Source organism: Fictibacillus sp. 23RED33, from assembly GCF_015903925.1.
GTDB classification, from domain to species: Bacteria; Bacillota; Bacilli; order Bacillales; family Fictibacillaceae; genus Fictibacillus; species Fictibacillus phosphorivorans.
Genome location: NZ_JACZDX010000001.1, coordinates 1 through 922746, shown reverse-complemented (window position 1 = coordinate 922746; position 922746 = coordinate 1). Strand labels below are relative to the sequence as shown.

Genomic DNA, 922746 nt, shown 5'->3' with positions numbered 1-922746 from the left:
AACACAAGCAGAAGACTTTTACAAAAAACTAGGGTACCTTACAACATCAAAGGAACCCTTCCTGGATGCTAATATACCGCATGTCGCTATGAAAAAAGCATTGAAATCGTCATGACGATTTCAATGCTTTTTTGTTTATTACGATCTAATCTCGTCAAAACTGTACAATAAAACGTACGTTGAGGAGACTAAGGTTGATGAACATTCATGTTGGACAATTGACAACTGAATTAATCATAGGGTTTATCGCCCTCTTTTTGTTAACAAAAGTATTAGGAAAAACGCAAATTTCACAGATAACACCTTTTGATTTTATCTCGTCTATTTTCTTGGGTGAATTAGTTGGTAATGCTATGTATGATGATGAGACTTCTATATTCGTTATTTTGTATGCCATTGTAATCTGGGGTTCTATGGTCTATATAGTTGAAATTATATCTCAGAAATTTAAAGGAACGCGAAAATTTCTGGAAGGCGCACCCACTATTGTCATTCGTAACGGACTAATCGATCGAGACATGTTAAAAAAGAGCAAGCTCGATATCAACCAACTTCAAAACTTAGTTAGACAAAAAGGATTTTTCGGATTAAGAGAAGTTGAATATGCCATATTAGAATCTAATGGATCTTTAAGCATATTGCCTAAGTATCAATATGGGCCACCAAACAGACAGGATTTGAACTTGCGATCTGAAGAACAGCCTGAACTCCCTGTAACTCTCATACTAGACGGTGAGCTTAACCATGATAACCTTTCAACAGCGGGACTCTCAAAAAGCGAACTTTATGAGTTGCTACAGCAACAAGGCTACTCCAATGTGAAAGGTATTGTTTATGCAGAATTCTCAGAAGGTGAACTGTTAGTCATGCCATGTACGAAGCCGAAAAAATAACAGGCCGTCCGTTTGTAATCTTATATGCTACACTTCCCTCCTCTAGCAATTGAATAATATGTGCAGAGATGGCCGTTCGAAACAATGAATAAGCGCCTAAGTTAGGGGGGGCCACTTCATAATTTGTTAGCATGACAGCAACTAAATTCTCTAATGATATTCCAGATCTGCTTGATTTTTTGATCTCCTCATGTACTTTCACAGTGATGGTTTCGTGTATAAGTAAGTTGTCTTTAATAACTTCCTGGTATCTGGTAACAAAACTTCCATGTCCAGGGACCATACCTTCCACTTCAATTTCTTTAAGTTTTTGTAATGTTTCTATATTCCGACGTGCGTCAACTATAAAAGGAATCTTATGCTTTGCAAGTACATCTATACCTAAAAAAGCATCTGCAGCATATAAAATACCGCGGAATAAGATGCCATGTTGATTATAACTATGACCTGGAAGATGAATAAAGTGAACTTCTGGAAATCGTTCTATATACCCTTCCGCGCAAATTTCATCAACACGTATAGCTGGTGCTTCTAAAAATTTATTTCGCATTTCCTTTAACGGGTAATTTCCATGAGATAAGTAGATTGGTTCTAGTACAGGATTCCTCATAATTGCTTCTTCTAGAGCAGGGGCAATTGTATGTACATCATAGTTTTGTTGTATGTACAAAGCTCCTCCAAAATGATCTGCATGTGCATGACTAATAAATAGATGAGTTAACGGAAGCTTTTCATTTTGAAGTTGCTTTATCACTTTTTTGGCTGCTGATGTTTCCAGACCAGCATCTATTAACATTCCTTTGCTTTTATCATTATTTACAATATACCCTATGTTAACAGCACCCTTGAAGTAATAACAGTCAGTCGAAAGTTCAATAAATTCCACTATAAAACCTCCAATTCATATGTTATGAACAAAAAAAGAAACCATCAGATGGTTTCGTTAATTATATTCCCTTTGCCTTCCATTTCACTTAAAATCTGATCAAAAGAACGCTTTTCTTCAAATGTCAATCTCTTCTTGTGCTGAAATGAACGTACATCATCATTTTGAATTGGAGGAACACTAGCAACAACAGGCAATCCTCTCTCAGCTTTTTCCATCCGACTAGCATATTGCAGCTGCTGAATTGGTAGGTACGGCAAGATATACCCCATCGATATCCTCTCCTTTATCATTACTTCTATATTTCTTACCCTATTCCTTCTAATTCTATGTTTTCTAAGTGTAATACTAAAAAAAAAGAGCACTCTGTTGAGAGTACTCTAAAGAAACATTTGGATTGCTTACACCCAAGGATCATAGTGGCAGCCATTGCTTGAGCTTGAGCTGGAACTTGAGCTTGAGCTAGAAGAAGATTCATGTTTTGAAGAAGATTCATGCTTTGAGCTAGATTCATGTTTATGGCTAGATTCATGTTTATGACTAGATTCATGTTTAGAAGATGACTCATGTTTGTGGCTAGACTCATGTTTATGACTAGACTCCCATTTGCTAGAGCTTGATTCGCACTCTACCTTCTTTTCATGAATAATAACTTTATCTGCTTTAATGATTACTTTATCAGCATAAACCTTCTTATGTTTTTTATGCTTCTTCTTCCTTTTACAATAATAACAATCTTCCATGTTACAACCTCCTCGTATAGTACATCATATGCAAGTCTGACGAGTTGGTTATAGGCTGTCTCACTAAAAATTAATAGCTATATGATTAACTGCTTTTGTTCGATAGTTTTGTTTATGAAAATAAACGAACGCTTCTACCGTAATGTTTTCATCAATACCACTCTTAAATGGAATCTGGAAATCATCCAAAGAGAGTTTGTCACCACTTTTAAATGTGGTTTCACGTAGTGGACAGATCCACATCTCTCCCCGTTCTTTTGCTTTTTCCGCCCACTCATTATCCATATACATCCAAATAGACTGCGTCATCTCTTCCTGTGAGGGTGACGCGATCAACGATATAATTTTTCCTTTTAATGCACAAGCTTCAGCAGGTTGGAATCTGAAACAAATATAAGGATTCTCCAACGTTTCTGTTCCAGTGTTTTCGATAAAAAAAGAACCTCTAATAAAACCCTTCTTATCTTTTGTGAAAATTACCGAATAGTCGAAATAACAAGCACTATTCAAGCCTTCTTTTTTCTGTGGTTCTGATTTACTATTATCTGAATCAAGCTCTTCAAAAACCGGTTCAGAAGTGCGATTAATGTTGATTCGCTTTTCCATACTTTTTATGCGCTGTTGATACAGATCGATCTGTTGGTCTTTATCATTCATTTCATCTTGTATGCTCTTCAACAATTCTTCGTAACTCTGCATCCTTTTTTCCATCTCATGTTCTTCTAGCCGTTTTAATTTCCTTGTGAGTTCTTCGACTTGTTTTCTTAGTCCTTGAAGTTCTTTTTCATTCTCTTCAATTATTTTAAGTGATCGATCATTGTTCGTCTCATTTTCGAGTCGTTCAATGGTTTCTTCAGCAAAGACGAGCTTTTTCTCAAGATCAAGTGCTTTGTCCTTGTAATAGTCCACCCTAGAAACGAGCCGCTCATAACTTAATTTATCCTTCGTCCCCATGCATCTTCCCCCTTGCATAATTAGGCTCTTTCCCTATTGTATGTAAGCTACAATTATTCGTTCACCTTTTTTTCATAAACAGGAAAGACCTGCAGGCAAATCGCCTCAGGTCTTTCTGTTCTTCAGATCCATTAATTATTGGTGTTGAAGGCAGTTTTCTATAGCGATTTCTCCAGAATCTGCTTTTACAACACCTGTAGTAAATACTTTAGTTCCTGCTCTGTCAATAAGTTCTACCTCAAATTGATTTCCATGCTCTGTCTCAACAATAGCCAGGTTAAACTGATACTGTTCTCCTGAAGCGTCCATTATTCCTCTTCCTGAAACAGTCAATCTTAGTCCACCAGCATACTCATCACAGCTAAGTGTTTCTTGTGTGAATTCTGTAGCTGTATATCCTGTATCATTTAGAGATAATTGGAATCTGCTTCCTGACAGGTTGTAATTCGGACAGATTTCAACGGATATCGTTGCCCTGCCAGTTTCTGTTGCTCCATCCTCTTCACACGTTAATCCGCTAGCAGTTCCTCGTGATCTACACAGGCAGCCTGGCCTGGGATATATGTCCGGGCATTGTTGTGGGAACACTACCTCTGGACACATTTCTCCCTCGCTTTCCTCTGCATTTAGGTCATTTTCACGAGGCGAGCAGAACTTCGCCAATACCTCTAGTTTAACTTCTGCTTCAACTTGGATATCAACGCAGAATGTAATGTCTACAACGAATGAAGTTGGTGATGGACTATTCAACAACACAGTCCCTGTTGGGATGCGAGCAAAGATTTTAGTGATTCGGCAGTATAAGTCTGTTCCATCTGGATAACACAAGACGAAAGATTCAAATACTGATGCATTAACCAACTGTTCTACAACGATTACTCCGTTACGGTCTACAACTTGAACTTTGATATCTGTTGTAAAGAGTAGCTCTACAAGCTGTGCTTCAGCAAAACCTCCGTTAAGCGCTACTGTAACATCTCTCTTATCTCCAACTTGCTCGCATAGATATAGTTCAGGGCATGCTGTCGCTTCAGTTGTTTCACCTGTTAGCGGGAATGCTGGAGGAGTTTTAGGTACTTTCGTAACCAATCTTAACGGTCGGCGTGAAGGATCATCCAATGCTTCTTCTATAGCTGCGATTTGTTCAGGAGTAAAAGAAACGGTCTTTCTTACGTTTAGTGTATCAGTCACCCAGTCGTAAACTTTCTGAACGCGGATACACTCATCCTGCAAGTGTTTATGATTATTTCCCATTGTTTCCCTTCCTTTCCTCATCATGATCTGAAGATTCCATACATACTATGGAAATAGAGTGGGTTATGACACAAGAACGAAAGCCTATTTTTATAGATAAGCGTTAAGGAGGAAGCTATCATGAGACCAATCTGGTATCAAGATCAGAAAGTGTGTGAGTTATCATCCATAGAATATGAGGCTTTATGTCTTTTATTACCTTATTGGGGATTGCAGATCTCTGATGACGGAGAAACAATTTCAGGAGCTCTTTCTACATTTATGTTTGGTATCCAAGGGCTACCACAAAAGAAAGTTAAAGAACTAGATCAGCTTTTAAGCCATACAGGAATCAGAGTGACAACAGATGATCATGTGAAATGTGACCATCGTTTTTATGTAGATTTCCATAGTGGTCATCCAATGCCACTTGCTCTGAATACACCTGAGAAACAATTATATTACTTGAACCCTTCTCCCACTTTCAGGTTACCCGTTCAAGCTGGCATTCATAAAGGTATCACATTAAAAAGAAAAGACGGACCTCTCTTCTTAGCCGTGCAGCCTTCTTATGAAGGTAAAGTTGTAGAGTGGATCAGTTATTTAGTCATTCAAACCTTTCTGCGTGTTTCTTTTGAATCTCTTTCTTCCGTTTCAGAATCAACTTTCTTTTCTTGCGCGAATAAAATCTTAAAGCCTATTAATCCTTATTTTGCAGCCGCTCAAATCCCGTTAGTAGACGAAATTGAAGAAAGACCAAATGTAGAAGTTAAGCTAAAGTCCTCCCCTTCTTCTCCTGTACAAAACAAGAGGGAAGATCTTTTTTATGAGGCAAATGAACAGAAGCCTGTTAATAGAAGATTAGATGCACCAAAAGCGACTGTTCCCCAAATTCGACCTTTTTCATCTGCTGGTTCGCTCATCACCAACCAGATTCCAAAACCCTATGAGCAAAGTAAGGTTTTATCAAGAAATGCAAGTCCAATCAGTCCTTTTAAATCAAACAGCCCTACTGAAAAAACGATCCAACCTTTTAATAAGAATACTGCTGAATCAAAGAGAACTTCAGTCATTCGTCCATTTCAACCAAATAAGAACACCCCGTCCTCAGATTGAGAATATAATGGCATTGCGCCAAGATATTCAATTAAGAGGAGAGATTAGAAGTGAATAAAGAGGATTTACAAAAGCTTTATGCTGAGATCAAAACAAAGAAACTGAACAATGCAGGGAAGAACCAATCTCTAATTAACCCCCCTGTAAAAAAAGGCTGCAGTTCTTGCGGCAAAGTAACATGGAAACCTAATAAATCTAACTAAAAAGCTGTCACCTTAGGGTGCAGCTTTTGCCTTTAAAAAATATATTGATTTTCCTCCAAATATTTTATGATTTGTTCGGCACATTCTTTTACTTCCAGGTGATCTGTTTTTACAGTAATTTCAGGAGAAACTGGTGCTTCATACGGATCAGAGATACCCGTAAAATTAGTAATCAATCCTTCTCTTACCTTCTTATATAGCCCTTTTGGATCTCGTTTCTCACATTCTATAAGACTGCAATCTATATAGACTTCAACAAATTCTTCTCTTGACAACAAACTTCTAACAGCATCTCGATCTGCAGCAATAGGAGAAATAGCTGCAACTAAAACAATCGATCCGCCTTCTACAAATAACTTTGTAACTTCTCCGACTCTTCTGATGTTTTCTGTTCTTGCTTCTTTTGAGAAAGTTAGATCTCGATTTAATCCGTGTCTTACATTATCTCCATCAAGCAACATGGTACTGTACTGTCTTTGGTATAACATTTTCTCAACTTCGGAAGCTATCGTTGATTTTCCAGAACCCGATAGACCTGTAAACCAAAGCACAAAGCTCTTATGACCATGAAGTTTCTGTCTCATTTCCTTGGTCACATTATGCTGTTGCCATGTTATATTCTTATCTTCTTGACTCAAATCTTTAGCCTCCATACCTTTTTATTTAGCATAATAATCGCGTAATATTGAAATGACTTCACTCCTGCTAAAATTAGTTGGAATCGGCTCGTTATTTTTTAGCATTTCTCTTACTTTCGTTCCTGATAAAGTAAGTCTGTCCATTTCGTCATGTGGACACGTTTTAATCGTGGCCATAGCTCCACATTTCGTGCAATAAAAACTATTCTCGAAGAAGATAGGTGTTATTCCTATCTCCTCCAGATCAAACTCTGCAAAAATATGCTGCGCATCATAAGGACCATAAAAATTTCCGACACCAGCATGATCTCTTCCTATTATAATGTGGCTGCATCCATAATTCTTTCTTATGATGGAATGAAAGATCGCCTCACGTGGACCCGCATATCTCATCGATCCAGGAAACGCACTCAACAGGACACGATTTTTCGGGTAATAATGTTGGAGAAGCGTTTCATAAGACTCCATCCTAACTTCTGCAGGTATGTCATCCTGTTTTGTCTCCCCTACTAAAGGATGTAATAAGAGCCCGTCCATCTGTTCAAGTGCTGTTTTTTGTAAATATTCGTGTGCACGATGAATGGGATTTCTCGTTTGGAAACCAACGATCTTTTCCCAACCATTCTTATTAAATTGTTCCCTTGTCTCTTTAGGATCTAAATAATAAGATGAACCAACTTTTCGAGGAGGTTTGTTCACCAAAGTAACTCTTCCCCCTACGTACCAGCTTCCTCTATTCATCACATTGCGTACCCCTGGATGCGTTTGATCCTCCGTACCATAGACATGCCTCACTTCTAGAAGTTTGTCAGGTTTGAAGATATCTGTGATTTCTATTTTTCCATATATCGTATTTTCATATTTCAGTAAAGCTTCATGTTGTTTTTTTAATTGTTTAGCTTTGTCTTCAGTAACAGGTAACGTTATTGGAACACTCCAAGGAAGTCCGTTAGTTAGCCTCATAAGACGTACTACAGCTTCGTATTCCGCTTTGTTCATAAAAGAATCAAGAGGACTAAATGCACCGTTAGCAAGACATTCTAAATCAGATAAACTGATTGGATCTAATTCAATTTTAATTAGGTTTTGATTGTAATCGACGTTAGTAAACTGTCGATTGACTAAACTTCCACCATGAGGAAGAAGGAGCATCGATTTCACCTCAACTATTCATTCATTAGCCATTGCTAATCATTACTAGTGTATGAAGGTTAGACAAGTTCTGTGAGTAAAATCATTTACACTACAAATGAAATTTTTCATTACGGACTTAATTTTTGTACTTCCCTGATAAGTTGATTGACGTGTAAGGTGCGAGACTCCTGAAACGGAAAGCAACTACATTCAAAAGCACTTCAGCATGTAGACAGCATTTATTTTAGAAGCAGTCTAAACAGAAAATTTTTTTACCAAAATAACCAGTCCCATACTTGTATAGTTGAATAGAATACTTGTATCGCACTATGACATTATCAATCATAGAGAAATTGAACTTAGGAGGAACTTTAGTGAAAGTAGGCGTAGTACTCCCCGTATATCACCAGGAAAGGGAGTATATTTTTGAATGTATACAATCGATGGAAAGACAAACTTTTCGTGATTATAAACTTGTAATCGTTCTTGATGGACCTAATGATGAAACGGTCACCGCAATAAAAGAAGCTAGTAAACTTTTAACCATTCCATATGAGATCGTTGATCGAAAGGTGAATCTTGGAATTTCTCCTACTTTAAATGAGGGCTTTGAACTTGTTAAAGATTGTCCTTATCTGACATGGATCTCGAGTGATAACAGACATGATCCAAACTTTTTAGAGCGGTTAGTCGATACGATGGATCAAGCCTCAAAGGAAACCGTATTGGTGTATTCATTTTATAGGCGGATTGATCAACATGGTACACCGATCACTTATACAAAAGCTTGGTACGAATATGTTGAGCATTTTATGACGAGGAAACGAGAAGAGATATTCCAGAATTGTTTTATTGGTGCATCTTTCATGTTTACGAGTGAAGCTTTTTCAAAAGCTGGAGGCTATCGGGTAGATTTCCCTAACGTACAAGACCATGATTTTTGGATTCGTTTGCTTCAGCATGGCGATTTTGTACTGCTCCGGGAATATATTATGGAATATCGTTTTAATGGACGATTTGCGCTTACAACAAACATCCCACCCGAACAACTGACGATGGAAAGTATGGCTAGCAGTATCGATATACAAAAAAGTATCGGAAAGCTACCAAAAGTAAGTGTTGTCCTCTATTCACACAATCATGTAAAAACAATCGATCTTGCATTGAACAGCATTCTTCAACAAACGTTGAGCGATTTTCAGATTGTTATTGTGGATGATGGTTCGACCGATTTTACTCCTGATTCAATTCATCGAACACACGACTTTAGAATGATTCCATTGTTGCTAAATCATCGCGGAAAAGCGGAAACCATTGAAATTGCTCTTGATTATTGCATCGGAGAGTATGTTCTTTTTATGACAGGTGAAGACTGGCTTGATCCACAAGCGCTAGAGCAGATGGTGTTAAAAATGGAATCCTTACCGTCAGAAACAGATCTGTTGGTAACGAATCATAAAATTTGGTACGACCGTCGAGGACGTTTGACTTCAGGACCGATTATAAGAGGTACTCGGTATGTTAAATCCTCGTTAAACAAAACCATTCAACCATACGCCGTTTTGTATCGATTAAGATCTCTTCATAAAAGTTTGAGTGGCGTCTCAAACAATCAAGTTGAGACTCACTTTTATAGCCAGCATATTAAGCCTGGAAATACACATTGGATGAATATGGCTCTATACCATAAGCGAATGAAATAAATAGAGCGTCCCCATGAATGAGGGACGCTTTTTTAGTGTATTAACTTGTTACATTACCTGATTGATCTGTAAAATGTAAGAGTTTGCTGTATCGAAATTTCTAATGGGTATTTTTTCTGCCAATGGAGTTCTTGTAAGAGTTTTGAATCCATGACATTGGGACTTTTTTCTGGAGAAGCGGCTGTCTCTAACAAAGTCAGTTTTTCTTTCGTAAACGTTTGAAAGATATCAGCTATCTCTAACAGTGTTGTCATCTTTCCTGACCCTATTTCGTAGGTCTTATTATGATGGCCTTTCTTCAACAGAACTTCATAAGCAGATATCGCATCTCTTACATCTAAGAACTCTCGCTTGTTTCCAAGATGACTGATATTAATAGCACTTACATCACCAGTATTCTCCATGTGGATAATACGCTTTGCTAAAAAAGAAACGAAACCAGGTGATGTGCCTGGTCCGATTAAATTACATGGTTTTGCTATCATAACTTGAAGATCAAACAGATGCGTCCAGTTCATCACTAGGTTTTGTTGAAGCTGTTTACTCACTCCATACGGATGATCCTTTCCCGAAAGTGCTGAGGTAACAATTACTGTTCGGCACGATGGGACTGATGAACGAATAGCTTCAAGTAAATAAAGTGTTCCTAGAACATTTGCTTCAATTGTCGAGATAGGGTCTTCCCATGAATGAGGTACAGAATTCACACCTGCCAAATGAAGGCAGAAGTTAGGTTTATGCTTGTTTAGGATTTCCGAAATACTTGCTTTGTTTAAAAGATCACATGTTTCTGCATGCACCTTCGAAATAGAAAAGGAACTTCTTGAAATGCCTATAACTTCATATCCTTTATCCACAAAGTACTGACAGGCATGAAGCCCTGTAAATCCTGTTGCACCTGTTATTACGATCTTTTTTTTCATTTCGACCAATCTTTTAAATCTTGTACCTGTTTTTCATAAGATGCGACCTTAAATGTTGAATCTGTCCTTGTGTTAAAGAGTGTTCGATCTAATCGTGGCTCGGTATGCGGGATAATATCAACATCATCCTTCTGATAGATATCCTTGATAATCTTTAAAAGTTCATACTTTGAAAGAACTTCTGGAGCGGTTAAATGATAAAGACCTGATATTGGATTAGTCGTGGTATGATCAATAAATTTAGCAAGTTCTAATGTTGTAACACCGTTCCATTTCACATGAGTAAAACCTTTAATGATTCCCTTTTGCTGAATAAACCAATTAAAAAGGCCGATACCATTTTTTAACTCGGGACCAATAATAGATGTTCGAATCGTTAGATGAGGTTCTGTTTTTATTTCTCCAAGCTGTTTAGTTTTAGCATACATCGATAATCCATCTGGTACCGATTCTTCATTGTAATTACCTTGATGTCCACTAAACACGCAATCTGTACTAATGTGGATCAACTTGCCTCCATACCCATTGAGTTGTTTAGCTAATTCGTGTGGAAGTAAGCTGTTTACAAGGATTGCGTCTCTTTGATGGATGGCAGCATATTCGTTTAATAGACCGATGCCATTAATAATAAGATCTGGTTTATAATGCTGAACAACTTCTGCAATCTGCGTTAAATTCGTTGCATCCAGCAGGATATGGCCCTCCGTTCCATCTCTAGAAGTCAGAAGGAGCTCATGTGTTGTCTTTGTTTTGAAATAGGAGGCAATCATATGACCAGCCATCCCATTCGCCCCTAAAATCATGATCTTCAAGACAGAAATCCACCTTCAACGAGCATCTGATGAATCTCTTTTTTCGTCATTAAATCCGTCTCAGAACTATAGCTTTCAAGCTCTACTTTATCGAAAGATGCATAGTGTTCATTCAATCCGTCTATATCAATAGTAGGTAGAATTACAAAGTATTCATTATCAAAAAGGACTGTCGTTGTACTTTCATATTCAGATAATAGGATTTCATGAAGCTTCTCTCCTGGACGTTTTCCAAGTTCGATCATCTTTACCCCTTTTTCTCCTGAAGCATCAATAAGAACTTGTGCTAGATCTGTAATCTTGCACGTAGGCATCTTCATAACAAAGATCTCACCGCCTACACTCTCATAAGTGGCTTTAAATAATAGACTGATCGCTTCTTCTAAAGTTAAGAAGAACCGCGTCATTTCAAAGTCAGTAATGCCCACTTGTCCTTTGTTCTTGATCTGACTTTTAAACACGTGAATAACACTACCATTTGTGCCTAAAACATTACCGCCTCTTACGCACACAAATCGTGTATGCTTACTTAATAGGTTTGCATGAATGATTAACTTTTCACCGATCGCTTTCGTCATTCCGTAAAGATTAGAAGGGTTCGCTGCTTTGTCAGTTGAAATATAGATCACTTTCGTCACCTTATGATGAATGGCTGTTTCGATTACGTTTTGTGTTCCTTGAATATTGCTTTTCAATGCTTCATAAGGTTGGAGCTCACAGATGGGTACATGCTTTAATGCTGCAAGATGATAGATATAATCGATGCCTTCGCTCGCTCTCATTAAGGAATCTTTATCTCTGATATCACCAATCATAAAGGTAAGCTTGGGATTATAATCAAACTGTCTTTGCATAGCTACTTGACTTGCTTCATTACGCGAGAGAACGATTATTTCTTTCGGTTCTTTTGGCAGAAGCTGTTTGACTAGCTCATGACCCCAAGATCCCGTGCCCCCCGTAATTAAAATTCTTTTATTAAACAATACTATTTCCTCCTAAAATAAACTTTACGACTCGATCTGAAACATCTAAATCTCCATAGCCTTCGGGAATGGACCATTGCTTCTTCTGATTTGTCATTACTTTTACTGAAGCTAAAATTTGTGTGGCTGAAACACCTGAAACACAATTGCTGCCACACTCAACGGTTTCTGGCCGCTCGGTACTATTTCTCATCGTTACAGTCGGCACTTGGAATAAACAACATTCCTCTTGAACGGTCCCACTATCTGTTAGTGCACAAAATGCGTGCTTTTCTAACTTTACAAAGTCAAAGAATCCAAATGGTTCATGAAATTGTACGAATGGGTTCATCTGTACCGTGCTGCTTTCTAGAATCCTTGATTTTGTGCGTGGGTGAATAGAGCAGATGATCGGCATTTTAAAATGTTCTGCAACTAAATTTAAACCTGTTAAAATCTCTTTTAAATGAACGTGATTGTCCACGTTCTCAGCACGATGGGCTGTGACTAACATATACTTTCCTTTTGAAACATTTAATTTTTCTAGAATTCTGCTATTATCAATCTGTTCTGCAAATTGAGTTAACACTTCATAGATCGGGTTACCTGAAACCATGATTCGGTTAACAGGAACACCTTCTCTTATTAAGTTCTCTCTGCTGTATTTGGTATATGGCAGATTAAAGGTAGAGATGGCGTCAATTACTTTTCTGTTTTTCTCTTCTGGTACATTTAGGTCAAAACATCTGTTACCCGCTTCCATATGCACAACTGGTATGTTTAACCTTTCTGTAACAATAGAAGAAAGAGCACTGTTCGTATCACCTAGGACCAAAACTTTATCCGGCTTCTCGTGTAGCAATATTTTCTCTAGCTCTGAAAACAGATGTGCAATTTGATTTCCGAAAGAAAATTGTTGTCTCATTAAAATATAGTCTGGCTTTCTAAGTTGAAACTCTTGGAAAAACACGTCATTTAATGAAGGTGTGAAGTTTTGACCTGTGTGAATCAAAACATGTTGATCTGCTAATTGATCTAGTTTTTTGATGATCAAACTCAGCCGTATGATCTCAGGACGTGTTCCAAGAATAGTTACTATTTTCAATGAAACTCTCCTTCCATAATTAAAATTAAAACTTTATATTAAACTATGATTGTATTCCCAATGTGGACTAGACCCCTACCCTGTACAAACAAAAAAAGGCACCCCTTCAGAGTGAGTGTTTAGAACATCTTTTCTATGAATTCATACAATGGCTTATAGAATTTAAAAGGAGCTACCGTATGATCACAGCTAAAATTTTGTTTGTTTTTTATTTACCTAGCGGCGGCATGGAAACATTGAACCGTCAACGCTGTAAAGCCCTTAAGAACCACGGCATCGACTGTCATCTTCTCTACCTTCAGAATGGTACAGGCATGCAAAACATTTCTGAGATTACTACTTATATCACAAATAATGATGAAGAGATTAAAAGAATAATAATGGATGATTTTGATGCCATCTTCGTTTGCTCAGACATTAACTTACTTCACCGTATAAGAAAGCTTGGGTTTACAGGTAAACTTATATATGAGGTGCAAGGGTTAGGTAGTTACCAAAACGCTGAAAAAATTTTGCTTCAGGCAAAGCCGAACGTGGAAACATATTCTAACGGAATCCTTTTTCCTAATACACCTCATCTAATCAACTTGATTCAAGCCTACTATCCTTCCACACCTAAATATTGCTTTCATAATTGTTTTGATAAAGATGAATTTTGTTATGTTTCAATGGAAAAACCGAGCTTTCCGATCGTTGGCTGGGTTGGGAGAATTGAAGAGAATAAAAATTGGAAAGATTATTTAGAGTTTTCCTTTCGCTTCTTAAAGCATAGACCTGACACTCAATTTTGGATGTTCATAGACGATACACTAGGCGATCAAAAGGAGCGGATGAAATTTAATAGACTGGTGACTCAGATGGGGTTAAGCACTTCCTTAAAGCTGCATGCCAACATCCCTCATAAACAGATGGCCAACTACTTTTCCATGATCGGGGATTCTGGAGGATTCTTATTATCGACTTCTAAAGTAGAAGGATTCGGGTACGCAGTCATTGAGGCGATGAGCTGCAGATGCCCTGTTCTCTCTTCTGATTCAGATGGTGTAAAAGCATTCATCGCTCATAATCAAACTGGTAAATTTTACACGAATGCTAGAATTGAAACGGCTGTTCCGGAAGCATTAGAACTGGTTAACAATGTGGTGTTACGTTCTAGTATTATAGATCAAGCATACAATCACTTAGATGTATTTAACCTGGATACGTATGCCCAAGAATTTATGAATATTTTAAAATAAAATACAGATATCCTAAGTTTGTTCACAAAAAAAGCTCCTAAAGAGGGCTTTTTTATGTGCCTTTAATTCGTTTAACGATCTGTTGAGTCATCATTCTTTTATATCTTTTAGAGACAAGCTTAACTTCTTTTCCTATCGACGGTTTACGTACCTGTGAACCCATTTCACTGTGCACGCGATAATGGGTTAACGGCTGATTGTAGTGAAAAAATAGGATGTCCGAACAGATTACTCGTAACCAATAATCATAATCTTGCGTACTCGGAAGCTCTTCATCAAAGTATCCTATTTGCTGAATGAGTTTTTTATCCATCATAACTGTACATCCATTGATCACACAGCTTCTTCTCATAACTTTTAGAAATGCCAAATAATCAGTGTTATCGAAACCGAGTGTTGAACTTGTAAGAACATTATCCTCATTCATAAGTCTGAAGTTCGTACTGCTTATCAGCGCGCCTACTTCATTCATAAAAGCAACCTGACGTTCTACTTTGTTTGGAAGAAACATGTCATCAGAACTTAGCCAGCAAATAAAGTCACCACTTGCAGCTTTAATGCCTGTATTCAATGCACTTGCCGTTCCACCGTTTGGTTTTGAGAGAATCGTAACCTGATCTCTATAAGGTTCTAATTTCTCGTTATGTTGAAACGATCCATCATTCACGACAATAATCTCGATATTTTTGTACGTTTGATTCAACGCACTTTGTATAGCGTGTGTGACATAAGTACAGTTGTAAAATGGGATAATAATAGATACTTTATCCATTCAAAGTTTCCTTTCAATAATTGTTTGTATTTTGTGTATCATTTCAAGAGCTCTTTTGCTCGAGATATGTCTCTCGTGAACCATCTTATATCCTTGTCTAGCGATAACATTCCGTTCTATTTCGTTAGCAAGGTAATAAGTGATCTTTTCTTTATAATTATTGAGATCAATTTGTACGAATGTTTGACCATCAATAAATCCAAGTTCATATAATTCTGGTGAACCTGGAGCTAGCAACAATGTTTTTGAGGCTAATACTTCGAAATACTTCAAAAGTGGATAATGATAGATCGAATCACATGTAATAAATATCTTGGCAGCATTTATTTCTTTTGCATATTCTGCGCCTGAGATAATTTCTTTCTCATGCGCTTTTATATCACGGTATCCAGGATGCTTGAAGGTTTTAAAACCACTAAAAGTTTTCATCTCTTGCATGATCTTGGCTCTAAGAGGATAAAGATGCGGATAGTTTGCACCTACCATTAAAACGTCTGTTTCTTTTGTAATCTGGTAATCTTTGAAAACATTTTCGTTCACATGATGAGGGAACCAATGTACCTTATCTGATAGTGAAGGAAAAGTTTGGATAAAAGCTTCTTTATAATGAGGAAATAAAACTTTAATACAACTTAATTTCATAATCCTCTCACGTAATTTTGGGTTGTAATGCAAATCGTGAACGATCATCCCAGATGGTACGTTCAATGTCTCGAGTCCATTTATAAAAGGACTATAGTTTTTGTGAATATCATTAAATAATATGAAATCAGGTTTCCTTTGAACACGTGAAAGAATATGTTGAATAGAAGCATGTTCGCTCCACACTTCAACATTCACATGTTTTTGAAGTTCTTGGTATAAATAATGACTTGATTTATCAATAAATTGGCTAGTGTCTTTTGTGATAAAGAGTATGTTGATTTTACTCATTGATTAATCCTTTCTAAATAAATTGAAAAGACTTCATGTAAACATGAAGTCTTCGTGTTAGATTAAAGCTCGATACCAAGAATGTGGTCTATGCGGATATAATACGTTGATCCTGCACCAGAACCTGCACCAGAGAATACCACAAAATTTTCTTCAACACTAACAACAGTGACACCAAAAAGATTTGTTTCCTCACAGCTAGTGTATACTTGCGTGATAACTGTATTTTGTCCAAGTAATCCATTGAACAATCTTCTAAAAATCAATCCCATTATTACAACTCCTTTCTTAACAAAATTACAATTAGATGCTAATATCTTGGATTGTGATGATCTTATCGATAGGTACTAAATAGTTAACAGTTCCATCGTTTACAATGATGAAGTCTGCTTGTACCTCAGTAATAGTCACTGCAGTTAGATCTGGAGCTGCTGCTACTTGAGTTGTTGGTACATAAATAACATCAATGTTCGTAGCTAGTCGTGCAGCTTGAATTAATCTCGCTCTTAAGTTTTGTGTTCCAAAAATCGCCATATAAATCTTTCTCCCTTCAGGAATAAAACAAGCTAGCTAAAATTTGTACTAGCTTTATATATAGATATGAAAAATTACAACTTGTGCATAGATGAATCGACTAGTATATGAGCGGAAATTTAAGAAGTTTAGAAGAAAGGGCTAAAACCTATTTATAGAAGATTGGGCATTAACTAGGTACATGTCTCATGCAAATAATAGCCTGCTTTAATATAGTATATTAACCCTGATGAAACGTTCAGGTACATGTATCTAATCTATAAGGAGGCAATTTAATGTCTAGCCTATTTAAAGGATCTTGCTGTGGCGGAAATGGAGAAGCTGCAGGTGGATCACGGTCAAGAAACAAGTCTTGTGTATGTGAGTTGTTAAACAACATCGCAAACACAAACGGTAATTTCTGCAGCATGGCTGCTCAGCAAAGACTTCTAATCGTATTGAAAGGTGCTTCTACACCTCTTTCTCTTGGTGGAGAAACTACACCTACTATCTTTACATTAGTTCGTTTTGACGACGACAGCAGCTGTGCAGTATTCTCTTACTTGGATGCAACGACTGCGTTAAACCAAACGTTTGTAATCGACTGTCGCTGCATTTGTGGTATCGTATGCGTACCACAAACTACAGGAAACGGCGCAGGAGCTCTAGGTTAATAGAGACTGCAATTACCAAACGGCTTACCTTCCCATTGAGAGCAAGGTAAAACGTCAAAAAACCCCTTCGGAGCCCATTGTGAGCCTTCGAAGGGGTTTTTATTATCATTTAATTATCTAGCGATTGTGTTATAACCACTATCCACGTGAAGAATTTCTCCCGTGATTCCACGAGCCAAGTCACTCATCAAGAACAGTGCAGCATCGCCTACTTCTTCTTGTGTATTTGCTTTACGAAGTGGTGATTTTTCTTCGATCTCTTTTAGTACAGAGTTAAAGTCACCGATTCCTTTTGCAGCAAGAGTACGGATTGGACCAGCTGAAATCGCATTAACACGTATACCATCTTTACCTACGTCACTTGCAAGATACTTCACACTTGCATCTAGTGAAGCTTTTGCCACACCCATAACGTTGTAGTTAGAAACTACTCTTTCTCCACCAAGGTATGTTAGCGTCACGATGCTTCCGCCTTCTGTCATTAGTGGACGAGCTTCTTTAACTACAGCAGTGAGTGAATAGGATGAAATATTATGAGCAAGAAGAAAACCTTCACGCGTTGTATTTAAATACTCGCCTTTTAGTTCTTCTGTGTTGGCAAAAGCGATACAATGAGCAAGTCCATGGATCACGCCAACTTCTTCTTTTAATGTAGCGAAAGTCTTTTTAATTTCTTCATCATTCGTAATATCACAAGGAAGGACGATTGAATCATTTCTTCCTAGTGACTCTGCTAGATCTCGAACATTCTTCTCTAATCTTTCGCCTGCATATGTAAATACTAGGCGGGCACCTGCGTTTGAAAGAGATTGTGCAATTCCCCAAGCAATACTTCTCTTATTTGCAACACCCATTACTACAAACGTTTTGTTTTCTAATGATAGCTGATACATATAAAGCTTCCTCCCCATCAATCTGTTCATTTTATTTATTAGTAATTGTTATTAGTACCAAGTCCTAATTAGTATAACAGAAGTAGAGAGGATTTTCACTATTAACCTTTACTAGTCTGAATATCTTTCACTTCAAAACCGCATGAATCACAGCGATAAATCACATTTTGATTCGATTGAGCGATTAAGACCTCTCCATTAAGATCATGTTCTTTTCCGCATTTTGGACAATGAACAACTGGCATCATATCATTTCAACTCCCTATATTTTATCTTTACGCTTAGCATGCTCATTTTTATAGTAATTTAGGACTTATCTTTTTTAGGCAAACAAAAAGCACTGACTTAAAAGCCAGTGCTTTTTGAATTAACCTAATATTTGTCTCATCTGCAGCACTTGTTGCTTACTGCCCGTCACAACCATTTTATCTCCTAATAAAATCTCGGTATCACCGTGCGGAACGATTGACTCTTTTCCTCGGTAGATACGAACGATAATGCTATCCCCAAGAAAAGGAAAGTTTCTTAAAGCTGTTCTGTGGTAAGCACTGTTTTCGACAAGAATTTCATTCAGACTATTATCTGACGTTGTAAGGATATCCACTACCGCAGGATTTTCGATTAACGCTTTTAGTAACACTTGAGAAGAAAAGTAAACAGAATATACTTCAATCCCTTTGTCTTTAAGTGCATCCCTCTTTAGTGGATCCTCAATACGAGCAACAACTCGTTCCACCCCTTCCTCTTTTGCAATCAGAGCAAGGTTTTCATTTGTTTCATCGCTTCCTGTTGCTAATACAATAATATCTGTATCAAAAACATTTGCCTGCATTAATGTTGTTGTTTCGTAATCATCAAGCTCTTGTATTTTAAAGCTATCCAGTTGTTTTTGGTCTTTTTCTTCTTGTTTCGTGTGATATAGTCGATATTCAAAACGAGTTTGATCAAGCTCTGTCGTTAACGGCAGTGTAAATTGATTGGCACCAACAAATACAAGTTGTTCTTTACCCGCTTCCGCTTCCTCTTTTTTCGGAAACAGTTTTTTAAAGAATATAGGTGTAATGATTGCGCTAATAACAGCCGTTAAGATTAATGCTGATGATGTTCGGGCATCAATTACATTGATTCGTTCTCCAATTTTAGCAGCAGCGATCACCAACGACAGTGTAGAAGTTAATAAGAACCCTGCAGCCGTTACCGTTTTCCAGTCATACCACTTTCGAAGGTACAAAATAGGCAAAAACTTAGAAATAAGCAACGCGATCAATAATAACGGTATCAGTGCTAATGCTTTAGGATCAGCAAATATCGAACGAATATCCAGTTCAACCCCTACCATTACAAAAAAGATAGGTATTAGAAATCCATATCCAAAAGAATCGAGTTTATGAACCAGTTGTTTATTGGGTGAAAGGAGAGAAACGAGAACCCCTGCTAAGAAAGCGCCTAATATGTTCTCTGCCCCAACCGATTCAGAAAGTCCGACCAAAACGATGATTAATGTAAAGACAGCCCGTGTATCTAGCTGTATCGTTCCTTTTGACATCGTGTCGAGAAATGATCTATGTCTCATTTGTTTCCCGACAAAATATAATAGAACTCCTGCGGCAAAAAGGATAAGTAACAGCCACATTCTGCTTGGATCTCCTGATTCCATTGAAACAAAAAGAGCAAGTAAAATCATGGTTACAAGATCAGCAATTACCGCAACTAATAAGATGATTTGACCAATGGTTGTCTTTGATAACTTTTCTTCTTTTAATGTTGGGACAACTACGCCTAGTGAGATGGTTGAGATAACAAGCGTCATAAAGAACGCACTTTCTGTAAAGCCACCCCAAACAAAAAGAAGAGATAATCCGTATGACAGGATCAGTATGAAGAGAAAAATGATGCTTGAAACGAATATACGATTCGGTTCTTTCTTCTCTGCTTTCTTTTTCTTAGAATTGGACTCGCCTGCAAAGATACTAAAATCAATTTCTAGGCCACTTAAAAACATTAAGAAAATAAAACCGAGTACGGATAAGATCTCAAGCCATGCGTCAGAATGGACGACATCAAAGCCGCTCTTTCCTAGAATAATACCTACAATGATTTCCGCTACAACAACAGGTATTACTCGCAGCCTAAATTTGTTTAGCAGAATAGGAACGAAAAATGCTGTAAGAATGACTAATACTAATGAAGTAAACGATGCATGTTCTTCCATAAAACCTCCGTCGTTTCTTTATATTATTGGTTTACTATAGTAAAGCAGAAAAAGAAATGTCAAACGATTATACTCAAAATGATTTGCAAACACTTTATTTTTAGGTAAGATAATACATGTTATTGTTTTACTTTAAGGAGTCGATCCACATGCAGAATAACCACAAGTCACCATGGCAGCAACTCGATTACAATCTTTTGTTTCTTTTGTTCTTAATGGTCATCACGAGCTGTGTTGCCATCTATAGCGCGCAGATGATGGATCAATACGGCAGCAACTTCGTCATAAAGCAGCTCGTTTGGTACGTTATCGGTGGAATTGCTGTAGTCGGTGTTATGGTATTAGATTTTGATCAGTTTAGAAAATTATCTTGGTACGTATATGGGTTCGGTATCCTGTTACTGCTTGGTATTCTAGTCGCTCCTGAGAGCATAGTTCCAAATATCAATGGTGCGCAGAGCTGGTACAGATTTGGTCCTTTCGCCTTGCAGCCTTCAGAACTTGTAAAAGTGGCTCTAGTCATAGCCATCGCCAATACAATTGCTACTCACAATGAAAAGTATATTGTTCGCACATTGCATGAAGACCTGTTATTGCTTGGTAAAATTGCGTTAATTGCTGGTTTCCCTACACTGCTTGTCCTTATGCAGCCTGACCTAGGTACGAGTCTTGTATTTATGGCGATCACAGGAAGTCTTTTATTAGTATCCGGAATTAGATGGAGAATTATTGTTATCCTTATTCTTTCCTTTATCTTGTTCATATCAATCCTAGTTTGGATATATTTTACCTTTCCACAATTTTTTGTGGATCATATTCTCGATCAGTATCAGCTTAATCGCTTCTACGCTTGGCTTGAACCGTATGAACATAAAGATGCGGGATATCATACAAGAAACGCACTACTCGCGATCGGCAGCGGAATGCTTTTTGGTAAAGGTTTCACAGAAGGTTCTGTTTATCTGCCAGAAGCACAAACTGATTTTATTTTCTCGATCATCGGTGAAGAATTTGGTTTCTTCGGAACAAGTATCGTTATTTCTCTATTCTTCTTGATGGTTTACAGAATGATCAATACCGCTCTTGAGAGCAATGAAGCTTTTGGAAGTTACTTATGTGCAGGAGTAATTGGTATGCTTACTTTCCAAGTGTTCCAGAACATTGGAATGAACATTCAAGTTATGCCGATCACAGGTATTCCCCTACCTTTCATCAGTTATGGAGGAAGTTCGATACTCGCATACATGATTGCCTTTGGGCTCGTATTAAACGTTCGATCGAGAACGACTAAATATATGTTTGAATAGCACCTGATATTTATCAGGTGTTTTTCTTTTGACTTTGAAGTATCCTAATGTTTATGAGGTGATGGACATGAAATATGATATTATCGGTGACATTCATGGATGTTTTAAGGAATACGAAGAACTTGTAACGAAGCTGGGATATCAATGGAATAACAACCTTCCTGTACATAAAGACAACCGAAAACTCGTATTTTTAGGTGACTTGATGGATCGTGGCCCAGAATCAATAAAAGTAATGGAACATGTATATGAACTTGTACAAAATGATCTAGCCCTATACTCACCAGGCAATCATTGTAACAAGCTGTATCGATACTTTTTAGGACGCAACGTTCAGATTAAACATGGACTCGAAACAACTGTTGCGGAACTTAACGCGCTCAATCCTGTTGAAAGACAAAAAGTCAGAGATCATTTTTGTACCCTTTACGAAAGTGCTCCTCTTTATCTACATCTCGATCACGGTAAGTTAGTCGTTGCTCATGCAGGAATACGAGAAGATTATGTTGGCCAAACTCATGATAGAGTAAAAACATTCGTTCTATATGGAGATATAACAGGGAAGTCAAACCCTGATGGAACCCCCGTGAGAAGAGATTGGGCAAGAAATCACTCTGGAAAAATCACCATCGTTTATGGACATACACCTGTTGAAGAAGTGCGTCATATTCAAAATACGTGGAATATTGATACAGGATGCGTCTTCGGTGGTAAGCTTAGCGCCCTTCGTTATCCTGAAATGGAGACAATTAGCGTACCGTCAGCCATGCCATATGTTCCTGAAAAGTTTCGGTCTTTTCACGATTAAAAAAGAGGAGTGCCGAGCCTATGGGCAACACTCCTCTTTTAACGTTTTAGCGCGTATTTATCATTGATTCCAAAGATTTTTCATGTCTAAAGGTAAATCAGCTTTTAACGTAATGAGCTTCTCTGAAAATGGATGGATAAATGAGGTTTTCTCACTATGTAAAGCCTGTCGTTGAATCAGTTCTAATGAACCACCATATAAGTCATCTCCAAGTAGAGGGTGACCGGTTGAAGACATATGTACTCTGATTTGGTGTGTTCTGCCTGTTTCTAATCGTAATGAGACAACGGTAAAGTTTGTTTCTTCCACATAATCTATTGTTTCATAATGAGTGATTGATCGCTGGCCATCTCCACTTACCATTCTTTCAATAATACTCTCTGGATTTCTTGCGATCGGACGATCCACCGTTCCTCTTACATCCTTTAACTCTCCGTGAACAAATGCAATATATTCCCTCTTTATCACTTTATCTTTTTGCTGTTTAGACATGAGCGAATGGGCGAATCGGTGTTTCGCTATTAATACAATACCTGATGTATCTTTGTCTAAGCGGTTTACCGCATGAAATGTACCTGGGATATCATGTTGCTGATAATAGTATAAAACGGCTGAAGCTAGAGACCCGTTTGGCTGATAAAGCGAAGGAATCGTTGGCATTCCAGCTGGTTTATGAACAGCAATAAAATGTTGATCTTCAAAAATAATGTCTAATGGTATATCTTCCGCTTCCATTGAAGAGCTTTTTGTTTCTGAAGGAAACCTTACTGTGACTTCATCACCACCGTTAAGAGCGGTTCTGACTGTTACTTCTTTTTTGTTAACAAAAAGAGCGCCGCCGTGAAACTTAATATCGGTCAGCGCTGCTTTGGAAATCTGTTTGTTTTTTAAATACTCCCGTAAAAGAATGGGAGCTTCTTCATTTTGCACATACCATGTAATTGTAAATTTATTCATATTAATCTCCGACGAATGATTCTTTAACTCTTTTCCAGAATGGAAAAGGACGAAAACGAGCAAAACGAATTTTCTCTTCAGCTACTCGATATTGTATCGACTTCACTTTTTTCTGAACTAAGAATCGATGGTCAATCGTTATATGAAAATCTACATCGTTTACTGGTTTCAATATACAAGTATGATGCTGCGGAAGAACAAGCGGCGAGCCTATCGTTCGGAATACACGATTGTTGATAGAAGCCATTTCTGATAATTGAATAGATGCAAGAGACGGGTGGATGATCGCTCCACCTAATGCTTTATTGTAAGCCGTACTTCCTGAAGGAGTTGAAATACAAAGACCATCGCCTCTGAACGTTTCAAATTTTTCTCCTTTGATCTCAACATCCATAACGAGGGATCCTTCAACACTTTTCACCGTACATTCGTTAACAGCTAGATATCTTTTTTCATCTAAACCATCAATATATCTTACTGTAACCTCAAGTAATGGATATTCAACAATTTGAAAAGGTGTTTTTGCGATATGTATAACGAGCTTTTCCACCTCTTCAGGCAGCCAGTCTGCAAAAAAGCCAAGGTGACCGGTATGAACACCAACAAAAGCAGTCTTGTCTATGCGATGCACATAATGATGGAATGCATGAAGCAAAGTTCCATCTCCACCTACTGTTATTACAATCTCTGGTTCTTTTTCTTCATAAACCAGTTCAAACTCTTCCAAATATGCCCGGATTTTTCCCGTTAAAATATTTGATTTGTTATCTCCTTTTGATACGATGGCAAATTTCATTCTCTCTCCATCCTTTATGATCCTAAATTAGTTTCATTGGATTTATCATTGCGTTCCAAAAACACAAGCTGAGCTTCTTGAATTTCCCCTTTGATCTGAGACATCTCTTCATCTAGTCTATTTGCAGCTTCTGCAGCCCTTTGCAACCTTTGACGGATATCTTCAGGAATTTGTCCCTGATACTTATAGTTCATAGAGTGTTCGATTGTAGCCCAAAAATTCATAGCCAGTGTGCGGACTTGAACTTCTACAAGAATCTTTTTTTCCCCATCTAGTACTTGAACAGGGTATTCGATAACGATATGATACGACCGATATCCACTTGGCTTCTTATGTGTGATATAGTCTCGTTCTTCAACAATAGTAAAATCATTGCGTTGACGTAACAAGTTAATCACTGTGGTAATATCGTCAGTGAACTGACACATGATCCTAAGTCCCGCTAAATCTTGAATTTCCGTTTCTAGATGTTGATCGGGAATGTTTTTTTGATAAGCTTTGTTCACGATTGACTTAATGGGTTTCACTCTTCCCGTAACGAACTCAATCGGACAATGCTGATTTGACTTTTCAAATTGCTCCCGCATACCTCTAAATTTTATTTTAAGCTCATCAACTGCTTGCTTGTACGGAATTAATAGCGCTTCCCAGTCCATGTTCATTGGGCTTTTTCCCCAGTTCCAAAAATCTTGATCACTTCGTCTTCCATCTCTTGACCATAGTTAGCATTTCCTTGTATATTGTCTGTCAAAAAGTCCATTTCTCCAGAGAAAGCAGTAAGTTCAAGCTCTTCTCTCTTTTCATTTTGAACAACGAAAACCGCATCTTTTTGGAGTGCTCTTTTCACTTCGTTCCAATGATTATTATCAATTGAGATATAAATGAATCCTTCTTCATCCTCAAGAACATAGATGAATGCTAACCCATCAGAATCTACTAGCATTCTTTCACTGTCTTTCCAATCAGAAATTCCTTTGTTTGATTCATTTTGAATAAGCAGAATCAGCTTATTTTCATTCCATGCAGTTGACTGCACATTCAATCGTCGTGGCATCATGTTAACAACCTCCTGTTTCTTCTTGTTTAGTGTAACACAAAATAGGAGTTTAATAAGAAATTGAGATGCAGTAATCGCTATGAGATAATAAGTTAACTTAAGTATAGCTATAGGGGGATAAACCAAGTGTCTCAAGAAATTGAAATTGAGTTTAAGAATTTGCTAACACAGCTTGAATTCTTAAAACTTATCGATGAGTTTGATGTTCAGCAAGAAGATTTTCATAAACAGACCAACTATTATTTTGATACCCAATACTTTGAACTTAAACACCAGAAAAGTGCTTTACGAGTTCGAACAAAAAATAATGAAAACACGCTAACGCTTAAACAAAAATTAGACAAACATATTCTTGAAACCCACCAAAATGTTTCTAAGCATATTTTTGAAGAATTATTAAAAGGAGAACCGCTGCCCTCAGGAGAAGTCTCTGATCAAATTAGTAAAATGAATATCGATGCAAAGAAAATTACATATTTAGGAGAGCTCACTACATTTCGTGTTGAGTTTCCGTATAAAGATGGCCTTCTTGTTTTAGATGAAAATCGTTATTTAGGTAAAATCGACTATGAAATAGAATACGAATCTGCCGATTATACTAGTGGACTAAATACTTTTAATGAATTGCTTTCTATTAAACAGATTCCTGTTAGAGATACAGAAAGCAAAATTGCACGATTCTTTAATGAGAGCCGTAGAAATAAGTAAAACGTTATTCCATTTAGGAGGATATCTCTTGAATATTCAGTCATATAAGGCACTTATGGAAATTCAAGCACTTCAGCAGTTGAATGTAAATGCTTCGTCTTCTTCTTTCTCTAGTATGCAAAATACATCAGCAAGTCCTTTTGCAGCATTGTTGCAAGAAGCCTATTCACATGTTGGAGGCACAAGTGATCTGGAAACTAATGTTAAGCCCAACTTTGGACAAACGCTTCATCCTTTCACTGCGTATACAAGTACACCTTACTCATTACCAGTAACACCAGCATTACCGACTTCAAGTGAAAAGTTAAGCATACCTTCTAAAAACCTAGATGAGCTGATTGAAAACACAGCTAGGAAATTTGAAGTGGATCCTAACCTTATTCGTTCAGTCATTAAACACGAATCTAATTTTAAAACAACTGCAGAAAGCCATGCAGGTGCTCAAGGGCTGATGCAACTGATGCCTGCAACGGCAAGGTCGTTAGGAGTTACTAACCCATTCGACCCTATACAAAACGTGGAAGCCGGAACAAAGTATTTAAAGATGATGCTTGATAAATATGATGGCAATCAGAAACTTGCACTTGCCGCTTATAATGCTGGTCCTGGAAACGTAGCAAAATATAATGGTATTCCCCCTTTTAAAGAAACGATTTCTTACGTTAATAAAATTATGAATACGTATCAATCACTCGTATAACCCTCAAATTCTGAGGGTTTTTTTATTGGGTTCCATACTCCATTTTATAGCGGCATTACGGAGATTTACAAACTTACGAACATCCTTCTCTATTCATATTGTTTGCTTACTATTCATGAACCTTGCTACAATAAAATTACAAATTGACGCAAGGAGCTTTTGGACCATGTTTGACGAATCAAAAACACCATATGATCTGTTAGGAGAAAAGGAAGGTATTGAAAAACTTGTTACTACTTTTTACAATCTAGTCAGTCAAGATTCATTGCTTTCTCCACTTTTTCCTGACGACTTAACAGAGACTGCCTATAAACAAACACAATTTTTAAGCCAGTTTTTTGGCGGGCCGCCACTATATACTGAGGAACATGGACATCCTATGCTTAGAGCGCGTCACATGCCTTTTCCCATAACACATGTGCACGCAAAAGCATGGATAGCCTGTATGGAAAAAGCGATGACGATTCAAAAAATAGAACCTGAATTGCAAAACATACTGTTAAGCCGATTAAAAATGACTGCTTTTCATATGGTTAATACGGAGGATTCAGAAAGGGGCGAGAATGCTGACACTGTATAATTCCAATTCCTTTTATGACGAACAAGAGAACAACAAAAACCATGCCTGTCAAAAGCCATTGGAAATCTATTCTGTCATCGATCCGCTATGCCCAGAATGCTGGTCATTAGAGCCTGTTATTAAAAAATTACAAGTCCAATACGGCCACTATTTCACATTACGCCATTTTGTTAGTGGCAGCCTGGAATCACTCAATACGTACGTACCTCGAAAAAAGGGGATTAATACCGCTGAACAAATTGCTGAGAAGTGGGAAAAAACAGCTTCCCTTTCTGGTATGAGCTGTGATGGAGATGTATGGTTGGAAAACCCCATTTCTGCCCCTCATAAAGCAACGCTAGCTATAAAAGCTGCTGAGTTACAAGGAAAGCAGCAAGGAATGAAGTTCTTAAGAAAGCTCAGAGAAAACTTATTCTTAAACAAACAAAACATTGGAAACGATGACGTATTATTAGATATAGCTCGCTCTGTTAACTTAGACGAAGATGAATTTTTAAGTGATCTTTCATCTGAAGCTACGATTAAAGCTCTTCGCTGTGATTTAAAATTTTCACAAGAAATGGATGTTACTCAAATCCCAACACTCATTGTTTTTAATGACAAAACAGATGATGATGGAATTAAAATATCTGGCTGTTATTCCTATGATGTTTATGTGCAGATCCTTAAAGAAATGACTGAGGTTCCATTGGAGCCTTCACCGCTTCCTGAATTAGAAGACTTTCTTTCTTCTTACTCATTTGTAGCTACAAAAGAGGTTTCAGTTGTATATCAGATTAGTTGTGAAGAAGCAGAAAAGAGATTAAAACGTCTCGTACTGCAGCAAAAAGTTGAACGAGTCCCTGTAAAGTACGGAACATTTTGGAGATACCTCCCCAACCGCTGATTATGTTCAGCGGTTTTTTTATTTGAGTTACTCTTGCTTGTCGAGACTGAACGAGCCACTTCCTCATTTCAGACCGATCGCTCGATCCATATAGGAGTCGGCAACCTTGCGCTTTAATCAACTTGCATAGGAAGAGAAATGAAAAATACCTAGAGGATAGCAACAGTTTGTGGAGATGAGCCTTTAATATTCGGACACGCTTTGCATATCCTTCCCCTACATGAATAAACATGTACAAAGGGAGGGAGAATTTTATGTATTTGATTATGATTTTGGTGAGTTTACTTTCACTTGCAGGGAGTTTTTATTTCTTTGTGCTCTCTCTGTTAAACATGGCACCAAAAATTTTAGCGATTCCGGGACTCTTTATCGCCGTACTTTTAACAACACTGTGTTATAACTACCGATCAAAACTAAGAAGAATAGGCTAGAACAAACATAACAAAATCCTGCCCAGAGTTCTGGACAGGATTTTTTGTGTTTACTTCTCAAAAAGCAGTTCTTCCATCTCATCAAGAATGGATTCAAAAACTTTAAGAGCATTTTCAATTGGTTCTGGAGTAGTCATATCCACACCAGCTTTTTTCAATACTTCGATCGGATAATCAGAGCTTCCTGCTTTTAAGAAATCTAGGTAACGATCAACAGCTGGTTTTCCTTCATCTAGTATCTGTTTAGACAAGGAAGCTGCCGCGCTAAATCCAGTTGCGTATTGATAAACATAGAAATTGTAATAGAAATGAGGAATTCTAGCCCACTCTAGACCAATCTCTTTATCAATCACTAGATCATCACCGAAATATTTAACATTCAGATCGTAATAGATTTTCGTTAATAGTTCTGGCGTTAGCGGCTCACCATTCGCTGCACGAACATGAATCTCTTGTTCGAATTCTGCAAACATCGTCTGACGGAAAACAGTACCTCTAAAGCCTTCTAAATGGTGGTTCAACAAGTACAACTTTTCTTTTTTATCAGATGTTTTCTCTAACATATAATGATTCAACAAAGCTTCATTACAAGTAGACGCAACCTCTGCAACAAAGATTGAGTAATCCGCATAAGGATAAGGTTGATTCTCACGTGTGTAGTAACTATGAACAGAATGTCCGATCTCATGCGTGAGTGTGAACAAGTTGTTTACGTTATCTTGCCAGTTCATTAGGATATATGGCATTGTTCCATAAGCACCAGATGAGTAGGCACCACTTCGTTTACCTGCGTTCTCATGTACATCGATCCAACGCTTCTCATAGCCCTCTTTTACGATCTCTTTATACTCATCGCCCATCGGATCTAAACTGTCTAATACAAGCTGCTGAGCCTCTTTAAAGCTCACTTCCATCTTTGCATCTTTTACAAGTGGCGTATAAAGATCATACATATGAAGTTCATCAAGTCCAAGCGCTTTTTTACGCAAACGAACATAACGATGCAATAATCCAAGGTTATCATTTACTGTCTTTACTAAATTATCATAAACTGCTTCAGGGATGTTATTGTTGTTCAATGCTGCTTCACGAGCTGAACTAAACTTTCTAGTTTTTGCAAAGAAATTATCTCGCTTTACCGTTCCTGCAAGAGTGCTAGCAAATGTATTTTTGTAAGAATCATATGTGCCATATACAGCTTTGAAAGCATCTTCTCTTACTCTACGATCTGAGCTTTCTAAAAAGCGGATATAACGTCCATGTGTTACTTCGATTTCTTCCCCGTTCTCGTCTTTAATAACTGGGAATTTAAGGTCAGCGTTATTCAGCATACCAAATGTATTGCTAGAAGTATTAGCTACTTCTCTTACATCTGCTAAGAGTGCTTCTTCTTCTTTCGAAAGTACGTGAGGACGCTGACGATTAATCTCATCTAACGCTTGTTTATATAACTTTAATGGTTCGTGACTTTGTAAGAATTGAACCAACGCGTCCTCAGATAGAGATAGAATTTCTGGTACTGCAAATGAGACTGTACTGCTTACTTGAGTTGCTAAGTTCGAAGCACGGTCATTCAAACCTTGGTACATGGAGTTCGTTGTATCTTGATCGTATCTCATATGAGCATATGTATAAAGTTTACCAAGCTTTTTCGTTACTTCGTCTTGTTTTTGAAGATATGAAAAAAGTGTTTCCGCCGATTCTCCAAGTTTTCCTTGAAAAGATTTTAGTTCAGGCAACAGGTTTTTCGTTTCATTGAATTCTTTTTCCCATACATCATCTGACGCATATATTGCTTCTAAATCCCACGTATCTGAAACAGGGACTTCATTACGTTTTGGCAATGATTTCGTTTTAGTTTGAGACATACATACACCTCCAAGTAAATTAAAGAGAATAGTAGGAATACTTTCTCCTTATGTATATCTACATATTACCAGAAAATGCTTAAGCAAAGTCAAAAATTACGACTTTTCACTGAAAATTTCGTCTAGTTTAAACGCCTCATCCAAAGTTTTAGGATAATGAACACGCTGCAGCTTTCTAAATGTTCCTTCTGACACTTTTTCTATGAGCAGATGGTCGACTAAAAAATCTAAGTAGCCATGGATTGCATCTTTCCAAGATTCATTAAGATAAGGAAAATCTCTATTTTGCAGAATTCGTTTATGCAGCAATCTTTGAAATTCCAAGTGTATAAAGTTTAAGGAGAATAGTGAAGGCGGCAACTGTTCAATCAAGAACAGCATATACGTTTGCCACAAGTAAGATGATGTTTCGATGTGATAGTAATCTTTTGAAGGGATACCCGCAATAGAGGGAAACAAAGTTAAGGAACGGTGATTAAAATATAAAACTTTTTTAAAATACATAACACCAGGAGAATTATTCTTAAAAGCCGTCATTCTCCATGTCGTTTTTTGTTTATTCCATAAAGCGTTATAATTTAAGTTATCCTGTTTTAAATTCGTAAATGTTTTTGATAAACATTGTATATCCGTGAAATTTTTCGTTGAGAACGCATGTGCATGAGCAGCAGCTTTTGTTTGTGAAAGAGGAATTATATTTCTAAGCAGCAGAAATTGTTCTTTAAGGGGACAATAGTAATTGAGATATAAGTGGCCATTGTCATCCTTTTTTGCTGCGGATAGATCAGAGCTTTGAATATAGAATAAATTTGGTCCTTTTTGCTTTATACGTTTCATACCAAAAATCCAGTCGGATTCCATGTTTAGAGACTCAAATCCTGCTATTCTTTTTCTCAGATCATTGCCTGTGACTGTTGCACATTGAAACTCAATAGCATGCTGATATTTTTCGAGAAGCAAATCTGGACGCTGATGAATATCCCGTAAATAATATTCAAGAATTGGTTCTTCATCTACATTAATAAGCCATTTATATAATCCTTTTTTTCCTAGCAGATGATAATCGGTTTCTCCTTCATGATATCCGTTACATTCTCTAAAAGAATGATGAGCAAAATGCCATGTCTTTTTGGTTCCACATTTCGGTATGACTTTATTCTGACAGACTGGACAGCGTAAATTTCCAGACTTATTTTTTTGATACCATTCTTCCTTCGTCGTTTCTCCAACCATATCAACATACTGATCATTAAAAAGAGCGACTAACAATCCGTCTCACCTCCACAATCATCATGATGAACGAAGATTGTAGAAACTTCACATCTTCATTTTCTCTAATCGGTTATGAATCTCTATCATTTTTGTTCAAAACTTCCTATTAAAAAAACAAAAACCGATTTCAAAATAGCTGAAATCGGTTATCTCTTATAATTTAAAATATTGTTGTACGTGATCTAATGCGTCTTCTGCAACAATCGTCTTTCCATACTCTTGTATGCGGTAAACAGATAGATCAGAGTCGTTACCGTATTCCAATAGTTGGGCTAGTAGGTCGTCTTGTTCTCGATCTGAAGTTTCTACATTAAATGTCACATACAAATAATATTTACCCTCGAAATGAAACAGCGAATTCTCAAAAGACGAAGAATCAATGGTATGACTTAAAGAGATAACATCTTCAAAATCTCCAAAAGAAATGAGGAAGGATAAATAGTCTTCTTCTGTTTCTTCTAATTCATCAAAGTCTTCTTCCGCTTGAAACTGTTGATCCAATATTTGTTCAATATTTTGATCAACCGGTAAATCCAATTTATCATCGCCTATAGGAAGCTCAATTTTTTTACCGTCTTTGGACATTTGAGCACGAGTTACAATAATTTCGAGACCTTTATCCAGAGCCTGAACTTGAATCCACAGTGGACCTTCTAATGGAAACTGCTCTTGCTGATGTGCTTCGTCCATCATTTCCCAAAAGAGTTCTTCTCCTCTTTCGCGATCAGACCATATTTCTTCACGATCGAAACCGCGATCTTCAATATCTCTGTACGTAATGAAAAATTTAATGGTGAACTCATTCACTCTTTCAATTTCCATCCTGCTTCTCTCCCTTCTCTCCGGTTTGTTCGTGAAGGGATAAATACCCCTAGAAAAAAGCAAATCTTATTTCCAAATGTTCTCCGTCGAAAATTACATCAATCACAATTAAACCTCTTGTACCTTATTCTATGACAAAACGGAAAATATGGAAATAAAAAAGGCCTGTATAAACTGCCCTTTTTTGAACCTGTTCACGCGATGAATCTCAAGCTCTCAACTTGACGGAGCAGGTCAAGCTGGACTATAATTCAAAGGTCTTTAAGGTTAACATATTGTACCATAACACAAGTGAAATTTCATTATTTACGGGGGGTTTACGTTTGGAAACAGAATTTCTGATATCACTGTTGCAGATCATCGCAATTGATATCCTTCTCGGCGGAGACAACGCTATAGTAATTGCCCTTGCCAGTAGAAACTTACCAGAAGCTCAAAGAAATAAAGCTATTTTCTTAGGAACTGGACTTGCTATTGTTGTTCGTGTAGTACTAACCATTGTAGCTGTTTATTTATTAAATATTCCTTTCTTATATTTAGCAGGAGGAATTTTACTTCTAATTATTGCTTATAAGCTAATCCTAGAAGAAGATGATGAGCTTGATGTCAAAGCCGGCAAGAACTTATCTGACGCTGTAAAAACCATCGTTTTTGCTGATATTGCAATGGGTCTTGATAATGTACTAGCCGTTGCAGGTGCTGCACATGGGAATATCGTTTTGGTTGTAATCGGTCTGTTAGTATCTGTTCCTATTATTATATGGGGAAGTAAAATAATATTGCACTTTATGGAAAGATTCCCTGTTTTAATTTACATTGGTGCTGGAGTACTTGCCTTTACATCAGCAGGAATGATCGTAGAAGAGCGGATGATTCATTCTTTATTTGAAGGAAATGATATACTGAAATACGGCTTATACGTATTTTTAGTTGTTGGAGTAATTCTTGCAGGAATTCTGACGAATACGTTTAAAAAGAAACGTACAAGATAGGTAAAAAAGAAGTCCTTGCGATAGCGCACGGACTTCCTTTTTTGGAACGTAACAATAAAAAACTTCCACTATAAGATAGTGGAAGTTTTTCTATTATTCATTAACAAGACGCTGTGCTTCCATAAGCTGAAATGTACGTACACGTCTTGGTAAGAAACGACGAATTTCGTCTTCGTTATATCCAACTTGCAAACGTTTTTCATCCAAGATAATAGGTCTGCGTAATAATCCAGGATGATCTGCAATCAATTGGTATAAGTCTTGCAAAGGCATGGATTCGAGATTGATGTTAAGTTCCTGGAACGTTTTAGAACGAGTAGAAATAATCTCGTCAGTACCGTCCTCTGTCATTCTCAAGATTTGTTTAACTTCTTCTATTGATAAAGGTTCTGAAAAGATATTTCTTTCTTGATAAGGAATGTCATTCTCTTTTAACCATGCTTTTGCTTTACGGCATGATGTACAGCTCGGCGAAGTAAATAGTGTGACCATAGTGGAACTCTCCTTCCCCTCTCTCTGATTTAGGTACTTTAAAAAAGTTATTAAATCATCATTAATAGTATACTACACATTTTACATTTTCGGTAGAGGTTATACAGACTTTTGTACATTTTTACGAATTTGTCATACAAATGTAATACATCTACAAATATTCTACACAACTTTTCCGTTTCAACATATATATAGACGTATTACCCAAGAATAAGTTTCATAAAACATAAAAAAATAATAAGTTTTATGAATTAATATTTTGAATGTTTACTTAAGATAAGTTTAATACTAGTCTCAGTAGAAATAGAAATAACTTAATCATTCATATAAAAAAATGAGGGCTGTTAGAAGAAAGTTTACCTTCCTTCTAACAGCCCTACATTATGCGATCGTTTTTTTTACTTGTGAAGCAGGGCCTTTTCTAGAAATGCTTGGTTTGAATCTCTTAAGATTTTTCTTAAGCATTTCTTTCCATAGTTCTCGTTTTGTTTTTTTCTTTTTGTCCTTTTGTTTCATAACGCCTCATCCTCCTTCAAAAAGGAAAATATTATTACTCGGAAGCAGGTTTTCCTGAAGCATCTGATGATTCATCATCAACGATCTCAGGTTTAGGTACTGAATTCTCTGTATCTAAAGTTAGCACTTCACTTGCAGGCTGATAGGACTTACCGTACAATTCACTATCCTTGTACGTGTGTATTTCATTATACGTCTTTTTCATGTTTTCATAAATAGTTTCTTCAGATTCTTCTGTTGGTGTCCAATAAAGGATCTCCATCTCATTTACTTCATTCGTAGCAAGTGAACGTCTTCTATATCCAATGCTAGAGGCATGTTCAAATCCTTCACGCGTGTAGAATCGCAATCTCTTTTCTGTATCCGTATCTTCATAATCGACTGGCTCAACTTCTAAAATGATTGGTTTTCCCTTTTCTTTTAACTTTTCAATAAGCTTATGACCGAGTCCTTGCCCTCTAGCATCTTTTGACACAAATAAATAATCAATAAATACAAAGTCAGCTAATTCAACATACATCAATACGTGATACTGACCTTCATCTTTGTGATAAATGTCACTCTTTTCGTCTAATAATAATTCCATATGCTCTTTAGATTTCATCTCTTCAATCGGAAAATATTGATTTAACTTCTCATACCAGTTCATTTTTTCCCCATCAGCTCCTTAAATTTTTGGTGATATTATATAGTTTTCCCTCTTTCTTCCTTTGTTATCATGAGATACAATAAAGAAAGAAGTACGTGGTGAACTCGTTGCGAAAAGGAGGAGTCCTCATTTGATTTCATTCTTTACCGATTTAACGTTGCTGGCACTTTGTGTAGTTGGAATCACAGCACTCATGGGAAGCATCTCCCAATTCATTGCTGTAAAATTGTTCGGCGGTAAAAAAGTTTTTCATTTTGTGGATAAATCGAAGTCTTTTCAAGAAAACTGGAGACCTGTTAAAAGAAGATAAAATGCGAACAACCCGTGAATTTTGGGTTGTTTTTTACATTTCAAGTCCGAACTACTTTATAATATAAGGGTAGCATACATAATAGAGGTGTTCAAATGCATAAAAACCTTAGAACTTTCATCAACCAGTTAAGAGCTGAAAAAGAAATTGTAGAAATTCATACAGAAGTTGATCCTTATTTAGAAATCCCTGAAATCCATAGACGTGTGATCTCAGAAGAAGGACCAGCTCTTCTGTTTACAAATGTTAAAGGTAAGAATATTCCTGTTGTAACAAATCTTTTTGGAACAATAAAACGAGTAGACATGGCTTTTGGTCCAAAACCAGAGCAGTTAGTAAAAGAACTAGTAGGTTCGATCGATGAGTTAATGCCTCCCTCCCCTTCTGTCTTATGGAAGAAAAAAGGCATGATTAAAGATGTATTATCACTTGGCACGAAAGCAGTGAAAAAAAATAAAGCTCCTTTATTAGAAACTTTTACGACAAATGTTAACATGCAAGACTTGCCTGCATTAACTGGCTGGCATTTAGATAGTAATCCGTTCGTAACTCTGCCACTCGTGTATACGGAACATCCCGATAAACATGAGCATAATCTCGGTATGTACAGAATTGAGATCAAAGAGAAAAACAAAACGGGGATTCACTGGCAGATTCATAAAGGTGGAGGCTTCCACCATTATGCCGCTGAACAAAAAAACGAGGCATTACCTGTTACACTGTTTCTAGGCGGACCTCCTTCATTAATGATTTCAGCCATCGCTCCACTTCCTGAAGCAGTTCCTGAACTTATGTTTTCTTCGATGTTAATGGGAGAGAAGTTAAGTCTTGCGCATGTTGATGGCCATCCTCATCCTTTAATTGCAGAGGCTGAGTTTGCGTTTGGAGGAGTTGTTCCACCACATGTTCGAGAACCTGAAGGACCATTCGGAGATCATTATGGCTACTATTCATGGGCACATGATTTTCCAGTATTCAATGTTGATAAGATGTGGAAGCGAAAAGATGCCATCTATCCTGCAACGGTAGTTGGAAAACCAAAACAAGAAGATTATTTTATCGGAGAATATCTGCAAAGATTGATGAGTCCATTATTCCCTGTTGTTATGAACGGTGTACGAGATCTTTGGACGTATGCAGAAACAGGCTTTCATGCACTTGCAGGAGCTGTCGTGCGCGAATCTTATTATAAAGAAGGTTTAGCTCACGCGTTTCGTATTATGGGTGAAGGACAACTAACACTTACAAAATTCTTGATGGTAACAAATAAGCCTGTAAACCTTCAAAATTTTGCAGAACTTGCAGAAGGGGTACTGGAGAGGTTTCTTCCTGAACGCGATCTCTTAATTATCCATGATACTTCTATGGATACTCTTGATTATACCGGCCGTAAGTTCAATACAGGTTCAAAAGCAATTATGACGGGGCTAGGAGAACCTGTGCGGGAACTAAAACGCACCTATGAAGGTGGAACTATTTCAGGCATCGATGACGTAGGCGTATTTTGTGGTGGCTGTTTAACGGTAAGTGGACCATCGTTTGAAGAAGCACCAGACTTTGCAGAAAAACTACTTGTTAATAGTCACGATTCTTTCAAAGACTGGCCATTAGTTTTCCTTGTAGATGATGCATCCATTGCTGCAACGCAGGCTGAATTCTTATGGACAACCTTTACACGATTTGATCCAGCTTATGATGTTTATGCAAAAAGCACGATAGACAGAAATCGTATTAAATATGAAGGTACAATTATTATTGATGCGCGAATGAAGCCATTCTATCCTGATGTGGTTGAAACTCGTGAAGATATTGATAAATTAGTGACAGATCGTTGGGATGAGTACTTTAAAAAGTAATCCTCTCTATAGCTTAGCAACAAAAGAAGAAGCGATTTCGCTTCTTCTTTTGGTTGTTTTAGTTGATAAATTGTCCAAATGGTGTTATTGTATATAACAATATACATTTTTAGAGAAAGGAGAAATCATATGCGAAATATTAGCTTACTTGATCTATATAATCATCCTCATGTTCAAAAATATGTAAAGCGGTCAGGAATGGTTCATGCCATCTCAACAGCTTATCATGCATACCGTTTGTCTCAAAAATATGGTGTGAATCCTGATTTAGCGACAAAGGCTGCTTTTCTTCATGATATCGGTCACTATACATGGTATAAGAATGGTCATTGGGACTATGACATGTACAAAGAAAATGATATTCATGCGATTAAAGGTGCAGAACGCGCACATCGTATATTAGTATCTTTAGGTGAAGACCGTAAAAATGCAAAGGAAATTGCTCTTGCCATTTTACTGCACACCGATTCTTATCTCCCTGCTGGCTCGCTAAACCTTAATCCGTTGCAAAAAGTTGTTGCTTTAGCTGACGAAGCAGATGAAGAACCAGGCGGAAGCCACCACTATCGTACGATTAGTGATATGAAAGCTATAACCATGATCAAAAAATTAGATGAAATGGTAGATGAATATCATGAAGAAGAAAAAGTAAAACACTCTGTTTCCTAAGAAAGGAAAAGAGTGTTTTTAACATTTCTACCTATTTTTTTAATAAGCTACAAATCCAATGGCTTTTTCACTCGAATACGTTCCGATCGTGCTTCCAAATCGAGTATAGATCACTTTTGGGAAACTAGATAATGAGAATAATTCTTCAAATTCCTTTATCACTTCATCAGTAGAAGGAAAACTATGAATGAGGTAAAGTGTTTTCTCAGGATTTTCTGCTTTCCATTCAGTGATGTATTCTTTCATCTTAGAAAGACCCTTCTTACTTCCTCTAAACTTCCCAATCGTTTCAACAACACCATCAATGATTGATATCATCGGTTTAATATTTAGCATTCCTGCTATAGCACCTTGAACAGCAGATATTCTTCCACCTTTTTTCAAGTTTTCTAACGTTTCAAGCAGTACATACGCTTTAATGCCCGACTTCGTCTTCTCTAAGTTACTCACGATTTCAGTTAAAGCTTTTCCTTCACGTGCTAATTCAATTGCTTCATTTAGTAAAATTTGCACACCACCTGAAGCGATACCGGAATCTAGAATGATCACTTTTTCTTGTTCTTCTTCAGTTAACATGCTCTTACCGATCGTAGCACTTTGAACCGTTCCACTTAAGTTAGATGAGATGCCGATGTATAGTACATCATGGCCTTTATCCACTTCTTTTTGAAAGGCTTCATAAAAAGATTGTGGAGAGGGCTGACTTGTTTTTGGTAATTCTGGTTCCATACTCATACGTTTATAAAATTCATCTTCAGTAATATTCACGCCATCTAAATAATGGTCTTCTCCAAATTGTACATTCAATGGTACAACGGTTAACGAGTAATCCAGTTTCTCAAGATCTATTTTAAGGTCACTTGCGCTATCTACTATAAAACTAAGGTTCATATTGTTCTACCCCATTTCTGCTTCTCGTTCAATTATTAGGGATGTATAAAGCATTGTATACGCTTTACACACTTCTATTAGTTTAACATAAAAACGACCTCCTGTATTATAGGAGATCGTTTTAAATGTGTTAATTCTGTTGCTTTACAGCTTCTTCATCATAAAGGTGACATGCTACCCAATGACCTTCTCTAGCTTCTTGCCATTTAGGTTTAACTGCTGCACACACATCCATTGCATGTGGGCAACGAGTACGGAAACGGCAGCCACTTGGAGGATTGATCGGACTCGGAACATCTCCCTCTAAGATGATACGTTCACGGCTTCTTTCAAGTTCAGGATCCGGAACTGGAATTGCTGATAAAAGAGCTTGTGTATACGGGTGAAGCGGCTCTTCATAAAGCTCATCACTTGTTGTAAGCTCTACGATATTACCTAGGTACATTACACCTACACGATCAGAAATATGTTTAACCATAGATAGATCATGGGCAATAAATAGGTAAGTAAGTCCACGTTCTTTTTGCAGTTCCATCATTAAGTTAACAACTTGCGCTTGAATGGATACATCTAGAGCTGAAATCGGCTCATCGGCAATAATAAAGTCCGGATCTACGGCCAGTGCACGAGCAATTCCGATACGTTGACGCTGTCCACCTGAGAATTCATGCGGGTAGCGGTTTGCGTGTTCTTTGTTTAATCCTACTGTTTCAAGTAGTTCATAAACTCGATTTTCACGGTCTTTCTTTGTTTTCGCCAATCCGTGGATATCGATACCTTCAGCAATAATATCCTTAACCGTCATACGCGGATTGAGAGAAGCGTATGGATCTTGGAAGATCATTTGCATTTTGCGGTTAAATTTCTTTAGTTCAGAACGAGACTTTTTATCATGAACATCATCGCCCTCGTAAAAAACTTCACCATCAGTAGCATCATATAGACGAATAATTGTACGTCCAGTTGTAGATTTACCGCAACCTGACTCACCTACAAGTCCAAGTGTTTCTCCTTTATAAATATCAAAGGAAACATCATCTACAGCTTTTAGTACGCCCTTTTTTCCAGCAGGGAAATACTTTTTAAGATTTTTTACTTCTAATAATTTTTCTCTTTCTACTACTGCCATTATCGAGCACCCCCAACTAATGCCTCTTCCGGCGGTTCAACTTTTGGCGCTCGCTCATCTAATAACCAGCAAGCTGCTTTGTGAGAAGAAGATACATCTGTAGCTACAGGCATATTCTCCAAACAAACTTCCATTGCATATGGACAACGCGCTGCAAACGGACATCCCTTTGGAGGATTCATTAGATCAGGCGGTGTTCCTGGAATCGCTAAAAGTTCTTTTGATTCTGCATTTATCTTCGGCATTGAAGCCAATAATCCCCAAGTGTACGGGTGTTTCGGCTTATAAAAGATTTCATCAACTGTTCCAGTCTCAACGATCATACCACCGTACATTACAGCTACACGTTGAGCTAAGTTAGCTACAACTCCAAGATCATGTGTGATCAAGATAATCGCTGTACCTGTTTTATCTTGTAGATCACGCATTAAGTCAAGAATCTGAGCTTGAATAGTAACATCTAGCGCTGTTGTAGGTTCATCCGCAATTAATACTTTCGGGTTACAAGCTAGAGCTATGGCGATAACTACACGTTGACGCATTCCACCTGAAAATTGGTGTGGATACTCTTCCACACGAAGCTCAGGATTAGGAATACCAACAAGTTTCAAAAGATTAACAGATCTTTCTTTTGCTTCACTCTTGCTCATGTTTTGGTGCTTACGAAGACCTTCCATGATTTGTTTCCCGATTGTCATCGTCGGATTTAGAGATGTCATTGGATCTTGGAAGATCATTGAAATTTCAGCACCACGAATTTTTTCCATCTCACGCTCTGATGCTTTTGCCAGGTCTTTTCCTTGAAACTTAATCGATCCTTGCTTGATCGAACCAATTTTATTTGGTAAAAGTCTCATGATTGATTTCGAAGTTACTGACTTTCCAGAACCAGACTCACCAACGATAGCAAGTGATTCACCTTTATCTAATGTAAAGCTAACGCCACGAACAGCCTTAACTTCTCCCCCATACGTTTGGAAGGAGACATGAACATTATCTAACTCTAATAGTTTTTCCATTTTATAATCCCCTTCCTATTTTCTCATTTTAGGATCAAGTGCGTCACGAAGACCATCACCAAGAAGGTTAAAGCTGATCATCAAGATACACATTACTGATGCAGGAAAAATCGCCAAATGCGGATAGATTCGAATTGATTTAAATCCATCTGATATTAATGATCCAAGCGATGCCGTTGGCGGCTGAATTCCTAAACCGATAAAACTTAAGAATGCTTCAGAGAATATTGCTCCAGGAATAGTAAATGTACTTGCAACAATTATTGCACCTAACGTATTTGGCAACAAGTGTTTAGAGATTAATCGTCCGTTTGCAGAACCTAAAGTCTTAGATGCTAAAACGAATTCACGATTTTTCAATGAAATGACTTGTGCACGGACTATACGTGACATCCCGATCCAACCTGTAATTACGAGTGCAAGTGTTATTGAGAGTATTCCAGGATCAAGAATGATAATGAATAAGATAACGACAACTAGTTGTGGTATACCAATTAGTATTTCAACTATACGTTGCATGATATCATCTGTTCTTCCACCATAAAAAGCAGAAACCCCGCCGTATGTTACACCAACAATCAAATCGATTGCAGCTGCAAGAAATGCGATGTAAAGTGAAATCTGAGTACCTTTCCATACTCGTGTCCATTGGTCACGTCCAAGGCTATCAGTTCCGAACCAAAAGTAATCACCTTTAGGAACATTCTTCATTTCATATTGGTTTACATCACGAATGTCTACTCCGTTTAATCCTAAAAATTCTATTTTTTCAAGTCCAGGAATTTTAGGAGGTAAATTTGACCTCATTAATTCCTGATCGTCAATCCCATACTTACTTAACACGGGAGCAACAAATGAAAAGATTATGATAAACACGATTGCGAATAACCCTAACATTGCGCCCTTATTCTTTTTCAAACGTCTAAACGCATCTTGCCAAAAGCTTAAACTTGGTTTTAATATCTCTTCTGCTTTATTCGAATCAAGATTAGCTGGGCGGAATAAATCAGGTGTTAGTTTACGTTCTGACATACTCATTATGATTTACCTCCTGCTACACGAATACGAGGGTCGATGATTCCGTATAAAATATCTACTACTAATATGATTACAACAATTAAAAAGCTAAAGAATAATGTTGTACCCATAATAACCGGATAGTCATTAACCGTAATTGCTTTTACGAACTGTTCTCCAATTCCAGGGATGGAGAAAATATTTTCAATTACTAGGGAACCTGTTATGAGGGCCATAGCCATAGGGCCTAGTATCGTAATAATTGGAATCAAACTATTTCTTACACAGTGCTTAAAGATTACTGCCTTTCTACTAACTCCCTTAGATCTTGCCATTAAGATATAATCTGTTCCTAGAATTTCAAGCATTTCAGTACGCATAAAACGAGCTACTGTCGCAATAACTCCTACGGATAAAGAGAAAGCTGGTAATATGTGGTACTCAGGTCCGTTCCAAAAGGCTACTGGCAGCCACTGAAGTTTTACTCCCACAAAGTATTGCAATAGTCCTGCAAATACGAATGAGGGAATAGCAATACCTAGAACCGCTATGACCATAGCCCCATAATCAAGAAACGTATTATGTCTCAATGCAGCAATGATACCTAATAGTAGTCCTACAAGAGTACCGAAAACTAGAGCCTCAAAACCGACAGTTGCTGATGGTCCCATACCATTAACGATTAATGAATTAACGGTACGTCCATCGAATTGAAACGTATACCCTAAATCACCCTGTGCCAATTTCCCTAGATAATTTATATATTGAACAGGCACCGGGTCATTTAACCCGTATTTTTCATTTAATGCGTACCTTTGAGTTTCCGTTAACTTGTCTTGGTTGTTAAATGGAGAACCCGGTAACAACTTCATTAAAAAGAATGTAATCGTTGCAATGATCAGCATCGTCAAAAACATGTATAATACTCGCTGTGTAATATAACGCAACATTACAAACACCTCCCCCAAATGTTTCAAGCCTTAATATTTTGAAATCTTTCTGTAATATCTATCTTAAGGGACAAAATATTTTATATCAATAGAAAATATTCTTTTTTCGACATTTTCTGATTTCTTTTTTGATTAATAAAAATTTCCATCTGTCCTTTTCATGGCAAAAAAGAGAGTACATGTCAGGAACACATGTACTCTCCTGAGAAAAACTATTTACTATTTTACAATAGAACTAATTATTGTTGCTTACCTTCGATATACATCCACTTGTAAGAAGTATCTGCACCGAATAAGTGGTGTACAATACCTTTAACGTAAGGTTTACGTAGACCAGTTAGACCTCTTTGGTAAATAGGAGAGATTGCTTGATCTTCAAATAATACTTTCTCAGCTTCAAGCATCATTTCCCAACGCTTGTTAACGTCAGTTTCTTTTTTCGCTCCGTTTACTAACTCATCATACTTAGGATTAGAGTATTCCATTTGGTTATGAGCTCCACCAGTTACGAACATATCGATGAAAGTCATTGGATCTTGATAGTCAGGACCCCAACCAGCATAAGAAATATCATATTCTCCGTTAGACTCTAACTCAAGCTTTTGCTTGAATGGTTGTGCTTTAATAGAAACTTTCAAACCAGGTAGATTTTTTTCTAATTGGTTCTTAATGTATTCTCCATCTTTCTTAGCACCGTCAGAATCGTAGTTTAAGAATTCAATTGAAACTTCTTTCTTACCGATTTCTTCAAGTCCTTTTTCCCAAAGTTTTTTCGCTTCTTTAGGATCGAATTTACCAAAGTCTCCGTTTGTTTTACGGAAATCTTCGTTTCCTTCAGGGCTGAACGTGAACTCACCAGGAACTAGGTAGTATGCTGGCGTAGATCCATTGTTAAGTAACACATCAACTAATGATTTTTTATCGTAAGCCATATCAATCGCCTTACGGATGTTTACGTTTTTAAGTTCTTCTTTCTTTTGGTTGATACGAAGGAAGAATACTGTTGCTTCTCCACGTTTAGTTAAATCTTCGTTGCCTGCGAACTGATCAACAAACTCAGAGTTCAAACCAACAGAGTCCACTTGACCTGTTTCATATAAGTTAACACCAGTAGCTACGTCTTTAACGATTTTCACGTTGATTTCGTCAAGCTTAACCGTGTCTTTGTCCCAATATTCATTGTTTTTCTTGTACTGCCATCCTTCGTTATGCTTCCACTCAGAAAGAACGAAAGGTCCGTTGTAGATCATTGTATTAGCTTCAAGAGAGAACTTATCTCCTTGAGATTTAACATATTCTTCTTTTTGTGGGTAGAACGTTGCAAATCCAGTTAGTCCTAGGAAATACGGAGCTGGAGCTTCTAATGTTACTTCAAGAGTAGTGTCATCAACTGCTTTAACACCTAGCTCTTCAACTTTACCGTATAATGGGTCACCCTCAGTTTGGATTGCGTTAGCATTCTTTACAGGTCCCATGATATAAGCATACTCAGAAAGTGTATCTGGGTGTAATGCTTTTTGCCAAGCGTAAACGAAATCTTTCGCAACTACTTGAGATCCATCGCTCCATTTAGCGTCTGGGTTTAATTTAAACGTGTATACTGTTCCGTCTTCACTAACTTCATGACTTGCAGCTACACCTTCAGTTGGTTGGTTGTCTTTGTCAAGACGGTATAAACCTTCAAATACGTTGTTCATTACTTCGAATGAAACTGCGTCAGTTGCTTGTGAAGAGTCCATTGAAGGAATTTCTCCAGAATCAACTAGATTAAGTACTTGTGGCTCATTTGGCTTTTCAGTTGCTTTCTCGCCTTCGCCGCCTTTAGAATCGCTTGCCTTTTCTTTGTCTCCGCCACTACATGCAGCTAAGAACATGCTTAGTACAAGTACTAATGTAAGAAGCAATGACCATTTTGACTTCTTCATGAGTCGACCTCCCCTTTTTATCCTGTTAAATTGTTAGCAGATAAAAGCATCAAGAATTATCAGACATTTTCATCTACAAGTTCGATTATACAAGTTTTCAAACAATTGTGCATTTATTTTTTTTAAGAGTTTTACAAAAAGCCCATTATATTTACTTTTCCTTAACAAAAAATAGGTATATATACCTATTACCAAACAGGGTTTATTTTCTGATAATTCTACAAATTTTACCAAAATTATGTGTAAACTAGCATGAATATTACATTCTCGATTTTTTGTGAGGATAAGACATGCTTCACTTTGTAAGATAATTCGTCATTTTTATATTTCATTTGTTACAATGGGAGTAAAGTCTGACGGTATAATTTAAAAAATATGGTACATTTCTTTATGTTTATGGTGTAATTCTTACTAGATGGAGGCTTCTACAGATGAACATACTTTTTAAAAGAATCCTGATCATATCAGCGTTCCCTGTCGTGATAGCATTTGGCGTTAGTTTGATATCTTCCGGACCTTTTACCCTAGAAAAATACGTAAATACTTTATTTTATTTTTCATTGTCGATTGCGCTTATTGGCATTGCTTTATACGTAGCAAAAGGTGGATTCTTTGATTTTATAACGTACAGCTTTAAAAAAGTGGCTCGATCATTATCTAGACATCCAGAGATCGATGATGTGGTTTCATTTAAGACAAACTTTCAAGTATCAGAGCGAATAAATGTCTCATATATGAAGTCGTTTTTATACAGTGGACTTCTTTTAACTTTCATCACGATTGCCGTTGCATATCTTCTATAATTTGTGTATACTACAAAAAATAAATGTTATATGCGATGAGAAAGAAGAGTACATGATGTGAAGCTCTCAGAGAGCCTGTGGTTGGTGAGAACAGGTAGTGAATCATGATGGAATGGGCTTTTGAGCATTCTGACCGAACCTTACTAGTAGGCTCAGGCGTGTAGATGTCCGCACGATATAATGGACAGCGTATCGGTACTTTACCTGTACGTGTCAAAGTGATTTTCGGTATGTATGAAAATTATAAGGGTGGCACCGCGGTCCATTCGTCCCTTGCATGAGGCGACGAGTGGGCCTTTTTATATTGATTTTTAAAAACAAAGGAGAGATGAATCATGTCTGTAATCTTCTCAGGCATTCAGCCGAGCGGAAATTTAACGATCGGTAACTACATTGGAGCGATGAGGCATTTTGTTGAACTTCAAAATGAACACGAATGTTATTTCTGCGTGGTTAACCAGCACGCCATTACGGTGGCACAAGATCCTGTTGAATTGAAAAAAAACAGCAGAAATTTAGCTGCTTTGTATTTAGCAGCAGGAATCGATCCTGAAAAATCGACAATTTTCATTCAATCTGAAGTTCCAGCTCATACGAAGATGGGATGGATGATGCAATGTGTTACGTATATTGGTGAATTAGAGCGCATGACACAGTTCAAAGATAAATCAACTGGAAAAGAAGCTGTTTCTGCAGGATTATTAACGTATCCTCCTCTTATGGCAGCAGATATACTTCTTTATAACACGAGTATCGTTCCAGTTGGAGATGATCAAAAGCAGCATCTTGAGTTAACTCGAGATATCGCTGAACGCTTTAATAAGAAGTATCGTGAAGTCTTTGTGGTTCCAGAGCCTCGTATTGCTTCGGAAGGTGCAAGAATCATGTCACTTGTGGATCCTGAGAAAAAGATGAGCAAGTCTGATCCTAATCAAAATTCATTTATCTCTATGCTTGATGACGAATCTGTAATCTTAAAGAAAATTAAGCGTGCTACTACTGACTCAGAAGGTGTAGTTGCTTATGACAAAGAAAATAAGCCAGGCATTTCTAACCTATTAACGATCTATTCACAGTTATCAGGAGAAAGCATCAAATCGCTCGTAGAAAAGTATGAGGGCAAAGGGTATGGTGACTTTAAACAAGGTGTGGCAGAAGCTGTCATTAACGCTCTTAAACCTATCCAAGAACGTTATAAAGAATATTTAGCATCGACTGAATTAGATGACATTCTTGATTCTGGTGCAGAAAAAGCTAATCGTGTGGCGAATAAAACGTTGAACAAAGCGGAGCGAGCAATGGGATTAGCTCGTAAACGTGTTTAATTTTATCGATTTTTCGAACTCTATAAAAAATTGAACACACAAAAAAACCAGCAGAACTGATTTTTTGATCAACTGCTGGTTTTTCTTATTTTAGAAACGATACCTAGTTCACTTGTGTACCGTTCTCAAGCTCCCAGATCTTTTCAAAATACGGTTGTCCTTTTACTAGCCTCTCACACATATCCACATGTTGTTTGGACCATCCGCTTTTTAATTCACAGTATAACGCATCCCATGCTTCGTCAAAATCCATCCGCTGAATTCTTCCATATTGCTCTGGCATCCACTCTGTACACCAATATCTCATCTCAGCGACATTTTTTGTTGAATGAAGCTGATCTAAAGCCATGAATAAGAGTTGCTTCAATTGTCTCTCTTTGCGCGTTAAGCCTCGCATGCTGTCTGGATTCGGAGATAGGATGTGATATTCCTTACTTAACTGCTTTTCACTGAACGTATAGACGTTTGTCTCCGTCTGCTCTGCCATCTCAAATACTAGCTGTTCTTGTCTTGGTATGAGTCTGCTCTTACGGATTGGTATTCTATAACCCATCGTATCTATGATGAGAGATTTCTTTTCATCCGTGATGATAAAGCAATGTTCGAGTTGCACCCGTTGGTTGTTCTTTCTAACGTAAGCTTTCTGGTGCACCTCTTCAAGTAGGGAATCCGGCAGATCATTCAAATCATTCTCGATATAATGAAAGAGTGTGGATTCTATTTTAATAATGGGTACTTGATCCAATAATTCAATATAGTCGTCTTTTCTCCATTCATGAAACTCACAAACGTTATAGCCGTTCTCTTCTCCTTCAAACCAGTTGACCCAAACATCACGTAAATATAACATCTGTACCCCTCACTTCTTTGCCGATTTGTATTTAAAATCAGTATAGTCAGAGGTTGTCCTTTTTATTCTAAATAAAGGTAATTAACTCGAAGTATGCAAAACCCCGCTTTCAAAAGAAAACGGGGTTTGACAACGAATTATTCTTCTATTTTTTTAAAGACTAATGATGCATTATGTCCACCGAAACCTAGTGAGTTACTAAGAACAGCTTTCACTTCTGCCTGTCTTGCCGTATTTGGAACATAATCTAGATCGCACTCTTCATCTGGTGTTTCATAGTTAATTGTTGGAGGAAGAATACTTTCCTGAATCGCTTTTACAGAGAAGATTGCTTCAATTCCACCTGCAGCTCCTAATAAGTGGCCTGTCATTGATTTTGTAGAGCTGACCGGAATCTTATAAGCATGCTCGTTAAACACAGCTTTAATGGCAGCTGTTTCAAACTTATCGTTGTAATCCGTACTTGTACCATGCGCGTTAATGTAAGAGATTTCTTCTGGAGCTAGACCGCTATCTTCAACAGCTTGTCTCATGGCACGTGCTCCGCCTTCACCGCCTGGAGCAGGTTGAGTGATATGATAAGCATCACCTGTAGCTCCGTACCCTACGATTTCTGCGTAAATTTTAGCTCCGCGTTTTTTCGCAAATTCGTATTCTTCTAGAACTAGAATCCCAGCTCCTTCACCGATGATAAATCCAGTTCTGTCTTTATCGAACGGACGGCTAGCTGTTTTTGGATCTGGATTCGTTGATAGTGCTCCTGCTTGGCAGAATCCTGCTAGTGCCATGTCTGTGATCGGTGCTTCTGTTCCACCTGTAACCATTACATCTGCATCTCCGCGCTGGATCACTTTGAATGCATCTCCGATTGAGTTTGCACCTGATGCACAAGCCGTTACGGTACATGAGTTCATACCTTTAGCACCAATTGTAATTGAAACTTGACCAGATGCCATATCCGGAATCATCATCGGTACGAAAAATGGACTAACGCGTCTTACACCTTTTGCTTCAAAAATACGGAATTGTTCTTCATGAGTATCCATTCCACCAATACCAGAACCAATCCATACTCCTACGCGAGGTGCAATTTCTTCCGTGATATCTAAATTCGCATCTTTAACAGCCATAATAGATGCTGCTACCGCAAACTGCGTAAAACGATCCATACGGCGCGCTTCTCTTTTATCCATAAATTCTTCCGGATTAAATTCTGTTGCTTCTGCAGCAACTTTAACCGGAAACTTTTCTTTATCTCTTCTTGTAAGTGGACCTACACCACTTTGACCTTCAACAATCTTTTTCCATGTTTCTTCTACGCTGTTTCCAAGAGGTGTTACGGCTCCTAGACCGGTTACGACTACTCTCTTTTTCATTGTAAAACCAACTCTCCTTTGTACACATTGTTGTAATTGATGATTTATCGTCCCCAACGAAGCGCAACAGCACCCCAGGTAAGTCCTCCACCAAATCCAACAAGTACGATTGTATGATCTTCTTTTATTCTACCATCTTTCAGGGCTTCTTTTAATGCCATTGGTATTGAAGCAGATGATGTATTACCAAACTTGTCAATCGTCATGACCATTTTTTCTTTCGGAAGCTCTAAACGTTCTCGTGAAGCTTCCATGATTCTTATATTCGCTTGATGCGGAATTAAGAAATCAACGTCTTCTTTCGTCAAACCTGCTTTATGAACAACATTTAATGAAGTCTCACCCATCTGACGCACAGCAAATTTAAAAACTTCTCTGCCATTCATATGGATAAATTCGTCTTGGTACAAATGTTTTGCTCCTGTTCCGTCTGAACCAAGCTCAAATGAAAGGATGCCTCTACCTTCACTAACATTTGAAAGGATAGCCGCTCCAGCTCCGTCTCCGAAAAGCACAGCTGTATTACGATCTTTCCAATCTGTTATCTTAGATAGCTTTTCAGCACCAATGACTAGAACATTTTTATATGTTCCCGTTTCAATAAATTGCTTTCCTACCACCAAACCATAAATAAATCCTGCACAAGCTGCACTTACATCCATACCTACGGCGTTCTTCGCACCTAGTGATTCTTGTAATTGGCATGCTACTGATGGGAATGGATTGTCTGGTGTAACGGTTGCGACCACGATAAGATCAATTTCTTCTGCAGAGATGCCAGCATCTTTTATCGCTTCTTCCGCTGCATATCTAGCCATATGAGACGTTTTTACCGATTCGTCTGCAATTCTGCGTTCTACGATCCCTGTTCGAGTTCGAATCCACTCGTCACTTGTATCAACCATCTTTTCCAGGTCGGAGTTCGCTAGAATTTTTTCAGGGATATAACTTCCCATCCCTATGATTCCTGCATTCATAACATTACCCCTTTGGCTTTAGTTTATTTTCAATGAAAATCTTTTCCATCGCTCCTGTTTAGGTGAGCAACTTGCAACTTCAATTTAGTACTTCCTAAAAGGAAATAAGTAATTGTAGAATCTTTATAATCAAATATTATGACCTGGTACTAATTTTATGATATCTCTTATATTTTGTCTAGTTAAAGTTCTTTTCTTTTCACCAATATAAGCCGTAGGGCATATCCTGTATGGAAGAAAAATGTAAGTTTAGTGAAATTGATATTAGGAGTGGTTCAACATGCATAATCCTCAAGCTAGACAGCAACCAATGTATCCTCCGCAGTTTCCTGGACGTTTTCCAATGGGCCAAAACCAGCAGCATATGCAGCAAGGGTTTCCACCACCTCAACATTTTGGCGGCCCTGGATTCAGAGGCATGCCGGCACCACCTTTTCATCAACCGATGCCTCGACCATTTCTACATTCTTTTCGAACGCAGGAAGGTTCTCTAGACTATAATAAAATTTTTGCTGTTATCGACCAATCAGTAAAAGTCGCACAACAGATCTCACCTATCTTTTCTGCGTTTAAGAAGAAGTAAAAAAAGCCAACCCGAGCTGGTTGGCTTTTCTTTGTTTACTTACCCTCTTCTTTTCCGAGTTCGTATGCATCGTTCATTACGTTCATCAAAAGCTGAAGCATCGGCTGCACATCCTCCATGCCAAGCTCAATTCCTTTTTTCTCTAAAAAAGCTTGTGCTTCTGGCAGATGTGACATAGCGATCTGCATAAATTTCATATTGCGTTCTGTATCCATCTTCTTAAGTTCCTCCCTTACATTATGTAAAAGGTTTTTTAACCCATTTTCTATTATAAAGAAAAATGTTCGGTGGATAAAACGTTTTGTGATTAATTTTCAAGCCAACTATGATTTCGATTATACTGGCTAGGGTATCCATACAATTAATTCAAGAAATTTTTGAAATAATCCTAGAAATGTGAAACTTATTACGGCGGGTTTTTGCAATAATCCAGCGAGTTTTTCTCATTTACTTGCTAGGCGACATACCTCGACATTGATAAACTACAAAATAACCTATCCTCCACTACCATTCATTTAGTCCGTAAACTTCCCTAAACATCGAAAAAAAGGTGCTCCCGAAAATCTTCAGGACACCTTTTTTAGCTAAATCTCTTTAGAATTTGGCTTTGATTTTTTATTTCTATTTCTAAAATGCATTATTTGTTTCATGATGCCTTCTTTTATTTTCGTTTTCGCACGAAACCCGAGCTCAGTCTCCGCTTTTTCGCCTTTAATCCGCATCTTTCTTTTTTCTTTAAATGTTAATTGATCTGCTTTTAATTCTGTTAATCCTTCTAGCCATTGGTTCTGGTTGCCACTAGATATGTTATAGATCTCATTTTTCGCGGTTGATTTACCTGCCAAGAATAATGCCTCAGCTGCGTCATCAACGAACAATACGTCTTCTGTAACAGAATCTTTGGAGATCGAATCATTCCTATTCTGGTCTTGGTCCTCTATTGAAATCACCTGTTGGTACGTATGATGTTCGGGCTGTCCGGGTCCATAGACAGTAGGAAGTCTCATGATTACGAACGGAAAATCATGCTGTTCAGCAAGTTGTTTTACGATATTTTCTTCCGTTAGCTTTATTAGACCAAAAAGGGATTCTGGATTTTTTGGTGAAGTCTCCAAAACATCACCCTGTCTTTTACCATATACATCATAGGAAGATACATAAATTAATTTTGTTTCACTATTAGCTAATGAAGCGACTTTTTTAAGAACGGATACGTTTCTTTGCACTTCATCTTCAATATTCGCCCACGGTGCTGTTGGTTTGACTGAGCAAGCTAGGTGGAAAATTACATCGCAGCCGTTTGTATGTGGTTGAAGATCCGTTTCATTAATATCATAAGGAAGATATTGAAATCCGGCATGACGTGCAATAAAATCAATCCGGTCTGGAGATTCTGCCATATCAATGCCGACGACGTCCACTTCTTCATCCAACAAACGGCTGCACAAATGGTAACCGATAAACCCTGCCGCTCCTGTTACAAATGCCTTTTTCATGTAAGAGCCTCCAGTCCATTTTTCTCCTCTTACTATCCTATGGTGATACTCGAGAGAATACGATACTTTTTTTGCACACAAAAACCCCATCACGTACTACCGTAATGGAGTTTCTATAACACTTTTTCATGGTTTTTAAAATATTCTTGAAAGGCCCTTGCCGGATTAAACGTAGCTTCAGGTACATGAATAGATAATGATATAGGCGCATCAATCTCTTGTCTTCTCTTCTCATATGGCCTGCTGTGTTCTTTAAAATTAAATGCAACACCGCGTGCCGCATGCCATATCTGAACAGGAGTTTTCGCTGTAAGTTGTTCTGTTTGAGGTAGTTTATCTATAAATGAATCAATATCTTCTTCCGAGTTGTAAGCAGAAATAATTTCTCTTTTCAGCCGTTTAAAAAATAACCGGTTCTGTCTTTCATGATTAAAATGATGCTGCAGGTCTATACAAGGATTTATAAATAAGGCGGAGCGAATATTTTTTTCCATATCCTCCATAAGCTGCAGTGCAACAAGTGATCCCATACCCTCTGCGATCAAATGAATATTCGGGTTTAATATTTCATGCTTCATAACATAGTGGTATAGTCGCTTTGCAAGAATGACTGCTCTCGGACTGCCCCAATGTCTTCCGTATAAGTTAGAATAAAAGATGGTATATCCTTGATTTTTGAGGGCTTGAATGAGATTTGCACGTTCAGTGTTTTGTTTCCAAAGACTTGTATGCTCATCAACATAATGACTGCAATCGCCAATGATCATGACGCCAAAACCGTTCGGCTGCTTCGGTAGGTGTATAATATTCCATTGATTGTCTATCTGGAAAGTGCGTTTGTCGATACTCACATTTCTCCCCTCGAATTCGCTTTTCTTAACCAATGTATGCAGGGGAAACAAATTAGCTAAAGTTATCTGCCTAAGAATTAAGTTCTTTTTTCAATTGTTCTAACGTTTGTTTTCCTTCAGAAGTCAAATTCTTTTCTTCTTGTTCTTCTAACGCTTTCAATTCATCCAACTTTTCTTCCATCTTTCATCCCTCCGAATATTAATGTCTATTTTATATGTACTTTCTTCTTCGTACTCATTCCTTATCCTGTTAAGCTTGAACAATTTATGAAAATTTCTAACATTTATGGATTATTGATCGATTATTTACACAAAGAATCTTTCCCTTTATCTCAACTTTTGTTACTATACAGAAGGGTAAAGAATTCGTTTACATAAAGAGGTGAATGTGGCATGCGTTATATTTGGACGTTAATATGGTCTTTATTATTAAGTAATATGATTTTTTATGTGCTCGTTTCAATGCAAGGCGGAACATTCGATTTCGTAACAGCTTGTATTTTTGGAGTAGTATTTACAGTCATTATTTCTATTCTTGGTGAGTTATTACCAGCAAAAAGCGAAGAAATATAAAATAAAAACCCGGGTTAGTTACCGGGTTTTTATTTTTGCTATGGCTTTCTTTTATATGTCCAAACTCTGTTATGATTCGTTGTCTCTGGAAATCGGTCACCGGCTGATAAATGGACCTGCTGCGGATCATTTACCATACTTCCTGTTTCACCAATTTCTACATACATCCCGTTATTTGGTGCTTTCTGGCCATGTTTAAAATGTTTATTTTGCCCCATACGTTGATGTACCCTCCTTTCTTCTATAGGTTACCCGCGCTTACACTGATAACTCTTGCTAAAAAAAGAAGGATTCCATCAAAATTTCCCTTAAAACGCTCCGTTTACTCCTGCCACAGCATGAAGCGGAAACATACATCGATAGATCTGATATCCTCTTACATCATATTGCGCTTCTGAGTTGCGATTTTCTTGAGCTTCTTCTACATAAGGGATAGCAAAATAAACGTTTTGTTGGTCGACATATTCAATAAATCCTGTATATGTTGCACCATCCATCAACATTAATTGCACATGCTGATTTCTGTTTTTTAAGCATGTTTTATACATTTTTTTAAATGGGGATCGACCCATTCCCGCCGATTGCCCACCAAAATTTTGTGATCCTCCATACGGATATGGTTGCGGATACATATTACCCCCTCCTTCTACCACATCCTATTCAAAGGAAAAGAAGATGGTACATATATCTATAGACAGATATTCTAAGTTGAAGGGATTGTGAAAAACCTTGGAGAAAGGTACATGTGAGCTTTGTAGAAGAGAACCACTCGAATTAACCGTTCATCACCTAATACCTAAAGAAGAAGGCGGCAGATTCTCTGCCACCGCAAACCTATGTATCCCTTGTCATAAACAGATTCACTTTTTGTATACAAATTCTGAGCTAGCGTTACTTTACAACACGGTTGAAAAGTTAAGAGATGCGCCAGAACTAAAAAAATTCTTAAAATGGCTACGTAAACAGCCCTCATCAGCGTTACCTCGAATGAAAAAATCAAACCGTTTAAAGCGAAGGAGATGAAGGAATGAAGGAACTTGTAGGGAACTGTGCAATCTGCGCCAAAAATTTATATTGTGTGGACGGTTTTTTTCAAGGTCACATCGTAAATAATAAAAATCTCTGTTTATCTTGTTTTGAACAAAACAAAAAGGAACCTACGGAGTAAATAGTCAGGCAGGTTCCTTCATTTTTTTCTATAAGTTTTTTTGCTTTTGCATGTTTCTAGTTCTCTACATACGCAAATTGATTTTCGTCAAAATCAACTACTTTCAAAATAATACTTCTCGGTTTTTAACAATCACTAGTCATTAACCCCCACTAACAGGTGGTATGAAAGCAACCGTGTCCCCATCGTTTACTTGATCCGTTAAATCTACATACTCCTCATTTACAGCAACGAGTGCATTTTCGATTCCAAATAGTTTTCCGACTTGATTTTGAAGCATGTTTCTTACTTCTTCTACAGAAAGAGGAGATTTTACTTCAATAGAAACTCTTTCTGTTTCGGCTTGTTGCGCCAAATTTGCAAACAATAAAATTTTTATCATCATTTCTTCACTCCCTCTGGGTGTCCAGCAGGATAAGTTTTTGTACCTTTTTGGTTGCCTACCCACTCTTCTCCATCTGCATAATGCTCTTTTTTCCAAATGGGCACTATTTCCTTGATACGCTCAATTGCATATCTACTTGCTTCAAATGCATCTTGCCGATGAGGAGTAGATACAGCAATCGTAACCGCGATATCAGATATTTGGAGGGTTCCGATTCGATGTGTTATAGCCGTAATCGCATTCGGCCATTTTTCTTGAATCTCTATACCGATTTTTTCAAGCTGCTTTTCTGCCATCGGTACATATGCTTCATAATGAAGAAACTTCGTTTGTTTTTCTCCAGTCATTTCCCTAACCGTACCGATAAAGACAGAAATGGCACCTGCATTGTGATGGACCACTTGATCAATGACTTCTTGATTGTTTATAGAATTCTCCGTGATATTAAATCTTTTCATGACCCACTCTCCTTGCGATGTTCTTGAATGATGTATGTTATTATACAATCCATCCACTTCTTTTCATCATCCCTTGTAAATCTGGGGCTAGGACTGCCTGTTCTCTGAATTGGTGTTACTAAAGACTTGTTCAAATGGATCGTTGCGATCACGTCACGAGAATGAATCAATAGATCAATATCTTCTGCTTTGTTTCGTAAAAGTACGACTCGCGGAAATTGTATATTCTTATAACCTTCTATTAGAATACAGTCCATTTCAAGGGTTTCGTATATGGCGATTGCTTTATTCAATGGTAATTCTGAATTCATAGTCAATATTGAGTTCTCAGATGAAATCACACATGTTACATGCGCACCGGCGCTTCGATGTTGCTCTGTATCTTTTCCAGAATCATTATGATCTACCCGAACTCCGTGACCATGATGCTTAATCACTCCTGTTTGTAGATGGAGTTCCGCCAACCTTTTGAGCAATTTTTTTATTAGTGTTGTTTTTCCACTGTTTTGATAACCGACGACTTGGAGAATAACGGGTGATCCCACGGCCATTCGCTCCCTTCGCCGTGCCATGTGATTACACCAACCTCGTTTCCTTTTTCCCAACCTCTTGTACCTCCAGGCAAAACAATTAGACAGTTTGCCTCTACTAAAGAGGAAACTGAGCTTGATTTATCAAGGCCAGCAGGCTTTACGATGTTTCCACCGCCTACTTCAGTTAATACAGCTCTAACAAATCGAGTAAACGGATTAGGCTTTGGAAAATCACTCGAAAGCATTGCGTTTGTAACTGTGCAGTGTGGTTTTAACATGTTCATTCCTTTTAAAATTACAGGTCTTACAAAAAGTTCAGCTCCAACAAAGCAAGCTGACGGGTTTCCTGAAAGGCCAAAAAGCCATTTATCTTCATAACGTGCAACGGTAGTAACACTGCCTGGACGCATGGCAATTTTATTAAAAAGAACATCTGCACCAAGCTTTTTGTATACCTCTGGAAGAAAATCATAATCACCAACAGATACACCACCTGTTGTGATCAAAACATCAGTTTCCTGCAGTGCTGCTTTAATACTTTTATATAAAGAATTAAAGTTATCCTCACGATGTTGATAGAGCTTTACTTCTGCTCCCATCGCTCTAACTTGTGCTGCACACATGTATGCATTGCTGTTTCTTATTTTTCCTGGCTGCAGTTCTTCCTTTACGTCGAGAAGTTCTGTTCCTGTTGAAAGAATACCTACGATAGGTCTTTTGTACACAGAAACGGTGTGATAACCAAACGTTGAGAGAATCGCTACTATTCCTGGAGTGATTTTTGTTCCTGCTCTTACTAAGAGTGTTCCATTTTGTGTGTCTTCCCCTTGAAAGGAAATGTTTTCATCCTTTTTAACAGATCGTTTTATGATGATTTGATTTTCGCTATCGTTAACAAGCTCTTTTACTAGTTCCAGCATGATAACTGCATCAGCACCATCCGGGATTTGTGCACCTGTCATAATGCGAACTGCCATCCCGCTCTTCACTTCACGCATAGCAACTTGTCCTGCCCCTATCGTCTCTACAACATTTAATGTAATGGGGTTATCCAGTGATGCATGTTTCGTATCAACAGAACGAATTGCGAAACCATCATATGGTGACCGATTGAAAGGAGGAACATCATGGGTAGCTGTAAGATCCTCTGCCAATATTCGATGATCACACTCCATGATTGAAACTTTTTCAATTTCCCATAGACGGGTGTGTTCCATGATTTTATTTACTGCCTCAGCAATAGGTAGTGGTGTTCTTTTTGTGACTGGCAAAATTCCCACTCCTTTAATTTTCAGAATATATACACTTTTCAGTTTACTTTTATCTTTTTCTTTGTTATTATTTTTTTAAATTATGGAAAGGATGTTGATCGAATGAAGGTTTCTTATGAATATTACCACCGATCCGGCTATAAAGTAACCATAACCGACATCCCAGAAGAATTTAACGAACAGGGAGTTTGGTCCCTTCGCATCATGCATTCTCTACAAAAGCAAATTGACGAAATCGACCATATGTATCAGCCAAAAAGAACATATAGGCTTAAGCTTGAAGAAACGGGGTAATCTTTACACCGTTTCTTTTTTTACTTTCAATTGTTGTGCAATCCACTCTACTGCGTTTAAATAGGCAGCACGTGAAACTTTGTGTCCGGAGGTTTTGTCGTTCATATACACCGATGAACTATTCTTTTCGGTTAAGGTTTGTACGTAAGGTTTTGCAAACTCATATGGTATTACTGCATCAGCTTCACTATGCCAAATGAATAATGGACGGTTATTAAGCTTTTCAAGATTTAATGTAAGATCGAAATCCTTCAATGTAGAAATTGATTCTTCAAGCTCTTCTAGTGTAAGAGGAATATCGTAACCTGCCTTCTGAATTCTTTCGATCTGCCATTTAGCAAACTTTTGATGAGCTGGTGTTCCCATGAGTGCACATCCGGCACTGATCATCGGGTTATTTACGAGTGAACCGTAAGTAATGATAGCTCCCATAGAAGTTCCTCCTACTGCAAATTGATCTTCCAAAACAAATTCGTTTTCTTTTGCCCAATCCATTATATTGTTCACATCTTGAATACCTTGTTGAACGATATTCCAGAAATCATACTCCATCGACTTTGGAGGGTTTGCAACGATTCGTTCACCATGATGAAGTGCATCTGGTAATATGACTCGAAAATCTTTTTCAGCTAGTGAATATGCAAAATGTAAATTATGCTCTTTTGCACTCGTATATCCGTGTATGAAAATAAAAAGCGGCAACGGTTTACCCGCATTTTCTTTTTTTTCCGCAAGTAAGAAAGGAATATCGCCGATCGTTCCTTTTTGTATACATACCATGTGTGTATCTCCTCTTTCTCTTTTTTTCCATCTTATCATGAGACATGTTTCTTTTTCATGAAAGACGCCCTGTATGAATAGACTTTTTGTAAGTAAAATAATACAATTTATATAAGCATCCTAAAAAAGGCAGGTACTTTCGTGACACAACCTTACTTAATTGCATTAGATCTTGACGGAACTTTATTAAACGATGAGAAAAAAATTCCTAGAAAAACAAAAGAACTACTTTTTCAATTGATCGATCATGGTCACCATGTTTGTATTTCTACTGGTCGTCCTTTTCGTTCTTCAAACATGTATTATGAGGAGCTAGAACTCAACACTCCCATTGTGAACTTTAATGGTGCATTTGTTCATCACCCACATGATGCAAGTTTCGGAATTCACCATTCCCCACTTGAACTTGACGTTGCTAAACGTATCATTTCAGCCTGTGAGACGTTTAAAGTTAAGAATATTATGGTCGAGGTTCTTGATGATGTATATTTAAAAAAACCTGATGAAGTGATTGTTAATACTTTCATCATGAATGAAAATCCTCTTCAAATTGGCGACCTTCATAAAACCTTGAAAGATGACCCTACCGCAATTCTTGTTCATCCAGAGGATCATCATATTCCAGAGTTAAGAGCGATGCTTGAAAAGGAGCATGCCGAAGTTGTCGACCAAAGAGTTTGGGCAGCTCCATGGAATATTATAGAGGTTATTCGTTCTGGTATCAGCAAAGCCTCTGGCCTGGAAAAAATCGCTGCATACTACAACATCCCACAAGATCGGATCGTAGCTTTTGGCGATGAAGACAATGACTTTGAAATGATTGAATACGCAGGGCATGGAGTGGCAATGGGAAATGCGATCGATGAACTTAAATCACGAGCGAATTATGTAACCCTTACAAACGAAGAAGAAGGTATTGCTCATTACTTAAAAAATATATTAAAACTTGTTTAATCACGATAAAGATCTTCTGCTGAATGTCAGCTGGAGATCTTTTTTTCCATTTCTTTTTTAAAACGTTTGAAGCCTTTAGCTACATATTGTACTTCTTACGGTAAAAACTAAAGATACGGGAGAAAAGGAGGAATTTAAAATGAGTAAAAAGAGTCGTTCCAAACGAGCAACTAAGCAAGGAGCCGATATGGTAAGTCAGGAAACAACTATGGCTTTCAGTAAAGATGAGCAACAAGATCGCAAACGGGAAAAAGAAGAAAGAAATTCATTAGGAGGCATATAACGATGGCAAACAGATTATTTCAAATCGCGAGAAATGCTGTTCAACAGGCTGTTGGAAAGGTACAACATTCCACACATGATTTAAATCACAAGATATCTAACAGTGAACATGCCCCTCATGCTGAACTTTCTGGTCATGACAAGGAAGTTGCACAGAATGCTCTTTCTTCTGCAATGGCTAATTCGTCTGATGCAGAGCGAGCTCAGTTGGCTGAGTTCCAAAAAGAATTGGATGGCCACGCTGGTGTTTCGTCTTCTGTCAATTCTAAATCTGAACATGCAGAAAACCAACATACAGAGTCAGGTCAGCCTCAATCTTTTACACAAGCCACTGGCTTAAGTTTAGAAGACGCTGAAAGCTTATTGGAAGACAATCCCGATCGCCTAAAATAGAACTAGAAACAGCTTTCTCTTTTCACGGAGAAAGCTGTTTTTTTGGGAATGTAATGGCTGTCAATGTTTTGATTTTTCTTAGCACAAGTTCACTTAATTCTTCATATCCGAATTTATTAAAATGAAGACCATCATCTATCACGTATTTTTGAATGTTCTTTTCCACTAGTGTTTCGAACAAAGGTACATATGATGTTCCCTCGTGTTTCGCTACCTTTTTAACCGTTTGTGCATACTTTTTCATTCTATCATTCGTACGTGCCATTTGCTGTTTCTCAAATACAGGAGCTGGACTGATCAAAATCACTTTTTCTGCCCCAATTTTATTTACCATATAAGTTAGATTCTTTTCGTACTCTTTTAATGGAATAAGTCTATGATCGCTTGAATCATTCGCGCCAAAAAGAATGGTTACAAAATCAGGGTGATGCCTTAGAACGTCATCTTGTAGTCTAACTAGAGCAGCTCTCGTTGTTTCTGCAGGTATTCCAGCATTCATAACTACCCATTCGGTTAGTTCTTGCCTTAAACGGGAAGTTAATCTAAGTGAGCCATCTTTACTCTTTTCTTTTGAAGTGATGCTGTCTCCAAAACAAACAAGAGTCTTCATTTCTTACTCATCTCCTCTTTTAAATCTCTCTATTTAAACTATTCGAAAGAAATTACCATTTATCAAACGTCAAATTCTCATTATTTTTGTTATAATGTGTTATGTGAGCGAGATATCTTATGTTTTAGAGTAATTTTGGGGGCATTGTATGAAAATATATCGTGTAACGAATGAAGCTGAATCTCATATCATTGAAGAAATTGCGCATTTATTCTTACAGCAGCGTACGATGGACGGTGAACCAGAAGAGAAATCCAGAACGTTTGCTGGTATTAAGATGGCACTTGAAAACCCAGAAAAAAGCGGAATTATCATTGCCGAAGAAGAAAATTCCGTGATTGGATTAGCCTTCTTCAACTTGGGAGTAAGTCTTCGTATCGGCGGACCATATCTTTGGTTAAATGAGCTTTATGTACATGAAAAACACCGAAACAGAGGAATTGCCCGTAAAATTTTGCTACACTTGATCTATTGGGCCGAAAGAGATGGCATTAAATCCATTGAACTCGAAACGGGTATCAATAACTCCGTTACGAAGCATCTGTATAATTCATTGGATTTCCATGATATCATCTCTAAAAGATATGCATTTCATTTTTAATACTATACTTTGAAGGAGTGTTTGTAATGGCAGTAGAATTTTCAATACAACCAACACCGAATCCTAACGCAATTAAATTTGATGGTTCAGAGAAATTTTTAGAAGGAAGACTTTCTGCACGCGTAGGTGATGAATCAGATTCAACACTAGCAAAAGCACTATTATCCATTGATGGCGTAGAATCAATTTTTGGTTTTGAAAACTTTATTACAGTAAATAAAACGAACGACAGTGACTGGAACGAATTAATGCCAGAAATTCAAAAAGCATTAGAAGAGAATGCTTAAATGTTCACACCAGCCTATATGATTAGGCTGGTTTTTTTGTTGTTATAAACTTGTAAGCATGACTAACGTCTATTTGAATGATTGAAGCGGCACCGCTAGTGTATCTGATTTTCCCCCATTTTTAGGATTGTAGTTATACAATTCAAGCATGAGGGTGCCGTTTATAGGTAAATCTTCCTCCGGAATGTTAATGTTAAACGAGAATGGAGTCCAAGCTGGTGCACCTTCAGCTGTTTGTTCATGTCTTTCAATAAAAACGTTATGACCATCAGATACTGAATAGCCAAAAGATGCTTCAAATACTCTCGCCTCTCCTGAAACTTTGTAACTACCGTCTTTTCCTGAAAAGTGTATGTTTCGAAAAGAATTATTTCTCAGTTCTCCAGTTCCTCCTTGAAGAGTGAGCGTTTCTTTCACTGTTACATTCTCAGTCTTCAATGAACCAGGTGAGATTTCATTCGGTAGAAAGGTTGCGTTCACTTTATAGATCCCGGCTTTTCTTTTTGCAGCAGAAAGTTTCCACTTTGTTTTCCAAATGTGACTTGCTCCTGCTTTTATCTGTACATCCTCTTGTTTTTTCTCATAGTTTTTCCCTTTAGAATGCCTGAAAACTTCTTTACTTGAAGAATTCACTATAGAAACATCGAACATCTTGGAACTGTTGAATGATAAAGTTACTGTATGATTGCTTTGGTTCTCGAGAACAGCTAGTATATCAATGCCATCGTTTCTTTGTTGGATGGATAGAACGGGACTAAGCTGAGAAGCTACTTCACCTTGTTTTTCTTTAGGCTTCTCCTTTTCCTTGCTGCAAGCTGATATTAGAAAAATAACCGCACAAACGGTTAGAAAGACTATAACGGTCGTTTTATATGGCTTCATGTTAACAAATCACCTCACTTTCATTCTTACCTTTATATGGTGATTTTATTGAAAACATTCGCAAAAAAACACACGGTATGGACCTTGTCCATACCGTGTGTACAAAAGTGAAGTTTTGTAATTGTGTGGGGTCAGACCCCCCTCAGTCGTTTCTGAAGAAGCCGTAGATGCCCGTTGTGTGCACGATATTTGTGAAGGCTTTCGGATCAACTTCTTTAAGAACCTGTTCTAAATCATATAGTTCATATCGTGTGATAACGATGATAAGCATCTCTTTATCTTGCTTAGAGAAAGCTCCTTTTGCTGGTACGATCGTTATTCCTCGAACCATCTTACCGTGGATGGCTTCTTGGATCTCATTCCCCTTCTTAGTAACAATCATCGCCGTAAGCTTTTCGTGACGCGTATGTACCGCGTCAATAACACGAGATGATACATAGAGAGCTACAAGCGTATATAACGCCTTCTCCCATCCAAATAGGAAACCTGCAGCGAGGATGATCAAACCGTTTAGGATAAAGAAATAACCACCGATCGGTTTGTTCTTCATTCTCGATAAGATCATAGCAATGATATCAAGTCCACCTGTTGAAGCTCCATACTTTAAGGTAACACCTACACCTAAAGCTGCTATAACTCCGCCGAACACAGCATTCAGCAAAATATCAGAAGAAACAACGGTTATGGGTATGATCTCTAGAAATGCCGTGATCATGATAACGCTCAAGAAGCTATATACCGTAAAAGACTTTCCTACTTTCAGCCAGCCTAAAATCGTAACAGGAATATTAAACAATAAGTACAAAATACCAGTGCTGATCGGGAAAGCAGTGTTAACGAGTAAGGATGAAATCAACTGGGAAACCCCAGTAAATCCACTAGCATAAACTTTTGCCGGTATTAAGAACATGTTAAGAGATACGGCATTAAGCAGGGCTCCTACAATGATAAAAAAGATTTTTTTTAGTTCAGTTATACCTAAGTCGCTTAAGCGAAAACGTTCTGTCATAAGTGAGAGTCCCTCCTTTTTCATTAATCCAAGATTCATTTTTAACAGATAAAGATACCCCGCGTCAATAGTCATAAGAGCTATTTTTTAAACATGATCATTGCCTTTTCATTCCATCACAAGTTAAACTATAGAAAAAAGCCAAGCAGGTGAACAATAATGACTACGATAATAACTGATACAGGATCTGATCTACCTAAACAGCTTTTGGATGAATACGAGATTATTATGCTTCCTTTAATCGTTCAAGTAAATGAAGAAGAGTATTTAGATCGATCTAATATCGAACCAAAACAGTTATATACATATATGAAGGAAGGCGCTGTTCCTAAAACGGCTCAAGTCCCTCCATCTATTATTAAAGAAACATTAACTTCATTTGCAAGGAATGGCCAACCTGCCATTTATATTACTTTGTCCTCAGGAATCAGCGGAACCTATCAGACAGCTGTTCTTATGAAAAATGAAGTACTTGAAGAATTTCCAAACGCTCAGATTGAAGTCTTTGATAGCCAATCTGCATCATTAGGATATGGATTAATGGTGCATGAAGCTGCTAAAGAAGCGAAGGAGGGAAAATCTTTTGATGAAATCCTTCAAACCCTTCAACATTACCAAAACCATCTTGAACATATTTTTACCGTAGATGACCTTGAATATTTATTGCGCGGCGGCAGAGTGAGTAAAACGGCTGCAGTCATGGGAACACTCTTAAAAATAAAACCTGTACTTCATATGGAAGACGGAAAACTGTTTCCACTCGAAAAACTGCGTGGAAAGAAAAAAGTTTTAGGACGCATGGTAGAAATCATGAAGGAAAGAGCTTCTTCTCTTGATGACATAACGATCGGCATCAGTCATGCAGATGATACTGAAACGGCGAAAGCATTAAAAGATTTAATCATTGAAGAAACAGGAAACAAAAATATTTTAGTTACAATGATCGGCTGTGCGATAGGCGCTCATGCAGGGCCAGGAACAATTGCTTTATTCTTCTTAAATACACCTAAAAATGTATCTTAAAACATGATGAATAATAGAACCCCTTCTGACAGATGTTAGAATCAGGAGGGATATTTATGACACAGCGTAATACGAAAGACAATAATAAACGACCAGCAGATAATCAGGCATTGAATCAATTGAAAAATGAAGCAGAGCTTGAAAGTAAACAAAACGGAAGACAACCTTATTCTAAAAAACCTGATCATCTTTAAAGATAGGAAAAGCCCCCTTTTGAAAGGGAGCTTTTTTTGTTCATTATTCAACATTTATCATCACCGTTTAGATGATTGGAAATTTAATCGTAAAACAAGTATCGTCTTTCGTTGAAGATACTTCAATCGTACCATTATGTTTTTCAACGATCTGTTTACACACAGAAAGCCCAAGCCCTGTTCCAAGTGACTTTGTCGTAACAAAAGGTTCAAACACGTTCTCGAGTAAATAATCAGGAATCGGGTTACCATTATTGCAGATTGATAATTCTGCCATGTTTTCTTCGTTTTCCCTTAGTGATACTTTAATCTTTCTCTCACCGTTCCAACCGCTCAATTCTTCGACTGCATTCACTAAAATATTTAATAACACTTGTTTGATCTGTGAACTGTCTCCTTCGGTATATACGGAATTTTCGACTTGTGAGATGGTTACGATATTCGCTTCAGTAAAACGCGGATACATAAAATTAAGCATTTCTTTCAAGAGGGATGATAAAGAGACTTTTTCAAGCTTATCTTCTAAGCCTCTCATCTTTGATAAATATAAAAATTGCGTTATCTTTTCTTCAAGACTCTGCATCTCATTTTGAATAATTTCAAAGTAATACTCTGATTGATCTGTTTTATTTAATTCCTTTTGTAGAAGGTAGATAAATCCTTTAACTGAAGTCAGCGGATTTCTGAATTCATGAGCAAAGCTGGCAGCGATCTGCCCAAGCATCGTTAATCGATCGTGATGCATCTCTTGAATGAACTGATTTTTCCGATCAATAATTGAATCCTTAAGTGCTGTGTATTCTTTTACACTCAAAAAGACGAGCTGATCAAAATACCGCTGCATCTTTAATACCCCATCACCTTTTAATTGATCATTTAAAAGTGAACACATTAAAAGTTCATAAACGATGCTTCGTCCAACGTTGATGTTATGAACGAAATCGCCTACGTTCGCTTTGGCTTCAATTCTTTCTTTGGCAATCTTGCTTGTTAAAGCTTTCAGCCTTTCGAGTGACCCTGTTTCTAAATAGTTTATTAATTCTATGATTGTTTGATGGCCGTTCTTTTTCACTTCTTCAAAGAAAGGGTCATTTTGAGGCAACAGTACGTTCTCCAGCCATTTTTCAACAATGCTTGTTTTTTGCATCTTCAAGAATTGAGCAAGTTCTGTATTTGTTTGTATGTTTGTACTGCTATCCAATGTTATCACCCTTTTATTGAAAGCGGCTGTTTTCGTTTTCATTGTTGCTTTCGATAGTTGTTGATTTCCGCTCTAAGGTTGCTCGCCTTCCATGGGGCGTGCGGGGAGTCTCCACCTGCCCGCTCGTTCCATAAGAGTCTCGAACCTTATGCTACAAACAACTTGTCAATGATGCGTTATTAATCGAAATCAAAAGCAACAATTATTAGAAAAGAGCCTATTGAAAATCTCTATTCTCATTATGAATGATATTACATGTTTCTACAATGCATTGTCGAAATCTGTATAAACTATGGAAAAATATACATGATGTTGATACGTCTGGAGAAACTATTTGTAAATGAGTTTGGAAGGATGGTCATGATGCACACGATGTGGAAAGGTGCGATTAGCTTTGGTCTTGTGAATATACCGATCAAGCTGTTTGCCGCAACTGAGAATAAAGATATTAAGATGAGATATTTACATGAAAAGTGCCATAGTCCTGTTCAGTATGAAAAAATCTGCCCTGTATGTGAAGAGACTGTGGATTCAAAAGAAATCGTTAAAGGCTATGAGTATGAACCGGGTAAATTCGTAGTTGTAGAGAAAGAAGAACTTGATGAATTAGCAGGTGTATCTGATAAATCGATCGAGATCATTGATTTTATTAAATTAGAAGAGATTGATCCTATCTTTTATAATCGTTCTTATTTCGTTGGACCTGGCGAGAATGGGACAAAATCTTTCGCACTCTTGAAAAAAGCTATGGAAGATACCGGAAAGATCGGACTTGCTAAATTCACACTTCGATCAAAGGAACATCTTGCAGCTGTTCGAGTGTACAAGAACGGTTTAGTTCTAGAAACTATCTTTTATCCGGACGAAGTAAGAAATGTTGACCATGTTCCTGGTTTAACAGATGAAGTGTCATTAAATGAAAAAGAAGTTGAGATGGCTAAACAGCTTATCGAACAATTAACTGCTCCGTTTGAGCCTGAAAAGTATGAAGACGAATATCGTGAAGCGGTTCTCGAATTGATCAACAGCAAGATTTCTGGTGATGAAGTGAAAGTTGCTAAAGAAAAGCCAAAAACAAATGTCGTAGATCTTATGGAAGCACTTCAGGCCTCCATCAATGAGAGTAAAGGAAAAGAATCGACTGATAACAATAAGAAAACAAAGGATACCTCGTCTAAAAACAGTAAAAGTGCGGATGAACCAAAACCTAAGAAGAAAAAAACATCTGCAAAGAAGAAAGCTAGTTCATGATTCAACACTTTTTAAAGCCCATGCTCCCTTCTCTTTCAAACGAATTGCCGGAAGAGCGTCATTGGGTATATGAAGTGAAATACGACGGTTTTAGATGTTTACTTTATTGGGATCACGCGAATGTTATCATGACATCTAGAAATGGTCATCCTCTGCATACCATTTTTCCTGAGGTTGTAGATCACCTTAAAACGATCGAAAATAAAGTTAAAGACTTGTTCCCCATACTTTTAGATGGAGAACTATGTATTCTAGAAAATGAAAATAAAGCAAACTTTGAACAGATTCAAAAAAGAGGCAGACTAAAACAGCTCGATAAAATTGTGATAGCTTCTAAACAATATCCTTCTTCTTTTTGCGCGTTTGATCTACTTGCGATAGAGAATGAATATATGAATACACTACCTTTTTTGGATCGGAAAGAAAAATTGCTGAAACTGCTTCAGACTACAGGTATTTCTAACATTAAAATATCACCCGATCGTCGTCTTAATTTTATCAATTTCACTTCTGAAAAATCTAAAATCATGGAGGATGTGAAAGGAAGTAATAGCGAAGGAATTGTGGCGAAGAAGCTTTATAGTAAATGGTCTTCTGGCATCCGAACGAACGAATGGATCAAAGTTAAAAATCTTAAATTCCATCCACTTATTTTATTAGGTTACGATACAGAGAACGGTTTTTTTCACGTTGGCGTTATTAAAGATCGTTCTGTTCAATTCGTGGGGTTATTCTCTCATGGCATTTCCCCTCAAGAGAAGGAAGCTTTAATACAAATTATAAAGAAAAATATTGCCAGCAAGAACGGGTCTCTTATTTTAATAGAGCCGTCAATCTGCGTAGAACTTTCTTATTTAGAACTATATAAAAATCAATTGAGACAGCCAAGGTTTGTTTCATTCCGTTTTGATACAAATTGGGAGGATTGTACATGGGAAAGTCTACAAAAGAACAAGTAGATCTCAACGTAAACAACGAGATCGTAACATTAACAAGCCCTAACAAACCACTTTGGCCAGATCTCGAAATTGTAAAAGTCGAATATATTAACTATTTAACCCAAATTGCACCTTATATGCTGCCTTTTTTAACAGACCGGGCTTTAACGGTAATCAGATATCCTCATGGAGTTGGTGAGGAGCGCTTTTATCAAAAGAATTGTCCTGATTATGCTCCACACTATGTACATACGAGTATAGAAGAAGATATTAATTATATCGTTTGTAATAACTTACCTACACTACTTTGGCTAGGAAACCAGCTTGCCTTTGAGTTTCATATTCCATACCGAACAGTTAAGAATAGTCATCCATCTGAGATCGTGATGGACTTAGATCCTCCATCTCGAAAGGAATTTCATCTTTCCGTCGAAGCTGCGCTCCTGATAAAAGAAGTGTGTGACAAGTTACATCTCACTACATTTATCAAAACAAGCGGTAATAAAGGCATGCAGATATACATCCCGTTACCTGAACAAGCTGTTACCTTCGAAGACTCACGACTATTCACAGAGTTTCTAGCCCATTATCTAATCGAACGAGAGCCGAAATGGTTTACGATTGAACGTTTAAAAAAGAACAGAGGCAACCGTTGTTACATTGATTATATTCAACACGCAGAAGGCAAAACAATCATTTCTCCCTATTCTGTTAGAGGAAATGATGATGCTTTAGTTGCCACTCCTTTATACTGGGAAGAAGTGAACGCTGCATTAAAGCCTGAGCAATTTCCACTTACCACCATCATCGATCGTATAAACGATGTAGGTGACCCGTTTAAAAAATTTTATTCTTGTAAAAGTAAACAGCCTATCCTACCTGTTATTAATGCTCTTAAAGAAAAAAGCCTCTAAGAAGATTTCAACACATCTTCTTGAGGCTTTTTTTGTATACTTTGTTGCTATCGTTCCGCTCAAGGTAACACGCTTTCCATGGGGATGCGAAGAGCCTCCAGCCGCTACACGCCATAAGGAGTCTCCACCTGACAGCTCGTTCCATAGGCAGATCATTACTTTTCGCTAACTTTACTGCATGTCTGCCTTTCGATCAATTGAAAAGGTACGACTACTCGTTTTGCTTCTTTTTCTGGACATTGAATGCATTCTAGTAGTCCCTTAGCCGCTTCATAACCAAGTTTAAAGATATTGATGTCTACTGATGTTAGTGAAGGGGATGAGAGTTCAGATAGCATAACGTTGTTGAAACTTAGTAATGAGATGTCATCTGGTACGCTCACTCCTAACTCGTTTAATGTGCTCAGCACACCGAAGGACATAACGTCATCAATAACAAGAAGTGCTGACGGAGGCTCATTTAGCGCGAGGAGCTCTTTAACTGCTTCCTGCCCGCCTTCTTTTAAGAACTCCTCATGAACGATGTACTCATCTTTATAAGGCAGACCCGCATTTCGGATCGCTTTTTCATAGCCTAATAACCGGTCGATGGTTACGACTAGATTTAAATTTCCACCTACAAACCCGATTCGTTCATGACCAAGTGATATGAGATATTCAGTCATTTCTTGAGCAGCTTTGAAGTTGTCATTATCTATATGTGTGATTGTTTCAGCGTTCTTAAACGGCTTTCCGATTACCGTGAAAGGAAATTTCTGTTCTTGTAAGTAGCACATGATCCGATCATCTACACGTGAATACAACATAACGATTCCATCCACTCGACGTCCTTGTACCATTCGAACAACACCTTCAAATATTTCATCTTCTGTATTTCCAGTCGACATGTATAGAGCGTATTCTTGCTCATGGGCAATGGTACTGATACCTCTGATTACTTCTGGAAAAAACGGATTCTGGAAGGCTTTGTCAGCAGAACTAGGCATGACAAGTCCGATCGCCTGTGTGCTTCGGTTTGCCAAACTTCTCGCATTAAAGTTTGGATGATAGCCAAGATAGTCCATCGCTTCTTTTACTTTTCGTTTTGTTTTTTCTGATATTCGAGGATTATTCGCGATTACCCTTGAAACGGTTGAGGGTGCAACATCTGCTAATTTTGCTACATCTTTTATAGTAACTGACATGATATAGTCCTCCTTTCAGACTATTTGGCTTAGTGTATACGCTTACTTAATTCCATCAATAATTGTATAGAATTCGTAGGAAAAAAGAAATAATAATTCCTTTCCACTTTTAATGTTTTTCACTATTTTTGTAAATTGAACGGTTTCTTTTAGACTATAAGGCTTAAATCGTTTTATTCCGCTACTAGCTTGTAATTATGAGCGTTGTTTTCTTCTTCTGATTAGATAGAAAGAGCTCAATATTACTACAACAATTACTACAGCAACAATCGAATATAGCTTCCATTGTGAATCTGCTTTTTGAACAGCATATATCTCAGCCGTTTCCCCAGTCATATTCACTTCAACAGAAGTATCATTCACCTTTATCTCTTCGTTTGATAAAAGACTCACAAGCTTTTTATTATGAAGGCTTTTATCTGAAAAAGAAATACCCGACTTCTTCTTATCATTGTTAAACACGATAAATAATGTTTCATCTTTAAATTTTCGTTTAAAGACCGCTTTCCCACCTTTATCAACAATCATTGAATAATCGCCCCGTCTAAGTGCAGGATGTTTTTGTCTAAGTTTTCCCAATTTAGAAGTGAACGTTTCAAACTCCTTATTTTGAGTAAAGTCCATCATGCGACGATTGTCCGGATCTTTGGCGCCGTCCATCATATGCTCTGTTCCTTGATAGAGGATAGGAATACCAGGTGCCGAGTAAAGATAGGTAAGAGCAAGCTTCAGCCTTTTTTCGGGATCTTCTTGCTTCAACAGCACTTCACGTACAAATCGAATGTTATCATGATTATCAATAAAGTTTCCTAACGTATACGGATCTTTATAATAGAACTTATTCCGCTCCCATACAGCGTTCAGCTCTGAAAGTGATTGCCCGCTTTGTCTAAAGATACGAACCATCTCATTAAACAAAGGATAGTCTACAAACGATTGTATTCCTGCTTTATTGTACTCAGAAATATATCTTGGATCATTGTGCCAAACTTCACCGATTAAATAAAAGCCAGGCTTTGCTTTCTTCACTCGTTCAGAAAAATCTATCCAAAAGTCTTTTGGCACATGTTTAACAGTATCTAAACGGTAGCCGTCTATATCTGTTTCTTTAATCCAATATTCAGCCATGTCGAGTAAATACTTACGTGTTTCATTGTTCTCTGTGTTCAGATCGGGCAATCCAGCGAGCCAGCCGTTCTCAACTTCTTGTTGGTTATCCCAGTTCCCGATCTCCTTCTCTGGGTGAAACCAAGCCTTTTTTGACGCCTCATCTAACCAAGGATGTTTATAGCCTGTATGATTTACGACTAGATCTAATATAACTTTTATATCACGATCATGCGCTTTTATAACAAGTTGCTTCAACTCATCCTTTGAACCAAAATGTTCTTCCGTTTCATAGAAATTCTCCGTCCAATAACCGTGATAGCCACCGGGTTCGTTCTTAACCACAGGTGTTAGCCATATCGCCGTAACCCCAAGGTCATCAAGATAATCAATTTTATCCATGATCCCTTTGAAGTCTCCCCCATGGTAAGCTGTGGGGTCATTAAGATCTACATCAAAATCGTTATCTTTATTTCCATTATTAAACCGGTCCACCATAATAAAGTAGATCGTTTCGTCTTTCCATGATCGTTCTTCCTTTTTTTCTGCAAGCGCTTTATTTTGAACAGATAAAAAAAGAAGAAACGACATAGCTAAGAATATCATTCTTTTGCCCATCGCCGTTCCTCCTATAGTAAGGTGCTGTGATTAACCTTTTGTACCACCAGCAGTTAAGCCAGAGATAAAGTAACGCTGCAGTGATAAGAATAATAGACCAATCGGAATCGCTACTAATACAGAACCCGCTGCAAACAATGTAAAACTGTTACCGAATTCGTTCTTAATCATGTTAAACAGACCAACCGCAAGTGTCATCTTCTCATCTGAACTGATCAGAATGGACGCTAAGATAAAATCAGCGAACGGTGAGATGAAACTGAAAAGTGCGATTACCGCTAAGATTGGCTTTGAAAGTGGCAGGATGATCTGCCAAAAGATACGAAAGTGACCAGCGCCATCAATTCGCGCAGATTCGTCTAGTTCTTTTGGAATCGTATCGTAATAGTTCTTTGCCAAGTATGTGTTCATCGGAATCAATCCACCCACATAAACAAGGATTAAGGCAAAGTGTGTATCAAGCAATCCTACTTGGTAAGCTAGGATGTAGATTGCAAGAATCGCTACGAATTGTGGAATCATCTGCAAAATTAGGAAAAGAAGCAATCCGTTCTTACGACCAACAAACTTATATCTTGAGAAAGCATAAGCCGTTAAGCCAATAAAGATTACAGAAAGCACCATTGTTATAAAACAGATTTTTAGCGTGTTCCAGTACCAGATTAGATAATCCGTTTCAGCGAACAGCTCTTTATAGTGAGCTAGAGTTGCATTCTCTGGAATGATCGTCGAACTTGATAAAGTGTTACCTGGGTTGAATGAAGATCCAATTACCCAAAGAATTGGGTAGACCACAATCGCAATCGCTGACAATAGTACTAGATAGGACAGAGTTAATCGTATTCTTCTTGCTGTTTTTATACTCATATTAAATCATTCCTTCGTCCTTAAATGATTTCGTTTTTCTAAACTGCCACAATGCAAGTGACACGATGATCAACGATAACAATACAGTTACAGCTGCTGCCTTACTATATTGAGCTGAAGTCATCGTTAAGTTGTAGATCCAAGAGATCAAGATGTCTGTCCCTCCTGCATTTTGATCAGCCACTGCAGGTCCACCGTTGTTGAATAGATAGATAACGTTAAAGTTATTAAAGTTAAACGTGTATTGTGTGATTAATATTGGTGCTGTTGTAAATAAGACCATCGGAAGTGTGATCTTACGGAATTTATCCCAATTTGATGCCCCATCTACAGTTGCAGCTTCATAAAGTTCACCAGGAATAGACTGAAGTACTCCTGTAGTCATAGCCATGATGAACGGGAAACCAAGCCAAGATTGGATGAAGATCAAAGCGATCTTTGTATAAAAAGGATCAGTCATCCATGGTATGGAATCGATTCCAAGAGGTGCTAAAATAGATTGGTTGATTGCTCCAAACGTATCATTAAATAATCCAGAGAAAATTAAGATTGAAACGAATGCTGGCACTGCCCAAGGTAAGATTAAAAGTGTACGAATAATCCCTTTAAACTTAATTTCTTTTTGATTCAAGACTACCGCCAAGAAGATTCCAATTGCGACTTGAAGGGTTGTTGCAGTAAATGTCCAGATAATCGTCCATGCAAATACAGAGATAAACGTTTCACGCCAAATATCTAAAGAGAAGATTTCGATAAAGTTCTTAAACCCAACCCAATCAACAAGCTTTGCTGGTGGAGAGTTGTACAGATTATAGTTCGTAAATGCTAACAACAACATAAAGATGATCGGAAAAATGACAACGAAGATCAAAAGTAAGAATCCAGGTCCCACCATTAGATAAGGAAATCCTTTGTCTACAACATTATGATATTGCTCTTTTAGTGAGTTAAGTTTCAAGCCGTTATCACGTTTTTTCCCATTTTGGAACGCATCATAGATATTAAAGTAGTAAAACCCTAAACCGATACCTACTACTAGTATGGAAATAACGCCGTTCACTAGTAAGAAGATGGAATGATCTCTAGGCACTTCTGTACCTAGTGTTACGATTCCCCAAAGTCCGATATTCAGAAAATCAAGAAATGCAATAAAGTAACATATCGCTAAAAACAAGAATGCGAAACCTTTAACAAATTGCTTGTTATAGAATTGCCCCATTCCTGGAATGATGGACAGCAAAGCTGCCGTCTTACGGTGTGTCATTACAGGTTTCCCCTTTCTTTTCCCCACTAACTGTTTTGTGTGTAGTTCGAAAGATTTTAGGACCCATACATAAGCGAAATCTTTCCAACACACACAATAGTTAGAGAAAGCAGTACCCGCGACGTCTGGGTACCGCTTTCCACTTATTGCTTATTATTTTTTACCATGGTTCGCTTCAATGTTTTGTCCAATCGTCTTAACTGCGCTTTCTAGAGCAGCTTTTGGCTCAGACTTTCCAGTAGCAGATAATTGAAGTGCGTTTGCAGCTGGAGCCCAAACTTCTGCCATTTCAGGAATGTTAGGCATTGGAACTCCACGTTCTGATTGAACCGCTACAGCTTTAGCTGCTTCGTTGTCTGCAATGATTGGGTCCTCCATTAAAGATACAACTGGAGGAATTTCTGCTGTTTTCTCAAAACGAGTCTTTGCGCTTTCTTCGTTTGTGATGAACTCAACCAGTTTAGCAGCCCATTCTTGGTTAGGAGAGAACTGACTTACGTTGTAACCTTTAACTCCGATGAATGTTTTAACATCTTCACCGTTTGGAAGTTTAGGCATTGGTGCAACACCGATATCGATTCCAGCATCTTTATAGCCTTGGAAAGACCAAGGTCCGTTCATTACAGAAGCAACTTTACCTTCTTGGAAAAGACCATCGATTGTTTGTCCTGCTTTTTCACCGATGATTCCTTTTGGGAACAAGCCATCTTTGTACCAGCTAGTGATATAATCTAGTCCTTCAACTGCACCTTTGTTAGAAAGGCCAAGGTCTTTAGGATCTAATGTTCCGTTGTCATCTTTAAATACATAGCTTCCATATCCAGAAAGCACACCATTTGCAAAGTAGAAATCAGTCCAGTTTGCTAGGAAACCGTATTGCGCTCCACCTTTATCACCTTTAGAGAATGCAAGAACATCTTCTAAAGATTCTGGTGCTTCAGGCATCTGTTTTTTATTGTAGATAAATACTGGTGTTTCTGTTGACTTAGGAAGACCGTAAAGTTCTCCGTCATATGTTAATGCGTTAATTGAAGATTCAGTGTAAAGCTTTGTTACATCATCAGATACTTTAATTGGTGCGATAAGACCTTCGATCGCTAATGGTCCAATACGGTCATGCGGAGTTGTAATAACATCCGGTCCTTTTTTAGCTGGTCCATCTAGACGAAGCTTCTCTTGCTGATCTAGCATTGGAATTTCTTTTAGCTCAACTTTGATGCCGTATTTCTCTTCGAACTTTTTAATGGCATCTTTTGTTCCAGCACCTTTTTCTTGGTCTTCCCACATAACTAATTTTTCAGGCTTGTCTGTGCCAGATTCTTTCTTACCACCTGTAGAAGAACTATCTTCTTGCGGTCCGCAAGCAGCTAACGCACTTGCAGCTAGAGCAAAAGTTAAAGGCAAAGCTAATAACTTTTTCATCAATTGTACCCCCCATTATTGTTAAAAGATCAAAGCATACAAACGTTTGCACAGATTAGCAAAAAAAATGTTTTTCTGTCTTCTTATGAAGTTTTTTGCCGTTTATGAAAACGATTGCATTACCTGCTCAATTTCATTATACCTATGCTTTGAATTTTTACAATACTTTTTTAATTATTTTTGGTTTCGCTTTCATTTATCTTGATTTTATCGCTGAGAGCGGTTTATACTATCAGCATTACAAGTTGAAGGCAATGTACGTTCTTTTAGGGGTACAACCTAGTTTTTATAGGTTGTGCCCCTTTTTTATTGCTGAAACTGAGAGGAGATCATACTATGTTAAAAGAAGCTATCTACCACAGAGCAGGTAACAATTTTGCTTATGCTTATGACGAGACTACCCTCCACATCCGTCTTCGTACCAAAAAAGGTGATGTTGATTCAGTTACGTTAATTCACGGTGATCCTTATGACTGGACGAAGGATGGCTGGCAGACGTCCCGATCACTTATGACTCTATCAGGTACAGATGAATATTTTGATTACTATTTTATTGCTATCTCTCCCCCGTTTCGCCGTTTACGCTATGGATTTGAACTGAAGAACGGTGTTGAGACGTTGGTATATACTGAAAAAGGCTTCTATAATGAAGCTCCGTTCGATGACACAGCTTATTATTTTTGTTTTCCATTCTTAAATGGAATAGATGTATTCCGTGCCCCTTCTTGGGTGAAAGATACGGTTTGGTATCAAATATTCCCTGAACGTTTTGCGAATGGAGATACGAGCAACGATCCTGAAGGTTCTCTTCCGTGGGCTAGTGAAGAGCCGAAGTTTAACAATTTTTTTGGAGGAGATTTTCAAGGTGTGATCGATCATATCGATCATCTCGTTAAACTAGGTGTGACTGGTATTTATTTCACACCGATCTTTAAAGCGAAGTCTAATCACAAGTACGATACGATTGATTATTTAGAGATCGATCCACAATTCGGTGATAAAGAAACGTTCAAGCAACTAGTAAAAATTTGTCATGAGAACGGAATTAAAGTTATGCTCGATGCTGTGTTTAATCACAGCGGATACTATTTTGAACCATTTCAGGACGTACTTCAGAATCAAGAGAATTCTACTTATAAGAATTGGTTCCATTTAAGAGAATTTCCAATCCAGACTGAACCACGCCCTAATTATGATACGTTTGCTTTCGAAAAAGCGATGCCGAAACTGAACACTGAAAACCCAGAGGTTCGCGAATACTTACTCAAGGTCGCTCGCTATTGGGTGGAAGAGTTTGATATTGATGGATGGAGATTAGATGTTGCAAATGAGGTTGATCATTCATTTTGGAGAGAATTCAGAACAGCTGTTAAGTCTGTCAAACCAGATGCATATATCTTAGGTGAGATCTGGCATGATTCCATGAACTGGCTACAAGGAGATCAATTCGACGCCGTTATGAACTATCCATTCACAAATGCGGCTCTTGATTTTGTAGCAAAAGAAACGATTGATGCAAAAGTGTTTGCTGAAAAAATGACGGCTGTACTTCATATGTATCCTGAAAATGTTAACGAAGCTGCGTTTAACCTATTAGGTTCACATGATACAAAACGTGTTCTAACGTTCTGTGATGAGAATAAGGATAAGATGAAGTTATTGTTCTTATTGATGTTAACCTTTAAAGGAACTCCATGTATCTATTATGGAGACGAGATCGGTATGACAGGTGGTAATGATCCAGGTTGCAGAAAATGTATGGAATGGGATGAAAACAAACAAGATTTAGATCTGTTTGAACATATTCAATCTTTGCTAACTCTTCGTCAAGATCATAAAGTTCTAGCCAATGACGGCGAAATGAAGTTTATCAAGGCAAATGAGAAAACATTAGTATATGAGCGTTCATCAAATGAGGAAAATGTATGGATCCTTTTAAATGCGGGTGAAGAAAGCGCTGATCTTTCCATTGATATCCCTGAAGGCTACACACATATTTTGGGGTCATCATTCTCAGGATCTTTGCCTGGATACGGCTTTAGTATATATAGAAGAAAATAAACATGTTCCCCCTCACTGTAAAAAGTGAGGGGATTTTATTTCAGTGACTACTCATACCTGATACAATAGGTAAATGTTAAAACCATACAATATAAACACGATGGAGAGGGATTTACATGAAAGGCAACAAAGCTGCTAAGCTTTCCCTTTTTGCCATAACGTGGCCAATATTTATTGAAATAATGCTTCATATGTTGATGGGGAACGCTGATACTCTTATGCTCAGTCAATATTCTGATCATTCAGTGGCTGCTGTCGGACTCACTAATCAACTGTTATCGATCGTAATCGTTATGTTTGGATTTGTTGCAACAGGAGCGAGTGTGGTTATTGCACAGGCAATAGGTGCTAGACTTGAACGTACAGCTGCTGAAGTAGCTGTCGTTGCCATCTTAGGGAACTTGCTTTTTGGGGTACTCTTAAGTGCTGCATTACTTGTCTTTGGCGATGTATTTTTAACATGGATGAATACGCCACCAGAGTTGATGGCTGAAGCATCGAGCTATTTAATGATCGTAGGAGGATTTTCATTTATCCAATCGGTTATTATGACGATCGGAGCTGCCATTAGAAGCTACGGTTTTACGAAAGATGCCATGTATGTCACGATCGGGATGAACATCTTGAACGTATTTGGAAACTATTTATTTATCTTCGGCGCTTTCGGTTTTCCAGTATTAGGTGTTGAAGGTGTAGCGATTTCAACATCTGTTAGCCGATTTTTAGGTTTACTTGTAATTCTGTATCTGTTGTTTAAGCGCTCTTCTATACCATTACCTTTTTCCAGCTCATTCAAATTATTCCCTCTTCATATAAAGGGTGTATTAAAAATCGGATTGCCATCAGCTGGAGAGCATCTATCTTATAGTGGATCTCAGATGCTGATTACGTTCTTCATCACGCTGCTTGGTACAACGGCACTTACTACAAAGGTATATACCTTTAATATTATGATGTTTATCTTCCTTTTCGCTGTAGCGATCGGCCAAGGTACACAGATATTAATTGGTCACTTAATCGGTGCTAAATCGTACGACTCTGCTTATAAGATGTGTCTCAAAAGTCAGACGTATGCCATGATCATAAGTTTTCTTATGGCAGGTATAGCTTCACTATTTGCAAAGCCACTTCTATCTATTTTCACAGATAATCCTGAGATTATTAAGGAGGGTACTATTCTTTTATACTTAACGCTCCTGCTCGAACCTGGCCGTTCTTTTAATCTTGTTATCATTTCAAGTTTGAGAGCTGCAGGTGATGTTAAGTTTCCGGTCATTATGGGTGTCATCTCTATGTGGGGAGTTAGTGTACCACTCGCATACTTGTTAGGGATTACTTTCGATCTTGGTTTAATAGGGATTTGGCTCGCCTTCACTGCAGATGAATGGCTGCGGGGACTCTTTATGCTGTCGAGGTGGCGAAAAAGAAAATGGCAAAAACAATTAGTCGTCAAGCATGAAGCAACTGCATAAATTAAAAAAACCGGAGAACAGAAATGTTTCCGGTTTTTTCGTTTAATCTACGATATTAATATTATAGTCGGTCAGCCAGCTGTCGATCTGCGCAAGATGAGCCATTAATTGTGGGCCGGTCATAAGTTGACCAAACCAAGGCTCTTTAAACGTCTCACCATTCGTTTGAATAATTTCTTGAACACGGGCTCGGTTTAATACTTCAAATAATGGTGAGTTCTTTTTCGCGACGATGCTTGTTAACCAATCTTTTACGCCGTTCGTATAATCCGGATGGAACGTTTTCGGGTAAGGGCTCTTTTTTCGATACAGTACATCATTCGGAAGTACCCCAGTAAGTGCTTTTCTAAGTATTCCCTTCTCTCTTCCATCCAGCATTTTCATGTCCCAAGGAATGTTCCATGCGTATTCTACAATTCTATGATCTGCAAAAGGTACCCTCACTTCTAATGAAGCTCCCATACTCATTCGGTCTTTACGATCCAACAGTGTCGTCATGAACCAAATCATATTCAAATAGAAGATTTCACGTCTTCTCGCTTCTATTTTAGATTCTCCTTCTAAAACAGGCGTTTCGTTCACTGTTTCTTCGTATCGTTGCTGAACATATGAAGCTAGATTCAACTTGCTAGCCCATGAGTCTTGTAAAAGATTTTGGCGCGCTTCTGTTGAACGCATCCACGGAAACATTGGACGATGCAAGAGTTCCTCTTTATGAAACCATGGATACCCACCAAAGATTTCGTCTGCGCATTCTCCTGAAAGTGCAACTGTTGACTGAGGTTTAATCTGGCGGCAGAACCATAAAAGTGAAGAATCAACATCAGCCATTCCTGGCAAATCCCGAACGGTGACAGCTTCACGCAAATGATTGATTAATAGTTCGTTATCAATCACGCAGCTATGATGAACAGAGCCTGTAGCTTCAACCATCTGATTGATCCAATATGCATCTGAATTCGGCTGATAATCACTCGCTTTAAAATACTTATCATTATCTACATAATCAATGCTGAACGTATGGAGGTCACCTTTGTTTTCTTCTTTAAAATATTTCGCTGCGATTGCGGTGATCGCACTTGAATCGAGACCGCCAGAAAGAAAAGTACTTACTGGTACGTCTGCAATCAGTTGTCGCGTCACTGCATCATTCACGAGATATTTCACTTTTTCAACCGTATCTTGCAAAGAATCTTGATGTGGTTTACTTTCTACGTTCCAATACCGCCAAATTTTCAGCCCGTTTTTTGAATACGTCGCAGCATGTGCTGGACGGAGTTCTTTTATCCCTTTATATACTCCGTTACCTGGGGTACGAGATGGTCCTAGACCGAAAACTTCTTGTAGTCCTTCACGATCTATTTCAGCCCTGACATCTGGATGAGCTAATATGGACTTTATTTCAGACCCAAATAACAGCATACCGCCTTTTTCAGTATAGAAAAATGGCTTTACCCCTAATCGATCACGAGCTACAAACAAGCTTTCCTTTTCTTCATCCCAAATTCCAAATGCAAATATTCCATTAAACCGATCGATACAACTCTCTCCCCACTCCATATAAGAAGTAAGTAAAACTTCCGTATCGGAATGCCCATCAAACGTGTACCCTCTTTGTAAAAGTTCTTTCCGGAGATCTTCTGTGTTGTACAGCTCTCCGTTATAGCAAAGTGTATAATTCGATTTGTTCTTCGTTCTTGTCATCGGCTGAACGCCGCCTTCAATATCTACAACTGCTAACCTTGCGTGACCAAAACCTGCATGTGTGGTACTCCATACATTAAGTGCGTCTGGTCCTCTTTTTGATAATGGTGAGGCCATCTTAATTAATATATTTTTTTCATGTGTGAGGTTACGATTCCAATCTGCCCAACCCGTTATTCCGCACATTGGTTTCATCCTTTCTGTACAAACTCCATTTCTAGTATCTATGCCCATTACTCAGCATATGCTTTTATCCTTGTACGGGTGTTTTTTTAAAATTTGTGTATGTTCTTATAAGTTGTATATAATGAATACATATTTCAGAAGATAAAGGTGATCATTAAATGCCACAGTCGAAATTTTTTCGTATCGGTTACGGATTTCTCCTCATTTTTTTAATCATTCTAGTAGGAACCAAGATTGATTTTATTTTCAGGCCGATCGTCGTTCTTGTTCAAACGTTATTTTTCCCGTTTTTACTTGGCGGTGTTCTTTATTATCTGTTCCGGCCAGTCGTTCAGTTCTTACATAAGCGAAATGTTCCGAAGGTGTTATCCATCCTTCTCATCTATCTGCTTGCGATCGGACTTTTCGTATTGCTATTCTATTCTATTGGTCCCATATTACAAAGACAGGTAAGTAATTTAATTGAGAATACACCTGCTTTAATCGATGCTATTCGTTCTAAGCTAAATGATTTACAGCAAAATGAATGGGTAAGCCGTTTCCAAGAAAGTGACCAATTTGATGTGAAAGAAATCTCTGATAAAGTGACTGCATATTTGTCTACGAGTGTTCAAACAATTGGTACGAACATCGCAAACTTTATTGGAATCATCACAAACATTATTATGATTTTTGTTACCGTTCCTTTCATTCTCTATTACATGCTAAAAGAAGGTGAAAAAGCTCCACAGATGGTGCTTCAAACGCTTCCTGAAAGACAGCGTACGAATGGAACAAAAATCCTAAAAGACATGGACATTGCCCTTAGTTCATACATCCAAGGACAAATCCTGGTCAGTGTCTGTGTGGGAACCATGCTCTATATTGGATACCTTGTAATTGGAATCGAGTATTCACTGATCTTAGCCATCATCGCGATGTTCACAAATGTTATTCCGTTTCTTGGCCCGATAATAGGAGTCGTTCCTGCACTGATCGTAGCGGTCGTTGACTCGCCGGCGATGGTCATCAAAGTACTAGTCGTTATGGTTATAGCTCAGCAGATTGAAGGTAATGTTATCTCTCCTCAAGTTATGGGTAAAAAGCTGGATATCCATCCGCTTACCATTATTTCAATCTTGCTTGTTGCAGGAAGCCTAGGTGGTCTCCTTGGATTGATTCTAGCCGTTCCAGTATATGCGGTTCTTAAGGTTATCGCCCTGCACACCTATCGTTTAATCAATCTAAGAAAATCAAAAGAGCTTTAAAATAATGAGGAATTTGAAAAAGCATCGGTTATTAGAATCCGATGCTTTTTCTTTGCTCGTATTTTCTGTATGGCGCTCGTCCAGCGTGCTTGTCAGCCGCCGGACGAGCGCCTGACCTGCTAACTACTCTCTCATTACAAAAGAAAACACACCATTTCATTCAAATAAAATGGTGTGCCAGGTTTATTATTTTGCTTCTTGTGGCTGTTTATCGTAGATCGGTACCCAGCCTTCTTTTGATTTGAAGATGCGGACCGCTACTACTTTACGATCTTCTTGCAGCGTGAAATAGTGACGGAAATTTTCTGGAACGGAGATTAGATCTCCCGGCTCAAGCTCTACATCAAAAAACCTTCCATTAGGTCCTTCGATCGCAAAGATTCCATGTCCAGAAACGATAAATCGTACTTCATCATCTGTGTGATGATGTTCTGCTAAGAAGTTTTTCAAAAGCTCATCTAAGTTTGGTGTCGCATCAGAAAGGGAGATAACATCTTCTGTTACATACCCTCTGCGCCCAGAGATATCATCGATCTCACTGCGGAAGGTTTGAATCACTTCTTCTTTGTCCTCATCACTTAACGAAAAATTTTCACGAAGGTGTGATGGAAGTTTTTCAATGTCCCACTTTTCGTAAATAACTTCCTGTGAGTTTAAGTACGATTCTACCTCGCTTTGTTTTTCAATTCTTTCGTTGTTATCATGAAATCGTAGTTGTGCCATTTTTAACGCCTCCAAATGATTGATTTTTATTTAAAACGTTTAAAGTTTGTAATTTGATATGGTAAGAGAACAGAAACTCGAAAGCTTCTAGGTGTTTCTTCGCTTCAAAAGCATTTCTGCCCCATACGGTAATACCATGATTGCGGATCAGGACAGCTTTGGTATCCGTATTTATAACAGCACCTACCGCTTCTGACAGCTTCGAAAGGTCACCGTAATTTTCAACGATAGGAACCGTGATACTTCCTTCTTCTTCCCATATTCCAAAAGCTTTTATCAGTTCTTGACCTTGAAACGTAATCTTCCCTACAACACCATATAACTCAGAGATTAAGTTATTATCTACGGTGTGAACGTGTAAACAGCAGCCTGCATCCGTTAATCGATAGACTTCACAATGAATGCCTGTTTCTGCTGAAGCTTTTAAATGCGTTTCTTCTACCGGATCCCCATACTGATCTACTAAAAGAAAGTCTTCAGAGGTACGTTTTGTTTTATCTTTTCCGCTTGCAGAAACGTAAAAAGCGAGCGGTGAGTCACTTACTTTAATCGATACGTTACCACTTGTTCCAGGAAACCAGTTCCGTGAAGCAAGCTCATCCTTTACATCTGCAAGCTCAATCCATCGTTGCTGTTTACTCAACTTTTCACACCTCTTTTCTCTAAGACATGAATGATGTCATGGAACGTTTCAAATGAAGTATATAGTATTTGGTTTTCTTCGCATTTTTCAATCAGATAATCTCTTGCGAAAACAACATCAGCCATCTTAGAAGCTTGAAGATCAGTAATTGAATCACCGATCACAATCTTTTCTGCTCGGGGATATTTCTCTTCAAGTCTTCTAATAACAGACGGTTTGCAACACCCACAATCATTGTCACATTGATCATCACACGCATTCGGCCAAGTGATTTTTATCGTGTCACTGGTAAAGTCACTGGCATTACAAAATACGTATTGTGAATCCAGCTTGTTTTCTAAAACAGGATGAACAAAAAAATCAATGCCGCCACTAACGATGTATAACGGAATTCTCTCGCTTTGAGTAAATTGAATAAATTCCTGAAAGCCATCTCTAATCTTAGAACGTGTTAAAACGAATTCAATAATCTCTTTCTTTTTATTCGAAGGAATTCTGGAAAACATTTTTCCTACACCTTCTCGTATCGAGATCGTTTCATTCAAGATTTCATTTACGATCGGCTGCCATCCCTCAGGTGAAAATTCTTCCATGATGGCGACGATGTTATCTTTTTCGGTAACAGTCCCATCAAAATCACAAAAGATTACCGATCGTTGTTGAGTTGTCATTTTACAGGAACACCACCCCAAAGCTCTAATGCTTTTTGAAGTTCTGCATGTTTTTCAGCAAAACTTTCAAAGTCTTCTTCTTTAACAACGGCATCTATCGCCTGACGGAAAGCACGTGCTCCACCGGCAGCTCCATCTGGGTGACCATGTATGCCTCCACCTGCATTTATAACGCTGTCCAAACCAAAGTCATTGTATAAAACCGGTGTTAGTCCTGGATGGATACCAGCTGAAGGGACTGGAAACGATTTGTTTAATGAGATGTTATCTGTTGTTAAGGCATCCGCAATGCTTAATGTTTCTTGACGATCAAGTGCTACACTTCCATATGGTGATGGGAACAACACAAGATCTGCTCCTGCATAACGAAGCAATTTGCCTAGTAATACTGAGTAACCAATTCCGTAAAGTGATGATGACCCTATAGCTCCGGATAGTGCAGGATGAGCCATAATCGGTAGTTGAATCTCTTTATCTTCGGCCAGTTCTTGCAATACATCTGGTCCGTAAGATAAAACGTTAAATAGTAATGCGTTTGCTCCTAATTCTGCTGCGCGCCTCGCTTTATCTCGAAGTTCACTCGTTCTGCCTGTTAAGTTAACTGCGTAGAGCGTCTTTTCGCCTGTTCGCTCGTGAACAGACTTTAATACTTCTTTAGCGATTTTCACTCTTTCTTCAAAAGGAGTGAGTGGGTTCTCAAAAAGAATTTCATCATCTTTTACAAGATCTACCCCACCTAAAGCCTGCTCATATAATTGCTGCTTGAAGAATGATAGATCTTTTCCGAGTACCCCTTTAAAAATACTCATAACTAGTGGACGGTTATGTACGCCTAAGATATCTCGAATTCCTGTTATTCCAAACTTAGGACCAGGAAATTGTTTTTCTAGCTCTCTATCAAACTCTAAATCTATGAGCTTGATCTCACCATCTAACGAAAGTTTACCGAAAACCGTCGTTAGAATTGCTGGAATATCATTTGAAAAGTTTGCTGATGGATAGGAAATCTTAAGCAAGCCCTTAGTTCTTTTACTTCCTAAAAATTGATCAGCACGTGGATCTTCAGGAAGTTCAATGACCTCTTCCACAATCCCTTTATGTTTTTTTAGCTGCTCTTTCTCAAGTTGAGGAAGATCTGTCCAAGAACCTACTGTAAGTCCTAGTGCAATTCCTTCCGCTTTTTTTTGTAAGTTTTCTTTCTTATCATGTACTAAGTACGTCGCTGTAATTTTACTCATGTTTGTCGTTCTCCTTTCAAAAACACAAAAAACCCCTTCACGAGGAAGGGGTGTCTACATATTGACAGTTCCACTTCCTCTTATCTCTCAGTCAACGTTCGACTGCAAGAATTAGCACCGTTTTCAGCTAATACATAATTAGCTGAATGGTTGCCGGGTTTCATCGGGCTAGTCCCTCCACCTGCTCTTAATAAGAGTGCAAATTGTTAGAATATAATTTTAATTGTGATTATGACAGGGTATGAACGATCTGTCAACCCTATCTTCTTTCTTCAGTGTATTGAAAGTGATTTGATTTCCGTTCCAGATGCTCGCTTTCCGGGGGGCGTGCGGTGAGCCCCTTGCCGCTTTGCGCCCTTAAGGGTCTCACCTGCCACACTCGTCCCCCAGGAGTCTCCCACCTTGCACTGCAATCAAATGTCAGTGGAGGTAAACACTAGTTATCGATTATTAGTTTAGCAATCCGATCAGCAGCCTCTATCAGACGTTCTTCAGACGTTAAAAGACCGGCACGTACATACCGATCGCCTTCGCTTCCGAATCCGATGCCTGGCGCGACTACGACGTGTGCTTTCTCTAGCAAATAGTCTGCGAAAGTTTCAGAAGTATACCCATCAGGTACAGGCAGCCAGCAGAAAAATGAACCTTTTGGCGATTCTACCTTCCAGCCGTTTTCGTTCAAACGTCCGATGAATGCATTTCGGCGACGTTCATATGTATCTACCAGTTCATCCACACATCGCTGTGGTCCGTTCAATGCCTCAGCCGCCGCGTGCTGGACAGCTCCGAACAAGCTTACGTAAAAATGATCTTGAAGTAGGTTAATAGATTCAATAACAGTTTCGTTTCCAACCGCGAATCCAACGCGCCATCCTGCCATGTTATACGTTTTAGAAAGGGTGTAAATCTCTATACCTACGTCCTTTGCTCCTTCTATCTGTAGAAAACTGACCGGCTTTTGTCCATCAAATCCGATTGCTCCATAAGCAAAATCATGGCACACGAGAATATCATGTTTGTTAGCGAGTTCTACTGTTTCTTTAAAAAAGGATTTTGTTGCAACCCCTGCTGTAGGATTGTTCGGATAGTTTAAGAACATAAGCTTTGCTTTGTTCAATACTGTCTCAGGTAATTCATCATACTTCGGGAGAAAGTCATTTTCTTTTCTTAAGGGCATCGTCTCCATAGTAGCACCAGCCATTGCAACACCTGACCAATAATCAGGGTATCCCGGGTCTGGAACGAGTGCAACATCTCCTTGATTTAAATAGCACTGCGATAGCTCTACTAAACCTACTTTCCCGCCAAAGAGTACGGCTACTTCTTTCTCAGGATCGAGTGTTACTCCATATTCTCGTTTATAAAAATCGGCAGCTGCCTGCTTCAAAAATCCATGTCCGCGAAACGGTGAATACTTATGAAAATCAGGTCTATCGGCTCCTTCTTTTAATGCATCAACAATATGCTGTGGAGTTGGTTGATCAGGATTCCCTTGTCCTAGATTAATAACATCAAAGCCTTGCTCTACATAGTAAGATACTTTTTTTACAAGCTTGGCGAAAAATTGCTCTGGCAGTTTCCCCATCACTTCTGCCTGCTCAAAACGTTTCACGACGATCACTTCCAGTCTAATTTGAATGTTCTTGAAATTCTAATCAGTTATGTTATACGCTTAAGGAAATTCTGTAAAGACTTTTTTTACAACCTGGAGGGTACAATCATGAAAATTGCCTGCATACAAGTTGACATTCAATATGGGAAACCTGATGAAAATTATAAACACATCGAAAATAAAATTCGTAAAGCCGTTAAACATCATAATCCTGATACGATCGTACTACCAGAACTGTGGGATACTGGGTATGATCTTACCCGATTAGATGAGATTAGCGATCATGATGGTGAGAAAGCAAAGAAATGGTTAAGCGAGTTATCTAAAGAGCTTGATACTAATATTGTCGGAGGGTCTATCGCATATCGTGAGAGTAACTCAGTTTACAACACGTCACTCACTTACAACCGAAACGGTGAACATGTTGGCACCTACTCAAAGGCTCACCTGATCACACTTATGGAAGAGGAAAAATATATCTCCCCCGGCAGTAATAGCAATCTGTTTACAATCGACGGTAATCTCTCGACCCTTGCTATCTGTTATGACATCCGTTTTCCTGAATGGATCCGAGCTCCTTTCATAAAAGGGGCAAAAATATTGTTCGTTCCTGCCGAATGGCCGATTCAAAGACAATCTCATTGGCGAGCATTGCTTATCGCACGTGCTATAGAGAATCAATGCTACGTTATTGCTTGTAACCGAGTTGGAAGCGACCCTAAAAACACCTTCGCTGGTCAATCACTAATTATTGACCCATGGGGAGATATCATTGCTGAAGGATCTGTGCACGAAGAGGAGATCCTTACAGCAGAGATCTCACCTGAATTAGTAGACGAAATCCGTGTAAAGGTTCCTGTATTTAACGACCGTCGAACAGATCTGTATTAAATCCATTTAAGAATTTAGTGTTGACAGATCTCCACACAACGTTGTAGTATAACGATTATGAATTGCGTGAATATTGTTACGCATTAACAAAACGAATAATTTTGGTCTCTTATCAAGAGCAGGTGGAGGGATATGGCCCGATGAAACCCAGCAACCGACCGTAATACCATTGTAAGATGGGGCGCCCGCATTATACGGGGAGCCGCTGATTAATTCAGCGTATGGCACGGTGCTAATTCCGGCAAAACATTTTTGTTTTGCTAAGATAAGAGGTGCGGGAAATCATCATTCCGAGCCTCTTTTCTTATATACGAAAAGAGGCTCTTTTTATTTGTAAAAAAACTTTCCGGGGGGAACAAAAATGAGCGTACAAGTAAGACCTACATATGAACCGTTAAACGAACTGACAGTGCTTGATGTGGTAAAACCTTTAGCATTTTTTGATGCATCCGAACAAGACCAACTGCATGTTAGAGAGATTGGAGATGGCAACTTAAACCTTGTCTTTCATATAGAAAGCGCACTATCCAAAAAAGCTGTAATCGTTAAACAAGCACTTCCTTATGCAAAAGTGGTTGGAGAAAGCTGGCCGCTCACACTAGATCGTGCACGAATCGAGAGCGATGCGTTATTAAAAGAAGCTGAATCCGTTCCTCACTTAGTTCCGAAGGTTTTATTTTCAGATTCAACACTTGCAGTCACAGTTATGGAAGATCTGTCTGACCATGTCATCCTTCGAAAAGGACTTATTGACGGTCAAATTTATCCACAGCTTGCTGATGACATTGGAACATTTGCTGCTAAAACAGCTTTTTATTCTAGTGATTTCTACCTGCATCCTTTTGAAAAAAAAGAACAAGTTAAACAATTTTCAAACCCTGAACTTTGCAAGATCACGGAAGACTTAGTGTTCACTGATCCATTTTTCAATCATGATACAAATGACTTCCCTTCTGAACTCCAAAGTGAAGTTGATGTAATTTGGAATGACAAAGAGCTTTTACAAGAGGTAGCTCAACTGCGACTATCATTCTTAACTAAAGCAGAAGTTCTTCTTCATGGAGATCTACATTCTGGAAGTATTTTTGTAAAAAGCGATTCTACTAAAGTGATCGATCCTGAGTTTGCGTTCTATGGGCCAGCCGGATTCGATATCGCTCACTTTATAGCTAACCTTGCGCTTAATCATCTTTCTCAGAATGCACATGCAAAAGAGCCATTTCATCGCGAATCTTTACAAACCTACCTGTTACAAACGATCGAAAAGACTTGGGAAACATACAGAGAAACGTTCTCACAACTATGGAACGAGAAAGCAACAGACCCTTTTGCCAAGATTGACGGTGTACTTGATAATTTCTTGGAAAAGACTTTCCAAGAAGCTATCGGTTTTGCTGGTTGTGAGATTATTCGAAGAACGATTGGACTTGCACACGTTGCTGATCTAGACACTATCCCCCAAAAAGAGGTCGAGCTCTTTTATAAAAAAACAGCACTAGCGTTAGGGGCAAAACTTGTTAAAAATCAAAGGAAACTTACAAACATCACAGAACTTACTGACTGGATTAGAGGTGCTTAAATGATGACTGTAGCAGAAAAATGGGTTCCTTCTGTTCGATACAGAGGTGACCATCTTCTTATATTAGATCAACAACAACTTCCCCATCACACGGTTTACTTAAATGTAACCACGATTGAACACGTATGGGACGCAATTTCTAAGCTTAAAGTTCGAGGCGCGCCAGCTATTGGGATCGCTGCTGCATTCGGACTCGCACTATGGAGTAATTCTGAAAAAGAGGTGGATCATTCCTCGTTTTTAACTAAATTGCAAAGACAAAGAGATTACTTAGCGTCTTCCCGCCCTACCGCTGTTAATTTATTTTGGGCATTAGATCGTGTTGTTGCTTCTGCTCAACAATCAAGTTCAGTAGAAGAGGCGAAAAGTAGAATTGAAGCTGAATCACTTTTAATTCAAGAAGAAGACGAGAATACATGCAGAAAGATCGGTGAGTACGCTTTGTCACTTCTCCAAGACGGAGACGCTGTCATGACGATCTGTAATGCAGGTGCCATCGCGACAAGCAAATATGGAACAGCATTAGCTCCTTTTCATCTTGCTAAAGAACAAGGCTGGAACCTTTCTGTTTACGCGAACGAAACTCGTCCTGTTTTACAAGGTTCTCGTTTAACAGCATGGGAGCTGCAAGCAAACGATATTGATGTGACCTTGATCACAGATAATATGGCAGCCCACACGCTAAAAACAAAGAACATTAAAGCGGTGATCGTTGGATGTGACCGAGTGGCAGCGAATGGCGATACAGCTAACAAAATCGGAACTTTTGGTCTTGCGCTACAAGCAAAAGCGCTTGGTATTCCCTTTTATGTCGCTTGTCCTCTTTCTACCTTAGATCTCAGTACAACAAGCGGTGATGATATTCCGATCGAAGAACGTCCGGAAGAAGAAGTCACGCATCTAAACGGTGTTCGCATTGCACCAGAAGGAATAAAAGTGTTCAATCCCGCTTTCGATGTAACTCCCGCTGAATACATCTCAGCGATCATAACTGAAAAAGGAATCGTCAATGGCAATTATAAAGAAGCACTATCCACACTTAAGGAGGAAGAAAAGCATTGAGACCTTTTAGAATCTTGGCAACCGCTTGCCTAACGTCAGCCTTGTTCTTAACAGGATGCACAAATGAGCAAGATGCTCTTTCCAATAAGACAGAAACAAAACCTGCTGCAGCAAATGAGTCACAATCAAATTCTACAGTAACTGCTTCTACGTCAAGCAAAGTTCCAAAACAGCTTCAGAAGCCTTTAAAGATCGCTTCAATTAATCAGTTCTCTATCGGTACTTTTTCTTCTCAATATATTAGTGGCGTAAAAAAGCAAGTGGAAGAGTTTGGCGGTGAGGTGCAAATCTATAACGCTGATAACGATCTTTCAAAAATGGCAGCATATGTTGAAACAGCCGTTAACCAACAAGTTGATGGAATCTTAATCGATCATGGTCGTGCAGATGCGATTGCTCCAAGTGTGAAAAAAGCAGTTGCAGCAGGAATACCAGTTGTCGCTTTTGATAGTGATATCAACATTCCAGGAGTAACAGTCATCGATCAGGATGACTATAGCCTTTCTTGGAATGCTTTACGAAGCATGGCGCAAGACTTAAATGGTAAAGGTGAGATCGTATACGTTTGGGTAGGCGGTTTTACACCGATGGAACGAAGAAACGTTATGTATGAAGCTTTTAAGAAACGTTATCCTTCGATTAAAGAAATCGCTCGATTCGGTACAGCGACACAAAATACTGCGCTTGATACACAGTCACAAATGGAAGCTTTACTACAGAAATATCCGAAAAAAGGTGATATTGACGCTGTATTCGCTCCTTGGGACGAATTTGCTAAAGGCGTAACGCGTGCGATCCAACAAGCTGGACGTGACGAGATTAAAGTATATGGAATCGACTTAAGTGACGAAGATCTACAACTGATGCAAGAAGAAAACAGTCCTTGGGTTTCAACAGCAGCGACAGATCCTGCTGATGTTGGAAAGCTGCAGGTACGCTTTCTCTATCAAAAAGTAGCCGGTGAAGAAACACCTCAGATCTATAGTGTACAGCCTCACCTTGTTGAAAAAGAGGATCTGCCAAAATCTAAGGTATCCATGGATGAAATCGGTAAGTACGTGGAAGGATGGGGCAAATCTGACGCGGGAACATCTCCATGGATGGAAAACTTAAGTAAGGATACCAAACAATGACGATACTCTCCTTAACTTCTATACAAAAGTCATTTGGTGAACAGATTGTATTAAAAGGAGTGGACTTTACCGTAAAAAGCGGTGAGGTCCATGCTCTTTTAGGAGCAAATGGTGCTGGTAAAAGTACCCTTATGAAAATACTGTCTGGTGATTATGAACGTGATGGCGGTGTTATCACACTGGATGAGAAAGAGCTGATACTTAAAACACCAGCTCATGCAAAAGAGGCTGGCATTGAGATGGTCGTTCAAGAAGTAGATACAGCTCTCGTTTCCTCATTAAGTATCGCTGAGAACGTTACAATGAATACGTTTATCTCAGGACCTGCTTTTTTTTCTTGGAAAAAAAGATATAAAGTAGCCCAAGAGCTTTTAAACAGAGTTGGTCGACATCTTGACCCTGCCCTTCCTCTTTCTCATTGCTCTTTAGCTGAAAAACAGTTGGTTCTTATTGCAAAAGCCATTTCTCGGAATATTTCTTTTATTATTCTTGATGAACCTACAGCCGCACTTAGTACGAAAGAAGCTCAGCATCTTTTCTCTGTACTTCGTGAACTTCAAAAGCAAGGTGTTGGCATTATCTATATTTCACACCGTTTACCTGAAGTCATGGAGTTGTCGACTAGAGTAACCGTCTTAAAAGATGGGTATGTGACGCTTCAAAAAGAAACGTCTGACTGCTCTTCTGAAGAAATAGTTCGCGCGATGCTAGGCAATGAATTGGTTGAACTCTTAAACGATGAAGAAGACAGAATACTGGGCGATACACTTTTAGAAGCCAAACATTTCAGTGTTCCTGCTACCAATGAGTCTGTATCTTTTTCCGTTCGAGAAGGTGAAATTGTAGGCGTTGCCGGATTAGTAGGTGCAGGAAAGACCGAAACGGCGAGAGCATTATTTGGTGCAGATCCCTCTAGAGACTCTATTTACATGAAAGGAAAAAAAGTTAGAATCTCTAACCCTCAAAAAGCCATTTCTGCTGGTATCGGTTTTGTTCCAGAAGAACGCCGTAAAGAAGGGATACTCGTGGATTACAATGTGATTGAGAACTTAACACTACCCGTCTTAAAACAGTTTACCAAGTTTGGGTTTATCCAAAGAAAACGCGAAAAAACAGAAGCTGAGAAATGGATCAAACAGCTCGGTATCAAGACACAAAAATCGTCTCTTCTTCTGAACCATTTAAGCGGAGGTAATCAGCAAAAAGCTTCGATCGGTAAATGGCTTCTTACGGACGGGGATGTATTTATTTTCGATGAGCCGACAAAAGGAATAGATGTTGGCGCTAAGCAAGATGTGTTTCAATGCATCAAAAACTTAGCTGCAAACAAAAAAGGAATTCTCTATTTCACGAGTGAGATACAAGAACTACTCGCTTTTTGTGACCGTATCATCATTATGTACGATGGTAAAATTGCTGGAGAATTAAACAAACACGAAGCTACCACTGAAAAAATTATGCACTATGCAACTGGAGGTCATTATGGCACAGTACGTTCATAAAGAACATGTTGAGAACGACATAAACACTACTAAACTCTCACTTCAAGAAAAGGTCTTTCCTTTTCTTTACCGATACGGCACGCTTCTTGTCATATTATTAACCGTAATCGGCTTTAGTCTAGCAAACGACAAGTTCTTAAGCTATCAAAACTTTACGGATATTTTACGCTCTGTTTCCATTATTACATTGCTTGCGATCGGTGTAACCATCTCTTTAATCGTTGGTGGCTTTGACCTTTCTGTCGGATCAACGGCAAGCCTTGCGACCGTTACGAGTGCTGCGGCTCTTGTTCTGTATCGCCAAGAAACGATTATCGCCATTCTCATTCCCATTGCTATTGGTTTATTAGTAGGACTATTAAACTCGTTCTTCGTTGTAAAAGTAAGACTTCCAGATCTGCTCGCAACTCTTGCAGTTATGTATATAATCAATGGATTGCACCTTACCTTCACAAAAGGATTTTCGATCTACAACAACATGCCTTTGTCAGAAGGTGGAACAGCTCCTGGGGTTTTCCTTCCTTCTTTCTTATTTATCGGTCAAGGTGAAATATGGTCGGTTCCAGTTCCCGTCATTATCATGCTGATCGCCGTTATTGTCGTTCATATCATTCTACAGCAGACTAGGTTTGGAAGATTATTGTATATTACAGGTGGAAATGAAGAAGCAGCTCGTCTATCTGGTGTCCCTGTTCAGCGTTACAAGATGTATGCTTATCTTTTATCTGCATTCTTTGCCACTCTTGCTGGTATTCTATTAGCGGCACGAATCGGAACCGGCCAAGTTTCTGCTGGTGCTCCTTTGTTAATGGATGGTGTTGCAGCTGCATTTATTGGCTTTTCTGTTTTTGGTGCAGGGAAACCGAATGTGATCGGTACTTTTGTTGGTGCTGTTTTGATCGGTATACTCCTTAATGGTTTAACGATGTTAAACGTTCCGTACTACGCACAAGATATCGTAAAAGGTTCTATACTGATTGGTGCCCTAGCATTTATGTATTATGAAAAGAAAAAATAGCACGAACAAAAACAGCACTTCCTTTACGGAGTTGTGCTGTTTTTTTCTGCCAGAAACTTCTTTAAGAACTCACTCGCTTCATAAGCAGGCATAGGCTTACTGATTATATAGCCTTGTGCAGTATGACAGCCATATTCTTGAAGTAATTTCATCTGTTCATATGTTTCTACACCTTCTGCCACCGTAGAAAGAGAAAGACCTTCACACATCATGATGATCGCTTTTATGATTGCTGCATCACTCGTATTAAAAAAGTCATCACTAAGATGTCTGATAAAGCTTTGATCAATTTTTAAATAATCGACCGGAAAATCTTTTAAATAACTAAGAGAACTGTAACCTGTACCAAAGTCGTCGATCGATAAACGAACACCTAGCTCTCTTAATTCTTGCATGATGCTTATGCTGTATTGGACGTTTTGTATCATCGTACTCTCTGTTAATTCTAGGTGTAAATATTCAGCGGATATTCCTGCCGTTTCTATCGCTTCTTTTACTTCATATACAAATGACAACCTTTGAAACTGTCTGCCTGAAACATTTACAGAGATAGAAAGATGAGGCGCGCCATCATCATGCCATCTTTTTAGCTGCTTACAAGACTCGAATAGAACAAACCGACCGATCTCATCAATAAGTCCGATCTCTTCAGCTAAAGGTATGAACTGCATCGGAGATACCAAGCCCAAGTCAGGATGATTCCACCTAACAAGCGCCTCAAATCCGAGGACCATTTCCGTTTTCAAACAAAATTGAGGTTGAAAATAAGGTTCTAGCTCGCCCTTTTGAACCGCCTTACGCAAAAAGCCTTCTAGCTTTAGCCTTTCAAGTGTGAATGCGTTCATATCACCGGTAAAGAATTCACGTTTTCCACGGCCCTTTTCTTTTGCTTTATGCAGAGCGGTGTCGGCATTCTTAATGAGAACATCGGCACTCGTGCTATCATTTGGGTAGATGCTGACCCCAATTGACGTACTAACCGTATACTCTTGTCCATCAAGATAGATCGGTAATTGAAGTGCTTCTTCTATCCGATCTGCTGTATCGATCACGTCTGCTGGCTTTTCAATCGTCAAGATTAACGTAAATAAGTCCCCCGCGAACCGGCATAGCAAATCTTGACTATGGATTACTTGTCTAAGCTGATTGCTTACATGCCTTAACACAACGTCTCCGATATGATGACCTAAACTCTCATTTATGATTTTAAAATGATCAATATCCACAAACATCACAGCTAATAAGTGATTTGCAGGATCACTTTCAGAAACGAGTTCTCTCAGCCTTTTTTCAAATAAACTTCTGTTCGGTAAACCGGTTAACGAATCGTGGAACGCTAGCTGTTCGATCTCTTCTTCCGCTTTTTGCTGCCAGGTAATGTTCTTTCCGATCCCATATACACCAACTACTTGATCGTTTACGACGATTGGAATGTTTGTGATGCTGCTTAAAATGTGTCCGCCATCTTTTTTCTTGATACTCGCTATAAAATTTTGCGGTTTATCATGTACGGCGAGCCTGAAGTGTTCAACAACCCGTTTATGATCTTCATCGCACACAAATTGCAGAGCGTGGGTTGAGAGTAACTCTTCTTCTGAATATGCTAAAGACTGAACGAGCGCATGGTTCACACTCGTTATATAACCTTGTAGATCCATAGAATAGATCATATCAGGATTATGATCGAACAACGATTTATAACGTTGTTCAGATTCAATTAGATTATCATTAAGCTCTTCCATCTCTTTCGTATTCATCTTGATTAAATGAGATAGCGCTAAATATTCATCCATCTCTTTCATTCTTACACCTCATCTGTCCAATGAACCAATTTATAAAGTGATACGTGCTATCATTTATATCGGTGTACAGGAGGCATTGTTAACAAAACAAAGATTGGTTATTTTATCCAATAAAAAAAGCCGTCCTGCAAGGGCGGCTTAAAACGCATTAACCAAGTACGGAATAACCGTAAAATAGTACTAACAATAAAGTAATCCAGAAAAACACCCAATTGAGCAGGCGGCTCTCACCACGTTTTCTTTGAACAAGGATGATTTCCATTAAACCAATGAGGACTACTCCTAAAGTTCCTTTAATAATTATCGGCCCTTGATTAACAATTCCTGGATCGGTTAAATAACCAGCCAGCATGTGACCACCTGTTGCCAGAATCGCTAAGTAAAGAACGCGCAGAATCATATGCAAAATTTTTGATTTTTTTCCTGCATTTTTTTTGTATAGCATATACGTTACAAAAAACAAAATTAATGCCAGAAACCACGATGTTACATGAGCATGAATCATAAATATATCCTCCTATGTATAATTCTCCATATTACTATACCATGAACTGCTATGAACTAGGCAATCAAAAGAGTTCCCTCTGTAAAGTAAGCACTTTCATTGCTATAATAGCAATGTGAGAAATCTTGCAGAATAGAGGTGTTTCCTTTGAAACAGACAGAAACGAGAAATACGGAAACTGTAATTTCTAAAACGGAACAATATGGTGCACAAAACTATCATCCGCTTCCTATCGTTATCTCGGTAGCTGAAGGTGTATGGGTAACAGATCCGGAAGGTAACCGCTACATGGACATGCTTAGTGCATATTCTGCGGTAAACCAAGGACACCGCCACCCTAAGATCATCCAAGCACTTAAAGACCAAGCAGACAAAGTTACATTAACATCACGCGCATTTCATAACGATCAGCTTGGTGACTTTTATGAAAAAGTATCAAGTCTAACAAAAAAAGATATGGTGTTACCGATGAACACCGGTGCAGAAGCTGTTGAAACAGCTATTAAGGCTGTACGCCGCTGGGCATATGATGTTAAAGGCGTTGCGGATAATCAAGCAGAGATCATCGTATGTGAAGGAAACTTCCATGGACGCACGATGACTGCCGTTTCGATGTCATCTGATCCTGATTACCAACGTGGATTCGGTCCTATGCTACCAGGAATCAAAGTGATTCCTTACGGTGACTTAGACGCCCTGAAAGCAGCTATTACACCTAATACCGCTGCATTCATTCTAGAGCCAATCCAAGGTGAAGCAGGAATCGTTATTCCACGTGAAGGTTTCTTGAAAGAAGCGCTTGACGTTTGTAAGTCTGAAAATGTACTCTTTGTTGCAGACGAGATTCAATCTGGACTTGGCCGTTCTGGCAAAATGTTTGCTTGTGACTGGGAAGAGATCGAGCCAGACATGTACATCTTAGGAAAAGCACTTGGCGGCGGCGTAATGCCAATCTCTTGTGTAGCAGCAAACCGCGAAGTACTTGGCGTGTTCAATCCTGGATCACACGGATCAACTTTTGGAGGAAACCCGCTTTCTTGTGCGGTATCAGTCGCTTCTGTAGACGTGCTTGTAGAAGAAAACTTAGTTGAGCGTTCGCTTAAATTGGGTGAGTATTTCTTAGGCGAGTTAAAGAAGATTGATAATCCAGTGATCAAAGAAGTTCGCGGTAAAGGCCTGTTCATTGGTGTTGAACTGAACGAACCAGCTCGTCCATATTGTGAGCGCTTAAAAGAGCAAGGCTTGTTATGTAAAGAAACACACGAAAACGTTATTCGTTTCGCACCGCCATTAATCATTTCTGATGAAGATCTAAATTGGGCGATCGAACGCATTAAAAACGTACTTTCTGTTTAATTTGATTTATTGAGAGCTGACTCTTTTTGGAGTCAGCTTTTTTTAGGGCTACAATTGAGCTCAATTTCATATACGGACTAGGGTATTAATCCGATTTTTAATTGATGAATCCACAACTTTTATGGATCAATCCAAAAGTTTTAGCGGTTTATCCAGAAGTTTTAGCTCTCAATCCAAAAGTTTTCACTGTTTATCCACGAGTCTACAAATATCGACATCTGTACTGGAACTGATACCCCTCACTTAACTCAAAAAAAGAAGCAGCCATGAGCTGCTTCTTCCCTTTACAGTGCTTTCACCATACCGCCATCGATCAGCAGTGACTGGCCAGTTATATAAGTGTTTGCGTCAGAGCACAGGAATACGACCATCTTAGCAAATTCCGCAGGTTTACCGTATCGTCCAAGTGGAATTCCGCTTTCCATGGAAGTTCTAACGTCTTCAGCAGAAATTCCTTTTTTCTCAGCCATCATCTGATCTAATTCACCTACTCGATCTGTTCCGATGCGTCCAGGTCCGATGGTATTAATCAGAATGCCATCTTTCCCTAGCTCTTGTGAAAGACTCTTTGATAATCCATTAATCGCTGTTCGAAAAGTGTTTGATAAGATGAGTCCGTCGATTGGTTGTTTAAAAGACGAAGAAGCGATATTTACGATGCGTCCTCCTCCGTTTTTAATCATATTAGGCGTAACGGCTCGAACGGTACGTACAAGGCTCAGTAACGTTAACTCAAATGCTCCCTGCCAATGCTCATCCTCAAAATCATTAAACGTACCAGCAGGAGGACCACCTGCATTGTTCACGAGCACGTCCACACTGCCCAACTTCTCTACGGCAGCTGCAACGAGTTCATCGATCTCATTACGCTGTGTGATGTCACATTTTTTATAATGAACATCCGTACCTGTTTCACGCTTTATCTCTTCTGCAGTCAGAGAAAGCTGATCTTCATCTCGGCTTGTCAACATCACGTTCGCACCTTCACGGGCAAATTCCAATGCACAAGCTTTTCCGAGCCCCTTACTTGAAGCAAGGACGAGTACATTTTTTCCTTTTAATCCTAGATCCATATCACAATCACCTGGTTTCTTAGAGAGATTTTATAATACGAAACTTACGTACTTCGTTTCCAGATAAGCTTCCATACCTTCTACGCCACCTTCACGACCAAGACCGCTCTCTTTCATCCCCCCGAAAGGTGCTTGTGCAGCGGAAGGAACACCATCGTTCCAGCCGATGATTCCATAATCTAGTCCTTCAACAACTTGAGTTCCTTTGGACATGCTCTCAGTATAAACATATGCCGCTAAACCAAACGGACTCGTGTTTGCGAGACGAATACCTTCTTCAACACTGCTGATCTTGTGAATTGGAATGACTGGACCGAACGTTTCTTCATTCATGATCAGCATATCTTGTGAAACATTCTTTAAGACTGTCGGCTCGTAATAATACCCACCGTTATCTGCTCTTCCTTTTCCTCCTGTTACACACTCTGCACCGTTTGAAACAGCATTTTCCACGTGCTCTGAGATTTTTTCATACCCGTCTTTGTTGATGATTGGACCGATATCTGTACCTTCATCCAAACCGTTTCCTACTTTTAATTTCTTAGCTTCAACAGCCACTCGTTCTACAAACTCTTCATAAACACTTTCTTGCACGTATACTCGGTTGATACAAATACACGTTTGACCTGCGTTACGAAACTTAGAAGCTACAATTCCAGCTACTGCTTTTTTTATGTCTGCATCCTCTAGTACAACTGCTGGAGCATGACCTCCAAGTTCCATAGAAACGTTCTTTACAGTTGCGGCACTTTGCTCGATCAATTTCTTACCGATCTCTGTAGAGCCGGTAAAGGTAACTTTTCTAACTTTCTCTGAATCCATAATCGCTTTGCCGATCACAGAAGATGATCCTGTTACGAGATTGATTACGCCTTTTGGAAAGCCTGCTTGATCGGCTAATTCTACTAATTTAATCGCAGTTAATGGTGTTTCTTTTGGTGGCTTTACAATGAACGTACAGCCTGCAGCTAGCGCTGGACCGAGCTTTCTAGTGATCATTGCTGCTGGGAAGTTCCATGGCGTGATGGCCGCAACGACCCCAACAGGCTGACGTAAAACTTGCATTCTCTTGTTTTCTGCACTTGAAGGAATCGTACGGCCGTAGATCCGCTTACCCTCTTCTGCGTACCATTTGATGAAAGATGCAGCATACATCACTTCACCTATTGATTCTTTTAATGGTTTTCCCATCTCAAGCGTCATTAGTTCTGCTAATTCTTCTTTTTGTTCGATCATTAAGTCATGCAGTTTCATAAGATAGTCAGCGCGTTCATAAGCTGTTAACCTAGACCAGCTTGGAAATGCTTCGTGCGCTGCATCAATTGCAGCATCCGTTTCTTCTTTTCCACAAGATGCTACAGTTCCTACCACTTCGCCGTTAGCTGGATTGAACACCTCTATTTTTTCGAGAGAATCTCCTGTCCATGAACCGTTAATATAAAGCAGCTTTTCCATGTGAATTCCTCCTCTATGTAACTAGTTAATTCGACTTCATTCTACTATTTCATTACGAAGTGTCCCGATTCCTTCAATTGTAATCTCAATAGAATCTCCAGGCTTTAAAAAAACAGGCGGCTTCATTCCTTTACCTACTCCAGCAGGTGTACCTGTTGCGATAATATCTCCCGCTTCAAGCGTCATGCCTTTTGAAAGCTCAGTGATCATCGTCGGTATATCAAAGATAAAATCAGATGTGTTTCCGTACTGCCTTACTTCTCCGTTTACTTTTGTAACGATTGATAGGTTTTCCGGGTTTGGTACATCAGAATGATGAACGATCCATGGACCCATCGGGCAAGTTCCATTCAAACTTTTCCCGAGCAAAAATTGCTTATGCTTCTTCTGAAGATCCCGTGCTGTAATATCGTTGATGATGGTATAGCCGAAAATGTGATCCATCGCGTTCTCTTTCTTTATACCTGTACCCGTTTTGCCGATAATTATGGCAAGTTCACCTTCATAGTCAAGCTGATTGGTTATAGACGAGTGATTTGGAATACCATCTCCATGACCGATCACAGATGTAGGAGCTTTTGAAAATACCATGATATCTTCAGGAATGTCTGCTTCGCTTCCCATCTCTATCGCATGATCGCGATAATTTTTCCCGATACAGAATACATTTTTCCTTGGACGCGGGATAGGTGATTTTAACTGGACTTCATTTAACTCATATGTATGGTTCTGTGCAGAATCAGAATGAATCAAAGTCTCGACTTGCTCAAAAACTGATTCTCCAAGTGAAATAGCTTCAATTAATGTTGATGGAAACTTCACATCACTGCTCTTAGCAAGTGCTGTTAAATTGAATACCTTTTCTTCTTTTACGATGCCTATAAACGTCTTTTCATTCCTAACAGCTGTAACCCATTTCACAATAACGAATTCCTCCTTTTTAACAAACGCTTACAAAGTAATTATTACTACTATATAGGTTCTGACTTTGTACCGTAAAGAAATTTGCTGTATGAAAACACAATACTCATTTTTGATTCTTTTTAAAATATGGTAAAATAGTTTGTCATCTAAAACGCCCAATTGAATGGGTAACAGTAATGAGGTTATCAAATTATGAAAACTGTACTAAGTACGTTAAATGCTAAATATATACACACGTGTCTTGCGCTGCGCTATTTAAAGGCCTATAGCGAGCCTGATTTCCCTGTGACGATTCGAGAGTTCACGATCAAGGATCCTTCTCTTAATATCGTGACTGATCTTTACAGCCAAGAGCCTGATGTTCTCGGATTCAGCTGCTATATTTGGAACATTGAAGAGACGATAAAAGTAATTCAGATGTTTAAAAAGATCAAGCCAGAAACGAAAATCGTTTTAGGTGGACCTGAAGTATCTTACGATGTGGCGCATTGGCTCGAGAGCATTCCAGAAGTGGATTTTATCGTTGTTAATGAAGGGGAGGAAACATTTAAGCATTTGTTGACTCAAATTCAGAACGATGCTGGATTTGATTCCGTAGCTGGCCTTGCTTATCGAAAAGACGGAAAGCCAAAGATTAATGGTCCGCGTGAAAAACTGGACTTAAAGGCCGTACCATCACCTTTCCGCTTCGAAGAAGATATCCAGTCACTATCAAAAAGGATCACTTATTTTGAAACAAGCCGCGGCTGTCCCTATTCATGTGCGTTTTGCTTGTCTTCGATTGAAGTTGGTGTTCGATATTTTGACCCTACACTCGTTAAAGATGATTTGATCTTTTTGATGGATAACGGAGCAAAGATCATTAAGTTTGTAGACAGAACGTTTAACATTCGCAGAGATTATGCACTCGATATGTTTTCGTTCTTGATCGAAAACAGAAGACCAGGAGTTGTTTTTCAGTTTGAGATCACAGCTGATATCATGAGGCCAGAAGTCATCGATTACTTGAACGAACATGCACCTAAAGGGCTCTTCCGTTTTGAAATCGGTGTTCAATCTACAAATGACGCGGTTAACGAACTGGTACAACGCCGACAGAATTTCGAAAAGCTGACTCGTACGGTAACAACTGTGCGCGATGGTGGGAAGATCGTTCAGCATCTGGACTTAATCGCTGGTTTACCTGAGGAAGACTACAACTCGTTCAGAAAAACATTTAACGATGTATTCGCTTTTGGCATCGAAGAAGTTCAGTTAGGTTTCTTAAAGATGTTAAGAGGGACAGGTCTACGATTAACAGCTGAAAAACATGACTACGTGTATATGGATCACTCTCCATATGAGATCTTAGGAAACAATGTTCTTACTTTTGATGAGATTATTCGTATCAAACAAGTTGAAGACGTATTAGAAAAATATTGGAACGACCATCGAATGGATCATACCGTTAAATACCTGATACACCATGTATTCCAATCGCCTTTTGATTTCTTCCAAGAATTCGGGACTTATTGGGAAACGCGCGGTTGGTCAAGAATCGGCCATCAATTAGAAGACTTATACACGCGCTTGATCGCATTCTTAACGGAAGCTGCACCACATGCACTTCCTGTTGCTGAAAGCCTGATGAAGCTTGATTATTTAGAAAGACAACAGTTCAAACCTCGTAAACCATGGTGGGAGAACACACAGAACAAAGAAGAAACATCTAGAGTGCTTTCGCTGCTCGCTCAATATCCGGAAATGATCGATGGCTTTCCAGCTCTTTCTGAAAAAGATATGCATAAACACGCTTTTGTCACAGAAACAGCGATTGATCCATTATCAGATCAACTAGTGCCACAAGGGGAGAAAAATTTCTTACTTATTGCGTTGTTTGATCCTAAGCAACAATCAACAAAAGTGTTCACAACATCTAAAAAGTCATTGTTAACAAAAAATTCGTAAATTGTGAAAGCGGGGATCACCGTTACAGGGTACATGCTTTCCGCGGGGCAGGCGGTGAGCCCCCTGCCGCTTCGCGCCTTTAGTGGTCTCACCTGTCCCACTTCTCCCGCAGGAGTCAGTACCCTTCCACTCCAATCCCTAAAAGTTAGCACTAAAAAGATTAAAGACACTAACTAAAAAAAGCTAAGTAAAAAACAAGGGTTTCGCAAGTAATATACTTGCGAAACCCTTTTTCTTCTTATAAAACGTAACACTAGTGTAATCCCACTTGTTTTTTATTGGTAAAAATTTAAGATCTTAATAGCATTACTTCTTTAAGACCGGCTGCCCTGAAACAAAAACAGGAGAAGGATTAAGTACGACAACCTGACCCTTTTTAAGTCCTTTGGTAATCTGAACATTACCCTTTTGCTCAAGACCCGCTGAAACCTTCAGCTTATACAATTTGTTTTTCACAATCGTTAACACATACGTTTTCCCATCATCTTTTAAGATTGCTTGTTTTGGCACAGTAATCGCTTTTTCTGCAAGTTTTTCTGTTACGATGATCTGAGCGGTTTGTCCTTCAACCCAAGCCGCTTCATCCTCTACGAGAACGGTTAACTTAAAATTATTCTGATCAGCTGGTAATACAGTTTGAACAGTACCCTTCATCATCTTTTCACCGTTGGACTTGATTAGAACTGAGTCTCCTGTCTTCACGAGAGAAGCCATTTTCTGATCGATGTCAGCAACAAGTTCAAAGTTTCCTTGCCCTACAATGGATAGAAGTGGTTCATCATCGCCTACACCATTTAATTCTGAAACTACACCATCAGCCGGACTTTTTACACTAAGATCATCAAGCTGTTTTTCTAGATCTGATATTTCATCTGATAAGACGGAACTTTCGTTTTCAGCTAACTCATTTTGTAACTCAGCTTCTGCTAATTTTTCTTGAAGAAGTACTTTAGAATCTTTGCTGTCTTTTTCTTCATCAAAATCCGAGAGTTCACTTTTCCATTCACTTATTTGTCCAGAATAATGGCTGCTTCGAACATCTGCTGCTTCTTGGTCTCGTTTCAAGTTGCGAAGTTCTTTTTCAATCTCTGCATTTTCATATGTAATTAAAGTTTGACCAGATGTAACGGTCTCCCCCTTCGATACCATTATTTCTTTAATCGAGCCTAGGGATGCATTTTCAAAAATCTCAAATGTGTTCTTTGACTGAGCAACACCTGTTGTTTCGTGTTTTTTTGTAAAATCTTTCTGTGTAGATAGACCCATTTCAACTCTAGGTGCTTCAACTGCGGCTGATTCCTTTTTATCGAAAATCACGATGTTCATCACGACAAGGAGGATGACCATAATAGCTGCAGCAACCCATTTTAGTTTATTCATAAGCTTGTCTCCTCCTTAAACCAGCTGTCCACTAGTTAATGCAGCGTATAGTGAAGATAATAAAATGAAAACAACAAAAAATCCTATTGTAACAATCAAGCAGTAATTCTTTTCTTTAAACGATAATTGTCGAAGTGCAAAATACAAAACAACAGAACCCCAGATTGTAAAGATATTGATGGCGTTTAAACATTCTTGCCAAAATCCATGCTTAAAGAATAGTACACCAGCAAAACCGAAACCTAAAGGCTGAACTACTTCTTCAGCACCTGTTACAAACTGGATCGGTAGTTCGAATAGCAGCCCGAGAATAAATAAAAGATATACCGCTGTCATTACATAAAAAAGTGCTTTATATCCGATGTCCCGAAAAAAAACATACAAAAATAATGCTCCTGAATTTATTACTATGAATGGTACGATCAATCCCCAAGCACCACCTACTAAAGCGATAAGGTATCGCAAGAGTTCAAATTCCGCTCCACTTAGTTTAGCTGTTTCTACAAAAGAAATAGTTTTGAACGATGGGAACGCTGCAAAAAAAGAAAGTGCATGCAGCAACCCGCTAGCAACTAATATAGCAAAAAAACGGATCCAAAAACCCTCTTTATCTTTCCATTCATTATAAAACGCAAAATATGTATTCGGCTTAGTTAAAGCAGGAATAAATTGTGCCCTTCCTGTCATGGTGCCGCCCCCTTCTCTCTTTATCTCTGTCTATGTTATCACAATTTTTTACTCATAATGACAATTTCTGACTCATTTTTGAAAAATAGTACCTTATCCGCATAAATAAATTAGGGTAGCAAAAACTAAGGCAAATTATTGCGAATCGGGATGATGTACATCATGACTTTCTTTAAAAAACCAAAAAAATTACTAGAACAAAAAAGTACAGAAAAACACCAAGAGCCTAATCCACCCGCTAGAACAAATTCATCTCAAAATTCACAGTTTGAACAGGAGAAGAGCAACAATCAAAATAAGACAATAAATCAACTGTTAGCTGAAATTGAGGAGAGTTTTTCTTCATCACAAGATTTGCAGACGCATTGGATTGAAATGCCCTCTGATAAGAGTGACGTTGCTTTAATATTTTTAGATTCTATCATCGATAAACAAAAAATTCAGGATTTGATTCTTAATCCTTTGTTTGAATTGGACAAAGATATTGATCTTAGCACATTTGAAAAAGTAATAAATATTGATTTTAGGAAACAAACAGACTTTACAAATATAGAAGAGTTACTTTTACAATCTTATACGATTATATTTACAAAGGATACGACCTGTTATTATTCAGTATTCACACCGATTAAAACAGAACGAGACATTTCCGAACCAGATAACGAGGCTGTTATTCGCGGTTCTCACGAAGGTTTTATAGAGAGTATGTCTACGAACATCGCTCTTATTAGGAAACGGCTGAAGAGTCAAAAGTTGGTTGTTAAATACTTAAAAGTTGGTAAAGAGACACATACGAATGTAGCCATGCTTTATATGTCGGATATCGCCAATCCAGAACTACTTCATGAGATGGAAAGAAGAATCAATTCAATAGAAGCTGACGCTGTTATGACTCCTGGAAATATTGAGGAGAGCATAGAAGATAAAACATTTAGTCTGTTTCCACAAACCTTAAGTACAGAGCGGCCTGACCGTGTTGCAGCAAACCTTATGGAAGGAAGAGTAGCATTATTGTATGACAGTTCACCAACTGTAAACATTGCTCCCGTGAACTTTTTTGTCTTTTATCAAACACCAGATGATTATAATAAACGCTGGATGTTAGGAAGCTTTTATAGACTGATCCGATTGTTTAGCTTTTACATTGCCATAGGACTCCCGGCTTTTTATATCGCCGTCGTTTCCTTCCATTTTGAGGTCATCCCATCTGCGTTAGTATTGTTGATGAAGAGTTCACTAGAGAATATACCTTACCCACCATTATTTGAAGCGTTAGTGATGGAGCTGACGATTGAATTAATCCGTGAAGCAGCAATCCGTCTGCCTACAAGAATTGGTTCTACCATTGCCATTGTTGGTGGTTTAGTTATTGGTGATGCGGTAGTTAAAGCTGGGCTGATCTCGAACCTAATGATTATCGTTGTGGCTACAACAGCAATCGCTGCCTACACCGTACCTTCAAACGAGATGAGCTTAGCTGTTCGTTTACTACGTTTTCCTTTCATGGTAGCTGCTGCAACTTTCGGGTTTCTAGGTATTATTTTTGGTTTAATCATTATGTTCTTTCATCTATGTCGTCTCTATTCTTTTGGAACACCTTATTTCGCACCGCTTGCGCCTTTTAGAATGGGAGACTTAAAGGATACAATCATTCGTTTACCCTTTTTCAAAATGAACTCCCGACCTGAAGATATTAGGCCGTTAAAGAAAGATGAAGATAATCACACTAGAAAGTGGGAAAAACAATGAATAGCAGCCATACAATTACTCATAGACAGCTGTTCTTTGTTCTCATACAATCCCAGATCGGAGTCGGAGTCCTTTCACTACCATACACGTTGTTTGCTAAAGCAAAAACAGATGGATGGATTTCTCTACTGTTAGCAGGTATTTTTATACAGTTTTCCATCCTTGCGATTTGGAAGCTCTGCGAGATGTATCCAAAACAGACAATCTTTGATTTTATGCCTAAGATCTTAGGCACTAAACTCGGTTTACTATTAAATATTCTTTTTATCGTTCATCTGTTCTCAGTATGTATCGTAATTTTAATTCTCTATAATAACATTGTATCAAAATGGATATTTTTTCAGACGCCGCGATTCATAGTCATCATTATCCTAGCTCTTACTTGTGTTTATTGTATTACATGTACAGCAAGAGAAATTGCGAGATTTTTAATGCTCTGTTCACCATTGTTACTCATCTTATTTTTCTTTGTTGGTTACGCGTATACAGATGTACATCTTCTTTACGCTTTTCCAGTAGGGGCAACTGGTATTAAAACCATTATTTCTACTTCGACTGATGCGTTAATCGCCTTACTTGGCTTTGATACCGCTTTAGTCTTTTTAGCTTATACGGAAGGAAAGTCTACTAGTAAGCTAAAAGCGATGTCGTATACCTCACTATGTGTTACACTTTTTTATTGCTTTGTAACATTTACAACTTATATATTCTTTAACCCTGCAGAGATTGTTATCGTACCGGAACCAGTCCTTTATATGTTAAAAGCGTTCTCTTTTAAATTCTTGGAACGTACTGACTTAATCTTTTTAACGATATGGATCGTTTCTGTTACAACGTCTTTGATCAGTTATCTATTCTTTACGGCAAAAGGTGTTCAGACCTTATTTAAGCTTCACCATCACAAATCTGCCGCACCATATGTAGGAATCATATGTGCTTTAATAGCATCAATACCAGGAAGTAAGTTAGATGTCCAAATGTGGTCCAAGACAATCGGAATGACGGCAATGATCTTTTCAGCTCTACTCCCAATATTATTATTGCTGATCGCCATTATCCGGAAAAGAAAAGAAAAAGGAGCTGCTTCAACATGATACTTAAAAAATTACTCCTTTTCTTTTCTTGCCTAGTATTGTTATCAGGTTGCTGGGATCAAGCACAGCTTAACGAATCGAAACTGATCCGAGCTGCAGGTTTTGATTATACGAAGGATGGTAAGATCAAGACAACCGCTGCTGTACCGCAGGCAATGAGTGCTGACACTGGGACCGGGAAAGTATTTAATGAGATATTTTCCGCTAAGGGAAATACGGCAAGACAAAGTCGAATACGTTTAGATAGAAAGGTTTCCGAAAGAGTGGAAGCTTCTAAGAACCTAATTGTCGTGTTCGGAGAAGAGGCAGCAAAGAAGGACATTTATCACATTTTAGATGTCTTCTATCGAGATCCAAAGTCAGCTCTTAATGCTCGGATAGCAGTAGCGAAAGGCAAGGCATCAGATGTGATCAGTGCAAGGTTTGAAGAAACAAAATCCTCCATAGGAATTGGTAAGTATCTGAGTGAATCAATTCGTGCTGCAGAAGGTGCTTCAACAGTGCCAGCGGAAAACATTCAGACCGTATGTCCAGTAATGTTTGATCCTGGTCAGGATTTTGCTTTACCTTATCTTGTTCCCAAAAAGAATGCCGTTTCAGTAAATGGAATCGCAATTTTTCATGGTTATGAGATGGTAGGTAAGATGCATGGCGCTGAGGCGGTACTATTTACGTTGCTTACCGGAAAACAGAAGACGATCTCTATGTCTTTGACAAAAAAGATTTCCGATAAACATAAGGATAAAATTCTGAACTACGCTTCGATAAAAGTGAAGAGAAATAAACGAACCTTCAATGTAAATGTTTCACCTGATGATAAGATATCTGCTCATATTAAACTCAATATGAAAGTGGTTATTACAGAGTACCCTGGAGATAACCTTACTTCAAAAAAGAAAATACAAAATATCGAAAACGCGTTGACCAAATCACTAACAAAAGATGCTAACATCATTATTAAAAAACTACAAGACATGAACAGCGATACATTCGGCGTTGGCAGAAAGCTAATTGCATTTCACAACCCAACATGGAAAAAATTAGATTGGAACAAAGAGTATCCAAACATCGATTATACCGCTTCAGTTAAGGTAAAAGTCATCGGTCATGGAATTATCGAATAATAAAAGGATGCAAGGCTTAAACGCCCTGCATCCTTTTTATAACTGATCTAATTTAACCCGAGTTCCTTTGCCAGAAGGTTCAGCAGGTTCGACGATCAGTCGTTTCGTTAATCTTGCTTTCAACTCAGGAACGTGAGATATTACTCCGATCGAAAAGTTTTCCATCCTAACTTTTTCTAACGCAGTTACAACTGTATCTAGCAGCTCTTGGTCAAGTGTGCCAAATCCTTCGTCTAGGAAGAAGAACTGTAGAGGAAACTTTCCTCTTAATTGAATCTGAGCAGAAAGCGAAAGCGCGAGTGCGAGTGATGTTAAAAAGGTTTCTCCACCAGATAAAGAGGTTACGGGGCGTTTGATTCCTCCGTTAGCATCATCCCGGATAACAAAACCACCCGCTGAATCTACTTCGATCGCATATCGTCCACGAGTAAGTTTCGCGAGTCTGCCAGATGCATCGCGTGTTACAAGATGCAGCTGCTCTTCTGCCATAAATTCAACAAAAGCATTTCCACGGAATACAACTTGAAGCTTACCTAATTGCTCTAATAAGTTAGAAACCTTTTTCTTTTCCTTTTCCAACTCGTTGAAACGTTTATGATTTTTCTCAATCATCATATATCTTTGTCGCGCTTCACCAACAGCCTCATGCGTATGATTCATTTCTTGCTTGAGACTTAATAGTTGGCTTCTCGCAGATTCAACATGTTGATCTGAAAGAATCTCCTCAGGGAGCTTTTCTTTTATCGCTTCTAAAGCCAAAGCATTTGATTTACACCGATCATGGTAATCCGCGACCTGCTTTTCCCATTCGATCTGAACTTGCTCATCTTTCAAACAGTTTTCAAAGTCTTCATACGATTGGAAATCTGACTTTCTTAACTGTTTGTTCCATTCTTGTTTTGCTTTTTCTACTCTTGATACAGCATCATTCATCCGTTGAACAGAAGAATGGTATACTTTATCACTTTCTACATATTGCTTCTTCGCAATGTCATACTCCCGTTCTGAATCAATGTATGCTGTCTTCAGATTCTGCAACTCATTCTGTGTTTCTACAAGAACTTTTTGAACTTTTTCATTGCCTACTCTGTTATATAACTTTTCTTTTAAATTTTGAATTTCTTTTTGAAGCATCTCTTGTTGATTAGAAGAGACCGATAAACTCATCTTCAACTCAGATTTTTGCTCTTTGGCAGATTCCATTTTTTTCGTTTGTGTTTCTAGAAATTCTTCCGCAATGTTCAAGCTTTTTACGATTTCCGCATGACGACTTTCTTTTTGCTGAAAAAGTTCTAGCTGCTCTTTCAGCTCTGTTGATGAAAAAGGTATCTCAGATTGCTTCCATTCCGAATGAATCTGTTCCATTTTTTTTGATATCAAAGAAAGCTGTTGACTTAACTTGTTCGTTGTCTCTTCACTATTTTCAACAGAAATAGAAATCCGTTCATATTGTTTTTGATCTTCTTCTAATTTGGACAATAACTTCTGCATGCGTTCTTCCACTTGAAGCTTATCTTGCTGAATACCTTTTACTCTCGTTACATGATCCTTGAATTGTTCCAAAGAAAACACGCTGATATTTTCTTTCTCCACCAAAGTCATACTCTGATCTGCTGCTGCAATTTCCGCTTCAGCAAGATTTAGCTTTTTCCATAGCGTTTGGGAATCCTTTTCAAGTCCTTCACTAAGATGTTTCAGCACATGATAATGCTCTTTCAGACTTTCATTCGCTTCTTCTAATTCTTGAATACGCTCGTTATCATGTTCAAAAGTCTCATGCATTCGGTTCGGTGAAGGATGGGTTGTTGAACCACATACAGAGCACGGCTCGTTCTCTTTTAATTCTGCAGAAAGCTGTGCAGCTAAATGGTTGATCCTCATTTTTTCTTGTTCGTTTTTCAATTCACGAAGGTTAGCCTTTAAATTTTTTGAGACCATTTCATTTGAACGCAGAGCTTCTGCCACTTCTGCATACATATCTTGAATATGTTTCAGCAGTTTCTTTCCTGCATCGTAACTGTCAGCTATTGTTGAACTGATCTGTTTTTTTGTTTTTTCTGCAGAAATCATTTCAGTTTCTGAAAAGGAGATTTCTTTTTGTATCTTTTTCTCTTCATCGTGAACATCTTCTAATCGTTGATTTAGCAAGATGGCTTGTTGAAATTTAGTCCGGTCTTTTTGTGTTATTTCAATTTGAGACAATTCTTTCTTTAACGCAGATTGTTTATCCTTCCCACGCTTAAGTACTTGCGTGGCATCATACTCAGCTTTTTCGCATTTTTCGTACAATGTCACTAATTGTTTATGCTTTTGGGTTTCGTTTTGCAAAAATTCATTTTTTCTATCAAGATCCTTTTCCCAGTCAACCGCTTCTTTTAAGCCACTTCTTTTTTCGATAAGAACAGGCTCTTCCTGATTGATTGCCTTCTTGGCTGATTCATATTTCTCTTCAAGCTCTTCAAGAATGGTTTTAAGCTTTTCAGTTTGTCTTTTTAGTTCCTCTTGCTCTCCACGGATTTTTTTCTCATCTGTGAGCGAATGCTTCCATTCGTTTGCATAAGGATAAATTTTGTCTGCAGAAACAGCTTTCTTTAGATTCCCTTGAACACGTCCCATAGGGATTTCCAGTTTCTTCAGTTCGTTCCTCTCTTGGATCAGCTTTTCATTTTGAACTTGAGCATCCCAATACACCTCAAGCTTTTTGAGGTTCTCTTCTTTTTCTTTGTACTTTTTGGATATCTGTTCTAACTTTTTTTCATTTTCCTTCAGATAAACCGTTGCCTGCTGAAGAGTTTCTAAGGAAGCTTCACCTAGACCCGTTTGCTCAGCAGTGATTTCATTTAAGCGATTTTTTTGTTCATCAGACCGCTTCTTTAACTTTTGATTCAGTTTATCTCCGTATTTTTCAAGCTGAAACAACCGTTGCAGCATCTGCCTTCTATCCGCACCTTTTAGCGATAAAAATTCAGCAAACTTACCTTGAGGCAACACGACTGCACGCGTGAAATCATCGATTGTTAGACCGATCAGCTCTTGCACAAGACGTGTAACATCCCGTTCTTTGTCTGCATGAACGACAGATTCATGATTCACGGTTTCAATTAATCTGCACGTACTTGTTCGAATGGAATGTTCGCCACTTCTTTTAAACGTACGTTCCACGCTATATTCTTTTTGCTGAGTACCTTCACCTAATTGAAAAGTAAACGAAACAGACAGTTTATCTTCAGCCTGGTTCATAATTCCGTGTGTTCCACCAGCTGCACGCTCAACTTTCCCGTATAAAGCAAGTGTCACCGCGTCAAGAATCGTGGACTTCCCACTGCCGGTCGGTCCAAAGATACCGAAGACTCCGCCAGAACAAAGCTCATGAAAAGGAACGGATTGTGCTTCTCGAAAACTTTGTAAGCCTGAAACGGTTAATGATATAGGTCTCATTCGCGTTCCTCTCCTTCTGTTTCCTCTTCTCCAACAAGATCAAGAAATAAGGAGATCAACTCATTGTCAGGAACCGCTCCACCTGTCTGTCGCTCATAAAACGTTGTAAATAGTTCATCTACAGGTAGTTTTTGAGCGGATACCGCAATTTGTTCTCCGAATCTTTCTTGAAACACAGGTTTAATATGAACAATACCATCATGTGCTTTTCTAAGCCGTTGAATCTCTTCCATCGACAGTGCATCTTGAACATGTACGGATAGATCAATCCAGCAATTATGATACATTCCATCTTGAATTCCTTGAAAAACCTCTGACACACCATTTCTAGCTTCCCATGCTACAAGTGGTTTTCCTGCACGTAAATGAATCTCTTCTACCTCTGCTATACCGTTTGGTTGCACATCAATAATGGATACGGATTTTGCTTGACCGCTTTCTGAGAAACTATAAGAAAGTGGAGAACCTGAATACCTTGCGTCTGTTTTTGCTCGTTTAATTCGCTGTGGACGATGCAGATGGCCTAATGCCACGTATTGTGCGGCACTCGGAAGGCTTTCAGCAGCAACCGTATAAGCACCACCAATATGTACAGGGCGCTCTGAGTCAGTCTCCTTGCTTCCTGCTACATAAAGATGACTCATGGCAACATTCACATTTCCTGGGCTAAATTGAGATGTGATCTTCTTAAAATAAGAGTCTACCCAATCATCGTATTGGGTTCTAACATCTAATTCTTCAGCTGATTCACTCAAAAGCATTTTCAGCCTTGATTCAGAAGGATAAGGTAATGCTGCGATTTCTAGCATTTCTCCCGTTCTCTTTATCGGGACACGTTGAAGGTCTAACGTTGGAAGACCTACTAGCGTTATGCCCAGTTCTCTTAAAAGCGGGAAAGATGCTGCTAGTCTCTCTGGATGATCATGGTTTCCCGCTATCGCGATAAATGGGCATTCTCCTTTTCTATTGATCCGTGACAGCGCATCATAAAACATTTGCTCTGCCGCAGCTGGAGGGTTTACCGTATCAAATACATCTCCCGCCATTAGTACCGCATCTATTTTTTCCCGCTGGACAATCTCAACGAGTTCATCTAGAAAATCTTGTTGTTCCTGAAGTCTGCTTCGTCCTTCTAATGAGCGCCCAAGATGCCAGTCAGCCGTATGAAGTAATCGCATCGTATCCCTCCTTATTTCACTTGAAGAATGTGTCCACCATCAAAAAAGTAAAGATAACTTTCTTTAACAGGCTTTTTTAGTATTCTTTCAATAGCCTTTGCGTACAAATTGAGCTGCAACTCGTAACGGTTGAACAGGATATCTCTTGCTCCTGTAAAGCCATTTGTAAAGCGGTTCGTGATTTTGTCTGTTTTATAATCAATCAGTATATAACCGTCTTCCTCTTCAATGAGACAGTCAATAACACCTTGTACGAGAACATGTTCTTCTTCGCCGGTCCACTCTCTTTGAATCTCTGATATCGGGAGCGCTATACTAAACGGAATTTCTCTTTTTAAATTCTCGTTCTCTTTGATTCTCTCGCCAAGTGGTCCTTCCATAAACTCCTGGATTTGTGGAAGCTGGATGTATTGAGCTTGTTCTCTTGTAAGCAGCTCTTTCGTTTCCATTTCTGCAAGCTGGTTTTGAAGAGAATCTAGTGTAGCTGGTATTCTAAAGTCAACATGCTGCATGACCATATGCATGGCTGTTCCAACTTCAGCAGCGTTCAACTGTTCTTCCTGCATAAATTTTGGCCGCTCATGTATAGCTTGTTGGGCCGCTTTTACTAATTCGGTAGAACTATACTCATCGGCTTGATATTGTTTTTTAATTTCTGTAACAGATTGTTTAGAACGGGTATATGTTGAGTGTTTATGTGTATAATTCCATTCCAGTCGCCGCTTAACTTCATCAAAATCATTCGTAACAAGATTTACCGTTTCATAGTTCTCTAGACGATTCAGCAGTTCTTCTTGTTTTTCTTTCTCTTCAACTTTCAACTCTTCATATTGACTCGCTTGCAGGACGGTAATCTTCCAATCTGTTTCATCCAGATAAACTTCACCTCTACCTCTTTCACCTGTTCCAAGAAGGGATAGGAGAGGGTCTGCATTCTTATGGCGGATGACTGCTCTCCCGATCCAATCGAGATAACTTTTCACACCAGCTCTTTCAAAGTCTGGTAGAATCCAGCTCTCTTCATAAAGAGAATCGCTCCATGCATCCACAGATTTTTCAATATCATTTACTGTGCCGACTAAATACAATTTTTCTTTAGCGCGTGTAAGAGCGACATATAGTACACGCATCTCTTCTGAGATCAATTCCATTTTCTTTCTTCCAGCGATCGCAAGCTTTGGCAATGTGGGATAAGCGATTCGGTACTCGGGATTTATATATTGAGTTCCTAGTCCGAGTTCTTTATGAAGAAGAACTTTTTCGTTCAGATCTCTTGTATTAAACTGTTTGTTAATGCCTCCAACGAAAACGATTGGAAACTCTAGACCTTTACTTTTATGAATCGTCATTACACGAACTACATCTTCTTGCTCACCTAGCGCTCTTGCCGCTCCTAGATCTTTGCCTCGTTCCTGCATTCTTTCAATAAAATGAAGAAAGCGGAAAAGCCCTCTAAATGATGTACTTTCATACATCTTCGCACGATCATATAGTGCTCTTAAGTTTGCTTGACGTTGTTTTCCACCGGTTAATCCGCCTACGTAATCAAAATACCCGGTTTCACGGTAGATGTCCCATATCAGATCAGAAAGAGACCCTTGACGCGCTTGATGACGCCACTTTTCCAGCTGGTCTAAAAACGTAGAGACCTTTCCTTGAAGCTCTGCGTTTTCTCCTTCTGAACGATACAGTTCTACGGCTCCCAAATAATTATCTTGCTTTTGTTTTAATCTGATCACTGCAAGTTCTTCACCTGTTATTCCGACCAGCGGGGAACGAAGAACGGCGGCAAGCGGAATATCTTGCATTGGGTTATCGATCACTTTTAAAAGTGACATCATGACATGAATTTCCGTCGCATCAAAATAGCCAGTTGAAAGTTCAGCATACGCTGGTATTCCTTGCTGTTTAAACTCTTCTAGTATGACTGGTGCCCATACGGAGGTTGCACGAAACAACATGACAATGTCTTTGTATTTTGCAGGACGTAATTTTTTTGTATGTTTATCAAGAACGAAGTGAGGAGAATTACCCGCTGTGCCAACGATCTGTTTTATTTTTTCAGCGATGACTCTTGCCTCTAACTGAACGGTTTCAAGTTCAGACTTCTCTATTTCTCCACTCTCAAGGCCATCTTCATCTGTTACAGGCTGACTTTTATTAATTAGAAGAAGTTCTGGCTCATTGCCCTCTTGCTCCGGATAATAAGTAGCACCAAGCTTTAGTTCAGCATCATCGTTGTACTCAATCTCTCCTACTGTTTCGTTCATGATCTGTCTGAACAAATAGTTTGTTGCTTGAAGTATTCCATTTCGACTTCTAAAGTTTTTGGCAAGGTCAATACGCAAGCCTTTGCCGCCTTCTTTCGTAAACTGCTTGTACTTGCTTAAGAAAAGAAGTGGTTCTGCTAGTCTGAATCGATAGATGGATTGCTTTACATCACCTACCATGAACATGTTTCCTGCTTCCTCATCCTTTGATACTAGGCGTACAATGGATTCTTGAACAAAATTCGTATCTTGATACTCATCGACTAGTACCTCTATAAATCTTTCGCGATATTCTAGAGCCGCTTCTGATGGAACCGGTGCATCCATCGTAGACCCTACACCTTTTAAAACTCCAAGGCAATAATGCTCAAGATCACCAAAATCAACAAGAGACTTTTCCTGCTTTGCTTCCAAATAACGTTCCCCAAACTTTTTCACCAAGGATGAAAGTTCTTTAACTACAGGAGCCATCTCTTCAATATGAACGATATACGAATCTGGATGTCTTTCAAAATATTCTTCTTTTAATGCGCTCGTCCGTTTTTTGATGCTGTCTCTCATCGCTTTTACTTTATTCTTCAGTTCTTCATCTACATCTTTCCCGCGGATGGCTTTTAATTTTGGAGGATCATAAGATTGGAATTCCTCATAAAGCTCATTCCAACTACATTTTGCATGAAGTAATCGTTCGATGAAGACAAGATCTTCCTGTAGTGTTTCTGCATATGCGAGAGGTCCCCCTGAAAGCTGGCTTAGCTCTATCGCTCTGAGCGCCAACGAACGTAGCCCTTCTATTTGAAGCGATATATCGAAAAGAAGCTCCTTTGTCCAAGGTAGGTCTTCTATTGAAGTAGCTTGGACTTGATAAGTTTCCGCCATCTGGTCTAGCCATCCACTCGGATCAGGATGACTTCGAGCGAAATCATAGAGCGATAAGATCAGTTTTTGCAGTTCTATATCATTTCGGTCAGAACTATAAGCATCGACCACTTGGTAGAAAATATGGTCTTCTCCCTTGCTATACTCTTCTTCAAATAAATCTTCTATCACTTCTTGGCGAATAAGTTCTGCTTCTGTTTCTTCTGCTACACGAAAGCCAGGATCGAGATTCGTTTCGTAATAGTGTTTACGAAGCACCTCAATACAAAAAGAATGAAGAGTAGAGATCGATGCTTTGTTTAATAAATTCAGCTGCCTTCTTAAGTGTAGAGATGAAGGATTTAAAGACAGCTCTTTATCGATTGCTTCTCCAATTCTTTTTCTCATTTCAGTAGCAGCAGCGTTTGTGAACGTAACGATAAGCAACCGATCTACATCAGCAATCTTTTCACGTATCATCGTGATGATTCGTTCGACAAGGACGGCCGTTTTTCCTGATCCAGCTGCTGCAGCAACGAGAACGTTTTCTCCTCTGGCTTGAATGGCCTGCCACTGTTCATCCGTCCAAGTGGCACCTTCTGGTTTTGGGATTAAAGTCTTCAATTGACAGTTCCTCCTTCCTGATGCATTTTTTCTAGGATGACGTCATCTTTTTCTGAACGAAGTTGACGGTATTGATTCTCTTCAAGGGTTTGATCAAACTGACAAACAGGCTTATATGAACAGAACGTACATGGTGTTTTTTTCTTCATCTCATATGGAGAGATATCGATCACTCCGTTTGTAATTCCTTCTCCACTCGTTACAGCCATCTTTCGCGCATGATTACGCATCGTGTTAAACTGCTCACTTGAGGCGATCGAGGAATGTGACTTATGAAATCCTTTTTGAGTTAGAGCGACTGGAATGATAGAAGAACGCTTATCCATTGTACTGTCCATAAGTTGAACGGCCTCTTCTTCAGCAAGTACTAAACCTTTCATCTTAAACTTCTTCAACACTTCTTTTTCGATTTCTTCCACACTAAGCAGTTTCTTTTGATTCAATAGTGGGTTGTGTACATGGAAATACAGAACGCCTGCAGGAACGGACTCTTCACCAAGCCAGCTTTCTGAATGTGTGACTGCAACGTCTAGATAAGTCAGCATCTGCAGAGCAATTCCATGATACAGCTCTGCCAAGTTGAGACCAGTTGAGCTTGATTTATAATCAATCACGCGCATAAGAAGTCCTTTTGAACTTTTTGCTGTATCAACACGATCGATACGTCCGATAACTTCCATTGTCGTTCCATTCGGCAATTTATACGTTAATGGCGGCAATGTTGCACCAGAAGCAAATGCTAGTTCAAGACCTGCAGGAGTGAACCCGCTCGCCTTTGCGTGCTGACTTAAAATGTGAGAAGCTTTTCCAACTACTTCTTTTAGCTTTTTCTTGATATAAAGATGTCTATTAGAACTTAACAGAATCTCATGTTGAAGCTGTGGTGCCAAGAGTTCTACAATATCTCCTGCCAAACGATAACAGTCCCCTTTTGAAAGATCACTCCAGGCTACGCTTCTTTGCTGAAGCGAATCATTCATCTGTTTTAACGCAGCATGAAAAAGCTGTCCGATATCTGGAGCTTCAAGTTTGTACATTTGCCGTTCTTTAAGCTTCAGACCATACGACATGAACTGAGAGAATGGACATGATTGGAAAAGCTCCATTCTCGAGATGCTCGTTAAAATCTTATCACCATAAAGATCTCTTGATACGGATGAACTGAGAGGTGCTTCTCTATTAAAATAGAAGAGAGAAGACAGAGCTCGCTTTGCATAGAAATCATAATCCTTGTCTCTGACCACCCAATTGTATACATCCCACCAAACGGAAGAGATCGGATAACCTTTTTTCCATTCTCTGAGCTGCGTACTTAAAAAAGATACACTCTTTATTGGATGCTGCACAAAATCCAAATCGTTTTGTAAAGCTGGTTCATTTTGATATAGTTCTTCCTTTAAATCAGGGAAAAGATCATGCAATCGCTGTATGACCATAGAAGGCTGCATCGTTTTCCCTTCCTCGTCTGCTAGGGCATATGAAACAAACAGATGATCACTAGCATTCGTTAAAGCCAAATAGATCATAAACTGTTCATCAAGCAGCTTTCTGCGTGCCGTCGGTGCTAGCACCACACCGTTTCGATCCAGAGCCTCTCTTTCATCTTCTGAAAGCAATCCATCGTCCTTAGGTTTTAACGGAATGATTCCATCGTTTACGCCAAGAACAAAATTCACTTTTACATCTGTGAAACGAGATCTTTCCATCGTTCCTACTAGTACTTGATCGAGAGAAGGAGGAACAAGTGCAAATTTAAGACTCTCTAGCCCTGTTTCAAGCATTTGCATCCACGTTTCTTTAGAAAGTTCTTCCTCACCAGTCAACTCTACCATCTCATCGAGGAGACCCAGAACCGCATTCCAAACTTGGCCATGTTCAGATGCTGACCGTAATTTACCTGCTGATTCCGCATGAAGTCTCAAGCGTTCAAGTTTCATCGGTACATTTAAATCCTCAAGATACTGATAAAGACTTTTACAATATTGGATGATACTTTTGCTGTTTGATAGGTTTTTAGATAAACGACTCAAAGGAGATACAATCATGTCCCGCATATCGTTGATCAGCTGTTCTTTTTCATCATCACGAGTTGTCTTTCCAAAATCTTCTGCTTCAAATCCTCTAAATCTTTTATACTTCCAAGGTTTAGGATCTGTCCACCTTCTGCCTTGAATACCAAGTGCTAACACATAATTTTCAAGTTCATCCATACAACGTCTCATCTCAGAAGTCGTTTTTCTTATCTCATCAAGCGGATAGAGCATATCTGTTTTAACAGCTCGAAAAACGGCTTCATAGCGCCAATTCTTTAAGACAATATCTAGTGAAGAACGTATAAGCTCAATCAGTGGATGGTGAAGCATAGATTTTTTTTGATCAAGAAAAACAGGTATCTCATAATCTGTAAATACCGTTTCAATCAGTGTTTGATAACTACCAGCATTTCGGACTGTAACTGCGATATCGCGATACCTATATCCGTGGTCACGAACGAGTTCTGCGATTTTCCTTGCCGCTCCTTCAACTTCTGACCGAACATTTACTGCTGCCGCTACTCCAACACCTTCATGTTTGGAAGATGGTATGGCCGGCCTTCGATCATACTGCTCTTCGATATGAGCGATAGCACTTGAATTAAACTTAGGCTTTTCATGAAGATAAATTGGTTCCTCAACGAATACACCAAGTTCTTTGGCCTGTGCTGTTAGCGTCTGAGCCGTCTTTTTTGTCATATAAAACAAATCTAGCTCATGAGGTTCTGACTCCATAGTAAAAGATTCATCGACAGTGAGTGCAATGGTCACTTTTTTGGCGTGTGCCAGTAATCCCGCTATAACTTCAAGTTCTTGTGGAGTAAACGAATGAAATCCATCTATGTAAATTTCACTTTCTTTAATGCTCTCGGATAAAGGAATCTTTGCTTGAAGCAAACGTAAATAATCTTCTGAATCTACATACTTCCCAATCAGTGCCTCATCCAAGGAGCTCGAAATGACACTCAGATCTGATAATTTATCCTGAAGCACTTTTTTATTATTTTCTTTTTGACCGAGAGAAAGCAGTGTTTCAGCATTCCACGAAAGATCTTCTGCACTAACACAATATCGTTTAAGTTCTGTAGTCATCAACTCAAGTAATTCGTAAAAACCACTTTGTTCAGAGGCTTTTCGAAAGATTTTAAGATCTTCTTTTTTATGCTCGACGATTTTCCGAAGCATCATTCTTATTCCAGTAGATGTGATGTGCATTCTTGTCAAACCACCGGTCTCACCAAGAATACGCCAAGCAAGCCTTGAAAAACTAAAGACTTGCGCACGCATCATTCCGGATAATTCTGGCGTTGATGCAAGCTTATACTCCGATTGAAAGGTCATCTGATCTGGTACAAGATAGATGATCGGATTTCCTGAAGGACGTTCTGTAAGTTCTCTTTGGATCTCCTTAAATACAGAGTGGGACTTTCCGCTGCCGGATCGTCCCAAAATAAATTGCAAACTCATTATGTTCATCCCCTGTTCCGCACTTGAATTCTAACTTCATTATCTCATAATCTACTATGACATCAAAGGCTACGACCTTTAAAAAGAAGCACATCCTCCTGGTAGTTATAGGATAGTTACGTAAACGAATAATATTTGTAAAAGGCAGATACCATCATTTCGGGTAGACGAGAGTGCACCAAGGAACGAAAAACATAAAAAAGGAAAACCGCTATATTGATAGCTGATTTTCCTCCATTGTGACCGTATCCAATTTTAACGTATTTCTTCCTGCCGCCTTTGCCTCGTATAGCAGCACATCAGCTCTATGAATCATTTGCGAAGGCTTCTCACCTTCTACATAACTCGCAATGCCATAACTAAGTGTAACAGGTAACTCATTATCACCTGATATATACGGAAAGGTTTCTAAATGCTTATTGATCGTTTCAATCGTATTTTTCACTTCTGTTCTGCATGTAGTATGGAGAATCCAGGCGAACTCTTCTCCACCGTAACGATAAGCTTCTCCTTCTTTTAAAGAAATGAAACGTTTAAACGTTGCACCTACAAGCTTGAGCACCTCATCACCAATTAAATGGCCGTGCTGATCGTTAAACATTTTAAACCGATCAATATCACATAATACAAGTGTAAAAGGTTTATTCTGTTTTGTTTTTTCCAATACGTCCTCTTGAAATTTCCGATGATTCAGCAAACCTGTTAAATAGTCTTGTTCAGATTGAAGCTGATACATATTCTTCTCGAAATAATATTGTCTTTCTTTTGAGGCAATCACACCGCCGTAAAAAGCGATCAACCATAAGAAGATGCTCTTCATTAAAAATTCAAAGGAAGAGAGCGTGTTCATATACCCACTATCTCTTATAAAAAAGTAACAGAGAATGGTAAAACTCACTGTTCCTACTATAAAAGCGCCCTTTAACCTCCAATACAGAGCAGCATGGATAACGATTAGGTAACCAACAGCAACAAACGCACTATCAGCTCCACCAGTAAGCTGCATCAACCATGCATAAGCAAGACAATCAAAAACAATTCCACCTCTTGTAAAAACACGGTAGTACAGTGACGTCTCTGGCAATCGGTGTAATACAATTTGTGTGGATGTCATATATATAATGCCGATTATAAAAAGGATCGGAAAAGTTTCCGTTTCATAATTCAAAACGCTTGATATAGGTTGATAATAAAAAACAGGTATGCAAAGAATTAAAAAGAACCACCGTAACAAAGATGATATGGTTTCAGAACGGTGTTCCGTAATCGTAAATGAATCTTTCATGCATTCAACTTCCTTTACGTTATACGATCTGCGAAAAACATAGCAGAAAGGCCCATTATTTTACATGATCAAATCAGTGATTTATTCTCACTTCTAGCTCTTTTGTTCGTGTACATACGCTCATCAGCAAGCTGCAGGTAATAGTCTATGTTTTCACATGCATCTGCAAGTAATTCTATTGCACCATATGCCAATGAGATGGATTCATTCCAAACGATAAGCTGACTTTCTAGTTTTTCAGTTAAGATGTATGCTTCATCTTCAGTAATTCCTGGTAAGAGAAAAACAAATTCATCTCCACCGAATCTAAATCCAGAGAACAATTTTAGTCGCTTTGAAAGTTCTGCGATCTGCTGAAGTATCTCGTCACCCGCGTGATGCCCTAGCTCGTCATTGATTAATTTAAAGTTATTGATATCAAACATGACAAGTGTAAGAGGAAGCTTAAGTCTATTTGCCTTTTCTAGCTCCTTTTCTAAACAATCATAAAAGTAGCGACGATTATACAGATTTGTTAATGGATCACGAATGCTAATCTCCTTAAGATCTTTAAACTGTTGAGAAGAGAAACCGCTTAGAAATCCTGTAACAGCATGGTGAGAAATCCGGTTCCAGCGATCTAACATAAATAGTTGTATAACTAACGGCTCGTTGGACGTTGCTTTTTTCACTTCAAATAAAACGGATTCACTAATACTCGTTGTAAAACACGCAAGTGCTTGATGAGGAATTCGTTGATGCCTTAAAAAATGAATACCTGATCGAAACGCTTTCTGCTCTCCTTGTTTTAAAAAGGATTTGAATCGTTCTTCTTCTAAAAACACTGCATGTACAATCCCGCGTAAAAATTTCTCTAGTATCTTCTCGTATTGCTCAACAAAACCGTTTAGAAACGTATGAAAGTCTTCATTTTTTCTTAGATGTTCTTTGTGTGTATGTATCATGGCTGGAATAGACTTCATAAATTCTGGTAACAAGTTTTTTTTGAGTGCGCGTAAGTCTAGTTGGAAGTTTTCCATTCTACAACCCCTCAAATCCCTCAAAAATTACATACAAAAAGCCATCACCTAATAAAGGGAATGGCTTCAATTTATGTTTTAGATACTTTTAACCTCTATGAACACATTATTCCTGCAGAGAAACTACAAAATACGAGAATAAAGCTTCATAGAAACGCTTGTGTCTAAACACGAGTCCGTTTCCCTTTGGCAACCGGCTGCCATTGCATGTTCACCATACTTTAGGCCCATAGCTTTGCGTCCCAGCTTTTCAACTGGTTTGCCCTTAATAACAAAGGTTTTTATTGATTTATAGTTATTATATCCTACTAAGGTAATTTGTGCCAATGATTTTAATAGTTCTTTAATCCTATTATTTTAGGCTTTGTTTTTTGGATATTTTTAACTTTCTATAGTACCTATACCCAATCCTTACTCCATTCAAAACAATATAAGGAATCTTTATTGGAAAGTAATACAGCGTTTTCTTGTAAAAAGTAAAATAAGCTTTCCTTAAATCTTTCCATTTCCTGCAAGTTTCGTATCGGCTAAAATCAGATACGTCTACAATAATTCCTCTATTATTGGATATCATGACATTTTTTCCATGTACATCGTTAGGAAACAATCCTTTGTCTTTTGCATGCCTCACTGCTTCATCGATGTCATAAATCACATTTTCAGGAATTTTTACACCTTTATGCACACAGTCGTACAGAGTCATTCCTTCAATACGTTTTAAGATTAAAAAACGTTGTTCGGAATAATAACAAACAGAAAATCCAGGGTGTGTTCCTAGTCGATCATAAACCTTTTTTTCCTCTAATAATCCATGCTCATCCCTGCCGTAAATCTTAACTACATATGCTGGATGTTCAGGATGTGAAAACACCGCTGCATAGTTCCCACAGCCCAGCATCTGCCAAGGGTGTGGTGTATTCACCGGACATACCGGATCAAATGGGCTGCGGCTTTCAATCATTATTTCTCTGTTCAATTGTCTAGCTAGCTGGATAAAGTGTTCCATAAGGTTCCTCAATTCAAATTCTAATCCTATTATCATCATCTTATGTTTCTGCAATACGTTCATTGTATACAGATGTTATCGAAAATGAAACTGGCATGCTTTATCCATTATTCTACGGTCACTTGTAGATAAGAAAGCATAAGTGTTTCTGCTTTGTTTTTTAGATGAATGTTTGGAAACCTCATAATTTCACGATAACCCCTAATAAAGATTTCATATTCTGTAATATCTTCCTCACGGCGTGCATCCATAACTTTAATTCTTCTTTTTCTCAATTCAATTCGTACATCAAATAGATCTTTGCTGATTTGATTCATAATTTGTTCTACTAATGCAACGTATGGCTGTCTCAATTTAAATGGAGAGCCGCAAATAATCTGCAGATCGCGATTAAACACTGTAAGTAAAATCGGATACATCACAAATTTTTCAATAAGCGAACGCTCTTCTTCGCTTCCATATTGCACGACAATCCCCCCAATCTCAAGAAGACAAAAAACGTGAATGTACGGATAATATGTTTCTTATGTGAAAACTTCGAATCTGCTTTTTTGCCGAGCAGTATCCCTTTATTATATGACCGTCGAAAGAGTATGGAATTACAAAACGGTGCGAGATATCACCTTTTTGCGAGAGGTAGATCATTTCTATTCCAACCCGTTCTTGAATGCATCTCATTAATAAGTTAGTCATGAAGCAACCTCCTTTTTTATATTATATGCGAACAAACGTTCTTTTTATACTAGAAAAAAATACCTGCCTTACTTAAGAGGCAAGTATTTTTGTTTTATTTACTATTACCTGGAATGAAAATCAACTACTCTCGAGGCTGTTTTCGCATTGATTGTTTCTAGGAGTAATCAATATGAACAGCAAATCCTGCAGATTTAGCTTTTCGAGAAAGGTTTTCGGCATTCTCTCTAGATGTGAATGCCCCAATCTGCACCTTATAGAGCTTTTCTTCTGCAGTGACAAGTTCTTTAAACTCGTTCTGGTTAACAACAAACTTTTTTAGCTCATACTTAACATCCTCAATGAAAAATGGAAATGTTTTATCATATTGATGAAAACAGTTTAAAGGATCTGTCCTTCTTTTTGGGTCTAGCTGAAAGTGCCCTTTTATGTCCCGCGCAGGGTCCCATTGGTACATCTCACATAAATACGCAAAAAACCATACATAACGGCTGTAAGCTTTGTTAAAATCTATGGAAGGTCCATAGCATAACTCTACTCCAATCGCCCATTCATTAGCATCCGATACGTTAGAGCGAACGTGCCAAGCTTTTTCTTGCAATGGAATGATCATCAATATCTGTTTATCATCTATGAATACGTGTGCAGAAGCCTCTAGTTGTCTGCTGTTGAAATATTCGTAGTTCTGTTGAGCCGTAGAGTTAGGGTTACCAGTATCGTGCGCAACCGCATAGCGTGGTATACGGTTACCTCCTGGACGCTGCTTCCATTCTTTATTAATATGTTTAGTTGTAATCTGATACTTTACTTTCATACCAACACCTCCCATTTATTTAAATTAGAAGTGTTTGTTTATACAAAAAAAGAGCCATTACGGCTCATTTTTTTACATTCCACCTGGTTGTGATTGTGTTGTGATCGCCCAAACCCAGTAAGCTGCTCCGATCAAAAATCCAAAGCCTAAAAGCACAAAAAATAATGTTGAATTTTTCATAATCCGTGTCTCCCCAAACCTTTTGCTTTCTTTCTTATTAAATATAAATTATCATATACTAGTAGAAGAAGAAACAAAAAGCAAGGGTGTTAAAATGGAAAATAGAGAACAAACCCCATTAAGAAATGATTTAGAGCGCGAATTGGAAATGAGTTTACGTAGACTTTTTCGTACGTTAAGAAAAGGTTTGAACGAAGTGTACTCAGATTATATCCCAAGCAATGAGTTTGCTGTTCTTCAGACTTTATTTATTCAAAGTCCTCTGATGGCTTCCGAAATCGCTAACGAATTAAAAGTTTCATCAAGCCATATTACCGCGGTTACGGATCGGCTTGTTGGAAAGAATTATATTCAGCGTGTACGATCAGATTCAGACCGTCGGATCGTCTATTTGGAAATTACTGAAGATGGTAGAGAAATTGCACGAAAAATGGATAACATTAAAAATAACTACCTAGAAAAAAAGTTTGCTGCTTTAACAGATGGAGACATAAAACGAATGATAGAATCTTCAACAAAACTGCTTGATTAATGGAGCAGTTTTCTTTTTAGCAAATAATTCACATTGTGAATTATTTACAACATGAATAGGAGGATGATGCATGGAACATCTTGAAATGCGGCGGAAAGTTATTATCATGCTTTCCATCATGTCTGCTATGCTTTTTGCTGCGTTAAACCAAACAATTGTTGGTACGTCCTTACCAAAAATCATTGCTGATCTTGGAGGAATAGAATACTACAGCTGGGTTTTCACGATTTTCATGCTCACTTCAAGTATCACTGCTATTTTAGTTGGAAAACTATCAGACATTTACGGAAGAAAGCCATTTATCCTTTTAGGGATTGGAGTGTTTACGGCAGGTTCGCTTTTATGCGGCATATCCGGAAGCATCCTTGAGCTCATCTTATACAGAGGTGTTCAAGGCTTTGGAGGCGGTATGATCATGTCAACGGCTTTTACAGCAGTTGGCGATCTATTTCCACCTCGCGAACGCGGCAGATGGCAAGGGATTATGAGCAGTGTTTTCGGTTTAGCTAGCGTATTTGGTCCTACATTAGGCGGATACATCGTTGATCACTTTCATTGGCACTGGGTATTCTGGATCTTTCTTCCCTTTGGCCTCGTCGCTTTTGCTGCTATCTACTTTTTATTTCCTTCTGTACAAAGAAAAGAGAAAGAATCTATTGATTACACAGGTTCTCTGCTACTAACGTTAACAATGGTTCCTCTTCTCCTTTCATTCACCTGGGCAGGAAATGAATACGATTGGGTATCTCCAGAGATCATCGGACTTTTCACTGTAACGATCGTAGCTTTCTTTTTGTTTGTGCTAACAGAAAAGCGTGTATCAAGTCCTGTACTACCACTTGATATGTTCAAAAATAAAGTGTTCACCGTTTCTAATATAATCGGATTCTTTTTAGGAGCAGGCATGTTTGGGTCCATCATGTATATGCCTTTCTTTATACAAGGAGTGATGGGAACATCTGCTACTAAATCCGGGTTTGTAATGATGCCATTAACACTTGCCATGGTTGCAGGAAGCACGATAAGTGGGCAGATTATAACTAAGACAGGCAAGTACAAGAAATTGGCTATGCTTGGATTGTTCATCATGGTCAGTGGTATGACAAGCATGCATTTTATGGATACTCAAACGACTAATACGACAGCAATCATGAATATGATCCTCGTAGGTTCAGGACTTGGAATCGCGTTTCCCATCTTCACCTTAACTGTGCAGAACGCAATTGAACATAAATATTTAGGTGTTGCGACCTCTTCTGTTCAGCTGTTCAGACAGCTTGGTGGTACGATTGGTGTTTCAATCATGGGAAGTGTTATGAATAACTCTCTAGCCGATCACTTTAACAAAGAGTCCCAAAAGTTAGTCGCCTCTTCTCCCAGTGTTACACCTGAGATGAGCGAGCAGATTAAAGAGCTTGCAAATCCTCAAGTGCTGCTGAACCAAGAAGCTGTTTTAGAAAAATTTAATGCTTTACCTCCTGAATCATTAAATATGATTAAACAAGTACTTGGTATTTTGCGTGAGTCTTTAAGTTATGCATTAAACGGTGTTTTCTTAACCGGCGCAATCGTTATTGGCACTGCATTCATATTAACCTTCTTCTTCTTAAGAGAAATACCACTAAGAACTTCAAATGAAGAAAAGAATGCCTCAAGTGAACAAGCCGAAGAACGGAAGCTTGGTTAGTTAACAAAAGAAAGAAAAGGCTGTTTTCGTAAACTTTGTTGCTTTTGGAAGTGTTGATTTCCGTTCCTGGCTGCTCGCTTTCCACGGGGCAGGCGCTGAGCCACATTCGTACGTTTCACTCTTAAGTGTCTCAGCTGTCTAGTTGCAGTGGCTAGCCCCTCGAGGTCAAAAGTTTAACGGTCAAGAAGGCAAAGTGCGCCTTCATGGCCCATTCAACTTTTGCTTGTCGGGGCTGAACGAGCCACTTCCACTTTTCAAACTGCCCGCCTTAAGAAGTTCCTTGCTCCTGCGTCTACAAGTGATGCTTGGTAGTAAGCTTCCTCGTCGCATGCCTTGCATGGAGTATCTCAGGTGGTAGGCACACACCTTCCACTTCAATCAATTATCAAAGGTGACAAAGAGTTTAAAGCAACAATCTTTTAGAAAAGTGCCAAAGAGAAAGACGGCAGAATCGCTAGAGTTGATTCTGCCGTCTTTTTTTTTCGCTATTGGACACATCATTCTTCGGGCTGCCCTCAACGTCCTAGCCGAGAGTTACGCATCTTCACTTCATTCAATTGTCAGAGGAGAAAAAGATTTGAAAGTTATTTCACTACTTCTTGGTTTTTTTGGGTTTCTGTTGTTTGGACTGAATAGTTCATACTCCAAAATCCAATATCTTTAAAGCCTAAACGCTTATATATCGACCCTGCTTTAGGATTATCATAGAAAAGACAAAGCGTTTTCCCTTCAGCTAAAATATCGTAGCATAGCGCTTCCATACAAAGTGAAGCATACCCTTTGTTTCTTTTTTCAGGGTGTGAACACACGCCGACAATCATCGCTGACACTGAATTTTCTGCCGTAGAGGATGCACAAGAAACAACGGTATCCTCTTCTCTAATAAAATAAGTGCGCCCTGTTTTGGTGGATAATGCTTGCTCCAAGCTTTCTTTAGCTGTTTTTCCAATTGAGAATTCGTTGATCAAATATTTTAGTTCCATAAGACTTTCTACATCTTTAACATCTGCTTGTATTATATTTTGTCTAGAGCTGTTGTGGTTTAATGCTTTGGCATCCTTTAATTCAGCAAAATACAGTTCTTTTGTTCGCTCAAAATTTAAATAAGGAATAAACTGCTCGGTAATTTCCTTTTTACCAGAAAGCATTTCATAACTTTTATCTTTATTGATAATTTCCGAAAATGCTTTTGCATTAATTTCCCCTTTTGCATAAGGAAGGTAGTTCCCTTTATAACGGAGAAGGATACCTGTGATAGATTCGTTATCATCAACATCTGCCCAGATGTCCTGAGAATCTGTTTCATAACCAAAATTCTCAATATCAGCAATAATAAATAAGTTTAATGCAGGTTCTTCACTTAAATAGTCCATAACTTGTTTATGCCACGTTTGATCCATCTTAACTATCATCTGTACACTCCTCCTTAAGATGTTTTAATTTTATCCGCAAATTGGAAAAATGCAACATTTTTTTAGAATAAAAAAACCAGTCAAAAGACTGATTTTTTATCAACATCATATTGTTTTTAATATAAGAGATAGCAAGATAGTATCTTTTATTTATAGTAAATATGATAAGAACATGGTCGCTGTACCAAAGTATACTAAGAGTGAAAAAATATCATTCAATGTTGTGATAAGAGGTCCCGATGCTACCGCTGGGTCAATCTTGAATCTGTATAGCAGTAAAGGAATAAGTGTTCCTGCAAGCGTACCAATTATCAAAGTAAAGAATAAAGAACTGCCTACAACAAGCCCCAATACTAAATTACCTTTCCATAAAAAGGCTACGATTGAAATTAAAATTCCGCATGTAATTCCTATAATAAAACCAACACCAAATTCTCGGAGTATTAATTTCATAATGGTCGGCCGATCGATGTCATGCGATACAAGTCCGCGAACAACTACTGCAAGTGATTGTGTGCCTGTATTTCCTGTCATACCTGCAATCATTGGCATAAAGTACGTAAGTGCAACCGCGCGTTCAATCGTGCCTTCAAACGTGCTAATGATACTACCGGATAAGATCCCAATAAAAAGAAGTAAAATAAGCCAAGGCAGTCTTCTATAGGAAGCTACAAGAGCACTTGTCTGAAAATCAATGGATTTACCTGTTGCCGATAACTTCTCGATGTCTTCATTCGCTTCTTCAATTAATACATCAAGTACATCATCGACTGTAACAATCCCTATCAAACGATCATGTTCATCTGTTACAGGGACTGCAATAAAGTCATAGCGCTCAATGGTTCGCGCTACTTCTTCTTGATCTGTCTCTGCGGGTACGGAGATAACCCTGCTGTACATGATCTCTTCAATCTTCTCATCCATTTCTGCTAATAACAGATCACGATAAGAGACAACACCAACAAGCCTTCTATCATCATCAATTACATATAAGTAATAAATATTCTCTGCAAACCCGGCAAATGTCTTTAGCTTTTCAACCGCATCTCTGACTGTATAAACTTGCGGAATCCATACAAACCGGTTAGTCATAATTCCACCAGCGGTATCTGAATCATACTGCATAAGACTTTGAACCGTCTTCGATTCATCTGCTTTCATGGAAGACAGAAAATCTTGGATCTCATTAACATCCAAATTGCCGAGAAGATCGGCCAAATCGTCATTCTCCATTAAGTTCATGATGTGAGATGATCGCTCAATGCCTAGTTTATTCAGGATTTCCATCTGAAGATCACTTTCAAGCTCTTGAATCAAGGATGCAATCTGTCTTGTTGTTAAGAAGGTTACAAACTTATGTCTGTGCTTCTCAGGCAAATTTTTATAAACATTCGCAATATCATACGGGTGAAGTTCATCGATTAAAAGCTGAAACTCCTTTTTTCGCAACTCTTTTAAGTTTTTTATGACATATAATAATATCTGGTTTTCTGACATCTCTTTAAACAAGGAACGTCACCTCCTTATAAAAGTACTTCACCATTATAAGTGATTTTTCAAACTGTGACTATGGTATCGTATTGAATCTTTTCTTCTAATCCTCATTACTTAGGCAAAAGAAAAAACCACTTAGCATAAAGTGGTTTAGTCATTTTCATATTAGTTCAGTATTCAATTCTATTTTAACCAAAGGTGATCCAGAGAATAATCTCCTGCACCTGTTAAAGCGACACCTACCACTACGGCAATTAAAACAAGGTTAAATTCATAACCGTTCGCTGTAACCCAAAACCCATTCTGCAAGTGAACTTTAACTGCGGCCACAAGCATCGTTCCAGCAATCAATATAGCCCCAATTTCGGTGAATAATCCGGCAGCAAACAAAAGTCCTCCGCCAAATTCAGCCAGCCCTGCTAAAAGAGCCATCGTATAGCCTGGTTTAATGCCAATGGATTCCATCCAGCCTCCGGTTCCTTTTAACCCGTAGCCGCCAAACCATCCAAACAACTTTTGTGATCCATGTGCCGCTAACGCTAGACCCACCACTAATCGAATAATAAGTAATCCTAATGATAACATCCCTTAACCCCTTCTTTCTTTCGTTTTTTTACTTACTTTATGTTAGTATATTACAATGAGTAACTTTTATGTGTCAAGTTACTTTAAAAAAATAACCTTATGAACAAAAAAAATTACCGCTCTTCTTATTAAAGAATATGCGGCAATGTTTATTTTAAGCTTGTTCTGTTAAAATAATTGGTCCATCTTTTGTGATAGCAACGGTATGTTCATATTGTGCTGATAGACTTCCATCATAGGTAACGGCCGTCCAGCCATCCTGCTTCAAGCTTATATGGGGTCTACCTTGATTGAGTATGGGTTCGATGGTAATAACCATTCCTTCTTTTAAAGTAATACCCGTATTTCTCTCTCCAACATGATGAACTTGAGGCTCTTCGTGTATATGACGGCCGATTCCATGACCAATAAACTCTCGAACAATAGAATAGCCCTTATCCTCAGCGTAAGATTGTATCGTATGACCGATATCCCCCAAACGATTACCAACTTGCGCTTGTGATATCCCTTTATATAGTGCATTTTTGGTCGTTTCCATTAAGGCTTGCGATTTCTTAGAAACGTTTCCGACTCCATATGACCAAGCAGAATCTGCCAGCCAACCGTTTAAGTTCACGACAAAATCAATCGTTACGATATCTCCTTCTTTTAACGCTCTTTTATTTGGTAGCCCGTGACATACTTCATCATTTACTGAAGCGCAAGTTGCATAAGGATAGCCCATATATCCTTTTTGAGCAGCTTTTGCTCCGTGATCTAATAAATAATTTTCAACAAATTGGTCAAGTTTCAATGTTGTTGTTCCTGGTGTAACAAGTTTATTTAATTCTTTATGACAAGATGCTAGCAATCTTCCCGCTTCTTGCATCTTTTCAATCTGCTTTTGTGACTTGATCTTAATCAATACAAAGTCTCCCTTCCTCTTTTTTAACTATATTCAAGGAAAAAGATCTTCGTGAAAGTAAAAAAGCACCTGGCGCTATCATTACGCCCGATGCTCTGATTCTTTAAGTCTTGATTCGACTATTTTTCCACCTAGCCACAATACGAATATGCCAAAAGCAATCATCCCAAGTTTTAAAGGACTTTTCAACACATCGATAAAATCATACCCGATAAAAGAAACGATCGCGATCATCACCAATTTACCGAGAGCTAATGCAAGCAAAAAGGTTTTAACATTTATCCTCGATAATCCGCCTACAACATTTACTAGAGCGGAAGGAGTAAACGGAAAACAATAAATAAGAAATAGCATACCAAAACCATGCCTCTCTACCCAGCCTAGCATTCGTGTAGTGTTTGTATGCCTGTTTAAGAAATTCAAAAAACGCTTTTGTCCATACCGCCGTACTAGCAAGAATACGATGATAGAACCTACGCAAACCCCAATCCATGAATAGAGAAAACCTAACCAGAATCCGTATGCTGCTGCATTTCCCGCTACAAAGATAAAGAGCGGAAGAATCGGCAGAAATGATTCAAGCATAGGCAGCAATATTCCTGGCAAAAAACCTAGATCTTTGTATTGATCAAGCAGCTCTAATATATTTTTTTCAGTAAAATAGCGTTCCCAGTTTCGCCAGTCCATCCATCGTTCACCCTTTTCTTCCTCATACCCTCATCGTTGCCACAGTTAACTTGTTTAAAACCGACTTTAGGAAAAACAAGGAGTTAATCATTTAATTTTATCACAAAGAGACAAAAGTTCACTATTTGCTTAACGTATTTGAATGTGTTTTATCACTTTTTTGTCCTACAATAAATCCACAGCAGCATACGGAGATAAATGAGAATAATGGAGACAAAATAATTATAACCTGTACTCCATTTGTTTCTGCGTCAACCGGAAATAAAAGACTATACATAACTACTGTCCCGTGAATTAAAATTCCCACAACAGCCAACAGTTTGTTTATCCACCCTATATTAAAGCGGTTTAACGCACATAAAAATGCAGCAATCCCCCACAGCAAAAGAAAATATCCCCAAACGTTCAATCCATCAGTTGTTTCCACAAGATTCGTGATCTGCAAGATGCCTACAAACATTGAGATTAGACCAGATAAGAAAAACAATCTGTATACGATAGGCATGTGATCTCCTCCTTGTTTTTCATGACTTCCTTTCTAAGAACAAATCTATAAATAAACAAAAAACCGCCACAACATAATGTTTTGACGGTTTGTATGATTCTTCTAGTTGTAGAAAGCCACCTTATTTCATTAAAGCGTCATACACTTGTACATCTAACTCTTTCGCTTTCTTTTCATTATACGTCTTTTCATAAACAGGTTCTTGGACGATCTTTGCACCCCAGAACATGCTTTCAAAAACATGATCAATTTCCACTTCAATCTTCGCAAGCTTTAATGGTACACCTTCCATGGTATCTTGAAGTATATTCGCTTTTCCATTAATAGAATATACCGTTTCAAGCCCTACCACCGTAAGGACCACATTTGGATTATCTTTAATGTTTGTTACGATACGTGAATTGTTCGTAACCGTAAATCGAATCTTTTCATTTGACAAGCTCTTTACCCAAGATATTGCGTTAACAGATGGAGCTTTCGTTTCTACGTCAACGGTTCCTAAGAGGACAAGCTGTTCGCCTTGCAGGTGTTCAAACAATTCTGGACTTAATACTGTCGGAATTTCTTGTTTTGCCACATGATCGCCACCTTTTAGAAAAATTATGTATGTTCCCTATTTTACCATATATTTCATAAGTTAAAAGTGAAAAAGGAAGCCTATAATTAGCTCCCTTTACTCTTCAAAAGTTCCCTTGACCAAAGCTTCTCCATTTTGAACCACCACTTGCCCTAACGCAATAACTGAATCGATGCTAAGATCTTCATTAAGCAGAACAAGATCAGCATCAAGTCCTTCTTGTAACCTTCCTTTTTGTTTAAGCTTTAAAACGCGAGCGGGATTAGAAGTGATTGTTTGCAATGCTGTTTGAAATGCAACACCTTCTGTTTTAACTGCGTCACGCACTTCGCTGTACAGCGAGTTCACTTTACCGATACGCAGACCAGTAAATTCTCCAAATTCATTAAATGCAGGCAAACTTCCCTGCGCGTCTGATGTGAAGGTTATTTGTTCGATAGCCACCCCTCTATCAAGCATTTTCTTTAACCCAATGCTGCATTTGACTTCGCCTTCTTCTAAAAACTGCTTTGTCGTACTCGTTGTAAAATCCACGATACCGCCTTTTTTTGCATATTCGATACCTGCTTCAAATAAATAAGAATTTCGGTTAATATGAGTTGGATAAAATTGAGAAATAGGCAGATCAGTCGTCTCTACAACTTCCTCAATTAAAGACAACATGCGTTTACTGTCGCCAAGGTGAATGTTCACTACACCCGCTTTTCCTGAAAGCATACCTCCAACTCTTGCTTGTGACGCAAGCCTCGCGATTTCGTGAGCAACCGGCTGGCTGGATCGATGATCAGCAATAGCAATTTCACCTACACCAATAATCTCATCAATCATCATAATGTCTGTTTCGATATTCCCCGTTAACGTTTTAACAGGTACTTGGTAGGATCCAGTATGAACGAAGCACGATATTCCTTCCTCTTTAAGCGCTTTTGCTTTCGCGATTAAATTAGTCATCGTACGAGCTATTCCGTCTGTTCCGATCACACCAACAATGGTTGTCACACCAGCTTTAGTAACATCTGAAAAATAGATTTCAGGAGTTCTCGTTTTATAACCGCCTTCTCCTCCGCCACCAGTAATATGAACATGTGCATCAATAAATCCTGGTGTCACAATTTTTCCTGTTGCATCAATAATATTAATATCTAGAGCAGATGCCGGCCAATTAATATTTTCTGAGATGCTGGCAATCTTCCCAGCAGCTAGTAAGATATCCTTTTTACCAAGATAATGAGGCGTATATACCTCACCGCCTTTGATAAGAGTAAACATGTAAATCATTCCTTTATTCTTCAAAGATAGTTTATTTAAAACCAATTAGTACAGCAATTACAATTATGATTGAGGCAAAAGTAAACAGCAACGCTTGAAACTTAATTTGGAACTTGAACCATTTTCCCCAATCTAGACGTGCAACTCCTAGTGTTCCCATCAAAGCCGCAGAAGTTGGTACAATCATGTTCGTAAAACCGTCACCAAGTTGGAAAGCTAGAACTGCGACTTGCCTTGTAACTCCCGCAAGATCAGCAAGCGGAGACATTAACGGCATTGTCAGTGCCGCTTGACCTGAACCTGATACAACAAAGAAGTTAAACACAGATTGGAATACATACATAATCCAAGCCGATAGCGCTGTAGGCACATCTTCAACAATTCCACCTGCCGCATGTAGAATCGTGTTTAATACTGATGCTTCAGCAGGATTGTCACCACCAAGGATGATCACAATACCTTTTGCCATACCGACGATAAGTGCTGCTGGAAGAAGATCCTTTGCACCTTCTTTAAAGCCATCAGCAATTCCGTTCACTGTCATGTCGTTCATCTTGAATATAATACCAATTATACCCGCAACTAAACCAATCGTAAAAAATTGAGTCGCAATTTCAGGAATGTAATATGCTCTTTCTACAACTCCCCAAACGATCCAGGCAACTCCCGCTAAAATAGTAAGAAGAATTAAGATATGGCCTGTTCCAAAGTTTGATTTAATATCTGTATGTTTAAAATCTTCACGGAAGTATGCATCTGAATCATACGATAAGGAACGCTTTGGATCTTTTCTAATTCTTGATGCGTATATCCATGTATATACAATTCCTACTAATGTAAAGAAAGCCCACATCCCAATTCGGAATGGTGCACCAGATAGTACTGGAATGCCAGCAACACCTTGTGCAATCGCGACACCGAACGGGTTCATCCATGATGTTGCAAAACCAATCTGTGTTGCAACGTATGTAATCATAATGGCTGTTATGGCATCATAACCGAGAGCTATCACAACGGGGACAAGAATCATCGCAAATGCGATCGCTTCTTCACCCATCCCAAAAACAGCACCGCCTAGTGAGAATAATAAGAACATGAGCGGGATAATGAGTGCTTCTCTACCTTTAGTATGGTCGATCATTTTTAATATACTGTCTTCTATCGCACGCGTTTTCATAATGATACCGAACGCGCCGCCGATGATTAGTATAAAGGCAACAACCCCAACTGCTGACCCCCATTTATCCCCAGAAACTAAACCTTCAAAAATGTAATTTAAAAAACCGGCACCACCGCCTTCTTCAAACAGACTGACCCCTTGAGTAGTTGGCTCTCCGTCCTCCCCTTTTACATACGAAAAGCTATCAGGAACAAGTACTGTTTTAGTCTGCTCTTCGCCACCCTGCATAAAGGTTGTTTCTTTTGTCTCAAATTGACCTGCCGGAATGATATACGTTAGTAAAGCCATTAATGCTACAACAAAAAACACGATAACAAACGTGTCCGGCATCGTAATACCTTTTTTCTTATCCACGTTACTTCCCCCTTTTCTATAATTCACCATTCATTATTTGCAAGAATTATGCCAACATTCCGTCTCCCTTTGTTAAAGGTTTTTAAATATTTTGTTTTATTTAATGGCTGGTTATAAGATAATAGTTTCATAACCAAAAAACGACCTAAAAAAGACCATTAAAAGAAGGTGTATATGATGGAAACTAAAAAACAGATTGTTCTATTAGCAGGTACAAAGGAAACTCGTATTGCTTTATCCTGCCAACTTCAATCCATATTAGGCGACTATTTTCATATTAGAAGCTATTCTTCCGAAGAGATTCTTCCTACACGACTGGAGAATGAAATCGTAATTCTATCTTCTTATCTTATAAAACGTGAGGTAGCTCACTGTTTGAGTGAATCTTGTAGAGTGATTACGGCAAGACGCACCGTCAACTATGAATTTATGGATCAGCTTTTACAACTGCCAGAGGGTACAAATGTTATGTATGTGAACGATTTTCCTCAAACGGTAGAACAGTCAGTACAAACTCTCAAACATCTAGGAATCAATCACTTGAATTACCTTCCCTACTATCCTGGCATTCCTCACTACCAACATGCAGATATCGCTGTGACACCCGGCGAGATGCATCTCGTGCCAAAAGAGGTTAAGAGAATTATTAATATCGGCGTACGTCTGATCGACATTACTACCATAACAGAGATTTTGAGCGTACTTGGTGTCTTAGATGACCGGGCAACAGGCATTTCTGAACGTTTTACAGAAAAAATTATTCAGTTGTCTAAGAAGCTTGCACTTGCTAATCAAAAGGCACTTCAACTTAACGAACACTTGGACAAAGTATTAAATGGAGTGAATGATGGTATTTTATCATTTGATCATACGGGAAAGATTACCGTATTTAACGAAGAATTGAAAAGCATATTTTCAACCGTTTCAAAACAAGCTGTCGGAAAACATATTAAACAAATTATCAAAGATAAAGACCTGCTGAACTTTCTAACAGATACAACAAGTGAACAATCAGATCAATTTTTCACGATCAATGATATAAATGTTATGGTTCACCGGTTCGCATTACCGGCGGAAAACACAATGATTGCAACATTCAAAAACACGAGCACTACAATCTCGATGGAGAAAGCCGCACGACATGAACTAAAGCGAAAAGGTTATATCGGAAAGTATTTTTTCAGTGATATCATCGGGGACTCCGAGGAAATTATTCGAACAAAAAATATTGCGAAGAAACTAGCTGCAACAGATCTCTCCCTCCTCATACAAGGAGAGAGCGGCACGGGTAAAGAGCTCTTCGCAAGTTCCATTCATAACGAGTCCCGCAGAAGAAACGGCCCCTTTCTAGCAGTAAACTGTTCTGCTCTTTCTGAGGATTTATTAGAAAGTGAACTATTCGGATATGAAGAAGGTGCATTTACAGGTGCAAAAAAAGGCGGAAAACAAGGTCTTTTTGAACAAGCAGAAGGTGGTACCATTTTTCTCGATGAAATTGGTGATATTAGCGTCAAACTTCAGACACGCCTCTTACGTGTTCTGCAGGAAAAAGAATTAAGGAGAGTTGGGGGAACTCGTGTACTTCCCATTGACGTAAGGGTTATTTCTGCAACGAACAAGGACCTGGCATCTGACATAAAGCAAGGATTGTTTCGGGAAGATCTGTATCATCGTTTAAATGTTCTTTATTTAAAAATCCCGGCACTTCGTGAGAGAAAAGGCGATATCCCACTTTTACTGAATCATTTTTTAGCGATGCGTACTACGAAAAAAATGAAAGTGGAGAATGAAGTCGTTGGGCATCTTATAAACCGCTCCTGGACGGGGAATATTAGAGAATTAAAGAACGCCATTGATTATATGCTTGCTGTTTGCGACAAAGAGAAGATTACTGTTTGGGATCTGCCTCAGGAAGTGATGAGAATAAGTGGTTTTGAGAGTACTTTTGCAGGAGAGGCGATTAAGGAGATTTCAGTCACCTCGGAGGAACTGCCGCTTATCGCACCAAATGAAGAAGCTGCGATTATGAGCTGCATCTATCGCAATCATCTTTCTGGTAAAGCATCCAGCCGAAAGAGCTTACTGCTGGACTTGGAATTACAAGGCGTTAAGCTCTCGGAAGCCCAAATCAGATTGCGCTTAGACCTCTTGGAAAGGAAAGGGTTTATCGTAAAAGCAAAAGGGCGAAAAGGAACACGGCTGACTGAGAGCGGACTACTTTATATTAAGAATGAATTGTAGAGGTCTTTAATCTTGAGAATCGCTCGTAAATCTTGAGAATCGCTCATAAATCTTGAGAATCGCTCATAAATCTTGAGAATCGCTCATAAATCTTGAGAATCGCTCATAAATCTTGAGAATCGCTCATAAATCTTGAGAATCGCTCGTCCAGCGTGCATAAAATGCCGCTAGACGAGCTTAAATCGTTAAAACCTACAGAATATACTCCAATATACTCCCAAAAAAATAAAAAAAGCCGCCTCCTGCAACAAACAGGAGCCAGCTTCCATCACTGTATAACTTCATCCAAAAATCAAGTCACAAAATCAGGCTTGCGCTGCGCTAGAGTCGGACTTCTCAGCTCTACCGGCTCACCTTTTTCCAAACTCAAAAAAGAGGTTGCTTCGTTAAACCAGCTGTCAGGAGCTTTATGTCCCCAGAACGTCTGGCGCCTCGGGTCGTTAATATCCCACTTGATCGGCTTAAAGTCAGGATCACTCGTCAGATAGTCTCCATTATATAACTCAATGCGATTTCCATCCGGATCACGGACGTATAAAAAGAAGGCGTTCGATAATCCGTGACGTCCTGGCCCACGCTCGATATTGTCAGCATATCCCATGCTCGCCATCACATCACAGCAATGGATGAGACTCATCGGATCAGACAGCCAAAAGCCTACATGATGAAGACGAGGTCCTTCTCCGTTCATAAACGCAACATCATGTACAGTCGGCTTACGATGAAGCCATGCTGCCCATGTGCGATCATCTTCTGTTGCTGTATATTCAGAAATTCTAAATCCGAGTTCATCTGTATAGAATTGAACAGCTGCTTCCACATCTGGAACCATACAGTTTATATGATCAATACGCTGGACACGTGCACCGCGGTAAAGATCATACTTCTGGATACAGCGCTCCACACTTTCCATCTCTGCAAAAAACTCAAGCGGTATGCCTGAAGGGTCTTCTACACATAACGTTTTACCGATTCCAACTGCAGGATCTGCATCTTTCCATAGCACTTTTGCGCCCTTCCCTTTAAAAAAGGTTTCGAGTGCATTTAAGTGACTGTCTTCCCACACCTTGTAGCTCACAACATGAACGCCAGGTTTATCAGCTTTTTTCAACAAAAGGCTGTGATGCGAGTGCTCCTCCAGTCCACGTAATGCCATCCATTCTGATGAAGAGGCTGTTTCAATGAATCCAAGAGCATTTACGTAAAAATCACGGGAAGCATGAAGATCCGTTACGTTCATGACAACACGCGCAATTCGAATAATGTTAAAATCCATGACGGCTCCTCCTATACACTACTGTAATTATGGCTTTTAGAATTCACGCGTTGCAGAAAATCTTTCACCATCGCTTTATAAGGCTCTTTGTTAAATTGATCATAATAGATGTTCGACATACGTGCCGGATCTCCAAAGAAGTAATATTCATAAAGAGCTTGGCGACCACCGAATGTGCTGATTGAAATATCCCATGCTAAACGGAACAATTGAGTGCGTTCGTACCCATCAATGTTAGCCCCTTGTGTATAACGATGAACAAGTTCTCCGATGTCATCAGCGTTAAAATCTGCTTCTGTTGGAATTCCCATCAAACCAGAGGCACCGAGGATCTTCACAATTTCAACAATGCGCTGATACATTTTTGGATACCAGTTACGAGCTGCGTTCAATGGCGCAAAGTCCGGTGTCATGTTTCCATACTTATCAAGAGAAGCGTTGTGCTCTGCACGGTAAAGGTGAGAACGCATCGTTTCCAGGATAAGCATGACTTCAGATGCTTTTTCTTTAACATGTGGAAACACATCAATACCGATTGATTCCATCATATTTAGGATGACGCCGAGCACAAATTCAGTTTTCACCGTATTCTTTGCGATTACTTGATGAGCCATATGAACGATGGCGTTCGTCTCCACATACGTACGGTTACAAATATCAGAACTGCCGCTTACAAACACGCGCTCCCAAGGTACAAGCACATTGTCAAAAACAACAATCGCATCACTCTCTTCAAAGCGAGAGCTTAACGGATGATCCCATTGGCTTCGCCCCGTATCAAACGATTCTCGACATAAGAACTTTAAGCCTTCTGTATTGTTCGGAATAGCAAAAGCCATCGCATACGGATCATCTTCAGACGAAGCTTTGTTCAATGTTGATGGGAACACGACGATCTCATCCGTTACCCCACCGAGTGTAGCTAACAACCTCGCCCCTTTAACTACGATACCGTCTTTATTCTTTTCAACGATGCGAGCGGATAAATATGGATCTTTTTGTTCAGACTGCTTTTTCGAACGATTCGTCTGTGGATGAATCAGAGTATGAGTTAAGCTGATGTCATTTTCCCGGCAATAGTCATAATACTTTCTTGCGTTCTCTGCGAACATTGGATCGTTTTGTGCAAAAAAGTTACCTGACGTACCGAATGCCATAACACTCGTGTTTAAATAATCTGGTGTACGCCCCATCATTCCGCCTGTGTATCCCGCCCATTCAGAAATCATCTCACGTCGGCGAATAAGATCGTCTACAGTTTTAGGAGCAATAAAAGAAAGCCCCACTTTATCTCCTGTCTGTTCAGAGGTATAGAGCATCTTGTCTGCTTTTTCATGCTGGAGGTCATACAGGTTAGCAATGGATCTTACAATGTTTCGAAAAGCTGGATGAGAAGGAACATCTTCCACTTTCTCACCATGAATCCAAACGTTATTCTTAGCCTTTGAAATCCCTTGGATATATTGTTCCCCCGTGCGTGCAGGCAAAGAAATCCCTCCTAATGTTTCGCTTCGGTTTGAAGCGACTGTTTTTTCTTTCCGAACTGCTGAATGTGATGGTCAGCTAGTGCAACATGCACTACTTTCATCTCAGTATAAAACTCAAACGCATAGTGTCCGCCTTCACGACCGATTCCGGAATTCTTAGAGCCTCCGAAAGGAATACGAAGATCACGAACGTTTTGCGAGTTCACCCATAACATCCCAGCTTCAACCGCGTTTGCGACGCGTAGACCTTTTTTCATGTCATTTGTCCACACATAGCCCGCTAGACCATATTTAATATCATTTGCATAATCAATTACTTCTTCTTCATCTTTAAAGGTCATCACAGATAATACTGGACCGAATATTTCTTCTTGGGCTACAGTCATATCATTTTTCACATTTAATAAAAGTGTCGGAGCAACAAAGTTTCCTTTTTTGTGAGTTTCAGAGATAGGCTGACTGTATACTTCTGCACCTTCGTCTTTAGCAATCTGTAAATATCGTTTTACATTTTCATAGTGTTCTTTATGAATGAGTGGCCCGACTTCTGTATCTGGATCTGACGGGTCACCTACGATGATGTTGTCTACCCTTTCTTTCAAACGTGTTACGAACTCGTCTTTAATCGATTCTTGAATGAACAAGCGGGAGTTCGCCGTACACCTTTCTCCATTAAAAGAAAAGATTCCCCATACACAAGCATCGAGAGCACGTTCAAAATCACAATCATCAAATACGATGATCGGCGACTTTCCGCCCAGTTCCATTGAAAAACGCTTTAAAGATGCAGCGCCGTTTCTCATAATCTCTGAACCAGTCTTTGTCTCACCTGTAAACGAGATAAGCTGTACATCTTCATGAGCAACAAGAGATGCTCCAGCTGTCTCTCCAAAACCATGAACGATGTTGAAAACACCTGCAGGAAGTCCTGCTTCATCCACAAGTTCAGCTAGTTTATTAGCAGTTAATGGCGACCATTCAGCTGGTTTCAAAATGACCGTGTTTCCCGTGGCAAGTGCAGGTGCGATCTTCCAAGTCTCAAGCATGAAAGGTGCATTCCATGGCGTGATCAACCCTGCAACCCCGACCGGCTTTTGAATCGTATAGTTCATGAACTCATCATCCACATGATAAGCTTCACCAGACATGCGGTTCTTTACCATTTCTGCATAAAATCTAAAGTTATCTGCAGCACGCCCTACCATCTTTCGGGTTTGAGCAATAGGAAGTCCCGTATCATAGGACTCTAACAACGCAATCTCTTCTACATCCCTATCGATTAAATCAGCAACCTTATAGATGTATTGTAGTCGCTTTTCCTGCTTCATCTTGCCCCACGGCCCTTGCTTGAAGGCCTTTTTTGCAGCAGCTGCAGCTCGATTTATATCTTCAATCGTACCTTCACTAACCGTATTGATCTTTTCATTCGTAAAAGGATTTACGTTTACAAAAAGATCTCCTTTGTGTCCCGTTACAAACTGACCATCTATATAATGGTGAATCAACTCTTTAATTTCCGGTTTCATGATCCTTCCCTCCAGTTGGAACTTTTTCTGTACGACCATCGACGATCGTATTCTCTAAACAGCCTAAGTAATCGATCTCCAGTCTAACCACATCACCTGGGTGAACGTGTGATATTCCTTTTGGTGTACCTGTCCAAATCACATCATTTGGTTCAAGCGTCATGAACGATGAAACAAATTCAATGATCTCAGGGATAGAGTACATAAGATCTTTGGTGTTACCCTGCTGTCTCAATTCACCGTTCACATAGGTGCGTAGTTCTAGGTTCGTAACATCTGGGATATCTGTAGCATCAACATAATAAGGACCCATCGGACCAAACGTGTCATGTCCTTTTGCGCGTACTGGAGGACGGTACCAGTTGTTCACAAAATCACGGACTGTTACATCGTTCGCTATAGTGTAACCGCTTACAAAATCCATCGCGTTTTCAGCTTTAATATTTCTTCCCTCTTTACCAATGACCACAGCTAGTTCATTTTCATAGTGCATGTATGTTGCACCATCTGGATAGAATACTTGCCCTTTATGACCCACTAATGATGAGTTTGGTTTAATAAAAAGGACAGGCTCAGCCGGTTTCTCCAGTCCCAGCTCATCGGCATGATCGGCATAGTTTAGTGCTAACCCGATCATCTTGTTCGGCTTAAATGGAGGAAGCCACGTTTTGATTTCACTAACCTTGGCTGATTTCCCTGATGAAAATGTGATCACATCATCCACTACAGTTCCTTTTTGTTCTCTTCCTTCAAAAATCACACGAGCATGCTTCATTTATACTTCACTCCCTATTTTTTCTACTAACCCGTAATCAGCAAGTACACTTCTTATTTCTTTTTGCAAAGAATTTGCCGGCAAGTCCATTGGCAATCTTAATTTTGGATTGATCTTGCCCATCATGCCTAACGCAGCTTTTAGTGGAGCAGGATTCGTATCTTTAAAAAGAACATCATTTAGAGGCATTAAATCATAGTGAAGCTTAAGTGCTTCTTCTACATTTCCAGACTCCCAGGCGTTGTATACTTCTGCCACTTTAGAAGGTAGCACATTTGCTGTTGCTGATATGTATCCTGCACCACCAATGGCAAGCATCGGATAACAAAGAAGTTCTATGCCTGAAAACAGCAAAAAGTCACTTCCACAGTTTAAGAGCACTCGGTTAATATGCTCAAAGTCTTTATTGGATTCTTTTACTCCGATAATATTCGGACAGTCTTCGTTAAGGCGTGCAAGTGTCTTCACTTCTAAATTTACTGCTGTTCTTCCTGGGATGTTATAAATGATTAGAGGAATGTCTACTGAGTCTGCGATAAGTTTAAAATGTTTGTATAGCGCATGCTGAGAGGGCTTGTTGTAGTATGGGACAATGACCATAGCGGCATCTGCACCCATTTCTTGAGCTAATTTCGTTAAATGTAGTGATTCTTGATGGTTCGTTGATCCAGTTCCTGGTACGATAGGCACTCTTTTATTTACTGCTTTTATCGCTGTTTCCATAACAAGCTCACGTTCTTTTAATGTCAGCGACGATGGTTCTCCTGTCGTCCCGGTGACGGAAATCCCGTGACTTCCAGACTGGATATGCCAGTCAATTAAATTTTTTAGCGTTTCGAGATCCAGCGACTCATCATCATGAAACGGGGTGATGATCGGAGCAATTGATCCTCTTAAAGACTTTTTTACCTCTTCTACTTTCATGCCTTCATCTCCTCAAAATGTATTTTGTTTCGAATCCTCAAGAAAAGCTTTTAGCGTGTTCAACTTATGGTTTCTTGTATAAGATTCTATTACTTTTGGATCTTCTCTTCTTTCTATCATTTCAATTAGTTGATAGTGTTCTGTGACTGAGCGCTTCATACGTACAGGTTTCATTGTTGACCCCTGTTTGCGAACAGTACCCAGCCTTTCCCATGTTGTATGAATCTGTTCTAACAGAAATTGATTGGTGCAATATTTGTAGGTGAGTTTGTGAAATTCTTTGTTGTAGTTGGAGAAAAGAGAATAATCAAGATGTTCAAGTGCATCTTCCATAAGCTTTGTATACTCTCTTAAACCTTCAAGTTTTTCGTGAGGAAAGTGGACGGATGATTCTGCAGTCGCAAAACCTTCTAATACGGCTAGAACGGATAAAGTTTCTAAATATGCTTGTTCATCGAAGGGGGTAACAATCGCTCCTGAGTATGGCTTAAATGAAATCAAGGAGTCCGCTTCAAGCAATCTAATCGCTTCACGAACCGGGATAGCACTCGTTTGAAGCTCTCTTGCCAGTTGGTCAATAACAAGTTTGTGACCAGGCGGATACCTGCCATCTAAGATACGAGAACGGATGACTTGATAAGCATACTGCTGTTTGTTTGTTTTATGTTTAGTCTTCATAATCCTATGTTAATCGCAAATCATATATGATTTCAAGCTAATTATCAGAAAAATCATATATTATTGTTAATTTAGTAATAAAGTATCATATGGTGTTTTATAAAAAAATAATTATAGTTAAATAGTCTCGTTACACACACTAGAAGTTTACATATGTAGTAAGAATAAGCTATTCTATTCATATAGATTGTGTATAAAGGGGTAAAAAGCCCATGAATGTAAAAAACGCCATGGAGATTCTAGTAGAAGAAGCATTAAAAAATTATTGGGGACAACTTCAGCTGCCTTGCAAATGCGAAGTTTGTAAAGCTGATGTCTTTGCGATTACACTTAACAATTTACCACCCCGCTATGTATCAAATGAAGATGGATACGCTTTTGTCAAAGCTCAAAACTTTGATGATCAATCCAGAGTCAACATCTTAAACCAGATTGTAAAAGCTACAGGTATTGTAGCAACTCGACCATCACACGATTTAAAACCATCTCCTGCTAGCGAATAGAAGGCAGATGGTTTTTGTTTACTGTACAATCAATCAAGTTTATTTTGTAAAGTATACCTAAAAACCATAACATTCAGTTGAAATTTACATAAGAACAAATATCCTGACTCTTTATTCCTATTTTTCAGAAAAGTTCCTTGCGAGAGCTTTTTTCTTGTGATATATTTGTGACAACCATTCAGTACTGGATTACATCTTAACTTAAGAGTTTGAAAGTGGTTTGGTAATTACAGAGCACAAAAGTGCAAACGTTCTAGGAGGCATTTACATGCAAACAGGTAAAGTAAAATGGTTTAACGCTGAAAAAGGTTTTGGATTCATCGAAGTTGAAGGTGGAGACGACGTATTCGTACATTTCTCTGCTATCCAATCAGAAGGTTTTAAATCACTTGACGAAGGTCAAGAAGTAGAATTTGAAATTGTTGACGGAGCTCGCGGACCACAAGCAGCTAACGTAACTAAAAAATAAGTTCGGCTTATATATAAAAACCCGGCAGTTACTGCCGGGTTTTTTCTGTATGCAAATATATGTACAAATAAAGAGGCTCCCTACTGAGGCAGCCTAGTCTTTTAAACCAACTTTTAATTTATACTTTTGTATCTTACCTAATATATCTACCTTATCTTCCTGCGAAAAGATTCCAAGTTTGTGTAGAATTATTGTGTACTGCTGTAGTTTAAACAATGAACTCTCTTTATACCACATAACATTCACCTATCTTTCCTTGAGGAAACTTTTTAAACCTTTGTAAATATTATATGCCATCTGCCACTTTTATGATAATGATTTGTTATTTATTTTAATGCTGCTACACATTAAAAAAAGCGCACCAATACGATACGCTTTTTTTCACTATTTGGTTTGAATTGTAGAAAGCATTGCCCAAATGGCTTGCTCCCATTTAGCAGCGTTCTTATGCTCAGGCAAGTTAACCGTATATTTGACTTGATCTCCGTTGCTTAAATCTTGAATCACAATGTATTTTTTGTAAGAATCTTTTGATGCTGTAATAAATAACGCAGTGTTTTCAAATGCAGGCCCAGCGATCTCTTTTCCGTTCACTTCACTTACTTCTCCAACCGCTTTAAGCTCATCATTCGCCCATTCTTTTAGATCATCAATGGACGACTCCTCTGACAACGGCTCTATTCTAACGAATGTTTCAGCAAATTTCGTAGCAAATAGTAAATCTTTTCGTGGTTCCTCTGCTGTAAATTCAAAATCTGGTAGCTTATAAAAGTGGTAATTCAGTTCACTCTCTGTTAAAACGGCGTCCTCTTCAATAGAGGTTCCATCCACTATGTACGTAAGCTTTTTCGATGGAGCAGCTTCTGGCACACTTTTTTCTGTAATCTGCTCAAGCAGCCATTGTCCTTCTTCATTCTTCTTATAAATGATGTTAACTTTGGCTCCTTCCTCCAAACTCTCAACGTCATCCCTTACTTCGTCTGTAAGTCGAAGAACTAATGTTTCACCTGCAGCTTCTACTTCAATAGAATTATTGTCAATCAGACCAATATACGTTCCTTCTTCTTCAATAGAAGTAACTTCTTCGTTAACTGGTTCTTCTTTTACTTCTTCATTCTTTTGAGTTGGTGAAGTTTCGGCTGTTTTCGGAGCTGGTTCTTCTTTTGTATCGGTACTTTTCGGTTCACTGCTACAAGCTGCAAGCATTAGTATGATTGCAAATATCCACGTTTTTTTTATCATTGTTAAACACCTCAAATTAAAAGTTTGATAGTAATGAACTATGTATCCAGACATATAAAACAAATTTTGGTAAACACCTTAAATGCTATGAGAATCCTGACGATATATAAACAGTACTTATACATTTTAAAACGGAGATGACGAAATTTGAATCCATCATTTGCCTCAAATTTACAAACGAATAAACTAGTTACAAAAATGCTGTGGGGTATGTATTTCCTTGGTCTAGCAAGTACTTTCGCTAGTACAAAAACCATAGACAGTGTCATGTTTTATGGTATAGCTGGACTAGTTATACTTCTCTCACTATCGATTTGGACGTACCGAAAATGGGCTCCATTCGCCGTTCAATATTTTGTTGTTATCGGCTTAACGATTCTGACGGTTATCATGGCGGACACGAACCCGAAGATTTCAACTTATCTTATGACCTATGTATGCTTGGCAGTTATCACGTTGTATCATAACTATCTTTCTATCTTACTATCGGGTATTAGTGGATTATTGTTAACTAATTTCTTCTTTTTTCAATATAAAGAAACGATGTTTGCCGGACAAGACCCTAAGATCATTATCTCATTAAACGTTTTCTTAACCGTAATTACTGCAGCTTTAGTAGCACAAGCGAGAATTGGTCAGCGTATGCATGAAAATATTAGAGATGCTGAAAAACAATCGGAAAATGATAGAGTTAAATTGGAACAGTTGTTGACTAAGATTAAGGATGCAACAGAAAATTTGCATCACTTTAGTCAATCGGTAAAGGAAAACGTAACCCGAACAGGTGAAATATCGAGCAACATTACTTTCGCCTTTACTGAAGTAGCAAAAGGTGTGGAATCTCAGGCTGTCAGTGTAGGTGGAATGAGTCAATCTGTCACAAGTACCAACGACGTAGCAAAAGGCCTTTTTCAACACTCCAGCGATATGAAAAAACTTTCAGAGCAAACAGCAACTGTTACAAAAGCAGGAGAAAACCAAGTATTAGAACTCTCTTCTAAGATGAAAGAAGTGAGCGAACTAATGCAGCAAACAAACACTCTTATGCATGAATTAAATCAGCAAAGTGAATCCATAGAAGGAATTTTAACGACAATTGAAGAAATTTCTTCTCAAACGAATCTGCTTGCATTGAATGCCGCAATTGAAGCAGCGCGTGCCGGGGATCAAGGTAGAGGATTTGCAGTTGTTGCAGACGAGGTTCGCCGCCTTGCTGAGGATTCTCAACATTCTACAAAGCAGATTGGAGCAATCTTAGGTGAAATCCGTAATAAAGCCAAACAAGCAGCTCAATTTGTAGATGGTTCGCAAGGTGTCGTCACATCCAGTCTTGAAGCGACTGAGAAGACTGCAAACAATTTTATTCAAATTTTAGTAAACACTGATCAAGTTGCAACACAGTCTTCTGAAGTACAAGAATTGATTAATCAATTGTATGAATCTACCGGATATATTGTAGGAGAAATTCATTCGGTTTCAGGAATCGCAGAAACATCTAGTGGTTCTGTGGAAGAGGTTCTCGCATCGGTAGAAGAGCAACATAGATGTGTAGAAGAAGTGGTAGAAAGTTTCAACAAGTTTGAAGCATTAACTTCAGAACTAAATGCACTCGTAAAGAAATAAAAACGATAAAATACCTTTTCATGTATATTGGAGAGGTATTTTTGTTATGGAAGGGTGTATAAGATGCATACACACAGAGGTATCTATTGTATCTCTTATAACGAAGCTGGAGAACTGCTCGTAATTGAAAAAAACGGAGGACCTTATAAAAATCGATTCGATCTTCCTGGAGGCACACCTATCGTTGGTGAAACTGAATACGACACGGTTATCCGTGAAGTATTAGAAGAGACGGGATTTGGTGTGAAGAAAGGAATTAAGATAGGCGAACGCTGTTACGAACTTCCATGGATCTATAAGCAATGGACCTACTCCCAGCATACAGCTGTATATTTTGAATGTATGCTAGATACTACTTCACAAGCCACTTTAGCAGATATTCCTGATCAAGACTCTAAAGGCACAAGATGGATACACCCTAATAATCTTAGAAGTGATTGGTGCTCTCCTCTTGTTTGGGAAGCAGCTCAATATATACTCACAAAACACATTTCCTCTGATATTAAAATATATGAAACATGGAGTGTTCTGAAAGAACCACTATACCCTTAGAATAAAAAAACAACCGCACAGAGGCGGTTGTTCTTAGTAACAATAAAATGAACTAATTTGGCGTGTATCCATGCCGAAATAGATCCATCTATTGCCGGTCCAACGGAATCCTGCAACCGATCTACGACCTGCAAAGGTAAGCCATGCCCAAAATCCTGGTCCCCATGTAGGCCAGATGTAGACATATTGGTACAAACAAGGTCTAATTGCTCCCGGATCAACTGCATAAACTCCTGGCTGACTTCCACCGCCTCCGCCTCCACCTTGCAAACTAAAACCTTGTGATTGAGATGGTGTAAACGTAGGAGGTGCTGATGTTGGTGCCATTCCACCGCCACCGTCGCCTCCTGGTGGTCCGCCTGGAGGTCCACCTGGTGGGCCAAACCCTTGCCCTCCACCTTGCCCGCCGCCTTGACCTGGAAAAGGTGGAAAACTTCTATTCATACTCAATACATTCAACTCCTATAAAATTGTATTCGGTTCATAATATTCATATCGTACTGAAACGTATAGACAAGTAACCCGTAAAAATTTAAAAGGATTGCTGCATGCTGATTTCGGGTATATTACATGAAACAACTATGATTTTTATAGGAGGATGAAAATGGGACGTATTAAAAAAGGCATTAAAGGAATGGCGGTTGCTTTTTTAATAAAACAAGGTAAGAAAAGGTTATTGCCTATTATTAAACGAAAGCTAAAAAGCAGATAATAACTAAAGAGCTCCTTTCCTAAGGAGTTCTTTTTGTTTAGGCACCCGTTCATTGAACAGATCAATTTCACCGCTTCATGTTCATAAACTCTTCTCTTAAGAAACGTACTTCAAACTCAATGAGTGATTCACCTGTTTCTTTCTCAAACATACGATAAAAATTTTGCTGCTTATTAAGTAATAACGATTTGATTTTAGCTTGATTTCCGTCTTTAACCAATTGGTCGAACGCATAGTAGCTCTGTCTGTATGGACGATGAGTAGATTTTCTTCGATTCTCATAAGCCCATTCATCGACTGAGTGCAGTCTTGTGAAGGGAATGAAGTTTAGAGGTACAAAGATAGGCACCTCTCTCACACTCTGTTTTCCTGCATATTCTGCAATCCCCTCTTCAAACCACCTAGGAAGATGCCGATTATCCAATTTATTTTCAAACAAGTAACTTACAATCCAATGATGTGTATATTCATGTCCCACCAACTCTAGAAATTTATCAGGATTCTTATCCATTTCGTCAGTAACAAGCAGATGAATTGTTTCTTGAGCAGGGACGTACAATGCTTGCAGATTTTCATAAGAATGAAATGGCAAATGTTGCTGAAAGATTAATGGGTTTCGATAGAGGATGAGCGTAACCGGAAGAGCTTGATGAACATCAATCCATTCATTGTGATAAGACTGCATTTTACGGATATGCCGAATTGCAGATCCTGCAAACTTCTCATCTTGCGGTTCATAAAAAACCGTAGCATTTCCCTCATTTACATTTTCTAAAGTTTTTAAGAAGGATACGCGCTCAAATATTCTATCCTTTTCTACTAAAATTGCTTCCAAATAAAATTGATTTTTTACTCTTGATGTTAACGAATTAGGCAAAGAAGTTTCGAGCGCATAGTTGCTTATAGATAAAAATACGGTAGCGAATGCAATAACAATAGTAATAATGAGGTTTGGCTGAATTCGTGCTTTAAGAAAAGTTGCTCTTCTTCCTTTAAGGATTTCTATGAATCGCATGCTGAATAAGAAAAAGCATACTAAAAGAAGAATCACTCCTACAAATAACCCCTCTATATCACTGAGCAGTAAAAACAATCCGTAAATCATCAAAAGTGAAAAGAAGCTAAGAAAAATATTTCTTATAAAAGATATTAGCTTCTTCAATCATTACACTTCCTTTGTCCAAATATTTTGTAGAAGTCGTACTATTATCGATATGCTCTCCATAAAATGATAATGAATCTTAGTTTTTACAGGAGGCGCTATGACCGGATACATTGTTGAAGGCAAAAGTGATCAACTGAGAGTACAAAGTGTTCATCCTCACGCCCATTTTGTCATATTAAATGGAATATCGTTTCGACATAAAGAACGAAGAGCGATTGAAGAAGCATTGATTCTTTGTGATGAAGTTTATGTATTAACTGACCCAGATGAACCCGGTGACAAAATAGCTTCAAAAATTATGGAAACCTATCCTGAGATCAAAAGGATTCATATCGATCCGAAGAAAGCACGGAATGTCAGAGAAAGTCGCTACAAGTATGGTGTTGAATATTGTTCAAACCAGTATTTAAAAGAAACACTGCCAGGTATTTAATTCCCATTCAAAGACTTCTTTACTGCTGTCTCATCACCTTCTACCTCGAAGTACTCTTTACAAAGAAATAAAAAAAGACTGCAATCCATGCAGTCTTCATTTCTATTTGCTCTCAAAAAATTCAAGTGATTCTTCGTCTGGTCCGTAAAAGAAGAAATATTTTCCGTTTGGAAGCTCTGTAATTTCTTTATCTTTCATGACTACGTCTTTTTTCTGCAACAACTCATACTGCTTTTCAATGTCATTGACAGAAAACGCAATGTGATGCACTTTCCCCTCATTCGTAACTGGCCCGGTATATCCAGCGATCAGCTCAACAAGCACTTTTCCGTCTACACCTAAGAATGCTAATTCAACGGGTACACTAGTATGATCAAAACGATCTAATAGATCTAAGCCAAGTACGTCGGTATAAAACTTGATTGAGTTCTCCATGTTAGAAACCATAATTCCCGTATGTTCAATTCCAGTAATCATTGTTGTTTTCCCCTTTCTTATGTTGAAGCAGATTGTTGTTCAAGAAGCGTTTTGCGAATGCCTTCTCCATATTGAAAGAACGGTAAGGAAAGTAAGGAGATAAGTGTAAGAATGCCAAACACATAAAATCCTTGTTCAAATCCAAACGTGCTTAACAGTAAACCACCAATCCAAGGTCCCGCGCTGAAGCCAATCGATCGAAAAGACATCGCCCCAAAATATGTACCTCTCATATGCTCAGGTGCTAAATCATCTAAAAGTACATCACTCATTACGAACACGATTATTTCTCCCACTGTAAGAAATATCATACTAATCACGAGAAAAATCCAATTCGTTGAAAGTCCGAATCCAAGCAAAGCTAGACTAAATGCAAAACTTCCAAATCGAAGTGCATTCATCGGCTGAAATCGTCTTACATAGTTAGTGACCGGAAACTGTAAAAGCAGCACAGTAATTGCATTTGTAACGACTAGGTAGGCAAATAGCTTAACACCATTTTCAAATTGAGGAGCATTCCCTATATATTGCGCTAGCGTAGTATCCATTTGTGACTGTGCCATCATAACAATTGTGTTGCCGATTAGAAAAAAAGCAAGCACTCTATCTCTTGAAAGAACACCAATGGCAGACTTGATGGAAAACTTCCTTTCTTCTCCACCTTTCAACTCAGTTGAGTAGCCTCTCAATGTGAATACAATCAATAATGCATACAATAAATATGCCACAGCCGTAATGTAGAAAGCTTGAGTTGAATTTGATGTACCAAGCTGTGTCCCTACAACCGGACCAATCGCAGCACCGACATTGATCGCAAAGTAACGAGCATTGAAAACATGAAGCCGGTTTTCCTTTGTCGTTACATCCGCAAGCAATGCTCTTGATATCGGTTCAAACCATGAGCGACAAAGCCCGTTTAGCATGTTCAATAAAAAGAAATGCCATACTAGATCGGCTACAGCAAACCCAACAAAGACGGCACTCCATGTAAATATAGCAACTGTCATCACAGGCAGTCTTCCTATACGATCGGATAGATAGCCTCCAAAGAAACCACCGAACGTGCCAGTTAAAGCACTTACTCCTATAATCAATCCAACCATTGCAGGATCGATTCCTTTTTCATTGTACAAATAAATGGCTAAGAATGGCATTGTCATAAAGAATGCCGCTCGTGTAAATAGTGTTCCAGCAACAATTACGATTACTGCTGGATGCCACTTTCTAAGTAAACCCCTCATCTCCATTCCTTCTCTCTTCTAATTCTGTTACCTACTCTATCATTTTTTTATAGTGATAGCGTAGAAAATATACATTTTTTGAAACTTTTCTATTTTTCCTTCGTCATATATAGGTGTACCCCCCTTTCCCGAAAAAAGCCCTCCCCTAATTAAGGGCTTTTTTCATTTTAAATAAATGCCCTTTAGTCCGTCAGCGCGACTTTGTCACAAAGTGATAACGTTTATCAAAAAAATCACATATTCGTCCATAATGAATTTGAGATTGATATATTATAGACATCCCTATCAACAACCCCCTTTTTTCATTGTTAAGAACGAAAGAGAGCGCTAAGAAGGACGACCTTCTAAGCGCTCTTTTTTCATTATTTTCACTTTCATTCACATTCGTCCCCATCACAAAATTCAAATTTCGCATCCCTAATAGCACCTCTTAATGCACGTTCGATATTTGCTTGAGGATGCAGGCCTTTTAATACTCGCTCACCAATAATAATGGTAGGAACAGCAGTGATGTTCAGATCTTCTACAGCTTCTTTTAAATACTTTTTTCTTTCTTGATTAAATTCACGGTTTTCCAAAGCGTATTGAAATGCGTTGCCATCGAGACCCACTTCTTCGGCGATCTTACGAAGTACGGTGATCTTTCCAATATCTTCACCCTTTTGATAAAAAGTTTTAAAAACAAGATGTGCATACTCTCTTTCCTTGTTGTATTCTTTGGCAAACAACAATCCTTCATGTGCGTAGAAAGTATGTGGTTGAGGTGACACATCTGGCAAAATCATATCAACACCCATTTTTTTTGATAAAGGCTGAACGGACTCCTGCCACGAACGCTGTAGATAATCTTCATCAGTTCGTAACGTTTCTTGCGGAAATGGTCTGAGTTCATATGGCATCCACTCAATTTCAACATCTTTACCTTCAGTTGCTTTTAATAGCGGCGTTTCAGCTAAGAAACAATATGGACACACAAAATCAGAATATACTTTTATATGAATGGTCATGTTTATATCCCCTTTAGTTAAACCTCAGTTCTGCTTTTTTATATGTTTTCACTTTTGAAGCTTATGATATTTACATAATGATCATAGTTCAAGCAATAAGTCTTAATCTCCACCGCTCTTTAAAATCTCATATCATCCTTCAGCAGTACGTATTCGTGTTTGATCAGAAAATCCCCCATTAAGTCTTATTTCTTAATGAAACAACCTCTGTTCACCTTTTGTATTACATGATATATTTAGAAAGGCTTTATTACTTACATACCATATATTGATTTTTGAACTTATGAATACATACGTTTTACACTAGTCCCGCATCACTGATTTCAGAGCAGATGATGCACCATTTTAGGAGGATATACCGTGATTTTAATGGCAGGTATGATCGGTACAGGCAAGTCTACATATGCTGAATTTTTGAGCGAGCAGCTTGGGAGTTCTATCTTTTATGAAAGCGTCGTTGACAATCCTATTTTACCCGATTATTACAAAAACCCGAAGCGCTGGGCTTTCCCGCTTCAAATTTATTTTTTGAACACACGTTTTAAGACCATCCGAGAAGCTCGTACAAGTCCAGATAACGTTCTTGATCGTAGCCTTTATGAAGATTTAATTTTTGCCGAACTGAATTTTGATTCCGGAAACATGACACAGCTTGAATTTGACACGTATAAAGATTTACTTGAAACGATGATGAACGAGATCGACAAAACGCCAAAATCACGTCCTGATTTACTCATCTATTTGGATAGTGATATTGAGACTGTTTTAAGTCGTATCCGTCAAAGAGGTCGTTCATACGAACAAGTTGATGAGAACCCAGAACTTTTGGCATATTATCGAACACTTCATGCTAAATACAAAGAATGGATTAAAGCCTACGATAAAACGCCTGTATTGATGATTGAGAGTGATCAGTACAACATTTTTGATACAAATGATCAGGATAAGATTCTTACACTTGTAAAGAATGAACTGGCACGACTGGATTCATTGAAGCAACCTTCTTTTCTTATGCATGAAAGCCTATAAAACCACAAACACTATTAGGACAAACAAGGTTTAAGGAGTGAACACAAATTGTTTACATTGTTCTTTATTTTGTTATCTGTCCTTGTAGCTGCAGTAGGTCTCTGGTGGACGATGAAAATCGCAAAAAAACAAAAAATGTATACGGAAGATGAAGTAAATCCTGCTGTATCAAGACATACTGCATTGTTGAATCCTGTATTTATTGCACTCGCCGGCTTCACACTCGTGATTGGCCTCATCATCTACATTGCCTATTTTGTCTATTAAGAACTTAAAGACCAAAAGACATTTAGTCTTTTGGTCTTTTTTCTAAATCTTGTGGTTTCTCAGGATTCCAAAAACTCATACTTTCAATAAATTGTCTTGTTTCCACTTGACCGAGATCATGAATCATCTGATACGCTTCTCTTAGTTTTTCATCATACCTGTCGTTGTCTGAGTCGTTTGAATAAGGTACGTATGGTAAATGTGACCTCACAAAAGTATCATTTGCCGTACTGTCCAGCTCACTAAACTTTCTTTCAAGATGTCTTACGTCTTCATCAGAAGCAGAAATTTCAAACTGAAAAGTAGAAGCAGTTTTGATTGGAAGGATCTCACCAGTTTCAACATTAATATAATACGGTCTTTTTTCCATTCTTCACGTCCTCCTTTTTTCTTTATTTTCCTCAGCTCATACATTTTTATGTAAAATCACCACCATCTTTTCTTTCTAAAATAGCTCATGATCATGATAGCGAGAGCTAAACAAAGAGTTAACACGTAGAAATAACCATATCGCCATTTAAGTTCAGGTATATATTCAAAATTCATTCCGTAAAGACCAGCAATAAATGTGAGAGGTATGAATACCGCACTAACCAAGGTCAAAGTTTTCATGATTCTATTCATGTGATCGGACTTCAAAGACATTTGGAGATCTAGAATACCTTTTAAATTTTCTTTAAAACTGTCAAAAGCAGCAGTTACCCTTGAAAATGAGGATAGCAAATCCTTAAAGTAAAAACCTGACTCTTCATTTGCATATTCAAAGTCATCATGTCCCATTTTCTGAATGATGCTCTCTTCAGCTTCAACATATTGTCTAAGCTTGTGCAAACGAGTCTTCCAGCGGTAGACATCTCGCCCGATCTCACGTTTCTGCGGATCGATAAACACACTTTTTTCAAGCTCTAAAAACTCATCCGAAAGTTGATCTACTACTTCTAGATAAGAACTTACAATATCCTTCATCAGATAGTACAACATATAACTAACATGCTTCATGTGCTCGGGATTGCTAGTGAAATCATTAACAAGTTGTTCCCTAAAAGATATTTCATGTTCACTCATGACAATTAAATAGTTCTTACCGATTAATAGGTTAAGCCTTATTGGTTCATAATTTTCTGTTCCTAAATAAAACGTTGAAACAACAGCGTGATTTGCATAGACATTCAATTGTGGATGTTCCGAAAAATTCATAAAAGCATGCTTGGCTAACGGATGAAGATCAAGCTGCTCTAATATTTCGTCTTGATTCATTTCTTCAGGAGATTGATAAAACATCCAAATCGTTTCTTCTTCTTTTGGCATTACAAAGTGTTCAATGCGTACCGATTGATTCGTGGTCTCTTTATACATTAACATCTCATGACTCCTGGGCTTTTTCTTCTATCTTTCCCATAAGATGAGATTCACATGACAAAAAAATAACCCTTTATCCAATTAGAGGTTAAAGGGTCACTGTACTAATACTTTTTACTTTTTTCACTACAACTCTATCTCCTTGCGCAGGTGGCTGAGAAGTTAAAAGAAACTCAACAGGCAAACTTGTCTCGTTACGAACTTGATGGGTTGTTCCTGCCGGAATAGCTATTCCTTGATGCGCGGTAAGTGTAATTTCTTCTCCATCTTTTTCGATCAACAATTCTCCGTCTAACACAAAGAAGAATTGATGTGAAAACACATGATAATGTCTCACCTCAGCTGTTTGAGGGGGCATTCTTTCTTGTATGATGCTTAGGTTATCTTGCTTTAGAAGGTGCCAGCCATCACATGCATCTCCCCATTGATAATGTTCAGCATTTAATGTACTTTTCTTTGACATACACCCTCCAATTATTTCTTCAAAACGTCCTCCAGATTTATCTTCATCCTTTGTGCACTAGGCGGACAAGTTAAATTATACTGAAAGACTTTTTGGTTAATGGTCTCTACTGTCTTTTTGATGTTAAATTCTACTGTGTACGTTTTTAGTTCCTCTTTTAGTACGTCTATCTCCTGACCAAGTTTCACCCAATTCGGGAGAATGTTATTATCTTTCATTACTTTATGAAGGCGCTTTTCAGGATTATAAGCAAGATCTTCATCAAGCTGGAGTGGCTTCCCTAATCCATCTAAATTATCGAATGCACCTTCTTTACGTGCACGGTTAACGATGGCTGTGATGTGATCTTCGTAAAACCAAGCATTTGTTTGCTCGTCTTTCATTAAGATCTCACGTTGCTGCAGTTCCTTTTCAAGCGACGTTTTCTTTTCCATCACACAAACCTCCAGGAATAAATTTTGTCTACACTTATACTTTATGTTTTTTATCCCTTTTCCCTTGGAAAACTTATGGCAGATTTATTGCGAATTTGTGTACAAATTAAGAACGCCTTTCGTCCTGGTTATCTTCATCCATGCTCAATTTTTAGGAAAAACTGGAGTTGACTTGAAGAAGAAAAAAGGAAGCGACTGCTCGCTCCCTCTCTATTACACACTTATTTTTTTAAGAAATACTTCTCCAGATCATCTAACATCAAGTTTGCAGCCTTTACTCCACCAGCTGTATTCCAGATTGCATCACTTACTTTGTAAGCTTTATCTGCTTTAACAACATCAAGGTTTTTCCAAAGCGGGTTACCTGTCCATTCTTTTTCTGTATCAGTCGCTTTTCCATCTCCAGCTTCGTACGTAAAGTAGAACAGAATGTCACCATTCATATCAGGAATACGTTCTTGTGTTACTTCTGCCATAAAATCATCCTTGTTCTGATCACCAGGACGTGCAAATCCAACTTGATCAAGAATTACACCAGAGAAAGAATCTTTGTGATAGATACGAGATGTTCCAGGCAAGAAACGAACCACTGAAACTTCTGTTTTTAATTGATCCGCTGCCTTTTTCTTCATATCCTCAATACGCTTGTCGAATGCAGCTAGAACTTCTTTTCCTTTTTCTTCTTTATTTAATGCTTTTGCATATAGTTCGAAGTTGATCTTCCAATCACCACGAAGCTCTTCTGAAAATACAGTTGGTGCAATTTTGTTTAGTTCGTCATATTGTTTCTCTTGACGCTGTTTGTTTCCGATGATTAAGTCAGGCTTTAAAGCTGCGATCTTCTCAACGTTCACAGCACTTTCGTCACCTACTACTTCAACGCCATCCATGTCACTCTTAATATGATCATACCAAGGATCACCTAACCAAGATTTAACAGCTCCAACTGGTTTTACCCCAAGAGCTAGTACTGCTTCAGTACCTTCGTTTGTTAAGACAACCACTCTCTTGTTTTCCTTAACTTCTGTTGTCCCCATTGCATGTTCTACTTTATAGCTCTCAGAAGATCCTTCTGATATTTCTTCTTTTTCTTTATCTTTCCCGCCGCATGCTGCCAATGCAAGCATTAACGTTAACACCGCTGCGAGCGCAAGCCATTTGTATGTAATTTTTTTCATTCTATTTTCTCTCCCCTTTTTATAATGTAAATGATAATGAGAATCAATTACAATTCGTATCATAATATGTTATGAATACGTTGTCAACAACTAAATGATAATGATTTTCAAAGTCATTGACAGAAACCTACTTTACTTTTAAACTGATAAATGAGAATAACTTTCATTAATAAAAGAGGCTCTAATGAACGGAATATTATACGGAAATAAATTGAAGACTGCCGGGCTTATCGTTGGCATACTAATCGCGCTCATTATTATGGTCTTGAGTGTTGTGCTGGGTTATACGAACACTTCACTAAAACAAGCTATTGAAGCGTATACGGCTTTTAACGGTTCGAACGAACATTTAATTATTCAACTATCTCGAGTCCCGCGTTCACTTGTAGGTATGGCTGTTGGAATCTCTTTAGGGATCGCCGGCGTTCTCATGCAAGCGCTCACTCGAAATCCAATTGCATCTCCGGATATATTTGGTGTTAATGCCGGTGCTGGATTCTTTATTGTTTTTGGCGTTACTTTCCTAGGAGTATCATCCATACAACAATTTATGTGGATCGGTTTCTTAGGAGCTGCAGTTGCTGCAGGATTGGCTTATGCATTAGGTTCTTCTGGCCAAGGTGGACTTACACCTGTTAAATTGACACTTGCTGGAGCTGTTATGGCCGCTCTTTTTGCATCACTCACGCAAGGTATGCTCGTTACCAATGAAAAAGCACTAGATGAGGTTCTATTCTGGTTAGCTGGTTCAGTAGAAGGAAGAAAACTTTCTATGCTAGTCGCCGTCTTACCTGCACTTGTTATCGCTTGGGTGATTTCCCTCTTATTATCAAGGCAGTTAAATGCCTTTGCGCTTGGAGAGGACGTAGCCATCAGTTTAGGTCAAAAAACAGTAGTTTTTAAACTAGCAGCCGCTCTCATGGTTATCATACTAGCTGGAGGATCAGTTGCAATTGCTGGCCCTATCAGTTTCATAGGAATTGTTGTTCCTCATTTTGCTAGGTATCTTGTAGGAAATGATCACCGCTGGATTGTGCCATACTCTGCTATTATAGGTGGCATTATGCTCGTCGTTGCAGATATTGGCGCACGTTATATCATCATGCCTGAAGAAGCACCTGTTGGAGTTGTAACAGCCCTGATCGGTACACCCTTCTTCATCTATATTGTTCGAAAAGGAATTTTTCAAAAATGAGAAAGTACTGGGTCTTACAGCGTAAATCATTTTCTTTTTTAATTGATAAAAAAACGACTGTTAGCATAATTGCCTTAACACTAGCAGCAATAGCTGCCATGCTAATAAGTATCGGTGTCGGTGATATGTATATCGCACCGTGGGATGTGTTCAATGCATTAATCGGAACAGGGCTAGATATTAACCAGCTCATCATTACTGAATTTAGGCTGCCGAGGGTATTAGTCGCATTTATTGCAGGAGCCTCACTCGCTCTTTCGGGTGCTATCTTGCAAGGTATTATTCGTAACCCACTAGCCTCTCCCGATATGATCGGAATAACAGGTGGTGCAGGTTTTGCTGCAGTTGCCTTTCTAACGATGTTCAGTGATGATTCAAACAACCTTTTATTAAGTATTAATTATTTACCACTGTTTGCTTTTGGTGGCGCTACTATCGTTGCTTTCTTAATTTATGCATTAGCTTGGAAAGACGGAGTTACACCTATTCGTCTCATATTAATAGGAATCGGGCTCATGGCTTTATTACAGGCTTTAACAACGCTCATGATGCTTATGGGACCAATCTATAGAGCGAGTCAGGCCACAATATGGCTTACTGGAACGGTGTACGGTACTTCCTGGAACGAAGTAAAAGCATTGCTGCCTTGGTTTATTGGATTGATTCCAATCTTAGTACTTCTCGTCCGCCGTTTGAACATTCAAGGATTCGGTGATGACCTTACAAAAGGGGCAGGAATCTCCGTTCATCGTGAACGTTTCTTACTTTTAATGGTCTGTACAGCTCTTGCAGGTTCAGCAGTCGCGTTTGCAGGGGCGATGGGGTTTGTTGGTCTTATCGGACCACATATCGCTAGAAGAATTTCAGGATCATCGTTCGGCGGCTTGTTTCCAGCTTCAGCTTTGATCGGGGGTATCATGGTCGTATTGGCAGACCTTGCCGGACGTACCTTATTCTCACCTTTAGAAGTACCCGCCGGTGTTTTTACAGCGGCGATCGGTGCTCCTTACTTTATCTATCTTTTATTTAAAAACCAATAACAGGAGTGGATGACAGATGGCTGTAATAACAACCTCTAACCTAACATTAGCTTATGGAAAAGAACCGATTATCGACGAGTTGAACCTACAGATTCCTAAAGGTAAGATTACCGTCTTGATCGGAAGCAATGGTTGTGGAAAATCCACTCTGTTACGTTCTATGGCAAGACTCTTAAACCCTAAAGGTGGTCATGTATTGCTAAACGGTAAAGACGTTGCGAAACGTTCTACAAAACAAGTAGCAAAAGAACTAGCAATCTTGCCGCAAGGACCAATTGCTCCTGAAGGATTAACTGTACTGCAGCTCGTTAAACAAGGACGATTTCCTTATCAATCATGGCTGCAGCAATGGTCACGAGAAGATGAAGAAGCCGTAATGAACGCACTTGATGCTACAAACCTTCTTCCTTTTATGGAAACACCAGTCGATTCACTTTCAGGCGGTCAGCGTCAACGAGCGTGGATCGCTATGACATTAGCGCAAGGAACAGAAACCATTCTTTTAGATGAACCTACTACTTACTTAGACATGACACATCAAATTGAGATTCTCGACCTGCTTTTTGAGTTAAATGAAAAAGAAAAGCGAACAATAGTTATGGTGCTTCATGATCTAAATCTTGCTTGCCGGTATGCTCATCATATTGTAGCGATTCAAGATAAAACCGTCTACGCACAGGGTGCACCTGAAGAAATTATGAACGAACAATTAGTAGAAGATGTATTTCAGATGGCGAGTTCTGTGATTCCTGATCCAGTTTTCGGCACACCAATGTGTATTCCATATGGAAAGGGGCGAGTCGTTCGACATGTCAATACTCCTCAGTACGCCTAAGTCAAACGGTTGGACAGCAGAAGAAAAAAAGCATATCAGTTCGAACTATCGCTTCTCTTTTCAAGCGCCGTATGAGAATGAAGTTGTCGTTTCTGCCGAACAACTGTTGAGCTCTGATAATCTGCTTCAATTTTTGGATCAAACAGGACCTCGTATCGGTTCAAACAAACGCCCTGTAACAGCGTCTCTATTCTTTAAACGCTATGCGTATTGCAGTTTAACTTCCTGTTTATATGGGATGACCATCCTGAACAAGTCATTTGATATGAACATAAAAAATGTCTATCTTATCGATCACAACTCTGACAGCATGTGGCTTCCATCATTCACACTGAAAGATGCATCTGCTCGCATTGCTGACGAAAATAGAGCAGATTGGCGATCTTCAGTTATTGAAACACTTTTTAAAGAGAACATGTCAGTCATGTTGAATCATATCGCAAGCACTGCACGCATTTCAAAAGCAACTCTTTGGGAGAACGCGTGGATCTACATACGCTGGGTTTATGAAACGTGGTTAAATGAAGAACATCCAGCAGAAGTTATGAAAAGAATCCAAGAAGATTATGCATTCTTTATGGAAGCTCATGCTTTTCATTTTGGGTTAACGAAAAACCCTTTCCATCGCTTTGCAGCTCCTATTGGCTGCGGACCTACTAAGACCCGTAAGACTTGCTGCCTTTATTACAAAACAGATAACGGGACTTGCTGTTCTACATGTCCAAAGCGATAAAATCGAGACTTTCTGTCCTCGATTTTTTGTTTTTTCTTTATCAATTACGGGTAATTTAGTATAGATAGATTGATTGGAGGCGATTGTATTGATGTGGTTATGGATTTTCTTAGCTATATGCGCAGCTGCAGCTCTATTCATTTTAATTCCAGGAATTAAGGCAATGAAGGAGTCAATGAGTACCGTTCAACAAATGAAGAGCACTGGTGACAGCATTACCGCTCGTATGAACGATGTAAAAACACAGCAGCAACTTCTTCAAGAAAAGAAAGATTACTTAAGATATGACATCTACCAAAAGAAAAATAGTTTTTCAGCAGTTAAAGAAGGATTCACAGATTTAAAAGATACCTTTAAGAAAATAAAAAACTAAAGGAATATGATAACCATGCGGATTACCACTTTTGTAATGGCTGCGATCGAACAGCCTGGTGATGAAACATTGAGTGAATTGTACGAGGAAGAATTGCCCTCTTATGAAATCTCAAAAAAAGGGTTGTACACCCTATATTCCTTGGAGTCTGGTGAACGGTTAATTAAGGACGAAAACGATACGTGGTATGTGTGTGCTTCTTTCGAAAGAAAAACGTTTCACGAGATCAAATATGGCAGACAGCTCTTTCCACCGCCTTACACGGATATTCCCATTGAACAACTACCTTTTGTAGAGTTGCTGCAGCGATATAAATGGACCCCGTTAAACGCGCATTACGATAAAGCGCTATGTCATGTCGTCGCCGTAGTAGATGACATTGATTCCGTGCCTCTAGAATTCCAATCAAGATTGGCACACGCTGATGGTGATGATGATCCACAAGTGGCACACTCTCTTCATTACATAGAATCTAAGCTGAACGGTAAGCGCACACGTTTCATTTCAGGATGGGAGTCCCATTCTTTTGCAACGATAACGGAAAGTCACGAATTTGCTCAAAATATACTTATTCCTACTTCTTCTTGGCTCTATCTTTTGTATTATGAACATTTTCGCCATCATAGAGGTGCGATTCCTTCAGACCAGATGATGCCAAGATTATTAGGTAATCTGTGGGCTTCTACAGGAAATGAAGTTCCTTACAATAAGGCGCTTCTGCAGATTAAAAAGATATAATAAAAGCCTCTAGCTTTTATAGCTAGAGGCTGATTATTTATTTTACAACTAGTTTTGATACCATATCTGCATGACCGTTTCCACAAGGAACGCTGCATCGTAATGTATATTCACCAGGCTTTAAATTTACGACATCAGAAGAACCACCTGTTACGTTCACGTCTTCTCCCTCAATCATGACCGCGTGGTTACCATCAACGTTTTCTAGTTTAAGAGCTACGTCTTTATTTGCTGGTATCTCATACTCTTTTTTATCGAATTTAAAATTAGTAGCTTCAATTGTAATCGTTTCTTCCGCATTCTTAGTGCTTTTTTCTTTGTCTTTTCCTCCACCGCAAGCTGCCAGTATGCCAATAGCAAGAACTGCGATCGCTGCAAGCCAAAAAGATTTTTTAAGCATGGAAAATCCCTCCTAGAGTGTTTCTACTATCATTATAACCCCATTTTATAACAACTAGTATGGAGAAACTGTGACAGATAACGAATCCCGAAAAAAATAGTCCGTTGGTTGCCGGACTATTTCTCTAACTTCTTATATTTTTCATGAATCTGTTTAGAAGTTTGTTCGATCTCTTCTCCCCAATGGTCGTTCACCTCTGTAACGATAACCTTTCCTTCCTTATCGATCAGTGCGTATCCACGTTTAGCTACACTGTCCCCTTTCATATCTAAATGGTCAATGAGCTTAAATTCCGGATCAGATAAAAACGGAAAAGCAGGTTTCATCTCTTTGTGAAGGAAAGACAGATGCTCAACCGTATCAGAGCTTACCGCATAGATATTTACATCCATATCTTTAAATTTACCTATATTTTCATTCAGCTGAACCAGCTGCTTTTGGCAGAGACCTCAGCCAGCTGTAGTAAATAAAAAGATGAGTGATGGTTTGTCAGATGGGAAAACAACTACAGGTTCACTGTTTTGGTTCTCTAGCTTTGCTTCTTTTAATTTTGAATCGTTTCCACATCCCGCTGCAACAAGCATTAAAATAGTTACTACACACATACTGAGATTTCTATATATCTTTTTCAAGTGAATCCCCTTTCTTACGTTTCAAAAGAATGATTTATGGTAATCTATAATCTCTACGACCTATCATTTATTATAATAGTAAATGGTAAAGCATATTCAATCAATTAAATATGAAGGATGTTTATATGTTAAAAAAGAAATTGCTAGTCTCTATTATTAGTATCGTGTTCCTTATGTCTGGCTGTAGTTATTTGACTTCTAACGATGAACAACGAATTCCTGTAAAAGTTGAAAAGGTTGTTGACGGAGATACGATAAAAGTTCGAGTTGATGGTAAGTTAGAAACGGTTCGCTTTCTGCTCGTTGATACACCAGAAAGTGTTCATCCTTCTAAACCCGTACAGCCTTTTAGCAAAGAAGCTAGTAAACACACAGAAAATATGCTAGTAGAAGCTGATGTTCAGTTAGAGCTTGGAATAGGAGAACGAGATAAGTACGGTCGTCTTCTCGCTTATGTCTATGCAGATGGACAAAGCGTTCAAGAAAGCCTGCTAAAGAAAGGATTCGCACGTGTAGCCTATGTGTTCGAGCCGAATACGAAGTATGTAGATCAGTACGAAAGTATTCAAAAGCAAGCCCAGAAAGAAGGTGTTGGTATTTGGAGCTTAGAGAACTATGTTCAAGAAGAAGGTTATGTTTCAGATAATGAAGAAGAGAAACCACAACACAAATCACAAAATGAAGATTGTACGATAAAAGGTAACATCAGCTCTTCTGGAGATAAAATTTATCATCTGGAGAGTGGCCGTTATTATAAAGTGACAAAGCCCGAATTATGGTTTTGCACAGAAAAAGAAGCGATGGATTCGGGATTTAGAAAATCTAAACAATAATAAAAACCGCTGATGACTTTTAAAAAGTCATCAGCGGTTTGATTTGTTAACAACAATCGTCCTGTCCAAGCATCACGAGACCTGATCCATATTTAGAATCTTCAAAGTCTAATTTTAATGCAGAAGTCTGCTCTTTGATCCTTGGATCAAACGCTACACGAATCCCGTTTATCTCTTCGATAATGTCAGAGTTTTCCGGCTCATCCAGAGCCAGGCCAAGCTTAGGACCTCCTCAGCCCATTCCTGAAAAGTAAACTCTTATTCCATTGGCGTTGTTCATTTCAAGCACTTCTTCTATATACTTCTTTGCGCTTAATGTTATATCCATAACCATCACCTCTTACAAGAAGTATAACGCAGAAGTGAGGTCATCGTCTAAGAAAGGGCTTGATCCATTCCACATATAAGGCAAATGCAATGGTGGTATAATGTGTCCACTGTAGATGTACAAAATTAGTGAAAGTGTAATTGTCTAGGGTCTGTCCCCCCCTCGCAGTTGTTTTAGCACTTGTTCAATGTCTCCAGGAGTGAATCCACAGATCTCCATCGCTTCAGTCACTTTCGCAGCGATATTTTCTTTCCCTTGGTGTTCTTTAATGCGCAGAAGCAACTCATTAACTTTAGCTGCATTGTATGTTTCATGATAATTCTTAATAAATGTATCCATCTCAATTCCTCCCCTTTCGTTTTATATTGCGGTAGCCATATATATGTTGTGTACAACTCTCGTTAGAATTTGTCTATACGTTATTTGAAGAATAATAAAAAAGCCCGGTACATAAATACCGGGCCATTACGTGTAGGACAATATGACAGCGATGATTATTTCTTCTTTACTTTATAAAGAATAAACAAAAAGATGACAACAACAGCTATGATCATGATTCCGCGTGTATAAGGAGCTGCAATCGTTTTAATATCCTCCCAGTTAGAACCAAGACGGCTGCCTAATTCAATAAAGAAAATTGACCATGGAATAACAGCTAATGTTGTGAACAACGTAAACTTCGCGAATGACATTTTTGCGATTCCCGCTGGGATGCTGATAGCATGTCTCACAACCGGAATAAATCGTGCAAAAAAGATGACACCTGTTCCATATTTATTGAACCATCTTTCAGACAAGTCGATCTGCTTCTTTGAGATTAGGACATACTTTCCATACTTCTCAAGAAACGGACGGCCACCGTAATATCCCATCCAATACAAAAAGAGCTGTGCAAGCGTTCCTCCGATCGTTCCAGCAATAACACTCAGCGTGAAGTTTAAGTGCCCCTGTGACACCATATACCCTCCATAAGACAAAACCAGCTCACTCGGGATCACTTCGACCATCAAACCAAGTGCGATCCCAAGATGTCCTAAACTCATAATCCATTCTAATAAAGAAATTACTAAATCTTTCATTATATCTCCTTTAATATTTTCATTTTATGCCGATAACAAAGCCTGTCCAAGCTGCTAGTAGTCCTAATATATATGTAAGGAACAAATACGTTAGACCTCTTTTAGCATTACTCTTTAATATAGTAACTGCTTCAAATTGCAAGGTGGAAAAAGTGGTGAGAGCTCCCAAAAAACCAGTAGCATACAGTGAACTCAATAGACCGTCTACTTCATCTGCCACATACCACCCTAACAGAAGCGATCCAGCGACGTTAACAGCCAACGTTCCCCATGGGAAACCTCTATTTATCCGTTGACTAATTAAAAAACGAACAACTGCACCTACGGCCCCACCTGCTGCTACGGCTATTGTTTGTGCGATCATTGTTCTTCACCTGCTTTGCCATAGTAAATAGAACCTAACTTCATTCCCAAGTAGATAGCGATAACACCTGTAACAGCACTTGCTGAAAAATATAACAATGCCATTGTATACAGCTGATCCTCAACCAGTAATAATATTTCTGTGTTGAAAGTAGAGAATGTTGTAAAAGAACCGATTAAACCAGTCTGTAGAGCTACTATTAAATGGTTGTTGTTTATACGTTTCACACCAAAAACAACAAACCAGCCTAGAATAAAACTGCCGATTACGTTAACCAAAAAAGTAGAAAATGGAAAAGACCCCTGTGGGTGGAAAAGAAGCAGACCGCACCAAAAACGCAGCAGTGCTCCAACTATCCCTCCAAGCGCGACTGCAAGTATTTTCACCTAAAATAATCCTCCTATATGTACAAAAAGATTAAGACATTCAGCCTTAATCTTTCGTAACTTCTTTATTCCAGATTAAATTTGCACAATACTTGATAATATCCCGTCTTCTAATAATTCCAATAAAATGGCCGTCATCATCTGTAACGGGTATAAAATTTTGGTCGGTAGACAAAGTAATAAGATCTTCCATGTTAGAGTTGATGGAAACAGAGATATTATTTATCCGCTGAGGTACATTCACTAACTTTGTCTTTAATACGTCATCATACCCTTTGTCAAAGGCTTCTCTAAGTTTCCATAACAGATCGCCTTCCGTTAACGTTCCTATGTAACGACCTTCTTCTGAGACGAGAGGCACAGAGGTGTACTTGTGGTAAGATAACTTTTCAAGTGCCTGTCTCATCGTTGCTTCTGGGTTCAAATACTTCACTTCATCTTTAGGCAACAAATAAAAAGCAATATTCATGTTAGTACGCGCTCTCCTTTTTAAGCCTGATTCACGCTTATTAAAACGCTTAGTTAAAAAACATCTTCTTTATTATACCAAAAACGACTTCTATCTGCTTGTAAAATCACTACCCTTTAGAGTTTTCGTTTTAGACTATATATTTCACATCTAGTAAAAAATCTTCCAATACAAGAAATAATATTTTACAAATCGTAATGATTACGTTTATAATGAGTAAGGATTGTTTGAAAGGAGAGAAAGCTAAAATGCGAACGATAAGCTTATTAAGCGTAACGATAATGTTAATTCTATCAGCTGCATGCGGTAATAATAGCACATCTGATCAAAAAGAGGGTACATTGAAGATCTATACCACCATGTATCCATTAGAATATTTCACTGAAAGAATTGGAGGGAAACATGTAGAAGTATCTTCTATTATACCTCCTGGTGCTGATGCACACACGTATGAACCTTCTACAAAAAAGATGGTCGAAATGACTGAAGGTGATGCTTTCGTTTATAACAAACTTGAGTCTGATGAATTCTCATCTTCCGTTGCAGATACATTGAAAGAAGAAGATATGCCTATCATTGATGGTGCAAAAGGAATATCCTATCACGAATCTGCAGAACATGAAGGCGAAGAGCATGCTCATGAAGAGGAAGAACACGCTCATGAAGAAGAAAATCATGCTCATGAGGAAGAAGGACATCATGAGCATGGTTCTTTAGATCCTCATATTTGGCTTGATCCTGTTCTCGCACAGCGGATTGCAGATAATATTTATAACGGACTCGTAAAATTAAATCCTGATGCAAAAGCTGAATTTAAAAAGAATCATAAAGCACTAGTTGCTGATTTAGAGAAATTGGATTCAACATTTAAAACAAAAGTGGAAGAAGCACCAAAGAATTCGTTCATCGTATCTCATGCTGCATACGGATATTGGGCAGAACGCTACGGCCTTGAACAAATAGCAATCAGCGGTCTCTCACCTTCACATGAACCTAGTCAGCATCAGATCGAAGAAATTATTGAAAACGCAAAAAAAGAAAAGACCAGCTATATTTTATATGAAGAGAACGTAAATAATAAAGTAGCTGCAATGATCAAAAAAGAAGTCGGTGCAGAAACCCTGACTCTTCATAACTTAGAGACATTAACGAAAGACGACATTAAAAAAGAGCGAGATTACCTATCTATCATGAACCAAAACATTGATACACTTTCAAAAGCATTACAATAAACAAAAACGCCTAGGAAAAAAATTTCCCAGGCGTTTTTTTATATCGCATCAAGCATCTTAAACTGAGATACGACAAGGTGATAATAAATGCCTTCTGCATGCATAAGCTCTGCATGACTTCCTTGCTCCATAATCTCACCGTGATCGAGAACGACGATATTATCTGCCTCTCTGATCGTAGAAAGTCGATGTGCAATGATGATCGCTGTTCTTCCCTTTAAAAGCGTCTTTAAGGCTTGTTGTATCTTTTGTTCAGATTCGGTATCGATACTTGCCGTTGCTTCATCCAGAATCAGAATATTAGGATCTGCAAGAAGTGCTCTTGCAAATGAAAGTAGCTGTCTTTCACCAACTGATAAAACATTTCCTCTTTCCTCTACTTCTGTTTCATAGCCATTCGACAGTCTCTCGATAAATGCATGTGCTCCAACTGCTTTTGCAGCATTCTTAACATCTTCATCGGAAGCATCAGGTCTCCCAAAGCGAATATTCTCTTTAATCGTTCCTGAAAAGATAAAAGTATCTTGAAGAACGACACTTACTTTTTCACGAAGACTCGCTAGATTGACGTCTTTCAAATCTTTTCCATCAATCTGTACCGTACCCGATGTCGGATCATAAAATCTGCTGATTAAGTTAGCGATTGTCGTCTTACCTGACCCTGTATGGCCGACCAGTGCGACGGTCTGACCCCCTTGTATCGTTAGATCGATGCCTTTTAATGCTTTTCGATCAGCATTATAGGAGAATTCAACGTCCTTAAACTGAATTTCCCCATTAATTTTTGAAAACGAAAAAGCATTTTCTTTTTCGTGAACATTCGGTTTTTCATCTAAAAATTCAAAGATTCTTTCAGATGAAGCCATTCCTACTAAAAGCTGATTGTAAACTTGCCCAAGTCGAGAGATCGGCTCCCAAAACATACCAAGATAAAAAGCAAACGTAACAAATACCCCAATTTCAAGTGCCTCACCTTGTATCAAGTAGGAACCAAACCACAATAGAATCGCTGTTCCAATCGCATTAGACATTTCAACAAACGGTCTGAACAATGCATTCTGTTGTGTCGCCGTTTTCCAGCTATCATATGTTTCATTGTTAACTCCATTAAAAAAGCTCATGTTCTCTTTTTCTTGAGTGTACGATTTAGTCACTCGTATCCCCTGTATGCTTTCATTCAGGTGTGAATTGAGCTTAGCTTGTTTAATACGTACAACTTGCCAAGAGCGTCTGATCTTCTTTCGTAAACTTGTCGAGATGAAGAACATAAGAGGCAAGATCACCATGATCGCTAGCGTTAGCTCTGGGCTGTAGATGAACATGATGACGATGATACCAAACAGAAGGATGATATCCATCAATACGTTGATAACACCGTTCGTGAACAAATCTTGTAAAGAGTTCACGTCATTAATGATGCGAACAAGAATAGATCCTGCAGAGCGCTGATCAAAAAAGCGATGTGACAGGCGCTGAATATGCTTGAACAGATGCTGACGTATGTCGTAGATCACATATTGCCCAAGATAGTTCATCCATTTTATCCGTAACGTATTCGCACCCCAGGATAAGAGGTAGAGGCCCCCGATCGCAATGATTAATTTCACAAGAAGGTTCGTATCTTTGTTCTTGATCGCATGATCAAATGTTAGAACACCTATAAAAATAGGTACGACAAGTCTTACTGCAGTCGAAACCATCATCGCGATGATCGCTTTTGGCAACAAGTTCTTGCTGTAAGGCTTCATGTATTGAAACAACCGAATAATCTGTCCCCAGTTGAACGGTTTATCGATCACTTGTTCAGAAGAATATTTAAAACGAGGCGAATTCTTCGTTTTTAATTCCTTTGAATGCTGCATCCTCCTTATACCCCCTGCCCGTTCATTTGAAAGACTTTATCTTTATCTTGATACTGAATATCATAAATTCTTCGATAAGCTCCTGATTCTTGCTGTATCAGCTCTTCATGTGTACCTCGTTCGATTACCTTGCCTTTTGATAGGACAAGTATCTCATCAGCATGTTTTAAAGAAGAGATACGATGAGCAATAATGAATGTTGTACGGTCGCTCATCACTTCTTTTAAAGCCTTTTGTATCCTGAATTCTGTCTCCATATCTACAGCACTCGTCGCATCATCAAGTATTAAGATTGTTGGATCGATAAGGATCGCTCTTGCTATTGAGATCCTTTGTTTTTGGCCACCAGATAGTCCTAGTCCTCTTTCTCCTAATATCGTATCGTAACCATCAGGAAGCTCCATTATAAATTCATGTGCTTGAGCTCGTTTTGCTGCATCGATAATATCATCCATGTCTGCATATGGATTACCGTAAGAGATGTTATCTTTTATCGTTGACGAAAACAAAAAGGACTCCTGAAGAACGGTACCAATATTTTTCCTGATCGTTCTTAACGAATAATCTTCGAGTGGTTTACCATCTATTAAGATGGTTCCTGATTCAGGATTGTAAAACCTCGATAGTAGTTGGGTAATGGATGTTTTCCCAGAACCCGTAGCACCGATCAATCCAATCGTCTGACCAGGTTTTGCTGTAAAAGAAATATCTTTGAGTGCTTCTTTTTTCTCGTTTTTATAACGATGTGTAACATTTTCGAACGTCACTTCTCCGTGAAAGCGAACCATTTCAAGTTCGCGATCTTTCCCTTCCATCTCAAGAGGTTCGTCTAACACTTCCAACAAACGCTCTCCTGATGCTTTTGATTGAGAGAAAGTGTTCATGATAAACCCAAGATTCATAATGGGTCCCATGATATACCAAACAAGACTAAAGAACGCCACGAGCTCTCCAGCTGTCAGGTTCCCTTGAATAACAAGATAGCCACCATAAGCAAGCAGTAAAACGACCGACAGATTTCCGATCAATTCCATTACCGGAAAGTACTTAGCCCAAATATGAGACGTGTTTAAGTACTGAGACTTATAATCTTCATTAGACGTATCAAACTTATTAATCTCAAAATCTTCACGTGATAACGATTTAACAGTGTTGATTCCGCTAATATTCTCCTGAACCTTCGTATTGAGATTCGCCATAGATTTCCGAATCCCCCGGAAAGCCGGATGAACTTCTTTATCAAACTTGTAAACAACGAGTGCGAGGAAAGGCATCATGCACAGTGTAATGAGTGCTAATGGAACTGAATAGAAGAACATTACGGAGAGACTAAAACCTATGATTAAAACAAAATTTATTAGCTGTGAGAAGCCAAAAGAAAGAAAAAAACGAAAACCTTCAACATCAGCAGTTAACCTCGACATTAAATCTCCAGTCTTTGCATTATCATAATAATCGAATGGCAGAAACTGCAGCTTTTCGTATAAAGATTCACGAAGTTCATAAACAGAACGAATACCGAACAGATCTCCATAAAACTGATGAGTGTATGTAGCTGCCCCTTTTATTACCATCAGAAGTACAAAGCCTAATGCAACATATGGGACGGTTGAATATTCCCCTTTAATAATGATTTCATCGATGGTAAATTGTAAGACCATCGGATAAACAACTGTAATTCCTGACACTAGAATCAATGTCAAGATCGACCAATAAAAGTACTTTTTATACGGCCAATAAAAATCTTTTAATCTCTTAAATGTATCCACCCTATCACCTACCCCCTTCTGAAAATTAAAAGACAATATACATCATATAACAGAATAGTTAGAAAAAACTATCTATTTGCTCATATTCTTTACTAAAAACAAAATAAATAATTCACTTTGTTATCTTTCCTATAGTACGAAAAAAAGCCCCGATATATTCGAGGCTTTTCCTTTAACGCTTTCTTCTAAATGCAAAGAATGACACGATAGCAATAATGATAATTAAACCAATGGTTAATGGTGCAAAATATGATGGATTATTCGGCTTTTCGTTTTTTTCTTGATCATCCAATGCTTTTTCACTATTGTCTTCTTGTTTCTCTTGAGTCCCTTTATCTGTTGTACCCTCTTCTGGTGTTTCTTCTTGTTCAGGGCGATCTACCGAAAATGAGTAGTTCCCCTCAATCACATGACTGTCAGCGCCAATGATTTTATACGCTACTGTATAGTTTCCATTTTCAAGCGGATTTGTGATCGCTCCTGTCATTTGATCGTCCTCTACACTAATCTGTAAAGGAATCTCTTTCTCACCGTTTTTTAACGTCATCGTACTTAACGACTCAATCTTCGTTGAAAACGTTAAAACAACCGCTTCTAGATCTGTTGTAACCTTCTCACCTTCTGCAGGAGTAGAAGTTTCTAGTTTAGAATGAGCAGACGCCGATAAAGGCAGTTGGAAAACAATCGTAAATAATAATACTAAAGGTAAAAGTAATTTTTTCATAAGCTGACTCCCTGTCACGTATTTTCTTTCTCTTTTCATTAAAACAAAGAATATATGTTCTTCACAAGTATCCAGTCTTTACAAATCGTTGACACTTTTATGGTCAAACATACATTTAACGCCTATTTTGATGGAATCTGGGCTCCTGCCCACTTCAATTATGAAAACAGGCATAGGATATATGGAATTAACAATTGCAAGAATTAAAGGAGGAAAAATCGATGGGTTATTCTTATGGCAATTCTTTTGCATTGGTAGTAGTGTTATTTATTCTATTGATTATTGTTGGGGCAGCTTGCTTCTGCTAATAATGAATAGTGTGAAGGGAGAAAACCGGCTTCGGCCGGTTTTTTTTCTTTTGGTTAAATCTGATTGTTCTTGAAAGTGGTTGATTTCCGCTACAGGTTGCTCGCTTTCCGCGGGGCAGGCGGTGAGCCACATTTGGGTGTTTCACTTTTAAGTGTCTCACCTGCCAGCCTGTCCCGCAGGAGTCTCGCACCTTGCGCTCCAATCAACTTGCAGGTGAAGAAAATTTAATAATGGTGTGAAGCAACAATTCATTAGAAAAGGTCTTAGTAATAAAAATCCCAAGACGAAATAACGTCTTGGGATTTTTATTATTAGTTACTGCTTAACTATTTCTTGTAAATCCAGACCATTCCTGCAGAATTATCCTTAGCTTCACCGATAACTTGGAAATTCAACCCTAACTGAGGTACAAGTCTACCTGCGTCGTCGATAACCCCTCCAGCTAAAGCCCCATTATAATCTGTATTGTCAATATATGCTTTAGAGTCATCGAAACCAGTTACACCTTTAAGTCCTTTGTAGTCAAAGATTCCACGTGATGGTGAGTTGATGTACCAAGATGGTGCTTTGTCAAATGAGAATGCCGCATCTGCTACTTGGTAGCGGGTACTTTGAATAACTGATGGCTGACCATTTAAATTACCTACGATTGCGTTTGGATGCGCATCAACTACTCCCAGGAAACCTTCACCCGGATGAACACCGACCCAGTTATCCGTTTGGCTTTCATCAGCATACCAAACGAGCATTCCTGTGTTGTATTTAACTCCACGTGCATATTCTAATGCCTTATCAGCACCAGCATAATTTCTCCACTCTAAATAGTAGAAGTGATCTTTCATATCATAGCCATTAGAGACTACGGCACCATCTAATGATACTTGTGGTTTTCCTTCAGCATCATCAGTAAACACAACTTTTCCGTCAACTGTTACAGCTAAGTTATCCATAGCGAACCCGTCAAGTGCAAGTCCACCGTCTGTTACGTATTCAAATTCAACTTTTACTTTTTTTCCTGCAAATTGTGATAAATCATATGACTCGTTTACCCATTGTCCTTTAGTAGATTCAGCTCGGGCATCACCATCTGTGTCATCATCGCCATAAACTTTTAAAGGTGTATCTTGCTTTACTCCATCTACAAATGCATTTACATATAAGTAGTCATATTCAAACTCAATGTCGTAATATGCTTTTAAATCTAGTTTAGCGTCAGCAGCTCCAGTTAAATCAATTTCCGGTGTCGTCATAGTAGTGTGGAGATCGTCACCTTTTGTACTGTAATAGTACTTGGTTCCAAATGCAGGCTGAATCCCTTTTACAGCTTTTTTAGGTAGGTTCACTTTAACTATTCCAGGGTTCTTAGACTTTGTAACAGATTGGTCAATATTGGTGAGTACTCCGAATTTACCAATTTCATCATAATTTACTTCTTCGATATTTGCCCAGTTTCCGCCCATGGTCTTTTGAAAGAACTCTTTATTTTGAGGAGAGAAACTTGTTGGAGTTGTACCCGCAATGTTTCCATTCCAGCTTCCTCCACTCATAATGGACCAGGATGCAACAGGCTCCCCATCTCCAGTGTATTGAGTATCATACTCATCTGGCAGACCTAAATCGTGGCCATATTCATGTGCGAATACTCCAACAGCACCATCTTCAGGCTGGATAGTGTAGTCGTAAGCAGCCATTTTACCGCCCCAATAATCTACCTTTGCAGTAGTGTTAGGAACTGCAAAGACTCCGTTTAGAGTCCAACGATGTGACCAAATTGCATTGTCACCTAGTTTTCCTCCACCGGCTTCCTGACCAGTTCCAGCGTGAATGATCATTAAGTGGTCAACTAATCCGTCTGGCTCATTTTGATCACCATCACCATCAAGATCGTATAAGTCAAATTGATCATACTCTGCCAAATCCATACCGGATGCAACTGCAGCTTTTAATGCCTCTTTAACTAAATCCCTTGGTCCAAGCGGAGCTAAGTTATCATGTCCTCCAGCTGGATTATCATCACCATAATCAGCTGCTTTACCTGGTACAGTTAACCACTCAGAAACTGTGCCATCTACCGTATAACTTCCTCCAGACTGCTCTTCATAATATTGTTTAAAAGTCTTTACTTTTTCTCCATTAAACAATTTGAAATCTTTATCACCGAACATTAATTTTTCATAATGCTCTTTACTAAAATCTTGAGCATACATATATCCAGTTTCTTGAACAACATTGTTATGTTTAAAGTCCTCAAATTCAGTTAATAGTACCAGAACCTTATCTTCTCTAACTCCCCCATTGTATTTGGCTGGTTTGGCAGGGTCTACATTAACAATCCCATCAGACTTCCCTTTTTTAAGATTGCCTTTATTAAGCTGTTTCTTTAGCTTGTCTTTTTGCTTTTTCAAAAAGTCTTTAGTCTTTTTATCCATCTCATCTTGGTGCTTTTTATCATGGTTTGCTTTAAGAACTTTGGTATTGTTCTTTTTCTCAATGTATTGCTTTACCGCTTCTTGAACCTCTGCTGTTGATGCATTTTTAGAGATAATCCCTCTTGCTTGAAGCACTTTACCTAAACGATCCTGATCTACTATGTTTAGATCAATTGGAGCCGCTTCTACTGCACTTGCAGAAACTTTTGATTGCTGTCCTGCTGGAGTAGCAAATGCACCAGTAAATAGTGCTGAAGCAAATAACGTTGTTGCTGTAACACTGGAAAATACCCTTAACCCCTTTTTCTTCCCTACCACTTCATTCACCCCTATGTAAACAGATTAGTAGGAATGTTCATTATTACGAACAACCTGAGAGAATCATAACAATTTGTCTAAATTTTGTAAATATTTAATTTGCAACTATTTATTTTCTGATAAAACTAGATGTTTTTCGACATTAAACGAAAAAAACTCAGCATCATTCTGCTGAGTCCTCTTCGCTATCTTTTTCTAAATTACCGGTAACTGTTGCTGCATTCTCACCGTATTCTTCTTTCAAATTCCAATAAGCTTCCAGTGCACGTTGGCCAATGTATTTGTTGATCTTTTGGTTTCCGTTCTGTGGTGTACCTTCTGGAACCACTACGGCAAATGCAATCTCAGGATTCTCAAATGGTGCGTAACCTACAAGCGTAAGATTATGCTTTTCCACAATGTTCCCCGTACGAGGATGTCTTATGATACGTTGAGCAGTCCCTGTTTTTCCTGCTGGGTTGTGGTATTTTGCAGGGTCATCGAAATAGCCTTTAGCAGTACCTCTAGATCCATGCATAACTTGCCAAAATCCATCTTGAACGCGTTCAATGTATTTCTGTTCAACATCAATCTTGTTTAGGATCTCTGGCTCAAAGCGCTTTAAGAGTTTACCATGACTTTCTTCATCTGTGGCTGGTTCTCTAATCTCACGAACGAGATGGGGCTTAACACGATATCCATCGTTCGCAATGGTAGATACATATTGAACAAGTTGCATTGTTGTGTACGTATCAAACTGCCCAATACCTAAGTCATATAGCGTACCTGATTCTCCTTCAGGTGGTTTTCCTTCATATCCGATAGCTTCGTTCGGAAAGTCAATTCCTGTTTTTACACCTAAACCATATTGATTAAAAGAATAACGAGCTTCAGCGTACGTTTGTGTCCAATGTTCAGGGCCAATCATGCGGTCCATAATGTTAAACATATAAACGTTGGACGACATCATTAAAGCCTGTAAGTCTGTTATTGGGCCCATAGTTCTCCAAGAAGACTTGTTCATCTTATTTTTAGTAAAGGGCTTATCTACAATAACTTCTCCCATATGAATCAGTCCCTGTTGAAGACCTGTTAATACGGTAGCTCCCTTTACGGTTGACCCCATTTCATAGGCATCAAACAGTGCCCCATAAGAATCATTCGTGAATTTTCCATCTTTGTACTTTTTCCCTGCGATCCCTTTTATTTCACCAGTTTTAGGGTTCATCATAACAATGTAAGCTGAATCTAAAAGGTCATTTCCTCCTAATGGCTTAGCTCGTAAGATTTCTTCCTCAAGAATTTTTTCTAAATGGAATTGCAGCTCCATATCCAATGTTAATACAATATCTTTTCCACGTTGACCTGGAATCGTTTTAGGTTCACCGATCGTTGCACCTGTTTTTGGATTTGTCAGGTAAACAGATTTTTCTTTTGTGCCTCTTAATACATTTTCGTATTGATCTTCAAGACCACTGATTCCCACTTGATCGCTTCGATCATATCCCATGCTCATAAAGTAATCTGTTTTAGATTTTGGAATCTGTTTAACTTGTCCAAAAATGGTAGAATCACCGTATGGATAGATTCTTTTCGAATCCGCCATAATATCTACCCCTGGCAGGTCACCGAGATTCTCTGAGATCACGGAAACTTCCTCGTTGTTCAAGTTCGTTTTGATTCGTTGTGCCGAATACGCATAACCCGTATCCATTGCACGTTTATAAGCTAGAATTTTAATATCTTTGTCAGTTAGACTTTTGATTTCTTCTTCTGTAATCTTATTGACGAGTGCGATATATTGATCTTTGTCACTTAATTTCTTTTCCTTTTTGCTAAGGCGCTCTTCCATCATCTTCGTCACATCTTGTTTCGCGATAAAATAGTCTTTTTTATCGCGTTCTGTGATCTTTTTAATCTGATCTTCTGTAACCCCAAGGCGATCAGCTAGCCATTCTGCAATTCGCATCGTGTCTTTTGCTTTTGTATCTACTGTTTTCGTATATGTTAAAGAAAAGAAAGGTTCATTCCCTACGACCTCACGGAAGTTGCTGTCTAACAGCTTTCCTCGTGGCGCTTCTTTCCTTGCGATAACTTCTTCAACTGCTTCAGACTCTAGCCGTTTTTCCTCTCCATTTACGATTTGGAGAACACCAAGCCTTAAAATAAGGACTGAGAAAAGAAAAAAGACGACCAAAAACAAGACATTTAAACGAAAGGGCACTTGCGATTTTTTCCTCTTTTTTTCCGGATCCGCTTTCGTTACCATCATTCCGCTCCTTTTGGAAATATTCCCGTTGATTTTACAATTATATTACAAAAGCATCTACCTATAGATTACTAGAAGTTGGTCACTATTCCAAGTCATTCGGTAAAAAAAACCTTATCTTTTTTTGATAAGGTTTTCGTAAATTTATTGAACAACTGCTGCTAATGATTTTGTTGGAACGGGACGGCCAAAATAGTAGCCTTGCGCAAGCTCAACTCCGCATTTAAGTGCGATGTCTGCTTCTTCTTTTCTCTCAATTCCCTCGGCAAGTACGACAGCACCTATTTCTCTTGCAACCTCAACGATTTTTTGTATCATATCTTCCTTAGATGCGTCTTCATCACAAAAAGAAACGATTTTACGGTCAATCTTCACATAGTCTGGTTTCAGCTCTTTTAATACAGAAAGTGTTGAATGTCCTGCACCTAAGTCATCTAGTGCTACTTTCATTCCTTGCTCTTGGTAAGCTTGAAGGATACTTTTTAAATGATCGATGTCTGCGATTTCTTCTGTCTCCACCACTTCAAAGACGAGATCGTTTGGGTCTACTCCTGCGTCAGCTGCTGCTTTAAATGTTGTAGCCAGACAATGCTTTGGGTCGTAAATCGATGACGGAAGGAAATTAATGAATCGTTTCAAGCCTGGTGAAACAGCTCCAGCGCTATTTCGAATAGAAGTCATCCTAGCATTTCCGTCCAACAGCGCCTGAAGACCTGCTCGTTCAGCAAACTGAAAAAGTTCATAAGGTTTGAATTTAAATTCTTCAGTTGATGGACGAAGTAAGAACTCATATCCATAAATCTCTCCACTCTGTAAAAAAACAATAGGCTGCGAGTGTGTAGTGAAGAGCTGCTGTTGAATAATGTCATACAGATCGATATGCTTCATTCTTTCATAAAATTGCTGAAATGAAATCCAAGGTGTGAAGACGCTCATTTCTTCCAATGCAGAAGTAACTGAACAATAAAATGACCGTACAGCCATTTCGTTAAATGTTTTAAGTGACTTTTCCATGAAATCTTGCAGTTCTATAAGATTGCTATATTTTGCTGATGCAACATTTCCAGAATGAATGCCTTCCAAACCGTGCTCTTTAAATAAATTCATCAAACTTTCCACAAGCACGGGATGATCGGTACGGATATGTAAAAATCCACTCTCCGGAAAATCTCCTGTTGGACGACACTGTGAACATGACATAAAAATAACCTCCAAAAAAAGAATTGCAAACTTTTGTAAAATTTGCTATTTTATATTTCTGCGCTAAAAAATGAAAACTTCATAAAGGGGGACTTATGGTTTATTGGATTCTTTTACAAAAGAGCTTTATGCGTAACATGCAATACAAGGTGGCGCATCTGATCAATAATGCAGCGAGTGCAATCTTCGGATTTGTTTTCATTGCCATATGGGTCGGTGTACTTCAAGGAAAAGAGAATGACAGTCCCTACACTGCCCTAGATATGACCTTTTACATTGCGGCTGTCCAATGCATCCTCTGGTTATCCGGTTTCTTAACGGCAGGACTCAATATTCATAACGGGATAAGAAATGGTGCAATCTCTTTAGAACTCGCAAGACCAACAAACTTTTTTCTCTATGTTACCTCTCAAGAAGCTGGAAGATTAGTGTATAACTTGTTCTTTCGATCTCTTCCTATTGGGCTTGTTTTTTCCTTAACGGTAGGCTTTTATATTCCTCAACACATACTGACTTATTTTTTCTTATGTATTTCTATTCTTTTTGCCATGATCATTTCTATTAACCTGTTCTACCTAGTAGGAATCAGTGCATGCTGGACGACTGAGATCGATTGGGCACATTTTGTAAACTTTACATTATTGGTTGGACTTGGAGGACAACTTGTACCTATTGATTTACTTCCAGCTCCCCTATCTTCTATCACACCCTATTTACCTTTTGCAGGAGCCATCTATTACCCTGTCATGATTTTCCTTGAGAAGATTTCAAGTGAAGTTATTCTTATCCAGTTGGTTTGGGTCGTGGTTTTAACATGCTTCAACCTATGGCTAACTGAGAAGGCACGCCATAAGTTAGAAATTCAAGGAGGATAAGTCATGAACCTTTATCTGAAACTATTATCAGGAAGTTTGCGTTCACGTATGCAGTATAAGATGAACTTTCTCGTATCCTCCTTATCATACGGTTTGATCATGGCGGTGGACTTTGTGCTGCTCGCAGCCATTCTGCAGCGTTTTGACGATGTAAAGGGTTGGAATCTTTATGAAGTGGGGCTTCTCTATGGAATCTCATCTGTTGCCATTACTCTGTACAGAGTATTTTGTGTAGAGGTACATAATTTTGAACGTTATATGGTCGAAGGTGAATTCGATAGTCTTCTAATTCGACCTGTCTCTCCGTTATCATTGCTTTTGACTAAAAACATAGACCTATCCCGAATAGGAGGAACGATACAAGGTATTTTAATCCTTGTTATTTCTATTATCGGTTTAAAACTTAATAACGTTGAATTATTTCTTTTGTTAATTTATTTACCTGTAACTATCATTTCTGGAGTACTTATTTGTTTTTCTCTAGGGTTGATCACAGCTACCATTGCCTTTTGGACACAGAGGATCAAAGATTTCCAAACCTTTACTCTATATGCTCCATTTAATGCAGCCAACTATCCGATGAACATCTATCCCGGCTGGCTCAAAATCATTTTTTTCACAGTCATCCCAGTAGGATTCATGAATTATACACCTGTTCTGTTTCTATTAAATAAAGGTGGTGACCTTTGGAACCTAGCATTACCACCACTCGTTTCAATCGTTTTTCTATTCATAGCGTTACGATTCTGGATGTTTGGAATCCGCCATTACCATAGTACAGGAAGTTGAGGAGGGCTATACATGATTCAAGCTCAGCAATTAAATAAACACTTTAAAATCTATGAAACAAAGAAAGGATTTATCGGGTCGTTTAGTTCTCTTCTTTCTACAAAGCATCATGTGGTAAGAGCTGTAGATGATATTTCTTTTTCTATTGAAGAGGGTGAATTCGTAGGCTATATCGGGCCGAACGGTGCTGGAAAATCCACTACGATTAAAATGTTATCAGGTATTCTTCATCCGACTAGCGGTGAAATCACAGTGGGAGGATTGAGCCCGCAGAAAAAAAGAAAAGAAGTAGCCAAAAAGATCGGCATTGTATTCGGACAACGTACACAACTATGGTGGGATCTCCCGTTACGTGATTCTTTTGATATTTTAAAAGAAATGTATAAAGTACCTGATGAAAAATATCGCCAGTTTTTGAGGTTGTATGATGATATGCTTCAGATTGGAAAGTTTATGGACACACCTGTTCGAAAACTATCTCTAGGGCAACGGATGCGCGGGGACCTTGCTGCAGCCATGATTCATAATCCTGACATCCTTTTCTTAGATGAACCTACGATCGGATTAGATGTTAATGCAAAAACAAGTATACGAGCCTTTTTAAAAGAATTGAACGAAAACGAGAAGAAGACCATCCTGTTAACCACACATGATATGGATGATATTGAACGGTTATGCAGCCGCGTGATCGTGATCAATCACGGACAAATGGTTTTAGATGGAACGCTGGAAGATTTACGTAAGAATATTGGATTACCTAGCGTCATGGAGATTCAGTATCGTGTAAAACCAAACACGGCTGACATACAATTAGAAGGAATTGAAAGAATGACATGGGAAGACGAAAAGTTAATTATCGATTATGATCGCTCTCTTCTATCCTCACCTCTATTACTTCAAAAAGTCACACAATGGGGAGAACCGGTCGATATTCAAATGAAAGAACCAGATATTGAACAAGTTATTCAAAAGATATACTAAATGAAAAAAGCTTGCTATAGAGATCTGTTTCATGACTTCTATTGCAAGCTTTTCTATTTTTATGACATGAAATGATACGGGAGAGTGGATTAATTTTAATTGGATAACCAACTTCTTAAGTTATCCAATTGGTTAAGTGCATCTATTCTTCCTTGTTCGTACAGAACTCCAAGTCGTTTAGGATCGCGTTCAATTCTTTTTACTATCATTTTCTCCATGGGACGAAGGACAAATAAGTTTCCACTTTTCTCTTCTTTTTCTATAAAATCAAGCGTCTCATTATATTTGATGTAGCGTCCACGTAAACTTTCGTCGAGACCTGTGTATTCAGGATAGAATTTTTTCGTTACCCACGTCATTTTAGGCTTTTTCTTGCGATAACCCTCGTTCTGAGTGAGGATTACGACTCCTTTTTGCACGCCATCTTTCAAAGCTTTATGAACAGGTATAGGATCCGCAATCCCTCCGTCCATCATCTGACCTCCTGCAAGCTCGACTACTGGTGCGATAAATGGAATGGATGATGATGCACGTAGAACATTTGAGATCTCCATCTCTTCGTAATCTTCTTTATTCAAATAAACGGGTTGGCCTGTTCTTACGTCTGTTACAACGACTACAAATCTTTCTTTCGATTGTTTAAATGCAGCATAATCGAAGGGAACTAGGCGGTTCGGAAGTTCATCAAATATGAAGTCCATACCGAACAACCCCTTCTTCTTAAACAACCAATTCTTATAAGAAATATATTCAGGATGTGAGCTATATTCTAGATTCACCGTGCGATTTCTTCCGTGCTGGCGTGATAAGTATGATACAGCGTTACAAGCACCAGCAGATGCCCCGATCACATACGGAAAGTAAAGGTCGTTTTCCATAAAAACATCGAGTACCCCTGCCGTATAAACACCGCGCATTCCTCCACCTTCAAGAATAAGTCCAGAGTTCTCCAAATTTGGCACCACCTATTGTTAACTACATTTATTATTTATGATTTTAATTATATGAATAAAGTGAACATAAAATCCAGTCAAGCGAATTAAGAATAGGAAAAGATACTTACTGAAACAAAAGAGGCAGTGATTAAAAGTTCACATTTTTAATCACTGCCTCTTCACCTTATTGAAAATATTGAGCCAATCCTGTCGTAATACCCGTTGCTGCTTTTGTTTGAAAAGAATTACTCTTGATTATACTTTCATCAAATGGATTTGACAAAAAACCAAGCTCTACTAATACGGCAGGTTGTTTGTTTTCACGTAGAACGTGAAAGTTTCCATATCTAACATTTCCACCTTTTAATCCCGTATTTGCTCCAATTAATCCGTTGTTTACCGAGTTCGCCAATTTCAGGTCCTTCTGGCCGTAATAGAAGGTTAACAGTCCTGTAGCGGATCTATCTGAAGCTGAGTTGTAATGTAGACTAACAAATGCATCTGCAAAATGATAATGACTAATCTCCACACGTTTATTAAGAGATATATACGTATTATCACTTCGAGTTAAGATGACTTTTGCACCTGCATTACTAAGCTGTGTGGCTAATAATCTCGCACTCATCAACGTCATGGCGGCTTCTTGTGTACCCGATGATTTTCCTGAAGCTCCTGGATCATTTCCACCATGACCAGGATCTATCACAATCCTTTTTCCTTTTAATCCCTTCAAGGATGGTTTAGGAGTTGAAGGATTGTTAGAGGATGATTGTTGAACAACTACAAGCCATCCTGCCACCCAAGCACTTTTACCATTTGGAAGTTTAATTTGTACCCAGTCGTTCTTAGATTGAAGAAATGCGAATTCGTCCCCTTGATTTGCATGACCCACTATTAAGTAGGCAGTAGAAGGACCTTGCCTAATATTTACGCCATCTGACATGATGACAACTTTTTTGGCTATTGAAGAAGGTGGAGCAACTGGAGGTTTCGTTGCAGGCTTAGGGTTTGTAACGATTGGAGACCCTCCCGTTTTTAGTGATATGTACTGGCTAGATACCCAACCTTTCTTTCCATCGGACGTTTGAATGAAAAGCCAGCTTCCTGACTCTGACAAAATCTGAACAGAAGTACCATATTTGAGTGAGCCGATGATCGGTGAAGATAAATTTCCGGATGATCGAAAATTCAAATACGTCGCTGTTACTGTTCCCCACTTTCCATTGTTTACAGGTTTGTTTGTAGGAGGCTTAGGAGGAGTTGTACCTGTTTGATTCAATAGATATGCACTACTTACCCATCCTTTAATTGAACCGTATGTTATATTAGCCCAATTGCCTTCTTCTTTAATTACAGAAACTACCGCTCCATTCTTTAGCGAGCTTACCGTCTTATATTGAGTTCCTGCACCACTCCGCACATTTAGAGAAGTTGCTGTTACTTTTGCTGTTTTAATATTTTTTGCTTCCTTTTGAGATGGTGTTTTGGAACTAGTTGAGTTATTTACCTTTATGTACGCTGAACTAACCCAAGCTTTTCTATCCTGAAAAGATATGTTTGCCCATCCTTTTTCTATCTGGAACACCGTAACTTTCGAGCCTTTTTTTAATGATCCTATCTGTTTTGACGATGAGGAAGGTTCTGTGCGAACATTCAAGCTTGTTGCATTCACTGTAGCCGTTTTTCCTGCTGCCGAGACAGGTCTAAATGGAAAGCTTACGATTAAAAAGACAGCGATTAAAAAGTAACACATCACCTTTACATTCAATCTCACACGTTTCAACTCCTATTTGAAAAGTTCTTTACTTGCTGTACGTGTTATATCGTCATTAAAAGGTTGCTCCTTTACCTTTTTCACTGCAATTTTCAGAACAAAAAAACCCTAGCTGAATTCAACTAGGGTGCTCCATGATTAAATTAATCCAAAATGTTTAAGTCCATGATAGATACCATCTTCATCAACTGATTTTGTAACAAAGTCTGCCGCGTCTTTTGCTTCTTTTAAACCATTGCCCATCGCAATTCCTGTTCCCGCTGCTTTAAGCATTTCGATATCATTTAACGCATCACCAAATGCGTACACATTCTCAGGTTTCATGTTCATCTGGTTCATAAAAGCTTCAATTCCTTTTGCTTTAGAACCACCAGTTGGCAAAATGTCTAATGCATTTTCATGCCAGCGTATAAAATCGAACGTGCCTTTGTATCCATCGCGATAGACATGTTCATGCTGTTCCTGACAGAATAATAAAACTTGATAAACTTCATTTTCCTTATAGAATCCTGGGTGGAAAACGGGATAACTCGGCATGAGATTAAACGTACAGTTCTTAATGATCTCATGATTATCAGCATTGCTTGTTGCTCGTTCATGATCAAGATACACAAGTGGGTGACCCGCCTTTTCTGCTTCTTGTTCTATTTTTAAAATAGCTTCTCTAGATAATGGCGTCTTGTGAATCACTTCGTCTTTAAAAACAACATATGATCCGTTAAAGCTTACAAATGAATCAACCTCTAGTTCCTCACGAATTGGTTCAAACATAAATGGACCCCGCCCAGTAGCAATTGCTACATGCACGCCATTCTTTTTTAACTGTGAAATACTCTCTCGCGTGCTGTCAGGAATTGTTTTCTCTTCGTTTACCAACGTTCCGTCTATATCAAAAAATACTATTTTGTCATTCATATCCGCATCGTCTCCTGTTGAATGTTCTTCCCTACCATAGTGGTACGATTCCGTATAAATGTCAAATCATGCGTTTTGCTTTACTTTTTTATTGATTGACTCACTTGTATTAGTCCCTTTTCTGGCATAGATAGCAAGAATACTGTCAAAATAATGAGCATGCCACCTGCTGTTTGGAAACTCCCAAACGCAGTACCAAGCCATATGACAGATACAAGGGTTGCTACTAAAGGTTCAGCACTTCCAAGTAAGCTCGTTTCTGTCGAGCTTATATACTTTAAGCTGTCTAAGTAGAGATAAAAAGGCAATAGTGTTCCAAATACTACTACAAATGATAGCATTCCAAATAATGAGAAAGACCATTCGATTGCATTCGCCTGCCACGGCTGAGTAAAAATAGAAACAGCAGATCCACCAAGCAACATGGCCCAACCTACGATCGTAGCAGATGCATACTGTTTTAACAGTCTCACTGGATAGACGGTATATATAGCTACTGAAATACCTGAGAGAACTCCCCAGAATATAGCTTTTTCGGAAACCGTTATCTCTTGCAAACTTCCATTGGTTAAGAGCAGGAACGTTCCTGAAAGAGCCATTAGTACTGCGATCCATTCTTTTCGTTTTGGCCATTTTAAGAACTTTAACGCAAAATAGATCGTAATAAACACCGGGCCTAAAAATTGAAGCAGTGTAGCCGTTGGTGCATTACCCGCTTCTATACTCAAAAAGAACGTAAGCTGTGCCCCAAGCATACCCGTTAAAGAAAATACTATTAAATCCATTCGGTCTTTTTTAGTTCTCCAAACTTCAAATATATTGTGATGAAAAGAGACTAGAAATAATAGCAGCGCTCCAGCCATTACCATACGGACTGAAACTAACCATGTTGCGGTCATTGCTGAATGTGAAAAGATCCATTCTGCTGCGTTTCCTGAAAACCCCCAAAGAGAAGCTCCTGCTAAGGCTAGTCCTATACCTTTCCACCGGGAATACTCTTTTTGATTCCCCATCCTACACCCGCTCTCCCAATTACTATTGAATCTATATCCTTCATTCATTATAAAACGAATGCGTTAAAATCAAATATATTTTATTATTCTAATTTCTACATTTTTATCTTTATATGTATCAATCAGCTAGTAATCAATTACCTACCATAGTATCAACAGGCGTCATAAAAACAGAAAGCACTGAGCTTAAAAAACCAGCTCAGCGCTTATCTTGAAAATAAAAATAGGGGGATGATGTATCATACGAAACTTACGGGTTTTGGTGTCGGTTAAAGCAAAAATATGCGAATACCTATCGATCTCTTCTTCCGAAAAGAATTTTTCCATCATGCGCATAAAATTGTTAAATATATACAAACTAGTAATACAAGGAGGTGATACATATGGCACGTAACAATAACTCTAACGAATTAGTAGTAGCTGGAGCACAAGCAGCTTTGGATCAAATGAAGTATGAAATCGCTTCTGAGTTTGGTGTTCAACTAGGACCAGACACAACATCCCGTGCGAATGGATCTGTTGGTGGTGAAATCACTAAACGTCTTGTTCAAATGGCTGAACAACAGCTAGGTGGCGGATACCGACGCTAAACTGCAGTTAACATGAAAAAGTCATCCACAATATGCGGATGACTTTTATTTATTTATCTGACTTTATCTAGTTTTACTTGAATTAACACAGGATCATGGTCACTTGCTCGACCGTGTTCTTCCATAAACTGCGAATTGATATGAACGATATCAACTTTTGTCTTTCTCGCCATATTGTTTGTTACTAAAATATGATCAAGAACTTGAGCGTTCCCTTGGTAAGAATATGTGTAGCGCTCTTTGTAAGGAACTTTCTCGATCATGTTCGTCAACTCTTTGCCTTTAACTTTCTGCAGCGTCTTCGTAAACTCGAAATCATTGAAATCTCCAAGTAGCACGACCTTTGCATCCTTATCTTCACTCTTAACATTTTTAACAAACTGATTTACAATTCCCGCGATTTCTAAACGTTGCGCTTCACTTCCAAGGAAAGGAGGCTGATTTTTCCCAAACAGCGGCTGATCTCCGCCTTTTGAGTTAAAATGATTGGCAACCACAATTACGCTCTCACCTTTAAACATGAACTGTGCTGCGACTGGCTTACGGCTGTTTTCAAATGCTGGGTTTGTCGGATCGATACGCCCAGGATTTACAGTAAGCTTCCCGTCCTTATAGCCTACCGCTTCTGTTGCTGTTCCTTTAGTTCCTTTTGCAAGTGAAACACGTTCAGGATTGTAGATGAATCCTACACGAATGTTACCACCAGGAATTCCGCCGTCTTGTCCATCAACTGGTGCGATATCTGTATACACATATTGTGGACCACCTTGCGCCGTAATCTCAGCGATTAATCGATCTGCACTTTCTTTTGCATCTGTCGTACCATCATTCGTTGGACCGTTTCCATCTTGCATCTCAACAAGCCCTACGATATCTGGTGCGTTCAGGTTACGAACGATCGATTTTGCGATACGCGATACTTTTTCATCGCTCGTACTGTCACGCCCTTCTTCAAGTGCAGAAAAGTTCTCTACGTTAAAGCTCGCGATTGTTAACTCTTTATGTTTTTCATGAATCTTTGTAACTTCCGGTTTTGTTCTTCCTTCAACAAACGTTGGAAGTTCTTCTCGGTCAGCTAACACTTTATAGTTACCAAATCCGTAGCTGACAACTCCAGTAATTGAGCCCAAGAAGAAGTCTCCTGTTTTTGCCACAAACGATTCGTCGTTCATATCGACAAAAATGCGTTCTGGGTTGTAATCAAATTCCTTGATGTTTAGACCACCTGATGAGTTAAATTCTTTTTGCTTCCAAAAATCTGGAACAACAACAAGTTCTCCATATTTTTGAGGTGCAAGAACACCAGGATTTTTTACTTCTACAAGCATACCTTCTAAACTCTCATAAAAATCAATGCCATCTTCTTTTGGATCAAACAACTCAAAGTTATCATTATCAATCACTCTAGTTGGTTGTTGAAGACCAAACAAACCGATGATCGTTGACTTTGGAAGTTTTTGTCCTTCTTGTAGTTTTGTGATGCGACTTCCATTAATCTCTGTAACAGCTAGATCTGTTTTTAATTTATCAGAATATCCTTCAAGTACCCATTCTTTTACTAGCCCATCAACTGAAACAAGATTTCCTTTAGCCTGACCGTGATCTTTTTGGTAGACTAAAATACCTTCAGACGTTCTATAGTCTTTGTCTGGTTTAACGTCCTGCATATAAAAATTATTGTTATCTACAACTTTTGTTACAATTCCTTCGACACCCTCTACTGCTTTATTCGAAACAGGAGATTGATGACTTGCACCTTGAATATCATGGATACGAAGTCCGGATAGAGCAACTTGGTATTTGAACTCTGATATGTTGCTATTCTTTAATCCTTCTTTAACAGCGACAGCTCTAATGGTTACATCTTCATCTACTGAAATAGGAGATGTATAACGTGTGCTATCTGTAGTCGGATCTTGTCCATCTAATGTGTAAAAAATTTCAGCATCTGTTGTTTCAGTAGAGAGTACGACTGAAGTCCCTTTAGAAACAACCTGTCCCTCAACCGAAGACCTTACTTCTTCTACTTGTGGTTCAGAAGGAGCACCATCAACAATTTGATATTTGTTTACATTTTTAAGTCCTGGCACACTAAAATAGGCCTCTAGTGTTCCTTCAAGTTGAACTTTTTTCCCTAAATTCTCAGGGTGATCAACGAGGTTCAATGCAGATCTTGCAGCATTATTGGGTAATTGAACAGTTAGTATTTTCGTTTTGTCTGTTTCGTTCACTGAATCTGCGATGGCCAAGTTGGTATTCGCAGTAAATGGTCCTTCATGTTTGAATGAGATAGAAGACCCACTACCTCCATGAACAGTTCCTACGATATACCCTTCAACCATCTGTGTTGATTTATCCTGCTTAACCAATGCTTCGCTAACCGTTAGAACGTCAGCTGCAGATGCAGTCTGCTGCAGTGGTATAGCCATGCTAAGCACCATTACTAGCATGATACTTATATTTGTAAGCCTTTTCGTCATTTTCATGAACATATCGTTCCACCTGCCTCACTAATAGGATGTAAAACATGTAAATCCATGAAAAATATAACACAATTCTGTCGATTCAATTGTTAGTTTTATATTAAAACAGTCAGAAAGACTTACAAAGAATTTACAATATAGTACTCTTGGATTATTTTTCGTAAAAAAAAAATGACACTTTCACCTGATCAAATACAGATCAAAAGAAACTGTCAGCTAGTTCTATAAACGTTCAAATCCATAGTGACTTGTTCTGCAAATAGTTCTGGGTTGTTGTCTTGGAGAATAGAAAAAAGTTTATCCTTACTTGCTGAGCGATCCAACCAGTTCTCTCCAATGTTTGGCTCTAACATTACCGGCATACGGTGATGATATTTTTCCATAGAGTCATTAGATGCTTTTGTTAAGATGGAACACGTAATTCTTTCTTCTTGCTGTCCTTCGACTTCACCTGTCCATCTGGACCAGATCCCGGCAAATGCGAACGGCTTTTTATCTCTTAGTGTAAACTTATAGGGCTGCTTCTTGCTAACACCTTCTTCAATAACCCATTCGTAGAATCCACTTGCAGGAATCAAGCATCTTTTTTGAACAAAAGAGTTTTTAAAGCTTGGTTTTTCAGAAACTGTCTCACTTCTCGCGTTCATTAATTTGTTTCCTATTTTCGGATCGTTCGCCCAACTTGGCACAAGCCCCCACTTCATATATCCAGCTCTATTTCCTGAGCTCGCTTTAATAATCGAAAGAACTTGCTGACTCGGGGCAATGTTAAAGCGTTTATCATAATCAAATTCGTTTTCTAAGTTAAAAGCATCAATAATCACATCTTTTTCGTAGTAAAGCATATATCTGCCACACAAAACACATCACCTCGGTTCAACTTATGGATAAGGATGTCAATCGTGCAAAAACTAAAAACAGGAGGTGGACGTCATGAAGAATCCTGTTGTTATTTATATCATTTTACTATTCAGTATGTTCTCTTTACTCGTTGTCATTGATTGGTTTCTAGGGATCGCTCCAGCAACGGTTATAAAAAAATCATTTATGTCTTTCTTTCACTATGTGGACAAGGTCGAATATGTTCTAGTGATCACTTTGATGATCTTACCCATCCTAACGTTTATTCTGTCGAAGTGGATGGAGAAGAAGCAAAAGGCTTAAGCTTCTTTCTTCTTATTAAGAATACAATAATGAACAGACTCGGTAAAACAACTTGAAATGGTAAATGAATAAAATGAGGAACGATATTTAAACCTTCTGTAATATGTTCCACATAATTTGCTGCTATGACGATAGATGAAAGAATCAATACAATACCGATTGGGCCTATGAGCTTTTTTTCTTCTTTTACTCCGAAGATGTCTTGGGTTGCTTTAACTGCAACATAAAACAATACAGAGATCTTAAAGAATCCTCCTATAATGAGCGTAAATACCACTAACGCATCCAACCTTTGAATAAATTCTCCTAAGTTAATCTTCGCAACTGCAGCAAGCAATGGGAAGTAGACATGAGTAGCAACATGCCCTCCTAATATCGCAATGTCCATCGCGACCGTTACACTTAAGATAATCCCACTCACCATAATGGCAAATAACCCAACTGTTAGTGCTTTACTTTTCTTTGTTGTTTTCAAATATGGCAACAACATTGTAAAAACCACCATTTCTCCAAAAGGAAAAGTCGGTGTTACTGGGAACGCCGCCTTTAAGACCGGCAAGAACCCCTTGCCTAGAACAGGAAGAAGATAATTGTATTTCATTAAGTCTGCTGATAAAACAAGTACAGCAAGAACGATTCCTAAGAGAACGACTAGAAAAAAAATGATCTCCCCTGTTCTTACTAGAACTTCGAAACCTAATTTTAAAACATAAACAATCGTAGCAATCATTAGCGCATTTACAACAATAATCGGTGTTTGTACAAAAACTGCTGACAGCAGAAGGCTTCCAAAGTCACGCAAAACACGAGCAGCTAAATACATGAAGTACATTAGGTACAAGAAACCAAATAATTTTCCTATATACTTACCGAACAAGATCTGCAAATATTGTGTTAACGATTGCTCTGGAAATTGTTTATAGAGATAATAATAACCTACAAATAGAAACATACCGCATGTCATACCGAGCAGGATAGCGATCCAAGCATCCCTGCCAGCATCCATTCCTAAACCAACAAGGATCGCACTTCCGAGTTCAAATAAGACGATGATAATAAAGTATTGTTGAATATCGATCTTGATGGTCTTCATTTTGGAGCCTCTTTCTTTTCCTCTAATAAAAACGGTGAAGTTCGAACACCTGATCTTCTAATACGAGAATCGACATTCACTTTCACTTCTAACTTCGGAAATATTTCTTTGTAGTTCTTTTTGTAAACATTGCGCCATTTACTCGGATTTTCTCTATACAACAATTCACCAAATCCAAGTACATCGCTATTAAAGTCTTGTGATGCGTTAATCGTTTTTTGAATTTCTTTTTCAATTACAAGGTTTAATTTACGTTCAATTTTAAGGATTTCAGAAGTTTTTTCTAAGTTCACTGCACAGTTTGCTTCTGCAATATTTGCTTCAGGAAACACATCGAGTGTTATCGTCGGTATATCCTGTTTTGTATCTGCCGACAGTTCAGTATTCGAACGAACAATCTCGATAGAATATCCGTTATCGTTACCCATACAAGGTACCGTAATAGCTGAACTAACAAGCTTTCCCTTTATCCACAGAACGCCTCTCGCTTCAGGTCCATCCAACCACCCCTGCAGCTTGCCATCTCTAAATACCCCCATGCCTGATAACTGAACTCTCGCGGGATCGCCCACTTCATAGTTTTGTGCTGTCACTGCCAACTTATGGTCACCCGTAATTTTAATGCCATTGATTATCGGTTCTCCGCCTTCATCGATAATGGATTGAAGGACTTCATTAATATCCTGCTGCATATTTTCTCCCCAATTTTTCTCTGAAATCTTCAAAATTGTAGCCACTTCATCAGAAGTAACTTTATCGATGGCAGTAAACGTTCTTAATAATTTTGATGGCGTCGTATCTCTAGCTACAACAACTTGAATGGTCGAACGAACTTCAGGATCACGAGAAATCATGTCAACCGCTTGATAGATACTCTCTTTTGCAATTTTCTCACTAAAAACAAGCATCCTCGCATGCGCAAAAAACAAGCGTCTTGATGTTTGTTTACTTGCTTTTCTCGTTGCTTCCATCAAGTTTCTTCCTGTTGTCTCATAGACGGTGAAGACGGGCTGTTTCCCTCCTCCCGCTCCGGTAATCCCTGGAGCAACTTCTGTTGGGTTCACCACTTGATAGGTCACAATTAAATTTCCTTTTTTATCAATGTTAATTCCAATTCCCATTACGATTGAAAGCTCATCCAGCTCATTTTGATCCCAGCAGCCTGATAGAAATAGAAGGCAGAGTGAGAGAGGAAGGCAACTTTTTAAAAGTTTCAACGTGTTGTCTCCTCCTCTCGTTTCTTCTTAACCAAATAAGGTTTTGTACGTGTTTGGTTTTTTTTCGATAGCTTTTCTGGTCTTTTGAACAATTTGGTAATCGGAAATCGAAACAGACTATCTTTTAAATCCTGTGTTTGTAACGGAGCAAAAGGACTTAAATATGGATAACCGAAAGATCTTAAGCTTGATAAATGGGCGATGATTACAATCAATGCTAGTGTAAGACCATAGAAGCCGAAAACTGATGAGATCAGCATTAACGGAAATCGTAATAATCGTGCTGATGTGGCGACAGCAAACGATGGGATCGCAAAGCTGGCTACTGCAGTGATTCCCACAACGATAACCATCGCAGGTGAAACAAGTCCTGCTTGAACTGCTGCTTGACCTAATACAAGTGCCCCAACGATTGAAACGGCGACGCCTACCGCCCGTGGCATCCTAATCCCTGCTTCACGTAAGATTTCAAATGTAATCTCCATCACTAACGCTTCTGCTATTGCCGGAAACGGTACTCCTTCACGCTGAGCGGCGATTCCAAACAAAAGAGTCGTTGGAATCATGGCTTGGTGAAAAGTGGTAAGGGCAATATAAATCGATGGAGCGATCAAGGATATAATAAAGACCGAAAATCTCAACAAACGAAGAAATGTACTGATGTCATACCTCATATAATAGTCTTCTGATGACTGAAAGAACTGTATAAATTGTGCTGGGGCGATCAAAACAAACGGTGTTCCATTAATAATGATACCCACACGACCTTCGAGCAGGTTTCCAATAACAACATCTGGTCGTTCAGTATTTAGAAACTGCGGAAAAACAGTGACTGTCTCGTCTTGAATAAACTCTTCAAGTTGACCGGATTCTAGCAAGCCATCTGTCTTCACTTCTTCAATTCTCTCTTTAATCTCTTGGATCAATAATGGATCAGCGATATTCTCTAGATAAACAACCGCCACATCTGTATGTGTGACTTCTCCTATTTTGAACTTTTCAATTCTAATATCTTTTGATCTTACTCTTCGTCTTATTAACGAGATATTCGTCTTGATTGACTCTGTGAATGAATCCTTAGGACCACGAATAACAACTTCTGATGTAGGCTCTTCGATTCCTCGAACTTTTCCGCCGTTCGTTCCTAGTTTTAGACCTTTTGTATTCCCTTCAACTAAAAGAACACTTAAACCAGCAAGAAGGGCTTCAACTAATTCATCTTCCGTTTCAACATCCAATACTCTTCCAAGGGCTAAAGCATTCTGTTTGATGTAATGTAATGCATGGTCTACTGGCACTGGAGAAGATTGCTTGTCTGATGACAGTGACATCAATGGTGAAAGAATGAACTCATTTAACACTTGAGAATCATTCATTTCTTCTAAAAATAATAATGTAGCTGTAACCTTGTGTTCTAGCTCAAATTCAAACTCACGGACGATTAAATCCATCGGGTTACCTAAGAGTGTCTTTACTCTATCAACCACCACATGCAGAACCGGACTAAGTTCTCCAACACGCTTTTCTGTTTCTTTTTTCTGTTGTATTGATGTATCCATAGAAATGGTATTAGATTGAAGAGAAGAATGATCATCATGCTTTTTATCTGCTAACATATCTGTTAACTTTTTATGAGTTCTAATGATTGGACGCTTTCTTCTATTCCGCATAACCATCCGCCTTTTTACCAAACTTTTCTTAGCATTTGCACAACACGACTTGGTTATGTACTAACGATTCGTTTACACACTTTAAACACAAAAAAGCCCCTGATCGATTTCATTGATGAAAACGATCAGGGGCTTTAACAAATTAACAGTATAAATGCCAGGGTTCTGTATCCCTGGCTGGAAAAAGGTAACTTTATTATAGCATCTTCTTTTAAAAATGCGAATCTTATGAACTGCAAAACACTAAAAATATATCTTTATACTCACATTGGATCCCAAGGTTTTTTTACTCCGAACTCTTTGGCCAATTTCTTGCTTTCTTCTCTGCGCTTTTTTCTTGCAATTGCTCGTTCTGGCGCATGTTCATGGAGCCATTTTTCTTCTTCTGTTTCAGGTATAACTTTTGGCACTGGGGTTGGTTTACCCTCTTCATCTAACGCTACAAATGTTAGAAAGGAAACCGCACAAACTTTTCGTTCCCCAGACAATAGATTTTCTGAGATCACTTTTACGAAAACTTCCATTGAAGTTGTTTTCGTCCACGTCACAAATGATTCTAAGCAAACAGAATGTCCTTCTTTTATCGGCTGTAAAAAGTCAACCGAATCCGTTGAAGCTGTAACCACATTTTTTCGTGCATGTCGGATCGCTGATATAGCTGCAACATCATCGATATAAGCCATCAATTTCCCTCCGAATAACGTACCATGATTATTTGTATCCGGTGGAAGTACTACTGAGGATTTTACTGTTCGAGATTCACGAACAAATTTTTCTTCCATGATCAAAACTCCTATTCTTATCTCTTCATCACTAGTATATGTTGAATGTCCAAAAATTAATGAAAGACCTCTGCTTAAACGTATAAGCAATGAGGTCTTTATTAAGGCATTTTATTATTTTTTCACGACTGCATGGCCACCAAATTCGTTACGAAGTGCCGCAACGACTTTACCGTGGAACGTGTCGTCTTCTAATGAACGGAAACGCATGAATTGAGATAGTGCGATAACTGGAGCTGACGCTTGATAATCAAGAGCAGCTTCAACTGTCCAGATCCCTTCACCTGAAGAATTCATCACACCGCGGATGTCTTCAAGTTTTGGCTGTTTGCTGAATGCGTTCTCCATCAGTTCGATCAGCCAGCTACGGATAACTGATCCGTTATTCCATACTCTAGAAACTGCTTCATAGTCATAATCGAAATCACTTTTATCTAAGATCTCAAAACCTTCTCCGATTGCTTGCATCATACCGTACTCGATTCCGTTATGAACCATCTTCAAGAAATGACCAGAACCTGCACGCCCTGTAATCATAAATCCTTTTTCTACACAAATTTTTTCGTATAAAGGAGCAAGGTAGTTAACAGCATCGTCATCTCCACCCATCATGGCACAAAGACCGTAACGCGCTCCATCAGTTCCTCCACTCGTACCAACATCTACTAGATGGATGCCTGATGCTTTTAGTTCCTCATAGCGGCGAAGAGTGTGCTTGTACATGGAGTTACCAGCGTCAACGATAATATCTCCCTCTGTTAAATGTGGCTTCAGTTGTTCGATTACTTGGTCAACGATCTCTCCAGCTGGAACTAAAAGAATAACCGCTTTTCTTCCTGTAAAAGAATTAGCAAGCTCTTCGATCGAGTCAACACCTTTAACACCTTCCGCTGAGATCTCTTTCACTGTATCTTTGTTAACATCTGTAGCGAAAACCGTATTCCCTTTATCATTCATATTCAGTGCCATATTGAAGCCCATTTTCCCAAGGCCGATTAAACCGATTTCCATTGTACATATCACTCCAATTTATGTATTTATAACTGTTTTGTATTATTCCACAAAATAAAGGCGATTAACCTCTACTTGCAACACTGTCTATTAGAGTATCTAAAAATGAACAAAAAAACAATTATTTCAGTTCTTTTTATATGAAATAACAAAGAAAAATTATAAAATCATAAACATTTGATCTGAACCTTTCTCATTTTGTCCACATAATCTATAGCATCATTATTGTTGGAGGACCTTTTATGAAAAAAATTGTAATGCTGGCTTTGATTGGTCTCATGGCTCAACTCATAGATGGCTCTCTAGGCATGGCTTATGGAGTTACTTCTACAACTCTTCTCTTAGTAGTCGGGTTCTCGCCCGCTTTAGCCTCTGCTTCTGTTCACTTATCAGAAGTTGTGACATCTGCTGTCTCAGGCTACTCACACCTCAAATTCGGAAATGTAGATATGAAAACGGTCAAAAAGCTCGTCATCCCAGGCGCTATAGGTGCATTTTTAGGTGCTGCTTTTTTAAGTTACATTCCTTCTGCATTTATCAAACCGTACATCTCGTTATTTTTATTAGGTCTTGGCTTTTATGTTCTGTTCCGCTTTTTACTGATAAAAGTAAAGGTAGATGTAGTGAAAGATTCTTCAGAGAGCAGTGCTAAGCAAATGATGTATCGTCCATTAGGGCTAATCGCTGGGTTTATGGATGCAACAGGTGGCGGAGGATGGGGACCGATAACAACTCCTATTCTGCTTACACAGAAAAACCTTACTCCTAATAAAGCGATCGGCTCAGTAAATTTTAGTGAGTTTGCGGTATCATTATCTGCTTCTATCGGTTTCTTTTTGTTTATCGGTTGGGAAACTTTGCTTTGGCAGGTCGTTGTTGCGATGATGCTAGGTGGGATTATTGCAGCTCCTTTTGCAGCGTGGCTCGTGCAAAAGTTAAAGCCAGCGCTATTAGGCGTATTAGCTGGTGGCTTAATAATCGTAACGAACTTAAGAACGATTATAAACGAATTTTTTTCTATAGATTTGTTTACAGAAATTTCAGCTTTGGTACCCCTACTTCTTCTATGGAGTATGTTTATCGTCTTTGCAATTCGAAAAAAAGCTTAAGAAAAGCAGTGCTGTATAGATCATAATAAAACAGACAAAATGTCCATCATGGATGGACATTTTGCCTGTTTGTAATTGTGTGGGGTCAGACCCCTATTCTTCAAACCAGAGGAGGCCGAGGGTGCCTGCGCCAACGTGGACGCCGATCGCAGGGCTCAGTTGCCCTAGATTGAATGTAATGTGTGGATACTTCTCTCTTAACAGGTGAAGCCAATCCTCCGCCTTTTCTGAGGAGCCGCTGTATACGACACTTACACCATAAGCACCTTTATTTTCTGCCGCTTCTTCAAACAAAGCGAGAACACGAGATTCTGCTTTTTTTAACGTTCTGATCTTTTCAAATGGTACGAGTGAACCATCGTCAAAGGTAAGTATGGGTTTGATCTGAAGAAGATTTCCAACAAGGAAGCTTGCACCAGATAATCGACCACCTTTTCTTAATTGCTCAAGACTCCCGATGCAAACATAGCCTTTTACATGATCTGCTGTTTCACGCAGCATCGCAGCAATTTCCTGAGCTTCCAATCCTTCAGATTCAAGTTTCTTTCCTTTTAACAAAAGTTGTTTCATTGATTCAGATAAAATCTTTGAATCTACAATATGTACTGGAAAATCTGCCATTTCCGCACCAAGTCTAGAACCATTGATCGTGCCGCTGAATTTTTCAGAAACATGTATGGCAATTCCACAATCATAGTTATGTTTCAGAACTTCATAAAAGTCTGAGAACTCTCCAACTGTTGGCTGGCTCGTTTTTGGAAGTTCAGAAACACTTTCAAGTTTTGCATAAAATTCATCCGGGGTAATATCTACACCGTCTTTATAAATTTTATCTTCCATTATGACAGATACAGGAATAATATGAATGCCAAGTTCTTTCGCTTCATCCTGTGTTATGCAGCTTGTACTATCTGTAATCCAAGCAATACGTGCCATCTTGCACATCCCCCTTTATCTCTCTATTTTTTATTAGATAGTAACAAGTGAATTCCTCTTTTATCAGGAAATATATTTTTGTTTCTAAATTAAACCTATATTTCAATAGTTTAAATACTAGCACAGAGATACACATTGAAAACTAGATACTTTATACTACTCTTTAATGGAACTTATCGGAAATTTATATTAAAATAGGAGTAATGTAAGCTAAGGAGGCAGTACTGTGAAAGTGGTGGCAGATAGTAGAAATGTATTAATGGAAGTAGAGCGTATAGAGAAAGCGTTTAATGAGATCATGGACGTGATAAAGCCTGAAATATGGGAAGAAGAAGAGATTACTTCTACTCAATTCCAAATATTAAAGACTTTATCATCTCGTGAAAAATGGACGGTTTCCGAGATTGCTGACGCTATGAAAGTACGTGCAAGTGCTACTACCGTTATCATCGATCGACTCGTTAAAAGAGGATTAGTAGATCGTTATCGCTCTGACCTCGATCGAAGAATTGTATATGTGCAATTAAATGAAACTGGTTTAGTGGCATTTCATGCAATTCAAGAAAAAAGAAACGGTGTACTGATCAAGTACATGTCACAGCTCACTGATAAACAGCTTGCGGATATGGTTCAATGTATTGAACGCCTTTCTTCAATAGTAAAGAACTAATATTAAAAAACTGCTTATAACAATGACCGCAGATTAGTTTTCCTACCTTTCATACTACGAAATCAACACGTTATCCAATGGATTAACGTGTTTTTTAATTTATTCTTACTTTATTTGGATAAACTCTAACATTTCAGCATATTTGTACGATATAACATACAAAGACTAGTACAAAAGTTTTAATATATGAATATTTCAATTAGGGGTCTAACATGTCAAAAATAAAAAGACTGGAACGGTTACTGCTTTCCATAAACTCTAAAAAGCATTTTACCTTAAAGGAATTAGCTGATGAATTTGGAGTATCTACAAGAACCATTCAACGTGATCTATTAAATCTGATCGAGATGGGCCTTCCAATCGTATCTGAATTCGGACCACACGGCGGATATCGCATCGAGAACGATCGTATTCTTCCTCCGATTGGATTTACCGAAATGGAGGCTTCCTCTATTCTATTTAGTTTGCAAGCATACACTGAATCAAGTTTTCCTTTTCAAACCCAAAGTAAATCTATTTTACATAAACTGCATCAGTTCATGCCAGAAGATGCTAAAGAAAATTGGACTCAAATTCAAAAACGACTTTTGGTGCAGCTACCATTACCTCCAAAAAGTCAGGTTGCGCCAGTTATTCTTGAAGCTTCAATCAAACAAAAGATTGTCACGATCCTATATACGATGAAAGAACAAAAAATGTATAGCAACATTCAACTGATTGGGCTTTATAGCGAAAATGGTGAATGGTACTGTCCAGCATATTGTTACTCGCTCATGGATTATCACGTTTTTACACTATCAGATATCAAGCATGCTGTAATAAATTATGAACCAATAGAGGTAAAAGATTTTACCGAGGTAACTATTCATAACTGGGCATCTCAAATCTCACCAAGAAACTATGTTAGACTCGAAGCAGATTTATTACTAGAAGAATTAACTTATTGTGAGTCTCACCCTTTTCTTAAGCAATTTATTACTATTAAACAAGATGGTTTATACAGTCTGACAGGAGATATTTTGGCAACTTATGTTGAAAAAGCTGCCGAGTATTTATGGCCATTGAAAACGAACATTTCAATAAAATCTCCGAGAGAAATTAAAGAGATTCATGCACGCTGGGCAAGGGAAATCTCTGCTCAATATGAACTTATTTTAAATATGTAATCAAATTGATACATATTTTTCCTCTTTTAGGCGTATACTATAAGTAGAACAGAAAAAGGGGGATATCTATGGCTTTTTTTTCAAAACAACCTGCAGAGCCGATTCCAGACGTAGAAACGAAGGTTTGGGCATGTACGAGTGATGGATGCTCATGCTGGATGCGCGCTGACTATTCTTTGCAAAAAGAACCGCAATGCCCCATTTGCAAATCAGCAATGAATGAAGAAATTCGTATGCTTCCAGAATTAAAGAGTTAATGAAATAAATAGAATTCGGCCGGGTGATTGCTGCCCGGCTTTTTCTATATTCAAATTTATAACGTTTTGGAGTTATCATTCTCTATCAACCGTATATAGAGTAAATATATTATTTGCTTTCCATCATGCCATCCTAAACGATAAATTTGTTTCTATTAATATTCATCACGCCTTCATGCTTCATGTTTATCATCAATAGGTTCCGGGTAGGGTTTTATACAGACTAAAAGGAGGATTCAATACTATGCCTAACCATACAAACACAACAACGACTACTGCGGAACCGGTCTTTACACATTCCGATTTCCAAACACGAGATACTGCTGATACTAACGTTAGCAAGAAAAGTAATGCTTCTGGTTTTGCTACAGGTTTAGTAGTGGGAGGTCTTGTAGGGGCTGCTGCAGCATTATTATATGCTCCTAAAAACGGAAATGAGTTTAGAAACGATCTTCGTGATTCGTCTATCAAATTGAAAGAACGCACGCAACAGATGAAAGATGAAACAATGCTAAAAGCAAAACTTGGAACTATGGATGCTAAAGATACGGTTGCATCTATAAAAGAAAAATCCGGAAACCTTTCTCTTTCTGCTCGTCAAAAGCTACAGGAAGCGAAGAATACGGCGACTGAGGTAAAAAGTGAAACACAATCTGCGATAGAAGAAGCAAAACAAGAGGCTGAAAAAGACAACTATCAAACCAACACGCAAACAAAAGCTGTTGTAACGCCTCGTACCCTTTCTTCCACTGATACACAGCAAAAGACAGGAACAGATTCTAGCTATGAAAAAAAACAAAGTGATATAAACAATAATACTTTTTAATTCAGATAAAAAGCCGCGACGTTAAGTCCGGCTTTTTTCTGTGGCTATTTTAATAAGCGGAGCCCATTTAAAATCACTAGTATCGTGCTTCCTTCATGCCCGATCACCCCAAATGGCAACGTGAGGAACTGTAAATAGTTCGCACATAATAAAAATAAAATAACACTGATTGAAAAAATGATATTTTGTTTAATAATTTTTGATAAACGTTCAGATAGTTGCATGGCATAAAGCAGCTTGCTTAGATCATTTTTTACGAGGATTACATCTGCAGTCTCAATGGCGGCGTCGCTTCCCATTCCCATCGCTACACCAACATCTGCTATAGCGAGAGCAGGTGCATCGTTCACACCATCACCGATCATAGCTACCACCGCTTCTTTATCTTTCCATTTTTTCACGGTCTTAACTTTATCTTCAGGCATGCACGAAAAACCTATTTCGTCTACCTTCGCGATTCTTCCGATCATTTCTGCTCCACGTTTAGAGTCACCAGTTAGCATGATCGTTAAAATTTGTTTTTCTTGTAGATCTTTTATCGCTTGAATGGTCTCTTCCCTTACAGTATCTCCTAGTAGAAAATAGGCTGTGAGCTGATCATCAGCCGTTACATAGACAACAGTGTGTCCTGTTTCTTCTCCTTTGTCCTCTATCCTCATCAACAGCTCGCACTCTTGCTTTTCTGTTATATCAGTCCACTCACGATTTCCTATTTTCCATATAATATCTTGGATGTGAGCTTTCACACCCAGTCCTGGCACATCCTCAAACGCATTCAGTTCTATAGGTTTTAATTCTTGATGAATTTTAAGATGTTCATTAATAGCTTTTGCAAGAGGATGTATGCTATTACTTTCAATTCCATGGATGATTGAGATCAACTCTTCTTTTGCCCAAGAAGAATGGAGAAACTCAGCATGTTTCACAGTGGGATGGCCTTTTGTTAAAGTACCTGTTTTGTCAAAAGCAATTACGTTCACTAAACTCAACTTCTCCAAAAATACACCACTTTTAAATAGAATCCCATTCTTCGCTGCGTTAGATAACGAAGCAAGTAATGCTGGCATTGTCGATGCTACAAGTGCACAAGGAGAAGCAACAACTAGTAGAACACAAGCTCGATATAAAGATTCGGAATAACTCCAAATACCAATCGATCCAGGCACTAGAAACGTTAAGGCTGCTGCCAGTAATACGAAAAGAACATATTTTGTTTCAAACTCTTCAATCTTCCTTTGCACTGGCGGAGCATCACTTTGAGCGTTGTTCACTAAATCTATCATTCTTTGAAACACAGAGTCTTTCATGTGTTTCGTCACAGAAATCTCTAACAATCCAGATTGATTCAACGTTCCTGCTAATACTTCCGATGATGCGTAGACCTCTCGAGCAAGGGGCTCACCTGTTAGAGCGGATTCATTAATAAAAGAGTTCCCTTTTACGATGATTCCATCTGCAGGCACCCGTTCTCCTGGCTTAACCTTTATAAGGTTACCAGGTTCTAAGGAGGAAGCTTCCACTCTATATTCCTTATCTTCCAATAAAAGCCATGCTTCTTCCGGCTGCAAACAAATTAATGCTTTGATTTCTTTATCACTTTTTTGTAAATTGTACATCTCTAGCGCACCAGAATAAGCAAAGATCAAGATCAGAACAGCGCCTTCCCCCCAATAGCCGATCGCAGCTGATCCAATTGCGGCAAACATCATAAGAAGTTCAACATTCAATTGTCGCTCTTTAATGCTTTCCTGAATCCCCTCAACTGCTTTTGCATAGCCTCCTACGATGAAAGCTAACAGATAAAAGAGCACATAATAAGGAGACTCTGAATACTTTTCCATCATCCACGCCGTTAATATGAAGATGCCAGACGTCGTTGCCATTAACAGTTGTGTTCGTGCAGAGAGTTCCATTGGACTTCCCCTCCTGCTGTATTGATAATAACTATCATCCTCAAGTACCCTTAAAAAGCAGAAATGCTGCCGTCTTTTACGACAGCAGCCTGAAAACTATCCAATATTCGGTTCCTAGCACTTACATTGTATGTGGAATTTCCATTTTTGTGACTTTGTTTATTAATATTATACACATTAGTCGAACTATTTAGAATATTTATAACGGAAGATTTCTATTCTTAAACACGATCACACTAACCATGAACAATAAAAATGTTGAGATACTTAGAGAACAACCGATCCAGATCGCGTCCGTTTCATTGTTGATCAACTTAACCGGGTCGTACCATTTAAAGATCGAAAAGTTTAACATCCATTCTGTTTTCTCACTGAGTTTACCTGCCATGTTCAACATATAAAACAAAAGCGTGATCCCAGCAGAAATTCCGAGCGCTTTTTTCTCATCATTACTTACCGATGAGATAAAAAAGCAATAACCTGCGATCGTTGAGAAGATAAGAAAGGTCAGTACATTCATTCTAATAAAAGAAGGAATATCCAATTGATACCCTTGAATCAACCATTCACTTGCTGCAATGCCACTAAGCGTTGTAAACCCTACGATCAATGCAAGTCCGGTAAGCAATACTGCTGCCTGTGTGATAGCAACCTTAACTCTTGAATTTGGTGTAGCGAGCATATAGGCCATTGAACCTTGATCGATCAAGCGTGCCATCACCCGAGTTGAAGTCAAGATCACATATACCATCAATATGATCAAAAACAACATACCGTAAAATTCACCCGCTACATAGTCTGATAGCGAATTTATGCCATTCTCCATCCCGATCAGCTTTCGCATGCCTTCTGGCAGAGCTGCGATCATATCGTTAAATCCTTTCATATCAGCAATAGAAGGATATATCCAAATGATCAGGACAATATAAGCTGCAGCACCGTATATGAACCCGGCAATCAGCTTTAAGTGACTTTTCATCATCGCAAGGAATAAAGGCAAGCTCATTTCGCCACTTCCCTTCTGTCGTAATAATGCATAAAAATATCTTCTAAATCCTGTGGCCGTGTATCGATATGTTGAACCTCACAGCCGCTTAACAACTGAAGAAATTCCTGATCATTCCCTTGAACCGTAACATGAACCGTTCTTTCCCCTTTTACTTCTGTATCCAAATTGGAATGAAGAATGGTATTCATATCATTTTCAGACTTAACTTTCACTTCAAATACACGTCGTTGAACCGTACGTAGCCTATGCATATCTTCTAGCGCTACTAATCTTCCGTCTTTTATGATCCCTGCCGAATCACAAGTCCGCTCAATCTCTTGAAAACTATGTGATGACATAAGTATCGTTTTGTTATTTTGTTTTTCTTCCAAGATAAGATCGATAAAAACACGCTGCATGAGTGGATCTAGCCCCGATGTAGGTTCATCTAATATAAGAACTTGAGGCTCATGCATAAACGCTGCTATGATTCCCACTTTTTGTTTCATCCCTTTAGACATCTTCCTTATTGGTGCTTTTACATCTAACTGAAATCTTTCAATTAATTCGTCTCTCCGTTTTGTAGAGGTTTGCTTTCGCATCTTTTGAACGAGTGACAAAAAGCCAAGCCCTGTCATCCCTTCTAAAAAAACAATCTCTCCGGGCAGGTATCCTGTTTGTTCTTGAATGCGTGCAGCGTTGTTCCAACAGTCCATTCCATCGATTGAAGAATGCCCACTATCTGGTTTCATAAAACCCATCAAGTGACGAATGGTTGTTGATTTGCCCGCTCCATTCGGACCAATATATCCAAACACCTCACCTTTTTGCACTTCAAAGTTCAGGTCGAACAAACCTTTTTCTGCAGTAAATCGCTTTGACAGTCCCTTTACGATAATCATCGTCACACCCACCTTTTTGAAATATTAAACTTATTATATTTCAAAATAATCATAACCCTTTTCGTCGCACTTAGCAATACTTTTTGAAATATGTGATTTGTTATTTTTCAAAATATGTTTTATCCTAGTAAAGAGGTGAAGAAATTTGAACGGATACGAACGTCGTAAGGAACAGAAGAAAAAAGATATTAAACAAGCTGCTTTCTCGCTTTTTCAAAAACAAGGCATTAAAGAAATAAAAATAGAAGATCTCGCAAAACATGCTGGGGTATCTCAAGTAACTATCTATAATCATTTTGGCAGCAAGGAAGCTTTGTTTCGTGAAGTGATTAAAGAATTTGTAGAAGAAGAATACAAATTTCATAAGAAGCTATTTCAGAAGGATCTTTCTTTTAAAGAAAAAATGACCGCAAGCATCCATCAAAAGACGAATAACGTACTGAACATTCATCCAGAAGTTATTCAAGAGATGATGCTAAACGATGAGGAGTTAAAAATTTACTTAACTGAATTTCAATCTAAGTATGCAATTCCTTTAATAGTTGACCTGATTAGAAGTGCTCAAAATAATGGTGAGATCAATCCTGATCTTTCTTTAGAATCGATAATGGTATACATCCAACTTTTCAATAACGATATGCTTATCTCGATGATCACAGGAGAGAATGGAAAAAAGCTAGCAACAGATATTTTACAAATGTTCTTCTATGGGCTTTCTGTGCCACTAGATTCTAAATAATACGTTAAGGAATGATGAGTTAGAAGAATATAAAGAAAACATTTCAAATCATTTACATTGTAAATTCTGTGTGTGTAAATTATAAAAAGATAGGTTAACCTTGTTAATCTTTTGTAAATAATTGATTACAATTCATTCTTTTTCGACAAAAACTCTTATTTTTTTGTATAATGTGTTGGGTGGTTAAAAAATAGAAAAAAATAACCACTATAAAAAACGTAAAAGAAAAAGGATAAAAGACATTTCTTTTGGAGGGTACTATGTTTACAAAGAAAAAGGACAAGTTCATGGTCATGCTAACGGATATTGCTAGCAACTTGAAGGACTCTGCTGGTTATTTCCACGAATTTAAGATTAACAACGAAAATGATCTTCGCGAGTTTGCGGACCACTTAAAAGAACTAGAATCTAAAGGTGATTCTTATGTTCATACCGTTATCATGGAACTGAACAAAGTATTTATTACACCCATTGAAAGAGAAGACATCTTATCACTTGCCATGAGCATGGATGATATTTTAGATGGTATCGAGCAATCTTCTGCATTGTTTGATATTTACGCAATTACAAATCCAGATCAATACATGGTTAAATTTGTAGAATACATTAAATTAAGTGCGGAAGAAATTCTGCTTACTGTTAATTTGTTATCAGAGAAAAAACTTCTTGATATGCGTGAACATGCTATCAAAATTAAAGATTACGAATCAAAATGTGACGATCTTTACCGTGAAGCACAGCGTGAGTTGTTCTCAACACAAACAGATCCGATCAAAGTTATTAAGTATAAAGAAATGTACGAAGTGCTTGAAGGCATTGCCGACAGCTGCCAGAACGTTGCAAATACTTTAGAATCTATCATCATGAAAAACGCTTAACGGGTGGCTGGTATGGATACAGTATTACTCATTACCATTCTTGTTGTAATCGGTGCGCTTGCATTTGATTTTATCAATGGATTTCATGATACGGCGAACGCGATTGCAACATCTGTTTCAACAAAAGCGTTGACACCAAGAAGAGCTATTATTTTAGCTGCTGTCATGAACTTTGTCGGAGCCATGACATTCACTGGTGTTGCAAAAACGATCACCAAAGATATTGTTGACCCATTTACACTTCCTAACGGGTCAGTCGTTATCCTTGCTGCTCTTGTTGCGGCAATCGCTTGGAACTTGATTACTTGGTACTATGGAATTCCAAGTTCATCTTCACATGCAATTATCGGTTCTATAGCTGGTGCTGCGATTGCAGCTGCTGGTTTTGAAGCACTTCATTATTCTGGTTTTCTAAAAATTATTTATGGTTTACTTCTATCTCCGATTCTAGCATTTATTGTTGGTTTTATATTTTATAACGTTATTAAGATGATATTTAAAAATACGAACCTAACGAAAACAAATAACGGTTTTCGTAAAGTGCAGGTAGCTACTGCTGCGCTTCAAGCTTATTCCCACGGTACGAATGATGCGCAAAAAGCGATGGGTATCATCACGATGGCACTAATCGCGAACGGCTACACGGAAAGCACTGATATTCAGCTTTGGGTACAGATTTCCTGTGCACTTGCAATGGGTCTTGGTACTTCTGTAGGTGGCTGGAAAATTATTAAGACGGTTGGCGGAAAGATCATGAAGATTCGTCCAGTTAACGGGGTATCTGCTGATTTAACGGGAGCTTCAGTTATCTTTGGAGCATCTTTCTTAGGTATACCAGTAAGTACAACGCACGTTATCACTTCTTCTATCCTAGGAGTTGGTGCGTCTCACCGTTTAAAAGGGGTTAAGTGGGGAACTGCTAAGACAATGATCATCACTTGGTTCATCACACTTCCGATCTCTGCGACATTAGCTGCTCTATCTTATCTCGTATTAAACTTAATCTTTTAGTTACACTTAAGTCTTCCGTTATTAGTTAGCGGAAGGCTTTTTTTATTTTGCTTTTACAGTCAGCCAATGATTGGGATGCGATAACAAAGTAGATACACATTTTTTCCATAAAAAAATCTCTAACTCAACATAAGATGAGTTAGAGATGTAAATAGATTATGCGCCTTTTTGTTCTGTTAACGAACCTGTCTTTTTAATCAGCCAGTTCTTACCTTCAACTAAACGCGCTGTCATCATACTTGCGACATTATCACCTGTAGCGTTCAATAAAGTAGCTGGAGGATCAATAATGGCAGAGATCGCTGCAATTATTGGAAGAGCTTCAGGAGGAAAACCGAACAGAGATAGAATAAGCATCTCCGCTATCAGTCCGCCTTGAGGGATCGCTCCCATTACCATACCGACTAGTAGAGCAACTCCACCAACAAGAAGATAAGTATTGAATCCTGAGAAGTCCATTCCAAATATTCCAAAAAGGAACGTGATCTTTAATACCCCACCGATAACAGATCCGTCTTTATGCAGCGTTGCACCGAGCGGAATCGTCGTTTCACTAATATCGTCAGGTACTCCCATTTTCTTAGTAGCTTCTAAGTTAACAGGAATACTCGCAGCAGAACTACACGTTGCTAAACTCGTTACAGATGGCGAAAGCATGTTTTTCCAAAACACACGGATACCAAGCTTTCCATGAGCCATGAACGCGTATAAGGTAAAGAAACCAAAGAAATAAAGAATAGAGAACGGATAGTAGAATAAGACTGCTTTAAAGTATGAACCGAGCAACGTTGGGCCGAATTCACCAACAAGTGCAGCAAAGTATGCTCCTAAACCAACCGGTGCATAATACATCACATATTTCACCATCTGAAGGGTAACTTCACTTCCCGCTGAAAGGAAGTTCGCGAGCGGCTTTGCTTTTTCTCCTACTTTCGAAGTTGCAAGACCTAACAACACAGAAAAAAGGATTAGTGCTAACATATTGGCACGACTTAATAGATCTACGAAATCTGGCACAGTGACTGTACTAACTAACTGATCACCAATCGATACTTCCTCACCCGTTGTATCAGGCTTCACTAAGTCGATCTTCACACCCTCAGAAGGCGGAAAGATTTTAATTCCAGCCATACTGATGATAGCAGCAACCGTTCCTGTGAATAAAAAGACGATCAGCATAGAGCTGATAATCTTACCAAAACGTTTAGTTCCAGCCATACTCGCTACACTCGATGAGATCGAAAAGAAAACGAGTGGAACGACAATCATGAACATAACGTTTAGAAACAGATCGCCGAACGGTTTAAGGACTGCAGCGTCCTTCCCCATCGTCGAACCGATGATGCTTCCGGCAATAATTGCGAGGAGCAATATAATCGGTGAACGATAGGCTTTCCAAGTGTTTTTCATAACATTCTCCCCTTAAATAGATTCATAATCACTCTATCTATTTTATACGGAAAAAATATTTTTCATAGAGGTGAAGTAAAAATAGTACTATTTTCTAGAATATGTTTCTGCTGAAAGTTGCTTCTTAATATGAAATAGTTCTTTTTGAATAACAAACCCGATTCTCTGGTATAGGTTGATCGCTTGTTTATTTTCATGGTTTACGCATAGATCAATACGTCTCAAGTGCGGATTACTAAGCATCCATTTGACGGCATAGGTTAATAGCTGTACGCCGATTCCTTTTCCTCGATGGTTTTCATCTACAGCGAAAAATTCAATAGAACCTTCTGCAAACTCAGGTTGTATTTCCACATAAATGTAACCTGACACTTCATTTTCAGTCTCATAAACAAACACTTTATGAAACTCGTTAATTCGTTCAATGATCTGTTGTGAATTGTAGTAAGTAGAAGGAAAATGGGTATCATGGAGATTTTTGAAAACATCTTTATCATTTTCTGTCAGTTCTTTTATGTTCTTTACTAAATTTGTGGTTGTTAAGGATTCCTTATTGACCGTAAGTATTGTATGTTTACTTTCTTGATCCATAAAGTCATTATGTAGTAGGAACTCTCTCTGATTTGTATTTTCTGTAGAGATAAAGAAATGAACCGTGTTAATTCTTTGGGGAATGAGCTGAAGTAAAAACTCCAAAAGCTGTTTAGTAATTTGCTGGTGCTCACTATGCCGGATAAAAGGTCCCCATATTTCTGCGTTTCCGTTCTCGAGATCTGCATCAAATCCGATCACTCCTACAAGGAGATCATCCTCATAAGCCAATGCGAAGGATTCATTGTAAGGAACATCTGAAACGTCTTCAATTAGTGAATGGAGAATTTCATGCTCTTCTTCACCACAATAACCGCAATAGTTAGAGGTGATTCTGTTTTCGTTTGCAATGAAGATTGCGATTTCTTTCGCTTTTGAAGAATCTGCTTTTACTATCGTAAACACGTTATTCCTCCTTCGTATTTTTCTACTATTAAACTTTAACATATTGTTCCATTTCAAAAATAAAAAGACTTCTTTTTAGAAGCCTTTTTCTTATCCATTCTTCATCCATTGGTCGATGGCAGCGTTTGATTTATTTGCTTTATTGAAGCCCGTAATAATATCAATGATGGAAAATACAGCCATGAGTGTTGCTATTGTGGATACAAACCAAAATGCTGGAACATCCGGGACGGTGTCATATAGTTTTTGAGTAAATGACTTATTATAAAGAGTTTCATCCGTTAGCATAAAGCAAAGTAATCCTACCGAAATAAAATGATAGATTAAGTTTAAAGAAGCAAGCAGATTCGTCCATCTTCCAATGAAAAATTTATAGATAGCAAGACCCACTTCAATAAGAATAAGCAAAACTATAAAAGGAGCATACGTGAACAAAACTTCTTCATTAAATAGTGGAGCTTTGAGCGTAAGTCCTTCTAATCCTTTTCCACTTTGTTCATACCAACCGATCATTTCAGCCGACTTAAATAGGATTATTGCCCAAATTGCTGTCCAGAATAAACTAAAGAAAACTTCCGCTTTTGGAATCTGTCTTTTCGCAACTACTTTCTTAAGTTGATATAGATCGGATGGAGACCATGTTTTCTTTTTTCTCGTGTAAAGATCACCATTCGAAACTCCTGATCGTTCTAACATGATAAAAACAATCGTTACCCAGAAGAAAACTTGAAACAAAACATTCAAGCTGGATAAGAGCATCTTCAAGCAAAGTTGACCGATAAAAGCCATTACAGTGAATAGAGATTTATCACCCTCAAACGTGATCATACCGTTTACAAAAAGCGTAAGGCTGCTGATTACAACGGAAATGATCGCTGCTACGATCAAGACATTGATATAACTTTCATAAAACATAGGACCTATGAGATAACGAGGCTTATTATTGTATTCGCCTGCGAGTTTTACAGGATCTCCTAGTTTCATTAGAACCACTTCAACATCCTTGTCTGTGTATTGATCTGAAAGCATATCTTCGATAGTAGACCTTAATTCCATCGCGATGTCATCCCTTATTTTTTCGGGAAGTCTTTGTGTCACTTCATTGATATACGTTTCAATCAAATTCATTTGGAATTCCTCCTTATAACATCGAATTTAATTGCATGGACGTTTTTTGCCATTCTTCTTTCAGCTGTCTGAACACTTCTTGACCAAACTCGCTCAGAAGATAATATTTTCTAGGTCTGTTCTCGGTTGTATCCCACTCACTCGTCAGCAGCTCTTGCTTTTCAAGCCTTCGAAGAAGTGGATACAATGTGCTTTGATCAATAGATACGTTGTTCTCTTCTAACCGTTGTGCGAGTGAGTACCCGTATTGCGGTGTTTGGAGCTGGCTTAAAACTGCTAAAGTTAAAGTTCCTCTTCGCAGTTCTGTCTTTAGAGAGAAAATTAATTCGCTCATGCAATCACCTCGATTATAGTATAGTGTATGTCATACAGTAATGTAAAGTTCCTAATATTATGGAATTTATTATATTTAAAAATAAGGAAAGGGGTCAGACCCCTTTCCTTTAATATGCTTTTGCCCAGTACACAAGATGCTTTGCTTCTTCATCACAGCAAACGCACTTTTCTGAGAGCTTTTCTTGTTCAAATGGTATACACCTTGATGTTGCACCTGTTTCATCTTTAATAAAATTCTCACAAGCTTCATCTCCACACCACATCGCTTTAATGAACCCGCCTTTATCAGTTAGTTCATTTTTAAATGCATCAAATGTAGTGACTGTCGTTGTTTGATGTTCTCGGTGAGCCTTTGCCCTTTTAAATAAATTACTCTGAATATCAACTAATGTATTTTGTATGTGTACTTCTAAATCTTGCAGAGTTATTGTTTCTTTTTCTCCTGTATCACGACGAACTAATATGACTTGGTTTTGCTCAATGTCACGCGGCCCAACCTCAAGACGAAGAGGTATTCCTTTCATCTCATATTCATTAAATTTCCACCCTGGCTTTTTATCACTTGCATCAATTCCAGTTCGAATGGTCTGTGAAAGCTTATCTTTTAAATCGTATGCAAAATCGAGAACACCTTCTTTGTGTTGAGCAATCGGTACGATCATGAGTTGAGTTGGTGCTATCTTTGGAGGAACGACTAGCCCCCGGTCATCACCATGAACCATGATCATCGCCCCAATAATACGAGTTGTGAAGCCCCATGATGTCTGCTGAACGGTCTGCAGTTTACCTTCTCTGTTCGTAAATTCGATACCGAACGCTTTGGCAAATCCATCTCCTAAATGATGAGAAGTTCCAGACTGTAACGCCTTCCCATCATGCATTAGGCTTTCAATCGTATAAGTGTATTTCGCTCCAGCAAATTTCTCTTTTTCTGTTTTCTGACCCTTCACGACCGGTATTGCAAGGAATTCCTCACAGAGATCAGCGTATACGTTAAGCATACGAACCGTTTCCTCGTGTGCCTCTTCATCTGTTTCATGGCACGTATGTCCTTCCTGCCAGAGGAATTCAAGTGTACGAAGAAAAGGTCTTGTGGTTTTTTCCCATCTCACAACGTTCGACCACTGGTTATAAAGCTTTGGAAGATCACGATGAGAATGGATAATGTTTTTGAAATGCTCGGCAAAAAGAACTTCAGATGTGGGGCGAACACAAAGTCGTTCTGTCAGCTTTTCTTCTCCACCATGTGTTACCCATGCTACTTCAGGAGCGAATCCTTCAATATGGTCTTTTTCTTTTTGAAGCAGACTTTCTGGTATGAAAAGCGGCATATACACATTCTCATGACCTGTCGCTTTGATCTGCTTATCAAGTTCCTTTTGAATGTTCTCCCATATTGCGTATCCGTAGGGTCTTAAAATCATAGATCCTCGAACACTTGAATAATCGATAAGTTCAGCTTTTGTAACAACATCTGTATACCATTGAGCAAAATCATCTTGCATACTCGTTACATCTTTTACAAATTCTTTTGCCATAGGTTGCACTCCTCACTATTATTAGAAAATAAAAAAAGCTAAACTTTTTCATTAGGGACCAATTTCATGGCGGTACCACCCTAATTCAAAGCTTAGCTTTACACTCTTTCATGATAACGGTATTTAACCGCTGGATATCTTATTATTGGAATAAGATACAGAACTCAGAGGCAGGTTCAATCGTTTGTCAGTAGAAGCTTTGCAGCCAAACAGCTTCCTCTCTAGAAAGACAGAATCGATTTACTAATCCTCTTCTTCGTTTTCTACTTCATATGTTTTTGAAATTATATGTGATATTGGTATGAACTGTCAAATCATTTTTTAACTAATGAGATTCAACATTTAATTCCATAAACACAAAACCCGTATCCCATTAACTGGGATACAGGTTTTCTCAGAGCTTGTGAGACTTGAATGTTAACCCCTAGAGAGTGTTCACTCCACAAATACAAATTTAGTAGATTTGTATTTGTGTGGGGTCAGACCCCTAGACCCACCACATCTCGGCTGGCTGCTCGGCGATGAGGATTGACTGCAGGTTCTTCACCGCGCGGTTGAATCCTTCGTCGATCGACATGATCGGATCTTCATGCTCGATGCTTACTACATAGTCATAACCATACGTACGAAGGGCACTCATCATGTCTGACCAGTCTTGCACAGAGTGACCACAGCCTACTGAACGGAAGCTCCATGCGCGGTTTTGAACAGCGCCATATGGTTGCATGTCCGTTAATCCGTACATGTTGATGTTGTCTTGATCTAAGTATGTGTCTTTTGCATGGAAGTGGTGGATTGCTCCAGCTTTTCCAAGAATTTTGATTGCTGCTACAGGATCGATGCCTTGCCACCAAAGATGGGATGGATCAAGGTTCGCACCGATCGCGTCACAAGTTTCTTCACGCAGCTTCAGTAACGTATGTGGAGTATGCACTAAGAAACCACCGTGAAGCTCTAAGCCAATCTTCACTCCATGTTCTTTTGCAAATTGACCCCACGTGCGCCAATACGGAATCAACTTCTCTTCCCATTGCCACTTCAACACATCGCTGTATTCATTCGGCCAAGGGGAAACGGGCCAGTTTGGATACTTTGCATTCTCAGAGTCACCCGGTACACCAGAGAAACAGTTTACCACTGGTACATTCATCAATTCAGCCAGTTCAACAGTTTTTACAAAAGTATCATGTGATTCTTTTGCAAAAGCCTCGTCTGGAGATAACGGGTTTCCATGACAACTGAACGCCGAAATCGTCAAACCTCGCTTTTCTACTTCATGTAGATAATGTGAACGCTTCTCTTCACTCTGAAGTAGTTCATCAAGCGGACAGTGAGCGTTTCCTGGATAGTTTCCAGTTCCAATCTCTACAGCTTGCACTCCCGCTTCTTTCACATAGTCAAGCATGTCTGTAAATGATTTTTGTGAAAACAAAACCGTAAACACACCTAATTTCATGCTACTTCACTCCTTTTTCATGTCCTAGTTGAATACCTTTTCCCATAAGACTGCTAGCATAGATCGCTTCGATTACGCGTGAAGTATTCATCGCTTCTTCAGCTTTCACAAGTGGTTCTGCTTTACCTAAACAGCTGTCCACAAAATTCTCTGCTTGAGGAAGACCGGGATCATCTTCTCCAAGAATCCAATCTGCTTTAGTTGTCGTCATCATACCATTTACCGCTTTATTTACCGTAAGTGGAAAGACATCTAGCCCGCCTTTATCACCAGAAATACGAAGCAGTTCTGCATCGTCTGGAATATTTGCCGCCCATGATGTTTCAAACAGAATTGTTCCCCCATTTGCAAGACGAATATATGCCGTTACGTGGTCATCAACTTCAAACGTTTCTGCATCAAACGAACCCCATTGGTTCACTTGTTCTGCTTCACGACTCACTGTGTTATACGTTTGTCCAGATACTTCACTCACAATCGGGTTATCTAGGAGCCAAAGCGTTAGATCCAACAGATGGCAGCCATAGTCGATCAAGCTTCCGCCACCTTGAAGTTCTTTATTTGTAAATACGCCCCAACCCGGAACTTTCCTTCTTCTAAGCGCTTGTACACGAACAACAAGAGGATTACCAACCTCTCCTGCTTCCATGATGCGTTTTGCAGCCTGCGACTCTTTCATGTATCGATAGTGATAGGCGATCGATAATACTTTTCCTGATCGTTTTTCTGCTTCTACCATTTCTGCGCATTCTTCAACGGTCATCGCCATCGGTTTCTCACATAAAACATGTTTACCTGCATCTAATGCTGCAACTGTAATCTCTCTATGAAACTTGTTAGGTGTACAGATAACAACAGCATCTACATAAGGCCACATCTCTACATAACTCGTAAAATAGTTCGGTACGTGAAATTTTTCAGCAACACTTTTGGCAACATCCACGTTTACATCACTAATCGCAGTAACTTCTGCTTTTTCTCCTAACTTTTGAAAAGCGGGGATATGACGGCCTTGTGCGATGCCGCCTGCCCCGATGATCCCAACTCTTAGTTTCATGCGTGAACTCCTGTTTTAACTTTTTCGATCGTTTTCTTCTCGTTTGATTCTAAAGCAGCTAGGATAACAGCTAATGAACGCTTACCTTCTTCGCCCGTGATTAGTGGAGCTTTACCAGAGTCGACCGCTTCAATAAAGTGATCTACCACATGTGAGTTAGATTGGTTATCATTCGTTTGAATCGCACCCATCTCGTAGCGTACAACATTTCCGTTCGTATATTGTGCGACTAAAGAATACTGGGGATCGTCTTCTAATCGAAGGATTCCTTTTTCACCATAAATAATTGTAGAGTTATCTTCTTTTGCCGTGTAAGACCAACTAGCGGCCAATGTCCCGATGACCCCGCTCTCTGTTTTCAACACGCAAACAGCTGTATCATCAACGGAAGCAAACTCTTTTGCGCTCGTCTCAACAAAAGCACCAACTTCAGCAATCTCTTCTCCAAGAATGTATCGGATCAAGTCTGTTTTATGAACTCCAAGATCACCCATTGCACCGATAAACGCTTCATCCTTTTTAAAGAACCAGCTGTTCACACCATCTACGCTCCAGCCTTCGGGTCCTGGGTGCCCAAAAGCCGTTCGGAAGCTGTAAATTTTTCCGATATCACCAGACGCAATCAGCTCACGCGCTTTCTGGTGTGCCGGAACAAAGCGCTGATTATGACCAATCATTAGCGTTTTTCCGCTCTTTTCTGCTGCTGCGATCATTTCCTCTGCTTCTTGAAGCGATGTTGCCATCGGTTTTTCACATAAAACGTGCTTTCCAGCATGTAAAGCCGCAATTGAAATCGGTGCGTGAAGAAAGTTAGGCGTACAAACACTTACTGCATCAACTTCTTCAAGTGCAAGAAGATCATTATAATCCGTAAAGATCTTTCCTCCGTATACCGACTGTGTTGATTCAGCACGCTCTTTTATGATGTCACAAACAGCAACGATCTCTACGTCTCCATTAGCCGCATATTCTGGAAGGTGACGATGTTGTGCGATACTACCGCAACCGATAATTCCAACTTTAATTGTCATGAGTATTTCCTCCTTATAGTGGGTGCTTTATATTTTTACTTTGCTTGAGATTGCTTCAAGCGGTTTTGCATTTCCGTATTTTGGAGCTTCACTGCCTGAAGGAGCTAAGAATGATACTGCATTCGTGATCACTTTTTGCACATCTTCGTTGTAATACGTTGGATACGTTTCATGTCCCGGACGGAAATAGAATACTTTTCCTTTGCCACGATTGTAAGCTGCTCCTGATCGGAACACTTCTCCACCTTCAAACCAGCTGACAAATACAAGATCATCTGGAGCAGGAATATCAAAATGCTCCCCATACATCTCTTCTTTTTCAAGCTCGATGTATTCACCAAGTCCGTTTGCTATCGGATGGCTTGGATTAACAATCCAGATGCGTTCTTTTTCATCAGCTTCACGCCACTTAAGGTCACACGATGTTCCCATCAGCTTTTTAAATATTTTTGAGAAGTGACCAGAGTGAAGAACGAGTAGACCCATTCCATCAAGAACGCGTTGATAAACATTATTTACGATTTCATCTTCTACTTCATCATGAGCTAAGTGTCCCCACCAAACTAACACATCCGTGTTGTTTAATACTTCTTCTGTTAGACCATGCTGAGCTTCATCAAGTGTTGCTGTGTTCACATCATGCCCTGCTTTTTCTAGAAATTCTTGAATAGCACCATGAATTCCTTTTGGATATATTTCTTTTACTACTGGATTTTTCTGCTCATGGCGGTTTTCATTCCAAACTGTTACTTTAATCATTTATAACTTCCTCCTATGTGTGTAAGCGTTTTACGTAAACGTTTACGTAAATCCCAAATAAAAATGAAGCTTTGAGTTAACCCGCTTTTTACTTGTCACGAAATTCACTGACTGATTGCCTTTTCACAATGGTAAAAGGCATATAACGGCTTTTTGCTTCTTGTTGTTCACCTTTAATCAAACTGACTAGCATTTCACCTGAGGTTTGTCCCATATCCTTTAACGGCTGAGATACAGTCGTTAGTGGCGGATAACACATCTCAGCAATCTTCAGATTATCATACCCTATGATTGATAGTTCCTCTGGCACCCTTATGCCCAACTGATGCGCAGCGGACATGGCTCCAATGGCCATCTCATCACTTGCTGCGAATAATGCGGTCATATCTGGGAGTTTTTTTAGCAGAAGTGGCAATGACTCTTTTCCGTTTTGAAAACGATAACCCTCGTTTTTTGTAATATGGTTCTTAGTAAACGTAAGTCCATAACTTTCTAGAGCTTTTTGAAACCCTTGCATCCTTGGTACGCCCGCTATTGGATCCTGATCGCTGCCGCCGATCATCCCAATCTCTTTATGCCCTTTTGAGATTAAATACTCTGTAGCTTGAAATGCTCCATCAAAATCATTCACTCGAACAAACGGCAAATCGTATTTGGATGACGCCGTAGACACAAGGACAACAGGTACTTTCATCTCTTGAAAGATTTTATAGTACTCTTCCTTTACATCTTCTGAAGCAAAGATGATACCATCTACTCGTTTTTCTTGAAGCAGCCTCAAATATTTCACGGTTCTCTTCCCACTCGAAGTCGTGTTGCAGACGATTACGCTGAACCCTTCGTCGTGAGCTGCATTCTCTACACCTTCTAATACTTCTGATGAAAGCATTCCGGATACATCCGGAAAAAGAACCCCTATCGTCTGTGTCCGCTTGTTGATGAGCCCGCGTGCGATGGCGTTAGGCTGATAACCGAGTGCTTCGATAGATTGCTGAACTTTTTTCTTTGTTTCCTCCGAATAGCCAGGCAACCCGTTTACAATCCGAGATACTGTAGCGATTGAAACGTTTGCATGCTTGGCCACATCTTTTATTGTCGGATTCAAAACATCTCCCTGCTTTCTTGTTACGTAAACGTTTACATTTACACTTACAATCTATCAGCGCTCTTAGAAAATGTCAATTATTTTATTATCCAAAATAAGATTACGAATTACTAAAAAGGGAAAAGACTACTATTATGAAATGGAGGTCAGATTTAATGTGGTATCAGCACTCATTTTTCAAGTACGCCGCAGGCTCAGTTTTACTATTAATGATCCTTTATTTACTAGGTAAAATTGATTACCTGCTTGACTTCCTTTATCTTGTTATATCTAGCGTTTTCTTTCCTTTGTTTATCGCTGGGTTGCTTTATTATCTGCTTAGACCGGTCATACGTTTTTTAATGGAGAAAAAAGTCCCTAAGTTTGTAGCCATCATGGTAGTGATGGTCGGTTTGATCTTAGCGATATCTAGTGTTGCCACGCTAACCGTCCCCGTTGTAGCCGATCAGCTTTCTAGTATCACTGACGATTTCCCGAAAAAGATTGGTGAAGCTACTGAAAAGACAGGCACGATGATTACTGGAAGCAAAAAATCATTCGTCGACAGCACACATATAACAAAGTTAGCCACACAACGGCTTGAAAAGTTTACAAGTACCGTTTCAAAAGATGTTATTGCTCTTGTAGCCACATTGACAAACATTGCTTTAGTATTGTTAGTGGTCCCTTTTATTCTTTTTTACTTGTTGCTTGACGATAAGAAATTTTTTAACTATTTTTTAAGGTTTACTCCTCATCACATGGAGCATGAAGTCGCAGCGATTGTTAGAGACATAGACTCTACCCTGTCCTCCTACATAAAAGGTCAAGTTCTCGTTGCTTGGTTTGTAGGTATTTTTATGTTTGCGGGGTATCTATTGATCGGATTAAAGTTTGCCTTAGTACTTGCTCTTTTTGCAGTTCTAACAAATGTGATTCCTTTTTTAGGACCGTTTATCGGGGTGTTTCCTGCTCTTTTAGTAGGTTTGATCCAAGACCCGTTTATGGCTGTAAAAGTCGCAATCGTAACGCTCGTTGTACAACAAGTAGAGGGAAATATTTTGTCTCCTCAAATCATGGGAAAACAGCTTCGTATCCATCCGCTCACCATCATCCTAGTCGTACTCATGGCAGGTGCAGCATTTGGGTTTATCGGTCTGCTTTTAGCCATCCCTACTTATGCTGTCTTAAAGACGATCATCAGTAACGTATACCGTATTTACTTGCTCTATAACCCACCTGAGTCTAGAAGTAATTTGCTTTGAAAGGAGAAAAGTACTCATCGTGAAACAGCCTTTTTTAAAGAAACCAACAGTTAAAGATAAAATTAAAAGTCGTTTTGAGTCCTATCGCCCTTGGGTCCACCGTACTGCACGTATCGGTTATCTTTCAAAAGGTATCGTTTACATCATTATCGGCATTCTTGCTTTAATCATGTCTATTGGAAAGCATCCGAGTGAAGCAAGTTCAAACGGAGCACTCTATACGATCGCTCAACAGCCTTTTGGTCCAATATTATTGATTTTGCTTTCCTTAGGCTTGAGTGCGTTTGCTTTTTGGCAGATTGTTAAAGCTCTTTTCGATCCTGAATGTGTGAAGCATGACTGGAAAAGATGGTTTAATAGGTTAGGTTTTTTAATTATTGCAGGCGTTTATATCGCCATGTGTATCAGTTCTTTACGCATATTGTTTCGTGCAAGAGCAAAATCTTCTGATGAAACTTACCAAACGCTTTCTGCACAAATGCTCTCACAGCCTTTTGGTCAACTGTTAGTCGCTATTGGAGGTATTGTTTTTGCCATAACAGGAATCGTATTTATGTACCGAGCCTTTACACACCGATTTAAACGCGACTTAAAGAAGAATGAAATGAATAAAAAAGAATGGCGATGGAGCGGTTATATTGGAACATTTGGAATGGCTGCCCGCGGTATCGTTTTTATGATTATTGCGTTCTTTCTAGTTCGTACGGCTATACTTGCTGATCCAAAAGAGACTCGGGGTTTGGATGGCGCACTCTTGGAGCTTGCGTCACAACCGTTTGGTCCAGTGCTTCTTGCAATCGTATCACTCGGCTTTATCTCATATGGCATATTCATGTTCGCAAGTGCCAGATATAGACGATTGAATAACTAAACAAAGCCCCCTGTCTCTAAAGAGACAGGGGGCTTTGTTTTTGTGAGAAAGACATATTGAAGAGAAATGTCTTTGTTTGGGGTCAGACCCCAGAAGACCATTTCTCAAGAGTCTTATCTGTAGGCAGCATGACCGTTAACAATCCGACTAACGGTAAGAAGCTGATCAAGAACATCGTGTTTGAGATGCTCGTCACGTCAGCGACCTTACCAAGCACTACCGACCCGAGGGCTCCCATACCAAACGCCAGACCAACGATCAAACCTGATACCATACCGATTCTACCAGGTACAAGCTCTTGGGCATATACGACAGTCACCGAAAAACTTGTGTTCAAGATAAAGCCGATCAAGAAAAACAAAGGAATAACAGCCCATAACCCTACGTGGGGTAGAAGTAAAGCGAGTGGTGCTGACCCGACCATCGACCAAAAGATCATGTTTCGTTTTCCTAACCGGTCTGCGATTGGTCCTCCAAAGAAAGTTCCAAGTACACCTGAAGCCATGAAAACAAACAAGTAGATTTGTGCTTGTCTAATAGTAAGTCCATAATCATCGATCAAATAAAATTGATAATAGTTGCCGATTCCAGAGAAGTACCAAGAACGTGCAAAAACTAAAAAGACGAGCAGTGCCATCGCTCCGATAACTTGGTTTTTTCGTTTCTTATCAATTTTCTTTTTCTCACCGGTTTGCTTTTGAACACGCGGGAAATGAACAAGCTGTTTGGCATACCAGCCGGAAACATAAAACAATACGAAGATAGCGATAGCCGCTAGCGAAGTAAACCATACAGCTCCGAACTGTCCGAGCGGTACGAAAACGAGCGCAGTCATCACAGGGGCCAGTGAGCTCCCTGTATTCCCTCCGACTTGATAGATGGATTGTGCTAGTCCTCGACGGTTTCCAGCTGCCATATAAGCGACTCTAGACCCTTCAGGATGAAAGACAGCAGAGCCTAAACCAATACCAATAACTGAAATGATAATCATATAAAAGGAATCCGCAAACGCGATCCCCAGCATACCTACTAAACTCGCCATCATTCCAACTAGGAGTATATAAGGTGAAGTTGTTCTATCCGTATACCAACCAATCACCGGCTGCATGATGGAAGATGTGATGTTTAAAGTAAAAGCAATCCATCCAAGCTGAGTAAAAGTCAGATTCATTGATTTCTCTAAAATTGGAAAGATAGCTGGTATAACAGCCTGCATGGAATCGTTTAATAAATGCACAAAACTTATGGCAAAAAGAATGGAATAGATCGTTTTTTGTTGGTTAGAAGATGAATCTATCGACTTGCCTGTTGGAGCTGACATCCTTCATTCCTTCTTTCGTTTATCTTTAAAAGCTCATACACTTTTAAATTATGTAACTTACATTAGATTACCATATTCAGATGGATCAAAACGAAATCGCACGTATTTTACATTCAAAATGAAGCAAACACCCGCGAAGAAAATCTCAAAACAACACGGGAAATAAATTGTTTGGGGACTGACCCCATACAAGAAGCCAGCCCATGTTTCATGGCTGGCTTCTTACCTTGCTCTTATTCTATTTCTAGATCTTCTCGATCACTTTATCAATGATCCCGTATTTTAATGCTTCCTCTGCAGACATGAAATAATCACGGTCTGTGTCTTTTTCCACCTTTTCAATCGGCTGGCCGGATCGATCAGAAATGATCTTATTCAACAACTCGCGTGTTTGTAAGATGCGTTTCGCGTGAATCGCCATATCTGATGCCTGCCCTTGTGTTCCACCTAACGGCTGGTGTATCATCACTTCTGCGTTCGGAAGCGCATAACGCTTGCCTTTTGCACCAGCTACCATGAGAACAGCTCCCATTGAAGCCGCCATGCCGATGCAGATAGTCGAAACATCGGGTTTAATGAATTGCATCGTGTCATAGATCGCTAGCCCCGCAGTAACAGAACCTCCTGGTGAGTTGATGTAGATGGAGATGTCTTTGTCAGGATCTTCAGCTGCTAGAAAGAGTAATTGAGCAACGATGGAATTTGCTACGTTATCATCGATCGCGCTCCCCAGCATAATGATTCGATCTTTTAACAAGCGTGAGTAAATATCGTAAGACCGCTCTCCGCGATTTGTAGATTCTACTACCATTGGAATTAGATTCATCTGTTTTCCTCCTAGTTAGGCTGCGATTGCCATCGGGTTTGTATTTGTTTTTGGTGTAACATGTATTTTTCCAAATCCTGATGTGATAAAAATAATTTTAGCTGGTTCCTGTACCGTTTCTGTTTCTGTAACCTGTACTTCTGTTTTCATAGGAATGATGTTAGTATCATCACTTGCTGCTTCGCGATTGATTGGGATAACCGTACTTTTATTCTCCTTATTCACGTTGTGCCGCCTCCTTCAGGTTTTGGATACATCGCCATTGAAACGTAGTACATCTTTGCATTCTCTTCGTTCGGTTTGTGGTGTTTTTGAATGAGAGTGGTGAGCATATCTGCATATTCCTGCAAAAAAAGATTGCGGTGTTCAACGTTGGAAAGTGCTAGTTCCATTTCCATCACTGCGCTTGGTATCTCTTCATCTTCCGACTGCTCCATTAAGGAAATGGCATCTCGTTTGATCTTCTCAGTGAGTGATAACACATGAGCAAGAGCCGTTTGATCTTGGAGCTTTTTCATCGTGTCAGCAGAGAGACCTAGTGAATCTGACAATAAAAACGAACGGCCGACACTTACGTATAGAACTTCTACAAGGTTTCTTACATTCCTTGTGCCTGCACGTACTACAAGGCCTACTTTTTCAAGTGCTTTAAGATGATAATTCATTTTTTGAGCGGAATCGTTCATTCTTTTTGATAGCTCTGTCGCAGAACGCGGCTCCTTTAACAAACTTATGAGCTCAGATCTTACAGGATGCAATAGCGCAGCTGCTTGTTCTGGTTCTGTGACAATAAACGTCTCTGGCATACTTTGATTCCTATTCACTCTCATCACCTCACTTCATTATTTGGCCTGACGTAAAAATATAACTTTACGTAAAATTATTTTATTACGTTACACGTCATTTTGTCAAAGATTTGAAAAAAATATACGTTTGCCTATAGAAAGAAACAAAAAAAACAGACTGACTTCTCTTCAGCCTGCTTCTTTTTATACTCCTTATACGAACGGTCCGATTCCAAGGATGAAAAAGACCGTGGCCATTCCTGCGTTCAACCAAAATTCCGTTTTTTGATTAAATATTTTTCGCTCTACTGCCCGAAAAATAAAAATCACCATCAAGATTGAAAATAATACAGTTGGACTTTCCCAAGTCTTACCGTTATAAATAGCCAAAAGTAGCCCTAAGAACATGAGAACCATTTCTGTATACACCCAGCGTTTTGGACGTTTTTTCATCATATCGGCCCCCTATTCACCGGTTGATAGTACATAGTGTACGATGTGGAGGCCTATCTGGTGCATTTCTTCATACAGATTTTTCTTGGTTCGATCTTAGCCAGTTTTTTGCTGCAGCATTTTTATGAAGTACACGGATGACTAACAAACCGATTACTCCACCCACAATTGAACTGACTAAAAAAGGAGTGACAAAAAAGAATGCGCCAGTTTTTGTTCCTAGAAAAACTGTAGCTACTGGCACTGCTATAATAGCTCCGATGATCCCTGTCCCTATCCATTCGCCTATAACGGCAAAGACATACTTTCTTCCCTTTTTATAAAGGTACCCTGCTACAAATGCCCCGATCATTCCTCCTGGGAAAGCAAGCAATGAACCGATTCCAAATAAGTTACGCAACAAGCCGATACTAAAAGCTATAATAACTGCCGGAATGGGTCCAAGTGTCACACCTGCCATCACGTTGATCGCGTGCTGAACGGGAAACGCTTTTGCCACCCCAGCAGGAATCCAAAACAAATGAGAACAGATTGTCCCAATTGCGACCAACATCGCCATTACAGTAATCTTTTGGACAGAAATCTTCACTTACGATTCTCTTTTGCACGATGGATAGAATGAAGCAGATTAACGGAAGCGGATGTAGGATTTATTGCACCACTGATTGCTGAGATAACTGCAACACCGTCAGCACCTGCTTCAATGACCTTACTCGCGTTTTCAAGTGTGATTCCACCGATCCCAACAAGTGGGACGTTTATCTGGTTGCTGCGAAGTTCTCTGATTAAATCAACTCCTACCGGAATCTTCGCATCAGGTTTTGTGGACGTTTGATAGATCGGACCTGCGCCGATATAATCCGCACCATGTTTGATAGCATCCGCTGCCTCAGTTAGAGTATGTGCCGAAACACCTAATAGTTTACCTTCTGTTTCACGGCGTATGATATCCAGCTTTCCATCTGTCTGACCAACATGAAGGCCATCTGCATCAACCGCCTTCATCAAGTCTAGATCGTCATTCACGATAAAAAGAACATCATGTTCTTGACAAACTTCCTTTGCACGTTTTGCCATTTCTAACTGATTTTGACCACTTAAACAGTTCACACCTTTTTCCCGGAACTGAAAGGCAGTAATCCCGCCTTCGATCGCTTGCAAGAGAATACGATAAAAATCTTCTGGTGAACTGCAGTTCATCGTTCCAGCTACAAAATAAAGTGATAGATCTTGTTCTAAACGTGTTTTAGCTTTGGTTCTCATCTATTTGCCCCTTCCTTCAACATGTGATCTTGCCAGTGGATTGTTTCATGAAATATTTCATGGGTAGTCTCTAACTGAAAAAGCTGGTCAAGAAGATTTTGTTGAAAGCTTCCCGGTCCTTGAGCAGTTTTAACAGCTTCTTCTGCCGCTTTAGTAAGCATTAATATAGCTAATGCGGTTCGTTCTAAGACTGGCATGTTTACTGTCTCCTTTGTGACTTCTTTTTTCAGATTGGCTTGATATAGAGCTACCATTGAGGTAGCAAAGCATCCTGTACCTGTGACATAGGAAAGCATCGGATCACCATGAGAAAGCACGATAGCTTTTTCACCATCTGAAATAACATCCTTACTTCCAGTCATGGCGATAAGACAGCCTGTTTGCTTTGCCGCAGCACCCGCAAGCTTGATCAGATCATCTTCAGAGGTCGCCAAATCACCATCCACACCTTTTCCTTCCCAAGCCCCTTCAGCCAGAAACTGCATTTCCGCAGCATTTCCGCAAATTGTCAGAATTGTTCGGGGTCTGACCCCTTTCAATTCTGAATATTCAAATAATAACTTCTTTATGAGCTCTTGCCTGAATGATGATAGACCTACTCCTACTGGATCAAGGACAACTGGAACCTCAGCGCAAAATGCTTTACGAAGTGCGAGTATCATAGATTTTGCTGAAGCTTCATCTATTGTTCCAATGTTCAGGACTAACGCATCGGCAACCCCTACAGCTTCTTCAACTTCACATGCGTCATGCACCATCATTGGACTCCCTCCTGCTGAGAGGACTCCATTGGCCAGAAAGTTCATGGTGACATTATTCGTTATATGATGAATGAGTGGCTTTTCTGCTCTAATCTGTGAAACAAACGTTTTCCATTCTTGTATCCTAGTATTGTTCATGTGCAATCCTCCTATAGGCAAAATGATTGACCGGTCCATGACCTGAACCAACATCGATTCCATGTTCAATTGCGGTCTGTATATATTTCTTAGCATGCACGATCGCACTATCGACCTTTTTCCCGTATGCAAGCTCTGCAGCCAATGCTGCTGAAAACGTACAACCCGTTCCGTGAGTATTTTTCGTTTGAATCCGCTTCTCTACAAGTTCAATCATCTCTATGCCATTAAATACCAGATCCGAAACAAATTCACCGTTTCCAAAGTGTCCGCCTTTTACTACAACATGATCAGCACCCGAATCAAACAAAACTCTTGCCGCTTCTTCTCTAGCCTCGCTGCTGTTTATCGTTATACCTGTTAATGCTTCAGCTTCAGGAATGTTTGGTGTGACGATCTTCGCTAGCGGTAGCATACATGTTTTCATAGCATGTAATGCTTCTTCTCCTAACAATGTAGCCCCACCTTTTGCGATCATAACTGGATCGACCACTACGTTTTCCCATCCGAATTTAGTTATCATATAAGCTGTTCTCTCAATATATTCACCTGAAAAGAGCATTCCAGTCTTTATCGCATCCGGCGTCAAGTCACTGCCTATAGACACTAACTGAGCTTCTAAACCTTCTATAGAAACTGGATATACGCCTTGAACGCCTGTCGTATTCTGTGCAGTGACTGCCGTAAGGACCGACATACCATACACCTCTAACTCTTGAAACGTCTTTAGATCAGCCTGAATACCTGCACCACCGCCACTATCTGATCCTGCAATCGTAAGTGCTTTACTTACCTTTATCAGTTGTCCCATATTCATCTACCTCCTAATTCCTAATGCAAAAAAAGCCACCCGCTGATTGGCGGGTGGCTTAAAATTTCATTTCATAAAGGAAACTGTTATCCACACCGCTTCCCTACGCCAGTATGAACTGGATCAGGTTCAAAGGGTCGAAGGTCACAACCTTCTCTCAGCTTAAAATAAGCACCCCTAGCGAAAATGACATTATTGAGTTAACACAATCCTACTCATACATAAACAACAATGTCAATTATTTTTAGGTTACGTGTTTCAAAAAGTTTAACCATCTTTAAATACGGGGAAATAATAACTAACACACTATTACAACATAAAAAAAATAGAATTTAAACAATTGTAACAAAGAGCAGCGAACAGAAATAAAAATGACAAATCATTAACATTTTTCCCAAAAGGTGGTGAAAACATAGCACTTTAGATACAATGTATAATTTTTTCAGAATTTTCAAATAAAATGGTTGTCATTAGGCATCTTGCTCAGTATACTAGTAGAAACCTAGAAACATAAAAGGTTAATTGGATAGGGAGATAATTTTAAGGAGGGAAACAGGATGAAAGACAAAAACACTTCTTTTAACAAGAACCAAAATGAGATGGTGCAATACAAACAACAAAAAAGAGACCCATTTGCCTTCAGCCTTATTGCCCAAATGGTATTAGATGAGGCCCTTCACAATTATTACAAAGCGTATTATGAGAGAGAAATTGACATTGCCTTGGATACAAAAGATAAAGAACGTTTTATGAAATTAAGCGCAGAATACAAAGCGTTTCTCAGCTAGTGCTTTAAAACGGCACACCACTTAAAAGGTGCCGTAAAAGCCAAAACACCCTTTCAGCAAACGGATCATCCGTGCTGCAGAGGGTGTTTCTGACGTCCCAGTTACTGACAGGTTAACACATATCTCTTAAGACATAGTTGTCGGTGATTCCGGCTTTTTCTTTTGTTCTGTTTTTCGTCTCCGCCACCATACATAAACCACAATAATTACAATCAGCCAAATCGGTGCTAATCCTAAAATACTCACTACAATTAATGAAATCGCAGACATTAAAAAGTTTACCGTATCCATAAAAAGCACCTTCGTTTTTGCCCACGTATTTAACCCTTCTGTTTGAAGTTCTTGCGCTTTTAAATTTTTCACTTCAAATTGTATCGTAACCGTTGAGTAATCACTTTGATTTTTCAAAAAGTTTAAGCGCCCTTCTACCTGTTCTATCTCTTCTTGTACGGCAGCTAGGTCACCAGATATCTTTAATAAGTCTTCTGTCTTCTGTGCGTCCTTCATAAAAGCCTCAAGACGTTCCCTAACTTGTTGCTTTGCTTTCAACCGTGAAGTCAGATCAACATATTCTTCTGTAACGTCTTCTCCAGTAACATTTTCGTGTGGTGTTCCTTTACTTAAACTTCGAACATCATCTAAAAACACACGAAAACTTTTCATCGGCACACGAACAACCATCACACCAGATTCATCATTCTTTTCACCTATACTAGTAGTAGACTCAACCATATATCCGCCTGTCTTCTCTGCCGTTTCTCGAACAGTCTCCATCGAGCTTTGCAATTTATCCACTGCGATCATGAGATCAGCGTTATAAATTACTTTCCTTTGGTTTTTTAGTTGCTGTTCCGCTTTATCATTATCTGATTCACCATTCCTACTTCCCTCTTCTGATGAACTCTCTACCTTGGCTTCTGACTGTTTCCCACCACTATCTTGATCTATAGCTTTATCACTTTTCGAACTGCTCTCACTGCTGCATGCACTCAACAGAAGTACAGCAACAAATACCCACAATTTCCATTTTTTCCACATATCGTGATACCCCCTTTTTCGCTTAGACGCTTTTTAGAAGAAAAAGGTTTCAGTTCCCAAAAAAACCAACCTATTGAATGATTTTTTCTGAGACATTTTTGTGATAAAATAGTGTCTGATGATTTGTAGTTTGAAAAAAAACCGATTTATGCTAGTATGTACAGGATAAGTAAGTGGTTTACTGGAGGAATAGCATGTCAATGATAGGAAGAAATGATCCGTGCTATTGTGGCAGCGGAAAAAAATATAAAAAATGTTGCTTACATAAAGAAGAGCAAACACGTGAAGTATCCTTCCATCAAGAAGGACTCATCAAATATGCCTTGGAGAACTATCAGCAGGATTTAGCTGAACGTACATCCAAGTATGTGAAAAAGTACCCTGTGGCTAAAGAGCAAGAACAAACATACGCAAATATTGCAGTTTGTTGGGAAATTTTCTGCTCAGAGATTAAGGATAATAAAACGCCTGTACAACTTTATGTAGAGAAAGTGAAGAACGCTGTTAAACCAGAAGTCGCGGAAATACTAGCTGGTTGGACAACAGCTTCACCATCCCTTTATAAAGTAATTGAGCAGAAGACAGGATTCATCTTTACCGTACAGGATATTTGGACAGAAGCTGTGTATGATGTAACAATCAATGCTGCTGAAAAGCCAAAAACAGAAAGTGCTCTACTTGGAACACTCGTTTCAAACGGCATCAACCATGAGTTTTATGTTGGATATGTGGAAATGCCTATGACTGAACTTCCACCGTTAAAAGCTGCGATAGAAGATATTCAGCCACAAAGCGATGCGAACGAAATATTTAGAAGCGAGTTCCCTGCTGTACTTCAGCTCTCTTTGATTGATATTAGTGCTGGTGTGCCTCAGTCTCAACCTGAGAACACAGCAACTGGTACAACAACGTCAAGAGTTGAAAAAACGGAAGAAGCAACGGATTTGAAAGATGAAAAATACAACGCTGTAACTGAACTCGTTAAAGCGAACGCTGAGACAGAAGTTGTTGAAGAAGCAGAAAAGCTTTGGAGCGAGTACATTACAGAAAGTAAGCCTGCTATCCGTAAAGAAGAGATCTATGCGGCTGCTCTTGATTACCTCGTCTCAAAAGACATTAGAGGTATCGCTTCAACTCAAGCAGAAACGGCTAAAAAGTATGGCGTATCACCAGCTAGTCTATCTTCACGTTATCGTGAAATGAAAGAATTATTAAGCGTATAAACGATTACTTGAATAACCCGCCTATTGTTTTAGGCGGGTTTTATCATGCAAAAAAACAAGATCTCCTTTATAAGGAGTCTTGTTTTTTATTACGCTCTAGCCAGTAATAAACGGGCAGTCCAGCAACAGTTATAAAGATTGCCGTAAAACTATCAATAGGGTCGTTGAGTATAGTCGCGACAACAATATATAAAGAGCCTAAGATCGCGAAAATAGGAACGACTGGAAATAACGGTACGCTATAGACTCGCTTTTGGTCTTTATTGCGTTTACGCAGTTTAAACACAGCATAAAAAGCAAATATATAAAAGATGTAAACCGCAAATATAGCCATCTCTGATAGATAGTCTGGATCTGTAACAATCATCATCATAATAGCAATTACTACTTGCAAATACGTAGCAGCGATAGGAGTACCATATTTTTCACTGACTGAGCTGAACGTTTTTGCCATCGGAAGCTGATTTCTTTCTGCCATAGCAAAAGGAACACGTGGAATGGTTAAAATCTTACCGTTCAAACAACCAAATATGGATACCGCGATGCCGACTGCTATTAGTTTCCCGCCTAGTGATCCAAAAAGGATCGTTGCTGCTGCTGATGCAGAATTCTCTCCTAGTCTTACGATTTCTGAAGCAGGTAAAATGTGAAACAGTGCAATGTTAACTAACAGATATGCTGCCATAACGACCAAGATTCCACCAATAATAGCTTTAGGTAACGTTTTTCCGGGATCCTTCATCTCACCTGCTACGAATCCAACCATCAACCAGCCATCATAAGCAAAAAGTGTCGCTAAAATCGCTGCACCCATTGATATTTCAACAACTGCCCCACTTGAAGCATTTAAGATCTGTTCATTTCCTTGTGTTAATCCAAAAACAATGATCAGCACGATCGGAACCAGTTTTCCTATCGTAAATATATTTTGGATAAAACCTCCATACTTTGTGCCAAAGTTATTAACGACGGTGAGAAAAAGTACAGTTCCTATTCCAATCCAAGGTCCTAAGTATTCTTTCCATGAGAATAAATGAACCATTAACGAACCGAAATATAATCCTAGAGCACCGATCACCGCCGGCCCATAAATAACAGTTTGAACCCAACCACTCAAGTATCCCCAGAGCTTACCGTAAACTTCTTCCATATAGACATACAAACCACCTGTCTTTGGAATCTGCGTTGCCACTTCAGCGATCGTTAATCCGCCAGCTAACGTGATCAACCCTCCAAGAGCCCAAGCTAATAGTGCAAGGTTGGAATTTCCTGTATACTCAAGCACACTTCCAGGTTTCATAAAAATCCCTGATCCAATAACCGTTCCAATAACGATGGACATGGCTACGGAAAGCCCAATATCTTTTTTCAATGCTGTGTCTTGATTCATGTTGTGTTCACTCCCTAAAAAAAAACCAAAAAACAAAATGTCCATCTGAAAAAGACTAGTGTCACTTTAACACATACAGCATTGAGCTGTCACTACCTCGCTAAAAAGACAGTTAATTCAGTTTTTTGAAAATGTTTTCTATAGAGTCGGAAAAATTCAGAGTTCCTTTCGCCGTAATAACTGTTTTTTGATAAAAGCTTTCTCGATCAAATTATTGAGCTGTCGTTCAAGTTCCTTTTTTTCTTTTACATTCGATTCATGTCTTATTTTCTTCTTCAGTTCACGAATCATGAGCTTTTCTTCTGATGAAAAATGAGAAGAATGCAACAACGTAATCACCTCATTTCAGATTTGATTCACTGAACTTCCTTCTATTTATTAGGATAAGTTAATCTCACATCCATAACCTTTCATGTGTAATAAAATCTAACACTCTATTTCCAGATGTGAATTCCATTGTCACAATTTTTATAAGGTGTTTACTTTTGAAAGCCAAATCTTTTTATAGTCTACTTTTAAATTTTCCAAATTCAGGCTTGAGTTCATAAGATAAAGATGGTAATATTTGTTTTGACAGTACCTTGCAATAAACAGTACTAAGTAAAGTGGTGATGTATTTAGTGAACGTTCAGTTTAAAAAAGGGGTTCTTGAACTATGTGTTTTAGTTCTCACTTCACAAAAAGATCGATATGGCTATGAATTAGTGGAAGAGATATCCAAAAAATTCGAGATCTCAGAAGGTACGATCTATCCACTCGTTAGACGATTAACAAAAGAAGGCCTCTTTTCCACTTATCTTATGGAATCTACAGAAGGACCACCGAGAAAGTACTATAAGATTACAGAAAAAGGAATAGAGATGAAAGAAATTCTTGTGGATGAATGGAAGCAGTTTACAAAAGGGGTAAGCGAAATGTTAGAGGAGGAATAATGTGGACAAAAATCAGTTTTTACAGCAAATAGAAAAAAACATAAAACCACTTGGAGCTAGTGAACAAAGAGAAGTTTTAGATGATTACGAAGAATATTTTGAGATGGGTTATGAGAGTGGAAGAACAGACGAAGATATCATTAAAGGTCTAGGAAGTCCTGCCAAGATCGCCAAGGAAATCCTCGCACAAACAGAAATTACAAAAGCAGAAGAAGATCCTTCTTTAACGAATGTATTTCGTGCAGTAGCTGCAACATTGGGATTAGGCTTATTTAACCTTATTTTTGTCTTAGCACCGTTTATCGTACTATTATTGTGGCCGTTCGTGATGATCGTGATATCAGGTGCATTCCTCATATCACCAATTCTTTTGCTCATTCAAGACGGATTAACGATCAACTTCTTAAAGGATATTTTTCTTATTTTCGGTTTAGTAGGTCTAGGACTCTTATTGCTAGTAGGTTCGATCAAATCATCAAGAATTGTTTACAAGTTAATCTTAAGATACCTTACCTACAACCTGAGAATCATTAGGAGGAGATACTCATGATTCAAAAGATACTACGAACAGCTTACTTCTTAATCGGTATTTCAATAATAGGCAATGCCGTTCTATTTATGATGGGTGAATCTCCATTTAATCTTGCAAAAATAAATGAGCAAAAATCGATTGTTGCCTCCTCCATTAACGAAATTAAGATTGAAAGCAGTGTAGGAGATGTATTTGTTCTACCTCATGATGGTGATCAAATAAGTATATCGATGAAAGGAAAGACAGAAAAGAAATTCTCCGATGACTTTTCACTCTCTGTAAAAAATAATAAAAACAAGTTAACGATTCAAGCTATACAAAAAAAGAATACAAAATTGTTCTCGCTATTCTCTGGTGATTACGAATTACTCATTAAACTTCCCAAAGCTGAGTATAAACGACTTCAAGTAAACTCAGATACATCAGACATCAAGATGCACGCTATTAAAGCTAATAACATCGATCTTCAAACAAATCTAGGAGATATCCTTCTTGAAGATGTAACAGGTGTTGTGTCAGCAAAGTCAGACGTTGGTGATATCAACATAAACCTCCTTCATATAAAGAAAGATATTTTCGCTAAATCCAATCTTGGTGATATTACGATTAAAACAAAAAATGAACCCGATCAATTACGAACCGATCTTCAAAATACGATAGGTGACGAAAAGATAACGTTACCTTCTTCAAAAAATGGATCAATAGGAACAGGTGGACCACTTGTATTCCTTTCGTCAGAAGTAGGAGACCTCGCTTTAATGATGAGTAACGAATAATAAAAAGACCTCCACATTTGGGGGTCTTTTATAAAAAAGAAAATTATTCTGTTTCTGAAGCTGAGTGCTGCTGGCTGAATTCTGATTGAGCAATTACTACACTAACTCCTTGCTGTTCAATGGCTGACAGATGGTCTCTTTGCGCATCATCATCTGTGATTACAACGTCTAAATTGGAAACTGGCCCAACTTTCGCAAACGCGTTAACCCCTATTTTGTAATGTGGAAATACACCGATACTTTTACGGGAGACCATTCCAACTGCATTCATAAAAGCAGCTACTTCAGGCGTCGCCGTACTGATCCCTCTTTCAGAGATCCCTCCACCTGTTGCGAATGAAACATCAAACGAATACTGACCGATCAGATTTGTTACTAGTGCATCCGTCATATTTCCTGATCTCTTCACTTTTCCTCCGACCACATAAAGATCGATGTTATCTTTTTCGCGAAGCATTTCAGCTGTTACAAGAGAGTTCGTCACAACAGTTAATCGGTAGTGTGGAAGATGCTTTACAATCTCATGGTGCATTCCGCCTCCACTTAGGAAAATAGTATCGTTCTCTTTGATGTACTTCACAGCTTCCTTCGCTATTGCTCTCTCATACTTAGATCCTTCTCCAAAACGAACTGCGTTTGATGTAGGTCCTTTTTTTACTTCTGTAACAGGAATTGCGCCACCATGTGTGCGTTTAAGTAGCCCGTTATCCTCTAGAGATGATAAGTCCCGGCGAATAGAATCAATCGAAACTTGGAGGGCATCAGATAATTCTTTTGCAAGCACTCGACCTTCATTCTTAAGCACTTCTAAAATCTTTTCTCTTCTTTCCTCAGAAAACATAATAATTTCCTCCGTTACCTCTTATTTCCACGTGGTACTCTAATCTTATGCTGTTTCATGCTTGTTTGTCAAACTTATTTTGCATGTTTTTTCTTTATTTATAGAAAAACGAGCTAAAACAAGCAGTGCGTTAGCTTGTTTTAGCCCGTATTGATAGGAATATAGATTACGAGTATACAGCGTTGTCAAAGTATGTATTTCTGACAAATACAAATTCTTTAAATTTGTATTTGTCTGGGGTCAGACCCCTTTAGTCTTCTACCTTGATCAGGAAGAGACGCTCGTGAAAACGCCCTTGTTTTTGAGCCTTTTCCTGCCTTATCTCATCCAATTCTCTCAGAGTAAGATCATGTACTTTCGTTAATGCGATCAAGATTTCAAACAGCTCCGCCAGTTCTTCCGCAGCATCTATTTCATTTTTGACTTCTCGATATTCTTTCACACCTTCTGTTAGCGTTTTCTTCAGTTCTGTTTCGAACTCCTGATTTCCAAGAATCCGAAAAGTTCCTTTCTTCCCAGCCTGTTCAAGCAGTTCTGGTATTTTATCTCGCACTAATTTATTGTAATACGCCATCGGCTCTTTTCCCTTCCAACAATTTCACAAAATCTAAAAAAACAATCCTATATAAACGATATGCATCAAGTTAGTTTTTTAGCAGAAACAACACCTAAAAAAATAATTGCGATTATACCAAAGACTGGATACAAATAATGAAGAAGCTCAGAATAGCCTACTTGACTCAACAAGTAACTTCCTGTCATCAAAGCGATTAAGATGACTTGATTGGATAACCTAACATTTCTTTGCAATGCACCTGCAAGTCCGAAAATGTTACCTATTAATGTTGAGAAAATCTCCCCATAGATCACAATTACAAAAATATAATGTACAGCTACGCCAAGACCTCCTACTATTTCCGCGATTGGTATCTCATAACTCAATACACGCGGAACAGAATAGAGAACATAGTGGCTATTTAATAGAATAAAAGTTAATCCTAAGCCACCTAAAAAGCCGCCCCACTTAATAACCGATTCATCATTAGCTTCTCGTGATAAAGGAACAAGGACAGCTTGTGCAAGGGTTAAGTTAAATGCTGCATAAGCAAATGAACTTACAAGCCATCTCCAATCTCCAACAAAGTCACTTTCAACAAACAGCTGCCTACCTTCAGATAGATCAAACATTGATACCGACAAAACGATAGAAAAGAATATCATGATGGGGACAATCAATGAGTTTGTCCAAAGAATCCCCTCTATGCCTTTTTTCATAACTAAATAGGTTACGAGTAGTGTAAAAACAATTCCCAATTGAAACGGAAGATGAAGTTGTTCCCAAAACAATGCTCCTGCACCTGATAACATGACTCCAGTGACTCCAAAGAGCATGATCATCATTAAAACGTTGACGATTCTTGAGGCAATCGCTCCAAACAAGTATTGATTCATCTCATCAAAAGAAGTTGCACCTAGTCGCTTTGCCATAATCATTAGCTTTGTACCAATCATGATAAAAAGAAAACCACTGATCAGAATGCCGGCAAATCCAGCTGAGCCGTATCTAGTAAAAAATTCAACGATTTCTCTTCCAGTAGCAAACCCAGCACCGACAACAGTGCCGATGTAAGTGGCGGCTATCTGCAGTATTTGTTTCATTCGACTACTCATGCCCTCACCTCCATGGCCATATCTTTTACAAACATATGCATGGACAAGGATTTTAGAAGAAAAAGAAAAAACAGCAAGATATCTCTTGCTGCAAATAAGTGACTTATTAAATATGTATAGCTTCACTGTATCCTTCAGTGATGACTCTGTTCTTCCCTTGCCTCTTTGCAACGTACAAGCTATTGTCGGCACCTTCAAAGAATGCCTGTTTATGCATGCCTCTTCTGTACGTTTGCAACCCTGTACTAATTGTTATATGTTCTTCCTTAACTTCAGGGTGTTCAAGCCTTTGTATGACCAATCGTACTTTTTCTAATAAAGTAAAAGCTTCTTCCTCATTTATATCATTTAAGATAACAACAAATTCTTCTCCGCCGTAGCGTGCGACAAAATCATCTGTAGTGACATTATCTTTTATCGCTTTCGCAATTCGTTTTAAGACGACATCTCCAATTCCGTGACCATATGTATCGTTGATCTTCTTAAAATTGTCAATATCCATCACCGCTAAATGGACGGGATAATGGTACGTTTCTGCTTGAAGCAACAACACATCCATATATTCATAAAACGCCATATGATTATACAGACCTGTTAGTGCATCTGTTTTCACTTGCTTCTCCATAATTGTTGACTTAACCATTAAATCTTGATGATCTGCCTGCGCTTTGTTAAGCTCTTTCGCCATCTCATACCCTCTACTCATAATTCCAACACAGATTGCTGTTGATGTTAAGAGAATGCAAATCATAGAGACCTGATCCATGACAGCATTCATATTTCTTAAGACCGGATGGAAATTGGAGATCAGCAGATAGGTAAGTGAGCTAAGAGCAAACGACAGCCACACTTTCTTCTTTTTAAAATAAATGGTCGATATCAGCATAGGGAAAAACAGACTCGTATACATGACATACATTTCATAGTGCACGCTGATTAAAATTGCGGAGAACATACTCGCTGTCCAGATAATGATGTAATCTATGTATTTTGTTTTCTTTATAAAACTCCATTCAGCCAAACTTACCATAAAAATCAAAAGTGCTGTCGGCAGAACAATGTACATCCCAATAAATTCTTGTAATGGTCTAGATGTAAAAAAACTATTAATGACCTCTACACACACTGACACAAAGATTACAACCCAAAATACATTTATGATTTTTCGATTCCAAGCAATGTGATTTAAGTGTGCAGGCAGGTGTTTTTTCCCCAATACATTCACCCCATCTACACGTATCCAAAATCATTATAACATTTTTTTCCTTCTTTCATTTTATTTTCCTGATTATTTCTTTTTCCTTCATAGCTCTTTTTCAATAAGAATATGCACTTATACATGGAAAACGCACAGCAAGATGAACTTGCTGTGCGATTATGTCCTAACATTATTTATTTTATTTTCACACGTTTCTTTTTAGGTAGTTTATCAAGGAGCCAGCCTCTGCCCACTTCACAAAAACGAATCGGCATCTCAAGTGTCGCGAGTATCTTATCCTTTCCATGAATGGTAAGTAATCCTGTCTCATCGTTCACTTGATCAACAACTGCATTTTCAGTACCAGAGAGCGGAAACGCCCATTTGTTGTTACCAGGATCCTTAATCTTAATCATTCTTCCGTCACAAGTTACTTTGTGGCAATGTGGAGGCAAGCCTAACGTAATTTTATTCATTGCATTTCTTTCCTCCCTTTCCGGATTTGTTTCATTGTAACAGATATAGTGCGTGTCTGACTCTATATTTTTTTAATTTTTCGACTATTTAACACATTTGAAATAAAGCTTCAAAAAATTAGGGGACGAGTAGTAGGTAATCGCCAAATCGAATTGGTTTGTACAAACATATACTATACAAATTGGAGTTCAAAGGGGGAACGATCGAGTGGAAAAATGGTCCATGCTATACAACATGACTGTAGTATCATTAGGAGCAGTTGCAAGCTTCTTATTTGGTACACCAAGCATGTTATTTAAGACACTTGTCGTATTTATTGTATTAGACTATCTAACTGGTATGGCTGCTTCAGCCTACGAAGGCAGATTAAACAGCAAAGAGGGCTTTAGAGGAATACTAAAAAAAATGATCATATTTGCGATCGTCGCAGCAGCCCATTCTCTCGACCAATTGCTAGGTGGAAATTACATTCATTCCGCTACTATCTTTTTTTATTTATCCAATGAATTGTTATCAATCATTGAGAATGCAGGAAGAATGAATGTTCCGATTCCTGAGTTCATAAAAAATGCCGTTTCTCTGCTAAGACAGAAAAACGACAATCAAAATAAGTAATGTTTAATTGGAATAAAATTGTGAGATCTTTTTTGCGATCGCTTGCGCATCGATCTGGTATTCACCAGCATCAATGCGTTTTTTAATATCTAATAATTTCTTTTCTCTTATGTTTAATTGAGCATTTTCATGCAGCACTTTTGCCTCGTTAGATATGTATAGTTCGTCTTTAGCAAATGATGGCGGCTTTACAGAAGGCTGCTGATACACTTTATTCACATCATATTTTCGCTGAACGGGTTGTTGTCCATCAATTCTCATGATTTCACCTCTTCTGTGTATTGAAATGTGCCAAGCCATTTCCATTGATCATCATAATCCAAGTTGTCCAACAGTCGGAAGAACAATTCTTGTCCTGATGTATCCCATTTTACTTCGAACTCATTTCCGTTTTCTTTATCCTTACAAAAAGAATGAATCCACTGTGAAGTAAACAAGTAAGGCGTAAACTGTTCAAAGTCTAATAGATGTTTCTCTAACAATTGAATGACATCATCATGTGTAAGTTTATGCATCATTAGAATCGTCCTTTGTTTGTGGTCGTCTTAACCTGTATCTATATAATTCGGCCACTACCATTTTTTTGAGGGTATACAAATAAAATAATTCACAATTTTTTCTAATGTTCGTTATCAATACTTTCTTGCTTTATGGAGTTTTACCCGCTATACCTACATTTATAAACATCTTTCCTTTCTACGAATCCAGTGAAAGGTCTATAATGAATAGTGACGAAATACATAACAGAAGGTGTTTATATGAAATTAACGTTTTCTTCTCTTCAATGGATGGTTTTTATCCTTGCGGGTAGTTTAGTAGCTCCTATCGCTATTGGTGATGCATTTGGAATGACACAAGCAGAGACTGCAGATCTTTTACAACGTTCTTTCTTAATTATTGGAGTGTCTGCAATTCTGCAAGCACTTTTCGGACATAAGCTTCCGATCAATGAAGGACCTGCTGGATTATGGTGGGGTGTTTTTACCGTTTACGCGGGGATTGTAGCTTCAGGGGCATTAACGGTTGCTGACGGGCTGCAGCAACTTACAGCGGGAATGCTGATCAGCGGCGTTCTTTTTCTACTGCTTGGGATGTTTCGCATCATAAGTTCGGTCAGAGCTCTCTTTACTCCTTTAGTTACCGGCACTTACTTAATCCTTCTCGTCTCACAGTTGAGTGGTTCTTTTATTAAAGGTATGCTCGGAATTGGATATCTGCAGGAAGGTGCAGATAGCAAAGTGGCTCTCACATCACTCTTCATCTTAATTTTATCTATCGTTCTAGGAAAGTCTCGTGTGAAATGGTTAAGAAGTTATTCCATCTTGATCTCTTTGTTACTTGGTTGGGGATTGTTCAGAATCTTGAACTTAACAAAAGAAACGATGCATAGCAATACGACTTTTGCTTTTCCAGAGTTACTAGCTTGGGGGATGCCAGAACTATCTTCCGGAACGATAATAACTTCTCTATTCGTAGGCATGCTCTTACTTACGAACATGGTAGCTAGTATTAACGTCGTCGAAAAAGCGTATGAAACAGAGAAAAAAGATTATGAACCTATCAATTATAATCGATCATCAATCATGATGGGTATAAACACGTGGATAGCTGGTCTATTTTCAGCAGTTGCAAGTGTACCTATCTCAGGTTCAGCAGGCTTCATCCTAACTACAAAAATGTTCAGCAAACTAGCATTCATTATAGGAAACGCACTTATTATCTTGATTAGCTTTTTTCCGCCACTTACTTTTTTCTTTGCTGGTATTCCTGCTCCGGTAGGATATGCAACCATATTCCTCCCTTTTTCTAGTATGATTGGTTTAGCTTTCAAAGAATATAGATCCGAGCTAAAGTCGGAAAATAATCTCTTTATTATCAGTACTTCTCTTATGGTTGGAATCGGGAGTCTCTTCATTCCTGCTGCCGCTTTAAAAGAATGGCCAAATATTATCGTAACGCTATTAAGCAACGGCCTGATCATGGGGATGCTAACATGTATGATTCTTGAACAGTTCTATAAACGAAGAAATTCGCATCAGCATGTGCAGAAAGAAGACTAATAAATAGAAAAGGGCTCCCTCATTGTAGGGAGCCCTCTTCTAGCAATCATCTAAAAGATCTCTCTGAAACAGGTATTTCCGAGTGAAACTTTAATATGGCCGCTGCTAGTTCTTTGGCATGATCAAACATCATTAGATGTGTTGAATTAGGGATAATCACAGTCTCACTGTAAGGCAATCCTACCTTTGCCTGACCAATGAACTTTAATGATTGTTGGAAATGTCCTTCTTTTTCTGCGGGTAGAAACAGAACAGGCGATTGAACCTTCTTATACCAAGTTAAGAAATCTATATAATAGATTTCGGATATAATCTTCTGCATCGTTTGGCCTGTAGTAATATTACCTACTTTTCCGTTCTCTTTCATACGTGGTTCATATTCTGCTACATAATTGGCCCGTTCCTTATTCCATGGCAACCATTGTTCTCTATAGACCTGTTGAAATTCTTCTATCGATTCGTAATCGGGATCTAGTTGTCCTTCAAATTTAGCAAGGTGCTCTTCTAACGTCTCATCATTAAGACCATTCTCACCTGTATCGTTAATGATCGCGCCGTCTATGTTTGCGAGTGACAGAACTCTATCCTGACGCATCGCTGTAAAATATAACCCTACCATACACCCGTAAGAGCTTCCTACAAGATGTGCTTTTTCAATCTCAAAATGATTCATTACACTTTCTAAATCCTTCGTGGTATCCTCGAAAGAATATCCATAATCGGGTTGATCAGATTTCCCATGTCCACGAAGATCATAACTTATTATTCTATAATGATCTCTCAAGAATGGAATTACTGGATTCCAGGCTTTCACTGTACCACCAAGATAGTGAATTAAAATCAACGGATCCCCCAAACCGCCATAATCATAACCTGTAAGCATTGTTCCATCATGTGAATGTATCTTATGTTGATCAAACGGAATATCCATCTATTTCACCTCCTCTTTCATCCGCTTCTGTAAATTTGGTTTTGTACGAGTATTGATTTCGTTCAGTTTATTTCTAATATCTTGTTCGATATCTCTTTGGAAAAACGTTGCAAACTTGCAAAGATAAGCAATACTGTCAGCAATTTCTTTCCCAATATCTTCAGCAACTTCTTCCTTTGCGAGTTGAAAAGCCTTCTCCCCTTCAACACCTTCTTCTTTCATCTCATACGCTATATTTAACATTCTTCTTAATTCTTCAGCAATCTCCGCTATCTCTGTCGTTAATAGCATGTGATTTAGCAAAAGGGATTCCGTGCTTTTGCCAGCACCATCTTGACTAATCTCCCATCCTTTTTGCAGTTGAAAATTCTCTAACTCTCTATGCATGCTTTTCATGATTTACAACCCCTCCGTTTCACACCATTCTATCTACATATTTCTCCACAATTTTACATAAACCTTTTTTACAATCAATAAATGTAGGTTATAATATTACCAGAATATGGAGGTTAACAATGGAACATAAAACAGCAGACCGGCCAAATTGGAAAAGAGTCACAGACAAACATTTTGAAGTAACGCATAAAGAAAGTTCTTGCTTTAAAGGGAAAGTTACAGCGATTCATTTGAAGCAAGTTTCTGAACCATTAGTTGTAAACTATAAAGAGAATAAGATATGTATTGCTGACTCTGGCTATACATGGATGCAACATTTTCCTGAGGGAGAAAAATACACGATTACCACGGTATTGGACGAGAACGGCGAGGTTGTACAATTCTATATTGATATGTGTGGGGATCATGGAGTTGATGATAGAGGTATACCTTGGTTTGATGACCTTTATTTAGATATCGTTATTCTTCCTGACAAAGAGCTCTTTCTTTTAGATGATGATGAGTTGATGAAAGCTTTTCAAAAAGGGGATATTAATGAAGAACAAATGAAACTTGCACATGAAACGGCTCAAAAAATCATTTCAATGCATAAAGAAGGCAAGTTTGAACAACTAGAAACATGCATTGAGCATGCTACAGAATGGAAACAAACAAAAAAATTTTTTTAATCAAAAAGAGTATTAAAAAACCAGAGGGCCATATCCCTCTGGTTTCATCTATTTGTTCATATTGTTGTTTTTCTCTAAAAAACGCAAAGCATCCTCTACTTCATCTAACACTTGTGATCCGATGATTCCCTCTTCCTCATCTAAGAAAGTAACTTGGAAATAACCACTTTCTCCTTGTGGAACATAACGCATTCTAACAAGTTCAGGCTGCTGATCTTCTTCTCTCCAAAACTCCAATTCTTGTTCTGGATTGTTCATCAATTTTTCTATTTGATCACTATTCATCTGTAAGACACCTCTAGATTACTCTGATTAATTTAGTATATACATTTTTACCCTAAATAAAATCCTATAAACCATTAGCAGTATACGACATTTCCTGGGGAATATTGTCTATGTCTGTTATTGCATGTAAGGAGAAGTCCTCATCCATCTTGTTAAAGCTTCTTCTGTACTTATTATTTCCGCAAATTCTTGGTGAAGGTGAGCAAGAGCAGACTCATGGACATCTTGAGCTGAGAACACTTTTCCATCATAGGAATGAATTTTAAATGCAGCAGTTGCATCATGGATTAAAGACACTCCAAAACCATAATTTGCTGCCATTCTTGTGGTTGTAGATACACAATGGTTTGTTGTTAAACCTATTATCACAATGTGTTCGATACCCTCTTTATCTAATGCGTCTTTTAGCTCTGTACCAATAAATGCACTATTAACATTCTTAATAAAAAGAAGTTCATCTTCTTTAGGTTCAAATCCTGTTTTCAACTGATAACCTAATTTTGAAGGATGCAATGGAGAGTGTTCGTTTTCTGATTGGTGCTGAACATGAAAGACAGGCAATCCTACCTCTCGAAAGGCACCAAGTAATATAAGCATATTCACTTCAGCATTTGCATTATTTCGTTCTCCCCAGAAATCTGTTTCATCAAATCCTTTTTGAACATCAACAATAAGCAAACCTGCTTTTTTCACATTACAATCTCCTTATATTCAGACTGTGCTTCCTAATACATTACATTTTCGATGTGACTTTAATTTTTCCTTCCGTACTATTTCTGATCTAAATCTCATATTTTGTAAGTACCTTAGACAAGCCACATGAAAAGGGGGGCACCCTTTGAACGAAATCATGATATTAAGTATTCATTTTGTTACGCTTGGTATCAGTTTAGCTATTCCAATCGGCCCTGTTAAACTTGAGATGATTAAGAATGGATTATACGGTGGTTTTTGGCCATCTTGGCTCGTTGGAATCGGGGCTGTTTGTGCAGATATATTGTTTATGTCATTTATCTTCCTAGGACTCTCGCCTTTCCTACATGAGAGATGGATTACAGTCTGCATGTTGATAACCGGTATTATGATGCTTAGTTACTTAGGAATTTCAACCATTAGAAATTCCGTTACATCCTTGCCTTTAATCGAAGAAAATAAAAAAGACATCAAAAAACCTTTTTTGACAGGTTTTGTCATCGCTCTTATGAATCCCTATAATTTTATGTTTTGGTTTGGTGTTTATGGTGGCTCACTTCAAAGCATACCTTCTGCAACAAGTGAATTGTTAAGAATTGGGTTAAGTTTTTGTATAATAGTAGGAATTATTCTATGGAACCTTAACGTGGCCTTTACCGTTCATTTTTTTCGTACGCTGATCAATGAGTTTACAATTAGATGGCTAACAAGATTGGCTGGAATCGGTTTGCTTGCATTCTCTAGCTTCCTTACGTATAAATTATTAAAATTGTTTTTATAAATCATAAGGCGCTGTCTAAAATAGACAGCGCCTTGTATCTTTACTTATCATATTTTTCTCTATCTGACTGCTTCTCCTCTTCCCTGTCCAACTCTTCTTCATATTCCTCATGATTTCTGTTGTGGATAACATTTCTTTCTTTTCCTGTTATATCAGTAGCAACAAAACTTTCATAGTCTTCTACAAAACCGTCATCATCATCAGAGTCTTCATACATCTCGTTATAATCTCTTTTATCAGGATCAGTAAAGTCTGAAGGAGTTTCACTCGTACCATATTTAGCAACGGACTGCCATGCATCTTCTCCATCAAAGTATGTCGCATCTTTATTGTCATTGCTTCTTGTTTTATAATCAGGGCCAATAACCTCTTCTTCAATAGGACGATCATCTGATGAGTTTTGTGCAGGACTATGCTCTTTACAATAAAGCGTAAAAGGGACTACCTCTAAACGTTCTTTCATAATATCCTTGCCACACGTTTTACAAACTCCGTAATCACCTGTCTCAATACTTTTTAAAGCTACATCTATATCTTCAAGTTCTTTTTCATGAAGATCATTTAACGCAATATCTTTTTCTTTTTCAAATAATTCAGTGCCAAGATCACCAGGATGATTATCATAATTTGAAAGTTCACCTGTTGATTCTTTCGGAAATTCTGAATCATTACCAAATGAGTCGTTTCTTTCCCTCATTCCTTTTATCTCTTCTTTTCGTGATAATAAAATTTGCTTAAAATGGTCCATTTCTTGTGTAGATAATGCCATGATTCAATCTCCCTTCCTACTTCCGTATACCATTTCATACCCGTTATTACTAATAATTATCCATCCTGTGTATTTTGCACCACTATCATACATGCTATACTTAGTGCCAAACCTTCTTGTTCTCCAGTCAATCACTATCAATAATTTTCATTTCTTCTGAACCCATAACTCATAAATGAAGCGTATTACCTAGTTATTATCAAAAAATGTTAAAAAGTGTTGAAAAATCGCTTTTTTTCCAACTTTTTGTAAGGTATGCTAATAATATCTTTTAAAAGTCATAGTAAGAAAGGCAGGGGAACATGAAGATATATGAGAATTTTGAAAAACGTTTATTAAAAAATTACGTGATTGGTTCAACCGCTGCCGTATTAGGAGTCGGAGGGGTATTTGTTTTTACCACACTCCGTTTATCAACATTCGAATTTTTAGTTTTGTGTGGTATTCTCCTTATTTCTAGTATGATTATGTTCTCTCTTGAATTTGTTTTTTTCCGTATGCATACAGCCGTTTTTAAAAATTATTTCTCGAAACAACAACCTGCCATACAGCTCGCAGAAAAAGCATATTTTCACGCGCATCATTTCCCGATTAGAACGGTTAAACGAATTCTTGGTCCACATTTATTTGGGTTATCTATACCTGCACTATGTCTAACAGCTATAGCGATCTCTTCAGGTTATTTGTCACTACCCTATTATTACATGTATCTCGCATCACTCGGAGCTATCTTAGTGGCAGGTATGCATGCGATCATTGAATTCTTTTTGACGACGAAAGCGGTTCAACCTGTGCTTCGAAATATTCAGGAAAGAACGCTTAAGGACCATGGGAAGATATTGTCTTTAGCAACCTCTAAACACATATCTATTCAACGAAAAATTCAATGGAGCACCTTATTTATTGGAACATTTCCATTGCTGTTGTTCGCACTCGCGAATCAAGTACGCTTATATCATTTATCCGCACCTGTAAACGGATCGTATTGGAGTTGGGCTTTCTTCATCTTATTGATCGGTATTTCTTTTGCTATCTATGGAGCATACTTATTGTTTAAAGATATTCAACAGCCTATGAACGAACTTCAAACAGGCATGCATGAGGTTCGCACCGGAAATTCTAATGCGAAAGTCAACGATCTGTATTCAGATGAGTTCTCTAAACTTATAAAAGGTTTTAATCATATGGCTCAAGCTATACAATCTCGTGAACATGAAAATAAACAGCTGCTGGAAAGTTTTTTCGCGACAATGGCTGCCACTTTGGATGCACGAGATCCTTACACAGCGGGGCATAGCTTACGAGTTGCCGATTATGCAATGAAGATCGGTCAGATGGCCGGACTGCCGTTTCAACAATTGGTACAACTTCGAAAAGCAGCTCTTTTGCATGATATAGGAAAAATCGGTATACCCGATGTCGTCTTATTGAAAGAATCAAAATTAACTTCAGAAGAATTTGAACAAATAAAAAAGCATCCAGTAATAGGTGCTGACATCCTAGCGCAAGTTCAGCCTTATGACGCGATGCAACCACTGCTTCCTGGTGTTCGTTATCATCATGAACGCTATGATGGCAACGGCTATCCTGAACAGCTAGCTGGAGAAAACATACCTATTTTCGGAAGAATCATTGCTGTAGCCGATGCTTATGATGCAATGACATCTGATAGACCATACCGGAAAGGGATGACCCATGAAAAAGCATTGGCTATCTTAGAGGATGGAAAAGGTACACAATGGGATCCATACTTAACCCAACTATTTATTGAAGAGATGTCGTTAAAATCTATTTCTTAATACAGGAGGTAATTATTGAATACATACGATCATTTTCCAGTCATTGAAACCGATAGACTAAGACTAAGACCCGTTATTCAATCAGATGTAAAGGAAATATACGAAACCTTCTCTGATGGTGACGCACTTCAATTCTATGGAATGGAACCTTTAAAAACAGAGGAAGAAGCTTTTGAGCTTATTCAAGCGTTCGAAAAAGGATTTACAACAGGAAGCTCCATCCGTTGGGGAATCATTCTAAAAGAACAAGATAAACTCATCGGAACATGCGGGTTTCATAATTGGAGCAAATCAGACAGAAGAACAGAACTCGGCTATGAACTAAATCGAGCATATTGGCATAATGGATTTATGAATGAGGCATTACGAGCGATTCTTCATTATGGTTTCAATGGGATCGAATTTAACAGAATTGCTGCTGTGATCAGACCCGAAAACAATTCTTCACGCTCACTTGTAACTAAACTTGGTTTTCAAGAAGAAGCATTACTTCACGAACACCAAAGAGTTGGAGATCATTATTATGATATGTACATTTATTCCTTACTAAAAAAGAACGCTGATCTATATGGACAAGAAGCTAAGAGTATTTAGCTTCTTTTTTCTTTTCTACGTAATAGGTTTCAAAATAGCTTACTAGAGGTATGAAAAGGAAAAAGGAGGTATTCGAGAATGGAACAAAAAGGAACGTTTTATGTAACAGCTAAAGGCGATATGGAGCCCCTTCCTACTGATGATCATGTGCATTATTTTGAAATTCAAGCTTCTTATGATGAAAAGCAACAGCTAGAGCATCTGTTTGCAAAAATGCACGCTAACAATAAACAAGAAGGATTGGATATTTTCTCACCGAAAAGACACTTTTCTGAATCACATGCTGAATACCATCGAGGAAAAGACAGTAAGCTTGTGTACGAATTGTTTAGGAACCTCTACTTATTAGGAACTGAAAAAACGAAGCGAGAAATTGAAGAGATGGAAGTTTTGCCTGAATTATACGAAGCTAGCCATGATACAATCGAAAAAGTAAAATAGCACCGGAAATTTTTCCGGTGCTTTTCTTGTTGAGCAACTCTATTCCCACTCTATCGTTCCATCTTCTTTAATCCAAAATCTTACCATTCCTAAATCATCCAATGCATGTCTGATCGTATTTGCTTTTTCACGATAACTTGGAGTGTCGGGATGAGCAAGTACTAATGTCTTAGCAGGGTTTTTTTCATGACTTTTTAGCAGATTTACAAATTTCAGACAAAATTCATTCTGGTTTTGATAGCCAGTTATTTCAGACATATTCCCTTGAGCTGCGATCAGAAGTGTATGATATTCATTTGTTGCAGTCAAATCTACACCGTCAATCTCATTGCAGGTTTCAGTCTCATAGCCTTCGCGTAATAAATATCCTTCTACTGCTTTAATCACTTCTGCTTTGTTCATAACAAATGCATCACTAATATATGGATGGTCATGTAGAGCCAAACTCATCACTCCTTCTTATCTATAACAGCATTCGCAACACTTTCCTATCAATAGAGGGGTACTTAAATGTCGTATACCCCTATTTTTCAATCAAAAAACCGCCTATAAAGGAATTTTCTTAAAAGAGAAACTTCTTTCCCCTTTTAACGTATTTCCTTTAAGATAGAAATAAGAAACTATAGTTGGAGGATTCATACATGGCTCAAAAAGCTGAAAAACAAAACCAATCCCGTATATGGACCATCATAGCGGGAATAGGTTTGTTTCTGTTAAGTAAATTAAAGTGGGTGTTCACCCTACTAAAATTAGGGAAATTCGCAACACTCATCTCCATGTTTATATCACTTGGTGCATACGCGGCATTTTATGGCTGGAAATTCGCAGTAGCAATCGTATATCTAATTTTTGTGCATGAGATGGGCCATTTAGTCGCTGCTAAACAAAAAGGAATAAAAACATCGCCCGCGATATTTATCCCGTTTATGGGTGCCGCGATCGGTATGAAAGAGATGCCTAAAAATGCTAAAGACGAAGCCTATATCGCTTATGCAGGACCGTTGTTCGGGTTATTATCTTTCTTGCCAGCTGTGTTTCTGTATGAAACGACTGCAGAACCATTCTGGGGCTTGGTCATCTTTTTAGGGGCAATGATCAACCTATTTAACTTGTTCCCCGTCTCACCACTCGATGGTGGTAGAATTGTTGGAGTTCTGTCTACTAAGATCTGGTTTATTGGTTTATTACTTGTCCTGCCTTACTTGTTCATATCACCTGATCCAATCATTTTCTTAATCTTCATTTTCGGTATCCTAACATGGTGGAAACGAGTTCGTGAAGACTTTGAACAAAACAAACTGAAAGAAACACTTACTTTGTTTCAATCAGAACAAGATAAACTCACTGTGATTAATCAGGAGATGAATGAATACAAGGACATGCCGAACTTTGGTTATATCATCAGTACGTATTTTGAAGATGTGCGCGTTGCAAAAGATAGACTAAAGCGAAACATGCCAACCGGGTATTCGTTCCCTGTTCTGCAGGATAAGAAGAAGATTCGTAAGCATCGTACATTAGTGGAAATAGAAATTTTAAACAACCGTGAACGGTTCCTACAAACACTCTTAGAAGAATATGAGAGCAATCAACGTCAGAAAGAATATATTCATAACATGTATAAAGAAGCTGATCCTGAAGAGTTGGCAACTATACCAGAGCTTTCAAACTTTAGTCACAGCAGCTTGTTTGAAGCGTATGAACAAAGCTTGTTAACTGAAAAAGCAAACATCGAGAAACAATTTGAACAAACTAAAAACTATTACGTCTCAAACACCAAAACAAAAGTGATCGTGTTGATCATGTATCTATTGTTAGCAGGAGTCTTGTCTGCTTTTGTTGTTTACGGAAATCAGCTTATGGATGCAAACCGTTTTTTAATAAGCTAGACCTATCAAACACCTCTTAAAGGAGGTGTTTTTTTCATCCCTCTTTTTACCTGCAATCTATCATTTCTAGTACATAAGCTACAGATGATCCAAAACATACATAAGGCTATTCGACTTATCTTTTGCAAGTATAAAAGGAATGCCAAACCAAAAACACGAATGATGTAGAAAAATAGAAAAAGGAGCGAAGGTGCTATGAAAAAAATAGTAAAAATATTATTTTCACTTGCTGTGTTACTTGGTATATTTTCAAACACAGCTTCAGCTGAAAAAGGAGCAACAAACAAAGAGATTGTTGGGAAAGATATGTATGTAAATGTTGCTGCAGCAACCCTTTGGGTAGGACCAGATGCAGCAAGACCTGTTGATGATCCATCGGTTTCTCACCCCGTTGACTTAAGAAGTTGGACAACCAGTATGACGTATGAAGAAAAGCTTTGGTTAGTAGGCGAACTTGAAACACAAGCACTATATGGTCAAAAAGTACATATTTTGGAACAACAAGGAGATTGGGTAAAAGTTGCGGTCTATGGCCAGCCTACCCCTAGAAATGAGCTTGGATATCCAGGGTGGATGCCGTTAGCACAATTAACTTACTCTGATCACTTTAAAAAAGCTGAAGGAAAACAATTTGCATTGATTACAAGTCCAACTGCTTGGCTTACTAAAGGACCATTTGGACATAAAAAAGATCTTGAATTAAGCTACAACACGAAGTTGCCAGTTATTAAGAAACTAGGAAAAACGATTGCCGTTTTAACACCTCAAGGAAAAGTTCGTTGGCTTAATGCGAAAGATGCAAAAGTATATAGAAGTGAAAGTGATATTCCGGTTCCAACAGGCGAAGAACTCGTAGAAGAAGCTAAGAAATTTCTAGGTCTTCCTTATTTATGGGCTGGTGCTTCAGGGTTTGGATTTGATTGTTCTGGATTTACACACACCATCCATAAAGCAAACGGCATAACAATTCCACGAGACTCTGGCCCACAATCTAAGGAAGGGTTGATCGTTGATAAAGATCAACTGCAGCCTGGGGATCTCATGTTCTTTGCTTATGATGAAGGAAAAGGACGCGTTCATCATGTAGCGATGTATGCCGGGAACGGTATGATGATCCACTCTCCGAACACTGCATCTACAGTAAGACTCGATCCGATCTCAACACCTGCTTATGCTGTAGAATTCTCAGGAGCACGAAGATATATTCCACAACCTTAACAAAAGAGCAGAGCACAATGAAATGTGCTCTGCCTTTTTATTATCATCAATTATTCTAAACCTTCTATTGTCATTTCTGTTACAGGTAAAAATGCTTCACCCGTATTTTGATAAGTAACGTTAACTTTATCTTGTTCTTTTAAATAGATAGCTAGAGGACTGTTTTCTGAAGATACGATGTAGCTCTTACGGTTATCCAGCAAGAAGGATACAATCGTATAATCCCCTACTTTTTCTTTATAAACGCGAAGCACGGCACCTGTTATCTGTTTTTCCTCTGCATCCGATGTTCCATCCACTGAACTTCCACCTCGCTGTAAAGCGGTTTTGTATTGCTTTATTGCAGCATTTGGTGTATTTGCATATACAGAGATTTCTGGGTTTGCGGCAGAGACGATAAAATAGTTCTGTAGGAATCCATTCGAATCTAGAACAGGGGTCAGCCAGCTTGCTTCTCCATAGAAGTTATACAATACGGGCATCTCACCATCCCATTTTTTCTCGATAAACTTCTTTTCTATGATCTCTAAAGCTCCTTCAGAATCCATATAAGACTCTTCAAGATTACCAGTAAAATAGGTCGCCTTCCCCGTTCTTGCATCTGTTAATGAATAACCGAGCATAGAGTCGACTCCCTCTTTCGGGCTTGTAAAGTCGGTAAAGTAAAACATATCACCATTCTCATCAAAGATTGGGCTTACATTAGCTTCCGTTCCTTCATCAGATGGAAGCTTCACATCCTTTTTACCGAATTTACTGTTCCAGAATCCATGCACATAGTTACCAAAGTAACTGTTTTGCAGGCTAACTGTTTCTGGAGATACGGCGCCATCAATAAAGGCTGGAATGTCCTTGATGTGATATTTTTTTGTATTTCCATTTGCAGGATCTGTTACAACAATACCTTTTACTTTAAATCCGTTACGCGCAGATATGAATTCTCCATAGGAACGAATATAAAACGGCTTCCCATCATCATCGATCTCTAGTTGTGGATCGCCATAGAAAATGTATTCTGGATAACTTGAGCGCATATGTCGTTCAACGTTTTTATTAAAATAAGAAGATGGTGTATAAGTCATTTCTGATTTAATAAACTTCGGGTTGGCCGAAGAATCGGTAGCACTCAATGTAAAATACCCTGGGGTCACATCGCCATTCCACCACTTAAAAAGTCCAGAGAATTCAACAGGTGCAATATAGACGTATTTTCCGTCCACTTTTTGAATTTGTAGATTTCCTAATTCATAAAAGCTTGTGTTTGGCACTTGCCCGAAAGACTTTCTCATTTTATTTCTTGCAAACTTGGGCGGCACACTTGCCGGAGTTTCTTTTTCATCAAATGACTCAATCTCTGTCTTTTCTGCCATTTTGGATGACTGATACTTTTCACTAGCGTTAAATAATCCAGCAGACAGAAAAAAGATACCAATAATCAAGCTAATAAGGAACAAAGCCAGCTTGATCAATCTTTCTTTGCCTGTCGCAAAAAACGCACCAATGGCTGTAACAATAATCGCAAGTATCCAGATTGACGAAAAATTGCGATCCAGATTCGTTATATAATAGAAAACAAATATTGCAGGAATGGTACAAATAGTAACACTAATCATAGTACCAGTAAGGTTGTTCTTCTTTTCTTTTTTTACAGGCTTTTTGCCGCTAGAGATCGGAAAGATCACTAATGCTGCGGCTAGACCCACAATGATGGAAAATAACAAGATGTTCATAAACTATCCCCTTTTTTAACATTTACTTCTTTACCTTATTAAGCAATACGACTGAATATGTAAAAAGTTCCATAACAAATACAATACGAGAAATTCAACTTCCTAAAAACAATAAGTCTCCAGATTCAACTCTACTTCCATTATAATGGAATAAAAAGGGATGTATTTGCCTCGCTCCTTAGATTGATAGGCTATTCTATACTAATCGTTACTTTGTTCCCTAACCTACTTCTTTTTTGATTAATTATTATCTTCCTAAAAGCATACCAGTTCCTATATCCATTATTCTTTTAAAAGGAGTTGTCACAAAATGAAATACCCCTCAAAAAAAGATTGGTGGCTTGGATTGATTCTCTTTGGCGCCATCGTTTATGGCGCTTATATCAGTACATACGCCTTACTTTCAGAAAAAGCAGATCTGTTAGGAATAATGATTACAATCATCATTAATCTTACCTTGATCTCGTTTATCAGTTGGCTTTGGTTTACAACCTACTACGTTTTAGAAGAAAAAGAACTGATCATTAGATGTGGTCCGATCAACAAAAGAATCCCATATCGTGAAATTTCATCTGCCCATAAAACGTTGAATCCAATTTCCAGCCCAGCTCTATCCTTAAAACGTATCAATATTACGTATCAGTTTGGAATAGCTCTTATCTCCCCTAAGAATAGGGATGAGTTTTTACAAGAACTTAGTAAACGATGTCCGAATGCAACAATCAAATTTGATCAGGAGCTGATATAGATGAATGGAGCTTTTCAAGCTGTTTTTTTAGATCGTGACGGAACGATTGGCGGTTCAGACCAGATAGAATATCCAGGGGATTTTAAACTTTTTCATTTTACTGAAGAAGTGATTCAAACACTCAAATTTCATAATATTTCCGTTTTTCTTTCACTAATCAGCCTGGAATCAGTCGTGGTGATGCATGCGTAGAAGACTTTATCAGTGAATTAAGTGCGTTTGGATTTGATGATGTTTATCTTTGTCCGCATCACCATACAGAGAGCTGTGATTGCAGAAAGCCTGCCATCGGCATGCTGAAGGAGGCGGCAAGTGATCATAATCTTGACCTATCAAAGTGTGTCGTGATTGGTGACCGGTGGACAGATATGCTTGCTGCCAAATCTGCTGGCTGCATAGCAATATTAGTACAAACTGGCTCTGGAAAAGCTTCGTGGAATCAAAATCATACTTCTTCTAGTATTCAACCTGATCATGTCGCTGCAACGTTAAAAGAAGGAGTGAAATGGTTGTTTGAGCAAACAATCATCGACCGACGAAAAAGAAGAAGCGCTCCTTTCTAAAAGATATTTACTCTCACATCCATTTTTGACACGAAAATAACCAAAAGAAAAAACGCCTCGAAAAAAGACGAGGCGTTTTAACATTAAAACATTAAACGATAAAGGATTGTACAGAAACATAAAGGTTTACAGCAAATGCAAAAAAGCAGAGATAACTTATCCATTTTTTCTTTTTTTGCCACTCTTCAAATCCTATAACAAGTAATAATAATGCAACTCCAAGAGAAGTATATGGTGTTAAATCATGATTCCCTGTAGATAACCCATATACAGCAAGCAATAGAACGACTGCAGAGAAAGCAATTTTCAATATACCGAACAAGTTACACTCTCCCTCTATTTTAGTGAATTCCCTTTTTCTTAAACCTTCCGCCTTTTACTTCGGCAATATCAGCAATCGCTAGAAAGGCACTCGTATCAAATTCATCGACAATATCTTTGAGCTTCGCCTCTTCTAGACGAGTGATCACACAGAATACAACACCTTTTTCGTCACCTGTATACGCGCCTTCACCTTTTAGATAGGTAACTCCACGTCCTAAGCGGTGAAGGATGGCGTCCCCGATCTCTTTATGATTATCACTAATGATCCATGCGGACTTCGATTCTTCGAGACCTGTAATCGTTAAGTCAATCGTCTTGAATGCAATAAAGTAAGCGATTAGTGAATACATAGCTCTATCCCAAGTGAAAACAAAACCTGCTGCTCCAAGAATAAAAATATTAAAGAACATGATAATTTCACCAACAGAAAAAGGCAGTTTGTTATTTGAGAGTATAGCTAAGATTTCTGTACCATCTAATGATCCACCACTTCGGATTACCATTCCAATCCCGACACCGATAAATATACCTCCAAAAACAGTCGCTAATAATAAATCGTCTGTAAATGGTGGAACAGGATGCAATAATGTAGTTGCGATTGAAAGAACGATGATTCCATATAATGTTGAGATCGCAAATGTTTTTCCGATCTGCTTATAACCAACAAAAATAAACGGTAAGTTTAATATGAATAGAAAGAGTCCTAATTTTAATCCTGTGATGTGAGATAGCATGATCGAGATACCGGCTATGCCACCATCAATAACATTGTTTGGTACTAAGAATATTTCTAGCCCAACTGCCATCAGTATGGCTCCGAACGTTATGAGGATCGCTCTTGTAGCAAGTTTTCCTTTCGTTAACTTCTTGTGTTGTTTCTTTATCTGGTCCATGGCCTGTGCATTTGTTATCGCTTCTTCTGTCATAAGTACCTCCACACTTTCCCTTATAATCTTACGTCAATCTGCGTTTTAATGGGATCTTCCCTAGAGATCCCAAGATATTTAAGTGTTTCAGAAGGACTTGAATGGTTGAAATGCCTTTGCAATAGAGATATGGCTACTCCTCTTTTATAGGCATGGTAGCCGAATGTTTTACGCAGCGAGTTCGTGCCAATTTTACCTTTGATCCCTGCATGTTCTGCAGCTTGATGAATGACTCGATAAGCTTGCTGTCGAGTAATCGGCAACTTTGTTTTTTTAGATAAAAATAAAAAATCCTCTCGCTTTAGATCTGCACATTCAACATACTGAATAATGATCTTCTTAACCGTTTCGTTTAAGAATACCTCTTTATTCCCCTCTTTATTAGGGATAGAATAAAAATCATGAACGACTAAATCTTCTGATATTAAATCTTTTACTTGTATGCAAAGTAATTCAGTAATTTTTAAACCCGTGTTGATTCCTAAAACAAATAAAACATAATCTCTCACCGAGTTTTTCTTTAAATAACGTTTAATCGCATTGATCTCTTTAATATCTCTTAAAGCTTCAACATATTCCATCTGAATATCCACCTTATATGATGTTACTTAATACTATTATATCAAACGGTTATGTAACATTAAAAATATATGCTCAAAGTTACTCCTTTATTAATCTCTGCTTTTCATAAAGAAAAAAACCTCCTTAGAATAGAAGGTTTTTAACATTTAACATGATTCTATATGTTCTTCGTTTATCCTAACCACTTTTACATTTGGATAATGTTTCTGAATTCGAAAAACTAAGTTCTCTACACCGAAGATTTCAGTATATGTGTGACTTCCAACATATAAGGAAATGCCTGCAAAATTTGCATACTGAACAGAATATAACGTTCGTTCTCCCGTAATAAATGCATCGCAGTTCTGTTTCTTCGCATACTCAATGAGTGCTGTATTATTTCCTGCACCAGTAAGGATACCTACTTTGTTAATCCGACGATCGTGATTTTTCCATGCTTTTACTGGTTCTTCCATTACATGTTCAAGTCGTTCTTTTAGTTCCAAAAAAGTAAGTGGCTCATGAAAAATGCCGATGCCTGGCAACTCTTGATTATCCTTAAATGAGGATAAACTCGTAATCTCATCAATATCTATCCGTTCGAATAAAGCTGTACTCGTCCCAAATTCCACAAAATCAAGTGGATAATGAGTGAAGTAATGCGATATATGATGTTTCTTTAACTCATCCACACACACTTCTTTCATTCCGTAAACAAAATCCCAAGCATCGTGATGAGTGATCAATAGATCTGCTCCGCTGTTATGCGCTTTCTCCACAGTCTCTGGGGTTAAATTTGTCGCATAAGCGATTACTTTAATCTCTTTCTCAACCTTATGCGTAAAGCCGTATTCACCCTCATCTTCAAATTCCTTGATCCACTTTCCAAAAAGCTGTGTCATCAATATCTCGAAATCTCCAGTATTCATAACGGCATCTCCAATTCTTTGTTTCAACCATTATTACATGTTTTTCCATATGATTCTATAAGAAAAGACCAAGTATTTAAACTTGGCCATACCGATTGTATTTATTATGTTTCGTCCTCTAATGAACTTTCAAGGTGCTTCATTAAATCGTAATAGTCATCTGGTCTTTGAAACTGTTCAACAGACCAATGCTGTTTAATCCACTGAGCAACTTCACTAGCACTGTTGAAGACTTCACCTGTCGTATCACTATCCCGTACTGTAAAGACCATATTGTCATAATCAACTGTAACATCACATGGAAACTTTCCGTCCTTTTTATATAGTGAATACTCCACCTTTCTAGCCTCCTTGTAAATTACTTTCTTACAGAAGTAATACCCACTCCCTTCATGTTTTATGACACTTCAAGGAAGAAGTTTTTTAACAAGGTATAAAACATGGCTGTAACGTTCATTCTGTTAAAGATTGCAACTATAGGTCTTTTACGATGGATTTAGCATCATTCGAAAAGGCTGTTTTCGTAAGCTTTGTTGCTTTAGGAAGTGTTGATTTCCGTTCCAGGCTGCTCGCTTTCCACGGGGCAGACGCTTAGCCACATTCGTACGTTTCACTCTTAAGTGTCTCAGCTGTTCGCCTGTCCCGTAGGAGTCTCACACCTTCCACTCCAATCAATTGTCAAAGGTGACAAGGAGTTCAAAGCAACAATCTTTTAGAAAAGAGCGTTCGAAAAACAAAAGAATCCCTATCAATTTAATTAGGACAAGGAGTAAATGAGCATGCAAAGTTTGATGATAAAAATTTTAGGTATTCCACTCGCACTTATATTAGCTAACTTTATATTTAAAAGTGTAGATTTTGAATTTGTCCAACCTTATATTTGGATCACGGTCATATTAGCTCCTCTAGGTGTATTGCTAGAATATATTATGGTTCCTCGCATTTCATACAGCAAGCAGCTTACGGTCGATTTTGCTTCAAGTTTTGTACTTGTCTACCTATTGGGACTTGCTTTACCTGGTGTAAGTATCACTTTGTGGGGCTCGTTTCTTATTGCTATCCTGATAACATGTATGGAGGCGATGGTTCATAAGCATTTAATCTCTGATCATTTGGACCATTCTTATCGCTAAACAATAAAATGATCTGCACTTAACCGTGCTGATCATTTTTTGTCTTTCATTTATTTTTCACATATATATACGAAAGCTGGAGGGAAATTTTTCGCTACAAATGATATTTCAACGGTACGAAAGATGCTTTGAAATATTCTTTTCATCTGAGTAGAATATTGAAATGCTACTAATATTCCCCCGGGCCGTAGCGACCTGTATACTTCCTCGACAATCTCTTTTTGTAATTCGCGTGTGAAATTTGCAAAAGGCAGACCTGAGAAAATCGCATCGAGTGTTTCCTGATCTTTTCCGGTACTAGCTAAGATATGACGAGCATCTTCACATACGGTATTTCTAAAAAACTCTAGTTTGAGTTTTTTTCTCATCTCTTCATCTTTTTCGAATATATAAAGCTCTGAGCCTGGCTTTAGATTGCGTATTATTTCTTTGGTTATTACACCAGTGCCGGCTCCTAATTCAGCAGCGATATCTATATGATCCCAGCATAGAGGAGCCGTCATTTTCTTAGCTAAGCTAATAGAACTTGGAAACAGACTCCCTACTTGTTTTGGTGATTGAAAAAACTTTTGTATAAATAAAGGGGTTCCGCCTTCCACCCTTAACACCTACTTTAATTCCGATTAATACAATCAATTTTATCTAGTATATTCACGAAATTTAGGTTGGTGAAAATACTGGACTCTTGAAATCTTTTTCCATTTATACCGTTTGTTCCGACATACTTCAGGGAATATTTATTTGGAAGAAATAAACGGAGCTCATCAATGTTTATCAGCTAACCTTAAATGCCAAAAGAGAGTGGAAAAAATTATAATTGATAATTATGTAAGGTTTTGTTACATTAAAAAATGGTGTACAGCTGAGATAGACAAAAGAATAAATGAGGTGTATGTATGGATTGGATTAACAATTTAATTGGAAGTGTTAACACATATTTATGGTCTTATATCCTAATTGTCATGCTAATTGGGTTAGGACTTTATTTTACGGTGAGAACAAAATTTGTTCAGTTCCGTATGTTAGGAGAGATGATCCGCCTTTTAGGTGAAGGTGCAAGAGCTGATAAAAAAGGCGTTTCTTCGTTCCAGGCTTTTTGTATCAGTACAGCTTCACGCGTAGGTACTGGTAACTTAGCTGGGGTGGCTCTCGCCATTACGGCAGGTGGACCCGGTGCAGTGTTTTGGATGTGGCTGATCGCATTAATCGGATCTGCGTCTGCATTCGTAGAAAGTACGTTAGCTCAGATCTACAAAGTTAGAGATGGCGTTGCATTCCGCGGTGGACCCGCTTATTACATGGAAAAAGCATTGAATGCTCGCTGGATGGGTGTTATTTTTGCCATTTTAATTTCTATCACATTCGGACTTGCCTTTAATTCTGTTCAATCGAATACGATAGCAAGTGCGTTTGGACAATCTTTTGATATAAAACCTGTTTATGTAAGTATTTTCTTAGCCGTTGTAACAGCAATTATCATTTTTGGTGGCATCAAACGTATTGCGAAAGTATCTGAGATCATCGTTCCAATCATGGCAGGTCTTTATATACTCGTAGCTCTGTTTTTGATGATCACAAATATTACAGAACTTCCTGCTGTTTTTAGCATGATTTTCGAAGGTGCTTTCGGTGTAGAGGAAGTAGCTGGCGGAGCACTAGGTGCAGCGATGATGAACGGTATCAAACGTGGTCTGTTCTCAAACGAAGCGGGTATGGGTAGTGCACCGAACGCAGCAGCTACAGCTGATGTCAGCCACCCTGTCAAGCAAGGCTTAATCCAATCCCTAGGTGTTTTTGTTGATACGCTATTGATCTGTTCTTCTACTGCCTTTATCATTCTATTGTCCGGGATGTATGATTCTAAGGAAGCGGATGGCATTATTTTAACGCAAGAAGCTTTAAACACATTACTTGGATCTTGGGGTGGCCCTTTCCTAGCGATAATCGTTATGTTGTTTGCATTCAGTTCCGTAGTTGGGAACTATTATTACGGTGAGTCTAACATCGAGTTTATCAGTAAGAACAAAGCTTGGTTGTTCATCTACCGAATAGCTGTTGTAGCTATGGTTGGTTACGGTGCAATAGCATCACTTGATTTTGTTTGGAGTTTAGCTGACATGTTCATGGGACTTATGGCGATCATCAACTTAATTGCTATTTCACTGCTTGGAAAAATTGCCTTTAATGCACTTGGTGACTATATGAAGCAAAAGAAAGAAGGAAAAGATCCTATTTTCCGTCCGTCTAGCATCGGACTAAAAAACACAGAGGCATGGGAAGAAGATGTTTCTACAGATAAATAATTGAAATAAAAGAAGACTTCCTGAGTGAAGTCTTCTTTTATTTATGTTAGTTTTAAAATAACTGAAGCTTGAAAAAAATAAAAAACTGGCATAGAAGCCAGTTTTAGTTACCATTTATCACTCAACTTATTTTAAGTGGCTTTTTCTTCTGCAGGCGGGGATAGTAAATCCTTTAATTGTTGTTCAAGATCCTGCAAAGAAAGCTCGTATAAATGACGTCCATCTGCTGTCTTATAAATATTATGTAACAATAGATCAGCAATTAAATTTTCTCTTTTTTGATGGTCCGCTGACACGTTCAATCCCTCCTGTAAATCTCTTCAACATTTTACTTACCCTGAAATGATGGAGAAAAAACTTCCATTAATAGTTTATGTAAAAAAATGACGAAGGTGATGTAATTTTACGACCATTATCTTCCGTCAAGATTACCCGCTTTTGGTTAAAATGTCAATTGTTACAAGACAATAATTGTCGTTGTTACTGTAAAACGATTTGTTGAATACTGGAGGGCTACATAATTGTAAAAAATAAAGGAGAGTTGTTATGTTCGAAGGTGGTCTTAACGTAGATTATTTTATTTTATTACTTGCAATCTTACTGCTGCTAGGTGTGGTGACTACAAAATTTTCTTCTCGTTTTGGAGTACCCGCTCTTGTTCTATTTATTGGATTAGGGATGCTTGTTGGAAGTGACGGGCTTAATTTTATTTATTTTGATGATCCACACTTAAGTCAGCTTGTTGGAGTAATTGCTCTGATTATTATTCTATTTGAAGGTGGGCTACAGACAAAATGGGGAAGCGTAAAACCTATTTTGACCACATCACTTTCACTCGCAACTTTTGGCGTATTCCTTACAACTGCTGTTGTAGCTGTATCTGTTAAGTTGTTATTAGATGTTAATTGGCTTGAAGCTTTTCTATTCGGATCAATCGTTGGTTCAACAGATGCTGCAGCGGTTTTCTCTGTATTAGCCGGAAAAAATGTGAAAGAAAAGCTTTCTTCAACGCTTGAAGCAGAATCTGGTTCCAATGATCCTATGGCAGTATTTTTAACGATTACCTTTATAGAACTGCTCACAAAAGATTCCACTTCAATCCTTGGACTCATTCTTTCATTCTTTTGGCAGATGGGAATGGGAGCTGTATTTGGGTATCTCTTTGGTAAACTTGCGGTTTATGCCATCAACCGTATACGACTTGAATCTAGTGGACTCTATCCAGTTTTCGCTCTCTCATTTGCTATACTGACATATGCCATTACGATGCTCGCAGGTGCAAGCGGATTACTCGCTGTATATGTTGCAGCTGTGTTTATGGGTAACAGCCACCTTACATACAGAAACTCAATTGTACGATTTAATGAGGGTTTCGCATGGATGATGCAAATTTTAATGTTTGCCATATTAGGTCTTCTTGTTTTTCCAAGTGAGCTGTTTCATGTTGATATCATGCTAAAAGGCTTAATGATCTCTTTCGTACTTATTGTTATCGCACGTCCAATAGGTGTTTTTCTAAGTATGCCTACTTCTGCTTTTACAATAAATGAAAAATTATTTATCTCATGGTCCGGCCTTCGTGGCGCTGTTCCTATTGTTCTAGCGACGTTCCCACTCATTGAAGGTGTAGAGAACAGCCAATTACTCTTTAATCTTGTATTCTTCGTTGTTCTTACTTCTGCTCTCATCCAAGGATCTACTATTCCTTGGGTAGCTCAGAAACTAAAATTGACTGAAAAAGAAAAACCTACTTCTCCACATGTATTGGAACTTGTTTCAATGGGTAAAGCAAACGCAGAGATCGTAGAGTTCTTTGTACCAGAACATGCAAAAATCATTGGACAGACACTTGAAGAAATTTCATTACCAAAAGAATCGGCCGTAAGTGCTATGATCCGTGGTGACGAATTGATCACACCAACAGGAAGAACCAAGATTCACGCTCACGATATACTTTATATTATGGCTCATAAGAATAAACTGAAGAGTGTGACCGAATATTTATCAAAACAGAATATCGAAAAGAATTAAAAAAAGCCGGGGAACGTTACCCCGGCTTTTCTTATGCTCCTTTTTCTACATTTACTTGATGAGGATACGGAATCTCGATGCCGTTTGCGTCTAAAGCTTCTTTCAAAGCTTTACGCAACTCTCTCTCGACCGCCCACTGTTCTCCGTTTATCGTCTTAGAAATAATACGTATGACAACGTCGGAGGAGCCTAACATTTGAACACCTAACACGTTCGGTCCTTCGATAATGCTAGGGTTCTTTTCTTTTACTTTGTCGCAAGCATCTTGTAATACAACAAGAGCCTTATCTATATTTTCTTCGTATGCGATCCCAATATCAACGAGTGCTCGCATATTACCGCGTGTATGGTTTGCGATCGTACTGATCTCACGGTTCGGCATATAATTTAATGTACCATCAAATGCACGAATGTGAGTCGTTCGTAAACCCACTTCTTCTACAATTCCATCAACACCGCCAATCGTTACGTAATCTCCGACCTCCATCTGTTTTTCAAGGAGGATGAAGAATCCGGTAACAACATCACTTACAAGTCCCTGTGCTCCAAAACCTATGGCTAATCCGACTACTCCAGCCCCCGCAATAAGAGTACCAATTTCAAGTCCGAACTGCTTGAATAAGATACCAGCAAAAACAAAGATTAATACGTATGAAAATAGGTTGACCACAAGCTTTTGCAACGTAATGATTCTTCCTGAAGACATCTTTCTATGTGTTGCTGCTTTATCAAACATTCGGTTGATCACACGTCTACCGATTGAACGGATAACCAAGAACATGACGATGATCAATAAGAATTTCGCCGCCCATAAACCAGCTGCTAGCATAATCTCAGCCCAGTTTATTTTCCCCATCCAATTTTGCCATTTTTCCAAAAAAACCACTCCCACTATATACAATAGAATACTCCCTATTGTACAAAGCTTCGAGTGGCTTTTCAATCTTTAACAAAAACTATCGCGCCATAACTGGAGTTCGATCTATCAGAAAGCCTAAATCTTCTAACATCTTATGGTCTGCTGTTGACTCTTGCCCTCTCGTCGTCAGATAGTCACCTACGAATATGGAGTTCGCGGCGTATAAACCGAGTGGCTGCAGACTTCTTAAGTTCACCTCACGTCCCCCTGAAATGCGAATCTCCTTTGTAGGGTTGATATAACGAAATAATGCAAGTACCTTTAAACAGTAGCGTGGATCTAACTCGTCTGTCCCTTCTAGCGGTGTTCCATCGATCGCATGCAAGAAATTCACTGGAATAGAATCTGCGTCTAGTACGTTAAGACTTCTTGCCATATCAATAACATCTTGTTTCGTCTCTCGCATACCAACGATAACTCCTGAGCAGGGAGAGATTCCGCTTTCCTTAACGATGTTTACCGTATTCACTCGATCATCATATGTATGAGACGTTGTAATATTTTTATGATTCCGAGCTGAAGTGTTTAAGTTATGATTGTATCGATCGACACCCGCTTCTTTTAGACGCTCTGCTTGTTCAGGTTTTAAGATTCCTAGACAAGCACATACTTTTAAGCCATATGTATCTTTGATTTCTTTGACAGCTTCAACCACTTTATCTACATCTCGATTAGATGGTCCGCGACCACTCGCAACGATGCAATATGTTCCAACGTTCAAGTTATAGGCTGATTCAGCCCCTCTAACCATCTCATCTTTATCCATCATTCGATAAGTCTCAATAGGTGCAGTTGAAACAATAGATTGCGAGCAATATCCACAGTTCTCTGGGCATGCGCCTGACTTTGTATTAATAATCATATTGAGTTTCACAAGATTACCATAATAATGCTTTCTGATTTGATAAGCCCCATGCAGAAGCAAGAGCAAATCCTCATCTGGACAATTCAAAATATCAAGTGCTTCTTCGTTCGTAATCTCTTCCCCACTCAAAACTTTATTCGCAAGAGCATTCCATATCATCTTTACTGCACTCCTTTATGATGCATGTTTTGTTCGTTGAGAAATCGTCTTATTACGTGCAAAGTTAATTCTCGGAGCTAACATACCGGCACAAATGGCTAGAATGATATCTTTAGGTAGTGGAACCATCATCCACGCCCATGCCATAGAATATGTGAAACCTTCTGGTGCATCTGCCCAAATTTTATACGCCAAGAACATTAGGTTTGTCCCTACAATGTAGTTAATCGCTGTTCCTACAAGTGTTGCTACAATATAAGAAGTTTTTCCGCCATACTTTTCAATGATCAGACCCGTAAGATATGCCACTAAAATGTACGATAATAAAAATCCAAAAGTCGGGCTGATCACTGTTGCAAAGCCACCTTTAAATTGAGCGAAGACAGGTGCTCCGACTAATCCGACTAATACGTATACACTCATCGCGATGGACCCTAATCTACTTCCTAACAAGGCTCCTGCCAGAATACAAAAAAAGGTCTGCAGCGTGATCGGCACTCCCCCAACCACCATGAAAGGAAACATGGTCGTGATGTTTGCACCTATTGCCATAAGAGCGACAAACATGCCGACTAACGTAATATCGATCGTTTTCAAGCCATTTCTTTGTGCTGTCATCTTTAATAAACCTCCAAATATAAGTTCTGTATACGATTTAGAATAGCGAAGGTTCACAATTACGTCAACTTAAAATAAAATTAGGTTAACATTTAAGTTATAAGTAAACCATTCGATAGACTGGAGTGGTTTACTCCATTAAGCTTGTCGACTATCGTCGAAGATCGTTTAAATTATTTTATGTGTGAAATTGTGTGCAGTTACCGTGAATAAAATGTTGATTACCGTGAATAAAAAAGAGATTACCGTGAAATTAGTGGTTTTTTAGCAAGAAAACTGGCTATCCGTGTGCTTAGTTCCCACACCTCAAGCCAGTTTCACTTCAATCATTTTATTTGTCTCCCGTAAACTTGATTCCTTTTACAAAATATCGGTTAAAGAAAGCGTATAGGACAATAATCGGTAAAGTAAAGACCATCGATGCGGCCATTATATAGTTCCAAAATGAGATGAACTGACCTTTGAACGAGTTCAGTCCTAGTGGCAGAGTGAACATGTCTTGATCGGACAAAATGATGAGTGGTCTCATAAAGTCGTTCCAGAACGCCATGAACACGAAGATCGTCTGAGCTGCAAGCGCTGGTTTTGCGAGAGGCAACACGATACGGAAAAATGTACCGAAGCGTCCAAGCCCGTCGATCGCAGCAGCTTCTTCGACTTCTTTTGGAAAATTGATAAAGAACTGTCTCATCATAAAGATAAACGTCGCGTTCACCGCCCCTGGAATGATCATTCCTTGATACGAGTTCAGCCATCCAAGTTCTTTAAGTATTAAGAAGTTTGGAATGAGCGTTACTTGGAAAGGAATCATCAATACTGCCAAGATCATTAAGAAAATGCTCTTTTTCCCTGGAAAGCTTAATCTTGCGAGTGCATATCCAGCCATAGAATTGAACAATAAGTTTAATAGGGTTCCGATTGTTGCAATGAACAAACTATTAAACAACCATCTTCCGAATAGTGGCTCCCTCGTAAAGATCTGTTTATAGTTATCAAGTGTAAAGTCTTTTGGAATAAAATTAATCGATCCACTTACGATCTCACCAAGTGTTTTAAAGGAAGAAGACAGTGCCCACAAAAACGGAATAACGGTGATGATTGCGTAAACGACAAGGATTACATACAAAGCTTTTCTTCCAGCCGTACGTTTTTTCATGGTATCTCCTCCTTAGTATAGTGATTCTTCTTTTGAAAATTTGCGCTGTAAAAGGGTTGCAACTAAGATGATGATGGCAAGCATGAAAGCGATAGCTGTAGCATAACCCATCGTTCCTAGTGTCTTAAATGCATATTGATAGATTAAGAGAACGACCGTTAGAGTGGAGTTGTTCGGTCCGCCTGACCCTCCAGAGAAAATATAAGATTGATCGAAAAGCTGGAATGTCCCGATCAGACCCATGATCACTACAAAGGATGTTACCGGCCGTAAGTTTGGAACCGTAATATGCCAAAACTTTTGAATCGGACCTGCTCCGTCGAGTTCAGCAGCTTCATAATGACTATCTGGAATGTCTTGAAGAGCAGCTAAATAAATAACCATGAAAAACGGTGCTGTTGCCCAGATATTCATAATCATGATAGCGATAAGAGCTACGTCTGGATCACCAATCCAGTTATACGTTGGTAGATTTAAGAACTTTAGGACATAGTTAATCAATCCGTTCTGATTATACATCCACATAAAAATAAGTGTTAACACAGCAGATGAAGTTAACGTTGGTAAGAAGTATACGATGCGAAAGAACTTCTGACCTTTGAGCCCTGCATTCAATGAAGCTGCTAATACTAAAGCTAGGAACGTCTGGGTTGGCACTACGATTGCAACATAGATAGCCGTGTTCTTGAGTGCAATAATGGCTCGATCATCAAATGTTACTTTCATAAAGTTATCAAGACCTCTAAACTCGTAGGTTGCTCCGCCAATCAGTTCTACTTTATGAAAGGAAAGAAACACAGCATAAAGGATCGGTGCGATTACAAATACGCCTAACACGAGCAGCGCTGGCAGTAGAAATAGATACCCTTGCCCTGCTTCTCTTCTATCTTTTTTTGATAACATCTTCACATGGTTCACCTCGATTCATAAGTTATTATTCTGTTACTTTTATCTCTCTGTTCGCCTGTTTTTCTGCATCATTTAATGCTTCTTTTAAAGGTCGATCACCCAAGTACGCACTCAGGAATTGATTGTTAAAATTGTTCATCACGATTGGCAATGTTGGCCCATCCTGCCATACAGTTGCATATTCTGCTCCGCTAACAAGCGGACCGCGTAGTTTGTCTTGATCGAATCCTAGTTCAGCGGCTACAGACTTTCTTGTTGGAAGTGCAAAACCTTTGCTCGTCCACTTCTTCATACCTTCTTTACCCGTGAGATACTCAATCAGTTCCCAAGATTCTTTCTTATGCTCTGATTCTGCATTCATAGCGTATCCGACCGTGAAGGACATCGTTCCTTTTTTACCGTTTACAGTCGGCAATTCAGCTGTTCCATAATCGAGCTCTGGAAACGTGTCTTCTAAAAACGGGATATTCCAATTTCCTTCCATTACCATTGCTGCATTGCCGCGACCGAACATCTCACCAGCTGATTGCCCTGCACCCACTTCTGAAGGTGTTGCTGCAGTCTTATCTTTCACGTGCATATCAACAACTGGCTGAATGGCATCTACGACTTTATCGTCAGCAAAAGTGGCTCGACCGTCTGTGATGACCTGTCCACCACGAGATTCTGCCATATAATACATCCGTTCAATCTGTGGAAGCATACCAAGTCCGTATACTTGCTTCTCTTGATCGGTCAACTTTTTAGCCGCTAACTCCATTTCTTCCCACGTTTGTGGAGGTTCTGTAATACCGGCTTCTTTAAACATCTTTTTGTTATAAAAAAGAGCAAGTGTTGAGTAATCCTTTGGTAAACCATAAAGCTCCTCACCTTTTTTAAAGGCGTCAAGCATCGGCTTTTCAAAATCTGCTAGATCAAAGTCTTGAGTCACATATTTGTTGAGCGGTTCAACAGCGCCTGTCTCGATTAAAGCAGGGGCTTCAAAAGCATCAAGATAGAATACATCTGCTGCAGTACCTCCGATCAATCGGGTCTTTAGTACGTCCATGTACTGATCACTGATTGTATTCAATTTCACATCGATGTGAGGATGTTCTTTTTCAAAATCTGAAAGGACTTCATCTAAAAGTTTCTTCTCAGTCGGATTCCCTCCCCATCCACTCAGTACGATCTCTGTTTTTTCTGATTGACTTTCTTCATTTCCACAGCCAGATAATATCGTTGCTAGAAGCAATGAAGATATACTTAACGTAGACAGCCACTTTGTACGCCTCATTTTCTCAAGCTCCCTTCTTTAACTAAACTAAGGTGATGAATCACTCTATTTTTGAATCACTTGATATCCTGTCGTATTCTCTTTAATCTCCACTATCGTTTTTTCTTTCTCACGTCGAATATAAACAGAAAGATATCCTTCGCCAATCTTAATTCCATCTACTCTAAGCTCATTCATGTTCTCCAACAGGTGTGGAGAGAGGTGAACGACTTTATTTAAACTATCTGGAAATAAACCAAGAATGGTTTGGATGAAAACTAATGGTGTTCCTGCAGCCCAAGCTTGAGGTGAACACGCGACCGGATATTTTACTGCTCTTCCTGTTTTAGAACCATATCCACAGAAAAGCTCAGGAAGTCTGTCGTATTCAAAGTGACTAGCAGCTTTAATTAATCCTGATATCACAGTGTTTGCATCCCTTTGGTGGTTAACCTTACTCATTCCAAGCAGGATCATGCTGTTGTCATGTGGCCATATGCTACCATCGTGGTAACTCATCGGGTTGTACCCGGCTTCTTCTTCTGCCATCGTTCGAATACCATAACCAGAGAAAAAACGAGGTGAAACAAGTTTTTCTATCACCTTACTTGCTTTATGATCGTCCAGCATCTCTGCAAAAAGAACATGACCAGGATTGGTCGTTAATGTACCTACCTGTTTTTTATCCTTGTCTAACGCAATCGCATGGAACCCTTGCTCTTCCATCCAGAATTTCTCATCATACAATCTCTTTAGCCTTTCAGCTTCATTACGAAGTCTGTTTGCTTCCTCCACTTTTCCTTGTACTTCGAAAATGGCGGCGATACCGTTTTTAGCTTGATATACATAACCTTGGACCTCTGATAACGCGATCGGTGTTTCAGCGTAATCTCCGTTTCGATGCACGATAGAATCTCCGGAATCCTTCCACCCTTGGTTCGCGATTCCCTTACTCGATTCTTGATGATATTCTACGAATCCATCACCATCACGATCACCATATTCATCGATCCAATTCAGTGCTGTCTCTACATTCGGCTGCAGTTGATCTGCCAAAGTTAAATCTCCTGTCCATTTTGTATACTCAGATAAAAGAACCAAAAACAGAGGTGTTGCATCAATCGTCCCGTAATAAGGTGTAAAAGGAACTTGGTTTGTAGAAGCTAGTTCTCCGTAACGAATTTCATGCATAATCTTTCCAGGCTGCTCATCCCGCCATGGATCCACCTTAGTACCTTGTTGAGATGCCATGGTTAATAAAGTGCCTTTTGCGATTTCAGGATTAAAGGCAAGCATCTGAAGCGCTGCGATCAAACTATCTCTTCCGAAAGGAACACCAAACCAAGGTAACCCCGCGACCGGAAATGCTCCATGCCCAATATCTGTTAGCAATACGCGAAGATCCATAATTCCTCTGTCAACAAGTCGTTGAAGAGGCTGATGATCTGTTTGAACTTTTGTTGTGTCTCTTTCCCAATCTTTGTATGAAGTCTTAAGTAGTTGAAGCGCTTTCTTAGGATCCATAACTGTTCCTGATTTCCCGTTTATTTCTGGAGTTACAGAAAACGTAACCGTCTCGGTCTCACCGTGATTCAAATGAAAATCAAATGCGATAGATCCGTCCCTATCAACTGACTTTGCATCTCGATCCCATTGAACTCTCGTCCCACGTTCAATATCGTCTGCGCCCTTGTAAAAATAATTGATAGAGTTCTCTGTAACTTCTTCGCCCGTCCTTCTTCCAATTTCACCATATTGAAACCCGCGAATAATAAACATGTCAGTAAAATCAGCATCAATATGAACACTAATTTCAAAATCTACCGGCTTTGGATAATAGCTTTTCAGATTAAGTGTTTCGTATAAGACTCCATCATAAATTAAGCGCTTTCTTTCGATTTCTACAGATTCCCTCCATAGAATGAGTTTTCCGTCCTCTTCCATGTGAGGGTTGGTTAGCAGGATTTCAGCTTCATAATTCTCATCCGCAGATGAAGATAGAAGAATGGGATCTTGACCGTTTATTTTGATATCGAACTTGCTAAGAAACCGGGTGTCTTTCGTATACAAACCTAGTCCGTAATCATTCTCTTTCGGGATATTACCTTTGTCATCTGTTAAAAAAAATAGATCGTTTTCTTTGATTACACGGTAGTTCATTTGCTAAATCCTCCTGTTTTTTTAAGAATGGTTGTTTCCAAAACGTTTTCGGTCTTGGTCTAAGTAAAAACCACTATCTGTGGTTTTCGGTTGTTGATTCTCTTTTTATGAATGCAGTCTGAAGAACTTTATTCTTTTCAACTTCCTTTCCTTCTAGCAATTTCGTTAGAAGTGTAGTAGCTTCAAACCCTAATTTATAGCGATCTTGTGCAATCGTAGATAGAGAAGGCGTTGAATAAGCGGATAGGATAATGTTGTCATAGCCAACAACAGATAGATCTTTTGGTAGTATCTTACCCATCTTTTTAGCGGCTCTCATAGCCCCCATCGCCATTAGATCACTGGCACAAAACAGCGCTGTAATCTCAGGGTGTTTACTTAATAGTTTGGTTGTTTCAAGTTCTGCCGATTCCTCTAAAAAAGCACCGTTTACAACATACTCTTCGTTGAAAGGAATTTCTTTATTCTGTAATGCTTCCTGATAGCCTGCTAACCGTTCCCGGCTGACAAAAGCTTGACTGTGCCCATTAATCATCGCAATGTTTTTATGTCCGAGATCAGTGAGATGCTCTACCGCTGTTTGTGCTCCGCCTTTGTTGTCGGTTGTAACATATCCAACAGATTCACTTTCAATCGGTATATCGATTAGAATACAAGGAATATCGCTTTTTAATACCTCATCCAAATAAGGATCGTCTGTTTTAATTCCTTGCAGAATCACCCCTTCTACTTTTCTTTCATTGCACAGCTGGTTATACGTTTTTTCCTGTTGTTTTTTTGAATCTGTACTGATTAATACTAGTTCATATCCAAGCTCTCCAGCACAGTCATTAACGCCGCAGAGTACTTCAAAGGTAAAATTATCTTTACTTCCTTCAATTCGAAGTCCAGATACGAGCAATCCAATGGTTTTCGTCTTTTTCATCACAAGACTTCGAGCTAGCAAACTGGGACTATAATTAAGTTCTTGAGCGATCACCTTAATTTTTTCCCTTGTCTTTTCGTTTACATCAGAGTAGCCGTTCAACGCTCTCGAAACCGTTGTAACAGATACACCTGCTTTTTTTGCAACATCTCTAATTGTAGCCATTCGCATCCTCCAAAACGTTTTGGAATTGATTAGTTGTTATCTTACCGTTTTTTGTGACCGCTTTCAAGTATAAGTTAGTAACATTTTAAAAACCCTGAGAGAAGTCTCTTAAGACTAATCACAGGGTTTTTTAGCATCTACTTGCTTTCTTCTACTTTTTCATGAGGAATTTCTTCTGTTGGAGTTTCAGTTTCAGCAGAATTTTCAATAATACGTTCCTCTTTCCAAGATTCTTTTTCATTATGGATCTGGTGCAACTTTTTCACTTGTCGCTGCAGTTGAATTACTTTAATCAGACCAAATAGTCCGACTGATAGGCCACCGATTACGGCTGATCCTAAAATGACGAGTACTAATGGCCAGTTGGCAGTTCCAAAGAGGTAGTTGATCTCTACATCACCAACGTTTATGACCGCGAATGTTGCTATGATCAGTGCGAAGATAAAACCAAATAATAGATACAATTGCATTTTCATTATTATCACCTCATTGTTATCTATTCCCTCAATGACAGGGAAATTCACCTAAATTTTTTAAAAACTTTTTTTGAAGTTAAGCAGCTATGATTTCGGGTAACCTTGTATTATGAGGAGGTGCTTCATTGACGATTAAAGCCTATGTTTATGACGCATACGGAACGCTTTTCGATGTACATTCAGTTACTGAAAAAGCCGAATTTCTTTTTAGTGGTCATGGTGCTGCCATTAGTGAAGAGTGGCGAAAAAAACAAGTAGAGTATTTCATGCTTCACCAACTAACTGGAACATACATTCCATTTTCCGAAATCACACGCAATGCTCTTTTATATACTTTAAAAAAATTCTCTCTACAATGCAAAGAAGATGCACTTGATTCCTTAATGGAAGCTTATTTAGAGTTGCAAGTCTATGAAGAGGTTCACGACACTCTTCATAAGATACAAAAGAATAATGTAAAACAAGTTATTTTTTCTAACGGAACATATAAGATGCTTAAGCCACTAGTTAAAAAGAGAGAACTGACTGATGTTCTAGATATATTATCCATTGAGGATGTTAAACAATATAAACCTGCACCTGCTGCCTATCAGTATGCTCAAGAGACGTTAGCGGTAAACCGAGATGAAATCTTATTCATGAGTTCTAACTATTGGGACATAACGGGTGCAGCAACATATGGTTTTAAGACTGCATGGATCAATAGAGGAAATCAGCCAATGGATGTATTAGGTGTAACTCCTCATTATATATTTGCCTCCCTCAATGATTTGTTGAAAGAAAAAGAGCTGCACTCATAACGATGCAGCTCTTACCTATCCTTCGTATGACTTCTAGAATTAACTACATAATCCGGAATTAACAAAGTACCGATGAAGAATAAACTACCCCCACCTATGCGAATAAGCCTTTCATGTCCAGTATCTATCATAAAAGAACTTAGCATAATTAGTGCACCTATAATAACGAACGTAATTCCCCAATATCGATATTTCAATATAAGCACTCCTTGTTTTAAAAAGCTAATTCAGCCACCTCATGATAAAAGACTTATTTTCTTCCAATTCTTTTTCTTGTTTTTCAGAAGTAGGAATCTGCTCTCCTTGCACGTTACGAATCTTCTTTTCAGCTTTAGATTCTGAATAGTTCGTATGAGATACAAACCAACCGGAATCCTCTTTCTTTATACGAACCCATACATCTTTTTGACAATCTGCACAGGATTCCATTTTGTAGTAGTGAAGCTTGTAAATATATTCCTTACTATTTATACGATATTCAAACTGATCTAACTCTTTAAATGAGTATGTAGGTTGTTCTTCTTTATTAGTTTCTGAAATTATATCCACGTATTTCATTTTTTCTGAATCGGAGAGTAATGTATATTGCATTGATTCATTATTTATTAACTTGGCCTCTCCCCACTGTCTAGCAATTCCTTGTGTCTCAACACTTTGATCATCTATATCTACAACAAGAACAAACAAAAGACAAACGATCAAGAAAGTAAATATTAAACGAAATGCATAGGTTGATTCCTTATCTTCTTTTAATTCCAATTTAAATTTAATTTTGTCTTCATTCATTTCGTACTCCTGGCTGACTTTTATTAATCTCCACACTCACAACTGTTTGCCATGTTTCAGGTTTATGACATTTCATTGCAGGAGTTAAATAGATTTCTTTATAACTTGATTTCAGTGAAAGACTCTCTTGATCAGCAAAGTTCATGATTTCACTTAAAGTCTCAATTGAGTTTCGATAGTGACCTCTATGTAACTTTTGAACACAAGTGAGCGACTCATTAGAAATGAGTTGTAGTGTAGAAAGCTTCTTTCCTAATCTCTTATCAACGTGAAAACATGCTTCATCAAATAATTCTTCGGTTATACAATCAGGTACTTGCATCATTTGAGTTGTAAGAGATCTGCTGTCATTCTTCTCATGCCATAAAATCTCGTGAGGCATAAGAGTAAATTTATATCTCAACTTATTTTTTGTTAAATGTTTAAGCTGATTTACGACTTTCCAGACGATCCATTGCTCATCAACTGGTTCAGGTCTACCTGCCCAATCCATTTGATATTTCGTGTTCATCTCTTGCGTAACAAACTTCATAGCTGGTATCTCACGAACAGCAACTGGTCCCATCTTCATTTTATAGATCTCAGAATGAATGTTTCGATGGTCATGAGTCATTAAGTTCGTTTTCATCGTAGCACCTCCTTCAATAAGGATTGGAAAATAATGATAATAAAAGAATAGCATAAAATAAACTGAATTTCTTTACAAAGGAGAGATTCAATTGTACATAAGGTGGCTAATAGGATTAGGAATGTTTTTGCTTTCCTTTGGGATCATCTTCATGCTACATGGAATCGTGCATCCTCTTTTTCTCATCAGAAAGCTTTAAAAACGCAAAAAAACACTTATTACCCTAAAGTCACAAGTGTTTTCTCTTTTCTCTATTTACTTCTTACTTCAACTTCACTCAGCCCTCTTGTTAACTGATCAGGATCAAGATCTTCACCAATAAAAACAAGTCTTAGCGGCATCTTCATCAACTCTTTTTCATATGTAGGCAATCCATATGAGTACTGAAAGAGATAAATTTGATCTATAAATTGAATATACCCTTTAATTCTATAGATTGATGAAGGTACATTTCTGAGCCAGTGTTCAAACAACTCTTTATTCACAGGTGCTTCAAACATATACATAAATGTTTTCACTTTTAGTTTTTCTGCTGACACAGATTGATGTTCTGATCGTTTCTTTACCGAAAGTAAAAAAAGTTGAGATAGTTCTACTTTTGCAAAATCTGTTAATACAAAAGGAGTTCCTTCATTCAACCTTGTTGAATCACTCGTCAGTTGCTTCTTCTGTTTCTCCGTCAAAGCGCTTGTTTTGTTCCACACGATGTAATCGGCGTGTTTGATCTGCTCCATCATGAGCATTTTCGCCTGAACATTCATTCCCTCACGATCCAACCATCGAGGCGCGTCCATGACTGAAATAATTCCTGATATCTGTAAATCGTCGATTAGATACGGTGACAAACAGGCATCAAGAACATCTATAGGATGAGCTACACCTGTTGCTTCAATGATCAAAGTATCCAGTTCATTTTCCTTACAAAGTCCCCAAAGCTGTTTTTCAAGCTGATCTGATAAAGAGCAGCATATACAGCCGTTGAGAAGTTCTTTTAGTGGCACATCTTCTGGAACACTATCAGAATCTATTGAAACTTTCCCGATCTCATTCATCAACACAGCCGTTTTATGATTATGTTCTTTTTCATACGCTAGCAGCTGTTTGAGTAACGTTGTTTTTCCACTTCCTAAAAAGCCAGCGAGAATAATAACATTTGCTTTCTTTTTCATCGTACACCTCAAACTTAATTCTTTTATATGGCATCAATTTCTTCATTTTAACACAAAACAAAAAACAGCCTATTTACAGGCTGTTAACATTAAGTTTAGCTAATAATTTTTTTATGATATCAAGGCTTACTTCTTCCCAAAGAGCATGGTCAGTCGTAAACAAACTAGAGATACGATCAGCAAATAGTTTGAATGCTTTTTCATATCGTGGATCTTCTTTAGAAGGTATCTTCTTTTTGCGTTCTTCTACGATCTGCTGCAATTTTGGTGCACGCGGCCCCCACTTTACAACCTCTTTGCCCTTTTCATCAATAAAGATGATGATGGGAATTGATTTTGCTTTTGCAGTTAAGTATCGATCCATTAATTCCGGATGCTGGTCGCGTAAGATAAAGCGGATATCTATAAGTGCTTCATCTGCCATGCGCATAAAAACAGGAAGATTCAACATCGCATCGCCACACCAATCTTCGGTAATAACGATCGCTCTCAACCGGTTTTTTTGGATGCCTTGCAACGCATCTTTCATAGGTTCAGGCAGTACGAATGAATTATATATCGTAAGCAAGTTTTCCTTGTGTGTTTTCATTGAATGGATATATGCATAGCGTGTCATGCCTTTATCGAACCATGTATTGAGGTCAGTCATCATCCTGTGTTCCTCCCTGTTTATCTTGTATTCTTATTTTAACCAAACAAGGGGGAGTTGTGGCAACGAAAACGCCTTAAATTTATTTTTTTGGTTCTTTTAACCTGCTCTCAGCTTTTTCTGGAGTTGGGAAACAGCGAATAAAAGCAGGTATCTCTCATTCGGCGTTAACCGGAGCCAGTCCTTCGCTTTGTACTTCATACTGATTTCCACCTTTCACTAACATTTATCATACGTAACTATCTAATACCTCTTTTCACATAAAAGAAAACTTTTTTTAACACATAAGTTTTCGTCATTTATTGAGGAATTTCGCATTATTGCTCTTATTTTCTTTTTTCTCCTATAATTTTTTCCGAAAGAAGACGGGTTTCTTTTCATAAAAATAAGGGAATGGATACGAAAACAGGGGAGGGGTTATATGGTATGAAAATGCTTAGCGAAGATGTCAAAACTTTATTCTTTACAGACGATGGGAAGATTCCGAATCATCCTTCCTGGCCAGTTTTGCTATACGTAGGTAAATTAAAAGAGCCACAGGATGCATTAGACGTTTTTGAACAAAACGGTTGGACAAATGGTTGGAAGAACGGTGTTTTTGATTATCATCATTATCATAGCAATACACATGAAGTTCTCGGAGTTATGAGCGGCGAGGCTGTCCTTCTTCTTGGAGGAGAGGATGGCGTGTCAGTTACTGTTTCAAAAGGGGATGTCATCGTACTCCCTGCTGGTACTGGACATAAGTGTATCGGTAGCAGCACGGATTTCAAAGTAGCTGGAGCTTACCCAAACGGTATGGAGCACAACTTAAAAAAGGGTGAACCTGCTGATCGACCTGCTGTATTAGATGATATTATGCTCGTACCCTTACCTGATAAAGATCCTCTTTTTGGAAGTGATGGTCCTCTGATGGAATTGTGGAAAAGTTAATGAATACATGCAGAGAGTGCCCTCCAAAGTGAAGAGCACTCTTTTTTATAAATTTGTATTCTCTCTCCACCACTTGGAGCTAGATCGTAACTCTGAGCCAAGAGTTACTGTCTCACCAATCTGAGGTGTACATATTTTAACATTCATTTTTGTTGCAGCATTTACAGCTCTTTCAACAGGGTCTGTCCAATCGTGCAGAGATAGTGTAAAAGCTCCCCAATGGATTGGAATCATGACTGTGCCTCTTACGTCAATGTGCGCTTGTACTGTTTCTTCAGGCATCATATGTATCGCAGCCCACTTCTCATGATATTGTCCACATTCCATTAAAGAGAGATCAAATGGTCCATATTGATCTCCAATCTCTTTAAAGTGTGGCCCATATCCACTGTCTCCACTAAAATAAATGTTAGATTGCTTTCCTTGAATAATCCAAGAACACCATAGAGTTGAGTTACGGTCAGTTATGCTTCTTCCTGAAAAATGGCGTGCTGGCGCACAGATTAATGAAATTTCATCGACTTTTATTTCATCCCACCAATTACATTCCTTTATACGTTCTGGTTCCACTCCCCACCTCTTTAAATGTCCAGCAACACCAAGCGGGACAACAAACTGTTTCACTTTATGTTTGAGTTGTTTGATGGTTCCATAATCCAGATGGTCATAATGATCATGTGACAAAACCACTAGATCCACTTGGGGAAGTTCTTCAATTTTAAAAGGCAGTTCTTTGCTATAACGTTTGTTTCCAAACCAGGGAACCGGGGATGGCGCGGAGCCGAACATTGGATCGATGAGTATGCGTTTTTTTTCCATCTCTATCAATAATGCTGAATGTCCAAACCAAGTTACCCTTGTTTCATGATTTGCTTTTTCAGGTAACTGAAACGAGTGTATAGGAATTGCTTTCTTAGGCTGACGATTCGGGCTTCCACTTAAAAATTCTTTTAATACAGGGAGCATAGAGCGTAGGTCGGAAGTCATCACTGTTTCTATCTGATTGGTAAAAATACCTTTTTGATAGTGTTCAACTGGTTCATAGGTGCTCCTATCATGTTTTGAAGGTTTCTTTCCAAAAACAGGATGAAACATCATAAATAAAAATACAGCAGCTACAATTACAAGTAGAATGCCTAATAAAAGCATAGTTACGTTCCTCTCTATTTTACAGTAGTGCTCATATATTACTCCTTTTCAAATCATAGAAGCAACTTTCCAGTACTTTTTCCCCCAATGAAAAGCGAACAACCTGGAGCAGAAATCAACTGCTTTCAAAGAGCATTAATAAATACGAACACATTTTTCTGAGTACTTAAAAAAACGACAAAAAAGCTAATCCATGTGAAAATACCTCATCTCACTGAATCAGCTTTTATTCCATCTATTCATTTAAGCACTTTCCTTTTCCTTTTTCTTTACTGCTTTCTTTCGCTTTCTTTTCTTTTTCTTTTGAAGCTCTTCTTCTTTTGCCCGATTCTTTGCTCGTCTGCTTATCTCTTCATAGATTCTAATGCATAGTGTCGCAAAGCTGATCAGCAACGCAATAATTTTGTACGCCATCCCCATACACGCCCTTTCTTCCTAAGAAACGGGGCAAACTTTATGAATCTGACTCTTTCGCTGCAGCCGTTTCAATAGGAGTTCTCATCGCTCTTAAATTCTCCTGATCGCAAACTGCTTTTTCTTGTGCATTTAAAACTAGCAATCCATTTCCTTCTGCTTTCTTTGTTAATCCGATACTTAACGTATTTTTTACCAATTGAGCGTAAACCTCCGCTTCTGAAAGTTCACGGCCAAACAATTTTTCTTCTCGTTCAATCAGTAATGCAGCTGCTCCCGATACATGAGGCGTCGCCATAGAAGTTCCAGATAACTTTGCATATTTATTTCCTGGATAGGTTGAAACAACATCAACGCCCGGAGCAACCAGGTCAATCTCATCATTGGTGTTTGAAAACGGAGCAAGTTTCATTTTAGCATCCACTGCACCCACTTGAACGACCTCTTTATACGCGCCAGGATAAGCATGCTCATTCGTATTTTCCTTATTATCCCCTTCGTTACCTGCTGCACATACCACAAGCACATCTTCCAATACTGCTTGCTGAATCGCTTCGTGTAACTCAGGTACATCCGTCGGTCCTCCAAGAGACATCGAGATCACACGTACTCTTTCTCCGTTTTCTCCTCTCCATTTGACTGAGTAATCAATAGCATCGATGATTCCTTGATATGATCCACCGCCATCTTTACCAAGAACTCTACAGATCAAGAGTTTCACATCTGGAGCCACACCAGCTACACCGGCATTGTTTAAAGTAGCTGCAATCGTACCTGCAACATGTGTTCCGTGATAATGGGCATCTTGATAATCTTCTTCATTCCCATCAACAAAATTCCGTCCATCAATGACTCTTTCAGCAAGCTCCGGATGGCTCGTGTCACAACCTGTATCTAGTACGGCAACAACCACACTCTGTCCTTTTTCACCTTCACGCCAAAAAGCTGGTGCATTGATCATCTCGACTCCGTATGGAATCTCTTCTTTTGATTCTTCTATGACTTCTTCTAACACAAACGGAATTAAGCAAACTTCACTCATCATCTTTACCTCCTTTTTATTTAAAAAGAATGTTTTGTAAAGAAAGTGACGCTAGGAAATACAAGGGGAAATTCTGAACCTCCCTTCTTATAGAATGTAATACACGTAAGAAAAAAGATTCTAGTTGAGGATTTATATTACTATTCTACCAAATTGTTAAAAGTTACCACAAGTCCTGTATTTAAAATGAGCTATTAAGTCTACATCGACATTTTACGCAATGCGAACATATGTCCTTATCCTTAAATTCCCACACGATTCGACAAGATTTGCTAGTTCTATTAAACTATGGCAAACAAAAAACTTCCAAGGCTAGAGCAAATCTAGCCTTGGAAGTTTGAAAGCATAAATAAAAGATTAGTAGCGTACTGCGTCTGCTGCGTTTACACGACCTTTAGAGTAGTAAGATCCTGTTCCTGAGATTGGATCTGCAGTGTTCTCGATTGCAGCACGGATATTAGAAGCACTTCTTCCTTGTGAAGCAAGTAAGCCTGCAACACCTGCTACTAGAGGACAAGCCATTGATGTACCAGACATGTAAGCATATCCTCCATTACGTACAGTAGAAGCGATGTCTACACCAGGAGCAGCAACGTCAACCCAAGATCCATAGTTAGAGAAAGAAGCACGAAGGTCATTGCGGTCAGTTGCAGCTACTGCAATGGCACCCGAATAGTATGCTGGGTAGCTAGGTGCTGAAGTGTTTTCGTTACCTGCTGCGGCAACTACAACTACTCCTTTAGAGACCGCATAGTTTACTGCGTTTTGTAATGAAGTTGCAGATCCAGGTCCGCCAAGACTTAGTGAAACTACTTTTGCTCCGTTATCTACAGCATGGTAGATTCCGTTCGCAACATCATCAAGAGATCCGCTTCCGTTCGCATCAAGTACACGTACAGCATAGATAGATACGTTTGGTGCCATACCTGCGATACCTCTAGCGTTATTCGTTGCAGCTGCTGCGATACCAGCAGCATGTGTTCCGTGGTCGTTCTGATCCATTGGATCCCAATCATCACTTACATAGTCATACCCTTTAATGACTTTTCCAGCTAGATCAGGGTGATTGTAATCAACACCTGTATCAATGATTGCTATTTTTGTAGTAGATGAACCGCGTGTGATGTCCCAAGCTGATTGAGCACTTACTTTTTGAGGTGCATATTGTACTCCGTTTGAGAAATACGTGTCATTTGGAGTCCAGCTCGCATGGTATGTATAGTTTGGCTCTGCATACTCTACATCTCCACTCGCTTCATATTCTGCAATGGCTGCATCTACGTTTCCGTCTTTTACTTTGATTACATGAAACTTAGAGCCTTTTTCTTTTACTTCATCTTTTCCTTTTACTGCTAGCGACTTTACTTTTGACTCTGACACGCTGTCTTTAAATTTTACGATAATTTCTTGAGGTGTAACCTTTGCTTTCACCTCTGTGCTTTTTGCAGCTGCCGCTGGTGTTGCAAGTGAAACTACTAATGGTAAAACCGCTGCCATCGTGGCAATCTTCTTAATCATTTACTTCACTCCTCTAATTTGGTGTTGAACTACAATTTCTAATATAGAGCCCAATTTACAGAAAATAAAGAAGAATTTTACTATTCTAACAAAAACAAATATAAACTACTAATTTTTAAAAGTTTTAACTTAAAATAGGAATAAAGTCATTGATTAGACTCTGATTTTATTACTTCTTTCCTCATCTAGACGTAGATATGACCTAGTATGAAGAGTGATTTTTTTAGAATTAAAAAGCTTAAGAGTTTAAAATTTTCTGCAAGAGGAATACCTAAAGAAGAAACTTATTTTGGAGGGATGTTCACATGTTACAAACAGGAGACACTGCACCTGACTTTACTATTAAATCCGAAACCGGAGAATCTTTCTCCTTTTACAATCACCTTGAAAAAGATGATCGTTTTCACTTACTTGTCTTCTTCCGTGGTGAATGGTGCCCGGTATGTAATGATCAATTGAAAGAGCTAGAGCAAAATATTGATACATTCAAAGAATTGAATACTCACATCATCGCGATTTCTACTGATGAAGAACAAAACCTAAAGAAGATGAAGGACAAACATTCCCTTTCTTTTCCTGTTTTCAGTGATACAGAACGTGTGGCGGGAGAAACATATGGGGTTCAATACCATAACGGAAAATTATATGACGATCATGGTGAACATGGAGAACCTGCGTTATTTTTAGTTGATGATCAAAAACGAGTTGTCTATTTTGATATTCAAACAGGACCTTTCGGACGACCAACAGCAGAAGATTTAAGAAAGACAATAAAATATATTAAAAAAACGTTAAGATAATATAAGAAAACGACGAAGCGAGGCAGTACCAACCTCACTTCGTCGTTTGTTGTTTTCAGGTTTGTGAATCCACTTACCCTTCTTCTGTCCCTACAAAATATTCATTCTTCCGATAAGATAGAGCGCTCACATGAGCAACAAGCTCTTTATCGTTCTCCACTCTCACTTCATACCAAGAAGTTCTATGATTACGTTTAATCTCTATAGCTCTTGCTGTAATTTTATCACCACTTTGACATGCAGCGAGATATCCAATATTTACAGAAAGTCCTACTGATGTTTTTCCATAGGAATTACATGCTACAGCAAAGACAAAGTCAGCAATGGCAAATAATGCAGCACCATGTGCTGTACCATGAGCATTGAGCATATTTTCTGAGATTGTCATTTGTGCTACTGCCGTTCCTGGTCCAACCTCTACTAATTCAATACCTAACCACTCTGCAAAAGTATCATTCTTTAGTTTTTCCTCAATCTCCTTCGCATACTGAAAATGCACATCACGATCGTCTCTTTTTATCTTCATTATTCTCACCTCGCTATAAGACATTCTTGTTATAACAAACAATCCCCTTCTTTCATTAATAAGGATTAACACTTCACATTACTGACGAATACATTTACAATAAGATAACTAAACCTATGAGAAAGGTCGGATTTACATGTCCCACTCCTCCATTTCAATTCCAAGACCTTTAGTGCGAACAAATCAGTGGTTCATTTTTTTATCAACGCTAGCAACATGGCTTTCTGGTCAAACTTGGTTTTTGTTACTACCTTTAATCGCTGGACTTCTAGGTATGTTCTTCGATTACAATCCTATAATGAGAGCTGCTAAATTATTCTTGAAAAAGAAACCTTCTGAATACATTCCAGAAGATAAAGATCAGCAACAGTTTAATCAATTGATTGCGATCTCACTCCTTACTGTAGGATTTTTAAGTCATTTAATGGGATGGAGTACTATAGCTTGGACTGCTACTATAATGGTCGCAACAGCTTCGTTCGTAGCCATACTTGGCTTTTGTATCGGGTGCTTTATCAGGTTCAGATGGCAGCAATATCGTTACAAAAAAGCTCAAGACTCTAACTAAAGCATAAAAAAGAACCATTCCCTTTACCTGTGAATGGTTCTTTCCAATTTTATCGCTTCAAATACAAAGCTTTGTCTCGATCCTATCGAGAGAACGACTCCCTTACTCCCTGGAAAAACGAATCTTGAGTGTTCCTATTTTTCTAAATGAATAGCTTTTTCAGTTAACAGAAATTTGATTACAAATTTTTCTACTATAACCTCACATGAAAATGAGTGAGTACTCACTTGACGATTTAAATCCTACCGCATATGATATTTGTAAATGAGTGATTACTCACTTTAATTCTGGAGGTGGTTTCCATATGCAAACCGTAATTCAAGTGAAAAATGTTTCTAAAAATTATCGATCTCATCAAGTGTTACAGAACATTGATTTAACGGTGAACAAAAATGAAATCTATGGATTGCTGGGTCCATCAGGTGCTGGGAAAACAACACTTGTTAAGATGATTGCAGGGATCGAAACCCCAACAACTGGCAGTATATGTGTTCTTGATTCGGATATGCCAAAACTTAACACCATGACACAAATTGGATTTATGGCTCAATCTGATGCTCTTTATGGAGAATTAAGCGGAAAGGAAAATCTTGAATTTTTCTCCTCTATTTATGGTTTAAAGGGACAAAAACAAAAAGAACGGATCGATCAGGCATCAGACCTCGTAAACCTTACAAACTTCCTGCAAAAACCCGTTAATCAATATTCCGGGGGCATGAAACGGAGATTATCTTTAGCTGCTGCACTCTTGCATGACCCTAAGATCCTCATTCTAGATGAACCTACTGTAGGAATCGATCCTGTTCTCAGGCAATCTATATGGGATGAGCTGTATAAGCTAAGCAAGAGTGGTACAACGATCTTAGTCACAACACATGTAATGGATGAAGCAGAAAAATGCAACCAGCTGGGAATGCTTCGTGATGGAAAGCTAATTGCATCTGGTTCACCAAGAGAACTAAAGGATAACACTTCAAGCGCTTCAATCGAAGAAGCATTTCTTTATTATGGAGGTGTTCATCATGCGAATTAAGGCACTTGTGATCCGGATAATCAGACAATTCGTGCGGGACAAACGTACACTCGCGATGATGTTCATTGCACCTCTTCTCATCTTAACGCTTGTGAACCTCGTTTTTTCAAGCAATGACTATGAACCAAAGATAGGCGTTGTCAGTGATCAACAAATGGTGGTAGACAAACTGAAATTATCAGATAAAGCTTTCATAGTTTATCAAAAGCGTTCAGAAGCTCATCAAGACTTATCAGAAGAAAAACTTGATGCCGTACTTGATGTCGAACTTCACTCAACTACTATTACTCTAGAAGGAAGCAATCCGACAGCAAACAAGGCTTCTATTATGATGATTGAAAAGACATTGAAAACAATGCCGGATCAAGACACAGAAAAAACAAAATTAAATCCGGAGATTCATTATTTGCATGGTTCAGCTGATATGGAAACTTTCGACTATATCGGTCCATTCTTAATAGGATTTTTTATTTTCTTTTTCGTTTTTTTAATCTCAGGGGTTTCATTTCTGCGTGAAAGAACGACTGGAACACTTGAACGGCTGCTTGCTACTCCGATGCGTCGATGGGAAATGGTAGTTGGATATGTTTTAGGCTTGGGCATTTTCACGATTCTACAATCAGCCATTATTGTTTCGTTCGCCATCTATGTTCTCGATATTATGATGGTTGGGTCTCTTTGGATAGTAATTTTGATTACACTGATGCTTGCTATAACGGCCCTCTCACTCGGAACATTACTTTCTGCTTTTGCAACGAACGAACTGCAGATGATTCAATTCATCCCGCTCGTCGTGGTACCGCAAGTGTTTTTCTCTGGCTTATTTACCGTTGAAACAATGGCAGATTGGCTTCAGCCCCTGAGCTATATTATGCCTTTAACATACGGAGGAGAAGCGATTAGGGATATAATGATTCAAGGTGACGGTTGGGGAGATATTTACGGAAACGTGCTAGTGCTCCTTGGGTTCTCTCTTTTATTTATGATATTAAACGTGCTCGCTTTGAAAAAACACCGAAGACTATAAGTTAAGCGTTTGTACTGCCTGACTTTAGTGTCTATAATGAAGAAAATGTACGTTTTTAAAAGGAGTAGCTTTAATGTCTAATTTAGACTGGATTAACGACCTAATTAACGATCACGATGTCCCAACGATGAGCGATAAACAGCGAAAAATCTTAGAAGCAGCCATCGATACATTCTCAGAAAAGGGATATGCCGCTTCTTCTACGAGTGAGATTGCCAAAAAAGCTGGAGTTGCTGAAGGTACGATTTTTCGTCATTTTAATACGAAAAAAGAGTTGTTGCTTGCTATTGTTACACCAACAGTAGCAAAATTTGTAGCTCCCTTCTTCATCAAGTCCTTCACTAAAGAGGTATTTGAAAACGAATATGAACATTATGAAGATTTTATAAGAGTGATTGCTAAAAACAGGCTTGAATTCGTTCGGAAGCAATTTCCTGTATTAAAAATTTTTATTCAAGAGATTGCTTTTCACGATGAATTACGCGAGCCTTTTCAAAAGCTTTTCACTGAACATGTTTATCAAAAATTCAAGAAAATCATCGAGCACTTCCAAGAAAAAGGGGAGATTGTTTCCCTTCCTCCGGAAACGATTATGCGCATGACTGCATCAAGTATCATAGGCTATATCCTGCCACGCTTTCTTCTCTTCTCTGATAAAGAATGGGATGATGAAAAAGAAATTGATCAAATCGTGGCGTTTATTATGTATGGTCTTACAGGAAAACGATAACGTAAAAACAGAACCCGCTTTCTAAAGAAACGGGTTCTGTTTTATTCTACTAGTATTTGAGGTTCGGGGGTAAAGTGAGAAAGTTGAACATTAGGATCAGTTGTTGTCGGTGACATTACCTTAGCAGCGGGACTAATAGCAATGAGCAAACAAATGATGACAAATATATTCACTTTCTTCATACACTCACCTCCCACTCTTCACTTTAAATCTTCATTTATCCTCGAGATTCATAATATACATTACCCAATATTCTCACAGTCTCAAGCCTGTTTTTTTGGTGTGATCGGTTTTAGTGTGCTTTTTTCACTTAATAGAATAACGAACAAGCAAACAGCAAGAACTAAAAATATAATGCCAGAACCCATAAAGCCATTTGAATAGGATGGTATATCTACAGTTGGAACCCTCTCATTGATTTCTATTCCTAAAAAGTACACACCAATGCTGTCTCCGTCGACCTGGGTTTCAGCAACCTCCCTTAGATTTAGTCCATAGGTTAACAATAAGATACCTAATATAGAAAAAAGGATACCTATTAACCACCTCATCTTTCAATCTCTGAAACAGTTTCTTTCCGTAAAGTTTTATACTTTGGACTCAGGACACTCCAAACATCAAAACAATTTCCATCTGGATCGAAAAAAACGAAATTCTCACCGTCATGTCCACGATCTTCAATATCTCCTGTTTGTATGCCCTGAGTTCTAAATTCAGCATGCAAGTTATACAGTTCTTCCTTTCCGTCTACTTCAAATGTTAATGAAAATCTTTTATCCCCTTTGTAGTCTGTAAAGTTTGAAGTCTCATCTTTCAATGACCTCACTAGAAAAAAACTTTGGTCTGCTAGATCTAGTATGGCTTTTTCCTCATCACAATAGTTGATCGTTGCACCAAGCTCTTCAGCGTACCACTTAGCTGAATGATCAACATGCAAAACAGGTACATAGGTCGTACCTACACGGATTAGTTTTTTATTCAAGGATATCTCCTCCTCATAAAATAGAATTATTTAATATAAAAAATTCTTCTATTAAAAGAAAAATCCTCCTAGAAAACAAGGGAACTCGTCATGCGTAGCAGAAATAGTCTTATAACAAAATACTTGGAGAGTGATTACTTCATGAATCATTATCAATTTAAAAATACAATCCCTGTCCTTCGAATATTTGATGAAGATAAGGCAAGAGAATTCTACTTTGATTTCCTTGGGTTTTCATTAGATTGGGAACATCGTTACGAAGAAGATTTCCCCATCTATATGCAGGTTTCTCTAGGGGAATGCTCTTTACACCTATCCGAACATCATGGTGATTCGAGCCCTGGAATAAAAGTAAGGATACATGTTGAAGGAATCGAAGCCTACCATCAATTTTTGGCAGAAAAAAAGTATAAGTATGCTAGACCTGGACTCGAAGAGGCACATGGCTTTAAAGAGGTTAGAGTAGGTGATCCATTTGGTAATGAATTTTGTTTTGTAGAACGGATTGAATCACTATAATATGTTTTCAGAAAACGAGCAAAAAGACACCTCGAGTTAAAACTCCAGGTGCCTTTTTTCATTTATCTAACGCTCTTTTGGCTAGCGTACTAATAACCATATCATCCATCGGAGGATTATGAAGCCCCGCTCTAACATCCCGGTAATGTCGTTGTAGGGGGTTTGACATAGCTAGACTTCTTGCTCCAACAATCCTCATAGCGAGATCAACCACCTTTGCGGCCGCATTCGTTACAACGTGCTTCACTGCCATCAATTCTGGACCCATTTGCATTCTGCGATGAGGTTCATTTACCCATCTTAGGGCAACACTGTATAATAGCTCTCTAGCATGAAAAAGCTCAAGCTCCATCTCCCCCACCTTTCGTTGCACTTCTGGTACTTCTCCTATTGGTCCTCTCAGACTATTGGGTTTGTACGTTTTTGCAAAGTGAACGGCTTCATTGCGAGCTGCAACCGCAACACCAATGTAACACGCTGGTATATGAAGCAGCCACGCTTTTGGCAATTCGCTCTTGCCTCGATCTTGTTCGACTAAAGCATTGTTTTCAACTTTTACATCCTTCATGATAAGATCATCACTTCGAGTTCCACGCATCGCTACAGTGTCCCACGTTTCTTCAATTGATACACCTTCAGATTTCATAGAGATCATGAAATTCCCTTTCTTACCCGTATCTCCTACCTGTGCCGAAACAATTGCATAATCAAGGGCTGGGGCCATAGAAGTGAAGGTTTTCCTACCATTGATAATCCACTTATCATCACTTTGAAATGCTGTTGTTTGCGGCATTCCTCCACGAGTAGGACTTCCTGTTGCTGGCTCCGTTGCTGCACGGTTCACTAAAACTCGATCATGCACTACCTTTTCACAAAGCATCTTAAATATTGCATCATCCCAAGTTCGCTCTTCTGCGAGTTCTAAAAAACAGCCAAGGTGCCAACCGAGACACAAAGCAGTAGCTGCATCACCAGTCGCAATTTTTTCTTGTAATAGAACAAACTCGTACAAACTTAATCCTTCCCCACCAAACTCAGTCGGAATGGTTAATGATAGGTACCCCGCTTCTTTTAACTCTTCTACATTTTCAAATGGGAATTCACTTTTTTGGTCATATGTGTCCGCTCTCTTAGCGAATCCACCAGCAAGAGCATCAATCTTATCAAACCATTCTTGCTGTTTCTTTGTTTTTATATATCTTTCATATAAATAATCCACACGGTGACAATCCCTTCTTAACAAATCAGAACACTATGGTTTTTAAAAATAGTTTATGCCCTTTACATAAAAAACGGCAAGGTATTAGTCCTATAATTCCCCTTTGACATCTTACTGACACATTAATCCTTCATGATCACTATATGAAACAGCTTATTTTAGAAGAATATATGAGCTCAATTGAATGTTAATTAGATTTTATAAATTTTTTTATATTTTACTACGCCTGACATGATGCTGACACGTTCAATGGTTACATTATTGGTACAAGGAAAGAAACACAACACTTTAGAAACTTAGTAGGAGGAACATTCAATGAAAAAGAAAGTAATCGGATTTACAATCGCAGGTGCATTACTAGTTGGTGGTTATGCTACAACTTCTCTTGCAGCAGATGATGATCGTTCTAGTTCGAATTCAGTTTCAAAAAAATGGGAGATGAAAGACAAAGGGTTTGGACACAAACATTTCAGAGGTTTACTTAAAGGAAACTCAGAAGAATTAATTAAAAAAGCCAAAGAACTTGGAATTGCTACAAGTGGGAAAGATGCTGAAACGCTCATGAAGGAAATTCGTGACGCAAAAATCAAAAAGGAAGCAAAGGAATTAGGCATTAAGACTTCTGGTAAAGAAATTGATACACTCTTTGAAGAAGTAAAGCTAGCTAAACTAAAAGAAAAAGCTAAAGAACTTGGAATCTCTACCACAAACAAAGATGCCGAAGTTCTACGCGATGAAATTCATATGGTAAAGATTAAGAAGGAAGCAAAAAAACTAGGTATTGCAACTGATGGAAAAGATGAACAAACATTAAGACAAGAAATCAAACAAACCACTCTAACTAAAAAAGCAAAAGAGCTTGGCATCTCTACTGATGGCAAAGACCAAGAAGCGCTTCAACAGGAAGTGTTGACTGCTGCGATAAAAAAAGAAGCTAAATCATTAGGTATTCCTGTGGACGGAAAAGATATTCGTGAAGTTGCTCAAGAAGTTACACGTGCAAAAGTAAAAGCTGATGCAAAAAAACTTAATATAACGATTGATGGAAAAACCATTCCAGAAATCGCTTCAGAAATCAAAAAGAAAAAGATAGAAAAATTAGCAAAAGAACTTGGCATTTCAACAAAAAACCGATCAACGAGAGAACTAATTGAAGCTATTGAAAAGAAAGATGCAAATAAACTAGAAGCATTAAAAGATGAAGACTTCTTCCCTTTGATGGGTAAAGGTTACGGAGGCTTTGGACCAGGTGGTCACCAAATTAAACATCATAAAAAAGGACAGCGTTTCGAAGGTGAAGCACCTCCTTCAAACAATAAGATGCAACCTCAGATGAATGAGCAGTCCGAGTTCGGAAACGATATGTAAAGCCTATGATCCCCAGTCTATAAAACTGGGGATTTTTACAGTATAGTATGGGTAACAGGAGGTATGAACATGAAAAGTATATTGCTAGTAGAAGATGAAGTAACCATATCAAGAGTATTAAGTGTCTATTTAAAACACGAAAACTTTGATGTTGTTCAAGCATTTGACGGTAAGACCGCACTTCAACAGTTCAAAGAAACTACCTTTAACCTAGTGTTGCTTGATGTAATGCTTCCCGATCAGGATGGGTGGTCAATCCTTCAAGAGATTCGTCGAAATAGTTCATGCCCTGTTATCATGCTCACAGCCTTAGGAGACATCGATTATCGCTTGAAAGGATTAAATCAAGGAGCAGATGACTACATAGCAAAACCATTTATCGGCGAAGAAGTTATTGCGAGAGTTCATGCAGTCCTTCGTCGATCTACGAATGTACTAGAAACCGAGAACACAAAACAATATGGAAGTCTGAGCATCAACTTCGACTCTCATTCTGTAAAAATAAATGGTGAGCCTATCATTCTAACACCAAAAGACACCTCCTTATTGCTCTTTTTGGCCAATCATCCAAACCGCACCTACACAAGAGAGATTTTAATTGAACAAATATGGGGCTTAGATTATTATGGCAGCGAACGTGCTGTAGACTTATCGATCAAACGTGTTCGTCAAGCTCTCGCTGCATGGCCAGACACACAAGGAGAAATCCGAACACTTAGAGGACTGGGGTATCAATTCTGTGTATACGAATAAAAAAGACAGAACAACTTTATTAAAGTATTGGACCACCCGATATGTCCTCACCCTCTTTATTGGTCTTCTAATCTTAGGTTTATGTTCTTTGTGGTGGATACGGCATACGGCTTTAGAAAATCGTTTAACACTCATGGAATACATGGCAGCTGATACAGCGGATCGTATTGAATCCGGAGACAGAAAGAATGATTTAGGTCGGTTCAATCGTAAACTAGATGATCGCGCAGAACTATTGCAGATGGAAAAGCCACCTGAACTATATATTACGGATTTGAATGGTAACATTCTTAATCTGAAATCTATAAAAAAGAATCCAGATGCAAATAAACCTACATTAAAATTGAATGCTATCCCGGTTGAAATAGTAGACAGTGAAAAAACAACTAACACATTTAAAGTGAATGGCAAGTCTGCCTATGCAGTCAAAAAACCTTTAATATACGCTGGAATCCAAGCAGGTTGGGTAATTATCATACAATCTGCCTCAAACCTCTCAGATGTGGATCAAGGTTATCGTCTTCCTATCTTCCTATTGATAAGCCTTGGTCTTCTCGGATGGTTGATCATCTATATTCTATTAAAAAAGATTCTAAAACCCATCCAAGATGTGGCACATGCTGCTTCTCAAATTAAAGATGGAAATTACGACATTCAATTAGGTACCGATGCTAAAGAACAAGAAATTTATGATCTTTTAACTTCCTTTGAACAGATGAGTACGAAGTTGAAGCATTTAGAAAAGCTCCGAGCAGAATTACTGGCAGGAGTTACACATGACTTAAAAACACCTGTTACGTCTATTAGTGGTCTCGTGCAAGCTGTTAAAGACGGGATTGTTTTGGGAGATGAAAAAGAAGAATTTCTGCAGATTACAATGAAGGAAATTTATAGATTGCAAAGGATGATTGAAGATTTATTAGATTATAACTCTCTTTCCGCTGGAGCTTTTACGATGCGTAATGAAACATGCAACATGAACGAGCTTGTTCAAGATATCGTTCACCAATGGAGTATGACCAAGAACAAAGAAGTTATGTGTAAGGCTATTGTTCCAGAAAGCTTAATATATAGAGAAGTTGATCCACTTCGTTTACAGCAGGTCATCATTAACCTCTTAAACAATGCTTATCAAGCTTTAGGAGATGAAAAAGTGATCAGCGTTGTCTTGTACGAAAATAGGATTGAAGTGACAGACACTGGGGCAGGGATTCCCGAAAATGAACAGCCTTATATATTCGAACGGTTTTTTCGTGGTGAAAAGAAAAAGTTAAAAGTGCGCGGCCTTGGCCTTGGACTACCATTTAGTAAAATGCTAGCAAAAGCGTTAGGTGCAGATTTAGTTCTCAAAAAAAGTTCCCTTACTGGAAGCACTTTTTTAATAGAATGGAAAAAATAAATATTACACATTTACAAGAACACACGTTCGTGTTATGATTATTTCAGGTTAGGTCATCCAACAGCCTACCTCCCCACCAGTGAGACCGGCCTACCCAGCCGGTCATTTTTTCATAAATCTTATACCTTACTCAAATAATGAATGATGTCCATTCTACGTATGATACCGATAAATACTTCGTTGTCATCCACAACTGGTACGAAGTTTTGAACGGCAACAAGCGACATTAAGTCTTCCATCTCAGCATCAATATGAACAGGCTGATAGTCCCTGTTTACCATTATGTCCTTAATATAATGATGCTCACTATTTTGAAAAGAAAGACCTTCTGTGTTTTTAATTTTCCATAAAAGGTCACCCTCTGTGATCGTTTTTATATAATGTCCCTTTTCATCAATTACAGGTACAGCGGTGTATCTGTGATACTCCATTTTTTCCATAGCCTGGCGAATGGTTGATTCTGCATGTAAACAGATCACTTCTTTCTTTGGAAGAAGAAAGAATGCAATATTCATAACTTGTAAATCCCCTCTTGATTGTAATTTTATTCGTATTAATTATGACTGTTCTTCAGAAACGATGTGTATGTCTATGTTTTTTGAATTTCTCATTATACTGTTAACAATAGAACCCTTTGTAATCTCTTCCCATCTCGTTCTTGCAGATTGGCCTAAAATAATCTGAGTAATATGATGTTCTTTTGCGACATCTGTAATAACTTGTGGTATTTTTCTTTGTCTGGATCTTTCTAGAATAAATTTAGCGTTAAATTCTACAGCAAGTTTTTTCCAGCCTCTGATTCTTTTTCGCTGTTCTTGAGAAATGTTCCCTCTGTGATCGATCAACACATTTAAAACATATAATTCTGCATTTAAACGATTGGCTATTCGCCAGCCTCTTCGGATCAGCTTTTCTGCACTTGGACCATATTGTACACAGACTAAAATTTTTTCTGCCACACCTGTTGGACCACTATCGGTAAAGACGATATCGGATTTTAAGAGCTTTTCATCTACATCATCTGCAATTTCACGGAGAGATAATTCACGCAGTGCACCTAAATTGTTCTTAGTAAAAAAGTTGTTCAATGCCTGGTCTATTTTTTCCTGCGCATAAATTTTACCTTCTATTAAACGTTGCCTCAGCATTTCTGGTGTCACGTCAATTAAGATTACTTCATGTGCAATATCCAGAATCCTGTCAGGTATTCGTTCGCGAACTGCTACTCCTGTAATATGCTGAACAATATCATGAACACTTTCAATATGTTGGATGTTTACTGCTGATACAACATTAATTCCGGCATCAAGTATTTCTTCCACATCCATGTATCGCTTTTTGTTTTTTGAACCTGGAACATTGGTATGGGCCAATTCATCAATTATGACCACATCTGGTCGGCGTTCAATGATCTTTTCTATATTTAACTCTTCTAGTTTTTTATCTTTGTATTCAATGGTTTTTTTAGGTATGATTTCAAGATCTTTAATTCTTTCTGCTGTTTCTTTTCTACCATGGGTTTCAATTAAGCCGATTACGATATCGACTCCTTGTTTTTTTAAATCATGAGCTTCTAAAAGGATTCTATACGATTTACCTACACCTGGTGCTGCTCCAACGAATAGCTTTAACTTTCCCTTTTCATCTTGATAGATTTCCTGCAGAAATTCTTCAGGCGTTTTCCTTTTAAGTTGAGGGTATTTATCATACATTTACGCACCTCGTTATCATCATCATCGACTACAAACCAAGAAGCAAGAGCCTTTACCCTAAGTGTAGAGTAAAGGCTTTGTCTTCTACTATTGTAACAATTTCTCTAAAGCAATATTAAGTGTCAGTACATTCACGCGAGGTTCACCAAACAGACCAAGCTCTCTTCCTTGAGTATTTTCTTTAATCAATTTTTTAAGTTTTTCTTTATTTATTCCTGTTGCTTCTGCAATTCTTGGAACCTGTACATCTGCAGCCTCAGGAGTAATATGCGGATCAAGTCCGGATCCGGAGTTTGTGATTAAATCAATCGGAAGCTCGTTAACAGGTACAGCTGGGTTAGCCTTTTCCCATGCAGCTATGCTTTCTTTCATTCGTTTCATCATATCTTCATTTGAAGGTGCATAGTTTGGACTTCCAGAACCAGCCGCGTCGTACTCGATACTGGAAACACGCCCGCTGAAGTATTCGGGTTTCGTAAACGTTTGACCAATAAGTTCAGAACCTATTACTTCTTTATCTTCATTATAGATTAAGCTTCCATCCGCTTGCTTCGGCATAACGACTTGTGCAATTCCTGTGACAACAACAGGATATACAAGACCGCATATCACCATTAAAGCAAGGGAAAGGCGAAGCATCTTAACGATATTGTTAACGATAAATACTTTTTCATTATGTTGATTTAATGAATGTGATTGCATATCAATCAATTCCTTTCTTTTCTAACGGTTACACGAACAAGTGAACAATCAGATCAATCAATTTTATTCCGATAAAAGGTACGATTACACCACCGAAACCATAGATTAGGAGGTTACGTTTCAATAAAGCATTTGAACTCATCGGTTTGTAAGCTACTCCTCTCATAGCCAGAGGAATGAGCAATGGAATAATAATCGCATTAAAGATTAACGCAGACAGTATGGCCGACATCGGTGAGCCAAGCTTCATGACATTGAGTACTTCCATCTCAGGAATCGCCAGCATGAACATCGCTGGGATGATGGCAAAATACTTCGCAATATCATTCGCGATACTGAATGTTGTTAACGCACCACGAGTCATTAGCAATTGTTTCCCAATGGAAACCACTTCAATAATTTTCGTCGGATCGGAATCCAAGTCTACCATGTTGGCAGCTTCTTTCGCTGCAGTCGTTCCACTGTTCATGGCAAGGCCTACATCCGCTTGTGCAAGTGCTGGTGCATCATTCGTTCCATCACCAGTCATCGCAACCAATTTTCCTTCTGCTTGTTCACGCTTAATTACAGCGATTTTATCTTCTGGTTTACTTTCAGCAATAAAGTCATCCACGCCGGCTTCTCTTGCTATTGTTTTAGCCGTTAATGGGTTGTCACCTGTACACATGATCGTTTTGATTCCCATTTTTCGTAACTGTTCAAAACGTTCTTTCATTCCAGGCTTTACGGTATCTTTTAAATAAATAAGTCCGTATATATGCTGATCCACAGCTACTGCCAGCGGCGTTCCACCTTCAGATGCAATTCGGTTTCCTTTTTCTTCAAGGTCATGTGGCACTTCTCCACCAGTTGCAAGTACCCAGTTTTTAATTGCGTCTACCGCTCCTTTTCGTACTTTTCTTCCATCTTTTAAGTCGATTCCGCTCATTCGCGTTTCGGCTTTAAACTCAATAAATTCTCCATCTTCACCAAGGTATTGATCAAACGATAAGTGTTCTTTTTTCATGAGTTCCAAAACGGATTTACCTTCTGGTGTATCATCTTTTAATGAACTGATGGCAGCCCATTCCCCAACTGATTTTTTCGTATCGAATCCTACTGGTACAAATTCGCTTGCCATACGGTTTCCGAATGTAATCGTCCCCGTTTTATCTAGGATGATCGTATTGATGTCACCTGCAGCTTCAACCGCTTTACCAGACATAGCGATTACATTAAATCTCGTAACACGGTCCATTCCAGCAATACCGATCGCGGATAAAAGTCCACCGATTGTTGTCGGAATCAAACAAACGAGTAATGCGATTAAGACCGGTACTGGTATGTCAAAACCTAGATACTTTGTAAAGAATGGAAGTGTTACAACTACAATCATAAAAACAAGTGTCAAACTCGTTAAAACAGTACTTAACGCAATTTCATTCGGTGTTTTTTGACGCTTCGCTCCTTCTACGAGGGAGATCATGCGATCAAGGAATGATTCTCCTGGATCTGCTGTAATTCGTACTTTAATTTCATCACTTACTACACGTGTTCCTCCTGTTACGGAGTTAAAGTCACCGCCAGCTTCTTTAATTACAGGAGCTGATTCTCCTGTAATCGCCGACTCATCAACAGAGGCAAGACCAGATATGACTTCACCGTCTCCTGGAATCATTTCACCTTGTTTTACAATAACGATGTTTCCTTTACGAAGATCAGCTGATGAAACTCTTTTGTGTTTACCGTTTTCCAACACAAGGTTTGCATAAACTTCTTTTTTCGTTTTCTTTAATGAATCAGCCTGTGCTTTCCCTCTTCCTTCAGCTATTGCTTCAGCGAAATTTGCAAACAGGAGGGTTATAAACAGAATGAAGGTTACAGCAATATTGAAACCAACTTGAGTTTGGTCTCCAAAAAAGGTTAATAATAATGTAATTACAAAACCAATTTCAACAACAAACATGATCGGGTTTTTAATCATTACCCTTGGATCTAGTTTAATAAAAGATTCCTTTATCGCCTGATTCACGATTTCTTTATTCATCATTGTTTTATTCATTTGTACTTCCTCACGATTCTTTTTCATCGGGCCGTTCCCACCTTTATTTGGAGGAACGTACTGAGATAATTCTTTTTTGGTTCTTAAGCCTTGAGCACCCATTATTCATTCACCTCTCTACAGCATCTATAATGTTAAATATTCAGCAATCGGGCCTAATACTAATACCGGGAAAAAAGTTAAAGCCCCAACGATAAATACAGCCCCAATAAATACTCCTGCAAATAGTCCGTTATCTGTTCTAAACGTTCCGATCGTTTCTGGAACGGTTCGTTTGACAGCCAATGATCCTGCAACCGCAAGCATCGTTACAATGGAGAAGAACCTTCCAAGATACATGACAATTCCGGTAGAAATATTCCAGAAGTTTGTCGCATCTCCTAATCCTTCAAAACCAGAGCCGTTATTGGCTGCTGAAGAGGTATATTCATAGATTACTTGTGAAATACCATGAAAACCTGAGTTCGAAATGGCCGCATGTCCGAGTGGTGTAAAGAAAGCTACAGCAGATGCTCCTAAAATAAGGAACGGGTGGATTAACAACGTCGCTGCAATCAGCTTCATTTCTTTACCTTCAATCTTTTTACCTAGAAATTCCGGGGTACGTCCCACCATTAATCCAGATAAGAAAACACCAATAATCGCATACATTAAGACGTTGACAAAGCCTGCCCCTACACCGCCATAAACGGTATTTAACATCATATTGGATAATGTAACTAATCCGCCTAGCGGAGTCAGTGTATCGTGCATCGTATTTACAGCCCCCGTTTCTGAAGCCGTTGTAACAACCGAGTAAAGTGAAGACTGAGCGACACCAAATCGTACTTCCTTTCCTTCCATGCTTCCTTGATCATGTTGCACACCTAGAGCATTGATTGCTTGGTTTCCCTGATATTCGGCACTTAGGGAGATGCCAAGGAACATAATAAACATCATCGTCATGGAAACGAAAAGAATACGTCCCTGCTTTGGATTTCCAACCATCTTTCCGTACGTAAACGGTAATGCCATCGGTAATAGGAGCATCAATAAGATTTGAATAAAGTTGCTCGGCCCGTTCGGGTTTTCAAACGGATGCGCTGAGTTAACTCCGAAAAATCCACCGCCGTTATTTCCTAATTCTTTTATGGATAAAAACGAACCAACTGGGCCAACTGCAATGTTTTGTTTTCCACCTTCAACTGTAGTCGCTGTAACCGTTGGATCTAATGTCTGCGGTACTCCAAGTGCGACGAAAATGAGTCCTGTTACAAAAGCGATCGGTAGTAACACACGAATGATACCCCTAACCATATCCACAAAAAAGTTTCCTAAAGACTTGCCAGATAGCCCACGAATGAATGCGATTGCTACTGCTAATGCTGTAGCTGGTGCAACAAACATCATGAAAAGAATGCCAATCATCTGTGAAAGATAGGATAAACCACTTTCACCACTGTAATGCTGCAGATTCGTATTCGTCATAAAACTTACTGCTGTGTTAAACGCAAGGCTTGGATCCATGTTTGCTATCTTACTCGGATTCAGAGGCAAACTGCCTTGGAAACGGAAGATTAAATAAACTAATAGAATCATAATCGCATTGATCACAATGACTGATGAAGCATAAACTTTCCAAGATTGATTTTTATTTTTCATTCCACTAATGGAATAAATCAGTTTTTCGAAAGGATAAAAGAGTTTGTTCTTATTCGAATAATTGAACGAGTTCGCTAAATAAATTCCTACTGGTTTTGCAAGTAAAAGAGCTATAAGTAGAGTTATAGCTATAGAGAGTAAACTGACTAACAACGGAAAAACCTCCTAAAATTTCTCTGGATTCAATAATACGTAAAGAAGATACACCGTTGTTAAAACGGCTAATCCAAACATGACAGTCATCATTTATTTACACTTCCTTCATCAACAACACTTGATGACCATTTTGCTAGACCCATCATTAAGACAGGCATTCCTACCATCAATAAAACCATCATCACATCTAACATTTTTACACCTTCTTTTTATTAGTTCATTGTTCTAAGTAACCATTCAGCATTAGAGATAAATTTTTGATAGCCTCTTGAGCATCACAACCTTCAATTCTAAGTGTGATCGGTTCGTTTTGATTTCTTGAATAGTGTGACAAAAAGAATAGATTAACGGATAGTAAGCCTTTCGCATTAATCTGTATGCCTTGATAAAAGAAAAGAATCTCACTTTCGAAAGAACCAGCAGCATTGACAAATTCATTGATCTGTCCGATCGACAACCTTTTTGGCAATAAAACAACTGACTCTGTCCCCATGTCTTCACCCTGCCTATCACTGGTTTGGATTTACAGAGGGAACATCTTATCTTTGATGGGTTCCCTCCTGTAATTGCTTAACCTTTACTTCTAAGCGTGTCTTGTATGATCCATTTTGAGAGACTATGTTGAATCACACTTGCATAATAAGCATTCAATTGATCTCTTTTCGCTTTTAACAAAATCTGTTCAATTTCGTTTGGACTTAATCTCATAAATGAATTCCTCCGCTCTTTTTTTTATGAAGAAAGTAAGAATTGAATATTACCGGTTTTGTTATAGATTACGTAATCTGCACCCAACTCCTTATAAACTCTGGAAATATACCGTGTGTCTGATTTGATGACATAAACAGGTATGTTATAAATGCTGCGAATGAGTTCAATCGTTTGGCAACATTCTAAAAATCCAGATTCAACAACAATGATTTTTTGAACAAAAGGACCTACCATCTCGATAACTTTACGCTTGTCAACATAATTCATGACATATACATGTTGAAACCCAACTTGTGAGAGTCTTTCTGCTTCTTCTCGGTTAGGAACACAGAGAACAAGAGATTGATAGTCTTCACACAATCTTAGTTTTGAAATAAAAACATCTGAAACTAGATCAGGAAACATAATGAGCACGTTCCCAGATGATTTCTCCATCGTTCCACCCTCCATCTCTTAAAGAAAACTAGGCTAACTTCTAGCCTCTCATGTCAGCCTTAGCTGCACTTATACTATCGTCTTAAACTTGTTACTACGCCGAAAACCATCGTGCCGACAAGTTATACTTTTGGATAGTGAAAAAAAGGCAACAAAAAAGAAGCCTGCGGAAGAGGAACTCTTCTCGCGGCTTCTACACATACTTGAATAAGCGTGTGAATACACGAAATTTGTTGCCTCTCTCTGTACGCTTACGGAGTTAGCTGACGGATTCGGGCTTGAGAGTAGCCCTACTCGATCTCTCGAGATTCACCCCATGCAGATACGAAGAACTGCGGTTGGTTCCCCCGCTTCCTAAACTTAGGAATTAAGCGATAAAGACGCATGATATTAAAATCATAGTTTGTTAAATTGTCATTACTCTTTTTTAAATTCACCTTCCCTCTCCTACCACGCTTACGAAGTTAGCTGACGGGTTCGGACGGCAGAAGTCGCCCGACTTTATAAGTTTCACCCCAGGCAATGGAAACTGCCGATGGTTCCTCCGTTCCAATAATGGATTCAGCGGTCATGGAAAAATTTTAAAGTTTTACGATAAGAAATATATTACTCCTGGTTTTCACCGTTGTAAATCCATTAAAAACTCTAAAATATTCATATTTCGTATAAAAACGAATTAAATAAACTTATTTAAGAAATAAAAAACAAACAAATCATCTTTTTTCTTTCACTTTCTCAATTTTTCGATACATTTCAAAGAAAATAATAGTTGTAATATTCTAAAAAAACCAAGTTTTGAAACTTAAATTTTTTTTAAAAAATAAAAAAGCTAAGCAAATTTTACTTTGCTTAGCTTGGTTAAAACGATCTAAAATCCAATCTCTGTCTTTTAGTCCAGAGCCATACGCCTGTGAACAGATGAATCGCAAACACTACAAAGACAGCTCCATAACTTTCTGTAATCCAGCTCACAAACCAAATGATCGGTAGAGCTAAAAAAAAGTTAACAAGCAACAACACCCATGAAGTTCTCGCTATTGCTACAAAGAATAGAATAATTGGTAAGATTAAAAAAATCCAGAATAGTACGTTTTGAAAAGTTGCCATGACTTCCCCTCCGCTTTTCATTATAAAAGGGCTTCGCCATAATCTCCAGCTTTAAACTGGTACTTTTTCTAATTCAAACTCATTTTTGTTATCATTTTCTTCAATATCATACCTGGGTAGAGTGAACATGTAGAATAGTCCAACAAGAATCAGACATCCTCCCACAACCCAGAACAGCATTTCTACGGTTAGAATTTTCGGGAAAAACACAGCGATTAAACCGAGTGTCATGGTGTGAGATAGCATATTGATCGGTGTAATCCATCCTTGAACACGTCCCATCATTTTAGGGTCTACGATCTTAGGTAACCAGCCACCGATTCCAATATTGATTAATGGAATGCTAAACCCAGCCAATCCTGTAAAAATAAAGAATGTCAACACATTTGGCGCGATGGCGCATAAACCAAGTGACAATCCACTTACGAATAGACCAAGAACAATCGCATACGAGAGTCTGATCTTTTTAGCGAGCATCGAACAAATAACACTCCCTGTAAGGATAGATACACCAAACACGACACCCATCCACATCATCATTTGCTCGTAATTATCTGGAGCGAGTTTATATTTCATGATAAAAGCCGGCATAACTGACAATCCACCATTTACTATACCAAACAAGAAAAAACCAAAGATTAATGAAAGTAGAAGCTTAGATTGTTTAATGTAATTGAACCCCGCAACAAAATCCTTCCATACCATCTTTACACGAATATCTTTGAACCTGTGTTGTCCGTTCGGCAGACGAACATCTTCATCAACTCTCATACTCATAATTAATAATGCTGATATAACATATGTAACAAGGTCAAATGCAATTGCTCCTTGTATTCCTACACTCCAATAAATAAAAATGGCAATCATGTTCCCGAAAAGCATAAATAAACTACCTACCATTTGATTCAATCCAGCTGCAATTGCATAATCCTCTTTCGAGAGTACACCTTGTACCATCGCTTGATCAGCAGGAAAAAAGAATTTACCTACTGCACTTCTTAAGAATAAGATAGCAAAAATCAAAGGCATCCAGTCTAGCCATATAGCACCCATTAATAAGAGGCACAGCCCTGCACAAATCCAATCACAATAAAGTGCGATTTTTTGACGATCCATTCGATCGGCTAATACCCCTACGATAAAGAAAACAGCTAGTGTTGGCAGAGAATACATCAATTCTGCAAGTGTGGCATAAAACGGTTGTTCACCGAACTTATCTAACAAATAAAACATAAAAGCTGTAACGCCTATAATACTTCCCATCATTGAAGTAAAACCAGCAAAAAACAGCTTGCTGAAGTTTTTATTCTGAAACACTTTCAGAAACTCCTTCACATCATAACCCCCAACTTTAAATAATTTGCATCATTACCATTTTCTACCTAATGCCGTCAATTGTAAATAAATTCTTGTGAAATTTCACAAGAATGATTTAGCATATTCATTCCGTTTTCGGTGTTAAAATCAGCTGAATTTGTAAATGAAAAGAATACTACGATATAAAGGTTGAACTTTATGCTTTATGACGATACTCTAGACAGAGAGCATAATAGAGAGGATACTAACATGATTCATTTATTTTCACACAACGATTTAGACGGAAAATCGTGCGGTTATTTAGCACAACTAGCATTTGGAGACAACTGTAAAATATCGTATTGTTCACATGGAACGATTAATGACCGTGTAGAGATGCTGCTTGATAATCCGAGAGAAAGAAAAACAGAAATTATCATTACAGATATTGCGGTTAACGAAGAATTAATGATGCGACTTGATGAACGATCTAATGCAGGTGGAAAAGTAAAGCTGATCGACCACCATGCAACAGCGCTTCATTTCAATGGTTTTGATTGGGGGCATGTTCAAGTTCGTTATGATGATGAACGTTTAACTTGTGCTACTTCCCTTTTCTATGAATATTTGATCGAGAACGGTAAGCTTAAACCAACAGGTGCGCTCGATGAATATGTAGAACTTGTGCGTTTATATGATACGTGGGAATGGTTTGACCAAAAAGTTGAAGCTAAGCGTCTTAACGACTTATTCTTTATCCTTCCTCCTGATAAATTTGAGGATCAGATCATGGATCGTTTAAAAGGTGATTCTTTTCAGTTTTCAGAAACAGAAACAACGATTCTGGATCTTGAAGAAGAAAATATTGCAGATTATATTAAAAAGAAACAACGTCAGATGGTCGAAATCTGGGATACTTGGTCTTTAGGCGAAGGATCTGAAGAGAAAACGTATAAGGTTGGTATTCTTCATGCCGAACGTTATCACTCTGAGCTTGGGAACGAGATCAATCGTGAGAATCCTCACTTAGACTTGATTGTGATTCTAAATATCGCTAACAAACGGATCGGTCTTCGTACCATTCATGAAGAGGTGGATTGTTCGATCTACGCCAAACAATATGGCGGCGGCGGGCATCCAAAAGCTTCTGGAGGAAACATGACTTCTGAAGCATTTGAAAAGTTTGTTGTTGCTGCATTCCATGAACAACCTAGACGAATCGATGCACCGAAGAACGAGCACAACGTGAAGGAAAATCCTGATGGCAGCTTATATGTGAACAATCATCGTGAAGTATCTAAGATCTATTCAGAAGATAATCAAACATGGCTGATCACACATAAGACACATCCAGTAGATGAAAAATTTGCAAGCTACCAAGACGCTGAAAATTACGTTAAGCGCCACTTTGAAGGCTGGCTGATGCGCGATGATGAAGCAAATAACAATAATTAACCAGAAAGAAAGAAGGACTGCCATAAAAGGCAGTCCTTTTCCTTTATTCTACAACACCGGTGTGTATCACTTCTAAGTCAACATTCACTTTCACTTTTACATCTGGATATTGCTCTTCCCACTTTTTTAAATCAAAGTCACGGTAATGAGCTTCATATTTAGAACCTAGACCGATCGGATCAACCCCATTATTTTGAAGTAATTTGATAATTCTTGCAGCATCTTGTTCAATCTTCCTTGTTATTTGCATCTGAAGTTCTTTTACTTTATTTTGATTAGCTGTAAGTGGTCTATTACCTCGATACTCTTGAACTCTGGCACCCATTTTTATCTGGATATTAAATTCAGGGGTACCTTTGTTTATTTTGACCTTATAGTGTGGTGTTGATTTGATATTGTTGATTACAACAAACTCATTTTCGTTAATCTTATATTGATGTGTACCCATTTTAAAACGTTCTACCAACATTTTTAGTGTGAATACATCCTTAATAGGCAACGTCGTTATTAATTGATCATCCTTAAATAGGCCAACTCCATTTATTTTAATTTTGTCTTTTTCTTTTTTTAGGAGGGGCAAGTATGGATCATTCCCGTCATTATGGTAGTTGTATGAAAAGATAGAAAGATCAGAAGTCGGCAGTTCCCCTATTTTGGCGTTTTGGATAATCATATCAGAAAGATACAAAGCAATGTTTTCTTTCCCATATTTTTTTATCGAGAGTAATTCCGAAGCTTCCCCTTCAATAATAGCGAGCTGTATAGTATTTGCAATTTCGGGTGTGCGGTTTATCGTATCAATAAATGGAAACAAGCCTTTTTCTGCAAGCTTTTGACCAAACAATGCAATACGAAGCTGGCCGGTGACCAAGGGATATTGAACTTCATTTTGAGAACGATCGATGGTTTCTTGAACGGTTTCCCCTTCAGCTTTTAATATTTCTATTGTTGAAGTTTCATCTACCTTATATTCTGGGTACACAATGGTTCCTAATAATTTTTTGTCAGAAGTTAGATCGAAACCTACACCTTGAATAATACTAATTTCATTTGTATTTTGTGTTGGAACGATCTTACAACCAGATAACACAAACATTAAAATGATAGAAATGCGAAGGAATAAACACTTCATCATAATATCCTCTTTTTCTTTTTAACCACTATATAAAAAAGCCACAATAAAGGTATATAAAGATAAAATAACCCTAGTGAAATGCCAGAGATCATATCCAAGAACGAATGAAGAATGTAACGATCATCCAGCAACTGGCATAGGACCAAACTTGAAGCCATTAAGACAAGTAATGGTGCTTTTTGTTTTTTCTTAAAAATTTTTTTAAAGCCTCTGCTCGATGCCCAAAGCATCAGCGTTATGATTGTTACGATTTTAATGAGATACAACGAAGCGAGTATATACTCAATCCTTTGGATAAACGAAAAGGTTGTTAAAGTATTAATATTAATTCTTGCCCAAATCGTAGTCTGTATTTGTTTCTCACTAATAAATAAGAAAGTAGTAAATGCTCCTACCGTATAAAATAAAGTTGTAAATGCTATGCCTAGATGAGCAAATTTTTGGGATGATCTAGCGTTTTTTATAAAGGGAAAGACCATTAAAATGATCTCAAACCCTGCCATAGAATAACTTGTTTCTTTAGCAGACCTTAATAGATCAACGAAGGTATGATCCAATATAGGAAGAACGTTATCTATATGAATATAATTTCTAGGTAAATAAAAATGGTTAAAGAAAAGAAGGAACGTATATATGACAGCTACAAAACATATACCTGCTACTACTCGGAATCCACCAGATATAATGTAGTAACATAATGTAAGAATCAGTAAAGCAAGTACCCATGTTGGTAATGTAGGGAACATCCATACTTGGATAATTTCAATATACTCCCTTAGTACACTAACAGCGGCCAACCAGAAATAAAACATAATGATCCCGCTCAATATGGATCCAAGTGTTTTACCGTATAATTGGTTATGTACATCCACAATATCACCATTTGCAGAAGATAGAAGATGAATCATTACTGCCATGATAAGTTGAATGATTGCCCCAGCGATCAGAACACTGATCCAAGCATCATAGCCAGCATCTTTTGCAATAATTCGATGAAAACCTAGTATTCCTACACCGGTTTGTGCACCTATTATGATGAAGAACAAGAAATAAGGTGATACTTGGTGCCGAATGTTTACTTGCATGATCAATCAACCTCCTTTCCGTTATTCATCAAAATCAGAAGGCGGTCCTGGACTCCTCCTATCGAACACAGCTCTTTGTTTTACTTGTGGTCTTAGATTATCGGGATTTTCTTTTTGCACAGAAAACGGCAAGCGTATCCACAGATCCTTAAACATGTTCATACGAAACGGATAAAATCCAATATACGGCCGTCCCAGTGACGTTAAACGCAATAAATGAGCAAGCAGGAAGTTCAGTCCGATGACAATTCCGATCAAACCAAGAAATTGCGCCAATACGATTATTGGATATTTAACAAGCCTTACCGAGTTATTGAACTTATAAATTGCTGAAGTATAGGAAGCTAACGTACTTAAACCGATTAAAATGATTAAGACACTGCTTGTTAGTTTGGCTTCTACAATTGCCTGTCCAATTACTATCCCCCCAACAATACCGAGAGTCGTGCCTATTTTAGTCGGAAGGCGGAGACTTGATTCTTTTATAAATTCAACACTTATTTCTAATATGAGAACTTCTATAATAGGTGGAAATGGAACTGCTGCTCTGGATGCTACTAATGAGTCAAGTAACTTTGCCGGAATCAATTCATAATGATAGGTTAAAACGGCTATATAAAGAGGTGAAATCACTATCGATACACAAAGGCCAAATAACCTAATTAACCGCAAGTAGTTCGCAATTAACCAAGGGACATAATAATCTTCCATAGCCACTACCGATTCTGCTAATGTGATCGGTGCGATTAAAACGTCTGGAGATCCATCAACAACGATTACGATTTTCCCTTCTGTAAGTGCTGCAATGGTTCTATCCGTTCGTTCTGTTGGAATAATCTGAGGAAAAAGAGAATTCGTATTATCTTCAATCATAGAAGCCAAGTAAGAACTATCTGAGATATATATTGAACATCATTTATTCGTTGTAAAACGGTTTCTACATTGTCTTTGTCCGCAATGGAATCCATATAGATGACAGCAATTTTTGTTGAAGATAATTTTCCTATCTCCATCTCTTTTACATGCAGATCTGAGGATGGTAAATGTTTTCTTATCAAGTTAATGTTTGTATCCATTTCTTCTACATAACCAGCTTGAGGACCAAGAGCCGTACTTTCCATCATAGGAAATGAAATATCTCTGAACTTACTATTCGCAACATTAACGAGTAAACATTCTATATCATTCTCTGCAATTCGAATTGCCGAAAATCCTTGCAGCAACTTTTCTTTTATTAATTTTGTGTCTGATGTTACGACTGTTTGCTGAATGGGGATGTTATTTTTTACTTTTTCTAAGGAATCACTTTCAGATAGGTAAGGCACCACATCTCTATACAAGGTTTCTGACATAACAAGTGTTCTAAAATATGATATCCAAAATGGTTCTGTTTTCTCAAAGGATGTATGATCATTAACAAAGTCATTCGATTCGGAAAGTTCCTCCACCCAATTAGTCTTCTCAGGACTAGTTTTAGGTTGTTCCTCGATGTTTTTCTTTTCCTCAACTTTTTTCTCTCGCCGTTTTTTGAACATGCTCATCCCTCTATGTGAGTTTTTCTTTATTGTTCATTTGTAACTCTTAATGTATTCATGTAAGAACAAGAAAAGCGCTTAGATTCCTTTCTCTAAGCGCTTTTCTTTATTTTGAATTTGAATGGTTCTGTAGCAGGTCCAGCATCGATGTAAGTGTTTTATTTAAAAGGGTCATTTCTTCCTTTTTCATTAAGATGTTTTCAGTAAGCTGACTGGGGATGCACTCCGCTTTTTCTTTTAAACCTTCCCCTTTTTCTGTTAATGAAATAATGACACTTCTTTCATCTTCAGGTGACCGTTTTCTTTCCACCAACCCATTTGCTTCCATTCGTTTAAGCATTGGAGTAAGTGTACCGGAATCCAAAAACAAGCGCTGGCCTAATTCTTTTACAGACAATGAATGTTTTTCCCATAAAAGAAGCAAAACTAAGTATTGTGGATATGTGACGTTGAGTTCTTTTAACAACTCTCGATAAAGCTTTGTAATCTCACGTTCTGCAGTATAGATTTTAAAACATATCTGATTTTCTAATTTTAACGTTTCACTTTTCATGATGTTTCCTTTCTTTTTATAAAGGGTACTTGCATTATAACACAATTTAGTTTTACACAATTAAATTGTTTGACTCTACAAAAAGTATGCGTTATGATGATTACGAGTTATTCAGTTGTACACAATTTAATTTTACACAAAAGGAGTGTTTGGAATGGAAGCATTATACACAGCAAAAGCAACAGCTGAAGGTGGACGAGCAGGTACAGTAAAGAGTGATAACGGTGTTCTAAATCATGAGTTAGCTATGCCTAAAGCACTTGGAGGATCTGGAAGTGAAAACGCAACAAACCCTGAGCAACTATTTGCAGCAGGATATGCCGCTTGCTTTGATTCAGCACTAAACCTTGTTGCGCGTCAAAGCAAAAAACGAATTGAATCGAAAGTTACTGCTGAAGTTTCTATCGGAAAAGATACAGATGGCGGCTTTAAACTAGCAGTAGTTTTAAACGTAGGTGTTAACGGTGTAACACAAGAAGAAGCTGAGGAATTAGTAAAGACAGCTCACGGTGTTTGTCCATATTCTAAAGCAACAAGCGGCAACATTGACGTTGAGTTAAAAACTGAACTTCTATAATAGAGGCAAAAAGGACCATTGTTTTGGTCCTTTTTTTATTTGTATTCTCCCTTATCCCTTCAATCCACCTCTTACCTTTCGTTTTATATAAAAAATATTCTCAGTTTCTATATCCATCCACATTGAACAATCGTATAATTATTCATAAATAAATAATTATTCAGAAATGAATATTTTATTTAACTGATAAAAGGACTGATGAACTTGAGTCAATCAAAAGATTGGAACGAAAATGAACAAATTCTTCATTCTTTAAAAGACGACATCTTAGTTACAAATGTAGAGGGTATAATCCTTAAAGTAAGTGAAGTTACAGGAAAAATCTACGGAGTAGAATCAGATAGTTTAATCGGAAAATCCGTTTATGATTTAGAAGCTCAAGGGTTATTTACACCGATTCTCACTCCAATGGTTGTAAAAGAAAATAAAAAGATTACGTTTGTTCAAACAACGAATAAAGGAAAAAAACTGCTTGTTACAGGAATCCCTGTTTATAACGAACAAGGCGAATTATATAGAATTGTAAGCTACTCACACGACATTACTGAACTGGCTCAATATAAAGAGTTTTTGCTTGCCATGGAAGAAGAAATGCATCGTGTAAAAACGGAGCTTGGACTATTAAGAAACAAACAGCTTCATGATGCTGGAATCATCGCCAAAAGTGAAGATATGAAAAAAGCAGTTTCAACAGCACTTCAGTTATCAGAAGTTGATGTGAATGCATTAATCCTAGGGGAATCTGGTGTTGGAAAATCATTATTAGCTAAATTCATTCACAATAAAAGTCACCGGTCAAAAGGTCCATTCATTGAAGTTAACTGTGGCGCTATTCCAGATTCTTTATTTGAAGCGGAATTATTTGGTTATGAACCTGGCGCTTTTACAGGTGCACATCAAAAAGGCAAAGTCGGTCTTATTGAACTATCGAACGGAGGCACACTCTTCTTAGATGAGATCGGTGAACTTCCCCTACAGCACCAAGTAAAAGTGTTAAAAGTCATTCAAGAAAAACAGTTTTATCGTGTAGGAGGAACGAGACCCATCCGTGTAGATTTCCGTTTGATATCTGCTACGAACAAAGATCTTCAGAAAGCAATAAGTGAGAAGCTTTTTCGTGAAGATCTCTATTTTCGTTTAAATGTTGTACCCGTCACGATTCCACCACTCAGAAAGAGAACAGAAGATATCGTACCTCTCATACATATGCTTTTAGAGCAATTTGAAAAAAAGTACAACAAGAAGAAAAGATTAGATGAAGCTGTCATTCATCATCTTCTGCACTATGATTGGAGGGGAAATGTACGAGAACTAATCAACATCATGGAACGATTAGTCGTACTCTCCCCTACGACTCTTATTACGGATGAACATCTTCCTGATCATGTAAAAAAAGGTACATCTACACCCTCGCCAACTATTCATGCAGAACAAACACTTAAAGAAATGTTAGATGAAACAGAGAAACAAATTTTATTAACAGCAAGAAAGAAATTTAAAACGACCATACGGATGGCAGAAGCACTCGGCACTAGTCAGCCTTCAATCGTAAGAAAAATGAAAAAATATCAGATTATTTAGTTTTTTGGCATGATCCTTGCATGGATATTCTATATAGAAATTATTTATACAACATGAGAATGGAATATCAAGGAGGTAATACACGTGTCAATGAACAACTGGAGCAACCTTGTAACCGAAATGCCTAACCTTTTAGCGCCTAGTATGGCAAAAGATCATCCGAACCTACCCGTCGTAAAAGCAGAAGGCTGCTACTATTATGGATTGGATGGAAAACAATATCTTGATTTCACTTCTGGTATTGCAACGGCAAATACTGGCCATCGTCATCCAAAAGTGGTCCAAGCTATCAAAGATGCAGCAGATCATCTCATGCACGGGCCATCTGGGGTCATCATGTATGAATCAATCCTGAGACTTTCAAAGGAACTAGCTCATGTTCTACCCGGTGATTTGGATTGTTTCTTTTTTGCCAATAGCGGAACTGAAGCAATTGAAGGAGCGCTGAAACTCGCAAAGCATGTCACTAAAAGACCTTACGTTATTTCTTTTACCGGATGCTTTCATGGTCGATCACTAGGTGCGTTGAGCGTGACAACATCCAAAAGCAAATACCGCAAGTTTCTGCAGCCGAACGGTCTTGCCTATCAAGTTCCCTACGCAGATGAAAAGAGCGCACCGAGTGGAGTAGATTCAGAAACGTTTGTTATCGAGAAGCTTGAGAAAGATTTTGAAACACTTTTCAATCATCAAGTAACTCCTGAAGAAGTCGCCTGTATGATTGTGGAACCCGTTCTAGGTGAAGGAGGCTATATTGTCCCACCGAGTGGCTGGCTGAAGAAGATAAGAGAAGTTTGTGACAGACATGGTATTCTGCTGATTTTCGATGAAGTTCAGACCGGTTTTGGAAGAACAGGTGAATGGTTCGCTGCTCAAACATTTGGAGTTACGCCAGACATCATGGCTATCGCAAAAGGGATTGCTTCAGGACTGCCACTAAGTGCAACGGTTGCTTCTAAAGAACTGATGCAACAATGGCCCCTCGGCAGTCATGGTACAACATTTGGTGGAAATCCTATCGCTTGCGAAGCCGCGCTCGCTACTATTGATGTCCTAACAAAAGAAAAGCTCATTGAGAACTCAAAGAACATGGGAAATTATGCATGTACAAAATTGAAAAAGCTTCAGGAACGAACTCCGTTGATCGGCAGCATTCGTGCGGTCGGACTTATGATTGGAATTGAAATCATCGATCCTTTTACAGGTAAACCAGACGGTCAAGCACTAATGAAAATTCTAGACAAGTGTTTAGAGAAAGGCGTTCTTTTTTATCTTTGTGGAAATCATGGTGAAGTAATTAGAATGATCCCTCCTCTTACCATCAATCATGAGCAGATTGATCAAGGTCTTGCTGTCCTTGAAGAGTCACTTGAAGAATATTTGAAAGAGATGCATGCACAACTCTCGGAAAACTATCAAAACGCGTAAATTGCATGGTTAAAGCATTACACTAAAAAGGAGGTTTTTTATTATGCAAACTTTTGATACAGTTATTATTCTTTTGTATTTTGCCGTATTGATCGGTGCAGGAATCATTGGCTCTACTAAAGCAAAGACTTCTGAAGATTTTACTCTTGCAGGACGAAACCTTGGCATGTTTATGTATCTTGGATGTTTGTCTGCCGTTATTTTAGGCGGTGCAGCTACGATTGGAACGACAAAGCTAGGATATCAGTTTGGAATTTCCGGCATTTGGTTTGTATCTATGATCGGTTTAGGCATTATTCTTTTAGGTACTATATTTATAAAAAAGATCGATTCATTAAAAGTTACAGCAATCAGTGAATTATTAGGAAAACGATACAAATCCGAAACACGTCTGTTAAGTGCCATCGTGGCATCCATATATACTTTGATGATTGCAGTTACCCAAGTAATCGGGATGGGAACGATCATTAATGTACTCTTAGGCTGGAGCTTAACGACTTCCATGTTAGTAGGCGGAGGAATCGTTCTCTTCTACACAATCCTTGGCGGTATGTGGAGTGTTACAGTTACGGATATTATTCAATTTATCGTAATGACGGTCGGTGTCTTCTTCATTATGGTTCCTATGAGTCTTTCAAAAGTCGATGGTTTAGGAAATCTATTAACAGAACTTCCTCAGTCTCACTTAGATTTCACAGGTATCGGTTATCAGCAGATCTTCCAATACTTTTTGTTGTTTGCACTTGGTATGGTCGTATCACAAGACATCTGGCAACGAGTATTCACAGCAAAATCTAGTAAGATTGCTAGAAACGGCTCTATCTTTGCCGGAGTTTATAGCTTTGCATACGCGATTGCAGGAAGCATCATCGGAATGTGTGCATTCTTGGTGCTGCCTACCCTAGATAATCCGCAGAACACGTTTGCTGAGATGGCTCTTACCATTCTCCCTACTGGTATTTTAGGACTTGTACTTGCAAGTGTGTGTTCAGCACTTATGTCAACCGCATCTGGTTCGTTACTTGCGTCTTCTACTTTAATAACGAACGACATTCTAAAACAGTATTTCTTAAAATCTCCTACTGACAAACAAATGATTAGAGCATCAAGGATCACAACACTTATTATCGGCTTAATCGCCATTACCTTTTCCATATGGATTCAAGATGTACTCGTTGCACTTGATGTGGCTTATGCAATACTATCTGGAGCAATCTTCATCCCACTTGTTATGACATTCTTTTGGAAACGAGCGACTCCTAATTCAGGATTCTACGCAATCTTAATTTCTACAGTTGTTGTACTAGCAGGATTGTTTATTGAAGGACTTACAGCTACGAATCCCATTCTTTATGGTATGTCTGCCGGATTGGTTAGTATAGTGGGTATTTCCTTATTCACCGCTCCAATTTCAACTGAGTTCGACACACCTTTCGATGAAGATGTAGCACTTGATGATGTAGAAGAAGGAAGAAAACAAGCTTAAAACTAGAAAAAAAGCCTTTCCCATTGGGAAGGCTTTTTCTATAATTCAACAGATCATACATTATCTTAATTTCTTCGATAAACAACCACAGTATCTACTTCTCTAGCGGCAAAAAAATTTTTATTTTCCACCAATCCCGAACGATAATAACAATAGGCCGAATACGGAGATCAGAGCCATGAACAATATAAAAAACAACCCGAAAAATTTCGCTTTTCCAGCTTCTTTTTTGACAATAGCTATAATGCTTAAAATCACACCGATAAAATACAGCATGATTCCACTAAATAGAAAGATAGCAACCTGTTGAGCTACATCATCTCGAACGATGAATGGCCAGCCAGCAAGAACAATTCCCGCAATGCAAAACCATAATGATAAACGACCAAAACGCAGATTCAATTGATGGCACACTCCTGTTTAAATTCTTCTAACGATGTTCAATATCCATTGTTGCCATTTTCACATCAAAAATCAACTATCTACTAAATAAAATAATCTTTGTAATAAACAAAGATGGAGACTAACGAAACAAGCGTATAAATAATAGCTGTATAATAAGGATAACTTGGTTTGAACGTAGCTTTTTCTTCTTCAATCTTAATACCTGTCATCGCTTGAGCCTGCATACGAACCATGTTAGATGAAATTCCGCCCTTTGAAGTGAAGAATCGAATCGTGAGAGCAAAAATCAAACCAACAAATAATGAAAAATCAATAAACGTCACTCCCAAAAGGTTGGCCACCACATAATTAACGACTAGCATTAAGATTACGGTTACGATGCAGCTTATTACGTGTTTCATAACATCTCCTCCTTAACTGGTTATACGCATCATAAGGAAGAAAGTTCCAGATAAATGAAAAACATTGAATGAAAAAACGCCCATGCATATTGCATCGGGCGTGATTCTATTATTCTACTTCTCTTAATATCTTATTATTCTTTCACTCACTCGCTCACTAAGAATATATCTATATTGTGCTGTTCGGAAAAGTTTAGCCTCTAATGCATATTTAGATTGGGGTAAGATTAAATTTGCGGTGTTTTTAAAGTGGACACTGCATGTGTCGGAATCTATAGAATCTATCCGTTGAACATGTGATTGGGATAACCAGATACACGTTTCATTCTTAGGAGATTCTACAGGAAAAAAGAAAATGCCAAGTTCGAGGTTAATCATGATAGGAGATAGACTAACATAGCCCATTGAACGACGCACTGCTTCACGCCTGCCTTCATAGCTAGATCCAAAGAACAAACAGCTCTCGTTAATGATCTTTATTGGACTGAGTGCAACTCTTTCGTTTTTTTCGCTTTCTAATATCTCGGTTTGAACCTCTCCGTATTCGTTATAAAACGGTAAGAGTGCCATCGTGCTCGTGTTAATTTCGTAGGATCGAAGAAGTAATGTTTTTTCCATTTATACATCCTCCCTTTAAATAGTTAAACGAATCATAACTCCTCCCCTTTTAAAAATTAGAAAGTAAAATACTCCCAATAGGTAAATTATACTAATTGTTTTGACAAGAATCTATATAATTTTACAAAAATTTTAACTATTTAAATAAATAGTTAAATAATTCCTCAAATAGGTTTGAATACTAGCGGATCGTGGAATACATAACAGGGCGAAATGGACGATTATTTCGACCTGTTTTTCCTACTACTTAATGAATAAGAGGCTGATGAAAGATGGCAAAAGGTGATCTGCTGATCATTGGTGGCAATGAGGACAAGAGCGAAAAGAAAATAATCTTATCTAGATTCTCTGCACTATGTAAAAATCGTCAGGGACCGATCGGAATCCTGACAACTGCATCCGGCTATCCGGAAGAAGTAGGCAGTGAATACTATCAACTGTTTCAAACATTGCATGGTACGAAGCCACTACTTTTCCATTTAGATTCCCGTGAAAAAGCGGAAGATCCTGAATTACCCGAACAGCTTTCTTCCCTGTCTGGTCTTTTCATGACAGGCGGCGATCAATTACGATTAACAAGCATTTTAGGTGGGACATCTTTTTATAAACACCTCTTTCGAGAATGGAAAGACGGTTTGATTATCGGTGGAACGAGTGCCGGTGCTGCTGTAATGAGCAGATTGATGATAATATCATCAAAACTGTTTGAAAAAGAAGATGTTTCTATACTTGAGTTAGGTTCAGGCTTTGGATTTTTAGAAGACGTAATTATTGATCAGCACTTTTCTCAGCGTGACCGTTTTAGTCGTCTCATGCGAGCTATCGCGTTAAATCCTCAGATCATTGGCATCGGAATTGATGAAAACACGGCAATCTGGGTTCATAACGACGGTAAGCAGTTTGAGGTAATCGGTGAGTACAACGTCAGCATATTTGATGGCAAAACCTCGACTTACGTAGACATCGCTGAGAATAAAGGAAATATGACGATTTCCGATATCCGTTTCCATACACTAGGAACAGGTGCTGTTTTTGACTTATACAAACGAGAATTAATCATCACTTAAGGAGAGAACGTCTTAATGAAAATCAACCGCGTCAATTACTTAACAGGACCGAACCTTTACAGCTTTAAACCTACTATATGGATTGAGCTTGATATAGAAGAATTTGAGGAAAAACCCTCTAACACTCTACCGGGTTTTACAGATACATTGTTAAAAGTCATCCCTTCCCTTCACACACATACATGTTCTAGGGGGTATGCTGGTGGATTTGTAGAACGTCTTCATGAAGGAACTTGGATCGGACATATCTTAGAGCATATTGCACTTGAAATTCAGCACCTTGCTGGTATTTCAGTGAAACGGGGAAAAACGATCACAAGTGAACGAAAAGGAATTTATTTTGTAACCTATGATTATGTAGAACCGAAATCAGGTCTATACGCTTTTGAAGCTGCCCTTGAAATTGTAACCTCTATCTTAGCAGGAGATGAAATCAGCGCTGTCTCGTACATCTCGCACACCTCTGACCTGTACCATCTACATAAATTAGGTCCGAGTACAGAGGCCATTTATGAAGCTGCAAGAAAACGAAAGATTCCAGTAGAGCGTATCGGAACAAATAGCTACTTAAGAATAGGAACGGGTAAAAAGCAAAAATCCGTCCAAGCGACTATCTCCTCCCAAACGTCTTATTTGGCAGTAGAAAATTCTTGTGATAAAGATATGACCAAAACATTAGTAAGAGGTGCTGGGCTCCCAGTTCCGAAAGGTGATGTAGTTTCCAATGAATATGAGTTGCTGCAATCTGCTGAGAAAATTGGTTATCCGCTTGTCATTAAACCGCTTAATGGGAGACAGGGTCAGAACATCATAACAAATATTCAAAATGATACAGATTTAATTGCTGCTTTCCGCTGTGTGTTCAGCGAAGGTACTTCATATATTCTAGAGCGATATTATGCAGGAAATGATTACCGTTTTTTCGTGGTAAATAATGAGTTAGTTGCAGCAAGTCTTCGTCTTCCACCATTTGTGATCGGTGACGGATATAAGACGATTGCTGAACTCATTGATGAAGAAAACTTAAATCCATTACGTGGTGATGGTCATGAAAAGGCAATGAGCAAGATCCCTTTAGATGAACGTACGGTCGTTCATCTTGAGAAGAGTGGCTATTCTCTTCAATCCGTATTAAACAAAGGAGAGTCTCTAGAAGTATTAGGTAACGCAAATCTGTCTACAGGTGGTTCTGCAATCGATGTGACAGAAGACGTTCATCCTGACTACCGTAACATGGCCATTGAAGCTGCTGCTGCAGTAGGTCTTGATATTGCAGGAATCGATATTTTATCGCCCGATGTAACGGTTTCCTTTATTGAAGGTGAAGCTGCCATTCTTGAAGTGAATGCAGCTCCTGGTATCCGTATGCATCTTCATCCATCACAAGGAAAAAGTAGAGATGCTGGTGGAGCCATCGTGGACTATCTGTTTGCTTCTCGTGAGGAAGCTGCGGTTCCCGTTGTGGCTGTAACAGGTACAAATGGAAAAACGACGACCACTCGTCTTGTATCACATCTTTTACAAAAGGAAAACATCACGGTTGGATATACGTGCTCTGATGGAGTTTGGATTGGTGATCAGCAACTAGATGCAGGAGATTGCAGCGGACCAAGAAGTGCTCGTAAAGTTCTAGCTCATCCTTCTGTAGATGTTGCCGTCTTAGAGACCGCTCGTGGTGGAATGCTGCGCGAAGGCCTTGCGTTTCGCTATTGTGATGTTGGAATCGTAACAAACGTTAGTGAAGATCATCTTGGCTTAAATGGGGTAGAAACATTAGAAGACTTGAAGAAATTAAAGCAAACAGTTGCTGAAGTTGTTCTTCCTAAAGGTACATGTGTTTTGAACGCTGACGATTCACGATGTGTGGATATGGCGAATCATACAAATGGCGAAGTAATCTTTTTCTCCCTATCAGTATTGAATCCAGTTATTCAAGATCAGTTAAATCAAGGGTTAAAAGTTTGGTATCTAGAAGATGACTGGGTGGTATTCAACGAGAACGGTAAAGCGGAAAGGTTCCTTCCTGTATCACACATTCCGATTACGATTAATGGCGCTGCCCGACATAATATCGCAAATGTCCTAGGCGCACTCGCAGCCGCTCATTCATTAGGTAGACCTTTGTCTGAATTAAGAAGCAAAGTGATCACTTTTCTTTCATCGGAAAATCAAAACAGAGGACGCTTTAATGTACTAAACATTCATGATCGTACAATTGTAGTAGATTATGCGCATAACCCTGCAGGTTTGAAGGCACTTTTTGAAACGGTAGATCAACTAAAGAGTGGTCGAGTAATAACGGTTGGATCAGCAGCTGGAGACAGACAAGACCAAACGATACAAGAGATGGGCCGAATCTTTGGAGCTCACTCTGATATTTTTATCATCAAAGAAGATGTAAACCTAAGGGGACGGATTCCTGGAGAAACGGTTCATCACCTATATACAGGTGTAAAAGAAGCGGAGGGCATTACATCCGTTTCTGTATATCCTAAAGAAGCTGAGGCCTTGATTCAAGCATGGGAATGCTCAGAGCCAGGTGATACACTTGTTTTCCTCTATGACGAATACACGTCCATTCAAGGTATTCTGCAGAAAATCAGAAATTCAAAAGCTGTCGGTGTCCTGCAGAAGGCAGAATAAGAAAAGCAGTTCCCTTTTAGGGAGCTGCTTTTTACCGTTTATGCTTTAAGTGTTTTAACAACAATCGCTTGTGAAGCACTTTTAATTAAGCACCCTTCCAAATCTCCTTCACTTAACAAGCCGAGCATGATCGCAGACTTTACCTTTTCCTCATCTGGTTTTGGTACATGATGAATGAGATCTGTCATATTCAACTGAGTGAGTCTATTCACTGTCTTTTCTTCGTGAAGCTTCTCTGATTTTCGGATCTGCCGCTGCAATTTGTAGTTGTTTACTGTTACTTCACCTTTCTCATTTTGGCCAACTAAATGATCAAAATAAATATGAAAGACTTTTTTTAGTTCATCTAGTTCTTTTTCTAATTCTTTTTTCTTCTCGTTAAGTTTGTTATATTTTATGATCAAGTCTTCTGATATGGTATAGTTCGTATTTTGTGTAGTCAAAGCTCGTCCCTCCCATTTACCATTGAATAGTTCATCTTATGGTAGATTTGAGTGATTTATTCCAAAATAAAAACCACCTAACTTTAGTAGTCAGATGGCTCATTCACAGCATTGGGCTGTTCTATTTTTGTTAATTGTTTTCTGTTCCACTTTCGTTCTCTGGTTTATTCTTACCTTTACTCACATAAGGTTTTGGACCTTTTTTCTTACTGCTGGTTTTCCAGCGGTTCCATCCCTTTTTCCCTGTTCCTTGACCAACGCCACTCTTCTTGCCTTTTGCTTTACTCATTCTTATCACTCCATGACCGTTCTTGTGCTTATTTCAAGCAGTAATTTGAATTATACTACATTAGCGGCGGCGGGGATAGTTCCGTAGACAGTGCTAGGAGCTCTGGATTATAAAATTATGTGATGTCGGTCATTTTTTATGTGATAATACCCATTTTTTATGTGATGAGTGTTAATTTTTATGTGATTTCCCTAAGAAATTATTTGATTCACACTATTTTAAGGTTCAGTTATTCAGAAACTAGTTTTTTGAAAGCCAAATTATGGAGGCCTATAATGAGTTCATAACCCTAAAGGAGGCTATTTTATAAAAAAACAACCGCACATTCCCTATGTCATACAAAAACTCAGCACAGTTATTGACAGATTAGAAAGCTGTCATCAAAAACGTTCAAAATTGGAAGGAAATCTGGCAAAATATATGGCTGGCCATAACGGTGAAAAATCCCTACAGTATTTTTATCGGTATCTACCAAAACAAGAGGCTGATATTATCCATAATATTCGAATTAAGCACATGGAATTCTTTTTTCAGATTGATACACTTATTATTACTTCTAAATTTCTTATTGTGTTAGAGATAAAAAACTATACAGGAGAACTGTCTTTGATGATAAATATGGACAACTCATTCGGACTTCAAGTAAAGGAAGAGAAATCTTTGAAGACCCTATTCAACAAGTAAAACGACAATCTTTCCATTTAAATCAAGGTGCTTGAACAGCACAAAATCCCTAAGATCCCCATTGAAACATTAGTTGTTATTACTAATTCACGAACTTTTGTTGATAGTTCAGAGACATATAGAAATGCATTAAAGTTAGTAATTAAAAGCCCGATGTTACCTAGTAAGTATGAAGAATTCAATGCTCAATATAAAAAGGATGTGCTCTTGATGAAAGAAAGGAAAAAAATCAAAAGATTATTGATGAAGTTAAACGAACCATATAATCCCGATATCCTAAGCTATTATGGAATTGATAAAAGTGAGTTGATAACAGGGGTGCTTTGCTCAGAATGTAACACTCAAATGAATCGGATAAACGCTAAATGGGAGTGTGCAGCCTGTTTTCATACCTCTAAGACTGCACATATTGGAGCTCTGAGGGATTACGCTCTTATCATTTCGATGGATATAACAAATAAAGAATGTAAAGATTTTTTACATTTATCAACAAGTATGCAAGCTTACTACCTGCTCAACTCACTAAATCTTCCATACACTGGAACATCCCGCAGGACTCGAACCTATCACCTAGACTCCCTCATCACTTGACCGCATCCTTCATCAATCAGCAGGATTGATAATAGCCATTTGTTGATGATCTTCCCACTTTCCATTAATCTTTACATTTTTACGAGCTAGTCCTTCTTTTTCAAAACCAGCTTTTTCTAACACTCGAATAGAACCAACGTTGTGCGGCATCACACCCGCTTCCACTCTATGAAGGTTAATCTCTTCAAATGCGTATTTTACAATCAAACGCACAGCTTCTGTCGTGTACCCTTTTCCATTGTGCTTTTCATCTAAAAAGTATCCGACAAAGGCACTTTGAATGGATCCGCGCATTACAGCAAACAGGTTGACCGTCCCAATCAGTACCTCTTCTCCTACTGTAAAAATACCAAAATAGTAATCTAAATCTTGTTTTGCATTCTCTACTAACATCTGAATTCGTTTCTGCTGATTTTCAAGGGAATAAAAATCATCGCTGCGTTCCATGGCAAACTTACTGAAGAACTCCCGGTTCTCTAATTGAAGATTCACCATATCCTCTGCATCCTCAACGGTCAATAATCTAATATAAATATTGTCTCCTGATAATTTAACATTTGTTTCCACGCTTTGATTCATCAAATTTCTCTCCGTTTCTTATCTAAGAATTCTTTCTTTTGCAAGCCTCACTTTAAAGTTCCTCATCTTGCTTAGTGTTCCTTCATATTCAAAAATCCCTTGTTCAATCATATAAAGAATTCGGTTAAAGATAAACGCGTCACCAACATATTGTTCAATATGTACGATCACATCACCTACAAGACGTGAGCATTCTCTAAATTCTTCTCCATACTTCCACTCCAAACGTCTGGCCGAATTAATGATAAACGAATCCAGATGGTCAACAGAAACACTTGTAATTGCATTATCTTCCCAAAGTCTCAACACTTCTTCTGATACGGTCAATGCTTCCCACTCTCTAATTAGTTGAGTTTTATATTCCCGCGAGATCGGTTCGTAGCTATTCGTTTTCTCTAAAATGACTTTTAGATTTTCTGGAGATATCTCACTACTGTGCAAAGATGAATAGAAGATATCAGGAGGTTTGCAATATTTGTTAAAACTTTCACTAGCATTAATCACATGAATATTGTTTTCCCGACCTTCAAGTAACTTCAACACAAATCTCAAGCCGATTTGTTCCGGAGCATTTTCAGCTTTCCAAATTGTAATTCGTGCATCAGTGGGAATATCACAAATATCCTGAAGCCCTTGCCTAAAAGCTGCTTCATATTCATTTGTATAATAAGCTTCCATGTCCCCTTTTGCCATATTGTCTTTGAACCACTGCACTCGACCTACTAAACCCTTTTCATTTTCAAGTTCATGAATAGGGCCAATAGCAAAAAAATCAGGAAAACCAATTAGGCTGTACTGGCGTTTCACCTTACTAAGCATCCATTTAATTGCGCCAGCCGTAGATTCTCCAAACACTAGATGAACGTTCATCATTACAGCTCCCTAACATACATTCCATAATTGACCATCCAATAACTTCTATACTCTATCTGTAATACCCTCTTCAATTACCAAAATTTATCACTTTAAATAAGAAAAAGAGCTGAGTATGCTCAGCTCCTATAATCCTATTATTCTTTTGTCTCTGTTTCTTCTAATGTAAAGTCGTTGTCTTCCGCAAACTTCTCTAATTCGCTCTCACTCTTTTTCCCAGCTTTTTGTGCTTCTTCAAACTTTGTTTGAGATTTTTTATCTAATTCGGTGTCTTGTTTTTCAAATGCAGATAGACTTAACTTCATCCCTTCTGCATTAGACTGAATCGCTTTCACAAAATGATCTTGAGACGTTTTCAAGTCCTCTAATTTATCGGAGCTTATCCCTTCAGCTTCCTTTACAAGTGCTTCATACTTATCAATCGTTTTTTTCACTTGTTCCTTTGCATTAGGATCTTCAATCATCTTAGCAAAATCGGTTTGTGCTTGTTCAAATAACTTAGTTTCCTTATCAATGAGATTATTACGATCATCCAAATACGCATTAAAATCATCTTCAATCAACATGTTACAACCACCTAAAACCATCACACTTAAAGCTACAATCAAAACGATTAACTTTTTCATCTTTTCTTTTCACCTCATGAATAATTTTGGAGTCTATTTCTTGATACCCTAATCTCACAAGGTACTAAACCAAAGTTTTACATTTTTATAAAACTTTGGTCATGTGTTAATAGTTTGATAACTGACAATAGCTCTATCCAAAAATTCTAAGACTTCATTGCTAATGGGATATAAATTTAGTGAGTGTGATGAACCTTCGGATTTTCGAGCGTTCCAAAACTTTTCCTCTAATTCGGTGTCTCCCTGGAACATTTCATGAGATAAGAGTAAAACATCTGATGCAATTAATAGACCTTCTTCTGACGTTGGTTCACTATTGTTTCTTAAACAGATTTCTATTCTTTTTAAAATGTTCACCCATTTTGCAGTACTTGCATCCTCAAGCTTCGGTAAAGAAGATTGAAGCGTTTTTCTCTCGTTATCTGAAAAGAACTTTTCCCAGTTTTTATCCTTATCAGAAATCTTAACACCTTCATTTGTTTGGACGAGAGATAGGATATGTTCCCAATTCAACTCTCCCTCAATCTCTAGAATATGGAGAAGTGTATTTATCTTTTCAGACGCTGAATGAAATTGATCCAGCTGAGTCTGAACATCTTTCTTTTGTACCGTAAGAATATCTTTTATCGTAACTTCTCCTATTATTTTTTTTATCTCTGTTAAAGGTAGAGACAAAGATTTTAAGAGTGTAATCTTTTCTAATAGTTGCAGATTTTCTTTCGTATACATTCTTCTACCGCTATCACTCTTGATACTTGGTAAAAGCAGTCCAATTTGATCATAGTATCTGAGAGTCCTTACGGAAACGCCATATTGCTTTGAAACATCTCCTGTTGAAAATAAGCTCATTATTATTTCTCCTTTTTCTCTTGCAGGTTACGTTACGTCACCACTTACAATTAACATATTATAACAAGTTAATCAGGAGGAACAATTAGATGAAAGTGACTACAGAGAGAAAATGGAACAATCGCGAACTCATTCTGTTATTAGGTCTTTGTTTGGTTGGCGTACCCATTCTATTGGAGAATGTACTTTATGATCAGTTGCTTCAATGGCTGGATAGCACATTGTACGCGGGAACATTAACTGGTTTCTGCATGGCAATCGTATTTACTTCAGGTGTTTATTGGATCGCGTTAAAACCAAACAAGTTAGGATGGCGTGCAGTGGGTATTGCACCACTCACAAAAAAAATGTGGAAAACAATTGTTCTATGGACAATACTTCTTATACTCATTAGTATCGCAATTGTCGTAGTGATGGATGTCCTCACCATAGGAACAAATAATGCTAAGACAGACAGTTTAAAGGCTGATCTTACACCTTTTACATTCATGATAGGCTTTTTATCAGCAGCGGTTGTCTCCCCAATTTATGAAGAAATCTTTTACCGTGGTTTTTTGTATACATGGTTCAGACGATGGGGTGTTAAAAAGGCGATGATTTTAAGTTCGTTCATTTTCATGATCGTTCACATACCTACTTATAACACATTGCCGGTAAACTTTGCATCAGGTCTTGTCTTTTGCTGGGTATATGAAAAAACGGGTTCCATTATTCCAGCGATCATCATTCATGGAATTGTGAATGGAATCGGAATCTCGTTGTCTGTTTTAGGATAATTCCAAAAAATAAAACAAAAAAAGCGAAGATCCCCTAAGGTCTTCGCTTTCTTCATATTTCATATATAGCGTCTTTTATTTCGGATTCAAAGGCGTTAATTCAAATTCTGGCTTGCGCTTTTCTTGTTCAACTACAGACTGTTCTTTAAGCACGTATCGTGATACTGGCAAATCCAAAGGCTTTATCGTTTGCTGGTTATGATTGGTCATAGTAAGCATAACTTATCCCTCCTTACCAGGTTTTAACTTCTATTTACCCCGTATGTTATAGTAAGAAACCTTTTTCTACAAAAATAGTGCGACAGTCCTCATTATTTGTCTAAATCATGACTATAGGAGTAGAATACATACTATGATAAGCAACAGTACTGCCTACAGCGTGTGAAAGGATGAGTGATCTTGAAATTTGGAGTTATTGGAACGAATTGGATTACAGAGAGCTTTATTGCTGCCGCTAAAGAAGTTAAAGGTTTTACATTGAGCGCCGTTTATTCGCGTACAGAAGAAAAAGCGAAAGAATTTGCTGAGAAGAATGGTGCTGAACATACGTTTACAGATTTAGAAAAGATGGCAGCTAGTGATGTCATTGATGCGGTGTATATTGCTAGCCCGAACTCTTTCCATGCAGAGTATGCCATCACGCTCATGAACCATGGCAAGCATGTAATATGTGAAAAACCTATGGCATCGAATGCATGGGAAGTAGAAAAAATGATCGCTGTCGCAAAAGAGAACAACGTACTGCTGATGGAAGCTATGCGTTCGACCGTTACACCGAACTTTAAGAGCGTTCAAGAGAACCTGCATAAGATCGGTAAGATCCGCCGTTATTTTGCAAACTCCTGCCAGTATTCTTCCCGTTACGATAAATATAAAGAAGGCACAATCCTTAACGCTTTCAAACCTGAGTTCTCAAATGGATCGTTAATGGATATCGGAATTTATTGTTTGTATCCGATGGTCGTCCTTTTCGGAGAACCTGTAGATGTTAAAGCAAACGCCTACCTGCTTGAGTCTGGCGTCGATGGTGAAGGGAGTATACTCTTAAACTATGGCGAGAGTGAAGCCGTTGTGATGTACTCCAAGATCTCAAATTCATACGTACCTTCTGAAATTCAAGGAGAGAACGGAAGTATTTTGATCGATCATATACAAGACATGACAAAGATTGAAATCCGTTATCGTGATGGAAGTACAGAAGACATTACAGTAGAGCAGAATAAACCAAAGATGTATTACGAAGCAAAAGAATTTATCGAGCTGGTTGAACGTGGTGAACTTGAGTCTAAAGTGAACTCACATGCGAATTCACTTGCAGTAATGAAGATTATGGATGAGGCTAGAAGACAGATTGGTCTGGTTTACCCGGCTGACCAAATATAGCTATCGTAATAGAAGCTATAATTTACAATTTAGCTTAAGGGACAAGTAAGAAACTCCCATACTTATACTTTTATTAAAGAGCTCGGTCTAAAAAAACCGAGCTCTATTTTTAATTGTTATTCTCCTGAATTAAACAATTCTTATAATACTTCATAAAACCAATAAATATTAATATAGACCCAAGAATATTCGTCCCAACTCGAATGCTATGAATCAAGACAAACTCTTTAGCCGTTTCTTTTAGGAAAGCAATTGAATGTACTTCTGTTCCTTCAAGAAACATAATTCCGTTACGTGGCCATTCAAAAACAATCGAAATCGCACCTTCAATCACAATCATCAGCATGCTGCAAAAAATCCATACTCGAGCAGACTTCACTTTCCATCCCAAAATTAATGCTAAGATTCCCGTTATGATACTTGCCATACCAATTGGAGGGAAGTACGTGTGTGGGCTGGCTACTTCCATAAATTCCATAGCGGTTTCAAGTGATTTTGGTACATCATAAAATATATTAGGATATAACAAAAACGTATTTACGAGCATACTTCCTAACATGATCCACTGCACCCAAAGATGCGATAATATTGATACAAACGTGATGCTTTTCTTCATGAATGATAACCCCTTTTTGAATAATTTTTGTGTTCAATCCTCTTACTGGAGTCATCATACTGAGTAAAACTAAAGGGTTCCTTAGCTAATTCTTAAGAATTTATTAAATCACGAAAAAAAATGAAGGCTCGTGATTACCTTCATTTCTACATACCATTCTTAAATCTGTACCCGACTCCCCAAACGGTCTCGATATATTGTGGCTTGGCTGGATTTTCTTCTATTTTTTCTCTTAGCTTTCTTATGTGAACCGTTACCGTCGACATATCTCCCATCGATTCCAGTCCCCATATTTGGTCAAATAAGTGTTCTTTACTAAAGACGATATTTGGATTCATCGCTAAAAATTTCAGCAGATCGAATTCTTTCACTGCTAATTTCTTTTCATTCCCATCCACAAAAACCTGTCGGGAATTTAAAAGGATTTCCAGACCTTTAATGACGATGAAGTCCGGTTTCTCTTCAAGTTTGGTAAGGCGCTTGTAACGGGAGATGTGAGCCTTCACCCTCGCAACTAATTCATTGGTGTTAAAGGGCTTAACGATATAGTCATCTGCTCCGCGGTTAAAGCCACGCATTTTATCAATATCCGCTTTTCTTGCGGTTACCATCAAGATCGGAATCTCCAGCTTTTCACGCAACTGGCTGCAGAGTTCGAAACCATCTACACCTGGCAGCATCAAATCAAGCAAGATTAAATCATAAGAGCCTTTAAGAGCCATTCGTAACCCTTCATCTCCTGTTTCAGCTATATCACTCTCGATTCCGTTGAACTTCAGGTAGTCCTGCTCAAGCTTCGCGATGCTTGTTTCGTCTTCAATGATTAATACGTTTGGCATTGCTGTTCCCTACTTTTCGCTTTTTTTAAAGTGAAATAGATAGAAGTGCCTTTTCCTTCTTCACTTTCAACCCAAATCTCTCCACCATGTCCCTCAACGATTTTCTTTACGATCGCCAATCCTAAACCACTTCCACCCGTTGCTTTGTTCCGAGATGGATCTGCGCGGTAAAAGCTTTCAAAAATGCGAGGCAAAGATTCTTTCGGTATTCCTTTCCCATTATCCACAAATTTCACAGTGACCGCATCGGATTTAGATTGAAGGGAAACGGACATCTTTTTCTCTATTTTGTCACTATACTTCAAGCTATTTTGAATAATATTATCGATGATTCGACCTAAACTCAGCCGGTCCGCCATGACCGAATAGTTCTCACTCGGCTCTGATTGAAATGTGAATGCTACATCTTTAAAGGAAGGATCGTATTGAAGCTCCTCCAGATAATCCGCAAAATAGTTTTCCAAATGAACGGGTTCAAACTGGAATGGAAATTGTTCCAAATCTAACTTTGCATACAGAAACAGCTGATTGATCAGGTGATCCATATCATCGGCTTTTTGATAGGCGGTCTGTAAATACATTTGTTTCATCTCTGGATTATCCGCTATTCCATCTAATACCCCATTGATGTAACCTTTAATGGATGTGAGCGGCGTTTTCAAGTCATGTGAGATGCTCGCGACAAATTCTTTTCGATTGTTCTCGTACAGCTCACTTTCCTCTCTTGCTTTTTTTAACTGAATCCTCATGCTCTCGAATGTTTCAGATAGTTTTCCCAATTCATCTTTATTTACGGATACAATCTCATGATCTAAATTTCCATTGCTTATTTCTTCTGCAGCCTTTGTAAGAATAAGAATAGGCTTTAGTATCGTTTTTGAAACCATATAGGTAAGAATTCCGTTTGTAATAATCAGAATAAAAAGAAGTCCCATGAATCTTAGGGTCATAAACCATTGTGAGTCCTTTTTAACAGGTGTACCATTTATCCCCGAAAAAATTAGGGTTGAGATTATAAGTTCAAGCAATAGAAATAACACGATAGGAATAACGATCATAGCAACATTTGAAGCAATAAGACGTTTTTTAATAGACATGACTTCCTCCTGTTGATAAACGAACAGTACAAATAAATTTATATCACTCCTATTATATAACCAAAATATAAGAAATCATGAGTGATTCAATAAGAGATAAGGTTTTTGAAGGAAATATTGTCAATACGGAATCAAACCACGTGTAAAATATACAGTTTCCTTTTATACTATGGTAGAAATAAATCTAATGGAGGGATTATAATGTTGCACATTGAAATGTGGACAGACTTCGCTTGACCATTCTGCTATATTGGCAAAAAGCGTCTGGAGGACGCTATTAAAAAGATAAATCATCCTATTGAAGTAACGTATCGCTGCTTCGAACTGGATCCTACAATGGAACGTGACGTTAACGAAAACATCTATGAAAAATTATCTAAAAAATATGGCATGAGTATTGACGCCGCTAAAGCAAACACGCAAAACGTGATACAAATGGCAAAGGATTCCGGACTAGAGTATCACATGGATACGATGATTCTAACCAATACCTTTGATGCTCACCGTTTGACGATGCTTGCTAAAAAAGAAGGTAAGATGCAGGAGATGACAGAGCGCATTTTATATGCCTTTTTTACAGAATCCAAACATATTGGAGATCATGAAACATTAGCAAATCTTGCAGAAGATGTTGGTTTAAATAGAGAAGCTGTCAGACAGATGCTTTCAAGCGATAAGTTGTCTGATGAGGTTAGAGCTGATGAAGAAACAGCAAAAGCTTATGGAGTAACAGGTGTACCCTTCTATCTCATCGACAAAAAATATGCGCTTACTGGTGCACAGCCTACAGATGTTTTTGTACAAGCGTTGAACAAAATCATAGCTGAAAACAAAATCACGATACTAAACAATGAAGATGGAATGAGCTGCGACGATGATGGCTGTGAAATTCCTAAGAAATAGCAGAGCATTAGTATGGCAAATCGCATATTAGAAAAACGCAGAGGGATTAGTATCCTCTGCGTTTTTTTCACTAAAGCCATAATTCCTTAATTATATAAACCTCTTTAAATATTCACCGAATATTTTGTTCATAACTTTAGGAGTATTTTCTAAATAAACATTAATCTGTTCCTTGTTTGATACGAATTTATCTGAGTTTCTCTCATCTGTTGGAAAATCAGATATGCCTTTGATAATAATACATTCAACGTCATTCTTCTTACAGATATAAGCAATTGCACTCGCTTCTGTATCGGCGATTGTTATTTGATTTTCTTTAAGCTCTAAATAGTCCTTCCACATAACGACTGCTTTATCAGCTGTGCCAATTATTCCAGTGTTAAAATCATTTCCGTATTTCGATAAATCAATATCAACGATGAAGGATTGCTTAATAAAAGGTTCAACTTCTTTTACTGTACAATCATATTGAACGGCTTTATCGGGTACGAAGATATCTAAATTACTAAACGCATCGTCTATGCCTGCACATGTTCCAGCTACGATTACCTTCGTTAAGTTGAATTTTGAAATCATATACTGATTACCACCAACGCCATTTACTTTCCTTACACCTGTACGATAAAAAACAAGTTCGGAATCATTAATTATTCTCATGAAATACTCGCCATAAGGAAAGTCGAAGCGTTCATTCTTTTTTATGTGAAAATATTCTAAGGTCGCATCATATTCCCACTTTGTTGCTATACTTATTCCTATCATCAAACTTATCCCCTAAAACACTTAATATATAAAATTTTCTACATCTGAACCAAAATAAAGATTTATACGCTTCTCTCGACCTTCAATTCAAAATTAGGTTTTGTCACATATTCCTTATAGATTACTTTTCCTACATTGTTTAAATAATCACTATACCGAGTTAGATAGGCTTCTCCGGTTAACATGCCTAATACATCTTCTTTTGGCACCCAACGGCTATCCGTCGTTTCATCAGACACCCCTAGTTCCCCGCCAATCGGTTTACACACAAAATCAAACATCACTTTCGTTGGAACGTTCGTGACTCCGTCATGCCAAGTATATTGTGCCGTGTTCGAGTACACACCCGAGAGATATGAAACGGTAGTATCAATACCGCTCTCTTCCTTTATTTCACGAACCAATGCGTCGATTAAATTTTCTCCTGCTTCTACTTGTCCTCCAGGAAACACCCAGCCATTATGTATCGTTTTTACTAATAATACATTCCCTTTACCATCTTCCACATATCCTGCCACTGCCACAATATGAGTTGGCATTATCATCACTATGACCTCCAATAAATAGATTTCTATTACCCTATTTCATCATAGGTTCAATTAGAAGTTATTCCCATGATTTCGTGATGATAGGTCGATGATAAGACGGCCATATTTAATCATTTTTCAAAATCAACGCTTACATAAATGAATGAAAAAAGAAAAAACAAAGCTTCGATGATATTTGTAGCAAGTTTTATTGTGGGATTAAAAGAAAGATCAAATACGATATGCACTACACAATATAAGCCTGTAACAATGATTAGAACTAGCAGGACAGATTTGTTTATTATCGCCTTTAATTTTATTTTATTCACTTCCTTAGTAAACAACTTATCAATACCTGTACAACGCTTCATTTAAAAAGTCTTTCCGATAGCCGCTTTTCTGATGAATGACTTCTACCCAATGTTCAATTGAATCGGTTTGATCTCCCTTAATCAAGCCTTCACTCGTACTTAAAAAGCTTTCCCAATTGAAGAACTCCCAGTGTGCAGTCTCATCTTTATAAGGTACTCTACATTCAAAGAGAGGCTTTGGATATATGAGATTCTGCGAATATTCAGCTCCCCTTAAGAAGATATCAGTATCAATAGGTGTCAGATCAAATATTTGATTTGAAACTTTGCCATTTGGTCTATGATAAAGGATTTCAATCTGGTTTTGATTTCTAGACTGGACTTGGATTTCAGCCGCAGGAAAGAACCCTTTTAACTTTTCATTTGAAAAGTCTTTACTATTTGTTTCAACGAGGATGGGTTGCAGCCACTGATCACCTAGATCACACAAATAGCGGTTACCATTCTCATCTAATGCCACAACAGCTACATGTGCTTCATCGGAATGAAACTTTGAACCAATTGGATAGGCTTTGATTCTATCTTGTTTACATTCATCTAATAACCATAGTGCTAGATCAAAGCAGTTTCCCGTATTGCCGTATTGAATCCTATGCTCTTTCATCAACGAGACGTCTCTTTGTTTTTTTGCCGTTCCCTTATGGAAGTACCAAGCCTTCGTTAAGGTTTCCATAGGAAAAGAATCGAACTTCTTCCACGTTTCAAGAATATGATGTGTTGGATACACCTAACATCTCCCCTTACACTCATACTATATATTTACAATTAAGTATATCATCATCAATTAGCACCGTTAACATGTTAAGGAGGTTATGAATTGGAAAGCGTTATTTTTGTCAGTGAACTATTTTTATTTACCTCGTTTATACTTATTATCTTTCTAAGAAAACACACCACTAAAAACGTATGTACGACTCTATTCCTTTACCTAATCGGAGCACTCCCCCTTATTATTGCAGGTTTGACTAGTCCTCGGGATAATCTTAGTACACCTTTAGGACTCGGCCTTTCGTTGATTTACACATGGCTTGTCGTAGGGATCGCTATGCTTTACTGCATTGTATTATTGCTGAAAACAAAATAAGTGACCAAATAAAAAGAGCCCCCACATACTCGGAGCTCTTTCCCAGTTATAGCTTTGTAGTTCTGTAGCTTCCCAAAACTCGTACATCATGTCCGAAGGCTTCAAGTATCGTAATTGCTTTGTTCATTTTCTCTTCATGAAAACCATTTTGAGCTTCTACAAAAAAATGATACGTCCCAAGCTGCTTTTTCGTTGGTCTTGATTCAATCCACGTTAAGTTGATAGATAGCGCTGTAAATACGTTCAATATGGATGAAAGGACACCAGAATAATCTGATGTTGGTGAAATCAACAACATCGTTTTTGTGTTCTCGGGGTGAATTTCTTTATTCTCCTTGCTGATCACAACAAAACGCGTATGGTTATTGCTGTTGTCTTGAATCCCACTTTTAATAATCTCTAGATCAAAGACTTCGGCAGCATACTTGGATGCAATGGCGGCAACATCTTTTCTTTCTTGATTGTTAACAGCTTGTGCCGCTGCAGATGTGCTATCATAATGCTTGCTCTTTACTTTTGCTTCTCGAATAAAATCTCTACACTGCGCGAGAGCAGGAACGATTGACCATACTTCACGTATCTCTTCTAAATGAGCTCCTTTTAATGCCAAAAGGTGCAAGGAAACGGGAAAGATGATCTCAGCTTCTACAAAGAGATCATGTCTCAACAATCCGTCTGCCGTAATATTAATCGTGCCTTCAATTGAGTTTTCAATGGGTACGATCCCTTTATCTGCTATACCCTCTTCTACGGCTTCAAGTACATCTACAATAGAATCACATTTATGCCATTCATTCTCTTGATCTGCAAAATAACGAAAGGCAGCTTCTTCCGAGAAACTTCCCTGTGGACCTAAGTATGCAACTTTCATGAATTAGATAACGCCTGCCTTTAGTTTTTCATATCAGTATACAACGATTAAGGACGTACACCAACCTTTTTTCACTAAAAGATTTGCTTATTTAACTTCAACGACGATACAGCTGAATCTTTTTCCTCAATTTTCTTGTTTTTTGTACTGTTGTACAAGCCATTTTCACCCAAGAACCATATATTGAAACAGAGGGGAGGTGATTACTTGGCTAAATTTCTTGATTTAAGAACAAGTCAAAATGCAAGTTACTCTAACTCGATTGCCCAACCGATTACTGTAGCAGGTGCTCCCCAATTATTCGGAAGAATCGGTTTAGGTACGGTTGGAGCTGGCCCTAATATTAGGGTGCTCTTACAAGGTGCCGTTTCGCTGCAGCTGCCATTACTTCCTGCCGTCACTACGATAACGATTCAAGTCGTGCGGGGTACAAGCCCAAACTCTCCTCTAGTTTATTCTGCCAGTGAAAATATGGACTTAAATATTTTAGGACCACAGACTTTTGCATTTAACGCGCTTGATTTTAATCCTCCAGCGGATATTCAACAAACATATTCAGCTTATATTTCAGTAAGTTTAGTTGGCGTTGTCCGAGTAGGACCTGAAAGCTTCTCTGGGGTTGCGGTAAGCGATTAACAATATAGAAACAACCTTCTTTGTGAAGGTTGTTTTTTACAAGAATTATTGAAACAGAGAGGTGAACAAATGAGATTACAGGACATAAAGAAACCATACGATGCCGTAATCAGTCTTGGAAGTGAATGCGGTCCTGGTATACATCTTAGAAGACATTTCTTAAGAAAAGTAGCTTTCCCCTTTGATTGGGTTTGCTCGCATTCTTTAGCTGGAATCAATGAGCTTTTAAGGACCAGATTTAAGAGGTACATGAAGTTTAGAAATATGGAAAAGATTCATACTTACAAACCTGGTTATGTGCTAGATGATCAAGGTGTTACTACAGGTTCTCATTCTCACTTCATTAAGGATCATAAATATAACGTTATATCTGTACATGATTTCCCTATTATTCCAGAACAACATTGGATCTTAAATTATCTAAACTTTAGACGTACCATCAAACAACGAGTGCAGAGAATGTACGAATGGTTTAGAAAGAGCTCTTCTTTATTATTTATTAGATGGTCGGTTATTGATATCGATGAAGAGCAACTGAAAAAAGAAACTGCTGAATTAGAGATGGTATTATCCACATGTGTAAAAGGTGATTTTAACATTCTAATGATTTATCCTACAGACAAGGTAGGACAACTAACAGAAGTAAATTGGGGTATGAAGCATGTGTGTGTCATTTATGTACCTGTAAAAATAGATCCCATTACACATAATGATACTTGGGACCTTTTATTAAATGGCATTTCAATAAAATATTAATTCTACAATATGGGTGTGCAAGTTTATTCTAACGCTATCCAGGTTTTTCTTAATATATTTATAAATTCTAATAAAAAGTTTACAGCAGAAGGTTTCCTAGCTAGTCATCATGTGCTACGCTCTTATTTAGGATAATATAACTAGATTAGGATGTTTTTAAAGATGTGTGATGACCAAATAGCAATAAAGATTATAAAAAAATTAGGTCTATTGTTTGAAGAATATAAATGCTGTAAATGTGAAAAACACAAACAAAAGTTAGTACGCGATATTCAGCTTTTGGGTGAAAAACTAGAAGAAATTTAAGACTGTTCTATGAATGAAGCTTAACATTTATACATGTTGAGCTTCTTGTCTTTTTAAAGCAAAAAAGCCGTCCAAAATCTGGACGGCTTTTTAAGTTACTCGTTTGTTTCACTTTTAGGTTTTTCTTCTTCTTTGATGTTGTAATCATATTTAGAAGGATCAACTGGCTTGAATCCTTTTACTTTATGGAATCGAAGCAAGTCACCGTAAACGGTTCGGTCAGATAGATCCAACTTCGTCTCTGCTTCTTTTTCGATCGCTTTAATTTCTTTTGTTTCCTTAACAGACTCACCGGATTTAGAGTCGTAATATTTGCCATCAATTCCGGTTACAGTAGGTGAAACAAAATCACCATTACGCAACGGAAGGACTTGGTCATGATTCTTAGATAACAGATCCGTACCGAATTGAATATATTCTTTTGTATCCATTCCTAACAAGTGCATAAGCGTTGGACGAATGTCGATCTGTCCTCCGACTTTATCAATAGTCCCACCTTTTAATCCTGGTGCATGAATGAATAATGGCACCTTTTGAAGTTGTGTGTTCTCAAAAGGAGTGATCTCTTTTCCGAGTACTTTTGCCATTGATTTATTACGCGTCTCAGCGATTCCATAATGGTCACCATACATAACGACCATTGTATTATCGTATAGTCCAGCCTCTTTTAAGTCAGTAAAGAACTGTTGAAGAGCTTCGTCCATATATCTTGCCGTTTGGAAATAACGGTCCACCGTTCCATCTCCTGTTGTATGAGGCTCAATCGTTGCTTCCTCTTCTGTGATCGGATAAGGGAAATGGTTTGATAAAGTAATGAATTTAGAATAGAACGGCTGCTTTAACGATTTGAGCATCGGCATAGATTCTTCAAAGAACGGTTTATCTTTAAGACCATAGTTCTCTACATCTTCCTCGTTCATATCGTAATGTTCTGCATCAAAGAACTTTTGATAACCAAAGCGCTTATAGATCACATCGCGATTCCAGAAGGACTTGTAGTTACCATGGAATACGGCTGTCGAATAGCCTTGTTGCTCCATAATGGCTGGTGCCGCTTGATAAGTGTTTTCGCCTTTTGTTGTAAACGCTGTTCCTTGTGGTAATCCATATAACGAGTTCTCAATCATAAACTCAGCATCAGCTGTTTTACCTTGTGATGTTTGATGATAAAAATTGTTAAAATACAACGTGTTTTTATCTTGTGTTAACGAGTTTAAGAAAGGTGTTACTTCTTGTCCGTTCAATTTGTAATTGATCGCAAAATTCTGTAAAGACTCTAAGTGCAGATAGATGACGTTCATGCCTTTTGCTTTTCCGAAATATTCCGGATTAGGTTCAGCATAATTAGCCTTCACATAGTTCTCCACTTCTGTAACATCATCTGTATCAGCAAGTGCACGCTGAGCGGAAGATTTTGAGCTTAGGACCGCGTCATAGAGCGTGTAGTTATACATTCCTAAATATTTCACGATATAGTTTCGGTCAAACGTTCTAGTCAACAACTGCGGGCGATCCATTTCCGCTAACAATAAGTTTGCAGATAATGCAATGACTGCAGCTAGACCAACCGTTAAGATACTTTTACGTTTTACTCTGATTGGTTCTGGATTAATTTTCTTTGTTAAGACTAATACTAATAATACAACGATATCTAGAAAAAACAGGACGTCATACGGATTGAACAGAGCTCCTATACTATTTCCGATTGTTCCTGCATTTTTTGTCTGCGTTAATGTTGGCAGCGTGATAAAGTCAGTGAAAAAGCGGTAATAAAGCATATTTGCAAATAACATTAGAGTCATTGCTGTATTGATGATAATCATCCAAACGTATGATTTTCTTCCCTTTGCAAATAAGGCAAAGCCTACAAATAAGAGTGCCGATCCAATTGGATTGATAAACAAGATGAATTCTTGAAATCCACCTTCAACTCCCAAATTAAATTCCGTTTTATAAGCGGCATAAGATTTTATCCAAACTAAAACAACTGTAAGCAGGAAAAATCCCATATGTTTGTTTAATAATTGTTTTTGGTTAATCATTCTATCACCTCTGAAGTTTCAGTAACCAATCTATCATTCTATTTTATTTTTAGATCTTTATCAATTACTTTCGCGGAAAACAATATAAAAGATAGTACACCTTATTAACTAAAAAGTCAACGAAACATACCTTCCTCTATTTCCATGAGATATTATGGATATAAGAAAAAGCTACTCTACTTGAGCAGCTTTTTATCTATATGTCCGTCATGTATTTTTATGTTATTACGTACCACAAAATGTTCGATAAGGTCCTTCTGTTTCGGGTGGTAATGTAGTGTATTCTTCTTGTTTCTTAGAGTAATCGTACGGTACTGATAAAACATTGTGAAGTTTTTTTAGCACACTGTAATCACCGTTTTCAGCTGCTTGAATAGCCTCTTCCACCCTATGATTTCTTGGAATGACAGCTGGGTTGCTGTTTCGCATCAACTGAATAGATTCTTCTTTCGACTCTGACTGCCTTGCTTTTCTTTCTTCCCATTTATGGACCCATATCTTAAAGTCCTCGGCTTCAAAAAGTGCAGAACACTCCTTTTCACCTAATGTTAAAGAACGGAATGTATTGGTATAGTCAGCTTTATAGGTAGTCATGAGCGAAAGTAATTCTTCTATCAAAGATTGATCTTTTTTCTCTTCATTATATAGTCCAAGCTTTGATCGCATTCCTCTAAAATAGTTTGCATGATACAGATCAGAAAAACCATATAGAACTTCTTGTGCCAATTCAACCGCTTTTTCTTGATCATCATGTAAGAGTGGCAATAAGGTTTCAGCAAATCGAGCGAGATTCCAACCAGCTATTCGAGGCTGGTTAGCGTAAGCATAACGCCCTTCTCTATCAATTGAACTGAAAACAGTTAGTGGATCATATTTGTCCATGAATGCACAAGGGCCATAATCAATCGTTTCTCCGCTGATTGTCATATTGTCGGTGTTCATAACGCCGTGGATAAAACCAACAAGCTGCCACTTCGAAATTAAATACGCCTGCTGTTCAATCACTTTTTTGAGTAAGCTCAAATATGGATTTCCGTCACTCTCCACTTCAGGATAATGACGCTTCAAACTATAATCTGCTAACTTTTTCAATTCATCGAGTGTTCCCCATTTTGATGCAAACTCAAACGTACCCACTCGTAGATGGCTTGACGCTACCCTGGTCATGATTGCTCCTGAAAGAGCCGTTTCACGCATGATTGATTCACCAGTGGTCACAACCGCTAGACTTCGGGTCGTTGGAATGCCTAATGCGTGCATCACTTCACTCACAATATATTCACGAAGCATCGGACCAAGAGCTGCCCGTCCGTCTCCTCCTCTAGAATAGGGAGTCCTTCCTGAACCCTTTAGTTGAATGTCATAACGTTTCCCATCATGAGTGATCTGCTCTCCTACCATTAATGCTCGTCCATCACCTAACATATTAAAATAACCAAACTGATGTCCCGCATAGGCTTGCGCTATAGAAGATCCACCTTCCGGAAGCTCGTTGCCTGCAAATACGTTTACAGCATCTTCATCTCGAAGGAATTCTGCGTTCAATCCAAGAGACATAGCCACCGATTCATTAAGCACGACTAATTTTGGTGAAACAACTGGATTTGGGTCGATGATAGAGAAAAATTTACTTGGAAGTTCAGCATAACTGTTATCTAAATTCCAGCCTTTTACTTTCGTCATGAGAAGAACACCTTCTTTTATATGATTATATCCTTGATTTCTAATTCCACCTTAACATATTAGATCTGACCTTGTTTGTTATCTGTATATTACTCTGATTAGAAAGTAATTGATCATAAGAAAACTCGGAAAAATTTAATCCGAGTTCTGTCTAAACGATATCATTCCTTAAGCACTTAGTTTTTTCATAATAGCTGATGGATTAGAAGTAAACAAAATATAGGTTTGTTTTTTTGTCTCAATAAAAACCCGATCTGTCATTCCATACGGGAAACCGATACGGATAGCTTCCTTATTTTCTCCACCATATGTATCGTCTAATCCTACATTAAGAATTTCATCGGCAGGAATCTCTACCCTTAATAGCTGCCATCGAATAATAAAGTTGTTATCTATCTTTTTTACACTAACCTCAATCATTACTCTCCACCCCTATTTTTTGTCTTATTATTTAATACGTTATAGGTGATGGAAAGTTTCGGTAATCGTTATCTAAAGCTGAATGATTGCATGTTTATTTAAGAATAATTCTAAAATCTTTGTATATATTTCTGGTTGCTCTGAATGCACTAAATGAGATGCATAAGGGATAATCGAAACATGAACATGTTTATTTAACTTTGGATAGATAATTGCCCCTTTTGTTTCATTAACACTACCTTCTCCAACTAAAAATAAAATAGGTAGACTCATCTCTTTCAATCCACTAGTTTCTTTAAAAGGATACCAATCTTCTTTTCTACCCATAAGAATAAACTGCTTCCATCCTTCACCATGGAGATTATTAAAATAATCGATTATTTCTTGATTCTCTAAGATACTCGATTGATTTGCTACGTCTTTTTGATGTAGTTCTAACCAGTTAGAAGGCTTTTCTGGTAAAACACCTGAAATTGTTAATGATTGAACTTTATGGGGATAATTTTGTGAAAGAATCAAACCCACTAATGCACCTAGCGAACAACCAACTATGTGCGCTTTTTTTATTTGTAAATGTTCCATTGTTTCTAGGAGGTCAGTGGCAGAGTCTTGAAAGAAATTAGAACAATCATTTGTATATGACTTTCCATGACCTCTTAAATCAGGTTTAATTACTTTATAGTTGTTTTAAAATATTCACTTTGGTATTCATAATCTGTATTACCTGTTTGTAAACCTGTATGCAGGAAGATTACAGGTTCTCCCATTCCTATAACTTCAGTATGTAAAATCATTTAGTCCCCCATAGTTTGAGAATTCTTGAGATAACTTATTACTCTTTTCTACAAATGTCTCACTTAATTTCCGAATCCACCATTTCGCCACGCTAATCCGACCATCTCCATAAGTAAAAGAGGAACTCCGAGAATGAGTGCTGCTGTAATTGCCAATCCCCGAATACCGATCTTTTTAGGTGACCGAAATGCAAAATACATGGCAGAGAGTACTCCTACCCACAAGATAAACCGCAAATACTCTATAGAAAAGGCATATGTTTGTATAAAAAGAAAGAAAGCGACTGTAGTAGCACTTAAGAGTAACGAAATATAACTGTATTTTCCACTCAAAATAAACACCTCCTAATAGTCCATCGAATTTGCTGATTTCAAAAGATCCTCCATCTTAAATTCAGAACCCATCAACATCATCCCGTAATAAACATCGTCTTTCCTCCAACGAATGGCCATAACTTCAGATGATTCAGCTTCAATAACAACCTCAGTTCCATCTTTTAATTTTGTTGTCTTCTTCTCACCTTCATCATTAAAAGTTGCCTTTTTATTTAGAAACGTGGTTACATGAAGGATAGAACCTTTTTCATTACCATAAATAAATTCAGTATGTAAGATATCCCCTTTTGGATCTCCCGCCGGTTCTGCAGCATATGTTAATTGGACATCTTTTGGCTGAAAAGGAAGTTTTTCTGGAGCTGCCATTTTATTCTGCACCTCTGTCGACATTTGCTCTATCTCTTTCTTTACACTCGGATAATTCATTTTCAGCTTTTCTACGGCTCCTTTTTCACTGCAAGCTGCCAACATGATTAAAAGTAAAAAGCCAAGTATTTTTTTCATACAATCACCTCTAATTCTCTATATTCTCCTTATGGAATTTAATTCCTGTTACTGTAAATCACATTTATTAGAATGAAAAAAAGCTCAGAGTCACCATGACCCTAAGCTTTACCACAAACTTTTATTTAATAATGTTCTATAAGATGAATTCCATTGATATTCTTGTATTTTTATACCCTAATTTCTTATATAACTGATAAGCGGCTTCATTTTCCCCAAAAACACTTAACCCAATAGAGTCTATACCTGACTGTTTTAACATACTTTGAAGCTTTTCTAATGTACCTTTTCCGTATCCTTTTCTTCTATAGAGCTCGTCTATGAAAATATGATACACGTAGGCTTGATTGATTTCTGGTATCAATCCATACCAGAGGATTCCTACTTTTTCATTGGTTTTGGAGTCTTTAATTTTGTATAAATACTGACCTTCAGTAAACAACCCATCTTTCCATAGGTCCTTCATCATCATTTCTGATTCTTCTAATGCTGACTGTAACGATAGGTTAAAGTTCTTAGTGATTTCAAGGGCATAATCTGAAATCATGAATGTTTGATATTCCTTAAATTCTTGCTCAGTTAGTAGGTTTAAATGAATCATGCTATCTCTCCATTCTATTTTTTTATCATTAGAAGGGAGTAAACAGAGACATCATTCATAGAGAATCGGTGAAAATAAACATTAACCCTTCATGAATAAACATCTTTGTCTACTCATGAGACCATGTTACACAATTTGTATGTGACATTCTTATATGCTCCTTTAGCTTTCATATTCCAATAGAGTTAATGTTAACATAAAAATCCAATAAATGACTCAGTCCATTATTGAACCGCACGTTACATTCATAACGGCACCCGTTATTGCGCTTGCTCGGTCAGAAGCAATAAATACTGCTGCATCTGCAACTTCCTTTAATTTTGGAAGACGTGCTAGTGCTGTTCCTTCCTCCATATACGCCTGAATCTCATTATTATCTGGTTTCCATGTTTCTGGAATAGCGTCTGATCTTATAGCTACGACACGAATGCCTTTTGAACCGAGCTCACCGGCTAAGCTCCTTGTAAATCCTTCAATGGCTGAACATGCGGTCGCAAAACCTCCTGTTAAATGATAGGTTCGGTCTCTACCTGACAATGCTGCAGTTGAAGCAGAAAGAGTTAGGATAACCCCTGATTTTTGGTTGATCATATGCTTTGCCGCTGCAGTACTTGTTAGAAAATGAGTCTGGACACCTGTCAGAATAGGAGTCATAAAGTCTTCCTTTGACATTTCAATTAGTGGAGTTCCTTGAAGGTCCCCACGTATTCCTATTGCATTAAAGGAAATATCTATTTGTCCCACATGTTGTACGATTCGATCCAGATGTCCTACTATTTCATTTTGATTCAGTGCATCTACTTTTGTAACTTTTGCTTTGCCTCCAGCATTTGTTATCTCATCTGCTACAATTTGAAGAGAATCCATAGATCTTCCAGCCAGAAATACAGAAGCTCCTTCTTCTGCAAAAGCGCGCGCAACAGCACCGCCAATTGCACCACCAGCACCATAAACGACTGCGATTTTGTTTTTCAACAACATCTTCAGTCCTCCTTTTTTCATTCTTTCAATCAGTATTGCACCTAAACCGAAACTTTCATTCTTGTTATCCTCATTTCATTCAATAAAAAAAGTACATCCTCCTTCTTGGAGAATGTACTGACCGTTATCTATTTTAAAGACTTAACTTTTCTTTCACTTCTTTAATTTGTAGGATATGTCGTTGTTCATGATAGGCCACAAATGGAATCCATTGTTTTAAACTTATGTCACCGAAGATAGGATGAGGATAGCCTTTTGCTTCTAAATCTTTTGCATCAGCAGTCTTCTCGATATCTAGTAAATTTTTATGTGTCGCAGCCAATTTCATTTTTATCTCTTCAATAGATGCATATTCTGAAGTTGGCACTGCAAACTCTGGAGCATCTACCTTAATATCTCTATTGATTGTTGCTTCGATCGGCTTCTTTTCTGCGTTTACCACTTTACCATTTTGGAGTTGATGGTTAATGTTTTTTGCGATTCCACCTTCCATTAAATATAGATGTTCCAAAATTTGCTTAATAGACCATTCATTTTCCGAAGGTTTTTGATTTAGATTTTCGTCATTTATTCCTTCCACTTCTGTGAACAAATCTTGGCGTATCTTATCATTAATTAGCATCTCTTCATCACCTTTAATGTATATGACTTGTCCTCGTAGTGTAGCATAATCAACTGCCATAATTCTCGTTTGAGAACTTTATCTCATCGTTTATCTAATAGATTCCTAATCATTTCAATACTTGTTCCGATATAACAAAGGGTTCTTGATGAAATAAATTTAATTATTATAGGAGTCACGTTTTATGTCTATCAAAATTCAAACGTATCTGTCCGTGAGCATCTCATTGATCATATTAGCCACATCATTATTTCTTAGTATCTTTATCAGTGATAAATCTAGCGAATTATTAGAAAAAGAAATAGGTAATTCTTTAGCTTCTTCAGCTTTTCAACTATCCCACAACCTTGATTCTTTTATGTGGTCCAGATACCAGGAACTACAAGTTTTGAGTGAACAGGAAGTTCTGAAAGACCCAAGAAGAATAAATGAAGCACAATTTCTGATCGATCAGCTTCAAAATAAAATTCCCTCCTTCTCTTGGGTTGGAATAACGAATCAACAAGGAGTCATTCAAGCTTCAACAAAGAAACTTCTCATCAACCAAGATATATCTGCTCGTCCCGTTTTTCAAAAAGCAACTGAACAGCCTTTTATCGGTGATGTTCATGATGCCCTTTTGTTATCCAAACTGATTCCAACCAAGGATGGTTCACCCTTACAATTAGTTGATATCAGTACACCATTAACAGATAAAAATGGTGTTTTCCAAGGTGTGTTAGCCGCCCATCTCAGCTGGGAGTGGTCTAAAGAAGTGGAAGCTGCGATTCTAAAGCCCATTAAAGAGCAGAAAAAAGATGTGGAAGTGTACATAATCAGTAAAGAAGATACAGTATTATTAGGCCATAAAAATGATCTAGGTAAAAAAATAAAGATAAGTGATCTCGATAATAAAGGAAAGAGAAACGAGTGGAATTTTGTACGTTGGCCAGATGGAAAAGAGTATGTGACAGGCTATGCTTTTGGCGACGGATATCAAAATTATCCAGGATTAGGCTGGACGGTTGTCATTCGTCAATCAGAACAAGCGGCTTATGCATCCGTCCAATATCTGCAAACATTCATTTTAGTCTGTGGTATTGTGATTTCTCTACTTATGGCTGTAATAGGATGGTTTATCACTAAGAGAGTTTCTCGTCCTCTTTTTGACTTGGCTATTTCTGCTGACAAGTTGAAAGATGGTGAGATCGTAGAGATTCCTTTGTTGCGAGGAATCAAAGATATAGAAGTTCTAAGTTCTTCTTTTAGAAGCTTAATCTCATCATTAAAACAAACAGAAAAACAGTTAGACAAGATGGAGAACATGGCACATACCGACTATCTGACAAGTATGCCGAATCGGTTAGCTCTTTTAGAGTACATGAATTCAGTTCGCTTTGATTGTTCTAATGGTAGCTATGGGGTGCTTTATTTGGACCTGGACGGTTTTAAATCAATCAATGATTCACATGGACATCATGCAGGAGATCTACTTTTAATAGAAGTTGGTAAGCGTATCATTGATTCATTAATAAAGAAGGAACATTTTGCAGCACGTTTGGGTGGAGATGAATTTGTAGTTGTACTTCCGATTCAGGAGAATTATCTGAATGAAATAACCGAGATCTCACAATTCCTCATAGACACTCTTAACCGACCATTTTTTATTCAGGAACATTCTATAAAAATTGGATGCAGCATGGGATCAGCTGAATGGGTAGCTCAGGACGTTTCACCACAAACCATACTTGAATATGCAGATGAGGCACTATACGTTTCAAAGAACACGGGTAAAAATAAGTTGAGTTTTTACCCATTTCGAAAAACATCATAAAATTGCTTCAAATAAAGAAAGCATCCGAATGAAGACATCCGGATGCTTTTTGTACTTATTTACTTTAATTGGCTAATGAAAGGTCCATAATTTCTTGGATTACGTTGCACAGATAACCATTTTAGAGTAGTGAATTCTTCTAACACCCACTCACCATTAAATCGACCAAGTCCTGAATCTTTTTCTCCACCAAATGGCATGTGAGGTTCATCGTTAACAGATTGGTCATTGATGTGAATCATACCTGTATGAATGTCATGAGCTATGTTTGTTGCATGTTCAATGTTTTTAGAGTGAACGGCTCCGCTCAGTCCGTACGGATAAGCATTTGCCATTTGAACAACGTCTTCATCCTTTTCAAACGGAACAAGAATAGCTACTGGTCCAAAAATTTCATTCTTCGCTAAAGGCATTTCGTTATTCACATCTGTTATTACAGTAGGTTCTAAAACATTTCCGTCGGCATCTCCACCAATACGAATCTTCGCACCCTGTGAAACACTCGCTTCAATATCTTTTAAGATTCGATCAACTTGGTCTCTATTGATTAATGGACCAACGTTCGTATCTTTTTTGGACGGGTCACCAAATTTTAGATTTTTTGCACGTTGAACAAAGGTTTCTGCAAATTCTTCATAAATGTCTTGATGTACAAAGATACGATTGATCGCCATACAGATTTGCCCTTGGTGATAGAACTTTCCAAACAGGGCTGAATCTACGGCTTGATCAATGTCTGCTTCTTTTAACGCGATAAATACGTTATTACCGCCTAATTCAAGAGCAGATTTCTTTAAGTTCTTACCAGCAAGTTCACCGATGTGTCTGCCGACTTCCGTAGAACCTGTAAACGAGATCAGACGCGGGGTTGGATGTGTGACAATCTCATCTCCAATTTCTGAACCACGTCCTACGATAACATTAATCAGACCTTTTGGAAGTCCAGCCGCTTCAAAAATACTCGCAAAGATTAAACCACCAGTTACCGGTGTGTCAGTAGCTGGTTTGATAACAACAGCATTTCCAGTCGCGATGGCAGGTGCGATGGATCGAATAGCCAGATGGAACGGAAAATTCCAAGGACTAATAATTCCAATTACACCTAATGGATTACGGTACACTCTATTTTCCTTCCCTGCTGTTTGTGATGGAAGAATCTTTCCTTCCATACGATAAGGATATGTTGTTGATTCTTTTAAAATATTGATAGATGCCCGAAATTCTGAGATAGCTTTCATATACGTTGAGCCTGATTCTTTGATGATCCAATCAATAATAAGCTCCTCATTCTCTTGCATAACGTCAGCTACTTTTTCTAAGACAGCACGCTTGTTTTGTGGAAGTTCGTTTGCCCATTCAGCTTGAGCAATTCTCGCCGCTTCATAAGCTTCGTCCAAGTCTTCTTTCGTCGCAGCTTGAATCGTAACAAGCTCCTCATCTGTGAACGGATTCGTGTTTTTCATGAAGCTATCACTGCTTCCTTTTCTCCATTCGCCGTTAATATATATATTTGAAAAATCGGTGTTCATTTTATTCATCTTCATTTCCACTCCTTTTACTTACAAAAGATTAGTTAAGACCTTACTCCTATTTTTAGACGATGTAAATCAATCTGCTTATTACTTTACCCAAATACATATAGATACTACACATGATTAGTTGAACTAAAGTGTTTTACGGTACGTGCTTTTATATTTGTTACACGTTCACCGATAAAAGGAGTGTAATCACCTAAGAATTATTTTGAGCACCGGTAAACACTTAACTTTCACTGATAATGTTAACCTATTCACCTGAGATCAAGGCACCTTCACCTGAACATTTACTGTTTTATGTTGCAGGCGTACTCAGCTACTACATTCTGAACCTAATCCTTAAAGAAAAAGAAAAAACCGACACTAAATTGGGTATTAATCGTACCCAAAGTGTCGGTTTTATAAAAATATTTTAAGCTGTAACTGACTTAGTTGATGTTTTGTTACCTTTTTCAATCTTGTTTACTGCTTCAGCACTTGTATCGACGCGTTTGACGAAAAAGGCTAGCACTAAAGCAACAATGTTGATTCCAAATGCAACAAAGAATGAGTATTGGATACCAGACAGAAGCGCCTGCTGTGTTAAAGCAGCTGTTGAAGCCTCTGTGATTGTAGCTGGATCTACTCCACTCATTAAGCTTTCTGCTTCAGTTTTCGTAACAGTGTTCATAATCGTAACAAGGATTGCTGTACCGATTGAACCTGAAACTTGCTGTGCTGTATTATTAACGGCTGTACCGTGCGGATTTAAGCTCGTTGGAAGCTGATTAAGACCATTCGTCATAATCGGCATCATGACCATTGATAATCCAAACATGCGCATGGAATAGATCAGTATGATGTAAGAATAAGCCGAATCAGCTTGTAAGTGAGCGAGCATATAAGTTGAAACCGCAGTGATTGAAAGTCCGACAACCGCTAAAGCACGCGGTCCAAATTTATCAAAAAGTTTACCAGTAATCGGAGACATGATACCCATAATGATTGCTCCAGGAAGCATCATCAACCCTGAATCTAACGGCGATATGCCTCGCACGCTTTGGACGTAAGCTGGTGTTAAAATCATGCCTGAAAACATGGCAACTGCATTAACAATCGCAATTACAGATGCAAGAGCAAACATTGGATACTTATACACTCGAATGTTCAACAATGGTTCATCTAACTTAAGTTGTCGTAGGATGAAAATAATTAACGCTATACCACCAATGATTAGTGTTGATAGAACAACCGTATCTGTCCATCCGTCCGAACTCGCTGTGCTACATCCGTAAAGAATGCCACCAAAACCGATGCTAGACAACACGAGTGAAAGATAATCTAGTGAAACATTTTTGTTTTGCTTCATCACGTTTTCAAGCTTCCACACTGCAAATAGTAAACTCAGGATAGCTAAAGGCAGAATCATTTCAAAAAGCAGACGCCAGTCGTAGTATTCTACAATATACCCCGACAAAGTTGGTCCGATTGCAGGAGCTGTGATCATAACCAAACCAAAGATCCCCATCGCAATGCCTCGTTTTTCGCGTGGAAAACTAACAAGCATTACATTCATTAGGATTGGTCCCATCACAGATGAACCTACAGCTTGCACCATTCGTCCAGTTAATAACAAACCAAAGTTAGGAGCAAAAGCCGATAGCGCTGTACCGATTGTAAAGATGGACATCGCTGTAATAAATAACATTCTATTTGAGAATCGAGTGATTAAAAATGCCGAAGCCGGTATCAAAACACCGCTTACTAGCATGAATCCGGTTACCAACCATTGAACGGTCGAATAGTCTTTAACATTTAAATCCACCATGATGGTAGGCAATGCTACGTTCAGCAATGAATTGTTTAAGAAAGCTACGAACGCTCCAACGAACAAGATCGCAAGCATCAAATAGGGCGGTTTTTTATGTTGTAAAGTGGAATCTGTATTCCCCATGTCATTTCTCCTCTGTATTAAAATAATTACTTAACTTTATTAAGTTTATACCCTCAGTATAAAAATATCAACTCTTTTATACCGTTAGTCTAAAAGCGTTGTGTTTCCATCTCAAGAAATTTATACTAGCTATAAGGGTTGGACTTAGGAGGAACAAATGAATAACAGGAAAAGAAAAGTTGCTGACACCGCTTTAAAGCTTTTTATAGAAAAAGGTATTCAGCAGACTTCTATACAAGAAATCATTGATAAAGCAAATATATCTAAAGGTACGTTCTATAACTATTTCTCATCAAAAAGTGACTGCATCGCAGACATATTAGAATTTTTACGCTATGACGCCAGTCAACAGCGAATAGCCGTTCAGATAGGTAAAGATACAGGCGATCGGGATGTTTTCATTGAACAAATTGTAATCATTATGCGATTAAACCAGGAAAGAAACCTTCAGCCACTTTTTGAAGCGATTCTATCTTCTAATGAAGCTGACCTCAAAAAACTCGTTATGCAGCACCGGTTATACGAGATGGAATGGATATCCGATCGTTTTATTGAGATCTTAGGCGACGAAGTTCGGGAGCATGTTTTTGAAGCTACCATCCTGTTCTTCGGAATGATGCACCATATGTTGTTTACACTAAAAATTACAAATACGACATACTCCTTAGATCATGTCGTTGATACACTTCTTTCTTATATTGAATTGATCGTACCGAAGATGATGACGAACGAATCTGTTCTCATCCCTCTTTCAGCTATTGATTTACTTCGTACAAACGCAAATAAAAAACAAGTTAAAATAGATGACATTCTATCACTCGCTGATCAACTGCAGCAGGATTATACCTTTACAGAAGAACAGCAAGACCTTTTTGATGCAATCATGAGTGAACTTCAACGTGAGCGTATTCGTAAGATTGTTCTTCAGCCATTATTGAAGCCATTTCAAAAGTGCTTTGAAGAATCACCTATTTCTTCTCAAGCTCAAACGTTTACTAATTTGGTATGGTACTTTTTAAGAAATCTGAGTTAAAGAAGAAGGCTGGTCGGTGTATTCCATCCGATCAGCCATTTTATGTTTGCACAGGAGTCATACAACGGACAGCCATGAGTGCAATGAGTTTCAAAATATTTACACTTTAGAAAAATTTTCTTCAAGACGTTCTATACTAAGCAAAAGCCAAGCTACTGCGTATAGCAGCAAGCTTGGCTTTCTATATTACGATTTAAAGTTTCAAAGCTGGAAAATGCGGTATTACTTCTTCACCTAGTTCTTGTATAACTTCCTTCGCTGGTCTTTCACTATCAAAAAGCGCAAAGAACAAGTGATTTACTCCAGATTTTTTATACACTTGCAACAGCTCGATCAACGGATTGCGGCCAATTCTAAATCCTAAACGAATTGGTTTCGGAGCTTCATTAGGATCTTCTGCTAGATCAAGATGCATCGGCTGAGTGAATGGTTTGAACGTATCAGGATGATAACCCTCTACTAATTCTCTCCATCTCTTGATCGTTACTTCTTGATATTTTGGACTGCGAGGATAGTACATCCACCCATCTCCATGCTCTGCAAACCACTCCATTTCCTGTTGTGCATAGCCCGTAATAAATGTTGGAATTCGTTTTGTTGGCTTAGGTACAAGGTTCGATCCTTGCACGATTCCTCGAGATGAACGGATACTAGGATACTCTTTGTATAGCACCTCGTTTAGATATTGAAAAGCCTCCACAAACGCTTCCCCTCTTGTTTCGTGCGATACTCCCAATGCTGAGAAATCAGCACGCCTGTCACCTGAAGATACACCTAGTAATACACGTTCTGGGAACAATTGATCCAATGTTGCAATCTCTTTTGCAACACGCAACGGATGCCTTAACGGTAAGACTGCAGCTGCTGTTCCTAGAGCGATTTCCTTCGTCTGACTTGCTAAATAAGTCATATAGATCATCATATCGTAAATCTGTCCTACCGCTGGATCTCCAAAATTCGGATCTTCCAAAAGAACATCACGAAACCATAAACTTGTAAAACCTAATTGTTCAGCTAACTGCGACATTTCAACTTGTTGTTCCATCGTCGGTGTGGCAAATCTATAATTCTCAAGAGGTATGTGTAGTCCAAGTGTTAATTCACCCTCTTTATACATTCGATTATAAGAACGATGATACTTGAATGGATTCATTGTTTGTCGTGCCCTCCTATAAAAAAATGTCCTTTATGATTGCAATCATACGCTCTTTAACCAAAATTAAAAGTACGCACTTTCAAGTAAGGTAGGCACTTTCAGGTAACATTTGTTTAAATAAACACACTCATAGCAAAAAAAACCGACAGCAAAAAGGTCTGTAAAAACCTTTTCGTGTCAGCTTTCTTAAACATTCTAGTTATTTTGTTTCCATTCTTCAGCCAATAGACCATATATCACATGATCAACATAATGATCATAAAGCCATTCTGCCTGTCGAATCTTGCCCTCTTCCTGAAATCCTAGCTTTTCAGGAATCGCACGGCTTTTTTTATTTTTTTCAGCTACTCGTATTTCAATTCGATTAAGATCGAGTTCATGGAAGCCATATTTTATATAAGCTTTACACGCTCTCATCATAATTCCTTTTCCTTGAAATTCTTGACCGAGCCAATATCCCATAACACCGATCTTATGTAACCTACTAATTTCGTTAAACCCAATAATTCCAGCGATTTTTCCTTTGTAGATGATTGCTGTAGTCTTTGGATAGCCCCCTGTTTCTTTTACTCCGTTTAAGGTTGCTTTTATAAAGGCTAAGGAGTCCTCTTCTTCATTTGTATAATCTAACCAGCCTAACCATTCTTTCAAATATTCTTTAGATTGTATGGTTAGTTGGAAGAACTCTGTTGCATCTTTTTCATTAAACAATCGAAGAGATAGCTCTTCGTCAATTTTATAGACAAACATAACCTCTGACCCCTTTTTTCCTAATTTTAGCACAAATTGCTCGGGTTAGAGATAAAAAGAACTATCTATATAATTCGATACATTCAGAATTATTAATTCTAAATATATTGAATTGTAAATTTCATTGTTTTAGAATAAAACTAGAATTCATTACATTTAGGAGGTCGACATGAAAAATATCCATTCTCCTCATTCTCAGGAAACTGTTAATTTATCTATCGAAAGTTCACCGATATGGGAGCTAGCTTTAGGAATTGCGGGTTATACATATGCGAAGTTGCGTCACACATTTGAGCAAGATGAACAGTGGACGAATCGAAAGTCCTTAATGACTGTATCCTTGGAGAACAATTTAGATAAAATCGAGCAGACAAATTTGTGGTATGGAATGATCATGCTGCAGAACAAGGTTTCAGCTTCTTCAATTGGAGAATTTTCAGTCAAGGTTTCTGAATTACCATCTACCGTTTTCTATGAAACACTTTTACCTTATAAAAATCGTTCATATGAGTCGCACAGAACTGAGACAGCGAAATGTTATGAACAGCCTGATGCTTTCTATCAATATGCGTCACTATTTAAAGGACACGACTATTTAGAGGGATATGTACGAACGCTTAGGAGTATTAGCCGCGATGAACTGCACTCCTTGCTAACTGATACACTTTCGGAATGGTACAACTGGCTCAGCCAAAATACGGATTGGGAAAAATGGATGCAAGCTCTCTCATTTGAAAAAAAACAGCATGGTCTTCTTGATAACCAAAAACCATTAGAAGAAATTGAACGTGTTACAAGAGGCGCAAAATACGTACCAGAACCTTCCGTTTGGAACATAAAACTCATTCCACATGTCTCGTACAGACCATGGATTTTGGAACAGAAAACAACAGATACAAAGCTGATCTTCTATCCATTAACTGATGAAGCATTATTAGAGCCCGGTTCTCCTCCAAACGAGCTTGTACGAGGTCATAAGGCACTAGGTGACGAGCTGCGATTAAAGGTATTGTATCAACTAATGAGAGGGCCACTCTCTCTTCAAGAATTAACCATTCAGTTCAACGTATCAAAAACAACTCTACATCACCAGCTTTCACTTTTAAAAGCTGCTAAATTTGTTAAAGTTGACAAAGGTATTTATTCAGCTAACACACACCATATTCATTCGTTCTCCAACCAACTTCAGCACTATTTAGGAGAAAAGACGAATGAAGAATAAGTCATTATCCAGACCATTTAAAGCTCTCTGGATCGGAGAAATCATATCCGAATTCGGAGGTGCTGCCGGTGGAATCATAAACGGGCTTCTATTGTTTGAGATAACAGGTTCAAAAGAGTGGATGGGAGCACTTTGGCTAGTTTACTTTCTTCCTTCTTTAATTCTGCAAGGAATTAGTGCTCCGTTCTTAAATCACGTTATCAAAGAACGAATGCTTAAAAATATTCAACGGGTCCGCTCATTTGCTTATATCCTTCCTTTGATCGGATACGTAAGTGGTACAGAAATGGGCACGATAGCTGGATTAGTAGTATTGCAATGTGTGTTGGGACTTTTGCAGCCGATATACGCTAGTCTTTCGTTCTCCTTACTACCCGACCTTTGTGAAGAAAAAGAATTAGTCTCAGCTAACAGCATACTCGACGGAACTATGCGCCTCATGAGTTTTATCGCACCAGGCGTTACATCCTTACTTCTTTTAGTCAGTCCTCTATATATCATCTATGGGTTATCCAGTCTTATGTTCTTACTTAGCTCAATATCGCTTTCTCAAATTCCTCAAATAAGCACAAAAAGAGTAGCGACATGGTCAAAAAAGTTCTGGTGGCAAGAAACAAAAGCTGGGTATCAAACTTTCATTCAATTCCCACAGCTATTAAGACTTACTCTATTATCATCTTCTGTTCAATTTGCAGTGGGAGCTACTTTGGTATTAAACGTGCCTTTTATAAGAGGAGAATTATCCGGAGAAGCTTGGGAATATGCCATTTTCGCGGGAATGTTTCCGATCGGATATGCGCTTGGCATGCTACTTCTTACAAAGTTACCTAAGAACAACAAAACCATGTACGTTGGTCTTTTAGGCGGTGGATTGTCTTTCATCGCGTTATACTTTGCACCTACCATTTATATTGCATGGGGATGTGAGCTTTTAGGAGGAATCTTATTCCCTATGTTCAATGCGCAAAGCTCTGCTCTATTTCAACAGAAAGCCCCTAGAGAATGCTTAACACAATTAAGCGCGGTAAGGTTACTTTTTCTCCGTATAACCATGCCACTCGGAATTTTATTTGCTTCTTCCAGTTTCTTAGGAATGAGTACGCGCATGACTTACCTTCTTATTGGAGTGATTATTGCCGTTCCAGGTATATATTACTTAATACGTACCCGTTTGCAGATTGACGATAATGCTATAGAGGATCAAGTAAAAAGAACAAGTTAAATGACAAAGGCTGCCTAAAAATTAAGAACACTTAATTTTGGGCAGCCCATTCTTTACTTTTGGTGTGAACTAGTTTTACTTCCTTTTTCAAGACATATGACCTAAGGAATTAATACAATCTTTCCTAACTTTCCAGCTTTCTTAAAATACGTTTGAGCTTCTCTCGCCTCTTGGAGAGGAAACGTTCGATCTATAACTGGCACAATCTTGCCTTGGGAAATCGCTTGAAGCATTCGAACAAATTCAGTCCTTGTTCCTAAGACAGAACCATAAAGTGTTATGTGTTTTAAATATAAGGTTCTAAAATCAAGTTCTGTTTTCTGTCCACCGGCAGATCCTGAAATACAGAACTTGCCTCCATTTTTTAATGCTTGGAGAGAAATAGAAAACAACGCGCCCCCAACTACATCTAATACAGAGTCAATTGGACCCCCGTTTATTTGTTGAATTTCATTTGCAAGGTCACTCGATTTGTATGACAAGACATGAGTTGCCCCGAGTTCTTTTAGTTTTCCCTCTAACGTTAGGTCACCTACTACCGCAATTACTTTAGCACCAAAAACTTTAGCAGCAATCTGTACATTCAGTGAGCCTACACCACCGTTGGCACCTGTTACAAGGATGGTCTGATTCGGTTGGATTTGTATCTATTCAACCATGTGCCAAGCAGTTAAACCACTCACTGAGAAAACTGCACTTTCTGTGAAACTTTGTAAAGGCATATCAAAACACAGTTCAGCTGGCCACACTACGTATTCAGCATATCCTCCGTCATACTCTGACCCTATAAAAGACATATCATCAGAAATATGTTCGCAGCCGTCTTCTCCAGTTGATGTAAAAGGGAACAGAACAACATCCTTTCCTATCATAGAAGTCGCAACCTGTTTACCTGTTTTCACAACTGTACCTGTAATATCGGATCCCGGAATTCTCGGAAATTGAACGCCTTCTGGACGCCATCCAGATTTGGAATCCTTCCCATATGCTCCTTCTCTCATCCAAATTTCAGTATTATTGATGCCACAAGCCTTTACCTGTACCAATACTTCATTTTCTCCTGGCTCTGGAATGTCTATTTCAACAACTTCTAATTTGTTTACATCCCCATAACCAGTCACTTGAACGGCTTTCAATAAAATCATTCCTTCTATCCTAAAATTTTTGCAGTTAACTTCTCCATCCTTTATAGTAACCTAAAAATTATGGAGTAAAACCTTTGCCAATCAGTATTAAGATTCAGCAAACCTCTTTGATATTACCCCTTAGCTTTTATTCTGTAAAACAGGTAAACTAATAAAAATAGAAATATGAGAGTGGTGATAACTTGGATATGAATATGAAAGTGTTATTGGAACAAAAAAGGAATGTTCATGTGCTTTATTCTTATAATGGAATGAAAGATTACACAGAAAAAATTCTGAATTTCATACAAGATGGTACTTCATTAGGAGAGTATGTTGTAGTTATTGAAAATGAGCGAATCTATCGAATGCTTAAACCAGAATTGGCCAACCGATTAAATTCCAATCAAATGAAGCTTGTTCATCATGTCAATAATTTTGACTTTTATTATTCAAGCGGCAGTTATCATCCGCCTGCAATTGTTGATTACTTCTTCAAAGTCGTTAAACCTTATGTAGAAAACAACAAGCCTTTCCGCTCATGGGCACATGTTGAATGGGGGACCATGGAAGATCCTTTTCATCTAATTGAAGATCTTGAGAAAATCGTAGACGGCGCAGTAAATGAGCTTTCATTCCCACTGATATGTGCGTATGAGGGTGATAAGATGCCAGAACATCTTCAAAAAAGCTTACTGAGAACACATCCTTATATACTTATAGATAAGGAATTCAATGTATCAGAACACTATACACTAAAAGCTAATAATAAATAAAACACTGCGATGTGCAGTGTTTTCAAATTTTAACTGGCCATACTCCCTTTTCCAGTACATACTCTCTATTTGAATTCTTTACAACATAATCAAAGTGCTGATGTTTGGGATGCATGAATACTTCATATTGAATTCTTCGTTCATCGTGTGAACGTAATAAATAATCAATGTTTGTCCCTCGTTCCGAAACATCACGAACCCCTCTCCTGTTTAATTCAGTATCACCATCTGTATATAGATAAATTTTAAGATCAAACAGTGTAGGATCACAAAATGCCACACTCATTCCCTCAACTATTGTTATTTGTTTTTCAGAGGAAACCAAGATACTATCTGTTAAATGAGTCCCAATCGTATATAGATCTAATTTATCTCTTATCATTTTTATGTCTCGCTCTAAAGACCAAATATGATGAGCAAGCGGATGACAGGCAGTCATTTTATAAGAATGGTTGTTATTGTGATACACGTAATCTATTATTGTGCGTTTTCTTAGCTCTGAACGGACGATATAAGGATCTGTGTTGATAGAATTTACTTTTTCTTGCCCAATCGTTTGTATAAGTTTAGTAGCAAATGTTGTTTTTCCTGCAGCACCATGTCCAGAGATTCCTATTATCAATGGATGACCTGCTTTTTTTATACCCGTACTTATTTCTTGTAAAATGTTTTCCATGACTTTTTTGTACTCCTAATTTTTTCTGCAAGAATGCCCTCTAGCAGTATGCAAATCTTTTCTTCATTAAAATAGCTTTCTACAAGTGGATACTTTCATATTTCCTTACTTCCTATCTGTATTTTTAATCCATTTTTTTCACTAATTATGCGTCTTTTCTTTCTTTCGTCGTGTAACATATTGTTCTATGGCAGAAACCACACTTCCGATTATATATAGAGCACCGTTTGCAATAAGGACTATAGCTATAATCGCTCCTGCTATTCCTGCTCCGAACCCGTCGCTACCTTCCCGATGAGCTTCATCTAATAGATAAGATCCTACCCCCATAGCAACCAGTGGTCCTAAAAAGCAAATGAGGATACCTGAAACCCAATAAGGCAGTCTGAACTTTTCTTTCAAAGTATATGGAAAGTAGTTAAACACAAAAAGACTTAGAGTCAATACAATTCCGAACACAGCCCCTGAATTCATAAGCTCCTCCTTGATGGAATATAATGGTACAATAATACATATGTTACTCGTAAAATAAATATATGAATGGGAGTGCTAAGTTGTATGAATAAAACATTGCTCTCACTAATTTTCGGAGCAATCATCGGAAGTGTTCTTTCTTATTTTCTATTAGACTATGAAAACCAAACAATGGAATTACTAAACTATTATGGTGAAGAATCTAAAATCGTTCATGAATTAGATTTTAATTATATTTCTAACACTGCAGCCTTCATTATAGTAGCTTCTCTTACCGTATTCTTAACGATTTCGTTGATTGAAAGAAAAAATAATAGGTGATTATACTCAACATTATGTAAGATAGTCTAAAGGATTTACAACACTAAACGAGTTACTCTCTTTTAAAAATTGAGTAACTAGATGTACATGAGCCGCACCGATAATTAATAAGGTACGATCTGATGTCGATGTAATCTGAGTTAAATTGTAATAAAGAATTAGATTTCGTTGATACCACCATCTGATCCAATCAATGCCAATGTATTCTTCGTTAGAGCCAATTCGTGCTATCGCCATATACATCTCATGCTGTTTCTCTATAAATGACTCATGATTTTGTGATCTGATAATATCATATACACTCTTTTTCCCTATTGACAGCTCATGATTTGAACGATAGTTTTCATTTATATAACGAAAGTACTCAGGTTGATTCTTTTCTGCCCACTCAAAAACCTGACCCAATCCTCTATTCCCTATTGTATCCATCCAATCCACTGCATGAACTTTTTCATGATGAAGATCTGAAGCTATTCGAAACCCAAGCTGGTGAACTTCATCAACCTCTAGTTTCAGTTCACCTTCTCTGTATTGATGAAATTCGTGATTTAATTTGTCCTCTTCACTTTTCACCACCTCTAATGCAACCTTCGATGGCTTGAACTTCTTTAATTTCTTCACCACCTTATGAATTTCTTGTTGTCTGTTATCAGCTAATAAATCATCAAAGTCCATACGTTGAAGGTCTGGTGTGTATCTCATATGAAAAGTACCCACTATCATAATCAAGGGTTTCTCTTGTTACATGCTCATCACATCAGCTCCAAATGATTATTTCTTATTCCTGAGCGTTGGCGAACCCAAGTTTCAGCTTTCTTTATGAAATCATCATCTTTCCAAGCAGTTATCGCATCTCGCTCACCCAGCATTTTGACTTGGTCCTGAAAGAACAGATGCGCTAAGTAATAGCCAAATCTACTGTAACCAAATTTCTTTCCACCATTTATGGAGAACCATTCAGAAAAGATCGTTTGAGAGGGCAATGAATTGTAATCATTTGCAAACGCAAGTAAGATTTCATCTTCATTTTTTTGAGCAAACTCAAGCCACTCACATCCATGATTATCAAAAGAAAAGTATACGGAGGGATGGAGTCCAGGTACAATTATTTGAGAAAAATGGGTTGCAGCGCCTTCTTGATTCAACCAAGTCATTGGACTGCTCCAATTCACTCTCTCCCAATTCATAATTGTTTTATCTGTCAAAATATTTTGTGTGGCATGCCCAAATTCGTGAGCTACGATGGTTTTTAAATGATGGCAGTCTGGAGACAACCTTTCCAACGCAAACGTTATATTAGGTATAATCTGTCTATGCGTGTAAGCATTAGAGCCATAACAACCAACGATTAGATTTACTTCAACAGGAAAATTTACACCATATGCTTCTTCATAAGCTTGAACAACTTCCTGAATAATCGGCTTTATCATCTCGTGGACTCGTAGTATAGACGACCAAGAGTCTTGATACTTTTTAATTGATGAATTATGTCTTTCCTCTGTGTCTTTGCAGTGATAAGAAAAATATTCATGAAAGATATATGGATTCCTCTTATAATATTCTTTTAAAAATGAAATAGACGGTTGATAGTTTTCTAGAAAAAATGGAACAGTATCAATAATTTGCATTGTGATCCCTCTTTTTTATCCTTCTTGCTATCACAATTCAATAAAATCCAAAAAATCCCTTTAAATCAAAAAAACTGCCCTTGTGGACAGCTATTAGTCTATTTTTTTACTTGATCAGCTTCTCCATTCGAATATCCGCCCACATTCGATCTTTATAATACGTGAACGCCTCTACTCTTCCAATTTCTGAGTAACCCAGTTTTTGATAAAGCTTTTGTGCGGGGTAGTTAAATTCAAAGACACCAAGCTCAATGCGTTTTAATCCATTACTTTTAATCTCACCTTCTAAGAACGACAAAGCTTGAAAGCCGATTCCTTTGCCTCTTCCAATTGATTCACCTATTGTAATACCAAGCCATGCCGTTCCTTCTGTTCTATTAAAGAGATGAGGGGGATCGACCATATAGTTCATCTCACCTACTAATTGATCATCTACAAAAATCAAATATATCTGGTGAAACTCTAAACGTTGATACAAGTCTTCTATCGTGATGATTCGTTTACTTTCGAGTTCTACTCTATCTTTATTCGGCCGTGTTAATGGAACCAGCTTCGTGTCGTTCTCCCAGCGGTTTAAAGCTTCTACTACATTTTCTTCAGGTTTAAACATCTTTCTAAAGTGAATGTTCATTTCATTACAGCCTCCATATCTTTATCTATGAACCTGCATGATTGTATATCGAGCGACCATAATCCTGAATTTAAGATAACATCTGAGTGAACAACCTCAAGCCTCTTTCGGAAGATTGGTCCGTCTACAACAAATGTATGATACTCTCCATGTTCACCCATTGAGCAGCTCTTTGTTGCTTCAATATCCTCACAAAAACTTGCATTCAACACGCGACCTGTCCAAGAGGAGTCCAAGATATCTGCTGAAGCTCGACAAACAATTGACTGGAAACCTAATGAAATAAATTCTTCCAATAGTTCAGATGCTTGTTCTTCTAATATCCATACTGGAAAAAGAGCTTCTAGACCTGCTTTTTCCGCAACCTGTTTATTCCATTTGCGATCTTCTTCCATATACAAACTGCCGAATGCAATCGCATCTAACCCATGCTGTTCTTTTATAGAAGTCAAAGACGCAATCAAAGAAGCTTCATACTCGCCAGCTGAATTCACCATAATTAACGGAATGTCAATCGCATCAGCTTGTAGTTGTAAGATATCTAGTGGAATACCATGGGCATGATTCCGTGCATCCACTTCAGAAACCATGGATAGTAAACAAACAACTTCATGTTTTTCTTGAAGCAATCGATATAATGCTAAGCAGCTATCTTTCCCGCCACTCCAGCAAACGGCTACTTTCTTCATGTAACAATCCCCTCTTTCTGATTTCCAACTAGTCTTCAATATATTCGATCAGATCGCCTGGCTGACATTCTAGTACTTTACACAATGCATCAAGTGTTGAAAAACGAATCGCTTTCCCCTTTTCATTTTTAAGTACAGAAAGATTAGCAGGGGTGATATCAACCAGTTCGGATAATCGGTTTAATGACATTTTACGCTGTGCCATCATAACATCTAATTTTATTCTAATCATTGCGCAATCCCTACTCCACCTTTAGATTGTGTGTTTATTTTCTTCCACTGCTTCTACAGCTACCTTTAGCGCAGAGGCTAGGATCATGACGAAAATGCCTGTGAAAAACGTATCAACATAAGCTAATCCTGTATACGTTACATCAGCGTTTGTTACATCAATTTCCTTGAGTGCTTTTGTCATTAAGAGCTCGTCCATAAAGGTGAAAGCTGATCCTAGTACAAGAATGGTGATACCCATCTTGAATAAAATCTTTACGTTCTCCATCATAAATAGGCTTTCCTGATGTAAATGCTGTAACAAATTCCTCATAAGTCGAAGGAAAATTAATATGAACACAAACATAATGATTGAGGCCGCGAGTGAAAGGATGATGAATTCTTCATCCTTATAAAGTAAAGGTTGAGTATCAAAAATTAACGTTAAGTTGCTGTAAACAGGCTCAAATGTACCGAAAGACTTTGCTAAATCTCCTGTTGGGCTCATTAAATAGGACAAGTGATACACCAAATTAAAGATACTAAGACAACCAATCACATAAAACAGAACAGAGCATAATTTTGCTCCATATTTATAAAACATTTCCCACTTCATCTTTCTTCTCCTCATCTCGATTTTTATAAATTAATCATACCATATAAAAAGTACAGAATCTCTTTAATCATTATTTATTTATCGTAAAACAATAAATATTTGTTGAATTATATAAAATACGCTGTTATAGTTATGTCGTCGACACATTTGTTAGGTACTGGTAATTATGTAGATAAAGGGGATTGTGAAAATGTTGGTTAAACAGAGAATTAACATCATCGATGGTATAAGGGGATTTAGCTTATTAGGAATTCTTTTGGCAAATCTACTCATTTTTCAGTTTGGAATCTTTGGGAAGGACGAAATTCAATATTACAAGTTATCAACAGCTGATACATATGCTTATTACTTTACAAAAGTGGTGATTGAAGGCGCATTTCTTCCTATCTTCATGTTCATTTTTGGGTACTCGCTTATTCTTATGCGTAACAAGTTAAAGGAAAGAAACAAACGTGTAAAGTGGCATCTGTTCAGAAGATTTGCTTTACTGATGACTCTTGGGATCTTGCATAGCACGTATTTATGGGAAGGAGATATTCTTTTTGTATATGGGCTTATGGGTCTTCTGCTTTTAGTCATGGTAAATCGCAAACCAAAGACACTATTGATTTGGGCTACTCTACTATTCTCTCTTCTCTTCATTGGTTCCCTGTTTGAGGCAGAAGAAATTAAAATGATCCGTGCTGACAAGATAGATTTATATATGCAACAGACACAGAAAATCTATGGATCAGGAACGTACTCAGAAATAAGAGCACACAGTCTTGATGACAAAATGCTTGATATGAGTGGTGGTGAAGCAGCCTTCATGTTATTTTTAACTCCTTTTGTTCTTAGTCCGATGTTTCTAATTGGTATGTATGCAGCACATAGAAAATGGCTACAAAACACGTCTTCTAAGATCAAACAGTTCACAATCCTAAGTGGTTTATTTATACCAATCGGACTCTTACTAAAAGCTACCCCTCTACTCAGCAAGCAGTGGGATTATCGTTTAGACATGAGTATGATCGGAGGAAGTATGCTTGCGATCGGTTATATCAGTCTGTTCGTTTACATGTACAACCTCCAGAAGTTCAAAGGTTTCTTAAGTGGTTTTGAAAGTATGGGAAAACTATCATTAACAAATTACCTCATGCAATCTATAATTTGTACATTTCTATTTTACGGCTATGGTTTAGGTTGGTTTGGTGATCTTGGTGTAATTCTGGCTACTGTAGTAGGTGTTATTATCTTTGGAACTCAAGCATTCCTTAGTTCCGTTTATTTAAAACATCTGCCCATCGGTCCCGTTGAATATCTTGTACGCTTGGTCGTCTACTTAAAGATACCTAAGTTCAAAAAACATACTTCTTTAGAGGATGATTATAGAAAAGCGATATAAATAAAGATAGCTGTCTACACAGAGACAGCTATCTTTTGTTTCATGATTATTTCTCATCTAGGCGATCCGCTATTCTTTTTAGTGATTGATTCATTCGATACAGCATGACCAATACAAAGGTTCCTACAGCTATTGGAAAAGTAAAAGTAAATAAGCCCATAAACGCTAGCCCAGATGCTCCACCCATACACTCACCACCTCATTCAAGTTTAAAAATTAAATAGGACCTTTTTCAGAATATCTTCTTCCCAATTCTGATCATACGTAATTTCAACAACTTCACATAACTCTTTATGTAACTTTTGAAATTGAGGTAAGATGTTTATTAAGACTCGTAACATGTCCTCTTCGTTTGAATTGTAGCGCCATTCAGATAGAAGCATGCGCTGCCAGTCAGCTAACGGACTCCTCATTCCTTCAACCTTAGACCAATCAGCAAAGTTATTTGGCTGTAGACCTGCCATCATATACCATCCAGACACCATAGAATAGATCCCGTTTTCTAAACATTGTTTTGCGTATGAGAGTTCACCCCGCATGACTCGCCTATAGAACTCATGAACGTATGCGAAGAATTTAGTACGCCAAATCTCTACTTCTTCTATCGTTGGTGAGTAGGATAGCTGAAGTGATTGTTGCTTTATTGAGTTTACATGACCTTCAGGATCGTAAACTATTTTTAAATGCTGCATCCATATAGAAGGCTGAAGATCTTTTTTCTTGTAATAGAAAGTATCCACTTTAATAAAGAAGTCATAATGAGCGATAGAATAGTTTGTCCAAGGAAAATCTTCATAGAAAAGAACTTGCCCCCAATTGGCCGCTCTTTTCTTTTTATTCTCTCGAAACTTCTCAAAAACGGCGTCTCGCACGACAACACGAAGATCAATATCTGAATAGAGATCTGTGCTTTCTTTTCCGATCGACCCGCCATAAAAAACGGCTAAAACATTTTTATCTGCCACTAGGTCTTGTTCTATAGTTCTCATTAATTTTTTCCGCTGTAACGGCAGTTCTCCATCCCTCTTCTGATAAAAATTCCGTAAAGCTTCAAATCCCACTCATCGAAAACCAGCTCCCTATTATCATCTTCATTTCATATTTCTCTTAAAGGAGGATGGTACCTTCTAATTAGATAAAAAAGGTTTTTCAAATAAACATTAGAAATGGTTAATTGTTAAAAAAAATCCAACCTTAATTAAAATGGATCGTCTTTAGTTAAATGACTTTTTTATGAGGGATGCAGATGAAACAAAAACCATTACAGAATCAAATATATGATTACCGTGAAGAAGAATTACAACGCATTATAAAGCAGTATGGCGAAAGCATCTTACGACTTTGTTATTCCTATGTTAAAGATCAAGCAAAGTCTGAGGACATTCTTCAAGATACGATGTTAACGGTTTACTTACAGATGGACGATCTACGTGAGAAACAAGCGATTAAAAGCTGGATCTATCGAATTGCTATAAACAAATGCAAAGATTATTTAAAGAGCTGGCATTACAAACAATTGAAGCTTTCTCATATTCTATCTTTCACAGCCTCTAATGAAAAATCGATAGAGTTGAAGTTAATTATCCAAGATGAATCAGAGCAACTCGTTCAAGAGATTATGAAGCTTAAGCCTAAGTATAGAGAAGTTATCCTCTTATTTTATTATGAAGAACTAACGCTGCAAGAAATTGAACAAGTTCTTAAATTAAAGTCTACAACGGTCAAATCAAGACTCTATCAAGCCCGACAACTTCTTAAAAGTAGATTAGAAAAATGGGGGGAATCTACATTTGGAAGATAAACTACAAAATCTAAAAAAACATATGGATCAGCGCGTATATAGACATATTAAGCTCACCTCGCAAATGGAAAAAAGGATTTTACTAAGTATTAAAGAGAAAAAAAATGTTAAACCCTCGTTCTTTTTTGCTAAATACCTTATGATTACGGCGCTAGTCCTACTTATCATGACAACTACCATACCATTTCTCGTTTCAAAAACAGGAAATAATTCGTCAACAAGTTATTTGTCCATTCCGTTTTTAACAAAAGCGGAAAATTTGGCTAAACAAAAAGGATTTACCGATGAAATTTATAACCTTCAACAAAGTGAAAAGTCCTTCTCCATGGAAGTGATGATTTCAGACCACGGTGAAATAACTGATTACAAGAAGGATGTAGAAGAGGTGTTAACAACATACTCAAGACTCTATCAAGAGCTTTACCCACAACGAAAAAACATATGGGATATAAAAAATGTGACTGTATACCTTTCAATTTATAGAGAAAACCCAGCTGCTTATGATAACGGGAATGCAAATAACTACATACTGATTGCACACAAACCTGCAGGATCAATCGGTATTGAATGGAGCATGCCTGAAGATGAATAAAGTAATTAACTGGGTCAAACATTCATTATCCACATGTATTCAACTATTATTGTCATTAGCAGGGATTATAGCATTAGGTGCTACACCGGCCCTTTTTAATGGACTTTCGTTAAATATCACACAATATTTCCAAGCATTCGGTAACCTAGTTGCAAGTTTACTTGAACCTTCTACTTTAACGTATTCCTATTATAAAGTTGTACGTCCGTTATTTCCTGAAATCTTAATCAGATACAAAGAATCTATAACTATATTTGCTAGCTCATTTATCTTCTCATTAGTACTAGCGGTACTTATCGTTTATTGTCTTACCTGTTTTAATCCTAGAATTGTAAACAAAGTTAAGCAGAGTCTTGTGTACCTTGAAGCTTTACCAGATATTTTAATCATTATGATCTTACAGTTGTCTATCGTTTGGTTGTTTAAAAAAACCGGAATACTCGTTGTGGAAGTTGCAGCGGCTGGCGATCAAAAGATAAGAGCACTTCCAATCATTTGTTTAAGTATTCCTACAACCATAATGTTTACGAAAATTTTACTTTTTCATACAGAAGAAGAGTATGAAAAGCCATATGTATCACTTGCAAGTGGTAAAGGTTTAAGTCATTTCACTGTATTTTTCAAACATGTGTTAAGAAACGTCTTACTCCGCTTCTTCTTTTTTACAAAAACCAACATTTGGTTTATGTTATCCAACCTTTATATTATTGAATATTTTTTTAACTCTATTGGGATATTCATTTTTGTAAAAGACTATAACAGTATCGAAACTTTTACAGTAGCATTATTACTCATCTATGTACCTATTTTTATTTATTTCCAGCTGTTCAGACTATTCAATTCACATCTGCTAAAAGAGGTCATCTAATATGTGGTATTGTTTCATACGCCAAAAAAGAGCTGTAATTGCTCTTCTGTTTTTAATAACTCTTGTAGTATTAAGTATTGGAAATTCAGTTTTCTATGATGGCGAAATCAGGCGTGTATCCTTACTTTTTGATGCAAATGGAACAGTGAGTGCTGCCCCATTTGCACCGTCAGCTGAATTCTTATTAGGAACGGACCGTAAAGGGTATGATTTGCTTCATCTCATCATTGAAGGCGCAAAGTGGACAATAGGGGCTGGGCTACTTATCACTTTCATGCGTATTTTTATTGGCTTATTACTAGCGATAACCCTTGCTAAATTTAACAAACCACTTTTCAGAAGCTTTGAATCTTTTTTTGATAGTTTTTCAGTTATTCCAATGACTATGATTTCCTATTTCCTCTTGCAACACGTCCTAACGTTTAGTAACGGTACTACACCAGAACCCTTTTATCTAAGGGTTGGCTTTCAGATGATGATCTTAATCATATTCGCCGTTCCGACAATTACGTTTTATTTAGGAAATGAAATAAAATTATTACTCGATGAAGAATTTGTTCGTTCTGCAAAAATATTAGGTGGCCGTTATCCTCATCTTTTAAGAAAACATATTGCCCCTCACCTCAATCCCATACTTATCATCTTGTTTCTGCAACAATTCATTCAAGTTCTTGTCATCTTAATACACTTAGGAGTACTACAAATATTTTTTGGTGGAACCATTGTCTTTCATGGGGGAGATATTGATTCTGTTACTCATGAGTGGACGGGTTTACTAGGGATGTATTATCCATCGTTTATGTCGCATCCTTGGATTCCACTTGTCCCCATTCTTTTTTTCACATTAACCATAATCGCATGTACATTTATACTTTCCGGACTAGAGAGGGCTTACCTTTTTTCTAAACAAAAAAGCTTTAGAGATCATACAAAGCCCATTGAGGTAATCCCGGTTGCGTCATCTTTTTCATTTGTTAAAGAGACGAAAAAAGCTCATTTCCCCTAAGGGGTAATGAGCTTACTTGCATTTTAGAATCCGTTGTTATTTGAGAAAGAAAAACTCCTAATTTCTGTTTAGATTCGTACGTTTTTGTGCCTGCCAAACGTGAATCATACTAGGGACCCCAACGCTCATACTCACGATGAAACTCCACATCACGAAGCGCCATTCACCGGAATAAATAGCGATTATTATAAAAAACAACAGCTGTCCTATAAGAGCAAATAACGCAGCAATCCAAGCTAGTGTAAGGTTTTCCTTCATTTCATCTCTCCTAGTGGAAAATGATTTAATACATGAAGTCATGCCATATGTGCCTACACTTTAATTTTAACATAATTATCCAATTAGTTGTTAGTATTACTTTTATTCCTCTTTTACCTTTAATCCTAGCAATGTTGAAAACACGATAGCCTGTTCTCGAGATACTGTGCATCCCTTTAAACTTGTGATGTCCACATTAATGTTATTGAATTTACAAGTACTAATATCAATCCCAGTTAATGCCGTTTCTGTAAAATCGATTCCCTCGATATTACACGTCTCAAATTTCACTTTATTAAGTTTTGTTTCATAAAAGTTAGCATTTTTAAGCGAAGATTGATCGAACAAAACGGGTTTAAGATCTGTTTCTACAAACTCACTCATGTCTAACATGCAGTTCTCAAACGTTACATTTCTAAGATTCGCCTTTTCGAAGTCTACACCCATCAGCTTACATTCTTTAAAATGAACGCGATAAAGGATACCTTCTTTAAAATTTGTGTTGGAAAGATCACAGTTTTCAAATACAACATCGGTCATGTCCACTTTATAAAAACTGGAGTGGATTAGTGTCACATTATTAAATTTCACTTTGGATAGGATGAGTTTGTCGATTTCTTCATTCTCTAAAAAAGCTCCCGTTATCGAGCAGTCGTGAAGATAAGGATCTTCCTCCAAATACAAATCCCGAAATCTTGCTTCTTCTAAATCTCCCTGAATTTTTGGCAGATCCACCTTGAATTTCTTTGTCATTTTCTTCACTCCATTACGTAATCTCATTAAATCAAGCTTACAGAAGTAAAAAAATAAATAGTAGTCTTTTCTTTTCTTTGATTTTCTGTGCAATGAAAAAACCGCTGAACAAAAATAGTCAGCGGTTCTCTTATATATTAATATGCTCCTTGAGAGTAGGTAAGCTCATAACTATGCGTATAGATTTCAAAGATGTTGCCGAATGGATCTTCTACATAGACCATTTTATAAGGCTTTTCGTTCGGATAATATTCACGAATTGGCATGCGCTGTTTGCCGCCATACTCTTTAATTTTAGCTACAATTCCTTCAATATCCGGATCTTGGATGCAGAAATGGAACAAACCTGTTTTCCAATATTCAAAATTATTTTCAGGCTTTTCGTTATGAGGAAACTCAAAAAGCTCTACTCCAATCTTGTCACCTGTTGCTAAATGTGCAATTCGAAATGTTTCCCAGTCATCACCGAAAACATCACGGCACATTTGACCGATTGGTGTATCGTCATTCTCTACATCTGAAGGCTCCATGATAACGTACCATCCGAAAACCTCTGTGTAAAATTTAATCGCTTCTTCTAGATTTGGCACGGACAATCCAATATGAGAAAATGTTCTTGGATAGATTGGCATATTCATCTTCCTCCCTATTTTTGTTGATTACAGGAATCATTATACCCAGACACTCTCCTACTATGTAAGAACGCACTTTAAAGTGACATACTATCCTAGAAGTAAGAAAGGATGTTAGTTTCGTGAAAATATCAACACATGACGATGGCAAGCTAAAATGTTCAATTGAATATACATTACAAAAAATCGGTGGTAAATGGAAAACGGTTATTCTATGGCACTTAGGTATAGATGGTACTTTACGATACAACGAATTAAGAAACCTGTTGTCAGGAGTGACACATAAAGTTCTTTCTCAGCAATTAAAGGAACTTGAAGAAGACGGATTCATTGATCGGAAATCGTACAATACAGTACCTCCGAAGGTAGAATATACATTGACTGCATTCGGTTCGACAATAATGCCCATTTTAAAACAGATGCATGAATGGGGAACAGAGCACGGAGATTTAGCATAACAAAAGGAGGTTCAGTGCTCTAAACCAACGGCCTGCCTCCTTAAGCTTGTTTAAATTTGTGATAAGCTTTTTCGAATTGTATGTTGTAGTGAATTACATAGCGGATCATCACTAATTCCTATGAAGAGGCTTTTTAGCAGGGACTTACAGTTAGCCATAACGAACCAATACTTTTCAGATGACAATTCTTCTTTTTGAGATTTTAAAAGGCCGGGAATTTCTTCAACAAATTGTTTTAATTCTTCAAACCCTACCTTTTTATTCAGCATAGTAAGAACAGCTGTAACAACGCGATCATCTTCTCCATGCAAAAATCCAGTCGGAGTCGTACAATATTTTTTCAAAAGAATTTCAATGATAGGAAAGTTTTCAACTTCGGCAATTTTTTCACTCTTGATCAATTCATCACATGTATCCGCCACATGAGCAATGCTGTGTGCCCAACCTTTTACGGGTACATAACCTCTAACATCTCGTTCCAGCTCTATGTACTTCTTGATTTCATTTTTCACTTCAATGAGGGTGTTTTTTGGAAGAAAATCCACTTCGATATCTTTATTGATGATGACCGCTATCAATATCGTTGTGAAAGCACGGGTGAAGACAGAATCTGTCCCACTTTCGCCGATTCCTTTAAATAAAAGGTGCGTTACACTATAATCTAGAAGTTTCTTTAATGTCTCGTAGTCGAGTAGATCGTGGATAATTGACATATAAAACGATCGATAAACCATCTCTCGTAGATCACTACTAGGTGACCCAATATGTAGAATCATCGCATCTAAAACAACTTCCTGATCTACATCTTCCCATGTCTTTTCCTTGTTATTTATTGAAGTCAAAAGCCTTAATAATTCGCTTTCTTCAACCGTTTTGTCGCTTTGGAACAAAGTAGTCATAATCTTTCTACCCCCATTTAGTATTTCTATATTTTCATTATACAAAAAGATGGTATAATACAGGTTTATTTTTGGAAAAATTTGTTTAACTCGTTACAATTCTGTGGAAAGCTTGTTAGTTGTTATTGGAATTTTGGATACAATGATACAATAAAGAAAATGAATCGAAAGAGTGAATGCACTTGAAAAAATATATAATTGTTGCGATATCTATATTGTTTTTAGCAGGCTGTAGTTTTAACAAACAAGAGACTACAAACAACATCTTTTTAATTCCAGAAGGCTTCGAGGGCTCTATCTTTACGTTCTATAACATGCCAGACGAACCCGCTTTAAAAAAAGAAGATGATTACACAGTAATTCCTGTAAAAGAAAAGACTTTGGATGTACTAAAAGATACTGAGATCAGTCAGTATGGTGTTTCATTCACCTCAACGAAGGACATGATCTATGGAGTTGTGAATGATAAATATTATTATGTTGATAAAAATGGCAAGCGAAAAGAAATCAACGACCAGTGTATCAGTCTTGGATCAAACGGTGGTTTTTCAGGTAGAAACGGTGAAGATATTAAGTATTCCGTTATTCAAGTAACGTCTTCTAGTTGTGGTCCTTCTTTTAAAGAAAATGGAAGAAATGATTTTAATGCGCAAGTGAACCATGTAGGAAAATATTATTTTCAAAAGCTGGCAATAAAGAAATAAGTTGCGGTGAGGGAGAATTTAAAAACCTCCTGCACCCTTTTTTTATTTAGCATTCTTCCCACCCCATGACATGCTAAGATCAGCATGAAATAACTTCAGAAAGTGAATAAATGTTACCGTTTCCATACTACCTTGTGCTGTTTCATTTAAAATTTATGTGTTGACAAGTCTAAGATACAGCCTATATAGTAATCCATATTATTCTGAATAATCATTTTGATAAAAGCAACGAACGGGAGTAGTAAAAGTCATTTTGTAGTCTAGAGAGCTGCGGGTTGGTGGAACGCAGTCTATGAAAGCTTTGAACTCGCCCTGGAGCAGCAAGACAAAAAGAACGCGTTCTCGATGTTTTGACGATTAACCTTCGTTAACAGGTTCTACAAGCAGGATTCTATGACGAATCAACAAGAGTGGTACCGCGGTCAGCCAAAGGCTTATCGTCTCTTTTCTCACAACTGAGATCAGAGATGGTAAGCCTTTTTTTGTTATTTGTTTTATAGATTCTAACATCACTTTAGGAGAGGTTATGAAGATGAAAAAAAGCACAGAGAACTTACAACGAACGATGACTTCTCGTCATATTATGATGATGGCTCTTGGAGGCAGTATCGGAGCCGGCCTTTTTAAAGGCAGCAGTGCGGCTATTGATTCTGCTGGTCCCTCTGTTGTTATAGCCTATTTAATCGGCGGAATCATTTTATTGTTTGTGATGCAAGGTTTAGCAGAGATGGCTGTTCAAAACAGTGGTGCCCGAACGTTTCGTGACCTTGTTCAATCTGTATTAGGCATGTTCCCCGCTTATTTTCTTGATTGGATTTATTGGAAGATGTGGGTGCTAAACATTGCGGCAGAAGCTGTGGTGGCAGCGATATTTCTTCAATACTGGTTCTCGGATACGCCGATTTGGCTGCTAGCCTTTTTGGTTTCAATCGCCGTTACGATCGTAAATCTGTTATCCGTTAAAATATTTGCTGAGACGGAGTACTGGTTAGCCCTTATTAAGATCAGTGTGATCGTCATTTTTATTCTTTCAGGACTTTTGCTGTTATTCGTTTCGTTTGGTGACCATGTTGCACCGAATTTCACGAACTTAACGGATCAAGGTGGATTTTTCCCGAACGGTTCAGCTGGTCTTATGACAGCTATGTTAGTCGTTATCTATTCGTATGGTGGAACGGAGATTATCGGTGTAACCTTAGCTGAAACGAAGAATCCAGAAAAAGTAGTACCACAAGCTGTTCGCAGTACGTTAACTCGTATCATAGCCTTTTACTTGTTTCCGTTCTTTATCATTGTTGGCTTAATTCCTTGGGATCAAGTAAATGGCGGGAATGAAAGTCCTTTTGTCATGGTGTTTCAGATGATTGGAATTCCTGGTGCTGATCATGTGATGAATGGTGTGATTCTGCTTGCGATCATCTCATCCATGAACTCAGGGTTATACGGTTCATCACGTGTGTTGTATACACAAGCCGTTGATGGTCGTGTTCCTAAGATTTTCGCTCGACTTTCATCTAAGAAAGTTCCTTTTATCGCGATTTTGATGTGTACAGCTTCTCTATATGCAGGTGTACTCATTTCTATTTTTGCGGGCAGTAAAACGTTCAACTATCTTATGGGATCACTTGGCTACACCGTATTGTTTATATGGTTAATCATTGCCTTTGCACATTTAAAGTCACGAAATAAGAATGAACAGCTTTCCGGGTATTATGTAAAATGGTTTCCTTATACCACTTGGATTGCTATTCTATCTTTATTTGCAATACTGATCGGCATTGTACTCACCACGTCAATTAAGATCACTAGTGTAACACTAGGCATTTATATATTAATAAGTGCAACGTATGTGTTTAAAAGAAAATCACTTAACTCGAATCAAGAAAAGATGGCGAGTTAACAAAAGAAAACGCTCGTAACCGAGCGTTTTCTCCTTACCTTTTAGCACCTGTATTCATCGCTACTTTATTTAACCTTAGTTTATCAATCTTTGCTTCTAGTGATCGTCTACGTGATAAGAAGATGCATGAAGCAATAATCAACATACCTCCTAGAATCGTTTGACCATCTGGAATCTCTGACCAGAATAAAAAGCCCCAAAAAGCGTTAAAGACGATTCCAATGTAACGGGTAACCTCTACAACAACGACATTTTCATGCGTAAATGCACTTGTTAAGAATAACTGTCCTACTAAAGATACAACACCGATACAGATCAGATAAAACAGCTCTAAAGGTGAAGGTACAACAAATTGGTTCCACATTAAAGGTATACTAACTAACGTTGCTGTAGCGAGAAAATAGAATACGATCTCATAAGCATGATGTCTGCTGCTTAAATACCGAATAGAAGTGGCAGCACAAGCTGCGAAAAAAGCACCTCCTACACCAATTAGCGCATACATGGAATAGGATGAAAACTCCTGTGGTTTAATCAGTAAGAGCGCCCCTGCTAACACGACAGGAAGAATATAGAGAAGCGTCTTCGTTAGTTTTTCTTTCAAAAACAAACCTGCTAATACTACGGCAAAAATGGGAGACAGATGGGCCAGGATACTAGCATCTGCTAATGGAATTTTTGCGATTGTATAAAAATAGGCTAATAGATATAACGCTCCAAAGACTCCCCGAACCATAAGCATTGGTACACCGGTTTTTGAAAAGGCGACCTTTTTCTTTTTCATAATAATAAAGATGATGATGGTTCCTATCAAACTTCTAAAAAATACACTTTCTGAATAAGGGATATTTAAACTAACTGCCTTAACGAGTGCATTCATAATACTGAAAACAAAGGAAGATAGGATGGCGAGCAAAACACCGTTTTTCATGAATAACGCCTCTCTCTTTCCTTCATGATGTCTGTTACTTCTCGCAATGAAGATAGTCTTCTAGCTTCAATCAATGACTCTGTTATTCCTAACATCTTTTCAATCTGTTGACTCTCTAATTCAAAATTCTTTATGAGCATCTTCATCTCAGGCATTGATATCCCTAACTTCTCTGCAAGACCATAGATTAGGATCAATTTTTGGTAGTCTTCAAAGGGGATCCTAGGGTTACTCCACACTCCCTCAATCTCCTCCTGTGCTTTTTTAAAGGGAACTGCTGAGAATTCAAAATATCTTCCTTCATGATCAGGAATTGAAAACGGATCGATTAGAATGGTAGCATAGCGTATATAGAGCAGATACTCCTGTCTGACCTCCTCATATTCTGAAAAGTTATCAATATCTTCTCTTGGTATAGATTCGATTGGAACTGGATAATTATCGTCATTTAAAAACTTTAATAAATTAATGGGATCCGCTCCTAATTCTTTTATTAAAGTTGAGATTTCTTTCCAGAGCCGTACCATTGTTTTTATTCTTTGCTGTGTGATTGGCCCTTCAGGATACAACTTATACATATACTTCTTATCTTTAGGTTGAACATCGAATATTTCATTTAAAGTAAATGTATTTAAAAAGAAGGCTGGATGCACATATGTTGTAATATTTCTGCATTCCGCATCGAGCGGATGATCAACGATCACCCCATCAATATTCAACGATTTTAGAAATTCTTTCAGGACACCTACCATACGGCTTTTGCCTTTTGAAGAACCTAAGTAAATCCGTTTTTTAAATGCTTTCGTATGAGCAGTGACTGCAGAATCAGCATGAAATTTAGTTGCAGCATAATAAGTTGACATACTGATTACTTCAACTGTTTCTTTTGGCATCAAACTTTTTACTAAATCGTTTGAACCAATGTTAGGAGCTAGTAGGATTATGGTTCTTACTCGCTTTAATTCTGCAGTTTGAAGTGACTTCATTACATTTGCATAACTCGTACAGGGAGTTGCTAGAATTATGGTCTCCCATTCATCACGTAAACGGGATACATCATCAAAAAAACAATCAATCTTTGCAGTTGATTCCGCCTCTTTACCTTGAATAGTCAGGCTAACTTCAAAATTATTATGAATCAGTTCTTTTTTTATACGTTGCGCATGTACACCAGGGCGATTATACAGTCCTATCCTTTCACTAAAACCTGAATATAGTTGGACGGCTGTCTGAATAGCAGCTGGCCCAGCGCCTGCAATTAGGGTATTCCCTAAGTCGCTTGGCCTAATATCATTCATGATTTCACTCACTTCCTTCATTACATTCATATATTCATTTTCTCTAAGACCATCGTGTCATAGATACCTTCTGATCTCTTTACACTCTTCAGTTCCCAATCGTTAGTCAACTTCATCTCTAACGGATAGTTAAAGATTGATTTTAAACCGTTTCCATATCGGAGTATAACTTTTGTATGAGGCTGTAATAAATCCTTTATTTCATTCAGTACTTCCCGTTTGTTTCTAACTAGAGAAGCGATTAATACATGAGTCGTTCTTTTAGCAAAAGGCACATCGGTTCGAACGGACTTAGAAAATCTAACAGTTTCTTGAAGTCCTGTAATCTCAGAAACTTTTCTGCCCATCTCAACCGCTTCTTCGTCAATGTCTATACAATGAACTTCTGCATTCTTTTCACTCGCAATGGTAAGAGCGGAGATGGGAAACGCTCCTGAACCTATAAATAACACTTTTGAATTCTCGTTAATATGTAATTCATCTAATTCTTGTTTCACCGTTTGTGAAAGTGTAGTTATGTATTCACTTGCATTCAATTGATGATTACATGTTCGCAAACTCTGATATTTTTCCATCTCACAAAGAGCTTGTACGGAAGCTTCCCGCAGCTTTTCAGATAAAAACACTATGTCCTTATCTTCACCCCACTCTCGCCATCGATGCAGGTTAGTAGGATCTGTCATAAAATGATGAAGACTATCCAGTTTTACTTTTAATAGCTCATAACACTCATCACATTCTTTGGCAAACTTTGAAAGTTCATTGATCTCATACTCAGTGACTTTCAAAGATAGTAATAATTGAAATCTCTCTTTCACTAGAACCTCCATACACTTTATTGTAAATCGTAATTATTACGATTTAATTTTTACATAATATCATCACTTCATCACACGAGTCAATGATAATTATTCTTGAACGTTACAATCACTGCACTTTTACCTAAAACAAAAAAAGCACTGCTAAATGTGCAGTACTTTTAATGAGGTCATTATTTTACCTTAGCAATTGAAGAAGGTTTCGATTCTTTTCCTAAAGTATCAATGGATGTAACATAATAATAGTAACTCTCTGCATTTTCATCTGTGAAATTCTTTCTTTCATGAGCAGAGATGCTTCCAACTTGTTCGAACTTCCCATCTTTTTGTTCACTTCTATAAATTCGATAACCAACGATGTTATCCTTTCGAACAGCATGCCAGGTTACAAAGCTTCCGTTAACCTCCACATTCTCAGGAGCTTCAGGCGGTGTAACGGGTTTTTCAACGTTTTCTTTCTTTAATTCAGCAAATACAACAAGTCGTTCTTCGTGTGTACCTTCTGTTCGATCAAAAACCCCAGAGCAAGTAATTAGATTCAGATTCTGGCCACTAGTAGTTTGAAAGATCTCATTGATAGGGGCTGAGTTTCTCTGATAGCTTTTTTGTTTGTTCACCACAAACGTCAGTGCTGCTCCATTTTTATCGGTAATAATGATCTTATCACCCTGCTTTAATTTCTTGAGATCAAAGAAAATAGCTGGCCCAGTTTTGCTATCAACATGTCCTGCCAAAACTGAGCTTCCTCTTCCACCAGGTTTTGCACCCGGTTCAAACCATCCTACACTATTCGTATCTTCTGGAACACCCATCTGTCCGTTTTCTAAAATACCTACCTGCTCAATAGGTGCTTTAACATTGATTGCGGGAATCTCAATGCGAACAGGAACAATGCCTCTCATTTCCGCAGACTCTTTTGCTTGAGCTTCAGTCAGCTTTTTTACTTCGGACTTTAAAAGTGTGAACTCTTTTGCTAAAGGACTCTTAGTTGTATCAGGTGTTTGTGTTGCATTCTCCAGGTTGGATTCAATACGCTCTCCTTTAGATTTCTCTTGTAGAGAAGAAGCTTGAGATGGAAAGATTCCGTAATTGTAAGCTGCCAGGACAAAACAAAGCAGACTGCTGATGGAAAGAAAGATGATTTTTTTCATGTGATCATTACACCTCTTTTATAAAAAAGAAGAGAGGTTTCCCCCTCTCCATATATGTTTTAATTACTGATTAGTTGACTTTCTTCTGAATAAGAATAGTGCTGACATTGCTAATAGTGAGCCAAGACCAGTCAGAGCAATTGCAGAAGCAGATGTAGATTCACTCGCTCCACCGAATCCTGTCTTCGGCATATCTGAAGGCATTTCACTTTCTGCAAACTTGTCTGGCATTTGAGTTACAATCGCACCACCCAATGCTTGACCTACACCAAACATATATTTGTATCCTTCACGGAATGAAGCGTATGATGCATCATAATCTCCTGCCACGTATTGATCAAATGTTTGTCTTACTAGGTCTTCGTGTGCTTTGATCGCTTTTTCAGCATCAGCAGCTGGCAGATTTTCAGCCGTTGCCGCTCCTAAGAATGCTCCGAAATCCATTGCAAACTGATCAAGTTTTGCTTTTGCTTCCTTGGCTTTTGCCTCATCACCTTCTAGTGTTGCTGCAACGATTTCAGATTGTGCGTTGATATGGTTTCCTTGCCAAACTTTTTCAAACTGTGCTGCTCCTTCTTCACCATAGATAGAAGCGATAGCTGCTTTGAAATCAGCTGTATGAGCATCTTCAGCCCAGCTTACAAAATCATAATCTTCCTTCTGGTCAAATCCTTTTTGCATGCCTGTCGCAGCTAATGCAAAGTGTTCTGCAGCTAAGCTGTTCAGTGCTGAACGTAGGTCTGCTGCTGGTGTGTCAGATTTCGTGTTTTCAAATTTCTCAGGCATTTGTGTAGTGATTGCTCCTGATAAAGCATCACTGATGACGTACATGTGTTTATAACCTTCACGGAACGTTTCGTTCGCTTCTTTATAATCGCCTTCTACATAGTTATCAAACACTTCTAATACTTGAGCTTCGTGCACTTTTACTGCTTCTGTAGCAGCTTCTTTTGGAAGTTTACCTTCTGTTGCTGTACTTAAGAACGTTGAGAACTCTTCAACGAATTCCGCTACTTCTTTTTCAGCATCTGCACGAGCATTTTCATCTTTTTCCTTTGCTGCGTTTACAAGATCATCTGTGTAGTTGTTGTGTTCTCTAAAGATTCTCTCGAATTCAGCTGCACCTTCTTCACCGTATACAGATGCAATTGCAGGCGTCATATCTAGAGCGTTCTGATCTAGAGCTTTGTTGGCTGCTTCAGCATCCTTCGCTCCATCGTACGATTTAGTCATAGCCGTAACAGCTAAGACAAAGTGCTCAGATAATAGATAATCCAAGTCAGCTCTTAACTGAGAAGCTGGTGTGTTCACCGTTGGTTTCTCAGCTGCTTGTACATTTCCAGCAGTAGGAATCAGTAAGGATACGCTTAATGCGGGTACGATTAGTTTTTTCAAGTTCATAATAAGTTCTCTCCCTTGTCTCTAGAAATTTTTGAAGTTAGCTAACTTTCTTATCTAGATAACGGGAGGTTTTTCAGTTTGGATCACTTTTTATAACATTTATTTATTATTTTCGAGTTTTTGTTACGGTGTTAGATAGGGAAAACACTTAAAAACCCCATTACAACGGGATTTTCCAATCAAATAAAAGGTAGTTATTTCACTTCTTCAATTATGGATTCACCAGAGCTTCCCTCAACCCATCTCCATTTTTCATACAATCTAATCCTTCCATCACTCAAGATCTCAGGTTGTGAAACACATGCCCCACCCCTTATTTCATCAGATGTGTTCACATGATTGTATCTGAAGTTCAAGCTGCCATCTTCATTAGATATTCCGATTAACGTGCCTTTTAAGATATCTCCACCTCCGTAGGAAGCAGTCACGATATTCCCCTCTTGTTTGTAGTGAAACGTTGTTTGTGAGGATACTTCACCGTTCGAAGAGTTTTGAACTGACACGAATATTTTTCCGTCGTAATTAATCATCTTTAAACCACCTTTTTAGAATATTCACATAAGTTAACATAGAAGTTCGATTTTTCCCAGTAAATGATATTCATTAGAGTAATGCTAGGCTGGCAGACATATTGTTAGATTTCATCATTGAAGGGAGTTTACTTCATGTATGATCACTTAAAAAAACTGCAAAAAAAACACCTCACAAAAGCAAGTGAAGTCTTAACGAATTCGTTTATTGATAATCCAATGTTTGTGTACTTTTTTCCTATCCCGAATAAAAGGAGAAAAATTTTACGTTCTGTCTTCCCTATGGTCCTTCGTATTCTGCAATCTAACGGCTCACTATATGTAACTTCTGATCATGTAGAGGGACTCTTTTGTGTATCTCAGCACGGAGAGAAAACAAAGCTAGGAAAATCAATACTTGCTGCTCTATCATGCGCATTTCGTCTGCCCGGTGTTTTCATACAACTATCTATAGTAGATTTTTTGAGAAAAGCGAGCCGTTTACAATCATCTAACAGCAAACTTAACTATTATAAGAATAACTATAAAAACTTTCTGTTGGTAGATTCAGTATGCGTAGACCCACTCCACCGACATCAAGGTCACATGACCACTATGATGAGTGCCGCTGTTGCAGAAACCAACGAGAAAAGAACCTTTTGTTTGCTTCAAACAGAAACAGTGCAAAATGTGAGAATCTATAAGCACTTAGGTTTTTCACTCGTTGAAGAGATTACGAGTGATGAGATTCCTTTCTCTACTTTTGTAATGATCTATGATCCATTTGGCTTAACGACAAATAGAGAACTAGATACATAAATACTAGTTCTCCTTGCTTCATTTACATCATTTTCAAATTCAATTAATCATCATCGTCTTTAAGAAGCTCTTTCATCATTTTCTCTCTATTATTAAAAAAGTACTTGGTTACTTGAAAGTGATCTGTAGATTCATAATCTATGGTAGATATCTTTCCATCATCGAAACTTAGTATATCTGCATTCGGATAACCTAATAAAATCGGAGAATGAGTCGCAATTATAAACTGCGTATCACCTTGGGTTGTTAGATCATGAATAATCTTTAAGAAAGTGAGTTGTCTTGAAGGTGAAAGGGCCGCCTCAGGTTCATCTAGTAAATAGATCGCTTTTCCTTTAAAACGATTCAAAAAAAGAGATAGGAAGGATTCACCATGAGATTGTTCATGTAGGGACCGCCCTCCATAATCACGGAATCCTGTATTGTCTACTTCCTCTAGATGAGTAGCAAAGCTGTAGAACGATTCTGCACGTAAAAAGAACCCGTTCGATACTTTCGGCAACCACGAAAGGCGAATATAATCTTCTAGATCTGATTCCGAAGCGTACACGTCGTACATATTGTTGCGACCACCACCTGCTGTATGAAAATCACACTTATCCGCGATCGCTTCTAACAGTGTCGATTTCCCCGTTCCATTCTCTCCTACAAAAAAAGTCACGTTCTTTTCGAGATGTATCTCATCCAGTTTACTGATTGCAGGAATAGAGAACGGAAACTCTTCAAATGATTTAATTTCATCACATAAAAGCTTTATTCTTTTTAAAAACATTAGCATCACCTATTAAAAAGTATAACAAACGAGATCAGCCATTCACTGCTTCAGTCATAATTGTAGCGATTATCATCGTTATCTGTCCAATCAAGATGATAATCTGTCCGATCTAGAGGCTAATCTGTCCAATGTCTGATATTATCTGTCCAATCTAAAGGATAATCTGTCCAATCAAGATGATAATCTGTCCGATCTAAAGAGGAATATGTCCAAACTTGGGAATAATCTGTCCAATTACAGCTCAGTGCCTAATCCATCCCCTTCTTGCAATACTGCAAGATAGCTAATCCCCCAATGACGTGATAAACTAATTTCTTGGTTAGCCTCTTTTTTATTATTCATTTAACAAAGTGAACTACTTATGATTCTGTCATTTTTTTACGAAGGAGGACATATATGAGAAAACAAATTATGACCGCTTTATTGCTAGTAACTGTTCTGGCTGCGATGGAAGGTACGATTGTGAGTACAGCCATTCCACGTATCACGAGCGATCTTTCCGGCATTGAACTGGTGAGCTGGGTTTACGCGGTTTATATGCTGGCTACTGCCGTATCGACTCCGATCTATGGAAAGCTTGCGGATTTATTCGGCCGGAAAAAGGTAATTCTTGCAGGTATTATTCTATTTTTGATAGGCTCTGCTCTTTGCGGAATCGCCATGTCAATGGAACAACTCATCTTCTACCGTGCTATTCAAGGGCTCGGTGCTGGTGCAGTTATGCCGATTACGATGACAATCATTGGAGATTTGTATGCTGAGGCAAAGGAAAGAGCGAAAGCACAAGGCTGGATCTCAGCAGTATGGGGAGTTTCCGGGGTTCTTGGACCCTTAGCTGGTGGTTTTCTTGTTGACACGCTTTCATGGCGCTATATTTTCTTCTTAAATATCCCGTTCGGACTTCTTGCTTTCTTCATACTCGCAACAAATTACAAAGAAAAGCTTACAAAAGGTAAACCTTATATTGATTATTGGGGAGCTGTCACGTTTTCCCTTGCTACGATCGCTTTTCTATATGCGCTTTTAACAGGCAGCCAAACTCAAGAGTGGAGCAATCCTATAATTATGGGACTATTCTTAACTGCGATCCTGCTTTATGTACTGTTTGTATATATAGAAAAAAAATCACCTGAACCACTCATTCCACTTAACCTTTTCACCAATAAGAGTGTGTTGATCGTAAACTCACTCACATTGATTTCTGGTGCTGTCGTTATTTGTATAACGATTTATTTGCCGATATGGAGCCAAGGAGTTATGGGGAAAACGGCTACACAAGCTGGTTTTGTTTTGATGCCACTTCCTGTTATGTGGACTTTAGGTTCACTTGTTGCTGGCAACTTAGTAGGACGGTTAAAGGATAATTGGATTATTACTCTTGGAATAAGCGTAGTAAGTATGGCTTCATTACTTTTCTATCTGTTAGACGCTCATTCTCCAACATACTTAATCTATGTTGCATCTGGTGTTCTAGGGCTCGGTATGGGACTTATCACACCTATATACATGCTTATTATCCAAGCATCTGTACCCTCCAACAAACGCGGGGTAGCTGTAGCATCCAATACGTTTACGAACACATTCAGCCAGACGCTCGGATCTGCTGTTTTCGGAACGATTTTTAACTTGATTACCATCTCTAAAGCTGAAAAAGCGGGACAAGACCTTGATTTGAACGCTTCTTTTGAACACGGTGGTGAACTAAAAGCTAGCCAATTGGGTCAACTTCAAGAAATAATTGCTTCTGGGGTTCATGCTATTTACGGTGTTACGCTTCTTTTAACCGTAATCGGAATTGGAATCTCATTTCTACTACTGAAATATAGAAATGAACAGAACGAACAGATTCATTCTTCTAGCATTCGATAAATTATTTTTTTCTTTTAGTTGTCAATGATGAAGGCTTCGGCAAGCCTTCATCCATTTATTTCAAATTGAACACGTGTATACACTATGTTACAGTAGGCAATAAGTTAATAAAGTTAAAAATATAAGGTTTTAATATATAAAAATCAAGTAAAATGAGACGACACTTAATAAGAAGTGTCGTCTTTTCATTTACTTTAGGAGAATGATTATGAATAACAATAACAACTTTGAGATCTACGAACTGATTAAATTTGTTAAAAATTTTAAAGAATCATTTCTTCATGATGAAAAACTGAATTATCTTCAAATAGAAACGATGATTTATTTGCTTGAGAATCAAAATCAAACAATAACTGCACTTGCTAAAAAAATCGATACAACTCCAGCTTCAACTTCTACTCTTATTGATCGACTTGCTAAAAAAGGAATGGTCGATCGGCAATATACAGAATCTGATCGCAGAAAAGTCTATGTATCATTAACAGAGAATGGTTCACAGGAAATCACTAGGTTGCTGGTTAAAAAAAACGAAATTATTTCTTCATCACTTTCACCATTAACATCTGAAGAAAAGCTTTCTTTTACAAAGTTAAACGAGCTTTTCAAGAAAATTAATGACTAATCTTCTAAACCAACATCATCAGTATCGAAAAACCAGTTAATCCTGCGATAAACGCGACAAAACTGCTTTCCTGATTCTCTGGAAGTTCTTCTTTTAGGACATTTAATATGATACCTCCAGCTAACAAAGCAACTAATATAGATTCGATCAGTACATGAACTACGGTGATAGCTCCGACTGCCCAACCAATTAAAATCGCAACTGTAAGCAACACTCTTCCATACTTGTCATATTTTTGTTTGTGATCCTTTCTCAGGCCATGATCATTAGCGACAAAGTGAATGCTCAATGCCAAAAAGAAGAAAAACATTCCCCATTTCGTCTCGTACTCTTCTCTTATGAGCAAGTAGCCAATAACCGCATTGTAAAGGAAGAACGATGTCACATGTATCCAGAATACACCTGAAGAAACAGCAACTTCTTCAGAGTTTGACTGTGCATCTTTTTTCTTTTTTGAATTCTTGACTAACCGCTCTAGTCCATAAAAAAGTACCAAACCGAGCATCGCAATTAAATAAATATGGTCCTCTACGTAGTGCCCAATCCCTTTTTTAAGCGATTCCCCTACCTTTTGTTGATAGTGGTTCAAATCAGGGAGCAAATGTAGAAAAACATAAGCAACAGCTACGCCGCCTGAAAAAGATAAAAATTTACTTCGTGGAGAGTCTTTTATAAAACTTAAGTACTTAGAGCTTAAATGGACAAGTGCAAACCCGATTACAAATATGAAACTAAGAACTGTTTTTGTCATCTACAAACTCCTCTCCCACTATCAAATAAGTACACTCAACTAGTATGTATCGATCTCCTCTTTTAATAAACCACGACATCCACTTTAAAGAAAAATAGTTAATTCTCTCAGTGTACGCGTCTATACTTGTCCACTGCTTCCTTCATATACTATTAAATCGGATAAGTGAAGGATGTGATTTTGTATGAAAATAACAAAAGAGTTATTTGTGTTCGATGGAGAAATGGCTCTATTCTTGGCAGTGATGTCTTACAAAGCCTATATCGTTCACGAACTTAGCACGATTGAATTACCGAAGCATTACGAGATGAAACGTGCAATCGTCTCAGATTCAGGAGAAACATTTGGATTTATTGCTGAATCTGAGGATTCACTCGTTGTGGCTTTTCGGGGAACAAAGACCATGGATAATGTAAGCTCATACCTAGATGTTTCACAAATCCCATATATCTATGTTACGGATAGCGGGTTAACTCATCGAGGAATCACAAAAATTTATAGTACATTTCGAGATGCTCTCTTAGCGGATATCAACCAGCTATATACAGGTGATAAACAGCTACTCGTGACAGGTCATAGCCTTGGTGGCAGTCTAGCTGCATTATTCACACTAGATGCGGCAGTTAACACAAATTTTATAAACCCTATTCTCTATAGTTTTGCTAGTTTGCCGATCGCTAATGAAGATTTTACTAAAAAATTCTATGAAGAAGTGATAAACAGTATTCGAGTTGTAAATGTGCACGATGCCATCTCAAATTGCATGACTCCTCTCTTTTTTAAGAACAAGCCTCTTTTAAACCTCCCTATTGGACAGGAATATCAACTGAATTTTAAGAACAGAAAATATATCCAAAATCATAGAATCCTCTGTTATATTCATTTTTTAAGCAAGCAATATCCAATTGAATACAAAAAACTTTGCAATAAATATCCGGGCTTCTTTCCTGAATCCACGATTTGTGAGTGATTGACAATATCCGTTTAACAAAATGTTAAATGGGTTTATTTTTATGTAAGGATCGTTTCTTAACCAATCCATTTCTTTACCCGTTAACTCTGCATTGAAACGCTTATATAACGAGTTAGTAGTTTTGTAACATGAATTGTCATATTTCCCTACTTTAGAGGGACATGTACTGCTGCAAAAAAATAGAGAATGCGCTTCATGTCTAAATCATCCTTTATTGATAATATATAGAAATCATGAAGGGAAGGGTGTTTTACAATGAGAAACCTACTAAGTAAGCTGGTACTCTTTTTTGTGGCATTGGCGTTTTTGTTCGTTCCGACTAAAGTTCAAGCGCATGGACTATTAACTGAAGGAAGTCAGGGCTATGAGGTCTCCATCCTACAAGAAAAACTAAAAGCACTTGGTTTATTCTATGGACCTGTTACTGGATATTATGGTCCTATTACTGAACGAGCAGTTGCTAACTTTCAATATGAGACGAATCTTTCATCCGATGGCGTTGCTGGTCCTGCTACCTTTTTAATGCTACAAGATGTAGAACAAATGGCACGTGTTGTTCATGGTGAGGCACGTGGTGAATCCTACATAGGCAAAGTTTCTGTAGCCGCTGTTATATTAAATCGTTTAGAAGATCCTGCATTCCCGAGTCATGTAAGTGATGTTATTCATCAGACAAACGCATTTACAGCCGTTCATGATGGGCAATATCACTTAAAGCCGTCCAGCTATGCATATCGTGCAGTGCTTGACGCAATGAAAGGCTGGGATCCGACTTACGGATCTGTTTATTACTACAACCCTGAACTTGCAACGGATACCTGGATATTTTCAAGAGCTTCGGTTACGAAGATCGGCAATCACCTTTTTGCAAAATAAATTTGTGAGAACCTGTTTGTTGTGGTGATGATGTCGTTTTGTGGAAAGTTGTTAAAATTATTTTATCCCTGAAATTATGCTAGTTATCCGCGAAATTATTGCTGATTACCGTGAATATAATCTGAATTACCGTGAAATTATTTTTCCTGTTTCTTCTGAACGAGCAATCTGTATATATTGTCCTGCCTAGCTTTACACATATACAAAAAGGTATGCCCTTAATCCAAAGGCACACCTTTTTTCTATCATTTATTATTGAAATGTTTTACTTACGTGCATGAATTCACGGTAACCAGAGCGTGTCAGGTGGTATGTTTCATCTAATAATCCATCTCTAATTAAGGAATTTAGCGTTTCTTCAGGAATAACATCAATCACTTGATCCATACGCTGATTTAAGTCTTCAAGAGACGCATTCTTGAGGGTGACTGGATTCATCATGCGAACAATTCCTTCGATCCGTGAATCTCTTTTTTGGAAAAATTGCGGAGTTTTCTTGAACACATTTTGAATACGATCTTTAAACTGATTCAATTCTTGTTTTGTGTTAAAGCTTTCCGTTTCTTTTTCTCTGATTTTCTCGTTAAAGTATGTCATTTCTTCGTTGCTTAACTGTGCACGTGTAAAGAGCTCGTTGTAGATCTGTGTTTTATCCATCTCAATCTTGGCTAGCTCTTCTTCTTTTATTCGCTGTGTTTCCCAGATTTCTTCTTCATCTATTACTTCTTCTTTTCCTTCTTGTTCTTTTTCATCTTCTTCAATTACTTCATCTTTTTCTACTTCAGAAACAGGAGCTTCAATCTTTTCTTCCTTTTCCTCGAACAGCTCTAATTGCTCTTGTTCAGGCTCATCAGCTACTGCAGCAGCTGCCGGAGATGTTTCATAAGTCTGAACAGCCCTCTCTTTGGACGTGAAAGACTCAATCATCTTCTCTAACTTGCTGACCTTGTTAAAATAGATGAGAGAGATCGTTATAGCGAACAACGAACTAAATACGGAAATAAAATCTGAAAAGCGGAATACGAATGGTGCCGTGGCTATTTTATAAAAGATCAATAAAGCAAAAGCACCGATGATAATAATCTTTAACCAGCTTTCACGATTCTTAAATTCTGCTGATTGTTCATTGTTTTTATTAGTTTTATTTGATAAATTCTTTAATCGTTTCATATTCTTACCTCTTTCATAGAGATTGTCGTGCAGCTTTTTATTTTAAACGAAATATGTAAAAGTGGAAAGGAAAAGGAACATTTCATCATGTAACTATCATGTGCGTAACATACATTTTAAAGTTTTAGGACATATGTCCTTCCCAACATATCCTCTCTTATTCTTTAATGGTTATAGAATTTTGTATTGGGAAGTGATGAAATGAAAGGAATAATGTTTGCTTTTTTTGCCGGCGCCTTTATTACTCTGCAAGGTGTAGCGAACGCACGGATCAGCCAGGATATTGGCTCATGGCAGGCAGCCACGATTACTCAATTGACTGGTTTTGTCGCAGCCGTCTTAATTGTTTTGATCGTAAAAGATCAAAAATGGAAAGAATTTAAGAAAGTACGACCCATTTATTTAACGGGAGGATCATTTGCTGCAGTCGTCATCTATGGAAATATTTATGGAATCCACTCTATAGGTGTGACATTAACGATCGCGGTAATCTTGATCTCACAGCTAGCGATCACGTTCTTAATCGATGGCAAAGGCTGGTTTGGTGTATTGAAGAAAGAGATGAAGCTTCCACAATTTATTGGAATCGCGATGATGATCGCGGGAGTTGTCATCTTGAAATTTTAAGGAAGAATGAGATGAGGTGTTTGAAAATTGAGAGAAATTCACGATCCTGAGCTGCTTCAGAATTATTTGCAGACTTTTGAAATCAAACCTATTTTAAATGATGAGCTTCTACCTTATCTAACATTATACCGCTATGATCATGGTGAATTAATCTGTACACAAGGTGATCCTTACAACCACCTTTATTTGTTAGTAAAAGGAAAACTGAAGATTTTCAACACCTCACCTGAAGGAAGAACACTCATTCTTTCATTTAAAACACCTCTAGATGTTGTAGGTGATATTGAGTACGTTCAAGGAACTGATTTTATCAATACGGTTGAAGCCGTTTCTGAAGTGCATATGATCGCTATTCATCACCGCTGGTTGAAAAAATACGGCAGCGATCATACTCCGCTCTTAAAATTTCTGTTGAACGTGATCACCAAGAAGTTTTATGTAAAATCAAGTTCTCTAAGCTTTAATCTTCTGTATCCGGTCGAAGTTCGTTTTGCGAGCTATCTTTTGTCGGTTTGTTTTGACGAATCCGACGCTTTATATAGCGGTAAGTTGAGCACGAGTCATCTTATAGATGCCGCTAACTTGATCGGAACGAGCTATCGCCACTTGAACCGAGTCATTCAACACCTTTCTAAAGATGGCCTTGTGGAACGGCATAAAGGGTTCATTGAAGTGAAGAATCGAGAAGGCTTAAGTGAACTAGCTAATCACCGGAATATATACGAAAAATAAAGGAGCGTGCAACATGCTTATCGGTTTACTCTTTGCAATTCTCGCAGGCATACTTGTTGGTCTGCAAAATATTTTTAATACCCGAGTCAATGACCATGCAGGAACTTGGTCGACTACAGCTCTTGTGTTAGGTTTAGGGTTTCTTGCTTCTATGACACTAGGTGTTGTTTTTGAAGGAAAAGAATTGTTCGTACTGAAGAACATGGAGACATGGTTTTGGTTCAGCGGATTAATTGGTGTCGGGGTTGTTGTTTGTTTAGTACAAGGTACACGACTGCTCGGTCCAACATTTGCGATATCGATCGTCCTGACGTCACAGCTAGGTTCTGCACTCATGTGGGATTCACTCGGTTTGTTCGGTCTCGAAAAAATACCGTTTACCTCTCAGCAGTTATTAGGGGTGCTCGTCATTATCGGTGGCGTTATCGTGTTTAAGTTTGGTGGAAGTCGCGCTGAACAACGTAAAGTCACAAAGGTGGTTAAGCATACGCTAAAACAAAGTGCATCTGTCGAGAGATGATTCACGTTTTCTAACGTGGTCATCTTTTTTTATGCGTCTCTATTACTGTTACGGTACGTGATATTATATTTATTACATGTTCGCCGTTTAAGTGGTGTTTTTCACCTGTAACACATTAATGATCACCTACAAGTGCCCAAGTTCCACCTGCAACAAAGTGATTGACACCTGAGTTTCAATCACTTTCTCCGCTAAAGCTTCTTCACCATAAAAAAAACGCCCACTTGAAGTGGACGTTTTCACATTCTTTTGAAATTTATTCGTAACTTTTTGCTCCGATATAGCTTTCTGACCAATAAGAGCTATTAAGTTCAGAAGTTGTTACGCCTTTTGAAGAAGAAGCATGTACGAACTGGTCGTTCCCGATATATACTCCAGCATGACTCGGCCCGTCACCTTCTAGATCAAAGAATACGATGTCACCTACTGCTGGTGAATCAACCTTTGTTCCTTCTGCATAAATATCATCCACTGTACGAGGTAACTCAACATTTTCTGCTTCATTAAAGATATATTGTAAGTATCCGCTGCAATCAAAACCATCTGGTGACGCTCCACCCCATTGATAAGCTATTCCTTCGTACTTTTTAGCTACATCAACAATTGAAGAATCACTTTCTGAAGTATCGATTCCTAACGCTTTAAATGTTTCATCACCTGCGATGCCATCCACTGTGATACCTTTATCTGCTTGGAATTTTTTTACCGCATCTGTCGTATAGTCACCGTAATAATCCGTTGTTTTGCTATATGAAAAATATCCTTTTTTATCTAACGTTTGTTGGAGGTCTTGTACGTCTGAATGCTGCGTCTCAGGTTTCAGCGTTTGATCTCCAAGAGCGGCTTCACCCACTATCGGATTGAACGCCACGACACCTGCTATTGCTAATCCTGCTGCTGCTTTTTTCAAAGTAACATCCCCTTTTCTTATTTAATCTGACCTGTCTCATACTAACAGGCAGAGATGACAAAGACATTGTGAGGGAGTTACAGCGGTTTAACAATTTTCTGCAGAATGTATGAGAAATTACACATTGTAATATTTGAAAAGGTAATGAAAATATGAGTTAGATATGGAGTAGTACCATACGTAACTAGACTATAAACGGCACAAACATCATCCAAATAAATTTTTGGGGAATGTGGACAAATAGAAGGAAAGATTAGCTGTATTCTGTATAGAGTATATAAAGGGCAAAAAAGGGTAAGGAGGCATCTATTTGGAGTTCCCGTTCATTCTTACTAACTTTTGGGATGCATTGATTGCTATACCCGCCATCATTATCATGATTGAAATCCTCAAGATCTTCTTTCCTTACATCTCTGCTTGGATACCAACGATCGCCTGCATGCTAGGCTTAATCATATCTGTTTTAATTGCACACCCACATAGTCTTTGGACTGGAATCGTAATGGGAATCATCTATGGAGTAGCTGCGGTTGGATCATACTCAGGTTTCGTGTTTGTCATTTACAACTATCGAGATAAGCGGCCAAACAATCCGTATAAATAGTTGATTGCTTAGAAAAGTTCGTTTACGTTTAGTACATAACTTAACGAACTTTTTTATCATGAGGAGATTGAAATGAACAGAAAAACAGCCATTGTTACAGGCACTTCTAGCGGGTTTGGTATGTATTGTGCAATTGAACTTGCAAAGGCCGGTTTTAATGTAGTGAGTACGATGCGAAATGTCGGTCGTGCGGAAGCTTTATTAAAGTTGGCAGACGAAAACAAGGTAAGTGACCAAATTTTTCTTCATGCTCTGGACGTAACATCAACAGATTCTATCCAAACATTTAAAGGCTTTATCAAAGAGCTTCCTAACATTGATGTTTTAGTAAATAATGCGGGGTTTGCACTTGGCGGTTTTTCAGAAGAACTATCAATCAATGAATATCGTCTGCAGTTTGAGACAAATGTATTTGGCGTTATGGCAGTTACCCAATCCGTCCTTCCCTTCATGCGTAAAAACAACCGAGGACGCATCATTAATATGAGCAGCATCTCTGGAAAGTTTGGGTTTCCTGGTCTATCACCTTATACGGCATCTAAGCACGCGTTGGAAGGATACAGCGAAAGTTTGCGTTTGGAACTGCGACCGTTCGGAATAGATGTCGTTCTTATAGAACCTGGATCTTATCAAACAAACATTTGGTCTTCGATCGACAACTTGACTATCGATTCTCAGTCTCCTTATTCCTTTTATATGGATGCACTCCTGAAAAACATGGAAAGCAGCAAGGCAGCTCATGGGAACCCTATTGATGTCGCAAAACTTGTGACTAAACTTGCTATCTCTACAAAAACTCCTAAACTCCGTTATCCAATTGGCAAAGGAGTGAGTTTAACGTTACGGCTAAAAAGCATCCTGCCATGGAAGATACTAGAATGGTTAATTACAATAAGATTAGTAGGAAACAAAAAGAGGTAGTCACCCGAGACTGCCTTTTTATGATGTTCGATCATGATTGCTCTTAAAATGAGCATTAAATTGGCCACGAAGCATCTCTTTAAGCAAACTCTTTTCTGACTGTTTTTCTTTCCCCTTTTTCATCTCAGTTCTAATTTCATGTGTTTGTACTCCGTCTTCTCGTTTATTTGCAATCTCAACCAGCTTCTCAATATCCGAAAACGAATATTTCCGCGTCCCTTTTTCAGTACGTTCTGGGAAGATCAATTTTCTTTCTTCGTAATACCGTATCTGTCTGAATGACAATCCTGTTAACTCACTTACAATACCTATTGAAATAACCTTCTTATCTTTATATGGTGTATTTTCAAAAGACATAGTGTAGCCACTCCTTCGCCCTACCCCCTCTTTTTACTATATCTCAATGAAACTTTCTTTCAACAAAGCTGTTAGATTATCTTACTTACGTTTTCATTTCCTTCAAGCCTTAACAGGTGTGACAAAAATTTTTAAACACTAATTGAAACTAAAAGATTATTAACGCGTAATAACTTGTGCATTCAGTAATCTTAAGGAGCCTTCGATGAAGAAGATACTCGTGCTGATTGAATTAATCATTTTGTTAGCAGGCTGTATGGATGATTCAAAACTGCGCACAGATTTTATTGCACTTCAAGAAGCAGATTCAGAGGTACAGTCTTTCTTCGAGACTGCTAAAAAGCAAAATGGCATCCATCTGTTTCAAGATCAAGACGAAAGAATCTACCTAATGCTAAATGGAGTAAACATCTTACAAGATCAACCCGCGATCACATTCTTTAATCTTAAGGTAAAAGAAGACGGTGCCACACTTAAAGTCTTTTATGAAGAAGAGACGATTGCTGATTATGAAGATAAGAACATAGAAAACCAACTATTGTATGAGGTAGAATTAAACAAAGCCTATGAAACCATTCAATTATACAAAAACGGTAAATCTTCAAACTTTGAAATGGTCTCAGGAAACACAGATTAAACATTATTGGGGGAACAGAACATGAATAACCACGAGATTGATTATAAAATTTACGGCGATGATATGCAGTTCGTCGAAGTAGAGTTAGATCCAAAAGAAACGGTAATCGCTGAAGCTGGTGCATTAATGATGATGGAAGACGGCATCGAAATGGAAACCATCTTTGGGGACGGTTCAGGTTCATCAGGCGGAAGCGGTTTAATGGGTAAACTTTTTAATGCCGGTAAGCGCGTTCTGACAGGCGAGAGTCTGTTTATGACAACATTTACGAATGAAGAGCGCGGAAAGAAACACGTTTCATTCGCTTCACCTTACCCTGGAAAAATCATTCCAATGGACTTAAGTGAGCTTGGTGGTAAAGTGATCTGCCAAAAAGATGCATTTTTAGCGGCTGCGAAAGGTGTAACAGTCGGCATAGAATTTCAACGTAAAATTGGAGCAGGTTTCTTCGGTGGTGAAGGTTTTATCATGCAGAAGCTTGAAGGCGATGGGATGGCTTTCGTCCATGCCGGTGGAACCATTCATAAAAGAGAATTGGCACCTGGAGAAGTGTTGCGTGTAGATACAGGATGCTTGGTTGCGATGACAAGCGGTGTCGATTATAATATCGAGATGGTAAAAGGCGTGAAAACAGCGCTTTTTGGTGGTGAGGGCTTGTTCTTTGCCACATTAAGAGGACCGGGAACGGTTTGGATTCAATCTCTTCCATTCAGCCGCTTAGCAAGTCGTGTCTTTGCTGCAGCTCCTCATAGAGGCGGATCTAGCGATGAAGGCAGCATTGCTAAAGGCGTGTTCGGCATGTTGAATGGAGATTGATTGAGAAGATGAGCGTTAAACAGATGTAATAGTTACAAATAAAGAGCAGAATCATCTTCAGTAGATGGTCTCTGCTCTTTTTATTGTTTGATTCGCTTTGCAAAAACGACCAACCGTTTCTCATGTTCATTGTTTTTCCTGTTATATACACCTGTACATGTTATGAGGTTCAACCTAGGCTGCTGACTAGGTCCAAAAATCACACGTAAAGGTGCTTCGTCTTTTTTATAGGAAACAACCTTTTCCACTTGAAAAGAAACTTTTTCATTTTCTTTTCCATAAACGTGAATGAGATCACCAGCTTTCAAGTTCTTTAAATAAAAAAATACAGCAGGTCCCGTATAATCATCCACATGGCCAGCTATAACCGCATTTCCATTCGCACCCGGCTTAGCACCCAGTTCATACCAACCAACATCTTCCCCGTTATCTGGTACTTCCATCTGTCCGTCTTTGTTTAGTCCCTGTCCGTTTACAGAAGCGCTAACTTTTAAAGCTGGAATCTCTATTTTTGTTGGAACAATACCTATAGATTCAGCCTCATCTGGCCGATCTTTTTTTGTATCCTCGTTATTCATTTTCATCATAGACTCGGTTTGTTGGGCTGCTTTTGTATTTGTTTCCCCTCGTTCTTCTTGTGATGAAACTAGAATCTCGTTCTGCCTATACTCTTGTTTCTCATCACTTTCAGAGTTATATCCTGCTGAGCAACTGCTCAGCAGGAATATGGTTGTAAATAAGATTATTTGTTTCTTCATCATTATTGAGCTGTACGTTTGCGATATAGGACAAACGCTACTGCTCCAAATCCAGCCACTGCTGCGATGATTCCTGCTGTATAGTTTGATGATGACTCATCAGATGCTCCACCCATTCCTGTTTTAGGCATTTCTGATGGCATCACCATTGAGTCTTGTAGAACTAATACTTCAAGTTTATCAGCAGTATTAATTGCGTACACGCTGTATACCATATTTGCTTCAAGCTTTGTTCCTGAGAGGTCAAGCACTTGTGTACCGTCTGAAGTACGGATCTCTAGATCATACGTATTTGGATCTAATTCTTTATAATCTGTGAATGCTTTGAATGAAGCTCCACTAAACAAAGCATCACCACCAATTAAACCAACATCCACTGTTGGCGCATCAGGAGAAAGATGCCCGATACGTACTTTTGCTTTTCCTTCAGTTGCTTGCATGGAGTCTTCTGCTACTACCAACTCAACCATTTCTAACATGTTTGCCGCAGCTACCGTATAAGCTTTACCTGCCTCTACCGTTAAGCTTTGTGAAATGACTGCATTATCTTTTGTTCCTGCTGCAAAGACTTCAACTTTATGTTCGCCAGCTGGCAATGGCATGTAATCAGTTGCTGCCTTGAATTCAGCCCCTTCAACTACTAGTTTTCCATCTACGTAGACATCAACTGCAGGTGCATCAGGCGAAGCATGTACAATACGAACCATCGCATCATTAGACTCAGCGAAAACCCCCGATGCCATCAAAGCAAACATCATGATTGCAGCTAGTGCAGACCCAAAAAACTTTTTCATTTCATCTCTCCTCACAAATGGTATACAAACAAATGCACAATAAATGTAATATGTTTGTATAATCTATGTACCACTTAAACTTTAAACTTAAACCATATTTATTAAATATTTACAATTTATTATTTAAATTATTATTTTAGTCACCAAAAAAAGTTATCTCCTTCACGAAGGAGACAACTTTTAATTTATACTGTATTGAATTTTTATCAGCTTTATTTAATGGTATAAGAGAATGTCATTGACGAAAATGCTGTAAAACCGTTCCTTTGCCACACTCTACCTTAACTTCGGCATAAGCCCCGTTCACAAAAGTAATCTGAGGCGGTACATGTCCACAATCCACATCATAGATGATTGGAATATTCAGCTCCCGAGACGTTTCTTCATATACGTCTTCCACTGTGTAATCATTAACTGGCTCATTTCCAGGACTTCGGCCAAACATAATACCAGAACAATTTTCAAACCAGCCCGCTAGCTTCATTTGAACCAGAGATCTCCTTAGATCAGTAGTGTTCATTTCACAGTTTTCTAAGTACCATAAAATGGGTTCACCATTAATCATCTGTTTATGAAAATGTGCGACATCGCCATAAGGTGTTCCAATTAGATGACGAATCGTATCAATACAGCCGCCAAGCAGACGCCCAGAAATCTTTTCATTCTTACCTGAAACCGTCTTCCACTCTGTATATTCAGTGAGATGAAACACGTATGGTGTTGGTGCGTCGTGTAGCCACTCTTTTTGATATTTATCAGAAGACTTCTGAAGAACACTATCACTTTCTCTTGTTGAGAGTACCTTTTCCCACATCGCTGTGGTTTCATCAAAGTACTCACCTCTTAAATCGACAAAATTTGTGCCATGTGCTGTGGCGATTCCTGTTTTCAAAGTGATGGGAAGGAGAAGCGTACTTGTGTCTGAATAACCTAAAATCCACTTATTCGGCAAATTCGTGAAATCAACATGTTCTAACATTTCGATTAATAGCTCTCCACCCCAAGGAGGGATGATTACATCTATCTTTGGGTCTCTTACCATCTCATTAAATTCAACAGCTCGTGTTTTTGCTGGTGCAGACTTCGCCTTATTTTGCGTCCATACCGTATCACCACAAGTTACTTCATAGCCTCTATTCTCCATTCGCAGACAGGCTTGCTTGAACATGTCATGAAGAGCCGATTGTACACCTGATGAAGGGGCAGTTACTCCGATTGATGCTTTTTCTTTTAATAATGGATATCTAATCATCTGAAATCATCCTACTTTTTGTATTTTTCTGTGTCCACTAAACTTCCACAAAGTAAGTAAGAGTTCCTTCAACCTTTCGCAATTAGAGGTGATTCCACCTTGATGATAACTTTACCTTTCGCTCTCCCTGTTTCCACGTATTCAATTGCTTTCTGTGCATCGTCAAATGAAAAGACTTTATCAATCACAGGTACGATATCTTCTTTTTCTACCAAATGAGCAATCCTTCTTAACTGTTCTCCACTCGGCTTCATAAATAGGAAATGGTAGCGGACGTTGTGTCTCTTTTCAAGCATCGTTAACTTTCTGCTCACGATAGAAAAAATCACTTTTTTGAATAAACCCATGTTGTTTTGTTCTGCAAATTCTTTATTCGGAACGGCAGAAACTGAAACAATCTTTCCACCTGGTCTCAACACTTCGAATGATTTTTCTAAAGAAGGTCCACCTAACGTATCAAAAACAGCGTCATAACCTTTAAGGACTTTCTCAAAAGCTTGTTCTTTGTAATTGATGATCTCGTCAGCTCCCAAAGACTTTACAAGATCGTATCCTTTTTCACTAGCTGTAGTGGCTACGTATGCCCCCATGGCTTTTGCAAGCTGTATCGCAAATGTACCAACCCCACCCGCACCAGCGTGGATTAAAATTTTTTGTCCTTCTTTCAATTGAATTACATCATGAAAGGCTTGCCAAGTGGTCAGGCCAACTAGCGGCAGAGAAGCACTCTCAATCAAAGAAATGTTACTTGGTGCGATTGCTACATCATCTTCGTGTACCGAAATAAATTCGGCGAATGTTCCAATTCGATCTTTTCTTGGCCTTCCATACACTTTGTCTCCCGGTTGAAACGTAGAAACTTTACTCCCTACCTGCTCGACGGTTCCTGAAAAATCATTACCGAGAATTAGTGGCATGTCATAAGATAACAGCATTTTTACTTTTCCATCTCTAATCTTAAAATCAATTGGATTAATACTTGCGGCATGTATTCTGACTAAAAGATCCTGATCACCCATTTCAGGTTTGTGCATTTCTGTTTCTTGTAATGCTACGTCCTTGCCGTAACGATCGATTGTGATTGCTTTCATTCTTTACATTAAACCTCCATCATGCAGCCCATTTCATTCTGATTTTACTATTATGTACAACGAACAAGCTACTCAAAAGGAACAGCTATCATATTCATATATCGAACAAACTGTTTAGTGGAAGGAGGAAACAAACTTATGAATAATAATCCGATGAACAATCACCCATATTATCATCAACATCAGCATTCCATAGATGAATCACACTATTTAGAACGCCAAACGGAAGAAGATGAAGCAGGTCCATTTTCTCCACCGCCACAACAATTTGCCCAAAGCCAAATACCACAACCTTTTTTCACTCAAACATTCCAACCTCCTCAAATTCGTGCCCGGTTGTGCAGCTGTTTAGGAAATTGGGGACTCATAGGGCTTCGTCGCCCAGGTCAGTTTGGTCGTGATTTTTGGTTCTTCCCTGTAGCAATTCGCCAAAACAGCGTTACCGGCTATATTTGGATAGGCGGCCGCAGACAACGTGTACGATACCAATTTTCCCAGATTCGAAACTTCGTATGTTTTGGTTGATCGTGCAAACAAGATATACATTCTGAGTATAAAAGAAAAAGCCGCTCCCTCGGGAACGGCTTTCTTTGTTCACATTTCTTATAATAGATCACCAAGGATATCATCAAGAATTCCTTCGTCATCATTTTCATCGTCTTCCCAGTGGTCGTTGTCATTACGATCCAAAATGTTGTCCAGATCTAAGCTAGCATCTAAGTTTAAATCTAAAGAAGCGCTGTCTTCCTCACTCCAGCCATTCTCTTCTGCCCAAGCTTGAATTTCACTCTCTGTCATTCCTTTTGCTTCTGCCCAAGCTTGAAGATCGGACATCTCCCAATGATTTGCTTCTGCCCAAGCTGTAAATTCAGCTGAAGTTACGGTTTCATTATTTTCAATCGCAGCATTGAGCTTCGCGCTAAGATCTACAGTGGTGTTGTCATCTTGAGCAAAGGATGCAGTACCTCCACCTAATAGCAATCCCAAAGCTAGTCCTGTACTCGCAAATTTCTTCATCATGATTCATCACACTCCTGTAATTTTTTTGTCTTGCACTAAGCTAACGAAGTGGATGTCGAATCAGATCATTTTTTGTATCAATATGAGTCAAAAGACTTATGACCCTTCAAATATTTAGGTGTTAATGCTTTAAAGAGAAGCGAGTGATTAAAATTAGCAGAATTAAATCATTTTACCTGCTTGATCGTTCCGTTTCTTTTGTACAACCATTGAAATTATTCCTATAATCACTGAGATCCCGATACTAACGTATAGCCCTGGCCGGATTGTTTCTTCAAACCAAGTTCCTGTTACGGCTAAAGAAATTAATAGGATAGCAAAAATCGAAATCATCTTCACCCATAAGGATTGCTGCAACATCTTCATCGAAGACATAATGATAAACAACCAGTTGAATAGAAGTAAAATCCCAGCTGCGGTTGTAATGTATTCATAGATCTTCCCTGGGAGAAGTAGGGCTGTGATAATACTTGCTAAAAGTCCTCCTGCTCCTAAACCCATTGCAGGAAGCGGCAGTTTTTTAAATTTTATGGTTTTCGCAAACAATTTTGGAGCATCTCCATCTTCTGCAAGCGTCCTTAATAAGTTGGTCACTCCAAATAGAGCTGCCGCCATCGCTGAAAACCCTGCTACGATGATGGCTCCATTAAATACATGAGGGAAAAAAACTAGATGATACCTTTCCATCGCCGTAACAAACGGACTTTCTTTATGATCAAATGTTTCTATAGCGACAGTAGACACGGCAAGTCCAATCGAAAGGACATAGATAATGGTAAGGCTAAAAAGCATGATCGTTCCCGCTTTTGAAGCATCTTCTGTCTTTTTCAATTGCATCGCCATCATGCCGATCACTTCAATTCCTCCAAATGCATAGAACGCATAGATTAGAGAGGACCAAAATCCTTTTAACCCACCTGTAAAATAACCGTTGTACGTACTTGGTATATCCAGATTATAGCTTTTACCGTCCACAAAACCGATTAATCCTGCGATCGCCAAAATTATAAACATCACGATAGCTGCCACTTTTATGACTGCCAGTAAATTTTCAACTTGATCGAATTTCTTCGTACCTGCTAAAACAACAATAATGGCTAACACCGCGTAGAATGCTGCAAAGATCCAAAGCGGAACATGTGGCCACCAAAATTGAGAAAGGATCGAAAGCGCAGTAAGCTGGCTCCCCATGATCAATATGCTCGAGACCCAATAATTCCAGCCACAACTAAAACCCGCCCATCTTCCATAAGCATGAGTGGCATAGTAACAAAACGAGCCTTTTTGAGGATCCGCTGCTGTCATTTTGGCTAACAACTGAAACACGATGTAAGTTCCTATAGCTGCCAATATAAATGAAAAAACAATTGAAGGGCCGGTAAGTTGGATCCCAATTGTGGATCCCAAAAAATAACCTGTCCCAATTGTACATCCTACTCCAACAAGAGAGAGCTGCCACCAAGCCATATCCTTTGCTTCTGATTGATCAAGATTTGGTTGAACCGGTCCATTACAACTAGATTTCTTCACAATAATACCCTCCTGCTTTACAAGTATTATTGTTTTACTTAAACGTTTGAATATTCATTGGCGTAAGAAAAAAACAGCATTAGAAAAATTCCAAAGCTGCTTGTTTACGATAATAAAAACGATATACCTTTATACCCAAAATAAAATCCAAATCCGATCAGTGATAATCCTGATAATTTTGAAATTCCATGTAAAATGCGATCAGCCAGCATTTTCCGGAAACTGCTGGATACAACAGCCATCGCGAAATCCCATAAGAGAATGCCTGAAAATATGGCCATACTATAGAGAAGTAAACTTTCCAGCGAATACTTCGTTGCAGTTTCTGCGAGTATAGAACCGTATATTCCTAACCAAAATAAGATGGTAAGAGGATTGGTAAGAGACATTAGAAAACCAGCCAGAAAGCTCCTGCTGTTATGTACGGTGTAATCTTGCTGACTGCTCTTTCTTTCCATTGAAGCTTTTTTGAATGTCTCGATTCCAGTGTAAAGGAGAACAAAGCTGCCAAAGAGCCAGAGAAAAGTTTTGATGAACGGAGTATTGATATAGCTAACAAGCCCCATGTACACCATGAGCATATAGAGTGCATCTGCAACGGTTGCACCTAACCCGACCATCCAAGCTTGCCAAAATCCATATTTGATTCCGCGGTCCATCTGTGCAGCGTTTACCGGACCAATGGGAGCCGCCAGAGATAGACCTAGCAGTACATATTTAAAAAATATAATCATTGAAGACCTCCACGTATAAGATGGACAACTCATGCTTGTCTTAAATCTTATTCGGAGGGAATTCTAAACAGACCTAAAATCAAATAGTGAATGGGAGATCATAGAAATGGATCATCAAATAAGTCCAAAAATTCAAGAAGCACTAGATCATGTAAAACGTGCGGATGAAGCTATGATAGAAGCTCAAGCAAACCAAACGCCCTCTTGTTTTCAAACAGCAAAATTAAGGCTCGAAACTGCTCAGCAATCCATACATGACGCAGGTGAAGGAATGTCAGATGAAGAAAAGAAACACATTCATCATGCCAAAGAATATTTGAGACATCTTCATGAAACGCAAGCTGCACTGCAGGAAACAAGGTACGATTAACGTACGAATCCCTCATGAAAAAATCATGAGGGATCTTTATGTCAGGCAAATAAATTTCGAATAAACCCTGCTTGGTTGACCGTTTCTGTTCGAACATCAACATTTAGTTTACGAATGTTATCACAATAAATATGAAGTCGTTTTGCTTTCTCTGCGTTTAGATAAGAGGCGTAGTTGTCCAGCTTATCTACTTCGCGAAGTACATCTTCCTTTGTGTCTGCTTTCTCGATCCTGCTGCAACAAGAGCTGATCTGGTCATAAACAGACATGCTAGCCACCTCCTTTATGTTTTGTTTACTAATTCCCTTCTCCAATTTTTTAAAACTGAGACCTATGAACTGTTAAGTGATTTCACAATAATTTCCATAGTTTCTTTATTAGACTTAGCCTTTAGTATTTTAGAAGGGGGCACAACAATTTGGAAGAATTTCTATGTACAACAAGCGCACAATATCCTAAATCTTCTACTTCACTAGAAGAATGTGTAATCTGTAAAAGAAGAAAAGCAATACATTTATCCTAAGAGTCAAGAGTGGACAACATTAGATGATATGTTTTGCTCTGGTAATTACAGAAATAATATTGTGAGCGAACAACCTAGCCTTTATTTTAATAATAATCGCTTCGCTTAAAGGTGAATGGTTCGTTACATAAAAAAAGGGAGAATCTCTCTCCCCTTTTTAAGTAGTAATCAAGAAATTACTGGTGGCAATGTTCGTCCAGTTTCTAGCATTGTTTTCAAGTTGCTCAAGATCGCTGGCCAGCCGTTGTTAAATCCTACGAACGTATCTTCATCCTCTACAAGATCTGCATCCTTCAAATTCTCATGACGCAGTGTCAATCGCACTGTACCGTTCATCTCCTTTAGCAGAAATGTCGCAATGGTTGGCTCTTGTCGCTCTTCTTCATCCCACTTATTGATCCAAGTAAAGGAAAGCCTCTTTTCTGGCTCACACGTTAAGATTTCTCCCCAATCAGTAACCTTACTGCCCCGTGAATACGTAATCTGTGAACCTTCTTTCCATTCTGAATCCACTCGACTGCCGAAAAAGTATTGTTCTGTTAGATCTCCATTAGTCAGAGCCTCCCACACTTTCTTAGTAGAAGTCTCTATGTAAGTAACATATACAAACTTCAGATTTTCCACATTCTCGCCCCCTTAATGAACACCTTTTTTAGAATCCCAGTTCCCTTTTGATTTTCTGATCTCTATGATCTGCCCGATATGATAGGCATTATGGATGTTTACATTAGCAAGCACAGAATACCAAGGATCGTGACGGTCTTCATGAGCAGAAATCTCAAAAAAACGATCATCTGCTTCTTTTATTACCGAGGCCCAATCCGTTAGTATAGCAAACAATTGATTTTTAGTTGTTTCCCAGTCCTGACTGTTTTCGTTCTCAAACGTCTCATCATTGCTTTCAATCTTTTGCTGAGGCGAATTTCCTTTAAACCTCTGTAAGTAGCGTTCGTTCCAGAAAATCAAGTGGTTGACGATCTCCCATATGGAGTTGCTATCTCCTGTTTTTTCTCTTGCTTGTTCAGCTGTAAGTCCTTCAAGTGCCCGATCAATGGGGACAAACCAGTTTGGTTCATTATGGTTGGCTGCCATTTGATTCAAAAAAATTGTTTTTTGATGCATAAAAAAACCTCCTTGTGCAGAACTGTTTACGAACATACATTCTGCACAAGGAGGTTAATTTCCTTTTTATTAACTTCAAATATTTTGCTTCACTTCTAATTCTGTTAACAGTACCCGACGACCTTCTTTACTCGAAATTGCCGCCGCTTGATTTATGGCGGTTAAATTTACGATGTCATCTCTTGAAATCGTCGATTTTGTACCTTTTTCAATGGCATCAACCCATTGCTCCATATTTGAAGAAATCGGATTCGGCAGCTCTGGGTTTACCCAATCCTCTGTGTTAAGGTGCTTACTTTTAATCCTTACCTCTTGTCCTTCTACCATGATTGTACCTTCCGTGCCATAAAGTTCGAGTTGTTGCGGACTTCCATAAGATAGGAAACCCGTCTCGATCATACCCATAGCACCTGATTCATACTCCACCATAACGACAGCGTTATCATCTACGCCTAATTTGAATAATTCATTCAGTTTACCGATTACTGCTTTTACGTTCCCGCCTAAACGATTCGTTAAATAGATCGGGTGTGCCCCAAGATCGATCAGCGCACCTCCACCACACTCTTCTTTATTATAAAAGTGCGGTGGAAGCCACCCCTTTGGATTTTCTTCCGAAGGTACAGATCCGTTATGTGCAACACGGCATCTGATGTATGTAAGATTCCCAAGGAGTCCTTTGTTTACTGCTTGTTGCGCATAGAGGTAAAAGCTTTCTGTAAGCCTTGGTAGATTGACCATGAGTTGTACGTTATTTCTATCTACGGCCTCTAAAATTTCTTCGCACTCTTTTACTGTAAAAGCGAGGACTTTTTCAGTGAAAATGTGTTTTCCATGGTTCGCAGCAGCAATAATGATCTCTTTATGACGGTTGGTAGCTGTAGTAACAATTACACCGTGGATGTTCGAATCATCTAGCACATTCTGTAGGTCCGCTTCAAACGATACCCCCAATTCTTCCGCCCACTGGGTACCCCGCTCTTTGTTTTCATCCCATACTGTTTTTATTGTGATCGATTCATTCTCCAATGCTTCTCGTGCATAATCGACAGCATGCACGTGCCATTTACTGAGTAGAGCTACATTCATTACCTTCACCACTCCTCAAGCTAGATTTACATTCATTATACATAACGAGAATTAAAAGTTTTATATTTTTGGTTATACGTCAAAGCTAGTAGAATCTTCTTGCAGAATAGGAGCATGTAAAGTGGAAGAGTTTCCGGTCGTCCATACAAATTTTTGGGATGCTATTATCGCGGTTCCAATCATCATTCTAGTGTTAATTATTTTGAAGGTCTTGTTTCCTAAACTCCGTACATGGCTAAATTCTATCGCTAATGTCTTAGGGTTATTCATATCAATAGTTTTTGCTCATCCAGGAAATCTATGGGCAGGGATATTCATGGGTGTGTTTTATGGCAATGCAGCAATCGGGGTTTATTTCTCATACCTTATTTCAATTGAAGCTTTTCGGAATCGAAATCCTGAAAAGCCTTATCGATAGGAACCGCTATACTAATTTAGTTGTTGTGCCGGTAATATCCAGTCGATTTTGAAGTTCATTGACAAACTCGGAAGAATTATCCATATAGAGCAATACCTTATTTGTTTTTTGTTTTTGTCCGAAGTAACCTCGTGCATCTACAGGCTGTTTTAATATAATTTCGTATTTCAATTCGTCACTTATTCCAAATATTATAGTTAGAATTCTAGGAAAAGCGGTAGCATGGAATACTCTCTTTTCGTTGATGATACTTCCACTTTTGTTGTATTTTATTGAGGCAGGCTGTATATAGTCAATCTGGCTTAAATCGAAATATAGAGATCGTCTAGCACCAATTTTCATCACTACTTTATCTTTGGTGATACGAAATGGGGTATTTCTCAATAAGTTATAATCACCCAACATGTAAATTACACTGTAAATATGTAAAACTAGCATAATAAGAGCTATATCAGGCTCTTCTTTTTTTAGGTAAATATGAAACACGATCATCTCAATGATCTGCTCGTGGATTAATGCAAGAAATAGATAAAAATAGTTGGAGTTTTTATGAAAGAGGTAACTATCATTCTGAATCATCATACGTTTTTTGGTTCTCCATTTAAAGAAGGCATGATATAAAATGTTCCACTCCTTTTTGAAGAGTAATAATATTGGGTTCTGATCTATTTTTCCTTTCTTATACAATAGAAATAAGTAAACAAATAAACTCTCAAATAAAATAGTGATTATGACAATTGAGATTAATAGTTGGCGATCCAAACAAACCCCTTCCTTCCTTTACCTATACTTCAATTTAATTGTAAAGGAATGGGGATTTAATAATAGGAAAAATAAGGATTTTCATACTTTCGTAACAATCTTATGGCAAATTCGTTAACTTACCTCGTATTGGGAGGAATTAAGATTGAACTTGCTACTTATAATCACACTTTATGTAACATTAAGAACGAAAAAAATGCCGCACTCGAAGAGCAATATCTTCATCTAGTGACGGCAAAAAGTTATGAGTCAAATCGTTTTATAGTACAAGATGGTTGTGTCTAATCCACCTTTTTCATTCTTAGCGAAAAAAGGTATTCGCCCAGCCTCTTGAAAACCAAACGACTGATATAGTAGATTTGACGGATCCCCTTCCCTTGTATCTAAGACAAGCAGTGACCGTCCAATTTCTTTTGCTCTTTGTTCTGCGTGAAGCAGCAGTTTTCGCCCGATTCCTTTTTGTCTGAACGCTGGGTGTGTCATCAGCTTCGCTACCTCTGCACGATGAGTGCCGTTTGGTTTTTTGCACAAGTGAAGCTGAATAGTGGCTGCGATCGCACCATCTATTTTTGCAACCCAAAACATGATGTCAGGACTCACACAGCTTTTCCAAAAATCATCAGCTTCTTGTTTTTTTAGCGGAGGCAAGAATCCGATGGAAGCTCCTTCTTGTACTACTTTTATTAATAGATCAGAAAGCTCGTCTGTACATTCGTCAACATTCCGTATCTCAACAATTTCCATTCCCTTTGCCCCTTCATCACATTGCTTTTCATTTATTTTAATACTCCTTTTCATGGAAAAGAAGGGGGATTTGTCGAAAATCGGATAAAAAATTTTATACGTGAAATTATGAGAGTTATCCGTGAAATTATTAACGCTATCCGTGAATATATGAGAAGTTACCGTGAAATTAATGGAGGTTGTTTAACTTTAGATTGATTTTACCCAGGCATTCTTGTCATATCCTCTTTTTTCCCAATACCCAACGTGCTCCTTTTGTATTAACTCAATTCGATTCAGCCATTTTACGGATTTGTATGCATACATTTTAGGTACGATTAATCGGACTGGTCCTCCGTTGTTCTGTGAAATCAGTTTACCATCGATCAACACAGCCACCATGATGTCATCCATCATCGCCTGCTCAACCGTAAGCGTATCCGTGTAGACACCATCAGCCGAATAAAACTTCACATACTTTGCTTTCTCCTTCACACCTGCTTCTTGTAACAATTTCTTAAGAGGTATCCCCTCCCATGTAACGTCATATACACTCCACCCTGTCACACAATGAAAATCGCTGACTTGCACATCACGGTGTACGTTCACAAACTGATTCCAATTCCACTTTTGTTTTCTTTCTACAAGTCCATCAATCGCTAAGCTGAAATTATCATTATTGATCTCTGGAATCTCCGTCACGGTGTAATAGCGGAATACCCCTCTTCGTCCACCACCAACAGGAGGGGCAGACTTTGGACTTGGACTCGGCAGCGGATTTAAGTTGTTTCCATCTGGTAAAGCTTGTTCATCACTTCCTGCATTCTCAGGCAAAAATGGTTTGATCCATTTTAAGAATGAAGGCAGAAACGCTACTGCAATAATACTTCCGCTTAAAAGTTTTAAAAATGTCCGTCTTCTATAGATCGGATTCTCTTCACTAATAATCATCGGTTCTTCCTGAGGCAGATCGACAGTCTTGCCTGCAGTTAATCGTTTAAACCACTTGCTTCGCGTTATGCTGTGATACGTGGCGTAAGGAACCCCGAACCATGTTGCAGCATCATGAAAAAATAAAGATACAGAACTTACGACTGGTGGAAATTGGCGATGAAACGTAAGCTGCAGTCCGCTTATGATCAGTACTGTTACAATACTAAGTACAACATACAGGTTCACACGGTGTTCTTTCTTTTTACTTAAAGACTTTAAGTGTTTTCGCATTTTAGGTATATAAAAAAGGAGGGGCAAACAAAAAACGATGCCGATCCAGATATGGATATCTTTTATCCATACTCTGAATGTTGGAAGTGCTGAGCGGAATGAAGATGAAAATAAAACAAAGCCCGTTACACTTAAAACTAAAAAAAGGAGAGCGTTAACATGGTGCAGGCGGATTAATTTCTTACCAAAATTCATGTTCTGCTGAAATAAGCCTTTAATGTTCATTCTACCCTTCTCTCCTTCTTTAGCATGATTTATTAGATAGAATCTAAACTTATGAATGTCGTAAAAGAACCTATAGAAAGAATACGAAAAAAACGAACAAATCGATCATTATATATATATTAATTCACTAATTCATAGCCTTTTCCCTCTTGTTGAATACTTGTAATTCCATTATTTTTGTCACTCCGCAGTTGCCTATGCATATATTATTCTCGAGATTATATTAGGGGGAGGCTCTGATGATGAAGCAATCAAAAAACAGCTTATTCTCACAGCATCATCCGTCACATTTTGAAAAAAAGATTGATTCGAATAACTGTGATAGCTGTATATGTGAAATATTTAGGAGACTAAACGAAGAATGTACAGATGGATGTACGGCAAATAATCAGTTTTTCTACATTCTTCCTAAAGGTCAAAATCAACCAGTCGGCGAAACACCAATTCCTTTTCGATTTCTTAGGTTTGATCCAGAAAGTTGCTGTACATTCTTTGAAATCAGAATTGAACAAAATACTGTTACATTGCAAGTCGCAGTTGACTGTCACGAGATCAGTGGAATCGTACCGCTTCAATAAAGGGGAGGAGCACTTATGCTAAAAAACTGTGGCTGTTCAAACCATTCAAAATGCAGTGGATGTGCATGTTGTGTTTTAAAGGAACTAGCAGAGAAACTTTCCACGAATTGTGATGCCAGTATGAATCCATCTATATTTCTTTTAAATAAAGGAACACGGGACCCTATTCAACTTACAGGAGAATTGCAAGAAGGCTCCACTATATTTCAACTGTTGAAGTTTGATTCGAATTCCTGCTGCGCTTACTTTTCTTATATAGACGATTTAGGAATTACACGCACTTTTATTATTGATTGCAGAAATATTAGCGTCGTCGCCATCGGACCACCAGGAGTCAACGACAATAACAACTCTATTTCATTCTAGAAAAAAAAGGAACGACATAATCCTCGTTCCTTTCTTTATATCTTCTATTGTTTAGCAATACACACTCTATTTCTGCCTGTTCTCTTTGCTTCATATAGTGCTTTGTCTGCGTCTTTAATCACCAAGCTTCCAATCGTTGTTGTTTCAGGAAAGTTAGATAATCCAACTGAAACCGTAATGTTCACTTCTGTGCCACTGTTTAAGAGGAATGCATGCTCTTCCACGGTTGTCCTAATTCTTTCCGCAATTTTTTTTGCTTGATCCAGTGAACAATCTATGAGTAAAACAGTAAATTCTTCTCCGCCGTTCCTGCTGACAATGTCCGTTGGCCGTGCGCATGATCTAAGGATCAACCCTAAATCTTTTAAAACAACATCACCTTCTGAGTGCCCATAAGTATCATTAATTTTTTTAAAGAAATCGATATCAATATACAGTAATGACAGCTTTTTCTTCTTTTCAAGATCTGCCATACAACTGTTAAATACCTCATCAAATTTTCTTACATTGTTTAGCCCAGTCAATGGATCGATCGTAGACTCTGCTTTATACTTATCAAACATCATCTGACTCTTAAATAAAATATGTAGTACTTGAAACGCTACATAACCTGAGAGAAACGACACGAACCAATACCCAGGAATTAAGTAAAGTAGCAACTGCGGGTCTTTAATCAGATAGAAAAATAAGAGGGTAGTTAATAGATTTGCAAAAGTTAGCATCGACCATTTTTTTATCTGATGACTTAAGTTCGTTCTTGCAATTATGATAGCAAACAATGTAATAGCGATCATCAACAAACCTGAAGTATAAGATGAGATGTTTATCCCAATTAAAAAACGCCCCATAATAACCAAAGCCATACCTACTAATGCCGGCACTGCTCCACCAAAATAGGCTAGTAGAATAATGGGAATATGTCGAAGATCAATCAGCGTTGTACCGATCGGAATGCTGTATTGCATGAGGATATTACTGAACAGTCCCCCTGCAACTCCTGTTGTGAGCTTTTTCTTTATAGAAGAATTCATTCTAAGCGGTGGATCTCTCTTAATTTGGGTATACAGAAACAATAGTGCGACTAGGATTGCAAGATTAGCAAAAAGCTGTTTAACAATTATCATTTTTATCACCATCTAGTAAAATACCATATAATACATCCAAAAACTAACATAAATACCAACTCATTTGTTACATTTCTCTTTTTTTACCTTTAAGTAAACAAATCATTCGCACGATTTACATCATCCTTATATGATTAAGTAAAAATACTCATCAACTTAACTGGAGTGTTCATATTGACAAAGCTTTTATTAATCGGTGGTGGACATGCTCACCTTTCCATTCTCCGTAGTCTTTTGCATGAAGAAATTAGTGATTTAGAAGTTACACTTATTACATCGTCAAAATATCAATATTATTCAGGGATGTTTTCAGGATTTACAGAAGGTCTTTATGACAAAGATGAAATCCGTATTGATTTAGAGTCTTTATGCGGTCGAGCCTCAGTCTCGTTTATAGAGGACACCATCATCTCTTTTGATCCCATGCAGAAAGTGTTATTAGGGTTTTCAGGAGGAATCTATTATTTTGATGTGATTTCTTTTGATATTGGTTCTGGTATCTCATCGGACTTAACCCAAACTGTTGGCTTGAACATTAAACCAAACTACCGCTTTATAGAGCAGATTAAAGAATTTCGCTCAAGCGAAAACCCTGTTATTGTCGGAGGTGGTTCTGCTGGAGTAGAGCTTGCCCTATCGACATTCGCTTGGCGACAAAATCAAAGTTTGAAAAACCCGGTAACCTTGATCAGCTCCTCTCCACTTCTTCATTCTTATGGAAACAAAGCGACACAGAAAATTAGAGAAATTGCTAATGACCATAATCTCGTATACTACGAAAATGAAAAGATAGAGAAATTGAAGAACAACATCATCATTACTGATAAGGATACAGAGATAGCGTATTCAGCAATCCTGCCCGTAACCGGACCAAAAGCAAGCTCTCTATTTAAACAAGCATTGCTTTCGACTGACAAAAAAGGGTATTTACTCGTTGATGACACACTACAGAACGCTGATTATCCGTATGTGTTTGGAGCTGGTGATTGTGTCTCTTTGGCTGATTATCCTAATCTTCCGAAGAATGGTGTCTATGCGGTTAGACAAGGACCTGTTTTATGGAAAAATATTAAGCGTTTAATCACAGGCAGACCACTAGTACCGTTCAAACCACAAAAAAAGTTCGTCTCTATCCTTTCGACCGGTGAAAAGCACGGTTTATTTACTTATGGTAATTTTGTCACTTATGGAAAATGGGCATGGAGCTTAAAGAATAGAATTGATCAAAAATTCATGAACAAGCACCTTTAATTCAAGCCGCAATTTATTTATGAAATTCTTTTGATTAAGTCCTCAAAAAAACGAGCAGAACATTTTCTGCTCGTACCACTCTATCTAAACCAACTGATGTACTTTTTTGTTAGTTTTGGTAATGTTCCGCTAAACAACTTACTCCTCCAGTATAAATCAGCGGTTCGTTGAATAGCAGCGGCATGATTAGGGTATGGATAGATCATCTGTGAAAGGTCTCCAATTTTGCTCCCCTTTTTCATTGCAAAGATAACAGCCTGCATCCAATCACCACTACCATTTCCTATCGCATGCCCACCTAGGATCTTACCCTTCTGGTCGGTAATAATTTTTATCAATCCATCCGCTTCTTGATCTGAGATAAACCGATCAACATCTGTTAAAGGAACTTCATAAACCGAAAACTTAATTCCTAACTTTCGCGTTTCTTGTTCCGTCATGCCTATATGAAAAATCTCAGGTTGGGTATAAATATTCCAGGGAATGTGATCATAGCTCATTTTCTTTGGTACACCAAGAATTGCATTCTGAACGACAACTTTTCCTTCTTCCCCAGCTACATGTGTAAAAGCAAATTTGCCGTTAATGTCTCCGATTGCAAAGATATGAGGTACATTCGTCTGCAACTTTTCATTTGTTGGGATGAATCCTCGCTCATCTTGAAACACCCCCGCAACATTCAGATTCAAACGTTCACTATTTGGTTTTCTACCGACAGCCAAAAGAATCTGGTCATATTCCTCTGTATATTGCTCATTACCTTTTTGTATCGTGACTCTTTTTCTTCCGTTTGATGTTATTTCTACTTTTTTGACTTCTGAATTTAACTGAATCGTTAACTCCTTCTCCAATATGGAAAGCGCTGCTTTTTGGATACTTTCATCCTCAGTTGATAGGAGTTTTTTTCCTTTTTCAACTATAGTAACTTTGGAGCCTAATCGTGATAAAGCTTGTGATAGTTCCAGCCCTATGGGACCACCGCCAATCACAACAAGCTTCTCTGGCAATTCTCTTTGCTCAAATAAGTTTTCGTTCGTCCAAACCCCCGCTTCCTGCAAACCTTCGATCGGCGGTACGAGAGGTTGTGAACCGGCAGCAATTACAATCCTTTTCCCGTATATCTCTTGGTCATCAACTCTCACAGTGTTTGCTGAAGTGAATGTTCCCGTTCCCTTATACAGATCGACACCTAGTGACGTAAACCGTTCATCACTATCATGCTTTTGGATCACACGTATGGATTGCTGTACGCGCTCATTTACCTTTCCTAAGTTAACAGATCCAGAAACATCAAGACCAAGTTCCTTCGCTTTGGTTCTAGCAGTAAAAATATCCTTTGAAGCTTGTATAAGAGCTTTTGAAGGTACGCAGCCAACGTGAAGACAGTCACCACCAAGATTCCGTTCTTTTTCTATTAGTGCTACTTTCGCGCCAAGAGAACTAGCTCCAGAAGCTACTGTAAGCCCTCCAGCACCTCCGCCGATAATGACAACATCATACTTCTTCACATCTCTCTCTCCTTGTGTTGCAAGATTTTCTTAGCTTCAAGCAATCTTTGCAATGCTGTATAAAGTTCAATCACAAAAAATAATAATGTTATGAGCGTCAAATAATTTGAGAATAAGATCATTAGACTGAACAAGATAAAGCCTTCTGTCCGTTCAGCTAAACCTGCTTGATAGTAGAATGACTTCATGCCTTGCTTCTCACTCACTGCCCCTACTGTAAGAAAGATTGTCATCGAAACGATAATCGACACGGATAAGAGCAAAAGTGCTAGCTGTGAATCAGGGAACGCAAGCGCTAACCCAATGATCACACTAATCTCTACAATTCGATCAAACGTAATATCTAATACAGTTCCCCAAGGAGATGGTTTTGTAAGTCGTGCCATCGAACCATCAACTGCATCGAGAAACCCTGAAAACCATAGGACACATACAGCTAGGATCGGTCTATCAAAATAGATCCAAACACCTGATGAAGTCCCAATGATAAAAGCGATCCAAGTAACTTGATTCGCACTAAGTCCCGCTTTCAATAATAGCTTTGCCGTACTCAGAATAGTCGGCTGCACATACTTTCTTGCATGAGTATCTAGCATATACTTCTCCTCACTTCTGATCTTCCACCGATAGGTATTGTTTGATCTGTTTTTTATATAGTACGGGAAGAACTGTAATGATTATAAATAAAATTATTGCAATATAAAGGATGGTTGAAGTATCAGCTGCCGTGCTCGCACCTAGAAACGTATAAGCAAAAGTTCCTGGAACAATGCCTATTAATGTCCCGAAAAAGAATTGGATGCTTTTTACTTTAGACATCCCCGCTGCATAACTAATCAGATCAAAATGAAAAATCGGAATAAGCCGAAGTAGGATGATGACTAAAAATCCATTCTTTTCTAGCACGTTCTGTAATTTGTGCAATTTCCTTCCCCATCTAGATTCAATTCGACGAGCCCCTATCTTTCTTGCAGCAAAAAAGGCAAGAAGAGCGCCAATCGTAGCTCCAGTAAGAGTAAGAATGAATCCCCACACCGGCCCAAATGCTAAACCTCCTGTCAAAGAAAGAACAGAAGCAGGAAACAAAACGAAAGGTCTAACGGAATACAATAAAACATATACGAAAGGTGCCACAGCTCCCATTGTTAAGATCCATCTACGAACTGATCGAGGAGTAACGTCTAGAACCGTTTGATTCAAAACAATAAGTGAAACAACCAAAATAACAAAAAATATAATAGAGAAAGTCGTCTTCTTCATCTCTTATTTCTCCAATCTTAACACCACTTATCCTTCGTAAACCTTTACCTGTTCACCAACATTCACCTTTTCTTCAGTTGTTAGTGTAATAACAGCCTCTGAATGTTCGATAGATAAAACACTATGAAACTTTCCGTCTTGATAATAGGTTTCTATCACTTCAGCACTTCTTCCATTTTGATCATCATTTCGTCCCATCTTAAGACAGCTTACGGGGATGAAGCGCTCTTTTGTCCATATGCCCCCCTGAAGAAACGAAGCTACAAATGCATTAACTGGAGATTCATATAAAAAATGTGGACGATCGAGTTGTTGGAGCCTACCTTCATTTAACACGGCTACACGATCTCCAAAAGCCATCGCTTCCTCCAAATCATGCGTGACGAACAAAACGGTTATGTTTTCCGATTTTAATAGATGTTTGATCCATCTCCTCGTCTCTTTTCGAAGTTCCATATCAAGACTGGAGAAAGGTTCGTCCAATAAAAGAACTTTAGGATGTACGATCAGAGACCGTGCCAAAGCTGCCCGTTGTTTCTGACCACCAGAAATCTCGTGAGGAAAACGAGATTCTAAACCTTCTAAGCCCACTCTTTTCATCATTTCTTTACTTTTATCATATCTCTTATTTTTACTGACTTTTGCCATCTTTAGTCCAAAAGCTACATTTTCTAAGATGTTCATATGCGGAAATAGAAGTGATTCTTGGAACATATAGACTACCGGCCTTTTTTGTGGAGGTACGTTTGTTAAATATTCACCATCAATCTTGATCTCTCCAGTGTCTGTCTTCTCTAATCCAGCAATCAGTCGAAGTAAAGTAGATTTCCCAGTACCCGAAGGACCGACTACGGAAATAATCTCTCCCCTTTTTACACTCAATTGGTTCAAATTCAGTACTTCTTTATCTTTGTAAACTTTTCTGATGTCACTTAATTCAATAAAATGAGATTCCATTCTTCACCTCGGTTGTTTTGGAATAAGTAGTCTTAAAGCACCTTCGATTAACAGCCACACAGCTATAGGTATCATGGCAAATAATATCGAAAAACTTGCGATTACTGCATCATTTGTTGTTTGAAAATAAGGAAAGAATAAGATTGCCATCGTGTTAACTTCTCCACCGCCGATAAGTGCGGTTAAAAAATACTGTCCGAGTGAAATCACAGTAACAAGAAAAACAACACTTCGGATACTCGGAATGAGCTGTGGCAAATAAACATTTCGGAATATCCCCCATGCACCAGCACCAAGAGAAACCGCAATTTCTTCCTGTCTTTTGCCGATTCGCTCAAATCCTGCGCGCAACACTTTTATCGTGTAAGGAAGAGTTGGTAATAGGTGGACAATGACTACTCCTGTCCAATGATTAGCAATTCCAAGCTTAATAAAAGTTAGATGTACACCAAGCGCAATTACAATAGAAGGTATTAAGATAGGTGACAATAATAACGTCTCTACTACACTTTTACCTTGGAAGATATGAAACGCCAGACCTTTCGCAGCTGGAAGTCCAATCAATAGATTCAGCAATAATACTAGCAAGCTGATGCCTAACGAAGTATAGATCGCCTCTGTAAATTTTGAACCATGCCATAGCATTTCGTACCAGCCTCGGGTCGTAAATGAGCTTGGAAAAAGCTCGCCATATGCCCACTCTTGGACAAAACTAGTCAAAACTAGTATGAATATAGGCAGAAACGTCATTCCTAACATAGTAAAAAACAGGACTCTCGAATACTTACTATTTTCTGCTTTTAAATTGTGAAATGATCCAGAGCTTTGAGATAAGTGGATCCTTCCTTTCCTAGTGAACACGTATGTTAGAAAGACAATAAGAACGATAAATATTGTCAAAAGAAACATTGCCGCAAAAGCGTACGGCTGTTTTGTCCAATCTGATCCAAAGAACCAGTCATAGCTGATGACAGGAATCATCTTAGGGTAGGTTGCTCCTAGGAGTGCAGGAACTTCATAAGCGGAAACAACAAAAGCAAAGATGATAAAAAACGTCTCTAACAGGACAGGAAAAACGTACGGCCGCTCAACATGCCAGAAGACATCCCATCTTCGCCCTCCAAGTGTATACACTAGCTCTTTTTGAGCGTTCGATAGTTGTTCATATACGGGAAGAAGCATCAGAATGACAAAAGGTACCTCTTTCCACACGTAAGTGATAATGATACCTATTCCAAAAGAATCTTTAAACAGAACAGGAAACTCATTGGGCAGGTCAATTAGCCCCATTCCACTTAATAACGAAGAAATATACCCCGTTTGGGAAAAGAGAAGAAACAGCATATATCCCCAAATGAAATGTGGAAAGACCATTGGCATCCAGGCGATTAACTTCGGAAACTTATCTTTTAGAATCGGATATAGTGCTCTGACAATGATCAGCCCGATTAGAATGGAAAGAATCGTTGATATAAAAGCAATTCGAAGACTGTATAGGATAGATGTGATAAAGATTTCATCACTAAACAGCTCTCGATAAACGCTTAAGGTTGGTTGATTGTAGTACTTAATACTCTCTAGAAACGCCATTACTATTCCATAGCCGAGGAGAAGAATGGTTATTAGAACAGCTGGAGACAAAAGTACATAAGGATTACTTGTTCTGAACCACTTCATTAACCCAATTCTCCTTCAGCCAAGCAACGTACTCTGAATCTATTTCTGGCTGCAAATATTTTTTTAAAGTTTCAGCGGGTAAAACCGATTCTCCACGTTTGATGGTTTGAAGTTTTTTTTGATCTGCCGATGAAAGTCGCGCTGGATCAAGTGACATATTTTCACCCCAAAATTCCGAGTCTAACTTTGTTAACTGAGCCTCAGGAGATAGCATAAAATTAATAGCCGTCATCGCACCTTCTTTGTTGGGACTATTAAAAGGAATCGCTAAAAAGTGAGCATTTCCTAAAGAACCTGATTTCATAACAAACGATCTCGTTGTTGCGGGGAATACACTTTGTTTCATTAATTTCTCTGCTCGCGCCTCGTTATAACCCATCGTCATATATACTTCGCCTTTGCTGTACAAACGATCAAGTTCTGTTAGATTATTCGGATATGTCTTCCCTTCTCTCCATAAATAAGGTTTGATCTCGTTCAAATAATCCCACATCTTCACACTATTTTTCTGGGCAAAATCCTCATCATATCCATTGTCCAAAATGTTTTTTACGTTTCCACTAGATTCATAAAATAATTGACGAACAAAAGCATTACCTGTAAAGTCTGCAGGATCAGGGTATGTAAATTTCCCTGGATTTTCTTTTACCCATTGAGCTAATTCTTCAAATGATTGAGGTGGATTTGGCACCTTTTCTTCATCATATTGATAAACGAACTGCACTTTTCCCCAAGGTGCTTCTAAGCCCTCTGTTTTTGTTCCAAAATCATATTGAATATCTAATGACTTAGCATCCACATATTTTTTGTAGTTAGGCATCTTATCAACAAAGGGACCAAATAACAGCCCATTGTCTTTTGCATTTTTGAAATTCTCGCCATTGATCCAGATGATATCCATGTTTCCTTCATCTTTCTTTGCTCTTATTTCATTTGATAGCTTTTTTAAGAATTCTGGTGCATCCATCGGTATTCGTTTCAATGTAATGTTATATTCTTTCTTTAACCGTGGAGCGACCCAATCATCCATATAACGATTGATCCCTGTGTCTCCACCCCACATGTACATTCTTACTGTCTTGTTCTTAGTGGTCTCTTCAATTTCTCGCCAATCTTTTTTCAAGATGGCTTTAGATTCTTTTGCTGCATCCGTTGATGGGGAACATGCTGACACGAATAAAAACAGCATTATCCAAACCAACAATCTCATTTTTTTCATCGTTTACTCACCCTCCACTAAGCTAACGTTTCTTCTCTTCGTTTGGTTCATTCTTTTTATTGGTAATTTATTGTTTCCCTTTTTTTGTCCAACTCACGTACAAATATTGAAGAAATTTTGTATATTTTTTTATGTATGTATTGAAAGCTATGAATCTCAAGAAAAACGAGAAAAAAAAAGGCTATTTTCAAGTCTTTTTTATTTTCTTCTTTGACATTGATTGTAGTGGAAGGTGCGTGCCTACCACATGAGATACTCCTTGCAAGGCATGCGACGAGGAAGCTTACTACGAAGCATCACTTGTAGACGCAGGAGCAAGGAACTTCTTAAGGCGGGCAGTCAGAAAAGTGGAAGTGGCTCGTCCAGCCCCGACAAGCAAAAGGTGAATGGGCTAGGAAGGCGCATTTTGCCTTATTGACCGTTCACCTTTTGACCTCGAGGGGCTAGCCACTGCAACTAGCCAGGTGAGACACTTAAAAGTGAAACATACGAATGTGGCTCACTGCCTGCCCCGCGGAAAGCGAGCATCTGCAACGGAAATCAAAAACTGTCAAAAGCAACAATGAATACGAAAACAGCCTTTAGAAAAGAGCGTAAAAAAAGAGGCCTTTGACAAAGGACCTCTTTTTCAAAACCTATTAAGCTTTTACCGCATGAGCACCTTGAGTAGCCATAAACTCTTCAATTTCCTCTACTTCACGGAAAATATCTTTGGATAAGTTCTCGAATCCATCCTCCGTTACTAAGATGTCATCCTCAATTCGAATACCGATCGCTTCTTCCTCGATATAAAGCCCAGGCTCAATTGTAATCACCATTCCAGGCTCTAAAATGCGGTCTTTGTAAGAACCCACATCATGTGTATCAAGTCCAAGGAAATGGCTCACACCATGATAATAATACTTAGAGATCTCATCATCATTTTCGATCAATCCGATACGTTTGCACTCTTCTGCTAACACTTTTTTCGTATGAATATTGAGTTCGGCAAAGGCAAGACCTGGCTTAATGATAGCCGTCGTTTCCTTTAGCGCTTTAAGTACGATATTGTAGAGAACCTTTTGACGATTTGTAAACTTACCATCTACTGGAAACGTATAGCTGATATCCGCATTATAATAATCCTTTTGTGCTCCTAGATCGAGAAGAACGAGCTCACTGGGATTCGTTTGCGCGCTGTTATGCTCATAATGAAGGATCGTAGCATTTTTTCCGCTTGCCGTAATCGTCTTAAACGCGAAATCACGCACACCGTTTGATTTTAAAGTAAAGTCAAAATGTGCTTCGAGCTGATTTTCTTTCATTCCAGCTTTCGCGTGTTTCAGCACATTATAGATGCCTTCTTTCGTAATGGAGATCGCTTCTTTAATCTTTTGAATCTCTTCTGTTGTTTTGAACACACGCAATTCAGCAACTTCAGGATATACGTTGTGAATCGTCACATGTGGATAATGCTCTCGAATATGTTTTGCGAATTGTGATGTTTCAGATGGGGCACCCGTCCATCCACGGCGTTCTAGATCTAAACAAACGTGCTGAGCTTGATTTGTAAAGAATTGACTGGCAACAAACGACTCAAAGCTATCCACATATTTAATATCTTTTATGCCAGATTGATGTTCTGCTTCCTCTTTAGACACGGTTTTCCCGACCCACTTTTCCATGACTGGATCAGCTTTTACGATAAAAAGTGTTTCTTCAAATTTTCCACCGCTCTTTTTTAGCACGAGGATCACGTTTTGTTCCGAAATCCCAGTTAGATAGTAAAAATTTCGGTTTGGTGTGAACGGATATTGTTCATCTGCTGATTTTTGCGGAGCTTTTCCTGCAAAAAGAATGGTTAATGATTCATTCGGCACCAATTCTTTTAATCTACTACGATTACGTTCAAAAAAATAAGACTCCATGTGGATCCTCCTTAAAATAATTAAAATCGACTGATTAGTTTATTTATATATATATCTATAGTATAAAGATTTTTCCATAGCATTAACAGCTTTTTTCAGAATTTTATAAATGCGTTACCTATACTTTCTGATAGGTATCTAACAAATGTTCTTCAATAAAAGAATTGATCTGTTTGTGTTTAACATACTCCTTAATATGATTTTGTACTCTCGGATACAAAATGATATGTTCCAAATCCTCTAGAGGAATCCATTTTACGCCAGTTTGGTACGGATCTGGCTTATCCGGTAATCTAGGTTCGGAGTCTCCAACCCTGTTGCATTCAAACATCATTCCTAGTGAATGTATCGTTCCGTATCTATTTTTTGTCAGATGCGGCGCATACTCATAAGTGAACGCGAGTGGACCTACATCTACATCAATGGATGCCTCTTCTCTCGCCTCACGTTTTGCTGCTTCTTTTACAGATTCATTTGCTTCAACACCACCTGACGGTAAATTATAATGAAGTCCATTCTCATCATGAAACTCAATTAAAAGAATCGCATCATTTTCAATAATTAAAGCACCTGCTCTAACACGAATAGGATAGCTCATTTACACAACCTCCCTATTATTTATCACCATTTCAACCACAGGTCTTGAAACATCATCAAAATACATATCATCTTGTAGGTCGATCCAGCGTACATCAAGGATGTCTTCATCGTCCTCGATTGTAAGCGTTCCTGAGATTAGTTCACAAAGAAATGCTTGTTTTTCTTTTCTTTGAATCAGTGGTTTTATTATTTTTACGGTATAGCCCGTTTCTTCCAACACTTCTCGTATACATGCTTGTTCAAAAGTCTCGCCAGGTTCAACTCCCCCACCCGGATAGTTCCATACAATGTCCCCACGTTTTACTTTTTGCTTTACTAATAGAACCTTTCCATCAGAAATAACAACACCTTGCGCTAACATCTTTACTCCCCTTAGTGAAAGATAAAAGCTAACCAAAACAAAGTTGGTTAGCTTTATAGGTTACGCTTCCTGCTCAAACAACTGCACAAGTTCAATAATGACGTTAGTTGCTTTGATCATATTATCGACCGAGATAAATTCGTGACGGCCGTGGTAGTTTTCTCCGCCAGTAAAGATATTTGGAGTCGGCAGACCCATGAATGACAGCTGTGATCCGTCAGTACCACCTCGAATGGGTTTGATGTTTGGTTCTATGTTTAGCTTTTTCATCGCTTGAGAAGCTAGATCAACAATCTCTTTTACAGGTTCAATCTTTTCTTTCATATTATAATACGTGTCGTTCATATCTAATTGAATCTTATCTTGTCCATACTTTTCACGCAGTTCGTCCACGACCTCTTGCATTCTATCTTTTCTCTTTTGAAAAAGTTCCTTGTCATGGTCGCGGATGATATATGAAATATCCGTTTGTTCTACGTCACCTTTTAGACCCGTTAAATGATAGAACCCTTCATAGCCTTCCGTATGCTCGGGCGCCTCTTCAACAGGAAGCTTACCATTCAGTTCCATCGCAATTTTCGCCGCATTAACCATCTTATTCTTTGCAGATCCCGGATGAATGTTCTTTCCTAAAATACGAATTCTAACACTAGCCGCGTTAAAGCTCTCATACTCTAATTCACCTAAAGGGCCGCCATCCATCGTATAGGCATACTTTGCTCCAAACGCTGCCACATCAAATTTATGAGGACCGCGTCCGATCTCTTCATCCGGAGTGAAAGCCACTCTGATCTTTCCATGCTTAATCTCTGGATGTTCGATCAAATACTTCATCGCAGTCATGATTTCAGCGATGCCCGCTTTATTATCTGCACCGAGCAATGTTGTGCCGTCTGTTGTGATCAATGTATGTCCTTTATAATCTATTAAACTAGGAAAGTCATTTGGAGACAATTCGATATGTAAGTCTTCGTTTAAGATAATCGTTTCTCCGTCATAGTCTTCAACGATCTGCGGTTTAACGTTCGTTCCGGTAAAATCAGTAGCTGTATCTACGTGTGCAAGAAACCCGATGACCGGGATTTCCTTATGTGAATTGGATGGTAATGTCGCCATAACATATCCGTTTTTGTCGACTGTTACTTCTTCCATACCAATTTCTTTTAGTTCCTCAACAAGCATGTTTGCCAGAGTCCACTGACCTTCTGTAGATGGAGTCGTATCACTTCTTCCATCAGATTGTGTATCTACTTTTACGTATGTAATAAACCGATCCATTATTTCTTGTTTCAATTTTCAATCAACTCCTAGTGTTTTGCTTTATGATAGCATGTTTTACAAAACATTACATATTGCTGAATTACAAAAAAATGTACGTTTTTACTCCTCTTGACGTCTAATCAACTTGTCCTTTTTCTGCATATGATGTATTACCAGCACCAAACAAAGGTGTTGTGAAAATAATGGGGTGATTTAAATGGGTTGTTGGAAAAAAGACAAATGTGAGTCTTCTTCACACTATATCTATCTAAAATGTAAGCGTTGCAAGAAAAAGAAGAAGAAAAGCTGCGGCTGTCATAAAAAACATTAATTAAAAAAGGAGTCCTATCGGGCTCCTTTTCAAATATCATTCTATTTTGGTCCAAGACCAAAAGCAATTCCTAATGCAATGCCTATACCAATACCTAATCCAACGTTTTTAAGTGCAATGCCGATTGCTACACCAATTGCAATTCCGATTGCCATTCCGCTTTTATTAGGTTTAGTACCTTTCTTCATAATCGGCTCACCTCCTTTACGAATAAGGAACCTGAGAGCACGAACAAATTCTTGACGATCGTTACTCCGTACAGATACCTATTCTTGAGGATACGTTTTTAACAAAAACTCAACAGAATTGTTGATTAGTTTTTTTAACACATCCACATCAACATCAGCTAGTTTATTAATGTATACACAAGCGGCACCCGTTGTATGCTTACCGAAGTGCTGAAGCAGCTCAGCTCGACCTGGGTCCCCTGGGGCAAAATACAGACTAGTCTTTGCTTTTCTTGGCGAGAAGCCAACAAGAGGCGCGTCCCCTTCATGCCCTGTCTTGTATTTGTAATGATAGGAGCCGAATCCAATAATACTCGGTCCCCACATCTTCGCTTCAAATCCAGTTGTTTGTGTAAATATATCAAGCAGCTTGTATGCGTCTTCTCTCTTTTTTGGTTGATCTACACTCTCAATAAACTCCACGACACTCTGATCGGTTTCTTTTGTCTTTTGCTCGTACATAAATTGCTCCTTTTTAATGTGAATTTTGGAGATAAACCTTCTATGTCTAAACCTTCTACATCTTCGGCTAATCCCCTTTCTTTCTAACACTTTCAATTTCCTGATTGTAAAGTTTTAAAACTGATTGTATACTACTAATTGAGAATGATAATCAATATTATGTTCCAAAAAGGGAGCGAACATTATGGATCAACATAACGTTTTCGATGTTACCATTATCGGCGGCGGTCCAGCAGGCCTTTATTCAGCTTTTTACAGTGGTCTTCGTGAAATGAAAACAAAAATTATTGAATTTCAACCGCAGTTAGGCGGAAAAATTCATGTATATCCAGAAAAGATGATTTGGGATGTTGGAGGACATACTCCACTTCCTGGTGCAAAACTTATTGAAAAACTCGTGGAACAAGGACTTACGTTTCATCCTGAAGTAGCACTAAATGAAAAAGTAGAATCTATCTCACGAGATGAGAATGGAATTTTTATTTTGCAAGGTTCTTCCGGTGAGCAGCATTTTTCTAAAACGGTTATCGTTGCGGTTGGAAGCGGTATCTTGAATCCTCAACGACTAGATATCGAAGGTGCTGAAAGGTTTGAAGTGTCAAACTTAAACTATACGGTTAAATCCCTTCAGCATTTTAAAGATAAGACTGTTGTTATATCAGGTGGCGGAAATACTGCAATCGATTGGGCGAATGAATTAGTTCCGATCGCTAAAAAAGTGTATCTAACTTATCGAAAAGGAAATCTAGCTGGACATGAAGCGCAAGTAACACAATTGATGAACAGCTGTGCTGATTGCATTTTTAACACATCGATCTCAAAATTATTTGCGTGTCCCAACCATGAAGTTATTGAACAGATCGAGTTAACGAATCACGAAACAGGTGAGATCTCTTACCTTCCTATAGATGAAGTCATCATTAACCATGGCTATGAACAAGATACATCTCTGTTAGGTAACAGAGGATTGAACATTGAACTAGCGGACAACTTTTATATCGCAGGAAATGCTAATAGTGAATCATCTATCCCAGGATTGTATGCAGCTGGGGATATCCTCAAACATGATGGAAAGCTAAATTTAATCTCTGGTGCTTTTCAAGACGCTGCAAATGCAGTAAATAAAGCAAAGCAGTTCATCCAGCCCGATGCACAAAAAGTTGCGATGGTATCCTCACATAATGAGGTGTTTAAAGAACGTAATCGCGAGCTCGTCAAGCAGATGGTGAGATAATAGATCATTCACATACAAAACACCTTTTTTAACCCGTAATGGTTCTAGTCGGGTGTTAGTATCTATCGTCCATTAAATTTTCAAAAAGCTCAGAGCAGCCTCTGAGCTTTATTTGTTCGTATTTTATTTTTTATTCTGTATTAATCCAAAACCTATACCTGTTGGATCATTAAGGTAAGCCAGATAAAACTCTTCAAATTCCATCTTTTCTCTTACAATAGTCGCTCCGTTAAGAACGGCATGCTCAATCGCATCATCAATAACTTCAACTTCGATTTGAATACGAGTTCCATGTGGAAAATCTTGTTGACCTTTTGCGATTCCACCATTAACATTCTTATCTTCACCTTCAGTAGTTGTAGCTGCCCAATACTCCCATTGAGGTTCTGCAATCTGCCACCCAAATACATTGCGATAGAAAGTTACCGCCTTTTCAGGTTCTTGACTGCTAAGTTCAAAACCTACAACTTTTCCGATATTCTTCTTCATAGCAAAGTCCTCCCTATTAAAACAGCTTTTGCAGCTCATTTATTCCTAAAAAGGCGAACATGAGAAGACACCCAATCAAGACGGCATTAGTTAACCACTTGTTGCGATACTCAACATCAACTTTTTTAGAGTTTAATAAGATAATGAGTGAGATTGCAAGAAACGGCATGAACAATGCACCTAGCACACCATATATTATTATCAGCTGAACAGGCTTTCCTAAAAAGAAGATCAGCATTGGAGGGAATGTCAGCCACGCTAAATAAGCACGATATGACTTATCTTTTTCCGTAACCGGCTTAACCGAATGTAAGTCTTCCTTGTTCGTCTTGATTGTTCTTAAGAAGTCCGCAAACAGATAAGGCACACCGTTCCAAACGCCAAGAAGTGAAGTAAAAGCAGCAGACCAGAACGCGATTAAGAATAACCAACGTAACGGTGTTCCGAATTCTTGACCTAACAGTTCTGCAAGATTAAGAAGACCTTGGTCTCCTTCTAACTTTACATCCGTTCCAAATAAGAACTTAGCTCCGATTACGAGTGCAGCCATAGTGAAGATTCCTGTAATTACATAGGCTGCTTTCGTATCGAGTCTCATAATGGGAACAAATTCTTTTCCTTTCCAATTCTTTTCTCTTAGCCAATATCCATAAGAAGCCATAGTAATCGTACCGCCTACTCCTCCAATCAATCCAAGAGCTAACATGAGCGATCCGTCTGGCATTTTGGGTACAAAACCACCCGCAAATTCACCAATTGAAGGCAAAAAGAGTAATGATGTACCAATAATTGTGATAAACATGACACCGATTAATACCGTCATGATTCTTTCAAAAAGCAAGTAACGGCCTGTCCAAACAAGTGCAAAACCTAATAGGGAATGAACGATTGCCCAAGCCCAGATCGGCATGATCGGAAGCATCGCATGCATACCTAGTCCACAAGTCATCGCTGCGGTGGCACCGTAAATGTAGCCCCAGATAACGGAGTAAACACCGAAATAGCCAGTCGCCCACTTCCCTAATGAATGCCAACCTTGTAGAATAGTTTGACCTGTCGCGAGATACCAGCGGCCAACTCCTTCGTTTAAGAAATACTTTAAAATAGAACCAATTACGATGGCCCATACAAAAGTCATTCCGAATGAGGTACCGATTACAATGGCAGTTACTAAATCTGCTGTACCTACACCAGTTGCTGCTACTACGAAACCCGGACCGATCATTTTTAACTTTTGACCCATCGTTTGAGGTGGTACTGGTTCACTAGCAGCAACAGTATTAAGTTCATTGTTTAATTTCACTTCATTGTTCAATTTCAGCTCCTCCTTCTCCCTTAAATAAAACGCTTTCAATAGAACATCTGCTAATTATGTCATATGTCTGAATATTTTATCAACTCCTTTTGTACCCATTCCTTCTTTAAAACAGCTCTTTAGAAAATGACTTCTTTCATACTTATAAGAAACTAAACAACGGTATAAAATTGTATTCACCAAGAAAAATGTATTGGAATAAAATATATGTAAGAAAACCTAACATCAATATGATATAATATATAACAATATTTAGAATTGTCTGGTTTTGCATTTCTTAGGATAGGAGGCTCAAAATGCCTGTTGATAAATCATCTTATAAAGATAAAAAGGTCATGTCTATCGGTATCATCAGTGAACTTACTGGTTTATCAGAGCGGAAGATCCGTTACTACGAAGAAAGAAAACTGATCTTTCCAGAAAGAACAGGTAAAGGCACGCGTAAATACTCATTTTCGGATGTGGAACGTCTTATGGAAATTGCTGATCAAATTGAAGATGGTGTACAAACATTTGAGATTAAAAAAGAACTTACGAAAAGACAGAAACGTGACGAACGTAATAAAATGATTCGCGGACAGATTAACGCTCAATTTAATATGAGAAATTAAAAACAGCTGGCTCCACATTTCATGGTGCCAGCTGTTTCATCTCGAGAGTCGTTCATATACCTCTCTCAAATTCTTAATTCCTAACTTTTGAACGCGTGCTACATAAACACTCCAAAGCTCAGCCGTCATCTTCGCATCTCCTAAGGCATGGTGTCGATCAATCACAGGCACGTTACAATGCTTACAGCAATCTTCTAAAGTAACAAGATTAACGTTTGGCTCAGCAATTTTTAGTAAAAATGAAGTATCTACTATTCGGTGTTTGAACTGACTTCGAAATAGCTTCCAATTATAATGTTGCAGAAACTTCTTTTCGTGACTTGCATGATGAGCCACGAGGACATGACCTCTTGCAAAATCATAAAAATCTACTAGCACTTTGGATAATTGAGGCGCATTCTCAAGTTCACTCTCTTCAATTCCTGTAAGCTCTTTGATCTCATGAGAAAGCTGACCCTTACAATGCGTGAGAGAATAAAAAGTTTCTTCACGCCTTACTTCTCCACCTTTTACTTTCACAGCACCGATTGATAGAATCTGGTTTCCTTGCTCAGGAAAAAAACCAGTAGTTTCTAGATCAAAAACCACTACATTCAAATCATTGAGGGGTACAGTTAAACTCTCTTCCATTTTCAACTCTTTTTCAAGCTGCCTTAAAAATGCGACATGTTGAGGACTAGATTGCCCTTGTAACGACGCATAAACACTTGAGTTAATTTTCCCCTGTACTTGCTTCATAAATTGAATAAGCGGATTCATCCTCATGTTTCTATCGTTCCTTTAATGACGGATTGAGTATATTCTTGGAGTTTTTGACCGTTTAATAGAATATGTTTCATCTCTTTTTTCTCGTCTTTACTGAGTTCTTTAATGTTTAAGTAGTGTATATCATCATAGTTTTCTGTATTTTTTTTATGATACTGCAGCCTGTAATGAAGCAATTTTTCAAATTCTTTAGCGCACCAACTAAGATTTTGTTTGTATTTAGACATGTTATTAAGCGCTTTTAGTCTTGAAAGAGTTGAAGTAGCTTCTAGACTTTCTTTCATTGCAAGCAAACGCACATTATTAACATACGGAAAGAAACCTGATTGCTTTAGCTCTATACTGCCTGCATGCGCGCCATGTGGTTCTGTTAAAAATTGATGAAAGAACCCGACCGCTTTTTTTACATGCTGTGTATTTTCTAACAAGCGTTCTAGAAAACGCGGATTCTTCTTAATGTAATCATGTACGATTTGTTTAAGTTTCTTGCAATATGCTTCTTCACCAATAAGCACTCGCGCATCGTAGAAGATCAGAAGAAATCGTATACTCTCAAAGCTCTCTTCAGTTAGCCACTTTGACAGCTGCTCTTCCCACTCTATTATTGATTTACTCCAAATAGGATTTGAGCTCATTACATTTCCATCACAATACGGATAACCAACTTCGTTTAACCCATTCGCTAATTCTTTTCCGAATGTAATAAAGTATCGATTCGTTTTTTCGTTTCTTTCCTCATAGATCAGACCATGATCTTGATCTGAGATGATCGCTTGTTCAAATCTACCTGCACTTCCCATTACAAACCACGTATAACGGCAAGGAACTGGACCAAACTCTGAGATATGCCTTTCAAGAGCTGCATCGAATACTTTCATCATCAGTTCATCATGAAAATCATTTAAAGCATGAGATGAATCTTGATGGTCGTTCCATTTATTATCACGCCATTTTTTTATCTGTGAATAAGGCATTTTTACACATCCTATGTGATAAAAGCATTGAGGAATAGACCCCAATGCTTTTATCCACTATTAATTTGCGATTCTATTCTTTTCTTCGTTCGCGATGAACGCCTCTGGATAACCGTAGTTTCCGTGTTCACTAACATCCAGACCGATAATTTCTTCTTCTTCAGAAACTCGAAGACCTTTCATGACTTTTTTCATAGCGTATAAAAGAACGAAGGAAACAACAAATGCGTATAACGCTGACACAGACACACCCATCGCTTGAACGCCAACCTGAGAAAATCCACCGCCGTAGAACAATCCGGGCTTCCCTACTGTAGCAAGTTCTGGCGTAGCGAATAACCCTGTAGATAACGTCCCCCATACTCCAGCTGCTCCGTGAACGCTCAACGCATAGATCGGATCATCTACTTTTAATCTATCGAAAAATTTAACAGAATAGAATACTAAGATTCCTGCAACAAATCCGATCAGAACTGCTGCCCATGTTTCAACGAATGCACAAGAAGCTGTGATCGCAACCAGACCTGCTAACGCACCGTTTAATATTGTCGGAATGTCCGATTTACCAAGGACCATCCATGAAATAATCAGTGCGGCAACCGCACCTGCCCCAGCAGCAAGATTTGTATTTAACGCAACAAATCCAAAGAATCCATCATCAACTACAAAGGTACTTCCTCCATTAAACCCAAACCATCCTACCCAAAGGACGATAACCCCTAAAGCCGTGTACACTTGGTTGTGACCGAAAATGTTATTAGATGTACCGTTCTTATTGAACTTTCCGATACGCGGTTTTAAGAGAATCGTCGCTGCAAAGGCTGCCATCGCACCTGTTAAGTGAACTACCGTAGACCCTGCAAAATCCTGCTTACCATGTTCTGCCAACCAACCTCCGCCCCAAATCCAGTGAGCTACAACCGGATAGACCACTACAGAGAAAAGAATAGCAAACACGAGATAGGCTGATAATTTCGCTCGTTCAGCAAATCCTCCAAACGCAATTGTTAACGAGATTCCTGCAAACGCGAGCTGAAACATGAAGAATGCCGCTGTCGAGTAGGCCATTCCCTCAGCTTGATCACCTGAATAGAAAAAATCAGACAACCCGATAAAAAAGTTTGAGTTACCTCCAAAGATAAATCCATATCCAACTGCCCAAAATACGATTGATGCTAAACCAAACGTAAAGACAGTCTTTCCGGCAATGTGGCCGGCATTTTTCATTCGAGTCGATCCCGCTTCAAGTAAGATAAACCCGCCTTGCATTAAAATGACAAGAAGTGCACCTAGCACAAGCCAAACACTGTTTAATGAAAACATGATATCTTCCATCTGAACGCCCCCTACTGAACTGTTTCTTTCATTCTATACAGTTCTGGCGCAGATTCTACACCCATGTAAGATTATCTAACATGGTTTTTGAAATGAACAATTAATAAAAGAAAAAGCAAACCCCACAATGTATAAAGGTTTGCTTCTCTCACTGTTAAACCACTTTAGATGATGTAGTGTGAGTGCTCGTTTGTACGTCATCACGTTCCGTTCTCTTTCCCCACCATGTTGCAAGCAATGGTCCTGATATGTTGTGCCACACACTAAAAATTGCGCTCGGCACTGCAGACAACGGCGAAAAGTGAGCCACTGCAAGCGCCGCACCTAGACCAGAATTCTGCATTCCGACTTCAATGGAAATGGCCTTTTGATCGGCAAAGTCCAACTTCAAACCTTTCGCGATCAGAAAACCGATTAAAAGTCCTAGCACATTGTGAAGAACCACAATGGATAAGATTAATAATCCTGTCTCAGCAATTTGTTTTGCGTTTGCTGCTACAACAGCTGATGCTACAGCTACGATTCCAACTACTGATACTAGTGGTAGTGCAGCCACGCTTTTTTCCACTTGTTTACGGAATAAGAGTTTTACAACTAGACCTAATACAATTGGTACGATTACAATTTGAACGATTGATAACAGCAAGCTGCCCGCAGATACTGAAAGCCATTTGCTCGCAAACAGCAGCGTTAGAGCTGGTGTTAAGATCGGTGCGAGCAGTGTTGCCACGGATGTCACCGCAACCGATAAAGCGGTGTTACCTTTTGCTAGGAAAGTCATCACGTTTGATGCCGTTCCACCAGGACAGCAACCTACTAAAATCACCCCTACTGCTACTTCTGCTGGTAATTTAAATGCCGTTGCTAGTCCAAACGCAAGAAGCGGCATGATCGTATACTGTGCTGCCACACCAATAAAAACACTCTTTGGAGCTTGAAACACTGCTTTAAAATCATTCAGCGAAAGGGTTAACCCCATCCCGAACATGATAATTCCTAATAAAAGAGGAATATAGGGAGCGATCCATGTGAAGCCTTCTGGAATCAAAAATGCTGCAATGGCAAAAAGTATCACCCAAATCGCAAAGGTGTTGCCCGCTGTCTTACTTACTTTCTCTAAAAATCTCATGGTTGTCACTCTCCTTTTTAAGAGAGTATAAACGAGTTATCTGAAATTTCAATGGTTATTGCTTAAAAATTTAGAATTATGTGATTATATGTGTTTTTTATGTGATGAGGTCTTACTTTTATGTGATGAGGTCTTACTTTTATGTGATCGACTCCATTTTTTATGTGATTCCTTCAAAAATTTATGTGATTATCAATTTTCAGGCTCATCCAACTGAACAAAGCCAGGCGGATACTTCCACCTGACTTTGTTTTACAGAGATATTTTTTGTACGAGCTGCCGCTTTTTACTCATTAATAGTCGTAACTCTTCATCAACCGCTCTGTACTCATCCGTCCCCGTTTTACAAAAACTTATTTTCCCAAGCATTTCTGTAATCTTGTTTTCTACTAAAACTAATTCTTCAGCTAGATGCTGAGCACCTTCATTTGTAGAACGTTTACTTTGTTCTTCGTATTCACCAAGGCCCATCTCTATCCTCTTGATCTGCTGATTCTCAATAACTAGCAGTTTATCACACAGCTTTTCAACGAAAAATCGGTCATGTGAGACGATGATAAGTGTGCCAGAAAACTGTGACAATGTTTCCTCTAACTGCTCCCGGCTCGGCAGATCGAGATGATTCGTCGGTTCATCCAAAACGAGCACATCATATTCCTGCAGAATCATTAGCACCAGTTTTATCCGCGTTCGCTCACCCAAACTTAAGTGCCGGATTGGCTTCGAAAGTTTGCGGTCCTCAATTCCCATGTTGGCAAAGATCGTCCTTGCCTGCGTCACTTGATGCCTCTCCTCTAGATCAAAGTATTCATAAACCGTTTTTTCTTCGGGCAGGTCGTTCACATCTTGAGATAGATAGGCAATTTTCATCGATTCACTTTTCCAAATTTCCCCCTCTGTTACAGACTCCTCCCCAAGTAACATCTTAATAAATGTTGTCTTACCAGATCCGTTTGGTCCTTGTAATGCTATTTTTTCTCCATGTTTGATATAAAAGTGGCTTTCTTTAAAAAGGGTTCGATCTCCGAATTGTTTTGTTAGACCCCGGGTTTCAATAAGTCTTTTTCCCCTCTTTCCTGCACAATCAAATTGAAAGAAAACGTCACTTTCTTCAATGGGTTTGTCGATCCCTGTTTTCGAGAGTTCTAGATTCAAACGCTTCAATTTAGACTTGATCTGATTATCTTTTTTCTTCGCTTTCATCCTTTCATATTCTTTGAGCCCCATCTGTCTGTTCTCGGCTGCCGTTCCTCCCTTACCTGCTTCTCGGTGAGCTTTATCAGACCACGTTTTTAACGTGTTCACTTGCTGTTCGATCATGTGTATTTTTCTTTGTTGCTTCTCATAATCTCTTTGTTGTTGCTCAAAACGGCGTTGTTTCTCTTTTCTATACGCCGAATAGTTTCCTTCGTAAATGGTAAGAACACCGTCTTCTAGTTCAAATATCTTCTCTACTGATTGATCAAGAAAATGTCGGTCATGGGATATGATAATGGCTGCACCTCTATAGTTCTGAACCTCTTCAGTAAGCCAATTTATCCCTTGAAGATCTAAATGATTTGTCGGTTCATCTAAAATCAAGAACTCAGGATGATTCGCCCATATCTTAGCGATGGATACCTTAAGTCGCTCTCCACCACTTAAATGATGTAATTCTTCATTTGTGAGCAGATGTTTCTGAAGTCCTAACTTCTTGCTAGTAGCCATTAATTCTTCACCTGTTTTAAGCAACTCCTGGTCAACATCTAACACATAATCTGTTGATTGTGGCAGATATCCCATGTTCAGATTTGCCGGCCACGTCGTAATCGATCCATCATCGTGGATGATACATTTCATAAGGATGTTAACGAGTGTTGTCTTTCCACTACCGTTCCATCCTACTAGTCCAATTTTTTCACCTTGCCTAATATCAAATGAGATATCTTTTAAAATTTCTTTATCACCAAATTTTTTTTGCAATCGTTTAACTTGTAATACTGTCGTCATGCAGTTCACCTCTTTCATGGTCGTTAAGGAGGCCACAAAAAAACCTCCCTGGATGCCCAGAGAGGTTGGTCGGTTCGCACAATATGGTAAAGACACGTATCCAAATAAACACAAGAACAAAAAAGTCCTTTGTGTGAAAATCATAAGGATATATGGTACGTGTATACGCAAAATGGGCAGACTTATCCTATTCTCCAGGTCTCACTAGTTTAGAGTTAGCCTAAGAAAATAAGAGTTTTCCACATCAGCGTAGTACCGTTCCTTTCCAAAATGACTTCAACTTACAATTGTTAGTATATGGACGTATATTAAAAATGTCAATGCTTCCTTTAATGCAAGTCAATTTAAGAAAGGAAGAAGCTGTTCATGTTCTCTGCCTCTTCCCATTTTAATGGTTACTTAATGAAAAATGTCTTCGTGTTGTACTTCTTATTGTTTCCTGGTTCGTATCGATTCTCTACGTTTTTGCTCGCATCGACTGAGAACCAGTTTAACGTTGTCGTCTTTTCAAACATTAATGTTTCCGGCCCTTCACGTGTACCGCTCAACTGCAATTTCTGAGAATCAAACGTTGGCCGGCTGCCATCTAACGTGTAATAGATCGTAGCGGGCTCACTCGTTTTGAAGCTTACTTTAACTTTATCTTCGTGTCTTCCGCCGTTTGGTGTGATACTTGATTTTGGCGCCTTTTTATCTTTAGAATATTGATACGCCACATCAATAAGTCCTAATAATCCATTTGAAAACTCCATGGCTTCCTCATGCCCTTCTTCAAATGGTGGCTGAAAACCAACCAGTTCCCAACGTTTTGTTTCTTTGTTCCAAAGATCAGCACCTACTTCAAAGTTCCAAGCGTAGATTCCTTTTTCATACCAGAGGTGATCTGCTGAGTTTCCTGCGGCAGAATAAAGAACGTCTGGGATCGGACCTGTTCGACTCGGTAGAATTACCGTTCCACGATGCTTTTTGATCTCTTTTAAAATATGATCAGATGCTTGCCAATAATAAGCTTCTTCACCAGCAGACGGACGAGGCAATGTTTCACGTTCTGGCGTATACGCACCTGGTGACCACATGAAATAACCACCATAGCTATGAATGTTCATAGCAAATCTAATGTTTGGATTCTCATCCGTTAACCAAACAAGATTTCGGCTTTCTGGTTCAGAATGCTCGCTAGGTCCCGCATATGTGCCACTTAAACAATTCGTTGTTGATGCTCCAACATAACCATCAAATGCAGAACCCACATCATGGTTACGATTCAAATCAACGCCCCAAGAATTGCGATAACCATTATCAGACTGATGAGGTGAGCAATGGTTCGTCATGTTTTTACGTTGTGAATTAAAGTCATAGAAACTATAGTGCCCTCCATCAGGATTCATGGACGGAATAATAAAGATATCAAGATTATCAACAAGTTTCTTTGTCTCTTTATCATGCGAATAATTTCGTAATAGTCGTTCAGCGGTTTCAACGGAAACTAGCGGTGTTACCCATTCACGGGCATGTTCTTGTGAGTAACCGAGTACACCAGGCTCAGTACCATCTCGGTGCTTTCCGATCCGAATCGCTTTAACAGTAAAAGGATCACGCGATACGGTGGCAGGTGCTTTTAAGTTATCCGAAAGGTTAGATATAGCAGGTTCAACAATTCCGTTACCTGTATTTCCACGGTAAGTCGTAGCAGAGACAAGATCACTAGCTTCTGCATTCAGAAGATCTACAACTTCTTTTGCGGTACTTTTCGCGTTACCTGCAGCATCTGTTGCTAACGTAACGATGATTTTGTTTCCGCTTGTTCCAACAGAAAGAGGAGCACCTGCAGCAGATGCCTTTTTCAATTCAATGCTGATTGCATTTCCGCCTTCATGTCCCCAGTCTCTAGACGTCACAACAACCGCTGTGTTCTGCAACGTTCCTAGAGTCGCTTGAGCTTGTCTACGATATCCGTTCGTCTTGTTCGGCATCTCCACAATTTCAGCAAGCTCTGGGTATTCTTTTACTAAGTTCTCAATTCTCGCGTTAATTTCAGTTGGATCCATATAATGGTCAACAAAGTTTTTTACATAATGTTTTCCAGGCTTGTCCGGCTTTCCTTCACCTAGCCATTCGGTTACTTTAGATGTGGCTGATCCTCCTAATGAGCTTTCAATTGTTATGTCTTTCGGTATCGCTGTTACTGGCAGCATAAAGGAATGATAGAGGTACTCTCCAGCATCCTGAATCTGTTGCAGTGTTGTGGTTTTCTCTTCTCCATTTTCTGTCCATTTAGCAGTAAGGATTGTGCTCGAAACAGCACCAGATGTGGATTTTGCTTCAACATAAAGGAATGTGTCCGATTGATTCGTGAAGTGGTTTGCTCTCAGGATCGTTACTGTTTCTTCAGCAGCTGTTAGCTTTTGTTCTTGCTTAACTGCCATTCTTCTTTCTGAGGCACGCTGGTTGAGTTGGTTTTCAGTAATGAGAGTTTCTTTTACGTTAATTCCATAGAGCTTCAGCATCGCAACTTCAGATGGTGTTACGACCGCATCTACTTCAATTTGTCCATTATGAACGTGCATCCTGTGTGTCAGATCGATACCAAATTCTTCAATCTTCCTCATCGCTTCTTTTGTGTTTGGAACAGCAAGCTGAACGAGAGAGACTGACTCTGCTGGCTGAATTTTGAGAGATGAAGCTTCAGCAACCGGTGGCGCTATACCTGAATCCATTGTTGAAAAAGTAATCCCTGCAACTGTTGATAATACAAGTGCAGAAGATAGCCATCTCTTATTTCTTTTCATAACAAGCACACCTCCTATGTATGTATAAGGTAAGTGTAACTTTATTATCAGAAAATTCAATCATACTTAAGGATGTACAAAGAGAGTGAAAAAGCCCATCATTATAACTACAAAATTTGTAAAAATAATTAATAAAAGGTAAATTTAGTAATTTGGGAGTGGGTAGAAGATCTTATCTTGATACGTTTATCAAGTTTTAAAGGCTATTTTTCATTTCAAACTCTTCTTTCAAGACAGCGTACATCTTTAGATCTCGATGCTCTCCTTTTGTAAACATCGCTTTTCTTAACGTACCCTCATATTTCATCCATAGCTTTTTCATAACCCCTTCAGATCCACCGTTCTCTATAAAACATCTTGCCTGAATTCGTACTAAATTCATGTTTTTAAAACCGTAATTCAGAAGCTCCTTACCTGCTTCAGTCGTAATGCCCTGACCCCAATAGTTCTTCGCGATCACATAACCGATCTCAGCAGTTTTATGATTGATCTGCCATGAGACAAAGTCGATCGTACCAATCAGTTGGTTGGTTTCTTTTAAAACAATTCCCCAAGGGGCTAAATCAGCACTTTCATATCTCCTTAACACGAAACCGATAAATTCCATCGTATCCTCTATTGTTTTGTGAGCATCCCAAGTAACATAGCGTGAAACCTCTGCATCCGATCCATACTGAAACATATCTTGTGCATCCCCTACTGTTATTTTCCTTAAAAGAAGACGCTCTGGTTCTAATGTTGGTAAGTTCGTAAAAATATCTTTGATTTCCAAGATAAACTCCTCCTAACTTTATTGTATACTTAATTCAAAAAAGGAAAAATATGGACTTTCGTCGAATTTTGGAATAAGGGGGAAATAAAATGAATAAAATAAAGCCTTTTGTTATTCCACTTCTATTCTTCTTGGTTATTTTTATTTCGTTCACTTTAGAAAATTTAAAGACCGAACAAAAACTACCTATTGAAGGTTGGAGCCGTTCACTGCCATTACAAACAGAGAAGATTGGTGAAGTTAAGCCCGTATTTCAAGAACAAAACGGAATGCAGCGTGTATATGTTCCGAAAGAAAATGAAGTTTTGAGTTTTCAAGTTACTGAAAAATTAGAATTGAAAAATAAACAAACCGTTCCTCTTTCTATTCCAAGTCCCCAAGACTTCTGGGTACAAGGTGATCAGTACGTATTCGTAAGGGACAAGAAGCTCATTCACTATGACGGGAAGAATGAAAACGTTCTTGATCAAGACGTTAGAGGTATGGATTCTAATCCAAACAACATCATTTATTTTAAAGAAAACGAAATTTTGGCAGTAGATAAGAGTTCATGGAGTGTTCAATCTTTAAAGAAAGTGCCTGAACAAATTTATTCAGTTGTTCTAAACGACAAATCTGATTCGTTTATTAGTGTTAGAAAATCTTCTAAGGAAACGACTAAACAAGTTAAGGTTACTTTTCACCAACCTGATAATCAGTTTGACTCTGGATTTAAGGAATACATAATTTTAAATATAGATGAACAGATTCATGAAAATCATTTTGGCTTTTACTTTATTGAGAATGGAAATGATGTGACGGTTTATTATTCTCTGTTTAATAATAATTCTGGAGGTAAGTCATATAAGATCTATCAAGGGACCAACCAATTGAATGCAGATACTGATTGGGATTTTTCTATCATGACATTCATAGACAATAAAGGAACGAAGCTTGAAAATCCAAAATTTATTCAATATGGCGTTGATGAGAATGGTCAAGCAAAAGTACTGTTTACTACTCGTGCATTAAAGTCTAACGAAAAAGAAGCTGTTAATGTATATGAAGCAAGAGCAGAAGGAGATGTTTGGAAAACGGAGCTGCGCAGTACAACAAACTATCAGTCCCTTCACCCTTACTGGATTGGTGAAGATTCTGTTATGTGGTTAAACTTAGTGGGTTACAAAGAGTACACGTTTAGCGGAGCTTCAAAGAATCCTAATGTTATTGAAAAGAGTCTTAAAATAACAAAGATAGATATTAAGGAAGCTGTTTCTGCAACGGTATTATCTCTTTTTCAAGGATTAATCTTTGCTATGAGTTCGGTGTATTGGATCACTCCTGCAGTCCTTTTTGCATTAATCATCTACATAGTAAAGATTAAATGGATGGAAGATGAAGATAAGCGCATTTTGTACACCATCTTAGCCCTGTTTCTCGGTGTTCAATTCATCTTTATTCAAAAGTTGTTTAATACGCATTATTACATGTATGCTCCCGATTTCTTGGCGTTTGCAGGGAGTTCCATTGTTATTCCTGTGGTAGTGGCACTACTTAGTGGTGCCGCAGTCTGGTATGGAAGAAAACAAGATTGGGGCAAATTAACGGCTATTTGTTATTTTGCTGTATTAAATACTTTCTTTTTATCGCTTGTTGTTGGGCCGTATATGTTTTAAAGGATGGAAATAAGAAAAATAAGGAAATAAGACTATTTATTGATTATAATGAAGATAGCTTTTGGCATATATATTTTTATCCATATTAAAGAAAATGAAGGAGGTTTACATATGCAACGTCATAGAAGAAGAAACACACCTGCTTTTACCGTTTTAGCTTATTTCACCTTCATCGCTGGAGTGTCCATGTTTTGTATCGGACTCTACAATGCAGACAATTTGCAACTGAACGAAAAAGGTTATTACATCGCCGTAATGATATTGGTAGCCGTTGGTGCGATTCTGACCCAAAAGGTTACTCGTGATAACGCGGAGGATGACGAACTAATTGCTGAGCAAGAGCGAAAGTATACGAAAGCAGAATAGGACCACAAAAAAAGGAAGGCACATTTAATGCGCCTTCCTTTCATCATTATTTTACTTGTTCTCCAGCGTACACTTTTACATCCGTTGGAGCAGCCATAAAGCTTGCTGCTTTTTGACCGAAAGCCACAAAGTGCTCACTTGTGTTATGATTTTGAACCGCTTCTTGGTTCTCCCAAACTTCTACCATCATATACGTTGCTTCTTTTTCTGTATCTTTTTTAAGATCGTATTGAATGTTACCTCTTTCAGCACGCGAAGCCTCTACTAATGTTTTTACCTCGGCTAAGAATGCTTCTTCTTTTTCTTTTTGTACCGTTAAACCTGCGTGAATAATAATCATCTTATCTATTCTCCTTTCTTATCTCCACTCTGTTGTTTCGTCTACTGATAGACGAACAGATTGATATCCAGCATCTGCTGCTTTACCGATTGAAAGCAACATAACAGGGAAATATCGTTCTTTATCTAAACCAAACGCTTCAGCGATCTCAGCTTTTTCATATCCACCGATCGGATTCGTGTCGTATCCATGTGCACGAGCAACAAGCATTAATTGCATGGAAACAAGTCCTGCATCGATCAAGTTCATATCTTTAAATTGCTCTGGAGTCATTTGTTCTAAAAGTCCACGAATAGCTGGCACTTGCTGATTTCTAACTTCTTGTGGCATATGCCCTTCGTCTACGGCTTTGTCGTAGATTTTTTCAAGGTAATCCAAGCTGTTGTTATCTGCAAATACAGCAATTACAGCAGATGATGTTTCTACTTGACGTTGGTTAAACTTAGCTAGAGGTGCTAACGTTTCTTTTCCTTCAGGTGTATCAATTACGACAAAGCGCCAAGGCTGTAAGTTAACAGAAGATGGTGCAAGAGAAGCCTCTGTTAAGATTTCTTTCATCTCTTCTCTAGAGATTTTTACTGATGGGTCGTAGTTGCGAATGGATCGACGTCCAGTGATAATTTCGTTGAAGTTGTTGATTTTAGTTTGTTGCATCATACATTCTCCTTTATGTGTAATAGTCTTAGTTGTGCTTGATTGTGATTACTCAAAATGTTCAATATTGTGCTGAATACGTGTTAACATCTCAAGCAAAGTTTTTCTTTCTTCAGCAGAAAAATCATGTAATACACCAGAAATGAAACGTTCCTTCTCTTCCCGGTAATGAATGATTTTCAAACGACCTTCCTCTGATAGAGAAACATACGTAAATCGTTGATCTTTAGGATCTTTCCTGCGGATCACCATTCCTTTATCTTCGAGTTGTTTCAGATGCCTAGTTACGGCAGCATGATCAATATTCACTTTCTTTTGAAGAGCTCTTTGACTGATCTCTTCCACTTCATATAATTCATGCAAAAGCTCTAAGCGAGTCTGACTGATCCCTGTACAGCTTTCAAACTTAGGAACCGTTCTGCGATGTATCTCATACAATCGGTTAATAATCTTCTCATCATCTATATATGAGTTGGACAAAAGCATCCCCCTCCTTCGGATAATTGATAGCTCAATAATTGATACGTCAACTAATATAAAATACTTTGTTTCAAATGTCAAACAGAAGAGTTTCTTATGTAAAAAATAAAGAGGCTATCTGCGATGAACAGATAGCCAAGCCATGATATTAAATTTAATTAGCGCTTTCCGCCAAGAGCTTGAGCAACTAAACGTTTTGTGATTTCTCCACCTACAGATCCGTTAGCACGAGAAGTTGAATCTGGTCCAAGGTTTACACCGAACTCAGAAGCGATTTCATACTTCATTTGGTCGATAGCTTGTTGTGCACCTGGTACTACTAATTGGTTTTGGTTAGCCATGTTATTTTCACCTCCTTGTTGAATTAAGATTATAATCCCACAATGAATCGTTCTTATGCGCGACAGAAAAAGGTAGTATTTGTTAATAAAAAAATAGGACGATTATTTGAGTATCGTCCTGTGTGAAACAAGTGGCAAACCTGTTCTTTGTATAGTTTTAGATTTTCCTTAAAATGAGTAATTATTCCATTTATCTTATAAAATTTTACAGGTATGAATTTGGAATACAACAATTAAAGATGTGAAACACTATTTGCAAAATATTCATCTTTTATCACACTCATTCGTAACCGATCAACAAACATGCCGCCACGTAAACGGTCTTGTCTTAGAATGCCTTCTTCTACATAACCTGCGTTTTTATAGGAGGAGATGGCTTTATTATTATCGATCTCGACTCTAAGCCAGATTTTATTAAGCGAGAGTTCATTAAAACCATACTTTAGCATCTCATGCATAGCGGCAATACCATAGCCTTTGCCCCAATAACCTTTATCACCAATGGCTATGCCTAATTCGGCATGTTGATTCAATCGATCAATATTTTTCAGATCGACCCATCCAATATGTTCGCCTGTTTCACTAAGTATTGCTTTTTGCTCATAACCGTTGTTCTTAGCGATACACTGCCTTATCCAATTCCTTGTTTCTTCCATACTAAATGGTGGATATTTGTCAGGCATGTTTAGGTGCTTTGTCACTTCTACGTCTAAACACCATGCATAACGGTCTTCAGCATCCTCTATAACGAGATCCCTAAGTTGAACTTTTGGAAGTACCTTTTGCATGTTTTCACCTATTTTCTTTGTTTTTTCTTTTGAAAAGATTGAATGGACTTTGTATAACCTAACTTTTCAAAGAATTGTTCTTTTCCAGGCTGAGCACCTATAAAGAGGGATGTTGGACTTTGTTTCCAAGCTATTTCCATTAGATGTTTGCCTATCTTCCTGCCTTGATAGTCTGGCCTAACAAGAATTTCAGTGATGGTTCCAAAGAAATAGCCATCAGTGAGAATTCGAATACAGCCAACGAGTTTCTCATGATCCCATGCTGTGATGTTCAATGTTTTTTGTATAGCTTCTTTTGTAAACTGTTCATGGTACTCACCTGGCCATACAGCATTCACTAACGAGAGGAATTTTGTAACGCACAAATCCTTGTCTAAAACATATGTGATTCGTTTTTCTCCATCTTTGTACTTCATGGAACACACTCCTTAAAAGGATCTAACGGGTGAAATGAGATGAAGATAACTTGATGTTTGATGTGTAGATTCAATTACGATTGGTCTCATCGAGCTGTTAAATTTTATGTTGATCTCTTCGTCCATAATCGTATGTAAGGCTTCCTTCAAAAAGTGACCATCGATTGAAATCTTAAGATCATCGTCACCTGCTAGGTCCTTAATTTCTTGTAATTCTTCAATGTGACCCATTTCCGAAGAGCCTGAAGAGATGCACAGTTTACGATTTTTAATACTTAACGTAATATTGTTGTTTTTCCATTCACTAGCAAACAAACAGGCGCGATCAATTCCTTTTAAAAGAATCTCTCTATCTAGAGTCAATACTGTTTTTTGTTCATTCGGAATGAGTTTGGACGTATTAGGATACTGCCCGGAAATTAATCTAGAATACAGTGAAATCTCATCTGTTTCAAAAAGGATGTAACCGTCTGCTGAGTACATTTTTACGATACCTGAATAATCACTGATTTGTTTTACAAGTTCATTCAGGCTGGAGCTTGGAACAATAAACGAGGTCTCATTCGATACGTGAACTTCGTTTATTCTAGAAGCTAAACGTTGTGAATTAGTGGCAACTGCCGTTAGCTTATTGTTTGAGAACGTAAAATGAACACCAGTAAGTACTGGCCTCGTTTCATTTTTAGCTGTTGCAAAAACTGTTTGTTTGATAATCTCTTTTAATTCGTTTGCATCCATACCTATTAAGTTTGTTTGATCAATCTCAGGTAACTGTGGATATTCGTCCGCTCTAAACCCATTCAGCTGAGTGAAGATGTCCCCCGATCTAACCTTTAACACTTGAGTATTGCTTACTTCGATATGAACGTCTTCAGGTAGCTTGCGAATGAGCTCTGTAAAATATCGCTCTGAAACGACTGCACTTCCTGCTTGATCAATGCTGATATTTCGGGACGTTATGTCTCTAGAAATAAAACGTTTAATGATAATATCCGAGTTTGTGCCTATGAGCGTTATCCCCTCATCCTCTGCTACCACTTTTATGCCGGAAAGAATGGGAACAAGTGATTTTTGAGAAACAGCTCTTCCCACATCAGAAAGAGCTTTACTGAATAATTTTTGGTCAATCGAAAACTTCATATTTGATGTATCCTTCCTCGTTTATTCGCTTGGATTTTCATTAATATTCAGATTATTATTTTAACACAAAATTCCATTTTCTTAGATTCAAAAAACCCTTTCTGCTCATTGAGCAAAAAGGGCCACACACCATTTATTTCACTTTTTCAGCTTTCTTCACGAGCGGGATGTAAATGTCGATCTGTTTGTTCTCATCTCCATAGCAGCGTTCATCGTAAAGCTCGAATTCTAACTTTCCATTATGCTCATATCCTGAATCAGGAAACCATTTGGAGAAGATTTCAACCCATGTTTGCTGGATCGATTGTACGAAGTTCTCCTCTGAAGCTTTTGGCGTTGTAAAAACAGCATACTCCAACTCTGGAAAACTTCTATAGGACATTCCTTCTGGAGCAGGTGTACCCTTATCCACTTCCATTCCAATCATATAAACAAACTCACCGGTTGTTGTATTGTATTCTGTGCATAATCCCAGTTCTTGGTTTCTGTTTAGAGGATTTGGAATCTTTTCTCCTAATTTCTTTTGAATATAGTTCTCCCAAAACTTTGGAATATCTATATTATTTTGTCCATCTGTGTTTCGTGTGTTTAAGTCATACCCGATGATGTGGAAAGCTGGTTTTTTAATGATTTTCATTTCCATGTTCATTCCTCCTGTATAACGATTTATATTCAGGTAAGTCCTTTGATGAAGTGAGACTGGATGAAGGGATGCATTACGGTACTCTCGCGGCGATCGGCCATACTGTTTTTTAAATGCTCTATTAAACGATTCATGATAGTGAAACCCTAGATCAAAAGCGATATCGATCACTTTATCGTCTGATTGCAACAATCGCTTTGCCGCGTGTGAGAGTCTTCTTTTCCGCACATAATCCATAACAGATTCGCCGACTAGAAACTGAAACACTCTATGATAATGAAAAGGCGAGAAGCAAGCGAGCTCTGCAAGCTCCTCTAATGTGATGCGGTTCTGCAAATTCTCTTCAATATAGTCAAGTGTCCGCTGAATACAAACTTCATAATCCATCTCCATCACCTACCCTACTTCCATCATATACACGAACGTTCATTCGTTCTTAACCTTTTTTGCTAAGTTATCGATTTACTTATTCTATATCGACAGGAGCAGTCCTCCTATGAGGGTTAATTTCATGAGATTGAGCTTTCAATCCATAGGTTTCGGCTCTCAATCCACGAGTTTTAGCTCCCAATCCTCGAGTTTCAGCTCTCAATCCACGAATTTTAGCTCCCAATCCACGAGTTTCGGCTCCCAATCCACAAGTTTCGGCTCCCAATCCACGAGTCGGTAATCGTCAACATTCGATATTTTCCTCAAGTGTCTTCATCAAAAAAGCTAGAACCACCAAACATGGTTCTAGCTATATCAATAATTATTGAATGCCTACTGCATTAAATGCCTGGTTTACCGAAGTAACAGCTTGTGAAGATGCACCATATAGATCTGTTGCAGACTGTACTGCTGCTGCTCTCGCTTGACTGAAATTTGATGATGACGTTAAGTATACCGTGTTCATACGGTAGAAGATCGCACCTAGTTTGTCTCGTCCGATACCAGTAACTGACACGCCATAATGACTGCCACCCTCACTTAATAGATATGCTGCTTTATTGATGATACCACTGTTGATATGAACGCCGCCGTTGTCACCTGTTCCGGTATAACGAACAGAATAGTGGTCTGGATCTTGGTATTTCGCAGGGTCTGACATCGAGCGAAGTGCATCACCCGCTACGGCAGGCGTGTACACATCTTCACCAATCTCAAAATCAGGATTTTTACCATTATAATACTCTACTAGTGTTCCAAAGATATCAGACATCGCTTCGTTCAATGCACCTGACTCGTTTTGGTAGACAAGATCAGAGCTCGTATCTGTTACTGCATGCGTCAATTCATGAGCAACTACATCAATGCCGCCTGAGAAAGCGATAAAGTTCGTTCCATCACCGTCGCCATATACCATTTGTGAACCGTTCCAGAAAGCATTATTGTAATTTTTATTAAAATGAACAGACGACTTAATTTGTGCTCCTCTATTATCATAAGAGTTACGTCCGTGTGTATTTTTATAATAATCGTAGGTTAATCCGGCAAAGTAGTGAGCGTCAACAACTGCTTGATCGTATGAGCTGTCGAACACATTATCTGTCCCACTGTATAACGTTCCCGGCAAGAAGAATTCAGGCAGGAACGTACGGTTTTTCATATCATAAGTGAAGATCCCGTTTCCACGCGTATTGTCTTGCATATAATACTTTCCGCTAGATAATGTGAGTTTAAGTGTTTTTGAATCACCTAGTACACCTTTTCCTGTTCCGGTCGTGTTCGTTCCTGTTACTTCGTGCATGTCGTTATAACGATTTAGGATCTCACCTGACTGTGCATCAATAAAATAGTTCCAGTTTCCAGGTTCAGGTGTTAAGTAGTTTAAGTTTACAAGATAAGCAAAGTGCGCTTTGCCGTCTTTAATTAGAACGATCTTATCCGCTTTTGGCTTCTTCTCATATTCCGGTTTTAGACCAAGTGCAGCAGTAGCAATTCTCACCGCTTTTTTACCACTGATCTGCTTTGCGTTATTTAACTTTGATTGCTTGTCCATTTCTGGAGCAACTTCACCCGATATTACAGTTAGTTCACCGTTTTTATTAATGTGTGCCACTTGGGTATAACCCCAGATTGGAACACCGTTGTATTCTTGCTGAAGTCTTAGTACCGTATTTCCGTTTGCTTCTTTTGTACTCTCTAAAATAGAGAAGGAATCTTCTGCTGTTGTATTTCCTAGTTTGAAGATCGATTTATGACTGTTCACATAATTGAATAGTACCTTTTGTGCAGAAGATTTCGATTTAGAAGATAACTTACCTGCTAAAAAAGCTGGTGTCCCAGAATCACTGCTTACTTTCACCTTTACCTCTTCTGTCGCAGCCATAGCTGAGGGTCCGAACGCACCTGCGATTAATGTTGCCGCAATCCCCATTGCAACCCACTTCTTCTTTGTCATTGTCACGCCTCCAATTTCCTTTTATTTACTTTGTTTGCAACATCATATCACCTCTCGAACTCTATTTATATGAATTTTCAGAAAGTTAATTAGTTGTTACTAGAGTAAAAAATAGGAAATAAAATCACAGTGTCTGAAGGCATATTTTCTCTATAGTTCTTTTTTACCTAAAATTTGTTAATAAAAAATACTAACTCAAATCAAAGAGAGCTCGCACGTTGATTCAAGTGCGAGCTCTCCACATCAATAAAAAGATTAGGCGATTGTACAGGATTTAATATCCTCATGCTCCAGTAGATCCTGTGGTTTTTTCAACTTGGGATAACCTGTAATTCTGTCACTGATCATAGGTGGTAAAAACCAGATTGCTTGAAGTGCTGTCATTCCTGCTTCAGTTGCACCCCGTAATTCGTCAGATCCACCATCACCAATAAAAACAGATTCTTGTGGAGTTACACCAAGTTTCTCACAAGCCATTTGATAGATTTCTTTTTGCGGTTTTGCAACTCGTGCTTCATAGGAGAAAACCACTTCATCGAAGTAGTCAGCTAACTCACACATTTCCCATGCGTGAACCTCCTCAGCCGCCGCATTAGAGATCAAACCAAGCTTTAGCCCTTTAGTCCTTAAAGTACGAAGGAGTCCTAACACGTGAGGGTCCATCTCTTGAAAAGGAATAGTCTTAACTATCAATCTTTCTTCATGAACATGATCGATAGCTTCTAGATTGGGTTTTATCCCTTGCGAACGAAGTATATCGCTTAAAACACTCTGGTGATCCGGAAACGTTCCATTCATTCTTCGCTCTCTTCTAAGGTCCCACTCTATTTTAAATATATTTTTATCTAACCCTAATGATTCGGTAGAATATGCTGCTTTCTTCTTTCCTTCTTCCCACTCCGTGATCAGCGTTTCATACAAATCGAAAAAAACAGCTTTTATCACCATTTCCCCTCCCTTTAAAATACTTTTGCATACACACTTGTATCTCGAAGTTTCGTAGTTGATCCAATCTCCAATGCGTCATTACGCAAAATACCTTCCAATGTAAAACCAAGTCGCTCAGGAATAGCCGCACTTTTATCATTTTGAGTATCACAGCGAATCTCAATTCGACGTGCTTTAAGCTCATTAGCAGCAAACTCGGTAATTCCTTGAACAGCTTCTGTCATATATCCTTTTCCCGCATAACGAGTATCAATCCAATATCCGATCTCGAACTTTGGGATATCCCAATTGATACGGTGTAATCCTGATGAAGCAACCAGGTTTCCGTTTTCTTTTAAAAACACGAGCAACCGCAGATCTTCTCTGCTTAAAAACTTCAGATGCGCCTCTCGAATATTTACTTCTACGTCTTCCTCTGTTTGTTCGAAATGGGCGAACGGAAGCCATGGTTTTAATTCGTCCAGTGAAGCATTTATTGCTTCAAACATCGCTTTACCGTCTCCAGGTTTTGGCATACGGATAAGTAGTCGATCGGTTGTAAATTCAGTTGGGAAATTCATTAGAATAGGCTTCATGTTGCACCTCCAAGAATGTTTTAAGTAAGATGAGTTAGTTTGTCAGGGTTTACTACCCAATAAATAGTCTGAATCAGGTCATTCTTAATCTGTAAAGATAGAACTCCCAATACTTGATGCTCTGCATATAGTATAATTCCTGGTTCGCCGTTAACAATCGTATATTTAAATGAAAAGTCTTCCTTTGCTTTTGCCATGATTCCCATGTAAAAGCGAGAGATTCGCTCTGCTCCCAAGATTGGAACAAGAGCAGCTTTTGTTTTCCCACCGCCATCTGATAGGAGTTTCGCATCCACAGCAAGCAAGCTTAATAGTTTGCCGACATTTCCTGAAACTACAGCTGATACAAACTGTTCAGTTAGTGCCGACGCTTTTGGAGATGACGACTGTCCAATTGCATGACTGCCTATTGCCTTTTTTGCCCGGTGAAAGATTTGTCTGCAGTTCGAACTACTCTTCCCAATCACTTCTGCAATCAACTGATATTCATACTCTAGGACTTCCCGAAGCAAAAATACAGCACGTTCTGTTTCTGATAGCTGCTCTAACAACAGTAAATATGCTGTAGAAAGAGATTCTTTCATCACATAACGTGATGCTGGATCTTCGTTGTCTGTTATTAATGGTTCTGGAAGCCAAGGTCCTACATATGTTTCTTTTTGTTTACGCGCAGATTTAAGCAAGTCAATACAGCGATTCGTTACGATTTTACAAAGGAAAGCTTTTGGGTTCTTGACATGATCAACGGGTTGTTCACTCCAAGTAATGTACGCATCTTGCACGATATCTTCCGCATCTTGCACACTTCCTAGCATTCGAAACGCCAATGAAAACAAGAGTGATTTATATGTTATAAATAACTGCTCTGTATGAACATCGTTCATCCATTAAGCCTCCCTTCGCAAACGGATTAATCCTTCATTTTGTATAATGGCTTTTGCTGCTCTTTTAGCACTGGCAAATGCTGCGTCCACCAACATTTCTCCATGTCCTACTCCGTCTCCAGCAATGTATAGTCCTGGTATTTCAGGTACACAGGGTCCAAAATATTGTTTGTCTTGAACGTTAATCATGTCTTGTACTACAATCATTTTTGGCAGAAACTGCTGAGATACAAGTTCTTTTCTCCATCCTGGCTGCATGAGATCTAAAATACTCTCAAGCTCTTGTTTATGAACTTTTCCACTCTCTTCTTTTTTCGTTCCTAAATATTTGATCATTTGAATAACAATCTCACCATCCTGACTTAATGAACACGCTCTAGAGTGGTTAGAGAACAGAATATGCTGATCGATTCCTATCGCAAAATGATGACGCGATCTTGGTAGTTTTTTTAAAGCTACGTCTAGGCAAGCAGCATATACGGGACGTGCTTGTTGACTCCACTTTTGCAGCAATGTTCCTTCTGAATGCTTCATTAGTTTCATCGATTGCTCAGGTCCTGTTGTGAGAATTACATTTGAAACTTCGATTGTTTCTCCATCTGCACAAAAAAGTTGATGCCTGGTTCCATATTCGATAGATAAGACCATTTTGTTTGTAAGAATCATTACACCAGCAGACAAAGCCTTTGAGCGCAAATTTTCTACGATAGATTGCCAACCGTTGTTAACATATAGAACACCTTTCAGCCCTAATTTGACTTGTTGAATGACAGCACTTGCTAATTGTTGATCGTAATCTATACCATACGTTGATGTTCTGCATAATGCGTAAACAACGTTACGTACCATAGGATTCTTTATTTCCTTTTCAGCCCATTCTCGCAAACTCATATGTGGAATTGATGTGGCATCAATTCTTTGTAGCTTCAACATAACTCTGACAAGTTCCGTCTTGCTCGACCATGTTAAAAGTTTTGATTTCACCATTGCTCCTAATGATCCTGGCAATTTAAATAGTTCTCCATTCCAGATCGCGTATCCTGTTGTATCAGGAACTGATCCATATATTTCCACCTCTAACTCATTCAAAATCTTCTCGGCCGCTCCCCCTCTGTATAATGCATGCCCACCTAAGTTGAAAAGTGCTCCGTTTTTTGAGGTGGTTTGTGCACGTCCGCCAATTTTGCTAGCTTTTTCTAGTACCAAGACAGACTTTCCTGCTTGTGCTAAATATACGGCAGAAGTTAAACCGGCTATTCCGCCACCAACAATCGCCACATCAAATGTATTCATGTGTAATCACCACTTTCTGATTTTACAAACATGACGATTCTGGCTTTTGCTTTGTGACAGAAAATTGTATTTTGTTTACATAAAATATCAAGGGGTAATGATTTTATAAGGTAACATGTTCATTCGAGTTGCCAAATCTGCAAGAAAGGAGATCAACGTGATGTTATATACCAAGATTCTGGTTGCTTTTGATGGCTCTGAAGGAAGTTACACCGCTCTTCACAATGGTAATGAGATTGCACGGCATACAGGAGCTGAGTTAACGTTACTTTATGTGACCAATGAAATGGTTCTGCCTTTGTATGGTGGCGTACATCCAGGCGGAGTAGCGAGTTCAACTGTAGAAGTAAGAAAAGCAGAAATTTTGGAGCAAAGTCATGGTGAAGAAATCCTAAACAGAGCGTTAGGACGTGTTAATCATCAAATAAAGACAACAACAGCCATTTTGCATGGTGACCCGACTACCACCATTTGTGGTTATGCGGATAGCCATAACATCGATCTCATCGTCATTGGTAATCGTGGCCATAGCGGATTTAAAAAACTTTTCTTAGGAAGCGTTAGTCAAAAGGTTGTTTCTAACGCGCACCAACCTGTACTTGTTTCTAAATAACAATTAATTTGTTTGAGGAGCGCCTCTTTAAAAGATGGGCTCCTCTATTTTATTGAATCATTTCAGACACCGTTTTAAACGTATATCCCTTTGCCTTTAAATCCTTGATGATACCTTTAACAGATTTCATGGATTCTGTGCGGCTGTCATACATAACGTGCAACAGAATTATCGAACCAGGCTGAATATTTCGAATCACATGTTTCACTATTTTGGTAGAATCAGATGCAACTTCTGGATATGTTTCTGGCTCTATGTCCCAAAGAATTGTCTTTCGATCGTGTTTATCTAAGTAATAAGGCAGTCCGATTAACTTTTTACCATACGGCGGGCGAAACTGAATATTTCCCTTATATCCTGCTTTGCGGATTAAATCATCCGTTCTTTCAATCTCACTTTTTATATAAGAAGGTGTTTTCAAAACCATTCGTTCATGAGAATAGGAATGATTTCCGAGCTCATGTCCTGCTGCAACTATTTCTTTTGCATCTTCCAAGTTCTCTTCTATCTCTCTGCCAGTTACAAAAAAAGTAGCTTTAACTTCCTCTTCTTTTAAAATCATTAAAATTTCATCAGTGTTATCTGTAGGGCCATCATCAAATGTAAGGGCAACTACTTTTTCAGTAGTATCTGCACTTGTTACTAAACCTCCGAAAAATTGAAAGTCCCTAGAACTGCTTAACTTTAAACCGCTGTATGCCAATCCCATTAATAGAATGATCGCAACGCTTACGTATATGACTATTTTCTTCATTTATTTCTCCTCATTTATGTATAGAGCGATTTGTTAGTCAGAATACCAATAACTCGTTAAATCTGTCGTAACCGAGCTGTAACCATTTTGACGCAGCATAGCTGTAATATTACCTCGATGATAGGCACCATGAGTCGTAATATGCATCACCATCTCAGAGATACTCGTTTCTCTTCTTCTTGCCCAAGGTGTATCTAGTATTAACATTTTGTCCAAATCGACTCCATCGTTAAGAAACTCACTATATTGATTGGTTAATTCCTTGTACATCGTAATGATTTCCTCAATACTCTTTGTATCCGACTCTACTTTTTCGATTTCGAGCGCTTCTGTCATACTCGTGCCTGAGACGATATGAAACCAAAGCTGGTCAACGATGTACATGTGTGAAACCACCTTAGAGATGGATGTAAAAACACTTTGCATTTCCTGGTGATATACCTCATCTCCAAGTTCTAATAAACGATTTAAAATCTCCTTGTTCGCCCATACGTGATATTCGTACATCTTTATTGCGTGATGAGTCATATTGTCCTCTCCCTTTAATTCATTCTTCAGCCTTTTGCCTATTTTCGACAACACGATATGATTCCCTCTATTTGTGAAGTTTCAAGAGGAGTTGGAATTGTTTTGAAGAATTTAATACAGAAGATACAATTACTCTTGTTATAAGGAGAACGTTATGAATTATTTTGAACACGAGATATAAAACTGCTACTTATCAAGAGGACCTCCAACAGAACCTTAAAGACTCATCATAATGAAACATAAAATTTTGGAGGTGCACGTATGAAAAGAGATGTAGATTTTGAAATGTATATTAAGGAAGTTAACAAACCATTTTCAGGATGGGATTTTTCATATATAACTGAGTCTGGTCGAATGGCAAGTGGAATGCTTTCTTGGTCTTATGGAAGTATGGTGACCCCTCTTATCGGCAAAGTTTCATCGATGCTTGACATGGGCACTGGAGGTGGAGAACTTTTGTCCAAGCTTCAACCTTTTCCCGCAGTAGTTTGTGCAACAGAAGGATATCCTCCAAACGTCCCAATAGCAAAAGAACGCCTTGAACCTCTTGGTGTAAATATATTTCAAATTGGTGACGACGATCTTCTTCCATTTGAAGATCATACGTTTGACCTTATCATTAATAAACACGAATCTTATTCTCCTCTTGAAGTAAAACGCGTATTAACTGCGGACGGGATTTTTCTTACACAACAAGTTGGTGGTTCGGACTGTGCTGAAATTAATACAATGCTCGGCTATCCAATTAATGAAGAATTTTCACATTGGAATTTGCGTTTTGCTGAACATGAATTACGTGAGAGTGGATTCGAAATACTGGAAGCAAAAGAAGAATTTCCTGTTCAGCGCTTTTATGATATTGGCGCCCTGCTTTATTACCTAGACGCGATACCTTGGCAGGTGCCAGATTTTAAAATTGAAGATTCTGTGGAGAAGCTACATCACATTCATGAGATGATTCAAAATAATGGATACTTTGAAGTGAAACAGCATCGTTTTCTACTAAAAGCGAGGAAAAAATAAGGAAATTTAAAAAGCTGGTTCGGCGATCGTTCAATTTGAACGCGCTGAGCCAGCTTTTCTTGAGAATGTTCTGGTGGATTGTTAGGAAGATAAAGATTTACTGTCCAGTTTTCTAAATTTACTGTCCACTTTTGATGTTTTACTGTCCACTTATCGCTTTTTACTGTCCACTTTCAACATTTTACTGTCCACTTGTTTTGAGACTACTTCTGAACACTCGTCACCATCCAGCCTTTTTCATCAACCCACTCGAGGTTAACGGTGTATTTTTCGTTCGGCTGTTTATTCGGACTTACTTCTGCGACTGATTTTTGAGGACTGCCACCGTTACCAATCTTCCACACCGTCATGTTTTCATCAAGTCCTGTGGCAAGACGAATCGCTTTCAATTTTTCATTCCAGTCCACGCTGCCTTCATCATAACTAGAAGTATGTGGTCCTGTTTGAGACGTACCGATCGGCTTATTTAGAACAGGTTTGTCACCGGAAGCTTGCTGTTTTTTCTTTTCTGCTTCAGCTTTTTTTGCTTTTTCTGCTTTTTTCTTTTTATCCGTTTCTTTTTCAGGATCTATGCCGATTTCTTCAGAAGGTTCTTGTTTTTTTGCTTTGTCCCCACTATTTGCTTCATTATCTTCATCTTTTTCATAAGCACTTTCGTTATCTGGCTGAAGTTTGACCACTTTATGTTTTGGTTCTTGATTTTTTTCTTCTGTAGCAGGTTCCTCTTCACCGCCCATAAGCAGCGCATCTTTTGGTAAGAATAATAATGCTAAAAGAACAGCTCCTAGTGCACTGAATAATACCACATTTCTCTTTTTTGACTTTTTGCGTTCTGATCTTCTCATCTATTTAATTCACTCCTTCGTATCAAACGTTCCCTTTCGTGATGAAACAAAACAAAAAGAACTCCATTAAACATGGAGTTCAATAATTCTACAAAACTTTTATATACTCAACATTAATTATTCGAAAGCATTTATTAAAAATTTGAGGGTGGCATGAGATTTCAGAAGTATTTACCAACGTAGAACTATGTATTAATTTTCTAGAACAACAGCCATTTCTTTACCAAACCTGTCACCTTTATCTACAAATCCTAAGCTCGCATACAATTGGTGTGCACCCTTATTCTCCGGATGGTATCCCACTACAATTCGTTTAGCATTCAACAATGTCTTCATTTCATCAATCATCAACTGTGTTGCGACCTTTCCAATTCCTTTTTGCTGATAATTTTTATCGATCATAATACGATAGATCCAATACCCATCTAATTCTTCTTCCATTGAGTTGAACATAAGAAAACCAACTGTTTTACCCTCGAAAAAGATAGCGTAAGGCTTTAAGCTTGGTTCAAATTTGGATTGTGCAATGGAAACTGCGTTAGGTTCAATATGACTCACTTGATTGTCTGCAACTTCTAAAAAGCAGCATTCGTACCAATTTTCTGCGTTTAATTCTGCGATTGTAACTTGTTTTTGTGTCATAGTTTCTCCTTTGAATGTAAATTACATCTTCTGCTTACCATATTATAACATATGAATAATGGGCAGATTGCTCTCAAATTCACAATCATTAAAAAAACAGTGCCTTCCCGTTAATAAAGACACTGCATTTCAGTAGATTATGCTACGGATTTTTCTTGTTTCTCAGCTAGTTTTTTCATATCAAAACGGACGAGTATGGACACAATGAGCGCAAGAATAAACAGTCCAGAAAAGAAAGTTAAACTGTTCGCGTAAGATCCCGTTGTATCCTTGATCCATGCCGCGAATAACGGACCTGCAAGACCTGCTGCTGCCCATGCTGTTAAGATGTAGCCATGAATCGCTCCAACTTGTTTTGTTCCGAAAAGGTCACCAATATATGCTGGAATTGATGCAAATCCTCCACCGTAACAAGTATAGATGACTGCGAGCATGACTTGAAAAAGAATCGATGATGAAGTTTGTGGCAGCATGAAGAAAAGAGCGATCTGCAAGACAAAGAATGTTGTATATGTATTAGGTCGCCCGATGTAGTCTGAAATGGATGCCCATCCGATTCGACCAAAACCGTTGAACAATCCTAGTACACCCACAAGTGCTGCAGCTTCTGCAGTAGTTAATCCAATACTTTCTTCAGCAAGAGGTTTAGCGGCAGAAAGAATAGCAATGCCACAAGTCACATTGATAAACAGCATGATCCACAGATAATAGAAGCGTCGTGTTTTTACCGCTTCGTTGGCTGTTAGTTGCGAGAGGTCTTGTTTGATTTTCACTTTACCACTTTCTACATTTTCTTTAAAACCAGCCGGAAGCCATCCTTCTTCTGGTTTTTCTAAATAAAGAGAGGACAAAGTCATAACTGCAAAATACGCAATTCCTAATATAAAGAACGTGTTAGCGATACCTGCCGATTTAATAAGTGCATCCATGATTGGTGAACTGATCGCTGCTGCAAAACCGAATCCCATAATAGCAAGTCCTGTTGCTAAGCCACGACGATCGGGAAACCATTTAATCAGTGTAGATACAGGCGCGATATAACCTACCCCGAGTCCGATTCCACCAAGCACTCCATAAAAGATGTAGAGCAGAGTTAACGAACCTATATTGACTGCAATCCCTGAGCCTGCAATTCCAACACCAAAGAAAATGGCTGCAAGCAGACCCGCTTTCTTGGGACCATGTTTTTCAACAAAATGTCCTAAAAAAGCTGCCGACAGACCTAAGAATAGGATAGCGATACTGAATGTCATCTGTACTTGAGAAGCTGTCCAACCGAATTTTTCAATCAATGGATTTGTAAAGTTGCTCCAAGCATACACGGAGCCGATAGAAATATGAATCCCTACAGCTGATAAAGCAATGAGCCAACGATTTTTAGACTTTTTCATTCTTAATTCCCCCCTAAAAAGTTAATGAAGTTAAACATTCTTGAAACTTACCCTAATGTAAGACAAATAAAAAGACAACATTCAAAAGTACTTATTTTCTCAAATAAGTCTTTGTAGAATGTTGCCTAAAAGCTCTACATACTCGTGCAGAGCGTTCATTCATCATTTAAGTAGAATAGAAAAAGTACAGATCTTGTATTTTCTCCATTACTATTTATATTATTGTAAGCGTTTTTATAATATCAGATCGTCGCATTATGCGCAACATAATTTTTTGACTTTTTAGACAATAACCGAGTAATATGTACCTCCTCGCGATTAACACACTTTAATTTACATAATTTTATTAAATAACTTGAAATATATTTGTCTTTCACTTTGGTGTAATGGTTTGGATTTTCCCATAAGTCACGAAATACTTCGCACAGAATCTGTTCAGCTACTTGCTTATCACCTGTAATTCGGAGGGCAACTTGAAATAGTAGTGCGCTATATGAATCGACCATCTGTTTTAAAGCTTTTGTATCCTTTTGGAGCAATCGGCTTAAACCCTTACTCTCAAGGTCATGTCGTATGTTCATTATAGCAACACCCTCCTGTTTAATTCCTTTGATATTTTTCATTTCCCATAAGTTAAATATGTTAAACATTTAATACACGTTCAGTCAAATAATTATATAGCTTTTGTACAACAAAAAAACAGCGCTGTATTTTTAGCACTGTTATTGTTTACTCTTATTTTTTTAAGTTTTGCTCTAATGAATATTTTATACCTGCGACGGTTCCTATTCCTAAAAGTGCATATTTTAATCCGATCAATGTAGCCTCTGGTGTAGCTCCACCAGCTTCCCAAAAAGCATAAAGAACACCTAATACAACAGCAACAATGGGGATATACTTATTCGAAAACCGATCCGTATGACGAATTGCATATAAAATCACAGCTAAACCAACGTACGGCGCAAAATCGGTCATAAAATCCATGATTTTCACCCCAATCGATAAAATTTGTATAACTTATACAAATCTTATTATATTTCGGATGAAAAAAGACCATTTTCCTTAGCTGTTTAAGGAAAACTTCAATTCAATGAAGCTCTTTGGAGTGCTTTATCACATTGATCAACCAAATTTTCTACCAAATTCCTCGCAGATCTCACTTGCGCTAGACCTGATGCTTGTCCGGCCCACATCGACATCATCTCTTTATTTCCTTGCTTTGCTGCTTCTTTTCTAATATCAGATGTTAATATGTGCTGCAATGGATATGGAGGCAGATCAACTTCTATACGACTCTCCAATTCTACCATCATCTTATTCTTAAAACCTCTCGCACTTTTTCCAGAAAAAGCTTTCGTGATTTTCGTGTCTGTTTCGCTACTAGTTAGAATGGCTTCTTTATGAATATTGTTCGCTCCGCTCTCTTTTACTGTTAAAAATGCTGTACCCAGCTGAACGGCTGAGGCACCTAAAGCTAGTGCTGCCGCCATTCCTCTGCCGTCCATGATGCCTCCCGCTGCTAGAACCGGACAGGAAACAGCATCTACCATTTGTGGAACGAGGGCCATTGTACCAATCATAGATTCATTTTCAACATTTAAGAAAGTCCCTCTATGTCCACCTGCCTCAGCACCTTGTGCAACGATAAGATCTACACCATTGGACTCAAGCTGAACCGCTTCTTTAACAGAAGTTGCTGTTGCGATAACTATGATTTCTGAAGCGTGTAATTTCTCTACTAATCTCTTAGTCGGTGCATCAAATGTAAAACTTACTATTTTCACACCTGCTTCCATCACTGTAGCGAGTTGTTTTTCAAATAGATCCTCCATGTCTGGAATGTTATTAATCTTAGGAATCCCAAGTTTTGTGCGGTAAGTATTCAAGTATTGCTGCATCGCTAGAATGGCATTCTCATCTCTTTCATAAGTCTGGGGAAGGAATAAATTAACCGCAATTGGGGATTGTGTAAGTTGATGAATCTCTCGTAACGCAACTTCAATTTGTTGAGGAGTCATGTATCCTGCACCTAGTGTACCTAATGCTCCCGCTTCACTTACTTCTGCTACTAATTCAGGTGTTGTCGGTCCACCTGCCATGCCTGCTTGTATAATAGGATAATTAATATTGAGCATGCTACAGATCATAAGTTAACTTCCTCCATTTCTTATCTTTTAAATAAGCATATCAAAAAGAAAGAGCATTAGTCTGTTTCGACCAAAGCTCCTTCCAACGTTATACCGCAATTTTTCTATTTTCGTACATCGCCTGAATGGCCTCTTCACTTTTACCTTCATCAAACTCATTTTCACTTTTGGATACAACAATCGTTGCAATTCCGTTTCCGATTAAGTTCACAATGGCACGCGCTTCACTCATGAAGCGGTCAACTCCTAATAGCAGTGCTAGTCCTTCAACAGGAATAACTTGCATAGCTGTTAGCGTTGACGCAAGAACGATGAATCCGCCACCTGTAACGGCTGCTGCACCTTTTGACGTTAGCATAAGTACAGCGATGATCGTTAGCTGCTGCGTGATACTGAGATCGATACCAAAAACTTGAGCTAAAAAGACGACTGCCATCGAGAGGTAGATGGACGTTCCATCTAAATTAAAAGAGTAGCCGGTTGGAATAACAAGACCTACAACAGACTTCGAGCATCCAAACTTCTCCATCTTGTTCATCATTCTTGGTAATACAGATTCTGAAGAGCTCGTTCCAAGTACAATTAAGAGTTCTTCTTTTATAAATTTCAAATACTTCCACAGACTAAATCCATACATCTTGCAGATCAGATTCAATACGATAAAAACGAAGAAGAACATTGTCGTGTAAACCGCAATCATTAACTTGCCGAGCGGTACGAGTGACTCTAGACCATAGTTTCCTATTGTAAACGCCATAGCACCGAACGCACCAAGTGGCGCAGCTTTCATTATATATCCGACAATCTTGAAAAAGACGTTGAGTAACTTTTCGAAGAACTCGATAATGATCTTCCCACTGTTCCCGAGTGCTGTAAGTCCTACACCAAATAGAATGGAAAAGAATAGTACTTGCAGAATATCACCTTTAGCAAATGCATCGACCATGTTGCTTGGAACGATATGTGTAACGAACTCGATCCAATCAATCTTACCGCCTTCTTCAGACGTGTATTGTGAAACATCACCCTTTTCCAGCTTATCAAAGTCTAATCCCGCTCCAGGTTTTAACACGTTAACAACGATCAACCCAATAACGAGTGCGAGAGTCGTAACGATTTCAAAGTAAATGAAAGCTTTACCTCCCACCTTACCTACCTTCTTCATGTCACCCATTTTCGCGATGCCAAGTACGATTGTTAAGAAGATAATTGGCGCGATCACCATCTTGACGGCATTAATAAATGTATCTCCTACAGGTTTCATCTGTTTCCCGAAATCTGGCCAGAAGAGTCCTACTAGTACACCTGCGGCGATAGCCGTTAAAACCTGAAACGTTAAGTTCTTAAATAACTTTTTCATTGTTCTTCTCCTTTCGAGTTTGAAAATGAACTTCTAAGAATTAAATTGTCTGGGGTCTGACCCGGGGTCAGACCCCAGACAATTTCCACACAATTTAAACAAGCCATAGAAAAAAGCGTTATCATTTGTAAAGGTAATGATAACGCTTTCAGTCTTTTGTTAGAATATTAAGAACTTATTGGACGTTTTGGTCTTTTTGGTCTTGAACTATTTTTTAAGAAGATAACGATTCACTGGCCTTCCAACAGTACCGTACTGAATGTCCATTTGAATCGTGCCGCTCTTCACTAAATAATCGAGATATCTTCGTGCTGTCACTCGTGCGATTCCTATTCCTTCAGCTACCTCTTCTGCGGACTTGGCCTCTGTTTGTACTTTTATAAAGCTGCCGATCTGTTTTAGCGTAAGCTCGTTTAATCCTTTAGGAAGTTCCATCGTAGCAGGAACTTCGCGTATTTCAGAAAAGAAGAGGTTATCCAGATCTTTTTGTGTAGCGGTTCCTGATGGAGACATTGTAGAGTGATACGTTCTATATTTACTTAATGCTTTTTCAATGCGCTCAAAATTAAACGGTTTGATAATATAATCGAACGCACCGTTCTGCATCATAGAACGAATCGTCTCTAAGTCATTTGCAGCAGTGATAATCATTACATCTACCTGAATTTTTTCCGCTCGGATCTGTAGAAGTGTCTCGACACCATCCTGCTCTGGCATGTAGATATCAAGCACGACGAGATCTGGCTTATGTTTTTTTATCAGCTTCAGCCCTTCTGTTCCATTTGATGCCGTCTCAATTACCTTAAATGTCTTCACTTTTTCTATAAACGCTTTGTTGATTTCTAAGACCATCGGATCATCTTCAATCAATAGAACCTTTATCTCCCTCATCTTCTTCACCTCTACCATTCATCGGAAATACGATAACAAAACTTGTTCCCTGATTTGCGTGTGATGTTACTTCTATCTCTCCATTACCTTTTTCTACAATCTGACGAATCAGGTACAACCCAATTCCAGACCCGTTGTTTCCTTTTGTCGTATATCCTCTTTCAAACATGTGTTGCTGAACTTCCTGACTCATTCCACAACCGTTGTCTTCAACCAAAATGGCACATATTTCAGAATCCTGCGCGATGGAAACATCAATCCTGCCATCCCGCATTCCTTTTAGAGCATCATACGCGTTCTCTATCAAATTACCAATAATCGTAACAAAATCATGCTGATCAAGCTGATCGGGAAACGTTTTTAGTAAGCTTTCATTATCAATGACCACTTTTATTCCGAGCTCTTTACCACGTCCGACTTTGCTTAACAATAGACCTGCTAGACTCTCATTCTTAATCCTTTGATTTAAAAAACGAGTGAGTGATCCTTTTTCTTCTGATATTTGAAAAACATACTGCATCGCTTTTTTCATATTTCCTAACTGCAGAAGCCCTGCAATCGTATGAAGCTTGTTCATGTGTTCATGGTTCTGAACACGCAGCGCCTCCACAAATGCCTTTACACCTGTCAGTTCTTCCGCCATTTTCGCAACCTCTGTTCTATCTTGAAAAATAGCAACAGCTCCAACAATTTGGTCCTTCACTTTTATCGGCACACGATTACTCATGATGACCTTACCACTTACACGAATCTCTTGATTATAAACAGGACGACTTAGTTCTATAATTTCTGGCAGACGAGTATCTGGAATCACTTCACGAATCTGCCTTCCTACGACGTCTCCACTCACGGAGAATATACTTTTAGCTTTATCATTAAAGATCGTGATGTGTTCCTGATTATCAATGGCAATCACACCTTCATGCATGGAGTGGAACGTTGCTGTTCTTTCTTCAAACATTCGAACGATCTCGTGCGGTTCCAAATAGAACATCTGCTGTTTAAGATGACGAGCTAACAGATAGGATCCGATCACACCAAACAAGAGAACTAAGAGTAGGATGAGGGTCATCTCATCCGTCAGATCGTGAAACACTTCATAATATCCTGGAATCACATGACCGACCACCACAACGCCGATCTGCTCCAACTCATCATTTTTTATAGGAACAAACGCCCTTACGGCTGTACCCATCTCTCCCTTAGCTTTTGAAATAAACGTATGGTCAGCAAACGCTGCACCTTCATCACTTCCTTTAGACACCGTACCAATCATATCTTTAACAGGATGGGAATACCGAATATGATCCATGTCCATGACCACGACATAATCTGCTTCATTAATGACACGAATCTTTTCAACGACTGGTTCTATCTCGTTCCAGCCCTTATTTACTTGAATGTATTTCTTCACTTCAGGAAGCTGCGCTACCGTGCGTGAAGTAATCATTGCCCGCTTACCGAGCTCTTCTTCTTGGATATCGAGGATCTTACCAATTATGACGACTCCGCCGATAAGGATAGCATAGAGCACGATTCCCAACGTAAGTATCATTATTTTTGTTCGAATGGGTAATCGTTTTATCGTCATTTACTAGCATCCTCCTTTTCATTGTTCCTATTGTATCATTCCAACTTCAATATGTTAGACTATTTAAAAAAGTAACGGATTTGGGGTAATTCATGATGAAATCGTTCATTGGGATCGCGCTGATACTAATCGTAGGTTTAGCAGTATCGATCTGGATTGGTTTTCATGCAAAAATGTCAGAAGGAACACTTCCCTTTGACGATGATCAAAAAGGAATAAAGGACCAGGTCGTCATCAAGTTCAGTCACGTGGTTGCAGAGAACACACCGAAAGGCCTCGCTGCACAGCGTTTTGCAAAACGGGTAAACGAGAAATCAGGTGGTCAGATAAAAATAGAAGTAATTCCAAACGGTGGACTCTATTCCGACCAAGAAGAACTCGAAGCTCTGCAGCGTGGTGATGTACAGATGATCGCACCAGCTACTACAAAACTAAGCTCTTTTTCACCAAAATGGCAAGTTCTTGATCTCCCCTATGCCATGCCTACTTCCGAAAGTATTATAAAGGCGTTAAACGGAAACATTGGGAACACGCTGCTTCAGTCACTAGAAGAGAAAAATATGAAAGGCCTAACGTTATGGATCAATGGTTTTAAACAGATTACAACAAACGACGGGCCAGTCGTTCACCCCGATGATCTAAAAGGGCAAAACTTGCGAATCATGCCTAGTACAGTGCTCCAGAATCAATTTGATGAAGTCGGAGCTAAAGCCGTTGGATTGGATTTTAACGATACGTACAGATTATTGGAATCTGGAGAATTGAACGGTGAGGAGAACACGATCTCTAATATTTATTCTAAAAAGTTCTTTGATGTACAAAGCCACCTTACGATAAGCAATCATGGATTTTTAGGTTATGCCGTAATCATGAATGGTGAGTATTGGAAAAACCTTAGTAGCAAGCAACAGAACATTATATCTGAAGCTTTGAACGAATCCACTTCCTGGAACCAGACTCAATCCTTCGCGATGAACGAAGAACAGCTTGCATTGATTGAGAAAAACTCTTCAATTGATATTCATTATCTGACAAAAGAAGAAAAAAGAGAGTGGGCGAATCGTTGGGAGACTGTGTACCGAGATTTCAAAAGTGAGATTGGAGAAGATTTACTTTCCAAGATGTTAAAGTTAAGAGACTCATATAAAGACTTTTAACCTGTAAAAAACCTAGGTGCTGATCACTTATTATCAGCACCCCTTTTTGTTCCAATTCTCCACACAGTTTTCGCAAATACATGTTTCACGATTTGAAGCAGCAAATTCAAGAAGTTGATCTGGAATCTGAACGTTCATACACCAACACGTTTCTGGGTTCTTTCCGTTTGAAATTGCACAGACATTATCTCCCTTACATAACGGGCACTCAGACATGAGCTTTCACCTTTATCTGCATCTCTTTTCCCCATTCTGCCAAAGATTTTAATGATGGTATTAAAGCTTCTCCTGCCTCTGTTAATGAATATTCCACTCTAGGAGGTATTTCCATGAATTGCGTTCGCACGATCAGACCTTGTTTTTCCATCTCTTTTAAAGACTGAGATAAAACCATGTTTGTGATTCCATCTACCTGACGCTTCAGTTCGTTATAACGAATTCTTTTATTTTTCCACAATGCCCATATGATCGGGAGTCTCCATTTACTACCGATTAGTGTTAGAGCAAAGGTTAACGGGCAATCTTCTTTTCTTTTATATCCTTCCTCACTCATTTTCCGGCTCCTTTACTCAGTTTTTACTGACTTAGTAAGAAATTACTGCATACTTGTTTTCCTTTTTCTATGTAATAAAATTATAGCGTAATGAACAACGTAGGGAGTGATTAATATGGAATTAAAATACGAGATTATTCCTGAACATGAGATCGAGGTTTGCCGAGAACTCTGTAACGAGCTCATGAAGTATCAAAAATCAAAAGCCGACATAAGTCCTGAATTATTTGACTCCATGAACTTTGAAACGCGCTTGATTCCATCCATGCGTAAAGCAATGCATAACTATATCGTCGTAGTCAAAGATAAAAATGAACCTGTTGGATATGTATATGTTAACATTTCTCCGAAAGAGGTGTATCGCAACGATTTTGCCACCTTTTTTGATATGAATTCCGTTCAGAAAGAAGCCGTCGGTTGCCTTTCCCAGTTTTATATTAAGGATGAGTACAGACAATATGGAGTGGGTTCTAAATTATTTAACATGTCTATGAACTGGCTTTCTCTTTTTGATGAAGTGGATGATTACTTTATTTACGTTTCCAATGGGAACGATGACGCATTATCCTTTTATCAACGTAAAGGATTTACAGTCAGTCATGAGATATTAGGCGGTTTCATCTCGGTTCTACGCAGTAAGAAAGTAAGAAGTAATTAACTTCTTTTCATTTATTAGGTCCATATAACTGTTTTTCAACGCCTCTTTAGTTCCTCCCTTTGTAGCTAGTTTTCTCGTTTTACAAATCTGTAAAATGAAATTAATAAAAGTATTGTAGAATAAAACCTGTTTCACCAACATTTTGAAATATGTGAAACAACTAGAAATACAAAGTGCAAGGTGTAAAAATTAAATGGGTGGAGGCGTTGATGATGAAAAGGCATGAAAACAAAAAGTTTCTTTCGCTTTTCTCAGTATTAATTGCGTTAGTGGTCAGCACGTTAGCATTTATTCCAGCTCTTCAAGCGGCTGGAGATGGATCGTGGTCAAGTCCTTATTCAGTTTCTCAAAGTATCTCGAATCAGAACAATTCTGCAAAGACTGTTCAAGGTTATGTAGTAGGACAACCTACTGCAACAACAACCGTAGTAACAAGCAATTATCCAAATGATTATGCACTTGCTTTAGCAGACAATCCCACTGAAACAAACACAGCTAATATGGTTTATGTTCAGATTCCAACATCTTACCGATCACAGTTTGGTCTAAAAACAAACCCTACTTTAAAAGGTCAATCCATTAAAGTAACAGGCAGTCTAGCGGCTTACTTCTCGCATGCTGGCCTAAAAGATCCAACAGCTATGGAGAAAGCATCTGGTACAACACCTACAGATCCGCCTACAGATCCTACTGACCCACCAACTTTTGATGAATCGTATTATGATCCTGCTCAAGGAAAAACTGGCGCAGCATTAAAGACGGCTCTTCACAATATTATCGACGATCATACTGAACTCTCTTATGATGCCGTATGGAACGCACTTAAAGTAACCGATCAAGATCCAAACAACAGCAACAATGTCATCCTTCTATACACCGGCCGTTCGCAGAGCAAAACCACTAACGGTGGGAACGTAAACGATTGGAACCGTGAGCACGTTTGGGCAAAATCACATGGAGACTTTGGAACAGCGATGGGTCCAGGTACGGATATCCATCACTTGCGTCCAACTGATGTAAGTGTAAACAGCTCTCGCGGAAACCTTGATTTTGATAATGGCGGCTCGCAGCATTCTGAGGCACTTGGCAACTATTACGACAGCGACTCATGGGAACCACGTGATGCAGTAAAAGGCGACGTTGCCCGCATGTTGTTTTACATGGCTGTTCGTTATGAAGGGGACAGCGGTGAACCACAACTAGAATTGAACAACAACGTTAATAATGGTACGGCTCCTTATCACGGTAAGATGTCTGTGTTGCTGCAATGGCACTTAGAGGATCCGGTTGATAACTGGGAGCGAAACCGAAACAACATCATCTACGAAGATTATCAGCATAATCGTAACCCGTTCATCGATCACCCAGAATGGGCTGAGGAAATTTGGTAGGAATATGTGTTAGAAGGGCTCACTTCGGTGGGCTTTTTTTGTGTTTAGGGAGATCGAGGGTATCCAACTAGTTATTTTTATCGAAAGATGTCGACTCGCTGATATATGTTCAAAATTCGGTGGATTATTGATGAAACTCGTGGGAATAACACCGATATTTCAAGGATTAATCCGATAAGTTCTAGTTAGTGGCGCAGATACCCAACCCTGTATAGAGATAAGTTGCCAAGTTTATACGATATCTACATAAAGATTAAAATTCCGCTCCAAAAACACACAACAGCAAAAAAAAAAGAGAATGACACACCAAATTGTGTCACTCTCTCTACATAAATACCTCATAATACATCAAACAAATGCCACAAGCCGCCCAAGAAACCATCGCAAACACGGTTACGATCATATTTTCTGACCATCCATATTTTATACCGTAGTGATAATGTATGGGTGTGAACCGGAACAACTTCTTTTTTGTTCGTTTAAAATAAGCAACTTGTATGATGACAGAAAGCTGTTCTGCGAGATAGATAATAAACAGGATTGGAATTAAGATCTCTACGTTTTCGATGATGGCAAGAAACGATAAGGTTCCTCCAATGGCGAGTGATCCCGTATCACCCATGAACGCCTTTGCGGGATACAAATTATAGATTAAGAAACCTAGAATTGTAGCGATCATCACTAAGCAAAAGACTTTCACTTCCGTATACTCAGTGATTACAAAGAAAAAGAAGTATGTAGGTATTGCAACCATGCCTAGAAGTCCATCCATACCATCCGTAAAATTGATCGCATTCGCTGTCCCGACAATAAACAGTGTAATTAAAATTAAATAGATGATATACGGAAAAACAATATTAAAAGATTCTGTTACCCGTATGCTTGTATCAATGTTAAAAAGATCGATGCCGACATATAAGAGAAGAATGGTGAATGCGAACTGAAATTTTAGCTTTGTTTTTCCCGATACCCCGCCAGGATCTTGTTTTGAAGCTTTCCAAAAATCATCTAGAAAACCAATAAAACTAAACAGTATAAAGGTTGCCACTAAAAAGAGCATGATTGGACTTGTCGTGGAAAAAAGCGCGACGAAAATCCCTACAAAAAACACACTTCCTAACATTAAGGGTGTTCCCTTCTTTTCCTGATGATCTTGTGGAAGTTCTACTCGAATGGGCTGTGTGAGTTTAAGTTTTTTTAACGTCATAATTAACAGAGGCGCAAATATTACGGTTAACAAAAACGTGATAAAAGCAGGTGTTAGTTGTAACAGCACGATTTTGGTCTCCTCTCTTCTTTCTCCACTGTAACTATTCGAGAAAAGATGAAAAGTTCCTTTAAATTGTAGGGGGTCTGACCCGGGTCTGACCCCCTACAATTTCTATACAATTTAACTAGTACAAAATGCTGTGGGACTTCCGAGTGATAGACACCTTTTCTCCAGATTGCTACTGTAAGTAAGTGTAAGAATATTCAGAATAAGGAGAATGACTTATGAGAGGAAAACGTGTTTTAGTTTGTACCATGCTTAGTACAGCCATGTTGTTATCCAGTTTTACTCCTGCCATTTTTGCAGAGGGCTCCTCCTCCCAACATTATAATCGAACGCACCACGGTGACTGGAACCAGCCCTCTAAATCATCACCTGTTCTACATCCGGGAACACCAGAAAGAGCTTCACTAAAACGAGAACCACTAGAGCAAATCGGTCCGTTTATTGAAAGTGAGATTGAGAAACGAACCATGCCAGGCGCTGTCGTTCTCATCGCCAGAAGTGGAAGTATCGCAAAGCATGATGCATATGGCTATTCCGCTCGCTACATAGACGATCAGTTCACAGAAATGGATCATCCTGTTGAGATGAGAAAAGACACTATTTTCGATATTGCCTCGATCTCCAAACTCTTCACCACAACGGCTGCAATGAAGCTATATGAACAAGGAAAATTCAATCTAGATGACCCTGTCGGAAAATACATTCCAGAGTTCAATGAAAACGCAAAAGAGAGCGTAACCATCCGGCAGATCATGACGCATACTTCAGGGTTTACTGCATGGATTCCTCTATACAGTATGGGAGCAAATCGCGAGGAACGACTGCAGATCGCCTTAAAATACGGCTTAAAGAATGAGCCTGGAACAACGTATACATACAGTGACCTAAATTTAATCACTCTAGGTGTTTTAGTTGAAAGACTGTCAGGTCAACGTCTCGACGACTATGTAAAAAAGAACATCACCGAGCCGCTCGGAATGAAAGATACGATGTACAACCCTTCGGCAGATCTTCGTGACCGAATCGCTGCTACTGAATATCAGCCAGCAATCGGCCGCGGCATGGTCTGGGGAAGTGTGCATGACGAGAACGCGTGGAGTTTAGATGGCGTTGCAGGACATGCCGGCGTCTTTTCCACCGCTAAAGACCTCGCTATTTTCGGCCATATGGTTTTACAGAATGGAAAGTATGGTAAAACACAGATTCTTAAGCCAGAAACGGTTAGCTTATTAACAGAAAACCAGCTGCCACAGTTTCCAACAAACTCACACGGACTAGGCTGGGAATTAAATCAAGGGTGGTACATGGATGCTCTCAGCAATGAAGAAACATTAGGTCACACGGGATATACCGGAACCTCAATGGTTGTCTCACCAAAGAATAAAACGATTGTACTGACTTTAACGAATCGCGTCCACCCATCTCGAGCGACGGTCTCTATGAATCCGATACGACGCAAAGTCGCACAACTAACAGCTGATGCGATCTCAGTGCCGCTTCATCACAGAGATAAAGCTTGGTTTGCCGGATATGGCGATAACCTGAAAAAAGAACTAACATTTGAAGTCGATAAAAATCAGGATACTCTTCATTTTAACCATTGGTTCAGTATTGAAGATGGAAGTGACAAAGGTTCCGTTCAAGTTTCAAGTGACAAAGAAACGTGGACAACACTTCCGAACACATATACTGGAAAAGAAGAAACTTGGGATCGCGAAAAAGTAAAGCTCCCTGAAGGAACAAAGTTTGTACGCTTTCTCTATGAAACCGATGCTTCTGTAAACGGTAGAGGATGGTATGTAGATGATGTATATGGAAGTGATCGTCGAGGAAAGAAGAAGCGATTAACAATCGTTCAAAACGATTGGATAGAGCGCGGTTGGTAAAACAAGAAAGCAGTTTCGCTTTAATCGGCGGAACTGCTTTACCCTGTATTATTATTTGCTCTTGTAACCAATAATCGTAAAGAAGCTCACTAGTAAACTTTTAGTAAATCTCTCAATTCATTTGGAAAAAGGAGCTTACGGTTATTTAAGATATCATCTAAGTCTATCCATTTCGCAAAAGTCTTTTGCTGCCCTTCTGTTACAACAAATGATTTTTGCATGTATAAATCTGAATCTACGAATTCCACTAAGTATATCTGTGAGATTTCATGTCCCATCTTTTTATCGACAACAAAAATATTTTCTACACATGCCAGGTAACGCTTCACCTTAATGGTTGCGCCTATCTCTTCGTAAAATTCGCGAACAATCGCTTGCTCTGACTTTTCTCCAAATTCTATCGTTCCACCAATAGGTCGATAATACGTCCCCTTTCCTTCCGAATGGTTCCCTTCCCGTTCTTCTAACAAAAGCCGGCCATTGTTTAAAAGAATCCCTAGTGTATTAACTCTTAGATTCATACAACAATCCGCTCAGGACGTGTATACACATTCATAGAATCCCCTCTTACAAAACCAACTGTAGTAATTCCTAATTCTTCCGCTGATTGCAGAGCAAATTCTGTGGGAGCTGATTTAGAGAGGACGATTTCACAGCCAATCTTCGCTACTTTTAATAAAATCTCAGAAGAAATCCGACCACTAAACACGAGAATCTTATTCCCTATGAAAATATCATTCTTCAAGCAATATCCATAAATTTTATCGAGGGCATTGTGACGACCTATGTCCATCCGGCTCAGCACGATTCCGTTCACATCACAAAGTGCCGCGTTATGCACACCGCCTGTTTCTTGAAAAATGCCTGCTCCTTTCTGCATCTCTCGCATCAAACGGAAGCAGTCCTTAGGCGTAACTCGCACCCTGACTTCATTCATAGATTTCGCCGTACGAGCATCATTCGCAAAAACAAAGCCTTGCCTGCTCATGCCACAGCATGAAGTTATGTATCTTTTATTCTGCAGATTTTGATAGACCGGATTTAAAGGATCAGTCGTCACATGTACAAAACTTCCGTCTTCCTGCATCCATAGGTCTTTAATATCTTTATAGTTGCGGATGATTCCTTCAGAGGCGAGATAGCCTACGACCATATCCTCAATGTACTCAGGGCTGCATACCATCGTTACAAATTCTTCCCCATTGATCTTAATCGTTACAGGAAGTTCGGTCACAATTGTGTCTTCTACGTTCGCTGCAAGTCCTTTCTTAATCTGCAGAATGCTGCGCTTAGTCACAATCGGTTTCATAAGACAATCACCCTTTCGCTATGCAATCGGTTTATCAAAAACAAAGACAGACACAGCCATGTCTTCATCCACTTTAAAATCTGAGAACAGATGAACGAATTTTGCACCCGTCACATCTTCTAATCCATCTGGTGGAGCTGTTGCATAAACGTCCTGAATCAGGCGAGTCCTTGCAGCATGCACCATCTCCTTGCCTTCTGCCGTTCGGGCGATAAATTTTTCAGTTGGTGTTAAATTTCCGTACATGGTTGAGATCGCCATGTTTTCCACAAAGACCGTATGTATTTTTTCAGGTCCTTTTCCTAATAAGTTCTTACGAAGTTTACGAATAATATCGTTGAAGTCATGCACTTTCTTCGTCATTCGAACATCACCACTATTTCTCCATTTTTTACTAATCATACATGAAGTACTTACTTTTCGCACGTGATTAAAATGAAAAGCTAGAATACAAGTCTTGTTGTTTCTTGATGATGTAAACGCTATAATAAAAGAGAAAAGTTGGTAGAGAAGATCGTTCACACTGTTTTTTCTTCCATCTTGTTAAATTACATAATGATCTATCTTTTAATTAAAATAAAAGAGATCCAATGCTGGATTGGCCTAATGGTATGACCTGCTATTACACTATTCCACCATGAACTCACATTTTCTGTACGTCTATAGAATCTGTGCTTTCGTGGTGGATTTTTTTGTACAATCATACGTTTACGATATTAGAAGTATCAAACGAAAGGAAGATTCTTAATGGATAAGATGATTCAAATTAAAATCGACGGCAACACGTACGAAGCTCCTTCTGGCACATCCATTCTCGATATTATCAATAAAAACGAACTATCTCACCCCCAGATTTGTTATACCCCACAAGTGGATCCGATCGAAACGTGTGATACATGTATCGTGGAGGTAGATGGCAAGCTGATGCGTTCATGCTCAACGATGGCACTCGACGGTATGGCGATCGAGTGCTCTTCTACGAGAGCAAAGGATGCACAGAACGAGGCGATGGACCGCTTGCTCGAGAACCATCTTCTCTATTGCACGGTTTGTGATAACAACAACGGCAACTGTAAGCTGCATAACACAGCTGAGTTGATGGAAATCGAACACCAAGCGGTTCCCTACTCGCCAAAAGAAGAACCAGTGGATATTGACATGTCTCACCCGTTCTACCGATATGATGCCAACCAATGTATCACCTGCGGTCAGTGTGTTGAAGTGTGTCAAAACCTGCAGGTGAACGAAACACTCTCCATAGACTGGGAACGCGAACGCCCGCGCGTAATATGGGATGCTGGATCAAGTATCGACGATTCCTCTTGTGTCAGTTGCGGACAATGTGTTACCGTCTGCCCGTGTAACGCTCTTATGGAAAAATCAATGCTTGGCGAAGCGGGTTTCATGACAGGATTGAAAGAAGATCTACTTGAGCCGATGGTCGAACTTGTTAAAGAAGTTGAGCCTGGATATAGTGGTATTTTTGCGATATCTGAAGTGGAAGCTGCTATGCGTGAAACACGTACGAAAAAGACAAAAACGGTTTGTACGTTCTGTGGAGTTGGCTGTTCGTTCGAAGTTTGGACGAAAGGCAGAAAGATTTTAAAGGTAGAACCAAGTGAAGGTCCTGTGAACGCAATTTCAACTTGTGTCAAAGGAAAGTTCGGCTGGGATTTCGTAAATAGCGAAGAACGCCTCACTACCCCGCTTATTCGAAAAGACGGCGTGTTTGTGGAATCGACCTGGGATGAAGCGTTAAACGTAATCGCTGAAAAAATGACCTCAATAAAAGAAAAGCACGGCAGCAACGCACTTGGCTTTGTTTCTTCTTCTAAAATTACAAACGAAGAAAACTATTTAATGCAAAAGTTTGCCCGCCAAATTATTGGAACAAATAACGTGGATAACTGCTCGCGTTATTGCCAGTCTCCTGCAACCGACGGATTGTTCCGAACGGTTGGTATGGGTGGTGACGCAGGAACGATTCAGGATATTGCGCAAGCTGGTCTTGTCATCGTCGTTGGTGCCAATCCGACAGAAGGACATCCCGTTCTTGCCACTCGCGTGAAACGTGCGCATAAACTGCACGGACAAAAATTAATCGTAGCGGACCTTCGTAAACATGAACTCGCTGAACGCTCAGATATTTTCATGAGTCCTAAGCAAGGTACAGACCAAGTTTGGCTCATGGCGGTGACGAAGTACATGATTGATCAAGGCTGGCACGATCAGAAATTTATTGAAGAGAATGTTCTTTACTTAGAAGACTTTAAAGAAGTTTTGGAAAAATATACGTTAGAATATGCCGAGGAACATACTGGGCTTTCACAAGAAACAATCAAAGACGTGGCGAAAATGATTCGCGACGCTGACGGCACATGCGTCCTTTGGGGAATGGGTGTAACGCAAAACACGGGTGGAAGTGACACTTCTGCTGCCATCTCGAACTTATTGTTAGCAACCGGCAACTATCGTCGTCCAGGTGCTGGTGCTTACCCGCTTCGTGGCCACAACAACGTTCAAGGGGCTTGCGATATGGGTACGTTACCTGCTTGGCTTCCGGGGTATCAGCATATTTCAGATGATCTTGCTCGAGCAAAATTTGAAAAAGCATACGGCGTAACGATTGATAGCAAACCTGGTAAAGACAACATCCAGATGGTCGAGGGAATCGGAACAGGCGAGATTAAGTCGATGTATTTAGTCGGTGAAGACATGGCGCTCGTTGATTCAAACTCCAACCATGTTCATGAGATGCTCAGTCAGCTTGAATTCTTTGTGGTCCAAGACATTTTCTTAACGAAAACTGCACAATACGCGGATGTCGTTCTGCCTGCAGCTCCTTCTTTAGAAAAAGAAGGAACATTTACAAATACGGAACGTCGTGTGCAGCGTTTGTATCAAGCGCTGCCAACAACTGGCGGATCGCGACCTGACTGGGAGATCATCCAAGCGATCGCCATTCGAATGGGTGCAGATTGGAACTACAGTCATCCGAGTGAAATTTTTGAAGAGATGGCGGGACTTGCTCCCCTGTTTGGAGAAGCAAACTATGATGTATTAGAAGGCTGGGGCAGCTTCCTTTGGGGAGACTTTAGTGGTAAAAGCACACCGCTTCTTTACACAGAAGGCTTTAACTTCCCTGATAAAAAAGCACGATTTGCACTATCAGACTGGATGCACCCGGCAGAGTTTCCAGAAGAATTCGACCTTCATATCAACAACGGACGCATGCTTGAACATTTTCATGAAGGCAATCTGACAAACAAATCAAAAGGCATTCAGCATAAAGTTCCTGATGTTTTTGTTGAAGTATCACCTAGTCTTGCAGAAGAACGCGGTGTGATCGATGGATCCGTCGTTCGGTTGATCTCGCCGTTTGGTGCCGTAAAGTTGAATGCACTCGTTACGGACCGTGTGAAAAACAACGAACTGTATCTTCCAATGAACTCTGTGAATAACGAGACTGCTATCAACTTTTTAACCGGTCCAGCTGTTGATCATCGTACACATACACCGGCTTACAAGCAGACGAAAGTACGTATGGAGATAATTAGCCGTGAAGGTGAAGTGAAACTTCCTGGCAACAATCCAAGAAACAAAAAACGCTATCCGCAAAAAGGTGTTGAAGTACAGCGTAAATGGAACCGTCCAGGCTATGTTCACCTGACGGACGAAGTATAAGGGGGCGGATACGATATGGCACAACCAACGACCGTTGTAAAAAAGAGTGTAAAAACCGAAGAGCAGATTCAGCAAGAGAAGCTAACTGAACTGCAAAAAGCATTAGCTGAAAAAGATGCTGCACTTACTAAGGCACTTGATTTTATTGGGGAGCTAGACAAGATCGGCGCATTGGAAGCGGCAAACTCCATGCTACTCGCAAAAGATAAAATTGCAAACATCGCCCTCGGTCAAGCAACGCGGGAACCCGTTACGAACATGATTAACAACTTGATGGGTGCTGCAGGCATCTTGACGAAAATGGATCCTGAAGTTACCGCTAAGTTGCTTGATAGTGTTGTTTCTGGCTTGAAGCAGGGGGAAGATTTTGTGGAGAGCGATAAGAAGGTTGGGGCGTTCGATCTTGTGAAGTCTCTGAAGGACCCTGATATTAATCGAGCGATCGGCTTTGGCCTTCATTTTTTGAAGGGTATGGGTCAGGAATTGAAGAAATAATGATAAGGTGAGGTGACGCTCCGGGTGGGACGTCACCTTTTTTGTATTAATCCACTAAAATAACTTGCCGTTGAGTTTGGACAGATTATTGTGTAGTTTGGACAGATTATAATGGAGATTGGACAGATTACTCAACGAATTGGACAGATTATTGCTTAGAATGGATAGATAGTCCTCAAGATCGGACAGATTATCAAGTCAGACCCTATATTGGATAGTCCAATAAAGCAATTAACCGCTCTCTACCAACAGAATGTATGAGTAATGGTATGCGCGGACCACTATTGCTGCTCAAAACAAGCTGATAAATGATCCCGAATAACCTTTTTTGGTTACTTCTCTTCTTTTTAGGATCATCTTTCACATGACAAACATCGTAAATTCTTTTCATCAACTCGTCATCTTGTAAATCTCTACCACCCTGCAAAACATTTACAAATCCTGTAATCCACTGTTTCTCATGATCAGTAAGTGTCTCAAAAAATTCTTGATTTATCTTGTTGTTAACTTTAAGCACTTTCTCTGAACACCAATTTTTCAACCAATATTCAGCTCTTTCACATACACCTGCTACCTCTTTCAACGTATACTCCTCCCCTGTTCTCTCCAACACTTCTCGAACGAGTGAGACCTCAAAATTAACAAGTGGCAATATACTCGCCACATGGCTGAATTTAGGTACATGTCTTATCCCTGAATGTACTATAGAAAGTTCCAAAGCTACTGAAATCTCTTCTTTCAATATACCTTGCTTTGCTTGGACAAATCTTTCATACTCTGTGGAGTTCCTGATCACGTCATCATCTAACCCAATATGAAAAGGAGCATTCGGCTGATATTTTGCAAACATGAAAAGGATAACCTCTGGTGTATAGATGTTTAACAACTCTCCAGGTGTAATATTGTTACCTGATGAACTCGACATCTTCTCATCAGACCCTTTAATACTAATGAAATCATACGGTTCATATTCTGGTGCTTGAAAGTTAAAGATGTGCGACGCAATTTCCTTTGAAACTCTATAACTCCCCGTCGCAGAAGAATGGTCTCTTCCACCTGGTTCAAACACCACGTCCTCAACCTTCCATCTCATCGGCCAATCCACTTTCCAATTCAATTTAATGTTTGTCGCTTGTGCTACCTCGATAGAGTTTGAGTGACCACATGAACAAGTGTAGCTTAATCTTTCATTTTGAAATTCGTGAATGTGTACTGTATCTTTCCTGCAAATTTCACAATACACATTAATTGGATAAAATCTCTCTCGCTCTTCCATATTGTGTTCACTAGATTTAAAGTTCATTAAGATATCATAAATCTGCTTGCGATTGTGAAGAGCATGAACGATCAGAGTATTATACCTTCCTGACTGATACTCCTTGCTCTGATAAATAAAATCAGGAACGATCCCGAACTCTCTCAATGACTGTTCAAACTCTTTTTCAAAGTGCTCAGCGTAAGAACTGTGGCACCCAAACGGACATGGGATCTCTGAGTATGGCATTCCAATATATTGTTCAAAAGTCGGATCAATATTTTTCGGGACTTTACGAAAACGATCAAAATCATCCCATGAAAAGATAAAACGTGTATTCTTACCTAGGTGTTGCAATGCTCTTACAACAAAGTATGTGGTAATCACTTCTCGAAAATTTCCGATATGAACCGAGCCCGATGGACTGATGCCTGATGCACAAACAAACGTCTCTCGATCTGGGTACTTTCTTATTAGTTCTTCTGCTATACGAAATGCCCAATGCATATTAAATCACTCCTCATTTTTTATGAAAGAAATACAAAAAAGCCCTCACCCCCAAGATTATTCATCTTGAGGACGAGAGCTTATTAGCGTTCGCGGTACCACCTCAGTTTGTTCATATGTCACCATATCAACCTCTTCAGGTACGGCAATGAAAATAATCACTTGCGTATACCCTATCTCTATAACGGGAGATCCCGTTGTAGTATCAGCAAAGATATCTTTGCATCCGTACAAAGCTCAGAGTCTTTTTTCGTTAAGGTATTATTGCTCTTTCACACCAACCAAGAGCTCTCTGAAAATAATGTTACTTAACTACTTTTCTCTTCATAGCCATAAATTGTTAAATTTTTTATTAGTATAATCAGTTTTATGAAAGTTGTCAAAACTTTTTATAACAAACAAGAACCTCCAATCCTGTTGATTGGAGGTTGCCATCTAGCGCATTCTTTAATGGTTCTCAATGAACCTTAAAACATAGTCACATAATTCATAAATGATTATTCCTGCAATTGTATAGAGAAATGCATATCCTAAAAGATAAATTCTTTTTACAAACCAATTATGATGATCAACTCTTTTCCCTGACCAATAAGCGATTCCCATAAACAGAGCTGAGAGTACATTCACCGTTTTAGTAAAAACGGTATCCGCGTTCCTAAACGTTCCCCATTCGTACCAATTAATCATTGTGTTTCCTGCTAAAAATATGGCTAAAAAGTAAGCTCCTTGCGTGCCCAATATTGCCATTAAACCAATTCTTACTAGTTCAGTCATGACAAGTAAACATTCCTCTCGAGGTAAATGAGAACAGAATTTATCAGTTTAAAGGCAATCATTGCAAGGATAATATATAGAAATAAATAACCGCTTAGTAGCACTGGTCTCAAAAACCATTTCCGCTTTTTCACTTTTAAACCTGCCCAATACGCGACACCAAAGACTAGAGCAGTTAGGAAATTAACAGTCTTCTCAAATATATTACTTGGTTTCGGAAACGTACCCCACTCATACCAGTGCATCATAGTCCCATATAGTAAAATAAGTAATATAAAATAAGATCCTTGGCAAGTTAGTATCATTATTAGACCAATTCTGAATAACTCTATCATGATTACTCCTAGCTAAATCAACATTCAACTACTATCTAGTTAACTACTATTTCATTATTATACTCAAACTCTTCCTTCAAAACGCCCATAACAATCGTGTCATAGTATTTACCATTGATATAAGCATCATTCCTGAGCCGTCCTTCAATCACAAAACCGCACTTCTCATAGGCACGGATCGCGCGTTCGTTACCACTCCATGTATCCAATTGCACGCGTTTTAAATTCATCGTATGAAATAGGTAGTGAAGCAAAGCTTTTAATGCATCGGTTCCATATCCTTTGCCCCAAAGCTCTTTCTCACCGATTCCTATTCCTACTACACACCGACGTGAGATTATATCTAGGCTGCGGTATCCGATCGAACCAATGTGACGCGCGTCTCCCCCTTTTGTGTAAATCGAGAATTCTCCTACTTCACGTTTATCAATCGTACGAATATCTTTTTCATAGCTTGCTTCAATCTGTTCAAGCGGCACATGACTGTATCGATAATAACCAGAGCCCGCATCAAATGTAGCCGTCTCTTCATCATTTCGCCAGTGGTAAGTTCGCTTATGATCTTCAAGTGAAACGGGCCGTAACTCTACTTTTTTTCCTGATATCATAGTGGTGATCCCTTCTTTCAGTTCGTAATCTATTAAAATACGCCTTATAAAAACCACAGACACGTACCATTGGCATCACCCCTCTCACCACAAGTATTTGTTTATTTTACAAACGCCTTAATCTTCGGGAAAAGCTTTACCGCTGTGTTGTAAAAGACATCTTCATGATGCTCTTCAGGAATGATTTCTTTTATAAAGTCAATATACGGCTGTACGGGCACAAGTGGCCAGTCTGTTCCGAACAAAAACTTTTCGTAGTTATCCGTGAATGTTAAGGCATGACGCAAGTGATTAAAGAAGCGTGGTGAATCTTTGTATCTTGCAATATCTTCTTTTGTTCCTACAACGAGCCCTGACAGATCGGCATACATATTACGATTCTTGTAAACAACTTCTGCTCCATCTAATGTCCATGGATCGCCGAAATGCGCCATCATAAAATTTACGTCTCTGTGCATAACCGCTACTTCATCTAGCGTTAGGGGATGAGAGTATTTCAACAAACCGCGCTCTGAATAAGTATCACCTGTGTGAAAAACAACTGGCAATCCGTATTTAGCAGCTAGCTTATAAACCGGCTGATACACCTCATCATACGCATAGTACGGGTAATAACCGAGGTAAATTTTGATACCCACAACTTCAGGAAGCTGAACCGTTTCTTCAAGCTGTATCAATTCACTTTCACCTAAATGATACGGATTGATGCCAGCACAATACACGACGTTTTCAGGTATGTGCTTATCCAGATCAATCCCCATTGGAGTTGGAGCTAGAGGATCTGGAAAACCCTCTACCTCTTTTTCTGTTAATCCCATCGCGATGCCGAGCACAACGCCAGATTCTCGGTACTCTTTGATAATTCCTTCATACGAATAGTCAAGTTTAGAAAGGTTTATTGCCGTATGTTTAAAGCTTTCAATGTTTGAAAAATGCATGTGTGCATCGATAATTTTCATGAGTTTGCCCTTTCTAGCTGAATTTTATTTTCTTCAGATCTTCTAAAGCTGTATCTGGAATAACTTTATCATTGAATACATAAAACACAGGGGAAGTGAATTGCTTAGCACCGTGCTCAAGGTTCATCTTTTCTGAGTACCCAAGCTCAATGACTTCTAAATTGATATAAGAATCAACTTGTGTAGCGTTTTGGTCCGCTACAATTTGAAGCAGGTTTTCATGATCATCAGATCCGTAAATTACGCTACGTTCAACAGTCATTTCCTGCTCACCTTTCGCACCAGAAACCATGGTCCAATCCCCATTTTCAGCCTGGAAGCTTCCCCAGCTCTTCGCAGGATCTGTTCCTGGATTTAAAAAACATCCTGTGTAAAAGTTCTTACCATCCAAGTAACTCTTCATGTTCTGGACAATTTCCGTTGTATGGCAGAGCACCGGAACTCCTGGCAGCATCAAGAAGTATTTATGAATCTGAATCCCCTTATACGTCTCGTGTTTTTTGTAGATGGTAGAGACTTTGAGACCTTTCCACACATTCCCTTTGCTATCTTCCTTTTCTACAAAGTCAACAGTGCTTTCCTCTTTTAATAAGGAATGAAGACTCGTGCCTGTCAGAAGGCCTGCGATTCCGCCGAACCAAGGATTCCACCACGATTTAGGTGTCGGCTTTGGAAACGGTGAATCCATCCACTCTTGATCTCTGTATTGAAGAGAGAACAATGATGGTGCGAACTGTGCTGAAGCAGAAATCTTCATTTCTCCATTATCTACGGTATACACTTCGAGACCTTCTTTTATCGACTTTTCCAACTGAACGGGTGTATTCTTCATCACAAAAGCGGCTGATTGCCGTGTAATATGAACAGCACCTAAATTCATTTTGGAAGTTAATACATGTACCCCTCTATCGTCAGGTAATTCAATATCAAACTCAGCCTGTGTTAACTCTTCATCTGAAGCGAATAGGTGACTCTGCAGAATCTCATCGTCTAACTTCATTTCAATAAATCCGTTAAAAAACGAAGACTTATAATCTCTCACAACAGCTTTGAAGTCACCATTATCAACAAAAGGATTTCCCCTGTTAACCGATACGTTCATATGATTGGTCAAACTGGCTGGTTTATCATTCTTTTGCGTCGCAAATTCTCTGAATGATTGCCAATCACGGAAAGCACCAATTGTCATCGTGATTGGTTTTGTCGCAACTGTTTCTTGAGAAGCAATCTTGCCTAACTTATTTTCAAAATACATGAACCAACCGGAAAAATTCACCTTCCCTTCTCTCGGCCATGAGATGCCTCTAGGGTTATCATTTCCACGAAGAAAAAGCCAGTTTTCCGTAATTTTACTAGGATCCCAATAGGATAAACCAGATCCCATTGAATCATTGAGTTCAACGTATCTTCCCTCGTAAGGCAATACACCCTTGTCTAACATCGGACACATAATCGGTGTATTCAGCCATACTTCTGCGGCAGATTCTACATCGCTAATATTTGTTACTTCATCGTATCTTTCTACTAGACCTTCACCGTACAATTTCACAACAGTTGCAAGCTGCAATTCTGGAAACGCTTGTGATTGAAAAGTTGCTCTTAATCCTGAGTAACCATCTTCCTCCAATGGTTCAATTTTTTCTGGACGAAGTCGCGTAATTTCCTCAGAGAAAGGTTTGCCGAGTTGAGGCACCATGAAAGCCAATTTATAATCCACATCACCTTTACAAGGTGCGATCCAGTTATTGAACTTATCTAGTTTTATTGAATATTGCCCGTTGCATACGTGATAAAAATCATCACACTCACCAGCAAATTTAGCTCCAATTCCCTGCAGTGCTACACCTAGCTTTTTCGTAAAAGTAACGATATCTCCATTAATTTTAGTTGCCGAGACTTTAATGTCAGCCGAGTAAAATCCGTGTTTTACTAGCGTGAAAGGAACAGATACCGATTGCTTTCCTTTCGGTGCTAGTGTAACACTCACCTTACGATCTTGAATGGCAGCCAATTCTGATGACGGAAGTTCAAAGCTAAACGTTACTTGTTCATCAAAGTTATTTTCAAAGTTAAAATAAAGATGAGAAGAACTCCCAACAAAACTAAGGTTACCTGACGTGTTACAGCTTAACTTAACGGGATACTTAGGACGAATACCTACTCTAAATTCCGCTTTCTTCCCATTGATTAGTAATTGAGAAGTAACAGCTGGGTGCGTTCTCCATACACTTTGATCTTCAGTAATCGGATTTACCACAAAAGGAATCTCAATCTCTTCTTCCTTTTGAACAGTGATTTTTTTTGAAGTAGCAAACTGAATGTTCTTATCGTCCACACCTTGAATCTCTACGGTTAATGGCTTATCTGTTTTATTCGTCATGTGGTATCGAATCTTGTATTCAGAGCCAAAAACAAGATTAAAGTGTTCAACAGTTGCTGAGATTTTATAGTCATCTGTTTCAATGTAGCGAAGCCCTCTTCCGAAACGCTCGAATTGCATCTTCAAGTTACCCAGAGTCTCGTGATTCCAAGCATACTCATAATAATGAAATTCATTTTCGTTGATACCATCCGGGATGGTTTCAATGGTACGTGTACTGTTTTCATACCATTTTCCATCCGTAAAATAATCCAAAACCGCTTCTGTTTGCATCACAGAAGGCATGAAGTTCATAAGGTGTGTCGTGTCATCCCGATCTTCCCAGAAAAAGCCACATTTTTTATACAACGGCACTGCCTTCGTGTTCCCTGGCCATGTATAGAGATCCAAACGTGGCCACTTCATTTCAACCGCTTTTTGTAGCGCTTTTAGTACAAGCTTTTTGCCGATCTTCTTACCATGATAATCTCCTCTAACATTTAACAACGGAATGTAGAGTGCTCCTTCATCTTCCCGATATTCGCCGAGACTGCAGTAGCCGACGACTTTGTCTCCATCGAGTGCGAGATATAAATGGAGGTTTGATGAGTTCGATTCTTTCTTCAATACTTGATCTTCCGTCATGATTGAGTTTCCGCCGCCCCAGCCATCTTGGCTCTTATTCCACATTTCAGCGACTGCTGCTGCATAGCTCGGATCATATTCTACTATCGTAATCTGATCGGTAATGTGCGTATTCAATACTTCCATTTTTTCTAACCTCCGCTTTTTCAATATTCAATATCGTACCGTTGTTCGTTCTACTTAGCTTCTTCAAAATAAAAAGCCACCCAGAAATAGATGGGTAACTTTTAGGTACAAAAATACATAAAAAGGCCCCAGAATGTATACACATCCTGAGGCTCTGATTCACGTATCAATGGTTAGATCGAGTTCTCAAAAAGAAGGTTGTGTATTGGACAATATAAAGTTGATTGTGTAGTGTCTAAAAAGTTAATCATGTCCAACGCCTCCTTATCTTGAAATTTTTTCCTTACCTCTTGTATTGTAAAATATATGGATGTAAAAGTAAATATAATTTTCCGAATATTTATATTTATTTATTACGCTAAGATATTCGCTAAAGCTAAGCCAATGATTAATAATCCTGCTCCTTTATTAATGGTAGCTAAGTGCGGCTGAATACTTTTTGTTAACAGGCTTACCACTATGCTTAAGAACATCCACCAACAGGTAGCACCGATAAACACACCGCTTATTAAGAACATTCCAATTTGTAATGACATCTGACTCTCACCAAATCCTAGTCCTGCAAACATTGCCGTAAAATTTAATATCGTTACAGGATTTGTAATCATTAAGAAGAACGTAGAGAAAAACATCATCAACTTGCTTTCCCCTGCTAACTGAGCGGCTTGATTTGGTACTTTCTTCAAGAATGTTTTCACCCCTAGGTAGAGTAAAAAGATGGTACCCAATATTTTAAGTAATATTTCGTATTGGATCAATAATGATGACACAGCTGAAAAGCCTAATACTGCAATGCTTGCATAAACAATGTTAGCTGTAACTGCTCCAAATCCAGTTAAAAATCCCGCCGACTTCCCTTGTGAGAGTGTTCTTTGTATACAAAGCAGACCGATTGGCCCAACTGGAGCGGATATAGAAAAACCTAGAATGATACTCTTTAGTAATAACATTAAAAACTCACTATCCAATCATTAAACGTATAAGTGAAACAACACCGAACAAACCTATGATAATTCCTGATATAACATTAATCATAACCATGTGCTTCTGATTCATCCTTTTACTCATTATGCTCACTGTAAATGTTAGGAACAACCACCAGCCAGCAGATCCGCAAAAGAGTCCAACTATCAAAGTTATGGAAGAAATAGAACTTGTGTGAGTGTTAACGATACCTAACCCCGCAAATATGGCAGCAAAAGATAGTATGGTCATGGGATTCGTTAATGTTTGTAGAAAGGTTGTAAAAAAAGCGGAGGAAAGACTACTCTTTCGAAGTGTCCCATTAATAGGTGTTGCTTTAGCACTTAAAATCTTCAGACCTAAATAGAATAGGAACACCCCTCCAATAAGTTGAATCCAGGATTGTTGGCTCATTATGAATTTAGAAACCATCGTAAGACCAAGTCCAGCAATCAAACCGTAAATTAAATCTGCACACGCTGCACCCAATCCCGAAACGATTCCCACCACACGACCTTGCGTTAATGTGCGCTGCATGCATAATACACCGATTGGTCCAACCGGAGCCGCTATTGAAATTCCCATGATTAAGCCTTTTATAAAAAGTTCGGTAAGCACCTTTTATTCACCTGAAAAGACATGCGATTGTAAAGGAACTTCGATCGACTCTTTTGTCGTATCCATAACAATCGTTGTTTTGGTACGAACAACCCCTGTTAGTCCTTTTATTTCATAGCTAATGATCCGATCTAAATCCTTTGTGTTTCGAGATCGAATTTTTAACAAGTAATCATCTTCTCCCGCAATATGATGACATTCCATCACTTCTATTAACTCTTCAATACGTGCTAAGAATGGAGCGCGATGCTCTGGACGTTCCAGTGAAACCGCAACAAAAGCTGTTAGTTCACTTCCCACTTTATCAGCTTCAATTCTTGCACCAAATCCCTTGATCACACCATTTTCCATCAAGCGGTTTACGCGTTCAGAGGTCGCTGGTGCGGATAGACCTACCTGAGTAGCTAAGTCTGCCCATTTCATTCTTCCGTTCTTCTGTAACAGTTCTATTAATTTCTTATCAAACGTATCCATAGCACAAAACCTTCATTTCGTATTATTTTAGTCTATATTACTTTCAAAAATAAATAAAATCAATGATTTTTATTAATAAAAAAAGAACCCCAATGCAGAAGAGGTTCTCTTGCAATCTATCCATTTAAAATGCAGCATGAATAAATCACTCAAATACTTGCCTTAATTCAATCTGACCTTCTCCATTTCCTTGTGGGTCAGGCATTTTCAGCGCCCATTCAACAGCTTCTTCCCTAGATTCCACATCGATCAGAATAAATCCAGCGATCAATTCCTTCGTTTCCGTAAAAGGCCCGTCCGTAACCACTGGTTTTTCTCCTGGGTGCAGATAAGAAATTCGCATACCATTTGAACTTGGATGCAATCCTTTAGCAAGAACTCGAACGCCAGCTTTAACTAATTCTTCATTGTACTTTCGCATCGCTTCATTAAGCTCTTCATTTGGACGGTTACCACCTTCCGAATTTTTTGAAGCTTTAACAATCAGCATGAATAGCATAGCCATTTCCTCCTTGTATGTAGAAGCTATTTTTTCTTCTTTTAAGTATACAACGAACGGAAATCATCAAAATCGACAACCTACTAAAGAAATTTAAAGAGCTGATCTGGTTAAGTCTTTCCTACGATAAACGCTCAGCACAACTCCAATCAATACAGCGTTTAATAGAATGGGAACTAACCCGTAACTAATAAACGGCAGTGACATACTAGTAAGAGGGAAAAATCCGAACGCCATTCCAATATTACTTACCATTTGAAAAAGTAATAAAGATAAGCTGCCTATGATCAGAAGTTTTCCAAAGTAATCTCTTACATGCTGTGTGGCGATAACCACTCTTGTAAGTATTAATAAAAGGATAAGTATAAGAAAAATCGCTGCTATCCAGCCATAACGATACGTGATGCTAACAAATGCAAAATCAGTGTGTGCTTCAGGTATGAACTGTTGAATACTCTTATTTCCTCCAAACCATCCCGCTTTTGACAGTAACTCTTGAATTTGAAGCACCTGATATCCTGCTCCATCAGCTACTTTTCCAGGATTCAGAAAACCTAGCATTCTATCTTTTATGAAATAAGATTGATAGTTCCAAGAGAAAATACCAATTAATAGTAAAGAACCCATCGTAATCCCTGAAACAACACCTTTTTGACGAGTCGAAAATTTGCTCCACCATAACATGGATAGCACCATGGCAAGATACAAGTAAGTGGTTGCAATACTTGGAATCATAAAGAATAATAACAGCGAAACAAAGAATAATAATATAAATTGATAGACTTTGAAAGTATCTCGATTAAAGGAACACGCCCAGGCAATCATAAAGAATGGAAGTGCAGCAATGCTTTCTATTGTTAGCCCTCCGATTAGTAAGAATGGCTTCCCATTAATCGTACCATTAGAAAAGAAGAGCAAAGATAGTAGCAACAAAATACCTACACCATAAAACACCCATCCCCACCTTACTAACTTTCGATAATCAACAAACATGAGGCCTAAAGCCACAATCATACCAAGGACAACCAATATCATCTTTCTCATTAAAAAGTAATGATTGCTATCATTTCCCAAAGAAAGTACAGGTAAAAAACCTAGCAAGAGTACAGAAGTCAATAACGCGAGCAAAATCCAATCAATTCTTGGACGATGAATCTTGTTCAACTGAATACCTAGCGTGATTGGACTTCCCATCTGCTCAATGGCTTTTTGTTCGGCATCCACATCAGAGTATCCTTTATTTACCCATCGCATTTTAGTTTCTTTCATATGGTAATTCAACTCAGCAGAAACTTGTTCTTTTGCTTCCTTTGAACGAATCTGACTTGTCACTTCGTTTAGAAACGACTTTCTGCGATTTTCCATTCCGCTCCTCCTATCAACTGCTGCAGAATGACTGATGATCGTTTTTCCTTATGCTCTGCTTGCTTTAATAATCTTTTACCTTTATGTGTTAACTGATAATACTTGGTTTTCTCTTTCAATAGCCATTCAGATTGAACGACCCCTTTACTCTCTAAAGAGTGCAACAATACATACAGAGATCCTTCATTGTCATCAAATTGTTTTACCCCACGTGCAAGAAGTAAGTTCGCTAACTGATAACCTGTCTTTTCTTCGTTCAACAACTGCAAAATATTTAATACAATCTGTTCCTTATCTTCTTGATTACTCCATTTATTCTGTATGGTTTCGCGATGCTTTTCGGTGAACCTTACTTGTGAAAAGGTTTTTTCGTCCATGATTTTCTTTAAGTTCTTCAAACGGTTCTCCATCCCTAACCCTCCAAACATATTTTCAATAGTTCTTTAGCTCGGCGCATTCTTGTTTTGACTGTATTGTCACTCACTTCAGTGACTAAAGCGATCTCCTTAATAGGAAGCTCTTCATAATAAAAAAGATAGATTACCTCTCTATATTTAATCTCCAGCTGCATAATTGCATGGATTAATTTCTCATCATCTTCTTTTTGTATGACTTCATGCTCAACGACATCCACCTCAGTTCGATGAAAAGAAGACTCCTCATCGGTGGTGATTACTTTATTGTTGTACCAACTTTTCAAAAAGTCCTTACAATGGTTAATGGCAATCCTCCATAGCCATGTTTTAAATTTAGATTTGCCGTTATATGTATGCAGTGCGTTATAGCACTTTACAAAGATATCTTGTGTTAAATCTTCAGCAACGCTTGTATGATTCACATAAGAATAAACGAGCTGCAGCAAGTCTTGTCCGTATTCATTCATGGCTTCGTTTAAAATGTGCTCTTTATCTTCTACAGAACTCACATCAACTAACATGTTTTCCATACCAATTCCCCCCTCTCTTATTATTAGACGACAAACGATGATTGCAAGTTTTTGTTGATCAAAAAAAACAGCGTCATTATAACGCTGTTTCTCTATTACCCTTTGAAAGAATATGCTGGCATTCCTTTAACACCTGGCCTTACTTTAAACAATCCACCCGCTTCTGGAAATCTTTCTAAGTTCTCTGCACTTGTGTTTTTCCTAGCTGTCGTTACATACAACTCGTCCATATTTTCTCCGCCAAACGTGCATGATGTAACATTTAATGATGGAATGGGAATAGAAGATAGCTGTTCACCTGTTTCTGGATTCCAACGGGAAACTTGAGCACCGCCCCAATGGGCAATCCACAGCATGCCCTCTTCATCAATCGTCATTCCGTCTGGAGCACCTACTCCTTCAGGAAAAGAAATCACTTCTGTTCCATTTTGGATATGTCCCGTTTGAAGATCATATTGGAATCTCGTTACTTTTTTCGTTGGTGTATCAATTAGATACATATATGATTGATCAGGCGACCATGCCAAACCATTTGAAATCGTTAAATTTTCTCGCTTCTTTTCCACATGTAGATCGTGACCTAAGCAATAGAGATTGCCTTTTTCAGCTTCTTCACTTAAACTCATCGTTCCTGCCCAAAACCTACCGAACGGATCACACTTACCATCATTAAAACGATTTTCAGGAAGTTCATGTTCAGGGTCTACAATAGGTGTAAGTTCTTCGGTATTAAGATTTAGAAAATGGAATCCATCCTGAAGAGCTACGACTACACCTCCTGACTCCCTTGGCACAACCGTTCCTACCATTTGATCAAGTTGAATCTCTCGATTTTGGTGAGTCCGTGGATCGTAGACGTTTACCTTTTTATCTAATATGCTGACCCAATACAGAACGCCATGTTCTGAGTCCCAGCAAGGTCCTTCACCTAAAGGGGATTTTGCAGAAAGTACTAACTCTGCTTCACTATTTAACATGATTTATTCCTCCCTAATCTATGATGTATGTAATATCTATCCTCATTTAAATAACTTTGAACATTAAGTATATCATGAAGTATTTATCACTTTATTAAAAGAATCCAGTTAAGAGTGTATAAGAAGATTTCTTTTATACCGTATAATTCCAGAAATATCATGAGTTGTCCATATATCTACAAGTCTACTTCTCGACATTAAACCAACTTAAAAAAGTGACGGACCACCCGTCACTTTCCTCATTTATGCTGTTTCTTTTCCTTCACTCACACGCTTATACTGACTTTCCTGAGTTAATTGATGGGACAGGCTCGATAACGTCGCTCCAACAAGATACGCCTGTTTAATCTTTTCATTCTGTTTTACGGAAGTTACAGACATCTCTTCTGAACTTGCTAGAGTTTCTTGAGAAATGCTTGAAAATTGAATAGCTGCCGTTTCAATTTCAGGCAACGTCACTTTTAACTCTTGAAGAGCAACACTCATTTCACCCATTCGTTCATTGTTGTCTACCACTGAATTCATTAAATATTGAATGAATCCAGTCGTATCCTTCACTTTCTGCACATGTGAGAGATTCGCTTCTCCAAGAAGGCGTGACTCCTGAATCGCTTGTAAGGCTGTTTGGTTCATTTGGTTTACTGTCGCAATGATATCTGCCGCTGCTTTACTCGATTGGTCTGCTAATTTTCCTACCTCATCAGCAACTACTGCAAACCCTCTTCCTGCTTCTCCTGCTCGAGCCGCTTCAATTCGAGCGTTTAGTGCTAGCAATTTTGTTTGTTCCGAAATCTCTTTAATCGTAGAGATGACATTTTGAGAGTGGCTCGAGTATGTACCCATCTCATCAATGATCTTGTTTAGTTGGAAGAAACGGTCATGGTTATCATGAATCTCACCAACTAACTTCTCTACTTTTTCTTGACCTGCAACAGCATTATGATTCATAGATAAAAATTCATCCATTACAGTCATCACCGTTTTGTTCAACTCACTCACTTTTTCTTGCATATCTGTGAATAGTCGCACACTGTGCTCTGAACTTATCGCCGTTTCTTTTGCCCCTGTCATCACATTCTCTATCTTTCTTACAAGTTGTTCGTTATATTGGTTGGCCTCGCTGTACGTATGTTCAAGTTTATTGCCTTGAACAGTTAGTTCACCTGATATTTGTTGAATCTGATCATGTATATTTCTAATAAACAACATCATCTGGTTAAAGCTATCAATGAGTCTCTGAATCTCAATATGTCTAGAACGATAATCCACATTATGTTTAAAATCGCCTTTTTGAACACGTTTCATAACTTGGTTGAGCGCCAATAATGGCGAAGTAATGCTTCTGATAACGAAGATAATTACTAATGCAGTTAAAAGAATACTAATGATTACAGCAACAGTTATAAAGTTTCTGAGTTCATAAACGGGTTGCATGTAACTTTCTGTTTCCACAGCTATCACATAGATTCCATTCAGCTCTTGGATCTGTTTCATTGCTAGTGTGTAAGGCTTATCCTGGATATACGTGTGAAGAACACCGTTTTCTAGCTCACTGATTTTCTTCATACCACCTGAGGATAAAGCAACTGGCTTTTTACCGCTCGTCTTATACGGAATCACCGTACCATTTTGTAGTAAGAAAATAGTTGCTTGCATATCATCTTGTTGAAGGCCCACATATTGTGAATTGATACTTTCAGCCACACGCTGATTAAACATTTCTTCATCTCTTATAAAACTAAATTTAAGATTCTTTGCAATGTCATATGTAGTTTCTGTTTCACGTTCTAAACGATTTTCAATAATTGTTTTAGTAGTTTCAGATGCCTTGTTATAACTAAAAAGACCTACGATCGAAATGGTTAAGATAAATAACGATAGCATCATCAATAATAGCTTTGTCTGTAAATGAAGCTTTAATTTCTGTGATGTAATTCGTTTCAGTTGTTCAGAAATCTTTACACTCTTAATCTGTGAACGCATTTGTTGAAAAACCTTCTTCAAACTTGCCACCCCTTTTGTCTATGTATAGAAATTATTACAATATTTACTAAGGAGTGGTGTAAAGGTTTGGTTAAGAGTTTGTAAAAGTCTAAATACCCATACGAAAAATCATTTCTATGCCATATTCCCCATTATAGTTTTCACCTTTATGGATGAATCCCGCTTTTCTGTAAAGAGATATTGCGGCATCGTTCGTTTCATGAACGGTTAATATAATTTCATTCTTATCTTTGTACTGCTGTTTCACAATATTCGGTAGTAATTTCAGAGAATCGAGCCCAAATCCCCTTTTCTGAAATCTGACATCGATTGAAAATGATTTTAATAAAATAGCCTGCTTATTATTCGTATAAATATTACCTGACTGATCTGTGTATAAAGCAAACCAACCTACAAGTTGTTGATTAAAATAAATAACAAAAGGCTGATTGAAGATATCACTTTGAAACGTTTTCAGTACCTCGTCAGGCATAGATGTAAATAATGATTGTTCTGGTGGTAAACAGTACTCCATTGCAGACTGAAAATCCTTACTCTCATACATTCTAATTTTCACGAATCGGCCTCCGTTCTAGAAATGATTGAAACAAGGAATTCACCATTAAATAAAGAATACACTGTTATGTAGTGGATGAGAGGAACGGTGGAGGATGAAAAGGAAGCTGATTTTAGCTGCTGTTTTATTAATAGGATTTGTTTCTGTTTTAACGATCTTCTTTAAAGATTCAGCTCCAACTTCAAGTACCAGGGGACCAACATCCAAAAATGACGCAATCATTTATTCTGGAGAAAATGACTACTGGCGAGCAGGGTTCTCTGTAGATAAAACAAATTCACTTAAGCTCACACATATTGACGATAAAAACAATCTGCCGAAAGAACTAACGTTCACGCTTAGTACAGCTTATAGTCAAGAAAAAAAGCAAACAGAGATTGGAAAATATACCTTTTCAATGAATCAGTTTCCAAACCAAATAGCCGTAACTTTTGATGGGGAATTTAATCGACTAAAAGAAAACAAGAAACTCGTATTAAAGATTACTGGTAAAGATCATTATCAATTTTTTAACCTTTATAAAGAAGAGTAATTTATTTATTCTTTATCTCTTCTAGTAGTGCAATCATTTTTTCATTCTGCAAAATAACGGTTTCATTTTGCTTACGGATTTTTGCAGCGTCGAACAAAAACACGATTAATATTATAAAAATAAAAAACTCCATAAATTTTAGTCACCTCTTTGTATGAAATAACTAAATATTAACATATATATGTATCACTTTTTTAGGAGAGATAAAAATGAAGAACCAGACTTTATTTACAAATCCACCTACTTTAGAAAGTAACGATATTAAGCTAATTCCTTTAGAATTGGAACACTCTTTACCACTATTTCAAATTAATCACTCTGAAAATTGGGCTTATATGTTAACTACAATCGACACTCAACAGGAAATGAAAACATGGGTTAATAATGCGATACAACTTCGTGAAGAAGGTTTAGCTCTACCATTTGCTATTGTGAACAAGAGAAACGAGAAAATTGTAGGTACTACTCGTCTTTACGAAATAAATCCTACTCAACGTTCGTGTGAGTTAGGCTCCACTTGGTACGGAAAAGATTATCAGCGTACATTCGTAAACGCTTCATGTAAGCAACTGCTTCTCACGTTCTGCTTTGAAACTTTAGATTTTATTCGTGTGCAATTTAAAACTGACGAGCGAAATGAGCGCTCACAAAAAGCGATTGAACGATTAGGTGCTGTGAAAGAGGGACTTATTCGGAACGAACGCATTCTCTCAAATGGCTATATTCGCAATGCCGTTTTGTATTCCATTACAAAAGAAGATTGGAAAACAGTAAAACAAGGTTTTATTGAGAGAGAAAATCGATATATTCCTAAATAGTAAAATCAAACTTATTTAACAGGAATCGTTTTCCTTCAAACAAAATGTTAGTAAGTCAGTAAGTGAATCACCTCTTTCTCTATACCATGTAAGGTGGTCATTGAGAAGTTCAGGTTGATTTTCTAAAATCTGTATCGTTCTTTTTACAAAATTCCAATTTAAACAGCCCGATAGCCACAATAATGAAGATAATCTTACTTTTTCAGATCGTAGAATAGCTCTATCTATTTGATACCCTTTCAGAAATGCTGCTGCTACCTCTGAAGACATCTTTCGAGAATGGATGCCATTCGTTCTCGAGTACCACTTAATTAACCATGCTAATCCCTCGATTCGATCGGTATATCCAATAGACTCAAAATCAACAAATCCTTTAATGCTTTCTTCGGCATCCCAAAGCACATTAAGGGGATTTAAATCTGATTGAACAATAAAATCCAATTCTCTAGTGCTTGCGTTCTCCAAATGAAATTTACACATCTCTAAATAGTATTTCATTTGTGGTGAATCGTGTATAGACAATTCAACGTTTAATATTTTTTTATTGAGTTGGTCATAAAATGATGTATAGCCAACGGTATGAGACGTCTTACTAAAAATATCTGATGTGTACTGACTAGCTATCTCGTGAAATTCCCGAGCAGCTCGTCCGAATTTTTCTGCACTTGTACCAACATAACTTGTTATTTGATGACCCTCAATCCATTCAAAAAGGACAAATCGATATATGATATGCTCAATCTCAACAGTCGTGAACAATTCTCCTTCTACTGTTGTTCGCAACTTCATAAATGGTATTTCGTGCTTATTAAGGAATAGACAAAAATTTAATTGTTCTAATAAAACATCATTAGTAAGCTCACCAAATTCCTGGTTGGGTGAACGATCATTCGGAAGAAAACGAGCAGCAAACAACCTGCCATTGATCCTAACTTTGTAATGAAGATCTTTGTGCCAACTCGTTTTGTGCAGTTCTTCTTCTATGGATATTCCATTAATTCCATTAAAATATTTTAGTAAAATCTTTGTTAAAATTGTTTTCAATTAAAATTTTCTCCTTTAATCAATTTTATGACCCTTCAAAATTATTATTTTAAGCGTTTACTTTGTAATTTATAAGATTTACCTCTTTCTTTTTACCTCTCACACCAGTTATTGTAAAGAAAGAGATTATAGCGGAATGAATGAAGTGGAATTCATGATTAACGAAAACATCTGTAGACTTCTTGAAAAAGAACTAGTTGTTGCACTTGGGTGCACAGAACCTGTTGCAATCGCTCTCGCATCAGCTACTGCCAAAAAATATATTAGTGAACCGGTAACATCAATCTCTGTCAAAGCGAGCGGAAATGTTATCAAGAACGCTTTATCTGTAGGGATTCCCGGCATGAATCATACAGGTATCGATTTTACAGCGGCTCTCGGTATGATTGCAGGAGATCCGTCGAAAGGACTTCAAGTACTTGAAGGTGTTACGCGTAATGAGGAAGATAAAGCTATTGATTTAGTCCAGAGAGGCATTGTTTCAGTTGCAACTGCAGACGGTCCTGAAAAATTATATATTAAAGTCGAAGTGAAAACCGCAACAGAGAAAGCGACTGTTGTGATCTCTGGTGACCATACGAACATAAGCTTTATCTCTCAAAACGGAAAAGTGTTAGTAGATGAATCGCGGCCAGGTCCGTCCTCAAGTTCTAAAAAAGCTGATAATCCTGAGTTAACGATCGAAGACCTTTATACGTTCATTACTGAAGTTCCACTTCATCGATTGGATCTTGTTAAACGAAGTGTCGAATTGAATTCTGCAATCTGTAAAGAAGGCCTTTCAAATGACTATGGTTTAAGAGTCGGTAAAACGTTATACGACCAAACAAAAAAGGGCATTCTTTCAGATGACTTAGCTACGTATAGTATGGCGTTATCTGCTGCAGGGTCTGACGCACGAATGGCTGGTTCGACTATGCCGGTAATGGCAAATTCGGGCAGCGGAAATCAAGGGATCGCGGTTACGATGCCTGTTGTTGCGGCTGCAGAAAAACTAGGTGTAACTGAAGAAAAGATGTTACGAGCCGTGACATTGAGCCACCTTCTATCGATTCATATGAAATCGAAATTCGGCCGATTGTCTGCACTCTGCGGTGTGACTGTTGCAGGTGCTAGTGCATCAGCTGCTATTACCTACTTGCTTGATGATAACCTAGAAAAAATGAAGGCTGCGATTCAGAACACATTAGGTAACGTAAGTGGAATGGTTTGTGACGGCGCGAAAGCCGGATGCGCTATGAAGGTTGCTACTTGTTCAAGTGCCGCTGTCCAATCGGCTGTCCTTGCATCAAACGGTTTATGTATCCCTTCCACAAATGGATTTATTGAAGAAGATGTAGAAAAGACGATTGAAAACTTTTGCCGATTAGGTTCTGAAACATCTAGTACAACCGATTCTGTGCTTTTAGATATGATGGTGAATAAACAACGGTAAACACAATTGATTGAAATCAAAATGAAAAGAGCTGATCATGGATCAGCTCTTTATTGTTTATTCTGTAACTGCTTGGTTTGACGACATTTGCTCGCTTTCCTTGTTTGGATCGATCGGTTCTTTCTTGATACGACTGTTCCCTACCGATAAAGCAACAAAAATACCAATTCCGATAAAGATAAGTCCCGTTAAGAATACACTCGAGAAAGAAGTTGACCACACGTCTTTAATCGTTTCAATGACAGGTGTTTTTAAATCAGTCGGAAGTGGCAACAAATCAGGATTGATTAAGATACCAAACATCGCATCTGTCTTCTTCCCGATCTCTTCAAGCGCTTTTCCAAGAATCGGGTTCGAAGCACCGTTTGCTGCTTCACTTATCTTATCTGTGAGTGAATGGTTCATTACTGCATTTAAGATCGTGATGCCGATCGTTCCTCCGATCGAACGGAAGAATGTAGAAGCAGACGTAACCTCCCCGAGCTGTGATTTTGGAAACTCGTTTTGCACCGCAATCATCAAAGTTGGCATAACAAGACCCATTCCAAACCCGAGAATAACCATATAAGCATATGCAGTAAATTCATTAGAATCAACACCCATCGTACTCATTAAAAAGAACCCAACAGCTGTGATCACCATGCCAGATGTTAGTACTGTTCTGAATTTAAGTCTCAATAATAAGCGGCCACCGATTATACTTGCTGTGATTAGCGCAATCATCATAGGAGTCATCGTTGATCCTGCTTTTGTCGGACTTACACCTAATATTCCTTGCATGTACATGGGAACGAACATGATAGCTCCAAACATACCTAAACCAAGCAAAAAGCCTAGAATATTTGTTGTTGCAAACACTCTATTCTTAAAGAGTGACAGATTTAAGATAGGTTCTACAGCACGTTTTTCAATCGTGATAAATAATGCTAATAATACAATGACTCCACCAAACAACAAATAGCTTGTTGTAGACTGCCATTCAAATTTATCTCCGCCAAACGTAAGTCCTAATAAAAGCAATACAACGGCTGGAATCAGTGTAAAAATACCAAAATAATCAATATTTACTTTACCTGTCGCTGCTCTGATCGATTCATTCTTCATTCCGATTACGATCATTGCTGTAGAAATGATTCCAAAAGGTACATTGATCAAGAAAATCCAGTGCCAGCTAATATGATCGACCATAAGTCCACCGATAAAAGGACCGATTACAGAACTCAATCCATAGATCGCACCAAATACACCTTGCCACTTTGCACGCTGTTCAGCTGTAAAGATATCACCGATAATCGTTTGAGATAGAGGCATGATCATTCCTCCACCAATTCCTTGTATCCCACGATAAATGATAAGTTCTTCCATAGAATTTGCTGTTCCACAAAGTGCAGATCCTAGTATAAATATAAAATTCCCTAATAAATATAGCTTTCTTCTTCCGTAAAGATCAGAAAGTTTACCTACGATTGGTACTACAGTAGTTGAAGTGATCAAATAGGCTGTCGTCACCCAAGCAAATATAGAAAACCCGTTTAGATCAGCAATAATCGTTGGCATCGCGGTACCAACAATCGTTTGTTCTAAGGCACTAAAAAACATACCAATAATCAAACCAGCCAATATCAATTTCGTGTTTAATGGCTTTTGCGTTGTCTCCATGTTCATCTTTCTCCTTATAAGCTGAACGTAAGCGTTTATCCCGTCCAAGCTTTTTAAATTCATTTTATATGGTCACTATTTCCTTCATAAACTAAACCCTTCACATGATTAAGTATTGCCCGTAGTTCGACTTCAAAGACTTCTTTGTTAGTCACGAGTTGCACTTTCAATTATATAAATGCTACCGCTGAGTTATAACTACTCATTATACATCTATCATATGACCACTTAGTCACGATTACCATTAGTTAGTATACTTGGGACATGACCAGTCAGTCAAATAAAATATTTGAACTTTTATTCTCGCTAATTGTGTTAAAATTATCCATATAGATAATCAAGAGCAGAGGGGTTTAAACCTACGTGGAGCACAAGCAAATAATAGGCGAGGGTAGTACCGCTCGGGTCATTATCTTTTCTCCTAACGAAGTTGTTAAGCTTTTTCATGGTCACATATCTGATGATTTTATCGAGCATGAGTATAAGGTCAATAAAATGATCAACCAGTTAAGGCTTTCGGTTCCTGAGGTTAGGTGTAGTAAACCGATTTTTGGAAAAAGAGCGCTGATATATAAAAGGGTCGAGGGAACCACGTTAACGAATTTATTGAAGTCTCAATCTAGAAAAGCACTTCATCACTTGAGGAAGATGGCGACTCTTCAAGCAAGTGTTCATGAAAAGGAACTACCTACTCTTCCCACACAATTTGATGTGTTGAAACAAAAGATTTCTTCAGTAAAAGAACTAACTCAAGATCAAAAGAAAAGAATTCTTGAAGAGTTAGAAAAACTCCCTAAAGGCAAATCTCTGTGTCACGGTGATTTTCATCCTGACAATATTTTAATCACAAAGGATAATGCTGTAATCATTGACTGGGTTGATGCTACATGTGGCAACCGTATGGCAGACTTAGCTCGAACCCTCCTTATCTTGCGTTACGGCGGATTGCAAGATCGCACATCTTTTCTAAATTTTAGAACTACTTTATATGTACGAAAACTTTTAGCTATGTATTATAGAAAAAGTTATACTAGACATTACCAGTTCTCCTTAAAAACGTTAGAGAGTTGGATGATTCCGATAGCGGCAGCACGATTAAGTGAAAATCTTCCTGATTTCGAGAAAAAGTTATTGTTATCAATTATTAATAAAGGAATAAAGGTATGAATAAGTAATTAAACGTTATGAAACCTCTGCCTCACTAAAAACGTTGTTAGTAGATAACAAATGAAGTAAAGGAGAATTACATATGATATATGAAATGACAGTTCAAGTTCGTGTATCGAACATGGAAGATGGTCAAAAGTATTATGAAACTCTGTTGAACCGTCAGCCTGATTTCACTCCACATGATGGGTTTGCTGAATGGGAACTGCTTCCTAACTGCTGGCTGCAAGTTGCTGAGGGAACACCCACTGTTGGAAATGGACCTCTTCGTTTAGGTGTTGTTGATCTCCATGCTGAGCGAAAACGATTAATGGATGTTTTACATATTGAAGAGTTTGAAATTTTTGAGCGTGTCGAAGTTCCTGTTAAATGGGCTACGTTTTCCGATCCTTGGGGAAACCGCTTAGGATTATTTGAATATAAAGATTCAGAAGCCTTGAACGAAAAGCTTCGACAGGTAGTTAGGAGATAGTTATGAGAGTCATCATTTCATCAGTAATATCGGTACTTTGTGGAGCACTGTTCTTTTTTGCTATTCCAGGTGGGAATCCATTTAAGCTTGATCTACAAGGTGTGTTATTCGGTCTATTCTTTGGGATTGTTACAGCACTTCCCTTTTTTCTTTTTTGCACATTGCCCATTGCATTTATTATTGAATCTTCTAAAGATAGAATGAGGTTAAAATTTAGGTTTCATCTTCTTTTATATGTAGCACTAAGTATTGTTTTTCTTTTGATATACCGTTTCACTATCTTCTATTGGGCTAAGTTTGAAGGACTGAATACGTTTGCTGTGTTTGGTTATGGAATCACTTGCTCGATTGGTTTTTGTTTAAGTTATGCTTTATTCCGACCAAGAAAAAAACGTGATCCGAAAGAGCCTAAAAAGCCTTCAGGGCCATCTGACGCAAGAAGATACAGAAGTAAAAGTACTGTTTAAGGGAGAGGAACGCGGGGATGAAGAAAAAAAGAATCCGATGGACCTTATTTGGATTTGCCCTCCTACTCTTATTGATTAATTGGGTATTTCCATTCTCACCTCTCAGCCTAAAAAAATCCATTCGTTATGGTGGAGATCAAATACTCGTAGATGATTATAGATTGGAATTAAAAACATTCAAAATGGAGTATGAAACTCGTCTCAAACAACAAAGGAAAGATGAATTCATTAAAGACTTAACCACGAATGATGTTGAATATCTTTTACAAATGTATGAACTTCCTTGGTTGGTCAACAAAGATTCAATAACCATCACCAAGAAAACCTTAACTGATATGGAGTTTGAGGTTAAGGAAGCAAAAGATACACTCATCAATCTCGCGTTTCAAGAGGAATATTCAGAAAATACTAAGGTTTATTTGCACAGTTTATTAACGGAAATATTAAGTCTTGAAAAAGAAATTGATGAACTAAAACACCATTCGAGTCTTCATCCACGAAGTATGATTGATTTGCAACTACGAAATCTGCATGTTCATTTTATCTCAAATTTCCGGATGCTCTCTACTTTCTATCAGGAACATCTAAGGTCAAAAAAAGAAGCTTGAGCACTAGCGCTCAAGCTTTTCTCTATTCGACCACTCTAACTTTGTACCAAACAGCTTCCCAATTCTTTTTCTTCACGCGCTCTATATATTTTTTTCTTCGATCTTCAGTGCTTCTGTAGCTATCCGTTGGTCTTACCTCGATGCATAAAACATCTTCAATTCCACATGGAGCAGCAAGAATTACTTCATCCTGTTCATTTAGCTTAACACCTAGAGCTGTTACCGTTTCAGGAAATTTGGAGATCGCATCTACTGTTGACGTGTACGGTTCGAAATCATCATTGACGAGATGCATTCTCGCTTCATTTTTTACAGACCACGGCAAGTCTGGAATGAGTTCTAAAAGCATTTCCTCATACTTTCTTTCACTCTCTTTTTTGAGGTCTTCAGGATAGAAATAAACAACATCAATATCTGCTATTCTCGTTCTTTCTTGAAAGTCATGAAGTGTATCCCAAACTTTAGATCGAACAAACCCTGCACATATCCACCAATCTGGTAAAGCTAACGTTTTGGCAGCACGTAAAATCTCCATCATCCAATCATCATTTTTTATCATGTCTATTATGTATTGATGTTGGTCCAACTTTCATCCACTCTTTTCCTGTATATATGTTAAAGATACTACAATTAGTTGTGTCTACATTTTTCCAGACATAAAATAATTGACAATTTCCAAGAGAGCATAATATGATAATAGTAACTTCATAACTCCTAAAGGGGAGTAGCTTTTACAGTATAGTCGTCATTTCGGAGCTTCGTGCTCTCGGCTATATTGGCAACCATTTCGTTGTTAGCAAGACCTTTACCGTTCGGTTGGTAAGGGTCTTTTTCTATGTAAGACCTTTGCCTGCTATTGGTAGAGGTCTTTTTTTATTTGTTATCAGGAGGTCGCTTCATGTAAATCATTCTCGCTTCATTCATGCATCTATCATTTTAAAGGAGGAACCACAATGGAACTATCTATCTTGTTAGAATATGGTTGGATCTTGTTAGTGCTAATCGCATTAGAAGGCTTATTAGCGGCAGATAATGCACTGGTCTTAGCCATCATGGTAAAACACTTACCAGAAGAGCAACGAAAAAAAGCATTGTTTTATGGATTAGTCGGGGCTTTCTTCTTCCGTTTCGCATCACTATTTGCTATTTCGTTCTTAGTCAACGTGTGGCAGGTTCAAGCTATAGGAGCTGTGTACCTTCTGTTTATCGCCCTCAACCATATTTTCAGAAAAGTGTTGGTGAAAAAAGCAGATGAATCAACTGAAACGTCTAAAGCAACAAAGAAAAAATCTGGTTTTTGGACGACAGTATTGAAAGTCGAATTAGCTGACATCGCGTTTGCAGTCGATTCAATCCTAGCAGCTGTAGCATTAGCAGTGGCACTTCCCGATTCAGGACTTCCTAACATAGGCGGCCTAGATGGCGGAAAATTCCTAGTAATCTTCGCCGGAGGGTTAATCGGACTCATTATCATGCGATTTGCGGCCAACTTTTTTGTTAAGCTCTTACAATCCAAGCCTGGCCTTGAAATTGCAGCCTTTCTGATCGTAGGATGGGTTGGTGTGAAATTAGCTGTTTATACGCTAGCACACAAAGACCTAGCCATCCTTTCTGAAGGTTTTGCAAAGTCACCAGAGTGGAAAATCACTTTTTATGTTGTATTGGTCTTAATCGCTGTGGGCGGTTGGTTCCTTTCAAAAGAAAAATCACCACAATCACAAGCTGAATAAGCTGAATAACTCAAAAAAAGAGGAGCTGACAATAGCTCCTCTTTTTTCTTTATCGTTTTCGAACAGAATCTCCTTCAATCAGGCTAACGTTGATTCGTTCATGCTCAGGACTTTGCTTTTTTTGGATTAAATTCAGCAGTAGTTCAGAAGCTAATGCTCCCCACTTATGCTTTGAATAATTGATCGTCGCAAGTCTCGGTTGGATATATTGAGACACTTCAATATTATCAAAACCGATAATATGAACATCTTCACCAATGCGTAGATTTGTACGGCTGAAATAATTATACATACCGATCGCCATCTCATCATTCAAACAGAATACACCTACAGGTTCTGTAAAGTCTTGATGAATCTTCTTTCCTGCTTCTTCACCTGAATGCTTGTTAAAATCACCATCGATTTCGATGTACTCGATATGCGAATAGCGTTGTACCGCTTTTTGTACAGCTTCTAACCGCTGCCTCGCATCAAACGAGATATCTGGACCTTTAACAACACAGATCTTTCGATGACCTTTTTCAGCCAGATAATCAATCGCGAGGGTAGCCCCAGCTTTATTATCAAGCAGTACTTGAGAGATGTTCGGATGATCCATTCTGCGATCCATCACGACCAGCTTATGTCCTCGTTCTGCGTGACTTAACAATTCTTTCGTTTCATATGTGGCATCTAGAATGATCGCACCATCAATCATGCGCTCGGGAAGAAAACGATGCGACTCTTTTCCGCTACAGACGATAAGCTCATAGCCGTTCTCGCTTAATGTCTCCATCATTCCCTGCAGAAGCTGTCCATAAAAAGCCCCACTATAGTTCGTTAAATAGATTCCAATGATTTTTGTTTCTCGTTTTTTCAAGGAACGAGCGGCTGCGCTTGGGATATAATTAAGTTCTTTAGCGATCGCTAGAATTCGTGCTGATGTTTCCTTCGTAACTTTCGGACTTCCGTTCAAGGCATAGGAGACCGTGGAAATGGAAACACCTGCTTGTTTTGCAATGTCTTTAATACTTACCAACGAACTTCTCTCCTATCTCTCATGTTGCAAACGTTTCCTTTATTATAACGAAAGGTTATGAATAAATCTCTACGGTATTCACGTCTGCTGACAATTTATTTACAAATTCAGAGCGGTTCACGCTCACTCCACCTTTTCGGTAGATATTTTGATATGTGCTGCTCTCCACTTCTTGACCATTAACGACGAGTCCCTTCGTTTCCCCACCGCGATCTCGGAATACCATTTTGACAGGTTTGCCGTCGATCATATACTGCAATTCTAGACCATTCATTTCTTCGGTTAATATTGGATCAATAATTAGGTTCTCCCCTTGTGGGCGGATACCTAAACAATTTGAGATCAACTGGTTCATGTAAATTCCCGGACCAGAAGAATAGATTCTCCATCCACCTTTAACCTTGGCTTCACCATCTTTTAGTTCACCAAAACGTTCTTGCGCTTCATAGCGAGTTTTAAAATCACCATCAGAGCTTGAGAAATAAGCATTACTCTGACGTCGCTCTGCGTTTGGAACTTTTTCTTGGATCATAACAGGATTGATTTTTTCTAGTCCACTCCACACTTCTTCTTTTTTACCTAGCTTCGCCATGGCTTCAACAAAACGAATATGAGCATGAACATATTGAAGTCCGATCTCACGTCCGAAGTTCGATGCTTGTTCAGCACGTTTGAAATGCGTACTCACACCGCCTTTATAATGAGCAGGTTTGTCCATCAATCTTACGCCATCTGGGCAATAAAACTTTTCCATGATCAGATCAAGGTGCTGTTCAGCCTGTTCAGGTGTTAACAATTCTGCAATCATACTGCGCGTCATTGGTAATAGACGATAGTTGATACCCGTTGTGTTATCACTAGGATGAAGCATCAATTTTGGTGATTTTGGATCCTCCATGTAAACAAATCCAGGGATTACATCGGTTCCTAACATATGCTCTTGATAGTCTGCCTGAATATTTTTAGCGAGCTCGCTTAGTTTAGAAGCCTCTTCTTCGTCAACATGCTGTAACTGTTGGGAGAACTGAGTCATAACTTGATACGTTAAGGCAACCGTCCATGAACTCACCATGAATTTTTTAAGCTGTGGATTTGCAGGTTGAAGCGTATCATCCCAATCACCGTCTCCATACGAGGAAAGGTGCGTATCATGTAAAAAGTTCTCTTTCATGTAGCGGATCTGTTTTTGAATATGCTGTAATAATGTTTCTTTTTTCTCAGTAAAGTTAAAGTCACTGTTAGACGTGTAAGGTACTTCAGCACGTAAAATTTCAAAATCATTCGTAGCTGCAAGGTAATCTGTCACTAACTTCAGTGGCCATACAATGATATCTCCATGTGAATCATCTTGCTGGATTTTGAAATATTGATCAAACATAAACCATTGTGGCCAGTTACCCGTCTCGTCAAACTGATGAGAATATACCGTAAGCAAGATGTCTTTTACTGCACCATAATGCTGAGTTGCTAAGAAGTATTCAGCAGGTCCTTGGCAAACGTCACGCGTTCCCCAAGCTGCACCACCATATTGCTCAAGACCATGTGGTACCGAATAATGAATAAGCATGTTATGGGTATACCAATGAGCTAAGGCATTCATCTTCTGAAGCTCGTGTGTCTCAACTCCATCCTTAGTCAAACGGAATCCGCGGTTCGTGTTTTGAATGAATGTACGATAGCGCTCGATTTCCGTTTCAATCGTCTTATTTGTGAACGGAATCTTGTTCCCGTCGATTAGACCTTGATGAGAGATGCCCCACTCATTTGTTGGTTCAAGATCGCAAACCACGAGAGAAGCAGATCCACGATCCATGTTATCCCCAAAGATTGTCTCGTCTATTACGTTCCACTCGGTACCCGTAATCTTCATTCGATAGCTTAAATTTTCATACGTTTTTGCACTGTCAGAAGCATCATCTGCAAAGAATGAAAGGATCCCATCTTCTTTTTCCATTTTAAATGGCACTTCGTATTCTTGATTATTCATGGATACTTGGTTCGTTACAACGAATCGATATGATCTACCGCTAAGAGCCTTAACATGCAGCTCAACTTCAGGGGTATCGACTGTTGTGTAATTTGTGATAATAAACGTCTCACCTTCCGTTTTATAGAACCAACGCGTATAGTTAAAGCCCATCTCGAACAACGATGGCATCGTTAATAGTTTCAGCTTCCCATCTAACTCAACATAGATTCGTTGACCAGATGTTTTCATAACATTCAACGCATTGCGTGCATTTGTCATCATCTTATGAAACGAAGTGTTTCCTACTACTAATTGAGAATTGAAAATGCCATACATATAAGAAGTAGTCGTGATTGTGTCCTCTTTTAATGACACATTATCTCCTGTAACGAGAATATGTCCATGAGGTCGCTCTACGATTCTTTCTTTTTCTTTTAAAACGATATGTTCATAGGTCGGTGTAAAAAAGGATAGCAGCGTATCTCCTTCATACTCTTCTAAAATACGCTCCGGGAAAAGAGCTTCCACTTCTTCCATTTGAAGATCAACTGTTTTTAATGTTCCGTCAAAATGGTCATTACGATTAACTTTTTCAAGCGCAATCATATCTTCAAGTGGCTGAGCTTGAACTTCATTCCAAGCTAATTCAACCTCATCCTTATATTCAATAGACGTAACAGCATCTTGATGATCCTCTTTAAAACATCCATAAAAATTGATGTGATGTTTACCATCTAGTTCAAATCGCTCTGATTGAAGTGCAATATAAGCGAATTCATATTGATACACTTCACTCGCTAAGTTCTCGTTATAAAGTGCTTGTGGTACATCTGTTTCTTTATATGAAGTACCGAAGAACTGAAAACCATCAGTAATATAACCAACAGATTTCGTTAACGATCCTTGTTGTAGGTAAGGAAAGGCTTTTCCATTCGGCTGATTTTGACGTGAACAGATCACATAACCTAGCTTCTCATCTTCAAACACACCATGGTCTACATACTGAGCGATGAATGCTTCATTTGTTCGAACAGCTCCGATATGAGCAAGTCCCACGTCTTGCCCATAAATAATATCAGCCTTCTCAGCCTTTCCTTCGAGTTCAACATCCCAAAACCATATACCACTTTCTTTTAATGAAAAAGTGACTATATAAGAGATGTCTTGAAACGTACCACTCCAATAAACTTGATTCTCATTATACGAAACGGTGCTGTTAGATTTACTACCCAGAAGCGGAGTTACATGGATACCCTCACTGTTGAACACACGTAAATAAAGATTGTTCAAAGAACCATCGATTGGATTACTCATCCATTGATTGATCATCGTATCATGGTGGGAAGCTTTGTAGATATCACCAGTACTTAAGAACGCAAATGCAAAGTCACCAGCTTTAATAGTGATGTTCCCTTTCGTTAATGTTGTCATTGTCTATCCCTCAATTCTTTTATGATGTCTATTTTGTAATAAGGTAAATTCTGTTGATATAAACATGAAGTTTTCATCTCTTTTAACATTAATGAAAGCATTTTATCGAAACGTTTCAATTAAATTCAAGAGAGTTCCTAGGTTTTTGAGTTTCATACTGTTATCTTCTTCATTTCCTTTTGTAACACGGAAAACAGTATATGAAACCTTATGTTTCCAACAATTTATGGAAGGAAAACTCTTTTTGAAAATTCCATGTTGTAAACGATTACAACTTGAATTATAATGTGCTTATCGAAACGTTTCAACAATAATCTCAAAGAAAATTCGGGAATAATAAAAATTGATTGCTTTCACAGGCAAATTATAGGGGGAACTCACATGAAAAAACGTTGGTTTAAAAAATCAATGGTTACGTCAATGGTTGGTGCACTTGTACTATCCGGCGTCTTAGCTGGCTGCTCTTCAGGTTCAGAAGACGGAAAAACAACAATTACGGTTTGGGGAATGGGTGAAGAAGCAAAGTCACTTCCTAAGATCGCTGAAGAATTTGAAAAAGAAAATCCAAAGATTGACGTTAAAGTACAAGCCCTTCCTTGGGATCAAGCACACGATAAGCTTTTAACAGCCGTTGCTTCTAAAAAAGGACCTGATGTTGTTCAGATGGGTACAACTTGGATTCCTGAGTTTGCATCCGCTGGAGCATTAAAAGATTTAACACCTCATGTTAAAGATTACCCGGAACTAGATCCAAAACATTTCTTTGAAGGTTCTGTTGAAACGACAAAGTTTGAAGACAAAATGGTCGGTGTACCTTGGTACGTAGATACTCGCTTGCTCTACTATCGTACAGACCTGCTCGAGAAAGCTGGATTTAAAGAAGCTCCTAAAACGTGGGACGAGTTGAAGGAAGCCGCTGATAAGCTAGCTGACCGCGGAAAAGGGAAATATGGAATTTCGATCGATGCTAAAGAACAAAGCTTGTCATTCATGTTCGCACGCCAAAACGGCGCTGAACTATTAGGACCTAACAATGAGCCTAAATTCAATGATCCTAAGTTCGTTGAAGCGGTTGAATACTTGAACAGCTTCTATGAAAGTGGAGCAGCTCCAAAAGAAGAACTAGGAATGGACATCGTTCAAGGTTTCCGTGGAGACGGAATTCTGCCAATGTTCATCAGTGGTCCTTGGATGATCAAACTGATCAACGACCAAGCTCCTGAGCTTAAAGGTAAATGGGGTACGGCTGTTCTTCCGGCAAAAGAAAATAACATTTCAGCACTAGGTGGATCTAACCTTTCTGTATTTGAACATACGAAGCACGAAAAAGAAGCGTTAAAATTCGCAGCATATATGAGTAAGCCTGAAACACAATTAAAATGGATGGAGATGACGAATTCCCTTCCGGCAACCCAAAAAGCATGGGAAGACGAATCTCTTACTGGAAATGAATTTTACAAAGCATTCGGTGAACAGATGGAAGCTTCACAACCGATGCCTGTTATTAAGCAATGGGAAGAAATCGCTCAATCTTATTTAAAGAGTTTTGAGAAGATCTACAGAGGCGGAGCAGATGTTCAGAAAGAATTAGATAACTTCGACAAAAAAGCTGAAGAGATCTTAAAGAAATAAAATCCTGTTGATCCGGGGTATAACGAGCAGGTTATCCTGCTCGTTCCCTTTTTATCATCAACACGGGTAACGATGAAGGATGTGAAAACATGAAAAGCTATTCAAAAACGACTCCTTACCTCTTCATTGGACCAGCGCTTGCACTATTGGCTTTATTCTCTCTTTTTCCCATTGTTCTTGCATTGGTGATTAGTTTTACAGATATTGACCTAGCTGGACTTGCAGACTATTCAAATATTAGCTTTATTGGAATCGAAAACTATATCAATATCTTTAAAGATCCTATTTTTCTAAAATCGATCGGCAACACTGTCTTTTATGTCGTATTCGGTGTTCCTCTCGTTATCGCATGTTCACTTGGTATCGCTCTTTTGATCAACTTTGGTACAGCGCGTATCTTCAAGGCTTTTCGTCTTGTTTTTTATATGCCTTCGATCACAAACGTTGTAGCAGTAGCTGTTGTGTGGACGTATCTATACAACCCACAGTTCGGTCTGTTCAACTATCTACTCGGTTTAGTCGGCATTCCTGCTATACCCTGGTTACAAGACCCAACGATTGCCAAAGGATCATTGATCGCATTAGCTGTTTGGCGCGCGATTGGTGTGAACATGATTATTTTCTTAGCAGCTTTACAAGGAATTCCGAAAACGTATTATGAGGCAGCTCAACTAGACGGTGCAAACAACTGGAAACAGCTCACAAAGATTACGATTCCTCTTCTTCGTTACGCTATCTTCTTCGTATCGATCACAACGATGATCGGTTGGATTCAGTTCTTCGAGGAACCATTCGTGATGACGAACGGCGGACCGTTGGATAGCACTACATCTGTTGCCCTCTTCATCTATCGCAACGGGTTCCAGCTAAGCAACTTTGGTTATGCCGCTGCAGGATCTTTTGTACTGTTTGTAACGATCATTATCATCACGATGATTCAGTTCCGATTGCAAAAGAAAGATACCGACATTTAGGACGTGAGGTGAGAACATGAAATCAAAAGTATCTGATGCGAAAAAAGCATACAAAATGCAGCAATGGATCGCAGGAATCGTCTTAACGCTTGGCGGTCTTTTAGTAGCCATCCCTTTTATTTGGATGATCCTTTCTGCATTCAAACCTGAAAGTGAAGTCCTTCAGCTCACACCGACTCTGTGGCCTGAAACCTTTACAACAGAGAACTTCATCTACCTGTTTGAGAACATGAACTTTGGTGTTTATTTACGAAATACGATCGTCGTCGTCCTCTGTTCTTTCGTCGGACTTTTCTTTAATGCGATGGCTGGATACGCATTTGCGAAGTACAAGTTTAAAGGAAGAGAAAAGCTTTTCTACCTTGTACTAGCAACAATGATGATTCCTGGACAAGTAACGATGATCCCTGTTTATTTAATCTTAAACCAGATGGGCTTGACGAACACGATGGCTGGTGTTGTTCTGCCAGGATTGGTTGGTGCATTCAGCATCTTCTTGTTCCGCCAGTTCATGTCTACTATCCCAGACGAATTGCTTGAAGCTGCTCGTCTAGATGGAGCAAGTGAGTTCCGCGTGTTCATGCAACTCGTCCTGCCTATATCTAAACCGATTATGGCCGTTCAAGGTATTCTAACGTTTATCGCGGGCTGGAACAGCTTCTTATGGCCGTTAATCATCGCGAATGACGAAAGTCTGTATACACTCTCTGTCGGATTAAGCCTTTTGAAAGGACAATACGGAGGAAACTTCGCGTTGCAGATGGCAGGATCAACGTTCATGGTTGTTCCAATCGTCATCATTTTCATCATCTTCCAAAAGCACATTATTGAAGGCTATACCATCTCCGGTATGAAATAGAAGTTTGGCGTTGAAGAACCCTCGATTCGAATATGTAATCGGGGGTTCTTTTTGTTTTTATTTGTCTACTTTTTGGAGCTTGCTTTGCTTTCTATAATGAAGATGGATGAGGATTGCAAATATGAACCCTGAAGCATAAACAATATCATTTAGGATGCTGTTGAAATGATACATTTTTGAAAAGATAGAGTACAGAAACAGGATCCCAGTTAATAGTAAAAAAGCGTTTAGTCTTTTCTCCGATGTTTTCTTCATACGTACCTCCACTACCAGTCATGTAGAAATGTAGAATTTTGTCGAACGGCCTATAAACAATTTTGAAGGCCCATAAATCGATTTAAAGGACTATAAATTTTCTTGAAGGACTATAAATCAAATACTACGGACTATAAAGTAAAATTGATTGCTTTCATACTTCAAAATACCGCAATCCAATGTTTACTTCATCCCCAACTCTCAAGCTCTGACAATAAAACTCCTTTTTTCTTTACCAAAAAACTTAGATTACGCTCAAAGCCCCTCTCTGTTGTTATCAACAGATCTGAGAAAGAAAACCTATAGATTCTATTGAAATCTCCTTTAAGAGAAAAATAGATGTTCTCTTCTTCTGGACTAAATATGGTAGATAACTGTGTAGGAAAGTCCCCTTCTCTTTGAGCGGTTTGCTTCAGGATGGATAGTCCTTGTTCAACGGAAAAGTCACCTCTTCTGTTTACCAATCCACCATATACTAGCTGATAACGATCACTTCCTGGTCCTTACAATGTCATATCTTCATGTTCCATGGCATCTCGAACTGAAAAATTTGTAAGAACCATAAAGTTATCCTCTAGCTGATCTGTGTCTATATATTTTCTTCCAGGTTCCACAAGGAACGACTTCTTGTTAGGACCAACTATTAAACTTTGAACACTATAATCAGGAACATTCACGATTTCTTTTTCTTGAAGATAGGTAGGCAGCACTGATGTTTTTACTTTTTCAGACAACACTTCATCAAATAACCTCATCATATGTATACTGTTTTTGTTCCTTTTATATTTGCCTTCTTCATTCGGGTTCACCATATGAAGATTCATAAAGATTCCTTTTTTATTAAAGCCAATGGCTGGTAGGAAACGGCCGCCTTCTTTTTGCAAAATAAGGAGCTGATTATCACCTGATAGAGCCATTTTAATCGGCCGCTCAGACAGATCAAAGTTCATTCCAATATACGTTTGATCTACATGCAAAACAAAACTTGTACACATCTCTTCTTCACTTCCATTTTTAAATTTCCAGCTGAATAAATGATAGGTACAGCTGTCAGTAAAAATAGATTCTACATAAAAATCCTGGACCCTTTTATCCTCGTTTACGGTACGTGTTTTTATTTTTCTTACACGTTCACCACTAAATTGTATCTTTTCACCGATAAGCATCTCGGTTTTACTGATAAACTCATACAGAGCACCTATGAATCACTGCTGATTACCGTCAACCTCTACACTTCCACCTGAAAGCCCACAAAACAATAGCTAACTCCAACAAAAAACACCCTCATCCATTTGGAATTGGGTGCTGCGTACAATTATTGAATAGAGAACTTTTCTTTTCTCAACAGATCCTCAGGTTTCTTACCAATCGGATCTTGGTGGAAGTAATCGCGAATCACACCATCTTTTAGATAGTTAGCGATCGATACCATGATCATTCCTTGGTCGAGCGCGAGATATGCTTTAGCAATTTCGCCTGTTTCCACGTTTACAGAATCATAGAATCCGTACTTGCTATACGTATTGAGCTCTTTTAATGCTTTGATGTTTTTTCGAACAGCTTTTGGATCATAATCTAATGCTAAGAAAGATGCATGAGCCGTTACGGTCGCTCCATCTTTGTATCCAGAAGTTCCTAGTGGTGTTGCTGCAAACTCACTGTAACCATCTGGTGTTGCAGATGGAGAGAAGCCCCATGCTTTATATCCTTTTTCTTCTGCAAAAGCTTGCTGTAACTCAACATGACGCTTGTTGTTCAGCCCAAGCGCATTCTTGCCAAGTTCAACCTCATTTAATACGATTCCAGGCATAAGACTTTCAAACATGCTTCCGCCCCAGCTCGGAACGAATTTTACACCTTTGTATTCATAATGGCCTTCAAATACAGAAACGCCATCATATTCATGAGTTTCACCTTCTGGAATTTGTGCTTGCCAATCCCATTCTTTTGGCATCGTACGATACATCTTCCACCAGTGATCGCTTGGCACATCACCTTTACCAATCGAGATATAACTTGCTACACGTGGTTCTGTGTTGAATAACCCATAGTGATGATCGGTTAATTTTCCTTGTGCTACATCATATCCACCACGGAATTGTCCCACTTCTGGATCATATAGTGTCGTATAATTCATGGCTTCAACGAGCTTACTCGTTTGTGGATTCAGCTCATCATAAGCTTGTCCAACTACTATCAGCCCTGCAGACAGCCAGCCGTTATCCACTTGTGAGATGAACTGTCCCCAATCCTTTTTAACCGAACCATCTTTTGTGTTATACCAGTTGTAGTATAAGCCATTCCATTTTTCTAAATCTTCAAGTGTATTCAACGTGACTTGTATACGTTTTACCGCTTCCTTTTTAGAGATGATACCTAACTCTTGAGCGGAGATCGTACTCATCATATACATCCCAATGTTTGTAGGAGATGTATGTGTTGCGTCTTTCTTACCCTCTGCTGTATATCGAGTCTCATCATAGGTCAAACCTGTTTTTGGATCAGTATGATCTTGATAAAACTTGTATGTCTTCTTAGCAATTGATTTTAACTCCATTTGAAATGCATGGTCTTTTCCTCTGTCAATTGCGGATGCAGATGATGTTACAAAAACATTCGCAAACAAACTGAACATTAATACAAAGCTAATCATTTTACTTGTTTTCATGGATGCATTGCTCCTCTCCATACTTAGAAATCATCAGTCGAAACGTTTCACCAATAGTTTATCACGTTTGAATGAAATAAATAAGAAGATTACAGTCTTTTGCGCCAAAGGTTGTATGCGCTTTCATAATAAACGGTATAAAGGTAGGAGAAAACTGATAATAACAGGAAATCAATCCGATTATTAGGGAAATAAAGGATAATGGTTTTTTTACTAGAAGAAAGTAGTAAATAGTCTTAAAAAGGGGTTTTTGCTATGAACAACAAGGCAGTTTATGAAACACCCGTTGTAAAAGAACGGAAAGAAATAAAGTTAGTTGGATTAAGGGTGCTATGTGAGGGAGATCAATACATTTACGAAATTCCTAAAGCTTCAACTACGCTGCAATCACAATTACCGTCCATTCAGCATGTCGTGGATCCATCAAAACAAATAGGTGCGTTCGTCGTTGATGCACAAACTAAACAAGAAGATGGATACTGGGTTTGTGTTGAAGTAGAAAAATATGAAGATGTTCCGGCTGGCATGGTGAAGTTAACCATACCACCTCAAAAATATGCAGTGACCAAACATATGGGAAGAAACGATGAAATTAAAAACAGCTACGAAATGTTGCACAACTGGATACAAAAGAATGGATATAACAGACTCCTTAAAAACTGGCACATCGAGATATTTCATACCTTTGATGTAAGTAATCAATTAGAAATCGATTTGTACGATACCATTCAATAAAATAAAACTGGAGTACACCCTGAGTTTGGCTCTATAACCCTACACCAATTACTCTCAACCTGGGCCGTTCATGATCTTACACACATTAATCAAATTACTAGAATTCTGGCTAAGCGTTATGCTTGTGACGTCGGTCCATGGAAAACATACTTAAGCATACTCAAATAACGTTCCCCAAGTGGGAGCTTTTTTTATTCTCTTTAGAGGAAAATAATGGATTATGTCGAATGATTATAGTTAACTTTATTAGATAAAAAGAGATAAAGAGATTTAGGGGGAAAATTTTATGTATTTGCTTGTCCTTCGGCGCATTGTTTATTTTTTGATGCCGATCGTAGGTGTTTTTTTCATTGGTGCACTTCCATATCTATTCTTCAGCAATGTTCAAGGTATTGAAGCTGTTGCTCGTTTACTAGATTCTGGTGCACTCGAGAATGCACTCTTTTTAAACCAGGATTTAGGATTATTTTTCGAGCCTTATCTTGATAAGATATGGGATTTGTTCATAAACCTCATAACGTTTTCAAACGTGACTTTTTATGAATATCAACAAGAGAAGTTATTATTCCCAACCATTTTAAAACCTTATCTGTATTCTATAAAACTAGTATTAGGTGCATTCTTTCTAGCCATAGCTTCATCGATCATACTAGCTTTAATCATCAAGATTTTACCTGACCGCATTCAAAAAGGAATTCGTTTCTTGTTTTTTTCACTCGAGTCCTTACCCGATATCTTTATCGTTGTTATCATTCAATATAGCATGATTCTGTATGTTAGAAATACGGGAAATCTCTTGTTCCCAATCGTACATAGCGATCAAAATCCTAGCTATTTCTTACCGATTTTTTGCTTGAGCATCTTGCCAACTCTTTTCTTAATAAGAACGTTGCTGTTTCTACTCGATGATGAAGATTCAAAAACGTATGTAGAATTTGCTCGCGCAAAAGGAATACGATATGCGCTGATCCTTTATATTCACATGCTAAGAAATTCACTTTTAAGTCTGTTCTATTATTCAAAGAACGTGTATTGGTTACTAATCTCTACACTCTTTATGGTAGAAACCATTATGGCGATTCCCGGCATCACTGATTTTATGCTAGATAACGGTCCTACGACACCGGATGTCATTACAGTTAGTGTTTTGCTCATGTTCGTTCCGTTTTATCTATTATTTACACTTTCCTCTTACGTTCTGGAGTATAAGCTAGGGCGTAATGATGAGGAGGTGGCGTAAGATGTCTGTATGGAGAAGTCCATTATTTTTAAGTGGCTTTCTAATTATTGTCACCTTGTTTTTCGGAAGCATTATCTATTCACATTTTGTACCGAATGAAAAACAACCCGTGATGCAAATTCGATTTGACGAACAAAAACAACCTGTTGATTCAGCACCAATCGCTCCTTTTAAAGAAATGCCATTTGGAACAGATCGATTTGGTGTCAGCATGTTGCACAAGGTGATCGACGGCGCAAAGTATACACTAGGATTTGCCTTCTTAGTCGCATTCGCTCGCCTATTTTTCGGAACGATACTAGGATTAATCTTGAGTCAGCTGCCAAAACCTATACTTCGGGCTTCAAGCAAACTCTTTGAATCCTTTTATTATGCTCCTGCAACCATTGTTGCCTATTTACTTATCTATCCTGTTCTCCAAATTTTCACTTGGTCTGTTCCGAAGAATCAACAAACCATATTTTCTTTGCTGATTCTCATATTAATTGCAGTCCCTACCGTGATGGTAACGGTAGCCAACGAAACGTCAAAGTTTTTAGAGAATGAATTTATATCTTCCGTTAAAGTTCTTGGTGGAGGCAGAATTCACAAGCTTCGGAAACACGTATTACCTTATCTAAAACCGCGATTAAGCATTCTATACAGCCAACAGCTAATCGCAACCCTACTACTGGCAGCACATCTTGGCATTTTACAAGTTTTTATCGGTGGAACTGACTTTATCACTCTCGATCCACTAGAAAATAATACGGTGCCTGTTGCTATGATCAATGAATGGTCGAGCATGATCGGTGCTAACTACTATCAAATTCGTGGTGATCGCTGGATCGTATTTGCTCCTCTCGCAGGATTTGCAATTACCATTCTCGCGTTGAACTTTATGGTTGAAGCCATGAAACGTCAATACCTCGCAAAAGGTGCTTACACGAAAAGAACAAGAAGAGTAAGAAAGACAAAAACTCCTGTACAAGTTAAGAAATTGTCTCAAGAGCAGTTTGATAGGATTATGAAAACAGGAACGGACAATTAATGTATAAGAAGGACTCGATGAGGCAAGGATTTACCTTATCGAGTCTTTTATCATTTGTCATGTTTTTCGTTCTTTTTGAATAAAGGAGTATTACACAATAAAAAGGAGTGAACCCTTTGAGTGAAGCAGACCTTAACGTCATTTTTTATACCTTGTTTCTTCTACTAGGTTTACCGATCAGCTATAAATACGCTAAATTCACAGTATCACATACGGGCATGGTGCTTCCCCACTTCTTTGTCAGCCTAATGCTTAACTTATGCATAGGTACAGTAGGCATTGTAGGATGGATTTTCTTTTCTGTAAAAATTTCTAGAGCATTTACGATCGGTGGTATCTATTTAGGGGCATGGATTATTTTAATAAGTCTAATGGCCTTATTGGTTCTCCTCTTAGTGAAACGCAAATCGATGATACAACGTTTTCACTATCATTACGGTATTCCGCGTTCAGGAAGGTGTTTTGCTTCTTTATGACTTGATACTTTCCTTCTGTAGATCAGAGGCAGGTCCAAAGAATTCAAAATGAATGTTTTCTTTTGGTATATTCAACTCTTGCAGAGCTGTATTTATCACTCTCATAAATGGAATCGGGCCACAGAAATAGTATTCTGCATCATCTTTTAAAGGTAAAATCTCCTTCAACCAACCTTGATCGATATAACCCCTCTTTGTGTAGTCTAGATCTTCATCTAACGGACTTTCATACACAAAGTGTGTAGTGATATGATCTGAAGCTTCTGCAATATCTAGTACTTCTTTCTTTAATGCGTGTGTTTGGCCATTGATCGCAGCATGAATAAATGTAACTCCTCGTTCCGGTTGCTCACTTGCTATAGTTTTCAACATACTTACCATAGGAGTAAGTCCCACACCACCACTTATAAGGACAACGTGCTTTTCACAATCTGTATTTAAATAAAAATCACCTGCTGGAGCGCTCAAATGAAGGATGTCTCCTTCTTTAACACTCTCGTGCAAATAAACGGAAACCATTCCATCGACAGTATCTCTACCGATTTCTTTTTTAACAGAGATCCGATAACTGCTTTGTCCTGGAGCGTTAGACAAGCTGTATTGTCTGATATGTGTGTGTTCCTGACCTGGTATATCCATCTTGATACTCACATATTGGCCGGGCTTAAATTTTGCAAGTGGCATGCCATCTTCCGGTTCTAAATAGAAGGACGTGATAACAGAGCTTTCTTCTACTTTACGAGTTATGGCAAAAGGTCTGAAACCTTCCCAACCCGCATCACTATACATGTTACGTTCAATACCGATAAAGACATCCGCGATCACACCATACGCTTCTGCCCAAGCGTTGATAATCTCATCTGTTGCAGCATCTCCAAGAACATCTTTAATTGCAAGTAGCAGGTTTTCACCGACCACAGGATAATGCTCCGGCTTCACGCCTAGACTCCGATGTTTATGGGCAATTCCTTTTACGACTGGAATAATGGTTTCAAGCTTATCAATATTGGCTGCTGCTGCGTATATTGCGTTTGCTAATGCGGCTTGTTGACGTCCTTTTTTCTGGTTTGCGTGGTTAAAGATATTCAAAAGCTCAGGATGCTTCTGAAACAGCATTTCATAAAAACGGGAAGTAATCGCTTCTCCGTGTACTTGCAAAACAGGTACGGTTGACTTAATAATTTCAATGGTTCTTTGCTGTAGCATGTCAATTCCCCCTTGTATTCTTCTTACAACTCTATCGTAAAAGAATGATAAAAGAGAATGTGTGATTTGAATCACTTTTCTTTAGGACGTTTTGTGAACATAAATAGTGCTATTTTCTTAGCCACATTTCTGCTTTTTGCTTCATTTCCTCTTGAAGATCTGCTGAATTTTTCGTGTCTTCTAATGCTTTTCCTGCGTATTTTCTCGGAAAGATTTTATATAATGATCGTTTAAAATCAGCTCCATCCCGCGGTTCCTCATAATGTGCGATCACATACTTGCCGCCTTCACTCCTGAGTTTGATTATGGCAGGAACGGAATGGCCGGACTGCCCCTCAGTCTTCGTTTTTTCGTTAAAGCCCAAAAACAAAGAATATAGATAGACCGATGTTACTCCTCCAGTTTCTTTCGCTCCATAGATCTTATGAACTTCAAACTGTTTATCCGTTTCGGGATATACGCCATCATAATGTTGGATGATATAATCCGAGATCAACTCATTCATTTCAGAAGTCACTTTTACTTCATTAGAGGAGCGGAATGAAGTACACCCCGCTAATAAGAATAGCAGACTCCACGTGATCACCGTTATTCTCTTAAGACACGGTAACATCTAATCCCCCGCTTTCTTTACGTTAGATCTTGCCCCCATAATGATTGTAAGAGAATCATGTATACAATAAGCAGCACGGAAATTATCATAAAGATAACAGAAATGAATCGATAGCTATCCACTTTAGAGAGCGTGATTCCAAATACAATCATCCCTAGTATAGCTGCTGGATAATACACAAAAAACATAGAATAATAATGCAACGGCCCTAAAAACAAACCTAAAACTGCAAACTGAACACAAAACGCTACGATTGAAAGTAAGACCCACTTTTCTTTTTCTTTTGTTTTAACGGCACCGGTTAAAGAAATTAAACCTGCTCCAAGTACAAGCACTATTAACGTCCACTCATATAGAAAGAACAGATTCTCATGATTTACTGCAAAATAATAACCCACCAATAATACAGGAATTATAGCTAGCAGCAGCAACGAAGATCGCTTTACATATTGGCTGCTATTCATTTTAACCATCCTCCTTTATTTAACTTAACACTATCATATTACCATTTAATGGTTCTATATCCTTTAGTTCTTTTCAAACTATTCAAACGATTTTATAATAATATGATACTATTGAAAGATACAAAACTTCACAAAGTGAATGAACGGAAACTTTATTGATTAATATGGAGTTGGCAAAGAGATGAGAAGATCATTAATCACCTATAAAGAAAAAACGATTCACCTTACTGAATGGGGAGAAGCCCAAAACCCTACCATTGTTTGCTTACATGGATTAGGAAGTACGAGTCTTAGCTTTCTAGAAGTTGCCGAGGAGTTACAGAAGAATTTTTATATCATTGCATTCGATGCTCCTGGACACGGGAAGTCTGAGCCCTTTGACACAGCTGTGGATTATGAGATGCCTAGACTTGTTGATTGGCTGCATGGTTTGTTAAAACAATTAAATGTAAGCGATTTCTATCTCTTATCCCACTCATGGGGAAGTTTTCTAGCTCTTCACTATTTGGTTCGTTATCCTGAACACGTTTTGGATACGATTTTAATCGACGGAGGCTATCAAACAAAGCGTATATGGTCTTCGTCTTTAGAAGAAGAAATGGATCATTATGAAAATGATTTTGATGAGTATGTGTTCGATTCTTGGGATGACTTTTTCCAAGCAGAAAAAAAGAACTACTTGATGTGGTCACCGTTAAAAGATATTGCTGTAAAGGATCTAGGTGTCGAAAGAGAAGGTAAGGTTTGCTGGCACGCTAAAGGTGAAACTGCCCGTCATATCATTCGTGGCATGCATCTGAACGAAACAGAAGATATCTATCACCTTCTTCCGCCAGGCATCACTCTACTTGTCGCCACCGTACCTGAGCGATTGTCTGAAATGAGATTGCAGACCGCTGAAACGTTTAGAAAGAACGCGAACGGCGAACTACATATAGTGCCAAATACGACACACTTATTGCACTGGGACAGACCCAGCGTTGTAATCGATGGAGTTTTATCAAAATGGCTAAAAAAATCGGAGGTTAAATGATGGCATACCTACTCGTATATTTTTATAAATTGAAACCTGAAGTGAAAGAGAAGTTCCTTGAAATATCGTCAAGATCGAATAAAAAGTTTCAAGAATACGGAGGTGTAACAGAACAGATATTTAAATTATCCACTTCTCCAAAAAATTATGGGTTCTCCTCTATTTCTGAAAAACTACAAGTTGATGAAGGAGAAGAACTTTGGATCGGCCTTCTGCGCTTCCAATCTGAAGAACATGCACGCATGACTATGGAGGACTTCGATCAAGATCCAGAGATGAAAGAACGTTTAGACGAATTTGTAACTCTTGTAGCACCACTTGAAAAATTAGTTTTTGGTGAGTTTGTTTCTGAAACTGAGGTAGTGAACGTATAATAGAACGACCAGCACTATAATGAAAAAATGCATCTCCTTGCTAGAAGGAGATGCTTACCCAAATTCTTTTTGATGTGCTTTTTTCATTTTTAAATATTCTTCATCCGTCCGTGCTAATTTCCACTTTTCCTCAAAGATTGACGCTGATTTTGCTTTTACAGGATCTATTTTTCGTTTGTTCACCTCACCTTCTTCATTATACTTCCTTCCGCCTTTATAGTTCGTGTACCGTCTTGCGCGTGTGTATCCCATCTGTAAAAACTTCCTTGCCATATCCGCTCCAACAAAGTCATTATTTTTCTTATAGTCTAGAAACTGTTCATAGATTTTCTTAGAAGATTTTTCTGCTTCTTCTGGGGTCTTAAAGCGCCAATGCGGCAAGATCTCACTCTTATAAGGTTCCACTAATAATACCCCTTGCTCACCACGGCCGACACGATACTTTTCAGGATGTTTTCGAAAATCGATAGTATCAAAGTCAAGATCATAATCAAAAGCCATTTCCTTTTCCTCCTTTTTGTTATCGTTACCCTAAAAGAAAGAAATCAAAAATAAAGAGTGTTTTCGTATTCATTGTTGCTTTTGAAAGTAGTTGGTTTCCGCTGCAGATTGCTCGATTTCCACGGGGCGAACGGTGAGCCTCCTGCCACTTCGCGCCATTAGGAGTCTCACCTGACCGCTCGTCCCGTAGGAGTCGGCAACCTTCCGCTACAACCAACTTGCAAAGAAGAAAGGAATGGATCAATAGCAACATATTAAGATAACAACAAAAAGTAACAGGTTTTATGAGAGAAAAAAATCCGCTGCTTCTTAAAGAAACAACGGATCGATTACTTTTTACTGAACAACTTCATACAAATTCTGGGATGCTCCTTCTATAAATGGACATGGTTTCCCTGAGTAAAAAACGGTTAATTCATGCATCGCTCGAGTACAAACCGTGTAAAACAATTTACGTTCTCGTTCAATTTGATAACCAGATGCATCAAAGATCGTTACTGCGTCAAACTCGATTCCTTTGGCTAAATAGGATGGGATGACGATTACTCCTTTTTGAAAAGAAGCATCCTCATCAATCATGAGCCGCACATCTAGACTATCTTTCAGCTTCTCATAAACTGCCTTGCTCTCTTTAGCCGAACGACAGATCACCGCTATCGTTTCATGACCTTTGTTCAACCAATTCCCTACAAGATCCTTCACCTGATCAAGATGATCTTCTTCACGATCTACTGCTGCAATAACGGGTTTTTCACCTGAACGATTAAACGGAATAATCTCGCTTCCGTCTTTCAACAGACTTTTCGTAAACTCTACAATTTCTTTTGTAGAGCGATAACTTCTCTGCAAAGTAATCGTTTCAGGATTCTTCTTGTTTAATAAGTTTTTAAGCATACTGAACGTTTCATCTGACGCATGCGCGTAAATCGATTGGTTCAAGTCACCTAGTATCGTTAAATTTGCTCTTGGGAAAATACGCTGAATGAAAGCAAACTGAAACGGCGAGAAATCTTGTGCTTCATCAATAAAAACATGACGTACTGCTGCATTTGACTGAAAACCTACTAATAGCTCTTTTACATATAATAGTGGAGTGGCATCTTCATTCGCTAAATGGTTTTGTTTCAAGTTAAACAACGTTTGATTGCAGATTTCGTTCCAAACGTTCACGTCCTCAATCAATCGTTTATTCTTCTGAAACAACTTAGCATATAAACTCTTTATATCAATAAACGAAAACTGTTCGATGCTCTCTCTAAGTGATTTAAAGGCGATTCGCGTCACATATGCCGAAAGTACTTTTTGTTCACTTGAAAGATCGTTGAATGAGTCAGCTCCATATTTATTGCGTTCCTCTAGCTTCTCATACAACCTTGTGTATACATTTTTATCAAGAAGCTGTATCTCTTTTTCAACCCATGGTTTCTTGCGTTCTCTTCGTTCTATTTTCTTCAGCTCTTCTAAAATCCATGCCACCGTCTTTTTCATTCGATAAGGAACGGTTTCTTTCTGATCGAGAGAATAGAAGTATTCACTGATCTGTTTAGCCCGAATCACGATACGGTCTCTAAATTTCACATTTGAAAATTGAATGCCCGATGTACTTAACTCCTCAGCATAGCGATGGATCGCTTTTAAAAATTCAACTGATGCTTTAAACTGTATCGCTTCTACACGCTTTGAATCTTCTCGTTCAGATAAGAGCTCCTCCATCTGCTCAAAAGGTGTTTCTATCGAGTAGTCTCCTCCTAAGTGATGGTCCACATAAGCATGAAACGTGGTTTGTTCCATGTTTTCTTCACCAAGTTCAGGCAGGACATTAGCTACATAGCTGTTGAACATATTGTTTGGAGAAAATAATACAACATGGTGCGACTGAATGGTTTCTCGATCTCGGTATAACAGAAATGCTACACGCTGAAGAGCCGCTGATGTCTTCCCACATCCTGCTGCACCTTGAACAACAAGTAAATCACTTGCTGTATTTCGTATGATAGCATTTTGTTCTTTTTGAATTGTCGCCACAATGCTTTTCATTTGTGTATTCGCTTGGTTTCCTAATACGTGCTGTAACAATTCGTCCCCGATCGCTTCTCCCGTATCAAACATTCCTGTTAAATGAGCATTCTTAATCATAAATTGTCTTTTTAGTTCTAACTTTCCTTCAATGGTACCACTCGGTGCACGAAAATCAGCTTCGCCAAGAGAGTGATCATAATACAGACTCGATATCGGCGCACGCCAATCATGAACAAGAAACGTACTTGAAGTTTCATCGTAATAAGATGCTATTCCAATATAAACTTGTTCTGTTTCCTCTTCACCGTCTTCTTTAAAATCAATTCGACCAAAGTAAGGGGAGCTTTTTAATTTTTCATAAGTTTTAAGTCGAGCTTCTGCAGAAGTGTGACTTCTTTCAATCTCAGATAATAACTCTGACTGCTGTTTGATGCTAGCTGCCGTTTCAATCGCATCGTCGGCATCTTCTAGGTTAACTGTCACATCAGACCAAAAATTCTTTCGGATTTGAACAACATCTGCCTTCTTTCCTCCGAGATGATCTTGAAGTTTATCTGTTGCATCAGAAAGTTTATGAATGACTTGATCTACACGCTTTTGTTCATTTCGTTGTTCCTGATCCCATGTTGTCATCCGATTTCCCCCTACAAAAAAATTTATTAGTTAATCGTTGACACACGTTCCTGTTTTATCGTATAATAAAATTAGGAACAATTATAATTAAAATCAATGAGTTGGTGCGTCTTTTCTATAATAGCACATTTCTGTATATAAAGTACATATATAAAAACAGTGAATCCCTAAAAGGTTTTCACTGTTTTTTTGTTCAAAAAAACTATGCTTGTTTAGCTGTTTGATTTTCGATGACTCTTTTTATCGCATGCATTTGTCCGAGGTGATACGTTTCGTGAAAAACAGTGAAATTCACAAGCTCACCAAAAGTAGTAAAATTGAATACTGGTTTCTCTAGCTTTTCAAACAAGCGTTCTTCTGGCATCTCTTTTACACGCACTAACTGTTCTTCTAACTGCTGTTTGAGTTCTTTAAGTGTAGGAACTTCACCTTTCCAATCTGCAGGACTTGTACCTCTATTAAATAGCTCAACATAGTGCGTAGGTAGATTAGCAGAATGTTCCGGGAACCCGAACATAAAGTATTCCGCAGTCGTGAGGACGTGTCCAATGTGCCAGCGGATATTATTATTGAACCCATGGGGTTGGATATCTGCTGCAGACTCATCCATACCATCCAATTGCTTCAGAAAGAAACTTCTCGCTAGTTCAAAGTTTTGAATTGTTAATTGATTCATAATAAACCTCCTTAGAATTTGCTCTTTCACCATTCATCATACGTATACACTCACTTCAAAACAAACGTTTTGCTATTTGTTTTATCGGTAATTATCGTGAATAGGATTGAACAGATCTTCCTCTGTCTTGCGTACAACTGAAAAATGATCGACATTATAGTGGCCATGCAGAACTTTATTGTGATGGCTTACGATCTGCTCTGCTTTTAACACTTCTGAATCTGAAGTAGAGTGACCATCTTCAACAAGGGTGACATCGAAGCCAGAGACAGTTGCGAATCTTACAGCAGTATCGATGCAATGTTCTGTTTTGCAACCCATTAGAACAAGATGGCCGATATTTTCATCTTTTAGATAACTTAATAAAGGTGTGTTGTAAAAGGCATTCGTTGCTTTTTTATCAAAAACTTCAGCATCCTCTGGTATATTAATGACAGAATGAACCTCAAAGCCTGGTCCCCTTCCCTCAGAGACATCTAAGTCTCTAACAAAAACAATCGAAGCTTCGGCTTTCTTCGCTTTTTCAATTACACTATTTATGTTTTGAAGCAATCCCTCTTTGTTATAAACTCCCTGCTCACTCTCATTCCCCTCGATCAGTTCTTGCTGTGCATCAATAACCAATAAAGCATGTTTCAAATGATCCGCTCCTTTTTCCTTTTATCCCATTAATACTTCTTCTAAAACAACTAAAATCCTTGCAACTCAATTATTTATTTCGTTTAATGGTTAATACTAACAAAGAAGGAATTTTTTATAGTTGCGAAAAACAGGATATTATCTAATAATAGTAAGGTTCAACAAGTGAGTTATTTAGGAGGAAAAGAAAAATGAAGTACATCATCTTTCTGGCTGGAGTGGCAGCAGTTTTCTTGTTAGCCTTTCTTGTCAGCAATGATCGCAAAAAGATCAAATACAAGCCGATCTTGGTTATGCTTGGGTTACAGCTTGTCCTTACATACTTTCTATTAAATACAGGCGTTGGCCTTGTCATTATAAAAGGTATCTCAAAACTGTTCGAAAAGTTGTTAAGTTATGCAGGTGCAGGGGTTGAATTCGTGTTCGGCGGCCTTGCAAATGAAGCTGCGATGCCTTTTTTCTTAACTGTTTTATTGCCGATCGTCTTTATTTCTGTATTAATAGGAATCGCACAGCACTTTAGAATTCTTCCATTCATCATCAAATGGATCGGTTTTGCGCTAAGTAAGGTAAACGGCTTAGGAAGACTGGAGTCTTACAACGCTGTGGCTTCTGCTGTTTTTGGACAATCAGAAGTATTTATCTCTGTAAAAAAATTATTAGGTCATCTACCAAAGCATCGCCTATATACGCTTTGTACTTCTGCCATGTCAACTGTATCCGCTTCTATCCTAGGAGCATACATGGCTATGATCGATCCAAAATACGTTGTAACAGCACTCGTACTCAACTTATTTGGCGGATTCATCATCGCAAACATCATCAATCCTTATGAAGTAACTGAAGATGATGACATCATCGAAATTGAAGAAGAAAAGCAAACCTTTTTCGAGATGCTTGGTGAGTACATCATGGACGGCTTTAAAGTAGCTGTAATTGTCGGTGCCATGCTTCTTGGATTTGTAGCATTAATCGCATTAATCAACGATGTGTTTGATATGATTTTCGGGATTACGTTCCAAACGATGCTCGGATATGTATTTGCTCCCGTTGCATTTTTAGTTGGTATCCCTTGGGCAGAAGCTGTTTCTGCAGGTACAATCATGGCAACCAAACTTGTTTCGAATGAATTTGTAGCTATGATCGATCTAGCAAAATACGCGAAAGACATGTCTGATCGAACGGTGGGAATTGTTTCTGTCTTCCTTGTTTCATTCGCCAATTTCTCTTCTATCGGTATCATTACGGGAGCTGTTAAAGGGCTACACGAAGAACAAGGTAATACCGTTGCTCGTTTTGGATTAAAACTTCTATACGGTGCAACATTAGTAAGTATCTTATCTGCTGCAATTGCAGGTCTGTTTCTATAAGGAAATTAAAAAAAAGAAGCCGACGGCTTCTTTTTTTTGTATCAACCAAATATAAAAAACAGCTGTCTCTTTAAGAGACAGCATTATCAACTATTATTGAACTTCTTTAGCAAATTGACCTGGGATCAACTTTAATTTTTCGTGAACTGAATTCAACTTTTCTTCAAAGCCTGTGAATAACTCATCAGCTTCAGTTGCTTTAGCTTCATCTTCTAAGCCAGCTACACGAGCTTCATAAGATTTTTTAAGCTCTTCAAGAGAACCTTTTACAGCTTCTTGGTTTTCTTTTGAAAGATCTGATGGTACTTCAATGGATGGAATCTCTGCAACTGCTTTTTCACCGCTTGCTTTTGCATCTGCTTTTAATTTATCAAGCTCTGCTTGCGGAAGTGCTTCTTCGCCTTCTTTTTCAAGACCTGCAGCGTATGCGTTGAATGGAGCGTGGTATCCACGAAGCTGGTTCATAAGATCACCTTCAAAGTTAAGAAGTGTGATTTTTTCAGCATTTCCATCTTCTTTCTTTTCTGCAGCCGCTGGCTTAGCCTCTTCTTTTGGTTTATCTTCTTCCTTGCTGCAACCTACGCTAAGCGCAAGTACAGCAGCCGCTGTTACCGCTAAAAACTTTTTCATCGAGAAAGCCCCCTATATATTTCTATTTTTTGGAACTTTCTCATTTTAATACTTTTTCTTACTATTGTAAATTAAAATGTATCCGTTTTCTTATAAAGGGTTAAAAATAATCCTGAAGCCTTAATATGATTGAATTATCTAACTATTCTTGTAATTTACGTTCTTATTTCTTTTAATATAAAAGTTATCTTTCTATACTAATCTTGATTCTTTAACCTTTTTCTCATGATGTAATAGCCATTCCTTTCTCCATAAGCCTCCCGCATAACCTGTGAGGCTCCCGCTTGAACCTATTATTCGATGACAAGGAACCACAATACTTAACTTGTTCTTGCCATTGGCATTCCCTACCGCCCGAACAGCTTTTTCTTTTTGAAGCGTGATGGCAATATCTCGATAAGAGGCGGTTTCTGCGAACGGAATACCAATTAGTGAATTCCAGACTGTTTGTTGAAAAGGAGTACCGCTATATTGGAATGGAAACGTAAAAGTTTGCCTTACACCTTGAAAGTATTCTATAAGTTGATTTCTGCAGTCGAGTAGAACTGCAGGAATCTCCTCTTGGTTCTCATGCGCCTTCTCTTTTTCAAAGAAAAGAATGGACTGAACGACGTCTTCGGTTCCTAAAATCTCAATAACGCCTATAGGAGAATCTAACTCAACTTTATTGTGCTTACTCATATAACGACCTCCATAAATAAAAAGTGGCGTATGCTTCCCATCCACTCCAATTTTCCGCTTGTTTCTTTAATTCATTCTTTGTTGGCTTTTGCTGCCATTTCAACTGTTTCATCACGGCATTCTGCAGCCCTACGTCAGCGACTGGAAAAGCATCAGGCTTTAGTAAGCATTTCATCAACACATAATCTGCCGTCCAAGGTCCGATCCCTCTGAGGGAGATAAGTTGTTTAGCTGGATCTTCAGAAGAACTCAGTTTTTCCTTTGACAGACGACCTTCCACTATTTCTTTTGCTATACCAATCACATATTCCGCTTTTCGCGTTGTAAATTGGAGATTTCTTAAATCATCAACCTGGAGATCTGCGATGATTTCAGGAGATGGGTATGCCCAGTATTCATTCTCATGAAGGACTAGCTTTTTCCCAAAGTTCTCAACCAACCTCTTCTTCAAAGTATAGGCAAAAGTTAAGTTGATCTGCTGTCCCATGATTGCCCAAGTCAATGCTTCAAAAAGATCAGGAATTCCAATCATACGTAAACCATAATAGCGTTCTATGAGCGGCTGTAATAGGCTGTCTTCTGAAACAGCTTCATAAAATGATGAAAGATCCTGATTCAAGTCAAACCAATTCCTTATATATTCAACGACCGTATCCATGTTAGGTGGCTCCCTATCTGGGAACTCGATGATAAGAACGTGATCTTTGTAGCTGATCTTGATTAAGATCAGTTCAGCATTCACAATTATTAACTTATAAATATGTTTATCATGTATGTGGTGAAGAACTTCTACTGGTGATCTCTCAAGAAAAACAAGGCATTCGCTATAGGAGAATTCCGGTGGCAACTCTATCTCCAATGTTCCATCTAATTCTTCAGTCCATCTCATGATTCGTAACCTTAGCTTCTCTGGACTTTCGGTAGCCACTTGGTGAGCAATTCTTATACGTGCGAAACGTTTTGTAAAAGTTAGATGGACTCTGAAATCCTGATTCGTAGCATATCTCCAGGCTGGTTTTTGAAGTGTTACTTAACAGATAAGCCGCTTTATCTATTCGAATGTTCTCCACATATTCTCGGGGCGTAACATTCAATTCTTCTTTAAATAATCGTTCGAGATAAAATGGACTCACTCCAGAATGTTCGGCTACATCTTGTAGAAGAATTCTTTTTTGATGATTGTTTACTAAGAAACTTGTAGCTTTTCTAATCAGATTTATTTGTGGACAATGTTCGATCTCTGGCTGACATCTTTTACACGCTCGATAGCCTGCTTCCTCACATTGAGAAATTGAGTCATAAAATACTACGTTTTTCTTTTTAGGTTTTCGCGAACGACAAGATGGACGGCAATAAATCTTTGTTGTTTTTACTGCTGTATAAAAAAGGCCATCATATGACCTGTTACATTCCATAATTTTATCCCACATCTCATCAAAAGACATTTGTATCGTACCCACAGACCACACCTCCATCAATCATCTTTTTATTATTTTAACCATTTTAACTGAGCAAATCGTCCTCAATCTTGCTGTTATGGTCCTATAATTGAAACGCTAAACCCAGAACCAAAGTATTAAAAAAGAGTGACGATTAGCCACTCTCATTCGAACCCGTATTTATTTAATGGCTGCCATTCTATCATTCTTATTTGATCCACTCTTAGTCTTATATTGATAATAGATGACTGTTGCAATGAAGAAAGATGTAATACCAAACCCTATGACCATTTTATGAAATCCAATTGTGTCTAGGAACAAGCCTGTTAGCAGCATCAAAACCTGGAATATAATATTATCAACCATTCCTTTAATAGAGAAAAATCTGCCGTGATAGTCTGATGGGACATCTGTCTGGAAAATGGTAGTAACAACAGGAAACAGCGTTCCAGCAGCAAGACCAAACAATCCGAAAGAAAGAACCGACATGATTGGATGATCTGCTAAAAACAAAGATGTGTGTGCAGCAGCGATAACAAAGGTAATAGCGAACATATAGCTTAACTTCGGATTATCTCTAAAGAATTTCTTTGATAAAAATGTTCCAATGAATACACAAACTCCTTCAGTCGTATAAAGAATTCCTTTAATACCGGCATTATCCTGCAACTCACTGATCTCAATCACCATTAAGTTGAATCCAGATAAAAATAGGTAAGCAGGAATTAATAAAAAGATACCATACACAACTTTACGTTCGTTCTTTATAATGGGATACAATTCCCCAAGCGTTCTGAAGAAATTATCCTTTCTACCTGAGGAATCTGCTTTCTTAGGCTGTTCCTCCACATCTAAAAAGAAAGTAGATATAAGCAGGATTACATATGAAATAAGAGTAACCGTGTACAAAGAAAATAGCGACATGCCAACTAGCATCACTCCGCCAAGTGCAGTACCTACGATCCTTGATGCCGTAAAGATGTTCATGTTGACACCATTGGCATCTAAAAGTTCTTCTTTTTTTACGATTAAGGGCAACATGGTTTGCATAGCAGGCTGAGAAAACGTTCCAGATATACCGATAACAAGCGTATAAACGACCATCCACCAAACATTGTTATAAGCGATTGCCAAATACATAAAGAAAATAGCCGCACATCGAGCAAATCCAGCGTAGATCAGTATCTTTTTCTTATTGCTGCGATCAATGATTCGACCCGCCATCGGTGCAAGAAAGATTCCTACTAGGAACCCAGCCAAGATAATTAGTGCCTGTAGAAAAGATGATTCAACATTCATCTGTAAAAATTCAAGATTCCCAATAATACCTACCCATAGACCTGTGCTAGATACAGCAAGTCCAAACATCAAAATTAAAAAATTCCGGTTTCTCCACATGTTCCCTTTCCCCTCTCAGTTATACCGAAACTGTGTCACTATATTGATTAAAAAATACTTAACAAAGTAAAATAGACTCACTATTCAGTATACAGTATTTAGAAAACATGCAGGAGATATAAATCTTCATTTTTTTCTTATTTTTACACTCTGTTATAATGACTAAAGTAGAAGTTTGAAAGGGGTACACTATGAAACAATTAATCCTTGCTGAAAAGCCGAGTGTGGCACGTGATCTTGCTCGTGTTCTTGGCTGCAAGCAACAGAATAAAAGTTATATTGAGGGACCGAAACACATCGTTACTTGGGCACTTGGTCATTTAGTTGAGTTAAAGATGCCAGAAGACTATGACAAGCAATATAAACAATGGCGCTTGGAAGACCTTCCGATTATTCCAAACCATATGGGACTAAAAGTAATCCGACAAGTTAGTCACCAGTTTCGTGCAGTTGAACAACTTTCTAAACGAAAAGACATTAGTGAGCTTGTAATCGCAACAGATGCTGGGCGTGAAGGCGAACTTGTGGCTCGCTGGATCATGGAAAAAGTGAGATGGCAAAAACCTGTGAAACGATTATGGATTTCATCTCAAACGGATAAAGCGATTCGTGATGGATTTAATCAGCTAAAACCCGCTAAGCAATACGACAACCTTTACCAATCTGCCGTTTGCCGATCTGAGGCAGACTGGCTGATCGGACTAAACGTAACAAGAGCGTTAACAACAAAGTACAACGATCCGCTATCTGCTGGTCGCGTTCAGACGCCGACACTTGCAATGATCCTGGACCGCGAGCAGGAGATTAACGCTTTCCAGCCAAAAGACTTTTGGACGATTGATGCGACGATTGGCATGTTAAAAGCATCATGGGAACATAATGGTGAGAAACGACTGTTTGATGAAAAAAAAACGACAGATATCGTTGCAAGAGTAAAAGGACAACAGGCAACAATAGCATCACTTCAAAAGAAAGAAAAAACAGAAGCGCATCCGATGCCTTATGATCTTACTGAGTTACAACGAGATGCCAATCGTCGTTTCGGTTTCTCTGCTAAGAAGACCTCTTCTGTACTACAAAAACTTTATGAACAATACAAGCTCGTTACGTATCCAAGAACAGATTCCCGCTACTTAACAAAAGATATGGAAAATACGATGTATGATCGTCTTCAAGGGATGTCTTCGGGATATCGTGAAGAAGTGCAGCCATTACTTAAGCACAAAGGAAACGTAGTAGCTAAGAAAGTATTTAACGATTCAAAAGTAACGGATCACCATGCGATTATACCGACAGATGAACCATTGCACTTAGGTGATCTCGATAACGATGAGCGTAAATTATATGACTTGATCGCACGCCGCTTTTTGGCTCTTTTCTATCCAGCTTATCGATCTGAAACGTTGACCGCTACATTAAACGTTGCAGGTGAAACATTTATAGCCCGTGAAACGCTAGTGCTTGATCCAGGATTTAAAGTGCTGTCAGGTAAAGAAGAAGAAAGTCCGCGTGCACTCGCCAATTTAAAAGAAGGGCAAACCCTTTCTGTTAAAGATGTGAATGCGGAGAAAAAGCTCACTGAGCCACCTTCCCGTTTTACTGAGGCCGACCTTTTATCTCGTATGGAAAAATACAGTCTAGGTACACCTGCAACACGAGCTGATATCATTGAAAGACTTCTAGGATCTGAAGTACTTGATCGAAAAAACAATAAGCTTCATCCTACTCCAAAAGGAAAACAGTTGATCGATCTTGTAAATGATGAGCTGAAGTCACCTGAACTGACGGCTAAATGGGAGCAAGAACTTGAAGCCATAGCACGTGGTAAAGGAAATCCAAAAGAGTTTTTAGAGAACATCCGTAAACAAACAAAACAGCTTGTAATGGAAATCAAGACGAGCTCGCAGGAATATCGCGCACATAACCTTACAGGTTCAAAATGTCCTGAATGCGGCAAGTTGTTGAAAGAAGTTAAAGGCCGGGACGGCAAGGTGCTTGTCTGCTCTGATCGTGAGTGTTCATATCGCCGACGTAAAGACCCTAAACTATCGAACCGACGCTGTCCTCAATGTCACAAAAAGATGGAACTGCATAACGGAAAGGCTGGGACTTATTTTCAGTGTAAACCATGTAATGTAGTGGAAAAAGCAGAGGATAAGAAAAAGAAAGTTACAAAGCGAGAAGAACGCCAGCTTCTTAAGAAATATAGTAACAACAAAGAAGATGAAGGCTTTGGAAACAGTCTAGCAGATGCTCTAAAAGCAGCGATGAAAGATAAAAAATAGACGAAAAGCTAACTTCCGAGAACCAAAACTAGCATGATATTGCTGTTTTGACTCGTGAAGTTAGCTTTCTTTCATGTAAGGGGATTTAATTTACACACCATAAAACGTCGATTTGTCCAATTGCATGACGAATCTGTCCGATTCGAGTGTTAATCTGTCCAATTGAACGAGTAATCTGTCCAATTCGAGCATTTATCTGTCCGATTGAACAGTTAATCTGTCCATTCTCAAAGTAGCTCTTCATACTTACCCTTATATGTGGCAGAAGCTTCTAAGTCACAACCTCATCTAACTAAATTTATTGCCCAGCTTCTACACCGATTTTCTTCATCTGCTTCTCATGTGCTTTACCATGAGCTCTGTTTCGATCTTCTTCTACCTCACGAGAAACTTTAACTCCTTCTGCAATCTTCGCTGCCCCGACCTGTTGCAGACCGTTCTGATCTTTTTGATAGACAAAGGAAGCACGCGTTGAGATAGCTGCACCTGGTGAAGTGACAAACGGAACGACTTTATAATCTGTTCGCCATTCTTCTGGTGTAACCGTACATCGTACATACCCACGGTAATCATTGAAGAATTTAATATGAGGATTCAATCCTAGTATTTTATCAGTATCAGAACGTTTATCAGCACCATTTCCACCCGAGGTGATGGATGTACCTACAAATTCAGCTCCAATCACATTAGATGATGAATCATTGTAATCCGCTTTTAAATCGCACGCCCAGCTTGCATGTACATCGCCTGTCAGTACAATAATATTATTTAAATTCTTTGATTGTATAAAATTTGTGATACGTTCACGGGATGCCGTATACCCGTCCCATGCATCCATACTCAGCCTAGGCGCCTCAGCTGTCCCATAGTTTCTTTGTGCAAAGAATACTTGCTGAGCTAGAACATTCCAATGCGCTTTAGAGTTCCCTAAGTTTTGAAGCAACCATCGTTCCTGTTCTATTCCTGTTAACGTTCGATTCGGATCTTGAGATTCAGGAGTAGGCGGCTTACTTCCGTCTCCATTTGCTTGATCATCACGATATTGTCGTGTATCCATAACGTTGAACATTGCCAAGTTTCCATAAGTGAAGTCTCGATAGAGCAGCATGTCAGCTCCGTGTGGTAAAGAAGATCGACGAAGTGGCATGTGCTCGTAATACGCTTGATAACCCGCTGCACGTCGTTTGACAAACGCTTCAACAGACTGTCCTTTTTCGGGAATCATGTTTGCATAGTTGTTCTCTACTTCATGATCATCCCATGTTACGACCCAAGGGAATGCTGCATGAGCTGCCTTCAAATTACCATCTGAACGATACTGCGCATGTCTGTTTCGATAGTCTTCGAGTGTCATGATCTCAGGACCGCTATGTGTTCGAACATTGCCAGACGGTGATACATATTCATTCGGTCCGTACTCGTATATGTAGTCACCTAAGTGAACAACAAAATCTAGCTCTTCTTCTGACATATGCTGATAGGCTGTAAAGAAACCATGTTCATATTGCTGACAAGATGCAAATGCAAAAGTCATACTTTTCACATTCGCACCTTTTCTAGGAAGTGTCTTCGTTCTTCCTACAGGGCTGTACTCATATCCACTTTTGAATCGGTAGTAGTATACGTGGTTTGGCTTAAGCCCATCTACTTCAACGTGGACAGAGTGCGCGAGATTAGGACGCGCTAGCTCCGTTCCCTTTTGCACAACCTTTTTAAATCGTTCATCTTCTGCGATCTCCCATTTTACAGGTACAGCTTGATTTGGCATTCCTCCGCCATTCAATGGATCTGGTGCTAATCTTGTCCATAAAACAACGCCGTCTGCTAACGGGTCACCTGAAGCTACACCTAGCGTAAACGGATAATTTCTAAATTTTGGTGCCGCATTCACTTCGTAGCTGCCTAGCGACTGAGCAATTGTGAGTCCCAGTGAAATTCCTGCAATTTTCCCGGCACCCGATAGAAAAGTTCTGCGATTCAGTTTGTTTTTTTTTAAGCTGTCTTCCGTAAGCTTCTTAATCCATTCATCCATCGGTCTTTCATCCATGCTTGATGCAACCCCTTTTAAATGAATTTAGTACAACGTTCATTATAGAGAGGAAATGTTAAGAAACTATTTTTTTATGTAAACGTATAAAGGACTACACATAGGAACAACTTACTAATCTTAATAATGCAATGAAAGAGACGAACTGTTGCATTAGTTATTAATCACAATTCGCTAAAATACCTTATGCTTCTTATGTCCTGTTCTTCTTTATTAAATCTTTACTTCATAAACATAATCTATGATATTTTATCTTAATTAAAAGGAATTGGTGATGGCAAAATGGCACTCAGACGGAGAAAGAAAAAGAAGTCCAACAATGAAACATACACATGGGTAGACTTAATTGTTGATCTTGTATTAGTAATTCCTGAGCTTATTTTTTGGCTGATTCGACTGCTTGGAAGAAGTGTTTTTAGGCTGTTTGACGGAATTTAAAAAGACTGGACTCTCATTGAGAGTTCAGTCTTTTCCATTCAGAACCTTAAGCTCTAAATTATTCCGTTTTTCGTAAAGTGATAGAAACGGTTGTTCCTTTCCCTGGGTAACTTTCTACTTTTAGATGCCCTTTATGCTCTGTAATAATTTTATTACTAACCGTAAGGCCGAGGCCAATTCCTTTTTCCTTATTGGTGAAGAATGGAACGCCAATGCTCTTTAATCTTTCTTCTTCAATTCCAATCCCATTATCTACAAAGATAAGTTTGATTTTCTGATCCGTCGTTTCTTCAATGGCTATCGTGAGAATTCCGCCATCATTCATAGCTTCGATCGCATTTTTAATCACATTGATAAAAACTTGTTTAATCTGGTTCTTTTCACAAGAGACGAAGAGATCTCTCTCTTTAAATAATAGACGAATTTCTACATTGTACAAATTAGCTTCAGACGTTAGTAACATTACAGTGTCTTGCAGAAGTTGAATTATGTTCACATTCTTCATATATTGAGTAGCGTCTGGTTTTGCTAATGCCATAAACTCATTCACGATAGATTCAATCCGATGAAGTTCCTCACAAATTACTTCATTGTATAAATAGAGTTTGTTTTGATCGATCTCACTATTTTTCATTAAAGAAAACAGTCCTTTAATGGATGTGAGTGGATTTCTGATTTCATGAGCAACACCTGCTGCTAGTTCTCCCAATACGGCAAGTTTTTCACTATTTCGTATATATTCATCTGCTTTTTTCTTTTCCGTAATATCTCTAGAGATAAATACGAGACCTTCTATGTCCCCTTCATCAGACACCATCGGCATGCCCTTCCCCTCTAATAAAACAGGATGACCTGAAGCATGTACCTTGCGATAAACAAGAGGTAGCGGATTTTCCAATGCGGCAACTAATTTAATATATTTCTCTACACTCTCATGATCCTCCAAATGAACACAATTCAATGCGCTCGTACCGAGGAGTGAGCTTGGTTCGATTCCTAGTACATTTTTATAAGATCGTGAGGCATATAAATAGTTTCCATTCATGTCAACTGAGCAGATTAAATCATTGCTATGATCCAAGATAATCTTATGTTTAAATTCATTCTTTCTTAAGGCAGCTTCTGCTTCTTTTCTCTTTGTAATATCTCGAGACGCAACAATCGCAGAGAGGTTGTCTTTATGACTAATAGGGGTCCCTTTAGACTCTAGCCAAATATAACTCCCATCTTTTTTCAAGTATCTATACTCAATCGAAAGAGGTATTTCCTTCATGATCATTCGAGTAAACTCTTGAATCACACGGTCTCTATCTTCAGGATGAACAAGGTTAAATGGAGTGGTACCTATCGCTTCACTTTGAGTGTAACCAGTTACCCAAAAATAGGACGGTGTCAAATAGGTGAAGATCCCCTCATGACTAACAATTCCAATAATATCTATCATGTTTTCAGTTATAAGCTTTAAATGATCAAGCGTTTCTTTCTTTTCGAGATGCTGCTGTGTTAAATTTCGAATAATTATTTGTGTGGCGTGTGATGTAAACATTAGGGGAAATCCGATGACTTCTAATTGAATAGAATTACCTTTTTGGGTGATCCATGTTTGTTCACTTGGCTTAGGGGCAATACCTTTGTCGCATGTTTGAATTCTTTCCTCCACTAAATGATGCAACTCATTTGGGAGGTTATTCCATATCGGCTGACCGATTATTTCTTCTTCCGCTTCTAATATCTTTCTTGCTGCGGGATTTACATATACCCAAGTTCGATCTTTCTGGATAAGAAAAGGTGTTTCAGAATGTTCAAATTGATTGGCGTATGTTTTCATTTGATTAATGAAAAGGCTGTCTCCTAATACTTGACCATCTGAAGTTTCCATACCCACCCTCCATTAAAAACGTTAATCAAAACGTTTCGTTCATGATTACCTAAATTATAAACACATGTCCTTTTACAAATAAAGATATTTTTTTAAAAATATTCTTACTATAAAAATGATTAATTTTTTCTTTTAGTTAATTATAGATAGTTGTTTTTGATCATAGATGAATTTAGTTTCGTAAAAAGTATGGAATGCCTGTTTCAAAGCAGTTTTTCGATCCGGAGCTGTATGAGAGGACATGATAATATGTTCTTGTTTGTAATAGAGCATACTTACCACTACAGTTGTTTTGTTGGTATAGAGAAATAGATCAACATCCATTATTTCATTACCTGTTATCACACGAATAAAGCGATATTGCGGTGTTCTTACCATATCCCTCAGCCCCCTTTTAATCTTTCATCCCCTTTTACTTTTGTCTTAAAAGTTTAGTTATTTAAATAGTAAATAATCACTATAAATTTGTCAATATATTCTGTCAATTTAAGTCGATTTCCTGGGAAATTAGAATGATAAAGAAAAAAAGACGGGAAATCCCGTCTTAATTTCTGTTAGGTGGCTTTTCATTATCAGGCGAAGTTTGTCCACCAGCTCCTGTAGTGTCTTTATCTTTAATCCCGTTAGTCGTATTATGTTTTGAAGATGAGGATAAGGAAACTAATTTAAATCCTGTTCTAGAAAGTGGTTCTTCTAATAATCTTTCTATATTTTGCGATGCTTGGATTGTTGTTTCATCGTATTCTAATTGAATAGTAATAGTTTTCAAAGTAATCTCCTCCTTTACCTTCATTTGTTCCCTGCATCAAAAATAATAAACAAGAAAAGAGACCATCTGTTAACGATGGTCTCTTAAAACTTAAGCTTCTTTTTCAACTAAGTTGTGCTCTAATTCTTTGGATGAAGAAGAGGTTTCGTCATCCTGATTAAGCCTTTTCGTAATTTCGATTTTTTTAACTTGATGTCCATCAATCTCAATCACCTTGAAATCATATTCATCATACGATATGACCTGATTTTCTTGTATTTCTGAGTTCTGTGAAAGGACCCAGCCACCAATCGTATCAAGTTCACTATCATCAATTTCAAATCCATAAATGTCGTTCACTTCTGCGATCAATACTTTACCGTCAAAGTGCTTAACATTTGGACTGACTGCATGAATCATTGGTGATTCATCATCATCAAATTCATCACGTATTTCACCAACAAGCTCTTCCAAAATATCTTCAATGGTAACAATACCTGCTGTTCCACCATATTCATCAACTAAAACTGCCATATGAAAGCCTTTTTTCTGCAGCTTTAATAGTGTTTCTTTAATCGGTGTGTTTTCAAATACGCTCAATGTTGGTCTAATGTAATGTTCAAGAGGGTATTCTTTTCCTTTAATCAAGTCAAAAAATACTTCTTTCGCATTCACCATACCAAGAACATTATCTTTATCTTCCCCTACAACAGGGTAACGTGTATATTTTTCTTCTGCAATTATATTAATATTTTCTGCAACGGTATTATCTTCATAAAGACAAACCATTTCAGTACGAGGGACCATGATCTCTTTTGCAGTTCTGTCGTCAAATTCGAATACCTTTTCTACATAACTGAACTCAGATTTGTTGATTTCACCACTTTTGTAGCTCTCACTTAGAATTAAACGTAGTTCTTCCTCGGTGTGTGCCATATCATGCTCTGACGCTGGTTTTAATCCAAACATTCTTACTAAAAGCTGCGCACTTCCGTTCAAGAACCAAATGAATGGATACATAACTCTGTAGAATCCAATCAATGCAGGTGATAACAATAAGCTGATTGTTTCAGCTTTTTGAATAGCTACTGTTTTTGGTGCAAGCTCACCAAGAACAACGTGTAAAAAAGTAATGGATGCAAAAGCAATTGCAAATGATAATGTATGAACAATCGCCGGGCTTAAATCCATTTTTTCAAATACTGGACCGAGAATTGCTTCTACCGTAGGCTCACCTAACCAACCTAAACCTAATGCTGTAATTGTAATACCTAACTGACAGGCAGAGAGTGATCCATCAAGGTTTGAAATAACCTTTTGTGCTGCAATCGCTCGTTTGTTGCCTTCTTCAGCTAATTGGTCAATTCTTGATTTACGAATCTTAACAATCGCAAATTCTGCTGCTACGAAAAAAGCGGTTAGTAGAATAAGTACGGCTACTGCAAGTAATTTCAATAAGGTCAAACTGTCCAAAAAGACTCCTTATACCCCAAGTTACTGGAATATAAGTTGTCACCTCCTAAGTGTTATAAATTTTTATAATCAAGAAAAAGTATATCATATAATTGAAGAACTTACTTAATAAAACAACTTACTTGTATTTTACATTTACTTTTGTGATCCATAATACCCTTACCCATCATTCTGAAATTTCTACTGTGTCTAAGTCTTCTTCTTTTTTTAACACAAGTTTATTTTCTTTTTCATCATAATAATAAATCTTCATTCCATGCTCCGAACCAGTTTCTTCAAAGTTGGAGTACAGTCCAAAATACCCGTTACCTAATGGAACAAGATTATTCTCTACATTTGTTGTAATAACAGGATAATCTTCATTCTCTTCATTCTCTTCGCTACCACCATTATTGATAGATCCGATTACAAATAATAACAAGATTCCTAATACAATCAATGTCCTACGAATGCTGCGCAATTCAGAAGCTGTATCTGAATACATAAAAATCACTCCGTTTTTTATATTCTTTTCCTGTTAATTATCACATAATAGCAAAGAGAAATGATACTAAATATGGGAGACTTACCCATTTTTAAGTGGTATTCTATAAATGAGAAAACACTGATTTAAAATGCAGCAAAGAAAGGATGAACATCAAATGGATTTTGTACTGGATCATAAATGGGTATTTCTTATTCTGGCAGAGACCGTATTTTGGGTTTCTACATTATCTTTTTTAGTGGTACGTTATTGGTTCAATCTAAAGAAATTAAGCATTGCATTCTTCGTTCTTTTTCTCTTAAATGACCTATGGATTGCTGCGATGGGATATTTCGATTATTTAAGAACAGGAGAATTCTCTACATATCAAATCATAATTCTGGTTGTCATAGCTTATGCCTTTTTGTATGGGAAAAGCGATTTTCAGAAGTTGGATCGCTTTATTCAGCGAAAGGTCGCAAAATGGCGTGGATTGCCTGAACCCGAACTGCTCGATTCAAAACCACTGTATGGGATGCAACACGCGAAGCAAGAAAGACGAAATCTTTATAAGCACATTTTTTTATTCAGCACGGTACAAGGTGTTTTTTGGCTAGTATTTGGACTATCAGATGCCGTATCATCCATACACCTAGACACTTTTTTAAAAGATTGGTATGACACAACAGATACAGATCTGTTCTACAAAAACGATACTGCTAATAATGTCACACGTATTTGGGCTCTGATACTTGCGATTGATGTAGTCGTATCGTTGTCCTATACGGTTGCTCCAAAAAAAGAAAAGAAAGCAACGCGTGCCGCTTAACCTAAAAGAGCTTGGGATATTATCATCCCAAGCTCTTTTATAATATTATTTTGCTTCTTTATGTTGTTTCGATGTCTCTACTCGTTCATTACCCATAAACAATATGACAACAGCCGAAATCGCGATTGGGATTAGTGCATATGTGAATACTGTTGTAATGGAGTCAGACATAGAAGCTGAAATTCCATCAAGTATTTCAGGTGGTATTTTATCACGCTCTCCGGACTGAAACACTTTTTGTGGATCAAGATCTTTAATAGTAGCAGACCCTTGACCTGCAAAGCCTTTTAAATTCTCGCTTATTCTTTCATAAAAAATTCGGTTTTGAAGTGCTCCAAAAATGGTTACACCAAGTGTCATACCTAATGACCGTAAAAAGGCATTTGTAGAGTTGGCTGAACCTCGGTAACGAAACTCCATCTTATTGATAGTTGCTGCAGGTAATAAGGAAAACGAGAACCCCATACCAAAACCTACAGTGACCATAAAGAATGTAAGCATCGTTCTAGAAGTATCTGGTGTCATACCACTTAGCATATACATGCCAGTAAAATAAGAAATTACAGATACAATCATGAGGTTACGGAAGCTAGTTTTCGTTTGAAAAATACCACCGATCATACTTCCAGCAACAGAACCTAACATCATTGGTGTAAGAATTAAACCTGCACTTGTTGCAGAACCTCCATAAACCGCTTGAACGAAAATAGGAATAAAAACGGCTAGTATAATGAATGTTCCACCGTATAGAAAACCTAAAATCTGTGAAGTAGCAAATAGTCTCTTCTTAAACATCCAAAATGAAATAATAGGTTCGGATGCTTTTTGTTCTACAGCAAAGAACACAATGAAAAAGACCGTGAATATCGTAAACAAAGCTACGATCTGCGTTGAATCCCATGCATATGTCTTGCCACCAAGTTCAAGGGCAAACATCAAACTAACAACTGCGATCACAAGTGTGATGGCACCCCACCAGTCAATCTTTTGCTCACGGTGTTCCAGTGTTTCTTTGTAATAACGGAAGATCAAGTAAAACGAAGCTGCACCTATTGGAACGTTAATATAGAACACCCAGTGCCAGCTGATCGCATCTGTAATGAATGCTCCGAGTAAAGGTCCTAGAACACTCGAAGTTCCGAATACCGCCCCAAGAAGTCCTGTCATCTTCCCTCTCTTTTCTGGAGGGAAAATATCAAAAACAATCGTAAAAGCGATCGGCATCAATGCCCCACCGCCGATACCTTGAATCGCTCGAAACGCTATCAGCTGCTCCATACTTTGAGCAAGACCGCAAAGGGCAGAACCGATAAGAAAAACGACAAGTCCAAAAATGAAGAATCGTTTTCTGCCATACATGTCGGATAATTTACCATAAATCGGCATCCCTGCCATTACTGCGACCATATAAGAGCCAGTAACCCAAACGAATTTATCAAAACCACCTAGGTCGGCTACAATCGTCCCCATCGCAGTTGCAACAATGGTATTATCCATTGCAGCCATTAGAATACCTAGCAACAAACCAGCTACGACTAACTTTAGATTTGTTTCTTTATGCACCATAGCGCCATCTCCTAACCTAACACCCTCATGTATACTTAATAAACTTAAGTATACATGAGGGACAGTCCCCCAACAATTTATTTCCTTCGCTATTTCTCTCCATTTAATTAGGGTGTTTTCTACATATCAACCTATAAAAATAGTTGAATTTCGAATTTAATAAATTATCCACACCTCTTATTCCTATTCTTTCACATAGAAAAAGAGACAGCACGTCTGCCGTCTCTTTTTAGCTTACCTATTAAAGTTCTAAGATAGAATCTTCATTATCTTGTCCTTCATACATTGCATCTAGCATTAAACCTGTCCAAAGATCTAGATTCAACCCACGGTCTTCATCATCGCCTTCAAGTCCAAGTTCAAGACCAGCGTCTAATGAAGAGTATAGAGAAGAGCGATCTTCATCTTCATCAAATGAGCTCATTAAGTCTGCCATGATTGAAGTATTTAACTTAAGAGAAGTATTTTCAAGCTCATCTTCAGAAGACAAAGAAAGTGCTGTATCCGTGTTAAGCATTGAGCTTAAAGAAGAACGATCTTCTTCGTCTTCAGACATAATAGCCGCCATCACATCTGTGCCTAGATCTACTTTCGCACTTGACTTCTCGTCTTCTTCAGTTGCTTCTACTCCTGCCCATAGACCAGCGTCAGCCATCAAAGAAGAGTTATTCTCTTCATCTTCAGAAATTACGTTCGCCATCACATCTGTGCCTAGATCTACTTTTGCACTTGACTTCTCGTCTTCTTCCGTTGCTTCTACTCCTGCCCATAGACCAGCATCAGCCATCAAAGAAGAGTTATTCTCTTCGTCTTCAGAAGTTACGTTTGCCATCACATCTGTGCCTAGATCTACTTTCGCACTTGACTTCTCGTCTTCTTCAGTTGCTTCTACTCCTGCCCATAGACCAGTGTCAGCCATCACAGAAGAGTTATTCTCTTCGTCTTCAGAAGTTACTTTCGCCATCACATCTGTCCCTAAATCTACTTTTGCACTTGACGCTTCGTCTTCCTCCGTTGCTTCTACTCCTGCCCATAGACCAGCATCAGCCATTACAGAAGAGTTATTCTCTTCGTCTTCAGAAGTTACGTTTGCCATCACATCTGTGCCTAGATCTACTTTTGCACTTGACGCTTCGTCTTCCTCCGTTGCTTCTACTCCTGCCCATAGACCAGCATCAGCCATCACAGAAGAGTTATTCTCTTCGTCTTCAGAAGTAACGTTCGCCATCACATCTGTGCCTAGATCTACTTTCGCACTTGACTTCTCGTCTTCTTCAGTTGCTTCTACTCCTGCCCATAGACCAGTGTCAGCCATTACAGAAGAGTTATTCTCTTCATCTTCAGAAGTTACGTTCGCCATTACATCTGTGCCTAGATCTACTTTCGCACTTGACTTCTCGTCTTCTTCAGTTGCTTCTACTCCTGCCCATAGACCAGCGTCAGCCATCACAGAAGAGTTATTCTCTTCATCTTCAGAAGTTACGTTCGCCATTACATCTGTGCCTAGATCTACTTTCGCACTTGACTCCTCGTCTTCTTCAGATGCTTCTACTCCTGCCCATAGACCAGCATCAGCTATTACAGAAGAGTTATTCTCTTCGTCTTCAGAAGTAACGTTCGCCATCACATCTGTGCCTAAATCTACTTTTGCACTTGACTTCTCGTCTTCTTCAGTTGCTTCTACTCCTGCAGTTACACCTGCATTCACAGCAGCCTCTGTATTTGATTCTTCCTCATCTTGAGCTTCAACAGCTGCATGAACATCTGCTCCCGCATTTAGAGAACTAGAATCTTTGTTATCTTCTTCATTAGAACGCACTTCCGCTTCAACGTTTGTATCTGCGTTTACAGACGCTTTACTTTCATCATCAGAAGAACTTTTAACTGTAGCATCAGTTCCGACTGCCGCATTAGCTTTAGCACCGTCGTTATGATCTTCAGTTTTTGATTCCGCTTCAACTCCAGCATTTACAGCCGTACCTACTTGAGCTTTTTCATCTTCTTCACCGGAAGCTTCAGCATTCACATCTGCACCAACGTTTGTTTTTACGCTATTGTGGTTCGAATCATCATCTGAGCTCTCTAATTCGATGCCTGTTACGGCACCTAGATCAAGGTTAAGATTAGACTCTTCATCTTTCTCAGAAAGCTGAATGTTACTGATCAACCCTGTTCCGATTTTAAGACTCGATGACCCTTCATCTGCAAATGTTTCACTTCCTCCAAAAAATAACCCAGCCGCAGCAGCACCTGTAATCGCAAATGTTCTAATAAAGTTTGATTTTTTCATTGTCATTTCTCTCCTTCTTCTTCTTAATTTTTTGTTTTACCAAATTTGAATTAGAAGAAGAAAGATTGTGGTGGTTGCCCAGGTGGAGCATTTAGCCATTGATCATAATAGTGTCGAACTCCCTCACCAAGTCGACTTCCTGTTTCAAGCTGAGTATCATTTTGTCCACCATCTAGAATAGCCAAGAACGTAACAGTGCTTGAAGAAGTCATCGGTCCATTGGATGAACCTGAAGGAGATTGTCCACCTTGTGATGATGGAGTTAGCATTTGTATTTGAGTTGCCTTTTGAGTTACCGGATAATCCGTACTTGTTTTTTGCCGTACAGGTTTTTCAGTTTCTTTTTGATCCCTGCTCTTTTTAAGTACTTCCCCACTCGTAATCGTACTAACGGGATTCTCTATGTCTTTTACAAAAATCTCTTTTGTCTTCACAACAACCGGCTTTTTAGTTATTGCACCTTTCGTTTCATTAATCGTTTCACTCGTATTCGGTTTGTTCTCCACAACAGGTTCAGTGACTGGTGTTGGGGTAGGAGCTGGTTCTGGTTTTGCTTTGACCACTTCCTCAACTTCCGGCTTAGTAGTAACAATCTCTGAAACGACTGGAAGCTTCACGTCTACTTGAGGTTTTTCCGGTGTAACAGGGACCGTAACGTTCACCTCCTGATCTAACACATCGACTTTTATCGATGGTTTTTCAGTAAGGTTTACATCTACGATCGGTTTAGAACTTTTTAGCTTTTCTGTCGGAACTGCTTCTTTTACCGAATCGACAGTATTCGTTACCGTTTTGACCGCTTGATCTACTGGCTTTACGGTCTCGGTAACTTTGTTAACCGTTTGATCCACCTTGTCGACAGCACGAGTTGTGTCTTTCACAATATTTGTAACTGTGTTAAGAGTAGGTCTCACAACCTCATCGGTAACCGAATGATTTTTCGTTGAAATGTTCACTTTGTCTGGAACCCTTTCAACAATCTCAGTTGTTTCTTTTGTAAGGTCTGTGACTGGAGAAAGAATTCCTCCGCTATCAGCCGATACGATCGCGGGAATACTCATACCCGCTGCGAATACAACCAATTGTACAAATCGTTTCACCTGGTTATCACCTCCTTCTGTAAGTGTTTTCAAATAGCTAACGAAGACAAATTTGATTTGGATCACTAAAAAAACAAAAAAATTTACATTTTGTACACTTTAAACAGGAAATGTGACGTAAAAGCTCGCTTGCTTTACACTTAAAGAAGTAAAAATTTGAGGTGATTTAAAGTGGCACAACATGTTTTTTATCTGAATGCGCATTGGCCAGGCGGAAGAAATAATATAGGAACGATAGAAACACAGAATTTGAAGACTAAGGTATCGATACCTCCTGAGATGGATGGACCAGGTATTGGAACGAATCCAGATGAGATGTTGCTTGGAGCAGCGGCAACTTGTTATATCATCACACTTGCTGCCATGATAGAACGAAGTAAGATAGATAACATAAATTTAACGATGGAGTCTGAAGGATATGTCGATGTTACAAACGGAGTGATTACGTATCAAAAAATCATCCATCGACCGGTCGTCACGATCAAACATGGCACGTCAAAAAACATTTCGACACTTCTTCAAAAACTCGCCATTAAAGCTGAGCATTCGTGTATGATTTCACGAGCATTGAAAGGTAATGTCGAAATAGAGGCGATTTTGACGATAGAAAATGGATGAATTTAGAAGAACAGTCCTTTCGTTACCTGTACTTAAAAAATTACTTATGTTAGCATAAATGTTAAGGAAGGAAAGTAATTTATTATTTGGGTTCCTAACAAGTTCCCCCATAATAGAAAGGGGACGATGTATCATGAACCAACAAGATGTGAAAACCATACTCTTAAATTTACAAAACAAACAGTATATTGAATCCGATATTACACACACTTTTAGTGAAAACAATTCAGCTGTTTTTTCTGTAAAGTATTTAAAGAACGATCAATCGTTCGAAGTGATTCAGATTGAAACTAACTCCCTGGAGCGGTTCGATGATGTCGATTCTGCCGTTCATTGTATAAACAACTTAATCGCTAAATAGAGATTTACTCTTTTTCATAATAAAAGAGGTCAACCAAAGTAATGGTGACCTCTTTTTTTGTTTATCTCTGGAGATATTTTATCCAATCATTTTCCTCAATTGAAATAAAGTCATTCGCTTTAGTATTCATTACATACATCAGAGCTTCTTTATCTCCAACTGATGTCTTTATTTTAGCAACGATGCGATCATATAAATTATTAGCTCTGTTTTCAACAAAATCTTCAAGTTCGTCTAATCGTTTTAGTTCCTCCTTGGTTACTTCATATAGCTCACCTGTTACCCATTTATCTTTTTCAAGAATTAATGCTGGGTAACCCCAACCTGTATCGTATAGTTGTCCTTCGGCGTAGCATCTATGTTCTATGTATGTTGCATTCTTTAAAAAGTTGGCATTACTTCCCTCTTTTCGAAGCGTCCCGTAAACAAATACTAGTTGTTTTTTCATAAACTCACCTTCTTTTTTACAAGCATTATCCTTTTGAAAAAAAGACAGCCCAGACCAGTAAACTTAAAAATAGAATTCCAGCTATTAAACAGAGGAACATTACTATTAACAACGTCCATCCTAACCCTTTTCGATTTGTTAGAATAAGAAAAATACTTAATGTGTAGGGACCAAACATTAAACCTAATATCGTCCAAAGCCACCGATCTTTATTATACAGCGGAGCTTGAACATATAAATAATAAGCGATAGCAATCTGTGTTATCGCATAGAATATGAATCCCAATCTTTTTCCATCCTCTCTAATCTGAAAGTACTCTTGTCCTACCAAATATAACCCTTTTTTCTCCAACAAAAAACTTTCAACCACTGTTTGGCTGAAAGCTTTCATGAAGAGTTAAGCCTTTAATAACCTTTTCTTACATCAATGATATGCTCGTTCTTCCGTTTTCTGCTCCCTCTAGCAGCGTCAAAAAATAAAACAAGCGCTGTAACGATGTGCATGATCATTCCGATGACTGGCAAGTAGCCGACAATAGAAGTAATAAGACCTAACACACTTCCTGTAAACCTTTCTTTTTGAACGATACAAATGATGAGTGTGATCAAATGAAAAACAAACATGAATTGAAGTGGTCCCCATGCTGAAGCAAGAATGATGGCTCCTCCTAAGAAAGGAATGCCAAGGAAAGCCTCAATACCGCCTGTTACCATCTTCAATAGTCTCGATATATTCATGAGACAGCCTCCTCAATAATTTCTATTATATACTACGTGATTACCATGAAAAAAGTTTCCTTTCAAAACATTACCTCTCCTTATAAACAAAGAAACCTCCTGGTGTGGAGGTTTCAATCTCTATTCCTTCATTTTCTTCGCTTCGTTAATAAACGTAGTAATGATTGCCATCATATTCTCGTTTTCATGTCTCAATTCTTCTGGATGCCACTGTGTTCCAAGCAAGAATGTTTTATCCTGATCTTCAAGTTCTAATGCCTCGATTATACCGTCAGATGCTCTAGCTGCTACTCGTAATCCTTTACCCACTTTTCCGATCGCCTGGTGATGAAAGCTGTTTACAGCAACTTCTTTTTCTCCAACAATTTTGTGCAGTTTACTACCTTCTTCAATGTTAACGGTGTGAGAAGGTTCTGTTCGTGTTGCAGATGATTGAAAGTGATTAATACTATTTGAATACTCGCTTTCCACATCCTGTATGATCGTACCTCCATAACTAACGTTCAGTAAGTGATATCCTCGACACATAGCTAGAATGGCCTTTTCGTTCTCACGTGCCTTTTTCACGAGTTCAATCTCAAAATCATCACGGTGTTTGTTCACCTTTTTTACCTTTGGATGAGGTTCTTCGTTATAAGTGATCGAACTGATGTCTTCTCCACCGGTAAAGATTAATCCATCACATAATTTTGCATAATATTCAGCTTCTTCAGGCTTTCCCATCGGAATAACGATGGGGATACCCCCTGCATCTCTAACAGTTTCTGCAAATTTATTATAAACAACAATCGTATCAACGTTTTCATTTTGAGTTTCAATTGTATTGATTGACATGATCGTACTTGTTAATCCTATTAATGGTTTTTGCGTCATATAAAACTTCCTCTCTAGTAGCTGTTCAATCATGTTTTACCTTAATCACATAATCATAAACACCCATAATTTATCATTCCTATTACTATTAACCATATATTCATACCTATTACATTTTTCTTTCCCACATAATAAAAAAAACAGCTCACTAAACGTGTGAGCTGTTCCTGCTATTTATTTCATATGCTACTGCATTGGTGGTCTCGGCTTTTTTACAGAATAAACGAGCTCAATATCACCGTTCTCCTTCACACGCTTCACCGTGTAAGTTTTCTCAACACCTTGCTCGGTATTGTGAAAGGTGATCTTGTCGCCTTCTTCAAAATCTGATGTGCCTGTGTCCCATAATTTCTCGTCATCGGGTTTTCTCATACCTCTCACCCCTCATATTCCGACTAATCTCCCATAACAATATGCCATTTAACTTTGTTTTCCCCTACTTAGGAAAATGAATCCTAAATCGTATGTTAAAACGTGCATATTTTGCTCTCGTTATTGAGAATCCAGCATACAATCTCCTTTGTTCACTGGGAATAGAGTCCGGCTCAATATCGGAATCGGTATGTCGGCAGTGCAATGAAATACTTTCTCACCAACCGGTTATGACAAGAATTTATGGACACCTCTTTATTATTAATTGATTTAATATTTCTATATAAAGTGCGCCTTTTCTAATAGTTCTACTAAATAGATAGAAACCCTTTATATTGTTTAAATTCTTTAATTATTTATTTCTTTACCTAACTAATGGATAGCAGGTTAAGTTCTTTTGCAACAAACTCCATAAGCTCAGCAATCTTATTGGATGAAAAATCCAACTCAATCCCTGCAGTTTCATAAACTTCCGGAAGTGACTTAGAACTTCCAAGTTTCAATGCTTCTTTATATTTATTGATCGTTCCCTCTCGGTCTTCTTTAAAATTTTTGTACAATTGAATAGCTCCAAGTTGGGAAATCGCGTACTCAACAAAATAAAAAGGAACTTCGTATATATGAAGTGTATAGAACCATCCTTTTATTTTCCATTCTTCATATCCATTCCAATCTACGATCGAAGCATCATAGCGATCTTTCAACTCACCAACCTTCTTTGTGCGTTCTTCCCAAGTATGATTTGGATGTTGGTACAGCCAGTGCTGAAACTGATCAATGACCATAATATACGGAAGACTCATTAAAGCCCCCTTTAGCTGATCTTTCTTCGCTCGGTTAAGTTCCTCCTCTGTCTTGTAAAACTCATTCCAACGATCCATCGTGAAAAGCTCCATACTCATACTCGCTAGTTCGGCCGACTCCATTGGAATTTGTTTATAAGCATATAATTCTTGATCACTCTTCAGTAGATCATGAATCGCATGTCCCATCTCGTGCATAAAAACAACAAGATCACTATCCGTGTTGGACATGTTCATAAAGATAAACGGAAGTCCTGTTTCAGGTAGCGATTCACAGAATCCCCCCTGTGCTTTTCCTTTTCTGCTCGTTAGATCAAAAAGTTTCTTCTCATTCATTTCATGAACAAGTGAACCAAATTCAACATCAAGTTCGCCTAAAACCTTCGCTGATTTATTGATTAACTCCACATCGGAACTTACAGGTTGTAATGGTTTTCGACCGATTGCTTCTGCTTGAACATCCCATGGCTTATAAACATCAACACCTATTTCAGCTTTGTGCTCTTTTTGAAGTTGTATCGTGATCGGAAGAACATGCTCACGTATGGATTCAGCGAGTTCTGTACAATCCTCTGGCGTATAGTCGAATCGATTATATTTTTTAAACATATAATCGTTAAAGCCGCTCAAACCAGCATTCTCTGCTTTCTTCACACGAAGTTGGATCAACTCGTCAAGAATACTTTGAAGTTTCTCTTCTTCTTTTAAGATAGGTTCATACAAGGCTTTCATCGCTTTCTCTCTTGTGTCACGCTTAGAATCTCTAACATGAACAAAAAGCTCACTAATCGTAACTTCTTTTCCTTCCCAATTTGAAGAGAGACTTCCTGTGATCTCAAAATATTGATTTGTAAGAGCATCTTCTTGTTTTTCTATATCTAGGTTAGCTTCTTGAAAAAGAGCAAATTGCGTTCTCAGCTTCTTTTTATATTCTCCAAATTCATCGTCAGGAAGTTCTGCCATAAAGGGTGACTCTAATACTTTCTCGTCCAATATAGATTGGTATTTTTTAAACAATGGTTTTATGTGCTGCTGATCAAATTCATATTGCTGCTTAATTTCGTCATGATTGCTTTGGCATTGAAAAGCAATATAATGTCGAAGCATCTCTTCTTCTACTTTTTCGTAGGTGTGCTTTTGTTGATTTAAAAAATTCTTGAGATCATCTATGGAAGTTATGGTTACGCTTACAAGATTCTCGAACTCTTCTTTAAGTGCATTTATTTTCTGCTCGTTCATACCTATTCCTCCCAATTCATTCTACTATCCACTTTACCACAAATAGGAAAATGCTTGATAGATAGAATGTTCAGTTTATATTCTTTTGCAGAAAAAAACTGACTCCTACTAGTACCAAGGAAGGCTAGTAAGGGCCAGTTACTAAACATTTAATTTTGTTAGCAATTACAAATCATAACTACGTTTCCATCTGGATCTTCTACATTAAACCAAGCCACTTCACCATGCCACTGAATTTCTTTAATGACTTTCATGTTTTTTTCTTGTAGCTCTTTGTAAGCTGCATCAATATCTGGTGCAAATACATTAAACATAGGACCTGAACCAGGCGTCCGGTGGAAGGACGGGTCAAACGTATGATCATCTAGTGATAATCCAGTTTGTCCTGTCACGGGAATGTTATGTACAGGGGATTGTACTTCACTTGAATCTATCGTTACACCCAACAGATCTGCATACCACTCTACAGATCTTTTCAAATCAGTAACATGTACGAATACATTGTTGACGTGGCTCTGTATAACAGAGATACTCTTTACTTTCTCACTCATATAAAACGCCTCCTAAGATTTACATTCTTCATACGTTCTTCGATATCCGTAAAAAGATCTAAAGTTTTGCCCTTCATAAAAAGTGTGTGATGTTCGTGATGCCAGCATCTCCATACGTGCTGTTGGATACTTTTCTTGAATGCTGTTCAACATCTTTCCACCTAATCCTAGTCCTCGATAAGGCTTTGATATCAGCAGCTCGCATATATAGAGTGTTACGTGTTCATCTGTCAACCCTCGAATATAACCTATTAACTCTTCATTCTTTAACATGACATAGGCTACATTAGACTTATTCCATGCTTGTTTTGTTTCTTCATATCTTTCAAATAATTGCGTCCAATTCTCTTTTTTGTTCAACTCTTGAATTCTTTCAAAATGCACCTTTTCTATATAAAGAGCAAACGTTATATCTTCCACGACTGGGTTCTCCTCTATAAAAGTGCTTTGACGTTCTGCACACCTTTTTCTACTTCCGAAAGAAGATCTCCTTCAAAATGTTCTTGCTCGATCACACAATAATCCACTTTCTGTTCATCTGCCAATCGTAAGAAGCTACCGATATCAAGCATTCCTGTTCCCGCGATCGTGCTCTGTTTTTGACCGTTTTTCTCTACCATATCTTTCAGGTGTAGTGACACACAACGGAAGCGATACTTATTAAGCAGCTCTTCTGGTTCATACCCCGCATATTTTGCCCAATACGTGTCGAGCTCCATCTTTACTAAATCAGGATCTGTTTCTTGATAGAGCAAATCGAACGGCATCTTTCCATCAAGCTCGTAAAACTCAAAATCGTGATTATGATATGCCACACGTATCCCATACTCTTTGCTTCTAAATCCTGCTTCGTTCAACACTTCTGCTACACGCTTGTAATCATCGATTGATTTTCTTTGATCTTCTGTTAAGTAAGGCATGATCATTAAATCGTTCTCTAAGATAAGCTGATCTTCCATTTGCTTTTTAAATGCGTCTCCCGAAAATTGCTGAAGAGGAATATGAGCTCCAGCAACGGTTAAAGCATTTTCGTTCAATATTTTTTTTACATCCTTAGCAGATATTCCAAACAATCCAGCAAACTGAACACTGTCATATCCGATTTCTTTCACTTTTTCTAGTGTACCTAGTAGATTTTTTTCTGCTTCTTGTTGGATGGAGTACAGTTGCAATCCTATTTTTCTCATGTTTATCTCTCTCCCTTTTTATAACGTTTACAAAACTTTGTTCATCGATATGGATGCTTGTTTGTAGCCTAGCTTTGTATATAGTGCAATTGCCTGTTCATTCGAACCAAAGACATGAAGGCCAACATAATCAGCTCCTTCATCTTTTGATTCATTTTCAAAAAAACGAAGAGCATCTTGTGCAATCCCTTGTTTACGGAATGCATCCTTCACAAAGATATGATAAAGGAAAGCTTTTTTCTCTTCTTTTGAAACATGAAACCAAAGGTAGCCTGCTAGTTCCTTATCGCTTTTGATTTGAAATAAATGCTGTCCTTCTGTTTTTTCCTCATCTGGGAGCAGTTGTTCCATTTGTTTCTCTGCTTTTTCAGTAGCTAGCTCTGTATCTAGTTTATAATGTTCAGCTGTATCACGAATATAATCAGGCAGCATAAACTTCATATAATCTTTAAACTGCTTATTGTCCATTCTTTCAAATGTGATCAACGTCTATCTCCCCTTTACTTCATCAGGTAATCAATAATTTCAGGCATTCTTTCACGCCATGCGCTCTCATGATGTTTTCCATCTTGTATTAATTCAAATTTCAGGTCGACGTTCTTTTTCTTAAAGACTTCATAAACCTCTTCAGAGGACCGGATGTAATGAGCGGCGTCCACTTTTGATGTGTCCTCTTCAGTTCCAACATCCATATAAAATCTTTTTATACTCGTGAGATCACTTTCTTCGATCAAGCTCTCAATCTCGTTTTGATTAAACCAATAAGCGGAAGATAGACTTGCCACCCTGCTAAATACATGAGGGTAACGACAAGCTGCATACGTCGATATGAGACCACCCATCGAACTGCCTGCCATTAATGTTTCGTCAGTCTTTGTTCTGTATTTTTCATCGATCAGCGGCTTTAGGGTATGAAGAATGAACTGAATGTATGCGGCTCCTTTTCCTCCATAAACCCCTTCACATTTTAAAAGTTCAGGTCCTACTGTCGGGTTTTCCCATGGTGCGTATTCATTAAAACGCTCGAAGCCTTCATGATTACAGTCGATTCCAACAATGATAAGGGGTGCTTTACTCCTCTTTAGATAATCAGCTAAACCCCACGAGACACCGTAACTGGCGTCTTCATCATTAAACAGATTTTGACCGTCATGCATATACAGCACAGGATAATGGTCTTGTCTGTCACTATAATCGCAGGGCAAACACACCCGGATCTGTCTTTCTATTCCCCCGAATTGTTCAATAGTCACTTTAAATTCTTGTAACATCATACTCTCCTATTCTATTTATGCAAGTTAAGACTGAAACCGTTAACAAAAAACTGTAAGGTCTCACGTTCATCTTCAGTTAGCTCCCGTTTGACCTGGACTTTATATTCTTCTTCAATAGCTTGTTGATTACCTTCAAACTTTTTCGTAAGGTTAGCGAAACTTCGTAACATGGATGTTTCAGTTTGAAACTCTTGCTTTGTCGCAGCTTTCCAATGAGAAAAAATATAAAAATCTGCGTCAAAGGACTCTAATTGATCTAACAGATTCAGCGTTCGATCTACCGTATAGTTATTTTTAGGTGCATACATATTTGCGTAGAGGCAATCCGATAAAAATAAAACTTTTTCTTCCTTTATGTACACAATGATCGAATCTGTTGTATGGTCTCCTCCTACATGTTGAAGAACACACGTTACACCACCTAGATCGATTTCCAATACTTGATGAAACGTAATCGTGGGCAGCTTTATGTTAATGTTGCGGTGATCTGGAAATTCTTTTTTTATGGCTTCTGCACAAAATTCGATTTCAATACCTTTCTTGACTCTTTCATCCAGATCTTCATCACTCCAAGAGAAAGGAAGGAGTTCTTGCATTTTTGTTTTTGTTTCTGCCGAAGAAATAGAAGGAATGTTTAGCGCGGGCAATCCAAAAATATGGTCCCAATGCCAATGTGTGATGACGACTAAACTCGGTCCTTTGATACCCTTTTTACGCAACTCATCTAAAAAGTACTCTGCATGATTCTCTGAATTTCCACTATCAATCATCAAAGTCATATCGTTTCCCACAACAGCTCCTAAAATAGGACGATCTGTCTCTGAAACAGGTGTTTGGTACCAAAAACGCTCTGTTAGTTTTTCTAATGTTTGCATACGATCCAACTCCCTATTCAAACACATATGTTACTTCATTATTGTACTTTATATTATCTGCTAGGGTTAGAAAGATGCACATTCTGTTCAGTCTTAATTTCTTCAGGAATATGAGTTGGTGCGTTCGGTACTGTCCGTTTTCTCTGATCAAGGATTTCAGACGAATAGAGTTTAATGACTAAAGTTCCTCCATAGCGCTTAGCCCGGATAAGGATAGGCTGATTGTATTTGTTTTGAAATTGAAAATCGGGTCCATACCAACTGACGGTAGCATCTCTACCCGATGGTACGTATGGTACACGTTTGCTGTGCGAATAACGTTGAACGATTTTTAGTCCTGCACGATCTACAGCATTAAACAATGTGGAGGATACTTGGCAGATTCCTCCCCCAATACCTTCTGACAATTCACCTCTAACGATGATTGGTGCTCTCATGTATCCTTTTGCAGTCGTTCGTCTGCCTACCACTTGGTTGAATGAAAACGTCTCATTTGGAAAAACAACATGACTATCAAGCGCATTGGCAGCAAGCTCAATATTTGTTGTTCGGCTCTTATTATTTGAATTGAAGTATGTAACGTATTGCCCAATCTGCTGATTTTTAATATGCGCCAGTACTTCCGTATCGACTTTAGGATAAATATTCATTTCTGGTACATCTATCACTTTGGGTCCGTTTTCAAAAAAATAGGTGTAGAACTTTTCTCGAAATAATTTCCGATTTAATTTATAACCTACTTGTCCAGGTATGATAGCACCATAATCATTTAATTTAGCGTTAACAGGCGCTTTGTATGATCTCTTATCAAGCAGATCAACAAATTGATTATATTTTGTGTCATCGATCATTGGAAATCCAGGTATAGAGCCTTCGAACTGTTTGCGGCTTACTTCAGCAAGTTTTTGCCCTTCCTGATTTACTATTAAAGTTTCAGCGTTTTGTTGACCAGTTGTTGATAATAAAAGCAGTCCAGCTAACCATACTTGCAACATTTATCGATCACTCCGGTTAATTATTTCTCTTATTCATAAAAACAAAGAGATCACGGGAGCTGACCTCTTTGTTATTTTCATTTAAAATTTTGTTTTCATACTATACTTTTAGTCTTTTCCATTATCTTTCATTCCTGGTGATGGGCTGCTTTTCCCAGGTTGAACACTTGGACCTTGTTTTGAATCTTTTTGTTGCATATCTTGTTTAGGTGCTTGTGGTGCTTGTGGAGTCTCACCTTTTTGTTCTTCCATCTGCTTAGGACCTTCCTGCTCTTGTCCTTCTTCTTGCTGTTGCTGCTGACCTTCACCTTGTTCAATTTGGCCTGCTCCGCCACCTTGGCCTGCTCCGCCGCCTTGGCCTGCTCCGCCACCTTGACCTGCTCCGCCACCTTGACCTGCTCCGCCGCCTTGACCTGCTCCGCCGCCTTGACCTGCTCCGCCGCCTTGACCTGCTCCGCCGCCTTGGCCTGCTCCGCCGCCTTGGCCTGCTCCGCCGCCTTGGCCTGCTCCGCCGCCTTGGCCTGCTCCGCCACCTTGGCGAACTTTAGGTAATTTTAACGAAGAGTAAGCATACAGAATCGATTGATACGTACGAGCGTCAACAGATCCTGTTACAGGTAGTCCGTGACTTTTTTGAAAATACTTTACACCCTTAACCGTTGATGCGTTATAGTAACCATTTATCTTTCCAGAATAACTGCCTAGGGATTTAAGCATGGATTGAATCGCGTAAACATCTGGACCCTTTGCATTCTTCCCAACTGCAGAAGCTGCATTTGAAGTACCTAAAAGTAGTGCTAATGCCAATACAAAAGCACTCACATATTTTGAAATATTCTTTGCATTTTTTTGCCAATACATCTTGTGACATCTCCTTCATGTTTGTTTATTGTTGTAACGCTTTTTAATTTTTCCCAAATTGCATTTTTTATGACCAGTTCTTGCTCAAAAAATAATTTCAATAACTCAGCTTTTGTCGTGCATCTACAGTTGTAGTAACCCCTAAAGTCGCTCATTTGTATTAATGGAAAAAATTACCTAAAACAAAAATGCCTGAATCCGTTAAGATTCAGGCAAAGAAAATTTTATTGTTTTGTTTGGAGAGGTTTTAATTTCGCTTCAATATCCTCACGATGAGGCTCTAAGAACGGAGGTAATGCAAGTGACTCTCCTAGATGTTCCAATTCTTCGTCCGTATCAAAGCCCGGACCGTCTGTTGCAAGTTCGAATAGAATTCGGTTCGGTTCACGGAAATAGAGAGACTTAAAATAAAAACGATCCACAAATCCAGAGTTTGGAAACCTAGATGTTTGTACTTTTTCAATCCAATCACGAAGTTCTTCTTCATTATCTACTCGAAAGGCTACATGGTGCACGCCACCCCGACCAAGTCGTTCTTGGGGAAGGTCATTTCGTTCTTCTACATGAATTTCGGCACCACTTCCACCTTCACCCGTTTCTAATACAACAATATCAGTTTGACCTGCCACTTCAGGTGAATAGCTTCCCTTTTTCCGAAAACCTAATAGTTCTGTTAGCACTCCAATAGTTGGTTCAGCTGCAGGAACTGTTAACCTAACAGGTCCAAGACCAACAATTGCATGTTCTTTTGGTGTTGTACTCTTACTCCAAGGCTGACCACCTGCAACGCCTCTGTTGTTTTCATCAGAAACTAAGATCATCCTCTGACCTTCAGGATCTCTAAACGCCAGTGTACTTCGACCTGCCCGATCTTTAATATCTTCTGTTTCGATTCCATGATCCTTTAAACGACCCTGCCAATAGTGAAGAGCATCATCATTATTTACGCGAAGCGAGATAGCGGAAATGCTGTTGTTTCCATCATGGTTTCTTCCAGCCATCGGAATTTCAAAAAACGTAAGCTCCGTTCCTGGATTTCCTTTCTCATCACCATAAAACAAATGATAAACGCTAGTGTCATCCTGATTTACAGTTTTCTTGATCAGTCTTAATCCCATTACTTCTGTATAGAACTTAAAGTTTTCAGGTGCTTTTGCAGTAAGCGCAGAAACGTGGTGAATTCCTTTTAAATTCATGATTAACCTCTCTTCTATGCCATTTTCCCCTATTATCTCCCTTTGCTATAAAAATGCCCAATAAAATGCTTTGACACGTACTTATGAACGTAAACCTGCTGAGGAAGAAAAAGGTTTGGGACAAAAAAGGAACCCCTAATATAGGAGTCCATTCGAGTCTATTCTACAACCAAATAATGCATACTGAACCAGTTCTTATCATCACACCATACTTTTTTAGGTGTGAACCCACACTCTCTTGCCATATTTTGAAACTCTTCAATTGTAAACTTATAAGAATTCTCAGTGTGAATAGTCTCACCTTCAGTAAAGAAGACTTTTTCATTACCAATGGTGATCGTCTGATCTGACAAGCTAACAAGGTGCATTTCAATTCTGCCTTTGTCTGCATGATAAAAAGCATGATGCTGAAATTTTTCAAGGTCAAAGTTTGCCAAAAGTTCTCTGTTCAATCGGTTTAGTAGGTTTGTATTGAATTGACTTGTAATCCCTTTACTATCATTGTAAGCAGCATTCAAAACAGCATGATCCTTTTTCATATCTACACCGATCAATAGGCCGCCATCTGGCTGAAGAAAATCGGCTGTCATCTTTAGAAAATTCATTCTTTCTTGTGGCTCAAAGTTTCCAATAGTAGATCCAGGAAAAAACACAGCTTTCCGTTTAGATGTGAGCTCTGGTAGCTCAAACTTATCCGTGTAATCGGCAGAAACCGCATGAACGTCCAGATGAGGATATTCTATAGAAAGCGCTCGTGCTGATTGATACAGAAAATCTTTTGAGATATCAATCGGTACATATTCTTTAAGTTCAGGCATCGCCTCTAGAAGCGTCCTCACCTTTTCACTGCTGCCACTTCCAAACTCTACGAGTGCTGTATCCCTTCCAATTGCATTGGCCATTTCATCTTTAAATTTATTTAATAGAAGCAGCTCCGTTCGGGTCGGATAATATTCCGTAAGCATCGTAATCGCTTCAAACAGCTCAGAACCTTTTTTATCATAAAAGTATTTGGGTGAAATGAACTTCTTTTCGCTTTGGAGTCCATGTAGTACCTCACTATACATATCTGTTTCAGGTTCGTTTCCAATATGATAATGAACATTCGATCTTACCGTTTTCATGAGAGGTCCCCCGCTAAGCGAATTCCGCTGAACTGCCATCTTTTATCTGCTTGAAAAAAGTTGCGATAAGTAGGTCGAATATGCAGCTTTGATGTTACACACGATCCACCACGCAGAACGATCTGATTGCACATGAACTTAGCGTTATATTCTCCGAGCGCACCCTCGAGTGGTTTACTTTGAGGATAAGAAGTGTAAGGACTACTGGTCCATTCCCATACATCTCCAAAAGCTTTTTTTATTGGTGATTTTGAATAAGACTCACCGACAACCGGATGAAACGATTCATCCTCAACAAAGTTCCCTTCTATTGGGATGGAACTCATTGCATGCTCCCATTCTGCTTCTGTTGGCAGCCTTTTTCCACTCCACCTAGCAAAAGCATCCGCTTCATAAAAACTTACGTGGCAGATGGGTTCATCAAGATTTAATTTCTTTTCACCTGTTAACGTGAACGTGTACCAACCATCCTCGGTTTTACGCCAATAAAGGGGATGTTTCCATTTTTCTTTTTTGACTGTTGCCCAGCCATCCGACAACCAATGCTCTGGCTGCTCATATCCACCCGCTTCAATAAAAGAAAGATATTCTCCGTTCGTAACTGGATGGGAAGATATCTGATAAGCATCCAACCAAACCTTGTGACGCGGCCGTTCATTATCAAATGAGAACCCCGTTTCTGCAAAACCGATTTCAACGAGTCCCCCTTCAAACTTAATTTCAGTAACTTGCGATTTTTGATCTGTATTTGTTGATTTGTTTGAGAGTGAAGGTTCTGTGTACGATGGCAGCATCGGATTGCAGCTGAAGTTATATTTTACATCTGTTAATAGAAGTTCTTGGTGCTGCTGTTCGTGTTGAAGACCGATCTCGATCAAATCTTCAACCTCTTTAGGGAGCTGATCGCCATAGTCCCTAAGCAGACTCAAAATTTCTTCGTTAACATAGTTCCGATAAGCATAGACTTCATCCATTGATGGCCTGGACAATACGCCCCTAGAATGTCTAGGATGATAAGAACCGATCGTTTCATAGTAGGAATTAAAGAGGTAATCGAACTTTGGATTAAAAGGAACGTATGAAGGATTCTTTTCTTTTAAGATGAAACGTTCAAAAAACCACGTCGTGTGCGCAAGGTGCCATTTTGGTGGACTCACATCTGGCATCGCCTGAATAATCGTATCTTCATTTTGTAGCTTTGATGCCAGTTTTTCAGATAATGACCTAATTCCCCTGAATTGCTCACATAATCGTTCCACTGCTACTTGATCGATGGCCATAAATATCCTCCCTTTATTAGCTGTTGCTTTCTACCACATTGCCTTCTGTCGGAATAGGATGTTCTTTTAATAGCTTTGCAAAGTGAATCAGATTGTACGTCATTATTTTATTGTGCTGCATCGTAAAATCATTTTTGTTTCCTTCCGCTTCAATGTAAGAAGGTCCTGGACCTGCTTCACCAACCCAATATGTATCCACATTTGGTGGTAGTGTAAATCCAATATGAGACAGGCCATATAGAATGGATGCACTCGCGTGTTTCGCTCCATCCTCATTACCTGTCACAACTACACCTGCCACCTTGTTATAAAATATATATTGGCCTTTTTCGTTTGTCATACCACTCGCACCGTACAGCCTCTCGATTGCTTGTGTTGCTAAGCTGCTCTTTTCACCAAGCCATAGAGGTGTTCCGATAATGAGGATATCAGCCGCCTTCACTTTTTCAAAAATCTCAGGCCACTCGTCGCCATCACCTTCATCTGCCGTAACACCATGTGCGATTCTGTAATCAGCAAGCCTTACCATCTCTGTATCTATGTTGTTCTTATTAAAAATATGCACCGCTTCGTTCATCAAACTTTCCGTATTGGAGACTTCTTCACCACTTTTAAGAGACGCATTAAGTAGTAGTGCTTTAATCACAAGCTTGTCCCTCCTTGTTAAAAACCATATTAAAGTATAAATAGCCTAAAATTAGAAAATTAAAACAATTTAAACGAATTCTTAACATGAACGGTTTGGTTTTAAGATTTTGTTGAGATTTTATTCTAATGGGGGGTTAGTTGTGTCTGAGGAGTACAATATCAGGCGAAGTGTACATGTAGAAAGTACACCCATGAATGTGATTTAGGTGCGGCGGGATAATTAAGTCGGAATCAGTAGTAATTAAGTCTAATCTGCTAATAATTAAGTCTAAATCAAAATAATTAAGTCTAAATTGAAAAATATAGACTTTTCGACAAATCCTGATACATCTCTTCTATCTTTTTTACCTAACAAAAAAAGAGAGCCTGTGAAAAGTAGGCTCTCATCTAACAGTATTAATCTTTTAAAAACTTACGATCGAAAATGAACGGGCCAAACGGCAAGACAGAAGAAACTAGCGCCAAGAACGCGCGCATGATCGGCCACTTCTTCACGTTGTACACATAAAGGATGACGAGAATATAGAGAACGAACAATAGACCATGAAGAGCACCAACGATTGATACGGCCATCGGCTGATCTAAAAAATACTTCAACGGCATGGCGATGAAAAGAAGGATCAAGAACGAAGCACCTTCAAGATAACCTACTGTTTTTAACGTTTTTATCGGATTCATAAATGAATATACCTCCATTATCACATAATGACGATTCTATCTTTAGTTTTATCATAAGTAGGTAGAAGTTAGACTTCCAAACCATAACTATTGTGTGAACAAATGAATAAAAGAAAAATAGTTTGGGGTCAGACCCCAAACTATTTTTCTTTTCCTTCGCTTTTCGTTATTCCACTAGGGTGTTTGCTATATTCTCACTATGTAATACAGCTACTTTACTTTTTTAGTCTATTTTTCATATCTGCAATGATCTCTTCGTACGGCGTATTCTCTACTCCATCATATCTAGAAACTACTTTTCCTTCTTTATTAACTAAGAAAAATGCAGTCGCATGAATGAATTGATCTGAGTTAGGATCAGCTACTACAGGTGTTTTAAATGAATCTCTTGCTAACTGTTCAATCTGTTTCTGTTCATAGCCACCAAGAAAGTGCCAGTTGGAGAAGTCTGCGTCATAGTTCTCACCAAACTTCGTTAATGCTGAAGCATCATCTCTTTTTGGATCGATAGAGAAAGAAACAAATTCTACGTCCACATTCTCTTCTTTCGCCATTCCTTGAAGTTTAGCCATATGTGCAGTCATCGGCGGGCAAACTGTTGTACAGTTCGTGAAGATAAAATTTGCCATCCACACTTTTCCCTTTAAGTCTTCCAATCCAAATTCAGCATCGTTTTGGTCTTTGAAAGAAAACGACTGAACGTCCCAGTCTAATGACTGAGACGTCTCCTTGCTTTCGCTATTATGTTGTTCGTGGTTCTTATGATTCTCGTGTTCGTCCTTTGATCCGCCTGAACCGCATGCTGATAAGATTGCCATCGTCAGCACTAGACCGAAAATTATCATCATTTTTTTCATAATAAGTTCACCTCTAATAAAATTTATATTATGATAGCCAAGCCTGTAGCGGCTTTACTCTTGGTATAACAAAACGATCAAGTAAGAATACGAAGACGAAAGATATACCTGCAAGTGGCATAACAATACCTGTTATGACCATAAGGATAATGATCCACGGCTTTAATTTTTTGTCAGATTTTTTTGGCACTCCCAATTTCCCGGAAGGTTTACGCTTCTTCCACATGATAAGTGAGAAGATGACGATTGCAACTAAGCCTAGAGCAGCTATTGCTCCTAAAAGCTGATTAGCCAGACCAAAGTAATGACCTTCATGCAGTGCGATTCCGATTGAAATAGCTTTAGCCATCCATCCGTAATCGCTAAACCTTACATCCTCTACGATATCACCGTTATACTGGTTAAAATAAACGGTAGCTTCATTTTCAGGTTTATCTCTTGAAGAAGCAACAGTAAATACTCCATCTTCTCCTACTGGCATTGAAATCGTGAAAGGCTTTTGAATCTTGTTCTCTTGAGCTAGGTACATCACTTGATCAACAGAGAGTGATCCGTCATCTTTTTTTGATGCTGGAGCAGGATTGTTCTCCGTTGCCCAGGGTATATCTTCTGCGATCTCATCTGTCGTCTTTTCTGCTGTTGGTGCCATGAATGCATAAGTTGGATATCCCGCTTTTGCATTCGTCGCCAACTTGTTGATCTGTTCTCCCATCACACCTGACCACGGCAGACCCGTTACGATAAGAATTAAGATCATCAGTGATAGCCAGAATGCAGTAACTGCATGAAGATCTCTCCAGAACATGCGGCCATTTTTCTTCAGACGAGGAAAGATCGTCCCCATGAATGTCTTTTTATTCCTTGGCCACCAAATATAAAGCCCCGTTACTAAAATGATGATCGTCCAACATGCAGCCAGTTCAACGAATCTATTGATGAATGTTCCACCAACGATCCATTCACTGTGAAGTTTAGCAACAACGTTTTTGAAATGATCTTCATCTAGAATCGTTCCGGTTATTGACGCTGTGTATGGGTTTACATATACCTGTGTAACAACGTCATTTTCGATCACTTTTACTAAAGTAGCTCGATTATCTTCTTTCGGAAGTCTGACCGAACCTATTTCAGCTTCTGGGTACTCTGCTTTAACGGTGTCGATCTGCTGTGAGAGCGGAAGAGATTGATCGCCTTTTTGAACAATAATCTTGTCTTTGTAGATCATCGTCTCAATTTCAGCTTGGAATAAATATAGTGCGCCACTTATGGCAAGTAAGATTAAAAAAGGTGCAAAGATAATTCCGCCATAAAAATGCCATCTCCAAAAAGTTTGATAAAGACTATTGGATTTTTTCGATGGATTTTCATTGTTTTCTGGTAACTTATAAGCTGTTGCTTGCATAATTATTTTCTCCTTATTCGTACTCAATATGGAAAAGTATAAACAACAAGCATGAAATGGTAATCACTCTAAAGGGTGATTACGAAAATAAAAATGTGTCAATTGTATGACATTGGAAGTTAAACGATTCCATTGTCGTAAGCATAACTCGCTAATTGTACACGATTTTCTAGATGCAGTTTTCCTAGGATGTTCTTCATATGTGTTTTAACGGTATTCTCAGAAATAGTAAGTACTTTTGAAATGTCCTTGTTCGAATGTCCTTTAGCTACCAACTGCAACACTTCCTGCTCTCTTAAAGAAAGAGATTGCTCAGCTTGTCCATCCTTCTTAAATTCCTTCCATATACGAAAAGCCATCTCTTTCGACATCGGTATTTCATCCATCGCATATGCTTTTAATCCGTTCAGCATATCTTCTGTGTTCAAATTTTTGAGAAGGTATCCTTGTGCACCACGCTTTAAAGCTTCAAACCAGTCCGTAATGTCATAAGAAACCGTCATGATGACTACTTTTACGTTTGGAAACTGCTTCTTAATTTCTTTAGTCGCTTCAAAACCATTCATCTTAGGCATAGAGATATCCATGAGAACAAGATCTGGCATAAGAGCTTCAGTCTTCTCTACGGCTTGTATACCGTTAGAGGCTTCACCCACAATTTCAAACTCGGTCTGATCCTCAAGAATCTCTTTGACTCCTTCTCGTGCTAGATGATGATCATCAACAATTAATAAACGAATAGGCTGTGTCGTCATGCATTTTCCTCCTTTTCAACCGCAACCGTTGTTTTTCCTTCCGTACTGGCGATCCTTAGTTTCCAGTCCATAGAATACGCTCTGTCTTGTAAAATTTTCAGACCAAAGCCGTCCGTTGGCTCTTGTGAATCAAATCCTGATCCTTTATCTACAATGGTACAGATCCATCCTTTTGGAGTAGTCGTAGTATTCAACCATACTTCGTTCGTATTAGCGTGTTTGATAACATTGATAATTGCCTCTCGTACACATGCAAACAGCTCAATTTTTTCCTTTGAGGTAAGATCATCGTCTTTTAAACGCCACTCTCGATGAATCTTTAAGTCATGCTGACTCTCCATTTCATTAAAAAATGCATTTAATGCTCGTGTCCACGAAATATCAGCTTCTGCCGGAACGCTACGTAGATTTTGAATGGCACTTCGAGTATCGTCATGAATGTGCTGCAACGTTTTTTTTAACTTATTATACGATTTATCATCCTTACTAAATTCACTACCCAGCTTGTTCACTTGAACAGAGAGAAAAAATAAAGACTGTGCGATGCCATCATGCAGCTCTTTCGCAATTTTTTCCCGCTCTTCTAAGACTGCTTTCTCAGAACGTTCTCTCTGAAGCTCCTGCTGCATTCTCTCTAATCTTCCAAACAAGATATTCAAAAAGTAAAGCGTAACAAGAAATACAATTATGGCAGAGAGCCAGTTTCCCGTGTTCATGGATATATAAGGCAAGAGAACCGTATGTCTAACGTATTCCCATAAACCAACTGAAATCGTTGGAATGAGCAGGATCAACCATTTAATCTGTCTGTATGTCATCTGCCAGACTTCCCTTCATTTCTTACAAATTCTATAAACATAATAAATCATACCATAAAAAAAACCGACGTATTGTACGCCGGTCGATCAACTTATTCCTGCATTCTTCTTCAGTCTTTCAGCAATCTGCATAAAATCTTCATGAGAGATGCCTGGAGCAAACTCTTCTGAGATGGAGCGCAATTCAGGCATTGGGGCACCTTCTGGAGCACCGATTACCGTCTCAAGTGGTCCTCCTAGCGGATGCTGACCAGCCCAGATTAAAGCAATATCTCGATAATCGGTATCACTGAACGTATATAATTTTCGGTGTACGCCTTCTGCTTCAAACTTTCGTGTCGTTTCAAAAGCTGAGTTCTCTAGATCAGGAACTGGCAGCATCTTCTTAATGTCGACGCCTGTAACCATCTCGATCGCTTTTGCATATGCCAAAACATGCACACCACCGCGTACAAGAAGATAGCCGATCATCTCTCGAGCAACAGGGTTACTCGTCATCTCATAAACTCTCATCTTATGTGTTCTGGCTCCACACTCTAAGAAAAAGTTGTGCAGGAGATCAAGGAGTAAGTTTCCGCTGCTGAACACATAATCACCGTTCCAAGCTTTCCCCATCGAATCAAAAGGGAAGGATGTTTGTGCGGTCCCAATAAAATGCTGTGTGTTCCTCTTGTCAGTAGCAGCTGCCATTGGCGCATCATTGACATCACCTGGATGTGTCGTGCCATAGATCATCATATTAATGGTATGTGAAACAAGCTCAACGTGCCCAAATTCTTCTGCAGTAATACTTGAGACGAGATCAAAGAACGGTTTTAATTTCCCTCTTTTTCTAAAGTTAAAAGATTGATACATATAATTATTAAGTGTCGACATCTCACCAAAACGACCGCCTAGCAATTCTTGAACCGCAGCGGCCGCATTCGCATCAGGATTCGTAGGTGTTGGTAGTTCGATCGCCAGCCGGTTATAGCGTTTAAACATAGTGCTCCCTCCTCACGATTGCATGTCGTTTAAGGGTATGTGATGTCAAGATTGTACTATGCTGGTTAATTTTGAATATCGATGAGATGAAGGAAAGGGACAAGATACGAGCACCAACTCCGGAATCGATCATAAATCTCAAGAATCGCTCACAAACCACTTGTATCCCTAAAAGAAAAACCCTTTGCTTAGCAAAGGGTCTCAACTCCCGTTCTTAAAACTTCGGTTTTCCGCCAACTCCCCAATGCTTATTTGGGACCTCTTGGATCAGCACGCGGACTTGTTCTTTTTTTACATCCAATGATTCAGCAGCTGCCACTGTTAATCGTTCCATCAAGGTGCTCAACTGTTCATCTGTTCGTCCTTCTATTACATGCACTTGAATGATTGGCATAACTCTTCACCTATTTCACATATCTCGAAGATAGTGTTACAGATCCTAGACAATCAAACTGTGCAACAATCGTATCATCCATATCAAAAGCAATCGCTTCAGATAATGCCCCGCTCAAAACGATATCTCCTTTTACTAAACCTTCACCACGCTCGGCTAGCTTTTGAACAGCCCAAGCTACCGCTTCTGCTGGATGACCAAGAACTGCAGATCCCGCACCGGTTGTCATAATCTCTCCATTCTTACTCATCACCATTCCGATATTCGCCATATCAAGTTCTTCTGGCCGAACCATCTTGCTTCCTAAAATCAATTTGGCGGATGAGCAATTGTCTGCCACAACATCAGGAAGTGTAAAACGAAAGTCCTTGTAACGGCTGTCGATTACTTCGATTGCAGCTACCACATACTTTGCCGCCCTCATGACATCTGATGCTGTCACATCTTTTCCCATCAAATCCTCACCCATAATAAAAGCGATCTCTGGTTCAGCTTTTGGATGGATGAGACGGTGTTGCTGTAAGGGTTCCCACTCGAATGCGAGCATATCACTCAAAAGATAACCGTAAATCGCTTCATGAACGCCCATCATCTCTTGTTTCGCTTTACTCGTTAGTCCTAGCTTAACTCCTATACGCTTTGTTTGTGTCTTCTCCATGCGTCTTTCGATCAGTTTTTTTTGCATATCGTACGCTTCTTCTAAAGAAAGCTCAGGATATCGGTCTGTTATCTTGACCACTTCTGTAACATCACTTTCCGCTCTTAAAAGATAATCAACCCATTCCACGTTAACCTTATTCGTAACCGTCATCTTCTACACCTCCAGTTTGGCTTTTAGGTCAGCTGCCACTTCTAGGATAAGATCCTCTTGTCCACCTACCGCTTTTCGTTTACCTAATTCTATTAAAATATCTCTTGAATCCACACCAAAGCGTTTACCCGCACGTTCTGCATGCAAAAGAAAGCTTGAATAAACACCTGCATACCCCATGGCTAAACTTCCTTTTCGAATTTCCTGTGCACCCGGCAGCATCGGTCCGATCACATCTTCTGCTAGGTCCATCATTTTGTAGAGATCAATACCTGTGTGTATTCCCATGCGCTCAAGTACAGCAAGCAATACCTCTGTTTGCGTATTTCCTGCTCCTGCACCTAAACAACGCACACTTCCATCGATGCGTGTCGCTCCTTCTTCAATCGCAACAAGTGTATTAGCAACAGCTACCGATAGATTGTTATGTGCATGAAATCCGACTTCAATATCAAGTGATCCCCGCAAAGCTGCAATTCGTTCTTTTACTTCGTTCGGCAATAATGCTCCCGCGGAATCCGTTACATACACACCTTGTGCTCCATAAGACTCCATCAACTTTGCTTGTTCGACAAGCTTTTCAACAGGCGCAGAATGAGCCATCATCAAAAACCCCATCACTTCCATACCAAGTTCACGTGCCATATAGATATGTTGAGCGGATACATCAGCTTCTGTCACATGTGTTGCCACACGAACAAGACTCGCTCCTAATCTTCCCGCTTGCTTAAGCTCATGAACCGTTCCAATACCAGGCAGCAAAAGAACAGCAACTTTCGCCTGCTTACACACACCCGCAGCTGTTTCAATCAACTTCATCTCATCTACAAGCGATCTTCCATACTGAAGCGTAGAGCCTCCCAAACCATCACCGTGACTGACTTCAATGTAATGCATACCTGCTTCATCAAGTGCTTTTGCTGCATCATACACTTGCTTTTCTGTGAACTGATGAGCCATCACATGACTGCCATCACGAAGACAGACTTCTGTAAACTTTAGCGGCAACGTGCTATTTCGTTTCATATGCTGTCACCGCCTTATCCAGTTTCCCTTGCCCTAAGTGATGTTTAGCAACCATTTCTCCAGCTTGTTTAGCGGCTGCAGTCATAATATCAAGATTACCGGCATACTTCGGAAAATAGTTGCCAGCTCCCTCTACTTCAACAAAAATAGTGATGCGATTCCCATCAAATAGCAGCTCCTGTTTTAATCTGTATCCAGGAACATAGCTCTGTACCTTTTTCTCCATATCTAAAATAGCCGTTCTAATTTTCTCAACATCAACAAGCTTTACTTCGCAATAAATCGTCGCTCTCATTAAAATCGGAGGATCAGCCGGATTTAAGATAATAATGGCTTTTCCGATATCCGCTCCACCAACTTCCTCGATGCCACGCCGTGTTGTGATTGTAAATTCATCAATATTTGCACGCGTACCTGGACCTGCGCTTAAGGATGAAATCGTTGCTACAATCTCACCATATGAAACGTCAGCAGCTTCATTTATTGCGTGAATCATCGGGATGGTAGCTTGCCCGCCACAAGTAATCATATTGATGTTCTGAGATTGCATATGTTCACCTGAATTAACCGGCGGACACACGAAAGGTCCAACGGCAGCAGGCGTCAGATCGATCACTGTTTTTCCCATTTCTTTTAAAATCTCAGCATGCCGTAAGTGAGCTTTAGCTGAAGTTGCATCAAAAACAATATCAGCTAACTCTGGACGTTCAACAAAGTCATTAATTCCGTTCGTAAATACTCTGTACCCTGCAGAGTTCGCTCGTCTTAAGCCTTCAGACTCCGGATCGATTCCAATCATCGCCGTTAGTTCTAAATAGTCACTTTTTTGAAGCTTGTACATCAGATCCGTACCAATATTCCCAGAACCAATTATGGCTGCTTTCATCTTTTTCAATGTATTAGGTCCTTTCTGCACAGTTTTTAATCCCGAAATGTGATGGTTACTGAACCTAGTTTTCCAAAAGAGGCAGTCACTTCATCGCCTGAATCTATGTCTATCGCAGCAGACAGTGCACCTGGCAGAATTAACTCTCCCGCTTTTAATGAAATGTTATAGTCTGCTAGTTTATTAGCAAGCCATGCGATGGCATGTGCTGGATGCCCAAGAGCCGCAGCTCCGGCTCCAGTCGCCGTCACTTCACCATTCTTTAAAAGTGTCATGCTCAGTGTACGCAGATCAATTTGGTCCATCTCGTAAAATGGTTTCCCTACAACTGCTCTACCCGATGAACCGTTGTCAGCGACAGTATCCACAAGCTGAATCTTCCAATCTTCTATTCTGCTATCGATAATTTCAAGTGCCGGCACAATCGCTTCTGTTGCCATCAGTACATCCACGTATGTCACATTCGGACCCCGTAAGTCTTCTTTTAAAATAAAGCCGATTTCCGCTTCTGCTTTCGGTTTAATAAAATCTTTTCTGCTGAGAACACTGCCAGAGTCAACCTTCATATGATCTAGCAGATGACCGTAATCAGGCTCATCAACCCCAAGCATATTTTGCATCGCCTTACTCGTGAGGCCAACTTTTTTCCCGATTACCACACGACCTTCTTCAAGTTTCCTTTCAACCCACTCAAGCTGAATTTCATATGAATCCTTTATCGACAATTCTGGGAAACGTTTGGATAATGGCTCTACCGGAGTCAGCTTTTCTTCTGCTTCTAAAAGTTCTTCCGTTAATTTTGAAATCACTTGTTTTTGCATTTTTACTTCCTCCTTTCTTTTTTCAACGCTGCTTTAGCTATTCTTATTGATTTTGAAAGTGTTGATTTCGTTCCAGATGCTCGCTTTCCGCGGGGCAGGCGGTGAGCCCCTTGCCGCTTTGCGCCCTAAGGGTCTCACCTGACCGCTTGTCCCGCAGGAGTCTCGCATCTTCCACTCCAATCAACTTATCAAAGTAGAGAATTGAATAAAATGCCTTAGAAGCAACAAACTTAAACTTAAAAAACAGTCTTTTTCATAGAGCAAAACGCGACTGGAATCCAATCACGTTTTACACAAATCTATAACTTCATCGTTATCGTCTTCGCCTCTGAATAAAATTCAAAGCTATGTCTCCCGCCTTCACGCCCGATTCCGCTTGCCTTCGAACCACCAAACGGCGTACGCAGATCTCGTATGTACCAGCAGTTGATCCAAAGCAGGCCAGAATCTACAGCAGTGGAAACACGTTGAGCGCGGCGCAAATCGTTCGTCCAAACGACTCCCGCCAACCCGTACTGTGAATCATTTGCAATAGCTATTGCCTCTTCTTCTGTTTTAAACGGTATGACCACAAGCACCGGCCCGAAAATCTCTTCTTGCGCCACACGCCATTTGTTGTTCACATCATATAAAACGGTAGGTTCATAGAAGTTTCCGTTTCCGAGCCCCTCAACCCGTTTACCCCCGCAAGCAAGCTTGGCTCCTTCTTTAATACCAATGTCCACATACGTTTCTACGGTCTCTAAGTGACATTTTGACACGAGTGCACCCATGTCCGTATCTTCCTGTGTCGGGTCGCCTACTTTAATGTTTTTTACAGCATCCACAAACTTGTCCATAAACTGATCATAGATGCTTTCTTGTAGAAGCAGACGTGATCCGGCTAGGCAGATTTCCCCTTGATTTCGATAGATCGCATCAATAGACCCTTTTACCGCTTCATCAAGATCGGCATCTTCAAAAACGATGTTTGCCGACTTCCCACCTAACTCAAGTGATACAGGAATCAGGTTTTCAGCCGCGTTTTTCATAATCGTTTTCCCAGTGTTCGATTCACCCACAAACGAGATGCGGCGGACGTTAGGATCAGTCGTCATCGCAGCTCCCATCGTACTTCCTGGCCCAGTGATAATGTTCAGTACACCTGGCGGAAGACCTGCTTTATTAGCGATGTCTCCAAACATGACAGCAGAAAGCGGTGTGTATGATGCGGGCTTAACGACAACTGTGTTTCCAGCCGCTAGCGCTGCGGAAGCTTTCCATGTCATCTGCATGAACGGCAGATTCCAAGGGATAATGAGACTTGTAACTCCAGCTGGACTGTATTTGGCGTATGACATGATATTGTGTTTGTCATAATGCTCACTCACCATGTACTTGGACATCTCAGCAAAAAAACGGAAATTGGAGGCAGCTCGAGGTATATCAAAACCACGGCTCTCTTTGATTGGTTTTCCTACGTCGAGTGTCTCTACCATCGCAAGTTCATCCACGTTTTCCATAATAAGGTCTGACATTTTACATAAAATTTCGGATCGTTCTTCTACAGGCATCTTGCTCCAGACACCGCTATCATAGGCACTTTTGGCAGATTGAATCGCTCGTTTCGCATCTTGTTCACTGCCGTTTGCAACAAGCGCTAACCTTTCATTTGTTGCTGGGTTGATGGATTCAAAGGTTTCACCCGAAAGTGCATCGACATATTCTCCATCAATGAACAATTTTGCGTTATTCACTTTTACATGTTGCGCGAGGGTTTCTGTTTTCATTTGTTAGTCCCCCTTCTCTTCTTCCACTTCAACAATCATTTCAATTTCGATCGCCGTTCCGCCTGGCAACTGGGCCATGCCAACTGCTGATCGGGCATGCTTTCCTTTCTCGCCAAAAACATCAACAAGAAGATCTGACGCACCGTTAATTACTTTTGGCTGATCGATAAAATCCTCCGTGCAATTCACGAATCCAAGAAGTTTTACAATGCGTTTTACTTTATTTAAACTGCCAAGCTCGTTCTGAACTACTGCCAGCAAATTCAGCATGGATTGGCGAGAAGCGGCATACCCGTCTTCTAAGGATAAGTCTCTTCCTAGTTTGCCGTGGTATTGATCGACACCTTGTCCGGCTGTAAATAGAAGATTACCCACTCTTACACAGCCGACATAGTTCCCTACAGCTCTGCGGACTTCTGGCAGCACGATTCCTAACGCTTCAAGTTTATCCTCCGGTGTTTGAATGACTTGCAACGACTGCACCCCGCTTTCTTTTACCAAGACTTAAAAATTCAGCAGCGTTTCCGCCAAACATCGCTTTACGCTGTTCATCCGTCAGCTCAAGCGTTTCATCCAGGACTTTTCCGGGATTCACTTCACGTAGCAGAAACGGATAATCTGAACCCATAAAGATCTTATCTGAACCGAATCGCTCCATCATATAGCGGATGTTCATCGGATCGTAATTTAATGAATCAAAATAAAACTGCTTTGCATAATGACTTGGGGGATGTGTTGTCAGGCGAAGATGCGGCCACACCTGCCATCCTTGATCAAGACGCGGAATCAAGTAAGGAAACGAACCTCCTCCATGAGCAAAACAGATCTTAAGCCTTGGAAACTTCTCCATCATCCCACTCCAAATTAATGAAGCTGCGGCTAATGCCGTTTCACTCGGCATCCCGATCGTATACATAAAGTTATGGTTTGGCATACGCTCTTTCCCTAGCGTTTCCCACGGATGAATAAAAAGCGGCACTTCCCACTTTTCAGCCATCTCAAAAAATGGAATAAAGTCAGGATGATCGAGGTTCTGTCCATTTATATTTGTTCCAATTTCGATCCCATGAAGGCCAAGGTCATTCATACAGCGGTCCATCTCACGTATCGCCGTTTCTGAATTCTGCATTGGAACCGTTCCTAGACCAGCAAAGCGGTCGGGATATTCATTCACGGTTTTGGCAATAAAATCGTTCTGTATCCTTGCCATCATTTCCGCTTGTTCAGGTGGAGCCCAGTACGAGAATGTAACAGGGATCGGGGATAGCACTTGAATGTCTACCCCTTCACGGTCCATGTCCTGTATTCGTTTTTTCGGATCCCATACTTGGTCAGTTACATCTCTAAAATTTTTCCCGCCTACCATAATGGCTGCGCCGCAAGCACAAGTCCGGTTTAACACCGGCCACCTTTCTCCACCATATTTTTCGGCAAAGTCAGGAAACGACTCTGGAATGATATGTGTGTGAAAGTCAATTCTTAGCACTTCCATTCCTCCACGTTCTCTGGCATCTGATAACCGCAGTCTTTGCATAGACGAACTCGTTCATTGGAGTTAAAACTGTGGATTGCTTCTTTTACTTGTTTCTCAATATCACTCAATTGAACGGTCACGCGATGCATCTCAGAATCACAGCGATCACAGAACCAAACGAAGTCTTCAAGCTCACCTTGTGCACGTTTTCGCTCGATTACGAGACCATACGAATTAGCCACACGATGCGGGGAGTGCGGAACCATTGCTGGAAGCATGAATACGTCTCCTTCTTTTACTTCAACGACTTCACGCTTTCCGTGTTTATTGATGATTTCTACATAACAGCTGCCTTTTATCTGATAAAAAAATTCATCTGAAGGATCAACATGAAAATCACGTCGCTTATTAGGCCCGCCTAAAATCATGGCGATAAATTCGGAATCCTGCCAGATTACTTTGTTATTTACAGGTGGCTTGAGCAAGTCTTTGTTTTCGTCGATCCATTTTAATAAATTAAACGATTTTAAAGTTGCTGTTGTACTCATCTGAGTTCCTCCTTTTATTTAGCGAGCTTAGGCTTGTCTGCTACAAGGTCTTGTGTGACTGAGAGAGCATCCTCAACCATCGAAAATTTTGCGTTTCTTTTATATCCGTTGTAGAAGATCGCTCTCTTACGGATCGGATCTCCCGTATAATAGCGCTCATATTGTACGAGGCGCTGGCCGAATGCTTCTCCACAGAGATCCCAAGCCAGTTTAAAAAGCTTAACGCGCTCTAATGAATCAACACCTTCACGACCTAAATAATATTTATCAATCTCACTTCGAATTTCTGGAGCATTAAAGTCGTTGCCTGTCGGTGACATAAGAAGCCCGCCTGCTCCAATAATCTGAATCACTTCAATCGCTCTAGGATACATTTTAGGAAGCATTCCTCTTATTGTTTCTAGCGCTGCTGCATTTGGCATCACTTCACCAGATGCTGTCGTTTCATACTCATATTCAGCTACTCTCAATAATGAGCGGATTACTTCCACGTTCTGTACGAGTTCACCCAAGTCGTTCTGTACATTCAGATATCCATCAACACCGATTGAGTCTGCTAATTTACAAGCGACTTCTGTAGCAAATGCTAGTTTCACATATCCTCTTACACCTGACTGATGAGCAGGCTGCTGAGCGATCCCAGTCTTAGGATAAAGAAGATTAGCTGCCTCCACATTGTTATAAAGAAAGACACGATCCCACGGTACAAGAACATCATCAAAGACAAGCAATGCATCCATCTCTTCAAAACGGGATGCTAACGGATGATCGAACTGCGAACGTTTTCCATCTTGCATAGGTTCACGGCAAAGCAATTTAAGTCCAGGCGTGTCCACAGGAACTGCAAAAGCTAGAGCATAACGTTCATCACCAGGCGCAAATCCTGGGAATGAATAGATGATGACTTCGTCAGTAATCGGCGCTAATGTAGCGAGCATTTTGGCTCCCCTAACGATTAAACCATCAGGTGTTTCTTCAACAGCACCTAAATGTGTATACATATCTTTTTGTCCATGAGAATTCTTGCTGCGGTCATTTTGAGGGTTGATGATGGCGTGCGTTAAAAACAGATCGTTGGTCTTCAAGTAGTTGTAGTAGTTCTTAATATTCAGCGACCATTCGGGATTATATTGATCGAGGAACCATCCGTTATTGGCCATACCTGTCACTACCACGTTAAGAAAATCGGGTGTTCTCCCCATCAATCCGAAGGTGGACCTTGCATAGATCTCAAACAGCTGACTTCTTGCCATCATCTCTTCATAAGTTGTAGGGTGAAGAAATGAATTGTTGACTCGTTCTCCTGTCTCTTTACAAATATGAGTGATGTCATTTTGATATTTTGGATCATGTTGCATATCGTACAATTTGGCGATCTCAGCTATCGGTTGTTTAAAAACAGGTTCGTTTACAATGTCTGCAACTCTCCTGCCTTCCATCCAAATCTCAGGTGAACGTGACTTGAGCCCATCTATATATTGAGCACCTGTTCGAATTCCCATCCAATCTGCCTCCTCTATTAAAGATATGTGAATTTGTTTCCACTATAAAAGAAAGCGCTTTCAATTTACTACCACGAAATTTCACATTATGAAATCGTCAGAAAATTTTATTAATTATTCTCACTAAAATAAAATATTCAATATGCTCTGAGGTGCAATGTTCGAAGAAGCTATTAGCTGAATGAATAGACATTTGGAGTAAATGTGGAAGAATTTTATATACCGTGTAGCGGATAGAAGGATAACATTATTATAGAACGCTTATATAGCCTAATTCTTTTGAGATAGACTCTGCTGTTTTTACAACATGACGAATCATAGATTGAGTATCCTGCCCGACCATATAGGATACAGGTCCTACCATGTTAAGAGCAGCAATAATTTGTCCTGTATAAGACTTAATCGGGGCAGCAATCCCATATAAGCCCATCTCATTTTCATTGTTACTGATGGCATATCCATTTGAACGAATAACTTCAAACTCATTCTTTAATTTTTCAACACATGTAATCGTATTTGGAGCTCGGCGAAGCAAGCCTCTTGAGATGGTCGGCTTAATCATGGAAGGATTGAATGCAAGCAATACTTTACCTGTGCTTGTACAATAGGCAGGTTTTGTATCACCTATAAAAGTAGGAACTGAAACTGAATTTGAAGAAGCTACTCTGAGAACAAAGCGGACTTCTCCACGATCAAGCATTCCTATATGTACAGTCGCATTAAACCTTCTTACAAGGCCTTCACATAGTGGAAGTGCTTCTGTGTTGATATCTTGCTGATACATCACGTGGTTGCTCCATTCTAGCAATTTCCATCCTAATCTATATTTTTTCTGGCTGTCTTGAATCAATATGCCCTCTGAGCACAGTGTACGAACTAAGTGATGTACTGTGCTTGCATTCATGTTTAACTTTTCTGCAATCTGCAAGTTTCCTAACGCGGGTTCATCTTTGGTGAAACAATTTAATATCCTTGAAATTTTTTGAACAGATGAAATCACAATTTCTCCTCCTCAAACGAGTTTGATACAGATGAAATCACTAAAATATATTTCGTATAGTACGTAAAATTTAAAGGATAGTTTTTCTTCTGTAACGAAGATGTATAAACAATAGGAGTTTATGAGATTATGAATGATTTCGTTGCTCTCTGCCCAAATACCTACATAATTTTCAAAATTTAATGAAAAAAATGTAAACTGCATATGGCATTTAGTCTATATTTCAATTACTATATGTAGTATAAATACTTTTATATATCAAATGATTACTGATTCAGTTCTTTATTCTTTCCATGATTTTAATGGTGAAAGAGGTGCGAGCGGTGGACATAACAGAAAGTCTAGTCACTTATATGGATGATAACTTGCCTACATACTTACATGAATGGCACCAGAGAATCGTGATATCGAATCATGATGTACATAAAGAAAAAGTGATAGAGAATGCCTTACATATGGTTGAGCTCGTTAAACAATCCTTACGAGGCGAGCTATCTCCTGAAAAAATTATGCACCTCGCACATGAAGTAGCGCTTCAGCGGTTAGAAGCCAAAATTAATATTGGTGAATTTGTTTATAATGTGAACCTTGGACGAAGTGAAATCGTCCGTTTCGTGACGGGCTCCGGCATATCTATTGAACAGCTTCAGCCCGTAATTGAAACGATCAATTCACTTTTTGATGAGTTTTTATATCACGCGGTTAAGAAGTATACACAGTTGAAGGATATCGAGATTGAGGAAAAAACAGAATTCATCGATCAAAGTCACAAAGAACGTTTAACCATTTTGGGGCAGATGTCATCTAGCTTTGTACATGAGTTCAGAAATCCGTTAACAGCTGTTATGGGATTTGTAAAACTCATGCAGCAAGAAAATCCAAACATGAAATACATTGATATCATCAGTCATGAATTAACTCAATTAAACTTTCGAATCTCTCAATTTCTTCATGCCTCTAGAAAAGGGGTACAAGAACGTGAAGCGGAGGATTTTGCTTTAGAAGATTTATTCACAGATATCTTAGATTTTATGTATCCAAGTTTAGTTGATGCAGATGTTACGGTTATTCCGCGTGTTGATCCTACGATTACTTTGCGGGCACACAAGGATGAGTTGAAACAAGTTTTGCTTAATCTCATCATGAACTCGATCGATGCGTTGCGCCAGATGAAACAGAATCGCCGAATCATGATCTTTAGCAAGATCGAAAATAACGATAACGTACATATCACCATTTCTAATAATGGCCCAGCTATTCCACCTGAAACAATCAGTACGATCTTCGAGCCCTTTTTTACTACAAAAGAATTGGGGACAGGTATAGGACTATTTGTGTGTAAAAAAATTATTGAAAAACACAATGGTTCCATCAGTTGTTCATCCGATGATAACATAACGACCTTCACCATCGTACTTCCTCTTCAAGGTACTATGCAGGAAGAAGAGACTTCTCAAATAGAAATATAGAAAGGAACTTGGAAAACGTCCAAGTTCCTCTTTAATATAGAAAAAGAATCTTCCACTAGCAAATACTACCGCATAAACCCTTAGTGCATCTCTTCCCGATATAAAGGCATTGAACAGCAGCGGAAAGATCCACCTGATTTTATGATCTCAGAAATGTCCACTTCGAGTATTTCATAACCTCTTTCACGAAGCGCCCTATTTACGTTTTCATTAATAGGAAGACTCAAAACCTTTTTGTTTCCTATTGATAACACGTTCGTACCCAACGTAAATTGTTCTTCTTTCTCTACTTCAATCACATTAAACGTAGAAGCAAGCATCTGATAGTCTTTTTCTTCGAAAGCTGGTTTGTAAATCAGAGCATCTTTTTCAGACAAAATGTTAAATACACAATCTAAATGTAGATAGATAGGATCAAATGGAACTGCTACGACATTCATATGAGGAACCTGTGATTGAAGTTCTTGAATGGTTTCCTCAGACGTTCTTCCACTCACCCCGATATAAACGGTATCACCATGGACGATTACGTCTCCACCTTCAATCCTGTCTCCTTCGATCAATGAAAGATTGATCTGGTGTTCTAACAACCAGTTTCGCAAGACCTTCTCTTCACCATCTCTAATGTTGCTTCCCATCCGGGAAACGAAGACGGTTTCACCGATCGTAAACCCTATATCGCGAGTGAAAACTTGTTCTGGGAACTTTTCCATCGCAGGAAGCTTATAAACGTCTACACCATTTTTTTTCATCGTATCTACGAATAGTTGGTGCTGTTTCATCGCTCGTTTCATGTTGATGTTATCTTTAGCAAAATGGCGCTGTGTTTCATTAATAATTTCATCGATCTTCATATATCTCGGTTCACACACAATTACTTTTTTTAATGTGCCGTATTCACTATCACAGTTCACGTATTTGTATTCTCCTTTTATTACGGTAGCCATCTATAATCCTCCATGCGCTCATAAGGTATTTATAAGGCTCTTCCCTAAATCAATAGTCCCGTAAACGTTTTTTGCATCTTTCATTAGTTTATTTATATTTTTTCCAAAAATAGCTAAAAGTTAACTTCTTTTAAAAATATTTAGGAAAATACAACAAAACAGCTGACTCAAAGGTACCATAAGTAAGTACCTTTTAGAATCAGCTGTTATTATTTATTGCCACCATTCATCATGAAGAGATGCGGGAAGCTGTCTTTTATGTTCAGTTTGAAGATAACGTTCTTCAATTCGCTTTGCTGTTTGATCAGCAACGACTTTTCCTTCTAGATAATCGTCTAATTCATCGTACGTTATACCTAATTCTGTTTCATCGGCTTGCTGTGGTTTTTCATCTAATAGGTCAGCCGTTGGTTGTTTGACAAACAATTTTTCTGGCGCTCCTAATTCTTTTAACAGCATTTTACCTTGACGCTTTGTTAAACCGGCGAGTGGAAGGATATCTGCCCCTCCATCTCCATATTTCGTAAAAAATCCCGTTATCGCTTCAGCGGCGTGATCTGTTCCTATCACTAATAAGTTTGCCTGACCAGCTACAGCATACTGTGTGATCATCCTTACTCTTGCTTTGACATTTCCTTTATTAAAATCAGAAAGCGGCTGTGAAACATACGTTTTATAGTTTTTTGAAAAAACATCTACTGTTTCTTTAACATTGAAAGAAATTCGTTCATCAGGGTTAATAAATGACAGTGCAAGCTCAGCATCCTCTTCATCTCTTTGTGTTCCGTATGGCAGGCGAACGGCAACAAATTTCACGATGTAACCTGATTCTCTTAGCTCTTCTACTGCGACCTGTGCCAGTCGCCCTGCTAATGTAGAGTCTTGGCCACCACTTATCCCTAGGACGAAACCTTTTGCTTTTGATTGAACAAGGTATTGTTTTAAGAAGTTTACTCTGTTTCGTATTTCAGTCGAAGCTACTATATTTGATTTTGTATGGAGATCACTCATAATTCTTAACTGCAAAGACATTAATCATTCCTCCTATCACTTGTACAGATCATGTTTTTTTATATATTCGTAACAAGCGTCAGGCAACAGATATCTTGGCTCGCCACCTTTAGAAAATTCATCACGGATATAAGTGCTGCTGATTTCCATAGACAGTCCTTTATCGATCAGATGAAATTTTGTACCATCATCATGATTTCTTAGGATTGGAGAGCGAGAGATCGTTTTCACCATATTGATCTCGTCCCTTGCCATCACAATAAACTTATTGTTTGAGGTTAACTCTTGGTCATACTTCCACTTACCATCTGCAATATCAACCAACAGATCTGCTCCCATAATGAAGTACACTTCATCATCAGGATATTTTTCTTTAAAATGTTCCATCGTGTAATACGTGTATACTTCCCAAGCTTCTTGAAGCATTTCATGATCATCCGCTATAAATGTATGATTATTAGATATTGCGAGTTGAAGCATCTCCCAGCGATGAGCATCTGAGGTTTTCATCGTTTTATCTTTTCGTTTACTTGAGCATGGTAGAAAAATCACTTTATCTAGTTTACAGCGATGTGCAACAGTACTTGCTGTCCATAGATGTACATTCGTTATCGGGTCAAAAGATGATCCATAGATTCCAATCTTACCCATTGTGAGGTTCTCCTTTTTCCATGACTAACATAACTTTTGTTTGTACTTCCTGTATGTTCTTCATCTTGTTATCCCAGCATTCTTGACTAAGGTCAACAGGATATTCTTCCGGATGCATCGTGCGTTTGTATTCGTCCCATAGCACTTCAAGGTTTTCTTTTGCAAAGAGCTGTATCTCTTTAAGAGTGGGAGTTTCGTAGACTACATTACCTTCTACAAAAATATCTTGATGAAGCTCTTTCGCTTTAAAGTTTGTTACAAATTTACTGATAAACGTATGAACAGGATGAAACATTTTGAGTCTAGGTTCTTCTTGAGGCGTTTCATTGTCCAGTGCAATATAGTCGCCTTCAGATTTATTATTCAATGTATTAATGATTCGATAAACTTTTTTCAAACCAGGAGTCGTTACCTTTTCAGGATTTCCGCTGATTTTGATCGTGTCTACCATATTTCCTTGTTCGTCTTCAATTGAGACGAGTTTGTAGACCGCTCCTAAAGCTGGCTGGTCATAAGCAGTGATTAGTTTTGTACCGATTCCCCAAGAATCTATTTTTGCACCTTGGGCTTTTAGATTAATAATCGTATTCTCATCTAGATCATTTGAAGCAATAATCTTAGTATCTGTGAATCCTGCCTCGTCAAGCATCTTTCTAGCCTCTTTTGAAAGGTAAGCAAGATCTCCACTATCTAAACGAATTCCCTTAAAGTTGATCTTGTTTCCTAATTCTTTGGCAACCTTAATCGCTGTAGGTACTCCAGATCGCAATGTATCATACGTATCGACTAAAAACACACAGTCTTTGTGACGTCGAGCATATTTATGGAAAGCTGTGTATTCATCACGGTACGTTTGGACGAGAGCATGAGCGTGAGTACCTGCAACAGGTATACCGAACCGTTTTCCTGCTCTAACATTAGAAGTAGCTTCAAAACCACCGATAAACGCGGCTCTCGTTCCCCAAATCGCTGCATCCAACTCTTGTGCTCTGCGTGTTCCAAATTCCATCACTCGTTCTTCTCCAACTACTTGTTTAATGCGGGATGCTTTTGTAGCGATGAGTGTCTGATAGTTTACGATATTCAAGATAGCTGTTTCAATTAGCTGTGCCTCTGCTAATGGTGCTTCTATTCGTATGATAGGTTCGTTCGCAAAGACCAGTTCTCCCTCAACCATTGAGCGAACAGTACCCGTAAATTTCACTTGCTGCAGATACTCCAAATAATCTTCTCCGTACCCTAGTTCCTCTTGAAGGTAATCAATATCAGTTGTTGTAAACTTAAAGTTCTTCAAATAATCTATAATTCTTTCTAATCCAGCGAATACAGCATAACCGTTCCCGAAAGGAAGTTTACGAAAGAAGACTTCAAATACAGCCTTTTTATTATGAATGTTGTCCTCCCAGTATGTTTCCGCCATATTAATCTGGTAAAGATCTGTGTGGAGCGTTAAGCTATCATCAGCATATTGATTGTTCATTTTCATTACCTCCAAGTGAATGATTTTTAGATAACTTTTGCGTTCAAACAACTCTTAAAATGTCCTAATGCCCACTCATGTCCTGCTTGGTTGAAGCTCGCTACCCCTTTTTCATGAACAACGATCTTAAGTCCAGCATTGTAAGCATCGACAGCTGTATGAAGACAGCAGATGTCTGTGCAAACTCCTACGATGTGAACCTCTGTAATACCACGTTCGCGAAGCTTCATTAATAAATCTGTTCCCGCGAAGGCACTGTATCGAGTCTTATCCATCCAATAAACATTCGATTTTGATTTATGTGTTTCATAAACTTCTTGAAGAGATCCATAAAGCTCACGACCATGTGTTCCTTCAATGTTATGTGGTGGAAAAAGCTCGTTTTCCGGATGAAACTTATCATCTCTATGATGCTGATCAATGGCAAAAACGACAAAATCATCGTTTTTAATAAATTGTTCCGTGATAGAAGTAATCTCACTTTCAATATCCTGACCTGGTTTCCCACAAGTTAGTGCACCTTCATCTGCCACAAAATCAAATGTGTAGTCAATATTGATTAAAGCTTTTTTCATCATAAATTCCTCCTCATATTGTTTTGGTTAACTATTAACGATTCGTTAATTATTATCCGTAAAAAAATTTGGTTAATATCGCGCTGTATAGATCGGCTTTAAAATATCCATTTCAATAAATGTATAAAGTTTTGTCGCTCTCTTTGATGTTCTGGTGGTTGTTTTTCCTTGTACTTCTTGAATAAAAGGAAGAGATTTAATCTTTCTTGAAAATGACTGATCGCTTAAAATTGCAGGATCATCGGTTACAGTTCTTAATACGGCCTGTAGTTCAGAGTAAGTAAAGTTTTCAGGCAGAAAGTTTTTAGCTACAGTCGTTTGCAATAAATCGTTTGTGATCACTTGAATCGCATCTCCAATGATTTGTTCATGATCGAATGCCAGGTCCAGTTTCTGCACATCTTTTATTGAGAACAACTCAATATCTGCCGCATCATCTTGTGCTTTTCTTAGCGATAGATACGTATCAGGAACAATCGCATAATGTGCGTTCGAGATGATCCATCCTCTAGGATCTCGACCAGGTTTGTCGTAAACGCCAAATTGTTTAATATGAATTCCAGAGATATTCGTCTCTTCTTCTAGCTCTCGTTTAGCTGCTTGAAAGCCTGTTTCATCGTCTTGCACGAAACCTCCAGGAATCGCCCACTTGTTTGCTTCGATGTTCAAATTCCCTTCAGAATCAAGTCCCGCTCTTTTAATCAGCATGATTTTAAGGTCCATCGTTGGAGGTTTATACGCCTCATTTTTTTCTGAGATTATTGTAAAAACGCAAATATCGGAAGTGTAACCATCTGGTGTACGATATTTTTTGATGTCGTATTGTTTCAAAGCTTGCTTATTAGACAATGGTGTACCTCCTTTTTTAATTAACAAAATGTTTATTGTTAATTTATTTATATTCTATTTACCTCTTTTTGTCAACGGTTAAACTTTATTTTTTTTGTTGTATCGATTTTTGTTCACGTTGCTCGCTTTTTGCGAGGCAGGCGATGAGCGTACAAAAAAATAAAAAACCACCCGAGAAGACGAATCCACCCGGATGGCTATTTCTATTGTGTGTGCATAACTGCTTTTTTATACTTGGAATCAGCCTTTATTTTCCGGTCGAACAAAGCTCATCTTTTCTTTGTAACCCGGTAAAAATGGAAGGTCAGGGTAATGTTTCTCCACGAGGTTAAAAACTTCTCGAATCAACAGTTCTAATTCTTTTATACTCTCATGAACATTTTGAATGAGAATAGAAGATAGCCGCTCATCTAAATAAACTGGCTTTATTGTGAAGATCTCGCTATATTTATGCATCCACTTAAAGGACGGATGATGAATATACAATTTATTCATACCGAATAATGTTCCAAGAAGTTTCTTCTGAACACCCACCATCAAATCATACAACATAATCCACTCGTTCCTATCCAATAGAGCATAACGGTTATTCCACCTACTCCATAAAGCTAGATTTTCTTTGATCATGTTTTGTGCTAATTGATCTGGATACACTTCCACTTCTTTTTTCATTTCACTAATCACGCGATCTCCGTACAAACTCACTCCATAAAATAGGGATGAAGCCATGCACTGTTTGCCGTAATCCACTTCAAACTCTTTCACTACTTCTTTTATCCACGTATTAGCTGTAGTTGTTAAGAAACTGCTGATCTCAAACTTTACATTTTGAGGTGTTAAATAGCTCTCTGCCCATTCTTCCTCTTCAAACGGATGAAACTCAATGATTGATCCATCTACCTCGCGAATAGGAAACATTCTATCGTCATCAGTCGGAGGTTCTGACCAGAAAATATTTAGTTCAATATCTGAATGCTTGTCTTCCCAGCCTCTTGAAACAGACCCTGCCAATAATACAGCCTGCACTTTTTTATTTTCTTTATAAATAGCTGCCATTTTACTAGCCTTATCTTTTAGATTCAATATCAACTCTCCCACTTTCATCTATCTTCACTTGTTTCTGAAGTCTACTAACATATGTGAATTATTGATAGTATTAGATTATCATAGTTTAAACATTTATCTGCTACTTATCTGTTAAGTGAAGAACATGCATTTAACAAACATGGTCAAACGATGTTTAACCCTTGGCAAGTAATTAGAATTAGCGACCTCAAATAGGCGTGGGCTGACTTTACATGTAAAATTTATAGAAAACTTTAACAGAGAACGGTGGGATCAATCGATGTTACATACAAAAAGAATTTCTTTTCGAGAGATGGTAGCTGAAGATTGGATAAATGTTCATAAGTATGCCTCACAAGAAATTGTGTCTCAATACCAGCCATGGGGACCGAATGACGAAAATGATTCTATTACTTATGTGAATGAAGTTATTAACGATGCAAAGAAAAATCCTCGTGGACGATATGCGTTTGCAACTGTTGAAAATCAATCACAGATGTTGATCGGAGCTGGAGAACTACTGATCACCTCTTTGACAAATCGTGTGGGTGAAATCGGTTATGTGATTCATCCTGATTATTGGGGAAAAGGATTCGCAACAGAAACCGGGCAACTATTGCTTAAGTTCGGTTTTGAAGTTCTGCAGCTTCATCGCATTTTTGCAACATGTGACCCTAGAAATAGAGCATCAGAGAAAGTTTTGATGAAATTAGATATGAAGTTAGAGGGAAAAATGCGGGAAACCATCATGCTAAAAGACGGATGGCGTGATTCCTTGTTATTCAGTATGCTAGAGCACGAATGGACAAAGAAAAAAGGACTCGGTTAAGAGCCCTTTTCTACGTTTTATTTATGATGAAACGGACATTTTCCCGCTATCGGTTCAACATCGTCTCCAATAAAGTATTGTTTCCATTCACGGTGTTCAGGGTCCCCATAATGACTGATGTTCGGGTGTTTCGGAAGATTATCCCACTTCTCTACCCGCTCTCGAACTTTTTCCCGAGACATCGCTCCGCCTGGTGAAGTACCTTCTAATCCTTCAAAAATGCGGCGAGGCTGGAATCCGAGAACTAAGCTATTCCCAAGATCTCTTGTTTTTCTTTGTTTGTATGCGGGCGCGTTTCCGAATACGAAATAAGGCTCATTATCAAATGAAAAAGCGAATAAGTGATGGTCCGGATCTTTCGGTATATGCTCTGGCCAAGGTTGATTATCTGTTTCGTGCAGTGACTGAAGCATTTTCCAAAAATAATCGCGGTAATACGGAATGTCTTTCTCTTCTTTCTCCGGCTCAACAAACACAAATAGTCCGTGACGAATCAATTTAGGTGCGTCAAAAAGTTTGTTAAACTCTCGAATCGCTTCAGGAAGGTTCGACCAATCATCATGCGTCACATAGGCATAACGAAGCTCCCCCTTATTCTCAGCAGCCATTCCAAAATAACAAGGAAAGGTCTTGTTGGTCACCGTCTCATGAAAAGTCTTATACTCTTCTATCACCCAAGCTGGTACTTTTTCTGGATTCGTCATATCTTCTTTTTTCAGCAAACATAATTGTTTCGTCTCCACTCAACCACTCCTCTAATCTGTTAATGAGGAATTTCCCTTAAGCTACTTTGTTAAAACATGAATGTTACTTCTTCTTTTTTCCAGTCCATCATTCGCTCTAATTTTTGTAGATGACGGGCTAACCAGACCATTTCTTGCTGAAATCGTTTCGGAGGCTCTCCTTCATGAGGAGTGACATCGATCCACCACGTACTTTCCATGTACCATACTAATTTTAAAGCTATCACTAATCTTTCAACTGATAATTCATTTGTATTATTGTATCCTTTAAGAAATGCCTGGACAGCTTTACGATTTAATGTATTATTTTGCAGACATGTTGAGATGATCAGTCTGCCTATATCCAATTCTAAGAAGTCATAGTTCATTCGATCAAAATCGAGAATTGCCGATATGTAATCACCCGAAAACAGCAAGTTATCTACCCAAAGGTCACGATGGCACCAGCCAGGGGTGAGATTTCCAAACAGCTCTATATTAAACGCTAAGGTTGCAGCCATTTGAAGTTCCATCAAAGAACGGACATGATCTAATCCTTGTTCATCACACTTATTGATTTCAGATTGCCAATATTCCACACGTTCTGCTATAGAGGGAACCTTAAATACCGTTTCTGATTTTGCTTCTAATGTTCCATCATTTAATAACGCGTGCAGCTTTCCAATTTCTTCACCGACAGAATGCATCTGTTCACTAGAAACATTACCAGGCGGATTTAACATTCCTTCCATAAAACGCATAACGGTAAAGCGTTCACCTTCTGTCGACCTCTGTAAAAGATCACCTTTATAAGACAAGAGCTCAGGACAGACTAAACCTAATGAAAACAACCGATTTTGTGTTTGAAGGGTTGATTGTATCATTTGAAGGTCGTACTTTTTCATCCGCTCTTTGTTGTATTGCTTGATTAGGAAAACGCCTTGGTTCGTTTCTATCTTCCATTTTTGATTGAGCCAACCTCGATCGATCGGTGTACATTTATCCACTTCAAAACCAAAACGTGCTTCTGCTTCTTCTTTTAAATGAGTCCAAAGACTTTCATTCGAAATACCAGTCTCCACTTCATTCACTTCTTTCTAACTGTTACTAGAGTTCTTGCCATTTTGTCCAAAGTGTTTCATCTCTTTTTATGTAATTTCCCGCATCTCGGTCCATGTATCCGTTCACAATAAATTCTCTGCGAATGGTACAAAAATCTTCATGATACGTTTTAATAAATTCGTTGATCTCTCTTTCGGTATAGGACTGGCTGTCATTCAGCTGCTGAACTAAATATTCTAACACCACTAGCTTTTTCTTCTTTTGTGAAGGCATGTTTTTCAATCGTTCTTCTTTGTTTAGAAATGCGTTTAATACACTCTTTTGGTAGCTATCTAGACTAGTTGTCATTATGGTAATTCCTTTCTTTACAGTGATTGATCGTCCATTTTTCAATGTCTATAAAACCTAACCGCTTGTAGATGCGGCCAGCCTCTGGATTGTCATAGAATAAAGTAAGTGTCTTGTTTTCTTGAAAAAGGTTATGCATCAGGTGTTCTACACAGATGCTTGCCAATCCTTTTCCCTTTTTTTCGGGTAGTGTACAAACTCCTGAAACCATTGCTGCGACAGATGTCTCGCAAACTGTAGATGCTGATGATATCAACTTGTCATCTTCTTCGATAACGAATATCCTAGACCACCCATTACTCATCTGATCCATAAAAGACTCAGGATTATATTCTCTCTTAAATTCAGGAACTTCTTGATAAAAAGAGATGAGCCGAGGAACTTCTTCTTCGCTTAAACATCTGACTGAATCAGAATGGTTATGATTCGGTGTGGGGTCACATTTTGCATAATAATAACTTTCGCGTTTTGAGTAACCTTCTGTAATTAAAGGTTCTATCTCTTTCGTTAACCGTTCTATTCCATTAACTTGTTTCTCGTTTGTATCGGCATTAATCATGTTCGCAATTACCTGCACATTACAACCTGTTTCCCAATACGGTGTATATTTGTTCTTAAATTTACACAGCACAGCGTTCAACTCACCATCGGAATCGAACTGCCCCCATAGGGTTTGAATATCTGCTTCGTACCCATATGCTTCTATTCCCCACAATGTAAACAGGTTCTCTGCTGGTCGTTTACTTAGAAGTCTCATTACATCTTCATGATCACTTTGATTTAATTTTCTCATATTCTTAAACCCTCAACTTATACAGATTGGGATGGGCTATTACGTTCAAAACCTAGATAACGTGCGCCTTGAAAAGTAAGTGTCCCTTGATCACCTTCAACTAAGATGCCATACATGGAACTCCATTCGGATCCCTGTCTCCACTTGAAACGAGGCATAATACCATATTGAAGCAGACGTTTCGTTAGAACCACCGCTTCTTTTCGTTATCCCTCACAATACCCACCTACCATAATATTACATACAGGAATAAAAAAACAGAAGTTTCAGATTAAATACTTGCATTTTACGGTACGTGTTCTTATTTCGGTTACACGTTCGCCTGTAAATGGTCTCTTTCTACCTGTAGACATATCGTAACCACCTGTAACTGTGAACTCACCACCCGAACGATCGCTCTTTCCACCGGTAAATCGCAACTCATCACCTAAATGCACAAAAAAAAAGGACTTCCCGTTTACCAGGGAAGTCCTCATTTTCTAATTATTGAACAGTCATCTCTTTGTTTTGGCGAATTTCATAAAGTGCATTTCGTACTTTTCCAAACTCAGAGGCATGTGGACGGTCATCTCCATCTCCATAACCGTAATCTACCATTCTATTTCGGTTCAAACATAGCTTTGTAAGCTCTGGCTTAAAGAAATCAAACAGCTTAAATCGATCTTCTAGATGTGAGAATCTTGCTTGGTACGATTCAATACTGTCCACCAAATGTGACCAGAATGCTTTTTCTTCTATTAAATCGTTACGTACCATTACGTTTGAGAGATAACGCAGATGACAGATAAATAGTCCCGTGAAAATAAATTGCGTTAAACCTTCAGGTGGTTCACTTCGTAATACAGCGCGCAGCTCCTCTGTTACACCCTCTAACTCTTTGAAAGGCTGATCTGAAATATTCACGTCATCTACATAATCTTTTACTGCTAACCTCTCAGGCTGGTAGTCTTTTAAGATCAGTATCGTGTTCTGACCATGCGGTGAAAAGACTGTTCCATATTGATAAAGGAAATGAAGCAACGGTGGCATCACAACACCAAAGAACTTCTTCATCCATTCGTCAGCAGTTAACCCAGACTTTTCAATCAGACTTTGTACATAAGGCTTTCCGTTCCCATCAACATGATGAAGTGCAGCAAGCGTAATCGGTTGTTCACCGTCTTTTAGATACGTGTAGATACTTTCACGCCAGATTGTTCCTAACATCTCCAGATATTGATATGGTGCTCCTTTTAGCTGGCTATAGTGAGGGTGATCTACATTAATGCTCGCTACCTCCCCCGGAAGGACCACTTCACATTCGTCACGTAAGAAACTGTCACCTTCAAAAATTCCTTTGATGTGCTCTGTAACGCGTGGTGCGATCAATGTTCGTTCTGACGGAAGTCCACGATACACAAGCGTGTTTAAAATACTCATCGGAAGCTTGACATGAGATTTCAACGGGTTTGTCACATTAACAAACGTTCGAACAGACTGTTGTGGCAAGTAATGATCCGTTCCTTCTTCTAAAGGTACAATCATGCCTGTCGCTAGATCCTCAGCAAAATTTTGAACTAAAACGTTATTCCATTGCCATTCATGTACTGGCATAAAATAATAATCTAGCGGTAATTTCCCGTTCTCTCGTAAAATCTCATTAAAGCGCTGAACAAGAACACCATCTAGTTCTCTCATTAAAAGTTTTTCATAATGAAGTTCTTGTACAGATTGAAACTGAGCACGATCGCGATGAACGGCAATCCAGAACAGCTTTGTTTCATTCTGATTTTCAGGAGCGTATTTGTTATAGTCATCGAATCCAAAACCGATACGACCTTTGTTGTACGTGATCCATGGATGACCTGACATCTCTCCCTCAAGCTCGGCATAATCAAGATCTACTAATTGGTCAGACGTTCTTTTATGATTGTTTAAAAGATTCGCATCGGCAATAAGTGTATGGTTTAGTTCCTTGATAAGGTGACCCGCTGTTTCGGAGGACATGCCGATCATCGGCTGAATATCCATCAAAAAGCGAATCGCATGGATTGCAGATTTCCATTCACCATTCTCAAACACTTCGATTGATTCCGGATCTACATCAAAGCTTTCAAATAAACGTTTTTGGGCAGTAAAACGATATTTGCGTTCTTCGTTCACTGTAAAAATGTATCCCCCATCTTCTTGCTCTGGGAAAATCATCTCTTCATACATATATTCTGCAAGCATCTTAGCTAACAAATTTTTGTTCACTTTTTCCCACGTATCTTTTTTTAGCATGGACTCTGTTTCATTTATATAAAGCATGTTCTTCCTCCTTATGTAAGTGCAATTTTCCTTTGTTTCTTTCTCTCGAGTACGTTCCCCATAAAAAAATGAGTAAGTGGAGAACGACGAACAAACTAGCAAAAGTAAATACGGCTGATATTGAACGGTTGTTAACAATGGATGATGCCGCGACTGGAGCTAGCAGCAACCCTACATTTTGAATCGCTGAGATTTTGCTATAGTCTCCATGCATATTAACACTCCACTTAAAGATAAATACGTCTATTTTTGCAAGACACCAAGCAGCACCTATACCGAACATACAGCGGAAAAAGATGAGTCCCGCGATACTCGTTTCGATTCCTTGAAGAAACAAACCGACAATAATCATGCTCGCCGCACCAACATAGCCGTACCATCCTAACCGTTCACTGTATTTTTTTGTGAGAGGCAATGTGACGATTGCCATCAGACTCGGAATCAAATACAACCAACTGCTCATCATCGTATTCGTGCTGTAGACATTTTCCGTGTATGTTGTAAAAAATGGCCGGATCATATTTACTGCAAGATGAAGCGTTAAAACGATAATTCCAAAAAACAAGAATTGAGTTATTAAGCTTCGATGATTTGTTTGTTTTAAATCTGATTCTACAATTACGTTTTTGTTTACTTTTTTTAAGAAAAATAGACTAAAGACTGCCATTAAACATTCAATAATTCCAACGATCCAAAAGATCAGTAAAGGATTATCCATTCCTATAACCCATCCAGACAGAATAGTCGCTGTAACGATCGCACCTTGTAAAACGGCATGATAGCTGGCTGCTGCCCCTGTTGTAGAATTTCGATTCTCAGAGATTAAAATGGTATACAACAGAAAGTAGCTGCTCTTAAAGGTCAATAAAAGTACACTCGCTGCTACAAACATTTCAAAGCTTTGTGAGATCGCCATCAGAAAGCAAGAAATTCCTGTTCCCCATTGTCCGATGATCAATAAGGTAGAGCTGTTATTACTTTTGTAGGCGATCAATCCCCAGATCGGAGTAAAGACTACAACGACGAGTCTGCACGTCATAATGTAGAACCCTGTCAGGTCCGGATCATTTATGCCATATACCTTTTTAAAAAATTGAGGATAAAAAGGCGATAGTAATACTTCTGTGCATACGAATAGAAAGACACAGCTTAATAAAAAAAGGTTTAACGAACGGTTGCTGGTTTCCATAAAGGTTCCGTTCCAAAATTCTGAAACACATTTTTTGTAGTAACAGGATACATTTCCTTCTCAAATAGCGTATTGATAATAACTGCGTTTCTATGTGCGCCGAGACCAAGATCTGGAGCACCTACACCGTGAGTGTGAAGCTCTCCGTTTTGAATAAAGATGTGGTTATTTTGCAGACCCTTTGTCTCCAAACGATAATCACTAGTAATCTGATAGCGATTCTTAGAATCCCATTGAATCTGATCCTGCATCTTCATTAAGAAATGCGGAAATGCTGGAGCATAGCCTGTCCCTAACACGATGACATCAGATTTCAATTCAAACACTTCCCCTGTTACGTTCTGACGAAGTGTAAGCAAGTGAGTATCTTCACTTCTTTCAAGATGTACAAGTTCGGTCATCGCCTGCAGACGGATATCAGGCTTATGTTGTCCAACTGATTTTTCATAAAGCAGATCATAAATATCCGCGATCGTGTCCATGCTGATCCCTTTGTAGAGAAGGTCTTGCTTTTTCAAAAGCTCATCCTTCTTTGAAGAAGGGAGGTTGTAAAAGAAATTCGTATAATCGGGTGAAAAATATTCAAGACCAAGCTTCGAATATTCCATTGGGAAAAATCCTTTTGATCGCGTGAACCAGTTTAAAGAATAAGAGCCATTATCCTGATGCTGCGCTAAATCATAAAACACTTCTGCTGCACTCTGACCAGAACCGACGACTGTAACTGAATTTGCGTTAAGAATCTCTTCTTTTCGATCTAAGTATTGTGAAGAGTGGATGACCTTTGCACCAAGTTTCTTCTCTATATGCGAAGGTATAGATGGAATCGTACCGATGCCGACAGCAAGATGCTTCGTATAGTACGTCTGTGTTTCCCCGGTTTCTAAAGACTCTACACTCACTTCGTATACCGAGCTCTCCGCATCTTCAACCGGTTGAATGTGTTCAACTCCCATACCAAATGAGCAAGAATCAAGCTGACTCGCTACCCAACGGCAATAGTGGTTGTATTCTTTTCTCGGGATATGAAAGTTCTCTAAGAAATAAAAGTGGTATAGTCTATCATGTTTCTGCAGATAGTTTAGAAACGTGTATTTGCTTCTCACATTAGCCATACTAACTAGATCCGCAAAGAATGGTACTTGTAGTGTCGTACCATCGATCAGCATTCCTTTATGCCAGTTGAATTCTGTTTTCTTTTCAAAAAAGAGCGCTTTTTTACCTTCTGTTTCATCTAGCATAGCCGCTAGCCCAAGGTTGAATGGACCGATACCGACACCGATGATGTCAAAAATCTCGTTATGTTGTGATGGTTTGAAAGACATCTCTCCATCTCCTCTCGAACGTTTCTCTATGACAATACATGAGCATCCCGGTCTTATCCGGCAATTCGATCGGCTTCACTTTTTCAAAGCCGCACCTTTCAAACACATGTATCATCTTCTCATTTTGAATATCAGGTTCAGCGATTACTTTCTCAGTCCCTTTTGATAAAAACTGATAATGTACGATGGCACGTAATAAGGGAAGTGCGTAACCCTTCCCAATAAAAGATTCTTCTCCGATCAAAAGATGAATTCCCTGGTCTTTAGGATGTGGATCATAGCTCTTCTCTACCACATCTCCTTTTACCCAGTATGCTTCCCAATAGCTCATCGGAACTCCATCTATTAATCCCATATACAGCGTTTGATGCTGATCAGCCAGGAAAGTTTCTAAGTGCTTTCTGTATTCTTCAAACGAGACATCCAGTTTCCAGTATGGAATCACATACGGTTGCTGCTGCCACTTATGGAGAAGTGATACATCCCGCTCCAAATCTACTTTTACATACGATAACGTCTTTTGGATGGTGTGATCATAGAAACTAAATTCTGGCTGCATCTGTTTTCATCACCTTTTGTAATGGGTTTGGGATCTTTGTGTAGACAGACTGTGTTTCCAGAGAACCAACAAGCTCATCCATATCATGAAAACGAGTAAGTAAGTTCGCTTTACACGGAAGTTCTTCCGCATCTAGTAAGCTTCTGATTAGGCCTGACTTGCCGTCTGTTAACGTATCATGGTGTTTCAAACGATGACGTAGCATGTCCATAAGTTCTTCTTCTGCGACAAGATTTGCGGTTCCAAATCCGTTGATGAGACCAAAGAGATGGTTCATGAAGAAATAATAACGGAACCGTTCGATCGCGACCTCGTCACTGCAGATCGTTACACTCTTACGATTTAGGCTTGGAAGCTGTTCAACGAGCAGATCGGCTTTTGATTCGCTGTAATAGTAACCTTGATTATCACGGTAATAAAAACGCTTCGGATAGCCATTCTCCATTTGGACGATCGAGTTCTGCTGATGCGCTTCAAGTGCTACACCGTATCTTTCGTACAGCCACAGCATCGGATCTAGAGTGATTGATAAATATTGCTGGAACCAATCTTTACTGACTTCTTCTGTCGTTCTGTTCTCTCTTTGAGCGATGTCATGAATGATTGAAGCAATTCTAGAGTTCCCTCCAAAACCGTGGTCCTGACAAAGACCTGCTACTAAACTTGCATTTCTATCATTCTCGTAAAAAGGATTCTCTCTGATCACCACTTCAAATCCAGATGTCTCTTTATTTGTAGGGATATTTAAGAATGCCGGATCTTTTATGATCTGAAACGATGGGTAGATCTCCTTCATCTCTTGTCCGATTATCGATTGCATGAGTCGAGAAACTTCTACCCCTCTATGCAGTTCTTTTTCAAGATTAACGCGCAGTGAATTTGTAATCTTCACAGGTACAGAGAACTTGAACATATATTTAAAATTGTGGCTGTAAACAGAACGCATTGATGATGTTGCCGAGAACAGCTCACCGAATGGACCGATGTAGCTCAACTTACCGTCTTTGATTAAAGTTTGAACAAACGTATCATTCAGTAGAACTTGAACTTGTAAAGGATGAACAGGTATGAAGACTGACTCATCATTAATCTCTATCTGTTTGACGAACTCCTCATCCCGTTGTAGTAGCGTCCGAGTTATTTCTTCTGCTGTCACTTCATCTGCAGTATCCTGATCGACGATCGACTTGTCCGCTTGAAAGAAATGGAGCTGGAACGTTCCCTTAAGTTCTGGGGAATAGAGAGATTCCTCTTCATCACTCATGCCTTGCTTGCTTTTTGGAGTCGGATGAAGCAGATGACCAAACAAAAGCGACTGCTCTGCTTCAATGAATGTAAACTCACTGCTTTCTAAATTCACGGAGTCACCTTCACGTGCTTCTAGGTACCGTTGTATGTTCTTTTTACTTAAAATCGTCCGCAGCATCAATTCATCTTCTGCATCCTCACGATCTTGTTTTAGCAACAATTCTTTTGAAAGAATGGCAACAAGCGAAATGTAATCGAGTGTTATCACGTTTTCATTGTTTTGATAAAGAATAGGAAAGTGAAACAAATGTCTGCCTGTTAAAGACCAATGCTTGATTGCCGCAAAGATCGCTGAACCTTGATTCCTAAGTTCAATCTTCACCCATCTGTCCGGCGTCTCCCCACTCCATCCTAAATGATCAACCGTATCTTCAAAGGTAACAAATGCTTGTGTTTCTCGAAGATAACAATTTAAAAAGCTCTGTATGCTCGCATTTTCTGCTTGTTGTTTATGATTTGTCATTGGGTGATCCCCCTGTTTTCGTACTCTGCTGCAAATTGAGTAATGCTATGAAGAATATCTTCAATATCCACGATTGTTGTACGTGGATTCAGTAAAGTAAACTTTAAAAAGACTTCATCCTTCACTTTTGTTTTCGCGACTAAAGCTGTTCTTGTATGAAGAATTTTTTTGTAGATATAGGTATTCAGTTCATCTAATGAATCAGTTGCTGCGTCAGTATAACGAAATACAATAGCATTAATTTCGGGATTTACGTTACACACTTCAATCTGTGGGTTCTGATCCATTACCCCTGCTGCCTGATTCGCAAGATGAAGCGTATAATCAATCATGCTGGCGAAGTTCTTTTCGCCAACGATTCGTAATGACATGAAGAGCTTCAACGCGTCAAAACGCCTTGTCGTTTGAACCGATTTGCTCACTAGGTGAACGAGTCCATCTTGTTCGTCGTTCTCAGGATTCAAATAGTCTGCATGATGTGCAATATATTTGAAATTTGCTCTATCTTTTACGAAGAATGCTCCACAGCTTATTGGTTGATAAAACTGCTTATGAAAGTCTATCGTAATGGAATCTGCTCGCTCAATTCCTGTTAACTTATGAAAATGCTTTTTACTAAGAAGTAACGCACCCCCGTAAGCTGCATCAACATGGAGCCATAATCCATGGTTTTGAGCAATAGCTGCAACCTCTTGAATCGGGTCGATACTGCCGAAATCCGTTGTCCCGGCCGTTGCAACTATACACATCGGGACAAGTCCACCACTTCTCAAGCGCTCAATTTCTTCCCTTAATTTAGCAGTATTCATCTTTTTATGTTCATCCGTTTCAACCGTTACGACTGCCTGTTCACCTAGTCCAAGTTGAAACGCTGACTTCTTCACGGTAAAGTGAGCATCTTCTGAACATAAGATACGAAGCTTATGCGACTCTGGTGGCAATCCGTGAACTTTTACATTCCATCCCCATCGTTTATCACAAAAGAAATCACGAGCGAGTAGAAGCCCCATATAGTTCGATTGAGTACCACCACTCGTAAATGTCCCATCTGCTGAAGATGAAAGGATAAGCTTGTTACTTACCCATTTGATCAATCGCTCTTCTAAATAAGTAGCCGTTGAGCTTTGATCCCAAGAATCCATTGATTGATTTAGTGCTCCGATGATCAATTCAGCTGCAATGGCTGGGATAAGAGGTGGACAATGTAGGTGTCCCATGCTCGTCGGATGAGAAACATGTATGCTGTTTCTCACAATTTTCTCCATAACATCTTTTAGTACGGTTAACGGTTCTTCTCCGTCACTCGAAGTGAGAGATAGTTCATTTATCTCTGTCTCGATCTCAGTAGGAAATAAACCGTTATAAGCATCTGAATTATCTTTATAAAATCCACTTAACAGATGCTGAGTTTCAAGAATGGTTTGCTGAAAACTTTGTATCCCCGCTCCGCTATCGTTAAGAAAAAAGCGATCAAAATCAGTTGTATTCATCTAGCACCTCTATTTTAGTGCGGCTCTTACCGCATCTGTGAAAATTGCGATTACTTCATCCAGTTGTTCCTCTGTAATGATAAGCGGTGGCAAGAATCGGACAACGCTGCCATGCCTTCCGCCTACTTCTAAGATCAATCCTCTGTTAAAGCATTCTCGTTGAATGCGGCTAGCGAGTTCAGAGTTTGCGGCATATGTTCCTTTTAATCCAGTTGGAATGCGCGGGTTCACAATTTCTGCCCCTACCATCAAACCTCGGCCTCGAACATCACCGATCTCAGGAATTTCATTTTGTAGGATTGAAAGTTCAAGCATAAGTTTCTCGCCAAGTTCAGCAACATGCTGTGATAAGTTGTTTTCTTTAATATGACGCAGTGTTGCTGTTCCAGCTGCCATAGCCATCTGGTTTCCTCTGAACGTTCCGATATGCGCACCAGGTCCCCATTTATCCAGTTCACGATCATAGATCACAACAGATAAAGGCAAGCTTCCACCGATCGCTTTAGACAGAACGACTACATCCGGAGTAATTCCAGCATGTTGAAAGGCAAATAGTTCACCAGTACGTCCGATACCTGTTTGCACTTCGTCAATGATTAATGGAATGTTACGCTCTTTCGTGATGCGGCGGATCTCACGCAGCCACTCAACTGGCGCAGGAATAGATCCACCTTCTCCTTGTACGACTTCTAAAATCATGGCCGCTGGAGGAAGGATTCCGCTTTCTGGATCATATAAAAGGTTCTCAATATAGTTAGCGCTGATTCTCCACGTATCTTCTCCACCCATTCCGAACGGGCAGCGATATTCATATGGATATGGCATAAAGTGTACATCTGGCATCAAGCCTTGCACGCTCTGTTTCGGCCCTAAGTTACCAGATAGCGCCATCGTTCCGTGTGTAGCGCCATGATAGCCTCCTTGGAAAGATAGGATGCTTCTTCTACCAGTTGCTGTTTTTACAAGCTTGATCGCTGCTTCGATCGCATCTCCGCCAGTCGGTCCGCAGAATTGAATCTTTGCACGTTTTGCGAATTCTTCTGGTAAACTATCAAACACTTCACTTACAAATTCCTCTTTTACTGGCGTTGTTAAATCCAGTGTATGTAAAGGGCGCTTGTCATGAAGCACTTTCTCAATAGCGTCTATCACTACCGGATGATTATGCCCTAGCGCAAGTGTTCCTGCTCCTGCCAGACAGTCAATATATGTCTTCCCATCAGCATCTTTTACATAGATTCCGTCCGCTTCTTCAATGGCGATCGGAATACGACGCGGATAAGATCTTGCGTTTGACTCTCTTTTTTCTTGTTGTTTTAAATATTTTTCATTCATCTCTATTTGTAACATGCTCATATTTTATTCCTCCTAGTGGATTATCCGACACATCAGTGAAAATGATTCTCATTATTGATTACATGTATAACCTTAATTGATAATGATTATCATCGTCAATGATAAATTATCCCTAAATTCTTTCCAGTTATTTTTAGCGCTGGGTATGAATAGTAGGTCTTAAGACTCAGTGTTTCGTTATCACTCTGCAAATCCATTAAAAAAAAGCCGCATTATTTGCGACTTTTCTATACTATTTATTTAAAATCTTTTTATTGTGTTAAAACGTCACGCTTGAAGCCTATACTAAATGCAATAAATAGAATTGAGGTGACAGACGCATGATTGATTTTTACCAAAGCCAAGAATCATTAACAGCAATTGAATGGATATTAAGAGCAATCGTTGCTTTTTTCTTCATGCTACTCGCCGTAAAACTTATGGGACAACGTTCCTTTTCACAGCTACGCCTTTTGGATTTTATTATGGCACTCATATTCGGAAATATCATCGCCCATCCCTTGTCTGATCAACACTTGGGTTTAAAAGGTTCCCTTATTACGATGACTGTTCTCGTTTTTTTATATGTTAGCACTACGATCACAGGACTTCATTGGCATCCACTTCGTAAACTAATTGACCCTGCCCCTATTATTTTGGTAAAGAACGGTCAAATACTTTATAAAAATTTAAAGAAGGCGCGCATCTCAATTGATGTATTATTTTCAGAGCTTCGTAAGCATAGGGTCATCAATATCCAAGAAGTCGCTCTGGCCTTATTTGAATCGAACGGAACCATTACATCATTTTTGGATCCTCAATATCAAACAGTAATACAAAAAGACTTAAACTTGCCTCCTAAGCCCTTTGACTATCCTCAAATCATAATCAAGGAAGGAAAAATCAATCAAAAAGAGCTCGCTGAAACCGGGAAAACAAAAGCATGGCTTTTGGAACAACTAAGACAACAGAATACGAACCTGCCTGAAATATTAATTGGCACTCTAGATCACCATGATCGTTTGCACATCATGTACTACAAGTAATGTATAAATAATATCAGCTCGTCAACACATAAAAAGTACAATACGTTCTTAAGAAACATTAGACCCGTCTGAAAAAGGACAAAAAAAACGACCAGCCTCGGCTAGTCGCTTCCGTTCATCTTTTATCGTTTATCCAACACATCAATCATGCGGAGCGCTACACTTCTGCTAGATTGAGGATTCTGTCCTGTAACAAGTGTGCCGTCTGTTACCGCAAAATCTTCCCATTTTCCTGCTCGTTGAAACTCTGCTCCAAGTTCACGAAGCTTTGTTTCGAGTAAGAACGGTACTTCTTTCGTCAGCTGCATCTCTTCTTCTTCTTCATCCGTAAATGCTGTAACCGTTTTACCTTTTACGATAGGTGTACCATCTTTAAGTGTTGCTGTTGTAAGTCCTGCAGGTCCATGACAGACACTTCCGATTACTTTATTTGTTTGTGCCATTTGACTTACTACTTCTTTTAATGCATCACTTTTCGGGAAATCAAAAACGGTACCATGCCCGCCAGGTAGATAGATCGCGTCATAGCTCGTTGCATCATCAGGAGTAAGTTCTGCAGTACCTTCCAATTGAGCCAGTGCTTCCTTATATGTTTCTTTATCTACACCTTCTAAGCTGTTCGGATCTAGCGGAACAGCTCCACCTTTAATGCTTTTTACCGTAATATCATATCCTTTGTCACGAAACTCATTGAAAGGAACCGCAAACTCCTCTAACCAGAGCCCTGTCTTATTATTACCAATGTTTTGATGATTCGTTACGACGATCAATACTCGTTTTGTCATTGTTACACTCCCTTTCATTACATTACGTTTATCATTTTTCCCGAATCTAATGATTTAAAACACGTTAAAATATAGAAGGGAGCGAGATTAAACGGTAGATTTGTCGAAAAGCCTATAAATTGATTTTTACGGCCCTTAAATTTTTTTGAAGGACCATAAATTTATCATTAGGAACTATAAATTATTTTGAAGGACTATAAATGTATGTTTAGGGCCCATAAGTACGAATCCACAAAAAAAGCCTTCCTAAAAACAGGAAGGCTTACACTCACTTTATTCAAACTGTTTATAAAACTCCGGATCATCAGGGTCTGCACCGTTACGTTTTTCTTGATTTAACGCCGAAATACGCGTCATATCTTCATTTGTCAGTTCAAAGTCAAAGAGTTCGATATTTTCTTCGATTCGATGCTGTGTGACAGATTTAGGAATCGTGACCACCCCGTTCTGAAGATCCCAGCGCAAAATGATTTGAGCGACTGACTTATTGTGTTTATCTGCGAGTTCTACCAATGTTGGCTCTTCAAAGATTTCTCCTTTTAAAAGAGGTCTCCATGCTTCCAGCTGAATTCCTTGCTCCTTACAGAACGCTAACAATTTTTCCTGCGACAAACGAGGATGGTATTCCACTTGGTTCACCATCGGCTTGATCTCTGCTTCACTCATCAAATCTTCAAGATGGTGCTGTTTGAAGTTGCTGACACCAATCGCTTTAGCTCGTCCCTCATTATAAATTTTCTCGAGAGCTTTCCATGTTTCTTTATACTTTCCTGGCACCGGCCAGTGAATAAGGTATAGATCCACATAGTCTAGCCCTAGCCTCTCTAAACTTTCATCAAATGCTGATAAGGTTTTTTCATAGCCTTGTTCGGTGTTCCAAACTTTTGTTGTAATGAAGAGTTCTTCTCTTGGAACATTGGATTCGGCGATTGCCTGACCGACACCCGTTTCATTGTTATAAAGGCTTGCTGTGTCAATGCTTCGATAACCTGCATCGAGCGCCCACTTTATGGACTGGATGACTTCATCACCATCTTCAGCTTTATAAACTCCTAGACCAATCCATGGCATTTGAACACCATTATGTAGAACGGCACGATCATGAATACTGCTTGGCATAATGAATCCCTCCTTGTTCACATTGTGGCACAATCTTTATAAAGTTAAAAACATTACACTCTTTGAAGTTTACCTGCTGTTTCGGCTAAACGTTCAGAAGCATTATCTAAGATCGTCGATTCACTCCACGTGAATCCATCGTTTTCATACCTCGGAATCACATGCATATGAAAATGAGTAAGATCACTAAACTTACCCCCATTTTGGTTAATCGTAATCCCATCAGGGTTAAAACAGTTCTCTAGCTTTTTTGATATGTATTTTGCAGCTTCCATTACAGCATTCGTTTCTTCATTCGTCAGCTCTGTTAATTCCTTAACATGTCTTTTAGGAAGAATCAGCGTGTGCCCCTCATTAAAGGGATCAATATCGAGAAAACATTGCACCCACTCATTTTCATAAACCGTATGTATAGGTAATACTCTATTCGCTAATTCACATCCTAAACAACTCACCTAGATCCACCCTTTCAGCCTTGCCAATAATAAGCCATGTGCAAGTTCACTATCTTTCCAGATCCCTTGTTCAATATTTCGGAATGCTCGCTCTATAGGGATATGAAACGCTTGAATCGTTGCTTCCTTTTTCTCTAACATTTGAGATTTGTATTCCACAATATCTTTAGTAAAATATACATGCGTAACCGTATTACTCAAACAAGCACTTGGCTGTATACTTCCCAAGAAAACCGTTTCTCCACACACGATACCCGTCTCTTCAAGCAACTCTCTTTTTGCAGCTTCCATCGGATCTTCATTTTCGTTCATTCCACCACCTGGAAGTTGGATAATAACTTGATCTACGGCCGGTCGATATTGGCTGATCAATATGAGAGAATCGTTCTCTAACGCGACCATTACGGCTGCTTCATAAGGTATCTCTTTTAACGTAATACTTCCAAATTCATCCTCGAACACTTCAACATCTTTATCTCTGCTCTGATATACAAGTTCCTTTTTCAAAATTACCCCACCCTTTTACATCAGTTTCCTCTTAACATTATCCAAACTTGGAAACATTTTCAACTATGAGCTTATTGGAAATGTCACCCAGTTAATAATTAAATAGTTAGTGGGAATATTTTCTAATAATTTGGTAGAATAATGAGATGGGAACTTTATCTCGTTTTTTTCGTATTACTTGTAATTAGGTACGGAGGAGATTACTTTGAAAAAGAAAATCGGAATTATTTTTATTATACTTTCGTTTGTTTTGTGGATTCTAATACCGGTCATACCGTTCTTATCATTCGGTGCCGGTCTTAAAACTGCCATTGTTAGTGGATTATTTATCGGTGGAGAAGTATTCTTTTGGCTAGGTGCGCTATTAGCTGGAAAAGATATTGTGAAAAACTTTATTAAAAAGTATTGGAGAAGAGACAAGAAAGACGACGATCTCTCTTAAATGATTTGACGTCGAATGATGAACTGATTCAAACTGCAGACTCAATAAAATAGGTGGAAAAATGGAAGAACTTATTCTAGGCTTTATTTTTACATTCTTGGTTGTTATATCCTTTGAAACTATTTTTACTAGAATATTAGGTAACGGCGTAAATCATCCTGCAAAAAGGATTCTAATTCTTGCCATCCAATGTTTTGTTATTACCTGGCTTTTCTATCAGATGTATACGTAAAGCCCGTTAGCTAGAGCTGTACGGGCTTTTTTTCTTGAATTTCGGATGTAGTGGTGACTGACTTTAAGATCAGACCGCCAGCGATCATATAAAGAAATGATGCGATATAGAACAAGCTTCCTATCGTTAAAAAGTCTATCAGATAACCTGTCAGCATCACAGCAATCGCCCCCCATACACTTGTCCATAAATGATAGCTTCCAATCTTTGTCCCCGTCTGTACGCCCTCAGATTGCCTTGCTAGGACGGTTTTCTCCGATGTTTTTTGTACAGCACCTAATATCCCCATTACGATCTGCACCAAGTAAAGAGCAGTGACTGTTTCAATGATAGGAACAATCAGCATCATCCCAGCCATACCCCATGTATGTAAAAGAATAAAGGTACGGTCACCAAATTGATCAGAAAGCCTGCCAATTATCGGATGAACAAGTGCTCCAGTCAGAGCAAATAGACCGTATGCCAATCCGAACTGCGAGTAGCTGTCACCGATGTTACGGATGAGGAGCAGATAGAAGGGAAAAACCATTGAGCTTGCTGTCATTAAAAGGCTTTGAATTGTTACAAATGTACGATAATTCATTGTGAGTACACCTCGTAGAAAAGATTTTTGAACCGTTCCTTAGGATCAAGCTCGCGTTTTTTCTCAAAGAACTCATCGATACGCGGGTATGCTCGTTTCAGTTGTTTTTCTGTCGGATATGAATAGTAAGGTAAGTAATAGCTTCCATCGTGATCTAACGTTACGTCGATCATCTTCTGAATGACCTTCTCTGTTTTCTTTATCTCTTTTTCAGATCTGCCTTGATTGATCAATAACACAAGAGCAAACATATCATCCTTTGCATAGGACAATACAGCATCCTCGTCATGCTCAACGTATCGAATCGTGATGTTCAACAGGTTCAGATCCTCTTTTTCTAACACCTTTCTTAGATCGTCTATATATGAAGCAAACTGATCAACAGGAACAAAGTACTCTTGCAATACTTCTGTTCGATTGGCATTTTCATATTCCATAAACGTACTGTCTGATCTCATTACGTTATTTCTTGATTGATATCTGCCATTACTATTTTGAAAGTGTTTCTTCTGTGTCTCCCAAAATACATCTTTTCCCCTTTCACTATAACGAGACATCCCTAACATAAATTTTGGTAGCACCACGGTTTCTTTTTCATTTAACTTTGAATATCTACTTAACTTCCTTTGATTTTCTGCCAATACATAGTCTGTTACATACATTTCTTTTAAAAAGGTCTTAGGAGCAACAGATAAACGAGCAAGATGCATCTTTACATGCTCATCATTCTTAACCTTTTCCTTAAAATGCTCTTCGTATTCTTGGTAATCCATCGTGGATATGCGATGTTGATACAGTTCATCCTCAGCCAAATGAAGTGTGACATCGAGTATGACTCCAAAAAGACCATAACCGCCTATCACGTATGAGAAGTATTCACTATTCTCTTCACGGCTCACAGAAATGATTTCTCCATCTGGCTTAAGTAAGCGAAATGAATTTACCGTATCGATTAGAGAGCCATACCTTATATCACGTCCATGAACATTTACACTTAGAGCACCTCCAACCGTAAAAATATTTTGCGACTGCATGACTTGAATAGATAGACCGTACGGATTAATCTTCTTTTGAATATCTGCCCATGTCACGCCACTTTGAACCGTTATCGTTTTTTCTTTAGGGTTGAAATTCAATATCTCGTTGTATCTCTTCATGTCGAGAAGTGTTCCATATGGATAGACAGTATGACCTCCCTGACTATGCTGCATCCCAGCGATTGAAATCGTCTTTTCTTGTTTGACCCACTTTTGGAGTTCTTTTGTAGAATGCGAACTCTTTACCTCTTTCATTTTTGTCGGTAAAAGTTTTCCCGCATCTTCTACTACCACTGTTTGTTGTTGGTGTGAATGGATGGAGGTGCTTGTGTAAAAAGCAATTCCATATAAAGAAATCATAATTAAAAGATACTTTCCTTTCATAACATCACCCCACTGTAAAAAGTGTAATTTTACACATTTATTATAAAATGACACTTAAGTGGTTGGCAACAATTTTTTTCGAAAATCAAATGTAGATTTTTCAATATCGAAAGAATTTAGACGCTTCTTCATCTTAAAAATGGTGATTCGTACAAGCACTCTTTTACGCATTTCATATAGTAATAGTGGGGGTGATACGATTGGGTAAAAAAAGAAAAGAACTTTTGGAAGCTTTTAATTCCTTAGATGCAAACGGCACAGAGACTGAAGCTGAAGTAACCGCTGAAAACGGTGCTGAAGCTGGTACTGTTGAAGCGTTACGATCTCTTTTAGGTGATGGTCTTAAACGCAAGAAGTCTAAAAAGGGTCCTGCTGTAAAGTCTAAGAAATCTTCTAAGAAGTGCAAGCAATCTAATGGAAATGATTCCGGTGAAAATGGAACAGGTGGATCCGGAAGCGCTCCTGACAGCTGTTGGGAATAATTCTTGAATATAAAAAAAGCTCCCTCTCGTAAGGGAGCTTTTTCATGCTTTTATTAATTAGCTTAAAACTTTTGTTAAAGCATTTTGTTTTAGATAAGTAAGTGTTGCAGCCCCAAGTAAATTTGCTGCTATTAATAAAGCATCTTCATTAATCCTAAATTTTGGGTGATGGTGCGGATATACTTCTTCCCACACTTCGTCAAGAGCACCGGTAAAAAAGAACGTGCCCGGAACTCTTTCTAAGTAATATGAATAATCTTCCCCACCCATTTGCGGTTCGATTTCTTCGAGTTCCATAACACCTGGAACTTTTCTCGCTACATCCACTATGAACTCCGTGTCGCCTTTATGGTTAACAACTGCCGGATATCCTCGTTTAAATACATATTCATAGGAAGCATCAGATGCAAGACACGTTCCTTTTGCGATGCGATCGATCTCCTGCTCGATGGCCACTCGTACTTCTTCTTTAAATGTGCGAACCGTTCCTGTTAATTTTGCCGTATCCGCGATCACATTAAATGCATTTTTTGCTTCAAAAGCACCAACTGAAACGACTGCAGCGTCCAATGGATTAACTCGGCGGCTCACAATTTGTTGAAGATTTGAAACAAGTTGTGCACCAATAACGATGCTGTCTTTTGTTTTATGAGGCTGAGCGCCATGGCCACCTTTACCTTGTACTTTTATTGTGAACGAATCGGCTGCTGCCATAACTGGCCCTGTTCGATAACCAATTGTTCCTGTTGGCATCGTTGCCCAAAGATGTGTTCCGTAGATAACATCCACACCATCTAGACAGCCATCTTCAATCATTGCAATAGCTCCACCTGGAGCGAGCTCCTCAGCATGCTGATGAATGAACACGATTGTTCCTTCAACTTCGTTCTTCAGCTCCGCTAAAACTTTTGCGAGTACGAGTAATGACGCTGTGTGGCCGTCATGTCCACAAGCATGCATAACACCAGGCACTTTGGATTTGTATGGAGATTCATTTTCTTCTTGAATCGGAAGTGCATCAAAATCTGCTCGAAGTGCAACTGTCTTTCCCGGTTTTCCACCTTTTAATGTAGCGACTACTCCTCGCCCACCGACTCCCGTGCGCACATCTAATCCTAATTTTTCATGATACGAAGCGATAAAGGCTGGTGTTTCGACTTCTTCAAATGACAGTTCAGGATTTTGGTGAAGATGTCGCCGAATCTCCACCATTTCATCTTGATAGTTTGCCAAACGGCTAAATAATTGTTCCATTCCTGCTCACTCCTCTTATAATCTACATTTTTATATATTCGCCAGGACCTAATGGAAGTCCTAGCACATACCAGACAGCAAATAAAACACACCAAAAAATCGTATAAGCGATCGTATAAGGAAGTAATGAGGAAATCAAAGTTCCCATTCCCATATTCTTATCAAACTTTTTCGCAAAAGTTAGCAAGATGGCAAAGTATGCAAGCATTGGAGTTATCGTATTGGTGATCGAGTCACCAATTCGATATGCCATCTGGGTAAAAGCTGGACTATAACCTAAAGCCATAAACATCGGGACAAATACAGGTCCTAAAATGGCCCATTTTGCTGAAGAACTAGCTATGAGTAAGTTTACAAGAGCTGTAAAAAGGATAAATGTGAGCAATAACGGAAGTCCCGTAAACCCTGATTCTTTTAGAAAGTCTGCACCTGTTATTGCAATGATCGAACCTAAATTGCTCCAGCTAAAATAAGCAATCATCTGAGCTGCAATAAAAGCAAGTACGATATAGTACCCCATGCCGCTCATCGCTTTTGTTAAATGTTCGGCTACGTCTTTATCATTTTTCAAGACCTTAGAACCGAATCCATAAGCCATTGCTGGAATCAAGAAAAATAGAAGCATGATCGGAACCAATGAATCCATAAACGGAGAATCGATCAGTTCTCCTGTTTTCGGATGGCGAAGCATAGCACCTTCGGGAACCGTTACCAGCAGAATGATCGTTGTATAGATGAATAGGGAGATCGTTGCCCACTTTAAGCCTCTTTTCTCTTCAGAAGTTAAGGCTTGTTTCTTCACTTCAAGATCATCAGGAATTTGGTAATCCCCTAGTCTTGGTTCTACAATCTTTGTCGTTACCCAAACAGCAACAGGTACTAGCACAAAAGTTGAGGCCAGCATGAAGTAGTAATTCATAGCAGGATTTGCTGTATACGATTTATCTTGAAGATGAGCTGCTGACTCTGTGAAACCAGCAAGCATTACATCGAGCATACTAATGATGATATTTGCACTAAATCCACCAGCAACTGCTGCATACGCTGCTGCAAGTCCAGCGATCGGATGACGTCCAAGAGTGAGAAACACCATTGCTGCTACAGGCGGGAGTACGATTAAAGCGGCATCAGCCGCTGCATTTCCAACGATTCCTATAAAAATGATGATCGGTAAGATGAGTGCTTTTGGTGAGGCTAATACAACCCTTCGCATGAAAGCTGAGATTAAACCTGTTGATTCCGCCAGCCCTACTCCTAGCATAACGACGAGCACAAGGCCCAGCGGCGGGAAATTCACAAAGTTACTAACTAGCTCACTCAGCATCCTTATGATTCCATCTTCGTTCAGAAGGTTGACTGCTGTAATTTTTTCATTATTAGCTGGATTCACTGCACTCCATCCAGCTACTCCAGCTATGAATGAACCTAGCAAGATAACAGCCGTAATGATGACAAACAAAGTAAGAACATCCGGAAGCTTATTTCCGTTTTTCTCTACCCAGTCCAACAGTCGATTAAAGATATTTTTTTTGCTGTTCTCAGGAGCTGGTGTATTTGGTGAAGGTACTGCTTTTAGCGCTGAACGTGACATGGATATCCTCCCTTTGTTATGAATTTTCAGAAAAATATAAATTTCTTCACATTCTACCGTCTCTATCATTCGGTTTCAAGGGGTCATATAGAACACTACTTTTTTACTAGACAATAGATTGTGTAAGGACTGGGAGGGATGTAAGGGCTTTCCTTTGCAGAATATTCTTTCATTTTGAAATTTACCTAACTCTTACCTTTCGCTATAATAAATACATTGTTGCTTAGAGAATTGATTTTCAGATAAGGATAAGGGAGAGAACACCATGGATCTTTTATTAAAAGAAAGTCTGAAAGCAAGCTATAACGAGCAAGCTGATTCACGTGATCGATCAGAGATTCAGAATTGGAAAATTGACGAATTAAATGCGTTTGTTGCCGCTCTTACATCTAGTCAAAAAAATGATCAACATACTGTTCTTGATCTTGGAGCTGGATCAGGTCAACATGGGAAATACTTATCTCAACATCACTTGGATGTAACATGTATCGATCTCTCTCCTAACATGGTAGAAACGTGCCGTGCAAAAGGTTTAAAAGCAGAAGTGATGGATTATTACAAACTACATTTTGATGATGAATCTTTTGATGCGGTATGGGCGATGAATACGCTTCTTCACGTTCCAAAGGTAAGCCTGCCTGCTGTTCTTAAAAACATTCATACCGTATTATCAGAGGATGGTTTATTCTACATGGGCGTTTACGGCGGTAAAGATTCTGAGGGAGTGTGGCAAGAAGATTCATATATTCCAAAGCGATTCTTCTCCTTTTATACAGATGAAGATTTACTTGATGTGGTTGCTCCTCTTTTCGACGTACAAGATTTTCACGTTGTAACAGAAGCTGGACGAGGTATAGGTATGAACTTTCAATCCTTGCTTTTACGTAAGAAAGCAATCGTAGACTAATTATAGCGTTGTTTTAAGAGATTATTTGCTTGCTTAAATTGTTTGAAGCTCAAGATAGGAAAAGAGTGCTAGCTTAAAAATCTGTTCAAAAAAAGCTCCTCTGCTTGAGGGGCTCTTAAATTTCTCGCATATATCGAATAGACAGGTGTTTTCCGCTTCCTTCACTCCTCTTTTCTGACTGTTTTACAAACCCTTTTGCTTCATAAAAAGGAATCGCTTTTTCGTTATCTTTTTGCGCAGATAGCCATTGTTCTTTAATACCTAAATTCTTCTGATAGTCTGTGTAATAGTTTAACAGTTTCGTTCCAATTCCCCTGTTTCGCTTGTTCGGATCCATATAGAACACAAAGATCTCACCTGTTTCTTCACCAATCGTTCCACCGCCGATTGCACCTACTACTTCCCCATCCTCTTTTGCTACGAAATATCCGTGCCAACCTTCGGTGAACTCGGTCACTTCTTTTTCAATTCTTTTCTCGTTATAATATTCTTCGATGACTCTGTTCACATACGCTTCATCTTCTAGGTATCCATATGTTGCACGCCATCCTTCTGAGCAAACTCTGGCTATTCCTTTCACGTCTTCTGGACCAGCTTTCATAAGAACTAAACCTTCTGTAACCGCTATTTTATCCATTGTTTCACCTCACTTTATTTATCTTAAACACCCCTATTATAGCCTATTTTTTGGTAAAATAGAGGTAAATAGCTCAGTCAGTCAGATACTCATTTTGAATGAGAAAGGCGGAAGATCATTTGACAAATTTGATTACAAAAAATGAACATGTTTTTAATATGCTAGATTCTCTTTTACGTGATGAAGGCGCGTTCTGGAACTCTTTTTATGAAGATCGAAATAAAAGGATTCCTTTTTTCATTGACGCTCCAGATGAAAATCTTGTGAACTACGTGGAACGTGGCATGATTCAGCCTGGCCGCGTGTTAGAACTTGGATGTGGTCCTGGTCGAAATGCAATCTTCTTAGCTCAACTCGGGTTTGAAGTAGATGCTGTAGACCTCTCAAGCGAAGGACTAGATTGGGCTCGTGAACGTGCTGTTGAAAAAGGCGTTGAAGTGAAATTTATGCAAGGAAATATCTTTGAGATTAACCTACCACACAAAGAGTATGATCTCATCTATGATTCCGGCTGCTTCCATCATGTGCCTCCCCATCGTCGTGTCAGTTATTTGAACCTTTTAAACAACGGTTTAAAAGAAGGCGGACATTTTGCTATTACGTGCTTTGATGCTGTGGGCATGGGATTAGATATACCTGACATGGACGTGTACAAAGATCGCTCGATGCAAGGAGGATTAGGGTACACGTTTGAGCGGATGCGGGAGGTCTTCTTTGAATTTGAAGAGGTTGAATTACGCAAAATGAAGGAAATAACGCAGCCAGCAGATACATTCGGTTTGCCATTTTTAAATGCAGGGTTGTTTAGGAAATAAAGAAAAACACTTGGAGCTCCGTCTCCAAGTGTTTCTTAATGGCTTAAGAAGTGTGTGATAGTTATCGTGACTCGTTTCTAGGCCCTAGTTTTCATTTTATAGGCCTTCAGCCAATTTTATGGTCCTTCAAATCTATTTCTAGGCCTTCAAATTACTTTATGGGCCCTCAAAATCTTTTATAAGCTTTTCGACAAACTCACAAAACACAACGTTACATAAACGACCGATCCAACACCACAAAATCGCGCCACTCTTCAGGCAGCATCTCTACATACTTCCTTGTTAGAAAGCGATCATCTACTAAAACGAGCGTTCCCTGATCTTCTTCTGATCGGATAACACGCCCTCCTGCCTGCAGTACTTTATTCATTCCAGGATACACGTACGCGAAGTCGTAACCATTCTTGCCTGCACGCTGAAAATAATCCTTCATCGTATCACGCTCTAATCCTACTTGAGGCAATCCAACACCAATGATTACAGCACCAGTAAGTTTATCTCCTTTTAAATCAATTCCTTCAGAAAAGATGCCACCCATGACAGCGAGCCCGACAAGCGATTTCTCACCTACAGAGTCATAATGAGCTAAAAATGTCTCTCGCTCTTCTTCCTTCATAGCAGGATGTTGAACGATGAGCGAAAAGTCTGGATCGACTTCTAACATTCGTTCATATATATCTGTCATATACCGATACGATGGAAAGAAAACAAGATAGTTGCCTGGTCTGTTCACGACCAAGTCTTTGATCATACACACAATAGGATCTATCGTTTTTTCCCGATCTCTAAAGCGGGTAGAAAGAGGCTGCACGAATACATCTAGCTGCTCTTTTTCATAAGGAGACGGCATCCGAATGATGTAATCGTCTTTCTCTCCTCCGAGCATTTCTTGAAAATACGATAGTGGTGAGAGTGTTGCTGAAAAATAAATGCGTGAACCATATTTCTTACCAGTCTGAAAAAGCAGCTGTGAAGGATCCATACAAAATAGCCGGACTTTGACCTCACTTTTAAACGTCGAGATGAACGTAACGAAACGTTCATCGTAAAATTGTGAAATCTTGACCCATTGCAGCGCTTCAAAAAAAGTCTCTAATAGTTGTTCGCTGTTATCACCACTGGCTAATAGCTGCTCTGCCTGTATTAAGAAAGCTTCTAAACTCACAAGTAGTTTTTCCTGCAATTCTATGACAGCAACATCTTTATCATCATGTTCTTTTTTTATCAAAAGAAGTTCCTGGTTAACGGCTTTTGCCGTATTCCAGACCCCGTCATGTTTTCCCTTATAATTACGCGCAAGTTGTAAAAATGAAGATTTCATAATCTCTGCAGAATACATTCCGCGAGCTCTGTCCACTAGATTGTGCGCCTCATCCATAAGCAGAACCGTCCGCTTTTTTTGTTCTTCAAACAAACGTTTGAACGAGACTCTAGGATCAAATACATAATTATAATCACAGATTACGCTGTCTGAAGCATACGCAAGATCAACAGAGAATTCAAACGGACATACTTTGTGTTTCTGTGCATAATCTGAGATTACTGCTCGATCCATCACGGTCTCATTTTTCAAGATATCAAGTACTGCTCCATTTATCCTGTCAAAATATCCATCGGCAAACTCACAATACGAGGGTTCGCACCGAGTTTCTTCTTTAAAGCAAACTTTGTCTTTAGCCGTGATGGTCGTGCTTTGCAGAAACAATCCCTTTTCTTTCATTAACAAAAGTGCTTCTTCTGCGTTTTTTCGATTGAGTGTTTTAGCTGTTAAATAAAAAATCTTTTCTGCTTTTTCTTCTCCGATCGCTTTGACGGCTGGAAAAAGAGTCGAAATGGTTTTTCCTGTACCAGTTGGAGCATTCGCAAATAGAGTTTTCTTATCCATAATCGTTTTATAGATAGCACCAGCAAAGTTACGTTGACCATTCCGGTATGATGGAAATGGAAAAGCTAGCTCTCGTATACTGTTGTTCTTTTTTTGCTGATTTTCGAGACGCAATTCAGCGAATGGTGCATACGTTTTTATTAGTTGAGACATGAAATTCTCTAGCTCAGTAAAAGTAACATCTTCCTGAAATTTCTTCTGCTCACTAGAATCAATATGTACATAGGTCAGCTGGACCGTAACTTTGTCAATATTTTCTCTTTCCATGTATATGTAGGCATAAACCTTTGCTTGAGCCCAGTGAACGGGGTAGGAATCTCTTGTAATCTCACTTAAATTCCGAGCAGTTGATTTGATCTCATCGATCGTGACTATATCATTACGCAAAAGAAGACCGTCACATCTGCCTTCTATCAAATATTCAAGGTTTTTATGAAGATAGCTCGTTTGCAGAAATACTTCTGCCTTATCGGTCTCTTCATACGTTTTTTGTATGGTTTGATGTGCCTTCGTTCCTTCTATTAAGGATGACGTTGATTTAAATCCGGATTCAATACTTCCGGAACGGTATACATATTCGACTAAGGACCGTACAGAGATTTTAACCACTTCAGGCATGGTTTCACCTACCTCTAGTTTTCACTTGTTTTTATGTAATAATTGTAGCACAACTGCTTCTATAAACTTTTCCTACAATAAAAGACAGCCCCCTTATTCAGAGGACTGTCTCACTACAGCATCATCGTTTAAATCTGCCGTACAGCTTTGGCATTTAACGGCTCTCAGCGGAATTGTAGATAAACAATATCTGCATTCTTTTGTATCTGGCGCTTTTACTTCTTCTTTTCTCTTAAGACGATTAATCTGCTTTACTACCAGGAATATAACCAATGCAATGATACAGAAGTTGATCAGCGTGTTAATGAACAATCCATAATTAAGTGTTGCGGCTCCCGCCTTTTGCGCATCTGCTAATGTGGCATAGTCACCTTTTCCTAAATTTATGTAGAGGTTGCTGAAATCTACTTTTCCAAGTAACAGACCAATCGGAGGCATGATGACATCATCAACAAGTGAAGTGACGATCTTGCTGAACGCTGCCCCGATAATTACGCCGATGGCGAGATCGATCACGTTGCCACGCATGATAAATGTTTTAAATTCGTTCCACATGTACGATAATTCCTTTCTGTATGACTAGTATATGTATAACCATACAGCATCAACTTTCAAACGTCATCCGATATCAATTCACGTCTTCTTTTTTTAATTTCACAGTCAGAATATCCTTCACATCAATGCATATATCAGCTTCATACGTTAGTTGTATAAGTGCGACACTATCAATCGTAGCAGGAAAAGGCTCTAGGTTCCTTGCCGAATAATCAAACGCTTTAATTAAGTCTTCATGTGATAAGTCCATTACGAGCGTGCAATGCGGCACCCAATGAGTTGGGATATATAAAGATTGTTGGTTTATCTCTTTTTTAAAGTGGTCATGATAACGCTGATGAAAATCTGTCAGCACACTGTTTTTAGTCGGTGCTGCATATAGTGTTCCGCTGTTTAAGAAAATGGCTAGAGATGGGAAGAATAGAGGTACAGCAGCAATGTCTTTAAAATAATTTTGAAAAGATATCTTAAACGATTCAATATCTACTTCTGGATGTGTACCAAGAGTTACATGTGGCCGCATACCATGACCAACGATTCCTTCTTTTATTAGTCCATCCCTAAGTTCATTTATCTTTGTTTCAGTTTCACTGTTTAAATAAGCAATTACACCGTACATGTTATCAGCTCCAAATATGGTTTTGTTCATAAAAGTCAATAATCTTGGTAGGTTTTAGTGTAATTATACATGAAACCACATTTTGGTAAATGCATTACTTTATAAAATAAGGATTCCGCTCTTGTCCCGAAAAAATGGGCTAATTCCGCCCAAACCTTTAACTTGTACCTCTAATATTCTGTCATTGTAAAGAAGGAGGTGGGTTAAATGGGATATAAGTCTTACGGAAACAGCTTCGCTTTAATCGTAGTTCTATTTATCTTGTTAATCATCGTTGGGTGTTGTTGGTGCGGTGGTTACGGCGGCGGACACGGCTGGTGCTAATCAGTTCATTTCCTTTAGAGGAAATGAGTCCTTGATTCACCCAAAGTGATCAATTGCATGAAAACCTTTTGCTTTAACAACCCCTCGTATGATAACAGAGAGAGAGAACCTAGAGAGAGAAAACTAGAGAGAGAAAAGACCTGCGCTCGTCTGAGTGCAGGTCTTTATATGTATGGCTACAAGAGAACTTTTGCCCTATTGTAACAACTACTTTAGTTTTCTAGTATAACTATAAACACATATTACAAAATACTAACATTAAATTAATATTTTTCCATTATTGTAAACCTGTACACCAAAACCCTTGTATCAAAAATAATGTTTACAGGAGGAAAAGATGAAAATTAATTGGAAAAATCTATTAACCTCTGCCCTTGCCCTGAGTCTCGTGAGCAGTACATTAACACCCATTATCACCTCTGCTTTAGGTGAGTTCGATCTCGTTTCTGAAGTTGTACAAACCTCCATTAATGAGTACCGGGCAAACCTCGCACCTGGTGTAGAAGAAAAGCATTACAGCTTTGAAAGCAAAGAAGGAAAGAAGATTGAGAGTTACGTAGTAGAAGTCGATGTACATAATCCAAACGTTTCCATTGAAGCCGGGACGCCTAATGATGGAGATTCATTTGGCTTACAGCCTGTGAGAGCACAAGCGAACGCGGCCAATGGAGAAAACCACCAAGTGGTTGCAGCCGTAAACGCTGATTTTTATAACATGGCAACAGGTGAACCTCATGGCGTTGTTTATAAAGAAGGGCGCCCAATAAAAGGGACAAGCGGACGATCGTGGAACTTTTTCGGCATAAAGAAGGATGGTAGTGCTGTTATCGGTAATCCCTCAGATTATGAATCAATTAAAACAGACCTTCAAGAGGCTCTCGGCGGTAACGCCATCCTCGTCAGGAATAGTCAAATCTATCAAACTCCTCAAACAGGTCAGGATAAAGAGCCTCGAACTGCAGTTGGCATTAAAGAAGACGGTGATGTTTTCTTTGTTGTAATCGACGGGAGACAAGAACCTTATTCAGCAGGTATTTCAATGAAAGATCTAGCTCAATTAATGCTTGATCATGGTGCTGTTCACGCTCTTAACCTCGACGGAGGCGGCTCCTCTACTTTTACGACTCGTAAACGAGGTGATGATGTATTAGAAGTAGACAATCAGCCTTCTGACAGAAATGAAAGAAGTGTTGCCAACTCTTGGCTTGTTGTTACAAAAGAGCCTTCTGATCATGTCTTCCATTCCGCGCACATCGATCCATACGACATATCGTTCACTCCTGGCTCAACGATTCATTTTGACGCAAAAGGAATGGACAAGTCTAAAGCATCTGCCCCACTCCCAAATTCAGGTTTAACGTGGGAAGTGTCTGAACCTTCTTATGGAACCATCAATAATGAAGGTATTTTTGTATCGAGTGGAAAAACTGGACAGTTTCACGTTCTTTTAAAGCATGATGGTCATGAAGTTGGCAAGAGTATTATTGAGATTGAAACACCTAACGAAATGCACTTTACATCTTCTGAATTGACAGTTGCTAAAAACAGCCAAGCAGAGATTAATCTCATCACCAGTTTCGAAAAAAGGAATGTAAAATGGAACACGCAAGACATTACATTTGAGATCCCTGATGGTATGGGAACTATTGATGAAAGAGGCATACTTCATACTGGAGATCAAAACGTAAAAGGAACAATCACGGCTCGACTAAACGGAACCTCTCTTGAAGCACAGATAAATGTAGCGGTTGGACAGCTTCCTATCGTTCTTCATAATTTTGAGGATACATTAGGCAGTTGGAAAACATCCACTGCCGGTCGTGGAGAAAATGGAACGCTAGCACTTTCTGAATTCCCAGACCAAGTCCGTTTTGACAACCAGTCGCTCAAACTTGATTTTGATTTTTTAAGTGCTCAAACAGGGACGACGCTCGGTGTTTATGCTGGACCTGGAGCACATACTCCTATCGACGGTATTCCTTCAAGTATAGGCATGTGGGTGTACGGAACTCCTGAAGCAAAAGGCTATTGGTTGAGAATGATGATCGTGGATGGCAACGGTAAGAATCAGACGATAAATCTGACAAGTGAAGATCCAGGAATCGACTGGACAGGTTGGAAATACATCGAAGCTGATATTCCCTCCTCTTTTACAGGACCGTTCAAGTTATCAGGAACACAAACGATTCGTTTGATGTCTACAAAATCCGGTATTACCGGTCCAATGACAAAAGGTTCCATCTATGTGGATAACATACGTGCCGTATACGGTGAAAAGGTAGATGACCTCTACCCTCCTGTCATTCAATCTGTTAGTACGGACGCCAAGAATTTCACAACAGATGAAGTAACCATTACGGCAAGAGTAAACGAATATGAAGATGATTTGTTTAAAACAGGCATTGATTGGGACAGGATCCGTATGATCGTAGATGGTAAGAATTATGAAAATGCAGAAGGTCACTTTTCTTATGACATGGATGGTTCCATCTCATTAAGTGGGTATCGTTGGGCTGATGGAACACACAAAGTAACGTTGATCGTTCCTGATAAATTTGGAAACCAAGCTGTTCATACCAGTTATTTTTCAGTAATTACAGGATCCGCAAAGGTTGAACTAGTCAAATCACGAGAAGAAGCTTATTTAGGCGATCCCTTTAATCTCAAGGTAAAAATGACACAGCTCGATGATATTACTTCTGCTGTTATTCGAATGCAGATGGATAAAGAATTTCCAGTTAAAGATGTAATATTTTCAGAAGCTTTTCAGTCGAGCACAACAAACTTCGACTCACAGACTGGTATCTTAACTCTCAATCTAATCAATAGTGGTGAGACTTCTGAAACTGCAGATGCTGCAACGATTCAGATAGATATTCCTGCTTCTACAAAAGAAGACAGCGAACTAAAATATGAAATAATTAATGGAAACCTAGTTTATAGTCAGCCAAAAGCAGAGAATTTCATTTCAAGTTTTTCGATCAAGCCCGTTCGTATACCTGTTAAATCTGCAATCAGCTTGACACATGATCCAATATTAATTGGAGAACCAACAAAGCTTTTTGTAAATGATAGTAACAAAGAGCCCGTTGTAAATGCTGAATTGTTTGCGCATATTGGTGAGCAAGATCCTGTCTCCTTAGGGAAAACTGATCGTAAAGGAAAGATAATGGTTGATTCTTTCTCAGATGAAGTGAAGAAAATCACGTTATATGCAGTAAAAGATGGTAAATATTCCTTTAAGGTCAATACACAAACATACCCAGCGCTTGCGACTGAAACTGAATTCAAGAATATTATCTCGACTCCGACTGGCAATCCTTATAAAATGAAAGGCTTAACCTGGATGTCTAGTCCTCATGCTGGAAAACAATCAGCAATTGTTCAATACGCTAAAAAGAAAGATTTTGAACGTAAGGGCAGTTCTACACTAAAGACTCAAAAAGCAAGGGGAAGTGATCAAGTCTTTTCTGGAGAACTAGACCTAACTAAGAATGGAATAATCCGTGTAAATGAGGTGAAGCTGCAGAAACTAAAACAAGGTACCACTTATATTTACCGTGTTGGTGATGGTGAGCACTGGTCAGAGTTCATGGAATTTACTACTTTAAAGCGAAAACAGAGCTTTGAGTTTGCGGTCCTAGGCGATACGCAATCACCCTCTGATCTGTCTCATTTCAACAAGATATTAGGAGATCTAGACAAAGAAAATCTATCGTTCATGGTTCATGTTGGCGATCTAATTGATGAATCCTCCAAATTTCATCAATGGGATGATTCGTTAACTGTATTGAGCAGTTATGACAAGATTCGTTCTACTGATTTAGTCACTGCCCTTGGAAATCACGAGTACATGGGAGATGCTGATGCGTCTCTAGCAAAATCCATCTTCAATCTACCAAATAACGGACCAAATGTTGATAAAGGCGGAACATATTCAGTAGATTATAATAACTTGCATATTGCTGTCCTCGGATACACATCTGATGCAAAGGTACTGAACCAACAGCTTAAGTGGTTAAAACAGGATATGAAAGGTTCTGATAAACCTTGGAAAATTCTTGTGACTCACAAACCACCATATTATACAAACCCGTTCGGCGGTAACGAGATCATGAAAGAAAAGATACCTCCTGTAGCTGACGAACTTGGTATCGACCTTGTTTTCTCGGGTCACGACCATAGTTATGGCCGGACAAAGAAATTGAAAGATGGAAATGAAGATGAAAACGGAACCGTCTATGTCGTAGCTGGAACAACAGGCAACAAACATTATGACGCTGTAGCAGATGAAAAATTCGAGTTTGTAAATATGGACAACATCGCTGTATCCATGCGTGCAAAAGTAAACAAAGACAAAATTACATTTACGACTATTTCTTCTGATGGAGAGTTGATTGATGAGTTCACGGTAATAAACGAGGATTATCATGAAGAGTAATAGGAGTAAATAAGAAAATAAGCTGGTTGAAAGCAGTTGTTCGTTGACCTTTCATCCAGCTTATTTAATTTTTGTGTATGATTTGTGCTTTTTGCTCGTTCACGGAGGTTTATGCTCGGTCACAAACTTTTATGCTCGCTCATAGACTTTTATGCTCGCGTCATTACAAAACCCACACACTAAAAAACATTGCAGGAGCCACTCTGCAATGTTCGTCTAATACACTTGATGAAGCAAACTTCTCTCATTCTATAAATTGATCACTTTCTTTAGCAGCGAATCTTTTTGCTCAGCCCTTCCCTCTGTCTTCCTCACCTTTCCTGCTACTTCATAAACAACAAGGTCCGGATTTTCCTCTAACAAAAGGGCTGTACTTACCTGACATTCGACCAACAAATAGACAAGATCACCTTCTACTTCTTGCTTTAAGATCTCTACTTCATCTGTTCCATGAAATCCTACAGAAGAGCCAATGACAACATATTCTCCAATAAGCGTCGTATTTGTATCTTCACTACTTACTTCTTCAGCAATAGTAGCTGAATTTTTCTTTCTTACTAAAGATCGAGGCTGAAGCACATAAGTCAAGTCTTCCACCATGGCGCTTGCTGTTGGAAGTTTTCCTGCACCAGCTCCTTGGATCGTAACTTTTCCTGCTAGGCTCGTGTCCACCATAATAGCATTTTGAACATCTTCCACTCCGTACAATGGATGATCAGCATCGACCAACACTGGTTTTACAGATGAAATGAATTGGTCGCTGTCACGGCGGATCCGCGCCAAATGCTTCACCTTATATCCCCAGTCTTTAAACACAGAGATTTGCTCAGCAGTTACTTCTGTTATCCCTTTTCGTTCTACGTCCTCCCATTTCGGCGTCTCACCAAACGACAACTGGCTAAGAATCATTAACTTATAAAAAGCATCATAACCTTCTATATCACTTGCCGGGTCAGCTTCTGCATACCCAAGTTCTTGGGCAGACTTTAACACTTCATGAAAGGGAAGACCTTTTTCCCTCATATTCGTTAAAATGTAGTTGGATGTACCGTTTAATATAGCTTCAACTGTATGGATCTCATTTACTTGAAGAAGCTGCGAGATGCTGCGAATAATCGGAGTTCCCCCGGCAGTTGTCGCTTCAAATCCCACAAAGCGATTCAGTGTTTCCGCCTTATCAAGCAATGTTCTCCCATGTCTCGCAAACATGACTTTGTTAGCTGTAATTACATGACAACCTTTATCAAGAGCGCGGCTTAAGTAAGTAAAACCAGGCTCTTCTCCCACTATTGCTTCAAACACGACCTCTAATCCTTCAATATTGAGGATTTCATTAAAGTCAGTAGTAATTAAAACATGATCTTCCACTTCACGTTTTTTCGATCCATCTTTTACTAAGATTCCTTCAATCACAACTTCTTGACCGAGCACGGCTTGAAGCTGTTCTTTATGTGTTTTCAGCGCTTCATATACACCTTGGCCAACTGTTCCAAAACCTAGCAGCGCCGCTTTAATAGGTGCCATATTGCAGCCTCCCTTCTTGTCTCAATGCTTCCCTCACATGTGGTCCCCACTTTTCAAATTCAACTAAAAATCCATCATGACCGAAGTCTGTTTCTATAGAATAGTAGGTTCCGAATCTAGTATGTTTTACAAAATTCTCAATCACTTCAGGTGGATATAGAAGATCCCCTTCATAACCAAAAGCATGAACTTCAGCTTGAATTTGTGATGCTGCCCGCTCCCAGCCACCGAGCTTATCCCCAATATCAAAAGCGTTCATAGCGTATAGAAGTGAAACATAACTATCCACATCGAATCTTTTCGTCAACTTTTCCCCCTGATACGTAAGATAAGAATCTACTTGAAAGAACGGTTTACCTTCATCATCTTTTTCTTTGATCTCTCTATTGAATCTCTCGTTAAATAATTTAGGCTGGCGGTACGTTAATAAGCCCGCCATACGTGCGATCTCCAAACCTATCAATTTCTCATCGTTTTTATAATTGCCGCTCTTATAAACAGGATCACTTTCTATCGCGTGAAGAGCGAGTCTATTATAGGCAACTCCATAATCACTTAAGAAGGGAGTTGCCGCAAAGATAAATACTTTTTCTAAAAAGTATGGAAACTGCACTGCCCATTCAAGTGCCTGCATACCGCCAAGAGATCCCCCCATGACGGCTAGAAGTCTTGGAATTCCTAAAATGCTAAGTGCCTGTCGCTGTGCGCGAACCATATCTCTTACCGTTACAAAAGGAAATGACTTTCCATAGATTTCTCCGGTTTCAGGATTTGTACTTGCTGGACCTGTAGAACCGCTGCATCCTCCGAGCACATTAAATGTGATGACTTGAAATTGGTTTGTGTCGATATAATGATCAGGACCAATTAATCCACGCCACCATCCTGGATCTTCCTCTTCACCAAATGCATACTGATTTCCAGTTAACGCGTGGCAAAGTAAGACAACTGGACCTTTTGGGTTTCCCGTTTTTTCAAAAGCTAGTTCTGCATTTAGAATTACCTTACCTGACTCTAAAGCAAAGTCACCGATTCTTATCTTCCCTATCTTTCTCGTGGTCTCAAGCAAGTTTTTGTAACTCACGGGCTTTCAGCTCTCTTCGCAATATTTTTCCGCTGATCTTTGTTTTAGGGAGCTCTTCCACGATTTCAATCTCACGAGGTGCAGCATGTGCAGCTAACTCACCTCTAACAAAGATTCGGATTTCTTCCAAAAGCTCTTTACTCTCGCTAAATCCATCTTTTAACACGATGAAGGCTTTCACGATTTCTCCGCGAATAGGGTCAGGCTTGCCTATTACTCCAGCTTCGGCCACTGCTTTGTGTTCAATCAGCTTGCTTTCAACTTCAAATGGTCCGATTCGTTCTCCTGAAGAATTAATCATGTCATCTGAACGTCCTTGGAAAAAGATATAATCATCTTCGTCTTTTATGGCTAAATCTCCAGAAACATACCATTCACCCCAGCTAAAATAAGAATTATATTTTTCAGGGTTCTGCCAAACCTCTCTCATGATTGCTGGCCATGGGGCCTTGATCGCTAAATGTCCTACAGCGTACGGAGGCAATTCTTTTCCCTCTTCATCCAATACAGTTGCTGTTATTCCAGGAAAAGCTTTTCCCATCGAACCTGGCTTGATCGGCTCTGTTGGAAGGTTTACGATAAGCTGCGCACCAGTTTCAGTCATCCACCATGTATCATGAATTCGTTTACCAAGTACGTTCTTACCCCAAAAGATTACCTCTGGATTTAATGGCTCGCCTACACTCAAAATATGACGAAGCTTTGAAAGGTCATAGTGTTCTGGAAGCTGATTTCCTTTTGCCATCAACATGCGGAACGCAGTTGGTGCACTATACCATACTGTGACACCTGTTTTTTGTAAGGTTTCATACCAGATTTCTGCTTTAAATCGCCCACCGTGAACAACAATGGTGGCTCCGTTTAATAATGGTGCAAAAACGCCATACACTGTTCCTGTCACCCATCCAGGATGAGCCGTGCACCAATACACATCATCTTCTTGAATATCTAACACCCATCTGCCTGTAAGATATTGCTGAACCATCGCTCGATGAGCATGGATGATTCCTTTAGGTTTTCCAGTAGAACCGGATGTGTAGTGGATGTTTAAACCATGTTCAGGATCTACCCACTCAATCTGACTCTCAGTGTTCTCTACATTCTTCAATTCTTTTGGAAGCGAGATTTCTCCGTTTTCTCCTTCAGCATCTGTTAAAAAAACCGTATGAAGACTCGGAATATCTTCTCTTGGTACTCGCTTATACAACTCTTCATCTGTAATTAAGAACGTTCCTTCACAATCATTGATTCGGTCTCTTACAGCATCCGACATGAATGCTTCAAATAACGGACCCACGATCGCACCTAACTTAATAGCAGCTAACATTGCGATATGACAATGATGGTGTTTTGGCAAGAATACGAATACAAAATCTCCTTTCTTTACACCATGCTTTTTTAAAACCGCCGCCCATTGATCAGTCGTTTTCTTTAACTCGTTATAACGAATTTTAATATCCTGTGAGTCGTCAATATAGTGAAGAGCTGTTTTCTCACCTCTTCCTTCTTCAACATGACGGTCTACACATTCATACGCCATATTCGTCTTACCATCACTTCGCCTATTGAATTCTTTAATAAAAGTTTCCCAAGAAAATGCTGTATCCCTTTGGTCTTCTGAAATATTATGATTTCCTTCGACTGGATGAATGGTGGCTAGTTTTGTCATTTCTGTTCACCTGCTGCTTTCTTTTCAACGTTTAGTAAATTTAAGATGTGTGCTTTTTGTTTAGAGAGGTAAGCGTCTCCGCGGGTTCTCGGTTTTTGTTTTTCCACTGAAACTTCGCTATACACTTCACCTGGCTGCCCTTTTAAGATAAAGATTCGATCACATAAATAAAGTGCTTCATCAATATCGTGAGTTACTAAAATCATCGTCGTTTTCTTTTTTTGCCATATGGATAATAGAAGATCTTGAAGCTGCATTTTTGTAAAAGCATCTAACGCACTGAATGGTTCGTCTAATAATAGAATCTCAGGCTCAGTGATAAGCGCTCTTGCTATTGCTGTCCGCTGTGCCATCCCCCCTGATAAGTCTTTCGGGTAATGGTTCTCAAAATTCGTTAATCCTACTAGATCCAGATACGTTTTATATTTATCCGTATTCCTTTTTTCTTTTTCCAAACCGAATGAAATGTTTTTCTTTACAGACAACCATGGAAGAAGGCGAGGTTCTTGAAACATCATACCGATCTGGTTGTTCGATCCATTCTCTATCGAAATCGTCCCTTCATATTGTTTATCAAGTCCTGATAGCACGCGAAGCAATGTACTTTTCCCACAGCCACTCGTTCCTAGAATTCCAATGATTTCCCCTTCCTGTACAGAAAAATTAATATCTTGAAACCCAGCTGTGTCATGATTAAACGTACGTTTTAAACGATTCACATTCAGCATTTGTTTCCCCTCCTTCTATCCTTGATTGGTTATACTATCTTGCCATTTTAACGAACGGCGTTCGATCCATTTTAGTACGTTATCCGTTATCTTTCCTAAGATTGCAAATAGCAAGATGCTCGCAATTACCGTATCAGGTGAGTACGTGTTCTGACCTACCACAAGCAGATAGCCTAATCCTTCACTTGCACCCATAAGCTCTGCGGCTACTACAAACATCCACCCTAAACCTAAGCCGCTGCGCATACCTGTGATGAATGACGGCAATGCAGCAGGCAGAATAATGCGTTTCGTTAGCTGATAAGGTGTTAACTGATAAATTCTTCCTACCTCGATGAGCTTACGATCCACCCCTTGGATCCCTGCCACAATATTTAAGTAGACAGGGAAGAATACACCTACTGCGATTAAAGAAATCTTAGAAGGTTCGCCAATCCCCATCCAAAGAATAAAGAGTGGTACCCAGGCAAGAGAAGGGATAGAACGAATCGCTTGAAACAACGGATCTAAAAGTCTTTCTGCTGTTTTTGCATAACCAACAATCGCACCGATCACGACCGCCGCTACCGTTCCAATCGCAAACCCTAAGAATACCCGGGTCAGTGTAATAGAGATGTGACCAAACAGGGAGCCATCTTGATACATGCTAATTATTTTCTCTAAAATAATGGTTGGTGCAGGCAGCAGGTGCGCAGCTAGTAGTCCCATTCTAGCTGCTATTTCCCACCCAATTAATAAAATGATAGGCAGGATAGACCCTATAAGAATTCCTCTACCTAATTGGAATATGCCTTTAGATGATGAGAGCTTTTGAGGGGAAGCTCTCTGTGCTACTTTCCACTTATGTGTTTCAGAAATCATCGACACTTCCTCCTCTCTCTCCTTATTGTTTGATTACTTTTTCTGCGAACTTCGGATTGATTAATTTCTTTACAAGATCTTCGATGTTAGTATCTTTTTTGACAATCTCTTCTGTTTGGAGAACTTCGCCTGCAGCCGATATAGCTTTTTCGTGCTGTGATCCTGGAACAGGTTCCTCGAAGTTGTTTCGTTGCAGTTGTTTTTTTGCGACATCTTCTTTAATCCCCGCTTCTTCAGATAAAAGTTTTGTTGCTTCCTCTGGATTCTCAATCGTCCATTTCCTTGCTTTTTCGTAAAGTTCAATGACTTGTTCTACTTGTTTCGGGTGGTTCTTTGCAAACTCAGAGCGTACGTTTAACGTGCCATACGTATTAAAATCTGGATTGCGGTAAATATATTGAGCACCGGATTCGATTTCTGCTCTCGCCATATGTGGATCTAATCCAGCCCAAGCATCCACTTGCCCTTTTAATAGAGCATTCGCACCATCTGCATGTTGTAAATTTACGATTTGTACATCCTTTGCAGAAAGGCCGGCATCTGCAAGTGCTCGGAGTAGAAAGATGTGCGGGTCTGTACCAAACGTCGCCGCTATCTTTTTACCTTTCAGATCCTTTACATCTTTAATCTTTGATCCATCTGCCGCGACAAGTGCTGTCCATTCTGGCTGAGAATAGATATAGACTGACTCGATCGGAGCACCTTTGTCTTTTGCGATTAAAGCTGCGGCACCAGCTGTCGATCCAAAATCAACGCTATCTGAATTCAAAAATTCGAGCGCTTTATTACTTCCCTGACTCTGAACCCATTCCACTTCAATGCCATCTTTTTTGAATGTCTCTTCTGCCCAGCCAAACTTTTTGAGTGCTAGACTTGTTGGAGAGTAAAAGGCATAATCAAGTCTAATCTTCTCCGGCTTCTCACCTTCTTTAGCACTGCTGGAACAGCCCGCTAACACTAAAGCGCCTGCTATGCTTAAAGCCAGTGCTGCTTTTTGCCAAATCTTCATCATGTATTTCCCTCCACGTTTCTCTCTTTTTGTATGGCTATTTTTTGAGTTACTCTTGAAAGTCGTTGACTCCCGTTCCAGGAGTCTCACACCTTGCACTACAATCAACAAGCAAAGAAGCATTAAAGCAAAACCTAAAAATGAATCAGCTATCTCTATTTTTAAAGTTCACACGCATACGTTGAAATGGTACCTCTTAGTCGTTGTGCTTCTTTATACGTGCATCTGTTATGCACCACATCAATACCAGCTTCTTTCGCGATTTTTGCAGCCTCTGGTGAGATGACACCTTCTTGCAGCCAGAACACTTTTGGTTGTGTGATCGCTGCTTCTTTTGCGAGCTCGATCGCTGCTTCTGGACTTCTAAATACTTGAACAACATCTATCGGAAACGGAATGGATTTTAAATCTGGATACGCTTTTTCATCAAGCACTTCGGTTTCTCTTGGATTAACAGGAACGATCTTATAGCCAAGTCGCTGCATCTTTCTAGCTAATCGATGGCTAGGTCTTGCAGGATTGGAACTGAGTCCCACGATCGCTAGCGTCTTAGGTCGTTGAATTTCCTGTCCATTCTCAACTGCTCTATAAAGTGATGATTGCAATGCCCAACGAATGACACCTTCGTCATTAATCGTGATCTCTGTTTTATCCGCTCCGATTCCTGTAGCCGTTTGTATCGCACGATCAAGATCATTCGTAAGATCTTTTACGGATTCAAGTCCGATCGATAACCGAATAAGTTCTTCTGTTACGCCTGTTGCTACTAATTCGTCTCCGCTCAGCTGTTGATGAGTGGTAGAAGCAGGGTGGATAATCAATGATTTTGCATCACCAACATTTGCAACATGTGACCATAATGAGATGTTGTTAATGACCTTACGTCCTGCATCACGCCCGCCTTTAATTCCAAAGTTTACGATCGAACCAAAACCGTTGCTTAAATATTTTTTCGCAAGCTCATGACTTCTGTGCGAAGAAAGACCAGGATATGAAACCCAATCTACTGCTGGATGTTTTTCCAGATGCTCTGCTACTTCTTGTGCGTTCTTCGCATGTTTTTCCACTCGTAGATGCAGTGTTTCTAAACCTTGTAAAAGGAGAAATGCATTGTGTGGACTTAAACAAGCTCCGAAATCTCGTAAAAGCTGAACGCGTAATTTAGTCGCGAAAGCCAATGTTCCAAAATCATTCGCGTATCTTAATCCGTTATAGCTGTTATCTGGCTCAGTGAATCCTGGGTATTTATCTGAATTCCAATTAAAGCGTCCTCCATCCACTACAACACCGCCAATTGCGGTTCCATGTCCGCCGATCCATTTTGTAGCTGAGTGGATTACGATGTCCGCTCCAAAGCTTATTGGCTTTGTGACATATGGTGTTGCAAATGTATTATCGATAATTAGAGGTACATCGTTTTCATGCGCAATATCTGCCACTGCCTCAATATCTAATACGTTAAGACTGGGGTTCCCGATCGTTTCAGCAAAAAATGCTTTCGTGTTTGGAGTAACCGCGTTTCGGAAGTTCTCTGGATCCTCTGCATCAACAAACTTTACGTTGATTCCGTATTTCGGAAGAGTAGTAGAAAATAGGTTGTAAGTACCTCCGTATAGATTCGTAGCTGCAATAATTTCGTCTCCTGCGTGTGCGATGTTTAAGATGGCAAGCGCGATAGCTGACATGCCAGAAGAAGTAGCTACAGCTGCAACACCATCTTCTAGAAGTGCAACTCTTTTCTCAAAAACATCAACAGTTGGATTTCCGATTCGGCTGTAGATGTTTCCTGGCTCATCAAGCGCGAAAAGGCTTTGCGCATGGTCTGTATCAGAAAAAACATAGGAAGTAGTTTGATAGACAGGTACCGCTCGTGATCCTGTCGTTGGGTCAGGCGCTTGGCCCCCATGTAATAGCAATGTTTCAATATCGTATCCGTCAAAAGATTTTGTCATTATAATCGCTCCTTCTCATTATTCAAATAAAATCTATAGGAAAACTAGGGATAAAGAATAATGCTTTTCCCTTTTGCTATATTCAATTTTTAAAATGAAATAAGTGACTAAGTGATGTTGTGCTTGAAGTATGATAAGGGGAAAAAGAAAAACCCCCTTCCTAAGAAGAGGGTTTTGGTCCTCCTCTTATCTTTCAGATCAAAAAAGATCTGTAGGAATTGGCACCTTTCCAAACCAAATGTGGTTTGTTGGTTGCCGGGCTTCATCGGGCCTAGTCCCTCCGCCTCTCTGGATAAGAGATATTCAAATTATGTTTAACACATTAACGTGCTGATGTTTACTTTGTTCTTGAATAGGATTATAGAGTAAGATGTTTTAGAAAGTCAACCGTTTTTTGAAAAATCATAAAAGTATTACAACAGAATGAGTGTTCAACTGTCAGCTTTGAATTAAGATTATGCCCATGCTATGCCGGTTATGCTAACTTTGTTCCACTTTTTTCATCAAACCATTGAAACTCTTCGATTTTTTTTACAAGTTCCGCTATTCGATTGGCAATGGCTTCTCTTTCTCCATAACGAATTTTCTGTTCGGACGATAATTCATCAATCTGAAGTAGTTGCCAATGAGTTACAGTTAGATCCGTAAGTTGAATAAACTCTTCTTGTTTCACTCGACGCTTTACATCTAGATCTCCGTTAGAATAACCTTCTAAAAATCCGTCAGCTATTCTTTTCAAACGGTCTTCAAAGCGATCAAATTCATGTCGTGCATAACGCGGTGCATTAAAAAATGTTGGAAACAACGTCCGATAATTATTAAGAAAATTCCCAGCAAGCGAATCTCCGCTATATAAGATTGGTACAGGATCAATCAAACAGACAGTGCCATCTGAATGCAGCAATATATTCTCTGGAGATGTATCTTGATTAGTAAGTACAACCGTATGATCCGTAATCTCTCTATCCTCCATGCAAGCTTGTAGGTCTACTAAAGCTAATGAAGAAATGGCCCCCTCATACGTTTCTATAAATTTCTTGAAATCATCTATGTATTCATTGTTTTCTTCTTTCATAGATTCTGAAACATCTGATTGAAATTTGCCCGCAATATGTTTACCGTTCCATGAGAGATAACCAAACCCTTTTAAGCCATGATGTGCAGTATTCATCTTGCGAAAGAACTCACCAACTTCCGCTCCAATATGAAACGCTTCTACAACCGTTAGTTGATCTAGTTTGATTGCTTTTCCTGCATAAGATTCCACGGTAAACGTTCTGCCTTTTTCTACATGATAATTGAAAAAGTCAGGGCAGATTCCCGGTTTAACTTGGTTTGCTAGCTCATAGTATGCTCTAGTCGCTGCATATTCTGAGTGCATGGCTTCTTCATCAAACTCAACGTTCTTTCCATACGCCTCTGTTTTCGGAAAACGAACAACCACAGCATCTCCAGTGCGCAGCTGAACAAGATAAGCAAGATGCCAAGCCCCTTCACCTAAATACTGAACCTGAGTCGGATCTTTAAGTTCCTCTAATCCACTTTTTTGCAGTGCATAATCAATCAAGTCAAATGTCTCTTTCATAAGAAGTTCCTCTTTCTATAATTGAAAATACGTTACATGAAACATATATTCGGTATATGTCGAAAAAAATCCTTTTTTCTTAAGATTAATTGTAGGTCTGAAGTCTTATAGAGGGGTATGAGAGGGGTTCAAGGGGGCATTTCAAAGCGGTGATCCTTGCACTTTTCATATAGCGCTCGTCCAGTGTGCTTGTCACCCGCTGGACGAGCTTTTTAAGAATTTTACAGAACCAATTGTCATCAATCTACATATGTGACGATTTCTTCTACAGCTTTTCTTGCGAGTTTTTTCGGTTGATCTTGTGGATGTCCAAGTGAAATAACCATGTTGATCTGTTTCTTAGACGGAATTTCTAAAAAGTCTCGAATCGCATCTTGCGCAAGCAATACGGGACCAGTCATCGGGCAAGTCCCTAGTCCGCGCGCATGGGCTGCGAGCATCAAGTTTTGAATCGCCAAGCAGCTGCTCTTGATTCCTTCTTCTTCCCAGACTGATTCTTCGGCAAGTTCGATCGGATCAAATATTTTTTCACGAAACTTAGATTCGTAAGGAGTGGCTAAACAGATGATCAGCACAGGTGCTCCAGAGAACGCCGTTGCATAAGGGCCGAAAGAGCGCGTCAGCAATTTTGCTTCCTTCGTTTTGCCGTTCTCTTCAGCTCTTGCAGCCAATTTATGAATAGCATCCCACGTCATCTCTTCAATTTTCTTTACTTTATCTTTGTTTCGGATCACGATAAATTCCCACGTTTGTGAGTTCGTGTCGCTCGGCGCATAGCGGGCGCAATCCATGATTTCATGAATGTCTACTTCAGCAACTGCTTCATCCGTAAACTTTCGGACACTTCTTCTGCCGTGCACGATTTCTTTAAAATCTTCGTATTTCATGATTGTCTCCTCTGGCACATGTAATAGATATTCTAAATGTATTATACAAAAGATTGGAACTCTCTACAAAATACGTAAAAAAACAGTGCCTATTTTGCACTGTTCTCTGGTTCAATTTCTTTTTTAGTTTTTATTCTTAATCCGATTAAAATGAGTGAAGCTCCTAATAATACACTTACAATATGGATAGGATCCATATTAAGTGACTCTTTTTGAACATTTAACTTCTCAACATACATTCCTAGCAGATAGGTACTGATCAGAACGATTAACCCGGCGGTAATTAAACCTGCTTTCACATATGGCTTCATGGTAAAACCACCTTTTCCCTTTTACATTTAACATATTCTTAGGAAAAGATAGAATACCTTTATTCTTTAAAACAAATTTGCATAACTAATTAGCTTTTGCAAGATTCATACGCTCTTCAACAAACGAACGCACTTCATCCTCAGCTTTTTTCTTGATTACAAATTCTACATATCTTTCACCCGTATGAAAGCGAACTAAACCCCAGCTTGGATACCCTGGGTTTTCAGCTTGAAGTCCCGTGATCCAATCCACTGAATCAATCTGATTCCAATCATAAAATTTTGTTGCCGATACAACGCCTTTCTTGCCGATTGCACCGCGCCATATTTGAGTAAAATAAAGCAGTGTTAGGAACACCAGTAAACAAATCATTAAAACATTAACAGGCATCGAAAGTTTCAACAGACCGAATCCTTGTGTGATGATGACCACAATCATAATCTCATGCGTCCAAAAGTTTTTCTGTGTATACTCTCCACTATAAGAAAGTCCATAGACCGGAACAGCTCTTTTTTTGTCTTTCACATTTTTCAAAAGGTAATAAACGGCTGCAATGATTCCTATCACGATTAAGATTCCAAAAAACACATTTAAGAAGAGCTCCATGTTTTAACACCCCACATATCTTATATATATAAATACGATTAAGTACTGGAAAAAGTTTCAAAACAATAAAAAAGACACCTTCTGAAGGTGCCCTTTAAATCGTGGTTTTATTTTCGTTCAACCATAACTAAGATCTTACCATCTTGTAAATCTTGCATATAACTTTCCGCATCACTTTCAGCAACGTCCATGTTTTGAAGAATTTCCTTCATATCCGCTTCATCATGATCAAACATGGAAGCAAAAGGTCCAGCTGCAAGAAGTGGTCCGATACCTGGTACTCCGAGGCCAGGGACTGCAATCCCTCCGCCAATACCGGTTAGAAAACCAGCAATCGTACCATATGTTGCACTATCTGCATCATCTTCAGTAATTTTTCTTTCGTTTACATGTGTTTCGTCGGCAACATGATCAACCATCTCATCATCTTTCGCAACGATTGAAATATCAGATGGATGATATCCTTTTTCGACGAGAGCTTTGATTGCGCCAACCGCTTCTTCTTCTTTTAAATATGTACCGATAATATCTTTTTTCATTTGGTTTCCCTCCAAACGGTTCTTTACAAGTAGGTTCCCCTGTTAAGCATTTTTTAAACGAAACTCAATCCTGCTCGAACCAACCTTTTTTCTTAAACCAAATGGACATAATTCCCCCTAATAAGACCATGAAACCTAGTACATAGAAGTAGCCATTCTTTGTTTGCAGCTCTGGCATGTTTACAAAGTTCATTCCATACAGACCTGCAATAAATGTTAACGGCATGAAAATAGTTGTGATTACAGTTAATGTTTTCATAATATTATTCATACGGTAAGAGTTAAGAGAGATGTAATTATCACGTATATCTGATGTCATCTCTCTGGCTGATGTCATCATATCTGTCAAACGCAATAGATGATCGTATATATCATGAAAATAGGATCTTTCATCCGCATCTAAACCTACTCGTTTTGACTCGAGCATACGATACAGCAACTCACGCATAGGTACAACTGTTTTTCTTAATGTTAATAGGTCTCCTCTTATATCAAAGATCTGGTTAATAATTTTAGGTGCTTCGTCATCTTCATTGCTTTCAATAGAAATTACTCGTTCTTCTAATTCATGCATGATAGGAAAATACATATCTACCAGTTTATCCATAAGCTTGTGAACGAGTTCATTTTTACCTAGTTCAGGCGGAACACTCTCTAGTCTACTTAAATAATTCCACACAAAATCAATCTCTGGTACGTTTGTTTTATGAAAAGTGACAACACAGTTTTTCGTTGTGAAAATATCAACCTCAGTTGCTTCGAGTGTCTTTTTGTCAAGAGCGTGCACCACATAAAACAGGTGATCTTCATAAAATTCAACCTTTGGTCGTTGCAAGGCATTCACACAGTCCTCAACAGCAAGAGGATGGAAGTCAAAAAAAGTGCGCAATAAATTGGTTTCACCTGATGTCGGACAGTCAAAATCCACCCAGAACCAATCAGGCTTCATTTCATTGATTTGTCTAAACGGCGGATTAATGATTACTTTATGATCGATGATAGCGATTGTTCGGACCATGATTACACCTTCTTTCTCTTATTATCATTTCCCTAATTTCTTTAACTTTTATCAGTGATTTGAAACATTTAAATAGGAATGCGGCATTTATATACAATAAGCTATGCTTTTTATTTTGACAATAAAAAAACGGTCGACTAAATGGTTAATAAACAAGCTGTATTTTTCCTTATTATAGTTATGTATGAAAGGAGCGATCGTGTTGAAAAAAAGGATCGTGATATCTTTTGTTTTCGTTTTGTTGGTATTTTCAAGTGTCACGATTTATCAATATGTGGTGAAGAAAGATCGTTACTCATCGGTTTCAATAGTTCCCGAGCAGCGCAACGACCTTCCTCTTTATGAAGGATTAGAATTTCAAGAACATCATTACTTGATGAAGGGTAACCATTGGTATGATATCTATGAATTTTATAGAGACTCTCTACCTAGTCATGGCTGGAAGCTCGTTTTTAAACAAGCTTCTATAGAAGGCTGGGGAGGGTTTATGTTGAGATTTGAAAAAAATAATAAAGAACTACATATTGATGGTGGCTGGAACCCATATGCTAACGAAACAGAAACTATCTTTGACCTTAACCCTGTTCAACATTAGAAGAAATAGATCGATTTAAAAAATTATTAGCAATAAACAGTATTTCTGTATGCTTTAAAAATCCCTTAGCCTTAAAACGGCCAAGGGTTTTTACTACGCTTCTTTTTGACTAGTTTCTAGTAATGGTTCATACATCATGATGGCATGATTCTCTGTTACATATTCATCATCGATCTCTTTTCTTTGACGGTTAAAAACTTTGCGATGAATGGAGTTATGCCTTAAATATCCACCCCAGTAAGCCGGTGTGATCCAATGTTCTTTTTCATACACTTGATACGATAGCAAAGGTTCTTGGTCTGTCCGCCATTCTCCTACGAGATGAGTATCGGTTAAATATAAGTGAAGCTGGTATAGCTGATTAGTCGTGTTCTTAATTTGAAGGTCTAGGTAGTTATAAGCACAAGTCGCTCCGCTTCCAAACGGCTGGGTGCGTTTCGAATCTGGAAACACATCATAGCTGTGACGATGTCGCTCTGTTACAGAGAGCGGAGTATGCAACGTCATCCAATAAATTAAGTTCGACAGCTGACAAAGCCCTCCCCCGGTTCCCTTCTTAAACTTTCCGTAAAACAAAACCATACCATCTACGTACCCTTTCGAGCGTGTTGTCGTTCCTATGCTTTTCCAATAAGAAAAAGTCTCCCCAGGCTGGATCACGGTTCCGTTTAACTGTTTGATAGCAATCCTCAGGTTTTTAACTTTGTTATGCTGATACCACATGTCTACATCTTTTAATTTGCGAAGAAGAATAGTCTGATGCGAAAAATGAACAAATGGTAGCTGTTCGCTCTTCCTTGTTTTGGCATAAGTCTTTTCATCGGTAATCCATTCTATATACCTTTTAAACATATAATATTTTTTTCCTAGCGAGATTCGAAAAGCCAAACGCCGCTTCGGGCGCAGGTCAAAATGGTTCATTTATTTACTCCTTTTGCTCAATCTCATTATGGGAAATAAATTGTTTGGGGTCAGACCCCATTTCCCATTATCTTCTAATTCTTCATTTACCATTTATTTTCCTGTGGATTTTGCGTTATAGTGTGGATATTACTTAATAAAAATTTACTTCATAAAGTTTATATTTTATGATGATAGGTAGTTTATTGATTTGGAGGAATTATCGGATGCTCGACAAATCGTTTTTACAGATGAATACCGTGTTTATAAGCATCCTCATCGAAGCACTTCCATTCGTTCTTATTGGTGTTCTCATTGCAGGTGTCATACAGATGTTTGTCACTGAGGAGATGGTGGCACGCATCATGCCCAAAAATAAGATAGGTGCTGTTTTGTTTGGAGCTGTTCTAGGTGCGATTTTTCCCGCATGTGAGTGTGGAATCGTTCCAATCACAAGAAAGCTGATCGAAAAAGGTGTTCCTGTTTTTGCGGCTATACCTTTTATGCTTACCGGTCCGATCATCAACCCCATCGTATTATTCTCGACGTATGTTGCATTCGGCAACAGATGGGATGTCATGATCTACAGAGGTGGACTGGCCATGATTGTTGCTGTCTTATTAGGTTTTATTCTTGCCGTTCAATTTAAAAATGTAAAAGTACTAAAGAATGAAATAGGTGCTGTTTCCCGTCTACCGTTTAACGACGAAATGGCAGCAACAGTTACAGCAACAAAAGGTTCTTTTTATAACAAACTGAAAGGTACGTTCGTACATGCTGTAGAAGAGTTCTTCTCTGTCGGAAAGTATTTAGTGATCGGTGCATTGATTGCAGCGAGTATGCAAACGTACGTGAAAACATCGACACTTCTTGAAATCGGGCAAGGTGAAGTATCATCTTCTCTTGTGATGATGGGACTAGCGTTTATACTCTCTCTATGTTCAGAGGCTGATGCTTTCATCGCGTCTTCATTTCAAAGCACGTTTACCATCGGTTCCATCGTTGCGTTTCTTGTTTATGGTCCGATGCTTGATGTGAAGAACGTCCTGATGATGCTAGCTGCATTTAAGAAAAAACTAGTGGTTAGCCTTGTTGTATATATTACGATCCTTGTTCTACTCGGATCTCTATTTCTATAAGGGAGGTGCACATCCATGATTCGAATCTTGATTTTGATCGGATTCACCTTTTTGTTCATGCATCTGCATGCAACAGGTGATATAAGCAAGTACATTAACATGAAGTATTCGTATATTTCATTCTCAGCCATATTTATTCTTGGCTTTCTTACGCTCGTTCAGTTCTACATTTATGGGAAAAGTGATGATGATGAACATGCACACGATGATTCATGCACCCCTGATTGTGGTCATGATCATCATAAGAAACCTTCCCGTCTAAAGAATGTAACTGTGAACAGCATACTCATTTTCCCGATCATTTCCGGGTTATTCTTTCCTATCGCTTCTCTTGACTCTGAAACCGTAAAAACAAAAGGGTTCCACTTTAAAGGCCTTGAGAACGAAGGGGACTTTGGTGAGCATCAGTTTCTAAAGCCTGATACAAGTGTTTATTATGGAAAAGAAAGCTATAATTCAATCATGGATAAAGAACTGAAGCCCTTTACTAAAGGAAATCAGGTTGTGCTGAACGATAAGAACTATCTAAAAGGCATGGAGAGTATCTATTATAAACCTGGTATTTTTCTCGGGAAGGATGTTCAGTTTAAAGGGTTTACTTACAATGCAGAAGACGAAGCTGCTAAATCAAACGAACTTTTTCTTCTACGTTTTGGAATCATTCACTGTATTGCCGATTCTGGCGTTTTTGGCATGATGGTGGAATTTCCAAAAGGTACAACATTTCCTAATGACAAATGGATCGAGATTGAGGGAAGTATAGAAACCCAATATTATCAACCATTTAAAGCCGATATCCCTTATGTAAAAGTGAAGGACTGGAAGGAAATCGAGAAACCAAATGAAGAATATGTATATCGAGGATACTGAGAAAAACCGGACATCTACGTCCGGTTTTTATTCTTTCATTATATATTTTGCGATCGTATTAAATTCACTACGATATCTCCGAGCTGTCTTCCAAGTGATAATCCTTCATCATTATCTACTTTAAAATGAACGCCTGCATATAATCTAGACATCGCACACTCTTCCATGAGCAGGTGGATGCGATTTCTTTCTTGTGGAAAATAATAGCTTAGTATAGGTTCTGAAACTCCAGCCATTACAGCATGTGCAGAGGGATAACCCGGAAACCTTGGAGTCATTAACACCGTTCTTAAGTTTGGGTCATATTGACAAGGACGTGCTACATCCCAAAGATATTTAAAATGCCACGTAATTACGAAAGCATCATTGATTGCCGCTTGATAAAATGCTAAAAATCTGGCCGCTTTTGTTGAAGCCACCCCATATGTTTCCATCATTTGAAATACGATTGGAATAATCTGTTTATTCACTTCTCCAGCAGCCCACATTTGTGCAATGCGTATCTGATCTGGCGTTATCTGCTGCATCATCTGTTGCACAATTTGAAGTTCATTGGCCCAATTAATTGTATTAGGATCTTTGATTTTCCATGTGATCTGGTTTCGAAAAGGGTCCAAAAACGCATCACCTTCTCGAGCGATGAAAAACATCGGCCAATTACCTGCTTCTGGGGTTACAGGAGTCGGGGGATTGCTCTCGCCCGGATAAGGTATTTTTGACCACCTCAAATAACTTCTCATTTCATCCCCCCTGTTTCATGTATTACCTCATGTTATGTCAATGGACAAAAATTTTAGAACAAGGTAATTGTTTAAACAGTGGTTATACAAACATTTTTTTGCAATTAAAGAGATTAAGAGTAAATCAAGTTCCTTAAGTGTCGTATAAACATATAATGTTGTATAGTTGGCCAAGCTCTTACAGCTTGTGACAGCTTTTTTAAATGGAAGTTGGTGGATGATTTGAAGAACGTTACAAAAAAAGATGTATCCTTTAATGTGTCTGACGATAAACAGTTTGCATACTTTTGGCACACTGTGTTCCCCAATCATTGGGAGGACTTTACATTTGAAGTCTTGGATCATTTCTTACATCCTGATCAAAATTATTTAGATATCGGCTCTTGGATCGGACCAACTATACTGTATGCATCAAGTAAAGCAAAACATTCATTTGGTGTTGAACCAGATTCAGTAGCCTATGAAGCATTGAAAACAAATATTACGTTAAACCCAGAACTCAAACAAAAAATCACGCCTATCAACAAAGCCCTATCCTATAAGTCAGGAACGATGAACTTATATAAAAGAACACGATTTGGTGATTCTAGTTCAAGTCTCGTTCGATCATTGTCAGATGATTTTCAATCTGTTTCAGTAAGTACCCTAAAAGACTTGCTGTCGGATTATCAGATTACCAATCTGTCACTCATCAAAATGGATATTGAAGGCGGTGAATATCTACTCATACCCTCTATGCGGAAATATTTAAAACGGTACAAGCCACCCCTTTACCTATCTCTTCATCCTGAATTTTTAAAAAGCTCGATGAGAAAGAGATGTCCTGACACTTCAGAAAAGAAACTACAAAAAGCCTATCTAAAGAAAGTAAAAAAACTGATTCAAAGCTTAGATATGTATGATTATATTTATACGTCATCCTCAGAAAGGATTGAAAAATCAAAATTACTTCAAGCCCTTTTAATGGATGATGATCCAATAGAACTACTTTTCACAACTACTGCCTTTAAAATTTAATAACTGTTTAGGTGTTGGCTAATGCGCACCTTTTTTTTATTTATCCCCTCTATTCAGCCGACGTTTCTTTTGGTATCATTTTCCTTAAAATATGGGGAGCTGATGTTTGATGACTTCGCTTAAACAATCGTTTAACTTTGTTGCCAATTCATATGAGAAATACCGGCCGACTTATCCAACAAAGCTTTTCGCAGATATTATACGGTATGCAAACCTTCATGCAGATCATAATTCTTTGGAGGTAGGAAGTGGAACGGGAAAAGCTACAGAAGGTTTTGTAAAACAAGGCATCTCAAAAATCACATGTATTGAACATGGACAAAACCTAGTTGAGCTGACTCGAAAAAAGTTTTCATCGTCTCCAACTCTTCACGTGATTCACTCTAGTTTTGAAGACTGGAATCATCCAGAAAACGCCAAATTTGACCTAGTTTATTCTGGAACAGCTTTTCACTTTATTCCTCAAGAGACTGGGTATCGAAAAGCAGCTTCTCTTTTAAAAGTTAATGGGGTATTAGCGCTCTTTTGGTTTGTTCACATTCCTTCTTTTGAACCTGTCTACCAATCAATACGTAAAGCTTATGATTTATTTGCTCCTCATTTAGAAGACAGCAGTGCTCCTACACTAGCAGAATTTACTGAGAAGCGAAACGAACTTACGCTGCAGTCAGGTGCTTTTAAAGATTTAAGCACACATACTTATACGTGGAACCAAACCTATACCGCCAAAGAATATGTAGGGCTATTAGATACACATTCTGGTCACCAACTGTTGCCTCCAGAACAAAAAGAACTCCTCTATCAAGAAATAGAGAAAGCAATTTTGGAGGAAGGTTCAGGGATCATCTCTAAAAAACATGCAGTTGCATTATTTCTAGCCAAAAAGAAAGACGTATAGTTTTATAATAAAGTATTATCAATTGAATAATTCATTTAGATCCCCCTTCAAATGTCCTGTTTTCACTTTGTTCGATTCATTCCTAGGAAAGCTGTACTATTGTTTCGACAATAAAGAGGATATTTATCGATTGAGAGAGAATTATGGAGAAAACCTAGAAGGGAGGAAAAGAAAATGAGTGAAGTGATCATCCGTCATCTTGTGAAACGTCATTTCACAAAGAAAAACATACAAGATCAGCATCTTCAACAGCTGCTTGTCCATTTTCTTCTTTCAGCAAGGAAAGACAAACATTAAAAAAGATAAAGATATCGCCATCATATAATCCTTTATTAAACAAGAGTATCTGATTTAGCAGATACTCTTTCTTATTTATGTGAATTTAGTGCTTTCGTTAATATTTTTAGAGCTTGCATGATCGTGTTTTTTTCAAATTCAGAGAGTCCTTCAATATTTTGATTTAGACGTGTGCTTAAAATCATATTCAAATGTGATAACGTATGCACGCCTTTTTCTGTTAATACAAGGAAAAAAATTCTTCTGTCACTAGGATTCACTCTTTTTTCCACAAGACCTATTTTTACTAAAGACTGCACTTGCCTGCTGAATGTCGTAATATCAACACCAACGTTATCTGCAATCTGTTGCATGGTAGGCTTTGAGTGTTTGCTAATTTCATAAAGGATATGACTATGTGCTAATGTTAGATTTTCTTCTACTAAACGACAGCTGTTCTTTTGCAACGTTTCATATTTTCTACTCAAATTCTGCAGTAGATCCCTGACATCCTCCATAAATAAACACCACCTTGATTTCACTATAAGGCATACTTCTGAAAATTTAAATAATTTTAAAGAAATATCCATTTATGTTAAATAGGTATTTTAACCTAATTGCATTTCCGAAAATGGTGTTATTTTTGACGCATTATGTAGATTCAAAAAAGTTTTTGGTAAAAAAGACTCATTCATATGCAAGTATTTAGGTTTAGTTACCATTCTATACGGGTACCCCATAATTATAGAGATAAAATGTGTGAATAAATTGTTTGGGGGTATCAGTGAATATGTACAGAGTGGAGCAGAAACGCAGCAAATTAGGTATGTGGCTCGAACAGCATAATAAAGATACTGATTGGTTGACCCGAACTTCTGGTATCGAAAGACAAACGATAGAAGAGCTCGCCTACAATCCAAATAAAAATCCAAGAATGATATGTATACGAAAGATATTATATGCGGTAAAAAAGGTTGAACCTACAACTAAACTCAGTGATTTATGGGATATGAACTAATACAAGCACCTCAGACTAAAATGAGGTGCTTGTTTTTTTATGTTACTCCAATAAATGTTCTACTTTTGTCTTCATAGATCCTATTACTGTTCTTTTGTAACGAAAAGCAAGCAAGAGTACTTTTAATCGTTGACTAAATGACAGTTCATGAAAACCCGGATTCTCTTTTAGGAAACACTTTATGATCGAAAGCGCGGCTGGACTCACCCTCTTGCATAATTTCTTATCTTGTTCCTTCCTACCCATACCTCTTAAGCTCTGTAAGAAATTCTTTATTTCTGTTTTTCTAGGTTGTTCATCAATGATACATAGCGCGTATTTATTTTTTGTGTGCTTCGTTAAATATTCAAAACGGTCATTTCCGCAAATAATACTGAATCGATTCTTCTTATCTTTCTTGACTACAAGCATATGCATAGAATCCCACATTCTATTTTTAAGCATCTTCACATGATCTGTTAAGTTAATCGCATGATTCGGCTTAATTTTAGTTAGATGAATATATTGAACATTCAACTTCATCTCATATCTCCTTCTTTCTAATGGAGTCATCATGTATGTATAGTATGAAAGTAAGTGTGTAAAAGGTGCCTATAGATGATTGTCTGATTTGTTTTTGAAGATTACCTGGATTTGTTTGAAATGTTACGAGTATGTGCCTAGAATGGCAATCAACTACCCTAGGAGAGCTATGATTACAGCCTAGCCTCAAGTAAAAAAAGTCACTCTCCGCACGTTTTTTAACGTAGCGAGGAGTGACTCTTGAGTGTTTTTATGCTGCTCTATTTTTTCGAATGAAATTACGAATATCACGATTTCCGATAAACTTCTTAGACTGTTCACACCATAGCTTAAACGTTAATGATTTTAAGCTAGTAAGAAGCGTGAGGGTTGGTACATCTTGTAGTCTCGGATCACTTTTGTGTGCTTTTTCCAAGTGGTAGTTCGGCACACGAGAATTCAAATGGTGCACATGGTGAAATCCGATGTTCCCTGTAAACCATTGTAATACTTTTGGCAGCTTATAGAACGAACTTCCTTTAAGAGCTGCTTCAACATAGTTCCATTTTTCATTATGTTCAAAATAACCATCTTCAAACTGATGCTGAACATAAAACAACCATACGCCTGAAAAAGTAGCAATGTAGAAGATCGGCAGTTCAACCAATAAGAAAGCTTTCCATCCGATCGTAAATCCAACAGCTAATACGATCGTTACTAGTGCGATATTCGTTAACCAAACATGCACTTTTTCTTTCTTTGAAGCATTCTTTGCATTAAATCGATAATCGATCAAGAAAATATACAGTGGTCCGATCAAAAAGAGCACGATCGGATTTCGGTATGTTCTGTATTGTAACCGTTTAAACCAAGAAGCTTCTGCGTACTCTTGAAGCGTCATTGTCCATACATCACCAACTCCACGTTTCTCAAGGTTTCCGTTCGTGGCATGGTGTGTTGCATGGCTATTCTTCCACTGTTCATACGAACAAAACGTAAACAAACCTGTAAAAATACCCACGATCTGATTGGCTTTTCTGCTTTTGAAAAAAGAATAGTGTGTGCAATCATGAAAAATGATAAATGTTCGAACTAAAAAGCCGGCTGCCGGTACTGCACAAAGCAGTGTTAACCAAAATGATATATTTAAACTCAAATAAGCCAAAACCCATAAAATCAAGAATGGTCCTACTGAATTAACTAACTGCCATACACTTGCTGAGATACGCGGGCGCTCAAATGGTGCTAATTTTTTCTTCCATTCACGAATGTCGTACTTCGAATGTTCGCTCATTAAATCAGTCTCCTTTAACTTCACATCTTCCCTATCTTATCACATATTTTGAATTTAGCACCCACCTATATTTGTCGAATTGTGAACTTATTATATGACTTGGTACTAAAACCACGTAAAAACCGGCCTCTCACAAGGGAGAAGGCCGGAAAAATAAAGTTTTATTTTTTTATTTTTTCGCGTTGATGTAAAGCTTACCTGATGCTCGTTCACTTGTTTTGTTGCCATAATCATCTGAAGCGATTACTTCAACTACAGCACCTGGTGCCTTAACATTTGTAGTTGCCGTATAGTAACCTTCGTAATGACCTTCAGACGTTTCACGCATCGGAAGCTCTGTAGCATTTGCTAATCCACCAGCATTTGTAAGCGGCATATGGATAACGAATACTGCATCCAATCCTGGTGCACTGTCAAATTCAATCTTCACAGACTCCCCGCTCTTCAGCTCTTTGTCTGTGTCAGGTTTCAAGTTCTCAACCACTGGAGCTTCGAACTTCGCATAAACGGTTACAGTCTTCGAGTGGCGATTTCCAGCTTTATCAAGCGCAACCACTTTGATTACATTTTCTCCTTCATTTAGAAGCATGCGGTGACTGTAGTTGCCATCTTCGTCAACTTGCGCTTTTTGTCCGTTAACTTTAACCCAATCAAGGTTGGTTTCATCAACTGTACCTTTTACGGTTACAGATTCACGGTTTGTCTTCATACCATCAGCCGGTGATGTGATACTCACTTTTGGCTTTGTTTGATCCAGCGTCACAGTTACCGGAGCTGATTCATCTGTTGAACCACTATCTGTTACTGCTTTGGCAGTCAACGTATTAGCGCCCTCTTCTAACATAACTTCAGCAGAGAACGTACCTTCGTCTGTCGTTTCAGCAGTAGCTACTTCTTCTCCGTCTCTGTAGATTTCCACTGTAGTGGTTGGAGCAGCGTTACCTGTTACAGTTACTTTCTCTTCGTTTGTAAACGATCCATCGACTGGAGAAGTAATGGATGGTGCCGTTACTTCATAGTTTACAGTCGCTCTGATCATATAGTTACCTTCTTCTTCTGGAGATTGAGACCATGCCCCACTCAAGCTTTGGAAGCTTCGTCCTGACCACTCTCCATCTTCATCCGTTGCAAGACCTGGTGTGTTAGGGTTTGCAAAGTTTTGGATGTACACCATATAGAAGTCCCCTTCTACCATGATGCCGTGTTGACTTAAGTCAACATGCGTCCACTCGCCATTACGTAATGCTGTAGCATCAAAAGGTCCAGCGAGCTTTTTACCTGGTGTCCCATCTGGTCCACTCGCATCGTATACAGCTACTTGGAATGCTGTTCCACCTGGTACTGGCCATTCAGTATCCCAGAATCGGAATAGTCCTCCAGTTACAGCTGCTTTTTCATTACCATCTGCTAGTGACATCTTAACTGCCCAAGCGTTACCTGCAGCATTCCATGCACGAGCATTCTCAGCTGTACCATCGTCATACCCAATCTCACCTGGGTAACCGATGAAAGGTTTTAACGCGATGTCTTGATCCGTTGTATCGCCACCAGAAATGGTAACAGAAACTTCTTCTCCATAATAAGAAGGTGCAAGTACTTTTAGCGTGTATTCGCCTTCGTATGCAGAGATTTCATACGTACCATCTTCATTCGTTTGAACAGGTGCAATCGCTGCATCTTCCATGAGCATCACAGTAGCTCCTGAGATCGGTTCTCCAGTCACTTCATTCGTAACCGTACCAGAGACTGTTCCTCTTGGAATTTCTTCTAGTGTAAAGTTCGCACGTGCCGTTCCGTCAGCCTCAAGAGTTACTGATTGAGTTTGCGAACGGAAACCATACGCCTCAGCTTGTACCGTGTACGTTCCTGCCGCATGTGTTAAGCTGTACGAACCATCTTGAGGATTCGTATAAACAGAACGTCCTGTTTCAAGAACACTAACTTCTGCTCTCATTGGTAGAGCTAGTGGAGCACCATTACCATCTTTTGAAGGTTCTTTTTCAGAAGAAGGTTTCATCGGCTTGATTTTAGAAGGATCTACTTTTGGTTTTGCTTGTGACATAGGTGCTTTTTCAACCGCTGGTGATCCGCCAAGTTTTGCTTTCTTCGTTGGTGTGATCGGTTGGTCATGCAACTTCACATCATCTAGGTACCAGCCTGCTTTAACGACTGAACCATCAGCAGTTACATTGAACGCAACGTAAATGCGTTGTCCTGCATATTCACTTAAATCTACTTCACCGTCAATCCAACCACCGGAAGTAGAGTTTACACGAAGCTTTTGTGTCCAGTTTTCCATATCTGTTGAAACGAATACATGTCCATAATCATAGTTTCGCTCTAAATCGTGCCACTGTTTGAACTGAAGATAAGTGTTGCCTTCAGGAAGATCAACAGGAGGCATAACAAGTGTCATGTTAGCACTGTTCGCATAGTTTCCAGCAAGACTTGAAGCATATACCTTTTCACCAGAGAATGCTGCACCAGGTCCGCTTGTTGGTACACCATGTTCCCAGCTGTTATTTGCTCCAAAAGATGTCCAGCCTGTAGGATTTCCTTCAAAATCCTCACTGTATCCTGAAGAGATTCCAGGTAACAGTGCTATTGTATAGTTATCAGTTGAAACGGAACTTCCTCCAAAATCAATGGCTGTCCATTTATAGACAATGGAATCACCCATTAATGCTGATCCTGGAATAGAAGCGCTGTACGTACCTGATTGATAATCTCCACCTGTACGTTCAGCAGCCACATCTGTCCAGCTTCCGTCTTCGTTCTGATAGCTCAATGTAACTGAAGTAACGCTAATGTTATCTGACACTTCAGCTTCAAGATTTAATGGCATCTCTTTGTAAGATTCAGTTGGCCCTTCATGTGTGATGGAAGGAGCTTCACTGTCTTCTCCTTCTTTCGTTACAGTTCCCTCGATTCTTCCTAATCCAGTCACTACTGAGGATACGGCTGTAAATGCATTCACAAGTCCATGCCCATATCCATTGTTAGGAGACTCAGGGAAAGTTGCATCTGTAAGAGGAGTTGCTGAATTTAATAAAATCTCTTCAAGTTCTTCAACAGTCAGACTCGAATCAGCTTGCTTCAATAAAGCAACTACTGCTGAAACGTGCGGTCCGGCCATTGATGTACCATTCCAACCACCTTCATATGCACTTCCAGGAACCGCTGAACGGATATTAACTCCTGGTGCTGAGATTTCAGGTTTTGTTTCGTCATATGGAGAAGGTCCTTGCAGTGAGAAGCTCGCTAAAGTGTTATTGATATCTGTTGCACCCGTTGCAAAGGATTCTGGATAGTTTGCAGGAGTTGCAACTGATCCAGGACCACCTGGATTAAAGATCGTTGTGTTACCTGCAGAGAATTCTGGGAAAATCTCAGCTGAACGCCAAGCTTGTACCATCTCTCTATACCATTCATCCAGTCCTGCTCCGCCACCCCATGAGTTGTTTACAACATCAGGCGCTTTTTCAGGATGTGGATTACCTTCTGCATCTTTTGGTGCTAAGATCCACTCACCGGCTTCAAGAAGATCAACATCCGTTCCACCTGAAGCGGAGAACGCTTTTACAGCGATCCATTTTGCTCCCGGTGCAACACCGATCTGATTGCCTCCGTTCGGTTCAGCACCTACCATAGTTCCCATCGTATGTGTACCATGCCCATCATCATCATATGGAGCCGTTTGTCCATCGACAGGATCAAACCAGCTAAATTGATGATCAGCTGCATCAGGGTTCTGAGGATCAAATCCACGATATTTTTCTTTTAGTGCAGGGTGATTCCATTGAACACCTGTGTCGATATTGGCAACAACTGTACCAGCCCCATCGATACCCATCCCCCAAACTTCAGGAGCACCTACACGTTCGATATTCCATTCAATAGAAGAAGTATCGTTTTTCGGTTGAACCTGTAGTGATGATTTTGGAAGTTGCTTTTCTGGAAGCTTTACAGAACTTACAGGTTGAATAAGCTGTCTTGTTTCGTTTGGAAGCACTTTTTCAACTTCTGGGAAAGCTGCGATTTCTTCCATTACTTCTTTTGTCGCCGTTACGGCCATACCGTTAACAACATAAAAAGATTGGATTTTTTCAGCTTTACCTGCTTTTTCTTGTTTTTCTAAGTATTTTTTCGTGTGCTGTTGAGTTTCTAGCGCGTTTGCACGAAGTGTTGAAACGATTGTTGAACGTTTCATAAGTTTAGTTTGTTTAGAAGAGAGTTTTTGAGATTTAGCTTCTTTAGCAGCTTTTTTCGCCACTGCAGCCGTATCTACTTGTTCTTTGAATTTAATGAGGAATGTAACTTTATCCTTCTTGCTGAATTGCTCGTTCAGTTTCTTTGCAACCTTACTCGTCTTACCGTCTAATGCTGCCTCTTTCGCTGAAGTAGAAGCCTTACCTTTTGTAGTAGCAGCATTCGCTTGAGATGGGAACATCATTGGAACAATCATTAAAAAAGCTAAAAATACGGAAAGCCAGCGTACTTTTCTTCGTTTTTTACTCATGTAACTTTTCCCTCCCTGGTCTATTGTTTTTTGGTTGATCTAACCTAAGCAAGAATTCTGTCACACCTCCTGTAATTTTTATGAAAATATAGTAATTCTTTGTTGTTATATAAAGGTTAACGGAACAGTCATGTAAGATTATGTAATATTTTGTCGCAGAAAGCACTAGTAAATGGAAAATAAATCCTTTGTATGACTGCTATCCTACTAATCCGTGACTTTTGATTAGTCATTTTTTTCTTTTTGCTTATTTTTTCTGGTATACAAAACTTATGGCACGGTACATAACTACTTATTTTTGTAATATAAAATAAAGTAAGTGAAAAATGAGGACTCAGTCCCTTTATCTGTGTTAAAAAGAAACTATATTAATTCCAATATTTTCTTTATGCTTTTACAGTTGCATTGAGTTAGATAGATTTACGAGTTCATGAGTGAGGCATTCTTCCTTTCTTGGATGCAGGTCTTATGTCGGAAAAAACGGCATATTTACCTATTAAAGTTATAATCTATTACATAAATTTTAATAGTTTGTAACAATATCTGAACTTTGATTTTTATAAAATGTCGTTTTATGGCAATGTTCATCTCGTAAAAGCATTCGATAACAAAAAAAAACCTCCCTCTTTATGAGGAAGGTTAAATACTATTGTGGTCGTTCTAACGAAAAAATCTCTCCAAGCTTTACGTAATTCGTTCCTGCTAGTCTACCAACCGGCCTTAGCTTGTCTGCATCAATTCTGCCATCGTGATAAAGTTCATCTGAAATATGATAATGAACGACTCTTCCGATTAACAGATCAGTAGATGGCTTGTCGGGTGTGCCTCCTAGAGGAATGATCTGTTCAACAACACATTCCATACGTATTTTCGATTCAGCGATACCAGGAACACCTACTTTTACCGATTTTACCCTTGTTAAATTCGCAAGTTCAACTTCGCTTTGATCTGGCTCTAAGTTAGCAGCTGTTATATTTACAGCTTCTATATATGTTTCGTCCGGAATGTGAACCACGAATTCACCTAGCTCATCTGCATTTCGGGACGTATCCTTCCGTTTACCATCCTTCCTCCCAATAGAGATTGCGATTAAAGGAGGATCGGAAGTTAACGCATTAAAATAGCTGAACGGTGCAGCGTTTAGCACTCCTTCTGATGAAAGAGTTGTAACGAACGCAATCGGTCTTGGAATAATACTTCCGGTTAGAAACTTATAATTCTCTTTTATTGATAAATTTTGAGGATCGATGGACTTCATGAATCTTCACCCACTTTAATCAGTTTTTGTACGATGAGCATGAACTTGTCGAATTCCATATGTTCTTATGAATGACTCAGTTGTGACATTTAGCACTAAATAAACGATCATGATCTATTTGTCTTATATTTTGACTTAATTTTAACAAAAATGACTTATAAGAGATGTTTGCTGAACCATTCAGCCGCTTCTTCTACCTCAGCTCTTGATAGCTGATGACCCATGTTATCCCATTTCAGATGTACTTTTGCGCCGGCGTTGTTCAACAATTGCTGCAACTCTTCCGTTTCTTGAGGCGGACAGATTGGATCGTTTTTTCCTGCCCCAATAAAAACAGGAAGTTCATCAAGGTTCGGAAGCTCAATTCCGCGTCTAGGTACCATCGGATGATGAAGGATAGCACCTTTTAATGATTTTTCATAGTGAAAAATTAAACTTCCTGCAATGTTAGCCCCGTTTGAATAGCCGACAGCCACAACTTGGTCACGATTAAAATCATACTTTTCTGCTGCTTCTTCAATAAACTCATAAAGCTCTTTTGTACGAAAGATTAGGTCTTCTTCATCAAATACACCCTCTGATAGACGGCGGAAAAATCTCGGCATACCGTTCTCAGACACATTTCCTCTTACGCTCAGTACAGAGGATTCTGGTGAGATCATTTCTGCTAACGATAGTAAGTCCTTCTCATTTCCTCCTGTACCATGTAATAACAAAAGTACTGGCTTGTTTAAATCTGTTCCTTTATTAAATAGATGGATCATCGTTTATCCTCCTTTAAAATTCTGGCTTCAGCCGGTAGTAGGTGATTCTCTATCTGTTCACGGTGAGGCTCAAGCCATGGTGGAAGTAATAATTTCTTTCCTAACTCTTCTTCTTGTTCATCACGTGTAAACCCTGGTGGATCAGTTGCTATTTCAAAGAGTATGCCGCCTTCTTCACGGAAATAAATAGCGTTAAAATATTGTCGGTCAATGATTTCGGTTACTTGAAACTGTTTTTGTTTCACATGTTGCTGCCATAGTTCATGTTCTTCGTAGGAAGAAGCTCGCCAGGCGATGTGATGAACTGTACCTACTCCGCTCACTCCTCTTGTTTCAGGCGATCGTTTAACATCAATTACGTTCCCAATGTCACTTTTTGCATGAAACCGGATGTAATCACCGTCTTGCCCTATTTTTTCTAACCCCATCACTTCTGTAAGAACTTGTTCGGTTGCCTGTGGAGCTGCTGACAGAAGTACTGCTCCACCAAATCCTTTTATTGCATGTTGAGGAGTAACCTCGCCAAATGACCATTCGCTATTCTTGCCTTCTTGTCTTGCAACAATTTCTAGACGCAATCCATGAGGATCGAGAAATTCTAGATATTCTTCTTTAAAACGGACAGTCTTTTTATACTCTACGGCGAACTTCACGAGTCTTTCTTCCCAAAAAGGTAAAGAGCCTTCAGGTACAACAAAAGATGTAGTTCCAACTTGTCCCGAACCAACTCTACCTCTATAAGCATCTGGCCAAGGGAAAAACGTCATGATGGTTCCTGGGCTCCCTCCTTCATCTCCAAAATAGAGATGATACGTCCCTGGATCATCAAAGTTTACTGTTTTTTTAACAAGTCTAAGCCCTAGTACACCCGCATAAAAATCTACATTTTCTTGAGGGTTACCAACAATCGCAGTTATATGGTGAATTCCATCTGTACGCATCGTCATATTCTTTACATCCTTTCAACTTCATGTAACTTATTTTTTGTAAGTTAAGTATATGATTTAACACTTACTTTTGTCAAGTAACTATATTCGATTGTTTTCGATACTTAGAATATGTATCATTTCTTTTAATCCTACTCATTATGGACGTACCACAGTTTATTTAAGCCTATACCCTTAATACGTGGGAAAAACAACATTTAGTTCGTATATTGCCACCACTCATCCATGTCAGAAATAAAAAAATCCACGTGGAATCTACAGATTCCACGTGGACAAAATGTGAATTGTTGTATTTGTTTGGGGTCAGACCCCTTATTAGAAGTCGAAGTTATCTGGGTCTGGGCCGATGCGTCGATCTTCATTTAACGCATCAATCTTCGCCATATCTTCAAGCGATAATTCAAAATCAAAGATATCTGCATTTTCTACGATGCGGTGTTGTTTAACAGATTTAGGAATCGTTACAACGCCGTTTTGAACATCCCAACGAAGGATGATTTGCGCTACAGATTTTCCGTATTTCTCTGCTAGTTCGACTAATGATGGCTCATCTAGCAGCTCCCCTTGCATGAGTGGGCTCCATGCTTCGAGTTGAATGTTGTTATCTTTACAGAACAACAGAAGCTCTTTTTGTGCCAAACGTGGATGGTATTCTACCTGGTTCACCATCGGTTTGATCTCACAATCAGCTAAGATGTCTTCTAAGTGATGCACTTGGAAGTTAGACACACCAATCGCTTTTACTTTTCCATCCTTGTAAAGCTTTTCAAGTGCACGCCATGTTTCTTTATACTTTCCTTTTACCGGCCAGTGAACGAGATATAGATCAAGATACTCAAGTCCAAGTTTGCTCATGCTCTCTTCGAACGCTGCGAGCGTTGACTCATAACCCTGATCTTTATTCCATACTTTAGTCGTGATGAACAATTCTTCGCGAGGAACACCCGCTTCTTTTAACGCTTGTCCAACACCTTCTTCATTTTTGTAGATGGCTGCTGTATCAATACTCTTATAGCCCGCTTCGATTGCCCATTTAACAGAATCAATTACTTCTTGTCCTTCTTCAACTTTAAATACACCAAGTCCGAACCACGGCATCTCTACTCCGTTGTTCAAGACCGTCGTATCTTGCAATGATTTAATCGTAGTCATCTGTTTAATAGCCTCCCATTTTTAGAGCTGAATTTTGTTCCCTCAAAAAGATATTGTCACATTCTGCTGTATAAAGGAAACATTTCGACTTTTAGAAGGGATTTAAATCCTTCTATGGAAGTAGTATCCAACACAATATGAAAATGGGGTGTTGGTGTGAAGGACAATCTGATTCATTTTAAGACCAAAAGCGAATCATCTAAATCTATGCCTGAACAAGAAATTACCCTGATTCAGGAGATACGTGAACTTTTATCAGAGTTTCACTGTAATTATCCACTAGTAACAAAAAAAGCCATTCTACTTCGTATCGATCAACTAACAGATGAACTCATCTTCAATAAACGATAATTAAAAAGAAAATTGTCTTTGATACACATTCAGCAAAACATCTAACTCTTGACTACACTTAACCGTTTCATTGCTGGTTAAGCCATTGCGATCCGCAACTTCTACCAGCTTCTCTTTTTTTTCTTTTATACATTCCATGAGAAGAGAGTTATTCCATTCTTTTTTCTCCACGAAAATCCGCTCCTCTTGTGTCATTTTTATATACCTCTTGCTTATTATGAACGCTTTTTTTATCCTTGAAAATAGATTCACCAAAAGAAGAAGTAATGTTACAAAAGTGGACAATTTTTTCATGCTATATCGTCAGAAATACCTAAGATATCCTTCAATATGATCCAAGATTCAGCCGCATTCGTCGACTTTCTTGAGTTTGAAACTAGTAACAATACTAGTAAAGAATCCTTTGTTTTTTATTGTTTTATTATAGAATCGATGCTTAGGGCTACTATTTCAGGCTCAAAAAAAAGGATGGGCTACTTCCCATCCTTTTAACCTTTTTTGTCATTGAAATAGTTTACAGAGTACATTGCTCCTTCTTCTACCATCTTGTTGTCATCAACATCCATTGGATCAGGATGACCTGCTTTATTAATAGGTAGCTGCGTACGATCAATGTGATCTGGTCGAACTCTGCGTTTCATATCTTTAAATTTCATTTTAGTTTTAATACGGTTTGGTTTAAAGGACAGCCACACTAATGCTCCTGTACCAAGACCGATCAGGGCCCAAGATTGTGTTTTCAATAATTTACTCGTTGTTTTCATTTGAGTTTGAGTTGTAGTTTGCATGAATAACGCCTCCTTGCTTACATTTACCCCATTTATATAATATCGTAACATCTCATTTTCTTTTCAATTATTACATCTGCCTATTTCCTTAAAATCTAATCATTTGTCCATACACGCTTTCCGGAGTTTACATATACTGTATCGAAGTCGAAAGTACACTTATAAGGAGGAGTTTTTAGAATGTATGCAAATTCACCGGTAAATGCTTCACTTGCAAACGCACCAGTATATGGTGGCGGATATAGTTATTGTGGTGGCGGAGGTTATGGCAAGAGTTTTGCGATCATAGTAGTTCTATTTGTCCTTCTCATTATTGTTGGCTGTTCGTGGGCATATAAAGGCAAAGACTGCTAATTTTATATGCAGTAAAAAGAGGTGCGGATATGGTATCCGCACCTCTTTTGTTTACATATATGGTTTTGCTGTTCTCTTAAGGGATACCGTTCTTACAAAATCGATAAGTCTTGTGCTAATCCACTGGCACATTAAAGCGAATACTATAATCTCAATGCCTAACATTAACGATGTACCTAACAATACAACACTATTGATACAAAAAAGAATGGTTCCTGGCTTCTTACCCGTCCAATAAGAAAGAATTAAAGCAACGATATCCATACCACCTGAAGATGCACCGAATCGAAAGAGAATACCCACTCCTGTTCCGAAGATAATACCTCCGTACACAACATCTACAAGTGTTCCGTTTAAAGGGTTGGTGATCTGAGGAGTCAGCCAATCCACAACGATGGATGTGACAGCCACACTATAGATGGTCCATAATGCGGTTTGCTTTCCGAGTTTCTTTATTGCCAACAGCAATAGTCCAAAATTTATCGACCATAACGTTAAACCAAGTGATACATCGAAAAAATAATCATTTAATATAGCAATACCCGCTACACCCCCAGAAGGTATATGGTGAGGAAAAAGAAAAGCTGCCATAGCTAGTCCTTGCAAAAAAGCACCAAACGTTAACCACATGATTCGCTGCAAAACAAAAACCCTTTCTCTTTCGTTGTTTATTCCTTCCTTCATATTAGTCCTCTTCACCTAAAATGCAAGCTGTTTCAAAAATAAAACACATATAAGTTAAATACGAATCATATCTTTTTATTGATTACTCCTTTTTAGAGGAATAGGGCCCTGTTCATCTCTTTTGCGGGAATAACACGAAATGTGGAAGCAGCAGAAAGGTGGACAAGAAAATTGACACAACACAACAAAAGAGAAATTGAGATGCTTGAGCAAAAAGCGCGCGAAGAGCACAAAGAAGCTGAACAAGCACGATCAGTAGTTGGAGATGTCTATATTCAAAAGAAGTTTCAGGAAAACCGAGCAACTGTTCAACCAAAAAAGAGCAAATAAAAGAAAGCAGTCGGATGACTGCTTTTTTTATGGCCTTATATATTTTTATGATAATGAACCTGTTCCAAGACTGCGTAAGGCATCAACTGCACCCCTGCTATCTTCTCCAGTTGCAGAAACACAACACACCCCTTGCATGCCATTTAAAAGACTCATACTAAGGTGGCTTTTTGCATTGATTCTTAACGTATTGCATTCAAAAAAGATCTGGCATTGTTCAAACTCATTCGCTTTAATGACCATTTCATGAATCCAAGTTGGTCTGATTTTCTCTTGTACCATAAAGTATGTTTTCATTGTATGACCCTCTTTCAGTCCTCTTCATTTTTTATTTTACTAGCGAAATGTAAAGAACGTTTTAACCCCATGTTAGAGTTTTATGGCTTATGCATTTAATTTATGAAGAAACTGAAAAATAATGGTATGAAAAAAGAACTAAATTGCAACATTATGAGTATGACTTAAAAAGGAGTAAGATTATGGCTTATTACATAGCATGCGATTATGATGAACCCGATCGCCAGAGTTACAGAGGGATCGTGATCATAGATACTTTAACAAACGAAGTAGCTCACCGTTTCTACTCGGGAGACTTTGATCAAGATTTCCAGGAATATAGAAGCTGGTTAGAAGATACCGAGCCTTTTTATTTTGAAGGTGACAGTTTGTTAAATTTCGTTGGCGATCTGAATGATCCCGCATTAAATGAAAACGATGATTTTTATCACTAGGCTAAATTCCGCAAAAAAAAATAGCAAATAAAAACACCATTCAAAGTTGAATGGTGTTTATTCACCCTTATTTAGTCTTTATTCGTAGAATCAATAATGCGTATTGGATTTCCTGTTGCATCTCGATAGATGGCATACCTTCCCGGTGGAATTGTACAAGGTAGTTTAACAAAATTCAGCTTACCCTCATGTTCATGATAAAAGTCATCAACACTATCTACTAAAAACACACCGCCTGGTCCAAGATCATGCTCATCTTCTTCTATCATCAGCTGTACTTCACAATCTTTCATCGACATTCCAAGTACTTGATTTCCTTCTCGCCAGGCTTCAGTCATCCCTAGACCTTCATAATATTGCTGCGACTCATGTAAATCTTTTACTGGGTGAAACAAAAACGCGAGCTTCATACCAATACCCCCTCGTAAAAAATTCGTGATCATGTGCTAGATTTATATTCGATTTTAATTTTATGTATTCGTTAAATTCCCTCTCTTATTCTTCATTTCCTGCTCTCTTTTATAAAAAGCACTATTTATCACGCTCTTTTCTAAAGGACTCCCGCTTTTGGAAGTTTTCTTTTGCTACTATGCAAGTTGGTTGAAGGTAAAGATGATGAGACTCCTGATGCGCGTATACTGGCAGGAAGCTCTTCTTACGAAACATAGAGAGCATGCAAATGTATAGGGACCTCAACTCTTTCGTAAAGCACCAATGTATCTAAAAAAACAACCATTAATAAAAGAACACACTGATTAACAAAATAAAAGACTGATCCATCTACACGCAAAGTGTAGTATGAATTCAGTCTTATAAAACTTAATACGGATACGGCGGATATGGGTATGGCGGATAGACAGGATAGATTGGATAAGGTCGAGGTGCTAGTGCTAGACCTGCGATAGTTCCAAGTGTTAGTCCTACTAATGCTGGTGCAAAGAAGAAGCGGTTGCTGCTCTCGTCCTGACCTTCTGAACTATACGGTAGAATATACGCTTTACTCTCATCTACGTGTTTAAGAACACCATGATATCGTGTGCCACAATGACAATCAATATATACCGATCTGCCTATATAACGACGGCACAGGTGATACGTTTGGTATGACAATGGGGTAAACCTCCCAGCTTGTTTTTGCCTTCTCTACACCATATGTCCAACCTGTTATTTTGACAGAGACAAGAGTCTATCGGTTTTTATTTTTCTCCAAATGGTCGCAAAACGAGATGTTGATTTTCTGGCCATTCTTTCTTAATTAATGCTGTTTCGTGATACTTGCCAGTGGCCCAATCTTCCACTTGATCACTGTACCATGGACTCAGAACATGACCCGATTGACCTGGTCCGACCACGTGATACGACCTTGACGTATCAGACATATCAATCACTGAGCGCCAAGCTCCACCATGCGTGATGCTTCCAGTTTCACGATCCCATCCGGCTACACCCACTGTCACTCTACTCCCACCCATACTTTGTTTATCCGGATTAAATAACAGATCTAAAGGTTTAATTGCAGCAAGAGGGTGTTCAAATGTTAAGGTATGGAAATCTCCCCATTCCCACTTTGATGAATCATCACCAAATTTTTCTGTTAAAAAGGTCATCATCGATTCAAAAGATCGTTGGGTGACTTTTTCTAATCCACCATTCTCTTTGATCCAAGGTCCGGGTTCTCCAGAGTTCGCTTTTCTTATCAGTTCGTCCACTACTTGTTCTCTACCGTCAAACATTTTAAGCATCTCTTCACTGATTTCATCCTTAAACAACTCATCACTAAAATGGCTCATCCAGATATGAAAGATTAATGGAGCTGCACTTTCCTTGCTGTCCGATCTATTCCAATTTTTCAGAAGTGCTAAAACATCTTGTTCCTTATCGTTCAGCGGCTTTTTCATAACTTGTTGCAAAAAAATAGGTAACATTTCTTCTGCTTGCTTGTTTTTTTGATCGAACTGCAGAGATTGCATGTCTTTTGCCGTAAGTTTTTCTTTCCCTTGAAGTACTTCTACGATTCGTTGTTGTCTATATGGTTGAGCAAATGTATCTGAAATATGGTAAGGATACGAATCAGCAGTTACTTTATTGTTGGCTGTCGCAATATATCCTTTTTCAGGATTAACGCTTGTTGGCAGTTCATCCCATGGGATGTACCCTTCCCATTCATATTGGTCGGTCCATCCAGGAACAGGAATTGACGTATAGTCTTGTTTACGAATGGGTATCAAACCGTTTGCTTTATAAGCAATCGTTCCATCTGTACTAGCAAATACAAAATTCTGCGCCGGTGTATGAAATGATTCCAGTGCTTTTTCGAACTGATTCCAATTTTTAGAGCGGTTCATCATAATTACAGCTTCGAGCTCCTTTGAAGGTTGAAGAGCTGTCCATTTTAATGAAAGGGCTGTACCTGGTTTATCATGATGTGCAAATTCTGAAATTACAGGTCCATGCCTCGTGATAAGTACCTCGTGATCCACATCCATTTTATCCTTAACTTTAATTCTTTCTTTAACCACTTCAGCTTTTTCCCAGTTTGCTAAGTATTGAAATTCATAAGCATTCTTCGGGTTTCTCTTTTCTACGTATAGTTCCTGAACATCTGGTCCTACGTTCGTAACACCCCATGCGATCGTTTTGTTATGGCCCACAATGATACCTGGAATTCCTGCAAATATTACACCAGAAACTTCATAATCCGGAGCTTTCAGATGAGCTTGATACCAAATAGAAGGAGTACCAAGCGAAAGGTGTGGATCGTTGGCAAGAAGCGGTTTTCCAGATTTCGTTTTACTGCCCGCAACTACCCAGTTATTACTACCATTATGATGGTTTGGAATAACCGATCCTGCGAAACTTTTTTCAAAATCAATTCCTTCTGTCTGTAGATCTTCTATTATCGTTGGTGCATCCTCCGGATATCCTGGAAATAAGTCCAGAGCTTTTTCTTTTGAGAACGTTTCCGTTAGATAATATCGAAAGGCTTGACCTTCCCAATGTCCACCAAGGTCAAAAGCCATGTATTTACCGATCACGAGCGAATCAACCGGCGTCCATCTCTCCGGCTCATATCCAACGAGCAAAAATTCGATGGGTAGTGTGTTATCTTTCTTCGCTTGGTTCATATAAGCGTTCACACCATCTGCATACCATGAGAGATATCGTTTCATTTCTGGAGAGTATTCATCATAAGAAGCTTCTGCTGCTCTTCTCAAACCAAGTGTTCTAAAAAACTTATCACGGGTAAGTGTCTTTTCCCCAATAACCTCACTGAGCATTCCCGATGCTTGCCTTCTGCTCAAATCCATTTGAAACAACCTGTCTTGAGCCGTTACAAAGCCCTGAGCCATAAATAGGTCCTTCATTGAGGTCGCTTCAATATGAGGAACACCGTCTCTATCTCTGTAAACATCTACCGTTGCATCTAGTCCGTTTAGAGAAATTGATCCATTAATTATGGGTTTACTTTTTTGAAGCAAAAAATAGGCAGTCCCTGCTGCGGCTGCTAATATGACAACGATAGCAATTCCGATGATAAGTAAACCTTTTTTCCAAGATAATCGTTTAACAGACTTTTTTTTCTGAAGCGTACTCTCCACCTATAGACCCCCTGCCACTACAATCTTCCTAATTACATTCTATAATGTGACGGATTTCCCCTGTAAAAAATTGAGAAAAGTAAATGGATTGAAAAACCTCCATACTTTTCGCCTAATTTCTCTAAATAAAGACAGGATTCTCAGAAAAATGTCGAATATTTCAACAAGCAGTTTATGACATAAAAGATAAGGAGAATTAAGATGGCTAAAATTGTAGTGGATTTCCAACTTAGTCATGGTGAGGAAAAAATTACTGAAGGCAACATCGTGATTGTTAATATCTATCCAAGCAAAGCCAATCTCCACGAACAAGTGAAAAAATTAATCGCAGAACAATTTAACTGCCCTGCTGGAATCATCTCTATTAAGCAAATAAAAATGAATGCATAAGTTAATAAAAAAGGTAAATTACATCAGGATTGCTTGTCTGCCCAAGGGAAAGTGAACAGTCCCGAACGTAAATGAACTACTTCCAAAAACAACTAAAGGCCAACCTTTTGGAAAGAGCCATAAAAAAAAGAGGTGCTTCGCTAAAGGAAGCACCTCTATATGTATAGGGGACTTTATTATCTCATCGATTTTTAAATCAAGTAAGTTCCATTAGACGTATACCGCTAGGCCTATGTTCAACCCTTTAATCGGTAAATTAGCCGGTGGTTGGACAAGTTATCTAGCTTTTGTCATGCTAAAAATACGTCTTAATGATATTTTCAATCTCTTCATCCTTCATTCGACCTGCAATTCCAGGGGTTTGAGCAAAATATTTTACCGCTTCACCGCAAGATAGACCTATCTGACTAAGCCCTTTTGCGATCGTAATAAGATAAGTTGCTGGCGGGGGATTCAAATCCTGTTCATGCATATCAAGATTGCAAGTGAATGTAACCATCGGATATCCTTGGTCCTCGCCTAAATAGACCATTCGACTATACCAGCCTTGGCCAAAGTGAATATATCCTTTTTTGATGACTTCCTCCAGGTCAGCCTCTATTTCATCACAGCTGTTTTCTTGGGCTGTAACATCTAAAAACTGCTCAACAGTGACCAAATACTTTCTCCCAAACGTCTCGTAAGCTTCATTTCTTTCATGGCCGATAAAGGCAACCCCACCTTCCCCCCACTTCGTTCGCTCTCTTGCAAAATACAGGGGATATGGCAGAACTGCTTTGCCGTTCTTCAGCGGCATGGCTGGGTTTCTGCAGCCTCTTTCCCGTTGAGTAGAACCTTCCGGCTGGTCGCCTAGAATATAACATAAAAAACGATGCTCCATTAAATTAGATCCATAACTGACATACCAAACATAAGATGTGTCCAACGATTAATCCTCCTTAAAATTTTCCTTGAATAATAGTCATGAACAATGTCATTTTTTTATACATTGATATACACAAGGGGGATGAAAAAAATGAAAAGAAAGTGTTTGCTCTTCGTATTTAGCTTATTTATATTTCTTTTCGTGATGTTCCTAGCTACACCTGTTATCTAAAATATTTTAAAATTAATTATTTCATAGGTCTTTTGGTTCACCCCAGTAAAAATAAAAAAAGAATTCGATTTTTGACCGAAAATGATATTGGTAAAATAATCCTATTGACCTAAATAGTGTTATTAGAAATAGTCTTTCCGATTCTTGTTTCATTTTTCAAATCGGGATAAAATGGTAAACATACAATACTTTTCCTTCTCTAGTTTCTGTACGAGTCTTACTCCTAATTTGCAAGGAGGGATGGGGATGACAGTATTTGAAGCGATGTCACTCATGATTGGTTTTTCAATGCTTGTTCTTACCATTATCCGCTCCAAAGATGATTCATAAAGACAGAGAGTTTTATTTTTTATTCATTCTGCCATGCAGATGCATGGCTTATTTTTTCGGATAAATTTATCTAAATGCTAGAATTACCCTTTCTATGAATTGTAAAACAAAAACCTTGCTGGAGATACTCTCCGAGCAAGGTTTTTAGTTTTAACTGTTTTTTCTTTATACAATCGTAGCTAGTCTATGCTTTCTTGACGACAATCTGCCCTTCTGAAACATTTACTGTTAACTTCTCGACGCTCTCGTCATCTAAAAGAACATCTGCAATTTTATCTTCGATGTGCTCTTGAATGATACGACGAAGTGGTCTTGCTCCGAAAGCTGGATGATACCCTAGTTTCGCAAGCTTCTGTTTTGCAGCAAAAGTAACTGAGATCGAGATGTTTTGCTCTTGGAGTTGAACAGAAAGATCTTGCAGCATCAAATCAACAATCTTCACAAGGTGTTCTTCTTTTAGAGACTGGAATTGAACGATGCTATCAAAACGGTTTAGAAACTCTGGTTTGAAGTAGCCACCTAAAGAGTCTAGAATCTGCGTTTCTTTTTCAACCTCTTCTGTATTAAACCCTAGTTTCTTTGTTTGTTTTACAGCTGAACCGGCATTACTTGTCATGATGATCACAGTATCCTTAAAGCTTACCGTACGTCCTTGGCTGTCGGTCAATCTACCGTCTTCCATGATCTGAAGAAACAAGTGCTGTACATCTGGATGAGCTTTTTCGATCTCATCGAGCAACAGTATGCTATATGGCTTACGGCGAATCTGTTCTGTTAGTTGTCCAGCCTCTTCATGTCCCACATATCCTGGAGGTGAACCGATCAACTTAGAAACTGCGTGTTTCTCCATATATTCACTCATGTCGAGACGAATCATGCTGTCTTCATCGCCAAAGATTTCTTTAGCTAATGTTTTCGTTAATTCTGTTTTACCTACACCCGTTGGTCCTACAAATAGGAAGGAACCGATCGGACGCTTTTTCGCTTTTAACCCTGCACGACTTCTGCGAATCGCTTTTGCTACCTTTTCCACCGCTTCATCTTGTCCGATTACTTGAGCTGAAAGTTTTGCAGCTAGCTCTTTCATCTTAGACTGTTCATCACTTTGCAGTTTACGAACTGGAATTCCTGTTTTTTGTTCAACGATATGTTGAATATCCTCTACTTGAACAATTGCTGCCTTTTTATCTTCTTCTTGTGTTTTAAGTTTCTCATCGAGTACTAATTCTTCTTGTCTAAGCTTAGCTGCGAGCTCATAATTTTCATCTGCAGCAGCTTTTTCTTTTTCTTTAACGAGTTCCTCCAAGCGCTCTTCAATTGAAGATTTCTCAATCGTAATATGTTGAAGATTGCTCTTAGAACCTGCTTCATCCATAAGGTCAATCGCTTTATCTGGCAAGAAGCGGTCTTGAATATAACGATGTGATAATGTAACACAAGCTTTTAAAGCTTCTTCTGTAAATTTAACTTGGTGATAGTCTTCATATCGTGAAGCAAGTCCTTTAAGGATCTCAAACGCTTCATCAGGTGTCGGTTCGTTAACGATCACTGGCTGAAAGCGGCGCTCTAGCGCTGCATCTTTTTCAATTTGACGATATTCTTTGAGTGTTGTAGCACCAACCATCTGAAGTTCACCACGAGCAAGTGCTGGTTTCAAAATGTTTCCTGCATCCATAGATCCTTCAGCAGAACCGGCTCCCACGATCTGATGCACCTCATCTACAAAGAGAATCACATTCTTAAGTTTTTGAAGTTCAGCAATAAGTTGTTTCATTCTTTCTTCAAACTGACCTCTTACGCCAGTATCTGCAACGAGTGAAGCAACATCTAACAAGTACACTTCTTTGTTCAGTAGCTTTGCTGGTACATTACCTTCTACAATTTTAGTAGCTAAGCCTTCAGCAATTGCTGTTTTACCTACACCTGGCTCCCCGATTAATACCGGGTTATTTTTTGTACGACGGTTCAATATTTCGATGACACGACGTACCTCTTGATCACGTCCGATTACGGGATCGATGATTCCTGCCTTTGCCGCATCTGTTAAGTTTCGGCCAAATTTATCTAGGAAGCCTCCGCCTCGTTTTCCTTTTTGTGTTTGTTGATGCTGATGACCGTTAGACTGATCTGCAAAAGCTTGTCCATTCATCATCTGTTGAAAAATATCATCGAAAGAAGAAAAGTTCATATTCATTCCTCCTCCAGTAGTCATTTCTTGTTTTACTTTATGGTAACAATCCGAGCAGAGCACAAATTGTTTCTTTTCTTTATTCATCGAAATACTCATTTGAATCGTAGCAGGATTAACTTCACATTGTTCACAACGCATAATTGTAACCCCCTATTTAGATTTTTAGAAAATTTGTATAAATTATTTGCGATTATAACGTTATGCTTTTCGTTTCGCAACTTTTTTGGTTAAGGTGTTTTGGTTTGATTGCTCAAAATTTGACTTTGACTTTCTTTGACCTTTCACCTTTAATCATATTATACTTTGACCTTTTTTGACTTTCAAGTATTTTGTTTGACTGTTAAAAATAACAAAAAGAGATGAGCTCTTAACTCATCTCTTCCCCAAATCAGTTCCAATTAAAAGTGATTTTTTGTCTGTAATCTTCTGTTTCTCCAGTTGGCGTTAACCACACTTCAAGTGTATATGAACCTGGCTCAAGATTATTCACTAAAATGTCTTGCGTAAAAACATCCGCTTGCTTCAACTTTAATGAAGTGAGAACCTGCATGAACATATGATTTTTAGAGTATTGATAAACAACTTTTCCATTCTTGTCTTTGATTACATAATCAAACTTTTGACTGGATGAAAATTGAAATACCTTCTCTTTTTCTGTTTGATTTTTTAACTCATACCGAAATAGGATACCTTTTGCGTTCTGCTGTTCTTGAACCTTGATTGTACCTTCAATATTTCCTGCAACGATACCGTTCTGACCATCTTGTCCAGATCGCTCTTCATTGCCATCCTTAGGACTTTGTTTCTTTTTATTATCTTCTTTACCATCACCTATCACCGGTTGCTCTCTCCCCTCGGATTGGTTTTGGCTGTCACTGTTCCCACAGCCTGTAGCGACTATCGAAATACATAATATGATCAGTATAACATGCCATTTGTTGATCCAACATTTTCTCATCATTCTTCACCTCACTTGTTAGTTTGGGCATATATACGGAATTTCATGTTTAAAAAGGATTTTTAGCTTACTTCATGTAAAATAGAAATAAACTTATACGTATAGGGAGTGTGTTTCTTTGGAAATGACAAAGTCAGATCTTTTGCTTGAGATGCAGAAAATAACTTCTGAAAAGCGTGCCACACAAAATGAAACGATTCTCTGGCAGCATAGCCACGATGAATCATATCACCACCCTGTTTCTCCCGATATAGTTGTATACCCTATATCAGCAGATGAAATTTCTTCTATACTAAAATTCGCAAATGAAAACAAAATTCCTGTTGTGCCTTACGGAGCAGGTTCCAGTCTTGAAGGTCACTGTATTCCCGTTAAAGGCGGCATCTCTATAAACTTTCAAGAAATGAATGAAGTGTTAGAGATTCGTCCTGATGACTTTCTAGTGAAAGTACAGCCTGGTGTTACACGCACCCAGCTAAACCTAGCACTAAAAAAATTCGGATTGTTCTTTCCCGTGGACCCTGGAGCTGATGCTACGATCGGTGGAATGGCAGCTACGAATGCAAGTGGAACAACCAGCGTAAAATATGGAATCATGCGTGACCAAGTAAGAAATCTCCAGGTAGTACTGGCTGATGGACAGGTTATTCAAACCGGCGGAATGGCCGCTAAATCGTCAGCGGGCTATCACTTGACCTCCATGTTTGTCGGTTCAGAAGGTACACTTGGGGTTTTTACTGAGATTACATTAAAAGTATACGGCATCCCTGAATCAGTTTTAGCAGCACGGTGCACATTTCCATCGGTTCAATCGGCGGTTGAAGCAGCTGGTGCGGTTCTTGGCTCTGGCACTGGTATCGCAAGGATGGAGCTGGTTGATGAACGCTCGATCGTTCAAGTGAACCACAATAGCGATACCTCGTATACAGAAGCTCCTACCTTATTTTTAGAGTTTCAAGGAAACCCTTCAAGCGTTTCATATGAAGCATCATTGACAAAAGAGTTGCTAGAGAGCTTTGGAGGTTTAGAATGGGTGGAGGAACGTGATTCTAAAGCGCGTGCTAAGCTTTGGGAAGCAAGACACAATCTAGCTTATGCATTTAAACACGGTTATCCCGGAAAATCGATGATGTTCACCGATGTTTGTCTTCCACTCTCTGAATTGTCCGGAGCAATCGTACATGCGAGAAAAACGATGGATGAGATTGGTGTACCAGGTGCCGTACTCGGTCATGTAGGGGATGGAAATTTTCATGCCATTTTGATGTATGATAGCTCAATTTTGGAAGAGCGTGAAAAAGCTGATACGGTGAATGCTAGTATAGTGGACTATGCTCTTCAAAAAGGTGGGACATGTACAGGCGAGCACGGCATTGGTATCGGAAAAGCAAAATATTTGGCTAAGGAACATGCTGATACTCTTCCCATCATGTTAGCTATAAAAAAACAATTGGATCCAAACGACATTTTAAACCCAGGTAAGATCATATTATAGAAATGAAACGAAGAGCTTGTATGATTCGTATAGGAGTAATAACCAAAGAGGGGGCGTTATATCATGATCGTCGTTACAACAGAGAACATAAAAGGCTATGAAGTGAAGGAAGTAAAAGGTTCTGCTTTCGGAGTTGTTGTGCGTGCTCGCGGAATCGGCGGCGACATCATGGCAGGACTGCGAGGAATCATGGGCGGTGAGATAAAAGAGTATACGAGCATGCTTGAAGATGCCCGTAAACAAGCAGTTGATCGCATGGTAAAGAATGCCACTGAGATGGGTGGCAACGCGATCATCATGATGCGCTTTGATTCTGGAGAGATGGGCAATAACATGAGCGAGATTGTTGCTTATGGCACTGTTGTCGTCATTGAAAAACAATGAACATCGTAAACATCCTTATCGGTTGGCAGGTTCTGTCTATCTTTTTCTTAATTGTCTTAGGCATCATCTCTTGGCTTTATTTTGATAAGCGTTATAAAAAGAATGAAACAAAAGTACCCTCAGGCTATATTTGGACAGATGAAATCTCTATCGATCCTACTTCTGGAAAAAGAGAACGCGTCTATTATAATCCGGAAACCGGCGATCGGTTTTATAAAGAAGAATAGATTATTTCGTTTATTTAAGCAGCACTTTTTGAAGAGCTGCTTTTTTGTTGTGTTATTTTAATTGATGAGATTATTACATCTTTTACGGTACGTGATTTTATTAACTGTTAAGCGTTCTCCGCTAAATTCTCTCGGACCACCTGCAAACCACTATTTATCACCTGTAACCGCTCAATGAAGCAGAAAAAAGCCACCCATTCAAGCTGGGCGGCTTTCACTAAACTTCTTTTCATTTCTACACTTTAAATTTATTAATCGCTTCATTCATCTCTTCTGCTAGCTGTGAAAGCGCGTTCGATGAAGATGAGATCTCCTCCATGCTAGCTAGCTGTTCTTCTGCAGAAGCCGAAACTTCTTGCGTTGACGAAGCTGCTGTTTCTGCCATCGACGAGATCACATCGATCGAGCCGACAACATGTTCAGTACTTGCTGTCATCTGCTCTGTAGCGGCTGAGATATCGCTCACTTGGCCAGAAACCTCTGCAACTGTTTCGTACAAACTTTTAAAGGCTTCTCCCGATTGATAGACGAGTTCTCTACCGTCATTCACTTCTATCGCACCGTTCTTCATAGCGGCAACGGCTTTTTCAGTTAGTTCCTGAATGCTAGTGATCAGTTGACCGATCTGAGATGCAGATGCTGAAGATTGCTCTGCTAACTTTCGTACTTCATCAGCAACTACAGCAAAACCTCTCCCTTGTTCACCTGCACGTGCTGCCTCGATTGCTGCATTCAGTGCTAGCAAGTTTGTCTGACCGGCAATATCCGTGATCACATCAACAATATTCGTAATTTCTTGTGACTGCTCACCAAGATCTTTCACAACCTGAGAAGTGCTATCCATAGAAGTATGAATCGCATCCATCTGGCCGATCGTTTTTTGAATCGTATCATTGCCACCCTCTGCTACTTGCATAGAACGAGCTGATGCTTCAGACATGTTCTGCATACTAACTGCGATCTGTTGAATGCCAGCAGAAAGCTGGTTCATGGCTTCAACAATATCATCAACCGTTCGTACTTGTTCTTGAGATCCGCCTGCCACCTCACCTATCGTTGTCGCGATCTGTTCTGTTGCCATACTCGTTTGCTCAGCTGAAGCCGTTAATTCTTCAGAAGATGCTGCCACCTGTTCTGCTGTGGCTCTTACTTGCCTGATTAAGGCGGCAAGGTTTGTACCCATATGGTTGATGCCATCTGCGAGCATACCAATTTCATCTTTATTTTTTACAGAGATCGGATCCATCGTCAGATCACCGTCTGCGATGTCATTAAGCATGTTGGACATTCTCACTACCGGTCTAGAGATCATGAGCGAGATCGTGTAACCGATTGCAAGTGCAGCCACAACAATAACGATTCCTAAAATTGTGATTAAATAGACAACGAATTTCTCTTCGTCAGCAACGACTACCCTGCCTTCAGCCATTAAGTTTGCTTGTCTTTTCCCCATCTCTTCTGTAACAGCTCTCATATCTCTTCCTAGTGGAAAAAGAGTGCTTTTCGCATATTCATTTGCAGCTTCCATGTTACTCATTGAATTTTGCAGTACCCGGTCTGATTCAGTTTTGTAATCATTGTTCAAATAATAAATCTTCTCAAGTCTGTCTTTATCCGCCTTAACTTGAACCAGTTTCATCGTTTCATTCACGAGTGCATTAATCCTTTGATTTGCGTCGGTCAACTTTTGTTTGCTTTCGGTCGACTGCTCAAGCAAGTACTCGCGGACACTATTGTTTTGCACGGTCGCTTGAAGCTCAATCTCTTTAGCATTGTTATAGATTACCGTTCTTCTGTCTAATAGTTCACTGTATGTATGTTGCATATCTTTTAGAAAGTAAAAGAAAACACCGCAAGTTGCGGCAAAAAGAACGGCAATCGTTAAAAAAGATCCTACTAGCTTTTTTCTCAACGTTAGTTTCATACGTCACCTCTTATACATTTCTGTTTCTAAAAATAACCGGACAATTTAGCACAATGATTAAATGATCATCCTGCTTAGAGACACCTTTTATTAACGAGTCCTCTTTTGAACGAAAACTTCCTGGTGATTGTATGGAATCCGCTTCAATATCAATTACATCAGTAGCGGCTTCAGTTAGAAGTCCTAAGAAGCTTTCTTCATTCTGTAAAATAACAATTCTAGTCTGATCTGTAATTTCAGTTTTTCCTTTGCCGATCAGCTGTCCAAAATCAATGATCGGAATAACGTTCCCTCTTAGATGTATGATTCCTAATACGTCTGAAGGCGTCTCTGGCATGGGTGTGATCTCTAGAACGCGCTCAATCGAAGCCACATGTTCGATCGGCAGCCCATATTGTTCAACACCCGCTGTAATTACAACAATTTTTAACGTTTGAGTGCTAAGCGACATCTCACTTGCTCCTTTTCTAGGTATTTCTTCATTAAACAATAGTCATGAGTTCTCACTCTTTTATCGGTTACGAAATTCAATTGTTTTAGTTATACAGATGCATAATTAAAAAAACACCTAGACACAACGGTCAAGGTGTTTCCACAATTGGTCGATCATATTTCTTTTAACCTCTTTTTAGCTTCTTCTTCTTCAAACGAACTAAAAACGCGATAATCATTTTGATTAAGAATTCGGAAATGCTGACTGATTACATTCTGCTGAAGCCGGTAGCCTTTATGTGACTCTATTTCTTTCCACCACACATGTCCACCCCAAGTTTTTTCTTTCGGTACCGCTACATACTCATGAACGACTAGTTCCATAACATCGAGCGGATTTCCACCAAGGGCATTGTTAAGAATGTCAGAATTACGAAAAAGTGCACACATAGCAACGATTACAGTCCAGCTCGCTTTGATTCTTTCTTTTTCGATCTGCACTAACGTTTTCTTTGAAATACCTAATATATCGGCCATCTTGTCTTGTGTATATCCAAGTTCCGTCCGTACAAGCTTGATCTTGCCTGTTAACAAGTCAACAATTTCGTCTTGCGTCATAATAAGAAATTCTCCTTTTATCCTTTTAGGAACATTTTACACAAAAAAACTCCTTTCAACAAAATTGAAAGGAGCATCAGCTATACGTATATGGTTCCCAATGAGCTAGATCATAGAGTCCAGAATTAATCCGGATACTCTCCGCCTCCAATAATGACAGCAATTCATTTGGAAGCTCACTGTGATGATTGACAAGGTTCATCTCATCGTTTGGAGATGAGATCAGAACCGTGAACAATTTCTTATTTTCCATGTTCATCCCATGCACATGAATATAATTTAAATCTTTCACGCGATACACAAAAAAGATACGATATTTATTCATCTTTCCCACACTCCCTTAGAAACAGTGTGGTCGGATTTCACATACATTAAACCTTATTTTGATGAAGACGGTGCAGTCGGAAGTTCGATTTCCACCTTCGTTCCCTCGTTTTCAACGGAAGAAAATTGTATCGCTCCACCGTGCTCTTCAATAATCTTAAAGCAAACCATCAAGCCTAACCCCGTACCCTTTTCCTTTGTTGTATAAAACGGTTCTCCAAGGGTTTTCAAACGTTCCGCTGGAATACCACAACCCTGATCTTTTAGCTCGAGAAGAACAGAATCGTTGCGAGTTCCGATCTTAATATGAATCTCTCCGTCTTTATCCATACTTTCAATCGCATTCTTTAATAGATTGATGAAAAGCTGTTTAAGTTGATTTTCCACACCATATACAAGTGGAATGTTATCCGAGATATTTACCCAGATTTGTATGTTTTTCATGATCGCTTGCGTTTCTAACAATCTTACAACACTATAGATCAGTTCTTGAATGTTCGTATGCTCAAAGCTCACTGCCTGAGGTTTAGCAACAAGCATGAGTTCCCCGACAATATCGTTGATTCGATTCAGCTCTGACTCCATGATTCTAAGATATTCTAATCGAATCACATCGTCTGCATCCGATAATAGTTTCGTAAATCCTTTTAATGAAGTTAGCGGGTTCCGAATCTCATGCGCCACTCCTGCAGCAAGCTTACCCAAAACAGACAGCTTCTCCGATTTCAACATAAGTTCTTCTGTCTGTTTTGCTTTCGTAACGTCTCTAGCAAAGGTTACTAGACTCTCAACATGTCCGTCTTTTGTCATAACCGGTACACCACGTGCCTCTAATAAGATCCAATCACCATTCTTATGAAGCAACCTGAACTCTGTTTGAAACGGTTCTTTTTTCACAAGTGCTCTCATGAATTGATCAGAGAGGCTCTGTATATCTTCTGGATGAACCATTTCAAGGATAGCACCTTTAATCTCACCATCTTCATAGCCAAGAACCGGTAAATGTGAAGGAGATACATATTGAATAATACCGGATGGATCAATCACAGTAATCAGATCTGTAGAATGTTCTGCGATCAAACGATATTTCGCCTCACTTTCCCGTAGAGCACGCTCTACCTTTTTCTGTGAAGTAATATCACGATATACGATTACGAACCCCATAATTTTTCCGTCCATGTCACATATATTTGAAAAAGATGCAGATACATCAAAAACGGTTCCGTCTTTGTGTATACGCTGTGTTTCATGAAGCGGAACCGATTGCCCCTGTTTTAAGAGATCAATGATCTCCTTTGATTCACCTTGTAGATGTTCAGGTGTAATAACGGGATAGTCGTCATTATCCTCTGAGAAATCTTCTTCGGCCCAACCGAACATCTGATTGAATGCATCATTTACCTTAATAACTTCTTGTCTCGTATTGATGATGAGAATGGCATCTGTCGTTCCTTTTAAAACCGATTCTAATAAATCTAGAGCCACACTCAACTCTTCTTCCTTCTGCTTATGAGGAGTTATATCACGCCCTGTAATGACTAATACTTGAGGTTTACCATCACTCGTAAATGTCGGTTGCTTAATGAGCTCTAGCATTACTTTACGACCGCTCTTCATGAGAATCTTTTCAGCTGTTTTTATTGGCTTTCTTGTTTCCCAAGCTCTCTTATCAGAAAGGCTACATCTTTCAATTGCTTCATATGAAAGTCTTGTATCTAGTTCCTCAAGACTTTTTCCTTTATATTCATCGTGGTTGATTCCATAAATATTAAGAGCAAACCGGTTCGCTTCTGCCCAAGTTCCATCCGGATATCTTAAACAAACAAATTCAGGCAGGACATCAATCATTTCTTTTAAAGTGGCAACTGCAGGTAATTCGTCCTGGCTCAATACTTTCATCATATCCACCCTTTTTTACTAAAACTTTCTTAACGTCTATAAATTAAATAAAAGGGTCAATTTTCCTTTATTTTTTTTAGAGTTTCGCACGTCAAATTCGTTTATTTTTCGCCTAAATATGACAAAAAGACGCTTCCCTTGTGGAAAGCGTCTCTTGTATATGCTGACGATTAAACGGCTTTTACCGCTTCTTTTAGCGATTTACCGGGCTTGAAAGCTGGCACATTGCTTGCTTGAATCATGATCTCTTCACCAGTAAGAGGATTGCGACCTTTTCTTGCGTTACGGTTTCTTGTTTCAAATGTTCCGAAACCAATAAGCTGTACGCTTTCTCCGTTTTTCAAAGCATCTGTAATCGCATCTAGCACTGCATCAACGGCAAGCGCTGATTCCTTTTTGTTCATACTCGTTGCATTTCGAACTGCATCTACTAAATCCATCTTTTTCATTATGAGTTGCTCCTTTCAAACATTAAATGAACTGCTTGTGTAGCAACATTATTAACGAAAAAGATAGGTTTCATACAGAAAGATACAAAATTCCGAAAAATATTTATATAGTTTAATAATTCGTTTTCGAATTAGAACCCTTGAATGGTCATACCACCATCAACAAATAGTGTTTGGCCGTTCACGTAATCAGCTGCTTCACTAGCTAAAAATACCGCTGGTCCCACAAGGTCCGGTAGTTCTCCTACTCTCTTTTGTGGAGTAACAGCGAGTATGTCTTGTAGATATTTTTCGTCGGCTAGTAGTTTCTCTGTTAATGGTGTCTTAAAATACCAAGGACCGATGCTGTTCACATTAATTCCGTACTGTCCCCACTCAAGAGCTAAGTTCTTTGTCATCTGTATGATCGCAGCTTTTGTAGAGGCATAGACTACACCTGTACGAAGAGCGACATGTCCTGCAACAGAAGAAATAGTAATTACCTTACCCCCGCCGGCTTGTTTCATCCGTTCCCCAGCTTGTTGCGAGAACCAAAAAGCTGATCGAAGGTTCGTATGCATGATGATATCCCATTCTTCATCAGAGACATCTAAAGCTTTTGAGCGGATATTCATTCCGGCATTGTTGACAAGAATATTTACGCTGATCCCCTTTGCGTCTAGCGTTTCAAAAATTCCAATAACTTGTTCCTTATTCGTAACATCAGCTTCAAAAAGATACGCTTTCGTTCCAGCACGTTCAATCAACTGTGCTGTCTTTTCCAGATCAGATTGGGTTCTAGATACAATCACGACATCCGCTCCGGCTTCTGCATATCCAATCGCTATCGCCTGTCCGATTCCTCTTCCAGCACCAGTTACGAGTGCTGTTTTGCCTTTAAGTGAAAATGACGGTAAATACACGTATACGACCTCCTCTATTTAGTTAAAAAGTTCGGGGGAAATGATGAAGTAACGTTCTTGGTTTGTCTCATAAGTATTCATCGTATGAATGCTAATTTGGTAAGTAGGTATATCCATATCGTCTTCCATTTCAGAATCGTCCTCACGTACAACTAGATCAGTAATTTTTTTAATACCTGAATTCTCTATGTTCCACAAAGAGCTGTCCACACTATCAAACTGTACTTGTTCAAAGTTTGTGAAGCTCAAATAATAGGAATCACCTTTTGGAACCATCTGTTTTAATCCATGCAGATCGAGCGCTTTAAAGTAAATGTGAGGTGAAGAGATATAGTTTTGACGATTTACCATCTGGAGTTCTGCATCCTGAATTTGAGTACTAATTTGATATTTGCCATCGTGTAAAGTGACCCATGCATTCATATCTCGACCGTCTCTATAATAAGAAGCTTCATAGTTAAACTGCTGAATCTTTCCTTTCTTATTAAAAATGAGCGACAGGTTATTGATAGCAAGCTCTCCTTCTGCATGCAGCGCTTTCTTTACCTTCTCATACTCTTTATTTAATTTCATTTCGTATGCATTTGTTAGAGCATTAACTCGGAACACTTCTTCATAATAAGCAGCTACCGAGTAGTTCATAATTAAGCTTGATGCAAAAGATAACACTCCTAGAGAAGCAGCCCACTTTTTAGCATCTTTATTTATGATGATCTTAGGAAGGAAAAAGAGCAGGAAGATCGCCAGTCCCACTGGTAGTACCCAAGATTCAATACGAAACGTAAACGTACCTAATAAAAAGTAACCAATCAGTTTCCACCCGATCTTTGATTCTTCGCGGTCTGCCTTCTTCGTATAAATGAGTATCAATAATACAAGAAAAATGACTGAGATGCCCCAAGCTAGTAACGACTCCATTCGCATCGTTCTCCCCCTAATTTTTGGATAATAATATAAGTTTATCAAAAAATTTGTGAAAAAGACGCTGCTATCCAATAGAAATCGAAAACAACAAAATACAACTTGCTCATAAGCTGTTTCGTAACATTGAACAACTCAATCATCATGTACAGCCCACTAAAAAAGCACAGCTATTCGGCTGTGCTTTACTTACGATTCTACCCACTCTTTTCTCAGCGTAAATAGATCTTTTAATTCGTCAGTTGATAATTCTGTAATCCAATTCTCACTCTGAATCACTTTTTCTGAGAGTTCTTTCTTACTCTCAAGCATCATGTCAATCTTCTCTTCTAATGTGCCAAGCGTAATCATCTTATGCACCGTCACGAATTTTTTCTGTCCGATACGATGAGCACGATCTGTTGCTTGATTCTCAACAGCTGGATTCCACCATCTATCATAATGAATAACGTGATTTGCTTCGGTCAAGTTGAGTCCTGTTCCACCAGCTTTTAGAGATAAGATAAAAATAGGATGCTCTCCATCTTGAAAGCTTTCTATCATTTGGTCGCGTTTTTGCTTGCTTAGACTGCCATGCAGAAAGAGTACTGTTCGTCCGAATTTTTTCTCCACATACTTCTTTATCAGTTCACCCATAAAAATAAATTGAGTAAAGATCAGACACTTCTCATCCTTTTCAAGAATAGCATCGATCAATTCAATCGTCTTAGCGAATTTTACAGATTGATCTTCAAGTTTGCCTAGCTTGTCATTCTTTGTGTAGAGAGCTGGATGATCGCAAATCTGTTTCAGTTTTCCTAACATCGCGAGTAATAGTCCACGCCTTTGCATCCCTGTTACCTTTTCCAACTGCTCAAATGTATCTTGAACAAGTCTTTCATATAGAGAAGCTTGTTCTTTTGATAACGGACAATATTCTTTGATCTCTTGTTTCTCAGGCAGGTTGAGCTGAACAGCAGGATCCATTTTCGTACGACGTAGCAGGAATGGTTGAACAAGCTGTTTTAATTGCTGTAAACGCAACGTATCATTATCTTTCTCCACTGGCACTACAAACTTTTTCTGAAACGATGGTTCGCTTCCTAAATATCCTGGGTTCAAAAAATCGAAAATAGCCCACAGTTCAAGAAGTCTGTTTTCTACAGGTGTTCCCGTTAACGCGATCTTGTGGCGTCCGTTAAGTCTGCGAATACTTCTTGACTGTTTTGTATAGCTGTTCTTAATGTTCTGTGCCTCATCAAGCACGATTGCTTCCCAATATGTTTCACCCATCTCACTAAAATCAAGCTGGCAAGTCGTGTAAGAAGTAATAACAACATCAAATTTTTTGTGCCACTCAGCAAAATGATCCCCCTTCTTACGGTTCCCCCCGTAATGAAGACCTACGGATAAAGTAGGTGAAAAATTTTGAAGCTCTTTTTGCCAGTTGCCAATTACAGAGGTAGGGCATACAAGTAAAAATGTACCTTCATGTTTTTCTTTTTCTTTCACCTTTAAGAAGTAGTCAATGGTCTGGACTGTTTTACCCAACCCCATATCATCAGCTAAACAACCACCAAGGCCGAATTCCCGGAGAAAATACATCCAAGAACTTCCTGTCTTCTGATAATCTCTTAATGTTCCGATTAAGTTTTCTGCTTTAGGCTCAATCGGCAGTGTTTTGATCTCTGTCAGCTGATCCATCCATGCGTTTAACGGTTCATCCCACTCAATGTCGAGCATCGGTCCGTCAGACTCTATTCCTAGAAGACCATCTTCAGCAGGGTTGGTCTCCATATTTAGAAGATGTTGTTCTAGTACGTCCTTTAACTGAATTCCTGTACGATCCACATTCTTTATAAGATGACGCACTTGTTTCATCCACTCAGGATCTACTCTGTACCATTGGCCGTTTCTTCGCACGAGCCTCCTGCTTCCATCAACCAGCTTTCGAAATTCTTCTTCCGTAAGCTCTTCATCGCCCGTTGACATTCGCCAATCGAACTGCATAATCGCATTTAATCCCAAGAACGAAGGTGCTCCACCAGATTGCTGCGATTTTGTTTTGATCTTTGCCTTTACTTTTGGTTGAAGTTCTTGAACGGTTTTCCACCATGCTGGAAGAACAACGGTAAGTCCAATCTGTCTTAACAGATCGCTTTTGAGTGTTAAAAAATCCCAAGCTTCTTTTTCTGTTATTTCATTTCGGATTTCTTTTCTCGCATTTGGTTTTAACCAAGAGATTAATTTTGTCACGAGCTCTATATCAGACTCTAACATCTCTTTGAAAGGTTTCCATTCCTCTGGAAGAAGGGTACTTTTTCCGAGATACGGCACAGCTATCCCATCTTCTTTTTCTTGAAGAATGACATCTAGCTTCCATACATCTTCAATAGCTTCACCATCATTTGCAGGTTCAGACAGTTCAAATATGATATCAAAGGGCTTTGGATCTTTTCTCCAGCCGATCTTAATCAGCCATTCCTCTTCACTTAAATGATTCAAGGCGGATATGATCTGTCGAGGTATACCCTTCATGCGTTCTCTATTAAAATTTGAAGGCATGTATGTGTTGCCGTCATGTGGCAATGTTGAGAGAGCTTCGTTCACCCAGGCGGATTCAATTCTCTCTCCATCCGTTCTCCATGCCCATGATCCTGTCTTCCATGCTTCATAGTCAGGAGTAACCTTTTCTTTCTGCATCAAACGGAAGACATCGTTAGCCTCTTTTACAAAAGTCCAAGAATCATCTTCCCAATTGTTTTTCGTTAGAAAGAATTCGGGATATCGATTAAAAAGATCAAAAGCTTCCCCCGCATCTAAATAAACATTCTGGTCATCATCAACTTCTAGCATCGTCCCATAAAATGAAGGCTTATGCCATGTAAATAAAAGAGGTTTCCAGTCGTTTACATGCACTCTTTTCGAATGTTTAGTGGCCCATAAAACCATGTTGCCATGAAGCCATTTCGCGTGTAGCAAAAGATTGCTTGTATCGATCATGAAATAAACTTTCCTTTCCTTAGCTCTTCCTGAAAGGCTCTAAGCCGTCCATAAACAGTAGCAATACGATTGATATACTGTGAAAAACGTTCTTCTTCACCAAGATCAAAATATAAGGATCGAAGTGTTTTTAAATGTTTAATAGCGGACTGATAAGATTTTCTTGTCCTCTCATTAATCAGCCTGTCAATCGCTTGGTGATAGATCGGCAGTGCGGATTCTTTTTGAAAGGACACCACCTCTTTTAAATCCTTTCTTTGAATCAACTCTGGTGAATAGCCCATGATCACTTGCAGTTCTACCCATCTTTCATGCTCACCGATCACCATCAAATACTCCCCGTATTCATAGAACGTGATAGGTAAGAATTCAATCAGCATCTCTTCATACTGATCCTCGTCACCTGTGTGTTGAGCGTACTTCCAAAAATAGCTTAAGTATTCATGAAAAAACTCACGAGATTCAGAATGGTAATAGTACGTACCAACACCTTCTAGGAAATATGGCTTTAGATCAAGCAGCCACAACAAGAGTCGATCCCATTCTTGTTTGTCTACCAATAATTTCATCCAAACAAGATAATGAACCATATCTACTTTCTTCTCACACTGTGTTAACCGTTTAAAAGCTAGTTGTTCATTTCCACTAGCAAAAGCAAAATGAACAAGAGCTAGTTCAAGCATTTGAGATGTTTTGCCACTCTCTTTTTCTTCTAAAAGCTGTTTTTCATATTTAGTAACCCAAGCCTGCTCAATATAGAGTAACGACCAGCTGATCTGAAATAGATAAAAGAGAAGATGTCCCCACTTAGGAGGGATCTCATAAAGACTCTGAAAGTTTCTTAAGCTCTCTTCCAAAAGCTTTTTATTCTCATTTAGTAACTTTTGGCTGTCGATCTGTTTTAAAGTTATATACATTTGATCACTTAGTTTCTCAACAGTCGCATCAAAATTGGACTGCATATATGTAGCTACACCATATTGACCTTCAAACGAAAACAATCGAATCAGCGTTTCGATCTGTACGTGATATTTGTATAATAATGCTATATCTTCGTCAAAGAACTGCCCTGCATTTAAGAGCGCAGGATAATAATCGCGATAGATATGAACAAACGTATAACTCGTATCTTTTCCATCAACGAGATCTCGAAAGGAGACGGTTTGCAGTTTACGTCTCTCGAAAGTTTCAAACCGTTCTGAAAAATACTCTCGCCATAGTTGAACAGAATGTGTGTTTTGAACTTTTTGCTCAGGCGTTTCATAATGAACTTGAGTTTCGCCCTTATCTTTATGCTCTTCAGTTGGTTTCATTCCGTCTCCCCCCTTTCTTTTTATTACCAATTATAGCAAAATACATCTATACTCATTCATGTATATCATATCTATTTTAAAGGAAACCGTTGAAATTGACCAAAGATACACATTTAACGCCTAAAACAATTCCAATTTTTACCGATAATATGAATAGAAGTGTCTGATATCGGCTTTTAGAAACAATCAACACAAGACAAAATTTTAGAGAAAAGAGTACAGAATTCTATGAAGTTAGGTCTACCTTTAATGATATGCTTGTCGATCGCAATAGAGACTCCTTCTTCTTTACAACTGGAAAGGAAGAACCACTTATGATAGAAAAAAATATTCAAGAACGAATCCGTTTATTAAGAGAAGAATTATATCGAATTTCAAACCAACTAAACTATGAATTAACACACCCCAAATTGGTCACGATCAGCCAACAGCTCGATCAACTATTGAACCAGTACTCTAAATTTGAACAGAAAGTATAAAAACGGCTGTTTGTTAGGTCGTTTTTTTATTTCAACGTAACCTTCTACTTTTTCAACTAAAACACTACTTTCCCTCTCGAACTTAATTCGACATTCCTTCCCTTCAATATTGTAGTTTTTTGTAACATTATCACTATTTTAGCCGAAACCCTTTTTCTTTTTGTAAATTTATTGCATATTAAGTGAAGATAAAATCTCTCATGAAAGTTGTGAATAGAACATGTTATTGCAATTAATTGAGGAAAAACGTGAAGTATTGTTATGTCTGGGCAAAACATATGGTTTAACCGCTAAAGAAACAGTGATCTGCAGTCAGGAATTAGATCAGTTATTGAATCGCTTAGATGATTTTATTAGCGAACCTAGCGACAACTCGTAATTTTTGTCTATTTCCTGGGAAATTTGTCGTTTGAGAGAGAATGATTATCAACTTAAACGAACCTACATAATCATTATCTATTAAATTCCATAATTACCTATTATTATATGAAAATAGTAATGTAATCTCTTTGTTATCTTCTCCTAATGAGTTTGTTACATTCGATTAGTATAATTGGCAACCGAGGCGTATTTAACCAATTATACATATTAGGAGGAGTTATCATGATAAAAAAATGGGTAATTACAGGGGCTCTAGCATTCGGATTGCTCGTTTCTGCTCCCGTTAGTGGATTTGCAGCAATGGGGGATCACACTCTCCGACCGGGTACTTGGGACAATGACGTATATGAACTTCAAGGAAAATTAAAAGCGCTAGGATTCTATGATTTCGCTGTAACAACAGGCTATTATGGTCCCGTTACTAAACAAGCCGTAACAGATTATCAACGAGCTAAAAGCTTATCCGTAGACGGTATTGCTGGACCTCAAACGTTTAACAGCATTCAAAATAACGTTACAAAAAAGAGTATGACTGTTGCTTCGACTGCTTATACGGCAAGTTGTGAAGGCTGCAGCGGTACAACTTTCAATGGTACAAATCTAAAAGAAATTCCTTATGCAAAAGTAATCGCTGTTGATCCAAATGTTATTCCTATCGGATCTGTTGTTTATGTTCCTGGCTATGGATATGCTGTAGCTGATGATACCGGTGGTGGAATCAATGGTAAAGAAATCGATGTATTTATGAAAAACTATTCTGATGCCATTAATTGGGGAAGAAAAAGCATAAATATTACAATTTTAAATTAATGAGATGAGGTAAATGTACCTCATTTCTCCTTCGCTCACAGTTTATTTTAAAGCTGTGAGTTTTTTTATGTTTACATAAATTTCAAAAATATTACATTTTTTTATTTTCTAAATATTATAATAATGATAAGGTTAAATTAACATTTTTGAGAGGATGTACATAAATGAACATGAAGGATCAGATGACAATTATAAAAAATGCAATAGCAGAAGTATTAACAGGGAAAGAAGAACTTGTTGAATTAACGATGATTTCGATAGTCAATAGAGGTCATTTATTATTAGAAGATGTTCCTGGAACAGGAAAAACAGTACTTGCAAAAAGCCTCGCTCGGTTGATAGGGGGAGAATTTAAAAGGATTCAGTTCACACCCGATATCCTTCCAGCTGATATTACGGGCATACAGTTCTTTCATCCGAAGCATCAAGAGTTTGAGCTGCGTCCCGGTCCGGTTATGACTAACATCTTATTAGCCGATGAAATTAACCGTGCGACGCCACGAGCTCAATCCAGTCTATTAGAAGTGATGGAAGAAAGACAGGTTACGATTGATGGTGAAACCCTTCCCCTTCCGTCTCCTTTCTTAGTTCTTGCCACACAGAATCCTATTGAATCTCACGGAACATTCCCGCTTCCTGAGGCACAGCTTGATCGTTTTTTTATGAAATTGCCATCTGGCTTTCCAAATTATGATCAAGAGAAAGAAATGCTTCACATGTATCGTAAAAAAAATCCTCAAGACTCTTTAGAACCAGTCTTCTCTTTAGAAGATATATTAGTCATGCAAGAAGAAGTGAAGCACATTCATGTTAGTGATAGTGTCGAAAATTATTTACTGTCCATTGTTCACGCTACTCGCAGTCATGAGTTTATTGAGAACGGTGTTTCTCCTCGTGGCACCCTTGCTTTCATGAGAGCCGCTCAAGGCGCTGCTTATGTTCAGGGAAGAACATTCGTTACTCCAGACGATGTTCAATTCGTCGCACCGTATGTATTAACTCATCGTTTAGTATTAACGATGGAAGGAACGATGAGAAAGACGAAAGACCAAGTGTTAAAAGAGATTCTTGAAGCAACTATAGTCCCTGTAGAGTCTGAGGCGGGTAGATAATATGCAATGGCGCAGCGAGGTATGGATTAAATCCATCTTTCGGGTCTTAGTTGTTTTCAGCCCCATAATACTTTTGATTGGCTTTTATCGTAATATCTCATTTCTATTTTTATTAGGGCTGGCCATCATTTTTTTATATGGAACGCTATTGCTGCAATCTAAGTCCGCAATAAATGAGATTGTACTAGATACTTCAAAACAAGTTCATCGTTTGTTTCCTGGTGATACGGATCAGTTCTATGTAAAACTTCTTCATAAGGGAAGATGGCCTTCTTATCGTGGCGAACTCATCTTCACACACCGAGCACCTATATCTGTCACAGGAGATGTTGAATCGAACAACACTGCAAAAGGAAGAATTGAAGTTAAACGTCATTTTGCACTCTATCGCAAAACTGTTTTTACACAAACAATACCCTTTACTGCTACAAAAAGAGGAACAACAAGAATTTCCAATCTTACACTGCAGGTACAAGATCCTCTTTCATTGAGTGGTCAAGCATTGGCTTATATGGGGATCTTCCCAACTGAAATTGTTGTTTATCCTAGACCGCTTCCTGTTCATCGAATTGAGCATCTATTTTCTCAAGGCAGTGGTGAATCTGTAAGACCTTTCGCTTTGTTTGAAAACGTTTCTCTGCCTGCAGGGAACCGAGAATACGCTCCTGGAGATGCTTTTCATAAAATACATTGGAAAGCTACGGCACGGTCAGGCTCTCTTCAAACGAAGGTCTTTGAAAAAACAGTGGTGTATCACTGGACATTTGTTTATACGATACTCCCTGATCATAAAGAGATGAAATCTTCTGAGGATATGGAGAGCGAGATCAGCCATTTGGCATACATGTGTCAGTTTGCGGCGGAAAAAGGAATACCTTTTGAAGTATACATTAACTTTAAAGTTCCTGGCCCGATCGGAATGTATCATGTACCAACCGGGAGCGGAGCGGTTCACTTAAGCAGTATCCTTGAAGGTTTGGCGAGAATTGATCGTTCCAATGTCATCGTCAAACCTCAGATCATGTGGAATAAGATGGATCGTAATTTTGTTGGTACGAGTCCGTTTGTCATTTTTTTAGGTCATATTCCTACAGATCCGAATTCTCAGATCTTGATTAAGAAATGGTCTAGATCAGGTGGGAGAACCTTTTATGTCGAACACAACGAAGAACATGCCATTCTGATGCCATACTTTTCATCGGAGGTCGCATCATGTTAAAGAAAAGTCAGCAATTTACTCTTTACGGTATGAACTTAAGCTTTGACGCCATGCTTGTTTTCATAATGCTGACCATCTTTTCAGGAGGAGCAACTTGGCTTGAGTTCGGATGGTTCACTGCAAATCTGATCCTGATTGTAGCGATAAGCGGGGCGTTGTATCTCTACAAACCAAACTTATTCAAAATCACACTATTTTGTTTTGTTATTGTATCAACACTATTGTTCTGGTTCATGACTTCTTCCCTCATACTATCCATATTGATCTCATTCGTCCTGATGTGGAGAAGCGCAGAAAATTGGAATGATTCCTTTAAAACAGATCTTGAATTGATCTTTGCAATTAGCGCCGTGTTAACATTACTTCTATCCCTGTTTTTTAAGGATGGCTTTACGGTGATGTATGGAGCCGTGTGGATCCAATTCATGCTTATGCTGTTCATTAAAATGACTCTGCATTATTTTAAGAATGATTCGATTCAAATTGTAATGAAGGATTTTATGGTTCCCTTAACGCTAGTTGGGTTAAGCGGAGTGATTCTCGCTATATTAGGACCTTTAAAACAATTACTTTATTGGGCATTAGACGGTGTGTTCTTTATTTTGTATTATATTTTAGCGGTTCCACTCTGGAAGGTAATCTCCCTTCTTCCTCCGTTAATCCAAATGCTTAAACAATTGTTTATAATGGAGGAAAAGGGAAAGGTGAATACAGGTAATCAGACAGATGTCTTAGAACAGCGTCCTGAAACACTAGCAGAATCTCCCATACTTTTATACACGACAATCGCGATTCTTATCATTATGGTTCTTTTCTTTCTTTGGAAAAAGAGGAATGTGTTCAACAACCAGTCCAGCTTATTGGTAAACGGAAACATTTCAGTTCTTGATAGTACATATGCTAACAGCCAGATGATCGGTAAAAAAAGATGGCTTCAGTCGAAAGATAGAACAAGAAAAAGATTTTTGCACTTTGAAAAAGTATTGGACAAGAAAGGATTCGGAAGGCAACCTGGTGAATCTGCTGTGAACTGGTTTCAAAGACTTGAACTTTCCGGAAAAGATGCAGATTCTGTTCTAGCTGCATACGAAAAAGTACGTTACGGTGAAGAGAGCATTTCTGATACTGAGTACAATCAGTATGTAAGTGCATTGAAAAAATTCGAAAAGTCGGATCACTTGAAGAAGCCGAAATAAGACGGCTTCTTTTTCTGTTCATACCACCTCATTTAATATAGACTAATATTATATAAATAGTCGGATTTCTAGCATACAAGGAGGATATTATGACAAAAAAAATATATGTGATTCATGAGAATAGCGAATGGACTGCTCCGTTATTCCAACGTTTTGAAGAGCTCGGTCTACCTTATGAAGATTGGCATATGAAAAAAGGACACATAGATCTGACAGAAGCTCCCCCACAAGGTATTTTCTATAACAGAATGAGTGCCTCCTCTCATACGAGAGGACACAGATATTCGCCTGAATATACATCAGCGGTACTATCCTGGCTTGAGAGCTATGGTCGTAAAGTATTTAACGACTCAAGAGCCCTTCAGCTCGAGATCAGTAAAGTGAAACAATACAGCGCATTAAAAGCATTTCATATACCTGTTCCACGAACGATTGCAGCTTACGGAAAAGATGAACTGATACATGCTGCAACGAAATTTAACGGCCCTTTCATTACAAAACACAACCGTGCGGGTAAAGGGCTTGGGGTTCAATTGTTCCAAACCCAGAATGCACTAGAGTCTTATGTACAGTCGGAAAATTTTGATGAATCCATCGACGGAATCACTCTTTTGCAAGATTATATCGAAGCACCAGAACCTTATATTGTGCGCTGCGAATTTATAGGCGGCAAATTTTTATATGCCGTTCAAGTAGATACTTCTGATGGATTCGAACTTTGTCCGGCTGACGCTTGCCAGATTGGTGATCAATTCTGTCCAATTACAGACCAGCCAGAGAATCCAACACCAAAGTTTAAGATTCTTAAAGACTTTGTTCTACCAAATCAAGAAAGTTATGAAGCGTTCTTAGACGCAAACGGGATTACGTTTGCCGGCATTGAGATCATTACAGACAAGAGTGGAAACGTATATGCGTATGATGTAAACACGAATACAAACTACAACCGAGATGCTGAAGCAGAGGCAAATATATATGGCATGAAGGCGGTCGCGGAATTTTTAGGTAAAGAATTATAAATGAAAAAGGTGAGGGGCATCTAAGAATGCCCCTCACTTTTTATTAAGTATGATCCACAACTGTAGGAGTCTGGTTTAAACTCTCCCATAGATAATACGTGATATATGTACGCCATGGTGTCCAATCCTGCGCAAGCACCCTTACCTCTTCCTCTGATGGTTGCTCAGCTAACTTCCAAACTTGACGGATGGCATTTCTTAATCCAATATCTGCAGCGGGCAGTACATCGGTTCTCCCCATACCAAAGATTAAAAGACATTCGATCGTCCATTTCCCTATCCCTCTAATCGGCAACAGCGCTTTCATCACTTCTTCATCTGACATATTCCATAAGCTTTCAAAATCAATAGTTCCGTCTGAGATCAGCTTTGCCAGATCGATAATATACTCTGCTTTTCTCTGACTGAATTGAAGCTTACGAAGGTCCTCATACTTAAGCGTTGCAACGAGATTTGGAGCTGGAAAGACTTGAAATGTACTTCCTTCTACCTCCACTTTTTCACCAGCGAGTTCAATAAGTCGTTCGGTCAAGGTTCCAGCAAAAGTTAAATTTACTTGTTGACCGATAATAATCTTTACAATGGATTCAAATAGATCAGTGTCTGTAAGGAGTTTTAATCCTTTAAAACGTTGTAGTACTCCATCCAATTTCTCGTTTTCACAAAAGTGGTTATAAAGAGGCGACAGATCGACTTCAGTTGAGAACAGCTGTTGAATTTTTTTCTTAACTGCATCCTCAGATATTAAACCATTTAAAGGTATAGCCTTACAACTCAGAACAGGGCTTGTAACAGTACCGCTGGATACTACTTTTACATAACAAGAAACATCTTGGATTCTGATTATTTTTTCGTATTCTGTAAATTGTTCATTGAGTTTTAAGACATGCGTTTTTCCTGTAACTGTGAGGCGCTGCATCATCTTTTGAAAGTCAAAAGGTGGTTTAGGTTCAATTACAAACTTCATCCTCTTACATCCCTTCTTATGAACGCTCCTTACCTTCTTTTGTTTCTTTTTCTTTTGTTTCATTTTTCAGATATGGATTGTCATCTAACTGATCGATTGTATGCTTATAAGAATACCCTTTTGTTATAGCTGCTGCGAAAATAATAACGACAAAAATGATAATAACGAGGGTAATTAATATTGAGATGCTTAATGTGCTCATACTAACTCCTTATTAAAACTGATTTTACTTGTATGATAGCACATTTTCCCATTAAGAAAACTTGGCACTATAGTGATAGTGCTATGAAAAAAAGCAGCTATGCCGATATTAGGCACAACTGCTTAGAATGAAATATTTATTTTTCTTCAAATTTATCATGCATGACAATGCGATCGATATCAAAGCGCTCTGTAGGTTTTGCTGGGCCGTCAGCATATCCTAATGTAATCATCATCACAGGAATGAATCGTTCTGGAATTCCGAGTGCTGGCACTATTGCAGCATGATCGAACCCTGTCATCGGACATGAATCAACTCCAACTGCTTTAGCGGCAAGCATGAGCTGCATCGCACCGAGTGATGCGTTCTTTAGTGCTTCTCTCTCACCAACTGCACGACCTTGTGAATAGGCAGAGTTGATATTTTTCAATAAAATATTTCTTGCTTCTTCTGGAGCTTTTTCGAATACTTCCGCAGCCACTTTATCTGCTTCTGTATCTCCTAAGACGACTACAACTGCAGACGCATCTAGCACATGCTTTTGATTATAAGCAATCGGAAAAAGTTTCTCTTTTTGTTCTTGAGACGTTATCACAATAAAACGCCAGTGCTGAAGGTTCCATGCTGATGGTGCTTTTCCTGCCATCTCAAGGATCTGATGAAGTGTTTCGTTCGGGATTTCTTTATCTTTTTGATACAGACGAACAGAAGAGCGTTCTTCCATAACTTTGAATGTTTCGTTCATTTTTTCCACTCCTTATCCCACATTTCTCTAGAATTCTCTACAAAAAAGAGGTGCCACATTTCGTTGACACCTCGTTACTATTCCACCAATTATAGTGGGTTATCAGTTAAAGTCAAAAATTATGCATTGCGTTTAGCTACGACTAACTCCTTAGCTAATTCTGTAGCTCTTTCTCTTGCATCAGCCAAAATTTCTTCTGCACGATCTGGAGCTGCTGCCATACCTTCTGTAAATACATGATGATAATCAGTAATTCCGATAAATGCCATCACACCTTGAAGATATCCGTTCGTGAACTCGAATGCTTGAGCAGGACCTTCAGAATACACACCGCCACGAGATTGAATGTGTACGGCAGTCTTCCCTCCTAATAATCCAGCTGGGCCGTTCTCCGTATATTTAAATGTCTTACCTGCCATTACTACGTTATCGATATATGCTTTAAGCATTGGAGGATAGCTCAAGTTCCACATCGGTGTGTTGAATACATACATGTCTGCAGAAAGGAATTGTTCTAAAATTTCTCCCATACGGTTTGTTTTTTCAACTTGTGATGGAGAAAGCTCTAAGCCAGCAGCTAATTTACCCCAAGCATCTAGAACATCTGCATCAATAAACGGAATGTTCTCTTCATAAAGATTTACCGTTTCGATTTCAATGTTTTCATTTTGATTAGTTAGTTCGTTTAAGAAGTGACGTCCTAATCGAAGTCCGAAAGATTGATCCATTGGTTTTGGATTTGAATTAATATAAAGTACTTTCATTTGTGATTCTCTCCTTTTAATATCTGTTGTAATTAGTGATTAACTTCTCTTTAGTAAGTTGATTCCTTTACATCATAATTCCATAACTTACTTTTGTCAAGCACTAAACTTTTAATTATTATCATAATTTATTTTAGTGATTTTTTTCCAATAAAAAACGCTCTCTAGCTAATAGCCAGAAAGCGATAAGGGGGAGCGAAATTCAGTGTTCCATCAAAAGGAACTAGTGCCTTTATAAAAATTATATTCTTCAAGGCCGTCAAAACATTGCAAACGGTCCCCGATCGTTAAACCAAAATCAATATAAGCATGGCTTTTTGCTGTTAACAGATTTTTATCTTCTACAATCTGTTTGGATTGATAAGTACCATTCAACCAGCTGTTAGTTTTAGCAAATTCATCTTCGTGCAAAGAAACGGTATATGATCTGCCGTTTAATATGCCGGCTCGTCCTAGAATAACTGCGCCGTTCCCAATAGCTGCAATCTTAATATTCTCTCTGTTGAACACTTGCAACAGATGCAGAAGTCTCGGATTCCCTTGTGTAAATGCTTGTTTTCCTCCTGGAATGATTAGCATCTCATAATCAATAGGGCTAATATTCTTCATCTTTATCGTAGGTTGCATCAGTAAACCACATTCACTAGTAACAGTTCCTGGCAACAGCGAGAAAGGCAGCACTTCGTATTTTTTACCTATGATAGATAAAGTCGTCATTACTTCAACTTCTCTAAATTGTGGATACAAATAGACAAGTACTTTCTTTTTCAAAGGTATTCACCCATTCCTGTTACTTTTCTACCCGTCTTGCTGGGAAGAGGGTGTATAATTATTGTAACAGGATGCCGACTTGCTTTGTATTGGGAAAATTGAAGGAGAACATGTGCTTTCTTTTTAGTAAAATACAAGCAGTTTTCCCAACTTATTAGATAGAATTGATAGGTTATCTATATAACCTCATGTTCTAAAGTGTCTTTTTTCTGGTATGAATGTAGGAATTTACGATTTAGGAATGCTATCAAAAAGGAAAGAAAAAACAGAAAGCTCACGAGAATATATGTCTCACGAATCCCAAATTCTTCTGCAAACCAACCGAGTATTAAAGTCGCTATTCCAAATGTCCCATAAACAAGTGTTCCATGAGATGCGTAAACTTTTGCAAGCTGTTTATCTCTATAGGATTCTTGGATCAGAGTGTTTTGAGAAACATCACGCGCCATCTGCGGAAACCCAAAAACGAATGAAACGATTAAGGCAATCCAAGCTGATGAAGTCAAACCGAACCAGACGTTTAGTAACATCAAACAAACTGTAGAAGTCATAATAACAAAACCTAGATGCGATCCCATCTTCTTAGAAAACCGATATACTACGAGACCCGCTACCATCATCCCTGCAAAAAAAGACGCATTAATGTAACCCCACCATGCTTCTCCTTTTCCGATCGCCGTTTCAACATAAACATAAAGGATCGCGGCAATCCACACCCCATGACCGAAGTTTTCAAGCACATCCATAACCGTTAATGTGGTAAGCTTTTTAGATTGAAAAATCAGTTGCCAACCTTCTTTCATCGTGTGCCACTTGGATTCTTGTGATTGAACGTTCTCTTTTTCGTTAACCTTTATTTGTGTTGTAAGTAAAGTCGCTGCTACAAATAAAAGAAAAGTGACCCAGAGCATGTTTTGTTCACCCCATATCACTAAAAGCACACTGCCTAGTGGCCAGGATAAAAGCATAGAGGTCTGGTTGGCAATACTAATAAAACTGTTTGCTTTTACAAGCTCAGAACTTTCTACGAGATCAGGTATCATTGATCTTCTTGCAGGATTTCCTATTCCTTCGAGTAGAGAAACAACGACGATTAAAACATATAAAAGAGCATAAGTTATACCAGTATGTATGCCATATAAACTCAATAAACATAAACAGAATAATAACCCTGTCTTAAGGAGCAGCGTATTGATCAGCAAACTTGTTCGTTTGTACGTTTCAATAAATAAAGGTGCAATAAAACCTGAGACGAGCAAGGACATCGTCTTCGCAAATGGAATTAAAGCCATGTGCAGGACAGATCCCGTTTCATTATATACAAGTGTAATCAGACAAATAATGTATAGAATGTCTCCTAAATTTCCGAGCGCCTGTCCACTCCATAAAAAATGAAAATAGCGATTTGCTTTGATCATAAATATGTATCATCCTTTTTATGGTAATATAAGCCAAACAAAGTGTACCACACGACAGATGATTCCGTCTTTGGCGGTGTTTGAGTCGTAGATGAGGTTGTTGATATATGGTTTGTGGGCTGGGTGAAATTTTCGGGAATGAATCACATATTCCTTCGTATAGATCATAAATTCCCAACATCGATCATAAACCCTCGGTATCGATCATAAATCCCTAAATAACAGAAATCCGTTATTGTCGTACACAAGAAATTCCCACAAAACCCTCTCTTCACTTCTCTACCTATAAAAACCCTTCAAAAAAAAGCTGGCCCCTAAATAGGCCAGCGAACACAATTACCCTTATTTATGTCCTCTTCCTTTTGTCAGATGGCAGGGTACTCCTTTGCCTATAGCACCTGGCTGTGACATTCTTTCCATGTAAGCTAATCCTCTTACGCATTGAGTCTTACAGGCGATACATGTCTCACTTGTAACCATCTTTTGTGTGTGCTGGTATTTGTTAACCTGACTGTCATATTTATTTTTTATTGTCTTCTTTGCATTTTTTTTAGCCATATATGTGCCCTCCCCCTGAATCCTAAACACAGTGTATGTAGGAAGAGGGGCTTTTGACATACGTAAAATAAAAAAACTACCCAATGTACAGGTAGTCTTCATCATGTTCAATTTGATATTGAATCCTTTGCCGTTCTGCGAGTGACATGATGTAGTCACTGTCTGACTTGTCATACGCTAATAAAAACTCGTGCAATGGCATGTTATATTTGTTCCAGACCACTTCCATCAGCCAGTTTTGGCTGATCATAAAATACTCACCATTATAACGGTCTACTTTTATGGTATTGCCTACATACATCCATAACACTCCCTTTCAAAGAGGTTAAATATGCATTAGGTCTTACGGTTGTACCTCCATTATATTCCTTTTATCAGAAAAGTCAAAAAGTAATCGTCTGAATATATAATATACGGGTACATTTACTACTTGACGCAAATTGTGGCAAAGAAATTGTAACCCTACTTGGGAAGACTAGACATAACGATAAATTGATATAAAATTTATAGTAGAATACGTCTCATGACCTATGACAAATAAACCATAATATGGTAACCTCAATAAGGTGTATTAAAAAACGTGTAAAACCTTTAAAAACGGGAATATGTTAGTTAGCTGATGATATAGATAAAGGAGTAGTTCGTATTGCGTATTATAAAAGAGAATATTTTAGCTTTATGTCTTCTCCTCTCTATCCCTTTACTGAATATTATTTATCAAGTATTAAATCATGGGGAACGCGGGGCGAGGCAACTTATTACAGCAGTGGATCACCAAATCCCATTTGCAGAGATTTTTATAGTACCTTATGTACTTTGGTATGCTTTTATTTTTCTAATGTTTGTTTACTTTTGTGTTTATGACAGAGCCATTTATTATCGGACCTTATTAAGTTTTTGTGTGGGAATGCTGGTATGTTATGTGATTTATTTCTTTTTTCAAACCACGGTTCCCCGTCCCGAATTAGTTGAAGGTGGCATACTCACAAAGATGGTTCAGTATGTTTATGGCGCTGACCAACCATTCAACTGTTTTCCAAGCATTCATGTTTTGAGTAGTTATCTCATGATATTAGGTATTCGCCATAGTAAGATGTGGACGATAAGAAAAGATATCATTGTCTCAACCATTGCTTACAGTATCATCTTGTCGACACTTTTCGTTAAACAACATGTTGTACTAGATGTCGTTGCTGGTATTTTACTTAGCAGCCTGCTTTTTAAACTGTTTTATTATCTTGAGGCTGAAACAGTATTCAGCTTTTTCAAACGAATGTTTAAAACAAAACTTCAAAGCACAGAAAAAAGTTAAGGTGAAGAACTGCTTTTATATAAGCGGTTCTTTTTTTGTTCTTGCAGCTTAAGAAACACCATTTACAAAACAATTTTCATGTACAGACATAACTAGGATTGAAGGCAAATATGAATAACATGGGAAGGAGTGATTACGATGAGGGATGCACAAACGAATGCAGTTGACCAAGTTCGTGCAGATAACATGCACCAAATGTGCAAGTCTCACATGTATTACCATGTCACGATCAAAACGCGTGACGGTCAAGAAGTCGAAGGCATTATTACTGATTTAGATAAAAAAAATGTATATATGATGGTGCCGCAAAATATGATGCCTGCAGAAGAAACGCAGCAACAAACCCCTCAAACAGAACAAACATCTCAGGCGAGTGAACCTGGACAGCAGAGCCAACAGGGGCAGCAACAACAAACAAATCAGCAGAATCAGCGCCAATGGAATGGAAATCCGTATTACCGACGATATTATCGTCAGATTTTCCCGCTCGCCACTCTTGCAGCTTTGTCTTTATACCCCTATTATCCGCCTTACCCGTATCCTTATTACCCGCCCTATCCATATCCTTATCCTTATTATTAAAGCAGACCGCCTGAAACTCACAGGCGGATTTTTTTATGATTTCAAATGGTTAAAAACGGGAAGTGTACAAGAGTCACATTAATTAAGGAGGTAATATAATGGCTAATATTTTGGTTGTATATTATAGCTCTTATGGTCATATTCATGAGATGGCACTAGCAGCAGCAGAAGGTGTAAAGCAAGTTGAAGGCACGGATGTAAAAGTGGTAAAAGTTCCTGAATTTGAAGTTACGAAAAAATACATGTCTCAGCAAGATGCTTATGTAAAAGCACAAGAAGCACAGGCTGATATTCCTGAGGTTACACTTGACGATTTAAAATGGGCAGATGGTATTGTATGGGGAATTCCAACACGATACGGCATGATGCCAGCACAAATCAAACAATTACTCGATTCTGCAGGCGGGCTCTGGGCGAATGGTGATCTAGAGGGCAAAGCCACTGCCGTGATCACAAGTTCAAATACAATACATGGTGGACAAGAATCAACAGCTATTACTTCTTTTGTCCCACTCATGCATTTTGGAATGATATACGTTGGTCTTCCTTATGGAGAAAACCCTGAACAGATGACCTCAGAAGGCATCGGAGGTTCACCTTATGCGGCTTCGACGGTTGCAGGAGCAGATGGCAGTCAACAACCTCAAGATGCAGAAAAAACAATGGCTTCACGATTAGGCAAACGCGTGGCAAAAGTAGCAAAAGCACTTAAAGGTAACCTTTAATAATGCTTAAATAAAAAAGCCCCTCCGATTGGAGAGGCTTTTTTCACATTTACTTTACGTCAAATCCTTGATCTTCAATCGCTTCACGCATTTCGGCATCTGTCACTTTCGAGGAATCTACTTCTACATCCACTTTTCCAGTTTCTAAGTGAACCACTACGTTTTTCACTCCATCTAGTTCATTTAGTGCATTCGTTACTGACGCTTTGCAATGGCCACATGTCATGCCTTCTACATTTAATGTTTTTGTTTCCATCATCTTTTCCTCCTAAATATTGTTTAAGTTTAATCGTTTTAAACGCAATGCGTTAGTAACCACAGATACAGAGCTAAAAGCCATAGCAGCCCCGGCAACCCATGGTTCGAGGAGACCGAATGCAGCGATTGGAATACCTGCTGTATTGTAAAACAATGCCCAAAATAAGTTCTGCCTAATATTTCGCATTGTCTTACGGCTTAACTCTATCGCTTTTGGAATATGATTCAGATCCCCGCCAACAAGCGTAACATCAGCCGCTTCAATCGCGACATCTGTTCCTGTACCGATCGCCATTCCGATATTAGCAGTCGCGAGTGCTGGAGCATCATTGATCCCATCACCTACCATCGCAACTGTTTTCCCTTTATCTTGAAGTTCTTTCACGATACGTGCTTTATCTTCGGGTAACACTTCAGCGAATATCTCTTTAATACCCACTTCTTGAGCGATCGCAAATGCCGTTCTCTCGTTATCACCTGTGATCATATACACATCAATACCCTGTTCTGTTAAAGAGTTAATCGCATCTTTTGAAGTTTCTTTCACCGTATCAGCAACAGCTATAACTAGAACGAGTTCTCCATCTACAGCTCCAAGCATAGCTGTTTTTCCTTCGTTCTCATATGTCTCAAGAAGTGCTTCGTGCTCTTTGTATTCTACATCTTTTTCTTTCATGAGCTTTCTTGTTCCGACGAGTATGGTTTTTCCACTCACGTTAGCTTCAATCCCATATCCCGGAATAGCATGAAAAGACGCCGTTTCAATGAGAGGAATATTCTGTTTGTCTCCGTACTCAACGATGGCTTCCGCTAAAGGGTGTTCAGAACTTTTCTCTGCTGAAATCACGTGAGATACAAAACCTTTTTTTAACTCTGTGAGATCTGTCACTTCTGGTTTTCCTTTTGTAACCGTTCCTGTTTTATCTAGTAGTACAGCATCAATTCTTTGTGCACCTTCTAGATACTCCCCGCCTTTGAACAAGATTCCCTGCTCTGCTCCTTTACCTGTTCCAACCATAATGGATGTTGGCGTTGCAAGACCAAGTGCACATGGGCAGGCAATCACTAGAATGGCAATGCTGACTTCAAGTGCTTGAGGCAGATTTCCTGGATCAACAAGGAAATACCAAACCGTGAAGGCCATTATTGCAATACCCACAACGATTGGCACGAAAATACCAGAGATATAATCCGCCATTCGTTGAATAGGTGCTTTTGATCCTTGAGCTTCTTCAACAATCTTTATGATTCCCGCTAGAGCCGTTTCTTTCCCTACCTTTTTAGCCTCCATACGGAGTGTGCCGTTCTTGTTGATTGTAGCCCCTATAACGGTTTCACCTTCTGTTTTTTCAACATGTATCGCTTCACCAGTAATCATACTTTCATCGACGGAAGAATTACCAGAGAGGACGGTGCCATCGACCGGTATTTTTTCGCCTGGCTTAATGAGCAGCATATCTCCTACTACCACTTGATCTAAAGGAACCCTCTCTTCCTTTCCATCTCGAATGACAGTAGCTTCTTTTGCTTGCAGATTCAAAAGTTTAGAAATCGCCTCAGTTGTTCTACCTTTTGCGAGAGTCTCGAAATATTTACCGACTAAGATTAACGTGATTAGAACAGCGCTCGTTTCAAAATACAGTTGTGGCATGTAGTCTGGGTTACCGAGCGTTTTAAAGGCTTGAACAACGCTGTAAAAAAAGGCTGCAGACGTTCCTAATGCAACAAGAACATCCATGTTCGCACTCTTATTACGTAGTGCTCGAAAAGCACCTACATAAAACGTACCTCCAATATAAAATTGGACAATTGAAGCAAGAAGCAGTTGGAACCAAGGGTTCATTAAAACAGATGGCATTGAGAGACCAAAATCCCAAGGCATATGAGCAAACATCGTATATAGAAGTGGAAGCGACAAGATGATAGAAAGAATTAACTTTCTCTTCTTTAACGTGATCTCTTCTTCCTTCTTTGTCTTTTTCGTTACGCGATCTTGTTGGGTAGTCGCATGATATCCAAGTTTTTGTATCTTATTTAACACTTCATCTACGGAAACAATCGACGGGTTATATTCTATCGATCCCGTTTCACCCGTTAAGTTAACGGTAGCACTAGAGATACCTTCCATTCGGCTTAAGCTTTTTTCAATTCGTGTAGAGCATGCTGCACAGGTCATACCCGAAATATCAAGATCTACTTTCTCTTTAACTACTCCGAATCCTAGCTTTTCAATTTTTGCTTCGATCTCTTGAAGGCTGATCATCTGAGGATCAAATGATACAGAGGCTTTTTCCATGGCTAAGTTGACGTTAACATCGACATGGTCCATTTTGTTCAGCACTTTTTCGATTCGAGTTGAACAAGCTGAGCATGTCATGCCCGTGATTCCTAGATTTACTTTCTTTTGGCTCATGGTCTTCACCTTCTTTTATGATTTAGAGAATTGCTTAATGACTCTCATTAACTCTTCTATAGCGTCTTCTCCATCACCAAATTTTATCGCATCAGCCACACAATGCTGGGTGTGACTTTCCATCAATTGAAATCCTACTCTATTTAATCCTGCTGTCACAGCAGAAATCTGAACAAGAACATCTATGCAATAACGATCATCTTCTATCATCTTTTGAAGACCACGAACTTGGCCTTCAATCTTTTTTAAACGGTTGTTTAAATCTTGTTTATCACTCTCACACCGATGTGTTTTTTGTTCCATATGAGTTCATCCCTTCGTTTTGGATGTTTACAGAGTTAGTATATACTATACCCCCCTATAGTATCAAACGTTTAGATTAATCTCTTCTTTCTTTTACAAAAATGTAGATCCCTACCAACGCTACAACTCCTAAAATGATCTTTCCTTCTGTATTCCATTCCGTTACGTTATACACTGAATATGCTTCAAGTACCAATGCTGGTATCTTTCCGATAGAGCTCGCTACAACAAAAGTCAAAGCTGAAACAGCCCCAATCGCACTTGCGAATGTAACAAATCCTGAAGGTACAAACGGCAGCAATCGAAGTGAAAGAATCAGGAGAAATGCTTCTTTCTCCCTTGCTTCTAACAACCTTACCACCCTGGGGTACCCTTTAAGCTTCTCTCTAGAAACTTGTTTAAATCCTTTCCTATATAGAAGAAAGGCAACCATCGCGCCTAGTGCTTCTCCGATAAATGAAATGAATGTCCCGTACCAAAACCCAAAAAACATTATATTTGCAGCTGTTATAAAAACAGTAGGAACAACACCTAAAATTCCAATTAATAGATTGAGTACGAGTGAAATTATAATCGCCCATTCGCTATACTCTTGGAAAAATTGAATAACGGTTTCTGACATGACATGCGTTCCTCCTAAAAAAAATCCTAACCTCATCCCCTTTATGGTACTAAAAAAGCCATGCAGCTGCATGACTTTTTACGTTCACTATTTTCTATTGTGAAGCAGGATAGTAAGACTGATTAATGTTACAAGAATTGTAGCACCCATATCAGAAAGGATTGCAATCCAAAGTGTGAGCCATCCCGGAATCGTAAGCAGCAAAGCTAAAAGCTTTAACCCAAGTGATAATCCAATGTTCCACTTGATGATTGTATTTACTTTCCTTGAAACCTGTACAGCATCTGGAAGTTTTCCTAGATGATCTTGCATGAGTACAATATCTGCCGTTTCGATCGCACTGTCTGTTCCTTTTCCCATCGCTATACCAAGGTCAGCAGTAGCTAGTGCGGGAGCATCGTTGATTCCATCACCAATCATAGCTACTTTTCCATGCTTCTTAAGTGATCTAATCTTTTCTACTTTATCTTCCGGCAGCAGCCCTCCGAAGAAAGAAGACACTCCCGTTTTCTTAGCAACTTTATCTGCAACAAGTGGGTGATCACCAGTCAGCATGACCGTTTCATTTATTCCTTTTTCATGAAGCAGAGAGATAATGTCAGGACTTTCTTTTCTAATTTCATCAGCAATAGCAAACACACCAAGAATTTCAGTGTCACTTGCAACAAGGACGATCGTATTACCTTCTTCTTTAAATGAATCGATAACACTTTTTACGTCCTCACTCGCTAGCGTACTGCCAATTATTTTTTCGTTTCCTAGCCTATACGTTTTATGATCAACTACCGCTGTAATTCCTTGACCACTAACTGTAGTCATTTCATCCGCTTCTACTTCTTCAGCACCAACTTCCCGACACTTTGCTACGACTGCTTTTGCAAGGGGATGAGAAGATGACTTTTCAATCGCATAAGCTACTTTATAAAAATCGGGATGAAACGATTTCTCCGCCACAACGTGCGGTTCACCTAGTGTAAGCGTACCTGTTTTATCAAAAGCAATGACATTTATCTTACCAAGCTGTTCGAGATAAGCTCCACCTTTGATCAAGATTCCGTTTCTTGCATTAACTGTAATCCCAGAAAGTATCGCGATCGGCGAGGATAGAATGAGTGCACAAGGACAACCGACGATCAATACCGCAAGACCTTGGTAGAACCATTCACCCCACGGTTCATTTAATAAAAGTGGTGGTACTAACATAACTAGAGCTGAAACAACCATGATGATTGGTGTGTAATAGTTTGCAAATCGATTAATAAAAAGCTCTGTTGGTGTTTTAGATTCTTGTGCTTCCTGAACAAGAGCAAGTATTTTAGAAAGCGCTGATTGGTTATACGTCTTCGTTATTCTCACATGAAGTACACCTTCATTATTGATGCTGCCACCAAATACGGTCTCTCCATCTTCTTTTTCCACCGGAAGTGATTCACCCGTAATCGCCGCTTCGTTCACAGAACTTTTTCCATAGAGAACAACGCCGTCTGATGGAATCTTTTGCCCTGTTTTTACAAGTACTACATCATCCACTTCTAGTTCTTCAATAGAGATGACTTCTGTCTTCCCGTCTCTTAATAAAAGTGCTTCTTTCGGTGCTACCTTTAAAAGGGATTCCATCGAGCGCCGTGCTTTTTCCATTCCGTAAGATTCAAGCAGTTCATTAATACCAAAAAGGATAGCCACAAGAGCAGCTTCTTTCCACTCTCCGATGGCAACTGCACCAACTAATGCTACTGTCATTAAAGTGTTAATATCAAATTTTAACTTCGTCAGATTTCGAAGACCTTTTAAAAACGTCGAATAACCAGAAGCTATCGTCGCAACAGCATAAAATACTATGGAGACATACGTAGTGTTCAACATATGTTCTGTTATAAGTGCTGCAATAAAAGAAGCAACGGACACATACAACCCGATCATTAGCCAGTTTGGACCCTTAGGCTCTCCGTCTGATTCAAGACGTACATTCTCCGACGAAAGAATAGAACGTACGCTGTCCATGTCCATGTTTTCATCTAATACAATTTTACTTGAGTTAAATTGAACTTTTGCTCGTTCTCCACCAGGAAGCTGTTGAATCTGTTCTTCCAGCTTTAATGCACAATGGCCACAAGATAGTCCGGTGATCTTATGCTCTTTCATTAATGGTCCCTCCTTTCGTTAGTCGTGTCTGGCATGATGTATAGATTGATGCAGAAGGGTCATCACATGTTCATCATCTACTGAGTAAAATAGTGTTGTTCCTGCACGTCTGAATTTTACGAGCCTTAAATTTTTTAAAAAGCGTAATTGATGGGATACGGTTGACTGCATAAGTGACAGTTCTTCTGCAATTTCAGAAACGTTGCATTCTTTCTCCCCTAAAAGGTGCAATATTCGAATTCGGGTTGGGTCCGAAAGTGCTTTAAATGTTTGAGATACGATAAATAGTGTTTCCTCATCAAGATGTTCATATTTGTTTTGTTGATCAGTCATGAAAACAGCCCCCTATATTTCGGCTTTGTTTATTATATGAACATATGCTCATATATGTTACTTAGAGTGTACCGAAAATTTTGGAATTGTGCAAAACAAAAAGAAGCTAAATATCTCAGCTTCTTTAAACATTGCTTATTTCATGTCTTTTTAATCGTTGTTTTCTTCCATATGTCAGCGAACGCCACACCCATTCAAGCGGACCCATGTAATACCTCTCTATCCACCACTTTGAAAAAAGAACTTGGATAGCAAAAATAATGCAAGCGAATATAACACCAACAAATGGTCCAAATTCACCGTACAGACCTAATCCATAACTATAGAAGAACGTTGTCGCAATAATGGATTGAGTTAAATAATTGGTAAAAGCCATTCGCCCTGTAAATTGAAAATAGTTAAACAAACGTTTACATCTTCCGCTTCGATAAAGAAGAACGATGCTAGAGATGTAGAAGATACTCATCATCGCACCTCCAAACTCATACCCCCATGACATCGCAGTTTCATAACGCCAATCTTCCCCTTTTGAAGGAAAAAAAATCACAGCAAATATTTTACTGCCTGGACCTAGGATCAATGTTAACAGCCAAATCTTCCATAATTCTTTGTTCGTGAACGTTCTTTTCTTCGCTGCATAAGCACCGAATAAAAACATCGGCAAAAGTCCAGCTATAAAAAAGAGAACGTACCGGTTCAAATCTCCCCATTCACGAATTCTTTCCTTCATGATCTCGAAGTATGTACCTTCGCTATATACTTCAATGGATTGAAAGATTTCTTGTTCATTGAACTCATTTTGAGCGCTTTGATACGATAGAGCTGCGCCACTAGTCCAATAATCATATGTTAAGGTAGTCATAAATAGGCTGTACAATGTTATTAATACGAAACCAGTTATGATTAATACTTTCTTATTTAAGCGATAGAAGATCAGCATGAACAAACCTACTATCGCGTACATGATCAAAATGTCACCGTACCAAAAAAACAGGACATGCAGAATGCCAAAGAGAAGCAGAACAAACTGTCTTCTTAGAAAAACAGGAACAAACCTCATATTTTTGGCTTTCGCTCTTTCTGCCATCAATACGATCCCGAACCCGAATAAAAAGGAAAACATCGTAATAAAGTTTCCTTGAACAAAAAACTCTAGCAGCACATTTGTCCAAACATTATACGGCTCGTCAAAATACTCATAACTTAAAGAACGGATGGGTGAATCAGGTCCTGAAAAGGACTTCATATTTACGAGTAAGATGCCAAAAATGGCTATACCACGCATGATATCTAATGATTGAATTCGTTCTTGATCTCCGACTGGTCTCCAATTCATAAAGAACCCCACTTAAATTTTTTTTCCATGATTCCACTCCCTTTGGTTTATTTTACCGCAAATAGGCAAAAAAGTTAGAATATGAGTCATTATTTGCTATTCTATAAAGAACAGATCAAGGATTTGGGAAGGATGAAAGCGGTTTTGAAAAAATATACCTTAACGGTCGTTTCAATTGTCTCTATTACAGCTACAATATTATGGCTGTTTGGTCTTGGCTGGACGTTACAAGATCAATTTTCTGCTAATAAAAAAGTTTCACAGCTCAAAGAAAAAACCGAATCAACTTCAACAGAAAAGCAAGACGGCACACTTACAATTTTTGCATTAGGTGATTCTCTTACTCGCGGAACGGGCGACGCAGATGGAAAAGGTTATACAGGCTATCTAACTGAGCGCTTAAAAGAAAAAACAGATCAAGATATTAATCTCCTAAACACCGCCATCAAGGGAGAAACATCTAGAGGTCTTCTGAAGCAGCTTCAACAAAGTGAGATCCAACGTCAAGCCAAACAAGCTGATGTTATTGTCATGACGATTGGCGGTAATGATCTTTTTCAACAAGGAGCAGCACTTGAGAATTTAGACAATAATGCGATTAACGGTAAAAAACAGATCTATTTAAGTAATGTTAAGAAAATCTATACTCAGCTTAGAGAACTGAATCCTGACGCAGTCATCTATCATGTCGGATTGTACAACCCTTTTAGCAACATGCCTGATTCAAAAACGACTTCATCAATCGTTAGAGACTGGAATTTTCAGTCTGCTGAAACTGCAGCTGGCTTCAATAACATCGTATATGTACCTACCTTTGATCTCTTTCAGCTTCAAGTAGAAAACTATCTATATACCGATCAATTTCATCCTAACACGGAAGGTTACAAGCTGATTGCTGAACGAGTAGCCTCACTGATCAAATTTGAACAGGAGGAGAACGAATCATGAGTCAAATACCTGCATTAGAAGTAGAGAATCTAACGAAGAAAATTAAAGGCAAGCAGATCATAAAAGGTGTATCATTCACACTTGTTCCAGGAGAAGTCTTTGGTTTTCTTGGGCCGAACGGTGCTGGGAAAACGACTACGATTCGAATGATTGTCGGTTTGATCTCTCCCACTTCTGGAACGATTAAAATCGGCGGTAAGAATGTAAGAACTGAATTTACTGAAGCGATGAGACATCTCGGCTGTATTGTTGAAAACCCTGAACTGTACCCGTATTTAACAGGCTGGGAAAATCTTGTACACTTTCAAAAAATGGATTCTTCCATTCCAAAGACAAGATTGAATGAAGTCATCGAACTGGTCGGATTACAAAATCGAATTCACGATCGTGTAAGCACCTATTCACTCGGTATGAGACAGCGTTTAGGTATCGCTCAAGCTCTTTTAGGCAAACCAAAAGTTCTTATTTTGGACGAGCCGACAAATGGTCTAGACCCTGCTGGTATTCGTGAGATGCGTGAATTTATACGACAATTAGCAAGAGAAGAAAACTTAAGCGTTCTTGTATCTTCTCATTTGCTTAGTGAAATTCAGCTGATGTGTGATCGAGTTGCGATCATATCAAAAGGGGCGGTATTACGAACAGACTCTGTTGATAACTTATTAGCTGAGCAAGAACGTGTGATCTGGCGCGCTGAACCTCTTCCACTCGCTAAAGAGATTCTTTCTCTAGAAACAGAAGTTACGGAAGGCCCAGATGATACGTTGATCACGTTATATAATGAGCCACTGCTGCCAGATTGGAACGAGAAACTCGTAAATGCTGGTGTGAAGGTAAAAGAAATGAGAACTCAGCTTCCTTCTTTAGAAGATCTGTTCTTAGAAGTAACAGGAGGCGAAAGCATTGATTAATCTTGTCCGGAATGAAATGTTAAAGCTTCTTAGAAAAAAACGCTTGTATGTCATCATCTTGATCATCGCGTTCCTTGTTCCTCTTTTTACATATGCTCAGTTTAAAGAGATTCAAGATCAACGTGAGAAGATGGGGAATCAAGATTGGCGTACCACGCTGCAGCAAGAGATCACTGACACACAAAACCGATTAAGCTCGAGCCGTATTCAAGATGAATGGCGTAAGTTTCTAAAAATTAGACTTTCTCAGCAACAATATTATTTAGAGAACGATATCGACCCACGTGCTCCAGGTGCACCTACGTTTATGCGTATATTCGTTGAGAACTCGATCGATCTACTTCTCCCGTTACTCGTCATGGTCATCGTGGCAGACCTCGTATCCTCTGAGTCAAGCGGAGGAACGATAAAGCTCTTGCTCACTCGTCCTGTTAAACGATGGCGCATTCTGCTTAGCAAATATTTAGCGATGCTGCTCTCGATTTCATTCATCGTTTTATCCGTAGCCGTTCTATCGTATGGCATATCTGGCGTCGTTTTCGGATATGGGGGATGGAACATGCCTCTTTTAACAGGATTTACGGTTTCTGGAGATGAACTTTTAACTGAAAATGTACACATCGTCCCACAATGGCAATACATTCTGATGGAGTTTGGTCTGGTATGGTATGTTTGTATGATTGTCGGAACACTCACCTTCATGCTGTCCGTATTGTTAAGAAGTACTGCTGCCGTTATGGGAATCATGCTCGCTTCACTCATTGCTGGAGCCATTCTAGCAAACATGGTATCTTCTTGGGAAAGCGCGAAATATTTCTTTATGGTAAACCTGAACCTTACGAACTATGTGAGTGGAATGGCAACTCCAATCGAGGGGATGTCGTTAGGTTTCTCGATGAGCGTATTAGCCGTCTGGGGAATTGCTGGGTTCATCATCGCTTTCGTTACGTTCTCTAAGCGAGATATCTATTAAAATAGAAAAAAAGAAAGGAAACCGAAGTCGGTTTCCTTTTTTATGTGACTCGTTTCTAGTTTTTTGAAGGTAATCTGTCCGTTCTCGTAGTTAATCTGTCGGATTGATTCCTTAATCTGTCCGATTCAGAGGATAATCTGTCCAATCGAGAAGATAATTTAGCCATTCGACACCATTATCTGTCCAATTGCTACATTTACTAGATTTTGAAGTGTTTGATCATTTCAGTCAAAGCTTGTGAAGCATCGTTCAATTCTTCGGCTGACTGAGAAACCGTGGATAGTGCCCGAACTTGCTCTTCAGAAGACGCACTCACTTCTTCACTTGCCGCTGCAGATTGTTCGGCTACGGCTGCGATACTTTGAATAGACGCTACTACTTCCTCTTTATAGTTGTTGATCATCTCTACTTCACTCGTAATTTGTTCGATGGACTTCACCATATCTGCCATCGTACCTGAGATTTCTTTAAAAGCAGACTCTGTATCTGTTACGGTCATGTTTTGATCGTGAGCGATTCTTTTCGTATACGCCATCTCATTTACAGCACGCTCTGACTCTTCTCCTATTCCGGAGATCGTCTTACGGACTTTATCTGCAGCAATAGCAGATTGTTCCGCTAATTTTCGTACCTCATCGGCAACGACCGCAAAACCACGCCCGCTCTCACCCGCTCTAGCAGCTTCAATACTTGCATTTAATGCGAGGAGATTGGTCTGATTCGAGATTTCAGTAATCGATTGAATCACTTGTTCAATCTCTTCTACTTTAACAGCAAGTCCAGAAATGACAGATTCGATGTTTTTCAAAACCTGGTTGCTTTCTCCCGTTTTTTCACGTAAGACGTCCATTTGTGAGATTCCTTTTTTATTTGCAGCCTCAGCTAATAAAGACAATCGAGTCATCTCTTCTGCTTGTTCGTTTACTTTTTCGATCTGTAGAGATAAGTCCATCGTTCGACGGTTTGTTTCATCGGCATCTTCAGCTTGTGTTGTAGCACCAGAAGCAATCTCTCTGACAGCTCTAGAAACCTCTTCACTTGCTGCGATCGTTTCTTCTGACACGGCACTCAAGTTAGAAGTAGATTCATTAACAGTTACAACAGAATGGCTGACCGACGTAATCATTCCCCTCATGTTTTCGACCATAGCGTTAAAATGATGAGTGAGTGTCCCCACTTCGTCTTTGGATTTCGCTTCAACAGAGACGGTAAGATCGCCTTCTGCTACTTTTTGTACTTGTGTCTGTAATCTAGTAATCGGATTTGAAATACTTTTTGCCAATATATAGGTTACGCCTAATGCAACGATGACTGCGACCGACGTAAAGATTAGTATCATATTTAATAGCTCTTCAGCATCTTTTAGTAGTTCTTTCTGGTCATAGACAAATCCAAGCTTCCAGTTCGTGTCGGCTATCGTCGTATAATAGAACTCTCGGTCTTTATTCTGATAGGTATAGGAAACATTTCCTTTATCACTTTTATATATTTCTTTAATAAAAGTCTCTTTACTTAAATCTTTTCCTTGTTGTGTCGGATGAACGAGTGCCATACCTTTTGGATCAAGAAGCACTGGATATCCTTTGTAGCTGACTTTAGTTTTATTAATCATGCTCGTTAGTCCAGCAAGATTCAGATCAAGACCAACTACACCAAGAACCTCATCTGTTGCAGGATCTAACACCGGTTTCGTAACCGTTACAACATATTCACCAGAACTTGCATCTTCATATGGTTCTGTCCATATCGTCTTTTCTGGTGATTGTTTGGCCGTTTGATACCATGGGCGTTCAGTAGGATCGAACCCTTCTGGAAGCTCAAGTTTTGGAGTCGTTTTGAACTGTTTGGTTTCTGCACCCACGTATAAGACCGCAACGTTTTTATTAAGTTCCAAAAAGTGCTTGAAGTCCTGATCTACAACCGGCCAAGCTGCATTTAGACCTTTGGCTTCATCCGTTTTTAATGTTTTTAAATAATTGATAAGTCTGCTATCCTGGCTGTATCGATCGATCGTATTTCCATAAGATTTCAGATACAGCTCTGTTGAGGCTTTAACTTCGCTTGAAAGACTTGTTGCTTGTTCGTTGCTGTTACTTTCAAGTTGTTGTTTTGTTTGAAAATAAGAAAATAGCGATACAGACAAAAGTGTAATGGCAACTAGAATACTTACAGAAAGCATGATCTTCGTTTGAATTCTTTTAAACATCTGCTTAACCCCCATTTATCATCTAAAACCCCTTACCTACATATCGACATCTAGTTATAAATGATTTAAGAAATAGGTCTAAACAGGTACAAAAGAATCATTTTTAACTTAAAAACTTTAAAAATAAGTACTTTTCACCTAAATCCAGACAGAGTTTTACAAATACAAGTACAAAAAAACCGCACGAGGCGGTTTTCTTAAGCTTCTTTTCTAACGAGGTTCTTTTCAGATGCTCTGTCTTCAGCTATTTTTCTTTTCTTAAGTGTTCCTAATCCTAGAACAAGAAGAACAACAAGAACTTCAAAGCCATATTTGACAAATCCATTCTCGAAATAAGGAGCCATGAATTTTTCTCCAACGATCATCTTAGAAGCCGTCCATGCAAGGACACCTGCTCCAATTGTAGTGATGAACGGGTATTTATCAATGACCTTTAGGAACAATGTGCTTCCCCAAACAACAATCGGCACTGAAATCAGTAAACCGATTACCACCAGTAAGAAATCACCATGCGCAGCACCTGCGACGGCAAGAACGTTATCAAGACCCATTACCGCGTCTGCAATAATGATAGTTCTAATCGCTGCCCAAACATTGTTTTGTGCTTCAATATCATGATCTTTCTCTTCGATCATCAACTTATAAGCGATAACGACAAGAATTAGCCCACCTGCAAGCAGCAAGCCTGGAATCTTCAGGAGCCATACAACTGCAAGTGTTGCAGCTGCACGGATTACAATTGCCCCTACTGTTCCCCAGATGATTACTTTCTTCTGATTTTCCTTCGGCAAGTTTCTAGCTGCCAAGCCGATTACAATTGCGTTATCACCAGCTAATACTAAGTCGATAACAACAATCGCCAATAAGGCCGACCAAAAATCGGGTGTTAAAAAATCCATTCAAAAAATCCTCTCTGTTAAACATCTGTTTAATCATATCCATATAGTCAATGAAAGCAGAATAATAATTTCATTAAAGAAAAATAAAAAAATGAGTAATTACGCACACTTTATGCCCTGCCAGGCTTATCCACTTCTACATATAATAATAGCAAAGGGGGTGTTTTTTATGCGTTCATGTTCTTGCAGATGTAAGCCTAGATGCCAATCCTGTGTAAACTTTTGTGGCGTTCCATTATTTTGTCGAGACATTCATCCTTGCTGTTTTCCTTTTATTCAGCCTCAACCTACACCAGTAACCTCTCCTTTAATTGTTGTTTGTAGTTGCCATCGTTGCTCACAAAGACTCAGGTAGTATGTTTTAACAGCAATTAGACTGTAACTTCACATCACTGATACGATTGAGTGAACGTTTTGTTTCAAAAAAAGCGTTCTTTTTTTTTATTAAGGGAATAATGCAGGATAGATTGATAAGATCCATTTATTGGGGGTGTCCTCGTGCATTGGTTTATGAAACAGTGGTTTCACCGTTTCTTTCAAGATAAAGTATTCGATCTTTCTGCACAGCTTGCTTATTACTTTCTAGTTTCTCTTTTTCCTTTTGTTTTTCTCATTTTTACTATACTCAGCTTCCTGCCTATATCTTCTTCTTATGTACTATCACTTTTTCAGTCTATTGCACCAGAAGAAGCATATGCTTTACTAGAGTATAATCTAGTCGCTGTATTGGACGAGCATAGAGGAGATGTATTATCTGTTTCATTAATCATTATGATATGGTTAGCAACAATCGGAACGCACGCAATCATCCGTGTCTTCAACCAAGCCTACCAAGTTGAAGAGAGCCGACCTTTTATTAAAGAACTCATATTAGGCATGTTTCTTACATTCGGCCTTGTGATCGCAGTTATTACTGCCCTTTTACTGCCGGTCTTTGGTCGAAACATTGGGATTTACATATTTGAACGCACAGGATTTTCTCATCCCGTCTGGCACATTTGGGAAACAGCACGCTACCTTATAGGTTTCTCTGTGCTCCTCTCCATTTTCTCAGCACTCTATCGTTTTGCGCCAAATGTAAGATTAACGTTCAGAAACGTTTGGCCTGGAGCTATTTTTTCAACTGCAGGCTGGCATCTATTTTCTTACTTATTTTCTTCCTATGTACTTATTTTTGACTACGGTCAGATATACGGAAATTTAGGCGCATTATTAACATTAATGGTGTGGTTTTACCTCTCTGCCATGATCTTAATCACGGGTGGACAGTTGAATGCGATACTTGCATTAAAGAGGGAATTAAGAAAATAAGAAGATTTTTGAAAACTTCAGTTTCTGTGATTGACATTTTCACATTATCGTAACATCATTGTGTATATATGAAGAATTAACATCTTTTTTTCCGGTCATAATGGATAGTAACGAAAAATTTGCTGACCGGCTAAAATTACGGAGATCGGGGCTGGAAAATGACTGTAAAAAACTTAATCTTATTACTCATTTTGCTTGCCGGAATCGTCATCTTTGTCTTTTACAGTATACCTCTCCTTCTCGCATTGCTAACTGCTATAATGCTAGAACCAGTAGTGAAATTGTTTATTAGACTATTTAAAGGCAGACGATTATTGGCCGTCACTGCTACTTTTATCTTGTATCTTGCGGGACTTGGTATTTTCTCTTACTGGCTTACGACAACGCTCGTTATTCAGGTCATCGAGTTTATCACTGTTCTACCATCTTATTCCGTTCATCTGTTCGAAGTGGCAGAGAATACATTTTATGAAATGGAAAACTTTTATGCTAGCTTACCTCCTGAAGTGGTAAGAACACTTGAAGAGGGATTAGTAGGTTTAAAGGATTATGGCGTTGAAACAGCAAAGAACTTAACATCTGGTATCTTAGGGCTGATCACAGCCATACCTGGATTGCTGATCTACTTTATTATCTATGTAGTAGCCGTTTTCTTGTTTTCGTTGGATCTTCCGCGTTTGTATGCTGAGTTTCTTAACCTGTTTACAACGGCAGCCCGTGAAAAAGTTGAACTGGTCTTTAGTCAATTATCTAGAGCAACGGTAGGATTCTTTCGTGCTCAGATCATCTTAAGTTTTGTTACATATGCATTGGCTTTGATCGGACTTATGATTTTAGATGTCGAGTATGCTGTGATTCTCGCTCTTTTAATTGTTATTGTTGATATACTTCCAATCCTCGGAACAGGTTCATTCCTTGTCCCATGGGCCGCTTATTCATTCTTTATCAACAATAATGACCATCTTGCATTCGGACTTCTGATCATGTTCGGAGTAATTACGATTGTTCGAAGAATCATCGAACCAAAAATACTTGGTTCAAGTCTTGGTATATCTGCTCTAGCAGCTCTCGTATCCTTATATATCGGATTCCAGCTTCTTGGCTTTATTGGATTGATTGTCGGTCCCGCTATCGTCATCATTTATGAAGCATTAAGAAGTGCAGGGTTTATCAAAATAAAGATCGATTTCTAATAAAAACGTGTTTCCTGTAATAGGAAACACGTTTTTTTCTATTTATAGGTTAGAAACACCTGCAATGTTGGGAATTATAAAGAATAAGTAAAAAAAATGAGAAATTCATACGAATACTTTATAAGGTGAATAATTATTGGAGGAATATCGATGAGTACTGCTATAAAAGAACGCGATTATTATTTTGACAACGCAAAGTTTATTCTAATTTTCCTTGTCGTGTTCGGGCACTTTATTTCCCCGATAAAAAGTCAAAACGAGTGGCTTTACACGATCTACAACTTTATATATACCTTTCATATGCCTGCGTTTATTTTGATAGCGGGATTCTTTACAAAAGGTGTTTGGCGTGACGGTTATCTTCCAAAAATCTTTAAAAAGGTTTTGATTCCTTATTTGGTATTTCAACTAATCTACAGCTTTTTCTATTATGATTTGTACGGTAAAAGTGAAGTTAAGCTAGACTTCTTTTCTCCACATTGGACGCTCTGGTTCTTATTAAGTCTAGTTTTCTGGAACATACTTTTAAAAGTCTTTGTGAAAATGAAATATCCGCTCGTACTTGCCATAGGTATAGGAGTTGCAGTAGGCTACATTCATGATATTGGTACATTTTTAAGTCTCCTTCGAACATTTGTCTTCTTCCCTGTTTTCTTGCTTGGACATCTGCTTGAAAAGAGAGACTTCAAAAAGATTTTACGTCCGAGAGCCAAAATCGTCTCAGCTGCTTTTTTAGTCGTACTATTTGTTACGTATCATTTTATTTTTCCTAACGGAACAAAAGAATGGCTCCTCTCGTCATCTTCTTACTCGGAAATCCTTGGATACAACGATTGGTATGGGGGGATTGTCAGACTTGCTATGTACGGCGTCATGTTTGCGGCGACCTTCAGCTTTTTAGCACTTCTGCCCCGCAGAAGAATGTTCTTCACTGAATTCGGTGAACGCACATTATATATCTATCTGCTGCATGGATTTGTGTTGAAATACTTGTTTACAACAGATTTATTTGCATCTATTGAGGAAAACGGCGCATACTTTATGCTTCTGTTCTTAGCTGTTATCGTAACTTTATTTCTAGCTAGCAAACCCGTTATCGCACTAACACAGCCGTTTATAGAGCTACGTTGGTCTAAGCTTAAAAAAATGTTAAAACCAAAGCCCTCTCAGCCTAGAGAGAGCTAGTTTTCATAAAGAAAACACCGCTAAGCCGAAATGGCTAGCGGTGTTTTTTCGTTCCGATAAGAATATAATAAATAGAAAGAGTGCTATTAAAATAAATTCTAAGACCCCTGCTTATAGTAATGTTGTTTTGCTTCTGCTAACACACGTAACGGAAGTTTGTCAGCGAGTTTAAACGCTTCTTTTTCGTCTAACTCCAATGTCGTTACAAGCTTTTCTATCTTTTCTTCAGAAGGAATCATCCTTCCCTTTTCAATATCAGCCATGTATTGAGGAGTAATACTTAATCTTCGAGCAAGCTCTGATTTACTCAATCCTTTTTGGTTTCTGGACATTTCTATAAACCTTCCAAATTCACTCATCCTTTATTCCTCCTTTTCTTTTTGTATAAAAAAGTGTGAATTGTATGATGATGTAGGCCGCTAATCGGCTCGTCATATTGCGGAAATCTAAGGTTGGATCAATCTCTACGATGTCCATTCCTTTAACAGATGGTTCTTGTGCAAGATATTGTATACCTTCAATTAACGAGTCGCTGTCTAATCCACCTGGCCCGATTGCAGGACATCCTGGTGCAAAAGCCTGATCCAAAACATCCATATCAAGAGAAATATATATGTTATCTGTTGTCTGTTTTAACTGGTCAACTGATTTTTGCAATAAAGAAAGCAAGCCACTTCTTTTAACATCACCCATCGTATGCACGGTAACACCATGATCCTTCGCATAATCATGATAGAGTTTCCCGTTTGAGAAATCTCGAATACCGATCTGAACAAGTTGGTCGCCTGTAATCACACCATTTTCAATAAGTTGGCGAAACGGCGTACCATTTGATGGACCACCGTCCTCCGTGTTACGGAGATCAAAATGTGCATCAAACTGTATGATGCCAACTCGTCCCCTCGTTTCTTGGAAAGCTTTGATCGCTCCTGCAGAAACAGAATGATCACCACCCAGAGTTATCACACATGCATCTCTATGCTGAGCTCCGATATCTTTTAAGACCGAATGGATACGGGATTGTGACGTAAAGAGATCTGTTACATGCATCTCAATATCTCCAAAATCGGTAATGCTCTGATCCCAAAGATCATTTTCTTCTTCAATGCTATATGTGGAAAACGAATGCATCATCGCACGAATGGTCTGTGGTGTGAGATGTGCACCTGAATGTGAAATAGAAGTCTTAGAGAGAGGAGCTCCCGCTACTGCCACTCCCCTCACTTGATCTCCTGACCAAGGCTTTAATAGCTGACCTGCCTTTTTAATGCCGCGGTCAGTAAAGGGTGCCTCATCCGATTTACGTAGAAAGGGTATAGTTTGCATGAATATCTCCCTTTCCAACAACTAACTTACCGTTCTTCCATACTTTATTTACGTGGTTAACACCGTAGTGGTAAGGAATATACTTGTAGTTTGGTACATCCCACAGAACTAGATCTGCTTTTCTTCCTATTTCTAGACTACCTGCAACATCTCCGCGTCCAATAGCGAAAGCTGCATTGACCGTTACAGCGTTCCAAATTTCTTCTGGCGTCATCTTCAGCTTTAATGCAGCTAAACTCATAATGAACTGTAAATTTTCTGTCGGTGAACTTCCAGGATTAAAATCAGTCGACAGTGCTACAGCTGCCCCACTTGAGATCATGCCCCGTGCTGGAGCGAAATGATCTTTCCCTAAATAAAACGTAGTGCCTGGAAGAAGGACTGCGATCGTATCTGACTCACCGAGCATACGAACCCCTTCCTCACTTGCTCCAACTAAGTGATCGGCAGATACAGCCCCGATCTCACAAGCCATCTCCGTCCCGCCAAGAGGATCAATTTCATCCGCATGAATCTTTACACCAAATCCTGCTGTTTTTGCTTTTTGAAGAAAGACTTTAGACTGTTCTACTGTAAAGACACCTGTTTCACAGAAAATATCTACAAACTCTGCAAGACCCTCTTTTGAGATTACACTCAACAAAGAAAGCATCTCTTCTAAAAAGGCATCTGGTCTTCCTTTATAATTTTCAGGAATCGCATGAGCTCCCAAAAAGGTTGAAACAAGGTCGATCGGGTGAGTTTCATTCAGCTTTTTTGCTACTCTCAACTGCTTTAATTCGGTCTCTTTATCCAGTCCGTATCCACTCTTTGCTTCCATCGTCGTAACGCCATATGTTAAACATCTGTTTAAATGGAACATTCCTTTTTCATAGAGATCTTCTTCTGATGTTTCACGCGTAGCTTTAACGGTCGAATGAATTCCCCCGCCTTGAGCCAAAATTTCTAGATAAGGAACTCCTTGTTGTTTCAAAGCGAGTTCATGCTCACGCGATCCCCCAAACACGAGGTGTGTGTGAGGGTCCACTAAGCCTGGTGATAAAAGTTTGCCTGTTGCCTCAATCGTTTCTTTTGCCTGTAACTGAGATGCTTCTTCCGCAGTTCCTATAAACGCGATTACACCATCTTTTATCCCAACAGCTCCGTTATCAATGATGGAGAGTTCGTTCATCTGTGTACCTCGAAGCGCCGCTCCATTACTTTTTGGAACAATCACCTGTCCAGCAAAAATCAATGTATCTAGCATTCGTCACACTCCTTTTTTATTTCTCGATCATTGGCAGATCTACGCCTTTTTCTTTTGCCGTCTCAATCGCAAGGTCATAACCTGCATCAGCATGTCTAACGATTCCCATTCCAGGATCACTTGTTAATACACGCTCTAAACGACGAGCTGCTTCTTCTGTTCCATCTGCTACAACGACCATTCCGGCATGAAGAGAATACCCCATCCCAACACCGCCACCATGGTGAACAGAGACCCAGCTCGCTCCGTTTACCGCATTGATCATCGCGTTTAAAATCGGCCAGTCCGAAACGGCATCACTGCCATCCTTCATTCCTTCTGTTTCACGATTAGGCGAAGCAACTGAACCGCAATCCAAGTGATCACGCCCGATTACGATTGGTGCTGACAATTCTCCGCTAGCTACCATTTCGTTGATGATTTTTCCAAACTTCGCACGTTCACCATATCCTAACCAACAGATACGGGAAGGAAGGCCTTGAAACTGTACTTTTTCCTGAGCCATCTTGATCCATTTGCAGAGGTGCTCGTTATCACTAAACTCTCGTAAAATTACTTCATCCGTTTTTCTGATATCTTCTGGATCGCCCGATAACGCAACCCATCTAAAAGGTCCTTTCCCTTCACAGAACAATGGGCGTATAAAAGCTGGTACGAATCCAGGGAAATCGAATGCGTTTTTTACTCCTTCGTCAAGTGCTACTTGTCTGATGTTATTCCCATAATCGAATACGACAGAACCTTTCTTCTGCATCTCAAGCATAGCCTGAACGTGAACCGCCATCGATTGCTTTGATTTTTCGATATATTGTTCCGGATGACGTTTACGAAGTTCTGCTCCTTCTTCCATAGAAAAACCTACTGGTAAGTAACCATGCAACGGGTCATGCGCAGAAGTCTGATCCGTAACAAGATCAGGAATCTCTCCCATCTCGATCATCTTTGGTAAAAGTTCAGCAGCGTTCCCTAGAAGACCAATCGATAAGGGCTCACCTTTTGCCGCATATTCTTTCGCCATGCTTAATGCTTCATCTAAACTCTTTGTCATTTTATCTAGGTATCTCGTATCCAAACGACGTTGAATCCTTGTTTCGTCTACATCGATTGCGATCACAACGCCATCGTTCATTGTTACTGCTAGAGGTTGTGCGCCTCCCATACCTCCGAGACCTGCTGTTAGCGTGATCGTTCCTTTTAGTGATCCGTTAAAATGTTTGCGAGCCGCTTCGGCAAATGTTTCATACGTCCCTTGCAGGATGCCTTGTGTGCCAATATAGATCCAGCTTCCTGCAGTCATTTGGCCGTACATCATCAGACCTCTTTTTTCAAGATCACGGAATGTCTCCCAATTTGCCCATGCAGGGACAAGATTGGAGTTGGCGAGTAAAACACGCGGAGCATCAGTATGCGATTTAAATACGGCGACCGGCTTTCCAGATTGTACGAGAAGGGTTTCATCATTCTCTAAACGCTCTAATGTTTCTATGATCTTATGATAAGAGTCCCAGTTGCGGGCAGCTTTACCAATTCCTCCATATACGACAAGCTCATCAGGATTTTCTGCTACTTCACCATCTAAATTGTTCATAAGCATTCGAATTGCCGCTTCTTGCACCCATCCTTTTGCAGATAGTTTCGTACCTCTTGCAGCTGATATAGAATGTTTTACGTTTGACATGTAAAAATACCTCCTTTTAATGTGCTAACTTTTGAATTTTAGATCCGATTAAGATGTCATTCCACGATGTATCAAGGATCCATGAAGCAACAGCTTCCATATCTTTGTGGAACATACGGTCACACTGTATCGTCGGACAAACGATTCTTCCTTGTTCATATACTTTCTTTGTTTTAGGTGCGAGCTTTTCAGGTCCTCGGAAATCTGCAGCCTGCATCGCACAGATTAATTCAACAGCCAGCACTCGTCTTGCATTGGCAATGATCTGAGCCGCATGTCTAGAAGCGATCGTACCCATACTCACATGATCTTCTTGATTGGCTGATGAAGGAATCGAATCGACACTTGCAGGGTGCGCCAATGTTTTATTTTCTGAAACGAGCGATGCAGCAGCATATTGCATGATCATCGCACCTGACTCAAGCCCTGGATTCGGACTTAAGAAACCAGGTAAGTCACTCAACTGAGGATTGACCATCCGTTCGATCCGTCGCTCTGAAATGTTCGCCCATTCTGCTGCGGCGAGCTTCAGAAAGTCCATTGCAAAAGCGATAGGCTGACCATGAAAATTCCCACCTGATATGATTTTGTTTCCGTCATCAAAGATCAGTGGGTTATCCGTTGCAGCATTCATCTCGATCTCAAGCTTTTCTTTTACATAACCAAGAACCTGCCACGAGGCCCCATGTACTTGAGGGATGCATCTTAACGAATATGCATCTTGTACCCTGATCTCTCCTTGTTTCGTTGTCAGCTGGCTGCCTTCTAAATATTCTCTTAAACGCTTTGCAACATCTACCTGCTCTTGATAACCTCGAGCAAGATGAACATCTTCATCAAACGCATCTGTTATGCCTCGTAAACTTTCTGTGGTAAGCGCTGCAATCGCATCTGCCATGAGTCCGATGCGTTCCGCTTCTATATAGGCAGCAATACCTTGTGCTGTCATTGCTTGCGTTCCATTGATCAAGGCAAGCCCTTCTTTCGCTGTTAAGACGACAGGTTCAATTCCCGCTCTCTTTAAAGCATCCTGACCAGAAATACGTTCTCCTTTGTAGTACGCTTCTCCCTCACCTACTAACACAAGGGCTAAGTGAGAAAGCGGTGCAAGATCTCCACTCGCTCCAAGTGATCCTTGTTGCGGAACAACAGGATGAACATTCTTCTCGACTAATTCTAGCAACCTTTCGATTACGATTGGCCTGATACCCGAAAAGCCTTTCAGAAGAGCATTTGCTCTTAAAATAAGCATAAGACGACTGATCGTCTCAGGAAACGGTTCTCCGATTCCACACGCATGGCTGCGGATCAGATTGATCTGCAATGTCTCCACATCATCTCTAGAAATAAAAACATCGCTAAACTTTCCGAAGCCAGTCGTGATTCCGTACACCACTTTACCTTCAGCCACAATCGCTTCAACCGCTTTCCGGCTGTCAGCCACTTTCTTCATACTGACCGGGCAAGCTTCAATGGGTTCATTCTCATGCAGAATCCGCTTGATCTCTTCCATCGAAAGTGTATTACCTGTTAATGTAATCATCTTCATCCCTCTTTTACTAAGGTTCTGTTCTTTCTTCGAAGTAGTTGATTTCCGTTACAGGAACTCGCTTTCAGCGGGGTGTGCGGTGAGCCTCTTAGCGCTCTGCGCTGTTAAGAGTCTCGCCTGTCCCACTCATCCCGCAGGAGTCTCGCACCTTTCACTCCAATCAACTTTCCAAAGAAGCTATTAAAAGAAACCTCAAAATGTATAGATAAAAAACAAAAAGAGCGCACCCGAAAGAAAACTCTTTCGAATACGCCCCCTCATCACTAGTTACTATGGGCACTATTTAAATATGATTGATTCCTAGACCAATCGCTTCATGCTCTAATCCTTTTACAGGAGCTCCGATCGTTCCGTAGAGAGCGACTGCTATCCAGTCACCTTCTTCTTTTTTCTCATATGGATTACCGCGAACGACGATGAAACGCAAACCTACAGTTCTAAGAACGGTTCCAAGCTGAACCTGTCCTCTTGTCACCCCATGAAAAGCTTCCATGATGGCATGATATAAAGAATGTGTTTCACGATAAATCCCAGTTTGAATTATATTTTCACTTTTGGCCGCTGTTTCAATGGCAGCTACTACCTTTTGTGAATCCATTGAACCGGCTTTGCCTACGCAATACTTCCAGCCCAATTTCTCGATCTCAGGCAGATAACTTTCATCTAATACCCCTAACATGGCCATCTTTCCGATCAAACGTTCATTTGATAATGCCATTGCATGAATCACTCTTTCTCTAACGGCTAATAACTACTTCTAGTGTATGCGTTTACAATTTGTCCGTCAATTCCCTTTCAACAACTTATCACAGCAGTATAGTAAAGAAAATGACACGTATAATCTATCAAACTAGCGGTAAGAATGATAGTAAGAAATATAACGGAATGAGGGTTGTTACATGTTAAACGTACAAAAAGAAATTGCACTTGCTTCAATGTCACGCACACCACAGTTCGAGGAAGATGTGAATGACTTTTTTATCGCTTATGACAAAGGACATAACCCGTTACTGCTCTTGCCTACTACAAAAGGATTTCTTCCTGAAGGACAGGTGTACGCGATCGCATTTATTAAAAAAGAAAATAATTCATATCAATTTACTCTTTCAGATAAAATTATGCCTTTTTCGATGAATGAGGCAACGCTCATTCATGATCAGCTCGGTTTCTTCTTCGGTCCTGATAATAATATGCTTTCTTCCTTTTTTAAAGGTGATACGTATGGCGCATATGTAGTCTGGACAAAGCATATGGTCACGCAATTGATCAACGAAACTCTTCAAAATTGGCATAATACATCAGATGATTCACAGCGCGAAAAACACAAGACGCGATTAACTATGCTTCTTCAAGCCTAAGTAAAAATAATAAAACTGACTGCTAACTTCCCTCTTTCCTATGTGCAACAGATTGAGGAAGCCTAACAGTCAGTTTTTTTTAATTGTGGTGCATCATGTAGTAGATGATGTCTGTTCTTTATTATTTTTCTTAATATGTTTCTTAATAAAAGTCATGATAAATAAAAGTGGAATATAACTGATGGCTAAATAAAAACCGATCTTGTTCGTATAGTTATTGAGCATGTTGATCTTCAAACGAGTGTCTAAGTAATAACAAGCAGCCAACGTGATCGCTAATAAAATGATCAGTGTGATATGTTGGCGGATGTTCAACATCAGTTTGGCCACCCGGCTCGAACACCAGATCGCCAGTGCAATATTTGGCAAAATCACTAAACACCACATCGAAACGAAAACAAAATCAAATCGTTCCACGAATGAAACTTGAACGATTTTCACCATAGAAAGGGTTGCCCATATATTTCTAGACAACTGTTCTTCGCTAAAGAACGCAAATGAAAACAAAGTGACTAGCAAATACATCATAAATGTAAAAAGATTAGCATGATGCGCAAATTTTTGAGACCGCTTTGCATTTTTAATAAACGGATAAAAAACAAGAAGTGTTTCAAAACCAAGATAACTCAGCATCATATTTTTCGTTGCAGATAAATAGTCTTTTACATTCTCATCAAAGACCGGCAGGAGATTAGAAAAATGAGTAAATTCCAATGGGTATACGAGTAACACGATCAAACCTAATGGAATGACAACTCCTAAAAAACAGATGCCCGCCACCGTTCGAAAACCAGACGAAACCACATAGTACGTTAATATCAGGAATACAGCAGCGATCTTCCAAGTACTTAGAGTGGGAAACATCCATACTTGTATGACTTCAATATACGTTCGTAACACTGTAATCGACCAGAGCAGAAAATATAGAAGTAAAAATAGATTAAATAAGTTTCCAATCAAACCACCAAACAGCGATTTATGAGTTGATACGATATCCCCATCGCCGTTATCGAGCACATAATAAATCATCCATATAAGAGCATGTACAAAAATGGCAGCTATGATGACTGATATCCAGGAATCATAGCCAGCGTATTTAGCGATGATACGCTGATAGCCTAGCACCCCTACCCCTACTTGTTCAGAATGGACAAGAAAAAACACAAGAAAGGGAGAAACGAGAAAAGCTTCTTTAATTTTTTGCATGACGATTCTCTTCCTCTCTTAGAAACAGCATTGAAATCTCGTTTTAGCATTCCCAAGAGTAAAGAGATTAACCCATAAATAACCAAAAAAGCTGACGCAAAATGTGGGAATACACCCGTTCTGCATCAGCTTTCATTCCTCTATCCAGTGAACACTTCACCGTCTGGATACCTAATATTATCTTTTGTTTGTTTAGCAAGACTGAACGCCAGTGTTAGCGGTCCTAATTTACCGAAAACCATTACCACACAGATCACAATTTTTCCGATGACTGTGAGATCTGGGGTAAGTCCCATACTTAATCCAACTGTTCCAAATGCAGAAACGACTTCAAACACGATCACCATGAATGAAACATCTTTCTGGACATATGTGATAATAAATAATGCGGCAAAGATAAACAAAATAGAAATAGTTGTAATAGCAAGAGCTCTGTAAACAACAGCATTTCGAATGGTCCGCTTCATAACAACCGTACTTTCTTTCCCTTTTAAGAAAGCTGCAACCGTAAAAATAATAACAACAAACGTGGTCAGCTTTATCCCTCCACCAGTAGAGGTACTTCCTGCCCCAACAAACATTAAAAGAATCATCAACAAGGATGTATCAGGATTTATGGCTGTCATATCAATCGAGTTAAAACCTGCTGTTCTCGGTGTTACACCTTGGAAATAAGAAGCCCAGAATTGCTCAGCACCTGAAAGCATTCCAATGGTCTTAGGATTATTAAACTCAAATAAGTAGAAGAACAAGATTGCCACAATATTAATAATCAAAGTAGAAAGCAACATCACTCTTGTATGAAGAGAAAGTTTTTTCCAGCTTCGGCTCACCCATATATCAACCAATACGGTAAACCCAATTCCCCCTGTTATAAACAGAAACGATATGACGATGTTCACCATCGGATCTCCTACATAACCCATTAGACCGTCAGACCACAACGAGAATCCTGCATTGTTGTATGCCGATATAACATGAAAGATGCTATAGTAAATTCCTTTACTAACACCAAAGTCTGGAACAAGCCTTAGTGATAGAAAAAAGATGGCGATAATCTGGATGCTGATTGAAAATACAAACAGATTTCGAACTAACCGGATTACCCCGCCTATAGAAGGCTGGTTGAGTGCTTCTTGCATCAGAACACGTTGTTTGATGGATATTTTCCTCCCCATCATAATAACGACTAATGAAGCAAATGACATGACCCCAAGTCCTCCGACTTGGATTAAGAACAAGATGACGATCTCACCAAAGAGTGTGAACGTTGAGCCAGGATCAACAGTAGCTAAGCCTGTTACTGTTGCTGCTGAAGTTGCAATAAAAAAAGCATCTACCCACGATAACGTTTTTTCATGGGCAATAGGAAGCTTTAACAAACACGTCCCAACGAAAATAAGAAATAAAAATAGTAACGCTAAAAACTGAGGAGGGTTCAATCTAATTGGGTTGTGCAAAAAACGTTTATGCTTTCTAACATGTAGTGCCAATGCTTACACTTCCTCATCCTCAAAACGATTTAGATCTTCGTTACGACCGATCACGACAAGTATATCCCCATATTGAAGAGATACATCAGCAATCGGTGAAACGAGTATCTCATCTCCGCGTTTGATTGCGACGATATTACATCCATAGCGTGCACGAACATCTAGATCTGTTAGCGTCCGATTCACTAGCTTATCCGTTACACCTATCTCAACAATACTGTGTTCATGCGATAGCTCAATAAAATCAATAATCTTTTCAGAAGATATGAGTTGAGCAACGCGAAGCGCCATATCACGCTCTGGGTGGATAATACGGTCTGCTCCTAGCTTTTCCAACACTTTATGATGATAGTCATTCTGTGCTTTTACCCATACTTTTTGAACGCCTGCTTCTTTTAAAAGTAAAGTAGTTAAGATACTTGCTTGGATGTCTTCACCGATCGAAACAATTACCTGTGTAAAATTTCGGATTCCTAAAGACTTCATTACGTTTTCATCCGTAGAGTTAGCTTGAACAGCCTGAGTAGCTATTGTTGCAAACTCATTTACTCTTTCCATATCTTTATCTATAGCTAGAACATCATAGCCCATCGTCGCAAATTCTCGACAGATGCTGCCTCCAAAACGTCCTAAACCAATTACTGCAAACTGTTTTTTCATTATGGTCTCCCCTTAAAATCCATGAAGTTTTTGCTTCGTTGTTCTCTAGCCTTGCTGGTCAAGAGGTATATAAATTTAAGTAAAAAAACGCAAAAAAAGACCACACAAAGAAGCGGGTCCGGTTTTCCACCAAATTGACCTCTCCAGTGACATGACGCTTACGGGGTTAGCTGTCGGATTAGGGATTGGAGTATCCCTTTTTGCAAATAGAGCAAAATTCACCCCAAAAGATTGGTTCCCCCGTTTTACAGTAGTTTCACCATAAAAATAACTGTAAATTCAGCGATCTAAAGCCTGCTAAATTTTGAATTACATATACTGTAATCCTCTATCTTTTAAAAGTCAATCCATTTTTTTAGTGTTAACAAATACTTTACATTTTACCTGAAAATTGAAGGATCAATACTACTATTCCAATCAACCAAACATAGACAGCAAATCCTTTTAACGTACCGGTTTGAAGGAGTTTGATCATCCACTTTACCGCCACATATCCAAATAGAGCCGATGCTAAAGTACCGACCAATAAGGCTGAATAAGAGATAGGTGGATGTCCACCCGTAAATAGATCTTTTGACTGCAATACTACTCCTCCTGCGATAGATGGTATGGATAATAAAAAAGAAAAATAGGCCGCTGCTTTTTTATCGATCTTGCAAAAGAGCGCTGCTGCAATCGTTAGTCCTGATCGTGAAATAGCAGGAAGAATAGCCGCACCTTGAAACGTACCGATCACAAGTGCATCCCTTATTGTTATATCTTCAATCCCTTTATATCCATTTCGCTTATAAGAATCCGCCCACCAAAGCAAAAAACCTGTAATTAAGAACTCCCATCCAACCGTGATCCCGGTTTTTGAGATCTCTTCAAAAAAATCTTTAAATGCTAGTCCTATAACAGCGGTTGGAATCGTTCCAGCGATAAGCAGAACTCCCGTTTTGCTGAGTGGTCTTTTTATAACTTCTAAGATTTCTCTCCAATAAACCGTCATCACAGCAATAAGTGTTCCTATATGAAGCATGCTATCAAGAAACAACCCGGCTTCTTCTAGCTGAAACACTTGCCTGCCTAGAAGGAGGTGTCCTGTAGAACTGACAGGCAAAAATTCTGTTATCCCTTGCACAATGCCTAATATTAAGGCTTCGAGCCAATCCATAAAAAAAACCCCCTCAACTTTCATGGTCTCGTACAACCTATTCATGAGGAGGATTTTCTATTCTAGTTTTTTGATAACATTCTAGTGTTACTTAACGAGCATTTGTGATTAAAGCACACCTGAGAAGAGACGAGCAAACGATTCTTTTGTTCGTTCCCACAAACCTCTTTTGTAAAACTCTACGGGTTTCACTTTTATAGATTCCACCATGTCTTCTTCATATTGCTCTACAAGATCTGAGACAGATGATGTATTCAGCAAGAATACGTTCACTTCAAAGTTAAGGTGAAAACTTCTCATGTCCATATTAGCTGTACCGATTGAAGCTGTATCACCATCAATAATGATTACTTTTTGATGAAGGAATCCTTTTTTGTAGGAATAGATTTCTATTCCAGAACGCAGAAGCTCTGGAAAATAAGAGCGCGTCGCATATTGCGTCAAGAATCCATCGTTAATCTCAGGAACCAACAAACGGACCTGAACACCTTTTTTTGCTGCCACTCTTAAAGCCGTTCGAATCGCTTCATTAGGAACAAAATATGGTGTTGCGATCCAGATTGATTTCTCTGCACATGAGATCAAAGAATAGAATAGATCACTCATGATTCCAAGCTGAGTATCAGGACCACTTGCCACCACATGAACAGTACCATCCCCTTCAGCGGGGTATGCTCTTGTAAGATGATTATCTTCTAAGAGATCTTCTCCACAAACATATTCCCAATCCATTAGAAATATGGCATGAAGAACTTGAACAGCTTCTCCTTCCATAACCATGTGTGTATCGCGCCAAAAACCAATCTCCGGATCTTCTCCTAAATACTCAACGCCTACATTCAAGCCCCCTACAAACCCAACCTTCCCATCAATAATAATAATTTTACGATGATTTCTGAAATTAAGCTTTTGATTAAAAAAACCATATCGAACAGGTAAGAATGCTTCAACGAGAATTCCTGCTTTTTTCATTCTGTCGATATCATATTGCTGAAGAGACAGACTTCCTATCCCATCAAACAAAAATCTAACTTTCACGCCTTCATTCGCTTTTTTTATTAAAAGGTCGATAATGTCTTTACCAAGGCGATCTGAACGAAAGATATAATACTGAATATGTATATACTCCTTGGCTTCTTCCAGCCTTGCAAAAATTTCAGGAAACGTCTCTTGACCATTCTTCAAAATTTTTGAACTCGTTTTTCTGTTCAAACGCGTAAGTGTGATGTGATGAGCGTGCGTTGCAAAGCACTGCTGATGTCTTTTTAAATCACTAAAGTCCGGCTTTTCTTCTTGTTTAGATACCCTGATCCACTCGTCTCTGTCTTTTTTTCGTTTCGATTTAAAAAGGTGGCCTTTTAAATAAAGCTGTCCAGAATACAGGTAGAACATATATCCGATAAACGGAAATAGAATTAATACATAAATCCAAAGAAGTGTATGTTGAGCTGTTCTGTTCTCGAGCATTAACGAATAAATCGTATACAGAATCACTGCGATGTAAAGGAGCCCAAATACCGTTTTGATTATCACATATCCTTCTGCAAAGAAAACGATGTATAAACAGACAAGTAACAATAGTGTGAGGAAAAATTCCCATATTCGTTTCATGCACGTGCTCCTTTTTTACCAATCTTCTCTTTCTCTCTTTATTCCCTTCACCATGTAATTAAAACAAAGAGCTCTTCTCTTTTTATACCATTTTTTCTTAGGATTTGCAGAAATCACGACTGTTATGAAATTAGGTATTGTTTCAATCATTCGAAACGGTTTTTTTTGTGTACGCATTGGGTTGATAGACAGACGCTTCGGAAATTTGCGTGACCGATCGGTGGTGAATTTTGAATTGGACAGATTATGTAACCAATCCGACAGATTAATCTTCAAATCGGACAGATTCACTAGTCAATTGAAAAAATTACCGTCATTAACAAAACGGCGCCCATTCATAGACTCCTCTATAGCACTTACTGTCGACTTTGACGAAAATACTGTCCACTCTTTAAGTTTTACTGTCCACTTCTGATGATTTACTGTCCACTTTTGTAAGTTTACTGTCCACTCTGCTATTTTTACTGTCCACTTTAATTTTCCGCAAAAATAGAAAAACATAAAAAAGCTCCAGAGGTTATCACCACCTCTGGAGCCAGTCAACATTCTTTATTCAGCTTTCGCTCCATTTTCTTTCCAGTAGTACTCTGCCACTGCATCTGCCACCGCTTCTGCACTTCTATACAGCTCGTCCATGTTGTTATCCACTCCGCCAAATTCAATGAGTAAAGCATGGTCAGAAAGGTCTTGATTATAAACACCATTTCCTTGAGTTTTGTTTTTTCCAATAACCCCACGACTTAAACCAGGGTATTTTTTATCTAAGATCGCGTTGATCTCTTGTGCTGCTTTTTGGTTCTTCTCAAAATTAGGATTCGCTTTACCGATAACGAATAAAGTACGCGCATAGGACTTACCATTAATTTGTGTTGTTGTAGACTTTCCTCTCATAGAATCTCGATGCAGATCAAAGATTAAATCAATATCATTGTTGCTCGCCATCGCACTTTCAACTAGTGTACGTGACATCGGATAACTCTTTCGATAGTCTGTGTTATTTTTCCTCAAAAGCTCCGTCATGTTTGTCATATCGACGGATGTACCGATTCCTCTCGCCTCTAATTCTTCCCCTAGCTTTTTCCCTACCATCGTGATGTTGACTTTAGAATGAATAGCATGATCAGGATTTGTTACTCCTTTTAGGTGAGGTAAGAACGATTCCCAACTGTGCGAATGATAGATATAAGCGATTTTCTTTCCACTCGTTGTTTGACCTGGTGGGTTCTCTGAATCAGATGGATCTGGATCTTCTAACCGCTCGATATCTTGAACTTCCGCTTCCTCACCACTTAATAGAAGTTCCATCGGTGGTGGTGACTCATACGCTAAGTTTGTATAATCCGTTCCTTCCCCAGCAACAATGATTGTTGAATCATAGAGTGCAAAGCCAGGAAGTTCGTTTCCTAACAAACTTCGGATATCACCAGGCTTGATGCTTGTTGTTAATTCGAACAATACACTTGATAATGCAGGCGGTTCACTTTCTTTTGGAAGCTCTTGCGTGAAATATCGGTTTTCCCAACCTATGAAATAGACAAGTGCTTCTCCAGAAAATTCCGTTAACCACTTATGCATGGTTGATGAACTCAATCGATATTTGTGTTCAAAGGATGTGATGAAGCTAGTGGCAACGACGATAAATAGCATGGCTCCAGCAAGTAATAATGGTAAACGCTTCATATTCAATTGCGGGGTGAACATGTATAGCCCTCCACTTCTGTTAACGTTTCTATCACATCCTATGCAGCTAATCATTTAAATAGAATCCAATCTATGAAAAAATAATAGAGACTTATCTTCGTTTGCTTACTAATGCTCTTTTTCTGAAGGTTTGTTTAGGAGTGAGGTCTTTAGGAAGGAATCGAGGTCTGTCCATAAAAAAAAACCAGTTCTTCAACTGGTTTGTGTTGTAAGGACGATCTCATCTTGGTTTGAATGATTTCCGCTAGCAAGCTTTTCATAAATATCAATAAAAATACCTAATTCCTCTGGAGATAAGTGATTCAGATAGCTACTTATGGAATCAACTCTCTCATTTTCAGCCTCTCTTAAAATTTCGTGTCCGTCGTCAGTAATCTCTAAATAAACAATACGACGGTCAAGATCACTACGGTAACGACTTACAAATCCGCGCTTGTACAAACGATCCGCACCAACAGTTATCGCACTCGGTTTTACACCCATATAGTCAGCCAATTTTGAAACGGTCCATTTATTTCTGATACACAACGTCTTCAAAAGTACAAACTGTGTTTTCGTTAACTCCTTCTCTATAGCAATCTCCGGGTGTAAACGCTTTGACACAATGTAGTGCACTTTCTCCAATCTCTCCACATAGGACTTCAAATCCTTATTCCCCATACTATGAACCTCCAGCCTCTAAGTTGTAATGCGAGTATTATACTAACATTATACAAGAATTTTCATAACATTTGAACTATTATTTACAAATAATGTGTAAAAGAGTTGACGACCAGCATATAAATAGGATATATTACGTTCAAATATATTTGAACGTTTCAGGAGTGTTGAACATGCAGGAAATTTATCATATTCGTGAAGTTGAGCAGCTAAAGGTTATCTCTGACCCCTTTCGCATTAAAATCCTTTGGGAGATATTAGAGGAAGCAAAGACTGGAAAGATTTTATCAGATCTACTAGAAGTCCCTGCACCAAAGATTCATTATCATCTAAAAGAACTTGAACGCGTTGGTTTAATAAACGTTGAAAGAACAGAAGAAAAGAATGGCATTATACAAAAGTTCTACAGACCAGTTGCTCATTCATTTTCAATTGCCGAAATATTGCCCGATCAACGGCATGCAGTGAAAGATGAACTCTCTGATGCACTGAAGGAGAATATATTAGTTTCTTTAGAGAAAACAAAGTCTATGGTGCGCAAATTAGATCCTGAAGTACTAGCTTATACAGATTCTCCTCTTAAATTTGGTTATAGACATGTAAAACTTTCTTCTGATCAAGTAAAACTGCTACATGACAAAGCAAAAGAAATATCAGACTTAATTTCAGAATTTAAAAAGAACGAGAGTGACGATGGTGAGATTTATCATTACTTTATGCTCTCCTTTCCTTTGAAAGAGACACCTTATCCGGAAGAGGAGCTCCAGTAAGATGGCCGAAACAGTAGCTGTACACCATAAAAGTGAAACAGAGTCCCTATTCAAAAAGCGCTCCTTTTTATTCATATGGGCGATAACAATCTGTTCTTCTTTTTCAATCGCCATTTTTCAATTCTCACAGAGCTGGTACGTCGTAAAGACTCTAGACAAAGAAGCTTCACTCGGCATTGTATTTATTGCAGCCAACGTTCCTCGTATTTTATTTATGGCTATCGGCGGCGTTCTAGCAGATCGAGTCAGTCGAACGAAAATTTTATTCGTCGCTAACTTTTTAAGAACCCTGTTGTTAGTTGGCTTGTTAATCATGCTTGCAACAGGTCATCTCTCTCTCCTATCGTTTATCATTTTCGGTTTGTTTTTTGGAGCACTCGATGCTTTCGTCTGGCCTGCAAACGGATCACTTCTACCTAATGTTGTCGATCAATCTCAATTAACACGTGCAAATTCAGTTATTCAGACTACCCAACAAAGCTCACTAATCCTTGGTCCGATGATCGGAGGGCTTCTTGTTGCAAGCAGTGGAGGATATATGCTCTCGTTCGGTGTACCCGCTGTGATGCTTCTACTCGCTGCCATACTTGCTTCTTTGCTAAATGTCCCTGCAACCATTAGTTCAAGCACAGCAAAACCTGGTATGTGGCAATCTATAAAAGAGGGAATTGATGTAGTTAGACAATCCGCTTTTTTAAAGGCGCTCTTTCTTAGTACGATATTTCTAAATGTTTTCGTCATCGGGCCTTTGATGATGGGCTTGCCGATCTTCGTAAAAAACGTGCTCGACGGAAACGCACTTGAATTTAGCTTTATTGAAGGAGCTATGGCTCTAGGCATGCTGATTAGCTCCGTTATCATAGGCATCCTAAACGTTAAAAAAAGACGCGGTCTGATGGTGACGGTCTCTTTATTCGCCATGAATATTTTCTTTTTCTTATTTAGTCAAAGTTCCAGCCTATATGCTTGTATGTTTACTATTTTCTTCATTGGAATTACGTTCCCAGCGACCAATATACCACTCATATCAGCGGTACAGTCTTCTGTAGATAAAAACCTGCTAGGAAGGTTGATGGGTCTGCTTACCATGGCAAGCATGGGGCTCGCTCCGTTATCACTTGCAGCGACATCCCTGCTCATCTCTTATGGCTTTTCTATTGAAAATATTATGTCAGGAGGTGCACTCTCTTTAATTGTTGTAAACCTTTTAATCATGTGGAAACTTCCTGCTTTACGAAAAATGGAATAGGCGGTGTAGATGATGAAAGTATTACTCATTGGCGGCACTCGTTTTTTAGGAAAACATGTTGCAGATTCTTTTAACAACAATCATCATGAAGTAACTTTATTTCATAGAGGAAAAACAGCAAAAGAAGGTGTAACTGAAAACGTTCATGAGATTATCGGTGACAGAGATCTCGATCTGTCCTTACTTGAAAAGGGGTCATGGGACATTATCGTTGATACGTGTGGTTATTTTCCTAAACAAGTTCGCAGATCAGCTGAAGCACTCCAAAAAGAAGGAACTTTCTACATTTTTGTTTCGTCCGTATCTGTTTATGAAGATCAGTCCGTTCGAAACATTACGGAAGACTCAAAAACGGCTGAACTTACTGATCCTAATATCACTGAGGTCGGTGAACATTATGGCGCCCTTAAAGCAGCTTGTGAGCAAGAAGTGTTAGATGTATTCGGTGATAACGCTTTGATCGTTCGTCCTGGCTTAATTGTTGGGCCATATGATTACACGGACCGTTTCACTTATTGGCCAGCTAGAGGTGTTCGAGGGGGCGAAATTTTAATTCCTGAGATGAAAGATCCGACAGTTCGATTCATTGATGTTCGCGATTTAGCGAATTGGATTGTAAGAATGGCTGAAAACAAGGAAAATGGAATTTATCAAGCTGTCGGTGGCGTGTATGATTTCAATGAAGTTGTTCATAAATGTCTTATTAGTCAAGAACACTCAACAATAGTACCTGTTTCCGAATCTTTCTTATTAAAGGAGCACGTCGGCGAATGGGTCGAGTTGCCACTCTGGATCTCAAGTGAAGATTATCGTGGTTTGGATTATGCGGATGATTCGAAAGCAATAAACAAAGGCTTGCTTTTTAGACCAATAGAAGAAACGATAAAAGATACTGCTGATTGGTCTCTCGGCCGAAACTTAAAACCAGAAGATTGGAAAGCCGGCCTACATCCTGATAAAGAAAAGACGCTTCTGAAAAAATGGAATGAAAAAGTGAAGTGATATTTTTGAACTTAACAAGCAATATTATTTTCAATAAATCTAAAAATACATGAATGCCCATGGCACTTGTCCATACCAATTGTCTCCTTAGGACATATAGTATGATTGTGAGATACAAAATCTCTCCTGTTGGCAAGAGGCCGGCAGAGCAATTCCCTACCCCCCATTTCTTCATCATGCGTTCGGTTTTCTTTACCATAATCCTTTCTTAAGGATTATGGCTTTTTTTGTTCCTTGATAAAAGGGAGCTCCCTGCATTAACTCCCTTTTTTAAAGGACAAACCTTTTACCTTGGAAAACGCTTAGGATCATCATTAAAATGGATATATTTTTTCAAATGGTCAGGCAGTTCACCTTTTTGAAAAACGTGTTGGATATCAGAAAGCGGAATCTCCAAACGTGCCAATGACGGATACAATGGAAGAATTTCTTTTGGTTCATAGGTTTGCTGATAACTTGTGATAGCTTCATGTGTTTCCTTTTCAACACTTTGTCGATACGCATGAATCTCTTGAATTTGTTTGACCATCATTAAGTACTCTGCTTTTAAACGTTCAAGCTGATGTATTTTCTTTTCCATGCTATTTTTCGCTGTGTCTAATTCTCTGTCGCGTGAAGAGTATACAGTTTTTAAATACTCAGATAATCGGTCATCACGGTTTTCTTTTAATTCATCTAGCTGTTCCATTGCATTACGTTCTTTTTCCATTGCTAAAAGGTACTTATTCTTTACTTCTGTAAGATCATCCATCGTGATTTTTGAGTTTCTTACACCATAAGCATTTAGTAACTCTTCATATTCATTTGAAGACCATTCTTTTTGTTTATGTAGTTGCTGCCACTTTTCTTGAGCGCGAGCAATATCAATATCGTATTCTTTTTTCATTTGCTTAAAATGATTTAATTCAGGATACATAACAATCTCCCTTCGAGTTTCAACATTAATAGTATTCGGGAGGGATTTTGGTTTAACGTCTCGAATGATTAAACAACTGTTTAAATCGGATGATGTTTTGGGTATCAGCGAAGTACTTGCATGTTATTGATTTCCGTTCCAGGCGCTCGCTTTCCGCGGGGCAGGCGGTGAGCCACATTCGAACGTTTCACTCTTAAGTGTCTCACCTGCCCGCCTGTCCCGCAGGAGTCTCGCACCCTACACTCCAATCAACTTTTCAATGGAGTAAATAATTAAGAGACCTAACATCAACATCCTTTTTAGTCATACCTATTAGAAAGAAGGATGAATTCATGAAGATTACGGCGATTAGACATTGTAAAGCGGAAGGTCAAGAAAGTAATGCTCCTTTAACTGCTGAAGGAGAACAGCAAGCTAAAGAACTTGCTGTCTTTTTAGAGGGTCAGGATTTTGATTGTGTAATTTCGAGTCCATTCAAAAGAGCCATCGACACCATTAAACCTTATGCAGAGTTAAATAATCGAACGATAAAGGTAGATGAACGATTAGCTGAACGGATTCTTTCTATAGAAGATGATCCAAATTGGAGAGATAATCTGGAACGTACATATAAGGAAGAACATTTAAAGTTTCCTGGTGGGGAGTCCACATTTGAAGCAAAGCAAAGAATCACTTCCCTCATTTATGATTTGCAAGCAAAATCCTATAAGTCTGTTCTAATCGTTACGCATGGAAATCTGCTTAGCCTAATGATTAATTTGTATGATTCATCATTCGGCTTTAAGGAATGGGAGCTTCTGTCCAATCCGGATGTGTTTTTAATCGACGCTTTATCAAAAGATGTATCCAAGCTGTGGGTGTCTTAAACTGGTACATAATTCCAGACCCCCAACCCTCCTTCTGAAACCCCGAAACCTGTACACGTAAGATAAATTATTAGGAGGGAAACATCTTATGAAAAAATTAGTAGTAGCATCAGTATTAGGCGCTTCCCTATTCGGCGCAAATGCAGGAATCTCAGAAGCAGCATCTTCATGCCCATTCGCTTCTTTAAATAATAATCAAACTCAACAAGCTCAGGCAGCTCCAGCTCCACAACAGCAACAGCAACAACAAGCTGCTCCAGCACCAGCTCCACAACAAGAGCAAGCAAAAGCTCCAGCTGAAGCAGCACCAAAAGCTGAAGCAGGTGCTGAACTTACTGCACAAGAGAAGCAAATGTTAGATCTTGTGAACCAAGAGCGTGAAAAACAAGGATTACCAGCACTAAAAGCTGATCCTGAGTTAACAAAAGTTGCTCGCGTTAAAGCAAAAGACATGATCGACAACAACTATTTCGACCACAATTCACCAACTTACGGTTCTCCATTCGATATGATGAAGAAGTTTGGTGTTGAATATAATACAGCTGGTGAAAACCTTGCAGGTAACTCATCTGTAGAAGGTGCTCACACTAGCCTAATGAACTCTCAAGGTCACCGTGAGAACATTCTTAAGTCTGAATACACTAGCGTTGGTATCGGTGTTGTAGACGGTGGACAATATGGTAAAATGTTCGTTCAAATGTTTAAAGGATAATAAGTATTAAAAAGCTTTCCCGTTGAGGGAAAGCTTTTTTTGTCGTTTAATAACTTTTATTTAATAGGAATGGTAATGGTGAACATTGTGCCTTTATCCTTTTTACTTTTTACATCTAATCTCCCGTTATGATGCTTGATGATATTTGTACTTACCATCAATCCTAATCCGGTCCCTTCGTCTTTTGTTGTGAAAAAGGGTTTACCGATCTTCTTCATGACCGTCTCATCCATACCGCATCCGTAGTCACGTATCTGAACCTGAAGAAAATCTTTTTCTCTTGATAACTTCATGTTAATTTCTACACAATCTCCAACAGCAGAAGCTTCAATCGCGTTTTTTAAAAAGTTGATAAACACTTGTTTAAGCTGCAGAGGGTCACAGAAGATCAGTGGTATATGATCCTCTAGATCTTTTTTAATCTCAATATTTTTCATGATAGCTTGTGTGTTCAACAGATCAACTGTGTCGTTTATGATATCCGTAACACAAGACATCATAAAATTTTGCGAATTGCTTTTTGAAAGAACCAAAAACTCCTTTATGATATGCTCAATTCGATCTACTTCTGTAAGAATAATCGTGAGATATTGATCAAACTCATCTGTTTGATTCTGAATCAATTGAACAAAACCTTTCAATGAAGTTAAAGGGTTACGTATTTCATGTGCTACACCTGCTGCAAGCTCTCCTACTACATTTAACGCTTCCGCTTTTAATAATTTTTGTTCGGTAAGTTTTTGATCCGTCACATCTTTCAAGACCGTAACATGTAGTTTATCTACTATATCTTTTTCACATGAATATTCGATTTCTTTCACTAAACCATCTGGAGTTTTGTAGCGAAACTCTCCCTTGATCTTTTTTCCGTACAAAACTTCTTTCCATTTCTTTCGAATTAATTCTTTTCCGTTTCCCACAAAAAATTGATCTGCACTATGACCGATGAGTTCTTCTTTTGAAAGCTGTAAAAGTTCGCATGCACGGTCGTTCACTTCGGCAATTTCCATATCGGAACGGCACAGCACGATTGCTTCCATTGCATGGTTAAACAATTGTTTAAACTTTTTCAAGTTTTGATCATTTTCTAAATCACTGTTGGAAGTAATATATGATGTTCCCACAACCTCCAATATGTCTTGATTCTTCCCTGTTACAGGATATATGGTTGTGCGAATACTTCTAAAGCCTAAGTTAATATTTGCGGTTTGTGTCAAACCTGAAAAGGCTTTTTCTAATGGGTCAGTCCATTCTGCGATCAACTCTTTAGCATATAGGTCATTAAGGCTTGTTCCTGGAGAGGGTTTTATGGACACACCCAGTTCATCAAGCATGGATCCTGCAGAATATGTAAATTTATATTCACCTTCGGCATCTCTTCGTAATCCGAAAAGATGGATAGGGCAATGGTTAAGAGAATGGTGAAAATCGGCAATACGTTTAATTTCAACTTCTTCATATTGCTTGTTCATTAAGTAGTCCCCTTTTTATTTACAGAGTATCAAAATCTGTTGCTTGGGCTATTGTGAGTTTTAACCACTTCATTATATTCCACATTTTCACTAAGCTTTTTAATTCGACAAATTTTATCGATTCCCCTATTGGACAACTTTCCCATTTTTCTAATTCCTTGTTACAGGTCTTTAGCATTATTTTTTAAACAGAAATATTTTAGTGTTAAATATAATGCAAGCAAAAAAGCCTTTGGAAAATTATTCAAAGGCTTTAAAACAATATTTACCTATTCATCTTGTTAATTTCGTTCTTCATAAATTTATAATCCATTGGACCTATATGAGAAGTACTGACCATTCCTTTTTCATCAATAAAATAGCTTGTCGGGATCGAAACGGCCCTATACTGTTTCCCAATCGTGTTCTTTTCATCAAGAGGAATCGGAAAAGATAGCTTATATTCCTGAACAAATTTGCTAACTTTCTCTGTATTTGGTTCAGAGTATTCAAGGTTAACCGCTAATATTTCCACATCCTGATTTTTATAATCTTTATAAAATCTCTCCATCTCGGGCATTTCCTCCCTGCATGGAGGACACCACGTAGCCCAAAAGTTAACGATGATCTTTTTACCGCGATAATCCTTTAAATCAACTTGCTTCCCGTCTAGCGTTTTTAATGAAAAGTTTGGCGCTATACTTCCACGTTCCAGTCCGGTATTTTCTTCTTTCTTAACTTCAGTTGGCTTTTCTTCTTTCTTATCCATTGCCGTATAAAATGCAAGGCCAATTAAGCCAGCAAATAGGAGAAATATAACGATCGATTTTATTCTCAAAGTAATTCCTCTTTTCAAGTTGGTTCACCCTTTTCATTATAGAGGATTTTGCCCTGCAACTGCAAAGTTCCCTTTGTTCGTCTCATGGCGATTAAGTTAAAGATGAACCCTTTTTCCTAAAAATGAGAAAAGACAACAACTTATGTTTAAGCTGTTGTCTGTCGGGTACTTATAAATTAGAGGCCATAACAATCGTACCTACTGGCTTCTTACTATTTGGGGTTGGTTCGTGCGAGATAGCAACAGCATCCCAGTTGTGTTCACCTTCAAATTTAACAGGGAACACGACTGCACCATTTCCATTCTCGTCTGGTGTAAATGTGCCAGCTCGATAAGGTTTGTCTCCTTCAATCAGCCAAACTTGATAGGTTTCTGTTCCTTTAACTTGAGTTAAGTTATTCGATTGAACGACAAGGTTCATCTTACCGTTTTCCTTTACCATTGATGCTACACCTGTCGATTTTGTTTCTTCAGAAGCTAGTTGAACCGTTTTAAATGTTTTATTGACCTGTTCTTGGATCACTTGTTCATTCTTGTTATTTTCATTATACAAATACGCGTTCGTGCCAAGTGATAGCAAAAGTCCAGCAGCAAGTAATCCTTGTACCCATGGTTTGGGTTTCCGCTTAGAAATAGGTGAAATCTTTGTTGCTACTTCATCTGTTTTAACACCAGTTTGCGTTTCTTGTTGTGTAAGGCTGGAGTCATCAGCCGTTACATTTGTTAAAATACGTTCTTTCATACCAATCGGAGGTTGTGCCTCTTCTGATAAATATGGAAGATCTGCTGTAAGGTCTTGCCATTCTGTCCATTCTTCCTGGCAGGCGTCGCATTGCTTTAAGTGTTTTTCAAAGGCATCTTTTTCTTTACCTTCTAACAACCCGTTATAATAATGGAGCAAATTATCGCAAGTTTTCGGTTCCATATTTATCCCCCCTCTCACTATAGATCTTTTTTAAATGTTTCAGTGCTAAACGTATCCTTCCTTTTACCGTTCCTAAAGGAATGTTCTTTTGCTCTGCAATATCTGATTGTGAGTAGCCTTTGAAATAGAACATTTCTACAATGTCTTGCTGCTCTTCTGTTAAAGTAGAAACAGCTTTCTTCAGACCCTCTCTTTCTTCATTCCATGTTACGGTTTCTTCTACACTTTCTGTTCGTTCGTAATCTATGTCTTTTTCAAGAATCTCAACTTCATTTTTTTGTTGCTTTCGTATTAAATCAATACAGGCATTTCGTGTAACGGTTAAAAGCCATGAAGAAAATTTCCCTTTATCCTCCGAATAGAGTCCCTTTTTTCGCCACAGTTTCATAAAAACGTCTTGAACTGCCTCTTCAGCCAACTCTTTTTGCCTCAACATTTTAAATGAAAAAGAAAACAATAGCTTCTCATATCGATCATACAGCATTTCAAGGGCTTCTTTATTTTCTTCTTGAACTTTTTGATAAAGTTCGTAATCAGAAGTTCTACCCATCTTTTGTCTCCTTTACTGCTCACAGAATAAATCTATCATAACAAAATGAGGCAGTATTTGTCTTTTTTTACGATGGATGTATAAAGATAACGTTAAATAAAGCAATTTGGATCACATATTTTCCAACTTTTATCATTAAGTTTCCTTCTATCTTTCCGATATAAAAGAAAATATAGCTCAGGAAAAATAGATACAGAATTTAAAGATAAAGTGAGGAACATCATTATGGATCGCACAACATTAATCGGAGTCATTCTAGGCATACTTGCGGTAGGTGTCGGGATGTTTTTAAAAGGCGCAAGTCCTACAGCATTATTGAATCCAGCAGCATTGCTTATTATATTTGCCGGAACTGCAGCAGCTATCCTCATTGCATTTCCATTGAACGAGATCAAAAAAATCCCTGCTCTTTTCAAGATTTTATTCAAAGAACAAAAGCTCATTGATATGAAGGATCTAGTAACGATTTTCATTGAATGGGCAACGGTCGCTCGTAAAGAAGGTCTGCTCGCATTAGAACCGAAAGCAGAAGAAGTGGATGACCCTTTCCTTCAACAAGGAATTAAGATGATCGTTGACGGACAGCCTCCTGAATTTATTAAAGATGTCTTAATGAAAGACTTAGAAACAATGGAAGAACGTCATGCAAGCAACGCTACCATCTTTACTCAAGCGGGTACATATGCACCAACTCTCGGTGTCTTAGGTGCAGTAGTAGGTTTAGTCGCGGCACTAGGAAACATGGCCGACATCACAGCTTTAGGAAAAGCCATTTCAGCAGCCTTTATCGCTACTTTATTCGGTATTTTTTCTGGCTATGTGTTGTGGCATCCTTTCGCTAATAAGTTAAAACGAAAGTCAAAGAAAGAAATCATGATCAAAGAGATTATGATTGAAGGGCTGTTATCTATTCAAGATGGGACATCCCCCAAAATTTTAGAAGAAAAGCTGTTAACGTATATTCCAACTAGCGAACGCGATCAATACAAAGCAGGTGGTTCAGTTGGCTAAAAAGAAAAAGCATCATGACGAACATGTGGATGAATCTTGGCTCATTCCTTATGCAGACATGCTCACGCTTTTACTTGCTTTGTTTATCGTATTGTTTGCCATGAGTGAGATCGATGCTCAAAAGTTTAAACAGATGGCAAGTGCTTTTCGAAATGAGTTCACAGGCGGCACAGGCGTAATGGAAGAACAAGTACCGATCCCTTCTCCTGACTCCACACCAATTCCTGATGCGCAAAAAGAAGTCATTTCCAAAGAAGAAAAAGAACGGCTTGAAGAAGCGAAGAAAGAACTGGAACAATTAGAAGAGATGGAAAAAAAGATCAATGCTTATATTCAAACAAACAAGTTAGATTCTAGTCTTCAAACAAAGCTGACAGAAAACGGCTTATTGATCACCATCTTAGATAATGCTTTATTCGATTCTGGTAGCGCAACTGTAAAACCTGGTTCTAGAGAGATCGGCAAAAAATTATCTGATCTACTCGTTACCACGCCACCAAGAAATATTGTTATCGCGGGCCATACAGATAACGTACCGATCAGCACGGCAAACTTTCAATCAAACTGGGAACTCAGCGCGTTAAGAGGGATTAACTTTATGCGCGTTCTGCTTGAGAATCCTTCATTGAAACCGAACCAAGTCAGCGCAAGCGGTTATGGAGAATATCGTCCAAAGTCAGAGAATAAAACTCCAGAAGGTCGAGCAAAAAACCGTCGTGTTGAAGTACTTGTACTGCCAAATGTTAGTTTGAAATCTGTACAGTGATTTGGCCGTATAATGCGGTGGCGGTGTAAGAAAATATGTGGAGAAGCGATGGGAATCGATCATAAATTCACAAAAAAACTGGCTTCTTGAAGTGGCATTTCCACTATCAAAGAAGCCAGTTTTTATTTTTATTCCATCTTTTTACTCGTTTTATAGCTATCTAAGAAATGAATACGCTCGAGCATGGTCGGATGACCGTATAAAAACCATTTTACGATTTTTGGTGGGTTTACTTCACTTAAAGAAACGGTCGCAAGCTCTTGAAATGCCCCTACTGCTGCTTTCGGGTTGTTTGTCATCTGAATCGCATACAGATCAGCGTCCCGCTCTGCTTTTCTTGAGACCGCATTCTCCAGTGGAGATACGGCAAAGCTCAATAACGAAAAGATCAATAGCAATGCAGGAAGTGCCGCTAGATCTCCTACTCCCTTTATTCCCCATGTCTTGCCGTACTTCTCTATCCATTTTCGATAGATCATATTTCCGAGCCATAATCCTAAGAATGAGAGAACCACTGATGAAATCAAGTTCCAATACAGATGGTTCATCACATAATGTCCGATCTCATGGGCCATTACAAACAGAACTTGGTTATCACTCAATTTATTAAGTGTTGTATCCCATAGGACGATCCGTAGATTTGATCCGATTCCGTTAACATACGCATTTAATGCATTTGTTTTTTCAGACATGTTCACTTCATAAACATTTTCTGCCGGAATGTCCGCTCTTTCCGCAATATCTAGAATTTTACCCTTTAACACTTCATCCTGCAGCGGATAGAACTTGTTATACAACGGATCGATTACAACGGGCTGGATGAAGTAGAGAAACAAAGTAAACGGAACGGAAAGCAGCCAAGCGTACAGCCACCATCTTTTTTCATATTTTTTGATCAGCCAATACATAACAGCAACCATCACAGTTGTTAATAGCCAGTTGATCCAGAAATCCACTAATCCATCTCTCATCCAGCTGTGAAAAGATTGAACAGATATATTAAAGCTTTTGGAAACGGTAAAACTGTAGTAGCGTAGTGGGAATGTTAACACCCAGCTAGCAAACGAAAGCAAAAGCACGTAGATTCCAGTGTGAACAATAGAGAACCTTGTTAAACCGCTAGATGCTTTTCGGAACCATCTTGATAATCCGAATCCTAGAACAAACAGATAGATCAACCACTCGAGCGGCACAGATATGAAGTAGATAAAATCCTTTATTCTTGAAAAATCAGTGCTAAGTTCCAGTTCACGGTCTGTCATAAAGACTGCTGGATCCGCAGCAGAGCCCTTCAGATGCACAGGCAAGTTTGCGTCTGCTCCTTGAAACAGATAGAACCACATCAAACCCGCGTATATAGCAAAGCCGATCACAAAAAGTAACGATTTTTTCAAAGCATGCGCCCCCCTTTATTACCTACTATAAAGTGTAGGGCGAATTGTCCAAATTAGAACAAGCTTTCATAAAATACTTTGTAAAATCTTAAAGAGCATTTGCAAGGGTCGAGACAATATGAAGGTTTTCATGATCTACTTCTATAGAATTCGGCTGAATGTAAACCGCTTTTAATCCCATAAGAAGTGCAGGTGCGATTTCATTTATAAAATTATCACCGATTGATACTGCTTCATGAGGCTTTATACCATATTCATTCAATATCGTCTGGAGCTTTTCTTTCGTCTTCAACGGTTTTTCACTCTCGGTATAGAGAGCATGGAACATTCCATCTAGCTCCAACTCAGTTAACAAGCGTTTTACATCTTCTCTTTCACTGTTCGTTAAAAGGACTACCTTTTTCTTTTCCTTGAAAAGTTTCAAAGCCTGTTGAAGACCTGGTGTTTTCGATAGCTGGAACTGATCGGTTACCATGTACTCTTTTGTAGCGTTATAGCATTCCCACGTATCTGCTTGCTTCACACCGAAATGCATAGCTGTAGCATACGGCAGCCACCATCCATCACCGATCGCGATCAATCTTTCAAAGTCATATACAAGCTCACCCGAAAATTCTGCTTTCACTTTGTCCTCTGACCACTCAACCCCATCAAAGGATGTTACTTTTGTTACTTGCAGTGTCATTGGATCGACGGTAACACTTGCATCATTTTTAATATCATACACTTTACCGATTGCAACAGGGTGTGTCCCCTTCTTCATACTTTCATATGTATCCCAAAAGGCTTTCTTTTTCTCATCAGACACCCTTTTTTGTAACAATCTACAGTAATAATCGAAATGGTCTGTATCTTCATATAGCGTTCCGTCCAGATCAAAAATAAGCAACTTCGCATCATCAATAATCGATTTCACGTCTCATCCCTCCTTCTTTCATTGTAGTAATCCTAATCAAAAAAAGTAAAGAAAAGTACGTTGACATAAATTTACTAATCTTGTATGTTATAAGTGTACTATACACAGTAATACACACATATAGTATATAAAGGTGGGATAACATGATATTGAATTTAGATCCCCGAAGCAATACACCGATATGGGAACAAGTTGTTCATCAGATCAAGGAACTGATCTTGCGAGAAATTTTGTTGCCAGAAGAAAAATTGCCTTCGGTACGCGAACTATCAGGAACATTACTGATCAATCCAAATACAGTGAGTAAAGCTTATCAAGAGTTAGAACGCCAAGGCATCATTGAGACATTGCGAGGAAAAGGCACGTTTGTTTCCGCTTCTATTATTCCTAAAGCAGATGATCAGAAGACAACAGAACTCAAACAACAGCTGAAGCAGCTAATTATTAACGCTTCCTATCTTGGTATCGATCACCAAACATTATCAAAGTGGTTGAAAAACTTTTCAGAAGAGCTTGGGGGTAAAAACAGTCATGCTGAAAGTGAATAATATTAGTAAAACGATAGAGGGTTCTCAAGTGTTAGACCATGTGAACATCACACTGGAACCAGGTACGATTGCAGGTTTAGTCGGAAGAAATGGTGTTGGAAAGTCTACGCTACTTCGCGTAATCGCAGGCATATTAGATCCGGATGAAGGTGAAGTGTTCTTTAATAACACAGATATTCATCAAAATCCTGAGATTAAACAAAAGATTACTTATGTTCCAGATTCGACTGAGATTTTAAAGAGTTATAGCGTTAAAGAAATCGTAAAGCTATATGATGCAATTTATGAAGATTTTGATGTTGTATACTTCTACTCTCTTCTAGACCGCTTTAAACTTCCTAAAAATAAAAAAATCAGAACATATTCCAAAGGCATGAAGGCGCTGTTCTTAATGATCCTTTCTTTTTCAACGAAATCGGATCTTATCATTTTAGATGAACCAACAAACGGACTTGACCCTATCGTAAAAAGAAACATCTTGCAATTTATTATTGAAGAAGTGAGTGAGCGACAGCTATGCGTTCTTATCTCTACTCATCATTTAGAGGAAGTAGAGAAGATGGCAGATGTTCTTATCATGATTAAAGAAGGACGAATTGAATCCACAACCTCTATCGAGGATGCAAAATCATCGTTCCGTAAAGTTCAAGTGGTTTACAAACACTCTCTGCCTGAAAAGATCGAGCAATTGAACAACGTGAACATCTTAAATCAAACAGGACGTGTCTATACATTGATGATCAAAGGAAACATTGAAGCGACACTCCAAAAGATGAACGGAGAAAATCCGCTATTGTTAGAAGAACTACCTATGACTCTCGAAGATATTTTCATTTCAACACTTGGAGGTGAATCACATGTTTCATAAAGCATTGTGGATGAGGAACCAAAAACTAGGAAGCCCTGCCGTATGGGGGATCTATATTTCATTGTTCTTGTTTTTACCGTATTCTTTCTTTGGAAAAGCCCAAACCATGTTAACTCAAAAAAATGATCCTTATGCGGATGCACCTGAAAACTATTACATGAACTTTCATTTTACTGGTGCAGATATCGTAGTTTTCTTATTTTTAATCGTAGGATTAGCTGCTCTTCTAGTCGGCAGTGAAAGAACGACTCATGCGACTGACCTAACGTTCTCACTCCCTTTTAAACGTAAAGATATCTTTCTATCAAAATGGATTTTTGGAGTAGGTCATATCATAACAGGTCTGTTAATCAATTTGCTATTATGTATGCTAATTGTAAAGTTTACGATTCTTTCAGAAGTAACAGATGCTGCATTTCTTTTGAAATTCATGATGGTGGTTATTCCGTTCTCGATCGCTATTTTCTCTTTTAGTCTTTTTATTGGAACGATTGCAGGAAATTTAATTTCTCAACTAGTATTGAGTGGGATCTTTTTATTCTTTCCACTCGGTTTTATATCTCTTATAGTTTCATTTTTAGAATATCACGGGATTTCTATCAATCATAATGCACCATCTACTGTATTATTTAACGATTTGATCAACAGTTTCACACTGCCAATTCCTATTATAGAATTTCGTTATTATATAGATCTCTCAGATAATTCTTTTACTGATTTCTCACATATACCATATGTCATGTTACTGATTCCACTGGCTTATACGATTCTATCCGTAGCTTTTGGAACGTGGCTCTTTAGCAGAACTAAGAACGAAAACAACGGTAGATTACTTGTTTTTGAAAAAGGTAGAGGATTCTTCACCTTTGGCGTTGTATTGTGCTTTGCTCTAACGTTCGGAATGTTAGGTGGCGGTATATTTGGCGACTACGATTCCAGATCGCTTATTGGCTATTACCTATCTGCAACGATAGGCGGGGTTTTAGCATTCTTTATGTTGAAAAAATTAATTCATTTCCGTATGCAGTTTGGCAAATAAAGAGAAGAGCGGACAACATGTTCGCTCTTTTTTGTTTGCCTTATTTTTGTTTGGGCATCCTGATAACAGCACATGTAAATGAGGGATGACGATGGATGGAATCTTAATCACGATCTATAGAACGGTTCTAGGCTTTGCCTTTTTGTTGATGCTCATGAGGTTACTCGGAAAAAAACAACTTGGTGAACTTACTTTTTTTAACTATGCAACAGGCATCGCAATGGGTAATATCATCGGAGATATGGTTGTCCACAAAGAGATCACGGTTTGGGAGAGTTTGGCGTCTCTTAGCTTTTGGGCGTTAGCCGTGTTCGGTATAGAATTTCTCAACAGACATTCTCCCCTACTCACAAAACTCACGAAGAGTCAGCCGACGATCGTTATAAAAAAAGGGCAGATTATGCAAAAAGAGCTGAAGCGGATGCAGATGTCTATGGATGACTTATTGATGCTGCTCAGGATCAGTGCGGTCTTTGATATTACTGAAGTAGAATATGCTGTCATGGAGCCTAACGGACAACTAAGTGTGTTAAAGAAGCCACTCAAAGATTCTGTCACAAAAGAAGATCTAAATATTCCACCAGATGCTCCTCAATATTTGCCCACAATGCTAATCTCTAACGGTGAGAAAATAGATCAGCCTTTTAAGGAATACAGTTTGTCAGACGATTGGTTGGATCAGCAATTGAAGAGTGCGGGCTATCAAGATGTTAAAGAGGTCTTCTTCGCACAGCTTCAGGACGATGGCGACGTCTTTTTTGTAAAAAAAGAAAAAAGCAACTGAGATCTATATCAGCTGCTTTCCTTCCTTATTTCCCTTTTTTCACTTCATGCAGAAGATCTGGGAAGTTGGTGAAAATACCTGTTACACCCCAATCGATCAGTTTCTGCATCTCTTCTTTTTCATTTACAGTATACGGATGGATCTCTAGACCATTCTGAACGGCTTTCTGAACATACTCGCGGTCGATCATATCGCTGTTCGGCCCGATTCCCATCGCATATTTCTTGATTGATTGCACTTCTCTATCCGTTAAATCAGCAGGAGTTGTATACTCTAAAAGCTGAACAAGTTTCACGGATGGATCGATCTCGTTCATCTTCAACAAGCTTTCAGAGCTGAACGATTGAACCAACAGCTTATCTTTGTTAATTCCATAATCATTAACTACATCAAGAAGCTTTTGTTCCATACCCGGATAAACTTCAGGTGATTTTGTTTCAATATAATAGTTCGCATTCTTGCCAAAGGTTTGAAAGACTTCTTCCAATGTCGGAACTTGAAGACCTTCGTATTTTGCCTTTGCTTGTTCTGGATATTTCTCATTAAACCAGCTTCCTGCATCAAGCTGCTTGATTTCTTTTAGAGTAAAATCTTTTACTTGTCCTGTGCCGTTTGTTGTACGATCCAGTGTCTCATCATGCATTGCGATTAACTCACCATCTCTAGTCATCTGAAGATCGACTTCAATGTAATCTCCATGCATTTTTTCACCCATCTTATAAGAAGTAATCGTGTGTTCTGGAGCATAACCAGAAGCTCCTCGATGCGCAACATTTAAGATGTCTTTATGTTTTTCTTTTGCATCAACCACAGAAAAATCAGCCCCTATAAATGTCAGACTTAATGCTAAAGCTCCTACACCCATTTTAAATATATTCTTCATGATGCTGCACTCTCCCTTTGTTGTAAGTGAACTACTTTGTCACTGTAACAAGGAAATATGAACATGCTTTTGCATTTCTGTAAATCACATGTGAAGTTTTTGTATACAAAAAAGCTGGTTCGAAATGTTCGAACCAGCTTTTGTAAGTGCTTATTTTTGTTCTAAGAATTTCTTGATGGCAAACGAGACACCACTCTCATCATTTTCTTTCGTAACAAATGCGGCCATCTCTTTTACCTCATCCACAGCATTTCCCATCGCTACAGGAAAACCTGCCACTTCTAACATGGAAACATCGTTGTAGTTATCACCGATTGCCATCGTGTCTGTTAACGAGATTCCTTTGAGTTCAGCGTATCTTTTAACAGCCACACCTTTTTGTGCTTCACTGTTTGTAATCTCTAAGTTGTTATCAGCAGAAGCACTGACAGCAAGAGATTCAACACTTTTTAAATGCTGAAAAGCACGTTGGAGTTTCGCAGTATCTGCAGAAAAAGCAAGGAACTTATATACCTCAATACCATTCTCACTCAATAGTTTATCAAAATCTCCCACTACACTTACTAATCCTAAGCGAAAACGTCGAAGAGCTGCTTTTTGAACGTCGTCATCTGTTGCTTCTGGATTGGAAGTTAATACGATATCTTTCATCACTTCGTATGCTTTTTCACGATCATCTGTAAACGTTCCTTTGCTCGTGTAGAGCTCATAATAAATATCTTCTTCGTCTAAAATCTTTTTAATATCCTCGTACTGCTCAAACTTTAAAGGAATTGAAGAAAGGATCTCCCACCCTTCTGATCGAATCTCTGCACCATTTACACAAATAAGCGGTAGATGAAGATCAGCATCTTCTAGCGTGTGTTTTGCTTCATCATAAGAACGGCCTGTTGCGATGACAACATGATGGCCATCGTTTACAGCTTCCTTAATGGTTTCGCTGTTCTCTTTTGTAACTTTTAACTGTCGGTTAACTAAAGTTCCATCCATATCAATTGCGATTAATTTCATCTAAATCATCCTTTATTGCTTAGTCCATTAGTAAGTGTACCCATAATTGAAAGCTTGTTAATCATTATTTGAAGCTTATCAGGTAACAAAAAAAAGAGCTATAGATAGCTCTCCGATTTTACAAATTATTAATCTTTATAGATAAAAGATTGTACAACGTCCGTTACAGCATGAAAAATCTCAACGGCTTGAAAAGAGAGTACAGATAAAGCTGAAACGGAAAACAAACCAATTAGTACAAAACGAACTAAATGAGGCATCTTGTATCTCCTCCTTTTAATTGTGATTATACGCCCACCTTATCAACAAATCAATTCATAAGGTGTAATATTTACAAAGTAAATTATGACAATATCCTACAAGAACGTATAACCGTACAAAACGAGGATAGAAGATAGCACGACCACGATTACATTTAAGTTCAACCAAGCGGCGATGAATGCTGCACTAGCGCCGATGAATCCATATAGATAATTTTCTGGATTTATTGTTAGCACACCAGGAAAAATGAGAGCCCCCAATATAGCAAAAGGAACGTTCTTCAATATTCCTTGCACTCTTGGATGTAGATGATTCGTATGAAAGAGAACGAGCGGCAACATCCTTGGAATATAGGTTACGATTCCCATTCCGACAATTACCCATATGAATTGATCACTCATCTCCCTCATCCCCTTTCATAAAAAACTCAATTGAGACTGCTGCTATCAATGTGGATAAAATGATTCCCCATCCGCCGTTTAAAGTTGGGACAAGTGAGAAAATCGAATTTAATACTCCTGCACTAGCCGCAAGAGCAATTACTTTCTTGCTCTTTTTGGCAGCAGGTACGAGTAGTGCGATAAACATCGCATAAAGCGCGATCCCCATACTGTCCTGCAGCGATTGAGGAAGTCCCGACCCCATCACATAACCGACTCCTGAAAAAATCACCCAGCAGCTGTATGCAACGAGCCCTAATCCAAGCAGGTAGCTTCCCGTAATCTTTTTTTCGGTTGAGGTTGCAGCAACAGAAAAAGTTTCATCCGTTATAAAAAAAGCGTAGATCGCACGCAGCCATTTAGGTTCATCCTCAGCACGTTCCTTTAGAGAAGCACTCATAAGAAGATGCCTGATGTTCATGATGAAAGTAGTTAGGATTAGTTCTGCAGCCCCACTTAGTGCAACAATCATCGATAAGGCGATATATTGCGAAGCACCAGCAAACACGATAACACTCATCCCTATCGTTTCAAATAGACTTAACTCTGCAGCTTTAGCGAGCAGACCAAATGTAAATGCAACTGGCATATAACCAATCGCGATCGGCAAACCAGCTTGAACACCCTTTTTCCAGTATGCAGGTGTTTCTTCTCTATGTACGGCAGGGCTTGGCATCATCTCTTTTTCATCTCCGTTTTTGTAAGATGTGAATGGTGAATAAATTGTAAGGGGTCTGTCCCCGGGACAGACCCCTTATCATTACTTCTGTCCTGTAATAGTGCGAAGAATAAGGTCTACGCTATCAGAAGCTTTAAATGTTTCCATGCTTTTTTTTATCTGCTCTTGATCAGCCTTAAGATCTTTTAAAGAGGAGATCAATGTCACCTTTGTTAGTTCTTCTTCATAAAGGACGTGGCAATAGCCTTGTTTTTCAAAGGATTGAGCATTAAGGATCTGATCCCCTCTGCTCGCCGCTCTTGAAAGCGGGATGAGCAGCATCGGAATCTTGAGCGTCAGCCATTCAAAAATACTGTTCGATCCAGCACGAGAAATCACAAAGTCTGTTGCAGCAACCACGTCTGGAAGTTCACTTTGAATATACTCGAACTGTCTGTAGCCTTCTGTATTATCCAAACTTTCATCCATGTTGCCTTTTCCGCAGATGTGTACGATCTGATAAGAGCGTAACAATTCAGGCAGTGCTTCACGTAGAGCTTCATTGATCTTCCGCGCACCCAAGCTACCACCCATGATTGTTAGTACAGGCAGATGGCTTCGGAAGCCTAAGAAGGACAAACCTTTCTCTCTTGATCCTTGAAGCAGTTCATCACGAATCGGTGAACCTGTTACGATCGCTTGCCCGGCAGCAAAATGTTTCTTCGCTTCATCAAACGTAACGAAGATTTTTGAAGCAAATTTAGATGAGATTTTGTTAGCCAGACCTGGGGTAATATCTGATTCATGGATGTAAACAGGAATCTTACGCATCCATGCGGCGATAACTACAGGTACAGCCACAAAACCACCTTTTGAAAAGACAGCATCTGGTTTTATTTTTCCGAGCTTAAAATAAGCTTGTGCAACACCCGCTGCCACTTTAAAAGGATCTTTTATATTTTTCAAGTCAAAATAACGACGCAATTTCCCACTTGATATGCCGTGATAGGGCACGTTCGTTCCATCTTGGATCAAACTTTTCTCTATACCATCAACAGAACCGATATAATTCAAGTCCCATCCCATCTTCTCTAATTTAGGTATTAAGGCAAGATGCGGCGTTACGTGTCCAGCTGAACCACCGCCAGTTAAAACTAACTTCTTCAAACAGCATTCCTCACTTCTTTTATATCCGCCGTGCTTTCCTATAGCGGATGTTATCTTATCGCCATTTTAATATATGTAGCCCAAAAAAGAAAATGGCATGTGAGTGATAATTGTTTGTTTATTCTGATTGAATTTCACGTTTCTTTCGGTTATGGATGAAAGTTTTAGTAATTTTAGTTCAAGGGTAGCCTATATAAACGTCATATAGCTCATCGAAAGAAGTTCCCGCTGATACCCATAGGGGTATAAATGTGTTTAATTCTAGAAATTTAGTAATTAATTCTAGAAATTCCGGACTTATTCCGGCGAGTTTGGCGATAATTCGGCGAGTTTTACCTATATATCGGCGAGAAGACAGAACTCGACAAACTCTAGACGCGATATACCCTCAACAAAAAAACGGCCTACAAGACCGTTTTTTAACATCATCATTCATCATTCATACTGAACTTTTTTCTTTTTTGCGAGCAGGCGGTACATGAATTGCTTTTCCACTCACACTTTCAATCGCTTCAAGCCATGCTTCGTTTAAAGCTGGATGCGCATAAACTGGGTACGATAAGTCTTCTTCACGTGCTACCATCTCTAGTGCAAACGTTCCAGCTTGAATCATTTCGGCAGCTCCAGCTCCCATCATATGAATACCAAGCACAACATCGCTCTTTGAATCAATCACAATTTTAGACAAACCTTCTTTTTGACCAAGAATAGATGCAAAGCCATTGCCGCTCATAGAGAACTGACCCGTCTTCACTTCATAGCCTTCAGCTCGTGTTTGCTCTTCAGTCATACCTACTGAAGCAATCGGGGGATTCGTATGAACAACATAAGGAACTAGGCTTAAATTAAACATAGACTGTAATCCAGTCATATGTTCAGCTGCCGTCTTTCCTTGCTTGATCGCTTTTGATGCTAACTTCATCCCAATCGTACAGTCACCAGCTGCGTAAATGTTAGAAACAGAACTTTGGCTATGTTCGTTTATGATAATAAAACCATTCTCGTCACGTTCGATCGAAATCGCTTCTAGTCCTAGACTATCCACATTCGGCGAATAGCCAGCGGCATACAATACATGAGAAGTCTCAACAGAAACTTTTTCATCACCGTCTTTTATCAACGTTACGGTTACTGAATCAGACATCTCTTCTGCGCTTTCCCATAGATGACTCTTAAATACTTTTATCTTATTTTTCTTTAAGACTCGTTGCAGTTCTTTTTCGATGCTCGCGTCTAGACCAAATCCATCACTTGGAATAGCTATCGTAACATCACTTCCAAGCTGCTTGTAGGCCATAGCAGCTTCAAGCGCGAAGTAATCATCACCATAGATGAATAGACTTTCAGGAAGCTCTCTCAACTCCCACAACGTGTGTGGTGTCACCAATCTATTAGATAACGTGGCCTGTTCTGGCAACAATGGTGAGCTTCCTGTAGCGATAAGCGCGTGCTCAAATTCGTACATCTCAAAATGATGTCCATAGTCAATGCCTATTCTCTCACTGGACATGAAAGATGCTGTACCCGTTAAATGCTCAATTTTATTCGCTTTTATAAGGGCTTCTACTCCCTTTTGAAGTCCAGTTACAACCGAAGCATAGTAGTTTGAGAATGTATCATATTCAAAGCTTGCTTCTGAAACTGAAATTCCCATGTTTTTAAACTGAGAAAGGCTTGAAAAGTTAGAAGCAGACTGTGTAAGGCTCTTTGACGGAATACATCCTTTATGAAGGCAAACGCCGCCTAACTTTTCTTTTTCGATCAGCGTAACTTCCATTCCAAGCTGTGCCGCACGAATTGCAGCATGGTATCCACCAGGTCCGCCTCCGATAATAACGAGTTGTCGTTTTGTTGCAAAATCACCTACAACCATCTATATCAGCTCCAGTGTCATGAAGTAAGGATTCTCGATGAGTTCTTTTACTCGGTTCGTGAACATGACAGCCGTTGCACCGTCTGCAACTCGGTGGTCAAACGACATAGATACGTTCATCATAGAACGGATCACGATCTCATCTCCGATCACAACAGGCGTTTTCTTTGTTTTATGAAAAGCCATAAGTGCCACTTCAGGGTGATTGATGATCGGTGTCGCAGCGATCGATCCAAGCGGTCCAACATTAGAAATTGTAAATGTGCCGCCTGTCATATCTGAACCCTTCAACTTGTTTGTCTTAGCACGCGTGATCTTGTCTTTCATGTCAACCGCGATATCCCTTACATTTCTCTGTTCCACATGAGAGATAACCGGTACGATCAACCCTTCATCAGAATCTGTAGCAATTCCGATGTTCACGTTCTTCTCAAGACGAATCACTTCTTTCTCTTCGTCCAATTTCGCGTTAAAAATAGGGAAGTCCTTGAGTGCAATTTGAATCGCTTTTACGAAAAACGCAGCAACTGACACGTTCATCCCACGCTTGTTGTCAGGGTCCATCGCTTTAAGCTGTTTCTTCAGATCCATGACAGCTGTAACGTCGATCTCTTCAAAATGAGTAACATGCGGAATCGTCGCAAGAGATTGAACCATTTTCTTCGCGATCTGCTTCCTTCGACCTTTAAACGGAATTTCTTTCGTGTCACTTGTTGAAAACACTTGAGTCGATGTAGTCGCTTTTTCTTCTACAGAACTAACTGGTGTTTCCTCTGTTTCTGCTGCTGTAGTAGGCTGATCCATATAGTTATAAACGTCTTGGTCAGTCACTCGTCCCCCAGGTCCAGTGCCATTGACCTGTTCGATATCCACACCGTTCTCTCGAGCAATTTTTCTCGTATAAGGAGCAGCTAGAACACGTTTGTTCAGTGTTGCGATACCGCCAGCAAAGGTAGTGTGGCTCGGTGCTTTAACGATTTTTTCAACGACCGGTTGATCATTAGATTCTGGAACTTCTTCTGCATTTTGAGAAGACGACGCGAAGGCAGCATCAATCGTTAAGATGACAGATCCGACAGTCACTACATCTCCTTCTTTTACCTTGATGTCTTTTATCGTTCCGGCTGCTGGGGATGGTAGTTCTGCGGTTACTTTATCCGTTTGAACCTCTACTAAAGGCTGATCAACTTTAACGGAGTCTCCTGCTTTTACGAAAAAGTGTATAACTTCTCCTTCATGCATTCCTTCTCCGATATCATGCAATTTTACTTCTACCACTCACACTCACCTCCTAAAATTGCGTTACTTTATTAATAGCTTGAACAACACGATCTGCGCTTGGCAAGTAGTGATCTTCTAGTGCAAACATTGGAACCGGAGTATCAAAACCTGTTACGCGTTCAATTGGAGCTTTCATATACAGGAAAGATGTATCATTGATCAATGACATGATTGTTTCTCCAAGTCCACCCGTTCCCGGTGCTTCGTGAACAATGACTGCACGGCCCGTTTTTTGTACACTTTCTGCAATCATTTCTTTATCTAACGGATAGAGTGAACGAAGATCGATCACGTCACACTTGATTCCTTTTTCTTCAGCAGATTTTGCAGCTTTCATTACAACTTCGATCATCGCGCCATAAGCAAAGATCGTTACATCGCTTCCCTCTTGTAGCCGAGCAGCTTTCCCGAGTGGAACATTGTACTTTCCTTCTGGTACATCCATCTTTGTACTTCTGTAACAGCGCATCGGCTCTAGAAATAGGACGGGATCAGGATCTTCAATCGCTGAAACAAGCATTCCTTTTGCATCATATGGATTAGATGGAACGACAACTTTCATTCCAGGCATTCCTGTAAACAATGCTTCGACAGAATCAGAGTGGATTTCCGGTGCCCGAACGCCTGCTCCAAATGGGGCACGAATGACCATTGGCACTGTAAAATGTCCTAGTGTTCTCGCGCGGATGCGAGACGCATGCGTCATGATTTGATTGAAAGCGGGATAGATGAATCCAAGAAATTGCATCTCTGCGATCGGTTTAAAACCGTTCATCGCAAGTCCGATCGACGTACCGATAATGCCTGATTCAGCAAGCGGTGTATCAATCACTCGGTTCTCTCCGAATTCAGCAACTAGACCATCTGTTGCGCGGAACACACCACCGTTCTGTCCAACATCTTCACCAAGCACGATAACGTTCTCGTGCTCTTTCATCATCACTCTCATACCGTCTGTTACAGCTTGAACCATCGTTAATTTTTTCGTATCTACTAGCGTTGTCATTAGCGATCACCTCTTGAATGAGCGTATGCTTCTTTTTGGCTTTCGATCGGCCAAGGATTCTCTGCAAACACATGATCAAACACATCGTTATAATGTGGTGCTTGAGCTTCTTCCATCTCTTTTACTGCTGCTTCGATCTCAAGTGTAAGCGTTTCTTGAAGATCAGTTGCCCATTTCTCATCCCACATGTTTTCGTTTTTCATAAATCGCTCTAGTCTAAGAATCGGATCTGTCGTTTCACGGCGATTCACAGACTCTTCTTGGTTTCTGTATTTGGAAGGATCATCTGCTGTTGTATGTGCCCCATAACGCCACGTTACAGCTTCAATCAACGTTGGTCCTTCTCCTTTTCTTGCACGCTCGACTGCTGTACGTGTGTGGAAATATACAGCGAACACATCATTTCCATCTAATCGAACGCCTTCCATCTCGTACGCTACTGCTTTTTGAGCGATCGTTTTACTTTTCATCTGCTTTTCGATCGGTACAGAAATGGCAAACCCATTATTTTGATTAAAGAAAACAACAGGAGCGTTGAACACACTGGCAAAGTTTAGGCCTTCGTGAAAATCACCTTCTGATGTTGCACCGTCTCCGAAATAAACGATTGATGCACGATCTGTACCTTTTAACTTTTCAGCCCAAGCTGCTCCAGTTGCATGAAGAAGCTGTGATGCGATCGGTACGGCTGGAGGGAAAATATTCTTCCCTTCTGGAGGAATACAACCTTCTTGGCGACCTTTCCAATAAAGAAAGAGAGTTTTTAGAGAATGACCAAATGTCATCGTTGCCGCATGATCACGATAAGTTGGAAACATCCAATCGCCTTCACCCATCGCCATCGCGCTTCCGATCTGTGACGCTTCTTGCCCTTCGAAAGGAACGTACGTACCGATTCGTCCTTGACGCTGCAGGTTTACCCCTTTACGGTCAAAAAGCCTCGAACGAAGCATCTTCGTGTAAAGTTCTTTCGTTAGTTCCTCTGTGATCTCCCCGCGGTATGTTTCATCATTCCACTCGCCGTTCTCGTTAATGATCTGCATTTTTGGAAATAACTTTTCCATAGATAATTTCCCTCCTTAGTTTCGTACTTGCCATTTTGGTCTTCGGTTGTGAGCGAAAAAGCTGTTTCGTTTTGATCGGGCCTGAAGCTTTTCCTCACAGAAAAGATTTGCTGCTTCCATCGTAGATATCTGGTTCTTCGTGCTCTCACTATAAATCTGTATCAGGCTGTCATAGATCGCTCTTGTTTTTGTTAATACACGAGCTTTGTTCGGTCCATAAAGCTCATCTGCTACTTGAATAAGCCCTCCTGCGTTCACAATATAATCTGGGCCGTATAGAATTCCCTTTTGTTGCAGATAAAGCCCATGTTTATCTTCTAAAAGCTGATTGTTGGCACTTCCTACGATCGCTTTTACTTTCAACTGTTCGATCGTCTCGTCGTGAATGATTCCTCCGAGTGCACAAGGTATGAAAATGTCAGCGTCCACCCCATAGATGTCGCTTCCTTCCACTACTTCCACATTTCCAGGTAGCAGTTCTGCTCGTTCTTGAATCATCTTTAATGCTCTTTCGTTAATATCGGTAACATAGATTTGGGCACCGACAGCGAGAAGTTGCTCCGCGACCTTAAATCCTACTTTTCCTAGTCCTTGTATAGAGTAAGACTTACCCGCTAGATCATCTGTTCCTTCAAGCGTCTGGATAGTAGCTTGAAGTCCGTATATAACTCCTTGTGCTGTTGGAACAGAAGAGTCGCCGCTGCCACCATATTCTTCGGGTACCCCGACGATGCAATTCGTTTCTTTTAACGCGTGGACAAAGTCTTCAGGTGTCGTACCCATATCAGTTCCGGTATAAAAGCGACCGTTTAAAGAATCTACAAACTGTCCGAATGCTCGGAATAACTCTGGTGTACGATCTGACGTCGGATCTCCGATAATGACCGATTTCCCCCCACCGAAGTCAACATCTGCACCTGCGCATTTGTATGTCATTCCTTTTGACAGCCTAAGAACGTCCTCTAATGCCTCATCTACCGATCCATACGGTCTCATTCTGCATCCGCCGAGTGCTGGACCTAATGTAGTGTTATGTATGGCGATAATCGCCTTGAGACCTGTTGATGGATCGTTACAAAATACAACTTGCTCATGCTGTGATATTTTTTCAAACATGTGTAAATCCCCCTAGTATGTCTCTACTTACTCTATTCCTTCTTTACTTTGCTGCTTTAAAGTGTAAGCGCTTTCATTATAGTGCAAAAAAATTTAAATCTTCATCTCTTTAATTTTTTGTGAGATCGCTTCTCTCGGAAGGATATATTGTGTAACTTCTCCTTCGCCTGCTATCGCTTTTCCGTTATAGACGGTCACATCACATATGACTGCCTTTCCTTTAACTTCTCTTAATGTTGCCGTAACAGTAAGTTCAGCGCCTTCTGGTGTCGGAGCCATATGCTTGGCTGCAACTCCTCCTCCGATTCCTTCTTCATGATCTTCAAGATATGGTAATATAATCTGTCTCGCTGCCCATTCCATATGATAGACCATGCTAACAGTTGAATAAGCTGGGTGGACTAACTTTCCTTCAAATTGAGCAAACATATCGGGTGTAACGGTAGCTTTGATGGTAGCACTTTGGCCAACATTCATGCCTGATTTCATGCACACACCTCATATCTTTCATCTAATTTATATAACGATTTATATAACGTTTTCTTAACGTAATCATAACATTTTGTGTGATATCCGGTCAATGAATCCCCAGAATTGTTTGATTTGTAAGAAATATGAAAAATGTGCAAAAATAGCATTGGAGGTGTTTTTATTAATGGATGATTGTTTATTTTGTAACCCGATGAGTTTTCCAGAACAAAAAATAGTGTTTGAGAATGAAAGCTGCTACTTTCTGCAGAGTCCAAAAGCGCAAGATATTTTAGAAGGTGCGGGATTGATTATTCCAAAAGCTCATAAAGAGACTGTGTTTGATTTAAATGAAAAAGAGTGGAGAGATACCTATGAGTTGATGCAAAAAGCAAAAAGTTTGCTAGACTCAGAGTTTGAACCTGAGGGCTATAGCACGGGGTGGAACGTAAATCCAGTAGGAGGACAGAGTATTCCTCACGCTCACTTTCATATCATCCCTCGATTTGATGACGAGCCATTTGCCGGCAGAGGCATTCGTTCGTGGATAAAGTCTGAGGATAACCGCAGGCCTAACAGTGTAAGTAAGACTTTTTAAAAATCTGCTATTCCTTTTTATGTGATTGATGACCATTTTTATGTGATTCATCTTCTTTTTTATATGATTGATCACCATTTTTATGTGATCGACGCTATTTTTTATATGATTAAGTTCAGCCGAAGCTCCCTACCGCATGAAAAAGCTGATACAGCACATGCTATATCAGCTTTTTTATTATCATTTCCGCAACTGGTTCAACACTTCGTCGACTTTCGCATGATCTTCAGGAGCATCATCTATGTGCTTCCACAAAACATCTCCATTTTGATCAAACAGCCACGAACTTCCTTGAATGTTCACGTCTTGATTTTTCACTGCGCTTAAAAAATGCTTTCTTTCCGTCTTGTCTTTAGGCACAATGTCGCTTATCTTCACTTCACCTTTTAAGAGATCGGCCCCTACAGACAGCATGCTTTTCACGGTGGTCATGTGGTGGTTCCCCATCTCCTCGTATAGGTCTAGCTCTGGATCACCGTAGATTTCAAACGGAAATGGGCCATGTACATTCAAAAACTCTTGAATCTGATCACGATTAGCTGGTGCTACGACAACGACCTTAAAATCTAAGCGTTCAAACTTCTCAAATGACTCGCGCAACTGCGCAAGGAATTCTTGATAGTATGGTCAGCCAAGGTGTCTGACTAACACAAAAAAAGTTTGTTCTTCACCAAACAACTCATGCAGCGTAACAGGTTTTGAACCTTCAATGGATACCACTTCTTGATCTAGTTTCAACCCAGATCGCCTCCTCGTATTATACGTTCGGGTATTCCTGAGAAAGAGGGTGAAGCATGATTTCATCAACGACCATGTGTTTTGGTGCGCTTGCCATATACGCTACAGCTTCTGCGATATCGTCTACTTTTAGCCAATCTTCTTTAAAATCAAGACCTTGTTCAGAATCAGCAAAGTACGTATCAATCGCACCTGGATTTACAGTACCTACACGAACGCCAAATTCTCTCAGTTCTTGTGCAAGAGAACCCGAAAATCCTTGAACTGCGTACTTTGTAGCTGTATAGACAGAGCCGTTAGCAATCGTTCTTCGACCCACATCTGATGAGATCGTGATGATCGTCCCCTCTTTTCGCTCTTTCATATGTGGAACAACCGCTGTACTACATAAGAATACACCTTGTACGTTGACTTCAAACATTTTTTGAAAGTCTACTAATGAATGTTCTTCTGCTAATTTAAACTGTCCGATTCCAGCATTGTTTACTAGAATATCAATGTTACCAAACGTTTCAAACGTTTGTTTAAACAGTTCTGCTACGTCCGTTTCTTTCGTCACATCTGCTTTTATGGCAAGAACATCGAATCCCTTAGCTTTTAACTCTTCTCCCGTTTTGAAGATGCCATCAGACGAACCAATGATAGCAAGTTTTGCTCCTAATGTTCCTAACTTTTCTGCTATAGCTTTCCCACACCCACGAGTTGCTCCCGTTACTACTGCAATCTTGTCTTTCAACATTATTCATTCTTCCCTTCACTTCTGTATTTCACAAATTCTATTATTAACACAAAAAAGGCGCTAAAACCAATTATGGTCCGCGCCTTTCTTTCTAATTTTCTTTTAAAAAAGTCCAAGCATGTTAACAAATACGATGATGATCACAACAGGAACGACGTAACGGATCAACATTAGCCAAAGCGCAAAGCCTTTTACCGAAACAGATGAACCTGCTCTAAACTCTTCAAGAAGCATCTCTCTAGGATAACGATATCCTACAAACAACGCGATGAACAACGCTCCTAAAGGAAGCAGGATGTTGCTCACTAAATAGTCGAGTTGATCAAAGATAATCTTGTCAAACAGCGTGAAATCTGACCAAACTCCATATGACAACGTAGATGGTACACCAAATACAAAGATAAGGATTCCGATGATCCAAGACCATTTTGCACGGTTCTCTAACTCACCTTTCGTGATAGAAGCAACGATGATCTCTAACATCGAGAATGCTGATGTAAGTGTAGCAAACAAGAACAATGCTAAGAACACAATAAAGAATAATTGTCCGAACACGATCTGATCAAAAACGGCAGGAAGTACTACAAACAACAATCCAGGTCCTTCCGCTGGTTCTAGGCCTAATGAAAATACCCCTGGGAAGATCGCTAATCCCGCTAATAAGGAGATCAATACGTTGAGTAATACAATCGTGGTCGCCGATTTCGTAAGGCTTTCCTTCTTGCTCAAATAAGAACTGTACGTAACCATTACAGAGATACCCACACTTAATGAGAAGAAAGACTGACCTAAAGCAAATAGAATATCGTCTCCACCGATCTTAGAAAAGTCCGGGAACAAGAAGAACTTTACGCCTTCCATCGCATTATCTAATGTTAGTGAACGAATAATCAAAACAGCAAACAATACAAAAAGTGCTGGCATCATGATTTGGTTTGCTTTTTCAATTCCATTCTTAATACCACGGCTAACAACGAAAATCGTAACCATCATAAAGATGAATTGAGAGATCAAAACCGGCCATGTACTCGAGATTGACTCTCCGAACATTTGACTAAAGTCATGGTTAAAGAAGTCTCCTGAAAAACTTTTTCCAAGGTAGAGAATGATCCATCCACCAATTACACTGTAAAAAGATAATAAAATAAATGCAGTCGCTACACCCATTCTGCCTAGCCATGGCCATGCTGAACCTGGAGCGATCTTTCGATAAGCGGAAACCGCCTCTTTTTGCGCTCCTCGGCCGATAACAAACTCAGCCATTAAAAGCGGAAAGCCGATAAGAAACGTAAACAATAAAAAGAGAAGGAAGAAAGCTCCCCCACCACTAGTACCAGCTACATAAGGAAATTTCCAAATCGCACCGAGTCCGATTGCTGACCCTGCTGCAGCTAGAATAAAGGCTAACTTTGACGTCCACTGGTCTTGCTGATTCATAATTACATACACCCTCCTGTTACTAATACTACTGAATTAGATGAAACGATTGTTTAACATACTTACTGCTTCTCTTGCTTCTTTCATCATGGTTTCAAGCATTTCTTTCACGCTCGGTACATCTGAAATCACACCTGCGATCTGACCGCTATTAATAAAACCGTTCTCCAAGTCCCCTTTTACAGCTCCTAAAATATGATGATCTTCTGAGGTGTGTGTAACAAACTCTTCAGGTGAGACGCCATTTTTTTCAAGTTGAATCAACTTCTGAGCATAAGGTGTATCGTAAATTCTTCTGATCTTTCCGGTTGAGCGGCCAACGATTAACGTTTTTGTATCATCTGCTTCTACTAAGGAAGTTTTGTATTTCTCATGAAATGGTGCTTCCTTTGTTGCGATGAAACGAGTTCCCATCTGAACACCTTGTGCACCAAGAGCAAAGGCAGCTGCCATACCGCTTCCATCTGCTATACCTCCAGCCGCGATGACTGGAATAGTTACACTCTTGGAGACCTGAGGCAATAGAACCATAGTCGTCGTCTCATAAGGTGAGTTTAGTCCCGCAGCTTCATAGCCTTCAGCTACTAGCAGATCTGCTCCTGCTGCTTCTGCTTTTTTGGCATGATAGACAGAAGCTATAACACAGATAACCTTCAATCCATGTTCCTTTAATTTCGGTATGTAAGGTGCTGGATTACCTGCAGATAAGGAAACAACTTCCACTTTATGTTTGATCAGAAGTCTAAGAATTTCTTTTACATTTGATGCAACGGTTAAAGGTACATTAACAGCAAATGGCCTGTCTGTCATCCCCTTTGTTGCAATTATCAAATTTTCTACCTCTTCAGGTGACATCGTACCAGCACCGATCGTGCCTAATCCACCTGCATTTGATATAGCAGAAGCTAGTTCTGCATTACTAACATTTCCCATTCCGCCTTGAAGGATCGGATACTGAATGTTTAACTTTTCACAGATGGAATTCAATTTCTCCACTTCCCATTCTAACCTTTGTTATACTGAACCTATAACCTGTTACGAGGGAGGCTCATTATGAAATACACGTTTAATGGCAAAACACCAGATGTTCACGAAAGCGCTTTTATCGCCCCTGGGGTTCACTTGATTGGCGACGTTACAGTAGAAGAAGGAGCAAGCGTCTGGTTTAACTCCGTTCTTCGAGGTGATGAAGGACCTATCTCCATCGGCAAAAAGACTAACGTTCAAGACAATTGTACCCTTCACCTATATGAAGGGTATCCCCTCATTCTAGAAGATGAGGTGTCGATCGGTCACAACGTCATCCTGCACGGATGTACGATTAAAAAAGGTGCACTCGTTGGCATGGGGTCTACCATTCTTGATGGTGTAGAAATTGGCGAACAAGCATTCATCGGTGCGAACACACTAATTCCTCCCGGCAAAAAAATACCGCCGCGTGTCATGGTCATGGGTTCACCGGGTAAAATCATACGCGAACTGAACGACGATGATCTAAAGCTTATTCAGCTTACGATCGACACGTATTATGAAAAAGGGAAACAGTTTCGTGACGAATTAAAAGAGTAGTAGAAAAGCACTTTCGTACAATAGCTTGCGAAAGTGCTTTTTTAGTTGTCTCTAACCTAATTCTTTTATGACCGGTTCTCCTGAATAAGAGGATGATTAAGAGCATCAAACTCTGAATCTTTCTTTAAATCGTTTCCATCCGAATAGATGCTTTCAAAGAAACGACTTGCTGGCCCTGCCAGTGCACGGTAGTAATCACTGAAGAGTGAAGCTGCGTGATCACCTAGCCATTCTGCATGAAGAAGCTCCTTCGGTAAACCTGGATCGATGAAAAGAAACTTACGGTATTCGTGAACAAGCTTAGTGCGCTCTACGAAGCATTCTCCGTCTGTCATCTCACCTTTTTCAATCTTATTCTTATCGATCACATATTTTTGAGAATACGTTACGATGAACTCGTTGTATTTCTCGTTAATGTCGTTTAAATCCCAACACTCAGAAACTAGCTTTTCATTCTCATTGGGCCCATTGTAAACGGCTGTAAAAGAATGAACATAGTCTTTGATGTCATATTTATCGATCATAGATTGAATCTGCTCTGAGTATGCGTGTGGTGAGATCCAAAAGCTGTTTGCCAGTAGACCAAACCCGCTCCAGACCAGTTCTTTTCGAAGTTCATCACGAATGCTTCTTTTCTCTTCAGGAATCGTATAGGTGAACATCATCCATTCGCCGTTCCACGGCTCCTGTTGTGCGTTAAAGATTCTCTTTGCCGCTTCATCCATCCGCTTCTTTCCACGCTCTGTTAAATAATAATAACTTTTATTCCCTTGTTTTCTAGCTGCGATCCAGCCTTGCTTATTCATTCTGGAAATCGCTGCTCTTACGGCTTGTTCGTTGTGACCAAACTCTTCTAACAATCGAATCAAGCTGCCGATCCATATCTCACTGCCATAATGCCGGATATAGTCTCCGTACAATGTGAAAATCATGGAACGTGTGTTTAAACTATTCTGCATGTTCATACCCTCATTTGTACCTGTTATTGTCTGTACAATCCTACCATAAAGAAAACTTAGCTGACATCAAGTCTTTCACGTCAATTTAGTTGCACTCATACGATCGACTTAAATCTGGAACCTCATCGAAAAACATCATGCAAAAAAGTTATACTCTATAATAGTAGAATTACTGAGACAGAAACAAGTTACTCTCCCTTAAATACAGGTGGTCTTTTTTCTCCAAAAGCAACGAGCGCTTCCATTCGATCTTTTGTAGGAATCGTCACTTCATACGCTTTCGCCTCAATCGCAAGTCCTGTCTGCAGATCAACTTCTGTTCCATGCTTGATCGCATACTTTGCTTGCTGAACAGCTACTGGTCCATTCTTCATGATAAGACCAGCATAGTTTTCACAAACAGCCATCAATTCTTCTCTTGACGTCACTTGGTTCAAGATGCCGTAAGAAAAAGCTTCTTCCGCCATCATCTTTTTTGCTGTTAAGATCAGTTCCATCGCTTTCGCTTGTCCGATCAGTCTCGGAAGACGCTGAGTTCCGCCTGCCCCAGGAATGATTGCCCAACTAAGTTCTGTAAGACCCATCGACGCTTCTCTCACAGAAACTCGAAGATCACAAGCTAGAGCCAACTCGAAGCCGCCTCCAAAAGCATGGCCATTGATTGCACAGATCGTAGGCTGCGGCAAAGCTTCAACAGCAGAGAACACATCGCGGATCTTGCGTACATTTCTTCTTACTTCTGATTCACTTAACGTACGGCGTTCTTTTAGATCAGCTCCTGCACTGAATGCTTTCTCCCCTGCACCTGTAAAAATTACAACACGAACATCACTGTTGTGATGAATGTCTTCTACTACTTCTTCAAGCTCTTTTAACGTTGAAAAATTAAAGCAGTTCAATACTTCCGGACGGTTTAATGTTACATAAGCAACATAATCTTTTACTTCGTATAAAATAGCACTCACTTTAGGTGACCCTCCTATTCATTGATCGCTTCCACGATGGAAGCAATACCTTGACCAACACCGATACACATGGTTGCGAGACCGTAGCGCGATCCTTGCTTTTTCATTTCGTGAATAAGCGTTGTTAAAATGCGCGCACCGCTAGCTCCAAGTGGATGGCCAAACGCAATCGCACCGCCGTTCACGTTAACTTTACTGTGATCAAGTCCCAGTTCGCTCATACAGGCAAGAGATTGTGATGCAAAAGCTTCATTCAACTCGACCAAATCAAGGTCAGCTATAGAGAGACCTGCCCGCTTCAATGCTTTTTTGGAAGCTTCGATCGGACCTACACCCATTATAGCTGGTTCCAGACCTGCAACACCGGAAGAGACATATCGAGCTAAAGGCTTTAATCCTAGCTGATCTGCTTTTTCACGGCTCATCAACAGTAATGCAGAAGCTCCATCGTTCACCCCAGAAGCATTTCCCGCTGTGACGCTTCCGTTTTTAAACAACGGTTTAAGCGTACCAAGCTTTTCAAGCGACGTTTCAGGACGAGGGTGTTCATCTTCTGTCACCCACGTTTCGTTTCCTTTTCGGTCTACTATTCTTACAGGAACGATCTCCTCTTTAAATCGGTTCTGTAGGGTAGCTTCTTTTGCTTTTTGTTGAGAATCATATGCGAATTGATCTTGTTCTTCTCTTGTAATTCCATATTTCTTCGCTACGTTCTCTGCTGTTTCAGGCATAGAGTCTGTACCGAACTTTTCATGCAGAAGCGGATTAACGAAACGCCATCCGATCGTCGTATCAAACATTTTCATATCACCACGAGGATAGTCGACCTCAGGCTTTCCCATTACGAGTGGTGCGCGTGTCATACTCTCCGTTCCACCCGCGATGAAGATATCACCTTCTCCTGCCAAGATAGCCCTGGCACCGTAAATGACCGCATCCATACCAGATCCACATAAGCGGTTGATCGTCGTTCCACCTACTTCAACAGGAAGTCCAGCGAGTAAAGCAGACATTCTTGCCACGTTACGATTATCTTCTCCTGCTCCATTGGCGTTTCCGAATATTACTTCTTCGATCTCTCCAACAGGAAGTTCAGGGTTTCTTTCAACAAGCGCTTTGATTACCACTGCTCCTAAATCATCGGGGCGAACCGTTTTTAGTCCACCTTTATATCTTCCTATAGGTGTACGGACAGCATCAACGATGACGACCTCTTTCATTACTTTTTCACCCCGCTGTCTTCCCTGGTATAGTCGTATACCCCTTTACCTGACTTTCGGCCAAGTCTTCCCGCTTTAACATACTTCACTAATAGGGGTGCCGGACGATATTTTTCGCCTAACGTTTTATGAAGATAGTTCAAGTTATTCAGTCGTGTATCAAGACCTACTAAATCGCCGAGCTCGAACGGCCCCATTGGAAAATTCAAACCAAGTTTAATGGCTTTATCGATATCTTCTGGTGTACCAACACCTTCTTGCAGCATATAGAAAGCTTCATTCCCAATCATGGCAGAGATTCGGCTTGTAACGAATCCTGGAAACTCATTAACGGTTACTGTTTCTTTACCCATCTTCACAGCAGCTTCCTTAGCGAGTTCAACCGTTTCATCGCTTGTTTCATGCCCGCGAACGATCTCAACGAGTGGCATTCTATGGACCGGATTAAAGAAGTGCATGGCGATTACTTTTTCAGGTCGTTTTGTAAATGAACCAATTTCTGTCGGACTCATCGTTGAAGTGTTTGTCGCAAGGACACAATGTTCAGGTGCTGAACGGTCTAGTTCTTCAAAAACAGCACGCTTGATCTCTATATTTTCTGGAACAGCTTCAATCACTAGATCAGCACCGCTCACGGCTGCTGATAGATTCGTAGCATATGAAAGTCTTGTTTGCGCTTCCTCAGCCACACTTTGTGATAACTTTCCGCGAGATACTGCTTTTGAAAAAATAGAATCGATCTCTTTTTTTGCATTTTGTAGTTGTTCTTCTTTTACATCAACGAGCTGAACATCAAAACCGCCAACTGCGCTCACATAGGCGATTCCTCTTCCCATCACACCAGATCCGATGACAACAGCATTTTGTATCAATAGTCTCTCCTGCCTTTCTTTTAAACAAGTGTTTAACGTTTTGTATGCATAGATGCTTTTGTAAGTGGTTGATTTCCGTTCCAGGATGCTCGCTTTCCGCGGGGCAGGCGGTGAGCCCCTTGCCGCTTTGCGCCCTTAAGGGTCTCACCTGACCGCCAGTCCCGCAGGAGTCTCGCACCTTGCACTCCAACCAACTGGTCATTGAAGCTATAGATAAAGAACCTTTTCAAATAAAACATTGTATAAAAAGCGAGCACGATGGCCCGCTTTTCCAAGTTTGTTACTAGATCTCTCAACGCAAGTTAACAGAGCTAGACATAAACTAAATTACAGATTAAAAGGATTCAACGGACGTGATCCTGTGTAGGACACGACGCTCTTTGTTTCTGAATAAAGATCAAGTGTCTCGATACATAGCTCGCGGCCGAAACCGGATTGCTTGTAGCCGCCGAATGGTGTTCCTGGGAATGCAGAGAATGGTGAGTTGATCATGATCGTTCCAGCTTGAATCATGCCTGCAACACGAGTTGCCTTCGCATGATCCTTCGTCCAGATCGCTGCTGCTAAACCAAAGTCTGTGTTGTTTGCTAGTTTCACAGCCTCTTTTTCGTCCTTAAACGTAGACACCACGACAACCGGTCCGAAGATTTCTTCTTTAACTACTTTCATGTCTTCATTTACATCTGTGATGATCGTCGGAAGGTACCAATGACCGTTTTCATAACCGTCCACTTTTGCACGTCCACCGCCTAGAAGGATAGTTGCTCCTTCTTCTTCAGCCGATTTCACGTAACCGTCGATCACTTCAAGCTGGCGCTCTGAAATGATTGCTCCAACATGTGTACTTTGATCGAGTGGATTACCTAGTACAAGCTTCTTCGCTTTTTCAACGAACTTTTCCATGAAAGCATCATATACACTTTCCTCGATATAAAGACGAGAACGTGCTTCACAAGATTGACCTGTGTTATAAAAAATACCAAATAATGAGCCGTCGACTGCCGCATCAATATCTGTATCCGCAAAAACTAAATTAGGAGATTTCCCGCCAAGTTCAAGCGTTACACGTTTTAACGTTTGAGACGCCTTAGCCATAATGTCTTTTCCTGTTCCTGTTTCACCAGTGAACGCGACTTTATCAACACCTTCGTGTTCAGCAAGGTATGAACCTACCGTAGCTCCGTCACCTGTAATGATGTTTACAACACCTTCTGGAACACCCGCTTCATGGCAGATCTCTGTCATTACGATCGCTGTTAGTGGCGTTAAGCTCGCAGGCTTTAGAATGACCGAACAACCAGTTGCGATTGCTGGTGCGATCTTCCACGCTGCCATCATCATCGGATAGTTCCAAGGAATAATCTGTGCGCATACGCCTAGAGGTTCTTTTAACGTGTAGTTCATGAACGGTCCTGGCATCGGGTTTACAGCACCGCGGTGGCTGACGATTGCACCCGCATAGAACTCAAAGTCTTCAATCGCTTGCATGACTTGACCTTGTGCAGCACTTAACGATTTTCCGCTGTTTAAAATTTCAAGCTCAACAAGCTCGTTATAACGAGAACGCATGATGCTAGCAATCTTGTTCATCGTACGAGAACGCTTATTTACAGGAGAGCGCTTCCATTTCCCTGTTTCAAAAGCTGTTCTTGCCGCCTCAACAGCACGGTCAACATCCGCTTTCGTTGCTTTCGCTACTTTCGCTAACGGTTCACCTGTTGCTGGATTATATGTAACAAAGTATTCTCCTTCAGATCCACCAACACTTTGTCCTCCAATAACCATTTCGTATACATCACGTTTTACTGCTTTCACTTCTGTCTTTGTGCTCATGTTCTCCACTCCTTTTGATCTAGATGTCTATTTTCCTGTGAATGCTGGTTTTCTCTTTTCTATAAATGCATGAAGACCTTCTTGGTGATCCGCTGACTCTCCAGCAATTTTTTGCGCTTGTGCTTCATATTCCAGCACCTCGTTCAAATCGCTTTCCCAGCTTTTATTCATATAGCGTTTGATGAGCCCGATTGCTTTCGTTGGCATGTTGGCTAGTTTTTCAGCGAACGTTTCCACTTCAAGCATGAACTCTTCTTCACTTACCGTTTTCGTTACAAGTCCAAACTCTTTTGCTTGTTGAGCGGTAATCTTCTCACCTAACACAGCAAGCTCCATTGCTTTTGCATGTCCTACTAAACGAGGCAAGAAGTACAGATTTCCAGAATCAGGTACAAGACCAACATGAATGAACGCTTCTATGAAACTCGCTTTTTCACTTGCGATACGGAAGTCACAAGCTAGCGCGAGACTCATTCCTGCACCAGCCGCAACACCGTTCACGGCTGCGATAACTGGCTTCTCCATGCCAACTAGTGCTTGCACCATCGGATTATATCCTTTTCGCAGAACATCGCCATAATCAGCGCCCTCTGGTGAACCTGTTAGATCTTGACCTGAACAGAATGCACGCCCTGCGCCTGTTATAACAACGGCTCTCACATTGCTGTCTTTGTTGGCTTCTTTTATCGCAGAAACCATTTCCTTATGCATGAGCGAAGTGAATGCATTGAGCTTATCCGGACGATTTAAAGTAATCCAAGCCGTTTTTCCTCTTGTTTCGTAGCTGATCGTTTCAAACATGTTCATATCCCCTCTACTTCCCTTTAAATTCGGCTGGACGCTTTTCAACGAAAGCCTTCATGCCTTCTTTTTGATCTTGAGACGAGAATAATAGATAAAAGTTTTTACGTTCGAACTGCATGCCTTCGTGTGTGGAATAATCAATGGACTTATAAACGGTCTCTTTTATTAAACGAGTAGATAAAGGTGCTCTAGAAGCTACAATCTTCGCATACTTTTTTGCCTCGTCCACGACAAGTTCTGGTGCTATAACGCGGTTGATCACGCCATATTGAAGTGCTTCATGGGCTGTCATCGGGTCACCGAGCCATAGCCATTCAAGAGCTTTTTTCTGCCCCATCAGCTTTGTAAGTTTTACCGTGCCACCAGCACCTGGCATCACGCCAAGCTTGATCTCAGGAAATCCAAACTGTGCGTTTTCTGCTGCAAAGAGGATGTCTGCGCACAGCGCTAGTTCAAAGCCTCCCCCGAAGCAATAGCCATTGACGGCACCGATGATCGGCTTTTTTATCGTTGCGAGACGATCCCATTCTTTAAACTGATTTAATAGTTCAAGAGAGACCGCTGTATCTTCTTTCATCTCATCAATGTCGGCACCGGCTGCAAATGCACGCTCACTGCCTGTTAAAACAATTGCTTTTACCTCATCATTACGGTCGAAGCTTTCAAAAGCATCTAATAGTTCCGTAACCATCGGCCTGTTGATCGCGTTTAACACACGCGGCCTATTTAATTGAATGAAGGCGATCCCATCTTCAACAGAGGTTAGAATTGTTTCGTAATTACTCATTGATTTCCTCACCGATCATAAGGGTAACAAGCTCTGCCGCAAAGCTCATTAAGTCTTTTCCTGAAGCTTTACCTTCATCAGACTTCATAGCGGCTTTCAACGCATCATGATCGTCATAGTACATCTCACAAAGAATGTGATAGTCGCTTTTCCCCATCGGTGAACCTACGATTTTTGTTACTTCCATTTTGCGAAGCCCAGGAATCTTTTTCGTGATCTCAGTATGATGTCCAAAATAGTGCTCGTCGAACTGCTCCAAGTTTTCAGGTGTTTTGTAAAGTGCGATTAGTTTTACCATGTGTGTTTCCTCCCTATTTTTAAAATCATCATTTCTCTTACCCCATGTCAGCAACAGGTTTCATCGCTTCAAACGGGTTCTTGCACGACTTGCAATATAGGATACTTCTGCATGCTGTTGGTCCAAAGATGTTTTCCATCGTTACGTACGTTGATCCACAATACGGACAATCGATCTCCCAAGGCTCACCCATCACATGGTTCGCTGGTGGAGGTGAGATGCCAAACTCTTTTAACCTCTCACGCCCTTCAGCTGTAATGCGATCTGTTGTCCACGATGGTGTAAATACAAATTTCACTTCTGCTGAAGTAATTCCTTCTACATTTTCAACCGCTTTTTTTATATCTCGTTCGATGATGTGCAGAGCTGGGCAGCCAGAGAACGTAGGCAGAACAGAAATCCTGACCTTATCATCTGTCACGTCCACTTCGTGCACCATTCCGAGATCCAATATACTGACAGAGGCGATTTCAGGATCTTTTACATCCCCAAGCGCGTCCATCACACTATCAGTCATGCTGCTCTTTAATTCGGACACGTGGTTCATCTCCTTTCTAAATCGTCTTACCAGCCAGTTGAAGGATTTGTTGCATAAACTTCAGAAAGTGTTGCAGTTGCTTGCTTCAAGTCTTCCGTGTGCACGCCGTTTCGGCCGTTGCCTCTTTCCATGCGAGGTTCACCCGGATAGGATGCACCTACTTCTTTTAAGACAGCTTCAATCTTGTTGTTCCATCTCTTCTTCATAACGTTCTCGTCATCAATGAAGTTTGCTTTCACGATATCTTCATAGTACGGTCCTAGCGTAAGAACTCCGCCAAAATCTCTCCAAACCTTTTGGATCGCTGCTGTCATTCGCTCGATTGCTTCATCTGTACTTGTCATAAGCTGCTTGAACCAAATCTCCCAGTGCATCAGATGGTAATACTGCTCTGTCATGACTTTACGGGCTGCTTCTGCCAAAGGTTCATAGGAAGAGTGGCGCAGTGAATCTAGACGAATATGTTTGTGTACAGCGTAAAAGTAGTTGCGTACGACAGTGAATGCCCAGTCATAATCTGGTTCTTTTAAGTACGTTCCAGGCCCGTTCACTTCTTCTAAGATGATGGCATTTCGAAACTGATCAAGAGATCGCAAGTGAGCAATCCTGTCTGCTTCGCCTTCTCCAAGGTTCTCTAGCAGGTTATAGTACAAATTTGCGTGTCCCATCATGTCTTGTGAGATAGAAGAGAACGCAACATCCTCTTCAATATGCGGCGCAAGACCAAGCCACTCCGATCCGCGAAACGCAAGAAGAAAATCATCGTCTGCAAGCTGATAAAGAAGCTCGATCAGCGCTTTCTTCTCTTGTGGTTTTAACGTTTCCTGTGTCATGAATTGTCTCCCCTTCCGCCAAGGATGTGCTGTTCGGTAAACTGCTCCTGGTTGTAGTCACGCCACTTCTTCTTCAGATAGCCATATCCTTTTGTTTCTCTATATTGTTTATCGAGGCGTTTAAGCATTTCTCTTTCGTCCTGGTTAAGACCCCTTATGTTCTCTCTTTTCACAACCCAGATGTCAGCGACCGTTTCTCTTCTGAAGAAGTTCTCTTTTGCCATGATGAGTGCCATATCCGCGTTTGGTGCTAAAAGGCTGAAGCTATGTTGAAACGGAGATTTATCTGTTTTTTTGCTGAATACTTCATACACGTTGTAAAATTCATTTGTTGATTCGTTCACCTTTGTTTCTCTCCTTTCCGCTGTTAGATCGCCTTTTTAGCAGCGAGTGCCGCGCGAACCCACTCGTTATTTTTATATGAGCGGCGTCGAAGATCTAAACGGTTTTGTGATTGTGGCCCGTTACCAGAAACAATCTGTTTGAACGTGCTCCAGTCAGCATCCTTATAGATCCACATCTGACTGTCTTCATCAAAACGGATCGTATCATCTGGAATCGTTAGCCCAAGCGACCAAATACGAGGAATATATTTTGTGAAGAACTCTTGCCTGAGGTCCTCGTTTGTTTTTGTACGAATCTTGTACATGATGTTCTTGTCAGCGTTTGAATTTCCTGTTTCTTTTGCTGATTTTGGTCCGAAGAACATGATCAGTGATTCCCACCAGCGATTTAATGAATCCTGTAGCATTTCACGCTGTTCCGGTGTTCCTTCGGCCATCGCTAAAATGATGCTTTCGCCATGCTGTGCGTGGAAAACTTCCTCCGCACAGATACGTTTTAATGCTCTGGCGTATGGACCATAAGAAGAATCAAGCATCATGCTTTGAGAGATAATTGCCGCTCCGTCTACAAGCCAAGCGATAATACCCGCATCACCCCATGTTGGAGCATCCATATGAAACACGTTATGAAACTTTAATTTACCTGAAAAAAGATCTTCCATGATGTCGTGGCGGTTCTTGCCAAGAGGTGCCATCAAATCTTCTGCCACACGAAGCAAGAGCTGCCCATGTCCCATCTCATCCTGAACTTTAGCCATGATCGCGAGTTTGCGGTGAAGTGAAGGTGCTTTAGGTACCCATTCTTTCTCTGGAAGCGCTCCCATAATTTCCGAAATGCCATGCATCGAAATCAAACGAATCAGCTGCAAGCGATAATCTTCCGGCATCCAGTCATCCGGTTCGATCTTCTCACCGGCGTTGATCCGATCAAGAAAATGAGTCATTTTCTCTTCTTCACTAAGCTGATTAAAACTCATACCAACTGTCATGTTGTTCCCTCCTATTATATTACGTTTATTTACCGTAATTATAAATTAACGTCATACGATTGAAAAGTAGTTAAACACCCATTTTTTTCTGTATCTGTCTGACCACACGAATCGCCTTACCTTCAGAACGTGGTATTCCTTTTGGTGGATACACTTTAATATTCATAGATACGAGGCATGTGTCTTTGATCTTTTTTGTGATCGTCTTCTTTAACAGGTGCGTCGCCTCATGATTTTCGTCACCGTTTGTTACAGCATAAAGCTGTTCCGTCATCTCAACATGAAGTTCAATATGCTCTTTTAATCCTTCTGTTAAGATATGAACTTGATAGTGAGGAACGATATCCTCTATAGAAAGAAGACAGTTTTCGATTTCAGACGGAAACACGTTAACTCCACGAACGATAATCATGTCATCGATTCGTCCCTTGACACGACTCATTCGTATGGAAGTCCTTCCACAGCTGCAAGGTACTCGATTAATCGAAGCAATATCTCCTGTACGATATCGGATGATCGGAAAAGCTTCCTTTGTTAAACTCGTAAACACAAGTTCGCCATACTGACCGTCAGGCATAGGTTCAAGCGTATCAGGATTAATGATTTCAGCTAAAAAATGATCATCCATAATATGAAGCCCGTTTTGTGCCTCATGACATTCCATCGCTACACCAGGACCCATCACTTCGCTTAATCCATAAATGTCCATCGCTTTGATGCCAAGCTTCTCTTCAAGCGTCACACGCATCTCTTCAGACCAGGGCTCTGCTCCAAATATTCCGTATTTTATCGAAGTCGCTTTCGGATCTTTTCCCATCTCCTCCATCTTTTCAGCAATCGTCAAGATATAAGAAGGCGTTCCGCATATCACCTGTGGTTTAAAGTCTTCGATTAAAAGAATCTGGCGTTCTGTATTACCGCCTGATACAGGAACCGTAATCATACCAAGTCGCTCTGATCCGTTATGAAGTCCGAGTCCTCCTGTAAAAAGACCATATCCATATGCATTATGAAGAACATGACCTGGCTCTCCACCTGCGATTGCGATAGAACGTGCTACCATGTTACTCCACCTGTCAATGTCTCCTTCTGTATAGCCAACCACTGTCGGTTTACCGCTCGTTCCAGAAGATGCGTGCAGTCGAACGAGGTGATCTTGCGGAACTGCAAAAAGCCCAAAAGGATAATGATCGCGAAGATCTTTTTTTACAGTAAAAGGAAGTTTTTGAAGATCGTCTAAAGTATCAATTGAAGAGGGCTGAATTCCTTTTTCGTCAAATGCCGTTTTATAAAAAGGGACATTCTCATAAACGCTCTGTACAGTCTGCTTTAACCGATGAAGCTGCAGCTCTTCTTTTTCATCACGACTCATACATTCCACTTGTGGATGGAGGATCATTCTTTCATCTCCCTTTATAATATGTAAGCGATTACAATTGAGATTAAAAAATATGACGTTTTTGTACCGTTATCTAATTATTGTGTGATGTATTTGGTTTCAGCTTATCATTTATAATAATTTTCTGTCAAATGAAAATACAAAGCTGAAATGACCGTTCAGCCCCGAACAGCACATCCTTGCCTGAATGGGATACGCTTTTTGTATCCTAGTCAGGAAAGAATGTGACCTCGAGGGGCTGGTCATTGAAGCTGGACTGATTTTGAGTGCTGAAACAGCCGTTTAGACACGAATAGCTCTTTACTCTTTTCTGAAGACACGCTCTTTGTGTCACAAGAAATGAGTAAAGTGACCTCGAGTGTCTGGCTGTTGAAGCCGGATAAAATACAAAGCTGAAATGACCGTTCAGCCCCGACATAGAAAACACCGTTTGTGTAGTTTACAAACGGATGTTGCTCTTGTGCCTGTGGTGCCAGCACATCATTTCCTGAATGGGATAAGCTTTTTGTATCCTAGTCAGGAAAGAATGTGACCTCGAGGGGCTGGTCATTGAAGCTGGACTGATTTTGAGTGCTGAAACAGCCGTTTAGACACGAATAGCACTTTACTCTTTTCTGAAGACACGCTCTTTGTGTCACAAGAAATGAGTAAAGTGACCTCGAGTGTCTGGCTGTTGAAGCCGGATAAAATACAAAGCTGAAATGACTGTTTAGCCCCGACATAGAAAACACCGTTTGTGTAGTTTACAAACGGATGTTGCACTTGTGCCTGTGGTGCCAGCACCTCATTTCCTGAATGGGATACGCTTTTTGTATCCTAGTCAGGAAAGAATGTGACCTCGAGGGGCTGGTCATTGAAGCTGGACTGATTTTGAGTGCTGAAACAGCCGTTTAGACACTCAACTTTGGATGAAATGGTGAAGACTTATAAATTGTCTTCGAGGACTTATAAATAAATTTGAAGACTTATAAATTTTTTTGAAGACTTATAAACGAAACTGAAGACTTATAAACGATTTAAACAACAAAAACCGCCCATGAAAAGGCGGTTTTCTTCCTAATATAATAGATCAAGGAACTCCTGACGCGTTACATTTCCGAAATAGTGGCTTAAATCTAGATCCTCAAGCACTTCCTCGATCGCTTCACGGTCATAACGAACACCGTTCAGCTTGTTTTCAATATCTGACACGTCACCTACACCGAAGAAATCTCCAAAGATCTTACTTTCTTGAATGATACCTTTTACGATGTGCAGTCTAATATCAACAGAGCCTGCTGCAAATCGATTCGAAAGTTCAACATTGAACTTCGGTGACTTTCCGTAGTTCCAATCCCAGTTGGCGTAACGTTCTCTTGAGATTTTGCGGATTTCTTCCCAGTCTTTTTCAGTCAGCTCGTATTTTGGAACAGAATCCAACTCTTCAAATAAGTAAGCAAGAAGCGTCTGTTTGAACTCTTCCATCGTCATATCTTCGTCTAAGTGCTCGCGGATATTTGTTACACGACTGCGGATGGACTTGATACCTTTTGACTCGATCTTGTCCATTCGTACATTTAGGGCAGATACTACATTTTCGATCTCAGAATCAAAAAGCAAAGTGCCATGGCTAAACATACGGCCTTTCGTAGAAAACTGAGCGTTGCCGGAAATTTTCTTTCCGTTTGCCAAAATGTCGTTTCGTCCGCTTAATTCAGCATTCACACCAAGTTTTTTTAGTGCTTTTACAACAGGATCGGTAAACTTCTTGAAATCATGAAACGAATTACCGTCATCTTTCGTAATGAAGCTGAAGTTTAAGTTTCCGAGATCATGATACACGGCACCGCCACCTGATAAACGACGAACCACATGAATACCTTCATCACGAACATAGTCCGCGTTGATCTCTTCAACGGTATTTTGGTTCTTACCGATGATGATCGATGGTTCATTTATATAAAAAAGCAAATACGTTTCATTGATGTCTAAATGTTTTAAAGCGAACTCTTCTATAGCTAGATTCACTCTTGGGTCTGTAATATTTTCATTATCAATAAAAAGCATATTTCTCTCCTCTTTCAGTCCCTATCTTTAAGCTCCCCACGTCCAGCCGGAAGAGGCAAGCTCCACTTTATTGTTATACACCTCTTTTGCCTCTGTGACAAGCTGTGATAACTGACCAAAATGAGGAAGGTGAGTAAGAAGCAGTTCACGAGCTTCAGACTCATGTGCAAGTTTGCCGCAATCCTCTGATGTCATGTGGCCGGGGCCGCTTCCATCCATCCCTTTGTAAAAGTTGCATTCTGCGATTAACAAGTCCGCATATCGGCTGAACGGAACGAGTTCAGGAATGAGCGCAGTATCTGCCGTATATACGATCGTATGCTTTCCATCTGTAATGCGCATCGCATAACAAACAGCAGCATGCTTCGTCAGCTGAAACGTAATCGTGAATGGTCCGACCTTTAACACTTCATCAGGATGATAGGGAATTCCTTTTGTACTATTGCCGTGTGTCAGCGAACGAAAACCATCTTGATCCTTATCATGACCATAGATTGGAAGCGGCTGTATTCCTTTTTGTAAAAACGACTGAATGAGACGACTGTATTGAAGAACTCCAACATCAGCCACATGATCTGCATGGTAGTGCGATAATACAACCGCATCTAGTTTTTCAGGCTGTATATACTTTTGCAGTTGTGAGAGCACACCGCTTCCACAATCGATGAGCAGATTATATCCTCCGCTCTGAAGAAGATATCCTGATGTGGCTTCACCCGCTCCAGGATAACCACCCCAATATCCGATGACCGTTAGTTTCATAACTCTAAGCCCTCCGCCTTTTTTATTTACTAGTCTACACAATGCACTACTCTTCACACTAGCTTTTACGTTTAAGAGCCTCTAGTACCTTCACTAATACAGGATTGTTTTTATGTTCTACTTTATATGCGGCATAGATGGTGTTCTCTGTGGTTAGTTCAGGAAACAATATCTTCACACGATTTTCTTGCAATGATTTTTCAATTAGATAAGTGGGAAGTATGCTCATTCCCAACCCATTTTCGATCCCCTCTAAAATCGATCTTAAATCAGGTATCACATGGCAAGGTTGAAAGTCTGGTCGTTTTTTAAAATGATCTCGCCAGTATCTTCTTATAATAGGAAGTTCCAACCCATAGCTCAGCCAGTTCTGTTTGCTCAGCCACTCCTCAATCTCAGCAGTACTTTCTAGATTTGTTTCATAGGTTGGTGGTACCACAGCAACAAACACTTCATCTTCGAGTTTTTGATATTCAATTCCTTGTTGCTGCACTTTTTGAGTGGTTAGAATAAGATCTACTTCATCCTTCTCTAACTTTTCTAGTAACGTACTTGCTACTCCGAACTGAGATAAAAACCGAATATTTAAGTCTCGTATTTTAGGAAGAGTTCGAATCGTAAAATATTCTGCAGGCGAACCAATACGGATTACGGGTGCTCGCTCATTTCCAGATGAGCTATGAAGCATTTCTAGTGTCGTATTTTCTAAGTTCTCAATCAGCGGAACAATCTTTGTATACAGCTCTTTTCCTTTGTCCGTAGGTATCATCTTTCGGGGAGCACGAATAAAGAGAGGTTCCCCTATTTCTGATTCTAAAGCTGCTAGATGCTGACTCATGGCAGGCTGAGTTAAGATTCTAGCTTTTGCAGCAGCAGAAACGGAACCATGCTTGTAGATGCTGATGAAACTTCTGTACCATTCAAAATCAATCATCCATTTTCCTCCTCTCTAAAGGGGATCTATGCGTAAAAAACTGCACCGCTCCAGATGAGATACGATGCAGTGTTTCATTCTATAGCTCAATGACGTTTAAACGATATACTTCTCTATTCTGTACAAGAGTTTCTATATTTTTGCGATAAGCTTTATAGTGCTGTGAATCAATGTGACTGTTAAGCGCGTCTTCATCACACCAGTTTTCATAAAAAACAAAAGTGGAAGGATTCTCAGTAGATTCATGCAATATATAGCTGATACACCCTTCTTCTTTACGTGACGCTTGTACAACCTTAATCAATTCATCACGCAACAATTCCTCTTTGCCTTCTCTTGCTTTTAATATAGCATTAATTGTAATAGCCATGAACGTCACCTTCTCCTTATAGGATTTTACAAACAATCTTGCCTTTTACATGTCTTTCTGAAAGTTTCTCTAGAGTCTTAGGAACTTCTTCAAGGGAGATAACTTGTTCAATAAGTGGAGAAACTTTCTTTTCTGCGACCAGCGCCAATAATTCATCACCCATTTTGGCTAAGTCACGTTCTGCCACTTTGTCTTGATTATGATGGATAGCGTTTAATGCTACCTCATGGAATGAGATCACTCTTGTGAATGGTTTTACCTTTGTATAATCCGGAGCGCCTGCAATATGTGCGATGTGCCCGTTGTATGCGATCAAGTCGAGTGATTCAGTTGCATTGTCTCTAGAAACTGTATCCAGAACTGCATCAACACCTCTACCATTTGTAAAAGCCATTACTTTTTCCTTAACGTCGTCTTCCTTATAGTCGATCACAAGATCTGCTCCTAATGAACGAACATACTCATGATTGTGTTTGGATGCCGTGGAAACAACCGTTTTCCCTGCATTTTTAGCGAGTTGAACCGCAAATCCGCCTACACCGCCTGCTCCAGCATGGATCAAGATCGTATCGATTGAAGACATAGGTAATTTTCTAAACAGAGCTTGATAAGCCGTATAACCTGCTGTTGGAAGAGCCGCTGCTTCTTCAAATGATAGAGAATCTGGAATACGTGAGATGGTATGTGCTGTTGTTACTCCATATTCAGCGTATGCCCCTTTTTTGTTAAAATCTCCGTGATACACAACACGATCACCGATCTTCCAATCCGTTACACCTTCTCCAACTTCATGTATGGTACCTGCCGCATCAAGTCCTAAAATGTGAGGATACGTCCAGTTCGGATTTCCTCCAGTTGCCGTTTTATAATCGACCGGATTTAGTCCAGCGGCATGAATTTTCACTACAACTTCTCCCGTTCCCGCAGTTGGCTTGTCTATTTCTTCTACCTTCATTTCTTTCCATTGATTGCGTTCTTTCAAAAGTAAAGCTTTCATCTTATTTTCTCCTCTCCTTTATTCCTTCTCAATGTTCACAAAAAAGAAAGCCTGCAAACCTTTTAATATAAAGGTCTGCAGGTTTATCCATAATTATGCTAACTGCTTCAAAACTTCTTTCGCCACAGAAACTGTAGATTGTGGATTTTGACCCGTAATGAGTTGTCCATCTCTTTGTACATGATCTGACCAATTCTCAGCAGCAACAAATTGTGCGCTTAGTTCACGCATGCGTGTTTCTAACAAAAAAGGCATGTATTGATCAAGAGTAGTAGCTACTTCTTCAGCATCTGTGAATGCAGTCACTTTTTTCCCTGCTACTAACGGTGTACCGTCAGAAAGTTTCACACCAACTAAACCTGCTGGTCCATGACATACCGCTGCTACTACTTTATTTTGCTCATATAGGTCGCGAATAATCTCTTGCAGTTTTGTGTTTTCAGGAAGGTCAAACATGGTTCCGTGGCCTCCTGGCAAGAAGATTGCATCAAAACCATCAAGGTCATTGATTTCTTCTAGTTTTAATGTGTTCTCCAGATATTTAGCTGTGTCTAATATCTCTTGAGGCACTTCACCTTCTAAGCTACGATCATCTACAGGCGCTTTTCCACCTTTAGGGCTTGCAACTGTAATCGCGTAACCAGCATTCGCAAACTCCACATACGCCTCACCAAATTCAGAAAGCCATAATCCTGTTGAGTGTTCGTTGTTCATGTTATCAGCCGTAGTTACGACCATTAATATATGTTTAGACATTGTCTAATTCCTCCTAACAAAAAATAAGTTGTTTCTCTAACAATACCTATTGTAGGCCGTATTTATCTATAATACAAATTAGAAAATAGCGCTTTTATTATAAATTTTTTTATATTAAAGAGTATTAAATCGTTCACTCAAAGTGATTTCTTCAGATATTTATCTACTGGCTCTTTGTACATTCTCTTCCTTGACAAGTTGATTGGAGTGGAAAATGCCAGACTCCAGCAGGACAGGGGGGCAGGTGAGACACTTAAGAGTGAAACGTACGAATGTGGCTCACCGCCTGCCCTGCGGAAAGCGAGCATTTGAAATGGAAATCAACTCTTTCAAGAGCTCCAATGAAAAACCCCCGCTTTTTAGCGAGGGCTACCTATCAAAGCTATTCTTTTACCGCACCTGAAGTTAACCCAGACACGATTCGGCGTTGGAAAAGTAAAACCATAATCACAAGCGGCACTGTTACGATAACGGTCGCGGCTGTAACTTCTCCCCAAGGAATCGTGAATTGTCCTTCAAACATCGCGATCCCGACCGGAACGGTTTTGAACTCATCATCGGTATTGATCGTTAACGCGAACAGAAACTCGTTCCACGCTGATATGAACACAAGAATCGCTGTTGTGAAAATTCCTGGTATCGCTAGTGGCAAGATTACACGCCAATACGTTTGCATCGGTGAAGCCCCGTCCATTTTTGCTGCTTCTTCAAGATCGAACGGAATCTTTCGGAAGAACGTGACGAGCAGCCAGATGGATAATGGCAATGTAAATGTTGTGTATGGAATGATCAAACCTAGATAGCTATTCGTTAATCCAAGATTTTTTAAAACGATATAGATTGGTGAGATCGTTGCGATCTGCGGAAACATGGAAACCGATAACACTAATCCAAGGATGACTGTTTTTCCTTTAAAGTTTAATCGTGCGATCGCATAAGCCGCAAAGCTCGCTACTAGGACTGCATAGACGGTAGTGATCGACGACACGACTAAGCTGTTCCATAAATATTTTAAAAATGGATAGTTAACAAATACAGATTCATAGTTCTCACCTGTCATGTTGTTTGTAAACGGTATGAACGCACGGTCGCCAAACAGTTCCGCAACCGGTTTAATTGAGCTTGCCAGTACCCATAAAAACGGAAACATGACAAGGAAGACAAACAATGTTAAGAATACGTAAAACATTGGGCCCGCTTTTTTGTTCATTTCCTATTCACTCCTTTATCTGTTCCGTTTTTATTTATCATTTAAAAGGTCTCGTCCAAGGAACTTGATGTAGATCATAGAGATAATGGCTACACAGACAAAGACGATAACCGACAGCGCCGAACCTTCACCAAAATTTGTCTGATTAAACATTACTTTGTAAGCGAGAATCGATATCGTTTCCGTAGAGTTTGCAGGACCTCCACCTGTGAGTACATAGACTAAGTCGAACACACGGAACGCATCTAATGTACGGAACAACAAGGCAACGAGAATGCTAGACTTTAGCAGAGGCAGCGTGATCTTTAAGAACTGCTTCCACTTGCTTGCTCCGTCAATCGCTGCTGCTTCATACAATGAACTCGGAATCGTTTGAAGCCCTGCTAATAACAAGAGTGCCATATAAGGCGTTGTTTTCCATACGTCTGCAAAAATGACGGCAAACATAGCACCTGTACTGGTCGTCAGCATATCAGTCATCTGGTCAAACAATCCGATCTCCGCAAAAGCTTTGGCTACGATTCCATTTTGGCCATCATATAGATACTTCCACATGAATGCTGAAACAGCGGTTGGAATCGCCCATGGAATGAGGATGGTTGCTCTCACGAGTCCTCTACCAAAGAAAGCTTTATTGATAAGGAGTGCAATCGCGAGTCCGATAACGAGCTCTGCAAATACAGAGATTATTGTAAAGACAGTCGTATTTTGAATCGCCTTCCACATGCGGCTATCGGTTAAGTTTTCTTTATAATGCTTCAGCCCGATAAAGTTAGGCGTGATGACGGAATCCTTTAATGATGCTGAAAGTCCGATTACGTCTTCTGGGTTTTGCAGTTCACCCTTCAGTTCTCTAAGTCGTTCAGAAGAATCTGTGACAGCTTTCTCCAGATCGAGCGCTACCTCTTTGTCCAAATCAGAAACAGCAAGCTCTTCACTGATCGGCTCCATCACGGTTAGCTTCTCATCAATTTCGTCATACTTGCTACTCAATTCTCCATCAGCTTTTAATTCTGCATCTACTTTTTCAAGATTTGCTTTGATTGCTTCAAGCTCTGTTTTTGTTTTTCCTGTTGCTTGATCGACTTCATCTTCTAGTGAACTGATCAAGAACGGATAGTTATCTAGATAGGTTTGCAGATTCACTTTATAAGACACATACGCTTCAGATTTCACTGGATTGTTCAGTCTAAGATCAAACATGCTGTAATAGAAAGATTGAAAAACGGGCCATATGGCAATGATCAAGATCAAGATCATCGACGGGGCGATCAGCATGTAGCCTAGCGAACGATCAGAGCGCTTTTTCTTCGCCTTTTCTTTCGTTTTTGGTGCAGTTTGCTTTTGGTTGTTAGGCATTAGATCAGGTTTCAAAACGTGTCAGCTCCTTACTATTCGAATGCAATCGACGGACGGGCGCTGTTACGTCCATCCATTTCACTCTTTGTGGAATCGATACCAATTATAAAAGTAAGGGGAGCCTTTCTCATGGAAAGGCGTACCCCTATCACTTTACGTTTCTTACTTTACTAGTTTTTCAGAGATTTCTTTTTGCATGTTTTTAGCTGCTTGTTCTGGAGTAATCTTTTTCGCTACAGCTTGAGAAACTTGTACTTGAATGATGTCAGAGATCTCAGGGTAGTTTGGTGCTACAGGACGAGATACAGCTGCTTCAAGTGCGTTTACAAATCCTTCTTCCTTAAAGTAAGGGTTTGCATCTAAAATTTCTTGGTCTTCATATAGAGAAAGAATCGTTGGCGCGTGTCCACCTTTGATCGCGTCGATCTTCTGTCCTTCTTTACCAGCCATAAAGCTTAAGAACTTCCAAGCTTCTTCAGGGTGCTTCGTGTTTTTGTTGATACCAGCCATCCAGCCGCCAAGTGCTGCAGCAGTTCCTGCATCCCCTGCTGGAAGTGGAGCTACTCCAACTTTACCTGCGATCTTAGATTGCTTCTCATCATTTGCTAGTGCAAATTGATATGGCCAGTTACGGATCAGACCTGCTTGACCATTGATAAATGCTGTATGTGACTCTGGCTCGGCAAACGTTGTAACGTTTTGCGGAACAACATCAGAGTTTGCAACTTCTACAAGCTTAGCGATTCCTTTGATCGCTTCAGGAGAATCAACTTTCACATCACCATTTTCGTCGATGATCTGACCACCGTATGATGCGATGAATTCAACCGCGTTACATACAAGACCTTCATATTGCTTCGCTTGCATCAAGTAACCAAACTGTGTTCCACCTTGGCCCTTCGTTTCCTTCGCTTTCGCTAAAAGCTCGTCCCACGTCTTTGGAACAGAACCTTCGTCAACTAAGTCTGTACGGTAGAAAAGCATTCCCGCATCGATAAACTTAGGAAGAGCCCATTGTTTTCCTTTAAATTTAGATGCTGTGATCGCACCTTCGTTATAATCATCTGGGTTAATCCCGTCTTTTTCCATAAAGCGGTCTAGCGGCATCAAGAATCCTGCTTGTGCAAATTCTGCCGGCCAGATTACGTCTAGATCAATAACGTCGATCTCATCTGAGTTCGCGTTAAATGCAGTTACATAAGCGTCATGTTGCTTACCCGTATCCGCAGGCATCTCTTTAAATTCCACATCAATGTTAGGGTATTTCTTTTCAAAAGCTTCCACCATGGCTGTTGTACCTTGTGTATCATCCTTACCACGTGCATAGACGATCGTTACTTTTTCGTCTTTATCACCGCCGGAATTGTTACTGTTGCTGCTTCCTTCTTCTTTGTCCGAACAAGCTGCAAGTACAAGTGACAATGCTAGTGAAGTAGAAATCACTTTTGAGATTTTCTTAAGCTTCTTCATTGTATTTCCCCCTAATCTCCTGTTTTGTAAACGATTACATTTCACCACAAAAATTTACGTTGAGGATCGTTTAATCAACTGAAATGGCAGAATCACTTCTTTTCGACTTAAAGGTTTCTTTGCCTGAATCGCTTCTACCATCAAATTCATAGCCTGCTTTGCAATGGTGTCAATCGGCTGTTCGACCGTCGTCAGATCCATCAATGCTGCTAGAGGCTGATTATCAAACCCTATGATAGCGAGGTCTTCAGGTACTCTCCACCCCGCGTCAAACGCTGCTTTCGCGATACCTGCTGCCACTTCATCACTACCGGTAAAAACCGCTTGTGGCTTATCATCCAGCTCACTCAATTTTTTAAATGCAGCAAAGCCGTCTTGTACACTATAAGCGTTGTAAAAGAACCACTCTTCCTTCATCATGATTCCCGCTTCATCTAGCGCTTGTAAAAATCCGATCTTTCTGTCTTTAGAAACTCTGGAGCTTTTGTGGTTGCCGGTGCAATACCCGATCTTTGTATAGCCTTGATCGATCAAGTGCTTCGTTCCTAGATAGCTTCCTTCGATCTGGTTTAAGTAGACGGAAGGTACTTGAGCAGAGTCTGAGTATTCGTTGCAAACGACGATGGGGCCGAACGATAAGTATGGTTCAAACTCACTCCAATCGTTTTCTATGGATGTTAAGATCAGACCATCTACTTGCTTTGTTTTTAAAAGCTCTAAGAAATTCCGCTCTTGCTCTTTCTTATAACGGGTCTGGCACAGTATCAGCTGATAGCCTTTTTTCGCGGCTTCCTTCTCCATCACTTCAACTAGATGACTGAAAAATGGATTCGTGATACGAGGCACATAGACAGCAATCGTCTCTGTCTGCTGCCGCCTCAATCGTCTTGCTGATGAATTAGGTACATAATTCAGTTCTTGCATCGCCTGTGTTACGAGACGCTTCTTCTCTTCTGTCACATAAGGATGTTCATTGATCACCCTAGAGACAGTTGTGCGGGATAATCCTGCTTTCTTCGCCACATCTTGAATGGTTGCCATCAGATTCTCCTCTTAAAACAATTGTGGAATCGAATTCATGAAATCGTTTTCATAATCAGAGTATAGTTCACCGAATATTCACAGGTCAATCCTTTTTTCAGAAAGTTTTGTAATTAAAGATTTCATCAGAGGCAGGAAATACAACGATTCAAACGAACTTATGATAAAATACATACACGATTTTGTTTTTAACGTGAAAGGAGCCGGACCATGATTACAGTAAAAAATTTAAAAAAGTCCTTTGGTGATCTTGAGGTATTGAAGGATATCAATGCAGAAATAAAAGCACAAGAAGTTGTTTGTGTGATTGGCCCTTCTGGCTCAGGCAAAAGTACATTTCTCCGCTGTATCAATAAACTTGAAGACATAACAGGTGGGCAAGTGATCGTGAACGGAACGGATATCACAGATCCAAAAACGAATATTAATAAAATTAGGGAAGATGTAGGTATGGTTTTTCAGCAGTTTAACCTCTTCCCTCACAAAACCGTCTTAGAAAACGTAACACTTGCTCCTCTTAAAGTAAAAAGCGCAAATAAAGAGGAAGCTCGTGACAAAGCGTTGAAGCTGCTCGCAAAAGTGGGACTGCAAGACAAATCGAATGCCTATCCTTCCCAGCTTAGCGGTGGTCAGAAGCAGCGTGTGGCCATCGCCCGTGCACTCGCGATGGACCCGAAGATCATGCTCTTTGATGAACCAACCTCGGCACTCGATCCAGAGATGGTCGGTGAGGTTTTGGAAGTAATGAAAGACCTTGCGCGTGAAGGAATGACGATGGTCGTCGTAACGCACGAGATGGGATTTGCACGAGAAGTAGGTGACCGCGTGATCTTCATGGATGGCGGTTATATCGTGGAAGAGAACGTACCATCTGAATTGTTTGGCAACACACAGCATGAACGCACGAAGTCGTTTTTGAGTAAGGTTTTATAAGATGATGCCGGTTCCTGATTTTGAGGGACCGGCTTTTTTTGATTTCTACGGGATGCGAGATTGTCGAATGGCCTTTATTTTTAATTTTAGACTTAATTGGTCTGGTTTTCGGCTTAATTGGTTGCAGTTTCGACTTAATTGGATGCTGTTTTGACTTAATTAGTTAACTTTAAGACTTAATTAAACCTGCTGCCCCCCCTTCAAACCACCCAACATAACAAAAAATGGACCCCCGAAGGAGTCCATTTTTCTATCTTATTTGATCAATCCTTTACTTTTCAGAAAATCTTGCGCTACTTCACGCGGATCTTCTTTATCTAGGTCCACTTTCGCGTTCATTTCTGCCATATCTTCTTCTGAGATCTTCCCTTCAAGCTCATTGAGAACACCTTCAAGTTTCGGATACTTCTTCAGCGTATCTTCCCTTACAACAGGGACTGCATAATACGGAGGGAAGAATTTCTTATCATCTTCCAACGTTTTTAAATTGAAACGAACGATTCTTCCGTCTGTTGTATAAGCTGGAATCGCGTCCACCTTACCTTCTTTTACAGCAGAGTACATCAAGTTCGGATCCAAACTCTTCTTATCCTTAAAGTTAAGGTTATACGTATCCACAAATGGCGTATAGCCGTCCTCACGTTCAAAGAACTCTGTTGGACCACCGAAAGTAATCTGGTTCGACTTCGGCGCTAGTTCAGAAATCGATTTTACATTAACTTGTTTCGCCGTATCAGGATTTAAAGCTAGCGCATACGTGTTTTCAAAACCAAGCGGCTTCGTCCATTTCAGGTCATACTCTTTGGAATAGCCTTCTTTTACAGCATCATAAATCTCTTCAGGCTTCATGCTTGGATCATATTTTTCTTTTAGAATCGTTAAGTAACCTGTACCTGTATATTCTACATAAAGATCGATATCACCCTTTTTGATCGCTTCCGTAAGAATAGGCGTCTCGCCAATCGCTTCTTTAACGATAACAGGGTAATCTGTTTTGTCTTTTACATATTCAGAAATCACATAAGGCAGGATATATTGCTCTGTCCACTTCTTACCTGTAATTACAATCGCATCCTCTTCACCGCCGCCACGTAGTGCAAAGAAAAGAACGAGAGCAGCGATTGGTACCCCGAGAAGGACTGGCAGTTTCCATGAACCACGTTTCTTTGATGCTTTAGGTTCAGTAGCTAACTCAATTCGTCGCAGAATAAAGTCAAATACGATAGCAAGTAATGCGGCCGGAATCGCACCTGCTAAGACGAGCTCATTACGAGTAGTAGATAATCCACGATAGATAAGATCACCTAGTCCACCAGCTCCAATAAACGCAGCAAGTGTTGCCACCCCAATGGTTAATACGGTTGCTGTACGCAGACCAGCCATGATGATCGGCAGCGCTAACGGCAGTTCGATCATACGTAAAATTTGAGTATTAGTCATACCCATACCTTTACCTGCTTCAACAGCTGATTTATCTACACCCGTAATTCCTGTATACGTGTTGCGTAGGATAGGCAAGAGTGCATAAACAGTAAGTGCAATGATGGCAGTTGTACTACCGATTCCGAATACAGGCAATAAGAAACCGAACAATGCCAAACTCGGTATCGTTTGAAAAATGGCTGTAACTCCAATAACAGGTTCGGCAACCTTTTTTCTTCTTGAAATAAAAATCCCTAGAGGAACGGCGATAACTGCCGCGATCAAGATTGAAACAAGGGATAAAAATAAGTGCTGCTGAAGGCCTGTAAGAATTTCTGGCCATCTGTTAACAAACGTATCTTTCATCGTGACTAAAAAGTTATTCAATGCCCGCACCTCCCTCAATAGGTTTTTGTGCGGAAATATTTAACCCTGCTAAACCGCGCATCATGGATGCACGTGTGATTAAGCCAACTAATTTTTCATTATCAAGTACAGGTATCATATGAACACCATGGGTTGCAAAGATTTCTGCAACTTCCGTGTACGTAGAGGAAACATCGACCGTAATGATTTCTTTTTCCATCAGATCTCCGATGGTCTTATCTTCTTCAGGATAATGTTGTTCGATTTTATCAAGTGTGGTGATTCCAAGAAGCTTGTTTTGCTGATCTGTGATCAAGAGACTGTCTACACCATATCGCTTCATCATTTTTAATGATTCTGCAAGTCCTCTCGTTACTTTTGCCGTAACTGGATTTGGTCTCATTAGGTCTAAGGCTTCTGGCATGGATGATTCATCAGCAGACAATCGGTTCTCACCGATAAACCCTTTAACAAAGTCATTCGCTGGATGACGTAGAATCCGTTCTGGTGTATCGAACTGAATGATCTCACCTTTATTTAAGATCGCGATCTTGTCAGCAATCTTAATAGCTTCATCCATATCATGCGTAACGAATACGATCGTTTTCTTGATCGTATCTTGCAATTTAACAAGTTCATCTTGCAGCTGTTCACGACTGATCGGATCAAGCGCGGAGAATGGTTCGTCCATTAAAATGATAGGAGGTTCTGCAGCAAGTGCTCGAATTACACCAATACGCTGCTGCTGACCACCGCTTAGCTCAGAAGGATATCGCGTTCTGAATGTTTTAGGATCCAATCCAACTAAATCTAGCAATTCATCAACTTTGCCCTCATACTTTTCTTTTTCCCACCCTTTTAAACGTGGTACGAGTGAGATGTTGTCTTCTATCGTCATATGAGGCAATAGACCAATTTGTTGAATTACATATCCAATATTCCTTCTCAGCTCAACGGGGTTTCGGTTTGCAATATCTTCTCCATCAATGAGAATCGTTCCTTTTGATGGCTCGATCAAACGGTTTATCATTCTCATGGTTGTTGTCTTACCACAACCACTAGGCCCGATTAAAGCTACTAACTCCCCTTCATTAATTTGAAAGTCAATATTTTTCAAGGCCTCAAAACCGTCAGGGTACGTTTTCCCTACGTTTTTGAAAGTTATCAAGTTCGGTTCTCTCCTTTTTTTACATAAAATAAGCTGCATCCATTAGAATGTCCATAACTTATGTTTCCCTTGCTTGCTTGCTTGAAAACTTCTTTTCTAAAAGTTTTTTGTTAACATTGTTGCTATTGCTTCAAACAGACCGGGTATCCCCCTCTGCAAAACTAGAAAAAACACCTGAAGGAATGTTGTCCCCTCAGGTGTTAACTAAAATTATGCTACTGAACCTTCATCTGCGTTATTCTTTTTTCTAAACTGACTTGCAAAGTAAGCCCATGTACCGATCATACAGATCGCCATGAAACCTACCAAAATCCATAGATTAAAGCTAAAGCTTTCCATGTCTCCGCTTGAGATTACTGCTTTAAAGCCTGAAACGGAATATGTCATCGGAAGCCAAGCATTGAATCCTTGTAGTCCGTTCGGAATGAGCTCTAACGGGAATGTTCCTGCACTTGTTGTAAGCTGTAGGATTAAAATGATGATCGCAACAAAACGTCCTGGATCACCAAGCACCGTAACGAGCAATTGTACGAGTGCTAAGAAAGTTAGACTCGTGATGATACTTAGTCCAAGAAACGCTCCTAAGTTACTCACTTCAATTCCTAGACCATATATTAATACAGCATCCGCAATCAGTGCTTGAATTACACCAACCACCGCTAAGAACGTGAACTTACCAGCAAACCAGCTGAAACCTGAACGTGGGTGTCCAGCTTTATCACGTAATGGGAATACGATTGACATCAACAATGCTCCTACGAAAAGACCTAATGATAAGAAGTATGGAGCAAAGCCTGTTCCGTAGTTCGGAACATCAGAAAAGCTATTTGTTTTAACAGAAACAGGGTTTGCAATACGTTCGAACATGTCACTGTCTGGATCAAGCTCACCTGTTTTGTCCGCTGCATCACTTAATGATGAGGTTAGTTTCCCGCTTCCATCAAGCAGCTTTTGTTCTCCGTTATGAATTTCCTTTACATGACCTGTAACTTCCTTCCAGCCTGTTGCAATTGTGGAAGTTCCGTCTGCTAACTTGCCACTCGCACTTAACAGTTGCTGACTACCGTTAGCCGCTTCGCCCAATTTAGATTGGAACGTTTGCGTACCTTCATTTACTTTTGCTTGACCACTTGCGAGCTGATCGACACCGCCCACTAGTTTAAGCTGACCGTTATGAAGCTCTTCTGCTCCTTTTGCTACTGCCGTTTGTGAATCACTTAGCTTTTTAGCTCCTGCAGAAAGTTCGTTCGCTCCGCCAGCGATCTTTCCTGTTGCTGCAGTCAAGCTATCTAAACCATTGTTTATGCCGTTACTAGCTGCAGCAAGCTGTTTTAAGGATGCGGCCATCTGCTCATCTGACATGTTTCCTTGGTTTTGAATGAGTGCATTAATCTGTTGTTCTAGTTGTTTCGAGCCTGCTGTTGCTTTTTGTGCACCAGCGTTCCACTCATTTACTGAACCTGCGAGCGTACTTGCTCCAGTCGATAATTTAGATGCACCGCCTTGTAAGGCTAAGCTTCCGTTCTTAATTTTTTCAGAACCAGCTGTCGCTTGGCTAAGTCCACCTTTTAGAGCTTGTGCACCGTTACTTAGTTGACCTTGTCCGTCTGCTAACTGTTTATGAGCAGCAAGCAATTTATCCATTCCACTATCGAACTCGGTCATTTTTGAATTAAAAAGCACAGCTCCATCTTTTAACTCATTAATCTGTGGTGTTTTTGCTTCCATTCCTGAAGCTAGTTCACCACTGCCAGAAGAAGCTTTTTTCAATCCGTCTGTTACTTGATTGGAGCCATCAGCTGCTTTCTCCAACCCACCAGCCAACTGCTCGACTTGATCGAACATGACTTCTGCATATGTTTTTGTCAGTTCGTTAGACAAACTTTCTTTCATTTTATCTACGGCTGTTCCGCCAATTTGTGCTGCTAGAAAGTTAAAGCCAGCGTTCGGTGTATAAATGATTTCAGGCTTTTTGTTCGATTTTCCTGATAGAGCAGTTGCCTCTTCAGAAAAGTTCTCAGGAATCTCGATCATCATATAATAATCGTTATGTTCCAAACCTTGCTTTGCTTTTTCTTCACTAACGAATTCCCACTCAAACTGTGGATTTTCTTTGAGTTTTTTTACAAACTCATCTCCTACAGTTAAGTTCTCACCGTTATATTCGTACCCTTCATCTTGGTTGACTACGGCCACTGGCAGATCTTCCATCTTGTCATACGGATCCCAGAACGCCCATAGAAACATTCCGCTGTATAACACTGGTATAAATAGAACTGCTAAGACCGGTACAGCAATTTTTTTGTTTGAAAAAACTGCTTTAAATTGAGCTCCGATACTTTTTAACACAGTTGTTCACTCCTCCTAATACTGAATGACTAATTTAGTCATTTGGTCATTTGTCGGTAAAAAAAGAGACTCTTACAGTCCGCTTTTTCGAAAATGACCGAAATAGAAATTTGGTCACAACTTAATGTAACACGTTTTTCTTGCTTCTGCAATACTATGGTTTCCTTAAACCATCCATTACAAACATCTCAAGAACTTCAAGCATCTTTTCTTTTTGAAGAGCTTCATGATCACGTTCCCAATCAAAAATAAGAGCGATATATACCTTGACCATCATAAACGCCACAATATCTGTATGACATTCTTTAATCTCGCCTTTTTCTACCGCTTTATCCAGCTCTTTTTGAACAAAATTCAAAACTGCTTTTTCAATCCTCTGCAAAGCCTCAGTTACAGGTGAAGTGTTTAACTCTTTCACTTCTTGAGAAAGTTTAACGGCTAACTTGTGCGTTTTCCGAAGTTCAACGACTTCATAAAGGGCATTATGCAGGTTCTCGTAAAAAGGGCGATCTTCTTTTATTGCAGAAGATGCCGCTAATTTCGTCTCTGTTACTAAGTTTGTGATAATTTCCGAAAATAATTCCTCTTTGTTTGCGAAAAAAGTATAGATCGTTCCCTTTCCAACATTTGCAATCTTAGCGATTTGATCCACTGTACTCGCCTTATAACCAAACATAGAAAAAGAACGCTCTGCTGCGTCTAAAATACTTTTTCTGCGATCCATCATCCCACCTCCTCACCATTAACAATATTTCGTTTCGAACATAACTGCAAGGTTAAAAGAACTCGCGTGCCTTCATTAAGTACGCTCTCATACCGAAGTTTTCCGTCCATATCTTGAATGAGTTTATATGTTACCATCATACCCAAACCCGTACCTTTTGCTTTCGTTGTATAAAAAGGCAACCCGATCTGCTCGAGTTCCTCTTCTGTCATACCCTTACCATTGTCTTCGATCGCTATCGTAATCCGGCTCTTTGTAACTTTATAGCGATACAGATGGATCGTGCCGCCTTCTTCTATCGCTTCTATCCCGTTTTTGATAATATTTATTAAACCTTGCTTAAGTTTTGGTTCATCAATGCACACATTATAAGAGCCTAATGGACTAGCGGTAACTTCGACATTATTTATCGCTCCGTATGGTGCAGTAAGCGCAATAACATCTCTTAACACTTTTTCGAGTGAAACGGTCTCAAGCTTAGGAACATCCGGCTTAACCATGGACAAATAGTCTGTGATAATCTTGTTCGTTCGATCTAATTCCTCAATTAAGAGTGGCGAATGTTCCCTTAGCTTAGCATCTGTTGTCGTGCTGCCAAGAAACTGAATCATTCCACGAATGGTCGTCATCGGGTTTCTAACTTCATGCGCGATTGCTGCTGCCATCTGTCCCGCAACTGCCAGCTTGTCCAAGTAAACGGTTTCCTTCAACTGCATGTTGATCTTAACAAGCCTCTCAATTAAGAAGATACAAGAAAAAAACGCGATCAAAAAGCTCGAGAAATAGACGAGATAAAAATCGATCGTTAGAAAATCAAGATATGTATGAATGAAAAGCATATAAAATAATGTATAAACCAGCGCAATATAAATGGCTGAAATCCATCTGCGCTTATCTTCATCAAAAAATCCATGATAGATCAAGCAAACCACATAAGCTAAAAGGATTAAAACAACACCAAGCCAAGCTAACTCTCCACCAACTGCTATTCTTGCGATGGCAACAATCAACGAACAAATTGCCCCCGGAAGCCAGCCGACATACAATGTGACGATCATGATGGGAACATTTCGAAGATCAAAAAAAGAATCCTTCAGCGTTTCAATGGGAAACAACATACAAACTAGAGCACCCGCACCACTGATCAAGCCAAAAACGATTTGATTCTTATAGCTCGGAATAACACCAGGATGAAGGGGAAAGAACATGTTCAAAAGATGTGTAAACGAAAATATGATTGCAATATTTACAAATAACGGCTCAATAAATGCTTGCACAGCGCTTCCCCCTTCCTTTTTTTCTCCCTACAGTATAGCAGAAACATTCTACAAGAAAATATAAAAAACGACAAACATATCCATTTGTCGTTTAATTCTTAACATATTTATTATTTTTTTGTTTAAATTGAAATTTTCACGTCCAAAATCATTATCGGCGGAACAAAGAATCAACAGCCATTTTTGCTGAATTCACGCAATCTGGCAGTCCCACACCGTCATACGGAGCTCCGGCTAGTTTCACGCCAGGCAGCTCATTTTGAAACGCAGTTCTGAGCTTTTCTACATACTCTTTATGCCCTACTTCATATTGTGGCATCGAATCAATCATACGAGAAACATGGTAGAATTCCGGACGGCTATCTACACCCATGATTCTCTTCAAATCATCCAATACTTTTTCTAAAATAACTTCATCAGGTTGTTGAACGATGTCTTGATCTTCTGCACGTCCTACATAACAACGAAGGACCACTTTACCTTGTGGAGTCGTATGCGGCCACTTTCGGCTCGTCCACGTACACGCCGTTATGGATGTCTTTTCACTTTTAGCAATCACAAACCCTGTCCCATCAAGACTGAAGTTCACGTCTGCCTCATTAAAACTCATCGAAACCGTTGCTACTGAGGTTGGCTTCGTGTCGTGAAAACCAGCCGGAAACAGAGATTCACCGAAAAGTTTTTTCGTAACAGGATAAGGTGTAGTAACAATAACTTGATCACCGTTCATAACCGAGCCATCTTCCATCACCACAGAATATGTCCCGTCTTCAGACCGCTCGATAGCTTTAACGTGAACACCTGTTTTTATGCTTTCTTTTGGCACTGCGTTAGACAGAGCTTCAATGAAAGAAGATAGTCCCCCTTTGAGTGTTAAAAAAGCACCTTTTTTCTTTTTCGTGTTCAGCGTTTTCTCTTGTTTAGGCTGCGTCTTTTTCATTCCTATGATTAAACTTCTATATTTCTTTTCCGTTTCCACAAATTGAGGAAACGTAGATTGCAGGCTAAGTCGATCGATCCTTCCAGCATATATACCAGATAACAAGGGTTCGATCAGTCGATCAACCACTTCATCACCAAGACGTCTTCTAAAAAAATGGCCAACCGAAACATCTTGTTGTGCATCTTTTCGTTTAGGAAGGACAAGATCTAACCCCGCTCTTGCCTTTCCAGTGATAGAGAATAAAGGTGTCGTCGCAAACGGCATCACTTTAGTCGGGATCCCCATCACTGCTCCTTCTGGAATAGGATGAAGCCTCATATTATGCAAAATATAAGCTTGACCCGTTTCATTAGAAACCAGATCGCCCCCTAGGCCAACATCTTTTACCAGTTCTGTCATTACTGTTTTTCTAGCAAGATAGGAATCTGGCCCACGCTCTAGCACAAAACCATCTTCTTTAATCGTATCAATCTTGCCGCCAAGACGGTTGCTCGCTTCGACCACTGTAAATGCTATCGGATCCCCTGTTTCTTTTGCATATTTCTGAACATAAAAGGCAGCGGCTAAACCTGTTATGCCGCCGCCCAATATAATAACGTGCTTTCGCTCGCTCATTTCTTTCACATTCTTTCTTTTGCTAGTGCATTTTCAATGACCGTTGCCAAACAATCGATAAATTCCGGCTTTGCGTTAGGCATCTCAGGACGATAGTAATTCACGCCCAACTCATCTGTAACAACTTTACACTCATAATCGTTGTCATACAGAACTTCCAGATGATCCGCCACAAAACCTACAGGACAATAGATAAAATGTTTATAAGCATGCTCGTTATAAAGATCTCTAGTTAAATCCTGAACGTCTGGTCCGATCCACGGTTCAGGCGTGTTCCCAGCACTTTGCCACCCGATCGTATAATGAGGAACATTCGCCTCTTTCGCGATAAGATCAGCTGTTTCCTGAAGTTGCGTCGGATATGGATCTCCCATTTGAAGGATCTTTTCCGGAAGACTATGGGCTGAGAAAATCACAACGGTTTTGTCATGCTCGTTCTCAGGGATGGCATTAAACGTTTGTTTAATTCCATCCGCCCAAAATTGTACATACTTCGGCTCATCATACCAGCTGTCGATCGTGGTGAATGATGGTCCACCAATTTTTGCAGACTCTTCCACAGCACGTCCGTTATATGATTTAACGCTGAACGTTGAATAATGAGGAGCCAGAACAAGCGTTACGGCTTCTTCAATTCCATCTTGTTTCATCTTTTGCACAGCATCTTCAATGAAAGGATCGATATGCTTTAGACCCAGATAGCTTTTAAACTCACGATCAGGATAGCGCTCATTCATCTCTGCTTCAATACTTTGCGCTTGCTCTTCAGTGATCTTAGCAAGAGGTGAGATACCACCGATCTGCTCATAGCGTTCTGTAAGTTCTTGCAGCTGTTCAGGAGAAGGCTTGCGTCCTCTTCTAATGTGTGTGTAATAGCTTTCTACTTCATCTAGACTTCTTGGCGTACCGTACGCCATGATCAACAGACCTGTTTTCTTGTTACTCACTCTTTATCACCCTAGTTTTTTAGACGTATATTCATGAACAAAGGTGGTCAACTGCTTTAATGTTGCAATGTTTACTTCAGGGAAAATGCCTTTTCCGACATTGAAGATAAAGCCTGGTTCTTCCATACCTTCATCCAAAATTTCTTTTGTTCGTGCTTCGATTACTTCCCATGGCGCCAATAGAATGGAAGGATCTAAGTTTCCTTGCAGCGCCTTTGTCACACCCATCTGACGCGCTTCTCTCGGAGATAATCTCCAATCAAGTCCGATCACATCAATCGGAAGCTCGTTCCACTCCATGATTAGGTGTCTTGCACCTGTTCCGTATAGAATCAACGGAACATTTTCTTCTCTTAGTGATGAGAAGATCTTGTACATGACAGGCTGAATGTATTTTCTGTAATCAGCTGCATTTAATGCGCCGACCCATGAATCAAAAATTTGAAACGCTTGTGCGCCAGCAGCAATCTGTGCCTTTGCATAAGCGATCGTCATATCGCCTAGCTTGTCCATCAACATGAACCAGCTTTCAGGATCAGAATACATTAACTGCTTAGTTTTATGATAATCGCGGGAAGGTCCACCTTCAACCATATAGCTCGCAAGTGTAAATGGTGCACCTGCAAATGTGATAAGCGGCACTTCTAACTGTTGTCTTAAAATTTTGATTGTATCCAGAACATACGGTACGTCTTTCTCAGGATTGATCGTCCCTAAACGCTCTACATCTTCGCGCGTTCGTACAGGCTTATCGATCACGGGTCCGATTCCTGATTTAATCTCTACATCTACTCCAATCGCTGGTACAGGAGACATAATGTCTTTATAAAGAATCGCAGCATCCACTCCGTGTTGATCTACAGGGAGCTTCGTAACGCCAGCGCACATCTCTGGTCTATGTGTGATTTCAAATAGTGAATACTTCTCTTTCAATTTACGGTACTCTGGCTGGGAACGGCCCGCCTGTCTCATGTACCATACAGGAATATGTGAATTTTTCTCCTTACGACACGCTTTCAAAAACTCTTCATTCATAGTCAAAACGTACACACCTTTCTATACAAGACCAAAAGCTGCAGCACTATTGTTATCTCCTAGCTGCTGAAACTTAAAACCTTTAACGTCAATATCCATACACATTGTAAGGGAATTCATAATAAAAGTATAGAAGATAAGCTTAATTGTCATGATTTTGGCAAAATGGATGTTCACTGAATGTTGAAAGCCTTTACAGGTGGATGTTGCTATACCTGTATGAGATGAGTAGATGATGGATTGAGTCTAGCTGCGCATCGATTAAGTCAAAAGAGGCCACAATTAAGTCGAAATGAACATCCATTAAGCCTAAACACGCCACAATTAAGTCGAAAATGAAAAATATAGGCATTCCGACACAGTTCGACTCCGACTCCCCTCCCTCTACTTCCAACTTCCAAACACTCACCAAAAAAAGAAGACGGCCACCTTGGCCACCTTCTACCGTTCATTCATCATTTTTCTTCTTTTTCTTTTTCTTCTCTTTTTCACGATCTTTACGAATCTTATCTCTTACTTCTTTTTTATCTTCCTCACCAAAACTCGGGAAAAGAGAAATCGACACCACATTTGATGGCTCTCCTTCTTGTTTAGTAAGAGGATTATATGGAACAACATAAAAGTCTGGCAGCGTGAAGAGATTCTTCCCAGAAGCACTATATTCTCCTTTGCCTTTTATCGTATCTAAAAGAGTTGTTTCTCCTTCATTCACGGCATAAACCTTATATTGCAGACGCTCGTCTTTTGAAGGAGTCCAGTTCAGTTTAACCGAAGGAATCCCATAGTCTCCCATACCAAATGAAGCACGAAGGTCGTTTAACTCGATGAGCTCGATTGGCGGTGCTAAATCTTTTACTCCGTCAGGTTTTTTAAACGTGAGACCTTGTTGCGACGGCATTTCGTTAATCACTTGTTTAAATAGGAGAGTAGGTAAAGAACTGCCACTGTTTAGATACGATTCTTTTGTCGTTCGATCATAACCGACCCATACAGCACCGACTACTTCTGGTGTATACCCGACAAACCATGTATCTTTGTTTCCTTTTTCTACGTTTGGATAGTTTGTGGTACCCGTCTTTCCTGCGATCTCCATATTCTCTCTTCCATCAGATCCTGTTCCGTTCTTCACGACCTGCTGAAGCATACGTGTCATGTACCATGCGTTCTGCTTTTTCCAAACTTTCTTTTCTACCTGTTTTGCTTTCCCAATCAGATCTCCTTCGTTGTTATAGATCTTACTGATTACAAAAGGTTCGATCGTCTTACCTTCATGAAGGAAACTGCGATATCCTTTTACCATTTGCAATGGTGTTACCCCTTGATCGATGCCGCCTAGCGCGATTCCGAGTCCTTTGTCCTCAATCGGCATACCGAGCTGTTCGAGGTAACTTTTCGAATCAGATATTCCGTTCTTGTTCAACAGCCATACTGCCGATGAATTTACAGAGTGTGAAATGGCGTCCACCATGGAAACTTCACCATCGTATCTACCGTTATAATTCTTAGGTTCATAACCGTCATAGCTAAGTTCTTCATCACGCAGCATAGAATAGGGTTTGTATTTTTCGGATTCAAGAGCGGGACCATACACAGATAACGGCTTGAACGTTGAACCTGGCTGACGATTCACCTCTACCCGATTCAGTCCCTCTGTTACATAATTTCGTCCCCCTTGAACAGCGAGCAAACCACCTGTTTTCCCATCCATCAAAACCATAGCGCCCTCAGGTTTCTCCTGACCAGTACCTACAAAATAACGACCGTCTTGAAAGCTTTTATAAACAGAATCTTGTGCTGCCAAATTCATAGGTACAACGATTTTATAACCGCCTTGTCGCAGCTCTTCTCTTGAAAGTTGATACTTTTCTTTCGCCTCTTTTATAACCATATCAATATACGTTGTATAAGCCGGGTTTCGTTTCTCTTGCTGAAAATCAAGAGCGATCGTTTTACCTTGTGCTCTGACTGTTTCAGAAGGCGTCAAGTAATCTTGCTTCTCCATTAGCGAAAGAACAAGATCACGCCGTTCCTTTGCTTCCTTTGGATTCTTCAGTGGAGAATAATAGTTTGGTGCTTTCGGAAGACCGGCAAGCATCGCACCTTCTGCTACTGTTAAATCGCTAACATCCTTATTAAAATACGTTTTAGCAGCAAGCTGAATGCCGTATGCGCCATGACCAAAATAGATTTGATTCAAATACATCTCTAAAATTTTATCTTTCGGGTATCTTCTTTCTAGATTGATAGCAATGACAGCTTCTTTTGTTTTTCTTAGCCATGACTTCTCATGAGATAAAAAAACATTCTTTGCTAGCTGCTGAGTGATCGTACTGCCGCCTTCAACTTTTCCTCCAGCTAAAATATCTTTATAGATGGCACGCGAAATCGCTTTAACATCTATTCCATTATGTTTGTAAAAACGGCTGTCTTCTACCGCTACAAAAGCTTCTTGAACATGTTTCGGAATATCCTCAATGTCGACGATCTCTCTATTTTCATCATAAATCTTTGTTATTTTTTCTCCGTTCTCGGCAACTAGAACTGTGGCTGAATCCATAACAAGATCCTTTTCATCGATTACATAGTCTCCAGCTAGAATTATGAATAGATAGGCAAAAAAACCTATTATAAGTGAACCCACTAATATACCGAGTGCGACGAGACTTCTTTTTACCATAACCAACCCTCATTTCCTTCTAGGTCGAAAAGTACATTTTATATAATTTTCCCTTAGTTGGAAAGTATATTACAAGTAACCAACTTCTTACACTGTTTAATGTGCTGAACGGTTGGGTAAAACAAAGGTAAATCAATAAAAAGGGCAGGGATTCCTATGAACATATACATTACTTATGGGACTTTAGACTATTTAGCAACTTATCAAGAAAAATACGATGGAGCTCTCCTGCTTGAAGGTGACTCTAATTCTGCTTTAGTAATCGAAACAGATAGAGAAAACCCATTTACCGAAAAACATGAGTACGAAGTGATAAACCAAAGAGGATCCTTAAGTGGAGCTGGCTTTGTTGTTATGAATCACATCCCGGTATCAGAAGAAGGAAGATCTCTTTTTGAAGAACGATTCCAAAACCGTGCTGGGCTTGTTGAGAGTGAACCAGGCTTTAGTGGCATACGTATTCTTCGACCTCTTCACCAAGATCCTTATATCGTTATGACACTTTGGAAATCACATGCTGATTTTACAAATTGGCAACAATCCAATGCCTATGAGGAAGCACACAAAAATAGAGGCACTTCAAAAGGCTTGCCAGAAACACTCTTTACAGGAAAATCATTTGTTAAAGAATACATGGTAGCCAAATGACTATAAATCCATCAACAATAAAAAGAGCATCTGTTATATTAAATCCTTCCGCCGGACAAGGTAGGTTGCTTAATCAGTGGAACGCAGTGCTCGAACAGCTGAAAAATGGTTTCGAAGACGTTCAAGTTTATGAGACAACCGCTCCTGGGGAAGGTGCTTCCTTTGTTAAAGAGCTGCAAGGTAAGACTGATCTCATCATTGCTGCTGGCGGTGACGGCACGGTACATGAAATTGCAGATGCTGTACTGTCTTTAACAGAGAATCAGCCAGCTTTCGGAATCTTACCAGGTGGAACGTGCAATGATTTTTCTAGAGCGCTAGGCATGAATCAAAATCCTGTAAAAGCCGCGGAACAGCTTAGTTGAAAAAAAGTTTCGTAACATTGACGTTGGAGAGTTTAATGGACATTTCTTTACAAATTTCTGGGGTGTTGGATTGATCACACATGTCTCCGAATCCATCGACCCAGATACAAAAGAAAAATTCGGACGTCTTTCTTATTATTTATCTGCGGCAAAATCCTTTCAAACATGGGAACCCTTTGACATCTCCATCTCATCTAAGGAGTTCCAATTTGATGGACAAGCTGCCATGTTTCTTGCTGTGAACGGGCCCTTTACCGGTGGTATCCGTCCCTTCTTTCCGGATACTGATATACAAGACGGTAAGCTCGATTGTTTGCTGATCGAAGAGCCTTCCACTTCGTTTATTTGGGACGTCCTTTTGAACCGTTTATCCGATACTTCAAAAGAAGGACAAGGGTATCATTATTTTCAAAGCTCAGAGATAAGCATAAAAACAGCTCCCCAACAGCTTATTGACTGTGATGGAGAGCGACAACATCGTACACCTTCAGTTGTTAAATGTTTACAAAATCAACTACTCACACTTACTGGGGATGTTTCCTTTTAAAAAAAGGAAGCGTCCTTTTTTGATAAGCTCTTATCGATTCACGTCCACCTATACATAGCAGAAGCCAAACGGTTCCAGCACTAAATCCAGCTACTATGTCGGACGGATAATGAACGCCTAAGTAGACACGGCTAAAACCAATAAGAAGAATCGTTGATATAAACCCGACCGTAAGAATAATTTTTAGAGGCTTCCCTCTTCTGCTTCTTACGACCAAGTAACCAAGGAAACCATAATAAATAAGACTTCCCATGGCATGTCCGCTCGGATAACTGAAGCCTTGCTCGACAATCAAGCTATCTTCTGGTCGTATTCTTCCAAACCAATGTTTTAGTCCAAGGTTTAAAAGACCTCCACCAGCAACTGCAATTAAATAGAAAATCGCACCCCAATAATTCTTACGTTTTACGATTAGCCAGATCAAACTTCCTACTAATAAGGTGGTTAGAATGTCTTTAGATCCGAAAAACGTAATCACTTTCATCACTTCAGTTAATCTGTCGCTTCTAATATCGGTTACATATTGGATGATCACTTGATCAAACTCAAATACCTCATTTTCCATTAAGTCTTCTGACAACTCAAAAAACACGTTTAATGATAAAAAAGAAAGACCTAATCCGCTTATGATATATATAAGAGGAAGGATCGGAAAGGGTAGTTTATTGGCCAGTTCTCGTAACATTAAGATTCTCCTCAATATCAGTTTTTCTCTTTTTTTAACTCTTATTAAAGCTAAGTTTTCACTCTTTTATCGTTGAATAAACCACTTTAAAACATTGTCGTTTTTTTAAGGGTCTTTGTAAACGGTCATTGAGGTGAATTTATTGACGTTTTAGCAAACTTTATTGGTTTTACAAGCTGTTTATAACGACTTTCTTCAATACATTACGAAACATCACACTTCAACCAAATGTGTAGACTACTTCTAAATAATGGTGTAATAAAAAAAGCCGCTCAAAGATGAGCAGCTTTTACATGTATACTATTTAACAAGCTTAACTAACATATGAGCCAGCTTATGACGCTCTTCTTGCTCTCCAACTTTCCATAGTTCTTTTAAGAGGTTCTCTTCTGAGTTACGAGGCTCCTCATGGTTAGCTAAGTAATCTGCTACTTTCTCTGCAGTTTTTGCAAGTGTTTCTTCGCTCATGCCCATTTTTTCACCAATTTGCACTTTCCCATGCAAGTAGCTCTTAAACTCTTCAAAGTTTGATAAGATCTCGTCTTTTTTGCTCTCGCTCATTCGGCTTGCTGTTTCTTCAACCTTACTTGTGTCAACGTTACGCTCTTCATCAACCATGTGTCTGCTATCCATTTTTGTTACCTCCTTAGAATTTTGTATCACTTTTGTTCAATATTTGTTTCACGCATAGTAGTCTTTTACCGATTTTACCAATCCCTAAACCTCATTCTGCAGTTCCTGTTTTTTTTAGTTCATCTATCCTATAAATTTGGTTTATGGTAAAGGGAAAAGGGGAAGGATATCTCTGTAGAACAAGATTCAGGAGGTTATACAAATGGAAAAAGACTTACAAGCACTAATCGATGGACTAAATGAGGATCTTGCAAACGAGTACTCAGCAATCATTATGTACAACCATAATGCAGCTACGGTTTCTGGTTTGTACCGTCAAATCCTAAAACCTTTCTTCCAAAGTGAAATTGCTGATGAGCAAGGACATGCTCTTTATTTAGCAGAAAAGATCAAAACGCTTGGAGGTACACCGACTACTCAACCAAAACCGGTTAAACAAGTAGAGAGTGTGCGTGAAATGTTAGAAGAAGCTAGAAACGCTGAGGAAGATACGATCAGACGTTACGAGGAACGTAAAGAGCAAGCATCCAACCTAAAACTAACTGAACTTGTCGTTCAATTAGAAGACATGATTGCTGATGAGACGAAGCATAAAGAAGAAATGGACCGCCTATTAAGCGACAGCCGCTTCTAAATCCTCATATAATTATTACAAGCACCCGCCATTTAATGCGGGTGCTTGTTGTTTATGATCCTCTTCTTTTTTTCATCTGTTAACAACCGCCACCTGAAGCAATTTTTTGCCACTTGACCTAAATCATCGAGAAAATGATAATTCGCATATGCACCGACAATCGCCCCTAGACCTGGGACCATCTGTAGCATTTTTATGAGGTCGATATGATCTCGGTAATCTTGCTGTAGTTCTTGCCAATTCATTTGGTTGATCGACTCAGGAGATTCAGGAAATTCTTGAACCGTCTCTTTCCATGAGACTACTCTTTGAAATGCCTCTTCTCGTTTGTGCGGATCAGCAAAAGCAAGTCGAAATACATGAAGAATAAAGATTCGTTCTTTGTAGTCCTTAACATCCAATCCATAAATACTTGCTGCTTCAAACAGAAACTTCATTTTTATACCTAGCAATAAAGGAAAATCAGCAATGCCGAGTAAAATCCCCCCAGCACCTGTTCCCGCTCCTTCTATTGCTGCTGTTCTTTTGTAAAAAGAGAGTCGATCTTCAAATTTAAAATCACGCTCTCGTAGATCTGCTGTAAACTTAATCGTTTTTTTAGTCGTATATTCAGAACCGATTAAAGTGGCTTTGATCATATGTTTCATACTTGATGTTATAACATCATGCACTTTTTGTGGAATTTTCTCATTGATCTTCGTTTGAAGAGACTTCGTTGTTTTGTTCCAAAGTGAGGGCCGTTTGCACATTTCTGTTTCCCATTTTTTTAGTTCTTCCAGTACATTTTCTTCATACGTTTTCATCATCTGCCTCCTTTCATCTATACGTTTGTATTTAGATCTTAGTTTCGCTATTTTGCCCTCACGATTTGAAAGCTTACTTAATAGGATCTGCAGTCGGAATGCCTAATGGGAACTTAAACACATTTTCAGGATCGTATTTTGTTTTCACCTCAATTAAACGAGGCAAGTTAACAAAGTAACATTGCTCAAGCCAGTTCTTAATACAATTATCATGAAAATTCACATAAGCTCCATCCGCATAAGGAAGTAGAGAATTTCTTAAGCTCTCCACCCATCGCGTATTTACGCTAGCTTCATTTTCGTTCTGCCACTTCGTAATATATAACAAGCTGAATAATGCTTCTCTATGAACATAAGCCGTTTCAGTAGGTCCTGTACAAGCTGCTTTTCCAGCTAGGGCTTGCAACTGCACTTTGTTCTCAATACTAGGTGAGTTTGATAGATATTCTTTAAGCTTTTTTATCGCTCTAATCGGTAACTGCTGTTTCGCAAACGCACCTGTATTCTTAAACGGATGTGCATCAGGATCACCATGGTTAACAGCGTACTCCATCATACCCGGCATCATCCCTCCAAATATCTTAACGGCATCGATATAAGGCACCTTCTTCACTTCAACTACTTTAGGTGGATATGCGTTTAAAAGGGGCTTTAAAAGCTTTTTCAGTTCATCCGTTGTGCCAAGAAATTCACCTAAAGCACGCAGCTCACCAATGTCTTTTGTTAAGAGATCAATAATGGCTGTTAATCTATCGTCTGTGTACGGAGCCCATTTTTGCCATGAATCCACGACTTTTTCAAATCCTTTAAAGTCCCAAGTAATTTTAAAGATGGCAACATCATCGACTCGAACAACTCGAAAACGAAAGGATGTAACCACACCAAAGTTTCCACCCCCACCGCCTCTTGATGCCCAAAATAAATCAGCGTTCTTATGTTTGTTGGCTATGATAATCTTTCCGTTTGCATCTACCATCTCAAGCTCCAGAAGCTGATCGATCAGCATACCATAAGGACGAGTTAACATCCCCCACCCTCCACCAAGTGTTAAGCCTGAGAGTCCTACTGATGGACAAGTACCTCCTGGAATCGTGAAACCTGCTTCATACAGTTTTTCGTATAGTGGAAAAAGCAATGCCCCCGCACCAAGTACGGCCGTTTTTGTTTTGCGATCCACTTTTACTTCATTCATATCGCTGATGTCTATCACTAAACCTCCATCTAATGATGAATAAGCTTCATAACTATGCCTTCCTGTACGGATCCGAAACTTAATATTCTTCTTTCTTGCCCAACGGATCGCGTTTGAAACATCCTTAGTAGTTGCACAAAAATTGATAATCAAAGGAAATAAGTTAAAACGAGTATTAAACTCTTCACGTGCCAGATCATAGTCAGGACTTCCAGGTGTGACAATCCTTCCTGTTAATCCATAAGTATTCATGAGCCCCGCTCCCTTCCATAAAACTTATATGCATAAGCTATGAAAGATGCCCAAAATTTGTTTACAAACTTGGAAGTCGTTGATTTCCATGTCTAGGATGCTCGCTATCCACAGGGCAAGCGGTGAGCCACATTCGTACGTTTCACTTTTTAAGTGTCTCACCTGTCTAGTTGCAGTGGCTAGCCCCTCGAGGTCAAAAGTTAAATGGTCCAGAAGGCATAGTGCGCCTTCAAAGCCCATTTACTTTTGCTGGTCGGGGCTGAACGAGCCACTTCCACTTTCCGGACTGCACGCCTTTTATAGGTCCCTTACTCCTGCGTCTACAAGTTTATGCTACCGTAGTAAGCTTCCTCGTCGCATGCCTTGCGAGATGTATTTCAAGTGGTAGGCACGCACTTTCCACTCCAACCAACTGTCAAAGGAGACAAGCTTTTAGAAAAGAGCGCTTTAAAAAAAACTTCCCAGCCCGTAATGAGCTAGGAAGTCAACATGATATGTTTTTTTGTCATACTAGGCAGTCGAACTACACTATAAAGTATTGCTGCGACAGGCATAAGAATGGCGATCATCCAGTCCCCAGTAAGCAACACATAGAAAATACCATAGAATACACCTTGTATGATCAGCAAGTTTTTCAGCCAATTTTGAAAAGCTTTTACTCTTGTATCTTGTTTGATCGGATAGATCATGAATATAACATTCCATCTGTACTGCGTATAAAGTGTGAACAATTGCAGTGCAAACATTTGAAAAAACAAGAACACTACGATTAATTGCCACCAACCTGCAGGAATTAAATACATGAAGAGAAAGCCGATTAAAATCAATCGCACATACAAGCCAAGGTAATCTCCTGAACGCACAAATGTCTTCATATACAAAGCAGAAAGTGCATTTTTCTTTTTAAAGGAGAAAGATGCTACGCTGTTAAACAACGGTCGCTTATGTACGGTCTGCTTGAGCGCAGGTACATCCGTAAAATAATTGACCATTCGGTACCCTTTCATTTTTAATGCTTGTTCTTCCGCTAATAGCATTTCCCACTGATAACCATGCTGCTTTTTAAAGACACCGAAAACAAAGTTCTTTAGTACGTACATGATCGCAAAAATAGCGATCAAAAAGAGGTAAGCTTCATTAAAGAGCAGATACGCATATACAAAGTTTACAATGAACCTCATGATTTTATAGTTCGTTTGATGACTCTTGTAAGGCAACCTTCTTTCTTCCCACGATACATATATGTTAAATACTTTTGCAGCGATCAAAAAGAATCCAAATGTGACATACATCTTCCATCCATCATGAACAAACACCTGGACGATCGGCCATAGCAGCGTAAAAATGAATAGGGTAAAAAAAGAGCCAGTTGCTGTAGCTGAAGAAATGGCTTTTGAAAAATATTGTTTCATGCCTGATTCTACAGGCAATAAAAATACAAGATCGCCTTCTTTTAACAACGTACGGATCGGACTTTTGGTCAACCAGAACGAAAAAACAATCGTTAGAATAAAGACGGCAGGAAAATTCTCAGGAAGTGCTTGCAGAAGCTTAGCATAATACACACTGCCGATGACGATGAGCAAAATTAAGGAAACAATGAGTCCGCTGTTAGCCATTAAACTAAAGTATTTCAGTGTTTGCGTAACATGAGCATTGCGCCGTTTTGTCCATAATTTTTTTACATCAATCATGTTACTTTACCTCTTGCTACATAAAGGTAGATATCATCTAACGTCGCATTCTCTAACCCGCTTCTCACACGTAATTCTTCTAATGTCCCGCTTAGAACCAGCCTTCCTTCATGCATGATCAAAAAGCGGTCGCAATATCTTTCTGCCGTGGACAAGATATGAGTCGACATCAAGACGCCAGCACCGTTATTTTTAAATTTAACCATATACTCGAGAAAAGATTGAATGCCAAGCGGATCGAGCCCAACAAACGGTTCATCCACGATATAAAGCTTTGGTTCAACCAAAAGGGCACAAAGAATCATTACTTTTTGCTTCATCCCTTTGGAAAACTGACTCGGAAACCACTTGATCTTGTTATCCATGCGAAACTCTTCAAGCAATGGTCGAACTCGTGTTAAAAAAGTTTGTTCTTCTAATCCATATGCCATTGCTGTTAGTTCTAGATGTTCCCATAATGTTAGCTCTTCGTAGAGAATCGGCATCTCTGGTATGTAAGTAAACTGACTTCGATAATTTTCTGGTTCTTCCCTAAAGGTCTGCCCTTCGATTTTTGAAGTGCCTGACATGGGTTCCATAAGGCCGAGCACATGCTTTATAGTTGTACTTTTACCGGCTCCATTCAAACCGATCAATCCTACTATCTCATTTTCTTTCACCGTGAAATCTAAGTGATGAATAACAGGCTGATTAGGCAGATACCCCCCTGTTAAATCCGTAACTTCAAGGATTGGTTTCATACAATACCTCCTTCTGCAATCCAGCATTTTCATTATTGTTTGCCATTTTTCTTGTTTTACACCTTATGAAGCAGGCATCGATGTAGGAGTTGGCTTTGCATAACCTTCTTTATATTTCTCATCAATCATCTTTCTGATCTCAAGAGGAGTCTTTCCATCTGCAGAAGCACTCATGCTTATCGCAGCGATTTCCAGACACGTCCCGCATTTTGTGCCATGATCATCCCATACAATTTTTCCATCTTCTTTGTTTTCGGCGACAAAGCAATCATAATTGTCTTTATGACCTGCAGAATCACCACATCCACAAAAACAAGGCATAGATTCAAGCAGTTCTTTATATTTAGGGGCTTCTGCATAAATTGCAGCAATCTCATCAGGTTGTTTATCTAAAAAGCCGGGCATTACATCTATCGAAGCTGTAAGTTCTTGAATATCACCGTTCGGCAGATGATTTTCATGTCCTTCATGCGAAACCTGTTGTTTTCCCTGTGACTCCTCTTGGTGGTTTTTATGTTCATCATCTGATTTATTCCCGCAGCCTGTGATAAGGAAACAAACACCTAGAGTCATTGTTAATACAAGTTGTCTTTTTTTCACGGAGAATCCTCCTTTTTGTCATTCTTTCCTTATAATAGCTCAATTCCCGTTTCCTTTACCAATTTTATATGTATAACAAGTAAGACTTCATGGACAAGATATAAGAGAAGAAGGTATCCCCCCTTCTTCAGGGAGAAAGATGCAAGGTATTAGATTTTTTCAGATATGCTAAATTTTAAGGAGATGGTTCTCTTGGACTATTTAGTGCTTGAGCAATTACAAATTCTTAATATTGAGGTGCATGGCTAAAAAATCGTATTGTTTTGTTTTCGTGTTCTCCTTTCTTCTCTAACCTCTATAAGAAGAAGGGTTCTATTTTTGAATAGGACCCTTCTTTTTTATTGCCTGTTTTCGTAAATTTCGTTGCTTTTGGCAGTGTTGATTTCCGTTCCGGGCTGCTCGCTTTCCCCGTGGCGTGCGGTGAGCCTCCTGCCGCTAAGCGCCATTAGGAATCTCGCACTCTGCGCTCCAATCAACTTCAACTTGTCAATGAGAAAAAGAATAAACAATGAAAAGCAACTATCCCTATAGAAAAGAGCCTTTTGTTAAGATAAAAAGAATACCTTATTTTTTAGGTAGATCATGTGTGATATGATAAGTAAAAAAAATGAGGTGAGCCACTTGTCCCACGATTCAAACTGCATTTTTTGTAAAATTGTTGCGGGTGAAATTCCATCCTACAAAGTGTACGAAGACGAGAACGTTCTAGCCTTCTTAGATATCAGTCAGGTCACAAAAGGACATACGCTGATTATTCCTAAAGAGCACTCAACAGATATATTCGAACTGCCTGCAGAAACAGCAGCCAAACTTTATTCTGTCGTGCCTAAAATTGCCTCTGGAATTAAACAAACGTTTAATCCAATCGGCCTGAACATACTAAACAACAACGGTGAAGCTGCCGGACAGTCAGTTTTCCATTATCACATGCATTTTATCCCACGTTACGGTCAAGGTGACGGTTTTGGAGCAGTCTGGAAAACACAGGATACCCCTGCCAACGAAATGACTGAAATGGCTCAACATATTAAAGAAAACGTTAAAAGCTAACGTTACATATTAAAACTGCCTTCTTTTAATCTGGGCAGTTTTTTCATATTCATTTTTTGTTTCGCAATATTCTAAAAGATCTTTGCTTATAAGACATCACTGAAATGTTGATTGGAGTGTAGGGTGTGAGACTCCTGCGGGACGAGCGGTCAGGTGAGACCCTTAATGGCGCAAAGCGGCAAGGGGCTCACCGGTCGCTCCGCGGAAAGCGAAGCACCTGGAACGGAAATCAACAACTTTCATATGCTCTCAGAGTTTGCTAAAAACAGCGTTATTTTATAAGGAGGAGAACGATGACACGCATCTATTTTCAAGCAGGACCAACAACATTGCCTAAAGAGGTCATGCAGCAAGCAAAGGAAGAATGGGATGACTTTCTAGGTACTGGATTAAATATCATGGAACATAGCCACAGGGGTTCAGAATATGAAGGCATTCATGAGCAAGCAAAAACGCGCATGAAACGTTTACTCGATATACCAGATACACATGAAGTGTTGTTTTTACAAGGTGGAGCAAGTCTTCAATTCGCCATGATTCCGATGAATTTTTTACAAGGTGGAAAGACCGCGAAATATGTACTTACCGGGTCTTGGTCTGAAAAAGCATATAAAGAAGCTCAAAAAATTGGGTCGTGTGAAGCAGTCATTACAGGTAAGGAGTCGGCGTATCGTACCCTTCCTGAGATGAATTATGTACCGAGTGAGAATGACGCTTACCTTCATATCACATCTAACAACACGATCTATGGTACACAATGGCAAGACTTGCAATCCTTCAAACATCAAAATCTTGTTGCCGACATGTCTAGTGATATTATGAGCAGACCTATTTCAGTTGAAGACTATGGATTGATCTACGCGGGTGCACAAAAGAACCTTGGACCTTCTGGAGTCACAGCAGTCATCATCCGCAAAGACCTGCTACAAGATAACAAATCTGTTCCATCGATCTTGTCGTATTCTGTTCATGCGAAGAATAATTCTCTTTATAATACTCCCCCTGTGTACTCCATCTATTTACTAAACCTTGTACTAGGTTGGGTAGAAAAGTCCGGTGGGGTCAAAGCAATGGAAAAGAGAAATCAAAGTAAAGCTGGTGTCATCTACGACACGATTGATAAAAGTAAAGGCTTTTACAATGGCTTTGCAACACCAGAGTCACGTTCAAACATGAATATCACATTCACTCTTGCTAATGAAGAACTGGAAAAGCAGTTTATTAAAGAAAGTGAAGAAAACGGGATTTATGGATTAAAAGGACATCGGTCGGTCGGTGGTTTCAGAGCATCAATCTATAATGCAGTTCCCCAAGAATCATGTGATAGCCTTGCACAGTTCATGATACATTTTCAGGAAAAATACGGAAAATAGATCACAAACCTTTTCAGTTGTACGTACATCTGGTAACATAAAGGTACTTTCGCATTAGGCCAAGAGGGCACTATTGGAAAGAAATTAGGCTAAGAGTAGCTGAGGAGAGATGAGAAAATGAATACGAATACCAAATCATTAGCTTTAACATCTGTACTTATTGCATTAGGGTATGTGTTTCACACAGTCGTACCCCCATTATTTTTTGGAATGAAACCTGATTTATTACTAGTGATGATGTTTCTAGCCATTATGCTATCACCAACAAAACAAAACGTAATTATTGCAAGTATGGCAGCTGGTGTTATTTCAGCACTAACAACAGGTATGGCAGGCGGACAGATCGCCAATATCGTAGAAAAGCCCATTACAGCTTTTATCTTTTTGGCTTTGTTCTTACTAGCTAAGAAAGTTAAAGTAAACGCGATTAGCGCCGTTCTTCTAACGGTAGTCGGAACGATTATCAGTGGAACATTGTTCCTCATGGTGGCAATGATCGTCGCTGGATTACCTGGTACATTACTCAGCTTTATTGGAATGATCGTTGTACCAACAAGTATTGTTAGCGGTTTGATCATGTTCTTTATCTACCCGATCGCAGAACGATTATCTAAACGATCGAATTTAACAGCTTAATTATAATAGACAGTAATATAAAAAAAAGCCAGCTCCTACTATGGAGTTGGCTTTACGTATTTATCCTCTTCTTCTTTTTCCTCTTCCCATGTTTGAAAAGCTGAAATCTCGGTTGATAACGTTGAAAAAATAAAAGCAAGGACAGTAGCATCATCCAATAGACCTGCTCCGATCAGAAAATCAGGAACTGCATCTATAGGACTTACAAAATACAGAAGACCCGCCACCACTAATACTAAAGATTTTTTAGAGACATCACGATAGTCGCCTCTTTTATATGACTTCACCATTCGAACTAACGCTTTTACTTGAGAGCCTAGGTTACTTAAACCTTGTTTATCTGGTTGCGAACTTTTTTTCTCAGCTTCTGTAACGAGTTCACCCGTTTGAGTAGAACTTTCAAGCACAGCATTCGCTTTTTCCTTCATTTTATTAAAGTAGTTGCCGATTGTGTTTTGTTTCAACCCATATCCCTCCATTCTTTTTCTTATGTATACCCTCTTTTAAACCTCTTCGTCAATTATGAACCTTTTTTTACTTTTCATTTATTTTATATTATCTTTCTCCAAAGTCAGTCAAATATCTTCTGTTTTAGACAAGTATGACGTTTTTTTAATATGGCTCACATTGTATCGATATTTCTCTCGATTGCCTATCACATCAATGTTTTCAAATTTCGACTGTTCTTTTAAAGTAAGATTTTAGTTGTCCAAACATGACGAAATCTATCGGGAAATATTTTTATATTCGTCATTATTTTTCATAGGAATATAAGAGAAATTCACGAATTCATTAGATAATAAAAGAATGAGGAGGAATTATAAGATGTCTAAACAAAAATCCATGGTAGTAGGTTTCGCATTAGGTACGGTGGTTACAGCAGCAGCTACGTTACTTTCAACACCTAAAGCAGGTAAAGAGGTAAGAAAAGATCTTAAAGTAAATATGGATAAAATGAAATCTACATTCTCCAGCATCAAGCGTGATGGCATTCAGCTTAGAGCAAAGATCAGATTTGCTAATAAAGAAAAAGAAGAGGCACTACAAGAAACTGCTGCTTCGACAATTGAAGAAGCACCAGAAGAAATGGAACAAGAAATTAAATAATCTCGAAAAAATTCTCCCTTTTTGGAGAATTTTTTTTATCTTACTTACGAACGTGTGAGAACACTTACGTTAACACCATATCAGCTAAAAGTTATATAACTATTTTACTAAAAAATAAGGAAAAATTGAAAAATTTTACTTTCTTATTATAGGAAATACTGGCATAATGAGGAATAGGATGTGTTTTATAAGATGGAGGGGCATTTTAAAAATGAACAAAGATCAATTATATAGTTTTCAAGAAGCCATGATCTATAGTCACAAACTTTCACAGATTAGTAAAGCTTTATGGAAAAGTGTAGAAAAAGACTGGCAAAATTGGATTAAGGATTATGGTTTAAACATCAATGAACACCATATTCTTTGGATTGCTCATCATCTTGAGGGTGCATCAATCTCTGATATTGCAAAGTTTGGCGTTATGCACGTGTCCACTGCTTTTAACTTTTCAAAAAAGCTTGAAGAACAAGGCTATCTAACATTTTCTAAAAAAGAAGATGATAAGCGAAATACATATATTTGTCTAACACCTAAAGGTGAAGAGCTTTTACTTCAAACATTAAATACGTATGATCCTTCAAAATTTGGTGTTTTTAGTGCTTCTATGCCGATTAAAGAGTTGTTTGGAAGGTTCCCAGAGTTTCCTGAATTGATGTCGATCATCCGCAATTTATATGGCGATGACTTTATGTCAATTTTCAACAAACTCGAAGAAAAGATCGAAGCATCATTAGATGATCAGCCTGCATCACCCGTGATAGCAGCTGAGGAAATTGCCTCTTCTCATTCGTAACGTACCGATAACTCGTATAGCTTCTCCATCAAAGAAATATACTTTTCTTGTTGAAGCAATGCCGTAATCGTTTCTCTCGGGGAAAGCTTTGGTGTTAACATGCCTGCAAAATGCAACAGAAGCGGCGTGTAATGCACAAAGCCTTCTTCACTCTGCATTTCATAATTTCGTTGAAGCTCATCGCAAAGAAGGAAGACCTTATTCACTTCCTGCTCGGTGAGCTTTTTTTCCATGACTAGTCTAAAAAACGGATACGCTGTAAGATCGACACTCTCAATCGTTAGCTGATTATAAAATTCTAGTCGTTCTAGTCGTTCTTCCACCGTCTCCATACAAAACCCTGCTTTCTAGTCATTGTCTGTCTATAATAATTATAATCCAACTTTCTCCATTTGGGTATGAATAATTGATGAAGAATGATAAAAGCACTTCTCCCCACCAAGGATGGGAAGAAGCGCTTTATTTTAGTTTTTTGTATAAACTCCTAATTTAATAGAGTTTTTCTTTAAATCAAATTCTTCAGCTTTAATCGCATAGCCTGGCTTTGTTGGCATTTCGGTCACTCTCATCAAAATGCTTTCGTCTTTCGGATATACATCTACCCATTCAGGAAACGCAACGGTCTTTTGGATAAGGGTAAACACCTCGTCACCAGGCAGTGGAAAACGCCCCACTTGCATGTCCTTCTCCTTCAATAACAAATCACCGTTTTCAAGAACTTCAGGTTCAAATGTAACTTGGTAAGGAAGCTCTTGATCGAAAGCAATAAAGGATCCATTAAGAACGGCTTCATCATTTCGCAAATTCACGTATACGTTCACATCAGGTGCCCTTTTGCGCAGTTCTTTATTTAATAGATCTTCCACTTGTTCTTTTTCTGTATGTATGCTCAACAACTTTTGATTGTCCTCAATATTATTATCTAGTGAACTACGATCTAATTGACCACCAGCAGGGTCTTTAAAAAGCACAACGGCTATGGCGATCGGTATGATTAAAAATAGCAGCAGCAGTGTAAAAAAAGCCGTTTTCCACTTATTCATGATTTTCTCTCCCTCTCTCATCTCTTAGAAGTTATTTTCCTATTCATATTCCACATATTTTGGTAAAGTTAAACAAGTAGTTCATGTTGGAGGTTTTCATATGGCAGGCTATATCTTCGTTTTTTTAGCACCAATCTTTTTATTTGTATTTAATTCACTTACACACAAGTTATGTGACAAAAAGAACTTGTCCTCAAAGCAGCAAGACTCGGTTTATCGTACGATTAACGTTTCTATTACCATTCTGCTCATTTCATCCTATATTTCAAACGTTCTATAAAAAATATAAAAGGGGGAACCTAAATTGCATTCCCCCTTGAGTAACCGTACCATACACATGCTGCACCTTTTGATCAAGAGTAGTAAAACACACATTAACGAAACTGCTTATAAACGTCAAACCTGATCAGTCCCCCTTCATAAGAAAAGGTCCTGCTTAGACTGTCATTTATTTTAGCAGAAACATGCAGCTCCTACGATAATCAAAAGAATAAACAACACAACAATCAATGCGAAGCCTTTTCCATGCCCGTATCCACCGTAACCCATGAAAGCCACCTCCTTTGATATTCTGTACACTATCCTATGCATGACCCGTAATTCACGCATAGGCATTCGCCCTTTAAATTAATTTAAATTTCTATTCACCATCAATAGCAGTAACAAGCTCCAATAATGATGAGAAGGATAAAAAGAACTAAGATTAATGCTATTCCTCCCCCATGACCATAACCGTAACCATAACCCATCATCATACCTCCCTTTTCTTTCTCCATATCATATAGTGATACGCCCTGTTTTGATTAGACGAATGACCCGGTTTTTAAAATTTTTTTGAAAAATCGCATGGAATACCCGAAAACAAAGGTTTTATAATGTGTAAATTTTCTCATATTTCATTTATTGAATAGGAATACCCGTAACGTTTATGCTATAGTAAGAGTTGTTAAATTATTACTTCACAGTAGGAGTGTTTGAAAATGAAAAAATGGATGTTATCAGTAGGGCTCACAGCGGGACTTATTTCTTTATCCGCTTGTAATAATGCTGGTGGTGCTGATTCAGAAGCCATCGTAGAATCTAAAGCAGGAGATATTACGAAAGAAGAATTCTACAAAAAGATGAAGGAACAATACGGTGACCAAGTCCTAAACCAAATGATCGACGAAATGGTGCTTGAAGATAAATATAAAGTAACAGACAAAGAAATCGAGAAAGAAACAGAAAAGATCAAAGAAGAACTTGGCGGCGAAGATGCTTTCAAACAAGCACTTGAGCAAAACGGCTTATCTGACGAAAAACAGCTAAAAGAACGCATCAAGTCTATGCTTTTAAATGAAAAAGCAGCAACAGAAGGCGTTAAGATTTCTGAAGATGAAATGAAGAAAACATTTGATGAAAAATACAAAACAGAAGTTAAAGCGAGCCATATTCTTGTAGAGGATGAGAAGACGGCTAAAGAAGTTCAGAAGAAATTGAACGAAGGTGGAGACTTTGCTAAATTAGCGGAAGAATACTCTAAAGACCCTGGTTCAAAATCTAAAGGTGGAGACCTTGGCTTCTTCGGTAAAGGCGCAATGGTTCCAGAGTTTGATAAAGTTGCGTTTACACTTGAAAAAGGTAAAACAAGTGAACTTGTTAAGTCTGATTACGGTTACCACATCATTAAAGTAACGGACAAGCGTGAAAACAAGTTTGAAGACAAAAAAGAACAGATCGAGCAAGAGCTTAAGCAGCAAAAAGCGAAGCCAATCACTGAGATCTTAGAGAGCTTGAAGAAAAAAGCTGATGTTAAAGTAAAAGATAAAGAATTAAAAGAGAAGATGGAAAAGAAAGCAGAACAACCACAAATGCCACAGATGCCTCAACAATAATGGCATGAAATATGAAAACCAGACCCTTGATGGGGTCTGGTTTTTGTTTTGTACGTATGCAGAAGGCTTTTGCACCACAGTAGGCTGCAAAAAGCTTCTAAAAAAACAGAGAAATTCACAGATCACATAAAAAATGAGCACCATCACATAAAAAATATTCATTATCATATAAAAATACACGTCATCACATAAAAAAGGCGGATCATCATATAAAAATATGAGATCAGAAAAAACTTGTCTATCCCAAAAAGACAATCAAAAGACCTGCTCTTAGCAGGTCTTTTCCTTACTTCCTATTCTACAGACGATTTGAATCATCATTATAATGATCTTCATCCCCTGCTGCTGCAACTAAATCCTCTGCATCATCATCTTCAGCGGAAGGCCGAGCTGATTCCTGAGCTTTTGCTCTCTCGATACGCTCCATGTATACTCTGCCCTCTTCTTCAATTACTCTTTGCTCGATTTCTTTATCTTCTTGGAACAATGTAACGATTCGATAACCGCTATAGATAATGCCGCAAAGCACGAAATACATCCACCATGGAGTCATAGTAAAGAAGTTGCCCACTCCAGCTGAATATTCTTTTAACACAAAGGCAGCTATGAGTATGGCACCGAAGAATAAAGCAGCGTATCCTTTCATCGATTAACTCCCCCTTATTAGACAAGCTTTTAATACAGTCTATGAGGGATGATAGGAAGTTATGTCATGAAAGTGCAGGTTCAGCTTTAGATTCTTTATCCGTTTTGTTGGACTCCATTTTTTTGTCAAACGCACGGAACATCACGTAATAGAGTCCGGCACTCATCACCGCTAAGACAAAGAGAAGATAAAACGTATTTTCAAAACCAATCCACATCGTTAATGGAATAGAGATCGGTGCGATCGTACGTCCGATTGTAAAACGCAGACCCGCTGCTGCAAAGTACTGCCCTCTCATGTTTTCTGGCGCAAGCTTTGAAATAAAGCTTTCTTGGATTCCAACTACCATCAGCTCAGCTGTTGTAAAGATGACCATGGCCCCAAAAAGAATCCACATCATCGTCGTACTGCCGAACACAAGCATCGACACACCGTATAGAAGTGCAGAAAGGATAAAAACTCTCCCTTCTTTAAATCGGTTCATCCATTTAGCCATCCAAACCGTACATAACGCAACCATCAATCCGTTAAGGGAGATCAAATAACCAAACACTTTTTCACCGGTTAATGAAATGTCCCAATTTCCAATTGCAAAGAGCGATTGTTCTGGTACTTTTTCCGTTGTGTACACAGCTAAGAGCAGGTCCATCTGCATGAAGGTTTGAGCTACAAGAATACCAGCTAAGATAAATAGCAAGAATAGCTTATCACTCGCGATCACTCGATAGTCTTTCAACTGTTCACCGATCGCCTGGAACCAATTTTTATCAGTCCCAACTTGTTCTAATACTTCTTTCTTTACAGGAACTGTTTCACGAATGTATTTCGCTAGCACGATCGCTAACACAACACTCACGAGTAAACACGCCAGTAATAATTCAAAGCGGTAAGAGAAAAAGAAGATACTTCCCAATACAGGACCAAAGACCACCGATATGTTAATCGATGTATAAAATACGGCAAACACTTCACTTCTATGCTTCTCTTCTACAACATCTGCGATCATCGCGTGACTAGCTGGCCAATATAGAGAACCAAATAGCCCTAACGCTGAAAACGCAATAAACGTTAAGATCGGTGAATCCATCCACGGCGAGTTAGCAAGACAGAAAAAGATAAACGTTGCTGCCTGACCCCAAGCCGAGATCACCATCATCTTCTTTCGTCCATATTTATCCGCACAATAGCCACCTACAAGATTTGTGATCACACCTACAACTTGTGATAGGACTAATAAAATTCCAGCTGTTGTTTTTCCCATTTCATCCGAAAAATAGATCGCCATAAACGGGAAGAACATCCAAAACAATAAATTTACAAAAAATTCTCCTATTAAACGAACCTTCAGATTCGCATCCCAATCTTTCCATCTCATGCTGTTCACTTCTTCCTTTTTGTAATTTCCGACACTGTTGATTTATCTAATCCGACTTTTGAGCAGTCACTTTCATAAGCAAGCAGTGAATACAGCAATTTTTTCAATGAGAACATAGAAAAAAGCCTATGAGTATACACCGTTACATGTGCATACCATAAGCTTTTCGTTAAAAAGGCTCTTGAATGGCACATGGAAAGATTGCTCAAAAGTAAGTAGATTGCATAGCAAAATAAGCCTTCCCAAATGGGACTAGACGTTATTTAGCTTGCTTTCTTACCTTACTTTGAACAATGCTAACCATGAGTCATTGCCTCCTAAAATTTCGTTTCGTAACTTCCAATTCCAAATTTACCATAACTCCCATTTTTACACAATGGGATAATTTTATTAATCTTGGTACTTCGTTGTCCTTTTGAGTTGTTGATTTCCGTTTCAGGTTGCTCGCTTTCCGCGGGGCAGGCGGTGAGCCACATTCGTACGTTTCACTTTTAAGTGTCTCACCTGCCCGCCTGTCCCGCAGGAGTCTCACACCTTCCACTACAATCAACTTATCAAAGAAGACAATAAAAACGATTAATAGCAAAAAACACTACAATACTGCCTTTATAATAGGGCCTTAATTTTTCGCAAATTCCCCTTGGAACAGCGGTTTATATAACGAACGATTTTCTAGAGCGAACTGTTTATCTGTAAATTCTCCAGGCTGTACTTTTTCGAGTGCACGGTCCATCATGTTCATTCTAGCATCAAAATTATCGATCATATGAAGGATTTCTGCTTCACGAATCAACGGCGCTTTAGGGCTTCCCCACTCCGGTTTACTGTGGTGACTTAAAACGAGATGCTGAAGGACCGTTACTTCTTCTCCTTCAATCTCTAACTCATCTGCCGCCTTACCGATCTCGTTCACCATGATTGTAATATGACCGAGAAGCTTGCCTTCAAGTGTATAAGAAGCAGCAACTGGACCTGACAACTCGATGACTTTTCCAAGATCGTGCAGAATGATTCCTGAATAGAGAAGGTCTGTATCTAGAGAAGGGTAAAGCTTGCTGAACGCTTTTGCCATATCCAACATGGATACAACATGAAACGCAAGACCTGATACAAACTCATGGTGGTTCTTAACCGCTGCAGGATATTCCAAAAACTCAGCTTGATGTTTCTTTAACAAATGCCTTGTGATTCTTTGAATATTTGGATTCTTCATCTCAAATATGTATTTGGTGATCGTTTCTACCATCACGTCTTGGGATAATGGAGCTGTTTCTAGGAAATCACTTACCTTAACACCATCAAGTTCCGTTGCAGGGCGAATGGCTTTAAGCTTTAACTGCATTTTTCCTCTGTAGTTCCCCATCTCACCAGCTAGTTTTACGATAGCTTGAGCTGCGTAGAGCTCTTCATCTTCTGGTGAACTATCCCATAGTTTTGCCTCCACATCACCTGTTTGATCTTGAAGGATCAACGTTAAGAATGGTTTACCATTACTTGCCGTTCCTTTAACAGATGATTTGATAAGAAAGAAACCATCTACGATCTCTCCTACCTTATAAAACGCAAGTCCTTTTTTCATCTTTCACCCCGCCTTTCTTTGCTTTAGTATAGCATATCCTTCTATTTAACTACTTGTCATAACACTAAGTTGGTAAAATTTACGACTAGTGAATGACTCTCTTCTAACCCTTTCTTTTGGGGTTAGTTATAGGAATCTTAATCTGAAAAGCTACTCCTTCTGCTCTATTCTCGGCGACCACTTTTCCTCCATGCAGTTCCGCAATTCGTTTTACAATAGCAAGGCCTAGTCCAAACTGACCTTTATTACCTTTTCTGAACGGCTGGAAGATTTCTTCTCCTGTTACACCCGTGAGACTCTCTCCATCATTAAATACTTCAATAACAAAGTCAGCTCCGTTATTAAAAGCTGAGAGTCGAATCGTCTCGTGTGCATAACGTAATGCGTTCTGAACTAAATTATCCAGCAGAATACTCCATTGCTCTTTATCACCATTCAGATTGTAATGATTGCCTGTAATCTCAAAATCTATGTCTTCACGCTGATACCTAAATCGTTCAACAATATCTTCTGCCAGATCACCAAAGTTAAAATTCTCTTTTGTAAAAACATCGAGTTTCATAGCGTCGAGCTTTGTATAATACAGCATATTTTGAACACGCTTTTCCATTCTTTCCGTCTCTTTTAAGATCACGTCCATCATATCTTCTGTTGTATCCTTTGGCATGATGCCATCTTTTACAGATTGAGCGTAACTCTTGATCGTCATGATAGGTGTCTTTAATTCATGAGACGCATGTTGAATAAACGTTTTTTGTGCATGATCATGTCTTAACAAGTTTTGACGCATCTCTTCAAATTGTTTGGAAAGAATATAAAATTCATCATCACCCTTCCAATGAAACGGCTCCTGCCAGTTGCGTTTGGCGATCTGTTCGAACCGCTTTCCTAAGATGGTGAGTGGTGAACGCAAATACCGTGCTAACCAAATCGCAGGGATGATAGAGAAAATACCTGTAAACAACAAAATCAAAACAAGCCTTAGCCATAATCGGTTAACCATTTGATCGCGATACGTATCCCACATATAGGAGATTAAATACACCTTTTCGCCTTTTACGTTGGTCTTTGTTGTGATCGCATAAAATAAGGTCGCATCTTCATACGTTAGCTCGTAACGTCCTTTATTCTTCTTTTGTTTGTATGCTTTTTCAGCCATCTCATAAAGAACTTCTTCAGGTACAGGATCACCTTGTGAGTTGGCGTACTTGTCAACAATCACTACATGTCCAACATCACGAGCAGCATTCCTTCTTTCAATAAAATCAGTTGGAGATTCCCCTTCTCTAGGAAGCTGATTGTTGGGATCCCATACATTCTGCTGCTCGTTCTCTATGATTCGATACGTTTCTTCAGTCAGCGTGTCTTTAATGGATAGCGGATAGATGATCGCGGTTAAGAGACCAATCGTAAAAATCAGCAGCCCGAATGAAAGCCATATACGCTGAGTAAGGTTTAAACGTATCATGATGGTATAATCCTATAACCAGCTCCGTAAACGGTCTCTAAGTTCAATCGAGGCATCTTCTTACGCACACGTCTGATCACATCATCCACAGCGCGTTCAGATCCGAAATAATCGTCTCCCCAAACATATTCTAAGATCTCTTCTCGCTTACGAGATTTCCCTTTGTTCTCGATTAAATAAAGAAGAACGTCGATCTCTTTTCCTGTAAGATTAATCATCTCTCCATCACGTGTGATCTTTCTTGAGATCGGATCAATCATATACCCCGTAATCTCAATGGTTTGAGGCAGGCGGTTACCAGTTTCATATATTCTCGTTAACAGTTTTCTAACTCGAATAACGAGCTCTCTTGGCATGAAAGGCTTTGCTAAATAATCATCACTTCCCAGCTCAAGTCCAACGATTCGATCCAAGTCTTGGTCTCGAGCAGAAACAAAAATAACAGGGATGTCTGAAGTCTTTTTGATCTCTTTAATAATTTCATAGCCATCCATACCAGGCAGCATAATATCTAATATCCATAGATGAGGCTTTTTCTCTTCAGCACTCTTCAAAGCATCTTCTCCATTGTGAAAAACCGAAACGCTCCAACCTTCTTTTTCCATATAGGCCTTCAGCACTTGAGCAAGATCTTGTTCATCTTCGACTAAGTAAATGGAATACTCATTTGTCATGAGCCATTCCCCTCCTTTGGTTACATTTCAGCGATAACGGATTGGTGTGGCCAATGTATGACAGGGACAGATGGAACGGTAGAAGCAATATGTTTATGGCAAGTAAAGAACAGTACCTGCCGATCAAACGCAGCTTCTTGTATCAGTTGTAATGTTCGTTTAGTCCTTAAGCCATCAAAGTTAACCGCAATATCGTCCATTAAAATCGGAAAGTCTTTCGGTCCTGCATGGTAAGCTACTGCTAATCGGATAGCTAAATACACTTGTTCTGCAGTCCCCCGGCTTAACTCATGCGGGTAAAAACCTATTCCTTCCCCGTTTACAACCATTAGTTCATTTTTGTCTGTGAACGTAATAGATTGATATTCACTTTCTGTTATTTTACTAAAATAAACACTCGAAGTCTCTAAAACCGCTGGCAGCTTTGTTTTTTGATATTCTTCTTTTACTTTTAAAAGAGCATGCTGTGCAAGGCGCACGCTTGCCCATTTCTTAACGAGCGTGTTCCATTCATCTTTAAGCATCTCATAACGATGCATATTCTCTGAGTAACTGCCATCTTCAAGCAGTTTCGCTAACTCCCAGTCCAGTTTCCCTTTTGCTTCAACCTTCTCGGCATAATGTTTTTGTTTTTCTTCCTCTTCTTCTTCCAAAAATGATATATGATGAAGTGTTTTTTCATAGTGTACCGTTACTTTCTCTGCCATCATGACGACTTCATCTTCTGAAAACCCTAACGATATCAATTGATTTAATAGCGTTTCACGTTCTTCTTTTAGCTTGCTGAACCGTTCCTTGTTTTTACCTTTTACATAAAAGTCTTCTTCCTTGCTAACTTTGGCATCATTCCACAAAATTTGGATCTGATCATCTAAAAAGGTGATTTTTTTCTCAAACTCTTCCCTTCGCTCGATGAGTTCCCTTCTATTTTGCTGAAGGTGCACTGCTGCCGATTGACTTTTAAGTTGCTTCTCCAATTCGGCATAACAAGAGTTGATCCAGTATTTCATATCTTCTTGGGGTTCTTCTCCTAATACAAGTGATAGTGAACCGGCTTTCTTCTCATAATTTTTCTGTTTTAGCGTTATATCTTTTACTTTTATTTCTGCTTCATTTCGCTGTCTTAACAAATCCTTAAGCTGAAGAACTCGCTTCATATAACCTGATACGAAAAGCCGGTCCAACTGCCCTTTGTACCCGTTATCTGACGCCCATCGTTGTGCACGATCAACGACAGTTGCTTCTTCCACTTCTAAATAATCCAGCCGTTTAGCAAGCTGTACATAGATGTTGTTTTCGTTAGAAAGCTGTAGAGAGAGCTGCATCCATTGTTTACGATTGACCTCATCTTCTAACAATCGATGATGTACGTGTTTTGGCATTTCTTCACCTGACTGATTCTTCCTCAAATACATGAAGCTTAAAACTAGGGAAGCAATCAACAGAAGAACTCCCCCAAACATGACTGGTGGATGATTTGAAATCCAACCAGACCAAAGAAGTAATACGGAAGAAAATATGGGCAATAGTATTGTATAGGAAGGAATATTTCTTGTTTGCTTATGATTTGATTGCTGATACTTTGCATATTCTTCTTCAGATAGTAGGTTCGCTTTTTGTTGTGCTTCTTCCGCTTCTAAACGCTCGAGATTCATTCTAGAGTCCTCGAGCTCGTCTTCTAACCTACTTTGTTTATCTTTAACCTGCTCATGCTGCTTGATCAAATCTTCTAGAAGATGAAGAGAAGATAAAGACAGTGAAAGTTTCTTAAGCTCTTCTTCAGACCACGTTTCTCCGATCTCATCAACGAGCTCTCTTTCTTCATTTTTTAAAGCCTGTATGTGACGTTGAAGCTCTTGTAGCTGGTTGAAGAGATGTTCATATTCAGGAAGGTGATTAAACAAACGTTTAATCTCTTTTTCGTATTTTATTATTACTTCATTACTTATCACTGATTTCAGCTCGGTTTCAACATCTTGAATACGGCTATCTGTGTACGTTAAGTCACTTTTTAAGCCTGAATACTCTTTTCGCCATTCGTCATATTGTTGAAGTCCGTTTTCTGGAAAATAAAATTGGTCAGAATCCAGAGAGCTTATCTCTACATCAAGCTGTCTATATTTTTGCAGTACAGGCTTTAATTCGAGTAGCCTCTTGTTTGAGAGAAGTTCTGTCTGGATCTCCGTCAACTCTTGTTTAATTCTTTCAAGAACCTTTTGTTGAACTTCTTTTTCGTTAGTTAACGCCTGATAACTCTCGTTTTTTTCTTTTAAGAGTTGAAGTGATTTTGCCGATGAAGAAAGCTGTTCTAATTTTTCATTAATGATTGGTTTTTTGCCTGCTTTTTTAAATAAAATGGCTTGTTTCTTCTCAAATGTCTGTTCGATGTTTAATAGATCACGGTCACCTGAAATCGCGGTGCTTAGTAAAAAATTACCGAGTTCTTCAGATGATAACTTGTCTAATTTTTGTAAGCCATCAAGACCAAAGCAAAATGCACCCGTATACAAGGATTGTTCCATTCCATCTAACAACTGTATCAGAAATGCTTCTTCTTTCTGCTGCCCCGTTTCATCAAAAAGTGTGACATCACCGATTACAGTAGATCGCGCTATTCTCTCAATCGTCCAAGTGCCATGTTTTTGATGGTGAATGGTGATCTTACCACCCATTCTGTTTCCGTCTTTAGGTTCATAGCGGCGTTGATTTTGACTTTTTGTAGGAAAACCGTAGAACATACATTTAATAAAGTCCATCAGTGTCGTTTTTCCTGCTTCGTTTTCTCCGTAAAGAATCTGTAGCCCCTTATTTTCGAAGTTGATTCTACAATCCTTTAAACCACCGAAGTGATAGATATGAAGGGAAACGAGTTTCATATTTTCACCTACCTGCTTTTATGAAGTTCTGATAATAATAATTGTTCAGCTTGTTGTTTAATCTCTTCATAATCTTGTTCATTCAGCTCTATGTATTTTCTGGCTGTTCGGTGTGTAGACAATTCAGAAATCGCTTGTTGCAGTTCTGAATCATCTTCTAGAACACACTGTAAATCTTGAAAAAAGGCAGATTGTTTCATGGATTGTTCCTCTTGAAGAGAAGGGGTCGTTACATTCTTAATCGAAACAACATGCACAAACGAAGAATCATAATCTTCCTCACGCAAGATTTCTTCTAAATCTTCAATGAACGTTCCATCCAAAAGCTCATGATAAAGCTGAGTTTGACCCGTCAACTTTAAGACAAGAAGGACACCTTTATTACCTTGTTGATGCGTGTTGATCTTTTTTTCACACAAAAGGATCACTTCTTGCAGACTATCAACCTCAGTTAAATCAATGCTGCTTTCTTGCCAACTGATTTCAGACGTGGAGTAGAACTGACTTTCGACTTCATTATGGTTTAAAGTAACGATGTAGCCACCTTTTTCACCTAGTTCTCCACTATGTCTGCCTTGTATATTCCCTGAATAACGAACGGGTGGATCTATGTTTAAATCTATTCTTTTATGAATGTGTCCGAGCGCCCAATAATCGTAGCCTTTTTTTAGAAGCTCTGTTAACAAAAAAGGCGCGTATCTGCTGTGTCCGCTATAACCATCAGCCTGTCCATGCAAAATGCCAATATGATACAAATCATCTCTTTTGTCAGGATAATGTAACGTTCGATCATCTGTCACCGCTGCAGTTTCATAGCTAAATCCGTGCAAAGCCGCTACCTGTCTTCCCTTTTTTTCAAAGTAAAGAGTCTGAACATGGTTCCCACCAAAAAAGTGCACATTGCTCGGCCAATCAAGATCTACCCATTGTCCATCTAATGGATCATGATTGCCATGAACAACATATACGTTTATGTCATAACTCTTCAGTTTCATAAAACAGTTTTTCAAATATGATTGAGCCTTTAAGCTTCGGTTTCCGCTGTCATAAAGATCTCCTGCAATCACTACAAAATCTACTTCTTCTGAAATCGCAAGATCGATCAGACGTTTAAACGATACGAACGTGCTATCAGAAAGCCGCTGAAAAAGCCCATTAGGCAACGAGGAAAGTCCTTTGAACGGACTATCTAGATGGAGATCTGCACAATGTAAAAACTTTATCATTTCACTCATCCTCTTTTTCTACCATTCTTCCCTTCATTTTAACATATATACGAAAGCACGTTCGCTTGTGAATGTGTAAAAAAAGAGAGCTCAATGGCTCTCTTTTCAAAGTATTAAACGTCGGTTGTATTTTTCTTCTCCTGCTTGGATAAAAGGAGGGCTTGCTTAAACAATTTCAAGGAAGGTGCGTTTCCATACATCAAAACCCCTCCACGATATACACGAGCACCAATTATGGCAAACAAGAAGATGGCTCCGACTAAGACGCTGATTCCAAGTGCTACTTCCCAAACCGGTAATGAAAGCATCCCTACACGAAGCAGCATGAGCATCGGTGTGAACAGCGGGAAGTATGATGCCGCTGCAACAAAGCCAGACTCTGGATTTTCTCTGCCGAACATGGCGATCATAAATGCTGCCACGATTACGATTACTACTGGTGTCATCAGATTATTTACTTCTTCAACTCTGCTGATCAATGATCCCAGCATCGCAAATAGAGTAGCGTATAAGAAGAATCCTAAAATGAAAAACACAAGAGCATAGATGATTAGTGACGCTGGAATCTCGTTCAACTTTAGTTCATTGATGATACTCTCACTTCCACTAAGCTGTCCGTTTAATTTAACAGCTAGAAACCCTCCAGCAACAAACAACGCAAGCTGAGTTAAAGCGACGAGTACGATCCCAAAGATCTTCCCAAACATCTGTGTCACAGGCGATACAGAAGAAATCAGTATTTCCATTACACGTGAAGATTTTTCTGTTGCCACTTCTACGGCGATCATACTTCCATACATCATGACGGCCATATACATGAAAAATAGGACCACATACACTAGGATGTATACTTGAGCTGCCTCTTCCTCACTTTTCGCTGAATCTGACAATGACTCCTTAGCAAAAGTAACCGGAGAATAAATAGCAGCGAGCTGTTCTTGGTTCAATCCAATGGACTCGGCTGCAGATTTGTTCTTAATCTGCTGCAGGGCCAACTCTACATCCGCGATAAGGCTCTGCTGTGTTACATCTTCTGCTTTATAAGTTCCTGTGATGATACCTGAAGCATCCCTATCCAGAATTAAAAGTCCTTCGATCTTACCATCAAGTACTGCTTTTTCTGCTTCACTTTCCGATTTCGTAAACGCTTCAGGTTTCAAATCATCATTTGTTTGCTTAAGTTGTGCTTGAAGAGCTGGAAGTGTCTCTCCTGTTCTATCGATAACCCCAATTTTAGAAGCCTCATCTTCACCGAACATTTTTGTGATCTCGTTCATATTCGTTATGACAAATAATAATCCGATTGTAATCAATGTAGTGATCAGGAATGGTTTTGATTTAATTTTAGATCGGTATGTATGCATCATTACAGTCATAAATTTACTCATGAACAACACCTACTTTCTCGATGAAAATATCATTTAATGAAGGTTCTTCAAGTTCAAACTTTCTTACAAATCCTTGTGACTGAATAGCTCGGAACAAATCTTGAGCCACTTCTTCTCGTTCGACTTGAAGAATGATTCCATCTCCTGTTGTACGATGTTTAAGAACTCCAGCTGTGTCTTTCAAATAAGTTAGATCAAAGTCTGCTTTAACAGATACATTCTTTTTCCCAAAGGATCGTTTGATCTCTTTTAGATTTCCTTGAACAACTGACTTTCCTCTATGCATGATGCACAGATGCTGACATAGTTCTTCTACGTGCTCCATCCTATGAGATGAGAAGACAATCGTCGTTCCCTCTTTTTTCAGCTCATGAACAGCACTCTTTAAAAGTTCAACGTTCACGGGGTCTAATCCGCTAAACGGTTCATCTAAGATCAAAAGTTCCGGACGATGAAGTACAGCCGCAATGAACTGTATTTTTTGCTGATTTCCTTTAGACAATGCTTCTACCTTCTTGTTTAAATACTCCTCAGCACCAAAACGCTTCAACCACTTATTCGTTTGTTCTTGAATTTGTGAACGAGTCATACCGCGCAACTGCCCTAGATAGATCAACTGCTCTCTTACGGTCAGTTTTGGATATAATCCTCTTTCTTCGGGTAGATACCCAATAAGGTCACTCGTCTCATAAGAAATCTCTTTGTCGTTCCACGTAATTCTTCCTTGTGATGGTGTTAACAACCCTAAGATCATTCGAAATGTCGTCGTTTTCCCTGCACCATTTGCACCTAACAATCCAAAGATCTCACCTTTAGGAATCTTTAAGTTAATTCCGTCAACGGCTGTAAAACTACCAAACTGTTTTCTTACCTCGTTAATGCTCAACATGACTATATCCCTCCCGCTGTAAAATATACCATATATTCCTAGTACGTGGTGTAATACCTTAAGTTTCATACAAATTCTTAAGTTTATGGCAGGAAAAATTCGTCGAATGTTGAAATCAAATTTAGATACGAAAGGAGTTCGATCATCATGAATATATACGCACTAACTGCATACGAAAGTAACGGCGAAAAAATATTGGATGAAACCATTTCTGCACAGAGTGACTCTGAAGCAAAAGAGCAAGGAGAAGCCCGTTTGGCTGAACTAAACATGCAAGAAAAAACGCATCGTCTGACTTCACCAAAGGGACAGTTGCTTCTTTTCCATCGCTAATGAATCTCATGGAAACGAGGGAGAAAACAGTGAGTGAAGTAATTCTACGTGAAGCACGATACGATGACAGTTATGAACTTTCTTATTTAATGGGAGAGCTCGGTTATCCAACAAAGCCCGAGGAAATGACAGAGCGATTAGAGACACTGCTTCCTAATTCTGCTTATGCTTGTTTTGTGGCTTGTGTAAACGACCAAGTAATTGGGATGATCGGCCTTACAAAAGGAATTTATTTTGAAAAAAACGGCTGCTATGCTCGTATTTCTGCTTTGGTTGTAAGTGAAGAGTTCAGAGGAAATGGCATCGGCAAGGAGCTCGTTCGTTATGGAGAAGAATGGGCAAAAGAACAAGGCTGCACAGCAATATTACTTAATAGCGGCAAGCATCGAACAGACACGCATGAGTTCTATCGCAGTTTGGATTATGATGATACGGGGTTGCGATTTATTAAGGTGATGCTTTAATAATCAGCTGGGCGACGAAGAGATTCGCCGCTTATCAATGTTAAATTGTTCATTCAGAAGCAAGAAGGTCGAGGAAGTGAAGTTTTTGAGGAGCAGAGTGTAGTTCTCCTCCATGAGCACCGAAAAAACAAAACTGACGAAGAGATTCGCCGCTTATCAATGTTAAATTGTTCATTCAGAAGCAAGAAGGTCGAGGAAGTGAAGTTTTTGAGGAGCGGAGTGTAGTTCTCCTACATGAGCACCGAAAAAACAAAACTGACGAAGAGATTCGCCGCTTATCAATGAACAAAGAAAAAACCGGATGCTGGATCTAGCACCCGGTTTTCCCTATTTATCCGCTCAATTCTTTGACCCCGTTATATCTTGTTGTCTATTTTAGGTTCACCCACACACTCTTAACTTCTGTGTAGTTATTTAATGCATAAGATCCCATTTCACGTCCGATACCGGATTGCTTGTATCCGCCGAATGGTGAAGCAGCATCAAATGCATTATAGCAGTTCACCCAAACCGTACCAGCACGAAGCTTGTTCGATACATAATGAGCTGTTTTTAAATTCTCTGTCCATAGTCCTGCAGCAAGACCATATTCTGAGTCGTTTGCACGAGCAATTACATCATCCAAATCATCAAACGGCATTGCAGCTACAACTGGACCGAAGATCTCTTCTTTTGCAATCGTCATCTTATCATCAACATCGGCGAAGATTGTCGGCTCGACAAAGTACCCTCTGTCAAACGGAGTTGTTCCTCCTGTTAACAATTCTGCACCTTCATCTTGTCCTTTTTGGATGTAACCAAGAACGCGGTTATGCTGTTCTTGAGATACGAGCGGCCCCATCGTTGTATCTGGATCTAACCCAGGACCTTGCTTGATTTTCTTCGCATGAGACACAAGGTCTGCTACGACATTATCAAAAGATTTCTTTTGAATATATAAACGTGATCCCGCACAGCAAACTTGTCCTTGGTTGAACATGATTCCGCTTAATGCACCAGGAACTGCACGGCTCATGTCAGCATCAGGCAAGATGATGTTTGGTGATTTACCACCAAGCTCTAGCGTTACTCGCTTCAAAGAGTTAGACGCGTTACGCATGATCAGTTTTCCAACTTCAGTGGAACCTGTAAATGCAATCTTGTCCACGTTCGGATGATCAACCAGCGCCGCACCTGTTTCACCAGCACCTGTTACAACGTTTAGCACACCTTCAGGGAACCCTGCTTCATGAGCTAATTTTGCCAAGTAAAGTGCAGATAGAGGTGTTTGCTCTGCCGGCTTCAATACGACCGTACATCCCGTCGCAAGTGCAGCACCAAGCTTCCAAGCTGCCATCAATAGTGGGAAGTTCCAAGGAATGATCTGTCCGACTACACCTAGCGCTTCATGACGCGTATAGTTGAAGAAGCTTCCTGCTACAGGAATCGTCTGCCCCACGATTTTTGTTGACCAACCAGCATAATAGCGGAAATGCTCAATCGCAAGCGGAACATCTGCATTCATCGTTTCGCGAATCGGCTTTCCGTTATCCAATGTATCAAGCTGTGCTAATTCTTCTTTATTCTCTTCCATCAATTCTGCTAATTTGTAAATTAAGTAACTTCGCTTTGAAGCAGGCATCTTTGACCAATAACCTGTTTCAAAAGCTGCTCTTGCCGCCTTTACCGCCTTGTCGATATCTTCAGTCCCACCTTCAGATACAACGGCTAAAACTTCTCCAGTTGAAGGGTTTAATGTTTCAAATGTTTTTCCGCTAGCTGAGCTGACCCATTCCCCATTGATAAAATGTTTTTTCGTTCCGTTAAGAAACTCGGCCACCTTTGGTTTTAATTGAAGGTCTAAAGTTTTTTCCATTTGAATCCTCCCTTTACATTGTGGTTCTTACATAAATATTATTCGTCACGATTCATGTAAACCCTTTCATTTTCTACATTTGTAATAAAACTGAAACGTTTTTTACGAAATTCGACGGGAGTTGTCGAAAGAACTCTATTAGTATGTAATCCCAATGGACAGGTCATCAGGATTTAGAAATCGCTCATAAATTTCTAGAATCGCTCACAAATCTCAAGAATCGCTCACAACTGCCCACAAATGCACCTTTCCACTTTTACCTACACAAAAAAAGACTCCTCTCAGACAAAATGTCTAAAAAGAGCCCTCTTAATCTCAACTGACTATCGTTTCAACGTCTGGAAGCGCATCTGCTTGCGGAACACTTCTTTAATCATGTACGGTACGCCTAGCTGGTCGTTTGTACGCGTGATCCACTTCGCTTTTCTCTTCACTTCATCAGGTGCGTTTGCCATCGCCACACCTAGCCCTGCAAACTCGATCATATCTAAATCGTTATAAGAATCCCCGATCGCTACCATCTCATTTGGTGCGATGCCAAGTTTCTCACCAAGGAACCTTAACGCATTTCCTTTTGTTACTTTTTTAGCTGTGATCTCTAACTGACATTTGGCTGAAGAAGAATATTCAAAGTCTGGCATATGTTCATTTAGATACTTCATAGCAGACTCGCATTCTTTTTCATCAAAAAACTGTACATCCATCTTTGGCGGTGCCACTTCTTGCGCGAGAACATAATCTCCTAAATTCTCTGTGAAAGAAACAGGATAGAACAACGGATCCCCCGTACTTAATGTTAACTTGGCGACGAGCTGACTTTTTTGCTTAAGCTGATTTCCGACGGAGAAGCGCTCATGGACTACCCGCATGTGGCATTCGTAATTTCCAAGCACTTCTACTATTCTGTAAGTATCCTCGACCGATAACCTTTTTTCTTGAAGAGGTTCATCAAGAGATGAAGCAATGAATCCACCATTATGACTGATCAGATAACTGTCGATCTTTAAAGCTTTGGCGATTTTTTGTGTAGATGGAAAACTCCTGCCCGAAGCGAGTGTGACATAGACCCCTTTTTGCTGCACATAATCAATGGCTTCTTTCGTTTCTTTATCGATACGGAAATTGCTTCGCAGTAGGGTTCCGTCGATGTCAATCGCTAGTAAACGGTATACCATGATGCGCTCCCCCCATTTCGCGAAAATATAGTATAAGAACTCGTGTTAAGTTTATGAACTTGAAACATGCTTTAGAACGCGGACAAACCTAAGAAATACAATGCAAAAAGAAAACCCCCTGCTACAAAAGTAACAGAGGGTTAAATCAGTACATTATTATTGCTGTTGTCCGTCTTCTTCAACCATTGGTCCGTAAAGTTCTTCCAGTGGCTTTGTGATCACTTTATTTAGATCATTGATGATCATGCTCATGCGTTGCTCCGCAGCCATAAGCTTTGAGATTGTTTCGTTCTGCTGCACATCAGCAAAAAGCTTTTGAGCTTCTTCAATCTCTTCAGGAGTCACTTCCTGGCCGTTCATTTGTTTTTGTTGAAGATTTACTTGAATATCACGGAATTTACCGAAAAGTTCTTTCGTTTCCGGATTGTTATTTACTTCATCATAGCTTTGTTTTAAAGCTGTAAAGTCCTCACTATTGCGTAGTGCTTTTTCTAAGTCGTAAGCAACATCGTATACGTTTGACATTGGTAAAATACCTCCTATTGATTAACTACGGTACCCACTATAACAGACTCTACAAAAATAGTACAAGGATACCTTGAAAAACACCGATAACTCCGCCTAACAAAGCTCCTAGCCATGTAATCATCTTAAGTTCGCTTTTTGCGATCGAAATGATGATTTCCTCTAGACGCTCTAGAGAAAAGGTCTCAACTTGTTCTTCCACGATTTTCGCAAGATGCATCTTCTCAAGCAACATTTCTAATCGTGCTACAAATAGATCAAGTCCCGCAGCGACTGCTTTTGGAGTTAGATCATCTACAATCCATTTTTCAACCGAACTAGCTAACGAAGAAACAGGTGTATTTAGATACTCTTCGATTGGAAGTCTAGCCGTGATTTCTTTTGCTAAACCTGTCGTCATTTCAGGCATGTTCAGCAATCCAAGGGCTTCATCCATTCTTTTATCCATGAAGCTGCGATATTCTTCCTGAAGCAGATTCAACACCGTATCACGTGTATTTTCATGTTTCATGAACTTGATCAGTTCCGGCTGTACTTTTTCCGCGATGCTCACATTGCCAAAGAACATAGACACCATATTTACGAGCATTCCTTTATCCATTAGAAATGCATCGATGCCACTTGCCAGAGATTTTCGGCCGTCTTCGCTCTCTAAATAAAGAACGCCTTTGTTTAAGAGCCAATCAACGACTTCTGGCAGCTTTTCTTCCCCTCTAGCAACAAACTTTTCTGGTAAAATATCTTTCATTTCCTTGCCATTTGATTCCTGCAGCATTTTTTTCATACGCGTGCTCAGCCATGCTTCAGTTGTCGTTTGGATTCTGTTCTGAACATCGTCTACTCCAAAATCCTTTTTAAGCAGTTCACTGATCGTCATGTCACTCTTTAAAAAGCGTTTTACTTCAACCTGAACGAGCTCGGTCATTTCTTTGCGAAAATCGGCATCGTTAATTTTTGCCTGCACACCTTCTGCGGTCAGGAGGTGATTGGTTACAGTCTCACCAAGCTGAACAGCGAGCTGTTTTCTTCGCTTCGGTATAAGTCCTGGTGTAAACGGAACTCTATACTTACCAATATATAATGTATTAAACGGTCGAAATAACATTCGGATTGCAATGGAGTTTGTTAATCCTCCAATAAACGCACCGACGATCGCCATGATTGAAATTGAAATCCATACGTTCATATTTTAATCTCCATTACTCTAGATTCTATTTTCCTAGTATACGTCATTTTGAATTGTGCTAGCAATTTGGACTACACACTTGGAAGGATGTCTACATAATAAAAACGGTCTTCTTTACTGATCATATCCTTTACGATTCGAGTCTCACCTAACGTATACGTAATAGGATAGGAAAAGTTCGGTCCATCAAAAACAAATGTGTGAAATTCTCCGTTCTCGCCACAAATGTCATGTTTCTTTGGATAGTCCTCTTTAAACTGCTCGTCTATGACCCGGCCAGTAAAAGAGGCATCTATTTTTAAAGTATCCGAGCAGCATACCACAGTCTTAAACCCCTTACGTAAGAACTCATCTATAATATGCTCTGTACTCTCGCCCCATATTGGAAATACAGGTGTAATCCCTGTACCGTTTAACATTTTTTTACGGTACTTTTTTACATCTTCTAAAAAAATATCGCCAAACATGATGTACTGTATACCATCAGCTTTAATATCATCAACGGCTTTTTTCATTCTTTGTTGGTACATATCATTCGGACAATCTTTAGGTATCCAAACAACTCGAAGCGGTAAACCAAGTGATTGTGCCTGCATTTCTAGGAGTTCATTGCGAACACCATGCATGGTTGTCCGCTCATAGTCCTCTGTCAACGTTGTTAGTAAGGAATCGATCTCCCATTCCTCAGACTGCTGCAATCGATACAAAGCTAAAATTGAATCTTTTCCTCCGCTAAATGAAACTACAATTTTTCTCTTCATATAGAACCCTCCATAGTTAACTATTTAGGAGGCAATACGAACTCATAGCCTTCTAGTTTTAATTCAGAAATCAATTCGTCTAGTATTCTCACGGTTTGCTTTAATTCATGCAACAAGATAACAGAGCCATCCTCTGCATGATTCAAGATGTTATGAACAATGTGTATGGGATCATGCTTATGTTCCCAGTCAAGACCTGCGACTTCCCATAAGAAAGGAACTTTGCAGAGCTCTTTAAGAACATGCAATGTATCTTCGTTGAACTGTCCGTAAGGCGGACGAAAGTATTTAACTTCTTGACCTGTAAGTACCTCTAGATGCTTTAAATTCGTAGAAATATCATGCATCTGATCACGATAAGAAAGTCTCGTTAAAACACGATGGCGCAATGAATGCCCACCGATCATATGGCCTTCCTCTATCACACGTTTCCACGGACGATTTTTATGCAGCAACTTCGACTGCCAAAAGAACAACGCTTTAACATTATATTTTTTGAGAATATCCAGCAGTTCAACTAAAACAGAAGATGGCCCATCATCAAAAGTTAGAATTAGAGATTTCGATCCTTTTGTTTTATAGTGCTTGTCCCAATTTTTTATATTTGTCCATATATCTTTATTTTCCCAGTCGTACACGACCGTTGAAGAAGTTACTCAAGGACACGTTTTCATGGTGTCTCCTCCTCTTGGAAATCTGTTAGTTTAGTTAACCACTTAACATTGCTATAATAATAGCAAGCTTTTCGTTGAAAGGATATGAAAATGGATGCTTGATAAGCTAAAGAAGCACTATAAGAATTTATTCACAACAGACCTCTCACAGCAGTCAGGCTTTTACTGGTTCCTTACTGATGATAGCGAGCCGTTTGGGATTTCTAAATCTGCCGTTTCTGAATCCGAACTTACATTACTTCAATCGATGTTTAACATATATGAAAATGATAATCAGGCAAATATTTTTTCTTCACAGCAGTTAAAATGGAAATCGCTCCTTTTTGATGATGAACTATCAACTGAAGAAGGTTTCTACCGATTTGTCCATTTTTTTAGCAAACAGCCTATTACCGATTATGCTTCCTTTTCTGAAGCGGTAAACGGACTTTTTCCTGAAGATGCTGTTCTCCTTCTGAACAGGGATCTTAAGAGTGGCGTTATTATTGAAACATCGAAACAGGAATTTAGTGAAACACCTTATGAAGCGTTAAAAGATATGCTTTCAACAGACTTTTATATGGATATTTCTATTTATATAGGGTGCTATAACAGTCAACTGAATCGCGCAAAAGAAACCTATGACAGAGAACAGCAACAATTTTTAAATGTGAGGAATCACTTGATGCCGAAATCCGTATATACGGTAGCTGATATCGTGCCGTATATCCTTCTTCAGTCTGCTAGTCCTATGGCCGATCAAACATTAACTGCATTAGTAGAAGAATGGCGGGAAGAAGACGAAGAAACTTTAAAAAGCATCAAAGTATTTGTTGAATGCAACCTCAACGTTTCGTTAGCGGCGAAACAATTATATATTCACCGAAACAGCCTTCAATATCGTGTGGAAAAGTTTTACGACAAAACAGGCATAGATGTGAAACAACTGAAAAACGCACTCACCGTGTACTTAGCGATTCTTCTTATCGAACAAAAAGAGAGAAATATGTAACAGCTGCTTCCATTTTCGGAAGCAGCTTTTTTATGCCTACAAACGTAGATTCATCACCTATGGAAAACAAACAGGGATGAGAAAATGTCTATTTACAAATAAAGGAATAAATCACCTTATGTCGAATTATTTCTAAAAAATAGAGATAACGTGAGTAACAGGGGGATTCAATTCTAATGAAGTATTTTAAACAACTTTCTTTTTTAATCGGATTAACGATTCTAGTCTTACTTCTTAGTGGGAGTTTTGCCTATTCACTTTTGAAGGAAGAAAGTACGCCGTCAAATATTCTTTATGATGAAAAAGGAAAAATGATTGACCGAGCACCTTTTGAAAGAAGTGCGGAATACCCACTGGGTTCAGATCAATTTGGAAACAATTACGTTTACGTCCTGCTTGAAGGAGCAAAATACACGCTCGGTTTTGTAGTGTTGATCACGATAAGCAGAATGATTTTATCGATCTTAGTATCATTTATTCTTCTCGTTGTTCCTAGCTTTATAAAGAAACTAATCAATAGAATTTCAGAAATTTTTTATTTTGCACCTCTGTCCATTTTTGCTTACCTGCTCATCGCACCAGCTTTAATTGCTTTCAGCTGGAGCTATTCTGACTTTACACAATTTATGATCACTACTTGTGTACTCGTATTGTTGACTGTGCCCGTCTTATCCGTACAAATTGCGAATGAAATCTCTATCTTATCGAAGGAAGAATTCATTCAACACGCACCTCTTTTAGGAGGTGGAAGGATTCACGTGTTCATGAAGCATATCCTCCCCTGTCTATCACCTAAGCTTCTGCTCTTAACCGTTCAGCAAGCCGGCCAAACCTTAGCTATACTCGCCCATCTTGCTTTTTTAAAAATCTTCGTTGGTGGATTCTCAAAGATTACGTACACACTTCCTGGTGTATCAGGCACACCGGTAACGTATGAAAGAACGTTCTCAGATTCTCATGAATGGGGTGGTTTGATCGTTCAGAACTGGGACTTTTATTATGGAGCTCCAATACTCGTAATCGCTCCCGTATGTTGTTTTGTTCTATGTTCCATCGCTATAAATTTAATGGTCTCCGGCATGACTAAAAGTGAGAATCATTCATCCACAATGCAGAAGAAAAAGATAACGACCTCTGAAGAAACCCATCCACCAGCTTCATTTCTGCCAGTGAAGAAAGGGAGGCTGAACGCATGATCAAAACGGCTGGAAAGCTACTTTCATTCTTTTTGTTATCTATTTTAGGGATTCTCCTTTTCACTTCACTGCCTGTCCTTATTTATGACTATTCGGTGCTAATGAATAACACTAGATTAATTGATACTGGGCAACTCGATAACAATTCTTTTTTAACAAATAGCATACAGTTTGAACTACACGCGTATTTGCAACAATTAAAATTTACAGTTCAGCAGATCATGGACCTTACACAAACCACCTATTACTCTAACGGGAGTGACTATCAGCTCTTGCCTGCCTTTTTAGAGGTGTATCCCCAATCTTTCTCGTTTTTTATGGGAGGGCTTTTAGCCAGTCTCCTAGTTGGGATCAGTTTTGCTGTTATATATATGATCTTTCCATACCACATCAGGTTAATCATCAAAAAAATAATACTTGCGATTGAAACGTTGCCGGATGTCTTTATCATCATCTTAGTACAGCTGACAGTGATCTGGTTTTATAAAACGACCGGGTTACTTATATTTAACATCGTAAATGTATACAAAACAGAGGCATACTTTTTGCCGATATTCACGATTTCCATACTTCCTACTCTATATGTAACGAAATACTTAATCTTAAGCATGGAAGACGAAGCAAATAAGAGTTATATCGAATTCGCAAGAGGAAAGGGTTTAAAAAGCATATATCTTATCGTTGTTTATATGTTGAAAAATACAGCTCCTTCTCTTTTTGGACAAACAAAGACCATCTTTTGGATCCTTTTATCAAACCTTTTGATCCTTGAGATTATTTTTAACATCTACGGCATCATGCGTTTTATAGCTGAATATGGTGTAGAAAACCCTCACCTTGCAGCCATATGCATGATCGCTATCTTTCTTCCTTTTTTTATTATTTTTGCAACGGGCAGCCTGCTCATTCGAAAATTAGACCCACGTTAATCTCAAACAGCCTTTTTGTGCACATTGCATAAAGAGGTTGTTTTATTTTAGGCAAGTCGTCCATTTACGATATAGGACATGAAAGCGTAAACTTAAAACATTAAGAAAACGTTTACATCGGAAGGGGATTCATTTAAATGGCAGAAATTAAGTTAAATAACATCGTTAAACGATATGATAACAAAGTAACAGCTGTACATGATTTCAACCTTGATATTTCGGATAAAGAATTCATCGTATTCGTAGGACCATCTGGTTGCGGTAAATCAACAACTCTTCGTATGATCGCTGGTTTAGAAGAAATTTCTGAAGGTGATCTAATCATCGATGAGCGCGTTGTAAACGACGTAGCTCCAAAAGATCGTGACATCGCGATGGTTTTCCAAAACTATGCCCTGTATCCTCACATGAACGTTTATGACAACATGGCATTCGGACTTAAACTAAGAAAGTTCAGTAAAGAAGAAATTGAAAAGCGTGTTAAAGAAGCAGCACGTATTCTCGGTCTTGAGCAATACTTGGATCGTAAACCAAAAGCACTTTCAGGTGGACAACGTCAACGTGTTGCACTAGGGCGTGCAATCGTTCGTGATGCAAAAGTATTCTTAATGGATGAGCCTTTATCAAACCTTGATGCGAAACTTCGTGTTCAGATGCGTGCCGAGATTACAAAGCTTCACCAACGCCTGCAAACGACTACGATCTATGTAACGCATGACCAAACAGAAGCGATGACAATGGCAACACGTATCGTTGTTATGAAAGACGGACGTATCCAGCAAGTTGGATCTCCGAAAGAAGTATACGATACGCCTGAGAACATCTTCGTTGGCGGATTTATTGGTAGCCCTGCTATGAACTTCTTGAACGGTACCCTTGAAGACGGATTCTTCAAAGTGGGTGACACGAAGATTGCCGTTCCTGGTGGTAAAATGAAGATTCTTCAAGAAAAAGGCTACAACAACAAAGATGTTGTTCTAGGTATTCGTCCTGAAGATATTCATGACGAGCCTGTATTCCTAGAGTCTTCTTCAAACACGAAGATTGAAGCGAAGATCGACGTTGCTGAACTTATGGGTGCTGAAACATTCTTATACTCTACAGTTAGCGGTCAAGATTTTATCGCACGTGTAGATTCTCGTACAGACATTCGCAACGGTCAGAACATCTCCTTAGCGTTTGATATGAACAAATCACATTTCTTTGATAAAGAAACAGAACTACGTATTCGTTAATTCATATGTTGCAAAAAGCTCTGCTTGATTAAGCAGAGCTTTTTGTTGTCCATTTTTTTGACTACCTAGCATCAAAATATGGAATTTCATGATGCAACTATACTTTTATATGATAGCACTTAATTTTTATATGATCGTCCACTAAAATTATGTGATCATGTCTTCTTTTTATGTGATCATGCCTTCTTTTTATGTGATAATGTGTACTCACAAAAAAATCCGCTGTTATTTTTTTCTTTATCGGGGAAAATGTTAAATGATTGACGAAATCGTCGTTCGTTTATACAATAAATTCTATAAAAATTGTCGGGATTACCCTGACGAGGAGGACTTCAATTGAAAAACACATTTAAATTCCTGTCAGCTCTCGCCCTTTCTGTCATTCTTTTGTCAGCATGCGGAAATTCAGACGAGTCAAAATCAGGTTCAGGTTCAGATAAAAAAGTACTTACGATTGGTACGGAAGCTACATATCCACCTTTCTCATATCGTGATAAAAAGACAAATGAAATCACAGGCTATGACGTTGAAGTAGCTAAGGAAGTAGCTAAACGCCTTGAGATGGAGCCAAAGTTTGTAGCAACAGAATGGAAGAACATGTTTACTTCGCTAGACTCCAAACGATTTGATCTTGTAGCGAACCAAGTAACAATTACAGATGAAAGAAAAGCTAAATATGATTTCTCTACTCCTTATACCGTTTCTGGCGGACAAGTTATCGTCAACAAAGACAACAAAGACATTAAAGGGATTAAAGATCTAAAAGGCAAAGTAGTAGGTACGACTCAAGGAAGTAACTATGCTGCTGAAGCTGAAAAAGCTGGTGCAAAAACAAAATTTTATAAAGGTGCTGCTCAAGTATTAACAGATCTTGATGTTAATCGCGTAGATGCTGCGATGAATGATCAGCTTTTTATCCTGACAGAATTAAAGAAAACAGATTATAACGTTAAAGCTGTTGGTGAGCCTTTTAACGAAAACGAAATGGCATTTGCATTCCGAAAAGATGACAAAGATTTAATTAAAGACGTAAACAAAGCGCTTGAAGAAATGAAGAATGACGGTACACTGAAAAAGCTCTCCGAAAAATATTTTGGAGAAAACGTAAGTGAATAACTTATCTGAAATTCTGATCAACTCCCTCCCCTATTTACTGGAGGGAGCTGTTTTTACTATCGTCATAAGTCTTGTTTCGATTTTCGGAGCGCTCATTTTCGGATTGGTCGTTGCTTTATGCAGGATGTCATCGAATAAATTCTTGTCAGGGATTGCTAAGGGGTATATTTCTTTCTTCAGAGGAACGCCATTATTAATTCAATTATTAATTCTTTATAACGGTTTCACGTTTATTTATGTACCCGAAGGATGGCAGGCAGCGCTCGCTGGACTCATACTTCATTTTAGTGCCTATATTGCAGAATCCTATCGTGGGGCTATTCAGTCGATCGAAAAAGGGCAATGGGAAGCCGCTTTTTCACTTGGAATGAACAAATACCTTACGTATAAAGAAGTCATTCTCCCACAAGCATGGAGAATTTCTATTCCATCCGTTTGGAATTCATTGATTGATATTGTTAAGGCCTCTTCGTTAGCCTCTGTAATTACCGTACCAGAGCTAACCTTGATGGCAGATCAGATCAGTGCGTCACAACTAATCGTACTGCCCGTTCTACTTGAGGCTGCAGTCATCTATTGGATTTTAACTTCCCTTCTGGACGGCCTTCGAGTATTGCTTGAAAGAAGAATTAAAATTAGCCAATAATCCTTCATGTCTTTATAAGATATGAAGGTTTTTTCTATTCCCACTCACCAATAAAAAAAAGAACTTCTTGATGACAAGCATCACAGTAAAACACGTGTGGGCATTGGCTCTCTTTGAAATTATTCGGATAACCATCTTCAAGCTTCAGTTCATCTACTTCCATATAGGGACTGTAATCATCGAAATAGTCACTCACTCTTCCCTGATCTTGAACCGCTCTTCCGCATTCTGGACAGCGAACGTTTATGGTGTGAAAGTTATTGCATATTGGACACATCGCCATCACTATCAACTCCTGTATGATTTAAAAAAGGGAGTGGATTCCTCCACCCCCCTTTGTATCAACTACGAGCTAAGTTAGCGATTACCGCCACTTAACTGTTGCTGACCCATTGCGACTAAACGTTTAGTCATTTCCCCACCAACCGAGCCATTCGCACGAGCAGTTGTATCTGGGCCAAGTGTAACACCGAACTCAGATGCGATCTCATATTTCATTTGATCAATTGCTTGCTGTGCTCCTGGGACAACCAATTTGTTTCTTCTTGCCATGTGTTTCACCCCCTTGCACTTATTGTGTATCTCACCGAGTTCTATATTCGCTCTAGTCATTGGCAATTTATAGCGTTGTTCCCACTACAAATCGGTAAGATATTCAAAAAGGTGGTCTAGTTGGTTTATACTGAATTATAGTAAGATGAAATCATGTGATGATTATGAAAAAGTTGGTGAAATAATATGTCAAATGAATATGCAGTAGAGATGTTCAGAAAAACAATTCCTTTGTTTCAAGCATTAGGTGATCCTGTTAGACAAGACCTTGTACTGCTTTTAGCGGAAACAGATAAAATGAATGTAACGGATATTGCCAGTCAATCTCCTATGTCACGGCCAACCGTCTCCCATCACTTAAAAATATTACGAGAAGCTGGAATTGTGGGGACTGAGAAAAAAGGGAAAGAGATTTTTTATTTCTTAACTCTTGATCAGACCGTAGTTCAGCTCAAACAGCTCATTCACATTATTGAAGAGGAATGTATTCTTTAGATTTTTTTATTTTTATTCACTGTTGTACTTGATAGTAGTTGATTTCCGCTACAGGTTGCACGCTTTCCATGGGGCGACCGGTGAGCCCCTTGCCACTCCGCGCCCTTAAGGGTCTCACCTGACCGCTCGTCCCATAGGAGTCGGCAACCTTCCGCTCCAATCAACAATGCATAGAAGTGAGAAAAAACATTCAAAGTAACTAACCTTTAGAAAACAGCCTAATGTGAAAGGCTAATAAAAAAAAGCGATTCAGCATGTTTGTTATTGCTGAATCGCTTTTTGTTTTGAATAAACTGTAAAGAAAAGATGGAAAGCGAGCATCTGTAACGGAAATCCACTGCACTCAAAACAACTCTGCAAAGCTAAAACAGCTCTTATTTTTTCCGAAGTTGTTTAATGCTTGAACGCATCAATTCCACCCTTTGTTTACTGTTTGAGAAATAAGCTTTGATCAATGTTCTTATTTTTGAGTACTTCTTTTCATATGGGTACCAATTTATCTCTCGTTTTTTGATTCCCGCATCTTTCATCACTGACATCTGACGGGTAAAAGTAAACAAGCCTTCGTCTCCATGATACCTGCCTACTCCGCTGCTTTTTACTCCACCAAATGGAAGATGCGGATTTGCTACTGAAACGAGTACATCATTAATCACCGCACTGCCTGTTACAAGCTTTGATGTCACACGGTTCGCTTTTTTAGCATCCTTTGTCCATACACTTGCGTTCAAACCAAACTCAGTGCTGTTCGCTTTTTCAATCGCTTCTTCCTCTGTTGAGAAGGATATCACAGGCAGTACTGGTCCAAACGTTTCTTCTTTAACGATTTTCATATCTTCCGTAACATTCGTTAAGATCATTGGTTCCAAATACATGCTTTCTCCCCACTGATCTGGGTCTTTGCCAGTAAGCAGAAGAGCTCCTTTCTCTAATGCATCCTTCACATGATTTTTTATGATCTCTTTTTGATGAGGAAAAGTTAAAGAGCCAATATCTTCACCAAGCTTCAGTTTCTTCGTTTCTTCTACAAGCCGGTCGATAAATTCTCCATGAATGGCATGCTGCACATACACTCTTTCAATTGACATGCAAACTTGTCCTGCATTCGTAAATGCTCCCCAAACTGCACCGTTCACTGCTCTTATCATGTGAGCATCTTCAAATACAATCATTGGGTCTTTTCCGCCAAGCTCCAGAGTATAAGGAATAAATCTCTTGCTCGCTTCAATACCAATATTCCGTCCTGTCTCAACAGATCCTGTGAAGAAAATGCCATCTGGCGTTCCAGAAACCAAAGCTTGTCCCAATTCTTTTCCGCCATGCGCAACTTGAAGAACATTTTTCGGCAGATTCACTTCTCTCGCAATTTTTTCAATCAACAACCCGATCGTAGGTGTGACCTCAGAAGGTTTTACAATAACAGAATTCCCTGCGATCAGTGCCGAGATTACAGGTGTCATCGATAGTTGAAAAGGATAGTTCCATGGTGAGATGACTAGTACTGTTCCAAGAGGAAAATAATCTACATATGAAGATTTACCTAAAAAAAGAATCGGTGTGGAAACCTTATTCCTCTTTAAAATTTTTGGTGCGCGCTTTTCATAATGCGCGATGATATCAATTACTGGCATAAGATCTGCTGTTAAAGCTTCTGTCTTCACTTTTCCAGTCGCAGCACAAATTTCATCTACGATCTCATCCATGTTATCTAATAGATGCTGCTTTATCTTTTTTATAAACGTTAATCGAGTTTCTAACGAACGGGTGGACCAATATTGGAAAGCAGCAGAAGCTTTCTCATACATTTCAGGAATGTGATTTTCTCCCGTTTCTAACCACTGATCAATGGTTTCGCCTGTTGCAGGATGTTTTGCAATCATTACATTTTTCATTCAAGCGCACCTCCTTTGTCAAAATTTTCATATTTCTTTCATCATACCTTTTTTGATGAGTTCATGTTTATTTATTTTAAAAGATATGTTATCATGTTGATATTCTTAAACATATAAACACGATATAAGAAAGGATGTTTCTTATGATAAATAATAAAATTGCACTCATTACAGGAGCCTCAAGCGGAATTGGTCTTGAATTTGCCGATCTCTTTGCGAAGGACGGTTATCATTTAGTGCTTACAGCTAGAAATGAGTCAAAGCTTAATGAGATTGCTGAACAGATGTCTAAAAAATACGGTATTTCAGTAACGGTAATTGCAAAAGATTTAAGCCAAACAGACGCTGCAGAAGAACTGACAGCAGAGATCATTGCAAAAGGTATTGAGGTTGATGTTCTCATCAACAATGCAGGATTCGCTGCTTACGGACCATTTAACGAGACATCATGGAAAGATGAAAAAGATATGATACAAGTAAACATAACGGCTCTTACAACACTGACAAAACAGCTTCTTCCCGGAATGATTAAGCGTAATCGAGGTAAAATCTTAAATGTTGCCTCGACTGCAGCTTTTCAACCTGGACCATTAATGGCTGTCTATTACGCAACAAAGGCTTATGTACTTTCCTTCTCAGAAGCCATCAACTATGAATTACGTCATACCGATGTTAGCGTTACAGCTCTTTGTCCTGGTGCTACAGCTACAAACTTCGAAAAACGTGCAAGCCTTGAATCATCTCGCTTGTTTCAATCTGGTGCGATGAATGCGAGCGACGTTGCGCGGTCAGGTTATAAAGCATTGATGTCTAAAGATTCATTGTCTATTCCAGGATTTAAAAATAAAGCATTAGCTAACATCGTTCGATTCTTGCCTCGAAAGACCGTTTTAAAAATCGTGCATTATGTACAAGACAAAAAATAAATGTAATAATTTGAGAACAGCTTATGATAGCTGTTCTTTTTTATGCACCTCATCTACACATAAGAATTCGTATACTCTTTTCAATTTATTGCTTGATAACATCATTTTCGTTGTGTAATATTACACTAAAAGAGAATATTGGTGTTTCGTCCTGTTTTAAAAGGACTTTACATATACATGAAATGAGGTGGTAAACATGAACAAACAATGGATAAGAAAAGAAGGTCAAAAATGGATCGCTGACAACATCATCACTGAAGATCAGTTGGATTTAATCACTGCAAGATACCCTGATTCCGAAGACAAGCGAAAAGTTACTGGTATATTACCTATTTTAGCCAGTATATTAATCGGCATCGGAATCTTATCTTTCATCGCTTCAAATTGGGGAGAAATCTCACCAATTGCCAGACTAACCTTACTTATCGTGTTTATGCTCGGATTTTATTTTTCTGGTGAACGGTATTTAAAAGCTGGCCATCATTCATTAGGTACTTCTCTTAATCTTCTTGGGATCATTACATTTGGAGCAAGCATCATTCTTTTAGGTCAGACTTTTCACTTGAATGCTGTCGATGCTCGATTATTCGTTTTTTGGAGCCTGCCTGCCGTTTTTTATTTATTCAGGGATCGTAACAAGCTCTATTTCTTCCTTCTTGGACTATTAACAGTCGGAGGACAGCTTTACAGTATAAATGAATTCCAAAGCTTTAGTTATCTTTTATTTATTCTTTTTACATTAGCTGTTGGAGGCTTTGTTTTCTTATATCCAACCATTCAAAAGTCTTGGATACTTACGATTGGATTCAGTATTCAAGTCCTGATGTTTATTATGGTTAAAGATATTAATCTACTCTGGTTTTTCTTATTTGGATTCGCCTTATTCACAAGCGGACTATGGGTTGATAAGGACGTATTTAAACAACCGTTTAATCGCCTAGGAACACTCATTGGCTTTGGTTTTGCTTACGGATTATATTTCTTGCTTACAAATGAATTTTCTTCTGATTTCGAGCTGCCCCATTCTTATGTGTACATTCCTGTATTGATCATCCTATTCGCTTTATCAATCATCGGAAAACGTCAGGAGAATTTATATTTGCATGCTTGGGAACTATTAATTTTCCTACCGTTCTTTTACTTGGTCAGAGTGACGGATTCATTAATAGTAGGCATCCTTTATTTGATCATCATGTTCGTATTTTCAGGATTCAAGCTTGCTGAAGGCTATCGTAACGAAAGTCGTTCGCAAATCAATTTTGGAATCGTACTATTTTTACTCGTTTGCTTAATGGGATACTTCAACCTGGCGTGGTCCTTTATGCCAAAGTCGATATTCTTCTTATTTGGCGGAGTTCTTTTGTTCATACTAAATGCGTTTCTTCAACGTAAGAAAAAGCAGATCTTAAAGAACGGAGGTCCGCATCATGATTAAAAAAAGAGGTTGGATGATCGCTGCCCTTCTGCAAGTCTTGTTTCTGCTGTTTATCGCAGGAAGCTATTACAGCATCGATTATTTTGGAAAAGAGATCAAGATTAAGACTGTTCCCGTCGATCCTCGAGATCTTTTGTATGGTGACTATGTGACACTTCGTTATGATATCAGTACAGCTCCTCTCAAAAGCTATAAAGGAGATGCAGCAAAACTCGATCGGGGTGAGCAAAAAGCTTATGTAGTTTTACAGCCAAACAAAGATGGTTATTATGTGGTTAAGAATGTTTATTCAGAAAAGCCAGATGTAACGGGTGATCAGGTTGTGTTAACTGCAAAAGCTGAGAAAGTCTGGGGACCAGGTTCAATTGATAATATTCAGCTTACCTACGGATTCGAACGCTATTATGTGCAGGAGAACACGGGAAAAGAACTTGAACAACAAGCAAAAGACATGGATGTAATTATAAGTGTTGCACCTTGGGGAGCTCATAAAATCGTTGAGCTGAAACCTTAAATGCTGAATGACTCATAAAAAGCTGAAAAAGCTTTTTATGAGTTTTTTTTCGTTTAATGCTGGAAGGTGTTTGTCGAATATCGGATAAATAATTTTATCTACGGAATTATCTAGGATTACCTCGTATAAAAATCGGTTTACCACGTAATTAAAAGAGATTACCTCGTAATGAATGCCACTGTCCTCCTCTTATGGACATTTCATTCCACAATGTCCTGCAGATACACACTACAGCATTCCTACTACAGCGTTCGTCAGCTAACAATTCTCTTTCATAATTTTTTATATCTTATTACTCATTATTCTTCGGTTTAAGTTTGTGGATTACGGGAAAATTGAATAATGAGGTGAAAACAATGTCAGATACTAAAATTATCGAACTAAAAGATGTACTAAATGGGTGGGCTGGTAACCAGATTTCTATACGTAAAGAAGAAGCAGGAGATCTAGATCAAATCAGAATCTCACTAGATAAAGTAACCTTTGAACAAAGAGACGCACATGACGACTATTTAGGTGACCACATATTGTTTTTACACGGTACAGCTTATGCAGCTGAAGAAGGTTCACAAGTAGAGCTGCCGACAATTACGTACGAAATACCGATTGATGGAATTAATGACATTCGAACCGACGATAACATCGTCTCATTCGAAACCAATAGAGGACAATATGTTATCAATAAATAAAGAAGGGATCCCGCGGGATCCCTTCTTTATTCTTGTTGCATACTTTTTGTAACGTCTGTTAACGAATCTGCTGAAACCGCGATCTGACCAACAGCATGACTAAGTTCTTCTATAACTTCAGCCATCACTTCTACTTCTTTTTCTAGCTTTCCGCTTCGATCTGTACTCTCATCCATCTTGGAGAGAATCGCTACAAAGAAATCTGATATTTCGGTAGCTTCACTTACACTATCGTTTATATATTGGTGAATACTTTCAACGGATGTAGTTACAGCTTCTATGCGTTTATGCGTATTTTTCACAAGTTCTGAAACACCTGAAACAGAAGTCTTTGTTTGGTCTGCTAACTTTCTAACTTCATGAGCGACGACAGAGAATCCTTTTCCAGCTTCCCCCGCTCTAGCTGCTTCTATCGCTGCGTTAAGGGATAGAAGGTTCGTCTGTTCCGCAATCGCTGTTACGATATCGACAACATCGTTAATTTTTACTGTTGCTTGTTCCAAATTGATCAATTCAGCTGTAATCTGCTCTGATTGGTCTTTTACTTTCAGAATCATTTGCTGATGATCGTCTAGTTTATTCTTACCTGCTAACGAATTATTGGATACCTCTACAGCTGATTCTGCTGTGTTCTTTGCAAAAACAACCACTTCATCCGCTTTTGATGTTAACTCTTCTAGGGCTGCACTCGTCTCTTCTGAGATACTCGCTAGTTCTTCCACAGAATCCCCAACTGAAACCGCAATCTGCCTTTTTTGCTCTTCATGATGTTCTCTTTGTTTTACTTGTTCTAGTTCAAATGCTTCTAAGACAATCTGCTGCTCAAAATTCAAAATCTTTGTTACTGCTTTAACGGCAAGCTGATACTCATTTTTATCTTGAATATGTATGTCCAAAATAGACAAAAAGGAAAGCAGCATGTCCTGAAAAGAACAGATATACCATTTCGGCTGCAAACCGATTTTAAAATGGATGCGAGCAATCACTTTTCTTTGCTCTATGTATGCTGTATCAATAACCCCATTAAACATTTCTTGTATATGTTTGATCAACGTCACTTGAAGCTTATTAACTGAACTGTGTTTTTGAATAATTTCCATCAAGCCAGGAACATGTTCAATGTTTTTATAAAATTGGTTCACGATCTCTTCTATATTCTCAGAGAGCAACGGTTTGATCGAGCGAATAATCCGTAAATCTTCAACTGATAATGAAATCATATTCAATTGCTTTTGCCATTCACTGTTAGGAGATACTAAAATTTTCACGTCTTCTTTAAAATTCTCCGTTGGATCAAGCACTTCTGCTTTACTTTTCTTTTTTGTTAAGATGCTTAAAATAGATGCCATTTCGATTTCCTTCTTTCTTGATCATCAGTTACATTTCATCCATTATCATGCAATTACATGCGACTATACGCTCATTTTATTGATTCATATGTTTTATCGACTTCTTTACGGGAATCTTTTACTAAACAAAAATATTTTTAAAAAAAATGAAAAGAGGAGTGATTCACATGTGGAAAAAGAAATGGGCAGCCGGAACATTGGCAGCAATGTTAACGTTAGGTGGATTAACTGCTTGCGGTGACGGCGTTGACCAAGACAACGGTGTAGACGACGGCGAACAAAACGATGAGATGGATGAAAAAAATAAAGAAGAAGGATGATAAGCAGCCTTCTTAAAAATATCAAAAAAAAAGGAGCCCATTAGGCTCCTTTTAGCGTTTAACTTACTGCTCTTGTTTCCGTTTTTCCTTGTTGAAGCTGGTACATCTGGAAGTATCGTCCCTTTTCTTTCATCAGGTCTTCATGACTGCCACGTTCTACGATCACACCACGGTCGAGAACGAGAATTTGATCCGCACTCTTAATCGTAGAAAGTCTATGAGCAATAATGAAAGTGGTCCTTCCTCTCTTTAGGACATCTAGTGCCTCTTGAATCACAGCTTCTGTTTCTGTATCAATACTTGCCGTTGCTTCATCAAGTATTAAGATAGCTGGATTGTAAGCTAGCGCTCTTGCAAAAGAGATTAATTGTCTCTGACCGGATGAAAGGGTACTTCCTTTTTCAATAACCGGCTCATCTAATCCTTTAGGCAAGTTGTTGATAAATGGCATTGCGCCTACATCGGTGAGTGCCTTTTCAACTTGTTCCCGCGTGATCTCAGGATTATCCAAGCTCACGTTGGATGCAATCGTTCCTGTGAACAAGAAAGGATCTTGCAAGACGATACCCATATGCTGTCGAAGCTCCTGTTTAGATAGCTTCATAATGTCTTGGCCATCGATCATGATTTTTCCCTGTTTGATGTCATAGAATCGGAATAATAGATTCATGATAGAGCTTTTACCAGAACCAGTGTGACCGACAAGTGCCACCGTCTCACCTTGGTTTGCTTCGAAAGCTATATTTTTAAGGACTGGCTCCCCTTCTACATAACTGAACGTAACATCTTGAAACTCAACATTTCCTTTGTAACGTTCGATCTCTGTTTCCGTCACTTTCTGTCCTGGCTCATCCATCAGAACGAATACTCGCTCTGCAGATACTAGTGCCTGCTCAAGCTGTGCAAGCTGATTAACCATACCTGTTACCGGATGGAACATACGGTTTAAATAATCAACAAAGGCGTATAGCACACCGATCGAAATAACAGAACCTACACCGAGTGCCTGACCTGCAAAATGCCAGATGAATGCCATAAACGCAAGGTTCTTTAATAACAACACTAGGTTATGTCCCGTCATCGCGTTAAGACTTAACAGCTTGTTTTGAAAGGTGAAGTATTCTTTATTCATCTTTTCAAATTCTTCAGAAGTCTCTTTTTGGCGCTTAAATGCTTGAATGATTGTCATACCGTTGATCGATTCGTTTATCATTCCGTTAATATCACTAAGCGTAGAACGAATTCTATGATTGTATTTAGACGCGAATTTCCTGTATACGATGATCCAAACGACGAGGATCGGTACAAGAATCAAACAGATCGTTGCAAGCTTAGGATCAAGCAAGAACAACGCGATGAAAATTCCCGTCAGATAGATGATTCCTGTAAAAAAGTTAGCTAGTACGTTAATGAATAATTCCTTGATCGCTTCCGTATCATTCGTAATACGAGAAACGATTTTCCCAGCAGGCTGATTATCAAAATATGTGATCGCTACACGCTGAACGTGGGCGAATACATCTTGACGAATCTTCTTGATAACCAGATTTGACGAGCGCTGCAGCATATAGCGCTGACCATACTGAAAGAATGATGCAAAAACGAGAAGGCCCAAGTAAATCATAGTCAGTTTCATGATTCCCGCTATTTCTGGCTTATAAAAAGCAAATGTTTCACTCGTACTGAGTTTATCTGCCGAATAGGTTTCTGATTTTCCTTTAAAAGAAATCGTCACTTCTCCGTTACTCGCTTTTCGTTCCCCATCAAAAGATATTTTGTTTGGTACAACAAAATAGTCTCGTTTCACTTGTATAACTCGTATTTCTTTTCCTTTATCTTCTCCTGGATCAAAATGATCACTTCGTTTATACCAGTTTCCATCGTATTTCACTGCTGCTTTTTCTTCATTATCTACTTGATGCCACGGCCTTTCGATCCCAAGAATATGGTCATCGATCATCGTCTTTGCGATAAACGGTCCGGTCAGCTCCGCCCCAATGGCAACGGTCAGCATCAGAAGCCCGAGAATAAAGTTCTTTTTATAGTGAAGTGCGTATTGAAACAGGCGTTTTCCAACGTTCATGGCTACACCGCCTTATTATCATTTAAGTTTTGTTCGATCTGCTGACGTTCGTGCTGTTCTTTATACCAGCCATCTCTAGCTATTAAATCCTCATGTCTGCCTTCATCAACGATCGCTCCGTCATCAATAACGATGATCCAGTCTGCGTGTTCAACTGCAGACAGTCGGTGTGTTGTTATAAAAGTTGTTTTCCCAGCGCGTTCTTTACGGATGTTACCGATGATTGAAGTCTCCGTCTTCGCATCAACAGCAGAAAGCGCATCATCTAATATCAAAATTTCTGGATCCACACATAATGCTCGTGCAATAGACACACGCTGCTTCTGTCCTCCTGATAACGCCACACCTTTTTCACCTACGAGCGTGTTCAATCCTTCAGGAAGGTGCTGAACATCTTTTCTAAAGGACGCCATCTCCATAACATGATTCAATTTATCAACACCTGCCGTGCTATTCCCAAACAGGATATTTTCCTCCACCGTTTTGGAGAAAAGAATAGCATCCTGCGGTACGTATCCGATCCATCCTTGTAGATCTTCTAAAGCGATATCTTCAATGCCCACACCAGAGAACGAAATATTCCCTTTTCCAGCTGGATACTCTCTTAAAAGCTGTTTAAGAAGTGTTGTTTTTCCGCTTCCTGTTCGGCCAACGATCCCAAGCGTTGCTCCCTTTTCCACCTTAACGTTGATGTTTTTTAAGTTATCTGTTTCAGAAGAAGGATAACGGAATGTCACATCATCAAATGCTATTGTTCCTGGATCTTTTAATGGGACAAGGTCTTCTGCGTTTTTTACATCAGGTTCATAGCTAAGCGTTTCATTAACACGATCAAGTGATGCACTTCCACGTTCCATAATATTAATGAGCTCACCGATCGCGATCATCGGCCAGATCAGCATGCCTAAGTACACGTTGAACGTAACAAGCTCACCAAGTGTGATCGTCTTATGAAAGACCATGTATGCTCCATATCCTAAACCGATCAAATAACTCATTCCTACTAATACTTTTATCGTTGGCTCGAACAAGGCGTCAATTCTTGATACAGCCAAGTTCTTTTCAAATACATCTTCTGTTACCTTATTGAAGCGTGCTACATCTTCTTCTTCCTGAACATAAGCACGAATAACACGTACTCCTTGGATGCTTTCAAGAACTGAATCGTTCATTTCTCCAAAGGCATCTTGGGCAACGGTAAAACGCTGATGTACTTTTTTTCCGTATTTTTTAATAATAAACGCGATGATCGGCAGTGGAATAAGCGCTGCAAACGTCAATTTCCAACTGATCATGAATCCCATCACGAACAGGATCGTTAACATGAACAAACTCGAATCTACAAGTGTTAAAATTCCGAATCCTGCAGTCATAGAGATTGCTTTTAAATCGTTTGTAGCACGTGCCATCAGATCTCCTGTTCGATTTTTCTCAAAAAATGTAGGAGTCATCTTTAATAAGTGACGCATAAAACTTGATCGCATCGAACGCTCGATAATAAAAGCGCCTCCAAAAAGCTGATACATCCAGATGTACATCGTAATGTACATCGAAATTAGGACAGCTACAAAGATTCCAAGAGTCCGCATCATGTCTTCTTTTGTGATCGTGCCCATATGAATGGAGTCAATAATATTACCGATGAGTTTCGGTGGGATGATCTCAATGATCCCAACACCAGTCAGCAGCACTACCGCAACCGTGTAACGTATCCAATGTTTCTTAAAAAACCAAGCTAATTTTCCTAAAACTGAAAACATAATGTCTCTCCTCTCGATCTACCATCCTCTTAAACAGTTGTTTAACGAAGCTACCCAAAAAGTGTATGATCCTTGCGTTCTAGCCACACATGAAATGATTTTCTTTTCATTTTTTCTCCTCCTATTGTTTCGTGAATCTATTGCAAAAAGAAGATTGACTCTTCTGTGCAAACGAAAATAAAAAAACATACCATTCGAACTCGGTATGCTTAAAATCACAAAAAAACACACGTCACGACTGGGGTGACCTGCGTACAAATATGTATGTAGAAAAGGCAGATATATAGATTGATAATCCTAATACATCTCTTCCGGCAGGCCATGGTATGAAATTGTAGAGTCATCGTTGATTACAACAGTGACCGCAATTTGAGTAACAATCATTTCTTTCACCATGACACAACCATCCTTTCCATAATTTTGTAGTTTGTAACTTTGGTAATCTTAACACTATTCTAATAACTATGTCAATTGCTTTTGGATATGCTTAAAATTATTTAAAACGCTGTTAATTTTTGCTTTAGAAGAGTGCTTGAAGTGAGGTTGCCGCTTCAATCTACAGCGTTTTCATATGTACCTATCATTATTTACTTTCAATCCAGAAGTTTTCACTTTCAATCCACGAGTTTTCACACTTAATCCACGAGTTCATGCTCTCAATCCAAAAGTTATCCACGAGTCGACACCACTCGACAAACTCGTACACCATCGATTTTATAAAACAAACAAAAACCCGTCACTAAAAAAGTGACGGGCTTTCACACACATACAATTTATCCTAACTGACGCGTTAAGTTTGCCATTTCAATAGCTGACACAGCAGCTTCCCAGCCTTTGTTTCCTGCTTTCGTTCCTGCACGCTCAATCGCTTGTTCAATTGAATCCACTGTCAAAACGCCAAAGATTACAGGAACACCGCTCGTCATGGATGCTTGAGCGACTCCTTTCGCTGCCTCATTACATACGTAATCAAAGTGCGGAGTGGATCCGCGGATAACTGCTCCTAACGTAATCACAGCATCATAGTTACCGCTATCTGCCATCTTTTTAGCGATCAGCGGTATCTCAAACGCTCCAGGTACCCAAGCGATATCTACATCATCTTCAGAAATACCATGTCTCTTGAATGCATCTTGTGCACCTGAAACTAATTTATCTGAAATAAAGTCATTAAAACGTCCTGCTACGATACCTACTTTTAATCCTGTACCAACTAAATGTCCTTCAAATAATTTTGCCATGACTATTCCTCCTGATTTAAAAATGAAGCATATGCCCCAATTTGCTCTTTTTTGTTTTTAGATAATCTTCGTTGTTCTTGTTATGAGGCATCTGAAGCGCCACACGATCGGTCACTTCTAAGTCATACCCTTTTAATCCAGCAATCTTTCTTGGATTGTTTGTCAGCAGTTTCATCTTACTGATACCAAGGTCCTTTAAAATTTGAGCTCCTATGCCATAATCACGCAGATCTGGAGCGAACCCGAGCTGCTCATTTGCCTCAACCGTATCAAGACCCTCTTCTTGAAGTTTATAAGCTTTCATCTTATTGATGAGTCCGATGCCGCGTCCTTCTTGTCTCATGTACAGCAAAACGCCACGGCCTTCTTTTTCTATCTGTGAAAGAGCTGCGTGAAGCTGTGAACCACAATCACAACGAGCTGAACCAAATACATCACCTGTTAAGCACTCCGAATGAACGCGGACTAAAACTGGTTCTCCGGTTGCAACCTCACCTTTAACGAGTGCAACATGTTCTTTCTCATCTAATACATTCGAAAAACCGATCGCTTTAAAATCTCCAAACTCTGTAGGCAGATTAATCTCTACTTCACGCTTTACCATCTGCTCAGTTTTGTTTCGGTACGTAATGAGGTCTTTGATCGTGATTAGCTTCATATTATGTTGTTTCGCAAGCTCGACTAGTTCAGGAACACGAGCCATCGTTCCGTCTTCTTTCATAATTTCACAGATAACACCAGCCGATTTGCTGCCTGCCATTTGTGCAAGATCGATGGCTGCTTCCGTATGGCCTGCTCTTCGCAACACACCACCGTTTTTTCCGATCAACGGAAAAATATGACCAGGTCGTTTGAAATCAGAAGGTAGGGAATCTGCATTCACAAGCTCACGTACTGTAGACGCTCTCTCTTGAGCCGAAATACCTGTTGTTGTTGAAATATGATCGACGCTTATCGTAAAAGCCGTGCCATGCGAATCTGTGTTGGCTACTACCATCGGTGAAAGATCAAGCTTTAACGCAATTTCTTCTGAGATCGGTGTACACACTAAACCTCTGCCATGTGTCACCATAAAATTAATGGTTTCAGGAGTTATACCTTCTGCGAGTGCTACAAAGTCACCCTCGTTTTCACGATCTTCGTCATCTACTACGATCACAATTTTTCCTTCTTTAAGATCTGCCACTGCTTCTTCTATGGAGTGAAACATGAACTCTCCTCCTAAAATCCGTGCTCTTGTAAGAAATCAAGAGACAGCTTCGACTTTTGTGTAGTTTCTTCTTTCGGCGACAACATATTGTGTACATACTTTGCGAGCATGTCGCATTCGATATTCACGATGTCACCCGTTCCTTTCGACCCTAAGATCGTGTGTTCTGCTGTATGAGGAATCAATGAAACAGTAATTGTACTTTCGGTCACTTCAAAAATAGTGAGACTCGTTCCATCTACACATACAGAGCCTTTCAACATAAAATAACGCATCAGATGGTCAGGTAACACTATCGTATAATAAATGGCATTTCTCTCTGGACGCTTTTCAATGATTGTTCCTGTCCCATCCACATGCCCGGAAACAAAATGTCCACCGAACCGGCCACCAGCAGCCATCGCTCGTTCAAGATTGACCAAATCACGGTTGTTTAACAATCTCAATGTGGATGAACGAAACGTCTCTGGCATAACATCTACCGTGAACTCTCTTTTACTAAAAGAAGTTACGGTTAGACAAACACCGTTAACTGCGATACTGTCTCCAAGGTTTACATCTTTTAATACTTCTTGGGCTGTAACAGTAAGAACAATCGTTTCGTTGCCTTTAGAAATTGATTTTATCGTACCTTTTTCTTCGATAATGCCTGTAAACAAAAAGCTTTCCCTCCCCTCGTATGACGTAAGTATCATCGTAAATATGCATAAGCAGGAGTCCTTTTTTTCTTAATACAAATAACCCCGGAAACAGATTGCTTCCGGGGTTTTAAATGTTAAGAATATAACGAAATAAACCTTTAAATATACCTATTTCAAACACAGGTATTCTAAAAGTGTTCACGTTCCTTCTCCCATCCAGACTATACTGTCGGCTTCGGAATTGCACCGAATCCACCGTTTCTGCTACATGCAAAACCGGGTCACGGACTGAGAGGCTGAAGCCTCATCACCGCCGGTTGGGAATTTCACCCGACCCCGAAGGACTTATTTACTTATGTTCATTATAAGTAAACAGCAGCGTGAATTCAAACGTGATCACTTTTATTGGCCAATAATTAATTTTTCTTTCGGGTAATGAATGTGCTCTGTAACCACTTTTCCTCGGATAATGAACAAGAATGAAAGTACGCCAATTCTTCCAATAAACATCAGAAGCATTAAGATCACTTTACCTGTTGAGCTCAACTGACCTGTAATTCCAGTGGAAAGCCCTGTAGTTCCGAAAGCTGAACATACCTCAAAGAATAAGTACTCGATCGGCATAGGGTCAGTAATCGCTAAGATAATAGTGGATGTCGTACAGAGCACCATCGCAACGATAATAACAATAAACGACTTGTGTATATCTTCAGGGTATATCTCACGCTTAAAGATTTTTATCGTGTTTCTACCCTTCGCATAAAAGAGGATTGCTAATAATGCTACAGCAAAAGTCGTCGTACGAATCCCCCCTCCTACTGAGCTTGGAGAAGCACCAATAAACATCATGACTCCTAAGAAGAGAAGGGTTGGTACTGTGAATTCAGAGACGTCCATCGTGGATAGGCCTCCACTTCGGGTGGTAACAGACTGAAACAATGAATAAAAGATTGTTTCATGCCAAGACTTACCTTCGAAGAATGCATTCATCTCTAGTACATAAATCCCTATGGCTCCTGTAATAACTAATAATGCAAATGTAGTTGTTGTAACTTTCGTAAAAAGAGTGAACGTATAACGCTCTAAATACTTACGCTCTTTAATAAAGTTATTGATCTCTACTAATACGGGAAATCCGATAGCACCGGATGTAATCAAAAACATCGTAACGATCTGAACGAGATAATCATGACGAAACGGGATCAATGAACTTCCCGTTATATCAAAACCTGCATTCGTCGTTGCTGTAACTGCTGCGAAGAATGCGTGATAGAGCACTTCTATTTCTGTATCATAATAAGGCTGAAACAAGATAAAGAACAATACTGTTCCTACGATTTCAATTCCAATAATGAGTGTTAGTATTTGCTTCATCAACTGAACAAGCCCAGCAAGTGTAGATTGATTCTGGTCTGTCATAATCAATTGACGCTCTCTCATCCCAATACGTTTACCGATTAAAAGCCAAATGGCTGTACCGAGCGTCATAACGCCGATCCCACCAATCTGCACGATGATGGCAAGAAGGACGACTCCAACTTGATTAAACGTTTCTGAGATATTAACAGAAGTTAGACCTGTTACACTAACTGCACTCACGGCGGTAAACAGGGCATCGATAAATTTCAACTCTACTCCTTCGTTATGACCGACCGGCAAGCTTAAAAGAATAGTCGCTACTAAAACGGACAATAAATAAAAGATGACGATTAGCTGAACGGAAGTAAGAAATGATTTTTTTTGTTGTGAAGTTGCTGTATTTTTAAACATATATTTTCACCTGTCGAAAGGATTTTTCTGTAACCTTCTGAAATCTTAACAATAGCATTTCCATTTAACAAGGTGAAATTGAACATTTGCTAAAAAAAGACTGTTAATCTTCTAAGTTACATTCTTCATCAGCCATTCTCTTTTCAATAAGCCTCATTAATTCAGCGGGGTTATCTACTTTAATAACTACCCTTGTCACGTTCTTCTTAAATCCATATATGATATCTGACCTTACAGGTTTTTTCAACAGCAACTCAATATTCGGTTTTTCCGGAATAAAATCACTTACTCGGGCTTCAAACGTATACTTCATTTCTGCTGCACTCAACTCATCTGGTCCTTCATACGTTTTCCATTCTTGGATGTATTTAAACGGCAGATCAAGGCTTTTAATAAATCCTATATTCAATATCAACGATTGATTTGTAACGATTATAGGGACTTTTTTTACAGCTTGCATCTGACTGATGAGAAAAAGAATAGAGTAGATGTTTATAAATAATAGAATCAAAGAGACTGTATGGTTCCATTGACTGAAGAAATAATGAAGACCGATCGATTCGATGATAAGCGCGTGGATCAACATGAGCTGGAGAGCTACATAACTTGTATTCTTATGGAGAGTAAATGTTTGTCCATTCATCATAGGTGCTTTTCGCCAGGAAAAGAAAGCATAATAGAACATCGTAACTTCACTGACGAGAGAATCGATCAAGCGACTTTGTGCAAAATGAAGATTTACAGCGAGTTTGATTTTCAATAAAAACGGTAGATCAACAGCTAAGTCACGGTACGACTTCTTTACTTTAGGTAACTTTCTGCACACGATAAATAGTAAATAAAGCTCAATAGAGATAAAACCCGCTTCTAAAAGAAGTATAGCTTTCGGAATAAATGATACAGATTTCAACAGATCATCTGGAATTATAAATGAAGCGAAAGCATAACTCACTAATGCGACAAGCAGTGTCAGCTTCCATGAGTATCTTTTACGAATAATAAAGTAATAGGTAAGTAAAGGAATAACGAGAAGAAAATCAAACATAGAGCCAATGAGCACAGAAGTAGGTATGGGTTGGAAATAAGTTGTCTGATAAAGAATTACATTGCTGCCAATGACCAATAAGCTAAGAAATAGATAAGGTATCCACCTGATCGGCCTGTTCATGGTTTCAATCATAAAATCCCTCCTCACTTCCATTATACAATAAATACCATTGCTTTCTTCCTTTGCATGATTTTGTCACAAAAGGTACAAAAAAAGGACCCTACACCTCAAACGGTGGATGGTCCTCTTTCGTGTGATTTAGCTTTTCTTTAACTGGAATAAAAACAAGCAGACATAAACATAAAGCGACTAGTTCTAGTGAAAGGATATACCACGGATACGGTCCTAAGTAATCTAGAAGCGAAGCATTCGTTGGTTTCTCTAGCAAGAACATATAGTTTGCATCAATAGTCACATCTACAACATAGACACCTATAGCATAAATGTTCAGCCATAAGAATGACTGAAAAAGAAGATGCCAGCTAATGGTATAAGATCTTACAATCGCATAGTATAGAGCTGTCCAAACAATAAAAGCATGAGCCATAAAATATTGGATGAATCGAAAATGCCAAGGCTCTTGAAATAACTCTGGTGTAAGTAATCCTTGTATGGCACCTGTTAAACCAAAAAGGTAGACAAAAGCAAAAAGTCTCCGATTATCCGTTAAGAGTAACAACACGGACAACAGAATGTTAAAACTACATAGCTGCAAAGGAAGGAAAATATGAAGGTCCCATAAGTCATTATGAACGGCCCATATGTGATATGAACTTTCTGAGACTACAAGCCCTGTGATCAAGACTTTCTTCCATAATTGCATCTTCCTCATACGTATCCGATAGCGGTACATACCAATACTCACAAAAAGGATTAACATTAATAAAAGCACATGCTCCCATTGGAACATCCTAAAACCAGAAGCTCCTGCACCAAACCAATTTTCCATTGAACCCCTCCACCTTCTACCTACTATTATTCAAAAATCTTCGTGCACTTTCCTTTGTATACTTTTAAATTTTATTGCTTAGCGTAACAGTGTTATGTTACATTACTAATAAGGAGGTTAATCATGGAAAATCTAATCTCAAAGAAAGATCTATTAGAAGAAGCAAATATATCTTACGGCCAGCTATACAGATGGAAAAGAAAGAACTTGATTCCTGAAAACTGGTTCATTCGAAAATCTACCTTTACAGGCCAAGAAACATTCTTTCCTAAAGATGATATATTGCTGCGCATTGAAAAAATTAAAACTTTAAAAGATGATTTATCACTCGATGAACTTGCTGATATGTTCTCTCCTTCCCCGACACTCACTTCATTATCAGCAGAAGAGCTCACCAAACGTAACATTGTTTCTCATACAGCAGTAGAGATGTATAACAACTTTCATGGTCCTACTCATTCGTTTTCATTTAATCAGTTATTAACTTTATATGTATTGAATTCATTGCTGCAAACGGGCGATGTAAATCGAACAGAAGGCGTAGACCTGTTGAAGCTTTTTGATGAACATGCACAGAGCACAAAGAACAGCGAAAGTGAATTAATCTTTATTAGAAAAATGGGCGTTTCATTTTTTATCCTCACACCAGAACCGGCCAACCTTCTATTAGAGCCTCAAGCAAAGAAAATCGCTCACTATAAACTGAGTCAGTGCATGGAAGAACTAAAACTTAAGCTTTCTTAATAATTGGAGGAGGAATAGCAATGGAACGAACTCAGTTAAAGAATATTAGTATTTCCGGATCAGGAACTTCTTCTGGTGGCGAGTTTCATCAAGTAAAGGTTAACGGAAGTGCACATATATATGGCGATCTCATATGTGAAGAGTTTAAATGCAACGGAAGTGCACATTTAGAGGGAAACATTACTACTGATACGGCCAAAATCAATGGATCAACCCATTTCGAAGGCGATGTAGAAGTGAAGGAAATGACGATTAACGGTAGCACAGACATCGATGGTCACCTTCTTTGCGACGAATTAAAGGTTCAAGGCTCCTCTTCTATTAAGGGGGATGTAAAAGGAAAAGAAATCATCGTTCGCGGCTCTGCCTCTGTACAAGGAAATGTATCAAGCGACGAAGTAGACGTAAAAGGACAAATTAAAATAAAGGGAGATTGTGAAGCTGAATCTTTTGAAGCACGCGGCAATTTTAAAATAGATGGTCTCTTAAATGCAGGGACGATCGACGTAGAACTGCTACGTCATTGTGAAGCTAAAGAAATTGGCGGCGAGAACATCACAGTTAAAAAGACCCGGGATGCATCTGGCTTTAAAAAGCTGATTAAATTTTTTATGAGCAACCACACGGATCAACTAACGGCAGAAGTGATCGAAGGCGACTACTTATATCTTGAACACACACACGCTGAAGTAGTACGCGGAAACACGATAGAAATCGGTCCCGGCAGTAATATAAAAAGAATTGAATATAAAACAAGTTTAGAAATTGATCAAAATGCCAAAGTGGAAACTCAGGAAAAGATTTAATCATGACTCTCTCGTTCAATATGTAAAAGCTACCTTGTTTATCTGGTAGCTTTTTTATTTCGCACGTTTCTATAATCTTCCCTCATCTGAAAAGGAAATCCACAGCTTTCATCCACCCTTCATGTCTTTCATGGTAAATAATGTATAGATTCTTATCCTTCATCAAACATTATAGGATAAGGCAGGTGTTAGCAATCATGGATACAACCAAAGTAGAAGTTCCTATTAACAAAGATCTTCAAGCAAATGATGAATATATGCGTAATCTTTATAAGAACTGTGATGATATTAAGATCAGGCACTTTCAATTTGGTTCAGATTACAAACAAGAAGCTCTTGTTGTACATTGTGATTCTCTCGTCCAAGAAGAAAAGTCCAACCTGCTTCACCAGGTACTTAAGGATATGCCCGATTTTGAGGCAGCCCTTTCACTTGATGTTTCGGTTCAACAGATAAAGGTCTTTTTTGAGAACAAGGGCGTCTCATCAAGACCTGTTATGTTACTAAAAAACTACAATGAATTAAATGCCAATATCGTCAATGGCCATATTGTTTTGATTTTTGATAAATGGGATCTAGCTCTAAGCTTTGATGCATCTTCTGTAGAAAAAAGAAGTGTTGCAGAACCACAGAACGAGGTAGTTGTTGTTGGCCCTCGAGAAGGTACGATCGAAAACCTGCAAAAGAACCTTGGTTTGATTCGCTCTCGAGTAAAGACACCCAATCTTAAATTTATTTTTAAACAAACGGATGGCAAGTCTAATACGAAATTTGTTTATGGCTATTTAGATGGAACTGTTAAAAAGGAAATGCTTGAAGAGTTTGAATTAAGAATCAACAAAATTAAAAACGAAGAAATTTTAGAAACATCCTATATCGCTGAATTAATTGAGGAATCGTCCGTTACTCCCTTCCCTCAATATCGATTTACCGAAAGACCAGATGTTGCTTCAGCCTCGTTATTAGAAGGCAAGATTATAATTCTAATGGAAGGAACAGGAACGATCGTTATCTGTCCTGGATTGTTTAATGAATTTTTCCAATCTGCTTCCGATTATTATCAACGATCTGTTTTTTCATCCATCATCAGGTTGGTACGATTTATTGGCTTTATTTTGAGCCTGGCTTTACCTAGTATTTATATCGCTTTGACTACTTTTCATTCTGAATTAATACCGACCGTTTTATTGATCGCTCTCTTAGATACACGAGAAGGGATACCCTTTCCTGCAATCATAGAAGCTTTAATCATGCTGTTTTTTTTCGAACTCTTACAAGAAGCAGGGGTCCGGCTACCTAAACCTATTGGATCAACTGTAAGTATCGTTGGAGCACTAATTATCGGAGAAGCTTCCATTAACGCTGGACTCGCCTCACCGATCATGATTGTTGTTATTGGATTGACGGGAATCGCATCCTTTTCTATCCCTTATTATGATTTTGGCTTTGCTGCACGTTTGTTGCGAATACCATTAATGTTTCTAGCAGCTATTATGGGAGGCTTCGGTCTGTTTCTTGGATTTATTCTTATCTTCCTGCACCTGTCTAAATTACACGTTCTGAAGGAACCTTATCTTGGTACGTTCACTCTTAACAGTACGTCACTACTAAAAGACGGATTCTTTCGTTTGTCATTGAAAAAATTATTAAAGCACCGAAGTACTGGAAAAGGTTTATAACGCCAATATCTTATAAAGGGAGGGATTACTATGCAAAAGCTAATTAAATACATCGTTGCCTCCTCCCTCCTTTTTTTATCTGGTTGCTGGGATCATGCCGAGCTTACCGAGTATGTTTTCGTTCAATCGCTAGCTGTCGACCAAAAGAAAGATGGAACCATTAAACTCACCACACAATTTTATAAGCCTGCTCCTAAGATCGCTTCTGCTGGTGGTGGCGGTGAATCATACTTTAACCTTGAAACGGAAGCAAAATCCGTTTTTGATGCTATAAGAGATGTGACCATTCATTTGGGAAGAAAAGCAAACTGGGGGCATGTTCGTTTTATTGTGATTAGTGAGAAAGTCGCCAAAAAATATTATCTCGGTTCTGTTTTAGATTTCTTTTACCGTGATCATGAACCGAGACTCTTAACAGGTGTTGCAGTAACTGAAGGAGCTGCGGCAGACTATTTAAAAGAAAAACCACATGTAGAAAATACGGTGAGTGAACAATTAAACGAAGTCACTAAAACAGGGAGCAAATTTAGTGCGAAAACCTATCCCGCTAATTTATTTACAATTGGAAAACAGCTACATAGCGAGGTGGATACGGTGTATGCTCCCTATCTAAGAAAGGAAAAAGAAAAAGAGAACAGTATCTTTGTAGATGGGCTTTCTATCTTTCTAGGTGGGAAGCTGAAGACGACTATTACAAACAAAGACACAAAATCGCTCATGCTCGCTCTTAATAATTTTCAGTATGGAATCATTGGTATTCCTTGTAAAGGGAGTAAGCTGCAGGAGTCATTTGAAATCACAGAATCACATACAAACACATCTTTTGCGATCAAAAACGATGTTATACATTACTCACTTAGACCAAAGCTTCAAGCTAGTATAGGTGAATTAGAATGTACAAACATTGAAACAAAACAACAACTAGAAGTTCTTCATGCAAAGTTAGAAAAACAAGTGAACAGTAACTTAATGACATTATTAAAGCACTCACAAAAAAAGAATATAGATATTATCGGATTAGGAAACCATATCTATCGCAGTAATCCGAAAGAATGGCAGAGAATAAAAAAAGAAAAGATACCTTATTACAAAGACGCCGTATTTCATGTTAAATCGGAAGTTAACATCCTAAACACAGGAACTGATATAAGCAAACCTTTTCATAAAAAACAATAGGATGATGAGGAATCACTATGATTGAAAAACTCATTTTAGGAAGCTTAGTCGTATTATTATACTTCGACTATCAAACGTTGAAACAAGATAAAAAGTCAAAAAAAATCTATTTAATGATGTCTATTCCGGCAGGGTACATGCTCTACTCTTATCTTTCCGGGCGGAACCTTCCTAACTTAGATGAAGGATTTCAGTTAATACTTGGTCCTATTGCTGAAGTTATCACTTCATGGCTGCAAGTAAAATCATAAGGAGTCCCTTTATGCACACAGGAAAAATTAGTTATTGGCAAATGGCAGTGTTATTTCAAGTGTATATGACGGGTTCAGCCCTTATCAATATCCAAGGGCCGATGCTGGCTGCTGCTCAAAACAGTGCTTGGATCGCCATGCTTCTTGCTAACTTAGTTGGTTTTGTCATCTTATATCTCGTATTAACTCTTCACAACGAATATCCTGATCAATGTTATGTGAACCAAGTTCGCCTAACACTCGGAAACGTGATGACCTATCTACTCATCATCCCTCTGTTCTTAGTCATGTTGTATATCACAGCAAACATTGTATATGGAATGGGACAATATTTTACAACCTCGATGATGAGAGAAACACCGCTCTTCATCTTTCATCTACTCATCTTAATCACTTCCAGTCTAACTGCAAAAGCTGGAATTGAAGTAATGGGTCGCATGTTTCACCTATTGATGTATATTCTGTTTTTCATCTTTATCATCATGTTAATCCTGCCCTACAACACGTATGAGATCACTAATCTGCTTCCTTTAGCTCCACAAGGCTTTAAGCCGATATTACATGGTGTTTATGTCGGTTTTGGATTTCCTTACATGGATGTATTATTCTTCGCTATGATTATATACTTGGTAAAGCAAAAGCCCGGGCAGTCCATTAATAAATGGCTTTATTTAGGTTTGTTCATAAATGGAATCGTACTCACATTAACAATTCTCTGTTCATTAATGGGGCTCGGACCTTTAGTATTTCTTAAGAAATTCCCGCTTCATGTTCTGGCTCAGCTGATTAGCATTGGAGAGATTGTTGAGCGGGTAGAAGCGATCTTTGGCATCGCACTAATTCTAGGAACATACATGAAGATCTCTTTATTGTTGTTCATACTTGATCAAGCACTCTCCACTCTATTTAAAGTAAAAGCTACACATTTTATTTATATAATCTCAGCGGTTGTGCTCTTACTCTCTCTTACGATGTACAAAAACGAAATTGAACTAGGAGAATCTGGATCCTTTTTGCAGACCACTGTAACATTTTTCTTTGGGTTCTTGCCCCTTTTACTTGTAGTCATAATAGCTAAAGTGAAAAATAAAAAAACTGCTTAAAAAAAGAAGGCAACCAAAGTGGCTGCCTTCTTTTTCACTCTTAAATTGTTCTTTTTTCTAGTGACGCGCTCCATGCCGTTAAGAGAACTGCACCAAACACCATTACTCCGCCGATCCAAGGTGTATGAATGATGCCGATGGAATCGACAATGAGCCCTCCAACAAATGCACCAATAGCGATACCTAAATTAAATGCGGCGATATTAATAGCTGACGCAACATTTACTGCAGAAGGTACATATCTTTCAGCAAGTTTCACAACATAAACTTGTAGACCCGGAACATTCATAAACGCTAAAAGTCCTAATAAGAAGATAGTAATCGTTCCAGCTACTTTAAAAGGTGCTGTAAATGTTAAGATCACTAAAATAACAGCTTGAATAACGAACATCCAAAACAAAGCTTTGATCGGATTTTTATCTGCCGCTTTGCCTCCTACTGTATTCCCGATCGCAACAGCAATACCGTAGCCTAACAAAATCCAGGTAACCGCTTTTGGAGCGTAGCCTGTGACATCTTCTAAGATCGGTGCTAAATACGTAAATGCTACAAACGTTCCACCGTAACCAAGAGCTGTGATTGCAAATGCTAATAATAATCGACCGTTTTTAATAATCTTGAGTTGATCTTTTAAACTTGATGGTGGTGCTTCTTTCAAATTCTTCGGAACTAAGATGGCACTAGCGATGATGGCAACAACACCTAAGAGTGCAACTGCCCAAAACGTAGCTCTCCATCCGAAGGTTTGTCCGATAAATGTTCCAAGCGGAACCCCTGTTACGGTTGCAACAGTAAGCCCCGTAAACATGAATGCGATCGCACTTGCACGTTTATGTTCGGGAACTAGATCCGCAGCGATTGTTGCACCTATAGAAAAGAATACACCGTGAGAAAATGCTGTGATGAATCGCGCGATCAGAAGCAGCGTAAAACTTGTTGAAACTGCTGCAACCATGTTACCTGCGATAAAAACGACCATTAACAGAAGTAACAACGACTTTCTGTTCATTTTATTCGTTAACGCTGTAAGGACCGGTGCTCCAAATGCAACACCCATCGCATATCCTGATATGAGTAAACCTGCTAATGTGATTGATATGTTTAGATCAGATGCTAATGAAGATAAAAGTCCTACAGGTACAAACTCAGTTGTACCAATACCAAATGCCGAAATGGCTAATGCTAATAATGCCGGAAAACCACCTTTTGACTTCGACCCGCTTTCCGTTTGAACGGCTGTTGAATTCATCTATAAATCCCTCCATTGATTTTAGTTGGTGAATGAACTAGTCATTCGGTTGACTTGATGTTATTATGAAATATACGCAAACTAAAAGTAAGTACGCACTTTAAAGTAATGTAGGTACTTAAAAGTAACAATTACGATATAGAGGTGATTTTGGGATGAAAAAATACAATATACCTGTAGAAGCTGCACTTGAAGTGATCGGTGGAAAGTGGAAAGTCGTCATCCTCTGCCATCTTATTAAAGATAAAAGAAGAACCGGTGAGTTGAAGCGGTTAATGCCAGGAATTACACAAAAGATGCTCACACAGCAGCTTAGAGAACTTGAAGATGATGGAGTTATCCTCCGAGAAGTATACAATCAGGTTCCTCCACGAGTTGAATATTCTCTTACTGACTACGGTTGGTCGTTAAAAGGAATATTAGATTCACTATGCGCTTGGGGTGAGCAGCATATTGAGAAGACTTATCCGAATAAAGAGGATGTTTTAGTTCAGACAGAAGAACTAGTATAAATTTAGAGAAATGGCAGCCATCATTGGCTGTCGTTTTTAGTTTTAATTACAAAATAATATTCTTTAATAATTTTTAATACATTGTTAAAAGGAATGAACGTTTATTTAGGGGGATTTGTGATGAATTCGAACCGTTTAACAGTTGAGGGAATGCTGGATATTATACAGAACGGTTTACCCATGACAAGCTCTCCAAAGAGGATGATTGTCGTCGGTGCAGGAATGGCTGGACTTGTTGCAGCCACACTTTTAAAGAACGCTGGACACGAGATCATCCTTCTAGAATCTACCCACAGAGTTGGTGGGCGTATTTACACAGTCAGATCACCTTTTACCCATGGTAACTATTTTGAAGCAGGTGCTATGCGTATCCCTGAGATGCATAGGCTTGTTTTGGCATATATCAAGAAATACAACCTTGCCATTAATGAATTTGTTAACAGCAATCCTCATGACCTTCTTTTGGTCAATGGCATTCGAACCACTTATGATGCTTATGAGAAAAATCCTGATATCTTAGGTTTTCCTGTCTTAGAAAATGAAAAAGGAAAAACTGCTGAAGAGCTTATCGCTTATGCTGTACAGCCGATAGCAGATTTTATTGATCGTGATCCTGATAAAAACTGGCCGATCATCATTCAAAATTTTCAATCATACTCACTTGATAATTATTTGCGCAACAACCCTTACGGAAGATCATTATCTGCTGGAGCGATTGATATGATTAAAGTGCTTCTATCACTAGAAGGTCTTCCCGAGCTCTCACTTTTAGAGATGCTTCGAGATATCTTAATCATTTTCAAAAAACCTCCTCTTAAATACTTTGAAGTTACAGGTGGTTACGACCAGCTACCTCGTGCTTTTCTTAGAGATTTACGGCACCACATCTATTTTGGTCAAAAGTTAACAAGACTAGTGCAGACAGAATCATCCGTTAAACTGTATACAGAAAGTCCGCAAACCTTACATCGTTTTTCTTTTGAAGCTGACAAGGTATTACTTACACTTCCGTTCTCGGTACTTAATTTTGTTGAATTCGAACCATATAATTCCCTCTCCTATCTTAAAAGGAAAGCTATTCGGGAGCTTCATTATGTGCCCTCGATTAAGATCGGAATTGAATTCAAACATCGTTTCTGGGAAAAGAACGGTCTATCTGGAGGGAAAACCGTCACGGACCTGGCATCGCGCTTCACTCATTATCCGAGCCGTATCAGAGAAGACATCCCTTCAGGTGTCGTGATCGGAAGTTATACGTGGGAAGATGATACGTTCCCTTGGAGAAGCTCATCCAACGAAATGAAGATTAAAGAAACATTAAAATATATTGCTCAGTTTCATGGTGACTCCATCTATCAGCATTTTGTTACAGGATTTAGCCACGATTGGTCCACAGATCCAAATGCAGGTGGATGCTTTACAATGTTTAAGCCATACCAGGAATTAGAATTGTTTGAAGCGATTAAAGCTCCGGAGGGAAGACTGCACTTTGCCGGCGAACATACTACACTCAAGCACGGCTGGGTTGAAGGAGCTGTGGAGTCAGGCATCAGAGCTGCAATTGAGATGAATGAGTAATTCTATTCACAGAAGAGAGCCGATATCAGGATGACATCGACTCTCTTTTAAACATGTGTTTAATTTTTGGTTAAGTATCGCTCTACAATAATATGACGATGGTGTATCTCATGACCGGCTATGATCATCATTAGAGCACGAGTGGTAACAGGATGCCCATTTGCCGTTCCTTTCCTTTCTAAAGCCTTCTTGTTCAAACTTTGAATAAGTTGTATGGTAGCCAAACGCACTGCAACAAAATTTTCTAGCAAATCTCTCACCTCGATTTCATCGAAGCCGGCTTCCTGTACATAAGCATTTTCATCATATCCAGGAAGTGAGTTTTTTTCTCCTCGTGCGATGGAAAGTAAACGATAACTCATGATTCTCTCCGTATCTGTAATATGGCCGATCACTTCTTTAATGCTCCACTTCCCTGTTGCATAGCGGTTGGAAAGTTGTTCATCATTTAACATGCTTACGATTCCAACTGTTTCTTGCATTTGATTCGTTAGTACTTGAACGATATCCCCTTCAGGTACTAAGCTTACATACGCCTTATAGTAATCGGCGTAATCATAACCTTCTGTTATCTTCTCCATATCCTCATCCCTTCCCCTTATGCAAATCATATAATTGTATTTTTCTACTAATGCTCCAAAAAAACAAGAAATTCAATAAAAATGAAAGAATAAAACTTATTTATACGCTTACATTCTGTTACTTCATTTTTACTATACATGTTATAATCAAACGCGTTGACATCGGACCCCGACTTTCATGAGAGTTGAAAGTCAAAAAACAGTTTTCATCATAAAGAAAGAGGTGTGTTTCTGTTGGATCTTAATAAAATAAAACAGGAGTGGTTTGGGAACATTCGCGGAGATGTTCTTGCCGGCCTTGTAGTCGGATTGGCTCTTATTCCAGAGGCGATCGCTTTCTCCATCATTGCAGGTGTAGACCCTATGGTAGGTTTATACGCCTCATTTTGTATTGCCGTTGTAATTGCCTTTCTAGGCGGAAGACCTGGAATGATTTCAGCCGCAACCGGAGCTATGGCTCTTGTCATGGTCACCCTTGTTGCAGAACACGGACTGCAATACCTTTTAGCAGCAACCGTGCTGACAGGTGTAATCCAAATACTGATCGGAGTATTAAAGCTCGGGAAATATATGAAGTTCATCCCTCGTTCAGTGATGGTCGGATTTGTTAATGCACTCGCCATTCTAATATTTAGTGCCCAGCTTCCTCATTTTGTTGGAGAGTCATGGGTAATGTACGCTATGGTTGCAGGAGCTTTAGCTATTATTTATCTTTTCCCGAGAGTCACAAAAGCTGTGCCTTCTCCTCTGATCGCCATTATCGTGATCACCATCATAGCTGTTATGTCAGGTTCAACGGTACGAACGGTAGGCGATATGGGTGAATTAACTCAAGCTCTTCCAATGTTTTTAATACCTGATATCCCATTAACATTTGAAACATTACAGATCATTTTTCCATACTCATTTGCTTTAGCTCTGGTTGGACTTTTAGAGTCTCTACTTACTGCTCAGATCGTAGATGATATGACAGATACGGATAGCGATAAAAATAGAGAAGCAAAAGGACAAGGAATCGCGAATATTGTTACAGGATTCTTTGGAGGAATGGCCGGCTGTGCAATGATTGGTCAATCGGTTATCAACGTTAAATCTGGTGGCAGAGGAAGACTTTCTACATTTGTTGCTGGAGCATTCTTAATGATACTAATCATCCTGCTCAACGACCTGCTATCGATGATTCCAATGGCCGCGTTAGTTGGAGTTATGATCATGGTATCCATCGGCACTTTTGATTGGTCTTCTTTAACAAAGCTTCATAAAATGCCTAGAACTGATGCTGCTGTTATGATCGTGACCGTCGTTACAGTGGTGCTTACTCATGATCTTTCAAAAGGAGTTCTAGCCGGTGTTATCTTAAGTGCACTGTTCTTTGCCGCTAAAATTTCAAAAGTTGAGATTTCCTCTAAGGTTGATAACAATAATAAATTATATATCGTAAAAGGACAGTTATTCTTTGCATCTGTAACAGATTTTGTTTCACAGTTTGACTTTTCAGAAGATGTAGAGCTTGTTACAATCGACTTGTCGCAATCTCATGTTTGGGATGATTCTGCAGTAGGTGCTATCGATAAAGTTATCTTAAAATATCGCCAGAATGGAACAGAAGTTCAAATCACTGGACTCAATGCATCTAGTCAATCACTGATAAAGAAACTTGCCATACATGATAAAACAGAGGTGAAAATGACAGCACACTAAAAAACGTGTTCTTAATAAACATAAACAAAAATCTTCAAGAGGGTACACTTCATGGTGTACCTTTATTGCCGCCTTAAATAATTTGAATATTTTGAATTATTATTGATGAAGGCGTATACTTTTAGGTAGAACTGCCATTAAAACGTTGAAAGGACGCTGAGCACTTGATGATTAACGAAACAAAATATCGTCATAAAGCCTTTGATCAGCTCTTCCATTCCGAAGTGGAGAAAAACGATAATAATCATTTGATCTTCAATTATGGCATTGCCCTTTTAGGAGTACTCACTATCATTCTTACTAAATATTTCTAGAGAATCTTGAGTTTTCTGTTCGCTTAATCTCTCTGACTTTTAAAACAATACCAAAATTTTCAAGCAGAATAGTCTAACATACACGCTATCATTGAATTATTCCATATAATATAAGAAGAAATCTATGTCTGTCATATATAGGTCGGCATTTTCTCTTAACCCTACTTAAACATAAGGATTGAACCATCTTCTGATGAGTTCGATGCTTTTTTTTTCCATTGAGAGCAAAAGACTACTTTCAATTGATTTATCTGGTATAAAATAAACATATTCACCTAAGTAACCGACAAAATACGTATGAACTATAAAAGGGGTATAAGTATGTTACAAAGTAAAAACTTAAAAGAAAAAGTTCTCTCTATCCTTGAAGATAAAATACAACTCATAAAAAAAGACGAAGGTGCTATCTATTTGGTAGGACCTATCAAACTTCCTGTTAACCTATATGGAGAAACCGTTGTTTTCAATTGGTACTGCTGGTTAGAAGGCTGTGAGCAGACTGAAAACTTTGAAGAAGTGATTGATAAGCTTTCCTCTGCCAACTTAGCAGAATATCAGCAGTCCAGCGTTTTGGTTTATGGTGACTTTGCATACAATGAGGAAGCTCTTATTCGTATGCACTCGATTTGCCATACTGGTGATATATTCGGCAGCAAGCGATGTGACTGCGGTTATCAGCTCAAGCAGTCGATGAAAATGATCGTAGAACATGGTACAGGTGCACTCTTTTATTTAGCAAACCATGAAGGCCGTGGTATCGGTCTATTTAGTAAAGCAATGGCTTATCTGCTTCAGGAAAATGGACAAGATACAGTTGAGGCTAATGAAAGCCTTGGATTTGTAGATGATTCTAGGAATTATGAAGATGCTATAGAAGTACTGAAAGCACTTCGTTCAAAGCCTGTTACACTTATTACAAACAATCCGAAAAAATTAGAAGCACTCCATCAGGCGGGTCTTTCTGTTACAGCACGAGCACCCATCTGGGGTGATGTATCTGAATACAATGAGAAGTATTTGCAAACCAAGATCAATCGATCTGGGCATCTAGATGAAGGAGTATTTACAAATGAGTAGTCATGAATTCTACATGCAGCTCGCCTTAAATAATGCTAAAGCAATGAAAGGTCAAACAGACCCTAATCCGTTAGTAGGGTCTGTGATCGTAAACCACAATGAAATCGTCGGAGTAGGTACACATCTAAAGGCAGGAGAACCACATGCAGAAATCCATGCCATTCGTATGGCTGGAGATAAGGCGAAAGGTGGTACGATTTATGTTACACTAGAACCCTGCTCTCACCATGGGAGAACGGGACCGTGTGCTATAGCGATTGTAGAAGCAGGAATTAAAAAAGTGGTTATCGCCGCATTAGATCCGAACCCTCTTGTCTCTGGAAAAGGCGTGCAGATTTTAAAAGAAGCTGGAATTGAAGTAGAGACTGGAGTGCTTCAAGAAGAATCAAAAAGAATGAATGAAGTGTTCAACAAGTTCATTGTCCAGAAGGTTCCTTTTGTAACTTTAAAGTCAGGCATCACGCTTGATGGAAAGATTGCAAGCCATGCGAACAACAGCAAATGGATTACATCACCAGAATCGCGTGAAGATGTGCATAAAATGAGAAATGAAAATCGAGCTATACTTGTTGGTGTTAATACGGTCATTCATGATGACCCTGAGCTAACGACTAGAATTCCGAATGGTCGAAATCCGCTACGAGTGATTATGGACTCGACACTTAAGATTCCGTTACATTCAAAAGTGGTGACAGACAAGCTAGCTGAAACCTGGGTATTTACAACAGAAAATCACAACAAGCAAAAAAAGCAGCAACTCGAAGCTCACGGTGTTAAGGTGTTCATTGCTGGTGAAACACGCGTTGATCCGCATGAAGTATTAAAAACGTTAGGCAGTAATTTGATCTCTTCCCTTTTAATCGAAGGTGGAGGTACGATTAACGCAGCTTTTCTAGAAAACAAGCTTGTTGATAAAGCGGTTTTCTACATCGCACCTAAGCTGATCGGCGGACAGGATTCACCTTCATTTTTTGGTGGGACTGGGATCGAAAAGATGTCTGATGCCATCCAGCTGCACGATCTTACGGTTAACCCTATTGGACCTGACTATAAATTTACAAGTTATCCTAAATACGAATAAGAGGTATATATAATGAGATTTGGTTTTGACATTGATGATACACTGATTAACCTACGACAACATGCTTTTCATATCTACAATAAAAAATTAAAGAAAGATGTTCCGATCGATGTTTTTGACACGATTGAAACTCTGGAGATTCACGAACCGTTTGGTCTTTCCAAAAAGGAAGGCAATCAGATGTGGATTGATTCTATGGAAGAGATTTATTTTACAGATTGTCCTGCTTATCCTGATGCCATTGAAGTGTTGCAAGAACTTCATAAAGAGGGCCATGAAATCTTCTACATTACAGCGAGACCTGCCAATCATTGCGAAGAAACAAAGAAATGGGTCGAGAATGCTGGATTCCCTGTGCAAGAAGGACGCTTTTTCTGTGGAATGAAAGATGAAGAGAAAATCCATACGATCAAAGATTTGAAGCTGGACTTTTACTTTGATGATAAGCCTAATGTCTTAAATACGCTAACGGAAGAACCTGTTCAGCTTTATGTTAGACATCAGAATTACAACAAAGATTTAGACATGCCTCGTTTGACGAATTGGTCTGAATTAAAAGAGATCATCGAAAAACATAACGATCAAAAATAGTACGCCAATAAGCGTGCTATTTTTTTGAAATTTTTTATAATGTCAAACAAGGTGGAGGTTTTGTCACGATGCTATTATTCTTATTGCTATGTTTATTATCTGCGGGTTTTATTATAGAAGCTTTTCAAAAACATGTTTTAAAAATGAAGGAGCCCGACATACTACCACTTTGGGATAATTTAGAGAAACAGGATTGGTATAAAGAATTGATTATCCAACCAGAAACAGCTAGATGGATTGATCTGGATAAAAAGAATGGATTATTGAAGGACCCCTACTATGTTCAAAAAATTATCAATCACGCTGGTCATCGCGAAGGATTCATACGATATATAAAAGATAAAACGCAGTAGCAAACAGTCAAAAGTGAAAATCACTTTTGACTGTTTTTATGTGTTCATTCTTATATTTTTGATAGAAAGGAAAATATTTTTATAATAAAAACTTTAGAATAATGCCTTTAAAATTACGTCATACTAACTCATATTTAAGGAACCGGAGGAACAAATGAGAATTCAATCTGGTATTGCGCCTTTACATATATATTTTCTTATTATCCTGTCATCCGGCCTTGTCAATCATGTTCTGATCATTCCCGTAATTCTATCAGCTTCAGGAAGAGATGCTTGGGTAAGTATTATGCTCTCTGTACTTCCTTACATCTTTTTTATTCTGCTGATCGGTTCAGTCTTAAAAAAATTAGGAAATCAGAATTTTTTAGATTACTTAAAACTAAGACTTGGTCCTACTCCTTACTATCTGCTTAGCGGAGTTTTCATTATTTACTTTTTTTTCAATGCAGGCATTACGTTTAGAGATACCATTACATGGACACAAACAAATTATTTAATGGATACCCCTACTCTAGCTTTGTGTTTGCTTTTAGGAGTTCTCTGTTTTTTTGGGACCTATAAAGGATTACAAGAATTGAGTATTGTGGCAATGATCGCCCTACCTCTAGTGGTAACTTTCGGAATATTTATTGCGTTTGGAAATATACAGCACAAAGATTATTCTATGTTGTTGCCGATCGCAGAACATGGCTGGTCTCCGGTATTTAATGGCTGTGTTTATGTTTTGTCGGGACTAACAGAGTTGTGCACCCTCTTATTCCTGGTTCAGCATACAAAAAGATCACTGAAATGGAAGCATGTTACTATTGTAGCCTTTATATTAGTTGGACTCATGCTTGGTCCTACGATGGCAGCTATTGCAGAATTTGGTCCTTATGAAGCCAATAAGTTAAGATATCCTGCGTATGAGCAATGGAAACTATTAACAATAAGTAAAGAAATCACAAGAATGGACTTCCTTTCCATCTTTCAGTGGATTTCAGGTGCTTTCATCAGAGTCAGCTTATTAATTTTCTTAGTTGCAAAAGTTACAGGAGTTAAAAGACGCAGAACTTGGTTATTAGCTTTCTTATACATTTTATTAATCGTCTATACACTTTCTCCTATTTCAAACATATCTATCTTCAATTTTTTGTATGATTTCTTTTTTCCCATACAGATGTATGTCATTTTACCATTAGTATCGATCATCTGTATCTATGTCTTAATTAAGAAATGAGGGATCTATAGATGAAGTTTCTGCATCGGAAAGAGAATATAAATATCCAAGAACTTCTTAATTCATTCGACCACCTAACAGACGTCTTAGTTAAAAAGAATTTATTTGCTGAAAAAGTCCCCCATCCATTCACTTTAGTATTCTGTAAAGGACTTATAGATTCTGAATTGTTAGAAAAGACGTTACTTCCTTTCTTAAATGAGATTGTTGAAAAGGACGATGATACAATACGAAACACTTTAAATAATCGGTTTGTAGTCCACGAAATCAATATTGACTCTGAAAACAAAATGAAAATAGAGCATTCATTATTCTCTGGACATGCATTACTGCTTGCTGAAAAGAACAAGACTCTATATGCCATTAATCTTTCCAAAATGCCGAGAAGAACACCGGAAGAATCAAATACAGAAATATCTATACGCGGGGCACGAGACGGTTTTATTGAAGACTTAGAAATAAATTTTGCCCTGATTCGAAAACGTTTAAAAACATCATCACTCAACAGCAAATCCTTCACGATTGGTAGAAGGAGCCAAACTGCTGTATCTTTACTTTTTATAGATGATATTATCGATCCAGACCTTGTTAAACGGGTTGAAAAGCGTCTTAAGAATATTGATGTGGATGCGATTATTTCAAGCAGTGAGCTAGAAGAAGCGTTAGCTGATAGTGTTTTTTCAATCTTCCCTCTACTTGATAATACCGGCCGTCCAGACTTTGCTGTCCAATCCTTACTGCAATGACGATTTGTACTCATTGTTGACGGCTCACCTACCGTTCTAATTGGTCCAGCTTCTCTAGCAATAACTCTAAAATCACCTGAAGATGCTCATGCCAATTTTTACATGGTTTCGTTTGAACGATTTTTACGCTTCACAGGATTGTTTACCACCGTTTCATTACCTGGGTTGTGGGTAGCTTTGACAACGTTCCACCCAGATCAGCTTCCCTACCCGCTTCTTGCGACATTAACACTTTCTCGAACTGGATTGCCATTATCTTTGCCACTTGAAATGATGATTATGGTTGTGCTGTTTGAACTATTTAAAGAAGCTGGTGCAAGACTACCGAGAGCAGTTGGGCAGACGGTAGCTGTTCTGGGTGGTTTAATTGTTGGTGATGCTGCCATCAGAGCTGGATTAACGTCTCCAACCACCCTTGTTGTGGTAGCCATAACTATGATTGCAAGTTATACATTCGTAAACCAATCACTTAGTGGAAATCTTCTTTTTTTGAGAATATACACCTTACTCATGTGTGCCATGTTCGGTCTCTTTGGCTTTTTTATCAGTATGCTTAGCATATTTTTACTAGTCAGTTCCTTGCGCTCATTTGACTATCCTTATATCGAATCTCTTGCTTCAATGAATGCAGCTGATACGTTTAAATCATTTTTTAAAGCACCCTTTCCTTTTATGAAGAAAAGATCATCTTACCTGCATTCTAACGACTCCACACGTCAAGGTGATAATAATGAGAATTAACCTGAAATCCTTTTTCAGTATTTCTATTCTATGTGTTTTGCTAACAGGCTGTTGGGGGGCATCTGGTATTAATGAGCAGCTATATATCGAAGCTTTAGGTGTGGATTATAAAGACGGAAAATATATTGTATATACCGAATCAGCAATTTTTTCAGCGATTGCTAAACAAGAAGGAGGAGGGGCTCAGACCGCCGATTCTCCTGTACTAGTAGGAGTTGAAGAAGGTGAGACACTCACTATGGCTTTTAGAAAGCTAGAAAAATCCTCCCAATTCCCTCTCTACTACGGCCATGTACAAGTCATTTTGTTAAGTGAGAGAGTTATTAACGAAAAGTTAGATGAGGTCGTTTCTCACCTCGCGCATGACCCACTTATACGATTTACCTCTTGGATCTTTGGGACATCCGAAGAGATACACAAAGTCTTAGTTGCCAAATCTCTTTTTCAGCAAGCTCCTACATACAAGGTACTGTTTCATCCCGATAAGATGCTGCAACGTAACCATGCAGTCAATCCGCTATCTATGCAGATGCTATTAAGAGATGGAAATGAACCATTCGGATCCACCATCATTCCCAACATAAAATTAGTAAAAGGGAAATGGTTAGAAGACAAAGAGAAGCCTTCTTTCCCTACTACAGACGGCGGATATGTGATAAAAGACATGCAAGCAAAAGGAAAACTTAAATATGAAAAACTTCGTGGTTTAGAATGGCTATCGAAACGCGAAAAAGAAAACAAACTTGAGGTTAAAGCAGGCAATACCGTAGTAGAGATAGAAATAAAAGGATATAAAATTAAGCTTAAAGAGCCTGTCAAAGATGAACTAAAATACACAATAGATGTTCAAGCCAAAGCCAAAATAGATGAAAATTTAAATGTTGTACCACGTAAAGAACTCGAGAAACAAATTGTGGAATTGATGAAAAAAGATATTAAAGAAACATACGCAAACGGTCTATCCATTAAAAGTGATGTATATAATTTAACCCGATCTACTTATCGAAAATCACCATCTCTTGTTAAAAAGTATTCTTTAGAGCGTGACTCATTGGACTCAGTAAAAGTAGCGGTTCAAATTGTTCACTCAGGAAGCCAGAAGTATAAAAAATAACCTAGCATGAAGTTCATGCTAGGTTATTTGTTTACTCTCGATTGCCTGTTTAACATTCGCAAACGTTTTTATAGAAGAAAAGTCAATACCCTCTGATACAGCACTTATCGCGAGTGCTGGTCGCAGACCTGTTACTAAAACTTCAATCCCTAGTAATCCAAGAACTCGGTACACATTGAAAATATGACCAGCTACCTCAGTATCCATTACAACGATACCCGAAAAGTCCATGATCAAGCATTCAACTTGTAGTTCTGGAATCTTTGGAAGCACAAAGTTCATAAGGTGTTCTGTGCGATCAGCATCTATTGAACCGATTAGGGGTAGTACAGCTAGTCCATTCTCAATAGGGACTACCGGTGTAGACAGCTCTCGGAGTTCTGATCTTGTTTTCTCTAGAATTTCCTCTGACTTCCGTTCAAAGGCAAGAACCGTTTCATTAATACTTACATCTAACATGTGATGAACCCGCTTCAGGATTAAAACAACATCCGCTGTTGAAAGTTCGTGGTCTAAACTAATCTTCAGAATGAAATCAGCGAACACCATTCGAGTATCTGGATATCGAATTAATATTTCTGAGATTCGATGATGTTTAGCGGCAGACCTCTCACCGTTCTGTCTGCTCCAATTCAATAGCTCCTGGGGTATAGATCCTTCATCACAATCGATTGAATCGCTTAGAAACGTTAAGAATTCCACATACATCTGTCTAGCTTGTTCAATATCTTCCCTACTTACTTGAAAACCGAATTTCTCAATAATATCATCAACGATTTTATTAGCTAAATATTCAGCGTTTTCATTTAAGTAATGAGCAACCGTTAATGTAGATCTCACTTTTTTCACTCCATCTCACCATTTAGTTTCAAGTTACAGCTTCTTCAATAATTGTAACATTAAAAAAACAGGAAATGACTAAACTGTGAAATTATTAAAACAATAACGGTAACAAAAAAAGATTATTAAGATTTTGTAAAGCTTATTTCCAAGGGGTTGTTAGGCTACACTAATCATGTTAAATTGATATCGAAAATCGATATTGGCTTTCGATATTAGATGTGAAAGGGGGAGTTCATCCTTGGAAGATAAAGTGCTGCGGAAATTGTTTCTAGGATTTATTCAAATACACATTCTGCATCACGCGCTTGAACGCCCGATCTATGGCGTATGGATGCTTGAAGAGCTAAAGGAACATGGATACAACATCAGTACTGGTACCCTGTATCCCATTCTTCATTCTATGGAAGCAGATGGTCTATTAATCAAGGCAGAGAAAAAAGTGGATGGAAAGATCAGAAAGTATTACACCGCAACTGAAAAAGGACAGATTGTCTTAACTGAAGCAAGAACAAAAGCTTATGAACTTTTTAAAGAAATAAAAGAGTAAGAGGTGATCATAAATGACACAAAATAAAAGCCGACTACAAATATTAATAGAAATACTTATCGTATCAACAAGGCTTGGTCTCACTTCTTTTGGTGGTCCAATTGCGCACCTAGGCTATTTTCATGAAGAATATGTAAGAAAGCGCAAATGGATGGATGAAAAAAGTTACGCAGACCTTGTAGCTCTCTGTCAGTTCCTCCCTGGTCCTGCTAGTAGCCAAGTAGGAATCGGAATCGGTGTTATGCGAGGTGGCGTATTAGGAGGAATTGTATCCTTTATCGGCTTTACTCTCCCTTCCGTTATTGCGCTCATCGTTTTCGCACTTATTCTGCGGGGATTAAATGTTTCTGATCTAAGCTGGATTCACGGATTAAAGCTCGTAGCCGTTGCAGTTGTGGCACACGCCATTCTAGGGATGGCTGAAAAACTAACGCCTGACCTAAAAAGAAAAACCATCGCATTGCTAGCTTTAATCGGAACGCTATTGTGGCAGACTGCGTTCTCTCAAGTAGGCGTAATCCTGCTTGCGGGCATATTAGGGTTTTTATTATATAAAGATCAGACAAATAACGATGAAACAAAATATGAATTTTCTATCTCAAAAAAGTTTGCTGTTATCTGTTTGAGTTTATTCTTTGCGTTACTTCTTCTGTTGCCGCTCTTAAGAGATGCGACTTCTAACAGTTGGATCGCTATTTTTGACAGCTTCTATCGTTCTGGATCACTTGTATTCGGAGGCGGCCATGTGGTTCTTCCGTTACTTGAGCGAGAATTCGTACCATCTGGTTGGATCAGTGGAGAAGCTTTTTTGGCTGGTTATGGAGCAGCACAAGCCGTACCAGGACCTCTTTTTACGTTCGCAGCCTATATTGGAGCAGTTATGAATGGATGGCAAGGTGGATTACTTGCTACGGTAGCAATCTTTTTACCTGCTTTTCTTTTAATTCTAGGCACGCTCCCCTTTTGGAACATGCTTAGGCAGAACGCTAAAATCAAAGGTGCTTTAATGGGAGTAAACGCTGCTGTGGTTGGAATTTTAATCTCCGCCTTCTATCAGCCTATATGGACAAGTACGATTATAAAACCAATCGACTTTGCGTTTGCAGCTGTACTGTTCAGCATGTTGGTATATTGGAAACTGCCTCCATGGGTAATCGTTGTAACTGGTGCACTTGGTGGTTTGTTGATGTCATTTCTATAAATATAATTAAACGTTTGTTTAAATTTTCGAAAAAGAAACTGCTTGAGTTCTTATTGAATTCAGCAGTTTTTTTCTCTTTGAATTAACAATCTCTTCACAACTTCTACATAAGTGTCTTTTATGCTAGTCATATGTTCATAAAGTTCTTATGAAGAAGAATACTAACACTAGCCCATAGAGGAGGTTTTATTAATGGTAAAAAATAAACTATTTATTACGATGTTGCTCTCATTCTCACTCGTTCTTTCAGCATGTGGACAAGATGAGCCAACAAAAAAGAATGAAGAAAGTCAAGACCATGCAGATCACGGAGAAATGAATCATTCAGGCACAGGCGAAGTTCCTGAAGAACTAAAAAAGGCAGAAAACCCAACATATAAAGTTGGAAGTAAAGCGGTTATGAATGCGGATCATATGAAAGGCATGGACGGCGCAGAAGCTACAATCACAGGTGCATATGATACAACCGTATATACCGTAAGTTACACACCTACAACAGGTGGAAAAAAAGTAAAGAATCATAAGTGGGTCATACACGAAGAGATCAAGGATGCAGGTGATAAACCGCTAACTCAAGGAACAGAAGTTACTCTTGAAGCAGACCATATGAAAGGTATGAAAGGCGCAAAAGCTACAATTGATTCTGCTGAACAAACGACCGTCTATATGGTCGACTATACGCCTACAACAGGTGGAGAACGCATTAAGAACCACAAATGGGTAACAGAAAGCGAGTTATCTAAGGACAAATAATTTTTATGGGCCGTCAATTTGGATTTATAGGCCTTAGAAATCTTTTATGGACCCTTAATCAACATTTTTAGGCCCGAAATCTCTTTTTATAGTCCTTCAAATAAGTTTATAGGCTTTTCGACAAAAGCACACATGAATATCAAAAAAAGCCGGCGTCCCAAATAACGCCGGCTTCCTTATCTGAAAAACTTTATACTCATCTCAGTACCTTGCTTGTACTCCCCATTTACCCAAATCTGTCCTTCGTGAGCTTCAACAATTCTTTTTACAATCGTTAGACCTATTCCGCTGCCTCCATGTTCCCTGTTTCTTGATTTTTCTCCACGATAAAAGCGTTCAAACACTTGTTTAATCTCTTCTTCAGAAATACCGATTCCTGTATCACGTATTGAAATAATAACTGATTCATCATCAACATAGGTGTTAACCAACACTTCCCCTCCTCTAGGTGTATACCTTAGAGCATTGCTGAACAGATTCATGAACACTTGGGTAATACGTTTTGCATCTAAATTTAGTACAACGTCCTTATCCAGTTCCTTTCTTAATGTTATGTCCTTTTGAATAAACGCTCCAGAAAAAGCATCTATATTTTTTATAATAATGTCGTTTAGTTGTTCAGACTTTTTATTAAGTGAGAACTCAGGTGATTCCATAGCTGTTAAATACTCAAGATCTTGCACTAAAGAGATTAACTGTTCAATTTCAGTTTTAAGTGACTGAATTCTAGCTGTGGTTGGTTCGAAAACACCATCTTCGAAAGCCTCAAGATGACTTTTTATCGTTGCTAAAGGTGTTCTAAGTTCATGTGCAATATCTGAAGTCATATTCTTACGAGAAGTTTCCTGTAATTGTAGTTTTGCAGCAAGTTGATTAAGAGATGTTCCCAAGTCATTTAGTTCATGATTCCCAAGCACCTTTACTCTGACTTGAAGTTCGCCTTTCGCCATCTTTTCTGCAGCTTTCCTCATCTCTACCATGGGTCTCGATAAATTCTTCGCGACGAAATAACTGATAATGCCGACTAATAGAATAGCGCCAATCGACGTCCAAAGAACAGAACTTAACAAAGCCTTTTCAAAGTGATGTGTTAAAGGCTCTATACTTTGAAATTCAGGTACATCTTTTTGAAACATCGTAAAGTGATAATGAACTTCATACATGATGATAAGACCTGCAATGATGAGAATGGATGACGCAGCCAAAATAAAAATGAGTGTCAGCCTTGCATGCAGACCTTTAAACATGGCTGCCTCCAGTAAACTTATATCCTACCCCAAACACTGTAACGATATAGCGTGGGTTCTTAGGATCAGTCTCTAGTTTAGACCTTAAGTTTTTTACGTGTTGATCGATAGTCCTGGTGTCACCTTCATAATCGAATCCTAAAATCTTCTCCACTAATTCATCTCTTGAAAAAACACGATTTGGGTGCCTGCCAAATGTCAGCAGTAGCTTAAGCTCAATTGGTGTAAGGTTGACAAGGTTTCCGTGTATGTATACTTCTTGTTTACGAGCATCGACTTTAAGTTCTCCTTCGTTATAGGTAATATGCTCAGCCAACAAGCCCTCATCTCCTGATCGGCGTAAAATCGTTTTAACTCGTTGAACAAGTTCACGCGGACTAAAAGGTTTCACCATATAATCATCAGCGCCGATGGCTAATCCGTTGATGCGATCTTCCTCACTCACCTTTGCAGTCAGCATTAATATCGGTAACGAATGTGTTTGCCTAATTCTCTGACAGAGTGCTTCCCCACTCATATCTGGTAACATAAGGTCAAGAATTACGAAATCTATAGAATAATTGATCAGATAATTAATAGCTTCCTTAGCAGTAAGAGCTTCTAGCGTATTGTGCCCTTCCTTCTTCAAATAAGAAGAAACAACTTCCAATAGCTTTGGTTCATCCTCCACGATCAAAATGGTTTTCACGATTACTCCTCCAAAACTTAGATTACTTTTATTATAACGAAGTATGTACGATTAAATAAAAAATGAACTGCCCTAGAACATTAGCAGTTCATCTTAACTCTTTAAACTAGTCTAGCTTTTCGGCTTACTCTACAGACCAACCTCATCAATCCTCTATGTGCTACAGGGAATAACGTGAAAAAAACGTCCATCGTTCTTCGCATCGGCATGGGGCATATGATAACCTTATTTTTATGTATGCCGTCTATTGTTATTTTTGCTAGTTTTTCTGGAGACATCATCTTTTGTTTTTGAAATTGCTTCATAATCACATCTTTATCTATCTGAATTGCTTTTGCTTTCTCGAAGATTGGTGTGTCCACAAACGTTGGGCAAAGTGCGCTCACTTTAATACCGAATTCTTCTGCCTCATAATGAAGGGAAGTTGTTAATCCAACTACTGCGTGTTTCGTAGTTCCGTAAGCTGCAGATACGGGAGATGGACCTAAGCCTGCAGCTGAAGCTGTGTTAACGATATGACCAAATCCTTGTTGTTTCATTACTCGATATCCTGCGTTAGTTCCATGGATGACTCCCCAAAGGTTAACATTCATTATTGTTTTCCAGTCATCCAAGGTCGTATCATACAATTCACCGTACATCGCGATGCCAGCATTGTTAAAAAGATAATCTAATCTTCCGAACTCCTGATATACTTCTTTGACAACATTCTCTACACTTTCTGCATCGGTTACGTCTAAGTGTAGATATCTAGCATTTATTGTCTCTTTGTTTAACTTTTCTTCAACTTGTCTGCCTAATTCATGATTGATATCTGTGATGACCACAAACACGTTTTGTGAGACGAGCTTCTCACAAAGGGCGTAACCGATACCTGAAGCTCCACCCGTTACAATCGCAACTCTCCGTTTTTCCATCAAATCAACCACCTCTTGTATTAAATAGTCTATAATCCTTAAAGTATAGCGTTCTTATTGGTAGATCGATGTTGATCGATAATCGCTGCATATTCATCTGCAACAATTTGAGCGCCTTTACTGTTCAAATGAATGCCATCTAATGTGAGATGCAACCCACGTTTCTTTGACAACTGATCGATTCTTGATGGTTTTTTATAAAAAAGAACATCTTTCATAACGGTTAATACTTTTGTACTGATATAGTCGGAACTCTTTATGGAAGAAAGGTGTTGTTCAAAAACAGTCTGTAGATTAAGTGTGGAAACATTTCTATGTTTGTGAGCGATGGATGTGATGAGGGTACATAATTGTTTAATCTCTTGATTCGAGACATTATTCAGGTCCTCACCAACTATTGCTGGGGTAACCGTAATTACAACTTTTGAGGAAGACAAGACACACTCTAAAACTTTTTGATAATACGCTTTAAACTCTTCATGATCTTTTGCAACAGGCTGGGCTTGAACACTTAGTAATTTTGAATAGACATCATTAACACCGATCCAAAGGAAAGCAAGATCAAAGGTTTCTAACTTCTTTTTTGTCAGGCGGCTGTACAAACTTTTAACAGACTCCCCTGGTTTGCCGAGGTTCACAAACGTCATGTGTGGATATTGATTCTGTAAGAGTTTTAAAAAAGAAACACCAGGTCTTCCTTCTGTCAGACTGTCACCGATTAATCCGATTCTCATACCATTTCCTCCCTATTTTTGAATGGACTCTAAAAATATACGTACAGCATTCTTAAAAAGCGGCTCTATGCTGTGAAGTTCTTGAGTATTTGTAAGCTGACAAAGTCCACCAAGCCATGTGCCGATCAACACCGTCCATTCTTCCACGTTGCCTTTCTTAAATTCGCCTTCTTCTATCCCTTGAACGAGTATGGCACGATAGGCACCCATGGGAATGACCGCTAATTCATACAGCTGCTTAATGGATTCTGGACTAGATTCAGGATTGGAAGCAAGTTCCTGTCCCCCTTTTAAGAGAGGAGTTTGGTAATTATAAAGAACATGCATAGCCATTCCATAAAGCTTATCGGATGCACAAGTAAATTCAGGTTCTTTATTCATCCACTTCAAATACCATTCCTTCATCGTTCGTTGAGCTAATAATACAAACAACTTTTCTTTATTCTCAAAATGATAATAAATGTGTCCTTTGCTATATCCAGAAGCTTTTGAGATATCGGAAACTGATGTTTGTGTGTACCCTTTTTGTGAAAAAAGTAAAAAGGCTTTTTCCATGATTTCTAGTTTTGCTGATTCACTGTTGTATCTTCTTTTGCTCAATGATTTATTTCCTTCCTTTAATTTGAACGGCCGTTCTAATTTTATTATACATATTTTAGCAGATAATGAAATGCATTTTCTTACACATTCACAAAATTGTAAATATTAACAAAAAAACACCCCAAAGGAGTGTGTTTGCCAAATATGTACTATTAAAATCTCCATCTGTAACCTTCTTTTCCATTTTACATATTACATGTATAAGGGGGGGCGATCACTTTGCTTTCAAACGATCGATATCGTACAGTCTATCATGGTACTACATTATTTGCTGCTAAGCTTATCCAACAAAACGGTATCTGGATAGAAGCACAAAGATTGAGAACTGATTTTGGCCAAGGCTTTTACGTAACTTTCAGTAGAGAACAGGCTAAATCCTGGTCTTATTTTAGAGCGAAGAACAAGCAGCTTTCACCCCATATACTAAATTTATTAAACCTCACTGAGTCAGATTATCTAAACCACCCAGATACAAAAATTCCAGCTTATTTAGCATTCTCAGTGGATTTACATGCCCTGCGAAGATTACAGGGCAGGATTTTCCCTTTGCCACACGAGGTGAAATGGCAATTAAATAAGGATGCTTGGAAAGACTTTGTAAAAACATCTCGTAAAGGAATTAAGCATGGTTACGACTTTGTATATGGTCCTGTTTGGAGTGGACATTTTAACAGTACAGGTGAAATAAAAGCATCTCCATTTAAAGAACAACTTTCGTTTCATAACAATAGAGCTCTACATTGTTTATCGAGTCCGATGATTATCAAGCTCCCACCAAAAAAGTGGATGAACAGTTCAGAATTCAAAAATCACGATCAAGAAGCTTTTATATCAGAAATCGGTAAAAACCTTATGATAATAAGTACAATGAAAGAGAAACAAGCCTATTCCTTCATAAAAAAGTATTTGATAACTCATTCATTCTCAGATCTTCATTTCCATGAAACAGCACTTTACTGGGCATTCTCTATCTTCTATCAATCCAAACGGATATGGATTGACGAATACGAACGCTGTCTCGATTCCTTCATTCAGCTCTAATCGTACTCTTTTCTCAAAAATTCATTATATCTATTTTCATCTGTAAAATGGTTAGAGATAAAGAGCTTTAATCCATTTTGATTGTCATACCCCTCAAAAAATGACACATCCTCTTTAATAGCTAAAAACGTTCTTGGAATACGCCGATGTGTATGTTCAATAACATGCCGAGGTACAGATCGCCCCGTTTTTTTAGCTCTAATTGCTTCTCTTTCGATTGCAACATTAACAGGAACATCTACGATATATACGACTACTTCATATCTTCTTTTTTGTAAGCTGTTCACAAGAGATACATATTTTCCTGTTTTCGCCATCGTTCCTTCTAGCAGGAACGACCTTTTTGTTTCTACTATGTGTTGGACTAACTTTTCTGATACATCAACCGATTCTTTATGAACAAGTGCAGCGGCTGAACTAGGGAATTTTTTTTGATATGATTGATACTCAGGTATTAATTTTTTTATTTCGTCCGGATCAATTGTGATCAAATGTCTTCTCTTCTTTTTTATGTTTTGTTTCACGATACTTTCACACAAAGATGTCTTACCAGAAGCACTCCCTCCCCCAACTAACACGGCGATCGGAGGTTGAAAATTATCCATTTTTGATCGTTTAATGAGGGTATCTATAATTTTTTGATGCAGAGCTTCTCGTTCTTGTATATACTTATTGTTTTTGTCTGTAAAGACCACTTTGGTTTCTTTGAACGGGAGACCTCTAACCCTCGAAGTGTATAGAATCTTTGAAACCAGCCTACTCCACATCTTTTTCACCTCCAAAAAAGAATCCCCTATCACTAGGAGATTCTTCAAAACGTCCAATTATGTTTTTAAAAGAGTAAAATTAGCTATTTTGTCTGCGTTTGCGTACATAAAGAATGATAACAGATACAAAGAGTAACGCCAAAACAGCATAGATGATTTTGGAGTAAACGTCCATATACCCTACAATTACTTCCCATGACGCTCCAAAATACGCACCCAAATTAACGAGAGCAATGTTCCAGATCAATGTTCCGAATGTTGTAAGAACAAGGAATAAACCGAAATTCATATTAGACATGCCCGCTGGAATGGAGATTAGACTTCTTATCAAAGGAATGAATCGGCAAAAGAATACCGTCCATGGGCCATATTTATCAAACCATGCATCTGCCTTATGAATATCCTTTTTCGTTAATCGAAGGATATGCCCCCACCTATCAATAATCTTCTCCATTCGTTCAACATCTAGTTGCAATCCTACACCATATAGAATCACCGCTCCTAGAACAGAACCCACTGTTGCTGCTAAGATGACTCCTACTATATTTAAATCTGAAGAGTTCGTCATGAACCCTCCAAAGGTTAGGATGATTTCAGATGGAATCGGAGGAAATACGTTTTCTAATGCGATTAACAGCAGAATCCCCCAGTATCCAAATTCGTTCATAATATTGATTAACCAATTCTCCATAACTAACTCCTTTGTTTCTATATCTAAATTGCTAAGAACAACTACTGCTTTTTTATAAAAAAGACGTGCAGAGCTTGCACGTCTTCTTTGATTAGTTTATAGATTCTTCGTTCTTCACATTTAATACTTCAAGTGACTTAACATGATACCCATCAATTTCTAAGATCTTGAAACGATAGTTTTCTACTGAAACCTCATCGCCCATTTTGATCTCCATCTTTTCAGAAAGAATCCATCCACCAATCGTATCAACATCTTCATCGTTAATGTTTAGACCAAAAAGATCGTTCACTTCTGAAATCAATACTTTACCGTCAAGAATTGTTCTGTTTTCATCAACCTTTTTGATATCAGGCACTTCATCCTCATCAAATTCATCTCGAATTTCGCCTACGATTTCTTCAAGAATATCTTCAACCGTAACAAGTCCTGAAGTACCACCATATTCATCGATCAAGATCGCCATATGAACACGTTCTTTCTGCATTTTTAATAATAGATCATGAATAGGCATCGTTTCAAAAACCTGAATAACAGGTCTTACATACTCTTCGAGTGAAGCATCTGGATTCTTGCCGTTAACGAAGTCTGTTAATACTTGCTTCATGTTTACCATACCGATAACACTGTCTTTATCTCCATCTATGATCGGATATCGAGTATAGTTCTCTTCTGTTACAACAGCAATGCTTTCTCTAACTGTTTCTGATTTATCCAGTGTTACCATATCAACGCGAGGTACCATTATTTCTTTAGCGGTACGGTCGTCGAATTGGAAGATATTATTTACATATTTAAACTCTGACTGGTTGATTTCACCGCTTTTATAGCTCTCAGAAAGAATGAGTCTCAACTCTTCCTCCGAGTGAGCTAGTTCATGTTCAGATGCAGGCTTCAAACCAAACCATCCTGTAAAAATACGCGCAGATCCGTTCAATGTTTTAATAAACGGATACATGATTTTATAGAAAAACATGATTGGCTTTGCAATTCTTAACGTAACGGCTTCCGCCTTTTGAATAGCGAGTGTTTTTGGTGCAAGCTCTCCAATAACTACGTGTAAGAATGTAATTAAAGCAAAGGCGATAATAAACGATAAGATACTTGAAACAGACTCAGACAGATCAAACTCTACAAAAAGAGGATGCAACAAGTGCTCTACCGTCGGCTCTCCTAACCACCCTAATCCTAATGCTGTAATGGTTATACCAAGCTGACAGGCTGAAAGGTACTCGTCGAGGTTTCCGACAACCTTTCTAGCAGCTACCGCTTTCGTATTTCCTTCTGCAACGAGTTGATCCAGTCTTGTTGTACGAATCTTTACAATCGCGAATTCGGTAGCTACGAAAAAAGCAGTCAACGCAATTAAAATAGCTACCATAATTAAGTTAATAATCTCCAAATGTTCTCCTTATGGCTACATTAACCACAAGGAATACACCTCCCAGGTTGTATAAATAGTTTTATTTTCTTTTAGTTCATTAATCCAAAAGATATCTCTCAACTATTATTTACCCGAAAAGTAAAAGTAATGAATGCGCTAAAGTCATGCCTTGAGGAGAGACTTTATTTAGGAGCAGCTCTCTTTGCTTATCGTTTAAGCTCTCCATGATCGGCTTGATCTCCTTAATCTCTGCCTCTAGGTGTTTCATGAGCTCAGTAATCTGGTCCACGTACTTCTCGACCTGTTCATTTTCAGTACTTTTCAATTTAACTAGTCCAATCACAGACTTGATCTCATGTAAGGGCATGTTGAGTTTCTTATAATGTTCAATCAACCCTAAGACATGAATCGTCTCTTCATCATATAATCGATAATTCGAATCCGTTCGAAGAGGCTGGAGTAAACCGATCTGGGAATAATAGTCGATGGTTCTTTTAGATACATTTGTTACCTCTGCTAGCTCACCAATGCGATACACCTTCCCAATTTCCTCACCTCTTCCTCTTGATAATTACATACAATGTACAATAGAGAAAACCATACAGTCAACTGGACAGTTTTACATGTCACTAAACGTTCAAAAAAGAATGGCTGTTTCGTAAACTTTCTTGTGTGAAAGAAGTTGATTTCCGTTTCAGATACTCGCTTTCCGAGGGCAAGCGGTAAGCCACATTCGTTCGTTTCACTCTTAAGTGTCTCACCTGGCAACTTGCCCTAGCCAAGAGTCTCGCATCTTCCACTTCAATCAACTATCAAAGGAGATAAATTTTGAAAGTAATTATATATTAGAAAAACTGCATACGTTTGTTAATCTCGTGTTACTACTTTGAAGTTAAATTCTTTAAGTGCTACCTTTTTGATTTCCTTTTGCTTTAACCTCTTTGTTTGAGTGGCTGGCTCAGAATTCATATTCTTTTCTAGACCTTTTACAATAAGATTCAAGGAAAGAATCGTTAAGGTAAAAGCGCAGATTGGAACAAGTGGAATCCACGGATATACAATGAATAGATCAAAATAATCACCAATTAGCCCTGACCATTCATATGTAGTGGTAATCGGAGCAGCTTGCATGATGCTATAATCAATTTTCGTTCCACCCTGATAAAGTTCGAACAACCCGAGATGGGCTAAAATTAATAAGACCTGGATAACTTGCTGAGTGAAAATGATCAGCAATCGACGATATACGTGTACGATGACATGCTTACGAAGGATGAAAAAAGAACTTGCTCCAAGCGTCCTAGCACTCTGGATAAACTCTTTTTTTAGGATGATCGAGATTTCGTTTCCGATTACTAAAGATACTGTTGGAAGAGCTAATAATGTTAACAAAATGATCTCATACCACACTCTAGTTGCAAATGAGTACTGAAAACCTTCAAAAGCTTGGTTCAAGACCGGCCTTAATAAAAAGTAAGCCAATAACACAACCGGAATATACTGAAAAGCATTACTTAATGCGGATAGAACCCTTTGGTATTTTTGCAGGTAAAACGCATAAATCGTTCCTAACACAAAGGAAAAAAACATTCTAATGCCCGCAATAAATAGACTCAAACCGATCGTATACTTTGCTCCTTCTATGATGACATGTAACAAGTGCCTTCCGTTCGTATCTGTTCCTAGCCAGAAACTCTGCGACGTTTTAAAGGGAGCTGCATCTACAGGATAAGCATCTATATAAATAGCCTGCGTCTGTTTAATCTCCCCATCAAAGAAAATCCCATTTATACAGCTTGCTAGCAAAATCCCAACTATAAAACTAGATCCTAATAGGATATAAAAATTACGCACAAAAAATGTTTTCACTATAGGACCACCTCTTGGTTATTGAGCTTTTTGATACAAATTTTAAAAACAAGCAATAACAAATAAGTTGGTAAAAGCAGCATAATGAGTCCTACAACAAAAAGTTCAGGAGACAAGTACATAAAAAGAAAGGAAGTAAATCCATTCATATTTAGGATATATTCCAGTATTAACAGGTTTGAAAGCATCATCCATAATATCGATTTTGATTGATAAAAGATGCTCATCGATGTGTTTCGATAAACATGGAAAGGTAGAATCGCGATGAACGGAATCCCTTTTGCTCGTGCAAAAACTACATAGTCCATTTTTATTTCTTCTTCTAAAGAAAGCATAAACATTTTGAAGAATTGAACGGTAGGTAGAATCGATAACGCTATGATAGGAATGAAATAAGATCGTTCATCAGGGAGAGAGGTAAATGACATCACAAGTATTCCGGTTTTCTTAAAAAACCAAACAATCCCCATTTGTATCACGGCAACGATAAACAGATCAGGCAAAGATTCTAGAACAAATACAAGAAACGATACGAATCTTTTTGCCGACTTAGAAAAAAAGTTTATAGTAACAAAACTCAGTAGTAGGCCAAGCAAAATGGAAAGAAAAAAAGCTGAAAAATAAACTGTCAGGCTATAGAGATATGGATTAAAGATTTCAGGGAATAAATTGCGTTCTGGTTTGGTAATGTAATAGGTAATTTCATGTGGATGCAGCATACTAAGAATCAGATTCTTCGTTTCTATGAGATAAGCACTAACGTGAATCTCAGTTCCTACAATCAGGATAGGTAAAGCTCCGAACAATACAATCATACAAATCGTTAGAAATACTGGAATAGCATTTTTTAAAAGTCCCACTTTCATTCACACATCCTTTCTAACAAAACTTTATTAGTAAGACGTATGTCATGTATGTTCTTATTCATAAAAAAAAACATCCCTGTAGCAGGAATGTTTTTGGTGAATATATGGGATTAGAACGTTGCAACTGTTAGCTTCAATATTTTTGCATTTACGTATTATTCACTTGACCTTCTCTCAATGTATATGTGACAGATATTCAAATGCAGTTGTTCCATATACACTTTTAAAATGTTTATTTAAATGGGTTAAATCTACAAAGCCACACTCAGTAACTGCTGAATATACATCTCTATTTTTTTCTATTAACTGCTTTGCATGCTCTACCTTGCAGTTAAGAAAGTATTGGTAGGGTGAAATGCCAGTATGAGCCTTGAATAATCGGATAAACTGATATTTGGACAAATTAAGATCCTTACATATCTCTTCAAGTTTAAATACTTTTTCTAAATCTGTATGAAGTCTATCCTTTATTCTCTTAATCATTGCGTGATCTTTCTTATTGTCAGTAGAAAGATTAGTTTGAATAAGGCTATCGGTGAGGGACAAGAATAACTCACTGCACACTGCTTCATCTTTTCCGCTTAATATTGCACCTGAAAGATTCAATATTTTTTGTTCAAGTCTTCGATCATACACAATAGGCGTCTGAAAACGTACGATATCCTTTTTCTCAATAACCTCTAAAAGCAATTGCGGCTCAATATATAACATTACATAATCAAGGCCTGTCTCGTCATGTGCCATTCCGTCATGCGCCTGTTCTGGATTAAAAAGCATAACTCCATTTTGATAGGATAATTGTAGACTGCCATCCAAGTTATATCGTTGAATCCCACGCAATGTTACACCAATGGCATACTCCATGTGAGAATGCTTTTTATAAGTAAAATCAGTGAAACTTGCTGACAACGCAGTTATTCCTGCTGATTTTTTATAGATAAATTGATCCACCTTATTCACCTCTAACCTACAGCCATATCATAGTTGCAGAACACACTAAAAATAACGCCATCATTATATTAACAGGCTTGTTATGCTTATGTAAAAACGCCTTGAAAATTGTACCGAAAAGAACCCAAGTTAAGAATGCTAAAAATCCTATAAGAGTAATAGATAAAACGCTTAGCGCCACTGCAAACTTGGAGATATAGTACGGCAAAATAAAACTGGGGATTACAGTCATTGTAAATAAGACAACCTTTGGATTCAAAAACTGCATAAGAAATCCTGACATAAAGGTAGCAGTTTGATTTCCGGTTGGCTTTGATGAACCCATTTTGTAAATTTGAAAAGCGAGATAGAACATATAGAAACTACCGATTAACTTCATAACTATTAATATTCTTGGAATAATTGATAGAAGAATTGTGTTTAGCATAGCTGAAACAACAAGTAATACACCAAAAGCGAAGGTAGCTCCATAAGTATAATTCATTGCTTTCCTTGTACCAAAGTTATGTACTGTGGATAATATAACGATATTCGTCGGTCCTGGTGTAAACGTAACAACAAAACAATATACTAAAAAAGATGTAATATTCATGAAGAAAACCCCCTCCGACCTATTTCCTCATAAATATACATCCTAAAATTAATCAGCATATAGTATGTTATTGCAGTTGCATATAAAGCTAACGCTAGATATTTTTTATCTCACTTTATGTGGTGGGTTTATAGAATAAATTTTTAGAGACTAAGTAAAAAGAAAAATAAATTTTATTTCAATATTAGAATTTAAAAAGCCCCTTTAAATACAGTTAAAAGCACCCCAGATGGAGTGCTTTTTAAACACTTGTTTAACCTATAGATACTTCCGATGCACCGTCTTCCCATCATACGTAAACAAAACAGGCTTCTGCTCAATCCTCGTCTCCATATGAACAGGACGACCCCATAGATAATGAAGATGTGGAAGCACTTTTTCAAGATATTTCACATCGAGTTCCATATCTTCAAAGCTATGATTAAGGTAGAGCTCTCCGTTCTTCATATAATCGGCGTCGTTCACTGTGATGTAAGGAAATCCGCCATTTACTCGCATACTCACAAGTTGATCACGTACTTCTTCCCACTGCTTATCGACTACCTTATATTCCTTGCCCTGCTTTTGAAACAGGTACATGTCTTCACGCTGAGCAAGATCTTTCGTTAAATAATTTCGGATAAATGACATGTCAGATTCTAGTTCACGTACTTCGAACATCTTCTCTCGTCCAGAGCCTGGTTTCACGCCTTGCCTGATCAGCTCTTCATCAGGGTTGTTATAGCGTTCTTCGATGTCTTTAAATATCTGTAAGCCAAGATAATATGGATTTATCGATGTCTTGGACGGTTGAACGACTCCTGCGTTTAGTTTCGCGAACTCAATTGTTTCGTGAGAAGTCAAATCCATTTCTTGCAGGATCTTCGCGTGCCAATAAGATGCCCAGCCTTCGTTCATGATTTTCGTTTCCAGCTGTGGCCAGAAATAGAGCATTTCCTCTCGCATCATGGATAAAATATCGCGCTGCCATTCTTCAAGCTCGCGGCTATATTGCTCAATAAATAACAAAATGTCCTTTTCAGGCTGCGGTGGAAATGATTTTTTCTTTTTCAATACTGGTTTTGGACCTTTTTTGTCGTCTAGCTTCCATAGATCATCGTAAGGCGTTTCCTTCTTAGGCGTAAGATCTTCTTCGTCTTCAAATACATAATTTAATTTGTTTCGAACAAGTGAAGGATCGATGTGTTCTTGTATGGCGAGAATAGCATCTAAGAACTGTTCAACCTCTTTTTTGCCGTATAGATGTTCATATTGACCTACTCGTTCAGCTGTAGCCGTCATGCATTCAACCATGTCTCTTCTCGTATTTGAAAAGCGAACATTGTTTTTGAAGAAGTCACAGTGTGCCAGAACATGGGCAATGATTAATTTATTCTGAATAAGTGAATTCGTATCAAGTAAGAATGCGTAACACGGATCTGAGTTGATAACGAGCTCATAAATTTTACTCAATCCTAAGTCATATTGAAGCTTCATTTTATGAAACTGTTTTCCGAAGCTCCAATGAGAGAAACGGGTTGGCATTCCGTACGCACCAAATGTATAAATAATATCGGCAGGACATATCTCATACCGCATCGGATAAAAATCAAGGCCAAAGTGGTCAGCAATCTCGGTAATTTCAGCTATTGCTTTTTCTAGCTCCTTATTTTGCAAGTCCCAGTTCATATTTTCCCCCTCCTGCTATTTCCTTACTTTTAACTGTATGAAACAAAACAGGCATTCATGAGAAAACAAGTGAAATATTGGACGGGTTTTAAAAACTTCTTTTATTAAAATAAAAAGGCGAACCCATTTTCACGGGTTCACCTCAATTTTCATCTAGTTTTATCTACCTTCATATATATCTATCGTGCACGACCACCCAGAACATGCTTTTGGAGTTTGCAAATTATTAATCCACAACGTTTCTGGTGCCTCTAAACGTTCCTTTACCATTACTTTTGCACTTTGGCCATTCGTACGAATCCAAGTTAATCTTTCACCGGGTAACGTTTTGGGATAAACATCCGCTTCCCCTGAAGCTGGATTCGTTAATCTCTTTGCACTTCCGTCTTTAATTTTCACACTGACTAAAAAAGGTTTTGCTCTTTTTTCCTGGGAAACCCCATAACCCCACTCAATCTGACGGCTCACGATGATGTTCTTATCATTCAACCAAGTAAAATCACCGTCGGCATACCCGGTGTATCCTAGATTTATCTCGTTCCCATTCTTAAGATTCCATATCGTTAATCGTTTATTTTCAGAAGTCAGCCTTCCGATCCCTTTTATATACCCGAGCTGTTTCGTATTCGGCGACCAGTGGAACCAGTTCGGCTGATTTAACATGTTACCAATGTTACGCGTTCTGGAGCCGTATAAAGAAACAACCATTAACGTGTTGGAGTCTGCCGACATGGATGCTGTTGGACATGCGATGAACGCAAACCACTGATCATCCATCCCCCACTTGAATTCTGTAGTACCTATCGCAAAGAACGTTTCACTCATCTTAGGCAGCGTCGTAATGTTCTGTACTTTGTTCAAATCTCCGTTTGCATTTACAGGAACGTAAAAAAGTCGAACTGGACTCCAGCCATCAGGCTCTAGATTTGCAGAAGATGAGACAACAAATCCTCTCCCGTCAGGTGCCCAGCTGTAGTTTCCTGTGCCAAGGATGACATTTTGAAAGGACGCTGCAGGTCTCGTTAGGTCGATTACATTGAGCACACCCCCGCTTTTCCATGCAAGCTTAGATTCTGTCGGAGACCATCTCGCCAAACTCACATCGCCATCGAATACTTTTCTTTTTAAACGTGTGACACGGTTGTACACCCATAGCTCTTTCCCTTCACGCGCTAGGTAACTAATATAAGTTCCGTTGCTTGAGAACGTTGGATGAGTAAGATTTGAACCTTCTACAAGCTTTCTTTCAAGTTCTCCTTCTTTAAGCCACAGTCCGTCATTTCTTATAAAAGTCGCTCTTCTATCAGAAGCTTCTGCAACATTTGTGTGGCTTATTACTATACAAATTAAGATCAATCCAAATATAAAAAGCCGTTTCACATGATCACCTCATTAGTAACATGAGCGAAATGAAGAAAATCATACTAAAAAAGAAAGCTCAGGAACTAAGAAGTTCCTGAGCTTGGTATAACCTTATTCTCCTGTTTCAGCAAAGCGCTTGATACGTGCTGCGATCTCGTCACGAACGCGTTGGAATTCACTCCACTCTTTTCCTGCAGGGTCATCAAATCCCCAATGTTCACGTGTTTTGTGAGGTGGTGTTGCTGGACATACATCGTTAGCATGACCGCATAACGTTACGACTAAGTCTGCTTTTTCTAGAATGTCTTTGTCGATTACATCTGATGTCTGATTCGTAATGTCGATATCCACTTCTTTCATCGCTTTGATTGCGTTTGGATTAACACCATGTGCTTCGATGCCAGCTGAGTATACGTCATATTTATCACCAAGGTAGTGGTGTCCAAATCCTTCTGCCATCTGAGAACGACAAGAATTACCTGTGCAAAGGAAATAGATGATTGGTTTAGCCATTTTGTAAAACCTCCTGTAGTAAAGAACTTCTTTCGGAACCATCATAATATAAGTATATCCTTATATCAATATTTATTTATATATTCTTTGACATTTTATATAAACATATGGTTATATACTAATGAGGTGAAGTCAATTATGGAACTTGATCAGTTAACGGAATGTTATAAAGCCATGGCAGATAAAACACGATTAAATATTTTAGCTTTACTCCGCCACGAAGAATTATGTGTATGTGAGTTAGTTGATATCTTAAAGATGACACAGCCTAGTATTTCACAGCATCTTAGAAAATTAAAGCAAGCAAAACTCGTAAAAGAACGACGTAACAGTCAATGGATCTTCTACTCCATTGATGGAGAAATCTATCCATTCATTAAAGCAAATTTAGATTCCCTGCCTGATATGTCAGCTAAGATTGAAGAGTTAAAAGCTTCGGGTGGAAAAGTTTGTTGCTAACTTAGAATTACATAAATAGGGGGGATTCTTATGAACAGCATGGCGTTAATGGCCTTCGCTGTATTTTTAGTGACGATTATTTTTGTTATATGGCAGCCACGCGGTCTTTCCATCGGTTGGTCTGCGACCGTTGGAGCTATCATCGCACTTCTTCTTGGCGTGGTTTCACTCGCTGATGTGTGGACAGTTACCGGGATTGTGTGGAATGCTACATTAGCGTTTGTTGCGATCATACTCATATCAATTATTTTAGATGAGATCGGTTTCTTCGAATGGTCAGCCTTACATATGGCGCGACTTGCAGGTGGAAACGGTAAGAAAATGTTTGCCTATGTGATTCTGCTCGGAGCTGCAGTTTCAGCCTTTTTTGCAAATGATGGCGCAGCATTAATTCTGACTCCTATCGTACTTGCTCAAGTTCGGGCATTGAAATTAAAAGAAGCTATGATATTACCGTTTATTATGGCAAGTGGGTTTATTGCAGATACCACATCATTACCGCTTGTAGTCTCAAACTTAGTAAATATCGTGTCTGCAGATTTCTTTAACATCGGATTCGTTGAATACGCAAGCCGCATGATCGTGCCGAACTTCTTTTCACTGTTCGCTAGTATGCTCGTTTTGTTCCTCTTTTTCAGAAAAGATATACCGAAGAACTATGATCTCTCTCAGCTCAAACAACCGAAAGAAGCCATTCGAGATGAGAAGATGTTCAAGCTATCATGGATTATACTAGCAGTTCTATTAATCGGGTATTTAACGAGTGAATTTATTGGTGTTCCTGTCTCATTCATTGCAGGAGCTGCAGCTCTTTTCTTTATCATCGTTGCTCGTAAAAGTCCTGCAATTCACACAAGAAAAGTAATCAAAGATGCACCATGGACTGTTGTTGTCTTTTCAATTGGTATGTATGTAGTCGTTTATGGTCTCCGTAATGCAGGACTTACAGATATGCTAGGAAACTGGATTCAAGTTATCGCTGATGGAGGATTGTTCTCTGCTACAATTGGAATGGGTTTCTTGGCGGCTATATTATCATCTGTTATGAACAACATGCCAACGGTTATGATCGATGCACTAGCTATACAGGGAACGGATACATCAGGAGTTATTCGTGAAGCATTGATCTACGCGAATGTCATTGGTTCTGACTTAGGACCAAAGATCACTCCTATCGGTTCACTAGCCACTCTGTTATGGCTGCACGTCTTATCGAAAAAAGGTGTGAAGATCACATGGGGCTATTATTTCAAAGTCGGAATCATTTTGACTGTCCCAACACTTTTCATTACGCTTACCGGCCTTTACTTATGGTTATTGCTACTATCTTAATAAGAAGGAGAGATCATGATGATTCAACGCATGCATGTTGCAGTCAACTGTTCAGACTTAGAAAAATCTCTAGCGTTCTATAAAAGCTTTTTCGGCACGGAACCGACAAAAGTAAAAGAGAATTACGCGAAATTTGAGCTTGATCAACCCGCTCTTCACTTTTCATTGAATGAACGTCCCTTTTCTAAAGACGGAGTCCTTAATCATCTCGGTTTTCAGGTAAACAACACGGAAGATGTACTATCCATGGGAGAAAGACTTAGAGAATCAGGATTGCTCTTAATCGATGAGATGGATACAACTTGCTGTTACGCCGTTCAGGATAAAGTATGGGTATATGATCCCGACGGCAACGCTTGGGAGATTTTCTATACCAAAGAAGACTCTGAATTTGAATCTGCTGGTGATGCACGAGATCTATCTCTATGCTGTGCACCACCTCAGCAACCTCAACCGATCACGTTAGGTTTTACAAAGAAATAAAGGAAAAATCCCTCAGCATCATTTCTGCGAGGGATTTTTTTATGATCAAATGGTAGATATTGCAACAATCTCTTCAATACGAATAATGATCTGATCCCAATAGTTATGGTTATCGCTCATCACACATAGCGTAATATAATCTCTTTCTACTGCTCTTAGTCTGCCTTCGTAAGAATGATTTGTTGTATCCACCACTACCTGCCTCTCCAAAAGACACTTTGCTTCTCTTCTGAAGTTCTTCAACACCAATCACCTTCCCTATTTTGCACTGCAAGCAAGGGGCTTTCTATACTATTACATGCAAAAAAGAAAAAAGAGACACGGACAAACACCCTGTGCATATGACTATTCTTGTACAACGAAGCATATTATGTAGAAATAATCTTAGACAGGGATGAATGCCATGTTTGAACGGACGATAGCGATTTTCTTAGGAAGCGTGTTGCTTGGCATAGGCATCAATGGTTTCATCGTTCCCTTTCATCTTCTCGACGGAGGAATGATCGGAATTAGTCTTCTCGTAAAGTATGTGTGGGGTTATAAAGTAGGGCTAACGATCATTATTCTGAGCATCCCCATCTATCTAATAGCTTGGAAACTCGAGCGTCGATATTTTATAAACAGCATACATGGTTTACTCGTTTCGTCATTGATCATTGATTTGTTATCTCCTTTAAGAGGAATGTTTTCTGTCTCTGTTATGGAAGGTTCTGTAATCGGAGGATTGTTCATCGGAACAGGGATCGGTTGGATGCTGCGTCATGAAACGAGTACCGGTGGAACAGACCTGATTGCCCTTTTTCTTTCGAGATGGTTTTCCATTAATGTTGGGATGGTTATCTTTTTGATCGATGCAGCAGTCATCCTCGCTGGCCTTTATGTGATGGGAGAAGGTATTCTCTTCTACTCGCTCGTAACGATTCTTTCCGTCGGTTTCGCAACCATGACGATGACACTGATCCGGTCGATCAATTTCTATAGAAGCATCTAGGGGGACTGACCCCTTACAATTTATTTCCCTCTTCATTTTATTCTTCAGTACCAATACATTTGCTCAATATCATATTGTTGTTGTCATTGCTTTCACTTTGAAAGGAAAGTCAATCACACTATTTCCTATCGCTTTGATGAAAAAAAGGACCAGAAGTATCAATAAAGTACTTCTGGTCCTTTTTTCTTCTCGGCTAATTTTATTTTAACTTCAACTAAGAATATCTAACCAGATCTTGATCGATGTAGTGATAATCAGTGCTGCTAAGATAAATTGAAGAATTTTTGTATTCACTTTTTTACCAAACTGCGCCCCAAGTGGCGACGCGATCAGGCTGGCAACTACCATGATCACCGCCGGCCATAATAATACTTGCCCTGTCGAGATCTTACCTACAGTAGCGCCGATCGATGAAATGAACGTAATAGCAAGTGATGTAGCAATCGTCATACGCGTTGGTATCTTTAGGACGACTAACATGATCGGTACAAGGATAAATGCACCTGCTGCCCCAACGATACCTGCTGCAACACCTACAACAAATGCTAGAACTGCCGCAATCCATTTATTAAACTTAACTTGATCTAATGGAATATCATCGATCCCTTTCTTAGGGATCAACATCATGATAGCAGCTAAAGTAGCTAGAACAGCATAAACAATATTAATTTGCCCTTCTGACATGGCTTCTGAACCAAATCCACCAATGAAACTTCCTACTAGGATGCTACTACCCATATAGATGATCAGTGTCTTGTTCAGATAACCGCCTTTACGATAAGCCCAAACGCCGCCTATCGTTGCAAAGAATACCTGAACAGCACTGATACCTGATACCTCATGAGCCGAATATGCTGTGAAGCCGAGCATTGCAGGAATATAGAGAAGCATTGGATACTTGATAATGGATCCGCCGATACCTACCATTCCAGATATAAAAGAACCTATAAAGCCAATTAGAAAGATTGTAATAATGAACCCTAATTCCATGACTTCACCTCCCCTAAAACTTGATGTTTCTTAAATAAACAAGTTGATCTTAGATTCATCTGCATCAGCTAGGTATGATGCAACTCCTGCATAATCCAGTCCATCAATTAGTTCCTCTTTCGTAATACCCATTACATCCATCGACATCGTACAAGCAACCATCTTAACATCTAAGTCTTGAGCCATTTCAATTAACTCTTTTAGCGTTACGATGTTTTTCTTCTTCATCGTATACTTCATCATCTTCGCGCCTAAACCACCGTAGTTCATTTTAGAAATGCCTAGTTTTTCAGGTCCTTGAGGCATCATTTTGGCAAACATCTTATCCATGAATGTTTTCTTCACATTCACGTATTCTTCTTTTCTTAAGATGTTTAGTCCCCAGAATGTGAAGAACATCGTTACTTGTTTCCCCATTGCGGCTGCACCTGTAGCGATAATAAAACTTGCCATCGCTTTATCAAGGTCACCACTAAATACGACCATTGTTGATTTATCTTGTGTTTGTTGTTCCATCATTGAACGCTCCTTTTGAATCAGATACCTATACCTCTATAGGTATCTGATTGCATAAATTTTTTTGTTAACCTTTTTGGATATAAAACTTAAATACGCCGTCTTCTTCTTTATGTTCTAAAAGTTCATGACCAGAAGATTTAGACCATGCAGATAGGTCATTAACAGCACCCTTATCCGTTGCTAATACTTCTAAAATATCTCCACTTGCAAGTGTATCCATCGCTTTCTTTGTTTTCACGATTGGCATTGGGCAAGATAATCCTTTTGTGTCTAACGTTTGAGTTACGTTCATTTGTAAAACCTCCAGATAGTTTTATAATTTTTTGTTCAGTTAATCAGTGATCGCACAGCGGTTTGGACCAATTTCCATCTCACGCTGTTCATCGTTTGTAGGGTCAATTTTACCCATGTTCGTTTGACGAATTTCTTGATATGCGTTTGGCTGCGGTGGTAAATTTTCCGTTACAGCTCTTCGAAACTCATCTTCATTTTTTATGTTCAATCCATCGTTCTTTTCAAAGAGTTCACCAAGTGGTGCTGATACCGCACCTTTCTCATCTAGCTCGCTGATCTTTCCAAAATGAGCAGGCAACACAACTAGATCTTTAGAAAGGTTGTTATATTTGTTATATAGCGAATCCCGTAAATCACTAACCCAGTCCTCCGCTTTACCTGCAAGATCGGGACGTCCGATTGAATCAACAAACAGAATATCTCCTGAAAGCAAGAATTGTCCGTCAACGATCATCGAAGTGCTTCCAATCGTGTGACCAGGCGTATATAAAGGTTGAATCTCAATCTTCGTGTTTCCGATCGTAATATCGTTTCCTTCTTCTAATGCTGCGAATGAGAATGTTACTTCTTCAGCATCTTTTGGTGGTAACCAGTAAGTTGCACCAGTCTTTTCTGAAAGTCTGCGTCCCCCTGAAATATGGTCCGCATGAAGGTGTGTATCGATCATGTGCTTGATTTCAAGGTTGTTTTCTTTTGCAAAATCTTCATACGCTTCAATCGTACGAGCAGAGTCAATAATAGCCGCTTCTCCGTTCGATTCTACAAGGTAAGAAAGACATCCCTTACCGATACGGTTGAATTGATAGATCGAACCGCCATCTTTCAAATCTCCAAGCTTTACTGGCATTAAGTACTCACTCCAAGACTTCATACCCCCTTCGAGATAGTAAACGTCTTTAATGCCTGCTTCATCCAACATCTCTGCTACCATGACAGAAGATCCTTCTTTTGCACAAACAACGAGAACTTCTTCTTTCGGAAGATATTCTAAAACATCTTCTACACCATCGATCAGATCAAAATAAGGACGGTTAATGGATTCGATTCCTTTCCCTTCGATTCTCCAGTCTTTATAGTCCCCTTCATTACGAACATCGAGAATGAACATGCTTCCTTCAACAACACGTTTTGCCACTTCTTTAGCTGATAATGCTTTTATCATTTCAAAAATACCTCCCTAGGTATATTTACGATTAATTTTTTTTTATTCTGTTGGCCCATTCCATTCAACCATTCCAGGTAATACGTTCTTAACACGTTGGAAACCATTCTCAGCAAGAATTTGTGCCGCCATATCGCTTCTTGATCCTGTACGACAAATAACATGGATCTCTTTATTTTTATCAAGTGTTTCTAATTTGCTTTCAAGTTCTCCTAATGGAATCGATACTGCCCCAGGTATACGTTTGAACTCATACTCTGCAGGCTCTCTAACATCTAGAAGAAGCATATCTTCTTTATTTTCAGCCAAGACTTTTTCTAATTCATCGTTTTGAATCGTATGCTCGAACTTTGCTGCCTCTTTCACTTCACCGGGATTTGATTTTCTTAAATAGTGCTTAAGAACATCTCCGTCTTCTTTTGTACCTAAATATTGATTTCCTGTGTTCCTTGCCCAGCCTTGAATATCAGCCAACGAACCTTTGTCTGTTGCTTGAACTTCAATAACTTGACCTGCCTGGAGCTGATCCATCGCTTTCTTCGTGCGAACGATTGGTAGCGGACAAGATAATCCTTTGCAATCTAATACGTGATCCACTTTGATACTCATTTTTGAAACCTCCACTTATTTATTTGTTATTTTACCTTTCCAAGAAAGCATTCCGCCTGACATGTTCACTACAGCAATTTGACTTGAAGCTAAGATCGCACAAGCTTTTTCGCTTCTTTTACCAGAGCGGCAAACCATGACATACTCTTTGCTTGAATCCAACTCATGGATTCGGTTAGAGATCTCCTCAAGTGGAATATGTGTTGCTGTAGGAATCATACCTTGAGCAACTTCATCGTTTTCACGAACATCAATGATATTTAATGGATTACCACTTTCTAATAATCGTTCTACTTCTCTTGCTTCAATCGTCTTAATAGACACAATTGTTATCTCCCTTCCATAATAAATACTTATACCCGTATAGGTATGCAAAATGATAAAAAAATATATGATTAACTCCGAACTACACGCTTACATATTAAGAAGATTTAACTTTTTAAATACCCATAGGGGTATAATAAGTGATAAAAGGAAATCTGTCAACAGTCTTAACAGTGACAGATATTTATCGACTTTTTACGAGAAGCTGCACAGCTTCTTTTACAATATCAGAATTCATCTCTTCTCCGTTTTCCATTTGTTCACGTAAACACTGTTCAAGGTTGGTGCCTACGATTAATCCAATTGTACGGTCAATCGCTGTACGTGATGCGGATAATTGAGTGATAACAGATTTACAATCTTGTTCTTCTTCTAGCATACGCAATACCCCACGTATTTGCCCCTCAATTCTTTTTAAACGATTTTTCATTTCTTGTGTGTATTCCATTTCAGCACCTCCTTTTAAAATACCTATAGGGGTATGTTACATCCCTTTAAGATTAATGTCAACTCAAATGAATGGTTTGGCTGCAAGTGTATGACTTGCAGCCTCTATTCTAGTTATTGTGCCACTTTTTGCATTCTTTCATGAACCAAATCCATCACTGATTGTTTTAAGTTCACTAATGCTTCATCAGCATTCTTGTGTGAATCTGCTGTAACACCAAAATAAAACTTTACTTTCGGTTCAGTTCCTGATGGTCTTACGCAGAACCAAGAACCATCTTCTAATTGATATTTAAGCACATTTGATTTAGGAAGATGGATGTCACTCTTTTCATCTTTCACTACATCGTATTGGACGCTCGCCTTGTAGTCTTCAGAAACCACTAATTTTTGTCCATTCACTTCAAGCGGCATTTCAGCTCTAAAGCCTGCTAATAAGTTTTCGATCTGTTCTGCTCCAGATTTACCTTTTAATGTTAGGGACTCGAGACCTTCCTTATAAAAACCATGCTTTTTGTAAACATCATCTAAAGCATCAAAAAGTGTTTTTCCTTGTTTCTTATAATAAGCAGCCATTTCAGCTCCCATCAAACAAGCCTGAACTGCGTCTTTGTCACGCACAAAATCTCCGATCAAAGAACCGTAGCTTTCTTCATAACCGAAAATGAACGTATGTTTCCCGCTTTTTTCGTATTCCTTAATCTTTTCGCCGATGAACTTAAAGCCTGTAAGGGTATCTTCACACGTTAGACCATAAGACTCTGCGATTACTCGACCAAGTTCTGAAGTTACGATGGTTTTGAAGATGATCCCTTTTGAACATAAACTGCCTTTCTCTTCACGTTGTGAAAGAATATATTCAATCATGAGTGCACCAGTCTGGTTACCTGTAAGAATTTGATATTCACCTTTACTGTTCTTAGCTGCGATTCCTACTCGGTCCGCATCAGGGTCAGTTGCCATCAAAATATCTGCGTCAGTTTCTTGTCCGTACTTAATTGCCAATTCAAAGGCAGCATGTTCTTCCGGATTTGGGGACTTCACCGTTGAAAAATTAGCATCAGGCTGTTCTTGTTCTTTTACAACCGTAACATTCGTAAATCCTAGCTGTTGAAGTCCTTCTCTAACCGGAATATTCGCTGTTCCGTGAAGAGGAGTGAAAACGATGCTTAAGTCATGCATCTCTTTGATTACTTCACGGTTTAAACTAATCTTTATGAGTTGATCCATGTAAGCTTTGTCGATTTCTTCACCAACAACTTGGATCAATCCTTCGCTTTTGAGTTCCTCTTCAGATCTCACATTGATAGAAAGTTCATCATCAACGGCATTTACTTTTCCAATCACTTCATCAGCTTCTTTTGGCGGAAGCTGGCCGCCATCTGGACCATATACTTTGTACCCGTTGTATTCTGGTGGGTTATGGCTTGCTGTGATAACAATTCCGGAATAAGCTTTTAAGTATCTAACCGCAAAAGATAACTCAGGTGTCGGTCTCAAGCTTTCGAACACATAAGCTTGAATACCTTGAGAGGCTAATGTTTTCGCCGCTTCCATCGCAAACTCTGGTGATAGATGACGTGAATCGTATGCAATCGCAACACCGCGTTTTTTCGCTTTCTCACCTTGCTCTTCGATAAAATGAGCCAAGCCTAAAGAAGCTTTTCGAACCGTGTACGTGTTCATTCGATTTGTACCAGGTCCTATTTCTCCACGCATACCGCCTGTGCCAAATTCTAAATTTTTATAAAAGCAGTCTTCAAGCGCTGTCCTGTTTTCCTTAATTTCCTCTAATGCAGCCTTTAATGGTTGTTCGAGTTCTTCGTTCCCTACCCATTTCTCGTATGTTGTCTCCCAGGACATAGTACTGCCTCCTTATGTTCTATAAAATGAATGTTAATTGTTTTTTTGTTAGTTTCGATATGAATCGAGTTTTTCCTGCCCTATCTATTAAATACGGCCTTTATTATACCGCTTTCAGCACAAAAAATAAAATCACTAAAAAAAGTTCTCTCACACAATGACAATGTTCGTGATATTTCCCGAGAAATAGAAAAAAAGCGGCAAGCTATCTAGCTTACCGCTCTCGTCGTCTTATTTGCTTTTATCTTTTTGAACAACACTATACAAATCTAGCCTTCTATCTCTAAGAAGGGTTACACTTCCTGTTTTACGTTGTCTTCTTAAAATTTCTAAATCCACATCACCTACTACAACTGTTTCAATATTCGGGTGACATTCCCCAACGATTCCGTCTCTCGGGAACGAAAAGTCAGAAGGAGTAAAGATACCAGACTGAGCATACTGGATATCCATGTTCTCCACTTGTGATAGGTTTCCAACAGTACCTGCGATTGCTGTATAGATCTCATTTTCAATCGCACGTGCTTGCGAACAATATCGAACGCGCAGATAGCCTTGACGATCTTCCGTACAGAAAGGTGTGAAGATGATCTTCGCCCCTTGATCGGTAACGATACGTGAAAGTTCAGGGAACTCGATATCATAGCAGATTAGAATTGCAACTTTTCCGCAATCTGTATCAAATACTTGTACTTTATCACCAGCTGTAATTCCCCACCATTTTCGTTCGTTCGGTGTGATATGAATTTTATATTGTTTATCAATTGTTCCATCTCTTCGGAACAGATAGGCAACGTTGTAGATATCTCCGTCTTCTTCAACAAAGTGGGAGCCACCTATGATGTTCACATTGTATCGAACTGCAAGATTCGTAAACAGTTCGATATATTGCTCTGTGAATTCTGTTAGCTTACGGATGGCTAAGCTTGGACTCTTCTCCTCACAGAACGACAACAGTTGAGTAGTAAGAAGCTCTGGGAACACAGCGAAATCTGATCCTTGATCAGAGGCAACATCTGTATAATATTCAACCTGTGTCGCAAAATCTTCGAAAGAACTTATGGTTTTCATCATATATTGAATCGTCGTGATTCGAACAGGCTCACTCGTTTTAAAATACTTTTTCGTTTTGTTAGGAATGTAATCAACATTGTTCCATTCCATTAAGGTCGCATATGCGTTTGATTGTTTATCATCAGGCAGATAGCTCTTGTTTAAACGCATTACAGTGAAACCGTTCATCAATTGAAAGGTTAAGACAGGATCGTAAATATTGTGCTGAATGACTTCTCTAACATATTCTCGAGGCGTCATTTCCTTTGAATGCTTATGGTAGTTTGGAATTCTACCGCCTAGAATAATACTTTTTAAATTCTTTTGTTCAGCTAGTTCTTTACGTGCTTCGTATAACCGAGCACCGATTTTCATTCGTCGGTATTCTGGGTGGACCATCACTTCGATACCATATAAGTTAAAACCTTCTGGATCATGGTTCGTAATGTAGCCTTTATCTGTGATTTCATCCCACGTATGCTTATCATCATACTCATCAAAGTTAACCATTAAGCTTGAGCAGCTTCCAACAATCTTTCCTTCATACGTTACACAAAATTGGCCTTCCGGGAAGATGCGAAGATGGCTTTCTAACTGCTCTCGTTCCCAAGGTTCCATGTTTCCTGGAAAACAGATTTGTTGAAGTTCTAAGATCTCTTCAATATCTTCAAACACAATATTGCGTAGTTCTATTTTTTTCTCGAATTTCGAAACATCGATTTCACTCATGTTATCCACTCCTCTAACTTGCTTGCATAACTTACTTCCAATTCTTCATCCGTTCCTCGAGACTACCTGTGAAAAATTCGATTTCATTACCATCCGGGTCGTTAAAGCTAATTGTGTCCCCTCCGCCTCTTGCCATCGGGCCCCTCGTGATTTCAATGTTGTGTTCACGCAGCAAGAGAACCGCTTTAGGAAAATGTTCTTTAGAAACAGTAAATGCAAAATGATCGACACCTATTTGATTTCTATCCATAGGTTTTGCATCTTTTATTTCTAACAAACACAGCCACACTCCCCCGACATCTAAGTATATATCTGTATTCCCTTTATGAACGATTTTAGCACCTAGTACATTCATATAAAATGTTACGGATTTCTCTAAGTTAGAAACTCTGATGGTGATGTGATTTATGCCGTTAACTTTAAACATATTCTTTATTTATTCTCTGCCTGTTTAATAAGTGAAGCGAGGCTCAACTCTGCTAAGGATTCCATCTGATGATCAACATCGTTAAAAGTCATATGTTTTGTAACGGGGTTGGGGATGGCTACACAATATAGTCCTGCTTTTTTAGCTGCCATTGATCCATTTACAGAGTCTTCAAACGCGATGGCTTCGTGAGGTTTTATATCTAAGGCTTTAACCACTTCAAGATAAAGAGCAGGATCAGGTTTAACTCTTTCGACATCATCTGCTGTTTTAATCACTTCGAAATGATGCTTCAATCCGATTCTCCCTAAATGCTCTTCTACCCATTTTCGCGAAGAACTTGATGCAAGACCGATCTTTAAGCCGAGTTCTTTTGCAGCTTCGAGGTAATCAAGAATACCTGGTAGTTCCCGTTGTTCGGAAATCAAAGCAAGAGCACGTTCCGTCTTTTTTGCTCTTAGCACATCATGATCAAGCTTTTGATCAATTTGTCTCTCTAAATATTCGTAAGGATTAAAATCAGAATGGGTACCGATGCATTCTCCCCAAACTTCGAGCGGTAGATCGCTTCCATGTTCCTGATACAACTCTTGAAACGCGTTATAATGTTGCGTTTCCGTATCTAGAATCGTTCCATCAAAATCAAATATCAATGCCTTGATCACGGTTAACCAATCCCATCTTAAGCGTTTTATACTATTTTCTTAAATAATTATAAAAGACGCAAGAAAACCGAATTTTAATGAAGGACATTCGTTCTAAACATAATCTTCTTCCCATTGCTTGTGGCGATGATCGCCCCGAGCTGATCTGTCCGATAGACTGTCATCTTTCTATTGTCTAAACGATACAATACCTCTTTTGATGGAAACTGATAAGGGTTATTCCTTCCGACCGAAATCACTGCCGTTTTTGCTTTTACTTTTTTCAAAAATTCCATCGTTGTACCCGTATTAGCTCCATGGTGACCCAATTTAATTACATCTGCTTTAACGCCACCACGTTTTAAAATCTCTTTTTCTTCTTCAGCACCTGCATCTGCCATGAGAAGAAAATTCTTTTTGCCATGTTTGATCTTTATCACCGCTGAGTAGTCGTTGATGTGCTTATAATACGAACCCTTTGGAGCAAGCATCTCTACTTTTACAGAGAAGCCCATCTTAAAATTCACACCTGCTTTTGCCCGATCTACCGGAATCTGCTTTTCGTTGATCACACGAAAAAGGTCATGATAATATTTTGTGTCGTATGGAAGATTCGGCATATACAAAACACTCACTGGAAACGCCCGTATCACATCATCCAGCGAACCAATATGGTCATGATGCGGATGAGTAGCTACAACGATATCTAAATGCGTAACGCCTTCTTTTTCTAGATAAGAGATGATCTTCTCTCCGTCATGTTCATCTCCGCCATCAATTAACATCGTTTGTCCGTTTGGCGCTTTTATAAGAATACAGTCAGCTTGGCCAACGTCTAAAAAGTGAATCGTCAACGGATCAAACCAGTCCGCTCGAGCTTTATGAGGAACAATAGTTAACATGAGCATCAAGCTCAAACAGAAAACGGCAAACTTGTTAATGGTCTTCAAATCTCACACCCCTTTACATCCATTTTTTCGTCCATAATGCGTAACCTTAGTTATATGTAATTATGTTGAATTCAACAACAAAACCCGCCATCCAATACATGGATGCGGGCGATTTGGTTTTTTATGAATAGTCGTTCTCTAAAAGCTCATTCCTAATTGAATATTGTCTGGAATTATATCTATAATGTTCTCTTCTAAAAGAATGCTGCTATCGAATTTTTTACTTCATCGACAAGTTGATCGGAGTGTAAGATGCGAGACTCTCGGCTAGGACAAGCGGTCAGGTGAGACCCTTAAAGGCACAAAGTGGCAAGGGGCTCACCGCCTGCCCCGCGGAAAGCGAGCATCTGAAACGGAGATCAACCACTTTCAAGTACATCAATGAATACAACTGGCCTTATGCGTTCACTTCATTCTTCTTAAAAAAGCTCTTCATAGCATGATACACATCAGCTTTTTCTTTTAGGATATAATGACTAAACTTCGGATTATCCATATTCTTATACACACTCATCAACGTCGAATGCCGGTTATACGCGTTCACTTCACCATATCCAAACATGTTAGAGTGCTCCATAATTTGCTGAACAAGTTTTACACATCGTGCATTATCACTCGTAAGGTTATCTCCATCAGAGAAATGGAACGGATAAATGTTATAACGACTCGATGAATATTTCGTCTCGATCAACTCAAGCGCCTTGCGGTAAGCAGACGAACAGATCGTTCCTCCACTTTCACCTTTGTTAAAAAAGTCTTCCTCTGACACGACTTTTGCCTCCGTGTGATGCGCGATAAATTCAATCTCTACTTTCTCATACTTCGATCGCAAAAAGCGTGTCATCCAAAAGAAGAAACTTCTCGCCATGTACTTTTCCCAGATTCCCATCGAACCTGAAGTATCCATCATAGCGAGGACGACGGCTTTTGATTCAGGTTTGACGACTTCGTTCCATGTTTTAAAGCGAAGGTCATCATTATGGATAGGAGCAACACTCGGCTTTCCGATCAAAGCATTTCGTTTGAACGCAGTTAGAATCGTTCTCTTTTTATCCACGTTCCCCATGAGCCCTTTTTTGCGAACATCATTAAATTCGATTTTTTCCATTACGATCTGATCTTGTTCTTTTTGTTTGAGGTTAGGCAATTCTAGTTCTTTAAACAGCATTTCTTCCAGCTCTAAGATAGATACTTCTGCTTCTGCATAGTCGACACCTGGTTTGTCGCCTGCAGGTCCCTTGCCTTTTCCGGCCCCGCTCTGTCCGGCACGTCCATCTCTGGCTACTACATCCCCCACCTGACTATCTCCATCACCTTGGCCTACGTGCTTGTTTTTGTCGTAGTTGTATCGGATTTTGTATTCATCCATAGAACGGATTGGAATCTTAATCACATCACGCCCGTTGGATAAAATGATATTCTCTTCACTTATCAAATCCGGCAAGTTGTTTTTAATGGCTTCCTGCACTTTTTCCATATGCCTTTGATGATCTTGATATCCTTTTCGGTGGAGGGACCAGTTTTCCTGAGACACAACAAAATTGTTCTTTTCCGGCTCGCTCATCGTTTTCCCCCTCCAAAGCAGCAAGAGTCAATGCTGCTTGTTCTTGATCAACCCGGGGCATAACTTGCTTGTAACAATCCGCTATTATCAGAAAAAAAGGGTTGGTTACACTATCATATGCACGTACTTCTTAGAATTGCTAAACTTTCATGATAAAAAAGCCCTCTTTTCTAAAAAAGAAAAGAAGACTTTGTTTTGATAATTTATTTATTGTATTCTTTCTTGTCGTGTTGCTGTGGGTCGGGCGTTTTCCCGCTTTTGCGGACTTCCTCATTTGTAGAAACGTGCTCCATCACTTTTCCGTGTTCTTTCATTTCCTCAAAGTTAGATGCCATTGAACTATTTTTTCGTTTAGGTTCATTATTTTGTTTTGTCATAGGGATTCACCTCTTACTGAATTTTTCCCCATTTATTCCTTTTTAAAACCATTAAAAACTTTCAGCTCATCCATCGGCCAATAACGAATATTAGCTTCACCGACGATATCAGACATCTCAACAAAACCAATATGACGGCTGTCGATACTGTGAAGCCTGTTATCACCAAGTACAAAGATTTTTCCTTTTGGAACCGTATCTAGCCCTGTAATCTCTTCTAATGTAAAGTTGCCTGTGAGTGTCCGGTTACCAGCAAATCGTTTAAATTCTTTTAAATAAGGTTCTGCAACAGGTTTGTTATTGATATATAACTTGTCGTCTCGGTATGCGATATGATCACCTGGAAGACCAATCACTCGCTTAATATAATCCTCTTCAGGATTGGCCTTAAAGACGATTAGATCAAATCGTTCTGGCTGGCTTATTTCATACCCTATCTTATTTACGATCAGCCGGTTTCCATTTTGGATGGTCGGCATCATAGACTCACCGTAAACCACATATTGCTCAATCAAAAACTTTTTTATTATAATAGCTAGAATAAGTGCAACACCAATTGCTTTTATCCAATCCATTAATCCGTTTCTTTCTTTTTTAGTCGAGCTCATCGGGCTCACTTCCTTTAGTTAGCTTATTAGTATCAATTTACCATTTTTAAGTAAGTAAATACAAGTTCAATTATTTTTAACATAAATACGATTGTAAACTCTACTCTGTAATTTGTTTAGTTTCCCCTAAATTTCTGTAAAAAAACACACCCTGACAGCCTTAATCGTGTCCTGGGTGTGTTTCGATATTTTATCGGTTCAATAAACTTCCTACGTATCTTAGTAGTTCGTTGGCACTAGTTGTATTATAGCCGTGTTCATCCACTAGACGTGCGATGACCTCATTAATCTTTTTCAGTTGTGACTCATCAGGGGTTTTGGATGATGTAGTGATTTTTACAACATCTTTAAGATCCGCGAATAATTTCTTTTGAATCGCTTCTCTTAACCGCTCATGAGAATTATAGTCAAATTTCTTTCCTTTTCTTGCATAAGCAGAGATTCTAATTAGAATTTCTTCACGGAATGCTTTTTTCGCATTCTCAGAGATTCCGATCTGCTCTTCGATCGATCTCATTAATTTCTCATCAGGACTCATCTCTTCACCAGTAAGCGGATCGCGTAATTTATTTTTATTGCAATACGCCTCCACATTATCCAGATAATTGTCCATAAGCGTTTTCGCAGACTCTTCGTACGAGTAAACGAACGCTTTTTGAACTTCTTTCTTCGCAATATCATCGTACTCTTTGCGAGCTGCCGAGATAAAGTTAATAAACCTCTCTTTATCTTCCTTTGATATGGATGCATGATGATCAAGCCCGTCTTTTAATGAACGCAGAACATCTAAAGCGTTGATAGAAGGTGTTTCTTTGCGAATGATCGCTGATGATATTCGGTTGATAACATAACGCGGATCGATACCAGACATCCCTTCATCAGCAAACTCTTTCTTCAGTTCCTCAAGGTCAACATGGTTGAATCCTTCTACGATCTCACCGTCATACAACCGCATCTTCTTTAAAAGATCCATTCCTTGTTTCTTCGAATCCTTCAATCTTGTTAGCACAGAGAATGTTGCGGCCACTCTTAATGCGTGCGGCGCAATATGAACATGAGACATATCACTCTCTGAAATCATCTTGGCGTAAATCTTTTCTTCCTCTGAAACTTTTAAATTATACGGAACGCCCATTACGATAATCCTTGAGTGCAGGGCTTCGTTTTTCTTATTCGCGATAAACGACCTGTATTCTGATTCGTTCGTATGCGCGACAATTAATTCATCTGCTGAGATAAGTGCAAATCTTCCTGCTTTAAAGTTTCCTTCTTGCGTAAGAGAGAGGAGATGCCATAAGAATTTTTCATCACACTTCAGCATTTCCTGAAACTCCATCATTCCTCGGTTAGCTTTGTTCAGTTCTCCATCAAAGCGATACGCCCGTGGATCTGATTCTGATCCATACTCTGCAATCGTCGAGAAATCGATACTTCCCGTTAAGTCAGCGATATCCTGTGACTTTGGATCGGAGGGACTGAACGTACCGATCCCTGTTCGCTTATCTTCTGAGAAGAATACTCGCTCTACCATAACATCTTCAATGCGATTGTCATATTCGTGTTCTAGCCTCATCGTGTTAAGAGGAGATAAACTTCCCTCTACTCGAATACCATAATCATTAAAAAACTCTTTTCTTAAGTGCTGTGGAATAAGATGCAGTGGATCTTCGTGCATCGGACAACCTTTGATCGCATAAACTGCTCCCGCAGGTGTTTTTGTGTATGACTCTAATCCTCTTTTAAGCATTGTAACTAAAGTGGATTTACCACCGGATACTGGTCCCATCAACAGTAAAATACGTTTACGAACATCAAGGCGTTTAGCAGCAGGATGAAAATACTCTTCAACAAGTCGTTCGATTGATTCTTCTAATCCAAAAATCTGATCGCTGAAAAAATGATACACCTTTTGACCATTTTTTTCTGAAATGCCAGCATCTTTGATCATGTTGTATACTCTTGAATGCGCAGACTGGGCAACAAATGGCCGATCTCGTAAAATATCAAGGTATTCAGCGAAGGTACCTTCCCAGGCTAAACGCTGTTCTTCTTCACGATGCAGTTGGATTCTTGATAAAATATCCATGAGTACCTCCTTGATTGTATTGGCTCCATCAAGTGTTAATCTACTCTATGCGGGGATGTCCGTAATCATTCTGTTTGTATAGCGATTTTTATTTAAAAAAGTTGGAATCCCCATTTGCATAGTCATGGTAAAATATGTTTATCCTTATGTTTTGAAACGGAGAAAGCCTTATGAATCAAAAGCTTGGCCTTGTTACAGTGCTACTATTGCTCAGTATCGTGTTCTTTTCATTTATGGGTTTAAGAAATGAACACGAAAACTATATTCCTTTTCAAAAAGCGATTTCTTCACTTGCTCAAGTGGAGAATATGAAACTAGCTGAAAACAGTCGCCTCCTCGATCGAAACGGTGATTTTCTTTATGAGTTCAAGAGTAATGAGAGCCGCATTTATCTTGATTACAACAAAATTCCTGCACCTGTGCGCCAAGCTTTCATCGCAACGGAAGACCAGGATTTTATACAACATCATGGAATCGATGGAAAAGCGATAGCCCGAGCTTTTATTACGAATTCTACAGCAGGATCTGTTCAGCAGGGCGGTAGTACGATCACACAGCAGCTCTCACGCAATCTATTCCTAACACACGAACGTACATATGACCGAAAATTAAAAGAGCTTTTAATCTCCTACAGAATCGAACAACAATTATCGAAAGAGAGAATCTTAGAGCTTTATATCAACTCGATCTATTTTCAAAATGGCGTATATGGTATTGAAAAGGCTAGTCGATATTACTTCAGTAAGCCAGTGGGTTCACTTTCCGTAGCGGAAACAGCACTGCTTGCAGCCATTCCAAACAATCCAAAATTGTATAATCCTTTAACAAACTTTGAGAACACATTGAAACGGCAAAAGTGGATTTTATTGAAGATGAAGGAGCAAGGATACATAACAGAAGCAACTTATGAAGCATCACTTAAACAACACATTAAATTAAACGTTTCACAGTCTGTCGTTCCTTATCCTGAAATTGTAGGGTACGTAAAAGAAGAACTTCTAAGTTTATTAGCGGCCGCTCCTGCTAATAAAGGGCTGACAGCAGATGAGCTTCTGGTAAAACGAGATCAGCTATTAACAAGCGGTGTTATCGTTGAGACTGCATTAGATCCTAAGCTGCAAAAAGTAGCAGTGCGTGCTGTGAATAGCAGGTTGCCCTATAACGATGTAGAAGGATCTGTCGTGATTATCGATCATGTTTCAAAACAGATCGTCTCTATAGTTGGCGGAAAAAATGTTGCGTTGGAAGAATTTAACCGAGCTCATCAAGCGAAAAGACAGCCGGGTTCTTCCATAAAACCACTTCTCGTCTACGCCCCCTATGTTGAAGTATTCGGCGCAAAATCACACTCGCCCATTTCTGCTGCAAGAATTTGTGAAGGCAACTATTGTCCTAACAACTATGGAAGGGCATCTTACGGTACAGTCTCCTTAAAAAAAGCGATGGCGAGTTCGATCAACACAGCGGCTGTCCGAGCACTAAGGAAAACTGGAGTAAATAAGGCGTTTTCTTATTTGCAACCATTTAACTTTTCGTCTTTAACGAGAGAAGATTATCAGCTCGCAAGTGCACTTGGCGGATTTTCAAAAGGCTTTTCGCCGCTAGAACTTACAAGTGCGTATACTGCTTTTAGTTCTGATGGGACTTATGTAAAACCTAGGTTGATCACTTCTGTAAAAGATAAGAACGGAAAGGTGTTATATGCTTGGAAAGAGCAACCTGTTTCTGTGTGGAGTGAAAAAACAAATAACGTGATGCGCGAGATGCTCCAAGCCGTAACGATTTCAGGAACTGCAAGAGATGCTCGATTCAAGGGTTCAACGTACATTGGCGGGAAGACAGGAACAACAAATAACGTGCGCGACCTTTGGTTTATCGGGCTGACAGATCGTTATACAGCAGGCGTTTGGGTTGGACGAGATACACCAAGCAGTCTTCGGTCTATTGAGAGTGCGTCTCCCGAAGTCATGATTTGGCGAGATATTATGATAAAAGCACATCAAAATTGAGATGAAGCATGCATTATAAATAAAAAATAGTTGGAGGAGTAGTTATGTGGGTAATATTTGGGATTATTGCAATAGTGGTAACTTTTATAAATCTTTATATGTATGCATCAGGTAAAGATTATAAGCTCGCTATGGCGTTAGGATTATCATTTACAGCATTAACACTTTGTGCAGATTACAGTTATGTATCTCGATGGGTAAAAGCGGAAGATTGGGCAGCTTTATCGGATGTAGTACCTGGTATGGCAAGGGCATTATGGTTTTTGACAATTGCTTCTATCTTACTAAATATGGCACCAATATTTTTAGAACGAAGACGTTAGAAATAAAGGTGTATTATCACAACAAACTGGAAGCGATTGTTGAATAATGAAATAAAGTAAAAAAGGCTTAAGAGAGAAAACTCTCTAAGCCTTTTTTGGTGCAGAAAATGTCGTGATTTTCATTGTGATTGCCCTGTGATTTGAATGTTTGCACCTCATAAGTAAAACCGTTACTACAATAGTGGCAGGGTTTTAGCTAGCACTTGTATACTGATAAAATGGTATTTAAAAGTAATCTAGCGTAATTCACCGAGATATCTTATTTATCCCGCTAGTTTTTGAGATAATTCCGCGAGACTACAATTTCCGAACTAGATAACCATTCAGGTAATTGCTGCCACGAACGCATTATACAAACGCATAACCGTATAAACAACAAGCAGCCCGAAACCTGTCCAAAAGAATAAGTGCAGAAATACCATTCCCATGATACCTATCGTTGATAAACTTGAACTGATCCGCAATAAGAATTGAAAAAAATACAAAAGAGATGAAACTATAAAAACGACACCTATCAGCAGCACGGAATGGTTCAGCGCGATCGCAAGCATACCACCAACAAAAAAGTACCAGCTTCCCCCTTTTCCTTGCTGAAGCAGTGTTCCTTCCGTATCTTTTGAAAAAAAGAACAGACTGAGGTGCGTTAACGTGTCAGACAGCAGCTTAAGAGCAGCAAATATCATAAAGAACAACAGAAACAAACAAAAGCCGATCGATAGGTGAATCACATGATCTTCAAATAATTCTTGCATCCCCTGGTACACACCAAAGTATGTAAGCTTATCGATAAAAAGTCTTTCAAAGTAAATGGCAAACCCCGAACTGAACAGAATAATAGAAAACAAGGGAAGATACCCTGTCATATATACGTTTTTCTTCATTTATACTTGCACGAATCCCCTCGAATTGTTAAATTTCAGCAGAAATACATTCCCATGAAAACCGTTTTCATTTATAATGAGGAAAGATACTGGAAAGAATAATACTACTTTCAAAGGAGGAGTTCAAATGGATTTTATCCTCATCCTACTCGTGATGCTCGCCTTCCTGACTGCCATCTTTACAGCAGGCTATAACGATCGTCCTGGAAAAAACTAATCCATGTACATATGGAAGTAAAAACGTCCCTTTTTCATCAGGACGTTTTTTTATTTTCTCTCAAAGGTAAGACATCATTGACAAGTTGATTGGAGTGTAAGGTGGGAGACTCCTCGAAAATTGAACTTCAAATTTTCTTCGTGCGATGTGTCGCTGCCGTAGCCTTCCTTGTCCTGTGGGACAGGCGGGCAGTGCGAAAAGTGGAAGTGGCTCGTTCAGCCCCGACAAGCAAAAGGTGAATGAGCAAGGAAGGCGCACTTTGCCTTCTGGATCATTTAGCTTTTGACCTCGAGGGGCTAGCCGCTGCAACTAGAAAGGTGAGACACTTATAAGTGAAACTTGCGAATGTGGCTCACCGCCTGCCCCACGGAAAGCGAGCACCTGAAACGGAAATCAACCGCTCACAGTAAGCTTATTTCAACTCTCCAAAACTTTGTTGACGCAGCGCTTCATAGATTAAGATCGCAGCCGTATTCGATAGGTTCAATGAACGAATGTGTTCATTCATCGGAATACGCAGACACCTTTCCATGTTCGCATCAATCACTTCACGCGGAAGTCCCTTCGTTTCTTTTCCAAAAACAAAGAAAACATCCTTCTCTGAATCAGAGTAATCGAAATTTGAGTACGTCTGTTCACCGAATTTGGTGATATAGTAAAACTCCCCGTCTGGGTATTCATTATAAAAAGCATCCAATGAATCATGATGAGACAATTTTACATGCTCCCAATAATCAAGGCCAGCACGCTTTAAGTATTTGTCTTCTAAAGAAAACCCAAGTGGATGAATGAGATGCAGATGTGCACCAGTTCCTGCACACGTACGTGCGATGTTTCCTGTGTTTGCAGGAATTAACGGTTCGAATAAAACAACATGTATAGCCAAAAAGCTCACCTCAAAAACAATATTCCAACAAGTACTTATTATAGCACTTTTTTTGGAATATCACTCTCTGAAGGCAAGCTTCTTCTTAAAGAATATGAAAAAATTTATATTGAATGCGTTTTGTGTACGCCGTTGAATCTTCATAGCCCCAATATCTCATTCTGCTATTTGTTGTATGAGCATTTACGAGTGGTTCTCCAGAAGGATCCTTTGCGACCACAATCGTCGTATGTTGATAATGGCCATCTCCATCAAAGTCATAACAGATTACGTCTCCCGGCAATAGAAGATGCGCTGCAGATTTCTCTTGTGCTTGAAGACTAGATTTTGAGCCGCTCAAATACCATCTCATCGCATTGGCTACTGACCAGCTATAGCTCCAAGAATTATTTCGCATCCACCAGCCCTTCGATTTAATAGATTGAGAAGTCATCGGTATGCCACCTGCATGAAGACTTTGAGAAATATAGTTCGTGCAATCATTCTCAAAAGATTTATAAGCCGGATTAAACGTATTCCACCATCTCTCTGCATAACGTACAGCAGCAAGTCTATCATAACCGCCCTTCGTTGGTGCGATCGATTCGTTCTCCCGCTCGATCTTCGGAAGCTCTCTGTAGTTTCCTTCCACATTGACAGGTTCATCGCTTTTCATATCACCATCTTGAAAAGTAGCACGTCGCTCTTGAGAGATCTCTTCCACATAGAAATCAAACCCGTGTTTGATTAAGAAACTATAATGCACCAAATAATCTACCTGAACCTTATCTTCGGACTCCGTCGTTCGTAAGACACTTCCGTTCGTTTGATTGTTTACAATAAACGCATTTCTATCGGTATACATTTGTTTTTTTCGAATGAAGCTCTCTTGTTCTTCTCGTAAAAAGTAACCTCGTCCGTCTGCATCTGCATGTATCATCCATTGAGATTGGTTTTGGATATAAGCTTTAAGTGTTTCCATCCACATCAGACATCCCTCCTGCTTCTACTAACATATGAGTGGGATATCAAAAAAAAGAACCCTTTAAGGGCTCTCTAGGATGTCTTCTTGCAGCTATTCTGTTCGATCGATAACAATATTTCTTTTTTATCTAATCCCCCACCATAGCCTACAAGTGCTCCATTACTTCCAATCACTCGGTGACATGGAATAAAAACAGGTACGGGATTCTGGTTGTTCGCGCTGCCTACAGCTCGAACAGCCTTAGGTGCACCAATGCCTTGAGCCACTTCCTTATACGAACAAGTTACGCCATAAGGAATACTCGTAAGCTGGTTCCATACCTTTTTTTGAAAAGCGGTACCAAATAAATCATAGTTCACGCTAAACTCATGCAGGTTGCCTGCAAAGTAAGCGTGCAGTTGTTGAACGGCATCATCCAATCGTTCTGGAGAGTGTATAAGTTCTCCCTTAATAAAATGTTTCGCCATCCATGAACGTAAAGTTGGAAGGTTATCCTCCATTGAACCAAAATCGAGACGGCAGATTCCGTTCTCTGTTGCAATGATTGTTAACGGTCCGATTACGCTTTCCATTTCTTCGTAATAGAGTAACGTTTTAATCTGACACATAATTATCCCTTCTTTTCATTACTTGACCTTACTATATCGGACACTTCAAACATATGCGATTACGAAATTTCTTGATTTCGGACCATTTTCAGTCCCTTTTCAATCTCTAACGTGACCAAATCGTCTTTTTCACGCTCTTTTGCAGATAATAGTTCCAATTCCGCATCTTTCCCGCTAATCTTACCAATGGCCCATGCTGCAGTTCCTCTTATTACTGGTCGAGGATCAGTATGGAGCAACGTAACTAAATCTGGAATTGCACTTTCATCTTTAAAATGAGCTAAAGCGATAATCGCATTTCGCTGAATAGGCTTTTTCCCTCTCCAGCTACCCGAAATATGGCCGAATTTTTCTTTGAACTCTCTATTGCTCATCGACAACAATGGCTTTAAAAGAGGTTTTGCAATCTCTGGGTCAGGTTCCATTTCCACATGATGATGAAAATCTTTTCCCTTATTTTCAGGGCAAACTGTCTGACACGTATCGCATCCATATAAACGGTTACCGAGCTTATCTCTATACTGATCAGGCAGGAATCCTTTCGTTTGCGTCAAAAAGGCAATACATTTAGACGAATCAAGCTGTCCTCCCTGTACAAGAGCATTAGTCGGACATGCATCGACACATTTGTTACACGAACCACACTGATCTTCCATTGGAGTGTCTGCAGGAAACGAGATGTTTGTAATCATTTCTCCGAGATACATATAAGAACCAAACTCCGGAGACATGATCGCACAGTTTTTGGCACTCCATCCGATCCCCGCCCTTTCAGCTACAGCACGATCAGACAGTTCTCCTGTATCTACCATCGATTTCACAGTGGCACCTGGAATTTTTTCTATAATAAAAGCTTCTAGTAATGAGAGCTTTTCTCTTAATATATGGTGGTAATCTTTACCCCATGATGCTCTGCAAAAAATTCCTCTCCGCTCTCCTCGAACACTTCTGGGAGCATCTTTCATCTTGGAGGGATATGCAAGAGCGATCGAAATAATACTGGAAGCTCCCGACAAAAGCCGATCAGGCTCTGTTCTTTTTTCTATATCACTTTCTTCGAATCCTGATTGATAGTTAAGGTCTTGCTGTAATCGGAGACGTTCTTTGAGCTCAGCAAATACATCAGCATGTGCAAAACCAATTTTGTCGATTCCGATTTCTTTACTATATGCAACAATCTCTTCCTTCAACTGGGCACTTGTCACGCATATCCCTCCTTTACATTTATTTTCCACAATTATGATAAACTACAATTACATAAATAAGAAACGGGGTTACATGATGATCACAATTAATCCTAAACTAAACGAACTTGTCCCGAATTTTAAAATAGGCACAATTACATACCATAATATCGCGATTAGCGAATCACCGCAAATGATTAAAGGCAGGTTCCAGCTATTTACAGAATCCTTGCGACTTGAAGAAAAAAATGCTGCCGATTACCCTGGTGTCGCAGAATATCGAAAAGTGTTCAAGTCATTAGGAATTGATCCTTCCCGATATCGTCCCGCTTCAGAAGCATTGTTGCGACGGGTGTTAAGCGGCAAGGACCTACCCCCGATCAACTCTGGCGTCGATGTAAACAACTTCTTCTCTATTCGATTTTGTATACCGATCGGTCTTTATAACCTAGATAAGATTCAAGGTGACGTGCAGATTGATCTTGGTGACGCTGAAGATACCTATGAAGGATTAAACGGACGTGAGATGAATATGGAAGGTAAGTTACTGTCTAAAGACGAGGTTGGTGCCTTTGGAAGCCCAATCGTTGATTCTAAACGCACGATGGTGGATGAGAGTGTTAAGAATGCACTGCATATCGTGTACCTGCAGCCATCTATGGATAAGAGTGAAGCTCAAGAACTCTTGGAATCTATGGCCAAGATGTTCACTCAAGTGAATGGTGGGAATGCTGAGATTCAGGTGATTTAAACAGTTGTTTAAATACAAAAAGCTCATTTGGCTACAATTTATTATTAAATACAGCTGATGTCGAATGATGTAGACTCGTCGATATAGCATACAAACTCGTCAATATAATGGGGAAATTGGTGAATATATCGTGTAAAAGTTTCAATAAAATAGGCAAACTTCTCAATATATAATAATTGCGCTTTATAAAACAAAAAAATGCAGGGCTTCATTGGATCAACGAAGCCCTGCATTAAAACCTACAACTAACTTGTTCTATATATAAGCAACAAGTAGGACATTTATGACAAGTTCTTTTAACTTTCTTTAAAAAATTCACCTGCCTAAATATTTTTATTACTCTACTAACGTATATCTCACGGACAATGTTGCTTCAATCTCGTCCCCTTCATCCAATTCAAACACATATTCAGGCAGAAACAGGTCATCCCCTCTTCCTAAGATGATATTGACTTTACTTCCCCCGTTCACAAAGTAATTTCCAAACCCATTCACTGGTTCTACTTTATATCTCCCTGGAGCTATGTCTTTACCCACTATAAAAACGCCGGCTACTAATGTTCGTGGCTCCTTCTTCTTAATTAGAATGCCTTTATTTAATGTATCAAGTTCATTTTGTTTATTTGCGATCTCCCCGCTAAGTTTTTTCAATTCATCTTTCTTTGCATTTACTTGAGTACCTAACTCATCCACTTCTTTTTGAATCGCTTCTTTTTGGCCTACCATCTCATTAACTTCATCAAACCGTATTTGAAGCCCCTCCAAATCAGCTTGTTTACTGCTTTCCTCTTCTTCCATCGCTTCAACGTTTTCTTCTATACTTTCTAACTCTTTCTTCCATTCTTTGATCTCACCATCAATTTCACCTGCTACAACTTTTTTATCTTTGAGAAGAACAGAAGCTTTGTTGTAACCTATTGCGTGTGCTGAAAAAGCGGTAATTGCTACTAAAACCAGCGCCATTAAGCTAAAGTAGACCCACTTCTTCTTGAACATCGATAATTCCCACTTCATAAAATCTCCCCCTTATGATGAGATATGTATGGCTTTGGAACTATTTTATTTTCTTGAAAAAACAATATGCTTTTTCATAAAAATAAAAACCCCTTAAAAAAGGGGAATATTATCCTATCTATAAATATCGAAATAATACAAGTATAGAAAATACAAAAAGGATGATCATGACCACTAACAAGCGAAAAGATTCAAAAAGCCTAATCATCAGCCCATTAATCATATGCATGTAGTGAAAAATATCAGCCGTAATAAAGAGGATTGAAACGAAGGAGACGGTAATTAAAATCAGGCAGACTGTGGCACGCCGGTCTCTATACATCAGAGAAATAACCTCCTTTACACCTACATATTCAGTGTACAAGAAGAAGATTCAAAAAAAAGTTCCCGGCAAAGTGTGCCAGGAACTTTTTATTACACTATGAAATGATTATCAGCCAGCTAAATCTAGATTTTTCGGTTGGTTTTTTGTTTTTGAAAACATATAGACTGCGATCGACAATAAACTAAAACTTAATAGATAGATGAACAACACACCCACATTTGAAAAAGCAGAACTTGTGCTATCTAATGAGATCAATGCTTTAAACCCTGCTATTGAATACGTGAACGGCAAGAATTCACTTAATGCACGCAGGTTCTCTGGCAGCATATCGATCGGCAAGTTAGCACCCGTCGTTGAAAGCTGTAAGATCACTAAAGCGAACGCAATAAAACGTCCGATGTTTCCTAACGACGCAAACAATAAGACAATTCCTGTGAATACTAAACTTACAAAAACCGCAAAAGTTATAAAGCCCAGTGGGTTTCCAGTCTTCACATTTAAGACAAGTAAAACGACTGTCGAAAGAAGTAATGCCTGTACAACAGCAAGTGCACCTAGGTTCATGAATTTAGCACCAAACCAAGAGAATGCTGAAATTCCTTCAGGCTTCTTAAAGTTGATGAACATAGACATGATTAAGATGCCCACAAACAATGCTAATGAAAGAACATAAGGAGCTGTTGAATCACGATAGAGTGGATATTTATTAACCGTTTCACTCTTCAATTCAACAGGAGAAGAAAACATGCTCAAATTCTTATCATTTGCCGCTTTAATCGCTCCTGTTTTTTCGGCACCATCCTTAAGGCCAGATGATAGCTCGTTACTACCATCATTTAATTTCCCTGCACCATCATTTAATTTTGTAACACCTTCCGTTAAGTCGCCCCAGCCTTTTTCAACTGTTGCATTTCCATCACTTACTTGTGACATACCAGCGTTAATCTTTGTTGCACCGGATGTCAGATCACGCCAACCTTTTTCAACAGAAGAGTTACCAGCTGATACTTGAGTTGCACCATCATTAAGCTGTGATGCTCCATTCGTAAGAGATGTCCAACCTGTGTTGACCGATTGGTTTCCTGCTGCAATCTGCGAAGTTCCTGCGTGCAGCTCTCCTACCTTACCTACCATCGTGTTCCAGCCACTCTCGATAGACGCTGTCCCTTGTTGAAGCAGAGGCACCTTTTGACTTAATGTCGCAACCCCGTTATCCACTGACGTTTGGCCGGCCACTAGCTGATTTACCCCATCAGCCACAGACTTTGGATTAGGTTCAGCATTTGTCGTGAAGGCTCCTGCTATTTTTGCAGCTCCTTGACTTAGCACCTGGAGTTTTTGTGCTTTTGCAGGATCAGTAGCAGCTGCCGTAATAGCCTGACTCTTACCATAGATTGTCATGAAAGCTGAATCATTTGCAAGTTCAGGGTGTTGCTCTAAGTATGCCTTTAGATCACTTGATAATCCTTGCAGCCCCGCACCTAGCTTTGCAGATTCATCTGCCACTTGAGCCACACCTTGTGAGATCTGTTGTGTTCCGGGAGCGATTTCATTCTTTATCGCTGTTTGAACACCTTTTAGCCCTGTTAAGATTCCCGTGGTTCCTGCTTTTAGTTGCGGTATGCTGTCTCCAAGTTGTCGCGCACCTGCCGCTAAGTCTTCAACTCCTGATTGTTTATCTTTTAAATTTTGTAATAAAAGTCCTGTTCCTTCATTTGCTGCAGCTGAACCTGCCGCGAGCTTCGAAATATCACCCGACTTAGATTGAAGGGACGAAAGCAGTTCTTTCGTACCAGCACTTAGTTGCGATGAACCGTTAGCTAGTTTACTAATATCCGGCTGTTTCGCTGAAAGAGAACTTGCCATTTGTCCGACACCATTTTGAAGTTCTTTTGCTCCACTTGCTAGCTTTGAAATGTCAGCAGCTTTATTTGTAAGCGATTGCAAAAGTGTGTTCGTTCCATCACGAAGATCTGTCATCCCCGTATTTAATTTTGCAGATCCATCTGCAGCTGATTGAAATCCTTCAGATACATCACCGAGACTGGCAAACATATTGTTCGCATACTTTTCTGTAATTTTATCCCCTAGTTTTTCTCTTAGCTTTTCAGTAGCACTTCTTGTCACTTGTGCTGCCATGAAGTTTAACCCTTCGTTTTGGATATACGTAAGTTGAAGCTTTTCTGGATTATCGCTTAAAACGGTTGTTACTCTTTGTGAGAAATCCTCAGGAATCTCGATAACCATATAATATTCCAGACTATCAAGACCTTCTTTAGCCTCCTCAGCACTTACAAATTCCCACCCGAGATCTTTTCCTTTCTTTAAATCTGCTACTAGATCCTTCCCTACATTGATCGGTTCATCGTCCGATAATGCACCCTTGTCCTTGTTGACTACCGCAACAGGTAAGTTCGACAAGTTGTCATACGGTCCCCATTTTGGTGACAGAAGTATACCACCATAGACGACCGGTACAAGCAACGCGGCAATGACTGAGATCAGCAGACCCTTTTTACCTGCCAACTTCGCCATTTCTGCCATAAACAAACGAAAAGCGTTCATCCCTTTACCCCCGTTCTCCCCAAAAATAAATACATTCTGTAAAAATGAACAGGTATTCACTTCTACTAGAATGTATTATTCGAAAGAGACAAGAATAAATCCTTCTTATTTATCAGAAAATTGTAAAATATTAAATAATATTAAGGTAGTAAGTCCTGTTATAATGTAAGGTTAGATAAAAAAATGTATATTAAGTGTGAATCAACGGCTCTAATAGTCCCATATCTAAACAGGTGCTGATTGATAATTTCTTTTCTTTGGATTGAAAGGTTAACGTCACGAATTCTTCACTGAGCTCAGTTATTTCTCCAGGTCCAAATACACGGTGAGTAATGGTGAGACCAACTTGTAATTCTTCCTTCTTTTTAATACTATTCGGATTGTAAGGAACTCCATTTATCTTTTTCACTTGCTTTTTTATGGGTTCAGATTTCATCAATCTTGTCGGATCTAATATGTTTTTTACATCCGTAACAAACACAGACTCTTCAACTTTTTTCCCATCTCGATATGGATACGTAACTAAGGTTAATTGTTTCTTGGCACGAGTCATCCCTACGTAAAATAACCGAGCTGCTTCTTCTAACAATAGATGGTCCGTGCGATCTTCTTTAGATGGTATGATTCCATCCACTACATCAATCATATACACTTTCTCAAATTCGAGCCCTTTAGCACTATGAAAAGTAGAAAGTGTTATGGCTTCATGTCCCTTCTTCTTTTTTGCTGTCTTCAAAACAACTTCGAGGTGTTTTAAGCGTTCAGCAAAATCCTGAAGGCTCTCAAGATCTGTTGCAATTTCTTCTAGTGTGTTTAAGATGCCCACTAAATAATCCATTCGAAAGCCAAGGCTCTTACTGATCTTTTCAATTGCCTTATCGTAACCTAAACCATCTCTGATCACCCGTATAGCTCCAAGAGGCTTCATATCTTTCATTTCTTTAAACGTTTCTTTACTTGTCTTCAGAAGTTTAACTTGATACTCCTGCAATTTCACATGATTTAGCAGATTATCAAATACAGAATCGTTATTGTTCAATTGCTTTAAAGCTAGCATCTGTTGCTTGGTTATATAACCATTAAACTTCAAATGAATTTTTTCTAAAATGTCTGGCCGCTTATCGGTAAAGGCCATACGCATAAAATTCAATATATCCTGAACCACCCAATGTGAAAAGAAACGATTATCGGCATCTTTCATATAAAAAGGAATTCCTGCACGATCAAAATCATTCATCAAACCAATGGATGACGAATTATTTCGATATAAGATGGCGATTTCTTTTAGATGAACATCGTCATTAAGTTCCTGGACCAAGTATTTTGATTGTTCCTTAAAATTCACGAGATGTTTCACTTCAATCGGTTGCTGCGAAGGATTTTGAGTGAACATATTTTTTTCATATCTATTTTTATTTCTTTTAATGAACGAATTAGCAACGTTAACGATATCCTCAGATGAGCGATAGTTCTGCTCCATAAACAAAATAGAAGCATCACTGTACTTTTCCTTAAATTTAAGTAAATAGGAAGGCTCAGCACCTCTCCAGCTATAGATGGATTGGTCATCATCGGCCACAACACATAAATTTCTATGAGTAGAAACCATTTTTTCTATAATGGAATGCTGCACAAGCGACGTATCCTGGCTTTCATCGGTTAAGAAATAGTCGTATCTGTTTTGATAATGACTTAGCAAGTTCTTATCCTTTTCTAATATGTCGTTACTCATCGTGAGCATATCATCAAAGTCTAACAATACATGATGCGGATCAGAACGCTTGAGTTCTTCATATTGTTTAAATATCTCTTCAGCCTGCGAAACATCACAAGAAACCTCTGACCACCGTTCGATAGGTATCACCTTATTTTTAATGTAACTGATATAGGTAGTCAGCTCATCCATTTGATCCTCGGTTATGTTCTCCCCTACAACAGACTTAAATAAATGCCTCAGCATAAGTTTTTTGTTGTATTGAAAGTTTCCTCTCGATCCTGCTTTTTCATCTGAATCGTGATCACCCTCTATAATTGTAAAAGGGATACCCAACTTTCTATAATGATTCCTGACTACCTCAAAAGCAAAGCTATGAATGGTCGAAAAGTCCACAGAAGGGAGATCAGGATAAAATTTTGCGAAACGCTCTTTCATATCATTGGCTGACGCCTTACTGAACGTAACAGCCTTTATACGAGAAGGATGTATTCCTTTTTCCATAATTAAATAACCGATTCTCATAATGACTGTGGTTGTTTTTCCAGAACCAGGTGAAGCAAGTAATAGAAGGGGTCCTTCTGTCTTCATAACAGCATTCTTTTGAACATCATTTAAAATAATGCCTAGATCATTTTTCATTTTATTGAAGGAATCTCTCATTGATCAGTACCCTTTCGTAACTTGAATATATTCATCGTTAATTGAAGTATAAAATTTAAAAGCAAATAAAAAAACTCCCCACAAAGGTGAGAAGTCTTAAGTTTAAATGTTAAGTTAAGTAAAATGGTACCGGTGGTCGGGGTCGAACCGACACTCCAGAAGGAACACGATTTTGAGTCGTGCGCGTCTGCCAATTCCGCCACACCGGCATTTGAATCTTTTTGAATTGGAATTATGGAGGCGGCACCCGGATTCGAACCGGGGGATAAGGGTTTTGCAGACCCGTGCCTTACCACTTGGCTATGCCGCCAGAAAACAAAAATGGAGCGGAAGACGGGATTCGAACCCGCGACCCCAACCTTGGCAAGGTTGTATTCTACCACTGAACTACTTCCGCAAACATTTAATTAACTTATAATATGTTGTTAAAATCATCTTATGTTATAAAAATAAAAATGGCTGGGCTAGCTGGATTCGAACCAACGCATGTCGCAGTCAAAGTGCGATGCCTTACCGCTTGGCTATAGCCCAAAATTTAAATGGGGCGGACGAGGGGAATCGAACCCCCGAATGTCGGAACCACAATCCGATGCGTTAACCACTTCGCCACGACCGCCACAGTATTAAAATTGGCAGGGGCAGTAGGAATCGAACCCACACCAAAGGTTTTGGAGACCTTCGTTCTACCTTTAAACTATGCCCCTATATAAGGAATAAAAGATGGTGGAGGGGGACGGATTCGAACCGCCGAACCCGGAGGGAGCGGATTTACAGTCCGCCGCGTTTAGCCACTTCGCTACCCCTCCACGAATGAAGACAGGTTTTATTATAAAACATAATCACCCTGTTTTTCAATAAGTTTTTTGTTCCAATTCAGGAAGAAAAAACTGGTGCCGGCTAGAGGACTTGAACCCCCAACCTACTGATTACAAGTCAGTTGCTCTACCAATTGAGCTAAACCGGCAAAAAAAAATGGTGGCTCGAGACGGAATCGAACCGCCGACACGAGGATTTTCAGTCCTCTGCTCTACCGACTGAGCTATCGAGCCAAGAAAAAATTCTTGGTGTTGTAAAGCCACCGTTTAAATAAAAATGGCGGACCCGACCGGGGTCGAACCGGCGATCTCCTGCGTGACAGGCAGGCATGTTAACCACTACACCACGAGTCCATTACATGAAATAAAATTGGTTGCACCTTATGGGCGCTACTGATATTTCATGGTCAAGAAGTAATCTCGACTTTGATCATGAAATAAAATTGGTTGCGGGGACAGGATTTGAACCTGCGACCTTCGGGTTATGAGCCCGACGAGCTACCAGACTGCTCCACCCCGCGATGATATAAATATGATATAAAAGTTTATGGTGGAGGATGACGGGTTCGAACCGCCGACCCCCTGCTTGTAAGGCAGGTGCTCTCCCAGCTGAGCTAATCCTCCATATTTAAAATCGTTATGTATAAGTGGTGACCCGTACGGGATTCGAACCCGTGTTACCGCCGTGAAAGGGCGGTGTCTTAACCGCTTGACCAACGGGCCAGATTTTTGAGCTAGAGAGTATGTATCTGGCGGAGAGCAAGGGATTCGAACCCTTGATACGGGGTTGACCGTATACACGATTTCCAATCGTGCTCCTTCGACCTCTCGGACAGCTCTCCAATATGGCTCCACAGGTAGGACTCGAACCTACGACCGATCGGTTAACAGCCGATAGCTCTACCACTGAGCTACTGTGGAATATGTATTGGCTCAGCGACGTCCTACTCTAACAGGGGGAAACCCCCAACTACCATCGGCGCTAAAGAGCTTAACTTCCGTGTTCGGTATGGGAACGGGTGTGACCTCTTTGCCATCATCACTGAACCAAATTATATTGAGAGATGTTCTCTCAAAACTAGATACGACGTTTCCAAACGTTATGC

The 922746-nt window shown here is 38.9% G+C and carries 957 protein-coding genes, 15 tRNA genes, 1 rRNA gene, 6 pseudogenes, 9 riboswitches and 4 other annotated features (1 of these 992 only partly in view); of the genes and pseudogenes, 300 read left to right on the top strand and 679 right to left on the bottom strand.

All coding sequences use genetic code 11. The features are described from left to right. On the top strand, nt 1-115 hold the final stretch of the coding sequence (locus IHV09_RS04865) for a GNAT family N-acetyltransferase (RefSeq protein ID WP_197191241.1). Its footprint begins 320 nt before the window's first position; only the last 115 of its 435 coding nucleotides appear in the window; its start codon lies beyond the left edge, outside the window; it ends in the stop codon at nt 113-115. Between the two features lie 82 nt (nt 116-197). Then, nucleotides 198-893 (top strand): YetF domain-containing protein, encoded by a 696-nt coding sequence (locus IHV09_RS04860; protein ID WP_197263763.1) that lies wholly within the window; start codon nt 198-200, stop codon nt 891-893. Here the strand turns inward: IHV09_RS04860 and IHV09_RS04855 are convergent. The 5 genes from IHV09_RS04855 to IHV09_RS04835 all read right to left on the bottom strand — a co-directional run bounded on the left by IHV09_RS04855 (nt 865) and on the right by IHV09_RS04835 (nt 4730). Further along, nucleotides 865-1779, bottom strand: a complete 915-nt coding sequence (locus IHV09_RS04855) for an MBL fold metallo-hydrolase (protein ID WP_197263762.1) — start codon at nt 1777-1779, stop codon at nt 865-867. The genes IHV09_RS04860 and IHV09_RS04855 overlap by 29 nt on opposite strands. Before the next feature lie 44 nt (nt 1780-1823). Next, entirely contained in the window at nt 1824-2051 is a 228-nt protein-coding gene (locus IHV09_RS04850; RefSeq protein ID WP_197127566.1) for a hypothetical protein, read from the bottom strand. Nucleotides 2052-2180: 129 nt separating this feature from the next. Then, nucleotides 2181-2522 carry a hypothetical protein gene (locus tag IHV09_RS04845; protein ID WP_197191243.1) on the bottom strand — a complete coding sequence of 114 codons (342 nt, stop codon included), beginning with the start codon at nt 2520-2522 and terminating at the stop codon, nt 2181-2183. Nucleotides 2523-2585: 63 nt separating this feature from the next. Then, a complete protein-coding gene (locus IHV09_RS04840) occupies nt 2586-3476 on the bottom strand; it encodes a hypothetical protein (RefSeq protein ID WP_197191244.1) in 891 nt (296 codons plus the stop codon). A gap of 135 nt (nt 3477-3611) precedes the next feature. After that, nucleotides 3612-4730 carry a hypothetical protein gene (locus IHV09_RS04835; protein ID WP_197263761.1) on the bottom strand — a complete coding sequence of 373 codons (1119 nt, stop codon included), beginning with the start codon at nt 4728-4730 and terminating at the stop codon, nt 3612-3614. 120 nt (nt 4731-4850) lie between these two features. Here IHV09_RS04835 and IHV09_RS04830 point away from each other — a divergent pair, with 120 nt between their 5' ends. Together IHV09_RS04830 and IHV09_RS04825 are read left to right on the top strand one after the other, a co-directional pair. Further along, nucleotides 4851-5825: a hypothetical protein gene (locus IHV09_RS04830; RefSeq protein WP_197263760.1), complete on the top strand. Its 975-nt coding sequence runs from the start codon at nt 4851-4853 to the stop codon at nt 5823-5825. A 50-nt stretch (nt 5826-5875) separates the two neighbouring features. Further along, nucleotides 5876-6028, top strand: coding sequence for a hypothetical protein (locus IHV09_RS04825; protein WP_153238649.1), 153 nt, complete (start codon nt 5876-5878; stop codon nt 6026-6028). Between the two features lie 32 nt (nt 6029-6060). Here IHV09_RS04825 and cysC read toward each other — a convergent pair whose 3' ends face one another. After that, nucleotides 6061-6666 (bottom strand): adenylyl-sulfate kinase, encoded by a 606-nt coding sequence (cysC, locus tag IHV09_RS04820; protein ID WP_255520068.1) that lies wholly within the window; start codon nt 6664-6666, stop codon nt 6061-6063. Nucleotides 6667-6687: 21 nt separating this feature from the next. Then, on the bottom strand, nt 6688-7818 hold the full coding sequence (gene sat, locus IHV09_RS04815) for a sulfate adenylyltransferase (RefSeq protein WP_197263758.1): 1131 nt from the start codon (nt 7816-7818) through the stop codon (nt 6688-6690). 356 nt (nt 7819-8174) lie between these two features. Here sat and IHV09_RS04810 point away from each other — a divergent pair, with 356 nt between their 5' ends. Further along, on the top strand, nt 8175-9503 hold the full coding sequence (locus IHV09_RS04810; RefSeq protein ID WP_197263757.1) for a glycosyltransferase family 2 protein: 1329 nt from the start codon (nt 8175-8177) through the stop codon (nt 9501-9503). A 53-nt stretch (nt 9504-9556) separates the two neighbouring features. Here IHV09_RS04810 and IHV09_RS04805 read toward each other — a convergent pair whose 3' ends face one another. Genes IHV09_RS04805 through wecB form a run of 4 tightly spaced genes read right to left on the bottom strand, consistent with a single transcriptional unit; the run spans nt 9557 to nt 13305 of the window. After that, nucleotides 9557-10426 (bottom strand): NAD-dependent epimerase/dehydratase family protein, encoded by an 870-nt coding sequence (locus IHV09_RS04805; RefSeq protein WP_197263756.1) that lies wholly within the window; start codon nt 10424-10426, stop codon nt 9557-9559. Continuing rightward, nucleotides 10423-11229 carry a dTDP-4-dehydrorhamnose reductase family protein gene (locus tag IHV09_RS04800; RefSeq protein ID WP_370568954.1) on the bottom strand — a complete coding sequence of 269 codons (807 nt, stop codon included), beginning with the start codon at nt 11227-11229 and terminating at the stop codon, nt 10423-10425. Before IHV09_RS04800 ends, IHV09_RS04805 begins: the two co-directional genes overlap by 4 nt. 5 nt (nt 11230-11234) lie before the next feature. Further along, nucleotides 11235-12221, bottom strand: coding sequence for a polysaccharide biosynthesis protein (locus IHV09_RS04795; RefSeq protein ID WP_197127556.1), 987 nt, complete (start codon nt 12219-12221; stop codon nt 11235-11237). Further along, nucleotides 12214-13305 (bottom strand): non-hydrolyzing UDP-N-acetylglucosamine 2-epimerase, encoded by a 1092-nt coding sequence (gene wecB / locus IHV09_RS04790; protein ID WP_197127555.1) that lies wholly within the window; start codon nt 13303-13305, stop codon nt 12214-12216. Before wecB ends, IHV09_RS04795 begins: the two co-directional genes overlap by 8 nt. 179 nt (nt 13306-13484) lie before the next feature. Between wecB and IHV09_RS04785 the strand changes: the two genes are divergently transcribed. Continuing rightward, on the top strand, nt 13485-14543 hold the full coding sequence (locus IHV09_RS04785) for a glycosyltransferase family 4 protein (protein ID WP_197127554.1): 1059 nt from the start codon (nt 13485-13487) through the stop codon (nt 14541-14543). 52 nt (nt 14544-14595) lie between these two features. On the opposite strand, the gene IHV09_RS04780 is transcribed toward IHV09_RS04785, so the two are convergent. From IHV09_RS04780 to IHV09_RS04765, 4 genes are all read right to left on the bottom strand, one after another. Beyond that, the gene (locus tag IHV09_RS04780) at nt 14596-15315 is read right to left on the bottom strand and encodes a glycosyltransferase (RefSeq protein ID WP_197263754.1); all 720 of its coding nucleotides are present in this window, start codon (nt 15313-15315) and stop codon (nt 14596-14598) included. Then, nucleotides 15316-16248, bottom strand: a complete 933-nt coding sequence (locus tag IHV09_RS04775; protein WP_197263753.1) for a glycosyltransferase — start codon at nt 16246-16248, stop codon at nt 15316-15318. A 62-nt stretch (nt 16249-16310) separates the two neighbouring features. Further along, nucleotides 16311-16520, bottom strand: a complete 210-nt coding sequence (locus IHV09_RS04770) for a hypothetical protein (protein ID WP_197263752.1) — start codon at nt 16518-16520, stop codon at nt 16311-16313. Between the two features lie 31 nt (nt 16521-16551). Continuing rightward, nucleotides 16552-16782 (bottom strand): hypothetical protein, encoded by a 231-nt coding sequence (locus tag IHV09_RS04765; protein ID WP_197191257.1) that lies wholly within the window; start codon nt 16780-16782, stop codon nt 16552-16554. Nucleotides 16783-17057: 275 nt separating this feature from the next. Here IHV09_RS04765 and IHV09_RS04760 point away from each other — a divergent pair, with 275 nt between their 5' ends. After that, nucleotides 17058-17435: a hypothetical protein gene (locus IHV09_RS04760; RefSeq protein WP_197127549.1), complete on the top strand. Its 378-nt coding sequence runs from the start codon at nt 17058-17060 to the stop codon at nt 17433-17435. A 113-nt stretch (nt 17436-17548) separates the two neighbouring features. Here IHV09_RS04760 and fabI read toward each other — a convergent pair whose 3' ends face one another. The 3 genes from fabI to IHV09_RS04745 form a co-directional block, all read right to left on the bottom strand. Beyond that, a complete protein-coding gene (gene fabI, locus IHV09_RS04755) occupies nt 17549-18328 on the bottom strand; it encodes an enoyl-ACP reductase FabI (protein ID WP_066393169.1) in 780 nt (259 codons plus the stop codon). Between the two features lie 101 nt (nt 18329-18429). Next, nucleotides 18430-18576 carry a hypothetical protein gene (locus IHV09_RS04750; RefSeq protein WP_197191259.1) on the bottom strand — a complete coding sequence of 49 codons (147 nt, stop codon included), beginning with the start codon at nt 18574-18576 and terminating at the stop codon, nt 18430-18432. Between the two features lie 119 nt (nt 18577-18695). Further along, nucleotides 18696-20540: a monovalent cation:proton antiporter family protein gene (locus tag IHV09_RS04745; RefSeq protein WP_197263751.1), complete on the bottom strand. Its 1845-nt coding sequence runs from the start codon at nt 20538-20540 to the stop codon at nt 18696-18698. A 149-nt stretch (nt 20541-20689) separates the two neighbouring features. On the opposite strand from IHV09_RS04745, the gene IHV09_RS04740 reads away from it, so the two are divergent. Together IHV09_RS04740 and prpE are read left to right on the top strand one after the other, a co-directional pair. Then, a complete protein-coding gene (locus IHV09_RS04740; RefSeq protein ID WP_197127546.1) occupies nt 20690-21847 on the top strand; it encodes an FtsW/RodA/SpoVE family cell cycle protein in 1158 nt (385 codons plus the stop codon). Nucleotides 21848-21914: 67 nt separating this feature from the next. Further along, on the top strand, nt 21915-22655 hold the full coding sequence (prpE, locus tag IHV09_RS04735) for a bis(5'-nucleosyl)-tetraphosphatase PrpE (protein WP_197263750.1): 741 nt from the start codon (nt 21915-21917) through the stop codon (nt 22653-22655). A gap of 60 nt (nt 22656-22715) precedes the next feature. Here the strand turns inward: prpE and IHV09_RS04730 are convergent, their stop codons facing one another. From IHV09_RS04730 to IHV09_RS04715, 4 genes are read right to left on the bottom strand one after another with little or no spacing between them, the layout of a single operon-like run. After that, the gene (locus IHV09_RS04730; RefSeq protein ID WP_197263749.1) at nt 22716-23612 is read right to left on the bottom strand and encodes an RluA family pseudouridine synthase; all 897 of its coding nucleotides are present in this window, start codon (nt 23610-23612) and stop codon (nt 22716-22718) included. 1 nt (nt 23613) lies between these two features. Continuing rightward, a complete protein-coding gene (locus tag IHV09_RS04725) occupies nt 23614-24408 on the bottom strand; it encodes an NAD kinase (RefSeq protein ID WP_197263748.1) in 795 nt (264 codons plus the stop codon). A 14-nt stretch (nt 24409-24422) separates the two neighbouring features. Then, entirely contained in the window at nt 24423-25064 is a 642-nt protein-coding gene (locus tag IHV09_RS04720) for a GTP pyrophosphokinase (RefSeq protein WP_197128202.1), read from the bottom strand. A 2-nt stretch (nt 25065-25066) separates the two neighbouring features. After that, complete coding sequence (locus IHV09_RS04715; RefSeq protein ID WP_197263747.1) at nt 25067-25465, bottom strand: hypothetical protein; 399 nt, start codon at nt 25463-25465, stop codon at nt 25067-25069. Between the two features lie 126 nt (nt 25466-25591). Here IHV09_RS04715 and IHV09_RS04710 point away from each other — a divergent pair, with 126 nt between their 5' ends. The 5 genes from IHV09_RS04710 (at nt 25592) to IHV09_RS04690 (ending at nt 28770) form a co-directional block, all read left to right on the top strand. Beyond that, a complete protein-coding gene (locus IHV09_RS04710) occupies nt 25592-26173 on the top strand; it encodes a CYTH domain-containing protein (protein ID WP_197263746.1) in 582 nt (193 codons plus the stop codon). Between the two features lie 28 nt (nt 26174-26201). After that, entirely contained in the window at nt 26202-26873 is a 672-nt protein-coding gene (locus IHV09_RS22610; protein ID WP_255520067.1) for a lytic transglycosylase domain-containing protein, read from the top strand. A 166-nt stretch (nt 26874-27039) separates the two neighbouring features. Continuing rightward, nucleotides 27040-27453, top strand: a complete 414-nt coding sequence (locus IHV09_RS04700) for a globin (RefSeq protein WP_197263745.1) — start codon at nt 27040-27042, stop codon at nt 27451-27453. Continuing rightward, nucleotides 27437-28339, top strand: a complete 903-nt coding sequence (locus IHV09_RS04695) for a ClpXP adapter SpxH family protein (protein ID WP_197127539.1) — start codon at nt 27437-27439, stop codon at nt 28337-28339. Before IHV09_RS04700 ends, IHV09_RS04695 begins: the two co-directional genes overlap by 17 nt. Before the next feature lie 254 nt (nt 28340-28593). Then, entirely contained in the window at nt 28594-28770 is a 177-nt protein-coding gene (locus IHV09_RS04690; RefSeq protein WP_197127538.1) for a hypothetical protein, read from the top strand. A 50-nt stretch (nt 28771-28820) separates the two neighbouring features. Here IHV09_RS04690 and pepF read toward each other — a convergent pair whose 3' ends face one another. From pepF to mecA, 3 genes are all read right to left on the bottom strand, one after another. Beyond that, complete coding sequence (gene pepF / locus IHV09_RS04685) at nt 28821-30638, bottom strand: oligoendopeptidase F (protein ID WP_197263744.1); 1818 nt, start codon at nt 30636-30638, stop codon at nt 28821-28823. A 96-nt stretch (nt 30639-30734) separates the two neighbouring features. Beyond that, entirely contained in the window at nt 30735-31907 is a 1173-nt protein-coding gene (locus IHV09_RS04680) for a competence protein CoiA (RefSeq protein ID WP_197263743.1), read from the bottom strand. 156 nt (nt 31908-32063) lie between these two features. Further along, nucleotides 32064-32732, bottom strand: coding sequence for an adaptor protein MecA (gene mecA / locus IHV09_RS04675; RefSeq protein WP_197263742.1), 669 nt, complete (start codon nt 32730-32732; stop codon nt 32064-32066). A 323-nt stretch (nt 32733-33055) separates the two neighbouring features. On the opposite strand from mecA, the gene IHV09_RS04670 reads away from it, so the two are divergent. Then, the gene (locus tag IHV09_RS04670; RefSeq protein WP_197191268.1) at nt 33056-33724 is read left to right on the top strand and encodes a TerC family protein; all 669 of its coding nucleotides are present in this window, start codon (nt 33056-33058) and stop codon (nt 33722-33724) included. Nucleotides 33725-33817: 93 nt separating this feature from the next. On the opposite strand, the gene spxA is transcribed toward IHV09_RS04670, so the two are convergent. The 3 genes from spxA to IHV09_RS04660 form a co-directional block, all read right to left on the bottom strand. Beyond that, nucleotides 33818-34216: a transcriptional regulator SpxA gene (gene spxA / locus IHV09_RS04665; protein WP_066245987.1), complete on the bottom strand. Its 399-nt coding sequence runs from the start codon at nt 34214-34216 to the stop codon at nt 33818-33820. A gap of 381 nt (nt 34217-34597) precedes the next feature. Further along, nucleotides 34598-34732 (bottom strand): hypothetical protein, encoded by a 135-nt coding sequence (locus IHV09_RS22605; protein ID WP_255520066.1) that lies wholly within the window; start codon nt 34730-34732, stop codon nt 34598-34600. Between the two features lie 34 nt (nt 34733-34766). After that, entirely contained in the window at nt 34767-35381 is a 615-nt protein-coding gene (locus IHV09_RS04660; RefSeq protein ID WP_197191269.1) for a GNAT family N-acetyltransferase, read from the bottom strand. A 130-nt stretch (nt 35382-35511) separates the two neighbouring features. On the opposite strand from IHV09_RS04660, the gene IHV09_RS04655 reads away from it, so the two are divergent. From IHV09_RS04655 to IHV09_RS04645, 3 genes are all read left to right on the top strand, one after another. Beyond that, entirely contained in the window at nt 35512-35691 is a 180-nt protein-coding gene (locus IHV09_RS04655) for a hypothetical protein (RefSeq protein WP_144701128.1), read from the top strand. Nucleotides 35692-35786: 95 nt separating this feature from the next. Beyond that, complete coding sequence (locus IHV09_RS04650; protein WP_197263741.1) at nt 35787-37547, top strand: UbiD family decarboxylase; 1761 nt, start codon at nt 35787-35789, stop codon at nt 37545-37547. Nucleotides 37548-37676: 129 nt separating this feature from the next. Continuing rightward, nucleotides 37677-38216 (top strand): HD domain-containing protein, encoded by a 540-nt coding sequence (locus IHV09_RS04645; protein WP_197191271.1) that lies wholly within the window; start codon nt 37677-37679, stop codon nt 38214-38216. Nucleotides 38217-38255: 39 nt separating this feature from the next. Here IHV09_RS04645 and IHV09_RS04640 read toward each other — a convergent pair whose 3' ends face one another. From IHV09_RS04640 to IHV09_RS04615, 6 genes are all read right to left on the bottom strand, one after another. Then, a complete protein-coding gene (locus IHV09_RS04640; RefSeq protein ID WP_197127530.1) occupies nt 38256-39107 on the bottom strand; it encodes a DegV family protein in 852 nt (283 codons plus the stop codon). A gap of 130 nt (nt 39108-39237) precedes the next feature. After that, complete coding sequence (locus IHV09_RS04635) at nt 39238-40236, bottom strand: ABC transporter ATP-binding protein (RefSeq protein ID WP_197127529.1); 999 nt, start codon at nt 40234-40236, stop codon at nt 39238-39240. After that, a complete protein-coding gene (locus tag IHV09_RS04630) occupies nt 40236-41255 on the bottom strand; it encodes an ABC transporter ATP-binding protein (RefSeq protein ID WP_197263740.1) in 1020 nt (339 codons plus the stop codon). Before IHV09_RS04630 ends, IHV09_RS04635 begins: the two co-directional genes overlap by 1 nt. Nucleotides 41256-41270: 15 nt before the next feature. Beyond that, nucleotides 41271-42293 (bottom strand): oligopeptide ABC transporter permease, encoded by a 1023-nt coding sequence (gene opp3C, locus IHV09_RS04625; RefSeq protein ID WP_197191273.1) that lies wholly within the window; start codon nt 42291-42293, stop codon nt 41271-41273. After that, on the bottom strand, nt 42293-43222 hold the full coding sequence (gene opp3b / locus IHV09_RS04620; protein WP_197222515.1) for an oligopeptide ABC transporter permease: 930 nt from the start codon (nt 43220-43222) through the stop codon (nt 42293-42295). The genes opp3C and opp3b overlap by 1 nt, the downstream gene beginning before the upstream one ends. 239 nt (nt 43223-43461) lie before the next feature. Further along, nucleotides 43462-45147 carry a peptide ABC transporter substrate-binding protein gene (locus tag IHV09_RS04615; RefSeq protein WP_197222514.1) on the bottom strand — a complete coding sequence of 562 codons (1686 nt, stop codon included), beginning with the start codon at nt 45145-45147 and terminating at the stop codon, nt 43462-43464. Nucleotides 45148-45578: 431 nt separating this feature from the next. Here IHV09_RS04615 and IHV09_RS04610 point away from each other — a divergent pair, with 431 nt between their 5' ends. After that, nucleotides 45579-45950, top strand: coding sequence for a DUF3899 domain-containing protein (locus IHV09_RS04610; RefSeq protein ID WP_197263739.1), 372 nt, complete (start codon nt 45579-45581; stop codon nt 45948-45950). Between the two features lie 26 nt (nt 45951-45976). Continuing rightward, nucleotides 45977-46227: a binding site (T-box leader), on the top strand. Nucleotides 46228-46285: 58 nt separating this feature from the next. Next, on the top strand, nt 46286-47275 hold the full coding sequence (gene trpS / locus IHV09_RS04605; RefSeq protein WP_197191277.1) for a tryptophan--tRNA ligase: 990 nt from the start codon (nt 46286-46288) through the stop codon (nt 47273-47275). Between the two features lie 103 nt (nt 47276-47378). On the opposite strand, the gene IHV09_RS04600 is transcribed toward trpS, so the two are convergent. From IHV09_RS04600 to IHV09_RS04590, 3 genes are all read right to left on the bottom strand, one after another. Next, nucleotides 47379-48125 carry a YjbA family protein gene (locus tag IHV09_RS04600; protein WP_197127522.1) on the bottom strand — a complete coding sequence of 249 codons (747 nt, stop codon included), beginning with the start codon at nt 48123-48125 and terminating at the stop codon, nt 47379-47381. A 137-nt stretch (nt 48126-48262) separates the two neighbouring features. Beyond that, the gene (gene fabF, locus IHV09_RS04595; protein WP_197263738.1) at nt 48263-49501 is read right to left on the bottom strand and encodes a beta-ketoacyl-ACP synthase II; all 1239 of its coding nucleotides are present in this window, start codon (nt 49499-49501) and stop codon (nt 48263-48265) included. A 44-nt stretch (nt 49502-49545) separates the two neighbouring features. Next, nucleotides 49546-50478: a beta-ketoacyl-ACP synthase III gene (locus tag IHV09_RS04590; protein ID WP_197263737.1), complete on the bottom strand. Its 933-nt coding sequence runs from the start codon at nt 50476-50478 to the stop codon at nt 49546-49548. Between the two features lie 280 nt (nt 50479-50758). Here IHV09_RS04590 and IHV09_RS04585 point away from each other — a divergent pair, with 280 nt between their 5' ends. Then, a complete protein-coding gene (locus IHV09_RS04585) occupies nt 50759-51061 on the top strand; it encodes a YppG family protein (protein WP_197127520.1) in 303 nt (100 codons plus the stop codon). A gap of 35 nt (nt 51062-51096) precedes the next feature. Here the strand turns inward: IHV09_RS04585 and IHV09_RS04580 are convergent, their stop codons facing one another. The 3 genes from IHV09_RS04580 to IHV09_RS04570 form a co-directional block, all read right to left on the bottom strand. Then, entirely contained in the window at nt 51097-51276 is a 180-nt protein-coding gene (locus IHV09_RS04580; RefSeq protein ID WP_197127519.1) for a ComZ family protein, read from the bottom strand. A gap of 369 nt (nt 51277-51645) precedes the next feature. Then, nucleotides 51646-52557, bottom strand: a complete 912-nt coding sequence (locus IHV09_RS04575) for an NAD-dependent epimerase/dehydratase family protein (RefSeq protein WP_197263736.1) — start codon at nt 52555-52557, stop codon at nt 51646-51648. Nucleotides 52558-52670: 113 nt separating this feature from the next. After that, complete coding sequence (locus IHV09_RS04570; protein WP_197127517.1) at nt 52671-53408, bottom strand: alpha/beta hydrolase; 738 nt, start codon at nt 53406-53408, stop codon at nt 52671-52673. Between the two features lie 393 nt (nt 53409-53801). Between IHV09_RS04570 and IHV09_RS04565 the strand changes: the two genes are divergently transcribed. Beyond that, nucleotides 53802-53981, top strand: coding sequence for a YjzD family protein (locus IHV09_RS04565; RefSeq protein WP_197127516.1), 180 nt, complete (start codon nt 53802-53804; stop codon nt 53979-53981). A gap of 38 nt (nt 53982-54019) precedes the next feature. On the opposite strand, the gene IHV09_RS04560 is transcribed toward IHV09_RS04565, so the two are convergent. Next, nucleotides 54020-54199: a YjzC family protein gene (locus tag IHV09_RS04560; RefSeq protein WP_137789873.1), complete on the bottom strand. Its 180-nt coding sequence runs from the start codon at nt 54197-54199 to the stop codon at nt 54020-54022. A gap of 90 nt (nt 54200-54289) precedes the next feature. Continuing rightward, nucleotides 54290-54613: a hypothetical protein gene (locus tag IHV09_RS04555; RefSeq protein ID WP_197127515.1), complete on the bottom strand. Its 324-nt coding sequence runs from the start codon at nt 54611-54613 to the stop codon at nt 54290-54292. 97 nt (nt 54614-54710) lie between these two features. On the opposite strand from IHV09_RS04555, the gene IHV09_RS04550 reads away from it, so the two are divergent. Then, nucleotides 54711-55004 (top strand): HNH endonuclease, encoded by a 294-nt coding sequence (locus IHV09_RS04550; protein ID WP_197127514.1) that lies wholly within the window; start codon nt 54711-54713, stop codon nt 55002-55004. A gap of 287 nt (nt 55005-55291) precedes the next feature. Here IHV09_RS04550 and moaD read toward each other — a convergent pair whose 3' ends face one another. From moaD to IHV09_RS04530, 4 genes are read right to left on the bottom strand one after another with little or no spacing between them, the layout of a single operon-like run. After that, on the bottom strand, nt 55292-55534 hold the full coding sequence (gene moaD / locus IHV09_RS04545) for a molybdopterin converting factor subunit 1 (protein ID WP_231618127.1): 243 nt from the start codon (nt 55532-55534) through the stop codon (nt 55292-55294). Next, nucleotides 55531-55992, bottom strand: a complete 462-nt coding sequence (locus IHV09_RS04540) for a molybdenum cofactor biosynthesis protein MoaE (protein WP_197127513.1) — start codon at nt 55990-55992, stop codon at nt 55531-55533. Before IHV09_RS04540 ends, moaD begins: the two co-directional genes overlap by 4 nt. Further along, entirely contained in the window at nt 55989-56537 is a 549-nt protein-coding gene (mobB, locus tag IHV09_RS04535) for a molybdopterin-guanine dinucleotide biosynthesis protein B (RefSeq protein ID WP_197263735.1), read from the bottom strand. The genes IHV09_RS04540 and mobB overlap by 4 nt, the downstream gene beginning before the upstream one ends. Beyond that, complete coding sequence (locus tag IHV09_RS04530) at nt 56477-57796, bottom strand: molybdopterin molybdotransferase MoeA (RefSeq protein ID WP_255520065.1); 1320 nt, start codon at nt 57794-57796, stop codon at nt 56477-56479. The genes mobB and IHV09_RS04530 overlap by 61 nt, the downstream gene beginning before the upstream one ends. Nucleotides 57797-57898: 102 nt before the next feature. On the opposite strand from IHV09_RS04530, the gene IHV09_RS04525 reads away from it, so the two are divergent. Then, on the top strand, nt 57899-58090 hold the full coding sequence (locus IHV09_RS04525) for a hypothetical protein (RefSeq protein WP_153238689.1): 192 nt from the start codon (nt 57899-57901) through the stop codon (nt 58088-58090). A 3-nt stretch (nt 58091-58093) separates the two neighbouring features. Here the strand turns inward: IHV09_RS04525 and IHV09_RS04520 are convergent, their stop codons facing one another. Then, the gene (locus IHV09_RS04520; protein WP_197263734.1) at nt 58094-58870 is read right to left on the bottom strand and encodes a prolyl oligopeptidase family serine peptidase; all 777 of its coding nucleotides are present in this window, start codon (nt 58868-58870) and stop codon (nt 58094-58096) included. A 141-nt stretch (nt 58871-59011) separates the two neighbouring features. On the opposite strand from IHV09_RS04520, the gene IHV09_RS04515 reads away from it, so the two are divergent. From IHV09_RS04515 to IHV09_RS22785, 3 genes are all read left to right on the top strand, one after another. After that, the gene (locus IHV09_RS04515) at nt 59012-59824 is read left to right on the top strand and encodes a Cof-type HAD-IIB family hydrolase (RefSeq protein ID WP_197127509.1); all 813 of its coding nucleotides are present in this window, start codon (nt 59012-59014) and stop codon (nt 59822-59824) included. Between the two features lie 139 nt (nt 59825-59963). Next, complete coding sequence (locus IHV09_RS04510; protein WP_186320544.1) at nt 59964-60107, top strand: hypothetical protein; 144 nt, start codon at nt 59964-59966, stop codon at nt 60105-60107. Nucleotides 60108-60109: 2 nt separating this feature from the next. Next, complete coding sequence (locus IHV09_RS22785) at nt 60110-60499, top strand: DUF3813 domain-containing protein (RefSeq protein ID WP_197263733.1); 390 nt, start codon at nt 60110-60112, stop codon at nt 60497-60499. A gap of 22 nt (nt 60500-60521) precedes the next feature. Here the strand turns inward: IHV09_RS22785 and IHV09_RS04500 are convergent, their stop codons facing one another. Next, entirely contained in the window at nt 60522-61109 is a 588-nt protein-coding gene (locus IHV09_RS04500) for a GDSL-type esterase/lipase family protein (protein ID WP_197191284.1), read from the bottom strand. Between the two features lie 148 nt (nt 61110-61257). Here IHV09_RS04500 and IHV09_RS04495 point away from each other — a divergent pair, with 148 nt between their 5' ends. Both IHV09_RS04495 and IHV09_RS04490 read left to right on the top strand, forming a co-directional pair. Next, on the top strand, nt 61258-61710 hold the full coding sequence (locus tag IHV09_RS04495) for a GNAT family N-acetyltransferase (RefSeq protein WP_197263732.1): 453 nt from the start codon (nt 61258-61260) through the stop codon (nt 61708-61710). 26 nt (nt 61711-61736) lie between these two features. Beyond that, the gene (locus IHV09_RS04490) at nt 61737-61997 is read left to right on the top strand and encodes a NifU N-terminal domain-containing protein (RefSeq protein ID WP_197127505.1); all 261 of its coding nucleotides are present in this window, start codon (nt 61737-61739) and stop codon (nt 61995-61997) included. A 69-nt stretch (nt 61998-62066) separates the two neighbouring features. On the opposite strand, the gene IHV09_RS04485 is transcribed toward IHV09_RS04490, so the two are convergent. Continuing rightward, nucleotides 62067-62879: a BsuPI-related putative proteinase inhibitor gene (locus tag IHV09_RS04485; protein ID WP_197263731.1), complete on the bottom strand. Its 813-nt coding sequence runs from the start codon at nt 62877-62879 to the stop codon at nt 62067-62069. A gap of 142 nt (nt 62880-63021) precedes the next feature. Next, a complete protein-coding gene (locus IHV09_RS04480) occupies nt 63022-63888 on the bottom strand; it encodes a YitT family protein (RefSeq protein ID WP_197194571.1) in 867 nt (288 codons plus the stop codon). Between the two features lie 159 nt (nt 63889-64047). On the opposite strand from IHV09_RS04480, the gene IHV09_RS04475 reads away from it, so the two are divergent. Together IHV09_RS04475 and IHV09_RS04470 are read left to right on the top strand one after the other, a co-directional pair. Continuing rightward, on the top strand, nt 64048-64911 hold the full coding sequence (locus IHV09_RS04475; protein WP_231618125.1) for a DegV family protein: 864 nt from the start codon (nt 64048-64050) through the stop codon (nt 64909-64911). Nucleotides 64912-64967: 56 nt separating this feature from the next. After that, nucleotides 64968-65105 carry a DUF3941 domain-containing protein gene (locus IHV09_RS04470; protein ID WP_197263730.1) on the top strand — a complete coding sequence of 46 codons (138 nt, stop codon included), beginning with the start codon at nt 64968-64970 and terminating at the stop codon, nt 65103-65105. Between the two features lie 67 nt (nt 65106-65172). On the opposite strand, the gene IHV09_RS04465 is transcribed toward IHV09_RS04470, so the two are convergent. Next, nucleotides 65173-66306 (bottom strand): histidine kinase N-terminal domain-containing protein, encoded by a 1134-nt coding sequence (locus IHV09_RS04465; protein ID WP_197127501.1) that lies wholly within the window; start codon nt 66304-66306, stop codon nt 65173-65175. Between the two features lie 363 nt (nt 66307-66669). Between IHV09_RS04465 and IHV09_RS04460 the strand changes: the two genes are divergently transcribed. Genes IHV09_RS04460 through ligD form a run of 3 tightly spaced genes read left to right on the top strand, consistent with a single transcriptional unit; the run spans nt 66670 to nt 69409 of the window. Next, a complete protein-coding gene (locus tag IHV09_RS04460) occupies nt 66670-67557 on the top strand; it encodes a Ku protein (RefSeq protein WP_197194981.1) in 888 nt (295 codons plus the stop codon). Next, complete coding sequence (locus IHV09_RS22340; RefSeq protein ID WP_231618124.1) at nt 67554-68516, top strand: RNA ligase family protein; 963 nt, start codon at nt 67554-67556, stop codon at nt 68514-68516. The genes IHV09_RS04460 and IHV09_RS22340 overlap by 4 nt, the downstream gene beginning before the upstream one ends. Beyond that, nucleotides 68489-69409 (top strand): non-homologous end-joining DNA ligase, encoded by a 921-nt coding sequence (gene ligD, locus IHV09_RS22335; RefSeq protein ID WP_231618123.1) that lies wholly within the window; start codon nt 68489-68491, stop codon nt 69407-69409. The genes IHV09_RS22340 and ligD overlap by 28 nt, the downstream gene beginning before the upstream one ends. 155 nt (nt 69410-69564) lie before the next feature. Here ligD and IHV09_RS04450 read toward each other — a convergent pair whose 3' ends face one another. From IHV09_RS04450 to IHV09_RS04430, 5 genes are all read right to left on the bottom strand, one after another. Next, complete coding sequence (locus tag IHV09_RS04450) at nt 69565-70593, bottom strand: LacI family DNA-binding transcriptional regulator (protein ID WP_197127500.1); 1029 nt, start codon at nt 70591-70593, stop codon at nt 69565-69567. Nucleotides 70594-70788: 195 nt separating this feature from the next. Beyond that, nucleotides 70789-72318, bottom strand: coding sequence for an alpha-amylase family glycosyl hydrolase (locus tag IHV09_RS04445; RefSeq protein ID WP_197263729.1), 1530 nt, complete (start codon nt 72316-72318; stop codon nt 70789-70791). Nucleotides 72319-72348: 30 nt separating this feature from the next. Next, entirely contained in the window at nt 72349-73185 is an 837-nt protein-coding gene (locus IHV09_RS04440; protein WP_197127498.1) for a sugar ABC transporter permease, read from the bottom strand. Nucleotide 73186: 1 nt separating this feature from the next. Beyond that, on the bottom strand, nt 73187-74449 hold the full coding sequence (locus tag IHV09_RS04435) for a carbohydrate ABC transporter permease (RefSeq protein ID WP_197127497.1): 1263 nt from the start codon (nt 74447-74449) through the stop codon (nt 73187-73189). A gap of 153 nt (nt 74450-74602) precedes the next feature. Further along, on the bottom strand, nt 74603-75871 hold the full coding sequence (locus IHV09_RS04430) for an extracellular solute-binding protein (RefSeq protein ID WP_197263728.1): 1269 nt from the start codon (nt 75869-75871) through the stop codon (nt 74603-74605). Nucleotides 75872-76207: 336 nt separating this feature from the next. On the opposite strand from IHV09_RS04430, the gene IHV09_RS04425 reads away from it, so the two are divergent. Both IHV09_RS04425 and IHV09_RS04420 read left to right on the top strand, forming a co-directional pair. Beyond that, complete coding sequence (locus IHV09_RS04425) at nt 76208-77932, top strand: glycoside hydrolase family 13 protein (RefSeq protein WP_197191289.1); 1725 nt, start codon at nt 76208-76210, stop codon at nt 77930-77932. Between the two features lie 116 nt (nt 77933-78048). Then, entirely contained in the window at nt 78049-79404 is a 1356-nt protein-coding gene (locus tag IHV09_RS04420; protein WP_197191290.1) for an MATE family efflux transporter, read from the top strand. 42 nt (nt 79405-79446) lie between these two features. Here the strand turns inward: IHV09_RS04420 and asnB are convergent, their stop codons facing one another. Beyond that, on the bottom strand, nt 79447-81294 hold the full coding sequence (gene asnB / locus IHV09_RS04415; RefSeq protein ID WP_197263727.1) for an asparagine synthase (glutamine-hydrolyzing): 1848 nt from the start codon (nt 81292-81294) through the stop codon (nt 79447-79449). 158 nt (nt 81295-81452) lie between these two features. Here asnB and IHV09_RS04410 point away from each other — a divergent pair, with 158 nt between their 5' ends. After that, nucleotides 81453-82541 carry an AI-2E family transporter gene (locus IHV09_RS04410; protein ID WP_197127492.1) on the top strand — a complete coding sequence of 363 codons (1089 nt, stop codon included), beginning with the start codon at nt 81453-81455 and terminating at the stop codon, nt 82539-82541. Nucleotides 82542-82727: 186 nt separating this feature from the next. On the opposite strand, the gene IHV09_RS04405 is transcribed toward IHV09_RS04410, so the two are convergent. From IHV09_RS04405 to IHV09_RS04385, 5 genes are all read right to left on the bottom strand, one after another. Next, nucleotides 82728-83264 (bottom strand): 1,2-dihydroxy-3-keto-5-methylthiopentene dioxygenase, encoded by a 537-nt coding sequence (locus IHV09_RS04405; RefSeq protein WP_197263726.1) that lies wholly within the window; start codon nt 83262-83264, stop codon nt 82728-82730. Then, on the bottom strand, nt 83242-83907 hold the full coding sequence (locus tag IHV09_RS04400) for a methylthioribulose 1-phosphate dehydratase (protein WP_197263725.1): 666 nt from the start codon (nt 83905-83907) through the stop codon (nt 83242-83244). Before IHV09_RS04400 ends, IHV09_RS04405 begins: the two co-directional genes overlap by 23 nt. Next, nucleotides 83904-84578, bottom strand: a complete 675-nt coding sequence (locus IHV09_RS04395) for a 2-hydroxy-3-keto-5-methylthiopentenyl-1-phosphate phosphatase (RefSeq protein ID WP_197263724.1) — start codon at nt 84576-84578, stop codon at nt 83904-83906. Before IHV09_RS04395 ends, IHV09_RS04400 begins: the two co-directional genes overlap by 4 nt. After that, complete coding sequence (locus tag IHV09_RS04390) at nt 84575-85816, bottom strand: 2,3-diketo-5-methylthiopentyl-1-phosphate enolase (protein ID WP_197263723.1); 1242 nt, start codon at nt 85814-85816, stop codon at nt 84575-84577. The genes IHV09_RS04395 and IHV09_RS04390 overlap by 4 nt, the downstream gene beginning before the upstream one ends. 77 nt (nt 85817-85893) lie before the next feature. After that, a riboswitch (SAM riboswitch) is annotated at nt 85894-86013 on the bottom strand. 239 nt (nt 86014-86252) lie between these two features. Continuing rightward, nucleotides 86253-87428, bottom strand: a complete 1176-nt coding sequence (locus tag IHV09_RS04385; RefSeq protein WP_197263722.1) for a pyridoxal phosphate-dependent aminotransferase — start codon at nt 87426-87428, stop codon at nt 86253-86255. 21 nt (nt 87429-87449) lie between these two features. On the opposite strand from IHV09_RS04385, the gene IHV09_RS04380 reads away from it, so the two are divergent. The 6 genes from IHV09_RS04380 (at nt 87450) to IHV09_RS04355 (ending at nt 94613) form a co-directional block, all read left to right on the top strand. After that, on the top strand, nt 87450-88319 hold the full coding sequence (locus IHV09_RS04380; protein WP_370568928.1) for a carbon-nitrogen family hydrolase: 870 nt from the start codon (nt 87450-87452) through the stop codon (nt 88317-88319). A gap of 106 nt (nt 88320-88425) precedes the next feature. Beyond that, nucleotides 88426-88591, top strand: a riboswitch (SAM riboswitch). A gap of 89 nt (nt 88592-88680) precedes the next feature. After that, nucleotides 88681-89898 carry an S-methyl-5-thioribose kinase gene (gene mtnK / locus IHV09_RS04375; RefSeq protein ID WP_197263720.1) on the top strand — a complete coding sequence of 406 codons (1218 nt, stop codon included), beginning with the start codon at nt 88681-88683 and terminating at the stop codon, nt 89896-89898. Between the two features lie 3 nt (nt 89899-89901). Beyond that, nucleotides 89902-90960, top strand: coding sequence for an S-methyl-5-thioribose-1-phosphate isomerase (gene mtnA / locus IHV09_RS04370; protein WP_370568953.1), 1059 nt, complete (start codon nt 89902-89904; stop codon nt 90958-90960). Beyond that, a complete protein-coding gene (locus IHV09_RS04365; RefSeq protein WP_197191298.1) occupies nt 90957-92093 on the top strand; it encodes a sugar ABC transporter substrate-binding protein in 1137 nt (378 codons plus the stop codon). Before mtnA ends, IHV09_RS04365 begins: the two co-directional genes overlap by 4 nt. Further along, the gene (locus tag IHV09_RS04360) at nt 92090-93595 is read left to right on the top strand and encodes a sugar ABC transporter ATP-binding protein (protein ID WP_197263718.1); all 1506 of its coding nucleotides are present in this window, start codon (nt 92090-92092) and stop codon (nt 93593-93595) included. The genes IHV09_RS04365 and IHV09_RS04360 overlap by 4 nt, the downstream gene beginning before the upstream one ends. Next, entirely contained in the window at nt 93576-94613 is a 1038-nt protein-coding gene (locus IHV09_RS04355) for an ABC transporter permease (protein ID WP_197127481.1), read from the top strand. Before IHV09_RS04360 ends, IHV09_RS04355 begins: the two co-directional genes overlap by 20 nt. A 23-nt stretch (nt 94614-94636) precedes the next feature. Here the strand turns inward: IHV09_RS04355 and IHV09_RS04350 are convergent, their stop codons facing one another. Together IHV09_RS04350 and IHV09_RS04345 are read right to left on the bottom strand one after the other, a co-directional pair. After that, complete coding sequence (locus IHV09_RS04350) at nt 94637-96415, bottom strand: sensor domain-containing protein (RefSeq protein ID WP_197263717.1); 1779 nt, start codon at nt 96413-96415, stop codon at nt 94637-94639. 148 nt (nt 96416-96563) lie between these two features. Then, nucleotides 96564-96920, bottom strand: a complete 357-nt coding sequence (locus IHV09_RS04345; protein ID WP_066392958.1) for a DUF1516 family protein — start codon at nt 96918-96920, stop codon at nt 96564-96566. A gap of 147 nt (nt 96921-97067) precedes the next feature. Here IHV09_RS04345 and IHV09_RS04340 point away from each other — a divergent pair, with 147 nt between their 5' ends. Further along, on the top strand, nt 97068-98276 hold the full coding sequence (locus IHV09_RS04340; RefSeq protein ID WP_197191300.1) for an ornithine--oxo-acid transaminase: 1209 nt from the start codon (nt 97068-97070) through the stop codon (nt 98274-98276). A gap of 284 nt (nt 98277-98560) precedes the next feature. Here IHV09_RS04340 and IHV09_RS04335 read toward each other — a convergent pair whose 3' ends face one another. From IHV09_RS04335 to IHV09_RS04325, 3 genes are read right to left on the bottom strand one after another with little or no spacing between them, the layout of a single operon-like run. Beyond that, nucleotides 98561-99349 carry an SDR family oxidoreductase gene (locus IHV09_RS04335; protein ID WP_197263716.1) on the bottom strand — a complete coding sequence of 263 codons (789 nt, stop codon included), beginning with the start codon at nt 99347-99349 and terminating at the stop codon, nt 98561-98563. A 30-nt stretch (nt 99350-99379) separates the two neighbouring features. Further along, entirely contained in the window at nt 99380-100804 is a 1425-nt protein-coding gene (locus tag IHV09_RS04330) for an NAD-dependent succinate-semialdehyde dehydrogenase (protein WP_197263715.1), read from the bottom strand. A 36-nt stretch (nt 100805-100840) separates the two neighbouring features. After that, a complete protein-coding gene (locus tag IHV09_RS04325) occupies nt 100841-101725 on the bottom strand; it encodes a fumarylacetoacetate hydrolase family protein (protein ID WP_197263714.1) in 885 nt (294 codons plus the stop codon). A gap of 195 nt (nt 101726-101920) precedes the next feature. Here IHV09_RS04325 and IHV09_RS04320 point away from each other — a divergent pair, with 195 nt between their 5' ends. Beyond that, on the top strand, nt 101921-103675 hold the full coding sequence (locus tag IHV09_RS04320; RefSeq protein ID WP_197263713.1) for a B12-binding domain-containing radical SAM protein: 1755 nt from the start codon (nt 101921-101923) through the stop codon (nt 103673-103675). A 306-nt stretch (nt 103676-103981) separates the two neighbouring features. Here the strand turns inward: IHV09_RS04320 and IHV09_RS04315 are convergent, their stop codons facing one another. Further along, nucleotides 103982-105055, bottom strand: coding sequence for an efflux RND transporter periplasmic adaptor subunit (locus IHV09_RS04315; RefSeq protein WP_197263712.1), 1074 nt, complete (start codon nt 105053-105055; stop codon nt 103982-103984). A gap of 15 nt (nt 105056-105070) precedes the next feature. Further along, on the bottom strand, nt 105071-105742 hold the full coding sequence (locus IHV09_RS04310; RefSeq protein ID WP_197263711.1) for a hypothetical protein: 672 nt from the start codon (nt 105740-105742) through the stop codon (nt 105071-105073). Between the two features lie 162 nt (nt 105743-105904). Here IHV09_RS04310 and IHV09_RS04305 point away from each other — a divergent pair, with 162 nt between their 5' ends. From IHV09_RS04305 to IHV09_RS04295, 3 genes are read left to right on the top strand one after another with little or no spacing between them, the layout of a single operon-like run. Further along, a complete protein-coding gene (locus IHV09_RS04305; protein WP_197263710.1) occupies nt 105905-107491 on the top strand; it encodes a spore germination protein in 1587 nt (528 codons plus the stop codon). Beyond that, nucleotides 107488-108585 carry a GerAB/ArcD/ProY family transporter gene (locus IHV09_RS04300; protein ID WP_197263709.1) on the top strand — a complete coding sequence of 366 codons (1098 nt, stop codon included), beginning with the start codon at nt 107488-107490 and terminating at the stop codon, nt 108583-108585. The genes IHV09_RS04305 and IHV09_RS04300 overlap by 4 nt, the downstream gene beginning before the upstream one ends. Continuing rightward, nucleotides 108582-109709 carry a Ger(x)C family spore germination protein gene (locus IHV09_RS04295; RefSeq protein ID WP_197127470.1) on the top strand — a complete coding sequence of 376 codons (1128 nt, stop codon included), beginning with the start codon at nt 108582-108584 and terminating at the stop codon, nt 109707-109709. The genes IHV09_RS04300 and IHV09_RS04295 overlap by 4 nt, the downstream gene beginning before the upstream one ends. A gap of 36 nt (nt 109710-109745) precedes the next feature. Here the strand turns inward: IHV09_RS04295 and IHV09_RS04290 are convergent, their stop codons facing one another. From IHV09_RS04290 to IHV09_RS04250, 9 genes are all read right to left on the bottom strand, one after another. Beyond that, on the bottom strand, nt 109746-113147 hold the full coding sequence (locus IHV09_RS04290) for an AAA family ATPase (protein ID WP_197263708.1): 3402 nt from the start codon (nt 113145-113147) through the stop codon (nt 109746-109748). After that, the gene (locus IHV09_RS04285) at nt 113144-114325 is read right to left on the bottom strand and encodes a metallophosphoesterase family protein (protein WP_197263707.1); all 1182 of its coding nucleotides are present in this window, start codon (nt 114323-114325) and stop codon (nt 113144-113146) included. The genes IHV09_RS04290 and IHV09_RS04285 overlap by 4 nt, the downstream gene beginning before the upstream one ends. 11 nt (nt 114326-114336) lie before the next feature. Continuing rightward, entirely contained in the window at nt 114337-118077 is a 3741-nt protein-coding gene (addA, locus tag IHV09_RS04280) for a helicase-exonuclease AddAB subunit AddA (protein ID WP_197263706.1), read from the bottom strand. Continuing rightward, entirely contained in the window at nt 118074-121577 is a 3504-nt protein-coding gene (gene addB, locus IHV09_RS04275; protein WP_197263705.1) for a helicase-exonuclease AddAB subunit AddB, read from the bottom strand. Before addB ends, addA begins: the two co-directional genes overlap by 4 nt. A 211-nt stretch (nt 121578-121788) precedes the next feature. Further along, the gene (locus tag IHV09_RS04270; RefSeq protein WP_197191313.1) at nt 121789-122862 is read right to left on the bottom strand and encodes a GGDEF domain-containing protein; all 1074 of its coding nucleotides are present in this window, start codon (nt 122860-122862) and stop codon (nt 121789-121791) included. Between the two features lie 68 nt (nt 122863-122930). Next, on the bottom strand, nt 122931-123881 hold the full coding sequence (locus IHV09_RS04265; RefSeq protein ID WP_197127464.1) for a GGDEF domain-containing protein: 951 nt from the start codon (nt 123879-123881) through the stop codon (nt 122931-122933). Between the two features lie 185 nt (nt 123882-124066). After that, nucleotides 124067-124155: riboswitch (cyclic di-GMP riboswitch) on the bottom strand. A gap of 78 nt (nt 124156-124233) precedes the next feature. Next, nucleotides 124234-124887, bottom strand: coding sequence for a serine/threonine protein kinase (locus IHV09_RS04260; protein ID WP_197127463.1), 654 nt, complete (start codon nt 124885-124887; stop codon nt 124234-124236). 107 nt (nt 124888-124994) lie between these two features. Then, a complete protein-coding gene (locus tag IHV09_RS04255) occupies nt 124995-125354 on the bottom strand; it encodes a hypothetical protein (RefSeq protein WP_197127462.1) in 360 nt (119 codons plus the stop codon). 383 nt (nt 125355-125737) lie between these two features. Further along, the gene (locus IHV09_RS04250) at nt 125738-126394 is read right to left on the bottom strand and encodes an N-acetylmuramoyl-L-alanine amidase (RefSeq protein WP_197263704.1); all 657 of its coding nucleotides are present in this window, start codon (nt 126392-126394) and stop codon (nt 125738-125740) included. A 274-nt stretch (nt 126395-126668) separates the two neighbouring features. Between IHV09_RS04250 and IHV09_RS04245 the strand changes: the two genes are divergently transcribed. Both IHV09_RS04245 and IHV09_RS04240 read left to right on the top strand, forming a co-directional pair. Continuing rightward, nucleotides 126669-127106 (top strand): MarR family winged helix-turn-helix transcriptional regulator, encoded by a 438-nt coding sequence (locus tag IHV09_RS04245; protein WP_231618122.1) that lies wholly within the window; start codon nt 126669-126671, stop codon nt 127104-127106. A gap of 70 nt (nt 127107-127176) precedes the next feature. Further along, entirely contained in the window at nt 127177-128793 is a 1617-nt protein-coding gene (locus IHV09_RS04240) for an MDR family MFS transporter (RefSeq protein ID WP_197127460.1), read from the top strand. 584 nt (nt 128794-129377) lie between these two features. On the opposite strand, the gene IHV09_RS04235 is transcribed toward IHV09_RS04240, so the two are convergent. From IHV09_RS04235 to yfcC, 9 genes are all read right to left on the bottom strand, one after another. Continuing rightward, the gene (locus IHV09_RS04235) at nt 129378-130166 is read right to left on the bottom strand and encodes a GNAT family N-acetyltransferase (protein WP_197263703.1); all 789 of its coding nucleotides are present in this window, start codon (nt 130164-130166) and stop codon (nt 129378-129380) included. Between the two features lie 189 nt (nt 130167-130355). Beyond that, complete coding sequence (gene mgtE, locus IHV09_RS04230) at nt 130356-131714, bottom strand: magnesium transporter (protein ID WP_197191319.1); 1359 nt, start codon at nt 131712-131714, stop codon at nt 130356-130358. 168 nt (nt 131715-131882) lie between these two features. Continuing rightward, nucleotides 131883-132284, bottom strand: a complete 402-nt coding sequence (locus IHV09_RS04225; protein WP_197263702.1) for a DoxX family protein — start codon at nt 132282-132284, stop codon at nt 131883-131885. A 154-nt stretch (nt 132285-132438) separates the two neighbouring features. Then, nucleotides 132439-133188, bottom strand: coding sequence for a type I methionyl aminopeptidase (gene map / locus IHV09_RS04220; protein WP_197263701.1), 750 nt, complete (start codon nt 133186-133188; stop codon nt 132439-132441). An 81-nt stretch (nt 133189-133269) separates the two neighbouring features. Continuing rightward, on the bottom strand, nt 133270-133875 hold the full coding sequence (locus IHV09_RS04215) for a TVP38/TMEM64 family protein (protein ID WP_197127456.1): 606 nt from the start codon (nt 133873-133875) through the stop codon (nt 133270-133272). A gap of 121 nt (nt 133876-133996) precedes the next feature. Then, nucleotides 133997-134380, bottom strand: coding sequence for a hypothetical protein (locus IHV09_RS04210; protein ID WP_197263700.1), 384 nt, complete (start codon nt 134378-134380; stop codon nt 133997-133999). Nucleotides 134381-134501: 121 nt separating this feature from the next. Beyond that, complete coding sequence (locus IHV09_RS04205; protein ID WP_197263699.1) at nt 134502-134957, bottom strand: pyridoxamine 5'-phosphate oxidase family protein; 456 nt, start codon at nt 134955-134957, stop codon at nt 134502-134504. 96 nt (nt 134958-135053) lie between these two features. Beyond that, nucleotides 135054-136226: a beta-aspartyl-peptidase gene (iadA, locus tag IHV09_RS04200; RefSeq protein WP_197263698.1), complete on the bottom strand. Its 1173-nt coding sequence runs from the start codon at nt 136224-136226 to the stop codon at nt 135054-135056. A 31-nt stretch (nt 136227-136257) separates the two neighbouring features. Beyond that, complete coding sequence (gene yfcC / locus IHV09_RS04195; RefSeq protein ID WP_370568926.1) at nt 136258-137760, bottom strand: putative basic amino acid antiporter YfcC; 1503 nt, start codon at nt 137758-137760, stop codon at nt 136258-136260. Between the two features lie 177 nt (nt 137761-137937). On the opposite strand from yfcC, the gene IHV09_RS04190 reads away from it, so the two are divergent. Beyond that, nucleotides 137938-140001 (top strand): sigma 54-interacting transcriptional regulator, encoded by a 2064-nt coding sequence (locus IHV09_RS04190; RefSeq protein WP_231618121.1) that lies wholly within the window; start codon nt 137938-137940, stop codon nt 139999-140001. A 292-nt stretch (nt 140002-140293) separates the two neighbouring features. Here IHV09_RS04190 and hpaD read toward each other — a convergent pair whose 3' ends face one another. The 6 genes from hpaD to IHV09_RS04160 are packed head-to-tail and all read right to left on the bottom strand — an operon-like array spanning nt 140294 to nt 146667. Next, on the bottom strand, nt 140294-141277 hold the full coding sequence (hpaD, locus tag IHV09_RS04185; protein ID WP_197263696.1) for a 3,4-dihydroxyphenylacetate 2,3-dioxygenase: 984 nt from the start codon (nt 141275-141277) through the stop codon (nt 140294-140296). An 11-nt stretch (nt 141278-141288) separates the two neighbouring features. After that, a complete protein-coding gene (gene hpaB / locus IHV09_RS04180; RefSeq protein WP_197190391.1) occupies nt 141289-142764 on the bottom strand; it encodes a 4-hydroxyphenylacetate 3-monooxygenase, oxygenase component in 1476 nt (491 codons plus the stop codon). Between the two features lie 11 nt (nt 142765-142775). Further along, nucleotides 142776-144290, bottom strand: coding sequence for a 5-carboxymethyl-2-hydroxymuconate semialdehyde dehydrogenase (gene hpaE, locus IHV09_RS04175; protein ID WP_197263695.1), 1515 nt, complete (start codon nt 144288-144290; stop codon nt 142776-142778). Then, nucleotides 144274-145065 (bottom strand): fumarylacetoacetate hydrolase family protein, encoded by a 792-nt coding sequence (locus tag IHV09_RS04170; protein WP_197127447.1) that lies wholly within the window; start codon nt 145063-145065, stop codon nt 144274-144276. Before IHV09_RS04170 ends, hpaE begins: the two co-directional genes overlap by 17 nt. Continuing rightward, nucleotides 145066-145989 carry a 2,4-dihydroxyhept-2-ene-1,7-dioic acid aldolase gene (gene hpaI / locus IHV09_RS04165; protein ID WP_197263694.1) on the bottom strand — a complete coding sequence of 308 codons (924 nt, stop codon included), beginning with the start codon at nt 145987-145989 and terminating at the stop codon, nt 145066-145068. A gap of 12 nt (nt 145990-146001) precedes the next feature. After that, nucleotides 146002-146667, bottom strand: a complete 666-nt coding sequence (locus IHV09_RS04160) for a GntR family transcriptional regulator (RefSeq protein WP_197190394.1) — start codon at nt 146665-146667, stop codon at nt 146002-146004. A gap of 212 nt (nt 146668-146879) precedes the next feature. Here IHV09_RS04160 and IHV09_RS04155 point away from each other — a divergent pair, with 212 nt between their 5' ends. Continuing rightward, nucleotides 146880-147170, top strand: a complete 291-nt coding sequence (locus IHV09_RS04155; RefSeq protein ID WP_197127444.1) for a late competence development ComFB family protein — start codon at nt 146880-146882, stop codon at nt 147168-147170. 268 nt (nt 147171-147438) lie between these two features. After that, a complete protein-coding gene (gene cspD, locus IHV09_RS04150; protein WP_066237152.1) occupies nt 147439-147639 on the top strand; it encodes a cold-shock protein CspD in 201 nt (66 codons plus the stop codon). A 384-nt stretch (nt 147640-148023) separates the two neighbouring features. On the opposite strand, the gene IHV09_RS04145 is transcribed toward cspD, so the two are convergent. After that, on the bottom strand, nt 148024-148881 hold the full coding sequence (locus IHV09_RS04145) for a hypothetical protein (RefSeq protein ID WP_197263693.1): 858 nt from the start codon (nt 148879-148881) through the stop codon (nt 148024-148026). 147 nt (nt 148882-149028) lie between these two features. Between IHV09_RS04145 and IHV09_RS04140 the strand changes: the two genes are divergently transcribed. After that, complete coding sequence (locus IHV09_RS04140; RefSeq protein ID WP_197190396.1) at nt 149029-150504, top strand: methyl-accepting chemotaxis protein; 1476 nt, start codon at nt 149029-149031, stop codon at nt 150502-150504. Between the two features lie 63 nt (nt 150505-150567). Continuing rightward, nucleotides 150568-151056: an NUDIX domain-containing protein gene (locus IHV09_RS04135; protein ID WP_197263692.1), complete on the top strand. Its 489-nt coding sequence runs from the start codon at nt 150568-150570 to the stop codon at nt 151054-151056. A 33-nt stretch (nt 151057-151089) separates the two neighbouring features. On the opposite strand, the gene IHV09_RS04130 is transcribed toward IHV09_RS04135, so the two are convergent. Then, entirely contained in the window at nt 151090-151500 is a 411-nt protein-coding gene (locus IHV09_RS04130) for a hypothetical protein (protein ID WP_197264135.1), read from the bottom strand. A gap of 335 nt (nt 151501-151835) precedes the next feature. After that, complete coding sequence (locus IHV09_RS04125; RefSeq protein WP_197263691.1) at nt 151836-152930, bottom strand: hypothetical protein; 1095 nt, start codon at nt 152928-152930, stop codon at nt 151836-151838. A gap of 100 nt (nt 152931-153030) precedes the next feature. Between IHV09_RS04125 and IHV09_RS04120 the strand changes: the two genes are divergently transcribed. Further along, on the top strand, nt 153031-153366 hold the full coding sequence (locus tag IHV09_RS04120; RefSeq protein ID WP_197127438.1) for a toprim domain-containing protein: 336 nt from the start codon (nt 153031-153033) through the stop codon (nt 153364-153366). Between the two features lie 102 nt (nt 153367-153468). Here the strand turns inward: IHV09_RS04120 and IHV09_RS04115 are convergent, their stop codons facing one another. From IHV09_RS04115 to IHV09_RS04105, 3 genes are all read right to left on the bottom strand, one after another. Beyond that, nucleotides 153469-153843 carry a VOC family protein gene (locus tag IHV09_RS04115; protein WP_197127437.1) on the bottom strand — a complete coding sequence of 125 codons (375 nt, stop codon included), beginning with the start codon at nt 153841-153843 and terminating at the stop codon, nt 153469-153471. A 17-nt stretch (nt 153844-153860) separates the two neighbouring features. Next, complete coding sequence (locus tag IHV09_RS04110) at nt 153861-155084, bottom strand: MDR family MFS transporter (RefSeq protein ID WP_197127436.1); 1224 nt, start codon at nt 155082-155084, stop codon at nt 153861-153863. A 374-nt stretch (nt 155085-155458) separates the two neighbouring features. Further along, a complete protein-coding gene (locus tag IHV09_RS04105) occupies nt 155459-156091 on the bottom strand; it encodes a DsbA family oxidoreductase (protein WP_197263690.1) in 633 nt (210 codons plus the stop codon). 369 nt (nt 156092-156460) lie between these two features. Here IHV09_RS04105 and IHV09_RS04100 point away from each other — a divergent pair, with 369 nt between their 5' ends. Together IHV09_RS04100 and IHV09_RS04095 are read left to right on the top strand one after the other, a co-directional pair. After that, nucleotides 156461-157120 carry a deoxynucleoside kinase gene (locus IHV09_RS04100; RefSeq protein WP_197264134.1) on the top strand — a complete coding sequence of 220 codons (660 nt, stop codon included), beginning with the start codon at nt 156461-156463 and terminating at the stop codon, nt 157118-157120. A 48-nt stretch (nt 157121-157168) separates the two neighbouring features. Next, a complete protein-coding gene (locus IHV09_RS04095; protein ID WP_197127434.1) occupies nt 157169-157387 on the top strand; it encodes a hypothetical protein in 219 nt (72 codons plus the stop codon). A 22-nt stretch (nt 157388-157409) separates the two neighbouring features. Here the strand turns inward: IHV09_RS04095 and IHV09_RS04090 are convergent, their stop codons facing one another. From IHV09_RS04090 to IHV09_RS04070, 5 genes are all read right to left on the bottom strand, one after another. Then, the gene (locus IHV09_RS04090; protein ID WP_197263689.1) at nt 157410-157757 is read right to left on the bottom strand and encodes a hydrolase; all 348 of its coding nucleotides are present in this window, start codon (nt 157755-157757) and stop codon (nt 157410-157412) included. Nucleotides 157758-157813: 56 nt separating this feature from the next. Next, nucleotides 157814-158749 (bottom strand): magnesium transporter CorA family protein, encoded by a 936-nt coding sequence (locus tag IHV09_RS04085; protein WP_197263688.1) that lies wholly within the window; start codon nt 158747-158749, stop codon nt 157814-157816. A gap of 85 nt (nt 158750-158834) precedes the next feature. After that, the gene (locus IHV09_RS04080) at nt 158835-159209 is read right to left on the bottom strand and encodes a cupin domain-containing protein (protein ID WP_197263687.1); all 375 of its coding nucleotides are present in this window, start codon (nt 159207-159209) and stop codon (nt 158835-158837) included. 11 nt (nt 159210-159220) lie between these two features. Further along, nucleotides 159221-159643 carry a DUF1992 domain-containing protein gene (locus IHV09_RS04075; protein ID WP_197190402.1) on the bottom strand — a complete coding sequence of 141 codons (423 nt, stop codon included), beginning with the start codon at nt 159641-159643 and terminating at the stop codon, nt 159221-159223. A gap of 221 nt (nt 159644-159864) precedes the next feature. Next, nucleotides 159865-160821: an ABC transporter substrate-binding protein gene (locus IHV09_RS04070; protein WP_197263686.1), complete on the bottom strand. Its 957-nt coding sequence runs from the start codon at nt 160819-160821 to the stop codon at nt 159865-159867. A gap of 184 nt (nt 160822-161005) precedes the next feature. On the opposite strand from IHV09_RS04070, the gene IHV09_RS04065 reads away from it, so the two are divergent. From IHV09_RS04065 to IHV09_RS04040, 6 genes are all read left to right on the top strand, one after another. Then, nucleotides 161006-162016, top strand: coding sequence for a FecCD family ABC transporter permease (locus IHV09_RS04065; RefSeq protein ID WP_197263685.1), 1011 nt, complete (start codon nt 161006-161008; stop codon nt 162014-162016). After that, a complete protein-coding gene (locus tag IHV09_RS04060; protein WP_197127427.1) occupies nt 162013-163056 on the top strand; it encodes a FecCD family ABC transporter permease in 1044 nt (347 codons plus the stop codon). The genes IHV09_RS04065 and IHV09_RS04060 overlap by 4 nt, the downstream gene beginning before the upstream one ends. A 16-nt stretch (nt 163057-163072) precedes the next feature. Next, entirely contained in the window at nt 163073-163891 is an 819-nt protein-coding gene (locus IHV09_RS04055) for an ABC transporter ATP-binding protein (protein WP_197127426.1), read from the top strand. After that, entirely contained in the window at nt 163866-164624 is a 759-nt protein-coding gene (locus IHV09_RS04050; protein ID WP_197127425.1) for an IucA/IucC family C-terminal-domain containing protein, read from the top strand. The genes IHV09_RS04055 and IHV09_RS04050 overlap by 26 nt, the downstream gene beginning before the upstream one ends. Before the next feature lie 88 nt (nt 164625-164712). Next, nucleotides 164713-164997: a hypothetical protein gene (locus tag IHV09_RS04045; protein WP_197127424.1), complete on the top strand. Its 285-nt coding sequence runs from the start codon at nt 164713-164715 to the stop codon at nt 164995-164997. Nucleotides 164998-165012: 15 nt separating this feature from the next. After that, on the top strand, nt 165013-165735 hold the full coding sequence (locus IHV09_RS04040; protein ID WP_197263684.1) for a hypothetical protein: 723 nt from the start codon (nt 165013-165015) through the stop codon (nt 165733-165735). A gap of 37 nt (nt 165736-165772) precedes the next feature. Here the strand turns inward: IHV09_RS04040 and IHV09_RS04035 are convergent, their stop codons facing one another. The 3 genes and pseudogenes from IHV09_RS04035 to IHV09_RS04025 form a co-directional block, all read right to left on the bottom strand. Next, nucleotides 165773-166135 (bottom strand): cupredoxin domain-containing protein, encoded by a 363-nt coding sequence (locus IHV09_RS04035; protein WP_197127422.1) that lies wholly within the window; start codon nt 166133-166135, stop codon nt 165773-165775. Nucleotides 166136-166251: 116 nt separating this feature from the next. Further along, a pseudogene (locus IHV09_RS04030) lies at nt 166252-166569 on the bottom strand (redoxin domain-containing protein); the annotation flags it as partial. Nucleotides 166570-166584: 15 nt separating this feature from the next. Next, nucleotides 166585-166767 carry a hypothetical protein gene (locus IHV09_RS04025; protein WP_197127421.1) on the bottom strand — a complete coding sequence of 61 codons (183 nt, stop codon included), beginning with the start codon at nt 166765-166767 and terminating at the stop codon, nt 166585-166587. Between the two features lie 125 nt (nt 166768-166892). Here IHV09_RS04025 and IHV09_RS04020 point away from each other — a divergent pair, with 125 nt between their 5' ends. Beyond that, nucleotides 166893-167600 (top strand): thermonuclease family protein, encoded by a 708-nt coding sequence (locus IHV09_RS04020; RefSeq protein ID WP_231618119.1) that lies wholly within the window; start codon nt 166893-166895, stop codon nt 167598-167600. Between the two features lie 46 nt (nt 167601-167646). Here the strand turns inward: IHV09_RS04020 and IHV09_RS22780 are convergent, their stop codons facing one another. The 6 genes from IHV09_RS22780 to IHV09_RS03990 form a co-directional block, all read right to left on the bottom strand. Next, complete coding sequence (locus IHV09_RS22780; RefSeq protein WP_197190408.1) at nt 167647-167928, bottom strand: adhesin; 282 nt, start codon at nt 167926-167928, stop codon at nt 167647-167649. Nucleotides 167929-168072: 144 nt separating this feature from the next. Further along, nucleotides 168073-168267 (bottom strand): hypothetical protein, encoded by a 195-nt coding sequence (locus IHV09_RS04010; protein WP_197190409.1) that lies wholly within the window; start codon nt 168265-168267, stop codon nt 168073-168075. A gap of 155 nt (nt 168268-168422) precedes the next feature. Beyond that, entirely contained in the window at nt 168423-169007 is a 585-nt protein-coding gene (locus IHV09_RS04005; RefSeq protein WP_066392783.1) for a DedA family protein, read from the bottom strand. A 19-nt stretch (nt 169008-169026) separates the two neighbouring features. Next, a complete protein-coding gene (locus IHV09_RS04000) occupies nt 169027-169371 on the bottom strand; it encodes a fluoride efflux transporter FluC (RefSeq protein ID WP_197190410.1) in 345 nt (114 codons plus the stop codon). Next, entirely contained in the window at nt 169368-169757 is a 390-nt protein-coding gene (gene crcB / locus IHV09_RS03995; protein ID WP_197263682.1) for a fluoride efflux transporter CrcB, read from the bottom strand. Before crcB ends, IHV09_RS04000 begins: the two co-directional genes overlap by 4 nt. A 46-nt stretch (nt 169758-169803) precedes the next feature. Further along, nucleotides 169804-170226 (bottom strand): CBS domain-containing protein, encoded by a 423-nt coding sequence (locus IHV09_RS03990; RefSeq protein WP_191752712.1) that lies wholly within the window; start codon nt 170224-170226, stop codon nt 169804-169806. 248 nt (nt 170227-170474) lie between these two features. Between IHV09_RS03990 and IHV09_RS03985 the strand changes: the two genes are divergently transcribed. Beyond that, nucleotides 170475-171458 (top strand): metal ABC transporter solute-binding protein, Zn/Mn family, encoded by a 984-nt coding sequence (locus IHV09_RS03985; RefSeq protein ID WP_197263681.1) that lies wholly within the window; start codon nt 170475-170477, stop codon nt 171456-171458. A gap of 38 nt (nt 171459-171496) precedes the next feature. Here the strand turns inward: IHV09_RS03985 and IHV09_RS03980 are convergent, their stop codons facing one another. The 3 genes from IHV09_RS03980 to IHV09_RS03970 form a co-directional block, all read right to left on the bottom strand. After that, on the bottom strand, nt 171497-173320 hold the full coding sequence (locus IHV09_RS03980; RefSeq protein ID WP_197263680.1) for an ABC transporter ATP-binding protein: 1824 nt from the start codon (nt 173318-173320) through the stop codon (nt 171497-171499). A 5-nt stretch (nt 173321-173325) separates the two neighbouring features. Further along, a complete protein-coding gene (locus tag IHV09_RS03975; protein ID WP_197263679.1) occupies nt 173326-175089 on the bottom strand; it encodes an ABC transporter ATP-binding protein in 1764 nt (587 codons plus the stop codon). 172 nt (nt 175090-175261) lie between these two features. Beyond that, complete coding sequence (locus tag IHV09_RS03970; RefSeq protein WP_197263678.1) at nt 175262-175813, bottom strand: copper resistance CopC family protein; 552 nt, start codon at nt 175811-175813, stop codon at nt 175262-175264. A 221-nt stretch (nt 175814-176034) separates the two neighbouring features. On the opposite strand from IHV09_RS03970, the gene IHV09_RS03965 reads away from it, so the two are divergent. Beyond that, nucleotides 176035-176121: a YjcZ family sporulation protein gene (locus tag IHV09_RS03965; protein ID WP_082820548.1), complete on the top strand. Its 87-nt coding sequence runs from the start codon at nt 176035-176037 to the stop codon at nt 176119-176121. Between the two features lie 327 nt (nt 176122-176448). Here the strand turns inward: IHV09_RS03965 and IHV09_RS03960 are convergent, their stop codons facing one another. The 3 genes from IHV09_RS03960 to IHV09_RS03950 all read right to left on the bottom strand — a co-directional run bounded on the left by IHV09_RS03960 (nt 176449) and on the right by IHV09_RS03950 (nt 182317). Then, on the bottom strand, nt 176449-178869 hold the full coding sequence (locus tag IHV09_RS03960; RefSeq protein WP_197263677.1) for an immune inhibitor A domain-containing protein: 2421 nt from the start codon (nt 178867-178869) through the stop codon (nt 176449-176451). 163 nt (nt 178870-179032) lie between these two features. Continuing rightward, nucleotides 179033-181117 (bottom strand): peptidoglycan D,D-transpeptidase FtsI family protein, encoded by a 2085-nt coding sequence (locus IHV09_RS03955; RefSeq protein ID WP_197263676.1) that lies wholly within the window; start codon nt 181115-181117, stop codon nt 179033-179035. A gap of 144 nt (nt 181118-181261) precedes the next feature. Then, nucleotides 181262-182317, bottom strand: coding sequence for an EAL domain-containing protein (locus IHV09_RS03950; RefSeq protein ID WP_197263675.1), 1056 nt, complete (start codon nt 182315-182317; stop codon nt 181262-181264). A gap of 95 nt (nt 182318-182412) precedes the next feature. Between IHV09_RS03950 and IHV09_RS03945 the strand changes: the two genes are divergently transcribed. The 3 genes from IHV09_RS03945 to IHV09_RS03935 are packed head-to-tail and all read left to right on the top strand — an operon-like array spanning nt 182413 to nt 184962. Further along, complete coding sequence (locus IHV09_RS03945; RefSeq protein WP_197190416.1) at nt 182413-183192, top strand: ABC transporter permease; 780 nt, start codon at nt 182413-182415, stop codon at nt 183190-183192. A gap of 3 nt (nt 183193-183195) precedes the next feature. Continuing rightward, nucleotides 183196-183981: an ABC transporter permease gene (locus IHV09_RS03940; protein WP_231618118.1), complete on the top strand. Its 786-nt coding sequence runs from the start codon at nt 183196-183198 to the stop codon at nt 183979-183981. 12 nt (nt 183982-183993) lie between these two features. Further along, the gene (locus tag IHV09_RS03935; RefSeq protein WP_197263674.1) at nt 183994-184962 is read left to right on the top strand and encodes an ABC transporter ATP-binding protein; all 969 of its coding nucleotides are present in this window, start codon (nt 183994-183996) and stop codon (nt 184960-184962) included. A 95-nt stretch (nt 184963-185057) separates the two neighbouring features. Here the strand turns inward: IHV09_RS03935 and IHV09_RS03930 are convergent, their stop codons facing one another. The 4 genes from IHV09_RS03930 to IHV09_RS03915 all read right to left on the bottom strand — a co-directional run bounded on the left by IHV09_RS03930 (nt 185058) and on the right by IHV09_RS03915 (nt 189599). Beyond that, nucleotides 185058-185915 carry a patatin-like phospholipase family protein gene (locus tag IHV09_RS03930; protein WP_197190418.1) on the bottom strand — a complete coding sequence of 286 codons (858 nt, stop codon included), beginning with the start codon at nt 185913-185915 and terminating at the stop codon, nt 185058-185060. A 166-nt stretch (nt 185916-186081) separates the two neighbouring features. Then, nucleotides 186082-187671, bottom strand: coding sequence for an SH3 domain-containing protein (locus IHV09_RS03925; RefSeq protein WP_197263673.1), 1590 nt, complete (start codon nt 187669-187671; stop codon nt 186082-186084). 138 nt (nt 187672-187809) lie between these two features. Beyond that, nucleotides 187810-188586, bottom strand: a complete 777-nt coding sequence (locus tag IHV09_RS03920; protein ID WP_197263672.1) for a Cof-type HAD-IIB family hydrolase — start codon at nt 188584-188586, stop codon at nt 187810-187812. An 80-nt stretch (nt 188587-188666) separates the two neighbouring features. Further along, nucleotides 188667-189599 (bottom strand): DMT family transporter, encoded by a 933-nt coding sequence (locus tag IHV09_RS03915; protein WP_197263671.1) that lies wholly within the window; start codon nt 189597-189599, stop codon nt 188667-188669. A 383-nt stretch (nt 189600-189982) separates the two neighbouring features. Between IHV09_RS03915 and IHV09_RS03910 the strand changes: the two genes are divergently transcribed. Then, nucleotides 189983-190189 carry an alpha/beta-type small acid-soluble spore protein gene (locus IHV09_RS03910; RefSeq protein ID WP_066288466.1) on the top strand — a complete coding sequence of 69 codons (207 nt, stop codon included), beginning with the start codon at nt 189983-189985 and terminating at the stop codon, nt 190187-190189. A 53-nt stretch (nt 190190-190242) separates the two neighbouring features. Here IHV09_RS03910 and IHV09_RS03905 read toward each other — a convergent pair whose 3' ends face one another. Further along, nucleotides 190243-192675 carry a DUF6359 domain-containing protein gene (locus IHV09_RS03905; RefSeq protein ID WP_305069427.1) on the bottom strand — a complete coding sequence of 811 codons (2433 nt, stop codon included), beginning with the start codon at nt 192673-192675 and terminating at the stop codon, nt 190243-190245. 209 nt (nt 192676-192884) lie between these two features. Beyond that, complete coding sequence (locus tag IHV09_RS03900) at nt 192885-193532, bottom strand: SOS response-associated peptidase (RefSeq protein WP_255520064.1); 648 nt, start codon at nt 193530-193532, stop codon at nt 192885-192887. Nucleotides 193533-193605: 73 nt separating this feature from the next. On the opposite strand from IHV09_RS03900, the gene IHV09_RS03895 reads away from it, so the two are divergent. After that, nucleotides 193606-193836 (top strand): hypothetical protein, encoded by a 231-nt coding sequence (locus IHV09_RS03895; RefSeq protein ID WP_197127401.1) that lies wholly within the window; start codon nt 193606-193608, stop codon nt 193834-193836. On the opposite strand, the gene IHV09_RS03890 is transcribed toward IHV09_RS03895, so the two are convergent. From IHV09_RS03890 to gnd, 5 genes are all read right to left on the bottom strand, one after another. Continuing rightward, nucleotides 193796-194929 carry a GerAB/ArcD/ProY family transporter gene (locus IHV09_RS03890; protein WP_197127400.1) on the bottom strand — a complete coding sequence of 378 codons (1134 nt, stop codon included), beginning with the start codon at nt 194927-194929 and terminating at the stop codon, nt 193796-193798. The genes IHV09_RS03895 and IHV09_RS03890 overlap by 41 nt on opposite strands. Next, nucleotides 194926-196146, bottom strand: coding sequence for a Ger(x)C family spore germination protein (locus IHV09_RS03885; RefSeq protein WP_197263668.1), 1221 nt, complete (start codon nt 196144-196146; stop codon nt 194926-194928). Before IHV09_RS03885 ends, IHV09_RS03890 begins: the two co-directional genes overlap by 4 nt. After that, nucleotides 196143-197816: a spore germination protein gene (locus IHV09_RS03880; protein ID WP_197263667.1), complete on the bottom strand. Its 1674-nt coding sequence runs from the start codon at nt 197814-197816 to the stop codon at nt 196143-196145. Before IHV09_RS03880 ends, IHV09_RS03885 begins: the two co-directional genes overlap by 4 nt. Nucleotides 197817-198079: 263 nt before the next feature. Continuing rightward, nucleotides 198080-198598 carry an acyl-CoA thioesterase gene (locus IHV09_RS03875; protein WP_137789990.1) on the bottom strand — a complete coding sequence of 173 codons (519 nt, stop codon included), beginning with the start codon at nt 198596-198598 and terminating at the stop codon, nt 198080-198082. Between the two features lie 114 nt (nt 198599-198712). Then, nucleotides 198713-199609, bottom strand: a complete 897-nt coding sequence (gene gnd, locus IHV09_RS03870; RefSeq protein WP_066392738.1) for a phosphogluconate dehydrogenase (NAD(+)-dependent, decarboxylating) — start codon at nt 199607-199609, stop codon at nt 198713-198715. A 242-nt stretch (nt 199610-199851) separates the two neighbouring features. On the opposite strand from gnd, the gene IHV09_RS03865 reads away from it, so the two are divergent. Continuing rightward, a complete protein-coding gene (locus tag IHV09_RS03865) occupies nt 199852-200718 on the top strand; it encodes a sulfite exporter TauE/SafE family protein (protein ID WP_197263666.1) in 867 nt (288 codons plus the stop codon). Nucleotides 200719-200811: 93 nt separating this feature from the next. Here IHV09_RS03865 and IHV09_RS03860 read toward each other — a convergent pair whose 3' ends face one another. After that, nucleotides 200812-201654 carry a DegV family protein gene (locus tag IHV09_RS03860; RefSeq protein ID WP_197190425.1) on the bottom strand — a complete coding sequence of 281 codons (843 nt, stop codon included), beginning with the start codon at nt 201652-201654 and terminating at the stop codon, nt 200812-200814. Nucleotides 201655-201880: 226 nt separating this feature from the next. Here IHV09_RS03860 and IHV09_RS03855 point away from each other — a divergent pair, with 226 nt between their 5' ends. The 4 genes from IHV09_RS03855 to IHV09_RS03840 all read left to right on the top strand — a co-directional run bounded on the left by IHV09_RS03855 (nt 201881) and on the right by IHV09_RS03840 (nt 204573). After that, nucleotides 201881-202324: a MarR family winged helix-turn-helix transcriptional regulator gene (locus IHV09_RS03855; RefSeq protein WP_197127395.1), complete on the top strand. Its 444-nt coding sequence runs from the start codon at nt 201881-201883 to the stop codon at nt 202322-202324. A gap of 212 nt (nt 202325-202536) precedes the next feature. Beyond that, on the top strand, nt 202537-203490 hold the full coding sequence (locus IHV09_RS03850) for a helix-turn-helix transcriptional regulator (protein ID WP_197263665.1): 954 nt from the start codon (nt 202537-202539) through the stop codon (nt 203488-203490). Nucleotides 203491-203558: 68 nt separating this feature from the next. Then, nucleotides 203559-203747 (top strand): cold-shock protein, encoded by a 189-nt coding sequence (locus IHV09_RS03845; protein WP_197127393.1) that lies wholly within the window; start codon nt 203559-203561, stop codon nt 203745-203747. Between the two features lie 244 nt (nt 203748-203991). Beyond that, nucleotides 203992-204573: a YtxH domain-containing protein gene (locus IHV09_RS03840; RefSeq protein ID WP_197127392.1), complete on the top strand. Its 582-nt coding sequence runs from the start codon at nt 203992-203994 to the stop codon at nt 204571-204573. A gap of 44 nt (nt 204574-204617) precedes the next feature. On the opposite strand, the gene IHV09_RS03835 is transcribed toward IHV09_RS03840, so the two are convergent. From IHV09_RS03835 to IHV09_RS03825, 3 genes are all read right to left on the bottom strand, one after another. Beyond that, the gene (locus IHV09_RS03835; RefSeq protein WP_197263664.1) at nt 204618-206486 is read right to left on the bottom strand and encodes a heavy metal translocating P-type ATPase; all 1869 of its coding nucleotides are present in this window, start codon (nt 206484-206486) and stop codon (nt 204618-204620) included. Nucleotides 206487-206685: 199 nt separating this feature from the next. After that, nucleotides 206686-207492: an ABC transporter permease gene (locus IHV09_RS03830; RefSeq protein WP_197263663.1), complete on the bottom strand. Its 807-nt coding sequence runs from the start codon at nt 207490-207492 to the stop codon at nt 206686-206688. Further along, complete coding sequence (locus IHV09_RS03825; protein WP_197263662.1) at nt 207489-208376, bottom strand: ABC transporter ATP-binding protein; 888 nt, start codon at nt 208374-208376, stop codon at nt 207489-207491. Before IHV09_RS03825 ends, IHV09_RS03830 begins: the two co-directional genes overlap by 4 nt. A gap of 145 nt (nt 208377-208521) precedes the next feature. Between IHV09_RS03825 and IHV09_RS03820 the strand changes: the two genes are divergently transcribed. The 3 genes from IHV09_RS03820 to IHV09_RS03810 all read left to right on the top strand — a co-directional run bounded on the left by IHV09_RS03820 (nt 208522) and on the right by IHV09_RS03810 (nt 211004). Next, on the top strand, nt 208522-209115 hold the full coding sequence (locus IHV09_RS03820) for a TetR/AcrR family transcriptional regulator (protein WP_197127388.1): 594 nt from the start codon (nt 208522-208524) through the stop codon (nt 209113-209115). A 260-nt stretch (nt 209116-209375) separates the two neighbouring features. After that, nucleotides 209376-209993 carry a DUF47 domain-containing protein gene (locus IHV09_RS03815; protein ID WP_197190430.1) on the top strand — a complete coding sequence of 206 codons (618 nt, stop codon included), beginning with the start codon at nt 209376-209378 and terminating at the stop codon, nt 209991-209993. Nucleotides 209994-210005: 12 nt separating this feature from the next. Further along, on the top strand, nt 210006-211004 hold the full coding sequence (locus IHV09_RS03810; RefSeq protein ID WP_197127387.1) for an inorganic phosphate transporter: 999 nt from the start codon (nt 210006-210008) through the stop codon (nt 211002-211004). 156 nt (nt 211005-211160) lie between these two features. On the opposite strand, the gene IHV09_RS03805 is transcribed toward IHV09_RS03810, so the two are convergent. From IHV09_RS03805 to IHV09_RS03760, 10 genes are all read right to left on the bottom strand, one after another. After that, nucleotides 211161-212414, bottom strand: coding sequence for a dicarboxylate/amino acid:cation symporter (locus IHV09_RS03805; RefSeq protein WP_197127386.1), 1254 nt, complete (start codon nt 212412-212414; stop codon nt 211161-211163). Between the two features lie 87 nt (nt 212415-212501). Next, a complete protein-coding gene (locus tag IHV09_RS22775) occupies nt 212502-213410 on the bottom strand; it encodes a GNAT family N-acetyltransferase (protein ID WP_197263661.1) in 909 nt (302 codons plus the stop codon). Between the two features lie 90 nt (nt 213411-213500). Beyond that, nucleotides 213501-214538, bottom strand: a complete 1038-nt coding sequence (locus IHV09_RS03795) for an HAAS signaling domain-containing protein (RefSeq protein ID WP_197263660.1) — start codon at nt 214536-214538, stop codon at nt 213501-213503. A 13-nt stretch (nt 214539-214551) separates the two neighbouring features. Further along, nucleotides 214552-214872: a PadR family transcriptional regulator gene (locus IHV09_RS03790; protein ID WP_191752745.1), complete on the bottom strand. Its 321-nt coding sequence runs from the start codon at nt 214870-214872 to the stop codon at nt 214552-214554. Nucleotides 214873-214981: 109 nt separating this feature from the next. Continuing rightward, nucleotides 214982-216412, bottom strand: a complete 1431-nt coding sequence (gene proS / locus IHV09_RS03785) for a proline--tRNA ligase (RefSeq protein ID WP_197263659.1) — start codon at nt 216410-216412, stop codon at nt 214982-214984. Between the two features lie 50 nt (nt 216413-216462). Further along, nucleotides 216463-216678 (bottom strand) — a binding site (T-box leader). Between the two features lie 221 nt (nt 216679-216899). After that, entirely contained in the window at nt 216900-217868 is a 969-nt protein-coding gene (locus tag IHV09_RS03780) for a sugar phosphate isomerase/epimerase family protein (RefSeq protein ID WP_197263658.1), read from the bottom strand. 1 nt (nt 217869) lies between these two features. Next, nucleotides 217870-218925: a Gfo/Idh/MocA family protein gene (locus IHV09_RS03775; protein ID WP_197263657.1), complete on the bottom strand. Its 1056-nt coding sequence runs from the start codon at nt 218923-218925 to the stop codon at nt 217870-217872. Continuing rightward, complete coding sequence (locus IHV09_RS03770) at nt 218922-219956, bottom strand: Gfo/Idh/MocA family protein (protein ID WP_197263656.1); 1035 nt, start codon at nt 219954-219956, stop codon at nt 218922-218924. Before IHV09_RS03770 ends, IHV09_RS03775 begins: the two co-directional genes overlap by 4 nt. 27 nt (nt 219957-219983) lie before the next feature. Next, nucleotides 219984-220715 (bottom strand): ThuA domain-containing protein, encoded by a 732-nt coding sequence (locus tag IHV09_RS03765; protein ID WP_197263655.1) that lies wholly within the window; start codon nt 220713-220715, stop codon nt 219984-219986. Nucleotides 220716-220803: 88 nt separating this feature from the next. Further along, nucleotides 220804-221820, bottom strand: coding sequence for a LacI family DNA-binding transcriptional regulator (locus IHV09_RS03760; RefSeq protein WP_197263654.1), 1017 nt, complete (start codon nt 221818-221820; stop codon nt 220804-220806). Nucleotides 221821-221975: 155 nt separating this feature from the next. On the opposite strand from IHV09_RS03760, the gene IHV09_RS03755 reads away from it, so the two are divergent. After that, a complete protein-coding gene (locus IHV09_RS03755; RefSeq protein ID WP_197127377.1) occupies nt 221976-223064 on the top strand; it encodes an AI-2E family transporter in 1089 nt (362 codons plus the stop codon). 19 nt (nt 223065-223083) lie between these two features. Then, on the top strand, nt 223084-223935 hold the full coding sequence (locus IHV09_RS03750; RefSeq protein WP_197263653.1) for a DUF1206 domain-containing protein: 852 nt from the start codon (nt 223084-223086) through the stop codon (nt 223933-223935). Nucleotides 223936-224017: 82 nt separating this feature from the next. Here the strand turns inward: IHV09_RS03750 and IHV09_RS03745 are convergent, their stop codons facing one another. The 9 genes from IHV09_RS03745 to thiD form a co-directional block, all read right to left on the bottom strand. After that, nucleotides 224018-225256: an MFS transporter gene (locus IHV09_RS03745; RefSeq protein WP_197263652.1), complete on the bottom strand. Its 1239-nt coding sequence runs from the start codon at nt 225254-225256 to the stop codon at nt 224018-224020. A 244-nt stretch (nt 225257-225500) separates the two neighbouring features. After that, entirely contained in the window at nt 225501-226082 is a 582-nt protein-coding gene (gene clpP / locus IHV09_RS03740) for an ATP-dependent Clp endopeptidase proteolytic subunit ClpP (protein ID WP_066392681.1), read from the bottom strand. A 15-nt stretch (nt 226083-226097) separates the two neighbouring features. Further along, nucleotides 226098-226307 (bottom strand): hypothetical protein, encoded by a 210-nt coding sequence (locus tag IHV09_RS03735; protein WP_197127374.1) that lies wholly within the window; start codon nt 226305-226307, stop codon nt 226098-226100. Continuing rightward, complete coding sequence (locus tag IHV09_RS03730; RefSeq protein WP_197127373.1) at nt 226304-226906, bottom strand: winged helix-turn-helix domain-containing protein; 603 nt, start codon at nt 226904-226906, stop codon at nt 226304-226306. The genes IHV09_RS03735 and IHV09_RS03730 overlap by 4 nt, the downstream gene beginning before the upstream one ends. 174 nt (nt 226907-227080) lie before the next feature. Continuing rightward, nucleotides 227081-227323 carry a hypothetical protein gene (locus IHV09_RS03725; protein ID WP_197127372.1) on the bottom strand — a complete coding sequence of 81 codons (243 nt, stop codon included), beginning with the start codon at nt 227321-227323 and terminating at the stop codon, nt 227081-227083. 67 nt (nt 227324-227390) lie between these two features. Beyond that, a complete protein-coding gene (gene thiW, locus IHV09_RS03720) occupies nt 227391-227903 on the bottom strand; it encodes an energy coupling factor transporter S component ThiW (protein ID WP_370568952.1) in 513 nt (170 codons plus the stop codon). 2 nt (nt 227904-227905) lie between these two features. Further along, complete coding sequence (gene thiE / locus IHV09_RS03715) at nt 227906-228583, bottom strand: thiamine phosphate synthase (protein ID WP_197263651.1); 678 nt, start codon at nt 228581-228583, stop codon at nt 227906-227908. After that, on the bottom strand, nt 228580-229482 hold the full coding sequence (thiM, locus tag IHV09_RS03710; protein ID WP_231618117.1) for a hydroxyethylthiazole kinase: 903 nt from the start codon (nt 229480-229482) through the stop codon (nt 228580-228582). Before thiM ends, thiE begins: the two co-directional genes overlap by 4 nt. Further along, nucleotides 229469-230293: a bifunctional hydroxymethylpyrimidine kinase/phosphomethylpyrimidine kinase gene (gene thiD / locus IHV09_RS03705; RefSeq protein ID WP_197263650.1), complete on the bottom strand. Its 825-nt coding sequence runs from the start codon at nt 230291-230293 to the stop codon at nt 229469-229471. Before thiD ends, thiM begins: the two co-directional genes overlap by 14 nt. A gap of 83 nt (nt 230294-230376) precedes the next feature. After that, nucleotides 230377-230482, bottom strand: a riboswitch (TPP riboswitch). A gap of 368 nt (nt 230483-230850) precedes the next feature. Here thiD and IHV09_RS03700 point away from each other — a divergent pair. Beyond that, nucleotides 230851-231081 (top strand): IDEAL domain-containing protein, encoded by a 231-nt coding sequence (locus tag IHV09_RS03700; protein ID WP_231618116.1) that lies wholly within the window; start codon nt 230851-230853, stop codon nt 231079-231081. Nucleotides 231082-231207: 126 nt separating this feature from the next. Here the strand turns inward: IHV09_RS03700 and IHV09_RS03695 are convergent, their stop codons facing one another. Next, entirely contained in the window at nt 231208-232119 is a 912-nt protein-coding gene (locus IHV09_RS03695) for a DUF4349 domain-containing protein (protein WP_197263649.1), read from the bottom strand. A 194-nt stretch (nt 232120-232313) separates the two neighbouring features. Here IHV09_RS03695 and IHV09_RS03690 point away from each other — a divergent pair, with 194 nt between their 5' ends. Then, entirely contained in the window at nt 232314-233342 is a 1029-nt protein-coding gene (locus tag IHV09_RS03690; protein WP_197127369.1) for a YecA family protein, read from the top strand. Nucleotides 233343-233409: 67 nt separating this feature from the next. Here the strand turns inward: IHV09_RS03690 and IHV09_RS03685 are convergent, their stop codons facing one another. Both IHV09_RS03685 and IHV09_RS03680 read right to left on the bottom strand, forming a co-directional pair. Next, the gene (locus IHV09_RS03685; RefSeq protein ID WP_197263648.1) at nt 233410-234732 is read right to left on the bottom strand and encodes an APC family permease; all 1323 of its coding nucleotides are present in this window, start codon (nt 234730-234732) and stop codon (nt 233410-233412) included. Nucleotides 234733-234888: 156 nt separating this feature from the next. After that, nucleotides 234889-235062, bottom strand: a complete 174-nt coding sequence (locus IHV09_RS03680; protein ID WP_197263647.1) for a hypothetical protein — start codon at nt 235060-235062, stop codon at nt 234889-234891. 290 nt (nt 235063-235352) lie between these two features. On the opposite strand from IHV09_RS03680, the gene IHV09_RS03675 reads away from it, so the two are divergent. The 3 genes from IHV09_RS03675 to IHV09_RS03665 are packed head-to-tail and all read left to right on the top strand — an operon-like array spanning nt 235353 to nt 236972. Continuing rightward, on the top strand, nt 235353-235664 hold the full coding sequence (locus IHV09_RS03675) for a PadR family transcriptional regulator (protein ID WP_197127366.1): 312 nt from the start codon (nt 235353-235355) through the stop codon (nt 235662-235664). A 1-nt stretch (nt 235665) separates the two neighbouring features. Then, on the top strand, nt 235666-236214 hold the full coding sequence (locus IHV09_RS03670) for an HAAS signaling domain-containing protein (RefSeq protein WP_197263646.1): 549 nt from the start codon (nt 235666-235668) through the stop codon (nt 236212-236214). After that, a complete protein-coding gene (locus IHV09_RS03665) occupies nt 236211-236972 on the top strand; it encodes a DUF4097 family beta strand repeat-containing protein (protein ID WP_197263645.1) in 762 nt (253 codons plus the stop codon). Before IHV09_RS03670 ends, IHV09_RS03665 begins: the two co-directional genes overlap by 4 nt. 43 nt (nt 236973-237015) lie before the next feature. Here IHV09_RS03665 and IHV09_RS03660 read toward each other — a convergent pair whose 3' ends face one another. From IHV09_RS03660 to IHV09_RS03640, 5 genes are all read right to left on the bottom strand, one after another. Continuing rightward, nucleotides 237016-237813, bottom strand: a complete 798-nt coding sequence (locus tag IHV09_RS03660; RefSeq protein WP_197263644.1) for a DeoR/GlpR family DNA-binding transcription regulator — start codon at nt 237811-237813, stop codon at nt 237016-237018. Between the two features lie 250 nt (nt 237814-238063). Continuing rightward, nucleotides 238064-238387, bottom strand: a complete 324-nt coding sequence (locus IHV09_RS03655) for a nucleoside triphosphate pyrophosphohydrolase (protein WP_197263643.1) — start codon at nt 238385-238387, stop codon at nt 238064-238066. Between the two features lie 65 nt (nt 238388-238452). Further along, a complete protein-coding gene (locus tag IHV09_RS03650; RefSeq protein ID WP_197190449.1) occupies nt 238453-239484 on the bottom strand; it encodes a YkvI family membrane protein in 1032 nt (343 codons plus the stop codon). A gap of 106 nt (nt 239485-239590) precedes the next feature. After that, complete coding sequence (locus IHV09_RS03645) at nt 239591-240700, bottom strand: GGDEF domain-containing protein (RefSeq protein ID WP_197127360.1); 1110 nt, start codon at nt 240698-240700, stop codon at nt 239591-239593. A 176-nt stretch (nt 240701-240876) separates the two neighbouring features. Then, entirely contained in the window at nt 240877-241158 is a 282-nt protein-coding gene (locus IHV09_RS03640) for a hypothetical protein (RefSeq protein WP_191752768.1), read from the bottom strand. A gap of 208 nt (nt 241159-241366) precedes the next feature. Between IHV09_RS03640 and IHV09_RS03635 the strand changes: the two genes are divergently transcribed. Beyond that, nucleotides 241367-241774 carry a phage holin family protein gene (locus IHV09_RS03635; RefSeq protein ID WP_370568777.1) on the top strand — a complete coding sequence of 136 codons (408 nt, stop codon included), beginning with the start codon at nt 241367-241369 and terminating at the stop codon, nt 241772-241774. Nucleotides 241775-241777: 3 nt separating this feature from the next. On the opposite strand, the gene IHV09_RS03630 is transcribed toward IHV09_RS03635, so the two are convergent. After that, nucleotides 241778-242035 carry a flagellar biosynthesis anti-sigma factor FlgM gene (locus tag IHV09_RS03630; protein WP_171005494.1) on the bottom strand — a complete coding sequence of 86 codons (258 nt, stop codon included), beginning with the start codon at nt 242033-242035 and terminating at the stop codon, nt 241778-241780. After that, on the bottom strand, nt 242032-242292 hold the full coding sequence (locus IHV09_RS03625; protein WP_197127359.1) for a hypothetical protein: 261 nt from the start codon (nt 242290-242292) through the stop codon (nt 242032-242034). The genes IHV09_RS03630 and IHV09_RS03625 overlap by 4 nt, the downstream gene beginning before the upstream one ends. 240 nt (nt 242293-242532) lie before the next feature. Between IHV09_RS03625 and IHV09_RS03620 the strand changes: the two genes are divergently transcribed. Next, nucleotides 242533-243834 (top strand): purine/pyrimidine permease, encoded by a 1302-nt coding sequence (locus tag IHV09_RS03620; protein WP_197127358.1) that lies wholly within the window; start codon nt 242533-242535, stop codon nt 243832-243834. A gap of 46 nt (nt 243835-243880) precedes the next feature. Here IHV09_RS03620 and IHV09_RS03615 read toward each other — a convergent pair whose 3' ends face one another. Together IHV09_RS03615 and IHV09_RS03610 are read right to left on the bottom strand one after the other, a co-directional pair. Further along, complete coding sequence (locus tag IHV09_RS03615) at nt 243881-244765, bottom strand: alpha/beta fold hydrolase (protein ID WP_197263642.1); 885 nt, start codon at nt 244763-244765, stop codon at nt 243881-243883. Next, entirely contained in the window at nt 244766-245161 is a 396-nt protein-coding gene (locus IHV09_RS03610) for a hypothetical protein (protein WP_197263641.1), read from the bottom strand. Between the two features lie 119 nt (nt 245162-245280). On the opposite strand from IHV09_RS03610, the gene IHV09_RS03605 reads away from it, so the two are divergent. Beyond that, nucleotides 245281-245829: a DUF402 domain-containing protein gene (locus IHV09_RS03605; RefSeq protein ID WP_197263640.1), complete on the top strand. Its 549-nt coding sequence runs from the start codon at nt 245281-245283 to the stop codon at nt 245827-245829. A 48-nt stretch (nt 245830-245877) separates the two neighbouring features. Here the strand turns inward: IHV09_RS03605 and IHV09_RS03600 are convergent, their stop codons facing one another. Together IHV09_RS03600 and IHV09_RS03595 are read right to left on the bottom strand one after the other, a co-directional pair. After that, the gene (locus tag IHV09_RS03600) at nt 245878-246114 is read right to left on the bottom strand and encodes a hypothetical protein (RefSeq protein WP_197127354.1); all 237 of its coding nucleotides are present in this window, start codon (nt 246112-246114) and stop codon (nt 245878-245880) included. A gap of 117 nt (nt 246115-246231) precedes the next feature. Further along, entirely contained in the window at nt 246232-246807 is a 576-nt protein-coding gene (locus IHV09_RS03595) for a cysteine hydrolase family protein (protein ID WP_197263639.1), read from the bottom strand. 145 nt (nt 246808-246952) lie between these two features. Between IHV09_RS03595 and IHV09_RS03590 the strand changes: the two genes are divergently transcribed. Then, entirely contained in the window at nt 246953-247588 is a 636-nt protein-coding gene (locus IHV09_RS03590) for a LysE family transporter (RefSeq protein ID WP_197263638.1), read from the top strand. A gap of 40 nt (nt 247589-247628) precedes the next feature. Here the strand turns inward: IHV09_RS03590 and IHV09_RS03585 are convergent, their stop codons facing one another. Beyond that, nucleotides 247629-248357, bottom strand: a complete 729-nt coding sequence (locus IHV09_RS03585) for a TraR/DksA C4-type zinc finger protein (RefSeq protein ID WP_197263637.1) — start codon at nt 248355-248357, stop codon at nt 247629-247631. Nucleotides 248358-248659: 302 nt separating this feature from the next. On the opposite strand from IHV09_RS03585, the gene IHV09_RS03580 reads away from it, so the two are divergent. The 3 genes from IHV09_RS03580 (at nt 248660) to IHV09_RS03570 (ending at nt 251191) form a co-directional block, all read left to right on the top strand. Next, nucleotides 248660-250156, top strand: a complete 1497-nt coding sequence (locus tag IHV09_RS03580) for an HD domain-containing phosphohydrolase (RefSeq protein WP_197127350.1) — start codon at nt 248660-248662, stop codon at nt 250154-250156. A gap of 15 nt (nt 250157-250171) precedes the next feature. Beyond that, nucleotides 250172-250750, top strand: coding sequence for a GNAT family N-acetyltransferase (locus IHV09_RS03575; RefSeq protein ID WP_197127349.1), 579 nt, complete (start codon nt 250172-250174; stop codon nt 250748-250750). Between the two features lie 78 nt (nt 250751-250828). Next, entirely contained in the window at nt 250829-251191 is a 363-nt protein-coding gene (locus IHV09_RS03570; protein WP_197190458.1) for a hypothetical protein, read from the top strand. A 39-nt stretch (nt 251192-251230) separates the two neighbouring features. Here the strand turns inward: IHV09_RS03570 and IHV09_RS03565 are convergent, their stop codons facing one another. After that, nucleotides 251231-251635 (bottom strand): hypothetical protein, encoded by a 405-nt coding sequence (locus tag IHV09_RS03565; protein ID WP_197263636.1) that lies wholly within the window; start codon nt 251633-251635, stop codon nt 251231-251233. 197 nt (nt 251636-251832) lie between these two features. On the opposite strand from IHV09_RS03565, the pseudogene IHV09_RS22325 reads away from it, so the two are divergent. Beyond that, a pseudogene (locus IHV09_RS22325) lies at nt 251833-252394 on the top strand (site-2 protease family protein); the annotation flags it as partial. Nucleotides 252395-253275: 881 nt separating this feature from the next. Next, nucleotides 253276-254298, top strand: a complete 1023-nt coding sequence (locus tag IHV09_RS03555; RefSeq protein WP_197263634.1) for an NlpC/P60 family protein — start codon at nt 253276-253278, stop codon at nt 254296-254298. A gap of 50 nt (nt 254299-254348) precedes the next feature. On the opposite strand, the gene IHV09_RS03550 is transcribed toward IHV09_RS03555, so the two are convergent. Further along, nucleotides 254349-256028, bottom strand: coding sequence for a hypothetical protein (locus IHV09_RS03550; protein ID WP_197263633.1), 1680 nt, complete (start codon nt 256026-256028; stop codon nt 254349-254351). Nucleotides 256029-256338: 310 nt separating this feature from the next. Between IHV09_RS03550 and IHV09_RS03545 the strand changes: the two genes are divergently transcribed. Together IHV09_RS03545 and IHV09_RS03540 are read left to right on the top strand one after the other, a co-directional pair. After that, entirely contained in the window at nt 256339-256776 is a 438-nt protein-coding gene (locus IHV09_RS03545) for a PH domain-containing protein (RefSeq protein WP_197263632.1), read from the top strand. Next, a pseudogene (locus IHV09_RS03540) lies at nt 256777-257339 on the top strand (HAD-IIIA family hydrolase). It begins immediately after the preceding gene. A 91-nt stretch (nt 257340-257430) separates the two neighbouring features. On the opposite strand, the gene IHV09_RS03535 reads toward IHV09_RS03540, so the two are convergent. The 5 genes from IHV09_RS03535 to IHV09_RS03515 all read right to left on the bottom strand — a co-directional run bounded on the left by IHV09_RS03535 (nt 257431) and on the right by IHV09_RS03515 (nt 260417). Continuing rightward, nucleotides 257431-257661 carry a DUF3953 domain-containing protein gene (locus IHV09_RS03535; protein WP_197190464.1) on the bottom strand — a complete coding sequence of 77 codons (231 nt, stop codon included), beginning with the start codon at nt 257659-257661 and terminating at the stop codon, nt 257431-257433. Nucleotides 257662-257680: 19 nt separating this feature from the next. Then, nucleotides 257681-258589, bottom strand: a complete 909-nt coding sequence (locus IHV09_RS03530; RefSeq protein ID WP_370568779.1) for a YitT family protein — start codon at nt 258587-258589, stop codon at nt 257681-257683. 20 nt (nt 258590-258609) lie between these two features. Continuing rightward, the gene (locus IHV09_RS03525) at nt 258610-259170 is read right to left on the bottom strand and encodes a tyrosine-type recombinase/integrase (protein WP_197127340.1); all 561 of its coding nucleotides are present in this window, start codon (nt 259168-259170) and stop codon (nt 258610-258612) included. 147 nt (nt 259171-259317) lie between these two features. Then, entirely contained in the window at nt 259318-260079 is a 762-nt protein-coding gene (locus tag IHV09_RS03520; RefSeq protein WP_197263631.1) for a Nif3-like dinuclear metal center hexameric protein, read from the bottom strand. Between the two features lie 104 nt (nt 260080-260183). Next, nucleotides 260184-260417: a hypothetical protein gene (locus IHV09_RS03515; protein ID WP_197127338.1), complete on the bottom strand. Its 234-nt coding sequence runs from the start codon at nt 260415-260417 to the stop codon at nt 260184-260186. Nucleotides 260418-260858: 441 nt separating this feature from the next. On the opposite strand from IHV09_RS03515, the gene IHV09_RS03510 reads away from it, so the two are divergent. Beyond that, a complete protein-coding gene (locus tag IHV09_RS03510) occupies nt 260859-261212 on the top strand; it encodes a DUF2512 family protein (RefSeq protein ID WP_197127336.1) in 354 nt (117 codons plus the stop codon). A 50-nt stretch (nt 261213-261262) separates the two neighbouring features. Here IHV09_RS03510 and IHV09_RS03505 read toward each other — a convergent pair whose 3' ends face one another. Further along, nucleotides 261263-261811 (bottom strand): class I SAM-dependent methyltransferase, encoded by a 549-nt coding sequence (locus IHV09_RS03505; protein ID WP_370568922.1) that lies wholly within the window; start codon nt 261809-261811, stop codon nt 261263-261265. Between the two features lie 297 nt (nt 261812-262108). Here IHV09_RS03505 and IHV09_RS03500 point away from each other — a divergent pair, with 297 nt between their 5' ends. Beyond that, nucleotides 262109-263515, top strand: coding sequence for an alanine/glycine:cation symporter family protein (locus tag IHV09_RS03500; RefSeq protein ID WP_197263630.1), 1407 nt, complete (start codon nt 262109-262111; stop codon nt 263513-263515). 131 nt (nt 263516-263646) lie between these two features. Here IHV09_RS03500 and IHV09_RS03495 read toward each other — a convergent pair whose 3' ends face one another. Continuing rightward, nucleotides 263647-263811, bottom strand: a complete 165-nt coding sequence (locus IHV09_RS03495) for a Fur-regulated basic protein FbpA (protein ID WP_312035158.1) — start codon at nt 263809-263811, stop codon at nt 263647-263649. Nucleotides 263812-264061: 250 nt separating this feature from the next. Between IHV09_RS03495 and IHV09_RS03490 the strand changes: the two genes are divergently transcribed. Next, the gene (locus IHV09_RS03490) at nt 264062-265546 is read left to right on the top strand and encodes a potassium/proton antiporter (RefSeq protein WP_197263629.1); all 1485 of its coding nucleotides are present in this window, start codon (nt 264062-264064) and stop codon (nt 265544-265546) included. 31 nt (nt 265547-265577) lie between these two features. On the opposite strand, the gene IHV09_RS03485 is transcribed toward IHV09_RS03490, so the two are convergent. The 9 genes from IHV09_RS03485 to IHV09_RS03445 all read right to left on the bottom strand — a co-directional run bounded on the left by IHV09_RS03485 (nt 265578) and on the right by IHV09_RS03445 (nt 275153). Beyond that, nucleotides 265578-266402, bottom strand: a complete 825-nt coding sequence (locus IHV09_RS03485; protein WP_197128185.1) for a mechanosensitive ion channel family protein — start codon at nt 266400-266402, stop codon at nt 265578-265580. 100 nt (nt 266403-266502) lie between these two features. Then, nucleotides 266503-267489: a biotin synthase BioB gene (gene bioB, locus IHV09_RS03480; protein ID WP_197263628.1), complete on the bottom strand. Its 987-nt coding sequence runs from the start codon at nt 267487-267489 to the stop codon at nt 266503-266505. Nucleotides 267490-267504: 15 nt separating this feature from the next. Beyond that, a complete protein-coding gene (locus IHV09_RS03475; protein WP_197263627.1) occupies nt 267505-268107 on the bottom strand; it encodes a biotin transporter BioY in 603 nt (200 codons plus the stop codon). A 331-nt stretch (nt 268108-268438) separates the two neighbouring features. Then, a complete protein-coding gene (locus tag IHV09_RS03470) occupies nt 268439-269263 on the bottom strand; it encodes a carbohydrate ABC transporter permease (RefSeq protein ID WP_153238839.1) in 825 nt (274 codons plus the stop codon). A gap of 12 nt (nt 269264-269275) precedes the next feature. Beyond that, the gene (locus tag IHV09_RS03465) at nt 269276-270166 is read right to left on the bottom strand and encodes a carbohydrate ABC transporter permease (protein ID WP_144703621.1); all 891 of its coding nucleotides are present in this window, start codon (nt 270164-270166) and stop codon (nt 269276-269278) included. 31 nt (nt 270167-270197) lie between these two features. Beyond that, on the bottom strand, nt 270198-271448 hold the full coding sequence (locus IHV09_RS03460; RefSeq protein WP_197190471.1) for an ABC transporter substrate-binding protein: 1251 nt from the start codon (nt 271446-271448) through the stop codon (nt 270198-270200). A gap of 45 nt (nt 271449-271493) precedes the next feature. After that, nucleotides 271494-273587 carry an amylo-alpha-1,6-glucosidase gene (locus IHV09_RS03455; protein ID WP_197263626.1) on the bottom strand — a complete coding sequence of 698 codons (2094 nt, stop codon included), beginning with the start codon at nt 273585-273587 and terminating at the stop codon, nt 271494-271496. Between the two features lie 73 nt (nt 273588-273660). Next, a complete protein-coding gene (locus IHV09_RS03450) occupies nt 273661-274677 on the bottom strand; it encodes a LacI family DNA-binding transcriptional regulator (protein ID WP_197127328.1) in 1017 nt (338 codons plus the stop codon). 137 nt (nt 274678-274814) lie between these two features. Continuing rightward, entirely contained in the window at nt 274815-275153 is a 339-nt protein-coding gene (locus tag IHV09_RS03445; protein WP_197263625.1) for a LapA family protein, read from the bottom strand. A 125-nt stretch (nt 275154-275278) separates the two neighbouring features. Between IHV09_RS03445 and IHV09_RS03440 the strand changes: the two genes are divergently transcribed. Next, the gene (locus tag IHV09_RS03440) at nt 275279-275953 is read left to right on the top strand and encodes a haloacid dehalogenase type II (protein ID WP_197263624.1); all 675 of its coding nucleotides are present in this window, start codon (nt 275279-275281) and stop codon (nt 275951-275953) included. Between the two features lie 11 nt (nt 275954-275964). Here IHV09_RS03440 and IHV09_RS03435 read toward each other — a convergent pair whose 3' ends face one another. From IHV09_RS03435 to IHV09_RS03415, 5 genes are all read right to left on the bottom strand, one after another. Continuing rightward, the gene (locus tag IHV09_RS03435) at nt 275965-276150 is read right to left on the bottom strand and encodes a hypothetical protein (RefSeq protein ID WP_197190475.1); all 186 of its coding nucleotides are present in this window, start codon (nt 276148-276150) and stop codon (nt 275965-275967) included. Between the two features lie 25 nt (nt 276151-276175). Further along, nucleotides 276176-276739: a hypothetical protein gene (locus tag IHV09_RS03430; protein WP_197127325.1), complete on the bottom strand. Its 564-nt coding sequence runs from the start codon at nt 276737-276739 to the stop codon at nt 276176-276178. Beyond that, nucleotides 276732-277367 (bottom strand): hypothetical protein, encoded by a 636-nt coding sequence (locus tag IHV09_RS03425; RefSeq protein WP_197263623.1) that lies wholly within the window; start codon nt 277365-277367, stop codon nt 276732-276734. Before IHV09_RS03425 ends, IHV09_RS03430 begins: the two co-directional genes overlap by 8 nt. A 251-nt stretch (nt 277368-277618) precedes the next feature. Continuing rightward, a complete protein-coding gene (locus IHV09_RS03420; protein ID WP_197263622.1) occupies nt 277619-278536 on the bottom strand; it encodes a CobW family GTP-binding protein in 918 nt (305 codons plus the stop codon). 73 nt (nt 278537-278609) lie between these two features. Then, nucleotides 278610-279188: a thioredoxin family protein gene (locus IHV09_RS03415; RefSeq protein WP_231607455.1), complete on the bottom strand. Its 579-nt coding sequence runs from the start codon at nt 279186-279188 to the stop codon at nt 278610-278612. Nucleotides 279189-279611: 423 nt separating this feature from the next. Here IHV09_RS03415 and IHV09_RS03410 point away from each other — a divergent pair, with 423 nt between their 5' ends. After that, nucleotides 279612-280118: a cupin domain-containing protein gene (locus IHV09_RS03410; RefSeq protein WP_197127322.1), complete on the top strand. Its 507-nt coding sequence runs from the start codon at nt 279612-279614 to the stop codon at nt 280116-280118. A gap of 45 nt (nt 280119-280163) precedes the next feature. On the opposite strand, the gene IHV09_RS03405 is transcribed toward IHV09_RS03410, so the two are convergent. The 4 genes from IHV09_RS03405 to IHV09_RS03390 form a co-directional block, all read right to left on the bottom strand. Next, the gene (locus IHV09_RS03405; RefSeq protein WP_231618114.1) at nt 280164-281267 is read right to left on the bottom strand and encodes an MBL fold metallo-hydrolase; all 1104 of its coding nucleotides are present in this window, start codon (nt 281265-281267) and stop codon (nt 280164-280166) included. Nucleotides 281268-281510: 243 nt separating this feature from the next. After that, nucleotides 281511-281681 (bottom strand): hypothetical protein, encoded by a 171-nt coding sequence (locus tag IHV09_RS03400; protein ID WP_197190479.1) that lies wholly within the window; start codon nt 281679-281681, stop codon nt 281511-281513. A gap of 40 nt (nt 281682-281721) precedes the next feature. Further along, complete coding sequence (locus IHV09_RS03395; protein WP_305069426.1) at nt 281722-282723, bottom strand: S8 family peptidase; 1002 nt, start codon at nt 282721-282723, stop codon at nt 281722-281724. A gap of 357 nt (nt 282724-283080) precedes the next feature. Further along, nucleotides 283081-284241: a S8 family peptidase gene (locus IHV09_RS03390; protein ID WP_197190481.1), complete on the bottom strand. Its 1161-nt coding sequence runs from the start codon at nt 284239-284241 to the stop codon at nt 283081-283083. A 305-nt stretch (nt 284242-284546) separates the two neighbouring features. Between IHV09_RS03390 and IHV09_RS03385 the strand changes: the two genes are divergently transcribed. Further along, a complete protein-coding gene (locus IHV09_RS03385; RefSeq protein WP_197190482.1) occupies nt 284547-285041 on the top strand; it encodes a peroxiredoxin family protein in 495 nt (164 codons plus the stop codon). A 73-nt stretch (nt 285042-285114) separates the two neighbouring features. Here IHV09_RS03385 and IHV09_RS03380 read toward each other — a convergent pair whose 3' ends face one another. After that, nucleotides 285115-285567, bottom strand: coding sequence for a PaaI family thioesterase (locus IHV09_RS03380; protein ID WP_197263620.1), 453 nt, complete (start codon nt 285565-285567; stop codon nt 285115-285117). A gap of 136 nt (nt 285568-285703) precedes the next feature. Between IHV09_RS03380 and IHV09_RS03375 the strand changes: the two genes are divergently transcribed. The 4 genes from IHV09_RS03375 (at nt 285704) to IHV09_RS03360 (ending at nt 288925) form a co-directional block, all read left to right on the top strand. Further along, on the top strand, nt 285704-286135 hold the full coding sequence (locus IHV09_RS03375; protein ID WP_197190484.1) for a DUF4395 domain-containing protein: 432 nt from the start codon (nt 285704-285706) through the stop codon (nt 286133-286135). A gap of 304 nt (nt 286136-286439) precedes the next feature. Then, on the top strand, nt 286440-287168 hold the full coding sequence (locus IHV09_RS03370) for an ABC transporter ATP-binding protein (RefSeq protein WP_197190485.1): 729 nt from the start codon (nt 286440-286442) through the stop codon (nt 287166-287168). Continuing rightward, complete coding sequence (locus tag IHV09_RS03365) at nt 287158-288195, top strand: ABC transporter permease (protein WP_197263619.1); 1038 nt, start codon at nt 287158-287160, stop codon at nt 288193-288195. The genes IHV09_RS03370 and IHV09_RS03365 overlap by 11 nt, the downstream gene beginning before the upstream one ends. A 73-nt stretch (nt 288196-288268) precedes the next feature. Beyond that, nucleotides 288269-288925 (top strand): TetR/AcrR family transcriptional regulator, encoded by a 657-nt coding sequence (locus IHV09_RS03360; protein ID WP_197190487.1) that lies wholly within the window; start codon nt 288269-288271, stop codon nt 288923-288925. A gap of 41 nt (nt 288926-288966) precedes the next feature. On the opposite strand, the gene IHV09_RS03355 is transcribed toward IHV09_RS03360, so the two are convergent. From IHV09_RS03355 to IHV09_RS03345, 3 genes are all read right to left on the bottom strand, one after another. Beyond that, nucleotides 288967-289107 carry a hypothetical protein gene (locus IHV09_RS03355; protein WP_197127312.1) on the bottom strand — a complete coding sequence of 47 codons (141 nt, stop codon included), beginning with the start codon at nt 289105-289107 and terminating at the stop codon, nt 288967-288969. A gap of 81 nt (nt 289108-289188) precedes the next feature. Beyond that, on the bottom strand, nt 289189-289476 hold the full coding sequence (locus IHV09_RS03350; RefSeq protein ID WP_197263618.1) for a hypothetical protein: 288 nt from the start codon (nt 289474-289476) through the stop codon (nt 289189-289191). Then, on the bottom strand, nt 289473-289907 hold the full coding sequence (locus tag IHV09_RS03345) for a VOC family protein (protein WP_197190488.1): 435 nt from the start codon (nt 289905-289907) through the stop codon (nt 289473-289475). Before IHV09_RS03345 ends, IHV09_RS03350 begins: the two co-directional genes overlap by 4 nt. Before the next feature lie 141 nt (nt 289908-290048). On the opposite strand from IHV09_RS03345, the gene IHV09_RS03340 reads away from it, so the two are divergent. Beyond that, the gene (locus IHV09_RS03340) at nt 290049-290426 is read left to right on the top strand and encodes a glyoxalase superfamily protein (protein ID WP_197128183.1); all 378 of its coding nucleotides are present in this window, start codon (nt 290049-290051) and stop codon (nt 290424-290426) included. A 58-nt stretch (nt 290427-290484) separates the two neighbouring features. On the opposite strand, the gene IHV09_RS03335 is transcribed toward IHV09_RS03340, so the two are convergent. Further along, a complete protein-coding gene (locus tag IHV09_RS03335) occupies nt 290485-291645 on the bottom strand; it encodes an acyl-CoA dehydrogenase family protein (RefSeq protein ID WP_197263617.1) in 1161 nt (386 codons plus the stop codon). Between the two features lie 315 nt (nt 291646-291960). On the opposite strand from IHV09_RS03335, the gene IHV09_RS03330 reads away from it, so the two are divergent. The 3 genes from IHV09_RS03330 to IHV09_RS03320 all read left to right on the top strand — a co-directional run bounded on the left by IHV09_RS03330 (nt 291961) and on the right by IHV09_RS03320 (nt 295165). Then, nucleotides 291961-293013, top strand: coding sequence for a hypothetical protein (locus IHV09_RS03330; RefSeq protein WP_197263616.1), 1053 nt, complete (start codon nt 291961-291963; stop codon nt 293011-293013). A 69-nt stretch (nt 293014-293082) separates the two neighbouring features. Next, the gene (locus tag IHV09_RS03325) at nt 293083-293766 is read left to right on the top strand and encodes a response regulator transcription factor (protein ID WP_197263615.1); all 684 of its coding nucleotides are present in this window, start codon (nt 293083-293085) and stop codon (nt 293764-293766) included. An 88-nt stretch (nt 293767-293854) separates the two neighbouring features. Further along, nucleotides 293855-295165 carry a sensor histidine kinase gene (locus IHV09_RS03320; protein WP_231618113.1) on the top strand — a complete coding sequence of 437 codons (1311 nt, stop codon included), beginning with the start codon at nt 293855-293857 and terminating at the stop codon, nt 295163-295165. A gap of 119 nt (nt 295166-295284) precedes the next feature. Here IHV09_RS03320 and IHV09_RS03315 read toward each other — a convergent pair whose 3' ends face one another. The 12 genes from IHV09_RS03315 to IHV09_RS03260 all read right to left on the bottom strand — a co-directional run bounded on the left by IHV09_RS03315 (nt 295285) and on the right by IHV09_RS03260 (nt 305005). Beyond that, nucleotides 295285-295680, bottom strand: a complete 396-nt coding sequence (locus IHV09_RS03315) for a CBS domain-containing protein (protein WP_197263613.1) — start codon at nt 295678-295680, stop codon at nt 295285-295287. A gap of 42 nt (nt 295681-295722) precedes the next feature. Then, the gene (gene kdpDN, locus IHV09_RS03310) at nt 295723-296877 is read right to left on the bottom strand and encodes a KdpD-like non-kinase potassium sensor (protein ID WP_197263612.1); all 1155 of its coding nucleotides are present in this window, start codon (nt 296875-296877) and stop codon (nt 295723-295725) included. 87 nt (nt 296878-296964) lie between these two features. Further along, nucleotides 296965-297516 (bottom strand): potassium-transporting ATPase subunit KdpC, encoded by a 552-nt coding sequence (gene kdpC / locus IHV09_RS03305; RefSeq protein ID WP_231619448.1) that lies wholly within the window; start codon nt 297514-297516, stop codon nt 296965-296967. Between the two features lie 91 nt (nt 297517-297607). Next, complete coding sequence (kdpB, locus tag IHV09_RS03300; RefSeq protein ID WP_197190876.1) at nt 297608-299620, bottom strand: potassium-transporting ATPase subunit KdpB; 2013 nt, start codon at nt 299618-299620, stop codon at nt 297608-297610. A gap of 126 nt (nt 299621-299746) precedes the next feature. Next, nucleotides 299747-301414: a potassium-transporting ATPase subunit KdpA gene (gene kdpA / locus IHV09_RS03295; protein WP_197190495.1), complete on the bottom strand. Its 1668-nt coding sequence runs from the start codon at nt 301412-301414 to the stop codon at nt 299747-299749. Nucleotides 301415-301426: 12 nt separating this feature from the next. Beyond that, nucleotides 301427-301495 (bottom strand): potassium-transporting ATPase subunit F, encoded by a 69-nt coding sequence (locus IHV09_RS22770; RefSeq protein WP_370568951.1) that lies wholly within the window; start codon nt 301493-301495, stop codon nt 301427-301429. Nucleotides 301496-301503: 8 nt separating this feature from the next. Next, on the bottom strand, nt 301504-301611 hold the full coding sequence (locus tag IHV09_RS03285; protein WP_156499132.1) for a hypothetical protein: 108 nt from the start codon (nt 301609-301611) through the stop codon (nt 301504-301506). Nucleotides 301612-301634: 23 nt separating this feature from the next. Further along, the gene (locus IHV09_RS03280; RefSeq protein ID WP_066392488.1) at nt 301635-301910 is read right to left on the bottom strand and encodes an HPr family phosphocarrier protein; all 276 of its coding nucleotides are present in this window, start codon (nt 301908-301910) and stop codon (nt 301635-301637) included. Between the two features lie 77 nt (nt 301911-301987). After that, nucleotides 301988-302125, bottom strand: coding sequence for a hypothetical protein (locus IHV09_RS03275; protein WP_197127301.1), 138 nt, complete (start codon nt 302123-302125; stop codon nt 301988-301990). 24 nt (nt 302126-302149) lie between these two features. After that, on the bottom strand, nt 302150-302563 hold the full coding sequence (locus IHV09_RS03270; protein WP_197127300.1) for a hypothetical protein: 414 nt from the start codon (nt 302561-302563) through the stop codon (nt 302150-302152). A gap of 232 nt (nt 302564-302795) precedes the next feature. Then, nucleotides 302796-302947, bottom strand: a riboswitch (cyclic di-AMP (ydaO/yuaA leader). Nucleotides 302948-303000: 53 nt separating this feature from the next. After that, a riboswitch (cyclic di-AMP (ydaO/yuaA leader) is annotated at nt 303001-303140 on the bottom strand. Nucleotides 303141-303421: 281 nt separating this feature from the next. After that, the gene (locus tag IHV09_RS03265) at nt 303422-303670 is read right to left on the bottom strand and encodes a hypothetical protein (protein WP_197127299.1); all 249 of its coding nucleotides are present in this window, start codon (nt 303668-303670) and stop codon (nt 303422-303424) included. Between the two features lie 51 nt (nt 303671-303721). Continuing rightward, complete coding sequence (locus tag IHV09_RS03260; RefSeq protein WP_197127298.1) at nt 303722-305005, bottom strand: MFS transporter; 1284 nt, start codon at nt 305003-305005, stop codon at nt 303722-303724. Between the two features lie 231 nt (nt 305006-305236). Here IHV09_RS03260 and IHV09_RS03255 point away from each other — a divergent pair, with 231 nt between their 5' ends. Continuing rightward, nucleotides 305237-306421, top strand: coding sequence for a DHH family phosphoesterase (locus IHV09_RS03255; RefSeq protein WP_197263611.1), 1185 nt, complete (start codon nt 305237-305239; stop codon nt 306419-306421). Between the two features lie 43 nt (nt 306422-306464). On the opposite strand, the gene IHV09_RS03250 is transcribed toward IHV09_RS03255, so the two are convergent. The 5 genes from IHV09_RS03250 to IHV09_RS03230 all read right to left on the bottom strand — a co-directional run bounded on the left by IHV09_RS03250 (nt 306465) and on the right by IHV09_RS03230 (nt 310729). Beyond that, the gene (locus IHV09_RS03250; RefSeq protein ID WP_197190498.1) at nt 306465-307556 is read right to left on the bottom strand and encodes a Ger(x)C family spore germination protein; all 1092 of its coding nucleotides are present in this window, start codon (nt 307554-307556) and stop codon (nt 306465-306467) included. Further along, nucleotides 307553-308641 carry a GerAB/ArcD/ProY family transporter gene (locus IHV09_RS03245; RefSeq protein WP_197190499.1) on the bottom strand — a complete coding sequence of 363 codons (1089 nt, stop codon included), beginning with the start codon at nt 308639-308641 and terminating at the stop codon, nt 307553-307555. The genes IHV09_RS03250 and IHV09_RS03245 overlap by 4 nt, the downstream gene beginning before the upstream one ends. 21 nt (nt 308642-308662) lie before the next feature. After that, nucleotides 308663-309514: a spore germination protein gene (locus IHV09_RS22600; protein ID WP_255520081.1), complete on the bottom strand. Its 852-nt coding sequence runs from the start codon at nt 309512-309514 to the stop codon at nt 308663-308665. Beyond that, nucleotides 309511-310176 (bottom strand): spore germination protein, encoded by a 666-nt coding sequence (locus IHV09_RS22595; RefSeq protein ID WP_197263609.1) that lies wholly within the window; start codon nt 310174-310176, stop codon nt 309511-309513. Before IHV09_RS22595 ends, IHV09_RS22600 begins: the two co-directional genes overlap by 4 nt. Nucleotides 310177-310282: 106 nt before the next feature. Continuing rightward, complete coding sequence (locus IHV09_RS03230; RefSeq protein ID WP_197263608.1) at nt 310283-310729, bottom strand: MarR family winged helix-turn-helix transcriptional regulator; 447 nt, start codon at nt 310727-310729, stop codon at nt 310283-310285. A 154-nt stretch (nt 310730-310883) separates the two neighbouring features. Between IHV09_RS03230 and IHV09_RS03225 the strand changes: the two genes are divergently transcribed. The 4 genes from IHV09_RS03225 to IHV09_RS03210 all read left to right on the top strand — a co-directional run bounded on the left by IHV09_RS03225 (nt 310884) and on the right by IHV09_RS03210 (nt 315801). Next, nucleotides 310884-311306 carry an organic hydroperoxide resistance protein gene (locus tag IHV09_RS03225; protein ID WP_066392468.1) on the top strand — a complete coding sequence of 141 codons (423 nt, stop codon included), beginning with the start codon at nt 310884-310886 and terminating at the stop codon, nt 311304-311306. Between the two features lie 198 nt (nt 311307-311504). Then, nucleotides 311505-312887 carry a sigma-54 interaction domain-containing protein gene (locus IHV09_RS03220; protein ID WP_197263607.1) on the top strand — a complete coding sequence of 461 codons (1383 nt, stop codon included), beginning with the start codon at nt 311505-311507 and terminating at the stop codon, nt 312885-312887. Nucleotides 312888-312977: 90 nt separating this feature from the next. After that, the gene (locus IHV09_RS03215; RefSeq protein WP_197128180.1) at nt 312978-314315 is read left to right on the top strand and encodes an aspartate aminotransferase family protein; all 1338 of its coding nucleotides are present in this window, start codon (nt 312978-312980) and stop codon (nt 314313-314315) included. 43 nt (nt 314316-314358) lie between these two features. After that, the gene (locus IHV09_RS03210; RefSeq protein WP_197263606.1) at nt 314359-315801 is read left to right on the top strand and encodes a sodium:solute symporter; all 1443 of its coding nucleotides are present in this window, start codon (nt 314359-314361) and stop codon (nt 315799-315801) included. Between the two features lie 120 nt (nt 315802-315921). On the opposite strand, the gene IHV09_RS03205 is transcribed toward IHV09_RS03210, so the two are convergent. The 3 genes from IHV09_RS03205 to IHV09_RS03195 form a co-directional block, all read right to left on the bottom strand. After that, complete coding sequence (locus IHV09_RS03205; RefSeq protein WP_197127293.1) at nt 315922-316203, bottom strand: hypothetical protein; 282 nt, start codon at nt 316201-316203, stop codon at nt 315922-315924. 83 nt (nt 316204-316286) lie between these two features. Then, nucleotides 316287-316607 (bottom strand): hypothetical protein, encoded by a 321-nt coding sequence (locus IHV09_RS03200; protein WP_197190503.1) that lies wholly within the window; start codon nt 316605-316607, stop codon nt 316287-316289. A gap of 123 nt (nt 316608-316730) precedes the next feature. After that, on the bottom strand, nt 316731-317225 hold the full coding sequence (locus tag IHV09_RS03195; protein WP_197127291.1) for a competence protein ComK: 495 nt from the start codon (nt 317223-317225) through the stop codon (nt 316731-316733). A 272-nt stretch (nt 317226-317497) separates the two neighbouring features. Between IHV09_RS03195 and IHV09_RS03190 the strand changes: the two genes are divergently transcribed. After that, nucleotides 317498-318292 (top strand): cyanophycinase, encoded by a 795-nt coding sequence (locus tag IHV09_RS03190; RefSeq protein ID WP_197263605.1) that lies wholly within the window; start codon nt 317498-317500, stop codon nt 318290-318292. Nucleotides 318293-318307: 15 nt separating this feature from the next. Then, complete coding sequence (cphA, locus tag IHV09_RS03185; RefSeq protein ID WP_197263604.1) at nt 318308-320935, top strand: cyanophycin synthetase; 2628 nt, start codon at nt 318308-318310, stop codon at nt 320933-320935. 38 nt (nt 320936-320973) lie between these two features. Here cphA and IHV09_RS03180 read toward each other — a convergent pair whose 3' ends face one another. Further along, complete coding sequence (locus IHV09_RS03180; protein ID WP_197194740.1) at nt 320974-321378, bottom strand: hypothetical protein; 405 nt, start codon at nt 321376-321378, stop codon at nt 320974-320976. Between the two features lie 130 nt (nt 321379-321508). Next, on the bottom strand, nt 321509-321667 hold the full coding sequence (locus IHV09_RS03175) for a DUF3934 domain-containing protein (protein WP_191752836.1): 159 nt from the start codon (nt 321665-321667) through the stop codon (nt 321509-321511). A 420-nt stretch (nt 321668-322087) separates the two neighbouring features. Here IHV09_RS03175 and IHV09_RS22765 point away from each other — a divergent pair, with 420 nt between their 5' ends. Then, nucleotides 322088-322351: a nuclease-related domain-containing protein gene (locus IHV09_RS22765; protein WP_197263603.1), complete on the top strand. Its 264-nt coding sequence runs from the start codon at nt 322088-322090 to the stop codon at nt 322349-322351. Nucleotides 322352-322954: 603 nt separating this feature from the next. Here the strand turns inward: IHV09_RS22765 and IHV09_RS03165 are convergent. From IHV09_RS03165 to IHV09_RS03150, 4 genes are all read right to left on the bottom strand, one after another. Further along, the gene (locus tag IHV09_RS03165) at nt 322955-323521 is read right to left on the bottom strand and encodes a GNAT family N-acetyltransferase (protein ID WP_197263602.1); all 567 of its coding nucleotides are present in this window, start codon (nt 323519-323521) and stop codon (nt 322955-322957) included. An 18-nt stretch (nt 323522-323539) separates the two neighbouring features. Next, a complete protein-coding gene (locus tag IHV09_RS03160; protein ID WP_197263601.1) occupies nt 323540-324391 on the bottom strand; it encodes a DUF1835 domain-containing protein in 852 nt (283 codons plus the stop codon). A gap of 140 nt (nt 324392-324531) precedes the next feature. Then, entirely contained in the window at nt 324532-325020 is a 489-nt protein-coding gene (locus IHV09_RS03155; protein ID WP_197263600.1) for a hypothetical protein, read from the bottom strand. Between the two features lie 99 nt (nt 325021-325119). Beyond that, nucleotides 325120-325869 (bottom strand): MerR family transcriptional regulator, encoded by a 750-nt coding sequence (locus tag IHV09_RS03150; protein WP_197263599.1) that lies wholly within the window; start codon nt 325867-325869, stop codon nt 325120-325122. Nucleotides 325870-325958: 89 nt separating this feature from the next. Between IHV09_RS03150 and IHV09_RS03145 the strand changes: the two genes are divergently transcribed. Next, nucleotides 325959-326645, top strand: coding sequence for a CPBP family intramembrane glutamic endopeptidase (locus IHV09_RS03145; protein ID WP_197263598.1), 687 nt, complete (start codon nt 325959-325961; stop codon nt 326643-326645). 75 nt (nt 326646-326720) lie between these two features. On the opposite strand, the gene IHV09_RS03140 is transcribed toward IHV09_RS03145, so the two are convergent. After that, the gene (locus tag IHV09_RS03140) at nt 326721-326864 is read right to left on the bottom strand and encodes a hypothetical protein (RefSeq protein ID WP_197127283.1); all 144 of its coding nucleotides are present in this window, start codon (nt 326862-326864) and stop codon (nt 326721-326723) included. A 177-nt stretch (nt 326865-327041) separates the two neighbouring features. On the opposite strand from IHV09_RS03140, the gene IHV09_RS03135 reads away from it, so the two are divergent. Then, a complete protein-coding gene (locus IHV09_RS03135) occupies nt 327042-328028 on the top strand; it encodes a Gfo/Idh/MocA family protein (RefSeq protein WP_197264129.1) in 987 nt (328 codons plus the stop codon). Between the two features lie 109 nt (nt 328029-328137). Here IHV09_RS03135 and IHV09_RS03130 read toward each other — a convergent pair whose 3' ends face one another. The 3 genes from IHV09_RS03130 to IHV09_RS03120 form a co-directional block, all read right to left on the bottom strand. Then, a complete protein-coding gene (locus IHV09_RS03130) occupies nt 328138-328644 on the bottom strand; it encodes a hypothetical protein (RefSeq protein ID WP_197263597.1) in 507 nt (168 codons plus the stop codon). A gap of 146 nt (nt 328645-328790) precedes the next feature. After that, nucleotides 328791-329483, bottom strand: coding sequence for a response regulator transcription factor (locus IHV09_RS03125; protein WP_197263596.1), 693 nt, complete (start codon nt 329481-329483; stop codon nt 328791-328793). Beyond that, nucleotides 329468-330580 carry a sensor histidine kinase gene (locus IHV09_RS03120; RefSeq protein ID WP_197263595.1) on the bottom strand — a complete coding sequence of 371 codons (1113 nt, stop codon included), beginning with the start codon at nt 330578-330580 and terminating at the stop codon, nt 329468-329470. The genes IHV09_RS03125 and IHV09_RS03120 overlap by 16 nt, the downstream gene beginning before the upstream one ends. A gap of 249 nt (nt 330581-330829) precedes the next feature. Between IHV09_RS03120 and IHV09_RS03115 the strand changes: the two genes are divergently transcribed. Beyond that, nucleotides 330830-331483 carry a DsbA family oxidoreductase gene (locus IHV09_RS03115; protein WP_312035203.1) on the top strand — a complete coding sequence of 218 codons (654 nt, stop codon included), beginning with the start codon at nt 330830-330832 and terminating at the stop codon, nt 331481-331483. 90 nt (nt 331484-331573) lie between these two features. Here the strand turns inward: IHV09_RS03115 and IHV09_RS03110 are convergent, their stop codons facing one another. From IHV09_RS03110 to pheA, 4 genes are all read right to left on the bottom strand, one after another. Continuing rightward, nucleotides 331574-332245, bottom strand: coding sequence for a permease (locus IHV09_RS03110; RefSeq protein ID WP_197263594.1), 672 nt, complete (start codon nt 332243-332245; stop codon nt 331574-331576). A gap of 62 nt (nt 332246-332307) precedes the next feature. Further along, nucleotides 332308-332790: an NUDIX hydrolase gene (locus tag IHV09_RS03105; RefSeq protein WP_197127281.1), complete on the bottom strand. Its 483-nt coding sequence runs from the start codon at nt 332788-332790 to the stop codon at nt 332308-332310. A gap of 330 nt (nt 332791-333120) precedes the next feature. Beyond that, nucleotides 333121-333870: a hypothetical protein gene (locus tag IHV09_RS03100; protein ID WP_370568920.1), complete on the bottom strand. Its 750-nt coding sequence runs from the start codon at nt 333868-333870 to the stop codon at nt 333121-333123. 403 nt (nt 333871-334273) lie between these two features. Next, nucleotides 334274-335098, bottom strand: coding sequence for a prephenate dehydratase (pheA, locus tag IHV09_RS03095; RefSeq protein ID WP_197194748.1), 825 nt, complete (start codon nt 335096-335098; stop codon nt 334274-334276). Nucleotides 335099-335305: 207 nt separating this feature from the next. Here pheA and IHV09_RS03090 point away from each other — a divergent pair, with 207 nt between their 5' ends. After that, a complete protein-coding gene (locus IHV09_RS03090; protein ID WP_137790116.1) occupies nt 335306-335734 on the top strand; it encodes a hypothetical protein in 429 nt (142 codons plus the stop codon). A 69-nt stretch (nt 335735-335803) separates the two neighbouring features. Beyond that, nucleotides 335804-336490: a DUF1796 family putative cysteine peptidase gene (locus tag IHV09_RS03085; RefSeq protein ID WP_197263593.1), complete on the top strand. Its 687-nt coding sequence runs from the start codon at nt 335804-335806 to the stop codon at nt 336488-336490. Between the two features lie 401 nt (nt 336491-336891). On the opposite strand, the gene IHV09_RS03080 is transcribed toward IHV09_RS03085, so the two are convergent. The 9 genes from IHV09_RS03080 to IHV09_RS03040 all read right to left on the bottom strand — a co-directional run bounded on the left by IHV09_RS03080 (nt 336892) and on the right by IHV09_RS03040 (nt 344779). Next, nucleotides 336892-338838, bottom strand: coding sequence for an LTA synthase family protein (locus IHV09_RS03080; RefSeq protein WP_197263592.1), 1947 nt, complete (start codon nt 338836-338838; stop codon nt 336892-336894). Nucleotides 338839-339063: 225 nt separating this feature from the next. After that, nucleotides 339064-340521: a protein adenylyltransferase SelO gene (locus IHV09_RS03075; RefSeq protein WP_197263591.1), complete on the bottom strand. Its 1458-nt coding sequence runs from the start codon at nt 340519-340521 to the stop codon at nt 339064-339066. A gap of 168 nt (nt 340522-340689) precedes the next feature. Then, a complete protein-coding gene (locus IHV09_RS03070) occupies nt 340690-340941 on the bottom strand; it encodes a hypothetical protein (protein ID WP_197127275.1) in 252 nt (83 codons plus the stop codon). Nucleotides 340942-341013: 72 nt separating this feature from the next. After that, nucleotides 341014-341613 carry an alpha/beta fold hydrolase gene (locus IHV09_RS03065; RefSeq protein ID WP_370568950.1) on the bottom strand — a complete coding sequence of 200 codons (600 nt, stop codon included), beginning with the start codon at nt 341611-341613 and terminating at the stop codon, nt 341014-341016. Nucleotides 341614-341798: 185 nt separating this feature from the next. Beyond that, complete coding sequence (locus IHV09_RS03060) at nt 341799-342068, bottom strand: hypothetical protein (protein WP_197263590.1); 270 nt, start codon at nt 342066-342068, stop codon at nt 341799-341801. Nucleotides 342069-342080: 12 nt separating this feature from the next. Continuing rightward, nucleotides 342081-342575, bottom strand: a complete 495-nt coding sequence (locus tag IHV09_RS03055; RefSeq protein WP_197263589.1) for a hypothetical protein — start codon at nt 342573-342575, stop codon at nt 342081-342083. Between the two features lie 136 nt (nt 342576-342711). Beyond that, on the bottom strand, nt 342712-343176 hold the full coding sequence (locus IHV09_RS03050; protein WP_197194755.1) for a GNAT family N-acetyltransferase: 465 nt from the start codon (nt 343174-343176) through the stop codon (nt 342712-342714). Between the two features lie 216 nt (nt 343177-343392). Beyond that, nucleotides 343393-344157: an SDR family NAD(P)-dependent oxidoreductase gene (locus IHV09_RS03045; RefSeq protein ID WP_197263588.1), complete on the bottom strand. Its 765-nt coding sequence runs from the start codon at nt 344155-344157 to the stop codon at nt 343393-343395. 133 nt (nt 344158-344290) lie between these two features. After that, a complete protein-coding gene (locus IHV09_RS03040; protein ID WP_197263587.1) occupies nt 344291-344779 on the bottom strand; it encodes a DinB family protein in 489 nt (162 codons plus the stop codon). A 184-nt stretch (nt 344780-344963) separates the two neighbouring features. Here IHV09_RS03040 and IHV09_RS03035 point away from each other — a divergent pair, with 184 nt between their 5' ends. After that, nucleotides 344964-346592 carry a diguanylate cyclase domain-containing protein gene (locus IHV09_RS03035; RefSeq protein ID WP_197194758.1) on the top strand — a complete coding sequence of 543 codons (1629 nt, stop codon included), beginning with the start codon at nt 344964-344966 and terminating at the stop codon, nt 346590-346592. Between the two features lie 59 nt (nt 346593-346651). Here the strand turns inward: IHV09_RS03035 and IHV09_RS03030 are convergent, their stop codons facing one another. Both IHV09_RS03030 and IHV09_RS03025 read right to left on the bottom strand, forming a co-directional pair. Continuing rightward, on the bottom strand, nt 346652-348121 hold the full coding sequence (locus IHV09_RS03030; RefSeq protein WP_197264127.1) for an aldehyde dehydrogenase family protein: 1470 nt from the start codon (nt 348119-348121) through the stop codon (nt 346652-346654). A 418-nt stretch (nt 348122-348539) separates the two neighbouring features. After that, nucleotides 348540-350060, bottom strand: a complete 1521-nt coding sequence (locus tag IHV09_RS03025; RefSeq protein ID WP_197263586.1) for an MDR family MFS transporter — start codon at nt 350058-350060, stop codon at nt 348540-348542. 157 nt (nt 350061-350217) lie between these two features. Here IHV09_RS03025 and IHV09_RS03020 point away from each other — a divergent pair, with 157 nt between their 5' ends. Continuing rightward, nucleotides 350218-351093, top strand: a complete 876-nt coding sequence (locus IHV09_RS03020) for a TetR/AcrR family transcriptional regulator (protein ID WP_197263585.1) — start codon at nt 350218-350220, stop codon at nt 351091-351093. Between the two features lie 193 nt (nt 351094-351286). Here IHV09_RS03020 and IHV09_RS03015 read toward each other — a convergent pair whose 3' ends face one another. Both IHV09_RS03015 and IHV09_RS03010 read right to left on the bottom strand, forming a co-directional pair. After that, a complete protein-coding gene (locus IHV09_RS03015; RefSeq protein ID WP_197263584.1) occupies nt 351287-352246 on the bottom strand; it encodes an LLM class oxidoreductase in 960 nt (319 codons plus the stop codon). Nucleotides 352247-352444: 198 nt separating this feature from the next. Further along, the gene (locus IHV09_RS03010; RefSeq protein ID WP_197127264.1) at nt 352445-352999 is read right to left on the bottom strand and encodes a GNAT family N-acetyltransferase; all 555 of its coding nucleotides are present in this window, start codon (nt 352997-352999) and stop codon (nt 352445-352447) included. 169 nt (nt 353000-353168) lie between these two features. Here IHV09_RS03010 and IHV09_RS03005 point away from each other — a divergent pair, with 169 nt between their 5' ends. Both IHV09_RS03005 and IHV09_RS03000 read left to right on the top strand, forming a co-directional pair. Then, nucleotides 353169-354221: an ArsR/SmtB family transcription factor gene (locus tag IHV09_RS03005; RefSeq protein WP_197263583.1), complete on the top strand. Its 1053-nt coding sequence runs from the start codon at nt 353169-353171 to the stop codon at nt 354219-354221. Beyond that, entirely contained in the window at nt 354211-355443 is a 1233-nt protein-coding gene (locus tag IHV09_RS03000) for an MFS transporter (RefSeq protein ID WP_197263582.1), read from the top strand. The genes IHV09_RS03005 and IHV09_RS03000 overlap by 11 nt, the downstream gene beginning before the upstream one ends. Before the next feature lie 101 nt (nt 355444-355544). Here IHV09_RS03000 and IHV09_RS02995 read toward each other — a convergent pair. Beyond that, nucleotides 355545-356579 (bottom strand): annotated as a pseudogene (locus tag IHV09_RS02995) (zinc-binding dehydrogenase). A gap of 197 nt (nt 356580-356776) precedes the next feature. Here IHV09_RS02995 and IHV09_RS02990 point away from each other — a divergent pair. Continuing rightward, nucleotides 356777-357343, top strand: coding sequence for an MEDS domain-containing protein (locus IHV09_RS02990; protein ID WP_197263581.1), 567 nt, complete (start codon nt 356777-356779; stop codon nt 357341-357343). Nucleotides 357344-357365: 22 nt separating this feature from the next. On the opposite strand, the gene IHV09_RS02985 is transcribed toward IHV09_RS02990, so the two are convergent. Further along, nucleotides 357366-358019 carry a uridine kinase family protein gene (locus IHV09_RS02985; protein WP_197190535.1) on the bottom strand — a complete coding sequence of 218 codons (654 nt, stop codon included), beginning with the start codon at nt 358017-358019 and terminating at the stop codon, nt 357366-357368. A gap of 141 nt (nt 358020-358160) precedes the next feature. Then, nucleotides 358161-358493, bottom strand: a complete 333-nt coding sequence (locus tag IHV09_RS02980; protein WP_197263580.1) for a hypothetical protein — start codon at nt 358491-358493, stop codon at nt 358161-358163. A gap of 84 nt (nt 358494-358577) precedes the next feature. Between IHV09_RS02980 and IHV09_RS02975 the strand changes: the two genes are divergently transcribed. Continuing rightward, complete coding sequence (locus IHV09_RS02975; RefSeq protein WP_197127258.1) at nt 358578-358814, top strand: hypothetical protein; 237 nt, start codon at nt 358578-358580, stop codon at nt 358812-358814. Nucleotides 358815-358826: 12 nt separating this feature from the next. On the opposite strand, the gene IHV09_RS02970 is transcribed toward IHV09_RS02975, so the two are convergent. From IHV09_RS02970 to IHV09_RS02945, 6 genes are all read right to left on the bottom strand, one after another. After that, the gene (locus IHV09_RS02970) at nt 358827-359537 is read right to left on the bottom strand and encodes a DUF5694 domain-containing protein (RefSeq protein WP_197264126.1); all 711 of its coding nucleotides are present in this window, start codon (nt 359535-359537) and stop codon (nt 358827-358829) included. Nucleotides 359538-359566: 29 nt separating this feature from the next. Next, a complete protein-coding gene (locus tag IHV09_RS02965; protein WP_197263579.1) occupies nt 359567-360442 on the bottom strand; it encodes a hypothetical protein in 876 nt (291 codons plus the stop codon). A 106-nt stretch (nt 360443-360548) separates the two neighbouring features. Then, nucleotides 360549-361073, bottom strand: coding sequence for a GNAT family N-acetyltransferase (locus tag IHV09_RS02960; RefSeq protein ID WP_197263578.1), 525 nt, complete (start codon nt 361071-361073; stop codon nt 360549-360551). Further along, nucleotides 361070-361762, bottom strand: a complete 693-nt coding sequence (locus IHV09_RS02955; RefSeq protein WP_197263577.1) for a diphthine--ammonia ligase — start codon at nt 361760-361762, stop codon at nt 361070-361072. The genes IHV09_RS02960 and IHV09_RS02955 overlap by 4 nt, the downstream gene beginning before the upstream one ends. Before the next feature lie 28 nt (nt 361763-361790). Further along, nucleotides 361791-361994: a helix-turn-helix domain-containing protein gene (locus IHV09_RS02950; RefSeq protein ID WP_066392329.1), complete on the bottom strand. Its 204-nt coding sequence runs from the start codon at nt 361992-361994 to the stop codon at nt 361791-361793. Between the two features lie 21 nt (nt 361995-362015). Beyond that, a complete protein-coding gene (locus tag IHV09_RS02945) occupies nt 362016-362588 on the bottom strand; it encodes a DUF2975 domain-containing protein (protein ID WP_197263576.1) in 573 nt (190 codons plus the stop codon). Nucleotides 362589-362778: 190 nt separating this feature from the next. Here IHV09_RS02945 and IHV09_RS02940 point away from each other — a divergent pair, with 190 nt between their 5' ends. Beyond that, complete coding sequence (locus tag IHV09_RS02940; protein WP_197263575.1) at nt 362779-363972, top strand: DUF418 domain-containing protein; 1194 nt, start codon at nt 362779-362781, stop codon at nt 363970-363972. A 46-nt stretch (nt 363973-364018) separates the two neighbouring features. On the opposite strand, the gene IHV09_RS02935 is transcribed toward IHV09_RS02940, so the two are convergent. Beyond that, nucleotides 364019-364159, bottom strand: a complete 141-nt coding sequence (locus IHV09_RS02935) for a hypothetical protein (RefSeq protein ID WP_197263574.1) — start codon at nt 364157-364159, stop codon at nt 364019-364021. A 22-nt stretch (nt 364160-364181) separates the two neighbouring features. After that, a complete protein-coding gene (locus IHV09_RS02930) occupies nt 364182-364961 on the bottom strand; it encodes an aminoglycoside 6-adenylyltransferase (protein ID WP_197263573.1) in 780 nt (259 codons plus the stop codon). A gap of 257 nt (nt 364962-365218) precedes the next feature. Here IHV09_RS02930 and IHV09_RS02925 point away from each other — a divergent pair, with 257 nt between their 5' ends. From IHV09_RS02925 to IHV09_RS02910, 4 genes are read left to right on the top strand one after another with little or no spacing between them, the layout of a single operon-like run. Continuing rightward, nucleotides 365219-365773 carry a sigma-70 family RNA polymerase sigma factor gene (locus IHV09_RS02925; protein ID WP_197263572.1) on the top strand — a complete coding sequence of 185 codons (555 nt, stop codon included), beginning with the start codon at nt 365219-365221 and terminating at the stop codon, nt 365771-365773. Beyond that, the gene (locus IHV09_RS02920; RefSeq protein ID WP_197263571.1) at nt 365763-366365 is read left to right on the top strand and encodes a hypothetical protein; all 603 of its coding nucleotides are present in this window, start codon (nt 365763-365765) and stop codon (nt 366363-366365) included. Before IHV09_RS02925 ends, IHV09_RS02920 begins: the two co-directional genes overlap by 11 nt. Further along, nucleotides 366358-367233 (top strand): ABC transporter permease subunit, encoded by an 876-nt coding sequence (locus IHV09_RS02915; RefSeq protein WP_197263570.1) that lies wholly within the window; start codon nt 366358-366360, stop codon nt 367231-367233. The genes IHV09_RS02920 and IHV09_RS02915 overlap by 8 nt, the downstream gene beginning before the upstream one ends. 1 nt (nt 367234) lies before the next feature. Continuing rightward, nucleotides 367235-368239 carry an ABC transporter permease subunit gene (locus tag IHV09_RS02910; protein ID WP_197263569.1) on the top strand — a complete coding sequence of 335 codons (1005 nt, stop codon included), beginning with the start codon at nt 367235-367237 and terminating at the stop codon, nt 368237-368239. Nucleotides 368240-368296: 57 nt separating this feature from the next. Here the strand turns inward: IHV09_RS02910 and IHV09_RS02905 are convergent, their stop codons facing one another. The 3 genes from IHV09_RS02905 to IHV09_RS02895 all read right to left on the bottom strand — a co-directional run bounded on the left by IHV09_RS02905 (nt 368297) and on the right by IHV09_RS02895 (nt 369882). After that, nucleotides 368297-368497: a hypothetical protein gene (locus IHV09_RS02905; RefSeq protein ID WP_197190547.1), complete on the bottom strand. Its 201-nt coding sequence runs from the start codon at nt 368495-368497 to the stop codon at nt 368297-368299. A gap of 102 nt (nt 368498-368599) precedes the next feature. After that, nucleotides 368600-369250, bottom strand: a complete 651-nt coding sequence (locus tag IHV09_RS02900; protein ID WP_197263568.1) for a pentapeptide repeat-containing protein — start codon at nt 369248-369250, stop codon at nt 368600-368602. 137 nt (nt 369251-369387) lie between these two features. Next, entirely contained in the window at nt 369388-369882 is a 495-nt protein-coding gene (locus IHV09_RS02895; protein ID WP_197127247.1) for a lactoylglutathione lyase family protein, read from the bottom strand. Between the two features lie 122 nt (nt 369883-370004). On the opposite strand from IHV09_RS02895, the gene IHV09_RS02890 reads away from it, so the two are divergent. Next, nucleotides 370005-370340 carry a winged helix-turn-helix transcriptional regulator gene (locus IHV09_RS02890; protein ID WP_370568782.1) on the top strand — a complete coding sequence of 112 codons (336 nt, stop codon included), beginning with the start codon at nt 370005-370007 and terminating at the stop codon, nt 370338-370340. A gap of 50 nt (nt 370341-370390) precedes the next feature. On the opposite strand, the gene IHV09_RS02885 is transcribed toward IHV09_RS02890, so the two are convergent. Then, a complete protein-coding gene (locus IHV09_RS02885) occupies nt 370391-371239 on the bottom strand; it encodes a DUF2785 domain-containing protein (protein WP_197263567.1) in 849 nt (282 codons plus the stop codon). 182 nt (nt 371240-371421) lie between these two features. Here IHV09_RS02885 and IHV09_RS02880 point away from each other — a divergent pair, with 182 nt between their 5' ends. Together IHV09_RS02880 and IHV09_RS02875 are read left to right on the top strand one after the other, a co-directional pair. Continuing rightward, nucleotides 371422-371943: a DUF6843 domain-containing protein gene (locus tag IHV09_RS02880; protein ID WP_197127245.1), complete on the top strand. Its 522-nt coding sequence runs from the start codon at nt 371422-371424 to the stop codon at nt 371941-371943. A 219-nt stretch (nt 371944-372162) separates the two neighbouring features. Continuing rightward, nucleotides 372163-372391, top strand: a binding site (T-box leader). Nucleotides 372392-372475: 84 nt separating this feature from the next. Then, nucleotides 372476-373843, top strand: a complete 1368-nt coding sequence (locus IHV09_RS02875; protein WP_197263566.1) for an amino acid permease — start codon at nt 372476-372478, stop codon at nt 373841-373843. Between the two features lie 34 nt (nt 373844-373877). Here the strand turns inward: IHV09_RS02875 and IHV09_RS02870 are convergent, their stop codons facing one another. The 6 genes from IHV09_RS02870 to IHV09_RS02845 form a co-directional block, all read right to left on the bottom strand. Then, a complete protein-coding gene (locus tag IHV09_RS02870) occupies nt 373878-374774 on the bottom strand; it encodes a DMT family transporter (RefSeq protein ID WP_197127243.1) in 897 nt (298 codons plus the stop codon). After that, entirely contained in the window at nt 374771-376102 is a 1332-nt protein-coding gene (locus IHV09_RS02865) for an opine metallophore biosynthesis dehydrogenase (protein WP_197263565.1), read from the bottom strand. Before IHV09_RS02865 ends, IHV09_RS02870 begins: the two co-directional genes overlap by 4 nt. Beyond that, a complete protein-coding gene (locus IHV09_RS02860; protein WP_197263564.1) occupies nt 376099-376890 on the bottom strand; it encodes a nicotianamine synthase family protein in 792 nt (263 codons plus the stop codon). Before IHV09_RS02860 ends, IHV09_RS02865 begins: the two co-directional genes overlap by 4 nt. A gap of 173 nt (nt 376891-377063) precedes the next feature. Then, nucleotides 377064-378041, bottom strand: coding sequence for a class F sortase (locus tag IHV09_RS02855; RefSeq protein WP_197263563.1), 978 nt, complete (start codon nt 378039-378041; stop codon nt 377064-377066). A gap of 63 nt (nt 378042-378104) precedes the next feature. Further along, nucleotides 378105-379442 (bottom strand): copper amine oxidase, encoded by a 1338-nt coding sequence (locus IHV09_RS02850; protein WP_231618111.1) that lies wholly within the window; start codon nt 379440-379442, stop codon nt 378105-378107. Between the two features lie 194 nt (nt 379443-379636). Further along, nucleotides 379637-379972: a n-acetylglutamate synthase gene (locus IHV09_RS02845; RefSeq protein WP_197127239.1), complete on the bottom strand. Its 336-nt coding sequence runs from the start codon at nt 379970-379972 to the stop codon at nt 379637-379639. A 135-nt stretch (nt 379973-380107) separates the two neighbouring features. Between IHV09_RS02845 and IHV09_RS02840 the strand changes: the two genes are divergently transcribed. Next, nucleotides 380108-380770, top strand: a complete 663-nt coding sequence (locus tag IHV09_RS02840) for a GNAT family N-acetyltransferase (RefSeq protein ID WP_197127238.1) — start codon at nt 380108-380110, stop codon at nt 380768-380770. A 43-nt stretch (nt 380771-380813) separates the two neighbouring features. Here the strand turns inward: IHV09_RS02840 and IHV09_RS02835 are convergent, their stop codons facing one another. Then, nucleotides 380814-381542 (bottom strand): AAA family ATPase, encoded by a 729-nt coding sequence (locus tag IHV09_RS02835; protein WP_197263562.1) that lies wholly within the window; start codon nt 381540-381542, stop codon nt 380814-380816. Nucleotides 381543-381941: 399 nt separating this feature from the next. Here IHV09_RS02835 and IHV09_RS02830 point away from each other — a divergent pair, with 399 nt between their 5' ends. Both IHV09_RS02830 and IHV09_RS02825 read left to right on the top strand, forming a co-directional pair. After that, nucleotides 381942-383414, top strand: a complete 1473-nt coding sequence (locus tag IHV09_RS02830; protein WP_197263561.1) for an MDR family MFS transporter — start codon at nt 381942-381944, stop codon at nt 383412-383414. Between the two features lie 208 nt (nt 383415-383622). After that, nucleotides 383623-384036, top strand: coding sequence for a MarR family transcriptional regulator (locus tag IHV09_RS02825; protein ID WP_197127235.1), 414 nt, complete (start codon nt 383623-383625; stop codon nt 384034-384036). Nucleotides 384037-384040: 4 nt separating this feature from the next. On the opposite strand, the gene IHV09_RS02820 is transcribed toward IHV09_RS02825, so the two are convergent. Continuing rightward, entirely contained in the window at nt 384041-384787 is a 747-nt protein-coding gene (locus IHV09_RS02820; protein WP_197127234.1) for a ZIP family metal transporter, read from the bottom strand. A gap of 184 nt (nt 384788-384971) precedes the next feature. On the opposite strand from IHV09_RS02820, the gene IHV09_RS02815 reads away from it, so the two are divergent. Together IHV09_RS02815 and IHV09_RS02810 are read left to right on the top strand one after the other, a co-directional pair. After that, nucleotides 384972-385757, top strand: coding sequence for a lipase family protein (locus IHV09_RS02815; RefSeq protein ID WP_197127233.1), 786 nt, complete (start codon nt 384972-384974; stop codon nt 385755-385757). Nucleotides 385758-386015: 258 nt separating this feature from the next. Then, nucleotides 386016-386636 (top strand): cell wall hydrolase, encoded by a 621-nt coding sequence (locus tag IHV09_RS02810; protein ID WP_197127232.1) that lies wholly within the window; start codon nt 386016-386018, stop codon nt 386634-386636. A gap of 252 nt (nt 386637-386888) precedes the next feature. Here IHV09_RS02810 and IHV09_RS02805 read toward each other — a convergent pair whose 3' ends face one another. Then, nucleotides 386889-387806, bottom strand: coding sequence for a hypothetical protein (locus tag IHV09_RS02805; RefSeq protein WP_197127231.1), 918 nt, complete (start codon nt 387804-387806; stop codon nt 386889-386891). A gap of 201 nt (nt 387807-388007) precedes the next feature. Here IHV09_RS02805 and IHV09_RS02800 point away from each other — a divergent pair, with 201 nt between their 5' ends. Genes IHV09_RS02800 through IHV09_RS02790 form a run of 3 tightly spaced genes read left to right on the top strand, consistent with a single transcriptional unit; the run spans nt 388008 to nt 389685 of the window. Then, nucleotides 388008-388433: a DMT family transporter gene (locus tag IHV09_RS02800; protein ID WP_197127230.1), complete on the top strand. Its 426-nt coding sequence runs from the start codon at nt 388008-388010 to the stop codon at nt 388431-388433. 27 nt (nt 388434-388460) lie between these two features. Then, complete coding sequence (locus IHV09_RS02795; protein WP_197190559.1) at nt 388461-389165, top strand: Crp/Fnr family transcriptional regulator; 705 nt, start codon at nt 388461-388463, stop codon at nt 389163-389165. Between the two features lie 13 nt (nt 389166-389178). Beyond that, nucleotides 389179-389685, top strand: coding sequence for a DMT family transporter (locus IHV09_RS02790; protein WP_197127228.1), 507 nt, complete (start codon nt 389179-389181; stop codon nt 389683-389685). 256 nt (nt 389686-389941) lie between these two features. Here the strand turns inward: IHV09_RS02790 and IHV09_RS02785 are convergent, their stop codons facing one another. Next, nucleotides 389942-390595 carry a C40 family peptidase gene (locus IHV09_RS02785; protein WP_197263560.1) on the bottom strand — a complete coding sequence of 218 codons (654 nt, stop codon included), beginning with the start codon at nt 390593-390595 and terminating at the stop codon, nt 389942-389944. Between the two features lie 310 nt (nt 390596-390905). Between IHV09_RS02785 and IHV09_RS02780 the strand changes: the two genes are divergently transcribed. Together IHV09_RS02780 and IHV09_RS02775 are read left to right on the top strand one after the other, a co-directional pair. Continuing rightward, nucleotides 390906-391199, top strand: coding sequence for a hypothetical protein (locus tag IHV09_RS02780; RefSeq protein WP_197127226.1), 294 nt, complete (start codon nt 390906-390908; stop codon nt 391197-391199). A 72-nt stretch (nt 391200-391271) separates the two neighbouring features. Further along, a complete protein-coding gene (locus IHV09_RS02775; RefSeq protein WP_197263559.1) occupies nt 391272-392120 on the top strand; it encodes an SDR family oxidoreductase in 849 nt (282 codons plus the stop codon). An 18-nt stretch (nt 392121-392138) separates the two neighbouring features. On the opposite strand, the gene IHV09_RS02770 is transcribed toward IHV09_RS02775, so the two are convergent. Next, the gene (locus IHV09_RS02770) at nt 392139-392477 is read right to left on the bottom strand and encodes a MerR family transcriptional regulator (protein ID WP_197190563.1); all 339 of its coding nucleotides are present in this window, start codon (nt 392475-392477) and stop codon (nt 392139-392141) included. A 205-nt stretch (nt 392478-392682) separates the two neighbouring features. On the opposite strand from IHV09_RS02770, the gene IHV09_RS02765 reads away from it, so the two are divergent. Continuing rightward, nucleotides 392683-393114 carry a hypothetical protein gene (locus IHV09_RS02765; protein ID WP_197190564.1) on the top strand — a complete coding sequence of 144 codons (432 nt, stop codon included), beginning with the start codon at nt 392683-392685 and terminating at the stop codon, nt 393112-393114. 21 nt (nt 393115-393135) lie between these two features. Then, on the top strand, nt 393136-393930 hold the full coding sequence (locus IHV09_RS02760; protein WP_197190565.1) for a TIGR00266 family protein: 795 nt from the start codon (nt 393136-393138) through the stop codon (nt 393928-393930). Between the two features lie 80 nt (nt 393931-394010). Here IHV09_RS02760 and IHV09_RS02755 read toward each other — a convergent pair whose 3' ends face one another. From IHV09_RS02755 to IHV09_RS02740, 4 genes are all read right to left on the bottom strand, one after another. Continuing rightward, a complete protein-coding gene (locus IHV09_RS02755) occupies nt 394011-394688 on the bottom strand; it encodes a class F sortase (RefSeq protein ID WP_197263558.1) in 678 nt (225 codons plus the stop codon). Between the two features lie 2 nt (nt 394689-394690). Further along, the gene (locus IHV09_RS02750; RefSeq protein WP_197190567.1) at nt 394691-395482 is read right to left on the bottom strand and encodes a DUF4397 domain-containing protein; all 792 of its coding nucleotides are present in this window, start codon (nt 395480-395482) and stop codon (nt 394691-394693) included. Nucleotides 395483-395717: 235 nt separating this feature from the next. Then, nucleotides 395718-396734 carry a S66 family peptidase gene (locus tag IHV09_RS02745; RefSeq protein WP_197263557.1) on the bottom strand — a complete coding sequence of 339 codons (1017 nt, stop codon included), beginning with the start codon at nt 396732-396734 and terminating at the stop codon, nt 395718-395720. Nucleotides 396735-396802: 68 nt separating this feature from the next. Then, nucleotides 396803-397825 (bottom strand): NADP-dependent oxidoreductase, encoded by a 1023-nt coding sequence (locus IHV09_RS02740; RefSeq protein WP_197263556.1) that lies wholly within the window; start codon nt 397823-397825, stop codon nt 396803-396805. A gap of 138 nt (nt 397826-397963) precedes the next feature. On the opposite strand from IHV09_RS02740, the gene IHV09_RS22315 reads away from it, so the two are divergent. After that, the gene (locus IHV09_RS22315; protein ID WP_231618110.1) at nt 397964-398350 is read left to right on the top strand and encodes a hypothetical protein; all 387 of its coding nucleotides are present in this window, start codon (nt 397964-397966) and stop codon (nt 398348-398350) included. A gap of 78 nt (nt 398351-398428) precedes the next feature. On the opposite strand, the gene IHV09_RS02730 is transcribed toward IHV09_RS22315, so the two are convergent. The 3 genes from IHV09_RS02730 to IHV09_RS02720 all read right to left on the bottom strand — a co-directional run bounded on the left by IHV09_RS02730 (nt 398429) and on the right by IHV09_RS02720 (nt 401109). Then, nucleotides 398429-398845 carry a hypothetical protein gene (locus tag IHV09_RS02730; RefSeq protein ID WP_197190570.1) on the bottom strand — a complete coding sequence of 139 codons (417 nt, stop codon included), beginning with the start codon at nt 398843-398845 and terminating at the stop codon, nt 398429-398431. Between the two features lie 162 nt (nt 398846-399007). Continuing rightward, nucleotides 399008-400312: an amino acid permease gene (locus tag IHV09_RS02725; RefSeq protein WP_197264124.1), complete on the bottom strand. Its 1305-nt coding sequence runs from the start codon at nt 400310-400312 to the stop codon at nt 399008-399010. Nucleotides 400313-400479: 167 nt separating this feature from the next. Then, nucleotides 400480-401109: a LysE family transporter gene (locus IHV09_RS02720; protein ID WP_197263555.1), complete on the bottom strand. Its 630-nt coding sequence runs from the start codon at nt 401107-401109 to the stop codon at nt 400480-400482. A 106-nt stretch (nt 401110-401215) separates the two neighbouring features. Between IHV09_RS02720 and IHV09_RS02715 the strand changes: the two genes are divergently transcribed. Beyond that, nucleotides 401216-401479, top strand: a complete 264-nt coding sequence (locus IHV09_RS02715) for a hypothetical protein (RefSeq protein WP_197127215.1) — start codon at nt 401216-401218, stop codon at nt 401477-401479. Nucleotides 401480-401520: 41 nt separating this feature from the next. Here IHV09_RS02715 and IHV09_RS02710 read toward each other — a convergent pair whose 3' ends face one another. The 4 genes from IHV09_RS02710 to IHV09_RS02695 all read right to left on the bottom strand — a co-directional run bounded on the left by IHV09_RS02710 (nt 401521) and on the right by IHV09_RS02695 (nt 404213). Then, nucleotides 401521-401748, bottom strand: a complete 228-nt coding sequence (locus IHV09_RS02710; protein WP_197127214.1) for a hypothetical protein — start codon at nt 401746-401748, stop codon at nt 401521-401523. A 422-nt stretch (nt 401749-402170) separates the two neighbouring features. Next, entirely contained in the window at nt 402171-402626 is a 456-nt protein-coding gene (locus tag IHV09_RS02705) for an SRPBCC family protein (RefSeq protein WP_197190571.1), read from the bottom strand. Nucleotides 402627-402638: 12 nt separating this feature from the next. Beyond that, nucleotides 402639-403124 (bottom strand): DinB family protein, encoded by a 486-nt coding sequence (locus tag IHV09_RS02700; protein ID WP_197190572.1) that lies wholly within the window; start codon nt 403122-403124, stop codon nt 402639-402641. 75 nt (nt 403125-403199) lie between these two features. After that, the gene (locus IHV09_RS02695; protein ID WP_197263554.1) at nt 403200-404213 is read right to left on the bottom strand and encodes a Gfo/Idh/MocA family protein; all 1014 of its coding nucleotides are present in this window, start codon (nt 404211-404213) and stop codon (nt 403200-403202) included. A 121-nt stretch (nt 404214-404334) separates the two neighbouring features. Between IHV09_RS02695 and IHV09_RS02690 the strand changes: the two genes are divergently transcribed. Continuing rightward, nucleotides 404335-404631 (top strand): hypothetical protein, encoded by a 297-nt coding sequence (locus tag IHV09_RS02690; RefSeq protein ID WP_197190574.1) that lies wholly within the window; start codon nt 404335-404337, stop codon nt 404629-404631. A 6-nt stretch (nt 404632-404637) separates the two neighbouring features. Here IHV09_RS02690 and IHV09_RS02685 read toward each other — a convergent pair whose 3' ends face one another. The 3 genes from IHV09_RS02685 to IHV09_RS02675 all read right to left on the bottom strand — a co-directional run bounded on the left by IHV09_RS02685 (nt 404638) and on the right by IHV09_RS02675 (nt 407565). After that, the gene (locus IHV09_RS02685) at nt 404638-405393 is read right to left on the bottom strand and encodes a hypothetical protein (protein WP_197263553.1); all 756 of its coding nucleotides are present in this window, start codon (nt 405391-405393) and stop codon (nt 404638-404640) included. A 249-nt stretch (nt 405394-405642) separates the two neighbouring features. Further along, entirely contained in the window at nt 405643-406137 is a 495-nt protein-coding gene (locus IHV09_RS02680; RefSeq protein WP_197127208.1) for a GNAT family N-acetyltransferase, read from the bottom strand. 189 nt (nt 406138-406326) lie between these two features. Continuing rightward, entirely contained in the window at nt 406327-407565 is a 1239-nt protein-coding gene (locus tag IHV09_RS02675) for a molybdopterin-dependent oxidoreductase (RefSeq protein WP_231618109.1), read from the bottom strand. Between the two features lie 239 nt (nt 407566-407804). Here IHV09_RS02675 and IHV09_RS02670 point away from each other — a divergent pair, with 239 nt between their 5' ends. Further along, nucleotides 407805-408143 (top strand): hypothetical protein, encoded by a 339-nt coding sequence (locus IHV09_RS02670; RefSeq protein ID WP_197190577.1) that lies wholly within the window; start codon nt 407805-407807, stop codon nt 408141-408143. Between the two features lie 410 nt (nt 408144-408553). Here the strand turns inward: IHV09_RS02670 and IHV09_RS02665 are convergent, their stop codons facing one another. Further along, nucleotides 408554-409633, bottom strand: a complete 1080-nt coding sequence (locus IHV09_RS02665) for a diguanylate cyclase (protein ID WP_197263552.1) — start codon at nt 409631-409633, stop codon at nt 408554-408556. Between the two features lie 174 nt (nt 409634-409807). Between IHV09_RS02665 and IHV09_RS02660 the strand changes: the two genes are divergently transcribed. After that, nucleotides 409808-410884, top strand: a complete 1077-nt coding sequence (locus tag IHV09_RS02660) for an FAD-dependent oxidoreductase (protein ID WP_197263551.1) — start codon at nt 409808-409810, stop codon at nt 410882-410884. 80 nt (nt 410885-410964) lie between these two features. Here IHV09_RS02660 and IHV09_RS22760 read toward each other — a convergent pair whose 3' ends face one another. The 12 genes from IHV09_RS22760 to IHV09_RS02600 all read right to left on the bottom strand — a co-directional run bounded on the left by IHV09_RS22760 (nt 410965) and on the right by IHV09_RS02600 (nt 422653). Further along, nucleotides 410965-412392 carry a dihydrolipoyl dehydrogenase family protein gene (locus tag IHV09_RS22760; protein WP_197263550.1) on the bottom strand — a complete coding sequence of 476 codons (1428 nt, stop codon included), beginning with the start codon at nt 412390-412392 and terminating at the stop codon, nt 410965-410967. Next, nucleotides 412389-412988: a CDP-alcohol phosphatidyltransferase family protein gene (locus IHV09_RS02650; RefSeq protein WP_197190581.1), complete on the bottom strand. Its 600-nt coding sequence runs from the start codon at nt 412986-412988 to the stop codon at nt 412389-412391. The genes IHV09_RS22760 and IHV09_RS02650 overlap by 4 nt, the downstream gene beginning before the upstream one ends. 10 nt (nt 412989-412998) lie before the next feature. Further along, nucleotides 412999-413652 carry a TVP38/TMEM64 family protein gene (locus tag IHV09_RS02645; protein ID WP_197190582.1) on the bottom strand — a complete coding sequence of 218 codons (654 nt, stop codon included), beginning with the start codon at nt 413650-413652 and terminating at the stop codon, nt 412999-413001. Between the two features lie 27 nt (nt 413653-413679). After that, nucleotides 413680-414609 carry an ABC transporter ATP-binding protein gene (locus IHV09_RS02640; protein ID WP_197190583.1) on the bottom strand — a complete coding sequence of 310 codons (930 nt, stop codon included), beginning with the start codon at nt 414607-414609 and terminating at the stop codon, nt 413680-413682. A 3-nt stretch (nt 414610-414612) separates the two neighbouring features. After that, nucleotides 414613-416286, bottom strand: a complete 1674-nt coding sequence (locus IHV09_RS02635) for an ABC transporter permease subunit (RefSeq protein ID WP_197263549.1) — start codon at nt 416284-416286, stop codon at nt 414613-414615. Continuing rightward, nucleotides 416264-417505 carry an ABC transporter substrate-binding protein gene (locus IHV09_RS02630; protein WP_197263548.1) on the bottom strand — a complete coding sequence of 414 codons (1242 nt, stop codon included), beginning with the start codon at nt 417503-417505 and terminating at the stop codon, nt 416264-416266. Before IHV09_RS02630 ends, IHV09_RS02635 begins: the two co-directional genes overlap by 23 nt. 638 nt (nt 417506-418143) lie before the next feature. Beyond that, on the bottom strand, nt 418144-419412 hold the full coding sequence (locus IHV09_RS02625; RefSeq protein WP_197263547.1) for an aminopeptidase P family protein: 1269 nt from the start codon (nt 419410-419412) through the stop codon (nt 418144-418146). Nucleotides 419413-419530: 118 nt separating this feature from the next. Next, nucleotides 419531-420010 carry an NUDIX domain-containing protein gene (locus tag IHV09_RS02620; RefSeq protein ID WP_197263546.1) on the bottom strand — a complete coding sequence of 160 codons (480 nt, stop codon included), beginning with the start codon at nt 420008-420010 and terminating at the stop codon, nt 419531-419533. Beyond that, nucleotides 420011-420373: an NUDIX hydrolase gene (locus IHV09_RS02615; protein ID WP_197263545.1), complete on the bottom strand. Its 363-nt coding sequence runs from the start codon at nt 420371-420373 to the stop codon at nt 420011-420013. Between the two features lie 60 nt (nt 420374-420433). Next, nucleotides 420434-421666 (bottom strand): peptidase T, encoded by a 1233-nt coding sequence (gene pepT / locus IHV09_RS02610; RefSeq protein WP_197263544.1) that lies wholly within the window; start codon nt 421664-421666, stop codon nt 420434-420436. Between the two features lie 339 nt (nt 421667-422005). Continuing rightward, nucleotides 422006-422152 carry a hypothetical protein gene (locus IHV09_RS02605; RefSeq protein WP_197127195.1) on the bottom strand — a complete coding sequence of 49 codons (147 nt, stop codon included), beginning with the start codon at nt 422150-422152 and terminating at the stop codon, nt 422006-422008. A 78-nt stretch (nt 422153-422230) separates the two neighbouring features. Next, a complete protein-coding gene (locus IHV09_RS02600) occupies nt 422231-422653 on the bottom strand; it encodes a DUF1801 domain-containing protein (protein WP_197263543.1) in 423 nt (140 codons plus the stop codon). 184 nt (nt 422654-422837) lie between these two features. On the opposite strand from IHV09_RS02600, the gene IHV09_RS02595 reads away from it, so the two are divergent. Beyond that, nucleotides 422838-423887, top strand: a complete 1050-nt coding sequence (locus IHV09_RS02595) for an NAD(P)/FAD-dependent oxidoreductase (protein WP_197190586.1) — start codon at nt 422838-422840, stop codon at nt 423885-423887. Between the two features lie 123 nt (nt 423888-424010). Here IHV09_RS02595 and IHV09_RS02590 read toward each other — a convergent pair whose 3' ends face one another. Together IHV09_RS02590 and IHV09_RS02585 are read right to left on the bottom strand one after the other, a co-directional pair. After that, nucleotides 424011-424364 (bottom strand): VOC family protein, encoded by a 354-nt coding sequence (locus IHV09_RS02590; protein ID WP_197264122.1) that lies wholly within the window; start codon nt 424362-424364, stop codon nt 424011-424013. 28 nt (nt 424365-424392) lie between these two features. After that, nucleotides 424393-425691 carry an Nramp family divalent metal transporter gene (locus IHV09_RS02585; RefSeq protein WP_370568783.1) on the bottom strand — a complete coding sequence of 433 codons (1299 nt, stop codon included), beginning with the start codon at nt 425689-425691 and terminating at the stop codon, nt 424393-424395. Between the two features lie 296 nt (nt 425692-425987). Between IHV09_RS02585 and IHV09_RS02580 the strand changes: the two genes are divergently transcribed. Beyond that, nucleotides 425988-426302 (top strand): MerR family transcriptional regulator, encoded by a 315-nt coding sequence (locus tag IHV09_RS02580; protein WP_197127192.1) that lies wholly within the window; start codon nt 425988-425990, stop codon nt 426300-426302. A gap of 36 nt (nt 426303-426338) precedes the next feature. Here the strand turns inward: IHV09_RS02580 and IHV09_RS02575 are convergent, their stop codons facing one another. The 7 genes from IHV09_RS02575 to IHV09_RS02545 all read right to left on the bottom strand — a co-directional run bounded on the left by IHV09_RS02575 (nt 426339) and on the right by IHV09_RS02545 (nt 436055). Then, nucleotides 426339-427067 carry an exonuclease domain-containing protein gene (locus tag IHV09_RS02575; protein WP_197190587.1) on the bottom strand — a complete coding sequence of 243 codons (729 nt, stop codon included), beginning with the start codon at nt 427065-427067 and terminating at the stop codon, nt 426339-426341. Continuing rightward, complete coding sequence (locus IHV09_RS02570; RefSeq protein WP_197190588.1) at nt 427064-428041, bottom strand: DUF294 nucleotidyltransferase-like domain-containing protein; 978 nt, start codon at nt 428039-428041, stop codon at nt 427064-427066. Before IHV09_RS02570 ends, IHV09_RS02575 begins: the two co-directional genes overlap by 4 nt. Before the next feature lie 60 nt (nt 428042-428101). Continuing rightward, the gene (locus IHV09_RS02565) at nt 428102-429376 is read right to left on the bottom strand and encodes an ammonium transporter (protein ID WP_197190589.1); all 1275 of its coding nucleotides are present in this window, start codon (nt 429374-429376) and stop codon (nt 428102-428104) included. A gap of 154 nt (nt 429377-429530) precedes the next feature. Then, on the bottom strand, nt 429531-430505 hold the full coding sequence (locus tag IHV09_RS02560) for a bile acid:sodium symporter family protein (protein ID WP_197190590.1): 975 nt from the start codon (nt 430503-430505) through the stop codon (nt 429531-429533). 252 nt (nt 430506-430757) lie between these two features. Next, the gene (gene abc-f / locus IHV09_RS02555; RefSeq protein ID WP_197263542.1) at nt 430758-432494 is read right to left on the bottom strand and encodes a ribosomal protection-like ABC-F family protein; all 1737 of its coding nucleotides are present in this window, start codon (nt 432492-432494) and stop codon (nt 430758-430760) included. Nucleotides 432495-432889: 395 nt separating this feature from the next. Further along, nucleotides 432890-435283 carry a M14 family metallopeptidase gene (locus tag IHV09_RS02550; RefSeq protein ID WP_197263541.1) on the bottom strand — a complete coding sequence of 798 codons (2394 nt, stop codon included), beginning with the start codon at nt 435281-435283 and terminating at the stop codon, nt 432890-432892. A gap of 196 nt (nt 435284-435479) precedes the next feature. After that, entirely contained in the window at nt 435480-436055 is a 576-nt protein-coding gene (locus IHV09_RS02545; protein WP_197263540.1) for a GNAT family N-acetyltransferase, read from the bottom strand. 89 nt (nt 436056-436144) lie between these two features. Here IHV09_RS02545 and IHV09_RS02540 point away from each other — a divergent pair, with 89 nt between their 5' ends. After that, nucleotides 436145-437710 (top strand): hypothetical protein, encoded by a 1566-nt coding sequence (locus IHV09_RS02540; protein WP_197263539.1) that lies wholly within the window; start codon nt 436145-436147, stop codon nt 437708-437710. Between the two features lie 111 nt (nt 437711-437821). Further along, nucleotides 437822-438076 (top strand): YiaA/YiaB family inner membrane protein, encoded by a 255-nt coding sequence (locus tag IHV09_RS02535; protein ID WP_066392185.1) that lies wholly within the window; start codon nt 437822-437824, stop codon nt 438074-438076. A 46-nt stretch (nt 438077-438122) separates the two neighbouring features. Here IHV09_RS02535 and IHV09_RS02530 read toward each other — a convergent pair whose 3' ends face one another. The 13 genes from IHV09_RS02530 to IHV09_RS02470 all read right to left on the bottom strand — a co-directional run bounded on the left by IHV09_RS02530 (nt 438123) and on the right by IHV09_RS02470 (nt 448961). After that, nucleotides 438123-438416, bottom strand: coding sequence for a putative quinol monooxygenase (locus IHV09_RS02530; protein ID WP_197127183.1), 294 nt, complete (start codon nt 438414-438416; stop codon nt 438123-438125). Between the two features lie 18 nt (nt 438417-438434). After that, complete coding sequence (locus IHV09_RS02525; protein ID WP_370568784.1) at nt 438435-439073, bottom strand: nitroreductase family protein; 639 nt, start codon at nt 439071-439073, stop codon at nt 438435-438437. Nucleotides 439074-439118: 45 nt separating this feature from the next. Further along, a complete protein-coding gene (locus IHV09_RS02520) occupies nt 439119-439556 on the bottom strand; it encodes a MarR family winged helix-turn-helix transcriptional regulator (RefSeq protein ID WP_370568785.1) in 438 nt (145 codons plus the stop codon). A 152-nt stretch (nt 439557-439708) separates the two neighbouring features. After that, the gene (locus IHV09_RS02515; RefSeq protein WP_191752941.1) at nt 439709-439891 is read right to left on the bottom strand and encodes an alpha/beta-type small acid-soluble spore protein; all 183 of its coding nucleotides are present in this window, start codon (nt 439889-439891) and stop codon (nt 439709-439711) included. A gap of 233 nt (nt 439892-440124) precedes the next feature. Continuing rightward, nucleotides 440125-440679 (bottom strand): GNAT family N-acetyltransferase, encoded by a 555-nt coding sequence (locus tag IHV09_RS02510; protein WP_197190595.1) that lies wholly within the window; start codon nt 440677-440679, stop codon nt 440125-440127. Between the two features lie 8 nt (nt 440680-440687). Then, the gene (locus tag IHV09_RS02505; RefSeq protein ID WP_197190596.1) at nt 440688-441095 is read right to left on the bottom strand and encodes a GNAT family N-acetyltransferase; all 408 of its coding nucleotides are present in this window, start codon (nt 441093-441095) and stop codon (nt 440688-440690) included. A 12-nt stretch (nt 441096-441107) separates the two neighbouring features. Further along, on the bottom strand, nt 441108-442235 hold the full coding sequence (dnaN, locus tag IHV09_RS02500) for a DNA polymerase III subunit beta (RefSeq protein ID WP_197263538.1): 1128 nt from the start codon (nt 442233-442235) through the stop codon (nt 441108-441110). A gap of 133 nt (nt 442236-442368) precedes the next feature. After that, nucleotides 442369-443265: an AraC family transcriptional regulator gene (locus IHV09_RS02495; RefSeq protein WP_370568919.1), complete on the bottom strand. Its 897-nt coding sequence runs from the start codon at nt 443263-443265 to the stop codon at nt 442369-442371. 364 nt (nt 443266-443629) lie between these two features. After that, nucleotides 443630-445261 carry a M4 family metallopeptidase gene (locus IHV09_RS02490; RefSeq protein ID WP_197263536.1) on the bottom strand — a complete coding sequence of 544 codons (1632 nt, stop codon included), beginning with the start codon at nt 445259-445261 and terminating at the stop codon, nt 443630-443632. Nucleotides 445262-445516: 255 nt separating this feature from the next. Continuing rightward, nucleotides 445517-446209 (bottom strand): HAD family hydrolase, encoded by a 693-nt coding sequence (locus IHV09_RS02485; protein WP_197190600.1) that lies wholly within the window; start codon nt 446207-446209, stop codon nt 445517-445519. Between the two features lie 11 nt (nt 446210-446220). Continuing rightward, entirely contained in the window at nt 446221-446784 is a 564-nt protein-coding gene (locus IHV09_RS02480; protein WP_197127171.1) for a GNAT family N-acetyltransferase, read from the bottom strand. A gap of 20 nt (nt 446785-446804) precedes the next feature. Continuing rightward, nucleotides 446805-447668, bottom strand: coding sequence for an RNA polymerase sigma-70 factor (locus IHV09_RS02475; RefSeq protein WP_197127170.1), 864 nt, complete (start codon nt 447666-447668; stop codon nt 446805-446807). Nucleotides 447669-447671: 3 nt separating this feature from the next. Continuing rightward, the gene (locus tag IHV09_RS02470) at nt 447672-448961 is read right to left on the bottom strand and encodes a phytoene desaturase family protein (protein WP_197263534.1); all 1290 of its coding nucleotides are present in this window, start codon (nt 448959-448961) and stop codon (nt 447672-447674) included. A 160-nt stretch (nt 448962-449121) separates the two neighbouring features. Between IHV09_RS02470 and IHV09_RS02465 the strand changes: the two genes are divergently transcribed. Next, on the top strand, nt 449122-449574 hold the full coding sequence (locus IHV09_RS02465) for a universal stress protein (RefSeq protein ID WP_197263533.1): 453 nt from the start codon (nt 449122-449124) through the stop codon (nt 449572-449574). 49 nt (nt 449575-449623) lie between these two features. Here the strand turns inward: IHV09_RS02465 and IHV09_RS02460 are convergent, their stop codons facing one another. Together IHV09_RS02460 and IHV09_RS02455 are read right to left on the bottom strand one after the other, a co-directional pair. Beyond that, nucleotides 449624-450328: a polysaccharide deacetylase family protein gene (locus tag IHV09_RS02460; RefSeq protein ID WP_197190603.1), complete on the bottom strand. Its 705-nt coding sequence runs from the start codon at nt 450326-450328 to the stop codon at nt 449624-449626. Nucleotides 450329-450361: 33 nt separating this feature from the next. Beyond that, complete coding sequence (locus IHV09_RS02455; protein ID WP_197190604.1) at nt 450362-450856, bottom strand: DinB family protein; 495 nt, start codon at nt 450854-450856, stop codon at nt 450362-450364. Between the two features lie 261 nt (nt 450857-451117). Here IHV09_RS02455 and IHV09_RS02450 point away from each other — a divergent pair, with 261 nt between their 5' ends. Continuing rightward, entirely contained in the window at nt 451118-451879 is a 762-nt protein-coding gene (locus tag IHV09_RS02450) for a class I SAM-dependent methyltransferase (RefSeq protein WP_197127165.1), read from the top strand. Between the two features lie 203 nt (nt 451880-452082). Here the strand turns inward: IHV09_RS02450 and IHV09_RS02445 are convergent, their stop codons facing one another. The 9 genes from IHV09_RS02445 to IHV09_RS02405 all read right to left on the bottom strand — a co-directional run bounded on the left by IHV09_RS02445 (nt 452083) and on the right by IHV09_RS02405 (nt 460746). Beyond that, nucleotides 452083-452724 (bottom strand): YrrS family protein, encoded by a 642-nt coding sequence (locus IHV09_RS02445; RefSeq protein ID WP_197127164.1) that lies wholly within the window; start codon nt 452722-452724, stop codon nt 452083-452085. A 192-nt stretch (nt 452725-452916) separates the two neighbouring features. Next, on the bottom strand, nt 452917-453366 hold the full coding sequence (locus IHV09_RS02440; RefSeq protein WP_197127163.1) for a GNAT family N-acetyltransferase: 450 nt from the start codon (nt 453364-453366) through the stop codon (nt 452917-452919). A 137-nt stretch (nt 453367-453503) separates the two neighbouring features. Beyond that, nucleotides 453504-454757, bottom strand: coding sequence for an L-lactate MFS transporter (locus IHV09_RS02435; RefSeq protein ID WP_197127162.1), 1254 nt, complete (start codon nt 454755-454757; stop codon nt 453504-453506). Nucleotides 454758-454999: 242 nt separating this feature from the next. Beyond that, nucleotides 455000-455338, bottom strand: a complete 339-nt coding sequence (locus IHV09_RS02430; RefSeq protein WP_197263532.1) for an RNA polymerase sigma factor — start codon at nt 455336-455338, stop codon at nt 455000-455002. A gap of 154 nt (nt 455339-455492) precedes the next feature. Continuing rightward, on the bottom strand, nt 455493-455741 hold the full coding sequence (locus IHV09_RS02425) for a phage holin family protein (RefSeq protein ID WP_191752959.1): 249 nt from the start codon (nt 455739-455741) through the stop codon (nt 455493-455495). A gap of 98 nt (nt 455742-455839) precedes the next feature. Further along, on the bottom strand, nt 455840-456904 hold the full coding sequence (locus IHV09_RS02420) for an NAD(P)H-dependent flavin oxidoreductase (RefSeq protein WP_197263531.1): 1065 nt from the start codon (nt 456902-456904) through the stop codon (nt 455840-455842). A gap of 88 nt (nt 456905-456992) precedes the next feature. Further along, nucleotides 456993-458264 (bottom strand): C4-dicarboxylate transporter DctP, encoded by a 1272-nt coding sequence (gene dctP / locus IHV09_RS02415; RefSeq protein WP_197263530.1) that lies wholly within the window; start codon nt 458262-458264, stop codon nt 456993-456995. A 207-nt stretch (nt 458265-458471) separates the two neighbouring features. After that, nucleotides 458472-459155 (bottom strand): response regulator, encoded by a 684-nt coding sequence (locus IHV09_RS02410; RefSeq protein WP_197127157.1) that lies wholly within the window; start codon nt 459153-459155, stop codon nt 458472-458474. Further along, nucleotides 459127-460746: an ATP-binding protein gene (locus tag IHV09_RS02405; protein ID WP_197263529.1), complete on the bottom strand. Its 1620-nt coding sequence runs from the start codon at nt 460744-460746 to the stop codon at nt 459127-459129. The genes IHV09_RS02410 and IHV09_RS02405 overlap by 29 nt, the downstream gene beginning before the upstream one ends. A gap of 95 nt (nt 460747-460841) precedes the next feature. Between IHV09_RS02405 and IHV09_RS02400 the strand changes: the two genes are divergently transcribed. Next, nucleotides 460842-461903 (top strand): DctP family TRAP transporter solute-binding subunit, encoded by a 1062-nt coding sequence (locus IHV09_RS02400; protein ID WP_197264121.1) that lies wholly within the window; start codon nt 460842-460844, stop codon nt 461901-461903. A 33-nt stretch (nt 461904-461936) separates the two neighbouring features. Here IHV09_RS02400 and IHV09_RS22755 read toward each other — a convergent pair whose 3' ends face one another. Together IHV09_RS22755 and IHV09_RS02390 are read right to left on the bottom strand one after the other, a co-directional pair. Next, nucleotides 461937-462119, bottom strand: coding sequence for a cysteine-rich CWC family protein (locus tag IHV09_RS22755; RefSeq protein ID WP_197263528.1), 183 nt, complete (start codon nt 462117-462119; stop codon nt 461937-461939). After that, nucleotides 462112-462456: a winged helix-turn-helix transcriptional regulator gene (locus IHV09_RS02390; protein ID WP_197190611.1), complete on the bottom strand. Its 345-nt coding sequence runs from the start codon at nt 462454-462456 to the stop codon at nt 462112-462114. Before IHV09_RS02390 ends, IHV09_RS22755 begins: the two co-directional genes overlap by 8 nt. Before the next feature lie 115 nt (nt 462457-462571). Between IHV09_RS02390 and IHV09_RS02385 the strand changes: the two genes are divergently transcribed. Further along, nucleotides 462572-463114 carry a GNAT family N-acetyltransferase gene (locus tag IHV09_RS02385; RefSeq protein ID WP_197263527.1) on the top strand — a complete coding sequence of 181 codons (543 nt, stop codon included), beginning with the start codon at nt 462572-462574 and terminating at the stop codon, nt 463112-463114. Nucleotides 463115-463326: 212 nt separating this feature from the next. Further along, on the top strand, nt 463327-464505 hold the full coding sequence (locus tag IHV09_RS02380; protein ID WP_370568949.1) for an endonuclease: 1179 nt from the start codon (nt 463327-463329) through the stop codon (nt 464503-464505). A gap of 325 nt (nt 464506-464830) precedes the next feature. Here IHV09_RS02380 and mraY read toward each other — a convergent pair whose 3' ends face one another. Next, the gene (mraY, locus tag IHV09_RS02375; RefSeq protein WP_197190613.1) at nt 464831-465781 is read right to left on the bottom strand and encodes a phospho-N-acetylmuramoyl-pentapeptide-transferase; all 951 of its coding nucleotides are present in this window, start codon (nt 465779-465781) and stop codon (nt 464831-464833) included. A 218-nt stretch (nt 465782-465999) separates the two neighbouring features. Between mraY and IHV09_RS02370 the strand changes: the two genes are divergently transcribed. Further along, nucleotides 466000-467667 carry a serine hydrolase domain-containing protein gene (locus tag IHV09_RS02370; protein WP_231618107.1) on the top strand — a complete coding sequence of 556 codons (1668 nt, stop codon included), beginning with the start codon at nt 466000-466002 and terminating at the stop codon, nt 467665-467667. Between the two features lie 89 nt (nt 467668-467756). Here the strand turns inward: IHV09_RS02370 and IHV09_RS02365 are convergent, their stop codons facing one another. The 3 genes from IHV09_RS02365 to IHV09_RS02355 are packed head-to-tail and all read right to left on the bottom strand — an operon-like array spanning nt 467757 to nt 469339. Continuing rightward, the gene (locus IHV09_RS02365; protein ID WP_197190614.1) at nt 467757-468188 is read right to left on the bottom strand and encodes an NUDIX hydrolase; all 432 of its coding nucleotides are present in this window, start codon (nt 468186-468188) and stop codon (nt 467757-467759) included. Further along, nucleotides 468185-468976: a formate dehydrogenase accessory sulfurtransferase FdhD gene (fdhD, locus tag IHV09_RS02360; RefSeq protein WP_197190615.1), complete on the bottom strand. Its 792-nt coding sequence runs from the start codon at nt 468974-468976 to the stop codon at nt 468185-468187. The genes IHV09_RS02365 and fdhD overlap by 4 nt, the downstream gene beginning before the upstream one ends. 18 nt (nt 468977-468994) lie before the next feature. After that, nucleotides 468995-469339 (bottom strand): DUF2294 domain-containing protein, encoded by a 345-nt coding sequence (locus IHV09_RS02355; RefSeq protein ID WP_137790251.1) that lies wholly within the window; start codon nt 469337-469339, stop codon nt 468995-468997. 393 nt (nt 469340-469732) lie between these two features. Here IHV09_RS02355 and fdhF point away from each other — a divergent pair, with 393 nt between their 5' ends. Further along, nucleotides 469733-472660: a formate dehydrogenase subunit alpha gene (gene fdhF, locus IHV09_RS02350; protein ID WP_197264120.1), complete on the top strand. Its 2928-nt coding sequence runs from the start codon at nt 469733-469735 to the stop codon at nt 472658-472660. 15 nt (nt 472661-472675) lie between these two features. Next, a complete protein-coding gene (locus tag IHV09_RS02345) occupies nt 472676-473155 on the top strand; it encodes a DUF1641 domain-containing protein (protein ID WP_197263525.1) in 480 nt (159 codons plus the stop codon). Nucleotides 473156-473360: 205 nt separating this feature from the next. Here the strand turns inward: IHV09_RS02345 and lysS are convergent, their stop codons facing one another. From lysS to IHV09_RS02270, 15 genes are all read right to left on the bottom strand, one after another. Continuing rightward, nucleotides 473361-474917 (bottom strand): lysine--tRNA ligase, encoded by a 1557-nt coding sequence (gene lysS / locus IHV09_RS02340; protein ID WP_197263524.1) that lies wholly within the window; start codon nt 474915-474917, stop codon nt 473361-473363. Between the two features lie 65 nt (nt 474918-474982). Continuing rightward, nucleotides 474983-475254, bottom strand: a binding site (T-box leader). A gap of 110 nt (nt 475255-475364) precedes the next feature. Further along, entirely contained in the window at nt 475365-475691 is a 327-nt protein-coding gene (locus IHV09_RS02335; protein WP_197263523.1) for a hypothetical protein, read from the bottom strand. 370 nt (nt 475692-476061) lie between these two features. Next, entirely contained in the window at nt 476062-476634 is a 573-nt protein-coding gene (locus tag IHV09_RS02330; RefSeq protein WP_197263522.1) for a GNAT family N-acetyltransferase, read from the bottom strand. A gap of 101 nt (nt 476635-476735) precedes the next feature. Beyond that, entirely contained in the window at nt 476736-477593 is an 858-nt protein-coding gene (locus IHV09_RS02325; protein WP_197263521.1) for an amidohydrolase family protein, read from the bottom strand. Nucleotides 477594-477606: 13 nt separating this feature from the next. Continuing rightward, nucleotides 477607-480723, bottom strand: a complete 3117-nt coding sequence (locus IHV09_RS02320; protein ID WP_197263520.1) for a GNAT family N-acetyltransferase — start codon at nt 480721-480723, stop codon at nt 477607-477609. A gap of 353 nt (nt 480724-481076) precedes the next feature. Further along, the gene (locus IHV09_RS02315) at nt 481077-481673 is read right to left on the bottom strand and encodes a LysE family translocator (RefSeq protein ID WP_197263519.1); all 597 of its coding nucleotides are present in this window, start codon (nt 481671-481673) and stop codon (nt 481077-481079) included. A 10-nt stretch (nt 481674-481683) separates the two neighbouring features. Then, nucleotides 481684-482304 carry a LysE family translocator gene (locus IHV09_RS02310; RefSeq protein ID WP_370568918.1) on the bottom strand — a complete coding sequence of 207 codons (621 nt, stop codon included), beginning with the start codon at nt 482302-482304 and terminating at the stop codon, nt 481684-481686. Nucleotides 482305-482307: 3 nt separating this feature from the next. Next, complete coding sequence (locus tag IHV09_RS02305; protein ID WP_197190625.1) at nt 482308-482778, bottom strand: Lrp/AsnC family transcriptional regulator; 471 nt, start codon at nt 482776-482778, stop codon at nt 482308-482310. A gap of 145 nt (nt 482779-482923) precedes the next feature. Further along, nucleotides 482924-483277: a YciI family protein gene (locus IHV09_RS02300; protein WP_197190896.1), complete on the bottom strand. Its 354-nt coding sequence runs from the start codon at nt 483275-483277 to the stop codon at nt 482924-482926. A gap of 93 nt (nt 483278-483370) precedes the next feature. Further along, complete coding sequence (locus IHV09_RS02295; protein WP_197263518.1) at nt 483371-484642, bottom strand: FtsW/RodA/SpoVE family cell cycle protein; 1272 nt, start codon at nt 484640-484642, stop codon at nt 483371-483373. Further along, nucleotides 484615-485052 carry a PadR family transcriptional regulator gene (locus tag IHV09_RS02290; protein WP_197263517.1) on the bottom strand — a complete coding sequence of 146 codons (438 nt, stop codon included), beginning with the start codon at nt 485050-485052 and terminating at the stop codon, nt 484615-484617. Before IHV09_RS02290 ends, IHV09_RS02295 begins: the two co-directional genes overlap by 28 nt. Before the next feature lie 2 nt (nt 485053-485054). Further along, on the bottom strand, nt 485055-485588 hold the full coding sequence (locus tag IHV09_RS02285) for a sigma-70 family RNA polymerase sigma factor (protein WP_197263516.1): 534 nt from the start codon (nt 485586-485588) through the stop codon (nt 485055-485057). A gap of 95 nt (nt 485589-485683) precedes the next feature. Next, nucleotides 485684-486565, bottom strand: a complete 882-nt coding sequence (locus IHV09_RS02280) for an SMP-30/gluconolactonase/LRE family protein (RefSeq protein WP_197263515.1) — start codon at nt 486563-486565, stop codon at nt 485684-485686. Between the two features lie 243 nt (nt 486566-486808). Continuing rightward, a complete protein-coding gene (locus tag IHV09_RS02275; RefSeq protein WP_197190632.1) occupies nt 486809-488569 on the bottom strand; it encodes a methyl-accepting chemotaxis protein in 1761 nt (586 codons plus the stop codon). An 88-nt stretch (nt 488570-488657) separates the two neighbouring features. Further along, nucleotides 488658-489125 carry a GNAT family N-acetyltransferase gene (locus IHV09_RS02270; protein WP_197190633.1) on the bottom strand — a complete coding sequence of 156 codons (468 nt, stop codon included), beginning with the start codon at nt 489123-489125 and terminating at the stop codon, nt 488658-488660. 94 nt (nt 489126-489219) lie between these two features. Here IHV09_RS02270 and IHV09_RS02265 point away from each other — a divergent pair, with 94 nt between their 5' ends. Beyond that, entirely contained in the window at nt 489220-489657 is a 438-nt protein-coding gene (locus IHV09_RS02265; protein WP_197263514.1) for a hypothetical protein, read from the top strand. Between the two features lies 1 nt (nt 489658). Here the strand turns inward: IHV09_RS02265 and IHV09_RS22590 are convergent, their stop codons facing one another. Further along, on the bottom strand, nt 489659-489790 hold the full coding sequence (locus tag IHV09_RS22590; protein WP_255520063.1) for a hypothetical protein: 132 nt from the start codon (nt 489788-489790) through the stop codon (nt 489659-489661). A 76-nt stretch (nt 489791-489866) separates the two neighbouring features. Here IHV09_RS22590 and IHV09_RS02260 point away from each other — a divergent pair, with 76 nt between their 5' ends. Then, complete coding sequence (locus IHV09_RS02260) at nt 489867-490475, top strand: GNAT family N-acetyltransferase (protein ID WP_197263513.1); 609 nt, start codon at nt 489867-489869, stop codon at nt 490473-490475. 15 nt (nt 490476-490490) lie between these two features. Here the strand turns inward: IHV09_RS02260 and IHV09_RS02255 are convergent, their stop codons facing one another. Then, the gene (locus IHV09_RS02255) at nt 490491-491519 is read right to left on the bottom strand and encodes a phosphotransferase enzyme family protein (RefSeq protein WP_197263512.1); all 1029 of its coding nucleotides are present in this window, start codon (nt 491517-491519) and stop codon (nt 490491-490493) included. Between the two features lie 154 nt (nt 491520-491673). Between IHV09_RS02255 and IHV09_RS02250 the strand changes: the two genes are divergently transcribed. Beyond that, on the top strand, nt 491674-492954 hold the full coding sequence (locus IHV09_RS02250; protein WP_197264118.1) for a serine dehydratase subunit alpha family protein: 1281 nt from the start codon (nt 491674-491676) through the stop codon (nt 492952-492954). 57 nt (nt 492955-493011) lie between these two features. On the opposite strand, the gene IHV09_RS02245 is transcribed toward IHV09_RS02250, so the two are convergent. Next, on the bottom strand, nt 493012-494613 hold the full coding sequence (locus IHV09_RS02245; RefSeq protein WP_197263511.1) for an MDR family MFS transporter: 1602 nt from the start codon (nt 494611-494613) through the stop codon (nt 493012-493014). Nucleotides 494614-494976: 363 nt separating this feature from the next. Between IHV09_RS02245 and IHV09_RS02240 the strand changes: the two genes are divergently transcribed. The 4 genes from IHV09_RS02240 to IHV09_RS02225 all read left to right on the top strand — a co-directional run bounded on the left by IHV09_RS02240 (nt 494977) and on the right by IHV09_RS02225 (nt 497327). Then, complete coding sequence (locus IHV09_RS02240; RefSeq protein ID WP_197263510.1) at nt 494977-495780, top strand: phosphotransferase family protein; 804 nt, start codon at nt 494977-494979, stop codon at nt 495778-495780. A gap of 82 nt (nt 495781-495862) precedes the next feature. After that, on the top strand, nt 495863-496252 hold the full coding sequence (locus IHV09_RS02235) for a VOC family protein (protein WP_197263509.1): 390 nt from the start codon (nt 495863-495865) through the stop codon (nt 496250-496252). Nucleotides 496253-496254: 2 nt separating this feature from the next. Next, the gene (locus IHV09_RS02230) at nt 496255-496719 is read left to right on the top strand and encodes a hypothetical protein (protein ID WP_137790281.1); all 465 of its coding nucleotides are present in this window, start codon (nt 496255-496257) and stop codon (nt 496717-496719) included. A 17-nt stretch (nt 496720-496736) separates the two neighbouring features. After that, on the top strand, nt 496737-497327 hold the full coding sequence (locus IHV09_RS02225; RefSeq protein ID WP_197263508.1) for a hypothetical protein: 591 nt from the start codon (nt 496737-496739) through the stop codon (nt 497325-497327). Between the two features lie 22 nt (nt 497328-497349). On the opposite strand, the gene IHV09_RS02220 is transcribed toward IHV09_RS02225, so the two are convergent. Beyond that, the gene (locus IHV09_RS02220) at nt 497350-497913 is read right to left on the bottom strand and encodes a nucleotidyltransferase family protein (RefSeq protein ID WP_231618106.1); all 564 of its coding nucleotides are present in this window, start codon (nt 497911-497913) and stop codon (nt 497350-497352) included. A gap of 367 nt (nt 497914-498280) precedes the next feature. On the opposite strand from IHV09_RS02220, the gene IHV09_RS02215 reads away from it, so the two are divergent. After that, nucleotides 498281-499057 carry a TerC family protein gene (locus IHV09_RS02215; protein ID WP_197263507.1) on the top strand — a complete coding sequence of 259 codons (777 nt, stop codon included), beginning with the start codon at nt 498281-498283 and terminating at the stop codon, nt 499055-499057. A gap of 49 nt (nt 499058-499106) precedes the next feature. Here IHV09_RS02215 and IHV09_RS02210 read toward each other — a convergent pair whose 3' ends face one another. Beyond that, nucleotides 499107-500075 (bottom strand): LacI family DNA-binding transcriptional regulator, encoded by a 969-nt coding sequence (locus IHV09_RS02210; RefSeq protein WP_144702152.1) that lies wholly within the window; start codon nt 500073-500075, stop codon nt 499107-499109. Between the two features lie 55 nt (nt 500076-500130). Continuing rightward, nucleotides 500131-503475 (bottom strand): GH36-type glycosyl hydrolase domain-containing protein, encoded by a 3345-nt coding sequence (locus tag IHV09_RS02205; RefSeq protein WP_197263506.1) that lies wholly within the window; start codon nt 503473-503475, stop codon nt 500131-500133. 381 nt (nt 503476-503856) lie between these two features. On the opposite strand from IHV09_RS02205, the gene IHV09_RS02200 reads away from it, so the two are divergent. The 3 genes from IHV09_RS02200 to IHV09_RS02190 all read left to right on the top strand — a co-directional run bounded on the left by IHV09_RS02200 (nt 503857) and on the right by IHV09_RS02190 (nt 506940). Continuing rightward, nucleotides 503857-505107 carry a sugar ABC transporter substrate-binding protein gene (locus IHV09_RS02200; RefSeq protein ID WP_197127120.1) on the top strand — a complete coding sequence of 417 codons (1251 nt, stop codon included), beginning with the start codon at nt 503857-503859 and terminating at the stop codon, nt 505105-505107. Between the two features lie 89 nt (nt 505108-505196). After that, nucleotides 505197-506081, top strand: a complete 885-nt coding sequence (locus IHV09_RS02195; protein ID WP_197127119.1) for a carbohydrate ABC transporter permease — start codon at nt 505197-505199, stop codon at nt 506079-506081. Nucleotides 506082-506097: 16 nt separating this feature from the next. Next, nucleotides 506098-506940: a carbohydrate ABC transporter permease gene (locus IHV09_RS02190; protein ID WP_197127118.1), complete on the top strand. Its 843-nt coding sequence runs from the start codon at nt 506098-506100 to the stop codon at nt 506938-506940. 57 nt (nt 506941-506997) lie between these two features. On the opposite strand, the gene IHV09_RS02185 is transcribed toward IHV09_RS02190, so the two are convergent. The 3 genes from IHV09_RS02185 to IHV09_RS02175 form a co-directional block, all read right to left on the bottom strand. Continuing rightward, on the bottom strand, nt 506998-507195 hold the full coding sequence (locus IHV09_RS02185) for a hypothetical protein (protein WP_197263505.1): 198 nt from the start codon (nt 507193-507195) through the stop codon (nt 506998-507000). Between the two features lie 503 nt (nt 507196-507698). Beyond that, a complete protein-coding gene (locus IHV09_RS02180) occupies nt 507699-508361 on the bottom strand; it encodes a hypothetical protein (protein ID WP_197263504.1) in 663 nt (220 codons plus the stop codon). A gap of 149 nt (nt 508362-508510) precedes the next feature. After that, nucleotides 508511-509863 (bottom strand): glucoamylase family protein, encoded by a 1353-nt coding sequence (locus IHV09_RS02175; protein WP_197263503.1) that lies wholly within the window; start codon nt 509861-509863, stop codon nt 508511-508513. A 255-nt stretch (nt 509864-510118) separates the two neighbouring features. Here IHV09_RS02175 and IHV09_RS02170 point away from each other — a divergent pair, with 255 nt between their 5' ends. The 5 genes and pseudogenes from IHV09_RS02170 (at nt 510119) to IHV09_RS02155 (ending at nt 513344) form a co-directional block, all read left to right on the top strand. Further along, entirely contained in the window at nt 510119-510598 is a 480-nt protein-coding gene (locus tag IHV09_RS02170; RefSeq protein WP_197263502.1) for a GyrI-like domain-containing protein, read from the top strand. A 3-nt stretch (nt 510599-510601) separates the two neighbouring features. Further along, nucleotides 510602-510766 (top strand): annotated as a pseudogene (locus IHV09_RS22300) (DinB family protein); the annotation flags it as partial. A 118-nt stretch (nt 510767-510884) separates the two neighbouring features. Beyond that, complete coding sequence (locus tag IHV09_RS02165) at nt 510885-511838, top strand: ABC transporter permease subunit (RefSeq protein WP_197127113.1); 954 nt, start codon at nt 510885-510887, stop codon at nt 511836-511838. A 1-nt stretch (nt 511839) separates the two neighbouring features. Beyond that, nucleotides 511840-512868 carry an ABC transporter permease subunit gene (locus tag IHV09_RS02160; RefSeq protein WP_197127112.1) on the top strand — a complete coding sequence of 343 codons (1029 nt, stop codon included), beginning with the start codon at nt 511840-511842 and terminating at the stop codon, nt 512866-512868. 116 nt (nt 512869-512984) lie between these two features. Beyond that, nucleotides 512985-513344: a hypothetical protein gene (locus IHV09_RS02155; protein ID WP_197263501.1), complete on the top strand. Its 360-nt coding sequence runs from the start codon at nt 512985-512987 to the stop codon at nt 513342-513344. On the opposite strand, the gene hmpA is transcribed toward IHV09_RS02155, so the two are convergent. The 3 genes from hmpA to IHV09_RS02140 all read right to left on the bottom strand — a co-directional run bounded on the left by hmpA (nt 513339) and on the right by IHV09_RS02140 (nt 515627). Beyond that, nucleotides 513339-514550 carry an NO-inducible flavohemoprotein gene (gene hmpA, locus IHV09_RS02150; protein WP_197190653.1) on the bottom strand — a complete coding sequence of 404 codons (1212 nt, stop codon included), beginning with the start codon at nt 514548-514550 and terminating at the stop codon, nt 513339-513341. The genes IHV09_RS02155 and hmpA overlap by 6 nt on opposite strands. A 109-nt stretch (nt 514551-514659) precedes the next feature. After that, nucleotides 514660-515163: a hypothetical protein gene (locus IHV09_RS02145; protein WP_197190654.1), complete on the bottom strand. Its 504-nt coding sequence runs from the start codon at nt 515161-515163 to the stop codon at nt 514660-514662. Between the two features lie 17 nt (nt 515164-515180). Continuing rightward, nucleotides 515181-515627, bottom strand: a complete 447-nt coding sequence (locus tag IHV09_RS02140; protein ID WP_197263500.1) for a hypothetical protein — start codon at nt 515625-515627, stop codon at nt 515181-515183. Nucleotides 515628-515808: 181 nt separating this feature from the next. On the opposite strand from IHV09_RS02140, the gene IHV09_RS02135 reads away from it, so the two are divergent. Together IHV09_RS02135 and IHV09_RS02130 are read left to right on the top strand one after the other, a co-directional pair. Then, nucleotides 515809-516660: an alpha/beta fold hydrolase gene (locus IHV09_RS02135; RefSeq protein WP_197263499.1), complete on the top strand. Its 852-nt coding sequence runs from the start codon at nt 515809-515811 to the stop codon at nt 516658-516660. Then, entirely contained in the window at nt 516657-517034 is a 378-nt protein-coding gene (locus IHV09_RS02130) for a DUF1428 family protein (protein ID WP_197127106.1), read from the top strand. The genes IHV09_RS02135 and IHV09_RS02130 overlap by 4 nt, the downstream gene beginning before the upstream one ends. Nucleotides 517035-517088: 54 nt before the next feature. Here IHV09_RS02130 and IHV09_RS02125 read toward each other — a convergent pair whose 3' ends face one another. From IHV09_RS02125 to IHV09_RS02110, 4 genes are all read right to left on the bottom strand, one after another. Continuing rightward, complete coding sequence (locus IHV09_RS02125; protein WP_197127105.1) at nt 517089-517535, bottom strand: DUF4385 domain-containing protein; 447 nt, start codon at nt 517533-517535, stop codon at nt 517089-517091. Between the two features lie 336 nt (nt 517536-517871). Next, nucleotides 517872-520187 (bottom strand): RNA polymerase recycling motor HelD, encoded by a 2316-nt coding sequence (gene helD / locus IHV09_RS02120; protein WP_197263498.1) that lies wholly within the window; start codon nt 520185-520187, stop codon nt 517872-517874. Nucleotides 520188-520389: 202 nt separating this feature from the next. Continuing rightward, nucleotides 520390-520863 carry a DinB family protein gene (locus IHV09_RS02115; protein ID WP_197127103.1) on the bottom strand — a complete coding sequence of 158 codons (474 nt, stop codon included), beginning with the start codon at nt 520861-520863 and terminating at the stop codon, nt 520390-520392. Between the two features lie 81 nt (nt 520864-520944). Then, a complete protein-coding gene (locus tag IHV09_RS02110) occupies nt 520945-521502 on the bottom strand; it encodes a cysteine hydrolase family protein (RefSeq protein ID WP_197263497.1) in 558 nt (185 codons plus the stop codon). 191 nt (nt 521503-521693) lie between these two features. Between IHV09_RS02110 and IHV09_RS02105 the strand changes: the two genes are divergently transcribed. Continuing rightward, entirely contained in the window at nt 521694-522872 is a 1179-nt protein-coding gene (locus IHV09_RS02105) for a NupC/NupG family nucleoside CNT transporter (protein ID WP_197127101.1), read from the top strand. Nucleotides 522873-522965: 93 nt separating this feature from the next. Here the strand turns inward: IHV09_RS02105 and IHV09_RS02100 are convergent, their stop codons facing one another. The 5 genes from IHV09_RS02100 to IHV09_RS02080 form a co-directional block, all read right to left on the bottom strand. After that, a complete protein-coding gene (locus tag IHV09_RS02100; protein ID WP_197263496.1) occupies nt 522966-523502 on the bottom strand; it encodes a hypothetical protein in 537 nt (178 codons plus the stop codon). Between the two features lie 192 nt (nt 523503-523694). Then, entirely contained in the window at nt 523695-524183 is a 489-nt protein-coding gene (locus IHV09_RS02095; protein ID WP_197263495.1) for a methylated-DNA--[protein]-cysteine S-methyltransferase, read from the bottom strand. Then, nucleotides 524176-525072 carry a DNA-3-methyladenine glycosylase family protein gene (locus IHV09_RS02090; protein ID WP_197263494.1) on the bottom strand — a complete coding sequence of 299 codons (897 nt, stop codon included), beginning with the start codon at nt 525070-525072 and terminating at the stop codon, nt 524176-524178. The genes IHV09_RS02095 and IHV09_RS02090 overlap by 8 nt, the downstream gene beginning before the upstream one ends. Next, on the bottom strand, nt 525059-525613 hold the full coding sequence (locus IHV09_RS02085; protein ID WP_197264116.1) for a bifunctional transcriptional activator/DNA repair enzyme AdaA: 555 nt from the start codon (nt 525611-525613) through the stop codon (nt 525059-525061). The genes IHV09_RS02090 and IHV09_RS02085 overlap by 14 nt, the downstream gene beginning before the upstream one ends. Nucleotides 525614-525802: 189 nt before the next feature. Next, nucleotides 525803-527020 carry an MFS transporter gene (locus IHV09_RS02080; protein WP_197127097.1) on the bottom strand — a complete coding sequence of 406 codons (1218 nt, stop codon included), beginning with the start codon at nt 527018-527020 and terminating at the stop codon, nt 525803-525805. 191 nt (nt 527021-527211) lie between these two features. On the opposite strand from IHV09_RS02080, the gene IHV09_RS02075 reads away from it, so the two are divergent. After that, complete coding sequence (locus tag IHV09_RS02075; protein ID WP_197263493.1) at nt 527212-529305, top strand: DNA topoisomerase III; 2094 nt, start codon at nt 527212-527214, stop codon at nt 529303-529305. An 85-nt stretch (nt 529306-529390) separates the two neighbouring features. Here IHV09_RS02075 and IHV09_RS02070 read toward each other — a convergent pair whose 3' ends face one another. Further along, complete coding sequence (locus IHV09_RS02070; protein WP_197263492.1) at nt 529391-529549, bottom strand: hypothetical protein; 159 nt, start codon at nt 529547-529549, stop codon at nt 529391-529393. Between the two features lie 54 nt (nt 529550-529603). Next, on the bottom strand, nt 529604-531352 hold the full coding sequence (locus IHV09_RS02065) for an alkaline phosphatase D family protein (RefSeq protein WP_197263491.1): 1749 nt from the start codon (nt 531350-531352) through the stop codon (nt 529604-529606). A gap of 282 nt (nt 531353-531634) precedes the next feature. Between IHV09_RS02065 and IHV09_RS02060 the strand changes: the two genes are divergently transcribed. Continuing rightward, nucleotides 531635-531790, top strand: a complete 156-nt coding sequence (locus IHV09_RS02060; RefSeq protein ID WP_197195502.1) for a hypothetical protein — start codon at nt 531635-531637, stop codon at nt 531788-531790. Nucleotides 531791-531848: 58 nt separating this feature from the next. Here the strand turns inward: IHV09_RS02060 and IHV09_RS02055 are convergent, their stop codons facing one another. The 5 genes from IHV09_RS02055 to IHV09_RS02035 form a co-directional block, all read right to left on the bottom strand. Further along, on the bottom strand, nt 531849-533669 hold the full coding sequence (locus tag IHV09_RS02055; protein WP_197263490.1) for a PAS domain S-box protein: 1821 nt from the start codon (nt 533667-533669) through the stop codon (nt 531849-531851). Between the two features lie 132 nt (nt 533670-533801). Further along, a complete protein-coding gene (locus tag IHV09_RS02050; RefSeq protein WP_197127092.1) occupies nt 533802-534047 on the bottom strand; it encodes a hypothetical protein in 246 nt (81 codons plus the stop codon). 166 nt (nt 534048-534213) lie between these two features. Next, nucleotides 534214-534438: a hypothetical protein gene (locus IHV09_RS02045; RefSeq protein WP_197263489.1), complete on the bottom strand. Its 225-nt coding sequence runs from the start codon at nt 534436-534438 to the stop codon at nt 534214-534216. A gap of 90 nt (nt 534439-534528) precedes the next feature. Beyond that, entirely contained in the window at nt 534529-535881 is a 1353-nt protein-coding gene (locus IHV09_RS02040) for a hemolysin family protein (RefSeq protein ID WP_197128159.1), read from the bottom strand. Between the two features lie 175 nt (nt 535882-536056). Continuing rightward, nucleotides 536057-536374, bottom strand: a complete 318-nt coding sequence (locus IHV09_RS02035) for a hypothetical protein (RefSeq protein WP_197263488.1) — start codon at nt 536372-536374, stop codon at nt 536057-536059. A 157-nt stretch (nt 536375-536531) separates the two neighbouring features. Between IHV09_RS02035 and IHV09_RS02030 the strand changes: the two genes are divergently transcribed. Then, nucleotides 536532-537182, top strand: a complete 651-nt coding sequence (locus tag IHV09_RS02030; protein ID WP_197127089.1) for a hypothetical protein — start codon at nt 536532-536534, stop codon at nt 537180-537182. Nucleotides 537183-537227: 45 nt separating this feature from the next. Here the strand turns inward: IHV09_RS02030 and IHV09_RS02025 are convergent, their stop codons facing one another. The 3 genes from IHV09_RS02025 to IHV09_RS02015 all read right to left on the bottom strand — a co-directional run bounded on the left by IHV09_RS02025 (nt 537228) and on the right by IHV09_RS02015 (nt 542138). Further along, nucleotides 537228-538748 (bottom strand): MDR family MFS transporter, encoded by a 1521-nt coding sequence (locus tag IHV09_RS02025; RefSeq protein WP_197127088.1) that lies wholly within the window; start codon nt 538746-538748, stop codon nt 537228-537230. A 241-nt stretch (nt 538749-538989) separates the two neighbouring features. Further along, a complete protein-coding gene (locus IHV09_RS02020) occupies nt 538990-541038 on the bottom strand; it encodes a hypothetical protein (RefSeq protein ID WP_197263487.1) in 2049 nt (682 codons plus the stop codon). Nucleotides 541039-541088: 50 nt separating this feature from the next. After that, nucleotides 541089-542138, bottom strand: coding sequence for a hypothetical protein (locus tag IHV09_RS02015; protein WP_197263486.1), 1050 nt, complete (start codon nt 542136-542138; stop codon nt 541089-541091). A gap of 171 nt (nt 542139-542309) precedes the next feature. Between IHV09_RS02015 and IHV09_RS02010 the strand changes: the two genes are divergently transcribed. Both IHV09_RS02010 and IHV09_RS02005 read left to right on the top strand, forming a co-directional pair. Next, on the top strand, nt 542310-542756 hold the full coding sequence (locus IHV09_RS02010) for an OsmC family protein (protein WP_197127085.1): 447 nt from the start codon (nt 542310-542312) through the stop codon (nt 542754-542756). 133 nt (nt 542757-542889) lie between these two features. Next, nucleotides 542890-543117, top strand: coding sequence for a DUF1797 family protein (locus IHV09_RS02005; protein ID WP_197127084.1), 228 nt, complete (start codon nt 542890-542892; stop codon nt 543115-543117). Between the two features lie 61 nt (nt 543118-543178). On the opposite strand, the gene IHV09_RS02000 is transcribed toward IHV09_RS02005, so the two are convergent. The 35 genes from IHV09_RS02000 to IHV09_RS01830 form a co-directional block, all read right to left on the bottom strand. Continuing rightward, nucleotides 543179-543565: a gamma-glutamylcyclotransferase family protein gene (locus IHV09_RS02000; RefSeq protein WP_197263485.1), complete on the bottom strand. Its 387-nt coding sequence runs from the start codon at nt 543563-543565 to the stop codon at nt 543179-543181. Between the two features lie 25 nt (nt 543566-543590). After that, nucleotides 543591-543851 (bottom strand): hypothetical protein, encoded by a 261-nt coding sequence (locus tag IHV09_RS01995; protein WP_231618105.1) that lies wholly within the window; start codon nt 543849-543851, stop codon nt 543591-543593. Between the two features lie 119 nt (nt 543852-543970). Beyond that, nucleotides 543971-544303, bottom strand: coding sequence for a hypothetical protein (locus IHV09_RS01990; protein ID WP_197127082.1), 333 nt, complete (start codon nt 544301-544303; stop codon nt 543971-543973). A gap of 120 nt (nt 544304-544423) precedes the next feature. Continuing rightward, complete coding sequence (locus tag IHV09_RS01985; RefSeq protein WP_197127081.1) at nt 544424-545176, bottom strand: gamma-glutamyl-gamma-aminobutyrate hydrolase family protein; 753 nt, start codon at nt 545174-545176, stop codon at nt 544424-544426. A 186-nt stretch (nt 545177-545362) separates the two neighbouring features. Continuing rightward, on the bottom strand, nt 545363-545548 hold the full coding sequence (locus tag IHV09_RS01980) for a hypothetical protein (protein ID WP_197127080.1): 186 nt from the start codon (nt 545546-545548) through the stop codon (nt 545363-545365). A 368-nt stretch (nt 545549-545916) separates the two neighbouring features. Then, nucleotides 545917-547590, bottom strand: a complete 1674-nt coding sequence (locus IHV09_RS01975) for a M3 family oligoendopeptidase (RefSeq protein WP_197263484.1) — start codon at nt 547588-547590, stop codon at nt 545917-545919. 158 nt (nt 547591-547748) lie between these two features. Beyond that, nucleotides 547749-548141 carry a VOC family protein gene (locus IHV09_RS01970; protein ID WP_197127078.1) on the bottom strand — a complete coding sequence of 131 codons (393 nt, stop codon included), beginning with the start codon at nt 548139-548141 and terminating at the stop codon, nt 547749-547751. A 12-nt stretch (nt 548142-548153) separates the two neighbouring features. Beyond that, complete coding sequence (locus IHV09_RS01965) at nt 548154-548561, bottom strand: GNAT family N-acetyltransferase (RefSeq protein WP_370568917.1); 408 nt, start codon at nt 548559-548561, stop codon at nt 548154-548156. Between the two features lie 14 nt (nt 548562-548575). Beyond that, nucleotides 548576-549328, bottom strand: a complete 753-nt coding sequence (locus tag IHV09_RS01960; protein ID WP_197190673.1) for a sugar phosphate isomerase/epimerase family protein — start codon at nt 549326-549328, stop codon at nt 548576-548578. A gap of 27 nt (nt 549329-549355) precedes the next feature. Next, nucleotides 549356-549814, bottom strand: coding sequence for a GNAT family N-acetyltransferase (locus tag IHV09_RS01955; protein WP_197190674.1), 459 nt, complete (start codon nt 549812-549814; stop codon nt 549356-549358). A gap of 14 nt (nt 549815-549828) precedes the next feature. Continuing rightward, complete coding sequence (locus tag IHV09_RS01950; RefSeq protein WP_197190675.1) at nt 549829-550599, bottom strand: alpha/beta hydrolase; 771 nt, start codon at nt 550597-550599, stop codon at nt 549829-549831. 14 nt (nt 550600-550613) lie between these two features. Next, the gene (locus IHV09_RS01945; protein ID WP_197190676.1) at nt 550614-551477 is read right to left on the bottom strand and encodes an MBL fold metallo-hydrolase; all 864 of its coding nucleotides are present in this window, start codon (nt 551475-551477) and stop codon (nt 550614-550616) included. Nucleotides 551478-551530: 53 nt separating this feature from the next. Then, nucleotides 551531-552472, bottom strand: coding sequence for a VanW family protein (locus tag IHV09_RS01940; RefSeq protein ID WP_197190677.1), 942 nt, complete (start codon nt 552470-552472; stop codon nt 551531-551533). 108 nt (nt 552473-552580) lie between these two features. Further along, nucleotides 552581-553333 carry a peptidoglycan-binding domain-containing protein gene (locus IHV09_RS01935; protein WP_197190678.1) on the bottom strand — a complete coding sequence of 251 codons (753 nt, stop codon included), beginning with the start codon at nt 553331-553333 and terminating at the stop codon, nt 552581-552583. 224 nt (nt 553334-553557) lie between these two features. Further along, nucleotides 553558-554529: a ring-cleaving dioxygenase gene (locus IHV09_RS01930; protein ID WP_197190679.1), complete on the bottom strand. Its 972-nt coding sequence runs from the start codon at nt 554527-554529 to the stop codon at nt 553558-553560. Between the two features lie 158 nt (nt 554530-554687). Beyond that, complete coding sequence (gene egtD / locus IHV09_RS01925; RefSeq protein ID WP_197190680.1) at nt 554688-555653, bottom strand: L-histidine N(alpha)-methyltransferase; 966 nt, start codon at nt 555651-555653, stop codon at nt 554688-554690. Continuing rightward, entirely contained in the window at nt 555650-556933 is a 1284-nt protein-coding gene (gene egtB, locus IHV09_RS01920; RefSeq protein WP_197190681.1) for an ergothioneine biosynthesis protein EgtB, read from the bottom strand. Before egtB ends, egtD begins: the two co-directional genes overlap by 4 nt. A 16-nt stretch (nt 556934-556949) precedes the next feature. After that, nucleotides 556950-557576, bottom strand: a complete 627-nt coding sequence (locus IHV09_RS01915) for a flavodoxin family protein (protein WP_197128156.1) — start codon at nt 557574-557576, stop codon at nt 556950-556952. Nucleotides 557577-557977: 401 nt separating this feature from the next. Continuing rightward, on the bottom strand, nt 557978-558259 hold the full coding sequence (locus tag IHV09_RS01910; protein ID WP_066391923.1) for a DUF3817 domain-containing protein: 282 nt from the start codon (nt 558257-558259) through the stop codon (nt 557978-557980). Nucleotides 558260-558474: 215 nt separating this feature from the next. Beyond that, entirely contained in the window at nt 558475-559116 is a 642-nt protein-coding gene (locus IHV09_RS01905) for an SCO family protein (RefSeq protein ID WP_231618104.1), read from the bottom strand. 28 nt (nt 559117-559144) lie between these two features. Continuing rightward, nucleotides 559145-560518 carry a PepSY-associated TM helix domain-containing protein gene (locus IHV09_RS01900; protein ID WP_197263483.1) on the bottom strand — a complete coding sequence of 458 codons (1374 nt, stop codon included), beginning with the start codon at nt 560516-560518 and terminating at the stop codon, nt 559145-559147. Nucleotides 560519-560637: 119 nt separating this feature from the next. Continuing rightward, complete coding sequence (locus IHV09_RS01895) at nt 560638-561273, bottom strand: response regulator (protein WP_197190683.1); 636 nt, start codon at nt 561271-561273, stop codon at nt 560638-560640. Beyond that, nucleotides 561270-562091, bottom strand: coding sequence for a sensor histidine kinase (locus tag IHV09_RS01890; protein ID WP_197263482.1), 822 nt, complete (start codon nt 562089-562091; stop codon nt 561270-561272). The genes IHV09_RS01895 and IHV09_RS01890 overlap by 4 nt, the downstream gene beginning before the upstream one ends. Before the next feature lie 87 nt (nt 562092-562178). Beyond that, nucleotides 562179-563075 carry a manganese catalase family protein gene (locus IHV09_RS01885; protein ID WP_197127065.1) on the bottom strand — a complete coding sequence of 299 codons (897 nt, stop codon included), beginning with the start codon at nt 563073-563075 and terminating at the stop codon, nt 562179-562181. A gap of 214 nt (nt 563076-563289) precedes the next feature. Continuing rightward, complete coding sequence (locus tag IHV09_RS01880) at nt 563290-563469, bottom strand: 4-oxalocrotonate tautomerase (RefSeq protein WP_197127064.1); 180 nt, start codon at nt 563467-563469, stop codon at nt 563290-563292. A 10-nt stretch (nt 563470-563479) separates the two neighbouring features. Continuing rightward, entirely contained in the window at nt 563480-564280 is an 801-nt protein-coding gene (locus IHV09_RS01875; RefSeq protein ID WP_197190685.1) for a 2-keto-4-pentenoate hydratase, read from the bottom strand. A 3-nt stretch (nt 564281-564283) separates the two neighbouring features. After that, on the bottom strand, nt 564284-565306 hold the full coding sequence (gene dmpG, locus IHV09_RS01870) for a 4-hydroxy-2-oxovalerate aldolase (RefSeq protein WP_197190686.1): 1023 nt from the start codon (nt 565304-565306) through the stop codon (nt 564284-564286). Further along, nucleotides 565293-566201, bottom strand: coding sequence for an acetaldehyde dehydrogenase (acetylating) (locus tag IHV09_RS01865; protein ID WP_197264114.1), 909 nt, complete (start codon nt 566199-566201; stop codon nt 565293-565295). Before IHV09_RS01865 ends, dmpG begins: the two co-directional genes overlap by 14 nt. Nucleotides 566202-566227: 26 nt before the next feature. Next, a complete protein-coding gene (locus tag IHV09_RS01860) occupies nt 566228-567013 on the bottom strand; it encodes a 2-keto-4-pentenoate hydratase (RefSeq protein WP_197263481.1) in 786 nt (261 codons plus the stop codon). A gap of 299 nt (nt 567014-567312) precedes the next feature. Beyond that, nucleotides 567313-568782 carry an aldehyde dehydrogenase gene (locus IHV09_RS01855; RefSeq protein ID WP_197263480.1) on the bottom strand — a complete coding sequence of 490 codons (1470 nt, stop codon included), beginning with the start codon at nt 568780-568782 and terminating at the stop codon, nt 567313-567315. Nucleotides 568783-568785: 3 nt separating this feature from the next. Next, entirely contained in the window at nt 568786-569256 is a 471-nt protein-coding gene (locus IHV09_RS01850) for a RidA family protein (RefSeq protein WP_197190689.1), read from the bottom strand. Then, a complete protein-coding gene (locus IHV09_RS01845) occupies nt 569228-570274 on the bottom strand; it encodes an amidohydrolase family protein (RefSeq protein WP_197190900.1) in 1047 nt (348 codons plus the stop codon). Before IHV09_RS01845 ends, IHV09_RS01850 begins: the two co-directional genes overlap by 29 nt. Then, nucleotides 570262-570804, bottom strand: coding sequence for a 3-hydroxyanthranilate 3,4-dioxygenase (gene nbaC / locus IHV09_RS01840; RefSeq protein WP_197190690.1), 543 nt, complete (start codon nt 570802-570804; stop codon nt 570262-570264). Before nbaC ends, IHV09_RS01845 begins: the two co-directional genes overlap by 13 nt. Before the next feature lie 14 nt (nt 570805-570818). Continuing rightward, the gene (locus IHV09_RS01835) at nt 570819-572306 is read right to left on the bottom strand and encodes a 4-hydroxyphenylacetate 3-hydroxylase family protein (RefSeq protein WP_197263479.1); all 1488 of its coding nucleotides are present in this window, start codon (nt 572304-572306) and stop codon (nt 570819-570821) included. Nucleotides 572307-572556: 250 nt separating this feature from the next. Next, complete coding sequence (locus IHV09_RS01830; RefSeq protein ID WP_197127057.1) at nt 572557-573306, bottom strand: IclR family transcriptional regulator; 750 nt, start codon at nt 573304-573306, stop codon at nt 572557-572559. A 323-nt stretch (nt 573307-573629) separates the two neighbouring features. Here IHV09_RS01830 and IHV09_RS01825 point away from each other — a divergent pair, with 323 nt between their 5' ends. Then, a complete protein-coding gene (locus IHV09_RS01825) occupies nt 573630-574775 on the top strand; it encodes a histidine kinase N-terminal domain-containing protein (protein ID WP_370568790.1) in 1146 nt (381 codons plus the stop codon). 80 nt (nt 574776-574855) lie between these two features. Here IHV09_RS01825 and IHV09_RS01820 read toward each other — a convergent pair whose 3' ends face one another. From IHV09_RS01820 to IHV09_RS01790, 7 genes are all read right to left on the bottom strand, one after another. Then, entirely contained in the window at nt 574856-575722 is an 867-nt protein-coding gene (locus IHV09_RS01820) for a dimethylarginine dimethylaminohydrolase family protein (protein WP_197127055.1), read from the bottom strand. A gap of 213 nt (nt 575723-575935) precedes the next feature. Then, nucleotides 575936-576754 carry an ammonia-dependent NAD(+) synthetase gene (nadE, locus tag IHV09_RS01815; protein WP_197263478.1) on the bottom strand — a complete coding sequence of 273 codons (819 nt, stop codon included), beginning with the start codon at nt 576752-576754 and terminating at the stop codon, nt 575936-575938. A 15-nt stretch (nt 576755-576769) separates the two neighbouring features. Beyond that, entirely contained in the window at nt 576770-577384 is a 615-nt protein-coding gene (nadD, locus tag IHV09_RS01810; protein ID WP_197263477.1) for a nicotinate (nicotinamide) nucleotide adenylyltransferase, read from the bottom strand. Further along, nucleotides 577377-578864 (bottom strand): nicotinate phosphoribosyltransferase, encoded by a 1488-nt coding sequence (locus IHV09_RS01805; protein ID WP_197190693.1) that lies wholly within the window; start codon nt 578862-578864, stop codon nt 577377-577379. Before IHV09_RS01805 ends, nadD begins: the two co-directional genes overlap by 8 nt. Before the next feature lie 26 nt (nt 578865-578890). Then, nucleotides 578891-579439: a cysteine hydrolase family protein gene (locus IHV09_RS01800; RefSeq protein ID WP_197190901.1), complete on the bottom strand. Its 549-nt coding sequence runs from the start codon at nt 579437-579439 to the stop codon at nt 578891-578893. 72 nt (nt 579440-579511) lie between these two features. Continuing rightward, nucleotides 579512-580288: an NUDIX hydrolase gene (locus IHV09_RS01795; RefSeq protein WP_197190694.1), complete on the bottom strand. Its 777-nt coding sequence runs from the start codon at nt 580286-580288 to the stop codon at nt 579512-579514. 240 nt (nt 580289-580528) lie between these two features. Continuing rightward, complete coding sequence (locus tag IHV09_RS01790) at nt 580529-581371, bottom strand: DUF4037 domain-containing protein (RefSeq protein WP_197263476.1); 843 nt, start codon at nt 581369-581371, stop codon at nt 580529-580531. 262 nt (nt 581372-581633) lie between these two features. Here IHV09_RS01790 and IHV09_RS01785 point away from each other — a divergent pair, with 262 nt between their 5' ends. Beyond that, nucleotides 581634-582182, top strand: a complete 549-nt coding sequence (locus tag IHV09_RS01785; RefSeq protein WP_197263475.1) for a GNAT family N-acetyltransferase — start codon at nt 581634-581636, stop codon at nt 582180-582182. Between the two features lie 17 nt (nt 582183-582199). On the opposite strand, the gene IHV09_RS01780 is transcribed toward IHV09_RS01785, so the two are convergent. The 13 genes from IHV09_RS01780 to IHV09_RS01720 form a co-directional block, all read right to left on the bottom strand. Next, nucleotides 582200-582886: a YqcI/YcgG family protein gene (locus IHV09_RS01780; RefSeq protein WP_137790788.1), complete on the bottom strand. Its 687-nt coding sequence runs from the start codon at nt 582884-582886 to the stop codon at nt 582200-582202. 89 nt (nt 582887-582975) lie between these two features. Beyond that, nucleotides 582976-583986 carry a phosphotransferase gene (locus IHV09_RS01775; RefSeq protein WP_197263474.1) on the bottom strand — a complete coding sequence of 337 codons (1011 nt, stop codon included), beginning with the start codon at nt 583984-583986 and terminating at the stop codon, nt 582976-582978. Nucleotides 583987-584011: 25 nt separating this feature from the next. Continuing rightward, nucleotides 584012-584314 carry a DUF2087 domain-containing protein gene (locus IHV09_RS01770; RefSeq protein ID WP_197263473.1) on the bottom strand — a complete coding sequence of 101 codons (303 nt, stop codon included), beginning with the start codon at nt 584312-584314 and terminating at the stop codon, nt 584012-584014. Further along, a complete protein-coding gene (locus tag IHV09_RS01765) occupies nt 584304-585107 on the bottom strand; it encodes a GNAT family N-acetyltransferase (RefSeq protein WP_197263472.1) in 804 nt (267 codons plus the stop codon). The genes IHV09_RS01770 and IHV09_RS01765 overlap by 11 nt, the downstream gene beginning before the upstream one ends. 17 nt (nt 585108-585124) lie before the next feature. Further along, nucleotides 585125-585301, bottom strand: coding sequence for a hypothetical protein (locus tag IHV09_RS01760; RefSeq protein WP_197263471.1), 177 nt, complete (start codon nt 585299-585301; stop codon nt 585125-585127). A 72-nt stretch (nt 585302-585373) separates the two neighbouring features. Then, a complete protein-coding gene (locus IHV09_RS01755; protein WP_197263470.1) occupies nt 585374-585544 on the bottom strand; it encodes a hypothetical protein in 171 nt (56 codons plus the stop codon). Between the two features lie 46 nt (nt 585545-585590). Continuing rightward, nucleotides 585591-587396: an IucA/IucC family protein gene (locus tag IHV09_RS01750; protein WP_197263469.1), complete on the bottom strand. Its 1806-nt coding sequence runs from the start codon at nt 587394-587396 to the stop codon at nt 585591-585593. Continuing rightward, a complete protein-coding gene (locus tag IHV09_RS01745) occupies nt 587380-588585 on the bottom strand; it encodes an MFS transporter (RefSeq protein ID WP_197263468.1) in 1206 nt (401 codons plus the stop codon). The genes IHV09_RS01750 and IHV09_RS01745 overlap by 17 nt, the downstream gene beginning before the upstream one ends. Further along, on the bottom strand, nt 588561-589910 hold the full coding sequence (locus IHV09_RS01740) for a lysine N(6)-hydroxylase/L-ornithine N(5)-oxygenase family protein (RefSeq protein ID WP_197263467.1): 1350 nt from the start codon (nt 589908-589910) through the stop codon (nt 588561-588563). The genes IHV09_RS01745 and IHV09_RS01740 overlap by 25 nt, the downstream gene beginning before the upstream one ends. Further along, nucleotides 589885-590436, bottom strand: a complete 552-nt coding sequence (locus tag IHV09_RS01735) for a GNAT family N-acetyltransferase (RefSeq protein WP_197128150.1) — start codon at nt 590434-590436, stop codon at nt 589885-589887. The genes IHV09_RS01740 and IHV09_RS01735 overlap by 26 nt, the downstream gene beginning before the upstream one ends. Nucleotides 590437-590452: 16 nt before the next feature. Beyond that, the gene (locus IHV09_RS01730; protein WP_197263466.1) at nt 590453-592240 is read right to left on the bottom strand and encodes an IucA/IucC family protein; all 1788 of its coding nucleotides are present in this window, start codon (nt 592238-592240) and stop codon (nt 590453-590455) included. After that, nucleotides 592237-593730, bottom strand: coding sequence for a pyridoxal phosphate-dependent decarboxylase family protein (locus IHV09_RS01725; RefSeq protein ID WP_197263465.1), 1494 nt, complete (start codon nt 593728-593730; stop codon nt 592237-592239). Before IHV09_RS01725 ends, IHV09_RS01730 begins: the two co-directional genes overlap by 4 nt. Nucleotides 593731-593739: 9 nt before the next feature. Continuing rightward, nucleotides 593740-595086 (bottom strand): aspartate aminotransferase family protein, encoded by a 1347-nt coding sequence (locus IHV09_RS01720; protein WP_197263464.1) that lies wholly within the window; start codon nt 595084-595086, stop codon nt 593740-593742. Between the two features lie 323 nt (nt 595087-595409). Between IHV09_RS01720 and IHV09_RS01715 the strand changes: the two genes are divergently transcribed. Further along, nucleotides 595410-596111 (top strand): DUF421 domain-containing protein, encoded by a 702-nt coding sequence (locus IHV09_RS01715; RefSeq protein WP_197195762.1) that lies wholly within the window; start codon nt 595410-595412, stop codon nt 596109-596111. A 122-nt stretch (nt 596112-596233) separates the two neighbouring features. Here the strand turns inward: IHV09_RS01715 and IHV09_RS01710 are convergent, their stop codons facing one another. From IHV09_RS01710 to IHV09_RS01695, 4 genes are all read right to left on the bottom strand, one after another. Then, nucleotides 596234-596896 carry a type 1 glutamine amidotransferase domain-containing protein gene (locus IHV09_RS01710; RefSeq protein WP_197263463.1) on the bottom strand — a complete coding sequence of 221 codons (663 nt, stop codon included), beginning with the start codon at nt 596894-596896 and terminating at the stop codon, nt 596234-596236. A 273-nt stretch (nt 596897-597169) separates the two neighbouring features. Further along, the gene (locus IHV09_RS01705) at nt 597170-598015 is read right to left on the bottom strand and encodes an aldo/keto reductase (RefSeq protein ID WP_197263462.1); all 846 of its coding nucleotides are present in this window, start codon (nt 598013-598015) and stop codon (nt 597170-597172) included. Nucleotides 598016-598068: 53 nt separating this feature from the next. Then, nucleotides 598069-598470 (bottom strand): HIT family protein, encoded by a 402-nt coding sequence (locus tag IHV09_RS01700; protein ID WP_197195554.1) that lies wholly within the window; start codon nt 598468-598470, stop codon nt 598069-598071. Then, nucleotides 598471-598977, bottom strand: coding sequence for an NUDIX hydrolase (locus IHV09_RS01695; RefSeq protein WP_197127036.1), 507 nt, complete (start codon nt 598975-598977; stop codon nt 598471-598473). A gap of 205 nt (nt 598978-599182) precedes the next feature. Here IHV09_RS01695 and IHV09_RS01690 point away from each other — a divergent pair, with 205 nt between their 5' ends. Continuing rightward, nucleotides 599183-599419: a transporter suffix domain-containing protein gene (locus tag IHV09_RS01690; RefSeq protein WP_197127035.1), complete on the top strand. Its 237-nt coding sequence runs from the start codon at nt 599183-599185 to the stop codon at nt 599417-599419. A gap of 242 nt (nt 599420-599661) precedes the next feature. Here IHV09_RS01690 and IHV09_RS01685 read toward each other — a convergent pair whose 3' ends face one another. Together IHV09_RS01685 and IHV09_RS01680 are read right to left on the bottom strand one after the other, a co-directional pair. Then, entirely contained in the window at nt 599662-600234 is a 573-nt protein-coding gene (locus tag IHV09_RS01685; protein ID WP_197127034.1) for an MFS transporter, read from the bottom strand. After that, nucleotides 600231-601655, bottom strand: coding sequence for an FAD-binding oxidoreductase (locus tag IHV09_RS01680; RefSeq protein WP_197263461.1), 1425 nt, complete (start codon nt 601653-601655; stop codon nt 600231-600233). Before IHV09_RS01680 ends, IHV09_RS01685 begins: the two co-directional genes overlap by 4 nt. Nucleotides 601656-601855: 200 nt before the next feature. Here IHV09_RS01680 and IHV09_RS01675 point away from each other — a divergent pair, with 200 nt between their 5' ends. Beyond that, nucleotides 601856-602137 (top strand): hypothetical protein, encoded by a 282-nt coding sequence (locus IHV09_RS01675; RefSeq protein WP_197127032.1) that lies wholly within the window; start codon nt 601856-601858, stop codon nt 602135-602137. A gap of 57 nt (nt 602138-602194) precedes the next feature. Here the strand turns inward: IHV09_RS01675 and IHV09_RS01670 are convergent, their stop codons facing one another. After that, the gene (locus tag IHV09_RS01670) at nt 602195-603391 is read right to left on the bottom strand and encodes a M20 family metallopeptidase (RefSeq protein ID WP_197263460.1); all 1197 of its coding nucleotides are present in this window, start codon (nt 603389-603391) and stop codon (nt 602195-602197) included. Nucleotides 603392-603413: 22 nt separating this feature from the next. Next, nucleotides 603414-604982, bottom strand: a complete 1569-nt coding sequence (locus IHV09_RS01665) for an AbgT family transporter (RefSeq protein WP_197263459.1) — start codon at nt 604980-604982, stop codon at nt 603414-603416. Between the two features lie 265 nt (nt 604983-605247). On the opposite strand from IHV09_RS01665, the gene IHV09_RS01660 reads away from it, so the two are divergent. Beyond that, nucleotides 605248-605889: a class I SAM-dependent methyltransferase gene (locus IHV09_RS01660; RefSeq protein ID WP_197263458.1), complete on the top strand. Its 642-nt coding sequence runs from the start codon at nt 605248-605250 to the stop codon at nt 605887-605889. Nucleotides 605890-606004: 115 nt separating this feature from the next. Here IHV09_RS01660 and IHV09_RS01655 read toward each other — a convergent pair whose 3' ends face one another. Beyond that, nucleotides 606005-606526 carry a GNAT family N-acetyltransferase gene (locus IHV09_RS01655; RefSeq protein WP_231618101.1) on the bottom strand — a complete coding sequence of 174 codons (522 nt, stop codon included), beginning with the start codon at nt 606524-606526 and terminating at the stop codon, nt 606005-606007. A 119-nt stretch (nt 606527-606645) separates the two neighbouring features. Between IHV09_RS01655 and IHV09_RS01650 the strand changes: the two genes are divergently transcribed. Next, on the top strand, nt 606646-607341 hold the full coding sequence (locus IHV09_RS01650) for a class I SAM-dependent methyltransferase (protein WP_231618100.1): 696 nt from the start codon (nt 606646-606648) through the stop codon (nt 607339-607341). 211 nt (nt 607342-607552) lie between these two features. Here IHV09_RS01650 and IHV09_RS01645 read toward each other — a convergent pair whose 3' ends face one another. The 3 genes from IHV09_RS01645 to IHV09_RS01635 form a co-directional block, all read right to left on the bottom strand. After that, nucleotides 607553-609844, bottom strand: a complete 2292-nt coding sequence (locus IHV09_RS01645) for a helicase C-terminal domain-containing protein (protein WP_197263456.1) — start codon at nt 609842-609844, stop codon at nt 607553-607555. 93 nt (nt 609845-609937) lie between these two features. Then, nucleotides 609938-610399 (bottom strand): large conductance mechanosensitive channel protein MscL, encoded by a 462-nt coding sequence (gene mscL / locus IHV09_RS01640; protein ID WP_197263455.1) that lies wholly within the window; start codon nt 610397-610399, stop codon nt 609938-609940. A gap of 73 nt (nt 610400-610472) precedes the next feature. After that, complete coding sequence (locus tag IHV09_RS01635; protein WP_197263454.1) at nt 610473-611018, bottom strand: 2'-5' RNA ligase family protein; 546 nt, start codon at nt 611016-611018, stop codon at nt 610473-610475. 207 nt (nt 611019-611225) lie between these two features. Here IHV09_RS01635 and IHV09_RS01630 point away from each other — a divergent pair, with 207 nt between their 5' ends. Both IHV09_RS01630 and IHV09_RS01625 read left to right on the top strand, forming a co-directional pair. Beyond that, nucleotides 611226-611342 (top strand): YjcZ family sporulation protein, encoded by a 117-nt coding sequence (locus IHV09_RS01630; protein ID WP_197127025.1) that lies wholly within the window; start codon nt 611226-611228, stop codon nt 611340-611342. 337 nt (nt 611343-611679) lie between these two features. After that, nucleotides 611680-615783, top strand: coding sequence for a phosphodiester glycosidase family protein (locus IHV09_RS01625; protein ID WP_197263453.1), 4104 nt, complete (start codon nt 611680-611682; stop codon nt 615781-615783). A 249-nt stretch (nt 615784-616032) separates the two neighbouring features. Here the strand turns inward: IHV09_RS01625 and IHV09_RS01620 are convergent, their stop codons facing one another. The 13 genes from IHV09_RS01620 to corA all read right to left on the bottom strand — a co-directional run bounded on the left by IHV09_RS01620 (nt 616033) and on the right by corA (nt 629557). Further along, on the bottom strand, nt 616033-617307 hold the full coding sequence (locus IHV09_RS01620) for a homoserine dehydrogenase (protein ID WP_197263452.1): 1275 nt from the start codon (nt 617305-617307) through the stop codon (nt 616033-616035). Further along, nucleotides 617294-618376, bottom strand: coding sequence for a homoserine O-acetyltransferase MetX (gene metX, locus IHV09_RS01615; RefSeq protein ID WP_197263451.1), 1083 nt, complete (start codon nt 618374-618376; stop codon nt 617294-617296). Before metX ends, IHV09_RS01620 begins: the two co-directional genes overlap by 14 nt. Continuing rightward, on the bottom strand, nt 618369-620060 hold the full coding sequence (gene acsA / locus IHV09_RS01610) for an acetate--CoA ligase (protein WP_197263450.1): 1692 nt from the start codon (nt 620058-620060) through the stop codon (nt 618369-618371). The genes metX and acsA overlap by 8 nt, the downstream gene beginning before the upstream one ends. Then, nucleotides 620057-620788, bottom strand: a complete 732-nt coding sequence (locus tag IHV09_RS01605; RefSeq protein WP_197263449.1) for an ABC transporter ATP-binding protein — start codon at nt 620786-620788, stop codon at nt 620057-620059. The genes acsA and IHV09_RS01605 overlap by 4 nt, the downstream gene beginning before the upstream one ends. Before the next feature lie 15 nt (nt 620789-620803). Further along, nucleotides 620804-621649, bottom strand: a complete 846-nt coding sequence (locus tag IHV09_RS01600; RefSeq protein WP_197263448.1) for an ABC transporter permease — start codon at nt 621647-621649, stop codon at nt 620804-620806. 22 nt (nt 621650-621671) lie between these two features. Next, nucleotides 621672-622661, bottom strand: a complete 990-nt coding sequence (locus IHV09_RS01595) for an aliphatic sulfonate ABC transporter substrate-binding protein (protein WP_197127018.1) — start codon at nt 622659-622661, stop codon at nt 621672-621674. A 158-nt stretch (nt 622662-622819) separates the two neighbouring features. Next, nucleotides 622820-624610: a PLP-dependent aspartate aminotransferase family protein gene (locus IHV09_RS01590; RefSeq protein WP_197195571.1), complete on the bottom strand. Its 1791-nt coding sequence runs from the start codon at nt 624608-624610 to the stop codon at nt 622820-622822. A gap of 183 nt (nt 624611-624793) precedes the next feature. Next, nucleotides 624794-624909: riboswitch (SAM riboswitch) on the bottom strand. A gap of 176 nt (nt 624910-625085) precedes the next feature. Continuing rightward, a complete protein-coding gene (locus tag IHV09_RS01585) occupies nt 625086-626195 on the bottom strand; it encodes a hypothetical protein (protein WP_197263447.1) in 1110 nt (369 codons plus the stop codon). 239 nt (nt 626196-626434) lie between these two features. Next, on the bottom strand, nt 626435-627082 hold the full coding sequence (locus IHV09_RS01580) for a nitroreductase family protein (RefSeq protein ID WP_197127015.1): 648 nt from the start codon (nt 627080-627082) through the stop codon (nt 626435-626437). An 89-nt stretch (nt 627083-627171) separates the two neighbouring features. Continuing rightward, nucleotides 627172-627393: a hypothetical protein gene (locus IHV09_RS01575; protein WP_197127014.1), complete on the bottom strand. Its 222-nt coding sequence runs from the start codon at nt 627391-627393 to the stop codon at nt 627172-627174. An 85-nt stretch (nt 627394-627478) separates the two neighbouring features. Continuing rightward, complete coding sequence (locus IHV09_RS01570; protein WP_197190723.1) at nt 627479-628000, bottom strand: hypothetical protein; 522 nt, start codon at nt 627998-628000, stop codon at nt 627479-627481. A 107-nt stretch (nt 628001-628107) separates the two neighbouring features. Next, nucleotides 628108-628539, bottom strand: coding sequence for a general stress protein (locus IHV09_RS01565; protein ID WP_197127012.1), 432 nt, complete (start codon nt 628537-628539; stop codon nt 628108-628110). 64 nt (nt 628540-628603) lie between these two features. Beyond that, nucleotides 628604-629557 (bottom strand): magnesium/cobalt transporter CorA, encoded by a 954-nt coding sequence (gene corA / locus IHV09_RS01560; protein WP_197190724.1) that lies wholly within the window; start codon nt 629555-629557, stop codon nt 628604-628606. A 202-nt stretch (nt 629558-629759) separates the two neighbouring features. Between corA and IHV09_RS01555 the strand changes: the two genes are divergently transcribed. Then, complete coding sequence (locus IHV09_RS01555; RefSeq protein ID WP_197263446.1) at nt 629760-630152, top strand: hypothetical protein; 393 nt, start codon at nt 629760-629762, stop codon at nt 630150-630152. A 93-nt stretch (nt 630153-630245) separates the two neighbouring features. Here IHV09_RS01555 and IHV09_RS01550 read toward each other — a convergent pair whose 3' ends face one another. Next, the gene (locus IHV09_RS01550; protein WP_197263445.1) at nt 630246-631073 is read right to left on the bottom strand and encodes a VanW family protein; all 828 of its coding nucleotides are present in this window, start codon (nt 631071-631073) and stop codon (nt 630246-630248) included. A gap of 206 nt (nt 631074-631279) precedes the next feature. On the opposite strand from IHV09_RS01550, the gene IHV09_RS01545 reads away from it, so the two are divergent. Both IHV09_RS01545 and IHV09_RS01540 read left to right on the top strand, forming a co-directional pair. After that, the gene (locus IHV09_RS01545) at nt 631280-632191 is read left to right on the top strand and encodes a permease (RefSeq protein WP_197190727.1); all 912 of its coding nucleotides are present in this window, start codon (nt 631280-631282) and stop codon (nt 632189-632191) included. A gap of 15 nt (nt 632192-632206) precedes the next feature. Then, nucleotides 632207-633061, top strand: a complete 855-nt coding sequence (locus IHV09_RS01540) for a TIGR03943 family putative permease subunit (protein WP_197190728.1) — start codon at nt 632207-632209, stop codon at nt 633059-633061. Nucleotides 633062-633099: 38 nt separating this feature from the next. Here IHV09_RS01540 and IHV09_RS01535 read toward each other — a convergent pair whose 3' ends face one another. Next, the gene (locus tag IHV09_RS01535; RefSeq protein WP_197190729.1) at nt 633100-633801 is read right to left on the bottom strand and encodes a vanadium-dependent haloperoxidase; all 702 of its coding nucleotides are present in this window, start codon (nt 633799-633801) and stop codon (nt 633100-633102) included. Nucleotides 633802-634023: 222 nt separating this feature from the next. Between IHV09_RS01535 and IHV09_RS01530 the strand changes: the two genes are divergently transcribed. The 3 genes from IHV09_RS01530 (at nt 634024) to IHV09_RS22585 (ending at nt 636013) form a co-directional block, all read left to right on the top strand. Next, nucleotides 634024-634818 carry an FkbM family methyltransferase gene (locus tag IHV09_RS01530; RefSeq protein ID WP_197190730.1) on the top strand — a complete coding sequence of 265 codons (795 nt, stop codon included), beginning with the start codon at nt 634024-634026 and terminating at the stop codon, nt 634816-634818. Nucleotides 634819-634927: 109 nt separating this feature from the next. Further along, complete coding sequence (locus IHV09_RS01525) at nt 634928-635716, top strand: class I SAM-dependent methyltransferase (protein ID WP_197190731.1); 789 nt, start codon at nt 634928-634930, stop codon at nt 635714-635716. A 174-nt stretch (nt 635717-635890) separates the two neighbouring features. Then, entirely contained in the window at nt 635891-636013 is a 123-nt protein-coding gene (locus IHV09_RS22585) for a hypothetical protein (protein ID WP_255520062.1), read from the top strand. A 71-nt stretch (nt 636014-636084) separates the two neighbouring features. Here the strand turns inward: IHV09_RS22585 and IHV09_RS01520 are convergent, their stop codons facing one another. Beyond that, nucleotides 636085-636510 (bottom strand): MarR family winged helix-turn-helix transcriptional regulator, encoded by a 426-nt coding sequence (locus tag IHV09_RS01520; RefSeq protein ID WP_197190732.1) that lies wholly within the window; start codon nt 636508-636510, stop codon nt 636085-636087. Nucleotides 636511-636776: 266 nt separating this feature from the next. On the opposite strand from IHV09_RS01520, the gene IHV09_RS01515 reads away from it, so the two are divergent. Then, nucleotides 636777-637010: an XRE family transcriptional regulator gene (locus tag IHV09_RS01515; RefSeq protein ID WP_197190733.1), complete on the top strand. Its 234-nt coding sequence runs from the start codon at nt 636777-636779 to the stop codon at nt 637008-637010. 42 nt (nt 637011-637052) lie between these two features. Here the strand turns inward: IHV09_RS01515 and IHV09_RS01510 are convergent, their stop codons facing one another. The 7 genes from IHV09_RS01510 to IHV09_RS01480 form a co-directional block, all read right to left on the bottom strand. Further along, a complete protein-coding gene (locus IHV09_RS01510) occupies nt 637053-637532 on the bottom strand; it encodes a hypothetical protein (RefSeq protein WP_197127001.1) in 480 nt (159 codons plus the stop codon). Between the two features lie 250 nt (nt 637533-637782). After that, nucleotides 637783-638805 (bottom strand): fatty acid desaturase, encoded by a 1023-nt coding sequence (locus tag IHV09_RS01505; protein WP_197127000.1) that lies wholly within the window; start codon nt 638803-638805, stop codon nt 637783-637785. A gap of 169 nt (nt 638806-638974) precedes the next feature. Beyond that, nucleotides 638975-643324 (bottom strand): S8 family peptidase, encoded by a 4350-nt coding sequence (locus tag IHV09_RS01500; protein ID WP_197263444.1) that lies wholly within the window; start codon nt 643322-643324, stop codon nt 638975-638977. A gap of 646 nt (nt 643325-643970) precedes the next feature. Then, on the bottom strand, nt 643971-644582 hold the full coding sequence (locus tag IHV09_RS01495; RefSeq protein WP_197126998.1) for a flavin reductase family protein: 612 nt from the start codon (nt 644580-644582) through the stop codon (nt 643971-643973). A gap of 155 nt (nt 644583-644737) precedes the next feature. Then, entirely contained in the window at nt 644738-645346 is a 609-nt protein-coding gene (locus IHV09_RS01490; RefSeq protein ID WP_197263443.1) for an alpha/beta hydrolase, read from the bottom strand. Further along, the gene (locus IHV09_RS01485; protein WP_197263442.1) at nt 645343-646293 is read right to left on the bottom strand and encodes a ring-cleaving dioxygenase; all 951 of its coding nucleotides are present in this window, start codon (nt 646291-646293) and stop codon (nt 645343-645345) included. Before IHV09_RS01485 ends, IHV09_RS01490 begins: the two co-directional genes overlap by 4 nt. A gap of 315 nt (nt 646294-646608) precedes the next feature. Beyond that, nucleotides 646609-647445: an aldo/keto reductase gene (locus IHV09_RS01480; protein WP_197190737.1), complete on the bottom strand. Its 837-nt coding sequence runs from the start codon at nt 647443-647445 to the stop codon at nt 646609-646611. Between the two features lie 156 nt (nt 647446-647601). Between IHV09_RS01480 and IHV09_RS01475 the strand changes: the two genes are divergently transcribed. Continuing rightward, entirely contained in the window at nt 647602-647796 is a 195-nt protein-coding gene (locus IHV09_RS01475) for a hypothetical protein (RefSeq protein ID WP_197195589.1), read from the top strand. On the opposite strand, the gene IHV09_RS01470 is transcribed toward IHV09_RS01475, so the two are convergent. Beyond that, nucleotides 647797-647967 carry an aspartyl-phosphate phosphatase Spo0E family protein gene (locus IHV09_RS01470; protein ID WP_370568694.1) on the bottom strand — a complete coding sequence of 57 codons (171 nt, stop codon included), beginning with the start codon at nt 647965-647967 and terminating at the stop codon, nt 647797-647799. It abuts the gene before it with no gap. A gap of 317 nt (nt 647968-648284) precedes the next feature. Further along, a complete protein-coding gene (locus IHV09_RS01465) occupies nt 648285-648584 on the bottom strand; it encodes a hypothetical protein (protein ID WP_231618099.1) in 300 nt (99 codons plus the stop codon). Nucleotides 648585-648764: 180 nt separating this feature from the next. Between IHV09_RS01465 and IHV09_RS01460 the strand changes: the two genes are divergently transcribed. Continuing rightward, nucleotides 648765-648938 (top strand): YjcZ family sporulation protein, encoded by a 174-nt coding sequence (locus IHV09_RS01460; protein WP_191753127.1) that lies wholly within the window; start codon nt 648765-648767, stop codon nt 648936-648938. 51 nt (nt 648939-648989) lie between these two features. On the opposite strand, the gene IHV09_RS01455 is transcribed toward IHV09_RS01460, so the two are convergent. Continuing rightward, nucleotides 648990-649622 carry a YitT family protein gene (locus tag IHV09_RS01455; RefSeq protein ID WP_231618098.1) on the bottom strand — a complete coding sequence of 211 codons (633 nt, stop codon included), beginning with the start codon at nt 649620-649622 and terminating at the stop codon, nt 648990-648992. Between the two features lie 171 nt (nt 649623-649793). On the opposite strand from IHV09_RS01455, the gene IHV09_RS01450 reads away from it, so the two are divergent. After that, on the top strand, nt 649794-649952 hold the full coding sequence (locus tag IHV09_RS01450; RefSeq protein ID WP_197126992.1) for a hypothetical protein: 159 nt from the start codon (nt 649794-649796) through the stop codon (nt 649950-649952). A gap of 45 nt (nt 649953-649997) precedes the next feature. Here IHV09_RS01450 and IHV09_RS01445 read toward each other — a convergent pair whose 3' ends face one another. Continuing rightward, the gene (locus IHV09_RS01445) at nt 649998-650249 is read right to left on the bottom strand and encodes an HPr family phosphocarrier protein (protein WP_197126991.1); all 252 of its coding nucleotides are present in this window, start codon (nt 650247-650249) and stop codon (nt 649998-650000) included. Nucleotides 650250-650431: 182 nt separating this feature from the next. Between IHV09_RS01445 and IHV09_RS01440 the strand changes: the two genes are divergently transcribed. Continuing rightward, nucleotides 650432-650683: a hypothetical protein gene (locus IHV09_RS01440; RefSeq protein ID WP_197263441.1), complete on the top strand. Its 252-nt coding sequence runs from the start codon at nt 650432-650434 to the stop codon at nt 650681-650683. 71 nt (nt 650684-650754) lie between these two features. Here the strand turns inward: IHV09_RS01440 and IHV09_RS01435 are convergent, their stop codons facing one another. The 3 genes from IHV09_RS01435 to IHV09_RS01425 form a co-directional block, all read right to left on the bottom strand. Beyond that, nucleotides 650755-651093, bottom strand: coding sequence for a VOC family protein (locus tag IHV09_RS01435; protein ID WP_197126989.1), 339 nt, complete (start codon nt 651091-651093; stop codon nt 650755-650757). A gap of 409 nt (nt 651094-651502) precedes the next feature. Further along, nucleotides 651503-651793 (bottom strand): hypothetical protein, encoded by a 291-nt coding sequence (locus IHV09_RS01430; RefSeq protein WP_197128255.1) that lies wholly within the window; start codon nt 651791-651793, stop codon nt 651503-651505. Nucleotides 651794-651879: 86 nt separating this feature from the next. Beyond that, nucleotides 651880-654282: a penicillin acylase family protein gene (locus IHV09_RS01425; RefSeq protein ID WP_197263440.1), complete on the bottom strand. Its 2403-nt coding sequence runs from the start codon at nt 654280-654282 to the stop codon at nt 651880-651882. Nucleotides 654283-654483: 201 nt separating this feature from the next. Between IHV09_RS01425 and IHV09_RS01420 the strand changes: the two genes are divergently transcribed. Beyond that, nucleotides 654484-654672, top strand: coding sequence for a hypothetical protein (locus IHV09_RS01420; RefSeq protein ID WP_197126987.1), 189 nt, complete (start codon nt 654484-654486; stop codon nt 654670-654672). Between the two features lie 295 nt (nt 654673-654967). On the opposite strand, the gene IHV09_RS01415 is transcribed toward IHV09_RS01420, so the two are convergent. Next, nucleotides 654968-655597, bottom strand: a complete 630-nt coding sequence (locus IHV09_RS01415; protein WP_231618097.1) for a hypothetical protein — start codon at nt 655595-655597, stop codon at nt 654968-654970. Between the two features lie 411 nt (nt 655598-656008). Between IHV09_RS01415 and IHV09_RS22295 the strand changes: the two genes are divergently transcribed. Further along, complete coding sequence (locus IHV09_RS22295) at nt 656009-656098, top strand: putative holin-like toxin (RefSeq protein WP_222122228.1); 90 nt, start codon at nt 656009-656011, stop codon at nt 656096-656098. A 184-nt stretch (nt 656099-656282) separates the two neighbouring features. Here IHV09_RS22295 and IHV09_RS01410 read toward each other — a convergent pair whose 3' ends face one another. Both IHV09_RS01410 and IHV09_RS01405 read right to left on the bottom strand, forming a co-directional pair. Further along, on the bottom strand, nt 656283-658427 hold the full coding sequence (locus IHV09_RS01410) for an ATP-dependent Clp protease ATP-binding subunit (RefSeq protein ID WP_197263439.1): 2145 nt from the start codon (nt 658425-658427) through the stop codon (nt 656283-656285). Nucleotides 658428-658677: 250 nt separating this feature from the next. Then, nucleotides 658678-659247: a BsuPI-related putative proteinase inhibitor gene (locus IHV09_RS01405; RefSeq protein ID WP_197263438.1), complete on the bottom strand. Its 570-nt coding sequence runs from the start codon at nt 659245-659247 to the stop codon at nt 658678-658680. 124 nt (nt 659248-659371) lie between these two features. On the opposite strand from IHV09_RS01405, the gene IHV09_RS01400 reads away from it, so the two are divergent. From IHV09_RS01400 to IHV09_RS01390, 3 genes are all read left to right on the top strand, one after another. After that, nucleotides 659372-660742, top strand: coding sequence for an FAD-binding oxidoreductase (locus IHV09_RS01400; RefSeq protein WP_197190905.1), 1371 nt, complete (start codon nt 659372-659374; stop codon nt 660740-660742). Nucleotides 660743-660805: 63 nt separating this feature from the next. Then, a complete protein-coding gene (locus tag IHV09_RS01395) occupies nt 660806-661126 on the top strand; it encodes a YbjQ family protein (RefSeq protein ID WP_137790415.1) in 321 nt (106 codons plus the stop codon). After that, entirely contained in the window at nt 661123-661353 is a 231-nt protein-coding gene (locus IHV09_RS01390) for a hypothetical protein (protein WP_197190742.1), read from the top strand. Before IHV09_RS01395 ends, IHV09_RS01390 begins: the two co-directional genes overlap by 4 nt. Before the next feature lie 235 nt (nt 661354-661588). On the opposite strand, the gene IHV09_RS01385 is transcribed toward IHV09_RS01390, so the two are convergent. The 10 genes from IHV09_RS01385 to IHV09_RS01340 all read right to left on the bottom strand — a co-directional run bounded on the left by IHV09_RS01385 (nt 661589) and on the right by IHV09_RS01340 (nt 673117). Continuing rightward, complete coding sequence (locus tag IHV09_RS01385) at nt 661589-663277, bottom strand: methyl-accepting chemotaxis protein (RefSeq protein WP_197263437.1); 1689 nt, start codon at nt 663275-663277, stop codon at nt 661589-661591. Between the two features lie 10 nt (nt 663278-663287). After that, nucleotides 663288-663728: a chemotaxis protein CheW gene (locus IHV09_RS01380; protein ID WP_197126982.1), complete on the bottom strand. Its 441-nt coding sequence runs from the start codon at nt 663726-663728 to the stop codon at nt 663288-663290. 155 nt (nt 663729-663883) lie between these two features. Continuing rightward, on the bottom strand, nt 663884-664327 hold the full coding sequence (locus IHV09_RS01375) for a helix-turn-helix transcriptional regulator (protein ID WP_197190744.1): 444 nt from the start codon (nt 664325-664327) through the stop codon (nt 663884-663886). A 76-nt stretch (nt 664328-664403) separates the two neighbouring features. After that, nucleotides 664404-664652: a hypothetical protein gene (locus IHV09_RS01370; protein ID WP_197263436.1), complete on the bottom strand. Its 249-nt coding sequence runs from the start codon at nt 664650-664652 to the stop codon at nt 664404-664406. 53 nt (nt 664653-664705) lie between these two features. Next, entirely contained in the window at nt 664706-666550 is a 1845-nt protein-coding gene (locus IHV09_RS01365) for a PAS domain-containing sensor histidine kinase (protein WP_197263435.1), read from the bottom strand. A 170-nt stretch (nt 666551-666720) separates the two neighbouring features. After that, nucleotides 666721-666999, bottom strand: a complete 279-nt coding sequence (locus tag IHV09_RS01360; RefSeq protein WP_066236049.1) for an HU family DNA-binding protein — start codon at nt 666997-666999, stop codon at nt 666721-666723. Between the two features lie 131 nt (nt 667000-667130). After that, nucleotides 667131-667901, bottom strand: coding sequence for an SDR family NAD(P)-dependent oxidoreductase (locus IHV09_RS01355; protein WP_197126978.1), 771 nt, complete (start codon nt 667899-667901; stop codon nt 667131-667133). Nucleotides 667902-667919: 18 nt separating this feature from the next. Next, the gene (locus IHV09_RS01350) at nt 667920-668825 is read right to left on the bottom strand and encodes a hypothetical protein (RefSeq protein WP_197263434.1); all 906 of its coding nucleotides are present in this window, start codon (nt 668823-668825) and stop codon (nt 667920-667922) included. Nucleotides 668826-669011: 186 nt separating this feature from the next. Beyond that, nucleotides 669012-671804, bottom strand: a complete 2793-nt coding sequence (locus IHV09_RS01345; RefSeq protein ID WP_197263433.1) for a DEAD/DEAH box helicase — start codon at nt 671802-671804, stop codon at nt 669012-669014. Next, entirely contained in the window at nt 671801-673117 is a 1317-nt protein-coding gene (locus IHV09_RS01340; protein WP_197126975.1) for a hypothetical protein, read from the bottom strand. Before IHV09_RS01340 ends, IHV09_RS01345 begins: the two co-directional genes overlap by 4 nt. 314 nt (nt 673118-673431) lie before the next feature. On the opposite strand from IHV09_RS01340, the gene IHV09_RS01335 reads away from it, so the two are divergent. The 7 genes from IHV09_RS01335 (at nt 673432) to IHV09_RS01305 (ending at nt 679333) form a co-directional block, all read left to right on the top strand. Beyond that, a complete protein-coding gene (locus tag IHV09_RS01335; protein WP_197126974.1) occupies nt 673432-673596 on the top strand; it encodes an aspartyl-phosphate phosphatase Spo0E family protein in 165 nt (54 codons plus the stop codon). Nucleotides 673597-673816: 220 nt separating this feature from the next. Continuing rightward, entirely contained in the window at nt 673817-673975 is a 159-nt protein-coding gene (locus IHV09_RS01330) for an aspartyl-phosphate phosphatase Spo0E family protein (RefSeq protein ID WP_137790428.1), read from the top strand. Between the two features lie 224 nt (nt 673976-674199). Beyond that, complete coding sequence (locus tag IHV09_RS22750; protein ID WP_197126973.1) at nt 674200-674787, top strand: 3D domain-containing protein; 588 nt, start codon at nt 674200-674202, stop codon at nt 674785-674787. Nucleotides 674788-674951: 164 nt separating this feature from the next. Beyond that, nucleotides 674952-675899, top strand: a complete 948-nt coding sequence (locus IHV09_RS01320) for an AAA family ATPase (protein WP_231618096.1) — start codon at nt 674952-674954, stop codon at nt 675897-675899. Nucleotide 675900: 1 nt separating this feature from the next. Beyond that, nucleotides 675901-677118, top strand: coding sequence for a DUF58 domain-containing protein (locus IHV09_RS01315; protein WP_197263432.1), 1218 nt, complete (start codon nt 675901-675903; stop codon nt 677116-677118). Next, on the top strand, nt 677112-678314 hold the full coding sequence (locus IHV09_RS01310) for a DUF4129 domain-containing protein (RefSeq protein ID WP_197263431.1): 1203 nt from the start codon (nt 677112-677114) through the stop codon (nt 678312-678314). The genes IHV09_RS01315 and IHV09_RS01310 overlap by 7 nt, the downstream gene beginning before the upstream one ends. Before the next feature lie 89 nt (nt 678315-678403). Beyond that, on the top strand, nt 678404-679333 hold the full coding sequence (locus tag IHV09_RS01305; protein WP_197263430.1) for an ATP-grasp domain-containing protein: 930 nt from the start codon (nt 678404-678406) through the stop codon (nt 679331-679333). A 43-nt stretch (nt 679334-679376) separates the two neighbouring features. Here IHV09_RS01305 and IHV09_RS01300 read toward each other — a convergent pair whose 3' ends face one another. The 8 genes from IHV09_RS01300 to IHV09_RS01265 all read right to left on the bottom strand — a co-directional run bounded on the left by IHV09_RS01300 (nt 679377) and on the right by IHV09_RS01265 (nt 685059). Next, nucleotides 679377-680300, bottom strand: a complete 924-nt coding sequence (locus IHV09_RS01300) for a DNA-3-methyladenine glycosylase family protein (RefSeq protein WP_197263429.1) — start codon at nt 680298-680300, stop codon at nt 679377-679379. 16 nt (nt 680301-680316) lie between these two features. After that, nucleotides 680317-680502, bottom strand: coding sequence for a YtzI protein (ytzI, locus tag IHV09_RS01295; protein ID WP_197190754.1), 186 nt, complete (start codon nt 680500-680502; stop codon nt 680317-680319). A 136-nt stretch (nt 680503-680638) separates the two neighbouring features. Continuing rightward, nucleotides 680639-681247 (bottom strand): nitroreductase family protein, encoded by a 609-nt coding sequence (locus tag IHV09_RS01290; protein ID WP_197126967.1) that lies wholly within the window; start codon nt 681245-681247, stop codon nt 680639-680641. Between the two features lie 119 nt (nt 681248-681366). Next, nucleotides 681367-682011: an FMN-dependent NADH-azoreductase gene (locus IHV09_RS01285; RefSeq protein ID WP_197190755.1), complete on the bottom strand. Its 645-nt coding sequence runs from the start codon at nt 682009-682011 to the stop codon at nt 681367-681369. A gap of 213 nt (nt 682012-682224) precedes the next feature. Then, nucleotides 682225-682782 carry a DJ-1/PfpI family protein gene (locus IHV09_RS01280; protein ID WP_197126965.1) on the bottom strand — a complete coding sequence of 186 codons (558 nt, stop codon included), beginning with the start codon at nt 682780-682782 and terminating at the stop codon, nt 682225-682227. A 176-nt stretch (nt 682783-682958) separates the two neighbouring features. Next, complete coding sequence (locus IHV09_RS01275) at nt 682959-684200, bottom strand: MFS transporter (protein ID WP_197263428.1); 1242 nt, start codon at nt 684198-684200, stop codon at nt 682959-682961. A gap of 342 nt (nt 684201-684542) precedes the next feature. After that, nucleotides 684543-684758: a hypothetical protein gene (locus IHV09_RS01270; RefSeq protein WP_197126963.1), complete on the bottom strand. Its 216-nt coding sequence runs from the start codon at nt 684756-684758 to the stop codon at nt 684543-684545. Between the two features lie 76 nt (nt 684759-684834). Continuing rightward, nucleotides 684835-685059 carry a hypothetical protein gene (locus tag IHV09_RS01265; protein WP_197126962.1) on the bottom strand — a complete coding sequence of 75 codons (225 nt, stop codon included), beginning with the start codon at nt 685057-685059 and terminating at the stop codon, nt 684835-684837. Nucleotides 685060-685404: 345 nt separating this feature from the next. Between IHV09_RS01265 and IHV09_RS01260 the strand changes: the two genes are divergently transcribed. The 3 genes from IHV09_RS01260 (at nt 685405) to wrbA (ending at nt 687377) form a co-directional block, all read left to right on the top strand. Next, on the top strand, nt 685405-686070 hold the full coding sequence (locus tag IHV09_RS01260; protein WP_197126961.1) for a phosphatase PAP2 family protein: 666 nt from the start codon (nt 685405-685407) through the stop codon (nt 686068-686070). Nucleotides 686071-686208: 138 nt separating this feature from the next. Beyond that, the gene (locus tag IHV09_RS01255; RefSeq protein ID WP_197190759.1) at nt 686209-686652 is read left to right on the top strand and encodes a hypothetical protein; all 444 of its coding nucleotides are present in this window, start codon (nt 686209-686211) and stop codon (nt 686650-686652) included. Nucleotides 686653-686750: 98 nt separating this feature from the next. Next, the gene (gene wrbA / locus IHV09_RS01250; RefSeq protein ID WP_197190760.1) at nt 686751-687377 is read left to right on the top strand and encodes an NAD(P)H:quinone oxidoreductase; all 627 of its coding nucleotides are present in this window, start codon (nt 686751-686753) and stop codon (nt 687375-687377) included. A gap of 49 nt (nt 687378-687426) precedes the next feature. On the opposite strand, the gene copZ is transcribed toward wrbA, so the two are convergent. The 7 genes from copZ to IHV09_RS01215 all read right to left on the bottom strand — a co-directional run bounded on the left by copZ (nt 687427) and on the right by IHV09_RS01215 (nt 694784). Continuing rightward, nucleotides 687427-687633, bottom strand: a complete 207-nt coding sequence (gene copZ, locus IHV09_RS01245; RefSeq protein WP_197128141.1) for a copper chaperone CopZ — start codon at nt 687631-687633, stop codon at nt 687427-687429. Nucleotides 687634-687645: 12 nt separating this feature from the next. Beyond that, a complete protein-coding gene (locus IHV09_RS01240) occupies nt 687646-690048 on the bottom strand; it encodes a heavy metal translocating P-type ATPase (RefSeq protein ID WP_197263427.1) in 2403 nt (800 codons plus the stop codon). Between the two features lie 15 nt (nt 690049-690063). Then, nucleotides 690064-690351, bottom strand: coding sequence for a metal-sensing transcriptional repressor (locus tag IHV09_RS01235; protein ID WP_197263426.1), 288 nt, complete (start codon nt 690349-690351; stop codon nt 690064-690066). Nucleotides 690352-690427: 76 nt separating this feature from the next. Next, on the bottom strand, nt 690428-690973 hold the full coding sequence (locus IHV09_RS01230; RefSeq protein ID WP_197263425.1) for a TVP38/TMEM64 family protein: 546 nt from the start codon (nt 690971-690973) through the stop codon (nt 690428-690430). 87 nt (nt 690974-691060) lie between these two features. Beyond that, on the bottom strand, nt 691061-693115 hold the full coding sequence (locus tag IHV09_RS01225) for a heavy metal translocating P-type ATPase (RefSeq protein WP_197263424.1): 2055 nt from the start codon (nt 693113-693115) through the stop codon (nt 691061-691063). 18 nt (nt 693116-693133) lie between these two features. After that, complete coding sequence (locus IHV09_RS01220; protein ID WP_197126954.1) at nt 693134-693448, bottom strand: ArsR/SmtB family transcription factor; 315 nt, start codon at nt 693446-693448, stop codon at nt 693134-693136. 124 nt (nt 693449-693572) lie between these two features. After that, nucleotides 693573-694784 carry a DUF418 domain-containing protein gene (locus IHV09_RS01215; protein ID WP_197263423.1) on the bottom strand — a complete coding sequence of 404 codons (1212 nt, stop codon included), beginning with the start codon at nt 694782-694784 and terminating at the stop codon, nt 693573-693575. A 144-nt stretch (nt 694785-694928) separates the two neighbouring features. Between IHV09_RS01215 and IHV09_RS01210 the strand changes: the two genes are divergently transcribed. Genes IHV09_RS01210 through IHV09_RS01200 form a run of 3 tightly spaced genes read left to right on the top strand, consistent with a single transcriptional unit; the run spans nt 694929 to nt 697616 of the window. Continuing rightward, nucleotides 694929-695732, top strand: a complete 804-nt coding sequence (locus IHV09_RS01210) for an SGNH/GDSL hydrolase family protein (RefSeq protein ID WP_197263422.1) — start codon at nt 694929-694931, stop codon at nt 695730-695732. Then, on the top strand, nt 695729-696643 hold the full coding sequence (locus IHV09_RS01205) for an ABC transporter ATP-binding protein (RefSeq protein ID WP_197126951.1): 915 nt from the start codon (nt 695729-695731) through the stop codon (nt 696641-696643). Before IHV09_RS01210 ends, IHV09_RS01205 begins: the two co-directional genes overlap by 4 nt. Beyond that, nucleotides 696636-697616 (top strand): ABC transporter permease, encoded by a 981-nt coding sequence (locus IHV09_RS01200; RefSeq protein ID WP_137790451.1) that lies wholly within the window; start codon nt 696636-696638, stop codon nt 697614-697616. Before IHV09_RS01205 ends, IHV09_RS01200 begins: the two co-directional genes overlap by 8 nt. Before the next feature lie 199 nt (nt 697617-697815). Here the strand turns inward: IHV09_RS01200 and IHV09_RS01195 are convergent, their stop codons facing one another. Continuing rightward, nucleotides 697816-699822, bottom strand: a complete 2007-nt coding sequence (locus tag IHV09_RS01195; RefSeq protein WP_197263421.1) for a methyl-accepting chemotaxis protein — start codon at nt 699820-699822, stop codon at nt 697816-697818. 197 nt (nt 699823-700019) lie between these two features. Then, complete coding sequence (locus IHV09_RS01190; protein ID WP_197263420.1) at nt 700020-700721, bottom strand: TerC family protein; 702 nt, start codon at nt 700719-700721, stop codon at nt 700020-700022. 498 nt (nt 700722-701219) lie between these two features. On the opposite strand from IHV09_RS01190, the gene IHV09_RS01185 reads away from it, so the two are divergent. The 3 genes from IHV09_RS01185 to IHV09_RS01175 all read left to right on the top strand — a co-directional run bounded on the left by IHV09_RS01185 (nt 701220) and on the right by IHV09_RS01175 (nt 704410). Next, nucleotides 701220-702032 carry a YihY/virulence factor BrkB family protein gene (locus IHV09_RS01185; RefSeq protein WP_197126948.1) on the top strand — a complete coding sequence of 271 codons (813 nt, stop codon included), beginning with the start codon at nt 701220-701222 and terminating at the stop codon, nt 702030-702032. Between the two features lie 158 nt (nt 702033-702190). Continuing rightward, nucleotides 702191-703225: a sporulation integral membrane protein YtvI gene (ytvI, locus tag IHV09_RS01180; protein WP_197126947.1), complete on the top strand. Its 1035-nt coding sequence runs from the start codon at nt 702191-702193 to the stop codon at nt 703223-703225. Nucleotides 703226-703375: 150 nt separating this feature from the next. Beyond that, nucleotides 703376-704410 (top strand): acyltransferase family protein, encoded by a 1035-nt coding sequence (locus tag IHV09_RS01175; RefSeq protein ID WP_231618095.1) that lies wholly within the window; start codon nt 703376-703378, stop codon nt 704408-704410. A gap of 98 nt (nt 704411-704508) precedes the next feature. On the opposite strand, the gene IHV09_RS01170 is transcribed toward IHV09_RS01175, so the two are convergent. The 6 genes from IHV09_RS01170 to hutP all read right to left on the bottom strand — a co-directional run bounded on the left by IHV09_RS01170 (nt 704509) and on the right by hutP (nt 710927). Then, entirely contained in the window at nt 704509-704769 is a 261-nt protein-coding gene (locus tag IHV09_RS01170) for a helix-turn-helix domain-containing protein (RefSeq protein WP_197126946.1), read from the bottom strand. Continuing rightward, entirely contained in the window at nt 704762-705736 is a 975-nt protein-coding gene (gene hutG / locus IHV09_RS01165) for a formimidoylglutamase (RefSeq protein WP_197263419.1), read from the bottom strand. Before hutG ends, IHV09_RS01170 begins: the two co-directional genes overlap by 8 nt. Next, the gene (gene hutI, locus IHV09_RS01160) at nt 705711-706982 is read right to left on the bottom strand and encodes an imidazolonepropionase (protein ID WP_197190769.1); all 1272 of its coding nucleotides are present in this window, start codon (nt 706980-706982) and stop codon (nt 705711-705713) included. Before hutI ends, hutG begins: the two co-directional genes overlap by 26 nt. A 16-nt stretch (nt 706983-706998) precedes the next feature. Beyond that, nucleotides 706999-708660 (bottom strand): urocanate hydratase, encoded by a 1662-nt coding sequence (gene hutU / locus IHV09_RS01155; protein ID WP_197126943.1) that lies wholly within the window; start codon nt 708658-708660, stop codon nt 706999-707001. A 16-nt stretch (nt 708661-708676) separates the two neighbouring features. Beyond that, nucleotides 708677-710203 (bottom strand): histidine ammonia-lyase, encoded by a 1527-nt coding sequence (gene hutH, locus IHV09_RS01150; protein ID WP_197126942.1) that lies wholly within the window; start codon nt 710201-710203, stop codon nt 708677-708679. A gap of 289 nt (nt 710204-710492) precedes the next feature. After that, a complete protein-coding gene (hutP, locus tag IHV09_RS01145; protein WP_066391539.1) occupies nt 710493-710927 on the bottom strand; it encodes a hut operon transcriptional regulator HutP in 435 nt (144 codons plus the stop codon). 181 nt (nt 710928-711108) lie between these two features. Here hutP and IHV09_RS01140 point away from each other — a divergent pair, with 181 nt between their 5' ends. After that, a complete protein-coding gene (locus IHV09_RS01140) occupies nt 711109-711567 on the top strand; it encodes a hypothetical protein (protein WP_197190770.1) in 459 nt (152 codons plus the stop codon). 93 nt (nt 711568-711660) lie between these two features. Here the strand turns inward: IHV09_RS01140 and IHV09_RS01135 are convergent, their stop codons facing one another. The 7 genes from IHV09_RS01135 to IHV09_RS01105 all read right to left on the bottom strand — a co-directional run bounded on the left by IHV09_RS01135 (nt 711661) and on the right by IHV09_RS01105 (nt 720054). Further along, nucleotides 711661-712773: a GerAB/ArcD/ProY family transporter gene (locus tag IHV09_RS01135; protein WP_197126940.1), complete on the bottom strand. Its 1113-nt coding sequence runs from the start codon at nt 712771-712773 to the stop codon at nt 711661-711663. Nucleotides 712774-712913: 140 nt separating this feature from the next. Beyond that, nucleotides 712914-714266 (bottom strand): TrkH family potassium uptake protein, encoded by a 1353-nt coding sequence (locus IHV09_RS01130; protein WP_231618094.1) that lies wholly within the window; start codon nt 714264-714266, stop codon nt 712914-712916. 3 nt (nt 714267-714269) lie between these two features. Further along, nucleotides 714270-714926 (bottom strand): potassium channel family protein, encoded by a 657-nt coding sequence (locus tag IHV09_RS01125; RefSeq protein ID WP_144702694.1) that lies wholly within the window; start codon nt 714924-714926, stop codon nt 714270-714272. A 139-nt stretch (nt 714927-715065) separates the two neighbouring features. Further along, nucleotides 715066-715221, bottom strand: a riboswitch (cyclic di-AMP (ydaO/yuaA leader). Between the two features lie 78 nt (nt 715222-715299). After that, a complete protein-coding gene (locus IHV09_RS01120) occupies nt 715300-716082 on the bottom strand; it encodes an undecaprenyl-diphosphate phosphatase (protein WP_197126939.1) in 783 nt (260 codons plus the stop codon). A gap of 108 nt (nt 716083-716190) precedes the next feature. Then, on the bottom strand, nt 716191-717693 hold the full coding sequence (cls, locus tag IHV09_RS01115) for a cardiolipin synthase (protein WP_197195628.1): 1503 nt from the start codon (nt 717691-717693) through the stop codon (nt 716191-716193). Between the two features lie 549 nt (nt 717694-718242). Further along, entirely contained in the window at nt 718243-719394 is a 1152-nt protein-coding gene (gene spoIIP / locus IHV09_RS01110) for a stage II sporulation protein P (protein WP_197126937.1), read from the bottom strand. A gap of 192 nt (nt 719395-719586) precedes the next feature. Continuing rightward, nucleotides 719587-720054 (bottom strand): MarR family winged helix-turn-helix transcriptional regulator, encoded by a 468-nt coding sequence (locus tag IHV09_RS01105; protein WP_197190773.1) that lies wholly within the window; start codon nt 720052-720054, stop codon nt 719587-719589. A 173-nt stretch (nt 720055-720227) separates the two neighbouring features. On the opposite strand from IHV09_RS01105, the gene IHV09_RS01100 reads away from it, so the two are divergent. From IHV09_RS01100 to IHV09_RS01090, 3 genes are read left to right on the top strand one after another with little or no spacing between them, the layout of a single operon-like run. Continuing rightward, complete coding sequence (locus IHV09_RS01100; protein WP_197126935.1) at nt 720228-720824, top strand: ArsR/SmtB family transcription factor; 597 nt, start codon at nt 720228-720230, stop codon at nt 720822-720824. Between the two features lies 1 nt (nt 720825). Beyond that, a complete protein-coding gene (locus tag IHV09_RS01095; RefSeq protein ID WP_197190774.1) occupies nt 720826-722073 on the top strand; it encodes an MFS transporter in 1248 nt (415 codons plus the stop codon). Between the two features lie 9 nt (nt 722074-722082). Continuing rightward, nucleotides 722083-723075, top strand: a complete 993-nt coding sequence (locus IHV09_RS01090) for an NAD-dependent epimerase/dehydratase family protein (protein WP_197263418.1) — start codon at nt 722083-722085, stop codon at nt 723073-723075. 286 nt (nt 723076-723361) lie between these two features. On the opposite strand, the gene IHV09_RS01085 is transcribed toward IHV09_RS01090, so the two are convergent. Next, a complete protein-coding gene (locus tag IHV09_RS01085; protein ID WP_197126932.1) occupies nt 723362-723991 on the bottom strand; it encodes a hypothetical protein in 630 nt (209 codons plus the stop codon). 332 nt (nt 723992-724323) lie between these two features. Between IHV09_RS01085 and IHV09_RS01080 the strand changes: the two genes are divergently transcribed. Continuing rightward, on the top strand, nt 724324-724857 hold the full coding sequence (locus IHV09_RS01080) for a histidine phosphatase family protein (RefSeq protein ID WP_197263417.1): 534 nt from the start codon (nt 724324-724326) through the stop codon (nt 724855-724857). Nucleotides 724858-724945: 88 nt separating this feature from the next. Then, nucleotides 724946-725569, top strand: coding sequence for a CAP domain-containing protein (locus IHV09_RS01075; protein ID WP_197126930.1), 624 nt, complete (start codon nt 724946-724948; stop codon nt 725567-725569). A gap of 56 nt (nt 725570-725625) precedes the next feature. Here the strand turns inward: IHV09_RS01075 and IHV09_RS01070 are convergent, their stop codons facing one another. The 4 genes from IHV09_RS01070 to IHV09_RS01055 all read right to left on the bottom strand — a co-directional run bounded on the left by IHV09_RS01070 (nt 725626) and on the right by IHV09_RS01055 (nt 729333). Next, nucleotides 725626-727041, bottom strand: coding sequence for an ATP-binding protein (locus IHV09_RS01070; RefSeq protein WP_197263416.1), 1416 nt, complete (start codon nt 727039-727041; stop codon nt 725626-725628). 265 nt (nt 727042-727306) lie between these two features. Continuing rightward, on the bottom strand, nt 727307-727858 hold the full coding sequence (locus IHV09_RS01065; RefSeq protein WP_197263415.1) for a TlpA disulfide reductase family protein: 552 nt from the start codon (nt 727856-727858) through the stop codon (nt 727307-727309). A gap of 169 nt (nt 727859-728027) precedes the next feature. Continuing rightward, nucleotides 728028-728783 carry an anti-sigma factor gene (locus IHV09_RS01060; RefSeq protein ID WP_197263414.1) on the bottom strand — a complete coding sequence of 252 codons (756 nt, stop codon included), beginning with the start codon at nt 728781-728783 and terminating at the stop codon, nt 728028-728030. Further along, complete coding sequence (locus IHV09_RS01055; RefSeq protein WP_197263413.1) at nt 728761-729333, bottom strand: RNA polymerase sigma factor; 573 nt, start codon at nt 729331-729333, stop codon at nt 728761-728763. Before IHV09_RS01055 ends, IHV09_RS01060 begins: the two co-directional genes overlap by 23 nt. Nucleotides 729334-729558: 225 nt before the next feature. Here IHV09_RS01055 and motA point away from each other — a divergent pair, with 225 nt between their 5' ends. After that, on the top strand, nt 729559-730344 hold the full coding sequence (motA, locus tag IHV09_RS01050) for a flagellar motor stator protein MotA (protein ID WP_197126925.1): 786 nt from the start codon (nt 729559-729561) through the stop codon (nt 730342-730344). Beyond that, nucleotides 730337-731110, top strand: coding sequence for a flagellar motor protein MotB (gene motB, locus IHV09_RS01045; RefSeq protein WP_197126924.1), 774 nt, complete (start codon nt 730337-730339; stop codon nt 731108-731110). The genes motA and motB overlap by 8 nt, the downstream gene beginning before the upstream one ends. Before the next feature lie 128 nt (nt 731111-731238). Here motB and IHV09_RS01040 read toward each other — a convergent pair whose 3' ends face one another. Together IHV09_RS01040 and IHV09_RS01035 are read right to left on the bottom strand one after the other, a co-directional pair. Next, nucleotides 731239-732504 (bottom strand): M48 family metallopeptidase, encoded by a 1266-nt coding sequence (locus IHV09_RS01040; protein WP_231618093.1) that lies wholly within the window; start codon nt 732502-732504, stop codon nt 731239-731241. Nucleotides 732505-732592: 88 nt separating this feature from the next. After that, nucleotides 732593-733420: an HAD family hydrolase gene (locus IHV09_RS01035; RefSeq protein WP_197263412.1), complete on the bottom strand. Its 828-nt coding sequence runs from the start codon at nt 733418-733420 to the stop codon at nt 732593-732595. A 143-nt stretch (nt 733421-733563) separates the two neighbouring features. Here IHV09_RS01035 and IHV09_RS01030 point away from each other — a divergent pair, with 143 nt between their 5' ends. The 4 genes from IHV09_RS01030 to IHV09_RS01015 all read left to right on the top strand — a co-directional run bounded on the left by IHV09_RS01030 (nt 733564) and on the right by IHV09_RS01015 (nt 736659). Further along, entirely contained in the window at nt 733564-733968 is a 405-nt protein-coding gene (locus IHV09_RS01030; protein ID WP_197263411.1) for a GntR family transcriptional regulator, read from the top strand. Further along, on the top strand, nt 733952-734836 hold the full coding sequence (locus IHV09_RS01025) for an ABC transporter ATP-binding protein (RefSeq protein WP_197263410.1): 885 nt from the start codon (nt 733952-733954) through the stop codon (nt 734834-734836). The genes IHV09_RS01030 and IHV09_RS01025 overlap by 17 nt, the downstream gene beginning before the upstream one ends. Then, entirely contained in the window at nt 734826-735875 is a 1050-nt protein-coding gene (locus IHV09_RS01020; RefSeq protein WP_197190783.1) for an ABC transporter permease subunit, read from the top strand. Before IHV09_RS01025 ends, IHV09_RS01020 begins: the two co-directional genes overlap by 11 nt. Nucleotides 735876-735966: 91 nt before the next feature. Further along, complete coding sequence (locus IHV09_RS01015) at nt 735967-736659, top strand: YetF domain-containing protein (RefSeq protein WP_197126919.1); 693 nt, start codon at nt 735967-735969, stop codon at nt 736657-736659. A 25-nt stretch (nt 736660-736684) separates the two neighbouring features. Here the strand turns inward: IHV09_RS01015 and IHV09_RS01010 are convergent, their stop codons facing one another. The 12 genes from IHV09_RS01010 to IHV09_RS00960 all read right to left on the bottom strand — a co-directional run bounded on the left by IHV09_RS01010 (nt 736685) and on the right by IHV09_RS00960 (nt 747908). Further along, nucleotides 736685-737542 (bottom strand): glycerophosphodiester phosphodiesterase, encoded by an 858-nt coding sequence (locus IHV09_RS01010; protein ID WP_197263409.1) that lies wholly within the window; start codon nt 737540-737542, stop codon nt 736685-736687. 150 nt (nt 737543-737692) lie between these two features. Beyond that, nucleotides 737693-738553 carry a Cof-type HAD-IIB family hydrolase gene (locus tag IHV09_RS01005; protein ID WP_197263408.1) on the bottom strand — a complete coding sequence of 287 codons (861 nt, stop codon included), beginning with the start codon at nt 738551-738553 and terminating at the stop codon, nt 737693-737695. Nucleotides 738554-738681: 128 nt separating this feature from the next. After that, the gene (locus tag IHV09_RS22580) at nt 738682-738813 is read right to left on the bottom strand and encodes a hypothetical protein (RefSeq protein ID WP_255520061.1); all 132 of its coding nucleotides are present in this window, start codon (nt 738811-738813) and stop codon (nt 738682-738684) included. A gap of 96 nt (nt 738814-738909) precedes the next feature. Further along, on the bottom strand, nt 738910-739215 hold the full coding sequence (locus IHV09_RS01000) for an AzlD domain-containing protein (RefSeq protein WP_197126916.1): 306 nt from the start codon (nt 739213-739215) through the stop codon (nt 738910-738912). Further along, a complete protein-coding gene (locus IHV09_RS00995; protein ID WP_370568916.1) occupies nt 739208-739933 on the bottom strand; it encodes an AzlC family ABC transporter permease in 726 nt (241 codons plus the stop codon). The genes IHV09_RS01000 and IHV09_RS00995 overlap by 8 nt, the downstream gene beginning before the upstream one ends. Before the next feature lie 81 nt (nt 739934-740014). After that, nucleotides 740015-741079 (bottom strand): undecaprenyldiphospho-muramoylpentapeptide beta-N-acetylglucosaminyltransferase, encoded by a 1065-nt coding sequence (locus IHV09_RS00990; RefSeq protein ID WP_197263407.1) that lies wholly within the window; start codon nt 741077-741079, stop codon nt 740015-740017. A gap of 439 nt (nt 741080-741518) precedes the next feature. Beyond that, the gene (lpdA, locus tag IHV09_RS00985) at nt 741519-742952 is read right to left on the bottom strand and encodes a dihydrolipoyl dehydrogenase (protein WP_197263406.1); all 1434 of its coding nucleotides are present in this window, start codon (nt 742950-742952) and stop codon (nt 741519-741521) included. Beyond that, nucleotides 742953-744230 (bottom strand): dihydrolipoamide acetyltransferase family protein, encoded by a 1278-nt coding sequence (locus tag IHV09_RS00980; RefSeq protein ID WP_197263405.1) that lies wholly within the window; start codon nt 744228-744230, stop codon nt 742953-742955. Nucleotides 744231-744243: 13 nt separating this feature from the next. Continuing rightward, nucleotides 744244-745239, bottom strand: a complete 996-nt coding sequence (locus tag IHV09_RS00975) for an alpha-ketoacid dehydrogenase subunit beta (RefSeq protein WP_197126912.1) — start codon at nt 745237-745239, stop codon at nt 744244-744246. Continuing rightward, a complete protein-coding gene (gene pdhA / locus IHV09_RS00970; protein WP_197126911.1) occupies nt 745239-746303 on the bottom strand; it encodes a pyruvate dehydrogenase (acetyl-transferring) E1 component subunit alpha in 1065 nt (354 codons plus the stop codon). Before pdhA ends, IHV09_RS00975 begins: the two co-directional genes overlap by 1 nt. Nucleotides 746304-746318: 15 nt before the next feature. Further along, nucleotides 746319-747419: a Leu/Phe/Val dehydrogenase gene (locus tag IHV09_RS00965; RefSeq protein ID WP_197263404.1), complete on the bottom strand. Its 1101-nt coding sequence runs from the start codon at nt 747417-747419 to the stop codon at nt 746319-746321. A gap of 93 nt (nt 747420-747512) precedes the next feature. Then, a complete protein-coding gene (locus IHV09_RS00960; protein ID WP_197190792.1) occupies nt 747513-747908 on the bottom strand; it encodes a thioesterase family protein in 396 nt (131 codons plus the stop codon). 166 nt (nt 747909-748074) lie between these two features. Between IHV09_RS00960 and IHV09_RS00955 the strand changes: the two genes are divergently transcribed. Then, entirely contained in the window at nt 748075-748485 is a 411-nt protein-coding gene (locus tag IHV09_RS00955; protein ID WP_197190793.1) for an HIT family protein, read from the top strand. A 180-nt stretch (nt 748486-748665) separates the two neighbouring features. On the opposite strand, the gene IHV09_RS00950 is transcribed toward IHV09_RS00955, so the two are convergent. The 4 genes from IHV09_RS00950 to IHV09_RS00935 all read right to left on the bottom strand — a co-directional run bounded on the left by IHV09_RS00950 (nt 748666) and on the right by IHV09_RS00935 (nt 752386). Continuing rightward, the gene (locus IHV09_RS00950) at nt 748666-749085 is read right to left on the bottom strand and encodes an AhpC/TSA family protein (RefSeq protein ID WP_197263403.1); all 420 of its coding nucleotides are present in this window, start codon (nt 749083-749085) and stop codon (nt 748666-748668) included. A 157-nt stretch (nt 749086-749242) separates the two neighbouring features. After that, nucleotides 749243-749962, bottom strand: a complete 720-nt coding sequence (locus tag IHV09_RS00945; protein WP_197190795.1) for an SDR family oxidoreductase — start codon at nt 749960-749962, stop codon at nt 749243-749245. A 102-nt stretch (nt 749963-750064) separates the two neighbouring features. Further along, nucleotides 750065-751399: a sodium-dependent transporter gene (locus tag IHV09_RS00940; RefSeq protein ID WP_197126905.1), complete on the bottom strand. Its 1335-nt coding sequence runs from the start codon at nt 751397-751399 to the stop codon at nt 750065-750067. 36 nt (nt 751400-751435) lie between these two features. Beyond that, nucleotides 751436-752386, bottom strand: coding sequence for an NAD(P)H-dependent flavin oxidoreductase (locus IHV09_RS00935; RefSeq protein WP_197264111.1), 951 nt, complete (start codon nt 752384-752386; stop codon nt 751436-751438). Nucleotides 752387-752452: 66 nt separating this feature from the next. On the opposite strand from IHV09_RS00935, the gene IHV09_RS00930 reads away from it, so the two are divergent. Beyond that, nucleotides 752453-752968, top strand: coding sequence for a gamma carbonic anhydrase family protein (locus tag IHV09_RS00930; protein WP_197126903.1), 516 nt, complete (start codon nt 752453-752455; stop codon nt 752966-752968). Between the two features lie 65 nt (nt 752969-753033). Here the strand turns inward: IHV09_RS00930 and paaX are convergent, their stop codons facing one another. The 23 genes from paaX to IHV09_RS00815 all read right to left on the bottom strand — a co-directional run bounded on the left by paaX (nt 753034) and on the right by IHV09_RS00815 (nt 775754). Beyond that, on the bottom strand, nt 753034-753927 hold the full coding sequence (gene paaX / locus IHV09_RS00925) for a phenylacetic acid degradation operon negative regulatory protein PaaX (protein WP_197263402.1): 894 nt from the start codon (nt 753925-753927) through the stop codon (nt 753034-753036). Between the two features lie 188 nt (nt 753928-754115). Next, entirely contained in the window at nt 754116-754892 is a 777-nt protein-coding gene (locus IHV09_RS00920; protein WP_197126901.1) for an enoyl-CoA hydratase-related protein, read from the bottom strand. Nucleotides 754893-754906: 14 nt separating this feature from the next. After that, nucleotides 754907-756112 (bottom strand): thiolase family protein, encoded by a 1206-nt coding sequence (locus IHV09_RS00915; RefSeq protein ID WP_197263401.1) that lies wholly within the window; start codon nt 756110-756112, stop codon nt 754907-754909. Beyond that, nucleotides 756112-756984, bottom strand: coding sequence for a 3-hydroxyacyl-CoA dehydrogenase (locus tag IHV09_RS00910; protein WP_197263400.1), 873 nt, complete (start codon nt 756982-756984; stop codon nt 756112-756114). The genes IHV09_RS00915 and IHV09_RS00910 overlap by 1 nt, the downstream gene beginning before the upstream one ends. A 327-nt stretch (nt 756985-757311) precedes the next feature. Beyond that, on the bottom strand, nt 757312-758817 hold the full coding sequence (locus IHV09_RS00905; RefSeq protein WP_197126898.1) for an aldehyde dehydrogenase family protein: 1506 nt from the start codon (nt 758815-758817) through the stop codon (nt 757312-757314). 27 nt (nt 758818-758844) lie between these two features. Continuing rightward, nucleotides 758845-759618 (bottom strand): enoyl-CoA hydratase-related protein, encoded by a 774-nt coding sequence (locus IHV09_RS00900; protein ID WP_197126897.1) that lies wholly within the window; start codon nt 759616-759618, stop codon nt 758845-758847. 13 nt (nt 759619-759631) lie between these two features. Beyond that, the gene (locus tag IHV09_RS00895; protein WP_197126896.1) at nt 759632-760408 is read right to left on the bottom strand and encodes an enoyl-CoA hydratase/isomerase family protein; all 777 of its coding nucleotides are present in this window, start codon (nt 760406-760408) and stop codon (nt 759632-759634) included. Further along, a complete protein-coding gene (locus IHV09_RS00890; RefSeq protein ID WP_066235887.1) occupies nt 760401-760706 on the bottom strand; it encodes an EthD family reductase in 306 nt (101 codons plus the stop codon). Before IHV09_RS00890 ends, IHV09_RS00895 begins: the two co-directional genes overlap by 8 nt. Nucleotides 760707-760743: 37 nt before the next feature. Then, a complete protein-coding gene (gene paaD / locus IHV09_RS00885; RefSeq protein ID WP_370568915.1) occupies nt 760744-761244 on the bottom strand; it encodes a 1,2-phenylacetyl-CoA epoxidase subunit PaaD in 501 nt (166 codons plus the stop codon). A 26-nt stretch (nt 761245-761270) separates the two neighbouring features. Then, nucleotides 761271-762077: a 1,2-phenylacetyl-CoA epoxidase subunit PaaC gene (gene paaC / locus IHV09_RS00880; protein WP_197263399.1), complete on the bottom strand. Its 807-nt coding sequence runs from the start codon at nt 762075-762077 to the stop codon at nt 761271-761273. Then, a complete protein-coding gene (paaB, locus tag IHV09_RS00875; RefSeq protein WP_066391438.1) occupies nt 762074-762421 on the bottom strand; it encodes a 1,2-phenylacetyl-CoA epoxidase subunit PaaB in 348 nt (115 codons plus the stop codon). Before paaB ends, paaC begins: the two co-directional genes overlap by 4 nt. A gap of 23 nt (nt 762422-762444) precedes the next feature. After that, the gene (gene paaA, locus IHV09_RS00870; protein WP_137790508.1) at nt 762445-763410 is read right to left on the bottom strand and encodes a 1,2-phenylacetyl-CoA epoxidase subunit PaaA; all 966 of its coding nucleotides are present in this window, start codon (nt 763408-763410) and stop codon (nt 762445-762447) included. 70 nt (nt 763411-763480) lie between these two features. Then, nucleotides 763481-764809, bottom strand: coding sequence for a phenylacetate--CoA ligase family protein (locus tag IHV09_RS00865; protein ID WP_197263398.1), 1329 nt, complete (start codon nt 764807-764809; stop codon nt 763481-763483). 1056 nt (nt 764810-765865) lie between these two features. Next, on the bottom strand, nt 765866-766855 hold the full coding sequence (locus tag IHV09_RS00860; protein ID WP_197263397.1) for a lipoate--protein ligase: 990 nt from the start codon (nt 766853-766855) through the stop codon (nt 765866-765868). A gap of 27 nt (nt 766856-766882) precedes the next feature. Further along, on the bottom strand, nt 766883-767617 hold the full coding sequence (locus IHV09_RS00855) for an MBL fold metallo-hydrolase (protein ID WP_197126892.1): 735 nt from the start codon (nt 767615-767617) through the stop codon (nt 766883-766885). Nucleotides 767618-767675: 58 nt separating this feature from the next. Further along, complete coding sequence (locus IHV09_RS00850) at nt 767676-768551, bottom strand: LysR family transcriptional regulator (protein WP_197263396.1); 876 nt, start codon at nt 768549-768551, stop codon at nt 767676-767678. Nucleotides 768552-768630: 79 nt separating this feature from the next. Beyond that, nucleotides 768631-768921, bottom strand: coding sequence for a putative quinol monooxygenase (locus IHV09_RS00845; protein ID WP_197263395.1), 291 nt, complete (start codon nt 768919-768921; stop codon nt 768631-768633). A 16-nt stretch (nt 768922-768937) separates the two neighbouring features. Then, nucleotides 768938-769918 carry a zinc-binding dehydrogenase gene (locus IHV09_RS00840; protein ID WP_197263394.1) on the bottom strand — a complete coding sequence of 327 codons (981 nt, stop codon included), beginning with the start codon at nt 769916-769918 and terminating at the stop codon, nt 768938-768940. A 93-nt stretch (nt 769919-770011) separates the two neighbouring features. After that, the gene (locus IHV09_RS00835) at nt 770012-770674 is read right to left on the bottom strand and encodes a type 1 glutamine amidotransferase domain-containing protein (RefSeq protein WP_197263393.1); all 663 of its coding nucleotides are present in this window, start codon (nt 770672-770674) and stop codon (nt 770012-770014) included. A 382-nt stretch (nt 770675-771056) separates the two neighbouring features. After that, the gene (locus IHV09_RS00830; protein WP_197126887.1) at nt 771057-771884 is read right to left on the bottom strand and encodes a carbohydrate ABC transporter permease; all 828 of its coding nucleotides are present in this window, start codon (nt 771882-771884) and stop codon (nt 771057-771059) included. A 30-nt stretch (nt 771885-771914) separates the two neighbouring features. Next, complete coding sequence (locus tag IHV09_RS00825; protein ID WP_197264109.1) at nt 771915-773243, bottom strand: ABC transporter permease subunit; 1329 nt, start codon at nt 773241-773243, stop codon at nt 771915-771917. Between the two features lie 162 nt (nt 773244-773405). Then, nucleotides 773406-774713: an ABC transporter substrate-binding protein gene (locus IHV09_RS00820; protein WP_197190809.1), complete on the bottom strand. Its 1308-nt coding sequence runs from the start codon at nt 774711-774713 to the stop codon at nt 773406-773408. A gap of 54 nt (nt 774714-774767) precedes the next feature. Continuing rightward, entirely contained in the window at nt 774768-775754 is a 987-nt protein-coding gene (locus IHV09_RS00815) for a LacI family DNA-binding transcriptional regulator (RefSeq protein ID WP_197126885.1), read from the bottom strand. 210 nt (nt 775755-775964) lie between these two features. On the opposite strand from IHV09_RS00815, the gene IHV09_RS00810 reads away from it, so the two are divergent. Beyond that, on the top strand, nt 775965-776687 hold the full coding sequence (locus IHV09_RS00810; protein ID WP_144702836.1) for an amino acid ABC transporter ATP-binding protein: 723 nt from the start codon (nt 775965-775967) through the stop codon (nt 776685-776687). Between the two features lie 255 nt (nt 776688-776942). Here the strand turns inward: IHV09_RS00810 and IHV09_RS00805 are convergent, their stop codons facing one another. The 9 genes from IHV09_RS00805 to IHV09_RS00765 all read right to left on the bottom strand — a co-directional run bounded on the left by IHV09_RS00805 (nt 776943) and on the right by IHV09_RS00765 (nt 790210). Beyond that, the gene (locus IHV09_RS00805) at nt 776943-778505 is read right to left on the bottom strand and encodes a glycine betaine ABC transporter substrate-binding protein (RefSeq protein WP_370568914.1); all 1563 of its coding nucleotides are present in this window, start codon (nt 778503-778505) and stop codon (nt 776943-776945) included. Then, nucleotides 778489-779643 (bottom strand): ABC transporter ATP-binding protein, encoded by a 1155-nt coding sequence (locus IHV09_RS00800; RefSeq protein ID WP_197263392.1) that lies wholly within the window; start codon nt 779641-779643, stop codon nt 778489-778491. Before IHV09_RS00800 ends, IHV09_RS00805 begins: the two co-directional genes overlap by 17 nt. A gap of 210 nt (nt 779644-779853) precedes the next feature. After that, nucleotides 779854-781992: a YhgE/Pip family protein gene (locus IHV09_RS22745; RefSeq protein ID WP_197263391.1), complete on the bottom strand. Its 2139-nt coding sequence runs from the start codon at nt 781990-781992 to the stop codon at nt 779854-779856. 154 nt (nt 781993-782146) lie between these two features. Beyond that, a complete protein-coding gene (locus IHV09_RS00790; RefSeq protein WP_197126882.1) occupies nt 782147-782719 on the bottom strand; it encodes a TetR/AcrR family transcriptional regulator in 573 nt (190 codons plus the stop codon). Further along, on the bottom strand, nt 782716-783993 hold the full coding sequence (locus tag IHV09_RS00785) for an ATP-binding protein (protein ID WP_197263390.1): 1278 nt from the start codon (nt 783991-783993) through the stop codon (nt 782716-782718). The genes IHV09_RS00790 and IHV09_RS00785 overlap by 4 nt, the downstream gene beginning before the upstream one ends. Nucleotides 783994-784144: 151 nt before the next feature. Then, a complete protein-coding gene (gene hemY / locus IHV09_RS00780) occupies nt 784145-785551 on the bottom strand; it encodes a protoporphyrinogen oxidase (RefSeq protein ID WP_197263389.1) in 1407 nt (468 codons plus the stop codon). 5 nt (nt 785552-785556) lie between these two features. Further along, nucleotides 785557-786498 (bottom strand): ferrochelatase, encoded by a 942-nt coding sequence (gene hemH, locus IHV09_RS00775; protein ID WP_197263388.1) that lies wholly within the window; start codon nt 786496-786498, stop codon nt 785557-785559. 6 nt (nt 786499-786504) lie between these two features. Continuing rightward, the gene (gene hemE, locus IHV09_RS00770; RefSeq protein WP_137790805.1) at nt 786505-787533 is read right to left on the bottom strand and encodes a uroporphyrinogen decarboxylase; all 1029 of its coding nucleotides are present in this window, start codon (nt 787531-787533) and stop codon (nt 786505-786507) included. 448 nt (nt 787534-787981) lie between these two features. Continuing rightward, nucleotides 787982-790210: a transglycosylase domain-containing protein gene (locus IHV09_RS00765; protein ID WP_197263387.1), complete on the bottom strand. Its 2229-nt coding sequence runs from the start codon at nt 790208-790210 to the stop codon at nt 787982-787984. Between the two features lie 156 nt (nt 790211-790366). On the opposite strand from IHV09_RS00765, the gene IHV09_RS00760 reads away from it, so the two are divergent. The 3 genes from IHV09_RS00760 to IHV09_RS00750 all read left to right on the top strand — a co-directional run bounded on the left by IHV09_RS00760 (nt 790367) and on the right by IHV09_RS00750 (nt 791770). Beyond that, nucleotides 790367-790858 carry an antibiotic biosynthesis monooxygenase family protein gene (locus IHV09_RS00760; RefSeq protein ID WP_197126877.1) on the top strand — a complete coding sequence of 164 codons (492 nt, stop codon included), beginning with the start codon at nt 790367-790369 and terminating at the stop codon, nt 790856-790858. Continuing rightward, complete coding sequence (locus IHV09_RS00755; RefSeq protein WP_197263386.1) at nt 790855-791223, top strand: acylglycerol kinase family protein; 369 nt, start codon at nt 790855-790857, stop codon at nt 791221-791223. Before IHV09_RS00760 ends, IHV09_RS00755 begins: the two co-directional genes overlap by 4 nt. A 70-nt stretch (nt 791224-791293) precedes the next feature. Further along, nucleotides 791294-791770 (top strand): diacylglycerol/lipid kinase family protein, encoded by a 477-nt coding sequence (locus IHV09_RS00750; RefSeq protein WP_197263385.1) that lies wholly within the window; start codon nt 791294-791296, stop codon nt 791768-791770. Here IHV09_RS00750 and IHV09_RS00745 read toward each other — a convergent pair. After that, the gene (locus IHV09_RS00745) at nt 791748-792455 is read right to left on the bottom strand and encodes a phosphatase PAP2 family protein (protein WP_197126875.1); all 708 of its coding nucleotides are present in this window, start codon (nt 792453-792455) and stop codon (nt 791748-791750) included. The genes IHV09_RS00750 and IHV09_RS00745 overlap by 23 nt on opposite strands. A gap of 300 nt (nt 792456-792755) precedes the next feature. After that, nucleotides 792756-793073, bottom strand: coding sequence for a DUF3243 domain-containing protein (locus IHV09_RS00740; protein WP_066399706.1), 318 nt, complete (start codon nt 793071-793073; stop codon nt 792756-792758). 217 nt (nt 793074-793290) lie between these two features. Here IHV09_RS00740 and IHV09_RS00735 point away from each other — a divergent pair, with 217 nt between their 5' ends. Beyond that, a complete protein-coding gene (locus tag IHV09_RS00735; RefSeq protein ID WP_066391396.1) occupies nt 793291-793722 on the top strand; it encodes a ferritin-like domain-containing protein in 432 nt (143 codons plus the stop codon). 32 nt (nt 793723-793754) lie between these two features. Here the strand turns inward: IHV09_RS00735 and IHV09_RS00730 are convergent, their stop codons facing one another. The 5 genes from IHV09_RS00730 to IHV09_RS00710 all read right to left on the bottom strand — a co-directional run bounded on the left by IHV09_RS00730 (nt 793755) and on the right by IHV09_RS00710 (nt 799003). Then, on the bottom strand, nt 793755-794525 hold the full coding sequence (locus tag IHV09_RS00730; protein ID WP_197195777.1) for an EcsC family protein: 771 nt from the start codon (nt 794523-794525) through the stop codon (nt 793755-793757). Nucleotides 794526-794598: 73 nt separating this feature from the next. After that, entirely contained in the window at nt 794599-795969 is a 1371-nt protein-coding gene (locus IHV09_RS00725; RefSeq protein WP_197263384.1) for an FAD-binding oxidoreductase, read from the bottom strand. A 476-nt stretch (nt 795970-796445) separates the two neighbouring features. Continuing rightward, nucleotides 796446-797663 (bottom strand): ABC transporter permease, encoded by a 1218-nt coding sequence (locus IHV09_RS00720; RefSeq protein WP_197126872.1) that lies wholly within the window; start codon nt 797661-797663, stop codon nt 796446-796448. Further along, complete coding sequence (locus IHV09_RS00715; RefSeq protein ID WP_197126871.1) at nt 797660-798403, bottom strand: ABC transporter ATP-binding protein; 744 nt, start codon at nt 798401-798403, stop codon at nt 797660-797662. The genes IHV09_RS00720 and IHV09_RS00715 overlap by 4 nt, the downstream gene beginning before the upstream one ends. A gap of 63 nt (nt 798404-798466) precedes the next feature. Then, entirely contained in the window at nt 798467-799003 is a 537-nt protein-coding gene (locus IHV09_RS00710) for a PCYCGC motif-containing (lipo)protein (protein ID WP_370568913.1), read from the bottom strand. A 621-nt stretch (nt 799004-799624) separates the two neighbouring features. On the opposite strand from IHV09_RS00710, the gene IHV09_RS00705 reads away from it, so the two are divergent. The 3 genes from IHV09_RS00705 to IHV09_RS00695 all read left to right on the top strand — a co-directional run bounded on the left by IHV09_RS00705 (nt 799625) and on the right by IHV09_RS00695 (nt 802062). After that, nucleotides 799625-800053 carry an HIT family protein gene (locus IHV09_RS00705; RefSeq protein ID WP_231618092.1) on the top strand — a complete coding sequence of 143 codons (429 nt, stop codon included), beginning with the start codon at nt 799625-799627 and terminating at the stop codon, nt 800051-800053. A gap of 293 nt (nt 800054-800346) precedes the next feature. Further along, nucleotides 800347-801426: a 3-phosphoserine/phosphohydroxythreonine transaminase gene (serC, locus tag IHV09_RS00700; RefSeq protein WP_197263383.1), complete on the top strand. Its 1080-nt coding sequence runs from the start codon at nt 800347-800349 to the stop codon at nt 801424-801426. A gap of 117 nt (nt 801427-801543) precedes the next feature. Further along, on the top strand, nt 801544-802062 hold the full coding sequence (locus tag IHV09_RS00695; RefSeq protein WP_197126868.1) for a tryptophan transporter: 519 nt from the start codon (nt 801544-801546) through the stop codon (nt 802060-802062). 38 nt (nt 802063-802100) lie between these two features. Here the strand turns inward: IHV09_RS00695 and IHV09_RS00690 are convergent, their stop codons facing one another. Continuing rightward, entirely contained in the window at nt 802101-802526 is a 426-nt protein-coding gene (locus tag IHV09_RS00690) for a YkvA family protein (protein WP_197126867.1), read from the bottom strand. 361 nt (nt 802527-802887) lie between these two features. On the opposite strand from IHV09_RS00690, the gene IHV09_RS00685 reads away from it, so the two are divergent. Further along, on the top strand, nt 802888-803169 hold the full coding sequence (locus IHV09_RS00685; protein ID WP_197126866.1) for a YtxH domain-containing protein: 282 nt from the start codon (nt 802888-802890) through the stop codon (nt 803167-803169). 211 nt (nt 803170-803380) lie between these two features. Further along, on the top strand, nt 803381-803962 hold the full coding sequence (locus tag IHV09_RS00680) for an HTH-type transcriptional regulator Hpr (RefSeq protein WP_066391382.1): 582 nt from the start codon (nt 803381-803383) through the stop codon (nt 803960-803962). Here the strand turns inward: IHV09_RS00680 and IHV09_RS00675 are convergent. Next, complete coding sequence (locus IHV09_RS00675; protein WP_197263382.1) at nt 803953-804294, bottom strand: DUF1878 family protein; 342 nt, start codon at nt 804292-804294, stop codon at nt 803953-803955. The two genes, IHV09_RS00680 and IHV09_RS00675, sit on opposite strands and share 10 nt — an antisense overlap. A gap of 132 nt (nt 804295-804426) precedes the next feature. Continuing rightward, nucleotides 804427-805005 carry a YpmS family protein gene (locus tag IHV09_RS00670; RefSeq protein WP_197190818.1) on the bottom strand — a complete coding sequence of 193 codons (579 nt, stop codon included), beginning with the start codon at nt 805003-805005 and terminating at the stop codon, nt 804427-804429. A gap of 100 nt (nt 805006-805105) precedes the next feature. On the opposite strand from IHV09_RS00670, the gene IHV09_RS00665 reads away from it, so the two are divergent. After that, nucleotides 805106-805285, top strand: coding sequence for a hypothetical protein (locus IHV09_RS00665; protein ID WP_066239985.1), 180 nt, complete (start codon nt 805106-805108; stop codon nt 805283-805285). Nucleotides 805286-805458: 173 nt separating this feature from the next. Here IHV09_RS00665 and IHV09_RS00660 read toward each other — a convergent pair whose 3' ends face one another. Together IHV09_RS00660 and IHV09_RS00655 are read right to left on the bottom strand one after the other, a co-directional pair. Continuing rightward, the gene (locus IHV09_RS00660) at nt 805459-805554 is read right to left on the bottom strand and encodes a YjcZ family sporulation protein (RefSeq protein WP_082861266.1); all 96 of its coding nucleotides are present in this window, start codon (nt 805552-805554) and stop codon (nt 805459-805461) included. 101 nt (nt 805555-805655) lie between these two features. After that, complete coding sequence (locus tag IHV09_RS00655; protein WP_370568912.1) at nt 805656-805754, bottom strand: YjcZ family sporulation protein; 99 nt, start codon at nt 805752-805754, stop codon at nt 805656-805658. Nucleotides 805755-805985: 231 nt separating this feature from the next. Here IHV09_RS00655 and IHV09_RS00650 point away from each other — a divergent pair, with 231 nt between their 5' ends. Then, a complete protein-coding gene (locus tag IHV09_RS00650; protein WP_197126864.1) occupies nt 805986-806879 on the top strand; it encodes a peptidylprolyl isomerase in 894 nt (297 codons plus the stop codon). Nucleotides 806880-807177: 298 nt separating this feature from the next. Here the strand turns inward: IHV09_RS00650 and IHV09_RS00645 are convergent, their stop codons facing one another. From IHV09_RS00645 to IHV09_RS00605, 9 genes are all read right to left on the bottom strand, one after another. Continuing rightward, nucleotides 807178-807525 carry a sporulation YhaL family protein gene (locus tag IHV09_RS00645; protein WP_197126863.1) on the bottom strand — a complete coding sequence of 116 codons (348 nt, stop codon included), beginning with the start codon at nt 807523-807525 and terminating at the stop codon, nt 807178-807180. Between the two features lie 64 nt (nt 807526-807589). Next, complete coding sequence (locus IHV09_RS00640; protein ID WP_197126862.1) at nt 807590-808900, bottom strand: MDR family MFS transporter; 1311 nt, start codon at nt 808898-808900, stop codon at nt 807590-807592. Between the two features lie 619 nt (nt 808901-809519). Next, on the bottom strand, nt 809520-810479 hold the full coding sequence (gene yhaM / locus IHV09_RS00635; protein WP_197195683.1) for a 3'-5' exoribonuclease YhaM: 960 nt from the start codon (nt 810477-810479) through the stop codon (nt 809520-809522). A gap of 103 nt (nt 810480-810582) precedes the next feature. Beyond that, nucleotides 810583-811947: a sensor histidine kinase gene (locus tag IHV09_RS00630; RefSeq protein WP_197263381.1), complete on the bottom strand. Its 1365-nt coding sequence runs from the start codon at nt 811945-811947 to the stop codon at nt 810583-810585. After that, nucleotides 811944-812621, bottom strand: a complete 678-nt coding sequence (locus tag IHV09_RS00625; protein ID WP_197263380.1) for a response regulator transcription factor — start codon at nt 812619-812621, stop codon at nt 811944-811946. Before IHV09_RS00625 ends, IHV09_RS00630 begins: the two co-directional genes overlap by 4 nt. A 20-nt stretch (nt 812622-812641) precedes the next feature. After that, nucleotides 812642-815497, bottom strand: coding sequence for an ATP-binding protein (locus IHV09_RS00620; RefSeq protein WP_197263379.1), 2856 nt, complete (start codon nt 815495-815497; stop codon nt 812642-812644). Nucleotides 815498-815505: 8 nt separating this feature from the next. Continuing rightward, on the bottom strand, nt 815506-816723 hold the full coding sequence (locus IHV09_RS00615; RefSeq protein WP_197263378.1) for a metallophosphoesterase family protein: 1218 nt from the start codon (nt 816721-816723) through the stop codon (nt 815506-815508). Nucleotides 816724-816836: 113 nt separating this feature from the next. Beyond that, nucleotides 816837-818111, bottom strand: a complete 1275-nt coding sequence (locus tag IHV09_RS00610) for an ABC transporter permease (protein ID WP_197195687.1) — start codon at nt 818109-818111, stop codon at nt 816837-816839. Beyond that, on the bottom strand, nt 818104-819000 hold the full coding sequence (locus IHV09_RS00605; protein ID WP_197263377.1) for an ABC transporter ATP-binding protein: 897 nt from the start codon (nt 818998-819000) through the stop codon (nt 818104-818106). Before IHV09_RS00605 ends, IHV09_RS00610 begins: the two co-directional genes overlap by 8 nt. A gap of 147 nt (nt 819001-819147) precedes the next feature. On the opposite strand from IHV09_RS00605, the gene IHV09_RS00600 reads away from it, so the two are divergent. Further along, a complete protein-coding gene (locus IHV09_RS00600) occupies nt 819148-819333 on the top strand; it encodes a YhzD family protein (RefSeq protein ID WP_197263376.1) in 186 nt (61 codons plus the stop codon). Nucleotides 819334-819362: 29 nt separating this feature from the next. Next, on the top strand, nt 819363-819797 hold the full coding sequence (locus IHV09_RS00595; protein ID WP_328085768.1) for a GNAT family N-acetyltransferase: 435 nt from the start codon (nt 819363-819365) through the stop codon (nt 819795-819797). A gap of 370 nt (nt 819798-820167) precedes the next feature. On the opposite strand, the gene IHV09_RS00590 is transcribed toward IHV09_RS00595, so the two are convergent. From IHV09_RS00590 to IHV09_RS00565, 6 genes are all read right to left on the bottom strand, one after another. Next, complete coding sequence (locus tag IHV09_RS00590) at nt 820168-821652, bottom strand: aldehyde dehydrogenase family protein (RefSeq protein ID WP_197126854.1); 1485 nt, start codon at nt 821650-821652, stop codon at nt 820168-820170. A gap of 323 nt (nt 821653-821975) precedes the next feature. Further along, the gene (locus IHV09_RS00585) at nt 821976-822827 is read right to left on the bottom strand and encodes a Cof-type HAD-IIB family hydrolase (RefSeq protein WP_197126853.1); all 852 of its coding nucleotides are present in this window, start codon (nt 822825-822827) and stop codon (nt 821976-821978) included. 156 nt (nt 822828-822983) lie between these two features. Then, a complete protein-coding gene (locus tag IHV09_RS00580) occupies nt 822984-823352 on the bottom strand; it encodes a YlbF family regulator (protein WP_137790553.1) in 369 nt (122 codons plus the stop codon). Between the two features lie 49 nt (nt 823353-823401). After that, the gene (locus IHV09_RS00575) at nt 823402-824538 is read right to left on the bottom strand and encodes a DUF445 domain-containing protein (RefSeq protein ID WP_197126852.1); all 1137 of its coding nucleotides are present in this window, start codon (nt 824536-824538) and stop codon (nt 823402-823404) included. Between the two features lie 71 nt (nt 824539-824609). Continuing rightward, a complete protein-coding gene (locus tag IHV09_RS00570; RefSeq protein ID WP_197263375.1) occupies nt 824610-825299 on the bottom strand; it encodes an adenine nucleotide alpha hydrolase in 690 nt (229 codons plus the stop codon). A gap of 20 nt (nt 825300-825319) precedes the next feature. After that, nucleotides 825320-825937 carry a polysaccharide deacetylase family protein gene (locus IHV09_RS00565; protein WP_312035185.1) on the bottom strand — a complete coding sequence of 206 codons (618 nt, stop codon included), beginning with the start codon at nt 825935-825937 and terminating at the stop codon, nt 825320-825322. A gap of 130 nt (nt 825938-826067) precedes the next feature. Here IHV09_RS00565 and IHV09_RS00560 point away from each other — a divergent pair, with 130 nt between their 5' ends. From IHV09_RS00560 to IHV09_RS00535, 6 genes are all read left to right on the top strand, one after another. Then, nucleotides 826068-826964, top strand: a complete 897-nt coding sequence (locus tag IHV09_RS00560) for a PucR family transcriptional regulator (RefSeq protein ID WP_197263374.1) — start codon at nt 826068-826070, stop codon at nt 826962-826964. A 176-nt stretch (nt 826965-827140) separates the two neighbouring features. Continuing rightward, on the top strand, nt 827141-828160 hold the full coding sequence (locus IHV09_RS00555) for a hypothetical protein (RefSeq protein WP_197263373.1): 1020 nt from the start codon (nt 827141-827143) through the stop codon (nt 828158-828160). Next, nucleotides 828157-829089, top strand: a complete 933-nt coding sequence (locus IHV09_RS00550) for an ABC transporter permease subunit (RefSeq protein ID WP_197263372.1) — start codon at nt 828157-828159, stop codon at nt 829087-829089. Before IHV09_RS00555 ends, IHV09_RS00550 begins: the two co-directional genes overlap by 4 nt. A 137-nt stretch (nt 829090-829226) precedes the next feature. Beyond that, entirely contained in the window at nt 829227-830324 is a 1098-nt protein-coding gene (locus IHV09_RS00545; RefSeq protein WP_197126847.1) for an ABC transporter ATP-binding protein, read from the top strand. Between the two features lie 336 nt (nt 830325-830660). Next, entirely contained in the window at nt 830661-831440 is a 780-nt protein-coding gene (locus tag IHV09_RS00540) for a transporter substrate-binding domain-containing protein (protein WP_231618091.1), read from the top strand. Continuing rightward, nucleotides 831433-832086 (top strand): amino acid ABC transporter permease, encoded by a 654-nt coding sequence (locus IHV09_RS00535; RefSeq protein ID WP_197126846.1) that lies wholly within the window; start codon nt 831433-831435, stop codon nt 832084-832086. The genes IHV09_RS00540 and IHV09_RS00535 overlap by 8 nt, the downstream gene beginning before the upstream one ends. Before the next feature lie 34 nt (nt 832087-832120). On the opposite strand, the gene IHV09_RS00530 is transcribed toward IHV09_RS00535, so the two are convergent. Then, nucleotides 832121-832369 (bottom strand): hypothetical protein, encoded by a 249-nt coding sequence (locus IHV09_RS00530; RefSeq protein WP_197126845.1) that lies wholly within the window; start codon nt 832367-832369, stop codon nt 832121-832123. A gap of 74 nt (nt 832370-832443) precedes the next feature. Beyond that, nucleotides 832444-832638: an alpha/beta-type small acid-soluble spore protein gene (locus tag IHV09_RS00525; protein ID WP_066239924.1), complete on the bottom strand. Its 195-nt coding sequence runs from the start codon at nt 832636-832638 to the stop codon at nt 832444-832446. A gap of 186 nt (nt 832639-832824) precedes the next feature. Here IHV09_RS00525 and IHV09_RS00520 point away from each other — a divergent pair, with 186 nt between their 5' ends. Continuing rightward, nucleotides 832825-833133 carry an ArsR/SmtB family transcription factor gene (locus IHV09_RS00520; protein WP_066391336.1) on the top strand — a complete coding sequence of 103 codons (309 nt, stop codon included), beginning with the start codon at nt 832825-832827 and terminating at the stop codon, nt 833131-833133. A 374-nt stretch (nt 833134-833507) separates the two neighbouring features. Here IHV09_RS00520 and IHV09_RS00515 read toward each other — a convergent pair whose 3' ends face one another. Continuing rightward, entirely contained in the window at nt 833508-835025 is a 1518-nt protein-coding gene (locus IHV09_RS00515) for an aldehyde dehydrogenase family protein (protein ID WP_197263371.1), read from the bottom strand. A gap of 143 nt (nt 835026-835168) precedes the next feature. On the opposite strand from IHV09_RS00515, the gene IHV09_RS00510 reads away from it, so the two are divergent. The 4 genes from IHV09_RS00510 to IHV09_RS00495 all read left to right on the top strand — a co-directional run bounded on the left by IHV09_RS00510 (nt 835169) and on the right by IHV09_RS00495 (nt 838589). Next, nucleotides 835169-835951, top strand: a complete 783-nt coding sequence (locus IHV09_RS00510; protein WP_231618090.1) for an SDR family NAD(P)-dependent oxidoreductase — start codon at nt 835169-835171, stop codon at nt 835949-835951. A 196-nt stretch (nt 835952-836147) separates the two neighbouring features. Then, nucleotides 836148-837386, top strand: coding sequence for a DUF2157 domain-containing protein (locus IHV09_RS00505; protein WP_197263370.1), 1239 nt, complete (start codon nt 836148-836150; stop codon nt 837384-837386). After that, complete coding sequence (locus IHV09_RS00500; RefSeq protein WP_197263369.1) at nt 837379-837900, top strand: GDYXXLXY domain-containing protein; 522 nt, start codon at nt 837379-837381, stop codon at nt 837898-837900. Before IHV09_RS00505 ends, IHV09_RS00500 begins: the two co-directional genes overlap by 8 nt. A 356-nt stretch (nt 837901-838256) precedes the next feature. After that, entirely contained in the window at nt 838257-838589 is a 333-nt protein-coding gene (locus tag IHV09_RS00495) for a hypothetical protein (protein WP_197126841.1), read from the top strand. Nucleotides 838590-838615: 26 nt separating this feature from the next. Here IHV09_RS00495 and IHV09_RS00490 read toward each other — a convergent pair whose 3' ends face one another. Beyond that, the gene (locus IHV09_RS00490; protein ID WP_197263368.1) at nt 838616-839938 is read right to left on the bottom strand and encodes a globin-coupled sensor protein; all 1323 of its coding nucleotides are present in this window, start codon (nt 839936-839938) and stop codon (nt 838616-838618) included. 167 nt (nt 839939-840105) lie between these two features. Here IHV09_RS00490 and IHV09_RS00485 point away from each other — a divergent pair, with 167 nt between their 5' ends. Further along, complete coding sequence (locus tag IHV09_RS00485; RefSeq protein WP_197128254.1) at nt 840106-840258, top strand: hypothetical protein; 153 nt, start codon at nt 840106-840108, stop codon at nt 840256-840258. A 58-nt stretch (nt 840259-840316) separates the two neighbouring features. Here IHV09_RS00485 and IHV09_RS00480 read toward each other — a convergent pair whose 3' ends face one another. The 8 genes from IHV09_RS00480 to IHV09_RS00445 form a co-directional block, all read right to left on the bottom strand. Then, nucleotides 840317-842341, bottom strand: coding sequence for an ABC transporter ATP-binding protein (locus IHV09_RS00480; protein ID WP_197126839.1), 2025 nt, complete (start codon nt 842339-842341; stop codon nt 840317-840319). A gap of 2 nt (nt 842342-842343) precedes the next feature. Then, nucleotides 842344-844101 (bottom strand): ABC transporter ATP-binding protein, encoded by a 1758-nt coding sequence (locus IHV09_RS00475; protein ID WP_197263367.1) that lies wholly within the window; start codon nt 844099-844101, stop codon nt 842344-842346. 773 nt (nt 844102-844874) lie between these two features. Continuing rightward, nucleotides 844875-845342, bottom strand: coding sequence for a 6,7-dimethyl-8-ribityllumazine synthase (ribH, locus tag IHV09_RS00470; RefSeq protein WP_066239884.1), 468 nt, complete (start codon nt 845340-845342; stop codon nt 844875-844877). Nucleotides 845343-845358: 16 nt separating this feature from the next. Then, complete coding sequence (locus tag IHV09_RS00465) at nt 845359-846552, bottom strand: bifunctional 3,4-dihydroxy-2-butanone-4-phosphate synthase/GTP cyclohydrolase II (protein WP_197126837.1); 1194 nt, start codon at nt 846550-846552, stop codon at nt 845359-845361. 11 nt (nt 846553-846563) lie between these two features. Continuing rightward, the gene (gene ribE / locus IHV09_RS00460) at nt 846564-847211 is read right to left on the bottom strand and encodes a riboflavin synthase (protein WP_197126836.1); all 648 of its coding nucleotides are present in this window, start codon (nt 847209-847211) and stop codon (nt 846564-846566) included. Nucleotides 847212-847393: 182 nt separating this feature from the next. Continuing rightward, nucleotides 847394-847541, bottom strand: a riboswitch (FMN riboswitch). Between the two features lie 54 nt (nt 847542-847595). Next, on the bottom strand, nt 847596-848963 hold the full coding sequence (locus IHV09_RS00455) for a TrkH family potassium uptake protein (protein WP_197126835.1): 1368 nt from the start codon (nt 848961-848963) through the stop codon (nt 847596-847598). Nucleotides 848964-849066: 103 nt separating this feature from the next. Continuing rightward, entirely contained in the window at nt 849067-850143 is a 1077-nt protein-coding gene (locus IHV09_RS00450; RefSeq protein ID WP_197263366.1) for a hypothetical protein, read from the bottom strand. An 88-nt stretch (nt 850144-850231) separates the two neighbouring features. Next, entirely contained in the window at nt 850232-850960 is a 729-nt protein-coding gene (locus IHV09_RS00445; RefSeq protein WP_197263365.1) for a TIGR02206 family membrane protein, read from the bottom strand. 123 nt (nt 850961-851083) lie between these two features. Between IHV09_RS00445 and IHV09_RS00440 the strand changes: the two genes are divergently transcribed. From IHV09_RS00440 to IHV09_RS00415, 6 genes are all read left to right on the top strand, one after another. Continuing rightward, a complete protein-coding gene (locus tag IHV09_RS00440; protein WP_231618089.1) occupies nt 851084-851704 on the top strand; it encodes a YhbD family protein in 621 nt (206 codons plus the stop codon). Between the two features lie 20 nt (nt 851705-851724). Further along, nucleotides 851725-852510 (top strand): polymer-forming cytoskeletal protein, encoded by a 786-nt coding sequence (locus IHV09_RS00435; protein ID WP_197263364.1) that lies wholly within the window; start codon nt 851725-851727, stop codon nt 852508-852510. Nucleotides 852511-852707: 197 nt separating this feature from the next. After that, a complete protein-coding gene (locus tag IHV09_RS00430; protein WP_197126831.1) occupies nt 852708-854189 on the top strand; it encodes a spore germination protein in 1482 nt (493 codons plus the stop codon). A 30-nt stretch (nt 854190-854219) separates the two neighbouring features. Then, a complete protein-coding gene (locus IHV09_RS00425; protein WP_197263363.1) occupies nt 854220-855365 on the top strand; it encodes a Ger(x)C family spore germination protein in 1146 nt (381 codons plus the stop codon). A gap of 17 nt (nt 855366-855382) precedes the next feature. Next, nucleotides 855383-855616 carry a hypothetical protein gene (locus IHV09_RS00420; RefSeq protein ID WP_197126829.1) on the top strand — a complete coding sequence of 78 codons (234 nt, stop codon included), beginning with the start codon at nt 855383-855385 and terminating at the stop codon, nt 855614-855616. An 11-nt stretch (nt 855617-855627) separates the two neighbouring features. Then, nucleotides 855628-856719, top strand: a complete 1092-nt coding sequence (locus tag IHV09_RS00415; protein ID WP_197126828.1) for a GerAB/ArcD/ProY family transporter — start codon at nt 855628-855630, stop codon at nt 856717-856719. A gap of 40 nt (nt 856720-856759) precedes the next feature. Here IHV09_RS00415 and IHV09_RS00410 read toward each other — a convergent pair whose 3' ends face one another. Continuing rightward, on the bottom strand, nt 856760-857968 hold the full coding sequence (locus IHV09_RS00410; protein ID WP_197126827.1) for an MFS transporter: 1209 nt from the start codon (nt 857966-857968) through the stop codon (nt 856760-856762). Between the two features lie 155 nt (nt 857969-858123). Here IHV09_RS00410 and IHV09_RS00405 point away from each other — a divergent pair, with 155 nt between their 5' ends. Together IHV09_RS00405 and IHV09_RS00400 are read left to right on the top strand one after the other, a co-directional pair. Continuing rightward, nucleotides 858124-858480, top strand: a complete 357-nt coding sequence (locus IHV09_RS00405; RefSeq protein WP_191754703.1) for a winged helix-turn-helix transcriptional regulator — start codon at nt 858124-858126, stop codon at nt 858478-858480. A 120-nt stretch (nt 858481-858600) separates the two neighbouring features. Next, on the top strand, nt 858601-860058 hold the full coding sequence (locus IHV09_RS00400) for a flavin monoamine oxidase family protein (protein WP_197126826.1): 1458 nt from the start codon (nt 858601-858603) through the stop codon (nt 860056-860058). A gap of 59 nt (nt 860059-860117) precedes the next feature. Here the strand turns inward: IHV09_RS00400 and IHV09_RS00395 are convergent, their stop codons facing one another. Then, on the bottom strand, nt 860118-860639 hold the full coding sequence (locus IHV09_RS00395; protein WP_197263362.1) for a DinB family protein: 522 nt from the start codon (nt 860637-860639) through the stop codon (nt 860118-860120). Between the two features lie 234 nt (nt 860640-860873). Between IHV09_RS00395 and IHV09_RS00390 the strand changes: the two genes are divergently transcribed. The 8 genes and pseudogenes from IHV09_RS00390 (at nt 860874) to IHV09_RS00350 (ending at nt 869576) form a co-directional block, all read left to right on the top strand. After that, the gene (locus IHV09_RS00390) at nt 860874-862340 is read left to right on the top strand and encodes a SulP family inorganic anion transporter (protein ID WP_197126824.1); all 1467 of its coding nucleotides are present in this window, start codon (nt 860874-860876) and stop codon (nt 862338-862340) included. A gap of 635 nt (nt 862341-862975) precedes the next feature. Continuing rightward, nucleotides 862976-863731 (top strand): GTP cyclohydrolase II, encoded by a 756-nt coding sequence (locus IHV09_RS00385; RefSeq protein WP_191754694.1) that lies wholly within the window; start codon nt 862976-862978, stop codon nt 863729-863731. Next, on the top strand, nt 863724-864812 hold the full coding sequence (gene ribD, locus IHV09_RS00380) for a bifunctional diaminohydroxyphosphoribosylaminopyrimidine deaminase/5-amino-6-(5-phosphoribosylamino)uracil reductase RibD (protein WP_197263361.1): 1089 nt from the start codon (nt 863724-863726) through the stop codon (nt 864810-864812). The genes IHV09_RS00385 and ribD overlap by 8 nt, the downstream gene beginning before the upstream one ends. 12 nt (nt 864813-864824) lie before the next feature. After that, nucleotides 864825-865403, top strand: coding sequence for a 5' nucleotidase, NT5C type (locus IHV09_RS00375; RefSeq protein ID WP_197126822.1), 579 nt, complete (start codon nt 864825-864827; stop codon nt 865401-865403). Nucleotides 865404-865471: 68 nt separating this feature from the next. Next, entirely contained in the window at nt 865472-865756 is a 285-nt protein-coding gene (locus tag IHV09_RS00370) for a hypothetical protein (RefSeq protein ID WP_197263360.1), read from the top strand. A 154-nt stretch (nt 865757-865910) separates the two neighbouring features. Then, nucleotides 865911-866975, top strand: coding sequence for a GerAB/ArcD/ProY family transporter (locus IHV09_RS00365; RefSeq protein WP_197263359.1), 1065 nt, complete (start codon nt 865911-865913; stop codon nt 866973-866975). A gap of 11 nt (nt 866976-866986) precedes the next feature. Then, a pseudogene (locus IHV09_RS22270) lies at nt 866987-868462 on the top strand (spore germination protein). Continuing rightward, nucleotides 868452-869576, top strand: a complete 1125-nt coding sequence (locus IHV09_RS00350; RefSeq protein WP_197263357.1) for a Ger(x)C family spore germination protein — start codon at nt 868452-868454, stop codon at nt 869574-869576. The pseudogene IHV09_RS22270 and the gene IHV09_RS00350 overlap by 11 nt, the downstream one beginning before the upstream one ends. Before the next feature lie 18 nt (nt 869577-869594). On the opposite strand, the gene IHV09_RS22740 is transcribed toward IHV09_RS00350, so the two are convergent. Beyond that, on the bottom strand, nt 869595-870416 hold the full coding sequence (locus tag IHV09_RS22740; RefSeq protein ID WP_197263356.1) for an STAS domain-containing protein: 822 nt from the start codon (nt 870414-870416) through the stop codon (nt 869595-869597). Nucleotides 870417-870657: 241 nt separating this feature from the next. On the opposite strand from IHV09_RS22740, the gene IHV09_RS00340 reads away from it, so the two are divergent. The 3 genes from IHV09_RS00340 to IHV09_RS00330 all read left to right on the top strand — a co-directional run bounded on the left by IHV09_RS00340 (nt 870658) and on the right by IHV09_RS00330 (nt 872920). Further along, on the top strand, nt 870658-870966 hold the full coding sequence (locus IHV09_RS00340; RefSeq protein WP_197263355.1) for a PadR family transcriptional regulator: 309 nt from the start codon (nt 870658-870660) through the stop codon (nt 870964-870966). A 13-nt stretch (nt 870967-870979) separates the two neighbouring features. Then, complete coding sequence (locus IHV09_RS00335; protein ID WP_197263354.1) at nt 870980-872167, top strand: chromate transporter; 1188 nt, start codon at nt 870980-870982, stop codon at nt 872165-872167. A 192-nt stretch (nt 872168-872359) separates the two neighbouring features. Further along, nucleotides 872360-872920, top strand: coding sequence for a YdhK family protein (locus tag IHV09_RS00330; RefSeq protein WP_197126815.1), 561 nt, complete (start codon nt 872360-872362; stop codon nt 872918-872920). Between the two features lie 176 nt (nt 872921-873096). Here IHV09_RS00330 and IHV09_RS00325 read toward each other — a convergent pair whose 3' ends face one another. From IHV09_RS00325 to IHV09_RS00305, 5 genes are all read right to left on the bottom strand, one after another. Continuing rightward, a complete protein-coding gene (locus tag IHV09_RS00325) occupies nt 873097-874167 on the bottom strand; it encodes a sensor histidine kinase (protein ID WP_197263353.1) in 1071 nt (356 codons plus the stop codon). Next, on the bottom strand, nt 874160-874855 hold the full coding sequence (locus IHV09_RS00320) for a response regulator transcription factor (RefSeq protein WP_197263352.1): 696 nt from the start codon (nt 874853-874855) through the stop codon (nt 874160-874162). The genes IHV09_RS00325 and IHV09_RS00320 overlap by 8 nt, the downstream gene beginning before the upstream one ends. Before the next feature lie 101 nt (nt 874856-874956). Then, a complete protein-coding gene (locus IHV09_RS00315; RefSeq protein WP_197263351.1) occupies nt 874957-875772 on the bottom strand; it encodes an SDR family NAD(P)-dependent oxidoreductase in 816 nt (271 codons plus the stop codon). Between the two features lie 38 nt (nt 875773-875810). After that, on the bottom strand, nt 875811-876506 hold the full coding sequence (locus IHV09_RS00310) for an SGNH/GDSL hydrolase family protein (RefSeq protein ID WP_197263350.1): 696 nt from the start codon (nt 876504-876506) through the stop codon (nt 875811-875813). A 12-nt stretch (nt 876507-876518) separates the two neighbouring features. After that, a complete protein-coding gene (locus tag IHV09_RS00305) occupies nt 876519-877106 on the bottom strand; it encodes a TetR/AcrR family transcriptional regulator (protein WP_197263349.1) in 588 nt (195 codons plus the stop codon). A 219-nt stretch (nt 877107-877325) separates the two neighbouring features. On the opposite strand from IHV09_RS00305, the gene IHV09_RS00300 reads away from it, so the two are divergent. Next, nucleotides 877326-878147 carry a DUF3990 domain-containing protein gene (locus IHV09_RS00300; protein ID WP_197263348.1) on the top strand — a complete coding sequence of 274 codons (822 nt, stop codon included), beginning with the start codon at nt 877326-877328 and terminating at the stop codon, nt 878145-878147. On the opposite strand, the gene IHV09_RS00295 is transcribed toward IHV09_RS00300, so the two are convergent. The 11 genes from IHV09_RS00295 to arsC all read right to left on the bottom strand — a co-directional run bounded on the left by IHV09_RS00295 (nt 878144) and on the right by arsC (nt 888810). Beyond that, nucleotides 878144-878914, bottom strand: coding sequence for a zeta toxin family protein (locus tag IHV09_RS00295; RefSeq protein WP_197263347.1), 771 nt, complete (start codon nt 878912-878914; stop codon nt 878144-878146). The genes IHV09_RS00300 and IHV09_RS00295 overlap by 4 nt on opposite strands. 79 nt (nt 878915-878993) lie before the next feature. Beyond that, on the bottom strand, nt 878994-879605 hold the full coding sequence (locus tag IHV09_RS00290; protein WP_197126807.1) for a DedA family protein: 612 nt from the start codon (nt 879603-879605) through the stop codon (nt 878994-878996). Between the two features lie 91 nt (nt 879606-879696). Continuing rightward, nucleotides 879697-881007, bottom strand: a complete 1311-nt coding sequence (locus IHV09_RS00285; RefSeq protein ID WP_197263346.1) for a hemolysin family protein — start codon at nt 881005-881007, stop codon at nt 879697-879699. A 109-nt stretch (nt 881008-881116) separates the two neighbouring features. Further along, nucleotides 881117-881527: a MerR family transcriptional regulator gene (locus IHV09_RS00280; protein ID WP_197126805.1), complete on the bottom strand. Its 411-nt coding sequence runs from the start codon at nt 881525-881527 to the stop codon at nt 881117-881119. 329 nt (nt 881528-881856) lie between these two features. Further along, nucleotides 881857-882858 carry an ABC transporter permease gene (locus tag IHV09_RS00275; RefSeq protein WP_197263345.1) on the bottom strand — a complete coding sequence of 334 codons (1002 nt, stop codon included), beginning with the start codon at nt 882856-882858 and terminating at the stop codon, nt 881857-881859. Beyond that, complete coding sequence (locus IHV09_RS00270) at nt 882858-883724, bottom strand: ABC transporter permease subunit (protein WP_197263344.1); 867 nt, start codon at nt 883722-883724, stop codon at nt 882858-882860. The genes IHV09_RS00275 and IHV09_RS00270 overlap by 1 nt, the downstream gene beginning before the upstream one ends. Nucleotides 883725-883898: 174 nt before the next feature. Then, the gene (locus IHV09_RS00265) at nt 883899-884675 is read right to left on the bottom strand and encodes an AraC family transcriptional regulator (protein ID WP_197126801.1); all 777 of its coding nucleotides are present in this window, start codon (nt 884673-884675) and stop codon (nt 883899-883901) included. Nucleotides 884676-884691: 16 nt separating this feature from the next. Further along, on the bottom strand, nt 884692-885267 hold the full coding sequence (locus tag IHV09_RS00260; RefSeq protein WP_197126800.1) for a LysE family translocator: 576 nt from the start codon (nt 885265-885267) through the stop codon (nt 884692-884694). Between the two features lie 258 nt (nt 885268-885525). Next, a complete protein-coding gene (locus IHV09_RS00255; RefSeq protein ID WP_197126799.1) occupies nt 885526-886935 on the bottom strand; it encodes a SpoVR family protein in 1410 nt (469 codons plus the stop codon). A gap of 159 nt (nt 886936-887094) precedes the next feature. Continuing rightward, on the bottom strand, nt 887095-888315 hold the full coding sequence (locus IHV09_RS00250) for a TolB family protein (RefSeq protein ID WP_197263343.1): 1221 nt from the start codon (nt 888313-888315) through the stop codon (nt 887095-887097). A 93-nt stretch (nt 888316-888408) separates the two neighbouring features. Continuing rightward, nucleotides 888409-888810, bottom strand: a complete 402-nt coding sequence (gene arsC, locus IHV09_RS00245; RefSeq protein WP_144703067.1) for an arsenate reductase (thioredoxin) — start codon at nt 888808-888810, stop codon at nt 888409-888411. 138 nt (nt 888811-888948) lie between these two features. Between arsC and IHV09_RS00240 the strand changes: the two genes are divergently transcribed. The 3 genes from IHV09_RS00240 to IHV09_RS00230 are packed head-to-tail and all read left to right on the top strand — an operon-like array spanning nt 888949 to nt 891084. Then, a complete protein-coding gene (locus IHV09_RS00240) occupies nt 888949-889269 on the top strand; it encodes an ArsR/SmtB family transcription factor (RefSeq protein ID WP_197126797.1) in 321 nt (106 codons plus the stop codon). Between the two features lie 39 nt (nt 889270-889308). Next, nucleotides 889309-890601, top strand: coding sequence for an arsenic transporter (locus IHV09_RS00235; protein ID WP_370568800.1), 1293 nt, complete (start codon nt 889309-889311; stop codon nt 890599-890601). An 18-nt stretch (nt 890602-890619) separates the two neighbouring features. After that, entirely contained in the window at nt 890620-891084 is a 465-nt protein-coding gene (locus IHV09_RS00230; protein WP_197128126.1) for an ArsI/CadI family heavy metal resistance metalloenzyme, read from the top strand. 45 nt (nt 891085-891129) lie between these two features. Here IHV09_RS00230 and IHV09_RS00225 read toward each other — a convergent pair whose 3' ends face one another. Then, nucleotides 891130-891327: a DUF2642 domain-containing protein gene (locus IHV09_RS00225; RefSeq protein ID WP_197126795.1), complete on the bottom strand. Its 198-nt coding sequence runs from the start codon at nt 891325-891327 to the stop codon at nt 891130-891132. A 160-nt stretch (nt 891328-891487) separates the two neighbouring features. Here IHV09_RS00225 and IHV09_RS00220 point away from each other — a divergent pair, with 160 nt between their 5' ends. Beyond that, on the top strand, nt 891488-892075 hold the full coding sequence (locus tag IHV09_RS00220) for a YitT family protein (RefSeq protein WP_197126794.1): 588 nt from the start codon (nt 891488-891490) through the stop codon (nt 892073-892075). A 210-nt stretch (nt 892076-892285) separates the two neighbouring features. Here IHV09_RS00220 and IHV09_RS00215 read toward each other — a convergent pair whose 3' ends face one another. The 16 genes from IHV09_RS00215 to IHV09_RS00140 all read right to left on the bottom strand — a co-directional run bounded on the left by IHV09_RS00215 (nt 892286) and on the right by IHV09_RS00140 (nt 906721). Next, on the bottom strand, nt 892286-893065 hold the full coding sequence (locus tag IHV09_RS00215) for a sulfite exporter TauE/SafE family protein (protein WP_197263342.1): 780 nt from the start codon (nt 893063-893065) through the stop codon (nt 892286-892288). A gap of 30 nt (nt 893066-893095) precedes the next feature. Beyond that, complete coding sequence (locus tag IHV09_RS00210) at nt 893096-893581, bottom strand: DsrE/DsrF/DrsH-like family protein (RefSeq protein WP_066391250.1); 486 nt, start codon at nt 893579-893581, stop codon at nt 893096-893098. Nucleotides 893582-893648: 67 nt separating this feature from the next. Further along, the gene (locus IHV09_RS00205; RefSeq protein ID WP_153236556.1) at nt 893649-893876 is read right to left on the bottom strand and encodes a sulfurtransferase TusA family protein; all 228 of its coding nucleotides are present in this window, start codon (nt 893874-893876) and stop codon (nt 893649-893651) included. Between the two features lie 39 nt (nt 893877-893915). Next, nucleotides 893916-895040, bottom strand: coding sequence for an MBL fold metallo-hydrolase (locus IHV09_RS00200; RefSeq protein WP_197263341.1), 1125 nt, complete (start codon nt 895038-895040; stop codon nt 893916-893918). Between the two features lie 42 nt (nt 895041-895082). Beyond that, complete coding sequence (locus IHV09_RS00195) at nt 895083-895649, bottom strand: sulfurtransferase TusA family protein (RefSeq protein WP_197263340.1); 567 nt, start codon at nt 895647-895649, stop codon at nt 895083-895085. A gap of 15 nt (nt 895650-895664) precedes the next feature. Then, the gene (locus IHV09_RS00190) at nt 895665-895973 is read right to left on the bottom strand and encodes a rhodanese-like domain-containing protein (protein WP_370568911.1); all 309 of its coding nucleotides are present in this window, start codon (nt 895971-895973) and stop codon (nt 895665-895667) included. A 184-nt stretch (nt 895974-896157) separates the two neighbouring features. Then, entirely contained in the window at nt 896158-896421 is a 264-nt protein-coding gene (locus tag IHV09_RS00185) for a metal-sensitive transcriptional regulator (RefSeq protein ID WP_197126789.1), read from the bottom strand. A gap of 113 nt (nt 896422-896534) precedes the next feature. Continuing rightward, entirely contained in the window at nt 896535-898283 is a 1749-nt protein-coding gene (locus IHV09_RS00180; protein ID WP_197263339.1) for a phospho-sugar mutase, read from the bottom strand. A gap of 231 nt (nt 898284-898514) precedes the next feature. Beyond that, complete coding sequence (locus tag IHV09_RS00175; protein WP_197263338.1) at nt 898515-900065, bottom strand: bifunctional GNAT family N-acetyltransferase/carbon-nitrogen hydrolase family protein; 1551 nt, start codon at nt 900063-900065, stop codon at nt 898515-898517. Between the two features lie 31 nt (nt 900066-900096). Further along, on the bottom strand, nt 900097-900492 hold the full coding sequence (locus tag IHV09_RS00170; protein WP_137790622.1) for a VOC family protein: 396 nt from the start codon (nt 900490-900492) through the stop codon (nt 900097-900099). A gap of 5 nt (nt 900493-900497) precedes the next feature. Beyond that, complete coding sequence (locus IHV09_RS00165) at nt 900498-901157, bottom strand: HAD family hydrolase (RefSeq protein WP_197263337.1); 660 nt, start codon at nt 901155-901157, stop codon at nt 900498-900500. A 74-nt stretch (nt 901158-901231) separates the two neighbouring features. Next, nucleotides 901232-902086 (bottom strand): ComEC/Rec2 family competence protein, encoded by an 855-nt coding sequence (locus IHV09_RS00160; RefSeq protein ID WP_197126787.1) that lies wholly within the window; start codon nt 902084-902086, stop codon nt 901232-901234. Nucleotides 902087-902483: 397 nt separating this feature from the next. Next, nucleotides 902484-903650 (bottom strand): sporulation protein YhbH, encoded by a 1167-nt coding sequence (yhbH, locus tag IHV09_RS00155; protein WP_197126786.1) that lies wholly within the window; start codon nt 903648-903650, stop codon nt 902484-902486. A 203-nt stretch (nt 903651-903853) separates the two neighbouring features. Next, the gene (locus IHV09_RS00150; RefSeq protein ID WP_197126785.1) at nt 903854-904027 is read right to left on the bottom strand and encodes a hypothetical protein; all 174 of its coding nucleotides are present in this window, start codon (nt 904025-904027) and stop codon (nt 903854-903856) included. A 32-nt stretch (nt 904028-904059) separates the two neighbouring features. After that, nucleotides 904060-904635, bottom strand: coding sequence for a signal peptidase I (lepB, locus tag IHV09_RS00145; RefSeq protein WP_197126784.1), 576 nt, complete (start codon nt 904633-904635; stop codon nt 904060-904062). Nucleotides 904636-904825: 190 nt separating this feature from the next. Then, a complete protein-coding gene (locus IHV09_RS00140; RefSeq protein ID WP_197126783.1) occupies nt 904826-906721 on the bottom strand; it encodes a PrkA family serine protein kinase in 1896 nt (631 codons plus the stop codon). 170 nt (nt 906722-906891) lie between these two features. Between IHV09_RS00140 and IHV09_RS00135 the strand changes: the two genes are divergently transcribed. Together IHV09_RS00135 and IHV09_RS00130 are read left to right on the top strand one after the other, a co-directional pair. Further along, nucleotides 906892-908730: a transglycosylase domain-containing protein gene (locus IHV09_RS00135; RefSeq protein WP_197263336.1), complete on the top strand. Its 1839-nt coding sequence runs from the start codon at nt 906892-906894 to the stop codon at nt 908728-908730. Between the two features lie 44 nt (nt 908731-908774). Next, the gene (locus tag IHV09_RS00130) at nt 908775-909053 is read left to right on the top strand and encodes a hypothetical protein (RefSeq protein ID WP_197263335.1); all 279 of its coding nucleotides are present in this window, start codon (nt 908775-908777) and stop codon (nt 909051-909053) included. 323 nt (nt 909054-909376) lie between these two features. Here IHV09_RS00130 and IHV09_RS00125 read toward each other — a convergent pair whose 3' ends face one another. The 5 genes from IHV09_RS00125 to queG all read right to left on the bottom strand — a co-directional run bounded on the left by IHV09_RS00125 (nt 909377) and on the right by queG (nt 913814). After that, complete coding sequence (locus tag IHV09_RS00125; protein ID WP_197126780.1) at nt 909377-909934, bottom strand: DUF5366 family protein; 558 nt, start codon at nt 909932-909934, stop codon at nt 909377-909379. A 629-nt stretch (nt 909935-910563) separates the two neighbouring features. Then, nucleotides 910564-911037, bottom strand: a complete 474-nt coding sequence (trmL, locus tag IHV09_RS00120) for a tRNA (uridine(34)/cytosine(34)/5-carboxymethylaminomethyluridine(34)-2'-O)-methyltransferase TrmL (RefSeq protein WP_066391226.1) — start codon at nt 911035-911037, stop codon at nt 910564-910566. An 85-nt stretch (nt 911038-911122) separates the two neighbouring features. Further along, entirely contained in the window at nt 911123-912004 is an 882-nt protein-coding gene (locus IHV09_RS00115; protein WP_191754641.1) for an amidase domain-containing protein, read from the bottom strand. A gap of 68 nt (nt 912005-912072) precedes the next feature. Further along, the gene (locus IHV09_RS00110; RefSeq protein ID WP_066391224.1) at nt 912073-912609 is read right to left on the bottom strand and encodes a methylated-DNA--[protein]-cysteine S-methyltransferase; all 537 of its coding nucleotides are present in this window, start codon (nt 912607-912609) and stop codon (nt 912073-912075) included. Between the two features lie 59 nt (nt 912610-912668). Further along, nucleotides 912669-913814, bottom strand: a complete 1146-nt coding sequence (gene queG / locus IHV09_RS00105; RefSeq protein WP_197263333.1) for a tRNA epoxyqueuosine(34) reductase QueG — start codon at nt 913812-913814, stop codon at nt 912669-912671. 73 nt (nt 913815-913887) lie between these two features. Here queG and IHV09_RS00100 point away from each other — a divergent pair, with 73 nt between their 5' ends. Continuing rightward, nucleotides 913888-914544, top strand: coding sequence for a B3/B4 domain-containing protein (locus tag IHV09_RS00100; RefSeq protein WP_197126777.1), 657 nt, complete (start codon nt 913888-913890; stop codon nt 914542-914544). A 336-nt stretch (nt 914545-914880) separates the two neighbouring features. Here IHV09_RS00100 and IHV09_RS00095 read toward each other — a convergent pair whose 3' ends face one another. From IHV09_RS00095 to rrf, 19 genes are all read right to left on the bottom strand, one after another. Beyond that, a complete protein-coding gene (locus tag IHV09_RS00095) occupies nt 914881-915558 on the bottom strand; it encodes a coiled-coil domain-containing protein (protein ID WP_197263332.1) in 678 nt (225 codons plus the stop codon). 433 nt (nt 915559-915991) lie between these two features. Further along, on the bottom strand, nt 915992-918448 hold the full coding sequence (locus tag IHV09_RS00090; protein WP_197263331.1) for a YhgE/Pip family protein: 2457 nt from the start codon (nt 918446-918448) through the stop codon (nt 915992-915994). 190 nt (nt 918449-918638) lie between these two features. Continuing rightward, on the bottom strand, nt 918639-920825 hold the full coding sequence (locus IHV09_RS00085) for an ATP-dependent helicase (protein WP_197263330.1): 2187 nt from the start codon (nt 920823-920825) through the stop codon (nt 918639-918641). A gap of 124 nt (nt 920826-920949) precedes the next feature. Continuing rightward, nucleotides 920950-921034, bottom strand: a tRNA-Leu gene (locus tag IHV09_RS00080). A gap of 26 nt (nt 921035-921060) precedes the next feature. After that, nucleotides 921061-921135 (bottom strand) — tRNA-Cys (locus IHV09_RS00075). A gap of 12 nt (nt 921136-921147) precedes the next feature. Next, a tRNA-Gly gene (locus IHV09_RS00070) sits at nt 921148-921222 on the bottom strand. A 59-nt stretch (nt 921223-921281) separates the two neighbouring features. Then, nucleotides 921282-921356, bottom strand: a tRNA-Gln gene (locus IHV09_RS00065). A 9-nt stretch (nt 921357-921365) separates the two neighbouring features. Next, nucleotides 921366-921441: transfer RNA gene (locus IHV09_RS00060), tRNA-His, on the bottom strand. Between the two features lie 14 nt (nt 921442-921455). Beyond that, nucleotides 921456-921529: transfer RNA gene (locus tag IHV09_RS00055), tRNA-Trp, on the bottom strand. A 17-nt stretch (nt 921530-921546) separates the two neighbouring features. Then, nucleotides 921547-921631, bottom strand: a tRNA-Tyr gene (locus IHV09_RS00050). A gap of 82 nt (nt 921632-921713) precedes the next feature. Continuing rightward, nucleotides 921714-921789: transfer RNA gene (locus tag IHV09_RS00045), tRNA-Thr, on the bottom strand. 9 nt (nt 921790-921798) lie between these two features. After that, nucleotides 921799-921874, bottom strand: a tRNA-Phe gene (locus IHV09_RS00040). A gap of 44 nt (nt 921875-921918) precedes the next feature. Further along, a tRNA-Asp gene (locus IHV09_RS00035) sits at nt 921919-921994 on the bottom strand. Between the two features lie 90 nt (nt 921995-922084). Beyond that, nucleotides 922085-922161, bottom strand: a tRNA-Met gene (locus IHV09_RS00030). 27 nt (nt 922162-922188) lie between these two features. Then, a tRNA-Val gene (locus IHV09_RS00025) sits at nt 922189-922264 on the bottom strand. Between the two features lie 24 nt (nt 922265-922288). Continuing rightward, nucleotides 922289-922363 (bottom strand) — tRNA-Glu (locus IHV09_RS00020). A 27-nt stretch (nt 922364-922390) separates the two neighbouring features. Further along, a tRNA-Ser gene (locus tag IHV09_RS00015) sits at nt 922391-922482 on the bottom strand. 4 nt (nt 922483-922486) lie between these two features. After that, a tRNA-Asn gene (locus tag IHV09_RS00010) sits at nt 922487-922561 on the bottom strand. 10 nt (nt 922562-922571) lie between these two features. Then, nucleotides 922572-922687 (bottom strand): 5S ribosomal RNA (gene rrf / locus IHV09_RS00005). Between the last annotated feature and the right edge of the window lie 59 nt (nt 922688-922746).

Bases quoted from the DNA above. Each gene is read 5' to 3' on its own strand.
- IHV09_RS04860 (WP_197263763.1), top strand. From the start codon at position 198: ATGAACATTCATGTTGGACAATTGACAACTGAATTAATCATAGGGTTT.
- IHV09_RS04850 (WP_197127566.1), bottom strand. From the start codon at position 2,051: ATGGGGTATATCTTGCCGTACCTACCAATTCAGCAGCTGCAATATGCT.
- IHV09_RS04845 (WP_197191243.1), bottom strand. From the start codon at position 2,522: ATGGAAGATTGTTATTATTGTAAAAGGAAGAAGAAGCATAAAAAACAT.
- IHV09_RS04840 (WP_197191244.1), bottom strand. From the start codon at position 3,476: ATGGGGACGAAGGATAAATTAAGTTATGAGCGGCTCGTTTCTAGGGTG.
- IHV09_RS04835 (WP_197263761.1), bottom strand. From the start codon at position 4,730: ATGGGAAATAATCATAAACACTTGCAGGATGAGTGTATCCGCGTTCAG.
- IHV09_RS04830 (WP_197263760.1), top strand. From the start codon at position 4,851: ATGAGACCAATCTGGTATCAAGATCAGAAAGTGTGTGAGTTATCATCC.
- sat (WP_197263758.1), bottom strand. From the start codon at position 7,818: ATGCTCCTTCTTCCTCATGGTGGAAGTTTAGTCAATCGACAGTTTACT.
- IHV09_RS04805 (WP_197263756.1), bottom strand. From the start codon at position 10,426: ATGAAAAAAAAGATCGTAATAACAGGTGCAACAGGATTTACAGGGCTT.
- IHV09_RS04800 (WP_370568954.1), bottom strand. From the start codon at position 11,229: ATGATTTTAGGGGCGAATGGGATGGCTGGTCATATGATTGCCTCCTAT.
- IHV09_RS04785 (WP_197127554.1), top strand. From the start codon at position 13,485: ATGATCACAGCTAAAATTTTGTTTGTTTTTTATTTACCTAGCGGCGGC.
- IHV09_RS04780 (WP_197263754.1), bottom strand. From the start codon at position 15,315: ATGGATAAAGTATCTATTATTATCCCATTTTACAACTGTACTTATGTC.
- IHV09_RS04775 (WP_197263753.1), bottom strand. From the start codon at position 16,248: ATGAGTAAAATCAACATACTCTTTATCACAAAAGACACTAGCCAATTT.
- IHV09_RS04770 (WP_197263752.1), bottom strand. From the start codon at position 16,520: ATGGGATTGATTTTTAGAAGATTGTTCAATGGATTACTTGGACAAAAT.
- IHV09_RS04765 (WP_197191257.1), bottom strand. From the start codon at position 16,782: ATGGCGATTTTTGGAACACAAAACTTAAGAGCGAGATTAATTCAAGCT.
- IHV09_RS04760 (WP_197127549.1), top strand. From the start codon at position 17,058: ATGTCTAGCCTATTTAAAGGATCTTGCTGTGGCGGAAATGGAGAAGCT.
- fabI (WP_066393169.1), bottom strand. From the start codon at position 18,328: ATGTATCAGCTATCATTAGAAAACAAAACGTTTGTAGTAATGGGTGTT.
- IHV09_RS04750 (WP_197191259.1), bottom strand. From the start codon at position 18,576: ATGATGCCAGTTGTTCATTGTCCAAAATGCGGAAAAGAACATGATCTT.
- IHV09_RS04745 (WP_197263751.1), bottom strand. From the start codon at position 20,540: ATGGAAGAACATGCATCGTTTACTTCATTAGTATTAGTCATTCTTACA.
- IHV09_RS04740 (WP_197127546.1), top strand. From the start codon at position 20,690: ATGCAGAATAACCACAAGTCACCATGGCAGCAACTCGATTACAATCTT.
- prpE (WP_197263750.1), top strand. From the start codon at position 21,915: ATGAAATATGATATTATCGGTGACATTCATGGATGTTTTAAGGAATAC.
- IHV09_RS04730 (WP_197263749.1), bottom strand. From the start codon at position 23,612: ATGAATAAATTTACAATTACATGGTATGTGCAAAATGAAGAAGCTCCC.
- IHV09_RS04725 (WP_197263748.1), bottom strand. From the start codon at position 24,408: ATGAAATTTGCCATCGTATCAAAAGGAGATAACAAATCAAATATTTTA.
- IHV09_RS04720 (WP_197128202.1), bottom strand. From the start codon at position 25,064: ATGGACTGGGAAGCGCTATTAATTCCGTACAAGCAAGCAGTTGATGAG.
- IHV09_RS04715 (WP_197263747.1), bottom strand. From the start codon at position 25,465: ATGATGCCACGACGATTGAATGTGCAGTCAACTGCATGGAATGAAAAT.
- IHV09_RS04700 (WP_197263745.1), top strand. From the start codon at position 27,040: ATGTTTGACGAATCAAAAACACCATATGATCTGTTAGGAGAAAAGGAA.
- IHV09_RS04695 (WP_197127539.1), top strand. From the start codon at position 27,437: ATGCTGACACTGTATAATTCCAATTCCTTTTATGACGAACAAGAGAAC.
- IHV09_RS04690 (WP_197127538.1), top strand. From the start codon at position 28,594: ATGTATTTGATTATGATTTTGGTGAGTTTACTTTCACTTGCAGGGAGT.
- pepF (WP_197263744.1), bottom strand. From the start codon at position 30,638: ATGTCTCAAACTAAAACGAAATCATTGCCAAAACGTAATGAAGTCCCT.
- mecA (WP_197263742.1), bottom strand. From the start codon at position 32,732: ATGGAAATTGAAAGAGTGAATGAGTTCACCATTAAATTTTTCATTACG.
- spxA (WP_066245987.1), bottom strand. From the start codon at position 34,216: ATGGTCACACTATTTACTTCGCCGAGCTGTACATCATGCCGTAAAGCA.
- IHV09_RS22605 (WP_255520066.1), bottom strand. From the start codon at position 34,732: ATGAAACAAAAGGACAAAAAGAAAAAAACAAAACGAGAACTATGGAAA.
- IHV09_RS04660 (WP_197191269.1), bottom strand. From the start codon at position 35,381: ATGAACTGGTATGAGAAGTTAAATCAATATTTTCCGATTGAAGAGATG.
- IHV09_RS04650 (WP_197263741.1), top strand. From the start codon at position 35,787: ATGCATAAAAACCTTAGAACTTTCATCAACCAGTTAAGAGCTGAAAAA.
- IHV09_RS04645 (WP_197191271.1), top strand. From the start codon at position 37,677: ATGCGAAATATTAGCTTACTTGATCTATATAATCATCCTCATGTTCAA.
- IHV09_RS04640 (WP_197127530.1), bottom strand. From the start codon at position 39,107: ATGAACCTTAGTTTTATAGTAGATAGCGCAAGTGACCTTAAAATAGAT.
- IHV09_RS04635 (WP_197127529.1), bottom strand. From the start codon at position 40,236: ATGGCAGTAGTAGAAAGAGAAAAATTATTAGAAGTAAAAAATCTTAAA.
- IHV09_RS04630 (WP_197263740.1), bottom strand. From the start codon at position 41,255: ATGGAAAAACTATTAGAGTTAGATAATGTTCATGTCTCCTTCCAAACG.
- opp3C (WP_197191273.1), bottom strand. From the start codon at position 42,293: ATGAGTATGTCAGAACGTAAACTAACACCTGATTTATTCCGCCCAGCT.
- opp3b (WP_197222515.1), bottom strand. From the start codon at position 43,222: ATGTTGCGTTATATTACACAGCGAGTATTATACATGTTTTTGACGATG.
- IHV09_RS04615 (WP_197222514.1), bottom strand. From the start codon at position 45,147: ATGAAGAAGTCAAAATGGTCATTGCTTCTTACATTAGTACTTGTACTA.
- IHV09_RS04610 (WP_197263739.1), top strand. From the start codon at position 45,579: ATGAACATACTTTTTAAAAGAATCCTGATCATATCAGCGTTCCCTGTC.
- trpS (WP_197191277.1), top strand. From the start codon at position 46,286: ATGTCTGTAATCTTCTCAGGCATTCAGCCGAGCGGAAATTTAACGATC.
- IHV09_RS04600 (WP_197127522.1), bottom strand. From the start codon at position 48,125: ATGTTATATTTACGTGATGTTTGGGTCAACTGGTTTGAAGGAGAAGAG.
- fabF (WP_197263738.1), bottom strand. From the start codon at position 49,501: ATGAAAAAGAGAGTAGTCGTAACCGGTCTAGGAGCCGTAACACCTCTT.
- IHV09_RS04590 (WP_197263737.1), bottom strand. From the start codon at position 50,478: ATGAATGCAGGAATCATAGGGATGGGAAGTTATATCCCTGAAAAAATT.
- IHV09_RS04585 (WP_197127520.1), top strand. From the start codon at position 50,759: ATGCATAATCCTCAAGCTAGACAGCAACCAATGTATCCTCCGCAGTTT.
- IHV09_RS04580 (WP_197127519.1), bottom strand. From the start codon at position 51,276: ATGGATACAGAACGCAATATGAAATTTATGCAGATCGCTATGTCACAT.
- IHV09_RS04575 (WP_197263736.1), bottom strand. From the start codon at position 52,557: ATGAAAAAGGCATTTGTAACAGGAGCGGCAGGGTTTATCGGTTACCAT.
- IHV09_RS04565 (WP_197127516.1), top strand. From the start codon at position 53,802: ATGCGTTATATTTGGACGTTAATATGGTCTTTATTATTAAGTAATATG.
- IHV09_RS04560 (WP_137789873.1), bottom strand. From the start codon at position 54,199: ATGGGGCAAAATAAACATTTTAAACATGGCCAGAAAGCACCAAATAAC.
- IHV09_RS04555 (WP_197127515.1), bottom strand. From the start codon at position 54,613: ATGTATCCGCAACCATATCCGTATGGAGGATCACAAAATTTTGGTGGG.
- moaD (WP_231618127.1), bottom strand. From the start codon at position 55,534: ATGATGATAAAAATTTTATTGTTTGCAAATTTGGCGCAACAAGCCGAA.
- IHV09_RS04540 (WP_197127513.1), bottom strand. From the start codon at position 55,992: ATGAAAAGATTTAATATCACGGAGAATTCTATAAACAATCAAGAAGTC.
- IHV09_RS04525 (WP_153238689.1), top strand. From the start codon at position 57,899: ATGAAGGTTTCTTATGAATATTACCACCGATCCGGCTATAAAGTAACC.
- IHV09_RS04520 (WP_197263734.1), bottom strand. From the start codon at position 58,870: ATGGTATGTATACAAAAAGGAACGATCGGCGATATTCCTTTCTTACTT.
- IHV09_RS04510 (WP_186320544.1), top strand. From the start codon at position 59,964: ATGAGTAAAAAGAGTCGTTCCAAACGAGCAACTAAGCAAGGAGCCGAT.
- IHV09_RS22785 (WP_197263733.1), top strand. From the start codon at position 60,110: ATGGCAAACAGATTATTTCAAATCGCGAGAAATGCTGTTCAACAGGCT.
- IHV09_RS04500 (WP_197191284.1), bottom strand. From the start codon at position 61,109: ATGAAGACTCTTGTTTGTTTTGGAGACAGCATCACTTCAAAAGAAAAG.
- IHV09_RS04495 (WP_197263732.1), top strand. From the start codon at position 61,258: ATGAAAATATATCGTGTAACGAATGAAGCTGAATCTCATATCATTGAA.
- IHV09_RS04490 (WP_197127505.1), top strand. From the start codon at position 61,737: ATGGCAGTAGAATTTTCAATACAACCAACACCGAATCCTAACGCAATT.
- IHV09_RS04485 (WP_197263731.1), bottom strand. From the start codon at position 62,879: ATGAAGCCATATAAAACGACCGTTATAGTCTTTCTAACCGTTTGTGCG.
- IHV09_RS04480 (WP_197194571.1), bottom strand. From the start codon at position 63,888: ATGACAGAACGTTTTCGCTTAAGCGACTTAGGTATAACTGAACTAAAA.
- IHV09_RS04475 (WP_231618125.1), top strand. From the start codon at position 64,048: ATGACTACGATAATAACTGATACAGGATCTGATCTACCTAAACAGCTT.
- IHV09_RS04470 (WP_197263730.1), top strand. From the start codon at position 64,968: ATGACACAGCGTAATACGAAAGACAATAATAAACGACCAGCAGATAAT.
- IHV09_RS04460 (WP_197194981.1), top strand. From the start codon at position 66,670: ATGCACACGATGTGGAAAGGTGCGATTAGCTTTGGTCTTGTGAATATA.
- IHV09_RS22340 (WP_231618124.1), top strand. From the start codon at position 67,554: ATGATTCAACACTTTTTAAAGCCCATGCTCCCTTCTCTTTCAAACGAA.
- ligD (WP_231618123.1), top strand. From the start codon at position 68,489: ATGGGAAAGTCTACAAAAGAACAAGTAGATCTCAACGTAAACAACGAG.
- IHV09_RS04450 (WP_197127500.1), bottom strand. From the start codon at position 70,593: ATGTCAGTTACTATAAAAGATGTAGCAAAATTAGCAGATGTTGCACCC.
- IHV09_RS04445 (WP_197263729.1), bottom strand. From the start codon at position 72,318: ATGGGCAAAAGAATGATATTCTTAGCTATGTCGTTTCTTCTTTTTTTA.
- IHV09_RS04440 (WP_197127498.1), bottom strand. From the start codon at position 73,185: ATGAGTATAAAAACAGCAAGAAGAATACGATTAACTCTGTCCTATCTA.
- IHV09_RS04435 (WP_197127497.1), bottom strand. From the start codon at position 74,449: ATGACACACCGTAAGACGGCAGCTTTGCTGTCCATCATTCCAGGAATG.
- IHV09_RS04430 (WP_197263728.1), bottom strand. From the start codon at position 75,871: ATGAAAAAGTTATTAGCTTTGCCTTTAACTTTTGCTCTAGCTGCAAGT.
- IHV09_RS04425 (WP_197191289.1), top strand. From the start codon at position 76,208: ATGTTAAAAGAAGCTATCTACCACAGAGCAGGTAACAATTTTGCTTAT.
- IHV09_RS04420 (WP_197191290.1), top strand. From the start codon at position 78,049: ATGAAAGGCAACAAAGCTGCTAAGCTTTCCCTTTTTGCCATAACGTGG.
- asnB (WP_197263727.1), bottom strand. From the start codon at position 81,294: ATGTGCGGAATAACGGGTTGGGCAGATTGGAATCGTAACCTCACACAT.
- IHV09_RS04410 (WP_197127492.1), top strand. From the start codon at position 81,453: ATGCCACAGTCGAAATTTTTTCGTATCGGTTACGGATTTCTCCTCATT.
- IHV09_RS04405 (WP_197263726.1), bottom strand. From the start codon at position 83,264: ATGGCACAACTACGATTTCATGATAACAACGAAAGAATTGAAAAACAA.
- IHV09_RS04395 (WP_197263724.1), bottom strand. From the start codon at position 84,578: ATGACAACTCAACAACGATCGGTAATCTTTTGTGATTTTGATGGGACT.
- IHV09_RS04390 (WP_197263723.1), bottom strand. From the start codon at position 85,816: ATGAGTAAAATTACAGCGACGTACTTAGTACATGATAAGAAAGAAAAC.
- mtnK (WP_197263720.1), top strand. From the start codon at position 88,681: ATGAGCGTACAAGTAAGACCTACATATGAACCGTTAAACGAACTGACA.
- mtnA (WP_370568953.1), top strand. From the start codon at position 89,902: ATGACTGTAGCAGAAAAATGGGTTCCTTCTGTTCGATACAGAGGTGAC.
- IHV09_RS04360 (WP_197263718.1), top strand. From the start codon at position 92,090: ATGACGATACTCTCCTTAACTTCTATACAAAAGTCATTTGGTGAACAG.
- IHV09_RS04355 (WP_197127481.1), top strand. From the start codon at position 93,576: ATGGCACAGTACGTTCATAAAGAACATGTTGAGAACGACATAAACACT.
- IHV09_RS04350 (WP_197263717.1), bottom strand. From the start codon at position 96,415: ATGAAAGAGATGGATGAATATTTAGCGCTATCTCATTTAATCAAGATG.
- IHV09_RS04345 (WP_066392958.1), bottom strand. From the start codon at position 96,920: ATGATTCATGCTCATGTAACATCGTGGTTTCTGGCATTAATTTTGTTT.
- IHV09_RS04335 (WP_197263716.1), bottom strand. From the start codon at position 99,349: ATGGATCTAGGATTAAAAGGAAAAAATGTACTCGTCCTTGCTTCAAGT.
- IHV09_RS04330 (WP_197263715.1), bottom strand. From the start codon at position 100,804: ATGGAAAAGCTGCTTTATATTAACGGTTCATGGACAGGAGATTCTCTC.
- IHV09_RS04320 (WP_197263713.1), top strand. From the start codon at position 101,921: ATGAAAACTGTACTAAGTACGTTAAATGCTAAATATATACACACGTGT.
- IHV09_RS04315 (WP_197263712.1), bottom strand. From the start codon at position 105,055: ATGAATAAACTAAAATGGGTTGCTGCAGCTATTATGGTCATCCTCCTT.
- IHV09_RS04310 (WP_197263711.1), bottom strand. From the start codon at position 105,742: ATGACAGGAAGGGCACAATTTATTCCTGCTTTAACTAAGCCGAATACA.
- IHV09_RS04305 (WP_197263710.1), top strand. From the start codon at position 105,905: ATGACTTTCTTTAAAAAACCAAAAAAATTACTAGAACAAAAAAGTACA.
- IHV09_RS04300 (WP_197263709.1), top strand. From the start codon at position 107,488: ATGAATAGCAGCCATACAATTACTCATAGACAGCTGTTCTTTGTTCTC.
- IHV09_RS04295 (WP_197127470.1), top strand. From the start codon at position 108,582: ATGATACTTAAAAAATTACTCCTTTTCTTTTCTTGCCTAGTATTGTTA.
- IHV09_RS04290 (WP_197263708.1), bottom strand. From the start codon at position 113,147: ATGAGACCTATATCATTAACCGTTTCAGGCTTACAAAGTTTTCGAGAA.
- IHV09_RS04285 (WP_197263707.1), bottom strand. From the start codon at position 114,325: ATGCGATTACTTCATACGGCTGACTGGCATCTTGGGCGCTCATTAGAA.
- addB (WP_197263705.1), bottom strand. From the start codon at position 121,577: ATGAGTTTGCAATTTATTTTGGGACGATCCGGCAGCGGAAAGTCCCAC.
- IHV09_RS04270 (WP_197191313.1), bottom strand. From the start codon at position 122,862: ATGAAAGATTCATTTACGATTACGGAACACCGTTCTGAAACCATATCA.
- IHV09_RS04265 (WP_197127464.1), bottom strand. From the start codon at position 123,881: ATGGAAAACTTCCAACTAGACTTACGCGCACTCAAAAAAAACTTGTTA.
- IHV09_RS04260 (WP_197127463.1), bottom strand. From the start codon at position 124,887: ATGGAACACTTTATCCAGCTAGCTAGACAATTGAACAGAGAAATAATG.
- IHV09_RS04250 (WP_197263704.1), bottom strand. From the start codon at position 126,394: ATGAAAGTAAAGTATCAGATTACAACTAAACATATTAATAAAGAATGG.
- IHV09_RS04245 (WP_231618122.1), top strand. From the start codon at position 126,669: ATGGAAAATAGAGAACAAACCCCATTAAGAAATGATTTAGAGCGCGAA.
- IHV09_RS04240 (WP_197127460.1), top strand. From the start codon at position 127,177: ATGGAACATCTTGAAATGCGGCGGAAAGTTATTATCATGCTTTCCATC.
- IHV09_RS04235 (WP_197263703.1), bottom strand. From the start codon at position 130,166: ATGGACTATTTAAGTGAAGAACCTGCATTAAACTTATTTATTATTGCT.
- IHV09_RS04225 (WP_197263702.1), bottom strand. From the start codon at position 132,284: ATGTTATCATTAGGATTACTTATTATTCGATTAGTGGTGGGTCTAGCG.
- IHV09_RS04215 (WP_197127456.1), bottom strand. From the start codon at position 133,875: ATGGACTGGCGAAACTGGGAACGCTATTTTACTGAAAAAAATATATTA.
- IHV09_RS04210 (WP_197263700.1), bottom strand. From the start codon at position 134,380: ATGCCTATCGTATACAGATTGTTTTTCTTATCTGGTCTAATCTCAATG.
- iadA (WP_197263698.1), bottom strand. From the start codon at position 136,226: ATGTTTACTCTTATCAAAGGCGGTGAGGTATATACGCCTCATTATCTT.
- IHV09_RS04190 (WP_231618121.1), top strand. From the start codon at position 137,938: ATGGAAACTAAAAAACAGATTGTTCTATTAGCAGGTACAAAGGAAACT.
- hpaD (WP_197263696.1), bottom strand. From the start codon at position 141,277: ATGGATTTTAACATTATTCGAATTGCGCGTGTTGTCATGAACGTAACG.
- hpaE (WP_197263695.1), bottom strand. From the start codon at position 144,290: ATGAAACCGGAAATTAAAGAGTTGATTCACCATTATATAGATGGTCAG.
- IHV09_RS04170 (WP_197127447.1), bottom strand. From the start codon at position 145,065: ATGAAGCATGCTCGTGTGATTTTTGAAGGAAGAGAACAAAAAGGAACT.
- hpaI (WP_197263694.1), bottom strand. From the start codon at position 145,989: ATGAAAGTAGAAGAGGTAAAAAAGTCTTTAAGAGGATCAATTGCTCCG.
- IHV09_RS04160 (WP_197190394.1), bottom strand. From the start codon at position 146,667: ATGAAGACTAAACATAAAACAAACAAACAGCAGTATGCTTATCAAGTC.
- IHV09_RS04155 (WP_197127444.1), top strand. From the start codon at position 146,880: ATGAATGTAAAAAACGCCATGGAGATTCTAGTAGAAGAAGCATTAAAA.
- cspD (WP_066237152.1), top strand. From the start codon at position 147,439: ATGCAAACAGGTAAAGTAAAATGGTTTAACGCTGAAAAAGGTTTTGGA.
- IHV09_RS04145 (WP_197263693.1), bottom strand. From the start codon at position 148,881: ATGATAAAAAAAACGTGGATATTTGCAATCATACTAATGCTTGCAGCT.
- IHV09_RS04135 (WP_197263692.1), top strand. From the start codon at position 150,568: ATGCATACACACAGAGGTATCTATTGTATCTCTTATAACGAAGCTGGA.
- IHV09_RS04130 (WP_197264135.1), bottom strand. From the start codon at position 151,500: ATGAATAGAAGTTTTCCACCTTTTCCAGGTCAAGGCGGCGGGCAAGGT.
- IHV09_RS04120 (WP_197127438.1), top strand. From the start codon at position 153,031: ATGACCGGATACATTGTTGAAGGCAAAAGTGATCAACTGAGAGTACAA.
- IHV09_RS04115 (WP_197127437.1), bottom strand. From the start codon at position 153,843: ATGATTACTGGAATTGAACATACGGGAATTATGGTTTCTAACATGGAG.
- IHV09_RS04110 (WP_197127436.1), bottom strand. From the start codon at position 155,084: ATGAGGGGTTTACTTAGAAAGTGGCATCCAGCAGTAATCGTAATTGTT.
- IHV09_RS04105 (WP_197263690.1), bottom strand. From the start codon at position 156,091: ATGACCATTCATATAAAAGTATATTCTGATTTTGTGTGTCCATATTGT.
- IHV09_RS04100 (WP_197264134.1), top strand. From the start codon at position 156,461: ATGGCAGGTATGATCGGTACAGGCAAGTCTACATATGCTGAATTTTTG.
- IHV09_RS04090 (WP_197263689.1), bottom strand. From the start codon at position 157,757: ATGGAAAAAAGACCGTATTATATTAATGTTGAAACTGGTGAGATCCTT.
- IHV09_RS04085 (WP_197263688.1), bottom strand. From the start codon at position 158,749: ATGTTAATGTATAAAGAGACCACGAATCAATCGGTACGCATTGAACAC.
- IHV09_RS04080 (WP_197263687.1), bottom strand. From the start codon at position 159,209: ATGTCAAAGAAAAGTACATTAAATGCTGAACATTATCAATGGGGAGAT.
- IHV09_RS04075 (WP_197190402.1), bottom strand. From the start codon at position 159,643: ATGGAAAAGAAAACGTCGCTTGAAAAGGAACTGCAGCAACGTGAGATC.
- IHV09_RS04070 (WP_197263686.1), bottom strand. From the start codon at position 160,821: ATGAAAAAAATTACATACAAATGGCTTGCGCTCGCAGCGGTGTTAACG.
- IHV09_RS04065 (WP_197263685.1), top strand. From the start codon at position 161,006: ATGAACGGAATATTATACGGAAATAAATTGAAGACTGCCGGGCTTATC.
- IHV09_RS04060 (WP_197127427.1), top strand. From the start codon at position 162,013: ATGAGAAAGTACTGGGTCTTACAGCGTAAATCATTTTCTTTTTTAATT.
- IHV09_RS04055 (WP_197127426.1), top strand. From the start codon at position 163,073: ATGGCTGTAATAACAACCTCTAACCTAACATTAGCTTATGGAAAAGAA.
- IHV09_RS04050 (WP_197127425.1), top strand. From the start codon at position 163,866: ATGTCAATACTCCTCAGTACGCCTAAGTCAAACGGTTGGACAGCAGAA.
- IHV09_RS04040 (WP_197263684.1), top strand. From the start codon at position 165,013: ATGCGGATTACCACTTTTGTAATGGCTGCGATCGAACAGCCTGGTGAT.
- IHV09_RS04035 (WP_197127422.1), bottom strand. From the start codon at position 166,135: ATGCTTAAAAAATCTTTTTGGCTTGCAGCGATCGCAGTTCTTGCTATT.
- IHV09_RS04020 (WP_231618119.1), top strand. From the start codon at position 166,893: ATGTTAAAAAAGAAATTGCTAGTCTCTATTATTAGTATCGTGTTCCTT.
- IHV09_RS04010 (WP_197190409.1), bottom strand. From the start codon at position 168,267: ATGGATACATTTATTAAGAATTATCATGAAACATACAATGCAGCTAAA.
- IHV09_RS04005 (WP_066392783.1), bottom strand. From the start codon at position 169,007: ATGAAAGATTTAGTAATTTCTTTATTAGAATGGATTATGAGTTTAGGA.
- IHV09_RS04000 (WP_197190410.1), bottom strand. From the start codon at position 169,371: ATGATCGCACAAACAATAGCCGTAGCAGCAGGTGGGGCCGTAGGTGCA.
- IHV09_RS03990 (WP_191752712.1), bottom strand. From the start codon at position 170,226: ATGAATATTGCTTTTTATTTGTTGCCTAAAGATGAAGTGAAGTATTTG.
- IHV09_RS03985 (WP_197263681.1), top strand. From the start codon at position 170,475: ATGCGAACGATAAGCTTATTAAGCGTAACGATAATGTTAATTCTATCA.
- IHV09_RS03980 (WP_197263680.1), bottom strand. From the start codon at position 173,320: ATGCAGCATTCAAAGGAATTAAAAACGAAGAATTCGCCTCGTTTTAAA.
- IHV09_RS03970 (WP_197263678.1), bottom strand. From the start codon at position 175,813: ATGAAAAAATTACTTTTACCTTTAGTATTATTATTTACGATTGTTTTC.
- IHV09_RS03965 (WP_082820548.1), top strand. From the start codon at position 176,035: ATGGGTTATTCTTATGGCAATTCTTTTGCATTGGTAGTAGTGTTATTT.
- IHV09_RS03955 (WP_197263676.1), bottom strand. From the start codon at position 181,117: ATGGTAACGAAAGCGGATCCGGAAAAAAAGAGGAAAAAATCGCAAGTG.
- IHV09_RS03950 (WP_197263675.1), bottom strand. From the start codon at position 182,317: ATGTCATGTTCACAGTGTCGTCCAACAGGAGATTTTCCGGAGAGTGGA.
- IHV09_RS03945 (WP_197190416.1), top strand. From the start codon at position 182,413: ATGGTTTATTGGATTCTTTTACAAAAGAGCTTTATGCGTAACATGCAA.
- IHV09_RS03940 (WP_231618118.1), top strand. From the start codon at position 183,196: ATGAACCTTTATCTGAAACTATTATCAGGAAGTTTGCGTTCACGTATG.
- IHV09_RS03935 (WP_197263674.1), top strand. From the start codon at position 183,994: ATGATTCAAGCTCAGCAATTAAATAAACACTTTAAAATCTATGAAACA.
- IHV09_RS03920 (WP_197263672.1), bottom strand. From the start codon at position 188,586: ATGAATGACAAAATAGTATTTTTTGATATAGACGGAACGTTGGTAAAC.
- IHV09_RS03915 (WP_197263671.1), bottom strand. From the start codon at position 189,599: ATGGGGAATCAAAAAGAGTATTCCCGGTGGAAAGGTATAGGACTAGCC.
- IHV09_RS03910 (WP_066288466.1), top strand. From the start codon at position 189,983: ATGGCACGTAACAATAACTCTAACGAATTAGTAGTAGCTGGAGCACAA.
- IHV09_RS03905 (WP_305069427.1), bottom strand. From the start codon at position 192,675: ATGAAAATGACGAAAAGGCTTACAAATATAAGTATCATGCTAGTAATG.
- IHV09_RS03895 (WP_197127401.1), top strand. From the start codon at position 193,606: ATGAAGAATCCTGTTGTTATTTATATCATTTTACTATTCAGTATGTTC.
- IHV09_RS03890 (WP_197127400.1), bottom strand. From the start codon at position 194,929: ATGAAGACCATCAAGATCGATATTCAACAATACTTTATTATCATCGTC.
- IHV09_RS03880 (WP_197263667.1), bottom strand. From the start codon at position 197,816: ATGCGGAATAGAAGAAAGCGTCCAATCATTAGAACTCATAAAAAGTTA.
- IHV09_RS03875 (WP_137789990.1), bottom strand. From the start codon at position 198,598: ATGGAAGAAAAATTTGTTCGTGAATCTCGAACAGTAAAATCCTCAGTA.
- gnd (WP_066392738.1), bottom strand. From the start codon at position 199,609: ATGGAAATCGGTTTAATCGGCCTTGGGAAAATGGGCTTCAATATGGCA.
- IHV09_RS03865 (WP_197263666.1), top strand. From the start codon at position 199,852: ATGAAAAAAATTGTAATGCTGGCTTTGATTGGTCTCATGGCTCAACTC.
- IHV09_RS03860 (WP_197190425.1), bottom strand. From the start codon at position 201,654: ATGGCACGTATTGCTTGGATTACAGATAGTACAAGCTGCATAACACAG.
- IHV09_RS03850 (WP_197263665.1), top strand. From the start codon at position 202,537: ATGTCAAAAATAAAAAGACTGGAACGGTTACTGCTTTCCATAAACTCT.
- IHV09_RS03845 (WP_197127393.1), top strand. From the start codon at position 203,559: ATGGCTTTTTTTTCAAAACAACCTGCAGAGCCGATTCCAGACGTAGAA.
- IHV09_RS03840 (WP_197127392.1), top strand. From the start codon at position 203,992: ATGCCTAACCATACAAACACAACAACGACTACTGCGGAACCGGTCTTT.
- IHV09_RS03835 (WP_197263664.1), bottom strand. From the start codon at position 206,486: ATGGAACTCTCTGCACGAACACAACTGTTAATGGCAACGACGTCTGGC.
- IHV09_RS03830 (WP_197263663.1), bottom strand. From the start codon at position 207,492: ATGAGCTTGCCTTTATTCCTTGCGATGATGAAAAGTCACTTAAAGCTG.
- IHV09_RS03825 (WP_197263662.1), bottom strand. From the start codon at position 208,376: ATGATTATCGTAAAGGGACTGTCAAAGCGATTTACTGCAGAAAAAGGT.
- IHV09_RS03815 (WP_197190430.1), top strand. From the start codon at position 209,376: ATGTTTACAAAGAAAAAGGACAAGTTCATGGTCATGCTAACGGATATT.
- IHV09_RS03810 (WP_197127387.1), top strand. From the start codon at position 210,006: ATGGATACAGTATTACTCATTACCATTCTTGTTGTAATCGGTGCGCTT.
- IHV09_RS03805 (WP_197127386.1), bottom strand. From the start codon at position 212,414: ATGAAAAACACTTGGAAAGCCTATCGTTCACCGATTATATTGCTCCTC.
- IHV09_RS03795 (WP_197263660.1), bottom strand. From the start codon at position 214,538: ATGAATTTGATTGAAACGTATATCAATGAAGTGACACAAAGACTTCCC.
- IHV09_RS03790 (WP_191752745.1), bottom strand. From the start codon at position 214,872: ATGAGCGAATTAATTTTCTCTCTAAAGACAGAACTGCGAAGAGGAACT.
- proS (WP_197263659.1), bottom strand. From the start codon at position 216,412: ATGGCAAAAGAATTTGTAAAAGATGTAACGAGTATGCAAGATGATTTT.
- IHV09_RS03780 (WP_197263658.1), bottom strand. From the start codon at position 217,868: ATGAAATTAGGTGTGTTTACGGTTTTGTTTTCACAAAAATCATTTACA.
- IHV09_RS03775 (WP_197263657.1), bottom strand. From the start codon at position 218,925: ATGAAACTAAGAGTTGGGATCATCGGGGCAGGCGGCATCGCACAAGGC.
- IHV09_RS03770 (WP_197263656.1), bottom strand. From the start codon at position 219,956: ATGACAATTAAAGTTGGAATTATCGGTTGCGGTAGTATCGCACAACAT.
- IHV09_RS03765 (WP_197263655.1), bottom strand. From the start codon at position 220,715: ATGATTAAAGTAACAGTTTGGAATGAAAACCGCCATGAGCAGAAAAAT.
- IHV09_RS03755 (WP_197127377.1), top strand. From the start codon at position 221,976: ATGTGGTATCAGCACTCATTTTTCAAGTACGCCGCAGGCTCAGTTTTA.
- IHV09_RS03745 (WP_197263652.1), bottom strand. From the start codon at position 225,256: ATGTCAGCTCCAACAGGCAAGTCGATAGATTCATCTTCTAACCAACAA.
- clpP (WP_066392681.1), bottom strand. From the start codon at position 226,082: ATGAATCTAATTCCAATGGTAGTAGAATCTACAAATCGCGGAGAGCGG.
- IHV09_RS03725 (WP_197127372.1), bottom strand. From the start codon at position 227,323: ATGATGAAAAAACGTCCAAAACGCTGGGTGTATACAGAAATGGTTCTC.
- thiE (WP_197263651.1), bottom strand. From the start codon at position 228,583: ATGAGAACCAAAGCTAAAACACGTTTAGAACAAGATCTATCACTTTAT.
- thiM (WP_231618117.1), bottom strand. From the start codon at position 229,482: ATGAACAATACTAGGATACAAGAATGGAAAACGTTTGTTTCACAGATT.
- thiD (WP_197263650.1), bottom strand. From the start codon at position 230,293: ATGGGACAACTGATAAAGGTAAGTAAAGCACTTACGATTGCAGGATCA.
- IHV09_RS03700 (WP_231618116.1), top strand. From the start codon at position 230,851: ATGAAAGACAAAAACACTTCTTTTAACAAGAACCAAAATGAGATGGTG.
- IHV09_RS03695 (WP_197263649.1), bottom strand. From the start codon at position 232,119: ATGTGGAAAAAATGGAAATTGTGGGTATTTGTTGCTGTACTTCTGTTG.
- IHV09_RS03690 (WP_197127369.1), top strand. From the start codon at position 232,314: ATGTCAATGATAGGAAGAAATGATCCGTGCTATTGTGGCAGCGGAAAA.
- IHV09_RS03685 (WP_197263648.1), bottom strand. From the start codon at position 234,732: ATGAATCAAGACACAGCATTGAAAAAAGATATTGGGCTTTCCGTAGCC.
- IHV09_RS03665 (WP_197263645.1), top strand. From the start codon at position 236,211: ATGATTCAAAAGATACTACGAACAGCTTACTTCTTAATCGGTATTTCA.
- IHV09_RS03660 (WP_197263644.1), bottom strand. From the start codon at position 237,813: ATGTTTTCTGAGGAAAGAAGAGAAAAGATTTTAGAAGTGCTTAAGAAT.
- IHV09_RS03655 (WP_197263643.1), bottom strand. From the start codon at position 238,387: ATGGCGTATTACAATAAATTAGTGCGAGATAAAATACCAGAACTGCTT.
- IHV09_RS03650 (WP_197190449.1), bottom strand. From the start codon at position 239,484: ATGAGTAGTCGAATGAAACAAATACTGCAGATAGCCGCCACTTACATC.
- IHV09_RS03640 (WP_191752768.1), bottom strand. From the start codon at position 241,158: ATGAATAAAATTACGTTAGGCTTGCCTCCACATTGCCACAAAGTAACT.
- IHV09_RS03630 (WP_171005494.1), bottom strand. From the start codon at position 242,035: ATGAGAATTGATGGACAACAACCCGTTCAGCGAAAATATGATGTGAAT.
- IHV09_RS03625 (WP_197127359.1), bottom strand. From the start codon at position 242,292: ATGATGCATAAACTTACACATGATGATGTCATTCAATTGTTAGAGAAA.
- IHV09_RS03620 (WP_197127358.1), top strand. From the start codon at position 242,533: ATGAAATTAACGTTTTCTTCTCTTCAATGGATGGTTTTTATCCTTGCG.
- IHV09_RS03615 (WP_197263642.1), bottom strand. From the start codon at position 244,765: ATGGATATTCCGTTTGATCAACATAAGATACATTCACATGATGGAACA.
- IHV09_RS03610 (WP_197263641.1), bottom strand. From the start codon at position 245,161: ATGAAAAGCATGCATAGAGAGTTAGAGAATTTTCAACTGCAAAAAGGA.
- IHV09_RS03605 (WP_197263640.1), top strand. From the start codon at position 245,281: ATGGAACATAAAACAGCAGACCGGCCAAATTGGAAAAGAGTCACAGAC.
- IHV09_RS03600 (WP_197127354.1), bottom strand. From the start codon at position 246,114: ATGAATAGTGATCAAATAGAAAAATTGATGAACAATCCAGAACAAGAA.
- IHV09_RS03585 (WP_197263637.1), bottom strand. From the start codon at position 248,357: ATGGCATTATCTACACAAGAAATGGACCATTTTAAGCAAATTTTATTA.
- IHV09_RS03580 (WP_197127350.1), top strand. From the start codon at position 248,660: ATGAAGATATATGAGAATTTTGAAAAACGTTTATTAAAAAATTACGTG.
- IHV09_RS03570 (WP_197190458.1), top strand. From the start codon at position 250,829: ATGGAACAAAAAGGAACGTTTTATGTAACAGCTAAAGGCGATATGGAG.
- IHV09_RS03555 (WP_197263634.1), top strand. From the start codon at position 253,276: ATGAAAAAAATAGTAAAAATATTATTTTCACTTGCTGTGTTACTTGGT.
- IHV09_RS03550 (WP_197263633.1), bottom strand. From the start codon at position 256,028: ATGAACATCTTGTTATTTTCCATCATTGTGGGTCTAGCCGCAGCATTA.
- IHV09_RS03545 (WP_197263632.1), top strand. From the start codon at position 256,339: ATGAAATACCCCTCAAAAAAAGATTGGTGGCTTGGATTGATTCTCTTT.
- IHV09_RS03530 (WP_370568779.1), bottom strand. From the start codon at position 258,589: ATGACAGAAGAAGCGATAACAAATGCACAGGCCATGGACCAGATAAAG.
- IHV09_RS03525 (WP_197127340.1), bottom strand. From the start codon at position 259,170: ATGGAATATGTTGAAGCTTTAAGAGATATTAAAGAGATCAATGCGATT.
- IHV09_RS03520 (WP_197263631.1), bottom strand. From the start codon at position 260,079: ATGAATACTGGAGATTTCGAGATATTGATGACACAGCTTTTTGGAAAG.
- IHV09_RS03510 (WP_197127336.1), top strand. From the start codon at position 260,859: ATGCAAAGTTTGATGATAAAAATTTTAGGTATTCCACTCGCACTTATA.
- IHV09_RS03500 (WP_197263630.1), top strand. From the start codon at position 262,109: ATGGATTGGATTAACAATTTAATTGGAAGTGTTAACACATATTTATGG.
- IHV09_RS03490 (WP_197263629.1), top strand. From the start codon at position 264,062: ATGTTCGAAGGTGGTCTTAACGTAGATTATTTTATTTTATTACTTGCA.
- IHV09_RS03485 (WP_197128185.1), bottom strand. From the start codon at position 266,402: ATGGGGAAAATAAACTGGGCTGAGATTATGCTAGCAGCTGGTTTATGG.
- bioB (WP_197263628.1), bottom strand. From the start codon at position 267,489: ATGATATGGAATGCTCTTGCGAATAAAGTTTTGAGTGGGGAAGAGATT.
- IHV09_RS03475 (WP_197263627.1), bottom strand. From the start codon at position 268,107: ATGACAGCACAAAGAAATGGCTTGAAAACGATCGATATTACGTTAGTC.
- IHV09_RS03470 (WP_153238839.1), bottom strand. From the start codon at position 269,263: ATGAAAAAACGTACGGCTGGAAGAAAAGCTTTGTATGTAATCCTTGTC.
- IHV09_RS03465 (WP_144703621.1), bottom strand. From the start codon at position 270,166: ATGTTATCAAAAAAAGATAGAAGAGAAGCAGGGCAAGGGTATCTATTT.
- IHV09_RS03460 (WP_197190471.1), bottom strand. From the start codon at position 271,448: ATGAGGCGTACAAAGTGGCTGTCTACGTTAAGTATATCTTCATTGCTT.
- IHV09_RS03455 (WP_197263626.1), bottom strand. From the start codon at position 273,587: ATGAACTACCGTGTAATCAAAGAAAACGATCTATTTTTTTTAACAGAT.
- IHV09_RS03450 (WP_197127328.1), bottom strand. From the start codon at position 274,677: ATGGCTACAATTAGAGATGTTGCAAAAAAAGCAGGTGTATCTGTTACA.
- IHV09_RS03445 (WP_197263625.1), bottom strand. From the start codon at position 275,153: ATGAAAATGCAATTGTATCTATTATTTGGTTTTATCTTCGCACTGATC.
- IHV09_RS03430 (WP_197127325.1), bottom strand. From the start codon at position 276,739: ATGAATGAAGACAAAATTAAATTTAAATTGGAATTAAAAGAAGATAAG.
- IHV09_RS03425 (WP_197263623.1), bottom strand. From the start codon at position 277,367: ATGAAAACGAACTTAATGACTCATGACCATCGAAACATTCATTCTGAG.
- IHV09_RS03420 (WP_197263622.1), bottom strand. From the start codon at position 278,536: ATGAAAAAGAAAGCAAATGTTATTATTCTCGCTGGCTTTTTAGGAAGT.
- IHV09_RS03415 (WP_231607455.1), bottom strand. From the start codon at position 279,188: ATGATGACTGACCTCAATACATGGTTCGATAAAGGCATGACACGCTAT.
- IHV09_RS03410 (WP_197127322.1), top strand. From the start codon at position 279,612: ATGAAAATGCTTAGCGAAGATGTCAAAACTTTATTCTTTACAGACGAT.
- IHV09_RS03405 (WP_231618114.1), bottom strand. From the start codon at position 281,267: ATGCTTTTATTAGGCATTCTACTTGTAATTGTAGCTGCTGTATTTTTA.
- IHV09_RS03400 (WP_197190479.1), bottom strand. From the start codon at position 281,681: ATGGCGTACAAAATTATTGCGTTGCTGATCAGCTTTGCGACACTATGC.
- IHV09_RS03395 (WP_305069426.1), bottom strand. From the start codon at position 282,723: ATGAGTGAAGTTTGCTTAATTCCGTTTGTGTTAGAAGAAGTCATAGAA.
- IHV09_RS03390 (WP_197190481.1), bottom strand. From the start codon at position 284,241: ATGATTAAGAAGATTGCCACGATGGCAGCGGTTTTACCATTAGTAGTT.
- IHV09_RS03385 (WP_197190482.1), top strand. From the start codon at position 284,547: ATGTTACAAACAGGAGACACTGCACCTGACTTTACTATTAAATCCGAA.
- IHV09_RS03380 (WP_197263620.1), bottom strand. From the start codon at position 285,567: ATGAAGATAAAAAGAGACGATCGTGATGTGCATTTTCAGTATGCGAAG.
- IHV09_RS03375 (WP_197190484.1), top strand. From the start codon at position 285,704: ATGTCCCACTCCTCCATTTCAATTCCAAGACCTTTAGTGCGAACAAAT.
- IHV09_RS03370 (WP_197190485.1), top strand. From the start codon at position 286,440: ATGCAAACCGTAATTCAAGTGAAAAATGTTTCTAAAAATTATCGATCT.
- IHV09_RS03365 (WP_197263619.1), top strand. From the start codon at position 287,158: ATGCGAATTAAGGCACTTGTGATCCGGATAATCAGACAATTCGTGCGG.
- IHV09_RS03360 (WP_197190487.1), top strand. From the start codon at position 288,269: ATGTCTAATTTAGACTGGATTAACGACCTAATTAACGATCACGATGTC.
- IHV09_RS03355 (WP_197127312.1), bottom strand. From the start codon at position 289,107: ATGAAGAAAGTGAATATATTTGTCATCATTTGTTTGCTCATTGCTATT.
- IHV09_RS03350 (WP_197263618.1), bottom strand. From the start codon at position 289,476: ATGAGGTGGTTAATAGGTATCCTTTTTTCTATATTAGGTATCTTATTG.
- IHV09_RS03340 (WP_197128183.1), top strand. From the start codon at position 290,049: ATGAATCATTATCAATTTAAAAATACAATCCCTGTCCTTCGAATATTT.
- IHV09_RS03330 (WP_197263616.1), top strand. From the start codon at position 291,961: ATGAAAAAGAAAGTAATCGGATTTACAATCGCAGGTGCATTACTAGTT.
- IHV09_RS03325 (WP_197263615.1), top strand. From the start codon at position 293,083: ATGAAAAGTATATTGCTAGTAGAAGATGAAGTAACCATATCAAGAGTA.
- IHV09_RS03315 (WP_197263613.1), bottom strand. From the start codon at position 295,680: ATGAATATTGCATTCTTTCTTCTTCCAAAGAAAGAAGTGATCTGTTTA.
- kdpDN (WP_197263612.1), bottom strand. From the start codon at position 296,877: ATGTATGATAAATACCCTCAACTTAAAAGGAAAACGCCTGAAGAATTT.
- kdpC (WP_231619448.1), bottom strand. From the start codon at position 297,516: ATGCTTCGCCTTTCCCTTGCTTTAATGGTGATATGCGGTCTTGTATAT.
- kdpB (WP_197190876.1), bottom strand. From the start codon at position 299,620: ATGAATAAAACAATGATGAATAAAGAAATCGTGAATCAGGCGATAAAG.
- IHV09_RS03285 (WP_156499132.1), bottom strand. From the start codon at position 301,611: ATGTTAGATGTGATGATGGTTTTATTGATGGTAGGAATGCCTGTCTTA.
- IHV09_RS03280 (WP_066392488.1), bottom strand. From the start codon at position 301,910: ATGGGGACAGAGTCAGTTGTTTTATTGCCAAAAAGGTTGTCGATCGGA.
- IHV09_RS03275 (WP_197127301.1), bottom strand. From the start codon at position 302,125: ATGAGATTAAGTCCAAACGAAATTGAACAGATTTTGTTAAAAGCGAAA.
- IHV09_RS03270 (WP_197127300.1), bottom strand. From the start codon at position 302,563: ATGGAGAAATCATCTGGGAACGTGCTCATTATGTTTCCTGATCTAGTT.
- IHV09_RS03265 (WP_197127299.1), bottom strand. From the start codon at position 303,670: ATGGCAACTTTTCAAAACGTACTATTCTGGATTTTTTTAATCTTACCA.
- IHV09_RS03255 (WP_197263611.1), top strand. From the start codon at position 305,237: ATGATTCATTTATTTTCACACAACGATTTAGACGGAAAATCGTGCGGT.
- IHV09_RS03250 (WP_197190498.1), bottom strand. From the start codon at position 307,556: ATGATGAAGTGTTTATTCCTTCGCATTTCTATCATTTTAATGTTTGTG.
- IHV09_RS03245 (WP_197190499.1), bottom strand. From the start codon at position 308,641: ATGCAAGTAAACATTCGGCACCAAGTATCACCTTATTTCTTGTTCTTC.
- IHV09_RS22600 (WP_255520081.1), bottom strand. From the start codon at position 309,514: ATGATTGAAGATAATACGAATTCTCTTTTTCCTCAGATTATTCCAACA.
- IHV09_RS22595 (WP_197263609.1), bottom strand. From the start codon at position 310,176: ATGTTCAAAAAACGGCGAGAGAAAAAAGTTGAGGAAAAGAAAAACATC.
- IHV09_RS03230 (WP_197263608.1), bottom strand. From the start codon at position 310,729: ATGAAAAGTGAAACGTTAAAATTAGAAAATCAGATATGTTTTAAAATC.
- IHV09_RS03225 (WP_066392468.1), top strand. From the start codon at position 310,884: ATGGAAGCATTATACACAGCAAAAGCAACAGCTGAAGGTGGACGAGCA.
- IHV09_RS03220 (WP_197263607.1), top strand. From the start codon at position 311,505: ATGAACTTGAGTCAATCAAAAGATTGGAACGAAAATGAACAAATTCTT.
- IHV09_RS03215 (WP_197128180.1), top strand. From the start codon at position 312,978: ATGAACAACTGGAGCAACCTTGTAACCGAAATGCCTAACCTTTTAGCG.
- IHV09_RS03210 (WP_197263606.1), top strand. From the start codon at position 314,359: ATGCAAACTTTTGATACAGTTATTATTCTTTTGTATTTTGCCGTATTG.
- IHV09_RS03200 (WP_197190503.1), bottom strand. From the start codon at position 316,607: ATGAAACACGTAATAAGCTGCATCGTAACCGTAATCTTAATGCTAGTC.
- IHV09_RS03195 (WP_197127291.1), bottom strand. From the start codon at position 317,225: ATGGAAAAAACATTACTTCTTCGATCCTACGAAATTAACACGAGCACG.
- IHV09_RS03190 (WP_197263605.1), top strand. From the start codon at position 317,498: ATGGCAAAAGGTGATCTGCTGATCATTGGTGGCAATGAGGACAAGAGC.
- cphA (WP_197263604.1), top strand. From the start codon at position 318,308: ATGAAAATCAACCGCGTCAATTACTTAACAGGACCGAACCTTTACAGC.
- IHV09_RS03175 (WP_191752836.1), bottom strand. From the start codon at position 321,667: ATGAGTAAAGCAAAAGGCAAGAAGAGTGGCGTTGGTCAAGGAACAGGG.
- IHV09_RS22765 (WP_197263603.1), top strand. From the start codon at position 322,088: ATGGCTGGCCATAACGGTGAAAAATCCCTACAGTATTTTTATCGGTAT.
- IHV09_RS03165 (WP_197263602.1), bottom strand. From the start codon at position 323,521: ATGAATCAAAGCGTGGAAACAAATGTTAAATTATCAGGAGACAATATT.
- IHV09_RS03160 (WP_197263601.1), bottom strand. From the start codon at position 324,391: ATGAACGTTCATCTAGTGTTTGGAGAATCTACGGCTGGCGCAATTAAA.
- IHV09_RS03155 (WP_197263600.1), bottom strand. From the start codon at position 325,020: ATGAAAAAGTTAATCGTTTTGATTGTAGCTTTAAGTGTGATGGTTTTA.
- IHV09_RS03150 (WP_197263599.1), bottom strand. From the start codon at position 325,869: ATGAGCTTATTTTCAACAGGAGATGTTTCAAAGCAATATGGCGTTTCC.
- IHV09_RS03145 (WP_197263598.1), top strand. From the start codon at position 325,959: ATGAAAGTGACTACAGAGAGAAAATGGAACAATCGCGAACTCATTCTG.
- IHV09_RS03140 (WP_197127283.1), bottom strand. From the start codon at position 326,864: ATGCTTACTATGACCAATCATAACCAGCAAACGATAAAGCCTTTGGAT.
- IHV09_RS03130 (WP_197263597.1), bottom strand. From the start codon at position 328,644: ATGAAGAAAAGCATCACGTTTGTATCAATATTATCGCATCTTTGGGTG.
- IHV09_RS03125 (WP_197263596.1), bottom strand. From the start codon at position 329,483: ATGCCAAACGTATTAATCATTGAAGACGAAACAAGCATCGCGAAGCTT.
- IHV09_RS03120 (WP_197263595.1), bottom strand. From the start codon at position 330,580: ATGTCTATTAAAAAACGTCTTATTGCTTCAAATGTTGCTATGATCGTT.
- IHV09_RS03110 (WP_197263594.1), bottom strand. From the start codon at position 332,245: ATGATAGGAATAAGTATAGCAACAAAGTGGGAATATGATGCGACCTTA.
- IHV09_RS03105 (WP_197127281.1), bottom strand. From the start codon at position 332,790: ATGATAATGCCAACTCATATTGTGGCAGTGGCAGGATATGTGGAAGAT.
- pheA (WP_197194748.1), bottom strand. From the start codon at position 335,098: ATGAAAGTTGCATACTTAGGTCCACAGGGAAGTTTCTCGGAAGAAGCT.
- IHV09_RS03085 (WP_197263593.1), top strand. From the start codon at position 335,804: ATGAGATTACAGGACATAAAGAAACCATACGATGCCGTAATCAGTCTT.
- IHV09_RS03080 (WP_197263592.1), bottom strand. From the start codon at position 338,838: ATGATTAACCAAAAACAATTATTAAACAAACATATGGGATTTTTCCTG.
- IHV09_RS03075 (WP_197263591.1), bottom strand. From the start codon at position 340,521: ATGACGAAAGTAAAAGGCTGGAATTTAGATAACAGTTATGCTGAACTT.
- IHV09_RS03070 (WP_197127275.1), bottom strand. From the start codon at position 340,941: ATGATTGAGGTTAGTGTAAAAAAGATAGATAACAACTTTATTATTCGA.
- IHV09_RS03055 (WP_197263589.1), bottom strand. From the start codon at position 342,575: ATGAAAAAAATACTTGGCTTTTTACTTTTAATCATGTTGGCAGCTTGC.
- IHV09_RS03050 (WP_197194755.1), bottom strand. From the start codon at position 343,176: ATGATTCATTTAAACCTACTAACTGAGCAAGAATTTAAGGAATATCAA.
- IHV09_RS03045 (WP_197263588.1), bottom strand. From the start codon at position 344,157: ATGTTGTTGAAAAACAAAATCGCAGTCGTTTATGGTGCTGGTGGTGCA.
- IHV09_RS03040 (WP_197263587.1), bottom strand. From the start codon at position 344,779: ATGCTAATTAATGATAAGATACGCCAAGATTTGTTCACAGAAGTGGAA.
- IHV09_RS03035 (WP_197194758.1), top strand. From the start codon at position 344,964: ATGTCTATCAAAATTCAAACGTATCTGTCCGTGAGCATCTCATTGATC.
- IHV09_RS03030 (WP_197264127.1), bottom strand. From the start codon at position 348,121: ATGAACACCGATTTTTCAAATATATATATTAACGGCGAATGGAGAAAA.
- IHV09_RS03025 (WP_197263586.1), bottom strand. From the start codon at position 350,060: ATGGGGAATACAGATTCCACTTTACAACATAAAAAACCGCCCTATTTG.
- IHV09_RS03020 (WP_197263585.1), top strand. From the start codon at position 350,218: ATGAATAACAGGAAAAGAAAAGTTGCTGACACCGCTTTAAAGCTTTTT.
- IHV09_RS03015 (WP_197263584.1), bottom strand. From the start codon at position 352,246: ATGAATCCATTCAAGTATCATCGTTCTTATAATCGAATGTATAAAGAG.
- IHV09_RS03010 (WP_197127264.1), bottom strand. From the start codon at position 352,999: ATGTTTGTCTATAAAATTGACGAAGAGCTATCTCTTCGATTGTTTAAT.
- IHV09_RS03005 (WP_197263583.1), top strand. From the start codon at position 353,169: ATGAAAAATATCCATTCTCCTCATTCTCAGGAAACTGTTAATTTATCT.
- IHV09_RS03000 (WP_197263582.1), top strand. From the start codon at position 354,211: ATGAAGAATAAGTCATTATCCAGACCATTTAAAGCTCTCTGGATCGGA.
- IHV09_RS02990 (WP_197263581.1), top strand. From the start codon at position 356,777: ATGAATATGAAAGTGTTATTGGAACAAAAAAGGAATGTTCATGTGCTT.
- IHV09_RS02985 (WP_197190535.1), bottom strand. From the start codon at position 358,019: ATGGAAAACATTTTACAAGAAATAAGTACGGGTATAAAAAAAGCAGGT.
- IHV09_RS02980 (WP_197263580.1), bottom strand. From the start codon at position 358,493: ATGAATTCAGGGGCTGTGTTCGGAATTGTATTGACTCTAAGTCTTTTT.
- IHV09_RS02975 (WP_197127258.1), top strand. From the start codon at position 358,578: ATGAATAAAACATTGCTCTCACTAATTTTCGGAGCAATCATCGGAAGT.
- IHV09_RS02970 (WP_197264126.1), bottom strand. From the start codon at position 359,537: ATGATAGTGGGTACTTTTCATATGAGATACACACCAGACCTTCAACGT.
- IHV09_RS02965 (WP_197263579.1), bottom strand. From the start codon at position 360,442: ATGCAAATTATTGATACTGTTCCATTTTTTCTAGAAAACTATCAACCG.
- IHV09_RS02960 (WP_197263578.1), bottom strand. From the start codon at position 361,073: ATGAACATTCACTTTAGAAAGATGTTTAAACCTGAAGAAAATGTAGTA.
- IHV09_RS02955 (WP_197263577.1), bottom strand. From the start codon at position 361,762: ATGAAGAAAGTAGCCGTTTGCTGGAGTGGCGGGAAAGATAGCTGCTTA.
- IHV09_RS02950 (WP_066392329.1), bottom strand. From the start codon at position 361,994: ATGATTAGAATAAAATTAGATGTTATGATGGCACAGCGTAAAATGTCA.
- IHV09_RS02945 (WP_197263576.1), bottom strand. From the start codon at position 362,588: ATGAAGTGGGAAATGTTTTATAAATATGGAGCAAAATTATGCTCTGTT.
- IHV09_RS02940 (WP_197263575.1), top strand. From the start codon at position 362,779: ATGTTGGTTAAACAGAGAATTAACATCATCGATGGTATAAGGGGATTT.
- IHV09_RS02935 (WP_197263574.1), bottom strand. From the start codon at position 364,159: ATGGGTGGAGCATCTGGGCTAGCGTTTATGGGCTTATTTACTTTTACT.
- IHV09_RS02930 (WP_197263573.1), bottom strand. From the start codon at position 364,961: ATGAGAACTATAGAACAAGACCTAGTGGCAGATAAAAATGTTTTAGCC.
- IHV09_RS02925 (WP_197263572.1), top strand. From the start codon at position 365,219: ATGAAACAAAAACCATTACAGAATCAAATATATGATTACCGTGAAGAA.
- IHV09_RS02915 (WP_197263570.1), top strand. From the start codon at position 366,358: ATGAATAAAGTAATTAACTGGGTCAAACATTCATTATCCACATGTATT.
- IHV09_RS02910 (WP_197263569.1), top strand. From the start codon at position 367,235: ATGTGGTATTGTTTCATACGCCAAAAAAGAGCTGTAATTGCTCTTCTG.
- IHV09_RS02905 (WP_197190547.1), bottom strand. From the start codon at position 368,497: ATGAAGGAAAACCTTACACTAGCTTGGATTGCTGCGTTATTTGCTCTT.
- IHV09_RS02900 (WP_197263568.1), bottom strand. From the start codon at position 369,250: ATGACAAAGAAATTCAAGGTGGATCTGCCAAAAATTCAGGGAGATTTA.
- IHV09_RS02895 (WP_197127247.1), bottom strand. From the start codon at position 369,882: ATGCCAATCTATCCAAGAACATTTTCTCATATTGGATTGTCCGTGCCA.
- IHV09_RS02885 (WP_197263567.1), bottom strand. From the start codon at position 371,239: ATGACTACTTTGTTCCAAAGCGACAAAACGGTTGAAGAAAGCGAATTA.
- IHV09_RS02875 (WP_197263566.1), top strand. From the start codon at position 372,476: ATGAAAAAAAGCACAGAGAACTTACAACGAACGATGACTTCTCGTCAT.
- IHV09_RS02870 (WP_197127243.1), bottom strand. From the start codon at position 374,774: ATGAAAAACGGTGTTTTGCTCGCCATCCTATCTTCCTTTGTTTTCAGT.
- IHV09_RS02865 (WP_197263565.1), bottom strand. From the start codon at position 376,102: ATGAATGTAATGAAGGAAGTGAGTGAAATCATGAATGATATTAGGCCA.
- IHV09_RS02855 (WP_197263563.1), bottom strand. From the start codon at position 378,041: ATGAAAAAAATCATCTTTCTTTCCATCAGCAGTCTGCTTTGTTTTGTC.
- IHV09_RS02850 (WP_231618111.1), bottom strand. From the start codon at position 379,442: ATGAACTTGAAAAAACTAATCGTACCCGCATTAAGCGTATCCTTACTG.
- IHV09_RS02845 (WP_197127239.1), bottom strand. From the start codon at position 379,972: ATGATTAATTACGACGGAAAAATATTCGTGTCAGTTCAAAACTCTTCG.
- IHV09_RS02840 (WP_197127238.1), top strand. From the start codon at position 380,108: ATGTATGATCACTTAAAAAAACTGCAAAAAAAACACCTCACAAAAGCA.
- IHV09_RS02835 (WP_197263562.1), bottom strand. From the start codon at position 381,542: ATGTTTTTAAAAAGAATAAAGCTTTTATGTGATGAAATTAAATCATTT.
- IHV09_RS02830 (WP_197263561.1), top strand. From the start codon at position 381,942: ATGAGAAAACAAATTATGACCGCTTTATTGCTAGTAACTGTTCTGGCT.
- IHV09_RS02825 (WP_197127235.1), top strand. From the start codon at position 383,623: ATGAATAACAATAACAACTTTGAGATCTACGAACTGATTAAATTTGTT.
- IHV09_RS02820 (WP_197127234.1), bottom strand. From the start codon at position 384,787: ATGACAAAAACAGTTCTTAGTTTCATATTTGTAATCGGGTTTGCACTT.
- IHV09_RS02815 (WP_197127233.1), top strand. From the start codon at position 384,972: ATGAAAATAACAAAAGAGTTATTTGTGTTCGATGGAGAAATGGCTCTA.
- IHV09_RS02810 (WP_197127232.1), top strand. From the start codon at position 386,016: ATGAGAAACCTACTAAGTAAGCTGGTACTCTTTTTTGTGGCATTGGCG.
- IHV09_RS02805 (WP_197127231.1), bottom strand. From the start codon at position 387,806: ATGAAACGATTAAAGAATTTATCAAATAAAACTAATAAAAACAATGAA.
- IHV09_RS02800 (WP_197127230.1), top strand. From the start codon at position 388,008: ATGAAAGGAATAATGTTTGCTTTTTTTGCCGGCGCCTTTATTACTCTG.
- IHV09_RS02790 (WP_197127228.1), top strand. From the start codon at position 389,179: ATGCTTATCGGTTTACTCTTTGCAATTCTCGCAGGCATACTTGTTGGT.
- IHV09_RS02775 (WP_197263559.1), top strand. From the start codon at position 391,272: ATGAACAGAAAAACAGCCATTGTTACAGGCACTTCTAGCGGGTTTGGT.
- IHV09_RS02770 (WP_197190563.1), bottom strand. From the start codon at position 392,477: ATGTCTTTTGAAAATACACCATATAAAGATAAGAAGGTTATTTCAATA.
- IHV09_RS02765 (WP_197190564.1), top strand. From the start codon at position 392,683: ATGAAGAAGATACTCGTGCTGATTGAATTAATCATTTTGTTAGCAGGC.
- IHV09_RS02760 (WP_197190565.1), top strand. From the start codon at position 393,136: ATGAATAACCACGAGATTGATTATAAAATTTACGGCGATGATATGCAG.
- IHV09_RS02755 (WP_197263558.1), bottom strand. From the start codon at position 394,688: ATGAAGAAACAAATAATCTTATTTACAACCATATTCCTGCTGAGCAGT.
- IHV09_RS02750 (WP_197190567.1), bottom strand. From the start codon at position 395,482: ATGAAAAAGTTTTTTGGGTCTGCACTAGCTGCAATCATGATGTTTGCT.
- IHV09_RS02745 (WP_197263557.1), bottom strand. From the start codon at position 396,734: ATGATTAGATATCCATTATTAAAAGAAAAAGCATCAATCGGAGTAACT.
- IHV09_RS02740 (WP_197263556.1), bottom strand. From the start codon at position 397,825: ATGAAAGCAATCACAATCGATCGTTACGGCAAGGACGTAGCATTACAA.
- IHV09_RS22315 (WP_231618110.1), top strand. From the start codon at position 397,964: ATGAATAATAATCCGATGAACAATCACCCATATTATCATCAACATCAG.
- IHV09_RS02730 (WP_197190570.1), bottom strand. From the start codon at position 398,845: ATGATGAAGAAATTTGCGAGTACAGGACTAGCTTTGGGATTGCTATTA.
- IHV09_RS02725 (WP_197264124.1), bottom strand. From the start codon at position 400,312: ATGGCTTGGTGGCAGCTCTCTCTTGTTGGAGTAGGATGTACAATTGGG.
- IHV09_RS02720 (WP_197263555.1), bottom strand. From the start codon at position 401,109: ATGATTATATTTTTTAAATATGTACTGCTAGGTCTATCTCTGGCGGCT.
- IHV09_RS02715 (WP_197127215.1), top strand. From the start codon at position 401,216: ATGGATCATCAAATAAGTCCAAAAATTCAAGAAGCACTAGATCATGTA.
- IHV09_RS02710 (WP_197127214.1), bottom strand. From the start codon at position 401,748: ATGTCTGTTTATGACCAGATCAGCTCTTGTTGCAGCAGGATCGAGAAA.
- IHV09_RS02700 (WP_197190572.1), bottom strand. From the start codon at position 403,124: ATGCATCAAAAAACAATTTTTTTGAATCAAATGGCAGCCAACCATAAT.
- IHV09_RS02695 (WP_197263554.1), bottom strand. From the start codon at position 404,213: ATGAATGTAGCTCTACTCAGTAAATGGCACGTGCATGCTGTCGATTAT.
- IHV09_RS02680 (WP_197127208.1), bottom strand. From the start codon at position 406,137: ATGGAAATTGTTGAGATACGGAATGTTGACGAATGTACAGACGAGCTT.
- IHV09_RS02675 (WP_231618109.1), bottom strand. From the start codon at position 407,565: ATGAACATTAAAGGCTTATTTCAGCAGAACATGAATTTTGGTAAGAAA.
- IHV09_RS02670 (WP_197190577.1), top strand. From the start codon at position 407,805: ATGATGAAGCAATCAAAAAACAGCTTATTCTCACAGCATCATCCGTCA.
- IHV09_RS02665 (WP_197263552.1), bottom strand. From the start codon at position 409,633: ATGATAATTGTTAAACAGCTTTTTGCTAATCTTGCAATCCTAGTCGCA.
- IHV09_RS02650 (WP_197190581.1), bottom strand. From the start codon at position 412,988: ATGCTAGATACTCATGCAAGAAAGTATGTGCAGCCGACTATTCTGAGT.
- IHV09_RS02645 (WP_197190582.1), bottom strand. From the start codon at position 413,652: ATGAAGAAGACGACTTTCTCTATTATATTTTTTGTTATTTTGGTTGTT.
- IHV09_RS02640 (WP_197190583.1), bottom strand. From the start codon at position 414,609: ATGGAATCTCATTTTATTGAATTAAGTGACATCAGAAAAGTTTACAAA.
- IHV09_RS02635 (WP_197263549.1), bottom strand. From the start codon at position 416,286: ATGAAGTGGTTCAGAACAAGTAATCCTTATGTACTTTTGTCTCCAGCT.
- IHV09_RS02630 (WP_197263548.1), bottom strand. From the start codon at position 417,505: ATGAAAAAAATGAGATTGTTGGTTTGGATAATGCTGTTTTTATTCGTG.
- IHV09_RS02625 (WP_197263547.1), bottom strand. From the start codon at position 419,412: ATGGAGTCTTATTTTTTTGAACGTAATCGTAGTAGATTAAAAGAATTG.
- IHV09_RS02620 (WP_197263546.1), bottom strand. From the start codon at position 420,010: ATGAGCTATCCTATTCGTGTTAGAGCAGGTGCTTTAATTATTGAAAAT.
- IHV09_RS02615 (WP_197263545.1), bottom strand. From the start codon at position 420,373: ATGTTAGCGCAAGGTGTTGTTATTTCTGATGGAAAGGTTCTATTAGTA.
- IHV09_RS02605 (WP_197127195.1), bottom strand. From the start codon at position 422,152: ATGAAGAAAGGTACTAAACCTAATAAAAGCGGAATGGCAATCGGAATT.
- IHV09_RS02600 (WP_197263543.1), bottom strand. From the start codon at position 422,653: ATGTACGAGCAAAAGACAAAAGAAACCGATCAGAGTGTCGTGGAGTTT.
- IHV09_RS02595 (WP_197190586.1), top strand. From the start codon at position 422,838: ATGGATCAACATAACGTTTTCGATGTTACCATTATCGGCGGCGGTCCA.
- IHV09_RS02580 (WP_197127192.1), top strand. From the start codon at position 425,988: ATGCCTGTTGATAAATCATCTTATAAAGATAAAAAGGTCATGTCTATC.
- IHV09_RS02575 (WP_197190587.1), bottom strand. From the start codon at position 427,067: ATGAGGATGAATCCGCTTATTCAATTTATGAAGCAAGTACAGGGGAAA.
- IHV09_RS02570 (WP_197190588.1), bottom strand. From the start codon at position 428,041: ATGCCTTATTCACAGATAAAAAAATGGCGTGATAATAAATGGAACGAC.
- IHV09_RS02565 (WP_197190589.1), bottom strand. From the start codon at position 429,376: ATGGAAGATATCATGTTTTCATTAAACAGTGTTTGGCTTGTGCTAGGT.
- IHV09_RS02560 (WP_197190590.1), bottom strand. From the start codon at position 430,505: ATGAGATTTTTAGAGAAAGTAAGTAAGACAGCGGGCAACACCTTTGCG.
- abc-f (WP_197263542.1), bottom strand. From the start codon at position 432,494: ATGACGACAGTATTACAAGTTAAACGATTGCAAAAAAAATTTGGTGAT.
- IHV09_RS02550 (WP_197263541.1), bottom strand. From the start codon at position 435,283: ATGAAAAGAAATAAGAGATGGCTATCTTCTGCACTTGTATTATCAACA.
- IHV09_RS02540 (WP_197263539.1), top strand. From the start codon at position 436,145: ATGAATAAAATAAAGCCTTTTGTTATTCCACTTCTATTCTTCTTGGTT.
- IHV09_RS02535 (WP_066392185.1), top strand. From the start codon at position 437,822: ATGCAACGTCATAGAAGAAGAAACACACCTGCTTTTACCGTTTTAGCT.
- IHV09_RS02530 (WP_197127183.1), bottom strand. From the start codon at position 438,416: ATGATTATTATTCACGCAGGTTTAACGGTACAAAAAGAAAAAGAAGAA.
- IHV09_RS02525 (WP_370568784.1), bottom strand. From the start codon at position 439,073: ATGATGCAACAAACTAAAATCAACAACTTCAACGAAATTATCACTGGA.
- IHV09_RS02520 (WP_370568785.1), bottom strand. From the start codon at position 439,556: ATGCTTTTGTCCAACTCATATATAGATGATGAGAAGATTATTAACCGA.
- IHV09_RS02515 (WP_191752941.1), bottom strand. From the start codon at position 439,891: ATGGCTAACCAAAACCAATTAGTAGTACCAGGTGCACAACAAGCTATC.
- IHV09_RS02510 (WP_197190595.1), bottom strand. From the start codon at position 440,679: ATGCAAAAGGTACTTCCAAAAGTTCAACTTAGGGATCTCGTTATAGAG.
- IHV09_RS02505 (WP_197190596.1), bottom strand. From the start codon at position 441,095: ATGAAGTACAAAGATGGAGAAAAACGAATCACATATGTTTTAGACAAG.
- dnaN (WP_197263538.1), bottom strand. From the start codon at position 442,235: ATGAAGTTTTCGATTGACCAAAAATTATTCAGTAAAGCTCTTTCTGAT.
- IHV09_RS02495 (WP_370568919.1), bottom strand. From the start codon at position 443,265: ATGGATTATGAAGTTTGTATTCAGCGGACACTTGACTATATTGAAGAG.
- IHV09_RS02490 (WP_197263536.1), bottom strand. From the start codon at position 445,261: ATGACAAAGAAGAAGTGGGTTGCAATGGGGATTGCGGCAACATTAATC.
- IHV09_RS02485 (WP_197190600.1), bottom strand. From the start codon at position 446,209: ATGGTGATAAAAGCTGTTTTTTTCGATTTGTATGAAACGCTGATCACG.
- IHV09_RS02480 (WP_197127171.1), bottom strand. From the start codon at position 446,784: ATGAAGCCTATTCTAATGAATTTCCCAACTGAATTTACAACCGATCGA.
- IHV09_RS02475 (WP_197127170.1), bottom strand. From the start codon at position 447,668: ATGAACGATGTTCATACAGAGCAGTTATTTATAACATATAAATCACTC.
- IHV09_RS02470 (WP_197263534.1), bottom strand. From the start codon at position 448,961: ATGAATACATTTGATGTGGCGATTGTTGGTGGCGGAATAGCCGGTTTA.
- IHV09_RS02465 (WP_197263533.1), top strand. From the start codon at position 449,122: ATGTTATATACCAAGATTCTGGTTGCTTTTGATGGCTCTGAAGGAAGT.
- IHV09_RS02460 (WP_197190603.1), bottom strand. From the start codon at position 450,328: ATGAAGAAAATAGTCATATACGTAAGCGTTGCGATCATTCTATTAATG.
- IHV09_RS02455 (WP_197190604.1), bottom strand. From the start codon at position 450,856: ATGACTCATCACGCAATAAAGATGTACGAATATCACGTATGGGCGAAC.
- IHV09_RS02450 (WP_197127165.1), top strand. From the start codon at position 451,118: ATGAAAAGAGATGTAGATTTTGAAATGTATATTAAGGAAGTTAACAAA.
- IHV09_RS02445 (WP_197127164.1), bottom strand. From the start codon at position 452,724: ATGAGAAGATCAGAACGCAAAAAGTCAAAAAAGAGAAATGTGGTATTA.
- IHV09_RS02440 (WP_197127163.1), bottom strand. From the start codon at position 453,366: ATGACACAAAAACAAGTTACAATCGCAGAATTAAACGCAGAAAATTGG.
- IHV09_RS02435 (WP_197127162.1), bottom strand. From the start codon at position 454,757: ATGAAAAAGTCTAAAAATCGTTGGCTCATTGCTTTATCAGCTGTAGGG.
- IHV09_RS02430 (WP_197263532.1), bottom strand. From the start codon at position 455,338: ATGAACATACGACATGACCTTGAGAGTAAGGGTTTAAGCCGATTGCTC.
- IHV09_RS02425 (WP_191752959.1), bottom strand. From the start codon at position 455,741: ATGGATTTTATGACCGATTTTGCGCCGTACGTTGGTTTAGCTGTGATT.
- IHV09_RS02420 (WP_197263531.1), bottom strand. From the start codon at position 456,904: ATGATCTGTAGCATGCTCAATATTAATTATCCTATTATACAAGCAGGC.
- dctP (WP_197263530.1), bottom strand. From the start codon at position 458,264: ATGAAAAAGTTATTTAAGAACTTAACGTTTCAGGTTTTAACGGCTATC.
- IHV09_RS02410 (WP_197127157.1), bottom strand. From the start codon at position 459,155: ATGAGGGAGATAAAGGTTCTATTGATTGAAGATGATCCGATGGTCTTA.
- IHV09_RS02405 (WP_197263529.1), bottom strand. From the start codon at position 460,746: ATGACGATAAAACGATTACCCATTCGAACAAAAATAATGATACTTACG.
- IHV09_RS02400 (WP_197264121.1), top strand. From the start codon at position 460,842: ATGAAATCGTTCATTGGGATCGCGCTGATACTAATCGTAGGTTTAGCA.
- IHV09_RS22755 (WP_197263528.1), bottom strand. From the start codon at position 462,119: ATGTCTGAGTGCCCGTTATGTAAGGGAGATAATGTCTGTGCAATTTCA.
- IHV09_RS02390 (WP_197190611.1), bottom strand. From the start codon at position 462,456: ATGAGTGAGGAAGGATATAAAAGAAAAGAAGATTGCCCGTTAACCTTT.
- IHV09_RS02385 (WP_197263527.1), top strand. From the start codon at position 462,572: ATGGAATTAAAATACGAGATTATTCCTGAACATGAGATCGAGGTTTGC.
- IHV09_RS02380 (WP_370568949.1), top strand. From the start codon at position 463,327: ATGAAAAGGCATGAAAACAAAAAGTTTCTTTCGCTTTTCTCAGTATTA.
- IHV09_RS02370 (WP_231618107.1), top strand. From the start codon at position 466,000: ATGAGAGGAAAACGTGTTTTAGTTTGTACCATGCTTAGTACAGCCATG.
- IHV09_RS02365 (WP_197190614.1), bottom strand. From the start codon at position 468,188: ATGAATCTAAGAGTTAATACACTAGGGATTCTTTTAAACAATGGCCGG.
- fdhD (WP_197190615.1), bottom strand. From the start codon at position 468,976: ATGAAACCGATTGTGACTAAGCGCAGCATTCTGCAGATTAAGAAAGGA.
- IHV09_RS02355 (WP_137790251.1), bottom strand. From the start codon at position 469,339: ATGACGAAGAAAGTGCATGACTTCAACGATATTATTCGTAAACTTCGT.
- fdhF (WP_197264120.1), top strand. From the start codon at position 469,733: ATGATTCAAATTAAAATCGACGGCAACACGTACGAAGCTCCTTCTGGC.
- IHV09_RS02345 (WP_197263525.1), top strand. From the start codon at position 472,676: ATGGCACAACCAACGACCGTTGTAAAAAAGAGTGTAAAAACCGAAGAG.
- lysS (WP_197263524.1), bottom strand. From the start codon at position 474,917: ATGCATTGGGCATTTCGTATAGCAGAAGAACTAATAAGAAAGTACCCA.
- IHV09_RS02335 (WP_197263523.1), bottom strand. From the start codon at position 475,691: ATGACTGAACTAGTAAGAATTGGTTTAATGGCAATATTGGGCACGCAA.
- IHV09_RS02330 (WP_197263522.1), bottom strand. From the start codon at position 476,634: ATGATATCAGGAAAAAAAGTAGAGTTACGGCCCGTTTCACTTGAAGAT.
- IHV09_RS02325 (WP_197263521.1), bottom strand. From the start codon at position 477,593: ATGAAAATTATCGATGCACACATGCATTTTTCAAACATTGAAAGCTTT.
- IHV09_RS02320 (WP_197263520.1), bottom strand. From the start codon at position 480,723: ATGGAAGTATTGAATACGCACATTACCGATCAGATTACGATAGTAGAA.
- IHV09_RS02315 (WP_197263519.1), bottom strand. From the start codon at position 481,673: ATGTTATTACTAAAGAGTATCATTCTAGGTTTTTCTATATCCGCTCCA.
- IHV09_RS02305 (WP_197190625.1), bottom strand. From the start codon at position 482,778: ATGGATACGTTTGATAAGAAATTAATAGAACTGTTACAGAAGAACGGA.
- IHV09_RS02300 (WP_197190896.1), bottom strand. From the start codon at position 483,277: ATGCTATTCATGCTGATTGTTAAAGCTTCAAAAAATTCGGAAGGTGGT.
- IHV09_RS02295 (WP_197263518.1), bottom strand. From the start codon at position 484,642: ATGGAAAATCGCAGAAAGTCGTTTCTAAACGAAGTGACAAGTCAGATT.
- IHV09_RS02290 (WP_197263517.1), bottom strand. From the start codon at position 485,052: ATGGAGAACCGTTTGAAGAACTTAAAGAAAATCATGGACGAAAAAACC.
- IHV09_RS02285 (WP_197263516.1), bottom strand. From the start codon at position 485,588: ATGGAAAACATGTTAGTTGATGTGAGTTCTGTAGAAGATAAAGAGCAC.
- IHV09_RS02280 (WP_197263515.1), bottom strand. From the start codon at position 486,565: ATGTTAAATAGTGAAGCAGAGTTAGTACTTTCTGCAAAATCCCCTTTA.
- IHV09_RS02265 (WP_197263514.1), top strand. From the start codon at position 489,220: ATGAAAAGGAAGCTGATTTTAGCTGCTGTTTTATTAATAGGATTTGTT.
- IHV09_RS22590 (WP_255520063.1), bottom strand. From the start codon at position 489,790: ATGGAGTTTTTTATTTTTATAATATTAATCGTGTTTTTGTTCGACGCT.
- IHV09_RS02260 (WP_197263513.1), top strand. From the start codon at position 489,867: ATGAAGAACCAGACTTTATTTACAAATCCACCTACTTTAGAAAGTAAC.
- IHV09_RS02250 (WP_197264118.1), top strand. From the start codon at position 491,674: ATGATTAACGAAAACATCTGTAGACTTCTTGAAAAAGAACTAGTTGTT.
- IHV09_RS02245 (WP_197263511.1), bottom strand. From the start codon at position 494,613: ATGGAGACAACGCAAAAGCCATTAAACACGAAATTGATATTGGCTGGT.
- IHV09_RS02235 (WP_197263509.1), top strand. From the start codon at position 495,863: ATGATATATGAAATGACAGTTCAAGTTCGTGTATCGAACATGGAAGAT.
- IHV09_RS02230 (WP_137790281.1), top strand. From the start codon at position 496,255: ATGAGAGTCATCATTTCATCAGTAATATCGGTACTTTGTGGAGCACTG.
- IHV09_RS02225 (WP_197263508.1), top strand. From the start codon at position 496,737: ATGAAGAAAAAAAGAATCCGATGGACCTTATTTGGATTTGCCCTCCTA.
- IHV09_RS02215 (WP_197263507.1), top strand. From the start codon at position 498,281: ATGGAACTATCTATCTTGTTAGAATATGGTTGGATCTTGTTAGTGCTA.
- IHV09_RS02205 (WP_197263506.1), bottom strand. From the start codon at position 503,475: ATGACAACATTAACGAAAGGGAACATCACTATTAAAGCTGGTGACTTT.
- IHV09_RS02200 (WP_197127120.1), top strand. From the start codon at position 503,857: ATGAAAAAACGTTGGTTTAAAAAATCAATGGTTACGTCAATGGTTGGT.
- IHV09_RS02195 (WP_197127119.1), top strand. From the start codon at position 505,197: ATGAAAAGCTATTCAAAAACGACTCCTTACCTCTTCATTGGACCAGCG.
- IHV09_RS02190 (WP_197127118.1), top strand. From the start codon at position 506,098: ATGAAATCAAAAGTATCTGATGCGAAAAAAGCATACAAAATGCAGCAA.
- IHV09_RS02185 (WP_197263505.1), bottom strand. From the start codon at position 507,195: ATGAAGAAAACATCGGAGAAAAGACTAAACGCTTTTTTACTATTAACT.
- IHV09_RS02180 (WP_197263504.1), bottom strand. From the start codon at position 508,361: ATGCTTATCGGTGAAAAGATACAATTTAGTGGTGAACGTGTAAGAAAA.
- IHV09_RS02175 (WP_197263503.1), bottom strand. From the start codon at position 509,863: ATGAAAACAAGTAAAATGATTAGCTTTGTATTAATGTTCAGTTTGTTT.
- IHV09_RS02170 (WP_197263502.1), top strand. From the start codon at position 510,119: ATGAACAACAAGGCAGTTTATGAAACACCCGTTGTAAAAGAACGGAAA.
- IHV09_RS02165 (WP_197127113.1), top strand. From the start codon at position 510,885: ATGTATTTGCTTGTCCTTCGGCGCATTGTTTATTTTTTGATGCCGATC.
- IHV09_RS02160 (WP_197127112.1), top strand. From the start codon at position 511,840: ATGTCTGTATGGAGAAGTCCATTATTTTTAAGTGGCTTTCTAATTATT.
- hmpA (WP_197190653.1), bottom strand. From the start codon at position 514,550: ATGCTACAGCAAAGAACCATTGAAATTATTAAGTCAACCGTACCTGTT.
- IHV09_RS02145 (WP_197190654.1), bottom strand. From the start codon at position 515,163: ATGTTACCGTGTCTTAAGAGAATAACGGTGATCACGTGGAGTCTGCTA.
- IHV09_RS02140 (WP_197263500.1), bottom strand. From the start codon at position 515,627: ATGAATAGCAGCCAATATGTAAAGCGATCTTCGTTGCTGCTGCTAGCT.
- IHV09_RS02135 (WP_197263499.1), top strand. From the start codon at position 515,809: ATGAGAAGATCATTAATCACCTATAAAGAAAAAACGATTCACCTTACT.
- IHV09_RS02130 (WP_197127106.1), top strand. From the start codon at position 516,657: ATGATGGCATACCTACTCGTATATTTTTATAAATTGAAACCTGAAGTG.
- IHV09_RS02125 (WP_197127105.1), bottom strand. From the start codon at position 517,535: ATGGCTTTTGATTATGATCTTGACTTTGATACTATCGATTTTCGAAAA.
- helD (WP_197263498.1), bottom strand. From the start codon at position 520,187: ATGACAACATGGGATCAGGAACAACGAAATGAACAAAAGCGTGTAGAT.
- IHV09_RS02115 (WP_197127103.1), bottom strand. From the start codon at position 520,863: ATGAATCAATTAACAATTCAAAACTTTGAACTAGCGAGAAGTTTCTTT.
- IHV09_RS02105 (WP_197127101.1), top strand. From the start codon at position 521,694: ATGAAGTACATCATCTTTCTGGCTGGAGTGGCAGCAGTTTTCTTGTTA.
- IHV09_RS02100 (WP_197263496.1), bottom strand. From the start codon at position 523,502: ATGAAAAAGTTTTTAGCGGTAACAGCGGCTGCTGTACTTGCGCTTAGC.
- IHV09_RS02095 (WP_197263495.1), bottom strand. From the start codon at position 524,183: ATGAGTAAGCACAATAAAGTTGAGTTAGATTCTCCTATAGGCGTTATT.
- IHV09_RS02090 (WP_197263494.1), bottom strand. From the start codon at position 525,072: ATGAGATGGACTGAAGAATTAGATGGAACATTGGAGATAGAGTTGCCA.
- IHV09_RS02085 (WP_197264116.1), bottom strand. From the start codon at position 525,613: ATGTGGGATAAAATTATGGAATGTAACAGGTCATATGATGGCCTTTTT.
- IHV09_RS02080 (WP_197127097.1), bottom strand. From the start codon at position 527,020: ATGTGGAGAAACCGGAATTTTTTAATTTTGATGTTTGGACTTGCTGTA.
- IHV09_RS02075 (WP_197263493.1), top strand. From the start codon at position 527,212: ATGAAACAATTAATCCTTGCTGAAAAGCCGAGTGTGGCACGTGATCTT.
- IHV09_RS02070 (WP_197263492.1), bottom strand. From the start codon at position 529,549: ATGAAGAGCTACTTTGAGAATGGACAGATTAACTGTTCAATCGGACAG.
- IHV09_RS02065 (WP_197263491.1), bottom strand. From the start codon at position 531,352: ATGGATGAAAGACCGATGGATGAATGGATTAAGAAGCTTACGGAAGAC.
- IHV09_RS02060 (WP_197195502.1), top strand. From the start codon at position 531,635: ATGGCACTCAGACGGAGAAAGAAAAAGAAGTCCAACAATGAAACATAC.
- IHV09_RS02055 (WP_197263490.1), bottom strand. From the start codon at position 533,669: ATGGAAACTTCAGATGGTCAAGTATTAGGAGACAGCCTTTTCATTAAT.
- IHV09_RS02050 (WP_197127092.1), bottom strand. From the start codon at position 534,047: ATGGTAAGAACACCGCAATATCGCTTTATTCGTGTGATAACAGGTAAT.
- IHV09_RS02035 (WP_197263488.1), bottom strand. From the start codon at position 536,374: ATGTATTCAGATACAGCTTCTGAATTGCGCAGCATTCGTAGGACATTG.
- IHV09_RS02030 (WP_197127089.1), top strand. From the start codon at position 536,532: ATGGATTTTGTACTGGATCATAAATGGGTATTTCTTATTCTGGCAGAG.
- IHV09_RS02025 (WP_197127088.1), bottom strand. From the start codon at position 538,748: ATGGTGCATAAAGAAACAAATCTAAAGTTAGTCGTAGCTGGTTTGTTG.
- IHV09_RS02020 (WP_197263487.1), bottom strand. From the start codon at position 541,038: ATGAAAAAATCAAACTTTATTAGAACATTTGCGATTACAGGTGCTGCT.
- IHV09_RS02005 (WP_197127084.1), top strand. From the start codon at position 542,890: ATGAACCAACAAGATGTGAAAACCATACTCTTAAATTTACAAAACAAA.
- IHV09_RS02000 (WP_197263485.1), bottom strand. From the start codon at position 543,565: ATGAAAAAACAACTAGTATTTGTTTACGGGACGCTTCGAAAAGAGGGA.
- IHV09_RS01990 (WP_197127082.1), bottom strand. From the start codon at position 544,303: ATGAATATATCGAGACTATTGAAGATGGTAACAGGCGGTATTGAGGCT.
- IHV09_RS01985 (WP_197127081.1), bottom strand. From the start codon at position 545,176: ATGACGCAAAAACCATTAATAGGATTAACAAGTACGATCATGTCAATC.
- IHV09_RS01980 (WP_197127080.1), bottom strand. From the start codon at position 545,548: ATGAGAAAACCCGATGACGAGAAATTATGGGACACAGGCACATCAGAT.
- IHV09_RS01975 (WP_197263484.1), bottom strand. From the start codon at position 547,590: ATGAACGAGCAGAAAATAAATGCACTTAAAGAAGAGTTCGAGAATCTT.
- IHV09_RS01970 (WP_197127078.1), bottom strand. From the start codon at position 548,141: ATGAGTGAGAAAGTAAAGAGTATCTCTGTTATACAGAGCCACGTCAAC.
- IHV09_RS01960 (WP_197190673.1), bottom strand. From the start codon at position 549,328: ATGAGAAAAATAGGATTGCAACTGTACTCCATCCAACAAGAAGCAGAA.
- IHV09_RS01950 (WP_197190675.1), bottom strand. From the start codon at position 550,599: ATGTTACAAGAATTTAAAGTGACTATTGAACAATTCGGGGGAATAGAA.
- IHV09_RS01945 (WP_197190676.1), bottom strand. From the start codon at position 551,477: ATGCAAACATTAGAAAAACTAACAGAGCGTTTTTGGTACCAAACACCT.
- IHV09_RS01940 (WP_197190677.1), bottom strand. From the start codon at position 552,472: ATGTTGCAAGTATGGTTAGCTGGACTGCTTTTATTATCAACAACTGGT.
- IHV09_RS01935 (WP_197190678.1), bottom strand. From the start codon at position 553,333: ATGTATTGGCAAAAAAATGCAAAGAATATTTCAAAATATGTGAGTGCT.
- IHV09_RS01930 (WP_197190679.1), bottom strand. From the start codon at position 554,529: ATGAATTTAAAAGGAATTCACCACGTTTCTGCGCTTACTGCAAAAGCA.
- egtD (WP_197190680.1), bottom strand. From the start codon at position 555,653: ATGAAAACGGTAAGATCGAATGTTCATTATCATATTGGAAACGAACCT.
- egtB (WP_197190681.1), bottom strand. From the start codon at position 556,933: ATGGCCATCGATCAAGTAGCAGTGGAACGATTATGTGAGCAATTCAGG.
- IHV09_RS01910 (WP_066391923.1), bottom strand. From the start codon at position 558,259: ATGAATCCGATAAAAACGTTAAAAACAGTAGGTTATCTTGAAGGTGCT.
- IHV09_RS01905 (WP_231618104.1), bottom strand. From the start codon at position 559,116: ATGAAAAAAATGATGATAATTTTCGGTCTAGTGCTGACGATGGCAATC.
- IHV09_RS01900 (WP_197263483.1), bottom strand. From the start codon at position 560,518: ATGCAAGCAACAGCTTATAAGTTACCAGAAAACAATGAAAATCCATCG.
- IHV09_RS01895 (WP_197190683.1), bottom strand. From the start codon at position 561,273: ATGACGACACAGCCTATTCGTTTATTAATTGTTGATGATCATCATCTA.
- IHV09_RS01890 (WP_197263482.1), bottom strand. From the start codon at position 562,091: ATGACATACAGACAGATTAAATGGTTGATCCTGCTCATTCCAACGATT.
- IHV09_RS01885 (WP_197127065.1), bottom strand. From the start codon at position 563,075: ATGTTTAAACGCTATAACCGGCTGGCGATCGAACTACCAACACCTACG.
- IHV09_RS01880 (WP_197127064.1), bottom strand. From the start codon at position 563,469: ATGCCAATCATTCAAGTGCATGTAATAGAAGGACGAACAGATGAACAG.
- IHV09_RS01875 (WP_197190685.1), bottom strand. From the start codon at position 564,280: ATGACGGTTACGAATAAGGTTAACGTGGAATGGGTTGATTATCTTTTA.
- dmpG (WP_197190686.1), bottom strand. From the start codon at position 565,306: ATGAAACGAAATAGCACGTTGCCGCTAAAGTTTACAGAAGTCTGTCTT.
- IHV09_RS01860 (WP_197263481.1), bottom strand. From the start codon at position 567,013: ATGCAAAAACAAGTGATTTCAAAATTAACGGAAGAACTTTTAGAAGCA.
- IHV09_RS01855 (WP_197263480.1), bottom strand. From the start codon at position 568,782: ATGAAAACAGAAACCCTCGCGCAACATGTAAAAGTGAATAACGCAAAA.
- IHV09_RS01845 (WP_197190900.1), bottom strand. From the start codon at position 570,274: ATGGAAGTGCTAAGAATTGACTTTCACACACATATCATTCCAGAGTCG.
- nbaC (WP_197190690.1), bottom strand. From the start codon at position 570,804: ATGAGTACAACAGCAACTTTAAAATCGTTTAATTTATTAAAATGGATC.
- IHV09_RS01835 (WP_197263479.1), bottom strand. From the start codon at position 572,306: ATGGGAATTCGAACAGGTGCTCAATATATAGATGGGCTCAAGTCACGT.
- IHV09_RS01820 (WP_197127055.1), bottom strand. From the start codon at position 575,722: ATGGCTACCGTAATAAAAGGAGAATACAAATACGTGAACTGTGATAGT.
- nadE (WP_197263478.1), bottom strand. From the start codon at position 576,754: ATGTCTTTGCAGTTAAGAATTATGAGTGATCTCCATACAAAATCAAAT.
- nadD (WP_197263477.1), bottom strand. From the start codon at position 577,384: ATGGGTAAGATTGGAATCTATGGATCATCTTTTGACCCGATAACGAAT.
- IHV09_RS01805 (WP_197190693.1), bottom strand. From the start codon at position 578,864: ATGAACAATCAATATGCTGATGATAGCTTAACGCTCCACACAGATCTT.
- IHV09_RS01800 (WP_197190901.1), bottom strand. From the start codon at position 579,439: ATGAAAAAAGCTTTAATCAATATTGACTACACATTTGATTTTGTGGCA.
- IHV09_RS01785 (WP_197263475.1), top strand. From the start codon at position 581,634: ATGTTACATACAAAAAGAATTTCTTTTCGAGAGATGGTAGCTGAAGAT.
- IHV09_RS01780 (WP_137790788.1), bottom strand. From the start codon at position 582,886: ATGACGAATCCAGAAAAAGTACCAGCTTGGGTGATAGAAGAGTATAAG.
- IHV09_RS01770 (WP_197263473.1), bottom strand. From the start codon at position 584,314: ATGACAACTAGTCTAGATAGCTACCAAAAGAGTGTATTAAACGCATTT.
- IHV09_RS01765 (WP_197263472.1), bottom strand. From the start codon at position 585,107: ATGAGAAAATTAAATCAAAGTGATCATGAAGATGTAATGAGACTTCTA.
- IHV09_RS01750 (WP_197263469.1), bottom strand. From the start codon at position 587,396: ATGCTTTATATAAATGAAACAGAGTCCATGCTAAAAAAAGATACGTGG.
- IHV09_RS01745 (WP_197263468.1), bottom strand. From the start codon at position 588,585: ATGGAAACCAGCAACCGTTCGTTAAACCTTTTTTTATTAAGCTGTGTC.
- IHV09_RS01740 (WP_197263467.1), bottom strand. From the start codon at position 589,910: ATGTCTTTCAAACCATCACAACATAACGAGATTTTTGACATCATCGGT.
- IHV09_RS01730 (WP_197263466.1), bottom strand. From the start codon at position 592,240: ATGACAAATCATAAACAACAAGCAGAAAATGCGAGCATACAGAGCTTT.
- IHV09_RS01725 (WP_197263465.1), bottom strand. From the start codon at position 593,730: ATGAATACAACTGATTTTGATCGCTTTTTTCTTAACGATAGCGGAGCG.
- IHV09_RS01720 (WP_197263464.1), bottom strand. From the start codon at position 595,086: ATGAGCATGTTACAAATAGAGATGAATGAAAAATATTTAAAACAACAA.
- IHV09_RS01710 (WP_197263463.1), bottom strand. From the start codon at position 596,896: ATGACAAAACGAGTATTGATCGTCGTAACGAATCATCAAAACATTGGT.
- IHV09_RS01705 (WP_197263462.1), bottom strand. From the start codon at position 598,015: ATGCCAAGCAGTATTCATGATCGTGCCGTTCTACATAATGGTGTTCAA.
- IHV09_RS01685 (WP_197127034.1), bottom strand. From the start codon at position 600,234: ATGAATTATCGTACATTTGTAACAATTCAAAGCCTTTTAATGACAGCA.
- IHV09_RS01680 (WP_197263461.1), bottom strand. From the start codon at position 601,655: ATGAAAGGAAAGTATCTTTTAATTATGATTTCTTTATATGGAATTGCT.
- IHV09_RS01670 (WP_197263460.1), bottom strand. From the start codon at position 603,391: ATGGAACAATTATTTAGCCGTTTGGCAAACTATCAAGATGAAATGGTG.
- IHV09_RS01665 (WP_197263459.1), bottom strand. From the start codon at position 604,982: ATGTCACGTTCAGCGCTAAAAGCAGTACCTTCACCAAATACACCAGCT.
- IHV09_RS01660 (WP_197263458.1), top strand. From the start codon at position 605,248: ATGGATCTTTTATTAAAAGAAAGTCTGAAAGCAAGCTATAACGAGCAA.
- IHV09_RS01655 (WP_231618101.1), bottom strand. From the start codon at position 606,526: ATGGATAAAATAGCGGTTACAGAAGGTTTAGTTCTTATGAAAGCTGGT.
- IHV09_RS01645 (WP_197263456.1), bottom strand. From the start codon at position 609,844: ATGCCTGAAGTGGTTAAAATCTCTGTACGGTCCTTAGTCGAATATGTA.
- mscL (WP_197263455.1), bottom strand. From the start codon at position 610,399: ATGTGGAACGAATTTAAAACATTTATCATGCGTGGCAACGTGATCGAT.
- IHV09_RS01635 (WP_197263454.1), bottom strand. From the start codon at position 611,018: ATGTACGGTGTAATTGCTTATTTAAACAGTGAAACTGAAACAAAGATA.
- IHV09_RS01630 (WP_197127025.1), top strand. From the start codon at position 611,226: ATGGGATATAAGTCTTACGGAAACAGCTTCGCTTTAATCGTAGTTCTA.
- IHV09_RS01625 (WP_197263453.1), top strand. From the start codon at position 611,680: ATGAAAATTAATTGGAAAAATCTATTAACCTCTGCCCTTGCCCTGAGT.
- IHV09_RS01620 (WP_197263452.1), bottom strand. From the start codon at position 617,307: ATGGCACCTATTAAAGCGGCGCTGCTAGGTTTTGGAACAGTTGGCCAA.
- acsA (WP_197263450.1), bottom strand. From the start codon at position 620,060: ATGACAAAACTAGCCACCATTCATCCAGTCGAAGGAAATCATAATATT.
- IHV09_RS01605 (WP_197263449.1), bottom strand. From the start codon at position 620,788: ATGCTGAATGTGAATCGTTTAAAACGTACGTTTAATCATGACACAGCT.
- IHV09_RS01600 (WP_197263448.1), bottom strand. From the start codon at position 621,649: ATGATTTCTGAAACACATAAGTGGAAAGTAGCACAGAGAGCTTCCCCT.
- IHV09_RS01595 (WP_197127018.1), bottom strand. From the start codon at position 622,661: ATGATGAAGATTTGGCAAAAAGCAGCACTGGCTTTAAGCATAGCAGGC.
- IHV09_RS01590 (WP_197195571.1), bottom strand. From the start codon at position 624,610: ATGACAAAATCTTTTGACGGATACGATATTGAAACATTGCTATTACAT.
- IHV09_RS01585 (WP_197263447.1), bottom strand. From the start codon at position 626,195: ATGAAAGAGACATTTGACTTGATTGATTATGCACTGCAAAAAAGTGGA.
- IHV09_RS01580 (WP_197127015.1), bottom strand. From the start codon at position 627,082: ATGAAATACGAAGATTTTAAAGAAATCGTGCACGGCAGAAGAAGTGTC.
- IHV09_RS01575 (WP_197127014.1), bottom strand. From the start codon at position 627,393: ATGAAGCCATATGTGAAAGCAGGTTTAATTACCGCCGGGTTAATCGTT.
- IHV09_RS01570 (WP_197190723.1), bottom strand. From the start codon at position 628,000: ATGGAGCTCTTCTTAAATGTGTTTTTTGGAATCTTAATCGTGATAGGA.
- IHV09_RS01565 (WP_197127012.1), bottom strand. From the start codon at position 628,539: ATGAAAAAAGATATTATCGGTACATATTTAAAAGAAGAAGAAGCGGTT.
- corA (WP_197190724.1), bottom strand. From the start codon at position 629,557: ATGGTCCGAACAATCGCTATCATCGATCATAAAGTAATCATTAATCCG.
- IHV09_RS01550 (WP_197263445.1), bottom strand. From the start codon at position 631,073: ATGAACCATTTTGACCTGCGCCCGAAGCGGCGTTTGGCTTTTCGAATC.
- IHV09_RS01545 (WP_197190727.1), top strand. From the start codon at position 631,280: ATGCTCGACAAATCGTTTTTACAGATGAATACCGTGTTTATAAGCATC.
- IHV09_RS01540 (WP_197190728.1), top strand. From the start codon at position 632,207: ATGATTCGAATCTTGATTTTGATCGGATTCACCTTTTTGTTCATGCAT.
- IHV09_RS01535 (WP_197190729.1), bottom strand. From the start codon at position 633,801: ATGAGAAGTTATTTGAGGTGGTCAAAAATACCTTATCCGGGCGAGAGC.
- IHV09_RS01525 (WP_197190731.1), top strand. From the start codon at position 634,928: ATGACTTCGCTTAAACAATCGTTTAACTTTGTTGCCAATTCATATGAG.
- IHV09_RS22585 (WP_255520062.1), top strand. From the start codon at position 635,891: ATGAGTGAAGTGATCATCCGTCATCTTGTGAAACGTCATTTCACAAAG.
- IHV09_RS01520 (WP_197190732.1), bottom strand. From the start codon at position 636,510: ATGGAGGATGTCAGGGATCTACTGCAGAATTTGAGTAGAAAATATGAA.
- IHV09_RS01510 (WP_197127001.1), bottom strand. From the start codon at position 637,532: ATGAAGTTGAATGTTCAATATATTCATCTAACTAAAATTAAGCCGAAT.
- IHV09_RS01505 (WP_197127000.1), bottom strand. From the start codon at position 638,805: ATGAGCGAACATTCGAAGTACGACATTCGTGAATGGAAGAAAAAATTA.
- IHV09_RS01500 (WP_197263444.1), bottom strand. From the start codon at position 643,324: ATGAGTAAAAAACGAAGAAAAGTACGCTGGCTTTCCGTATTTTTAGCT.
- IHV09_RS01495 (WP_197126998.1), bottom strand. From the start codon at position 644,582: ATGAAGTCCATCGATCCTCAAAATTTATCAATAAAAGAGAATTATAAG.
- IHV09_RS01490 (WP_197263443.1), bottom strand. From the start codon at position 645,346: ATGATCCATCTATTTAATAAAGGAACAGATTTAAACAAGCCAGTACTT.
- IHV09_RS01485 (WP_197263442.1), bottom strand. From the start codon at position 646,293: ATGACGATGCGTACAGATGGAATTCACCATATAACTGCGATTGTTGGT.
- IHV09_RS01480 (WP_197190737.1), bottom strand. From the start codon at position 647,445: ATGACTACGATTAAATCATTGCAAGATACGACGGTCTTGAACAACGGA.
- IHV09_RS01465 (WP_231618099.1), bottom strand. From the start codon at position 648,584: ATGCAAACTACAACTCAAACTCAAATGAAAACAACGAGTAAATTATTG.
- IHV09_RS01460 (WP_191753127.1), top strand. From the start codon at position 648,765: ATGTATGCAAATTCACCGGTAAATGCTTCACTTGCAAACGCACCAGTA.
- IHV09_RS01455 (WP_231618098.1), bottom strand. From the start codon at position 649,622: ATGAAGGAAGGAATAAACAACGAAAGAGAAAGGGTTTTTGTTTTGCAG.
- IHV09_RS01445 (WP_197126991.1), bottom strand. From the start codon at position 650,249: ATGAAAACATACTTTATGGTACAAGAGAAAATCAGACCAACTTGGATT.
- IHV09_RS01440 (WP_197263441.1), top strand. From the start codon at position 650,432: ATGGCTTATTACATAGCATGCGATTATGATGAACCCGATCGCCAGAGT.
- IHV09_RS01435 (WP_197126989.1), bottom strand. From the start codon at position 651,093: ATGAAGCTCGCGTTTTTGTTTCACCCAGTAAAAGATTTACATGAGTCG.
- IHV09_RS01420 (WP_197126987.1), top strand. From the start codon at position 654,484: ATGGCTAAAATTGTAGTGGATTTCCAACTTAGTCATGGTGAGGAAAAA.
- IHV09_RS22295 (WP_222122228.1), top strand. From the start codon at position 656,009: ATGGGGATGACAGTATTTGAAGCGATGTCACTCATGATTGGTTTTTCA.
- IHV09_RS01410 (WP_197263439.1), bottom strand. From the start codon at position 658,427: ATGCGTTGTGAACAATGTGAAGTTAATCCTGCTACGATTCAAATGAGT.
- IHV09_RS01405 (WP_197263438.1), bottom strand. From the start codon at position 659,247: ATGAGAAAATGTTGGATCAACAAATGGCATGTTATACTGATCATATTA.
- IHV09_RS01400 (WP_197190905.1), top strand. From the start codon at position 659,372: ATGACAAAGTCAGATCTTTTGCTTGAGATGCAGAAAATAACTTCTGAA.
- IHV09_RS01395 (WP_137790415.1), top strand. From the start codon at position 660,806: ATGATCGTCGTTACAACAGAGAACATAAAAGGCTATGAAGTGAAGGAA.
- IHV09_RS01390 (WP_197190742.1), top strand. From the start codon at position 661,123: ATGAACATCGTAAACATCCTTATCGGTTGGCAGGTTCTGTCTATCTTT.
- IHV09_RS01385 (WP_197263437.1), bottom strand. From the start codon at position 663,277: ATGAAACTAACGTTGAGAAAAAAGCTAGTAGGATCTTTTTTAACGATT.
- IHV09_RS01380 (WP_197126982.1), bottom strand. From the start codon at position 663,728: ATGTCGCTTAGCACTCAAACGTTAAAAATTGTTGTAATTACAGCGGGT.
- IHV09_RS01375 (WP_197190744.1), bottom strand. From the start codon at position 664,327: ATGACGCAAGACGAAATTGTTGACTTGTTAACAGGCAAGATCAAGCTT.
- IHV09_RS01370 (WP_197263436.1), bottom strand. From the start codon at position 664,652: ATGAATAAATATCGTATCTTTTTTGTGTATCGCGTGAAAGATTTAAAT.
- IHV09_RS01365 (WP_197263435.1), bottom strand. From the start codon at position 666,550: ATGAAAGTATTGAGCCAGGACGAATTACCTGCAGTTGCCACTTTAAAA.
- IHV09_RS01360 (WP_066236049.1), bottom strand. From the start codon at position 666,999: ATGAAAAAGATGGATTTAGTAGATGCAGTTCGAAATGCAACGAGTATG.
- IHV09_RS01350 (WP_197263434.1), bottom strand. From the start codon at position 668,825: ATGCGAATGGAGTCGTTACTAGCTTGGGGCATCTCAGTCATTTTTCTT.
- IHV09_RS01345 (WP_197263433.1), bottom strand. From the start codon at position 671,804: ATGATCGATACAAGCAATCTTTTGCTACACGCGAAATGGCTTCATGGC.
- IHV09_RS01340 (WP_197126975.1), bottom strand. From the start codon at position 673,117: ATGAAACCAACTGAAGAGCATAAAGATAAGGGCGAAACTCAAGTTCAT.
- IHV09_RS01335 (WP_197126974.1), top strand. From the start codon at position 673,432: ATGATAGAAAAAAATATTCAAGAACGAATCCGTTTATTAAGAGAAGAA.
- IHV09_RS01330 (WP_137790428.1), top strand. From the start codon at position 673,817: ATGTTATTGCAATTAATTGAGGAAAAACGTGAAGTATTGTTATGTCTG.
- IHV09_RS22750 (WP_197126973.1), top strand. From the start codon at position 674,200: ATGATAAAAAAATGGGTAATTACAGGGGCTCTAGCATTCGGATTGCTC.
- IHV09_RS01320 (WP_231618096.1), top strand. From the start codon at position 674,952: ATGAACATGAAGGATCAGATGACAATTATAAAAAATGCAATAGCAGAA.
- IHV09_RS01315 (WP_197263432.1), top strand. From the start codon at position 675,901: ATGCAATGGCGCAGCGAGGTATGGATTAAATCCATCTTTCGGGTCTTA.
- IHV09_RS01310 (WP_197263431.1), top strand. From the start codon at position 677,112: ATGTTAAAGAAAAGTCAGCAATTTACTCTTTACGGTATGAACTTAAGC.
- IHV09_RS01305 (WP_197263430.1), top strand. From the start codon at position 678,404: ATGACAAAAAAAATATATGTGATTCATGAGAATAGCGAATGGACTGCT.
- IHV09_RS01300 (WP_197263429.1), bottom strand. From the start codon at position 680,300: ATGAAGTTTGTAATTGAACCTAAACCACCTTTTGACTTTCAAAAGATG.
- ytzI (WP_197190754.1), bottom strand. From the start codon at position 680,502: ATGAGCACATTAAGCATCTCAATATTAATTACCCTCGTTATTATCATT.
- IHV09_RS01290 (WP_197126967.1), bottom strand. From the start codon at position 681,247: ATGAACGAAACATTCAAAGTTATGGAAGAACGCTCTTCTGTTCGTCTG.
- IHV09_RS01285 (WP_197190755.1), bottom strand. From the start codon at position 682,011: ATGAAAGTACTTTATATTAATTCAAATCCAAAACCAATGGATCAATCT.
- IHV09_RS01275 (WP_197263428.1), bottom strand. From the start codon at position 684,200: ATGATCAAAGCAAATCGCTATTTTCATTTTTTATGGAGTGGACAGGCG.
- IHV09_RS01270 (WP_197126963.1), bottom strand. From the start codon at position 684,758: ATGGCTAAAAAAAATGCAAAGAAGACAATAAAAAATAAATATGACAGT.
- IHV09_RS01265 (WP_197126962.1), bottom strand. From the start codon at position 685,059: ATGTATGTAGGCAATACCATAAAAGTAGACCGTTATAATGGTGAGTAT.
- IHV09_RS01255 (WP_197190759.1), top strand. From the start codon at position 686,209: ATGAGGGATGCACAAACGAATGCAGTTGACCAAGTTCGTGCAGATAAC.
- wrbA (WP_197190760.1), top strand. From the start codon at position 686,751: ATGGCTAATATTTTGGTTGTATATTATAGCTCTTATGGTCATATTCAT.
- copZ (WP_197128141.1), bottom strand. From the start codon at position 687,633: ATGGAAACAAAAACATTAAATGTAGAAGGCATGACATGTGGCCATTGC.
- IHV09_RS01240 (WP_197263427.1), bottom strand. From the start codon at position 690,048: ATGAGCCAAAAGAAAGTAAATCTAGGAATCACGGGCATGACATGCTCA.
- IHV09_RS01235 (WP_197263426.1), bottom strand. From the start codon at position 690,351: ATGGAACAAAAAACACATCGGTGTGAGAGTGATAAACAAGATTTAAAC.
- IHV09_RS01230 (WP_197263425.1), bottom strand. From the start codon at position 690,973: ATGTCAGAAACCGTTATTCAATTTTTCCAAGAGTATAGCGAATGGGCG.
- IHV09_RS01225 (WP_197263424.1), bottom strand. From the start codon at position 693,115: ATGAAAGAGCATAAGATCACCGGACTATCTTGTGGCCATTGTGCATTA.
- IHV09_RS01220 (WP_197126954.1), bottom strand. From the start codon at position 693,448: ATGACTGATCAACAAAACAAATATGAACATCTTGATGAGGAAACACTA.
- IHV09_RS01215 (WP_197263423.1), bottom strand. From the start codon at position 694,784: ATGAATTGGAGACCAGTCGGAGATCAAGAACGAATTCAATCATTAGAT.
- IHV09_RS01205 (WP_197126951.1), top strand. From the start codon at position 695,729: ATGAGTCAAATACCTGCATTAGAAGTAGAGAATCTAACGAAGAAAATT.
- IHV09_RS01195 (WP_197263421.1), bottom strand. From the start codon at position 699,822: ATGTTTAAAAGAATTCAAACGAAGATCATGCTTTCTGTAAGTATTCTA.
- IHV09_RS01190 (WP_197263420.1), bottom strand. From the start codon at position 700,721: ATGGATTTTTTAACACCCGATTTTTGGTCGGCCTTATTGGCGATTGTT.
- ytvI (WP_197126947.1), top strand. From the start codon at position 702,191: ATGACTGTAAAAAACTTAATCTTATTACTCATTTTGCTTGCCGGAATC.
- IHV09_RS01175 (WP_231618095.1), top strand. From the start codon at position 703,376: ATGAGTACTGCTATAAAAGAACGCGATTATTATTTTGACAACGCAAAG.
- IHV09_RS01170 (WP_197126946.1), bottom strand. From the start codon at position 704,769: ATGAGTGAATTTGGAAGGTTTATAGAAATGTCCAGAAACCAAAAAGGA.
- hutG (WP_197263419.1), bottom strand. From the start codon at position 705,736: ATGCAAACTATACCCTTTCTACGTAAATCGGATGAGGCACCCTTTACT.
- hutI (WP_197190769.1), bottom strand. From the start codon at position 706,982: ATGCTAGATACATTGATTTTTGCTGGACAGGTGATTGTTCCAAAAAGT.
- hutU (WP_197126943.1), bottom strand. From the start codon at position 708,660: ATGTCAAACGTAAAACATTCTATATCAGCTGCAAGAGGTACGAAACTA.
- hutH (WP_197126942.1), bottom strand. From the start codon at position 710,203: ATGATTACATTAACAGGTAATACACTTTCGATGGAAGAGATCAAGCGG.
- hutP (WP_066391539.1), bottom strand. From the start codon at position 710,927: ATGGCATTATCAAATGAACGTTTGATCGGAAAGATGGCCATGTTAGGG.
- IHV09_RS01140 (WP_197190770.1), top strand. From the start codon at position 711,109: ATGTTAAACGTACAAAAAGAAATTGCACTTGCTTCAATGTCACGCACA.
- IHV09_RS01135 (WP_197126940.1), bottom strand. From the start codon at position 712,773: ATGCAAAAAATTAAAGAAGCTTTTCTCGTTTCTCCCTTTCTTGTGTTT.
- IHV09_RS01125 (WP_144702694.1), bottom strand. From the start codon at position 714,926: ATGAAAAAACAGTTTGCAGTAATTGGTTTAGGACGTTTTGGAGGCAGC.
- IHV09_RS01120 (WP_197126939.1), bottom strand. From the start codon at position 716,082: ATGGATTGGCTCGAAGCCTTAATATTAGGCATTGTGCAAGGGATAACA.
- cls (WP_197195628.1), bottom strand. From the start codon at position 717,693: ATGAAACGAATATGGGAATTTTTCCTCACACTATTGTTACTTGTCTGT.
- spoIIP (WP_197126937.1), bottom strand. From the start codon at position 719,394: ATGTTCACCCCGCAATTGAATATGAAGCGTTTACCATTATTACTTGCT.
- IHV09_RS01105 (WP_197190773.1), bottom strand. From the start codon at position 720,054: ATGGGGAATAAGGATTTGAAGTCCTATGTGGAGAGATTGGAGAAAGTG.
- IHV09_RS01100 (WP_197126935.1), top strand. From the start codon at position 720,228: ATGCAGGAAATTTATCATATTCGTGAAGTTGAGCAGCTAAAGGTTATC.
- IHV09_RS01095 (WP_197190774.1), top strand. From the start codon at position 720,826: ATGGCCGAAACAGTAGCTGTACACCATAAAAGTGAAACAGAGTCCCTA.
- IHV09_RS01090 (WP_197263418.1), top strand. From the start codon at position 722,083: ATGATGAAAGTATTACTCATTGGCGGCACTCGTTTTTTAGGAAAACAT.
- IHV09_RS01085 (WP_197126932.1), bottom strand. From the start codon at position 723,991: ATGTATCCTGAATTAAATCATTTTAAGCAAATGAAAAAAGAATACGAT.
- IHV09_RS01080 (WP_197263417.1), top strand. From the start codon at position 724,324: ATGAAGATTACGGCGATTAGACATTGTAAAGCGGAAGGTCAAGAAAGT.
- IHV09_RS01075 (WP_197126930.1), top strand. From the start codon at position 724,946: ATGAAAAAATTAGTAGTAGCATCAGTATTAGGCGCTTCCCTATTCGGC.
- IHV09_RS01070 (WP_197263416.1), bottom strand. From the start codon at position 727,041: ATGAACAAGCAATATGAAGAAGTTGAAATTAAACGTATTGCCGATTTT.
- IHV09_RS01060 (WP_197263414.1), bottom strand. From the start codon at position 728,783: ATGGAACCGAAAACTTGCGATAATTTGCTCCATTATTATAACGGGTTG.
- IHV09_RS01055 (WP_197263413.1), bottom strand. From the start codon at position 729,333: ATGGGTAGAACTTCTGATTACGAACTTTATCAAAAAGTTCAAGAAGAA.
- motA (WP_197126925.1), top strand. From the start codon at position 729,559: ATGGATCGCACAACATTAATCGGAGTCATTCTAGGCATACTTGCGGTA.
- IHV09_RS01030 (WP_197263411.1), top strand. From the start codon at position 733,564: ATGATATTGAATTTAGATCCCCGAAGCAATACACCGATATGGGAACAA.
- IHV09_RS01025 (WP_197263410.1), top strand. From the start codon at position 733,952: ATGCTGAAAGTGAATAATATTAGTAAAACGATAGAGGGTTCTCAAGTG.
- IHV09_RS01020 (WP_197190783.1), top strand. From the start codon at position 734,826: ATGTTTCATAAAGCATTGTGGATGAGGAACCAAAAACTAGGAAGCCCT.
- IHV09_RS01015 (WP_197126919.1), top strand. From the start codon at position 735,967: ATGGATGGAATCTTAATCACGATCTATAGAACGGTTCTAGGCTTTGCC.
- IHV09_RS01010 (WP_197263409.1), bottom strand. From the start codon at position 737,542: ATGAAGAATATATTTAAAATGGGTGTAGGAGCTTTAGCATTAAGTCTG.
- IHV09_RS01005 (WP_197263408.1), bottom strand. From the start codon at position 738,553: ATGAAATTAATCGCAATTGATATGGATGGAACTTTAGTTAACCGACAG.
- IHV09_RS22580 (WP_255520061.1), bottom strand. From the start codon at position 738,813: ATGCCTCATTTAGTTCGTTTTGTACTAATTGGTTTGTTTTCCGTTTCA.
- IHV09_RS01000 (WP_197126916.1), bottom strand. From the start codon at position 739,215: ATGAGTGATCAATTCATATGGGTAATTGTCGGAATGGGAATCGTAACC.
- IHV09_RS00995 (WP_370568916.1), bottom strand. From the start codon at position 739,933: ATGATGCCAAGCCCTGCCGTACATAGAGAAGAAACACCTGCATACTGG.
- lpdA (WP_197263406.1), bottom strand. From the start codon at position 742,952: ATGGTTGTAGGTGATTTTGCAACAAAACGACAACTCGTTATTATCGGA.
- IHV09_RS00975 (WP_197126912.1), bottom strand. From the start codon at position 745,239: ATGACAACGCTAGTAGATACGAAAAAATTAACGATGGTTCAAGCTGTA.
- pdhA (WP_197126911.1), bottom strand. From the start codon at position 746,303: ATGGAAAAGTTATTTCCAAAAATGCAGATCATTAACGAGAACGGCGAG.
- IHV09_RS00965 (WP_197263404.1), bottom strand. From the start codon at position 747,419: ATGTTTGAAAAAATATCACAGCATGAGCAAGTTGTATTTTGTAACGAT.
- IHV09_RS00960 (WP_197190792.1), bottom strand. From the start codon at position 747,908: ATGAAATCAGGCATGAATGTTGGCCAAAGTGCTACCATCAAAGCTACC.
- IHV09_RS00955 (WP_197190793.1), top strand. From the start codon at position 748,075: ATGGATGATTGTTTATTTTGTAACCCGATGAGTTTTCCAGAACAAAAA.
- IHV09_RS00945 (WP_197190795.1), bottom strand. From the start codon at position 749,962: ATGTTGAAAGACAAGATTGCAGTAGTAACGGGAGCAACTCGTGGGTGT.
- IHV09_RS00940 (WP_197126905.1), bottom strand. From the start codon at position 751,399: ATGAATCAGCAAGACCAGTGGACGTCAAAGTTAGCCTTTATTCTAGCT.
- IHV09_RS00930 (WP_197126903.1), top strand. From the start codon at position 752,453: ATGAAATACACGTTTAATGGCAAAACACCAGATGTTCACGAAAGCGCT.
- paaX (WP_197263402.1), bottom strand. From the start codon at position 753,927: ATGCAGAATAGTTTAAACACACGTTCCATGATTTTCACATTGTACGGA.
- IHV09_RS00915 (WP_197263401.1), bottom strand. From the start codon at position 756,112: ATGAAAGAGGTCGTCATCGTTGATGCTGTCCGTACACCTATAGGAAGA.
- IHV09_RS00905 (WP_197126898.1), bottom strand. From the start codon at position 758,817: ATGAGCACAAAGACAGAAGTGAAAGCAGTAAAACGTGATGTATACGAA.
- IHV09_RS00900 (WP_197126897.1), bottom strand. From the start codon at position 759,618: ATGTTTGAAACGATCAGCTACGAAACAAGAGGAAAAACGGCTTGGATT.
- IHV09_RS00895 (WP_197126896.1), bottom strand. From the start codon at position 760,408: ATGAGTAATTACGAAACAATTCTAACCTCTGTTGAAGATGGGATCGCC.
- IHV09_RS00890 (WP_066235887.1), bottom strand. From the start codon at position 760,706: ATGGTAAAACTAATCGCACTTTACAAAACACCTGAAAACTTGGAGCAG.
- paaC (WP_197263399.1), bottom strand. From the start codon at position 762,077: ATGACACAGGAAACGTTAAAACCACAAGAGAAGAAAGCGCTGATCGAG.
- paaA (WP_137790508.1), bottom strand. From the start codon at position 763,410: ATGACAGTTGGTATGAGTTTTAATCAGCTTAGTGAAGAAGAGAAAATG.
- IHV09_RS00865 (WP_197263398.1), bottom strand. From the start codon at position 764,809: ATGATCCTCCATCCACAAGTGGAATGTATGAGTCGTGATGAAAAAGAA.
- IHV09_RS00860 (WP_197263397.1), bottom strand. From the start codon at position 766,855: ATGCTTTTTATTGATAATGAAAATATTACAGACCCAAGAGTGAATCTA.
- IHV09_RS00855 (WP_197126892.1), bottom strand. From the start codon at position 767,617: ATGAAACTAACGGTCATCGGATATTGGGGTGGTTATCCTGGAGCGGGT.
- IHV09_RS00850 (WP_197263396.1), bottom strand. From the start codon at position 768,551: ATGATTGATTTTGAATGGTACAGAAGTTTCATCAGCATCTACAAGCAT.
- IHV09_RS00845 (WP_197263395.1), bottom strand. From the start codon at position 768,921: ATGGCTATTACAATTAATGCTATATTAAAAGCAAGAGAAGGCAAAGAG.
- IHV09_RS00840 (WP_197263394.1), bottom strand. From the start codon at position 769,918: ATGAAAGCTTTACTTTTGAAAGAACGCAATCAATGGAAAGAAATGAAG.
- IHV09_RS00835 (WP_197263393.1), bottom strand. From the start codon at position 770,674: ATGTCTAAACATATATTAATGGTCGTAACTACGGCTGATAACATGAAC.
- IHV09_RS00830 (WP_197126887.1), bottom strand. From the start codon at position 771,884: ATGAACAAAAAAGCGGGCCCAATGTTTTACGTATTCTTAACATTGTTT.
- IHV09_RS00825 (WP_197264109.1), bottom strand. From the start codon at position 773,243: ATGCCTAACAACCAAAAGCAAACTGCACCAAAAACGAAAGAAAAGGCG.
- IHV09_RS00820 (WP_197190809.1), bottom strand. From the start codon at position 774,713: ATGAAGAAGCTTAAGAAAATCTCAAAAGTGATTTCTACTTCACTAGCA.
- IHV09_RS00815 (WP_197126885.1), bottom strand. From the start codon at position 775,754: ATGGCAACCATTCAAGATGTGGCGAAGAAAGCAGGATTATCCCGCACA.
- IHV09_RS00810 (WP_144702836.1), top strand. From the start codon at position 775,965: ATGATTACAGTAAAAAATTTAAAAAAGTCCTTTGGTGATCTTGAGGTA.
- IHV09_RS00790 (WP_197126882.1), bottom strand. From the start codon at position 782,719: ATGATGGATCGCAGAAAAAGTATTTTAGACGCAGCAGAGCGTTCTTTT.
- hemY (WP_197263389.1), bottom strand. From the start codon at position 785,551: ATGAGCGAGCGAAAGCACGTTATTATATTGGGCGGCGGCATAACAGGT.
- hemE (WP_137790805.1), bottom strand. From the start codon at position 787,533: ATGAATGAAGAGTTTTTGAAAGCGTGTCGTAAGGAGAAAAATTCACAT.
- IHV09_RS00765 (WP_197263387.1), bottom strand. From the start codon at position 790,210: ATGGTAAAAAGAAGTCTCGTCGCACTCGGTATATTAGTGGGTTCACTT.
- IHV09_RS00760 (WP_197126877.1), top strand. From the start codon at position 790,367: ATGAACATATACATTACTTATGGGACTTTAGACTATTTAGCAACTTAT.
- IHV09_RS00755 (WP_197263386.1), top strand. From the start codon at position 790,855: ATGACTATAAATCCATCAACAATAAAAAGAGCATCTGTTATATTAAAT.
- IHV09_RS00745 (WP_197126875.1), bottom strand. From the start codon at position 792,455: ATGTTACGAGAACTGGCCAATAAACTACCCTTTCCGATCCTTCCTCTT.
- IHV09_RS00740 (WP_066399706.1), bottom strand. From the start codon at position 793,073: ATGGTTGATGAAGAGCGTAACGTTGACACAAGTAAGGTTGAAGAAACA.
- IHV09_RS00735 (WP_066391396.1), top strand. From the start codon at position 793,291: ATGGAAAAAGACTTACAAGCACTAATCGATGGACTAAATGAGGATCTT.
- IHV09_RS00730 (WP_197195777.1), bottom strand. From the start codon at position 794,525: ATGAAAACGTATGAAGAAAATGTACTGGAAGAACTAAAAAAATGGGAA.
- IHV09_RS00725 (WP_197263384.1), bottom strand. From the start codon at position 795,969: ATGAATACTTATGGATTAACAGGAAGGATTGTCACACCTGGAAGTCCT.
- IHV09_RS00720 (WP_197126872.1), bottom strand. From the start codon at position 797,663: ATGATTGATGTAAAAAAATTATGGACAAAACGGCGCAATGCTCATGTT.
- IHV09_RS00715 (WP_197126871.1), bottom strand. From the start codon at position 798,403: ATGAAACCAATCCTTGAAGTTACGGATTTAACAGGGGGGTATCTGCCT.
- serC (WP_197263383.1), top strand. From the start codon at position 800,347: ATGACACGCATCTATTTTCAAGCAGGACCAACAACATTGCCTAAAGAG.
- IHV09_RS00695 (WP_197126868.1), top strand. From the start codon at position 801,544: ATGAATACGAATACCAAATCATTAGCTTTAACATCTGTACTTATTGCA.
- IHV09_RS00685 (WP_197126866.1), top strand. From the start codon at position 802,888: ATGTCTAAACAAAAATCCATGGTAGTAGGTTTCGCATTAGGTACGGTG.
- IHV09_RS00680 (WP_066391382.1), top strand. From the start codon at position 803,381: ATGAACAAAGATCAATTATATAGTTTTCAAGAAGCCATGATCTATAGT.
- IHV09_RS00675 (WP_197263382.1), bottom strand. From the start codon at position 804,294: ATGGAGACGGTGGAAGAACGACTAGAACGACTAGAATTTTATAATCAG.
- IHV09_RS00670 (WP_197190818.1), bottom strand. From the start codon at position 805,005: ATGAATAAGTGGAAAACGGCTTTTTTTACACTGCTGCTGCTATTTTTA.
- IHV09_RS00665 (WP_066239985.1), top strand. From the start codon at position 805,106: ATGGCAGGCTATATCTTCGTTTTTTTAGCACCAATCTTTTTATTTGTA.
- IHV09_RS00660 (WP_082861266.1), bottom strand. From the start codon at position 805,554: ATGGGTTACGGTGGATACGGGCATGGAAAAGGCTTCGCATTGATTGTT.
- IHV09_RS00655 (WP_370568912.1), bottom strand. From the start codon at position 805,754: ATGGGTTATGGTTACGGTTATGGTCATGGGGGAGGAATAGCATTAATC.
- IHV09_RS00650 (WP_197126864.1), top strand. From the start codon at position 805,986: ATGAAAAAATGGATGTTATCAGTAGGGCTCACAGCGGGACTTATTTCT.
- IHV09_RS00645 (WP_197126863.1), bottom strand. From the start codon at position 807,525: ATGAAAGGATACGCTGCTTTATTCTTCGGTGCCATACTCATAGCTGCC.
- IHV09_RS00640 (WP_197126862.1), bottom strand. From the start codon at position 808,900: ATGAGATGGAAAGATTGGGATGCGAATCTGAAGGTTCGTTTAATAGGA.
- yhaM (WP_197195683.1), bottom strand. From the start codon at position 810,479: ATGAAAAAAGGACTTGCGTTTTATAAGGTAGGAGAGATCGTAGATGGT.
- IHV09_RS00630 (WP_197263381.1), bottom strand. From the start codon at position 811,947: ATGATACGTTTAAACCTTACTCAGCGTATATGGCTTTCATTCGGGCTG.
- IHV09_RS00625 (WP_197263380.1), bottom strand. From the start codon at position 812,621: ATGACAAATGAGTATTCCATTTACTTAGTCGAAGATGAACAAGATCTT.
- IHV09_RS00620 (WP_197263379.1), bottom strand. From the start codon at position 815,497: ATGAAACTCGTTTCCCTTCATATCTATCACTTCGGTGGTTTAAAGGAT.
- IHV09_RS00615 (WP_197263378.1), bottom strand. From the start codon at position 816,723: ATGATAAAGTTTTTACATTGTGCAGATCTCCATCTAGATAGTCCGTTC.
- IHV09_RS00610 (WP_197195687.1), bottom strand. From the start codon at position 818,111: ATGAGTAAATTTATGACTGTAATGATGCATACATACCGATCTAAAATT.
- IHV09_RS00605 (WP_197263377.1), bottom strand. From the start codon at position 819,000: ATGTTGAGCATTAACGAGGTAAGAAAACAGTTTGGTAGTTTTACAGCC.
- IHV09_RS00600 (WP_197263376.1), top strand. From the start codon at position 819,148: ATGAATATATACGCACTAACTGCATACGAAAGTAACGGCGAAAAAATA.
- IHV09_RS00590 (WP_197126854.1), bottom strand. From the start codon at position 821,652: ATGGAAAAAACTTTAGACCTTCAATTAAAACCAAAGGTGGCCGAGTTT.
- IHV09_RS00585 (WP_197126853.1), bottom strand. From the start codon at position 822,827: ATGGTATACCGTTTACTAGCGATTGACATCGACGGAACCCTACTGCGA.
- IHV09_RS00580 (WP_137790553.1), bottom strand. From the start codon at position 823,352: ATGTCAAACGTATACGATGTTGCTTACGACTTAGAAAAAGCACTACGC.
- IHV09_RS00575 (WP_197126852.1), bottom strand. From the start codon at position 824,538: ATGAACGTATGGATTTCAATTTCAATCATGGCGATCGTCGGTGCGTTT.
- IHV09_RS00570 (WP_197263375.1), bottom strand. From the start codon at position 825,299: ATGAAGAGAAAAATTGTAGTTTCATTTAGCGGAGGAAAAGATTCAATT.
- IHV09_RS00560 (WP_197263374.1), top strand. From the start codon at position 826,068: ATGCTTGATAAGCTAAAGAAGCACTATAAGAATTTATTCACAACAGAC.
- IHV09_RS00555 (WP_197263373.1), top strand. From the start codon at position 827,141: ATGAAGTATTTTAAACAACTTTCTTTTTTAATCGGATTAACGATTCTA.
- IHV09_RS00550 (WP_197263372.1), top strand. From the start codon at position 828,157: ATGATCAAAACGGCTGGAAAGCTACTTTCATTCTTTTTGTTATCTATT.
- IHV09_RS00545 (WP_197126847.1), top strand. From the start codon at position 829,227: ATGGCAGAAATTAAGTTAAATAACATCGTTAAACGATATGATAACAAA.
- IHV09_RS00530 (WP_197126845.1), bottom strand. From the start codon at position 832,369: ATGGCGATGTGTCCAATATGCAATAACTTTCACACCATAAACGTTCGC.
- IHV09_RS00525 (WP_066239924.1), bottom strand. From the start codon at position 832,638: ATGGCAAGAAGAAACAAATTGGTTGTCCCAGGAGCACAGCAAGCAATT.
- IHV09_RS00520 (WP_066391336.1), top strand. From the start codon at position 832,825: ATGTCAAATGAATATGCAGTAGAGATGTTCAGAAAAACAATTCCTTTG.
- IHV09_RS00515 (WP_197263371.1), bottom strand. From the start codon at position 835,025: ATGAAAAATGTAATGATTGCAAAACATCCTGCAACAGGCGAAACCATT.
- IHV09_RS00510 (WP_231618090.1), top strand. From the start codon at position 835,169: ATGATAAATAATAAAATTGCACTCATTACAGGAGCCTCAAGCGGAATT.
- IHV09_RS00505 (WP_197263370.1), top strand. From the start codon at position 836,148: ATGAACAAACAATGGATAAGAAAAGAAGGTCAAAAATGGATCGCTGAC.
- IHV09_RS00500 (WP_197263369.1), top strand. From the start codon at position 837,379: ATGATTAAAAAAAGAGGTTGGATGATCGCTGCCCTTCTGCAAGTCTTG.
- IHV09_RS00495 (WP_197126841.1), top strand. From the start codon at position 838,257: ATGTCAGATACTAAAATTATCGAACTAAAAGATGTACTAAATGGGTGG.
- IHV09_RS00490 (WP_197263368.1), bottom strand. From the start codon at position 839,938: ATGGCATCTATTTTAAGCATCTTAACAAAAAAGAAAAGTAAAGCAGAA.
- IHV09_RS00485 (WP_197128254.1), top strand. From the start codon at position 840,106: ATGTGGAAAAAGAAATGGGCAGCCGGAACATTGGCAGCAATGTTAACG.
- IHV09_RS00480 (WP_197126839.1), bottom strand. From the start codon at position 842,341: ATGAACGTTGGAAAACGCCTGTTTCAATACGCACTTCACTATAAAAAG.
- IHV09_RS00475 (WP_197263367.1), bottom strand. From the start codon at position 844,101: ATGTTTTCAGTTTTAGGAAAATTAGCTTGGTTTTTTAAGAAACATTGG.
- ribH (WP_066239884.1), bottom strand. From the start codon at position 845,342: ATGGCAAAATTATTTGAAGGACATTTAGTTGGTACAGGATTAAAAGTA.
- IHV09_RS00465 (WP_197126837.1), bottom strand. From the start codon at position 846,552: ATGTTTCACTCCATAGAAGAAGCAGTGGCAGATCTTAAAGAAGGAAAA.
- IHV09_RS00455 (WP_197126835.1), bottom strand. From the start codon at position 848,963: ATGTTTAAAAATACAGCAACTTCACAACAAAAAAAATCATTTCTTACT.
- IHV09_RS00450 (WP_197263366.1), bottom strand. From the start codon at position 850,143: ATGATTGAAACCATGAACAGGCCGATCAGGTGGATACCTTATCTATTT.
- IHV09_RS00445 (WP_197263365.1), bottom strand. From the start codon at position 850,960: ATGGAAAATTGGTTTGGTGCAGGAGCTTCTGGTTTTAGGATGTTCCAA.
- IHV09_RS00440 (WP_231618089.1), top strand. From the start codon at position 851,084: ATGGAAAATCTAATCTCAAAGAAAGATCTATTAGAAGAAGCAAATATA.
- IHV09_RS00435 (WP_197263364.1), top strand. From the start codon at position 851,725: ATGGAACGAACTCAGTTAAAGAATATTAGTATTTCCGGATCAGGAACT.
- IHV09_RS00430 (WP_197126831.1), top strand. From the start codon at position 852,708: ATGGATACAACCAAAGTAGAAGTTCCTATTAACAAAGATCTTCAAGCA.
- IHV09_RS00425 (WP_197263363.1), top strand. From the start codon at position 854,220: ATGCAAAAGCTAATTAAATACATCGTTGCCTCCTCCCTCCTTTTTTTA.
- IHV09_RS00420 (WP_197126829.1), top strand. From the start codon at position 855,383: ATGATTGAAAAACTCATTTTAGGAAGCTTAGTCGTATTATTATACTTC.
- IHV09_RS00415 (WP_197126828.1), top strand. From the start codon at position 855,628: ATGCACACAGGAAAAATTAGTTATTGGCAAATGGCAGTGTTATTTCAA.
- IHV09_RS00410 (WP_197126827.1), bottom strand. From the start codon at position 857,968: ATGAATTCAACAGCCGTTCAAACGGAAAGCGGGTCGAAGTCAAAAGGT.
- IHV09_RS00405 (WP_191754703.1), top strand. From the start codon at position 858,124: ATGAAAAAATACAATATACCTGTAGAAGCTGCACTTGAAGTGATCGGT.
- IHV09_RS00400 (WP_197126826.1), top strand. From the start codon at position 858,601: ATGAATTCGAACCGTTTAACAGTTGAGGGAATGCTGGATATTATACAG.
- IHV09_RS00395 (WP_197263362.1), bottom strand. From the start codon at position 860,639: ATGGAGAAGATAACAGAAGGTTATGATTACGCCGATTACTATAAGGCG.
- IHV09_RS00385 (WP_191754694.1), top strand. From the start codon at position 862,976: ATGTTACAAAGTAAAAACTTAAAAGAAAAAGTTCTCTCTATCCTTGAA.
- ribD (WP_197263361.1), top strand. From the start codon at position 863,724: ATGAGTAGTCATGAATTCTACATGCAGCTCGCCTTAAATAATGCTAAA.
- IHV09_RS00375 (WP_197126822.1), top strand. From the start codon at position 864,825: ATGAGATTTGGTTTTGACATTGATGATACACTGATTAACCTACGACAA.
- IHV09_RS00370 (WP_197263360.1), top strand. From the start codon at position 865,472: ATGCTATTATTCTTATTGCTATGTTTATTATCTGCGGGTTTTATTATA.
- IHV09_RS00365 (WP_197263359.1), top strand. From the start codon at position 865,911: ATGAGAATTCAATCTGGTATTGCGCCTTTACATATATATTTTCTTATT.
- IHV09_RS00350 (WP_197263357.1), top strand. From the start codon at position 868,452: ATGAGAATTAACCTGAAATCCTTTTTCAGTATTTCTATTCTATGTGTT.
- IHV09_RS00335 (WP_197263354.1), top strand. From the start codon at position 870,980: ATGACACAAAATAAAAGCCGACTACAAATATTAATAGAAATACTTATC.
- IHV09_RS00330 (WP_197126815.1), top strand. From the start codon at position 872,360: ATGGTAAAAAATAAACTATTTATTACGATGTTGCTCTCATTCTCACTC.
- IHV09_RS00325 (WP_197263353.1), bottom strand. From the start codon at position 874,167: ATGTTTAAAGGTCTGCATGCAAGGCTGACACTCATTTTTATTTTGGCT.
- IHV09_RS00315 (WP_197263351.1), bottom strand. From the start codon at position 875,772: ATGGAAAAACGGAGAGTTGCGATTGTAACGGGTGGAGCTTCAGGTATC.
- IHV09_RS00310 (WP_197263350.1), bottom strand. From the start codon at position 876,506: ATGAGAATCGGATTAATCGGTGACAGTCTGACAGAAGGAAGACCTGGT.
- IHV09_RS00295 (WP_197263347.1), bottom strand. From the start codon at position 878,914: ATGTGGAGTAGGCTGGTTTCAAAGATTCTATACACTTCGAGGGTTAGA.
- IHV09_RS00290 (WP_197126807.1), bottom strand. From the start codon at position 879,605: ATGGAGAATTGGTTAATCAATATTATGAACGAATTTGGATACTGGGGG.
- IHV09_RS00270 (WP_197263344.1), bottom strand. From the start codon at position 883,724: ATGAAAGTGGGACTTTTAAAAAATGCTATTCCAGTATTTCTAACGATT.
- IHV09_RS00260 (WP_197126800.1), bottom strand. From the start codon at position 885,267: ATGAATATTACATCTTTTTTAGTATATTGTTTTGTTGTTACGTTTACA.
- IHV09_RS00255 (WP_197126799.1), bottom strand. From the start codon at position 886,935: ATGAACTGGGACTTGCAAAATAAGGAGCTAGAAAAAGCAATAGCTGAA.
- arsC (WP_144703067.1), bottom strand. From the start codon at position 888,810: ATGGCTAAACCAATCATCTATTTCCTTTGCACAGGTAATTCTTGTCGT.
- IHV09_RS00240 (WP_197126797.1), top strand. From the start codon at position 888,949: ATGGAACTTGATCAGTTAACGGAATGTTATAAAGCCATGGCAGATAAA.
- IHV09_RS00235 (WP_370568800.1), top strand. From the start codon at position 889,309: ATGGCGTTAATGGCCTTCGCTGTATTTTTAGTGACGATTATTTTTGTT.
- IHV09_RS00230 (WP_197128126.1), top strand. From the start codon at position 890,620: ATGATTCAACGCATGCATGTTGCAGTCAACTGTTCAGACTTAGAAAAA.
- IHV09_RS00220 (WP_197126794.1), top strand. From the start codon at position 891,488: ATGTTTGAACGGACGATAGCGATTTTCTTAGGAAGCGTGTTGCTTGGC.
- IHV09_RS00215 (WP_197263342.1), bottom strand. From the start codon at position 893,065: ATGGAATTAGGGTTCATTATTACAATCTTTCTAATTGGCTTTATAGGT.
- IHV09_RS00210 (WP_066391250.1), bottom strand. From the start codon at position 893,581: ATGGAACAACAAACACAAGATAAATCAACAATGGTCGTATTTAGTGGT.
- IHV09_RS00205 (WP_153236556.1), bottom strand. From the start codon at position 893,876: ATGAACGTAACTCAAACGTTAGACACAAAAGGATTATCTTGCCCAATG.
- IHV09_RS00200 (WP_197263341.1), bottom strand. From the start codon at position 895,040: ATGATAAAAGCATTATCAGCTAAAGAAGTGGCAAAACGTGTTGTTGAA.
- IHV09_RS00195 (WP_197263340.1), bottom strand. From the start codon at position 895,649: ATGAGTATCAAAGTGGATCACGTATTAGATTGCAAAGGATTATCTTGT.
- IHV09_RS00185 (WP_197126789.1), bottom strand. From the start codon at position 896,421: ATGGAATACACACAAGAAATGAAAAATCGTTTAAAAAGAATTGAGGGG.
- IHV09_RS00180 (WP_197263339.1), bottom strand. From the start codon at position 898,283: ATGTCCTGGGAGACAACATACGAGAAATGGGTAGGGAACGAAGAACTC.
- IHV09_RS00175 (WP_197263338.1), bottom strand. From the start codon at position 900,065: ATGAGTGAAATCGATGTTTCGAAATTCGAGAAAAAAATAGAACTACGC.
- IHV09_RS00170 (WP_137790622.1), bottom strand. From the start codon at position 900,492: ATGTTTAAAGTTAACGGCATAAATCACATCACCATCAGAGTTTCTAAC.
- yhbH (WP_197126786.1), bottom strand. From the start codon at position 903,650: ATGAGCGAGCCGGAAAAGAACAATTTTGTTGTGTCTCAGGAAAACTGG.
- IHV09_RS00150 (WP_197126785.1), bottom strand. From the start codon at position 904,027: ATGACAAAACAAAATAATGAACCTAAACGAAAAAATAGTTCAATGGCA.
- lepB (WP_197126784.1), bottom strand. From the start codon at position 904,635: ATGAGCTCGACTAAAAAAGAAAGAAACGGATTAATGGATTGGATAAAA.
- IHV09_RS00140 (WP_197126783.1), bottom strand. From the start codon at position 906,721: ATGGATATTTTATCAAGAATCCAACTGCATCGTGAAGAAGAACAGCGT.
- IHV09_RS00135 (WP_197263336.1), top strand. From the start codon at position 906,892: ATGAATCAAAAGCTTGGCCTTGTTACAGTGCTACTATTGCTCAGTATC.
- IHV09_RS00130 (WP_197263335.1), top strand. From the start codon at position 908,775: ATGTGGGTAATATTTGGGATTATTGCAATAGTGGTAACTTTTATAAAT.
- IHV09_RS00125 (WP_197126780.1), bottom strand. From the start codon at position 909,934: ATGAAGAAAAACGTATATATGACAGGGTATCTTCCCTTGTTTTCTATT.
- IHV09_RS00115 (WP_191754641.1), bottom strand. From the start codon at position 912,004: ATGTGGATGGAAACACTTAAAGCTTATATCCAAAACCAATCTCAATGG.
- IHV09_RS00110 (WP_066391224.1), bottom strand. From the start codon at position 912,609: ATGTGTCAGATTAAAACGTTACTCTATTACGAAGAAATGGAAAGCGTA.
- IHV09_RS00100 (WP_197126777.1), top strand. From the start codon at position 913,888: ATGATGATCACAATTAATCCTAAACTAAACGAACTTGTCCCGAATTTT.
- IHV09_RS00095 (WP_197263332.1), bottom strand. From the start codon at position 915,558: ATGAAGTGGGAATTATCGATGTTCAAGAAGAAGTGGGTCTACTTTAGC.
- IHV09_RS00090 (WP_197263331.1), bottom strand. From the start codon at position 918,448: ATGAACGCTTTTCGTTTGTTTATGGCAGAAATGGCGAAGTTGGCAGGT.
- IHV09_RS00085 (WP_197263330.1), bottom strand. From the start codon at position 920,825: ATGAGAGATTCCTTCAATAAAATGAAAAATGATCTAGGCATTATTTTA.